Origin of the sequence: Hoyosella rhizosphaerae (genome assembly GCF_014643175.1) — a bacterium.
Lineage (GTDB): Bacteria > Actinomycetota > Actinomycetes > Mycobacteriales > Mycobacteriaceae > Lolliginicoccus > Lolliginicoccus rhizosphaerae.
In genome coordinates, this window is the sequence record NZ_BMJH01000002.1 from 57,672 (window position 1) to 747,642 (window position 689,971).

General features: G+C 58.4%; 649 protein-coding genes, 8 tRNA genes, 1 other RNA gene, 4 pseudogenes and 2 riboswitches (1 of these 664 running past the window's edge). Of the genes and pseudogenes, 383 read left to right on the top strand and 279 right to left on the bottom strand.

The features are described from left to right. The 3 genes from IEW73_RS08435 to IEW73_RS08445 form a co-directional block, all read left to right on the top strand. Positions 1-1,697, top strand: partial view of a DUF7937 domain-containing protein gene (locus IEW73_RS08435; protein WP_188673296.1) — the 3' portion only. The gene continues 154 nt to the left of window position 1, outside the view; only the last 1,697 of its 1,851 coding nucleotides appear in the window; the start codon falls outside the window, past its left edge; it ends in the stop codon at positions 1,695-1,697. A gap of 105 nt (positions 1,698-1,802) precedes the next feature. Continuing rightward, complete coding sequence (locus IEW73_RS08440; RefSeq protein ID WP_188673298.1) at positions 1,803-3,032, top strand: hypothetical protein; 1,230 nt, start codon at positions 1,803-1,805, stop codon at positions 3,030-3,032. A 74-nt stretch (positions 3,033-3,106) separates the two neighbouring features. Beyond that, the gene (locus tag IEW73_RS08445; protein ID WP_188673300.1) at positions 3,107-4,933 is read left to right on the top strand and encodes a serine/threonine-protein kinase; all 1,827 of its coding nucleotides are present in this window, start codon (positions 3,107-3,109) and stop codon (positions 4,931-4,933) included. A gap of 337 nt (positions 4,934-5,270) precedes the next feature. On the opposite strand, the gene IEW73_RS08450 is transcribed toward IEW73_RS08445, so the two are convergent. After that, a complete protein-coding gene (locus IEW73_RS08450) occupies positions 5,271-5,408 on the bottom strand; it encodes a hypothetical protein (protein WP_188673302.1) in 138 nt (45 codons plus the stop codon). 261 nt (positions 5,409-5,669) lie between these two features. Between IEW73_RS08450 and IEW73_RS08455 the strand changes: the two genes are divergently transcribed. Continuing rightward, the gene (locus tag IEW73_RS08455; RefSeq protein WP_188673305.1) at positions 5,670-5,942 is read left to right on the top strand and encodes a hypothetical protein; all 273 of its coding nucleotides are present in this window, start codon (positions 5,670-5,672) and stop codon (positions 5,940-5,942) included. Between the two features lie 134 nt (positions 5,943-6,076). After that, positions 6,077-6,847 carry a thioesterase II family protein gene (locus IEW73_RS08460; protein WP_229675875.1) on the top strand — a complete coding sequence of 257 codons (771 nt, stop codon included), beginning with the start codon at positions 6,077-6,079 and terminating at the stop codon, positions 6,845-6,847. A gap of 3 nt (positions 6,848-6,850) precedes the next feature. On the opposite strand, the gene IEW73_RS08465 is transcribed toward IEW73_RS08460, so the two are convergent. From IEW73_RS08465 to IEW73_RS08485, 5 genes are all read right to left on the bottom strand, one after another. After that, positions 6,851-7,315, bottom strand: a complete 465-nt coding sequence (locus IEW73_RS08465; RefSeq protein WP_188673306.1) for a tRNA (cytidine(34)-2'-O)-methyltransferase — start codon at positions 7,313-7,315, stop codon at positions 6,851-6,853. Between the two features lie 4 nt (positions 7,316-7,319). Next, a complete protein-coding gene (locus IEW73_RS08470) occupies positions 7,320-8,786 on the bottom strand; it encodes a condensation domain-containing protein (RefSeq protein ID WP_188673309.1) in 1,467 nt (488 codons plus the stop codon). A gap of 8 nt (positions 8,787-8,794) precedes the next feature. Further along, entirely contained in the window at positions 8,795-10,174 is a 1,380-nt protein-coding gene (locus IEW73_RS08475; protein WP_188673311.1) for a condensation domain-containing protein, read from the bottom strand. 418 nt (positions 10,175-10,592) lie between these two features. After that, positions 10,593-11,945, bottom strand: coding sequence for a condensation domain-containing protein (locus IEW73_RS08480; protein ID WP_188673312.1), 1,353 nt, complete (start codon positions 11,943-11,945; stop codon positions 10,593-10,595). A 78-nt stretch (positions 11,946-12,023) separates the two neighbouring features. Next, positions 12,024-12,740, bottom strand: a complete 717-nt coding sequence (locus tag IEW73_RS08485; RefSeq protein ID WP_188673314.1) for a TetR/AcrR family transcriptional regulator — start codon at positions 12,738-12,740, stop codon at positions 12,024-12,026. Positions 12,741-12,851: 111 nt separating this feature from the next. Here IEW73_RS08485 and IEW73_RS08490 point away from each other — a divergent pair, with 111 nt between their 5' ends. The 12 genes from IEW73_RS08490 to IEW73_RS08545 all read left to right on the top strand — a co-directional run bounded on the left by IEW73_RS08490 (position 12,852) and on the right by IEW73_RS08545 (position 25,948). Further along, positions 12,852-14,045: a lipid-transfer protein gene (locus IEW73_RS08490; RefSeq protein WP_188673316.1), complete on the top strand. Its 1,194-nt coding sequence runs from the start codon at positions 12,852-12,854 to the stop codon at positions 14,043-14,045. A gap of 31 nt (positions 14,046-14,076) precedes the next feature. Next, on the top strand, positions 14,077-14,508 hold the full coding sequence (locus IEW73_RS08495; protein ID WP_188673318.1) for a type II toxin-antitoxin system Rv0910 family toxin: 432 nt from the start codon (positions 14,077-14,079) through the stop codon (positions 14,506-14,508). A gap of 3 nt (positions 14,509-14,511) precedes the next feature. Then, complete coding sequence (locus tag IEW73_RS08500) at positions 14,512-15,375, top strand: MaoC/PaaZ C-terminal domain-containing protein (RefSeq protein ID WP_188673320.1); 864 nt, start codon at positions 14,512-14,514, stop codon at positions 15,373-15,375. Between the two features lie 9 nt (positions 15,376-15,384). After that, the gene (locus tag IEW73_RS08505) at positions 15,385-16,251 is read left to right on the top strand and encodes an SDR family oxidoreductase (RefSeq protein ID WP_188673322.1); all 867 of its coding nucleotides are present in this window, start codon (positions 15,385-15,387) and stop codon (positions 16,249-16,251) included. An 11-nt stretch (positions 16,252-16,262) separates the two neighbouring features. After that, positions 16,263-18,554, top strand: coding sequence for an acyl-CoA dehydrogenase family protein (locus IEW73_RS08510; protein WP_188673325.1), 2,292 nt, complete (start codon positions 16,263-16,265; stop codon positions 18,552-18,554). After that, complete coding sequence (locus tag IEW73_RS08515) at positions 18,551-19,384, top strand: alpha/beta fold hydrolase (protein ID WP_188673328.1); 834 nt, start codon at positions 18,551-18,553, stop codon at positions 19,382-19,384. Before IEW73_RS08510 ends, IEW73_RS08515 begins: the two co-directional genes overlap by 4 nt. Before the next feature lie 56 nt (positions 19,385-19,440). Next, complete coding sequence (locus tag IEW73_RS08520; protein ID WP_206050405.1) at positions 19,441-21,030, top strand: acyl-CoA synthetase; 1,590 nt, start codon at positions 19,441-19,443, stop codon at positions 21,028-21,030. A gap of 395 nt (positions 21,031-21,425) precedes the next feature. Next, positions 21,426-22,784, top strand: a complete 1,359-nt coding sequence (locus IEW73_RS08525; protein ID WP_188673332.1) for a hypothetical protein — start codon at positions 21,426-21,428, stop codon at positions 22,782-22,784. A gap of 31 nt (positions 22,785-22,815) precedes the next feature. Beyond that, the gene (locus IEW73_RS08530; protein WP_188673335.1) at positions 22,816-23,787 is read left to right on the top strand and encodes an ATP-binding cassette domain-containing protein; all 972 of its coding nucleotides are present in this window, start codon (positions 22,816-22,818) and stop codon (positions 23,785-23,787) included. After that, positions 23,784-24,623 (top strand): ABC transporter permease, encoded by an 840-nt coding sequence (locus IEW73_RS08535; protein ID WP_229675876.1) that lies wholly within the window; start codon positions 23,784-23,786, stop codon positions 24,621-24,623. The genes IEW73_RS08530 and IEW73_RS08535 overlap by 4 nt, the downstream gene beginning before the upstream one ends. A gap of 75 nt (positions 24,624-24,698) precedes the next feature. Further along, a complete protein-coding gene (locus IEW73_RS08540) occupies positions 24,699-25,559 on the top strand; it encodes a bifunctional methylenetetrahydrofolate dehydrogenase/methenyltetrahydrofolate cyclohydrolase (RefSeq protein ID WP_188673339.1) in 861 nt (286 codons plus the stop codon). 128 nt (positions 25,560-25,687) lie between these two features. Then, entirely contained in the window at positions 25,688-25,948 is a 261-nt protein-coding gene (locus tag IEW73_RS08545) for a DUF3017 domain-containing protein (protein WP_188674911.1), read from the top strand. On the opposite strand, the gene IEW73_RS08550 is transcribed toward IEW73_RS08545, so the two are convergent. The 3 genes from IEW73_RS08550 to IEW73_RS08560 form a co-directional block, all read right to left on the bottom strand. After that, positions 25,949-26,599, bottom strand: coding sequence for a hypothetical protein (locus IEW73_RS08550; protein ID WP_188673342.1), 651 nt, complete (start codon positions 26,597-26,599; stop codon positions 25,949-25,951). Between the two features lie 58 nt (positions 26,600-26,657). After that, positions 26,658-27,761 carry a homoserine O-acetyltransferase MetX gene (gene metX, locus IEW73_RS08555; protein ID WP_268236302.1) on the bottom strand — a complete coding sequence of 368 codons (1,104 nt, stop codon included), beginning with the start codon at positions 27,759-27,761 and terminating at the stop codon, positions 26,658-26,660. Between the two features lie 89 nt (positions 27,762-27,850). Further along, a complete protein-coding gene (locus IEW73_RS08560) occupies positions 27,851-29,167 on the bottom strand; it encodes a bifunctional o-acetylhomoserine/o-acetylserine sulfhydrylase (RefSeq protein WP_188673346.1) in 1,317 nt (438 codons plus the stop codon). Between the two features lie 254 nt (positions 29,168-29,421). Further along, a riboswitch (SAM riboswitch) is annotated at positions 29,422-29,541 on the bottom strand. Between the two features lie 325 nt (positions 29,542-29,866). Here IEW73_RS08560 and IEW73_RS08565 point away from each other — a divergent pair. The 5 genes from IEW73_RS08565 (at position 29,867) to yhjD (ending at position 35,345) form a co-directional block, all read left to right on the top strand. Beyond that, positions 29,867-31,084: an NADP-dependent isocitrate dehydrogenase gene (locus IEW73_RS08565; protein WP_188673349.1), complete on the top strand. Its 1,218-nt coding sequence runs from the start codon at positions 29,867-29,869 to the stop codon at positions 31,082-31,084. 159 nt (positions 31,085-31,243) lie between these two features. Continuing rightward, entirely contained in the window at positions 31,244-32,413 is a 1,170-nt protein-coding gene (locus tag IEW73_RS08570; RefSeq protein ID WP_188674918.1) for an MFS transporter, read from the top strand. 1 nt (position 32,414) lies between these two features. Beyond that, a complete protein-coding gene (locus tag IEW73_RS08575; protein ID WP_188675194.1) occupies positions 32,415-33,251 on the top strand; it encodes an exodeoxyribonuclease III in 837 nt (278 codons plus the stop codon). Between the two features lie 28 nt (positions 33,252-33,279). Continuing rightward, the gene (gene trpS / locus IEW73_RS08580) at positions 33,280-34,308 is read left to right on the top strand and encodes a tryptophan--tRNA ligase (RefSeq protein ID WP_188673352.1); all 1,029 of its coding nucleotides are present in this window, start codon (positions 33,280-33,282) and stop codon (positions 34,306-34,308) included. Between the two features lie 5 nt (positions 34,309-34,313). Continuing rightward, positions 34,314-35,345 carry an inner membrane protein YhjD gene (gene yhjD / locus IEW73_RS08585; protein WP_188673355.1) on the top strand — a complete coding sequence of 344 codons (1,032 nt, stop codon included), beginning with the start codon at positions 34,314-34,316 and terminating at the stop codon, positions 35,343-35,345. A gap of 8 nt (positions 35,346-35,353) precedes the next feature. On the opposite strand, the gene IEW73_RS08590 is transcribed toward yhjD, so the two are convergent. The 9 genes from IEW73_RS08590 to IEW73_RS08630 all read right to left on the bottom strand — a co-directional run bounded on the left by IEW73_RS08590 (position 35,354) and on the right by IEW73_RS08630 (position 46,838). Next, a complete protein-coding gene (locus tag IEW73_RS08590) occupies positions 35,354-36,664 on the bottom strand; it encodes a D-alanyl-D-alanine carboxypeptidase family protein (RefSeq protein ID WP_188673358.1) in 1,311 nt (436 codons plus the stop codon). Between the two features lie 428 nt (positions 36,665-37,092). Then, on the bottom strand, positions 37,093-38,394 hold the full coding sequence (locus IEW73_RS08595; RefSeq protein ID WP_188673361.1) for an ABC transporter substrate-binding protein: 1,302 nt from the start codon (positions 38,392-38,394) through the stop codon (positions 37,093-37,095). A gap of 21 nt (positions 38,395-38,415) precedes the next feature. Beyond that, positions 38,416-39,606, bottom strand: a complete 1,191-nt coding sequence (locus tag IEW73_RS08600; protein ID WP_188673364.1) for a branched-chain amino acid ABC transporter permease — start codon at positions 39,604-39,606, stop codon at positions 38,416-38,418. Next, on the bottom strand, positions 39,603-40,556 hold the full coding sequence (locus IEW73_RS08605) for a branched-chain amino acid ABC transporter permease (RefSeq protein ID WP_188673367.1): 954 nt from the start codon (positions 40,554-40,556) through the stop codon (positions 39,603-39,605). Before IEW73_RS08605 ends, IEW73_RS08600 begins: the two co-directional genes overlap by 4 nt. Continuing rightward, complete coding sequence (locus tag IEW73_RS08610; RefSeq protein WP_188673370.1) at positions 40,553-42,454, bottom strand: AMP-dependent synthetase/ligase; 1,902 nt, start codon at positions 42,452-42,454, stop codon at positions 40,553-40,555. Before IEW73_RS08610 ends, IEW73_RS08605 begins: the two co-directional genes overlap by 4 nt. Then, a complete protein-coding gene (locus IEW73_RS08615) occupies positions 42,451-43,251 on the bottom strand; it encodes an ABC transporter ATP-binding protein (RefSeq protein ID WP_229675877.1) in 801 nt (266 codons plus the stop codon). The genes IEW73_RS08610 and IEW73_RS08615 overlap by 4 nt, the downstream gene beginning before the upstream one ends. After that, a complete protein-coding gene (locus tag IEW73_RS08620) occupies positions 43,251-44,039 on the bottom strand; it encodes an ABC transporter ATP-binding protein (protein ID WP_188673373.1) in 789 nt (262 codons plus the stop codon). Before IEW73_RS08620 ends, IEW73_RS08615 begins: the two co-directional genes overlap by 1 nt. A gap of 144 nt (positions 44,040-44,183) precedes the next feature. Further along, a complete protein-coding gene (locus IEW73_RS08625; RefSeq protein ID WP_229675878.1) occupies positions 44,184-45,416 on the bottom strand; it encodes a hypothetical protein in 1,233 nt (410 codons plus the stop codon). Between the two features lie 147 nt (positions 45,417-45,563). Next, complete coding sequence (locus IEW73_RS08630; RefSeq protein WP_188673376.1) at positions 45,564-46,838, bottom strand: sensor histidine kinase; 1,275 nt, start codon at positions 46,836-46,838, stop codon at positions 45,564-45,566. A gap of 206 nt (positions 46,839-47,044) precedes the next feature. On the opposite strand from IEW73_RS08630, the gene IEW73_RS08635 reads away from it, so the two are divergent. Then, positions 47,045-47,692: a response regulator gene (locus IEW73_RS08635; protein WP_188673379.1), complete on the top strand. Its 648-nt coding sequence runs from the start codon at positions 47,045-47,047 to the stop codon at positions 47,690-47,692. Between the two features lie 30 nt (positions 47,693-47,722). Here the strand turns inward: IEW73_RS08635 and IEW73_RS08640 are convergent, their stop codons facing one another. From IEW73_RS08640 to IEW73_RS08655, 4 genes are all read right to left on the bottom strand, one after another. Beyond that, entirely contained in the window at positions 47,723-48,613 is an 891-nt protein-coding gene (locus IEW73_RS08640) for a siderophore-interacting protein (RefSeq protein ID WP_188673381.1), read from the bottom strand. Positions 48,614-48,706: 93 nt separating this feature from the next. Next, on the bottom strand, positions 48,707-49,105 hold the full coding sequence (locus IEW73_RS08645) for a hypothetical protein (protein ID WP_188673384.1): 399 nt from the start codon (positions 49,103-49,105) through the stop codon (positions 48,707-48,709). 80 nt (positions 49,106-49,185) lie between these two features. Beyond that, positions 49,186-49,779 (bottom strand): hypothetical protein, encoded by a 594-nt coding sequence (locus tag IEW73_RS08650; protein WP_188673388.1) that lies wholly within the window; start codon positions 49,777-49,779, stop codon positions 49,186-49,188. Positions 49,780-49,781: 2 nt separating this feature from the next. After that, entirely contained in the window at positions 49,782-50,210 is a 429-nt protein-coding gene (locus tag IEW73_RS08655; RefSeq protein ID WP_188673390.1) for a hypothetical protein, read from the bottom strand. Between the two features lie 175 nt (positions 50,211-50,385). Between IEW73_RS08655 and IEW73_RS08660 the strand changes: the two genes are divergently transcribed. Beyond that, positions 50,386-51,942, top strand: coding sequence for a multicopper oxidase family protein (locus IEW73_RS08660; protein ID WP_188673394.1), 1,557 nt, complete (start codon positions 50,386-50,388; stop codon positions 51,940-51,942). Between the two features lie 10 nt (positions 51,943-51,952). Here IEW73_RS08660 and bluB read toward each other — a convergent pair whose 3' ends face one another. Beyond that, positions 51,953-52,594, bottom strand: a complete 642-nt coding sequence (gene bluB, locus IEW73_RS08665) for a 5,6-dimethylbenzimidazole synthase (protein WP_188674926.1) — start codon at positions 52,592-52,594, stop codon at positions 51,953-51,955. 271 nt (positions 52,595-52,865) lie between these two features. Here bluB and IEW73_RS08670 point away from each other — a divergent pair, with 271 nt between their 5' ends. Further along, entirely contained in the window at positions 52,866-53,486 is a 621-nt protein-coding gene (locus IEW73_RS08670) for a hypothetical protein (RefSeq protein WP_188673397.1), read from the top strand. 130 nt (positions 53,487-53,616) lie between these two features. Here IEW73_RS08670 and IEW73_RS08675 read toward each other — a convergent pair whose 3' ends face one another. Continuing rightward, positions 53,617-54,192 carry a TetR/AcrR family transcriptional regulator gene (locus IEW73_RS08675; RefSeq protein ID WP_188673400.1) on the bottom strand — a complete coding sequence of 192 codons (576 nt, stop codon included), beginning with the start codon at positions 54,190-54,192 and terminating at the stop codon, positions 53,617-53,619. 273 nt (positions 54,193-54,465) lie between these two features. Between IEW73_RS08675 and IEW73_RS08680 the strand changes: the two genes are divergently transcribed. The 4 genes from IEW73_RS08680 to IEW73_RS08695 are packed head-to-tail and all read left to right on the top strand — an operon-like array spanning position 54,466 to position 59,471. Beyond that, complete coding sequence (locus IEW73_RS08680; protein ID WP_188673403.1) at positions 54,466-55,578, top strand: SDR family NAD(P)-dependent oxidoreductase; 1,113 nt, start codon at positions 54,466-54,468, stop codon at positions 55,576-55,578. A gap of 53 nt (positions 55,579-55,631) precedes the next feature. Beyond that, entirely contained in the window at positions 55,632-56,462 is an 831-nt protein-coding gene (locus IEW73_RS08685; protein ID WP_188673406.1) for an SDR family oxidoreductase, read from the top strand. Positions 56,463-56,497: 35 nt separating this feature from the next. Beyond that, positions 56,498-57,667: an alpha/beta fold hydrolase gene (locus IEW73_RS08690; protein ID WP_188673409.1), complete on the top strand. Its 1,170-nt coding sequence runs from the start codon at positions 56,498-56,500 to the stop codon at positions 57,665-57,667. Beyond that, entirely contained in the window at positions 57,660-59,471 is a 1,812-nt protein-coding gene (locus IEW73_RS08695; protein WP_188673412.1) for an AMP-dependent synthetase/ligase, read from the top strand. The genes IEW73_RS08690 and IEW73_RS08695 overlap by 8 nt, the downstream gene beginning before the upstream one ends. 56 nt (positions 59,472-59,527) lie before the next feature. Here the strand turns inward: IEW73_RS08695 and IEW73_RS08700 are convergent, their stop codons facing one another. Together IEW73_RS08700 and IEW73_RS08705 are read right to left on the bottom strand one after the other, a co-directional pair. After that, on the bottom strand, positions 59,528-59,986 hold the full coding sequence (locus tag IEW73_RS08700) for a peroxiredoxin (RefSeq protein WP_188673416.1): 459 nt from the start codon (positions 59,984-59,986) through the stop codon (positions 59,528-59,530). A gap of 56 nt (positions 59,987-60,042) precedes the next feature. Then, complete coding sequence (locus tag IEW73_RS08705) at positions 60,043-60,366, bottom strand: plastocyanin/azurin family copper-binding protein (protein ID WP_188673419.1); 324 nt, start codon at positions 60,364-60,366, stop codon at positions 60,043-60,045. Between the two features lie 178 nt (positions 60,367-60,544). Here IEW73_RS08705 and IEW73_RS08710 point away from each other — a divergent pair, with 178 nt between their 5' ends. Next, positions 60,545-62,041, top strand: coding sequence for a glutamate-cysteine ligase family protein (locus tag IEW73_RS08710; protein WP_188673422.1), 1,497 nt, complete (start codon positions 60,545-60,547; stop codon positions 62,039-62,041). A 142-nt stretch (positions 62,042-62,183) separates the two neighbouring features. Here the strand turns inward: IEW73_RS08710 and IEW73_RS08715 are convergent, their stop codons facing one another. Next, complete coding sequence (locus IEW73_RS08715) at positions 62,184-63,671, bottom strand: flavin-containing monooxygenase (protein WP_188673425.1); 1,488 nt, start codon at positions 63,669-63,671, stop codon at positions 62,184-62,186. 269 nt (positions 63,672-63,940) lie between these two features. On the opposite strand from IEW73_RS08715, the gene IEW73_RS08720 reads away from it, so the two are divergent. Further along, positions 63,941-64,414, top strand: coding sequence for an NUDIX hydrolase (locus IEW73_RS08720; protein ID WP_188673428.1), 474 nt, complete (start codon positions 63,941-63,943; stop codon positions 64,412-64,414). A gap of 52 nt (positions 64,415-64,466) precedes the next feature. On the opposite strand, the gene IEW73_RS08725 is transcribed toward IEW73_RS08720, so the two are convergent. The 6 genes from IEW73_RS08725 to sdhC all read right to left on the bottom strand — a co-directional run bounded on the left by IEW73_RS08725 (position 64,467) and on the right by sdhC (position 68,421). Continuing rightward, positions 64,467-64,715, bottom strand: a complete 249-nt coding sequence (locus IEW73_RS08725; RefSeq protein WP_188675196.1) for a hypothetical protein — start codon at positions 64,713-64,715, stop codon at positions 64,467-64,469. Further along, complete coding sequence (locus IEW73_RS16630; protein WP_268236285.1) at positions 64,712-64,846, bottom strand: hypothetical protein; 135 nt, start codon at positions 64,844-64,846, stop codon at positions 64,712-64,714. Before IEW73_RS16630 ends, IEW73_RS08725 begins: the two co-directional genes overlap by 4 nt. Positions 64,847-65,010: 164 nt before the next feature. Then, a complete protein-coding gene (locus tag IEW73_RS08730; RefSeq protein ID WP_188673431.1) occupies positions 65,011-65,787 on the bottom strand; it encodes a succinate dehydrogenase iron-sulfur subunit in 777 nt (258 codons plus the stop codon). Continuing rightward, positions 65,787-67,553 (bottom strand): succinate dehydrogenase flavoprotein subunit, encoded by a 1,767-nt coding sequence (gene sdhA, locus IEW73_RS08735; RefSeq protein WP_188673433.1) that lies wholly within the window; start codon positions 67,551-67,553, stop codon positions 65,787-65,789. The genes IEW73_RS08730 and sdhA overlap by 1 nt, the downstream gene beginning before the upstream one ends. Positions 67,554-67,564: 11 nt before the next feature. After that, a complete protein-coding gene (locus IEW73_RS08740; protein WP_188673436.1) occupies positions 67,565-68,017 on the bottom strand; it encodes a succinate dehydrogenase hydrophobic membrane anchor subunit in 453 nt (150 codons plus the stop codon). Further along, complete coding sequence (sdhC, locus tag IEW73_RS08745; RefSeq protein WP_188673439.1) at positions 68,017-68,421, bottom strand: succinate dehydrogenase, cytochrome b556 subunit; 405 nt, start codon at positions 68,419-68,421, stop codon at positions 68,017-68,019. Before sdhC ends, IEW73_RS08740 begins: the two co-directional genes overlap by 1 nt. 276 nt (positions 68,422-68,697) lie before the next feature. Between sdhC and IEW73_RS08750 the strand changes: the two genes are divergently transcribed. Genes IEW73_RS08750 through IEW73_RS08760 form a run of 3 tightly spaced genes read left to right on the top strand, consistent with a single transcriptional unit; the run spans position 68,698 to position 71,562 of the window. Then, entirely contained in the window at positions 68,698-69,105 is a 408-nt protein-coding gene (locus tag IEW73_RS08750) for a cytidine deaminase (RefSeq protein WP_188673443.1), read from the top strand. 47 nt (positions 69,106-69,152) lie between these two features. Continuing rightward, positions 69,153-70,430, top strand: coding sequence for a thymidine phosphorylase (locus IEW73_RS08755; RefSeq protein ID WP_188673447.1), 1,278 nt, complete (start codon positions 69,153-69,155; stop codon positions 70,428-70,430). 37 nt (positions 70,431-70,467) lie between these two features. Next, complete coding sequence (locus tag IEW73_RS08760) at positions 70,468-71,562, top strand: adenosine deaminase (protein WP_188673450.1); 1,095 nt, start codon at positions 70,468-70,470, stop codon at positions 71,560-71,562. Between the two features lie 5 nt (positions 71,563-71,567). On the opposite strand, the gene IEW73_RS08765 is transcribed toward IEW73_RS08760, so the two are convergent. Genes IEW73_RS08765 through IEW73_RS08785 form a run of 5 tightly spaced genes read right to left on the bottom strand, consistent with a single transcriptional unit; the run spans position 71,568 to position 74,777 of the window. Next, positions 71,568-72,797, bottom strand: a complete 1,230-nt coding sequence (locus IEW73_RS08765) for a SatS C-terminal domain-containing protein (RefSeq protein ID WP_188673453.1) — start codon at positions 72,795-72,797, stop codon at positions 71,568-71,570. Positions 72,798-72,806: 9 nt separating this feature from the next. Continuing rightward, a complete protein-coding gene (locus IEW73_RS08770) occupies positions 72,807-73,112 on the bottom strand; it encodes a YbaB/EbfC family nucleoid-associated protein (protein WP_188673456.1) in 306 nt (101 codons plus the stop codon). Beyond that, entirely contained in the window at positions 73,109-73,411 is a 303-nt protein-coding gene (locus tag IEW73_RS08775) for a hypothetical protein (protein WP_188673459.1), read from the bottom strand. Before IEW73_RS08775 ends, IEW73_RS08770 begins: the two co-directional genes overlap by 4 nt. Next, complete coding sequence (locus tag IEW73_RS08780) at positions 73,408-74,460, bottom strand: C40 family peptidase (RefSeq protein WP_188673462.1); 1,053 nt, start codon at positions 74,458-74,460, stop codon at positions 73,408-73,410. Before IEW73_RS08780 ends, IEW73_RS08775 begins: the two co-directional genes overlap by 4 nt. Then, entirely contained in the window at positions 74,457-74,777 is a 321-nt protein-coding gene (locus tag IEW73_RS08785; protein ID WP_188673465.1) for a type VII secretion target, read from the bottom strand. Before IEW73_RS08785 ends, IEW73_RS08780 begins: the two co-directional genes overlap by 4 nt. Before the next feature lie 136 nt (positions 74,778-74,913). Between IEW73_RS08785 and upp the strand changes: the two genes are divergently transcribed. Further along, on the top strand, positions 74,914-75,537 hold the full coding sequence (upp, locus tag IEW73_RS08790; protein WP_188673468.1) for a uracil phosphoribosyltransferase: 624 nt from the start codon (positions 74,914-74,916) through the stop codon (positions 75,535-75,537). On the opposite strand, the gene IEW73_RS08795 is transcribed toward upp, so the two are convergent. From IEW73_RS08795 to IEW73_RS08815, 5 genes are all read right to left on the bottom strand, one after another. Then, entirely contained in the window at positions 75,538-77,133 is a 1,596-nt protein-coding gene (locus IEW73_RS08795) for a phospho-sugar mutase (RefSeq protein ID WP_188673471.1), read from the bottom strand. Beyond that, positions 77,130-77,924 carry a purine-nucleoside phosphorylase gene (locus tag IEW73_RS08800; protein WP_188674928.1) on the bottom strand — a complete coding sequence of 265 codons (795 nt, stop codon included), beginning with the start codon at positions 77,922-77,924 and terminating at the stop codon, positions 77,130-77,132. The genes IEW73_RS08795 and IEW73_RS08800 overlap by 4 nt, the downstream gene beginning before the upstream one ends. A gap of 95 nt (positions 77,925-78,019) precedes the next feature. Continuing rightward, on the bottom strand, positions 78,020-78,901 hold the full coding sequence (locus IEW73_RS08805; RefSeq protein ID WP_188673474.1) for a universal stress protein: 882 nt from the start codon (positions 78,899-78,901) through the stop codon (positions 78,020-78,022). A gap of 121 nt (positions 78,902-79,022) precedes the next feature. Then, complete coding sequence (locus IEW73_RS08810) at positions 79,023-80,705, bottom strand: sensor histidine kinase (protein WP_229675879.1); 1,683 nt, start codon at positions 80,703-80,705, stop codon at positions 79,023-79,025. Positions 80,706-80,707: 2 nt separating this feature from the next. Continuing rightward, positions 80,708-81,343, bottom strand: a complete 636-nt coding sequence (locus tag IEW73_RS08815) for a response regulator transcription factor (RefSeq protein ID WP_188673477.1) — start codon at positions 81,341-81,343, stop codon at positions 80,708-80,710. Positions 81,344-81,532: 189 nt separating this feature from the next. Between IEW73_RS08815 and IEW73_RS08820 the strand changes: the two genes are divergently transcribed. Beyond that, the gene (locus tag IEW73_RS08820) at positions 81,533-82,414 is read left to right on the top strand and encodes a universal stress protein (protein ID WP_188673480.1); all 882 of its coding nucleotides are present in this window, start codon (positions 81,533-81,535) and stop codon (positions 82,412-82,414) included. A 10-nt stretch (positions 82,415-82,424) separates the two neighbouring features. Next, the gene (locus IEW73_RS08825; protein WP_188673485.1) at positions 82,425-83,168 is read left to right on the top strand and encodes an SDR family oxidoreductase; all 744 of its coding nucleotides are present in this window, start codon (positions 82,425-82,427) and stop codon (positions 83,166-83,168) included. Positions 83,169-83,178: 10 nt separating this feature from the next. Here IEW73_RS08825 and IEW73_RS08830 read toward each other — a convergent pair whose 3' ends face one another. Then, entirely contained in the window at positions 83,179-84,156 is a 978-nt protein-coding gene (locus tag IEW73_RS08830; protein WP_188673488.1) for an Acg family FMN-binding oxidoreductase, read from the bottom strand. 184 nt (positions 84,157-84,340) lie between these two features. Here IEW73_RS08830 and IEW73_RS08835 point away from each other — a divergent pair, with 184 nt between their 5' ends. From IEW73_RS08835 to IEW73_RS08855, 5 genes are all read left to right on the top strand, one after another. Continuing rightward, complete coding sequence (locus IEW73_RS08835) at positions 84,341-85,039, top strand: enoyl-CoA hydratase-related protein (RefSeq protein WP_188673491.1); 699 nt, start codon at positions 84,341-84,343, stop codon at positions 85,037-85,039. Between the two features lie 120 nt (positions 85,040-85,159). After that, positions 85,160-86,287, top strand: coding sequence for an amidohydrolase (locus IEW73_RS08840; protein WP_241012331.1), 1,128 nt, complete (start codon positions 85,160-85,162; stop codon positions 86,285-86,287). Between the two features lie 61 nt (positions 86,288-86,348). Next, on the top strand, positions 86,349-87,410 hold the full coding sequence (locus IEW73_RS08845) for an iron ABC transporter substrate-binding protein (protein ID WP_188673496.1): 1,062 nt from the start codon (positions 86,349-86,351) through the stop codon (positions 87,408-87,410). 44 nt (positions 87,411-87,454) lie between these two features. Continuing rightward, complete coding sequence (locus IEW73_RS08850) at positions 87,455-89,017, top strand: ABC transporter permease (RefSeq protein ID WP_229675880.1); 1,563 nt, start codon at positions 87,455-87,457, stop codon at positions 89,015-89,017. Next, positions 89,014-90,090, top strand: coding sequence for an ABC transporter ATP-binding protein (locus tag IEW73_RS08855; RefSeq protein ID WP_188673499.1), 1,077 nt, complete (start codon positions 89,014-89,016; stop codon positions 90,088-90,090). The genes IEW73_RS08850 and IEW73_RS08855 overlap by 4 nt, the downstream gene beginning before the upstream one ends. Here IEW73_RS08855 and IEW73_RS08860 read toward each other — a convergent pair. Next, positions 90,087-90,557: a gamma-glutamylcyclotransferase family protein gene (locus IEW73_RS08860; RefSeq protein ID WP_188673502.1), complete on the bottom strand. Its 471-nt coding sequence runs from the start codon at positions 90,555-90,557 to the stop codon at positions 90,087-90,089. The two genes, IEW73_RS08855 and IEW73_RS08860, sit on opposite strands and share 4 nt — an antisense overlap. A gap of 143 nt (positions 90,558-90,700) precedes the next feature. Between IEW73_RS08860 and IEW73_RS08865 the strand changes: the two genes are divergently transcribed. Continuing rightward, complete coding sequence (locus IEW73_RS08865; RefSeq protein ID WP_188673504.1) at positions 90,701-92,104, top strand: NAD(P)H-quinone dehydrogenase; 1,404 nt, start codon at positions 90,701-90,703, stop codon at positions 92,102-92,104. Positions 92,105-92,118: 14 nt separating this feature from the next. On the opposite strand, the gene glpK is transcribed toward IEW73_RS08865, so the two are convergent. After that, positions 92,119-93,633 (bottom strand): glycerol kinase GlpK, encoded by a 1,515-nt coding sequence (gene glpK / locus IEW73_RS08870; RefSeq protein WP_188674934.1) that lies wholly within the window; start codon positions 93,631-93,633, stop codon positions 92,119-92,121. A 114-nt stretch (positions 93,634-93,747) separates the two neighbouring features. Here glpK and glpD point away from each other — a divergent pair, with 114 nt between their 5' ends. Continuing rightward, positions 93,748-95,460 (top strand): glycerol-3-phosphate dehydrogenase, encoded by a 1,713-nt coding sequence (gene glpD / locus IEW73_RS08875; RefSeq protein ID WP_372433588.1) that lies wholly within the window; start codon positions 93,748-93,750, stop codon positions 95,458-95,460. 13 nt (positions 95,461-95,473) lie between these two features. On the opposite strand, the gene IEW73_RS08880 is transcribed toward glpD, so the two are convergent. The 12 genes from IEW73_RS08880 to IEW73_RS08935 form a co-directional block, all read right to left on the bottom strand. Then, the gene (locus tag IEW73_RS08880) at positions 95,474-96,769 is read right to left on the bottom strand and encodes an alpha/beta fold hydrolase (RefSeq protein WP_229675881.1); all 1,296 of its coding nucleotides are present in this window, start codon (positions 96,767-96,769) and stop codon (positions 95,474-95,476) included. A gap of 52 nt (positions 96,770-96,821) precedes the next feature. Beyond that, a complete protein-coding gene (locus IEW73_RS08885; RefSeq protein ID WP_188673508.1) occupies positions 96,822-97,484 on the bottom strand; it encodes a hypothetical protein in 663 nt (220 codons plus the stop codon). A 31-nt stretch (positions 97,485-97,515) separates the two neighbouring features. After that, positions 97,516-97,947, bottom strand: a complete 432-nt coding sequence (locus tag IEW73_RS08890; protein ID WP_188673510.1) for a VanZ family protein — start codon at positions 97,945-97,947, stop codon at positions 97,516-97,518. 3 nt (positions 97,948-97,950) lie between these two features. Then, positions 97,951-98,313: a GNAT family N-acetyltransferase gene (locus IEW73_RS08895; RefSeq protein ID WP_188673512.1), complete on the bottom strand. Its 363-nt coding sequence runs from the start codon at positions 98,311-98,313 to the stop codon at positions 97,951-97,953. A 26-nt stretch (positions 98,314-98,339) separates the two neighbouring features. Further along, positions 98,340-98,747 (bottom strand): DUF1707 SHOCT-like domain-containing protein, encoded by a 408-nt coding sequence (locus IEW73_RS08900; RefSeq protein ID WP_188673513.1) that lies wholly within the window; start codon positions 98,745-98,747, stop codon positions 98,340-98,342. Between the two features lie 56 nt (positions 98,748-98,803). Then, positions 98,804-100,582: an acetyl-CoA carboxylase biotin carboxylase subunit gene (locus IEW73_RS08905; protein ID WP_188673514.1), complete on the bottom strand. Its 1,779-nt coding sequence runs from the start codon at positions 100,580-100,582 to the stop codon at positions 98,804-98,806. 246 nt (positions 100,583-100,828) lie between these two features. Continuing rightward, positions 100,829-101,248, bottom strand: a complete 420-nt coding sequence (locus IEW73_RS08910; protein ID WP_188674939.1) for a SufE family protein — start codon at positions 101,246-101,248, stop codon at positions 100,829-100,831. A 5-nt stretch (positions 101,249-101,253) separates the two neighbouring features. Next, positions 101,254-102,150 carry a sulfurtransferase gene (locus IEW73_RS08915; protein ID WP_188673516.1) on the bottom strand — a complete coding sequence of 299 codons (897 nt, stop codon included), beginning with the start codon at positions 102,148-102,150 and terminating at the stop codon, positions 101,254-101,256. 123 nt (positions 102,151-102,273) lie between these two features. After that, on the bottom strand, positions 102,274-103,179 hold the full coding sequence (locus IEW73_RS08920; protein WP_188673518.1) for a TroA family protein: 906 nt from the start codon (positions 103,177-103,179) through the stop codon (positions 102,274-102,276). Between the two features lie 57 nt (positions 103,180-103,236). Further along, positions 103,237-103,926 carry a Maf family protein gene (locus IEW73_RS08925; protein WP_229675882.1) on the bottom strand — a complete coding sequence of 230 codons (690 nt, stop codon included), beginning with the start codon at positions 103,924-103,926 and terminating at the stop codon, positions 103,237-103,239. Beyond that, a complete protein-coding gene (locus IEW73_RS08930) occupies positions 103,917-104,165 on the bottom strand; it encodes an acyl-CoA carboxylase epsilon subunit (protein ID WP_188673521.1) in 249 nt (82 codons plus the stop codon). Before IEW73_RS08930 ends, IEW73_RS08925 begins: the two co-directional genes overlap by 10 nt. Then, positions 104,162-105,823, bottom strand: coding sequence for an acyl-CoA carboxylase subunit beta (locus IEW73_RS08935; RefSeq protein WP_188673523.1), 1,662 nt, complete (start codon positions 105,821-105,823; stop codon positions 104,162-104,164). The genes IEW73_RS08930 and IEW73_RS08935 overlap by 4 nt, the downstream gene beginning before the upstream one ends. Before the next feature lie 116 nt (positions 105,824-105,939). Here IEW73_RS08935 and IEW73_RS08940 point away from each other — a divergent pair, with 116 nt between their 5' ends. Genes IEW73_RS08940 through IEW73_RS08955 form a run of 4 tightly spaced genes read left to right on the top strand, consistent with a single transcriptional unit; the run spans position 105,940 to position 109,418 of the window. Then, on the top strand, positions 105,940-106,776 hold the full coding sequence (locus IEW73_RS08940) for a biotin--[acetyl-CoA-carboxylase] ligase (protein ID WP_188673525.1): 837 nt from the start codon (positions 105,940-105,942) through the stop codon (positions 106,774-106,776). A gap of 5 nt (positions 106,777-106,781) precedes the next feature. Next, a complete protein-coding gene (locus IEW73_RS08945; protein ID WP_188673528.1) occupies positions 106,782-107,321 on the top strand; it encodes a PH domain-containing protein in 540 nt (179 codons plus the stop codon). A 45-nt stretch (positions 107,322-107,366) separates the two neighbouring features. After that, positions 107,367-108,050, top strand: coding sequence for a response regulator transcription factor (locus IEW73_RS08950; RefSeq protein WP_188673531.1), 684 nt, complete (start codon positions 107,367-107,369; stop codon positions 108,048-108,050). 39 nt (positions 108,051-108,089) lie between these two features. Next, positions 108,090-109,418, top strand: a complete 1,329-nt coding sequence (locus IEW73_RS08955) for a sensor histidine kinase (RefSeq protein WP_188673534.1) — start codon at positions 108,090-108,092, stop codon at positions 109,416-109,418. Here IEW73_RS08955 and IEW73_RS08960 read toward each other — a convergent pair. Next, positions 109,415-109,979, bottom strand: a pseudogene (locus IEW73_RS08960) (GtrA family protein). The gene IEW73_RS08955 and the pseudogene IEW73_RS08960 sit on opposite strands and share 4 nt — an antisense overlap. Before the next feature lie 108 nt (positions 109,980-110,087). Between IEW73_RS08960 and IEW73_RS08965 the strand changes: the two are divergent. The 4 genes from IEW73_RS08965 to IEW73_RS08980 all read left to right on the top strand — a co-directional run bounded on the left by IEW73_RS08965 (position 110,088) and on the right by IEW73_RS08980 (position 114,404). Then, on the top strand, positions 110,088-111,344 hold the full coding sequence (locus tag IEW73_RS08965) for a 5-(carboxyamino)imidazole ribonucleotide synthase (RefSeq protein ID WP_268236286.1): 1,257 nt from the start codon (positions 110,088-110,090) through the stop codon (positions 111,342-111,344). Between the two features lie 88 nt (positions 111,345-111,432). After that, positions 111,433-111,906 (top strand): 5-(carboxyamino)imidazole ribonucleotide mutase, encoded by a 474-nt coding sequence (gene purE, locus IEW73_RS08970; RefSeq protein WP_188674944.1) that lies wholly within the window; start codon positions 111,433-111,435, stop codon positions 111,904-111,906. A gap of 111 nt (positions 111,907-112,017) precedes the next feature. Then, positions 112,018-113,178, top strand: coding sequence for an acyl-CoA dehydrogenase (locus IEW73_RS08975; protein ID WP_188673541.1), 1,161 nt, complete (start codon positions 112,018-112,020; stop codon positions 113,176-113,178). Between the two features lie 8 nt (positions 113,179-113,186). Beyond that, positions 113,187-114,404: a sensor histidine kinase gene (locus tag IEW73_RS08980; protein WP_188673544.1), complete on the top strand. Its 1,218-nt coding sequence runs from the start codon at positions 113,187-113,189 to the stop codon at positions 114,402-114,404. A 19-nt stretch (positions 114,405-114,423) separates the two neighbouring features. On the opposite strand, the gene IEW73_RS08985 is transcribed toward IEW73_RS08980, so the two are convergent. Beyond that, complete coding sequence (locus IEW73_RS08985) at positions 114,424-115,431, bottom strand: YdcF family protein (RefSeq protein WP_188673547.1); 1,008 nt, start codon at positions 115,429-115,431, stop codon at positions 114,424-114,426. A gap of 66 nt (positions 115,432-115,497) precedes the next feature. Here IEW73_RS08985 and IEW73_RS08990 point away from each other — a divergent pair, with 66 nt between their 5' ends. The 4 genes from IEW73_RS08990 to IEW73_RS09005 all read left to right on the top strand — a co-directional run bounded on the left by IEW73_RS08990 (position 115,498) and on the right by IEW73_RS09005 (position 118,427). Beyond that, on the top strand, positions 115,498-116,196 hold the full coding sequence (locus tag IEW73_RS08990) for a response regulator (protein WP_188673549.1): 699 nt from the start codon (positions 115,498-115,500) through the stop codon (positions 116,194-116,196). 79 nt (positions 116,197-116,275) lie between these two features. Continuing rightward, on the top strand, positions 116,276-117,142 hold the full coding sequence (trhO, locus tag IEW73_RS08995; protein ID WP_188673553.1) for an oxygen-dependent tRNA uridine(34) hydroxylase TrhO: 867 nt from the start codon (positions 116,276-116,278) through the stop codon (positions 117,140-117,142). Beyond that, positions 117,132-118,040 (top strand): pseudouridine synthase, encoded by a 909-nt coding sequence (locus tag IEW73_RS09000; protein WP_188673556.1) that lies wholly within the window; start codon positions 117,132-117,134, stop codon positions 118,038-118,040. The genes trhO and IEW73_RS09000 overlap by 11 nt, the downstream gene beginning before the upstream one ends. 9 nt (positions 118,041-118,049) lie before the next feature. After that, positions 118,050-118,427: a hypothetical protein gene (locus IEW73_RS09005; protein WP_229675883.1), complete on the top strand. Its 378-nt coding sequence runs from the start codon at positions 118,050-118,052 to the stop codon at positions 118,425-118,427. A gap of 3 nt (positions 118,428-118,430) precedes the next feature. Here the strand turns inward: IEW73_RS09005 and IEW73_RS09010 are convergent, their stop codons facing one another. Together IEW73_RS09010 and IEW73_RS09015 are read right to left on the bottom strand one after the other, a co-directional pair. Next, positions 118,431-119,129, bottom strand: coding sequence for a TIGR03089 family protein (locus IEW73_RS09010; RefSeq protein ID WP_229675884.1), 699 nt, complete (start codon positions 119,127-119,129; stop codon positions 118,431-118,433). Positions 119,130-119,148: 19 nt separating this feature from the next. Continuing rightward, positions 119,149-120,594: an LCP family protein gene (locus tag IEW73_RS09015; RefSeq protein ID WP_188674950.1), complete on the bottom strand. Its 1,446-nt coding sequence runs from the start codon at positions 120,592-120,594 to the stop codon at positions 119,149-119,151. Positions 120,595-121,002: 408 nt separating this feature from the next. Here IEW73_RS09015 and rfbD point away from each other — a divergent pair, with 408 nt between their 5' ends. From rfbD to manB, 3 genes are read left to right on the top strand one after another with little or no spacing between them, the layout of a single operon-like run. Continuing rightward, positions 121,003-121,899, top strand: a complete 897-nt coding sequence (rfbD, locus tag IEW73_RS09020; protein WP_188673560.1) for a dTDP-4-dehydrorhamnose reductase — start codon at positions 121,003-121,005, stop codon at positions 121,897-121,899. A 32-nt stretch (positions 121,900-121,931) separates the two neighbouring features. Further along, entirely contained in the window at positions 121,932-122,849 is a 918-nt protein-coding gene (locus tag IEW73_RS09025; RefSeq protein ID WP_241012233.1) for a glycosyltransferase family 2 protein, read from the top strand. Between the two features lie 6 nt (positions 122,850-122,855). Beyond that, on the top strand, positions 122,856-124,001 hold the full coding sequence (manB, locus tag IEW73_RS09030) for a mannose-1-phosphate guanylyltransferase (RefSeq protein WP_188673564.1): 1,146 nt from the start codon (positions 122,856-122,858) through the stop codon (positions 123,999-124,001). A gap of 419 nt (positions 124,002-124,420) precedes the next feature. On the opposite strand, the gene IEW73_RS09035 is transcribed toward manB, so the two are convergent. Genes IEW73_RS09035 through cofD form a run of 3 tightly spaced genes read right to left on the bottom strand, consistent with a single transcriptional unit; the run spans position 124,421 to position 127,406 of the window. Beyond that, the gene (locus IEW73_RS09035; protein WP_188673565.1) at positions 124,421-124,963 is read right to left on the bottom strand and encodes an NUDIX hydrolase; all 543 of its coding nucleotides are present in this window, start codon (positions 124,961-124,963) and stop codon (positions 124,421-124,423) included. Continuing rightward, entirely contained in the window at positions 124,960-126,303 is a 1,344-nt protein-coding gene (locus IEW73_RS09040; RefSeq protein WP_229675885.1) for a coenzyme F420-0:L-glutamate ligase, read from the bottom strand. Before IEW73_RS09040 ends, IEW73_RS09035 begins: the two co-directional genes overlap by 4 nt. Next, on the bottom strand, positions 126,300-127,406 hold the full coding sequence (cofD, locus tag IEW73_RS09045) for a 2-phospho-L-lactate transferase (protein WP_188673568.1): 1,107 nt from the start codon (positions 127,404-127,406) through the stop codon (positions 126,300-126,302). Before cofD ends, IEW73_RS09040 begins: the two co-directional genes overlap by 4 nt. A gap of 575 nt (positions 127,407-127,981) precedes the next feature. Between cofD and IEW73_RS09050 the strand changes: the two genes are divergently transcribed. Then, a complete protein-coding gene (locus tag IEW73_RS09050; protein ID WP_188674956.1) occupies positions 127,982-128,317 on the top strand; it encodes a WhiB family transcriptional regulator in 336 nt (111 codons plus the stop codon). Between the two features lie 296 nt (positions 128,318-128,613). On the opposite strand, the gene IEW73_RS09055 is transcribed toward IEW73_RS09050, so the two are convergent. Next, the gene (locus IEW73_RS09055) at positions 128,614-129,102 is read right to left on the bottom strand and encodes a metallopeptidase family protein (protein WP_188674959.1); all 489 of its coding nucleotides are present in this window, start codon (positions 129,100-129,102) and stop codon (positions 128,614-128,616) included. A 162-nt stretch (positions 129,103-129,264) separates the two neighbouring features. Between IEW73_RS09055 and IEW73_RS16765 the strand changes: the two are divergent. The 17 genes and pseudogenes from IEW73_RS16765 to secA all read left to right on the top strand — a co-directional run. Then, positions 129,265-129,447, top strand: a pseudogene (locus IEW73_RS16765) (DUF3499 family protein); the annotation flags it as partial. A 402-nt stretch (positions 129,448-129,849) separates the two neighbouring features. Next, positions 129,850-131,217: a phosphomannomutase/phosphoglucomutase gene (locus tag IEW73_RS09065; protein ID WP_188673573.1), complete on the top strand. Its 1,368-nt coding sequence runs from the start codon at positions 129,850-129,852 to the stop codon at positions 131,215-131,217. A gap of 52 nt (positions 131,218-131,269) precedes the next feature. After that, positions 131,270-132,391, top strand: a complete 1,122-nt coding sequence (locus IEW73_RS09070; protein ID WP_188673576.1) for a tobH protein — start codon at positions 131,270-131,272, stop codon at positions 132,389-132,391. Then, on the top strand, positions 132,391-133,641 hold the full coding sequence (manA, locus tag IEW73_RS09075; protein ID WP_188673579.1) for a mannose-6-phosphate isomerase, class I: 1,251 nt from the start codon (positions 132,391-132,393) through the stop codon (positions 133,639-133,641). Before IEW73_RS09070 ends, manA begins: the two co-directional genes overlap by 1 nt. Positions 133,642-133,912: 271 nt before the next feature. Next, entirely contained in the window at positions 133,913-135,172 is a 1,260-nt protein-coding gene (locus tag IEW73_RS09080; protein WP_188673582.1) for an alkane 1-monooxygenase, read from the top strand. 14 nt (positions 135,173-135,186) lie between these two features. Then, positions 135,187-135,351 carry a rubredoxin gene (locus IEW73_RS09085; protein ID WP_188673585.1) on the top strand — a complete coding sequence of 55 codons (165 nt, stop codon included), beginning with the start codon at positions 135,187-135,189 and terminating at the stop codon, positions 135,349-135,351. Between the two features lie 170 nt (positions 135,352-135,521). Then, a complete protein-coding gene (locus IEW73_RS09090; protein ID WP_188673588.1) occupies positions 135,522-135,707 on the top strand; it encodes a rubredoxin in 186 nt (61 codons plus the stop codon). Beyond that, positions 135,704-136,978 carry an NAD(P)/FAD-dependent oxidoreductase gene (locus tag IEW73_RS09095; protein ID WP_188673591.1) on the top strand — a complete coding sequence of 425 codons (1,275 nt, stop codon included), beginning with the start codon at positions 135,704-135,706 and terminating at the stop codon, positions 136,976-136,978. Before IEW73_RS09090 ends, IEW73_RS09095 begins: the two co-directional genes overlap by 4 nt. A 48-nt stretch (positions 136,979-137,026) precedes the next feature. Next, positions 137,027-137,665 (top strand): TetR/AcrR family transcriptional regulator, encoded by a 639-nt coding sequence (locus IEW73_RS09100; RefSeq protein ID WP_188673594.1) that lies wholly within the window; start codon positions 137,027-137,029, stop codon positions 137,663-137,665. Positions 137,666-137,792: 127 nt separating this feature from the next. Beyond that, positions 137,793-139,262: an adenosylhomocysteinase gene (ahcY, locus tag IEW73_RS09105; protein ID WP_188673597.1), complete on the top strand. Its 1,470-nt coding sequence runs from the start codon at positions 137,793-137,795 to the stop codon at positions 139,260-139,262. Next, positions 139,262-139,927: a dTMP kinase gene (locus tag IEW73_RS09110; RefSeq protein WP_188673600.1), complete on the top strand. Its 666-nt coding sequence runs from the start codon at positions 139,262-139,264 to the stop codon at positions 139,925-139,927. Before ahcY ends, IEW73_RS09110 begins: the two co-directional genes overlap by 1 nt. Positions 139,928-140,015: 88 nt before the next feature. Then, positions 140,016-140,693, top strand: a complete 678-nt coding sequence (gene mtrA, locus IEW73_RS09115; RefSeq protein WP_188673603.1) for an MtrAB system response regulator MtrA — start codon at positions 140,016-140,018, stop codon at positions 140,691-140,693. Continuing rightward, the gene (gene mtrB, locus IEW73_RS09120) at positions 140,690-142,489 is read left to right on the top strand and encodes an MtrAB system histidine kinase MtrB (RefSeq protein ID WP_188673606.1); all 1,800 of its coding nucleotides are present in this window, start codon (positions 140,690-140,692) and stop codon (positions 142,487-142,489) included. Before mtrA ends, mtrB begins: the two co-directional genes overlap by 4 nt. After that, on the top strand, positions 142,486-144,252 hold the full coding sequence (gene lpqB, locus IEW73_RS09125) for an MtrAB system accessory lipoprotein LpqB (protein ID WP_229675887.1): 1,767 nt from the start codon (positions 142,486-142,488) through the stop codon (positions 144,250-144,252). The genes mtrB and lpqB overlap by 4 nt, the downstream gene beginning before the upstream one ends. A gap of 82 nt (positions 144,253-144,334) precedes the next feature. After that, entirely contained in the window at positions 144,335-145,036 is a 702-nt protein-coding gene (locus tag IEW73_RS09130) for a ComF family protein (protein WP_188673610.1), read from the top strand. 254 nt (positions 145,037-145,290) lie between these two features. After that, the gene (gene hpf, locus IEW73_RS09135) at positions 145,291-146,025 is read left to right on the top strand and encodes a ribosome hibernation-promoting factor, HPF/YfiA family (RefSeq protein WP_372433583.1); all 735 of its coding nucleotides are present in this window, start codon (positions 145,291-145,293) and stop codon (positions 146,023-146,025) included. A gap of 148 nt (positions 146,026-146,173) precedes the next feature. Further along, positions 146,174-149,011 (top strand): preprotein translocase subunit SecA, encoded by a 2,838-nt coding sequence (secA, locus tag IEW73_RS09140; protein WP_188673621.1) that lies wholly within the window; start codon positions 146,174-146,176, stop codon positions 149,009-149,011. A 143-nt stretch (positions 149,012-149,154) separates the two neighbouring features. Here the strand turns inward: secA and IEW73_RS09145 are convergent, their stop codons facing one another. Then, positions 149,155-149,667, bottom strand: a complete 513-nt coding sequence (locus tag IEW73_RS09145) for an Rv3235 family protein (protein ID WP_188673624.1) — start codon at positions 149,665-149,667, stop codon at positions 149,155-149,157. Between the two features lie 393 nt (positions 149,668-150,060). Between IEW73_RS09145 and IEW73_RS09150 the strand changes: the two genes are divergently transcribed. The 4 genes from IEW73_RS09150 to IEW73_RS09165 all read left to right on the top strand — a co-directional run bounded on the left by IEW73_RS09150 (position 150,061) and on the right by IEW73_RS09165 (position 154,658). Then, on the top strand, positions 150,061-151,464 hold the full coding sequence (locus IEW73_RS09150) for a WS/DGAT/MGAT family O-acyltransferase (RefSeq protein WP_188673626.1): 1,404 nt from the start codon (positions 150,061-150,063) through the stop codon (positions 151,462-151,464). Between the two features lie 10 nt (positions 151,465-151,474). Continuing rightward, positions 151,475-152,035 carry a DUF6912 family protein gene (locus IEW73_RS09155; protein ID WP_188673629.1) on the top strand — a complete coding sequence of 187 codons (561 nt, stop codon included), beginning with the start codon at positions 151,475-151,477 and terminating at the stop codon, positions 152,033-152,035. A 93-nt stretch (positions 152,036-152,128) separates the two neighbouring features. After that, positions 152,129-153,241: a ferredoxin reductase gene (locus IEW73_RS09160; RefSeq protein ID WP_188673632.1), complete on the top strand. Its 1,113-nt coding sequence runs from the start codon at positions 152,129-152,131 to the stop codon at positions 153,239-153,241. 91 nt (positions 153,242-153,332) lie between these two features. Next, complete coding sequence (locus IEW73_RS09165; RefSeq protein ID WP_188673635.1) at positions 153,333-154,658, top strand: fatty acid desaturase family protein; 1,326 nt, start codon at positions 153,333-153,335, stop codon at positions 154,656-154,658. A 32-nt stretch (positions 154,659-154,690) separates the two neighbouring features. Here the strand turns inward: IEW73_RS09165 and rsgA are convergent, their stop codons facing one another. After that, on the bottom strand, positions 154,691-155,677 hold the full coding sequence (gene rsgA, locus IEW73_RS09170) for a ribosome small subunit-dependent GTPase A (RefSeq protein ID WP_188674966.1): 987 nt from the start codon (positions 155,675-155,677) through the stop codon (positions 154,691-154,693). Then, on the bottom strand, positions 155,674-156,945 hold the full coding sequence (aroA, locus tag IEW73_RS09175) for a 3-phosphoshikimate 1-carboxyvinyltransferase (protein ID WP_188673638.1): 1,272 nt from the start codon (positions 156,943-156,945) through the stop codon (positions 155,674-155,676). Before aroA ends, rsgA begins: the two co-directional genes overlap by 4 nt. Before the next feature lie 86 nt (positions 156,946-157,031). Here aroA and IEW73_RS09180 point away from each other — a divergent pair, with 86 nt between their 5' ends. The 3 genes from IEW73_RS09180 (at position 157,032) to rsrA (ending at position 159,111) form a co-directional block, all read left to right on the top strand. Further along, positions 157,032-157,805, top strand: a complete 774-nt coding sequence (locus IEW73_RS09180) for an SOS response-associated peptidase (protein ID WP_188673639.1) — start codon at positions 157,032-157,034, stop codon at positions 157,803-157,805. A gap of 119 nt (positions 157,806-157,924) precedes the next feature. After that, on the top strand, positions 157,925-158,716 hold the full coding sequence (locus tag IEW73_RS09185; protein ID WP_229675949.1) for a sigma-70 family RNA polymerase sigma factor: 792 nt from the start codon (positions 157,925-157,927) through the stop codon (positions 158,714-158,716). Between the two features lie 125 nt (positions 158,717-158,841). After that, positions 158,842-159,111 (top strand): mycothiol system anti-sigma-R factor, encoded by a 270-nt coding sequence (rsrA, locus tag IEW73_RS16545; RefSeq protein WP_372433587.1) that lies wholly within the window; start codon positions 158,842-158,844, stop codon positions 159,109-159,111. A gap of 136 nt (positions 159,112-159,247) precedes the next feature. Here the strand turns inward: rsrA and IEW73_RS16720 are convergent, their stop codons facing one another. Then, on the bottom strand, positions 159,248-159,322 hold the full coding sequence (locus IEW73_RS16720) for a 50S ribosomal protein bL37 (protein WP_131245889.1): 75 nt from the start codon (positions 159,320-159,322) through the stop codon (positions 159,248-159,250). A gap of 209 nt (positions 159,323-159,531) precedes the next feature. Between IEW73_RS16720 and IEW73_RS09195 the strand changes: the two genes are divergently transcribed. Then, the gene (locus IEW73_RS09195) at positions 159,532-159,747 is read left to right on the top strand and encodes a biotin/lipoyl-binding carrier protein (RefSeq protein WP_188674967.1); all 216 of its coding nucleotides are present in this window, start codon (positions 159,532-159,534) and stop codon (positions 159,745-159,747) included. 10 nt (positions 159,748-159,757) lie between these two features. Beyond that, positions 159,758-161,317, top strand: a complete 1,560-nt coding sequence (locus tag IEW73_RS09200; RefSeq protein ID WP_188673647.1) for a sensor histidine kinase — start codon at positions 159,758-159,760, stop codon at positions 161,315-161,317. 373 nt (positions 161,318-161,690) lie between these two features. On the opposite strand, the gene IEW73_RS09205 is transcribed toward IEW73_RS09200, so the two are convergent. After that, positions 161,691-161,945, bottom strand: a complete 255-nt coding sequence (locus tag IEW73_RS09205) for a WhiB family transcriptional regulator (protein ID WP_188673650.1) — start codon at positions 161,943-161,945, stop codon at positions 161,691-161,693. A 372-nt stretch (positions 161,946-162,317) separates the two neighbouring features. Further along, the gene (locus tag IEW73_RS09210; RefSeq protein ID WP_188673652.1) at positions 162,318-163,271 is read right to left on the bottom strand and encodes a diacylglycerol/lipid kinase family protein; all 954 of its coding nucleotides are present in this window, start codon (positions 163,269-163,271) and stop codon (positions 162,318-162,320) included. Positions 163,272-163,487: 216 nt separating this feature from the next. On the opposite strand from IEW73_RS09210, the gene IEW73_RS09215 reads away from it, so the two are divergent. Together IEW73_RS09215 and IEW73_RS09220 are read left to right on the top strand one after the other, a co-directional pair. Continuing rightward, the gene (locus tag IEW73_RS09215) at positions 163,488-163,859 is read left to right on the top strand and encodes a hypothetical protein (protein WP_188673654.1); all 372 of its coding nucleotides are present in this window, start codon (positions 163,488-163,490) and stop codon (positions 163,857-163,859) included. Positions 163,860-163,937: 78 nt separating this feature from the next. Continuing rightward, positions 163,938-164,735, top strand: coding sequence for a ParA family protein (locus tag IEW73_RS09220; RefSeq protein WP_188673657.1), 798 nt, complete (start codon positions 163,938-163,940; stop codon positions 164,733-164,735). Positions 164,736-164,737: 2 nt separating this feature from the next. Here the strand turns inward: IEW73_RS09220 and IEW73_RS09225 are convergent, their stop codons facing one another. Together IEW73_RS09225 and IEW73_RS09230 are read right to left on the bottom strand one after the other, a co-directional pair. Then, entirely contained in the window at positions 164,738-166,051 is a 1,314-nt protein-coding gene (locus IEW73_RS09225) for an Rv3212 family protein (RefSeq protein WP_188673660.1), read from the bottom strand. A gap of 45 nt (positions 166,052-166,096) precedes the next feature. Further along, positions 166,097-167,686, bottom strand: a complete 1,590-nt coding sequence (locus IEW73_RS09230) for a DEAD/DEAH box helicase (protein WP_241012317.1) — start codon at positions 167,684-167,686, stop codon at positions 166,097-166,099. Between the two features lie 413 nt (positions 167,687-168,099). Between IEW73_RS09230 and IEW73_RS09235 the strand changes: the two genes are divergently transcribed. Then, positions 168,100-168,330 carry a DUF3107 domain-containing protein gene (locus IEW73_RS09235; protein ID WP_188673663.1) on the top strand — a complete coding sequence of 77 codons (231 nt, stop codon included), beginning with the start codon at positions 168,100-168,102 and terminating at the stop codon, positions 168,328-168,330. Positions 168,331-168,494: 164 nt separating this feature from the next. On the opposite strand, the gene fasR is transcribed toward IEW73_RS09235, so the two are convergent. Beyond that, the gene (gene fasR, locus IEW73_RS09240; protein WP_229675952.1) at positions 168,495-169,139 is read right to left on the bottom strand and encodes an HTH-type transcriptional activator FasR; all 645 of its coding nucleotides are present in this window, start codon (positions 169,137-169,139) and stop codon (positions 168,495-168,497) included. Positions 169,140-169,633: 494 nt separating this feature from the next. Between fasR and IEW73_RS09245 the strand changes: the two genes are divergently transcribed. The 3 genes from IEW73_RS09245 (at position 169,634) to IEW73_RS09255 (ending at position 172,670) form a co-directional block, all read left to right on the top strand. Beyond that, positions 169,634-170,518: a DUF3152 domain-containing protein gene (locus IEW73_RS09245; protein ID WP_229675888.1), complete on the top strand. Its 885-nt coding sequence runs from the start codon at positions 169,634-169,636 to the stop codon at positions 170,516-170,518. Between the two features lie 7 nt (positions 170,519-170,525). Then, positions 170,526-171,713, top strand: coding sequence for a molybdopterin-synthase adenylyltransferase MoeB (gene moeB, locus IEW73_RS09250; RefSeq protein WP_229675889.1), 1,188 nt, complete (start codon positions 170,526-170,528; stop codon positions 171,711-171,713). 102 nt (positions 171,714-171,815) lie between these two features. Beyond that, entirely contained in the window at positions 171,816-172,670 is an 855-nt protein-coding gene (locus IEW73_RS09255) for a TIGR02569 family protein (protein ID WP_188673672.1), read from the top strand. On the opposite strand, the gene IEW73_RS09260 is transcribed toward IEW73_RS09255, so the two are convergent. After that, positions 172,667-173,347 carry a FadR/GntR family transcriptional regulator gene (locus tag IEW73_RS09260; protein WP_188673674.1) on the bottom strand — a complete coding sequence of 227 codons (681 nt, stop codon included), beginning with the start codon at positions 173,345-173,347 and terminating at the stop codon, positions 172,667-172,669. The two genes, IEW73_RS09255 and IEW73_RS09260, sit on opposite strands and share 4 nt — an antisense overlap. Before the next feature lie 138 nt (positions 173,348-173,485). On the opposite strand from IEW73_RS09260, the gene IEW73_RS09265 reads away from it, so the two are divergent. The 8 genes from IEW73_RS09265 (at position 173,486) to IEW73_RS09300 (ending at position 185,087) form a co-directional block, all read left to right on the top strand. Then, positions 173,486-174,748: an MFS transporter gene (locus tag IEW73_RS09265; protein WP_188673677.1), complete on the top strand. Its 1,263-nt coding sequence runs from the start codon at positions 173,486-173,488 to the stop codon at positions 174,746-174,748. Between the two features lie 143 nt (positions 174,749-174,891). Continuing rightward, positions 174,892-176,373: an MFS transporter gene (locus IEW73_RS09270; RefSeq protein WP_188673679.1), complete on the top strand. Its 1,482-nt coding sequence runs from the start codon at positions 174,892-174,894 to the stop codon at positions 176,371-176,373. Positions 176,374-176,440: 67 nt separating this feature from the next. Further along, complete coding sequence (locus IEW73_RS09275) at positions 176,441-178,582, top strand: molybdopterin oxidoreductase family protein (RefSeq protein WP_188673682.1); 2,142 nt, start codon at positions 176,441-176,443, stop codon at positions 178,580-178,582. Next, complete coding sequence (locus tag IEW73_RS09280; protein WP_188673685.1) at positions 178,579-180,117, top strand: FAD-dependent oxidoreductase; 1,539 nt, start codon at positions 178,579-178,581, stop codon at positions 180,115-180,117. The genes IEW73_RS09275 and IEW73_RS09280 overlap by 4 nt, the downstream gene beginning before the upstream one ends. Further along, positions 180,114-182,645: a nitrite reductase large subunit NirB gene (gene nirB / locus IEW73_RS09285; protein ID WP_188673688.1), complete on the top strand. Its 2,532-nt coding sequence runs from the start codon at positions 180,114-180,116 to the stop codon at positions 182,643-182,645. The genes IEW73_RS09280 and nirB overlap by 4 nt, the downstream gene beginning before the upstream one ends. Further along, entirely contained in the window at positions 182,645-183,040 is a 396-nt protein-coding gene (nirD, locus tag IEW73_RS09290; RefSeq protein ID WP_188673690.1) for a nitrite reductase small subunit NirD, read from the top strand. The genes nirB and nirD overlap by 1 nt, the downstream gene beginning before the upstream one ends. Positions 183,041-183,045: 5 nt before the next feature. Continuing rightward, entirely contained in the window at positions 183,046-184,251 is a 1,206-nt protein-coding gene (locus tag IEW73_RS09295) for a uroporphyrinogen-III synthase (protein WP_188673694.1), read from the top strand. Continuing rightward, positions 184,248-185,087, top strand: coding sequence for a sirohydrochlorin chelatase (locus IEW73_RS09300; protein WP_188673698.1), 840 nt, complete (start codon positions 184,248-184,250; stop codon positions 185,085-185,087). Before IEW73_RS09295 ends, IEW73_RS09300 begins: the two co-directional genes overlap by 4 nt. Here the strand turns inward: IEW73_RS09300 and IEW73_RS09305 are convergent. Then, on the bottom strand, positions 185,072-185,383 hold the full coding sequence (locus IEW73_RS09305) for an MGMT family protein (protein WP_188673701.1): 312 nt from the start codon (positions 185,381-185,383) through the stop codon (positions 185,072-185,074). The genes IEW73_RS09300 and IEW73_RS09305 overlap by 16 nt on opposite strands. After that, complete coding sequence (locus IEW73_RS09310; protein WP_229675890.1) at positions 185,380-186,201, bottom strand: alpha/beta fold hydrolase; 822 nt, start codon at positions 186,199-186,201, stop codon at positions 185,380-185,382. The genes IEW73_RS09305 and IEW73_RS09310 overlap by 4 nt, the downstream gene beginning before the upstream one ends. A 273-nt stretch (positions 186,202-186,474) precedes the next feature. On the opposite strand from IEW73_RS09310, the gene IEW73_RS09315 reads away from it, so the two are divergent. The 7 genes from IEW73_RS09315 (at position 186,475) to IEW73_RS09345 (ending at position 199,713) form a co-directional block, all read left to right on the top strand. Then, positions 186,475-188,217: a condensation domain-containing protein gene (locus IEW73_RS09315; RefSeq protein WP_188673707.1), complete on the top strand. Its 1,743-nt coding sequence runs from the start codon at positions 186,475-186,477 to the stop codon at positions 188,215-188,217. A gap of 97 nt (positions 188,218-188,314) precedes the next feature. Then, on the top strand, positions 188,315-191,653 hold the full coding sequence (locus IEW73_RS09320) for an ATP-dependent helicase (RefSeq protein WP_188673710.1): 3,339 nt from the start codon (positions 188,315-188,317) through the stop codon (positions 191,651-191,653). Beyond that, positions 191,584-195,162, top strand: coding sequence for an ATP-dependent helicase (locus tag IEW73_RS09325; RefSeq protein WP_372433581.1), 3,579 nt, complete (start codon positions 191,584-191,586; stop codon positions 195,160-195,162). The genes IEW73_RS09320 and IEW73_RS09325 overlap by 70 nt, the downstream gene beginning before the upstream one ends. An 11-nt stretch (positions 195,163-195,173) precedes the next feature. Next, a complete protein-coding gene (locus tag IEW73_RS09330) occupies positions 195,174-196,388 on the top strand; it encodes a saccharopine dehydrogenase NADP-binding domain-containing protein (protein ID WP_188673716.1) in 1,215 nt (404 codons plus the stop codon). 29 nt (positions 196,389-196,417) lie between these two features. Beyond that, on the top strand, positions 196,418-197,530 hold the full coding sequence (locus IEW73_RS09335) for a potassium channel family protein (RefSeq protein ID WP_229675892.1): 1,113 nt from the start codon (positions 196,418-196,420) through the stop codon (positions 197,528-197,530). Positions 197,531-197,543: 13 nt separating this feature from the next. Then, on the top strand, positions 197,544-198,467 hold the full coding sequence (gene nudC, locus IEW73_RS09340) for an NAD(+) diphosphatase (RefSeq protein WP_188673719.1): 924 nt from the start codon (positions 197,544-197,546) through the stop codon (positions 198,465-198,467). A gap of 55 nt (positions 198,468-198,522) precedes the next feature. Then, positions 198,523-199,713, top strand: coding sequence for a ThiF family adenylyltransferase (locus tag IEW73_RS09345; protein ID WP_188673722.1), 1,191 nt, complete (start codon positions 198,523-198,525; stop codon positions 199,711-199,713). Positions 199,714-199,718: 5 nt separating this feature from the next. Here IEW73_RS09345 and IEW73_RS09350 read toward each other — a convergent pair whose 3' ends face one another. Next, positions 199,719-199,979, bottom strand: coding sequence for a mycoredoxin (locus IEW73_RS09350; RefSeq protein ID WP_188673724.1), 261 nt, complete (start codon positions 199,977-199,979; stop codon positions 199,719-199,721). 69 nt (positions 199,980-200,048) lie between these two features. Between IEW73_RS09350 and IEW73_RS09355 the strand changes: the two genes are divergently transcribed. The 3 genes from IEW73_RS09355 to IEW73_RS09365 all read left to right on the top strand — a co-directional run bounded on the left by IEW73_RS09355 (position 200,049) and on the right by IEW73_RS09365 (position 202,965). Further along, a complete protein-coding gene (locus tag IEW73_RS09355) occupies positions 200,049-202,136 on the top strand; it encodes an ATP-dependent helicase (RefSeq protein ID WP_188674978.1) in 2,088 nt (695 codons plus the stop codon). Between the two features lie 156 nt (positions 202,137-202,292). Then, entirely contained in the window at positions 202,293-202,499 is a 207-nt protein-coding gene (locus tag IEW73_RS09360) for a hypothetical protein (RefSeq protein ID WP_188673728.1), read from the top strand. 226 nt (positions 202,500-202,725) lie between these two features. Further along, on the top strand, positions 202,726-202,965 hold the full coding sequence (locus IEW73_RS09365; RefSeq protein WP_229675954.1) for a WhiB family transcriptional regulator: 240 nt from the start codon (positions 202,726-202,728) through the stop codon (positions 202,963-202,965). Positions 202,966-202,975: 10 nt separating this feature from the next. Here IEW73_RS09365 and IEW73_RS09370 read toward each other — a convergent pair whose 3' ends face one another. Both IEW73_RS09370 and IEW73_RS09375 read right to left on the bottom strand, forming a co-directional pair. Next, complete coding sequence (locus IEW73_RS09370; protein ID WP_229675893.1) at positions 202,976-204,328, bottom strand: ABC1 kinase family protein; 1,353 nt, start codon at positions 204,326-204,328, stop codon at positions 202,976-202,978. Positions 204,329-204,337: 9 nt separating this feature from the next. Then, entirely contained in the window at positions 204,338-205,300 is a 963-nt protein-coding gene (locus tag IEW73_RS09375; RefSeq protein WP_188673734.1) for a hypothetical protein, read from the bottom strand. A 152-nt stretch (positions 205,301-205,452) separates the two neighbouring features. Between IEW73_RS09375 and IEW73_RS09380 the strand changes: the two genes are divergently transcribed. Further along, on the top strand, positions 205,453-206,112 hold the full coding sequence (locus tag IEW73_RS09380; RefSeq protein ID WP_229675894.1) for a M48 metallopeptidase family protein: 660 nt from the start codon (positions 205,453-205,455) through the stop codon (positions 206,110-206,112). A gap of 11 nt (positions 206,113-206,123) precedes the next feature. Here the strand turns inward: IEW73_RS09380 and IEW73_RS09385 are convergent, their stop codons facing one another. Then, positions 206,124-207,623, bottom strand: a complete 1,500-nt coding sequence (locus IEW73_RS09385; protein WP_188673737.1) for a zinc-dependent metalloprotease — start codon at positions 207,621-207,623, stop codon at positions 206,124-206,126. 145 nt (positions 207,624-207,768) lie between these two features. Between IEW73_RS09385 and IEW73_RS09390 the strand changes: the two genes are divergently transcribed. The 3 genes from IEW73_RS09390 (at position 207,769) to IEW73_RS09400 (ending at position 212,182) form a co-directional block, all read left to right on the top strand. Further along, positions 207,769-208,788, top strand: coding sequence for a YlbL family protein (locus tag IEW73_RS09390; RefSeq protein ID WP_188673740.1), 1,020 nt, complete (start codon positions 207,769-207,771; stop codon positions 208,786-208,788). A 155-nt stretch (positions 208,789-208,943) separates the two neighbouring features. Further along, on the top strand, positions 208,944-211,937 hold the full coding sequence (locus IEW73_RS09395; RefSeq protein WP_188673743.1) for a UPF0182 family protein: 2,994 nt from the start codon (positions 208,944-208,946) through the stop codon (positions 211,935-211,937). Positions 211,938-212,108: 171 nt separating this feature from the next. After that, positions 212,109-212,182: transfer RNA gene (locus IEW73_RS09400), tRNA-Met, on the top strand. Between the two features lie 197 nt (positions 212,183-212,379). On the opposite strand, the gene IEW73_RS09405 is transcribed toward IEW73_RS09400, so the two are convergent. Further along, positions 212,380-212,973 (bottom strand): TetR/AcrR family transcriptional regulator, encoded by a 594-nt coding sequence (locus tag IEW73_RS09405; RefSeq protein ID WP_188673746.1) that lies wholly within the window; start codon positions 212,971-212,973, stop codon positions 212,380-212,382. A gap of 240 nt (positions 212,974-213,213) precedes the next feature. Here IEW73_RS09405 and IEW73_RS09410 point away from each other — a divergent pair, with 240 nt between their 5' ends. Continuing rightward, complete coding sequence (locus IEW73_RS09410; RefSeq protein WP_188673749.1) at positions 213,214-214,074, top strand: SDR family NAD(P)-dependent oxidoreductase; 861 nt, start codon at positions 213,214-213,216, stop codon at positions 214,072-214,074. Positions 214,075-214,289: 215 nt separating this feature from the next. Further along, entirely contained in the window at positions 214,290-215,093 is an 804-nt protein-coding gene (locus IEW73_RS09415) for a M23 family metallopeptidase (protein WP_229675895.1), read from the top strand. A 304-nt stretch (positions 215,094-215,397) separates the two neighbouring features. On the opposite strand, the gene IEW73_RS09420 is transcribed toward IEW73_RS09415, so the two are convergent. The 3 genes from IEW73_RS09420 to hisN form a co-directional block, all read right to left on the bottom strand. Beyond that, entirely contained in the window at positions 215,398-216,603 is a 1,206-nt protein-coding gene (locus IEW73_RS09420) for an acyl-CoA dehydrogenase family protein (protein ID WP_188673754.1), read from the bottom strand. 30 nt (positions 216,604-216,633) lie between these two features. Further along, positions 216,634-218,025 carry an acyl-CoA dehydrogenase family protein gene (locus IEW73_RS09425; RefSeq protein ID WP_188673757.1) on the bottom strand — a complete coding sequence of 464 codons (1,392 nt, stop codon included), beginning with the start codon at positions 218,023-218,025 and terminating at the stop codon, positions 216,634-216,636. A 107-nt stretch (positions 218,026-218,132) separates the two neighbouring features. Beyond that, a complete protein-coding gene (gene hisN / locus IEW73_RS09430) occupies positions 218,133-218,915 on the bottom strand; it encodes a histidinol-phosphatase (RefSeq protein ID WP_188674990.1) in 783 nt (260 codons plus the stop codon). A 94-nt stretch (positions 218,916-219,009) separates the two neighbouring features. Here hisN and IEW73_RS09435 point away from each other — a divergent pair, with 94 nt between their 5' ends. From IEW73_RS09435 to IEW73_RS09475, 9 genes are all read left to right on the top strand, one after another. Beyond that, on the top strand, positions 219,010-220,176 hold the full coding sequence (locus IEW73_RS09435; protein WP_229675896.1) for a GTP-binding protein: 1,167 nt from the start codon (positions 219,010-219,012) through the stop codon (positions 220,174-220,176). Between the two features lie 60 nt (positions 220,177-220,236). After that, entirely contained in the window at positions 220,237-221,352 is a 1,116-nt protein-coding gene (gene prfB, locus IEW73_RS09440) for a peptide chain release factor 2 (RefSeq protein WP_188674994.1), read from the top strand. Positions 221,353-221,412: 60 nt separating this feature from the next. Continuing rightward, a complete protein-coding gene (ftsE, locus tag IEW73_RS09445; RefSeq protein WP_188673763.1) occupies positions 221,413-222,105 on the top strand; it encodes a cell division ATP-binding protein FtsE in 693 nt (230 codons plus the stop codon). Further along, positions 222,102-223,004 carry a permease-like cell division protein FtsX gene (ftsX, locus tag IEW73_RS09450; protein ID WP_188673766.1) on the top strand — a complete coding sequence of 301 codons (903 nt, stop codon included), beginning with the start codon at positions 222,102-222,104 and terminating at the stop codon, positions 223,002-223,004. Before ftsE ends, ftsX begins: the two co-directional genes overlap by 4 nt. An 84-nt stretch (positions 223,005-223,088) precedes the next feature. Next, entirely contained in the window at positions 223,089-223,565 is a 477-nt protein-coding gene (gene smpB, locus IEW73_RS09455) for an SsrA-binding protein SmpB (protein WP_188673769.1), read from the top strand. A gap of 55 nt (positions 223,566-223,620) precedes the next feature. Next, positions 223,621-223,988: a transfer-messenger RNA gene (gene ssrA, locus IEW73_RS09460) on the top strand. Between the two features lie 168 nt (positions 223,989-224,156). After that, positions 224,157-225,362: a NupC/NupG family nucleoside CNT transporter gene (locus IEW73_RS09465; protein WP_188673771.1), complete on the top strand. Its 1,206-nt coding sequence runs from the start codon at positions 224,157-224,159 to the stop codon at positions 225,360-225,362. A 98-nt stretch (positions 225,363-225,460) separates the two neighbouring features. After that, a complete protein-coding gene (locus IEW73_RS09470) occupies positions 225,461-226,204 on the top strand; it encodes a DsbA family protein (RefSeq protein WP_188673774.1) in 744 nt (247 codons plus the stop codon). Positions 226,205-226,272: 68 nt separating this feature from the next. Beyond that, positions 226,273-226,345, top strand: a tRNA-Ala gene (locus tag IEW73_RS09475). A gap of 202 nt (positions 226,346-226,547) precedes the next feature. Here the strand turns inward: IEW73_RS09475 and IEW73_RS09480 are convergent. After that, complete coding sequence (locus tag IEW73_RS09480; RefSeq protein WP_188673777.1) at positions 226,548-226,940, bottom strand: rhodanese-like domain-containing protein; 393 nt, start codon at positions 226,938-226,940, stop codon at positions 226,548-226,550. Continuing rightward, the gene (locus IEW73_RS09485) at positions 226,937-227,455 is read right to left on the bottom strand and encodes a cysteine dioxygenase (RefSeq protein ID WP_188673782.1); all 519 of its coding nucleotides are present in this window, start codon (positions 227,453-227,455) and stop codon (positions 226,937-226,939) included. Before IEW73_RS09485 ends, IEW73_RS09480 begins: the two co-directional genes overlap by 4 nt. A gap of 309 nt (positions 227,456-227,764) precedes the next feature. Between IEW73_RS09485 and IEW73_RS09490 the strand changes: the two genes are divergently transcribed. The 4 genes from IEW73_RS09490 to IEW73_RS09505 all read left to right on the top strand — a co-directional run bounded on the left by IEW73_RS09490 (position 227,765) and on the right by IEW73_RS09505 (position 230,756). Continuing rightward, positions 227,765-228,619: a MetQ/NlpA family ABC transporter substrate-binding protein gene (locus tag IEW73_RS09490; RefSeq protein ID WP_188674997.1), complete on the top strand. Its 855-nt coding sequence runs from the start codon at positions 227,765-227,767 to the stop codon at positions 228,617-228,619. Further along, positions 228,616-229,653 carry a methionine ABC transporter ATP-binding protein gene (locus IEW73_RS09495; RefSeq protein WP_188673785.1) on the top strand — a complete coding sequence of 346 codons (1,038 nt, stop codon included), beginning with the start codon at positions 228,616-228,618 and terminating at the stop codon, positions 229,651-229,653. Before IEW73_RS09490 ends, IEW73_RS09495 begins: the two co-directional genes overlap by 4 nt. 2 nt (positions 229,654-229,655) lie before the next feature. Then, positions 229,656-230,318, top strand: coding sequence for a methionine ABC transporter permease (locus IEW73_RS09500; RefSeq protein WP_188673788.1), 663 nt, complete (start codon positions 229,656-229,658; stop codon positions 230,316-230,318). 129 nt (positions 230,319-230,447) lie between these two features. Continuing rightward, entirely contained in the window at positions 230,448-230,756 is a 309-nt protein-coding gene (locus IEW73_RS09505) for a hypothetical protein (protein ID WP_188673791.1), read from the top strand. Positions 230,757-231,118: 362 nt separating this feature from the next. Here IEW73_RS09505 and IEW73_RS09510 read toward each other — a convergent pair whose 3' ends face one another. Further along, the gene (locus IEW73_RS09510; RefSeq protein WP_188673794.1) at positions 231,119-231,904 is read right to left on the bottom strand and encodes a BatA domain-containing protein; all 786 of its coding nucleotides are present in this window, start codon (positions 231,902-231,904) and stop codon (positions 231,119-231,121) included. A 366-nt stretch (positions 231,905-232,270) separates the two neighbouring features. On the opposite strand from IEW73_RS09510, the gene IEW73_RS09515 reads away from it, so the two are divergent. Further along, positions 232,271-232,861, top strand: coding sequence for a hypothetical protein (locus IEW73_RS09515; protein ID WP_188673797.1), 591 nt, complete (start codon positions 232,271-232,273; stop codon positions 232,859-232,861). A gap of 11 nt (positions 232,862-232,872) precedes the next feature. On the opposite strand, the gene IEW73_RS09520 is transcribed toward IEW73_RS09515, so the two are convergent. The 3 genes from IEW73_RS09520 to IEW73_RS09530 all read right to left on the bottom strand — a co-directional run bounded on the left by IEW73_RS09520 (position 232,873) and on the right by IEW73_RS09530 (position 235,891). Then, the gene (locus IEW73_RS09520; RefSeq protein ID WP_188673799.1) at positions 232,873-233,955 is read right to left on the bottom strand and encodes a PQQ-dependent sugar dehydrogenase; all 1,083 of its coding nucleotides are present in this window, start codon (positions 233,953-233,955) and stop codon (positions 232,873-232,875) included. Continuing rightward, complete coding sequence (locus tag IEW73_RS09525; protein ID WP_188673801.1) at positions 233,939-234,346, bottom strand: hypothetical protein; 408 nt, start codon at positions 234,344-234,346, stop codon at positions 233,939-233,941. Before IEW73_RS09525 ends, IEW73_RS09520 begins: the two co-directional genes overlap by 17 nt. A 105-nt stretch (positions 234,347-234,451) precedes the next feature. Next, complete coding sequence (locus IEW73_RS09530) at positions 234,452-235,891, bottom strand: threonine/serine exporter family protein (protein WP_188673803.1); 1,440 nt, start codon at positions 235,889-235,891, stop codon at positions 234,452-234,454. 289 nt (positions 235,892-236,180) lie between these two features. Here IEW73_RS09530 and IEW73_RS09535 point away from each other — a divergent pair, with 289 nt between their 5' ends. Further along, on the top strand, positions 236,181-237,167 hold the full coding sequence (locus IEW73_RS09535; protein ID WP_229675898.1) for a DNA cytosine methyltransferase: 987 nt from the start codon (positions 236,181-236,183) through the stop codon (positions 237,165-237,167). Here IEW73_RS09535 and IEW73_RS09540 read toward each other — a convergent pair. Next, positions 237,164-238,192: a NaeI family type II restriction endonuclease gene (locus tag IEW73_RS09540; protein ID WP_229675899.1), complete on the bottom strand. Its 1,029-nt coding sequence runs from the start codon at positions 238,190-238,192 to the stop codon at positions 237,164-237,166. The genes IEW73_RS09535 and IEW73_RS09540 overlap by 4 nt on opposite strands. Positions 238,193-238,272: 80 nt before the next feature. Here IEW73_RS09540 and IEW73_RS09545 point away from each other — a divergent pair, with 80 nt between their 5' ends. Next, positions 238,273-239,013 carry an alpha/beta fold hydrolase gene (locus IEW73_RS09545; RefSeq protein WP_188673805.1) on the top strand — a complete coding sequence of 247 codons (741 nt, stop codon included), beginning with the start codon at positions 238,273-238,275 and terminating at the stop codon, positions 239,011-239,013. On the opposite strand, the gene nadE is transcribed toward IEW73_RS09545, so the two are convergent. The 3 genes from nadE to IEW73_RS09560 form a co-directional block, all read right to left on the bottom strand. Beyond that, positions 239,014-239,853: an NAD(+) synthase gene (gene nadE, locus IEW73_RS09550; RefSeq protein ID WP_188673819.1), complete on the bottom strand. Its 840-nt coding sequence runs from the start codon at positions 239,851-239,853 to the stop codon at positions 239,014-239,016. Between the two features lie 48 nt (positions 239,854-239,901). Then, positions 239,902-240,378, bottom strand: coding sequence for a MarR family winged helix-turn-helix transcriptional regulator (locus IEW73_RS09555; RefSeq protein ID WP_188673822.1), 477 nt, complete (start codon positions 240,376-240,378; stop codon positions 239,902-239,904). A gap of 90 nt (positions 240,379-240,468) precedes the next feature. After that, the gene (locus IEW73_RS09560; protein WP_229675900.1) at positions 240,469-241,095 is read right to left on the bottom strand and encodes a TetR/AcrR family transcriptional regulator; all 627 of its coding nucleotides are present in this window, start codon (positions 241,093-241,095) and stop codon (positions 240,469-240,471) included. 151 nt (positions 241,096-241,246) lie between these two features. On the opposite strand from IEW73_RS09560, the gene IEW73_RS09565 reads away from it, so the two are divergent. The 4 genes from IEW73_RS09565 to IEW73_RS09580 all read left to right on the top strand — a co-directional run bounded on the left by IEW73_RS09565 (position 241,247) and on the right by IEW73_RS09580 (position 243,105). Then, entirely contained in the window at positions 241,247-241,807 is a 561-nt protein-coding gene (locus IEW73_RS09565; RefSeq protein WP_188673830.1) for an NAD(P)H-dependent oxidoreductase, read from the top strand. 61 nt (positions 241,808-241,868) lie between these two features. Beyond that, positions 241,869-241,991 (top strand): type B 50S ribosomal protein L36, encoded by a 123-nt coding sequence (gene ykgO / locus IEW73_RS09570; RefSeq protein WP_188673833.1) that lies wholly within the window; start codon positions 241,869-241,871, stop codon positions 241,989-241,991. 150 nt (positions 241,992-242,141) lie between these two features. Beyond that, entirely contained in the window at positions 242,142-242,834 is a 693-nt protein-coding gene (locus IEW73_RS09575; protein ID WP_188673836.1) for a hypothetical protein, read from the top strand. A 43-nt stretch (positions 242,835-242,877) separates the two neighbouring features. Further along, on the top strand, positions 242,878-243,105 hold the full coding sequence (locus tag IEW73_RS09580; protein ID WP_206050397.1) for a PLDc N-terminal domain-containing protein: 228 nt from the start codon (positions 242,878-242,880) through the stop codon (positions 243,103-243,105). Here IEW73_RS09580 and IEW73_RS09585 read toward each other — a convergent pair. The 4 genes from IEW73_RS09585 to IEW73_RS09600 form a co-directional block, all read right to left on the bottom strand. Next, the gene (locus IEW73_RS09585; protein ID WP_188673839.1) at positions 243,095-243,289 is read right to left on the bottom strand and encodes a type II toxin-antitoxin system antitoxin; all 195 of its coding nucleotides are present in this window, start codon (positions 243,287-243,289) and stop codon (positions 243,095-243,097) included. The genes IEW73_RS09580 and IEW73_RS09585 overlap by 11 nt on opposite strands. A 5-nt stretch (positions 243,290-243,294) precedes the next feature. After that, complete coding sequence (locus IEW73_RS09590) at positions 243,295-244,215, bottom strand: SPFH domain-containing protein (protein WP_188673842.1); 921 nt, start codon at positions 244,213-244,215, stop codon at positions 243,295-243,297. Between the two features lie 76 nt (positions 244,216-244,291). Next, positions 244,292-245,863 carry a hypothetical protein gene (locus IEW73_RS09595; RefSeq protein ID WP_188673845.1) on the bottom strand — a complete coding sequence of 524 codons (1,572 nt, stop codon included), beginning with the start codon at positions 245,861-245,863 and terminating at the stop codon, positions 244,292-244,294. Beyond that, positions 245,851-246,609, bottom strand: coding sequence for an ABC transporter ATP-binding protein (locus tag IEW73_RS09600; protein ID WP_188673847.1), 759 nt, complete (start codon positions 246,607-246,609; stop codon positions 245,851-245,853). The genes IEW73_RS09595 and IEW73_RS09600 overlap by 13 nt, the downstream gene beginning before the upstream one ends. 191 nt (positions 246,610-246,800) lie before the next feature. Here IEW73_RS09600 and IEW73_RS09605 point away from each other — a divergent pair, with 191 nt between their 5' ends. From IEW73_RS09605 to nrdE, 4 genes are all read left to right on the top strand, one after another. Further along, the gene (locus IEW73_RS09605) at positions 246,801-247,169 is read left to right on the top strand and encodes a hypothetical protein (protein WP_188673850.1); all 369 of its coding nucleotides are present in this window, start codon (positions 246,801-246,803) and stop codon (positions 247,167-247,169) included. 607 nt (positions 247,170-247,776) lie between these two features. Next, the gene (nrdH, locus tag IEW73_RS09610; protein ID WP_188673852.1) at positions 247,777-248,010 is read left to right on the top strand and encodes a glutaredoxin-like protein NrdH; all 234 of its coding nucleotides are present in this window, start codon (positions 247,777-247,779) and stop codon (positions 248,008-248,010) included. A 117-nt stretch (positions 248,011-248,127) separates the two neighbouring features. Next, a complete protein-coding gene (gene nrdI / locus IEW73_RS09615; RefSeq protein WP_188673855.1) occupies positions 248,128-248,541 on the top strand; it encodes a class Ib ribonucleoside-diphosphate reductase assembly flavoprotein NrdI in 414 nt (137 codons plus the stop codon). Continuing rightward, on the top strand, positions 248,526-250,691 hold the full coding sequence (gene nrdE / locus IEW73_RS09620) for a class 1b ribonucleoside-diphosphate reductase subunit alpha (protein WP_188673858.1): 2,166 nt from the start codon (positions 248,526-248,528) through the stop codon (positions 250,689-250,691). The genes nrdI and nrdE overlap by 16 nt, the downstream gene beginning before the upstream one ends. A 104-nt stretch (positions 250,692-250,795) precedes the next feature. Here the strand turns inward: nrdE and IEW73_RS09625 are convergent, their stop codons facing one another. Both IEW73_RS09625 and IEW73_RS09630 read right to left on the bottom strand, forming a co-directional pair. Then, positions 250,796-251,812, bottom strand: a complete 1,017-nt coding sequence (locus IEW73_RS09625; protein WP_188673861.1) for an LCP family protein — start codon at positions 251,810-251,812, stop codon at positions 250,796-250,798. 169 nt (positions 251,813-251,981) lie between these two features. Continuing rightward, on the bottom strand, positions 251,982-252,509 hold the full coding sequence (locus IEW73_RS09630) for an arsenate reductase/protein-tyrosine-phosphatase family protein (protein ID WP_188673864.1): 528 nt from the start codon (positions 252,507-252,509) through the stop codon (positions 251,982-251,984). Positions 252,510-252,631: 122 nt separating this feature from the next. On the opposite strand from IEW73_RS09630, the gene IEW73_RS09635 reads away from it, so the two are divergent. Then, on the top strand, positions 252,632-253,861 hold the full coding sequence (locus tag IEW73_RS09635) for a lipopolysaccharide biosynthesis protein (RefSeq protein WP_188673868.1): 1,230 nt from the start codon (positions 252,632-252,634) through the stop codon (positions 253,859-253,861). Further along, on the top strand, positions 253,854-254,399 hold the full coding sequence (locus IEW73_RS09640) for a serine O-acetyltransferase (RefSeq protein ID WP_188673871.1): 546 nt from the start codon (positions 253,854-253,856) through the stop codon (positions 254,397-254,399). Before IEW73_RS09635 ends, IEW73_RS09640 begins: the two co-directional genes overlap by 8 nt. Here IEW73_RS09640 and IEW73_RS09645 read toward each other — a convergent pair. The 6 genes from IEW73_RS09645 to IEW73_RS09670 form a co-directional block, all read right to left on the bottom strand. Further along, positions 254,385-255,434, bottom strand: a complete 1,050-nt coding sequence (locus IEW73_RS09645) for a glycosyltransferase family protein (RefSeq protein WP_188673875.1) — start codon at positions 255,432-255,434, stop codon at positions 254,385-254,387. The two genes, IEW73_RS09640 and IEW73_RS09645, sit on opposite strands and share 15 nt — an antisense overlap. After that, entirely contained in the window at positions 255,431-256,072 is a 642-nt protein-coding gene (locus tag IEW73_RS09650; RefSeq protein WP_206050396.1) for a DapH/DapD/GlmU-related protein, read from the bottom strand. Before IEW73_RS09650 ends, IEW73_RS09645 begins: the two co-directional genes overlap by 4 nt. Beyond that, positions 256,069-257,154: a glycosyltransferase family 4 protein gene (locus IEW73_RS09655; protein ID WP_188673878.1), complete on the bottom strand. Its 1,086-nt coding sequence runs from the start codon at positions 257,152-257,154 to the stop codon at positions 256,069-256,071. The genes IEW73_RS09650 and IEW73_RS09655 overlap by 4 nt, the downstream gene beginning before the upstream one ends. A 26-nt stretch (positions 257,155-257,180) precedes the next feature. After that, the gene (locus tag IEW73_RS09660; RefSeq protein ID WP_188673881.1) at positions 257,181-257,699 is read right to left on the bottom strand and encodes an acyltransferase; all 519 of its coding nucleotides are present in this window, start codon (positions 257,697-257,699) and stop codon (positions 257,181-257,183) included. 57 nt (positions 257,700-257,756) lie between these two features. Then, positions 257,757-259,382, bottom strand: coding sequence for a right-handed parallel beta-helix repeat-containing protein (locus IEW73_RS09665; RefSeq protein ID WP_188673884.1), 1,626 nt, complete (start codon positions 259,380-259,382; stop codon positions 257,757-257,759). A 162-nt stretch (positions 259,383-259,544) separates the two neighbouring features. Next, positions 259,545-261,209 carry a right-handed parallel beta-helix repeat-containing protein gene (locus tag IEW73_RS09670; RefSeq protein ID WP_188673887.1) on the bottom strand — a complete coding sequence of 555 codons (1,665 nt, stop codon included), beginning with the start codon at positions 261,207-261,209 and terminating at the stop codon, positions 259,545-259,547. A 573-nt stretch (positions 261,210-261,782) separates the two neighbouring features. Here IEW73_RS09670 and IEW73_RS09675 point away from each other — a divergent pair. Continuing rightward, a complete protein-coding gene (locus IEW73_RS09675; protein ID WP_188673890.1) occupies positions 261,783-263,345 on the top strand; it encodes a sugar transferase in 1,563 nt (520 codons plus the stop codon). A 93-nt stretch (positions 263,346-263,438) separates the two neighbouring features. On the opposite strand, the gene IEW73_RS09680 is transcribed toward IEW73_RS09675, so the two are convergent. The 5 genes from IEW73_RS09680 to IEW73_RS09700 all read right to left on the bottom strand — a co-directional run bounded on the left by IEW73_RS09680 (position 263,439) and on the right by IEW73_RS09700 (position 269,728). Then, the gene (locus IEW73_RS09680; protein ID WP_188673894.1) at positions 263,439-264,815 is read right to left on the bottom strand and encodes a hypothetical protein; all 1,377 of its coding nucleotides are present in this window, start codon (positions 264,813-264,815) and stop codon (positions 263,439-263,441) included. Between the two features lie 142 nt (positions 264,816-264,957). Then, complete coding sequence (locus IEW73_RS09685; RefSeq protein WP_188673897.1) at positions 264,958-266,376, bottom strand: tyrosine-protein kinase domain-containing protein; 1,419 nt, start codon at positions 266,374-266,376, stop codon at positions 264,958-264,960. 72 nt (positions 266,377-266,448) lie between these two features. After that, positions 266,449-267,420 (bottom strand): GDP-L-fucose synthase family protein, encoded by a 972-nt coding sequence (locus tag IEW73_RS09690; protein ID WP_188673900.1) that lies wholly within the window; start codon positions 267,418-267,420, stop codon positions 266,449-266,451. A gap of 2 nt (positions 267,421-267,422) precedes the next feature. Then, positions 267,423-268,448 (bottom strand): GDP-mannose 4,6-dehydratase, encoded by a 1,026-nt coding sequence (gene gmd / locus IEW73_RS09695; protein WP_188673904.1) that lies wholly within the window; start codon positions 268,446-268,448, stop codon positions 267,423-267,425. Then, positions 268,445-269,728 (bottom strand): glycosyltransferase family 4 protein, encoded by a 1,284-nt coding sequence (locus tag IEW73_RS09700; protein ID WP_229675901.1) that lies wholly within the window; start codon positions 269,726-269,728, stop codon positions 268,445-268,447. Before IEW73_RS09700 ends, gmd begins: the two co-directional genes overlap by 4 nt. A gap of 294 nt (positions 269,729-270,022) precedes the next feature. On the opposite strand from IEW73_RS09700, the gene IEW73_RS09705 reads away from it, so the two are divergent. Next, positions 270,023-271,237 carry an O-antigen ligase family protein gene (locus IEW73_RS09705; RefSeq protein WP_188673907.1) on the top strand — a complete coding sequence of 405 codons (1,215 nt, stop codon included), beginning with the start codon at positions 270,023-270,025 and terminating at the stop codon, positions 271,235-271,237. Between the two features lie 92 nt (positions 271,238-271,329). Here the strand turns inward: IEW73_RS09705 and IEW73_RS09710 are convergent, their stop codons facing one another. Continuing rightward, positions 271,330-272,706: a fatty acid desaturase family protein gene (locus IEW73_RS09710; RefSeq protein WP_188673910.1), complete on the bottom strand. Its 1,377-nt coding sequence runs from the start codon at positions 272,704-272,706 to the stop codon at positions 271,330-271,332. Between the two features lie 23 nt (positions 272,707-272,729). Next, positions 272,730-273,833: a ferredoxin reductase gene (locus IEW73_RS09715; RefSeq protein ID WP_188673914.1), complete on the bottom strand. Its 1,104-nt coding sequence runs from the start codon at positions 273,831-273,833 to the stop codon at positions 272,730-272,732. Positions 273,834-274,166: 333 nt separating this feature from the next. Here IEW73_RS09715 and nrdF point away from each other — a divergent pair, with 333 nt between their 5' ends. After that, positions 274,167-275,174 (top strand): class 1b ribonucleoside-diphosphate reductase subunit beta, encoded by a 1,008-nt coding sequence (gene nrdF, locus IEW73_RS09720; RefSeq protein WP_188673916.1) that lies wholly within the window; start codon positions 274,167-274,169, stop codon positions 275,172-275,174. A 67-nt stretch (positions 275,175-275,241) separates the two neighbouring features. Beyond that, complete coding sequence (locus IEW73_RS09725) at positions 275,242-276,003, top strand: DUF1206 domain-containing protein (RefSeq protein WP_268236305.1); 762 nt, start codon at positions 275,242-275,244, stop codon at positions 276,001-276,003. 1 nt (position 276,004) lies between these two features. On the opposite strand, the gene IEW73_RS09730 is transcribed toward IEW73_RS09725, so the two are convergent. The 4 genes from IEW73_RS09730 to IEW73_RS09745 form a co-directional block, all read right to left on the bottom strand. Continuing rightward, the gene (locus IEW73_RS09730) at positions 276,005-276,820 is read right to left on the bottom strand and encodes a class I SAM-dependent methyltransferase (RefSeq protein ID WP_188673922.1); all 816 of its coding nucleotides are present in this window, start codon (positions 276,818-276,820) and stop codon (positions 276,005-276,007) included. Between the two features lie 175 nt (positions 276,821-276,995). Next, entirely contained in the window at positions 276,996-277,373 is a 378-nt protein-coding gene (locus IEW73_RS09735; protein ID WP_188673925.1) for a hypothetical protein, read from the bottom strand. A gap of 237 nt (positions 277,374-277,610) precedes the next feature. Then, the gene (locus IEW73_RS09740) at positions 277,611-278,084 is read right to left on the bottom strand and encodes an NUDIX hydrolase (protein WP_188673928.1); all 474 of its coding nucleotides are present in this window, start codon (positions 278,082-278,084) and stop codon (positions 277,611-277,613) included. 23 nt (positions 278,085-278,107) lie between these two features. Then, positions 278,108-278,350: a hypothetical protein gene (locus tag IEW73_RS09745; RefSeq protein ID WP_188673931.1), complete on the bottom strand. Its 243-nt coding sequence runs from the start codon at positions 278,348-278,350 to the stop codon at positions 278,108-278,110. 103 nt (positions 278,351-278,453) lie between these two features. Between IEW73_RS09745 and IEW73_RS09750 the strand changes: the two genes are divergently transcribed. Continuing rightward, entirely contained in the window at positions 278,454-279,041 is a 588-nt protein-coding gene (locus tag IEW73_RS09750; RefSeq protein WP_188675016.1) for an IS607 family transposase, read from the top strand. Then, complete coding sequence (gene tnpB / locus IEW73_RS09755) at positions 279,041-280,477, top strand: IS607 family element RNA-guided endonuclease TnpB (RefSeq protein ID WP_188673934.1); 1,437 nt, start codon at positions 279,041-279,043, stop codon at positions 280,475-280,477. The genes IEW73_RS09750 and tnpB overlap by 1 nt, the downstream gene beginning before the upstream one ends. A 20-nt stretch (positions 280,478-280,497) precedes the next feature. On the opposite strand, the gene IEW73_RS09760 is transcribed toward tnpB, so the two are convergent. Further along, positions 280,498-280,641 (bottom strand): hypothetical protein, encoded by a 144-nt coding sequence (locus IEW73_RS09760; RefSeq protein ID WP_188675200.1) that lies wholly within the window; start codon positions 280,639-280,641, stop codon positions 280,498-280,500. Between the two features lie 126 nt (positions 280,642-280,767). Between IEW73_RS09760 and IEW73_RS09765 the strand changes: the two genes are divergently transcribed. After that, the gene (locus tag IEW73_RS09765) at positions 280,768-281,571 is read left to right on the top strand and encodes a thymidylate synthase (protein ID WP_188673937.1); all 804 of its coding nucleotides are present in this window, start codon (positions 280,768-280,770) and stop codon (positions 281,569-281,571) included. Between the two features lie 9 nt (positions 281,572-281,580). Continuing rightward, positions 281,581-282,063 carry a dihydrofolate reductase gene (locus IEW73_RS09770; protein WP_188673941.1) on the top strand — a complete coding sequence of 161 codons (483 nt, stop codon included), beginning with the start codon at positions 281,581-281,583 and terminating at the stop codon, positions 282,061-282,063. A 12-nt stretch (positions 282,064-282,075) separates the two neighbouring features. Here IEW73_RS09770 and IEW73_RS09775 read toward each other — a convergent pair whose 3' ends face one another. Continuing rightward, positions 282,076-283,077, bottom strand: a complete 1,002-nt coding sequence (locus IEW73_RS09775) for an ABC transporter substrate-binding protein (RefSeq protein ID WP_188673944.1) — start codon at positions 283,075-283,077, stop codon at positions 282,076-282,078. A gap of 378 nt (positions 283,078-283,455) precedes the next feature. Here IEW73_RS09775 and ctaD point away from each other — a divergent pair, with 378 nt between their 5' ends. From ctaD to IEW73_RS09795, 4 genes are all read left to right on the top strand, one after another. Further along, positions 283,456-285,222: an aa3-type cytochrome oxidase subunit I gene (ctaD, locus tag IEW73_RS09780; RefSeq protein ID WP_188673947.1), complete on the top strand. Its 1,767-nt coding sequence runs from the start codon at positions 283,456-283,458 to the stop codon at positions 285,220-285,222. A gap of 107 nt (positions 285,223-285,329) precedes the next feature. Then, positions 285,330-286,556: a phosphoserine phosphatase SerB gene (gene serB, locus IEW73_RS09785; protein ID WP_188673949.1), complete on the top strand. Its 1,227-nt coding sequence runs from the start codon at positions 285,330-285,332 to the stop codon at positions 286,554-286,556. Beyond that, entirely contained in the window at positions 286,556-287,296 is a 741-nt protein-coding gene (locus IEW73_RS09790) for a peptidyl-tRNA hydrolase (RefSeq protein ID WP_188673951.1), read from the top strand. The genes serB and IEW73_RS09790 overlap by 1 nt, the downstream gene beginning before the upstream one ends. Before the next feature lie 160 nt (positions 287,297-287,456). After that, positions 287,457-288,020, top strand: coding sequence for a cupin domain-containing protein (locus IEW73_RS09795; RefSeq protein WP_229675902.1), 564 nt, complete (start codon positions 287,457-287,459; stop codon positions 288,018-288,020). A 37-nt stretch (positions 288,021-288,057) separates the two neighbouring features. Here the strand turns inward: IEW73_RS09795 and IEW73_RS09800 are convergent, their stop codons facing one another. The 3 genes from IEW73_RS09800 to IEW73_RS09810 are packed head-to-tail and all read right to left on the bottom strand — an operon-like array spanning position 288,058 to position 292,024. Beyond that, complete coding sequence (locus tag IEW73_RS09800) at positions 288,058-290,118, bottom strand: ATP-dependent DNA helicase (protein WP_229675903.1); 2,061 nt, start codon at positions 290,116-290,118, stop codon at positions 288,058-288,060. Between the two features lie 44 nt (positions 290,119-290,162). Next, on the bottom strand, positions 290,163-290,765 hold the full coding sequence (locus tag IEW73_RS09805; RefSeq protein WP_188673953.1) for a nicotinamidase: 603 nt from the start codon (positions 290,763-290,765) through the stop codon (positions 290,163-290,165). After that, positions 290,762-292,024, bottom strand: a complete 1,263-nt coding sequence (locus tag IEW73_RS09810; protein ID WP_229675957.1) for a nicotinate phosphoribosyltransferase — start codon at positions 292,022-292,024, stop codon at positions 290,762-290,764. Before IEW73_RS09810 ends, IEW73_RS09805 begins: the two co-directional genes overlap by 4 nt. Before the next feature lie 166 nt (positions 292,025-292,190). On the opposite strand from IEW73_RS09810, the gene clpS reads away from it, so the two are divergent. The 7 genes from clpS (at position 292,191) to IEW73_RS09845 (ending at position 297,308) form a co-directional block, all read left to right on the top strand. Further along, on the top strand, positions 292,191-292,487 hold the full coding sequence (clpS, locus tag IEW73_RS09815; RefSeq protein WP_188675024.1) for an ATP-dependent Clp protease adapter ClpS: 297 nt from the start codon (positions 292,191-292,193) through the stop codon (positions 292,485-292,487). Between the two features lie 35 nt (positions 292,488-292,522). Next, positions 292,523-293,125, top strand: a complete 603-nt coding sequence (gene aosR / locus IEW73_RS09820; protein WP_188673959.1) for an oxidative stress transcriptional regulator AosR — start codon at positions 292,523-292,525, stop codon at positions 293,123-293,125. A gap of 112 nt (positions 293,126-293,237) precedes the next feature. After that, a complete protein-coding gene (locus IEW73_RS09825; RefSeq protein WP_307816045.1) occupies positions 293,238-293,921 on the top strand; it encodes a rhomboid family intramembrane serine protease in 684 nt (227 codons plus the stop codon). A gap of 2 nt (positions 293,922-293,923) precedes the next feature. Beyond that, positions 293,924-294,766: a glutamate racemase gene (murI, locus tag IEW73_RS09830; RefSeq protein ID WP_241012297.1), complete on the top strand. Its 843-nt coding sequence runs from the start codon at positions 293,924-293,926 to the stop codon at positions 294,764-294,766. A 224-nt stretch (positions 294,767-294,990) separates the two neighbouring features. Continuing rightward, the gene (locus IEW73_RS09835; RefSeq protein ID WP_188673962.1) at positions 294,991-295,788 is read left to right on the top strand and encodes a cyclic nucleotide-degrading phosphodiesterase; all 798 of its coding nucleotides are present in this window, start codon (positions 294,991-294,993) and stop codon (positions 295,786-295,788) included. Between the two features lie 51 nt (positions 295,789-295,839). Continuing rightward, positions 295,840-296,631: a ribonuclease PH gene (rph, locus tag IEW73_RS09840; protein WP_188673965.1), complete on the top strand. Its 792-nt coding sequence runs from the start codon at positions 295,840-295,842 to the stop codon at positions 296,629-296,631. Then, positions 296,628-297,308, top strand: coding sequence for a non-canonical purine NTP pyrophosphatase (locus IEW73_RS09845; protein WP_188673968.1), 681 nt, complete (start codon positions 296,628-296,630; stop codon positions 297,306-297,308). Before rph ends, IEW73_RS09845 begins: the two co-directional genes overlap by 4 nt. 5 nt (positions 297,309-297,313) lie before the next feature. Here the strand turns inward: IEW73_RS09845 and IEW73_RS09850 are convergent, their stop codons facing one another. Genes IEW73_RS09850 through IEW73_RS09860 form a run of 3 tightly spaced genes read right to left on the bottom strand, consistent with a single transcriptional unit; the run spans position 297,314 to position 298,920 of the window. After that, entirely contained in the window at positions 297,314-298,075 is a 762-nt protein-coding gene (locus IEW73_RS09850) for an LpqN/LpqT family lipoprotein (RefSeq protein ID WP_188673971.1), read from the bottom strand. A 54-nt stretch (positions 298,076-298,129) separates the two neighbouring features. After that, positions 298,130-298,489, bottom strand: coding sequence for a DUF3817 domain-containing protein (locus IEW73_RS09855; RefSeq protein WP_188675034.1), 360 nt, complete (start codon positions 298,487-298,489; stop codon positions 298,130-298,132). Positions 298,490-298,503: 14 nt separating this feature from the next. Continuing rightward, the gene (locus IEW73_RS09860) at positions 298,504-298,920 is read right to left on the bottom strand and encodes a transcriptional regulator (RefSeq protein ID WP_188673974.1); all 417 of its coding nucleotides are present in this window, start codon (positions 298,918-298,920) and stop codon (positions 298,504-298,506) included. Positions 298,921-299,593: 673 nt separating this feature from the next. On the opposite strand from IEW73_RS09860, the gene IEW73_RS09865 reads away from it, so the two are divergent. Then, the gene (locus IEW73_RS09865) at positions 299,594-300,217 is read left to right on the top strand and encodes a CYTH domain-containing protein (RefSeq protein WP_188673977.1); all 624 of its coding nucleotides are present in this window, start codon (positions 299,594-299,596) and stop codon (positions 300,215-300,217) included. Between the two features lie 25 nt (positions 300,218-300,242). Here IEW73_RS09865 and IEW73_RS09870 read toward each other — a convergent pair whose 3' ends face one another. From IEW73_RS09870 to IEW73_RS09880, 3 genes are all read right to left on the bottom strand, one after another. Continuing rightward, complete coding sequence (locus IEW73_RS09870; protein ID WP_188673979.1) at positions 300,243-301,916, bottom strand: hypothetical protein; 1,674 nt, start codon at positions 301,914-301,916, stop codon at positions 300,243-300,245. 24 nt (positions 301,917-301,940) lie between these two features. Continuing rightward, positions 301,941-302,540 carry a DUF3558 family protein gene (locus IEW73_RS09875; RefSeq protein WP_188673982.1) on the bottom strand — a complete coding sequence of 200 codons (600 nt, stop codon included), beginning with the start codon at positions 302,538-302,540 and terminating at the stop codon, positions 301,941-301,943. A 110-nt stretch (positions 302,541-302,650) separates the two neighbouring features. Continuing rightward, a complete protein-coding gene (locus IEW73_RS09880) occupies positions 302,651-303,241 on the bottom strand; it encodes a DUF3558 domain-containing protein (protein ID WP_188673985.1) in 591 nt (196 codons plus the stop codon). 247 nt (positions 303,242-303,488) lie between these two features. On the opposite strand from IEW73_RS09880, the gene IEW73_RS09885 reads away from it, so the two are divergent. Further along, positions 303,489-304,097: a SanA/YdcF family protein gene (locus IEW73_RS09885; RefSeq protein WP_229675904.1), complete on the top strand. Its 609-nt coding sequence runs from the start codon at positions 303,489-303,491 to the stop codon at positions 304,095-304,097. A gap of 123 nt (positions 304,098-304,220) precedes the next feature. On the opposite strand, the gene IEW73_RS09890 is transcribed toward IEW73_RS09885, so the two are convergent. Continuing rightward, a tRNA-Leu gene (locus IEW73_RS09890) sits at positions 304,221-304,305 on the bottom strand. A gap of 406 nt (positions 304,306-304,711) precedes the next feature. Here IEW73_RS09890 and IEW73_RS09895 point away from each other — a divergent pair. Next, positions 304,712-313,870, top strand: coding sequence for a type I polyketide synthase (locus IEW73_RS09895; protein WP_188673988.1), 9,159 nt, complete (start codon positions 304,712-304,714; stop codon positions 313,868-313,870). A gap of 8 nt (positions 313,871-313,878) precedes the next feature. Next, positions 313,879-314,268 (top strand): holo-ACP synthase AcpS, encoded by a 390-nt coding sequence (gene acpS / locus IEW73_RS09900; RefSeq protein ID WP_188673992.1) that lies wholly within the window; start codon positions 313,879-313,881, stop codon positions 314,266-314,268. Between the two features lie 21 nt (positions 314,269-314,289). On the opposite strand, the gene IEW73_RS09905 is transcribed toward acpS, so the two are convergent. From IEW73_RS09905 to bcp, 3 genes are all read right to left on the bottom strand, one after another. Continuing rightward, the gene (locus tag IEW73_RS09905) at positions 314,290-314,997 is read right to left on the bottom strand and encodes a TetR/AcrR family transcriptional regulator (RefSeq protein ID WP_188673996.1); all 708 of its coding nucleotides are present in this window, start codon (positions 314,995-314,997) and stop codon (positions 314,290-314,292) included. A gap of 223 nt (positions 314,998-315,220) precedes the next feature. Beyond that, a complete protein-coding gene (locus IEW73_RS09910) occupies positions 315,221-316,105 on the bottom strand; it encodes a hypothetical protein (protein ID WP_188673999.1) in 885 nt (294 codons plus the stop codon). 122 nt (positions 316,106-316,227) lie between these two features. Continuing rightward, positions 316,228-316,701, bottom strand: a complete 474-nt coding sequence (bcp, locus tag IEW73_RS09915) for a thioredoxin-dependent thiol peroxidase (protein ID WP_188674002.1) — start codon at positions 316,699-316,701, stop codon at positions 316,228-316,230. 91 nt (positions 316,702-316,792) lie between these two features. Here bcp and IEW73_RS09920 point away from each other — a divergent pair, with 91 nt between their 5' ends. Then, a complete protein-coding gene (locus tag IEW73_RS09920; protein WP_188674005.1) occupies positions 316,793-317,014 on the top strand; it encodes a DUF3618 domain-containing protein in 222 nt (73 codons plus the stop codon). Positions 317,015-317,118: 104 nt separating this feature from the next. Here the strand turns inward: IEW73_RS09920 and IEW73_RS09925 are convergent, their stop codons facing one another. Then, positions 317,119-317,739 (bottom strand): TetR family transcriptional regulator, encoded by a 621-nt coding sequence (locus IEW73_RS09925; protein ID WP_229675905.1) that lies wholly within the window; start codon positions 317,737-317,739, stop codon positions 317,119-317,121. A gap of 304 nt (positions 317,740-318,043) precedes the next feature. On the opposite strand from IEW73_RS09925, the gene IEW73_RS09930 reads away from it, so the two are divergent. Both IEW73_RS09930 and IEW73_RS09935 read left to right on the top strand, forming a co-directional pair. Beyond that, a complete protein-coding gene (locus IEW73_RS09930) occupies positions 318,044-319,090 on the top strand; it encodes a ferredoxin reductase (RefSeq protein ID WP_229675959.1) in 1,047 nt (348 codons plus the stop codon). Between the two features lie 110 nt (positions 319,091-319,200). Next, the gene (locus IEW73_RS09935) at positions 319,201-320,463 is read left to right on the top strand and encodes a fatty acid desaturase family protein (RefSeq protein ID WP_188674014.1); all 1,263 of its coding nucleotides are present in this window, start codon (positions 319,201-319,203) and stop codon (positions 320,461-320,463) included. Positions 320,464-320,535: 72 nt separating this feature from the next. On the opposite strand, the gene gdhA is transcribed toward IEW73_RS09935, so the two are convergent. Next, positions 320,536-321,873: an NADP-specific glutamate dehydrogenase gene (gene gdhA / locus IEW73_RS09940; RefSeq protein ID WP_188674016.1), complete on the bottom strand. Its 1,338-nt coding sequence runs from the start codon at positions 321,871-321,873 to the stop codon at positions 320,536-320,538. A 159-nt stretch (positions 321,874-322,032) separates the two neighbouring features. On the opposite strand from gdhA, the gene IEW73_RS09945 reads away from it, so the two are divergent. Continuing rightward, complete coding sequence (locus IEW73_RS09945; RefSeq protein WP_188674020.1) at positions 322,033-323,472, top strand: glycoside hydrolase family 30 protein; 1,440 nt, start codon at positions 322,033-322,035, stop codon at positions 323,470-323,472. Here IEW73_RS09945 and IEW73_RS09950 read toward each other — a convergent pair. The 4 genes from IEW73_RS09950 to IEW73_RS09965 are packed head-to-tail and all read right to left on the bottom strand — an operon-like array spanning position 323,449 to position 329,524. Next, positions 323,449-324,654 (bottom strand): acyltransferase family protein, encoded by a 1,206-nt coding sequence (locus IEW73_RS09950; RefSeq protein WP_188674023.1) that lies wholly within the window; start codon positions 324,652-324,654, stop codon positions 323,449-323,451. The two genes, IEW73_RS09945 and IEW73_RS09950, sit on opposite strands and share 24 nt — an antisense overlap. Beyond that, positions 324,651-326,282 (bottom strand): sensor histidine kinase, encoded by a 1,632-nt coding sequence (locus tag IEW73_RS09955; protein ID WP_188674026.1) that lies wholly within the window; start codon positions 326,280-326,282, stop codon positions 324,651-324,653. The genes IEW73_RS09950 and IEW73_RS09955 overlap by 4 nt, the downstream gene beginning before the upstream one ends. A gap of 15 nt (positions 326,283-326,297) precedes the next feature. Further along, the gene (locus IEW73_RS09960; RefSeq protein ID WP_188674031.1) at positions 326,298-328,556 is read right to left on the bottom strand and encodes a response regulator; all 2,259 of its coding nucleotides are present in this window, start codon (positions 328,554-328,556) and stop codon (positions 326,298-326,300) included. A gap of 47 nt (positions 328,557-328,603) precedes the next feature. Beyond that, positions 328,604-329,524, bottom strand: coding sequence for an ABC transporter substrate-binding protein (locus IEW73_RS09965; RefSeq protein ID WP_229675906.1), 921 nt, complete (start codon positions 329,522-329,524; stop codon positions 328,604-328,606). 278 nt (positions 329,525-329,802) lie between these two features. Here IEW73_RS09965 and IEW73_RS09970 point away from each other — a divergent pair, with 278 nt between their 5' ends. Beyond that, positions 329,803-331,134, top strand: coding sequence for a fatty acid desaturase family protein (locus IEW73_RS09970; protein WP_229675907.1), 1,332 nt, complete (start codon positions 329,803-329,805; stop codon positions 331,132-331,134). A gap of 24 nt (positions 331,135-331,158) precedes the next feature. Next, positions 331,159-331,431 (top strand): hypothetical protein, encoded by a 273-nt coding sequence (locus IEW73_RS09975; RefSeq protein WP_188674034.1) that lies wholly within the window; start codon positions 331,159-331,161, stop codon positions 331,429-331,431. Between the two features lie 62 nt (positions 331,432-331,493). Here IEW73_RS09975 and IEW73_RS09980 read toward each other — a convergent pair whose 3' ends face one another. Further along, complete coding sequence (locus IEW73_RS09980) at positions 331,494-332,957, bottom strand: NAD-dependent succinate-semialdehyde dehydrogenase (RefSeq protein WP_188674037.1); 1,464 nt, start codon at positions 332,955-332,957, stop codon at positions 331,494-331,496. A gap of 43 nt (positions 332,958-333,000) precedes the next feature. On the opposite strand from IEW73_RS09980, the gene IEW73_RS09985 reads away from it, so the two are divergent. Both IEW73_RS09985 and IEW73_RS09990 read left to right on the top strand, forming a co-directional pair. After that, complete coding sequence (locus IEW73_RS09985; RefSeq protein WP_206050395.1) at positions 333,001-334,284, top strand: aspartate aminotransferase family protein; 1,284 nt, start codon at positions 333,001-333,003, stop codon at positions 334,282-334,284. 61 nt (positions 334,285-334,345) lie between these two features. After that, entirely contained in the window at positions 334,346-335,140 is a 795-nt protein-coding gene (locus IEW73_RS09990; protein ID WP_188675046.1) for an adenylate/guanylate cyclase domain-containing protein, read from the top strand. Between the two features lie 4 nt (positions 335,141-335,144). On the opposite strand, the gene IEW73_RS09995 is transcribed toward IEW73_RS09990, so the two are convergent. From IEW73_RS09995 to IEW73_RS10010, 4 genes are all read right to left on the bottom strand, one after another. Then, positions 335,145-335,933, bottom strand: a complete 789-nt coding sequence (locus IEW73_RS09995; RefSeq protein ID WP_188674045.1) for a VOC family protein — start codon at positions 335,931-335,933, stop codon at positions 335,145-335,147. Between the two features lie 113 nt (positions 335,934-336,046). Beyond that, positions 336,047-336,664: a TetR/AcrR family transcriptional regulator gene (locus IEW73_RS10000; RefSeq protein WP_188674048.1), complete on the bottom strand. Its 618-nt coding sequence runs from the start codon at positions 336,662-336,664 to the stop codon at positions 336,047-336,049. Positions 336,665-336,678: 14 nt separating this feature from the next. Further along, entirely contained in the window at positions 336,679-337,416 is a 738-nt protein-coding gene (locus IEW73_RS10005) for an ABC transporter permease (protein ID WP_188674051.1), read from the bottom strand. Then, positions 337,413-338,141 (bottom strand): ABC transporter ATP-binding protein, encoded by a 729-nt coding sequence (locus IEW73_RS10010; protein ID WP_188674054.1) that lies wholly within the window; start codon positions 338,139-338,141, stop codon positions 337,413-337,415. The genes IEW73_RS10005 and IEW73_RS10010 overlap by 4 nt, the downstream gene beginning before the upstream one ends. A 213-nt stretch (positions 338,142-338,354) precedes the next feature. Here IEW73_RS10010 and IEW73_RS10015 point away from each other — a divergent pair, with 213 nt between their 5' ends. Continuing rightward, the gene (locus IEW73_RS10015) at positions 338,355-340,190 is read left to right on the top strand and encodes an acyl-CoA dehydrogenase (protein WP_188674057.1); all 1,836 of its coding nucleotides are present in this window, start codon (positions 338,355-338,357) and stop codon (positions 340,188-340,190) included. 10 nt (positions 340,191-340,200) lie between these two features. On the opposite strand, the gene IEW73_RS10020 is transcribed toward IEW73_RS10015, so the two are convergent. Then, positions 340,201-340,677 (bottom strand): heme-binding beta-barrel domain-containing protein, encoded by a 477-nt coding sequence (locus tag IEW73_RS10020; protein ID WP_188674060.1) that lies wholly within the window; start codon positions 340,675-340,677, stop codon positions 340,201-340,203. Positions 340,678-340,832: 155 nt separating this feature from the next. On the opposite strand from IEW73_RS10020, the gene IEW73_RS10025 reads away from it, so the two are divergent. Genes IEW73_RS10025 through IEW73_RS10040 form a run of 4 tightly spaced genes read left to right on the top strand, consistent with a single transcriptional unit; the run spans position 340,833 to position 344,497 of the window. Next, entirely contained in the window at positions 340,833-341,780 is a 948-nt protein-coding gene (locus IEW73_RS10025; RefSeq protein ID WP_188674063.1) for a siderophore ABC transporter substrate-binding protein, read from the top strand. A 2-nt stretch (positions 341,781-341,782) separates the two neighbouring features. Further along, positions 341,783-342,766 carry an ABC transporter permease gene (locus IEW73_RS10030; protein WP_229675908.1) on the top strand — a complete coding sequence of 328 codons (984 nt, stop codon included), beginning with the start codon at positions 341,783-341,785 and terminating at the stop codon, positions 342,764-342,766. After that, positions 342,756-343,742, top strand: a complete 987-nt coding sequence (locus IEW73_RS10035; protein WP_229675909.1) for an iron chelate uptake ABC transporter family permease subunit — start codon at positions 342,756-342,758, stop codon at positions 343,740-343,742. The genes IEW73_RS10030 and IEW73_RS10035 overlap by 11 nt, the downstream gene beginning before the upstream one ends. Then, positions 343,739-344,497, top strand: a complete 759-nt coding sequence (locus IEW73_RS10040) for an iron ABC transporter ATP-binding protein (RefSeq protein WP_188674064.1) — start codon at positions 343,739-343,741, stop codon at positions 344,495-344,497. Before IEW73_RS10035 ends, IEW73_RS10040 begins: the two co-directional genes overlap by 4 nt. Before the next feature lie 11 nt (positions 344,498-344,508). On the opposite strand, the gene IEW73_RS10045 is transcribed toward IEW73_RS10040, so the two are convergent. Further along, positions 344,509-345,882 (bottom strand): amidase, encoded by a 1,374-nt coding sequence (locus IEW73_RS10045; RefSeq protein ID WP_188674066.1) that lies wholly within the window; start codon positions 345,880-345,882, stop codon positions 344,509-344,511. 10 nt (positions 345,883-345,892) lie between these two features. Then, positions 345,893-346,864: a D-2-hydroxyacid dehydrogenase gene (locus tag IEW73_RS10050; RefSeq protein WP_188674068.1), complete on the bottom strand. Its 972-nt coding sequence runs from the start codon at positions 346,862-346,864 to the stop codon at positions 345,893-345,895. Positions 346,865-346,953: 89 nt separating this feature from the next. Here IEW73_RS10050 and IEW73_RS10055 point away from each other — a divergent pair, with 89 nt between their 5' ends. From IEW73_RS10055 to IEW73_RS10065, 3 genes are read left to right on the top strand one after another with little or no spacing between them, the layout of a single operon-like run. After that, entirely contained in the window at positions 346,954-347,703 is a 750-nt protein-coding gene (locus IEW73_RS10055; RefSeq protein WP_188674071.1) for a maleate cis-trans isomerase family protein, read from the top strand. Continuing rightward, a complete protein-coding gene (locus IEW73_RS10060; RefSeq protein ID WP_188674074.1) occupies positions 347,704-348,465 on the top strand; it encodes a maleate cis-trans isomerase family protein in 762 nt (253 codons plus the stop codon). After that, the gene (locus tag IEW73_RS10065) at positions 348,446-349,138 is read left to right on the top strand and encodes a GntR family transcriptional regulator (protein WP_188674077.1); all 693 of its coding nucleotides are present in this window, start codon (positions 348,446-348,448) and stop codon (positions 349,136-349,138) included. Before IEW73_RS10060 ends, IEW73_RS10065 begins: the two co-directional genes overlap by 20 nt. Here IEW73_RS10065 and IEW73_RS10070 read toward each other — a convergent pair. After that, entirely contained in the window at positions 349,135-350,163 is a 1,029-nt protein-coding gene (locus IEW73_RS10070; protein WP_188674079.1) for a cutinase family protein, read from the bottom strand. The two genes, IEW73_RS10065 and IEW73_RS10070, sit on opposite strands and share 4 nt — an antisense overlap. Before the next feature lie 111 nt (positions 350,164-350,274). Next, positions 350,275-350,348 (bottom strand) — tRNA-Arg (locus IEW73_RS10075). Positions 350,349-350,595: 247 nt separating this feature from the next. Here IEW73_RS10075 and IEW73_RS10080 point away from each other — a divergent pair. Together IEW73_RS10080 and cobF are read left to right on the top strand one after the other, a co-directional pair. After that, positions 350,596-351,273, top strand: a complete 678-nt coding sequence (locus tag IEW73_RS10080; protein WP_188674081.1) for a TetR/AcrR family transcriptional regulator — start codon at positions 350,596-350,598, stop codon at positions 351,271-351,273. A gap of 58 nt (positions 351,274-351,331) precedes the next feature. Continuing rightward, on the top strand, positions 351,332-352,114 hold the full coding sequence (cobF, locus tag IEW73_RS10085; protein WP_188674083.1) for a precorrin-6A synthase (deacetylating): 783 nt from the start codon (positions 351,332-351,334) through the stop codon (positions 352,112-352,114). On the opposite strand, the gene IEW73_RS10090 is transcribed toward cobF, so the two are convergent. The 3 genes from IEW73_RS10090 to IEW73_RS10100 all read right to left on the bottom strand — a co-directional run bounded on the left by IEW73_RS10090 (position 352,111) and on the right by IEW73_RS10100 (position 355,692). Further along, positions 352,111-353,565 carry a hypothetical protein gene (locus tag IEW73_RS10090; RefSeq protein ID WP_188674085.1) on the bottom strand — a complete coding sequence of 485 codons (1,455 nt, stop codon included), beginning with the start codon at positions 353,563-353,565 and terminating at the stop codon, positions 352,111-352,113. The genes cobF and IEW73_RS10090 overlap by 4 nt on opposite strands. Beyond that, a complete protein-coding gene (gene pgi, locus IEW73_RS10095) occupies positions 353,562-355,259 on the bottom strand; it encodes a glucose-6-phosphate isomerase (RefSeq protein WP_188675051.1) in 1,698 nt (565 codons plus the stop codon). Before pgi ends, IEW73_RS10090 begins: the two co-directional genes overlap by 4 nt. 97 nt (positions 355,260-355,356) lie before the next feature. Further along, a complete protein-coding gene (locus IEW73_RS10100) occupies positions 355,357-355,692 on the bottom strand; it encodes a chorismate mutase (protein ID WP_188674087.1) in 336 nt (111 codons plus the stop codon). Between the two features lie 259 nt (positions 355,693-355,951). On the opposite strand from IEW73_RS10100, the gene pcrA reads away from it, so the two are divergent. Further along, positions 355,952-358,366, top strand: a complete 2,415-nt coding sequence (pcrA, locus tag IEW73_RS10105; protein WP_241012288.1) for a DNA helicase PcrA — start codon at positions 355,952-355,954, stop codon at positions 358,364-358,366. 63 nt (positions 358,367-358,429) lie between these two features. On the opposite strand, the pseudogene IEW73_RS16725 reads toward pcrA, so the two are convergent. Continuing rightward, positions 358,430-358,870 (bottom strand): annotated as a pseudogene (locus IEW73_RS16725) (M23 family metallopeptidase); the annotation flags it as partial. Positions 358,871-359,821: 951 nt separating this feature from the next. Here IEW73_RS16725 and sucC point away from each other — a divergent pair. The 6 genes from sucC to purH all read left to right on the top strand — a co-directional run bounded on the left by sucC (position 359,822) and on the right by purH (position 367,938). Continuing rightward, a complete protein-coding gene (gene sucC, locus IEW73_RS10115; RefSeq protein WP_188674092.1) occupies positions 359,822-360,991 on the top strand; it encodes an ADP-forming succinate--CoA ligase subunit beta in 1,170 nt (389 codons plus the stop codon). Positions 360,992-361,005: 14 nt separating this feature from the next. Then, entirely contained in the window at positions 361,006-361,881 is an 876-nt protein-coding gene (gene sucD / locus IEW73_RS10120; protein WP_188674095.1) for a succinate--CoA ligase subunit alpha, read from the top strand. Between the two features lie 160 nt (positions 361,882-362,041). Then, positions 362,042-363,868 (top strand): DUF8508 domain-containing protein, encoded by a 1,827-nt coding sequence (locus tag IEW73_RS10125; protein ID WP_188674098.1) that lies wholly within the window; start codon positions 362,042-362,044, stop codon positions 363,866-363,868. Between the two features lie 93 nt (positions 363,869-363,961). Continuing rightward, complete coding sequence (locus IEW73_RS10130) at positions 363,962-365,566, top strand: cell division protein PerM (protein ID WP_188674102.1); 1,605 nt, start codon at positions 363,962-363,964, stop codon at positions 365,564-365,566. Positions 365,567-365,704: 138 nt separating this feature from the next. After that, complete coding sequence (gene purN, locus IEW73_RS10135) at positions 365,705-366,331, top strand: phosphoribosylglycinamide formyltransferase (RefSeq protein WP_229675911.1); 627 nt, start codon at positions 365,705-365,707, stop codon at positions 366,329-366,331. Continuing rightward, complete coding sequence (gene purH / locus IEW73_RS10140; protein WP_229675912.1) at positions 366,328-367,938, top strand: bifunctional phosphoribosylaminoimidazolecarboxamide formyltransferase/IMP cyclohydrolase; 1,611 nt, start codon at positions 366,328-366,330, stop codon at positions 367,936-367,938. Before purN ends, purH begins: the two co-directional genes overlap by 4 nt. A 31-nt stretch (positions 367,939-367,969) precedes the next feature. On the opposite strand, the gene IEW73_RS10145 is transcribed toward purH, so the two are convergent. The 5 genes from IEW73_RS10145 to rpmB form a co-directional block, all read right to left on the bottom strand. Then, entirely contained in the window at positions 367,970-368,899 is a 930-nt protein-coding gene (locus tag IEW73_RS10145; protein WP_188674104.1) for an AEC family transporter, read from the bottom strand. A gap of 163 nt (positions 368,900-369,062) precedes the next feature. Continuing rightward, the gene (gene rpsR / locus IEW73_RS10150) at positions 369,063-369,320 is read right to left on the bottom strand and encodes a 30S ribosomal protein S18 (RefSeq protein ID WP_188674107.1); all 258 of its coding nucleotides are present in this window, start codon (positions 369,318-369,320) and stop codon (positions 369,063-369,065) included. A 28-nt stretch (positions 369,321-369,348) separates the two neighbouring features. Beyond that, on the bottom strand, positions 369,349-369,654 hold the full coding sequence (gene rpsN / locus IEW73_RS10155; RefSeq protein ID WP_188674110.1) for a 30S ribosomal protein S14: 306 nt from the start codon (positions 369,652-369,654) through the stop codon (positions 369,349-369,351). Beyond that, the gene (gene rpmG / locus IEW73_RS10160) at positions 369,654-369,818 is read right to left on the bottom strand and encodes a 50S ribosomal protein L33 (protein ID WP_188674113.1); all 165 of its coding nucleotides are present in this window, start codon (positions 369,816-369,818) and stop codon (positions 369,654-369,656) included. The genes rpsN and rpmG overlap by 1 nt, the downstream gene beginning before the upstream one ends. 33 nt (positions 369,819-369,851) lie before the next feature. Then, a complete protein-coding gene (rpmB, locus tag IEW73_RS10165) occupies positions 369,852-370,088 on the bottom strand; it encodes a 50S ribosomal protein L28 (protein ID WP_188674116.1) in 237 nt (78 codons plus the stop codon). Between the two features lie 75 nt (positions 370,089-370,163). On the opposite strand from rpmB, the gene mrf reads away from it, so the two are divergent. The 9 genes from mrf (at position 370,164) to IEW73_RS10210 (ending at position 377,030) form a co-directional block, all read left to right on the top strand. Then, on the top strand, positions 370,164-371,471 hold the full coding sequence (mrf, locus tag IEW73_RS10170) for a ribosome hibernation factor-recruiting GTPase MRF (RefSeq protein ID WP_188674119.1): 1,308 nt from the start codon (positions 370,164-370,166) through the stop codon (positions 371,469-371,471). Continuing rightward, entirely contained in the window at positions 371,471-371,767 is a 297-nt protein-coding gene (locus tag IEW73_RS10175) for a type B 50S ribosomal protein L31 (RefSeq protein ID WP_188674122.1), read from the top strand. Before mrf ends, IEW73_RS10175 begins: the two co-directional genes overlap by 1 nt. 5 nt (positions 371,768-371,772) lie before the next feature. Beyond that, entirely contained in the window at positions 371,773-371,946 is a 174-nt protein-coding gene (rpmF, locus tag IEW73_RS10180; protein WP_188674125.1) for a 50S ribosomal protein L32, read from the top strand. 87 nt (positions 371,947-372,033) lie between these two features. After that, positions 372,034-372,654 (top strand): trimeric intracellular cation channel family protein, encoded by a 621-nt coding sequence (locus IEW73_RS10185; protein WP_188674128.1) that lies wholly within the window; start codon positions 372,034-372,036, stop codon positions 372,652-372,654. A 61-nt stretch (positions 372,655-372,715) separates the two neighbouring features. Then, the gene (locus IEW73_RS10190) at positions 372,716-373,405 is read left to right on the top strand and encodes a response regulator transcription factor (protein ID WP_188674131.1); all 690 of its coding nucleotides are present in this window, start codon (positions 372,716-372,718) and stop codon (positions 373,403-373,405) included. 44 nt (positions 373,406-373,449) lie between these two features. Next, positions 373,450-374,823, top strand: coding sequence for a sensor histidine kinase (locus IEW73_RS10195; RefSeq protein WP_188675057.1), 1,374 nt, complete (start codon positions 373,450-373,452; stop codon positions 374,821-374,823). Positions 374,824-374,937: 114 nt separating this feature from the next. Next, a complete protein-coding gene (locus tag IEW73_RS10200) occupies positions 374,938-376,269 on the top strand; it encodes a S1C family serine protease (RefSeq protein WP_229675913.1) in 1,332 nt (443 codons plus the stop codon). A 78-nt stretch (positions 376,270-376,347) separates the two neighbouring features. Beyond that, positions 376,348-376,845, top strand: a complete 498-nt coding sequence (locus IEW73_RS10205; RefSeq protein WP_188674134.1) for a MogA/MoaB family molybdenum cofactor biosynthesis protein — start codon at positions 376,348-376,350, stop codon at positions 376,843-376,845. Between the two features lie 5 nt (positions 376,846-376,850). Further along, complete coding sequence (locus tag IEW73_RS10210; RefSeq protein WP_206050407.1) at positions 376,851-377,030, top strand: hypothetical protein; 180 nt, start codon at positions 376,851-376,853, stop codon at positions 377,028-377,030. 126 nt (positions 377,031-377,156) lie between these two features. On the opposite strand, the gene mscL is transcribed toward IEW73_RS10210, so the two are convergent. From mscL to IEW73_RS10230, 4 genes are all read right to left on the bottom strand, one after another. Continuing rightward, positions 377,157-377,567, bottom strand: a complete 411-nt coding sequence (gene mscL, locus IEW73_RS10215) for a large conductance mechanosensitive channel protein MscL (RefSeq protein ID WP_188674140.1) — start codon at positions 377,565-377,567, stop codon at positions 377,157-377,159. A 125-nt stretch (positions 377,568-377,692) separates the two neighbouring features. After that, positions 377,693-378,322: an SAF domain-containing protein gene (locus IEW73_RS10220; RefSeq protein ID WP_188674144.1), complete on the bottom strand. Its 630-nt coding sequence runs from the start codon at positions 378,320-378,322 to the stop codon at positions 377,693-377,695. Positions 378,323-378,503: 181 nt separating this feature from the next. After that, entirely contained in the window at positions 378,504-378,794 is a 291-nt protein-coding gene (locus tag IEW73_RS10225) for an FmdB family zinc ribbon protein (RefSeq protein WP_188674147.1), read from the bottom strand. Between the two features lie 63 nt (positions 378,795-378,857). Continuing rightward, positions 378,858-379,463, bottom strand: a complete 606-nt coding sequence (locus tag IEW73_RS10230) for a 5-formyltetrahydrofolate cyclo-ligase (RefSeq protein ID WP_188674150.1) — start codon at positions 379,461-379,463, stop codon at positions 378,858-378,860. 219 nt (positions 379,464-379,682) lie between these two features. Here IEW73_RS10230 and IEW73_RS10235 point away from each other — a divergent pair, with 219 nt between their 5' ends. The 6 genes from IEW73_RS10235 (at position 379,683) to IEW73_RS10260 (ending at position 385,825) form a co-directional block, all read left to right on the top strand. Then, on the top strand, positions 379,683-380,654 hold the full coding sequence (locus IEW73_RS10235; RefSeq protein WP_188674153.1) for a UTP--glucose-1-phosphate uridylyltransferase: 972 nt from the start codon (positions 379,683-379,685) through the stop codon (positions 380,652-380,654). 18 nt (positions 380,655-380,672) lie between these two features. Continuing rightward, the gene (gene glp / locus IEW73_RS10240; protein ID WP_188674156.1) at positions 380,673-381,923 is read left to right on the top strand and encodes a molybdotransferase-like divisome protein Glp; all 1,251 of its coding nucleotides are present in this window, start codon (positions 380,673-380,675) and stop codon (positions 381,921-381,923) included. After that, on the top strand, positions 381,920-382,549 hold the full coding sequence (locus IEW73_RS10245; RefSeq protein WP_188674159.1) for a GNAT family N-acetyltransferase: 630 nt from the start codon (positions 381,920-381,922) through the stop codon (positions 382,547-382,549). The genes glp and IEW73_RS10245 overlap by 4 nt, the downstream gene beginning before the upstream one ends. 97 nt (positions 382,550-382,646) lie before the next feature. Further along, a complete protein-coding gene (locus IEW73_RS10250) occupies positions 382,647-383,366 on the top strand; it encodes a SepX/GlpR family protein (RefSeq protein WP_188674162.1) in 720 nt (239 codons plus the stop codon). Between the two features lie 134 nt (positions 383,367-383,500). After that, complete coding sequence (locus IEW73_RS10255; RefSeq protein WP_188674165.1) at positions 383,501-385,651, top strand: wax ester/triacylglycerol synthase family O-acyltransferase; 2,151 nt, start codon at positions 383,501-383,503, stop codon at positions 385,649-385,651. 101 nt (positions 385,652-385,752) lie between these two features. Continuing rightward, positions 385,753-385,825: transfer RNA gene (locus tag IEW73_RS10260), tRNA-Ala, on the top strand. 174 nt (positions 385,826-385,999) lie between these two features. Here the strand turns inward: IEW73_RS10260 and IEW73_RS10265 are convergent. From IEW73_RS10265 to IEW73_RS10275, 3 genes are read right to left on the bottom strand one after another with little or no spacing between them, the layout of a single operon-like run. Next, positions 386,000-386,545, bottom strand: coding sequence for an MSMEG_1061 family FMN-dependent PPOX-type flavoprotein (locus tag IEW73_RS10265; RefSeq protein WP_188674168.1), 546 nt, complete (start codon positions 386,543-386,545; stop codon positions 386,000-386,002). A gap of 59 nt (positions 386,546-386,604) precedes the next feature. Beyond that, positions 386,605-388,236 carry an ABC transporter permease gene (locus tag IEW73_RS10270; RefSeq protein ID WP_188674171.1) on the bottom strand — a complete coding sequence of 544 codons (1,632 nt, stop codon included), beginning with the start codon at positions 388,234-388,236 and terminating at the stop codon, positions 386,605-386,607. A 5-nt stretch (positions 388,237-388,241) separates the two neighbouring features. Continuing rightward, a complete protein-coding gene (locus tag IEW73_RS10275) occupies positions 388,242-389,150 on the bottom strand; it encodes an ABC transporter ATP-binding protein (RefSeq protein ID WP_188674174.1) in 909 nt (302 codons plus the stop codon). An 88-nt stretch (positions 389,151-389,238) separates the two neighbouring features. Between IEW73_RS10275 and IEW73_RS10280 the strand changes: the two genes are divergently transcribed. Next, on the top strand, positions 389,239-389,742 hold the full coding sequence (locus IEW73_RS10280; protein WP_229675914.1) for a GbsR/MarR family transcriptional regulator: 504 nt from the start codon (positions 389,239-389,241) through the stop codon (positions 389,740-389,742). 20 nt (positions 389,743-389,762) lie between these two features. Here the strand turns inward: IEW73_RS10280 and IEW73_RS10285 are convergent, their stop codons facing one another. Continuing rightward, positions 389,763-390,050, bottom strand: a complete 288-nt coding sequence (locus IEW73_RS10285) for a metal-sensitive transcriptional regulator (protein WP_188674177.1) — start codon at positions 390,048-390,050, stop codon at positions 389,763-389,765. Positions 390,051-390,261: 211 nt separating this feature from the next. On the opposite strand from IEW73_RS10285, the gene IEW73_RS10290 reads away from it, so the two are divergent. Continuing rightward, the gene (locus IEW73_RS10290) at positions 390,262-390,672 is read left to right on the top strand and encodes a DUF302 domain-containing protein (protein WP_188674180.1); all 411 of its coding nucleotides are present in this window, start codon (positions 390,262-390,264) and stop codon (positions 390,670-390,672) included. Between the two features lie 13 nt (positions 390,673-390,685). On the opposite strand, the gene IEW73_RS10295 is transcribed toward IEW73_RS10290, so the two are convergent. Next, positions 390,686-392,026: an MBL fold metallo-hydrolase gene (locus IEW73_RS10295; RefSeq protein WP_188674183.1), complete on the bottom strand. Its 1,341-nt coding sequence runs from the start codon at positions 392,024-392,026 to the stop codon at positions 390,686-390,688. A gap of 155 nt (positions 392,027-392,181) precedes the next feature. Between IEW73_RS10295 and IEW73_RS10300 the strand changes: the two genes are divergently transcribed. Together IEW73_RS10300 and IEW73_RS10305 are read left to right on the top strand one after the other, a co-directional pair. Further along, complete coding sequence (locus IEW73_RS10300; protein WP_188674186.1) at positions 392,182-393,627, top strand: sugar porter family MFS transporter; 1,446 nt, start codon at positions 392,182-392,184, stop codon at positions 393,625-393,627. Between the two features lie 156 nt (positions 393,628-393,783). Next, on the top strand, positions 393,784-397,287 hold the full coding sequence (locus tag IEW73_RS10305; protein ID WP_188674189.1) for a hypothetical protein: 3,504 nt from the start codon (positions 393,784-393,786) through the stop codon (positions 397,285-397,287). 791 nt (positions 397,288-398,078) lie between these two features. Here the strand turns inward: IEW73_RS10305 and IEW73_RS10310 are convergent. Next, positions 398,079-398,609, bottom strand: a complete 531-nt coding sequence (locus tag IEW73_RS10310) for a recombinase family protein (RefSeq protein ID WP_307816039.1) — start codon at positions 398,607-398,609, stop codon at positions 398,079-398,081. Positions 398,610-399,163: 554 nt separating this feature from the next. Here IEW73_RS10310 and IEW73_RS10315 point away from each other — a divergent pair. Beyond that, positions 399,164-399,466: an arabinosyltransferase C-terminal domain-containing protein gene (locus IEW73_RS10315; protein WP_188674192.1), complete on the top strand. Its 303-nt coding sequence runs from the start codon at positions 399,164-399,166 to the stop codon at positions 399,464-399,466. Between the two features lie 10 nt (positions 399,467-399,476). Here the strand turns inward: IEW73_RS10315 and IEW73_RS10320 are convergent, their stop codons facing one another. Beyond that, positions 399,477-400,799 carry a glycosyltransferase 87 family protein gene (locus IEW73_RS10320; RefSeq protein ID WP_188674195.1) on the bottom strand — a complete coding sequence of 441 codons (1,323 nt, stop codon included), beginning with the start codon at positions 400,797-400,799 and terminating at the stop codon, positions 399,477-399,479. 640 nt (positions 400,800-401,439) lie between these two features. Continuing rightward, a complete protein-coding gene (locus tag IEW73_RS10325; protein WP_188674199.1) occupies positions 401,440-402,039 on the bottom strand; it encodes a hypothetical protein in 600 nt (199 codons plus the stop codon). A gap of 338 nt (positions 402,040-402,377) precedes the next feature. Here IEW73_RS10325 and IEW73_RS10330 point away from each other — a divergent pair, with 338 nt between their 5' ends. Both IEW73_RS10330 and IEW73_RS10335 read left to right on the top strand, forming a co-directional pair. After that, a complete protein-coding gene (locus IEW73_RS10330; protein WP_188674202.1) occupies positions 402,378-402,650 on the top strand; it encodes a hypothetical protein in 273 nt (90 codons plus the stop codon). A gap of 24 nt (positions 402,651-402,674) precedes the next feature. After that, positions 402,675-402,905, top strand: a complete 231-nt coding sequence (locus IEW73_RS10335; RefSeq protein ID WP_188674206.1) for a hypothetical protein — start codon at positions 402,675-402,677, stop codon at positions 402,903-402,905. Positions 402,906-403,392: 487 nt separating this feature from the next. Here the strand turns inward: IEW73_RS10335 and IEW73_RS10340 are convergent, their stop codons facing one another. After that, the gene (locus IEW73_RS10340; protein WP_188674210.1) at positions 403,393-404,826 is read right to left on the bottom strand and encodes a glyceraldehyde-3-phosphate dehydrogenase; all 1,434 of its coding nucleotides are present in this window, start codon (positions 404,824-404,826) and stop codon (positions 403,393-403,395) included. Between the two features lie 357 nt (positions 404,827-405,183). Here IEW73_RS10340 and IEW73_RS10345 point away from each other — a divergent pair, with 357 nt between their 5' ends. Continuing rightward, positions 405,184-405,678, top strand: coding sequence for a VOC family protein (locus tag IEW73_RS10345; RefSeq protein WP_188674213.1), 495 nt, complete (start codon positions 405,184-405,186; stop codon positions 405,676-405,678). 18 nt (positions 405,679-405,696) lie between these two features. Here the strand turns inward: IEW73_RS10345 and IEW73_RS10350 are convergent, their stop codons facing one another. The 8 genes from IEW73_RS10350 to IEW73_RS10385 all read right to left on the bottom strand — a co-directional run bounded on the left by IEW73_RS10350 (position 405,697) and on the right by IEW73_RS10385 (position 418,794). Further along, entirely contained in the window at positions 405,697-406,434 is a 738-nt protein-coding gene (locus IEW73_RS10350) for a TVP38/TMEM64 family protein (protein WP_188674216.1), read from the bottom strand. A 34-nt stretch (positions 406,435-406,468) separates the two neighbouring features. Beyond that, positions 406,469-407,290, bottom strand: a complete 822-nt coding sequence (locus IEW73_RS10355) for a DNA-formamidopyrimidine glycosylase family protein (protein WP_188674219.1) — start codon at positions 407,288-407,290, stop codon at positions 406,469-406,471. Between the two features lie 3 nt (positions 407,291-407,293). Then, on the bottom strand, positions 407,294-411,889 hold the full coding sequence (locus tag IEW73_RS10360) for an ATP-dependent helicase (protein ID WP_443667588.1): 4,596 nt from the start codon (positions 411,887-411,889) through the stop codon (positions 407,294-407,296). Positions 411,890-411,919: 30 nt separating this feature from the next. Continuing rightward, a complete protein-coding gene (locus IEW73_RS10365; protein WP_188674226.1) occupies positions 411,920-412,897 on the bottom strand; it encodes an NADP-dependent oxidoreductase in 978 nt (325 codons plus the stop codon). A 280-nt stretch (positions 412,898-413,177) separates the two neighbouring features. Next, positions 413,178-414,653, bottom strand: coding sequence for a SulP family inorganic anion transporter (locus tag IEW73_RS10370; RefSeq protein ID WP_229675963.1), 1,476 nt, complete (start codon positions 414,651-414,653; stop codon positions 413,178-413,180). Positions 414,654-414,915: 262 nt separating this feature from the next. After that, a complete protein-coding gene (locus IEW73_RS10375) occupies positions 414,916-416,832 on the bottom strand; it encodes a BCCT family transporter (protein ID WP_188675063.1) in 1,917 nt (638 codons plus the stop codon). Between the two features lie 146 nt (positions 416,833-416,978). Next, the gene (locus IEW73_RS10380) at positions 416,979-417,740 is read right to left on the bottom strand and encodes a tyrosine-protein phosphatase (RefSeq protein WP_188675064.1); all 762 of its coding nucleotides are present in this window, start codon (positions 417,738-417,740) and stop codon (positions 416,979-416,981) included. Continuing rightward, positions 417,718-418,794, bottom strand: coding sequence for an alpha/beta fold hydrolase (locus tag IEW73_RS10385; protein WP_188674232.1), 1,077 nt, complete (start codon positions 418,792-418,794; stop codon positions 417,718-417,720). Before IEW73_RS10385 ends, IEW73_RS10380 begins: the two co-directional genes overlap by 23 nt. 213 nt (positions 418,795-419,007) lie before the next feature. Here IEW73_RS10385 and IEW73_RS10390 point away from each other — a divergent pair, with 213 nt between their 5' ends. Continuing rightward, positions 419,008-419,397 (top strand): GntR family transcriptional regulator, encoded by a 390-nt coding sequence (locus IEW73_RS10390; RefSeq protein WP_188674235.1) that lies wholly within the window; start codon positions 419,008-419,010, stop codon positions 419,395-419,397. Here IEW73_RS10390 and IEW73_RS10395 read toward each other — a convergent pair. Further along, complete coding sequence (locus tag IEW73_RS10395) at positions 419,380-419,757, bottom strand: DoxX family protein (protein ID WP_188674238.1); 378 nt, start codon at positions 419,755-419,757, stop codon at positions 419,380-419,382. The genes IEW73_RS10390 and IEW73_RS10395 overlap by 18 nt on opposite strands. Positions 419,758-419,986: 229 nt before the next feature. Between IEW73_RS10395 and IEW73_RS10400 the strand changes: the two genes are divergently transcribed. Next, on the top strand, positions 419,987-420,406 hold the full coding sequence (locus IEW73_RS10400) for a DoxX family protein (protein ID WP_188674242.1): 420 nt from the start codon (positions 419,987-419,989) through the stop codon (positions 420,404-420,406). A 195-nt stretch (positions 420,407-420,601) separates the two neighbouring features. Here IEW73_RS10400 and IEW73_RS10405 read toward each other — a convergent pair whose 3' ends face one another. Both IEW73_RS10405 and IEW73_RS10410 read right to left on the bottom strand, forming a co-directional pair. Further along, entirely contained in the window at positions 420,602-421,405 is an 804-nt protein-coding gene (locus IEW73_RS10405; RefSeq protein WP_188674244.1) for an HNH endonuclease family protein, read from the bottom strand. Positions 421,406-421,496: 91 nt separating this feature from the next. Next, positions 421,497-423,005: a dolichyl-phosphate-mannose--protein mannosyltransferase gene (locus tag IEW73_RS10410; protein ID WP_188675065.1), complete on the bottom strand. Its 1,509-nt coding sequence runs from the start codon at positions 423,003-423,005 to the stop codon at positions 421,497-421,499. A 96-nt stretch (positions 423,006-423,101) separates the two neighbouring features. Here IEW73_RS10410 and rsmI point away from each other — a divergent pair, with 96 nt between their 5' ends. Continuing rightward, positions 423,102-423,938, top strand: a complete 837-nt coding sequence (gene rsmI, locus IEW73_RS10415) for a 16S rRNA (cytidine(1402)-2'-O)-methyltransferase (protein ID WP_188674247.1) — start codon at positions 423,102-423,104, stop codon at positions 423,936-423,938. 172 nt (positions 423,939-424,110) lie between these two features. On the opposite strand, the gene IEW73_RS10420 is transcribed toward rsmI, so the two are convergent. Further along, positions 424,111-425,349, bottom strand: coding sequence for an aminodeoxychorismate synthase component I (locus tag IEW73_RS10420; protein ID WP_188674250.1), 1,239 nt, complete (start codon positions 425,347-425,349; stop codon positions 424,111-424,113). A 23-nt stretch (positions 425,350-425,372) separates the two neighbouring features. Continuing rightward, positions 425,373-426,830, bottom strand: a complete 1,458-nt coding sequence (locus IEW73_RS10425; protein ID WP_188674253.1) for a DUF2786 domain-containing protein — start codon at positions 426,828-426,830, stop codon at positions 425,373-425,375. Between the two features lie 113 nt (positions 426,831-426,943). Here IEW73_RS10425 and metG point away from each other — a divergent pair, with 113 nt between their 5' ends. The 8 genes from metG to IEW73_RS10465 all read left to right on the top strand — a co-directional run bounded on the left by metG (position 426,944) and on the right by IEW73_RS10465 (position 437,003). Then, complete coding sequence (metG, locus tag IEW73_RS10430) at positions 426,944-428,779, top strand: methionine--tRNA ligase (protein WP_188674256.1); 1,836 nt, start codon at positions 426,944-426,946, stop codon at positions 428,777-428,779. 7 nt (positions 428,780-428,786) lie between these two features. Then, on the top strand, positions 428,787-429,620 hold the full coding sequence (locus tag IEW73_RS10435) for a TatD family hydrolase (protein ID WP_188674259.1): 834 nt from the start codon (positions 428,787-428,789) through the stop codon (positions 429,618-429,620). A gap of 411 nt (positions 429,621-430,031) precedes the next feature. After that, entirely contained in the window at positions 430,032-431,150 is a 1,119-nt protein-coding gene (locus tag IEW73_RS16550) for a resuscitation-promoting factor (protein WP_188674262.1), read from the top strand. Positions 431,151-431,249: 99 nt separating this feature from the next. Further along, positions 431,250-432,170, top strand: coding sequence for a 16S rRNA (adenine(1518)-N(6)/adenine(1519)-N(6))-dimethyltransferase RsmA (rsmA, locus tag IEW73_RS10445; RefSeq protein WP_188675068.1), 921 nt, complete (start codon positions 431,250-431,252; stop codon positions 432,168-432,170). Positions 432,171-432,181: 11 nt separating this feature from the next. After that, on the top strand, positions 432,182-433,177 hold the full coding sequence (locus IEW73_RS10450; RefSeq protein ID WP_188674265.1) for a 4-(cytidine 5'-diphospho)-2-C-methyl-D-erythritol kinase: 996 nt from the start codon (positions 432,182-432,184) through the stop codon (positions 433,175-433,177). Further along, entirely contained in the window at positions 433,178-434,962 is a 1,785-nt protein-coding gene (locus IEW73_RS10455) for an ABC-F family ATP-binding cassette domain-containing protein (protein ID WP_188674268.1), read from the top strand. Positions 434,963-435,002: 40 nt separating this feature from the next. Then, the gene (gene ppk2 / locus IEW73_RS10460; RefSeq protein ID WP_188674271.1) at positions 435,003-435,902 is read left to right on the top strand and encodes a polyphosphate kinase 2; all 900 of its coding nucleotides are present in this window, start codon (positions 435,003-435,005) and stop codon (positions 435,900-435,902) included. A gap of 9 nt (positions 435,903-435,911) precedes the next feature. Next, a complete protein-coding gene (locus tag IEW73_RS10465) occupies positions 435,912-437,003 on the top strand; it encodes a VOC family protein (protein WP_188674274.1) in 1,092 nt (363 codons plus the stop codon). Positions 437,004-437,023: 20 nt separating this feature from the next. Here IEW73_RS10465 and IEW73_RS10470 read toward each other — a convergent pair whose 3' ends face one another. Further along, the gene (locus tag IEW73_RS10470) at positions 437,024-437,479 is read right to left on the bottom strand and encodes a carboxymuconolactone decarboxylase family protein (RefSeq protein ID WP_188674277.1); all 456 of its coding nucleotides are present in this window, start codon (positions 437,477-437,479) and stop codon (positions 437,024-437,026) included. Positions 437,480-437,567: 88 nt separating this feature from the next. Here IEW73_RS10470 and IEW73_RS10475 point away from each other — a divergent pair, with 88 nt between their 5' ends. Further along, the gene (locus IEW73_RS10475; protein WP_188674279.1) at positions 437,568-438,611 is read left to right on the top strand and encodes an enoyl-CoA hydratase/isomerase family protein; all 1,044 of its coding nucleotides are present in this window, start codon (positions 437,568-437,570) and stop codon (positions 438,609-438,611) included. Between the two features lie 10 nt (positions 438,612-438,621). Here IEW73_RS10475 and IEW73_RS10480 read toward each other — a convergent pair whose 3' ends face one another. Continuing rightward, the gene (locus tag IEW73_RS10480; protein ID WP_229675965.1) at positions 438,622-440,223 is read right to left on the bottom strand and encodes a peptide chain release factor 3; all 1,602 of its coding nucleotides are present in this window, start codon (positions 440,221-440,223) and stop codon (positions 438,622-438,624) included. A gap of 329 nt (positions 440,224-440,552) precedes the next feature. On the opposite strand from IEW73_RS10480, the gene IEW73_RS10485 reads away from it, so the two are divergent. Continuing rightward, positions 440,553-442,184, top strand: coding sequence for a fatty acyl-AMP ligase (locus tag IEW73_RS10485; RefSeq protein ID WP_188674284.1), 1,632 nt, complete (start codon positions 440,553-440,555; stop codon positions 442,182-442,184). An 18-nt stretch (positions 442,185-442,202) separates the two neighbouring features. Here IEW73_RS10485 and pth read toward each other — a convergent pair whose 3' ends face one another. From pth to IEW73_RS10515, 6 genes are all read right to left on the bottom strand, one after another. Beyond that, entirely contained in the window at positions 442,203-442,772 is a 570-nt protein-coding gene (pth, locus tag IEW73_RS10490) for an aminoacyl-tRNA hydrolase (protein WP_188674287.1), read from the bottom strand. Positions 442,773-442,859: 87 nt separating this feature from the next. Next, on the bottom strand, positions 442,860-443,486 hold the full coding sequence (locus IEW73_RS10495) for a 50S ribosomal protein L25/general stress protein Ctc (RefSeq protein WP_188674290.1): 627 nt from the start codon (positions 443,484-443,486) through the stop codon (positions 442,860-442,862). 212 nt (positions 443,487-443,698) lie between these two features. Beyond that, the gene (locus IEW73_RS10500) at positions 443,699-444,145 is read right to left on the bottom strand and encodes a hypothetical protein (protein WP_188674293.1); all 447 of its coding nucleotides are present in this window, start codon (positions 444,143-444,145) and stop codon (positions 443,699-443,701) included. Between the two features lie 6 nt (positions 444,146-444,151). Then, on the bottom strand, positions 444,152-445,132 hold the full coding sequence (locus IEW73_RS10505; protein ID WP_188674296.1) for a ribose-phosphate diphosphokinase: 981 nt from the start codon (positions 445,130-445,132) through the stop codon (positions 444,152-444,154). Continuing rightward, positions 445,129-446,667 (bottom strand): bifunctional UDP-N-acetylglucosamine diphosphorylase/glucosamine-1-phosphate N-acetyltransferase GlmU, encoded by a 1,539-nt coding sequence (gene glmU, locus IEW73_RS10510; protein ID WP_188674298.1) that lies wholly within the window; start codon positions 446,665-446,667, stop codon positions 445,129-445,131. The genes IEW73_RS10505 and glmU overlap by 4 nt, the downstream gene beginning before the upstream one ends. Before the next feature lie 279 nt (positions 446,668-446,946). Further along, a tRNA-Gln gene (locus IEW73_RS10515) sits at positions 446,947-447,018 on the bottom strand. A gap of 152 nt (positions 447,019-447,170) precedes the next feature. Between IEW73_RS10515 and IEW73_RS10520 the strand changes: the two genes are divergently transcribed. The 12 genes from IEW73_RS10520 to IEW73_RS10575 all read left to right on the top strand — a co-directional run bounded on the left by IEW73_RS10520 (position 447,171) and on the right by IEW73_RS10575 (position 460,354). Then, positions 447,171-447,800: a TetR/AcrR family transcriptional regulator gene (locus IEW73_RS10520; protein WP_188674301.1), complete on the top strand. Its 630-nt coding sequence runs from the start codon at positions 447,171-447,173 to the stop codon at positions 447,798-447,800. Between the two features lie 65 nt (positions 447,801-447,865). Further along, a complete protein-coding gene (gene mfd / locus IEW73_RS10525; protein ID WP_188674305.1) occupies positions 447,866-451,471 on the top strand; it encodes a transcription-repair coupling factor in 3,606 nt (1,201 codons plus the stop codon). Next, positions 451,468-452,364 carry a nucleoside triphosphate pyrophosphohydrolase gene (locus IEW73_RS10530; protein ID WP_188674308.1) on the top strand — a complete coding sequence of 299 codons (897 nt, stop codon included), beginning with the start codon at positions 451,468-451,470 and terminating at the stop codon, positions 452,362-452,364. Before mfd ends, IEW73_RS10530 begins: the two co-directional genes overlap by 4 nt. A gap of 66 nt (positions 452,365-452,430) precedes the next feature. Then, positions 452,431-453,558, top strand: a complete 1,128-nt coding sequence (locus IEW73_RS10535; RefSeq protein WP_229675915.1) for a lytic transglycosylase domain-containing protein — start codon at positions 452,431-452,433, stop codon at positions 453,556-453,558. A 155-nt stretch (positions 453,559-453,713) separates the two neighbouring features. Beyond that, complete coding sequence (eno, locus tag IEW73_RS10540) at positions 453,714-455,003, top strand: phosphopyruvate hydratase (RefSeq protein WP_188674311.1); 1,290 nt, start codon at positions 453,714-453,716, stop codon at positions 455,001-455,003. 137 nt (positions 455,004-455,140) lie between these two features. Further along, positions 455,141-455,611, top strand: a complete 471-nt coding sequence (locus IEW73_RS10545; RefSeq protein ID WP_188674314.1) for an FtsB family cell division protein — start codon at positions 455,141-455,143, stop codon at positions 455,609-455,611. Beyond that, the gene (locus IEW73_RS10550; RefSeq protein WP_188674317.1) at positions 455,611-456,171 is read left to right on the top strand and encodes a DUF501 domain-containing protein; all 561 of its coding nucleotides are present in this window, start codon (positions 455,611-455,613) and stop codon (positions 456,169-456,171) included. Before IEW73_RS10545 ends, IEW73_RS10550 begins: the two co-directional genes overlap by 1 nt. Beyond that, entirely contained in the window at positions 456,168-457,133 is a 966-nt protein-coding gene (locus IEW73_RS10555; RefSeq protein WP_188674320.1) for a Ppx/GppA phosphatase family protein, read from the top strand. The genes IEW73_RS10550 and IEW73_RS10555 overlap by 4 nt, the downstream gene beginning before the upstream one ends. 39 nt (positions 457,134-457,172) lie before the next feature. Next, a tRNA-Leu gene (locus IEW73_RS10560) sits at positions 457,173-457,246 on the top strand. 195 nt (positions 457,247-457,441) lie between these two features. After that, positions 457,442-458,005, top strand: a complete 564-nt coding sequence (locus IEW73_RS10565; protein ID WP_188674323.1) for a flavin reductase family protein — start codon at positions 457,442-457,444, stop codon at positions 458,003-458,005. Positions 458,006-458,204: 199 nt separating this feature from the next. After that, positions 458,205-459,053, top strand: coding sequence for a Bax inhibitor-1/YccA family protein (locus tag IEW73_RS10570; protein WP_188674325.1), 849 nt, complete (start codon positions 458,205-458,207; stop codon positions 459,051-459,053). A gap of 107 nt (positions 459,054-459,160) precedes the next feature. Continuing rightward, the gene (locus IEW73_RS10575; RefSeq protein WP_229675916.1) at positions 459,161-460,354 is read left to right on the top strand and encodes an N-acetylglucosamine-6-phosphate deacetylase; all 1,194 of its coding nucleotides are present in this window, start codon (positions 459,161-459,163) and stop codon (positions 460,352-460,354) included. Between the two features lie 50 nt (positions 460,355-460,404). Here IEW73_RS10575 and IEW73_RS10580 read toward each other — a convergent pair whose 3' ends face one another. Continuing rightward, on the bottom strand, positions 460,405-461,622 hold the full coding sequence (locus IEW73_RS10580) for an acetyl-CoA C-acetyltransferase (RefSeq protein WP_188674328.1): 1,218 nt from the start codon (positions 461,620-461,622) through the stop codon (positions 460,405-460,407). A gap of 43 nt (positions 461,623-461,665) precedes the next feature. Beyond that, complete coding sequence (locus IEW73_RS10585; protein WP_188674332.1) at positions 461,666-462,781, bottom strand: SGNH/GDSL hydrolase family protein; 1,116 nt, start codon at positions 462,779-462,781, stop codon at positions 461,666-461,668. 131 nt (positions 462,782-462,912) lie between these two features. On the opposite strand from IEW73_RS10585, the gene IEW73_RS10590 reads away from it, so the two are divergent. After that, positions 462,913-464,301 (top strand): cystathionine beta-synthase, encoded by a 1,389-nt coding sequence (locus tag IEW73_RS10590; protein WP_188674335.1) that lies wholly within the window; start codon positions 462,913-462,915, stop codon positions 464,299-464,301. An 8-nt stretch (positions 464,302-464,309) separates the two neighbouring features. Here IEW73_RS10590 and IEW73_RS10595 read toward each other — a convergent pair whose 3' ends face one another. Then, complete coding sequence (locus tag IEW73_RS10595) at positions 464,310-465,473, bottom strand: acyl-CoA dehydrogenase family protein (protein ID WP_188674338.1); 1,164 nt, start codon at positions 465,471-465,473, stop codon at positions 464,310-464,312. Positions 465,474-465,531: 58 nt separating this feature from the next. Between IEW73_RS10595 and IEW73_RS10600 the strand changes: the two genes are divergently transcribed. Further along, positions 465,532-466,131, top strand: coding sequence for a TetR/AcrR family transcriptional regulator (locus IEW73_RS10600; RefSeq protein ID WP_188674341.1), 600 nt, complete (start codon positions 465,532-465,534; stop codon positions 466,129-466,131). Here IEW73_RS10600 and IEW73_RS10605 read toward each other — a convergent pair. The 5 genes from IEW73_RS10605 to IEW73_RS10625 all read right to left on the bottom strand — a co-directional run bounded on the left by IEW73_RS10605 (position 466,124) and on the right by IEW73_RS10625 (position 471,231). Next, the gene (locus IEW73_RS10605; RefSeq protein WP_188675077.1) at positions 466,124-466,930 is read right to left on the bottom strand and encodes an EamA family transporter; all 807 of its coding nucleotides are present in this window, start codon (positions 466,928-466,930) and stop codon (positions 466,124-466,126) included. The two genes, IEW73_RS10600 and IEW73_RS10605, sit on opposite strands and share 8 nt — an antisense overlap. A 72-nt stretch (positions 466,931-467,002) precedes the next feature. Continuing rightward, positions 467,003-467,779: an ABC transporter ATP-binding protein gene (locus IEW73_RS10610; RefSeq protein WP_206050394.1), complete on the bottom strand. Its 777-nt coding sequence runs from the start codon at positions 467,777-467,779 to the stop codon at positions 467,003-467,005. Further along, complete coding sequence (locus IEW73_RS10615) at positions 467,776-468,810, bottom strand: FecCD family ABC transporter permease (protein ID WP_229675918.1); 1,035 nt, start codon at positions 468,808-468,810, stop codon at positions 467,776-467,778. Before IEW73_RS10615 ends, IEW73_RS10610 begins: the two co-directional genes overlap by 4 nt. Next, positions 468,807-469,676 (bottom strand): ABC transporter substrate-binding protein, encoded by an 870-nt coding sequence (locus IEW73_RS10620; RefSeq protein WP_188674347.1) that lies wholly within the window; start codon positions 469,674-469,676, stop codon positions 468,807-468,809. The genes IEW73_RS10615 and IEW73_RS10620 overlap by 4 nt, the downstream gene beginning before the upstream one ends. Positions 469,677-469,762: 86 nt before the next feature. Continuing rightward, positions 469,763-469,900: riboswitch (cobalamin riboswitch) on the bottom strand. A 2-nt stretch (positions 469,901-469,902) separates the two neighbouring features. Next, positions 469,903-471,231, bottom strand: coding sequence for a glycoside hydrolase family 183 protein (locus IEW73_RS10625; protein ID WP_229675919.1), 1,329 nt, complete (start codon positions 471,229-471,231; stop codon positions 469,903-469,905). A gap of 290 nt (positions 471,232-471,521) precedes the next feature. Between IEW73_RS10625 and IEW73_RS10630 the strand changes: the two genes are divergently transcribed. The 3 genes from IEW73_RS10630 to IEW73_RS10640 are packed head-to-tail and all read left to right on the top strand — an operon-like array spanning position 471,522 to position 475,515. Beyond that, a complete protein-coding gene (locus IEW73_RS10630) occupies positions 471,522-472,529 on the top strand; it encodes a pyridoxal-phosphate dependent enzyme (protein ID WP_188674353.1) in 1,008 nt (335 codons plus the stop codon). Beyond that, complete coding sequence (locus tag IEW73_RS10635; protein ID WP_188674356.1) at positions 472,520-474,082, top strand: FAD/NAD(P)-binding protein; 1,563 nt, start codon at positions 472,520-472,522, stop codon at positions 474,080-474,082. The genes IEW73_RS10630 and IEW73_RS10635 overlap by 10 nt, the downstream gene beginning before the upstream one ends. Then, positions 474,079-475,515, top strand: a complete 1,437-nt coding sequence (locus tag IEW73_RS10640; RefSeq protein WP_229675920.1) for a type III PLP-dependent enzyme domain-containing protein — start codon at positions 474,079-474,081, stop codon at positions 475,513-475,515. Before IEW73_RS10635 ends, IEW73_RS10640 begins: the two co-directional genes overlap by 4 nt. 48 nt (positions 475,516-475,563) lie before the next feature. Here IEW73_RS10640 and IEW73_RS10645 read toward each other — a convergent pair whose 3' ends face one another. Beyond that, entirely contained in the window at positions 475,564-476,775 is a 1,212-nt protein-coding gene (locus IEW73_RS10645) for a Cmx/CmrA family chloramphenicol efflux MFS transporter (protein ID WP_188674359.1), read from the bottom strand. A gap of 42 nt (positions 476,776-476,817) precedes the next feature. After that, entirely contained in the window at positions 476,818-477,414 is a 597-nt protein-coding gene (locus IEW73_RS10650) for a TetR/AcrR family transcriptional regulator (RefSeq protein ID WP_188674363.1), read from the bottom strand. Between the two features lie 549 nt (positions 477,415-477,963). On the opposite strand from IEW73_RS10650, the gene IEW73_RS10655 reads away from it, so the two are divergent. The 3 genes from IEW73_RS10655 (at position 477,964) to IEW73_RS10665 (ending at position 479,744) form a co-directional block, all read left to right on the top strand. Then, positions 477,964-478,383: a hypothetical protein gene (locus tag IEW73_RS10655; RefSeq protein WP_188674366.1), complete on the top strand. Its 420-nt coding sequence runs from the start codon at positions 477,964-477,966 to the stop codon at positions 478,381-478,383. 88 nt (positions 478,384-478,471) lie between these two features. Then, the gene (locus IEW73_RS10660; protein ID WP_188674369.1) at positions 478,472-478,867 is read left to right on the top strand and encodes a hypothetical protein; all 396 of its coding nucleotides are present in this window, start codon (positions 478,472-478,474) and stop codon (positions 478,865-478,867) included. A 64-nt stretch (positions 478,868-478,931) separates the two neighbouring features. Next, on the top strand, positions 478,932-479,744 hold the full coding sequence (locus tag IEW73_RS10665; RefSeq protein WP_206050393.1) for a trypsin-like serine protease: 813 nt from the start codon (positions 478,932-478,934) through the stop codon (positions 479,742-479,744). A gap of 91 nt (positions 479,745-479,835) precedes the next feature. Here the strand turns inward: IEW73_RS10665 and IEW73_RS10670 are convergent, their stop codons facing one another. Continuing rightward, complete coding sequence (locus IEW73_RS10670; protein WP_188674374.1) at positions 479,836-481,107, bottom strand: hypothetical protein; 1,272 nt, start codon at positions 481,105-481,107, stop codon at positions 479,836-479,838. Between the two features lie 88 nt (positions 481,108-481,195). Here IEW73_RS10670 and IEW73_RS10675 point away from each other — a divergent pair, with 88 nt between their 5' ends. The 3 genes from IEW73_RS10675 to IEW73_RS10685 all read left to right on the top strand — a co-directional run bounded on the left by IEW73_RS10675 (position 481,196) and on the right by IEW73_RS10685 (position 484,231). After that, the gene (locus IEW73_RS10675; protein ID WP_229675921.1) at positions 481,196-481,882 is read left to right on the top strand and encodes a winged helix-turn-helix transcriptional regulator; all 687 of its coding nucleotides are present in this window, start codon (positions 481,196-481,198) and stop codon (positions 481,880-481,882) included. Beyond that, positions 481,879-483,249 (top strand): FAD-binding oxidoreductase, encoded by a 1,371-nt coding sequence (locus IEW73_RS10680; RefSeq protein WP_188674376.1) that lies wholly within the window; start codon positions 481,879-481,881, stop codon positions 483,247-483,249. Before IEW73_RS10675 ends, IEW73_RS10680 begins: the two co-directional genes overlap by 4 nt. A gap of 70 nt (positions 483,250-483,319) precedes the next feature. Next, positions 483,320-484,231, top strand: a complete 912-nt coding sequence (locus tag IEW73_RS10685) for a cation diffusion facilitator family transporter (RefSeq protein ID WP_188674379.1) — start codon at positions 483,320-483,322, stop codon at positions 484,229-484,231. Here the strand turns inward: IEW73_RS10685 and IEW73_RS10690 are convergent. The 8 genes from IEW73_RS10690 to IEW73_RS10725 form a co-directional block, all read right to left on the bottom strand. Next, entirely contained in the window at positions 484,177-485,241 is a 1,065-nt protein-coding gene (locus IEW73_RS10690; RefSeq protein WP_188674382.1) for a crotonase/enoyl-CoA hydratase family protein, read from the bottom strand. The two genes, IEW73_RS10685 and IEW73_RS10690, sit on opposite strands and share 55 nt — an antisense overlap. Next, positions 485,234-486,007 carry a crotonase/enoyl-CoA hydratase family protein gene (locus IEW73_RS10695; protein WP_188674385.1) on the bottom strand — a complete coding sequence of 258 codons (774 nt, stop codon included), beginning with the start codon at positions 486,005-486,007 and terminating at the stop codon, positions 485,234-485,236. The genes IEW73_RS10690 and IEW73_RS10695 overlap by 8 nt, the downstream gene beginning before the upstream one ends. Next, positions 486,004-487,623 (bottom strand): acyl-CoA dehydrogenase family protein, encoded by a 1,620-nt coding sequence (locus tag IEW73_RS10700; protein WP_188674388.1) that lies wholly within the window; start codon positions 487,621-487,623, stop codon positions 486,004-486,006. The genes IEW73_RS10695 and IEW73_RS10700 overlap by 4 nt, the downstream gene beginning before the upstream one ends. Before the next feature lie 8 nt (positions 487,624-487,631). Beyond that, positions 487,632-488,225 carry a TetR/AcrR family transcriptional regulator gene (locus IEW73_RS10705; RefSeq protein WP_188674391.1) on the bottom strand — a complete coding sequence of 198 codons (594 nt, stop codon included), beginning with the start codon at positions 488,223-488,225 and terminating at the stop codon, positions 487,632-487,634. Positions 488,226-488,350: 125 nt separating this feature from the next. Continuing rightward, entirely contained in the window at positions 488,351-488,617 is a 267-nt protein-coding gene (locus IEW73_RS10710; protein WP_188674393.1) for a hypothetical protein, read from the bottom strand. Positions 488,618-489,438: 821 nt separating this feature from the next. Further along, positions 489,439-489,927, bottom strand: coding sequence for a hypothetical protein (locus IEW73_RS10715; protein WP_188674396.1), 489 nt, complete (start codon positions 489,925-489,927; stop codon positions 489,439-489,441). Between the two features lie 492 nt (positions 489,928-490,419). Then, positions 490,420-491,550, bottom strand: a complete 1,131-nt coding sequence (locus tag IEW73_RS10720; RefSeq protein ID WP_229675922.1) for a hypothetical protein — start codon at positions 491,548-491,550, stop codon at positions 490,420-490,422. Between the two features lie 264 nt (positions 491,551-491,814). After that, positions 491,815-492,162: a hypothetical protein gene (locus tag IEW73_RS10725; RefSeq protein ID WP_188674399.1), complete on the bottom strand. Its 348-nt coding sequence runs from the start codon at positions 492,160-492,162 to the stop codon at positions 491,815-491,817. 9 nt (positions 492,163-492,171) lie between these two features. Here IEW73_RS10725 and IEW73_RS10730 point away from each other — a divergent pair, with 9 nt between their 5' ends. Next, positions 492,172-493,074 (top strand): alpha/beta fold hydrolase, encoded by a 903-nt coding sequence (locus tag IEW73_RS10730; protein WP_188674402.1) that lies wholly within the window; start codon positions 492,172-492,174, stop codon positions 493,072-493,074. An 8-nt stretch (positions 493,075-493,082) separates the two neighbouring features. Here IEW73_RS10730 and IEW73_RS10735 read toward each other — a convergent pair whose 3' ends face one another. Further along, complete coding sequence (locus IEW73_RS10735; protein ID WP_188674405.1) at positions 493,083-493,394, bottom strand: hypothetical protein; 312 nt, start codon at positions 493,392-493,394, stop codon at positions 493,083-493,085. Between the two features lie 108 nt (positions 493,395-493,502). Between IEW73_RS10735 and IEW73_RS10740 the strand changes: the two genes are divergently transcribed. The 3 genes from IEW73_RS10740 (at position 493,503) to IEW73_RS10750 (ending at position 496,457) form a co-directional block, all read left to right on the top strand. After that, the gene (locus IEW73_RS10740) at positions 493,503-494,648 is read left to right on the top strand and encodes a cystathionine gamma-synthase (RefSeq protein WP_188674408.1); all 1,146 of its coding nucleotides are present in this window, start codon (positions 493,503-493,505) and stop codon (positions 494,646-494,648) included. An 89-nt stretch (positions 494,649-494,737) separates the two neighbouring features. Beyond that, positions 494,738-495,301, top strand: coding sequence for an NADPH-dependent FMN reductase (locus IEW73_RS10745; protein WP_188674411.1), 564 nt, complete (start codon positions 494,738-494,740; stop codon positions 495,299-495,301). A 76-nt stretch (positions 495,302-495,377) separates the two neighbouring features. Continuing rightward, on the top strand, positions 495,378-496,457 hold the full coding sequence (locus IEW73_RS10750) for an exonuclease domain-containing protein (protein ID WP_188674414.1): 1,080 nt from the start codon (positions 495,378-495,380) through the stop codon (positions 496,455-496,457). Between the two features lie 200 nt (positions 496,458-496,657). On the opposite strand, the gene greA is transcribed toward IEW73_RS10750, so the two are convergent. Together greA and IEW73_RS10760 are read right to left on the bottom strand one after the other, a co-directional pair. Further along, positions 496,658-497,152: a transcription elongation factor GreA gene (gene greA, locus IEW73_RS10755; RefSeq protein ID WP_188674417.1), complete on the bottom strand. Its 495-nt coding sequence runs from the start codon at positions 497,150-497,152 to the stop codon at positions 496,658-496,660. A gap of 259 nt (positions 497,153-497,411) precedes the next feature. Further along, a complete protein-coding gene (locus tag IEW73_RS10760; RefSeq protein WP_188674420.1) occupies positions 497,412-497,837 on the bottom strand; it encodes a DUF4307 domain-containing protein in 426 nt (141 codons plus the stop codon). Between the two features lie 298 nt (positions 497,838-498,135). Here IEW73_RS10760 and mca point away from each other — a divergent pair, with 298 nt between their 5' ends. From mca to IEW73_RS10775, 3 genes are read left to right on the top strand one after another with little or no spacing between them, the layout of a single operon-like run. Continuing rightward, on the top strand, positions 498,136-499,035 hold the full coding sequence (gene mca / locus IEW73_RS10765) for a mycothiol conjugate amidase Mca (protein ID WP_188674424.1): 900 nt from the start codon (positions 498,136-498,138) through the stop codon (positions 499,033-499,035). After that, the gene (locus IEW73_RS10770) at positions 499,035-499,346 is read left to right on the top strand and encodes a hypothetical protein (RefSeq protein WP_372433580.1); all 312 of its coding nucleotides are present in this window, start codon (positions 499,035-499,037) and stop codon (positions 499,344-499,346) included. The genes mca and IEW73_RS10770 overlap by 1 nt, the downstream gene beginning before the upstream one ends. A 14-nt stretch (positions 499,347-499,360) precedes the next feature. Further along, complete coding sequence (locus IEW73_RS10775) at positions 499,361-501,370, top strand: thioredoxin domain-containing protein (protein WP_188675097.1); 2,010 nt, start codon at positions 499,361-499,363, stop codon at positions 501,368-501,370. Here the strand turns inward: IEW73_RS10775 and IEW73_RS10780 are convergent. The 4 genes from IEW73_RS10780 to IEW73_RS10795 form a co-directional block, all read right to left on the bottom strand. After that, positions 501,347-502,441 (bottom strand): 3-deoxy-7-phosphoheptulonate synthase, encoded by a 1,095-nt coding sequence (locus IEW73_RS10780; RefSeq protein ID WP_188674427.1) that lies wholly within the window; start codon positions 502,439-502,441, stop codon positions 501,347-501,349. The two genes, IEW73_RS10775 and IEW73_RS10780, sit on opposite strands and share 24 nt — an antisense overlap. A gap of 285 nt (positions 502,442-502,726) precedes the next feature. Then, positions 502,727-503,596: an endonuclease domain-containing protein gene (locus IEW73_RS10785; RefSeq protein ID WP_229675923.1), complete on the bottom strand. Its 870-nt coding sequence runs from the start codon at positions 503,594-503,596 to the stop codon at positions 502,727-502,729. A gap of 102 nt (positions 503,597-503,698) precedes the next feature. Beyond that, complete coding sequence (locus IEW73_RS10790; protein WP_188674430.1) at positions 503,699-505,261, bottom strand: ABC transporter permease; 1,563 nt, start codon at positions 505,259-505,261, stop codon at positions 503,699-503,701. Continuing rightward, positions 505,258-506,175 (bottom strand): ABC transporter ATP-binding protein, encoded by a 918-nt coding sequence (locus tag IEW73_RS10795; RefSeq protein ID WP_188674433.1) that lies wholly within the window; start codon positions 506,173-506,175, stop codon positions 505,258-505,260. The genes IEW73_RS10790 and IEW73_RS10795 overlap by 4 nt, the downstream gene beginning before the upstream one ends. A gap of 109 nt (positions 506,176-506,284) precedes the next feature. Here IEW73_RS10795 and IEW73_RS10800 point away from each other — a divergent pair, with 109 nt between their 5' ends. Next, positions 506,285-506,908, top strand: a complete 624-nt coding sequence (locus IEW73_RS10800; RefSeq protein WP_188674436.1) for a TetR/AcrR family transcriptional regulator — start codon at positions 506,285-506,287, stop codon at positions 506,906-506,908. Here the strand turns inward: IEW73_RS10800 and trhA are convergent. Then, on the bottom strand, positions 506,905-507,531 hold the full coding sequence (gene trhA / locus IEW73_RS10805) for a PAQR family membrane homeostasis protein TrhA (protein WP_188675106.1): 627 nt from the start codon (positions 507,529-507,531) through the stop codon (positions 506,905-506,907). The genes IEW73_RS10800 and trhA overlap by 4 nt on opposite strands. Before the next feature lie 222 nt (positions 507,532-507,753). On the opposite strand from trhA, the gene IEW73_RS10810 reads away from it, so the two are divergent. After that, on the top strand, positions 507,754-508,518 hold the full coding sequence (locus IEW73_RS10810) for an isoprenyl transferase (RefSeq protein ID WP_241012268.1): 765 nt from the start codon (positions 507,754-507,756) through the stop codon (positions 508,516-508,518). Positions 508,519-508,539: 21 nt separating this feature from the next. Here IEW73_RS10810 and coaA read toward each other — a convergent pair whose 3' ends face one another. Beyond that, a complete protein-coding gene (gene coaA, locus IEW73_RS10815; RefSeq protein WP_188674442.1) occupies positions 508,540-509,463 on the bottom strand; it encodes a type I pantothenate kinase in 924 nt (307 codons plus the stop codon). A 346-nt stretch (positions 509,464-509,809) separates the two neighbouring features. Between coaA and IEW73_RS10820 the strand changes: the two genes are divergently transcribed. The 6 genes from IEW73_RS10820 to phoH2 all read left to right on the top strand — a co-directional run bounded on the left by IEW73_RS10820 (position 509,810) and on the right by phoH2 (position 517,463). Continuing rightward, the gene (locus IEW73_RS10820; protein ID WP_206050392.1) at positions 509,810-510,256 is read left to right on the top strand and encodes a YbhB/YbcL family Raf kinase inhibitor-like protein; all 447 of its coding nucleotides are present in this window, start codon (positions 509,810-509,812) and stop codon (positions 510,254-510,256) included. Between the two features lie 62 nt (positions 510,257-510,318). After that, positions 510,319-511,275, top strand: a complete 957-nt coding sequence (locus IEW73_RS10825) for a hypothetical protein (RefSeq protein ID WP_188674448.1) — start codon at positions 510,319-510,321, stop codon at positions 511,273-511,275. Continuing rightward, entirely contained in the window at positions 511,272-512,543 is a 1,272-nt protein-coding gene (locus IEW73_RS10830) for a methyltransferase family protein (RefSeq protein ID WP_188674451.1), read from the top strand. Before IEW73_RS10825 ends, IEW73_RS10830 begins: the two co-directional genes overlap by 4 nt. 608 nt (positions 512,544-513,151) lie before the next feature. Then, a complete protein-coding gene (locus tag IEW73_RS10835) occupies positions 513,152-514,393 on the top strand; it encodes a DUF885 domain-containing protein (protein ID WP_188674454.1) in 1,242 nt (413 codons plus the stop codon). Between the two features lie 159 nt (positions 514,394-514,552). Beyond that, on the top strand, positions 514,553-515,854 hold the full coding sequence (glyA, locus tag IEW73_RS10840; RefSeq protein WP_188674457.1) for a serine hydroxymethyltransferase: 1,302 nt from the start codon (positions 514,553-514,555) through the stop codon (positions 515,852-515,854). A 304-nt stretch (positions 515,855-516,158) separates the two neighbouring features. Further along, positions 516,159-517,463: an RNA 5'-3' helicase PhoH2 gene (phoH2, locus tag IEW73_RS10845; protein ID WP_188674460.1), complete on the top strand. Its 1,305-nt coding sequence runs from the start codon at positions 516,159-516,161 to the stop codon at positions 517,461-517,463. 56 nt (positions 517,464-517,519) lie between these two features. On the opposite strand, the gene IEW73_RS10850 is transcribed toward phoH2, so the two are convergent. The 3 genes from IEW73_RS10850 to glpX form a co-directional block, all read right to left on the bottom strand. Continuing rightward, positions 517,520-517,780 carry a hypothetical protein gene (locus tag IEW73_RS10850; RefSeq protein WP_188674463.1) on the bottom strand — a complete coding sequence of 87 codons (261 nt, stop codon included), beginning with the start codon at positions 517,778-517,780 and terminating at the stop codon, positions 517,520-517,522. 167 nt (positions 517,781-517,947) lie between these two features. Next, positions 517,948-519,339, bottom strand: a complete 1,392-nt coding sequence (locus IEW73_RS10855) for a class II fumarate hydratase (RefSeq protein WP_188674466.1) — start codon at positions 519,337-519,339, stop codon at positions 517,948-517,950. A gap of 162 nt (positions 519,340-519,501) precedes the next feature. Continuing rightward, positions 519,502-520,560, bottom strand: coding sequence for a class II fructose-bisphosphatase (gene glpX / locus IEW73_RS10860; protein WP_188674469.1), 1,059 nt, complete (start codon positions 520,558-520,560; stop codon positions 519,502-519,504). A 191-nt stretch (positions 520,561-520,751) separates the two neighbouring features. Here glpX and IEW73_RS10865 point away from each other — a divergent pair, with 191 nt between their 5' ends. Beyond that, positions 520,752-521,309 carry a DUF4245 domain-containing protein gene (locus tag IEW73_RS10865; protein WP_188674472.1) on the top strand — a complete coding sequence of 186 codons (558 nt, stop codon included), beginning with the start codon at positions 520,752-520,754 and terminating at the stop codon, positions 521,307-521,309. 6 nt (positions 521,310-521,315) lie between these two features. Here IEW73_RS10865 and IEW73_RS10870 read toward each other — a convergent pair whose 3' ends face one another. From IEW73_RS10870 to IEW73_RS10880, 3 genes are all read right to left on the bottom strand, one after another. Continuing rightward, the gene (locus IEW73_RS10870; RefSeq protein ID WP_188674475.1) at positions 521,316-521,585 is read right to left on the bottom strand and encodes an exodeoxyribonuclease VII small subunit; all 270 of its coding nucleotides are present in this window, start codon (positions 521,583-521,585) and stop codon (positions 521,316-521,318) included. An 83-nt stretch (positions 521,586-521,668) separates the two neighbouring features. Next, positions 521,669-522,928, bottom strand: coding sequence for an exodeoxyribonuclease VII large subunit (gene xseA, locus IEW73_RS10875; RefSeq protein ID WP_188674478.1), 1,260 nt, complete (start codon positions 522,926-522,928; stop codon positions 521,669-521,671). Between the two features lie 49 nt (positions 522,929-522,977). After that, positions 522,978-523,598, bottom strand: a complete 621-nt coding sequence (locus tag IEW73_RS10880; RefSeq protein WP_188674482.1) for a lipid droplet-associated protein — start codon at positions 523,596-523,598, stop codon at positions 522,978-522,980. A 90-nt stretch (positions 523,599-523,688) separates the two neighbouring features. On the opposite strand from IEW73_RS10880, the gene IEW73_RS10885 reads away from it, so the two are divergent. Then, positions 523,689-524,702: a 4-hydroxy-3-methylbut-2-enyl diphosphate reductase gene (locus IEW73_RS10885; protein WP_188674485.1), complete on the top strand. Its 1,014-nt coding sequence runs from the start codon at positions 523,689-523,691 to the stop codon at positions 524,700-524,702. A gap of 103 nt (positions 524,703-524,805) precedes the next feature. Here the strand turns inward: IEW73_RS10885 and IEW73_RS10890 are convergent, their stop codons facing one another. Further along, positions 524,806-525,339, bottom strand: coding sequence for a DUF6542 domain-containing protein (locus tag IEW73_RS10890; RefSeq protein ID WP_188674488.1), 534 nt, complete (start codon positions 525,337-525,339; stop codon positions 524,806-524,808). Positions 525,340-525,362: 23 nt separating this feature from the next. Continuing rightward, entirely contained in the window at positions 525,363-526,550 is a 1,188-nt protein-coding gene (locus IEW73_RS10895; RefSeq protein WP_188674491.1) for a DNA recombination protein RmuC, read from the bottom strand. Between the two features lie 64 nt (positions 526,551-526,614). On the opposite strand from IEW73_RS10895, the gene IEW73_RS10900 reads away from it, so the two are divergent. Together IEW73_RS10900 and IEW73_RS10905 are read left to right on the top strand one after the other, a co-directional pair. Next, positions 526,615-527,772: an exonuclease SbcCD subunit D gene (locus tag IEW73_RS10900; RefSeq protein ID WP_188674494.1), complete on the top strand. Its 1,158-nt coding sequence runs from the start codon at positions 526,615-526,617 to the stop codon at positions 527,770-527,772. Between the two features lie 51 nt (positions 527,773-527,823). Beyond that, entirely contained in the window at positions 527,824-530,838 is a 3,015-nt protein-coding gene (locus IEW73_RS10905; RefSeq protein WP_188674497.1) for an AAA family ATPase, read from the top strand. Here the strand turns inward: IEW73_RS10905 and IEW73_RS10910 are convergent. Then, positions 530,822-532,084 carry an AI-2E family transporter gene (locus tag IEW73_RS10910; RefSeq protein WP_372433579.1) on the bottom strand — a complete coding sequence of 421 codons (1,263 nt, stop codon included), beginning with the start codon at positions 532,082-532,084 and terminating at the stop codon, positions 530,822-530,824. The two genes, IEW73_RS10905 and IEW73_RS10910, sit on opposite strands and share 17 nt — an antisense overlap. A gap of 239 nt (positions 532,085-532,323) precedes the next feature. On the opposite strand from IEW73_RS10910, the gene IEW73_RS10915 reads away from it, so the two are divergent. From IEW73_RS10915 to IEW73_RS10925, 3 genes are all read left to right on the top strand, one after another. Beyond that, positions 532,324-532,746, top strand: coding sequence for a plastocyanin/azurin family copper-binding protein (locus IEW73_RS10915; protein ID WP_188674501.1), 423 nt, complete (start codon positions 532,324-532,326; stop codon positions 532,744-532,746). Positions 532,747-532,826: 80 nt separating this feature from the next. Further along, on the top strand, positions 532,827-533,906 hold the full coding sequence (gene ychF, locus IEW73_RS10920) for a redox-regulated ATPase YchF (protein WP_188674504.1): 1,080 nt from the start codon (positions 532,827-532,829) through the stop codon (positions 533,904-533,906). A 175-nt stretch (positions 533,907-534,081) separates the two neighbouring features. Further along, complete coding sequence (locus tag IEW73_RS10925; RefSeq protein ID WP_229675924.1) at positions 534,082-534,492, top strand: DUF1801 domain-containing protein; 411 nt, start codon at positions 534,082-534,084, stop codon at positions 534,490-534,492. A 302-nt stretch (positions 534,493-534,794) separates the two neighbouring features. On the opposite strand, the gene IEW73_RS10930 is transcribed toward IEW73_RS10925, so the two are convergent. Beyond that, on the bottom strand, positions 534,795-535,460 hold the full coding sequence (locus IEW73_RS10930) for an HAD-IA family hydrolase (RefSeq protein WP_188674507.1): 666 nt from the start codon (positions 535,458-535,460) through the stop codon (positions 534,795-534,797). Positions 535,461-535,584: 124 nt separating this feature from the next. On the opposite strand from IEW73_RS10930, the gene IEW73_RS10935 reads away from it, so the two are divergent. Then, positions 535,585-535,992: a RidA family protein gene (locus tag IEW73_RS10935; RefSeq protein ID WP_188674511.1), complete on the top strand. Its 408-nt coding sequence runs from the start codon at positions 535,585-535,587 to the stop codon at positions 535,990-535,992. Between the two features lie 90 nt (positions 535,993-536,082). On the opposite strand, the gene IEW73_RS10940 is transcribed toward IEW73_RS10935, so the two are convergent. Next, the gene (locus tag IEW73_RS10940; protein ID WP_188674514.1) at positions 536,083-536,769 is read right to left on the bottom strand and encodes a TetR/AcrR family transcriptional regulator; all 687 of its coding nucleotides are present in this window, start codon (positions 536,767-536,769) and stop codon (positions 536,083-536,085) included. 63 nt (positions 536,770-536,832) lie between these two features. On the opposite strand from IEW73_RS10940, the gene IEW73_RS10945 reads away from it, so the two are divergent. The 5 genes from IEW73_RS10945 (at position 536,833) to IEW73_RS10965 (ending at position 541,146) form a co-directional block, all read left to right on the top strand. Beyond that, positions 536,833-537,588 (top strand): SDR family oxidoreductase, encoded by a 756-nt coding sequence (locus IEW73_RS10945; protein WP_188674517.1) that lies wholly within the window; start codon positions 536,833-536,835, stop codon positions 537,586-537,588. Positions 537,589-537,599: 11 nt separating this feature from the next. Further along, positions 537,600-537,929, top strand: coding sequence for a nuclear transport factor 2 family protein (locus IEW73_RS10950; RefSeq protein ID WP_188674520.1), 330 nt, complete (start codon positions 537,600-537,602; stop codon positions 537,927-537,929). Positions 537,930-538,200: 271 nt separating this feature from the next. Then, on the top strand, positions 538,201-538,431 hold the full coding sequence (locus IEW73_RS10955) for a PspC domain-containing protein (RefSeq protein ID WP_188674523.1): 231 nt from the start codon (positions 538,201-538,203) through the stop codon (positions 538,429-538,431). 246 nt (positions 538,432-538,677) lie between these two features. Further along, a complete protein-coding gene (locus IEW73_RS10960) occupies positions 538,678-539,976 on the top strand; it encodes a mannosyltransferase (protein WP_229675925.1) in 1,299 nt (432 codons plus the stop codon). An 18-nt stretch (positions 539,977-539,994) separates the two neighbouring features. After that, positions 539,995-541,146: an aminotransferase class V-fold PLP-dependent enzyme gene (locus IEW73_RS10965; protein WP_188674526.1), complete on the top strand. Its 1,152-nt coding sequence runs from the start codon at positions 539,995-539,997 to the stop codon at positions 541,144-541,146. On the opposite strand, the gene IEW73_RS10970 is transcribed toward IEW73_RS10965, so the two are convergent. Together IEW73_RS10970 and IEW73_RS10975 are read right to left on the bottom strand one after the other, a co-directional pair. Further along, positions 541,143-541,259: a methionine/alanine import family NSS transporter small subunit gene (locus tag IEW73_RS10970; RefSeq protein ID WP_188674529.1), complete on the bottom strand. Its 117-nt coding sequence runs from the start codon at positions 541,257-541,259 to the stop codon at positions 541,143-541,145. The genes IEW73_RS10965 and IEW73_RS10970 overlap by 4 nt on opposite strands. After that, entirely contained in the window at positions 541,256-542,788 is a 1,533-nt protein-coding gene (locus tag IEW73_RS10975; protein ID WP_188674532.1) for a sodium-dependent transporter, read from the bottom strand. Before IEW73_RS10975 ends, IEW73_RS10970 begins: the two co-directional genes overlap by 4 nt. A gap of 226 nt (positions 542,789-543,014) precedes the next feature. On the opposite strand from IEW73_RS10975, the gene IEW73_RS10980 reads away from it, so the two are divergent. Further along, a complete protein-coding gene (locus tag IEW73_RS10980) occupies positions 543,015-543,170 on the top strand; it encodes a hypothetical protein (protein WP_188674535.1) in 156 nt (51 codons plus the stop codon). A 123-nt stretch (positions 543,171-543,293) separates the two neighbouring features. Continuing rightward, the gene (locus IEW73_RS10985; protein ID WP_188674537.1) at positions 543,294-544,373 is read left to right on the top strand and encodes an SDR family oxidoreductase; all 1,080 of its coding nucleotides are present in this window, start codon (positions 543,294-543,296) and stop codon (positions 544,371-544,373) included. A 104-nt stretch (positions 544,374-544,477) separates the two neighbouring features. Here the strand turns inward: IEW73_RS10985 and IEW73_RS10990 are convergent, their stop codons facing one another. Then, complete coding sequence (locus IEW73_RS10990; protein ID WP_188674540.1) at positions 544,478-545,227, bottom strand: Rv1157c family protein; 750 nt, start codon at positions 545,225-545,227, stop codon at positions 544,478-544,480. 308 nt (positions 545,228-545,535) lie between these two features. After that, a complete protein-coding gene (locus IEW73_RS10995) occupies positions 545,536-545,835 on the bottom strand; it encodes a 4a-hydroxytetrahydrobiopterin dehydratase (RefSeq protein WP_188674543.1) in 300 nt (99 codons plus the stop codon). A gap of 148 nt (positions 545,836-545,983) precedes the next feature. Between IEW73_RS10995 and IEW73_RS11000 the strand changes: the two genes are divergently transcribed. The 4 genes from IEW73_RS11000 to IEW73_RS11015 are packed head-to-tail and all read left to right on the top strand — an operon-like array spanning position 545,984 to position 550,205. Further along, positions 545,984-547,033 carry a thiamine ABC transporter substrate-binding protein gene (locus IEW73_RS11000; protein WP_229675926.1) on the top strand — a complete coding sequence of 350 codons (1,050 nt, stop codon included), beginning with the start codon at positions 545,984-545,986 and terminating at the stop codon, positions 547,031-547,033. Continuing rightward, positions 547,009-548,670: an ABC transporter permease gene (locus IEW73_RS11005; RefSeq protein ID WP_229675927.1), complete on the top strand. Its 1,662-nt coding sequence runs from the start codon at positions 547,009-547,011 to the stop codon at positions 548,668-548,670. The genes IEW73_RS11000 and IEW73_RS11005 overlap by 25 nt, the downstream gene beginning before the upstream one ends. Before the next feature lie 19 nt (positions 548,671-548,689). After that, on the top strand, positions 548,690-549,802 hold the full coding sequence (locus tag IEW73_RS11010) for an ABC transporter ATP-binding protein (protein ID WP_229675928.1): 1,113 nt from the start codon (positions 548,690-548,692) through the stop codon (positions 549,800-549,802). Then, positions 549,795-550,205, top strand: coding sequence for a (deoxy)nucleoside triphosphate pyrophosphohydrolase (locus IEW73_RS11015; protein WP_188674550.1), 411 nt, complete (start codon positions 549,795-549,797; stop codon positions 550,203-550,205). The genes IEW73_RS11010 and IEW73_RS11015 overlap by 8 nt, the downstream gene beginning before the upstream one ends. A gap of 2 nt (positions 550,206-550,207) precedes the next feature. Here the strand turns inward: IEW73_RS11015 and IEW73_RS11020 are convergent, their stop codons facing one another. Together IEW73_RS11020 and IEW73_RS11025 are read right to left on the bottom strand one after the other, a co-directional pair. Beyond that, complete coding sequence (locus IEW73_RS11020) at positions 550,208-550,501, bottom strand: Rv1893 family protein (protein WP_188674552.1); 294 nt, start codon at positions 550,499-550,501, stop codon at positions 550,208-550,210. Positions 550,502-550,651: 150 nt separating this feature from the next. Further along, entirely contained in the window at positions 550,652-550,828 is a 177-nt protein-coding gene (locus IEW73_RS11025; protein ID WP_188674555.1) for a hypothetical protein, read from the bottom strand. 292 nt (positions 550,829-551,120) lie between these two features. Between IEW73_RS11025 and typA the strand changes: the two genes are divergently transcribed. From typA to IEW73_RS11045, 5 genes are all read left to right on the top strand, one after another. Continuing rightward, on the top strand, positions 551,121-553,037 hold the full coding sequence (gene typA, locus IEW73_RS11030) for a translational GTPase TypA (RefSeq protein ID WP_188674558.1): 1,917 nt from the start codon (positions 551,121-551,123) through the stop codon (positions 553,035-553,037). A gap of 201 nt (positions 553,038-553,238) precedes the next feature. Then, complete coding sequence (locus IEW73_RS11035; RefSeq protein WP_229675929.1) at positions 553,239-555,032, top strand: ABC transporter family substrate-binding protein; 1,794 nt, start codon at positions 553,239-553,241, stop codon at positions 555,030-555,032. Beyond that, positions 555,011-555,934 carry an N-acetyl-1-D-myo-inositol-2-amino-2-deoxy-alpha-D-glucopyranoside deacetylase gene (gene mshB / locus IEW73_RS11040; RefSeq protein WP_229675930.1) on the top strand — a complete coding sequence of 308 codons (924 nt, stop codon included), beginning with the start codon at positions 555,011-555,013 and terminating at the stop codon, positions 555,932-555,934. Before IEW73_RS11035 ends, mshB begins: the two co-directional genes overlap by 22 nt. Positions 555,935-556,028: 94 nt before the next feature. Further along, a complete protein-coding gene (locus IEW73_RS16635) occupies positions 556,029-556,163 on the top strand; it encodes a hypothetical protein (protein ID WP_268236298.1) in 135 nt (44 codons plus the stop codon). 115 nt (positions 556,164-556,278) lie between these two features. Continuing rightward, positions 556,279-556,713, top strand: coding sequence for a hypothetical protein (locus IEW73_RS11045; RefSeq protein WP_188674561.1), 435 nt, complete (start codon positions 556,279-556,281; stop codon positions 556,711-556,713). Here IEW73_RS11045 and IEW73_RS11050 read toward each other — a convergent pair. After that, on the bottom strand, positions 556,706-558,451 hold the full coding sequence (locus IEW73_RS11050) for a PH domain-containing protein (protein ID WP_229675931.1): 1,746 nt from the start codon (positions 558,449-558,451) through the stop codon (positions 556,706-556,708). The genes IEW73_RS11045 and IEW73_RS11050 overlap by 8 nt on opposite strands. Next, positions 558,448-558,957: a PH domain-containing protein gene (locus tag IEW73_RS11055; RefSeq protein WP_372433578.1), complete on the bottom strand. Its 510-nt coding sequence runs from the start codon at positions 558,955-558,957 to the stop codon at positions 558,448-558,450. Before IEW73_RS11055 ends, IEW73_RS11050 begins: the two co-directional genes overlap by 4 nt. Positions 558,958-559,119: 162 nt before the next feature. Between IEW73_RS11055 and IEW73_RS11060 the strand changes: the two genes are divergently transcribed. The 6 genes from IEW73_RS11060 to IEW73_RS11085 all read left to right on the top strand — a co-directional run bounded on the left by IEW73_RS11060 (position 559,120) and on the right by IEW73_RS11085 (position 565,856). Further along, a complete protein-coding gene (locus tag IEW73_RS11060; RefSeq protein WP_229675971.1) occupies positions 559,120-561,738 on the top strand; it encodes a bifunctional FO biosynthesis protein CofGH in 2,619 nt (872 codons plus the stop codon). A 94-nt stretch (positions 561,739-561,832) separates the two neighbouring features. Then, positions 561,833-562,156 (top strand): ferredoxin, encoded by a 324-nt coding sequence (gene fdxA, locus IEW73_RS11065; protein ID WP_188674567.1) that lies wholly within the window; start codon positions 561,833-561,835, stop codon positions 562,154-562,156. Between the two features lies 1 nt (position 562,157). Further along, a complete protein-coding gene (dapC, locus tag IEW73_RS11070; protein WP_188674569.1) occupies positions 562,158-563,261 on the top strand; it encodes a succinyldiaminopimelate transaminase in 1,104 nt (367 codons plus the stop codon). A gap of 73 nt (positions 563,262-563,334) precedes the next feature. Beyond that, the gene (locus tag IEW73_RS11075; RefSeq protein WP_188674571.1) at positions 563,335-563,700 is read left to right on the top strand and encodes a hypothetical protein; all 366 of its coding nucleotides are present in this window, start codon (positions 563,335-563,337) and stop codon (positions 563,698-563,700) included. 1 nt (position 563,701) lies between these two features. Continuing rightward, on the top strand, positions 563,702-565,096 hold the full coding sequence (locus IEW73_RS11080; protein ID WP_229675932.1) for an acyl-CoA synthetase: 1,395 nt from the start codon (positions 563,702-563,704) through the stop codon (positions 565,094-565,096). Positions 565,097-565,166: 70 nt separating this feature from the next. After that, positions 565,167-565,856 (top strand): class I SAM-dependent methyltransferase, encoded by a 690-nt coding sequence (locus IEW73_RS11085; RefSeq protein WP_188674573.1) that lies wholly within the window; start codon positions 565,167-565,169, stop codon positions 565,854-565,856. On the opposite strand, the gene IEW73_RS11090 is transcribed toward IEW73_RS11085, so the two are convergent. Together IEW73_RS11090 and dapD are read right to left on the bottom strand one after the other, a co-directional pair. Next, a complete protein-coding gene (locus IEW73_RS11090) occupies positions 565,834-567,270 on the bottom strand; it encodes an amino acid permease (protein ID WP_188674575.1) in 1,437 nt (478 codons plus the stop codon). The genes IEW73_RS11085 and IEW73_RS11090 overlap by 23 nt on opposite strands. 120 nt (positions 567,271-567,390) lie before the next feature. Then, positions 567,391-568,368, bottom strand: coding sequence for a 2,3,4,5-tetrahydropyridine-2,6-dicarboxylate N-succinyltransferase (gene dapD, locus IEW73_RS11095; protein ID WP_188674578.1), 978 nt, complete (start codon positions 568,366-568,368; stop codon positions 567,391-567,393). A 115-nt stretch (positions 568,369-568,483) separates the two neighbouring features. On the opposite strand from dapD, the gene dapE reads away from it, so the two are divergent. Then, positions 568,484-569,548: a succinyl-diaminopimelate desuccinylase gene (gene dapE, locus IEW73_RS11100; protein ID WP_188674580.1), complete on the top strand. Its 1,065-nt coding sequence runs from the start codon at positions 568,484-568,486 to the stop codon at positions 569,546-569,548. Here dapE and IEW73_RS11105 read toward each other — a convergent pair. After that, positions 569,533-571,662 carry an MMPL family transporter gene (locus tag IEW73_RS11105; RefSeq protein WP_188674583.1) on the bottom strand — a complete coding sequence of 710 codons (2,130 nt, stop codon included), beginning with the start codon at positions 571,660-571,662 and terminating at the stop codon, positions 569,533-569,535. The genes dapE and IEW73_RS11105 overlap by 16 nt on opposite strands. Positions 571,663-571,712: 50 nt before the next feature. Here IEW73_RS11105 and IEW73_RS11110 point away from each other — a divergent pair, with 50 nt between their 5' ends. The 10 genes from IEW73_RS11110 (at position 571,713) to glgC (ending at position 579,865) form a co-directional block, all read left to right on the top strand. Continuing rightward, entirely contained in the window at positions 571,713-572,144 is a 432-nt protein-coding gene (locus IEW73_RS11110; protein ID WP_188674586.1) for a MarR family winged helix-turn-helix transcriptional regulator, read from the top strand. Positions 572,145-572,161: 17 nt separating this feature from the next. Further along, positions 572,162-572,968, top strand: a complete 807-nt coding sequence (locus IEW73_RS11115) for an LOG family protein (protein WP_188674589.1) — start codon at positions 572,162-572,164, stop codon at positions 572,966-572,968. A gap of 24 nt (positions 572,969-572,992) precedes the next feature. Beyond that, complete coding sequence (locus IEW73_RS11120) at positions 572,993-573,544, top strand: LOG family protein (RefSeq protein WP_188674592.1); 552 nt, start codon at positions 572,993-572,995, stop codon at positions 573,542-573,544. Between the two features lie 41 nt (positions 573,545-573,585). After that, the gene (gene folP, locus IEW73_RS11125; RefSeq protein WP_188674595.1) at positions 573,586-574,461 is read left to right on the top strand and encodes a dihydropteroate synthase; all 876 of its coding nucleotides are present in this window, start codon (positions 573,586-573,588) and stop codon (positions 574,459-574,461) included. Then, complete coding sequence (locus IEW73_RS11130; protein WP_188674598.1) at positions 574,458-575,411, top strand: glucosyl-3-phosphoglycerate synthase; 954 nt, start codon at positions 574,458-574,460, stop codon at positions 575,409-575,411. Before folP ends, IEW73_RS11130 begins: the two co-directional genes overlap by 4 nt. Beyond that, positions 575,408-575,692, top strand: coding sequence for a DivIVA domain-containing protein (locus IEW73_RS11135; protein WP_188674601.1), 285 nt, complete (start codon positions 575,408-575,410; stop codon positions 575,690-575,692). Before IEW73_RS11130 ends, IEW73_RS11135 begins: the two co-directional genes overlap by 4 nt. A 215-nt stretch (positions 575,693-575,907) precedes the next feature. Beyond that, positions 575,908-576,075 (top strand): DUF3117 domain-containing protein, encoded by a 168-nt coding sequence (locus IEW73_RS11140; RefSeq protein WP_188674604.1) that lies wholly within the window; start codon positions 575,908-575,910, stop codon positions 576,073-576,075. Between the two features lie 128 nt (positions 576,076-576,203). After that, positions 576,204-577,715, top strand: coding sequence for a leucyl aminopeptidase family protein (locus IEW73_RS11145; protein WP_229675934.1), 1,512 nt, complete (start codon positions 576,204-576,206; stop codon positions 577,713-577,715). Between the two features lie 7 nt (positions 577,716-577,722). Next, on the top strand, positions 577,723-578,589 hold the full coding sequence (locus IEW73_RS11150) for a putative RNA methyltransferase (protein ID WP_188674608.1): 867 nt from the start codon (positions 577,723-577,725) through the stop codon (positions 578,587-578,589). A gap of 61 nt (positions 578,590-578,650) precedes the next feature. Beyond that, entirely contained in the window at positions 578,651-579,865 is a 1,215-nt protein-coding gene (gene glgC, locus IEW73_RS11155) for a glucose-1-phosphate adenylyltransferase (RefSeq protein ID WP_188674611.1), read from the top strand. 12 nt (positions 579,866-579,877) lie between these two features. Here glgC and IEW73_RS11160 read toward each other — a convergent pair whose 3' ends face one another. Then, complete coding sequence (locus IEW73_RS11160; RefSeq protein ID WP_188675143.1) at positions 579,878-580,501, bottom strand: O-methyltransferase; 624 nt, start codon at positions 580,499-580,501, stop codon at positions 579,878-579,880. Between the two features lie 234 nt (positions 580,502-580,735). On the opposite strand from IEW73_RS11160, the gene sigE reads away from it, so the two are divergent. The 4 genes from sigE (at position 580,736) to tatB (ending at position 584,034) form a co-directional block, all read left to right on the top strand. After that, positions 580,736-581,464, top strand: coding sequence for an RNA polymerase sigma factor SigE (gene sigE, locus IEW73_RS11165; protein ID WP_229675936.1), 729 nt, complete (start codon positions 580,736-580,738; stop codon positions 581,462-581,464). 153 nt (positions 581,465-581,617) lie between these two features. Continuing rightward, on the top strand, positions 581,618-582,085 hold the full coding sequence (locus IEW73_RS16660; RefSeq protein ID WP_277395815.1) for an anti-sigma factor family protein: 468 nt from the start codon (positions 581,618-581,620) through the stop codon (positions 582,083-582,085). Continuing rightward, positions 582,082-583,581 carry a S1C family serine protease gene (locus IEW73_RS11175; RefSeq protein WP_188674615.1) on the top strand — a complete coding sequence of 500 codons (1,500 nt, stop codon included), beginning with the start codon at positions 582,082-582,084 and terminating at the stop codon, positions 583,579-583,581. The genes IEW73_RS16660 and IEW73_RS11175 overlap by 4 nt, the downstream gene beginning before the upstream one ends. Before the next feature lie 39 nt (positions 583,582-583,620). Beyond that, positions 583,621-584,034, top strand: coding sequence for a Sec-independent protein translocase protein TatB (gene tatB / locus IEW73_RS11180; protein WP_188674617.1), 414 nt, complete (start codon positions 583,621-583,623; stop codon positions 584,032-584,034). A 195-nt stretch (positions 584,035-584,229) separates the two neighbouring features. Here the strand turns inward: tatB and IEW73_RS11185 are convergent, their stop codons facing one another. Further along, positions 584,230-585,369, bottom strand: a complete 1,140-nt coding sequence (locus tag IEW73_RS11185) for an Mrp/NBP35 family ATP-binding protein (protein ID WP_188674621.1) — start codon at positions 585,367-585,369, stop codon at positions 584,230-584,232. Between the two features lie 84 nt (positions 585,370-585,453). Next, positions 585,454-586,683 (bottom strand): lytic transglycosylase domain-containing protein, encoded by a 1,230-nt coding sequence (locus tag IEW73_RS11190; protein WP_206050391.1) that lies wholly within the window; start codon positions 586,681-586,683, stop codon positions 585,454-585,456. A gap of 145 nt (positions 586,684-586,828) precedes the next feature. Between IEW73_RS11190 and IEW73_RS11195 the strand changes: the two genes are divergently transcribed. Together IEW73_RS11195 and IEW73_RS11200 are read left to right on the top strand one after the other, a co-directional pair. Continuing rightward, a complete protein-coding gene (locus IEW73_RS11195) occupies positions 586,829-587,770 on the top strand; it encodes an HpcH/HpaI aldolase/citrate lyase family protein (RefSeq protein WP_188674623.1) in 942 nt (313 codons plus the stop codon). Positions 587,771-587,816: 46 nt separating this feature from the next. Continuing rightward, a complete protein-coding gene (locus IEW73_RS11200) occupies positions 587,817-588,368 on the top strand; it encodes a DUF2567 domain-containing protein (protein WP_188674626.1) in 552 nt (183 codons plus the stop codon). Here the strand turns inward: IEW73_RS11200 and IEW73_RS11205 are convergent. Beyond that, entirely contained in the window at positions 588,328-589,050 is a 723-nt protein-coding gene (locus tag IEW73_RS11205) for an NUDIX hydrolase (RefSeq protein WP_279345090.1), read from the bottom strand. The genes IEW73_RS11200 and IEW73_RS11205 overlap by 41 nt on opposite strands. Positions 589,051-589,190: 140 nt before the next feature. On the opposite strand from IEW73_RS11205, the gene nadA reads away from it, so the two are divergent. The 4 genes from nadA (at position 589,191) to IEW73_RS11225 (ending at position 593,237) form a co-directional block, all read left to right on the top strand. Then, entirely contained in the window at positions 589,191-590,222 is a 1,032-nt protein-coding gene (gene nadA, locus IEW73_RS11210; protein WP_372433586.1) for a quinolinate synthase NadA, read from the top strand. Continuing rightward, entirely contained in the window at positions 590,222-591,805 is a 1,584-nt protein-coding gene (gene nadB, locus IEW73_RS11215) for an L-aspartate oxidase (RefSeq protein WP_188674635.1), read from the top strand. Before nadA ends, nadB begins: the two co-directional genes overlap by 1 nt. Continuing rightward, positions 591,798-592,673, top strand: a complete 876-nt coding sequence (gene nadC / locus IEW73_RS11220; RefSeq protein ID WP_188674638.1) for a carboxylating nicotinate-nucleotide diphosphorylase — start codon at positions 591,798-591,800, stop codon at positions 592,671-592,673. Before nadB ends, nadC begins: the two co-directional genes overlap by 8 nt. Positions 592,674-592,754: 81 nt before the next feature. Then, a complete protein-coding gene (locus tag IEW73_RS11225) occupies positions 592,755-593,237 on the top strand; it encodes a limonene-1,2-epoxide hydrolase family protein (protein ID WP_188674641.1) in 483 nt (160 codons plus the stop codon). Here the strand turns inward: IEW73_RS11225 and IEW73_RS11230 are convergent. After that, positions 593,179-593,880, bottom strand: a complete 702-nt coding sequence (locus IEW73_RS11230; protein ID WP_188674644.1) for a hypothetical protein — start codon at positions 593,878-593,880, stop codon at positions 593,179-593,181. The genes IEW73_RS11225 and IEW73_RS11230 overlap by 59 nt on opposite strands. Before the next feature lie 101 nt (positions 593,881-593,981). On the opposite strand from IEW73_RS11230, the gene hisD reads away from it, so the two are divergent. From hisD to IEW73_RS11350, 24 genes are all read left to right on the top strand, one after another. After that, positions 593,982-595,325 (top strand): histidinol dehydrogenase, encoded by a 1,344-nt coding sequence (gene hisD, locus IEW73_RS11235; RefSeq protein WP_188674647.1) that lies wholly within the window; start codon positions 593,982-593,984, stop codon positions 595,323-595,325. Between the two features lie 18 nt (positions 595,326-595,343). Continuing rightward, the gene (locus IEW73_RS11240) at positions 595,344-596,507 is read left to right on the top strand and encodes a histidinol-phosphate transaminase (protein WP_188675154.1); all 1,164 of its coding nucleotides are present in this window, start codon (positions 595,344-595,346) and stop codon (positions 596,505-596,507) included. Next, entirely contained in the window at positions 596,504-597,118 is a 615-nt protein-coding gene (hisB, locus tag IEW73_RS11245; RefSeq protein WP_188674651.1) for an imidazoleglycerol-phosphate dehydratase HisB, read from the top strand. The genes IEW73_RS11240 and hisB overlap by 4 nt, the downstream gene beginning before the upstream one ends. Beyond that, entirely contained in the window at positions 597,115-597,276 is a 162-nt protein-coding gene (locus tag IEW73_RS11250; protein WP_188674654.1) for a CG2302 family histidine operon protein, read from the top strand. The genes hisB and IEW73_RS11250 overlap by 4 nt, the downstream gene beginning before the upstream one ends. Next, positions 597,273-597,953: an imidazole glycerol phosphate synthase subunit HisH gene (hisH, locus tag IEW73_RS11255; RefSeq protein ID WP_188674657.1), complete on the top strand. Its 681-nt coding sequence runs from the start codon at positions 597,273-597,275 to the stop codon at positions 597,951-597,953. The genes IEW73_RS11250 and hisH overlap by 4 nt, the downstream gene beginning before the upstream one ends. Further along, positions 597,950-598,243 (top strand): hypothetical protein, encoded by a 294-nt coding sequence (locus IEW73_RS11260; protein ID WP_229675937.1) that lies wholly within the window; start codon positions 597,950-597,952, stop codon positions 598,241-598,243. Before hisH ends, IEW73_RS11260 begins: the two co-directional genes overlap by 4 nt. Next, on the top strand, positions 598,240-598,974 hold the full coding sequence (gene priA / locus IEW73_RS11265; RefSeq protein WP_188674660.1) for a bifunctional 1-(5-phosphoribosyl)-5-((5-phosphoribosylamino)methylideneamino)imidazole-4-carboxamide isomerase/phosphoribosylanthranilate isomerase PriA: 735 nt from the start codon (positions 598,240-598,242) through the stop codon (positions 598,972-598,974). The genes IEW73_RS11260 and priA overlap by 4 nt, the downstream gene beginning before the upstream one ends. 40 nt (positions 598,975-599,014) lie before the next feature. Then, positions 599,015-599,797 carry an inositol monophosphatase family protein gene (locus IEW73_RS11270; protein ID WP_188675158.1) on the top strand — a complete coding sequence of 261 codons (783 nt, stop codon included), beginning with the start codon at positions 599,015-599,017 and terminating at the stop codon, positions 599,795-599,797. Positions 599,798-599,831: 34 nt separating this feature from the next. Beyond that, positions 599,832-600,605, top strand: a complete 774-nt coding sequence (gene hisF, locus IEW73_RS11275; protein WP_188674663.1) for an imidazole glycerol phosphate synthase subunit HisF — start codon at positions 599,832-599,834, stop codon at positions 600,603-600,605. Continuing rightward, positions 600,602-600,970: a phosphoribosyl-AMP cyclohydrolase gene (gene hisI / locus IEW73_RS11280; protein WP_188674665.1), complete on the top strand. Its 369-nt coding sequence runs from the start codon at positions 600,602-600,604 to the stop codon at positions 600,968-600,970. The genes hisF and hisI overlap by 4 nt, the downstream gene beginning before the upstream one ends. A gap of 30 nt (positions 600,971-601,000) precedes the next feature. Then, entirely contained in the window at positions 601,001-601,180 is a 180-nt protein-coding gene (locus IEW73_RS11285) for a tautomerase family protein (RefSeq protein WP_188674668.1), read from the top strand. A 132-nt stretch (positions 601,181-601,312) separates the two neighbouring features. Beyond that, positions 601,313-602,080, top strand: a complete 768-nt coding sequence (locus tag IEW73_RS11290) for a dioxygenase family protein (RefSeq protein WP_372433585.1) — start codon at positions 601,313-601,315, stop codon at positions 602,078-602,080. Positions 602,081-602,105: 25 nt separating this feature from the next. Continuing rightward, complete coding sequence (locus IEW73_RS11295) at positions 602,106-602,957, top strand: alpha/beta hydrolase (RefSeq protein ID WP_188674674.1); 852 nt, start codon at positions 602,106-602,108, stop codon at positions 602,955-602,957. Positions 602,958-602,999: 42 nt separating this feature from the next. Next, positions 603,000-604,568 carry an anthranilate synthase component I gene (locus IEW73_RS11300; protein ID WP_188674677.1) on the top strand — a complete coding sequence of 523 codons (1,569 nt, stop codon included), beginning with the start codon at positions 603,000-603,002 and terminating at the stop codon, positions 604,566-604,568. Continuing rightward, entirely contained in the window at positions 604,565-605,239 is a 675-nt protein-coding gene (locus tag IEW73_RS11305) for a TIGR02234 family membrane protein (RefSeq protein WP_188674680.1), read from the top strand. Before IEW73_RS11300 ends, IEW73_RS11305 begins: the two co-directional genes overlap by 4 nt. A 59-nt stretch (positions 605,240-605,298) precedes the next feature. Continuing rightward, the gene (gene trpC / locus IEW73_RS11310; RefSeq protein WP_188674684.1) at positions 605,299-606,114 is read left to right on the top strand and encodes an indole-3-glycerol phosphate synthase TrpC; all 816 of its coding nucleotides are present in this window, start codon (positions 605,299-605,301) and stop codon (positions 606,112-606,114) included. Between the two features lie 66 nt (positions 606,115-606,180). Next, positions 606,181-607,476 (top strand): tryptophan synthase subunit beta, encoded by a 1,296-nt coding sequence (gene trpB / locus IEW73_RS11315; protein ID WP_188674687.1) that lies wholly within the window; start codon positions 606,181-606,183, stop codon positions 607,474-607,476. Continuing rightward, on the top strand, positions 607,473-608,288 hold the full coding sequence (gene trpA / locus IEW73_RS11320) for a tryptophan synthase subunit alpha (protein WP_188674690.1): 816 nt from the start codon (positions 607,473-607,475) through the stop codon (positions 608,286-608,288). Before trpB ends, trpA begins: the two co-directional genes overlap by 4 nt. Positions 608,289-608,358: 70 nt before the next feature. Then, positions 608,359-609,354: a prolipoprotein diacylglyceryl transferase gene (lgt, locus tag IEW73_RS11325; RefSeq protein WP_188674692.1), complete on the top strand. Its 996-nt coding sequence runs from the start codon at positions 608,359-608,361 to the stop codon at positions 609,352-609,354. A gap of 2 nt (positions 609,355-609,356) precedes the next feature. Further along, the gene (locus IEW73_RS16640) at positions 609,357-609,848 is read left to right on the top strand and encodes a DUF2752 domain-containing protein (protein WP_188674696.1); all 492 of its coding nucleotides are present in this window, start codon (positions 609,357-609,359) and stop codon (positions 609,846-609,848) included. A 79-nt stretch (positions 609,849-609,927) separates the two neighbouring features. Next, the gene (pyk, locus tag IEW73_RS11335; protein WP_188674698.1) at positions 609,928-611,346 is read left to right on the top strand and encodes a pyruvate kinase; all 1,419 of its coding nucleotides are present in this window, start codon (positions 609,928-609,930) and stop codon (positions 611,344-611,346) included. 116 nt (positions 611,347-611,462) lie between these two features. Beyond that, positions 611,463-612,212 carry a thermonuclease family protein gene (locus IEW73_RS16565; protein WP_206050390.1) on the top strand — a complete coding sequence of 250 codons (750 nt, stop codon included), beginning with the start codon at positions 611,463-611,465 and terminating at the stop codon, positions 612,210-612,212. Between the two features lie 74 nt (positions 612,213-612,286). Then, complete coding sequence (locus tag IEW73_RS11345) at positions 612,287-612,676, top strand: hypothetical protein (RefSeq protein ID WP_188674700.1); 390 nt, start codon at positions 612,287-612,289, stop codon at positions 612,674-612,676. Positions 612,677-612,739: 63 nt separating this feature from the next. Next, positions 612,740-613,495 carry a potassium channel family protein gene (locus tag IEW73_RS11350; RefSeq protein ID WP_188674703.1) on the top strand — a complete coding sequence of 252 codons (756 nt, stop codon included), beginning with the start codon at positions 612,740-612,742 and terminating at the stop codon, positions 613,493-613,495. 152 nt (positions 613,496-613,647) lie between these two features. On the opposite strand, the gene IEW73_RS11355 is transcribed toward IEW73_RS11350, so the two are convergent. Further along, positions 613,648-613,724: transfer RNA gene (locus IEW73_RS11355), tRNA-Leu, on the bottom strand. A gap of 268 nt (positions 613,725-613,992) precedes the next feature. Here IEW73_RS11355 and IEW73_RS11360 point away from each other — a divergent pair. Then, the gene (locus IEW73_RS11360) at positions 613,993-614,694 is read left to right on the top strand and encodes an ANTAR domain-containing response regulator (RefSeq protein WP_188674706.1); all 702 of its coding nucleotides are present in this window, start codon (positions 613,993-613,995) and stop codon (positions 614,692-614,694) included. Positions 614,695-614,880: 186 nt separating this feature from the next. Continuing rightward, positions 614,881-616,194 carry an ABC transporter substrate-binding protein gene (locus tag IEW73_RS11365; protein ID WP_188674709.1) on the top strand — a complete coding sequence of 438 codons (1,314 nt, stop codon included), beginning with the start codon at positions 614,881-614,883 and terminating at the stop codon, positions 616,192-616,194. Between the two features lie 69 nt (positions 616,195-616,263). Here IEW73_RS11365 and IEW73_RS11370 read toward each other — a convergent pair. Beyond that, positions 616,264-616,458, bottom strand: a pseudogene (locus IEW73_RS11370) (ABC transporter ATP-binding protein); the annotation flags it as partial. Positions 616,459-617,275: 817 nt separating this feature from the next. On the opposite strand from IEW73_RS11370, the gene IEW73_RS11375 reads away from it, so the two are divergent. Then, positions 617,276-617,899 carry a DUF6998 domain-containing protein gene (locus IEW73_RS11375; RefSeq protein ID WP_188674712.1) on the top strand — a complete coding sequence of 208 codons (624 nt, stop codon included), beginning with the start codon at positions 617,276-617,278 and terminating at the stop codon, positions 617,897-617,899. A 93-nt stretch (positions 617,900-617,992) separates the two neighbouring features. Here IEW73_RS11375 and IEW73_RS11380 read toward each other — a convergent pair whose 3' ends face one another. Further along, positions 617,993-619,075: a PDDEXK family nuclease gene (locus IEW73_RS11380; RefSeq protein ID WP_188674715.1), complete on the bottom strand. Its 1,083-nt coding sequence runs from the start codon at positions 619,073-619,075 to the stop codon at positions 617,993-617,995. A 260-nt stretch (positions 619,076-619,335) separates the two neighbouring features. On the opposite strand from IEW73_RS11380, the gene IEW73_RS11385 reads away from it, so the two are divergent. Next, positions 619,336-620,361, top strand: a complete 1,026-nt coding sequence (locus IEW73_RS11385) for a DUF4352 domain-containing protein (protein ID WP_188674718.1) — start codon at positions 619,336-619,338, stop codon at positions 620,359-620,361. A 336-nt stretch (positions 620,362-620,697) separates the two neighbouring features. Here IEW73_RS11385 and IEW73_RS11390 read toward each other — a convergent pair whose 3' ends face one another. The 4 genes from IEW73_RS11390 to IEW73_RS11405 all read right to left on the bottom strand — a co-directional run bounded on the left by IEW73_RS11390 (position 620,698) and on the right by IEW73_RS11405 (position 623,433). Then, entirely contained in the window at positions 620,698-622,410 is a 1,713-nt protein-coding gene (locus IEW73_RS11390) for a DEAD/DEAH box helicase (RefSeq protein ID WP_188674721.1), read from the bottom strand. After that, positions 622,407-622,568 (bottom strand): hypothetical protein, encoded by a 162-nt coding sequence (locus IEW73_RS11395; RefSeq protein WP_188675203.1) that lies wholly within the window; start codon positions 622,566-622,568, stop codon positions 622,407-622,409. The genes IEW73_RS11390 and IEW73_RS11395 overlap by 4 nt, the downstream gene beginning before the upstream one ends. A gap of 296 nt (positions 622,569-622,864) precedes the next feature. Continuing rightward, on the bottom strand, positions 622,865-623,203 hold the full coding sequence (locus tag IEW73_RS11400; protein WP_188674724.1) for a hypothetical protein: 339 nt from the start codon (positions 623,201-623,203) through the stop codon (positions 622,865-622,867). Continuing rightward, on the bottom strand, positions 623,200-623,433 hold the full coding sequence (locus IEW73_RS11405) for a hypothetical protein (protein ID WP_188674729.1): 234 nt from the start codon (positions 623,431-623,433) through the stop codon (positions 623,200-623,202). Before IEW73_RS11405 ends, IEW73_RS11400 begins: the two co-directional genes overlap by 4 nt. A gap of 197 nt (positions 623,434-623,630) precedes the next feature. Here IEW73_RS11405 and IEW73_RS11410 point away from each other — a divergent pair, with 197 nt between their 5' ends. Beyond that, complete coding sequence (locus tag IEW73_RS11410; protein ID WP_188674731.1) at positions 623,631-623,876, top strand: hypothetical protein; 246 nt, start codon at positions 623,631-623,633, stop codon at positions 623,874-623,876. Positions 623,877-623,968: 92 nt separating this feature from the next. Here IEW73_RS11410 and IEW73_RS11415 read toward each other — a convergent pair whose 3' ends face one another. The 3 genes from IEW73_RS11415 to IEW73_RS11425 form a co-directional block, all read right to left on the bottom strand. After that, positions 623,969-624,181, bottom strand: coding sequence for an RsmA family anti-sigma factor (locus IEW73_RS11415; protein WP_188674734.1), 213 nt, complete (start codon positions 624,179-624,181; stop codon positions 623,969-623,971). 152 nt (positions 624,182-624,333) lie between these two features. Beyond that, on the bottom strand, positions 624,334-625,542 hold the full coding sequence (locus tag IEW73_RS11420; RefSeq protein WP_188674737.1) for a DUF7373 family lipoprotein: 1,209 nt from the start codon (positions 625,540-625,542) through the stop codon (positions 624,334-624,336). Between the two features lie 169 nt (positions 625,543-625,711). After that, the gene (locus tag IEW73_RS11425; RefSeq protein ID WP_188674740.1) at positions 625,712-627,553 is read right to left on the bottom strand and encodes a dynamin family protein; all 1,842 of its coding nucleotides are present in this window, start codon (positions 627,551-627,553) and stop codon (positions 625,712-625,714) included. A gap of 234 nt (positions 627,554-627,787) precedes the next feature. Between IEW73_RS11425 and grpE the strand changes: the two genes are divergently transcribed. Together grpE and IEW73_RS11435 are read left to right on the top strand one after the other, a co-directional pair. Further along, on the top strand, positions 627,788-628,216 hold the full coding sequence (grpE, locus tag IEW73_RS11430) for a nucleotide exchange factor GrpE (protein ID WP_188674743.1): 429 nt from the start codon (positions 627,788-627,790) through the stop codon (positions 628,214-628,216). A gap of 6 nt (positions 628,217-628,222) precedes the next feature. After that, positions 628,223-629,650, top strand: coding sequence for a dynamin family protein (locus tag IEW73_RS11435; protein ID WP_188674746.1), 1,428 nt, complete (start codon positions 628,223-628,225; stop codon positions 629,648-629,650). On the opposite strand, the gene IEW73_RS11440 is transcribed toward IEW73_RS11435, so the two are convergent. From IEW73_RS11440 to IEW73_RS11460, 5 genes are all read right to left on the bottom strand, one after another. Further along, positions 629,645-629,782, bottom strand: a complete 138-nt coding sequence (locus IEW73_RS11440; protein ID WP_188674749.1) for a hypothetical protein — start codon at positions 629,780-629,782, stop codon at positions 629,645-629,647. The genes IEW73_RS11435 and IEW73_RS11440 overlap by 6 nt on opposite strands. Next, positions 629,779-629,997, bottom strand: coding sequence for an antitoxin VbhA family protein (locus IEW73_RS11445; RefSeq protein WP_188674751.1), 219 nt, complete (start codon positions 629,995-629,997; stop codon positions 629,779-629,781). Before IEW73_RS11445 ends, IEW73_RS11440 begins: the two co-directional genes overlap by 4 nt. A gap of 65 nt (positions 629,998-630,062) precedes the next feature. After that, on the bottom strand, positions 630,063-630,209 hold the full coding sequence (locus IEW73_RS11450; protein ID WP_188674754.1) for a hypothetical protein: 147 nt from the start codon (positions 630,207-630,209) through the stop codon (positions 630,063-630,065). Continuing rightward, positions 630,206-630,424 (bottom strand): antitoxin VbhA family protein, encoded by a 219-nt coding sequence (locus tag IEW73_RS11455; RefSeq protein ID WP_188674758.1) that lies wholly within the window; start codon positions 630,422-630,424, stop codon positions 630,206-630,208. Before IEW73_RS11455 ends, IEW73_RS11450 begins: the two co-directional genes overlap by 4 nt. A 269-nt stretch (positions 630,425-630,693) precedes the next feature. Next, complete coding sequence (locus tag IEW73_RS11460) at positions 630,694-630,834, bottom strand: hypothetical protein (RefSeq protein ID WP_188674761.1); 141 nt, start codon at positions 630,832-630,834, stop codon at positions 630,694-630,696. A gap of 261 nt (positions 630,835-631,095) precedes the next feature. On the opposite strand from IEW73_RS11460, the gene IEW73_RS11465 reads away from it, so the two are divergent. Next, positions 631,096-633,036, top strand: coding sequence for an Hsp70 family protein (locus tag IEW73_RS11465; protein WP_188674764.1), 1,941 nt, complete (start codon positions 631,096-631,098; stop codon positions 633,034-633,036). A gap of 60 nt (positions 633,037-633,096) precedes the next feature. Next, positions 633,097-633,891 (top strand): DUF8175 domain-containg protein, encoded by a 795-nt coding sequence (locus IEW73_RS11470; protein WP_188674767.1) that lies wholly within the window; start codon positions 633,097-633,099, stop codon positions 633,889-633,891. A 180-nt stretch (positions 633,892-634,071) separates the two neighbouring features. Here IEW73_RS11470 and IEW73_RS11475 read toward each other — a convergent pair whose 3' ends face one another. Next, positions 634,072-634,275, bottom strand: coding sequence for an antitoxin VbhA family protein (locus tag IEW73_RS11475; RefSeq protein WP_188674770.1), 204 nt, complete (start codon positions 634,273-634,275; stop codon positions 634,072-634,074). 273 nt (positions 634,276-634,548) lie between these two features. On the opposite strand from IEW73_RS11475, the gene IEW73_RS11480 reads away from it, so the two are divergent. From IEW73_RS11480 to IEW73_RS11500, 5 genes are all read left to right on the top strand, one after another. Beyond that, positions 634,549-635,178 carry a hypothetical protein gene (locus IEW73_RS11480; RefSeq protein ID WP_188674773.1) on the top strand — a complete coding sequence of 210 codons (630 nt, stop codon included), beginning with the start codon at positions 634,549-634,551 and terminating at the stop codon, positions 635,176-635,178. A gap of 92 nt (positions 635,179-635,270) precedes the next feature. After that, on the top strand, positions 635,271-635,591 hold the full coding sequence (locus tag IEW73_RS11485) for a hypothetical protein (RefSeq protein WP_188674775.1): 321 nt from the start codon (positions 635,271-635,273) through the stop codon (positions 635,589-635,591). Between the two features lie 116 nt (positions 635,592-635,707). Then, on the top strand, positions 635,708-636,235 hold the full coding sequence (locus IEW73_RS11490) for an RNA polymerase sigma factor (RefSeq protein ID WP_229675939.1): 528 nt from the start codon (positions 635,708-635,710) through the stop codon (positions 636,233-636,235). A 24-nt stretch (positions 636,236-636,259) separates the two neighbouring features. After that, on the top strand, positions 636,260-637,117 hold the full coding sequence (locus IEW73_RS11495) for a DUF8175 domain-containg protein (RefSeq protein ID WP_188674780.1): 858 nt from the start codon (positions 636,260-636,262) through the stop codon (positions 637,115-637,117). 93 nt (positions 637,118-637,210) lie between these two features. After that, the gene (locus IEW73_RS11500) at positions 637,211-637,576 is read left to right on the top strand and encodes a hypothetical protein (protein WP_188674783.1); all 366 of its coding nucleotides are present in this window, start codon (positions 637,211-637,213) and stop codon (positions 637,574-637,576) included. Positions 637,577-637,937: 361 nt separating this feature from the next. Here the strand turns inward: IEW73_RS11500 and IEW73_RS11505 are convergent, their stop codons facing one another. The 5 genes from IEW73_RS11505 to IEW73_RS11525 form a co-directional block, all read right to left on the bottom strand. Next, a complete protein-coding gene (locus tag IEW73_RS11505) occupies positions 637,938-638,492 on the bottom strand; it encodes a hypothetical protein (protein WP_188674785.1) in 555 nt (184 codons plus the stop codon). A 508-nt stretch (positions 638,493-639,000) separates the two neighbouring features. After that, on the bottom strand, positions 639,001-639,822 hold the full coding sequence (locus tag IEW73_RS11510) for an ABC transporter ATP-binding protein (protein WP_188674788.1): 822 nt from the start codon (positions 639,820-639,822) through the stop codon (positions 639,001-639,003). After that, complete coding sequence (locus IEW73_RS11515; RefSeq protein ID WP_188674791.1) at positions 639,819-640,817, bottom strand: ABC transporter ATP-binding protein; 999 nt, start codon at positions 640,815-640,817, stop codon at positions 639,819-639,821. Before IEW73_RS11515 ends, IEW73_RS11510 begins: the two co-directional genes overlap by 4 nt. Then, positions 640,810-641,811: a branched-chain amino acid ABC transporter permease gene (locus IEW73_RS11520; protein WP_188674793.1), complete on the bottom strand. Its 1,002-nt coding sequence runs from the start codon at positions 641,809-641,811 to the stop codon at positions 640,810-640,812. Before IEW73_RS11520 ends, IEW73_RS11515 begins: the two co-directional genes overlap by 8 nt. A gap of 5 nt (positions 641,812-641,816) precedes the next feature. Continuing rightward, entirely contained in the window at positions 641,817-643,064 is a 1,248-nt protein-coding gene (locus tag IEW73_RS11525; protein ID WP_188675167.1) for a branched-chain amino acid ABC transporter permease, read from the bottom strand. Positions 643,065-643,349: 285 nt separating this feature from the next. Here IEW73_RS11525 and polA point away from each other — a divergent pair, with 285 nt between their 5' ends. Continuing rightward, positions 643,350-646,160, top strand: coding sequence for a DNA polymerase I (gene polA, locus IEW73_RS11530; RefSeq protein ID WP_188674796.1), 2,811 nt, complete (start codon positions 643,350-643,352; stop codon positions 646,158-646,160). Positions 646,161-646,163: 3 nt separating this feature from the next. Then, positions 646,164-647,285 (top strand): NAD(P)/FAD-dependent oxidoreductase, encoded by a 1,122-nt coding sequence (locus IEW73_RS11535; RefSeq protein ID WP_188674799.1) that lies wholly within the window; start codon positions 646,164-646,166, stop codon positions 647,283-647,285. Here IEW73_RS11535 and IEW73_RS11540 read toward each other — a convergent pair. Then, a complete protein-coding gene (locus IEW73_RS11540; RefSeq protein ID WP_188674802.1) occupies positions 647,245-648,267 on the bottom strand; it encodes a GlxA family transcriptional regulator in 1,023 nt (340 codons plus the stop codon). The genes IEW73_RS11535 and IEW73_RS11540 overlap by 41 nt on opposite strands. A gap of 82 nt (positions 648,268-648,349) precedes the next feature. Here IEW73_RS11540 and IEW73_RS11545 point away from each other — a divergent pair, with 82 nt between their 5' ends. Beyond that, positions 648,350-648,505: a hypothetical protein gene (locus IEW73_RS11545; protein WP_188674805.1), complete on the top strand. Its 156-nt coding sequence runs from the start codon at positions 648,350-648,352 to the stop codon at positions 648,503-648,505. Here the strand turns inward: IEW73_RS11545 and IEW73_RS11550 are convergent. After that, the gene (locus IEW73_RS11550) at positions 648,488-649,045 is read right to left on the bottom strand and encodes a 2'-5' RNA ligase family protein (RefSeq protein ID WP_188674808.1); all 558 of its coding nucleotides are present in this window, start codon (positions 649,043-649,045) and stop codon (positions 648,488-648,490) included. The two genes, IEW73_RS11545 and IEW73_RS11550, sit on opposite strands and share 18 nt — an antisense overlap. Before the next feature lie 79 nt (positions 649,046-649,124). On the opposite strand from IEW73_RS11550, the gene IEW73_RS11555 reads away from it, so the two are divergent. After that, entirely contained in the window at positions 649,125-650,198 is a 1,074-nt protein-coding gene (locus IEW73_RS11555) for an isocitrate/isopropylmalate dehydrogenase family protein (RefSeq protein ID WP_188675170.1), read from the top strand. Between the two features lie 72 nt (positions 650,199-650,270). On the opposite strand, the gene trxA is transcribed toward IEW73_RS11555, so the two are convergent. Continuing rightward, the gene (trxA, locus tag IEW73_RS11560; protein ID WP_188674811.1) at positions 650,271-650,645 is read right to left on the bottom strand and encodes a thioredoxin; all 375 of its coding nucleotides are present in this window, start codon (positions 650,643-650,645) and stop codon (positions 650,271-650,273) included. Between the two features lie 152 nt (positions 650,646-650,797). Between trxA and IEW73_RS11565 the strand changes: the two genes are divergently transcribed. Together IEW73_RS11565 and IEW73_RS11570 are read left to right on the top strand one after the other, a co-directional pair. Then, positions 650,798-651,415: an alpha/beta hydrolase family protein gene (locus tag IEW73_RS11565; protein ID WP_188674814.1), complete on the top strand. Its 618-nt coding sequence runs from the start codon at positions 650,798-650,800 to the stop codon at positions 651,413-651,415. Beyond that, entirely contained in the window at positions 651,412-653,217 is a 1,806-nt protein-coding gene (locus IEW73_RS11570; RefSeq protein WP_188674817.1) for a hypothetical protein, read from the top strand. Before IEW73_RS11565 ends, IEW73_RS11570 begins: the two co-directional genes overlap by 4 nt. 8 nt (positions 653,218-653,225) lie before the next feature. Here the strand turns inward: IEW73_RS11570 and IEW73_RS11575 are convergent, their stop codons facing one another. Beyond that, positions 653,226-654,092: a class I SAM-dependent methyltransferase gene (locus tag IEW73_RS11575; protein WP_188674820.1), complete on the bottom strand. Its 867-nt coding sequence runs from the start codon at positions 654,090-654,092 to the stop codon at positions 653,226-653,228. Positions 654,093-654,369: 277 nt separating this feature from the next. Here IEW73_RS11575 and rpsA point away from each other — a divergent pair, with 277 nt between their 5' ends. Both rpsA and coaE read left to right on the top strand, forming a co-directional pair. Continuing rightward, positions 654,370-655,851, top strand: a complete 1,482-nt coding sequence (gene rpsA / locus IEW73_RS11580; RefSeq protein ID WP_188674822.1) for a 30S ribosomal protein S1 — start codon at positions 654,370-654,372, stop codon at positions 655,849-655,851. A 115-nt stretch (positions 655,852-655,966) separates the two neighbouring features. Beyond that, positions 655,967-656,896 (top strand): dephospho-CoA kinase, encoded by a 930-nt coding sequence (coaE, locus tag IEW73_RS11585; RefSeq protein WP_188674826.1) that lies wholly within the window; start codon positions 655,967-655,969, stop codon positions 656,894-656,896. A gap of 5 nt (positions 656,897-656,901) precedes the next feature. On the opposite strand, the gene IEW73_RS11590 is transcribed toward coaE, so the two are convergent. After that, positions 656,902-657,417: a ribonuclease FAU-1 family protein gene (locus IEW73_RS11590; RefSeq protein ID WP_188674830.1), complete on the bottom strand. Its 516-nt coding sequence runs from the start codon at positions 657,415-657,417 to the stop codon at positions 656,902-656,904. A gap of 121 nt (positions 657,418-657,538) precedes the next feature. Between IEW73_RS11590 and uvrB the strand changes: the two genes are divergently transcribed. Both uvrB and IEW73_RS11600 read left to right on the top strand, forming a co-directional pair. Beyond that, positions 657,539-659,695, top strand: coding sequence for an excinuclease ABC subunit UvrB (uvrB, locus tag IEW73_RS11595; RefSeq protein WP_188674833.1), 2,157 nt, complete (start codon positions 657,539-657,541; stop codon positions 659,693-659,695). A 188-nt stretch (positions 659,696-659,883) separates the two neighbouring features. Continuing rightward, the gene (locus IEW73_RS11600; protein WP_188674835.1) at positions 659,884-660,336 is read left to right on the top strand and encodes a universal stress protein; all 453 of its coding nucleotides are present in this window, start codon (positions 659,884-659,886) and stop codon (positions 660,334-660,336) included. Positions 660,337-660,454: 118 nt separating this feature from the next. On the opposite strand, the gene IEW73_RS11605 is transcribed toward IEW73_RS11600, so the two are convergent. The 4 genes from IEW73_RS11605 to IEW73_RS11620 all read right to left on the bottom strand — a co-directional run bounded on the left by IEW73_RS11605 (position 660,455) and on the right by IEW73_RS11620 (position 665,281). Beyond that, on the bottom strand, positions 660,455-660,850 hold the full coding sequence (locus IEW73_RS11605; protein WP_188674837.1) for a DUF732 domain-containing protein: 396 nt from the start codon (positions 660,848-660,850) through the stop codon (positions 660,455-660,457). 154 nt (positions 660,851-661,004) lie between these two features. After that, positions 661,005-663,293, bottom strand: coding sequence for a HelD family protein (locus IEW73_RS11610; protein WP_504739197.1), 2,289 nt, complete (start codon positions 663,291-663,293; stop codon positions 661,005-661,007). 200 nt (positions 663,294-663,493) lie between these two features. Beyond that, positions 663,494-664,366 (bottom strand): DoxX family protein, encoded by an 873-nt coding sequence (locus IEW73_RS11615; protein WP_188674839.1) that lies wholly within the window; start codon positions 664,364-664,366, stop codon positions 663,494-663,496. Between the two features lie 198 nt (positions 664,367-664,564). After that, positions 664,565-665,281, bottom strand: coding sequence for an MBL fold metallo-hydrolase (locus IEW73_RS11620; protein ID WP_188674840.1), 717 nt, complete (start codon positions 665,279-665,281; stop codon positions 664,565-664,567). Positions 665,282-665,460: 179 nt separating this feature from the next. On the opposite strand from IEW73_RS11620, the gene uvrA reads away from it, so the two are divergent. Beyond that, positions 665,461-668,388 carry an excinuclease ABC subunit UvrA gene (gene uvrA, locus IEW73_RS11625; RefSeq protein ID WP_188674843.1) on the top strand — a complete coding sequence of 976 codons (2,928 nt, stop codon included), beginning with the start codon at positions 665,461-665,463 and terminating at the stop codon, positions 668,386-668,388. Positions 668,389-668,414: 26 nt separating this feature from the next. Here the strand turns inward: uvrA and IEW73_RS11630 are convergent, their stop codons facing one another. Further along, positions 668,415-668,849, bottom strand: coding sequence for a DUF1844 domain-containing protein (locus tag IEW73_RS11630; RefSeq protein ID WP_229675940.1), 435 nt, complete (start codon positions 668,847-668,849; stop codon positions 668,415-668,417). 294 nt (positions 668,850-669,143) lie between these two features. On the opposite strand from IEW73_RS11630, the gene infC reads away from it, so the two are divergent. The 19 genes from infC (at position 669,144) to tyrS (ending at position 689,803) form a co-directional block, all read left to right on the top strand. Then, entirely contained in the window at positions 669,144-669,758 is a 615-nt protein-coding gene (gene infC / locus IEW73_RS11635; protein WP_188675180.1) for a translation initiation factor IF-3, read from the top strand. A 182-nt stretch (positions 669,759-669,940) separates the two neighbouring features. After that, complete coding sequence (rpmI, locus tag IEW73_RS11640) at positions 669,941-670,135, top strand: 50S ribosomal protein L35 (protein WP_188674846.1); 195 nt, start codon at positions 669,941-669,943, stop codon at positions 670,133-670,135. Positions 670,136-670,230: 95 nt separating this feature from the next. Then, on the top strand, positions 670,231-670,620 hold the full coding sequence (gene rplT, locus IEW73_RS11645) for a 50S ribosomal protein L20 (protein WP_188674849.1): 390 nt from the start codon (positions 670,231-670,233) through the stop codon (positions 670,618-670,620). Between the two features lie 38 nt (positions 670,621-670,658). Further along, positions 670,659-671,480, top strand: a complete 822-nt coding sequence (locus IEW73_RS11650) for a TrmH family RNA methyltransferase (protein WP_241012225.1) — start codon at positions 670,659-670,661, stop codon at positions 671,478-671,480. Positions 671,481-671,628: 148 nt separating this feature from the next. Then, the gene (gene pheS, locus IEW73_RS11655; RefSeq protein WP_188675187.1) at positions 671,629-672,654 is read left to right on the top strand and encodes a phenylalanine--tRNA ligase subunit alpha; all 1,026 of its coding nucleotides are present in this window, start codon (positions 671,629-671,631) and stop codon (positions 672,652-672,654) included. 73 nt (positions 672,655-672,727) lie between these two features. After that, entirely contained in the window at positions 672,728-675,208 is a 2,481-nt protein-coding gene (gene pheT / locus IEW73_RS11660) for a phenylalanine--tRNA ligase subunit beta (protein ID WP_188674852.1), read from the top strand. A gap of 90 nt (positions 675,209-675,298) precedes the next feature. Then, a complete protein-coding gene (locus tag IEW73_RS16570) occupies positions 675,299-675,844 on the top strand; it encodes a hypothetical protein (protein WP_229675941.1) in 546 nt (181 codons plus the stop codon). 39 nt (positions 675,845-675,883) lie between these two features. After that, complete coding sequence (argC, locus tag IEW73_RS11670; RefSeq protein ID WP_188674855.1) at positions 675,884-676,921, top strand: N-acetyl-gamma-glutamyl-phosphate reductase; 1,038 nt, start codon at positions 675,884-675,886, stop codon at positions 676,919-676,921. Continuing rightward, a complete protein-coding gene (gene argJ, locus IEW73_RS11675; RefSeq protein ID WP_188674858.1) occupies positions 676,918-678,153 on the top strand; it encodes a bifunctional glutamate N-acetyltransferase/amino-acid acetyltransferase ArgJ in 1,236 nt (411 codons plus the stop codon). Before argC ends, argJ begins: the two co-directional genes overlap by 4 nt. 56 nt (positions 678,154-678,209) lie before the next feature. Continuing rightward, on the top strand, positions 678,210-679,130 hold the full coding sequence (gene argB / locus IEW73_RS11680; protein ID WP_188674861.1) for an acetylglutamate kinase: 921 nt from the start codon (positions 678,210-678,212) through the stop codon (positions 679,128-679,130). After that, on the top strand, positions 679,127-680,323 hold the full coding sequence (locus IEW73_RS11685; RefSeq protein ID WP_188674863.1) for an acetylornithine transaminase: 1,197 nt from the start codon (positions 679,127-679,129) through the stop codon (positions 680,321-680,323). The genes argB and IEW73_RS11685 overlap by 4 nt, the downstream gene beginning before the upstream one ends. Beyond that, positions 680,320-681,243: an ornithine carbamoyltransferase gene (gene argF / locus IEW73_RS11690; protein ID WP_188674865.1), complete on the top strand. Its 924-nt coding sequence runs from the start codon at positions 680,320-680,322 to the stop codon at positions 681,241-681,243. The genes IEW73_RS11685 and argF overlap by 4 nt, the downstream gene beginning before the upstream one ends. After that, positions 681,222-681,734 (top strand): arginine repressor, encoded by a 513-nt coding sequence (locus IEW73_RS11695; RefSeq protein ID WP_188674868.1) that lies wholly within the window; start codon positions 681,222-681,224, stop codon positions 681,732-681,734. Before argF ends, IEW73_RS11695 begins: the two co-directional genes overlap by 22 nt. A gap of 50 nt (positions 681,735-681,784) precedes the next feature. Further along, on the top strand, positions 681,785-682,984 hold the full coding sequence (locus tag IEW73_RS11700) for an argininosuccinate synthase (RefSeq protein ID WP_188674871.1): 1,200 nt from the start codon (positions 681,785-681,787) through the stop codon (positions 682,982-682,984). A 13-nt stretch (positions 682,985-682,997) separates the two neighbouring features. Next, positions 682,998-684,434 carry an argininosuccinate lyase gene (argH, locus tag IEW73_RS11705; protein ID WP_229675943.1) on the top strand — a complete coding sequence of 479 codons (1,437 nt, stop codon included), beginning with the start codon at positions 682,998-683,000 and terminating at the stop codon, positions 684,432-684,434. Positions 684,435-684,572: 138 nt separating this feature from the next. Then, on the top strand, positions 684,573-687,560 hold the full coding sequence (locus tag IEW73_RS11710; RefSeq protein WP_372433584.1) for an AMP-binding protein: 2,988 nt from the start codon (positions 684,573-684,575) through the stop codon (positions 687,558-687,560). A gap of 52 nt (positions 687,561-687,612) precedes the next feature. After that, positions 687,613-687,831: a Trm112 family protein gene (locus tag IEW73_RS11715; RefSeq protein ID WP_188674879.1), complete on the top strand. Its 219-nt coding sequence runs from the start codon at positions 687,613-687,615 to the stop codon at positions 687,829-687,831. A 22-nt stretch (positions 687,832-687,853) separates the two neighbouring features. Next, entirely contained in the window at positions 687,854-688,468 is a 615-nt protein-coding gene (locus IEW73_RS11720) for a DNA-3-methyladenine glycosylase (protein ID WP_188674882.1), read from the top strand. Positions 688,469-688,531: 63 nt separating this feature from the next. Then, positions 688,532-689,803, top strand: a complete 1,272-nt coding sequence (tyrS, locus tag IEW73_RS11725; protein WP_188674885.1) for a tyrosine--tRNA ligase — start codon at positions 688,532-688,534, stop codon at positions 689,801-689,803. Positions 689,804-689,971: the final 168 nt, after the last annotated feature.

The window sequence follows — 689,971 nt, forward strand, 5'->3', positions numbered from 1 at the left end:
GCGATGGCGCGGCCTTTGCCCTACTCCTTATTGCGCTCGCACTACCGTGGGGTTTCGAGGTCTCCAAGAACAGTGCCGATTTCCGTATTGTCACAGGCGAGACTGTCAATGGTGGAGGATCGATCCTAATAATCCTCATCACATTGCTATCGCTTACTTCGCTCGCGTTGCCATATGCAGCTCGGATCGGAATGCTCGGTTCGACGGCAGGCCCCAGCCTCGTCCGCCTGGGGCGCCTGGTTCTAAACGCACCCTATGCGCTCTTGATTGTCGGCTACCTCGTCTATGACATTGTTCTCGGATTTTCCCGCCATCAGGATGGGTCGACCACTATTCTGTCGGGCGAAACGGGACCCGGGCTGGGTGCTGCAGCATGGATCGGTGTCGCTGGAGCGGTCCTAGCTGCGCAGCCCAGGGCTGCGGAACTCCGTGATCAGAGCGCGCCCTTGGTCGTAGTGCGATGGCTCGTCGCGATCAAGGTGCTCGCAGTTTCGGCCTTTGTGTTGGCTACAGTGTCGGTTCTGTCGACCATCTTTTGGGTCATCACCAATTATGGCGCAAGCGACAGCAAGCTTCCCACGCTGTCGGTGCTAGGCCTTCAAGGCGTTCTGACAGCCGCTATCGCCGGACTGATCGCTGTAGGGCTCTTCAGAGACCGCCAGGCGTGGTCCGGCACCCTTGTCGCGTTCGGCGGTGCGGTCCTATTTACTGCAGTATTTCTACCTCTGTTGTCGGTCGACCCAGATCGCTTGAGCCGTGTGAACGGCGACCGTGCGGACGCACTGAACCGTCGTATGCTGGTGTGGGGAGTCCCTGTCGAAAGCTTTTATGCCGTAGGCGCAGGATTCCTGGCACTTGTGGTGCTATCCGCTGCGGCGACCGCAGCCACCATCCCGAACGGACTACCAGCTAGTATCCAGCGGCACACGCAGGGGCGGCCCCTCGGCTATGGATGGCTTACCGCAGCCCGCAACATTTACGGGTTGATCTTCGTCTGGTCGGCCGGTGCGGCAATAGTTCCGATCCTCGTGCTTATCATGAGAAACAGCCTATACTCCGAGTTTTTCACCCGAGACTTCGCCAAGCCGGGTGAACTCATCGCGATAGCGGTTCTTTTCGGCGTGACCGCGGCACTTGCTTTCGCAGGCAGTTTCACGCTCCGATTCGGTGCCCAGCACGGCGCTGATCCACGACCGAACCGTGAAGTTGGGCTTGGTGTCAGCGCGTTGCTGACGATTTTCATGATTGTGTGGTTGATTGTGGCAACCGCTACAGCCAAGGGTGCCATGGGCTACTACATGGGAACCCAAGGGACAGCCCGCATCCAGCTGATAATGCTTGGCCTCGCAATTGCGCCCGCATTAATTCTCATCGTGCCCAAGTCGGTACGTGAATTGTATGCCGACCAAAAACTGTTCGCCAACCTCGGCGCTGGCGGTTCAGGGGCAGTCAGCGGCTGGGATACGCCCGCCAACCCCTGGGACCAGCAGGGGCAAAACAGTCAGCCCGCTCACTCTTTTACTCAGGAGATGGCGGCCGATCCAAACGCCTCGCCTCAACTGCTTGCTGACATCGCGAACAGTGCTCCCGAGTTACGGCCAGTGATCGCGCTTAACCCAGCTGCGATTCCGGAGATGATCGAGTGGCTGGGCAAGCTAGGAGACCCCGCTATCGATGACGCATTAAAACAGCGATAGAAGCAGTGACCGTCTGGGGCTGATCGGCATTCAGCCAGCCGTAAATAGCAATGTCGATCAGCTCCTGACTGAACTTTCACCTATAGAGCTGCGCAGAGGAAGCACATGCCACCGACTGACAATCCTTTTGAGAGTGCGCCTGAAAAGTCGGCGCCTGCGGGCCCCGCCCCAAGTGGTCAATGGCGCGGGCACACGCCAGCTAATCCGGCGCCTGTTGGCCCGGCGCCTGTTGGCCCGGCACCTGTTGGTCCAGCGCCTGCTGGTCCGGCGCCTGTTGGTCCCACCTCTACGTGGTCTACAAACGTCCACGTTCCGCCGTCAGGACCATCCCCGGCTCAGCCTGGCGACGAGCCACGTCCCACACGACGGTGGCCGATAGTCTTGCTGGTGCTCCTGCTTCTGGCTGGAGCTTGCAGCGCAGCCTACTGGTTCGTCGAAATCCGTGAGGAACAAGGCGGTTCCGACTCGATCGCACCGATCGCCGATTCCGGTCAGTTTGGTTCCGCTCCCAGCGCTGAAGGCTTAGTCGCGTGCGATACATCACCCCGTATGGCACCGGTGGGATACCGGGCTGGATCGGGGGTTCTCACCGTAGTTATGGACGTGACAGCAACATGCGCAACGGGCGACATCCTGACGACAAACGCCCTGCGCGTGGCGATTGAAAGTCCCACTGCTGACGTTGCCGCAGCCGAGTTCGACATGTCCAACCATCCCACCGTACTGCCAGCCGACGAGCCTGTGCGTCTTGCTTTCGAGTTCCCGTCTGACTCAGTGTTTCTGTTGCCCGGCCACACTGGCCAAGGCGACATTGTCACCGTTACCGATGAGGGAACGTCAGAAGCGCTAACGCCCGGAGCGCTTGCCGAAGTTAATGGAAACAGCAGCCCAATAAGGGCAGTGCGCGCCACCGAACCTGCATCTGGTGACCGCGAGGCTGCCGCCCGTCGTGCACTGCGAGAGCTCGCCGACGCCGACTTCGAGCGCATCCTGACAGAGATCAACGGCCAATGGGTGCCTCAGGTGTCTTCGAAGCAAGAGGGGCTGCGCGCGAAAGACCTTGATGGCACCGTCGTTGCGTGGAATGCGCAGGAAATCCTCCGCCAGCACATGGATTTCCGACTCGACAACCCCGGGGCGCGGCTCCTGTGGTCAAACGAATGGCCCGTCTTCGACCTGCAGGGTTGGTGGGTCACCGTTATCGGCCCCGGCCTGGGATCTGCTGACACGGCCAACCAGTGGTGTGACGACCAAAATATAGAGCCAGATGAGTGCTTCGCCAAGCTAATCTCCGATACACGTGGATCAGCCGGGACTACACGGCACCGCAGATAGTGCGCCGACGACGCCGCAGATGACCAGCCGGTGACGAGGGCGTCAGCAAGACTTACAAACAGGGAAGGTATTCAATGAGCCGCGAGCTTGGCAGGCAGTATGTTCTCGACGAGGTTCGGGGACGCGGTGCGACTGGCGAAGTGTGGAAAGGCCACCGCAAGAGCGACGGGCAACTATTTGCATTCAAGTTACTACAGGAAGGACTTGTGGGCGATCAGCAGATCGTGAGCAGGTTCGTCCAGGAACGAAACATCCTTACTGGCCTCGAGCATCCAAACCTGGTGGCGGTGCGTGACCTTGTTGTCGAGGGCGCCACGCTAGCGATCGTGATGGACTTCATCGAAGGCGGCGACCTTCGAATGTTCCTGAAGCAGTACGGCCCCCAACGCCCTGCCGTGGTGTGCCAGATCGGCGCAGATATAGCGAATGGTCTCGCGGCAGTTCACGAAGCGGGCATTGTGCACCGAGATATTAAGCCCGAGAATGTACTTCTTGATACCGCGACCTCACCTCCAACAGTGAAGCTCACTGATTTCGGAATCGCGAAAATAGCCCATCAAACTTCCACTGGCAGGTCAACGATGCTGGCAGGCACGATGCAGTACATCGCGCCCGAGTTGGTCGAGGGCAAGGCACCCTCACCAATCTCAGACCTTTATTCGCTGGGCGTAGTTCTCTACGAACTATCTTGCGGTGCGGAACCTTTCCGGTCCGACTCGATTGCGGGCGTCATGCGTATGCACACTGATTTTAATCCTGGCCGTCCAGCGGGGATCCCAGATTTGTTGTGGCAGCTAATCGCGCGCCTGCTTAGCAAAAATCCGAGTGAGCGCCCCGCGAATGCGGCACAAGTGGCAATGGCCCTGCAAGCACTTCAGCACGACCTCGCCGCGGCACCAGCCGCGCCGCGCATTGCCCAGCCCCCTGCTCCGGTCCCTATCCCCGCTGCTACGCGGCGGATTTCCCTGCCTGCAAATGAGACCGCCCGCGGTGACTCCACACCAACATATATTCAGGGAGCAGGAAACCCATCTCTGCCACAAAGCGGCACGTGGACACCCGGTGCTGCTCCGAACACTAAACGTCGCTCTAAGTGGATTGTCCCAGTTGCCAGCATAGTTGCGCTCATCGTGGTGATCGCAGGGATCGCCGGTGCTGCGAATCGTCTGGGTAGCAGCGACGAGACTCTCGACCAGGAGCGACCCCAATTGCATGCCGAGGGTTCCGCGTCGGCGGACGAGATCCCTGAAGATTCGGTGACCGCGGGGATTATGCCAGACCTTGAGGGGATGGCCGCGACGCGAGCTACCGCGCTTCTGCCCCAAGACGTCGAGGTGGAAATCGTGACCGCACCAGCTCCTCCCGGTCGGCCCAACGGGATCGTTCTCACGCAGGAACCCGCAGCTGGCGAAGAGATTGGCGATCAGGCCGTGCTCACGATTTCGGCAAGTGAGTTGGTGATAGACCTGGCATCTCTCGACCCAATCAACTACACGGGCTCTTTCCCCAATGTCGGCACAGCGAGAGTTTCGGGAGAGACATATCCGCGTTCGCTGTCTCAGTCACGCAGTGGCTGGTCGGGAAGCACTGACGGGTCAGCTGAGTACAACCTAGGCCGTAATTTCACGCGACTCGAAGCAACTGCGGGCCTCTCTGACGATTCCAAGAGTGCACAATCCGTGTTCGAGCTCGAAATCATCGGCGACCATCGGTCTCTCGCAAGGGTTGAACTTCGTCTAGGAGAGCCCGTGAATCTCGATGTCGATCTCACCAACGTCCTGCGCCTTCAATTGCGGTGGACCTTCCTGAACCCCGAATCGACATGGGACAGCGCCACGATTGTCCTAGGTTCGCCCACACTCACCGCTGTTCCTGGCTTTGATCCGGAGGAGGATGAATGATCCCCGGTCGCCTCCGTGTGAGGCTGCACAAACATCGTGAGCGATCCGCGGGTATCGAGTTTGGCTGACCGATAACATCGCCAGCGGTAGCGGTCTCACCGCTAGCAGCCAAGCCACGCCTAGGGCATCCACTCGGCTGGTGTTCCGGATTGCCGGCGAGACTACAATCGCACTGTCGTAAGCGGCAACGTCCTGTGCATGGTCAACATAGCTCCAGGCGCAGCCAGACTTGCCCTCGCGAACGAGTCCCTTGTCGCTGATAGTGGCGCAACCATGACCGACGACGTCCCACTCGCGCTCGAACGTCCACGGTTGGGGACCGTCCGGCGCGGGAAAGTCAACCGTACTCCGGCAGGTCAGCGGGCAAACTTGACCAACGGCGGGCAGTATCCTCCGCAACAGTATCGATATACATGCGTGCCCAGGTGAACTGGCCGGTCGTACCGGCTTGGTTCCGCAGCACACCATCGCTCACGAGACCTTGACCACGGTGGCCGCTCGGCGCTACGCCGCGAAACTGAGGCTGCTCAATCGGAGGTCGCTGCGCGGGTCGACACGGTACTGCACCAGCTTGGGATTACGGAACGGGCGGACACCCGAATCGCGAACTTGTTCGGTGGTCAGCAACGACGCCTTTCGAACGGTATGGAACTGCTTACCGAGCGTTTAGTCTGCAGATCAGGACTATCTGACGTTCCTGCCGTTGATGCCGTTGATGGTCGTCTACTCCGCGATTGTGAGCGGTCAGTCAGTGGTCCTGTTCACGGCTATGCATGCACTTCGACCAGGCCCGTCGCATTCCATATTGCTGAGTTCGGGAACCATCGAAGTAACGCTTGCCATCGTGGTGACAGTGATCGAGCAGCTCGTGTTCAGCGTCGTAATGATCAACTGGGCGCATCGTCTAGCAATAGGCTGCGCAGTCGCACCGGTCCTTGAAACCCAGAACCCGCTGGCAGGGAAAGCTGGCCGCTCCGAATCAGGACCACGGTCAAAATTCAAAAGGTGAACCAGCTCGGCCGGGCTGCTCGGTTACTGCGCTGAGCACTTGTGGTGACTTAGTAACCTCAGATGTAGTGAAGTCACCACAAGTTTTGCGGCACGGCCACGCTAGGGTGAAGCGAAGGCGAGAAAGGAATCATCGTGTCGTTTGCGCAGTCTCCGTGGTTACGGACTTTTAAGACTCCACCTGGTGCGGCGAAGATTGACCTTGTGTGCTGCCCCGCAGCGGGTGGTGCTGCGAGTTTGTACCATGCCATCGCCACTGAGCTAGCTCCCACCGTGTCTGTGGCTGCGGTGCAGTACCCAGGTCGCCAGGACAGGTTGGGCGATCCGATGATCGACAACATTGTTGGGTTGTCGGAGGAGATTGCGCGGGCAATCCTGAAGTGCCGGACCTCGCCGCCGTCCCGACGGTTGGCGCTATTTGGTCACAGCATGGGTGCCACGGTGGCGTTTGAAACGGCACGTCGATTGGCCGAGGGTAAGCAGGAGCCTGCTCATGTGATCATTTCTGGGCGTATTCCGCCGCACCGCACACTGGACACGGTGGTGCATCAGGGTAGTGATGAGACATTGATCGGTGAGCTTGAACGTCTCGCCAATGATCCTGCGTCTGTGCAGATTCTTCGTGAGGTTCCGGAGATCGCGGAGATGGTCCTGCCGTCTGTGCGCAACGACTACAAGGCGGTAGAAACGTATCGGTTCGAGGCGAAGTCTGACGGCCCGGCGCTGAGTTGTCCCATTACGGTTTTTGTCGCTGACGATGACCCGACTGTGACAATCGAGCAGGCCCGCGAGTGGGCACAGCACACCAGCGGGGAGTTGAACGTGGTGACGTTTTCGGGGAGGCACTTTTACCTTGATGAGCAGCCAGCAGCGGTGGCCAAGCACATCACTGAGGTCCTGCTCTGAGTGCTAGACGGCGCCGCTGAATCCGTGTTGACGCCATGCCTCGTAAACGACGATGGCGGCGGCATTGGAGAGGTTCAGTGACCGCCGACCCTGGACCATCGGGATGCGCAATTTTTGTGTGATATTGGGGTCGGCGAGAGTTTCGGCTGTCAGGCCTGTTGGTTCTGGGCCGAACATGAGGATGTCGCCGGGTTGGTATTGCACGTCGGTGTGCGGGGTGGTGGCGTGCGCGGTGAAGGCAAACACGCGTTCTGGCTTTAGTGTTTCCCAGGCTGAAGGCAGGTTTGGGTGGACTGTGACAGATGCTAGGTCGTGGTAATCGAGTCCGGCGCGGCGCAGTTTTGGTTCTGACAGGTCAAACCCGAGGGGGCCGACGAGATGCAGTTCGCATCCTGTTGCGGCGGCCAAACGGATGGCGTTGCCTGTGTTGGGAGGGATGCGGGGTTCGAAGAACATCATGCGGAACACCTACCTATTGTGGGTGATGCATGATCTGTGCGGGTGCGCGCCCTGCGCTAACGTAGTCGCCGTTGTGCGCCACAGCAGTGAATATGGTCTTGATGTGCTGAAAGTATGTGGCGAGGACTTCCTGCGCGTAGGGCGTGTTTGGGGTTTGCGAATTGAGGAATAGGCCTTGGTTGGTGCGGACGACCCACATGTTGGCGTTGGCGGTGCGGCCTTCACCGGTGAAGATCAGCGCATTGTCGTGCGGTGAGGTGTTCGAGCCAGGCACTCGTCTGGTGTCTAGGTAGTTGACCATTTGGGGAGTTTGTGTCGGCGGGGCGAGTTTTCCTGCGGCGACGAATGTGCTGATTGCGGCGTGCACGGGTGTTCCGGCCAATGTTTTCGCTGTGTTGAAGGCTTGTTGCGCTGGTTGGAGCAAGTGTGTGAATGCCAGGTTGGGTGTTTGGGGCACTGGGAAGGTGACGGGAACGAAGTTGCAGAACCATCCTTGCGACAGGGCATTTTCGGGTGCGCGGGTGGAGAGCACGGTTAAACCGAAGTAGGTGGTGTTGCCTGCGAGTTCGTGTTCGGCGAGCGCCAATGCGGCGAAGATGGCACCACTCGGGCGGGTGTCGTGCGCGGCGCAAACGTGTTCGAAAGCGTCAGCGTCGGCGCTTGTGAGGAGGTGATTCTCCACGATCCGTACGGGTGCTGTTTCGCCGGGGTCTAGTCCTAAATTGAGGGGGAACCGCGGAATGCGCCAGCCGCCTGCTGCGAATAGGTCGGCCCATTGTTGTTGCGCCGCGGTGTCGCCTGCAAAGTTGGTGGCTGCGTCGTATTCGCGTTGGGTGAACGTGCTGTGTGGTTGCGCTAGTTCAACGGGGTAAGTGAAGGTGCTGTTGGTTGTGTGGGCGAGGTACCGTTGTGCGATTTCGTTGATGGCGAGCCCGTGGGAAATTCCGTCTGTGATTGCGTGGTCGGCGGCGTAGTACAGGGTGAAGTGGTCGCCGTGGTCGATGGCGCCGAATGCGCAGCACGGGGGAGACCAGGGTTCGCATTCGGTGGAAAGTCGGTCTTCGACGTATTTAATGAGCTGCGGTCCGTCGGTGTTGTCGCCGCGTTTTATGTCGATGGCAACGTCTGACGTGCTTGCGACAAGACGGGTGAAGTTGTTATCGGTGTAGTCGAACCAGGTTCGGGTGTTTTCGTGCGTGGCGATGAAATCGCTTATGGCTGATGCAAGGGTAGTGGTGTCGAGTGGGTGGTCGATTCGTGTGAGTCCACCGATATACGCCCGGTACGGTTCTGCCGGTCTGGCTGCATTGGATCGGGCTGCACTAGATCTGGCTGCACTGGTTCGGGCAGAGGTGAGGTGGTCTCGTTGGAGGAAACTCACGGGGTGTTGTTCCGGTGCTGCGTGTGGTGTGACGGTGAACGTCACATCGATGGGAGTTCCGGCGTAGGGATTCCAGCGCGAAAGTGCTCCGAGAATCATTCAACCTCCTAGGCGGCGATGGAAGTTGTGGACGCGGCCGCGAACACTGCTGTCAGTTCTGTGAGGAACTGCTCAATGAGTGTGTGGGCTTCCTCAGTGTCGGGGTAGCGCGTGGAGACGTTAAGTCCGCGAGGCGTCCTATTGATCCAGAAATACACCTCGTCGTTGCTGTAGGTGTTGCTGCGCAATGCACGCCCACTGATGGCGGGCATTTGGTCTGCTTCGGGGAGGTACCGAATATCGACGTAGGAAACTACAAACTTTGGTGTCTGCGTGGTTTTGAGGATCTGCGCTACTTTGGCGAACGGTGCGAGGGCAAGCTTCTTCGAAGCGGCGAGCGCTGCGGTCGCTGAGGTCAAGGCGCCAAGTACGTCGTTGTCGTGTGCTGCCTGGACCGTTACGGGAACGATGTTGACGAACCATCCCATTGATTCAGCGAAGGATTCGTGGACGCGGGTGTGAACCGGCATGACGGAGGAGAGGGTTCCTTCGCCGGTGAGCCGGGATTGGGCGACGGCGAGAGCAGCGAGTATGCCTGCTTGAGTGCTGAACCCTGCGGCGCGGCACGCTGTGTTAAACGCCGTTGCCTCTTCGGGGTTGAGTAGCCACTGTGACTTGGATGCTTGTCGTGTGGGTTCGGCCGTTGACGTGTTGAGCATGCCGCTGATGGGTGTGAATGTGGGGAATGCGTTGTTGTGTTCGGTGAGAAATGTGTCCCAGGCGGAAACGGCGGGGTGCTGTTCGGTGATGGCATCGCAGGCTTGTTTTTCGATGATGCCGAAGTCGACGTAGCTTCCGTAGGTCTTGTCGTCAGGTACGCCGGGGGTGTCGAGGATGGCGTCGTAGAGGGAGCGTAGTTCGCTTATGGCGATGACTTGGCTGTATGCGTCCATTACTGAGTGGTCGGCGGCGAAGAGGCAGACGAAGCTTTCGGTGGCGGTGTCGGGTTCGATGGTGGCGAATATGCAGTGGGGCCACTTGAGCGGTGACAGCGCTGATTCGAATTGGCTTGTTAGGAAGTCTCGAATTTCGTCTGCTGTGTGGGCCCTGGTGACAGGGAATGCGACGGCGTCTGTTGCTGTGACAGTTTTGCGAACGAACGTATCGTTTTCACTGACGATTGTTGTGCGTAGTGCTTCGTGGCGGGCAAACCATGTGGTTATCAATGTGCGCATTGCGCTCGCCGAGTAGGGGCGGTCAATGCGGAACGCTGACCCTATCCAACTGCCGTGTTCAGTGGGGGTTTGCGCTCGAGTGCAGTGTTCGTGGTGCGCTGATGTGAGTGGGCGGGGGTCAGGTGCCCATTGTGTTGGCGTGGAGATGACGGGAGTCCACGAAGTGAGCTGACCTGAGGGTAGTGGGTACTGGTCAAGTTCGGTGTATTCCATGTTGTCCCCGATCTAGTGAAACCGCTCTAGCTTGTGGAGTGTTGATTCGCTGATCGTAAGGACAATGTGCCCCTAGAAGTAGGGGCAGTAAATGTGCTGGAGGTCACGCTTGCTAATTGGGTGGCGAGTGTGGAGAATCGCGGTCTTCGAGTTTTATCGGTGACTGACCGCTGGTGATATTAATTGTGCGTTTCAGAACGTGAGTGAATGTTGTGTCGCAATAGCGGAAATTGTCTGGAGTTTATGGACGGAACCTGAATTCTGGGCATCGAGGGAATTGATTCAGTTTCTATTGTGTTTCGTGGCGAGGCGTCAAAAAAACCAGCTCAATCGCCGGTTTTTCTGTGGCGTGGCATCGATATCTTGCTGTTATGCGACTGTCATCACAGGGTGTTGCAATGGGAGATATAAATCATGGTCAGCCGCGGAGGGCATCGGTTAGCGTCTCGTTGAGGGCTTTCCAGAACTGTTGCATGGTCTCAACGGCGGTGGGCGACAGGGGGAAACGGGAGCGAAGCGACACCCCGGACTCATCGCGCCAGAGCCAAAACTGTGCGTCGTCTGCGGCTGTGGAGTTACTAATGTGCACGGGTTTGTCGCATTGTGGTCCGCTCACGGTGGGCAGCTTTCGGTAATCGACGTAGGACATCATGTAGACGTCTTGGCGGGTGCGTTGAAATTCGTCACCTATTACGCCGAGTACGTGGGCGAGGGGGAGTTGAGCGAGCTCAAGTGCCCTGCGGAAAGCGGCGTGCGTTTGTAAAGCGGATTCGGCAAAGTCATCGTTGTGGGCCGTGATTGTCAGTGGGATTGTGTTTGTGTACCACCCAAAAGTGCGTTGGGTAATTTCGTTATGCCTGGTGTGAACAGGTATGAGGACGTCTTGGCGGCTAGGCCCGCCGCACCTTCGAATAGCGGTGCCGAGCGCTGTAGCTAGTCCGGTGAACATGCTTGCGCCAGCGGCGCGAAATGCGTCTTCGCAGGTTTGCGCCTCTGCGGCGGTGAGGAGTTGGCGGGTGCTGTCGCTTTGAGGTGCAGGATTGTCGGCGGTTCCCAGTGGTAGAGGGAAGGATGGGGCGGTGCCGCCAGCGTGGCGAAGGTGTTCAATCCAGCGTTGGATGCGCTGGTCGTCGCGGGAGGGTGGGGGCAGGGTTGCTTCATGCTCGGTGTCGGCGAGGAAGTCGCCGACCTGGTCGCCATTGAGTGCGTGGCCGTTGCAGGCTGCGCAGTAATCGTGTGACAGCTCGTTGATGGCGAGGGTGATCGAGTAGGCATCGCAGTGTTGGTGATCAAAGGCTGCGATCACGGTTGATTCTGTTGGGCGCTCGATAACGAGGAAGCGCAGTGCCGGAAAGCGAAATGCTTGGCAGTGGTCATCTATGGCCCGGCGGAGTAGGTTCTGCATCTCGGCTGGGGTAGAAGCATTCTGGGGAAGTTTGCGAGGGTCGGCGACTCGTGCTTTGTGGATGAATCGACTCAACTCCCCGGTGTTGCTCCCGGGGCGAAATTCGCTGTGGAGCGTTGAGTGTCGGGCGAGGAATGCTCGAAAGGCTGCCGTCATCGCGCTCTTGTTGAAGGTGCCTGGTACGGAGAAGGCGGCAGCGAGCCACACACTTCGACCATCTGGATCAGCTTCCGCACCCGCAAGGTGGAACCGTTGATTGAATGACGGGCCGATGGGTGACTTGCGTGGTTCCTCGGTCGATATGACAGGCCACTCCCATACGTCGCCAGGTTCGGGCGTGTAGAGGCTAATTGTCGTGAGCTCCATGGCGTTCAGAGCTTATCTGCTGAGCCTGTGGTGGGCGTGAAAGTGTGACCGACGTTGCTTGGTTGAGCGGTTGCTTTGTTAGGTGCCCGTGCGTGCGTGTTGGTGCGCGGATATTGAGTCTCTGAGCGGAATTTCGGGGTCTAGTGACAGTCCCAGGGCCTCCATGTTGGAGGTAATCAGTTGGAGGGTCCATCCGCATAGCAGCGATTCGAGTGATTCTTTGCTTGGACTGTTCGTCCGTCGCCATCGGTTTACTGTGGCGTCGACGAGGCCGACAAGCGCGAATGCGAGTGGCTCGGCACTGTCGGTTTCTTTACCTACCGCAGTCAGGACTGTGTTGAACAGCGCCGTTATTTGCAGGGCAATGGATGTTTTTGCGCCTGTCGCGACGTCGGGGCCAGCGCTACCGTCGCGTGATGACCTCGATCCCACGAATTGGTGCAGGTGTGGGTGTTGGGTGGTCCAGTCAAGATACGTTCTGATGCCTCGCCGGATGAGGACGATCGGTGTTTCCTCGGGGTTGAGGGTGGGGGCGAGATCGGAGAGAACTTTGTCCGCGATATGGGCGCGGATTTTGTAGTCGAGGTCTGCGCGGTCGCGAAAGAAACGGTAGATGACAGCGCGTGTGAGCTGTGCTTCGTCCGCAATTCTGCTGACACCTACTGCGGGGCCTTCTTTTTCAATTGCGGTGACTGCGGCGTCGAGGATGTGGAGGCGTCGGGCTGTTTTATGCCGTTCCCAGCGCAGGGCTCGTTTGTCTGTGGGCGGGTGGCGCTGCGGAGTTGTTTTCGACACGGAGAAAGATTATCCGACGAAACCCTTGTGTGTGACACATTGGATCACATACATTGCTGATACACCATGACTCAGTTACATGGTCGGCAACCAACGAGGGAGCACAACTCGATGTCACACAACAGGGTCTTCGTCATCGGGGTCGGGATGACAAAATTCGAAAAGCCAGGGTCACGAGACTGGGATTACCCCGACATGGCACGCGAAGCCGGAATCAACGCAATCGACGATGCCGGAGTGGCCTTCCACGAGATCGGGCAAGCCTACGCGGGATACGTCTATGGGGAATCCACCTCGGGTCAGCGAGCGATCTACGAGCTCGGCATGACGGGCATCCCCATCGTCAACGTCAACAACAACTGCTCAACAGGATCGGCGGCACTGTTCCTCGCGGCCCAAGCGATCCGCGGCGGGCTCACCGACTGCGCACTAGCGCTCGGCTTCGAAAAGATGCAGCCAGGGTCACTCGGATCAACATTCGACGACCGCGAACAACCCATGATGCGACACCTGCTCGCCTTGGCGGAACTGCAAGAATTCGCCATGCCACCAGCGCCCTACATGTTCGGCGCCGCAGGCCGTGAGCACATGCAACGATTCGGCACCACGGCGGAACAATTCGCGAAAATCGCCGTCAAGAATCACCGGCACTCCCGCAACAACCCCTACGCACAGTTCCAAGACCAGTACACCCTCGACGAGATCATGGGCGCAAAAGAAATCTACGCACCCCTCACAAAGCTTCAGTGCTCACCGACCTCCGACGGAGCCGGGGCAGCAATCCTGGCGAGCGAACGATTCGTCGACGAACACGGTCTCGCCGGACACGCAGTGGAGATCGTCGGACAAGCCATGGTCACCGACATGCGCTCCACCTTTGATTCAAACAGCGCGATCAACCTTGTCGGCGCAGACATGACAAAGAAGGCCGCACAACAGGTCTACAAACAAGCTGGCCTGAGCGCTGACGACATCGACGTCATCGAACTGCATGACTGCTTCTCCACCAACGAACTCATCACCTACGAAGCACTTGGTCTATGTGATGAGGGCGAGGGCGGCAAGCTCATCGACAACGACGACACCACCTACGGCGGACGGTGGGTCGTTAACCCCTCGGGCGGGCTCATCTCCAAAGGACACCCACTCGGTGCCACCGGGCTTGCGCAGTGCGCGGAGCTCACCTGGCAACTCCGTGGCACCGCCCAAGATCGCCAAGTTTCGGGTGCCCGTACGGCACTCCAACACAACATCGGGCTCGGCGGCGCCGTCGTCGTCACCGCCTACAAGCCAGCCGACCGCTAAAACCTCACCACCAAACTCAAGGAGAACCCTCATGGCATCTGTATCAGTTTCCGCCGTCATCCCCACCGCACCGGAAAAAGCATGGGACGCCCTGTGCGACCTTTCCCGCTGGGACCAGTGGCTCGAAATGCACGTGAAGTGGAAGAGCGACATTCCCACCGAAATCGGCGTCGGAACCAAAATCACCCAGGTGGTGTCGGTCATGGGTATGGCCAACAAAATTGACTGGAATGTCGACGAATACGACGCACCTCGGCACGTCAAGATCTCAGGTCTTGGCATGGCGGGCGTCAAAGTTGAGTTTGTGCTTTCGGTCGAGCCACAAGGGGAGACCAGCAACGTCACCATCGACGCGTCATTCGCCGGCACGATGATCGTCGGCCCCATCGGCAAGGCTGTAGCAAAGCATGCCAAAGCCGACCTCGAGAAGTCGATCGTCAAGTTCACAGCAATGGTTGGTTGAGCGATGACCTCGGCAGTCGTTGAATTCTCCGACACCGGGCTAGGGCAATGGACAGACGTCGAAAAGTTCGACGTCACCGCCGAGCGCATCGCTGCCTACGCTGCGGCTACGAATGATCCCATTGAACGGCACCGCAACGGCGAGATCGCCCCTCCCGTCTTCGCTGTCGTGCCGGTCTTCATGTCGATGGCACCCGCGGCTTTGTCCGTAGCGCCGCCGGAGCTATTGATGAAGTTGGTGCACGGCGAGCAGGACTTCGTCTTCCACCGACCCATCTATCCAGGTGATCAGCTAGAAGTCCGAGCGAAACCGGTCGGATTCGTGGGCCGCGAGAACGGCTCAACCGTCGTTATCTATGCCGAAACTCGGCTTAGCGGCGGCGAACTAGTCAATGAGCAGTGGATGACAGCATTCTTCCGGAAAGTCGATGCGCAGCGGCAAATCGGCGAAACGGCACCAGATCATCGATGCCCCCCAGACATTGCGGCGAACACACCGTTCGCAGAGGTTCGTCAGCACATCGACGAGGACCAAACATATCGCTACTCACCGGCCTCAGGTGACCCCATGCCAATCCACCTCGACGACGAGATCGCACGGATGTCAGGGCTTCCCGGCATCATCAATCACGGTCTATGCACGATGGCTTTCGCATCGTGGGGGGCGCTGACTGAACTTGCTGACGGCAAAGTGGAGCGCCTGCACAGGCTTGCTGTGCGATTCGCGAAACCCGTACTTCCGGGGCAAGACATTCACACAAAATTTTGGCGAACTGCCACCAATCGCTTTGCGTTCGAAACAGCAGTAGAGGGCACCTCGGTGCTCACCGATGGGCTGGTCCAACTGCACAATTTCGACGCTAAATAAGGGAGACACATGAACCTACAAGGGCGCGTAGCGATCGTCACCGGTGCGGGACGAGGCATCGGTCGCGAACACGCACTGCTGTTTGCCCGAGAGGGCGCGCACGTTGTTGTCAATGACATCGGTGGTGCAAACGACGGAACAGGTTCTGACGCTGGACCGGCACAGGACGTCGTCGAGGAAATTCGCGCGTTCGGTGGCACCGCGATCGCCAACACTGACAATGTGGCCACCTGGGATGGCGCAGCGGCGGTGGTGCAACAGGCAATCGATGAACTCGGCGGGCTAGACATTCTCATCAACAACGCCGGCATTCTTCGCGACGCATTCATCGCAGGAATGGACGAACAACAGTGGGATGCAGTTATCGCGGTTCACCTCAAAGGACACGCGGGCCCACTTCATCATGCTGCCGCGTACTGGAAAGCTGAATCCAAAGCCGGTCGGACCGTCAATGCCGCAGTCGTCAATACCTCGTCGGCGTCGGGAACTTTCATGCCCAACGCAGGTCAAAGCAACTATGGGGCCGCGAAAGCAGGCATTGCGGCGCTGACTTTAGTTGCCGCCGACGAACTCGAACGCTACGGCGTACGAGTCAATGCGATTGCCCCCATCGCACGCACCCGTCTCACTTTGGCTACCCCAGGAATGGGAGCCATATTCGCGGAAGAAGTTCCCGAAGGGGAATTCGACGCATTCAGCCCAGCCAACATTTCCCCACTCGTCGTGCGGCTCGCCCATCCCGAGTGCAAACTCACCGGCAAGGTTTACGCAGTTCAAGGTGGTGCGATCACCGAACTCCACGGTTGGTCGGGCGGCGCAACAATCGAATCTGAAGGCCCCTGGACTATCAGCGACCTCGCAAACCGACTCGGCTGAGGAGCCCCGCCATGGCAAAAACCACAACACGTAACTCCTACGAATTGGGCCTCGGCCTCACCGCCGAGCACCGGGCACTCGCCGACTCCGTGCGCGCATTCACCGATCGGCACATTAAGGCCGACGACGTTCGAACAGCGGTTGAAGCGCCAGTCGAGCAGAAACTCCCACCATTTTGGGATGCACTCGTGCAGCAAGACCTTCTCGGGTTGCACATTCCAGAAAGGTTCGGTGGCAGCGGTGTTGGCATACTTACCCTCGCCGTCGCTCTCGAAGCGTTAACTCGGCGCATTTCTCCCGGGCCGTTTGTGCCTTCCGTCCTGGCGAGCGCACTCATCGCGGCGTCTGAGTCAAAGGCGCAAATCGAACTGTTGCCGAAACTGGTCGACGGTTCCGCGACGGCAGCGGTAGCGATTCCGGGCCAACACACACAATTCAGCGCTGTGAAAACTGCCGATGGCTACGTGGTTGGTGGCACTGCTGATGCTGTTGTGGGCGGGGAAAACGCCGATGTAGTGGTATTTCCTGCTGACATTGATGGGCAAATTGCCTGGCTGGTGGCACCCGGCGACAAGTTCTCCCGTGCAGCGCAGGACAGCATCGACGTGCTTCGCGCCTCAGCGAAACTGATTGCACGTGACATGACAGTGAGCGTGGAAAACCAACTACAGGGCCTGACCCGCGCTCATGCGCAATCGATTTGCTCAGTGATACTTGGGGCTGAAGCCATTGGTTTGATGTCGTGGTGTGTGTCGACTGCGGCGAACTACGCCCAAACGCGAGTGCAATTCGGTCGGCCAATCGGGCAGTTTCAGGGCGTTAAGCACAAGTGCGCAATGATGGGCGTGGCCCTAGAAAAGGCGCGCGCGGTTATTTGGGATGCCGCGAGTGCGCTGGATAAGGGCGATGCCACCGCGATTTTTGCTGCCGATATCGCAGCCGCGATCGTGCCTGAGTCAGCTGTGCAGGTGGCACAGGACTGCATCCAAATACATGGCGGAATCGGCTTTACCTGGGAACACGACGCCCACCTGTACTACCGCCGCGCTCTTGCGATCCGTGCGGTTCTGGGCAGCCAGGAACAAAGACTCGAACGGGTGGCAGAGCAGGCGCTTGACGGCATTGTCCGCGGTTGCGACATCGAACTTCCCGATGAGGCAGAACAGATTCGGCAGCGAGTGCGTCCAGAATTAGACGCGATTGCAGCGATCACCGACGAAGACGACCAACTAATCGCGCTCGGCGACGGCGGATGGGTGCAGCCGCATTTGCCGAAACCATTCGGCCGCGGAGCGAAACCGTTGGAACAGATCGTCATCGCACAAGAAATCGCCGCAGCTGGCATTGCTATGCCACAACTCCTCATGGGCGGCTGGGCTGTTCAAGCAGTTGTAGCGCATGGCACCGAGAAGCAGAAGCAAGAACTCGCGGTACCCACATTGCGTGGCGACTTGGTGTGGTGTCAGCTGTTCTCCGAACCGGGAGCAGGGTCGGATCTTGCATCGCTGACCACCAAGGCCGTCAAGGTTGACGGTGGTTGGAAGATCAACGGGCAGAAGATCTGGACCACTGTTGCGCAATTCTCTGATTGGGCGATGCTTATCGCACGAACGGATCCTGCCCAGCCTAAACATCAGGGAATCACCTATTTCGTTCTCGACATGTCCACGCCCGGCGTCACTGTTCGCCCGCTACGGGAAATGACAGGATCTGCGCTTTTTAACGAGGTATTCCTCGATGATGTGTTCATTCCAGACGAGCATGTCGTCGGGGAAGTGAACGATGGTTGGAACGTCGCACGGACAACGCTTGCTGGTGAACGGGTAGCTCTGAGTCAGAAGATGGAGGCATACGCCACCGACAAGGATCTTCTTGCGTTCGCACAAGGGCGTGAACTGGGAGCGTACGCACGTCTTCAGGTGGGGCAGTTGATTGCGGAAAGTCAGGCTGTCGATCTGATCGGGAGCAGGGTGGTGCTACAGCAACTCTCCGGCGCCGACGTCAGTACGACGTCGTCTGTGGGCAAACTCCTCGGGATGGCTCTTGGACAGGCGATCTCGGAGTTTGTTGTCGCGGAGCTTGGACCCGCGGGCACTGTCTCCATTCCCGGCCAGCCAAGCGATAAGGCAATGGAACAACTCATCGCTGGACGGGCCACCACAATTTACGGCGGGACCACTGAGGTGCAGTTGAACGTCATTGGGGAACGGATGCTGGGGTTGCCCCGTGACGCTGAACCCGCTGGCGCAGAAAAAGCTGGCGCAGAAAAAGCTGGCGCAGAAAAGGTAAGGGAGTCTGTGTGACCGAGACACTCCACGGAGTACGTCTCATCGAGCAGGGGGAGGGCGACGACCTCGTTCTCCTTCTGCACGGCTTCTCCGATAGTGCGGACTCGTGGCATCGCGTCCAACCAGCGCTTGCGGCCCACGCGCGGGTGATCGCACTTGACCTGCCCGGGTTCGGTGCGGGCAGCGCGGTGTGGCCGTCACCTCTCCTCGAAAACTATCGGGCGGCAATCACAGAGATAATCGAGTCTCGTTCACGCGGTGGGAATACCAGCATCATTGGAAACTCGCTCGGCGCTGTTGTCGCACTGCTCGTCGCCACTGAACGACCCGATCTTGTGCACCGAATCGTTCTTTCTGACATGCCGGGGCTGAGGGGAATCCCTAGATTGTGGTCGCGGTTCACGTCGATTCAATCGGAACGAGTGCTTCTCAGGACTGTGGGGAGGCTCCCGAACTACCCTGCCACGCTGCTATTCCTGGGCCTATTCGGCGGGGCGGCACGTAGGCGGAAAATGCTCGACAGCACCGCGCGCAAAGCTATTTCCCACCACTACGAACGGAAAGAAACGATACTGTCACTAGTGCCAAAGGCACGTGACGTCATGCGCGAACTTTCGGAGCTGCCTGTGGAGGAACTAGTTCGCACGGTGGAAGTGCCTGCCCTGCTGGTATGGGGTGCGGATGACATTCTCACTCCGGCGCGCGTCGCGCAGTCCTTCGAATGGCCAGCCAATATCAGTGTGGTGGTGATTGAGCGGTGCGGCCATTGCCCCCAACTCGATCGGCCACGCACGTTTGTGTCCCACGTTCATCCCTTCATCTTTGGGAGCAATTTGTCGTGTTGAATTCGGTTCTTGGCGCAACAGCTCAGCTCAGCGACCTCGTACGAAGTGTGCGAATCATGCACCGGGCTGGGCTTTTGCCCATCCCTCGTGTGGACATCGGGCTCCGCTCGGTTCTCGCGACACGACGCTATGGTCCGTTCGTGGGCGCAATGCGCAATGCGCTCGAGCAAACACCCGACGCGATAGCGATTATTGACGAAAAAGGGCCCGTCACTTATGCAGAACTGGACCTGCAATCAAATGCGTTGGCGCACGCCTGGTTGTCCTACGGTTTGCGATCAGGGAGTGTCATCGCTGCACTGTGCCGCGACCATCGTGGGTTGGTTCTCACAATGCTCGCTGCAGGGAAGATCGGTGCGCGGCTGGTGCTGATGAACACCGGTTTCGCGCGGCCGCAGCTCGCTGATGTCGCCCGCCGCGAGCGCGTCGAAGCCATTGTGTATGACGAGGAGTTCACCGAGATCCTGGGCGATATTCCTGAGTCGGTGACACGGTATGTGAGCTGGCGAGAATCCCGAGATAAAAGTGCGCGGTTAACGACGTCGATAGATGATTTGGTGCACTTTCGGCGCTCGTCGCGAGTCCCTACACCGTCATCGCCTGGCGGGTTTGTGTTGCTCACCAGCGGAACAACGGGAACCCCGAAGGGTGCACCGAGGGATCGGACGTCGATTTTTGCGACTGCACAGTTTTTGGATCGGATCCCTCTACGCCAGGGCGGCACGACGTTCATGGCCGCACCTATCTTCCACGGCACAGGATTGTCCCAGTTCGTGCTTTCCTTAGCTCTCGGTTGCACAGTTGTTCTCAACAGGAAATTCGACCCAGAGAAGACCTTGGCGGCGATTGAGCACTTTGGTGTTGATGTCCTGATCGTCGTTCCTACGATGCTGCAACGAATCCTGGACCTTGATGATGACGTTCTCCACCGCTACAACACGTCGTCTGTGCGGATCATCTTTGCCGCGGGATCATCGTTGTCACCTGACTTGTGTCGGCGGACGGCAGCACGATTCGGTGATGTCTTATACAACCTGTATGGCTCCACTGAAGTAGCGGTCGCCACGGTTGCGACACCTGCCGAACTTCGTCGGGCTCCTGGAACAGCGGGTAGGCCGCCAATTACGTGCAAGGTTGCGCTTTTCGATGATGATGGCGCACGCATCGACAATCCCGACGTCACTGGTCGCATTTTTGTTGGCAGTGGACTGAGCTTCGAGGGCTACACCGACGGCAGGAATAAAGAGATCTTGGATGGTTTGTTGTCGAGCGGCGACATAGGACATTTCAACAGCGAAGGTCTGCTGTTCGTCGATGGGCGCGACGACGACATGGTGGTCTCTGGTGGCGAGAATGTGTATCCCATTGAGGTGGAGAACCTGCTGATTGATCGCCCCGATGTGCGCGACGCCGCTGTCGTGGGCGTTGCTGACGTCGAGTTTGGTCACCGTTTGCGGGCATTCGTCGTATCTGATCAGCCACTTTCTGGCGATGCTGCGAGGGAGCGGGCAGACGAGATCAGAGACTATGTGCGTCGGAACTTGGCGCGGTATAAGACTCCTCGAGATGTCATATTCATTGATGAATTGCCGAGGAATGCGACCGGCAAATTGTTGCGTCGAGAGCTGGAAAAGTGGGACAAGTGACGTGTGTATGATCACTGTTGTCAAAAGTGTCAAGCTCGACTAAGGTCCGGTTTTCGCTGTTTTTGAAAGCTTCGTTGCGCGGTTTCCTCGGGGATCTTTTTGACAACTTTCAATCACTAAATCGATCCGTGCTGTCGAAAACGCTAAATCCCCAGTTCGGGGTGTGTAAATGTGACGTACGACTCGCAGGATGAAGCTATTGATGGTGGGTCACATATCACTTATAGGTGCGTTGTAACTCATACCCTTAAACCCTTAGCGTGTGTTAATTCTGCCTACTCAACATGGGTGCAAATGCCGTGATTGTTCCATTTTTGGTTAACCGCAGGAAAACGGAAAGTTATGGCAATTTTCGACAAATAGAGAACGTCATTATGTGTGCCTAATATCTGCGTATGACGCAACGACTAGCACCACTCGACTGCGCCGCTTTTCGCGTCGAGGTTGCCACTGGCCGCCGGGTGGCCAGCCAAGCCGTGTGGAAATACAACCGACCAATAGACCGCGAGAAGCTCGAAAGTTTTCATCGCCGACTCGCATCGGGAACCCTCGCCCGTCGAGTAGTACGAACCTGCATCCCCGCAGCGCGGGACCGATGGATCACGGAAGCAAACCCACTGCCGATCGATCATCACCCCGAACAGCTCAGCGCTGACGATGTAGAAGCCTGGATTAGCGACAAGGGGCACTCCTACGTCAGCGGCACTGGGCCAACCTGGCGCATGGCTGTCGCAGAACTCGACACGGGTGGCGCAATCGTGTCAGTCGTCGCTTCGCACAGCGTAGTAGATGGCCATGCGTTTACTTTGGCGCTCACAGCCGCAGCCCTCGGCGTGCCCCCGCGCGCCCCAGCAGACCCCGAAATACCACCGAGGTGGAAAGTCCTCTCCGCGGACATTGTTCAAGCGACCAGGCAAATTCCGTCGATCGCTCACGCACTTGTCGCACTACCTGGTGTTCTTCGGTTTGAAGCTCCGCGAAGTCCTCAGGTGGAGGCCAGCGCAGCACAATTGGAGCACGACGACGACATCGCTGACATCTATGACGCGCTGACGTCACCAATTGGAGAGTTCCGCTTTCCCGGCGTCTCGTTGCCAGTGTCTACTGAGCAATGGTCGGCGCGAGCGCAAGCGCTCGGCGGCACACCAAACACCCTCTTCATGGCAATCGCCGCGAGCATTGCACAGCGACTGGGCCGGACCAGGCCCGATGGGAGCGTCGAACTCGCCATCCCCGTAAGTACTCGAACACCCGACGATGATCGGGCCAACGCAATCTCCGGGGTCAAGCTTCCGCTCGACCCCAGCGCGGTACGCGACGATCTCAGTCCTGTGCGTGCGGACCTGAAACAAACGCTCATCGCGGCCGCAACTAATCCGCACCCTCTCGAACCTCTACTGCCGCTGCTTAACGCCCTGCCGAACATCCTGGTGCGCAAGCTAGCCAACGCCTTTCTGCTCGGCGACTACACAAGCGTGGGGTGCTCCAACGTCGGGTCGACCGATGCCCGGCTCCTCAACATTGACGGAGCACCTGCTGACCACATGATGATGACCTTCGTGCTGCAGGGATATGCGCCACGCGACATCCCAAAAACGGGTGGCCGCTTGAATGTGGGAATTATCGACAACGCTGGCATCATCCGACTCCGGATTTATGGGTTCGACCCACGAACGCCACTCGGACCTGATGACTTGCGCACCCTATCGGAACACGTTCTCACCGAATGGGGCCTCGACGCGCTCACGTGGTAACGCAACCATCACCACACAAGAAAGGCCCACAATGAGCTCACCTACCGTGGCGATCCAGGCCGAAGGAATGGTCAAACGATACGGACCAGTCACTGCAGTGAATGACGTGAACCTGACCGTTCCGGCGGGAACAGTCCACGCAGTCCTTGGCCCCAACGGCGCTGGCAAAACAACAACCGTTCGGATGCTCGCCACACTGCTTCGCCCCACAAGCGGAAGCGCCAAAATCTTCGGCTACGACGTTGTACGCGACGCCACGGCTGTTCGATCACTCATCGGCGTTACTGGGCAATACGCAAGCGTTGACAATGACCTCAGCGCCTACGAAAACCTCACGATTTTTGCTCGCCTTGTCGGACTTTCACGCAAGCAAGCAAAAGTTCGTACCGATGAGCTCCTTGAGGAATTCAGCCTTACTGACGTTGCTCGCCGACCACTCAAAAACTTCTCAGGCGGCATGCGGCGACGACTCGACCTCGCTGCCACCCTCATCTCGAAACCGCCATTGATTTTTCTTGACGAACCCACCACAGGACTCGATCCCCGCACCCGTGTCGATATGTGGAATACGGTCCGTCGGCTCGTCGCACAAGGATCAACGATCCTGCTCACCACCCAATACCTGGAGGAAGCCGATGAGCTAGCGGACCGAATCACAGTCATTGATCGCGGAGCAGTCGTTGCAGAAGGCACAGCAATCGAACTGAAAGAGAGCATCGGACGAAGCGTCTTCACGGTTGTCGTCGATGATCCAGAGCAACACCAGCGTGCGATAGGGATTGTGGAGCGGATCACCTGCGCTCCGGTCAACAACATTGCAGCAGGGCGGATCGCAACCAATCACGCAGACGCGAGTAGCGCCACAACTGTGCTTCTGGCGCTCCAGCAGGCCGGGATCACAGTGCGCGAACTTGGACTTAGCCGCCCAGACCTCAACGAGGTCTTTTTCGCGCTTACAGGAGATCCACAAGGCCAAAGCGACACCACAGGGGAGGCCGCGTGACCGTCTACAGCGACACCAAACATGGCGACACCAAACATGGCGACACCAAATTGGACAACGTCCGCCTACGCATCACCGCCGCAACGGCGCTCATGCAAACAATGGTGATGGCCTACCGGGGACTCGTTAAGTTTCGTCGAAGCCCGCAGCAACTCTACGACGTCATCATTCTTCCGATTGTCGGCACAGTCCTTTTCGCCAGCATATTTGGGGGAGTTGTCGCCGGAAGTGTCAACGATTACCTACCGTTCCTCATCCCAGGTGTACTGGTGCAAATCGTCGTCACCGTGAGTGTGGTGACCGGAGTGCAACTGTGCGACGACATCAACAAGGGCATCTTCGATCGCTTCAATGCCTTGCCTGTAGCCCGCATCGCACCCCTCGCAGGCTCGTTGCTTGCGAGCACCACTAGGTACGCCATCGCAGCGGTCATGACCGTCATCGTTGGGTACATCATGGGATACCGCCCAGAAAGCATCCTGGGGCTCGTTCTCGGGTGCATTCTCGTTGTCTTCGCAGGTTTTGTCGTCAGTTGGATCTTCGCGCTGCTCGGCGTCCTACTTTCAGAACCTTCGGCAGTGCAGGGCCTGTCAATGTTGGTTCTGACGCCGCTGATGTTTGCGTCCAATGCACTCGTCCCCATCGAGACGATGCCCGACTGGATGCAAACCGTGGCACGGTTTAACCCGATCTCAAAACTTGTCTCAGCCATCCGGGAGCTCACAATGACCGGAACGGTGGGGGCTGACACAGGATGGGCGCTCCTAGGCTGCGCGGTCATCCTAGCCATTTTTGTACCCCTGACAGTCCACACCTATATGCGGCGGTCAACGTAGCAAACCAATCGCGCGCGTTCGGTGCGGGAACTGCCTGGTCGAATCTTCGCGCAAAAACCTGCAACAATGGCAGGCGTGACGGCGACAATTCTTGATGGCAAGGCCACCCGCGACGAAATTTTCAACGATCTCAAAGCCCGAGTCGATGCGCTTAAAGAGCAAGGCATCCACCCGGGCTTGGGCACTGTCCTCGTCGGCAACGACCCGGGCTCAGCCGCGTACGTCAAGGGCAAGCACTCCGACTGCGCACGCGTGGGTGTGGCGTCGATCCGAAAAGACCTTCCGGCCGACATCTCGCAAGACGACCTCAACGCGGTCATTGATGAGCTCAACGCGGATCCAGCGTGCACTGGGTATATCGTCCAACTCCCGCTTCCTAAGCACCTTGACGAAAATGCAGCTTTGGAACGCATCGACCCTGACAAAGATGCGGACGGTCTGCACCCCATCAACCTTGGGCGTCTCGTCCTTGGCAAGGAAGCACCCTTGCCGTGCACCCCGCGAGGGATCGTGCACCTTCTCCGTCGATACGGAGTAGAGATCAATGGCGCTCATGCCGTCGTTGTCGGACGCGGTGTGACAGTAGGAAGGCCGATTGGTCTGCTTCTCACCCGTCGGTCAGAAAACGCAACAGTCACGCTGTGCCACACAGGTACCCGGAACCTCGCTGACGAGGTTAGTCGCGCAGACATTGTGATTGCCGCTGCTGGAGTTCCCGGAATCATCAGCGCCGACATGATCAAGCCCGGCGCTGCTGTGCTCGATGTTGGGGTCAGTCGGGTCGACGGAAAGCTTGCTGGCGACGTGGCGTCAGAGGTCTGGGATGTTGCCGGGTTCGTTTCCCCAAACCCAGGGGGAGTGGGCCCGTTGACGCGCGCATTCCTTGTCACGAATGTTGTCGAGCGGGCGGAACGCGCACTGAGTGTCCGCGCCTAGATCCTCTCTCCGAGACTCACCTCGCGGTACGTTCGAAGAACACAAGTTTTTTGCGCGGATCGAAAGGTAGGCGGTGTGCGGTGAATAGTCAGAAATCTGATGCCCGCCGGGAATCGATCCGCGCGACGATGGCGCATGTCCCGCTCGCCATCGTTGGCATATTATTGCTGATTGCGCTCGCGCTTGTCCTCGGTGACCGTTGGCGCCGAGGAGCGTTCGTGTTAGGCGTCGCGGCAATTCTTGCTGGTTGGTGCCGACTAATTCTTCCTGAGGTGCAGGCAGGGTTGCTGGCAGTCCGGAGCCGACCATTCGACGTTGCCGCGTTGGCTGCGATGGGCACGATGATTGTGTGGCTCACCCTGTCCATTGACCCGCTCGGGACAGGCTAGCTACAGATCTTCAGGCTTGGGGACCTCAGCGTCCGCGGGGTTGTCCTTGGCGCTTGTGCGGCGACGCATTCCAGGCAAGCGAGCCGATGTAGGGAAGCGTCCCACGATGTCGGATAACGGGCCAACTGCGGTCGCAAGTTTTGCGGCAGACCTGTCGATACTCGAAATCGGTTCGTGCAACGACGTTATGGTCGGTCCAACTTCACCCAAGGTGACTGAGACCTCCATGAACCGGTCGATCAAGCCGCCTTCGTTGACGACCTGGTCGATAACGCCACCTTCTTCGAGCAGTCGGTCGAGTGCGCCGCCCTCCTCGAGGAGCCGATCGAAATGCCCACCCTTGGCAAGAAGCCGGTCGAGAGGCCCATCTTTGCGGAGCAGGCGATCAACTGGACCGTCAGGTTCGAGCATTCTGTCAGCAAAGCCGTCTTTTTCTAACAGTCGGTCGAGTGCGCCACCACGCGCGAGTAATCGGTCCAGCGGGCCGTCGGTATCAAGAGCTCGGTCAACAGTTCCCCCTGGCGCTAAAGCCTTGCCGAGGGGGCGATCCTCCGACACTGTCGACGCCAATGTGCGCCCAGCAACGAACAGGCCAGATATTCCACCGAACCGCGAACCACGCTTCTTCGGTTTGCCTGGTGACCGCGCCATTCAACGAGCCTAGCAACGCCTTATGTGGTGCGCGGGTCAGATTCGCAAACACACAAAATTATATGGAGCGGCGTGCCAGTTCCATCGTGTCGCGCAGCAAATGCGTCACTCCGTCAAGGTCGGTGAGGAACCCGTCGTGGCCCTTATCGGTATGCAGGACGCGCAATTCCGCACATCCCGCGAGTTTGGCCGCAAGTTCCTCCTGCAGTCGCAGTGGATACAGCCTGTCGGAGGTAATTCCCCCAACAATCGTCGGAACGTCACACTTGGCGAGAACAGCGTCAACCCCGCCCCGTCCGCGCCCAACATCGTGGCTGCTCAGCGAGTCGCTGAGCACAACGTAGCTACCGGCGTCGAACCGTCGGACTAGTTTGCCAGCCTGATGGTTGAGGTAACTTTGGATTGCGTATTGGCCACCATGAACAGGCGAGACCTCGCCTTGTGGCGCATTTCCAAACCGCGAGTCGAGTTCCTCCTCGCCGCGGTAGGTTAGGTGCGCGATGCGTCGTGCGACACCCAAACCGTGTTCGGGTGCTTTCCCCGTGCCGTAATAGTCGCCGCCGCACCAGTTTGGATCTGTCGTAATCGCCAGAATCTGGGCGGACTGGGTACCAATCTGATCCGCTGTGGCCCTGGCTCCCACTGCAAGAACTAAAGCGCTGGCAACCCTGTCTGGGTACGACACCGCCCATTCCAGCGCGCGAGCGCCACCCATCGAGCCACCAAGCACCGACGCGAATCTTCCAATGCCAAGCAGATCAGCAAGCTTCGCCTCGGCATTGACTTGGTCACGAATAGTGACGGAGGGAAAACGAGAGCCCCATGGCGTGCCATCGGGCGACAACGAGCCAGGACCCGTACTGCCTTGGCAGCCACCAACCGCATTGGCGGCCAAGACGCACCATTCGTCAGTGTCCACCACTGCGCCAGGGCCAATGAGCCCGTCCCACCAACCGGGCACAGGGTGAACATCGTCGGCAGGTCCGGTGACGTGCGAGTCGCCGGTTAGCGCATGCAGCGCCAGGATGACGTTGTCTCCCCGTGGCGACACCTCACCCCAGCGCTGCACAGCAAGCGTGACGTCCGGCAGCAGCGCTCCGCTTTCCATCTCCAGATCCCCGATTGCCACCAAACCCACTGATCCGTCTGGGGCAGGCCACAATGACGGATGGGGAGCACGCCACGTATGTGACGTGTGGTGGGGGCTGGTAGACAGCGAATGCGAAGCGCTGTGCAACGAATGGCTCACTGTCAAGATGCCGCCGCTTCGAATCCGAGTTGCAGATCGGCGAGAATATCTTCGATTCCTTCGATTCCCACAGCAAGCCGAACGAGGCCTGGGGTTACGCCAGCTGACAGTTGTTCCTGAGGAGTCAGCTGCGAGTGGGTTGTTGATGCTGGATGGATCACGAGGGAACGCACATCTCCGATGTTAGCGACATGACTGTGTAGCTGGAGAGCGTTGACGAACCGCTTGCCCGCTTCGACGCCACCCTCTAGCTCGAAGGACAATACTGCACCAGGTCCCTTTGGGGCGAGTTTTGAGGCTCGGTCGTACCACGGCGAGGTTGTCAGACCGGAATAGTTCACAGCGATAACATCGTCGCGACTCGAGAGGTGTTCTGCCACAGCTCTAGCGTTCTGCACATGACGTTCAATGCGCAAACTGAGTGTTTCTATTCCCTGCCCGATCAAGAATGCGTTGAATGGTGACACTGCGGCACCGGTGTCGCGCAAGAGGGTTAGGCGCGTTTTGAGGGCGAACGCAGGTGCTCCGAGGTCTGCATAGACAAGTCCATTGTAGCTGGGGTCGGGAGTGGTGAAACCGGGGAATCGGCCTGATGTCCAGTCGAAGTTTCCGCCGTCGACAATCACCCCTGCTACTGATGTTCCGTGGCCGCCGAGGTATTTCGTGGCCGAATGCACCACGATGTCGGCGCCGTGTTGTAGTGGCTGGATGAGGTATGGCGTAGCAACCGTGTTGTCCACGATCAACGGGATGCCATTTTCGTGTGCGACTGCCGCCACACCTTCAATATCAAGGACCTCCCCGTTGGGGTTTGAGATCGTTTCGCCGAAAAATGCTTTTGTGTTGTCCTGAATCGCCGCACGCCACTGGTCGAGGTCATCCGGGTCATCCACGAATGTCACCGAAACCCCGAGTTTCGGGAGGGTGTAGTGGAACAGGTTGAATGTGCCGCCGTACAAGCGGGGGCTTGTCACAATATGATCGCCCGCTTCTGCTGCGGTGAGAATCGCATAGGTTTCCGCAGCCTGCCCGGACGCGACGAGAAGCGCAGCGACGCCACCCTCGAGTGCCGCAATGCGCTGCTCGATCACATCCTGGGTTGGGTTGATGATTCGCGTGTAGATGTTGCCTGGCTCGGCGAGGCTAAACAGAGCAGCTGCGTGGTCAGTATCGCGAAAGGCGTATGACGTCGTTTGGTAGATCGGAAGCGCCCGTGCCCCCGTTGTTGGGTCGGGTACTTGGCCCGCATGGACTTGTTTTGTTTCGAAGCTCCAGTGTGCGGCGCTGTCGGCGGATTGTGGTGCGTTTGTTTCGCTCATCTAAGTGGCTCCTGAAAGTATCGGCGCAGCGAAGTACCGTGCGGTACGCGCGCGAGGATGATTCGGTTGTGCGTCGCATCGCAACCCAGCAGGCGAAAACTCAAGCGGTGCGGGTTGGTGCGGGGCCTCGGGACGACTGGCGTGACCGTGACGACCTATCAGCCGTGCAACTTGACAGCTGTGCAACCTAACAACATCGACACATGATGAACCTCCGATGGGGACATTACCCGTTGTCCGGGCCCGCCCCCGCGGGCCCGCGCTTGCCGCTCAACACGTCGGTGCCGAACAGCCAGGTCATCACCCGGGGCACCCCACCGCGGTTGGAGGGTTGCCGAACAGCAAGCCGGGGCTTTCTGCTGCTACTCATGACCTGCCGTTGATGATAACGGGTGTCGTCGACGAACGGCAATTAATCTAGCGGTGTTGGTCAATCCGGCACGCCGGGAGGCGGAGTAGTGGGACGAACGCGGCAACGATAGGCTGACAAGACGATGTCGGCGGCTATGCAGCACCATGCACGAACCCGCCGGCAAGCAGTACGCTTGTCATATTTGCTGTGGGCGGCACGCAAACTGCCCTGGCGATATAGGTTTAAACCGATGAACCGTGATGCCCGGGTTCGGGTCGAAAAGCACTTACAAAGTGCAGAGCTGCGAGCCGAACTTGGGTCACTGCCGAGGAGGACGCGAAGCACCCATGTCCAAGATCAAGGTTGAGGGCACCGTCGTAGAACTTGATGGCGACGAAATGACCCGTATCATTTGGCAGTTCATCAAGGACAAGTTGATCCATCCATACCTGGACATCAACCTTGAATACTACGACCTCGGCATGGAGCATCGCGATGCCACCGATGACCAGGTCACAGTGGACGCAGCGCACGCCATAAAGAAGCACGGCGTAGGCGTGAAATGTGCCACGATTACGCCTGATGAGGCGCGAGTTGAAGAATTCGGCCTTAAGAAGATGTGGCGTTCACCCAACGGCACGATTCGAAATATTCTTGGGGGCACGATTTTTCGTGCCCCTATTATTATTTCCAACGTCCCACGCTTAGTTCCGGGTTGGACAAAACCTGTGGTAGTGGGCCGCCACGCGTTCGGTGATCAATACCGAGCGACCGACTTCAAGGTCCACCAAGCTGGCACAGTAACTCTGACGTTTACCCCGGAAGACGGTAGTGAACCTATCGTCCACGAAGTGGTGAAGATGCCGGAAGACGGCGGCGTCGTCCTGGGGATGTACAACTTCAAAAAGTCGATTCAGGATTTCGCTCGCGCGTCACTTTCGTACGGCTTGCAGCAGAACTACCCGGTGTATCTATCGACTAAGAACACGATCCTGAAAGCCTACGACGGCATGTTCAAGGATGAGTTTCAGCGTGTATTCGAAGAAGAGTTCAAGGCGGAGTTCGACGCTGCGGGCCTCACCTACGAGCACCGACTCATCGACGACATGGTGGCCTCCGCGCTGAAGTGGGAGGGCGGGTACGTGTGGGCGTGCAAGAACTACGACGGTGACGTCCAGTCCGATACGGTCGCGCAAGGTTATGGCTCGCTTGGTTTGATGACATCCGTGCTGATGACTCCCGATGGCCAAACTGTCGAAGCGGAGGCGGCTCACGGAACAGTGACTCGTCATTATCGGATGCACCAACAGGGCAAGCCGACTTCCACGAACCCGATCGCGTCGATCTTTGCGTGGACTCGAGGGCTTGAGCACCGCGGCAAACTCGACAACACTCCGGCGGTAGTGGAGTTCGCGCACAAATTGGAAGACGTAGTCATCAAGACCGTGGAGAGCGGCCAGATGACAAAGGACCTTGCACATCTTGTTGGTGGGGATCAGGCCTACCTGACCACCGAGGAGTTTCTCGCAGCGCTTGACGAAAACCTGCAAGCAGCATTGCGCTGAGACACCGATGATGTAAAACGCATCACATTCGGTGTGGCAAAGGTATCGGCAATCGTCGCTTAAGTGTTCCGATGGGTGGTGGCTCGCATGAGCGGCCACCCATTCACATTTCCGACGGAGTAACCCGTGACATCCCCACCGCGCCGAACTGTCCTCGCCATGCTTGCCATGATGCTCGGGGCATTCGGGATCGGCACAACCGAGTTCGTGGCAATGGGACTGCTGCCAGAAATCGCGACTGGCATGGGCGTTACTGAGCCAATTGCTGGTCGAGTCATCAGCGCATACGCATTTGGCGTGGTTGTCGGCGCACCGGTGATTGCTATTGCGGCGTCGCGGGTGCGCCGCAGGGTATTGCTCCTAGCGCTGATGGTGGCCTTCACAATCGGCAACGCGGCGACGATCTTCGCGCCAAACTACGAAATGTTGATGATCTCCAGGTTCCTGTCCGGTCTGCCGCACGGCGCATTTTTTGGCGTCGCAGCTCTGGTGGCAGCAGAACTTGCTGGCCCGAAGTCACGAGCAAAGGCTGTCGCGCACGTCATGCTCGGGCTCAGTATCGCCAATGTTGTCGGCGTCCCTATCGCTACTGCTCTGGGGCAGCAACTCGGGTGGCGCGCCGCATTCGCGCTCGTAGCCACAATCGGAGCGATCACCGTCGTTCTCCTAGCTGCGTGGGTTCCAGACGTTCCACAACCAATTGGCGCAAGCATGCGGGGCGAACTGGCGGGATTCCGGAACATTCAGATCTGGCTTACGTTGTTTACTGGCATTGTCGGGTTTGGCGGCATGTTCGCTGTGTACACCTACATCAGTTCAACGATGCAGCAAGAAACGGGCCTCAGTCGGGCGTTGGTTCCTCTGGTGCTGATGTTGTACGGAGTCGGTATGGTCATCGGCAACCTGCTCGGTGGCGCCATCGCTGACAAGGCGCTTACACCGGGCTTAGTCGGGATCCTGGTCGTTTTGTCGATCGTATTGATGATGTTTAGTTTCACAGTCCACATTCCGGTACTGGCCGTCACCAACCTCATGTTGATCGCAATTTTCGCGTCAGCGCTGGTGCCTGGACTTCAAACGCGGCTGATGGACGTCGCAGGCAATGCACAAACATTGGCGGCCACGGCGAATCATTCCGCTCTTAATATCGCCAACGGGCTCGGCGCACTTTTGGGCGGCGTAGTCATCTCTGCGGGATATGGCTATGGGGCTCCGGCGGCTGTGGGGTCAGCGCTCGCGGTGTGCGGTTTACTCATTCTTTTGGTTGCGATCTTGCTTGAACGCCGTGGAAGTTTCCCTCAGGCCCCAATCTCCGCTAGCGTGCGATGACGTGCCTACCGATTCATCACAAGCTCGCGCATCTGACCTCGTCGTCAGTACGGTCAACGTCAACGGTGTACGTGCGGCCGTGAAAAAAGGCCTAATCGAGTGGCTAAGCGACACAAGAGCGGCAGTTGTGTGTTTGCAAGAAACCCGAGCGGACGACAAGCAACTAAAAACTGCTCTCGCCCCCGCGCTTGACGAGGGGTGGGAACTCAACTCTGCCGAGCCTGCCGCAAAAGGCCGCAACGGTGTCGCAATCCTGTCGCGAACTGCACCCGAGAATGTACGTATTGGTTTTGGCGACAACGAATTCGCGGACTCTGGCCGCCATATCGAAGCTGATTTCGCGTACAACGGTGACACACTGACGGTATCTAGCCTGTACCTGCCCTCCGGTGAGGCAAACACCCCGAAGCAAGAAGAGAAGGACCGGTTCCTCGAGATCTTCGGGCAATATCTGGCTGATCAGGCGGCGGCGGATCGTCTCATGGTGGTGTGCGGTGACTGGAACATCGCGCACACGGAAGCAGATATCAAGAATTGGAAGGGAAACCTCAAATCCTCAGGTTTCCTGCCGCATGAACGAGAGTGGCTTACTTCAGTATTCGGTGACGACGCCCCGTGGACTGACGTTGTCCGATCACTACATCCGGGTGTAGATGGTCCGTATTCCTGGTGGTCCTACCGTGGCAAAGCTTTCGACAACGATGCAGGGTGGCGGATCGATTACCAGGTTGCCACGGCGACGCTCGCCGAACGCGCTACTAGTGCCGCAGTGGAACGAGCACAGTCGTATGACACGCGATGGTCTGACCACGCCCCAGTCACTGTCCACTACGCCTAACTAGCCTTGACGTAGAAAGATCACCGTAATGTCGATTTCCGCCAGTTCACAAGGCAAACCACGGGTGCTGTCCGGCATTCAACCCACCGCCGATTCGTTTCACCTCGGAAACTATTTAGGTGCATTGAAAACCTGGGTCGACATGCAGGATGAGTACGACACGTTGTACTTCATCCCTGACATGCATGCCATCACCGTTCAGCACGATCCAGTGGCACTCCGAGCACGGACGACCACCGCGCTTGCTCAACTACTTGCCATTGGTGTTGACCCCGAACGGTCTGCCATCTTCGCTCAAAGCCAAGTGCCTGAGCATGCGCAGTTGGCATGGATTTTGATGTGTCTCACTGGCTTTGGTGAGGCCAGCCGTATGACGCAATTTAAAGATAAGTCGGCAAAACAAGGTACGGACCACGCCAGCGTTGGTTTGTTTACTTACCCGATGCTGATGTCCGCGGACATCCTGCTCTATCAGGCCGAGTACGTTCCTGTGGGGGAGGACCAGCGTCAGCACCTTGAGCTCACGCGCGACTTAGCGCAACGGTTCAACACCCGCTTCGGCGCAGCGCTCACAGTGCCAAAGGCATTCATCACCAAAGAATCCGCCAAGATTTACGATCTTCAAGATCCGACGTCGAAGATGAGTAAATCCGGGCCAAGTCCCGCCGGTCTCATCAACCTTCTCGACGACCCGAAGGTGTCGGCGAAGAAAATCAAGTCCGCTGTGACTGATGCTGAACGCGAAATTCGTTACGATCCAGCAGCAAAACCTGGTGTATCGAACCTTCTTGTTATCAATTCCGTGCTTTCTGGGCGCAGCATCGCGGAACTTGAACAGCATTTCGCCGGAAAAGGATACGGTGACTTGAAAGTTGACACAGCGGACGTGCTCACTGAGTTTGTTGTTCCACTCAAGGCAAAGGTGGACAACTTCCTCGACGATCGTGCTGAGCTAGAACGAATGCTCGACATCGGAGCACAACGTGCGCGTGCGATTGCGTCAGAAACACTAGCCGACGTTTATGACAAGATCGGATTCCTCCAACCGAAAGGGTGACCGGAATGGCCGATAAGCCAGGATTCCTCGACAAACAACGGGCGAAACATCCGTGGCTCGACCATCTCATTAGGGCCGCAACACGGTTCACGGAACAGCACGGCGATTATTACGCCGCCGGCATTACGTATTTCAGCGTTCTTGCGCTGTTCCCGTTGCTCATGGTGGGGTTTGCTGGTGCCGGTTTTGTTCTGGCGGGGAATCTTGAACTCCTTGAGGACGTCAAGGCGCAAGTCACCGAGTCCATTCCGGGCGGTATGGGCGAGCAGGTCAATACGCTGATCGACCAGGCGATTGAACAACGCAACACTGTCGGCCTCATTGGTATTGCGGTCGCGCTGTATTCGGGCCTTGGGTGGATTGCCAATCTGCGGAAGGCACTCAGCGCGCAATGGGATCAGCCGATGCCAAAGGTGAACTTCATCAAAACCAAGATTGTTGACCTCGGTGCAATGATCACACTTTTCTTGGCCTTGGCCGTCTCACTCGCACTCAGCGCTCTTGGTGGCAGCGGGCTAACGACCTCTCTCCTCGGCATTGTCGGCCTAGATGAGGCCCCCGGAGTGGGAATCCTTGTTCGCATAGTGTCGCTTGCCGTTGCTATTGGTGCAACATGGCTACTGTTCACCTGGATTATCGCGAGGATGCCACGACAGCCTGTTGCTTTCGGCAGTGCCGCCCAAGCGGGGCTCATCGCCGCCGTTGTGTTCGAGATCTTTAAGCAACTAGGTGTCGCATACCTTCAGGGGGTCACACAGAGCCCGGCGGGTGCCGTATTTGGTCCGCTCATCGGCATCCTTGTCTTTATCTTCATCACGTCGCGGTTCCTCTTGTTCGCAACAGCCTGGGCTGCGACGACAACGGACAGCATGGAGCGGGCGCTAGTGCTTCCGCCCAAACCAGTGCTCATCAATACTCCGGTCGTGGTTCGCGAAGGCAACTCATTGGCGAGCGGCGTTGTCGGATTCGGCGCAGGTGCGTTGGCTGTGCTCGGCGTATCCGGACTGGCACGCAGGAACAAACCACCCCAAAAGTAGGGTTATACCTATTTCTTCCTGCCTACACGCACCGCGGCGAGGAGAAGAGCAAGCACGACAATGCCGCCAACTGCACCCACAACGAAGCGTTGTGTTGCCGACGTGTCCGATTCTGGACCGGGGCTAGACGAGCGGGGGATACCGGGCTGGGCTAGCACGTCGGCATCGGACTCTGCGGCGCCGTCACGAATGCTGTCGATGGCGTTAAGTGTGCCGACACTGTCATCGGGTGGGACGCTGAAGCCATAGTCAAATAAGTCGGCTATCTGCTTCCATACGGGTTGAGGCTCGTTGTCCGCCATAAGGACGGATACAACCAGTCTTCGCCCATCGCGTTCGGCTGCTCCCACGTATGTTTGTCGCGCAGAATTGGTAAAGCCGTTCTTTCCGCCGATCGAATCTGGGTAGTTCCAGTTAACGATGTTGTCGTTTCCCATCGCAAATCCGGGTCGGTCGAAGTCACCTGGAATTTCGGGGTCGGCAGGGTATCCGGGAAAGTCGACCTGTGTTGTTTGGATGTTCTCGACAAACTCAGGGATATTCATTGCCTCACGGAAAATGACTGCTAAGTCGTACGCCGAAGATGACATTCCGGGTGAGTCGAGCCCCGACGGAGAGCCTGCGCGAGTGTCCAATGCGCCGAGTTCTTTCGCACGTTCGTTCATTTTGCGCAGTGTTTCATCGATGCCACCGAGCTGTGTGGCTATTGCGTTTGCGACGTCGTTGCCGGAGGCAAGAACGAGGGCCTGCATGAGTAGGCGGTTTGTGTATTCGCCTCGCGGGCCGATCCCGGCGCGACTTCCTTCAATGTTTGCGTCCTCCATGGTTCCGAAGACGGTTTTGTCGAGGTCCAATTCGTCGAACGCAACGAGGGCAAGAAGGGTCTTGATCGTACTGGCAGGTCGGTGCCGCCCGTGCGGATCTTTGGTTGCGAGGATTTCACCGCTGTCGAGATCTGCGATAAGCCAGCTGGCTGCAGATATTTCTTCCGGCGGAGCCGGTGCGTTCGGGGCGATTGTGAGGTCACATTGCCCGAGTAGTGGACCGCCGACGGGCGGCGATGGGATTGGGAGCGGAGTGGGTTCGGGCTCACCGGGGCGCGGCTCGTCTGAAGTGTCGGATGCTGGAGGTGGCCACTGCGCAAAGGGGCAATCTGCAGTGTCAGGGGTGGTGAAGGGCGCCTCTGACGTGGTGATGTCGCCTTCGGGTGGGAGGGGGCTTATGAGCTGCGCTGCGACACTGGGCATGCCGAGCGTCGCGCTTGCCGCAAAACAGGCGGTTGTTATTGCAGCGAAGACTGCGTTTGCTCGTGTGTTCATCGAAATCGGACAGTATGCGAAAGTTTGTCGAATGCCAACTTGAATCGCCGTCGGAGCTTCGAGCGAAGGGGAACTAGTTTCATTCCGAAAATATCTAAGGCGCATGCACTGTGTGCATGCGCCTTAGTAGTCCCCCATAATCAACGGCCGTTAACCCCCCAGTTATATGACCGCGATCACCGTGCGTCTATGAGGTTAAAGCAAAAGTAATGGGTTCGGAAGTATTGTTCATTTTTCAATAACTATCCGCGAGGACTGATTTACATGGATCCAATGTTGAAAACAGCAGGTTAACGCGTTAATGGCGGGGAGGTGCGTGTCGCATGGCGTTCCCGGTTATGGTGAGCATCACAATCAGCGTGACGGAAATGTCTGATTAGGGCACTGTGGCCCCCAGGTTTCCCTGGGGGCCACAGTGCGTTTAATTCTTACGGTTGCACGCAAGGGCTCGCGTAGTCGATCTCTGTCGTCGCCGTCACGCCGTCCACCAACGTGCGGGTGCCCAACTCCACGGATGCGTCAGGAACAGAAATGGTAGCGGTGAAGTCGCCAATGGCGGGCGTTGTGCCAAACGTGCGGTTAGGCAGCGCGCCCTCGTAGTCAACTTCAAGGCCGTCAATTGCTGCACGAAGCGCTGATCGCGTCAGCTCACCCTCGTCGGCTGCCTTCTCAAGCAAAGACTTCAGCGGGTACGACCAGATCCACCCGAACAGGTAACCCTGGTTGGCAGGGACCCCGCCGTCCAGAGATTCGCGGATCGCGGTCATGGCATCACTCTCGCCATCCCAGCCCTGCCATGGCCCCACGTGGTTGTAGAGGGCACTCAATGCGCCTAGAGCAGGCGTTTCAAGCAAACGAGGGTTCCACGTGGGGACGGAACCTATAAATCGACCGTCAAAGCCACGGGCAGCGGACTTCGCGACGATCTCAGCTGCTTCCGCAGGCGCGGTGGCCAAGACGACAACGTCTGGGGCCAGGCTCAGAATGCGTTCAACCGCAGCATCCTGGTTCTGCACCATAGCGTTGGGAGCTGTATCTACCTGAGCGAGAACCTCAACGTCGTTAGCTTCGGCCCATGCAGCTGCGCCTACTGCTGCATCAGAACCGTAGTCGCCGGGGAACCCAACTGTCATCAATGATTCTGGGGTGCCGTATTCCTCACTGAACCAGTCCAGGCCGATGACCGATTCGGTGCAGTAGGAGTATCCGGATTCAAGGATGAGGCCACGGTCGGCGTCATCGAAATGTAGACCTGACCACCATGAACCAGGGATCGCGACAAGGTTTGCTCGGTCCATATCTGCCAACACGGATTCGGTCTGTGGCGTACCCAAGCTCATGCCGAGAGCGAGAATGTGTGGCTCGATGTCCTGATACTGAGTGGCATGCTCGTCGACGCTGTACGCAGTGTTCCTGGTGTAAGTACCAAGATCGATGTCGTACCCGCCGATTCCACCGTTCTCATTAACATTGCGCCAGAACGCAAGTTGCCCTTGGTGGATTTGTGCTCCGAGTTCCGCGAACGGCCCGCCTTCAAGATCATTAAGTGCGCCGAGATAAATGCAGCCATTGTCCGCATTTACCGCATTCGGGCATGGATCGTCGGTGACTCCTGTGCCCGTAGCAACATCACCATCGTCAACCGCAGAACATGCGGCCACCGCTGTGAGCGCGAGAATCGCTGGCGCTGCAATGAGTCGTCTGCGCCACGTAATCGTGGGGTTTGTCATGTTTGACCCTTCTTGTCGTAGCTATCTGGAAAATGGCCAGGCCTTGAAGTAGTTGCGGACGCGCAACCAAATCCCGAAGAGTCCTCGTGGTTCGGCGACGATGAAGACCACGATGAGAAGGCCAAAAACAATCGCCTTGAACTCGTCCACAGTGAGGCCGCCGCCAGTGACGCCACTCGCGCTGAGGAACGGGATGAGGTGAGAAAATTCGTCGATCACGCGGGGGAGAAGCACCACGAAAGCTGCGCCAATAATGCTGCCGGAGATCGTTGCCATACCGCCGATAAGCACGACGGCGAGGAAATCGATGGACAGCATGAGGTTCCACCGGTCGGCGCTAATCCGTCCGACAACAACAGAAAGAAGAGCGCCACACACACCGGCGTATCCCGATGACAGCACAAACGCGAGAGTCTTGGTGCGCTGCAACGGAATGCCCATGACTTCGGCGGCGATGTCGCGGTCTCGTACAGCAGCAAACGAACGGCCATACCTTGACCGCACGATGTTGCGCGCAGCCACCGCGAACGCAATCAGCACCAGCAAGCAGAGTAGATACACCGTGACTTGGCGCGTCAGCACATACCCGCCGATGCGGTAACTCTGGGAAAGGTCGACACCAAACAGGGTGAGGTTTGCTGGTGCGCGCCCAACTCCTGAACCGCCGGTGAGCGAGCGCCACTCACGGAACAGATGGTCACCGAGCATGAGCAGCGCCAACGTGAGCGTCGCCAGGTAGAGGCCCCTGACTCGAGCGGCGAATGGCGCTACCAATAAGCCAACAATCGCCGGAATGATCGCCGACAGCGGTAGCCACAGTGCCATGTCCCAACCAAGGCCCCACACCCGAGTGGTGGCGTCGCCGCCAAAGAACGCCGCCGTATAGGCCCCAAGACCGACGAAGAATGCGTGCCCCAAGGAAACTTGTCCTGCATATCCCGTAAGTAGGTTTAGCCCAATACCGCCGATGGCATATACGCACGTCAGCGAGAGCAGAACAGTGAGATCGCGGGTCAAGAAAAACGGTGCCAAGATTGCGAGGATGATCAAACCAATGGTCCACCACGCTTTAGCTGGGGTGTTCCAAATTGCTTGATCTTTGTCGTAGCTTGTGTACAGCTTCGGGCGTCCGCGCCGCACAGCAACGGGCACCTTCGCGGGAGTCGCCGATGCGCGGCGCACCTGGCCGCTGAGGTTAAGTTCGGAGGTCATACGCGATGCACTTCCTTGGTGCCGAACAGGCCTTGAGGGCGGATCATCAGGACAGCAAGCATGATCAAGTACGGGGTGACGATGTCGAAGTTCGCCCCAAGCCACGGCGCTATCCCCGGTTGGTACGTCTTAGTGAGTGCTTCAGCGAGACCAACGATCAACCCGCCTACCACTGCGCCTTTAACTGAGTCGAGACCGCCGACAATGATCGCGGGTATTGCCTTCAGTGCAATCAGTGCACCAAGAGCGCCCACACCCCCGGCCGCTGTTCCCAGCAAGACGCCCGCGAGCGCGGCGAAGGCTCCGGCAATTCCCCAGGACATGGAGAACACTGCTCCGGCGCTAATCCCCTGAGCCATAGCAACCTCAGGGTCGTGAGCTGTGGCGCGCATTGCGAGCCCGTACCTCGACCGGTTGAGCCACACCCCGAGGAGACCGATGGCGATGAATGCAGCCACAATCTTCGCTAGATCCGTGTGGTCGACCGTCACGCCGCCGTCGCACGCGGCAGGTACACCGGGGATGGGCACCGCCGTCTCCCGTCGTTCACCACCGAGGCAGAAGTTCGCCAGCCCCCAGGGGCCGCCCGAGGTGATGACGCCCTGGCCGATCAGCTTCGTCGTCACGACTAGTCCCGCCGCGAACAAACCAACGGTCACGAGTGCTGCAGAAAATGGTGGTCGGCCAACCATCGGGCGCATAGCTACCCGCTCACAGAGCATCGCGACGAGAGCACCGGAGATCACAGCGACCACGAGTGCTAGCGCAAACGGTAAGCCGAGAGTCACGGCGATGTAGTAGCTGACGAAGGTACCGAAAATCATAAAGATCGGCTGGGCGAAATTTAGGACGCCGGTGGCGCGGAAAATGATGACGAATCCGACCGCGATCAGTGCATACAGCGCTCCGAGCCCGGTCCCGCGGACTATTGAGTCGAGGAACTCAATCATGGGTTCCCTCCTGTTGTGGCGTCCGTCTTAGGGGCATCAGCGTGCGTGCGCGATAAGTCGCCCCCAGCGAACTGTGTGCCGTCGCCGTACATGTCGTCGATCAGATTCTCGAAACGCTGCGTCAACGCAGACCGGCGCACCTTCTGTGTCGCTGTAAGTTCGCCGTCGTCATGGTCAAGCTCTTTGGTGAGAACCCGGAACTTGCGGACGTTTTCAACACGAGCGAACTTGGTGTTGGTCTCGATGACTGCGTGGCGAATCAGTTCGAGCACCTCAGGCTTGACGCTGAGGTCGCGGTACGTGCTGTAGGTGATGTTGTGACGTGACGCCCAGTCGGAGACGCTGTCGAAGTCGATGCCAATGAGTGCCGTGAGGTAGGCGCGGCGATCGCCGATAATCACGGCTTCCTTGATGAACGGTGATGTCTTGAGTTGGTTTTCGATTTCTGACGGCGAAATATTCTTGCCGCCCGCAGTGATGATGATGTCCTTGAGGCGGTCGATTATTCGAAGATAGGTGCCGTCAACCCACTCGCCCACATCGCCGGTGTGGAGCCACCCGTCAGCGTCGATTGTTTTTGCAGTGGCTTCGGGTTTGTTCCAATAACCGGCGAACGTGCCTGGGTGTCGTGTGAGGATCTCGCCTGTCTGGTCGTCGAGGATGAGCTCGATACCGGGAATGGGCTCTCCCACTGTGCCGAGCTTCATGCGCCCTTGCCTGTTAGCCGAGGCGACGGCGCAGTTTTCCGTCATGCCGTATGCCTCGAACATGGGGACACCAATTGCGAGGAAGAACCTCAACACTTCAGGTGAGATCGGCGCCGCCCCAGATATTGCGGTACGAACTCGGCGCAGACCTAGCTTGTCGCGTAATGCCCGCAACACCAGTGGGTAGCCGATGGCGTACAGCGTCCGGGTGGTGACGGTGTGGTTGCCTCCGTGTTTGATGCGAATGTCAGCGATGCCGTCGCCAAGGATCGTCCCGCACCGGTAAGCGAATTTTTTCACCGGAGATGCGGCCATCATGCGGATCGCTACTGCGGATTGCAGCTTTTCCCAGATGCGCGGTACAGCGAACAGAACCGTGGGTTGCACCTCTGCGAGGTCGGCGGCCACGGTATCGATTGATTCGGCAAAGTGGACAACAAGTCCGTTTGCGGCGTTGTTCCACACGGTGAACATGCGTTCTGCGACGTGGCATAGGGGCAGGAACGACAAGGAAACGTCGCGTGGCGATGGCGGTGGATTAACCAGTCCTGTATCGCGAAGAAGTGCATCAATTGCGTAGTTGATGTTCGCCACCGTGAGCATTGCGCCTTTGGGTGGCCCCGTTGTTCCAGAGGTGTAGATCAACGTGGCGATGTCGTCTGGTGTTACATGCTTGGCGACGTCATCGAGAAACACTGGATTCTCGTTCGCATGTTGCTCCCCGGCGTCGAGGAGCGCGTCGTACGAAATCAGTCGGGGTTCGCTATATGTTGCGAGGCCACGCTTTTCGAAGTACACGACGCGTTCAAGCGTTGGGCAGTTTTCCCACACCTCGAGGACCTTGTCGACCTGTTCCTGGTCTTCGGCGAAGAGGACACGAATACCCGCGTCATTGAGTTGGTATTGAATCTCAGCCGCAGGGTTGGTGGGGTAGAAGCCAACGGTGATCGCACGCAAGCTCAAGGTCGCGAGGTCGCAGTACAACCATTCCGACCGATTCTCCGACAAAATGCCGACACGGTCGGTAGCTGTGACGTTCAGCGCTGCGAGACCGTGTGCAAGAGCTTGAACGGAGTGGTGATACTCGGTCCACGTGATGTTGCGCCACACACCAAGGTTTTTCTCCCGCAGTGCCACCTGATGTGGGTGTTCTGTCGCCCAGGTGGCAATCCGTTCCGGCAGTGTCGTCATGCGTGCCCCGATTCAGCTGCGCCGAGGTACGCGGCAAGCACAGCAGGGTCAGACTGGACGGCAGCCGGTTCGCCGAGCGCAATTCGGCGACCAAAGTCGAGCACGAGCACACGGTCGGCGAGGTCCATGACAAGTTTCATGTCATGTTCGACCATGATCATGGTGATCCCCATTTCGGACCGGATGTCGAGGATGTAGCGGGCCATATCTTCAGTTTCTTCGACATTCATCCCCGCGACCGGTTCATCAAGTAGCAGCAGGGACGGTTCCATCGCGAGTGCGCGGCCTAATTCGACGCGCTTCTTCACTCCGTAGGGCAGCATGCCGACGGGGTAGTTGCGCACTGACTGCAGACTGAGGAATTCGATGAGGTCTTCCGCGAAACGACGTGCGTCTCGTTCGGCTTGCCGTGCTCGACCAATGCGCAGCGCTGCTTCGATGGTGTTGTACCGAAGATGGATGTGACGGCCGAGTTTGATGTTGTCGAGCACGGTGAGGTTGTCGAACAGTTCGATGTTCTGGAACATGCGAGCGATGCCAAGTCGAGCAACGACGTCGGGCCGTTTGCCTAGGATCGATTCCCCGTTGATCGTGATGGAGCCAGCCTGCGGTCGATACACCCCGGACAGGCAGTTGAACATCGACGTCTTTCCGGCGCCGTTGGGGCCGATGACAGCAAAAAGTTCGCCCTTCCCGACGCTGAAGCTAATGTCCGACAGTGCTTGTGTGCCACCAAAGCTGAGGCTCACAGCGTCGAGTGTGAGGATGTCACCTGAAGGCATGGTGTCTGTAGGCATTAGGACAACCACCGCTTCCTACGCTTGTAATGCTTGATGTCACGGTATGAAGTGCCCGCGCCTTCCTTGCTGAGGCCGAGATAGAACTCCTTGATGTCGGCATCGTTCCGCAGTTGTTCTGCAGCGGCGTCCATGACTATGCGGCCGTTTTCCATCACGTAGCCGTGTGAGGCAATCGACAGTGCCATCGCAGCGTTTTGTTCGACCAACAAGACGCCCGTGCCTGCTTTGTTGATGTCGACGATGAGATCGCGTATCTGCGCAACAATCCGCGGAGCGAGGCCGAGGCTTGGCTCGTCAAGGAGTAGGTACCGTGGTTGAGCCATGAGTGCGCGGCCGATCGCGAGCATCTGTTGCTCCCCGCCTGAGAGATAGCCTGCGCGTGATTTTCTTCGCTCGGCGAGCACCGGGAACATCGTGTAGACGCGGTCGAGGTTGGTGTTGATGGCGCTGCGTGGTTGCGTATGCCCACCCACCCGAAGGTTTTCGTCGACGGTGAAGTCCACGAAAACTCGTCGTCCCTCCATTACTTGCGACACGCCCGCACCGACGACATCTGATGCGCTGCGCCCGGTGAGGTCCAGGCCATCGAGAGTGATTTTTCCGGCAGCAATACGGCCACGGTGAATGTCGAGCAGGCCTGTAATAGCTCGCAAGGTGCTCGTCTTTCCGGCGCCGTTACCGCCAAGAAGTGCAACGATGCTGTCTTGCGGAATCTCAAGGCTGATGCCCTTTGTGACGAGGATGACGTCCTCGTAGACGATCTCGATATTTTCGACCTTGAGCATTCGCCGGTGAGCCCCTCACGGATGTCCGCTATGCCTATCTCGGCTCACCTTATACACATGGTGCGACCTATGTCACAGTTGGAGTCGATTTGTGATCAGCGTGTCACACATATACGCGTGACACGCTGATCAAGATGAGCTGCGTTAGCTGCGTTTGGTGAGCGCCGCAATGTCGCCACCAAGAATGCTCTGATACGTATCCATCGCTGCGTCCACATCACCGAACTGGTTTCCGATTTCGTGGGTGTTTTGTGCGGACAATTCCCGCAGCCCGGACCGCGAAATCAAATCGTCAATCTTGCCGTCTAAGCTGCGGGCACGCCGCACAGTGTTGATGGTCCGCAGCTTGTACTCAGCCTGAGTAAGTAGATCGCCTATTCGGGCGAGAGCGGAGACTCGTTCCACCAACTGGTCCCACACGGGCACCAGGGCTTCGAACCTCTCCCTGATGTGGTCACGTGCGGCGGCGCTGCTCGTTCGATCCAGCGTGTTGAGTTCGGTGACAATGATGCGCAGCGCCGCGGTGTCGACCGCGATTTGTGTGAGTTCCTCAGCGAGATCTAGTTGTCCACGCTGCATCGTGAAATGGTCTGAATGCCAAGCTGACGAATTGCTGATTCGGTCGTACAAAGAACCAGCGAGGTAAAGCAAGGTGTCGTAGCGGTCCGCGAACTGCCCGGGTTCGGGGATGAAGGTTGGTAGTTTGGGTCCAGCGGCCCGTCCGAGAAGAAACCGGCGTGTGCCTTCGGAAATGCCAGCGAGGATTTCAGCGGCATGCCCGAGGGGCTTGTTGAACTGTTCGACCTGCTCGGGTGTGGCCGCCAAGGGTGCCGGGGTGCGGCGCAAGGCGTCAAAAAGTGCTTCGCGTTGGGGATTGTCTAGATGGATTCCGTCGCGTTTGTCGCGTCGCGCTGCACGAGCATTCTTGGCGAAATGCTTCTCCGAATGCACGAACTGGTCTTGCTTAACTTGTATTTGCTTGCCGAGTTCGGTGGCGGTGAAGCCAAGGAAAGTTTTTGAGACGCCAAGTTTGGCGGCGTGGAACCGTGCAACGGCACGAGCGTGCTCGTCCGATAGCGCACGCAATTCAGAGAACCCGCCAATGTCGGGCAAGTCCTTGTTCATGCTTCGGCGCGTGACAAGAACTTCGCGAATATCTTCGTCGACGTATCCCATGGCGATGAGGAGAGCGGCTTCGTCGGTCAGATCGGGGTGCTCGCCATCAATCTGGCTCTTGCTAATGAATGCGTGCTCGCTCCAATCACGGACTTGATCCGAGATGCGTTCGCGGCGTTGCTCGACAGTCTCTGACTGGTGCTCCACCAATGAATACGCCGCCGGATCGACACCGTCGGGGCCGTGCGCGCGGCTAGACATTAATCCTCCTTGGACGCTTCCTACCGCTCATTTTCCCAGCAATCTTCGCGCGAGGGGAGCGAACGTGACTGATTTGACACAGCCGCTGTAACGCCGGGATTTAACCTCGTCTCGACGATGGTGTCACTTTGCATAGTTGCGGGGCAATTAAAGCAACGCGCGTGCATCTGTGCTTACGGGGCACGCCAGTTCCACGATCGTCCCGCAGTTCGGCTCACTGTCTACTAGCGCATACCCGCCGTAGCGCGACATACGGTCGTAGATGCTTTGTGAAATGCCGAAACCGAACTCGGTGAGTGGCGGGGAAAACCCACAACCTCGGTCCACAATACGAACCTTGACCACGCCTTCATCCACAGTTGCGGTCACCCACGCCTCATGCGTTCCGGCATGCTTAACAACATTGTTGAGCGCTTCCATGACGGCGCCGCACAAGGCGTCAACGAGGGCCGGTGAAATATTGTCCGGCAATTGGTCGTGTTGATGGTGCACCCTCAGCCCTAGAGTTTCGGCTTGCGCAATAGTGTCGCTAAGCCTCGTCTCCAGATGGCCTGGTCCTTCATCTTCGGCGCCGCAGATCAGACGACGGACGTAGTCCGCTTCGGCGGCACAACGCGCGCGAACTGCATTCTCGCGATAATCCAAACCGCCGCGGGCAATGGCGGTCAAGGTCGTGAGTACCGTGTCATGTAGCCGTCGATGTTGTGCTATCCGTTCATCAAACCGGGCCTGATTTGCAGCTTTCGTCGCTTCGAGAGCGACTTGGTTCTGCGCAAGAGCATCGAGTGCGCGCCCTTGCGCTATGAGGTGGTAGCGCAGGAAATAGAAGACAATCGCGAACCAAATGTAGGCGTTGAGCACGCCTACGAATTCTTCAAAGGGCGGACTAAATTCACCGACGCGCAGAGTCGTGCCACCGAATCGGGCAGCAACGACGAACACCCAGGCGACAAGGATGTGCCTTAACGGCAAAGCTGCGGCAATGAGAGCAACTGTCCCCATAGCTAACCTGCCGGGCCAGTTCATTCCGCCGAAGACGAAATCATCTCGCATGTTCAGCGACGCAACTATGAGCAACCCCACTATGACCGCAGTATCAACCCACACCAGGTGGATCGGGAACCAGCCCTGTTTCAGTGTTACGTAGGCGAGATATACGTTCCATGCGATCGCGACGCCAAGTAGGACAAGGTTGAAGTGCGAATTAAAGTACGCATCCTCCGGGGCCGCGATGATGGCGATGGGCAACAGTGCGAGGTATGCGGCACGTTGAAAGAGCAGAAGGAGTGCGAGGAGGCGCTTGGCTCGTTCCTCACCTGGCTGTGACACTGTGTCTTTGATTGCAGTCCACGACAAGAGAGCGCTCAACCTAGGTGACGCAGGTGAGTGCCCTATAGCTGGACCGTTGTGATTCGGCGCCACGGTAGTCTCCTTCGAGAACCCTCGACGTCGTGCCGTGCGAGTGAAGAAAGTCTACTTACAGCAAAGGCATAATCGAAAAATCTGTGCATAGGCCAGGAGTGGTGTGGGCGCGGAACCGTGCAGGTTTTCCACCGGGAAACGACAGTAAAGAGCGGTCAAAACTGGGTGCTATCCTGTGTGCTATTCGAATGATGCGGGGGTGGGGCGTGGTTCGGGTCGCCTTTATCGATGACGACAGAATGCTTCTGGATGGAATAGGTTCGTGGCTTGCTCGGGACGGCAACCTCATCCTTGAAGGCACGGCTCATACGGTTAACGAATTTCTGGGAAAGAACCCACACGACGTTGACGTCGTTGTGCTTGACCTATTCTTGTCGGACGAGTCCGACCCCGCCGACAATGTGGCCAAACTTGTGGAAGCCGGGTTCCCAGTCTTGGTTGTCAGTGTTACCCCGCAGGCGGTACATGGGATTGACGTTGTGGCGGCTGGCGCATCGGGTTATCTCACGAAAGACAACGACCTCGGTACGTTGTCTAACGCCATCAGTGTGGTCGCGCGAGGTGAGATGGCGTATTCGCCCGAGTTGGCGTTTGCGTGGACGCGAGACACCAGACCATCCAAGCCAAAGCTCTCCGCGCAAGAACGCGCCGTTCTGCTCGATTACGCCACAGGGCTCACGCTGGAGGCGGCAGCCCGACGTGCGGGTGTCAAGGTGTCAACTGCTAAGTCGTACTTGGATCGCGTGAAAGCGAAATACGCACAAGTGGGTCGTCCCGCGGCGACCAAGCTGGAACTTGCTAGCAGAGTTAGAGAAGATGGGTTGCAGCGAGAGAGCAAAGGATCTTCGGATTAGGTGATTTGCCGTCGAGCGGACCGGTGCGAGTCAGAAGCCCGCGCGTTCAAGTTCATTATCCCAAGCATCGATAAGTTCTTGACCCTGGAATCCTGAGTCGACGAGTGCGCTGTACTTCGCAAGTAGTGCTTCTTTGACTGGCTCGTATCGCCTGACAAAGTCTTCTTTGTTGGCGCGCCAATACCCGAGCACGGTCATCTGGGCGCTTGGCACACCACGGCTTGCTCGGAGGTGTTTGCGAATTGTGCGGGTTGCTGCTGCTTCGGCCGCAACCCACACGTAGCTTGTCTCAGTGAGTGGGGGGAGCGATTCGACAGCATCAGGGAGTGCAGAAGGCGACGTACCCATGCCGCTGTATGGAAGCCATCGGTAGTCGACAGTGGCTTCGGATTGGACTTCGAGCGCATCACGGGGGTCAATAATTTCGACGATGACTGTCGCTGTGCTGTCGGCGGGCAGTTCTTCGAGGATGCGACCCACGGCGGGGAGCCCAGTGGCATCCGCGATGAGTACGTAGTGCTCGGTGTTGGCAGGTGGGGAAAACCACCCGTCAGCTGATGACAGTCCTACAATGTCGCCGGGCTGTGCTGATGCTGCCCATGTCGAGGCTATGCCGCCATCGTGGATGACAAAGTCGAGCACAAGTTCATGCTGGTCGTGCAACACTTTGCGGACGGTGTAGCTTCGAACTTCCGGTTCGTTGTCTGAGTCTTCGAAGGTCCAGATGCCGTCGCTGATTGTGGGTCGTTGTGGTGCGCGTTGGCCTTGGCGGGGGAAGTACACGCCCAGCCGTTCGTCGGGCTTCCCGCTCGTGGTGAAGTGTTGTAGTTCGTCACCGCCGAATCGAATTCGCATCATATGCGGGGTGATTCGAATTGCTTCATGCACTGTCGCGAGAAAAAAATCGTGCTGGCGCGCCATGCCAACCCTCTCATGGTAGGTAACCCTTACCTTGTGGAGTATGGCAGCAAGCGAGCCAGCACGGGGTCTTACGTCAGCGAGCGACCGAGAGGATCAGCTCAACACCATCGGTGTGACGGAGCCGTCCACAGCCCATTCTGAGTAGCGAGGTCCGCACGTCACCGTGATTTCCCCACCGTCATGATCCGCCAATGACAAAGCAACAAAACCAGTTGGTCCCACGATCGCCTGCCCGTACTCGTCAGCCTCACCCAAAGCGAAACCTTCTGGTGTGGCTTTACAGACATATCCCGGCGTGGCGTTTGTAGCCGCAACGATAGTAAACGGGCCGCCTGCGACTGCGTACACATCCAATGCGCCGTGCGCGATTTGAACGTGCTCAACCTCGTCGGCAGTTGCTACGCCAGCGCCAAGGAGGCTAAGCGCACCGACAGAAGCGGCGGCGATTGAAGTGCCAACAACCCGGCCCAAAGAAATTCCACATGCAGACATTGCATCTCCTGTCTCAGGGTGACACCCACATGACGCGTGTCACTCAGGTTGAGCCTAGGCGATTTCTTGCCCCGTGTGGGTTACTCGCTCCGCACATGCAATATGACAAGCAACACGGACGGGATTAACGCAGCAACTGCCACCACTTTGCCGATATAGGCCGACGAAAGATCTCCCGCGACCAGCCAACTCGCCGCAACGATACAAATTGCGGCTATCCACAGCGGAAGAAACACTTTGATCGCCACGGACGAGATTTCCGCGAAACTTACATCCCCCTGCACGCTGATAACAAGCAAGTATGTGGCATATGCCAACGCAAGAAAAGCTGCGCACAACCACAAGAAATGTTCCCCAGCTAGCCTGGCGAACTGTTCGCCGTCGCCCATCAGTGGCGTGAGAGACACAAGTATCGGCACTACAAAGAGGGCCACCCAGGGCCATGCCCAACTTTGTTCTGGATCGTCTGTCCTAGTGCGGGCCCGGCGAATCAAACCCGCTGAGATAACAACCCACGCTGGCGCAAAAACCAACACTGCAACAATGCGTGCGGACGGATTGCCGTCGAGCGCCACCAGCGCTAGGGAGAATATGCCCAGAAACAACAGTATCCCCGCGACGGTTGCCCGTTGGAACCTCAAAGGTGAATCCGGCCAGGTCCGCCCGCGCTGCACCGTCAGCACCTACCGGCGGCAGCGTCCTGCGTGGCTCGTTCGATTGTGTCGCGCTCAGATGTGGTTAATTCATCCCACTGAGCCAACTCGTCCGCATTGAGGTGCATGCGATCGTCGTCAAAGGTGGCGTTCCACTCCTCAACCCAATCGGTGGGGTCGCGCATGTATTGAAGGAATTCATCCGCAACTTCGGTCCGATTGACCGGGCCTAAACCTTCCTGGTCGTGCACAATCTGCATCTCTGCCAGCGACTGATTCAGATCAGCGCACACTTGGTTGTAAAGCGACTGCTGCTCCAATGAAGCTTCAACGGAGCCTTCATCATTGTTATCTGATGAGCAAGCCGCGACGAACGACACCGCAACCATTCCTGCGACGAGGCGCGTTAAGAGTTTTAACGTCATAGCCGGTTGTATCGACGCTGAATCCATGAATACCGTCCCACCTTGCCTATTGCGCGATACCGCAATTGTCGACGAACCGCACAATCTGCGCCAGGGATTGCTGACACGTTGCAGAGTCGTTGTGCAACACAGAGAGAATCATCGAGCTACGTGTGAGATTCTTACGTGTCGAACACGTTGTCTAACACAGTGAGGTGTCTGCGTGAACCGTCGCCAGTTGCTCCGTCTCGGAGGTGGCGCGCTCGTAGTCGGCGCGGCCGCCGGCCTCACCGCCGTCACAACGCGAACTGCCTCGCAGGCGTCAAACCAACTTCCAGGACTTGTTCGTTCCGACAGGCCACTTCCGTCGCGTTTCGTTGTTCCACTGCCGCAGCCCCAGCAACGTGTGGGGCCCGTTGTTCAATTCACACAACGTATTGGTGAGCAGGAAATCATCCCGGGTATGCGTACACGAATCACAGGCTTTGATGGCGTTTTTCCGGGCCCCACGATTCGTGCACACCGCGGCAATCCCGTCAGCGTGCAGGTGCGCAACGACCTCGACATTGGCACTGTCATGCACCTTCACGGTGGACAAACACCACCCGAGCACGATGGATATCCCACCGACCTGCTTCTCCCGGCATCGGGCTCTGTACGTGGACCTACGATGCCCGGCGCGACGACCGTGCACCAACGCAGCTACGAGTATCCGATGCAACAGCGCGCTGCAACCTTGTGGTACCACGACCACGCCATGGACTTCACTGGCCCCAACGTCTACGCAGGTCTCGCTGGTGCGTACATCGTCAGTGACGACGAGGAACGCGCTCTTCCCCTGCCGGAAGGGGACCGCGACCTCGAACTACTTCTCGCTGATCGTGCATTCGACGGCGATGCACAGTTCAAATACCCGGCGCTATCACCGGAACAGCGCTTCCCTGGTGTGGAAGCGCTATACCTTGCGGGTGTGCTGGGAGACGTAATTCTTGTCAACGGGGCGCCCTGGCCCACGCACGAAGTGTCGCAAACGAGATACCGATTGCGGTGGATCAACGCATCCAACGCGCGGTCATACCGAATAGAACTGCACCCCGGTGGCGAGTTCACGCAAATCGGGAGCGATGCCGGATTGCTCGAACATCCGCTTCCTCGCCACGACATCACCGTTGCCCCAGGCGAACGAGTCGACTCAATACTCGACTTTTCGCAGTATCCGGTGGGCACGAAGGTGACCGTGCGCAACACGTATGGGGTCGGCAGCACCGACGCCATCATGCAATTCCACGTTGTTCGTCAGGAGCGGGACGAGACGAACATTCCGCAACGGCTCAGCACGATAGAAAAGTTCCGCCGCGAAGATGCAGTGCGGACCCGGGACTTTTTCTTCGCACTCCAGTTTGGTGCGGGTCATGGCCACGGTGCGCCACGGTCGAGCGGAGGCGGTTTCATTCCTCACCGGTGGACGATCAACGGACTGCCATTCGACACTGAGCGTGACTGGGCACGACCACGGTGGGGAGACATCGAAATTTGGCGTTTCACCGGGGTAGCCGGCCACCCCATTCACGTTCATCTTGCCCATGCCCAGGTACTGTCTCGCAACCGCGGTGCGCCGCGACCGTCCGACGTCGGGTTGAAAGACACAGTGGATCTTGGTCCGTTGGAAACGACAGAACTGATTATGCGGTTCGATACCTACCGAGGCCGCTACGTCATGCACTGTCACAACCTCGAACATGAGGATATGGCGATGATGGCAAACTTCACCATCGTTTAATTTGGGCCCGTCAGGTTGCCGGTTGGCGTAGCGAATCGAAATGGATGGCTTCGTCGAGGGGGCGCCGTGAACGCCAGCCGAATCGTTCGAGATCAGGAGTTTGTTGGAACTCGGCGACGGGGCCGACACACAACCACGCGATGGGGCGCACGGGTGGTGTAGCGCCAATGAAGTCGGCGAGGAAGGGCTCGTCATAAAAGGACACCCATCCCACGCCGATTCCTTCGGCGGTCGCTGCGAGCCACAGGTTCTGAATGGCGAGGACGGCCGAGAACAGACCAGTGTCTTCGACGGTGTGCCGCCCGAGAACGTGCGAGCCGCCGCGGGTGGGGTCGTACGTCACGACGATTCCAGTTCGACTTTCGCGGATCCCCTCAACTTTGATGTTCGCGAATACCTTCTGTTGGTCGGCTGGGAGCGATTGCGCAAAGGCGTCCCGACGTTGCGCGACGTGTGTTGCGAATCGTTCGAGGCGGTGAGGGTCTTGGATGACGACAAAATCCCACGGTTGGGTGTTGCCCACGCTTGGTGCGCTGTGTGCGGCGTTAAGAACTTTTCGAAGTGTTTCATCGGCGATCGTTGAGCCGTTGAATTCTGCGCGAACGTCGCGGCGCATGCGGATGGCGTCGTAGAGGGGGAGTGGGGTCGACATGGGGTCTATTCGATCATGCTTTTTGGCGGCAGTTGATGTCGGCCACGTCGCGGGGAGGTCACGAATTGGCATGACTGTGGGGTGTCGGTGACCACATCGATGCGCAAGGCCTCAACCTAAAGTGCAGGTAGAGACAAACTTCTGTTTTCGCAGCTCAGGGTCGCGCCTGAGATCACACTAGTTAACTTCTATAACAATGCAACACTGGTGTCACACAGCTTGGAATTCCAGGCCGTCACAGCCCACCCAAAGGTGGAACGAAGGGAGAACCATGAAGGCTCAGCGGATTTTCACTCAAGGACTCGTTGCTACTTCAGCAGCAGCCGCGCTCACAGTTGGTGCAACCGGAATCGCCCAGTCCGCCGTTATCACCAACGCGCCAGAGGTCATCTCTGCAGTCGTCCTTGATCCCGAGGGCAACACGCAGGTAGAGCCAGAAGCCTTGATTCTGACCCCCGCTGACAACAACAACGCGGTCAACTTCATTACGTGGCTTGTGTGGAACGACCAGATTGCCGTCGGCACCGGTGTCGAACAGGTCAACACCTGCGAACCGACCTGCGCTGAAGGCGTCATCGTCAACAAGCCAGTCGTGATCGTCCTTGACGGCGTCGAGGGCGTCGAAGACAGCGACGATCAGTACTTCACCGAAGTTCGAATCTCCGGCGTAGACGGCGAACGTAGCCTCGACCTGACTACGGTCACCATCCTGCCAATTCCGGCAGCTGAGGAAGACGAAGACGGTGTCGTAGACGACGAAGCTAACCCAGTTGTCGACGCTCCCGAAGAGGAAGAAGACGCGGAAGAGCTTCCAGAGGTCGATGAAGATGATGCCGACGCAGTCGCCGAAATCGCAGCGGCACTAGCTAAGGCAGTCGCAGAAACCGACTGATAGAACATAGCGCGCGAATGCCCGGTCAGCACCACGGCCGGGCATTTTTGCATGTTTGGGGTGCGGCAACTTGTGGCGAGTTTTGTACATCTGGTGTGCGGAATTCGCCACAAGTTTGCGATGCGCGGAATTACGCGCGAATGAGAACAGCGGTAATCAGGCCGGTGATCGTGGGGTGCAGCTCGGAGAGGCTGGGGAGCGCGTCGGCTTCAGCTGCTTCAAGGATGAGTTCGCTGATCCCGCCTACGATTGCGGTCGCGGTGGGTAGTGCGAGCGGCGTGAGGTGGGGGTTGCGTTCGCTGCCGCGCTGGGAAAGTTGCTGGAGAAGGTCGGAGAGTGAGCGTTGCGTTTGGCGGCGGGCTTGACGGGCTTCGGCGCCTGCTGCCTGCATTTCCATGAAGTGGGTCTTGGTGTGTGCGGGTTGGGCTTGGAGCGTGGCCAGCAGGGTCGTGACTGTGTTGATGATTCGCTCTTCTGACGTTTCGCCCTTGAGTGAGGCTTCCGTCAGCGTGTCAACGAGCGCTGTGCTGAATTCGTGGTGGCAGGCCAGCAGGCATTCTTCCTTGTCGGCAAAGTGCTCGTAAAAAGTGCGCCTAGATACGTGTGCGTGGGCGACGATGTCGGCGATCGTGGTGGCTGAGTAGCCCTTGGTGGCGACAGTGATGGCTAGTCCGTCGAGCAATTTTGTGCGTGCGTTGTTGGCCATGGTGCCTTCCAGTCGCGGCGCGGTGGTACTTGTCGGTACCCAGTCTAGCGGTTTGTTGCTGATGCAACTTCTTGAATCCAAGATCAACCAGCAGAAAAATTGCGCCTACCTGCATAAATGCGACTGTGACAAACACCACTTGTCAAACGGTACTGTGTCGTACCATACTTAGGCCAACGCGGTACGCAGCAGTACCACTGATCTTGGGGCCACGGTCGTCCCCTCAAAACCCTCACGAACATCACCCCTCACGCACATCCCAAGGAGCACCCCATGGCTACCATCGCCCCCTCTGCATTCCTCAGCTTCACCAACCCCGTCGGCTCGCTCACTCAAACCTGGAGCGAACTCCCCATCAGCGGTCTCACCACCGAAACATTTGCCTCCAAGACTCGGGCTGCCAAAACCATGGCGACGAAAACTCTCGCCAACGCAAACTTCCGCAGCGACGGCAAACCACTAGCTGGTCGCCGAATCGTCATCACCGGCGGCTCATCAGGCATCGGCGCAGCCACTGCGCACAAGGTTGCAGAAGCCGGCGGCACCGCAATCCTCGTCGCCCGCAGCCTCGACAAACTCACCGAAGTACGTGACGAGATCGTCGCAGCTGGCGGCGAAGTATTCATCTACACCTGCGACGTCACCGACGAAGACGCAGTCGAAGAACTCATCAACACACTCACCAGCGAACACGACAGCATCGACATGCTCGTCAACAACGCAGGCCGCTCCATTCGCCGCTCAGTCAAACTGTCCTACGACCGGTTCCACGACTTCGAGCGCACAATGTCGCTCAACTACTTCGCAGCGGTGCGGCTCATCCTCGGACTACTTCCGCACATGTCCAACAACGGATTCGGCCACATCGTCAACATCTCGTCGATCGGCGTCCAAACCAATACCCCGCGCTTCTCCGCGTACGTCGCCTCAAAATCAGCGCTCGATGCGTTCAGCAGGGTAGTGGCAGGCGAAACAGTCGGTGAAGGAGTCACATTCACCACAATCCACATGCCGCTTGTGCGCACCCCCATGATCGCACCGACATCCATGTACGACGCCTTCCCAACGCTCTCGCCAGACGAGGCCGCTGACATGGTGGTTCGCGCACTTGTGAAGCGCCCCAAAGAAATCGCCACCCCTTTGGGAACATTCGGCGAGGTGCTGTACACATTCGCACCAAGCGTGGTCGACCGCATCATGCACCAGGCATACAAAGTCTTCCCTGACTCTCTCGCAGCAAAAGGTGGACCCACGACTGAAGCCAACGATCGTGGCCTTACGCGCAGCGGAGAGTTCCTCGCAAAAGCCTCCATCATCGTCCAAGACCAGCCACTATCCCGCGCGGCTAAGACGATGATGCGCCTGCTTCCCGGCATCCACTGGTGACACGCACCCACTCTGCCGCCACACACCTCAACTACCCAAGGACACAATCCGCTATGAAAAATGTCGAATCCAAAAAAGTTCTGATCACCGGCGCAGCGATGGGCATGGGAAAGCTCTATGCCCAACTCGCGGTACAAGAAAAGGCCGCCACAGTAGTGCTGTGGGACATCAACGACACCGCACTCGCTGAAACAGTGGCGGAACTTACCGCAGCCGGCGGAAATGTTGTTCCCTACATCGTCGACGTCTCCAACCAGCAAGCAATCGAAGAAGCAGCAGCCCGAGTTCGGGCCGACGTCGGTGACATCGACGTGCTCTTCAACAACGCCGGAGTCGTTCGGGGCAACGCTTACTTCTGGGAAACTGACAACAACAAAGACACCGCCTTCACCATGAAAATCAATGCCCTCGCGCCGATGTTTATCGCTCGCGAGTTCCTGCCAGGCATGATCGCTGCCGACGGTGAATGCCGCGTCATCAACATTTCGTCAGCCGCAGGTCTCACCGCAAACCCACGGATGGCGTCGTACTGCGGATCCAAATGGGCCGCTGTCGGGTGGTCAGACTCCGTGCGCCTCGAACTTGAACAAGCTGGCCACTCCCACGTCAAAGTCACTACAGTCTGCCCGTACTACATCAGTACCGGCATGTTCGATGGTGCTAAGTCCGCACCGTTGCTTCCCATCCTCGAACCCGAAGCAGTAGTGGGTGAAGTGTGGAAGCAGATGAAGAAGGGTGCCCCGTTCGTGATCATGCCGAAGACGGTGCTCCTCAGCGAAGCATTCAAGGGTCTCCTGCCCACGGGCGTTCGCGACTTCGTTGCAGGACGAGTCCTCGGGGTTTACAAGACGATGGAAGATTTCACCGGTCGCCCCACCCACTAGCCCTCCGTTCATCACCAACTTCACCAGGATTACCCATGGCTGTTTTGACACCACTTTCCCCGGCGCGGATACCCCTTGCCGCTGCAAACCTGAGTCACAAGGCGCTGTACCACGGCGTCGCAGACCTTCGCCCGATGCCCCGGACGCTCATTGACGCTGGCCCACAGCGGCAGGTCTACCGCTACCTGCCTGCGCAGCCAGGCACGGAATCGACCGACGCTCCCGTTCTCCTCGTCCCACCACTTGCCGTTCCTGATTCGTGCTTTGATCTGCGCCGTGGGTGCAGCGTGGCAGAGCACCTAGTCGAGCAGGGGCGACGCACGTATGTGGTGGATTACGGGCAAATCTCCTTTGCGCAGCGCAACCTCGGATTAGAGCACTGGATCCACAATGTCCTGCCCAAGGCGATTCACGCGGCAAGTATTGATGCGGGAGGTGCGCCCGTACACCTGGTCAGTTGGAGCCTCGGCGGCATATTCTGTCTGCTCACCGCAGCCGACCTCCCCACGCTGCCCATCGCGTCGATCACCACAATCGGCACACCCGTAGATTTTGCGGCAGTACCTATCGTGGCGCCCGCACGCCCCGTTGTAGCGCTCACCCGCGGAGCGATTCTGACGAATGCCGCCCGCATGCTCGGTGGAGCGCCACGCCCATTCGTCAAGCGAGCCTTCCAACTCACGAGCCTCACCAAGAACATCACCAAGCCATTCACGATGCTCGCCCGCCTCGATGACACTGAATATTTGGCGCAACTTGAAGCGGTCGACGCATTCACTGAGCACATGACGGCCTACCCCGGCCGTGCATTCTCGCAGCTATACCAACTGGTCTTCCGCGCGAACCAGCTCGCCAAAGGCCATATTGACTTAGGCGACCGGTGTATCGACCTCGCCCGCATCCGGGTTCCTGTCCTAGTCGTTGCAGGAACCGGCGATGCCATAGCTCCGCAGAAGGCAGTGCGCCCGCTTGTGGATCTGCTGACCTCGGCACCGTATGTGCGATACGAAACCGCACCGGGGGGCCACCTCGGGGTGCTCACTGGCCGCGCCGCTCGAACCACGACGTGGGCGACACTTGCGCACTTCTTCGACCAGGTCGACGAAATTCGGTCACTGCGCTTCGACCGTAACCCCACACTCTCTCAACTCAAAGACGCGATCCGCGCCATTACAGAATCCCCAAAGGAGACGTCCCATGCGTGAGTTCACCGCTCCGGCGCTCGCCCGAGTAGACCGCAACGCCAATCTCACTGACTTCATCGTCAACAACGCTGCACACGACCCGCACCACGTTTCGTTTCGGCGTCGCATCGGCAGCCAGTGGCACGACGTCACCGCCGGACAATTCCTCTATGAGGTCACGGAGATCGCGCAGGGTTTCATAGCTGCGGGTATCAACCCAGGCGACAGGGTAGCGATACTGTCACGCACCCGGTACGAGTGGACACTCGTCGACTTCGCCATCTGGAGCGCAGGTGCTGTCACCGTTCCCATCTATGAAACGTCCTCAGCTGAGCAAGTGCAGTGGATCTTGTCAGACTCGCGAGCAGTGGCGTGTATTGCCGAAACGCCTGAGCTGTCGAGCGTCGTCGCTGACCTGAAGCCAGACTTGCCGCAGTTGCATGCTGTGTGGCAGATCGAAGATGCGCCACCACCGGGCGATGTCGGTTCGTTTACGTCGCTTCGCCGCAACGGCGTTGGCATTCCTGAAGCCGTAGTGGAGGCACGTCGCTCGACCGTCAATGCCGAGTCGATTGCCACCCTGATTTACACATCTGGCACCACAGGTCGGCCCAAGGGTTGTGCGCTGACACATCAGAACTTCCTCGCAGAAGTCATGAACGTCACCGCACAACTGGGCGAGATTTTCGAACGCCCCAATTGCTCTACGCTGCTGTTCTTGCCACTAGCGCACGTTTTTGCGCGAGTCATTCAACTTGCGAGCGTGTACCAAGGCGTGACCCTGGGACACTCGTCCGACGTGAAAAACCTGCTCGACGATTTCGCGGCATTCCGCCCAACCTTCCTGCTGGCTGTCCCACGCGTTTTCGAGAAGGTCTACAACTCAGCGACGCAGAAGGCTGAGGCTGCAGGCAAGGGCAAGATCTTCGCCCGCGCCGTCACCATCGCCATCGCTTACAGCGAAGCCATCGAAACCGGGACTCTCACCCCGAAGCTGAGGATGCAAAGGTCCTTCTACAGTGCGCTTGTGTATCGGAAACTGCGCAAGAGCCTCGGCGGGCGTGCGACCCACGCCATCTCGGGCGGCTCCGCACTCGGTAGCAGGTTGGGCCACTTCTATCGAGGAATTGGCCTCACCGTACTTGAAGGCTATGGCCTGACTGAGACGACTGCTGCAATCACCGTCAATCCATCGCGCGGGGCGAAAATCGGCACTGTTGGCCAGCCAGTACCCGGCACCACGATTCGCATTGCTGACGACGGGGAAGTTCTCGCGAAGGGCCCAATTGTGTTTGGTGGTTACTGGCGCAATGAGGCAGCAACTGACGACGCGATTGATCCGCAGGGCTGGTTCCACACCGGCGACATCGGCGCACTGGACGAGGACGGATTCCTGTCCATCACAGGCCGGAAGAAAGAAATCATCGTCACCGCCGGGGGCAAGAATGTGGCTCCCGCAGTCATTGAGGACCGGATTCGGGCGCACGCACTGGTCAGCCAAGTGATGGTGGTGGGTGACAACGAACCTTTCATCGGCGCGTTGATCACCGTGGATGAAGAAGCGCTCGAGCCGTGGAAGGCCACGCAAGGAAAAACGGGTTCAGTCACTGACCTGCTGACAGACCCGGATCTCCTCGCAGCGATCGACGAAGCGGTGCAATACGGCAATAAGGCCGTCTCGAAGGCGGAGTCTGTGCGCAAATATCACATCATCGCGCGCGACTGGACCGTCGAGCAGGGGCAACTCACGCCTTCGATGAAGCTGAAGCGCAACGTGGTGATGAAGGAACACGAAGCGGACATCAACGCGATCTACGGACGGTGAAACACATGCTGTGGGTTGGTGGCCATGTGGTGCTGGCTACCAACCCACAGCACATTTCACGCCCGATTGTTGAGAACCGCGAGGGCTTCGTCCGCGTGGACGTTGGCGCGGAACTCTCCCGCGATGATTCCGAGAATCGTACGATCTTTGTCGATGACAAATGTTTTCCTCTTGACCGGCGCTAGTTTGCCCAGGATTCCGCGTTTAACGCCGAACTTCTGCGCCACACTCCCGTCGATATCCGACAGCAGGGGATAGTCGATTCCCTGTTTTGAAGCGAACCCTGCTTGGGTTTCTACAGCATCGGCACTGATCCCAATGCGTGACGCACCCGCTGCGGCGAACTCCGCAGACAAGTTGCGGAAATGGCACGCTTCAGCGGTGCACACGGGAGTGTTTGCTGCCGGGTAGAAAAACAGAACAATCGGTCCGTCGACCAGTAGCTCATCGAGTGAGCGAACTGTGCCGAACTGGTCGGGGAGTGCAAACGACGGGGCCTTATCTCCTATATTCACAAATGCGAGATTACCGCCGAATTGGCGCTTGCACCTGTTGAGCGATACGCAGTGGTCTACTCAACGATGACGCGACCAGTTTTCTGCGGGTGAATGGTGCACACGTAGTCGTACTCACCAGCCTCGGTGAACGTGTAGGACCACGAATCTAGTGCCACCATTGGGCTCGCGAAGTCTTGTGGTGCTGAGTCGCCCACACCCACGACATTGTGTTCGATGGGTCCATCATTAAAGAACCACTCAACGGTGTCACCAACACCAATCACGATGGTGTGCGGTGAGAACTCCATGTTGGTGGCTTGAACGATTGCAGGTCCGTCGCCGTCGTGCACTACAGCAGATTCTGTTGCATCTGATTCAGAACCACAACCAACGGCCATAACTCCGATGAGCAAAGCACTCGCTGCTAGGCCACAGTTCGAAGCAGGACGGCTGGCAGAAGAGACGAGCACAGCAGATTCACACTCACTTTCTCGACAGGTTTGTGGTTGCGCACACCCTACCGCGGCTATCGTCAACATCACACGTACCGTCGCAGCTCGCCATAGGGGGCGCCACATGGGTGCTGAGGTCACCTCGATCCGCTTCACGCACGAGGACAGGCGTCAGTTTCGCCGGAAGGTGCGCCAGTGTACGGAGGCGCTTGAGCGGATGCTCCGCGATGGTGCTTTCGAAGTAAATCGCGCCGTTCCGTTGCTCGGCATGGAAGTGGAACTCAATCTTGTCGATGAGCACATGGAACCTGCGAAGGCTAATGACCGTGTGCTCGATGCGATAGCGGACACTGATTACCAAACAGAACTCGGCCGATTCAATATTGAGCTGAATGTTGCGCCAGCGGCGCTTGGGGGAGTGTCCATACGCGAGGTGGAGTTCGCGCTTCGTCGGTCCCTTGAACGCGCAGACGACCTCGCTGCGACACATCACGCGCGGGTTGTGCTCACAGGGATGCTGCCGACTCTGCGGGAGGAGCATTTCGATGCGGCGTGGATTACGGATAACCCCAGGTACGCGCTGCTCAATGAGCAAATTTTTGCGGCTCGCGGCGAAGACATTGAGATCGACATCAGCGGTGTAGGCCTAGATGGAAGTAAGGAGCGGTTGCGCATCGATTGCACGTCCGTCTTGCCTGAGGCTGCCTGTACGTCGGTGCAGTTGCACCTAGCCGTTGATCCGGACATGTTCGCGAACTACTGGAACGCGGCGCAATGCGTAGCCGGGGTGCAAGTGGCGTTGGCAGCCAACTCTCCCTTCCTCGCGCAAACTGCACTGTGGCACGAAAGTCGCATTCCGGTGTTTGAACAAGCGATCGATACGCGGTCGTGGGAGTTGAAGAACCAGGGTGTTCGGCCGCGAGTGTGGTTTGGGGAACGGTGGATCACGTCCATCTTTGACCTCTTCGACGAGAATGCCAGGTACTTCCCGGCTCTGCTGCCCGAGGTCAGCGATGATGATCCGATAGCGCAACTCGACAGCGGGGTGACTCCGCGTCTTGCTGAGTTGGCCATGCACAACGGCACTATTTACCGATGGAATCGCCCTGTATACGACGTGGTGGACGGCCATCCGCAGATGCGCATCGAGAACCGAGTCCTCCCAGGTGGGCCGACGGTGATCGACACCATGGCAAATGCCGCGTTTTATTACGGCGCGGTCCATGCGTTGGCCCATGCCGAACGCCCCTTGTGGAGCCAGATGTCGTTTGGTGCGGCGAACGACAATTTGATGGCCGGTGCGCGGTACGGGATGGATGCGCAGTTGTACTGGCCCATGTTTGGTGCGGTTGGGCCTGACGAATTGACTTTGCGCTGGTTGCTTCCGTTGGCCGAGCAAGGCCTCGCTGATTACGGCGTTGACCAAGAAGTGCGCGACCGGTATCTGAGCATCATCGAAGAGCGATGCCTCACTCGCCGCAACGGTGCAGGCTGGCAACGCGCGACGGTGGAACGATATGAATCGTCGGGGCTCAGCCGTGATCGCGCACTCACCGCGATGCTCGCGGAATATGCCGAGCTCATGCGCGAAGGGGCGCCGGTTCACACCTGGCCATGGTGATTCGTTAGCTGCGTTGAAAGCTACGTGCATGCGTTTGCAGGCCCTTTTTGACGAGGTGCACCGACCCGTCCCACAGATCGAGTTGGTGTTGTGCGTTTTCGGCGGCATCGCCCTCAACTACGACGTGCTGGCCGGGGGTGCGTCAGTTGATAAGTTCGAAATCGTTTGCATCCACGCTGCGGGTTCGAGCCCAGTACTGCCACGTGAAACCCGGCCAGATCGTGCGGTTCATTCCCTGCGAGTCCAAGTACCAACTGGTGCAACCACCGGTGCTCCACACACCGGTCGAGAGTTTCCGCTGCACGTCCTCGTTGAAGGCGGATTGGGCGGACTGTTTGACATCAATCGCGGAGCCGCCACGCTTGTCGAGCAGTTTCATCGCCGAGAGGACGTAGCCGATTTGTTGCTCGATCATGAAAACAACCGAGTTGTGTCCCAAACCTGTATTAGGGCCTAGCAGGAAAAATGCGTTGGGGAAGCCCGCGACTGTAATTCCAAGGTGTGTCTCCATTCCCTTGGCATTCCACAGTTCCTTCAGCTTGATGCCGTCACGACCTGTTATGCCGATCTGGTCGAACCCGTCGGTCACGTGGAAGCCTGTCGCATAGATCACAACATCGACTTCGCGTTCAACTCCGTCGTTGCTGATGATGCTTGTCGGCGTGAACTCCCGAATGCCGTCGGTAATCACCTCAGTCTGCGGCTGAGCGAGAGCCGGGTAGTAGGAGTTCGACCCTAGGATGCGTTTACACCCAATCCGGTAGCTCGGTGTGAGCTTGCGGCGCAACTCGGGGTCACTGATCGACCGTTCGATGTTCCACGTCGCCAATTTCTCAAGCGGTTTCATGACATTCGAGTTGCCGTTGAGCCCAAAGGCGAGGCTTTCCGACGCCCAATAGATTGCGTTCCGCACGGCACGCCGCGCAAACGGAACGTGGGCTAATGCGGTGCGTGCAGGTGCAGTGATGGGAAGGTTCTTGCGGGGGAGCACCCAGGCGGGTGTGCGCTGATATAGGTGCAGCTCGGCCACCTCGCCCACGATCTCCGGGACGAATTGAATCGCGCTTGCTCCAGTTCCGATGACGGCCACGCGCTTGCCGCGAAGACTCACATCGTGGTTCCACTGCGCGGAGTGGAATTTAGTGCCGGTGAAGTCACTATCGCCAGGGAACTGCGGAATGCTCGGAATGTGGAGGGCACCAACCCCCGAAATGAGGAATCGGGCCTCGTAGGTATGTCCTTCGGCGGTCTGCACAGTCCAGACGGAGCGGTCATCGTCCCACTTCGCACCCGTGAATGTGCGCCCGAAGTGCGTGTGCTCCCGTAGGTTGTGCTTCTCGGCAACCCGCTTCATGTAGTCGAAGATTTCGGGTTGCTCCGCCCATAGCTTGGTCCACCGGGCGTTGGGTTCGAACGAAAACGAGTACATGTGCGACGGAACATCGCAGGCGCATCCCGGGTAGGTGTTGTCACGCCAGGTTCCGCCGAACTCGTCGGCTTTGTCGATAATCAAGAAGTTCGTGCGCTTGCTTCGCAACATTTGGATCGCCATGCCCATACCGGAAAAACCCGTCCCGATGATGAGCGTTTGCACCTGGTGGGTGCGGTGGGCGGCGCTGGAGAGCGGCATTGGTACCCCTTGACTATTTGCATTGCGCGTCAGTGCGCGTGAATTGCAGCAGTGCATCGTCGCACCACCTGTGTGAGTCAATGTGTACCGGATAATTGGTGATTACGTCAATGGCCGTTGTCACATTTCCTGCGGAGTGCTGAAGACTGTTGCGTTGATCGCACTTTCCTCACCAACTGTAGTCCCGTAGCAGAACGCCGGTAGCCTCGAACGCAGTGCCTAAACCAGGTGCAGTACGTGCGTGCAAACATCACAGCAGGGTTCGGAGATTGGCTAAACCAGTCAAAGTAGCGGGGGTGTGCTTCCTATACCAGCGGGAGCACATTCTCCTCATCCGCAAACGCCACACCACACAATTTGTTCTGCCCGGCGGAAAGCCGCATCCGCACGAATCTATACATGCCGCGGCAATTCGAGAATGCGCCGCCACGCTTAACATCACAGTTGACGTAGCCGCGCTCAGATTCCTCGGGCGGTGGACATCGCCTGCAGCCAACAAGCGCGACCGCACAATCGACGCCACGGTGTATGTTCACGATGGCGCTGGGCAAGTCTGCGGCGCTGGGCAAGTGTGCGGCGTTGGGGGATTACCGGTCCCGGGCGCGCACACACGCCCCGAATTCGACATAGTGTGGGTACCACTTCGAACGGCGCAGGAGCACGTCGAGCTCGCGCCGTTACTCTCGGCTAAAGTGCTTCCGGCATTGCAGAAGCATCCCTACCTTGGGCAAGTGCGCCCATAGCAGCGGATCGCGAGAATGCTTCCGCGACCCACTACTACAAGAGGTGCACTGCTTAAAGTGGCAAGTCCACTGTGTCAGCAAGGTCGACGGTGTCATCAAGAAGTTCAGCTGGAAACTGAGACACGTCGTCTAGACCGAGCATGGCGAGCAACTCGCGACAATCGTCACTGCTGATCGACCGTGACGCCACCACACGCTGAGCCATGCGGCAGGTAGCCTCATTTACTCGGCCACGCGCCGTTAGGTCGCTGTGCAGATCTGGAGTACTTTCAGTTCGGATGGCCCCACGAAGTCCACTCACGCATTCTTCTTTCCACGAATATTGAACTCGCCAGCGTCTGTTGTCGTCTTCGCGCGCTTATCCGCACGCTTTTCCTTCAACGACTTGCCGGATTTTTTTGCCATGCCCTGACGAGGTGATTTATCGGACATTGTCCACATCCCTTACATAAGGGAACCTGGACGGCTCCGATGTATCAACTCTACGGCAACGGCAGTCACTACGGTTAACGACCGAAAGATATGGGCGCATAAGCGGGGTTTAAACGCAGGTGGGGCATCTAACCGAAGTTAGATGCCCCACCCACGTTGTCAAGCTAGCGAGCGAACAACAGGGCCCGCTTTACTTCTTGAATTGCTTTGGTCACCTGAATGCCGCGAGGGCATGCATCGGTGCAGTTAAACGTAGTCCGGCAGCGCCACACGCCGTCCTTGTCGTTGAGGATCTCCAAACGCTCAGCAGCACCCTCGTCGCGGCTGTCGAAAATGAACCGGTGCGCGTTCACAATGGCAGCAGGGCCAAAGTACGTTCCATCGGACCAAAACACAGGGCACGATGTCGTACAGCATGCGCACAAGATGCACTTTGTTGTGTCATCAAAGCGAGCGCGGTCTTCTTGAGACTGGATGCGTTCCCGTGTGGGCTCCTGGCCCTCGGTCATCAAGAACGGCTTGACCGCACGGAATGCGTCGAAGAAGGGCTCCATATCAACGATGAGGTCCTTCTCCACGGGCAAGCCGCGGATTGGTTCCACTGTCACGGTGATTGGTTTGCCGTTCTTCGGCAAGAGGTCCTTCATGAGGATCTTGCATGCCAGACGGTTCACGCCATTGATGCGCATTGCGTCAGAGCCACAGATGCCGTGTGCACATGAACGTCGGAACGTCAACGAGCCGTCGAGGTACCACTTCACGTAATGCAAGAGGTTGAGCAAACGGTCCGAGGGGAGCGCTGGTACTTCAAACTCCTGGAAACCCTGTGCGTCGGGGTCTTCAGGGTTGAACCGGCGAATCTTGAGGGTCACCATCGTTGCGCCCTCGGGCACTGGTGGTAGTGGACGCTCGCCTGTCTCTGGGGAAAGGGTGGCAGTCATCAGTACTTACGCTCCATCGGCTCGTAGCGGGTGAAAGTCACCGGCTTGTAATCCAGCGTGATGTCGGCGATGAGTGGCGCCTGGCTGTCCGCCGGAACCTGCTTGTACGCCATGGTGTGGCGCATGAAGTTGGTGTCATCGCGGTCTGGGTAGTCCTCACGAGCGTGGCCGCCACGTGATTCCTTGCGGTTAAGCGCACCTGCGACCGTGACCTCAGCAAGTTCGAGGAGGAACCCGAGTTCGACAGCTTCGAGAAGATCGCTGTTGTATCGCTTGCCCTTGTCTTGCACCTGAACGCGGCCGTAACGCTCCTTGAGGACGCGCACGTCTTCGAGAGCCTGCTTGAGCGTTTCTTCGGTGCGGAACACCGAAGCGTTCCGGTCCATGGTGGCTTGCAGGTCGATGCGGATGTCGGCTACGCGCTCGTTGCCGTGATCCGACAACATGAGCTTCATCCAGTCCTGCACCATGTGCTCAGGGTTTTCTGGGAGCGGAACGTACTCAGAAGACAGCGCGTAGTCGGCTGCGGAAACGCCCGCGCGACGGCCGAAGACGTTGATGTCGAGCAGCGAGTTTGTGCCCAGGCGGTTTGCGCCGTGAACAGACACACACGCGCACTCGCCAGCTGCGTACAGACCCTTGACGATGGTGTCGTTGTCTTTGAGCACTTCGCCCGTGATTCGGGTGGGAATACCGCCCATCACGTAGTGGCATGTGGGGAAGACCGGCACCAACTCGGTGACAGGGTCAACGCCGAGGTATGTGCGCGAGAACTCGGTGATGTCGGGAAGTTTTTCTTCCAGGACATCCGCACCAAGGTGTGTCACGTCGATGTAGACGTAATCCTTGTTGGGGCCAGCGCCACGGCCTTCGAGCACCTCAAGGACCATAGAGCGAGCAACAATGTCGCGAGGCGCCAGGTCTTTAATGGTGGGGGCGTAGCGTTCCATGAAACGCTCGCCGTCGGCGTTTCGCAGGATTCCGCCCTCGCCGCGCACCGCTTCGGAAATGAGGATTCCGAGGCCTGCGAGGCCTGTTGGGTGGAACTGGTGGAACTCCATGTCTTCGAGTGGCAGTCCCTTGCGGAACACAATCGCCATGCCGTCACCGGTAAGGGTGTGGGCGTTAGAGGTCGTCTTGTACATGCGACCTGAACCGCCTGTGGCGAACACGATCGACTTCGCGTGGAAGATGTGGATCTCGCCGGTGGAAAGTTCGTAGGCGATGACACCAGTAGCGACGGTGCCCTCATCAGTCTCGCTGAGGCATAGGTCGAGTACGTAGAACTCGTTGAAGAACTCGACGCCGTGCTTGACGCAGTTTTGGTAGAGAGTCTGCAGGATCATGTGACCGGTACGGTCGGCTGCGTAACATGCACGCCGAACTGGCGCTTTACCATGATCGCGAGTGTGTCCACCAAAGCGACGCTGGTCGATCTTGCCTTCGGGTGTGCGGTTGAACGGCAAACCCATCTTTTCAAGGTCGAGGACCGCGTCGATAGCTTCTTTAGCCATGATTTCGGCAGCGTCCTGGTCGACCAGGTAGTCGCCACCTTTAACGGTATCGAACGTGTGCCATTCCCAGTTGTCCTCTTCCACGTTCGCCAAGGCGGCGCACATGCCGCCCTGAGCGGCACCTGTGTGGGAGCGAGTGGGGTAAAGCTTCGTCAGCACAGCGGTGCGGACACGCGGGCCAGCCTCAATGGCGGCACGCATGCCGGCGCCACCTGCGCCGACGATGATCACGTCGTAACGGTGTTCTTGCATGTGTGCCTCGCTCAGCCTGTGATGTTGGGATCGAACGTGAAGATGACGTATGTGCCAAGTCCAGTGATGAGTACCACCGAGATCGCGAGCAGCGTCATAAGCCAGAAGCGCGTCGAGTCCTTGCGTGCGTAGTCATTGATCACTGTGCGCAGCCCGTTGCCGCCGTGCAGTTGCGCGAGCCAGAGCATCGACAAATCCCAGATTTGCCAGAATGGGCTCGCCCAGCGGCCTGCAACGAACGCGAAGTTAATGCGGTGGATGCCCTCGTCAAGCAGCAACATGATGGAAATGTGCCCGAGCACGAGGAAGATCAGCAGTAGGCCCGAGATCCGCATGAAAAGCCACGACCACATCTCGAAGTTGTTCGAGTTCTGCCGCCGCGGTGTCCGGGGAAGTGACAATGAAGCAGGGCGGTCGTACGACGTAGCCACCGTCTTGGCGGCGGGGGTCTCCGAAGATGTCATCACAAGCTCCCGAACAGCAGGTAGAAGATGCGGCCAGACGCAGGAATCATGATTGCCACCGAGATGGCCAGCACGATCCAGAACATCAACCGCTGATATTTCGGTCCCTTCGACCAGAAGTCGATGAGGATCACCCTGACGCCGTTGAAGGCGTGGTAAACGACCGCTGCAAGCAAGCCGAGTTCCAGGATGCCTACGACGGGGTTTTTGTAGGTCTCGATAACGGCGTCGTATGCCTCAGGGCTTACGCGCACAAGTGCGGTATCGAGCACGTGAACGAATAGGAAGAAAAATAGCGTGACGCCTGTGATCCGATGGAGGACCCAGGACCACATACCGGGGTCTCCCCGGTAGATCGATCGTGAACGCACCACCTGCCCAGTGGCGTCTGTTGTGCTGGTCATTGAGAGCTCTGCCTCCAGTGTCATCGGTGGGCGCGTCCGGCATCCGGTCGAGTGCGTCCCCTTTAGTGGGCGTCAGTAGGGTGCAGCACGACAGCGGTCCGGCGTGAACCTAAGCTGACATTAAAGACTGTAGTCCCTCAAGTTTTGAGGCTTGCAGCCGGATATTGGGTTTTGACCTGCGGAAAGCAATTAGGTTTGCCTTGCCATACTGAAATTGTGCGTGTCGAGAACGTGCACCCGAAGCAAGATTACCTGGCAAATAGGGCGGAGCGCTTCATGAATATTGATTGGAAATCCCTGCACACGGCGGCGATAGGCGCGATGCGCAACGCTTACGCCCCCTACTCCAAGTTTCCTGTCGGGGCTGCTGCTAGCACGACCGACGGACGGACGGTAGTCGGTTGCAATGTGGAAAACATCTCATTTGGACTCACCCTCTGCGCCGAGTGTTCCGTCGTGTCGGCACTGCACACCGCCGGCGGTGGTCGCCTCGCCGCCCTCGTTTGCGTTGATAGTCGAGGCGAGATCCTGATGCCCTGCGGGCGATGCCGCCAACTCCTCTACGAACATGGAGGCCCTGAGATGCGTATCGCAGTCTCGGACGGTTCGATACCGCTAAGCGAGCTTCTGCCCCGCGCGTTTGGCCCGGGTGACTTCGCCGCTGGTCAACAACAACCCGGGTGATACCCGCTAGTCCAACGTCACACACCACACGAAAGCGACACAACACAATGGCGGAACACCACGATGCAGTTTCGATCATTCGCACTAAGAGAGACGGAGCTGAGCTATCGCGCAGCCAGATCAATTGGGTTATCGACTCGTATACGCGCGGACTGGTGTCCGACGAGCAAATGTCCGCCCTAGCGATGGCGGTGTTGCTGCAGGGAATGAATCGAACCGAAATTTCCCATTGGACCGCCGCAATGATCGCGTCGGGCGAGCGAATGAACTTCACCACGCTTCCCAAACCCACAGTCGACAAGCACTCCACCGGCGGCGTTGGGGACAAGATCACATTGCCGCTTGCCCCCTTGGTCGCCGCATGTGGTGCAGCGGTGCCACAACTTTCGGGCAGGGGGCTTGGGCACACAGGCGGGACACTGGACAAGCTCGAATCGATACCAGGTTGGCGTGCGTCACTGACCAATGCCGAAATGTTCGCTCAGCTCAACGATGTCGGCGCGGTAATTTGTGCGGCTGGAATTGGGCTCGCCCCCGCGGACAAAAAGTTGTACGCGTTGCGTGACGTCACAGGCACCGTCGAATCGATCGCACTCATAGCGAGTTCCATCATGAGCAAGAAGATCGCCGAGGGAACAAGCGCGCTGGTCCTCGACGTCAAATGCGGCGCGGGTGCCTTCATGAAGAACATCGAAGACGCACGCGAGCTTGCCCAGACGATGGTGCACTTGGGCAATGACGCAGGCGTGCGCACATCCGCATTACTTACTGACATGGACTTTCCACTGGGCCTCACCGCGGGAAACGCACTGGAAGTCCGAGAGTCCGTAGAGGTACTTGCTGGCGGTGGACCGTCTGACGTTGTAGAACTCACGGTCGCATTGGCGGAAGAAATGTTGAGCGCTGCCGGGATCGATGCGGATCCAGCTGCAGCGTTGGCGGACGGTCGAGCGATGGACGTGTGGCGCAGGATGATCGCAGCGCAGGGCGGTGACCCTGAAGCGCCGCTGCCGATTGCCCGCGAAACCGAGGTGGTTCGTGCCGACGCGGATGGAGTCCTGACAAGCCTTGACGCGATGTCAGTGGGCATCGCGGCTTGGCGGCTGGGGGCAGGGCGTCAGCGGCAAGGCGAACAGGTCCAAGCTGCGGCAGGTGTCGAATGGCACGCACAAGTCGGAGATCAGGTTAAATCAGGCGAGGCGCTATTTACGCTGCACACTGACACCGAAGATCGCATTCCAGCTGCGTTAGCCGCTTTGGGCGGTGCGTGGTCCATTGGCGAGGCCGCGCAGCGGCGTCCGTTGATTCACGAACGGATTCGGTAGCCGCGCCATCGGCTGCAGTTTCCGCTACCTTCGCTGTATGACGTCAACTCCTCTTGACCTTGATGCGATACGTCTTGCTCCGAAAGTTCTGCTGCATGATCACCTTGACGGCGGGCTTCGGCCTGAGACCGTGATCGAGTTAGCGGATGCCGTTAATTACACGGAGCTCCCCACCACAGATCCAGTGGAGCTCAAGGAGTGGTTTCGTGATGCCGCCGACAGCGGATCGTTGGAGTTGTACCTGCAAACATTTGGTCACACTGTCGCGGTGATGCAGACGGCGGAGTCGCTGAGGCGGGTGGCTCGCGAATGCGTGGAAGATCTCGCATCGGACGGTGTGGTGTACGCGGAGGTGCGATTTGCGCCCGAGCAGCACCTCGATAGGGGCTTGACCCTAGATGAGGTGATGGAGCACACGCTGGCGGGATTTGAAGAAGGCATGAGGGTGGTCCGTGAGCAACATGGGCGCTCAATCGTTGTTCAGTGTTTGGTGACTGCGATGCGGCATGCTGCTCGATCGCGGGAAATCGCCGAGTTGATGGTGAGATTCCGCGACCGCGGGGCATGCGGGTTCGACATCGCGGGCGCAGAAGTTGGGTTTCCACCAAGTAGGCATCTCGATGCGTTCGAATACCTGCAGCGGGAGAACGCGCACTTCACAATCCATGCAGGTGAAGCATTTGGACTGCCTTCGATTCATGAGGCGGTGGCGTATTGCGGATGTGACAGGCTCGGCCACGGTGTTCGAATAATGGATGACATCAAAATGAGTGCCGACGGAACCGCGAAACTGGGTTTGCTCGCCAACTATGTGCGTGACAAACGAATCCCGTTGGAGTTGTGCCCGAGTTCAAATGTGCAAACCGGCGCAGCCGACAGCATCGCTGAACATCCCTTCGACAAGCTAGCGCGGCTTAAGTTCCGTGTGACCGTGAATACAGACAACCGGTTGATGAGCCATACCACGATGAGCGAAGAGATGTTCAAGCTCGTGGAGACATTTGGCTATGGTTGGAGCGATCTGGAACGGTTCACCATTAACGCAATGAAGTCGGCCTTTTACCGGTTTGATCAGCGTTTAGAGATCATCGATAACACGATCAAACCGGGGTATGCAGTTCTGATCGGGTAGCGGGATTACATCACGCGGAAGCGTTCCTCAAGTGCGTGGAGTAGGTCCCTGAACCCCTGTGCTTCTTCATTAAAAGGCGGTCCGGGTGCCATTCGCGAGAGGTCCGGTTTGATGAGGTAAGACACGTACCAGCCGAGAGGATTGGTGAGCGCAAGTGCCTCCTCGACACTGTCGTCGTCGGCAAAGTCAGCTGCGTCGTTGAGCAATTCGACAGCAAGATCAAGTTGTTCCGCGTCAACATTTTCGGGGCCGCTTGCGATGTCTTCTACAAGCCCCGTGAGTACGTAGATGTTGTCGTCGGTGACGGTGATGTCGAGGGAACCATCAACGGCTGCAGTCTGAATTTCCGAGAAAGTGCTGACATGAGCAAGCTCGTGGTTGTGCTTATCAGCTAGGTACCGGCCAAGTGCGCGCGGAGTGCGGAATACGTAGATAATTCCGTCTTTCCCGAGGAAAACTGGGATGTCGTCGAGGTAGCAGCGTAGCGAGTAGTACTCGTCGTTGCCGGTGATGATTTTTATCGGGTCGATACCGACATCCACCCAGAAGCTGTCGGCATCGTCGGTGGTGTCTGCGTCGAGGGGTTCGACGTCGTCTTCGCTGTCGGCTGCGTCGTCAGCTTCAACATCATTTTCGTCCGCGGCAAGGAGTTCCGCTTCGGCGAGTGCAACAGCGGAGTCATCGACATCAGGTGTGGTCACCACGTCGTCGAGCGCGTCAAGTACGGCGTCCCAGCCTTCAGCGATGATCTTGCCTAAGGCGAACCAGCGCTTTTCGCCGTCGGGCCCAGCGAAGGCATGGTGACCTGATGGAAATGACGTGAGTTCGGGGTGTGCTTCGAAGAAAGTGTTGACGGCGTCGAGGTCACATACCTCACCAAGGTTTCTTGCCATAGCGAGCGTGTCTTCAAGTTCGGCGACCGTATAGGCAGTGGGTTCGCTCGCCGCTAGCTCTGGTACCCCAACGAGATCAAATGTGTGTTCATCGTCGGGTTCAAGTTCGGCCGCCGAAAGCGCCTTAACAACATGCCAGGTCGGGTGCTCGGACAGGTCGTGCTCGTCGTCGTGCCGAATAAAAGCAGCCAATTCGGCGACACTGTCGAAAACAAACAGGTCTTCGTCTTGTCCGAGGACGGCTTGCCACTCGTCGTCGCCTTCGCGCCACCGTGGTGCCCACAGTGTCACGGCGTCGCCGTCAGTGAGGCCAAGGGTAATTGGGACGATGTCACCTGCCATGCGGCTAGCCTAGTCACCCGGCGGGCTGAGCGCACGGGTCAGCGCCTCAAACTGTGCGCGTCGCGCTTCGGACGCACCCGCAGCGGCGTTATTGGCTGCCTCAATGATTAACGCGGATACCTGTCGGCCGGGGAGTTGGGTGACAGATTCTTCGAGTGCGAGGTCAACGAGTTGTCCGCACGAATTGACCTCTGCTCGCACTCGACCGCATGCGCTTGTTCCGACGCAATTTCGCGTCGTTAGCTCTCGCAGGGCGTCATCAAGTGCGTCACGTTGGGCTCGAACGCGCTGAATTACGTTGTCGATGGACGTCATCGCGATATGCCCAGTTGGTTAAGCCGATGGGTCGATCGGGTGCTGTGCATCAATTCCTCAAGGTCGTTTCGGTTTGGCACACCCAGTTCGTTGAGCGAGCGTGGGGAGATGCCCAACTTTTCGAGTTCTTGGCGTGCGGTAATTCCTCCAACAGTGGCCGCACGGTGGCATTGGTTGAGTACCTCTCGAGCTATGTGGGCAGCACCGAGCCGTAGTGCCTGCGCGGTGAGTTGAATATCTGTCGGGAACCCGGCATCCGTAGCCGTAACCTCCACGCCACCTAATGACGGGCCACTCATGATGTGGGCCTATACACGCCGTGGAATGCCTGGCCCATGTTGTCTGTGCGCATGGGGCTCACGCTGATGGGATTACCCGCTTCGATCATTTGGCCGTTCCCCAGTGCCATTGCCACGTGCCCGTCCCACACGACGAGGTCGCCCGCCATAGCCTCGCTGATGCCTACTGGTGTCCCGATGCTCTGTTCGTGGGCTAAGCGTGGAATGTCGACCCCGGCCTGGCCATATGCCCACTGAGTAAGTCCGCTGCAATCGAAGCCAGCGCCCGGGCTAGTGCCGCCCCAAACGTACGGAACGCCTTGCTGGCTCAGTGCGTTGCGAACCGCGTCAGCTGCCTGCGGGGTGGGGGCTTGTGCGACGGTGCCGTCGGGGAGCAACACGCTTGCCGTTCCGACCGCAAGCGAGTCACTAGCGGAGTAGGGGCCGTTCTCGGCGTAGGAAGCCGAATGGGTTGAAGGAAAGCCAGATTGCTGAGCTTCCGCTGACCCCATTAGCCCCGATCCGGGCAACCCACCTCCTGGAGGGCCCATCGTGGCGCCGCCGACAGCACTGGCACTGCCTACTGCACTGATATTGCCGGATGCGACGCTGAGTTCAGCGCTGATACGAAGAACCACATCGAGGGCCCGCGATAGGTGATCGAGGGCCTCTTTAAGAAGCACAAGCTGCCCGAGCGGTTGGCTGAGCAACTCGCGAGAATTTTGCAGCACATTCACAAATGACGCACCGATGAGGGCAAGCTCGCCGACTCCCCGAAGCACGGACTCGATAGCAGCCAGCCAGTTCACACTCAGTGCTTGACTATCGTTCGCTAGTGCGTCTGCGCCGCGGGCGAGCTCACGGCCTTCTGCGAGTGCCGTTTCCGCTGTCAGCCCGCTCCACGCCGGTTCGATTTCTTTCACAGCAGCCAAACCGCAGTCACACACTTGCTGAAGTGTGGTTCCCACTTGGTCGAACTCGCGCACTGGATCGACTCCCTGGAACATTCCAGTGCCCAGGGTGGCAGCGAGGTCGTCTAGAGGCTGTTTGAGGAGTTGGACATCTATCATCGGCTCAAGCTCCCAGCATTGGTAAGTGTGCCCGCAGCATTACGGTCAGCGCTGCGGTATAGGTCAGAGGCAGTGTGCGCCGCTTCACCACAATGCTGATAGGCGGCTGCGACAGCATTGAGAGCAGCTTGGTGGCGTTGGTGCGCCGCTGAGTAGGCAGCAAGGAACTCGGACCCAATAGGCCCGAGCGCTGTTAGCGCAGCCTCGGGGCGGACGGCGGCAACGCTTGATGCCAGCGCTCGAAGACGTTCGGCTTGGTCAGCCATGCGGGTTCCGAATCGAGTGACGTCATCGGGATGTGCGGCTAACTCTGCCACGTGGAACCACCTCACTAAGTTGGTGCACTAAGCGGTGCACACCTGTCGCTACAAAGAGGTGGACGCATTCACGGTGCTGTTTGGTTCCATGCGGGCGGGCATTTTTGTGACTTTTTCGACGACTATGCTCATCGGCATGGAGACGCTTGTTGTCGATCACCCAATCGCCGCTGTCCGACTGTCGACTATGCGGGACGCGCGCAGCGACCGGGCAACCTTCAGGAGCGCACTTCGCGAGCTCACACAGATGCTGGTTTATGAAGCGATGCGGTCGGCGCCGGTCGAAAAGTTTGCCGTCGAGACTCCGGTGTCTACGGCCACTGGGTACCGTCTCGCCAGTCCACCGCTACTTGTTCCCGTTCTACGGGCGGGCTTGGGCATGGTGGATCAGGCGAGCATCATGATTCCAGAAGCACAAACAGGGTTTGTTGGGATGGCGCGTGATGAAGACACACACCAGCCGGTTCCTTACTTAGAAGCCTTGCCTGCAAGTCTTGCGGGTCGGCAGGTCTTTGTCTTGGACCCGATGTTGGCGACTGGTGGGTCGCTGCTTCATACATTCGCTTTGCTCGCCGACCGTGGCGCAACGGACATTACGGCGATTTGTGTGGTGTGCGCGCCGGAGGGGCTGAAGGCATTGGAGACCTCGGGTTATCCGGTCCGTGTGGTGACGGCGTCGATCGATGAACGCCTCAACGACGATGCATTTATCGTGCCAGGGCTTGGCGATGCTGGTGATCGGCAGTTCGGCCCCCGCTAGCTAAAGCGTGTGCGCGAAAGCACGACCAACGTCCAGGAGTCGTTCAGCCTGCTGCCGCGCTGCACTGAGGTCGCCCGCCGCGGTGGGCGCGACAGCTTCTAGGTAGCACTTCAGTTTGGGTTCGGTGCCAGAGGGCCGTACGACGACGCGGAGTTGATCGGTCCGAAGGATGATGGCGTCCGTGCGTTTGGGTCCTCGGAGCTCGTTCAAGTCCTCCACAACCACGGGCGCACCGCCGAGTTCCTTCGGGAGGTTGTTGCGCAGCGTTGTCATGGAAGCTGCGATGTGGGCGAGATTGTTGAATCGGCGCGACACCTGCGCTGTGAGGTGCACGCCATGCTGTGCGGCAAGGTCGTCGAGAACGTCAAGGAATGTGCGCCCGGCCGATTTCAGGTTTGCGGCATAGTCACATGCAACCACTGCTGCGGAAATGCCGTCTTTGTCCCGCACAGCGGCAGGATCAACACACAAACCGAGGGCTTCCTCGTAGGCGAACACCAATCCGTCTCCAGCACGTGCGAGCCACTTAAAACCTGTGAGTGTTTCGCTGTAGCGGGAGTTGTGGGATGCGGCAATGGATTTCAGCATGCTCGATGAAACGATGGTGGTTGCGGCGAGGCGGTCACCGCTTGTGTGGCTCAGGATGTAATCGCCGAGCACTGCACCAGTGTCATCGCCACAGAGCATGAACCACCCGTTGGGTCCCTTCACACCCACCGCGCACCTGTCAGCGTCGGGGTCGAGGGCTATGGCGATGTCGGCATCGACTCGGTCGGCGGTGGCGAGGAGAAGGTCTGTGGCACCGGGTTCCTCGGGGTTGGGGAACTCGACTGTGGGGAAGTCTGGGTTGGGGTCAAACTGTTCGTCCACCACGTGAATGTCGGTGAATCCTGCTGCACGGAACGCGGCTAAGGCGGTGGCACCGCCAACTCCATGCATCGGTGTAAATGCGATTCGCAGTCCGCGGTCTGTTCCGCGGGGAAGTGTTGCGACGCGGGCGATGTATTCGTCAACGAGATGAGCGCCGGACGCTTCGACGGCAGCTCGAGGAACTGAATTGGCGGGTCCCACTGCAGCGATTGCGGCTTCGATGTCACGGTCGGCGGGGGAGATGATTTGGGCGCCACCGTCGAGGTAGACCTTGTAGCCGTTGTCGGTTGCTGGGTTGTGTGACGCCGTGATCTGAATTGCTACGGCTGCCTTGAGTTTCCGGCACGCAAATGCGACCACCGGGGTGGGGGTGGGGTCTGGCAGTTGGACCACACGAAATCCGGCGGCAGCGAGAACTTCGGCCGCAGCGGTCGCGAATGTTTCAGACCCGTGCCGAGTGTCTCGCCCGACGATGACGGTAGAGCCACCTAAGCAACGACCGTGCAGCCACTGTGCTATCCCGGCTGTGGTACGGATGACGACGGCAGTGTTCATGCCGTTGGGGCCCGCACGCACTGGACCTCGGAGTCCGGCGGTGCCGAAGACGAGGGGACCTGAGAACCGATCGGCGAGATCGTGCGGGTCTGCCTCCAGCAGTTCACGGCGAGTGTTGGGGTCCGGGTCGGCGTCGATCCAGGTGTCAATCAGATTTTGATCGACGCTCATATTTGGGTGACCAAGTTGTGGAGCAGTGTGCCCATGCGTTGAGCCGATGCGCGACCTGCTTCGAGCACTTCCTCGTGGTCGAGTGGTTCGCCCGTAATACCTGCAGCGAGGTTGGTGACGAGCGAGATACCCAGCACGCTAGCACCCTCTGCACGCGCGGCGATGGTCTCGTGCACGGTGGACATCCCGACGAGGTCGGCGCCAAGAGTGCGGAGCATTCGGATTTCGGCCGGAGTTTCGTAGTGCGGACCCGGCAACCCCGCGTACACGCCTTCGGTGAGTGAGGGTTCGATAGCGCGGGCGCGTTCCCTCAATTTCAGCGAGTACGCATCAACGAGGTCAACAAAATGCGATCCAACCAGGGGCGACCGGCCGGTGAGGTTGAGGTGGTCGCTGATGAGCACTGGTTGGCCTACCGACATGTCGTCGCGGAGGCCCCCAGCGGCGTTGGTGAGGATCACAGTATGGGCGCCCGCGGCGCAGGCTGTGCGCACCGGGTGAACCACGGTTGACAATGGGTGGCCTTCGTAGGCATGTGCGCGCCCGAGGAGCACCAAAACGTGTGTGCCGTTGACGTTGACAGACCGGATTTCCCCGCCGTGCCCAGCCGCAGTAGGTAGCGCGAAGCCGGGCAGTTCTGGCATCGGAATCGTTGCCGTCGGCGCGCCGAGCACCGATGCGGCGGGGGCCCAACCAGAGCCTAGAACGACCGCGACTGGGTGTTCCGCTACTCCAGTTCGCGTGGCGATTGCGTTAGCAGCTGCTCGGGCAACAACGTGGGGGCTGTCGATGTTTCGCACACATTCCACACTAGTGTGATCTGGCGAAACTGGCAGGACCACTCGCCGAATCAGCCCCCGATCAAGGCCCCGGTCGAGATCAACGCCTACCGGTCACCTGGAACTGTCATCAGTGGGCACTGGCAGCTGTGTAGGAGGCTTCGAGAGGTGGAGCCGAGCAGCATTCCAGCAAAGCCACCGCGACCGCGACTACCCACCACAACCAGACTGGCTGCAGAGGAAAGCTCTGCAAGGTAGCGGGCGGGTTTTTCCTTAATGACTACGCGGCGAACATCGACGTCTGGGTATTGCTCTTTCCAGCCGGCGAGTGATTCGGCAAGGCGCGCTTCCTCTTCGGTGATCAAGTCTGCCCACGGCAAGCCCTTGTGTAGTGACAGTGCGCGGGGAAGGGCCGTGTCACTCCATGCATGCACCGCGATTAGTTCGGTTCCTAACCGGTCCGCCTCTTTGAACGCTGCGTCAACTGCAGCACGGTTGTGTTCAGAACCGTCCACCCCCACGACAACGGGTGCGAGGGGTTTCCTGTCCCACCCGAATGGGAGGTCGTGGACTACCACGAGGGGTGAGTGCACGTAGGACGCAACTGAATGGGTCACCGAACCGATGATGTTTGCTTTGACGGCCGACAAACCTCGAGATCCAAGCACCAAAGTGTGTGCGTTTTTGGATTCGGTGATCAGGTCAACGTGCGCGAACCCCGTCAAGACATCGGTGGTGATGCTGTGCGCCCCGCCTTCGACGGCTATTCGCTGTGCCTCGGCGAGCCGTTCTTTCGCGTGAGCGGTGCTTTCGGCGATGTATGTCGACGGCAGCGCGAAGTCACCCCAGTACTGGGGTGGACCGTCCAGTGCTGTCACGATGCGTAGCGGAAGATTGTGAATTCGGGATTGACGGGCAGCCCAACGCACGGCGTTTGTAGCGGCAGTGGAGCCGTCAGTTCCAACGACGATCGGCTGATTAAGTGACATGGCGGCGCTCTTTCAGTGTGAGGTGATGTGCCTACTTATCCAGAATCCCTGAAAGCCTGCCGCTACAACAGGGCCATTCGGCCCCCGAAAACGAGGACCTAAGTGACCCCACTTTGGGTGATCAGTCAGGCAAGGGAACTGACCAGCGAACGGTTGTTCCACCTTGCTCGCCGACGGTGATGCTGCATGTTCCACCGCAGCTCCGTGCGCGCTCGTCCAAGTTCCGTAAGCCGCTGCGGCGCGGGGGATCACCTATCCCGATGCCGTCATCCGAAATGACAATATCGAGGTCGTTTGCTACGGACACGGCGACGTTTAGGCTCGAAGCTCGGGAGTGCCGAACCACATTGGTGACGGCTTCTCTGATTGCCGAAATAGCGTGATTGCTCAAGGTCTCGCTCACCACGGAAGTGGGACCAGAAACTATCAAGGTGTGGGTGATCTCTGAGGCGTGAGTCAACTCGGAGATGACGTCGTGGATGCGACGGCGAAGTGTGGTGGCTGGCGTATCGGAACGGGAGTGAAGATCAAAGATCGCGGTACGAATGTCCTGAATAATGTCGTGAAGGTCATCGACGAGGACGTTGAGTCGTGCCTGCACCTCGGGGGACTTCGTTCGGGGGAGAGTGCCTTGCAAACTCAGTCCTGCCGCAAATAGTCGCTGAATGACATTGTCGTGCAGGTCGCGGGCAATCCTGTCCCTATCGGAGAGAATGGATAGCTCACGTCTTTCTTTCTGCGCCACGGCAAGTTTCAACGCGAGTGCTGCGTGGTCAGCGAAGGACGTCATCATGGTCAGATGACGATCCTCGAACGACGTCTTGGCGCCATCGCGGACCAGCACAAGCACACCCGTGACGGCGTTTTCTGCACGTAAAGGAACCACTATGGTGGGGCCAGTCGCAAGATCTAGGTGTTCTAGAGCTGGATGGGCGAACTCATCGCTGCTGTGCGGTTTGCGCGTGGTGAATGCGCGGGCGGGCAATGAGTTATCGAGCGGTATCGACGCCTGCAAAACACTCGATGCTTGTGGCCCCGATGCGACCGCAATGACGAGGTCGTCAAGGTCGTCGAAAGCGAGCTCCGGGTCGGACGGGATTGCGAGGAAAGCAAAATCCGCACTGGTCAAATCGCGGGCAAGGTCTGCCACCAATTGCAGCGTGTGGGAAGGATCCATGCCGCCGAGCAAGTCATTACTTATCTCGTTAAGGGCCTCGAGCCACCGGAGGCGATCGCGTGATTCCTCATACAGTCGGGCGTTCTCGATAGCAATACCCGCCGCTGTGGCTAAGAGTTGAACAATGATCTGATCGTCGTCGCTAAACTCCACACCACGCGCTTTTTCCGTCAGGTACAAGTTGCCAAAAACTTTGTCACGTATTCGAATTGGCACGCCCAGGAATGACTTCATCGGCGGATGATTTGCCGGGAATCCGACCGATGCGGGGTGCTGGGAAAGATCCGACAGCCTAATCGCCTCGGGCTCGTCAAACAGCAGCCCCAAGATACCTAAGCCTTCGGGAAGGTGCCCGATGCGTTCGGCCTCTGAGTCTGTGATTCCTTCGTAAATGAAGCGGGACAGTTTGGTGCCAGAACCTCGGATCCCCAACGCACCGTACCTGGCGCCGGTAAGGCGAATCCCGACGCGCACAACTCTGCGTAGCGTGTCTTCCAGCTGTAAACCGGTTGACACCTCCAACATCGCCTCAAGCAGTCCCTCAAGGTGGTCGCGTGCGCGGCTGAGGTTGTCGAGTTGTTCTCGGAGTTCAATAATTACTCCAGATGGCGTTTGAGACGATGTCACCGCTATGACCTCTTCTTCAACTTCGATGCCAGGACCGCCGCCTGAGTGCGCCGCTCTACTCCTAGTTTCGCGAGGAGTCGGGACACATAATTCTTAACCGTCTTTTCCGCCAGGAACATCCGCTCGGCTATCTGGCGATTTGTTAGCCCTTCGCCGAGGAGTTCAAGCAGTGTGAGTTCCTGTGAAGTGAGCGTAGGGAAGGGGTCGGCCTCCACAGCTCCGGTGCGGAGTCGAGCCATGAGAGCTGCTGCGGCACGATTGTCGAGCAAGGATTTTCCCTCACCGACGTCGATGATGGCCTGAGTGAGATCCATTCCCCGAATATCTTTAATGACGTAGCCGGCTGCTCCCGCCAAGATCGCATCCACCATTGCTTGTTCGTCAGTGAACGACGTCAGGATGAGGCATTTCTGGTCAGGGTTGGCGGATCGTATCTCTCTGCACAGTTCGATGCCATTGCCGTCGGGGAGTCGGACGTCGAGGATAACTACGTCCGGCGCGGCAGCCGGGATTCGAGCTAACGCCTGTGCGCAGTTACCAGCTTCGCCAACTACCGTTAGCTTCGGATCTGCGCTTATGAGGTCGACCAACCCCCGTCGCACAACCTCATGGTCGTCAACCAGAAATACCGTGAACATTGGAGCGCTCCTCATGCCGGGTGTCTCCATCGTAGGCGGTAACCGGCTCCCCTAAGCCACAGACATTGCGCAGTTGGCCGATCGTGGGACTATTGGCCGTAAATGAGGGACGTTTGGACTCTCGACCGGCAAGCACATTTGCGTTGTGATAGAGGCATGCTGGTATCAAGTCGATCGGAAAGGCCCAGAATGAACCAGCCGAATCCCAACCGCACGTCCCGTGGAAAGCATTGGGGAACGCAACCCATCGCAGTCGTTGTTGATGGGACCGAGGAGAGCCTTAGAGGTGTGGAATGGGCGGCTGGTGAAGCTGCGTTGCATAAGGCCGGGGTTATGCTCGTGCGCCCGAAGGGGTCCGTGCTCAGGCGTGTACCGGGAAGTGTGATTGACGCTGATGTTCAGCGCGCTCGTGAGATCATTAAGGCCCATAATCCGGATGCGTCGATCGAAGTGCGCACCGTCGGTGGTGGTGTGAAAACTGGCCTGGTTCCAGTGACTCTCGATGCTCATATGCTCGTAATTGCGGCGGGATCCGAGCAAGGGAAACGAACTCGCCTCGGGGCGCCCTACGCGGCCTTGCTTGCCGCGAAGGCACACTGTCCGATCGTGGTCGTGCCGCGTAATGACCTCACAGCAACGCACGTGGTTGTCGGTATTGACGGGACTGAAAGCAGCGAAGACGCCATTGCCGTTGCGTTTGAGGAAGCTGCTGCCCGCGGCGCTGTTCTCAAAGCTGTCCACACCTGGAATGACTTCCAGCTCACCACCGCCATTGCGGCCGAAGCGTCCCTTGCTTGGGACGAGGTGGAAACAGGCGAAAAGGTAGTGCTGTCCACCCGCCTCGCAGGATGGCGCGACAAGTTCCCGGAAGTCGATGTTGTTGAGGTTGTCACTAAGGACAGCCCAGCGAGGCAGCTCGCGCACCAATCCCAGTCCGCAGCGCTGCTCGTAGTGGGCAGTCATGGGCGGGGTCCGATTTCGGGTCTCATTTTTCGCTCTACGAGCGAAACGCTGATGTATGCCTCGAGGTGCCCACTCGTTGTTGTTCGAAACGGTCTACGCAAGGAGTAGTGAAAATGTCATGAGTGACTTAGCCCAAGTCGCCATCGTCACAGGTGGTGCCAGAGGAATTGGCGAAGCTGTTGTTCGACGGTTTCACCATCTCGGTATGCATGTTGTCGTCGCAGATGTTCTCGACAACGAAGGACAGCAGCTTGCGGCGGAGCTTGGGACAAAGGCAACTTTTTGTCACCTTGACGTGCGTAAATCTGAGCAATGGGCTGAGGTGGTTGAGGTATCGAGCGCCCTTGGTCAACTATCGGTCCTGGTCAACAATGCTGGTGTTTTACGCTTCGGGAGTATCGAAGAGCAAGATCCTGACGAGTTTCGGTTTGTTCTCGACGTGAATCTGACCGGTGCGTGGCTAGGCATGCGAGCCTGTGGTGCAAGTCTTCGTGCGGTTGGGGGCGTGATCGTGAACGTGTCGTCCACAGCGGGGCTTGCCGGGTACTCGCACATTGGTGCTTATGTTGCGAGCAAGTGGGCGCTTCGGGGGATCACAAAGACTGCGGCCTTAGAGTTTGCCGACTCGGGGGTGCGGGTATGTTCGGTGCACCCTGGGCCGATTCGGACACCGATGACGGCTGACTTTGACGACTCCCTCGTGGTGAATCAACCGATCGCACGATTTGGTGAGCCGGACGAGGTCGCCGATATGGTCGAATTCGTGGTGATGAAGGCGACGTTCACCACCGGTGCCGAGTTTGTCATTGATGGCGGAGCACTCACAGGGCAGGCGCTGGCAGTGCCCACCTCAGCCAACTAGTGCTCTCAGGCTAGCGACGAATAATTTCGTCCACTGGGCGACGACCCGAAGCTGGTGGGGCGCTATCGTCACGTCGTTCTCCTACGCGGATGACAGCCTGCGGGTACCGGTACATTTCGGATGATTCAGCCGCAGCGGAGCGAATTAGTGCGCGACTTTCGTCGAGTTCGGTGACGTGAGTGACTGGGCAGCAACCCAAACGAGAAACCGTAGCGTCCAGCATGATCGCTGACATAGCTTCGCCGGATCGTAACCAGTGCGTCTGGTCGTCGCTGCTTGTGCTGAGAACTAGCAGACTGGCTTCGTCCTCAACCTTGCGGTCCGCGTCGAGTGTTCCGACCGGAAACTCTCGATTGCTGGGCACCGTCTGTTGCGTAGCCGACGACACGAGAGCTGAACGGGGGACGCCCTCGAAAAGCCGGTAGTGACCGCTCCACCAATTTAGCTCTCGCAAGTAATTCTCATCGCCGAGTCGGTTCTCAATAGCTAATTCCGATGCTTGACGGAACAGGTCCGTGCCCCCGCCGGTGATCGCGACAGCCGATACTGAATCATCGTGGAATGCGGTGGTCAGCGTCTCAACAGCCTCATCTGACAATGGCCCTAGAGGTCGCCTGTCACTGCGCCGTTCGGTTACTGCACCAGCTAGGCTGCGGTATTTCTCATCAATGTAGCGAGCTGGCTTCAATTCAATTGTGGCAACGTGGGTGGTGTCATCAGTGTTGGGGAATCGATGTATAGCGGTGTCGAAACCAGCGTTGTGTAAGACAACGTCGAGGTGGTGCACAAATGCGCCACAACTGATGATCATCTGCCGCCCGGATGGGTCAGCCGCGCGCATCTGACGTTCTGGGTCGGCGAAAACCGTGATCGCATTGTCAGCAACGCCGACTGTCCACGGTTGCGTGTTGTGTATTGACGGCGCACGCGTGGCAAAGCCGACTAGTTGGCGCAGCGATTCGTCTTGTTCTGATCGTTTCTCAGACATCACATAACCTCGATACCTTCGTGTGCGACACTCACAGTTTTCACCACTGCCCACCACACCTGATAGTGCCACCTAGCACACGGATCGGGGTCAAAAGTCCCATTTATCAATGTTTCGCTTCAGTAGGCTGCTGCACATTCCGGTCGAGGTAACTCAACTATGTGCTGACGATTAAGCTCAGGGCATGCCATATCTGACACGCGACGGTGACGTATTTGTTCTCTACCTCGGAAACGAAGGGGAACAAGACAACGAAAATAGGTTCCATCCCGACTGGATGGACGCAGTGCATGCCTCCTTAGACGAGGTTGAAGCATCGGAAGGTCCTGCAGCGCTCGTGGTAGCGGCGACCGGCAAGTTCTTCAGCAACGGCCTGGATGTCGAATGGATCTTCGGCAATCTCGATAAGGTGCCCGAGTACCTTGACCGTTCGCACACCATTTTTTCGCGTCTCCTCACGTTCCCTATGCCCACGGTGTCAGCTATTCAGGGACACGCATTCGGGGCGGGCGCGATGTTGGCGATTTCCACCGATTTTCAGGTGATGCGCTCCGATCGGGGTTTTTACTGCCTTCCTGAGGTTGACCTATCCATGCCGTTTACTGTTGGCATGAATGCGTTGCTCAACTCTCGTTTGCCCAAGCAGACAGCTATTGAGGCGATGACCACTGGCCGCCGGTTCGGGGGAGAAGACGCGCTCAAGAGCGGGATCGTCCAGTCTGCAGTCCCAGGCGAGGACGTGCTAGCTACGGCAGTGAGCCGGGTGGCGAACAACGCGAGCAAACGTGGGCCCAACCTTGCTGGGATCAAACGCAGCATTCATGGTGATTTGCTCGCTGCGTTGGCTGTAAAAACCCGCGACACCCCGTTCTCGTTTGGGTAACAGCCAGCACTGTGCTGAGAGATCTATTCAGGTTCTAAACTATGAGGCCCTGGCCGAGGAGGAGCGCACGACGCCGTGTGGGATCTAATTGAGCGCTGGATAGTGCAACACCGCGACGACATGGTTGCGTGGCGACGCGAGTTGCATCAGTTCCCGGAGTTGGCGCGGGCTGAGACTAGGACGACGGCGTTTATTGAACGCAAGCTGGTCGAAGCGGGACTTAGGCCACGTCGGTTCCCCGGCGGTACCGGATTGCTGCTCGATCTTGGCCCTGCAGACGAGAACGGTCGACGGCTCACATTGCGGGCCGACATTGACGCGTTGCCGATGCAGGAACTCAACGATGTTCCCTACGCGTCGACGGTGCCGGGCGTCTCGCATATGTGTGGCCACGATGTGCACGCCACGATATTGCTGTGTGCAGCGTTGGCGTTAGGCTCGTTGCCTGAGCTTCCGCACGGTGTTCGGTGCATCTTCCAGCCAGCGGAAGAAGTGATGCCAGGCGGTGCGTTGGACGTTATTGCTTCTGGTGCGATGGAAGGCGTCTCGCGAATCTTTGCGCTTCATTGTGACCCTCGTTTAGAGGTGGGCAAGGTTGGGATTCGGACGGGTCCGGTTACTTCGGCTGCAGACTTTGTCGAGATTGTCTTCTACTCCGCTGGTGGTCACACGTCGAGACCGCATTTGACGTCCGATTTGGTGTACGCAATGGGTGCTGTGATTACCGCTGTGCCTGGTTTGTTGACGCGCCGCGTGGACCCTCGCACGTCAACTGTGATGGCGTGGGGCGCTGTGCATGCTGGGGATGCGGCGAATGCGATTCCGCGGGAAGGAATGCTGCGAGGCACGGTGCGCACTGGCGACCATGCGACGTGGTCGTTACTCGAACCTTTAGTGCGAGAAATTGTGTCGTCTGTGGTTAAGCCCACGGGTGTGGATTTCGAAATTCGTTACCGAAGGGGAGTGCCACCAGTCGTCAATGATGTGGTGTCGGCGCAAATGTTCCGCCACGCAATCGAGCGTATAGGGCCTGACGCTGTGGCTTCAACAGAGCAATCAGGTGGTGGTGAGGACTTTTCGTGGTACCTAGAGCATGCGCCTGGGGCCATGGCGCGCCTGGGTGTGTGGTCGGGCGTTGGCCCCCAGGTCGACTTGCATCAGGCGACATTCGACATTGACGAGCGTGCGATCGAACATGGCGTGCGGGTGCTGACTGGACTTGCCTTCGAAGCGAAACTTCATAAGTGAGCCTTACATCAGTTAGGGTAGCCTAGTCGTATTCGCCGCTTTTTGAATGTAAGGAGCCGAGGTGATCACTCGGAAGCGCTTTTTGACTGCACTCACCGCAGTCGCGCTCGCTGTCCCACTGGCTGCGTGCAGCTCAGATGAAACAACCGCCCCAGCCGCAGGAGGAGACACCGCAACTGCCTCCGAGACGCCAACACTGGTGATGTACTCCGGCCGTGGTGAAGACCTCGTAGACGCACTAGTTCCGCAACTCGAAGAACTAGCTGGCGTAAACCTTGAAGTTCGCTACGGAAACACCGCCGAACTTGCCGCCCAGATCCTTGAAGAGGGCGATCGCTCACCTGCTGACATCTACTTCTCACAGGATGCAGGAGCGCTCGGCGCAGTGGCCAGGGCTGGCCTCCTTGCGGAACTCGACGAGGACACCCTCAACCTCGTCCCTGAGGCATACCAAGCCAGCGACGGCACCTGGGTGTCAACCTCTGGTCGTGCACGCGTCATCGTGTTTAACAGCGAGGCTGTGGACGAAGCTGACGTGCCAGACACCATCGATGCATTGCTCGACCCAGAGTGGCGCGGCAAAATCGGATTCGCCCCCACCAACGCATCGTGGCAAGCATTCGTCACCGCACTTCGCGTATCTCGCGGTGAAGAAGGCGCACGCGAATGGCTCGAAGCATTCCGTGACAACGAGCCCGTACGGTACGAAAAAAACGGCGCGATCCTCACCGCCGTCGAAGAAGGCCAGGTCGAACTCGGCTTGATCAACCACTACTACTGGTACCGGCTTGCGGTTGACCAAGGCCTCGACAACATGCGGTCACAGTTGAAGTACCTCGCCCCAGGGGATGAAGGCGCTCTCGTCAACATCGCGGGTGCTGGCGTACTCGCAAGCTCTGAGAACCAGGAAGCGGCTCAACGAGTCGTACGTGCGATGCTGTCGCTGGAAGCGCAAGAGTACTTCCTCGACGAAACCTCGGAATACCCCCTGATTGACGGGTTGTCCGTATCTGAGCCTGGCCGTCCGCAACTTGACGAGCTCCAGGGTCCCGACATCGATTTGGCTGACCTCGAATCGCTGGAAGAGACTCAAGAACTCCTCACACAGGTGGGCTTGCTCTGATCGCTCTGCGCACAACCGCCAAGCGCGGCCGCCCACTAATTGGGTTGGCCGCGCTTGGTGTCGCTGCTCTCGCGGCAACGCCACTGCTATACCTTGTGATTCGCGCGTTTGAACGCGGCCCCGACGTTGTGTGGTCGGTGCTTATGCGTCCACGCACGTTCGAACTTTTTTGGCGCAGCTTCGGCCTCGCCATCACAGTGACCATTGCCTGCATCATCCTCGGCTCTGTCCTGGCTTGGATAGTGGTGCGGTCAGACTTGCCCGGCCGCAGGTGGCTTGGCATCGCATTCACCATCCCGTTGGCGATACCGTCCTATGTCCTCGGATTTATTTGGATCGCCGAACTTCCCCAATTCGCGGGCTTTCTCGGTGCGAGCATCGTTCTGACAATCGCTAGCTACCCGTATGTCTTTCTTCCTGTAGCCGCAGCCCTCGCCGCCGCAGACCCCGCGGGCGAAGAAGTTGCACAAACTCTCGGCCGGACCCGCTATCGAGCCCTTTTGTCCGTCACCACTCGCCAGGTGTGGCCCGCAGCGACCGCTGGTGGACTACTCGTTGCCCTCTACACATTGAGCGACTTTGGCGCCGTTGCGCTTATGCGTTTCGAAGCGTTCACCGTGGCGATTTACATGAGCTATCAGGGGTCGTTCGATCGGACTCCCGCAGCGATTTTGGGTATCGTTCTTGCCGCCGCAGCCATCTTGCTGACCATCGCTGAGCGCCGCGCGCGACGGGGATACGCTGCCCGTATCGCCCACGGCGCACCGCGGATTCCGCGACCATTTGTCCTCGGCGCAATGCGAATTCCTGCGTATCTTTTCTCGGCAGTGGTCATCACCGTCGGGGTGGTACTTCCTTTCGTTGCACTTGGTCGGTGGATGTACCGAGCGCAACAACTGTCCATCGACTGGGGGCGGGTTTTTGCTGCCACGTCATCAACATTGCAGGTTGCCGGAATTGCTGCTGTGGTGACGACACTGGCCGCGGTCCCCATTGGCATTTTTGCCGCCAGATCTCGCACTGTGGCCGCGCGCACGGCGGAATCGGTGGCCTACGTGGGTTTCGCCCTACCCGGTATTACCGTCGGCCTAGCAGTGGTGTTTCTCGGGATCCGAGTGTTACCGCAGTTCTATCAGCAGGCCCCCATGCTTGTGCTCGCCTATGTCGTGCTTTTCCTCCCACTTGCTGTTGGCGCAATTCGGTCATCGGTAGCGGCGATTCCTGAGTCGCTGGAAGATGTCTCAGCGACATTGGGGGAGCCCAAGTGGCGCACCAACTTGCGTGTCGTTCTTCCTCTCGCGCTACCTGGCGCTGCCGCAGGTGGGGCGCTAGTATTTCTCGCGGTGGCGAAGGAACTTCCAGCGACACTTATGCTTCGCCCGACCGCTGTCGACACACTTGCTACCAGGCTGTGGACCCATACATCCGAATTAGCGTACGGAGCCGCAGCGCCCTATGCTGTGGCGTTGATCCTCGTAGCGGCACTGCCAGCGGTGCTGCTCGGAAACGTAATGGGGTGGAAGTCCACCAATCCGAGTGTTGAGGTTAGTGGTGACGTGAACGACGAGAAGCAACCTGCGACAGCAGGCACGAAGGTCACACCATGACCGATAAACCACGCGGACTGACAGTCAAGAGCGTTACGGCATCGTACGGCCGACGCCAAGTGCTCAGCGACGTTACCTTTGACGTAAACGAAGGTGAACTCCTCGCTGTGCTGGGGCCTTCAGGGTGCGGAAAAACGACGCTCCTGCGGACAATCGCGGGTCTGCACAAAATCGACTCAGGGTTGGTGGCACTCGGGCACCGTACTGTCGCCAATGGCAATGGCACTCACATATCCCCGGAACGTCGACACGTTGGCCTCGTACCGCAAGAAGGTGCGTTGTTCCCGCATTTGAATGTTGCGCGAAACATTTCCTATGGGTTGCACTCCCGACTCGGTTCACGGTCGAGCAACATCGCTCGGCCGCAGCGCCGCGAAACTGTTGATTCACTGCTTGAACTCGTCGGTCTCCCCGGTATTGGGCATGTGAAACCTGCGCAACTCTCGGGCGGCCAACAGCAACGTGTTGCTCTCGCGCGTGCGCTCGCGCCGTCGCCCCAAGTTGTGCTGTTGGACGAACCTTTTAGTGCGCTCGATGCGGGCCTACGTGCGACATTGCGCGCTGATGTGCGGACACTTCTGTACGAACGCAACATGACATCGGTGCTTGTTACTCACGACCAAGACGAAGCTCTCGGTATGGCCGACCGCATTGTGGTGATGCTCGGTGGAAAGATCGCACAAATCGGCACTCCCGAAGAGGTTTACCACACCCCGGTATCGCTCGAAGTGGGCAACTTTGTCGGCGATTCCATCATTGTCGAGGCAGATGCGACCTCGTCGCCCGAAGGGTGGGCCCACACACCGCTTGGCCCGGTTCCGCTGATCGGTACACACACCACCGTGGGTAAAGTACTCATTAGGCCGGAGCAAGTCGATATTGCCCATGCCGTCGCAGACAGCGAATTCACCGTGACGAATGTGCGTTTCACGGGCCCTGCCACCATCGTTACTGTCAGCGATCCCACTGGAACAATTCGTATACGTTCCCTATGCCCGGGTGATCGGCAGTTCATTCATGGTGACAAGGCCGACGTTCACGTGAAGTCAGCGGTGCCGTTCTATCCGGCCTAGTCGAATGTTGGGCCCGGACCAACATTTTTGCTCGCACGCAACCGAAGAGAATGCACATAATCCGCTGGTGCACCGGCCTTTTCCGCAGCGTCCGACATAACGCCGATATACCGGGCCGACGGCAGTCCGCCTTCGTACGCATCGAGTACGTACAACCAGGCCAACACATAATCTTGGGCTGACGTATCCACTCGCACCCGGAGCTTGCGATGGATCCCCATTTCAGCACCTTCCCAGCGGTCGAGGTTGACCTCATCCTCAGGCGGTACGTCGTACAAAACAACAAACACCCGCGAACCGGGCTCCTCAACGACGGTGGCCAGTGCCCCTTCCCACCCAATGTCGTCCCCGCCGAAGGTCAAGCGCCACCCATTCAGCCATCCAGTTCCCGCCATCGGCGAATGAGGAGCGCGAGCAAGCATCTGTTCTGGGTCCATATTTGACCCATACGCGGCATACAAAGGCACAGCGAAACCCTACGTCTCTCTCGTCGTATGGCACATGACACTACTTATTCTCCCCGATACTGCCATCTGTGCGCACACAATCTGCAGCGAGGCTATAGCGTAGGAGCCGAAACGGCGCTTACCCAAGGCGGACGGAGGAACAAATGAACCGGATTGTGATCATTGGTGGAGGGCCCGCGGGCTACGAGGCCGCGCTAGTCGCAGCGCAACACAGCGCAGACGTCACCGTGGTCGATGCTGACGGAATTGGTGGCGCCTGTGTTCTGTATGACTGTGTGCCGTCCAAGACCTTCATCGCCTCTACAGGAATCCGATCCGACCTCCGCCGCGCTTCGGCGCTCGGCATCGAATTTGACCCAAAAAACGTCGGGGTCTCTGTTCCGCAAGTGCATGACCGTGTTAAGAGTCTCGCTCAGGCGCAGTCGTCAGACATTCGAGCCCGCCTTCAACGCGAGGGCGTTCGGCTTCTCAGCGGCGAAGGCAAACTTGTCGACACCGCCCACGGGCTTGCCACCCACAAGGTGCAAGCAAGCCTATTTAACGGTGAGGAACTCATCCTCGACGCCGAAGTCGTGCTCATAGCAACGGGTTCTGCACCGCGAATATTGCCGACAGCCCAACCTGACGGCGAGCGAATCTTGACGTGGCGGCACCTCTACGACCTAGAAGAACTCCCCGAACACCTCATCGTCGTTGGATCTGGTGTGACCGGGGTCGAATTTGTTAGTGCTTATACCGAACTCGGTGTCAAAGTCACTGTAGTCACCAGCCGGGACCGCGTCCTTCCCAGCGAAGACGCAGACGCAGCCATGGTGCTCGAAGAATCACTCGCTGAGCGCGGCGTGAGCCTGATTAAGCACGCTCGTGCCGACGCAGTTGAACGCACGGACGACGGCGTCACGGTGAAGATTCACGACGGTCGTACCGTGACAGGTAGCCACGCATTGATGACGGTAGGTTCTGTGCCCAACACTGGCACGTTGGGCCTCGAGAACGTCGGCATTGAAGTCAACAGCGGCGGCTACATCCAGGTCGACCGCGTATCTCGGACGACTGTGCCCGGCATCTATGCAGCAGGCGACTGTACAGGGCTCCTTCCCCTCGCTTCGGTTGCCGCGATGCAGGGGCGTATTGCGATGTATCACGCCCTCGGTGAAGGCGTGAACCCCATCAAACTCAAGACCGTTGCATCCGCGATTTTCACCCGCCCCGAGATCGCCACTGTTGGCGTCTCGCAGAACGCAATCGACGAGGGCCAAGTGCCCGCGCGCAGCGTGATGTTGCCGTTGAACACGAACCCCCGGGCGAAGATGATGGGGTTGCGACGCGGTTTCGTCAAGATTTTTTGCCGACCTGCAACTGGCGTGGTCATCGGCGGTGTCATCGTCGCCCCGGACGCCTCGGAATTGATCCTGCCCATCGCGATGGCAGTGCAAAACCATCTCAGCGTTGCCGATCTCGCATCGACGTTCTCTGTGTACCCGTCGCTTTCCGGGTCTATCAACGAAGCGGCGCGACAGCTGATGCGCCACGACGACCTCGACTAAGTTTGTCAACCCAGTTATTCGACCCAGTTGTATGTACGTTCGACCGCCTTGTTCCATTGCCCGTATAGGTGTTCACGGCGGTCGGCGTCCATTGCTGGTGTCCAAGTCTTATCGACGGCCCAGTTGGCCTGAATCTCGTCAAGACCGCTCCAGTACCCCACAGCGAGGCCAGCAGCGTATGCCGCACCGAGAGCGGTGGTTTCGCTCACCACGGGGCGGATCACAGGCACGTCGAGGATGTCGGCCTGAAATTGCATGAGCAGCTCGTTGGCCACCATTCCACCATCGACTTTGAGCGACGATAGCGTCACACCAGAGTCGGCCTGGGCAGCTTCAAGCACTTCCCGTGTTTGAAACGCGGTCGCTTCAAGCGCAGCGCGGGCAATATGGTGCTTGTTGTGGAAGCGGGTTAGGCCCACCAGTGCGCCGCGGGCATCAGGGCGCCACCGTGGGGCGAACAACCCGGAGAACGCTGGCACGAAATAAACACCACCGTTGTCTTTCGATCCGCGGGCGAGGGGCTCAATGTCGCAGGCATTTTGGATAATTCCGAGGTTGTCCCGCAACCATTGCACCAGGGAACCAGTGACGGCGATCGACCCCTCAAGCGCATACACGGCAGCGTCAGCGCCGATTTTGTAGCACACGGTCGTCAGAAGGCCGTGTTTGCTCTCGACTGGCTCTGTGCCCGTGTTTAGCAGTAAGAAGTTCCCAGTTCCGTAGGTGTTTTTTGCATCCCCAGGGCTAAGGCATGCTTGACCAAAAGTGGCTGCTTGTTGGTCACCGAGGATCCCCGCAATAGGAACGTCCTCAAGTCCCCGACGAGGACGCGAGGTTCCATATATTTCCGAAGAACTCCGGATCTCCGGCAACATCGACATCGGGATCCCAAAATCCGCACAGATTTCGGGGTCCCACTTCAATGTTCGGAGGTCCATGAGCATGGTGCGCGACGCGTTGGTCACATCGGTGACGTGAACCCCGCCCTGTGGGCCACCTGTGGCATTCCAGATCACCCACGTATCCATAGTGCCGAAACACAATTCGCCACGCTCAGCGCGATCGCGGGCGCCCTCAACATTGTCGAGAATCCAACGGATTTTCGGGCCGGAGAAGTATGTGGAAATAGGAAGCCCGGTGCGCCGCCGGTAGCGGTCCACACCGGCATCGCCCGCAAGTTCGCGGCACACACGCTCAGTGCGGGTGTCCTGCCACACAATCGCGTTATACAACGGCTGTCCCGTTGCTTTGTCCCACACAACGGTTGTTTCGCGCTGATTCGTGATGCCGATGGCGGAAATGGCACCCTTGGCGAGGTCAGCCTTTGCAACCGCACCGGCCACAACCTCTCTGACATTGGTCCAAATCTCCACTGGGTCGTGTTCAACCCAACCAGCTTCGGGAAAGATCTGACGGTGCTCCTTTTGCGCCGTCGACACGATCTGACCAGCGCGGTTGAAGAGGATGCATCGGCTTGACGTCGTTCCCTGGTCGATAGCCGCAATGAATGTCGATGCGTCGGTGGTCACGGTCACGTGTAGCTCCTGCAGATTCAGTCGTCAGTGTGACGCTCAAGCTACTAGCCTGGTGAACGCTGCGAAGCCTTTTAGGGGGTTGTGTTGAAACATCAGACGAAGACGCACATACTCGGCGCTGAGAATCGCGAGCGGGCGTGGAAAACTTTGACGACCCAAGAGTTTGACGTGCTGGTCATCGGAGGTGGCATTGTCGGCTGCGGAGCGGCATTGGACGCTGCGACGCGAGGCTTGAAAGTCGGGCTCGTGGAAGCGCGGGATCTAGCTTCGGGAACCTCTAGCCGGTCGTCGAAGATGTTCCACGGTGGATTGCGTTACCTGGAGCAGCTCGAGTTCGGGCTCGTGCGCGAAGCGCTCAAAGAACGCGAACTTGCCATGAGCAGGCTTGCGCCGCATCTCGTCAAACCCCTTGAGTTCTTGTTTCCGTTGACCAAGCGTTACTGGCAGCGCCCCTACGTGTCGGCCGGTATTTTCTTGTATGACCGGATGGGTGGTGCGAAGTCGGTACCAGCGCAGAAGCAACTCACCAGAGCTGGTGCGCTTCGCATGTCACCAGGCCTCAAACGGCGATCACTTATCGGTGGCATTCGCTACTTCGATACCGTCGTCGATGATGCCCGGCATACCGTCACAGTCGCTCGAACCGCTGCGCACTACGGTGCCGTTGTGCGCACATCAACCCAGGTTGTGGGGTTTCTGAAGGAAGCTGACCGGGTATCAGGCGTGGTGGTGCGGGATTCCGAAACCGGTGCTGTTGGGGAGGTCAAGGCGCAGGTTGTAGTGAACTGCGCAGGTGTGTGGACTGACGAACTTCAAAGCCTGTCAGGCCAGCGTGGGCGATTCAGGGTCCGAGCGTCCAAAGGTGTGCACATTGTGGTCCCGCGTGATCGCATTGTCAGTGAGTCTGCGATCATCCTGCGCACCGAAAAGTCTGTTCTTTTCGTCATTCCGTGGGGTCGCCACTGGATTATTGGAACAACAGACACAGACTGGAACCTTGATCTCGCGCACCCCGCCGCAACTCGGGCAGATATTGATTACATTCTCGCGCACGTCAACAAAGTGCTCGTTGCCCCATTGACCCCCGATGACATCACCGGCGTTTACGCTGGTTTGCGCCCATTGTTGGCGGGGGAGAGCGACAGCACTTCGAAACTGTCGCGGGAGCACGCGGTAGCGCAGGTCGCACCGGGGCTCATTTCCATCGCGGGTGGCAAATACACCACCTACCGGGTCATGGCAGCCGATGCCATCGAGGCGGCGTCACAGTTTATTGTCGCCCGTGTAGCACCGTCGATCACTGAGCGGGTGCCACTGCTTGGGGCCGATGGGTATCACGCGCTCGTCAACCAAACAGACCATGTGGGCGCCGAGTACGGTGTGCATCCCTACCGGGTGCGGCACTTGTTGGACCGCTATGGCTCGATGGTGCATGAGGTTTTGTCTTTTGCGGACGGCAAGCCGGAACTTCTCTCCCCGGTCGATGCAGCGCCCGACTACCTCAAAGTGGAGGTTGTTTACGCTGCGGCAGCAGAGGCAGCAATGCACCTTGAGGATGTTCTGGTGCGGCGCACCAGAATCTCCATCGAATACGCGCACCGCGGAGTGGACTGCGCCCAGCAAGTTGCGGAACTCATCGCACCCGTTCTGGGGTGGGATGAAGCAACGTTGGACCGTGAGGTGGCGTTGTACCTCGCTCGGGTTTCCGCTGAAGTGGAATCGCAACGTCAACCCGACGACGAGTCGGCTGATGCCTTGCGCGCGGCCGCACCAGAGTCACGAACCCGCTTGCTCGAACCGGTGACGGACTTCGCGCGCTAGCACGTTAAGGGCGCTAGCAGGTTGAGGGGGCTGGTCGGTCGGCGAAACGGTCGTTGATGAATTCGATCGACTCGACGACACCGAGCAGGTACGGCAGGCCATGGTTAACAGCTAGCCCCGGAAGTATTGCTGGAAGTGGGTTTTCTGTCAGTGCCACTGTCGCTCCGCGTGCACACCAATCTGCAGCAAGAGTGCGCACCTGGACCGCCGGAATGATGTCGTCGTCCGTACCTATCTGAACCAGAACAGGTATCTCAGGTTGAACCTTGCCGAGCTGTTGTGTGGCAATGATGGATTGCACTTCAGGGAGCTCGTCGAGAACATCTGACAGAGGGCGGCCACTCGTGGTGAAAGTGCTTGTCTGCTGGAACCCGTAGGTCAGCGCGGTTTCGCCGACGCATTGCGCTGCCACGTCCCGAAGCATCTGCTTTCCGCGATCGTTGAGTTCGGCGTCGAGGAGGGGCTCAATCTCGGGATACACGTGACGGAAACCGTTGATGGCGTAACCGATCGCGCCAGTTAGGATGCTGCCGTCGATTCTGCGCAGAACCTCCTTGAGGTCCGATGGTGGTGCCCCGGCGAAGGCGCCCTTGATATCAAGCTCGGGCGCATACGTAGGGTGCAATTCGGCGGCAGCTGCGGTTGCGGAGCCGCCTTGTGAGTACCCCCACAATGCGATCGGACCATCATTGCCGATCCTGGTTCCCGGAAGTTTTTGTGCCGCGCGTGCAGCATCGAGAACAGCGTTTCCTTGGGCGACGCGGTTGACATACGTGTGGACGCCGGGGGTGCCGAGCCCCTGGTAGTCCGTCATCACAACGGCGATCCCTTGGGACAGCATCGCCACCATAAAAGGAAGCTCGTATTCGCCTCGAATGTCGAGCGGCGGATCGTATTGCACGAGTTGACTTAGAAGCTTCGACGGTGCGCATTGGTTGCCTTGCCCCTGCGTGCCTGGAGCCATGCTGACGAGTGGGCGTTCACCGGGCCCGTTCCACGGGACTGTCGGATCAAGGTAGGTGCCGGTGACCGCGATGGGGTTCCCAAGGGGGTCCGTGCTCTGGTACATCAGCCGAGTCGCCGCGGCTGGGAGCGGCCCATCGTCGGTGGGAATTTGGAGCAACAGGGGCAGCGGTTCCGCCTTGAGGACGGTGCCGGGCACCACCGAGGCGAGTGGTGTCGGCGGCGCGTAAAAGCCACCGGTTTGCGCAGCAGCGGGGGAGATGCCTGTGACGCCCAAAATGGCGGCGGCGGCTGCAGCAAGAATTGTTACGCGATGGCGACGACGTTGAGACCTTTTCCTCAGCACGAATGAAGTGTATGTGACGTGTGACTAATGCCACAGATGCGGGGTGCTAAAGCTAGATCTTGCTAATCGCAAACTTCATGTAGCCGGGGTAGCGAAGCGGGTTAAGGGGATTTCTCTTGCGCTGTAGCTCCATGGCGCGAACGTGTTGCAGGCGCGCAAGCGAATCGCGGTTCCGAGATCGACGAGGAACGATGCTTGAGGACTTCGTTTCCTTGCCAACTTCGTTGAGACAATCCCGGGCCGCATTGAGGCGACGGCGTACTCGCCGATCCCGGACTGTGCGAGCTAGGATCTGCAATTCTTCCTGCACAGCACGAAGTATCTCTGCGTCATTGGTCGTCAGAATTGGTGGCTCAGGTTCTGGCGTAGGTTTCGGGGTGAGTGAATGCGACGCATGCGCGATGGCTTTTCGCGCGGGTGTTAGCGCCCCTTTGGCTGTCTTGCCGATATGCCCCGGCATTGACGCGAGCTGGCCTGGCATCGACGCCAGTTGCCCCGGCATTGACGCTAGGTGTCCGGGCACTGATGCGAGTGATCGAAATGGGTCAGATACCAGGCCGGAGTGGTGTGCATCAAGAGCTAAGGGTGCGGTTGCGGCGGTTGCACCATTGGTGCTGCTACCTCGAACCGACGGAAAAGGTATGCGGCGACGGGCACGGGAACTTCGCGGGGTCGGTTCCGGTGGCCCCTGGTCGGTGTTGCGTGCGTTGCTCACGATGACTAGCCTACCGGTTTTCTCCGACTTTTTATGGCCTGAGGCGGGGGTTGCAGTGTGATGTTGTCCGCGCTGAATGGTTATCGGCATCGCCTAGAGTCGGAGCGCGTTTCGGTCGAAAAGCGAAGTGGTGCAACAAGATTCCGGCCAACGCGCCTACAACGTCCGCAACTACGTCCCATGGATCGGCCGTACGCCCGAACGGCATGAGCCCCTGCGCTATCTCCGATATCACAGCGAACACCCCAAGCCAGACAGTGCTGGCAACAATCCCGATTCGAGCTAGCCGAGACGTGAAACCAAGTGCTGCGAACATGACCGCATGAACGACCTTGTCGATATGCGGTATCGCCACCGAAGACTCGGACGCTGGCGAAAACAGCATGATGCAGACAACGACGAATGTCAGGGCAAGGGGCAGCGCGCGCATGATTTGACCGGCATCAACCTTCGAGATCCGCATGCGTTACGCGCGAGGGCGGTTTGCGGCATGGTGCACGACAAACCCGAGCCCACCAGATATGAAGCGCTCCACGGCCCCGTACGCCTCCACCACGGCTGCGTTGTGGCCTGACAGGCACCAGGCCGACAGTTCAGCTGTGTTGCCATCTGGAACTGCGGTAACTTCCCCCAACATTTCACCCGTGCTCGGTTCGCACACTGCCCACGTGAATCGCTGTTCGGACGCCCACCCAGCGGCACATTCCTGCACGTATAAAGACGGTTCGGCAATTCCGTGCGCAGTCAAAGTTGGTGAGTCGTCAACACGCTCATCTGAGCGCAGTGCGCGGAGATACCACTGGCCTGCATTGATTTCCACTGGTTCCATGCGTCACGACGTTACCGGCATTGGCCTTAATCATCGTCATCGTCATCGTCGCCGGAGTACAGGACGATCGCGGTGACAGGAATGAGGAGGAAGAACATCCAATGACCAACAGTTATGAATAAGAACAGGGCGGCAAAAGGCGTGAGCGCCATGATGGTGTCGCGGGGGATACGTTGCCGGAACGGCACAGGTGCGCTTGGCGAAGCACTGGCGGCGGGCAGTGGAGAGCCTGCTGGGGATTGCGATGCGGGTAGCGGTGGCAAGTCGGAGAACAAGGCGTCGAGTTCGCTTCGGGTCAACGCCACTGTGGCACGCGCGGTTCTGTCGTCAAACTCGAGCAGCGTCAATCTGCCCGCAGTGAAGTGCTCGTTAAGTGCGTGAAGGGCACGCTGACGCTCAGCGTGCCCGACTCTGATATCTGGTTCGTCCCCCATGCCCACTATGGTAAAACGCTTTCGCTACGTTGGCATGGGGGACTGATCACAACTTGTTACTTAAGTTCGAGAAGAACCGTCCCTTGTGTCACTGCGGTACCGGCATTGACCTCTAGCCCAGTAACGATTCCGGACTTGTGCGCGGTAACCGGGTTTTCCATCTTCATTGCTTCAAGGACGACCACAAGTTCGCCCTCTTGAACTTCCTGACCCTCTTCGACTGCAACCTTCACGACGGTGCCCTGCATTGGCGCTACGACCGCGTCGCCTGAGGCGCCTGCTCCACCAGCCGCACCACGCGCGCGGGACTTCGGCTTCTTCTTCGGCCCGCCGCCATTTGAGGCAACGCTGAAGTCTCCAGGAAGGGAGACTTCGAGGCGTTTGCCGTCGACCTCTACGACAAGTTTCTGACGCGGAGTTGCTTCGTCTTCGGGTGCTTCCGGGATGCCGTGAGGTTCGACAGTGTTGTCCCACTCGGTTTCAATCCACCGGGTGTGCACGTCAAAGCTGGTGCCGTCGCCCACAAACGCTGCATCTTCCACAACCTTGCGGTGGAACGGGATAACCGTAGCCATGCCTTCGACTACAAACTCCGCGAGGGCGCGGCGCGACCGCTCCAGCGCTTCCTGACGGGTTGCGCCAGTGACGATAAGTTTCGCCAGCATGGAGTCGAACTGACCGCCGATAATGCTGCCATTTTCCACACCCGAGTCCACGCGAACGCCAGGACCTGATGGTGTGTCATACCGCGTGATGGAGCCCGGTGCGGGTAGGAAGTTCCGTCCAGCATCTTCACCGTTGATGCGGAACTCGAACGAGTGACCCCGTGGTTTGGGGTCTTCCTTAAGGTCGAGTACCTGACCCTCTGCGATGCGGAACTGCTCGCGTACGAGGTCGATCCCCGACGTTTCTTCCGTTACGGGGTGTTCCACCTGCAGTCGAGTGTTGACTTCGAGGAACGAAATCAGGCCATCTTGGCCCACAAGGTATTCGACGGTACCTGCACCGTGGTAGTTCGCTTCGCGACAGATCGCTTTCGCTGATGTGTGGATTTCTTCGCGTTGCGCGTCTGACAAGAACGGAGCTGGTGCTTCTTCAACAAGTTTCTGGAATCGGCGCTGCAGCGAGCAGTCACGAGTACCGACGACAACCACATTGCCGTGCTTATCTGCAAGAACCTGGGCTTCAACGTGGCGAGGCTTGTCGAGGTATCGCTCAACGAAGCATTCGCCGCGACCAAACGCGGACACTGCCTCACGAGTGGCGGACTCAAAAAGTTCAGGTACTTCTTCGAGTGTGCGGGCGACCTTCATCCCGCGGCCACCGCCACCAAAAGCGGCCTTAATAGCAATCGGCAGACCAAATTCTTCGGCGAAGGCAACGACTTCGTCCGCGTTGGCAGCAGGCTCCTTAGTCCCAGGAACAAGCGGAGCGCCTGCTCGCGTGGCGATGTGGCGTGCTGTCACCTTGTCACCGAGGTCGTGAATGGACTGCGGATCGGGACCAATCCAAATGATCCCCGCATCTATGACAGCCTGCGCGAAAGCGCCATTCTCGGACAGAAAGCCGTAACCGGGATGAATCGCATCTGCCCCGGACTTCCGAGCCGCGTCAATGACCTTGTCGAACACAAGGTATGACTCAGCGGACGTGTTGCCGCCTAGCGCGAAGGCTTCGTCGGCAAGCCTGACAAAGGGTGCGTTTGCATCCGGTTCGGCGTACACGGCGACACTCGCGATGCCCGCATCTCGTGCCGCCCGGATCACCCTAACCGCTATCTCGCCACGGTTGGCAACGAGCACTTTGGTGATGCGTGCAGTCGTCTCGCTGGGCACTGAGCCTCCTGGTTTCAACGTGGTTGCTCGACGGGGAGCCTGGGCAGTGCACAAGGCACGTGCGCAAGCCTCGCTGAACAACGAACTGAGGTTGCGTCGGTGAAGAGTCTATGCAAACGACGCCGTCACATGTGAACCGGCTGTCAATCTTGACAGAACTCGTCACCAATCACTCTCGCAGAGAGTGACGTGGTTGTTGGTGATTGACGCGACAGAAAATGAGGACAATTGCTGTCGCATGTCACACTAGGTCGCCTGTTGCAGGCGCCGCTTGACTCTCGTGAGCATGGCCGACATGCCTCGCAGGCGCAAAGGACTCACGATCGATTCAAGGCCAAGGTTGAGGTAAAAATCATCCGGGACCGCCAAGATTTCGTCCGCACTAAGCCCATTCAGCCCCTGGTGGAGTATCGATGCGAAGCCTCGTGTTGTTGGCGCCTCCGGAGGTGCGCTGAAATGCAAGACCACGTGGTCGCGCCGAGAAGCGTCGACAGCCAAGAAGAGTGGAGACTGGCACTCGGGTACCGGTTCCATTGCAGCTTCCTCGAGTTCAGCGGGAAGTTCTGGAAGTTCCCTGCTGAACTCGAGAAGTAGCTGAATCTTTTCCTCACCCTGCATTGCTTGGAAGTCGTCGATGATTTCCTGAAGGGGCGGAGGTGGAGTCATTGCACTCATGCGCGTGTCGGTGCCTGTCCTGGTTCGTCGCCTTTCACGATGGGGACACGGACCGTGTTACCCCATTCGGTCCACGAACCGTCGTAATTGCGGACGTTGGAGAACCCCAGCAGGTACGTCAGCACAAACCAGGTGTGGCTTGAGCGTTCGCCAATTCGGCAGTAGACGATGGTGTCTTCGGTCGGTTCGAAGTCTCCGTAGACTTCTTCCAGTTGCTTCCTAGACTTGAATCGACTGTCAGTGGCGGCTGCTTTGGCCCAAGGAATGCTCACAGCGGTGGGGATGTGACCGCCGCGGAGCGCGCCCTCTTCCGGGTAGTCCGGCATATGTGTGCGTTCACCCGTGTATTCCATCGGGGAACGGACATCGATGAGGGGCCCAGTGCCGAGGTGGTCGAGCACGTGGTCGCGGTAGGCGCGGATCTTTGTGTCGTCGCGCTGAACCACCGGATAGTCGGTGGGCGCAAAGCGGGGTACGTCGAAGCTCGTGTCGCGTTCTTCAGCGATCCACGCGTCACGACCACCATCGAGCAGTCGAACGTCTGGGTGGCCGAACAGGGTGAAAACCCACATCGCGTAGGCCGCCCACCAGTTCGATTTATCGCCGTAGATCACAACTGTGTCGTCGCGGCTTATTCCCTTACGACGCATGAGGTCAGCGAATTGCTCGCCGTTGATGTAATCACGGGTGACCGGGTCGTTGAGGTCGAGGTGCCAGTCGATCTTGAGTGCCCCTGGAACGTGTCCGATATCGTACACAAGCACGTCTTCGTCAGACTCGACGATCCTGAGCCCAGGGCGGCCGATGTTCGACGCTAGCCATTCTGTGGAGACGAGTCGATCGGGGTGGGCGAACTCAGCGAAAGCTGGATTGGCGTCAGGAGGTACAGGCACAGTGTCAACTCCTTAGGGGTGCCCGCGGAAAAGCTGTCACGTCAACGCTAGCTGTTCTTGGCGATTCCGGCGACGACCTAGCGGTAAAGGCGCTGCGCAAGCCGCACCGTTTGGTGCTCAGAATCACAAACGGTAGAGGCGGTCGAAGAGATCGAGGACTTCAATGGCGGTATAGACGGAGCCGTAGGTTATGTCCCCGCTGATGATCACTTTGCCTTCTTGGACGGCGGGAAGTTCTCCGAAGAACGAGTCGGCGGTGAGAGCATCAATGTCTATGTTGGGGTCTTCGGTGATGACGAGCAACCGGGTCGCATCGTTAAGTAGCGGAGCCTGTTCCTCGGTCAGTATGTCGTCTGGGCTATCGGTAAATCGAACAACAGGAGCATTGAGGTCGGCGACGACAGCACCCGGAAGGCTTAAGGGGTGGCTGAGATCGCCTACCGCGCCAGGCGCACGAAGGTCGACGATGGCGATGCGCTCGCCAGAATCGTCGCTTAAGTGCCGGTTGCGCACCCGATCGGCGCGGTCATCGTATCGTGCGATGGCGGTGGCTGCTAGTTCCGAACGGCCTAGCCAATCCGCAATTCCAGTTAAGTTCACGTCCCACTGAACGCCCGGGTCGACTGGGATGACTGGTGCCACAGTGTTGAGGTCGGGGGCCATCCAGTGTGGGTCGTCGATGTTTGTGGCGATGATCAGGTCGGTATCGAGTCGAATCAATTCCACGAGGTCCACCGGGGAGCGCAAGGTCTCTGGGTTGCCCCGCAGCGGAACCCATGGGCGCACCATACGGGAAGTGATACCCGCTACGGGAAGGTCAAGCGCCAACGCGATTTCAAGATCTTGTCGACTGTCGATTGCAACCACACGCTCGGGCGATGTTGGTACCGCGTATGTCCCGAGCGGTGTGACGATGGACCGCGTGTCGGCAGTTTGACCGTCGGTGGGCTCTGATGAGCCACAGGCGGCCGCCGCAAAGGCCACGGATGCGGCGAGAAACACTGCGATGCTGTGTCGGCCGAAATGCACAACTGACTCCAAAAATAGTGGGTGTGTGACGCTCCTCCGGGAAACGTGTGCGGGAGGTCAGAGCTGAGCTGGACTTGGAGAGTCCCGCCATAATTCAGCGACACTCAGCCCCACCTCATGCAGGAGAGTGCGAACGAGGGGAAGCCCGATTCCAATCACCGACGATGGATCACCTTCGATGCGGTCGACAAACCACCCGCCGAGACTGTCAAGGGTGAAAGCTCCAGCGACGTGAAGCGGTTCCTCGGTAGCGAGATACGCTTCGAGATCCTGCTCACTCGGTTCGCTGAAGTGAACCGTGGTCGTGCTGCATCCCACTGCTTCCCCAACGATGGTGCCGTCTTGGATTCGCACAACACAGTGCCCAGTAAGTAGATCGCCACTGCGGCCCATCATGGTTTTCCATCGCTCCCGCGTCACGTCCGGGGTGAGTGGCTTGCCCTGAAGGTCGCCGTCGATATGAAGCATCGAGTCGCACCCCACCACGACGCAATTGAGCACATCGTTCGCACCGGCCCAACACACTCCGTCCAGGCTGGGGGTGATGTCATTGGCCACAGAGTGCGCTTTTGCTTGGGCAAGCCGCACCACCACTTGTTCTGGGGTGGCGGACCCGCCCATGCTGGCAGTAATTGCATCTTCGTCTACTCCTGATACCCGCACGATCGGTTCGATACCGGCAGACCGGAGGACCGCGAGTCGTGCGGGTGAGGCAGAGGCGAGCACTAAACGAGTTGCTACTGCCACATCCGGCCGTTCACGTATGCGCGAGGTGGCAGCGGTGGATTGACGCGCAGGTTTTCGCCCAGTTTGCCCCATAGTTCACGGGGACGTGGGTCATAGGGCGTCTGGTGTGCATTCGCTGCCGCGGCACTGGCGAGGACCGCGACGACAGCCGCGAGCTCTTCCGGGTTGGGGTTGCCGCGTTCAACGACGAGGAATGGGGCAGGCGCAGTGTTGTCTGCATCGCTTTCTGTGGCGCTCACAGTGGAATGTTCCCATGCTTCTTGGGGGGCAGGTTCACAACTTTGCGTTCAAGCAATCGCAATGCTGTGGATACGTGCCAGCGTGTGTGAGATGGCGGAATGACTGCGTCGAGGTACCCACGTTCAGCCGCCATATAGGGGTTAACCAGCGTGTCTTCGTATTCCTGCTGCAACTGCAAGCGAAGCGCGTCGACATCTTCACCGTTCTTTGCCGCTTCGAGAAGTTTGCGTCGGTATACGAAGCCGACGGCGCCGGAGGCTCCCATGACCGCGATCTGCGCTGTTGGCCAAGCGATGTTGACGTCGGCGCCCATGTGCTTGGATCCCATGACGTCATACGCTCCGCCGTAAGCCTTACGAGTGATGACGGTGATCTTGCCAACCGTTGCTTCGCCGTAGGCATAGAGCAATTTGGCGCCGCGACGGATGATGCCGTTGAACTCCTGGTCGGTTCCGGGCAGGAACCCGGGTACATCGACAAGTGTGAGGATCGGGACATTGAACGCGTCGCAAGTGCGTACGAATCGAGCGGCCTTCTCAGACGCTGCGATGTCGAGAGTTCCAGCGAATTGCGTGGGCTGGTTTGCCACGATTCCGACGCTCCGGCCCTCCACACGGGCGAAGCCGCACAGGATGTTCATTGCCCGTTGTGCTTGAACTTCGAGGAATTCGCCGTCGTCCACAATGCGGGAGATGACGTCGTGCATGTCGTAAGGCTGGTTCGGTGAATCGGGAATGATCGTGTCGAGTTCAAGGTCTTCTGCAGTGAGCGAGTCCTCAGCGCTGCCGGAAATTGGCGACTCGGCTGGGAAGCGTGGTGCTTCACCGCGGTTATTGCTGGGGAGGAAGCTCAGCAATTCCTTGACGTACTCAAGGGCGTCAGTCTCATCGTTTGCTACATAGTGCGCCACGCCGGATTTCACCATGTGGGTATGCGCGCCGCCCAGTTCCTCCATGGTGACTTCTTCGCCCGTGACGGTCTTGATGACGTCGGGGCCCGTGACGAACATCTGTGAGGTCTTGTCCACCATGACGACGAAGTCGGTGAGTGCAGGCGAATACACGTGACCGCCCGCGGCGGGCCCCATGATCAGCGAAATCTGGGGGATGACGCCGGAAGCCAGCACGTTTCGGTGGAAAATCTGCCCGTACAGGCCAAGCGAGACCACGCCTTCCTGAATGCGGGCACCTGCGCCTTCGTTGACACCAATAAGGGGGCGTCCTGTTTTGATCGCGAGGTCCATTACCTTGACGATTTTCTCGCCATACACCTCGCCGAGGCTGCCGCCGAAAACAGCGGCGTCCTGGCTAAATATGCACACTTCGCGGCCGTCGATAGTGCCGTAACCGGTGATGACACCATCGCCGAGCGGGCGGTTGTCTGCCAGGCCGAAATTGGTAGATCGGTGCCGGGCAAGCGCATCGAGTTCGACGAATGATCCTTCGTCGAGAAGCAAGTTGATGCGTTCTCGCGCGGTGAACTTGCCTTTGTCGTGCACTTTTTGCACGGCAGCTTCGCCGACGGGCATCTTGGCTTCGTCGAGGCGTCGCTGTAGGTCGGCAAGTTTGCCTGCGGTGGTGTGAATATCGGCTGCCGCGTCCGACGCTCCCGTCGGCGCGTCGGTTGAGGTTCGCTCGGGCTCGGTGACACTGGTCATGGCGGGAGTGTATCGAGAAAGTGGTGCTTCGCGTTGATGCAGGGCCTCCAAAACTAGTGGACGATACCTAAGCGATATAGCTATTGCAGGAAATCGTGCGCCGTAGGGTCGTACCCATGACGACGCAACCTGGAGTCCCGATGGATGTGGAACGGATCCGTTCGGAGCTACTTTCTCAGCCCCACCGTCCCCTGTGGCGAACTGTCGACTTGGTTGATGAAACAGGTTCGACCAACGCTGATCTACTTGCGCGGGCGCGTGGTGGTACATCCGAAGCTGTGCTGTTCGCCGAAAACCAAACATCGGGCCGTGGGCGGCATGATCGCACGTGGCTCACGCCGCCGGGGTATTCGTTGATCACGTCAGTTGTGGTGACAGCGCATTCGGTGACACCGGACAAACTTGGTTGGATTCCGCTCATTACCGGGGTGTCGTTGGCGACTTCGCTGCGCAGAGTGGCGGGCGTCGATGCGGTCTTGAAGTGGCCCAACGATGTGATGGTGGGGGAGCGAAAAATCGCGGGTGTACTCGCGGAAATCGCGTCAGTGCCAGGTTCGCCGCGGGTGGTCATCGGGTTCGGTATCAATGTCGCACATGCCGAGTCGGAGCTACCTGTGCCACACGCGACGTCACTGTTCGTCGAAACCGGGCGAGCCATTGATCGAAATGTACTGGCAGTGGACGTGCTTACGCAGTTGAGTGCTGACTTGACAGGGTGGTTAGCCGCGAGCGGTGCGACGGCAGATGTTGGTCGTCGGTACCGGGCGTTGTGCGGCACACTTGGGCGCAGAGTGTCCGTCGAGCTACCGAACGACACCGTCACCGGTGTGGCGGAATCCGTGGACGACGTGGGGTGTCTGCGCATCCGTCGTACTGGTCAGGAAAACCAACCAGGTGGGGGCGTTCTCACAGTGTCTGCAGGTGACGTCACGCATCTTCGCGGGGCACAATAGCAACTATGTCTTTTCCATCGGGTGCGCCGAGTTCCGGCGAACGGGTCTTGATGTACCGGCACCCGCATTGGAAGATGCTGATCGGCCCAATAATTGTGGTGATTTTTGCCACAGGGATTGCGGGCGTTCTCATCGGCGCACTCGAAGCAAATGCGCCAGGCGGAGCCCGTGAAGTCGGAATGCTGGCAGTTGTGTGCGTGTGGGCACTTGTCGTCTCGCGACGGTTCGTTCGCCCATACGTGAGTTGGTGGCGTACGGCACTGGTCATCACAACCCACAGGATCGCGATCCGAGAGGGGCTGTTTAAGCGCCGGGGGTTCGATATCCCACTTCAGCGCGTCGCTGGCGTGCGGTACAAGAGGGGGATGCTGGACCGGATTGCCCACACAGGAACTCTCTGTATTGCGCCGATTGGTGAACCTCCATTCGAGTTTGCCCATGTCCCTGAAGCCAAGCTCACTCACGCGGTGCTGTATCACCAGATTTTCGGGAACACTCCGGCGCCTCGGCAGCGAAAGTTTTTTGGTCTTGTCAAGGCTCGTTGACCGCCGACCCGCCACGTCGGCCACTTTCTCACTATTGTTGTTCGCGTGAGAACTGTGCTGCTCGCTGAAGATGATGACGCAATCGCCGCCCCGCTTTCGCGGGCCCTCGAACGTGAGGGTTATGACGTCCAGGTGGCGTCAACGGGCGACGACGCCTTGCGGCAAATGCTCGGTGGAACGTGGGATCTGCTACTTCTTGACCTCGGCCTGCCGGGAATGGATGGGCTTGAGGTCTGCCGTCAGATCCGGACACACGGCATTGATATCCCTGTGCTGATGCTGACAGCCCGCACGGATGAGGTCGATTTTGTTGTCGGCCTTGACGCCGGAGCTGACGACTATGTGGGTAAGCCGTTTAGGCTCGCAGAACTTCTGGCAAGGGTGCGTGCCTTGATGCGACGCCGCGGGGGCTCGGCAGACGAACCTTCGATCGAAATCGGAGACATTTACCTGGACAAGCCCGCGCGGCGCGTGACGAGAAACGGCAAAGAACTGACATTGGCGAATAAAGAGTACGAACTCCTGAAGTTGCTGATGGAACGGGCAGGCGAGGTCGTGCCCCGTGACGAGATCCAGCGAGAGGTCTGGGGAGACGTTGACCTGCGCGGATCGAAGACTTTGGATATGCATATGTCGTGGCTGCGCCGAAAGATCGGCGACGAAGGCCGGGAACTCGGACGTCGCATATCAACGGTGCGCGGTGTTGGATTTCGATTTAATGCAGAGTGATCTCGGTGCCACGCGCGGCCTGGAAAGAGTGGTTTCCAGGTGAGGATCCGGCTGCTTTTGTCGACTGTCGCCGTGGTGGTGGTCGTGGCTATGGTGCTGGGTATCCCACTCATGTTTACAGCGTGGCGATTGGTGGAGGACTTCACCCGAGACGACATGCAACGCCGACTCGACCAAGTGGCAACGGAAGTTCGTTTTCAGCAGGGCCAGGAAGGTCTCATCAGGGGACGCCTCAATGTTGACAGACTGGAACCCGTAGTTCCAGAGGGCGGCCGCCTTGAGGTCATCTACCCGACACCCCTCGATAGTGCGTCCCGTGTGTCGATTGGCGAGCCGTTTGTGGAGAACGCGGTTCAAGAGTCGTTGGCCATGGGTGTGTCCGGTTCATTGCGACTCGAAATCCCGCCATATGAGATGCGGGCGACGCAATGGCGAGCAATCGCTGTCGTCGGGGGGCTCTTGGTGATGTCGATCGCGGCGGGTTCAGTGGTAGCGCACGTCACGGCTCGTCGGCTCGCTGACCCGCTGAGCGATGTCGCTGCCCGCGCCGCACGATTAGGCGCCGGAGATTTTCGCCCGGACCCACGCAGACACGGAATTGTTGAACTAGACCGCGTCTCCGACGTGCTCGACTCCGCGAGCGTGGAAATTTCCGAACGCCTCCAGCGTGAACGGAGTCTCGTTGGTGATGTGTCGCACCAGTTACGGAGTCGATTGACCGCCGTGCGCCTGCGACTCGATGAACTCGCTTTCCATCCCGACCCTGAAGTGGTGACTGAAGCAAACGAAGCGATGGCGCAGGTTGATCGCCTCACACAGGCTGTAAACGACCTCGTGAGGGCATCCCGCGACCAGAACCGTACCGACACCGTGGCCATCGATGTGATGGCGGAGCTTCGATCACTTATCGAGGACTGGGAACCGCAATATCGTGATCAAAACCGCTCCCTAATGTTGTACGGACAGGACGGTGTGACCGCGCATGCAACCGGTTCGCGCCTTCGCGAAGCGGTTTCTGTCCTGGTCGACAATGCCCTCGCGCACGGTTCAGGTCGGTGCACTATTCGAGTGCGCAATGTTCGGTTCGGAGCGGATCGCCGTGAAATGGTGTGCGTTGAAGTCACCGACGAAGGCAGCGGAATTCCCGACAGCATCGCATCGCGCATTTTTGAGCGCGGGTTCTCCGGCAGAAATTCATCAGGCGTAGGGCTCGCTCTAGCTCGCGCTCTTGTCGAAGCTGACGGGGGTCGCATGGAGCTGCAAGCGCGCAGCCCGGCGGTCTTCGCGATCTTTGTGCCGACGCAAAACGAACCAATTCTTCCGCTGGTGCGTGATCACGGTGGCGGCGGACCACTAGAACCTCGCTAGCTGTGACCCAACTCTAGTTCGTACAAGTCTTCCGGGGTGGGGAGCACCACTGTCGAACCGGCAGCTGCCCCGCGCACGTCTTCATCAGGGAAAACCCATTTGGCGCATCGCCCAGAAGCGGAAAATCATCTGCAGAATATTGCCGATCAAGTACGCACTGACGAAGTCCGCAATATTCTCCGTCGTCAAAGACACGTTTGGTACGCGGAGTCCGAAAACGTACGACGAGATCCACAGCGGAATAAACGCCAAGACCACGCCACCTGCGCTGACCACGAAGAACAGGAACGCTTCGTGGTGGCGCTCGCGGCCGCCCCGATTCTTAAACGACCACTCCCGGTTGAGGACGTAGGACAAAATCACGGCAAGGACACCAGCAATGATTTTTGCGGTCACCGGGTTGCTCGCCAAGATCGTCAACTTGAGCGAGTAGAAAATTGCGAGGTCGAAGATGAATGTTGTCCCACCCACAATGGCGAACTTGATGAACTCGCGATGCTTGAGCGCTAACCCACGGTAGGGCTGTGGAATGCGCGAGATAACGCCGTCGGCCAGGGACACAAGTCCGCAGTCTACTGAACAAATCGCGTACGGCACGCAGTTACGTGGCGAGCCGTGGGACGCGACACGTTTTCATTCCTAGATAGTTGTCTGCCACCATAGATATTTGTGGGAACAGACCAGGTTAGAGCGCCGCAATATCAGCGCACAGCAAACGCCATGCCAACAGTCGTGATGGTAGGCGGTGGGCAACTAGCCCGAATGACACATCAAGCAGCTATTGCGCTTGGTCAATCGTTGCGTGTACTAGCTGCTTCGCCAGATGAATCTGCCGCGCAGGTCGCGCGCGACGTCGTCCTCGGCCGCCATGATGACCTTGATGCACTGCGGAAAGCCGCGAGCGGAAGCACCGTTCTCACATTCGACCACGAGCATGTTCCGCCGCAGCACCTCGAAACGCTGATCAGCGAAGGGGTGAATGTTCAGCCACCACCGGCAGCGTTGATTCATGCTCAGGACAAACTCATCATGCGTCGTCGGTTGGAGGCCATAGGAGCCCCGGTCCCACCCTTCGCGGAAGTGCAATCGGTCGCTGACGCTGAAAAGTTCGCCGAAACACACGGGTATCCCTTTGTGCTCAAAGCAACACGTGGTGGGTATGACGGCAAGGGCGTCTGGATCGTCGATAACGCAGCAGAGCTGGAGAAATTGGTAACTGAGAGTCTCGCTGCGGGAACGACACTCCTCGCGGAGGAAAAAGTCAACATGCGCCGTGAATTGTCGGCCATGGTGGCGAGGTCACCGCTCGGCCAAGGTGCCACGTGGCCAGTAGTGGAGACAGTGCAGCGCAACGGGGTTTGCGCCGTCGTGATGGCACCTGCACCTGCGCTCGCAGACTCGACAGCGGCCCAAGCCCAACAGTTGGCGTTGCGTATCGCGGAAACCCTCGGCGTCACGGGTTGTCTTGCCGTCGAACTGTTTGAAACCGAGGACGGTCGGATCCTCGTCAATGAGCTCGCGATGCGGCCCCACAACTCCGGTCACTGGACAATGGATGGCGCCGTGACCTCGCAGTTCGAACAGCACATCCGCGCAACCTTGGATTACCCGCTAGGCGACACTTCGCCAACAGCACCGGTCACGGTTATGGCCAATATCCTCGGTGCCGATAACCCGCCGACCATGAGCATGGACGAACGCGTCCATCACTTGTGTGCGCGGATGCCCGAGGCGAAGGTTCACCTCTATGGCAAAGGTGAGCGGCCTGGACGTAAATTGGGACACGTCAATGTGCGTGGAACAGGCACCGGTTCTCACCATGACGCCGAATACGTTCACCAGGTGCGAGAAAAAGCCGAGATGGCCGCACACTGGCTAATACATGCGGTGTGGACCGACGGATGGGACCCCCACAGTGGCCATTAAGAAAGACAGTGGCCAGTAAGAAGCTCAGCGAAACGAGTTCAAGGAGCACACAGCAGTGACCGCACCAAGCCCGCACGTTGGCCTGATCATGGGCAGCGACTCCGATTGGCCCGTCATGGAGGCCGCAGCAGAGGCACTAGCAGAGTTTGGTGTGCCATTTGAGGTAGGAGTCGTGTCCGCCCATCGAACGCCGCAGCGAATGCTGGATTACGCATCAAGCGCAGCTGAACGCGGGATACGCGTCATCATCGCCGGGGCCGGGGGAGCGGCACACCTACCTGGAATGGTTGCATCAGCCACACCGTTGCCCGTCATCGGCGTACCGGTACCACTGAAGTACCTCGATGGGATGGATTCGCTACTCTCGATTGTGCAGATGCCCGCTGGAGTGCCGGTGGCGACTGTGTCCATCGGTGGAGCTCGCAATGCGGGGCTGCTTGCAGTGCGCATTCTCGCCGCATCGGACCCACAGTTGCAGCGCGCAATGGTCACGTTCCAAGAGGGCCTACATCAGATGGTTCTCGACAAGGACGAGGCTTTGCGCCGCACGCTGCTCGGGTAGAGCACCTTCGCCTACGGGTACGATCTGATCGACACCTTTTTTGCTACCGCGTGCCTTACACGGGCATACACTCACGACAACTATCACATAGTCACTAAAGGAGCTGCACCAATGGCTGGCAACCCCGATTTCGACCTCTTCCAGCTTGCTGACGAGCACAACGAACTACGGGCAGCCATCCGCGCCCTCTGTGAAAAAGAAATTGCACCGCACGCCGCTGATGTAGACGAGAATGAGCGTTTTCCCGAAGAGGCGCTAGCAGCCTTGAATGCGTCAGGGTTCAGTGCAGTTCACGTTCCTGACGAGTATGACGGACAGGGCGCTGACTCGGTCGCGACGTGCATTGTGATCGAGGAAGTTGCTCGCGTGTGCGCCTCCTCGTCGCTGATTCCTGCAGTGAACAAACTTGGCACCATGGGCCTCATTTTGAGTGGTTCCGAAGAACTGAAGCGTCAGGTTTTGCCGTCGCTTGCATCGGGCGAAGCCATGGCATCGTATGCGCTTTCCGAGCGTGAAGCCGGATCTGACGCAGCCGCCATGCGAACGCGAGCAAAAGCCGATGGCGACGATTGGATCCTCAACGGAACCAAGTGTTGGATCACTAACGGTGGTAAGTCGACGTGGTACACCGTGATGGCTGTGACAGACCCAGACAAGGGTGCCAACGGCATCTCTGCCTTTATGGTCCACAAGGACGATGAAGGCTTCGTGGTTGGCCCCAAGGAAAAGAAGCTCGGCATCAAGGGTAGCCCGACAGCGGAACTGTACTTCGAGAACTGCCGTATCCCCGGCGACCGGATCATCGGCGAACCCGGAACTGGTTTCAAGACGGCGTTGCAAACCCTCGACCACACACGGCCCACCATCGGCGCGCAAGCCGTCGGCATCGCCCAGGGTGCGCTTGATGCGGCTATCGACTACGCCAAGGATCGCAAGCAATTCGGCTCATCGATCTCGTCGTTCCAAGGCGTGCAGTTCATGATCGCCGATATGGCTATGAAGGTTGAGGCAGCTCGCCTCATGGTTTACCACGCAGCCGCACGCGCGGAGCGTGGCGAAAGCAACCTCGGTTTCATCTCGAGTGCGTCAAAGTGCTTCGCCTCAGACGTTGCCATGGAGGTCACCACCGATGCAGTTCAGATCTTCGGTGGCGCCGGCTACACCCGCGATTTCCCTGTCGAGCGCATGATGCGTGACGCCAAGATCACACAGATCTACGAAGGCACCAACCAGATTCAGCGCGTGGTTATGTCACGCGCCCTTCTGCGCTGATACAAGCCATGAATTGGGCACCGTCTGCATCGACCTGGCGTCGTCGCAGCGGTGCCTCGTTCGTTGAGCGGTGGTTTGCATTCACCCGGCGGCACTGGCTCGGCATTGACATTGGTCTTGCCGCGTTTGTCACCCTGTTCGGGCTGTTTGGCGTTCTGGCAGGGGCCTCGCACCCAATTGACCTCGTGGTGGCCCTTGGGCTGACGATTCCGCTGGCATGGCGGCGGATGCGCCCAGCGTTGTCGGGGTATACGGTTGCGGCGTTTGCCTTCCTCAGCCTCGCTGTATCGGATACGAATCCGCCCGCAGCCGTTGGTGTTCTGTTCGCGTTATATGGTCTTGCCGCCTACTCATCGCCCTTGGCGAGTCGCCTCGCTTACCCACTTGCGATAGTAGGGATGAGTCTCGCCGCATTAGCGCCGAGCATGTCGTACGAGCGCAGTTTCGGTGCCACCGTCATCAACGTCGCTTTTGCCTCAGCGGTTGCAACCGCGGTGTACCTGTCTGGTCTAGTTCGCCGCTACCGTATCAATGAAGTCGCGGGCCTTACAGAGCGCGCACGTCTCCTTGAGATTGAGCGCGAACAAGAGACGAGGCTCGCGGCGATAACTGAACGCACCCGGATCGCGCGCGAGATGCACGATATTGTTGCCCACTCACTGACTGTGGTCATCGCGCAAGCCGACGGCGGACGGTACGCGGCAAAGTCAGACGTTGGGGCTGCCATCGACGCGCTTACGCAGATCTCAGCGACAGGCAGGCAAGCATTGACCGACATGCGTGCTTTGCTGTCGGTTCTCCGCGATGACTCTCCACGCGAAACATCAAGCACTCCGCAAGTCGGTGATATCGCCGCGCTCGTAAAGGAAGTGCGTCGAAGTGGACTTGATATCGCAGTGAATACTGAGGGAGAACCGCGTGAGTTGCCGTCCGGTGTGTCGCTCACTGCGTATCGCATTGTCCAGGAGTCGCTCACCAATGTTCTCAAACACGCTGGTCCTATAGCGACTGTGAGTATCGACATGCACTGGACCAATGACGCACTAAAACTTGAGGTCGTCGACGACGGTAAAGGTATCGCTGGGATCTTGCCTAAGGCTGAGGGCGTCGGGCAGGGCATTCGGGGGATGCAGGAACGAGCACGACTATATGGCGGTGTAGTTGACGCTCAACCAACAGCCAGTGGTGGCTACAAGGTGAGCGCAACACTGCCTTACTCTCAGTGAGCCCTGCGGGGATATGCACTCACTGCACGGCAGCGAAAATTAGCGTCACCATGAGCGAAGCGAAAACGAAACCCGCTAGTGCAATCACGTTGATCTTGGATCGGCACACAAGAATCGCAATGAACTCACGCAGAATTGCGCTTGGCAAGAAATACGTGGCGGTGTGAGCTCCTGCTACCTCAGCGGAAATGCCGACCTCACGTGCGATCAATGCCGCCCGTAGGCCGTGGTAATTGCTGGTCACGATCACGGTTGGTCCAGGCTTGCCACGTTCGACGATGATCCGTTGTGACAGCTTCACATTTTCGTGTGTGTTCCTGGCTTGGTCCTCGACAGCGATCAACTGTTCCGGCACTCCCTTCGACAGCAGGTATTCAGCCATGGCGACGCCTTCCGGCCGAGGCTCGTCTGGACCCTGGCCACCACTCGGGATGAGTAGCGGACGCTCGTCATTCTGCGGTGCCTTCCACACTTGCAGCGCGCGATCTAGTCGGCGTCGCAGTAATGGTGGCACTTCGCCATTGAGTAGTCCTGACCCAAGGATGACGATGTTGGCCGCCGCGAGATTCCGCGACGCTCGGTCGTAGAAATACGCGTAGCCGATGAAGACAACAAAGAACACAGCAAGGTACACACTCGTCAAGAACAGAAACACCGCAATACCGACGAGCACTGGTTGGAGCGTCAGCGTCAGGAGGACGCCCGCAACCGGAAGTGCAAGAAGAATGAGGCCGGTGAGGAAGGACAACAAGTTGCCGAGGCTCCGCCCTTCACGGCGAACCATCACCACCCCGTTGAACAGCAAAAACCCAACGAAGACCACGGCAGTCACTGGCAGCAGAAGGATCGACAGGAACCATACGACCCCCACCGGGGGAAACAGAACGCTGGTGATCTCGATGATTGCGGATATGCCAAACCACACGGCCCCGAACAGTAGAAACCCATTGCGCAACTGCCGTCGGTCGCGCTGCCAAAAATGCCGAAACAGCAGCAAGAGCACTATGGTGGCGACAACATTGAACACACATCATTAGAACACCATCGGCACGAGGCGACCGGTTACGCGTTGTTCAGCCTTACAGTAGAACGCATGACTGCTGAGAATATTCGGGTGGCGCTTGTGGACGACCAGCAGTTGGTGCGGGCGGGTTTCCGTATGGTGATTGATTCACAACCAGATATGACCGTGGTTATCGAGGCCTCCGACGGCGCCCAGGGATTGCGCGAGATCGCTCGTGTCGGGTGCGACATTGTTCTCATGGATGTTCAAATGCCCACGATGAACGGGATTGACGCCACCCGTGAACTCGCACAGTTAGAGAATTCGCCGAAGGTTGTGGTTCTCACCACTTTCGACAACGACGAATACGTCATGAACGCTATTGGCGCCGGGGCCAGTGGCTTCCTCCTCAAAGACGTGGACCCTGAACAATTGCTCAGCGCCATTCGCACCGTCTTTCGCGGTGATGCCGTCATGGCGCCGCAAGCCACCCAAAAGCTCCTGCGTCACGTCGGCCCTCTGCTCGCTGGCCCGGCCCCAAGCCAGGGTGAATCACATTCACTGCCAACAGATTTAACTCCTCGTGAGATCGAAGTCCTGACCGCGATGGCGTACGGCTACACCAACAGTGAGATCGCTAGCAAACTCTTCGTATCCGAAGCCACAGTCAAGACACATGTGGGCCGGGTACTGGCAAAAACACAGTCCAGAGACCGCGTACAAGCTGTGATCCTGGCGTACCAAGTGGGGCTAGTGAATCCCGACGACATTCTCCGCGAAGCGACCTAACCCACAGCGAGATGCATTCAACCAGGCCGACAAGGCACAATATGAGGACTCACCGACGTTGACCTCAGGGATTATTGCCGTGTCGATACCAAAGATCGTGTTGTTTTACTTGTTCACGCCACTACCAGATCCGGAAGCCATCCGGCTTTGGCAGCACAGCGTGTGCGAAGCAAACAATCTGACCGGTCGCATCATCATCTCTCCGCACGGCATCAATGGAACCGTCGGGGGAGACATCGACGACGTGAAACGGTATATCCGCGCAACCCGTAGCTATGAACCGTTCCGGACGATTGACATCAAGTGGTCAGACGGAACAGGCAACGATTTTCCACGCCTCAGCGTGAAGGTGCGCCCCGAGATCGTCACATTCGGAGCACCGGACGAGATCAAAGTCGATAGCACCGGCATCATTGGCGGCGGAACACGACTCAAACCAGAAGAGCTGCACGACCTGGTATCAACCCGAGACGACGTGACGTTCTTCGACGGACGCAACGCCCTCGAGGCAAAAGTTGGGAAGTTCCGGGACGCAATCGTCCCCGATGTCGAAACAACCCGAGACTTCATTAGCGAGATCGAGAGCGGAAAGTACGACCACCTCAAAGACAAACCGGTGGTGACTTACTGCACTGGTGGCATTCGCTGTGAAGTGTTGTCCGTGTTGATGCGCAATCGCGGATTCTCTGAGGTGTACCAGCTACATGGCGGCATAGTGCGCTACGGCGAGACGTTCCGTGACGAAGGCCTCTGGGAAGGCGCGCTTTACGTTTTCGATGGGCGCCTAACCACGACCTTCTCCAATAAGGCCAAGGTCATTAGTACGTGCGAACTCTGTGATGCGCCAACTAGGCGGTTGGAAAACTACCCAGATCCGGAAGGCCGCAATCTCACATTGATCTGCGAAGAATGTAGCCCCACTCGCGCGGTAACGAATGGCGTTTAAGAGCCCATTGCCACCGAGGGCAGGCCTGGGACCGGCTCGGGTACGGATTGAACATGACGCCGACGTACCCACCATGCTCGACTACCTCGTCGAGAGGTTTCCGAACAGCGGCGACTTCTGGCGCGCCGAAATGGCGCAGGGAGACGTTGTTGACCAGCATGGTCGGGCTGTCACGGTGACCGACTCGTACCGGCCGGGCAGAATCCTGTACTACTACCGCACACCGGAACCCGAAAAACCTGTTCCGTTCGACGTGAAGGTCCTGCACCGCGATGAGCGGCTCGTTGTTGTTGATAAACCACATTTCTTAGCGACAATCCCGCGCGGCCAGCACATCACAGAAACAGTTCTTGTGCGGCTGCGACGCGACCTTGGGATTGATCAGCTCACCCCGGCGCATCGCCTCGACCGCATGACAGCTGGAGTCTTGGTGTTTGTTGCGGAACCACAATATCGACGCCACTATCAAGAACTGTTCGCCAACCGCGACATCCTGAAGACGTATGAGGCGATTGCGCGTTACGACAGCGAACTCAGTTTGCCGTGCATAGTCCGCAGCCGCATCGTCAAGGAATCAGGCATCATGGTCGCCCAAGAAGTTCCAGGCGAACCAAACAGCGAAACCCGCGTCGAGTTGCTCGATGTGCACGGGGACTTCGCTCGATACAAGTTGACTCCGCACACTGGAAAAACGCACCAACTGCGCCTCCACATGTCGTCGCTAGGTGTGCCCATTCTTGGCGACACTTACTACCCCGAATATCAGCCGTCCCGAGGCGATGACGACTACGACAATCCATTGCGGCTTCTTGCGCGCCGAATAGAGTTCGACGACCCAGTGTCAGGCCAACCGCGGATGTTTGAGAGTCAACAATCACTGGCATTCCCATCGGCCTAAGCTGGAGGTGTGGAGCAGTCCAACTGGCAGAATCTCCGTGCCGCGTCCCGTGGCAGTATCCAGTCACTCATCGTCACGGTGAAAGCATTGCTGTATGCGCGGTTGTGGGGCGGCAAGTTCACCTTCGTGCCCGGCGACAACATTTACGTTGCCACGGGGATGCGGGGCGGATTTGCGCGCGGCGGCACAACCATTGGTGGGGTTTTTCTCACCCGTCGAGTACCGTCGTCCGCATTGCTGCGGCATGAGGCGATTCATGCGGACCAGTGGGCGCGGTATGGGCTCACATTTCCCGTGCGGTACTTCTGGGAGGAAGTTCGCAACCCGCATGCGAAAAACAAGTTCGAAATCGAAGCAGGTCTTCGTGACGGTGGATACTCCCAGTGAAGATCAAATTCGGTCGGTCACCTTTTCAGTGACTGCGATCCGGTCAAGTCCGCTGTCATCAGCACCAGTCACTTGGACGAGCGAACCGCCCATGCTCAACACCGAAACAAGGCCGGTGATCAATTCGCGAGCATCGTTCCAAGGTTTGGTGGACAGGACGCGAGTCTGCGAATTCCAGTTGCCTTCAGTTGCAGACGCGAGCTCAAGAACTTCGGTCGCAAGCAGACCGTCGAGAACAGGCCCATTCTCATCTGCATCGGGTTGAAACTGGTCACCATGACCGGGAACGGTTGTAGCAAAATCAGTGACACCCGGTGGCAAGTTCAGGATGCCGCGGCCAAAGGGGTGCAGCGACAGCGCAGCAATATCGTTCGCTGGTGATGCCTCAGCTAGGTTTTTCTCGTCGGTGAAGGCCAAATCTGCGCCGTCCGCCTGGCCTAGCACGACCTCGCACCCTGCCCACCACGCACCGAGCACGACGGCCGCAGTCTGCCAATGCGCAGGCAGCAAAATTGCAACTCGATCACCAGGTGCTAGGCCGAACTCATCGCGGATCATGTTCGCGATCTTCGCAGCCCAGTTTGTGAAGGTAATGCCCGAAAGTTCGATCCGCTCACCCGTGGAGTTGTCGTAATAGGTGATGAGGGGGCGCGCCCCGTCGGAAGCAAGAATTGGTCGAAGAAGCGTATCGGTCAGGGTCACAGTGGATTTCTCCCTCAAATCAGTCAACGCAGCGAGGACCGGTGTGTTCAGCGGATACAGGGGGCGGAGCTTCACCATCGACAAACTCGGGCGGGAGCTCGGGGTCAGGCGGCGGTGGCGGAGCTGCTTCACCCGGACCGGAATATGCTGTGGTGAGCACAACCTGGATTTCGTTCTTCTCCAGTTGTAGGTCTTGCTCGATGGGAAGGCCACCAAGGTACTCTGCGATTGCCTCGGCTGGGCGCCCATCGGGATCGGCCGTAATGACCTTACTTGTTCGCGTCGGTTTGCCCAGCCAGTTGCCGGTTTGTCCATCATCGAAACCAACGAGCGTTAGTTCCTCCGACACGCGTGTAGCAAGACCTTCCCGAAAGCTCGCATTAAATACGTGAACAGTCACTGATGATGGATCAAACCCGAAGTCCGGTAAAGGTTCTTCCTCAGGTTCCTCCTCGGCGGCAAGGACCTCCATGATCCGCTCCCGGACAGCAGTAGGGTCAACTTCGACGACCGACTGCATGCCATCGGTGCTCCACCCGTTCAGCTTCTCAACTGGAATCGTTTCAAACTCCACATTTCCGGCCGCAAGATTCTGGAACTGTTGCGCAAAACCGATGATGTCCCAATCCGAGTCGAGCACGACAGACCGCTGGATCGCGGTGGAAATCCGATTGAGCGCGGCAGGGCTTGTCAGAACCTGGGTGCTAAGAGCCCGTTGCGCCAACGATGCCATGAACACCTGCTGACGGTGAATACGTCCGATATCGAGGCCTGGAAGACCCTCGCGCTGGCGAACAAAACTAAGTGCTTGGGCACCATCGAGCGTCTGCTGCCCTGCAGGAAAGTCAGCGCCAGACAACGGTTCGTTTACGGCGTTGTTGAGACAAACTTCCACGCCTCCAATGGCATCGGTCAGGAGAAGGAAACCGAGGAAGCCAATTTCGGCGTAGTGGTCCACGGTGACACCCGTCAGCTCCGCGACGGTCTTGACCAGGGCGTTGCGACCGGCAGCGGTAGCTATTGGCTCTGCTTCCTCCCGGGACATCCCTTCGTCTTCAACAAGACGAACTAACTCTTGAAACGCGGTGGAACCGTACACACTATTGATTTTCACCTTGCGACTGCTAGGCCAGTCATTGCCCGGAACAGAGTCAGGCACACGCACATATGAATCACGTGGAATTGAGAAGGCTACGGCAGACTGGCCATCTTCAGGGACGCGAATGAGGACGATGGTGTCCGTATTCGTGGAATCGGCGTCGCCTGCGTGCAGCCGCTCGAGTTCCTCATCAGTGAGCGGATTGCCGTGGGCATCCGTGCGACTGTCCGTTCCAACCAAGAGAATGTCGATGGCGCCGTCTTCGCCGTTGCCCAGCGACAAACCAGCGACTGTCGCGAGCCGCGACGCAAACGAATCGTATTGCCGCCACGCAAACCCTGTCGTCAGGAGAACCGTAATCGACATGAGGGTGACAGCAACCTTGATGCGCCGATTCCACTGACCGGAGCGTGAAACGGAACCAGGTGCCGCGCTCGCTTGTCGCGATGGGCGTGGCCGCCGCCGGGTGGGGTCGTATCCAGGTACGCCGCCGTCAGACTGATAGCGACGGCGTGGTTGGTTCCCTTGGCGGGGCTGGCTGCGCCGCGATTGAGGCGATGGGCGGCGGCCACTGCCCGGAAAATTGTCCCCTGCGGGCACGGTGACGGTCCTCCCTCAACACGCGATTTCCCAATGGTGCGGGTTAGCTTTCATAACGACTTGGGACTTACAGGCTAACGAGCCGTCATCAACTAGTGTTGGCGGCGCTCCGTAGACTGTGGTGACGTGTAACACTGTTGCCAAAACTGTCGAGACAGAAAACAGGTGCTGAGCGTGCGAATCATCGTCATTGGAGCATCCGGCCAAGTAGGGCAGCAACTAATGCGGGCGGGGTTACACGTCGGTCAAAACATTGTCGGATGGTCATCAAGCGACGTCGATATTACTGATGCTGCGGCAACAGCCGAAGCGATCGAACGCGCTCACCCAGACGTTGTCATCAACTGCGCCGCCTATACAGCTGTCGACCGCGCGGAAACCGACTACCGTGGCGCGTCCGCCGTGAACGTCATCGGGGCAGGGAATGTCGCCGGTGCATGCGCACGATCGCGAAGTCATCTCGTGCACGTGTCGACGGATTACATATTCTCCGGAAGTGCCTCGACTCCATACGAAGTCGATGAGCAGACAGGCCCCCACACTGTGTATGGGAAAACGAAACTCGCCGGTGAGCTAGCTGTCCGAGAGTTGCTCCCCACCGCCCATATCGTTCGAACATCATGGGTCTTCACAGGAGTCGGATCAGATTTCGTGGCAACAATGCTGCGGCTCGAAAAAGAACGAGAGCACATCAGCGTCGTCGACGATCAATGGGGTTCACCGACATACTCCGCAGACCTAGCAGCGGGCCTGCTGGAACTAGCTCTGCAACAGCGCAATTCGTCACAAACCGTACCGACTACATTGCACGCCACAAATGCAGGGGTGACCACCTGGTGTGGTCTCGCCAAGGAAGTGTTCGCATCAATTGGTGCTGACCCTGAACGCATCGTGCCATGTACCACCGAAGACTTCCCACGCCCCGCGCCACGGCCAACCTATTCGGCGCTCAGCGGAACCTCATGGGTAGAAGCCGGGCTGCGGCCACTTCGGCACTGGCGAGAAGCAGTCCGCGACGCAGTCCACAACGCGGTCACTGCCACCGAGCACCACACCGCGGCGACTCAATAGAGGACTCATTAGACCATCGGTGGGCGCGGCGAATGAGGCGTGCGCCGCTTAGTTTGGCTACGCTGACCGGCGTGACCTTCCGACTCACCGTAGTGACGGTGACATATTCTCCAGGCGAGCATCTCGCCGGGTTTCTGTCATCGCTTGCCTCTGCCACAAAGCACCCTGTCAACGTGATCCTCGCTGATAACGGATCCACCGATGGGGTGCCAGAAGCGGCGGCCAACGAATATGACAACGTCCGACTCCTTCGCACCGGGGGCAACATCGGGTACGGCGCGGCGATCAACCGTGCGGTGGCTGAGGTGGACGAAGACGAGGAGTTCGTCCTCGTCGTCAATCCCGACATTTCGTGGGGAGTAGGTTCAATTGACGTTTTGCTCGAGGCGGCGAAACGGTGGCCGCGCGCGGGGGCGCTGGGCCCGCTGATTTACAACCCTGACGGCACTGTCTACCCGTCGGCCCGGCGCGTACCCACCCTATGGGGCGGTGCCGCGCACGCTGTGCTTGGTTCTGTGTGGTCCACTAACCCGTGGACCCGCCAGTACCGGCAGGAAGACGAAGACATCAGTGAGCGCCCTGTTGGTTGGTTGTCGGGTTCATGCTTGCTGTTGCGCCGGGATGCGTTTGACTCGATCGATGGTTTTGACTCCAGATACTTCATGTACATGGAGGATGTTGACCTTGGCGATCGACTAAACAACGCGGGTTGGCTGAATGTGTTCGTACCGGACGCTGAAGTAACGCATGCTAAAGGGCATGCGGCAGGACGTCATCCTGAGTTGATGTTGCCAGCCCATCACCAAAGTGCTTACCGGTTCCAGGCTGATAGGCACCCGCAGTGGTGGCAGGCACCGTTGCGAGTTGCGTTACGTGGGGGCCTTGGGCTTCGCTCGCGGATTGCTGTCGCGGCTGCGCTACGTAGCAAGCGGTCGATGAAAGGATTGTGAACTGACATGGTGAGCAGGGTGTTCCGCTTTGCGCAGGGTCCACGTGCGCTGACTGACGAGTCGGAGCCGGACTTTGGGTTGTCCGAAAATACGGATGCAGTTGTCCTTGTTGGTGGAAAGGGAACACGACTTCGTCCTTTGACGCTGTCTGCGCCGAAACCGATGCTGCCGACAGCTGGGTTGCCGTTTCTGCAGCATTTGTTGTCGCGCATCAAGGCTGCGGGGATCACCCATGTCGTTCTTGGCACGTCGTTCAAAGCCGAAGTTTTCGAGGACTACTTCGGCGATGGTTCCGATATGGGGCTAGAGATTGACTACGTCATGGAGGACGAGCCGCTCGGTACTGGTGGCGGTATTCGCAATGTGTTGCCGAAGCTTCGTGGCGACAATGTCCTAGTTTTCAACGGCGACGTCCTTGGCGGCACGGACCCTCTTGCCGTTCTGCGTACCCACCGTGACAGGGAAGCCGATGTCACGATGCATCTGGTGCGAGTAAGTGACCCTCGGGCTTTTGGTTGCGTGCCGACCGATGCTGATGGGCGAGTAGAAGCGTTCCTCGAAAAGACGCAGGATCCGCCCACAGACCAGATCAATGCTGGCTGTTATGTGTTCAAGCGTGAAATCATTGAGCAGATTCCCGCGGGTCGGAGCGTTTCGGTGGAGCGCGAAGTGTTCCCGAAACTCCTGACTGACGGCGCGCGTGTATACGCTCATGTGGACTCCGCGTACTGGCGTGACATGGGAACTCCTGAGGATTTCGTCCGTGGTTCCGCGGACCTTGTTAGGGGGATCGCGCCGTCACCAGCCCTCAATGGTCAAAGTGGTGAGTCGCTTGTGCACGAAGGTGCAGGAATTGCTCCAGGCGCACTTCTCATTGGCGGCACCGTCGTTGGACGTGGGGCCGAGGTGAGTGCGGGTGCGCGTCTTGACGGCGCAGTGATTTTTGATGGCGCAAAGGTTGATGCGGGCGCTGTTGTAGAACGGTCCATAATTGGGTCCGGTGCGCATATTGGGCCACGTGCGTTGGTCCGGGACTCCGTGATCGGCGATGGCGCCCAAGTTGGTGCCAGGTGCGAGTTGGTTGGCGGTGCGCGGGTGTGGCCTGGGGTGGTCATTCCTGATGGTGGACTGCGCTTTTCGACAGACGTTTAGCGGGTTGGTCAACTTGTGCTGTCTACGTCGATATGGCGTAGGAATGCCTAGGTTGGTCTGACTGGGCCCACCCAGTGTGGGAACAGACCCCATTCGGAAGTCGGTGTGGTCGTGATGAGCGCCGTGTGTAGGTGCCATCGCATGGTGCGTGCGCGATGGCGTTCGCCGCGCACCTGAGGCTGAGGCGGACTGATCGGCTGGTCAGTTATGCACGTGGATCGGATGTGCACGTGCAGAAAAATGCATCGAAAAGTCTACGGTCGGTGATGCAAACTTCAGCACATGAGGGCACCCGTGGTGGCTACGCACAGTATCCAAGGCCTTGGCTTAGATGCCGCATCGCCCAATCCTCACCTGAGCCAAGTCTGGGTAGACATCAGTCGTGCCATATCTACCCAGACTGAACACTGGTGGGTTGACTACCGACGTAGTGCGAGGTCAACCATCTGCTGCACTGTGTCATGTTCTGCGTTCGGCGGTAGTGCATTTATGGGCCACCATCGCAGGTCGTCGGACTCGGAGCTGCGGGAGATTTCAGCTCCTTGTGGGGCCAATATTAGGAACCGCACGTCGAGGTGGCGGGTAGGTACGCCAAGCGAGCACGTAATCGGGTGCGTATGTAAAGCAAGGACTTTCGTGTCTAGCTGAAGGTCGTTGATGCCGGACTCTTCTCGCGCCTCGCGGAGTGCTGCGTCAAAAATGGTGTGGTCAGTTTCTTCGCAATGCCCGCCGAGTTGAATCCATCGGCCCACCTTCGGGTGCAAAGTGAGCAGCACCTCTGTCCGGTCGGGGGAGAGAATCAGACTTGACGCTGTGATGTGGCCTGGAGCATTTCGGCGTAAACAGCCGTCGGGCGACGCTGCGAGAAACGCAAGCATAGTGTGCCTGACCGAATCTTGTTCAGCCGTGGGTGCGACGTAATGCGCGAGAGCATCCATCGTGGACTGGTGGAGGCTAGTCATAGTTCTAGTAGCAAGTCCTCAACATCTCGTGGTGAACGAACTGTCAGCGGTTCGGTTGGGTAGCCAACGGCAATCGCACCCATGGGTTCCCAGTCATCGCTGAGGTTCAGCACGGACCGAACGTCGTGCGGCGCGAAGATTGTTGACCCAATCCAGCAGGAGCCAATGTCACGGGCGGAAAGTGCTGTGAGGAGTGCCTGAACGGCGGCGCCGACTGCGACGGTGAACATGGTGTGTTCGGCCTGGGTGCGTGCTGCGTCGCTGTAGGTGTGGGCACCTTCGGGAACGAGAAACGGGATGATGATTTCTGGTGCCTCGTAAAGTATCTGGCCCCGTGCGACGCGACGCTCAATACGTTCTTCGGGCAGCCCATCGTGCCGGAGATCGCTGCGCCACGTGGTTCGCATTGCATCGAGAAGCGCGTTGCGCAGTGCAGGGTCACGTAGCCACACAAACCGAACTGGTCGAGTGTGGTGCGGTGCCGGTGCCGTCAGTGCTTCCGCTATTGAGGCCCGAATGTCGTCGGTCGCAATTGGGTCGGAGGTGAATTGCCGAACCGAACGCCGCCGCAAGACCGCTTCGCGGTGGCCTTGCATAAGGGCTTCGTTGGTGCCCAGTCGAAAGAGGTCTTCATCGGCCGGCCTAATCAAGTCTCGGGCTGTTGAACCGTCGTCGCGAGTCCTGAACCCTCGAATCACCGCAATTGGTGAAGCGGTGAGCTTGCCTTTCACGAGATCTGCTGCAGCGGCAAGCTCATCGGCTACGGCAATGTTAGTGACTTTGAGGTCATTGCCGTATTGATCGGTGGCCCCTGAATAGTCGTGCAGGACCGCGACGCCAGCGGCGCCAATTGCTGCGTCTATTTGCCCGTTGCGCCAGGCTCGGCCCATGGTGTCCGAGACGATGACGGAGACGTCGATGCCAAGCGCGTTGTTGATCCCTTTGCGGATCATGCCAGCACTGGCGTCTGGATCAACCGGCAGAAGGGCGAGGGTATCGGTATTGAGGTTGGAGTTGTCTACCCCTGATGCGGCCTGGACAATTCCTAGCTTATTTTCGGTTATGAGGGTGCGACCATGCCGTGCCAGGACACGGACAGCTTCACTGTTTACGAGGTTTCTGCGTAGGCCGTCCCGTTGTTCAGCGTCTGAGGGGGCAGGTACTAAGCGGCCCTCGGCTTTAGAAACGATCTTGCTAGTGACGACGATGACATCGCCATCGTTCAGCCAGGGTGCGGCGGTGACGATGGCCTGGGTGAGATCGTCACCCGGACGAATTTCAGGAATGCCGTGCACTGGAAGGATCTGCAGCCCTTGAGGGGAGCCATGGTCCTGTGTCACGGTTGCACTCCGACAAGTTTGCAGGCGCTTGCCACCATCTCTGCGGTGATACTTGGATTAGTCATCATGATTGGTGTTTCGAGCGCCGCAATTCCCGGGACTGACACGGTGTCGCCGGGGTGTGAAAGCCATCCGTCGAGGATTCCTGTCGATTCGCGTGCCCCGTAGTACTCGGCTACTCCCTGGGACGATACTTCGGACCCTGCGACGCGGAGGCATACATCGGCCATCCCTCGCAAGGGGGCGTTGCCGATGATCGGGGAGATGCCGACTACGGGGGCGTTTGTGGTGCGGAGTGCGCCTCGGACGCCGGGGATAGCAAGTATTGGCGCGATGCTGACGATCGGGTTTGATGGCGCAATGAGGACGATGTCGGCATCACGAATCGAGTCGAGCACACCAGGCGCTGGCGCGGCCTCGTCTGCGCCGATATGTACAAAGTCGTGGGTTTCGATCTGGGCGCGGTAGCGGACCCACCATTCTTGGAAATGAATCGCTTGCTTGTCACCGTCGGTGGGGTGGGTGACAACGACGTAGGTTTCAGAGCGATCATCTGTTACAGGTAGCAGGCGTACACCTGGGGACCAGCGTTTGGAGAGTGCCTCGGTGATGTCGGAGAGACGGTACCCAGCGCGGAGCATTTGGCTTCTTATGAGGTGTGTAGCGGTATCTCGGTCGCCGAGTCCGAACCAATCTGGTTTTGCTCCGTAGGCAGCGAGCTCAGCCTTCAGGCTCCAGGTTTCGTCCTGGCGTCCCCATCCTCGGTGTTCGTCAATTCCACCGCCGAGGGTGTACATGCAACTGTCAAGGTCCGGGCAAAGGCGAAGATCGTGCATCCACGTGTCGTCACCTACGTTGACGATCGCGGTCGGCTGCGATGCTCGAGATTCTGGTACTCTGGTACTAGTTTCGTTCGCGTCTGCAACATCGTCACTCGTGGGGATTCTCGCGGGTTTTCTCGCGGGAATTGAAGCGCTTGAGGGTTCGCTCGCGGGGACGGTTTCGATGTCTGATTCAGCGGTCGAGACTGAAGAAACATACTCACGTACACCAAGGAGGAATCGCGCGCCGCCAACGCCGCCAGCTAGAACAGTAACCTTCACAGGGTCACAGCCTACGTGCTCGAGAGCTGTCAGTGTGAACCAGAAGGGGGCTCAATGGCGGACTCCAGGGAGACTCTGGAAGGGGCATGTGTCGCTAGCTACAGCAAACAGCCGTCGCTGCGCGCAGTCGGATTTTCCGGTCCTCGAATCATGCGCGGTCATTTATAACTCATTCGTCGCGTTTATGTGACGAAATTGTCGAACTTTTGCATATGTCCGAATTGTGATTCGTGTCGGTGGTTGGTTTGAGGCAAGGAAGTGCTAGGGATTTTTTAGTTTTGCTTGCAATAGGCAGCAAAAAAGTGTCTAATCACACATGTGTCATTCACTTCTCGACACAATCTGATCCGCATCAGGACTGTGTGGACCAGGTCTGCTAATTGGCGTACGCATCCTCGCGGGGAAGGCGGGCCGATGGGCTTGAGTTCGTCTCGAGAGTTCGTCTCGAGTAGGTCCAGCAAACTTCATTACAAGCAGTGCGTGACAACAGGTTGGGGATACATACTATGCCGCACTTTCCAGGAATCCGAGAAGGCGGGCAGAGCGCCGTTCTGCACGGAGTTTCGGGCGACTATTTGCCAGTAGAGCCGCAGACGTCAGCACCTGCGCTCGATGAGGATCGTAGAAGCAGCGAGCGTCCGCAGCTAAGCCTTGTTGGCGCAGGTTTTGACCAGCTTTTCGAGGCAGTCCAGGAAGAGTGGCAGGATCGCGCCCTGTGTGCGCAGACTGATCCCGAGGCTTTCTTCCCTGAAAAGGGTGGTTCAACTCGGGAAGCCAAGCGTATTTGCCTCGGTTGTGAGGTGCGGGACGAGTGTCTTGAGTATGCACTTGCCAATGACGAGCGTTTCGGCATCTGGGGCGGTCTGTCCGAGCGTGAGCGTCGTCGCCTCAAGCGCGGCATCGTGTCTTGAGCGATTGGTCCGCATGTCGAACCAGGCTGCGATTGTGATCGCAGCGAACCCTGTAATGCGCTATTAAAACTTAGAAGATGCTGAGAAATCTTCGAAAGCCAAAATGGGCGCGCTGGAAGTGTGTATAACATTCCAGCGCGCCCATTCTTGTATTTAACGCGTAATAACTCTGCAAGATCCCCACAGTTTAATATTTGATGTTAAAAGGCAATCAAGGTGTTGCAAATTCATTTGCAAACATTTGCCGCCGCACGCCAAAAGTGAGTTGTTGGGAATGCTGGTTGTTGGGAACGGTGTCAATCAATGTTCCCGTCGCCCACCGGTGATACTTCCTCGGGGTCAACTCCGAGATAGGTTGCAACTTGCTGGACAAGAATGTTGTGCACAAGGGCGAGCAGTTCGGGCCGCGAGTCGGCGCGCAACTCCAGAGCGCGGCGGAACAGAACGATTCGTGCCCGGGTTGGTTTTCCCCTCTTGTCAAGGCCAGCGGGGACTAGCCGGGAGAGGGGTACGGGACCATCGGCGACGATCTCAGGGGGCCATGAGACCGTATCGGGATTGATCGCCCGAACCATGGGGACCTCATCAACTGCGATGTCGAGTTCTCTAAGCCTCTTGGCCCAGCGCGCATCAATAGGGCTAAACGCGGCCAGCACGACTGCGTCGAACTTCTGGGCAGGTGACTTTCGCCCTGGCGAACTTGGAGTGAGGAGCATTCCGCGCAACCCTCTACCGCGTCGTTCGGCGCTCCTCGTGGAAAAACGCCCCTTCGTGCCTGCCCGCATTTGTCCACCGGGCGACACTTGAGTTCCTGTCCGTCGCACGTTCGACTGATCGTCCAGCATGTCAGCACCTTACCGCTCGGTAATAAGTTCTGAAACTCGCACAAGGTCGGCGCGTCGCTCAAGAAAGAATGACGTCGCACGCTACTCTCCAGGACTGTGACTATGTTTCGTCTGTGCTGCAAGCCGGGATGTAAGCGTCCGGCCGTCGCGACGTTGACATATGTCTACGCTGCGTCACAAGCGGTGGTGGGGGAACTCGCTGCCGTTGACAGTCCCCATTCGTGGGACCTGTGTGAGCAACATGCGATGCGAATTACCGCTCCAATGGGCTGGGAATTGATCAAGGATTGGGTTCCGGAATCTCAGCGTGTGCCCGAAAACAGTTCCGCCCCGCCACCGTTTGGTGCTGACGTGACGCCCCAACCTGAATACTCATCGAGTGCCCAAGAAACCGCTAGGCCACACGAAACGTACTTCGCCGTGACTGTTGAGAGCAGTGAGCACTCCGTCGGATCGGTGGATGAGTCCGGCCACCACATGCCTACCTCGGCCATGGGCCACCCGGGCGACGAGTCAAGCGACTTCCTCGAATCAGTCCCATCACGGCGGTCGCACCTCCGCGTCATTTCGCACCGAAATGCGGACACCCCGCCCGCGTAGCTAGGGCGCTTATCCCACGCAACTACCCGCAGTTGACTAGGCTCATGTTTCATAGCCAAAGAAGTCATGAATGACGGGAGTGCACGAATGAGTCGTCCAGCTGAGGTCGTCAACGCGGTCATTAAGGCCTATGACGTTCGCGGTGTCGTCGGCGAGCAAATCGACTCAGCATTTGTTCACGATGTCGGTGGTTCCTTCGCGCGACTCATGCGTGAAGAAGGGGCAACGCAAATCGTTGTCGGCCACGACATGAGAGCATCGTCGCCCGAGTTGGTAGCTGCGTTCTCAGATGGTGCAACAAAACAAGGACTCGATGTCGTTTCCATCGGACTTGCGTCAACAGATCAGCTCTACTTCGCATCGGGCACACTTGATTGCCCAGGGGCAATGTTCACCGCGAGTCACAACCCGGCGAAATACAACGGGATAAAACTCTGCAGAGCTGGCGCGAAACCAGTTGGGCAGGATTCGGGCTTGGCGACCATCGCGCGCGAGGTCATCGAGGGAGTTCCCACGTTCGACGGCAGCGTCGGCTCATGCACCTCGAACGACATGTTGTCGGCATACGCAGACTATCTGCGCACGCTCGTCGACCTGTCCGAAATGCGCACACTCATCGTGGCCGTAGATGCAGGTAACGGCATGGGCGGCCACACCGTTCCTGCTGTGCTTGGTTCGTTGCCGCTCACTATTAAGCCGCTCTACTTTGAACTCGACGGCACATTTCCTAACCACGAAGCCAACCCTCTCGATCCCGCGAACATCGTGGATCTCCAGAAGTACGTTCGGGAGACCGGAGCCGATATCGGATTGGCGTTCGATGGTGACGCAGATCGGTGTTTCGTTGTGGACGAGAAGGGTGACCCTGTGTCGCCATCCGCAGTAACGGCGTTAGTGGCGGAACGCGAGTTGGGGAAAAACCCTGGATCAAGCATCATCTACAACCTCATTACTTCGCGTGCAGTACCTGAGTTGGTTAAGGAGCAGGGGGGCACCGCCATCCGGACGAGGGTCGGGCACTCGTTCATCAAACAGACGATGGCCGAAACGGGTGCAGTTTTCGGCGGTGAGCACTCCGCTCACTATTACTTCCGCGACTTTTGGGGAGCAGACTCCGGCATGCTTGCGGCTCTGCATGTCCTCAGCGCGCTTGGCGAGCAGGACAAACCGCTCTCAGAGCTGATGGCGCACTATGAGCGATACGAAGCGTCAGGTGAGATTAATTCCACCGTTGATGATGCGCACCTACGCATGGACGAGGTTCTTGCAGCCTTCAAGGATAGGGCGAGCGCTGTTGACGATCTTGATGGATTGACGATCGAACTAGACGGCGACGCGTGGTTCAACCTGCGCGCTTCTAATACTGAGCCGCTTTTACGGCTCAATGTTGAGGCCCGAACGCGGGACGAAGTTGCGGCGCTTACCGATGAAGTCCTAGACATTGTCAGACGGTGACACCGCGCAAATATGGCGCGATAATAGAGTGAAATTGAAGGGGGTGGCGACAGTGAATACACTCGCACCGAGCATCGATTTCGACGATGCTGCTGCCCTGATTTCGGCCGACCAGTCCGGATACCTTCGTCACGCCGCAACATCGGGAGCGCAGGTCCGATCTGTTGCCGAAAGTGTTGCGGAAGGCGCACTGCGTCCTCTGTCAGCGCTTCGCCCGCGTTCACTTATTGTTCTTGCGCGCAGGGGAGTCGCAATCGCTGCGATGCGCCTCGTCGTCGACAATGTTGCCCATCGAGTGGGGTTTCCCGTTGTCGTCACCCACCAATTGCCGCCCTGGAGCGGAGCTCTCGACGTCGTGCTCGTTGTCGGTGACGATCCAGGGGACCCTGTGCTCGTTGAGTCGGTGGACAAAGCCGTGCGGTGGGGTTGCGAAGTTGTCATCGCCACACCTTTGGAAGGCCCTATGCGTGCGGTGGCTGCTTCCCGGACTTTGTCGATGCCACCGCGTGTAGCTGTCCCCGAAAGTTTCGCGACTGCAGGTTACGCGGCAGTCCTCATCGCAGTCATGCAGCAGATTGACGAGCACGCGCTGGGTTTTGACCTGCGAGCACTCGCTGAAATGCTTGATCACGAGGCGCTAAGGAGCCATCCTCAACGCGAGCTTTTCGAGAACCCCGCCAAAGCGCTGGCTGGTCGCATGTTCGGGCATCGCGTGATCTTCAGCAACGGTTCTGCGGAGTCGCGTGCAGTGGCGTCGCATGGTTCGGCGACAATGCTGCGGGTGGGGCACATCATTACTGCTGACGCCGACCTTCGTGATGTCGTGGGCGCATACTCGGGGCTTTCAGTTGCGTCCTTAGCCGCAGATGTCGATCCCATTTTTCATGACCCCGAAATTGATGGTGGCACTGTTGACGCACCTCTTCGGGTCGTTGTCCTGACCGACTCGCATCACCGTCCGGATGTTGAACGGCAGAGCGCACTGATGGGATCAGTTGCGGAAGTAACGTCAGTCGAGCCTCTGTCGCCACCAGTGTTTCCATCCTCCGAATCGGGCGCCCCTCAAGAGGGTGGGCCGCCAGCTAGCGAGCTTTCGCATTTGGGTGAGTTCATTGTGCTGTGCGCGAGGTTGGATTTGGCTGCGGTTTATACACAGTTAGTGAGGTCGCATTGATGCATGCCCTTGAGTGTGCGGTGCGCAACTACGCGTGGGGCTCGCGAACAGCGCTCGCACAGCTTCGAGGCGTTCCGTCTCCGACCGATCATCCTGAAGCTGAACTGTGGATGGGGGCCCACCCGGCGGATCCAGCGAGGTTGGTGGGTGGTGACTCGGTGGGTGTCGATAAGGCCTCAACTTTGCTTTCGCTGATTGATTCCGACCCGGTGAGCGAACTCGGCGTCGACGTATGCGAGCGGTTTGATAAGCAACTGCCGTTCCTGATGAAAATCCTCGCCGCGGAGGAGCCTCTTTCGTTGCAGGCTCATCCGAGCCGGGAACAGGCGCAAGACGGTTACGCGCGAGAGAATTCAGCAGGAGTGAAACTTGCGGCGCACAATCGCAACTATAAGGACAAGAACCACAAGCCTGAACTGATTGTTGCGCTGACTCCGTTCGCTGCGATGGCAGGGTTTCGTGATCCGCACGAAACGGTGCGGCTACTTCGGGCGCTTGATTGCCCGAAGCTGGAACACTATTGTGGCATTCTTGCAGGTCAACCGGACTCTGATGGTTTACGGACACTCTTCACGACGTGGATAACGCTCCCTCAGGCGCAATTGAGCGAGTTGCTCGATGATGTGACAACGAACTGCATTAGGTACTTGTCCGAGAAGGGCGGCGCTGAGTTCGCGGGCACGGTGAAAAACCTTTTGCAGCTGGTCGAACGCTACCCAGGCGATGCGGGCGTTCTCGCTGCTATGTTGCTCAATCACGTCACTCTTGAGCCAGGGGAGGGAATCTTCCTTGAAGCGGGGGTCCTCCACGCCTACTTGTATGGCGTGGGCGTGGAACTGATGGCAAACTCCGACAATGTGTTGCGTGGCGGTTTAACGCCGAAGTACGTCGATGTGCCTGAGTTGATGCGTGTGGTGGACTTCCATCCTCTGGACGTAACGCCTGTCGAACTGCGCAATGCTGACCCTGGTGGTACCGCCGAGCGGGTGTATTCCACGCCGACCAGTGAGTTTCGACTGTCGCGCATTGACCTTGACGCGACGGGTCTGCACCACAGTGTGTCGCACAGTATTGCAAGCACTGGTCCACAGATTGTTGTATGCACTCGGGGGAGTGTCACAGCGACGTGCGGCAGCAGTGTCTATGAGATTCCGCAAGGTGGCGCTGTGTGGGTATCTGCGGTAGATCCTGAGGTCGTTCTTCATGCTCGGACGGCTCACGATCAGGTCTTTCGCGCCCTAGTTCCATAAAACCCGAGTTCCATAAAACCCGAGTCCCGTAAAGCTCGAGGTCTTAGAAACTCCTGTGCCAAAACTGTTTGCGAGCGCGGTTTGGGGCCGTTGTGCTAGCTGGCGTTAACTCTTTTTGGCTGAGTGCTAGCTCCAGTTAAAGACTGAATCGATACAGTTAGACAAAACCTGGAGCCCTGTCTAGCTAGCAAACGGTTTGGCGGTTATAGTCAAGTGGACAAGCTGCTAAGACATCGGGGTCTAGTGCATTGACAAAGTTAGGTTTGATGTAATGACTGCATCGACGCAAGATGCGTTTGGTGGGGACACAGTTCCCGCCGACATCGCAGCAGAAGATCTACAAAAGTGGCGTGATCGCAAGCGCTACCTATGGATCTTCTCGCTAGTTCCAGCTGCGGCTGTCTTTATCGCGGTGGCCCTAGTATCACTCACTGGAATCGGCCTCTTCTACTGGGCGGGCATCGTCATCGTCTTTGGCCTCATTCCTTTGCTTGACATTGTCTTCGGCGCAGACGGGCAAAACCCACCCGATGAAGTGATGGACGAACTCGATCAAGACAAGTTCTACAGGTGGGTTACATACGCCTACATTCCACTCCAGTACATCGGATTTGGACTTGCCATCTACCTGTGGGCCACCGGAAACCTCTCCGTATTTGAAAGCATCGGCCTCGCCACCACAGTCGGCATCACATCAGGTATCGGCATCAACGTGGCGCACGAAATGGGCCACAAGAAGGAAGAGCACGAACGCTGGCTCTCCCGCATCGTCCTTGCACAGTCGTTTTACGGTCACTTCTTCATCGAGCACAACCGTGGCCACCACGTACGCGTGGCGACACCAGAAGATCCTGCGAGCTCACGTCTTGGCGAATCGTTCTACCGCTTCTGGCCACGCTCCGTTAAGGGCGCAATCACTTCTGCGTGGGAAATCGAGAAGAACCGGTTCGAGCGCCTTAGTAAGTCCCACTGGACTCTCAAGAACGACGTAATCAACGCATGGTTGATGTCGGTGGTTCTCTTTGGTGGAATCCTTGTCGTGCTCCAGGCGCTCAGTTTCGCGGGAGTTCTCACGAACTACAGCGTCCTCAACGTGCTGCCGTACCTGATCATCCAGGCAGTCTTCGGATTCTCGTTGCTTGAAGTTGTGAATTACCTCGAACACTACGGTCTTCGCCGCAAGAAGCTCCCAACTGGCCGGTACGAGCGCTGCGCACCGCACCACAGCTGGAACAGCGATCACCTTGTCACCAACCTCGCGCTATACCAACTGCAGCGCCACAGCGACCACCACGCCAACCCGACGCGTCGATACCAAATTCTGCGCAGCATGAAGGGTTCGCCGCAGCTACCTGCCGGTTATGCATCCATGATCGTCTTGGCTGTCATCCCACCGGTGTGGCGAGCTGTAATGGATAAGCGAGTTCTGGACCACTACGACGGCGATGTCACGCAGGCTAATATTGAACCTAAGAAACGTGACAAAATTCTCGCCAAGTATGGTGTACCAGCAGCAGCTGACACCGTCTAGGAGGTCGGATAATGATGAGCGCATTCAAGTGCACAGTGTGCGATTACGTGTATGACGAAGAAAAGGGGGACCCCCGTGAAGGTTTCCCACCAGGGACATTGTGGGTGGATGTCCCAGACTTCTGGCCCTGTCCGGACTGCGGTGTTCGTGAAAAGGTTGATTTCGAACCCGCGTCTTAAGTAAGCACCACTCCCAGCCCGCAGCAGGTCACTGCTCCGCAGGCTGGGAGTTTGCTGCAATATGCAACACACGACATCCCGCGCGTGATGACATGAAGCGCGTGATGACAACAGCGTGATGACAACCGCGTGATGACAACGCCGTCAACGGAATGTGAGATAGAAACAACATGAGTGTCGAGTACAAGCTCTATCGCTGCCTGCAGTGCGGATTTGAATACGACGAAGCTGAAGGGTGGCCCGAGGACGGTATCGCTCCCGGCACGCGTTGGGACGACATCCCTGAGGACTGGAGCTGCCCTGACTGTGGCGCAGCCAAGTCTGACTTTGAAATGGTCGAGGTCTCCCGCGCGTGAGCAAACGGATAGCGCCAGATGGAACTGTTGTCATCGTCGGCTCCGGGGTCTGTGGAGCAACCGCCGCTGAAACCTTGCGCAAAGAGGGCTTCAGCGGAAAGGTGGTGATGGTCAGCTCCGACACTGAGTTCCCGTATCGGCGCCCACAATTGTCGAAGGAACTTCTGCAAGGCACTGTTACCACTGAGCGATCGAGGCTACGCCCACCCAGCTTCTGGGAAGAGCAGCAAGTCGAGATCCTTGCTGGAACTTCAGTTGCTGAGATCAAGCCTGGTGACAAGACTATTGTCCTTCAGGATGGGCGTGAGCAGCCTTACGATGCGCTGCTCATCGCTACCGGCGGTCGCCCACGTGCCATTCCGGGGCTTGAGGCCTCTAGTGATTCGCACGTCTACTACCTGCGCAACATGGCAGATGTTCCTGCGCTGAGGAAAGCGATTGAAACTAAAGGTCCGCTGCTGATCATTGGAGCCGGTTTGATCGGGTCGGAGGTCGCGTCAACGGCGCGGGCTCTAGGTTCCGATGTCATTCTCCTCGAAGCTGCAGAGCGTCCGCTCGCTCGAGTGCTGCCAGAGTCGATTTCAAACTTGTACTCCAAGCTGCACACAGACAACGGTGTAAAGCTGCACACAAATGTGGAACTAGACCGTCTAGATGTGACGCCGAAGGGTGTCACTGCGGTTTCGCCAGACGGCACTACATGGAAGGCGTCTGCGGCACTAATTTCGGTTGGCATGACGCCAAATGTTGAGCTTGCAGAAGAGGCCGGTCTAGCGGTTGACACTTCAGGTCGCCGCGGTGTCATCGTCGACAAGTTCTGTCGTACTTCCGACCCCGATATTTACGCGGCAGGCGACGTGGCTATGTTCCCGAACCTCCTGCTCGGTGGCATGCAGCGGGTGGAGCACTGGAGCAACGCGCAGGAGCAGGGTGCGCATGCGGCACGATCCATCCTGGGAATGCCTACACCGTATGCGGATGTGCCATGGTCGTGGACCAAGCAATACGGAAAGAACCTCCAGATCGCTGGATGGCCTTCTCCTGATGACGAACTCATCGTGCATGGCGACCTGGATGCACATGACTTCACGATGTTGTGTTTGCGTGACGATCGCCTTGTCGGGGTCATTTCGATGGGGCGTCCGAAAGAGTTCCGTAACGCGAAAGCGCTGATTCAGGATGCTCCTTTCATTCGCCGCAAGGTTCTTGAAGAGGGCGTTCCGAGTACGGCACCGATTCCTGTTGGTTCCCGCAACAACGACAGCAAGTAGTTGTCTAAGGCTTTGACACTGGGCATAGTTTTGACTACTGTCTAGACTATGCCCATTGGCCGTTCCCGTGGAACCTATCAAGAAGCAGCACGCAGGCTTCTCCGTGACTCAGTCCTCGATGCTGTTCGGGAATTGCTCGACGAAAAAGAGTGGTCGGACATCACCATGGCGGAGGTTGCCCGCAACGCTGGGGTGAGCCGTCAAACGCTGTACAACGAATTCGAGTCGCGACAAGGCGTAGCTCAGCAATATATTCTGCGCCTCGTAGACCACTTTCTCGACGAAGTTAATGAAGCTGTTGTCAACCATCCTGGTGATGCCAGGGGCGCAATTAGTGATGCTTTCCAGCGCTTCCTCAGCGCAGCGACCCAAGACCCCGCGGTTCGGTGGGCGCTGCTTGGTCGAGCGAAAGCCGAAATCCTCAGCCTCATCACAACTGATGGTTGGCCTGTGCTTGAGCGCGCCGTTGAACGGCTAGCGCAAATCATGCAGTGCAACTGGCCCAAACTTAACGAACGGGAAGCTCAGGTCACTGCCACCTACGTAGGCCGCATCGCGCTGAGTTTCATTGCAATTCCGCCGATGACGCCTGACACGATGGTGGAGGACTTCACCGACTTTGTTACCCCCTATCTGGAGAATGCCTACGCTCTGGCGCGGGGCGAGGCCTCTCAGCCGCAGGCGTAAGCCTTGCATGTGAAATCAGCTGAAAATCCCGATAGCCTGTTTAATGGCGCAGCAGTAAATCGTGCACACGCCCTGCAAGCAAACAATCTGGTCGGACTCCGACCCAACGAAGAAGACAGGTACACCAATGTCGGCGCTAGTTGCAGACGTCAAGAATGGGATTGAGTACAAGGTAACGGACCTTGCGCTTGCGGAGTTTGGGCGGAAAGAAATTCGTCTCGCCGAGCACGAAATGCCTGGCCTTATGGCATTGCGGCGTGAGTACGCAGAGGTGCAACCGCTGAAGGGTGCCCGCGTCACCGGTTCGCTTCACATGACTGTCCAGACCGCTGTGCTCATTGAGACCCTCGTTTCCTTGGGCGCCGAGGTTCGGTGGGCCTCCTGCAACATCTTTTCCACCCAGGATCACGCGGCTGCCGCCGTTGTTGTTGGCCCCTATGGAACACCCGATGAGCCCAAAGGCGTCCCCGTGTTTGCGTGGAAGGGTGAAACGCTCGAAGAATACTGGTGGTGCGCAGAGCAGGCGCTGACATGGCCTGCAAGTTCTGGCCCAGCAAATATGATTCTCGACGACGGCGGCGACGCCACAATGCTGGTGTTGCGCGGCGCCCAGTTTGAAAAAGCAGGCGTTGTACCGCCGATTGATGAGGATCAGCACTCCGATGAGTACAAGGTTTTCCTGGAGCTGCTCCGTGCGTCGGTTGCTGCAGACGCCACCAAGTGGACGGTTATTGCAGATTCGGTAAAGGGTGTTACCGAGGAAACCACCACCGGCGTGCTTCGTCTGTACCAGTTCGCAGCTGCTGGCGAGTTGACGTTCCCCGCGATCAACGTCAACGATTCGGTCACCAAGAGCAAATTCGACAACAAGTACGGCACCCGCCATTCCCTTATTGATGGGATTAACCGAGGCACCGATGTGCTTATCGGCGGCAAAAAGGTACTTGTTTGCGGTTACGGCGACGTCGGCAAGGGCTGTGCAGAATCGTTGGCGGGGCAGGGCGCACGCGTTCAGGTCACTGAAGTTGACCCAATCAATGCGCTGCAAGCTCTCATGGACGGCTACGACGTCGTCACAGTCGAAGAAGCGATTCACAACGCTGACATCGTCATTACTTCGACGGGCAACAAGGATGTCATCACTCTCGACCACATGAAGTCCATGAAGCACCAGGCGATTCTGGGCAACATTGGGCACTTCGACAACGAGATCGATATGGCCGCGCTCGAGCGGAGCCCGGAAACGACCCGGATCAACATCAAACCGCAGGTCGATGAGTGGACGTTCGGCGATGGACACACAATCATCGTGCTTTCCGAAGGTCGGCTCCTGAACCTCGGTAACGCCACTGGTCACCCCTCGTTTGTGATGAGCAACAGTTTCTCAAACCAGGTCATCGCGCAGATCGAACTGTGGACTAAGCCCGACGAGTACGACAACGAGGTATTCCGCTTGCCGAAGCACCTCGATGAGAAGGTCGCGCGTATCCACGTTGAAGCACTCGGTGGCAGTCTGACGAAGTTGACGAAGGACCAAGCTGAATACATCGGCGTTGACGTCGAAGGGCCTTACAAGCCGGAGCACTACCGCTACTGATGGGTGTGCTTATTGTCGTTGAAGGTCTTGACGGCTCTGGGAAACGAACGCTGACGCAAGCTCTTTGTGCAGCTCTCGTTTCCCGGGGCCTGACCGTGAGTGACCTCGCGTTTCCGCGATACGGGAAGTCGCAACCTGCAGATATTGCGGCTGAGGCGCTTCGCGGTGAGCACGGTGACTTGTTCGAATCCGTTAATGCCATGGCGGCGCTGTGGGCGCTTGACCGCTACGAGGCTAAGCGTGACCTTGTAGAGCGGATTCGCGAAAGCGATGTCGTCGTCCTGGACCGCTACGTCGCCTCAAATGCGGCCTACAGTGCTGCGCGGTCACATCAGTCAATGGATGGCGGATTAGTCGAATGGGTTCGCCAGCTTGAATTTGAGCGCTTCTCCTTGCCTATTCCAACGCTGCAGGTGTATCTCGATGTGCCAGTGTCAGTTGCTGAGGATCGAGCGCAATACCGTGAATCCACGGAAGTGGGCCGGGATCGGGATGCGTATGAACGGGACAGCACGTTGCAAAGCCGAACCGCTGGTGTTTACGCGGAACTTGCCCGAAGCGAATGGGTGTCTGAATGGTCCGTGATTCCAAATGGGGTTGATCCTGCAGCTGCGGCAGAGCAACTTGCTGACTCCTGCACGCAACGCTTAGCGCGGCTACAGTAGTTAATAGCAGCGGAGGTAGTTGTGTTGATGCGGCGCGCCGGCCGTGTCGGAGCCGCCCGTTGCGGCATTTAAGTGTAACGATATGGGTATGAAGCCGAAGATTCTGGTTGTCGACGATGACGCAGCACTAGCAGAGATGCTGACCATCGTCTTGCGCAGTGAAGGGTTCGACCCCTACGTCGTGGGCGAGGGCACACAGGCACTAAGTGCTGTTCGAGATATCCGTCCCGATCTGGTGCTTCTAGATTTGATGCTGCCAGGCATGAATGGCATTGATGTTTGTCGAGTTTTGCGCGCTGACTCTGGGGTTCCCATCGTCATGTTGACCGCAAAGACTGACACGGTCGACGTTGTGTTGGGGCTTGAGTCTGGTGCTGACGATTATGTGATGAAACCATTTAAGCCGAAAGAGCTGGTTGCTCGTGTGCGCGCTCGCCTGCGTCGCCGCGAGGACGAACCCGCCGAACTTTTGAGCATTGGCGACGTCGAGATTGACGTTCCCGCGCACAAGGTCACGCGTGAAGGGGAAATGATCAACCTCACGCCCCTCGAGTTTGATTTGCTCGTGGCGTTGGCTCGGAAGCCTCGTCAGGTATTTACCCGCGAGGTCCTCCTTGAACAGGTGTGGGGCTATCGACACGCCGCTGATACACGTTTGGTGAATGTGCACGTGCAGCGTTTGCGTGCAAAGGTCGAGAACGATCCCGAGAAGCCTGAAGTCGTCTTGACGGTTCGGGGGGTTGGATACAAGGCCGGACCGCCGTGATCGGTCGCGCCCGTACCCGGCGCAAAATTAATGGGCGTACGACACGATGGGTGCGTAGGTTTCGTGCGGTTGGGGCAGCGCTAGGGCACTGGTGGCGTCGCTCACTGCAGTTGCGGGTCGTCACTTCCACTTTGGTGCTGTCTCTTCTGGTCATCCTGATATTGGGTTTCGCGCTGACTAACCAGCTTGTGACGCGCATGTTGGAGGCAAAGCTTGCTGCCGCGACGCAGCAACTCGATTCTGCGCGACAAACTGTGCAACGCGAACTGTCGGGAGCAGGGGAGACGACGTCCAGGCAAGGCCGGGTTAATAGCGCGAGGTCTGCATTGAACTGGCAGGCGGAGCGTGAAGGCGCCTCGGGTGGTGCGGGCCTGTGGACTCCTGTGCTTATTGCTGAGGCGGATGCGACGCAGTCCCTCATCACAAGTGGGGCAGTCGAGCAGATTCCCGAATCATTGCGCGACTACGTCCGCCAAGGCCAAATCTCCTACATCTACTCAACGGTGCCGGATGCGGAAAACAATGCCGTTCCTGCCTTGATTGTGGGTACCCCAACTGCGTCGGACATTCCTGCACTCGAGTTGTATTTGGTCTTTCCATTAGAAAGTGAAGATCGTAGCCTCGCGCTCATGCGGGGAACTATCGTCACCGGTGGAACCGTGCTGCTAGTGCTCCTAGCGGCGATTTCTTTGCTCGTCGCCCGCCAGGTTGTTTTGCCGGTTCGATCGGCGGCGCGGATCGCGTCACGGTTCGCGGAAGGCCGACTTAAAGAACGGATGCCGGTTCGTGGTGAGGATGACATGGCGCGGCTTGCCATGTCCTTTAACGAGATGGCGGAAAGCCTCTCCAGGCAAATCACCCAACTCGAAGAGTTCGGTAACCTGCAAAAACGTTTCACATCGGATGTGAGCCACGAACTTCGAACGCCACTGACCACTGTGCGCATGGCGGCAGACGTTATTTACGACAGCCGCGAAGATCTCGACCCGATGCTTGAGCGTTCAGCAGAACTGATGATGCGCGAACTCGACCGCTTTGAAAGTCTGCTGGCAGACCTTCTGGAGATCAGTCGCCACGACGCAGGTGTTGCGGAATTGTCGGCAGAACAAATCGACGTTCGCTCTCCAGTCCGAGCGGCTCTCGCCACAGTGGAGCGCCTTGCTTCAGACGCTCACATCAGACTTATCGTTGACTTGCCAGATGAGGCGATCGTCGCCGAGGTCGATCCGAGGCGTGTTGAGCGCGTGGTTCGCAACTTGCTCGCCAACGCAATCGATCACAGTGAAGGAAACCCGGTGTTGTTGCGCATGCGCGCCGACGCCGACACTATGGCCGTCATCGTGCGTGACTGGGGAGTGGGGCTCAAAGCCGGAGAGGAAAAACTCGTCTTCAATCGATTCTGGCGCGCAGATCCATCCCGCGTGCGCCGGTCAGGTGGCACGGGCCTCGGTCTGGCCATCAGTGTGGAGGATGCTCGTCTCCATAATGGTCGCCTCGAAGCATGGGGTGAGCGCGGATATGGCTCAGTGTTCCGGCTTGCTCTGCCTCTGCAACGCGGCCGACGAGTGACGACAACACCGATCCCGCTTAAGCCTGACCCGCAGGATATGGATGTGCCAACTTTTGGCAGCGATAGCCAGGATGGCCCGCACAGCCCAAGCGACACTGACGGACCCGATGGCGCTGACGCTGACACGCGTGAAGGCGTAATCCGTTACCACAGTGGCGATTCCACGTTGGATAATGGCCCCGCAGATTCGGGATCGCCCACATATCGGGGGGAGTTCTACCGGTGAAACGTGGAGCCCTTGTCACTGTCGTGGTGTCGATAATGGTCCTGCTCGTGGGATGCACCGCGCTCCCGACGGAGTCCCAGCCCCGTGCGATAGGGACCATTCCGCGAGAGGCAGCTACAACAGCCGTACCAGAACCGACTCCAGGCATTGACGCATTCCCGCTGGTTCGGGAGTTCATTCGCGCGAGTGCGCAGCCCGCTCAGCGGCATGCTGCGGCACGCAAGTTCCTCACCGAACAAGCTGACAGCCAGTGGAACGATTCGGCTAGCACAGTAATTGCGAGCAGGGTGGACGTGCTGTCTGAGGGATTGCGGACGTCAGACACAGCGACCTTTGCGGTGCGAGCCGAAAAAGTTGGTCAACTTAGCGCCGATGGTGTGTTCACGGCGGAAGAAGGCACGCTAGAAACGCGAATAACAGCGGTCCTGGTCGATGGTGAATGGCGCATCGACGAGTTGTCCAACGGGGTAATTATGGAACGACCCCATTTTTTCAGTAGCTACGAACGCTTGGCCGTTCATTTCCTCGATTCGACAGGGCAGCGACTTGTACCTGACCTGCGCTGGGTATCGGTGACAGAGGAGCAGAAAGTTCCGCAGCTCATGGCGATGCTGATTGACGGACCCTCATCTCGACTCGCTCCAGGTGTGTCATCCCAGTTCTCAGGCGACGTTCGCTTACGCGGGCCAATCACCAAGGTCGACGGGCGCACCACACAGGTGGGAATTGGGCTCGGCGGTGTACGGATGGACTTCCAGGGCCTCGGGTCAGCGACTGCTGAGGAACGGCGCCGACTGGCCGCACAAGTTGTATGGACGCTTGATAGTGCCGACATACCTGGGCCGTACGTCATCGAAGCAGATGGAGCCCCGCTGGATGAGCAAACTGCATCTGGGTGGACGCGCCAAGACGTTGCGTTGATGGATCCGCACGGCGGCACTGATGCACAAGTCGGGTTGCACGCGGTTGTCGACGGGGCACTAGTTGCTGTGACCGACACTTCAGTGAACCCGGTTCCTGGCACTGCAGGCGCATTAGACAACGCTGAGGCTGCGGCGATTTCACACGACGGCAGGTTCGTCGCCGTTGTGGGTCGGAACTCTGAATCCGAAGGCGCCGCATATCAATTGCTTGTCGGGGCGTATGGGGGCTCGCTGGCCGTCGCTGCTGAAGGATCGTCATTGACGCGGCCTACGTGGTCTGCGAACGATAACGCAGTATGGGTGGTTGTTGATGGAACTGACGTTCAACGTGTGGTGCGCAATCCCACGACAGGTGAACTTGTGTCAGTTGACGTTGAATCGGGTTCACTGTCGGCCTTACAGGGGCAAATAACCAGCTTCCGTCTGGCCGCCGATGGTGTCCGAGCGGCGTTCATTGTTGGTGGCCGAGTTTTTGTTGCTGTTGTTGCAGAGCCGTCGCCGGGTGAGTTCACGCTGGTGAATCCACAGCCGGTGGCGTTGAACCTCACGGATACTGCGGTTGCACTGGACTGGGGAACCGCAGACTCCCTGCTTGTGGTGCGAAATACTGTCGAAGCCCCGGTTGCCAGGGTTGCTGCAGACGGTTCCCGGGTTGATGCGCTTCCTCGAGGAAACCTGTCGCCACCAGTGACCGCGGTGGATGCGTCGCCATCCATTGAGTACGTGGCCGACAGTCGGGGAGTTCTGCGCCTGGGGCCTGATGAAGCCGAGGGCGAGCGATTCTGGCGTGAGGTACCTCGCCTCATGGGTGTCGACGCCCAACCTGTACTGCCCGGCTAAGCGCTTTCCACAACGTGGGATTATCCACAGGTAATCTGCCTAGGCAATGTGTGCTGGGTCAGCGTGTGAAAACGTGCCGCACATGAGTTTTATGCCTGTGTTGCGTGCGCTTGGCGATTTGGTTGTGCCCCTGGAGTGCGCGGGTTGCGCGACACCGTCAGTTCGCTGGTGTCCGGTTTGCGACGACGCTGTCGGGTGGGCACCCACGCGCTGCAAGACGCGATTCGACACGGGCATGCCTGTGTGGTCGGTAACGCCCTACCGGGGCGCGATTCGGCGCGCGTTGGTGCAATGGAAGGAACATGGCCGGACTGATCTGCAACCAGTCTTGGTGCACCGCCTTGCCTACGCGCTGGCTTCACTGCTCACGGATGGTGAACTTTCGGGGCTTGTTGGTGACACAACGCCAGTGATGCTGATTCCGGCGCCCAGTCGATGGTTAGCCCACCGTAAGCGCGGCGCGCATCCTGTGCGTGATCTTGCTTGGGGGATTGGGGAGGAGTTTGGCGACCGACGCGTTGACGTCGCGGAGGTTTTGCGATTGCGACTTGGATCTCGCGACGCGGTTGGGTTGACTGCCGCTGAGCGCGTCGTCAATGTGAGGGGCAAAGTGGTTCTTCGACGCAATGCGGGCACAGTCTTGCGCGCCGTAGCGGAGCGATCGCCGCATGTGATTCTGATCGATGACATCGTCACCACGGGAGCGTTGCTTCGCGAGTCGGCATCAGTGCTGCGCCGCCACGGTGTCACTGTGACGGCGGCCGTCGTATTTGCTGCATCGTAGAAGTTTGAGTGTCATTTTCCTTGTCCGGTTTGTGCTGCGTGGGACAATGAAATGGAAACAAATTGAGTCATTTCCGCGGTATTGGTAGCGGAGAAGGAAACGACGGACTACCGTCGCGTTCACAACCCGTTACACGGCGTTTTGGGAGGTGAGTTCATCGATCCAAAGTGTCGGGTGCGGACAGGCAGCATCCCGGCACACTCGCAATGCGAGCTGGACTCCATAGTGAGGGCCAGCGGAATCTGGGAGGTACAGTGTCGACCGTTTCACAAGCTGCTCTCGTACGAGCACGCAATGGCGAAACAGCACTTCAAGATGAAGATGCCGAGGACCAAATCAAGCATGCCGACGTTGTCGTGAAAGGGCGAAACGTCGAAGTTCCGGATCACTTCCGGCTTCATGTGGAAGAGAAGCTCACCAAGCTTGAGCGTTTCCACCACGATGTTTACCTATTTGACGTGGAACTACACCACGAAAAGAATCGTCGCCAGGCCAAGAGGTGCCAGCGACTAGAGATCACCGTGCGAGGCAAAGGGCCCGTAATCCGGTCCGAAGCGTCGGCGGAGAGTTTTTACGCGGCTCTAGAAATGGCCGCCGACAAGCTTGAAAGTAGGTTTCGCAAGTACCGAGACCGCCGCAAAGTGCATCACGGCACCCGAACACCCATATCTGTTGCTGAAGCAACGGCGGACTTGACAAATTCGTTCGCTGAAACGGAGCTTTCGTCTCGGCGTACCGCCGACTCAGCCGAGTCATTAAAAGCCGACGTCTCGACAAATGGGCAGTATGAGGCTGATGAATATCCAGGACCTGGGCACATCGTGCGCACCAAGGTGCACTCATCGAAGCCTATGACTGTTGATGAAGCATTGTACGAAATGGAACTGGTCGGGCACGACTTCTACTTGTTCCACGACGTGGATTCAGATACGCCGTCGGTAGTGTACCGGCGCCACGCCTTCGACTACGGTTTGATCAGGCTGGCCTGAGGAAAGCGACGGATTGCGATCCGCGCTCTAACATGGAGTCCGGCTAGGTGTATCCCTAGCCGGACTTTCCATGACAGGACTGCGATCCCTGTGGGGCAATAACTCTGCTGGGGCATGCTGTCACGACGACGATTGAGGAAACCTGTACATGCTCTCGAAGCTGCTGCGAGTAGGCGAAGGCCGTATGGTCAAGCGGCTCAAAGTTATCGCCGACCATATTGCGACGCTCTCGCCCGACGTGGAGAAGCTGTCGGACGATGAACTGCGCGCCAAGACTGACGAGTTCAAACGTCGATATGAAGCTGGCGAATCACTCGACGACCTTTTGCCTGAGGCTTTCGCCGTTGCGCGGGAAGCTTCGTCACGTGTGCTCTCGCAGCGGCATTTTGATGTGCAGGTCATGGGTGGTGCAGCGCTGCACCTAGGCAACATTGCGGAGATGAAAACGGGTGAGGGTAAGACCCTTACCTGTGTCCTGCCTGCCTACCTCAATGCGTTGTCTGGCCAGGGCGTTCATGTCGTGACGGTAAACGACTATTTGGCTAAACGTGACGCCGAATGGATGGGTCGCGTTCACCGTTTCCTCGGGTTGGAAGTGGGAACCATCCTGTCTGGGATGACTCCGGCGCAGCGCCGCGACGCGTACAAGGCCGACATCACCTACGGTACGAACAACGAATTTGGGTTCGACTACCTGCGTGACAACATGGGCCACTCAATCGAAGATCTGGTTCAGCGTGGCCACAACTTTGCCGTCGTCGACGAAGTGGACTCAATTCTGATCGATGAGGCCCGTACACCGCTGATCATTTCTGGTCCCGCTGATGGATCATCGAAATGGTACGGCGAGTTCGCTCGAATTGTGCCGTTGATGAAGGTGGACGTGCACTACGAGGTCGATATCAAGAAGCGAACCATCGGTGTGCACGAGGCCGGAGTTGAGTTTGTTGAAGACCAACTCGGGATCGATAACTTGTATGAGGCAGCGAACTCACCGCTTGTGAGCTACCTCAATAACGCCATCAAGGCGAAAGAACTTTTTGAGCGCGACAAGAACTACATTGTGCGCGATGGCGACGTCATCATTGTTGACGAGTTCACTGGCCGCATCATGCCTGGGCGCCGCTACAACGAGGGCATGCACCAAGCTATTGAGGCGAAAGAAGGGGTTGAGATCAAGGCTGAGAACCAGACCTTGGCGTCGATCACTTTGCAGAACTACTTCCGCATGTACGACAAACTCTCGGGCATGACCGGTACGGCTCAGACCGAAGCGGCAGAACTGCACCAGATTTATAGCCTTGGTGTGGTGGCGATCCCCACAAACCGCGACATGCAGCGTGTTGACCAGGCGGATCTGATTTACAAGACCGAGCAGGCCAAGTTTGATGCGGTGGCCGACGATATTGCGGAGCGCCACGCCAAGGGGCAACCGGTGTTGGTGGGCACAACGAGTGTCGAGAGGTCTGAGTATCTGTCGACGCTTCTGCAGCAACGGAAGATCAAGCACAGTGTGCTTAACGCGAAGTATCACGAGCAAGAGGCGCAGATCATCGCTGAGGCCGGACGTTTGGGTTCAGTGACGGTGGCGACGAACATGGCTGGCCGTGGTACTGACATCGTGCTCGGCGGTAACCCAGAGATCATTCTCGACGCGCGTCTTCGCCAGCAGGGCCTAGACCCGGTCGAAAACGTCGAAGAATATCAAGCTAGCTGGGACGCGAAGGTCGACGAGGTTCGTGCCGAAGTAACTGCTGAAGCGGAGCAAGTACGCGCCGCGGGTGGCCTGTACGTGCTGGGAACGGAACGCCACGAATCGCGCCGTATCGACAATCAGTTGCGTGGTCGTTCGGGGCGTCAGGGTGACCCCGGCGAATCACGGTTCTACCTTTCGCTCGGCGATGAGCTGATGCGGCGGTTCGGGGCAGTAGAAGTGATCATGTCCCGTCTGAACCTGCCAGAAGACGTCCCCATTGAGTCAAAAATGGTGTCGCGGTCGATCCGCTCAGCGCAGACGCAGGTAGAGACGCAGAACTTCGAGGTTCGTAAAAACGTCCTCAAGTACGACGAAGTGATGAACCAACAGCGCAAGATCATCTACAAGGAACGTAACCGTATTCTTCGCGGTGAAGACCTTGACGGCCAGATCAGCCACATGATTAACGATGTCATCACTGCGTACGTCAACGGTGCGACATCCGAAGGTTTTGCCGAAGATTGGGATCTTGAGCAGCTCTGGACCGCGCTGAAGACGCTATACCCCGTGAGCTTCGGGTGGCAAGAAATTGCTGGTGAAACTGAGGTGGGTGATCATCGGGACTTGACGAGCGAGCAACTGCTCGATGCGTTGCTCAAGGATGCGCATGCGGCATACGCAAAGCGTGAAGCAGACATCGACGCAATCGCTGGTGAGGGCGGTATGCGCCAACTGGAGCGGCGCGTCCTGTTGTCTGTGCTCGATCGCAAGTGGCGCGAGCACCTATACGAAATGGATTACCTGAAAGAAGGCATCGGTCTTCGTGCGATGGCGCAGCGAGATCCACTCGTTGAATACCAGCGCGAGGGTTACGACATGTTCGTAGGCATGCTCGATGGTCTTAAAGAAGAAGTTGTTGGCTTCCTCTTCAACGTGGCGATTGAACAGCAGCCCGCTCGCACTGTTCAACCAGCGGGTGGGCTCGCTGGGGCGGGCGCTAGCCCGCTAGCGCAAGCAGCTGCAGCGTCACGAGCGCAGCAGAGCGCGGCACCTGTTTCGCAGGGCGCAGCTGCTGGGGCGGCTGCCTCACCCGCAGCGCAACTGCGCGCCAGGGGGCTTGAGGATGAACGTCAGCCGTCCCGTCTCACCTACAGCGGACCGTCAGAGACCGGTGACGCACAGGTGCGATCGGACAAGAGCACAGACGAAGAAGGCATGACCGTGAATCGTCGTGCGCGTCGTCAAGCTGACAAGGTGAAGAAAAAGGCGACGAAGAACCTTCGCCGCTAGATTCCACCGACTGAAAACGATCGAGTTCGAAAGTCCCGTTCAACACCTCCGCGTAGCAATGCGTGAGACGGCGGTGTTGGGCGGGACTTCCGTTTAGCCAGGTTGTTGTTTAACCCAGGTCGTTGCTTAGCCCAGGTCAGAGTTCAACCCAAGGCTATTTCTGTGCATAACCAGACATTGCCGGACTTAGGGTCCTTTTCGAACCTGGCAGCAATGGCGCAGATTCGCCCATTTCGCGACACAGTTCCGAAAGATTCGCAGGCAGTCGCGGAGACGTGCCGACAATGAGCCCGAATGAGTCGAGACAGTGGTGTGTCTGCTGCGGGTCGCGGCAATGCATCGGCATGCACTGCCAGGCTGCGCATAACGGGTGCGGTGACAAACCTACTGAGCGAGTTAGCGTTCCGTCGCTTGTCGAGAACGTCGGCGACTAGCCGAAATGTTGCCGTGGTGACCACAAGCGCCTGTTCGTGCGGGCTGGGCGTATTCCTGCGATGACGTGCCAGGCGGTGTCCAAACGAATTTTCAGTGGCGCCCGCTGGCGATTCACTACGCGCTCGGCACGGACGTGGTACGCCGGATTTAGTGAGGCCAGGGCGCGGTTCGTAGTTCGGCGTGCGGAGCAGAGCAGCGAAACGCGGACTCGTGCAGCTCATTCTTGGTGGTGTGGTTGCCGATTTCGAAGGCGAATGCACCAAATTGTTCCTCTCTAAGTAACTGCCCGGTGTGTGCCAGCGCGGGCGTCATCCCAGCTAGCGGAGTGCCAGGTAGGGGTCGTGCAGAGAGGAACACGATGGGCGTAGCTTACCGTGTTTGCCTGCCGTAGTGCGACGTGCCGATTCGTCTAAGAAACAAACATTTCGGGAACCAGGTAATCTGTGGTGCAAAAGCACATTGGGTGCGCAAGTGAGGGAGATTACAGGTTTGGTGACGGTGTATTCACGCCGCCACATCGGGGGTGTCGTGGACCTAAAGCCCGCAGCGCTCGCGTTGGGATCGCGGCGTTGCGGTGGGTTGCGTCAGAACGAGGTAGTCCGGGAGGTCGTGTTGTGGTGAGAAAACTGTCCAACATGGATGCCTCGTTCTATTACATGGAAGAGAGCACGACGCCAATGCATGTGGGGACATTGGCGATTTTTCAGAACTCGGACGACGAACTCGATTACGACAGTTTGCTCAACCTCGTTGAACAGCGAATTGGATTAGTGCCGCAGTATCGTCAGAAAGTTCGCGAGGTTGCCCGCGGTTTGGGCCGCCCCGTGTGGGTTGATGATGCTGACTTTGACATCACCTATCACGTGCGTAGGTCGGCGTTGCCTCGGCCAGGCGACGATGAACAACTCCACGATCTGATTGCGCGTCTGATTTCGCGGCCGTTGGACAGGTCGCGCCCCTTGTGGGAAATGTATCTGGTTGAGGGGCTCTCGAACGGTCGGGCCGCGATTTTCATCAAGTCTCATGAGTCCCTTGTTGACGGCATTGACAACATGGAAATCGGCCAGGTTATTTTCGATCGCAAGCCTAAGCCCGCTGAGTTGGCTGATGACTTGTGGATGCCGGAGCGGGAGCCTGGAGATGTTCGGCTCCTTGCGGGTGCGGTCATGGATCTTGTGTCGCGCCCCCGTGATGGTGTTCAGACATTGCGGATGGCTACGAAGGATGTGTCGGCGACGGTCGGCAGAGTTGCGCAGGGTGCGGGCAAATTGATGTCGATCGCATGGTCTGCCGCGAGCAATGCGCCGACGAGCCCGCTGAATGTGACGATTTCTCGGAATCGCCGATTTGCGGTTGCGTCTTGTTCGCTCGACGACTTCCGCCGCATTCGGGCGCGGTACGGGTGCACGGTCAATGATGTGGTTTTGTCTGTGGTTACGGGTGCTTTGCGAAACTGGTTGGTTTCGCGCGGTGAACCGGTGTCAGCTTCGACGACCGTTCGTGCTTTGGTTCCCATGGCGGTGTATCTCGAGGGTGGTCTCGAAAGTATCGGTCCAGATGCTCGTCGCAATGTGTCGTCGTTTCTGATCGATTTGCCGGTGGGGGAGCCCAATCCGGTTGTCCGGTTGTCGCAGGTGGCGCATGCGACAGAGGTGCATGCGCATTCGGGGCATTCTGTGGATGCTGGCACTTTGGTGCAGCTTTCCGGGTTTGCGCCGGCAACCTTGCACGCGATGGGTGCTCGGGTTGCAACGTCGTTCCCGCAGCGTGTGTTCAATTTGATCGTGACCAACGCCCCGGGTCCGCAATCGCCGTTGTATTCTGCGGGTGTTCGGATGACTGAGATGTTTCCTGTGCCGCCGTTGGTGAAGAATCAGGCGTTGTCTATTGGTGTGACGTCGTACAACGGGCGGATCTATTTTGGGTTGAATGCAGATCGCGGTGCGATGTCTGATGTGGACATCTTCGCGGCAATGTTGAATGAATCTCTCGATGAACTTCGCGAGGCGTGCAGTTGAAGGGTAGCGAATGCGGATCTACATCCCGGTGACGATCCGGATGCTCCAACAGTTTGTGGTCGACCAACAGATTTTTCCACTGGGTGGTACTGCTTTTGCGGTGACACCCGCACTTCGTGAGTCCTATGTGTCGGGTGACGACGAGGAGCTTGCTGAAGTGGCGATGCGTGATGCCGGCAGGGCCTCGTTGCGGTTGCTTTCGGGGGAGGTGGATGCGTGGGTTGAGTCTGGAGCGGGTGAGTCTGGCGCGCATGCATCGGATACCGATGAAGCTCAGCAGGCACCATTTTTCCGGCGGGCTGTACTTGTTGCGGACGTTGAGTCGGTGACCTTGCGTTCCGATCTCGACGATGCCGTGGTTAAGGTGTCTGGTCCGATACGCATGAGTGACGTGGCGAGCGCGCATATTGATCTGGTGGGCGCTGAGGCTGCGGTTGCGACGGCGGTGAAGGTGATTGATCAGGCGGACTTGGGTGACCCGGATGCCGAATTTGCCTTGGGTGATGTTGAGGACCACGATTTTGCGTGGTATGCGACGCAAGAGTTGAATTTCCTGCTTGAGCTCCTCTAATGCTGCAGGTCAGTCTTCGGTAGTATGCGAAGCGGCACATTCCCTACGTCACCGTAACTTACGTTTGCGTAGGTATTCCGTGGAAGGCTGCAAATGAAACTGTGGAAATGGCTGGAGAAGCCCGTCGAAGACATACCGAATGCCGGGTCTCGACAGCTCGATAAGGCGCGTGCAGCATTCACGCGACTAACCACGCCTTTGATTCCGGATGACTATCTTCACCTCATCAATCCACTATGGTCAGCTCGCGAGTTGCGGGGCCGAATCGTGGACGTCAAGCGGGAAACGGCAGATTCAGCAACTGTTGTGATCAAGCCTGGCTGGGGGTTTAATTACCGTTATCGTGCGGGGCAATTCGTCGGCATTGGGTTGCACATCGACGGCCGGTGGCATTGGCGTTCGTACTCGCTCACGAGCCCACCGACGCAGTCTCGCGGCAAGATCTCTATTGCGGTGAAGGCAATGCCGGAGGGGTTCTTGTCGACGCACCTTGTTGGTGGCGTCAAGGAGGGAACGATCATTCGCCTTGCGGCACCGCAGGGAGATTTTGTGCTCCCGGATCCGCCGCCTTCAAAGCTGCTTTTCATCACGGCGGGCAGTGGAATTACTCCGGTAATCGGTATGTTGCGAACACTCGTACATCGTGGGGTAGATCCCGATGTGGTGCACGTCCACTCGGCACGAACTGCTGGTGACGTGATGTTCGCCGCGGAGTTGGCAGGCTACGAGGAGCAGCGCAACTATCGACTCCATCTCCAACTCACTGATGAGCAGGGCATATTTGGCGCCGAGATGCTTGAAGGCGTCGTCGCTGACTGGCGGTCGAGGGAGGCGTGGGTATGCGGACCTCCGGGCATGCTTGAAGCGATGGAAAATCACTTCAGTGCTGCTGGGCTGCGTGAGCATATGCATATCGAGCGGTTCACCATTGATCGCACTGAGTACGCGGGGGAAGGCGGGACGGTGAGTTTCGCCCGGTCGGGTAAGTCTATTCAGGTGGACGGCGCGACAACATTGCTTGAGGCTGGCGAGCAGGTGGGTGTGCGGATGCCGTTCGGCTGCCGAATGGGTATTTGCCACACATGCGTTGCTGGGCTCGGTAGTGGGTTTGTGCGTGATCTGAGGAGCGGCCGTGAGGCAGGTGCTGGTGAGCGTGTGAAGACCTGCATTTCGGTCGCGGCGGGGGATTGTTCGCTCGAATTGTGATTTGTGTCACACTTACGCTGCCGTAACCTACGGTCCAGTAACCTACGTCAACGTAGGTACTGATCTTCTGGACTGCTGAGGATGATGACAGATGGCGATCACTGATATCAAAGAGTACGCACACCTCACTGAAGCTGATGTTGAAGCTCTGGGGCGCGAACTCGATCAGATCCGGTCAGACATCGAATCAACCCTCGGCGACAAAGACGCAAAGTACATTCGCAACGCCATTCGATTGCAGCGCACGCTTGAGTTCTCAAGCCGGGCAGTGCTATTCGCAAGCTGGTTTCCTCCCGCATGGCTGCTTGGCACGGTGGGTCTCGGGATCTCAAAAATTATCGAGAACATGGAAATCGGGCACAACGTCATCCACGGCCAGTGGGACTGGATGAACGACCCAGAAATTCACAGCACCACGTGGGAATGGGACATAAGTGACCCATCGGCCCACTGGAAGCAAACCCACAACTTCCTCCACCACAAGTACACCAACGTCGTTGGACTAGACCCTGACGTTGGTTATGGGTTGCTCCGGGTCACCCGCGACCGCAAATGGACGCCATTCAACCTCGGCAACCCTGTGTACAACCTACTTCTCGCACTGCTATTTGAGTACGGCGTCGCAGTGCAACACCTCGAATTGGCGAAGGTTTTTGCCGGTCACAAAGACCGAGACCAATTTGAACAAGAACGAAAAGAAGTACTGCACAAGATGAAGAAGCAGGTCGCCAAGGACTACCTCTTCTTCCCACTGCTTACTGGACCAGGGTTCTTGACGACCCTCGCTGCGAATGTCACCGCAAATGTTATTCGCAATGTTTGGGCTCACGGAATCATCTTCTGCGGGCATTTCCCTGACGGTGCGGAAAAATTCACCAAAGAGCAGTACAAGAACGAAACGCCCGCCGAATGGTATCTACGGCAAATGCTGGGGTCAGCGAACTTCAAAGCTGGTCCCCTCATGCGGTTCATGAGTGGAAATCTCTGCTATCAGATCGAACATCACTTGTACCCAAACATGCCCAGTAACCGTCTCAAAGAAGTGTCCGAACGCGTCCAGAAGCTCGCGGATAAGTACGACCTCCCGTATACCCAAGAGTCCTTTCCCAAGATGTACCTTCAGACATGGCGCACCATTACAAAACTTGCGCTGCCGGATCGGTTCCTCACGGGAACCTCTGATGATGCGCCAGAAACAAACTCGGAACTTAAATTCCGAATTCGCGGAGGACTGAAAGACACCTTCATCGGCCCCGACCCTTCCACCGGCGTTCGGCGCGGGCTACGCACGGCCATGGAGGCATCCAAGAAGCGCCGCAAGATCGTACCCACGCTGCGCAAGGTGATCAGCGGGCTCACACCGGGTACGTCACCTGACTCCGCAGGTACGCCGGAACGCTTCGCGGTTGCAGCCTAATGTCGGGCTTGCACCGATGACACCGTGTGCGGTCACCAACTGTCGTTTGTGGCGAGTGCGGCGAGAAGCACACGAACTGCTAATGCGCGCCGAAGTGCAGCCCCACTAAGGGTGTCAAACGCACATTCAGGGTCCTCAGGTGGACCTAGGTGTGTACAACCTCTCGGGCACTGTTCGATGACATCTGCGAGGTCATCGAACGCCTTCACGACATCGTCGGCTTCAATGTGCGCTAGCCCAAACGATCGAATGCCTGGGGTGTCAACGACCCAACCGCCGCCTGGGAGGCGAAGTGCTACGGACTGCGACGATGTGTGACGCCCTTTGCCGATCCCGGAGACGACACCGACCGCTCGCGAAGCGTCCGGAACGAGTCGGTTGACCAGCGTCGACTTGCCCACACCGGAGTGGCCAATGAGCGCAGTAACCTGGCCGGTGATCAGCTCAAGGATCGGTTCGGTTGGATTGTGCGTGCCGCCGTGGACGATCGTCAGGTCCAGACCGTCAAAGTGACGGGTAAATTCAGCCGGGTCTGCGAGGTCGCTTTTGGTGACGCACAAGATGGGTTCGATGCCGCCAACGTACGCGGCGACCAGCGCACGCTCAACGAACCCGGTGCGCGGTGTGGGGTCTGCCGCTGCGACAACGATGAGTAGCTTTTGCGCGTTGGCTACGACGATGCGTTCATACGGGTCTGTGTCGTCCGCAGTGCGCCGCAGAACACTGGAGCGATCTTCGAGGCGGATTATCCGCGCAAGTGTGTCGGGACGCCCTGAGGTATCACCGACGATCTCGACGTAATCGCCGACCACGATGGGGGTTCTACCGAGCTCGCGGGCGCGCATAGCAATGACGAAACGATCCTCGTTATCGAGGACACAGCCCCACCGCCCGCGGTCAACCGAGACCACCATGGCGCGATCAGCATTTCGATGCTCTGGTCGATTCTTGGTGCGCGGGCGTGTCGGCTTTCCGGGACGAATCCGAACATCTGACTCGTCATAAACACGGCGTTTCAGAGTGCATCGCCACCTTGCAGCATGCGTGCCCACATTTTTTCGAACCCAGGCAATGTCTTCGCGGTAGTCCCTATGTCTTCGACCTTGATGTTCGGCACCCGAAGACCAAGGATCGCTCCAGCGGTCGCCATGCGGTGGTCGTGGTAGGAGTGCCACGTTCCACCGTGCAGTGTGACCGGTGTGATGAACAAGCCGTCGGCTGTCTCTTCGCAATTGCCGCCGATTCGGTTTATTTCAGTTGCTAACGCCGCTAGGCGATCGGTTTCGTGCCCACGCAGGTGAGCGATGCCACGCAGTCGCGAAGGGGTGCTCGCGAGCGCGGCAAGGGCAGCGATAGTGGGGGTGAGCTCGCCGACGTCGCTGAGGTCCGCGTCGATTCCCTGAAGCTCCCCGCTTGATGTGACAGTAAGCCCGCTGTCGGAGAGGTTCACTGAGCAGCCCATGTCGGCGAGGATTCCGCGGATGTGATCACCAGCTTGTGTGGTGTGGGTCGGCCAATGGGGGACAGTTACGGAACCACCGACGACAGCGGCTGCGGCAAGAAATGGTGTCGCATTGGACAAATCCGGTTCAATTACCCAGTCACTGGCCCGAATTGTCGTTGGTTCCACTTGCCATACCGCTGGCTCAGGGGTGTTTACAGTGACACCCGCATGGGCGAGCATTGCGACTGTCATGTCGATGTGGGGTGTTGACGGAACTCTGCCGCCGGAATGCCGGATAGTGACCCCGTTGCTAAAACGCGCCGCAGCGAGCAGTAGCCCTGAGATGAATTGTGACGACCCGGATGCGTCGAGGGTGATATCCCCGCCTGGAACGGCGCCCTGGCCGTGAACGGTAAAAGGAAGCGCATTTCCGGTGACAGTGACACCAAGTGCCCGCAGCGCATCGAGTGTGACACTTTGTGGTCGGACGCGTGCTTGTTCGTCACCATCGAAGTGCACGTCGCCGTCGGCGAAGGCAGCCACTGCGGGAAGGAACCTCATCACGGTACCGGCGAGCCCGCAATCCACGTCGCCGCCGCGAATATCATTGGGGCGCACAGTGAGGTCGGTGCCGTCGCCAGCTTCCGTGATGTCAACCCCGAGTGTTCGGAGCGCATTGATCATAAGGTCGGTGTCGCGGCTACGCAGTGCGCCAACAATGTGTGACTCGCCGTCCGCGAGAGCAGCAAGGATCAGAGCACGGTTAGTGGCTGACTTTGACCCCGGCACGGCAACGACTGCCTCCAAGGGCTCTTCATGATGGGGTGCACTCCATAAAGTCATGCCCATATCTTTGCGCATCACCGGACATCACCGCGAGTTTCGCGCTTGCAACTGTCGAAATGATCTGTGCGTGCCACCATGGAATTATGTGCGGGAGATACGCGGTAACGGCGGATCCAGCGACACTTGCCGCCGAACTTGATGCGATTGACGAAACCGAACCCGACGAAGTGCGGGTCGGCTACAACATCGCACCGACGTCAACGGTGGCTGCGGTTGTGGATCGGCATGAGCGATCGGATGACGCCCCGGAGGACGCTACGGGCGACGTCCGTCGTCGGATTCGGGCTATGCGGTGGGGTTTCGTTCCGGTATGGGCGAAACAGATTCAGTCAGGGCCGCTGCTGTTTAATGCGCGTTCTGAGTCTGTGGCAACCAAGCCTGCCTTTCGTCAGGCCTACTCGCGACATCGCTGTCTCGTGCCAATGGAGGGTTGGTATGAGTGGGTTCCACAGGAAAGTGCGACGCGCAGCCGACCAGTGAAGATTCCGTACTTTATGTCCAGGGCGGATGGTCAACGTCTCTTCGCCGCCGGTGTGTGGTCTGCGTGGCGAAACCCAGACGACGACCATGTGCTTTTGAGTTGCGCGGTGTTGACCACCGCGGCAGCGGGTGCCTTGGCACGCGTTCATGATCGGATGCCGCTGATGCTTCCGCCGAATCATTGGGACCAGTGGCTCGACCCAGACGCCTCTGCTCCGGATGTGTTGCTCACCAATCCAGGCGAGGAGTTTGCGGAGCAAATCGATGTCCGTCAGGTCAGCACACTAGTCAATAGTGTCCGCAATGACAGCCCAAAACTCATCGAAGCCGTTTCCAGTTCTGCCGCCGCAGGATCTGATTCGGAGACCTTGTTTTAGCTGTTCAATGTAGATGAGGAACAAAACTTGGCTTGATCGGTGTTGCACTGAAATGACAGTCAGCAAAATTTGGTCGGCGAAGGGGAGTGCGCGTGGGGACCTTGTGCCTTAACGCTCCGATGGAGCGCAGCCTCGGTGGCGCGGTAGTCTTGAAGACTGCTATGAGTGAAGGGACGCCTGTGCCACAAGCAAGACAGACCGACCCAGCCGAAGGCCGTGCCAGTTCCGCTGAGCCAGCTAAATCCAGGGAGCCAGCTAAATCCAGCGAGCCAGCGAGGGCCGTTGAGCCCGAGGCAGCGCTAGTTGAACGGTTTGAGCGCGATGCATTGCCGCTCATCGATCAGCTTTACGGTGCTGCGCTGCGGATGACGCGTAATCCAGCTGACGCGGAGGATTTGGTTCAGGAAACGTACCTTAAGGCGTTTTCGGCGTTTCGGTCATTCAAAGAAGGCACCAACCTCAAGGCGTGGCTGTACCGGATCCTCACCAATACTTACATCAACGGTTACCGCAAACGACAAAGGCAGCCAGCCCAGTACCCCACCGATGAGATCACAGACTGGCAGTTGGCGGCGTCCGCGGAACACACGTCGACGGGCTTGAAATCCGCGGAAGTAGAGGCGCTAGAAGCGCTCCCGGATGATGACATCAAGAACGCCCTACAGTCGCTGCCAGAAGAGTTCCGCATGGCGGTGTATTACGCCGACGTAGAAGGTTTTCCATACAAAGAAATCGCAGACATCATGGGGACTCCTATTGGCACGGTGATGTCACGCCTGCACCGTGGCCGCAAACAATTGCGTTCAGTGTTGGCAGACGTGGCGCGGGATCGTGGTTTCAACCGGTCGGAGAATTCATCGTTTGACGAGGACGAGGGGTCCGCTAAGGCCAAGGAGGAATCGGCGCGATGAGTTTCAAGGAAGGGCATTCACGTGACGAATCCGCCCAGGCAGGGCGAAGCAATCCTGAATCTGGCGCAATCATCCACACACGCAGCGAATATCTAAGTGTGTCGATCGATAGTGACGACAACCTCATCGACGAACACGACGTCGATTGTTCTGCCGTAATGGCGGACGTCTACCTGTTGCTTGACAACGAGTGCGACGATGCCGTGCGGAGTCGGTTGCAGTCACACCTCGACGAATGTGGACCGTGTCTTGAGCACTTTGGCATGGAGGAAAAAATAAAGCGCCTTCTGTCGCGAAAATGTGCAGGTGAGCGTGCTCCTGAGCATCTGCGCGAACGACTCTCAATTGAGTTGCGACGCCAAGTTACGATTCGCCGGGTTACCCCACCCCAGTAGTGGCTTGTGGTACGGCAGCAAGTCGCGCAACAGTAGCGGGGACCAGACAGATTATGTCTGGTCCCCGCTACTGTTGATTCACGGCCACGTCAATGGCCCGTCGACAAAGATCAGGCCGATAGTGCGGCCCGACTTATCAGGCGTTTGGCCGCTTGCCGTGGTTGGCTTTGTTCTTGCGGCGATCGCGGCGCTTACGGCCTCGCTTGCTCATGGTTGCTCCTCGTCAGAAAACGGAAATCTCATCCGCACTGGACTCACTAGTTTGCTGAATTAGTGTACTCGCCTTCTGTTCAACTTCTCACCAGTCATGCCCTGAGCATGAAAGGGACGCAACACGAACAGCCACCTGTGTGTGGGATCCAACTGTGTCTCGGCTAGCCTTGGATCATCAATGTGATCAATATCGCTGCGGAGGACCCCATGGCGGAAGATGTACGTGCAGAAATGGTCGCGCAAGTTCTCGACGTGGTTGTGCACGTCGGCGACGCGGTACACGAGGGGGACACCCTCGTCTTACTTGAATCCATGAAGATGGAGATTCCAGTTCTGTCGGAATTCGACGGAACTGTGAGCGCCGTAAACGTGACTAAAGGCGATGTCATCCAGCAGGGCGACCTTATCGCGGTCATTTCGTGATAGGCGCCGCATGGCTACGCTGAGTGCACTCCTTGCGGAGCACACAGATTTACCAGGCGAAGCCGTCAATCACCTGCAGCGATTAGTCGGGGAGTGGCAACTTATCGCCGATCTTGCCTTCTCGGACTTCCTCATGTGGGTGGCAACAGGTGACCTAGACGAGGACGACGGGTCCGAGGATTTGGCTGGTGCGCGGGCGGTATGCGTCGCGCAATGTCGGCCAACAACCTCTCCCACTGTGTACTCGCAGGATCTGGTCAACAGCGCTGTGGATTGGGACGACCACCCCGAGTTGATTGCAGCGATGCTCCGTGGCGAGATTTTGCGAGAAGACACGCCACGGTGGCACGAAGGTACACCACTGGCCCGTGAGGCAATCCCAGTGCGCTCTGGGGGCGAGATTATCGCCGTCATTACGCGGGACACCTCACTCGCTCAATTGCGTGTGCCTAGCGCGCTGGAGATGGCGTACATAGCCTGCGGGGGCGAGTTGTGCCAGATGATTTGCGACGGCACCTTTCCCCTGCGCGAGGACTTAGTGGGGATTCAATCGAGCCCCCGCGCGGGCGATGGACTTATTCGGGTCGCAGTCGACGGAACAGTCGCCTACACCAGCCCTAACGCGCTTTCCGCGTATCACCGGATGGGCCTCAGCACCGAAATTGCGGGGCTGAACTTGGCGGCAATGACCCGGCCACTCATTTCGGACCCGTTTGATGCGCAAGAGTTCACCCAGCGCCTAGCGGCAGTGATGGCTCGTGAATCGAGTATGCGCATGGAGATCGACGCACGCGGGGCCACAGTCTTGTTTCGTGCGCTCCCTCTGTACCCACACGGCGCTCCGTGCGGAGCGTTGGTTCTGGTACGAGACATCACCGAGGTGAAGCGCCGCGACCGTGCCTTACTGTCCAAAGACGCAACCATCCGCGAGATTCACCACAGGGTGAAGAACAACTTGCAGACCGTAGCGGCACTGCTGAGGTTGCAGGTTCGCCGGACAACGAACGAAGAAGCACGGCAAGCGCTGGCTGAATCGGTCCGGCGAGTAAGTTCCATCGCTCTGGTCCACGACACTTTGTCGATGTCGGTCGATGAGCAAGTCAACCTCGACGACGTTATTGACCGCTTAGTTCCGATGATGGTGGACGTCGCGACCATAGGTAAACCCGTCAGCGTCCGCAGAGAAGGCAGCCTGGGAGTGATGGCGGCTGACAAGGCGACGCCCTTGGTGATGGTGTTAACGGAGCTTGTTCAGAACGCGATCGAACACGCCTTCAATTTGGGTGCAACTGGAAACTTTCACGATGCGTTCGACAGTGACGAACGCAGCGAGTCTGGCGAAATTGTGTTGCGAGCCGAGAGATCGGCGCGGTGGCTAGACGTCGTGATCCACGACAATGGCAATGGCCTGCCGGATGGGTTCAGCCTTGAACGATCAGACAGACTCGGTTTACAGATTGTGCGCACACTAGTTGGTGCGGAACTGGGCGGTTCGTTGAGCCTGCAGGAAAGCGACCAGGGCGGTACCGATGCGGTACTTCGTGTGCCGTTGGGGCGTCGCCGCAACTAAATCCCGCGCTGCTTCTACAGACCCAGATCTTGTCGGTTGCGCCCGTAAATCGGTTGCGCCCGTAAATCGGTTGCGCAAGTGCAGAAGGATGCATCGAAAAGCCTGCGTTGGGCGATGCGTTTTTCTGCACAAGCGGGCATCGCTTCTGGCTATGAACAGCAGTCAAGGCCTGGGCTTAGGAGCCGTATCGTCGAATCTTCACATGTGCCAGATCTCGGCAGACATCGGTCGTGCCGCAGGAACCCAGACTGAACACGGGTGAAGCGTCCGAAAACGACGATACCCGGAGGTGACGGCCTCCGGGTATCTATCGGTTTATCACTATTAACGCGATGCGTTGAAAACTGTCTGCGAGACAGTTGGTGTTGCTGAGCTAGACAGTCGTGCGAGCGCGGGTCCGAGCCTTGCGGCGCTTCAGTGCGCGGCGCTCGTCTTCGCTCATTCCTCCCCATACTCCAGCGTCCTGTCCGGACTCTAGAGCCCACGAGAGGCATTCAGGTGTTACTGGGCAACGGTTGCAAACAACCTTTGCCTGTGCGATCTGAGCAAGAGCGGGTCCGCTGTTTCCCACTGGGAAAAATAGTTCCGGATCCTCGTCACGACAGACCGCCCTATGGCGCCAGTCCATTGTCGGTACTCCTTACTGGGGGTGCGGCACACGGGGGCAGGCGTGCGACACGCCGTTGTTGGTCGAAAATTAACTCACGCTTAGCCACATTGTTTCCGCGTTGTTAACAAAATGTTGTCACGATATCTGTGGAAGTCAATAGTTTTCCGAGATGCCGTAACGTAAGTCACTAAGCGGCGGTGGTGTGGCTTGCTGTGGTGTGGCTAACGGTCTTGGCTGCAGGTCAAGGAGAGAGCGATTTTCATCACTCTTCTATTTCTACGCCCGGACTATCTAGTGTGCGGCAAATCGGGCAGATTTGCTACCAAAATCCGGTGGCGGTATGTGACTGTGTGCGGATTCACAACAGGTAATCAAAACCCACTGGGGTGATCACTCAGGTGGCGCCATCACATCGATCATGTCCGAGACGGCGTGAAACGTCACAGTCTGGCGCATGCCGATGTAGTCGCCATCGACTTGTAATCCCGTAGGCCGGGATGCCGACACCGTCACAGTTGGCACATCGTCCACGCGAACCAATTTCTTGTGGCGCGGTCCGTCTTTTGCAAAAACTATCTGGCGCGCTACGCGAAGGGTTGCGATCCAGCGGGCCGATTGCATAGCAAAGATTCCCAAACCGGAGTTGTAGTCAACGCCTGGGTTGGTGACGACGGGCCGCTCATCAATGTAAGTCCACGGACTCGCGTTTGAAATGAATGCAAAGTAGACATCCGAAAATGTTTGACCGCTAGGAACGGTCACAGTCAATGCCGGTTCCAATTTGCGCTCGCGCATAAATGTTCGGATTGTCGATCGAATATATCTGCCAGGGCTTGCTGTTTTACCGCGTGCGCGACCCTTTTCAACGGCCTTGACCACGTGGGCGTCGAGACCAACACCAGCGTTGAAGAGGAACCATCGACCGTCGCAGTGTGCGAGCCCAATCCTTCGGTGTTGGCGGCGGCGAACCAGATCAATGAGTTGGTTTACCGCATCAAGTGGTTCTGCCTCTATTCCAAGTGACCGCGCGAACACATTTGCAGATCCACCGGGAATGACGGCCAATGTGGGTACCGCACCGACGGGGAGTGACCGCAACAGTCCTTCTTGGGGAGCGCCCAGAATGCCATTGACAACTTCGTTAACTGTGCCATCGCCGCCGTGGACGATAATCAAGGGGAAACCCTGAGCTGTTGCTTCGGCCGCGAGTTCCGCGGCGTGGCCGCGATACTGGGTGTGCTCGAGGCGGACGGAAAGCGTGCTCGAAAGCGCATGCCCAATGAGGTCTCGACCGGACGGGGTCGTGGAGGTCGCGTGAGGGTTCACGATCAACATGGCGCGCACGGTGTGTCAGCCTATCGTGTCGTGGCGCTTTACACGTCAGCGCCATAGCTGCGAGGCTCAATTCTTCGGTAGCCCTCATGGCGCGTTGGGGTCCTGCTCGAATATCCTGTGGACGTGCATGCGACATCAGGGCATCCAGTGCCCAATGGAGACCAGGAAAATTGGGAACCACACCGTAGTGAACCACATAGTGCTAGCGGCAGCAGTGCGCTGTCTGTGCCAGTTGGGATCCGAATTGCGGGTGCCATTGTATTCACGCAGGGCGTGGTGTGTTTGGGTCTCGGGGTGTGGTTGCTATTGCGAGCAATTGCAAATACAGGCGATGAAGCGACATTCGGCTACGCGCTCGCTTCGTGGTTCTTCCTTCTCGGTGCCGCTGTTGGGGCTGGTGGTGCCGCACTATTTGTCGGTCGACGCTGGGGGCGCGCGGTAGCGATTGTTATGCAGCTGCTTTTGTTGCCTATTGCGGTGTCGATGTTCAGTGGTTCCCAGCAGTTTTTGTGGGGATTCTTGCTCTTTGGCGTTGTTATTCTGACGTTTGTTCTGATGTTGACCGGTAAATCTAGTGAGTGGATGAACGCCGAATAATTCTGCCTGGTGAAATTGCCAGGCAAAACGCCGCTAACGTCCTCGCTTATCACCAGTTGATCCGGCACGATGAGGCTTGTGACCAGAGTTCTTGCAGTAGCGAACCAAAAGGGTGGGGTCGCCAAGACCACCACAGTGGCGTCGCTCGGCGCGGCGCTCACCGCGATGCAGCAACGAGTGTTGATTGTGGACCTTGACCCGCAGGCGTGTTTGACGTTCTCGCTGGGGCATGACCCCGATCATCTCGAAGCGTCAGTCCACGACGTCCTCATCGGTGCCCAAAAGGTGGGAAATGTCGTTGTAGAGACGTCCGATGGTATGACTCTGCTGCCCGCAAACATTGATCTTGCTGGAGCTGAGGCTCTATTGCTCATGCGACCAGGCCGCGAGTTCACCTTGCGGCGAGCGTTGGACACGGCGACGAGCGAGTACGACATCGTGCTTATCGACTGCCCTCCGTCGCTGGGCGTGCTGACATTGAACGGGTTAACTGCGGCCGACGCAGTGATCGTTCCGTTGCAGTGTGAGACTCTTGCTCACCGTGGGGTAGGGCAACTGCTCCGCACGGTAACTGAAGTTCAGCAGATTACTAATCCTAATCTCGCCCTTCTTGGTGCGTTGCCGACGCTGTACGACGCTAGAACGACACACAGTCGCGATGTTCTTGCTGATGTCTCGGATAGGTACGGATTGCCTGTTCTTGCTCCGCCGATCCCGCGCACGGTGCGGTTCGCGGAGGCATCGGCCTCCGGTGCCACGATTCTTGCGGGGCGGAAAAACAAGGGTGCCGACGCCTACCGGGCGTTGGCTGCGAACTTGCTTGACCATTGGCAAAATGGCGCTGAACTGAATACTTTCGCACCATACGGCGACTAGGTTTAGTCCGCTTCCGAAGTTTCGGCGGCCAGCGCTACCAGCATGTTGTCTCGCTGCTCGATAACGACGCCTCCGACGGTCGCGAGCCGGATTAGGCTAACGTCTTTGTCGCGCTCCACGTCGATGATGTTCCGGACAAGCCCCGTTGTTGTGTCGACAACAGCGATGCCGCCCTCGACTGGCACGAACAGCGATTGCTTCACCAATGTTGGCGTTCCCACGGCATTGGGGATTGCCCAGAGCGGTTGATAGTCCCTTGGCGACAGCACCACTATGTCGGACCCGGTGAACCAATACGCAACATTGGAGATGGGGTCTGTTGTGGTTCCATCCATGCGGTCGGGGACAATTGCGCCCAACTCTGTGGGCGCGGCGTCGTCAAGGCTCGGGGCAATCGCCAGAGACCGTCGCGCAAGCTGTTCAGCGTCAGCATCAAAAACTACAAGTTCCGGCGTAGCGCCTGGAACGTAGATTGCGACGGACTGCGCGGTGGCCGTCACGATGTGTGCCCCGGAAACTCCAGGTACCTCACCAAGTACGGAATCAAACCGTGTGAGGAGGGCATTGCCAAACTCTTCTGGTTCACGGAAAGTTTCTGGTTGGCTAGCTTGCATGATCAGCCGCTCACCGAGGTCGTCCGGGCACTGAACGATGACGGCTAATCGGCTGCGCGACAATTTAGCATCGCGGATCTTGCAGCCGGATCGCGGTTGGTGATCACGGCCGATGGGGGCGCTTACACGGCCGAATTCAAGCGTTCGCACCATGTCGGAACGCCAGACTTCAAGCCGTGAGGTTCCGAATGCGAGAAAGTTGGTCCCGTCCGCAACCACCTGGATCGGATTGTCGGCCTCACTTGTGCGTTGAGGCCCTCGATGCCCGGTAGTGGGGTCCAGGCTCGTGACTTCGTCGCAGCCGCGCCTACCGGCATAGACAGCGACCATTCTGTTCCATACCGTTGCCGCCCCGCACACCGGCGTATCGCGGCTATAAGCCCACGCCGCCGTCCCGTCGGACGGGTCGTGCCCACGAACAGTGCCTTCCACAACGGAGATCACGGCGCCTTGTGCCGTCAGGGGTGGAATCGAGGCAGAGTGCTCGGTACGCCACAACTCATGGAGCGAATCAGAGTCGAACAGCGATTGCTTTGCCGTTGTCTCTTCGTATGTCTCCGTCAGTGGTTCTGACGCAACCTCGGACGTAACTCTGCGACTGTCGCTGGTGAACCAGACAGCCGCAATTGCTACTAGCGTGGTGACAAGAAGTACGGCGACAACAACGAGATCGCCTCTACGCCGCCGTTCGGGGGCAACCATTACGTACCATTCGGCGCAGGGCGCTCGTTTCCGATCATGGGTCGTTTACTGCTCCGCTGTGGGCGAGGCGGCCGTTGACCCGGACTGTGGCGAGGCGTTCTCGCTCGATGCTCCACTCCGCCTGCGTCGACGACGGCGCGGTGCGTCGCTTTTTTCCCCTGATGCACTCGGTGAGGTCTCAGGTGAGTCGGGAGCGCGTTTGGCGCCACGAGTGCGTTGCCGTTTCCGTCCGGCTGGTTTCTTGGCCTTGGCTGGAGCGGCTGGCGCGTCACCGGTCGCCGTTTCCGTCGAGCTCGTGTTGCTGGCTGCGCGTGCCGGGATTGATACGCGTCCCGTTGCGTCCCGAGGAATATTGAGATCCTCAAAGAGGTGCTCGGACGTTGAGTATGTTTCGACAGGCTCAGGAATGCCGATACTTAAGGCAGCGCTGATGGACTTCCATCGCTCAGAGTCTTCCCAGTCCACCAGCGTAATCGCGATGCCGGTGCGCCCTGCACGTCCGGTTCGGCCAACACGGTGCACGTAGGTGTTTTCGTCGTCGGGGCAGTGGTAGTTGATCACGTGCGTGACGTCGTCAATGTCGATTCCGCGCGCTGCGACGTCGGTTGCGACCAAGATGTCTACTTTGCCGCTGCGAAACGCTTTCAGTGCCTTTTCTCGTGCTACCTGGTTGAGGTCGCCGTGGATTGGGCGGACCGAGAACCCGCGTTCGTCGAGGTCTTTGGTGAGCTGATCAGCCTGGCGCTTCGTGCGAGTGAAGATCATCGCAGCGCCACGATCACGTGCCTGGAGTACCCGCGCGACAAGCTCCAGTTTGTCTAGTGAATGCGCTCGGAACACGAATTGCTTCGTACGGTCGTGCACTGCTTTGGAGTCAGTTTCCTCTGCCCGAACGTGGGTGGGCTGACGTAGGAAAGTACGAGAAAGCGTGATGATAGGTCCGGGCATCGTTGCCGAGAACAACATCGTTTGTCGTTGCTCGGGCACTCTGCTGAGCAATTTCTCGATGTCAGGGAGGAAGCCGAGATCGAGCATTTCGTCTGCCTCGTCGAGGACAGCGACACCCACTCCGGTGAGCACGAGGTGGCCTTGGGAGGACAAGTCGAGCAGACGTCCCGGTGTACCTACAATGACGTCCACTCCGGCGGAGAGTGCTGAAGTTTGCTCCTCGTACGGGCGCCCGCCGTAGATCGCCTGTACGCGAATGGTGCGTGGGTTCTCTGCAGTGCCCGCAGGGACGTACTTACTCGCCGACGTCAGGTCTTTCGTGACCTGAATGCACAACTCGCGTGTCGGTACCACAACAAGTGCGCGCGGTGTCCCGTCGAGTGGTGCTGCCCCGGTCGACACGCGATGCAGTAGCGGAACGCCAAAGCCGAATGTTTTACCCATCCCTGTGCGGGCTTGGCCGATGAGATCACTCCCACTCAAAGCGAGCGGCAGAGTTAGTTCTTGGATCGCGAATGTGCGTTCGATTCCTTGCTCGTGCAACGCGCGAACTATCTCCTCCCGAACACCAAGCTCTGCGAAACTGGGTGTCAGGTGCGGCGCAGTTAACGCGGCAGCGTCAGCAATAACAGTCTTTGACGAATCGCCGGTCGTTCCGGCATCACTGTCATGTGTAAAGGTGCTCAGGATGTGCCTTTCGGTTATGGCCGGTTCGTACCCCCGACGGTCCCGGTGTAGGCCCGACACGGCTGTGCGGAGTTGATAAGCAACTCGACACTGCAGCCGGGGCGCACAGGATAGGGCACGGGGGGATCGGCCACTATTTTTTGTCTCTCTCACCACATCGTAGCCGCAGTTCCAGCAATGTACGCCGTTAAATGTTCGTCCTAACCCTGGGCGAGGGTCGCTGAGGGCACAACAAAGGGCCTCTGTGACTGATTTGCATTGGCGCTATGTCGGCGGCGAATCGGGAGGTTTCGCTAGCAGCGCAGCCGCTAAGGGCTGTTGCGGGTGCGACATTCGCTAGCCTTGCATGAATAGGTGAGGCGCCTTGCCGGTTGTGCTCGCACATGCAGGGACAACAGTGATCGGAGGACAGCGTGGAGGTCAAGATCGGGATCGCCGACAGCAGTCGGGAACTCGTCGTCAATAGCACCCAGTCGGTGGACGAAGTGGAGAAGCAGGCGCGTTCTGCATTCGAAGAGGGTGGCAACTCGACGTTCGAGCTAGTCGATGAGAAGGGGCGGAAGTTCCTGATCCAAGCCAACAAAATTACGTACATCGAGATTGGGCCAGCGGACTTTCGCAAGGTAGGTTTCGCTGCGCTGTGAGATTTTGGCGCTGTGAGATTACGGCGCTCTGAAAGAGTTGCGCTGTAACAGCGCACCGTAGACCGCAAGACTGTGTTTGATGTGTGGGCGCTTCCAGCCGAAAGGCGTGGGGCGCCCACACATCGTTTGTAGCAATGCTGCGGCGGACTGTGCCGCGTCGGACGTTAGTTTTCCCGCGACGCCGGAGTCCGCTGGTAGGGAACGTGGGACAACCCACCCCAAGCCAGTGAGACCGTTGTTTCCACCGCATCGGACTTGCTGATGGGGCGCTGCGCCTCAAGCCAATAGCGGGCATTAACTTGCGATATTCCAACAAGGCCGACCGCGAGCATGCGAGCCCGGTAGGGATCAAGACCCGAGTCATGGCTCACGAGGTCAAAGACAGCATCGACGCAGGCTTCCGAGGCTTGCTCAACCCGAACTTGCACAGACGGGTCGCTCAGCGCGTCGGATTCAAAAATCAACCGGTAGCCCTGGGTGTCGTTGTCTACGAAGTCGAAAAAAGCTTGCACCGCTGCGCGCAACCGTTGTTTATTGCTCGTGCTTGACCGCAATGCCTGGCGCACGCCGGAGATCAGTTTTTCAACATGTGACTCGAGAACGGCGAGATACAACTCAAGCTTGCTTGGAAAATGCTGGTAGAGCACAGGTTTGCTGACGCCCGCACGTTCGGCGATGTCGTCCATCCCGGTTGCGTGGTACCCCTGGCTCGCGAAGATGTCGCTTGCGGAATCAAGAAGTTGTGCCCGTCGAGCCACACGAGGAAGTCGTGCGTTGCGCCGAGGCCGCGAGAGGCCGATTCCAGAAATCGAGTCTTGCGTGGCTGCTGGTGACGCCGCTGACGTTACTGAGGCGGCTCGGATCGGTCCGCGTGCTGATCGAACGTCAGTTTTTTGTCCGTGCGACGGCCGGATCGGGTCGGTCACCGTGTCTTCACCGCCTTCCTCACTCAATGCACAGCGCCAGTTGTTGGCGAGCGTTATTTCTTAGAACGAACACTACCCGCACTAAGTTGTCGAATTAGCCTATGACGTTGGACACTGTTGGTGAAACAGTCGGTCGCTGCGGATGTACGGTTGTGGCGTTTCCGGGTGAAGAAGCCGGTCCGGCGTGGTAGCGGGATGTGCGGTTGTAACTGTGGAATTGTGTATAGCTGACGGAACCAGAGCGCGTCACTAGGGGGACAGCGGGCTACATCATGAGTACGCGTGGAACACGACGCCGCGTTAACGGTGTGCAGAGATTTTTCGCAACCTATGGTTGGCGAGCCTACGCTGTACCACTGCTGGTGCTAATGCTGATTGTGTCTGTATCGCAATTGGTGCAACCGACAGGCGACGAGACTAGCGCTGACGGCACGGGTCTAGCGAGTGGCCTGAGTGTTGTGGACCGGGATTCGCAACGTGATCGCGGCTATCCCATGCTCGACGGTGGTGTCCGAAGCCTGCACGATATGCACGATCATCCCGACATTCACGACGACGATGGCAGCATCGGTACGCCACCTTCGTCGAGCGGCGGTTTTGATCCGAATCTTCCGGCGGGCACCTTGCCTGCGGGTGGGTCATTTACTACGGATGGCTCAGGCGACTGGCGCATTGTGCCGGGTGGAACTGAGCACGTCGGTAGTCCGGACGGTCGTACCTTCCGCTACACCGTGGAGATTGAGCATGGCGTAGACACCACCAGCTATGGCGGTGATGAGGCGTTCGCTCGGATGGTGGACGAAACATTGGCAAACCCGAAAAGTTGGACGGCGGATCCGCGTTTTGCGTTTCAGCGGATTTCTGATCCCGCGGACGGTGTTCCAGATTTCCGGGTGTCACTCACATCTGCCATGACAGTGCGCGAGACTTGCGGGTACACGATTCAACTTGAGGTGTCGTGCTACAACCCACTCATTGGCCGGGCAATCATCAACGATGCTCGATGGGTCCGTGGTTCTACGTCTTTTCAGGGCGACATTGGGTCGTACCGTCAGTACGTGATTAACCATGAGGTGGGCCATGGAATTGGCTACCCAGATCACGTTCCTTGCGAGGTTGACGGCGGTCTAGCAAACGTAATGATGCAGCAGACCCTCAGCACTGCGAATAATGACATCGCGGAACTTGACCCCAACGGGGTGGTGCCGCCAGACGGGTTGGAATGTAGGTACAACCCTTGGCCCTACCCCCACGTTGAGTGATGCTGCGGTGAATCCCACCCCTACTCCGCACCGCGGACTTCCACCCCTCGTGGGTGAGGGCTCCGAGCTGACCAAAGAAGAAATTGGCCGGTATAGTCGGCACCTACTCATCCCAGGTGTTGGGGCTTCTGGTCAGCGACGTTTGCGTAACGCCCGGGTTTTGGTGATTGGTGCCGGTGGCTTGGGTTCCCCTGTGTTGATGTATCTCGCGGCAGCAGGTGTGGGGACGATCGGTGTTGTGGAGTTCGACACTGTTGAGGTGTCGAACTTGCAGCGGCAAATCGTGCATTCCGAGTCGGCAGTGGGTACTCCTAAGGGGGACAGCGCTCGGTCAGCAATTCGTGCCCTGAACTCTGGTGTTGAAGTGCGTTGGCATGATGTGCGCTTGAGTTCGCGCAATGCCGTCAACATTTTTCGGCAGTACGACCTCATCATCGATGGAACAGACAACTTCGCGACGAGATACCTTGTCAATGATGCGGCCGCGTTGGCTGGTAAGCCATATGTGTGGGGCGCGATTTACCGTTTTGAAGGCCAAGTGTCGGTGTTCTGGGAAGCCGCTCCCTTCGGTCTGGGCGTGAACTACAGGGATCTTTTCCCTGATCCTCCAGCGCCCGGGTCGGTGCCGTCGTGCGCGGAGGGGGGCGTGTTCGGTGCGTTGTGCGGCACCGTGGGGTCCTTGATGGCGACGGAGGCGATCAAGCTGGTTACCGGCGCGGGGGATGCGTTGCTTGGACGCGTCTTGATTTACGACGCATTAACGGTGTCGTTTCGCACGATCGGCATTAGGAAGAGCACCCGCGCTGAGGCCATCACGGAACTAGTTGACTACGACGTTCTGTGTGGTGTTACTAGCACACCGGTTCCGGTGGAGTCGGAGATCAGTGCGCGTGCGCTCGCGGATTCGCTGAACCGTGGTGAAGACGTGGCGCTGATTGACGTTCGAATGGAAGGGGAGTGGGAGATTTCCCGGCTCCCTGGAGCTTCGCGAGTCCCGTATGAAGACTTCATCTCAGGCGAGGCTTTGGGGCGTTTGCCTGTTGATAGGCCCATTGTGCTGTATTGCAAGACTGGTGTGAGATCAGCGGCGGCGCTGGCACGCCTACATGAGGCAGGAGTGGCGTCGGCGCGACATTTGGCAGGCGGGATCGAGGCGTGGGTCGCCGATGTTGATCAGACGCTTGCCCAGTACTGATTTCCGTACTTTCGCAGTTGATAGCTAACAATCTGTCTGTGTTTGTAGACACGGCGGCTTAGCTCCCTGATTACAGACCCATATCGCGGTACGTTACCGACCGTGAGTTCCGTCCCGCCTCCAGAGCATGTGCGCTCCACGTTTGGTCTGCGCGAAATCGAACCTGTGTCGCTTGGCGACGATTGGGACGGGGGTTGGCGGCTAAATAATGTGGTTCTGTCGCCAGTGGGTGACCACGCCCGTGCCGCCTGGTCCGCGAAGGTGCGCGAATCGCTGTCTGTTGATGGTGCGCGGGTGGCAAAACCTGTGCGCGCGACAGACGGACGGTACGTCGTGTCAGGGTGGCGAGCCGACGCCTATATGGAAGGTTCTCCTGAACCTCGCCATGACGAGGTTGTCTCCTTGTCGGTGCGGTTGCATGCCGCGCTCGCCAGGCTTGAGAAGCCTCGTTTTATTACCCAGCCTCCTGTTGCCCCGTTTTCGGATATCGATGTTTTTGTTGCGGCTGACCGCGCTGCTTGGGAACCGGTACCGCTGAGGGATCCGCGACGGACTGGTCTGCTTGATATGTCGAAACCTGAGATCGAGAAAAGCTTGGATCTGCTCAAGCATCTCGGTGAGCAGCGTAAGCCCGTGAATTTGCCGGGCCAGCTTGTGCACGGTGATTTGTTTGGCACGGTGCTCTTCGCGCAGACCGAGGCGCCAGGTATTACGGACATCAACCCGTATTGGCGCCCGGTCCCGTGGGCGGCAGCGGTTGTGGTGGTTGATTCTTTGTCGTGGGGTGGTGCCGACGAGGGATTGATTGAACGCTGGGATGCCATGCAAGAGTGGCCGCAGATGCTGTTACGTGCGTTGATGTTCCGTGTGGCGGTTCATGCTTTGCATCCGCGTTCGACATCATCGGCGTTGACTGGTCTGGAGCGCACGGCCGAGCAAGTGTTGATGCTCCTTTAGATTTCGAGCTGGTCAAGCAGACTGGTGAGGAAGAGTTGCGCCTCGCGACTCGCGCGTTCTGGGTCGCCGTCGATGATGGCGTGCACTAGTCGGGCGTGTTCGGTGTCGTAGTGTGGGTCTTCTTCATCAGCGTGTTCTTGGACGTGTGCGTAGATCGCGGAGCTGATGACCGGCAGGATTGAGTCGTAAAACTCTAAGTAGAGGGCGTTGTGGCTGGCGGCGACGATGGCTCTGTGGAGTTGCACATCAACGTCGATCGACTCTTGCTGTTTTCCTTGAGCGGCGAGTTCACTGCGTTGGTGAAGCAACCGGGTGAGTATCTCGATGTCTTCGGGTGTGCGGCGTCGGGCTGCTAGGGCGGCGGCGGTGACGTCTAGGGCCTGTCGTAATTCGAGGACGTCGCGTTCGGCGGATGCTGCGAAGTGCTGGGATAGTGCGCCAGACACTGGGGATGCGGAGATGACGTAGGTCCCGGAGCCCTGGCGTCGCTCGAGCATCCCTGCGTGGACTAGTGCTTGGACGGCTTCTCGTACGGTGTTTCGGCCGGTTCCTGTGAGCTCAGTGAGTTCTGGTTCCGTGGGGATTCGTTCACCGACGTTCCATTGACCCGAGGTTATTTGTTGGCGCAGCATGTCGGTGACTTGGGTGATCAGGCTGTGCCGTTGCACGTGTTGCACCGTGTTTTCCTCCGTGGGTATGCCGTATTCGACGGTTATGCGCGGTTGTGCGCGTGTTGTGTCTAACAATACTGTTGCCGCCAAACATCTATTCATCCTATGATTCGATGAATTAGTTGTTGAGTGAGGTGAAACCGCATGCCACCCTTCGTGCCAGTCCAGTCCATCGAGAGCGCCAGCGTTCCCGTACTGGAAACACGACGAGCGCTGTGGTCGGGCCGTCTACTCGTGTTTTTCGGATTGATCCTCGCGGCATTCACCCTCAGGCTTGCGGTCACGTCGTTCACGCCACTGCTCTCCGACATCGGCAACGACATCGGATTCGGCCCAGTGATGGGTGGCGTCTTTGGAATGGCAGCCCCCGCGATGTTCGCCCTCGCGGGCATAACAGCACCGTCGATCATGGTGCGAATCGGACTCGAACGCACAGCGCTTTTGTCGGTAACACTCAGCACAATTGGGCTCGCGACCCGGTCCACCATGTCGGACGTCTCTTCAATGCTGCTGTTCACCGGTGTCGCACTCTTCGGCATGGGGCTCGGCAATATCGTTCTCCCGCCCTTGGCCAAGCGATATTTTTCCGACCGAATCGCACTCATGTCGACCATTTACATTAGTTTCGTTCAACTCGGCACTGTCGTCCCAGCGCTCCTGGCTATTCCGGTTGCGGACGCTGCTGGGTGGCGCCTCTCCCTCGGCATGTGGGCACTCGTTACATTCGCTGCAATCCTCCCGTGGGTTGGTCTCGCCCGTTCGGCGCGACGCAACAATGTCACAGTGCACGACACAAAGGGTGCCTGCGGGCCCCTGTGGCGATCACCAATAGCATGGGGTCTAGCCATGATGTTCGGGATGACGTCGCTGTTTACGTACGCATTCCTCACCTGGTTGCCAACATTGCTCATGGACGCAGGAATCGCCCGGGCTACTGCGGGAACCATGCTGGGGGTCTTTATTCTTTCTGGGCTCGCCTCCGTCATGGTTGTGCCCACCATCACCACCCGGATGAACAACCCATTCGCGCTGGCAGCTGCAAGCATGATCGCAATGGTGGCCGGGATGGTGGGCCTACTGCTCTTCCCGATGACAGGCACAATTGCGTGGGTCATCCTTCTTGGGCTTGGTCCGTCGACGTTTCCCATGGCGTTAACGCTGATTAACCTGCGCACCCGGACGTCCAGCGGTGCTGCAAAACTCTCGGGGTTCACGCAGGGCGTCGGGTACTCGGTGGCATGCATGGGTCCGTTTGGTTTCGGGTTGCTACATGAGATGTCAGATGGTTGGGCTTTGCCCCTGGGGATGCTTGGCGTCGCAGTTGTGGTGCTCATCACGGGCGCGTATCACGCATGCAAGCCCCGGGTGATCGAGGACACTTTAAGCCCGCAAGTCGCGACTGGTTGATACGTCGCCGAAACACGCATTTAACGCTCACCGTGCACTATTTACGCAGGTGAGGAGATTTTGATGGTGCAGTCATCCACGGCAGCACCATCGCAACACCAAATGCATACATTGAGGTCTCCACGCTAGGAAAGGGGACCGCGATGACGCTCATAAGTGACAAACCGGCCAATGACGACTCGTCAGTAGTTGCTGAAGCTGTGCAGGCGCCAAAGGGCGGCCGGTGGATCGACCACTGGGAGCCCGAAGACCCAGAGTTCTGGGAGACCACTGGAAAGAAGGTTGCCCGACGCAACCTCTGGTTCTCCGTCTTCGCTGAAAACATTGGTTTCAGCGTGTGGGTCCTGTTCAGTGTCCTCGTCACCCAAATGGGTAACGCAGGGTTCGCTTTCATGCAGGGGGATCAAGCCGTCAACAACGGCCTCATCCTGGTTTCAATCCCGGTACTTGTGGGTGCAGCAATGCGTATTCCTTACACATTTGCCGTCACCACCTTCGGTGGGCGAGCGTTCACCACATTCAGTGCCGGAATGCTCCTCATCCCGACCCTCGGGCTTGCAGTAGCGTTCACCCAGCCGACCACCCCGATGTGGGTTTTCATGATCCTGGCGGCGTTGGCCGGTTTCGGTGGCGGAAACTTCTCCTCGTCGATGGCTAACATCTCCTTCTTCTTCCCAGAGTCGAAAAAGGGAGCAGCACTCGGAATCAACGCTGCCGGTGGCAACCTCGGTGTCGCCGTTACACAGCTGGCGATTCCACTCGTCATCGCGTTCGGACTATTCCTCTCTGCTAGCGACCCCGCCGGCTACCGCTTCGCCTTGGTTCTATCGTCGCTGTTCTGGGTTCCTTTCATCGTGGCCGCTGCACTTGGTGCCTGGTTGCGGATGGACAGCTTGAGCAACGCCAAACCAGACGGTGAGTCGTACGCGCTTGCCATGCGCAACCGCAACACCTGGATCATGGCGTTCCTCTACATCGGCACCTTCGGATCATTCATTGGGTTCTCCTTCGCCTTCCCAACACTGATCCGCGCCAACTTTCCTGACCTACAGAACATCGGAATCATGGTGGCTCTTGGAAACCTGGCGTTCCTCGGCGCACTCGTTGGTTCATTCTCACGGCCGTTCGGCGGATGGCTTGCCGACAGAATTGGCAGCGGCGCCCGGCTTACCGCGCTGGTCTTTGTGGGGCTCGCCTTCGGCGTAGCAGCGATTATGGCCTCGCTGGCAATCGGTAGCTTCGCGCTATACCTACTGTCGTTCATCGTGCTGTTTGTTATCACCGGCATCGGTAACGGGTCGACCTACCGCATGATTCCCACCATCTTCGCCGCGAGCGCTCGGAGCAACGCGGAAGCTAATGGGCACAGTTTTAAGGAAGCAACTGCTTCAGGAAAACGCCAGGCTGGCGCAGCTATCGGCATGATCGGCGCAGTCGGCGCCTTCGGTGGCTTCATCCTTCAGCAAGCACTCCGACTTTCCAACGTCCACCTCGGCACCATGGCGCCCGCGTTCTGGGCATACGCCGGCATCTTCCTTTTGATGGCGGGCGTGACCTGGTGGTTCTACCTACGCACTTCGTTCGCAATTTCGCGAGCGCCAAGCATGGCCTACGCGCAGGCATAGGTCCCCAATTATCCGCGACCACTCGTGCACGTGCCGCGTGGTCGCGGTTTCGGAGGTATCCGCTGCAATGAAAACATCCACGACCAACTTGATCAGCACAGCAACGCACTGCCCCTACTGCGGACTGCAGTGCGCGATGAAGATCACCCGTGATGACAGGGCAGCGGTGCCAGCGCGTTCCGCCACGGTGGAGGGGCGTCAGTTCCCCACAAACCGCGGCGGATTGTGCCAAAAAGGATGGACAAGTGCGGAACTGCTTCGAAACCCAGACCGCATTCTTACACCACTGCTTCGGCGGGGTTCCAGATTCGAGTCGGTGAGCTGGGAAGCTGCGCTTGACTACATTGCGGCAGGTTTTCAGGATGCGCAGCGCGTCAATGGTGCGGACGCCGTTGGGATGTTCGGCGGCGGGGGACTGACCAACGAAAAAGCCTACATGCTGGGTAAATTCACCAGGGTTGCGCTCGGTACCTCGAACATTGATTACAACGGTCGTTGGTGCATGTCGTCGGCCGCGGCTGCCGGGATCCGTTCGTTCGGTGTAGACCGTGGTCTTCCGTTTCCCGTCACAGACCTCACCGGCGCGAAAGCCATCCTCATATTTGGTGGCAATGTCGCAGAGACAATGCCGCCGTTCGTCGGGCACCTCAGCGCAGCAGCCAATGCAGGCGGGTTGATCGTCGTTGACCCGCGGCGCACTGCAACGGCGATGCGCGCCGAGGAAGGTGGCGGTCTTCACCTACAAGTGCAACCGGGCACTGACATGGCGCTCGCACTCGGGATGGCTCACATCGCCATCACCGAGGGGCATATCGACCGAACATACGTTGACACCCGAACTAAGGGCTATGACGAGTATTGGCCCGAAGTCGCGCAGTGGGACCCGAGTCGCACCGAACGAGTCACGGGTGTTCCTGTAGCGCAGATTCGTCGGGCCGTGGAGATCCTCGCCCATGCTAAGCGTGACGAAGTCGGGTCCTTCATCCTTACTGCACGGGGCGCCGAGCAACACGCCAACGGTACCGATACCGTCTCTGCGATCATCGGGCTTGCGCTCCTACTCGGGCTTCCGGGAAACCGTGGGAGCGGGTACGGGTGCATTACCGGTCAGGGCAACGGGCAAGGCGGGCGTGAACACGGCCAGAAGGCAGACCAACTTCCCGGGTATCGCAAAATAAACGACCCAGCCGCGCGGGCTCATGTTGCCGAAGTGTGGGGCGTGGATCCAGACAGTCTCCCCGGAGTAGGGAAGAGCGCCTACGAACTGCTTGACAGTCTTGGGCAACCTGGCGGCGTGAAGGCGCTGATGGTGCACGGTTCGAATATCGCACTTTCGGCGCCTAACGCGGGACATATCGTGGATCGGCTTCGCAGCCTCGACATGCTTGTGGTGTGTGACTTTGTGATGTCAGAGACCGCCGCGATGGCAGATGTTGTACTGCCAGTCCTCCAATGGGCTGAAGAAGAAGGAACCCTGACCAGCCTTGAAGGCCGCGTTCTCCGGCGCCGACGCGCAGTTGCCGCGCCTGAAGGCCCGCGCAGCGAACTTGAGGTGTGGCAGGAACTTGCAGTACGCCTGAACCAGCCCGCGCATCGCTTTCCCACAGAACCGCAGGTGGTTTTTGATGAGCTGCGCCGCGCGTCGAAGGGCGGGATTGCTGACTACAGTGGCGTGACCTACCAGCGGCTTGACGATGGTGAAGCCGTGCACTGGCCGTGCCCAGACACTGGCGAGGGAAACACTCCGCACCCTGGAACACCTCGGTTGTTCCTCGACGCTTTCGCCACGAGTGACGGCCGCGCGGCCTTCGTTTCCATTGCCTACGGCGGCCAAACCGAGCCGCTTGATAACGAGTTTCCGCTTCTTGCGATTACCGGTCGAGTGCTAGCGCACTACCAATCGGGGGCCCAAACGAGGCGAATCCGGGAACTATCCGACGCCGCGGGGGAAATGTTCGTTCAAGCTCACCCCGACACAGCCGAGCGGTGCGGTCTGCGTAACGGCGATTTAGCGCAATTGGTAAGCCGTCGTGGCACAACTCAGGCTCGTGTTCACTGCGACGAAACAATGCGCCTCGACACTGTGTTTATCCCGTTCCACTATCCCGACGCGGAACGCGCGAACTTGATAACCAACCCGGCGCTCGACCCAACAAGCAGGATGCCTGAGTTTAAGGTCAGCGCCGTCCGATTGGAGAACGCGACATGACCCCAGACCATACGTCTCCACGACACGTTGTCATCGTGGGCAACGGAATGGCAGGCGCCAGGCTCGCCGAGGAACTTCGCCGCCGAGAAATTGACCCTGCACGTCTCGCAGTCACGATCATCGGTGAAGAGCCACGAGCTGCGTACAACCGCATTCTGCTGTCCACTGTTCTAGCCGGTGGGTTAACAGCAAGAGAAACCAAACTCAAACCCGACAACTGGTACGCGCGCAACTCCATCTCCGTCCGCACTGGTGTCAAGGCCGAAAAAGTCGACCGTGACGCACGGCGGGTCTTTCTCAACGATGGTTCCACCGTCGACTATGACGAGCTAGTACTCGCCACAGGTAGCCGGTCGTTTGTGCCTCCGATGGCAGGTGCCTGCACCGAGGCTGGCGGTCTTGCCCCTGGGGTGGTGACATTCAGAACAGTTGACGACTGCGATGCGATCCTTGCCGCAACCCAGCCAGGAGCCAAGGTAGCAGTCTTGGGTGGTGGGCTTCTCGGACTTGAAGCAGCACGTGGAGTGCTGGGTCGGGGAGCGGATGTCACAGTAGTGCACTTGGCCAGCCATCCCATGGAACGCCAACTCGACACCGATGGCGGCGCAGTCCTCGCCAGGGTGCTTGAGGGCATGGGAATGCGTCTTGTACTGGGACAACACGCAACCGAGGTGCTGCGCGACGGCGACCGTGTGACAGGGTTGCGGCTTAAAGACGGTTCTACACTGGATGCCGATCTTGTGGTGATTTCGGCTGGTGTGCGCCCCAACCTCGACCTTGCTACTCAAGCCGGGATAGATATCGGCAGAGGAGTTCTGGTTGATGACACCCTCAAGACGAGTGACGAGCACATCTGGGCCATCGGTGAATGTGCCGAACATGATGGGGTTGTCTACGGACTGGTTCAACCTGCCTGGGAGCACGCCTCAGTAGTGGCAGGCCTGATCACAGGAACTGACCCCACCGCCTGCTACCACGGAACCTCGCAAACCACCCGTCTCAAGGCCCATGGGATCGACCTGGCATCGATGGGTGAAGTCAACGCGCTGATTCACGACCGCGACACAGAAGTAATGGCTCTCGCCGATCCGACCCGTGGCCGGTACGCCAAAGTGGTGGTCCGCGACAACAAACTTGTTGGCGCGGTGTTACTTGGCAATCCTGAGGTAACAGGAACCCTGACCCAATACTTCGACACCGGCATGACTGTGCCCAGTGATCGGATGGCTTTGCTGCTAGGCCGAGGCGCAGCGGGCCTAAACGAAGCGGCAAGTCCAGCAAATATGCCGGGGTCCGCTGTGGTCTGCAAATGCAACACCGTCACCAAGACGCGCATTACTGCTGCGTTCCGGGCTGGGGCGAGAGATACAAAAGCGATCGCAAGTGCGACGCGCGCCACAACTGGATGCGGCGGTTGCACCGGTGCAGTGGACGGATTGTGCGAATGGCTTAAAAAGGGCGACCCGGCCACGAAACACGACCGCAACGAAGCATCCATACCGTTGGAACATCAGCACGAAGAAGGAGCTGCATGATGCCAAAGAACATCGTTGTCGTCGGCCATGGAATGGTCGGTCACCGATTCATCGAAGCGCTCCGGGCACGCGATGAGCGGGACGAGTGGAAAATCACGGTCCTCTGCGAAGAGCCCGTGGCAGCCTACGACCGAGTCGCACTCTCGTCCTACGTCAACACCTGGGATTACAAAGAGCTTGCGCTCACCGGGAATGACTACGCTGGCGACTCCAGCGTTGAAGTTCGCCTCGGTGAACGGGGCGCGGTGATCGATTGCGATCAGCACACTGTGACGACCACCAGCGGTGCGGTAATCGAATACGACAAACTCGTACTTGCGACAGGCTCTTACGCTTTTGTCCCGCCAGTGCCGGGCAAGGATGCCGAGCGGTGCTTTGTCTACCGCACACTTGAAGACCTCGACAAGATCAGGGCTGCTGCCGAAGCTTCACCGGCTGGCGCAGTCGGTGTGGTGGTCGGTGGTGGGCTCCTTGGCCTCGAAGCCGCCAACGCACTCAAACTGTTGGGAATCACGCCACACGTTGTTGAACTTGCACCTCGGCTGATGCCACTGCAGGTCGACGAAGGCGGTGGTGCTCTGCTGAAGAGCCTTGTCACTGAACTAGGCCTTACAGTGCACACCGGTGTATCCACGGCGGGTATCACAGAAAACGAAGACGGCACCCTCGTGGTGGAATTGTCCGATGGATCCACCATCGACGCGTCTCTGCTTGTTTTCTCCGCAGGCGTTCGCCCCCGTGATGAACTTGCGCGCACATCCGGTATCGAAGTAGGGGAGCGCGGTGGAATCATCACCGACCTCGGCTGCCAAACCTCTAACGACGACGTATTTGCTATCGGTGAAGTCGCCGCGATTGAGGGACGTTGTTACGGCCTAGTCGGTCCTGGCTACGCCACAGCAGAAGTTGTCGCGGATCGCCTCCTCGGTGGCACGGCAGAGTTCCCAGGCGCGGACCTGTCTACCAAACTGAAGCTACTCGGCGTTGACGTCGCAAGCTTCGGTGACGCATTTGCTACCACACCGGGCGCGCTCGAAGTCGTTTTCAGTAATCCGGCTGCGGGCACCTACGCCAAGATCGTCGTGTCTGACGATGCAAAAACGCTGCTCGGTGGCATCCTCGTCGGCGACGCCAGCGCATACGCATCACTGCGACCTATGGTGGGACGCGAGCTACCTGGTGATCCTGCCGGGTTGATCGCCCCGGCCGGTGGCGGTGCAGCCGAGGTCGGAACGTCCGCACTTCCCGACGATGCGCAGATCTGTTCCTGTAACGCCGTCACCAAGGGTGATATCTGCGGGGCCATCGAAAACGGTGCTTGCGATGTTGCTTCAGTGAAGTCCTGCACCAAAGCGGGAGCCTCGTGCGGTGGATGTCTGCCGCTAGTGAAGAAACTCCTCGCCGATTCGGGCGTCGAGATGTCGAAAGCACTGTGCGAGCACTTCAACCACTCGCGACAGGAGCTATTCCAGATCGTTCAAATGACTGGGATTCGCACCTTCTCCGAACTCGTCGAAAAGCACGGCTGCGGCAAAGGCTGCGATATCTGCAAGCCAACTGTGGCATCCATCCTCGCGTCGACGAGCAGCGAGCACATTCTGGATGGCGAGCAAGCCGCGCTGCAAGATACGAACGACCACTTCCTTGCAAACATGCAGAAAAACGGAACCTACTCTGTGGTTCCGCGCATGCCAGGTGGCGAAGTCACCGCTGACCAATTGATTGTCATCGGGCAGGTCGCCAAGGAATTCGACCTGTACGTGAAGGTCACCGGTGGCCAGCGCATCGACTTGTTCGGCGCGCGCGTTGAACAACTGCCTCAGATTTGGCAGCGGCTCGTAGACGTCGGAATGGAATCAGGCCACGCCTACGGCAAGTCACTTCGCACTGTGAAAAGCTGCGTAGGGTCCTCCTGGTGCCGCTACGGGCAGCAAGATTCCGTCAAGATGGCCGTCGACCTTGAAAAGCGCTACCGCGGGTTGCGCTCGCCCCACAAAATCAAGCTCGCGGTGTCGGGATGTGCCCGCGAATGCGCCGAGGCGCGAGGCAAAGACGTCGGCGTCATCGCGACCGAACGTGGCTGGAACCTCTACGTCGGAGGAAACGGTGGTCAGACACCGAAGCACGCAGAACTTCTGGCCACTGATCTCGACGACAAGACACTCATCAGCTACATCGACCGCTACCTCATGTTCTACGTCCGCACCGCTGATCGTTTGCAGAGGACAGCGCCGTGGCAGGAATCGCTCGAGGGTGGCCTCGACTACGTTCGCCAGGTGGTGTGTGAAGACAGCCTTGGCCTTGCCGAGGAACTTGAAGCAGCAATGGACCGCCACGTCGCTGGATACAAGGACGAATGGGCCGGAGTTCTCGAAGACCCAACCAAACTGTCCCGGTTTGTGTCATTCGTGAACGCACCCGACCAGGCCGACCCCACGATCCAGTTCGCCGAAAACGACGGTCGCAAGGTTCCCGTCAGCCTCGGGATGCCCGAGTTGCCCGCACCATCAACACCAGGGGTGAAGTGATGACAGCACTAGAATTTCGCGAACACACAACGGACAGCGCCGACGGCTGGACCGCAGCATGTGAATACGATTTCCTTATCCCGAATCGTGGTGTAGCTGTGCTCCTGCCGGGTGGTGAACAAGTTGCGCTGTTCCGGCTTGACGATGGAACGCTCCACGCCGTTGGCAACATGGACCCATTCGCAGGCGCTGCGGTGATGTCACGCGGCATCGTGGGCGACCGCAAGGGCGTCACGGTAGTAGCGTCACCGCTGCTTAAGCAAGCATTCTCCTTGGAGACTGGGCAGTGCCTCGATGACGAGACAAAGTCCCTGCCAGTTTACGAAGTGCGCGTGAGCAATGGGACTGTTTATATCCGCCCAGGCGATTCGCGGCTCCTCAACAAAGTAACGTGAACACTGTGTCCGCAGAGTCAAGCACCGTCAATCCCGCAGCAGGGCCAGTAGCAGGCGGACCTGATGACAAACCCGCCGCGCTAGCTGGGTTCACCATTGGTATCACCGCCGCACGACGAGCCGAAGAATTCGCCACTCTACTCGAGCGGCGCGGAGCTCATATCGTGCAAGCCCCTGCTATTCGTATCATCCCTCTGATAGACGATACGGAGCTTAGGCGAGCAACCGAGACGGTCATTTCCAATCCACCCGATATCACTGTTGCGACGACTGGCATCGGGTTTCGGGGCTGGGTGGAAGCCGCCGACAACTGGGCGCTTGGCGAAACGCTGCTTGACGCGCTGACAGCATCTCGAGTGCTCGCACGAGGGCCGAAAGCCAAAGGTGCAATACGTGCCGCGGGTCTGCGTGAAGAGTGGTCACCTGAATCTGAATCGTCGGCTGAAGTACTTGACCACCTGCTCGAAGAAGGTGTCGAAGGTAAACGCATCGCGGTTCAACTGCACGGTGCCACGACGGAGTGGGAACCGATACCTGACTTCTGCGAAGTGATGCGTAGCGCAGGAGCGGAAGTAATTCCCGTTCCGGTGTACCGCTGGCTCCCGCCAAAGGACCCATCGCAGCTTGACCGGATGATCGAACTAGCCATTAATGGTGAACTCGACGCGATCACCTTCACCAGTGCACCCGCCGTGGCGTCCCTTTTGGGGCGAGCACAAGACACCCATGTACTTGAGCTTCTGCTTAATGCGATGCGTACTCGGGTCATTGCTTTTAGCGTCGGGCCAGTCACCGCAGCGCCGCTGGAGGCGCTCGGAGTCCCCACTACTGAGCCGCACCGGGCACGGTTGGGTGCACTTGCGCGGCATATCGCAGACGAACTGCCTCGCAGAGCACGAAACCTTCAGGCCGGGGGCCATCACATCAGCCTCCGCGGTAGTTGCGTTGTTGTCGACGGCGCAGTGAAGCAAGTTCCACCCGCTTCGTTGTCGATCATGCGTGCGCTCGCGAAACGACCCGGAATGGTGGTATCACGCGAAGATCTTTTGGCGGTGTTGCCTGGAGCTGGGGGAGACACGCACGCTGTTGAAACGGCGGTTGCTCGGTTGAGAGCAGCGATCGGTGCGCCTAAAGTGGTGCAAACTGTCGTCAAACGTGGATATCGACTAGCGCTTGATCCAGTAGACACACACCCAACGGAGGACCGATGAAGGCAGCGCAAGGCACGCACCGCAGCCCCGGTGACCTCACTGGGCGGACCTTGGTACTCGTAGCGCACGGAACTCGAAACCCGCGCGGCGTCGAAATTGTCGCCAAGGTTGCTGAAGCTGTGGCGGAAAAAGTGGGACCGACACGAGTCGCATTTGTCGACGTGTTGGGTCCGTCGCCATCAGAAGCATTACGCCAGGTTCCAGGCCCGGCTGTGGTGGTGCCTGCGTTCCTCGCCTCGGGCTATCACGTCCGCGTTGATGTTCCGACTGAAGTCGAAGCGAGCCGTCACAACGACGTCCTGGTGACAGCGGCTTTGGGCCCAGACCCTATTCTCGCGGAGATTCTCCACGAACGCCTACGCGAAGCAGGATGGCGTCCAGGGGATGCTGTTGTTATGGCAGCGGCAGGGTCGTCCGACGACCGCGCTCTCGGTGATGTGGGTGAAGCTGCCGACATGCTCAGCACTTTGATTGGCGCCCCCGTCGCAGTCGGTTACGTTGCTACAGCACAGCCACGGATCGCGGACGTCGTCGAAAAGGTGCGTCGTGACACAGGGCGTCGAGTGTTTATCGCGACATACCTCCTCGCGGAGGGACTGTTCCATACCAAATTGCTTGCGGCAGGAGCAGACGGCGTTGCGGACCCCATCGGGGTGCACCCGCGACTCGTTGACCTTGTATGCGCTCGCATGGGGATACAGGATGCACAATCCACAACTGCGATGTCGATGCGCAGCAGGTTCTCCCGCACTGCACCGCGCCAGTGGCCGATCAATTTGCGCCCATCAAGCTTGCGCTCATCGCGGATAGCCAAGTTCGTTTACTCGTCGAAGTAATGAATGTGGCGTCTCATATCGACGCGTCTATCGACGACCGTAACCCCCTCGGCGCGTAGCAGCGCTTCTTGCTCGCGGGCGTTGGGGCTAGCAAGCTTCCCATCTGCGCGGATCACTCGATACCACGGAACGTCGTGGCCATCGGTGCGCAGAATCGTCCCGACGAATCGCGGATTGGACAGCCCACAGTGCCGGGCGAGTTCGCCATATGTGGTGACGCTCCCCGGCGGGATTTGTTCCACGGATGCACGCACCAACTCGACGTGCGTTTCGGTGATTCCGCCGGTGCGAGTCATTGCGGTGCGAGTTGTCGCGCGATGTCGCGTATTGCCGTTGCTATCAACTCTGGTTTCTCGTGCGTCACCATATGGTCGCTGTCGACGTCGATCAAGGTGAGGTGGTCGCCGAGCGCGGCACGAAGAGTCGTGATTGCCGCCGGTGTGACAAATGGCGGAGACTGCCGTGTAGCGCGCAGGAGGGTTGTGGGGATTGGTTTGGCAGGAGCGACGGTTGGTCGTGCAAGTTCTCCGAAGCCCGTAATGATTGCCGGAACGCATATTCGCCAGTTCATTCGTCCGGTGGGGAGCTTCACGAGATGTTCCTTCAACTCAGCGTCAAGTAGTTCTGGTGGCACGTTCCGCCACGCTCCATTGACCTTGTCCTGTCGAGCCTCTTCAGCGCTCGCATAGTCGGGGGAGGCCACGGTGGCTTCTGTGAGTGATCGTATCCAGGGCGGCGACACCTCGATAGCAGGATCAACGAGCACCAAACCGTGGATCAGTTCTGGGCAGGTTTTGGCTAGGTGGAGCGCTACGGCACCACCAAATGAGTGTCCCACGACGATGGTGTGGTCATTTTTGTTAAGAAATCTCTGTAAATCTGCGACGTGCCTTTCCAGGTTCCATGGCGGATCCCATGGTGAAAAACCGTGGCCGCGCAGGTCGGGTGCGGTGACCTCGTATTCCGGAATGTGGTTACGGGCAAATGTTTCCCACCGCTGGCCGTGTCCGGTGAGCCCATGCAGGGCAAGCACTTTCGGGACGGCTTCGCTTATTGATGCAGGTTGGGACGGTAAAAATTTATGAAAATGCAGCGAACCTGTAGTGTGTGACACGGAGCGCATCGATTCCTAACGTGTATTGCGGATCACAACAGCTGTGGGGTGGCACGTTTGCGAATCTACTGCACTAGCAGCACAACTTAAGACGAGTCATGCTGCCGAATTAACACGGCAGCAATATGAGCCAATGTAGCCTGATAACAACGTGATCACACTATGCAAACATGTGTGTCTAAAGATTGTTGGGTAGGGAAGTTTACGAGTGAAAACACGTAGTGCGTGCACCGGGCAGTTCGCCGCAGACGTGCAAGTGAAGGAGCGCCTGAAATGAATGACGCGCCACGCGACAAGAAGTCAGCTGACCAGCAATCAAAAACTGCGGCCGACCGCGGTCCCATGCGTGTGCACGGTGACAAGCGCGCGGCACGTGTTCCGCTCTCACTCGCGGAACAACGACTGTGGCTCATCAATCGTTTCGACCCGACCAACCCGGTGCACAACATCCCGGTGTCGGTGGAGCTCATTGGTGCACTCAACATTGGTGCACTCGGTAGAGCGCTCAGCGACGTTCTCACTCGTCATGAAATGCTCCGTACACTGTTTCCCGCATCTGCTGATGGTCCCTACCAGGTTTCAGTTCCTGCCGCAGAGGTGACTGCTGATGCGACGCCAGTCAAGATCGGGATCACAGAAGATCCGCTAGATGCCATTGAGCGCTTCGTCGAAGCAGGTTTTGACCTCACCCGTGAAATCCCATTTCGGGTCCGGGTATTCGAGCTCGGCCCAGACGAGTACATTCTCACGATCGTCGTGCACCACATTGCAGTAGACCGGACATCGATGAAACAACTCATCGGCGACCTCCTGCATGCCTATGAATCCCGATGTGCTGACCGTGCCCCATGCTGGACTGAGCTGACCGTTCAGTACTCGGATTACGCTTTGTGGCAGCGCGAAATCCTCGGCGAAGAAGCTGACCCGACAAGCGTGACCGCACAAGAGATTGCGTTCTGGCGTGCGGAGCTTGCTGGCGCAGCGGACGTTCTTGATCTTCCGCTCGATCACCCGCGCCCTGAGTTTCAAAGCCTGCACGGTAAGCCCGTGGACTTCTATCTCAGCGCTAGTACCCATGCCAGTGTGCGCGCCCTCGCGGAGTCGCAAGGTGTATCGGTATTCTCCGTCATGCAGAGTGTCCTGACGATTTTGCTATCGAAGCTGTGCGGAACAGACGACGTCATTATCGGAACAACCGTCGACACCCGGGTCAATGACTCTCTGGCGCCCATTGTGGGAATGTTCGGCAACACCATCGCCCTACGTAACCGAATGGTTGACACTGAGTCGTTCGCCGACCTGCTGGCGCGTGTTCACGAACGCAGCACTGATGCCTTCACCAACGCGGAAACCCCGTTTGAACGTCTTCTTGATGTGTTGGCCGTGAAGCGGTCCACGTCGCACCACCCGGTGTTCCAGGTCTCTTTGTCAGTGCATCCGGACAACGAGTATTCGGTGACAATCGACGATCTTGATATTGCCATTGGTACGTTGGAGGTTAAGTCCGCTGACTGCGATTTGGAGTTTGTCCTAACTGAGACAGTGGACGCCGACGGTGCGGGTGCGGGCATTGCATGTTCCTTGGTCTACGCGGTGGATCTCTTCGACGAGTCCACAGTGGTTGGCATTGTGCAACGGTTCCAAACTCTGCTCAACGCGCTCGTAGCTGACACGGATACTCCAATTTGTGACATCAACGTGCTCACGGAGCGGGAACGTGGGTTGCTTCTGCCGCAACGAAGCATCCTTCACCGCTCGCTTGATCGCGCATTGCGTGTTGGTTCGCCTCGCCCTCACTCGGCGTTACCGTCTGGACGGCGAAGCGACTCGTCGATTGGCTCCGTTGTAGGTGAGGTATCGACTCGTGTGGCGACGACCAAAGCCGCGGCGGGCGACCTCGCTTTGGCGCTTCTGAGCTACGCCGCAGGCAAAATGGACTCATCCTCCGCACAGAACCTCGCTGACAGTGTGATGCCGGACGCTAAGCGGCATAAAGTTCGCGAAATCACGGCCTGAGCAGTCGCTAGCTTCAGCTGTACATCGCAGACGGCTCCGCCCGACTAGCAATCTTTGCGCGGAGCTAAATGTCAGACCCGCGTGATTGCATAGGTGCATGTCAGTGAAAATCGCGGCGGTTGACGGTGTCAATCTCAACCTTGTCGGCGCCCCGGCTGCCCGCGTGGTTGCCCGCGAGTGGGGCGATGATGTCGCGCGCATTTTTCGGAGTGTGACATCCGAACAGCCTCGGGGTGCACAGCAAAAATGGACCCCATTCCACGTTCTTGGTGGTCCAGGTACCGGAAAATCCTCGTTGATTTCCGAGCTCGTCGTTGCGGCAATGCAAGCGGGTGTTGACCCAGAGTCCATCCTTGTATTGACGCCATCACGCGATGCGGCGACGGCAATGCGTGATCTCATCAGCGACGGCATCGTCACAGCCGCGTTTCCTGAGACACCCCGAGCGACGCGTGAGCCCATGGTTCGCTCCGTGCATTCCTACGCCTTCGCGGTGTTGCGCATGCAAGCGACAGCACACGGCAATCCACCTCCGCGCCTGATAACTAGCGGCGAACAGGATGCTGTGTTCCGTGATCTTCTTGCGGGCGACATCGAGGATGGGGCCACATACTGGCCCGCAGAGTTACGCCCAGCTCTCGGGCTTGATGGCTTCGCTTCAGAACTGCGCGACCTTATTCGGCGAGCAAGCGAAAGAGGCCTAGGCCCCGACGAATTACGGGCACTAGGCAAAGCCCATAAGCGGCCGGTATGGGTCGCGGCAGGAACATTCGCGAAAGTCTATGAGCACGTCATGATGCTGCGTGGGTCTGTGGGCATGGAAGCCCCGCAAGCAACAGCTCCAGCCTTAGATGCGGCAGAACTTGTAAGCGCGGCGGTTACGGCATTGATGTCGGATCCGACTCTGCGTGAAAGTGAGCAGCAACGAGTCCGATATCTCTTTGTTGATGATGCCCAGCACCTTGACCCTCAAGCGGCGCTACTCGTTCGCAGTATTGGTGAGGCAGCCGCGTTTGCTCTTCTTACCAGCGATAGTGATCAGGCGATCTATCGGTTTCGCGGGGCAAGCGCCGGGTTTCTCGAATCAATCGTTGATGCAGCGTCGGACAGGCGGATAGTCCTGACAACCTCGCACCGCATGCCGGAGCGAATAGCTGGCGTAGCTGCTCGTATCGGTGCCCGGTTGCCCGGAGCTCAGCCTCAGCGCGGGCCGCGCGCACGAACGCACGGCGATTCGGATGGCTATGTCGACATTAAGGTGTTGCCGACACAGGCCCGTGAAGCCGCTGCGATTGCCGATACCCTTCGCCGTGCCCACCTCATCGACGGAGTGCCGTGGTCCGAGATGGCGGTGATCGTCCGTTCGGTGCCCTCCCTGTCCGCTCCGCTTCGACGGGCGCTGACAGCCGCAGGTGTTCCAGTGAGCACTCCAGTTCCTGAACAACCACTGGCGATGCAACGTGTCGCAAAGTCACTTCTGCTAGTGCTGCAAGCGGTTGGCTCGTCAGGTGCTGCGTTGTCCTTTGACGACGTACTCACCCTGTTGTCAGGTCCGATTGGGGGAGCGGACCCGCTATTGTTGCGCCGATTGCGCAGAGGTGTGCGACGTGTGGAGGTGGCCAGGGGTGGCGATAGTGACTCCGCGACGTTGCTGCACGGCATTGTTGTGGAGGCGGTGAGGAATGATGCAGTGGCGAATGACGAGTCCGACACTGCTGCCGCAATCCTTGCGGGCCTCACAAAAACAGAGGCGGAACCACTTCATCGACTCCGGCGTGTCCTTTCCAAAGCGCACATAACAGCGAACCGCGGTCGCCGGATTGAAGAAGTCTTGTGGGCGGCATGGGACGCGACAGGACTGCAGAAAAAATGGCTCAGCAGCGCACTAAGGGGAGGTTCACAGGGCGCGCAAGCAGATCGGGACCTAGATGCCGTCGTGGCGTTGTTCGACACCGCCGCGCACTATGTTGACCGCCTTCCCGCTGCGTCGTTAGGCAGCTTCGTCGAATACGTTAACCAACAACACATCGCAGCTCAGCCGTACCAGCAGTCACAAGCTCACAACGACACCGTGACATTGCTGAGTGCCCACGCATCCGCTGGGAAGGAATGGGACGTCGTGGCCGTCGCCGGTGTGCAAGAAGGCTTATGGCCCTCCCTTCGCGGCCGCAGCAGCCTGCTCGGTGTTGAGGATCTAGACGACGTTCTTGAACGCGACTACACGTCCGAGCCTGAATCGCAGGTTTCCCGGCTAGCACCGATCCTCACCGATGAGCGCAAGCTCTTCCTAGTGGCATGTACGCGAGCCCGGCAGCGTCTACTCATAACATCCGTCGAATCGATCACCGGCGATGCGGACCTTGTTCCATCCCGCTTCCTGGCAGACCTTCAACCAGAATTGATCGACCGCACAGGCGACGTCGGCTACACCTCAAGCGGTGACGGTGAGCGCACAGTACTTGCCCTCCCCGCGCTCGTCGCACGCCTGCGCGCCGTTGTTTGTTCGGACGACGAAACAGATGACCGGCGCGGCAACGCCGCAACCCAACTGGCGCGGCTCGCGGCAGCCGGAGTGCCCGGCGCTCACCCGCGTGATTGGTACGGACTTGCCTCCTTGAGCACAACTACGTCGTTATGGGAAGACGACGGTTCGCCGATATCGCTGTCACCATCAGTAGTGGAAGTACTGCTCCAATGCCCACTCCGATGGATGCTGACCCAGCACGGCGGATCGGACAATGACAAGCTCAGTGCCGTCAAGGGGACAGTGGTGCACACCCTTGCGCAAGCCGTTGCGGGTCGACTGCCGGACGAACAAATCAATGAGGCCTTAGAGCGGTCATGGAGCGCACTCGATCTTGGGGCACCCTGGTTCGCGGAACATGAGCAAGCCCGCGCGAAATCGATGCTGGACAATTTTCGTTCGTGGCTGGCCTCATCGCGTGGCGAGTTCACGGAAGCTGGAGTTGAAGTCGCGATTGACGGCGTACTCACCTCGACGGAGGGCGAAGGGCCATCAGTGCGGTTGCGTGGTCGGATCGACAGGCTTGAACATGACAGCGAAGGACGACCCGTCATCGTTGATATCAAGACGGCCAAACAAGCGGTGTCGAATGCGGACGCTGCAGAACACGCTCAGCTAGCTACCTACCAAGTCGCGGCTGAACAAGGCCTCATCAGCGGCGAGGCTGCTGAATCCGGCGGCGCACATTTGCTGTTCATCGCCCAAAGCAACAAGAAGACTGGTGCAACGCAGCGTTCGCAGCCACCCCTCACCGACGAACTGCGCAAGGCATGGGTCGAGCGAATACAGGACGCTGCCCGAGCAACAAAGGGACCAGAGTTCCGGGCTTGCATCAACGACGGATGCACCCATTGCCCTGTGCGAACGTCATGTCCAGTGCACGAAGAAGGACGGCAGGTCACAGCACCTTGAGTAACAAGCCGCAGACTAACAAGCCTGTGAAGCGACATCCGTCATCCGCGTCGTTTTCCAACGCCCGATTCACCCCCACACAACTCGCGCGCGCCCTCGGGCAGTTCCCACCCACGGACGAACAGCATGCAGTGATTACCGCGCCCGCTTCACCTGTTTTGGTTGTCGCGGGGGCAGGCGCGGGCAAAACCGAGACCATGGCTGGGCGCGTTGTGTGGCTGGTCGCGAACGGTTTCGTTAGCCCAGAAGACATCCTGGGACTGACCTTCACCCGCAAGGCCGCTCAGCAACTCAGCCAGCGCATTCGTGTCCGGTTGTCGCGGCTAGCGGGATCGGAACTCCTGCGCGACGCAGACCCGACCGGCGCGCTACGCACCAAGATCACTGTGAGCGAACCCGATGTCAGCACCTACCACGCATACGCCGGTCGATTGCTCGCCGAGCACGGACTTCGATTGCCGATCGAACCATCAGCAACATTGCTGTCGGCAACAGAATTGTGGCAAGTCGCATTCCGCGTAGTGAATACCTGGAGTGAACCACTAGACATAGCCCATACCCCGGCAACCGTCACCAACACAGTGCTGGCCCTATCAAGTGCGCTCGATGAACACCTCGTAGAACTCGACCAACTAGAGGCGGACGAACATAGCCTCGAAAAGCTGATCGAGAATCTCCCACCAGGACCGAAGCAACGCGCAACTCCCAATCAGGACCTACTCAGTATCCTGGAGGTGCAGCGGCAACGCCGCCAACTGGTCCCGCTGGTACGCGCGCTCCGCGACACATTGCGACAAGAAGGCGCCCTCGACTTCGGCAGTCAGATGTCCCTCTCCGCTCGGGTAGCGCAACTACATCCCGAGGTTGGTGTCAGTGAACGCGCTCGCTACAGAGTTGTCCTGCTTGACGAGTACCAAGACACAGGGCATTCGCAACGCATCCTGCTGTCTTCTCTGTTTGGCAAAGGGCAAGACCATGCTCTGGCGGTAACAGCGGTCGGCGACCCGGTCCAATCCATTTATGGCTGGCGAGGCGCGTCGGCGGCGAACTTGCCGCGTTTTATAACCGACTTTCCACGCAAGGGCAACCGACCAGCTACACGGCTCGAACTGCTGACGAGTTGGCGAAACCCAGAGCGGGCACTTGATGTGGCAAACAGTGTATCTGGACCACTCCGCGATCGAGGTGTGCCAGTCAGCATCCTGAAGGCACGCCCAGATGCCCCAGCCGGCGACATCACACTGTCGCTGTGGACCGATGTCGAAGCAGAACGCAACTGGATAGCTGACCAGATAGCCGATCGGCATCGCGACGCGATCACACACGGCCAACCACCCCCAACCACTGCGGTATTGCTGCGCCGAAATAAGGATTCGGCACCCATAGCTGAAGCGCTTCGGCAACGCGGAATACCCGTGGAAGTGGTGGGACTCGGCGGGCTTCTCGACACACCCGAAGTGCAAGACCTCATCGCGATGCTTCGACTTATCGCGGATCCCTTGGCGGGCACTGCCGCGATACGTGTGCTCACCGGGGCGCGGTGGAGGATAGGAGCCGCCGATATTGCGGCCTTGTGGCAACGTGCCAGGAAACTGGCGCTCGGCCAGGGGCGCGCGGTGCCTGGCGAAGTGCGCACGGCAGCTGAACTCAATGACGCGCTCGACGAAGCGTTGCCTGGTGAACTCGCTGAACAAGCAGGGATCGCCGACGCGATCTCTGACCCAGGTGATGCGAAACAATACTCAACTGATGGATACCGCAGAATCACCAGGCTCGGCAACGAGCTGTCGCAGTTGCGCGAACGAATCGGGCAGCCACTGACGGAACTGGTTGCCGACGTTGAACGCACACTGAACCTCGGTATTGAGTCTGAAGCGCGCTGCCACAGCGGAATCGAAGCGGGCGGAGCGGGGCGGGAACACCTCGACGCATTCGCCGACGTCGTGTCCCACTACGCGCGAAACTCAGCCGCCACCCTCCCCGGGATGCTCGCATACTTCGACGCGGCCGCAAAGGTCGAAAAGGGTCTAAAGCCGGGGGAAATAAGCGTGGCACCGGATCGGGTGCAGATCTTAACCACCCATTCTGCGAAAGGTTTGGAATGGGAGGTAGTTGCCATCCCACACCTCACCGATGGCGTGTTTCCCACCAGCCGCCAGTCGTCAACCTGGCTGAGCGCTACGCAAGAACTACCGTCGCATCTGCGCGGGGACCGCGCTGACCGCACCTATGATCGCCGAACTGGTGAACTCACAGAACCTGCCTCATCGGAGGGCGTGCCGATTTTGCACCTCGACGATGTGACCCACCGCAAACAGCTTGAGGAGGCGCTCGAACAGCATAAGGCGGCGTTCGCTGAACGGGGGCTTGATGAGGAACGCCGCCTGTTCTACGTGGCGCTAACCAGAACCGAACGATCCCTTTTGCTATCAGGCCACCACTGGAGTGAAGGCACGCAAAAACCACGCGGGCCGTCCATATTTTTGAACGAAGTAAAAGAACTCGGCGACACCACGCTGAGCGCCGCCATTTCCGTAGCCCATTGGGCGCCCGCACCACCTGAGGGCGAATCCAACCCGCTGTCGGCAGAGCCTGTGATCGAGAACTGGCCGGTCGACCCACTCGGTCAGCGGAGAGACTCGGTTTCCGACGGCGCTCGCCGAGTGCGTGCCGCATTGAAAACCCTGAAGTCGGATCAAACGACCCCGGATCCAACGACAGAGAGTGTGGCATCAGTAGAACTCGAAGTAGCTGATCCGCAGGGCGACGAAGAGTCGCGCCAGTGGGCAGAAGACGTCGATGCACTACTAACGGAACGCGAACAGCACCGCACCCGCGATGTCAGCGTCGTACTGCCTCGCCACCTCTCAGTCAGCAACATCGTCATGCTCGCGAGCGATCCCTACGATCTCGCGGTGCGATTGCGTCGGCCATTGCCGTTCCCACCCAACCCACTTGCTCGACGGGGAACCGCATTCCACGCGTGGCTTGAGCGTCGATTCAGTGCGACGCGCCTAATTGACCTCGATGAATTGCCTGGTGCCGCTGATATCGACGAACAAGTAGACGACGATCTTGAGCGCTTGCAAGAAGCGTTCGAACGGTCAAAATGGGCACTCCGTAGTCCCACAGAAGTGGAGGTCCCGTTCGAAACTGTCCTCGGCGGAACTGTATTGCGCGGTCGAATTGACGCAGTATTCCGCGATAAGGACGGAGGTTGGACAGTCGTCGACTGGAAAACAGGAAAGGAAGCGGGCCCGAGGGATGAGCACGCTGCCGCAATGCAACTCGCCGCGTATCGGATTGCGTGGGCCGACCTGATGAGCGCCCGGGGCACCCCCGTTGACCCAGAATCTGTGCGAGCGGCGTTCCATTACGTAAGGTCGAACAACACAGTTGCCCCTCAATCACTTCCAGGGCGGGCTACCTTATTGAAGATGCTGGAAAATCCAGGCGACACTGACCATGCTGTTCGGTTGCGTCGCGACGAGTTAACAAAAGACGATTAGGCTCATTTGCCATGACAAGAAGAATCCTGGTTTTCGGTGCCACCGGTTACACCGGCGGGTTGGTGGCGCAGGAACTGCTCGCCCGCGGGGAACGACCAGTTCTTGTCGCTCGCAATGCGGAAGCACTCGACACGCGTGCCCGAGAGCTCGACCCCCGCAAACCCCCCAAAACCCTGGTGATGGACGTTCGGGATATTGGCACGTTGCGTCGCACGATTAACGCCGATGACGTCATCGTCACCACAGTTGGACCGTTTGGGGAGCATGGCCGACCAGTAGCGGAAGCTGCAGCGGAGGCTGGCGCCTCGTACCTAGATTCAGCCGGTGAACCACCGTTTATTCGATGGATCTTCAATAAACTCGGCACCCGCGCTGCGGTGCGAGGCGCGCGCATTATGCCCGGCTTTGGGCACGAATACGTCAGTGGCCAACTTGCCGGTGCGTGGGCGCTGGAGCGGGCCGCAGAAATGGGCGTGCCGCACCGGCTTGAGATTGGCTACTTCCGCACGGAAGGGTCACTGTGCGGTTTGAGCCGAGGCACCATCGCCTCGCTTGCCGGCGCTAGCTTGCAAAAGTCATTCACCTTCCGGGGTGGTATTCGCGACGAGCGCCCCGGGGCGCGCAGCACACGATTCCGAATCGACGGACGCACCCATGCTGGTTTCAGTATCGGAACCACAGAACACCTGACTCTGCCGGAAATCTCCCCAAGCCTCAACGAAGTTGATGTGTACCTAGGCTGGTTCGGCAAGGCATCGCCGCTGTTGTCGAAAGCTAGTATTGCCATGCCAGTTATCAGCGCTGTTCCGGGTACACAGCGTGCAATGGCGGCGCTCGGTGGCAAGCTCGGTTCATTGCGGTCAACCCAACTTGATCAGCCAGCGCTTGCGCAGTCGCAATCACTCGTGTCAGCACGCGTGTTCGCGAAGTCGGGGCACCAATTGAGTGCCGTGAACCTCAGCGGACCCAACGGTTATCAGCTGACGGCATCGTTATTGGCGTGGGCTTCTGTGGTTGAGGCACATGCCAGTTCTCGTTCTGTTCACCGTAGAACCGGGGTGCTTGGCGCAATCCAGGCATATGGACTCGGTGTTATTCGGGATACGTGCCAGCACTTTGGTCTTGATGACGCGCAGCTGAGTGCTGCGAATAACGCTGATGAACCGCCGGTTGGTGACGCGACTCGGATTGACGCGTATCGCTCAGAAACTGTGGAGGACAAGTGAGCATCTCGGTGAGGCGGTAGCCTCAGCGAGTGCGGAAGTTTGCCCATAGGCGCCGAGTCGCAGCAGAACAATTGACGGATCGGCCACAGTACGCGCTCATCAGCATCATCCGGATGCCGAAGCTCGACCGCAGTCCTGCGCAGGCGATTGCGACTCGGATTGTCGGAGCCGTCGTGGCACTGTTCGTGACGTCCGCAGTTGTCTACATTGACAGGGACGGGTACAGCAACTCGGTCGACTCGCCACTGTCCTATCTTGACTGCCTGTACTACGCCACAGTGAGCTTGTCTACCACCGGTTATGGCGATATAGCCCCACTGACACCATTCGCTCGCGCCACTAACATCTTCTTGATTACTCCACTGCGCGTGATGTTTTTTATCCTCCTGATTGGGACCACACTGGAAGTGCTAACTGAGACGTCACGTCAGGCGTGGCGGATTCAACGCTGGAGGGAACGAGTGCGTAACCACACCATCGTCGTGGGGTACGGAACAAAAGGTCGTACAGCGGTCGACGCCATGCTCGGTGATGGTGCGCGAGCAAGCGATATCGTTGTGGTCGACACTGAGCAGGCGACTTTAGACGTCGCATCGGCTCGTGGTCTGGTGACGGTCAAAGGTTCGGCAACCCGATCCGATGTGCTCCGGCTCGCAGGGGCGGCACATGCTGCTGCAATTATTGTTGCCACTGACAGGGACGATTCGGCCATTCTGACGACCTTGACGGCACGAGAATTAGCGCCACGCGCCAAAATTATTGCGTCGATTCGCGAATCTGAAAACATGCACTTGTTGAAGCAATCCGGCGCTGATTCAGTGGTGGTGTCGTCCGAGACCGCTGGTCGCCTCCTCGGGATAGCGACAACGGCGCCGAACGTAGTGGAAATGTTTGAGGACCTGCTCACCCCAGAAGTGGGTTTCGCGATCGCCGAGCGGCGAATCAACGATGACGAAATTGGTAGATCGCCGCGCCAACTACCTGATATATCGCTCGGCGTGGTCCGTATGGGCACGCTGTACCGGGCAGATGACAGCACTGTTGCGCGACTGCAGGAGCGGGACCGAATCCTATACCTGCGACGCACGCCTGAATCGGAAGCGCGCAACGGCGCAGACCGAGCACGGCCGGGGCGAACATGATGATGGGACGATCATGAGGTCTGCCGCGTTCAATCTTGCGCATACCCCGGCGTTGTCGCGCGCAGAACTTGAGCGGGCAGCCTGGTTGCGAACCGATGCGGTTGCGTTGAATCGCGGCTGGAAAGACGCCGTAGTGCTCCGGCTTGACCGCAACAACCATGTGCGCGGCGACGGCACCGAATTGGTGCTTGAACCGGCATTGTCCTACGGCTCGCTACCTCCCGAGGACGCGGTGCTTATCGCTGCGGGAGCAGAGCCAGACGGCCGCCACATGTGGGCGGTGGAAGCAGAATTGCCGCTCGGGGAATCGACAAACTTGAGGGCAGTGGGTGCGTCACTAGGCGCTCGGGATGCAGGGTTGTTGACCACAGCTCAAGCGGTTTTGAACTGGCACCGGCACTCAATGTTTTGTGCTCGATGTGGCGGGCGGACTCTATCAACCCAGGCAGGTTGGGCGCGCAAGTGCGTTGAGTGTGGTTTGGAAACGTATCCTCGCACCGATCCTGCAGCGATCTGCCTAGTGCATGACGGCGGCGACCGGGTTCTGTTGGGGCGCCAGCCCGCTTGGCCGCAGGGCAGGTATTCGCTGCTGGCAGGTTTTGTCGAGGCAGGTGAATCGGCTGAGTCCTGTGTGCGCCGCGAAGTGCGTGAAGAGGTGGGTGTCGAAGTCGATTCGGTCACCTACCTCGGAAGCCAACCGTGGCCGTTTCCTCGATCACTGATGCTCGGATTCCACGCAGTGGCAGACCCTGGTTCGCCTATCGTGCCCGAAGACGGCGAAATCGAAGATGCGCGCTGGTTTGACCTGTCAGATGTGCAGGCGGCGTTGTCAGTGGACGATGACTGGCGCACCACGCGCACCAACCTGCCCTTCACCGCACCGGGTTCCGTGTCGATTGCGCGCGGAATCCTCGAATCCTGGGTGCTGCAGAGGTAGCCGGGGCAGGATTGGTCGCTGACGATGGCTATTCTCCCTTGGTGAATCGTGTTGTGTGACGAAGGCGGCCGCAGTGGAACTCGACGATCTGATGAATGCCAGGCATGTTCACCTGAGCGACTCATGGGAGGCGCCGACGGTGTTTGCTGGTGCCGTGCGCGACGACCAGATCGCGCTCACAAAATTGTTGCAGGACCGGCCAGACATTGCTGTGGTAGACCCGGTGCGTCACATCGCGGACGATCTGTTTGAGTTCCGCAATCCAGACAAGATCGACAACACTGCGGCGCGTCGCAAATTTCTTGATGCAGCTATTCACGACGGATCGGAGTGGGGCACGTGGGTGTACTTCCCGTGGAAACGCGCCATCGTCCGATTCCCAAACCCCGATGACCATTGGGGCCTTCGAACTTTCCGAAACCGAAACCTCATCACCGCATCTGAGTCCGAAGTTCTGCGCGCAGCAACAGTCGCTGTCTTTGGATTAAGCGTCGGCAGCAACATCGTGGACCAATGCGTACAGACTGGAATCGGCGAGAAGATCGTCATGGGCGATACAGACACGGTGTCGCCCACCAACCTCAACCGTATTCGGGCAGCCATGTCAGATGTGGGCCTGCCGAAGGTGGTCGTGCAGGCACGCAAGGTTAGCGAATCCAATCCATTTGTCGAACAAGTTCATTTGGAGCGAGGGTACACCCCCAGCAGTGACACGGTGCTTGATGAACATCGCCCAGACGTCATTGTCGACGAGGTTGACGACGTAGTGAGCAAAGCACGTATTCGCCGCTATGCGCAGAGTCGGGGAATCCCTGTGGTGATGGTGGCGGACCTTGCTGACAAAGCTGTGATCGATGTCGAAAGGCACGATCAAGGTAATGTCACGCCCTTCCTTGGGCGGCTCAGCCAGCAAGAGTTCGAGATGCTCTGTGAGGGAGGGGGCACCGAAAAAGAGCGACGGCAAGCTTTGGTGAAAATTGTAGGGGCTAGGCATATATCGCCCAAGATGCTTGCCTCTGTCATGCAGATAGGAACGTCACTCGCAGGCTTCCCACAGCTCGGTTCAGCAGCGACAGCAGGGGGTGCGCTCGCGTCGGTGGTGATCCGAGAGATCATTCTCGACAGGAAAATGCGCTCCGGACACTATGTGTTTTCTCCGAAGCGCATCCTCGATCTTCAACGTGACATGTCAATACCAGCCACCGCAGCCACTATGTGGAATTTTCGCACCTATGTGCGACGCTAACCGATTCAGGCGCTGATGATCGCCTTCACCTGTGCCAACGACGGATTTGTTGCTGTCTTGCCGTTAGGGAACTTCAACGTGGGTACGACGTGATTGCCGCCGTTGACGCTGCCAACAAACTTCGCTGCTGCTGGGTCGTTCTCGATGTCGATCTCGGTGAACGGGATATCCGCTTCGCGGAGTTGCTTCTTCAAGCGAATACAGAATCCACACCAACTGGTGGTGTACATCGTCAACGCCTGCGAACTACCTTCGTGTGCACTCATGTCTGAAATAAACCACACCACGGGGCGATTTCATTCCTCAACAGTTCGAAAGTGTCGGCATTCACTGTCATGATGGTCCCCATGTCACGGACGGCCAGCCCCACGCTCACAGCACACCAGGACCTCCTCGACGGCCTAGACCCGGAACAGCGGATAGCAGTGACGGCGCCGCGTGGGCCACTGTGCGTGCTCGCAGGTGCTGGCACGGGTAAGACTCGGACGGTTACTCGAAGAATCGCCCACCTCATCTCTTCTGGCCATGTCTCTGCGGGGCAAGTTCTCGCCGTAACCTTCACAAATCGTGCGGCAGGTGAAATGCGCACCCGGCTACGTGAACTGAGTGCATCAGGTGTGGCGGACCCGTCAGCGGGGCTTGTCCAGGCCCGAACCTTTCACGCAGCTTCCATGCGACAGCTTCGATACTTCTGGCCAAATGTTGTGGGGGACACCCCTTGGAAACTGCTCGACCGCAAATTTCCCATCGTGCGGCAGGCTGCCCACCAGGCTCGTGCGGCCACGGATCCCGATAGTTTGCGTGACCTTGCCGCAGAGATCGAATGGTCCAAAGCATCGCTCATTGCAGCGGATGACTACGCCGCTGTGGTGGGCGAAATCGGCCGAGACACACCCGCGCCGCCGGACATTTTTGCCGCCGTTTACCGCAACTACGAGCAAATCAAAGTAGCTGAAAACACGATGCTGCTTGATTTTGATGATTTGCTCATCTTCACCGCAGCCGCATTGGAAGACAACGATTCGGTGGCTGAGGAGTTCCGCGATCGGTACCGCTGCTTCCTCGTCGACGAATACCAGGACGTCACCCCACTCCAACAACGGGTTCTCGACGCGTGGCTCGGTGACCGCGACGATCTCACCGTAGTTGGCGATGCCAACCAAACCATCTATTCGTTTACTGGTGCGTCACCAAAGAACTTGCTCAACTTCTCGCGTACTTATCCCGATGCCACAATGGTGCGCCTAGTGCGGGACTACAGGTCCACGCCGCAAGTTGTGGCGCTCGCCAACGAGGTCATCGGCGCCGCCACTGGTCGCATCGCCGGGATGAAGCTGGAATTGATCGGACAGCGCCCAGACGGTCCGGAGCCTGAGTTTGTCGAATTTGACGATGAGCAGGCCGAAGCGAAAAGCATCGCCCACCGCATTACCGCGCTCATCCGATCAGGCGTATCAGCTTCCGAAATAGCGATCTTGTTCCGTATCAACGCGCAGTCTGAAGTGTATGAACAAGCCCTATCAGAGGCTGGAATCCCGTTCCAGGTGCGCGGCGGGGAAGGGTTCTTCCGGCGCACAGAAATCGTCCAGGCACTCGCAGCGCTCCGAGCAGCGGGCGATCGCGACGACCTACCTGCTGACGCAACGGTAGATAGGCTCGTCAAGGCCGTCCTCGCTCCGCTGGGCTTGACGCAGACGGCACCAGCAGGGCAGCAGGCACGGGAACGCTGGGAGTCCCTACGCGCTTTGGAGAGCCTCGCTAACGACCTAGCCGCCTTAGAACCGGAACCGACCCTCGCCAACGTGGTCCGTGAATTGCACACCCGGGCTCAGTCCCGTCAACCACCGGTTATGGACGGTGTCACCCTCGCGTCGCTGCACGCAGCAAAAGGTCTTGAGTGGGACGCAGTCTTTCTGGCGGGACTGACAGAAGGCACATTGCCTATCAGCCATTCTCTTGGCGACCGCGATGGCACAGGGTCGATCGAACCAATTGAGGAAGAACGCAGACTCTTCTACGTTGGAGTGACCCGTGCACGGGAGTACCTGACGCTGAGCTGGGCCCTTTCGCGCAATGCAGGCGGCCGGAAAACACGCAAACCGTCGAGGTTTGTGACCCCGTTGCTGCCGCAGAACACCACCGCGACCACTCCGCGTAAGAAAAAGCGCATCCCAGCGAATCTCACAGCAGGCGGTCAGGAACTTTTCGACAAACTGAAAGAGTGGCGACTCGAGACGTCCCGAGAGCTCGCGGTACCAGCCTTTGTGGTGTTCACAGACGCAACGCTCACGGCGATCGCCGCAAAGGCCCCGAAAACGGATGCAGAACTTGTCGCCGTCCCCGGGATAGGGGCCGCAAAACTCGAACGGTTCGGATCGGACATTTTGAACGTCGTCGCGTCACATCTAGCTGCGAGGCGCTAGCAAACATCACATTTTCGCAGGTCAAAAATAGGTTGTGCGCATGATCAGTGAGGCTTAGTCTAAGAACTACCGCGGCGATGCGCCGTGCAGAAAATGACAAACCTTGGAATACGGGCCGTTAGGCGACCATCCGGGGCGACTGAAGGAGCAAACGACATGAACAGTGCCAGCATGCACGCGATCATTGGCGCATTCGCAGCCAACGGCGCAGCAGCTCGCGCGGTCGTAGCCCCACCAGCGTCCTGCGTAGTACCGCCAGTGCAATCGAAATGGGGAACCCACGTTAGCTCGCCTGAGCTGCGTGCGCGCGACCGCCAGATTGCACTAAGGTCCGTGGACTCTCACCTGACACGCCGAACTTAATCGGCGCTGAACTAGGAAATCATTGCGTACTTCGATGACGCAATGAGTGAGACCACGGACCACCCGGTGGGTCCGTGGAAATACTGTACTGACAGCCATTTTGTCGTGGCTTCCACGTGACCTTGGGCCCACCAGGTATTCGACAACTGCCGAAGAACCTCATCCAAGGAACACAATCATGACTACTCTGACCGAATTAGAACCCTTAAGTTTTGTCCCATCACACATGGGTCCCGTGCGTGCACTCCCATGCCATCAGGAAGACCCCGATTTGTGGTTTTCCGCCAATCCCGCAGACCTCGAATATGCCAAAGCTTTGTGCAATTCGTGCCCACTGAAAGCGCACTGTCTCGCTTCGGCGCTTGAGCGGCAAGAACCCTGGGGAGTGTGGGGTGGAGAAATTTTCGACCAGGGCACGGTGGTGGCGCGCAAACGATCGCGTGGGCGACCTCGAAAGGTCGCCTAGACACATTGCGCTATTGGCCAACATTCAAGGCAGGAACCCACTGACGAAGAATGCTTCCAAGTGGGACCTGCACCTCGAGTTGGCACAGTATCGCTACCGCGCTCAACAAGACACGGTGAATCATTGCGTACTGCGCGGGCATGGTGAAGATGCGTGCCGTTCGAAATTCGTCACCGCGCCAGTCTGCGTAGCGAGCGGATGTCGTCTGCATCCATGAACGAGAGAAGAGAAATGAGTCTTCTCGAATTGCATCGAGCAACGGATCGAGGAAGTTTTCCAGCGATTCCACCGATGGGCGCCGGGTGCCAGCTAGGTACCCGGCGTTTTCCATTTCGTTGATGAGACCCTCGAAGTTGCCGTTCAAGGCTTGGCCTGTCAGCGAAATGAGTTCGCGGGGGAACCCACCTGGCGTGGGTACGACAGCGCCGAAATCCAGCACACCGAGTCGACCATCCGGCAGGACCATGAAATTGCCGGGGTGGGCGTCGACATGAAGCAACGACGCAACGGCTGGGGATGACACGAAAAACTCCGCCAACAGGTTTGCTGCCTGAGTGCGTTCGATGATGCTGCCGGATGCGATGATCCGCGCCAGTGGCGTGCCCTCAATCCATTCGGTGACCATCGCCTTGGGTGCACTCGCGATGACCTTTGGCACACAAATGGTTGTGCTTTCACGGTAATTGTGGGCAAACGTGCGCTGATTGTCCGCCTCCAGGCGGTAATCGAGTTCTTCGATGGATCGCTGCGTCAACTCGGCTACCAGGGCGCGAATATCTGTTCCCGGTGCGAAGGGTTTGAAAAGCGGTGCGAGACGCCCGATCTGACGGAGATCTGACCGCAAAGCCTCATCAGCGCCGGGGTACTGAATTTTGACCGCAACTTCACGACCGTCATGCCAGCGGGCTCGATGCACCTGTCCGATGCTCGCCGCGGCGCTTGGGACTTCACTGAACTCGCTGAAACGCTCACGCCACTTCAATCCCAACTGAGTATCGAGGACGTGGTACACCTGGTCGATCGGAAGGGGAGGGGCGTCGCGCTGGAGCCGTGTCAACGCCTCGCGATAGGGCTCGGCCAAATGTTCAGGCACCGCAGCCTCAAACACGCTCATGGCTTGGCCGATTTTCATGGCCCCGCCCTTGAGTTCGCCTAAGACGTTGAACAATTGTTCAGCAGCTTTGGCGGACATCTCGGCAGACACTTCGCCGCTGCTTTGTCCTGACATTCGCCTGCCCCAACCGACGGCTGTGCGCCCTGCATAACCTAGGGGGAGGCTGGCGAGTTTTGCGGTACGGGCAGCGCGGCCGCGTGGAATAGCTGACACACCAACATCATCCTGGAGAAAATCGAACTTGCCCACTCTTGCAGGTCACGTGTCGTCAACACTGGTCACAGGCGGAACGATGTTCCAACAGTGACACTGCGGATGACGCGGCCAATGCCGGGTGGTTATTGAATAGTCTGGTGCGCTGATTTCGACTGTCGCTCCGAGGGTTTCCGGTGGTGGCGACGAAGGGCCAATACCGCCAGCGGCGCGTCGCGCTGCAAGAACAAGTTCGATCTGACCGAGCGCATATCCCACCGTTGCGTGAACCAGCGTCGGTGTTGCTGTCGGGATACTGCTAGTCAGTTGTGATGCAAGATATGGCCATTCAGGGTCATTGTCGGTGCGGAAATGATCCGCACACCGAAGGCAACTAGTCACTCCAGGAACCACGAGGGGACCTACTAACCCACGATTGTCGCGCGTGCGCACAACTAAGTGGGCAATCCGCCGCTGGATCAGGGCGTCAGTGATGCGTGGTGGAAACAATGCGAGATCAGCGAGGATCGTCAGATCACTACCGGTATCCAGTGCATGGTTTTGCGTTCTCATATGTTCGGGAGTGGTGTAGCGATGCGCCTTCGCGCCGAGGCGCGGCACAGCGGCCGCTATCGCGTCTGTTAGCGGTCCGCGTCCTATGACGCAGATGCTTGGTGCCGCAGCGGACTCGTTGTGTGGCCGAGCATCGGTGACAATCCCACGTTCGTAGAGAACACCCAGAAGGTGACGAATGACGTCGGGGGCGAGACCAATCCGTTGACTCCGTTCGACAACAGTGTCGACATCGACATGCCCATCGAGTTTTCTTAAGACATTTGCCAGCGCTTCGGTGGGGATGCTCGTTTCAAAATCCAAGATGAGCGCGGAGTCCGGGTCCCAGCCGACCTGTATTTGGGAACTCGGACGAACGAGCACAGGCAGCGCCGGGTCAAGGAGCGGATAGGTCTGCTTCCCGACCGGAGTGGATTCGGTATACACCTGGTTGGTTGTCGCACGCGATGTGAGCACGCTTTAAACCCTGGCACAAGGCGTGATGACGGTCGTGAAGTTATCCACAGAGGTGGCTAGTCAGGGTGTTTGTCCACAGATTTTCAAATGTGGAACCAGTCCAAACGGTGCCGTAGCACGACAAGGGTTGCGCGGGCAGATATTCTATGACCATGAGTGACGGCGCGCAGCGTGCCCATGAGGCTGCAGAAATTTCCGCCACATCGGGAACGGCAGTACGGCCACACGCAATCCGGCCTTTGCAACAACATGCTAGTGACCCACCGATGAACGTCGCACAAGTTGAGGTTCGCCGAAGCGAACGCCGCCGCAAGACGGTCTCAGCGCGACGAGAAGGCGACCGGATTATCGTTCTTGTCCCCAGTGGATTGCCGCTCGCTGCTGAAGCTGAGGTAGTTGATCGCATGATCAGCAAACTGGAGAAGGCCGACCAGCGGCGCACCCTCGGCAAGGATGTCTCCGATGAACGACTGTTCGACAGGGCAATGCTGCTGTCTCGCAGATGGCTAGATGGCAGTGCGGTGCCAACCCGTGTGGAATGGGTCCCCGCGATGCGCACGAGGTGGGCATCATGCACGCCTGACGACGGCACTATCCGCGTCAGCAACCTTTTGCAAGCCGTTCCCGAGTACGTTCTCGACTACGTTTTGGTGCACGAACTTGCCCACCTGGTCATTCCAGGCGGGCACCCACCGGAGTTTTGGGAACTCGTCGACCGTTTCCCACGAACAGAACGCGCCATCGGGTTTCTTGAGGCGTATTCGCGAATGAACACCACCCCAACCGCACAGCACAGCACCGCGACAAACTGATCGGTCAGCCGTCAACTGCGAGGATTGTCGTCCCCATCTGACTGGTCGCCATCTTGTGGTTGGTCGGTTTCAGCGCTGTTCTCGCTCTGAGATTCTTCGCTCTGGGATCCTTTTCGTTCGGATTCCTCGCGCTGGGTCCGCTCACGTTCCTCAGTGCGCTGGAGTTCCGCAATGGGATCGTCAAACGCAGAAACATCACCGCTTACGGTGCGATCGACGAACCCTGCTGGATTATCCAGGTCAGCGGAATCAGGCAGCAGGTCAGGATGTGACCAGACGTCGTCGCGTTGCTCCATGCTCCCGAACGCGGCGAGTTGAGACCACAGTTGTGAAGCTTCCCTGATGCGGCGAGGGCGCAACTCAAGTCCAACAAGATTGGCGAAAGTCTGCTCCGCTGGACCGCCCGAGGCGCGTCGACGGCGCAAAGTTTCTGTCATGGCCCCGGCTGACGGAATACGATCCGCGAGGGCGCTCGACACAACGGTCTCAACCCAACCTTCAATCAGGGCAAGCATCGTCTCAAGCCGATCGAGCGCTGCCTTTTGTTCTGGGGTGGTCTGTGGTTCAAACGCCCCTTGTGAAAGAAGCTTCTCCAACTCCGCGGGGTTGGAGAGCGACATCGGGTCCAAGTTACGGGCGGCTTCTTCGATCGAACTGAAATCCATGGTGATACCGCGTGCGTACTCTTCAACGGCGGCCAAGATTCGGCTCCGCAACCAAGGGACGTGGCTGTACAAGCGCTGGTGTGCGGCTTCGCGGGCCGCAAGGAAGACCAACACTTCGCGATGCGGAATGTCCAACCCTTCGGTGAACTTACCGATGGCTTCAGGGAGCAAAGCTGCTGTGCCTTCCGGCCCCAATGGGATACCGATATCAGTCGACGTCAAAACTTCTTTGGCGAGATGGCCGAGCCCTTGACCCAATTGGGAACCGTACGCTGCTCCGCCCATCTGCTTAATGATGCCCATCATCGGACCGACGAGTTGTTTAGCTTCCTCGGGCAAACCGCTAATCCACATCCCCGACATGTGTTCGGCGACCGGATTGCACAACTGCGGCCACGTGGGCAACGTGTTGTCCATCCAGTCCACCGGGGTCCACGCGGCAGTTCGTTTCGCGCCCGAGGGGAGTGTCGTAACGCCATCGAGCCACACATCTGCCAGTTTCACGGCGTCAGCAACCGCTTGTCGCTGCTTGTCAGAAACGGGGCTAAATGAACCAATTTGCTTACGCGCCAAGTTTTGGGCGAGCGAATAATTTACCGGCCCCTGCTTCTCGCCTTGGCTAGCAGCGGTCCCCATTCCGGATAGCATCTGGCCGAACTGGCTGAGCATGTTTCCCAACGCCGCTGGGTCGAAACCTCCGGCACTGAACCCGAAAGGACCGGCGCCGAATTGGTCACCCCCTTGACCGCTGTCGGAGGCACCGCTGCCAGACGAGTCTTTGTCGTCCTTCTTGCGGCGCTCCGGATCGTCGTCGGAATTGCTGAAGCCAAAGGGCGTGTCGGTCATACTCCCACGGTACAAGGCCATACCCCGCTGTCGACACCCTCAACCGAGCGGGATGTGACGCCCTGGGCGAACATGAGGTGGCGTTCTTCACAGGTGAGCGCCACAGATACGGCCAGAATTATCTTGACCATCTACTCTGGCTAAGGTGAACCGCCGGATTGTGACGCTCATTGTGGCGCTCGTACCCATTGTTGCCTTCGGGTTTGTTGGGGCGAACGTCACTGTTCCTTATGCAGCAACGGGGCCTGGTCCCACCATCAACGCCTTGGGAGAACTTGACGGTCGATCTGTCATTGAACTCGAAGGCATTGAAGGCGATGTCACGTCGGGGAACTTCAACCTCACCACTGTGGCTGTGCGAGCCGAACTGTCTCTGTTTGACGCGTTGGGCTTCTGGTTCAGCGGGCGTGATGGCATTGTGCCGATCGACGAGGTGCGGCCTCCGGGCCGATCGAACGACGAAATGCGCGAAATTAATCGGCAGGAGTTCGAACGCTCAGAACTGTCCGCTGAGGTTGCGGCGCTGCGATACCTCGACTATCCATTTGTGGTGACAGTCAATGACCTAACGGATGGCAGCCCGTCAGCAAGTTTCTTGAAGCCTGGGGACATCCTGACGACGATCAACGGCGACCCGGTTGCCTCGGCCGTAGACGTGCCGGATCAGCTCGCGGACTTCGGGCCTGGGGAACCCGTCACCATCGGCTTTACGCGTGACGGCGTTGTCGGCGAAGTCACCGTCCCACTGGGTGCTCACCCAGAACAAGATCGCGGAATCCTTGGCATCACAGTGGCCGACGAGCCGCTCGTCGATTTCAACGTGACATTCAACGTCGAACAGGTTGGTGGACCATCTGCCGGGCTGATGCTGAGCCTTGCACTGATCGACAAATTGTCACCAGGTGAACTAAATGGGGGACGGTTCATCGCTGGAAGCGGCACAATCGACTCCGCCGGAAGCGTAGGACCGATCGGTGGTATCCGATACAAACTGATCGCCGCCAAGGAAGCGGGCGCCACCGAATTTTTGGTGCCTGCCGACAACTGCGGTGAGGCACGAAAGTACGCCGTGGACGACCTCACGCTCATCCGTGTAGAAGACCTCCAGGGAGCAATCAGCTCAATCGAAGGCGTCAAGGATGGGCAAGAAGTTCCCACCTGTTGACGAATCGGTGTTGACATACGCTCCCTCGCGTCCACTTGGAGCGAACTGCCCGGTCCACGTCGTGCAATTCGCCCGTAATTACGTACAGTTGAAAGTGACTAACGATTAACAATCGCGACGCGTAAACGTCGCCAGGAACGTATGGAGTGGCACTCGTGGGCATACGGCCCCCTACTGGAGTACCGTCCTTATCCCGCCGCAGCCGGATACTCATCGTGCTCGCCGCCATCGGTGGCGTGCTTCTTGCGGTGGGTCCCCGTTTGATCGACACCTATGTCGACTGGTTGTGGTTCGGTGAGGTTGGGTACCGAAATGTCTTCACCACCGTGCTGTTGTCGAGGTTGGTTCTCTTCCTCGTCGTCGGTGCAGTCGTCGGCTTAATCATCTTTGGTGCGCTCTTGATGGCGTATCGCACACGCCCTGACTTCGCGCCTACCAACCCTCAAGACCCGGTTGCTCGTTACCGCTCGTCCGTCAATTCGCGTCTGCGACTTTTTGCCATCGGCATTCCTGTCGCATTGGGTGCTATGGCAGGACTGGTCGCGCAAGGCAACTGGACTACCGTGCAACTGTTCCTCAACAGGCAGGAATTCGGTGTTGCGGATCCCGAATTCGGGCTTGATGTTGGGTTCTACGCATTCTCGCTTCCGTTCTATGAACTAGTTCTGAACTGGCTGTTCGTAGCCGTCGTTATGGCGTTTGTGCTCAACCTCGTGACGCACTACATCTACGGTGGCTTGCGGCTCGACAACACTGATCGTGCTTTGTCGAACGCGGCTCGTATTCAGCTCGCAGTGCTCGCCGGAACCTTCGTTCTTCTGAAGGCAGTTGCGTACTGGTTTGACCGGTATGCACTGCTGTCGAGTGGCCGCAAAGAACCAACCTTTACTGGTGCGGGCTTCACGGACATCAATGCTGTACTACCTGCGAAGCTAATTTTGTTGGCTATCGCGGTTATCTGTGCGCTGGCGTTTTTCGCCGCAATTGTGCTCAGGGACATGCGAATTCCAGCGCTTGCCGCAGGTCTGCTCCTACTGTCATCTGTGCTCGTCGGTGCTGTGTGGCCGTTGCTCATGGAGCAGTTCTCGGTGCGGCCTAACGCGGTTGAACGCGAAAGTCCGTATATCGAACGAAATATCGCAGCTACCCGAGACGCGTATGGAATTAATCCAGAGCGGATAGATTACATCGACTACTCGGGTGTCGGCACGCAAGAGCTGACGGAAAGCCCAGCAGACATCACGACGATCCAAAACATCCGTCTGCTTGACCCGAATATCCTGTCGCGTACCTTCACACAGCAGCAACAGTTGAAGAACTTCTTCGGTTTCCCGGATCAACTCAATGTTGACCGCTACGAAATCGACGGTGAGCTTCGTGACTACATCGTCAGCGTTCGTGAGCTCAACCCGCCACAACTTGCCGCAAACCAGCGTGACTGGATCAACCAACACACCGTGTACACACACGGCAACGGTTTTGTTGCAGCACCCGCAAACCGGGTGAACGCGGCAGTGCGTGACGCGGAAAGTTCCGACAGTGGTTACCCGATCTACGCGGTCAGTGACATCACTTCGCAAGAGCGCGACAACCAGATTATCCCTGTGGAACAACCACGGATCTACTACGGCGAACTCATCGCCCAGATGGACCCGGACTACGCCATCGTTGGCCACAGCGAAGGCGCAACGGCACGTGAGTACGACACAGACACGCAGCGTTACACCTACACAGGTGAAGGCGGTGTCGCGATTGGTAACTGGCCAAACCGGCTAGCGTTCTTCGCGAAGTACTCCCAGCGCAACATCCTGTTCTCCGACGTGATCGGGCCAGACTCGAAGATTCTGTTCAAGCGCGATCCTCGTGACCGCGTCGAAGCAGTTGCTCCGTGGCTTGTGCCAGACAGCAGGACATACCCAGCTGTAGTAGACGGTCGCATCGTGTGGGTGGTTGACGCATACACCACGCTCGACAACTACCCGTACGCACAGCGGTCCACGCTTGACGCTTTGGTACAAGACAGCCTCACGGAAGACGCCCTACGGCCACTTCCACCAAAAGAGGTGTCCTACATTCGCAACGCAGTCAAAGCGACTGTTGATGCCTATGACGGCTCGGTCAAGCTGTACGAATGGGACGAGGAAGACCCAGTCCTGAAAGCCTGGATGGGTGTATTCCCAGACACTGTTCTGCCAAACGAAGAGATTTCGGATGAACTTCGAGCACACTTCCGGTACCCGGAAGATCTCTTCAAGGTGCAGCGCGAAATGTTGTCGAAGTACCACGTCGATGAGCCAATCGAATTCTTCACCAACAACGCGTTCTGGTCAGTTCCCAGTGACCCGACTGTAGAAACTGGACGCCCGGATCAACCGCCGTACTACGTTCTCATCGGTGATCCGGAAACTGGTGCGCCGTCGTTCCAGCTGACGAGTCCGATGGTGGGATTCAACCGTGAACTCCTTGCATCGCATATCTCGGTAAGTTCCGACCCAGCAACGTACGGTCAGTTCACGATTCGACAGCTGCCGACAGATACGCAGACACAGGGCCCGCAGCAGGCGCAGAACTCGATGACCTCGGACACTCGCGTCGCGTCGGACCGCACCCTCCTGGAGCGGTCGAACAGGCTGCACTACGGCAACCTGCTCACCCTGCCTGTTGGTAACGGCGGAATCCTGTATGTGGAACCGCTATACACAGAGCGCAACGTGACTGGCAATACTGCGTTCCCGCAGCTTGCTCGTGTCATGGTGAGCTACCGCGGTGAAGACGGTCGCATTCGCATTGGGTACGACTCAACGCTTGCAGGTGCACTTGGGCAGGTATTCGGCGCCGAAACCGCCGGTATCGCTACAGCACCCGGTGGCGACGTAACTCGGAGCGAAACGGCAGCAGAAGCTGGCGATGAGATCGAAGGCGGATTGCCTGTTGATCCCGACGCTATCGGTGAGGACGATGCGGAATCCCCGCTACCGCCACCACCGCCTCCAGTTTCTGATGCGCCGGAGGATGTTGTTGCAGAACTTGATGCAGCGCTCGCAAATCTACGGACTGCGCAGCAAAGCGGAAACTTCAGCGACTTCGGTTCGGCGCTTGAAAGGCTAGACAGGGCTGTAGCCGCCTACCAAGAGGCTCAGGCTAACTAGCACGCTGATCGACTTGAAGGGGCATGGCGGAAATACTCCGCCATGCCCCTTCGACTCTGTAGCGGCCTACAAGATGAACACTGTTGCGTAGTTCGAAAAATGCGGTCTGAACTGTAGGTTTCGCATAGATTTGCTATTCGAAACAACCAGCATGTAAGGTTGCAATCGCAACGCGGGGTGGAGCAGCTCGGTAGCTCGCTGGGCTCATAACCCAGAGGTCGCAGGTTCGAATCCTGTCCCCGCTACTACCAAGATCCCCCCACTGGTTAACTCCGGTGGGGGGATCTTTTGTTGTGCGCCCAGCATGGAAATTCGCTTGGCGGCGGAAGTCCTGCGAAGGTGAAATCCGAGTTGATTGGTGGATCGTATCGGCGGCCGTGGAAAAGTTGTGGTGACTCGACTACATAGGGTGTAGCAAAATCACCATAAGTTGGGCCGCTCCCTAGATGCTGCGCGCGATGTGGGCGCGGACAAAATCGGTGAGAATCGTTGCTCGTACGGTGGGGTCTACGGCGCGCTGCAACCCCAGTCCGATGCCGAGGCTCAGGAAGGCCGTCGCAAGGTCATCCGCAGACAGGTCGAGTGTTAGTCCGTACTTGTCGCGAGCGGTGGCAATGATGCCCTTGATGAGCGATCGGATATGTGAGGCGTCTCGTGCGAGCTGAGTCCGCAGGTGCGGATTTTGTCGAGCTCGGACTGTGAATTCGGCTTCAAGCGCGGACCATTCGAGATCTCCGATTGTTCGTTCGCACCATGCGCTGAACGTGTTGAGCATGTCGTCGAGCGTCGGAGCGGTCGAGACCTCGCTAATAAGCGCCTGGGCGTGATCGGCGCGGATGTTGTGGAGCACCTCTCGGCAGAGTTCGTCCTTATTGGTGAAGTTGGAGTAGACCGCCCCCTTGGAGTACCCCGCTTCATCGGCTATGGCATCGAGTGAGGTGGCTGTGTATCCGTGGGAGAGCAGCATGGTGCGGGCGGTGTTGAGGAGGTGCTGGCGTGTGCTGGCCCGGCTTTGGGTGCGGCTTTGTCGGGGCATGTGTTGTTGGTGTCCGCTCAGTTGGGCTTACTGCGTCAAAAGTGTTGTGGGTGTTGATAAATCAGGGCAAGCCCTAACCACAATACCGTTGGTATTTGAATACTGTTAGTATCTGTACGGTTTGGTGCAAGATTTTTCCAGCAAGTTCGCAGTCCGAGATCTTGTTCACTATTGTTGAGGACTTGATCGCATGAGTGATTGAGCTCCCGTGTCACGCATGCCGTCGAAAGGAGCCCGCGAATGATTCGTCGTTATCCACCTATACCTTTAGGCAGCGCTGTCGTTGTTGTCACCGGAGGTGCGCAGGGGGTCGGCCGAGCAACTGCGGCGCAGCTTCACGAACTGGGCGCAATCGTATGGATCGGTGACAGCGACATTGATGCGGCTGAAGCCGTCGCGCATGATCTTGGCCCGGGAACTTTCGCTTTCCCGCTCGACGTGAAATCTCGCGACTCCTGGCACGCCTTTCGTGATCACGTCGTCGCCCTTCACGATCACATCGACATTCTCGTCAACAATGCGGAGATTATCTCGGCTGGGCCCTTCCTCGACGAGGGTGATGATCTGAGTCGCGCGGTCATCGACACCAATCTTGTCGGGCTCATCCTTGGAATGCGGACCGTTCTGCCCGCAATGGTGGCCGACGGTAGGGGGCATGTCGTCAACGTCGCTTCTCTGGCAGGTAAGGCGCCCATTCCAGGGCTATCGGTATACAACGCTAGCCAGTACGCCGCTGTGGGGCTTACCGCATCAGTTCGTGAAGAGATGCGCCCCGCAGGAGTCAGTGTGAGTGCGGTCCTGCCGTGCGCAGTTACTGCCTCGCCACCTTCGGCTTCATCTTTGTTTCGCGGATTGCCGACTGCAACTCCTGACGAAGTAGCTGAGGCAATCATTCGGAATTGCTTCACGCGTAAACCGGAAGTTGCTGTGCCGCGGTACACCGCGATGTGGGATCTCGTTAATGCAGTTGTGCCTGGGCCAATCTTGCGGACGGCACTTCGTTTGCTCGGTAACGACCGACTTCTCACGTCGGGTGCCGGTGTTAACCGAAGCAGACACTTGATGCCCACTGGTGCTGGGCCGCACGCCGACTTTAAGTGACGTAGCTTGTACTGCGGAGTTACAACATCGCGGAGTTGATCCAAAGCGTAATCAAGCCGTAGTGATGCGCCCAGAATGTCACGCCGGTCACAGCCGTGAAGTAAGGTAATGGACGCGTCTGCCTCGCATGCGACCAGCGCAGTTGGAAAAGACATGACGGTCATCACGTAAATCCGTTATTGTTTCGTGATGATCAGGTTTAGAGGGGGCTGTTCTTGACCGGCACGAGCGATGACCTAGATACACCTAATTTGGTTGAACCTGAAGACGAGTCGTATGGTCGACCGCGATTCTGGCACAAAATTCCAACGGGTGTTTCTGTGGCGATTGTTGCCATCGCATCAACTGGAATAGCTGGAGTGCTCGCGGCTCACGTCGGGTCGGAGAGTCCAGCATCAGCTACGGCAGCCGTGGAGACAGTCGTAGAACCTGTAAACCCAAAAGTTGATTCAGCGCGCGCAGAAGGGCCCTTGCCGCAAGCTGCTGTGGTGATTCCGCCGCAGCAAGGCGACGCAGAAGGCCTTGGCGACGACGCCCCTGGCAATGCAGATGACGACTCAGTGCCAGAGCTACCGCCAGCGAGCGGGGGAGCAGGCAACATTGCGCTTCCCGAGGCAGTGACACGCCCCTTCGCAATCGGACCGACCTACGGCGGAATAGTATCGTCTGACTTCGGCCCTCGGTGGGGACAGTTCCACTACGGGATCGACATTGCCGCGCCCCTCGGGGCCGCAGTCCTCGCTGTCACCGACGGTGTAGTTCTTGAAGCGGGACCCGCCAGTGGGTTCGGTTTGTGGGTCCGCCTGAGCCAAGAAGACGGCACCGTAGGAGTTTACGGTCACGTCGACCGGTACCTCGTCGAAGCGGGTCAACACGTTCGAGCGGGTGACATGATCGCTACTGTGGGAAGCCGCGGACATTCAACCGGGCCGCACCTGCACTATGAAGTGCGCAAGCAGGACGGCACACCCATCAGCCCACGGCATTGGCTCGCCCAGCGCGGAGTCTGGCTTAACTGACGGGTCTGGGCTTATCGCCCCACCACCATATTTCAGTATCAACATCATGCCGCAGCCGTAACCGGACGGAACCTAACGGTTCGGCGATGTCGAAATCGGCAACGCCCCTTCCAGCATCGCTCACGCTGTCGCCGTATAGGCCAGGATAGTTATGGGCGACGTCGTTTATCAGGCGTAGCCCTAGTGTTCGAGGATAGGTGCCCGCACACTTTCTTTGTGAAAAACGCAATCGCCGCAACCTCTCGATGAGAGATTGCGGCGATTTAACCCATGGACGAGCCGGGGCTGTTTTGTCAGTTCAGCGTCACTTCAGTTCAGCGGATGACTTGCCGAGGAGACGGCGAGCCACGATGAGCTGCTGGATCTGCTGTGTGCCCTCGAAGATGTCGAGGATCTTGGTGTCGCGGGCCCACTTCTCGAGCAACGGACGCTCGGAGTAGCCGTACGTGCCAGCAAGTTCCACTGCGCGGAGTGTAACGGCGGTGCCGGTACGTCCAGCCTTGGCTTTCGCCATGGAAGCTTCCAACGAGTTTGGCTTCTTGTTGTCTGCCATCCAGGTGGACTTCAGTGAAAGCTGGTAAGCAGCTTCCCAGTCAGCTTCAAGCTGAAGGAACTCTGCAGCAGCGGCGTGCTGTGTGAATGCTGGTGCGTTGTAGTCGATTTCCACGCCAGCGTCGGCGAGGATGCCGCGGATCTCTTCTAGCGCTGCACGGGCACATCCGATTGCCATCCCGGCCACAAGTGGGCGGGTGTTGTCGAATGTTGCCATAACGCCGCCGAAGCCCTTTTTGACGTCAACTTCAGGGCTGCCAAGGATGTGGTCCTTGGGGATGCGGCAGTCTTCCAGCAGGATGGTGGCGGTGTCAGACGCCTTGATGCCAAGTTTGTGCTCGAGGCGTGCAACCGTGACGCCGGGGGCGTCCTTCGGTACCACGAACGACTTGATTGCGGCGCGACCAGCGGACTTGTCCACCGATGCCCACACGACGATGTGTGTGGAGCGGCCACCTGCGGTAACGAAGATTTTTTCGCCGTTGAGAACCCACTCGTCACCGTCAAGAACTGCGGTGGCGGTAACAGCTGCAGAGTCTGAACCGAAGCTTGGCTCAGTGATGGCCATGGAGGCCCATACTTTGCCGAACTGCTCAAGCTGCTCGTCTGTTGCTACCGAGGCGATGGCTGAGTTGCCTAGGCCCTGGTAGGGGATGGACAGGGTGAGTCCGACGTCGCCCCAGCAGGTTTCGATGACGTTCATCAGGGCGGACATGTTGCCACCGTTGATGTTGCCTTCTTTTGTGGGCTTTCCACCGCGGCCGAGCGTGGCACCAGCAGTGCCGCGACCAGCGTCGGCCATGCCTTCAACGAGGCTGGCCATGGTGTCGAGTTCGACTGGGCGTTCGTGCTCGGCCAAGTCATATTTGCGGGAAATTGGGCGGAAGATTTCTGCCGCCGCCTGGTGCGCCTGGTTCGAGGCCGCCACCAGCTTCTTGGGGAGTTCGAGATTGATCATGAAAGTCTCCAGGATTCAAGGAGGGGACGGCTAGATGACGACAATGCCTTCAGCGACACCGATGGCACGCAGGTCGCGGTACCACCGCTCGACTGGGTGTTCCTTCGTGTAGCCGTGGCCACCAAGAAGCTGAACGCCGTCGAGGCCTATCTGCATGCCCTTTTCTGCCGTGAGGCGACGAGAAAGCGCAGCTTCACGAGCGAACGAAAGTCCCTGCTCAGCGCGGGAAGCGCCACGCCAGGTAACCAGACGCATACCTTCGAGTTCAATGCCGATGTTGGCAACCATGAAGGCAACGGACTGACGGTGGCTGATCGGCTCGCCGAAGGCGACCCGGTCGTTCACGTAAGGAATCACGTAGTCAAGCACTGCCTGGCTGGTACCGCATGCAAGCGACGACCATCCGAGGCGGGACAGCTGAATGATGTCCTCGTAGTCCTTTGTGCGGCTGTCGACGTCGCCGTCACCAAGAAGCGCGGATTCAGGAACAACCACGTTGTCGAGGTTTAGTCGACCGAGGCCTGCGGCGCGGACGCCCATGCTTGGGTCGGCTTCGACCGTGAGGCCGGTGGCGTCAGACTCGACGAGGAAGAAAGCGGGCTTCCCGCCAAGTTCAGCTGCGATGAGGAAAAGTTCCGCAGATGAGGCAATCGGAACGAAGCTCTTCACACCTTGGAGGGTGTAGCCGCCTGCTGCCCGGTTAGCCTTTGTTTCCAGCTTGAACGGGTTGAACAGTGCGCGTGGTTCGTTGACTGCAACTACTGCACCTGGAACGTTCTCGCCTGCGAAAGCTGGCAAGTACGTTTTCTGCTGTTCGTCGCTGCCGAACTGGGTGAGCGCTACCGAGAAGCCACTTGACGCGAGGATGGGAAGTGCAAGTCCCATGTCGCCGTGTGCCAATGCTTCAGCAACCAACGAGTTGGTGATGGCACCGCGCTCGGAGGCTGCGCCTTCGAACTCCTCGGGAACATTGATCAGCGTGATGCCGAGTTCGGCAGAGCGCGCAATCAAGTCTTGAGGAGCCTCTGCTGCGTGATCAGCATCGTGGGCTGCCGGGCGAAGGATTTCCTCAGCGAATTCCTTCACCGTGTCGACGATCATCTGCTGCTCGTCGCTTGGGTTCAGGTCGTAGAGGCCCTTTTTCTTGGCTTCTGAGTCGGGGAGGCGCTTTGGCTTCCCACCGCCGGAAACAGTCTTGAAGGTGCGTGTTGCGGCACCCAAAGTCTTGAATCCGGTCTTGGTTGCTTCGTAGGCCACGCGATCGATTGGCTTACGAAGGTTGTATTTTTCGGCGAGGCCGGACCCGGTGATGCTTGTAAGTACGCGCATTGCGGTACCGATGGCGTCACGCTTTACGGGGTTGAGGCCCACAGCGGAGGTGGAGCTTTTCGAGGCACCACCAGAAGGGTTCTTCTTGCTCATGATCTCCAGCTATTCCTGAGAGAAGGGTCAGTGTGGTCGCTATCTTACCCATGAGTAAGTTACGAGCGCGAGGGGCTCGGCAAACTGGGCATAAAGTGTCAGCTACATCACCCCAATTTAGCCAGTGTGATGTCGTGTAGAAGGCCGTTTGAGCCAACTGCACTTCCGCCGTGTGGACCAGGGGTTCCGTTCAGGGATGTAAAGCGACCGCCGGCTTCACGAATGAGCACGTCAAGTGGGGCAAGGTCCCACAGTGAAACTTCCGGTTCGGCGGCGATGTCGACGGCTCCTTCAGCGACGAGGCAGTAGGAGAAAAAGTCGCCATAACCGCGTACGCGCCAGACGCAATCGGTGAGGTCAATAAGTTGGTCCCGGATGCCAAGGTCTTTCCAACCGGACAGGCTGGAGAGGCTGAGGCTCGCCGCGTCGAGGCTGCGCACTGCTGAAACTGCCATCTTTTCGGGCTCGTTGTCTAAGGCTTGTTTCCACGCGCCGCTTCCGCTGGCGGCCCACCATCGACGCCGCAATGCGGGTGCGCTGACGACTCCTACTACGGGAATACCGTCTTGGAGTAGCGCGATCAGCGTCGCCCACACGGGGACACCGCGGACAAAGTTTTTGGTGCCGTCGATTGGATCAATGACCCACTGCCGGCCTTTGAGGACGGCAGAGCCGCCGAACTCTTCTCCGAGGACGGCATCTGAGGGACGTTCTGTTGCGAGTGTTGCGCGCACTGCTTGTTCGACTGCGAGATCGGCATCTGACACGGGTGTGAGGTCGGGCTTGCTGTCGATATGCAGGTCTACCGCACCAAAGCGGTCCAGCGTGATGGCGTCGGCGTGGTCTGCCAGCGTGAGTGCGAGTGCGAGATCCGCAGTGAAGTCCGTCATAAGACGCAACGGTACTCGGCGGTGTTTACCGCTGATAAGCGTGACGGCAGCGCCCACCTTGGCAATCGGGATGATAATCATTATCATTAAAACGGTGAACGCAGCCCCCGAAACCACAAAAATCCCCGTCACAGTCCTTTCTGGATTCCTAGGTGCCGGCAAAACCACCCTGCTTAACCACGTTCTCGGTAACCGAGAAGGCCGCAGAGTAGCCGTCATCGTGAACGACATGAGCGAAGTCAACATTGACGCGCAACTCATCGACGGGCCACTAGCTGGCACCGCGCACCTTGATCGCACAGAAGAAAAACTCGTTGAACTCACCAACGGGTGCATCTGCTGCACGCTGCGTGAAGACCTCGTCGAGTCGGTAGCGAAGCTCGCAAAGGAAGGGCGATTCGACTATGTGCTCATCGAATCGACGGGTATCTCCGAACCAATGCCTGTGGCGGCAACATTCGAATGGGAATTCGAGGGTGGCTTCTGCCTCGGTGACATTGCGCATCTCGACACCATGGTGACCGTTGTCGATGCTTCAACATTCCTGCCAGAACTTGCTCGCGGAGAAAAGCTCGCGCAGCGCGACCTTGAAGCAGGGGAGGGGGACGAGCGCAGCATCTCGGACCTGCTCGTTGACCAGGTCGAGTTCGCCAACGTCATCCTCATCAACAAAGCTGACCTGGTCACTGAATCGATGCTCGGAGTCGTCGAAGCCACAGTCAAACGCCTCAACCCGCATGCGACGATCCTGCGCACCACCCGCGGTGCTGTTTCGCTCGACGCGGTCCTGAACACCGGACTGTTCGATCGCGCAAAGGCAGCCGAAACAGAAGGGTGGGCCGAAGAAATCGCAGGTGGACACACCCCCGAAACTGAAGAATACGGAATCAGCAGCCTCACCTTCCGGGCCAATCGCCCCTTCCATCCAGGCCGTCTCGCGGACGCCATCATGCAACTCAAAGGTGTTCTCCGGAGCAAAGGATTCTGCTGGCTGGCCTCCCGCGATCCGTTTGCCGCCGTGTGGTCGCAGGCGGGCCCAAACTTGACGATCGAACCAGCGCAGCGGTGGCGCGACGTCGAGGTCGCCCCTGGGCAAGAAATCGTCATCATTGGGCTTCGTCTGGATCGCAGCAAGCCGGCAGAGCTACTGCAAGGAGCGCTGCTCACCGATGACGAACTCATCGCCGGGCCACAGGAGTGGCGTAAGTACCCCGACCCGTTTCCTCGGTGGGAAGTGGCGGAACTGGTACATCAACACTGATGCTGGCGCTCGCTCCATGGGCGTTAAGGTGCCATCGCGGAGCAGGTAGGCTAGGTGACTGTGCATCCTGATGTTTCTGCAGATCTCACCGACCTCGACTTCACACTGAAAACAGTTGAGGCGGTTGTTGATGTTGAAGAATTGACGCGTCGTATTCGTGAACTCGAAGACCAGGCATCGTCACCAGACCTCTGGGACAACCAGGAACACGCTCAACACGTCACGAGTCAACTGTCCTACGCCCAGGGCGAGTTACGGCGAATTTCAGCGCTCCGGCAGCGGCTCGACGATCTGCCCATCATGTACGAACTCGCTGAGGCAGAGGAAGGCGACGCCGCCGCCGAAGCCATCGCTGATGCTGACGCAGAGCGTGCGGCGTTACGCGATGACATCGAACTACTAGAGGTCCGCACCCTGCTTTCGGGTGAATACGACCAGCGTGAGGCGCTAGTTAATATTCGCTCGGGTGCTGGCGGAATCGATGCTGCGGACTGGGCTGAGATGCTCATGCGCATGTACGTCCGCTGGGCGGAGCGCCATGACTACAAAGTAGAGGTGTACGACATCTCGTACGCTGAGGAGGCAGGCATCAAGAGCGCCACCTTCGCAGTCAAGGCGCCCTACATGTATGGAACCCTCTCGGTTGAGCAGGGCACCCACCGGCTGGTGCGGATTAGCCCCTTCGACAACCAGTCTCGGCGTCAGACGTCGTTCGCCGAGGTTGAGGTTCTACCGGTGGTGGAAACGACCGACCATATCGAGATCCCAGACGGCGACCTCCGCGTTGACGTGTTCCGCTCGTCAGGCCCCGGCGGGCAGTCTGTGAACACCACGGACTCCGCCGTCCGGTTGACCCACCTTCCGTCCGGCATTGTCGTCTCGTGTCAGAACGAAAAGTCGCAGCTGCAAAACAAGGCCGCAGCCATGCGAGTTCTGCAGGCCAAGCTTCTTGAACGCAAACGGCTTGAAGAGCGCGCTGAGATGGATGCCCTCAAGAGCGACACCGGTTCCTCGTGGGGCAACCAAATGCGTTCGTACGTCTTGCACCCATACCAAATGGTGAAAGATCTTCGCACTGAACTGGAAGTGAATAACCCGTCTAACGTGCTTGATGGTGGAATCGATCGGTTCCTCGAAGCCGGAATTCGGTGGCGCATGCGCGACACGGATGAGTAGAGACTTACTCACTGTGCATCCGGTGTGCCGAGAAGCTCGCGGGAATATACACTCAGCGGCGTGATCAACCTATCGAGCGTGTCGAAAAGTTATAAAAACGCGACACATCCCGCTCTGGACGAGGTAACCGTTTCCGTGGAACCGGGTGAGTTCGTTTTCCTCGTGGGCCCCTCTGGGTCTGGCAAGTCCACGCTCGTGCGGCTACTGCTGCGAGACGAACTCCCTACCAGCGGAGACATCCACGTCGCGGGTTTTCACGTCAACAAACTTTCAGGTCGGCAGGTGCCGAAATTGCGTCAAACCGTGGGGTGCGTGTTCCAAGACTTTCGGTTGCTTCCGAAAAAGAATGTTGCCGAAAACATTGCATTCGCGCTGACAGTGATAGGGAAGTCGCGGAGCGAAATATCCCACCTAGTACCCGAAGTCCTCGCCCAGGTCGGACTCACCGGCAAAGAACATCGCATGCCTGACGAACTGTCTGGCGGCGAGCAACAACGCGTCGCACTCGCACGGGCGATAGTAAACAAGCCGCAGGTTTTGCTCGCTGACGAACCGACGGGCAACCTCGACCCCGACACCAGTGACGACATCATGCGCCTGCTCGAAAAGGTCAACAACACCGGAACCACCATTGTGATGGCCACCCACGACAACCACATCGTCAACGCCATGCAAAAACGTGTCATCGAACTCAACAACGGCGCCGTCGTTCGCGACGAACACACCGGAAACTACGGAGCGACCCACTCATGAGATTCACCTTCCTCATCCGTGAAGTGTTCTCCGGACTCAGCAGAAACATCACGATGACGCTCGCAATGGTCATCACCACCGCGATCTCACTGGGCATCTTCGGCGGCGGACTCCTCGTCATCGACATGACGAACAAGACCCAAAAGTTGTACCTCGACAATGTTGAAGTAGAGGTGTTCCTCAGCGACGACATCAGTACCAGCGACCCAGGCTGCGTGACAGAAATCTGTTCCACCCTCGACGAGGACCTTCGCGAGTTTCCAGGCGTCACCGACGTCACCTACATCAGCCGCGACGACGCTGTTGCGATCTACCGCGACACCTTCGCAAGCAACCCAGAGATTCTCGACCTCGTTCGTCCAGAAGCATTGCCAGCCTCATTCCTGGTCCGTCTGGACGACCCAGAACAGTTCGGGGCAATTTACGACGAATTTGCCCTGTACCCAGGGGTGGAGTCGGTTCGCAACCAAGAAGAGCTTGTCCAACGGCTATTTTCGGTGCTCAACGGCTTGCGTAATGGTGCATTCATCATCGCCACCGTTCAAGGTGCAGCAGCGCTCATGCTGATTGCGAACATGGTCCAAATCACCGCATTCACTCGCCGTGACGAAGTCAGCATCATGAGGCTCGTCGGGGCCACACGCTGGTACACGCAGCTGCCATTCCTACTTGAAGCCGTCGTTGCCGCTCTGGCCGGCGCAGCGCTGGCTGTGGGAGGACTGTTCCTCGCCAAGAACGCTTTTGTCGACTCGATGCTCGCTGAGGTGTACCAATCCAACATTGTTGCGCCCATAACCAACGCAGCGATTGTCTCAATCAGTCCACTGCTGATCGGGTTGGCGGCTGTGCTCTCCGCCGCGACTGGTTACCTAACATTGCGGCTCTACGTGCGGGAATAGTAGTCACAGTAAAAAATTACTTGCACTGACCCGTATCGTTGGATAGTCAACACTTGATTATCACCATTTAGAAGGGACCTTGAGGTGAAGGAGAAAGGCCGCAAGGTCATCGCTCAAAACAAGAAGGCCCGTCACGACTACAGCATCATCGACGTGTACGAGGCTGGAGTGGCGCTGCTCGGCACTGAAGTAAAAACCTTGCGCGAAGGTAAAGCGTCCCTCCTCGACGCGTTCGCGACGGTCGACGACGGCGAAGTCTGGCTGCGTGGCCTGCACATTCCCGAGTACAACCACGGGACGTGGACCAACCACGAACCACGGCGGAGTCGCAAACTTCTGCTGCACAAACGTGAAATTGAGCACCTCGTCGGCAAGACGCGGGAAGGCAGTCTCACGCTTGTTCCACTGTCGATGTACTTCGTCGATGGACGCGTCAAAGTGGAACTCGCACTCGCACGAGGTAAGCAGCTGCACGACAAACGCCAAGACATGGCTCGCCGCACCGCGGAACGTGAAGCTGTCCGCGAGTTCGGCCGCCGCATCAAGGGCATGAAAGGGTAGAAACCTGTGTGACAGTGGACGCGGTAACCCGCTACACTGTGAGTAACCCACGCGAGGGGCTGATCGGTTTCGACTGGGTACATCGCGATGGGGGAAGCGTGCCGGTGCAGGCAAGAGACCACCGTAAGCGTCGTTGCAAAATGATAAGCGCCGAGAACACTCAGCGCGACTTCGCTCTCGCTGCCTAAGCGACAGCAAGTCCGTCAGACCGGGAGCGCCCTCGGCCCGGACCCTGGCGTCGCAAGAGGGACAAACCTTACAGCCCGGTCACGGGGTTGTAGGGGACATCAAACAGTGACTGGGATCGTCATCGCAGCTTGTCCACGTGACTGTGAGATCCAAGTAGAGACATAGTGGACTGCGCACGGAGAAGCCCCATCAAAGTGACACAGGACCCGGGTTCAATTCCCGGCAGCTCCACCAGAACGGCCCGGAATATCCTATTCCGGGCCGTTTTTCGTCACATTCTCGTCATGAACTCTTGCGACAATGGTGCAGGTTCGACACAGTTGTTTTTTCGCCGCATTGTGCATAGCTGCGGCACAACAACGCACCGTGTGACGCGGTGCCCCATGCGAGAGGTTGTGGTGCATGCACTATGTGATTGGGGTAGCAGGCCTCGGCGTATTTATGGCCCTGGCATGGGCTGCAAGTTACGACCGTAAGCTGGCAAAAACACGACTCAAATACGTAGCGCTCATGCTGCTCATGCAAGCGGTGCTCGGATTTATATTGATTCGCACCGCCGTGGGACAAACCATTATCGATGGTATTTCGTCCGCTTTCGGCACACTTCTCGGTTACGCCTTTGCAGGCACATCCTTCGTTTTCGGAGGGCTCGCAGGCGACGCAGACGCCACCAATGGATTAACGCCCTCATTTTTCATGGCAGTTCTCATGCCCATCGTGTTCATTTCCGCACTGATTGGTGTACTTGAATGGTCAAAGATCCTGCCACTATTCATCCGCTACCTCGGCATCGCAGTCGGCAAGATCAACGGCTTGGGAAAGCTCGAATCATACGGCGCCTCCGCCTCACTGCTGCTAGGGCAGTCGGAAGTATTCATCTCACTGAAACACCAGCTCACGCACCTGAATGAGCGGCGCCTCTACACCCTTGCGGCCGCAGCAATGTCAACCGTATCCGCATCGATCATGGGCTCCTACATGGTGCTCTTGGACCCCCGCTACGTTGTCACCGCCATTGCACTCAACTTCTTGGGCATCTTCATCGTTGTATCCCTCATCAACCCCTACGACCTCGAACCATCTGAGGACGTAGCCGTCTTTCCTGACGCTAAACACCGCACGTTCTTTGAAACACTCACCGAATACATCTGGGACGGATTCCGCGTCGCCGTCACAGTTGCCGCCATGCTCATCGGTTTTGTGGCCCTCATCGCCATGGTCAACGGGATATTCAACGGCATCTTCGGCGTCACCTTCCAGCACGTACTCGGGTACGTTTTCTCACCACTCGCAGTACTCACTGGAGTTCCGCTAAACGAGGCAGTAGACGCAGGCAGTTTGATGGCCACAAAACTCGTCACCAACGAATTCGTCGCGATGACACAAATCGCAGCAGGCGACTACGAACTATCCGAACGCACCTACGCAATTGTGGCCGTCTTCTTAGTGTCATTTGCGAACTTCGCGTCAATCGGAATTATTGCCGGAGCCGTCAAAGGCCTCACCAACGCTCAAGGCGACGCGATCGCCCGATTCGGCCTCAAACTTGTCTACGGTGCAACGCTCGTCAGCTTCATCAGCGCCACGATGGTCGGGCTACTGATCTAAGTCGGGGCGCTAGTTCAGGGGGTGCCGCACCAATTCGGACACCCGGTCCTGGTGTGGCACCCTGGTATCGGCGCACGCCGTGTGACGAGAGGACAGTGGTGAGCTCGAAAAAGAGCAGTAAGAAAAACGCATATACCCCCGAACCACCCTCAAACAGACTTACCTACACCCTCGGTGGAATAGCGCTCGTCCTTGCGCTCATCGCATCTCTATTCATGTACCTATGGCAACAGCGCACCAGCAGTCCCGTCGACGACGGATACGGCAACCTGCAAGCAGCCGAAATCGCCATCGACGACAACGGCTACATCCGCCTCGGCTCAGACGACGCCCCCATAGTCATCGAACTGTACGAAGACTACAAATGCGAAGGCTGCCAACGCTTCTACCACCTCTACGGCCAGAACATCGCCCGCCACATAGACGAAGGCTCCCTCGCAGTCGAGTACCGCACGCTCGCCATCCTTGACCGCATCTCAGAAACTGGAACCTACTCCACCAGGGCAGCAGCAGCCGCAACCTGCGTCGCCAACACCGGCGACGGCGCAGTGTTCCACGCCTTCCACAGCGACCTACTCGAACAACGGCCCCGCGGACGAGAAGAACTCAGCCCCACCGAGCTCGCGGACATCGCACGAAACGCAGGCGCCGACGACAACGCAATCACCTGCATCACCAACAGCGACCTCATCGACGACGCAGAAGCAAAAACCGAAAGCGCACGTGAAGCCATGATTTCGGCAGGCAGCGAAGGAACACCAACCGTAGTCCACAACGGCGAACTCGTCAGCTGGGAAAGCCGACACTGGCTCAACGAACTCATCACCGGCACAAGCCAATAAATTTGGAAGAAGCACCACCCTTGGTGTAACTTCGATCGAGCAACCAGACCACACATCTGGTTGCACTAGGGGCTATGGCGCAGCTGGTAGCGCACCACACTGGCAGTGTGGGGGTCAGGGGTTCGAGTCCCCTTAGCTCCACTTTTTATCTCAAACAGCCGAACCCCATTTTTGGGGTTCGGCTGTTTGCGTTGTGTTTGGTTCTGGAGTTGGAAAGATCCTGCATTTGAACCCATAGGCGTTCGAATTGCAGGATCCTTCGCCAAGGACGGCTGTGCCACACGTCAAGGCAGCTGTGCCACACGTCGGAGCGAACGAATCGCCGGCCCCTAGCCGTAGTCAGTTACGGCAGCGCAGGGGAGCCGCCGTCGATTACGGGCAGACCTGTTGTCTTCCACGCCCGGAATCCCCCGATGAGGTCGGTGGCTCGGTGCAGTCCGAGCCGACGAAGGTCGGCGGCGGCGAGGCTCGATGCGTATCCGGCATTGCAAAACACCACCACCGGGGTGTCTGCGTTCACGCCGGGTAACCGGTGCTCACTGGTCGGATCGAAACGCCATTCCAGCACAATTCGCTCTACCACCACAGAGCCGGGAATCTCGCCTTCTGCGAGCCTGTTGGCGTAAGGGCGGATGTCCACCAGTAGTCCACCGACGCGGGCAAGTTTGGCCGCTTGCTCGGGCGAGAGACGGTCTAAACCACTTCGCGCCTGCTCCAGGATCTTGTCGATGCTCATATGCCGGTGAAGTCGGTCAGGTCCCGATAGTCGCGGACGGGTCGTTGCGGCGGGGAATAGGCGTGCACGGACAGTGCGTGTCGTGGGCCGCTGTTGTGCACCCGATGGGCGCGATCCGGTCCGAAGCCGACTGTCTCGCCGACCTCCCACTGTGCGGTGCGGACTGATCCGCCGGGGAAGCGGAACTCCTCGTCGAGGGTGCCGAGTCCGACAGTGAACGCACCCGAAGCACCACCGTGGTCGTGGGGTTCGGTTCCCTGTCCGGGTGCCCAGGACAGCAGCCATACCTCAACGCCGCCGGTCAGCGCGAGTCGAGTCCACCATCTTTGATCGGTGCCGAAGCGGGCCAGATCCAGCAAACTTGGTGCGAGATTCTGGTGGATCGATGCGGTGAGTCCACGGAGTTCGGTCGGTGTCCACAACGCACGGGTCGGGTGAAGAACGGCGCGCAGGAATGGCGAATCAACCCCAGGGTGTATTTGGATATCCGGTTTAGTGGCGACGGCGGTGGTCATCGGTGCTCCAATCTGTTTGGCGATTCGCCTGTATGTATCGCACCAAGGTATGCCGATCCTCACGGTGGGGGAAGAGTCAAACTCAGGCTGACCCCAAACCCCATTTGCGCAGTTCAGGGTGGTCGCGTCCCTGTGTCAGATTGTCGGCTTTATCTTCGCCGACCGAATCGTCCGGGACACGACGAGACTCGGTGCAGGCATTCGGATCACCATGATTAGAACTGTTGTCGAGCGACTTCCGCGGGGGCTAGTTTGGCGAGGTTCAATCGCGACAAGCAACCGGGGGTTCGAGTGAAGTTCAAGAGCGCAATGGTGATCCCGATTTTGGCGGCATTGACAGCAACCACCCTCGCAGGCTGCAGCTCGGCTGATGATGAGGGGGGACCAGTGGTGCGGATCGGCACCACAGAGTCGTCGGCCGAATGGGATGTATTTAAGGAGAAGGCTGCCGAACAGGGGATTACCCTGCAAATTCAAACCTACTCCGACTACTCGCAGCCCAACATTGCGCTCGCGCAGGGGCAGATTGATGTGAATCTGTTCCAACACCTGCAGTACCTGGGTGGATACAACGTGGCCAACGCCGACGATCTGACCCCGATCGGTGCCACCCAGGTTGTGCCGCTTGGGCTGTACTCCAAGAAGCACGGCTCGGTCGAAGACATCCCGCAGGGCGGCGAGATCGCCATCCCCAACGACCCGAGCAATCAGGCGCGCGCCCTGTTCGTACTGGAGGCAGCGGGCCTGTTGACGTTGGATCCGGAGGCCAAGTCGCCGACTCCGGCCGATATCGATGCCGGTGCGTCGAAGGTCAAGGTCACACCGGTAGACGCAGCCCAGACGGCGCTGTCACTGAACTCGGTGGATGGCTCGGTGGTCAACAACACCTATCTGGAACGATCAGGCATCGACCCGAAGTCTGCCCTTTACCAAGACGACCCCAACAGTCCGGGTGCCGAACCGTATATAAACGTGTTTGTCACCAGGGCCGACGCCACCGGAAACGAAACCTATCTGCGGTTGGTGGAAATCTGGCACGACCCTGCCGTGCAGGCCGCAGTGTCGGAGACGTCGAAGGGGACTGCGGTGGAGGTCATCAAAGACGAGGCGGCACTGACGGAGATTCTGCGGCGGGTGGAGCAGAACATCCGCGACGGGCAATGAACGAGCAAGTGGCCGGATCTCGCGGCGTTGCGCCTGCTGTCGAGTTTCGCGGTGTCACCAAGGTCTTCCGCACAGGTAAGCAAGAACACCACGCACTAGCCGATATCGATCTGCTCATTGAGCCGGGGGAGATCTTCGGCGTGATCGGCTACTCCGGTGCGGGCAAGAGCACCCTGGTTCGGCTCATAAACGGACTGGAGAAACCGACCAGCGGTACTGTCTTGATTTCCGGCACACCCATCACCGGTGTGCCGGAGCGCAAGGTACGGCATCTGCGACGCGATATCGGCATGGTGTTCCAGCAGTTCAACTTGTTCCGTTCGCGCACCGCGGCCGGCAATATTGAGTATCCGTTGAAGGTGGCCGGATGGCCGCGTGCTGAGCGCAAAAAGCGGGTAGCTGAGCTGCTGGAGTTTGTTGGGCTGGCCGACAAGGCCCGCAATTATCCCGATCAACTCTCTGGTGGGCAGAAGCAGCGGGTCGGAATCGCGCGTGCGCTAGCGACCTCGCCATCTTTGCTTCTCGCCGATGAGTCAACGTCGGCCCTGGACCCGGAGACCACTAGTGAAGTCCTGCGGCTGCTGAAGAAGGTCAATGCTGAACTTGGCGTAACGATCGTCGTGATTACTCATGAGATGGAAGTTATCCGTGCTGTCGCGGACCGGGTGGCGGTCCTGGCCGAGGGACGAATTGTGGAAGTAGCCAGCACGTTTGATGTGTTCGCTGACCCCAAATCTGCGCCCGCGCGATCGTTCGTGGACACTGTGCTGTGCAATCGGCCAGAAGCCGAGGAGTTGAGGCGCCTCGGTGACCGTCACACCGGCCGGTTGGTGACCGTCGACGTTGACGACAAGAGCAATGTCGGCGCCGCCCTGACCGCTGCTGCTCGCGTCGGCGTGCAGTTCGAAGTGGTGTACGGAGGAGTCGGCATCCTGCAGGAAAGGACCTTCGGCAGCCTCACCTTTGCCCTGGACGGCCCGGACGATGTTGTCGACGCGGTGATCGCCGGCCTCAGGCAGGGTGGAAAGGGGTAGGCATGCAGACGGACTGGGAGAAGCTAAGTCCTATCCTCATCGAAGCGATCGGTACCTCCATCTATCTGGTGGCGGTCACCTTTGTTGTTGGCGGGCTGATCGGCTTGGCCATCGGCACCGCCCTGTACACCACTCGCAAGGGTGGCCTGCTGGCGAACACCCCGATTTATGTACTGCTAAATGTCGTGGTCAATATCGTGCGGCCGATCCCGTTTATCATTCTGCTGGCAGCTCTTGGCCCGGTCACCTTAGCGGTGGTGGGCACCACGATCGGCACGGGGGCGGCAGTATTCGTGATGATTGTGGCGGCCTCGTTCGGGATCGCCAGGATTGTTGAGCAAAATTTGGTGACAGTGGACCCCGGTGTCATCGAGGCCGCCCGAGCGATGGGGGCTGGGCCGCTGCGGATCATTTTCACGCTGCTGATACCGGAGGCTCTCGGTCCGTTGATTTTGGGTTACACCTTCGTGGTAATTGCGATCGTAGACATGTCCGCCATGGCTGGCATTGTGGGTGGCGGCGGTCTTGGCAATTTCGCACTGGTTTACGGCTACCAGCGTTTCGACTGGAACGTGACCCTCGTGGCGATGCTGATCATCATCGTCGGAGTGCAGGCCATTCAGTTCCTCGGCAATTGGACTGCCCGCAAAGTGTTGCGGCGCTGACAGCGTGGAGGATCACAGCGACTTCGGAACCCCAGTGCATAACGCTCTGACCCGTAGGTTTAGCTGCTGTGGCACCTGTCGATGTGTTCTCGGTGGGTATCAGTACGTCAGACGTGCGAGCCTAGAATGGTGGCAAAGAAACCGAGTAACGCAGTGAACCCATCGCCTGCTCGCGGTGTCGCATACGGGATGGCAAGCCTTGCCCTTGTGTCGGGAATTGCGTGGGTCGTACTGGCCTCGAGTGGATCGCAAACTGAGCTGGCCGGGGTATCCGTAATGTTTGCCGGGGCATGCGGGATTCTCAGTTCTTTCGCGCTGAATCGGATCATTAAGCATCGAGAGAAGGTAACCAGCGAGTCAGCTCGCTACGCATTATTTGCCTTCAGCTCGGTCGCAGTGAGTGTCAGCCTGCTCGTGGCGCTGACCGCACTTAGCTGAGTAGCCATCGGGATTCCCGAAGCAGCATGGACAAACTCGCGATGCCAATCAGCAGACTTCGACTCCGCGGAGCGGTGAAGTCTTGCGTATGTTGACCACAGGGCAGTAGGGCGAACGGCGCGCCAGAAACAGCACCCCTGTCGTCCGCATTGCCAGATCGCCGGAGCATTTGAAGCGGCAATGCGGAGGCGCACATGGGCCTATACAGGCACAGGCGTGGTGGCAACTCCCCCCCAGTTTGCCAAGATGCTCTGTAGTCGCTCTGAGGTTCGCTAGTACTGGCAACGCAGCTCAGTGTTACTGAAACAAGATTGCCAACTTCGCAGTTTTCACAGCGAAGTTGGCAATGCGGAAGCCGGTACTCAACTGAGGTTGATCGTCCATGGCCCGTCCGCATTCACGTCGAGCCAGTACAAACCAGCGCCGAGTGAAGCCGTCGTCGACCCGCTGAATGCCCCAATTTCGTTGACAAGCGATCGCCCGGCACGGTTTCCCTGACTGTCGATGAAGCTGACCTGGAAGTTGCTGCTGCCATCGTGTGATAGTTCGACTCGCGTAAGTCCGCCACTCACTCGGATTGGCCCTACGGCCTCCATCCCTTGACCAGAGAATGATCCACCAACAGGCCCATCTGTGGGCCGAGGTTGCTCGATAAGGAGCTCCCAAGGGCCATCGGCACGCACATCAATGACGAACTCCCCTGCGGGAAGGTGTCGGATAGTGGATCCCCTGAAAGTGCCGATTTCGTTGACGAGTGAAGACCCTGCCCGATCACCGGTTGCAAAGTCGAGAACTATAGCTTGGAAGTTGCTCGCGCCGTCGTGACTCATCGTGAATTTTGTTGCTCCGCCCTCGATCAGGAACGAATCCGTGGCGGTCTGACCAACGCCGGAAATGACAATTGGGTCGGGCTCGAAAATGACTTCCAGTTCGGGTAGTGCTGCAGAGTCTTCCGTTTCCGGGGTTATCTCACTTGGTTCTTCCTCTGCGCCAGCCGAAGGCGTGTCACCGTCTTCGGGGCTGGGTGAGGCTATAGCGAAGATTAGTAGTATTACGACCAATGCTCCGACGATCCAAGGCCACTTCTTTCGCTTTCTCGGGCCACGCTGTTCAGGCGTTGGGGTCTGTGGGTGCTGTGGCTGAGTCATCGGTGTGTAGTTCTTTCCGTTGTCGTGTTTTCCCATATTGTCTGTCTTAGCTCCGGGTGGGACCGCGGAATACTCCCCGTCGTAACCGAAGCGAGATCGTCTCCGCCGGGCATGTTGACGAGTTCGCTGCAGCCCAGATAACTCAAGCGAGCGCCGTATTCGACTCGCAGCATTTCCTCGGCGGGCAGTGCAAGTGCACCAGATCAGCTTTTCGGCGGGATGAGATTCTAAGGTCGTCAAGTAATGAACCGACCTGTACTTAGCTAGACGTCAACATTGAGTTTGTTTCAATGTTTGCGGTACGACTGGCAAGCCCTTTCCGGGGGTGTACGAAAACGGAGAATGCGCTGGGAGTAGTTTGGGGTCATGGCTGCTGAGCGTGGCGCACAGAGTGGTGCGTTGGATCCAGAGTTTGTGTCGTATGCGGATTTCGGGTTGGCGTTTTTTCGTCGGGCGATTTCGGATGAGCGGATTCTTGGGGCGGTGTCGAGTATTACGGGCGCCCCAATTGAGTTCGGTCCGATTGGTGCTGGTCCGGGGCGGATTGCGAAGGTGACGGCGCATGGGGTGGTGAAGGACCCTGTGGTGACGCGGTTGTCGGATGAGGAGCCGTTGCGGTTTCGGTTGAGCATTCCGGTGGATTTGAAGTTTGTTGTGCGGTTGACGGGCACTGTGCATCGTTTTAGGGCGGATGTGCGTGCTGATTTGCGGTTGACTGCGCGGGCTGCTGAGCCGTTGCGGGTGGTGGTGGATGTGGATCCGCCGTCGCGTGGGGATGTGGCGGTGAGTGTGCGTGCTGAGGGTGTGGCGTCGAGTGTGTTGCAGCTGGTGTCCGGTATGGAGTCTGAGGTGCAGCGTTTCGTGGCTCGGTATATTCGTGAGGAGATCACGAAACCTCATATTGTGGCGGCGCGGGATGTGGATTTGGGCCCGTTGATTGATTCTGCGGAGATCTAGTGCGCCAACAATTATTCGCCTGAGCCTGAGCCCGATTCAGGGTTGATCCGGAGGATTCGGTCGTCGAGGGTGGCGGGGTTGCCGCGTCCGTCGCGGTTGCTTGTGCTGACCCAAAGTTCGCCCTGCGGCGTCGTGGTCACTGCACGTAGTCGGCCATAGTGGTTGGTGTGCAGCGCGTATGGTTGCGCATCGCCGTTGAGGGGGACTGCCCAGAGGCGTTGACCGCGGAGCGCGGCCATGTAGAGGGTGTCGTCGAGGATTGCGATTCCTGCTGGTGATGCGTCGGTGGGGCGCCAGACGTGGATGGGGTTGAGGAATTGATCGTCGTCGCTGATCCCTTCGACGCGGGGCCATCCGTAGTTGCCGCCGGGGGTGATGAGGTTGAGTTCATCCCACGCGTTGGCTCCGAGTTCTGACGCCCACAGTTGGTTGTCTGAGTCGAAGGTGAGTCCTTGGATGTTTCGGTGGCCGAGGCTAAAGATGGGCGAGCCGGGTGTGGGGTTGTTTGCGGCTGCTTTCCCGTCGGTTGTGATTCGCAAGATTTTGCCCGCCAGTGAGTTCGGGTCTTGCGCGAGGGCGGGTTCGGCTGCGTCACCGGTGGCGGCGTAGAGGAAGTTGTCTGGGCCGAAGATGAGCGCGCCCCCGTTGTGTATGCGCGCGCGGGGTATGCCTTTGAGGATGGGATTTAGGTTGACGAGTTGGCCGTCGCGGTGTTCTGCACGAACGATCCGATTGTCTTCGGCAGCAGTGAAGTAGAGGTAGACGTATTGGTCGTCGTTGAAGGTAGGGGATACGGCCAGGCCGAGAAGTCCGCCTTCTCCCTCATTGTCGATGTCGGCGATGGTGCCGATGGTGGCTGCTGACCCATTCTGGAGGGATTTGATGTTTCCGGTGTCGCGTTCAGTGACTAGTGGGGTGCCGTCGGGAAGAAAGTCGATGTCCCAGGGAACGGACAGTCGGTCGGCAATCGTTGTTGCCGCGTTTGCTGGTTCGGTACTGCGCTGAGCGCCGCACCCCGCCGTGAGTGCGCTGGTGACTGCGATGACGGCGATGGTGCGGCGCAAAGGTAACGCGGGTTTATGTCTGGCTGTCATACCCAAGGTTGATGTTCGGCATTTCGACACCATCTTCGGAGAGCTCTTCCCAGTGTTTTGCCATGTAGGTCGCTATACCGGCGAGCCCGATGGCGCCGGTGATACCGATGAGTACTTGGGCGGCACGTACTTTGCGTGACCGTCGACGTTTGGGTGTGCCGTTAGCTGCGGCATCGATTTTGTCGTTCTTCTTTGCTTTACGTACTTTGCGGGCTTTTTGAGCAGCAAGAACACCAAGCCCGACGGGTCCGCGTGTGGCAGCGAGTCCGACGACTCCTGCTTGTCGAACCTTCTTTGGTAGGCCTGATTTTTCGCGGCTTTCAGTTTCGAGGGCAACGATTGCGTCGTCAATTGCCTTTTCTGGTGCCGTTTGATTGTTGTTTGAGCTCATGTTTACCTCTCAGCAGACGTCGACCATTCAAGCCTGCCATGTTGTTTCACAGAGCGGTACCAAAATCGGCTGTGTTTTCTCGGGACTAAGTCGCGCCCAGAAGCCCTACGGCTGTCTGTTGGGTTTTTGCCATGGGCGGGACAGGAAGCGAGTGGGCACCGTGGGTGGTCTGAAGGTCACTTGAGGTCGGCGCAGGGTACGTGCCATCCATTCGCCGAGCACAACCCCGGCGGCAAGTGCACCTCCGATGGCGAATGCGTTCGCGAGGTTCGATAGGCCTTCGATTCGGTCGTCGGCGACGAGGCTGTACAGCCCGCGGTACACCGACAGTCCTGGGAGGAGTGGTGTGATTCCTGCGACGGCGACAACTAGCGGTGGGACGAGGGCTCGGCGAGCCATCAATCCGCCTGCAAACCCGACGAGAATGGCTGCTGTTCCGGCTGCGGCGATGGTGCCTGCGGAGGCGTTGAGTACAACCAGGAAAACTGCCATTCCGGCTCCGCCACCGAATGCGGCGGCGGTGAGGGCTCGGCGTTCTGCGTAGCTTGCGAGGGCGAAAAACATCGCTGCCGCAGCTCCGGCAATGATCTGGACTGGTATTCGGGTGAAACCTTGAATGAAGGTTGTGCCTAGCATCGGCATATCGACGCCAAGCTGTTGGCTGAGCTGGAGGGTTATGGCAACGCCGGTGATGATGCCACCGGTCATCACCATGACTTCAAGTAGCCGCGCTGATGCGGTAATGGGCGCCCCGGTGATGGCGTCTTGTACCGAGCCGACTAGGGAGAGTCCGGCGAGCAACACGATGATGCCGGTCGCGACGATTTGGGATGGGAAAACTTCAATGCCGAGTACGTCGCGAAACTGATACACGATGGGCGCCGGAACGGTGGCGATCATGCCGCCAACAACCTGCTGGTAGAACAGCGGAAGGCCCAGCTTATTGAGGTAAAGGTTTGTGCGGTAGATGACGATGGTGGTGAAGAAGGCAACGAGCGCGATTATGGGGGCAGCGCCGAGCAGGAACGCTACTGCAGCTGCCATCCCGGCCCACGCTGCTGTCGCTACCCACCTGGGGTAGGGGTGCGGTGCGGACACGATTGTGTCGAGGATGCGGTGCGCTTGCGCGGGGGACAGGAGCCGGTTGCGCATTTGACGAATGAGATGGTCGACTGCGGAGAGACGGGTGAAGTCGAGCGACCTGTGGTGGACAACGCGCATCGTTGTGGCGGGAGGCAATGTTGGGCCTCGGTGTGCAGTGATGACAATTGCGTTGTAGGTGACGTCAACTTCGCATTGTTCGAGCCCGTACGTTGAGGCAACAAATTGTGTGTGCCACTGCGTGTCGATGGCCCCGGTGCCCGAGTCGAGCAACACAGCTCCTACGCGCACTGCAAGGTCGAGAGCCTCGGTCACGGCGGCGTCGTCGGTGAGGTCGATGGGTTGGAGGGGCAGAATCGCGGGGGTTGCCGCAGTATCGATGGTGGCGTAATTACCGGCTTCACCACCTAGCGTTGCTTTTGCTAGCCGTTGCACCCATTTCATCCCGCGCGCATTCCCTTCCCGCTTGTGCCCAGTCGTGTTCCTGGGCGGTTGGCTTCGTCTGCGGAGCCCCACCAATCATGGCGATTTATGCGGCCAATAGCGAACGGAGACGGTTAGTTGCCTGTGGAGACATGCCTCGTCGCGGCTCGGACAAAAGTTGTCATACCGGTAACGTACGGTGCACCACGATAGAAGTACGTGGGTACGTAGGTTTTCCGACAGTTGCGTGTGGCGTGAGTCGCGGATGGCGTGAGTGGCGGGTGGCGTGCAATGAGAGTGGAGGTACGGCGTGGCTGAGCAGTTGAGCTGCTTAGAAATCTGCGCGGGTGCGGGCGGGCAGTCGCTTGGTTTGGAGCGTGCTGGTTTCCGTCATGAACTTGCGGTTGAGATCGAGGCTGCGCCGTGTGCAACTTTGCGCCAGAATCGGCCGCGTTGGACTGTGCATGAAGGTGATGTGCGCGAGATCCGTGGCCGTGACTATCGAGGCGTTGACCTTCTGGCTGGCGGGGTTCCGTGTCCGCCGTTTTCTATCGCAGGGCAGCAACTTGGCGCTGATGATGAGCGTGATTTGTTTCCTGAGGCGCTGAGATTGGTGTCTCAGGCTCGCCCGGCTGCGGTGATGTTGGAGAATGTTCGAGGTCTGGCAACTGCGCGTTTTGCGCCGTACCGGCAGTCGATTCTTGATCGTCTGGACGCCCTCGGGTACGCCGCTGATTGGCAAGTTCTCAACTCGTCGGAGTTTGGTGTGCCGCAGTTGCGTCCTCGATTCATTTTGGTCGCGGCGAAGCGTCGCTATATGAAGCGGTTTGATTGGCCTGGTGCGAAGGGCACGCCGCCGACGGTGGGTGACACGTTGCGGGCGATGATGGGTAGTGACGGGTGGGCTGGTGCTGATGCGTGGGCGAAACAGGCCAATGGCATTGGTCCCACAATTGTGGGCGGGTCACGCAAGCACGGTGGGCCTGATTTGGGGCCGACGCGGGCGCGTGCAGCATGGCTGAATTTGGGTGTTGACGGGCGCGGAATCGCAGATGCTGTTCCTACCAGCGACATGCCGTCTGATCACGTTCCGAGGCTGACTCTTGAGATGGTGGCGGCTTTGCAGGGTTTTCCGCCGGAGTGGAACTTCTGGGGTCGAAAAACCGCAGCCTACCGCCAGATTGGAAACGCGTTTCCTCCACCAGTTGCCGCGTCGGTTGGTGCATCAATCCAGCGAATGCTGACGGGTGCGGCAGTGCCGCTACCGCGTACCCGCCACTTGAAATCGGTGAGTTAGGTTCGACGCGTATTCGGGAGCGTCGGCGCCGGATGCCACGGTTTTTCCCCTGCTGCTGCCCGCCGCCACAGAGTGCCATCAAGTTCGACCGTTGGTGCGGTGTCGGTGGGCAGTGCGGGAACAACTTTGAAGCTAACGAACTCACCTGGGGCGGGCACGACGGTGCCGAACTGCTCCGCGATGATTCGGTGTGCTTGGTAGTCACCCCCGGCGATCAGGATTCCCTCCAACTGCAAAGTCGAACGTGCACCACCGTTTGCGCGCACACGCTTCATATAGTCATCCTGCTCCGCCACCGTCGCAACGGTGTTGCGCCCGATCCGCTGATCAGTAACAAGGCGAAAAAGTTGATTGACCCGCTGCTGGCCCGTGCGCGCCGCAAACACCTGATCGACAAGGGCGGGGTCGACCTGCAGGAGAACATTCGGCGGTAATTCGGCATCTCGGTGCAGCCACACAATGGACTCCACCCCGGCAGCCGTGAACGCGGTCTTGCCGTCCCTGTTCACACTGGTGCGGCACAGATCCTGCGTCGCACGACCAACCCCCACACTCCACACACCCAGCTGGTCATTGGCGGTACACGCGAGAACAAGTTGCCCAATCGCCTCAGGCGGCAACATCCAACCGCCAAGCCTTTGCGAAAACTTGCAATCAACATCGTGGCCACAAACCCGATAGTCGAGGAGATCGCCGTCGCACAGTACGTCACTGAACTCCCGGCGAAGGTTGATTTCAATCAACGTCCCGAAGTGGGTTTTTTCAGTCTTATACAACTGGTCCCAGCGATAACGCCCCGTGTGCTGACCATCGTAGAGTTGATCAAACGTCGACCGGAATACCGCCCCGAAGCGCTCACCCAAGGGATCAACATCGCGAAGGGTAGCGACCACCTCCACCAAAGCGGGGTCGGCATCACCCATACGCAACGCCAAACTGGCGTCAGTAAGATGAGCAACCTTGGCTGGTGTGAGATCGGTGAGCGCAAACAGCGCATCAGTTTCAGCCCACAACCCGTCGCTCACACCGCAACCCTAGTTCAGGAGCGCCTCCACCGGAAACCGTGTGGCGAAGGTCAGAATGGTATCGGCGAAAGTGAGTGAACATGGAATCCGCAGAATCAGGCTTCGTGCGTACGGAGACGGCACGAATCCATTTCATGACTTTCGGAAACCCCGAGGCCACACCCATCGTGGTGCTGCACGGCAACGGTGAAGACATCGGCACTCTTGATGCGCAGATTACTGCCTTCGCAGCCGACCATTGGGTTATTGCCATAGACAGCCGTGGTCACGGGAAATCGTCTGCCGGTGACCTGCCGTGGGACTTCGCGCTGTTTGCGCGTGACGTGGTTGCGGTTCTTGACGAAACGGGAGTCCGGTCGGCGGATTACTTTGGCTACAGCGACGGCGGCAACACCGTTCTACAACTCATCGTTCAGCACCCTCAGCGCGTCCGCTGTGCCGTCGTCGTGGGCGCGAACCTCGATCCGTCCGGGTTGCACCCGTGGACATTGGCGACGATGGTGGTCCAGCGTGCGGTGCTTGGCGTTGTTGCGAAACGACTGCCCTGTGTGCGGCGAACTGTGGCGCGTTTGTCGCTGATGGTGGATCACCCGCAGATTGACCCCGTGGATTTGCGGCGGCGTCAGATTCCGGTGTTAGTGATGGCAGGGGAGCGGGATGTTATACGCGCAGCACACACCGGCTTGATTGCGACGTCGTTACCCAAAGGTCGGGCGCTCATCATGTCCGGGGCTGGGCATGACGTCCCGATGACCCATGCCAAACAATGCGCCCAGGCCAGTCTCGATTTTTTCACGACAAAGGAGTGCTACGCGCGGTAGCTACTTCCACCACGTATCGGCTGGTGTCACCGGTACGGCGCGTTTGTGCCGGGTGTTGAGGAATATCTGCTCTATCCGGGCAGTTATCGCGTCGTCGACGGGGGCGCCTTCAAGAAAACTGTCAATGTCGTCGTAGGTCATCCCGAGGGCGACCTCGTCAGGTAGGGCAGGGCGGCCGTCCTCTAAGTCGGCGGTAGGGACCTTCTTCCAAATGCTCGCGGGAGCGCCGAGCGCCTCGAGAAGAGTCTTGCCCTGGCGTTTCGTCAGCCCGGTGAGCGGGGTTACGTCCACGCCACCGTCGCCATACTTGGTGAAAAACCCGGTGACTGCCTCCGCCGCGTGATCAGTGCCCACTACAAGTAGTTGCCGTTGCCCTGCGATCGCGTATTGGGCGATCATGCGCTGTCGAGCTTTAATGTTGCCGCGCACGAAGTCGCTGATGCCGTCAGACCCGCCAGGGAGGTGCGCAGTGGCGGTGCCGCATTCGTCACCAATCGCGTCGCTTGATTGTTTGACGTTCACCGTCACCGAATGGTCGGGTTCGATGAACTTCAGTGCGGTTTGCGCGTCGTCTTCGTCCGCCTGCACACCGTAGGGCAGGCGGACGGCGACGAATTCGGCGGCATAGCCCTCTGCCCTGAGTTTGGCGGCTGCTAGTTGGCACAACTTGCCTGCCAATGCGCTGTCTTGCCCGCCGCTAATTCCGAGGACCATTCCTTTTGTGCCCGTGGCGCGTATATATGAGGCGAGAAAATCCACTCGGCTTCGAATTTCTTCCGCAGCATCAATGGTGGATTTGACGCACAGTTCAGCTTGAATGTGTCGGCGCAGGTCACTCATGGGGATCACTTTACTGCTGATAGGTGACCAGGATGTTTCGCGAGGGCGTTAGTGAGCGCCGCGTTCCGCTTCGGGGCGGATATGGTTGCGCACTGCGCGAAGCGTGTCGAAGAACACCTCGCGAGACGCCTCCGGGATCCCGTCGAGAAACGCGGATTGCACGATCTCAAGGTGGCCCGGGAGGACCTTGAGAACCATTTCGAGACCGGGTTCAGTGAGGACTGCGGAGGTGCCGCGGCGGTCGTCGGGGCTCGTTTGCCGGGTGACGAGTCCGCGCGCTTCGAGTCGGTCGACAAGGCGAGTGGCCCCGCTGTTGGTAAGTCCCGATTGCGCGGCGAGGTCGGACATCCGGAGCTGGTGGTTTTCGCTCCGGGCGAGGCGCAGAAGCGCTTCGAACTCACCGGTTGCTAGTTGGTTTTGTGTAATTTGTTGCGCTGTCTTGTCTGCTAACGCTGCGTGCGCCTCTTCGAGCAAGCCCATGAGAGTGATTCGGGGGTCGTTGAGGAGTTCGCGATCGTTGGCCATGCCTTTGATGCTAGGCCAGATCTCGGCGCCTGATTACACGAGTGCGGTGTTCCAATGGTTGCACGATCGGGTTAACGAGGCATTGCGGCTTCAAGATCTAATGAGGCATTCGATATGAAATCGCCATGAATCGTGGAGTTCGGGGAAGGTAACGCCCTGTGCGCGAACTTGATAGAGCACCAGGGGAGCGCTGAGTGATGCGACAAGAGACATCGCGAGTAGGTGTGGATGGTGTGTGACTCCGGCTGCGCGGAGGAGATTAGTCACATGAGTATGGTCAAGCAGCCGCGGTGCTGCTGAAACAGCGGTGGTCGAGTCGCGTTCGGCGGCGAGTTGGATGTCGCCGTGCGATTCAAGGAATTTGAGCCGCGCCGCTCCGAATGCGTCGAGGCGTTCCTGTGGCGGTGCGCCGGGGCCAAGTGGCGGTGGACCACTGATAAAAGCGTGTTGAAGTTGCTTTTCGGCCTCGTCGAGGAGCGCCAACAGTAGGCCCGTACGACTGCCGAATCGCCTAAAAATTGTGCCTTTCCCGACACCGGCGCAGTGTGCGAGTCGGTCCATGGTGAGTGCGTCAACGCCGTCGTTGGTGATGAGGTTGTGAGCGCAGGCGAGGATCTTTTTCCGATTGCGGGCAGCGTCGCCTCGTTCCGGTCCATCGGCACGAGATTTTGCGGTGTCGGTGAGTGCCAGCAAGTTCGGCTGGGGTTGTTCCTGCACATCGTTATCGTACGCACGGATGAGTCTGGTGAGATGCATCACATGACCGCTGCGGGGGATTAAAGCGGACCAAGGTCCGGTTGAAGGGGATGTGAGTGCGACGCACTCCCGCCAACAGCGTAGGAACCCGAACTTCACCATGGAGGACACCATGACCACAACAACCATTGCAGTGCTTGTCGGCAGCCTTCGTCGCGGCTCGCTCAACCACCAGCTAGCGCAACTCGCCGTTGACTCCGCACCCACCGGGGTTGCAGTCACCATTGTTGATGGTCTGGGTGAGATACCGTTCTATACTGAAGATCTAGATTCCCCAGATGCGCTTCCGGTAGCCGCGTCCGCTCTTCGTGAGGCGGTCGGTAATGCCGATGCGGTACTTTTAGTCACTCCCGAGTACAATGGCACCTTGCCCGCAGTACTAAAAAATGCAATCGATTGGACCTCACGCCCCTTCGGCGAAGGCGCCATCAAAGACAAGCCCGTCGCGGTGGCGGGTATATCGGCAGGACAGTACGGCGGGAAGTGGGCTCACGATGATGCACTCAGGTCAGCAGGGGTAGCGGGGGCGCGCGTCGTCAAGGACGTCACATTGTCAATTGGCGGAGCATACCAACGCTTCGCAGACGGTGGACCCGCAGATGACGCCGAACTTGTCACTCAGATCAGTGCTCTCATTGCCGAGCTCACAAGTGCGGTAGCGGTTGCGGCGTAACTCAAGCTCTTCCGCGGTCGTTATAGTGGCAGCCAAGAACGTCTAGCGGAAGAGGTATCCGATGAAGGTACGTAAGTCATTGCGCGCGCTTAAGCAAAAGCCTGGTGCCCAGGTTGTAAAGCGTCGCGGCAAAGTGTTCGTCATTAACAAGAAAGAGCCACGCTTCAAGGCTCGTCAGGGCTGAGTGCACGAGACGATTACTGGCTCAAGAATGGTCAGCCGTTGTCGTAGTGTGATCGAACCTCGCCCCGTAGACGCCCGTGTGCGGTAAACAAAGAGCAGCACTTGCTGAGCTTGCTACCGAACACGGGCGTTTGAGCGAGGAGATAGAACAGTGAAGACAGGCGCAGGTTCTCGTTCGGCCTTCCCAGGATTTGTTGCAACCTCACCACAGGCACAGCATTGCTTGACGGTGCTCATCCGCGGTGGAGAGTTCCGCAGCTCCAACTTCGTCGTACCCATCACCGATGGCGGTCTCAAAATTAGCGGCGGGGTCACCAACGGAAAGTTTGTCCCACCCTCGGACGGCAGCCACGGCATCTACGGCGAGCCGCTTGAACTGCCAGGCGGGCTCACGGGAGTCGGGGCTGTTTCTCGCTTTATGGGCTCCGTGGGAACCGTTGTGTCCCGTGTGCAAGCCGTTAAACCCCTCGTCATCAATGATTTGATGGCGTTTGATTTGACCCTTTTCCTTCGCATCCATGTGCACAACCCGCTAGTCGGTGGCGAGTGCTATATCGGATCGCCGTCCACGCCCCTTGAGGTTCGCATGCAACGCATTGAGGGCGAGAAGAACATCCCCACCCTCGTTCGCAAAGGCATCCCGTCTGGGGTGATTGCGATCGGAAACGTCAATGTTGCGGCCAAGAACTTCCCAGTGCCCACAGCCAGCGGTGCTGGTCCCCGCGGCGCATTCAACACAATCGTGAATCTGCGCGCAAGCCTGCCCAACAACGGTTCATCAAGCTCGTTGTCTGTGCGCAGCGAGGCTTTCCTCGCGCAGAACCCTGACTACGTCGGCGACTGAAACACAGACTGCACGCTTCAGCTCATGCTGTTAGCGTGCAGGCATGGATAACCCCACTATTCCGGCCATGTACGACATCGCGTGGACTGCCGTCGCGGCAGTTGCTGTTGTCCTGCTGGTAGCCGCAGTGGTGAGTGTGTTGCGAACTCCTGTGGAGTCGCGGGTAGCGGGAGCGCTATGGATGTTGGGGGTCATCCTCTTCCCCATAATCGGACCACTGGCATGGTTCGCCGTGGGACGATCCGCAGTGCGCGCGAAAATCACTCGGTAGGGCGCCCCGGACGGCGGATTGGCTCTGCGTTTTTCGGCATCCGGTTCGCGTCATCAAGAGCCCGCCGAAGCACAAATTCAATGTGGGCATTCGTACTGCGCAACTCGTCCGCAGCCCACTTCGCAAGCGCGTCGTGGACGGCAGGATCGAGTCGCAGTAGGAGCTTCTTTCGTTCTCTGGCCATGGTCTTTACTGGTAGAGCGAACCAGTGTTAAGCACCGGTTGTGCGTCGCGGTCACCGCACAGGACGACGAGCAGATTGGACACCATGGCAGCCCGGCGCTCCTCGTCGAGTTCGACGACATTGTCTTCTTCGAGACGGTTGAGTGCCTGTTGGACCATAGTGACGGCACCTTCAACGATGAGCTGACGGGCCGCGATGACGGCTCCAGCTTGTTGGCGGCGCAACATTGCCTGAGCGATCTCGGGTGCATAGGCAAGCCGGGTAATACGAGACTCGATAACGTGAACGCCCGCAGCCGTAACTCGGGCAGCGATTTCTTCTGCCAGTTTGGCGTTGATTGTGTCGGCGTTTTCGCGGAGTGACAGGCGGTCTGAAGCGTCGTAGGGGTATGTGCCGGCGATGTGTCGGACAGCCGCTTCGGTTTGGAACGCCACAAACTCAACGAAGTCGTCAACAGCAAAGACGGCGCGTGCAGTGTCCTCGACCTGCCAGACAACCACGGCCGAAATTTCAATCGGGTTGCCGTCGATGTCGTTGACCTTCAGCTTTGCTGTTTCGTGGTTACGAATCCGGACGGAGACGCGTTGGCGAAGTGTCAGCGGGTTGACCCACTGGAGGCCTGGTGTACGTACGGAACCGCTGTAGTTTCCGCCGAGGACTTGGAGAACTCTCGCTTCGTTTGGCTCTATCAGGGTGAAGCCGATAGAAGTGATGATCGCGGCAAGTAGTACCGCGACGCCAACGCCAAGTCCGACCCACGCGAGGGTGGTTTGTTGGATTCCACCGTAGGCAATCAATGCTGCTGAGCCGAGAATGGCTAGGACAACGCCGCCGAGGATGGGCCATCCGTTGGCGTGGGTTGCCTGACGCTCGGTGATCTTCGGCGTGGGGATCTTGACCTTGGTTGGGTCGATAGACGTTGGCATGGTTCGCCCTCTCTGTTGCTGATATTAAAATGAAATCAGTTTTTAGCGAGACGTGAAATGTTTCTGGGTTGGACCACTAGGGCTCCTTGCGCACGACCTGCAAAATTTCCGGACCATGCTCCGTGAGATGGCTGATGGCAAATGCGCCACCGAACCGCCAGCCAGCAAACCCCAGTGCCACACCGATTGGAACCGCCAGCCAAGCCACAAACCCGCCCGGCGCAGTGATTATCGCGAATAGAGCAAAGACCGAGGCGAGTGCCACAAGAGTGCCGAGCGCTGAGAGCAATGCCGAACCATTAAACGAACCTCGCGTGGAAAAAGGATTGCCCTGCTTGGCGGACGGAACAGGGTAGGCCGCAAACGCAGAGCACAGCACAATCGCGCCCGCACCAGCCCCGAGCACTGCGAACGTGATGCCGACATCGAAAGCGGCCCCATCGACCCCACGGCCGTAAATCGCGTACCGAAGAGCTGTAGCGAAAATGAGCAGCGGTGCCGCAATCATGAGCCAGGCGATTTGCTTTCCGCGGACGTCCGCCTCGTATGCCCCGGGCGTAACGATTACCTGCCACAGCGCTGGACCATCAAAGCCATACAAGTTGACGAAGCTTGCAACGAGGAGGATTGCCAATATGAAAGTGGCCGACGTTAGGTAAACCGCAAAAAATTCAGCAAAGAGCGGCCCCACAAATATGACGATCAGAAAAACCGGAACAATAAGCAGTTGTGCCTTGCGGCGCGGATCCCGCCACAAGAGCACCAGCTCCTTCCGTGCGGAAACCCATGTAGGGGATGTCGTCCATGCAGGCCAGGGCCCTGATTTGCCACGGCCTTTCCGTCCCTGACCGCCAGATGAGGTGTTTGTCGGCCAGCGTAGCTGCCGAGTCACCATCGGTATCCACGCCAGTGCGATCATCGCGACCAAGGCCACCAAGGCTGCGAGAACGCCAACAGCTAGAAACCATTGCTCATTTTCAGCGAAGCCCGTCGCCAAAGCCGCCCAGCCAAACGGCACCGAACGCAGCGCGGGGCTGAGCCAACTAGGGTCACCGTCAATTACGCGCGGCACGATCAGCTGCAAAGCCATGTATGCAAGCCAGAGGAACGCGCCGAGAATCACCGTGAAGAGCATTGCGAGGTCTTGGCCCTTGCGACTTGTCGACACCGCAGTGAGGGCAACGCTCGCTAGGCGAGACAACCCCACAACGAGCAGAGTCTGCGCGAGCACCGCGGGGATCGCGATAGTCAACGCCAGCGGTGCGGTACGGGCAGCATGCAATATTGGAGCGCTCAGCCCAACTGCAGTGAATACCACGGGCACGGTCACCATGGAGGTGACCAGGAGCGCGACGGCAAATTCACGCGGGCGCACTGGTAGGAGCGCAAATTGGGCGGGCCGTAAGGCCGAGCCTGCCGCCCCAACAATGAGGGGAGTGAAGATCCACCCAAGCCCCCATGCCGTGGCCACCAGAATCATGACATCGGTATCCGCGCCCGGTCGATCAAACGTCACAAATCCAATCGAGAGCGCACCTATCCCCACAGCAAAGCCGAGGAAGGCACGAAGAATTGGAATAACTGCTTTGTTACCAGTGAAGTCATTGCGCGCAATCGCGATGCGCAGCCTCATGATTAGCGCAACCATGACAGCTCCCCGCCATCGTTGGTCTGTCCGCCGACTAGGCGTACGAACACATCTTCGAGCGGCTCATCCCCGCGGACATCAGCAATGGGGCCTGCGGCCGCGATAGATCCACGATGCATGATTGCGACGTGCGAACACAGTTGCTCCACAGTCGCCATGACGTGGCTCGACAGCACCACCGATCCTCCACGGGCAACAAACCGCTGAAGAATCTTGCGGATTGTTGCTGACGAAACAGGATCAACCGCTTCGAATGGTTCGTCGAGAAGTAGCAGTCGGGGAGCGTGCAGCATTGCGCACGCTAGCCCGATCTTTTTTGTCATCCCGGCCGAGTAGTCGGCGACAAGTTTGTTCTCAGCGTCGGAGAGCCCCAAGGCCTCAAGTAGTTCAGTGCTGCGCTGATTCACCACTTCGCGATCCATGCCGCGCAAGAGCCCCTGGAATGTGAGAAGTTCACGCCCGCTCAGTCGATCAATGGTGGTTAGCCCGTCGGGCAATACTCCAAAAATCGTCTTCGCCGTCACGGGGTCTTGCCACACGTCGTGGCCGAACACCTTTATACGGCCCATGTCAGGGCGGAGAAGTCCCGTGCACATCGCCAGTGTGGTGGTTTTTCCAGCCCCATTTGGCCCGACGAGTCCAAAAAATGAACCGGCAGGAACGGCAAGCGAGATGGTCTGGACTGCTGGCGTCGTGGCAAATGACTTGGTAAGCCCATCTATCGTCAGTGCTGCGTGCTCGATCATGGCCGATCAATTCCCATCAGTTTGCAACAAGGCGTCGTTTTTCGCATCATGCCAAGTTTGCGTTGTTGCCACCACCGGGGGAGCGATGAATTTTTCATCTGTCACCTACACCGGCCGAGAACAACCTACTGTTGATATAGGTACGCGCCGAAGTGCGTGATGCACACTCAAGTGAGCCAAAAAGGGGAACAATGTTCGACAGCAGCGACGAAACACATGCAAGACTTGAACGAGCACGCGCGGCTGAGGTGGTTCGCGGTCGCCACCATTGTGACTGGATTCCAGAGATTAAAACCATGGATGACGATGAAGCGCTGCCACTCCTATTGGAAATAATTCTTGCCGCAGAAGAGTCAACCAAAATTGCGGGTTGGGCAATGCCAAGAATATATACGCATATGGCTGCTGACATTTATGAGCGCATGGGCGAGAAAGATAAAGCCATCGCGTTGTGTGATCGCTATCTTGATCAGGTGAGGCAATTCCGCAAGCATGAGCCTGAAGGTGGTGATAAGGGTGTCGTCGAGATTGAGGAATTGCGCGACCAGCTCAGCAAATAGCGCTGACTGATCCTGCTTGAGTGAACCTATCTGTGTGACGCGATATGCGCCATGACTTCGGTGCGTATGCGTCGTGCGGGTCAGTGTGCTCTTGTCTCGACTGTCGCGGCACCTGCTGACGCACACTCTTCTAGTAGTCCAGTGCCCGTCTGGTGTCCCTCGTGTGGGGGTGCCGGGCGGGCGCTGCTTGTTGGTTGTGGCACCGCGTACCGGTTGTGGCACCGCGTATCGGTTCGGGTATTGCGTACTGGATGTGGTCCATGATGCGCGCTGGCCGCAGGTGAATAACACGGTTGTCATTCAGTGCGGCACATCATCTGGGGGTGTTGGGCGTGGCGACACGCCACTAGCGCCACATGTCGAGGCTGCGACCTGGGAATTTCAAGAATGTGATTACAAGATATGCGATTCGCTTGCAGTGTCAGACACTAGGTGTAGTGTTTACCTCAGAGCGACACCCCAAGGGGATGCGGTCGGAGGGGAAGCCGATCGGAGCACTCCGGAGCGTTGCTCAGCCGGTCAGAGACCGGCTTTTGCCCGCTGTTGAGGCGGGAACATGACAGTTGAGTAGCACTTCGTGTGCCCTTATGAAAGAGGTCGGCAGCAGATGAGCATCACCGTCTACACCAAGCCAGCATGCGTGCAGTGCAACGCGACCTACCGCGCCCTTGATAAAGCTGGCCTTGAGTACAACGTCATCGACATCTCGGAAGACGCAAACGCACGCGATTTCGTGATGGCGCTTGGCTACCTGCAGGCCCCAGTTGTTGTCGCGGGCGACGAGCACTGGGCGGGTTTCCGTCCGGATCGGATCAACCAGATCGCCACTGTCGCTGCGTGACGCTGCTAGTGATGTAGTTGCCAGCGATGTAGCTGCTCAAGCAGGACGCCCGGCGCGTTGAACGAGAACTGCGGCCAGCGGGAGGGGTAAGCTAATAATTGCAGGGCGGTGAAGTTCATGGGAATTATCGTTTACTATTCCAGCATTTCGGACAATACTCACCGCTTTGTAAAAAAGCTTGAACTTCCCGCTTTTCGTATACCAGTCAACAATGGTGACGCTCTCACTATTGATGAACCGTATGTCCTTATACTTCCCACCTATGCAGGTGGAAAGGACGAATGCGGCAACCATATTGGAGCGGTACCAAAACCGGTTATTCGATTTCTTAACGACTCGCATAACCGTTCGTTTATTCGCGGCGTAATCGCCGCAGGAAATACAAACTTCGGCGATGCATTCTGCGTCGCCGGGGACATCATTTCGAAGAAGTGTCAGGTGCCGTACCTGTACCGCTTCGAACTGATGGGCACCATGGAGGACGTACAACGCGTCCGCGAGGGATTGGAACAGTTTTGGCACCGACAGTGACAGCCTCATACCCCGCAGCGTCTGGGCGTTCAGAGGAGCAAGAGCTCGATTACCACGGGCTCAACGCGATGCTGAACCTCTACAGTCCGGATGGCAAAATCCAGCTGGACAAGGATCGCGAAGCTGCGCGCCAATACTTCCTGCAGCACGTCAATCAGAACACGGTCTTCTTTCACGACCTCGACGAAAAACTCGACTACCTCATCGAGAATGAGTACTACGAGCCAGAAGTGCTCAACAAGTACGACCGAGAGTTCGTCAAGTCGCTCTTTCAGCGCGCCTACAAGATGAAGTTCCGGTTCCCAACTTTCGTAGGCGCCTTCAAGTACTACACGTCGTACACGTTGAAGACATTCGACGGGAAACGCTACCTCGAGCGCTTCGAGGACCGCGTATGCATGGTTGCCCTCACCCTCGCTGACGGCGACAGGCCACTTTCCGAACGCCTCGTTGACGAGATGATCTCCGGCCGGTTCCAGCCAGCCACCCCGACCTTCTTGAACTCAGGCAAAAAGCAGCGCGGCGAGCCCGTGTCCTGCTTCTTGTTGCGCATTGAAGACAACATGGAGTCCATCGGACGTTCCATCAACTCCGCTTTGCAGCTGTCCAAGCGCGGCGGGGGAGTAGCGCTTCTGCTCACCAACATTCGTGAACACGGCGCGCCGATCAAAAAGATCGAAAATCAGTCATCCGGTGTCATCCCAGTGATGAAGCTCCTCGAAGACTCCTTCTCCTACGCCAACCAGCTAGGCGCACGCCAGGGTGCCGGTGCCGTATACCTTCACGCGCATCACCCCGACATTTTCCGGTTCCTCGACACCAAGAGGGAAAATGCGGACGAAAAGATCCGCATCAAGACGCTGTCGCTTGGTGTTGTCATCCCGGACATCACGTTCCACCTGGCGAAGAAGAACGAGGACATGTACCTCTTCTCGCCCTATGACGTGGAGCGGGTCTACGGGGTTCCGTTTGCCGACATCAATGTCACCGAGAAGTACTACGAAATGCTCGACGACAAGCGGATCCGCAAAACCAAGATCAAGGCGCGTGAGTTTTTCCAAACCATCGCGGAGCTACAGTTCGAGTCCGGCTACCCGTACATCATGTTCGAGGACACCGTGAACCGGGCGAACCCCATCAAGGGGAAAATCACCCACTCCAACCTGTGCTCCGAAATTCTGCAGGTCTCCACACCGAGCGTTTTCAACGATGACTTGTCTTACGCCGAAATCGGCAAAGACATCTCCTGCAACCTCGGCAGCCTCAACATCGCCAAGGCCATGGACTCACCAAACCTCGGCGAAACCGTCGAAGTTGCGATCCGGGCGCTTTCCGCAGTGTCAGACCAAACCCACATCAACTCGGTGCCGTCCATCGAAAAGGGCAACAACGAGTCGCACGCAATCGGCCTAGGCCAGATGAACCTGCATGGCTACCTCGCGCGCGAATACATTCAGTATGGCTCCGAAGAGGGCATCGACTTCACCAACATCTACTTCTACACAGTGCTGTTCCACGCAGTGAGGGCATCAAACCGCATCGCCATCGAACGCGGCATCCACTTCAAAGGATTCCCAGAATCGAAGTACGCCAGTGGCGAGTTCTTCGACAAGTACACAGACCAAGAATGGGTTCCGCGCACCCCCCGTGTAGAGAAGCTCTTCGCTGATTCCGGTATCCACATTCCTACCCAGGATGACTGGCGTGAACTCAAAGCGTCAGTGCAGGAATACGGCATCTATAACCAGAACCTGCAAGCAGTGCCACCAACAGGGTCGATCAGCTACATCAACCACTCGACCAGCTCCATCCACCCCATCGCGTCGAAGATCGAAATTCGTAAAGAAGGCAAGATCGGTCGCGTTTACTACCCCGCGCCCTACATGACGAACGACAACCTGGAGTACTTCCAGGATGCCTACGAAATTGGGTACGAAAAGATCGTTGACACCTACGCTGCCGCAACCCAGCACGTAGACCAGGGTCTGTCGCTCACGCTGTTCTTCAAAGACACAGCTACAACGCGTGACCTCAACCGTGCCCAGATCTACGCATGGCGTAAAGGCATCAAAACTCTCTACTACATCCGGCTACGCCAGATGGCCCTCGAAGGTACTGAAGTTGAGGGTTGCGTCAGCTGCATGCTGTAACAAGTGCGTGTGCACGTCGGTCGGTGATCCTATGTCAAGGGTCACCGACCGTGGCGTTTAACGAGTCGCCAGCAAGCAAGTAGTACCGCTTGCTCGTGAAACCGTTAGTTCGCTTTGTAGCGGAACTCGTTGAAATCATCGGAGCCAACCTCGTCGATGCTCCCGCTGCGTAGCCCCGTCCACATTCGGGCGGCAAGCTCGTCATCGAGGTACACCACGCTTTGCTCACCTTCCATGCCAGTACCGGTGTAGGGGACAGTGAGGAAGGTGATGGACTTGGCCTGCAATCCGCGAAGTTGCCAGGCGAACTTCAGTTTCCGAGCGTTGGTGAGGGCACTATCAAGTGTCACCGCACCCTTGATGGCACTGATCAGGTCGCGGGCAGTGCCAAAGTCTAGGACCGAAACATCAGACCGCACGGTGGTGAGCAGCCCCGCGAGGTACGACTGCTGGAGTTGTACACGGTCGAAATCACCGCGGGGAAGATTGGTGCGTTGGCGCACGTACGCGAGAGCTTCATCGCCGTTCATTTTTTGCGGCCCAGCGCGGAAGACGTGCCCGTGATGATTTGTCTCAAATGGCACAGTGACCGTCACACCCCCGACAGCGTCCGTGACGGCGCGGAATCCGAAAAAGTCGACGATAGCGAAGTGATCGACGCGAATGTTGGTTAGTTGCTCGATCGTCTGAACGAGCAGCGTGGGACCGCCGAATGCATACGCTGCATTTATTTTGTTCATCCCATGACCGGGAACGTCGACCCAACTGTCGCGGGGGATGCTCACTACGTGAGTTCGGTCAGTACGGCCGTCAACGCGAATAAGCATGATGGTGTCAGACCTAGCGTTACCTTCGTCTGCGGTTGCGTCCTCACCAGTTGTTTGTCCGCCAGCAACTGAGTCGGTTCCCATGACGAGAAAGAACGTGGGTGTACTACCGTCGGATTCTCGCCCCGGTGGAGATGGCCGTTGTGCCTCGTCTAGACCGGAAAAGACGTCGTCAACTTCGCTGAAGCCGCCGACGACACGATCAACGGCAAACCACGTGACCCCGCTACCTACCAGAGTTGCTAAAGCGAAGACTAGAGCTAGTATCAGAACTTTTTTCTTGCTCGTGCTCACATTTCTCCGCCCTGGCCGGTTGGTGACAGTCCGGTCGGCCGCTTGTTTTAACACACGAAGGGCTTACGCACCTAGGGGTAGTGGTTTGAGCCCGTCATGAAGTATTTCACTTTCACCTTCCACGACGAGTCGGAAATGTCGGAAATACTTATGCGTAAAACAATGATTTCTACAATTTCGCTTGCGAGACAAGCGCGGAAAGCACGGTTGCGATTTTCGTAGCGATCTCTGCCGCGATATCTCGGTGCGTGTCGATGCTCTGGTCGAATGGGTCTGCGACACCAGGGGAGTTTCGGGCATGCGGGACGCGCATTCGTGCAAGCGCCATGTCTTTGACGGTGCGTGCTTCAGTCTCCTCGACGATGATCGCAGCTTCGCTGAGCATGAACGTACGAAGCATGGCGGTAGGTGCGGCGGCGAGGACGCGATCTCGATGGAACTGTTGCATAGTCAAAATCAAGTCAGCTTCCGCAGCAAGTTGGGGCGTCAATTGCTTCGCCTCGAAATCGCTAGGGTCGCCACCGAGTTCGCGAAGAGCTTGAGCTGCGAGTTCGTCAATCGGGTGGCCTACCAGTGCGTGGGTTCCGACGCTGCTGGAATCAATCTTCGCGTTGTGAGTGTCCGCCCAGAAACGCGCGTAGCGTTCTGCGACCGGAGATCGGCAGATATTTCCGGTGCACACGAACAGGATTCGCATAGATGTGGATCTTACGGAATCAACCTTGAAAGTAGTGATTTTCGGATTCCTAAACAGACAAATAGCACGGGTACGTGCGGATAGGATTCCAAGGTTACATTGCCAATTTTGGGGATGGGTCGATGGCCAATCGCATGTTTAAGGCACTGGCGTCACGGGTGGTGTCGCGTTTTATTGGTGCCGTGCTGCAGGCGCTTTCTTTTTTCCTCATCGCGCGGGCGGTTGGTGCGACGGAGTTTGGTTGGTTCGCGCAAGGAATGGCGTGCGGCTATGTTGGTGCGGCAATTGCCAGTCTCGGATTGAGCAATCGTGTTCTTACTGTCAACGGCCAGTCTGATCCGGGTGCCACAGCTGGCAAGTTTTTTGCCGCACGCACCTTTTCAATTCCTGTTGGGGTCGGATTTGCAGTCCTGGTGGCGTTGATTTTCGGGCTCCCATGGACTGCTGTTGTGTTGCTCGGACTTGCCGTTGCGCTTTTCGATCATTACACCGACTTCCTCCAGGCTGCGCTGGCTGGTCTGACACGGGACACAAAGGCTGTTGTTGTGATCATGGCGCAGCGACTGCTGCCGTTTGTGGCACTCATAGGTGCACTTGTGATTAACCCGGACTATCTACTGTGGGCATTCGCTGGCGGCACCATAGCGGGTATTGGTGTGGGTGTTGTGCTTGTCGCTAGCTCTGTGCGCTGGGCACGGAGCGCGGGAGCGCTATTCGATGACAAGGCCGTAGGGTTTTGGTTCTCGGGAATCGCGTCAAGTTTGCCGCAGCTTCAGCCAGCTATCGCAGGTGCAGTATTGGGTCCAGCGGTGGCCGGTGTGTACGCCGTAGCGGTGCGGGTGACGAGTCCGCTGTCGATTGTGCCAATTGGAATTCAAACCATCCTGGTGCCCCGAATCTCGACAGCAAACGCTGAGCGAGTCAGGCTTGTCACCAAGCAAGCGTTGATCGTTTCGGCTGTTTATGCTGCGCTACTTGCGGTTTTGGCGTTCCCACTTGGTTGGGCGGCCGACATCGCACTAGGCGAGGGTTTTGACCACATAGTGTCGTTGGTTGCGGCGTTTACCGTCATGTCTGGAGCTGCCGCGATTGCACAGGTCAGTTATGGAAGGCTGATCGCGCGGCATCGCGCCGGGCTAGGTGCCGCCATTGTCATCATCACAACTCTGGTGAACCTAGGTTTTCTTTGGGTCATCGGTGACTTTGCCGGCGCCGGGTGGCTGTGGACAGTCCCCCTGATCGGCAGTGTTCTCGGAATAACCGCATTTACTATCGCAGACATCCGCACCTCAGGTCCCAAGGCGTCTGGGGAGCATGCGGTTACAGCAAAGGCAGGAGCACCTCTTGGCTGAGTTTGGGTACTATGTTGCGCGCGATTTGCAACGACACGCAGATGGACATCGCATCACGCCGCTGAAGGCACTCACGTTGCTGGCTGCGAATCCCGGTGCGCGCGCCGCACTCCTGTTGCGCCTTCAAGAGAACTCACCATTGAGTCGTTGGGTTGGGTGGCGGAAGATTATCCGGCAAGTGACACTGCTTCTCACTGGTGCTGATTTTGTGCCGGGTTGCCTAATCGGCCCAGGGCTGTTGATGCAGCACCCCAACGGAATCGTCATTAGCGGTCGCGCAGTAATCGGGGATGACGCGACGATTCTTCAGCAGGTTACTGTCGGCGAGACCATCGGTGCCGATGCGCAGGCCCCGCGAGCACCAACTATTGGTGCCAGGGCCCTTCTCAGTGCGGGGGCTCGAATTCTTGGCGACATCGAGTTGGGTGACGACGTGGTCGTCGGCGCCAACGCCGTTGTCCTCATCTCGGTGGAAACGGGCGGTGTAGCAGTCGGTGTGCCCGCCCGTGTCGTGAAGAATCGGCTAACTGCCGAGTAGCTTCGTTGTGAAATCGAGTGCGCCGTCGGGCGACAGCGGTTTCGGGGTGGGGTCAGTCTGCATTAGGCGCATTGCCGAAACAATGTCGTCGACATCGAGCTCACACCATCGTGCGCCGTCTCCGATCCGTCCGACATCGTCCCGGAGCGACCGCGCACCGGCAGCGAGTATTCGGGTGCCAGTTCGCGTTGCTTTGGACAAGATCCCGCTTGACCCTTCGTTGGAGTGGGCGAGGATAACGCAATCGACCGCGGCGACTGCCGCGTCGATCTGAGTGTTCTCAAGGAAATCATCAACCACACGAACAGTGAGGCCCATGCTGGTCGCAGCGTCGATGACCGGAAGAAGATCGTCACGGATGTCGTCGCTTATTTTCCCGGCGATGAGGAGTCCAGATGTTTCGGGATCTAGTTCGCCCAGTGCCCCGAGGACAAGATCGACGTTTTTGCGGCCTGTGATCGCGCCGATGACGCCGAACCAAAAGTGATCGTCGTCAAGGCCAGCTAGTACTGTGAACCCGTCGAGGTCCCTGGAATTGACGTCAACTACAGCCGGGTCACTCACTTCATTGCGAGTCGGTTTTCTGGTCGAGCTGGCCAAGGTGAAAACGTCGACCTTCGGGTGGCGCCGCAATGCTCCGACAATGGCGCGTTTTATGAGCGTGACGACAGTAGATCGTGCACCACCATGACTGTCCGGCCGCATAACCAGTAGGGCAAGACGCGCGGGTAAGCGGCGCCACGCGAGTCGGAAGAAGCTTGTGAGCAGAGTGTCCGCGTCCGGAACCACAATGGTGTCGGACCTGTGCTTTCTCGCCGCCAAGATGATTGATGATGCCGAGATAGCATCTGCGGTGATGAGGTCGAAGTCCCCGGCGAGCGGGCCGAGGTGTGTTGCATATTCGACTGAACCGGGGGCGTCTGGTGTGAGCAGTACCGTCGCTCGTCCACCACGATCACGTGCGCCGCGTATGAGAAGTGCGACATACATCAGTCGGTGACCGCGGTGGATGCGTTCGACGATTAGTGGGTTCATAGATCGCCTGCGGCGAGCAGTCGTTCGATTTCCTGGATCGTCAGTTCAATCGCGTCGATGTGCCGTTTCTCATCGTCAGGGTTCTTAAATCGTTTGCCGACAACCTTGCCTGGCGTACCGGCCACGACAGCGAATGGCGGTACATCTTTGGTAATTACCGATCCGGCTGCGATGACGGCAGCGTCACCAATGGTCACACCACTGAGGATGGTGGAGCCAGCGCCGACGTAGACGTCGCGGCCCATGGTCAAAATGTCGTCGGCATTGAGCTCTCGGTCACCGACCCACGGTGTTGCCGCAACGGGAACGCCCACGGTCGACATGTCATGGTCTCGGCGGCCCACGATGCAGGTATGGTGCGAGATCCCGCAGAAACTTCCAATGGTGCCGTTGACCTCGATGTGCGTGTCTGGGCCGATCTTCACGAAATGGTCAATTGTGAGACCGTGGGTGGCGAAAACCTTGACACCGCGGCTCGGCCAGAAGTTGTACCCAACGGTTACCTGCCCGGAAATAGCTGATTTTCGAATCATCTGCCGGACCCGAGCCTGGATTGCGCGGGGAAGTCGCGACTGTCCTTCGATCACGGCATTGATTTCAGCGACGGTCATGGGGCGGACCGAATCAGAAGTTGTCATTGCGGAGATTCTCCTCGGAGAGCGTTAATGACACCGCCGGCCATCTCTTCAGCGGAGTAGGTGTCGTGGACATAGGCGCGTAGGGCTTCACCATCAACTTGGTCTGGGTTCTGATAGACCTTGACTAGCGCACCAGCCAGACCGTTTTCGGTGCTGGAGTCGTAGTAGAGCACGCCTCCGGTGCTATCAAGTTCAATCTCGGGTGCATGCAACTCGTTTTCGGACACCACAATTGGAACGCCGAACCCGAGACTTTGCGTGATCGATAGTCCGGCATAGCCAGGGGAGACGCTGCATACCGTTTCGGCGTAGAGCTTCCGCAGCGCAGCAGCGTCGTAGACGCCGGGGATGAACTCCGTGGACTGCTCGATCCCCAGATCGCGAGCAAGTTGTTGAAGAGCTTCTTTTTGTGGACCGTTGCCGACGATGGTGAGAACGGCGCCCTGCTCACTGAGCCCTGAGCGCGCGAAACCGTACAGGAGGCGGTCAATGGCCTTCACTTCTACTAGGCGACCGACATACAAGATGCGATTGCGTGTATCAGCTGGGGGAATCGGCTGCAGTTCAGACTTGCGGTAGATCGCGTTCGGCGCGACCCAGACAGGCTGCCCAGGGACCTCTCTCTTTGCGTGTTCAAGGCTGGCGTAGTCGTAGAGGATGGTGCCGTCCGCAAGGCGGCGCATCACTCGGCGCACGCGCGCAGTGGGGGAGTTGTGTCCTGCGCGGGGGAACAGGTGCCCCCAAGCGATGGTGCGCCTCTTCATGATCTTCCGGGCAGCGAGCAGGTACCAGGCGCTCAGATCACGTGGGTTCAGATTGATGATGAGGTTCTCTGCCGCTATGGCGTCGCGGAGGTGCCCACCCTGCCAGAACACCTTCCGTTTGAGCAACGGGTAATTCTTGGTTTCAACAAGGTTCGGGGTTTCCACCGCGGTGGTGATGGTTTCGTCGAGCCAACGGTTGCCTGACCAGTGGGTGATCTCGCTGCCGAGGGTCTCGTCGATGACGTTGTAGCAGGCTTTGCGGTAGCGCGGAATGACTGCAAGGTACGTGCCGTACTTGACTTTGGACGTGCGTGCCACTGGGCGATGCCTCCAATAAGGTGTGGTTATTCGCGTTCGTAATCGGTGATGGAACCGACAATCTTGGCGGGAACGCCCATCACAATGGCGTTGTCGGGCACATCTTTCGTCAATACGGCTCCGGCGCCGATAATGGCGTTGTCACCGACCGTGATTCCAGGCAGTACCGTCACGTTCGACCCGAGGAAGACGTTTTTGCCGATATTCACCGGCGCGCGGCTGTGGGTTTCCCTATAGAGCTTGCCTTTGCTGACGGCGCGGGCATCGTGGGACTGGGAGGTAATGACCGTGGTCGCGCCGATCATGCTGTCGTCACCGATGCTCACTCCGCCGCCACCCCAAATATGGACGAAGTCACCGATGACGGCGTTGTTTCCGAGGGACACCGCTTCTGGGTTGTAAATGATCGTGCTGGGCAAGATTTGTGCGCCATCACCGAAGTGCTTGAGGGTGTGCTTCCACCGAAAGTTCTGGAATCTTCTGCCTAAAGCCTGCGGAAAGCGGACCAGCAGGATGATGAAAGGCAGCATCAGTCGGTTGATCATGCTGGTCTCCGCCTCGGTTCGGTCGTGATCTTGGGACTGCTGCTAAAAGTACTATGGCTAGCCCGTGTTGTTGACGATTTGCACGTTTGGTCCGGGTTTGTACGCGGCAGAATCTGGTGGATCGAACCCGGCGAAGTGGTTGCTGTCAATCAGCATGTTGCTCTTCGGGAATAGCACGCCGAGGTACTGCTCGTCTGAACGCGGGATGGTATTGCCCTTAATGACCACGTCGACGTGCTCGCCAGACGACTGGTCCTGGATCCCGAATTGGTGGTTCTCTTCGATGACACAGTTGTTGATGTGGGCGCGGCTCGAAGAATCATTGATGATGATTCCTGCTCCACCACACTGGCGAATTGTTGACCCGGTGACTGTCGAGTCTTCAGCGATGCCGATGCCACCTTTTGCTGCGCCGGTAAATGATCCGCCGATGACGCTGACCTTGCTGGCCATGCCTGGCCCCATGCGGACGGCGAGAAGTCCCGCGTTAACGCTGCTGCAGTTGGTCAAGGTGGCCCTGTGATTTCGGATCTGGAAGCCGGTTGCGTCTGCGCCGCCGCCGTCTGCCGAGCACTGTGAAAATCTGATGTCGTACCCAGCTGGGTGAGTGTCAAAGACAGCGAAACTGTTCGGGCCCGCAGTGCCTGAGCCGGTGACGGTGACGTGGCGCGGGTCGCCCCATTGCTCGAAACCGTTTGCCCCTGATCGGGTATCGCCAGCGGTGGTGAAGATATGGCGGCAGTCACCCCCGGATACGGATGCCTGCACTGATGCGGATGCACCGGCAACCGTCAATCCGTATCCGTATTCGTTGAAGTAGTTGGGAAGTGTGTTGACCTGGGTATGAACCTTGGTATTTAAAGAGTTATTGACGATGACTCCGCCACCTGCATTGGTCAGGGCGATGTCAAGGGATGCGTTGTGGCTTTCCCGTACCTGGACAGCAAAGACTCGGTGGTTGAGTGGATCGCGCGATGTCACGTTCAAGCCTTCGATGCGGAAATCCCGGACAGGATCCACCACGTAAGCCTGCGCGTTCGCGGTTGTTGGGTAATCCCAGATCAACGCGCTATCAAGGTCTGCCCATGGGCCTTGTGTTGACGTCACCTGACGGAACTCGCACGCCCATACCTCGTGTGGTGTTCCGGCAACTTCGGGGCCGGTTGTGCTGGTGCGGGCCTCAATGCCGATGATTGAGCCGGCTGTGACAACTCCACGGAGCGGGGACGGTAGTTGAACGCGCGTGTCGCCCGCTGTGGCATTACGTTCAAGGGTCGCTTTTCCGGACGGTCTTCCGCTGGCGGTAATCAAGGCTTTTGCGTTGATCGCGCCTGCCACGGTCAGCGTAGTGCTGGTGCCGGTTAGCGAGCGACCTTTCGTTGCGATCGGCGAATAGCAGAGGTAGTCGCCGTGGTCGCCTTCGGGGAGTTCGACGGTGCTGATGCCGTCTGCTTCGGCAGCATCAAGCGCGTTCTGTATGACAACGGACGCGTCGTCTGCATTGAGGAGAGTATTTCGATCGACGATGTAGCGGTCGTTCGAAAATAAGGTGATCGGCGTCGTCACTGATTTTGAACCGGCTGCGTTCACTGCAGTGAAGCCAAGTGCGGTGCCGGCGAGGGTGAGACCACCAACTTGAAGAAGTCCCCGGCGGGTAAGCGCGCGGGTTGGGTTGGGGATCATCGATTTCCTCCATCGGACTATGCGGCGTCAGTGCTGGTTTGAACGCTCAGCCCTGATAGTCATCACAGTCGAAGTAAAAGTTTGCCAAAGCAAATATAAGACACAGGGCTTGATAGTGATAGTGCCCCACAGCTCAGTACACGTTTACTGTGATGCGGATCTCTACGAGAGGCTTCCGGTGGAGGGTTCACTCGCGGAATCGAAACGATTGTTCGCGATGTGTACGGTTGGTTCTGGTTGGTGAATCGCTTCCTCAACTGAACTGAAGTTGGCGAAGTAGTTGTTGGTGATCGCCATGTTGCTCTTGGGGAACAGCACGCCCGTAGTTTGGGTTCCTGATCTGGGAATGCGGTTTCTGTCGATGAGCACGTCGCTGTGGTTGCCGCTGGACTGATCCTGGATACCGAACTGGCCATTGTTTTCGATAACACAGTTGGACACGGTGGCGCTGTCAGCGCCGTTCGGGATGATGACGCCAGCTTCGCCGTTGTTGCTGATGGTGGCGCTATAAATCTTTGTTCCCTCGGCCAACCCAACCCCTACGCGTGCCGCTCCTCTGTATGCGCCGCCGTTGATTATTACCTCGCTGGCTGCTCCAGGGGCCATTCGAAGTGCAACATTCCCGGCATTAGTGCTGACGCAGTTCGACAGTTTCGCGTTTCGATTTCGGATCTGGAAACCTGCTGCGTCTGATCCGCCGCCGTCGGCGGAGCAGTTGTAAAAGGTGATGTCGTAGCCAGCGGGGTGGGTGTCGTACACAGCGAAACTATTCGTTCCACCTGTGCCCGAGCCTGTAACCGTGATGTGCCGGGGGTCGCCCCACTGCTCAAATCCTGTGCCGTCTGACGTGGGGCGCGATTCACCCAATGTTGTAAACACATGGCGACAGTCGTGGCCTGATGCCTCGGCGCTGACGCGAGCACAGGCGCCAGCGATCGTGAGACCGTAACCGAATTCGTCGTAGGAGCGGGGGAGCGTATTGGCCTGTACACGCACGGCCGCGTCGATTGTGTTGAGGATTCCCGCCCCTCCGCCGGCATTTAACAAAGTGATGTCCACAATGGGGTTTTGGGCCTCGCGCACAATCAGCCCAAATGTGGGGTAGTCGGTTGCGCTTGTGGTCGTGATCGTTATTTCTTCAATGCTGAAGTTGGCGACAGGGTCAATGACGAACATGCGTGCGTCGGCTTCTACTGGATAGGGCCACAGCAGTGGCTCATCGATGTGTGCATACAGTCCGCTTATTCCCGTGACGATATGAATTTCCGTGGCGAACACCTCTTGCCCAGTCCCGACTGTTGACGGGCCTGTGGTTTGGACTCGAGATGCAAGTCCGATGACCGTGCCTGGCTTGACGGTTCCGTGCAGCGGAGTCGGGACGTGAACACGTTGGTCCCCAGCCTCGGCGCTGTATTCGAGGGGGACTCGAGGGCTGGAGAGCGCGCCTCTAGCGGTGATAAGTGCGCGGGTGGTGATCGTGCCGTCGATAGTGAGCGCGGTGTCGGCACCAATAAGGGATCGGCCCTTGGTCTCGATTCCGGACCGGCATAGGTACTCCCCAGGGTCGCCGGGAGGAAGCTCGACAGTGCTGATGTCGCTAGCCACGGCAGTGTCGATGGCCTGCTGGATGGGCACTGACGCGTCGTCTGCGTTGAGTAGCGACGTGCGACTTACTGATATTCGATGTGAAGAAAGAAGCGTGACGTTGTGGTGCGCTGCGGTGGGTGCGTGCAGGATGCTAACGCCAACCGCTGAACCCACGGCCGCGGCACCGCTTACGCGGAGAAAGCTGCGCCGATCGCACTGGGCGCGGTGAATTGTCGGCATGGGTGCTCCTAGCATCGTGTCCGCTTATTTGCTGTCCGAATCTGGGGGAACTGTAGAGCGGGCCCCGGTGCCTGGAGCGCGGCTCGGGGGCGCGGTGGGGAACTGTGTCTGGTTCGATGCGCTGGCTTTATCCAGGTGAGACTGGCCGTCTAGCCCGTTTTTGGGTGGCGTGGAGTTCAGTATGTGGATGAGCGAAATATCTAATATGTACGAATTTCAATGTGATGCACTTCATAGTGACAGTGTGTAATTTGTCGGAATTGCTGCTAGGTCAACTGATTTCGTCGGCCTCGGTCGAACGAAAGGTGGCGTGGCGGTCTACGCCCTATTTAATTACGGTGTGTGATCACTTTCATTCAAACTTAAACCTTGTTATCTTTGCGTGGTCCTTTTGGGAGAAGAATTCGGTTTTCATTCTTTGAATTGAATCCATGCCAGCGCAGACACTTGCTGTGTTATGCGCAATGTCGCCATTTGGTGGCGTGTCGAAAGGTCGAATTCCTTTCGAATGAAGGTGTTTCAGTTGTTGAATTGACGCCTACCCGATAATGAGATCGGCCAAAAAAGGAACCCATGACCGTAATTAACGGGTCGCTCCCCGAAAAAATTGAGACGACCGACGATAGTCAGTCGACTCCTCGGGTGCCGATGCGGAAGTTAAGTGCGCCCACGAACCACGTAACGCTACCGCCTAGGCCGCGCGTGCGACATTGGTCTTTCTGGTTTCGAACGCTCCTGCGGTTTACGGACACCCTTGTTGTTATCGCAGCGGTAGCTACCGCCCAAATGATTCGCTTCGGTGTCGAGGGCGCACTGGTCTACCCAATACCGGACATCCTCGGATATACGGCAGTTTCCCTCTTCATCATCGTGGTTTGGCTCGCCGCACTTGTGCTGCTCGGAGCCCGTGACGTCCGAATTATCGGTACCGGTGGCGAGGAATATCAGCGGATCATTCAATCCACACTCACAGTCTTCGGCGTCATCGCCATCGTAGGGTTACTGTTTCAACTCGATCTTGCGCGTGGTTACCTCGCCATCGCTTTCCCACTAGGACTCGTCGGTCTGCTCGTTTCACGATGGTTGGCGCGGCGTCTTCTGAGCAACGCTCGCGCGAGCGGGCACTGCTCAACCAATGTGATCGTCGTCGGTGGCGGAAAGGCTGCCATCGACATGATGTCCGGGTTCCGTCGGCAACCAGCACTGGGGTACAACGTGGCGGGTGTGTGCATCCCCGGCTACGTAGGCGCGGCCAATCAAACGATTTCGATCGGCGATGAATCAATCCCGATCTTGGGTGATGAAACAGCGGTGCTCGATGCAGTCTGCACCACACGGTCGAACACAGTCGCCGTCACCGCCACCGAACAAATTGGCCCCCACGGGCTACGCGACCTCGCATGGAGCCTCCAAGAACTCGGAGTAGACCTCGTTGTACACCCAGGAGTGATGGACGTGGCGGGGCCGCGGTTGAAGATCCGGCCAGTCGCAGGAATGCCGCTGCTGCACGTCGAGGAGCCACAATACGAAGGCGCCACGCGCATCAAGAAGGCCTTGTTCGACCGAATAGGTGCCCTCGTTTCGCTTCTAGTTTTCGCGCCAATCATGATCGCAGTCGCCATCGCAATCAAGGCCCACGATCGTGGCCCAGTCTTCTACCGTCAGGTCAGGGTGGGCAAGCAAGGGCGTGAGCTGCGGATGTGGAAGTTCCGCTCAATGGTGCCTAACGCAGACAAGCTGCTAAACGAAACCCGCGCAGAACTGGGACTTGAAGATGACACGTTCTTCAAAGCCGAGAACGACCCACGAATCACCCCAATTGGGCGGTTTATTCGGCGCACAAGCATCGACGAACTTCCGCAACTGTTCAACGTGCTCATGGGTCAGATGAGCTTGGTTGGACCGCGACCACTTGTCAACGGTGAAGGGTCGGAAATCCCTGACTACGTTGAACGACGCATTCTCGTTCGACCAGGCATGACGGGTCTGTGGCAGGTTTCGGGGCGGTCGTCACTATCAGAAGATGATCGAGTTCGCCTCGATCTGTCCTACGTCGAGAACTGGTCGATGATGCAAGACGTTGTCATCATGTGGCGCACCGTTCGCACTGTGCTGCAGGGCGACGGCGCGTACTAACCGACGCAAAAAGTTGAGGGCCACGCGGTTCGTTACCGCGTGGCCCTCTGCTTTGCTTCGGGGCTCTGTACCGCTTGGGAGTAACGCCAAAACTCAGGCGAGAAGTAGCAGCCACAGAACGACGACAACAAATCCTGCACCAAGTCCTAACAAGCCTGTCATGGCGATCGCAGAAGCGGACACTGCGCGTTTCGAACGACGTCGCTTGCGTCGACGCTTCCGTGGTGAACGAGCAGCAGTTTTGATTTCCACTACCTTTTTCCCCGCAGCCAGGGGATGCGTAGAAGTGTCGGGCCGAGCCGACCTGGCAGGTCGCACCTCCGATGAATGCTCGAGCTGATCATCGGCTACAACGGATGGCTCTGCTAACTGAGTGGCATGAACCCGAGGATTCGACGCCACAGGCGCAACGTACTTGCTTCCAACTTGGCCGCCGCAGCGCGGTGCTTCGGCGGGCAAAACGTCGGGATCCGGCGAAACATCCACGGGCTCAGCTGGGCTTGACGGCTTCGGCTTTGCACTGGCTCGGCGGTCGTCAATGACGAGACTGTCGTCAAGCTCGGGTGCGGGAGCAGCCTCGTCAAGGGGAGGCTGGCTGGGTTGCGGCCGGGTGGGTGGATACCACTGTTGGTAAAAATTAAGGGCACCGAGCGCTGCGGCGTTCTCATGATCCGGGGGCACAACAACGCTGCAAGTGGGGTGTTCACTAGTGCGTCGAACAAGAGCGTCAAAAAACATACCGCCGCCGAAAACGCACAAGACGTCCGGTTCCACTTGGGCTTTTTCGCACAGTGCCTCAATGTGTGACACTGCAAGGCTTGTTTGGTCCGCAACGATGCCATCAACGTCGCTGCGTGTTATCTCAATCGTCGCGCTGCCCTTAGTCAGGGTGGCTGTGTCCTGATCAGCGAGTTGCTTTCGCAGCATGGTGGCTTTTGCCACCCCAATTCGCACACCGGGCGCCTTCTCAGCGACGATATCCCGAATGTGTTCGTCGACTCCCGCCAAGGTCAACTGTGGATCAAATTTTGCCGCAAGTCGGGTACCTGTGTATCCGTCATACAGTGCGGACTGACAACCGTCATCTGTGACCATGACAAGGGCAACAGTTGCGGCACCTCGAACTTGTTCAAGGGTGCGAGCAAAACGCCACATCGCTTCATCGACGGGAACAAAACGCTGGTCCTTGATCCCCTGAGCAGTAAGTACCTGGTTTGCTTGATCCTGTTGTTCGGGGGTCATACAAGCGATGACTACGCGGCCTAGGTCAGCATGCTTCGTAGCGGCGCGAATCCGGGTGATACCGATCATCGACGAGACAATGTCACCCACATCGTGTGCATTGTCACGGTTGAGAGGACGAAATCGGAATTCAGGCTCGTCCTCGGGCCCGTGAAGTGCCGACCTAACGCCATCGGAAGTGACGATGATGCCCAAGTTTTCTTTGTTCGCGTGTCCCTGGGCTGTCATGACTTCGCCTCCGTACCGGTATTCACGGTGGAATCCCCTCGCTGTGACTATTGCCAGCTACGTCTCTTGCTGGTGCTGTCGAAGAGGGCACCCCCTCACCATAATTCTCTTTGCTGGTTACATACTCAACATCTGCTCCGGTTTATCCTTCGGCACCTCGCGACCGTGCATTGGCGACCTTGTACGCACGGCTCTGTTGTGGGAGCGACGTATCTGACTCGTAGTAGTACGAATACTCGTAACCAGAAGCAGCATTGTGCGAAATCATCGTCAATACTGTACCGAGGATGGTGGCACCCACTTTGTCGAGATCCAGAAGCGCCCGACGGAGCTCTTCACGTTTCGTCTTGCCGTGCCGGACCACCATGAGTGCCCCGTCGCTCATCTTGGCTAGGACAGCTGAATCGCTCACCGGCAAAAGTGGGGGAGCGTCGATAACTACGTAGTCAAATTGTTCACGTAGCTCCTCAATTACCTGACGTGCGTGCGCGGAGCTGAGCAACTCGCTTGGATTTGGCGGGATCGAACCAGAGCCAATAACGAAGACGCCGGGCACAGAAGTCGGCTGGAGCACTTCTTCGACCGTCGCCTGTCCCGCAAGAACTGTTGTCAACCCAACTTCTTGCACGAGGCCGAGATATTTGGTGACGCGGGGGCGCCTGAGGTCGCCTTCAAGCAGACACACTGTGTGGCCGGCTTCAGCGAGTACCAGTGCAATGTTGGCGGCAGAAGTGGTCTTTCCTTCACCAGGCAAGCAACTAGTGATGGTGATGACTTTCGGCGCGTTATCAATATTGAGGAACTGCAAGTTAGTGCGCAACGAGCGATACGCTTCAGCACCAGCGGAGCGGGTGTCACTGAAGTTGATCGCCGGGTACTTGACGCGGTCCTTTTCGTAGGGGATTGTCCCGACAAGCGCGATTTCGCCCACCTCTTCGAGCGTGTGGCGGTCCTTGATTGTGTTGTCGAGGCGGTCGCGAATGATTGCCAAACCGACACCAATGAGCAAACCAACAACAAACCCGAGGGCAATATTCGCCAAGCGTTTAGGCGCAATCGGATTCTCGGATATCGCGGCCTGTTCCACAATCGCGACTTGTGCTGGTGGTGGAGTGCCTTCGGTGACAGTTTCCAGCTCCGCGACCATTCCGATGAATTCGGCGGCAAGCGCGTTCGCGATATCACGCGCAAGCACGGGATCAGTATCGCGAACAGTGATGTCGATCAAAACGGTCTCAGGCGCCGATGTCGCAAGCACTCGGTTGTGGAAATACTCCGGCCCAACATTGAGATCAAGAGAGTCGATCGCACGCTCAGCAAGAGCGTCCCCCATAATCAACTGTCGATAAGAACTGACGCGTTCCTGTGAAAAACGCCCGCCCTGGTACAGTTCCCCGGCTGACTGGTTAGACGACGTCGAAACAAACAACTGTGCAGTCGAAGCATAAATCGACGGGCTTAAAACCGAGTACACAATTGCGGCGAGCGTTGTCGCAGCAGTGATTGCCGTGACGATTCGCCACCGGTTCCGAAGAATTCGGACGAACTCCTGCAGGTCCATATGTTTCCTAACCCTGTTAGCGCCGAGATGGGTGTTGTGCGGGCGTCATTGCTGAGCCCGGAGAAAAGCTGGTTACGTTCGGATGTGTTCCTTGTTGGTTCGGTACCACTCAACGGTGCTCGTGATCCCGTCACGCAAATCAACAGAGGAAGTCCAGCCAGATTCGGCAAGTCTTGACACGTCGAGAAGTTTGCGTGGAGTCCCATCAGGTTTTGATGTATCCCACGCAATTTCACCCTGATAGCCCACGGCCGCGGCTACCATTTCGGCGATTTCTTTGATCGTGGTGTCACGACCAGTTCCTACATTCACCTGCGACGGACCATCGTAGTGTTCGAAGAGGTGAAACACCGCAGCTGCCATATCGTCCACATGGAGAAACTCGCGGCGCGGCGATCCGGTGCCCCAGTTCTCGACTGAAGTTGCACCGGACTCGCGCGCTTCGTCGAAGCGGCGGATCAACGCAGGGAGCACATGTGACCCCGTCGGTGAGAAATTATCGCCAGGCCCATAAAGGTTGGTCGGCATAGCGGAAATCCAGGGCAGTCCATGTTGTCGCCGAACGGCTTGCACCTGCACAATCCCGGCAATCTTGGCGATCGCATACGCATCGTTCGTCGGCTCAAGATGCCCGGTGAGCAGATAGTCCTCTTTGATTGGCTGCGGGGCAAACTTCGGATAGATGCACGACGACCCGAGGAACTGCAGCCGCTCGACACGTTGCGCAAGCGCCGCATCCATGACGTTGACCTGGATCTGCATGTTCTCGGACAAAAAATCAGCCGGGTAGGTGTTGTTTGCCATGATGCCGCCCACTTTCGCGGCTGCCAGAGCAACATACCGAGGTTTCGTGTCAGCAAAAAAATCGAACACGGCATGTCGATCACGCAAGTCAAGTTCCGACGACGTTCGTCCAATCAGGTTTGTAAAACCCTCGGATTCAAGCTTGCGCCAGATCGCAGAACCGACCATCCCGCGATGCCCTGCCACATAGAAAGGGGCAGCTCGGTCAAGGGGAGCAGGGGTGAAATCTAGGTCTGTCATCACTACTTCCAGTCGGGCAGGTCTGGCCGGTCAATCCACGTTCCGCCCTCATGCTTGAGCGCCTCGATGTCGGCGTCGACCATGATGCGTGCAAGTTCGGGCGTTTGAACCTTGGGTTTCCATCCGAGGATGCGTTCAGCTTTGCTGGCGTCACCCACAAGAGCATCAACCTCGGTAGGGCGGAGGTAACGCTCGTCAAAGCGAACGTGTTCCTCCCAGTCCAATCCAGCGCGAGTGAACGCTTCGACGAGAAAATCACGGACGGTGAAGTTGCCACCAGTGGCCATGACGAAGTCATCGGGCTCGTCCGCCTGCAGCATCCGCCACATTCCCTCGACATACTCCGGCGCGTAACCCCAGTCACGAATCGCATCTAGGTTACCCATGTACACATACTTTTCTTTGCCTGCCGCGATCCGGGCGACGGCTCGGGTGATTTTGCGGGTCACAAATGTTTCACCGCGACGCGGCGATTCGTGGTTGAACAAGATGCCATTGACCGCGAACATGTCATACGCCTCGCGGTAGTTTTTGGTCACCCAATATGCGTAGAGCTTGGCTGCGCCGTACGGCGAGCGGGGGTAAAACGGGGTGTCCTCATTCTGCGGCGGTGGGGAAGCGCCAAAGAGTTCCGAGGTTGAGGCCTGGTAGTAGCGGCAATCAACGCCAGCGAGCCGTACGGCTTCCAATAGTCGGATTGCGCCGATACCAGTGGTATCACCGGTGTGTTCGGGTTCATCGAAACTCACCCGCACATGCGATTGCGCGGCAAGGTTATAAACCTCGTCAGGGTGAATCTTCGCCATCAAGGTGACAAGCCGAGCGCCGTCGCTGAGGTCACCATAATGCAAGAACATCTTGGCGCCGGATTCGTGCGGATCCGCATAAAGGTGATCAATGCGATGCGTGTTGAACGTAGAGGCGCGACGGATGAGGCCGTGAACCTCATACCCCTTCCTCAGTAGCAACTCGGCGAGGTACGAGCCATCTTGGCCCGTAATTCCTGTAATCAGGGCACGCTTAGTCATGGCGCTCCTAGCTTCTTCAGTGGTGAACGAGAATTGTGATTGTTCTTAGCGCTGACGAGCTCAGCGAGCCATGCTTCATACTGGTCGATAGCAAATTGTTGAGATAGTTCTTGAGAGCAGAATCGTTGCCCTGCAGCGCCCAGGGCGGCGCTACGCTCCGGGTCGGCGGCCAGAGCCATCACTGCATCAGCGAGCGCACTTGGTTCGCTGGGATCAACTTGAACACCGGCGCCCGAGTTTCGGATCTCGTCGGCAGTAACACTGCGACTGTCGGTCGCAGCCACCACTGGTCGACCGGTAGTGAAATACGACGTGAGCTTGCTCGGCACCGACATGTCGGATAGCCCCGAGAGTTCGTTGAGAACCAACACATCGGCAGCGGCCATGGCTAGCCGAAACTCTCGATCAGGCAACGGCGGAATGAAAGAAATATTGGGCAACCCCTCAGCGAGAGCTTCCAGCCGTTGCCGCTGGTTTCCATCGCCAAGGAGCACGAATCGCAGGCGAGGCGAATGTGTCGCCGCGTATCGCGCCGCCTCCACTACGTTGTCGAGTCCTTGCTTTGCACCCATATTTCCGGCGTGAAGCGCGATGACCTCAGTGGGGTCCCACCCAAGTTCTTTTCGGGCCACACTCTGCTCGGGAAGTTGCATCGGAGTGAGATGTGTCCAATTGCGAATAACTCTGATGCGGTCGGAAGGCACGCCGAGATCCCGGACCATATGAGCGCGCATCCTATCGTGGATGGCAGCAACACCATCCGCAGCCCGAAGGGTGCGGGATTCGATTGCCGCTAAGAGTGCTGCAGCCCGACCGCCACCAGTTCCGGTTTCTTTCGCGCCGAGACCGTACAGGTCTTGAACCCACACGCCAACCGCGGGGCGACGCATCGTCAAACGCGTGCGCGCAACACTCATCGCTGTCGACAGCAACGCGGGGCTGACACAGAGGATCACATCGGGCGACCCCCATCGTCCGACATTTGAGCGTACGCCGAAGCTAACTTCCATTCGCGCTCGGTCACGTGGTTTGTTGGGATCGGGAATATGAGGACGAAATCGTTCCACTGACACACCGTCGAGTACCTCGTGCATCCGCCTTCCGGCGTAACCGTCGGCGACGGACCACGCCGGGTAGTGCGGATACCCAGTCCTCACCGTCACGTGGTGGCCGCGCGCGGCCAGTTCCGTGGCAAGCTTCGACGTGTAAGGACCGTTCCCAGCGTGTTCTGGCGCGTAATGCAGCCCAAGTATCAAAATGCGCATACGCGTGTCTGTCACGGCACGACTTTAGCCTGCCCGGCTTGCGTAGTACGCACCTTTACATGAAGTTTTGTTTTCTTACGTATTCGAAATTCACAAAGGTACAAGTATGGCTGCTTTCTGCGCTATAAATTGCAATGGGCAGTACTTGCGCGCTGTACTGTACGTTTCATTCAAGCGCTGGAGACGAAGGGCGGGCGGCACATTTCTGACCAGGAGAAGCCGCTAATAGCAGCGCCACCTGTTGGTGACTCGACTAAGCGTTGGCCACGCCGGGTTATTGGTTTGGCAAGTAATGTTCCGTTATTTGGTATGGGTACGCCATTAGGGATGATCCCCATAACGGTTCTAGCTCTCATGCAAACAAATCTTCCGCGCGGTCGACTGCTTCGATTCTGTTTGCTCACAGCGGTGGCCGGTTTCGTCGCGTTGGGTGCATCCGCGGTGTGGCAGGACGTGCGCATCCCGATTGTCTCGATGCAGCACTTTTTAGTGTTTGCCGTCGCTGTGATCGGCCTCAGTGGAATCGTTCGTACCTCAGATGAAGCCGTCCACCTTCTTGCGTGGTTGTCGCTCGGCACTGTTGCTTACTACGTCATCATCGGGTCGGCGCGTACCGCAGAGGGAATTGAAGCTCTGTGGAAATTCGGTATCGCCTTCCCCGTCACCGCGTTGACGCTGTACTTACTTGTCAGGCGGAATGTGCCCGGCTACGTCGTGACGTTCGCGTTGGTCGGGTTTGGTATCTACGGCATGTATCTGAACAGCCGTGCGTACGCGTTGATCTGTTTTGCTGTTGCCCTCTTCGATTTCCTCCGACGCAGCCGCAAAGGATTGACAAGGCTCCGCCTTTGGCTGGGAATTACAGGTCTTCTTGCGCTGGGCACCGTGACACCTCAACTTATGCTGTCGGGCGTGTTTGGCGAGGAAGTGCGGCTGAAAACACTGTCACAAACCACGGGTGACGGCTTCGCGCTCCTCGATGGGCGAACTGAGCCCCCACTGGCGATTGCCGCAATCATGGAGAAACCCTTCGCGGGCTGGGGGAACGAGCAAGCCATTACCTGGCATGTGATCTATTCGGGGGTAAGGCTCGCTGAATACATGGGCATGTACAACCCCGACGACTATCTGCGCTACTGGGTTCGACCAGGAGGGCGAATCTCGATCCACTCAATCTTCTTCGAATCGTGGATTCAAGGCGGCATCATCGCAGCGCTTTTCCCCATAGCGCTGCTCGTGACTCTTGTTGTGGGTTTCGTTCGTATGCGCGGCAAGTATTCGATCGTGGTTACTCTTGTCTGCGCCCAGGCGTCATGGGACCTCATCTTCTCTCCGTGGGTAGCCAACAAGTCCATCTACCTTGCAGTACTTGTGTTGGCTGTGACGTTGCCGCTCTCACGTGAGCAGCTCGACGAAATGGAGATGACCTCCGCACACCGGTCAGCACGACTTTCGTTGTTGAGTCAGCCGCCAGGGCTTAGGTCGGGCGCTTACGGCAAGGTTCAAGACGGACCCAATACATAGCGCTGGGTTCACAGAGCGCCGGGTACGCAGAGCAGTGGGCCCCAAGCACACAGTGTGCTTGGGGCCGGAGTGCTTGGGGCCCGGACGCTTTCCTAAGGGAAAACTGGTAGTTGTCCGTTGCCAGTCGTGGCGGGGGCAGGTTCGCGGTGGGGGCCTTGCTTCGGTCGAGGTGACCCACCAGGGAACATCAGCCGCAGAATCGTGCGTTGGACAGTAAACAGTTGTTTGTGGAACGGGCCGATGTTGTAGGGGAGATCATATTTTTCACAGATCGCCCGGACCTGCGGGGCGATTTCTTGATAGCGCGAACTTGGCATATCTGGGAAGATATGGTGCTCGACCTGGAACGATAGGTTGCCGCTCATAATGTGGAAGAGTCGACTACCTTCGATGTTTGCCGAGCCAAGCAACTGGCGGACATACCAGCCACCCTGAGTTTCGTTGGCGACTTCCTCTTCCGTGAACGTGTATGTCTGATCAGGGAAATGTCCACAGAAGATGATTGCGTACGCCCACAGGTTGCGAACCAGGTTGGCAGTGATATTCGCGCTTAGCGTGGCGAGGAACGGTTCACGAATGGCACGACGGTCAATCAGCCGCCTGATGATGCCGCCTCGTCGTAAGCCGCCGCCTGCGCGACGGCCAGCGTTGCGAAAGCGATTTACTCCGCCTTCGGCTTTGCGGTCGAACAGTGCGATGACACCAACTTCGACGGCGAGCATGGCTGCGGCGCTGATCGCTGGCCATGCAACATAGTCTTTGACGACCTGGCGGCGAACCTTGACGCCGATTTCCTTCAACTCGTCTTTGAGCTGCTGCTTATCTTTTGTGCCGTGGAAGATAGCTTCAACATCGATGTCGTGTAGTGCCACACCCCACTCGAAGAACAGCGCGAGGAGGAGGTTGTACACGGGCTGGCCGAGGAAACGCGGATGCCACGGTTGCTTCGGATCCATGCGCATGATCTCGTAGCCAACATCGATGTCCTTACCGACGATGTTGGTAAAGGTGTGGTGGAGATAGTTGTGCGAATGCTTCCATGATGCGGCTGGTGATGTGTTGTCCCAGTCCCACGACGATGAGTGGATGTAGGGATCATTCATCCAGTCCCACTGGCCGTGCATGACGTTGTGGCCGATTTCCATGTTTTCTAGAATCTTGGCCACGGACAACCCGGCTGTGCCGAGAATCCAGGCGGGCCAGAATCGGGAGGCGATAAGTACGGCCCTTGAGGCGACGACAAGACGGCGCTGCGCTTGGACCATGGCGCGAATATAGTTCGCGTCATCAGCTCCGAGTTCGCTGTAGACCTTGTCGTGGATCGCCTGGCATTCGCGCCCGATCTCTTCTATCTGCTCTGGCGTAAGGCGATGGAGTGGATGGTTGGGTTGCGATGGATCTGGTTTCCACGTGGCCTTAGGTTTCGCGCCGTTGGTGGAAATGGCGTGGTCCCGAATCGCGTAGGTCATCGTCGGGGGTCCTTTCGTTGTGCTTAGAGGTCGATCTCGACGTGGCCCTCGGGGGCATTGATGCACGTTCGCACCATTTGGCCATGACTTCCGTGGACGACCCCTGTGCGGAGGTCGCGCACCTGGCCGTGTTCTAGGCGGCCGATGCACGTGTGGCACACACCCATGCGGCAACCGAACGGGAGAGTGCCGCCCGCTTCTTCGCCGCCAACAAGAATGGAAGTTGCCCCGTCGCACGTGGCCTGAATGTCGGTGACTCGGAAATGCACTGTTCCACCGTCGCCGAGGCCGCCGGAGCCGCCGTCGCCCGCAAAAGGCTGGAAGTGTTCCATGCTCAAACGGTCATGAACACCTTCGGCGGACCAGTGGGAACTCATCGCATCGAGCATTCCTGGAGGGCCGGAGAGGAAGGTCTCGCGTTCCCGCCAGTCAGGGCAAAGGTCGTCGAGCATCTGGGGCGTGAGTACACCTTTCTCTTCGCTGAGGTGAATGCTCCGGTGATACCCAGGAAAATGCGATTCAACCTCATTGAAGATGCTGTCGAACATGATTTCGTCGGGTGTGTGTTCGCAGTGGAGATGCACCACGTCAGACAGTGCGCCGCGGCGAGCGAGTTCCCGTATCAAACTAAAGATGGGGGTGACGCCGCTTCCTGCGCTGAACATGAGGAATTTTTTCGGCAGGGGGTGTGGAAGGCAGAATGTGCCTTCCACCTCGCCGAGAAACACCGTCGCACCCCGCTGGATATTGCGCGTGAAGAAGGTCGACATGCGCCCACCCTCGACGGTTCGCACGGAGATGCTTAAGTGACCTTCGGGGTGGTTTGGATCAGATGTGAGTGTGTATGCCCGCCAGTGCCGTACCCCATTGATTTCGGCCCCGATGCGTAGGTACTGGCCCGCTTTATGGCCAGGCCAGGGGAAGTTGGGTTTGATGACGATGGTGGCGGAGCGTGGAGTTTCAGGCTTGACGCGAACAATCTGCCCCTGCAATTCGCGCGTCGACCACATTGGGTTAATCAGCGCGAGATAGTCGTCGGGCAGGAGGGGGTTTGTCAGTGCTTTCCCGGCGCGCAGGAGCTTCCGGCGCATTGTGGGTACTACGGGTGTGGCAGCGCGTTCGACCATTATCACAACCTCCGACCAGTTTCCCCGACCATAGCACTGTGATTTGCATTACAACGCCTGTTAGCTGAGATCCTCATAAGCGTTTGTGGTGAGCCTGTGGGGGGTGTACAAGTTACTTGAACGACACCATGTGGCCACGCCCGATCGACACGCCATATCTATTGCCCATGCCTGCTAATCTCACTTGTGTAAGTACTACATGTGCGATGTAGCCACGCCCGGTCCTACTAGGTGTATGGCTGTGCACGATTATGTCCATGCGCTAACTCGCTGACATGAGCGAACTCGGTGAAAATGGATATGTGCCCGTCACCCGACAGGAAAGAAGTTCCCATGACCGTTACCTCTGAAGCTCACACGCCCGCCGAGCGAGGGAAGGTAAAGCTGGTCAGCCAAGTTTCGGCGATCAACTGGAACCGCGTGCCCGACGACAAGGACGCGGAAGTATGGGACCGGCTGACGGGCAACTTCTGGCTTCCGGAGAAGGTGCCCGTTTCGAATGATATTCCGTCATGGGGCACGCTCACGGAACACGAAAAGCAACTGACAATGCGGGTCTTCACCGGGCTGACACTGTTGGACACGATCCAGGGCACAGTTGGTGCTGTCAGCCTCATCCCTGATGCACTCACACCGCATGAGGAAGCAGTTCTCACGAACATTGCATTCATGGAGTCGGTGCACGCGAAGAGTTACTCGCAGATCTTCTCGACCCTATGTTCGACACGGGACATTGACGACGCGTTCCGCTGGTCCGAAGAAAACGCAAACTTGCAGCGTAAAGCTGAAATCGTCATGAAGTACTACCAAGGGGACGACCCGCTCAAGCGCAAAGTTGCGTCGACGCTACTGGAGTCATTCCTCTTCTACTCAGGCTTCTACCTCCCCATGTATTGGTCATCGCGCGCGAAGCTGACCAACACGGCGGACATGATCCGGCTCATCATCCGTGATGAAGCCGTACACGGCTATTACATCGGTTACAAGTACCAGCGCGGTCTTGAGCTCGTCAGCCCTGAACGGCGGCAAGAACTCAAGGACTACACCTTTGAGCTCCTGTTTGAACTGTATGACAACGAAGTTGAATACACACAGGACCTCTACGACGGTGTTGGGCTGACCGAAGACGTCAAGAAGTTTCTGCGGTACAACGCAAACAAAGCACTGATGAACCTCGGCTACGAACCGTTGTTCCCGAAGGACGAAACTGACGTCAACCCAGCGATTCTCTCGGCGCTGTCACCCAACGCTGACGAGAACCACGACTTCTTCTCCGGATCGGGATCTTCGTACGTGATCGGCAAAGCTGTCAACACTGAAGACGACGACTGGGACTTCTAAAATTTGCTCAAGCGCCGAGGGTGCACATGAAGGCAGCCAGGGGATATCTCGGTTATTTCAACACCAGATATTTGAGGGTGCAGCCCGTGTTGGTTTCGTCGTAAGCGGGTTGCTTCACATCGCGATCGGTTATCTGTCGCTAAACCTGGCGTTCGGGGTGCCAACCCCCGATACCGACCACACCGGAGCGTTCGCGGAAATTGCTCGGGAGCGCGGCGGAACCATCGCGCTGTGGCTCATAGCAGCAGTATTGACGACGATGGCTCTATGGCGGGCAATCGAATCAGTTTTTGGGCGCGCCTATGACTCCACTACCTGGCGAGACCTCAGCATTACGGACAGGGTTAAGGCTTTTTCTCTCGCCGTCATTTATGGCGCATTTGCGTACTCGGCGGGCCAGTTCGCGGCAGGGAAGGGCGACAGAAACGATTTTGTGGTTCTGGGCCTCGTCGCAGAATTGATGTTCACCACCGCTGGCACAATAATCCTGGTCCTGGTGGGACTTGGTGTCTTTACGATCGGCGCCTATCACATTCACAAAGGTGTGATGCGTACCTTCCATGCAGATTTGATGGGGCGACCAGGCCTCGCAGTTCACGTGCTTGGAGTTGTGGCGTGGGCAGGAAAAGGCGTTGTCATCTCAGGAGTTGGCATCGCAGTGATCGTCGCCACCGCGCGGGCGGCTCCCCGCGACGCGATGGGGCTTGATGCCGCACTCAGGTCGGTCCGGGCACTACCGTTTGGGGCCTTCGCATTGGTGGTGGCGGGCGTATTCCTCATTACCTATGGCATCTATAGCTTTGTGCTGGCCCGCCACGCAAAAATGTAGGTTAGAAGCGCACCCGGGCGATTGCTGGCCACGCATTTCTCAGCTTTTTTACTCCATAAATAGTTCGCATGGTCAGTGAACCGAACACACCATGTCCGGGCACCATCCGAATCGTGCGGACCGAGGTGATTGCGGGCACCTTTTCGCTCAGTTCGCCGAGATCGTCGGGGTTCAGGGCGAAGTGCATTGCGGGAACCTCGTAGTTCTCGCTCTTCTTCCACCCTGCACGGGTTTTACGCCCAAACCATTCCGGTACAACGTCGAAGATGATCTCGGCACCGGGAAATGTTTCACCGCAATGTTGCAGGAGAGTCGTGACATCGTCCCAGGTAAAGTATTGAAACAGGCCCTGCGCCAGGATTAGCACGCCGTCTTCAGGTGATCTGACCTGTGCTGTCCACGCAGTATCAAACGCGGACTTGGCAACATTTACCAGCCGAGGATTATCAGGAACGAGGACTGCCCGGAGCTTTGCCACCTCCGGGACATCTACTGAGACCCAACGCATGGTTCCGTTATCGGTGCGAAAGAACCCAGTATCGAGACCATCGCCAAGTGAGACGACAGTGCCGTTGGGGTGCTCCGCAAGAAACTCGTCGCACACCTTGTCAAAGGTTAGGGCTCGCATCCAGTTTGGTTGTGCTGTGGCGCCAAACTTGTCCCAGTCGTAGTCCAACGACTGAAAAATGTCTACAGCGATCGGATCGCGAAGTTCGGTTCCGGGTCGCATTGCCTCCACCGCCCTGTCACGGAGGGTGCCCAGCATGGTTTCGGGAACCGGTTCGAGCAATTTCTCGAGTTCGGTGCGTTCAATCATGTGCTGACTCCCGGGGATGGAGGGATCAAATGGGGCGAAGTGAAACAAACCGCTGATGCCCGCTCTGAATTATCGCGTACGGTGCTGACGCTGAAGCGACACGTCATCGCGATAGAGAAGCACGCCCCCAGGCCGTTCAGCCTGGGGACGTGCTGATGCGTTGCGGGCCGAATGCTTAGAGGATGCCGACATCTGGAAGTAGTCCGCCAATTCCGCCAAGTCCCGGTAGCAGATCTCCGATTCCACCGATGAGATCGCCAATAATCCCAAGGTCGAGGAGGTCGAGCAGATCCAGGCTACCGAAGTCGAGGCTGCCCAGGTCGAGGCTGCCGAAGTCCATGCTGCCATCGCCGCTGAGGCTGCCGATGCTTCCGCCGTCTTCCTCGTCGCTTCCAAGGCTGCCTGTGATGCTGCTAGCGTCGCTGCCAGATCCGTTTTCCTGAGCGGCCGCGATGCCTGCTCCGGCTAGCATGCCGCCGGAGAGTAGACCTGCAGTGGCTGAGGCGGCTACGAGTCGTTTGATAGCGACGCTTTTGGTGGAGGTTGAGCGCACAGATTGCTCCTTTAATAGTGTGGAATCAAATTCAAGCCAGCTATGCAACGGATCGTCTGTCGCGGCACAGGGGCGTTGAATGCGGTGAAAAGTGATGTTCAGCACACTGAGTATCGCGCGTAGGTGTTGATTTGGTCAAGGTTTGTGATTAATCGGTCCAGATTTTCAGCTCATTGCCACAAAATACGCAAAGCAGTCAAACTTTGACGTCGCCATGTCCGAAACCGGGAAACGAGTTCAGCGAGCAAACCACGCCTCGGGTCGCTGTGCCAGAGCATGCGCGATGCGGTCACGCGACGTTTCAGTCATGTCGTCAGGCAAAGCGTTGACGGAAAACCAACGGACTTCAATGTTTTCGTCGTCAGCGACGTGGGGCGTGCCGTCAACGATCTTGGCTGAAAAGCAAATATCGAGATACTGACACTGGTCGCCGTTGGAATAGGTCACGACGGGGGTTACATCAACGCTGGTAATGCGGTCCAGTGCAACCCTCACACCTATTTCTTCGAGCACTTCCCGCTGTGCGGCACAGCTTGGTTCCTCGCCAGGTTCAAGAATGCCGGAGACGACGGCCCACAGGCGATTGTCGGAACGCCTGGCCAGAAGGACCTCGCCGTCGTCATTAGCAATGACCACACTTACGCCGGAAAGCCACAGTAAGTCTGTGCCCACATGTTTTCGGAGCTCGGCAATGTAGTTGGGAATACCCATGCAGGCACCTTAGCGGAAGCGGTCTATGGAACTTTGGCCTCGGAGACGGATCCACCAGTGTTGACCTGGTCTATAGAGCATCTGCCATCAGCGCACGGGCGGCGTTGCCACCACAGGTACGTTGCGATTCCGAGAGCAAGCACGGCGACGACAGCGAGGATCGGTTGAATGGGAGCCCACACGCTGAGGGCTCCGGAAGTCCCAATAGCTAACAGGATCAGTTTGTTGCAGACAGGACACCCCACGGCGAACAGTGCGGCGGTCACCCAAAAAAGGGGTTGCTAAATGTTGCGGATCGAGTGGTCGATAGTGCTCTTTAACGCGCTTGAGCGATCAAACTTGTCAGTGGTGTGCGGTACAACCGAACACATGAACTTAGCGACGTGGGCACAGCGCAACGGCGTTGCGCGTGTGACCGCGTATCGCTGGTTTCGCTCTGGCTCGCTCCCGGTCCCGGCCCGCAAGGTCGGCGGCCTGATCCTGGTCGGCGATCCCACCACCAACACGCAATCGCATGGCCGGACAGCGGTGTATGCGCGGGTGTCGTCAGCGGATCAAAAGGCCGACCTCGATCGTCAGGTCGCACGAGTTACAGCGTGGGCCGCGAGTGAGCAGATCGGCGTCGACAAGGTCGTCACTGAGGTCGGATCAGCGCTGAACGGGCACCGTCGAAAGTTCCTCGCCTTGCTGCGAGACCCGACTGTCACACGGATCGTGGTCGAACACCGTGACCGGTTCTGCCGGTTCGGATCGGAGTACGTCCAAGCCGCACTCGCAGCGAACGGCCGCGAGCTGGTCGTGGTCGATTCGTGCGAGGTGGACGACGACCTTGTGCGGGATATGACCGAAATTCTGACGTCGATGTGTGCGCGGTTGTATGGCAAACGCGCTGCCGCTAACCGCGCCAAGCGGGCGGTAGCGGCGACTGCTGACGACACTTCCCGCCGGGTGGCGTAATGGCGGAGAAGTTCGAGGTTCCTGGCGGGTGGGTGTTGCAGGCGTATCAGTACGCGCTCGACCCAACCGATGCGCAGGCCGTTACGTTGGAGTCGCACGCGGGTGGGGCCAGGTTTGCGTGGAACACGATGCTGCGAGCAGTGAAAGCGAACCTGTCCCAACGCGAGGCGGAGAAGTCGTACGGGATCACCGACGCTGATCTGACCCCGAGCATGGTCTGGTCGTTCCAATCTCTACGCAACGACTTCAACAAACGCAAACACCAGGTAGCCGTCCGCGAGGACGGCACACCGTGGTGGGCAGAGAACTCGAAAGAGGCGTACGCCAACGCATGCAAGAACCTCGCGGAGGCGTTGAAGAACTGGAGCGACTCACGCAAAGGCACCCGTAAAGGCCCGAGGGTTGGGTTCCCGTCCTTCAAGTCGAAGCGTTCGACCAGGGCTTTCGCGTTCACCACCGGCACGATCCGCGTCGAACCGGATCGGCATCACGTAACACTGCCGAGGCTCGGGACGCTGCGGGTGCACGAGTCGACCCGTAAACTCGCCCGACGCCTCGAACACCGCGCAGCCCGGATTCTGAAGGCCACGGTTCGGTTCGAACGTGGCAGGTGGCTGGTAAGTTTCACCTGTGTGGTTGAGCGTGCCGCCAGCCGTCCGGCTCACGTCAAACGCCTGGCACCGGTGGTCGGGGTCGATGTTGGTGTGAAAGACCTGATCGTCGCGGCCACCCCCGACGGGCGGGAGGTTCTACGTGTGCAGGCTCCGAAAGAGTTCACACACGCGTCCCGGAAACTGCGGGCGCTGCAACGTAAAGCCGCCCGCCAGCACGGCCCCTGGAACGCGGCAACCCAGACGAAACAGGAGCCGTCGAACGCATGGACACGCACACAAGCTGCCATCGCGAAACAGCATGTGCGGGTGGCGAACCTGCGCCGGGACCGCCTCCACAAACTGACCACGTTGCTGGCGCAGTCGTTCGATGTGATCGGCACCGAGACCCTCGCGGTGAAGAACATGATGGCCGCCGGTGGTGCCCGCAAGAAAGGCTTGAATCGTTCGATCGCTGACGCGGGTCTGGGCGAGTTCTCCCGCCAGCTCGACTATAAAACCACCTGGTACAGCTCGGCACTAGTCAAGGCGGACCGGTGGTATCCCAGCTCGAAGACGTGTTCTGGTTGCGGTTCAGTGAAAGCCAAACTGAGCTTGTCAGACCGCTTGTACGTCTGCGACAACGAAGACTGCGGGTTGAACATCACCGGGATCGACCGGGATCTCAACGCCGCTATCAACCTCGCGCGCTATGCGCGGGCGGAGCAGAGTGCCTGCTTCGATAATGGTGGAGCCGACCGTAAGACGACCGCTTCGGTGGCGCTGGTGGCTATGAAACCTGAATCCAACAATGGAAGCGCCTCACCCAAAAGTGAGGCTGCATAGCGATGATCATTAAAGATCACTCAAATGCAACGGTACTCCCACCAGCGGACTGGAATCTCGCGCCCAAACATCGAGTTCGGAATGATGTCGGTCGGTATGCCAACAACAACGAGGGTAATGAGCCCTGAGACTGTTGCCCGCCGGACATGGAAATCTGTGGCCACTGGTGAGCTCTCCTTGGATGCGGTGCGTGGACCACAGTAGCGATTGGCCCCAGTTCAAGCGTCAATCGCAAACTAGGAAGCACGTAGAATCGCAATCGAACGAGTCCAACCGTTACTGTTGTCGATGTGGCTGTACCAACCCCATACGAAGATTTACTCCGGGATGTCCTCGCCCATGGCGTGGCGAAGCAAGATCGGACAGGAACCGGCACACGCAGTGTGTTTGGCCGCCAGATTCGCTTCGACCTCTCGGCGGGCTTCCCGCTGATTACCACCAAGCGTGTACATATGAAGTCGATTGTGTACGAGCTGCTGTGGTTCCTGCGCGGCGATGCCAATGTGCGGTGGCTGCAAGAGCACGGGGTGTCTATTTGGGACGAGTGGGCCGACGAGCAGGGCAACCTTGGCCCCGTGTACGGCGTGCAGTGGCGTTCCTGGCCCACCGCGGACGGACACCACATTGATCAAATCGCGAAAGTCATGCAGGAGTTGCAAGACAACCCGGATTCGCGCCGACATATCGTGTCGGCGTGGAACGTAGCAGAGATTTCGAACATGGCATTGCCACCGTGCCACGCGTTTTTCCAGTTCTACGTCGCTGAGGGAAAACTGTCATGCCAGCTGTATCAGCGGTCTGCGGATCTGTTCCTTGGCGTGCCGTTCAATATTGCTAGTTACGGATTGCTGACGGAGATGGTCGCTCATCAGCTAGGTCTTGAGCCTGGAGATTTTGTGTGGACGGGCGGTGACTGTCATATCTACGACAACCACGTCGATCAAGTCACCGAGCAGCTCTCACGCAATCCGTTTCCGTACCCGAAATTGCGGTTTGCGCGAAAGCCTGACTCGCTTTTCGACTACACCTTCGATGACATCGCCGTCGAAGACTATCGCCATCACCCGGCGATAAAAGCCCCTGTGGCTGTGTGAGGCAGGGTTGTGAAGCTTATTTGGGCTCAAGCGCGCGACGGCGTCATTGGTCACGAGGGCACGATGCCGTGGCATATCCCGGAAGACCTGAAGCACTTCAAGCGCGTCACCGACGGTAGTGCTGTGCTGATGGGTCGGCGGACATGGGATTCGCTCCCCGAACGATTTCGGCCTCTTCCGGGTCGCGACAACATTGTGATTACTAGGGACGAAAACTGGGCGGCGCCCGGTGCCATCGTGGTGCGTTCCCTGGAAGACGCGATAGCCCAATACCCGGATGCATGGGTGATGGGCGGTGCGCAGATCTATGAGGCATTGATGCCGCACGCAACACAACTTGTCGTCACCGAACTCGACATAGCGGTGCCTGGTGATGCCTACGCGCCAGCGATTGATCGATCGTGGCGCGCAGAATCTATCGACCCCGCAACGGGGTGGCATACGTCGCGTGACGGTATGCCATTCCGTTGGGTCTGGTACGTCCGTAGTTAGTTGCGGTGCCGTTTAATTACGGTGGGGGTCGACGTCGAAAATTTCGGCGAGGTTGTCCAAGATTGCGTGCGCTCCCTGCACACTTACCGGCATCATCCAGACTTCGTCGCGGACATCAACTTTGCGACCTTCCAATGTGTCCCATAGGCGACTTGCCCTGAATGGCTGTGCTGCTTCCCGTACCGACTCGGCGTCTTTGTCGTCGCCGGGGTCGTAGCTCGAGACAATAATGAGGTCAGCTTCCGCGAGATGTAGATTCTCCGGACTGATTGCGTTCATGATGTTCGTAGGGTTCTCGGGATCCGCTAGTTGGGAATCAGGGCGTGCAATCCCAGCATCTTCAAGAACAATTCCGCTGAATGAGGTCGTTCGGTAGAGGCGGGCGGTAGGTTCCCCTGCGAATCGAATGATCGACACGACGGGATTGTTGTGCTTGGCGTTGATCTCGGCGCCAATCTTCTGTGCTCGCTCCTCGTACTCCGCGAGCTTGGCGTCGGCGACGACTTCTTTGCCCAGTGCCTCAGCGAGGAGCCGAATGTTGTCCTTCCACGTTGGCCCTGTTGTCTCAGAAAACACGGTGGGGGCGATGGCGGACAGTTGGTCGTAGAGTTCGCCATGTCGAACCTCCGCGGAAATAATGACGTCGGGGTTGATGGCTGCGAGTCTTTCGAGGCTTGGGTTGCTCAGCTCTCCGACAGAGACTGCTTCGGCAGCGAACGTCTCACGATCGGCGCCAAGGTATTCAGGGAGGCCGTCCTGCCGATAGTCGGTGTGTGCGACAAGCTCAGATTCAAGCAAGAGAACGGCATCCGAGTAGCTTGAGTCCAATGCCGCGACTCGCACCGGCTGCGCAGGGATTTCTGTGGCGCCCCTGAAGTGCTCGACAGTGCGCGGAAAGTCGCCTTGTGTAGCGGTGGGGGATGTGGGCTCGACGTCCGGTGACGCGCACCCAGCGAGGAGTGCTGCGGCGACAACTGCGGAAGCGAGAACGCGCCGCGACTGTGTTGTGATCACGAAGTGATTGTCCTTTTCTTCATAGCGACGGCCCAGGAATGTGCAATCGGCCTCTGGACATAGAACGCGGTGATTCGGCACTATGGAGGCGTACGTGTACAGCGAGGTTGTGGGAGGCGTTTGCCATCACTGCTTAGCTCGCGCCAAATACGGTGGTTCGACAGCGGTGAAACACTGTTTTGAACGTGTCGCACCAAAAACCGCACCGCAAAACCGCAGGAAAACGGGCTGAGCATCAAAAAAATCGGCTCTTGTTACGACAAAGAGTAGGACCGGTGCACAACCGCTCAAACCGACGGTCTAGGATTCTCGTAGCGACAGCAATCAGTCCCTCGCCCGAAAGAGCCCGGGTCGTGGACGCCGCAGTCAGGAGGATCAGTGACCGCCGTTGCGCCCAAGCCAGTCTTAGACCGGCCATATCCGCCCAGGCAGGGGCCAAAGGGCTCCCTGATCTACAACATGCTCACGACCACCGATCACAAGCTGATCGGTGTCATGTACCTCACGACCTCGTTTTTCTTCTTCTTGGTCGGTGGCGTCATGGCGCTACTCATGCGTGCTGAGCTTGCTGTACCGGGGCTTCAATTTTTATCGAACGAACAGTTCAACCAACTGTTCACAATGCATGGCACCGTCATGCTTCTGCTTTACGCGACGCCGATCGTGTTCGGTTTCGCGAACTACATTCTGCCGCTGCAGATCGGTTCCCCAGACGTGGCGTTCCCGCGCCTAAACGCTCTTGGGTACTGGCTGTACACCTTTGGTGCGCTGATTGTTGTCAGCGGGTTCTTCACACCAGGTGGAGCAGCAGACTTCGGGTGGACGGCATACACGCCGCTGTCCAACTCGATCCACTCACCGGGTCCCGGTGGTGACCTGTGGATTGCAGGCCTCGCGGTTGGTGGTCTTGGTACCATCCTCGGTGCGGTCAACATGATCACCACGGTGATCTGCCTGCGCGCCCCAGGTATGACCATGTTCCGGATGCCTATCTTCACCTGGAACATTCTCGTCACCAGCGTGCTCGTTCTTCTCGCCTTCCCGCTGCTCACCGCAGCACTGCTCGGACTGCTTGCAGACCGACAACTGGGGGCGAACATATATGACCCGGCGAACGGCGGTGTGTTGCTTTGGCAGCACCTGTTCTGGTTCTTCGGGCACCCCGAGGTGTACATCATCGCGTTGCCGTTCTTCGGCATCGTGTCTGAGATCTTCCCTGTGTTCTCGCGGAAGCCAATCTTCGGTTACACAGGCCTGGTCTACGCCACGCTCGCGATTGCAGCGCTTTCCATTGCTGTGTGGGCGCACCACATGTACGCAACGGGAGCGGTACTTCTTCCGTTCTTCAGCTTCATGACGTTCCTCATTGCGGTACCTACCGGTGTGAAGTTCTTCAACTGGATCGGAACAATGTGGAAGGGGCATCTGACGTTTGAAACGCCGATGCTATTTAGCCTCGGCTTCCTCGTCACCTTCCTCTTCGGTGGTCTATCCGGTGTCCTCCTCGCGAGCCCACCGTTGGACTTCCACGTCACCGACTCGTACTTCGTGGTTGCACACTTCCACTACGTCCTCTTCGGAACCATCGTGTTCGCCACCTACGCTGGTATCTACTTCTGGTTCCCGAAGATGACCGGACGTATGCTCGACGAACGCCTCGGCAAGTGGCACTTCTGGACCACCTTCATCGGCTTCCACACCACCTTCCTAGTCCAGCACTGGGTCGGTAACGAGGGAATGCCGCGACGGTACGCCGACTATCTTCCCGGCGATGGTTTCACGACACTGAACACCATCTCCACTATCGGCGCGTTCATCCTTGGTGCTTCGACACTTCCGTTCATCTGGAACGTCTTTAAGAGTTCCCGCTACGGCGATGTCGTCACCGTCGATGACCCATGGGGTTACGGCAACTCGCTCGAATGGGCAACAAGCTGCCCGCCGCCACGGCACAACTTCACTGAGCTACCCCGAATCCGGTCCGAACGGCCTGCTTTCGAATTGCACTACCCGCACATGATTGAGCGGATGCGCGACGAAGCACACGTGGGACCAGGTCATGGGCACAAGGCCAATGAGTTGATCGAAGCCGACAGGCATGCTCCACCGCCATACCGTCCAAAGGCTAACCCCGAGGACAAGTAGTACGTACGACAACCACCCGGCCCTGCCCGCACACTGCTGGCAGGGCCGTTTGGGTGAGCAACAGTTACGCTTCACATGAATCTGTAGGGCGGAAAGGGGAGTGGACGGTGACAACGGTGGAAACCACAGTCCTGCTCACTGTGACGGGGCGGGACAAACCAGGTGTCACATCGGTGCTTTTTGGTGCTCTCTCGAGGCACGACACCAACCTGCTCGATGTAGAGCAAGTTGTCATCCGCGGGCGACTCACCCTCGGTGTGCTCCTCACAACCCCCGGCGATGCTGAGGCTCTTCAGAACGAAGTTGAGCAGGCGATGGCGTCAATCAATTTTGATATCGACGTCGAAATTGGTGCTGACCAAGCCGAACGGCGCAAACTTTCCACCCACGCCATCGTGGTACTAGGCAGCCCAGTCACTTCGCGCGCATTCAAAGTCATTGCGCGTGAACTCGCCCGCCAGGGAGTCAACATTGACACCATTCGCGGCGTCGCTGACTACCCAGTGACAGGTCTCGAACTGCACGTCAGTACCCCATACGGCACCCACGAGGACGACCTCACGCTTCGCGAAAACCTTGCGCGACTCTCAGTCGCTGAAGGAGTGGACATCGCCGTTGAACGCGGTGGCCTCGCCCGACGAGCCAAACGTCTCATCGTTTTCGATGTCGACTCAACCCTCATCCAGGGCGAAGTCATCGAAATGCTCGCAGCCCACGCAGGTAGGGAAGACGAAGTTCGCGCTGTCACAGAGGCCGCAATGCGTGGGGACATCGATTTCACCGAATCGTTGCACCGCCGCGTCGCCGCGCTGAAAGGTCTCGACGCAAGCGTCATCGAGGCGGTATCGCAACAACTTGAGCTCACCAAAGGCGCTCGCACCACCATCCGAACCTTGCGCCGTCTAGGTTTCCGATGTGGGGTGGTTTCCGGAGGTTTTCGGCAGGTCATCCAGCCGCTCGCTGATGAACTCGAGCTCGATTTCGTTGAGGCCAACACCTTGGAAATCGTTGACGGGAAGCTCACCGGCCGCGTGATTGGGCACGTCGTCGACCGTGCGGCAAAGGCCGTCGCTCTGCAAACATTTGCTGACCAACGCGGCGTTCCCATCGAACAAACGGTGGCAGTCGGTGACGGCGCCAACGATATCGACATGATTCAAGCAGCGGGGCTTGGAATCGCGTTCAACGCCAAACCGGCGCTGCAAGAAGTAGCGGATGCATCGTTGTCGCACCCCTACCTCGACGCGATCCTATTTATCCTGGGAATTACCCGCGACGAAGTTGAACACGCCGATGCGGCCGAGGGAAAAGTCCGCCGCGTTCCGCTGACGTGATGACCGACGTGAGTGCCCCGCCAGAGGGGTTTGTTCGTCGGCATGCAGACCTGCGCAAGTACTGCCATCCGGCTGTGCGTATCGGCGCCCGTCAGGACCCGACCGACCCCGCTGATGTGTTGGCCATGCAAATGGTGCTGCACATTCCCAAAGCGGACCCGCCGCAGCGAGCGAGTGTTCTTTCAGCTGCCGCAACAGCTGCCCTGTTGGTGTGTCTCGATGAATCATCGGAGCAATGGCGCGGTCCGCTCCTTGACTGGATGGGTTCGCGAATCCGAAAGGTTTCGCGGCGGGCGCGTGGCGCGCAATGGAGTGCGGCAGCTGCCGTCGAGGGCCTCACCGCGTCGCACGGCGGAGCTGAAGTCCATGCATGTGTTCCTTGCAGAGTTGGCGACGTTGATACTCGCATCAAGAAGCTGCAGATCTCTGGAACCGACATACCTGCTGATGTAAATGAAGACGTGGACGCGCAACTACCAGTGCTGTGGGTGAACTCCAGTCTCGGTATGACTGTAGGTAAAGCTGCAGCTCAAGTCGGGCACGCATCGATGCTTTTCGGCGCGGCGCTCAACACTGAACAGGCGTGGCTGTGGGCATGTCACGGTTTTGCGTGCACTGTGCGTGAGGCAGACAAAGCTACATGGGCTGAGTTGATGGCCGAGAAACCCGTAGTGGTCCGCGATGCTGGCTTCACTGAAATCGCTCCTGGATCAGCGACGGTTATTGCTACCTGGCATTAGTCCAGAAAAGCAACATGCTCACCTATTGATCATCTGGAACCACAGTAGGAAAATGAGAGACATGGCTTTCATGGCCTCGCTCTTGTGCTGTCTGCTTCTCACGACGCGGTCGCCTCCTCGCATGTCGTAAACCCCATCCGACACGACTAAAGGAGTAGGCATGATTGCACCAATGCGTGTTGCAGCCCTGTTCAGTGCCGCCGCGCTTGGCCTAGCGCTAACAACTGCGTGTGGAGATAGCGAGGTCGAAGACCTCATGGGGGACCGTGATGTCAACCAGGGCGAAACTAACGAACAAGTAAATGAGGTGGACGTCGGCACTCAGGAGTGGGGGCACCTCCAGTATTTAGCCGATGATTTGGAGTGGGTGGAAGGTCCTGGCTCTCTTGCCGAGGGTGCCGAGATGGTAGTCCTTGAAGGAGACCCAGGCGAAGCGGACTATTTCACGCTTCGGCTTCGTATGCCGGACGGGTTTGTGATTGACCCGCACTTCCACAGTGGCCAGGAACGCGTCACGGTCATTGAGGGAACCTTCGAGGTCGGACATGGCGAGGAGGCCAATTGGGACGAGGTAACGGCGTTGCCGTCAGGCGCATACTTCTCGATACCGCCTGAGTCCCCGCACTACGCAAGGGCAGATGGCCAGACTGTTGTTCAACTGAACTCAATCGGTCCATGGTCGATCACCTACGTCAACCCCGAGGATGACCCTCGAAACGAGTGAAGTCGACGATTAAATAGGCGTGGAGTTGGGGCGCGGTTCACAACCTGCTGGCGGTGATGCGTTGCAACGCCCCGACTACCACGGACCGGTCGGTTGTTGTCCACAGCGGCGGTAGGGAAGCGCGTAAGAACCCGCCATACCGTGCAGTCGCAATGCGCGAGTCAAGAATCGCAACAACCCCCTTGTCGTCGACTGAACGCAGCAACCGGCCTGTTCCCTGCGCAAGGAGTAGTGCGGCGTGCGATGCCGCGATGGACATGAAGCCATTGCCGCCTCGCGCTTCCACCGCTCGTTGGCGGGCCCGCAAGAGCGGGTCGTCGGGCCGGGGAAAAGGTATGCGGTCAATGATCACCAGGGACAGTGACGGTCCAGGAACATCGACACCTTGCCAAAGGGAAAGTGTGCCGAACAGTGACGTCGCTTCGTCGTCGGCGAACTGCTGGACGAGTTGGCGTGTCGAATTGTCACCCTGGCACAAGATGGGTGTGGCGATTCGCTGAGCAAGCATGTCAGCGGCGTCACGGGCGGCTCGCATAGACGAAAACAGTGCGAGTGTGCGCCCACCGGCGGCGTTGATGAGTTCACAAATCTCGTCGAGGTGAGAGGGGACAAGGCCATCCCGGCCCGGGGGAGGAAGGTGTTTGGCGAGGTACAAAATGCCGACACGAGGATGATCGAACGGGGATCCGGCATCCAAGCTCGACCACCGTAGCTGCGTCGGGTTGGCCGGTTGTCCGCTGGCGAGTGCTGGGTCTATGGAGGTTTCGCCCGCGTCGGTGGGTAGACCCCAGTTGCGTGCAAGCGCGTCAAATGCCCCACCGAGTGTGAGGGTTGCGGACGTGAGAATCACGGTGGATTCGGCGAACAGTCGTGAGCGAAGCAACCCCGCTACCGACAGCGGGGCGATACGCAGGACTGCTCCGCGGCGATCATCTGAGGTAATCCAGACGACATCGCGCCGCTTGGCCGGGTCCGGTTCGCCGAAGTTGTCGAGAATGCGCACTACGGCGTCGTGTATTTCCTCCAAAGCGGTTAGTGCCGCTGATCGTGCGGTGGCCGCTTCCGGTTCCGCGGAGAGCATCCCTGACCGGATTGGCCCAATCGCGGTGCGCGCCGATGAGGTTGCGTCCCGAACTGACGCAAGAATGTATTCACTGCCCGGTGGAAGCGTTTCCCATTGACCCGGTGAGATCGTGTCGAGGAGGTCAGATAGTGAGTCGGCTGCGGAATGAAGAGAATCCGCATCACGATCCTCGAGGAGTTTGCGGCATTTTCGGGCCGCCGCGAGCACGGTTTTAGCTGTCAGTTCGGCTGCGGCAGCTCCGGTGACTCGGTCAACGAGTTCGTGAGCTTCGTCGACGATCACAACATCGTGTTCGGGGAGGATCTGGGCGTCAGACAGCGCCCCGATAGCAAGCAACGCGTGATTGGTGACAACAATGTCGACGTGTGCGGCATCGGTTCGCGCGCGTTCAGCGAAGCAGTCCACACCGACGGGGCACCGCGAAACTCCGAGGCATTCCCTGGAGGTGACGCTGACTTGCCGCCACGCTTGATCAATTACTCCCGGGGTCAATTCTTCTCGGTCACCCGTTTCGGTCGTTTCTGCCCAGTCGTGTAGTCGACGGACCTCCCGGCCGAGTCTGGATGCCGCGAAGGGATCAAAAAGTTCTTCTGGTTCACTCTCAGGCTCGTCGGGTGTGTTGTGCAGTTTGTTGAGACAGAGGTAGTTGTTGCGACCCTTCAGGATCGCAAACTGGGGGGTGCGGCCAAGATGCGGTGCGAGAGCCTCCGCCAGGCGAGGTAAATCGCGGTCGATGAGTTGCTTCTGCAACGCGATTGTTGCAGTGGAGACTATTGCCGTCTTGCCGGATTGCACCGCGTGATGAATGGCGGGGACGAGGTACGCAAGTGACTTACCAGTGCCTGTTCCGGCTTGGACAGCGAGGTGCTCGCCGATGTCGATTGCGTGGGCGACGGCATTTGCCATGCGCAACTGGCCGTCTCGCTTGGTCCCGCCGAGTGACGTCACTGCTTTGGTCAGCAGGTCCGTTACAGCGGTGGATGTTGTGGTGACGTCGGCGTCCGGTTGTGACACCCAACGAGGCTACTCCTCGTTGGGTGCTGGGTCCGAATGACGCGCTACTGTTTGATCGCCCCACCCACGGATCCGGTGAGAACGGCACCCGCTTCGCTCAGTTCAGACAGTGCGGCATCGATGGTTTGAGGGGAGACACCGACGGTGTAATCAAGCAGCACCTGGGTGTGAAAACCAGCTTTCACAGCGTCGAGGGCGGTTGCGCGAACACAGTGGTCCGTCGCGATTCCCACGATGTCGACCTCGGTGATGTGGTGGTCTCGTAGCCAGTCGGCCAAGGCCACCCCTTCTGAGTTTGCGCCTTCAAAACCTGAGTATGCAGCGGTGTAGGCACCCTTGGAGAACACGTCGTCGATAGGGTGCAGATCCAAGTTGGCATGAAATTCAGCTCCCGCCGTCCCAACTTTGCAGTGCACTGGCCACGTGTCAACAAAGTCTGGAGTGCTGGAAAAGTGCTCACCCGGGTCAATGTGGTAGTCGCGGGTCGCCACAACGATGTCGTAGGCACGATCTGAGATTTGTGTGTCGGCGATGAGGGCGGATATTTCGCCAGCGATCTCGCCGCCACCTGCCACGGCAAGTGATCCGCCTTCGCAGAAATCGTTTTGGACGTCGACGACTATGAGTGCTCGGCGCGGTGAAGTCATGGATGTGCCTCCTCGTCGATGAACCGGGTCGGGATCGCGGGTTCTCCGCGGGACAAAGCGAGACCTTCCCAGGGCAAAGTTGCTAGCCCGGCCGCAGTGTTTTGACGTGCTTCTTCCAGTGTTACTGGTGACGCTGTTCGTTCGCCACCATGCACCAAATCCTGCGTAATGATGCGTGCGTTCGGCGCATTGGGGGGTGCCGACGAGGCGCTGTAAATCACTTCTGCGGTGACGACGCCGGAATCGCGGGCGGTGCGCACGACAGCTTTGGCGCCACCCTTGGTTTCCTTGTTGCTGCTGCGTTTAGCGACAGGGATGCCGTCAACTTCCACGAGTTTGTACACCATTCCGGCGGTCGGGGCGCCCGATCCTGTCACGACGGACGTGCCGACGCCGTATGCGTCGACGGGTTCAGCGCGGAGAGCGGCTATGGAGTACTCGTCAAGGTCACCGGACACCACAATTTTGGTTTGCGTTGCGCCTAGGCGGTCAAGTTGGTCCCGCACCTGGCGGGCCAGCACACCAAGGTCACCTGAATCTATGCGCACGGCGTTGAGGTCTGGACCGGCAACTGCGATGGCATTTTCGACACCTGTGGTTATGTCGTAAGTGTCGACGAGGAGAGTGGTGCCGACTCCGTGGGCTTCGATCTGGGAGCGGAAGGCAGCGACCTCGTTGGGGCCGTCGGCATCGGTGTGCAGCAGAGTGAATGCGTGGGCGCTTGTTCCCGCGCGGGGAACTCCATGGCGGCGGGCGGCCTCAACATTAGAAGTCGCGGTGAAACCCGCGATGTAGGCTGCACGCGCGGCCGCGACGGCCGCTTCTTCGTGGGTGCGTCTGGAACCCATCTCAATGAGGGTGCGCCCCTGCGCTGCGCTGACCATCCGGGTCGCAGCGGAGGCAATTGCGCTGTCGTGGTTGATGATGGACAGCACCACCGTTTCGAGCAGTACGCATTCACCAAAAGTCCCACTGACCGTGAGCACGGGGGAGCCAGGGAAATATAGCTCGCCCTCTTGATAGCCGCTGATGTTGCCCGTGAATCGGTAATCCGCCAGCCACGACACGGTGTCCGGGTCGAGGAACTTACTCACGGTGGCAAGTTCGTCGTCGCCGAATCGAAAATTGTCAATTGCGTCGAGAACTCGTTCGACGCCTGCGACGACACCGTACCTTCGACCATCGGGGAGCCTGCGCGCAAACACTTCAAAAGTGCTCGTGCGGTGCGCAGTCCCGTCCTGCAACGCAGCCGCAAGCATCGTCAGTTCGTACTGGTCAGTGAAGAGAGCTGTGGAGGAACCGTTCACATTTAGTACCGTACGGCCCTTTGACTGATGGTGCTGAGCTTAAGTTGTTACCCGATTTTGTCCGGCCGCGTGGAAACCCACAGTGAGGTCGTCGTACCCTGGTTCTATGCCTGTTCCGATGGAAACCGAGCCCCAGGCCACCCCCGGTGGACTCGCCGTCGAAAGTACAGACGAGGCCAGCCAGCGCCCCTGGGTCACGATTGTGTGGGATGACCCAGTTAATCTCATGCAGTACGTCACCTACGTTCTGCAAAAAGTGTTTGGTTACAGCCGCCAGAAAGCCACAGAGTTGATGCTGAAGGTGCACAACGAGGGTAAGGCTGTGGTGTCGTCCGGGACCAAAGAGAAAGTGGAGTCGGACGTTCGAAAACTGCACGCTGCTGGACTATGGGCAACGATGCAGCATGAGTCCTGATCTGAAGATTCGTTGACTAAGGATGCCGATACCCTGTGCAAGCTTGGATTAGAAAAAACACCCTTGGGGGTGTTCGGATTCGTTCGCAGCTTGATGCGCACGAGGCGAAGGTATTGCGTTCGGTAGTCAGCTCGGTGGTTGTGATTCTCGACGAGCGTGAGCAAAACACCCCGCACGATGAACTTGAAGAGCTCACCGGCATGAAATCCGGAAACAGCAAGGCTCCCGACAATGCGGTACTGGCGCGTTTGCTGCCAGAGTTTTGTCGGCCCGACCAGGACCCCCACACTCAGGATCCAGGCGCCAAGCAATCCGACGAAGACTTGGATTCGCTTAACAGTGCACTGCGTAGTCTCAACGAGCCGTCGATTATCGATGATAAGCGCAGCGCCGCAAGTGTCCTACTCGACTCGTTGCCGTCCGATGGTGGAAAAATTTCGTTGACGCCCGAACAGGCTGACGGGTGGATCTGCGCTATCAATGACGCGCGTCTCGCTCTGGGGACTGTGCTGGAGGTTGACGATGAGATGTCGGAGGAATTTGATCCCGACGATCCGAAGGCACCGCAACTCGGTGTGTATCACTGGTTGACGTGGATGCAGGATGCACTGGTGGGCGCATTGATGGGCCAACGCTAGGGTCCGAAGTTTTGCCCCGGGAACAACGGCGTCCTGCGTCGTCGTTGACATAGGGAACGGTAGATCCCGCAACTGCGAGGCAAGCATTGCGTGCGACATGAGGGAGCCAGCGATGACGTACAACCCAGGGGGATTCGGTATGCAGCCGACGGGGGGCCGTCCACCGGCGCGGCGTTCCGGCGTTGACCATGCAGATCGGTGGAAGCAATCATTGCTGCTGACCACGGGTTTCGTTGCCATCCTCTATGTGATTGAACTGATCGATGTCATCACGCATCAACCGTTCGCCCAAGCAGGCATAGCGCCGCGTGACTCAGACGGTTTAAGTGGCATTCTTTTTGCCCCGCTGATTCACGCCAACTGGGGACACTTGATGTCCAACGCTGTGCCGCTGCTTGTCCTCGGATTCTTGGTGTTCTTGAGTACTCTGATGCGCGCAGTAGCCGCCACGGCGATCATTTGGATTGTCGGGGGTGCGGGAACCTGGCTGACTGGCGGTGAGGGCACTGTTCACATTGGAGCGTCAATCATCGTATTTGGCTGGTTAGCTTTCCTTGTTATGCAGGGCATATTCAGTCGAAACGCTGTCCAGCTGGCTGTGGGGGTGGGCGTGCTGTTCCTGTACGGCGGCCTATTCTGGGGAGTTCTGCCGGGACAGCCGAATATTTCGTGGCAGGGCCACCTGTTTGGTGCCATCGGTGGCGTGGTCGCCGCCTGGGTGCTGTCGGGCGCTGATCGTGAGCGGCGCAGGGCGGCCAGGCCGGGTCCGAAGCCGTATGGAGGTTTCGCGGCGTAGTGTTGGGATCTGTGAATTCTCGAGCTGCGGGTGCGCCGATTGTGGAGCATGCAGGTGCTGATGCGCCGATTGGGATTTTTGATTCGGGAGTAGGCGGACTAACTGTTGCGCGCGCAATAATTGACTTACTGCCGGACGAAAACATCATCTATATCGGCGATACTGCGAATGGCCCCTATGGCCCTCTCACTATTCCTGAAGTCAGGGCGCATTCCCTTGCCATCGGCGACGACCTTGTGCACCGAGGCGTGAAGGCACTCGTGATCGCATGTAACACGGCATCTGCTGCGTATCTCCGAGATGCTCGCGAGCGATACCAAATACCGGTCATCGAGGTGATCCTCCCCGCGGTCCGACGGGCAGTGAAAGCAACCCACAGCGGGAAAATAGGTGTCATCGGCACTCAGGCCACCATCAGTTCGAGGGCCTATGAGGACGGTTTTGCCGCAGCTCGTGACCTCACCGTCAGTTCCGTCGCCTGCCCCCGCTTTGTTGACTTCGTGGAATGCGGGATCACCAGCGGCCGACAAGTTATGCAATTAGCGCAGGGATACCTCGAGCCCCTGCAACGCGACAATGTGGACACCGTCATTCTCGGGTGTACGCACTACCCATTGCTATCCGGGGTTATCCAACTCGCGATGGGCGACGAGGTGACACTGGTGTCTAGTGCCGAGGAAACTGCAAAGGATGTTTTCCGCGTTCTGACCGAACAGAACTTGTTGCGTGACCACGATGGGGCACCCGCCCGCAGAGATTTTTTGGCCACCGGCGATCCCGACCGTTTTCGTAAGCTAGCGGCACGCTTTCTAGGGCCGTCAGTTCCCATCGTCGGCCATGTGTGACAGATGCTGATTTCCTCAAAATCGTTGCGGGCCAATGCATTTCAGTTATTCGGCACGCAGAATTGAAATTGACTGAGTTGCGCGCGCATCGCAATAACTAAATGTCACAAATAGGTCCGCATTTGATGATGGAGCCGTCTCATCTTGGTCTAGTTCTTGCATTAGACAGCCAAAATGCGGGAGACGTTGAATGCAATTCGTTCAAACATGGCAGCATATGGGTTATGCGCATTACCGTCCTTGGCTGCTCCGGGAGCGTATCCGGACCGAACTCGCCAGCGTCGGGGTATCTGATTCAGGCCGACGATACCCCTCCGCTTGTGCTTGACCTCGGTGGCGGCGTGCTCGGAGCATTACAGCGGTATATCGACCCAGGGGATGCCACCCTTCTGCTGTCGCACCTGCACGCAGACCACTGCCTCGATATCCCCGGACTTCTCGTCTGGCGGCGATATCACCCCAACCCTCCCAAGGGGCGCGCCATCGCCTACGGGCCCACCGACACCGCACTGCGTATTGGTGCGGCATCGTCAGAAATTGGTGGGCACATCGACGACATCTCAGACGTACTCGACGTTCGAGTGTGGGAAGACGGCGAGTCTGTGCAATTTGGTGGGGTTCAAGTGCACCCGCGTCGCGTTTACCACCCGCCGGAATCGTATGGCTTCCGCATGACGGGGCCCGACGGTCAAGTTCTAGCGGTCAGCGGCGACACTGGCGTGTGCGACGCCGTCCTCGACTTGGCCGATGGTGCCGATGTGTTCCTGTGTGAAGCATCGTGGACACACGCACCTGACCGCCCAGTCGGCGTGCACCTATCTGGAACCGAAGCAGGCATGCTTGCCCGCAAAGCCAGTGTTGGCACGTTGCTACTGACGCATATTCCGCCCTGGACGTCCCGCGACGAAGTGCTTGCAGAAGCAAAAGCCGAATTCGATGGCCCAGTTTTTGCAGTCTCGCCGGACGATGCGTTCGAAATCGCGCGGACCCCGACCAGGGAAAACCCGGTAAGCAGCGCCTAAACTCGTGCGTCACACGTGAACTACCGGTGGGGAAGCCGCTAGTCTCGAAGTGTGACGAGAAGAGAAGACGGCAGAGCAGACAACGAACTTCGCCCAGTAAAAATTACCCGCGGGTTCACCAACCATCCCGCGGGTTCAGTACTCGTCGAGTTTGGGCAGACCAGGGTGATGTGTACCGCTAGCGTCGTTGACGGGGTACCGCGCTTTAAAGAGGGCAGCGGAGAAGGATGGCTCACGGCTGAATACGCCATGCTCCCAGCTGCCACGCACTCGCGTAGCAACCGCGAATCAGTGCGCGGAAAAGTCGGCGGCAGGACGCAAGAAATCAGCCGACTCGTTGGTCGTTCACTACGCGCATGCATCGACCTGAGGGCCGTCGGGCCACGCACCATCACCATTGACTGCGACGTGCTGCAAGCAGACGGAGGCACCCGCACCGCCGCGATCACAGGTGCGTATGTAGCGCTCCATGACGCAATGACGTACCTCGGCGCAGCAGATGCACTTGAGGACCCCCAACCGCTGTCCTGCGCAATCGCAGCAGTAAGTGTCGGCGTGGTTGACGGCCGTATCCGCCTGGACTTGCCATACGAAGAAGACTCACGCGCCGAGGTTGACCTCAACGTAGTGGCCACTGACACCGGTACGTTTGTCGAGGTTCAGGGCACCGGGGAAGGGGCAACATTCCCGCGCAGCACACTCGACAAACTCCTCGACCTCGCAATGGAGGGGTGCGAGCAGTTGGTAGAAATCCAGCGTGAAGCTCTCGCCGCACCCTACCCAGGCGTACTGCCTCAGCCCCGCCCGCACGGATCAAAGAAGAAAGCATTCGGCACTAAATGACAAGCAACGCACGGGAGCATTCCCGAACGCTCCTTGTAGCTAGCCGCAACGCCAAAAAGCTCAGCGAACTACAGCGGATGCTTGACGCTGCAGGAATCGTCGGAGTTACCCTCGTTAGTCTCGCCGATGTTGCTGAGTACCCCGAAACACCGGAAACCGGCGAAACCTTCGAACAGAACGCACTAGTCAAGGCGCGCGACGGTGTGGCCGCAACTGGATACGCCTGCGTGGCCGACGATTCCGGTTTGGAAGTCGCCGCGCTGCACGGTATGCCGGGGGTGCTCTCTGCGCGCTGGAGTGGCACACACGGGGCAGACGACGCCAACACGGCGCTCGTGCTCGCGCAACTGCAAGATGTGCCTGAGGGGCGCCGTGAAGCAGCGTTCGTATCCGCTTGCGCACTCGTGCTACCCGACGGGTCAGAACACGTCGTACGTGGCACCTGGCGGGGCGCACTTGCGCGATCCGCACGAGGAAGCGGGGGATTTGGGTATGACCCAATCTTCATCCCCGTGATTGGCGACAACTCGCCCTACGGCGAACTCGCACCCTACACGGCGGCAGAAATGTCACCGGAAGAAAAAGATGCGGTGTCCCACCGCGGCCGAGCCCTACGCCAACTATTGCCCATCATCGCGCAGTGGGTAGGACAAGAGTGGGTCGAACAGGACAACTGACCTAGTTACTCGCCCTCACCCGGTTCACCCTCGCCAGGGTTGTCCTCGGGTGAAGGGCGTGGCTCAATGCGCAAAGTGGAATCGATTTCCTGCACCGCATCAGTCACTGCTTCGGCATCACGAGACAACGTGGTGACCCGCAACTGAACGACGTAAGTTGCGTCGTCAATCTCGGCGACCGCGGTGCGTTCCACCACAGCCATGTAGCCGAACTCTTCGTCAACAAACTCCCCGGACAACGCATACGAGGGAAAACCACTCACTGTGTTTTCGTCATCGTCGAGGGCAATTTCGAACTCGGGGAGATTCTCCAGCGCTCCGGGGGCGTACTCAAGCAATTCCTCGGCATCCACCTGGCGGTCGAGGCGCTGGATAGTGAGCACCGCGGTAGGCAGTGGTCCAGGGTCCGTTTCGAATGCCCATTCAGTTCCTACGGCAGCAAAATATGCCTGAGGGAAGGTCTCCACATCGCCGACCGACCATCCGTCTGGCAGGTCAAACTCCACCACTGGCCCTGTCTCCGCCCCCCAGAACAGCGGAGTTCGCCCGATACCCGATTGGCTCAAGTACTCAATAAGGGTTACCGACGGCTCTGACTCCTCCGGTTCAGACTCCTCTGCCGTGGGCGGAGTCGGCGCCACTGAAACCGCAACCGTCGTCGGTGGCGCGTCACTAGATTCCACGTCCGCGTCGCTTGTGCACCCCGTGACGACTACCGCGCCCACTAACGCACCTGCAACACCCAACACCACACGACGGTTTGTCATGTCTTCTACATATCCCGCCACGAGGAGGTTGTCAAAGAGAACTGTGAATCAGAGTCACAATCGTTGCCCGGCACGGACCTTCGCAGTGACCCTATGCTCGACCACAAATGACAAGAACGGGACAGTCCCGGCCAGCAGAACACCCAAGGTCGGAATGGGCCGCCAGCGAGCTTTAACCGCAAGATCAAGCGTCATGATGAGAAAGATGAAGTACACCCAGCCGTGCACAATCGGGATGATCCGTGCCGCTTCCGGCAGGTCCATGTCGAGGGGGTACTTCGCGATCATCTCCACCGTGAGCAGCAACAACCACAGGCCTGTCGTAATGGCGAGCACTCGATACCGCTTCAACGCAGAAGCAATCCTCGGTGGCAACTCGACATCCGCCGTCGGCTGGCTTTCACTCGTTGACACCGAGTACTCAGACGTCACTGGTTGTTCCTCTCAGGGCTGGTCCTTTTAGGTTGGGCGTCGGATCCATCTGCGAGCTCAGCCAGAAGCTTGTTGTACTCACGCAACGTGGGATCAACATCCGTGCTGCTCGGTGCCGCAGTTGGGCGTGGTGGGAGGAGACCCTCAGGGATCTCGCGCGGCTGCTCGGGATCACCATCCACAGCGTCACCCTCCGCTTCGCGCTCCTTCTCGAGCCGCACAAACCGAAAATACGCATAAACGAAAAAGCCCGCAAACAACGGCCACTGCAGCGCATACCCAAGGTTTTGTGCCGACCCCGCAGCCGAGTCATAACGCTGCCACTGCCACCAACCCAACGCCAGACACGCCGCCGACGCGACAACAACGAACGCGATGAGGGCTACTCGGTGGGAACGGGACTGCTCAGACACGCTTCTACGGTACCGGTAAAAGCGCTGTGAGCGCGCACACGCCTTGGCTGACTTTCGGGATGGAGCCCACATTGCGACCGCCTTTGTGGGTGTTCAGCCTGGGTAGATATCGCATGTCCGGTGTCTACCCATACCTGGCACGTGTGAGGATTCGGCGATACGGCATCCAAGCCAAGGCTTTGATCGCTGTTCATGGCCAGAACGGACGCCCGCACGTGCAGAAGAATGCATCGTCAAACGCTGAATTCTTCATGTATTCGTCTGCACGTGGACAACCATCAAGACGACCAGCCCGACTCAACCTCAGGGGCGGTGCGAACATCATCGCCGCACGCTCATCACCAATGGCACCTACACAGGGTGGTCAACAAGGCCACACCGGTTGCGCCCAGCGGTGCCCCGAACTCAACCGCCAAACACCAACGGGAGAAACGCAGACTCGACGCTGACAGGTGTTAGGCCCGGGATTCCTCGTCGGGTAAGGGAGCGCTGTTCATGTGATCACGACTGCTTCACTATCCGGATTGCTTTGTGCTGCTTTCGGTGTCGAACCAAATGTTTCAGGTTTCGCGGTGCATGTGCCCCACACGTAGGGGTGTTCTTTTCCTCAGGATTTGACCCCGGTGGGGTAATGGCCTGATCACCCGGCGCTTCCAGCAGATAGGGTTGTGTCATGCAGGAGTCCGGTCATGGCGATTTCGAGTTCGAGCGCAAGTTTTTCGTGCACGACATGCCTGAGGTAGCGGCGTCTGATCCGAGCCCGACGATGATCGTGCAGGCGTATCTGTTCGCGGCCGATGGCTATGCGGTTCGGGTGCGAGTACAAGGCCCTGCACCTACGAACTGCGACGCGACCCCAACCGACTTGGTTGACGCTCTCGGGGAGTCCGCGTTGGGGACGATGGCAGCAAAAGGGCCAGCCGTCGGCGGCACCCGCTATGAGGCTGAGCGAGAAATCGATCCGTTGGTAGCGGGACAGATCGTGCGCCGTTGCGAACAAGTGGTCGCGAAGGTTCGGTACGCAGTGTGGCTGGGGGAGGACGGCTGGGTCATCGACCGATTCCTCGGAGGCAACGCGCCGTTGGTGATAGCGGAGGTAGAACGTGGCGCGCCAGTGGTCAACCTCGCTGTGCCGGAGTTCTGCGCCACTGAGGTGTCGGAGGATGACCGCTTCCGCAACGAGTACCTTGCCTTCCACCCCTACGATGCGTGGGCGGAGCGTTACCGGCGTGAGCTAGCACTGCTCGGACCGAAGTTCGTCCACACTCTGGGGCGTAACCGCATCGCTGGTTCCTAAACGGGCGTGCTTGTGGCCTCGTTCGTCAACGGTCGAAGTGTTCCTTGTCGGCCCCGAGAATTAACTTCGCTGTCCTCGGCAGCGTCCCCACAATCGCATGACCGTTGCGTCTATTCGTCAGGTAGCTCGCCGCTTTGTGATCCTGACTCTGACTTCCTGCACCCGCCCCCATGGCACCCATCGGCGCGACGCCACCCATCATCGAACGCCCACCACCGGCAACGCTGGCTTTCGTCGCGGATGTCTGCCCCGGAGTTTGTGGCCCTGGCGTCCCTGGGGTGCGGGGTGAACTTGTGTTTCCTGGTGCTAATGGATTACCAGGCGATATGCGTGAACCACCACCCCATCCGGTGGCGACGGGGCCCGCGGAGCCTGGGCGGGGCCCAGCTATTCCACCGCCTGGGCCAAATACCCCACCTGCTGGAGACCCTGTCCCTGGTGCTCCTGTGCCGGTTACCGTGGGTATGGGCCTTGTCGGTTCAGTCCCGGAAACATGCGGTGATGTCGGGGTTACGCTCGCGGGTGAGGTGGTTGCCTCCGAGGGCAGGGTGCGGGGATCGTGTCCGTTCATCAGTGGCTCGGCATTTGTCACGGTGTGGGCATCGCCTGCCCGACTCGAGATTGGTGATACACCTACTGGTTCTCCTGATCCCGTCGACGAGGCTGACGAACCGCCTTGTGAACCAGCACGGGGATCAGTACCACCGGTATTGGAGCCATTCGTGTTCGCACTACCGCCGGTCTCACTGCCGGTGGTCGGCACATCCGGCGGCGGCAACACCGGAACCCCCGCCACCGCATCCACCACCACCGGCCGATACAGCAACTCCATCGCATCGCGCGCCTGCACCTCCGCCACCACACGCGCCTCCGCAGTCGTCGGCACCACAACTGGTACCGCACCGACCGCATGGCCTAAACCCTGCGACGTCACATCAAGTTTCTGACTGACCTCCACCGCCGCCGACCCCAACGTGGACAAACTCACCAAGTAGTTCCCAACAGCGTGATCAATCTGCTCCGCCAACATGCCCTGCCACGCAGCACGCAGCACCCGCAAACCCGCCGCCGCATCCTCCGCCGCCGTGATCAGCTCCTGACCAACGACCTGCCACGAGCGCATAAAGTGCAGCAGAATATCGAGATCACTTATTACTGATTGCGCACCGACCACAATCTGTTCGAGTGGCATCACAGCGAACGGTTCTGACACCGTCACCGGCAAACCCTGATACCCCACCGTGCGAGGGCTGAGATTCCAGGCACTCGCAGTTTCGACGGAGGATTTGAGGTCGCGCACATGATGGTCAAAGAGCGCCGCCACCCCACCCTCGGGTGAGGGTTCCACAAGCCGAGTGATCGACGTCGCATTATCGGCATCAACACCAAGCAACAACCCGGTGGCGGCCCGGAACGCAAGGATCATTGAGTCTGCTGCCGCAACATGTTGGGACACAATCTGATCGAGTGAATCAGCACCGGTATCCCACAACGCACCGTAGGCCGCGATCAGTTGCTGGCTTGAGACGAATGTACCGAGTCGCAATGATGCCGACGGCAACCGGTGGATACGGTTTGCGCGAATATCGACGAGGCGGTCCTTCAACCTCTGGCACGCAGAAATCGCTTGACCGGCCGCTTCCGGATCAATATCCAGCACACCACCTGCGGCGGTGGTCCCAAAAAACGGTGTTGTCATCACGTCCCCCTGATCCACACGCTGTTATTCCGCCGGGAGATACGGCTCCAACAACGCCGCATACTCCAACACCAAGTCATCAGCCTGCAGGGTTAAATCCCCCAACGACGACAGGTTGAGGTTCACCCACACACTCCCCGCGCCGGTCTGGAAGGCCACCTCCGCACACACACGCGGACCGCAGGACAGTAGGTTGTAATGCAATGCTGCACGACCGTTAATCGATACTTCGCGCATGTTCTCCGCAATTGTCCGACTACGGACTTCCTGAATAGGGCGGTCGTCTGATGCGATCCAGACCCACATGTAGGGGCCTTCCCACGCGCACTCGCGGTGATCGTTCCAGTGCACCCCGGTGATCGATTCGTTGCCGAATATGCTCATGTACTTCGTTGATGGGTCTAGCCCCACCGCTTCGACGGCTTCATCGGGGATGTCCTCACACGGATCAAACACCGCCGGTGGACGCACCGGGGCCGGGGTCGTCACCTCGGTCGTCTCGGTCAACACCGTCAACTGCTCAGCACCGAGATCCTCAGTCGTCGACTGGGCACACCCCGACACCAGCGCACACGCGAACACCAGACCCACACACCGACACCACACACCCAACACCTGGCTCATCAAAGTCCCCCTCTACAGAACACAGACGCAGCGCAGGCACAATCGGTTCCGCCTGCGGCGGTGGTCCCAAAAAACGGTATTGTCATCACGTCCCCCTGGTTCGCACGCTGCTATTCCGCCGGGAGATACGGCTCCAACAACGCCGCATAGTCCACCACTAGTTCATCCGCCTGCAGGGTTAAATCCCCCAACGACGACAGGTTGAGGTTCACCCACACACTCCTGTTTCCGGTCTGGAAGGCCACCTCCGCGCACACCCGCGGACCACAGGACTCAAGGTTGTAATGCAACGCCGCACGACCATTGATCGAAATCTCGCGCACATTCTCTACAAACACAAACTCCGCTACCTCGTCGATCGACGAATCCGCAGACACAATGAAGATCCGCATATGGGTCCCGTTCCACGCACATTCGCTACGCCATCTGACATGCTTGTCGTAGAGGTTTTTGTTGCCCGCGATGCTCATGTATTTCGTCGCCGGGTCCACGCCCACCGCTTCGACGGCTTCATCGGGGATGTCCTCACACGGATCAAACACTGCCGGTGGACGCACTGGCGCAGGCCCTGCCACCTGCGTCACCTCGGTCGTCTCGGTCAGCACCGGCGACTGCTCAAAACCGAGCTCCTCAGTCGTCGACTGGGCACACCCCGACAGCACTACACACGCGAGAACCACACCGACACACCGACGCCACATATTTCCCCCTCTGTGAAGACCAGACGCACCCGAGGCCAAATCGGTTCCACCACCACATCATGATTGGAGTCACTATGGCTCGTCTGGAATCCGTTGGACATCTGGCTAACCGAGCGGAACTGTTGTTCGGCTTCTGGGTTGCTGGTTAGTGCATCTCACGCTCCGACCGACCTTAATTGTTGAATTTGGGATCCAATCAAGGTCGCAAACTCAGGCGAATGGTGGATGCTCGGATAGGCTGACCGCCGTGCGGAAACTCATGCGGAGGACGATCCTTGTCGGAGTGCTTGCCCTAGTTGGCGTTATTGCGCTGTCGAGCGTGTGGGTTCAGTGGAATAGCACGTCGCGGATCGGTACCAACACCGAGCAGGACTGGGTGATCGTGCTAGGGGACCGGGTGCGCGACGGTGAGCCGTCGGATTACTTGCGCGAGCGACTCGACACTGCCGTCAGCATCGTCGAGGACGGTCGCGCGCAGCGGGTGCTTATCTCCGGGCATGCCGCGTCGATTAAGGGCAACGAGGTAGCGGCGATGCATGAGTATCTCGTTGACCGAGGAATCGATGCTGCGGCTATCACAGAAGATGAGCATGGCGTGACGACATATAACACTTGCGCCCGCGCCCACGCGGTGTTTGGTATCGACAACGCGATCATTGTGACGCAGGACTTCCACCTGCGACGGGCCGTAGCGCTGTGTGAGGGGCAAGGTATCGGCACGGTAGGGGAGCAAGCGTCCGCCGATGCCGGTGCCTATCTGACGGTGCGCAACTGGTTCCGCGAAATTGTCCTTTCACGCCCCAAGGCGCTGCTTGATTCGACACTCGACCCTGTCCCGCGAACTCTCGAACTGTGATGCTGGCTGGGGCTTGATAAAGCCTGCATTTCGACCGCCAATGCGTTCAAATGTAGGTTCCTTGCCGTCTAGCACCTGAAAACGAGAAAAACCCAGACCTAAAAGGCCTGGGTTTTTCACACATGGTGCGCGAGGGGGGACTTGAACCCCCACGTCCGAAGACACTGGAACCTAAATCCAGCGCGTATGCCAATTTCGCCACTCGCGCATGCAGGTCATAGCGTACGGCCTGTGGGGTACTTTTCGCCAGTCGGGTTCGACGCTTCCCGGATTGTGGAATCGAAGCTCATGCACGCGATCCGCATGATAGGTAACGATTAGATAACACGCTTGTATGTCAAAGCATCCGGTGAGCCCCCCAAAAACAACACGTGACGTGTGCAAATAGTAAAAGATGAGGATATTCTCATGATCGACCATTTTACTACTGGAAAGTAGCTTACGGCAGGCTCAAAAAAACATGAGGGAAACCTCACGAATGTGTGTCACTCTGTGTCCAGCACACCGTCGGCAACCCAACTCACCCCACGAGTAACCGGCTCAGTGCTATCGACCACCCCGTCACGGGCGCACCACAAAGCAACCCGTGCCCACGTAACACCGGGAGAAAACACGTGACCTTGAGCGAACACCCCATTTCCCTCAATCAAGCTGACCGCAACCGGACGCACGGCCACCCTCACCGTGCGCTCGCCCACAGGTTCCGCGACGGCCTGCCTTTTGCGCTGACATTTGGCGGCCAGGGAGCCCCCTGGTTGCCCGCGCTAGGTGAACTCACCCACGACGGCGGAACCGTGCGAGACATTGCACAACTAGTCGATGCCGCCAACAGCTTGCTCGAACCGATTGAGCAGGAACTGCTCGTCATTCGCCCCCAATTCGCGCCCGGCGAGTGGTTAGACAACCCCGACCACGGCGTTAACATTTCGACCGCGGCGGTGTCACTACCTGGCGTTTTTCTCACCCAGCTAGCTGCCATTCGCTTGTTCGCCCTTGAAGGGTTCGACGTCAACACCGTCGCGCCTGCCGCCACCGCCGGACACTCACAAGGTGTGCTCGGCGTGGAATCGATCAAACACCAGGGTGAGCGGGATACCGAACTGCTCGCAATCGCGCAATTAATCGGTGCTGCAGCATCACTCGTGGGACGGCGACGCGGATTGCGCTCGCAGGGCGAACACTCTGCGATGGTGTCCGTCTCCAAGGTGGACCCCGCAGAATTCGCTGCGATTGTCGACTCGTGCACCACCGGTATGCACCGCCACCAGGCACCGGTTGTGGCCATCCGCAACGGCCGCCGCCGCGTCGTGGTGTCGGGGCGGCCTGACCATATTGAACGCATCATTCGGCGCTGCGCGGACATCACCGCAGGACAGCAGGCCGAACGCGATGCTCATACCCGCGGTGGTCGCGTATTCGCTCCTGAATTTGAACCCGTTTCGGCAGAGGTAGCGTTCCATCACCCAGGGATGTTCGAAGCGGTGGAACTCGTCACCGAATGGGCATCGGCCTGTGGTCTCGACAGTGACCTCGCTACACGTCTGGCCACTGCCGCACTTGTTGACCCTGTCGATTGGGTCGACTCAGTTGAGTCTGTACTCGCCGAGGGCGTGCAGTGGGTAATCGACGTGAGTCCCGGCGACGGTTTTGCTCGGCTCACCGCATCAAACGCACGCGGCCTCGGTGCAGCGGTCATCCCAGGTGGAACGCGAGGAGGCCACCGCAACCTCTTCACCCCAGGTGCTGCTCCAGAATTATCGCCCGGGTGGTCCGACTACGCCCCGAAAACTGTCACCCTGCCCGGCGGCCGGATCGTCTGTGAGACGAGTTTTACCAGGCTGACCGGTCGTTCGCCCATCATTCTCGCTGGCATGACGCCCACCACGGTTGATCCCGAGATTGTGACAGCCGCGGCGAACGCTGGGTTCTCGGCCGAGCTCGCTGGCGGGGGCCAGGTGACGGAGGAACTGTTCACTCAGCGGGTGAAGGAACTGGAAGAACAGCTTGCACCCGGTCGTGCGGTTCAGTTCAACGCATTATTCTTGGACCCGTACTTGTGGAAACTACAGCTTGGCGGCCGCAAACTACTGCAGAAGGCGCGGGCAGGGGGAGCACCGTTTGACGGCGTCACCATCTCGGCGGGAATCCCGGAACTCGACGACGCTTTAGCAATTATCGACGACCTTACTGCTGCTGGTTTGTCGTATATCTCATTCAAACCCGGCACCGTTGCGCAGATCCGATCGGTTATCCGCATCGCCGCAGAGGTTCCTGACCAGCCCATCATCGTGCACATTGAAGGCGGGCGCGCGGGAGGCCACCATTCGTGGGAAGACCTTGACGACTTGCTCATCGACACCTACGCAGAGCTGAGGTCACGCAGCAACATCGTTATCGCCGCAGGTGGCGGAATTGGCACCCCGGATCGCGCCGCCGATTACCTGACAGGCCGCTGGGCAATCCAACACGGGTTCCCCGTCATGCCAGTGGATGCGATCCTGATCGGAACTGCTGCGATGGCCGCGCGGGAAGCAACAACCTCGCCTGAGGTTAAGCGTCTGCTTGTGCAGACCCAGGGCACAGATCAGTGGATCGCCAGTGGTGCAGCAACCGGCGGAATGTCGTCGGGACGCAGCCAATTGGGCGCGGACATTCACGAAATTGATAACGCCGCATCGCGCTGTGGGCGGCTCCTCGACGCCGTGGCCGGTGACGCAGCAGCGGTTGACGCTCAACGCGAAGAAATCATCGCGGCCCTCAATAGCACGGCAAAACCGTACTTCGGTGACGTCGGCACTATGACGTACCGGCAGTGGCTTGAGCGCTACGTTGAGCTGACCGTAGGTAACTCGGCGCCGCGGTGGGACATGGGCGGCGACTTCCACGAAGCGTGCCTCGACTCGTGGGAGTCAGTGTGGATTGACGACACCTGGCGGGACCGGTTCGCCGCGATGGTTCGGCGCACGGAAGCGCGGCTACACCCAGCAGACCGCGGCACTGTTCCGTCACTGTTCTCGACGGATAAACACCTCGAGCAGCCGCACGCGACGATCGGTGAACTCACGGCTCATTACCCAGACGTGAGCAACACGATCCTGCATCCGGGTGACGTTCCTTTCTTTCTTGAGCTGTGCAAGAAGCCCGGCAAACCCGTCAACTTTGTTCCCGTCATCGGCCCTGATGTCCGGCGATGGTGGCGGTCGGATTCCCTGTGGCAAGCACACGATCCTCGCTACACCGCTGACCAAGTCTGTGTGATCCCTGGCCCGGTTGCCGTGGCCGGGATCACCAAAGCTGATGAACCCGTCGCGGAAATCCTGGGCCGTTTTGAAACAGCGACAGTAAACGCCGTGGGGGCGTCGCACGCGCCGACAGTCGTGGCTCGGCGTCGCAGCCACGCCGCGAACGCGCTCGGCGTTCTGCTTGCCGCACCGGATGTCGTGTGGTCACACAGACTCGTGAAGAACCCTCTCTGGAAGCTGGGATCGCCAGCACAGTGGCGCATCATCGCCGATGGCGTTGCCGCGCATCCCGCAACAGGTGCGCAACTGCGCCTCACCGGCGATGCAACAGCTGTTCTGGACTGCCCTCTACGAGGTGCGCAGAAACCTGAAGCCAGCGTGAGCATTCTCTTCACCATGCCAGATTCGTGCGCAGACGGCGGTGCGCCGCTTGTCACCACAGAGGACGCAACCCAAGCGATGCGTGCGCTCCTGACCATCACCGGCGGGGGACGGGAGCTACCACCGGTACGTAGTGGCACCGCCACGTACGGCACGACGTTTAGCCCGGACATGATGGCTGATCATGCTGCGATCACCGGAGACAAGCTTGGTGACCATCTGCTTCCGACGTCGGTGCCTGATGTGCTTGTTGGCGCTGCCTGGCCCGCAATTTTCGCCGTCATCGGCGCAGCCCGCACCGTCGATGGTCAATCGTGCGCCGAAGGCGTTCTCGACCTCGTGCACCTTGATCACCATGTGGAGTTGAAGCGTCCGTTCCCTGCGGACGAAACATCGCTGGGCGTTAGTGCACACCTAGTGTGCGTGAGCGACACCGAGGTTGGACGCGTCATCGAGGTTGCTGTTGAACTCGATACTGTTGCCGCGAAACAAACTGAACGAGTACCGCTCGCGGTGTTGCAGGAAAGGTTCGCGGTGCGAGACCGCAGGGGCCGCGCAGCACTCGGCGAAGCACCAGCGGTGGCTGATGACTTCACCGCGACACCGCGCAAAGTTGTGCGCCGCGCGACAATCACCGCACCTCACGACATGCGCGCATTCGCTCGCGTATCGGGAGACCACAACCCGATCCACACCAGTGACGCCGCTGCTGCGCTCGCGGGTCTGCCTGGAACGATCGTGCACGGAATGTGGCTGTCCGCTGCCGCCGAGCACCTTGTTGCCGCCATTGACCTGAAGTCCACCGTCCGTAGTTCGCCACGAATCGCAGCGTGGACCACGCGTTTCCTCGCCCCAGTAAGACCAGGCGATGTCATCAGTCTCAAGATTGAGCGAATTGGTGTCCGAAACGGTGCCGAGATCCTCGAGGTGGGATGCAAGGTCGGCGACGTCACTGTCATGGTCGGAACTGCACGCATGCACCCACCCCGTACCGTCTACGCCTTCCCCGGCCAAGGAATCCAGCACAAAGGCATGGGCCTCGCCGCGATGGCGTCGTCACAGGCGGCCCGCTCAGTGTGGGAACGCGCCGACGCCCACACGCGTAACGCACTGGGCTTTTCGATCCTCGCGATCGTTCGCGACAACCCCACAACGCTGAAGGCCCGCGGAACCACGTATCGACACCCGGACGGAGTCCTGTTCCTCACCCAGTTCACCCAGGTTGCGATGGCCACTCTCGCGATGGCTCAAGTCGCCGAACTGCGTGAAGCCGACGCCTTCACTGAGGACGCCTACTTGTGCGGCCACTCAGTCGGCGAATACAACGCCCTCGCCGCCGTCGCCAACGTGCTGCCGCTCGAAGCGATTCTCGAACTGGTGTTCCGACGAGGCTCCGCGATGCATGCACTCGTTCCCCGTGACGCGCAGGGGCGCAGCGACTACCGGCTCGCGGCGATCCGCCCGGCCCAAGCTGCGATCCTCGACGATGACGTTGCTGACTTCGTGGCCGCTGTCGCCACTGAATCCGGCGAGTTCCTGCAGGTGGTCAACTACAACCTCCGCGGTTCGCAGTACGCCATCGCCGGCACAGTAAAGGGGCTGCAGGCGCTCGAAGCGGAGCTCGACGAACGACGCAAAGAAACAGGCGGTAAGCGGGCGTTTATCCTCGTTCCTGGCGTCGATGTGCCGTTCCACTCCGACGTTCTGCTCGGTGGCGTGCCAGAGTTCCGGCAACGTCTCCAAGAATTGGTTCCGCACACAGTCGACCCGGCGATCCTCGTCGGTCGGTACATTCCGAACCTCGTTCCGCGCTTGTTCAGCCTCAGTCGTGAGTTCGTCGCCGAAGTGTGCTCGGTTGTCGATTCGGAGCCGTTGCAAGCTGTCCTAGACGATTTCGATGCCGCGGCTCAGGATCCACAAAAGTTGTGCCGCACCATCCTCATCGAACTGCTGGCCTGGCAGTTTGCGAGTCCGGTGCGATGGATCGAAACCCAAGATCTGCTGTTCGCTGACGAATGTGACGGGGGAGTAGCAGCAGAAAGATTCGTCGAAATCGGTGTCGGTAACGCACCCACCTTGGCGAACCTGGCCGCAGGGACACTGAAAGCTGGGCGCTTTGGGGCGGCACCGGCACTTTTCAACAGCGAAAGAGACGCGCAGGCGGTGCGCTTCGTCGACACGGATCCAGACCTCGAGGACGACCTGGATTCAGGCGAGGAGTTGCCTGCAGAGAATTTGCGCGCCGAGGCTCCTGTCGTGGCGGCACCTGTAGCTGTTCAAAACCAGACAAGTGCCACCACAGCAGACCTGCCCTTCACTGCGGCCGACGCAACACGAGTGCTCATCGCTTTGTGGACTAAGCTTCGACCCGACCAGATTGGCGCGACGGACACCATCGAGAACCTGTGCGACGGCGTATCGTCTCGACGCAACCAGGTGCTACTTGATCTCGGCGCGGAACTGAACCTCGGCGCAATTGACGGTGCTGCTGATGCCGACATCTCAGCGTTGTGCACCACCGTGAATCGACTAGCTCGAACCTACTCACCATTCGGGCCAGTCTTATCGGACGCCATCAATGATCAGCTACGCAAAGTATTTGGCCCCACCGGAAAGCGCCCGTCATACGTCACTGACGTCGTCAGCGGAACGTGGAAGCTCGGCACTGGTTGGGTTAGTCACGTCAGCGCCGAACTCGCACATGCCACCAGGGCCGGTGCGAGCAGCCGTGGCGGTGAACTGGGATCACTCGGCACCGTGGACGTCACCAACGCCGACGCGCTGGTGGATGCAGCAATACAGTCCGTGGCTCGCCGCGCCGGTGTGACCGTCGAGAAGCCAGTGCAAAACAACGACACCGCCGTCGACTCGTCTACTGTCGCAGCACTCACCGGTGCCATTACAGGTCCCGATGGTGTGCTCGCCTCCACCGCCCGCCACTTGCTCCACGAACTCGGACTAGCGGAGTCGGCAAACGCCGGGCTGCTGGAAAGCGTCGCCGAAGCGGATATCCACGACCTCATCGCTGCAGAACTGGGAACCGAGTGGCCACGTTATGTCGCACCAGCATTCAACCCCGACAAAGCAGTGCTATTTGACGACAGATGGGCCAGTGCCCGTGAAGACCTCGCACGCATGTGGGTGGGCAAGCCAGTAGGAGATTTCTGCGGCGCAGGAATGATCGTGGCCACCCAGGCACACTGGTGGGCAACACAAGCTCGTGATCAACAGCGCCCGGCTCTTGCAGAAAATTACCTACGCATCGCAGCCGAAGCTGTCGTCGACGACCCCGGCACCTGGGGCGACGAAGTAGCCGTCGTCACGGGAGCCAGCGAAGGTTCAATCGCCGCAGCCGTTGTCGCGGAACTTCTCGCTGGTGGTGCCACCGTCATCGCCACTACGTCCACACTCAACAGTCAACGCCTCGACTTCTACCGGACTCTCTACCGAAACCACGCTCGCGTAGGCAGCGCACTTTGGGTCTTGCCCGCCAACATGGCGTCATTCACCGACATTGACGCACTGATCGAGTGGGTCGGAGCCGAGCAACGCACGACCGTCGGTCCCGTCAGCGACATCAGCAAACCTGCACTCACACCCACCCTGCTCATCCCGTTCGCAGCGCCACCCGTGGCCGGGCAACTATCCGACGCCGGTGCCCGCGCAGAGCAGCAAATGCGCATCCTCCTCTGGTCCGTCGAACGGCTGATTGGAGGACTGTCAGCATTGGGGAAAGACCGCGACATCGATACCAAACTGCACGTTGTCCTACCAGGCTCACCCAACCGCGGAGTCTTCGGTGGCGACGGCGCATACGGCGAATCCAAAGCAGCATTCGACGCCATCATCGCGAAATGGAAGTCCGAAACCCACTGGCCACAACGAGTGTCCCTCGTTCACGCTCTCATCGGGTGGGTTCGCGGAACGGGACTGATGGCCCACAACGCCCCACTCGTCGATGCCGTCGAAGCAGCGGGAGTTCGCACCTGGTCACCGGACGAAATGGCGCAGCAACTCCTCGCAGGATGCCTCGACGATGCACGAACCTGGGCTGAAGTGGAACCCATCGAACTCAACCTCACCGGAGGCCTCGACACCGCTGCACTCGACCTCGCGGAACTAGCCCGATCCCTCGAGAAAGACATCGCAGAAAAACCATCAGAACCTCTCGACGTCATCAGCGCGCTACCCGCACCACCGGCCGTCGACGACGCACAACGCCTCAACTGGGGCACCGTCGCCGCTAAACCTGAAGACATGATCGTCATTGTCGGCACAGGGGAACTTGGGCCCTACGGTTCAGCGCGCACCCGATTCGACATGGAAGTCTCCAACCAACTCTCCGCGGCCGGAGTCCTCGAACTCGCCTGGAGCACCGGTCTCATCACCTGGCACGACGAACCACAAGCCGGATGGTACGACACCGCCACAGGCGACTGGGTAGCAGAAGAAGACATCGCCGACCGCTACCACGACACCGTCGTCGCACGATGCGGCATCCGCACCTTCGACAACGACGGGGAACTCAACGACGGCACCGCCCCACTACTCAGCTCCGTCTACCTAGACAAAGACCTCACCTTCACCGTCGCAAACGAGACCGAAGCACGCGCATTCCTTGCGGCAACACCCGACTCCACCACCATCCGGTCACTCCCATCCGGCGAATGGCAGGTCACACGACAAGCCGGAACGGAAATACGTGTCCCACGACGAGTGGAACTCACCCGCACAGTCGGCGCGCAAATACCCACCGGCTTCGACCCCACCAGTTGGGGCATCCCAGCCGACATGGTCAGCGCCATCGACCGGGTAGCAGTGTGGAACCTCATCACCACCGTCGACGCGTTCCTCAGCTCCGGGTTTACCCCCGCTGAACTTCTTCGGTGGATCCACCCCGCAGATCTCGCCAACACCCAAGGCGTCGGAATCGGCGGAATGCAATCAATGCGATCCCTCTACATTGATGCACTACTCGGCGAAAACCGCGCCAACGATGTCCTGCAGGAAGCCCTGCCCAACGTCATCGCCGCCCACGTCGTGCAGTCATACGTCGGCAACTACGGAAACATGCTGCACCCCGTAGCAGCGTGCGCCACCGCGGCAGTATCGGTGGCAGAGGGCGTCGACAAGATCAAACTCGGCCGCGCCCAGTTCGTCGTCGCCGGTGGATTCGACGACCTCGGAGTAGAAGGCATCGTCGGGTTCGGTGACATGAACGCCACCGCAAACACGCAAGACATGCTCAACAAAGGCATCGACCCTGCACGGTTCTCGCGCGCAAACGACCGCCGACGAGGCGGATTCGTCGAAGCACACGGAGGCGGCACCGTCCTTCTCACACGTGGAGACATCGCCGCCGAACACGGACTGCCCGTCCTCGGCGTGGTGGGCTGGTGCGGCACCTTCGCCGACGGCGCCCACACCTCCATCCCCGCGCCCGGAATTGGAGCACTCAGCGCCGCACGAGGCGGACGCCAATCCGAACTGGTGCGCGACCTCGCGAAACTAGGCGTCACCCCCGACGACATCGCCGTCGTCTCAAAACACGACACCTCAACAAACGCCAACGACCCCAACGAGTCCGAACTGCACGAACGCATCGCCGCAGCCATCGGCCGAAGCGAGGGAGCGCCGCTCTTTGTGATCTCCCAGAAGAACCTCACAGGCCACGCAAAAGGCGGAGCAGCTGCGTTCCAACTCATCGGCCTGACACAAGTGCTGAACCACGGCGTCATACCGCCAAACCGCAGCCTCGACTGTGTAGACGACGTACTCAGTGAACACCCGCACCTAGTTTGGGTACGCGACACCCTACGGTTCGACACCGGACTGCCACTCAAAGCTGGACTTGTGACAAGCCTCGGGTTCGGGCATGTCTCCGCCCTCATTGCCCTCGTCCACCCCGAAGCGTTCCTCCAATCACTAGGTGCGCAACGAGCGGAAACGTATCTGCGCAACGCTGCCGCTCGCACCTTGGCGGGGCGTCGACGGCTCACCTCCGCCATGTTCGGCGGGAACAGCATGTACGAACGCCCCGAGAACCGGCGACTCACCGGGAACACCCGCGAATCAGAGGCGGCAATGTTGCTGGACATCGACGCACGCCTCGGTGTCGACGGCAACTACACAGCAGCAGAGGCAGAGTAGTGATCGCGATGGCTGTGCGTGGAATAGGGTTCGACCTCGTCAGTATCAGCCAGTTCGCTGCGCAGCTCGCTCGACCAGGCACCCTCATGCATCGACACTTCACACCCAGCGAACGGCGAGCATGCGCTCATGCAGTGGATGGCCCCGACAGGCAGTACGCAACCCGCTGGGCAGCCAAGGAAGCACTCATCAAAGCCTGGTCAGTGTCGCGATTTGGGCGTCCGCAATTGATGTCCAGCGTGGACTACCAGGACATCGAGTTGATCACCGACAACTGGGGGCGGCCAAGCCTGCAGGTACACGGAGCCATTCGCGAGTACCTCAGCGACGCCACAATCCATGTGTCACTGACCCACGAAGGCGACATGGCAGGAGCCTTCGTGATTGTCGAAGAATGACCATCACCGGCTGTGCGGCACTTATGTGCTGCGCAGCCGGTGCCGCATTTCCCGTTCCGTCGATTTGAGGTATGCCCCCAGCATCCGCTTGAGTTCAACGACCGCTTCGGGATGAGATTGCCCATCACGGACCGCGAAGTTCAACATCGAATACACCATGTGCACGCACACCTCGGCGATCTTCTGGTTGTACTCCGGCCCTGCCGTTGGGAACAGTGGTTCGATCACACTCGATACTTGCTGTGCCAGCGTGCGCTCGTAGATCACAGCGGTGGTCCGCGTCGCAGGCGTTGATTGCACGGCCAGCCACACGGCGCGCCTCGATGGATCGCGGAGCCACAAGTTCGCCAAGTGGTCGAGAAACCTGTTCAGCAACTCTGGCCACTCCAGGGCGGGAACTTCGGTCGCGAATGCCGCAAGTTCACGCTGTACCGCAACGAGGTCTTGGCGGTCGAGTTCGCACACAATGACGTACTTATTGGCGAAGAACTGATACAACGTACCGATCGGTACACCCGCACGTTGGGCGACTTCCTCGCACGTAAACGACTCGAAACCTTCGTCCACGAGCAGGTTGCGCGAAGCCGAAAGAATCGCTTCGAACTTGCGGCGGCTGCGTTCCTGCGCTGGTCGGCGGCGGGGCAGTAGTTCCTCTGGCGCGCCCGCCGGTTCCGGAATCGACGCCGCAGGTCGCGCAGTGCGTGACGATCTGCTCAGCGATGATTCCACGCCCCGAAGGATATCGGTATGTCGCAGATATTTCTCGGAACCTAGTGTGGTCGTTCACTTTGGTGCGGCTCGATTCGGGTGGCCGACTTTGCCCATGCTCCCACTTTTGACGGACGCTCCCACTTTTTCAGTGCAAAAGTGGGAGCGTTTGCACAAAGTGGGAGCGTCACCGGGAGGGGCCCGGCCCGGCGCTACCGTCATCGGGAGGGGCCCGGCGCCAACGTCACCCGCCGAAGCGCCGCGCGAGTGCAATGGCCCGCTGAAACCGTTCATAGATCACGGCCGGATCCGCCAGGTCGGCCCACGTCCAGCGCACTGTGAGCCATCCTTCGCCGCGGATTCGGTCTTCGCGCTGCTTCTCTCGCCACAACACGTCTTCGAGGTTTGCGTCGCCATTGAGGGCGCGACCGTACTTGACCTTGCCGTCAAACTCCCCAGCGATGCGCAGCGACTCCAGCGCGAAATCCACTCTCGCGAGCAATCGGCGTGAAAGCGAATCGCGGATCTCGTGCTGGATCGAAAGCGCAGGCAGGTCCATCGCGAGCAACACAGCGCGGCTACGGGATTCGCCGACACTTTCGCTACGTGCGTCCAACTGGTCGAGGACGGTTCGGGCCTTGCCTATTCCGCGCCAACCACGCATGTCCTCCACCACTGCCGCAATCGCTGCCAGGGTGGTGCGTTGGTGCCGTAGTGCGTAGTCACCGGTGACGAATACGGATTCGGCATCAGCGGTGCGTGCGATGTCAACAAGGAGCCGCTCAACTGTGTTGACGGCGATGCCTTCGCGTTGTGTGATGTGGTCCGCGGGCAGTGGTGCTCGGTGGAGTGTGCGCCGGTTGCTCGATTTTCCGCTAGCGGTTGAATCGCGGGTGACATGGATAGCGTCGAGAGGCAAACCCCAAGTGGGCAGCCCGTGGAGTAGTGCTGCTGTGACATGACTCCCGACGGTGCCGCGGGTGCTGGCGGCGATGAGTTGCCGAGCGACCGTCAGGTGTGTCTGTGCGGCTGTGTGCGATGTCGGTAGGTAGAAGCCGTGGTGTGTGCGGTGCAAACCCTGGGAGGTGAGCGCCAAACGGATGCTGCGGTCGGTCAGTCCTGCGCGCAATGCGAGCTGACGATTGGTGGGGAGTTGGTGGGGTGCCGCATGAACAATGACACCCCGCCAGACCGGCGGGTGCGCTCCGCGGCAGAAATGCTGTGGATAACAACACCCGTGTGGACAACTTCTTAGACGTCGAGGTCGCGTCGCAGTTTTGCTACGTGCCCGGTGGCGCGGACGTTGTACTGGGCTTGTTCGACGGCGCCGTTTTCGTTGATGAGGAACGTCGAGCGGATTACCCCTTGGACAACTTTGCCGTACATTTTCTTCTCACCGAACGCGCCCCACGCTGTCAGGGTTTCTTTCGACGGGTCGGAAAGTAGTGGGAAGTTGAGTTCCTCTTTGTCGCGGAATTTCGCGAGCTTTTCGGGTTTATCCGGTGAGATGCCGACGATGTCGAGTCCGGCTTCGTTGAGTTCCGCGAGGTTGTCACGGAAATCGCATGCTTGTTTGGTGCAACCGGGAGTGCTTGCGGCTGGGTAGAAGTAGACGATTACTTTGCGTCCGCGGTAGTCACTGAGTGAGACGTGGTTGCCGTCTGCGTCAGGAAGAGTGAAGTTTGGTGCGGTGTCGCCGGGGGAGAGTCGGTTATTGTCAGTCACACTAGGCAAGGTTAGGCGAAAATACACGACTTGGTGTCCTAGTGTGTTCTAACATTAGGCGCCGAAAGACTTCTCAGCTGATGGAGGACATGTGTCCAGAAACCCCGAAAGCATTGAGCGCGACATTGAGCGGGCTCGGGAGCAGCTTGCGAGCACGCTTGACGAGTTGGTGGTGCGTGCGGATCCCCGGCGTGCCGTTGACAACGTGAAGGCGCGTGTTATTGCGAAGTCGGAAGAGCCGGAAGTTCGCATGGCCGTTGCTGGCGTTGGTGTGTTGTTTGTGCTGTTCGTTTTGTGGCGGATTTTCCGCTAACGCTGCTTAAGCGTTTTCTGGGGCGGGTGGTGCGGGTTTTCCTCGCGCTGCCCGCCCTTAGTGCTGCCCGCCCTTAGCGCTGCCCGCCCTTAGCGCTGCCCGCTCTAACGCTTTGACCAGTGCGAAATTCCGACGGCGATCAACTTAAGTTGATTTTCGCCGCGCTGGATGATGTCGCGTTCTTCTGCTGGGTTGCGGTGGTCGGCCCGTAAGAGGTCGTCGATGATGGCGAGGATTGTTTGGACGATGAGGTCTGAGACCCATTCGATGTCGTCGTATTCCCAGTCCCGCATTGCGGGGGATCGGCCGAGGTCGGCGGCGAGTTCTCTGCCGAAGAGGCGTAGTTCGATGGCGATTGCGCGTCTGATTTCGACGGCGCCGCCGTATCTCTCTTGCGAGATGAAGCGGAATTCGCGTTCGTGGTCGCGTACTTGGCGCGCGATGATGGTCAGTGAGTTGTGTACATCGAGTGCGTCTATGTTGCGGCGTGCGTCGCGAAGGATTTGGCGGAGGGCCTTGGCGCTCATTTCGACGAGGTTGACACCGAGGTGTTCCATCGAGTCGAAATGCCTGTAGAACGCAGTGGGTACGATGCCGACTGCGCGTGTTACTTCCCGCAGCGACACGCTCGAGAAGCTGCGGTCATCGAGTAGTTCCAACGTCCCGTCGAGGAGTGCCTGGCGGGTCCGTTCTTTGCGTTCTGATCTGGTTCCGGGCCCTGTCACGGGGATCAGTTTAGTTGGAATTGGTCCGGTGTACGCCATGACACTGTCGCGGGGATCACGTTGGTGGCTGTTGACATGGGGGTCTTTCCTGGCGCAAAGTATTGGGTGTACACACGTTCACTGAAAGTTAGGGCAACGGTTCGTCCCGGAATCGGGCCTCAGGTTCAGCTACGATGAGGAGATTAAAATGACCACATCGATTACGCCGCGGTCCCTTCCCACCCGACCCAACCCGCCGCGTTTCGGCAAAACAGCCAAGAGCATCCTGAAGCGTCGCTTCTCGGTGGTCGACCTCTTCGAGGCCATGGCAACGCCACACGCTGTGGATCGTTACCTTGAACTGGTTAACCCAATGGTGACGGTGCGTGACCTGCGCGCCAAGATCACCAGGGTCGACCGTCAGACTAAGGACACTGTCACCCTCGAGCTTCGCCCCACACGTCAGTGGAAGGGCTTTGAAGCCGGACAGTTCGTTCAGATCGGTGTTGTTGTTGACGGTGTGCGGCACACTCGGTGCTTCTCACCGGCGAACTCAGTGCACAGGCGTGACGGACGAATCGAATTAACTATCAAGGCCCACGCCGATGGTTTCGTTTCCCGCTACCTTCGCGAAAACGCAGAACCGGGACTTGTGGTTGAGCTATCGCAGGCAGCCGGCGTGTTTAAGCTTCCCGAGCAGCGCCCTGACAAGGTCGTCCTCCTCTCCGGTGGTAGTGGCATCACTCCAGTGCTGTCGATGCTTCGCACCTTGGTCGACGAGGGGCACGAGGGTGACATCACTTTCTTGCACTACTGCGACACGGTCAACGATGTACCGCACGCAGACGCGCTTCGCGAGATTGCCCGCGAGAACAAGAACGTCACTCTACTTATCGCATCGACACTGCCTGGCGGCGGCGGCGACCTGCAAGGGTTCTTCGGAACTGAGCATGTCGACATCGCAGCGCCGTGGCTTGCCGAAGCACAAACTTTCCTCTGCGGACCGCCTCCGATGATGAACGCGATCCGCAAGTATTACGACGAACGCGACCTCGGCGACCGCCTCCATACAGAGGAGTTCCAGGTAGCTTCCACTGTCATCGATGACATCGAGGAAGCAACAGGCACGATCAACTTCTCAAGCAGCAGCGTGGAGAAAGAGAACGCAGGCTCGAGTTTGCTGGAAGAAGCCGAAGCGGCTGGTCTCAGTCCAGAATTCGGCTGCCGGATGGGTATTTGCTTCACCTGCACCGCAGTGAAGAAGTCCGGTTGCACCAAGAGCCTGCTTACCGGTGAAATCAATGACACTTCCGACGAGCCCATCCAACTGTGCGTGTCCCGCGCGGTGGGTGACGTTGAGATCGACATCTAGTTACTGCTCCTGAGTCGCACTGCGACTCCCTCTCGCCAAAATCCAAGTTCAACGCCTGTGACGGTATCTCCATGCCAAAAACGGGCAGGAAACACTGAAGGAGAAACACCATGGCTGTTATCAACTTCCCCGTATCGGCTCCGACACTTCCCGGTCGCGAACTTCGCCGTAAGGCAGCTTCGGCGGCTAAGTCCGGACTTTCGAAGGCCCCTATCGCTGGCCGCGTCTTCCGCGAAGACGCTCCGCAAGCCGCTAAGGAGCCTGTGCGCATTACGTCCGAGCAGGTCGAAGAATTCGGCAAGGCGCTCGATGAGCTTCGTGCCCGAGTAGTTGCCGACCTCGGCGATCGGGATCGCGAATACATCTACAACGTCATCAAGGCCCAGCGCGCCCTTGAGGTAGCAGGTCGCGGCCTGATGTATGTATTGCCTGCGTGGCCGATCGCAGTTCTGTCGCTTGGACTGGCGAAGATTCTGGACAACATGGAAATCGGCCACAACGTGATGCATGGCCAGTACGACTGGATGCGCGAAAAGGGTCTCAACTCACGCGTCTTCGATTGGGACAATGTGTGCCCAGCTGATCAGTGGCGCCACTCGCACAACTACATGCACCACACCTTTACCAACATCCTCGACATGGACCGCGACATTGGTTACGGGATCCTGCGTATGGACAAGGACCAGAAGTGGCACCCCTACTTCCTCGGCAACCCGGTCTACGCATTCCTGCTGATGACGTTCTTCGAGTGGGGCGTGATGCTCCACGACATGCACGCCGAGGAGGTTGTGCAGGGCAAGCGTGACATGCGCGAAGTTGCGAAGCTGGCTAAAGGCTGGGTTCGCAAGGCAACGCCACAGGTGCTGAAGGACTACGTGATCTTCCCGGCGCTGACCGGTCCGTTGTTCCCAACGACTCTCGTGGGCAACGCTGCAGCGAACCTCATCCGCAACGTGTGGACCTACAGCATCATTTTCTGTGGACACTTCCCCAACGGTGTTCAGGTGTTCACACAGGAAGAGACTGCCAACGAGACTCGCGCCGAATGGTACCTGCGCCAGATGCTCGGGTCAGCGAACATCGAGGGTGGCAACTTGTTCCACATCTTGTCGGGCAACTTGTCGCACCAAATTGAGCACCACATCTTCCCGGACATCCCAGCGTTCCGTTACCCAGAGATGTCAGTTGAGGTTGAGGCGTTGGCCAAGAAGTACGGCCTTCCTTACAACAAGGGCAGCTTCCTCGGCCAGATCAGCTCAGTGTGGGTGAAGATCTTCAAGCTCGCTCTTCCAGACTCACTTGTTCGCCACGATGAGCCAGCCGGTGTGCTGATTGAGCGCAAGACGGAAGTTGAAGCCACCACAGCTGCCTGAACTACTGCAGCAGCATAAGAATTAGCCCGGATGGGGATTACCCCATCCGGGCTTTCTTGTATGGGACGGCTGCTACACCACGCCAAGTGCGCACATGGAGTCGGCGACTTTGGTGAAACCGGCGATGTTGGCGCCGAGTAGGTAGTTGTGCGGGTGGCCGTACTCTTCGGCGGTGTCGCGGCAGCGTCCGAAGATGTCGGTCATGATGGACTCGAGGCGTCGGTCCGTGTAGTCGAAGTGCCACGAGTCGCGCGACGCGTTTTGTTGCATTTCGAGCGCCGAGGTTGCAACACCTCCTGCATTTGCGGCTTTACCTGGGCCGTACCGAACATTTGCCTCACGGAAAACTGCAACACCCTTGGCGGTCACAGGCATGTTTGCGCCTTCCGCGACGATCCGCACGCCATTCTTGATGAGCGTGTGCGCTGCGGCGTCGTCGAGTTCGTTCTGTGTGGCGCAGGGGAGTGCGATGTTGCAGGGCACATCCCAAATTGAGCCGTTATCGACGAAGGTGGCACTGTCGCGTTCGTCAGCGTAGACGCGGATGCGTTCGCGTCTACGGTTCTTGATGTCCTTCAGTAGTTCGACGTCGATGCCTTTTTCGTCGACCACGTAGCCGCTTGAGTCGGAGCATGCGACGACGCGGGCTCCGCGTTCTTGCACCTTCTCGATCGCGTAGATGGCAACATTGCCAGCCCCGGAGACGACAACCTTCTGACCGTCAAGCGAGTCGTCTTCTGCGGCGAGCATGTTGGACACAAAGTAGGCCAAGCCGTATCCCGTTGCCTCGGTGCGGACGAGTGAGCCACCCCACGAGGTGCCCTTGCCGGTGAGGACACCGGATTCGTGCGCATTGCGCAGGCGCTTGTATTGGCCAAACATGTAGCCGATTTCTCGTCGGCCGACACCAATATCGCCGGCAGGGACGTCTGTGTGTTCGCCGATGTGGCGTTGCAATTCGGTCATGTACGACTGGCAGAAGCTCATGACTTCGAAATCGGTTTTTCCTTTCGGATCGAAGTCTGAGCCACCCTTGCCGCCGCCGATGGGCATACCTGTGAGTGCATTTTTGTAGACCTGTTCAAACCCGAGGAATTTCACGATTCCGAGGTTGACGGAGGGGTGGAATCGCAGGCCGCCCTTGTAGGGGCCAAGCACACTGCTGTATTGGACGCGATAGCCGCGATTGACGTGCACTTTTCCTAAGCCGTCGATCCAGGGAACGCGGAAGATGATTTGCCGTTCGGGTTCGCACATGCGCTCGATGAGGGCGTTTTCGGCGTATTCGGGGTGGCGCGAGAGAACCACCGTTAGTGAACTAAACAGACTTCTGACTGCTTGATGAAACTCTGGCTCGCCTGGACTGCGGTGGATCACCGTGTCAAGAATCTTGTTCAGTCGCTCGTCCATCACTCCACCGTACCTGGCAGATTTTTATGCGTTACGTCGTCAATTTTGGCAAGGCCTGGTAACAACTTCGCGTAACACGCAAATAGTACGGCGGGCTGACTGGGAGCGCTGAGATGGTCAATTCGACCTACAGTGGTTCGTGAGATGTGGAGGAGTGCCATGCTGGTTCGGTCAGCTATCAGGGCGGGTGTGGTTGTGGCGTTGTCATTGACGACGGTTGCGGCCCTAACTGTTTCTGGTCAGTCTGCTCCTGTACGCGCGCAGGGCGCTGAGGCGCAGGTGTGGCTCACGACAGGCGATCGTTCGGTGACGTTGCAGCAGGTCGCATCGGTGCCGCTCACGTCGCGCAAGGCGTCGGGTCCGAATGTGATTACGGTGAATCCCACGAGCCGACATCAGGTGATCACAGGTTTCGGTGCTTCGATAACAGGTGCGTCTGCATTCAATATCGCGTCCCTGTCTGCGGAGGCACGAGCAGAGTTGATGTCAGAACTGTTCAACCCCAACACTGGGATTGGTTTGAACTACCTGCGTCAGCCAATGGGCGCGTCAGATTTCAACGCTCCTGGTGACTTGTACACGTATCAGGACGAGTTGGACCCCGATGCGGATGATCACGGATTTTCAGTTGATATCGATGAGCAACTCGGTATTTTGCCGCTCATTCGTGAAGCATTAAGTGAAAATCCTGGGCTCCGTGTGATGGGAACACCGTGGAGCGCTCCGGCCTGGATGAAGAGCAGCGGCGACCTCCGAGGCGGTGCCCTAAACCCTGAGTCGATGTCCGAATATGCTCAGTACTTTGTTCGGTTTGTGGAGCAATATCGGGAACGCGGTGTAGCCGTTCAGATGGTAACTCCAGGTAACGAACCGCTTTTCGCGAATCCAAAGTACCCGTCGATGCAGATGGGTACCGAACAGCAGGCTGAATTCGTTCGCGAACTGGATTCTGCGTTCAGCGACGCCAATCTCGATACGGAAATTTTGGTGTTTGATCACAACTGGTCAGACGCGTGGTACGCCGCCGATGTGCTCAACAAAACTGCCGACGTCGAAAGGGTAGTGGGCGCCGCCTTCCACTGCTATCACGGCGACCCATCGGCTCAGACCCAGGTCATTGCAGCTGGAAAACGCGTGATGGTGACGGAATGCACCGGAGTGCGGTCGTCGGACACATTTTTGCACACGCTGCTGTGGCAGTTTCAGAATCTGATCGTCGAAAGTTCACGCAACGGCAGTGAGGGCACCACCTTGTGGAACCTCGCTCTGGATGCTGAGGGCGGGCCACACCAAGGGTATTGCGACGACCGTTGCCGCGGGGTTGTTGAGGTTGCGGATGGTACTTACTCACTCAACGCTGAATATTATGTCTTGGGGCATGCGAGCAAGTTTGTGAAGCCAGGGGCGGTCCGTCTCGGGTCTAACAGCGGAACTGGTTCGAACTCGTTGCGCAATGTCGCCTTCGAAAATCCAGATGGCAGTCGCGTGGTTTTGTTGATGAACCCATCAGGTCGGTCGCAGCGCTATTCCGTCACCGACGGTGCGGTGACAATGCAGGCGGACATTGAGGGAAACTCAGTCGCGACGATTGTGTGGTGATGTGGGTGTCAGCCCATACCGCTCAGCCCGGTATGGGTCCTTCAGTCGCCCCTCGCGGGTGAATAGTCCTGCGATGTTGAGGGCTGAGCGCTCGATCACCCAGTAGCTCACCCCGCCGACAAGCATTGTGAGTACCAAGAGGAGCGCTGTTGCTAGCGGCCATGTTGCACTGGACTGGAAGTTGATCCAACGCCAGTCACTCATCGCGAGCATCAGGGGTTCGTGCCAAATGTAGACGCTGTAGGAGATGAGCCCTAGCCACATCAGGGTCGGTGTGGCGAGGGTTCGTTCGAGTCGTGATCCGCGTGGCCCGAGCACTGTCGCGGACATTAACAGCACGAACCCAATCGCGATGACGCTCGATTCGAATACTTGCGCTTCAGGTGTTGTAGCTGCATACAGGTATGTCGCGATGATTGCGGCGACGCCGGAAGATCCCACAACAACAGCGGTTTTGGTGCCGAACATAGGGTGAATTCGGTTGTGAAGGTAAAGGACGGCGAGAAGCATGCCGAGCGCAAACTGGTCGAGTTTCGCAGGGAAACTGAAGTAGACAACATAATTGCTGGTCGGGATGCCCGCTACGAAGTATGCCCAGGTTTTAAACAGCACACTGGCTGCAATGAGGCTCAGAATTACCCCGACGACAATCGTGCTCCGTGCAGAAGGCGTGGCGACGCGGGCGCACCAGGCGCACACCGCGCTTCCGGCGACGAGCACAAATACGTAGAACATCACTTCGATGGCCAGTGACCACGCGGGCCCGATCGTGTAAAAGATGCGCTGATTGTCGAAGACATGGGTGAAGGTGAGGTGTTGCAGCAGGTCACGCCACGCTTCAGTGCTGGGCCAGTATCGCGTCGTCCACACCACGATGATGGCGATGTAGTACAGCGGGATAATCCGGATGGCGCGGCGGATCAGGAACCCACGCGGTGACGGCGTGGTGGTTTGGTCCAGGGCTGCTTTGGCGAACGGTAGGAAGATGAGGAATCCCGACAGCACGAAGAAGAATGCGACGCCGTGGTTGAGCGCCCGCAGGGTTGCATCGAGGAAGAATTGATCTTCGTAAACGTAGGCGTTGGTGATGCGGGATGTTTGGTAAGCGTGAAAGATGACAACACTCAGGGCTGCGATGCCACGGTAGCTTTCGAGTTCGGCAAATCGGGTGGCCGCGCTCATCGGGCCGCAGCCTGTGGAGGTGCGAGCGCCTTGTCGTTGCATCGCGGAAGGCGAATCGTAAATGTGGTGCCTTTTCGTGGGGCGCTTCGTACGCTGATGGTGCCGTGGTGAAGTTCGACGATGGTGCGCACGATGGCGAGTCCTAGGCCGGTGCCATTAATACCGCGGTCGGTGTTTTTTTCAGATCTCCAATAGCGTTCGAACACTAGCTTTTGATCTGAGTCGTCTAATCCGAACCCTTGGTCAGTCACCGCAATGGTGGCGTCGATGTCTGAAGACTCAAGGGTTAATGTGATCGCACTCCGGGGCGGGGAGTACTTAATCGCGTTGTCGAGAAGGTTGTCGAGCGCCTGAGTTAGTTTGTCGGCGTCTGCGGTGATGGTGATGTGGGTGGGTCCGGCAATGTGGAACGTGTAGTTGGTGTGCGCGCGCTGTCGACGAGAAACGATCATTCGGACGAGGTTCGCCAGGTCGATTTCTGCAGCGGCAAGCGGTGCCTTGGTCGCCTCGAGGGTGCTTGCGTTGAGGATTTCGTTGCACATCCGGCTGAGGCGTTGCGCGTCGGTGTGGATATCGTTGGCGAAGTCTTTCACTTCCTCCACGGTCAAGTCGTTGTCTCGAATGAGCTCGCTGAATGCGAGCATGCCCGTGAGTGCAGTGCGAAATTCGTGGCTAATGACGGAGACCAGTCCAGTTTGTTGCGCGTTTGTTCGTAGGAGATCCGCGTGTGCTGATCGGTGGGCGAGCAGTGCAGCTTCGGCGGCCTGTTCAGCTCTCATTCGGTCGGTGATGTCTCGCAGTGTTAGCACCATCTGGTGGGATGATCCGTGGGGGTACCCAGTGGCGGACAATTCGACTGGAATCTTTTTCCCGCTATCTTGGATGACCTTTCCACTTCCGCGATAGGAAAACTCCGAGATTGTGCGTTTTTGGACTATTTGTCGTGCAAGTGAATTTCTGAGGTCTTCCGTTAAGATGTCCGAGATGGGCTTTCCATATAAGTGTGTTCCGATAAGTTTGTCGGCTGCCCCATTAGATTGAATTACTGCGCCACTCGAATTGACCACTAACAGTGCATCGCTGATGGAGTCAAGAATCGTCGTCTCAAGTGTTCGAGTTTCAACTAGAACATGGTGGGTCACTTCTGCATCGATCGCGGATATCGAATTGTCCAAAATGTCGATGAGGTCGCTGAGAAGCAAGGAGTCGCGTGTGGAAGCGACGTGCGGGGCGGTGTCTGCGACCACCAATGCTCCAATAGTGATGCCTCGACGCGAGCGGATCGGCGCACCGATGAGCGCGCGCACATCATGATGAAGCACGTGCTCCATGTCGGCGAACCGGGGGTCATTGCGCGCATCGGTGCTGGTAACAATCGTGTTGGCACGAACTATCAACGATGTGATTGACGAGTCATGATCGACGTAGTCGAGGTCAGCCCCTTGTGCTGATGCGACGCGAACGCCATTCGCGGTGATGATGCCTATTGCTGCGAAGTCATAGTCAAAGATCCGACTTGCTAGACGCGTGACGGGGTCAAAACGCGAGTCCTTCTCGCTCGTGCCAAGACCAAGTCGTGCGACCTCAGCGAGCCGTTGTGCTTCATCAACTGAATTTAGTTGTTCCATCGTTGCCACCCCCTGTTAAGCCGCATCCCGTGGTGTCACTCGCCATTGGACATCGCCGCGTATGTGGCGTAGCTGGGAGACCATCGCGATTGCATTTCGGAAATTAACGTAGGCGATCGAAACGAGTGCGTACCAAAGAAACCACCGCTTGTTTTGGCGAATATCCGGGTGCGAAAGTAGGTACGTAATGATCGTTACCGCTGGACCAGTTGCGACCGTAAAGATCGTTGTCAGAATGAAAATGGGGATTAAGTAATCAAGTTCGCCGGCACCGCCCGCCTTCCACATCATGAACGCCAGAATGGGGAACACCTGGAGTGCTAACCAGGGATAGATTTCGCGCCACACCAACAAATGGAAAATACCGAGCTTCTGGCGTACTGAGGTGTTCCGAGACCGGATCGCTGAGATTGCGTGTTCGAGTGTCACCTCAAACCATCCCTGTGCCCAGCGCAGGCGCTGATTCCACAAGCTTTTGAGGGTTACGGGTGCAAGTTCACGCGAAATGATCAGTGGATCATTGACGATCTTTCGCCCAGCGGTAACTGACCGGATCGACGAATCGATGTCCTCTGTGAGCATGAAGCCGTGCATCCGCGTATTGCGTAGTACCTCTCCGCGCCAGTAGCCATTGGAACCACCGAAGATGCCGAAATCGTGCATCCGAGCCCGCCCAGGGTGGGCCACTGCGTAGATCGTTTCAAACTCGACGGCAACCGTGCGGGCAACCCATGAGGCATCGCCGTTGCGTACTAAACAATGCCCTTGAACAATGTCGTTACCTGCTGCGATCCACTGCCATGCTCGCGTGAAGCTGATCGGATCGGGGTGGTGATCCGCATCGAAGATGCCCACCATGTCGGAGCGGGTACGGCTTACCGCGAAATTAACATTCTGCGCTTTAGATGTGCTGTCGGGCACGTTGAGCAGGGTGAGCCGGGGGTTTTCGCGCGCTAGCTCGCGGAGTGCCGCCTCCACAGGCAACTCCGCCGGGGTGTTGTACGCGAGGACAACTTCAAGATCGCCTGGATAGTCAACTCGCAAAAATGCGTGAACGGTGTCCACAATCGTCGCGGCCTCATTGGGCAAAAACGCAGCAATGATTGCGGCGGCAGGCGGATATGGGCCATCCCACGGCGGCGGATCCTCCTCTCGCATTGCGAGGAGTCCTTCGATCCAGATGAAGATTGCGGTGCCGAGCAGTGCGACAACGACCAGGATGTACATGGCCGGAACAATGTTGATGACGTATCTATCAAAGGCCACGTAGGCGATCAGGGGCAGGACGAACGCGATAAGGAACACCGCAACGAGTTCGAACGGCGTGACAAGTGGGCGTAGCCACGACATGCCCTTTTCTTTGGTGGGGGCCGGGGCGTGCATTCGTGCGTCCCACTCGAGGGGTTCGAGGTCGAGCAGCAGTCGGGACTGTTCGCGAGCTATATGTGCGCGTTCAACAAGTTCGGCTGACGTGTCCGCGAGGGGGGTGTAGCCAATAACGGGGGTGACGTGGATTGTTTCGCCGCCGATTTCGAACGGCGAGCTATTGACGGCGCGGCTGAGGTTTTGTAGACGCTTGCGCCCGGCTTCTGGTGACGTTTCAGGTAGAAGTATGTTCATTCCGCCGAAGCGCGACCTGCCGACCAGGTCGAGGGGCTCAGCGATTTCCGTAAATCGATCACTCAACGCGGTCCATAGTTGTGCAGCGTAAGCAGGGCCTAGCCGCTCGACTATGGCTGCAGACTCATGGATATCGAGTTCAGCGACGATGCCGGTACGTCGAGATGCGCTGACACGGAAAAGTTCGCGATCGAGTTCATCGCGAAACTGGGGGTTGCTGAGAATCCTTCTGTGGGTGCGGCCAGGGAGATCAGCGACCGGCACCGGGGGGCGCTCTAACTTGCCCTTGACGCGAGCAACGAGTTCTTCGATCGCAAATGGCTTGGCAATGTAATCGTCGGCTCCGTGTCGAAGGCCCTCGACGCGATCTGAAATTTCGGCCTTAGCTGTCAGCATGAGGACCGGAATTGGAGCGAGGTCGGGATCGGCGCGGATGCTTTTCAGCAGTTCAAGGCCGTCGAGGCGGGGCATCATCAAGTCGGACACGATGACATCGGGCCTTGTACCTGTGAGACGTTCGAGGGCTTCAATACCGTCACTTGATTCGATGACGTGCATTCCTGCTTTAGTTAAGCCAACCCGGATTGCCTTGCGGATCCGTACTTCGTCATCGACGACAAGAACAGTTGGTAGATCAGTTTGTGCGCCGTTCACGGCACTACGCTAGCCGGTTGGAAATGGCTATGCCTTTTATGTGGCGCTTACCTCAGTACGGGTATAACGTCACTGCCGACCAACCACTCGTCAGCGAGTTCTTCAAGTACTCCGTCATTATGTAGGTGTTCGAGCGCAAGACTGGCGCATTCAGTGAACTCGCTGTCCTTTTCGAGCACAAGGCCGAAAAACTCCGTCACTTCATTCGGGGCCGGAAACTTACCAACAACAATTCCGCCACCAAGTTGTTCCTCAGCCATTCTGACAGCCGTGGGGAGGTCGGCAACAACAGCATCAATTTCGCCGAGAGCGAGGGCGTTGAGCGCCTCGCCATGGGTCGCGAATCCAATAGGGGCACGCGTAGGTTTGATCGAATGCGTCGCGGAGTACAAGCTTGTCGAATCGGCGTATGCGCCTATCTGTAAATCTTCTAGGTCCTCGAGATTCTCCGCTGAGGCGGCGGCCGTTCCTTCTAACGCAACAACTGCTTGTGCCACCGCGTAATACGGCGATGAGAAGTCAACAAAATCGCGCCTAGGGCCGATGATGCTGAACTGATTTATCGCGAAATCAAAGTCCTTTGGCCCGCTGGCGAGTGCGTCAGAGAAGGGGACGCGGACGAAGGTCGTTGACCCAGAGTCGTAGCCCAAGGTCGTAGCGACAGCATGTGCCACTGCGCCCTCAAACCCTTCGCCGGTAGTGGGGTCATTGTCGATGATCCACGGAGCGAAGGCCGGATCGTCAACTGCGATGGTGAGTTGTGCGTCTTCGAGAGTGCGTCCACCGCCGGGGCCGCACCGTGGTGGGATGCCTTCCGGGGTTGCGTTAGGAAGCCGCAAAGACCCTGGTGGGGGCAGGGGATCTGGCTCTGCCGGAGAGTCCGGGGCAGAAGAGTTGCAGCCAGTCGCCACAAGCGCTGCGGCCATGAACGGGCCGACAAGCGCATATCCCAGCATTTTGTGTGGCATCAGTCACGTTTTCCTAGTGGCGGCAACAGTGTTGGTTCCATTATGAACCAACGCCAGCGCGGCGCTAAACAACCAACAGTGCGCGTCAGCGTCTATTTCGTAACGCCTGGGTCAACATGTCGGATCGTTCGTTTAGTCGCAGCTAGTGTTAATTTACCGCACGGGTGCGGGTATGTGGTGACGGCAACTGATCTGAAGAATGGTGACCTTCTTCATAGCGCGGTGCTGAATTCTCGGGTATTCGGATAATGTCAACCGCATTGATCAGAGTTGATCGCGTGGTTAGCCGCGTAGAATTTTGGGGAGGCGAACAGATGGTGGCACTGCCGTTTCAAGGGGTGAAACGACATGCGGCAAGTGCATTTGCGCGATCTGGGGCAGTTGTTAGTTCCGTTAATAATGTTGTCGTAAAAATCCCATTCGCGGATAAAGTTCTTTTTTCTGCGCAGGCCACTAAGATAACTGACTACCCTCCGATTTCGGAAACGTCCGAAAATGAGCCAATTCGCCTAACGCTCGATCAAGTCGAAGAGTTTGGACGTGCGCTCGACGAAATTAGGTTTCGCCACCTAGCCGATTTGGGCGATCGTGACCGCCAGTACATTTACTCGGTATTGCGAACGCAACGTGCTTTGGAGGTCGCCGGACGTGGACTGTTCTACTTGAGTTTCATTCCGCCGGTATGGCTTGCAGCCGTCGGCGCGCTAGCGATGTCGAAAATTATCGACAACCTCGAAATTGGCCACAACGTGATGCATGGCCAGTACGACTTCATGCACGAGCGAGGCTTCAATTCGCGTGTCTTCGAATGGGACATGGCGGTGCAATCGGACCTGTGGCGGTACTCCCACAACTACCGCCACCACACTTTCACGAATGTTGCGGACCAGGACCGGGATATCGGGTTTGGTGTCATGCGCATGGACGAAGACCGTCCGTGGCATCCGTTTTTCCTCCTCAACCCAGTGCTCGGCACGTTGATTGTTGTCTGGTTCGAATGGCTCACTGCGTTGCACGTCCTCGAACTCGACCACAGCGTCGTTGGTGGTGACACTAAGGCCAAGGTGAAGAAGGTCGTTCAGCATTGGTGGGCAAAAATAGCCCCTCAAGCGATCAAGGACTACGTCTTTTTCCCAGCGCTTTCGGGGCCGCTTTTTCCGCTTACCTTTGCGGGCAATGCCACTGCGAACATCATTCGAAACCTCTGGGTGGGCAACCTCGTGTTTTGCGGGCACTTTCCAGCCGGATCACAAACCTTCAGCGATAAAGACATCGAAGGTGAGACTCGCGGCGAGTGGTACTTGCGTCAAATCTTGGGCTCAGCGAACTTCACTGGGTCTCGGCTATTCCACATTTTGTCGGGACATACCGGGCATCAGGTAGAACACCACTTGTTCCCTGACATTCCGGCATGGAGGTTGCCCGAAATCTCCGTGGAAGTGCAGGCGCTCTGCGAGAAGTACGGATTGCCGTACAACACGGGTCGGCTGTCCAGCCAGCTGTTGTCTGCCTGGGTGCGGATTGTGAAGCTCGGTTTGCCGCCGTCGTGGGTCAAGCCAGAGGCGTTCCGCACTGTTATCGTAGACAGGGGAGCGCGTAGACCGTCTTAGTCGCGCCTTTGTGAGGAGGCCCACATGGTCGGCAAAATCGAACGCAACAAGGACGTAGTGCAGCAGCTTGTGGAGTCAGCGGCTACGCACGTTGGACGTATCACGGTCATTATCACGGGGGCCGTCGCCGGTGTTGCGCGTGAGATTGGCGACTGGGTCACCGACGGTTTTGAGATGGTTGAAGCTGCGAAGAAGGCCGATGAAGACGGCCAGCGTGATGATGACCGACGCCAGGTTGGGTGGTCTGACCGATTCTCGGACGACCGCTACGAACTCGAAGCGTCAGACGACGACTAGTCCCGGTGTGCTGGATAGCGACGTAGACGATGCGTGCTACCCAGCACGGGCAAGCGAGATTTCTACATCTTCACACCGATGTACTTTATTTCGAGGAACTCATCAATTCCGGTGAGCCCACCTTCTCGACCGAGTCCTGATTCTTTGACGCCACCAAATGGTGCGGCTGGGTTGGACACGATCCCTTGGTTGAGTCCAACCATGCCGGATTCGATTGCTTCACACACTCGTAGTCCGCGGCGTAGATCTTCGGTGAACACATATGCGACCAGCCCGTATGGGGTGTCGTTGGCGCGGTCGACTACTTCCTCTTCAGTATCGAAAACGCTGATGGCGGCTACCGGGCCGAAGATCTCGGTGTGAGCCATTTCTGCGTCGTCGGGCACGTCGGTAATGACGGTGGCGGGGAAGAAGAAGCCTGGTCGGTCTACCGCGGTGCCGCCTAACGCTATGCGGGCCCCTCGCTTTGTCGCGTCGGCGACGAGACTAGTTACTTTGTCTATCGCTGATTGTTCGATCAGAGGGCCGACGACAAGGCCCTCATCGACTCCGCGGCCCACTGTGTACTCGGACATTTTCTCGGTGAGCTTGGTGGAAAATTCTTCGGCGACCCCACGCTGCACATATATGCGGTTGGCGGCTGTGCACGCTTGGCCGATGTTGCGCATCTTGGCGGCGATTGCCCCGGCGACGGCTTCGTCGATGTTGGCGTCGTCAAACACAATGAACGGTGCGTTGCCGCCAAGTTCCATCGAGGTTCGCATGACCGTCTTCGAGCATTGTTCGAGAAGAATCTTGCCGACCTGGGTTGACCCGGTGAACGAGAGCTTGCGGCTTCGGGTGTCGTAGGTGAGCGGCGGGATTACCTTTGACGGCTGCGACGTAAGGACGACATTGACGACGCCGTCGGGTACTCCGGCTCGTTGAAGAATGTCAGCGAGGGCGAGCATCGATAGGGGGGTGGCCTCAGCAGGTTTGATGATAGAGGTGCAGCCAGCGGCGATGGCTGGTCCTATTTTTCGGGTACCCATTGCCATGGGGAAGTTCCACGGGGTGATCAGAATGGACGGGCCAACGGGTTCGCGGCGCACGATGAAGCGCGATCCGCCGGCTGGGGCTGTCATGTAGCCACCGTCGATGCGGACGGCTTCTTCGGCAAACCAGCGGAAGAACTCTGCGGCGTAGGCGACTTCGCCTTTGGCTTCAGCGAGTGGTTTGCCCATTTCTAGCGTCATGATGAGGGCGAGTCGGTCTTGTTCTGCCATGAGGAGTTCGTACGCTCGCCGGAGCATTTCGCTGCGTTCGCGTGGGGGAATTTTGGCGAAACTTGGTTGCGCTTGTGCGGCGGCATCGAGTGCTGCCATGGCTTCATCAGGGTTGGCGTCCGCGACGTGGCAGAGGGTTTCTCCCGTCGACGGATCAGTCACCGCCATGGTGCGTTCGGTGGTGACAAACTTGCCGCCGATGAAGAGTCCTGTGGGAACTGACGCGATTGCATCGCGCTCTTCTTGGGCTGTGGTGGCCATCGCATCTCCTTGTAGGCATTGCCTGCTGTTCCTCGGTCATGGTATGCCTATTGTCAACAATCCGACAATAGGATGGAGCCTGACTGTGACTCGGCTATCCCCACTACTCAAGCAGGCCACACCCGTCACCGTGGAGTACGGGCAAGGAAGCTACCTCTACGGCACCGACGGCCGCCGGTACCTCGACTTCACCGCAGGGATCGGAGTGACCAGCACCGGACACTGCCATCCACGCGTCGTCGAAGCCGCACAAAAACAAGTCGGCTCACTCATCCACGGCCAGTACACCACGGTCATGCACAAGCCCATGATCGAACTCATCGAAAAACTCGGTGACGTTCTCCCGCCAGGTCTAGATTCAGTGTTTTTCGCCAACTCAGGCAGCGAAGCCGTCGAAGCGGCACTCCGCCTTGCGCGCCAAGCAACAGGCCGCCCCAACATCATCGTCTTCCACGGCGGATTCCACGGCCGCACAGTCGCCGCAGCATCAATGACAACGTCTGGAACCCGCTTTAGTGCAGGGTTCAGCCCCCTCATGGCGGGCGTCCACGTCGCGCCTTTCCCCACCGCCTACCGATGGGGATGGTCAGAGGAAGAAGCAACCGCATTTGCGCTCCGCGAACTCGATTACCTCTTCGCCACGATTAGCGCACCGAACGAAACCGCCGCGTTCATCATCGAACCAGTCCTCGGCGAAGGCGGCTACATACCGGCCAACACCACCTTCATGCAGGGGCTGCGCGAACGAGCTGACAAGCATGGAATCATCCTCATCGCAGACGAAATCCAAACCGGCTTCGGCCGCACAGGCAAGTACTTCGGACACCAACACTTCGGGATCACACCCGACGTCGTCACTCTGGCTAAAGGCATCGCCAGCGGATTCCCCATCTCAGGTATCGCCGCGTCGGAAGAGCTTATGTCCAAGGCTTGGCCCGGGTCCCAAGGCGGAACCTACGGCGGTAACGCAGTCGCCTGTGCAGCGGCCTGCGCCACTCTAGATGTGATTCGGGATGAAGACTTGGTCGAGAATGCTCGCGTGCGCGGCCACCAACTCCTTGATGGTGTGCGAGCACTTGCGACGGACGTAATAGGGGACACCCGCGGCCTCGGCCTGCTCGTGGGAAGCGAGTTCGTCAACGCCGATGGACAACCAGATGGCGCAAAAGCCGCTGCTGCGCAGAAACTCGCCGCGAGCAAAGGTCTGCTTCTGCTCATGTGTGGCGCCTATATGAACACCGTTCGGATGATTCCGCCGCTCGTTGTTACCGAGCAGCAGATTCACGACGGATTGGGAATATGGAAGGAAGTGCTCGCCGAGATCTAGCCCCCGTTCGGTGACATCGGATTTGGTGACACGGGAGAGCGTATTCGGTTTAGATGGTGGCATGGGCGATGACATATGGATAGCGGTCGCACTGGCCGAAGGCCTCATCATCGCAGTGCTGGTTGTGCTGCTAGTGCGCAGTTCGAAGAAGGTCGCTGCGCTACGACGCGAAAACAAGAACCGCGCGGCGAAACTATTCCTTTCTGGGAGCCGTGATGCGGTGAAGACTGTGTGGAATACCGCCAATGTGGTGCGCACGCGCGGTATTGGCGCTGCTGTCCGAACGTCGGTGGAAGACCTTGCGGGGTGGGCGCAGGTTGAGCGGCCTGACCTCGCGCGATTAACGGTCGACGGACGTGTCACGATCTTGTTCTCGGATATAGAGGGGTCAACGACGCTTAACGAGCACCTCGGCGATCAGGCGTGGGTGAAGTTGCTGACAAAGCACGACAACCTCGTCCGTAAAACTGTCGACGCCCACAACGGGCACGTGATTAAGAGCCAGGGCGATGGTTTTATGATCGCATTTGGCAGCTCTGATGACGCTGTCCTATGTGCACTTGAGGTGCAAGAAGCACTTCACTCGTCGAGCTGGGCGGCGCGCAATGAGTTGAGGGTACGGATTGGTATCCACTCGGGCAGTTCGGTGCGTCGCGGTGACGACCTGTTTGGCCGAAACGTAGCAATGGCCGCGCGCGTGGAAAGCCAAGCCAAAGGCGCCGAAACACTGATTTCAGAACCAGTGCGGCGACACCTTAGCCCGGAACTGCCCGTCGACGTTGTCGAGGAACGTCAGGTGGAACTCAAAGGTTTTGATGGCACCCACACGCTCTATCGAGTGCAGGCACGAACCTGAACCACTAGTTTGGCTGCGGCATTTCTCCCACCGTGGTGGCCACGTCGACGAGACCAAGCACTTCGCCCTGCGGTGACTGCACAAAACTCATGCGGCCGTACGGGGTATCCATTGGCGGCATGAAGACCTGGCCGCCGCGCTGGGACACAGTATCGGTTGCCTTGTCGCAGTCCTCAACGGTGAAGTACACATTCCACATCGGAGGTGTTTCCGCGTTCACCATCATCCCAGCTACTTCGTGTCCGCCTACTTTGGCGATGTTGTATTGCATTTCGTCGTTGCTGATGTCGTCGTACGAGTAGTCGAAAACAGTGGTGAAGAATGCTCGTGCCCGCTCGAGGTCGCTGGTGTATAGCTCGTTCCAGCACATCGCGCCGGGCTCATTCACAAGCTCCGCGCCGGGGTGGTCGCGACCCTCCCACAACCCAACAGCGGCACCTGTCGGGTCGGTAATGATTGCCATCCGTCCCGCGGACATGACATCCATCGGTGGCATCAGGATCTGTCCACCAGCGGCATTGGCAGTCTGAACTGTCGAGTCAACATCGTCAGAGGCCAGGTAGGTGGTCCACGATGATGGCATCTGCTCCATTCCTGGTGGCTTCGGGCCGACGCCCGCCACAGGATGGCCGTCCTTTGTGGCGACTAAGTAACCGCCAGCTTCTGGGTCGGTGTCTTGATACTCCCACCCAAGTACAGCTGTGTAGAAGTCGCGCGCTGTTGCCACGTCGTCCACTTGGCAATCTGCCCAACATGGGGTGCCAACAGGCCATACATTGGTCCGAATTGTCATGATGCCTCCTCGAGAAAACACGTGGGAGAGGTGGATGCGGGAAGCTCTCCTGTGACGCACATTACTCGCAGGCACTGACAAAAAGGAGTCCACAGAATGACGGTTTACTCGAACTAGCTTTTATCCATGGGGCCGGTCAAATACCGCTGCAAGTTGGGTGCAACCCGGTCCGCCACCTCGTGAGCCGACGCGCTTGCTAACGGTTCGATCTTCACTATGTATCGCGTGACAGCAAGCCCGAGAATCTGCGACAACACCAAGTTTGCACGGAGACGACGCTCAGGTTCAGGGCCGTCAAGCTTGCCGGTGATGATGGGAATGATCTCAGAGGTGGCAAATTCGCGTATCGCCGTTGTCATCCCCTCCTGGGTGAGCACCGCCTGCAAGGTAAGCGCTAAGCCATTGCCGGCAGGAGAGTCCCACACCGCGAGGAACGCTTCGATAAGTCGGCGGCCAAGTCCATCTAGGTCTCCGTCGGCAATGCCAGCAACAACGTCAACTGGGTTGATTGGTGCGCGCATTGCGGCGACGAACAGTTGCTGCTTTGTTCCACAGTGGTAGGGGATAAGGGCGGGGTCGACTTGGGCGCGTGCCGCGATCTTGCGGATGCTGGCTTTGTCGAAACCGAGCGTGGTGAAAAGTTCGCGTGCGGCTGCGAGGATTGCCTCTCTGGTCTCGTTGGGGTCGCCTGGGCGGCGCCCGCGTTGACTGCTGTCAGCACTGTGTGTCATGTCGTCCAATCCGGTCACGGCGTGCGGCGCCGAAGGGTGGCGGCCGCGACACTGAGCGCGAGTGCGGCGACAGCGGCAACGATTCCGATGTCGGACCATATCACCGCCGTTGATGGAGCGGGGAGCGCGACCTCCTGCAGCGCACTTACCCCGTACGTTAGGGGAAGAAAGTCGCTGATGTGTTGAAGAACAATGTTCATTTCAGTGCGGGGAACGAACAATCCGCACAGCAGGATCTGCGGAAAGGCGATAAGTGGCATGAATTGCACTGCCTGAAATTCTGTTCGAGCGAACGCGCTGGTGAAGAGGCCAATGGAGACGCCGAGTGCCGCGTTGACGATAGCCACCACAACAACGAGTCCGACGCCTGCTGTGGGGCGAACATCGAAGGCGAAGTAGGCGACCGCGATAGTTACTCCTGCCTGCGCTGTCGCGGCGAGTCCGAACGCTAGCGCATACCCCAGCAAAAGGTCGAGTTTGTTGAGGGGCGACGCCATCAGCCGTTCCAGGGTGCCGGATGTGCGTTCGCGCAACATCCCAATGCTGGTGATGAGGAACATCACCGTAAACGGCAAAATCCCCAGCATGATGATCGCGACGCCGCTGAAGAGTGGCGGGTTTGATTCGAACATGTAGTAGAGGATGGTCAACAAAAAGCTAGGTAGAAAGAGGATCATGGCTACGCTGCGGTGATCGCGGCTCAGTTGCCTCAAGACCCGGTTTGTGGTGGCGACCAGTATGCGAATGTTCACGACAATTCCTCGCTCTCGATGCGGTTGGCTAGTGCCAAGAAGGCGTCTTCGAGGTCGTCGTGCCCCGTTGTGTCCTTGATTCTGGTGGGTGTGTCGTCGGCGATGAGGTGACCGTCGCGCAAGAAGAGAATGTGGTTGCACCGGCGGGCTTCGTCCATGACGTGGCTGGAGATGAGAATTGTCGTTCCGTTCTCTGCTAGGTGATGAAACAACCTCCATAGGTCCTCGCGTAGGACAGGGTCTAGGCCGACGGTGGGTTCGTCCAGCACGAGGAGTGTTGGCGTTCCAACGAGGGCACAGGCGAGTGTTACGCGTGTTCGTTGCCCACCTGAAAGGTCGCGCACGAGCCGATTCTTTGGAATGCCATCGAGGTGCACGGATTTGATCGCGTGGCGAACGTCGCGGTCGCCGAGTCCGTACAACGTGGCGAAGTAGGTGACATTCTCGGTGATTGTGAGGTCGTCGTAGATGCTTGCGTTCTGGGTTACGTAGCGGACGGTTCCGCGGAGTTCGCGTGACCCGGCTCGGTGGCCGAGCACGGTAATCGCACCCGATGTGACTATTTGCACTCCAACGACTGCGCGGATCAGTGTGGTTTTGCCGCTGCCGCTCGGCCCGAGCAATCCGGTGATGCTTCCGCAGGGGATGGAGAAGCTGATATTTCGCAGTGCGGGATGACTGCCTCGATGGACTGTCAGGTTTTCGGAGGTGACGGCGGGGGGCATGTTTCGCTCCTTAATTCAACGGTGTTGAATTAAGGATAGCGCGGCCGCCACTTGCATATCAAGAGAAGATTCCTACGCGTCTACGGTTGCGTAACCGGACCCTTGTGGCTGAAGGTCAATCTCAAGCCGGGGCGCAGTGCAACGTGGCGCAACGTCCCCTAAAAACCTCCCCAAAAAAACTTCGCAGCAACGAACAAGTCAAAGGAACCTCCGGTGGGCCATTACCGCAGCAACGTGCGCGACCTTGAGTTCAACCTTTTTGAATCACTCCACCTCGACGCGGTGCTTGCCACAGGTGCCTACGGTGACCTAGACGGTGACACTGTTCGCGAGATCGTCGCCGAAGCATCACGACTCGCGGAAGGGCCGATCGCTGACCCATTTGCTGAAGCTGACCGCAACCCGCCAGTGTTTAACCCCGAGACACACAGCGTGGAACTGCCCGCAGGCCTGAAAAAGGTCATCAAGACGTGGCACGAAGCCGAATATTTCCGAATCGGTCTTGCGCCCGCCATTGGCGGCGAACCAGCGCCGTCCATGCTTGGTTGGGCGATTAAAGAACTCATCCTCGGTGCTCAGCCGACGGCTTACATGTACCTTGCAGGACCGAAGGCCGCGGACATCGTGCATGGCATCGGAAATGACCTCCAAAAGCATTGGGCGAACCTTGCGATTGAACGCAACTGGGGCGCCACCATGGTTCTTACCGAACCCGACGCGGGCTCAGACGTCGGCGCAGGCCGCACCAAAGCCGTGGAGCAACCTGACGGCACCTGGCACATCGAAGGCGTCAAGCGTTTCATTACCTCGGCTGACTCCGACGACCTATTTGAAAACATCCTGCATATGGTGTTGGCGCGCCCTGAAGGCGCCGGGCCAGGAACCAAGGGGCTATCGCTGTTCCTCGTCCCCAAGTTTCATTTCGACCACAGCACTGGTGTGCCGGGCGAGCGAAATGGTGTCTTCGTCACCAATGTTGAGCACAAGATGGGCATCAAGGCATCCGCTACCTGCGAATTGACGTTCGGCCAGCATGGAACCCCCGCTGTGGGTTGGCTCGTGGGAGATGTCCACAACGGAATTGCCCAAATGTTCCGCGTGATTGAAGAAGCGCGAATGATGGTTGGAACAAAAGCCATTTCAACGCTGTCCACCGGTTACCTCAACGCCCTCGACTACGCCAAACAGCGCGAACAGGGTTCCGACATGACCGAGATGACGAAGAAGGACGCACCTCGCGTTCCGATTACCCGGCACCCTGATGTGCGACGCTCTCTCATGCTGCAGAAGGCCTACGCAGAGGGTCTTCGTGCGGTGTACCTGTACACAGCGGCGCACCAGGACGATGCCGTTGCGCAGATCGTGTCGGGGGCAGATGCGGACATGGCGGCGCGGGTCAACGACTTCCTGCTCCCCATCGTGAAGGGTGTGGGATCAGAGCGGGCTTACCAGTTGCTTTCAGAGTCGCTCCAGGTCCTCGGCGGCTCCGGTTTCCTCCAGGATTACCCGATTGAGCAATACATTCGCGATTCAAAAATTGACTCACTCTACGAGGGCACCACAGCCATACAGTCTCAAGACTTCTTCTTCCGCAAGATTGCCCGGGACCAGGGCAAGGCGCTTAGTCATATCGCCGGTCAGATCACCGCGTTCCTCGACGATCCTGAAGCAAGCCCCAGCTTGGTGGTGAGCCGGGACCATCTACGTGTCGCGCTTAACGATGTGCAGGCGGCGCTGGCTTCGATGTTTGGTCACCTCATGGGCGCCAAGGAAGACCCGAAGGCGCTATACAAGATTGGTCTGGGCTCGGTGCGGTTGCTCATGGCAGTTGGTGATCTGATCATCGGTTGGCAGTTGCTGCGGCACGCAGAGATCGCCCTGAAGGCTCTCGATGGAGAACCTGACGCCAAAGATCGCGCGTTCTATCAGGGCAAGGTTGCCAGTGCGAAATTCTTCGCTGCCAACGTGCTTCCCGTTGTGGCCGTGACGAGCAGTGTCCTGGCAAATATCGATGATTCGATCATGGACCTAGATGAGGCGGCCTTCTAATCGGGTCGAACTATGCGGCCTGCGTGCGGGTGTATTCCGCATGCAGGTGATGCGTTAAAGGTGTGTCCGCATGTGCCATCCACATGTCGAATGTCAAAGCGTCGCCTTTGAGGACGAGGGTGCGCCGCACTTCGTGTACGGGCTTGGATTCGACTGATCGACCGAGGCGGACGGGGTGAAATTCGAGGACGCCGTCGTGCATTAGCCCGGAGTGAATTTCGGTGAATCCAGTCGGTTGGCTGAGCAGTAGTTCGATTGTGCCGGTGGGGGTGCGTCGGAGGTATCCGCATTCGGTGTGCATGGGCTGGTTGGTTTCAGCGTTCCATGTGCGGGAGCGGTAGATAAGGAATGGTCGGCCGGTGGGGGTGAAGTCTATTTCTTCGCGATAATTGAAGTCGTCGATGGTGGGGTAGTGGCCGTGGCCTTCGCCGCGCCAAGCTCCGGCGAATTGTTCGAGATCGCCTAGGGGGCTTTGTTCTTCGCTCATCGTGCACCTTTGATTGTTGCGGGCCTGCGTTTGAAAAAGCTGTGTGATTGACGTTACCTTGTGCGGCTGTTCGCCCGATTCGCGCCCGAGGTGAGGAATGCCTACCATAAGTACCTGTCCGAATAGGTAAGGCTTTCCTACTAGAAGGAGTGCTGATGGCGCGCATCCGCACGTTAGCCGCTCTTGCAGCGATGTCCCCACTACTACTGGCAGCGTGCGGAACCGAATCCGCAACGTCCACAGACATTGAGACAGTTTCCATCACCCATAGCCAAGGAAGTACCGAAGCTCCGCTCAACCCAGAACGTGTAGCGGTCTACGATTACTCGCTACTGGACACACTCGACGCACTGGGGCTGTCAGACCGCGTCATCGGATTGCCGACGGCGTCGGTCGTCCCAGAACGGTTCGAAGACATTGCCGCAAACGCTGACAACATCGGATCGCTCTTCGAACCCGACATCGAGGCTCTCATTGCAGCCGAACCCGACGTTATTCTCGTAGGTTTGCGCAGCGCCGAAGCGTACGACGACGTCAGTAAAATTGCACCCACTCTTGACCTCACGTTCGATTTCGACGATCCGGTAGGCAGCAACCGCGCTAACGTCGAAGCAATCGCTGAACTGTTTGGTGTTGAAGATGAAGCAGCTGACCGGCTTGACGACATCGATTCACTGGTAAGTGATATTCAAGGTAAAGCAGCCGAGGGTGGCAATGCACTTATCGTGATGACCGCAGGTGGGGATGTTTCGGCATACGGCCCCGACTCCCGCTTCGGGTTCATTCATAGGGTGCTTGAAATTCCAACAGCCGCTGCCATCACCCAAGATGGTCGACACGGCGAAGCAATCAGCTTCGAGTTTATCCGCGAAGCACAACCAGACCACCTCTTCGTTATCGACCGCGACGCTGCCATCGGGGAGGGCGGCGCCGCAGCTGCCACAGTCCTCGACAACGCACTTGTTGCGGACACACCAGCCGCGCGAAACGGCAACATTCACTACCTAGACTCCACAGCCTGGTACATCATCGGCTCAGGACTGAACACCCTCGAAGCGATGATCAGCGCAATCGATGCAGCGATTTCAGGCGGAACCTCCTGACTGTGACGTCGCGAGCGGTACGCACTTCGCTGCTGCCGCTCGCCTTCGTCGCCCTCATCGTCCTGGCCCTCGTGAGTATCTTCATCGGCGTCACAGCAATATCGCCGATCGATGTCATCACCGGTCGCGCCGACGACGGTGCCGTGCTGACTCTCATTGTGAGCCGACTCCCGCGAACGCTTGCAGTGATCCTGGCCGGAGCAGCGCTGGCCGTTGCCGGACTGTTGATGCAATTGCTCGCCCGAAACAGGTTTGTTGAGCCTTCCACAGTGGGAACTGTGGAATCGGCGGGCCTCGGTCTGCTTGCAGTCACAATCCTGGCTCCTGCAGTATCAGTGTTCGGCAAAATGCTGGTGGCAACAGTATTCGCGTTGGCTGGCACGGCGCTGTTTCTGCTGCTCATCCGGAACGTGCGACAACGAGACTCAGTTCATGTTCCCCTGATCGGGATTATGCTCTCCGGGATCATCGGTGCGGTCGCCACATTCATCGCGTACCGACATGACCTGCTTCAAACATTGGCTTCGTGGACTGTTGGCAACTTTTCGAGTGTCCTGCAGGGCCGCTACGAGCTCCTTTACCTGGTTGCCATTCTGACCGGTATCGCGATGCTGGCCGCCGATCGTTTCACCGTCGCCGGTTTGGGCGCTGAGTTCACGACCAACCTCGGGTTGAACTATCGGCGGGTGCTCGCTTTCGGCATGGGAATCATCGCGGTTATATCCGCCGTAGTAGTGACCGTAGTTGGGGCCATCCCGTTCCTGGGGCTCGTGGTACCCAACATCGTGTCCATGATTGTCGGAGACAGCGCACGCCGGGGGATTCCCTGGGTTGCGGTCGCTGGAGCAGGGTTTGCTCTGAGCTGCGACATTATTGGGCGCACTGTGCGGTACCCGTATGAGATTCCGGTTGGAACAGTAGCTGGGGTCATTGGCGCCGCAATCTTCTTGTACCTCTTGCTGAGGAGGAACAGTCGTGTCCACTAAACCTCTGGAACGAGAACTTCGCCAGCGGTCAATCCGCATGCGAATCGGTGTGCTCACCGTCGTTGCATTGCTCGTCGTCGGGTTGTACCTGTTTAGCCATCTGCCTCGTGCGTGGGAGTTGGTTCTCCCGATGCGCCTCACAACAGTTGGCGCCTTGATTGTTGTTGCCTACGCCATCGGCATATCTACGGTGATGTTTCAAACCGTCACGGCCAACCGCATCTTGACACCGGCCCTCATGGGGTTCGATTCGCTGTACATCCTGATCCAGACCGTCCTGGTGTTCGTGTTTGGTGCAGCGGCGATGGTCAGCTATTCCGTAGTTATCAAGTATCTCAGCGAAACGATCATTCTCGTTGGCTTCACCCTGGTGCTCTACTGGTTGGTGTTCCGTAAGGGCCGAAGCTCAATTCATATTCTGTTGCTCGTCGGAATCGTGTTCGGTGTGTTCTTCCGCAGCGTGTCGAACTTGGTGCAGCGGCTCATCGAACCGGCCGAATTTGCCGTGTTGCAAGACATGTTTTTCGCGAGCTTCACTCGTATTGATCCAGTGCTGCTCGCAGCTACTGCCGCGATGTGCGTCCTGGTGACGGCTGTCGGGGCGAAGTACTGGCACACGTTCGACGTCCTATTGCTCGGGCGTGACACTGCCGTCAGTCTCGGCGTCAACTATCAGCGCATGGTGATCGGGATTTTCATCGCCACTTCAGTGTTGGTGGCAGCGTCGACTGCGCTCGTCGGCCCGATTACTTTCTTTGGCCTCCTTGTCGCAAATCTTGCCTATCTCATCGCAGGAAATCACCTGCATCGCAACACATTGCCGATCGCGGTGCTGCTTGGTGTCATCACGCTCGTGGGCGGCCAGTGGTTGCTTGCGCGCGTGTTTTCGCAGGGAACCACCTTGTCGATCATTATCGAATTTGCTGGGGGCATTGTGTTGATTTACCTACTTCTCCGGGGGAGAGCCGTGCGATGATCCGACTAAAGAACGTCACGAAGTCCTTCGGTTCAACGACTGTCGTCGACGACGTGACCTGCGAGATCGCACCGTCCGGAATTACGTCGCTCATCGGCCCCAATGGCGCGGGAAAATCGACGCTGCTGTCGATGATCAGCCGACTCACTCCGTGTGATGCTGGAGTGATCACAGTAGATGGTCTCGATGTCTTTGACACGCCTACCGACGTGCTTGCCCGAAAGCTTTCTATCCTGCGGCAGGACAACGCTGTCAGTGTTCGTCTCACTGTTCGCGAACTGGTGACATTTGGTAGGTACCCTCACTCGCGAGGGCGACTAACAGTGGTCGACAAAGTGAAAATCGACGAAGCGATCGCCTACTTGGAACTCGAATCGCTCGCCGACCGGCCTTTGGAAGAGTTGTCTGGCGGGCAACGCCAACGCGCTTTTGTTGCGATGGTGCTGTGCCAGGACACGGACTACATTCTTCTCGATGAACCGCTGAACAACCTCGACATGCGACATGCGGTAGCCATGATGCAGCGACTACGCCGTGCAGCAGATGAACTGGGGAAAACAATTGTCCTGGTCATTCACGACGTGAATTTTGCTGCGGCGTATTCCGACAGCATCATCGCTCTCAAAGGTGGCCGCATCGTTCATAGCGGTACCCCGCGGTCAGTCATGACAGCCGAAGTTATGCGGTCAATCTATGACATGGACATGCGCTTCACCGAGGTAGATGGAACTCGGCTAGCGATGTACTACCTCTAGCATGTCCCCATCTACGCTGCGAGAACGTGCTCGGCATACCGGGCGACCGCAAGAACGAGATCATCCGAGTGTCGTGGCCCGACGATCTGTAAACCGACTGGCAACCCTGCCGCGGTGGTGCCGACGGGGATGCTGATGGCTGGCTGCTGGGTGAGGTTGAACGGGTAGGTAAACCCTGTCCACTGGGGCCAACTCGTGTAATCGCTACCGGGAGGCACATTGTGTCCAGCTTCGAACGCGGCGATGGGCATCGTGGGCGTGAGCAGAAGGTTATGCGTGTTGTGGAAGTTGCCCATCGTGATACCCAGTTGGGCAGCGACATCACGTGCCTGGAGGTATTCCACAGCGGAGTATTCGAGACCGCGGTCCCACACCGTACCGAGATCGGGGTCAACTTTGTCGCGCGAGCCTTCGGGGAAACGCCCCAGAAGAGTGGCAGCTCCCGCGGCCCACAGCAGTTCAAAAGCCTCAACTGGATCACTGAAACCGGGATTCGCCTCGGTAACAGGGAGACCTGCTTCGTCGAGTTTGCGCACTGCGGCGTCAACAATCTTGCAGACTTCGTCATCCACCTTGAGGTAGCCGAGGTTCTTGGAGTAAGCCACACCAAGGCCGCGCACGTCGCGGTTCATCTGGCCGCGGTAGGTGGTAAACGTGGGGCCAAGATAGGTGGGGTCACGGTAGTCAGGCAACGACAAGATGTCCATCAGCAGGGCAGTGTCTTCAACCGTGCGCGTCATGGGGCCGCCGTGCGCAAGGGGACCGAACGGGCTGGCAGGGAACATCGGCACACGACCGTGGGTGGGCTTGAAGCCAACGATGCCGCAGAACGACGCAGGGATGCGAATGCTGCCGCCCCCATCTGTGCCTACTGAGCATGGTCCCAGTCCAGCCGCGACGGCCGCTGCACTGCCGCCCGAAGACCCACCAGCAGTCTTGCTGGGATCAACCGGGTTGCGCGTAATGCCGGAAAGTGGGCTGTCCGTCGTGGCTTTCCACGCAATTTCGGGTGTGGTCGTCTTGCCGACAAACACCATGCCGTCTTCACGCAAGCGCGCGGTTATCGGACTGTCGACGTTCCATTCCTGGTTGGGGTCAACACATTGCGAACCCCGCAGCGTAGGCCAACCTTTGGTGAAGAAAATGTCCTTGATGGAGATCGGTACACCGTCGAGCAAGCCCTTGACATGGCCGCGTCGGTAGCGTTCCTCAGACTGCTTTGCTTGTCGAAGTGCTCGCTCCGGATCAACAAGGCAAAAGGCGTTGATTTCGGGGTTGCGAGCCTCAATCGCAGAGAGCACCGACTGTGTTGCTTCGACCGGTGACAGCGAGCCCGCGGTGAATGCGGTGACAAGCTCAGTGGCGGTCATCTCAGTGGGGTTCATCGTGTGCTCCTTAGCCCGGGACGTAACCACGTTGTTTGTCAACTATATTGAGCAGTTCTGTGCCTGCCGTCCATCGTTCGAAATTTTCGACGAACAGGGTGACAAGATCGTCGCGCCAACCAACAACATCGCCGGCGTTATGGGGGGTGATCATCACATTGTCGAGGGTCCACAGTGGATGGTCAGCTGGGAGGGGTTCAGGATCGGTGACGTCGAGCGCTGCGCCAGCGATGGTGCCGTCACGAAGAGCGGCAACGAGGTCGTCGGTGACGGTGAGGTCGCCGCGCCCGACATTGATGAACCTCGCTGTGGGTTTCATCGCTTGAAAGAGTTCGGCGTTAAACATGTGCCGAGTTTGCGGCGTGCTGGGGGCAATAGAAACTACGTAATCCGCGGTGCGAAGCACGTCCGGAAGTTCCTCTTGGGCGACGATGGTGCCGAAGTCCGGGTCATCGGTTTGGGCTCGTCTTCCTGATCCGGTGACGCGCAAACCTGCCGCACTAAGCAGTCTTCCAATGGCCCGCCCGATCGGCCCAGTTCCCACGACAACTGCGTGTTTGCCAGCGATCCGCTCGGACTCCCTGTGTTTCCACTCACGTTGCTGTTGGAGAGTCCACGAGGTGGGGAAATCTTTTGCGAAAGCAAGGATCTGTCCAAGCACGTATTCAGCAATGTGCGGGTCGAAGATTCCACGGGAATTGGTGACAACGACGTCGCTGTCAGAGAGCTCATCGAACATGAACCGTTCCACCCCTGCCGAGGCGATGTGGATCCATTCGAGTGCGTTTGCGCTGCTCCAAGCGTCCGGGACTGCGTGGCTGAAGAAGTCATACGCGAAGAGGATCTGTGCGCCGTCGAGGGCGCGGGGCAGATCATCGGCGGTCGTGAAGCGCACGTTGGCCTGTTTGAGCACAGGGGCGAGGAGGTCCTCGTCCGGCTTCGTCGAGCCATGAAGGACCGCGATTATTGGGTTCTCGGTCACGTTGACACCGTAAGAGGCTCTCGTATGATTGTCAACAATCTGATTAAATGCCATCAGGCAAGTACTTCGAGTGAAGGCGAGGCCCAGCCTTGGAACTCAATATCCCTGACTTTGAGGGCCCCATCGCGCAACGCGGGATCGGGATCATCGCGCCGTTCGACATGGCACTCGAACGCGAGCTATGGCGCTGGGCACCAATGGAAGTAAGCCTGCACTCCGCGCGCACACCATACGAACCCATCGAAGTCAGTTGCGAAATGGCAGAGCTCGTCTCGGACCGTAAGCACATCATGGCCGCCACCCGCGATGTCCTACACGTCGAACCCGAAGTCGTGGCATACATGTGCACCTCGGGCAGCTTCATCAAGGGCCTGGCCTATGAGCGCTCACTGTGTGACGCGATGCGCGAAGCAGGAGCACCCGACGCCATCACCACCAGCGGGGCCCTCGTTGAAGCGGTGCGAGCGCTGAACCTCGACCGAATCTCCGTGATCACCCCATACGACGAACCACTCACGAACAAACTGCACGACTTCCTCGACGAACTCGGTGTTGAAATCCTGCGGTCCGACCACCTCGGCCTCGGCGGTGGTATCTGGAAAGTCAACTACCGCACCATTGCCGAACGGATCATCTCCGCCGACACCCCAGATTCTGAAGCCATTTTCGTAAGCTGCACCAACCTCCCGACGTATGACCTCATCGATCCACTAGAGGAACGCCTGGGCAAGCCGATTCTCACCGCAAATCAGTTGTCGATGTGGTCCTGCCTCGGGCACATGAAGCTCCCGATGATGGGGCCAGGCAAGTGGCTCCGCGACGTGTTCACAGGAGAATGAATGAGCACCACAACAACCACAGCCTTAGGTTTCATCTACCCCGACCACGCCGCAGAAGACGACTACCCTCTAGCCGAACGGCTCCTGCGCGAAGCCGGAATTGATGTCTCCCTCAACGTCGCTCATATTTACGGTACTGATCTACACGCCATTCCCGAATTGCTTGACCTCGGCAGCCCGGACAAACTGGCTGACGGGGCGTCGCTGCTCGCGGACGCAGACCCCGCTGCCGTGATCTGGGCATGTACCTCCGGAAGTTTTGTATACGGCCCAGACGGAGCACCGAAACAAGTAGCGGCACTAGCGCAGGCCTCCAGGGTCGCGGCGTCGAGCACAAGTTTTGCATTCGTCAACGCAGCCAAGCACCTCGGAGTTTCCCGCGTTGCCGTTGCCGCGAGCTACCCCGACGATGTTGCACAACTGTTCGTCCAATTCCTCGCCGCAGCAGGAATCGAGGTGCTTGGCATGTCTAGCGCGGGCATCGATACCGCTGCGGAAGTGGGCACGCTCACCTCCGACCAAGTGTGCGAACTTGCAGCCAGCAATGATCGCCTTGACGCACAAGCGCTTTTGATACCGGACACCGCAATGCATACGATCGGCGTGCTCCAGCAACTAGAAGCGCAACTCGGGAAGCCCGTGCTGACCGCCAATCAAGTCACAATTTGGGAAGCGCTTCGGCTTGCGAACATTACTGCAGTGCAACCAGCACTTGGCGCACTGTTCAACGAAAGGCCCCACTATGGCGACGTTCGATCTTGAACCAGTCGCTCGACAATCCACCGCCGAACTCATCGCAGACCGACTTCGAATTGCCATCATGCGTGGCGCACTGGAGCCTGGTGAGCAGCTCGGTGAAGCTGATCTAGCCGCAAAGTTTGACGTGTCACGCGGACCTGTGCGGGAAGCGATGCAACGACTCGTTTCCGAAGGGCTCCTGCACAGCATCCGCCACCGCGGAATCTTCGTCATAGAACTCACTGTCGACGACATTGAAGACGTATACCGCTCGCGGGCAGCGATTGAACGAGGCGTGCTCGAACGAATACTAGAGGGGCGATGCGAAGCCACATACGCAGCCCTCGGGCCATCAATAGAAATGATGCGCGCCGCAGCCGACAAAGGCGACGCCGCCGCTGTTTCCGATGCTGATCAACAGTTCCACGAGGTACTCGTACAAAGCTCCGAAAGCCCGAGGCTAGTGCGCGCTGCCCGAACATTGCTGATTGAAACACGCATGTGCCTCGGTGCCCTGCAGACCACCTACGACGACTTGCACGAACAGGTGACTGAACACGAAACGCTCCGCGACGCGATCGGCGCGGGCCAACTCGAACTCGCATACACGCTGCTGAGCGAACACATGTCGGACGCCGTCACGCGACTACGTCATCAGCGTGAAGCCACATCAGGGACTCCAGGAACTGCCAGTTAGCCGCGATTGTCGGCTAGGAGCCTGTCCGCGACCATCGCTACACCGCAATCCTTGCCGGACACAAACTGGCCGTCGGTGACGCTCGGTGTTGTGCAGCGAAGCGCAATATCCGAGCCGTGGTACGCCTGGTGACGATCAAACGGCGACACCCCATTTGTGCCCGAAACATTCTCAGCATCATCAGGGCTTTCGGCAGGGTTGCACACATTATCGCCAGGGATGCACACCGAAACTACCGCCGAAGGATTACTCCGCATCCAACCGTCTTGGCCGCCATCGCCAATTGGGAAGAGACGAAAGAAGCCTTCGCCCTGAGTCGCACCCACCTGGGTGACTGCCTGCGTCGCTGATCTGCTCGGATCACCAAACATCACCACAGAAGCCACGTTTCGGAAATCTTGTGTGCCGCTTCGCTGCTCGAAGCTCAAAGCGGTATTGATGACGTCAGCGCCCTGGGATACACCAAACAAAACAATGTTGGTGCCCGACTCAGCGCAAATGTCGTTGATGTGGCGCAAAGATGTCCGCAGATTCTCCGCCCCGGCTTCAATCGAATCGCGGTATACCACCGGATATAGCAGCAGTCCTTCGCCCACCCGAACCGCCGGGTAAGTTACACCAAACCCAGCCGGTGCTGAGGCGCCCCTCGCTGTGAATTCAGCGGACAGCCCCTCGAAAAACTCGTGCCCTAGCGGGCCCATGCCGCGACCTTCAGTGCCGGCCGGGTAAACCGCCGACGCCGATGACGCCGCAGTGTCCACACCTTGCGGCGGTTCGTTGGAGCCGCGCACGCCCAGCATGTACGTCTCAGCGCAGGCCGAACCAATTGCCGAAGTACTCGCAGAGACGTGGCTGTCAGTGATGTGGGCGTCGGGATCGGTGGTTGCGGAAGGTTGGGCTGAAGCAGACGGCACCAACACCATCGACGCCGCACACACGGCTACGCCACCCTTGACGAAGGTAGACCGCACCCTATGTTTCCGGCTACCCGTGGCGGTGCGGCGGGCCTGTCGTTTATGAAGCATCGCCCTAAGTGTCCCAGAAAACTGGTGTCATTAACCTGAGAAAATTCTCTGATTTTGCTTCGATGCAGGTCAGGCAGTGTGGAGTGGTGCCTGAGAAGAAAAAACTGAGAGTGCCCCCGACAGGAATCGAACCTGTGGCCTGGACTTTAGGAGAGTCCCGCTCTATCCGACTGAGCTACGAGGGCGCGCGCGACGCGTCGGCGGGGAGAGTCTACCGCGTGCAGGGGGTGCAACGCACGCCGACAACACGTGATCGAAGATCATTTTGTATTGCGCGTTGTTTCATCAGCGATTGTGACAACGAACATTGAGTTGAATGTGCCGTTGTAATTGCAGTTTGTGCGCTTACACTCAACTAGACGTTCAGATGGAAAACGTCAAAAGTGCAGTAGTGAGGGCTGAAGAGCCCCAGAACAATCGTTGGGGAAAAGCGTGAGTGGTCACTTTCAGTCGATAAATCCGGTGCGCCCAACTGTGGACATGCTTCGGAAGAACGAGATTTGTTCGCGAATCCTAGACGCGGCGGAAGAATGCTTAATGCAAGCCGGTTTCCGTGCACGAGTTCACGCTGCGATAGCGCAACGGGCCGGGTTGTCTAGGCCCACTGTGTACAAGTATTTCGGTGATCAGTCCGCCATTATTGAGGCACTCTTTGAGCGCGAGATTGCGAAGTTCCTCAACCGACTGCATCCCGTGATCGAGGGCAGCACGCACGCTAAAGCTCGTGTAGTGGACAGCGTGGTTTTCATCGTCAGTTACGCGCGTGAACATGAACTCCTCCAAAAATCACTCAAGGAAGACCCCCAGGTTGTCAATCATTTGTTGGCAACCCAAGGTCAAACGCTGATTGAACGCGTCGCTGCTTTCATTTCGCCATATTTCCACCGGGGCGACGACACCTCACCTGTCGACGACCGCACCCTTGTTCCGTTGGCCGAATGGATTTACCGCGTGGTCACTTCGTTGATCACCACACCTGGTGTTGTTGACACGGAAAGCCCTGAGAAGCTGCGGGTTTTCGTCACGGAATTGATGGAAATGCCAGCTTTGACCAGGGACCTCAGCACTTCTCATGACACCGCCCGCGATACGGCGTCCACCACGGCGTAGGCGCCGTTTGTTTGCCACAGTTTTCGTGACTTACTAGGTGTGTGGCACCGTTGTGCCCATGCGAACGGTTTCGGTGGTGGGAATTGGTGCGGGTGATCCTGACCAGCTCACCCTCCAAGCAATCAAGGCAATTCAGCGGGCCTCAGTGTTTTTTGTCATCGACAAGGGTGCCCAGCCTAGTGGGCTTGTTGATGCACGAATAGCGATGCTCGAAACCCACAAGGGTGCCGTCAACTTCACTGTCGTGGAAATTCCCGACCCGCCCCGCGACCGAACACCAAGCAACTACCAGCACGCGGTCACCCAATGGCATGCGCAACGCGCGGACGTGCTGGCCGCAGCCATAACGGCACATCTCAAGGACGGCGAAACAGGAGCCTTCTTGGTGTGGGGCGACCCCGCGCTATACGACAGCACGCTACGTGTTTTCGAGCTGATGCTGGAATCAGGAAACGCTACGTTTGAATACGAGGTGATTCCAGGGATCACCAGCATTCAGGCGTTAACAGCGCGGCACCGTATTCCGCTCAATCGCATAGGCGAACCCATTCATATCACCACCGGACGCCGACTCCGCGAAGGCCTACCTGTGGGCGTCACCAACGCTGTTGTCATGCTTGACGCGCACTGCGCCTTTACCGAGGTAGCGGACCGCGAAGGCGGGGAGTGGGACGTGTGGTGGGGTGGCAATCTCGGCACAGTTGACGAAGAAATTATCGCGGGAAGAGTTGGCGACGTAGACGACGCAATTACGGCAGCTCGGAGTCGTGTGAAAGAACAAGCGGGCTGGATAATGGATACCTATTTGCTCCGACGCCGTGACGAACCGGACACCACTTAGAACAGTGCCGATGGCCCGCCCGGGATACCAAGACCTGGTTGATCGCTTTCCCAACTTTGGGGAACGAGACCCCACTTCTCAAGTTCCTTGATCGCCAAATTGCGGAGGCTTCGCGAGTTGGGGAATCGAACTGGGTCGAGACCATTGATACTCAGCGTGTAATGGTCGCCATTGCGGAGCAGGCACGCATCGATCACCAAGTCCTGCGCCAACGCTTGAGTCGCTGTGAGTCGTGGGTGCACAGCGCGTGCCGCTGTCGAAACAACTGGGTATTTTCCAAGTTTGGTGAGAGTGTCGGGCAACGTGCCGACGTTGGATGCGATGGCGTCAGCCACTGATCCGGCGTGGGTAAGTTTGCTGGCAATTCTGTCGGGAACGATGTGCAAAGTGGCCAACGGAAGCGCGGCAGGCCGGACTTCTTCTGGCACAACATTTGCGGCAACCTTTTGGAACGCCTCACGAGACTTGTCGCGTATCAGGAACAGTTCACCATAGCGACTGCCTCGTGGTTTCCATGTCAATGTGGACATGGTTAACGCATTAGACCTAAGTTCCTGAGTCTTTCCATCAGATACATCAAACGGCATCCCAATGGTGACGTGTTCATTGAGTCCCCGAGCGCCGGAACTAAACAGCAAATTCGATACGATGCACACAAAGAGACTATTGGAAGTGCCGTTCGATTTTGCGGCGACCGCGTCCCATTCGTCAGCGATGATGTCGATTATCGTTGTAGCTTCACTCCAGTTCGGCGCCACCTTCCCAGATTTTGCGACTGTTGTGGCACGTCGTTTCCGGAGCGCATTAACGCGATTGCGGCGCATAAATCGAACGACTTCATCCCGGTTAGAGCCTTGAATGAAAATTCGGTAAAACGCAATAAGCGAACCAACGATGAATGCCCAGTATTGGGCAAGGGCATCAGTGAGCTCACTCCACAAGGGTTTCCGCTTGATGTTGGTCGCGATGTTCCCAGTAGCACCGCTTACGGCTGCATTGACGGCAGAGATAAGGCCCCTGGCGTCAGTGAGAGCGTGGGAGCAGACAAGGGAGACGACCATCCCTCCGTCTGAGATGCGTGCGGTACTGAGTTCCCACCCGATTCCATGTTCGGGATTGAGTCGGGTTTGTGCACGCTCGTTGCACCAATCAACAATCTGTTCTCTCGGTATAGCCTGCGTGGTGTACTGAATTGGCGCGATACTTGCCCCGCGTGCCCAATAGTGTCGAGCCCCTGGAATATACGGGCGGATAACCCTCCGGTCGAGGTGACCATTCGCGATTCCTTGGTGTATCTCGGTGAGAGTGTCGTCGTCGACAACGTCGTCGAACATCCATATGCCCTGCATGACGATCGGCATTCCGAAGCCCCTATGGGTGCGCACGAAGTGCATGTCCACAAGGCTCAAATAGTCCGTCTGACTAGGGCGATCGGGGGGCGTGGGTGTCATGATCGACCTCTCCACTTACGGTACCGCGCCAGTAGATCGCTGGTGGAGCCGTCGACTGTTGAGGCTCCGGGCGCACCCGAGGTGAGCAGTGGGAGAAGCGCTTGTGCCTGCGTTTTGCCCAGTTCAACACCCCATTGATCAAACGGGTTGATCGACCACACTGTGCCTTGAACAAAGACTTGATGCTCGTATAGCGCAATCAGTTGACCAAGGACTTGTGGTGTCAGGGCTGGCGCGAGGATGGTGGTACTTGGACGGTTACCAGGCATTACCTTGTGCGGAACCAGTGACTCTGGGGTGTCTTCAGCACGGATCTCTTCGGCGTTCTTCCCGAAAGCCAACACGTGCGTTTGCGCAAAGAAGTTCGACATCAAGAGGTCATGCATGCTTGCTCCGGCGTCATTGTGGAGGTCAGCAGTCGGTTTGGCGAACCCAATGAAATCACACGGGACGAGGCGAGTTCCTTGATGAAGGAGCTGAAAGAATGCGTGCTGACCATTGGTTCCGGGTTCACCCCAATAGATTTCACCGGTGCCTGTCTGCACAGCGCTACCGTCGAGGGTCACAGATTTGCCGTTGGATTCCATCGTCAATTGCTGGAGGTACGCCGGGAACCTCGCCAGATCGTTTGAATAGGGGAGTACGGCTCGTGTTTCCGCGCCGAAGAAGTGTGTGTAGAGAACGCCAAGCATCCCGAGAACGATGGGGGCGTTTGCTTCGAGTGGCGCAGTGCGGAAATGATGGTCAACCTGGTGCATGCCATGCAGGAACTCGCGGAAATGAACTGGCCCGATCTGCAGCATCACGGACAGGCCAATCGCTGATCCGACAGAGTAGCGCCCACCGACCCAGTCCCAGAAACCAAAGATATTTGCTTCGTCGATGCCGAAATCTGTGACTCGCTCAATGTTGGTCGACACGGCGACGAAGTGGTGAGCTACCACGCTTTTTTGCGTCTCGGGATCGGTCGCGAGCGTGTCGATCACCCACTGTCGGGCAACCTCCGCATTCGACAGTGTTTCCAGCGTGCCGAATGTTTTGGAAGCAATGATAAACAGCGTCCGAGCTGGGTCTAGATTGGCGAGGGTGGAAACGAGATCCGCTGGGTCGATGTTCGACACGAAATGCGAATCGATGCCCGCGTCAGAGTAGTGGCGCAGGGCTTGGCTGACCATAGCGGGGCCGAGATCAGAACCACCGATCCCGATGTTGACTACGGTTGTGATCCTCTCGCCCGTTGCGCCACGAAACTGGCCTGAGCGCACTTTGTCAGCAAAATCCGCCATACGATCGAGGACGGCGTGAACTTCCTCGGTGATGTCGACGCCGTCAACAATTAGGGTTTCCGAACGCGGTAGCCGCAATGCGGTGTGCAGAACCGATCGGTCCTCAGTTGTGTTGATGCGGTCACCCCGAAACATTGCGTCCCGGCGCTCCAGCACACCAGCAGCCTGAGCTACATCGCACAATTTTCGAATCGTGCTTGCAGTGACGATGTTCTTGGAGACGTCTATGTGTAAGTCTCCGACATCTAGCGTGAGCGTGCCAGTGCGGTGTGGGTCGTCGCTGAAGAGCTTTCTCAGAGAGGTGTTTCGCAAGCTTGTCGCGTCGTCGGAGAGCGCACGCCACTCGGGCGTCGACGTGATTCCGGTGGCCGCAGGACCGTGGGAATTACGCGGTGTCTCAGGTTTCAGCGTCCCAGGTTTTAGCGTCCCAGGATCCGGCGTCGTGGGATTCGATTTCACTGCATCTGAATTCACAGGGGCACTCCTGACGACGGTGCGGTGAGTTCTACTGATGTGGGTCCCGACCAAGGCGGCCACGCCCGAGACGCAACAGAAGCATCGCGAGGGTGTGCCCTTCGGGGCCGAGTTCACTAAACCGTTCGATGACCTTCATTTCACGATTGTGGACTAATCGCGGCCCACCCGAGGCCATTCGGAGGCGCCCAACGATGCGCGAAACCTCAGAGCGGCGCTTGATTGCGTTGAGTATTTGAGCGTCTAGTTCGTCAATCTCTTTTCGCAGATCATCAATATTTGGAGTTGCTGGCTCTGCGGGAACCTCGCCGGCGCTGGGGGCAGCTGCCTTCGGTTCGGCAGAGTGGTCAGCGGGTGGCGTTGTCACAATTGTCCCCTGTCGTAGCGGCTGTAGATGATCCGTGCTGCATGAAAATGTGCTGCACACGTCTTGTGATTCTGCCACGGGTCCGTGACAAGTTTGTGGTGGGAATCGTCAGAGTGAGTTTTGACTGTGAGGTTTCGACAGTGAAGTTTTGACAGTGACACTGCCTATGCTGGGTGGAGTCGACAAGTTTGAGTGCACACCGGATGTGGGGCTTACGTGTTGCGTGTGGCCGATCGGTGAAGGTGGGAAGAGGGAAGTTCTGTTTACAACGAGTACGCAGCATAGTTCGGGGCCCGGATCAGAGGCGAGCACAGTGAGTGCGGATTCTCTTATCGAGGGTCTAAACCCACAGCAGCAGGAGGCGGTGCTCCATGCCAATGCGCCATTGCTGATTGTCGCTGGGGCCGGTTCAGGCAAGACTGCGGTGCTGACACGCAGGATCGCGTACCTTCTCGGGCACCGCGGAGTGCGACCGTCCGAGGTGCTGGCGATTACGTTTACCAACAAAGCTGCTGCAGAAATGCGGGAGCGTGTCAGCCAGCGCGTAGGACCTGTCGCAGCTTCAATGTGGGTTGCGACGTTCCACTCGACATGTGTGCGTATTCTGCGTGCTCAATCAGGAGTCATTGAGGGCCTTAATTCAAACTTCTCGATCTACGATGCCGACGATTCGCGCCGACTGCTGTCGATGATCGCCAAAGACCTAGACATCGATATACGACGCTTTACTCCGCGTCTGCTGGCGACCCACATCTCTAACTTGAAGAACGAACTCATCAGCGTCGAGCAAGCAGCTGCGTCGGCGGAGGTGGAAGCCAATGAGTTTTCGCGACTAGTGGCGAAGGTCTACGGCATATATCAGCGGCGACTACGAGACGCGAATGCCGTCGATTTTGACGACCTTATTGGTGAGACGGTTCGAATCCTGCAGTCATACCCAGACATCGCGGCGTATTACCATCGCCGCTTCAAGCACATTCTGGTCGACGAGTATCAGGATACGAACCATGCTCAATACGTCCTGGTGCGGGAGCTGGCGGGTGCAGGAACTCATCACACGGAAGGTGTGCCCCAGGCTGAGCTGTGCGTGGTTGGTGACGCAGACCAATCGATCTACGCCTTCCGCGGCGCTACCATCCGCAACATCGTTGAGTTCGAACGAGATTTCACCGATGCCAAGACTATTTTGCTGGAACAAAACTACCGATCCACGCAAAACATTCTGTCGGCGGCGAACGCCGTCATTGCGCAGAACTCGGGGCGGCGGCCGAAAAAGTTGTGGACCGATGCGGGCGCTGGCGAACCAATCTACGGTTATGTTGCCGATGATGAGCGTGACGAAGCGATGTTCGTTGCTTCCGAAATCGACCGGCTCCATTCCAGTGGGGCTGTGAACTACAGCGACATCGCAGTGTTCTACCGCACCAATAATTCGTCGCGAGCTCTGGAAGAAGTCTTCATCCGGCACGGTTTGCCGTACAAAGTGGTCGGCGGTGTGCGCTTCTACGAACGCAAAGAAGTTCGCGATATCGTCGCCTACCTTCGGGTGCTCGCGAACCCTGACGACGCAGTGAGTCTTCGCCGCATTCTCAACACCCCGCGTCGCGGCATTGGGGATCGTGCTGAAGCGTGCGTCTCAGTGCACGCTGAACAGCAAGATATTGGTTTCGCTGCGGCGCTTCGCGATGCTGCGGCCGGTGAAGTGCGGTTGCTTGGCACTCGAGCGCAGAAGGCCATCGCTGCGTTTGTTCAGTTGCTTGATGAGTTGCGAGAGCCTCTACACAACGGGACGGCATTAAGTGAGACTGGCGGCCTCGATATCGGTCGCGTGGTCGAGCACATTCTGGACCAGACGGGCTACCGCGCGGAATTGGAAGCGAGCAACGACCCGCAAGATGGTGCGCGTCTCGACAACCTCAATGAGCTGGTGAGCGTCGCGGCGGAATTTAGCGTTGATGCGGCGCGGTTAGTAGCGGAGGGGTTCGAAACAGGGGAGGGCGAGCCTGAAGTAGGTTCCTTGGCCTCATTCCTTGAACGGGTGTCCCTAGTTGCTGATACGGATCAGATTCCCGAGTCTGAGTCTGGCGTGGTCACGCTGATGACGCTCCACACGGCAAAAGGCCTCGAATTTCCCGTCGTGTTTGTTACTGGCTGGGAAGACGGGCAATTTCCTCATATGCGAGCACTTGGTGACCCTGATGAATTGTCGGAGGAACGACGCCTAGCTTATGTCGGTATTACGCGCGCGAAGGAGACCCTCTACCTGACGCGAGCGATAACCCGCTCGGCGTGGGGGCAGCCCACAGCAAACCCTGAATCACGGTTTTTGCAGGAGATTCCGTCTGAACTGGTGCAGTGGAAACGGTCCGCCCCACAGCGTCGAACACCGTCGTACGGTGGCAGTTCGTACGGTGGCAGTTCGTTCGGTGGTAATTCCTTCGGTGGCGCTGCACCGAGCGGCACGACCGGTGATATGCGCGGACGACCAGCTCGTTCACGCGGACCGGTACTTGTTCTTGAGGCGGGCGACCGTGTCAATCATGACAAGTATGGGTTGGGGAAGGTACTGAACGTGGAGGGCTCAGGTCCGATGGCGCGTGCGACAGTCGACTTCGGTTCGGCCGGTCGCGTGTCGCTATTGCTGATGGCCGGCGTTCCCATGACGAAGCTGTAGTCACATAAACGAATGGTGGCGCCCATCCGAGGATGGGCGCCACCATTGTGAGACGTTAACGAACTATTGGCTGCCGAATACTTCGACGCCCTTGCTGGCGAGCCAGCCGATGGGGTCAATTTTCTGGTCGCCGTTGATCCACACTTCGAAGTGGACGTGCGGGCCGGTGGAGAACCCACGGTTACCGACAGTTGCGATCTGCTGACCGGCCTGTACTCGTTGCCCGACGGACACCATGTTGGTGTCGTTGTGACCGTAGACAGTGACAGTACCGTCATCGTGGCGGATACGGACCCAGAGCCCAAACCCGGCTGCTGGGCCTGAGTCGATCACTTCACCATCGCCTGCGGCAACGATAGGTGTGCCGATGGGTGCTGCGATGTCGATTCCGCCGTGCAAGGTGCCCCAGCGCTGGCCGAATGTTGACGTCAGTACGCCAATGGTGGGAAGTGCGAAGAGTGGGCGGCGCAAAGCTGCCTCGCGGGCTGCTCGTTCGTCAGTGAAGCGCTGAGCGGTGGCGAGTTGCTGTGTGTATGCGGCTGGGTCGAGAGCACGCGCAACATTAAGTACCTGAACGGTTCCTGCTGGTGTGCTCGAATCCGCAGTTGCGGCGAACTTGACGTCCTCACCGGTTGCGCTAGCTGCTGCGAAGGCAATGTTGTTGTTGGCGCTAGCAGTGGTGTCGGACATGAGGACTGCTTGTCCACCGATAACGGTGGCGCCGAGTGTTACGGCTGCAATCGCCATGCGGCCTTTAGGAGCACGTTTCTGGGCCTGTTTTTGGGCATGGTTGTTCAGTGTGGTGCGTAGCATTGGGGTTCCAGAAGGGGTGCGAATCCCTCAGGTCGGTTCCGCCGCAGCCCCGCGAAAGACTGCGGTGTCATCCAGGTGATGACACCGGCGTGGTGTTGATTGTCGCCGGTACACGAATTTCTGTCTGACGGTGAGCCTGTGGTGCGTGTCGGGTGGCTCGCCGTCGTGATCAGATCGTGACTTTCACTGATGAAAAGGTAACGAAATGGTTGCGGTGCTTGCAAGCGTTTGTGGTGGTAAAAGCGCCTAATGAGAGCGCACTCACAGTCCGACTAGGTAAAACCCCAGTTTGATGGCATGTAGTTGATCTTCACCTGCTTGCACTTTCTCACCATTTGGGAGATTTGGCGGTTTTTGGCGACGCTGAACGTAACAACCAGTTTTCATCCCGTCCCAAAGTCCGCGAAGAAGCGCACCGCTTAAAGTTTCGGTCGGTGAGGCCTGATGGCAGACCGGAACGGCAAGGATTTAAGCCCATACCGTCCCGTTTTATGTCAGTACGCGATAGGTTAGAGGCGGCTAGGACGTGACGTAGCGCACGTCCCGGCCATGTCTGTGCAAAGCACAGGATGGCCTGGACTAAGGTCCGACTTGGCTTACCCCGACCTGGGTGAGCGTCACAGTAGATGAGACGGTGAGCACATGGATCTCTTCGAATACCAAGCGAAAGAGCTTTTCGCAAAACACGGAGTCCCCACCACACCGGGGAGCGTCGCGGATACCGCAGAGCAAGCTGAGCAAGTTGCTGCGGACATCGGCAAGCCAGTTGTGGTGAAGGCACAAGTTAAAACAGGCGGACGTGGCAAAGCGGGAGGCGTCAAACTCGCCACCGACGCTGCTGATGCCAAAGAGAAAGCTTCAGGCATTCTCGGCCTTGACATTAAAGGTCATATCGTTAAAAGACTTCTCGTAGCAGAGGCAAGTGACATCGCCGAGGAGTACTACATCTCGTTCCTTCTCGACCGCACCAATCGCACATTCTTGGCAATGTGTTCTAAAGAGGGCGGCGTCGAGATCGAACAGGTCGCCGTCGACAACCCCGACGCACTGGCTAAAGTGCCCGTCGACGCCACCGAAGGTGTGAGCATCGAGTTTGCGCGGGAGATCGCGGAAAAGGGCAAGCTCCCAGCCGAGGTTCTCGATGCTGCCGCGGAAACAATCGCGAAGCTGTGGGACGTATTCGTCAAGGAAGACGCCGTTCTGGTGGAAGTTAATCCTCTAGTACGCACCCCTGATGACCAGATCCTCGCACTTGATGGCAAGGTCACCCTCGACGAAAATGCAGATTTCCGTCAGCCAGGTCACGAAGACTTCGTCGACGCCGAGGCTGCGGATCCACTCGAGGCCAAGGCGAAAGCTAAGGGCCTCAACTACGTCAAGCTTGAGGGTGAAGTAGGCATCATCGGCAACGGTGCTGGACTCGTTATGTCCACCCTCGACGTTGTTGCATACGCCGGCGAAGACTTTGGTGGCGTGAAACCAGCCAACTTCCTCGACATCGGTGGTGGCGCGTCAGCAGAAGTGATGGCCAACGGTCTCGACGTGATCCTCAACGATCCAAGCGTCAAGAGCGTCTTCGTTAACGTGTTCGGTGGCATCACCGCATGTGACGCAGTGGCCAACGGCATCGTCAAGGCCCTAGAAATTCTCGGCGACGAGGCAAACAAGCCGCTTGTGGTGCGACTTGACGGAAACAATGTCGAAGAGGGACGCCGTATCCTCGACGAAGCTGCTCATCCACTAGTGCAGCAGCTTGACACCATGGACGGTGCGGCCGCCAAGGCCGCTGAACTCGCAGCAGCGGCGAAGTAAAGGGGATCGGGAAAATGGCAATTTTTCTGACCAAAGACAGCAAAGTTATCGTTCAGGGCATCACCGGCGCCGAGGGTGTTAAGCACACTCGACGCATGGTCGCCTCTGGGACCAACATTGTCGGCGGTGTAAACCCCCGCAAGGCCGGTACCGACGTCGACGGGATTCCCGTATTCGCCAGCGTCAAAGAGGCGATGGAGAAAACCGGCGCGGACGTATCAGTTTTGTTTGTCCCACCAGCGTTCACGAAAGCCGCTGTGATCGAAGCAATCGACGCTGAGATCTCACTGGCCGTAGTCATTACTGAGGGTGTACCCGTCCACGATTCCACCGAATTTTGGGCCTACAACCTCAAAAAGGGCGGCAAGACCCGGATCATCGGGCCAAACTGCCCAGGAATCATCAGCCCTGATCAGTCGAACGCGGGCATCATTCCAGGGAACATCACAGGTCCAGGCAAGGTCGGTCTCGTCTCGAAGTCGGGCACATTGACCTACCAGATGATGTTCGAACTGGCTGACTTTGGTTTCACAACCTGCGTCGGCATTGGTGGAGACCCAGTCATCGGTACTACTCACATTGACTGCCTCCAGGCGTTCGAAGACGATCCGGACACCGAATTGGTCGTGATGATCGGTGAAATTGGTGGCGACGCAGAAGAGCGCGCCGCTGACTACATCAAGGCCAACATCACCAAGCCTGTCGTCGGTTACGTCGCAGGTTTCACAGCACCTGAAGGAAAGACCATGGGCCACGCTGGTGCCATCGTTTCTGGGTCTTCAGGCACCGCGCAGGCCAAGAAGGATGCGCTAGAAGCTGCAGGTGTTCGGGTGGGTAAGACTCCGTCCGAAACAGCCAAAATCGCACGTGAGATTCTGCAAAGCATGTAATTCGTGTGGTGTGATGTGCCGTGGCCGCTTTGGTGGTCACGGCACATTTTTTTTGGTTTTATCCGGTTTGACCGCATCTGTTACAAATGTTTGCCAGTCGTCACCTTGTGTTCGTGTGCCATTGATCAGCACCCCACTTAGTTATTGATACAACTAACGGATGCACGCTGTCGCGCACCGAAAAACCTATGTCGCCGCCATCGCACTTGCGATAATCGCCACTGTCATACCGCCAGCTGGCGCGCAATCTACACCTGCAAACACCGCCATCGCTGACATTCAGGGCGCCGGACATGGCTCCCCGCTCGTCGGACAAGACGTCAGCGGCGTCACCGGGATCGTGACGGGGCAGGCCAACAATGGCTTCTGGATGCAAGACCCTGTCGGCGATGGCGCTGATGCGACATCGGAAGGAATCTTCGTATTCCTCGGACGCAACCCGGAACTACCAAACGTCGGCGACGAAGTCGCTGTGTCGGGGACCGTGTCCGAGTACCGGCCAGGCAATATCGCCACCAACCTGACAATCACCCAGCTTTCGCAACCCAACGTCGACGTAGTGTCGAGCAACAACGAGCTACCAGCGCCCGTATTGATCGGCCCAGGCGGGCGAGTTCCGCCAGCCCAAAACATTGCAGGCGAGTCAGCTTTTGATGTGGAAAAGAACGCCCTCGACTTCTACGCGTCACTGGAGAGCATGCGGGTACAGGTGGATTCTCCCGAGGTGGTGGGTCCTACCAACCGGTTCGGTGAGATCGTTGTCATTCCAGCCGGGGGAGACGAATCGCTCGTTCGTACACCTAACGGTGGCGTTGTGTACGCCTATGACAGGCCGAATGCCATGCGGCTCCACCTTGATGACCGACTGCTGACAGACCCTCCGATGCCGTCAGCAAATGTGGGAGACACACTAGATGGCAGCGTTGTGGGCATCGTCGACTATTCGTTCGGGAACTTCAAAGTCCAGGTAAGCGATGTTCCCACGGTCAATCCAGGTGCGGCGGCCAGGACCGCAACGAGGCCACAGGAAGCGGATGAACTTTCCGTGGCGAGCTTCAACGTTGAAAACTTGCACCCCGGTGACCCAGCAGAAAAGTTCGAACGACTCGCAGGGGCAATCGTGGATAACCTCGCGAGCCCAGACATCATCGCTCTCGCTGAAGTGCAGGACAATAGTGGTCCCGCAAACAACGGCGTAGTGGCGGCCGATCACACGTTGGCCCGCCTTCGTGACGAGATCAGAACCGCTGGAGGTCCCGAGTATCAATGGCGGCAAATTGACCCAGAAGACGGCGAAGACGGCGGCCAGCCAGGTGGAAACATTCGGGTGGTCTTCTTCTACCGAACCGATCGCGGTGTTGAATTTGTCGATCGAGGTACCGCCACTGCGACGACCGGAGTCGCCATCAATGACGTTGATGGCCGCCCGGAACTGTCCACTTCCCCGGGCCGGATCGCGCCAACAGATGAAGCGTGGACGTCGTCGCGAAAGCCTCTCGTCGGTGAGTTCGTGTTTCGCGAGCAAACATACTTTGTCGTTGGGAATCACTTCAGCTCAAAAGGCGGTGACCAGCCGCTCTTCGGGCGCTATCAGCCTCCGCAGCGGTTCAGCGAGCAGAAGCGTCACGCACAAGCGCAACTAGTGGCCGACTTCACGAGCGAAGTAATGTCGATCGACCCAGAAGCACGCATCATCGTTGCAGGCGACATCAATGATTTTGAGTTCTCGCGCACCACCGAGTTGCTTGAGGATGGTGGGGCAATGACAGCACTGATGAAAACTCTGCCTGAAGGTGAGCGCTACTCATACGTTTACCAAGGTAATGCGCAGGTTCTGGATCAGATACTTGTCTCACGAGCACTAGTTGAGGCCCCTCCATGCGGAGACAATCCCGCATGGGAGTATGAGCCCCTACGCCTGAACGTCGACTTCGCTGATCAGATCAGCGACCACGATCCACAGATCCTTCGTCTACGGGCGTGCTGACAAGTTGCTGTGCAGATAGTGACGAGTACTTCACTGTGAGACCTCGGCGCGCCTGCTCACTTTGGGAACACGAAAGTGCCACTCTCAACACTGATGACTGATATGCGCGTGCGACCCGCCCCGGGCGGGAACAACACCACACCCTTGAGCGGGGACGCTGGCCGCTCACTCATGAAGGCAGCTTTCGCTCCAACAGGATTCACTGCCTTAGCGATCATCGTGGTGATGACGACGGTTCTGATCACATCAGATAGCGATCTCACCGGGATATTTGCAGCAGTCGGTGCCACCTGGCTGGGAATCCACCAAGTTACCCTCCCCATTAGTGGCACCAACCTCGGAGTTCTACCGCTTACAGTCACTGCCGTTGTTTTCGCTGCGACGTATCACTTTGTTAAGAGAGCATCATCGGCGGTGACCACCACCAAAGATGCAGGGCAGGTCATTGCCGCCGCGGTTGGTATTCCGCTGGTCATGACGATCATCTCCCTCGCAATCGTGAAAGACGCCTCGACGGTTCTGAAAATTGACACCCCGAATGTGCTGCAATCCTTCGGTTGGACAATTCTCATCCATGCCGTAGCTGCGGCGAGCGCATTGCGTAAGCCCCTATGGAAAGACCTCGCCGAACAGCGGCATCTTCCCGAGTGGTTGACGTTTTCGGCGGCCGCATCCCGTGTCAGCGCCATCACCATGCTCGGTCTTGGGTCCGCCGTTACTGTGATGCTGCTCGCCGTGTCGTGGTCGGACGCTGCAGATCAACTCTTTGCATACAACGGGATCGGTGCGGCCATCGGGCTGGGTGTGCTCTCGGTCATGTACCTCGCCAATGTTGTTGTCGGCGTTATCGCCACGTCAGTAGGGGTCACCATCACTGTTGGTGAGGGCTCAGTCAGTGTTTTCGCCAATGAACCAGCAGCAGGGCCCAGCATCCCAGTGCTGACGGCACTACCGTCGACGGAACCTGAGTTGTGGTGGTTACTCCTGCTCATCATCCCGGCCACGGCAGGTGTCGTGACCGGAAAATCGATTGCTGCTCGCGGACTAAAGACGCGAGAGTTGTACTCTGCCATCGCCGCGGCAGCTGTCATGCAAGCAGTTGCTTTCTTCGTCATAGCCCTCGCAGCAGGCGGTGCCTTTGGTGTGTTTGGTGCCATTAGTTTGGCACCGCTACTCGGCGCACTCGCATTACTAGCCTGGGTGCTCTGCATTGGATCAGCAACAGCCGGTCTCTCACTGTGGTTGCGCGAACATCGCGAGCGTAAGGAACGTCGAGGCGACGTTGAACGCGCGATCGCTGAGGCACTAGCCGAGGAGGCTGAACAAAAGGCGAAAACAACAGCCGAAGCCAGTAGCGAGAAGGACGCTCAAGCCGAGAAGGAAGATAAACCCGGGAAGAAATCCAAAGCTGAGGCGGCTGAAGAAGCAAAAGTCGTCGAAAGCAGCGAGAAAGCGCCTGCTGCGAAGGACACCGACGGGCAGGATGCAGAAGAAGTTAGCTCCGGCGGCAAGGCCGAAGCCACCGCAGCTGAACCGAAGCGCGGCCGCATCGTTGCCCTCACTAGGAAACTCCCAACAGTGCCCTTTGACGTACCTTCCATCCCCGGGGCCGTTGCGAAAATTCCTAGTAAGGTCAAAAGTGGCATTACCGGCGCGGGCAAGAAGTCACCGACGGAAAGCGAACCGTCAGACAAATAGCGCGTCACGGTGATGTAGTGGACCCGATTGTGACCTTCGTAAGGCGAACAACTAGGCTGTGTCCCGGTAGCGAGCTCAAGTGAGCTGGCAAAATTGGGTTAACTCAGGAGATCCGCTCTGAACCGCCACGCTCAGTCTATGACTACAACATCGATGCGTGAGACCTCACAAGCGCGCATCGTTGTTCTCGCCTCGGGAAGCGGCACCCTGTGCCAAGCCTTGCTCGACGCAGCTGCGGGGGAGTTTCCGGCTCGCGTCGTCGGCCTAGTTACCGATCGAGCGTGCGAAGCCGAAAACCGTGCCAAGAACGTCGGCGTTCAGGTCACACGGGTCGCACTAGGCGACTTTGAGAATCGGCAACACTGGGATCAAGCACTAGCCGATGCAGTCAAGACGTACGCACCCACCCTCGTTGTCACCGCTGGTTTTATGCGGCTGCTCGGACCATCGTTCCTCGGTGAGTTCCCGAACAAAATTGTTAATAGTCATCCCGCGCTGTTGCCGGCATTTCCGGGCGCGCACGCGGTACGTGACGCACTCCATTACGGTGTGCGAGTCACCGGCACCACAGTTCACCTTGTGGACGAAGGCGTAGATACCGGGCCAATTTTGGCGCAGGAAGTTGTACCTGTCGGCTCCGACGACACTGAGTCCACGCTGCACGAACGTATAAAGAAAGTTGAACGGCGCCTCCTCGTCGAGGTGGTTGCTGACCTGGTGACCAGAGGTGTGGTCATCGATGGACGGAAGGCCATGATCCCGTGAGTGAAAACGCACCAGCAACTGAAAACAACACCAGCGGTGTACGTCCCATCCGACGTGCGCTGATCAGTGTTTACGACAAGACTGGGCTAGAAGACCTTGCGCGTGGACTAGCCGACCTAGGCGTCGAAATAGTCTCGACCGGCTCCACAGCGCGCCGCATTGCAGACGCTGGCGTAGCAGTCACGCCCGTTGAAGATCTTACGGGCTTCCCTGAAACGCTAGACGGACGTGTCAAGACGTTGCACCCGCGCGTACACGCGGGCATCCTTGCTGACACTCGCAAGCACGAACATGTTGAACAACTTGATGCGCTCGGCGTTGAAGCCTTCCAGCTAGTTGTCGTTAACCTGTACCCATTCACCGACACCGTTGCGTCAGGTGCAAGTGAAGATGAATGCGTAGAACAGATTGATATCGGTGGCCCCTCAATGGTGCGCGCCGCCGCGAAGAACCACCCCTCTGTTGCTGTTGTAGTTGATCCGAACAAATACGCCGACGTTCTGTCGGCGGCGCAATCAGGCGGATTCACCTTGGCTCAGCGCACAGCACTCGCAGCGGAAGCCTTCCAACACACCGCGATGTATGACGTGGCGGTGGCCAGCTGGATGACTAATGTGCGCGCCGTAAACGCAGACGCGGATAGCGAATTCGCGCCGTGGGTTGGTGCTACCTGGGAACGCCGATCAGTCCTGCGCTACGGCGAGAACCCGCACCAGGCTGCCGCTCTGTACGTCAGCAGCGACGGCGCAAGCGGGATCGCTGCGGCCGAGCAGTACCACGGCAAGGAAATGTCGTACAACAACTACACAGACACTGATGCGGCATGGAGAGCAGCGTTCGATCACGACGGCCCATGCGTGGCGATCATCAAACATGCAAACCCCTGCGGAATCGCGGAGTCCCGACTCGACGGCGTCGGCGCCATCGCTGATGCGCACCGTCGTGCCAATGCCTGCGATCCAGTCAGTGCATTTGGCGGTGTCATCGCAGCAAACCGTGAAGTAACCGTGGAGATGGCTGAACAGGTCAGCGAAATCTTCACTGAAGTTATCGTCGCCCCATCGTACGAAGAGGGCGCAGTTGAAGTTCTCTCGCGCAAAAAGAACATCAGGGTCCTGCGTGCGGACGCGCCAAACAACTCGGGTGCTGAACTCCGCGCCATCTCAGGTGGTGTGCTTCTCCAGGAACGCGATGCTCTTCACGCCAGTGGTGACGACTCCCAAAACTGGACTCTTGCAACGGGTGAACCGGTGGATGAAGAAACCCTTCAGGACCTCGTGTTTGCATGGCGTGCATGCCGCGCAGTGAAATCTAACGCCATACTCCTAGCAAGCCACGGCGCAACCGTCGGTGTAGGTATGGGGCAGGTTAATAGGGTAGATGCTGCACGTCTTGCCGTCGCACGCGCCGGAGATCGTGCCGCAGGGAGCGTAGCGGCGTCCGATGCGTTCTTCCCATTCCCAGATGGACTGCAGGTGCTGCTCGACGCGGGCATTCGTGCTGTGGTGCAGCCAGGTGGATCTGTGCGGGACTCCGAAGTGATCGCTGCTGCCAAGGACGCCGGTGTTGCCCTGTACCTGACAGGTTCGCGGCACTTCGCTCACTAATGCTTTAGCGGAACGCTTTGTTGGGGCCGGTTCACACGAGGATCGCCGCCACCGCAATCACCGGGACAGAAGCAACGGTGGAAACGATGGCGGCGTCACGTGCAAGCACTACGCCTCGGCGGTACCAGCTTGCGTACACAAAGACATTCTGAGCTGTAGGTAGCGCTGCGAGTACGACGACGGCGGTGAGTATCGTTCCCTCCAAGCCGAGGACTATCGCGCCAATTAGAAGCGCAACTGTCGGTTGAAACACCGTCTTCATTGCTGCGGCAAGCACTACGTCGCGACGTGGGCTAACACCGCGTTGTAGTGCACGCTTGCCATGGAGGGACACGCCGAACGCGATCAGCGCCCCGGGCACAGATAGACCGGCCAGCAGAGCAATCGGTTGCGCGACTGGTTCGGGCATCGTCCAGTTGGTTGCAGAGAACCCGAGACCAAGCACCGCACCAATGAGGATCGGGTTCATCATCGGCGCGGCGACGAGCGCCCAGGGGGAGCGACTCTTGGTGGTGCGCGGCGCAGTTATATCGAGTACCGCTAGCGCTATGGGCCCAAGGATCACTACTTGAAAAAGCAGTAGCGGAGCGATCAGTGTCGCGTCACCGAGCACATAGACGGCGATAGGGAGACCGAGGTTAACTGAGTTGACGTATGAGGCGGATAACGCGCCGACAACACACTCGGGAATTGACCGTCGCAGTATCAGCTTGGCGGCGGAATAAAAGACTGCCGCGCTGATGAGGGCTGACGTCGATGCGACAACGAGCGACGGAGAGAAGACGGCGGTGAGGTCGGCACGGGATAGCGTGTCGAAAAGCAGCGCTGGGGTAGCCACCAGGAATACCAGCCTGCTGAGTACTTGCTCACCGTGAGGACCGAGCGCGCCACTTCTGCCAAGTAGGTATCCGACCGTGATGATTGCGAAAATCACGGTGAAACCAACGAGTACGCCCCCCATGCAGCCCCTCCTGCCTCCCCGTTGATACGGCTGGGCTAGCAGATCCAGATTTGTGACGAAAAACACAACTGAGTGGGCGGCTTTGGGCCCAAAAATGCATCAAATACGAAAGAACTGATGCCTCGCTAGGTAGTCCTAGCGAGGCATCAGTGTGTCTGTCGTTCTAGCGGCTCGAGAAGGGGAGAAGCGCCATTTCGCGCGCATTCTTCACGGCTACAGCGATCTGGCGCTGCTGCTGTGGTGTCAAGCCCGTCACTCGGCGTGAGCGAATCTTGCCCCGGTCGGAAATGAAGGTACGCAGCAAGTTGATGTCTTTGTAATCAACATGCTCGATACCCGCGGCGACGAGCGGGTTCTTCTTCGTTTTCCGACCCTGCTCTCCGCCCTTCTTTTTAGGTGTGGCGGTGCTTTTCTTCCCCATTTACTCTTCGTTCCTCAGCGCTCGTTGGTTACCAGCTTGACTTGCTAACACCGGGAAGCTCGCCACGGTGTGCCATCTCGCGTACTCGGATTCGTGAGAGTCCGAACTTGCGGAAGTAGGCGCGTGGGCGTCCGTCGACGGCGTCGCGATTGCGCAACCTTACCGCACTTGCGTTGCGGGGTTGACGCTGCAGTTCTGCAGTGGCGTCCGCGCGGTCCTCATCAGAGGTCGCGGGGTTGCGAATGATGTTCTTTAGTTCGGCGCGACGGTCAGCAAACTTGGCCACAATGGCTTTGCGCTGTTCGTTGCGTGCGATCTTAGATTTCTTTGCCATCAGCGTTCCTCGCGGAATTCAACGTGCTTGCGAACGACTGGGTCGTATTTGCGAAGCACAATGCGGTCTGGGTCGTTTCTGCGGTTCTTGCGGGTTACATAAGTGAACCCGGTACCAGCTGTCGACTTCAGCTTAATAATCGGGCGCACGTCATTTCGCGCCATGATTTTCCCTTCTTAGTTCGATACAGGCGGTCTTCAGACCTTGTCGCCCCGTGCACGGATCGAGGCGATAACGGCCTCAATGCCATCCCGATCGATGGTCTTGATGCCTTTAGTGGAGACCTGCAGCGTGACGTAGCGGCCTTCACTGGGCAGGTAGTAGCGGCGGCGCTGGATGTTTGGGTTCCAGCGACGCGATGTGCGTTGGTGCGAGTGGGAAACGGATTTCCCAAAGCTTGGTTTGCGCCCAGTTACTTGGCAGTGCGCCGACATGACAACAGACCTCTCGTAAAGTGACGTTCATTTTCGACAAAGCCGACGGAACACGGTACCTTTTCAGCAAAGATTATGACAATCGTTACTGACAAGGGGTTCCCTGTGATCGATCAGCGCACACCCGTCGTGCTGGTCTGCGGATGGCAAGAAGATGCTAGTCTCCTTGCCCGCTCATTTCAACGTGAGGGTGTATCGATCGTTTCACATGACCTCAATGAAGTCACATCCGGTGTCGTTCAGAGGACTCTGATATCGACATCGGGGTTAACCCCTCGTGAGCGAACAACAATCCTTGCTCTCGCCCACGGTTGTGTGTCTTCCACACTCCGTGAGGAACTCCTTCCGTTGCTTCGTCGACTGGCTAGTCGTAGCCGTGTAGATCGGATTGTACTCCTTCTGGACGCCCGAATTGACCCTGAGGTGCTGAGCTCAGCTCTCGCTACGATGGAGGTATCGAACCTCAACGGCGCGGCCCCTGCGCTAGCGTCGGGCGATGTCCGGATTGAAGCCGTCATCAGTTGCGTCAACGCCGAATCGTGGTTTAGGGACGCTACCAGCGAAGACTCGCTTAGTGATCGCGGGTATAGATCACTTGCCGAGGACGAACGAACGGTAGCGGATATTGCAATCAAGGCTGTCGAGTTCGCAGATGCCCTTGTCGTGGTTGGAAACACCAAGGACGGTTGGGCGAATGCGCAGTTGCTAGCATCACTTGCTCGACTCGCACCAACAGCACCGACTTTGTGGGCCGATGACGACGCGCTCATTGATGTTGATCGGCTCCTTTTCAGCATCCCGAGTGGTGCACGACGCGGAGAAATTAGCTCTGCACATTCGCCTCTACTTGCCGGGCAGCCACCATTGGACGCCGATTGTGGTGTCCAGATAGTGGAATATGCAACGCGCTTGCCTTTCCATCCGCAGCGGCTTCATGATTGTCTAGAAATCTTTTTCGACGGCATCATTTGTGCGCGCGGACGGTTCTGGGTTGCATCGCAGCCCGACCAGGTCCTGTGGTTGGATGCAGCAGGCGGTGCGGTGCGGGTATCAGCTGCCGGAAAATGGCTTGCTGCCATGAGCGAACGGGAAGCCGAGGGGGAGTGTGGTGAACGAACTGCATTCGCTGCACTAAGATGGGATGACCGCTTTGCTGACCGCGACTGCTCGCTTATGATTCTCGTTCACGGGGCCGACCCTCAACGTATCCGAGACACACTCGACTCTGCCGTGCTTTCAGGAGCAGAGTTAGCGCTACAGGAAAAGGTCTGGAAAACGTGGAATGACCCGTTCGGAAGTTGGCACGAAGATCCTTGTGACGACCATTCGGACAGCGACGCCCAGGGCGCAATTGACATCACCATATGGAAAGAAGGACACTAGTGAAACCAGGCATTCATCCTGACTACCATCCAGTCGTTTTCCAAGACGCTAACACTGGATCGATGTTCCTCACCCGCTCCACAGCGACGAGTGAGCGGACCGTCAGCTGGGAAGACGGAAACGAGTACCCGCTTCTTGTCGTCGACGTGACTGCTGAGTCGCATCCTTTCTGGACCGGCGCGCAGCGTATCCTCGACACAGCCGGTCGGGTGGAGAAGTTCCGTCGGCGCTATGGCAACCGGGCCCGTCCATCGGGCTCGCGCGCTGGCGCTAGCGGAGAATCGAAAGGAGCTTAAGGGAAATGGCAGTACCAAAGAGGCGCAAGTCTCGCTCGCGCACACGGAGTCGTCGCTCGCAGTGGAAAGCCACCGCAGTAGACCTCACGTCAGTGTCGGTAGGCGGAACTGTGCTACGCGTTCCCAGCCGCGTCGTGAACGCTGTTCGTCGTGGTCTTATTGACCCCGACAAATTGTGATCAACGCACGTCTTCACTGATTAGCGCAAAACTTCACAAGTAAAGCCCACTCGGATAATTGTTCCGGGTGGGCTTTACTCTGTTGCTGTGTTGCTAAGCATCCTCGACCTCGTTGGCATTGCGGTGTTTGCTGCGTCCGGCGCCCTAGTAGGAATCGCCAAACGGCTGGACGTATTCGGTGTATCCCTGGTGGGTGTCACAACGGGGATCGGCGGCGGCATAGTTCGCGACGTTCTTCTTGGTATTCACCCGCCGACATCGCTGCAGAACTGGCAGAACTTTTCGACTGCGCTCGGTGCATGCGTCGTGGTGCTGTTTTTCCATCCCGAGATTCGCCGTATTCGGCCGGGGGTGTTAGTCCTCGATGCCATAGGGGTGGGAGTTTTTGCTACCGGCGGCGCCGCTATTGCCCTAAGCCACGGCGCTGGACCCCTCGCGTCGACGTTAATTGGTGCCACCGCTGCAATTGGTGGCGGCGTCATCCGCGACGTTCTCGTCAATGAAATGCCGTTGCTTCTACATCGTGACCTTTACGCCGTTCCCGCAATTCTCGGTGCCGCCATTGTTACTGTCGGAAATGCGGTAAATGCGCCAAGCGTCATTGCGCTGACCACTGGTGTCATCGTGGCTGCAGGCCTACGCTTATTAGCGCTGTGGCGGGGTTGGAATCTTCCGATTGCCCCCCGAATAACGCCACAGAATGAATAATTCCCACACCGGCTGGAGCCCCTCTTAAACAATACTTAGGTGTTCGGTACACACTAGGGGCATGCGAATACTCGTTGTCGACGACGATCGTGCCGTACGCGAATCCTTGCGGCGGTCACTTTCGTTCAACGGATACACAGTAGAACTTGCCGTCGACGGTGTTGATGCTTTGGAGCGCGTAGCCGCTTCGCCGCCCGACGCGTTAGTTCTAGACGTAATGATGCCGAGGATGGACGGTTTAGAAGTCTGCCGCCGGTTGCGAAGCCAGGGGGACGACCGACCAATTCTTGTCCTCACCGCGCGGGATTCAGTGTCAGAACGAGTGTCCGGACTTGACGCAGGAGCTGATGATTACCTCCCCAAGCCGTTTGCGCTGGAAGAGCTGCTCGCTCGACTGCGTGCACTACTTCGCCGTCGGGGCGCCCACGACGGTGATGGAGCAGCGGAGGCCATGGAGTTCGCGGGATTGACGATGGATCCAGTTACCCGCGAAGTCACGCGCGACGAGCGACCCATCAGCCTCACGCGGACCGAGTTTTCACTTCTCGAAATGCTCATGGCCAACCCACGTAGGGTGCTGACTAGGGCGCGCATCTTGGAAGAGGTGTGGGGATACGACTTTCCCACCAGCGGGAACGCCCTTGAGGTGTACATCGGGTACCTGCGTCGCAAGACCGAATCTGAGGGCGAACCTCGAATAATCCACACAGTTCGGGGAGTGGGGTATGTCCTGCGGGAGACCCCACCGTGAGCGAGAGCGGGGCAGTGCCCGTTCACGCCCGCATCACGCGAACAATGTCGCTCCGCACCCGTGTAGCCCTGCTCGCTGCGCTGGTTGTTGCATTTTCTGTTGCGCTGGTCTCCACCGCGGCCTATAGCGTTGTCGCGCGGGCTCTGTACTCCGACGTCGATGCTCAACTGCAGAAACGCGTAGACGTCATCATCGAGACGCACAGCCTTGAACGGTTTGGTGCGTCCGCTGTCAGTGCGGCATCGTTGTTCTCCGACACGCTGTCGGGCACCCTGGTGTACCCAGATAGAACAGCGACGCCAATGTCACCCCTCATTGAACTTGGCGAGACAGAGTTCGCCGTCATTCGTGGCGACGCGGAGTCTTCTCTGCGGACAATTGGGAACCGCCGAGTAATCGCGCAACGATCAAACGAAGGCTCAACGCTGGTGTTGGCGCAAGATCTTGCGCCAACACAGGCGGTACTCGACAGGCTTTCGATCGTGCTTTTCATTGTCGGCGGATGCGGCGTGATTCTAGCGGCAGCAGCCGGTACTGCCGTTGGGCGAACAGGGTTGCGACCCGTAGGTCGGCTAACCGCTGCCGCGCAACGAGTCGCCCGCACCGATGACCTCACGCCAATACCTGTCACCGGGGATGACGAGCTCGCACGCCTCACTGAGGCATTTAACTCGATGCTGCTAGCGCTAAGAGAATCCAGGGAACGTCAAGCACGGCTCGTGGCCGATGCGGGCCATGAGCTTCGAACACCGTTGACGTCGTTGCGGACTAATACCGAGTTGCTGATCGCCGCGAACAAATACGGGGCTGGCGGGTTGTCTCCTGAGGATATGGAAGGTCTGCAAAGCGACGTATTGGCGCAGATCGAGGAACTGTCCACACTCGTCGGTGACCTGGTGGATCTTGCGCGTGAAGATTCCTCGGAACCTGGCCTTGAACGCATTGATTTAGCGGAAGTGGTCGACCGCACCATTGAACGCGTGCGGCGTCGACGCACTGATGTGACGATCATTGCGTCAACTGTTGGCTGGTTTGTGTGGGGGGACTCGGGCGGGCTCTCTCGCGCGCTCCTCAACGTCCTCGACAACGCCGCGAAATGGAGTCCTTCAGGCGGATCCATCATGGTCACAATGACCCAATCGGGGGAGAACCGAATCAATGTGGTTATCGATGACGACGGACCAGGCATTCCCCTAAAGGAACGCGCACTTGTCTTCGAGCGCTTTTACCGTTCTGACGAATCACGGTCCATGCCAGGCTCCGGCCTAGGGCTCGCGATTGTGTACCACGTGGTGCATCGCCATGGGGGCGACGTCACCATTGGTGACTCCCCAACTGGAGGAGCGCGCGTGACGGTGTCCTTGCCGGGGCAACCCGCAGACATACCACTGGACGTGGGAGACAATGGAGGGACGTGATCGCCCTCTCAGTGTCCTTTTGACGGGCTCGTCTCAGTTGCCTCTCAGCGTGCCCGTGCATTGTGGAGCAGTGAGCGTTCCGAGCTAACGCCGGACTGCAAGGAGAACATGACAATGAGTGACGACCACAGTCGAAGTGACCGTCCAGGCAATGCCTCGCAACCGCCGGAGGATTATTGGCGCCACCCCGGAGCCAGTCAGCCGCCGTCGCAGGATAGTTTTAGCGATTACGACGCACCCCCAACTGCTGGGGCCCCAACGGCTGGGAATGTGACAAACCCGGACCCTCAGGCTGCCCCTGAACCTCAGTCGTCGTTGGCGCCGCAGATGACAAAGGGCCGACGATCAACCCGCGCGACGATCGCAGCCGCAGCAGTAGTTCTTGCGCTTGTCAGCGGACTCGTCGGCGGGCTTGTCGGAGCGTCCTGGGTGAATCGCGATGTCAGCACCACTTCGGAGTTTGGTGGCCAGCTGCCGTCGGTGTCGGACCCCACTGCTGAGGCACCTGAGGGTTCCGTTCAATGGGCGGCGGAGCGAGTTCTTCCCTCAGTGGTCAAGATCGATATCAATACCCCGACGGCGACCGGGAGCGGTTCCGGTGTCATCCTCACGGACGATGGCGTGATTCTTACAAACAACCATGTCATCGCAGGGTCGGATGGTTCCGTAGATGTGTCGTTCAACGACGGAAGCGTCGCGCAGGGCCGCGTGATTGCGGGGGACGCAATGTTCGACATCGCGGTGGTTCAGGTGGAAGGCCGCAGCAATCTCACCCCAATCGAAATTGGGAGTTCAGACAACCTCAAAGTAGGTCAGCCCGTGGTCGCAATCGGGTCACCGCTTGGCCTATCAGCGACGGTTACGACGGGTATCGTCAGTGCGCTGAATCGACCCGTTTTCGCGGCGGGTGACAATGAGGAAGAAACCTCAGTGATTGATGCCATTCAAACCGACGCCGCAATCAACCCCGGGAACTCTGGTGGTGCACTGGTTAACCTCAACGGCGAACTTGTCGGAATCAATACCGCGATTGCAACGCTTGGAACCGGGCCCGGCGCAAGGCCTGGGTCCATTGGGCTCGGCTTCTCGATCCCCATCGATCAGGCTCAACGAGTAGCGCAGGAACTCCTCGAAACTGGAACCGTGCGAAAATCTGCCCTCGGCGTGATGGTGAACCTGGGTGATCCTCAACGAGGGGCCCTCGTGACCGAAGTCCTGCCAGGCAGCGCTGCGGAAGCCGCAGGAATCCCTGAGGGCGCACTTATCGTCGGTTTTGATGGCAGGACCATTACTAGCGCTACGGCCCTGATCGCGGCGGTTCGATCTAAAGTTCCGGGAACAGTTGTCGAAATCGAATGGGTACAACCTGGCGCAGATACTAGCGTCGTAGGACGAGGCCAGCTGCAACGTACACAGGTCGAACTGCTCGAAGACCTTCAGCGCTGAGGCGAAAATTGCATCGCAAGTTGACTTGGTTCGGGGCGCCATGCGCGCACACCACATTGAGGGGATTACGGTAGGTACATGGAGATTGAAACTTCGCCAGCGGGCCGGGCACTTGTCGTTATCGTGGACGACCGGCACGCACTGGGCGAGCGGCCCGAAACAATTGGACCGTTGGTCCGTGAACTCCTCACCGAGTCCGGGTTTCACGTCGATGCGATCGTCGCCGTGAATGCCGAGGAGGTAGAGATCCGTAACGCGCTGAACACCGCCGTGATCGGTGGGGTAGACCTCGTTATCTCCATTGGAGGAACGGGCAGTACGGCACGTGACGTCACCCCCGAGGCTACGGATGACATCCTCGATAGGGAATTGCCCGGTGTTGCCGAGGCCATTCGTGCGTCAGGTAGGGCGGACAGTGTCCTCGATGCGGCGTTGTCGCGTGGTCTCGCCGGAGTGTCCGGGAGCACGGTTGTGATCAACTTTGCGTCTTCGCGAGCAGCAGTTCGCGACGGTATGGCGACGATCGGTCCGTTGGTGAGCCATGTACTTGCAGAGCAGACCGACTTCGAAGGTTAATGTCGGTGTCCGAGGGCGACAGTAGCGATCCCGAGGTGCAGGAGTCTGAGGCTGCGCGGGAAGAGTCGCGACGAAAAGCGCGTTTAGACGCGATTTTCGGTACGGCATTGCCTGATGACAGCAGCGGGCGGGATAAAGGCCACGACGATAAGTGGTTTCTCGAAAACCGGCCGCCGCACCACTAACTCAAATCGCGCCGATGTGGGCTGGAATTAACCTGCAGGACGGCAATCAGCTAGAGAAATGACAATCCCCTCCGCAAGTACCTTGTTGCGGAGGGGATTCTCTGTTTCTCAGTTGTTGACCGAGTATCAGGGGTTCGAGACGCCGCGCTGGTTGGCGAGGAGGTCACGAATGTCAGTGAGAAGCTCGATGTCGGTGACACCGGCTTCTTCGTCAGCGATTTGCTCCTTGATGAGCTTCTTCTTGGCGTGAGTGAACGGAACGATCAGCACGAAGTACACCACCGCCGCGAGGATGATGAAGTTGATGATCGCTGTAATTACCGATCCGATATCGATGAAGGTTGCAGAGACGCCAGGACGGATGAAGAAGCCAAGTCCGTCGATATCAGGGTCTGCGCCGATGGCCGCGATCAGCGGGTTGACGATGTTCTCAGTAAAGGCCGTAACGATTGCGGTGAACGCTGTACCGATGACAACGGCTACGGCGAGGTCGAGCACGTTGCCACGCATGAGGAAATCGCGGAAACCTTTGAGCATTGAGGGCTCCATTCTGGACAGGCATATACGCCGAAGGGTTGTCGGCGTGAGTTGATCTTAAGGTATGTCGCGAAGAGTGGGTGAGGTTGATCGTGCGCCTGTCATTCGCGTACGAGGCGGTTACCTCAGTGAAGCGTGACAGTAAGCCGATTGTGGGTTGCGTGGGTGGCGACGTCAATCGCAGTTTCCGGTGTGAGGGCAAGTACCGCAAGCGAATCCGATCGATGATCCCCGTCCGTCACAAACAGGACAGTCGCGGCGTGGGCCACTATTGTGCCGGGGCCATCGGAGTGCGGCACAGCGACAACATCAACAAGATCGCCCGCTCGGAGGAGTTGCGTGACGCTGGGGTCCGCGAGTCGCACTGGGACTGCACGACCACCCTTGGTTTGGGTGATGTCGTCGATGATGTGCGGTGTCAGGAGCCGACTTTCGGTGAAAACTTCGCCTTGGCGGATTGGTGTGACGACTCGTTTGCCGACGGCCTGGTTTACGTCGTTGAGTGTTCCCACCGGCAGGACACTGAGATTCGTGGGGTCAACTCGGACGTCGGCTTCCGTGATGAGAGTGCCAGCATCAAGATCAGCGACAGCGACGAGCATATTCGCTGTCCGTGAGGTTGTCGGAACGAGGAAGAGTGCTACGGCGACACCTGCACAGACAAGGGCCGCAATGCGACGCGTTGTGTGCGCATGTTCGTGCGCAGCTAATCGAACCGAAGTGAGGCGATCTGCCCAGGCTGAAGAAGTGGCCACCGACTGTCCTTTAGAGCGTGGGTATTGGGGGTGGTCGAAGCCTAGGGCGTATTCGGTGTTGTTTGGTGGCCCAAATCCTTGGCTGTGGATAACACCGTACTGAGCCAACTTTGTGGATAAGTGGCCGTTGCTGGGGGCTCAATTTTCAGGAGCCCCAGTCGGTTTGTCAGGCGAGCGGGCTCTACTTCGTTGACGAAGGTGCCTTCGGGGCCGGTGTCGAACTCGACTTCTCGGACGAGGATGTTGTGCTGGCCGCCGCGCTTGTCGATGTCGCAGGACTGGTCGACGTTGTGGCCGCCCGGCTGTCGTTTCGGTAGAAGCCGCTGCCTTTGAACACGATGCCTACGGAGTTGAATACCTTGCGGAGTTTCCCGTCGCATTGGTCGCATTCGGTCAGAGAGTCGTCCGTGAACGACTGAACAATGTCGAATTGGTGATCACATGCTGTGCACGCATACGAGTAGGTAGGCATGGGGAACCTCCAAAGGGGCAGACAAAGGCTATTAGCACTCTACCGCGATGAGTGCCAAAGGTGTTAGTTCGTCGACTTGATAGGCAAAGAAACATACCCTCTACCGGGGGTTATGACTGCATCCATCATCACATCGTGCTCAGCATAGGGAAGTTCTGGGACGAATTCTTCATCGCGCACTATGGCGACCCGTTGCGCCGCAACCCCAGCCCCGGCGAGCGCCCGGTCGTAATACCCTGCACCGCGCCCCAATCGTTCGCCGCTGAACCCGACGCCGAGTGCGGGAACAAAAATCACGCAGCACGATTCGAGAACCTCGACCCCGAGCCGTGGTCCTGCTGGTTCTAGCAACCCATACGCGCCTCGAACTAAGCGTTGAGGCCCTTGGTATTCAGCCCAGTCCAGAGTGTTCCCCGGTGCCGTCACAGGCAGGACAACGCGCATATCGGCCTCATGAAGCGCGTACAGGGCGTCGAGCGAGCCCGGCTCAGTTTGAGTGGCAACGTAGGCGGCAACAGTCGCGCAACCCGTCCGATTCCGCGCCTCAAGTGCTGCAGTAACCATGTGCGTCGTGAGCGCTGCGGCGTCGGCGCTACGGTCGGCTTCTGTCAAGGTAGCGCGGGCATGAACGAAGAATGTCCGCCACGTTGCCTTGTCGCCGTTTGTCATAATTCGTGTTGAACAGCAAGGAACATAAGTGTCACAAGTATCACCTTTACCACGTTAGAGACGATTATTGGCCCACACTTCTGTTGAATCAGACATGCGTGTGCCCGAAGGCTTGGATAGAAAAACGCCAAGTAAGCACCGTTGCAAGTAAAGCCGATTTCGAAGCAGCTAAGTTAAAGTGTGCCCGGATGGCGCACGACAAGAATTACGAGGTGGATGATGACTGAGGCCGACGCGACTCCCGTGCCGCCGTTTCGCACTGCTGTTGTTCCAGCCGCTGGACTGGGGACGCGTTTCTTGCCCGCCACCAAGACAGTTCCCAAGGAATTGCTACCGCTTGTCGACACTCCTGCAATCGAAGTTGTCGCGAGCGAAGCAGCCGATGCTGGTGCTGAGCGCCTAGTCATCATCACGTCATTGCAAAAGCAGGGCGTCTTGGCGCACTTTGCGAGCCATTTGGCCCTTGAAGGAACTCTTGAGGAACGCGGCAAGACAGTCCTCCTCGACAAAGTGCGTCGCGCACCAGCGCTACTCGACGTCCAGGCAGTGGTTCAAGACCAACCGCTTGGCCTCGGTCACGCAGTGGGATGCGCCGAAAGCGTTCTTGATGACGATGAAGACGACATCGCTGTACTCCTTCCCGATGACCTGGTCCTCCCGACCGGCGTATTAACAAAAATGGCCGAGGTTCGTGCTCGGTACGGCGGCAGCGTTGTGTGTGCGATCGAAGTTGAGCCCAGCGAAGTATCGTCCTACGGCGTTTTTGGCGTAGAACCCACCGCTGACCCCGATGAGGCCGACACTGTGCTTCGCGTCACATCCATGGTGGAGAAGCCTGCCCCAGAGGACGCGCCATCAAACTTGGCCGCAGCAGGTCGGTACATCCTCGATCGGGCCATTTTTGACGCCCTCCGTCGAATAACGCCAGGTGCTGGTGGAGAACTCCAACTCACCGATGCCATAGAGTTACTGGTCAATGAGGGTCACCCCGTGCACGTGTACGTACACTCAGGAAGTCGACACGACCTTGGAAATCCCGGAGGCTTCCTTAAGGCTGCGGTTGACTTTGCACTAGACGACGAAGAATACGGGCCGCCGCTCACCGCATGGTTGACGCAACGGCTCGGCCTGCCCATGCTGCCGGGTCTGCTTCCCAATGTGGAAGAAGACCAGGGGCGTGAGGAGGACTGACAGGAAGGGGAGGGGTCAATGCGCACGGTCGAGGAACACTTTGCTCGGATAAGGGCAGCGGCCGTCGCACCAGAACCGGTTCGTGTGCCAATCATTGAGGCACGCGGATTCGTGTGTGCTGAAGAAGTTGTTGCACGCAGGCCCCTTCCTGGTTTCGATCAAGCTTCAGTCGATGGGTATGCGGTACGCAGCATCGACGTCGCCGAGGCGGGACCAGATTTCAAAGGCCAGTTCGGTCAACCCGCAGATTTCTCAATGCCGGTCGTGGGTGAAAGTCGCACTGGTTCTCGGCAGATTCCACGACTGCAACCCAAGCAGGCAGTGCGCATAGAAAGCGGCGCACCACTACCCGCGTTGGCCGACGCAGTTGTGCCCGTCGAAGACACTGATAGCGACAAGGTGAAGGTGAAAATCTTCCGACCTATCCGCCAAGGAGCAAATATTCGCTCAGCAGGCGACGATGTTCGTGTCGGTGACGTCGCGGTAGCTAAGGGCACCACCATTGGGTCGGCCCATGTGGGATTGCTTGCTGCAGTCGGCAAGACGGACATTCTGGTGTACCCGCGCCCTCGTGTCGCTGTCCTGGCAGTGGGAACAGAATTGGTCGACATCCATACGACTCCCGACGCGGGACAGGTATACGACGTCAATACATACGCGCTAGCGTCGGCGATCGACGAAGCTGGCGGCGAAGCGTCTCGTGTCGGCATTGTGGAACCACGCGCGGATACGATTCGCTCGACGGTGGCGGACCAACTCGGCAAATGTGACATCTTGATCGTCACCGGCGGGGTCGGTGGTCGATCATCGGATGTAGTGCAGGAAGCACTGCTCAACTTCGGAAACATTGAAATCAGCCGCGTTGCTATGCACCCGGGTGGTGTGCAAGGTTTTGGGCGACTAGGCACGCGCAACGTCCCGACATTTCTGCTGCCGGAACTGACGAGCAGCGCACTCGTCGTCTTCGAAGTAATGGTGCGCCCACTTATCCGTGAACTGCGCGGCTTCGAACGGTTTGCGCGGCATAGAGTTTCCGCGATCACAGTCAACGATTTCCTGTCGGATCCTGATACCACCGGGTTTGTTCGAGGCAAACTCATGCGAACCTCACGCGGGGAATACCGAGTGAGGGCGCTGGGTGCAGCCGGGACTGAAAATCGCTTGGTTCACAGCGCTGACGCCAATTGCCTCATCGTCGTTGAACCAAATGTCACCCACATCGGCGCAGGGGAGACGGTGTCGGTTGAGTTCTTGGCTCAACGCGGGTGACTCACCCAGGATGGCCAGCGACCGTGGGGCCACTCACTACGGGCGCCGGGATTGTCGTACTTAGGCCAATAAAACTGCGTGATGCCCCATCGTGGAGTCGTCTACGTCGTGACGACGAGGACTACCTGCGTCCGTGGGAACCGAGTGGTGAAGGCGGATGGCTGTCGCGCCATGGCCCAACAAGCTGGTTCAGTGTGTACGGAAACCTCCGCTCGGCGGCACATAAAGGACTGATGATGCCGTTTGCCATCGAGTTGAACGGTCAGTTTTGCGGTCAGATTACGGTGGGAAACATCGTCCGTGGCCAACTCAGTTCGGGATGGATTGGGTATTGGGTTGCGCGTGAAGTATCCGGGCGAGGCGTAGCGACGGCGGCGCTGGCTTTAGGTGTTGACCACGCCTTTTCCGCAGGTAAGTTGCATCGACTTGAAGCGACTGTGCGCCCAGCAAACTTGGCGAGCCAAAGTGTGTTGCGCAATGTCGGTTTCCGCGAGGAGGGCCTGCTGCGCAGGTACCTGCACGTTGACGGAGACTGGCGTGACCACAAACTTGTTGCGCTACTCGCAGATGAGTTTCCTGACAGTGCGGTGGCGCGTCTTGTGCGCTCCGGACGAGCGACTTGGTGAAACTGATCGCAACTGCGTCGGCGCGTCGCCCGTTATCTTTCGGTGATCAGACCTAGCCTAATTCGTATACAGCTTCGAGGAAGGAGCCCCCGGGACGATGCCGAATTCATTTCTCTGGTTGGGGCTCGTTGCCCTCAGCTTCTTTGTTCTTGTGCCGATGATGGTCAATTTGAGTGAACCAATCTTTCGTGTTGGCGACCGAGTGGTGGGCACTCGTGTGCTTCACCATGGGGGAGCGCGTTTGCGTCCAACGCGCCAGTTGCTGTCCTCCGGTTTACCCATCGACGGTACGGAATTTGCTCGAATCGAATTGAATGTAAGTTACGGGGAGGACCAGGTGGGAATGCGCCGAAACGATAATGAATCAGGGTTCGCTTCTGGTCCGGACCTGGCAGCGAATGCGGACGGTGAGCAAGCTGTTGACGCCGCAGCGCGTCGCAGAGGTCGGGGTGGCTATGACCCCGAAGCGGATGCGTTGGCAAGCGCAGCACGGTACGCATTGCGTCAGCGGATCGTGATTGGTCTCGCTGCAACGATCGTGCTGTCAGCTGTGGTCGCCATCATCTTCATCCCCGCATTCTGGTACGTGAGTGGTTTCGCGACCGTAAGCCTTGCTGGCTACCTGGTGTACTTGCGGACCCAGGTCCGGATCGAACGCGACATCCGAGAGCGCCGCATGTCGCGACTACGGGGTGAACGCGGCTCCCGTTCGGCAGTGGGCGGCAGAGGCGACCACTTCGATTCTGACCACATCCCATTTGATGACGAAGACCCCGAGTTTGAGCACATGGACGAGTACAACGTGAGTGGCCGCTAAACCGCAGCAACACTCTCGACTCAAGTGTGATCGAGGCGATGATTACATCAGTGACGTGACGCGTCACACAGAAATAACCGACAGGTCATCGTCGGGCAGTATGCCGGAAACATGCGCGGAGAACACTTGGTTGCATGGAATGGGACCGAGTCAGTGAGTCAGGCCAGATTTGGCGCGTGCGGGTGCAACTGCAGGACCGACCAGGCACCCTTTCGGAATTAACTACCAGGTTGTCTCACCGCAAGTGCAACCTACTCGCGGTGACAGTACTTCCAGCCTCAGTAGCATCTTCAGTAACAGGTGATGTTGTTGACGACTTTGTGCTTCGCGCACCGCCCGATATGACAGCAGACGAATTGCAGTCAATCGTCAATACGGATGGCGTCACCTGCCGCGGTCTCACACCCGCGTCGATAAACGCACTTGTTGATCCTGAAACAGCGCTACTTCGAGTGGCGAAAGCGACAATCTCGGGGACCGTAACGACCGTCGAGGCGGTGCGGCGCATTCTCGGAGCAGATTCGGCGACACCACAAGCCCCCGGATCGACGATTGGTGACTGGCAGATCGACGACACCGGCCACAAAGTCACCGTCACACTAGCGGCAAATTCCGCAGCAACCTATGAGCGCGGGTGGTCCCCATTCTTGGACGGCGAACTGGCCCGCGTCGGAGCTTTGCTCGACCTCATTGGAGAACAAGCGCCCAGCGACCCTGAACCGGTCGCCACTCCAGAAGCCCCGGTAGCGGACTCAACACCAACTCCACCGGTGGCTGCTCAACCCAGGATCCGGCAGCTCAGCAGTCTCGATGTTCAGTTCCTCAACGCCGAAACACCCACCACTGTCATCCACGTGGGCGGTCTCACCATCCTGGACCCCAGTGAACTCCCAGACGGCATGTTGACGGCGCCAGCATTGCGTGCCGTCATCCGAAGCCGCCTGCACCTCGTGGCGCCTTTGCGGTGGTCACTGAAACAGGTACCCCTTGGCGTGGACCTGCCATATTGGGACGACAGCGCTGAAGTGGACCTCGAATACCACGTGCGATCGTACGATCTGCGGCACGAAGGCGACGGTGATACGTCCGTTGCCGCTCTGCACCGGCTCGTGGGACGGCTCGACTCCACACCTCTTGATCGCGCCCGACCATTGTGGGAGGCGTATCTCATCAGCGGGCTCTCCGACGGTCGGCAGGCGCTCTACACCAAGGTTCACCACGCCGTCATCGATGGCGTGTCCGGCGCCGAAGTGATGGGGGCCGTAATGGACCTGACCGCGGAATCATTCCAGGTTCCACCGCCCACCACACAAGGACCAGAGTTCGTGGCACCCCAGGGAATTCGTATGGCCACCCATGGTGCGCGCCACGCCATTGCCGCACCTTCGACGCTCGCACGGGCCGCACGTACCGTACTTCCACACCTCGCCGATGTGCCAGGCATGACGTCGCTACCGGGTGTCAGTCGCCTTACTTCGCTGCGCAGACGCATCGGCAACAACACAACGAGTGAACAACCTGCACGCCCAGGAACACCACCACCGACACCGTTCAACAAAAAGATCACTGCACGCCGCAGCATCGCAACCGCGCAAGTCAGCCTCGCAGACGTCAAAAAGGCGAAAAACGCATTCGGCTGCACCGTCAACGACATCGTGATGGCACTGTGCACGAGCGCCCTCCGCCAGTGGCTCATCGACCACAACGCACTTCCCGACAAACCGCTTGTTGGTTCGATGCCCGTATCAGTGCGAACACGCGAACAACTAGGCACCGCTGGAAACCAAATCGCCTTCATGCCCACGGTATTGCCGACACACTTTAACGACCCACAACGTCGCCTTACCGAGCTGATGAGCAACATCGCCGCAGCGAAACACCGCTTCGCTGACGCCCCACCAACGCTGCTTCACAACGCAACCGCAGTATTGCCGCAACTGTTCAACGGCGTCGTATCCCGCACAGTGTTCGCCGCAGCTGGTGCGATCGCTCCACCCTGCAACCTGCTCATATCAAATGTTCCCGGACCACAAATTCCCCTGTACGTAGGCGGAGCAAAAGTAGTCGCCAACTACCCAATCTCGGTGATCTCAGACTTCACCGGCGGCCTCAACATCACAGTCATGTCGTACAACGGGCACCTCGACTTCGGGATCGTCACCTGCCCCGACCTCATTCCCGACGTCGAAACATTCGAGACATACCTCGTCGATGCCATGGCCGAGATCCTCAACATGCTCGACGCTGCACAACCAGCAGATTCCACCAGTTTCACGCGAGGTTGAGACGTGCTTGCCGGGGGTGCGCGAGGTTATTGCCCACCCCCGGTGCGTTGATTCGCTGGACAACCCAGAGCGCTGCTAAAGTCCCTCTTGGACAATGATTTGGGGCTATAGCGCAGTTGGTAGCGCGTCTCGTTCGCATCGAGAAGGTCGGGGGTTCGATTCCCCCTAGCTCCACTTGTGGCCACGACAGCCGAACCTTATTTTGGGGTTCGGCTGTTTGCGTTGTGGCGTGGTGTGGTTGCGGCTTCACGGGGTCCCAATGCTGAAAGGATCCTGCATTTGACCCGCATTGGGTGTGAAATGCAGGATCCTTCGCTCGGTACAGCCCAGAACAGCCGCAGCAACCTCCTAGTAAAGGTATTTTTCCAGCCCCGGGTGCATGTCTTCACCATCCGACCAGGTACTGGGGTCCCATAGGTGGGAGCGGAGGAATGCTTTGGCGCAGTGGAAGAAGATGGTGTCGATGCTGACTTTCACTGCTAGCAGGGGTCGGTTTCCGCGGACGATGAGGTCGTCGAAATAGGGGGCGTCACTAATCAGTTCGGCTCGTCCGTTGATGCGGAGTGTGTCTCCACGGCCTGGGATGAGGGACAGGATGCCGACGTGGGGGTTGGAGAGGATGTTGAAGTAGCCGTCACCGCGTCGGTTTCCGGGGCGTTCCGGTAGGACGATGGTCTGGTCGTCGAGTACGTGGATGAGGCCTGGGGCGTCTCCTTTGGGGGAGGCGTCGCAGTTTCCGTGTTTGTCGGAGGTCGCGACGACACAGAATGGGGATTGCGCCAGCCATTCGCGATCCCGTTGGTGCAGTGTTGTGCGTTCCTTCGTTAAAACTTGTGGGGCTACGTCGCCGAGTAGTTTTCGAAGATCTTCGGGATCAGTTAGTTGATGCTCCACTTAGGGCCTCCTTGCGCATGGGCACAATCTTGTCGCTTCATGCGGAAGGAGGCAATCGCTTATTTCGATTGGAGGTCGCGTCGCCGGAATCCGATGAGGCCCGCAGTGGTCAGTACTGCGGTCAGCGCGAGGAGGATGAGGACGGGCAGCCAGTTCATCTCGGCACCGGGGAGGGCAGGTACGTGCCCGAACGGGGAGTAGTTGCTCATCGCTTCGGGGAAGCCGAATATTTGTCCCATGTAGATCACGATGATGCTGTACGCGGGTAGGGCCCATGCGGCACTGGTTAGTGCTGGGGCGAGTCCGTATAGGGCAGCGGCAAAGCCGACGGCCACCCATACGGCTGGGACGTATACGAATCCTGCCGCGATTACTCGGAGTGCGAATTCGCTGTCATTGGTGACGTATGCGCCTCCGATTCCGAGTCCTGCTGCTGCGAGTACGGTCGCGGCAGCGCTCGCGGTGAAGGCAACGACGAGGTGGCTGCCCATCCAGCGTGTGCGTGACACTGCGGTACTGAGTAGTGGTTCTGCGCGTCCTGTCAGTTCTTCAGAGCGAAGTCGACTGACTGCCATCACGGCGTAGAGGGATGCGATCATGGCGAGGAAACTCACGATCATTGACACCCACGAATCGACCAGGGTTGCGCCTGGGATGTCGCGGAGCATTTCGGTGAGGGTGGAGATGCGGTCAAACATTTCTTCTGCGCCGCTGAGGAGCGTGCCGTAGACGAGGCCGAATACAGTGAGTGCGCCGATCCAAGCGATTGCGGCAGCTCGGTGTAGTCGAACAGCCAATCCAAGTGAGCTCAGTAGGGTCGGCGAGGCTGTCTCAGCCCCTAGTTTGGGGCGGCGTAGACCGGCGCCGACGTCACGCCGTGTGGAAAGGAAGAACGCGCTCACCGTGAGCGCTGCCGCGAGTGCTACCGCGAGGATGAGCGGCCACCAGCGTTGGTCGGATGCGAAGGGGCGTGCCGCCTGTCCCCAGTAGAGGGGTGACGCCCAACTTAGAAAGTTGTCACCCATGTCTCCGACTGCCCGTGTTGCGTACGCGCCACCTAGTGCGAGGAATGCCAAACCGGAGGCGCCGCGCGTGTGTTCCGTTACCTGTGCGGCAACCGCTGCGGCGCCGCCGAAAACCGTGCCGACGAGGGCGAGGGCGAGCCCGTAGAGGAATGAGCCGCTGGCGGTAATGCTTTCGAGTCCGGTGGCGAGAACGCCTGCGGCAGTCAATATTCCCGCAAGGAGGTTGGCGAGGACGACGACGATCATTGTCGCCGCGAGTTGAGAATGGCGCCCGAGCACGTTTGCTCGAACCAGTTCTGCGCGGCCTGCTTCTTCTTCCGCTCGGGTATGCCGAATGACGGTGAGGATGCTCATGATTCCGAATGCGACTGCGGTGAAGACGAACATTTGGTGGCCAAGCATCACACCGTAGGTGTATTCACCGGCGCTGTAGTTCCGGCCGACCATGCCAACCATGGCGGGCATGTCCGTCAAGATGACGGCGGCTGCTCTATCTTGCGCGGTGGGGTAGGTGTCTTGGAAGTTGAATACTGTGCCGGTTGTGGCGAGAGCGAGCGCGGTTATCCAAATTGGTAGTCGGATTCGGTCGCGTCGGGCGATGAGGCGCACCATGGTGGCGGTGCCGGCGAATGCGTGCTGGCGCGCGGGAGTGGCTGTAATTGTCATTATCGTCACTGCCTTTGTGGTGCTTCTGCGAGCACGTCTTGGTAGTGGCGCAGCATCAGTTCTTCGAGTGTGGGCGGGTGGCTAACGAGGCTGTTGACGCCGTAGCGGGAGAGTTCGCGGATGGTCGTGTCGAGGTGGTCGCCGTCGACGGTGAAATGTACGCGATCACCTTCAGTGGTGAGGTCGTGAACTCCGGGGTGAGTGGCGAGTTCACCGGCTGGCGTTTTTGTTGTGGCTTCGACTGTGGTGCGCGTGAGGTGGCGCATCTCGGCGAGTGTGCCGCTTTGGACGATTTCGCCGAGCCGGATGATGCTGATGCGGTCGCACAGTTTCTCTACCTGCGCAAGGATGTGGCTGGATAGCAGCACTGTTTTTCCTTGTGCTTTGGCGTCGAGAATTACTTCTTGGAACACCGTTTCCATCAGCGGGTCGAGGCCTGCGGTGGGTTCGTCGAGGAGGAGTAGTTCGACGTCTGAGGCGAGTGCTGCGATGATGGCGACTTTTTGCCTGTTGCCTTTGGAGTAGGTGCGGCCTTTTTTGGCGGGGTTGAGGTCGAACTTGTCGATGAGTTCGTTGCGCCTTTTTGTGTCGACTCCGCCGCGTAGCCGGGCGAGGAGGTCGATGGCTTCTCCGCCGGTGAGGTTGGGCCACAGTTCGACGTCGCCGGGAACGTATGCTAACCGTTTGTGTAGTGCGACTGCGTCGCGCCAGGGGTCGCCACCGAGTAGTGAGATGTCGCCGGAATCAGCGCGCAGTAGGCCAAGTAGGACGCGGATTGCGGTTGATTTCCCTGCCCCGTTTGGGCCGAGGAATCCATGAACTTCGCCTTCTTTGACGTTCATGGTTACGCCGTTGAGTGCGCGGACTTGACCGAATGTCTTGACGACATTGTTCATGTCGATTGCTGTAGCCATGGCGTCGAGTCTACAGAGGTTTCACAAATGTGTGAATAGTTTGAAACTACTTACGTTAGAGTTGAGGGTAGCCGGATGAGGAGAAGGTGTGCACGATTTGGAAGCTCATAATGCAGTGGTGCGGTTCGCTGAAAAGCTAGCTATCCTGCTGGGCGAATCGGGAATGTCGCGCATGTCTGCCCGTGTGTTCGCATTTGTGCTTGCTGACGATGCTGACACCTACACAGCTAAAGAGCTCGCCGACGGGCTCCAGGTGAGCCCCGCAGCGATCTCCGGCGCAGTGCGGCAACTCGTGTCTGCTGGACTGATGACGAAGGGGCGCGAGCCCGGTGCGCGGTCTGATTACTACCGCATGGATGACGATGATGTGTGGGGGACGATCATGGCCCAGCGAAAACCGTTCCTACAGCGTTATGTCGACCTGCTCACAGAAGGCGCACGAGAAATCGGTGCGGATGGCGCCGGTGGTCGACGGCTGCGGGAAACCGTGGAGTTCTACCGATTTATGGATGACGAGCTAGCTCACACCCTTGAACGATGGCAGGTGCGCCGCGCGGCGTGGCTGGAGGAAGAAGCTCGCCGCACGGATTAGAAATGGCTTCGGGTTGGAAGTTACGCGAGTGCTAGGAATAGCTTTTCGAGCTCGTCTTGGGACATGCGCCGTTTGCCATTCTCGTCCGTGTCGCCATCCTCGCCTTCGTTGGCGAGGCACTCGCGAAGGCTGGTGGCGACGATCTTGAACCCGGCGCGGTCGAGGGCGCTCGACACGGCTGCGAGTTGGGTGACAACATCACGGCAATCGCGCCCATTCTCAATCATGGAGATGACGCCAGCGAGTTGGCCGTGTGCTCGGCGTAGGCGGTTGAGGACCAGTGCGGCATTGGGGTCCGTGGCGTCCATGTAAATCTCCTCGATCTACTACTTCACTAATGCTGAATACCCCCTAGGGTACCCCGAATACGAGCGTGGGGCGAATGCGCCACTGTGATTATGTATCGATTTACCCCGACGGTTGAAATACCCCTGGTGGTATGTTGAGTGGTGGGTGTTGAATATCGCCCCACGCGAGAATCACCGGAAATCAACATCCCCAAAGTCATAAGGAGAGTTCATGAAAATTGGAATCGCAACCGAGTTGACCACCACCTTTGACGATGCGGTAGAAAAAACTCGCACAGCCCTAGCTGATCAAGGCTTCGGCATTCTTACTGAGATTGACGTCAAGGCAACATTGAAGACGAAGATCGATAAGGACATAGAGAACTACCTCATCCTCGGTGCCTGTAATCCGCCCCTGGCGCACAGGGCAGTGACGGCCGACCCGCAAATTGGGCTGCTTTTGCCTTGTAACGTCGTCGTTCGTGACCACCGCGACAAGCCTGGAACGATTGTCGTTGAGGCCATGAACCCGGACGTCATGGTCGCAGTCACAGGGAAAGCTGAACTCGAATCTGTTGCGTGCGATGCGGGTATCAAGCTCAGGGCGGCAATTGATGCGCTCGGCGGTTCGCGAACAGACTGAAACGCTGTTGCCCCTAGCTGACCTTGTGTGCGTTGGTGAACGCATCGTCGATCAACACAATGTCGCGGCCGGGCCGGTCGAGCAGTGAGGCAGCGACCGAAGCGCGGTACCCAGATTCGCAGTGCACCCATACTTCTCCGGCTGGCACTTCGTCGCGTCGAGCGAGCAACTCGTGCAGTGGAATGTTGATAGAGCCTGGTACTGCACCTTTTTCATGTTCATCAGTTCTGCGAGTGTCGAGCACGGTGAACGCTCGGCTGGGGTGCTCGCTGGCGAGATCTGCGAAGGTGGCCACGCGATACTGGCGCAATGTTTCGCCGGGTCGCGCTAAGTCGACGACGTGCCCAACGGCCGCGCCCGTGATGTTGTCTACGCCAATGCGTGCAAGGTCGCGGCGCGCATCCATGACTTCGCTTCTTGAGGTTCCAACCAGGGTGATCGGCGAACCCCACGAGTAGAGCCACCCGAGGTATGTGACGAAGCTTGTCGACAGTTCGAAACCCATGCTCCCCGAGAGGTGTCCGGCGGCGAACGCTCGGCGCTGCCGAAGGTCAACGACCCATTCGCCGTCGTTTATTCGCTTGCGGAGCGTGCTGGGGTCGACCTGTTCAGGCATCCTCAAATCAACCGGCTGCGGTCCCTCGGTGTTGATAACGCCCATGTGTGCGTAGTACGCCGGGAATTCGGCGAGTCCAGCGATGAGTTCGTCGACGAACGATTGCTCGTCCTTTGTAAGCGCTGGGTTGACCTCTTGTTGCTCTCCAATGGTTGAGGAATCCCCAGTGGTGGGAGTTGCGGAGCAGAAGCTACCAAATCCGTGGGTGGGGTAGACGGCCACAGTGGGTGGTAGCTCATCGGCAAGTTTGCGAACTGAGTGGAACTGCGCGTGGGTGAGTTCTGATGTGTGTTGAGACCCGAGTAGGTCGGTGCGCCCGGTGGATCCGTACAGCATTGATCCGCCTGTGAATACCGCCTCCGGCGCTCCGGTGTCGTTGTGAAGAACGAAGCTTAGGTGGTGGTGGGTGTGGCCGGGGGTGTGCATGGCTGTGATTCGCATGGTGCCCACTTCGACGGTTTCGCCATCGGCAATCGGGCGGTGTTGGAACTTGACGTCATCGAGTGCGGAAACGATGTAGTCGGCACCTGTGACGCGGGCGAGTTCGAGCCCGCCGGTGACGTAATCGTTGTGGATGTGGGTTTCGAAGACGTGGGTGATGCGGACGCCGCGTTCTCCAGCGAGTGCGAGTGGGCGGTCGACGTCGCGCTGTGGATCGATGACTGCTGCGACTTCGCCATCGTCGATGAGGTACGAGCGGTCGCCGAGGCTTGTGGTCTCAATTGTAGAGATGTTCATAGCTAGTCCCTTCCATCTCACCTCAGCCTATATATACCCCCGGTGGTATGCAATGGTGTGAAGGGCTGAGACTTTTCGTGCGAGATAGACGTCACAAAATCATCCGGCGAATGTAGGCTCATCTCCACCGTATTCTTAACGCTGAGGACCGGACAATGACGCAACCGCAGAATCCGGAAACATACAACCGGATGAATATTCGGATAATTGGGATTTGCGTCGCGGCAGCGCTTGGCGGATTCCTTTTCGGATTTGATACTGCCGTAATTAATGGTGCCGTCGACGCGATGACGGAAACATTTGATTTGACCCCCGCGCTCAAGGGATTCGCAGTTTCCTCAGCACTTCTTGGGTGCGCCACTGGGGCCTGGTTTGCCGGTCCGCTAGCAAATCGACTCGGCCGTGTGCCCGTAATGCTCATCGCCGCTGGCCTATTCTTGGCTTCGTCCATAGGATCTGGCCTTGCCTTCGGCGTCACCGACCTCATAATTTGGCGCGTCATAGGCGGACTTGGCGTTGGTGCTGCATCAGTTATCGCCCCCGCGTACATTGCTGAAGTCTCACCAGCCAGAATTCGCGGACGCCTCGCCTCGTTGCAACAACTCGCCATCGTCACTGGCATCTTTGCGGCACTGCTCTCAGACGCCTTCCTCGCCAATGTCGCCGGCGGTTCAATGGAAGAACTCTGGTTCGGACAACAAGCCTGGCGGTGGATGTTTATCGCCGAGGCGATTCCCGCTATCGTCTACGGAGTCGCAGCAATGCGCCTACCCGAGTCGCCGCGCTTCCTTGTCGCAAAAGGACGAATTGCAGAGGCGACCAAGGTTTTGCAGGTGTATACAGGCGTGATTGACGTGCGCGATCGCATAGCTGCCATTGAGCGATCACTCCAGGCAGACCACCGGATGTCACTGAAGGACCTCCGTGGTTCACGCTACGGACTGAAACCAGTGGTGTGGGTCGGCATTCTGCTTTCTGTGTTCCAGCAGTTTGTTGGTATCAACGTCATCTTCTACTACTCCACAACGTTGTGGCGCTCCGTGGGATTCGATGAGGGTGACGCGCTCACAATCACTGTCATCACCTCCATCACCAACATTGTCGTCACCATAATTGCCATCGCCCTCGTCGATCGAATAGGTCGAAGGCCGTTGCTTCTCGTTGGTTCGGCTGGAATGTTTTTATCGCTGTCGACGATGGCTATCGCATTCTCCAACGCCACTCTCGTCGTCAACGTAGATGGGACGACCAGTGCGGATTTGCAAGGCTTCTGGGCTACCACTGCATTGATCGCCGCAAATGCATTCGTTGTTTTCTTTGGTGTTAGCTGGGGTCCAGTCGTGTGGGTATTGCTCGGCGAAATATTCCCGAACTTCATTCGGGCAGGAGCGCTCGCCGTCGCCGCAGCGGCCCAATGGTTGGCGAACTTTGCAATTTCCACCTCCTTCCCAACCTTCAGCGAAATAGGGCTGACGTTCGCCTACGGCTTTTACGCTTTCTTCGCGCTGCTGAGTTTCCTATTTGTCTATACAAAAGTGCCCGAAACTAAAGGCCGGGAACTCGAAGACATGACGGACGATATGCGCGTCAAACAGGCCTAACACGCTTCTCCCGCGTCTCGACCGCAGGGTCCACTGGTGACGGGTGCGCTTCAAGACGATTACTATCGTGGGTCGACGGCGGGTTCGCTGTCTGAGGTGGTGCAACGACCCACACTCCAGCCATGTTTCTGGTGCGTGTGGGAGAAGGGTGATGAAGTGACGCAGGGGGGCAGCTCATTGTCGGGCCGTACGGCAGCAACCATCGGTAACTGGCTGAGCGACCGCGAATACGAAACTGTGAGACTGCTCGAACGAGCAACCCTCGTCATCGAGGCGCACCCCGGACGTGACGAAGTCGATGAGCTCTGCGCCGCATATGCGCAGTATGCGTCACGAATCTCAGGGCCAAGCCTGTCCGCCGGAACAGCGCTGGTGCGCAAGTATCCGGCACTGACGCTGCTCATTATGGTGATGCACGCATCCGAGGAGAGTCGCGCTAGCGACTTCTGGGAAAGCTTCTGGAAACGACTCGGCATTCAGCGTGAGTCCAAAGCCGAGACAGAACTTCGCCAAGCAGTCCCCAAACTCATCCGTCGCTTTAACCTTGCCGACTATCCGCGAATGCGCACCAGGTATGTCCAGCTAATTGGCATGCACGCAGGCATCCCCAGGCCGAGCTTGCCGGGTCTCGTTTCCGTGATTGTGGACCACCTCACCCGCGGAGGGGAACCCAACGGGGCAGCGTTCACCCACTGGCTCACCGATCCGCGCAAACCCCACCGCTTGTCCCGCGTCGATATTCCGGTGCGCACCTTCGTCTCAGAAGGTGGCGAACCGGCCATAGATCTTATTGATCGCATCATTGATGTCGTAGCGATCGCACTGGGTAATCCAGCCACATGGCAAAGCCACATCGACTCCATCGCGGCGACCAGCTCACTTCCAAAAGAACTTTTCAGCGCTCTCGTCGACGCCATCGAAACCTGTGATGCGATTGCGGTGGGCGAAACTGGGCTCTTCGACGGCGACGGGCACATCGAACCACCCCGCATGCGCCTCGACACCACCGACGGCAGTATCCAACTCCTCGTCCCGGCAGCGCCTGATCAACGGGACTCACGATGGGTCGTATCCGCCGACGGAGACGTCACTGAAGTCTCCACCCCGCAACCTCTCGTCAGTGCAGATGGCAACTCGATGTCGTCGCCTCACGCCATCTACCCAGTGCTGCAACCAGCGCGGCACATCAGCGCGGAACACGTCTCCATCCCGAAACGGTTTGTGTTCCCGCTTGTTGACCCCAAAGATCCCCTTGTCCTCTTCAGCGACGGCGGAAAGCTCCTGCCCCTTCGGTTGCCCATCCCGCTAGGCAACGTGCACGCACTTGTGCCTCGCGGGCACCACCTCGTCGAGGGCGACACCGGAACACCCATCAACGTGGACGTTGACAGAGGACATCCGGTGGGGTGGGGCGACTGGCACTTGTATGTCGTGGACACCACAGAAGTCGCATCACTTCAGCTCGTTAAAGATGGCGTAGCTGTCGGCAGTGCCCGGCCTGTGCGCCGCACATACATACCTGAGGTGCTATTCGCTGACGCCATCCGAGGGGTATGTGCAGCCAACGGATCGCCGCTGTACTCAGAACGCCCCGCAGTGTGGCTACCCGCCGACAGCGTAGGCCGCAAAGTTCAGTGGCAAGTTGGGGTCCGTCGACTCGGTTCGCCCAACTGGGTCGTCAATTACGTCTGGACACTCGAAGGTGACGACGTCAGTTGCGATCCTTTCGACGGTCTCGATGACGCCCAACTTGGCACGTTCGAAGTGGTCGTCCGTGGTCCGCTCGGGTCCGATCTGCGCAAGGTCTTCCACCTAGCTGAAGGCATCACAGCGGAAGCTGACCCCGACTACCGAATTCCCGTCAAGGGTGGACTATCCAACGCCACCATCACCGTGACATGCGACCGCGAAGCCGGTGAAGTCCTCACAATCGACCCACCCGTGATCGACGTCAGTGGCGACGACGCGGAAAGCATCGCAACCATCGGTGATAGCAACGGCCTTCACGTCGTTGTGGTCATAAGTCCACCGCACACCGAAGTTCGACTGGGCATCCCCGGCGAACCGAACCGGTGGTCCACCCTCCCGTTCGTTATCACCCCCTCGGACCTTGATAGCGAACGTGTGCTGTCTTACCGCGTTCCCGCGACAACTGACATCAACACGTGGGTTGAAATGCGGGACCGAACCGGAAAAGTTCGCCTCCAAGAACCGCCCGAATACAACGAGTTCGCTGACGCCTTTGAGGTCAACACCAAGTCGCTTGCGGGCGGGATGGGTCGGCTCAAATCAGCTCGCATCGTTGCCGTCGTGCAAACCGAGGGGGAGGCACCACACGACATCCATCTCGTGACTGTGCGCCCCGCTGAACTCTTCAGCGACATGCGGCTCACCGAGGATGGGGTTGTTCTCGACGATCTTGCGGATGTTGCCGGACTTACAGTGCAGGTTTGGGCAACGTCCGCGCCCTGGATGGCTCCCGCAAGTATCCCTATCCGCGACGACGTAGCCGAACTGCCAGTGGAGTTCCGCAACGCAGGACCGCTGAACGTACGGGTGGTGGTGCAAGACCCACACAACCCCGTGCCAGTTCCCGCGGCACCGCCATCAGATTCGGTGCGTATCGAGCAGGAGGGGTGGGTACGTTCGGACGATCCCGCGTTAGAAGCGCTCGCGCAGTTCATCGCAGGACAGGCCGAACTCCCGTCCGGGCTAACACCCACACCTCAGGTTTGGGCAGCACTGCAGGCTCTTACCGCCCTGGGTGACTCGTTGGCTGACGTTCGGCACGGTTTGGCCGCCATGCTCTCGGAGCAGCCACGGCAGGCTCTCACGGCGCTTGCGCACAGTGCAGTGCCGATGTCAGAGCAACCGGCGCTACTCATTGAAACGGGACTAGTCAAAGCCAAATTTGCCGGTGGCGACGAAGAATCCGCAGGAGCGAACCCCTGGGTTGCATGTCTCATCACCCTGGCGGATCTCGTCGATGCTGAGCGCAACTCCGACCAGTGGGTCCACGCACGAGAAGAACTCAGCGAACACGGCGGTGACGCGCTAATTCGAGTTCTTGACGCAGGACGAGACCAAGAGCTCGCCAAGGCACTGTTCGACCACACCACAGTCATGCTCCACCACATGCCAGCGGAGCAAGTCGACAAAATCTTCGACGTCGCTCGCATCATCCCCGGGGCAGTCCTCGATGTCGACACCCGCGTCAGTGCAATCGCAGAGACTTTCGCGATGCGCAACCGCTGGGTCGACATGCCGTCGCACACCGAACTTGTAGTGCGGTCGAAAAAGTTTGTGCGCGCCATCAAAAAGGCTGGCAAACAGTTCTACGACCAAATTTCGATCCGCAGCGACGCACTCGGAACGGCTGATACCCAATCCCACCCGTGGTTGATGCTGCCGATGGTGTCGCTCATCATGGCTCTCCTTGCCCGGCTTGAGGCACACGGCGCGGTCAAACCAGGCCTATTTGATGACGACATAATCGCTGCATGGGCTGACATGGCGAAGTTGTGTCCGCAACTCGTGCGTATCGACCTTGTGTTCGCTGAGGCACTGATTATGCATTCTGTGACGGTGCTCGGCGTGAAGTGGGGTGCAGAGAAATCGGGCGCTGAGAAGGTTGGCGCAGAAAAGTCGGGCGCTGAGTAGTACGGGGGCTCTGGTCCAAACCACTGTGAGAACAGCTGTTTAAGGCCAACTTCCGGATGCATAACGCCTGGTAGAGGTTGACCGCCTACCAGGCGCGGGCTGATCGACGCCGTTCATCGACGAATACTGTCGAACATGAGCACGCTTAAAAAATCAGCGGCACACACAGGCGGCGCAGGTGCATCGGCCCTGCCACGGTCCCGAACGGGGATGCGGACCGGAAATGTGAACGCTCCGCGTAGTTGCTTTGCCATCCCACAGACCCCTGCATCTGAGCAAATCAATAGCATCAACCGCCTTGCGGCCGACGAAACCCGTTGAATAGCAACAACGATGAGCAATGAATGCCCGAGCAATTGCGAGCTACCGACAGCGAGAATTCTGGACCGCCAAGTCGGCAGATCTAACACGGCTCTCTGCCCCAGATGTAGACGACAGACGGGGGAGATGAACCGGCCCTGTGGACTAGCACCTCGTCAGCGAGGTAACGAAAAATGTCGTCACACTTCTGTCCACAGCTTTGCCAATGCCGGTAGTTCATGTCGGCTGAGTGCCCGTCGGAGTGATTCACACGTCCCCGGGCGGGGAGAGTTTACGCTCCACCTCAGACATTCGGTTGCTTCGTATGGCGTTGGCCAGATCGGTGGTAGTTGGAAGTGCGCGCCGGATATCGTCTGGCAGTGCTTTGTGTGTGGTGTAGAGGCTGACCCCTAGCGGCGAGTCGAGTCCGCGCATGGCGCACCTGCGCCTTTATCTGGTCGAGCAGCTCAGCGTAGGCAGCTGGTTCCAAGTCACGGCGTTGAGAACTCACTTGGCACCTGTAGAGGATTGAGGTCCGGCAACGAATAGATTGGGGTTGGGGCCGAGGCGGCAAATGACAGACGCACGTGAGAGTCCGGTGATGTCGGAGATTTCTTCGAGTCTGATTCCGTGATGACGCATTCGTTGTGCGTGGCGTAGTTTCGGGGGTGTCGTCTGGGGTGGGGGCCACCGACGCTGCCTCGCTCGCGGGCTGCGCGAAGCCCTGCATTGGTTCGCTCTCGGATGAGGTCGCGTTCGAACTGGGCGAGCGCACCGAAAATATGAAAGACCTGCGTGCCACCAGGGGGCGCGGTATCGATCGACTCGGTCATTGAACGAAACTCAACGCCATTCTCACGCAGCGCCTCGACGGTTTCGATGAGGTGTGGCAGCGATCGCCCCAACCCATCTAGCCGCCACACCACAACTACGTCGCCAGTCTGCACTTCCTTGACCAGCGCTGCTAGTTGTGGGCGGTCGATCTTCGCCGCCCGACTCTGTCGCCGTGAATATTCGCTCACAGCCAGGGGCAATTAATGCGGCCACTTGCAACGAGGCTGATTGGTCGCCGGCGAAGACTTGCGCATATCCCAGAAGCGCCATAGGAAGAACAGTGTCATAACACCCTGACAGGTTCAGTTCTGAACTCGCTGAGTTCTGAGCATGGGTTTTGAGCCAAAAGGGCGATGACGTTACCTGCGTAAACGGGGTACGGTCGCAGCCGTCTCCGCCCGGTCTCATATACGACCGTTTTTGAGCGGGGCTCTGGGTGGCCCATAGGATCTTGGGTTTGGGTAGCCCCGGCCGGTTCAGTTGAACGAGGGGCGGGCCTGAGAAGTCAGTGTTTTTGTCCTGGTTTATCCCTCAGGCCGTCGGCACATCCTTCAACTTCCTCAAACAGAAATTTGTCGTCTTCAAAGGCAGAGGCGAGACCGTCTCTGTTGGCTAGATGGTCCGGCCCCTTGTGGGTGGAGAAGTTCACGCATCAGCGCGAACCCAAGCCAAGCTGAACCAGACTTTTTCCCAAACTGGCTGTCAGTCATCCCCTGAAGACACGGAGAAGGTAGCGCAGGTCATGGCGAACATTTGGCAGGTCAACGTGGGCGGCGGACCACTGGGATGGATTGACCTCCTGACCACCAGCCGAACACTGCCGACTTATCTATCACACGACTGGGAAAGTGACTGGGGAGCTCTCGAGCAGTACGCACCAATCGATCCGCGGGCGGACCAAGTTCGGCTGGACGCCGAGACTGTCATGCGCTCGGGATGGTGGCGTCCTCGCCCATCAACACTCTTCGGAGAACTCACCGTTGACAACGACCCGCTGACGGGTCGCCCGTGGTGGATCGGCCCGAACAGCAGGGTTCGCGGTTAAGCCGGAATGATCAGCTCCCCGGTGCCTTTTCGAGGTTTTTCGCTTCTGTTCTACCGCTGGGAATGCCTGTTGTAGGGCTGCTGTTGCGGGTAATCGCCAGCGCCCCCAAGCACAGCGCGACCAGAAGAAGAACGGGAAGACCGCAGGTAAGGAGTCGTGCCCCGGTTGGGATATGGGTGATCGCAGCATCCATCGCAGGCACGTATCCGACTGCGTCCGTTTCGCCTATGCTCTTGATGAGCACATAGATCCAGGTCGTCAGCCACATCGACGTCGCCGCTACGACGCCGACTGTCACCAGGCGCCAACGCCATACAAGCCCAGAGCGACCCGCCACGCTGCGGTACAGCAGGTAGGCGATGACGGGAATGAACCACACCCAGTGATGACTCCACGCAAGAGGAGTAGCGGCACACGCTGCCAAGCCAACGATTGCAATCGCTGGCAGTTCTTCTCCTGATCGGTGAAGTCGCGAAGCCGCCCACAACGCCAAGCCAACGACTAGCGCAGAGAACACCACCCATACGGCTACAGCGATCGTGCCAGGAGCGAGCAGATTTGCGATGACGCCATTAACTGATTGATTTGCGGGATGCGTCACGTCGCCGATACGCCGCACGTCGCCAACCGCGTGCAGCCAATAAGTGGCGGTATCCCTCGGCAGCACAACGGCACCGATCAGCACCGTGACAATCGCGGTTCCTACCGCCGCGGCGGCCGGGCGCCACTGCCGAGTCACCAGCAGGTACGGCACAAACAACAGCGCTGTGAGCTTGATGCCGGCAGCCAATCCAACCGACCAGCCACGCAACAGTGCACCTTGTGGACGGGTCAAGTCCCAAACAATCACGGCCATCAGAACAAGGTTGATCTGGCCCTGCCAGAGAGTGCCGCGGACTGCCTCGATGTTAATCGCGGCCAGCGTCAATCCGAAAGCTGCAAGGCCCAGGTGCCATCCCGCCAGAAATCCGCTGACGCGGAGGCATCGCCATATCGTCAGCCCCAGTACGACAACATTCACCAGGAACCAAACCGTACCGGGATTGCCCCATGTGAATGGCACGAACATCAGCGCCGCGAATGGTGGATAGGTGAACCATCCGGCATGAGGTATCGGAGCGTCATACAGCGAGTGGCCGGACAACATATGCTCGGCGCCGAGGCGGTAAACCCAAAGATCGCCACCGTTGGCAAAGAGCCCAAATCCGGGTGGTGCATAGAACGGAATCAGCGCGTACTGAATCAATACACCAAGCACGCCGACGATAAGGCAACCTGTCACGAACCTCCACGTGATGCTGGTGCCTCCGGGGTCTTTGACTGACAGGGTCATGCACCAGGCCTTTCGTGCCATCGAGCCGGAACAGCTTCTTCAGTAGCTAGCGATAGGATTTCACAGCCCTGATGCCCAGACTGGCATCTCATCCGATTGGTCATTCGTGTGTTCCGTTGGAGCGACCGGTTCAGAGACGACCGTTTCTGAAATCGGTATCGGTGACTGATGACGTGTCTAATGGGGGCGACGTAGTGACCGCTACTGTGTGCGGGGGACTTCGGTCGAGGTAAATCAAAAACGGTTATATGCGGAATGGGCGAGCCTCGCTGGTAGCACCAATCCAATGAGGAGCTTTTGTGATCCGGATGGTGGAGCGAGCACGTGCTGCACCATCGGATTCTCCGATTGGCCTGGGGTTCTCGCGCTTCGAACGCATTTCTGTAAAACCGCAGTTGCAGTGATCTGTGAATGTGGACGACTGACTGGAAAGCTCGCCAGGCCAATCAATGTTGACTCGCAACATCTCGACGACAACGCGCTAGCAGTAGAGCGCGAAAGGCTAGTCGCTTCATGCTGTAAAGCGCTTGCCAGGCGCCACTCTTCAACCACATCAACCCGGCCGAATCTGGTTATCTCAATATCGGCTCTGGAACTGCATGCCTTATTGGCCCGCAGCAAAGGGCGGCGTTTACGTAGTTTAGAACGTGCTAAGCAGGGTGTAGCGATACCACGGACCGCTTAAATGCACCGTGGTCATCCGCCCATCGCGGTCCGGAACTCCACCGGGGGCGTACAACCAACCGCGTTCCGTGGTGAACATCCCCGTGCGGAGGTCGACAAAGTACACAGTACCGTCGGAAAAAGCGTAGGCGCTGCTGATCTCGAAACGTCCAATCTTGAAATTGTACAAGGCAGGCGGCCCAGGAGCAGTCAGAAGTTCCTGGGCGACCTCCTCGAACTCCGGACGGGCGTCCTCGAACTCCGGACGAACGAGGAGGACCAGCGCCAGTCCTGCCACCGTGACGAGCGGCCAGGCGAGCATCCACCAGGCAAAGCGGCGGCGCCGCACTAGGACCACGATCGCCCCGACCAGCCATGCCAACCCGGCGAACATCAGCAGCAGGATGCCAATCCCGGCGGTCAAATACCACTCGGTGCCGGACGGCCACCAGTGCCCCCACGCCAGCACCAGCAACACCAGTCCTGTGCCAGACGCGGCAGCGGCAACACTAAAGGTGGCTGTGCGCAGCAGCGTTCCTGGCGCTCGTTTCTGATCACTCTTGGCGGGCTCTCTCACGGACCCACTCTAGCTGTGACTCATCATAAATGAGGGGACGGTCCGAGGGGGACTCGGAGGCCTGTATTCAGCCCTTCGGCGAAGCTCACCTGGCTTCGATGAACGCTTCTACCTGCGGTCGAGAGGACTAGCTCGTGGAGCGATCGTCAGCCTGCATCATGGTCTCGTTACCTCTACCGCTCTGTATATGCGGGACTACCTACAGCAGCAGTCACGTAAGCCAAGCTGGGAACCAGTGTCAGAATCGGAGCTATTGCAGACAGGCGCACCAGGATGAATAAGCACCAGAGTCAGAAGGAATAGGCGCAGTCTTGCGACGGGCGGGGCGTGGCTGCGGGATGATCAGGCCGGGCTCCACCCAACCGCGCTCGCGAGCGGTGCTGCCGCTACTGCGGTTCTTCGTCCCAGAACGGGTGCTTGCCGCTGGTGTCGCACACCCAGGTGCGAGAATCGCCGTTGATGGCGGGGGTGTCGGTGAGCCAGAGGGGAGTCGCGACACGGGTCTCGCGCCTCGAATGGGCTTTGATTGCCCGACAGGGCGACGCCTCACGTCCGAACTCCGGGAACACCCGCGTCAGCACACAAACTCAGCCTCATGCACCCTCACCTAGCCAAGGAAGTTACGGTTCCGGTCTATGAGTGCAACTGCTTCGGTTCAGAATCTTGTTGAACCCACTGTTCTAGTTGACTTTTCTCGGGTCCTGGTGTGGATTACGGGCGTATTGAAGTCACCCATCGGTATCCAGTTCTCGATGCATGCTGAACGCCAGTCAGGTGAGGTAGACGTGCTCCGCCACAACCTTGAAGTCAAGGCACGGGGGAGCCTAACCTCCCGGGGAAGCTATTTGCGGCGGGGATGTCGGTAGGCCCCTCTAATCGGCGGTTTCACGCACACTTCGAAGGCCTTCCGGTAAGCAAGTCCTGCCAGAGCCCTTAGCTAACGATCACAGGTCCGGACTTCGAAAGCCCAGCCGAAATAACCGCGAAAGTTTCAAACTCCCATCTCAATAACTAGGGCGCTTTATATCGCCCCACCATTCCCGCACTGTACGACGCCGTGGTGACGGTTCTCGGGAAGTGCTTGCCTCCTGATCTATTGATGCGGTAAACGGAGGCCCTGTGGTGCCAGCGGCTAGGGCACGCACGTTAGCTGTGGGTGCATCCACGGTGCGAAGCCTCGGTACTTCAGTAGCCGCTGCGAGCTCTGCCCGCGGGATGCGCGGCGTACGTGCGAATATTGCACCCAGATGTAACCGAAACGCGGCGGTCGCATGTGGATTGAACGAACGAAATGAGCACAGCGAAAAGGCCCGCTGCGCAATCGCGCAGCGGGCCTTTGCTTTGAGCCTGGTGTTACACCTGCGGGAAGTGTGGGTACAGCACACCGGTGATGTGCTGCACAACCCTCACGACCTGGCAGGAGTAGCCGAATTCGTTGTCGTACCAGAGGTAAACGACAGCGTGGTTGCCTTGGACGATGGTCGCTTCAGCATCGACTACGCACGCTGCGCGTGAGCCGACGAAGTCTGTCGACACTGTTTCGGTGGATGCAATGAAGTCGATCTGGCGCTGCATCGGAGACTTCAGTGACACGGTGCGCAGGTGGTCAACGAGGTCGTCCCGGTTGGTTTCACCGTCGAGAGTGAGGTTGAGCATCGCCATCGAGACGTCTGGGGTGGGAACGCGGATGGATGATCCGGTTACACGCCCGGTCAATTCGGGGAGTGCCTTTGCGACAGCAGAAGCGGCGCCGGTTTCGGTGAGAACCATGTTGAGCGGCGCTGACCGGCCGCGACGATCACCCTTGTGGTAGTTGTCGAGGAGGTTCTGGTCGTTGGTGAAGGAGTGAACCGTTTCGACGTGGCAGTATTCGACGCCGTATTTGTCGTTCACTGCTTTGAGAACGGGAACGATGGCATTGGTGGTACAGCTTGCACACGACAGGATGTTGTCATCTGCCGACAGGGTTTCGTGGTTTACGCCGTGAACGATGTTCTTGACGTCGCCTTTGCCTGGGGCTGTGAGAACGACCTTGTCGATACCCGGCCGGAGATGCTGTGAGAGACCTTCGCGGTCCCGCCACTTACCGGTGTTGTCGATCAGTACGGCGTTGTTGATTCCGTACTCGGTGTAGTCGATGGAGGTGGGATCGCCGCTGTAAATAATCTTGATGGGATTGCCGTTGGCGATGATCGTTTCGTTTTCTAGATCGACATGGATCGTGCCGTTGAATAGGCCGTGAACGGAGTCGCGGCGGAGCAACGAAGCACGCTTCATCAGGTCGTTGTCACCACCGCGGCGAACGACTACGGCGCGCAGGCGCAGCCCGTTTCCGGAGCCGGTCTTTTCAATGAGCAGGCGGGCAAGGAGTCGACCGATGCGGCCGAAGCCGTACAGAACTACATCGCGGGGAGGGTTGCGGTCTTCGTCGCCGTTGGCGATTGCGCCCTTAACTGCCTCGCGAGTGAAATCCTCGACTGATAGACCCCGATTGTCATGCTTGTATGCAATCGCGAGGTACCCGATGTCGATTCGGGAAGGGGTGAGGTCAAGTTCGGAGATCGTCTTGAGGATCGGGTAGCTATCCTCGATCTTCAATTCTTCCTTTTCGATTTGGCGAACGAACCGATGTGCTTTGAGGATGCCCACAGCGGACTTGTTCACCAACGAACGGCTGTGCACAAGAATTGTCACATCGTGCTGTCGGTACAGCTGTCCGATAATCGGGATCATCGCCTCGGCGAGCTCTTCTCGGCGCTTCCATGCAGTGAACGCGTCCCCAGTCACCAACCGGCTCCTTCATTGTTCGCCATCTTCGAACTCGTCGGCGCGCGATTCTAGTCCTGGTGACGTACGATCCGTGTCGCCGACGAACCGCCCCCACATTGGGGGTATCTTCTCGCACTTTACGCCACAAGGCGCCGTAGGTGAGAAACGGGTGCGTACGTGCGCTTGTTCTGGGTAAAAACTTAGCGGTTGTTGATGTGTGCACTGCAAATGTCGCGATGGTGGTGGCCTGGCCTGATGGTGTTGCACACAAGGTCCAGTGAAAATTTGTCGTGTATGAGGTATTGCGAGACAACTCACATCGCACTATTGTTCGAACATATGAACGAATAGTGGCGGCGAGAGGGTGTGGTTGGGATGTCAGGTTCAAACGGTTCGGAAAACTCGGGTGCGTCAGCAGACGCGACGGTGCGGAAGTACCCGCGGATTACTCCGTACCTCACAGTGGACGGCGCGGATGCGGCGATTGCCTACTATCGGGACGTATTCGGCGCTGAGGAACACATGCGCTTGGTGGGCCCAGGTGGCCTGGTGCTCCATGTCGAACTACGCATCGCCGACGGTGCCATCATGCTTGCCGATGAGAACCCTGAATGGGGGACTCAGGGACCCAAGGCGCTCGGCGGCACAGCTGTGACGCTTGCGATCTCAGTTGACGATGTCGACGAGACGGTAGCGCGCGCAGTGGAGAAAGGTGCGACTGTAGCGATGCCGGTAAGCGACCAATTCTATGGTGACCGCGTGGGCATCGTTGAAGACCCATTCGGTCACCTATGGCATATCGCTACGCCAGTTGAACAGTTGTCTGACGAGGAAATGAGACGACGCTTTGACGATTTGTTCACGGAGTAGGCGGCGCACTACAGAAAGTCAGTTGGTCAGGTGCCCGCGACGTGTGAAGCGTTGTACTGCGTAGGCGCCACACATGGAGAAGGCGAATACAGCGGTAATTGTCGCTGCGAACTGCCACGAGAAGATGTCGGTGCCAAACGCACCGACAGCGACGAAGCCCAGCATGCCAGGCAAAATCCCAATGCTCGTGGCCAGAACGTAGCCCAGTACCGGTATTCCGGCGACTCCCGACGAGTAATTCACCAACCAGAAGGGAAGCAACGGCACCAATCGGACCGTCAGCACTGCGGTGAACCCGCGGCGGTTGAGGAAAGTTACCGCACGTAAAGCAGGTTGCTTGCCGTAGTGCAGCAGCGCATCAGCACCGAGAGTGCGACCACCGTAGTAGGCAATGAGTGCGGCCACAATTGCGGACGGGACTGCGATTAGTGCTCCACCAACAAACCCGTACAACAAGCCAGCGGTAACTGCTAAGGCGCTCGATGGCACCGGTGTCAAAGTTAAACCAACGAATATCGCGATAAACAACACCAGTCCGAGTGGACCTGCGGACTCGGCAAACGCGCGGATTTCAGACGGCCCCGGCACATCAAGCATGAGTACGGCCAGGACCGCGAGCACCAGTGCGAATCCCAATGCGAGTGGGCGCCACAGCGGACCACCGCGAGAACTATCGGCCGCATCCGCAGTCGGCTGAACCCGCGTTGCTTCGCAGGTCGGCGCGGCACTGGTTGACGCGGCACTGGGATTGATCACGCTTCAAGGGTGCCAGGAAAGCCGCGAGACAGCACTACCTAGCAGCAGTGATGTTACAAACCTGACACTGCGGACACACAAAGACCAGCCGGTCGTCCGCATTCGGCACCGTTGACGATTCGTAGCCTTTCGCGCCGATAATTCGGCGTTCAACAACGGTGCCGCAGCGCCGACATGGCTTCCGGTCCCGCCCATAGACCCACAGTTGTTGCCCAGCGCGCAGATTTCCCGTCGTGCACCGCATTGAGCGATTCTTATTCGCCACTAACATGCGAGCCGCCAGATCCACCACCGACGAAACATTCACGCTCCGCACCGGGGTCACTGGATCGATTCCCCGTAGGAAACACACTTCACTTCGATACACATTGCCCACTCCGGCGAGAATTGACTGGTCGAGTAGGGCGACTCCAATGGGAACATCGGCGGCCTCCGACATGCGCCGTACCGCCTCGGCCGCATCCCAATCCGGTCCGAGAATGTCCGGCCCCAACTTGTCTGTCACCGCGTCGACACCAGCAAAAGGGATGATCCGCACAAAACCCAGCGAGAAACCAATCGCTTGCCACGCGTCATTTTCAAGAACCACTCGGGCTTGCCACGCGGGCTTACGCCAGCGCGCCTGTTTCGGATAGGTGTGCCATGTGCCTTCCATTTTTAGATGTGAATGAATCACATGGTCGCCGACTTGGATAAACAGGTGCTTTCCGTAAGGCCATACACGATCAACGCGCGATCCACTGAAATTGACAGTGGCGTAGCGTGGCACCCGAAACTCGCAGCGTGTGAGCACTTCGCCCTCAAGTGCGGCGCGGAGCGCGGTGGCTGTCCTAAACACTGTGTCGCCCTCAGGCATCCGTCACCTCCAAATCCGGAACCCTCGCGGCACTGATGTAAAGCCATTCTCCTTCAAAGCCCGCACGAAAAACCCCACAGCGCCGTCGCTGCGTTCAGCTTCCACCGCGCCGACGCCGTTTATTGATTCGATCAGTAGCTTGTCCAGCGCACCACGCTGTACGTAGTTCACTACCGCGCGAACCGCATGGTCGAGCGCCACCGGGTCGTCGCCAAAGACCAATACTGTTTTTCCTCCGCGCTCGATGTAGGCCACTAGTTCGCCGTCGACGACTACTACTAGCGCGCCGGCCTTTCTGCCTGCCCGGTGCCCACCCGCCGGACCGTCGGGCCAAGGCAATGCCGCGCCGTAAGGGTTAGCGGGGTCCACTGCCGCAAGGACTACTCCTACGCCGTCGGCGGGGCGTTCGTTGACCTCGCGAAGGCGATCCACCACTGTGGAGGTTGAAAACTGTGCAGCACCAAGTGAAGTCACGAAGTATCCGCGGCGGCACACCCCACGGTCCTCGAGCTCGCGGAAGACCTTATATAGCAATGTAAAGCTCACGTCGTGGGTGCGCTCGGCGGCGAAAACATTCTTTGTGACAATGCCGTACCGTTCGATCAGTTGCTCACACAACGCATGCGCCCGCACGGTGACGTCATCTTGCGGACGCGGCAAGAGCGACCAGCGACCCGCCACCGTTGGGGGACCTGAACGAGTGGGCAGCGAGGCGCGGGGGAGTCGAGCAGCGCGAAAGGTTCGCGCGCGAGGCGGAGGTTGTCGCGTTCGATGTGTTGGTGATCCAGTGCGTCCACCCGTGGTGAGCCGGGCACGCACTGGGGCAAACGTATCGTTTGTCACGCTCCCCGCCCATACAAGTTCCCACAGCGCGTCGATGATGTCGCCGTCGGTGAGCGCAGAACCGATACCCGCAGAACTGATACCTGGAGAGTTGCTCTCGCGGTGGCTGCGCATCACCGCATCGGCGAGATCGCGGAAAAAGAACCCACCACCGTTGCTCAGCACAGTTTCGATGCGATAAGCGGTGTCTGAAAGGTCCTCGGTGATGGGGGCGGCTAACGTGAGCGGGGCAGTGTCTGCGAGGTGTAGGGCTACCCAGCCATCCTTTTTGGACAAGGAACCAGCGCCGGACCACACGACTTCGCCGGACGTTGTCAGTTCATCAAGCATCGCCGGGGAATAGTCGGCAACACGAGGGGCGAAGATCAGCGGCTCGAGTGCGGAAGCGGGGAGTGGTAGCCCGGCGATGTGGTCGATCGCGGTGAGGACTCCGTCTATTCCGCGCGAGGTTGTGCTCCCGATGTTGTGCCATGTGGGCAAAAACCTCACGAGTGCAGTGGTGTTGACTGGTTCGATCGCGTTCCGCACCGCAGCAAGCGATTTGCGCCGTAGGACTGAAAGGACGCCGGTGTCGCACCACTCGGTTCCTGAGTCGGTTGCATGGTCGGGGCGAAACTCGCCTTCGATGACGCGGCGGTCGGTGACGAGTTTCCTCAGCACAGCTGTAATCAGGCCTATGGGTAGTGCGTAGTGCTCGGCTACTTCGGCGGCGGTGAACGGTCCGCGTGAGCGCGCGTAGCGTGCGACGATGTCGGTGAGGGCGTCGGGGACTTCTTCTAAGTGGGCGCTCGGAACACCGACGGGTAGTGGTGCCGCGAATGCGTCCCTCATACGGCCGGCGTCTTCCACGACAATCCACCACAACTTGTTCGCGAACGTCACCGCTATAGCACGGTTTTGTTTCTGTAGCGAAGCTAGCCAGTCTTTGTGATTACCTTCGGTGCGCTCGGCGACGTCGGCGGGTGTGAGTGGGCCGATGGTGCGCAGCATGTCCACTAATTGTTCGTCTGTTACGGCTTTGCGGTTCAGCCACTGAAGGTGCGCCTGGTAGTCAGCGATGACGGTCGAGTCCAGAATGTCGCGCATTTCGAGACGACCGAGAAGTTCGGCGAGCAACGCGGTGTCCAGGGATAGTGCAGCAGCTTTCCGTTCGGCGAGCGGAGAGTCGCTTTCGTAGACAAATGCGCCGGTGTAGCCGAACAGTGCTGACACCGCAAAAGGGGATGGTGAGGAAGTCTCAGTTTCGACAATCCGGATGTTGCGGTGGTTGAGTTTCCGCAGTAGTTGAGCGAGCCCGGGAACGTCGTACACGTCCTGGAGGCATTCTCGGACAGCTTCGAGGACGATAGGAAAAGTGGGGTAGTTGCGAGCGACGTCGAGTAGCTGCGCTGACCGTTGGCGTTGCAGCCACAACGGTGATCGTTTGCCTGGGTCACGGCGGGGGAGCAACAAGGCGCGCGCTGCACATTCTCGAAACCTCGCGGCGAACAGTGACGAGTTTCCTACTTCGGCAGTGACGAGGGCATCTATCTCATCCGGATCGAAAAGGAACAGGTCCGCGCCAGGCGGGTCCGCGTCGGTGTCCGGTAGTCGGACGATGATGGCGTCGTCGGTGGTGACGGCTGCACCGTCTACCCCGTACCGTTCGCGCACGCGGGCGGAGATTGCCAGGGCCCATGGTGCATGGACGGGCAGTCCGTAAGGGGAGTGCAGAATGACGCGCCAGTCGCCGAGTTCGTCACGAAACCTTTCGCACAGCAACGTGGTGTCGGTGGGCACAACTTGAGTAGCTTCGCGTTGTGACGTGATGAAGGCAATCGTGTTGTTGGCGGCATTGGCATCGAGGCCGCTGTCTGTGAGTCGTTGCAGCGCACCGGCTTCGTCTACAGCGATTTCACGAACGAACGCGCCCAGTGCCGCCCCGAGTTCGGATGGGCGGCCGAGGTTGTCACCAATCCAAAATGGGAGTCGTCCGAACTGTCCGGGAGCGGGAGTGACCAGCACCCGGTCGTGGGTGATGTCTTCGATTCGCCAACTTGTTGCTCCGAGCGCGAACACGTCGCCTACGCGAGATTCGTAGACCATTTCTTCGTCGAGTTCGCCAACGCGTGTGCTTTTCTCCCCAACGATGAACACGGGATACATACCGCGGTCAGGGATAGTGCCTCCCGATGTGACGGCGAGGCGTTGAGCTCCGGGGCGGCCTGTGATGGTGTGGTTTTCGCGGTCCCACACAATGCGGGGTCGTAGTTCACCAAACTGGTCGGAGGGGTACTTTCCCGACAACAGGTCGAGGGTTGCGTCGAAGGCCGATCGTGGCAGCGCGTTGTAAGACCCGGACCGTCGAACAGTTGTGAACCAAGCATCTACATCGAGGGGTTCGAGGGCGCATGCCGCAACGGTTTGTTGGGCCAGGACGTCGAGTGGGTTGGCGGGGATGCGCAGAGATTCAATCTGGCCCGTGCGCATCCGTTCGACGGTGACGGCGCAGTGCAGAAGGTCGGCCCGGTGCTTGGGGAATAAGATGCCGCGGGACGTTTCGCCGACTTGGTGTCCTGCGCGTCCAACACGTTGGAGTCCGCTGGCGACTGACGGTGGAGCTTCGACTTGGAGAACTAAGTCGACCGCGCCCATGTCAATGCCTAGTTCGAGACTGCTCGTCGCAACGACACAGCGGAGACGCCCGGTCTTGAGGTCGTCCTCAATGAGCGCGCGTTGCTCCTTGCTGACAGAACCATGATGTGCACGGGCAAGGAGATGTGATGCGGGGGCAGCAGTTCCCCCTTGTGCGATCATCACCGCAGGTGAGCGTATCGGTCCGGTGGGGATTTCTTGCCCGTTGCGTTCGCTGTAGATTTCGTTGAGTCGCGATGTCAGGCGTTCTGCGAGGCGGCGCGAGTTGGCGAACACAATTGAGGAGCGGTGTTGCAGGATTAGGTCAACGAGTTGTTCTTCGACGTGGGGCCATAGGGAGTTCGCCGACAGGTTGTGCGCATCGGTGTCGGATTCACTGTCAGTTGCTGGGACGTTGGTCATGTCCTCAACTGGCACGACAACCCGCAGGTCAAACTTCTTCTCTAACTGCGGCGCGATGACGCTGACGGGTCGCTCACCTGCGAGGTATTGCGCTACGGCGCTGTGTGGTCGCACCGTGGCCGAAAGTCCGATGCGTTGCACGTGCTCGTGGGCCAACTGATCGAGGCGTTCGAGCGACAATGCGAGGTGTGCTCCGCGCTTCGAGTCGGCGATGGAGTGAATCTCATCGACGATTACCGTGTGGACCGCGGTTAGAGTGTCCCGCGCCGATGAGGTGAGCATCAAAAATAATGACTCTGGTGTGGTGATCAGGATGTCCGGTGGGTTCCGAACCATTGCCTGCCGAGTTCGGGAGGGGGTATCGCCGGTGCGAACCCCCACCGTCACCGTCGGTGCCGAAAGATGCTCCGCCTGTGCCGTGCGGGAGATACCGAGTAGTGGTGCGCGAAGGTTTCGCTCCACATCCACGGCGAGTGCTTTGAGCGGAGAGATGTACACAATTCGTGTGCCGGGCGGTGGGTCTGTTTCAGTTGCGAGTCGGTCAAGTGCCCACAGGAATGCGGCCAGCGTTTTGCCTGATCCTGTTGGTGCGACCACCAGGCTATGTTCTCCACGGCTGATGTGCTGCCACGCTTGTTCCTGGGCGGGGGTGGGCGCCCCAAAAGATGCTGCGAACCACGAACGTGTCGCAGGGGAGAACAGGTCGAGGGCGGGCACCACACCATCATGACGTGTGGATCTGACAGTTTTCTATTTAACCTGGAGAACTATCTTTCCCCGAGTCCGAAATGTGCGTGACTGCCGGTGAGCCTCTGCCGCGTCACACAGCGGGTAGAGGCCGTCCACTGACGAGCGCACCATACCCGCATCCATGAGCTCGATGATCTCAGCAAGTTGGTCGCCGCGTGGTTTGACCAGCACGATGGCGCCTCTTGTGGTTGCGACGTTTCGGCGCTCGTTAATTTGCGCGGAAACAGCAGACTGCACCCACTCTCGGGCGTTACTCAGATTCGGGACTGTGGTGATGTAGATTCCGCCCGGATTCATCATGTGCGCGCAGGTCGACAGGCTTTCGCGGCCGATTGTGTCAAAAACGACGTCAACGCCAGTGATTTCCGCGTGAATGTCGTCCGTCGTGTAGTCCACCACGCTGTGTGCTCCAAGGTCGCGGACAAAGTCCGCATTTTTCCCGCTACACACTGCTGTGATGTGGGCGCCTGTGTGACGGGCAAACTGCACGGCGTAGTGGCCCACGCCGCCCGAAGCACCAATGATCGCGACACGCGCACCGCTGGTAATTTTCGCTAAGTCGTAGAGCGCTTGCCACGCAGTGAGGCCGGCAACAGGAATCGCCGCAGCGCCGATATGGCTGACCGACGAGGGTTTCCTGGCGAGACATTCTTCGTTGATCGCGATTCGTTCCGCATAGCCGCCCATATTGCCCAGGATGGACTGCATGCCGAAGACTGCGTCACCTGGCTGAAATTTGGTGACGTCAGAACCGATCGCCAAAACGGTTCCGGATACGTCGCTACCGGGGATTATCGGACGTGATCGGATGAGATGGCGAGCAAAGTAGCGGCCCTCGCGCAGGAGCCAGTCACGCGGGTTGACCGCAGCTGCGTGAACCTCAATGAGGACATCGTGCCGTCCTACTTTGGGTTCAGGGCGTTCGCCGCACTGAAGGACTTCTGGTCCTCCGTACTTCTTGAAATAAACTGCCTTCACTCTGTAAATCCCCTATGTAGTGTGGCAATTCGTATCTGAACGTCACATTGTTACCCTGCTATTCGCAGCGTGACATTGTTGTGTTACAAGGCGTTGCAAAAAGTCGGAAATATGACCGATTTGTTGTGACGTTAGTGAAAACTTCATGTCACTCAAGTATTGAGTACCCAGAAATGGGTTGAAGCAACCCTGTGACTCATCCAAGGCTTAAGGGCGACCAAACACGAAAGTGGTGCATCCCCTAATGGGAATGCACCACCGTTGAGGTTCGTGCGATCAGTTAGTGATCAGCACCGAGTTGCCCACTCAGGCGATCGTGACGTTGTCTCGACGCCTCGTTAAGGCCGACGATCGTCACCTTTTTCCCGCGCAACCTGTACTTGTTTGTAATCGCATCGAGCGCTGCGACAGTGGAAGCGTCCCAGATGTGTGAGTAAGTCATGTCGATGACGACATTCTCTGGGTCACCCGAGTAGTCAAACTGGTACACCAGGTCGTTGCTCGAGGCAAAGAACAACTCTCCGGTGACCTTGTAGATACGGGTATCGATGTGCCCGTCTTTCGTGGTGTCAGTTTCGGTGACTTTCTCAACGGACACGAAGTGGGCGACACGGCGGGCGAACATCACCATCGCTGTCACAACACCAGCGATGACACCGTAGGCGAGGTTGTGGGTGAACACCGTCACGGCCACTGTCACCACCATGACCATCGTTTCGGCCGGCGGCATTCGCCGCAGCGTGGATGGTGCAACGGAATGCCAGTCCATCGTGCTGTACGACACCATGATCATGACGGCAACAAGAGCAGCCATTGGGATGATCGCGACGAGGTCGCCAAGGCCGAGGATGAGAGCTAAGAGGAACACACCTGCAAGGAATGTTGAAATTCGGGTGCGCGCGCCCGACACCTTCACGTTGATGATGGTCTGACCGATCATCGCGCAGCCACCCATGCCGCCGAAGAAGCCGGTGACGAAGTTGGCGCTACCTTGGCCAATGCCCTCACGCGTCTTGTCTGAGTGAGTGTCGGTGATGTCATCGACAATCTTGGCGGTGAGCAGCGATTCGATCAACCCGACGAGCGCCATCGCCAGGGCAAATGGCGCGATAATCTGCAAAGTTTCGAGGTTAAACGGAACGTCCGGAATGAAGAAGAACGGCATCGACGACGGAAGTTCGCCCTCGTCGCCAACTTCGGGGACCACAAGCGCGAACGTGACCGTTATGGCAGTGAGGATCACGATGGCAACGAGTGGGGCCGGAACGATCGTGGTTATCCGAGGCAGCACGAACATGATGACAAGTCCGAGTGCGACAAGTGGGTAGACCAACATCGGTACGTCAACGAGGTGGGTGATCTGCGACATGAAGATAAGGATCGCCAGAGCGTTGACAAAGCCGATCATGACGCTGCGGGGAATGAACCGCATCAACCGCGCGACACCAAAGAGGCTGAGCGCGATTTGCAACAAGCCGCCGAGGATGACGGCGGCGAACAAATAGTCGATTCCGTGGTCTCGAACCAGCGGCGCGAGGACAAGTGCTATAGCGCCGGTGGCAGCGGTGATCATGGCCGGGCGTCCGCCAGTAATCGCGATAACTACGGCCATGGTGAAGGACGCGAACAACCCGACCTGCGGGTCTACTCCCAAAATAATGGAAAACGCAATTGCCTCAGGGATGAGTGCGAGCGCCACCACGAGACCAGCTAGAACTTCGGTCTTGAGGCGCTTAGGTGACCGAAGTGCGCCCATAACAGATGTGTCTGTCTTTGGTGTCGCGAGGAGTGGGGGCTGGTATTGAGTTCCAGTCGACTGTGACGGTTCAGGGCTAGATGAACCGGTTGTGTGATCGTTCACACATTCTCCGTTCATGCTTCGGGCACGCGTAGGCCCGGCTTCTTTTTGGATTCTCAGGAAGTTCCTAACAATACCGTCACGGAGTAGTGCAACAGGAGAAAACAAGGTGCGGGGTGACCCAACTCATGTTGGTCACCCCGCACCCGTGAACGCGCTGCTACCGGCTTTGATCGTCCTCTTCACCGGTGGTCTGATCGGAATTGGAGAACATCAGTCCCTCGTGGGATGCGGCGAATTCAGGTGTATCAAACACCTCGCCGCCGAGCGGATCAGCAATGTCACTTGCGTAGGAACCGTGGACCGCACCGGTGTCTGGATCAATGACGACATCCCCAGGCGCAACTGAGCGGACTTCCACCAAAAGTCCAGGTGCCTTCTCCGCAGTACCGCGCGGTTGCCACACCTCAAGCCCTGCGAACGTCGCGGAGATTCCGCGCGCACCGCGCCATCGGCTCCCGCCCTGCTGCGGCTTCATCGGGCTTGATTGAGCCGGCGCGGAAAGCGGAATCTCGATCCCCGCACCGGAACTGGTTCCACTCACTGGAGACACCCGCACATACGTGGGTGTGGTGCTGACGTCATACCTAAATGCCTTGAGAAGCGACACGCACGCCAGCGCCATGATGATCGAGAACGGCACCGCCGTGGCTATCGATGCTGTTTGCAGCGCTGTCAAAGACCCCGTACCGACGATGAGCAAGATCGCTGCTGCAATACCTTCAAGAATCGCCCAGTACACGCGGGTGATCCGTGACGTTTCGACATCCCCACCGGTGGCGAGAATGTCAATGACCAGCGAACCCGAGTCAGAAGACGTTACAAAGAAAAAGACCACAACAGCAATCGCGAGAACACTCGTCACGATCGCTAGCGGCAATGTATCGAGATATGCGAACAGCGCCGTGTCGACATTGACACTGCCGTCGGGTGCAAGGTCGCCGACGTCACGTTGCCGCAAAATCGCCGAGTCGCCGAAGATCGTGAACCACAGTGAACTGATGATCACCGGCGCAATGAGAACGCCAGCGATGAACTCCCGAATAGTCCGCCCCCGGGAGATGCGCGCGATGAACATTCCGACGAAGGGCGCCCAACTGATCCACCAACCCCAGTAGAAGATTGTCCATCCAGCGGCCCACCCGTCGTCAGCGAAGGGCGCCGTTCGCAACATCAATTCAGGAAGTGCCTGAAGGTAGCCGCCAATGTTCTGCACCCAGGACTGCAAGAGGAACAGCGTCGGACCAGCAATCGCCACAAATAACGCGAGAGTAGCCGCGAGCACCATATTGGTATTGGACAGCCACTTAAGGCCCTTGTGAACACCAGACACTACCGACAGTGTGGCAATCAGTGTGATGACAGTAATGAGGACTGCGATCCACAGGTTTGATGCTTCGATCCACCCCAAAAACTCAAGGCCGGACATGATTTGTTGAACACCAAACCCCAGCGAGGTGGCAACACCGAACAGGGTGCCGATAATCGCCACCGAGTCGATCGTATGACCGATCCACCCTTCGACTCGCTTACGTCCGAGCAATGGTTCAAGCAGCCACCGCACCGACAGTGGGCGCCCTTTGCGGAACGTCATGTACGCCAACCCGAGGCCAACCACAACGTAGATGGCCCATGCGTGGACGCCCCAGTGGAACATTGTCAGCTGCATCGCCTGGTTAGCTGCCGGATCAGTGCCTCCGGCGACGCCACCCGCATCCGGGGGTGATAGGTAGTGCATCATCGGTTCGGCGACGCCGTAAAACAGCAAGCCAATGCCCATGCCAGCACTGAACAGCATGGCGAACCACGACAGGAGTCCAAACTCGGGATCTTCGTCGTCCCGGCCCAACTTGATGTTGCCGATGCGCGACAGCGCGCAGTACAGGGCAAAAACAACAAATCCCGTGGCGGCGAGTATGTACCACCAGCCGACTGCATCGGTGATGAAGGCATTAAGTTCGTCAAATGCCTCTGCGGCGGTCGCTCCGAAAATTGCAGCGAACGCTATGAGGCCGAAAATGCCAATAGAAGCTGGTACGAAAACAGGTTTAAGTAGCGATGACCACGCGGCAGCAATCGGGTTACCCGACTCCTGGGGAGACTTGCCACGTGATTCAGTACCGGTCTGCGACGACACGGTTCCTCCTCGATCGTGCTCTACGATGACTGGGACTTTTACAGTCTCACACCATTAGTGCACGTGCCGTCAAAGCGAGCAGGTTGTTACTTTTGCCCCGCGAGCAGGACTCCGCGGACGGCATTGGCTGTGTCAGCGTCGATATCAAGCCCGTGGCGTAAGTACTCCTGAAAACCGCCAAATTCCTGCACTATTGCGTCAATGGCGGTCTGGAAAAAGGATGGCTGAACGCGTAGTACGGGGTGCAGCCACTCACGCGGCAAACCACGCTCCGCGGCTGCTTGGTAGATCGGCTGAAACAGTTCATCTGTGGCAGGAATCACCGAAAGGTAATGATCGAGCAGGGTCTGTTGCGGAACCCCAGCGATTGCGAGGAGAACAGTTGCAGCCCAACCAGTTCGGTCTTTTCCGGCAGTGCAGTGAAACAAGACGGGGCCATCCGCGTTGGCAACCGTCTCGACAATGGTGCGGAACGCCTTCTGCGAACCTTCCTCCGTGACAAAAAGGCGGTAGGCGGACTGCACTTCTCGCTCCGCACTGCCACTCGTGAAAAACTCCGCAGCGAAAACCGGGTCCTGAAGCGCTTGCGCGAATTGGGCAGCCGTGGACCGTTGCTGGTTAACAAAAACATCAGCAACCACGATGCGCGCACCAGGTGGCACCGCACTCGGGCGTGAGTTACGTTCAACGTCTGTACGCAGGTCGATTACTGTACTGACACCAATCGACTGGAGTTCCTCTGCACTGGCCGATCCGAGTTGCGCCGACCGAAACACAGCACCCGTCGTGGTGGCTTCTCCGCTGCTGTTCGCGATTCCGCCGAGGTCACGAAGATTTGGGATACCGATCTTCGACCTCCTCCACGAATTCTCTTGTCATAGAAGCGACAAGATCAGGCTGATACAGCGGCAACCAGTGGCCACCATCGACGAACCGAATTCGGCAGTCAAGGGCCCACTCCGCAGCCCCTGATTGCGCCACAGGCGGGAACAGTTTGTCGTGTTCGGGGACAATCACCAAAGAAGGCACAGGTTTGCGGGGTTGTCCGGTCACCCGATCTGGCTTTCCACCGAACATTTGGCTATAGATATTTGCCGGATAGATTCGCAACCCATCGCGATTACGTGCCGCTAAGTGTTTGCCGTAGTCCCGTGGCGGAGTGCCTTTCTCGAAACGCCACTTGGCGAAGTTCATCGCAACGTCACCCACACCAAGGCGGAACAGCGTTGGCGTTATGACAGGAATTTGCATCAACGTCATATAGGTGTTGGTTTTCCACAAACTCAGCAAGTCGCGGATATGTTGCCAGTCCAGGCGAAGTTGGTCGCGAACCCAGGCGGAGTAATACTCAGGTGACGCTGTGCCGATCGTGGTGAGCGACAGTAGCTCCAGTCCATCGACAGGATGGAGCGCAAGGTCCCAAGCGCCCGCGCCGCCCCAATTGTGCGCTAGAAGGTGGACCCGTCCGTTGTCAGCAATAGTTCGAGCTACCGAGGCGATGTCATCTGCGAGGTGAGAAATCGTGTAGTCACCGATCTTGGATGGCCGATCTGATTTTCCTGCTCCACGCATATCAAAAGTGACAACGTGGTACTCATCCGCCAGTAGCGCTGCAACCGATTCCCACATGCGGTGGTCGTCGGGAAAACCGTGTACGCACAGCACCGTGGGGTGCGATGGATCGCCATAACTGTAGGTAGCGAGGCGCACTCCATCTGTGCTGACCACCCACCGGTCGATGACACTTCGCCGCATTGAGGGAGTCCGTTTCGTAGCGAGTTGTTCCAAGGCTTGTGGGTCCCCGGTTTGTGGGTCCAAGGCTTGTGGGTCCAAGGCTTGTGGGTTCTGGCGCGCGGCCTCATGCGAGACGGGCGTAGCTGCGGGATTGTCCGCGTGTGCCATGTACACCTCGATACTCCGGGCTGAAAATTGTCGGTGACTGTACTTCGCAGGCTAGCGCAGCAAACACTGCTCGTGCTAGCACCGCGCCCGTCATGGCAGTTCAGAAATATGTCGCCACCTATTAATTAATTCTTGCGTACCGGTCCCATGGGCCTCGCACACGGGCGATACTTGTCCTGGCTAGGGTGGCATGAGGGGTAGCGAGGTGTTTGGGTGCTTGTTTCGATAGACGGCGAGTCGTCGATACCTCCGTATGAACAGATCCTTGCGCAGGTCGTTGAATCTGTACGGTCTGGATCGTTGATCTCGGGAAGCAAACTGCCCACTGTGCGAGCGTTGGCAGCAGCCCTTGGGGTGTCACCGAATACGGTGGCGCGAGCATATCGTGAACTCGAAGCTACGGGTGTGATTGAGACGCACGGACGGCTCGGGACGTTTGTCGCTGAGGGTGTTGACCCAGTGCGAAGTCGTGCCGAATCACTGACCACTGATTTTGTTGCAACGCTCACGGCGCTTGGGTGTACTCATGATGAAGTCCGGTGCCTAGTGAATGCGGCGCTCACTGGGGAGATTTCAGGTACGCGGTCACGACTGCGTGAGTAGTCGGCCAACGGCGACTGTTAACGCGAGGATGAGAAGTGTCCCGGTGTAGGGGAGTGTTTTGTTCAGTTCGCCTCGCCGGTGCAGCACGACCATGGCGAGCACGATGAGAATTGCTAGCCCGGCGGCTGCCAGCGGCGTGATGATGGGGTAGAGGCCTGTTGCTTGGGGTAGTGCGACGCCGATAGCGCCGAGAATTTCGACGATCCCAATTGCGCGGACGGCTTTAGGGGAGAAATCTTCTGCCCATTCGGTATTGCGACGGGTTCGATATATTTCGTACGCGGTGGAGGTTTTTGTCACACCGCTTAAGAGAAACACTGCGGTAAGGATCGCGGCAGGAATCCATAACACTAGGTCCATTTCGCATCCCTTCAATGTGGTGCCTGGTAGACCGGGAATTAGCGCGCACGAAGACGTCCCGGTTCACTATTGCCTGTCCGTTCTTGTGGCGCAACTACACCGAGGGGGGGCTAGTGGTCAGCGTTGCATCAACAATCAAAAGTGGTTGAGTGTTCAACCTGCCTCTGCTAGTTTAATTGCACGCGCAACTAAATGTTTTTGAACCACACACCGCACACAGGAGGACCCCATGGCGTCAGGTTGGCACCGCGACATCGCAGTACTTATCGCCCGCATCGGAATCGGCATCATCTTCGTCGCACACGGCTGGCAAAAACTCAACGACATGACAATCAGTGGTGTCCAAGCCTTCTTCACCTCAGTCAACGCGCCATTCCCCGAAATCACCGCATACGTCGTCACCTACATCGAAATTATCGGCGGCGGACTCCTCATTCTCGGCGCCCTCACCCCGCTCGTAGGACTCCTGCTTTTCTCCGTCATGACCGGCGCCTTCGTCCTCGTGCACGTCGAAAACGGAATCTTCGTTGAAAACGGCGGATACGAACTCGTCCTCGCACTCGGAGTTGGAGCACTCATGATCGCAGCGATCGGCGCAGGCCGAATCAGCATCGACAACTTCATTCCGGGACTTCGAAGCCCCGCGTAATCCATACGTGCAGTGGCCCCGTTTCCAACCTGGAAACGGGGCCACTGTTGTTTTGTCTAGGTGGAGTTGATCGGCCTATCAGTGGTTCAGGTATATCGGTTACGCATGTGCCCAGGTTGCGCATGTGCAGAAGAATTCATCGAGACCCACCGTCCGGGCCATGCATTTCTCTGCACATGCGGGGTCGCTGCTTTATCACTTCAAACACGTAGAAAAAGCATCGAGCATCGCATCACGCTCAGCCTTCGTCACCCACAAGGAATACGTCGACTTCACCTCGATCTGCTGCGACACATAGGTGCACCGATACGACTTATTCGGCGGCAACCACGAAGCCGCATCACTATCGCCCTTCTGCTGATTCGCCCAACCCGCAGTGGCTTGCAAATTCAACGGATCATTCGCGAAATTCATCCGCTCCTCGTAGCTCAACTGCTGCGCACCCTTCTGCCACGCATCAGATAACGCCACAACGTGATCAACCTGCACCGCAGCGGAAGTATCAACACCCCGCGTAAACGCAATAGTTTCCAAAGTAAACGGATCAAGAATCTCACCCTCGGCAACCACGCAACCCTCGTCGCCCACACGGAACGTCAACTCGTGAAAATCACGAATCAAAATGTCATTCCGCGTATCGCACCCATTGCGGCCGAACTCAACATCCACCTGATCAGACCACGCAGGACCAAACTCACTACGGTCATAACCCGTCCGCTCACCGCGCGGACGCACAGGCACAGAATCCAGCAGAGCCCGAGCATCCTGCCAACGGGCAATTTCCGACGCCGTCGCTGGAGTACCAGGCTGATGCCAACTCACATCGTCTCGGTTCCAACCCTGCGGAACCCGATGCTCATCTTGCGACTCGAGATCGAACAAGACAACCACGAACGCGCTGACCACAATAAAGGCCAACACCAGCGCAATGCGCGTCTTCGTCCCGACCACACCTCGCAGCTGCTTATCGACAGTAAACGCGATATGACCGCGAGACATCCACACTCCTCAAAACCCGGAAAACTGGCACAAACGAACCATGTTTACCACGCAAAAGGCGCGCACTGGCCAAGCGACAAACGTGACAAAACTAACGCCAACTAGGTAGCCACAAATGTTGTTGCCACAACTCCGGAGTAATCGGCACCGCCGAAAGGATGGGGTATAGCCACGCAAAATTGGCAATCACCAGCGCGAGATAGCAGCACACAACCAAGCGACCAAGGACGCGGCGTTCATCCGTCGTACCTCGCTCCGGACTCCATATCTGGCCCAGCGCTAAGGCGAGCATCAACACAAAAAACGGGGCCATCGGAGCGGCATAAAAATAGTACATCTGCCGATCCACGTTGACGAACCACGGCAAAAACGCAGCCAGATAGGCGCCCAGCACCACGGCGTAACGCCAATCCCGCCACGCAACGATCCGCCACAATGCCCACGCGATCACCGGAAACGCCAACCACCACACAGCAGGTGTGCCCAATAGCATCACCGCACGCACGCATACGTCCTCGCCACAACCAGTGACGGCGTCGCTCTCCGCGTAGTAATACATCATCGGACGAAGCCCCATAGGCCACGTCCAGGGTTTTGACTCCCACGGATGAACGTGACCCTCAGAATTCGTCAACCCAGCGTGAAACGCCAAAACATTCGCGTGGTTGTGCCACAACGACCGCAGCGGATTGGTAATCCCACTCAATCGGCCGTCAGTTGTCACCGCGTGGCGGTCCACCCCGGTTTCGCTGGCAAACCACGCCCAAAAACTAGCTAAATACACCCCGCACGGAACAACAACGAGCGCCAACAATGCGCGGGGAACATCGCGTATTCCTGTCCCCAGCCACGGGCGCCGAACCCCATATTTGCGTCGAGCCGCAAGATCGAAAGCCACACTCATCAAGCCGAAAAAAGCAACAAAATATAAACCCGACCACTTGGTGGCCACCGCCAATCCCAGCAAAACACCGGCACCAAATCGCCACCATCGAAACCCCATCCGAGGCCCCCATGTCGACGCAGCGATACGTCCCTCGTCATACGCACGGCGGTATCGGTCTAACACCTGGTCGCGGTCCACAAGCAGGCAGCCAAACGCGCCCACGACAAACACGACCAGAAAGATGTCGAGCATGCCAGTCCGAGAAGTCACAAACGTCAGGCCGTCCGCCAAAATCACAACACCGGCGATGGCGCCGATCAACGTCGACCGTGCCAAACGGCGCGCAATTCGGGTAACCAGAAGAACCAACACAACACCAGCAACCGCAGCGGAAAAACGCCATCCCAACGCCGTATACCCAAACAACGCCTCACCCAAGGCGATGAGCTGCTTCCCAACCGGAGGGTGCACCACCAGGCCGTATGCAGGGTTGTCTTCCACCCAGCCGCCGTTCAACATTTGCCAGGCTTGTGTCACATAGTGCTTCTCATCGAATACAGGAGTCCCGCCGTCAGTCGGAATATTAAGACGCGCGAACCTCGTGATTGCCGCGAGAAGAGTGATGAAGCCAGCAACGAGCCACCCGCGAAGGCGATCGTCCGGCATCGGTGAGTGCACTGGCACAACCGGTCCTGGACTCTGAAAATCGCGCATTAGTCGACCCGAAACGGGGCGTTTGCGCACCGAATGGGCTGGCGATTTCCGCGCTGAGTCAAGCACCGTCACCAGACGATCGTAGGCTGTATCACCATGGCCGGTCAGTTAGTACTCGCAGCAACGCCCCTCGGAGACGTCCGCGACGCCTCACCAAGACTCATCGAAACCCTCTCAACAGCCGATGTCATCGCTGCGGAAGACACTCGCCGCACCAAACAACTCGCCACTGCGCTGGGAGTCGAGATCACTGCGCGTGTCGTGAGCTTCTACGACCACAACGAAAGCTCCAGAATTGCAGGTCTTATCCGTGATATCGAAAGCGGATCCACGGTGTTGCTCGTCACCGACGCCGGCATGCCCTCAGTCAGTGACCCTGGTTTCCGACTCGTCGCGGCCTGCGCAGAGGCTGGACTCTCCGTAACCTGCCTACCCGGGCCGTCTGCCGTCACTACTGCGTTGGCGCTGTCGGGCCTGCCGGTCGATAGGTTTTGCTTCGACGGGTTCCCGCCGCGCAAACAAGGTCAGCGTCGAACATGGTTCGAATCACTGAAACATGAGCCCCGCGCATGTGTGTTCTTCGAGGCGCCGCACCGACTCGCGGACTGCCTTGCGGACGCCGTCGCCACTCTCGGTCCAGGGCGGAGGGCAGCTGTGTGCCGTGAGCTCACCAAAACCTACGAGGAGGTTCGGCGAGGCACCCTAGGTGAACTCGCAGACTGGGCCAGCGAAGGTGTGCGCGGCGAAATCACGGTTGTGCTGGAAGGCGCCCCCACCGAAGTTCTGTCGGTGGGCGACTATGTGGCTGACGTCGAGCGGTTAGTCGAAGCCGGAAGTCGGCTGAAAGAGGCGTGCGCTGTGATCGCAGAGCGCGCAGGAGTGTCCAAACGCGACCTGTACCAGGAGTACTTAGGTCGGCGCGACTCCGAGTGACCCTTGGGTTTTTGCTGACGCTCCCGGTTTGTGCGAACGCTCCCACTTTTTCAGGGTAAAAGCGGGAGCGTTCGTCAAAAGTGGGAGCGTCACCGAAGAGCGTCACCGAAGAGCGTCACCGAAGAGCGTCACCGAAGAGCGTCACCGAAGAGCGTCACGGGGGCGCTGGACGTCACCGGGTAGCGGACCGCAAGCCGACGATCGACGAGGCCTTCGCGAGGCATTCGCGCCATTCGGTCTCTGGTTGCGAGTCGATGGTGATCCCTCCGCCAACTCCGAGGCGACATTGGTGTTCTCCCGCGTCGGGTGGTGAGAATTCGACGGTGCGGATCGCCACATTGAGCTCCAGCCCAGTAGCGGGTGAGTGAAATCCGATTGTGCCGCAGTAGATCCCACGTGGCTCGGGTTCCCATTCTTGGAGGTAGGTGCGTGCGCGCTGTTTCGGTGTACCAGTGACGGAGGCCGGGGGGAACATTGCGTCGAGCAGTTCGGAGACAGGAATGTGCGAATCAATCTCGGCTTGCACTGTGGATACGAGGTGCCATACGCCGGGTGCGGGGTAGACCCCGAGAAGATCGGTGACGTTGACGCTGCCTGGCCGTGCGAGTCGGCCGAGATCGTTGCGGACGAGGTCGACGATCATGACGTTCTCGGCTACGTCCTTGATTGATTGCCGAAGTTTTAGCGGATCTTCGGCGATGGGCAATGTGCCTTTGATGGGACTTGAGGTCACGGTGTTGCCGTGGCGAGCGAGGAACAGTTCGGGGGAGAGGGATGCAACTGATCCCCAGTCGCCGCTGAGAAATGCGGCCCTGCCTGGGGACGTTTGGGTGATGGCGTCCGCGTAGAAGTCGAGTGGGTTTCCGCTAAACGATCCGGTGAAGAATCCGCACACGCAGGCTTGGTATACCTCGCCGTCTCGGATGGCGGCAAGGCAGGATTCGACTCCCTTGTGGTGTTGGAACTGGTCGGGGCGGGTCCACGAGCAAGTCCAACGGCGCGAGGGAAAATCAGCGGTCACTGCGTCTCGCACCCAACTGGGGCAGGTGCTGCCGTCGAGCGATTCAAACCACCAGCAGTTGTCAGTGTCGAGCCGGAGCACGCTGGGACTGTACCCCGAGACGGCTGCAGGTAACGGACCGTATCGGCCATCGGCGGTGGGGTCTGGGTACGACAGGTAACCGAACCATCCGCCGCCGACAAACTCACTGTCAGTGCGCACTGGTGTCGACGATCCGAACGGCTGGTCGGTGGGGGCGATGGTGACGGTGGGGGCGATGATGGCGCGGGATCCGAACCAGCTACCGGTGATCGCCGCCGGTGGTGCTGTGCCAGCTAATTGGGTGTGGCGATGAAGCGCGCGCAGCACGGCTGCGGCACTGTTGCCTTCCCCAAGTTGTTCACTATGCACGCTGTATAGAGTCGCACGTTGCGCTAGCGCGCTTCGATGCCTGCCCCTACTGGGCTGAGGACTGCTTGATCCGCTGCGACTTTTCCGGCGATCCAGCCGCGGGCGTCCATGGGGGCTGCTGTCTGTTTCTCGGTTTGCGGAAACAGCCGTTCGAATGCTGCGTTCACTGCTTCGTTTTGGGCCGCGAGGATCGGCAGTAGTTTTTTGCCATCGCGGCGGTTTCGTTGCGCTTCGCGTGCGGTGGTGTGTTCGCCGACCTCTTGTAGGCGTTGGCCTACTCGCACGGCGTAGGCGAAGAGAAACGCTCGCCGGAAGCTTGCTGTCCGGGTGGTGGGGTCGTCGTTGATTTCCCCGACGGCGGTCATTGCGTGGGTGGCCTGCACCAAAGTGGATGTGTAGAGCATTTCTACTTGTCGGAGTTCGACTGGCGTGCCGACAGCGGTGGCGATGGCGTAGTCGGCGTCCCACACGACTCGCACTCGATTGGCGAGGCTGATTTCGTGCAGCAGGTGCACTTTTGCTTTGGAGTAGGGGCTGTCGATGTGAATGCGGGCGCTATGAACGTCTGCGAACGCGTTGCCGGAGTTCAGCAGTGCGGCGTCGATTGCGTACCGCGTCATGAGCTCTTGCGCCTTGGCAGTGAATGCTTCGGCCTCGTTGGTGAAGGTGGTGGCTTCTGCTTTGGCGAGGAGGCCGCGTACGCGGTTGAGGACTCTGGCGTCGACCGGCGCGCTGGACTGGGTCCGCGGTGCTGCGTCTGTGCGCTTTTCGGGCCACTGTGACGGTGTGGGGCAGATCTTCGGCCATACGGGCAGGTCGTGCCATTGACCGAGGAGAGCGAGAACAGCTTTCCAGTCCGTCTGCAGCGGTGCGGGTTTGTCCAATGCCAGGAGAAACGGTTTGTTTGCCGGGTTATGGGTGGCTGCTGCTCGGGTTGCTGTCGCGAGGTCAGGTTTGATTTCTGCGATGTTGTGCAATTGTTCGACCCACGACAGGGGTGCGCGGTTCTCAGCGTCATGCATGGCGGCGTGGTGCAAGACGGTGACGATGGCGAGGTCCGTGACTGCGTTCGCGTGGGCTCGTTTCACGACGTGGATGGTGTCGAGCGGTTGCCAGCCATGTTCGTAGAGTGAATTCATCGCGGTGAGCAGCATGTCGCTTGCGACGCGTGTCGCGATCCACGGTTCACGGCCCGCGTCGATTGTGGCGAGCCGGTCGGCGATGGTTTGCGCGGTGGTTCGTTCCCGTTTGGGCCCGATACTGGCATGGGCGCCGTCGAGGATCATTTCCATGATGAGCGTGTGAATGTCGGTGCCGGGCCGGATAACTCGCCCCGGCCAGTTCCACTGATTATCGGCGGCAGCATCTGTGTTTGGCTGTGAACCCCACCCTTGTGAACCCCACGACCCCCACGAGGGGAAACGCAGGCGTGAGGTGCGGCCACGCGTGTCGTTGCCCGATTTTTCTGTGGTCTTCCCCATGGCTGTGCAGTATGCCTGTTCCTGGCGGTGAGGTGTGGGAGCGACGCCACTTGAGAGTGGCAGTGTTGTGCGCGGTTGGGAATCCTGGCCTATGACCGAATAGGCTGGACCGCATGTCTACCCGAGTGCTCACGGCGGTTGCGTGGCCTTACACCAACGGTCCACGTCATATTGGCCATGTTTCAGGCTTTGGTGTCCCTTCGGACGTCTTTGCTCGCTATCAGCGGATGGTGGGCAATGAAGTGCTGATGATTTCGGGTACTGACGAGCATGGAACGCCGATTTTGGTGCAGGCGGAGCAGGAAGGCTGCACCCCGCAGCAGCTCGCCGACCGGTACAACCGTGTCATCGTTGATGATCTGGCCGGGCTGGGTTTGAGCTACGACCTGTTCACTCGGACGTCGACGCGGAATCACTACGCTGTGGTGCAGGAACTGTTCCGCACGCTGCATAAAAATGGGTATTTGGTGCCGAAGACGACGACGGGGGCGATTAGCCCGTCGACTGGTCGCACTTTGCCTGACCGATACGTCGAGGGCACGTGTCCTATCTGTGGGTATGACGGCGCTCGTGGTGATCAGTGTGACAACTGCGGTAACCAGCTTGACCCGATTGATTTGATTAATCCTCGGTCCAAACTCAATGGTGAGACTCCGAAGTTTGTTGAGACCGAGCACTTCTTCCTTGATTTGCCGTCACTTGCTGGCGCGTTGGAAACGTGGCTGAAGGGTCGCACTGACTGGCGGCCAAACGTGCTGCGATTCAGTTTGAACTTGATTGAGAACCTTCGCCCCCGTGCGATGAGTCGGGATATTGACTGGGGTGTGCCCATCCCGTTGGAGGGCTGGCAGGACCGTCCCGATAAGAAGCTGTACGTGTGGTTTGATGCAGTTATCGGCTACCTGTCAGCGAGCATCGAGTGGGCTGTGCGTAGTGGTGATCCCGAGGCATGGCGTAAGTGGTGGACTGATCCTGAGGCGGTCAGTTACTACTTCATGGGCAAGGACAACATCACTTTCCATTCGCAAATTTGGCCGTCGGAACTGCTGGGGTATGCGGGCAAGGGCAGCCGTGGTGGTTCGCCTGGGGCGTTCGGTGATCTGAATCTGCCCACCGAGGTGGTGTCCAGCGAGTTCCTCACAATGAGTGGGTCGAAGTTTTCGACTAGCCGCGGCACGGTCATTTACGTGCGTGACTTTTTGAAAGAGTTCGGCCCGGATGCATTGCGGTATTTCATCTCTGTGGCGGGGCCGGAATCGCACGATACTGACTTCACGTGGGATGAGTTCGTGCGCCGGACCAACTTTGAGTTGGCAAACGAGTGGGGCAACTTGGTGAATAGGTCTGTGTCGATGGCGCAGAAAAACTTTGGGGAAATCCCTGCACCAAGTGCGTTGATTGATGCGGACGTCGAGTTGCTGCGTACTGCGGAGGCTGCGTTTGCGTCGGCTGGTGCGCACCTGCAACGGAGCCGTTTCAGGGCGGCGGCCAACGAGGGCATGAAGGTTGTCACGGCCGCGAACCGGTACATTTCAGCGCTGGAGCCATGGAAGCTGGCGAAAGACCCTGCTCAGCGTGATCGTCTTGCGACGGTGTTGCACACGTCGTTGCAGGTTGTGTCAGATGCCAATACGTTGCTGACGCCTTTCCTTCCGCATTCGGCGCAGCAGGTGCATGAGTTGCTCGGTGGCGAGGGCGTATGGGCGGCGCAGCCTCAGGTGTTTGAGGTCAATGACGATACGGCGCAGACTGAGCCTGTCGGTGCGAATTTGCCTGAAGCTGGGCGGAGCTATCCCGTGTTGATGGGTGACTACGCCAATGAGAAGGCGCAGTGGGCGCGCACGGAAGTTAAACCGGGAACTCCGTTGAGTAAGCCGAAGCCGTTGTTCGCCAAGCTTGCCCCTGAACTCGGTGAGACAGGTCCAGAGTGGGCTCCGGTCGTTAAGTGAGATTGTGATGAGTTCGAAGAAGCAGCGCGAGGCGCCGCCGTTGCCTGAGAAGTTGGCGCCGATTGTCGATGCCCACACGCATTTGGATGCGTGTGGGGCTCACGATGAAGCGTCGCTGAGGGTCATCGTGGACCGTGCTGAAAGTGTGGGCGTGGGCACGGTGGTGACTATTGCGGATGACCTCGAGTCCGCGAAGTTCGCGGTGCAGGCGGCGCGGTGGGATTCGCGGGTGTTTGCTGCGACGGCGTTGCACCCAACTCGCGCTCAGCATCTTGACGATGCAGCGAAGTTGTTGCTCGAACAGTTGAGCAACGATGATCGCACGGTTGCGGTGGGGGAGACTGGCCTGGATTTTTATTGGCCGGGGAAATTGGAGTCGTGCGCTTCCGTCGAGGAACAAGAGGACGCGTTTCGGTGGCATATTGACTTGGCGAAGCGTGTTGGTAAGCCGCTTATGATTCACAATCGGGAAGCCGATGAGGCGCTGGTGGACGTGTTGCTGTCTGAAGGCGCGCCGGATGACGTGATTTTTCATTGTTTCTCGTCTGGCCAGGAGATGGCCCGGGTGTGCATTGACCACGGTTGGGTGTTGAGTCTGTCGGGAACGGTGAGTTTCCGGAATGCGCGTGAATTGCATGAGGCAGCGCGGTTGATTCCGCACGATCAGTTGATGGTGGAAACGGATGCGCCGTACTTGACTCCGCATCCGTATAGGGGTGCGCCTAATGAGTCGTATTGCTTGCCGTACACGGTGCGTGCGCTGGCGGAAATCCGTGGGGAAACGGCAGAAGAGGTAGCGGCGGCGACAACGGCAACTGCTCGCCGAGTTTATCGCCTTTAGACGTTTCGTTATCTTGGCGTGATTAAGTTCGTGCTTTTGCATTGTGTCCTGGCGCACAGTTGCAAGCGCTCGTAAAAGTTGCGAAAGTGCCCTGTGTGGCTCCTGTGACTTTCCATTTTGACAGCGTCAATGGAAATTCGTATGCATAATAACTCCAGCTCAGGGCACAATTAGCCGCCCCAATTGGGTGCTTAGTTCCCCGGTTAATTTCAGAGCAATGGGTGCCTGTCTTGTTTTTGCCCGAATTGTGGACCACGTCTCATATTCGCGAAAGTGCTTGCTCTAGCTAGCGCGCCCCCGTTACGGTTTTGTTATCGAAACAGCCGGGATGAAGACGCCCGACAGGGAGAGCAACGACGCTCACACACCACCCTCGTCTTCTGCTCGGAACCATCGAACGTCAGGAACACAATGTCGCGCTCCATCAGCCCCACTTCAAAAAAGGTCCAGATCGTTGCAGGCGGAGTTCTACTCACCGTCGTCGCAGGAACTGGTACGGCGATGGCAATGCAGAAGGATGTCACCATCGAGATCGACGGTGAAACCACCTCGGTCAGCACCTTCCGCGGCGACGTTAACGGTGCCCTCAAAGCAGCAGGCATCTCCTTGACGGAACACGACGTTGTACTCCCCGCGGCAGACACTTCAGTGTCCAATGGCGACATCATCACGTTGCAGCGCGCTCGGCTCGTACAGCTCAACATTGACGGCGAAGTCCGCGACGTATGGACAACCGCGCAAACCGTTGAAGAAGCACTCGCTCAACTTGATCTCGACAACCGCGAATTTGGCCTCTCCGCTTCGCGTTCACAGCGACTCCCGATCGACGGCCTTGAGCTTTCCGTAACCAGCCCGAAGACAGTCTCGATCTCGGACGGCACCAACCAGGTTGATCACGTCACCGTTGGGATGACTGTCGAAGATGTGCTGCACGAAATTGGCGCTCCGCTTGAGGGCTTTGATGCCGTGAAACCACATCAGCGCACCGTGGTGACTGAAGGAATGGAGATCGTTGTTGATCGTCTCCGCCTCGTCCGTGAAGCAGTTGAAGAAGACATCGCTCCGCCAGAGCACGTTATCGATGACCCAAACCTCGAACAGGGCCAGACCCGCGTTGAGGTGACTGGCACACCAGGTCGCGCCAACAACACCTACATGGTTGTTTTCAACAGCGACGGCGAAGCTGGACGCAACCTTGTTGCCTCTGACATCAGCGCTGAAGCTAAGCCGACAGTCGTTCGCAAGGGCACCAAGCCGCGCCCCGCCGCGCCTGCTGTGAGCAACGGCAGCACATGGGACGCGCTGGCGCAGTGTGAGTCGAATGGCAACTGGTCAATCAATACCGGCAACGGTTACTTCGGTGGACTCCAGTTCGCGCAGCAAACGTGGGCCGGCCATGGCGGCACCCAGTACGCACCGCGTGCTGACCTCGCAACGCGGGAACAGCAGATCGCCATTGCCGAAAAGGTTCGCGCAACCCAGGGTTGGGGCGCATGGCCAGCATGCTCTAGTAAGCTCGGATTGCGCTGATCACTACGGTCAGTGAGCGGCACCTAAGCCGCCAATGAGCACGATGAGGACGCACTGAACATCACACCTCAAGACCGCACACCTGCGAATAGCCCCGAACTGGACGACAGTTCGGGGTTTTCGCCTGCCGTAACTTTGCTAGGCCCGTCAGAAATCCGGTCGTTGGCAGCCGCGCTCAGCATTCGACCGACCAAACAATGGGGGCAGAATTTTGTTCACGACCCCAACACGGTCCGTCGCATTGTTAAGGATGCCGCCGTCCCAAGCTCGCAGACAGTCCTTGAAGTGGGGCCGGGCCTTGGTTCCCTAACCTTGGCTTTGCTGGCCGCCGGGCACCCCGTGGTCGCTGTCGAAATCGATCCCGTCTTGGCTGAGCAACTTCCGAAAACGGTGCGAACCCACGCGCCAAGCCATGCGGACTCCCTCGCGGTGGTGCATGCCGACGCAATGCGCCTCGGTCGTGAAGACCTGCCCCGAGGTATCGACGAACCCGCAGCTATCGTGGCGAACCTGCCGTACAACGTGGCAGTCCCGGTGATCTTGCACCTGCTTGCGGAATTGCCGTCGGTGCGCAGCGTCTTGGTGATGGTCCAGGCCGAGGTTGCAGACCGGCTCGCCGCACCTCCTGGGAGTCGCACATACGGTGTACCTAGTGCAAAAGCTGCGTTCTTCGGATCAGTTAAGCGAGCTGGCAGTGTCGGGCGCAATGTGTTCTGGCCTGCGCCCAATGTTGATTCAGGTTTGGTGCGTATGACCCGGTACGACGTTGCGCCGTGGTCAATCGATGAGGATCACAAACGCCGAGTGTTTGCGGTTATCGATGCGGCGTTCTCGCAACGACGGAAGACTTTGAGGTCGGCGTTGGCTGGATGGGCAGGGTCCGCGGCGAATGCGGAGACCATTTTGAGGTCGGCAGGTATCGAACCGTCTGAGCGTGGAGAGAAACTCGGTGTCGCCGATTTTGTTCGCATCGCCGAGGCACAAACCGTGGTGGAGAATCCGCCGAGCGAGAGCGGATAGGCTGTCGAACTGTGCTTCATGTTGTTGAAGAGCCAATCATTGTCCGCGCCCCAGCGAAGATTAATCTGCACCTGGCGGTGGGGGACCTCCGTGATGACGGCTACCACGAACTGACGACGGTGTACCAGGCCTTGTCCTTGTACGACGAGGTTGCGATCCGCAAGGCAGACTCGCTTTCGATATCCGTCCAAGGAGAAGGTTCGAGCGACGTTCCACTCGGCTCAACTAACTTGGTGTGGCGGGCCGCGGAATTAATGGCCGCCCATGCAGGGCGTGCCAACAAGGGCGCTCGCGTGCACATTGCCATAAAGAAGGGCATACCCGTCGCGGGCGGGCTGGCCGGCGGTAGCGCAGACGCGGCAGCAACGCTGGTGGCGTTGAATGAACTGTGGCGCGTAGACGCAAGCCGGGCCGACCTTGTCCAGATGGCCGCCGAGCTCGGGAGTGACGTACCGTTCTCCCTCAGCGGTGGGACAGCGATGGGCGTTGGCCGCGGTGAGCAGTTGCTGCCCGTGCTGTCGCGAAACTCGTACCACTGGGTTCTGGCCTTCGCCAAAGGAGGGCTGAGCACGCCAGCTGTGTACAAGGAACTTGATCGTCTTCGTGAGAGTGGAGCACCCAAGCGGCTTGGCAGTGCCGATGACCTCATGCATGCCCTCACGGTGGGGGACCCTGAAGTGCTTGCCCCGCTGCTCGGAAACGACTTACAAATAGCTTCGGTGTCGCTGATGCCAACATTGCGCCGTACATTGCGTGCGGGTTCGGATGCAGGTGCGCTGGCCGCAATCGTGTCTGGGTCTGGCCCCACGTGCGCGTTTCTGTGTGCCAGCGAGGAAGACGCCGTGAATGTCAGCGTAGAAGTTTCCGCTACGGGCGTGTGCCGCACCGTTCGTACGGCGCGCGGACCGGTGCATGGCGCACGGGTGGTTCAGGGCGATCCGCCCCCACCGTCGTCACACCGGATAGATGATGGGCAGGGTTTATCGCCTGCCGAGGGAGGTGCCTGAGTGGCCAACTTGGTCAACTTAGAGAACGTGACCAAAAGCTTCGGTGTTAAGCCATTGCTCGACAGGGTTTCGCTTGGAGTTGAGGAAGGCCAACGCATCGGTGTAGTCGGCCTCAACGGTGGCGGCAAGACGACATTGCTTGAGGTGTTGGCAGGATTTGCTGAACCAGATAGCGGCAGGGTCAGTCGAAAGAGCGATCTGAGAATCGCCGTGGTTACACAGCGCAGTGAGCTTCCCCCAGGTGCCACGATTGGTGAAGCGATCTTCGGACCGCTCGGGTTGGCTGAACACGAGTGGGCGTCCAATTCGCGAATCCGCGCCATCTTGGGCGGCATTGGTTTGCGGGAGGCTCAACGTCACCTAGATACTTCGGTCGATTCGCTTTCCGGTGGCGAGCGGCGTCGCGTGGCGTTGGCGTCGGCCCTAGTGCAAGATCTCGATCTCCTTATTCTCGATGAGCCGACAAACCATCTTGATGTCGAAGGCGTTCAGTGGCTCGCGGAGCATTTGCTGTCACGGCGAAATGCACTCGTCGTGGTAACTCACGACAGGTGGTTCCTGGACACGATCGCAACGCAAACATGGGAAGTGGTTGGCGGTCAGGTAGAGACCTACGAAGGTGGCTACAACGACTGGGTGTTCGCTAGGGCTGAGCGTGCCCGCATCACTGATGCACAGGAGGAACGTCGACGAAACCTTGCGCGCAAGGAACTGGCATGGCTTCGTCGCGGACCACCGGCACGTACATCGAAACCTCGCTACCGGGTAGAAGCCGCAGAGGCGTTGATTGCCAATGTGCCGCCACCTCGTGATTCGGTCAATCTTTCGGCATTTGCCACCAAGCGGCTAGGCAAGGTCGTTATCGAGCTCGAAGATGTGTCGTTGTCGACACCCGACGAGCGCGTACTTCTCGACGAATTTACGTGGCGCCTCGCACCGGGCGAACGAACAGGGATTGTTGGTGTCAACGGCTCCGGCAAGACCACGTTGTTGCGAGCCATTGCAGGTGAAGCGTCGTTAGCTGGTGGCAAGCGTATCGAGGGAACGACTGTGAGCCTCGGTTGGTTGCGGCAGGAACTTGATGATCTCCCGATCGGTATGCGCGTGCTCGAGGCTGTAGAAGACGTCGGGCAGCGCGTAGTACTAGGGGACAAGGAGCTCTCTGCTTCGCAGCTTGCTGAACGGCTTGGGTTTCCACCAGCGCGGCAGTGGACTCCTGTTGCTGACCTCTCGGGCGGTGAGCGTCGACGCTTGCAGTTGACGCGAATCCTCATGGCGGAGCCGAATGTGCTCATGCTGGATGAGCCAACTAACGATCTCGATATTGACACTTTGCAACAACTCGAAGATCTGCTCGATAGTTGGCCGGGAACTCTCGTAGTAATTAGTCACGACCGTTATCTCATTGAACGAATTTGTGACTCTGTGTACGCACTATTCGGTGACGGCAAATTAACAAATCTGCCACGCGGAATTGAGGAGTACCTCGAACGCCGAAAGAAGGATTCTGCGGAGTCCGCGGGAAATCCAACATTGGGTTCTACCACCGTGTCTAAGCAGGCCAAGGACGGTGCTGCTGATCGTGCCGCGCAGAAAGAACTTTCCCGACTCGAACGTGCCATTGTGAAACTTGACCAGCGTAAAAGCTCACTTCACGAAAAGCTTGCGGCAGCCGCCACGGACCCTGAGCAAGCGCTTGGCTTGCACGAGCAACTTAAGGTCCTTGAAGGTGAGCAGGCTGAGCTTGAGGAAAAGTGGCTCGAACTTGCGGAGAAGTGCAGTTAAGTCGCCACGCTGGCGTCGGCCTTCCGTGTAACCTCGGTCCATGCCAGGAAAGAAGGTAGGAAAAAGCCAGGCCCCGACGGAGGGTTCGGTTCCAGCGCAGGCGAAAAAGCTACCTCGGGATGTATACGAGGCGGAACTGTCGCGGCTTCAGGCGGAACTCGTGTCGATGCAGCATTGGGTGCAAGACACCGGTGCGCGCGTCGTGGCGCTATTTGAAGGGCGCGACGCCGCTGGTAAAGGTTCTGCGATTAAGCGCATTACCGAATACCTAAATCCGCGACATTGCCGCGTAGTGGCGCTACCTGCTCCTACTGAGCGCGAACGTACGGAATGGTATTTCCAGCGTTACATCAAGCATCTCCCTGCCGCAGGAGAGATTGTGCTGATGGATCGCTCTTGGTACAACCGTGCTGGTGTCGAGCGCGTAATGGGCTTCTGTACGACTGACGAATACCGAAGGTTTTTGCACCAGGTACCCATCTTTGAGCGTTTGCTCGTTGAAGACGGCATCATTTTGCAGAAGTTTTGGTTCTCTGTATCGGACGTTGAGCAGGAGCGCCGTTTCCACTCGAGGCTGAATGATCCTATGCGGCAGTGGAAGCTTTCGCCTATGGACCTACAGTCAATTGTTCGGTGGGAAGACTACTCGCGCGCCAAAGATGAGATGTTCGTTCACACTGACATTCCTGAAGCCCGTTGGCAGACGGTAGAAGGTGAATTTAAGAGGAATTCGCGCATCAACGTGATTAATCACTTGTTGCAAGCCATTCCATATGAACACATCACGCCTCCTTCGGTGACTATTCCTCCGCGTCCTGCGGCCAAGAGTTACGATCGCCCGCCGCGGGATCAGTTCCGATATGTGTACGACCTTGCCGGTGATCTGGTGAAGAATGCGGACAAGGCTAAGAAAAAGAAGAAAAAGAAGTCTGGGAAGTGACTGCGCGTTATGACGCAACCGGTTGATGATCGTAAGCATGAGTTTCCTCGGCCAGGTGCTGTCCCATATTTGACCGTCAGCGGCGCACAGGAGGCTGTGAATTGGTACGTCGCTGTATTTGACGCCCGATTGCTCGGTACGCCGATAACAATGGACGACGGTCGGATAGGGCACGCCGAACTTCAGTTTGGTGAGGGCGTCATTTATCTTGCCGAAGAGTTCCCCGAGATGGGGTTGACGGCGCCCCGAACGGGGACAGCATCGGTGAGTCTCCTCATCCCTGTAGAGGATCCAGACCTTGTCCTTACGCGGGCGAGGGAAGCAGGTGGGCGTGTTGAGCGGTGGACTTACGAAAGTCACGGTCAACGAAACGCGACACTAGTTGATCCTTTTGGCCACCGTTGGATGCTCTCAGCGCCTCTCGGTGGACAACTTCACCAGGGCGATATCGCAGGCTTCACGTGGTGCGCACAAGACGTTTCAGCAGCCGTAGATTTCTACACCGCAGTTCTCGGGTGGGAAGTGGAGAAAGACGGCGATTCGTACCGCGTTGCGAACTCAACTGTGCCCCTGGGTGTCGAGGGCGGTGCGGCAACAAGTGCGTTGCGTTGTTGCTTCGCAGTCGGGAGCATCGACGAAACAGTTAAAGCTGTTGTATCCGCGGGTGGCTCACAACTCGAAACAGATCCGGTTATGTGTCGCAGTGTTGCCGGAGAAGATTTTGAATTGTCGGAAATCAGCGGCAACGAACGTCGTCCAGCGATCAATGGCAATAGTCCCGGTGACCCCGCCTACATCACCTTCGAAACAACCGACCCCGACGCGTTTCGGACATTCTTCGGCACAGTTCTTGGCTGGGAGTTTGACGGAAGCGAAGATAAGGGCGGCTTCGAAATGGTGGGCGTGCACCCCATGACGGGGATGACACGAGCACCCGCTACGACTGTTGTGCCTATGTGGCGAGTCGACGACGCAGTGGCCGCAGCCCAGCGGGTGACCGAAAATGGAGGAGAAATCCTCGCCGGTCCTGAGGTGCGTGACTACGGAGTGTCAGTGCATTGCCGCGACAATCAAGGTGGTCGGTTCTACTTAGGCTCGTGATCGCTACGACATCGTGATCGCTAGGACACTGGTCGACCACTAATCATGGAGAGTCGATTCCACGAGTTGATCATCACCGCGATCCACGACACCGCGACAAACTGATCATGTGTGAGCACAGTTCGCGCTTCACGAATGATGGCAGGTGGCACATCCTGGCCGGGGAGTGCCGTGATCGCTTCGGTCAACGCAAGCGCAGCTCGTTCCAGCGGACTGAACAATGAAGATCGGCGCCACACAGGGAGCACAGCAAGACGGTCACGGTCTTCGCCCGACTGTGTCGATTCCGCAGTGTGCACTTGCAATGAGTGAATGCAGCCATTCATTTGAGAGGCTCGAATCTTCAGCAACTCGGCAAGCCCTTGGGGTATGCCAGATTGACGCGCAATGGTGGTGACCTCTTGGTTGAGGGAAATGAGCCCCAAATATGTCCCCGAAGAGGGTTCGGCAACATCAACTCGCTGAGAATCATTCATGGCACAGAAGCTTATTAGTTCATGCTGGAGTGCGGGCAGAGTACCGTCGGTGCCACTGAGACAGATACACAAACGAAACGAGGCTGACATGGCGGACACAACCGCATCCGACACCATCGTCACGGACACCTCCAACGGTGTTGGCGTGATCACGCTTAATAAGCCGAGTGCTCTTAATGCGCTTGATATCGACATGATTCGGGCGATCCGGTCGGCTTTGGTGGGGTGGGCTGACGATGATTCTGTCGACGCGGTTGTCGTGCGCAGCAATTCCCCACGTGCGTTCTGCGCGGGTGGTGATATTCGTCAGATACGTACCCAGGTGCTCGCGGGCGACCTTGACGGTGCCCATGCCTTCTTCCGGGAAGAGTACGACCTCAATGAATACATTGCGCAGTTCCCGAAGCCATACATCGCGCTCATCGACGGCGCAGCGATGGGCGGTGGCTTGGGGATTTCCATCCACGGTGACGTGCGGGTCGTCTCCGAGAAGGCACTCCTAGCGATGCCGGAGACAGCTATTGGGTTCTTTCCGGACATCGGCGCGAGCTACTTTCTACCTCGACTCAACATTGATTCGCACGGCTTGATGACTGTCGGCAAATATCTCGGCATGACAGGGGCGCGGTTGACGGGTGCGGACGCGGTCGCCTGCGGGCTCGCTACGCATTTTGTTCCGCACGAGCAGTTCGCGGAGCTCACTGAAGCGTTGCTGGCGAATCAGGAAAGCGCTGTCAGCGTTGTTGAGAAGTATGCAACGCCCACGCCCGAATCGTCTCTAGCCACACGTGTTGACGACATCGAGGAATGCTTCTCCGCTCCGACAGTTACCGAGGTCGCGGACCGTTTGCGTGCAGGAAAGTCTGACTGGCACAGCGAGACTGCAGCCGCGCTTTCTGTGGTGTCACCGCGCAGCGTATGGATCACCGCACGCCTCGTCGAAAGGGGAGCGGTGTCGTCTTTGCGCGAGTGCCTCGACCGAGAGCTTGCGCTGACAACTCACGTAATCCAGCACCCTGATTTCGCCGAGGGAATACGGGCAGTTCTTGTCGATAAAGACCGCAAACCCTCATGGGAGAACAGCACCCTGAGTGAGGTCACACCCGGTGATATTGATCGGGTGCTGCTGTAGGGCTGGGAAACTAGTCTGCTGTTGCCACTAGTGGTTCCAGCGTCAATGTGGGGTGTTCTTTCTGGATGAACTGAAGTCTCCACTTGTCGCTTACTAACGCGAGCATCACACCGTCGGTGCGGGTAAACACTTCGACGCCACGTTGCCGGGATAGTTCCGCAGCAGATTCCATGTCGGTGCGCCGCGCCAAAGTGTAAGGCAAGCGGTCGAACTGAGTTTCGACGGAGAACTCCGTCGTCATTCGCGCGGTGACAACCTCGAACTGCATCGGGCCCACAGCCGCAAGGACTGGCGAGGCATCGCCGCGGATGTCGTTGCGCAAGACCTGTACAACGCCTTCGGAATCGAGTTGGTCGATCGCTTTGCGGAACTGCTTGTACTTGCTCGACGACGCGGCGCGTAGGACCGCGAAGTGTTCGGGGGCAAACGACGGGATGGGTGGATACTCGACAGGTTTGTCCGTGAAGAGCGTATGACCGGGTGCGAGGGCGGTGGCGTTGACGAGACCGACGACGTCACCGGGGTAGGCCGATTCCACTGTGGAACGGTCGCGACCAAACATCGTCTGGGCGTACTTCGTGGTGAAGGGGCGGCCCGTCTGCGCATGGGTGACGACCATGCCACGTTCAAATTCACCTGAGACGATGCGCATGAAAGCGATCCGGTCGCGGTGCGCGGTGTCCATCCCGGCCTGCACCTTAAAGACCACCGCTGAGAACGGGTCGTTGATGGTGCGCGGTTTTCCATCTACTGCGGCTCGGGGCCCAGGGGGTGGCGCGAGTTCAACAAGCGTGTCCAGGATTTGCCGCACACCGAAGTTCAGCATCGCTGAGGCGAACAGCACCGGTGACGTCTCGCCGGCAAGGAAACTGTCCGTGTTGTGGTCTTGGCCCATCGCCGAGAGCAGTTGGCTTTCTTCGACCGCAGTGACCCAGTCATCGTCCTCGAGTTCAGCTGCCTCGCTCGGACTGTGGAGCGACTCGGGGGCGATTGTCGCGCCACCAGCGGTTCGTGTGAACTTGATGTATTCCTCAGGCTCGCCGCCCTCGCCCCGGCGCATGATGCCTTTGAAGTCACCGGAGATCCCGACCGGCACGTACAGCGGTGTGGGCATCATTCCGATTCGCTCAGAAATTTCGTCAAGCAATTCGAGAACACTACGACCTGGGCGGTCCCACTTGTTTATGACGGTGATAATCGGGATTCCGCGGTGTTTACACACCTGGAAAAGTTTCAAGGTTTGCGGTTCGAGCCCTTTGGCCGCGTCAATGAGCATGACTGCGCAGTCGACGGCCGTGAGAACGCGGTAGGTATCCTCGGAAAAGTCCGCGTGACCTGGGGTGTCGACGAGGTTGATCACACAGTCGGTGGCCGCAGCGTTGTCCCCGGACGATCGGTAATTAAACTGTAGGGCCGTGGAACTAACAGAAATTCCTCGGGCCTTTTCCATCTCCATCCAGTCAGACACTGTGGATTTTCGTCCCGACTTGCCGTGAACGGCACCAGCTTCAGAGATGACGTGTGCATGCAGCGCCAAAGCTTCTGTGAGAGTTGACTTACCTGCGTCGGGGTGAGAAATGACGGCGAATGTGCGCCGTTTGCGTGCCTGAATTGCGACGCCGCTGCGATCATCCCCACTAGTGAGTGGGTGGTCGGAAACGGGGTTGCTACTTTCGGTCACAGCTACATCCTCAACTGACGGCTAGCACAAGGTCAACGTAAGGTTACTCGCTCGCAGCGTAGGTGAGGAATCGGACGATATTGTCACGATTGCGACACATCGAACTTGGTATCCGAAGATTCTGTATAGAACATCTAATACGTACTAACATGAGGTTTCCTTCGGGATAGCTGGCCGGTCAAGGCAACGGCGCATGCTCGTGACTCGCAAAACCTGCAATGTATTTACCCGCAACACCGAACCGCTCATAGGAGAAACAGTTGTCACGGTTCACCGACGAAATGTACGCCACTGCAGCGACAAGCAAAGCCGGGATTGTCACCGGTGAACCGACATCGCCGCTCCGCCAGACCTGGGGCGAAGTGCACCAGGTTGCGCGAGGCATGGCAGGGGCGCTCAAAGACGCGGGGATTGGTCCCGGCGACGCCGTGGGTATTCTGGCTGGGCAACCAGTCGACATCGCCCCTGCAGTCCAGGCAATCTGGATGCGCGGTGGTTCAGTCACCATGCTGCACCAACCGACACCGCGAACTGACCTAGCGCATTGGGCTGAAGAAACACAACTAGTAGTCGACATGATTAGCGCTCGAGCCGTCGTCCTCAGTTCCCCGTTTGAACCAGTCGGCCCCCTCCTCGCGAAGCGCGGAATCACGGTTGTGTCGGTCGATCAACTTCGCGAAGGCGCACCAATTGACCCGGTGCAGACAGCTGAAGACGACACCGCGCTTCTCCAGCTCACCTCAGGTTCGACTGGATCGCCCAAGGCCGTCCGGATCACACACGAGAACTTCCACACCAACTCACACGCGATGCTGACAGCCGCGAAGTATGACTTCGACAACGACGTCATGATCAGCTGGCTCCCGCTGTTTCACGACATGGGCATGGTGGGGTTCCTCACCACACCAATGCACTGCGGATGCGAGACAGTAAACGTCACGCCACTAGAGTTCCTCCAATCGCCACTGCTATGGGCTGAACTCATAACCAAGTACCGCGGAACTATCACCTCGGCGCCCAACTTCGCCTGGTCTTTGCTAGCCAGACGCCTGCAGCAGGCCGAAGACGGGGCCTATGACCTTTCGCGGATGAAAGTCGCGATGAGTGGTGCGGAACCAATCGACCCGGACACCATGAACGCGCTGCTCGAGGCCGGAAAGCGGTTCGGGCTTCCCTCAACTGCCTTGGTGCCCGCGTACGGAATGGCAGAAACGACGCTCGCCATTTCGTTCGCCAATGTTGGTGAGGGCATGAAGGTGGACACAGTGGATGCTGACCTCCTCGAGGGCGTACACAGTGCCGTACCGACCACGAAGGGCAACCTGCGCCGACTCGTTCAGTTGGGGCCGCTCGTGCCCAACCTCGAAGGCCGTGTCGTCGACAACGAGGGAAATGTTCTGGGAACTCGTGCAGTGGGCACGATTGAAGTTCGCGGAAAGGCTGTCAGCCCCGGCTACATCACCGTGGAAGGTGAAAAACCAACTCGCGATGCAAACGGCTGGCTCAACACCGGAGACATCGGGTACTTCACTGAAGACAACGAAATTGTCGTCTGTGGCCGCGCCAAGGACGTCATCATTATGGGTGGGCGCAACATCTATCCCACTGACATCGAACGGGCAGCAGGCACCGTGGACGGTGTGCGTCCCGGCGCTGCTGTTGCCGTTCGACTCGATGCGGGGGACCGTCGCGAAAGCTTCGCCGTAGCGGTGGAAACCAAACTGCATGACATTCCCGACGAGGTCACCCGTATTCATCATGAGGTAGTGCACGCTGTGTTCGCGGAAGTGGGTGTTCGTCCCAGGACCGTAGCTGTGCTGGCGCCTGGCAGCATTCCTAAAACACCGTCAGGCAAGCTGCGGCGCTCAAGTTCCGCAGCGCTCGTGAAGTAGCAAGCGCTCGTGAAGTAGTTAGCGTGCGTGGACGCGGTTCTGAGCTGCTTCGAGGCCCAGTTCGAGAAGCAACTCGACCGCGTCCGCCGCTTCCTCGACGATTACCCCAAGTGTGTCGCGCTCAATCTTCGAGAATGGTTTGAGGACGTAACTCGCAACGTCCATTCGTCCCGGCGGACGCCCAATCCCAACTCGCACCCTGAGGTAGTCGCGCGTATTCAGATGCGATGTCAGCGACCGGAGGCCATTATGGCCACCCTCGCCACCGCCGAGTTTGAGACGGATAGCGCCGAAGTCGAGGTCAAGGTCATCGTGGATTGCCACAATCTGCCCCGGCGAGAGCTTCAAGTACTTCGCCAATCCGCCGACAGACTGCCCGGACAAGTTCATATACGTTCGTGGCTTCATCACGACGACGTTCTCACCGTTGAGGCGCAACTCGACAACATCCGACTTAGTAGCTTTATGCGTTGCCCAGCGGGCATTATTTCGGGCAGCAAGGGCATCGGCGACTAAGAAACCAATATTGTGGCGAGTCGCTTCGTACTTTGGCCCGGGATTTCCCAGCCCCGCAACAATCATTGTCATATGGGTGTGACCTCCTGGCACAACCTATCCCAACGGCGAGGGCGGCGCGCCATAGAAATGGCACGCCGCCCTCGTTTCAAGTATGGATTACTCCTCTGAGGAGTCGTCCCCGCCAGCTGACGCTGCGTCGTCGCCTTCGGCGTCTTCATCTTCCTCGCCGAGGTCTGTTTCCTGCTCAACGGTGATGTTGACGATCAAGGTGTCTGCATCGATGTCGAGCTCGACACCTTCTGGCAAGTCAAGGTCTGATGCAAGGATCTGCGTGCCACCTTCGAGGCCTTCAACGGAAACGGTGAACTGCTCAGGAATGTTCAACACGTCCGCGAGAACTGCGATTGTGTTTGCGTCCTGGGTGACCAGGGTGTCCGGTGCTGCGTCACCCTCAACAACGATAGGAATGTCGACGCTTACCTTCTCGCCCTTACGGACTACAAGGAGGTCAACGTGCTGGATGACCGGGCGGAGTGGGTGGACGATAACTTCCTTGGCCAACGCGAGGTTCTTCTTGCCGTTGATGTCCAACGCAAGAATGGCGTTTGTGCCGTGGTTACGAAGTACGGCAGCGAAGTCTAGAGCCGGGAGCAAGAGGTGTACGGGGTCGGTGCCGTGTCCGTACATAACTGCTGGGATCTTGAAATCGCGGCGCGCACGTCGAGACGCACCCTTGCCGAACTCGGTCCGAACTTCTGTTGCCAAGTCAATAAGATCAGCCATCGTGGTTCTCCTCTAGTGCGTCAGGTCATGCACGGTAGTGCAATGTCATGAAGTCCCGCACGAGAACACACCGGTACACACATGTGTGTGGATTCAGCTTCCGCATTCTCACCCAGCCGCGCCGATAACGGGGCATCTACATGCCACCCTCGCCGAGACAACCGGATCATAATAACCGCAGAACCTACCTAGTGCGAAATCATGCTGCGGAGTTAGTGGTGGACCTCGACGTGGTCCACCATCATCTGCATGTTCTGGTCGTCGCCAGTGACAAAAGGATTGAGCAAATGTGCACTCAGCATGTTCGGGTCCTCCAGCGGTTCGTCACCTGCCATACACGTCGTGACGTGCCGATAGACCCCCGGGAACGGTGTTTCTATCGTGAGGGTTCCGGTCTTACCAGGGGGAACCAACGCGAAGGGCGGCCAGCTGACGTGTGAAATGGGGATCCCGAAGAATTGCAGGGCCGCCATGCACGACAGGTTCTCTTGCCCCGGATTAGAGAACGTGAACGTGACGTTTCGACCTTCTGCCGTCACTTCCACAGTAGGGGTAGGAACTGCAGGGACTGCGATGGGTTGCGCAGACGCCTGCGATGCGAGCGCAAGCGACGCACCGCAGGCCACAACTGCTGCTGTTACCGAACGCGAATACTTCATATACGTTTACGCACTTCCGTCGAACAGTGACGTGACTGAACCGTTTTCGAACACTTCGCGAATGGTCTGCGCTAGCAGCGGCGCGATCGACAAGACTGTCAACTGCGGGAATTGCTTTTCCTCAGGGATCGGAAGCGTGTTGGTGACGATAACTTCCTTCGCACCACAGTTCGCGAGACGCTCCGCCGCAGGATCAGAGAGCACACCATGCGTCGTAGCGATGACAACATCGCCGGCACCGCAATCACGCAACAGTCGTACGGCTCCAGCGATTGTGCCGCCCGTATCAATCATGTCGTCGATCAAGATGCAGGTACGGCCTTCAACATCGCCGACCACGCGATTCGACTTCACCTGGTTAGGAACGAGTGGGTCACGAGTCTTGTGGATGAACGCCAAAGGCGTCCCACCGAGCATGTCAGCCCATTTTTCGGCTACACGAACGCGGCCAGAATCTGGGGACACTACAGTGATTTTGTCCAGAGAATAGTTCTGTCGAACATGCCCAGCTAGTTGTGGAGAAGCACGCATGTGGTCGACTGGGCCGTCAAAGAAACCCTGAATCTGATCGGTGTGCAGGTCGACGGTGATAATGCGGTCAGCACCGGCGGTTTTCAGCAGGTCAGCGACGAGGCGGGCGGAGATTGGTTCACGGCCACGGTGCTTCTTATCCTGTCGCGCATAGGGATAGAACGGCAGCACAGCGGTAATTCGTTTCGCTGATCCACGCTTGAGCGCATCAATCATGATGAGCTGTTCCATCAGCCAGTTGTTCAGCGGGAACGGATGGCTCTGGATGACAAAGGCATCACATCCACGAACTGATTCCTCAAACCGTACGAAAATCTCGCCATTCGCGAAATCCTGAGCTGTTTGGGGCGTGACATGAATGTCAAGCTCTTTTGCGACCTGCTCAGCAAGCTCCGGATGTGCCCTCCCGGAGAACAGCATCAGGTTTTTCTGGTTGTCAACGGAAAATACGCTCACTCGGTCCCGCCATCCTCGATCACTTGGGGTGATTTGTTCATTTCTTGACGTACTTTCGCAGCAGCTTTAGCTGATGCTGTGCCGGGTCGATTCTTCTCGACCCAACCCTCAATAATGCGCTGTTGACCGCCCGACACTGCCAGCGCACCCGAAGGAACATCATTCTTCACGACTGTTCCTGCCCCGGTGTACGCCCCGTCACCAACGTGAACGGGTGCGACAAACATCGTGTCAGAACCTGCTCGGACATGCGAACCCACCACTGTGCGGCTCTTGTTCACACCGTCGTAGTTGACAAAAACACTCGACGCACCAATGTTGGTGTGCTCACCAATCGTCGCATCGCCCACATAGGTAAGGTGCGGAACCTTCGAATGCGATCCAATTTCCGCGTGCTTCGTCTCCACATAGGCGCCAATTTTGCAGTGGTCGCCGATCACGGACTTTGGTCGAAGATACGAAAACGGGCCGACAACTGAATTGGAACCAATGATCGCGCGCTCAGCGTGCGAGCGGATCACCCGCGTGTGCGCACCAACTTCCACGTTGGTGAGTGTGGTGTCAGGTCCGACTTCGGCATGATCGCCAACAACAGTGGCGCCATAGAGCTGCACACCCGGATACACCGTCACATCGCGACCGATGGTGACGTCAACATCAATCCAGGTGGTGTCGGGATCGATGATATTGACTCCATCGCGCATCAAGCGGTGAGCGATCCGGCGATTCAATTCTTTACGCAAACCCGCAAGTTGGACGCGATCGTTCGCCCCCGCAACGAGATGCGGATCATCAAGCACCATTCCGCGCACAATTTTGCCGCCGCGACGTGCGATGGCAATGACGTCGGTCAAATACAGTTCGCCCTGTGCATTATCGGAACTCAATTCAGATAATGCCGACCGCAGGAGAGCCGCATCAAACGCATATACCCCTGAGTTCACTTCCGTGATGCGTTTCTGGTCCTCGGTTGCGTCGGCCTCTTCGACAATTGCGGCGACGAGTCCGGATTTATCCCTCACGATGCGGCCATAGCCACGTGGCGCGGGGGCAATGAACGTCAGCACTGTTACTGCGGCTGGTTCGTTATCGGCTTGCTGTCCTGTGTGGGCAGAAATTAGGTCAGACAGCGCGTCAGATGTGAGCAGCGGGACATCGCCAGCGGTGACGAGAACTGTTCCCGCGAAGTCAGGCGGGAGTGCTGACAGTCCGCAACCAACTGCGTGCCCCGTCCCGTTTTGTTCCTCCTGAACCGCGGTGTGGAACTCGCGATCGAGCTTCTCGCCTACATGCTTGACTTCCGCGACCACCGATTCCCGCTGATGACCCACCACCGTAACGACTGCGCTCGGGTTAACCCCAGCCGCAGCATAGAGTGCGTGCCCAAGCATTGACCGGCCACACAATGGATGGAGAACTTTGGGGAGATCGGATTTCATTCGCGTTCCAGCACCTGCTGCAAGCACGATTACAGCAGCACCCACGCCGCCTTCTGTGCCGAACCCTGTGTCGGCCAGCGGTGGAGTCTGGGGCATTATTCTCCCTTGCTCACTCCGAATTCGGACAAACGCACCGACGCTCAGGCAAGGAATTTCGCCTGTGTGCGTCGCTACGCCGAACGTCGATAATACGCAGGATAGGCGTCGGGCCCGAATGTTGTGCTCAAACCGCCATGTTCGGCCATGCTGCTCGGCGCGTCGTATCTCGCCGGGCCCCTCGGTGCGTAGCCAAACGAGCCTGCATTTCGACCCTCATCCGGTACCAAATGTAGGCTCGAAGCGAAGAATGGGGCCGTTGAGATTGCGAGTGCGTTGCTCCGCCGCCAGGACTCGAACCTGAACTGTCTGAACCAAAATCAGAAGTGCTGCCTATTACACCACGGCGGATTGCGCGCCACACCGAAGGCACACGGTTGAACCGTGTCACGCTAGTGTGCGAAATGATAGTGACATATCGGGGTGTGTTTAGTCGACTTAGGGTCGCGGCGATCCCTGTTTTTGGGGCAAGGGGACTTCACAGTGGCAAGGGGATTTAAGAGATGACTCGGGCGCGAATGACAGGCTCCCAGCGGCGCAATCAGCTGATTGAAGTCGCGCGCGGACTTTTTGCTGAGCGCGGGTACGAGGCCTCGTCGATTGAGGAGATCGCGCAGCGTGCGCAGGTTTCCAAACCTGTGGTTTACGAACATTTCGGTGGGAAAGAGGGCTTGTACGCGGTGGTGGTGGACCGCGAGATGGCGGATCTGCTGCAGCGCATCACCTCGTCGCTTTCTTCGCATCGCTCCCGCGAGCGTGTGGAACAGGTCGCGCTTGCGCTGTTGACCTACATCGAAGAGTGCACGGACGGTTTCCGAATCTTGGTCAGAGACTCGCCCGCAGATGTGCGGTCGGGGACGTTTTCGAGCCTGCTCAATGATGCGATTTCGCAAGTTGAGCACATTCTTGCTGAGGATTTTGGTCGACGTGGCATGGCGACTGAGTTCGCCAGTCTGTATGCGCAAGCGCTCGTCGGGATGGTCTCGGTAACGGCCCAGTGGTGGCTAGACGAGCGTGATCCGCCGAAGGAAATCGTTGCTGCCCACCTGGTGAATTTGTGCTGGAACGGGTTGAAGTACCTCGAGAAGTCGCCGAGTTTGCAGAGCGAGCGCGTTAACCAAGATTCCGATTAGACTTAAGTGCCGCTACGGTTCGATATGAAAATCTTGTGTCGCTAATTCTGTGAGGAGCGCTGTCTGTGTCCGCTCAGCAGTCTCGAGTTGGTTCCTGTCAAGCGCTATTTGAAACAGCAAGCCTGGATGAATCGCTTCGGCTGGTTTCCCGGTCTGTAGGTGAATCAGAACGACGCTTCGTGGCGCCCAATGGCGCGAGAGTGTTTGTTGCGGCGACGATAGCGAAAAGCTCGGTGGTTCTCGTGGCGACGACCACTACCCGTGAAGCTGAAGACCTGGTAGCGGAGCTGCAGGGACCGCTGGGGGACGGTGTGGCCTTGTTCCCCTCGTGGGAGACGCTCCCGCATGAGCGGCTTTCGCCAAGCCCAGACACAGTTGGTCGCCGACACAGTGTCATCCAACGCCTGTCTCATCCAGACGACGCGACGCTCGGACCGCCTCTCCGTGCGGTTGTTGCGCCAATTCGGTCGATCGTCCAGCCGCTGGTACCTAACCTGGCTTCGCTTCGTCCCGTCGTGTTGACGGTGGGGGACGAGTACGACTTTGATGACGTCGTCGCGCAACTTGTCGAGTTCGCGTACAAGCGCGTGGACATGGTCGCTCGGCGTGGTGAGTTTGCTGTTCGCGGCGGAATCATCGACATGTTCCCGCCCACAGCTGAACACCCGGTCCGCATCGAGTTTTGGGGCGATGAGGTTTCGGAGATGCGTTGGTTCAGCGTTGCAGACCAGCGCTCAGTGCCAGACGGCGAAGTGAACACAGTTGTTGCGATGCCGTGTCGGGAGTTGCTGCTTACCGACGCTGTGCGCAGTAAAGCGGCCGCGCTCGCTGACATCCACACAAGCAACGAACCTCTTGTGGAAATGCTGAATAAGCTTGCCTCCGGCATAACAGTCGACGGTATGGAAGCGCTCACACCGGTACTTGTCGACGAGCCGTTGCAGATGCTCACCGACATCTTGCCTCGCGGATCTCATGTTCTGCTGTGTGACCCAGAAAAGGCAGAATCGCGTGCGAGTGACTTGCGGCGCGCGAGTACCGAGTTTCTTGAAGCATCGTGGACGGCTGCGTCCTTCGGCGGCACAGCACCACTTGACGCACAGGAACTCGATCTAGGCGCGTCGTCGTTTCGTCCCCTAGGGCTGGCGCGGGAGCATGCTATACAGTCCGGGCGATCTTGGTGGACCCTGTCGCCGATGGCCTCCGGATCAGACGAAGAAACTGAACTTCCAGTGCAAGCACCACCCGCGATTCGCGGTGGCGAGGACGAAATCACGCAGCTGTTCGCGATGTTGCGGGGGCATGTGGCGACTGGTGGACAAGCTGCCTTGGTCGTAGCGGGAGCGGGAACTGCAACGCGATTCCTCGAACGCCTGCGCGATAACGATGTCCCAGCGGTGGCGTTGGCTGATGGCGAAGAATTACGGCGGGGAGTGGTCAGCCTGGTCCGCGCCACACTCAACACCGGGCTGGTATTCCCTGGAACCAACCTCATCCTCCTTGCGGAGTCAGACCTCACCGGCAACCGAGTCGTCAGCAGCCCCGGGCGCAAACTTGCGTCCAAACGTCGTAACCAAGTCGATCCGCTCGCGTTGAACGCAGGCGATCTTGTTGTGCACGATCAGCACGGTATTGGTCGTTTCGTAGAGATGGCCGAACGCACGGTGGGAGGAGCTCGGCGCGAGTACCTCGTCTTGGAGTACGCGCCTAGCAAGCGGGGCCACCCCGGCGATCGACTCTTTGTCCCCATGGATGCGCTGGACCAATTGTCACGGTACGTGGGCGGCGAAGCCCCATCGCTGTCAAAAATGGGTGGATCAGACTGGCAGACCAAGAAGCGGAATGCGCGCAAAGCTGTGCGCGAGATCGCGGGCGAACTTGTTCAGTTATATGCCAAACGGCAATCAGCCCCCGGGCATGCGTTTGCGCCGGACTCACCATGGCAAAACGAACTCGAAGACGCCTTCGCTTTCGCCGAGACTGAGGATCAACTCACGGCGATCTCAGAAGTGAAGCAGGACATGGAACGTCCGGTACCGATGGACCGAGTTGTTTGCGGTGACGTCGGGTTCGGAAAAACCGAAATCGCAGTGCGGGCCGCGTTCAAAGCCGTGCAGGACGGCAAACAGGTGGCCGTGCTTGTGCCGACGACGTTGCTGGCGCAGCAGCACACCGATACTTTCACCGAGCGGATGACAGGGTTCCCGATCAAGATTCGGGAATTGTCCCGATTCACTGACCCCCGTGATTCAAAAGAAGTCATCGCAGGACTCGCTGACGGCAACGTCGATATCGTGATTGGCACCCACAGGCTCCTGCAAACCGGAGTTCAGTGGAAAGACCTTGGGCTCGTCATCGTCGATGAGGAGCAACGCTTCGGTGTGGAGCACAAAGAACACATCAAGGCGTTGCGCACCCACGTGGACATGCTGACAATGTCCGCGACTCCTATTCCGCGAACACTGGAAATGTCACTCGCCGGGATTCGGGAGATGTCAACAATCTTGACCCCCCCAGAGGAGCGTTTGCCCGTCCTCACATACGTCGGCGGTTACGAGCAAAAACAGGTTGCTGCGGCAATCCGACGCGAACTTCTCCGCGATGGGCAGGTCTTTTTTGTCCACAATCGTGTGAGCACGATCGACAAGGCTGCCAAGGACTTACGCGACCTTGTGCCCGAAGCCCGCATCGCCGTTGCACACGGTCAGATGAATGAGGAAGTGCTCGAACAAACCGTCCAGGGGTTCTGGGCTCGCGAATTCGACGTCCTCGTATGTACCACCATCATTGAAACTGGCCTCGATATTTCTAACGCCAACACCCTGATCGTGGAGCGGGCAGACATGCTCGGCCTGTCGCAACTTCATCAGTTGCGCGGACGCGTCGGTCGTGGCCGTGACCGTGGGTACGCCTACTTCCTCTACCCAGGCAATCGGTTGCTGACCGAAACGGCCTACGACCGCCTGGCCACGATCTCGCAGAACTCAGAACTTGGCGCCGGTATGGCAGTTGCCATGAAAGACCTCGAAATCCGTGGCGCAGGAAACGTGCTCGGAGCCGAGCAGTCCGGCCACGTCGCTGGCGTGGGATTTGACCTCTACATCCGCCTCGTTGGGGAAGCTGTCGAAGCTTACAAGGCAGTCGCGGATGGAAAGCCCATCGATGCTGTCGAGGAACGGAAAGAAATCAAGATCGACCTACCTGTCGACGCGCACATTCCACCCGACTATGTATCGAGTGACCGACTACGCCTCGAGGCCTACCGCAAACTTGCGTCCGCATCCAGTGCGCACGATATTGCCGCCGTGATCGACGAGCTACTCGACCGGTATGGCCCGCTACCCGAGGAAGTCAAGCGACTCATTTCGGTGGCACGACTGCGGTTGCTGTGTCGCGAAAAGAACGTCACTGACGTCCTTGCCGTGGGCACCCAGGTGCGGATATCTCCCATTGCGTTGCCGGATTCAAAACAGATGCGACTGAAGCGGCTTTTCCCAAGCGCGCAGTATCGCCCCACATCGTCGCAGGTGCAGTTGCCGTTGCCTCGCGGTGGCCGCGGAACACCCGCCGATCCGCGTGTCCGGGACAATGATGCAATTGCGTTCGTTGCCAATTTCCTGTCCGCGCTAGACGGCGAACCCAAAGCATCAGAAGCAGTTGTCTACACATGACGATCGTTGTTCTCGACCCGAGGCGACCTCACCTCATACCGGTGGAGGCGCTTCCACACCTGCTCCGCGGCGCACATATTTCCGCTGACGTCCCAGATGACGTTGCTCGCCACCTCACAGATGGCGGCGACACTGCGCCAACGCTGGTCACCACCAACGCCCACTCCCAAGAAGTTGCTGTGCGCCAGGAGCGGGGTGAACCGATTATCACGACACCGCCGTTCGTTGGGCGCGACGTCCTGATCGCGATTGATCTCCTCGACACTTTGCGAACTCATGGGCCGTGGGAAGCGGAACAAACCCACATCTCGTTACTGAGGTACCTGCTTGAAGAAACGTACGAATTGCTCGACGCGGCGCATAGCGGAGACTTAGGCGAGCTACGCGGGGAACTCGGTGACCTACTGCTGCAGGTGTTGTTTCACGCCCGGATCGCGGAAGATCACAGCGACCAGCCCTTCAACATCGACGACGTAGCCGATGCGCTCGTGACCAAATTGAACCACCGGAACCCACCAGATTTCGTCGATCCAGCCAAAGCAATCGATGCCGACGAGCAAAACCGTCGGTGGGAACAACGAAAAGCAGCAGAGAAGCGCAGAGACTCGATCCTCGACGGGATCCCACTAAACCAACCTGCGCTTTCCTTGGCGGAGAAAGTGCTCACACGCGCGGAAGCGGCGCAGTTTCCCAACGACCTAGTGCCATCCGCCATGCAGCAGATCACCATCACTCCTGGTGGTGGAGCTGAAATTGAACTCCGCAACCACACCCTCAGGTTCATGAACGCGATTCGAGCTGCTGAAACTCAAAACGCAACGCCGCCAACAAGTCCCGAAGAATGGCGAACTCGATGGCCCACAGCTAGCGCACAAACCACATCACAATCCTGATACGAACGACTTAAGTCTCGATCACTCCGGGTGCGCCGACACCACGCCAGGCACGACGATGATCCGGTGACATCAACTAGACGGTCCACTCGTAAGCACCTACCACGCCGCGTGGTGGTAACCACGGTGGCCGCTGTGTCCACGGTGGCCTTTCCTATGGTCGTGGCAGGTGCCTCGCCAAGCGACAGCATCATCGACATTGCTGACATCGCAGACTTCGCCCCCCATATTCATCCGCCCGCCCCCGGAACTCCATTGCCTCACGTCGATATCAACCAACCCGGGCGCAACGCGGTGCACTTTGAGCACTGGGCGAGGGCGCATTCGAACGAACTCGGCATACCCGTCCAATCCATGCAGGCCTACGGCAATGCCGCACGGGTAATGGAAGTTACCAACCCGGCATGCGGAATCTCGTGGACAACGCTTGCCGGAATCGGGGCCATCGAAAGCTGGCACGGCACCTACGAAGGCGCCACCATCAACGAACACGGGCAGGTCGAACCACCAATACGCGGGATACCACTCGACGGACGGCCCGGAATTGCGGAGATTCCCGACACCGACGGCGGTGAACTCGACGGCGACACCGAGTTTGACCGCGCCATGGGGCCAATGCAGTTCATTCCGTCCACGTGGCGAATCTGGGGCTCGGACGGAAACGGCAACGGGCACGCTGATCCCGACAACCTCGAAGACGCCACCCTGTCGGCCGCCCGCTACCTGTGCGCAAGCGGGGGTGACCTCAGGAACCCAGTAGGTTGGCGGACCGCCATCCTGGCGTACAACTTCTCCGAGGAATACCTCGAAGCTGTCCACGAGCGAGCGGTGCGCTACTCCCGTGACGTTTATGTGCCTGAACCGCCACCGCCACCCGCGCCGCCCGTGGAACATCATGAGCCTGAGCATCACGAGCCTGAACATCACGAGCCTGAACATCACGAGCCTGAGCACCACGAGCCAGAGCATCACGAGCCTGAGCATCACGAACTGGTGCATCATGAGCCTGAGCATCATGACGCTGAAAATCCCGAGCCAGGACACCACAATCCTGAGGTGCACCATGAGGCCGCAGCACGCGTCGACAATGGTCCAACCGTCGATCAAGACTCAGCGGATCGCAGCGCCGAGACCCTGCAGCGGCTCAATGCTCACCTCAAGAATCTGCTCAACTTCCTTAATGAGCAGCAATAATGCGCAAAACGCCCATGTTTGAACAAAACCGCGGCCTAGTTGTGCGCGCCTGAAACGGGGAGGCAAGTAGTCCCGCTACCCTCGAAGCTGGCAAGATTGTGTTTCGCGGAGGCAACTGCCCCGCACGTAGTTGTCAGCTGCCGAAGGAGTGATTCGTGGCCGTCATTGAACAGGTCGGAGCACGTGAGATTCTCGACTCGCGGGGCAACCCCACCGTTGAGGTGGAAGTTGCGCTCGATGATGGGACCGTGACCCGAGCGGCGGTGCCCTCGGGCGCCTCCACTGGAGAACATGAAGCCGTCGAACTGCGCGATGGTGGCGACCGCTACCTCGGTAAGGGCGTGCAGCGTGCAGTGAACGCTGTTCTCGACGAGCTTGCCCCGGCTTTGATCGGGTTTGATGCAATCGAGCAGCGCGCTGTTGATCAGGCAATGCTTGATCTCGATGGCACCCCGGACAAGTCACGTCTCGGCGCCAACGCAATTCTTGGCGTCTCGTTGGCCGTTGCGCGAGCAGCATCTGAGTCGTCGGGTCTTGAACTATTCCGCTACGTTGGCGGCCCAAACTCGCACTTGTTGCCTGTTCCGATGATGAACATCCTCAACGGTGGCGCGCATGCCGACACCGGTGTGGACGTGCAGGAATTTATGATCGCCCCCATCGGCGCTCCAAGCTTCAAAGAATCACTCCGATGGGGCACTGAGGTTTACCACTCACTCAAGTCAGTACTCAAGGCTAAGGGCCTGGGAACAGGTTTGGGCGACGAGGGTGGATTTGCTCCCGACGTTGCTGGCACCAAAGAAGCCCTCGACCTCATCATCGAAGCCGTGGACAAAGCAGGTCTGTCCCTCGGAACTGATGTCGCATTGGCCCTTGATGTCGCAGCGACAGAATTCTACGAGAAGGGCGTCGGCTACCGTTTCGAAGGAACGACTCGCAGCGCCGATGAGATGTCGGAGTTCTACCGCGAACTCCTCAACTCATACCCCCTTGTGTCCGTCGAAGATCCCCTCGATGAAGACGATTGGGATGGTTGGAAGACCCTCACTGATCATGTTGGTGCGTCGTTGCAGCTAGTGGGTGACGACTTGTTTGTCACCAACCCAGAGCGGCTGCAGATCGGCATTGACCGCGGCATTGCGAACGCGCTGCTAGTGAAGGTCAACCAGATCGGCACACTGACGGAAACACTTGACGCTGTCGATTTGGCGCATCGCAACGGGTACAAGACGATGATGAGCCACAGGTCCGGAGAGACCGAGGACACCACCATCGCTGACCTTGCTGTTGCGGTTGGTAGCGGACAGATCAAGACGGGTGCACCAGCACGGAGTGAGCGAGTAGCCAAGTACAACCAACTCCTGCGAATTGAAGAAGCTCTCGGTGACGCGGCGCGTTATGCGGGTGCGTCAGCATTTCCTCGATTCAACTGGAGCAGCAAGTAGCTCATGGGGCGCCGCGGCATTTACCGTAGCTACGCCGGTCGGAGGCCACACTCTAGTGTGAGCCTCCGGTCGGCGGCTTCGGCCACCGCGCACAAAGTAGACGCGACAGCAGCGGCTTGTTCGGCGGGAGTTCAGTGATGGTGAACAAGACTTCCGCGCGCACCAAACAGCCACCCAAAGAAGGCTGGTCGACCAGGCAGACACTGATTCTTGCGCTCGTCGTGGGGGCGATGGTGCTGACTTTGGTGATGCCTTTGCGTACTTATTTCTCCCAACTGAGCGAAACGCGCCGGATCGCTGCGGAATCCGAACAACTGCGGAGTGAGGTCGAGGCCCTCGAAATGCAGAAGGCTTTGCAAGACGACCCCGCATATATTCGGATTGAGGCCCGTGAACGTCTGGGGCTCGTATTTCCGGGGGAAACGCCGTACCGAGTACAATTCGCCGACGACCCCAACCTCGATGACAATGTCGCCGACCAGTACACCGGTAGTTCCAATCCTTGGTACACCCAACTGTGGCGTGAAATGTCAGTCCCACGCGATGAAGGACCACGACGCGAAATGAATATGCCTGTAGCTCCCGAGGCTCCGGAGGCAGGGCAGTAGTGCCTGCGAATCAGCCCAACCCCACCCACGATGTTTCACCCGACGATATTCGCGCCATTGCTGTGCAATTAGGGCGTGAACCTCGCGGTGTCCTTCGTGTCGCGTACCGGTGCCCCAACGGTGAACCCGCTGTTGTTGCGACCGCACCTCGCCTCCCAGATGGCACACCATTTCCTACGCTGTACTACCTCACCCATCCAAAACTCACCGCCGCTGTGAGCCGCCTGGAATCTCTGGGCGTGATGAAGGAAATGTCGGAACGAGTCGCCACTGACACAGAACTCGCGGCCGCGTACCGCGCAGCGCATGAAGATTACTTGCGCGAACGCGACAGCATCGAATCGTTGGGTACAGACTTTTCCGGTGGCGGCATGCCAGACCGGGTCAAATGTTTGCATGTTCTTGCGGCCCACTCGTTGGCACGTGGCCCCGGAGTTAACCCGATCGGTGATGAGGCGATAGTGCTGATCACCGAAGACGATCCGAGTCTCGTCGGCACGTGGGTTCCAGCCGATTGGCCAGGGGTGCCGTCGCCCAGCACTACTGAGGTCGACGAATGACGCGGGTAGCAGCCATTGACTGTGGAACAAACTCCCTGCGACTTCTCATTGCGGACATCGACACATCGGCCGTTGCGGAGGGTGGGCGACCGATCATCTCGGACGTCGACCGCCGAATGGTTGTGGTGCGACTTGGGCAAGGCATCGATGCGACAGGCGAGTTTCACCCCGACGCTTTGGAGCGAACCCGCGTAGCGCTCGCGGAATACGCCCAACTCATCGCCGATGCTGGTGCGACCAAAATTCGTATGGTTGCCACCTCCGCCACGCGTGACGCCGGAAACCGCGAAGACTTTTTCAGCATGACCGAGGAGATCCTCGGTGCGGTAGTACCAGGCACACGCGCCGAGGTCATCAGCGGCGATGAAGAAGCACGACTATCGTTCGTCGGCGCCGTCAGTGAACTCGACCCCGCCGATGGACCGTTCGTTGTCGTCGACCTCGGCGGCGGGTCCACCGAAGTGGTGTACGGCACCAACACGGTAGAAGCAGCAAAGTCCGTCAACATCGGGTGTGTTCGCCTCACCGAACGATGCCTACCGTCGAATCCGCCCACGGCAACAGAAGTGGCGCATGCTCGCGCGGTGGCGCGTGAAGTCCTCCGGGAGGCCTTCCACACGGTGCCCCTTGCGCCCGCTCGAACCTGGGTCGGTGTTGCAGGAACGATGACTACCCTGGCGGCGCTAGCTCACAACTTGAAGACGTACGACCCTAACAAGATTCATCTGAGCACGACGTCGTTCACTCGTCTAAATGAAGTGTGCGAGAAACTTATTGGCGCAACCCGCGACGAACGACTTGCGTTGGGGCCAATGCACCCCGGGCGTGCCGATGTCATCGGTGGGGGCGCTATCATCACCCGAGTGCTTGCTGACGAAATCGGTGCGATATCGGGTATCGATACGCTCACCGTGAGTGAGCACGACATTCTCGACGGGATAGCATTGTCCCTCGTGGAATAACGCGCGTGAAATGCGCCGTGAAGTGTGCGGCGTTATTTTGCCCCCATAGCCCAATCGGCAGAGGCAGACGGCTTAAAACCGTCACAGTGTGGGTTCGAGTCCCACTGGGGGCACCTTTGTTTGGTTTGCGAAAGATCCTGCATTTGACCCTCTCAGCGGTCGAAATGCAGGATCTTTCGGTCTGCAACGCTTCGCGCCAACCCTGTGCAGGCTGCTTCAGCCGACAACGGTTCGCACCACGAGCAGGTAACCGTCTATCGTCTGAAGTGAGTGCACAATTCCGTCAGCGGGGGAGGAACGACCGGGGCATGCCAAGTAGCGACGACACCTACACCCAGAACTCGGAGTCAGATGCCGTGAGCGCAGAGTCTGAGTTGGGTGACCTTTTTCGTGCTGCGTTTCGGCGTCAACCAGCTGGTCTTGCCATTATTTCCGCGGAAGGTCCCCAAGGGCCCGTGGGGATCTTGTCGTCGTCGGTGGCATCGGTCAGCACCAATCCTCCGTCGGTGTCATTCACTATTTCCACACTGACCCCCAACGCGCAGGCAATTCGTGCTGCGTCAACGATGGTTGTGCACCTTCTCGACGCGGGCGACCTTGCGTTAGCGCAAGTGTTTGCTACCCCTGGAAGTGTGCGCTTCGGTGAAAATATGCAGTGGGGGCGCCTAAAAACGGGTGAACCATACCTCCATGACGTGGCGACCCGTCTCCGATGCCACTATGTCGGGCACATTGATGTGGGTGAGTCCATTGTTATCGCTGCCGAGGTTGACGACATTCATCACGCCGAGTCACATGCGCTTCCTTTGGTGTACACCAACCGTGCATTCCATGTTTTTCATGAGTTTCCGCTGACTGTAACGACCACATAGAGTGTGCGTTGCCACACAGACATGAGAGATAAATAGCAGGTAAAGTCGGCTACGTACTTGGTGAGTTCGAGCGATGGTGCGGCCGATGGGGAACTCTCGTGGGGCACCGTACGTTGAACTTGCAAATCCAGGGAGACATCAGCGGGCACTAGCCGCTACGGCATGTAGTAGCTCGGAACAGAACGGAAGGGACGTCACGGTGCGCACCAGTAGCAACCCGGTGTTCAAAAATTTGCCTAAAGGCCCCGGCGGTTACGCCACATTTGGCAGTGGGGCAGCGGGCGCTTCGAACGCCGCATTCCGCCAAGGTCAGCAGCAGTACGGCGCTGATCAATACCAGACCGCCACGCCGTCGAGGGCGATGACGGTTGACGACGTTGTCACGAAAACGGGCACCACTCTGGTGGTGCTGACGATCGCCGCCGCGCTGTCGTACTTCATGACCAGCGCCAACCCCGGTATCGCTCCGTTGTTTGTGTTCGGTGGCATGATCGTGGGCCTCGTGCTCGTGCTTGTCGCTGTCTTCGGTAAGAAGATGGACAACCCCGGCATTGTTCTGAGTTACGCAGTGGCGCAAGGTTTGTTCCTCGGCGGATTGTCGTGGCTTTTCGCCAACGTGATGGTGTCGCCCACCACTTCCGCCGGTGCGCTGATCGGGCAGGCCGTCCTCGGCACCTTTGGTGTGTTCTTCGGAATGCTCTTCGTATACAAGACCGGTGCGATTCGCGTGACACCACGCATGACGCGCATGGTGGTTGCCGGAATCTTCGGTGCGCTTGTCCTCATGATCGGTAACCTCGTTGCCGGATTCTTCATGGACGGCGGACTTGGTCTTCGCGACGGCGGCCCACTAGCGATCATCTTCTCGCTGTTCGTTATCGGCCTGGCAGCATTCAGCTTCCTCATCGACTTCGACGCAGCTGACGAAATGATCCGCCAGGGTGCACCAGAAAAGTCGGCATGGGCAGTGGCATTCGGACTGACCATCACCCTCGTCTGGCTGTACATCGAGATCCTGCGTCTGCTCAGTTACTTCAATCAGGACTAGTAGCACCGCACCTTCAGCACTGCACTTGCAGGGCCCCCGCACACTGTGTGGGGGCCCTGCTCGTGTTCAGGCATGTCCGCCAAAGCAGCCGCTCCTAGGATGGGGACATGGCAGTGACAGCGATACGCGGGCGGATCATTACCGGAGTCGACCTGCTCGCTGACGGGATCATTGCCTTTGACGGTGGCACCGTTATGGAGGTCACACCAGCAGGCCAGTGGAATTACCCCGGGGTTGATGTCGTCGATACACGCCCGAGCGGTGTCACGCTAGTGCCGGGCTTCGTCGACGTGCATTGTCATGGCGGCGGGGGAGCTGGGTTCCACCACGATCCACTCGATGCGAGCCGGGTTGTTCGTTTTCATCGCAGCAGGGGGACGACAACGCAGTTGGCGAGCCTCGTGTCGGCCCCAGGAGAAGTCCTCCGGCGACAAGTGGCAGCTCTGGCGCCACTCGTGCACACCGGGGATCTGGCGGGGCTGCATCTCGAAGGCCCATTTTTGTCGGTGTGGAAATGTGGGGCGCACGATCCGGCCGCGATCATCCCTGGAGATTTATCGTTGCTGTCTGAGCTGCTCGACGTCGGTGGAGGGGCGATCCGTAGCCAGACGTTCGCCCCTGAGACCGCCCACGCCGCCAGTATTGCGCGATTGCTGCACAAGGGCGGCGCGGTGCCGTGCATCGGGCACACGAGCGCTGACAGCGCCACGACGCGGCGGGTGATGGCGGCTTCGTCCGGCCAGTGGGGCGCAACCCATCTGTTTAATGCGATGCCCGCGCTGCATCACCGTGATCCCGGCCCAGTCGCGTCGTGCCTGAGTGCGGCCGCCCGTGTCGAGATGGTTGTGGAGATCATTGGCGACGGTGTGCACTTGTCTGACGACACGGTGCGGATGGTGTTCGACTTGGTAGGTCCAGGCCAGGTCGCTTTGGTGACGGATGCGATGGCGGCAGCGGGAATGCCTGATGGCGACTACGCCCTCGGCGGGTTGGACGTTCGTGTCGATGACGGCGTCGCGCGGCTAAGCACGGGTGACCACTATGTTGGCGATGTTCCGGCTATCGCTGGGGGAACTGCGACTCTTGCCGAAGTGGTGCGCCGGACCGTTATTTCTGCGGGAGTTGACCTGGTAAGTGCGGTCCAATCGGCGACCCACACACCAGCGACATTGTTCGGCCTGAAAGCTGGCCACTTGCGTCCCGGCTACCCCGCAGACATGGTGGCGCTAGATGAGGACCTGCGCGCGGTAGCGGTCTGGCACCGAGGCGAGCGCATCAAGACCTCACCAGAGCAGTGTTGAGCGGACCCTTCAACGAATCCGCTCAACACACGCTCACAGCGTCATACTTTCTAGCTCAGGCGTTCAAAGATGATCGCCATACCTTGGCCGCCACCAACGCACATGGTTTCGAGACCAAACTGCTTGTCGTGAGTGGTGAGGTTGTTCAGCAACGTGGTGGTGATGCGGGCACCTGTCATACCGAATGGGTGCCCAAGCGCGATCGCGCCGCCCGAGACATTGAGTGCGTCTTCGTTGATACCAAGTTCGCGGGCAGAGCCAAGAACTTGAACCGCAAATGCTTCGTTGATCTCGAATAGGTCAATGTCGCTGATCGTCATGCCTGCGGTGGCGAGTGCACGTTTGGTGGACTCGATCGGCCCAAGTCCCATGATTTCGGGGGACAGGCCTGAAACACCAGTGGCGACGACCCGGGCAAGTGGGGTGAGGTCGAGTTCCTTCGCCTTGGTGTCGCTCATGATGACTAGCGCAGCCGCGCCGTCGTTGAGTGGGCAGGCGTTGCCGGCGGTGATGGTGCCGTCGGGGCGGAACACGGGCTTGAGTTGGCTGACAGCTTCGTAGGTTGTGCCGGGCCGTGGTCCGTCGTCCGTGTTGACGACTGTGCCATCGGGGAGGGTGACGGGCGTGATTTCACGTTCGAAGAAGCCAGCGTTAATGGCTTCTTCAGCGCGATTCTGCGAACGCACGCCCCACCGGTCTTGGTCCTCGCGGCTGATGCCGGTGATTTGGGCGACGTTCTCGGCTGTTTGTCCCATGGCGATGTATGCGTCGGGCAGTAGGCCGTCTTCGCGTGGGTCGTGCCAGCTGACACCACCCTGCGCTGCTGTTGCGGTGCGTGCTTCTGCGTCAGCGAAGAGGGGGTTTTTTGTGTCGGGAAGTGAGTCAGATGTTCCGTGGAGGAAGCTTGACACGCTTTCCACGCCCGCTGAGATGAACACATCTCCTTCACCAGCCTTGATGGCGTGTAGCGCCATTCGTGTGGTCTGCACTGATGATGCGCAGTAGCGGGTGATGGTGGTGCCAGGGACATTGTCGAAACCCAAGATTATCGACAGGTTGCGGGCCATGTTGAAGCCTTGTTGTCCGCCGGGGAGACCGCAGCCGAGCATGATGTCATCAATCTCGGTGGGGTCGAGTTCAGGAACTTTCGCCAACGCTGCTGCCACCATCTGTGCGGCGAGGTCGTCGGGGCGAATCGTCTTCAGCGACCCCTTCATCGCACGGCCGATGGGTGAACGGGCGGTGGAAACAATGACGGCCTCTGGCATGAGAACTCCTATGGTGGCTTGATTGTTGGTTGTGGATAGCTTGCTAGTCGGGAAGTGGTGAGCGTTTTCCTCGGCGGTGCTGCCGCGCGATCCGAGAGAGATTTGCGGCGGGTGCGATACCGAGTGGGTTGCGTCGCTTGCCCTGCTTGTCAGGTGTGCGTGTGCCGGGGCTCCGGTGCAAGAACCACATCCGGTTGAGGGCATTCCAGACACGAACTGTGGGGCGGCGCGCTTCGGCGGCGGCCGAGACTTCTGGCAATTCTTCGAGCGGTCCGCCTTTCCACACTCCCAGTGCTGAACACATCACGGGCAGGATGTTCCGCGCCGCGAGTTCATATCCAGCGGGGGACGGATGGAAGCGGTCGGAGGAGAAGAGTCGGTCCGGTGAGGCCAAGAATTCGCGCGTCAGAAGGTCTGCGAGTGGGACTGGGTGGCCACCTGCCGACTTTGTTGCTGCGGTTTGTGCGCGGGCGAGGCTCAAGCTCCATTGGCGTAGTACTGATCGCAACGGTTGCGGAACGTCGGTGACGATACCGAAATCGGGGCATGTTCCGACGACGACGACAGAACCAGCATCGTGCAGTCGCCGCACTGCGTCGCGAAGCCGACGGGCCGCTGCGCGAACGGATTGGCGTGCTGTTACGTCGTTGGCACCGACCAGGATGACGGCAACATCGGGTGGGCTTCCTGAGACGAAGGACGCATCCACTTGCCCGGACAATCCTTTTGAGGTGGCCCCGCTGATTGCTTTGGTGCTGAGCCGTACCCGCAACCCTGACTCGTCGGCGAGTCCTCGGGCGAGTCGCACACCGGGTGTTTCGTCGGCAAAGGTGCAACCGAGTCCAGCTGCTGTGGAATCACCGAAGATCATGAGGTGCAGGTCTGCGCTTTGCCGCGAGTTCCAGCGTTCCGGGCGCCCACCTTGCGGCATGTACACACCATCGGCTTCAGGTGGGTATGGCGGAAGTTTGCCGATGCGAGTTCGTGCGGTTTTGGCTTGTGCGGAAAGGAAATTGTAGGTTGCCCAACTGGCTGCGCCCGCTGAGGATGCGCCAATGACCGCCGCCGCGGTGGCTTTGACGGCAACATGTGTGCGCGAAGAATTGCCACTGCGCGAAGAATTGCCACTGTGCGTGGTTCCATCTTCGCCTCTCGGCATGCCAATACCCCCTTTAGCGCAAGCCTGATGCCACCCTTGATGCTATACAAGCGCGGTCGATTACGTTGCGCTGAGGCACCAGATTTGATGGCGGATTCCACACTGCCGCAGATATCTGGAACGATGGGGGTATGCGCATTGCGAATCACGTAGTCGATCTCATCGGCAATACCCCGCTGGTGAAGCTCAACTCAGTTGCTGACGGCGTCTCTGGTGTTGTTGCAGCGAAGATTGAATACCTCAATCCGGGTGGCAGCTCGAAGGACCGCATCTCGGTCAAAATGATCGATGCAGCCGAGGCTTCGGGCGAGCTGAAGCCTGGCGGCACGATTGTCGAGCCCACGTCAGGGAACACGGGTGTGGGCCTTGCCCTTGTGGCACAACAACGCGGGTACAAGTGCGTTTTTGTGTGCCCGGACAAGGTCAGCGAGGACAAACGCAATGTGTTGCGGGCGTACGGCGCAGAAGTTGTTGTGTGCCCGACTGCGGTGCCGCCTGAGCATCCCGACAGCTATTACAACGTGTCGGACAGGCTCACGCAAGAGATCGAAGGTGCGTGGAAACCGAACCAGTACGCGAACCCCAACGGCCCAGACAGTCACTATGAGACGACGGGGCCGGAGATTTGGCGTGACACCGACGGCAAGGTGACGCACTTTGTTGCGGGTGTCGGCACCGGCGGAACCATCACTGGCACGGGTCGCTACCTCAAAGAGGTTTCGGGCGGCAAGGTGAAAATCATTGGTGTCGACCCTGAGGGCTCGGTGTATTCGGGTGGTTCCGGTCGGCCGTATTTGGTCGAGGGCGTGGGTGAGGATTTCTGGCCCGAGGCGTACGACCCTTCGGTGCCCGACGAGATCATCGCAGTGTCTGACGCAGATTCGTTCGAGATGACGCGTCGACTCGCTCGCGAAGAAGGTCTCCTCGTCGGCGGTTCGTGCGGAATGGCAGTCGTCGGTGCGCTTGAAGTAGCACGCCGAGAAGGCCCTGACGCTGTGGTTGTAGTTCTCCTACCGGACGGTGGTCGCGGGTACCTGTCGAAGATCTTCAACGACGCCTGGATGTCGTCCTACGGATTCCTCCGCAGCCGCCTAGACGGCAAGTCAACGGTGGCGTATGTGGGAGATGTGCTCCGCGGTAAGTCAGGCAAGCTTCCTGACCTGGTGCATACGCATCCTCAAGAAACCTTGCGCGATGCTATCGAGATCCTGCGTGAATACGGCGTGTCCCAAATGCCGGTTGTCGGAGCCGAACCGCCGATCATGGCCGGTGAGGTTCAGGGCAGCCTCAACGAGCGAGATCTTCTCAGCGCAGTGTTTGAGGGGCGGGCGAATCTAGCGGATCCTGTCAGCTCAGTGATGGGCAAGCCGTTGCCGCTCATCGGTACGGGTGAGACTGTGGAAGATGCACAAAAGGCCCTTGCCGACACCGATGCTTTGATGGTGATCGAGGACGGCAAACCAGTGGGCGTGATCACCCGCTATGACTTGTTGCATTTCCACAGCTCAGGCAAAGGCTGATTGCAGTCCTAGCGGAACGCGTTTTCGCCCGTTAGTGCTTGCCCAATCACGAGTTGGTGCACCTCTGAGGTGCCCTCGTACGTGAGGACGGTTTCGAGGTTTGAGGCGTGCCGCATAACTGGGTAGTCCAAGGTGATTCCATTGGCCCCCAGAATTGTGCGGCACTGCCGGGCAATGCCCAGAGCCTCACGCACGTTGTTGAGTTTTCCGACACTGACCTGTTCCGAGGTGAGTGACCCGGAGTCTTTGAGACGCCCGAGATGAAGGGCCAGGAGTACACCTTTGCCGAATTCGACTGCGCCGTCAGCGATTTTGGCTTGCGTCAGCTGATACCCCGCGAGTGGCTTCTCGAATACTTCGCGGGTTTGCGCGTATTCAATGGCCGTTTCGAGGCATGTTCGTGCGGCTCCCATGCTGCCGAACACGATGCCGAAACGTGCCTCACTGAGACAGCCCAGCGGTGCTCGTAGGCCTCGAGCATTGGGCAAGAGTGCGCTGCTTGGCAGGCGTACTTCGTCGAAGGACAATGAGGCTGTGACGGATGCGCGGAGCGATAGTTTTCGTTTCATTTCTGTCGCTGCGAACCCTGGGGTGTCAGTAGGCACGAGGAAGCCGCGTATTCCGTCATCTGTGCGCGCCCACACCACCGCAACGTCGGCCAGTGTGCCATTGGTGATCCACATCTTTGTTCCGTTAAGCACCCAGTCGGAACCGTCCTGGTAGGCGCGGGTCCGCATGCCGCCCGGGTTGGACCCGAAATCGGGTTCCGTTAAGGCAAAACACCCAATTTTGTCACCCGCCGCCATCTGGGGGAGCCACTGTTGTTTCTGTTCCTCGGAGCCGTAGGCATAGATCGCGTACATCGCGAGGGATCCTTGCACTGACATAAGACTGCGCAAACCCGAATCGATGGCTTCGATCTCCATGCACGCCAGCCCGTATTCGGTTGCGGTCGTGCCTGCGCAACCGTAGCCGTGCAGGTGCATGCCGAGCAGGCCAAGTCGGCCAAACTCTTGAGCCACCTCACGTACAGGCAGTGTGCCAGCCTCGTACCAGTCGGAGATGTGCGGACCGAGTTGTTGTGCCGCGAAGGCGCGTGCAGAGGATTGTATTTGTCGCTCGTCGTCAGTGAGAAGCGTGTCGATTGCGAAAAGTTCAGTCAAGGACGGCATTCTTCATGTCTACACCGGCTATCGTAATTTTCGCCCGCAACCTAACCAGGAATCTAATATGCGGCGTCAGTTGGGGGTGGTAGAAGTGGTGCTACGCGATCGCCTTATCGAAGCTGCTCGTGAGGCCACCTGCCAACGAGGCTGGAGTGCCGTAACGATGGCTGGGGTTGGTTCTGCCATAGGCGTGAATAGGCAGGCGGTCTACAAGGAGTTTCCAACAAAAGCAGCGCTGGCCGACGCGATGATCCGGCGCGAGGCGGAGCTATTTTTTGCAGCGATTCTCGAAACAATGCAGAAGTACGGTTCGGACATTGCGACAGGGTTGCCTGAAGCCGTGCGTGTCGTTCTCGATATGGCGGATGAAAACCAATTGATGCAGGCGATCTTAAATGGCCAGCATCGGGCAGAGCTGGACCTTATCGATCTGCTCGCCGTCGATCCCAAACCTGTCCTGGGGCAGGCGATCGTGGTAGTTGTAGCCGAAGCGGCCAACCTCTACCGGGACACTGGGATATCGGAATCGGATCTGTACACATTGATTTCAATCAATACTCGCCTGACAATCAGCCACCTTTTACAGGCTGGAGGGTCCACGGACGACGCTGTTCACCAAGTTGCGTGGGTTACGCGGCGTGCGCTCGCGGCAACTGTCAGCTAGTGGGCTTTCGCAAAGCGACAGCAATAGCCACCGCGGCAATGCCGATCAGTTCCGGCACGGACAGTGATTGTCTGAGTACTATCCACCCGATCAACGCGGATGTCACTGGCAGAAGTGCAAGAAGGACGGCGAAATAGGCCTGCCCGACACTCCGCAGGATGATCTGGTCGATTCCATACGGGATGACGTTCGCGAACAAGCCTAACGCCAGACCTAGGACTAAGACCGTCAGTAGCGGGGTATCTGGTTGCCAGGACGAAGCGAGCGTGAATGCAAAGGGCGACGTCACTACGGCACCGACGGTGAAACCGACTGCCAAACTGTTCCGCGGTGACACCGCAGAGGCAACACGTTTCCCTAGAACTATGTATCCCGCCCAACAGAGTGCAGCAAGTAAGGCGAATGCGATACCGGCGGGGGAGCCCGCAAGATGAACGTCGGCGATGAGAACAACCCCTGCGACGGCAACAAGTAGCGCCACGACGTCGCGCCATGTGCGGGAACCCCACGCGGCCACAACGATTGGTCCCAAGAACTCGATGGCAACGGCGGTGCCGAGTGGTAACCGGGCGATGGACTCATAGAACGCGATATTCATTAGGGCCGTGATGGTGCCGAATGCCCCGGCGAGGAGGAGAGCCTGCCCCACCCAGGCAGAACGCGCTGGTCGCACAATCGCCAGAAAGATGAGCGCCGCGCCTACGATCCGCAACCAGGCAACACCGGCGGGGGCGACGAAGCTGAACAGAAACACACCCGCAGCGGCGCCAACGTACATCGACGTGCCGCCAGCAAGCATGAGCGCTGGCGCGGCTACTTGGCGGGTCTTCATTTCCACAGCATGTCTGAGCCTGGGCACGATCGCGACTGATTATCGACGGCGGCGTCGAATAGGGATCACCGCAGGGGTGCCCGCGTGGGTGTATACCTGCACGTGTGCGCCATAAAACTGGGACAGGTTGCCCGTAGTCAGCACCTCAGTGGGTGTGCCCATCGCCACAAACGTGCCATCGGCGATTAATGCCATCCTTTCGGCGTACTCTGCGGCGATCGAGAGGTCATGCATCGTGGAAAGCACGGTAATTCCTCGTGCAATTCGAAGTTCGTCGACTAGATCGAGCACCTCTTGCTGGTGTCCAATGTCGAGTGCCGTCGTGGGCTCATCGAGTAGCAGTACTGGTGCTTGCTGCGCTAACGCACGAGCGAGAAAAACCCTTTGGCGTTCGCCGCCGGACAGGGTGCTCAATACGCGGTTCCGAAAACGCTGAAGATCAAGGACCGTCATGACGTCGTCCGCTATGGCGACATCGTGTGCTGTTTCGCTTCGCAATGGTGAGATGTACGGCGTTCGGCCGAGAAGAACGTAGTCACCTACCGCCATTCCGGGAGGAACCGTGGGCGATTGCGGCACGGTCGCGATGAGTTGAGCGCGCTCACGGCGGCTCAAGGTTCTGGTGTCGCGGTGGTCGATCTGAATTGTTCCCGAGTAGGGAAGGTGCTGGTTGATTGCGTGCAACAAGGTTGATTTGCCCGCACCGTTGGGGCCAATGACGGTCACCCATTCGCCGTTTGCTACCTCAAGGTTCACATTTCGGATTAGGGGAGCCCCGCGGCCTAGGGTGACGCTGATGTTATCGACGCTAATCACAGGGCAGCCCGCTTTGTTGCGCGAAGGATCAGAACAAAAAACGGCGCCCCCAAGAATGCGGTGACAACGCCGATTGGCACTTCGCGTGGCACATCGACGGTGCGGGCTGCAAGGTCAGCGAGGACCAAAAATGCTGCACCGAACAGTAGTGACAGGGGCAAGATCACGCGGTATGAGGAACCGAAAACAAGTCGGACGATGTGCGGCACGATGATGCCAACAAATCCGATCAGACCCGATACCGACACTGCTGCGGCGGTGCCGAGCGAAGCTGCGGTGAGCAGAACTACGCGAATCACTTGTGGGTGCACACCGAGGGTGGCAGCTTCATCGTCGCCGACCGCCATCACATCGAGTTCACGACCGAGCAGGACGATGGTGACAGCAGCGATCGTTGCGTACGGCAAGAGCATTGTTACGTCTGACCAGGTTGCGCCTCCGAGTCGGCCAAGGAGCCAGCTATAAACCTCGCGTATGACGTCGACGTGCCGCTGGAGTAGGTACGTTTGCATCGCGGTGAGGAACGCTGCAACAGCAACACCTGCGAGGATGAGCGTTTCTGGCGAGCGGTCACGGCCCCCTGCCGCTCCCAGAAAGTACGTTAAGGTGACCGCACCGAGAGCACCCGTAAACGCCGCGATAGGCGTCGTCACCGGCAGGTTTGCTGCGTATGTCGGTTGCAGCGCGATGACAACCGTCACGCCAAGCCCGGCACCTGCGGCGACGCCCAGCAAGAATGGTTCAGCAAGTGGGTTTCGAAACACGCCTTGGTACGCCCCACCGGCAATTGCGAGCATCGCACCGACGATCAGACCCAACACCACGCGTGGCAAGCGAATTTCGGTGACGATGGCTGCCTGGCGCACATCTAATCCTGAATTGAGCTCCACTCCCGGGACCAGGTTCGCCAATTCGACGACCACACCACTGAGCGGTATTGATGCGGCACCAAAGCTCAAACCTGCGAGTGCTGCCCCCAGAACCGCGACGCAGCCGAGTAGTAGCCACCACCACCGAAGCTTGGTGATCACCGAATTTGCGACGTTTTCTCGACCACTATGTCGAGGAGATCCACGAGGCGCGGTCCCCACCGTGAGGCGATGTCGGAGACGAGTTCGAAAACGTGGCCCTGCTCCACGGCTGCGATATTTGACCAGCCTGGACGATCTGCCACAACCTCCGGGGTCACTCCGAAGTTGCTGTTGGTAAGAAAGATGACATCAGGGTTTGCTTGCACAATCGCTTCAGCCGACAGTTGTGTGGCGACGAGGTCTTCGTCGTCAACAATGTTGCGCAGACCCACTCGTTCGAAAAGTGCACTGACGATGCTGGCTGATGTGTACGTCCAGTACGTGTCGTCGAGCTCGATGTAGTACGTCAGAGGCGTTGATCGCTGTGGTGCGTCAGCGGCGATCTTGTCCAGGAAGTCAGTCATCCGCTCAACAAGATCCTCTGCCTCGGTAGACCGCCCTGTGAGGTTGCCGAGATCCACAATCTGGTCGTATACGTCGGTGATCTCTGATGGGTTGTCTGCAGCAACATAGGTGGGAATGTGCAACGTGTTGAGTTGCGGCACAATGGCGTCAGCGAATGAGGACAGCACCACAAGGTCCGGATCGTACGAGGAGATCGCCTCAAGGTTGGGACTGAATCCACTGAGGTCCGTAGTAGGTGCGTTCTCCGGGAAATTCGAATACTCGTCCACGGCGATGACTTGATCACCAGCACCGATCGCGAAGAGCATCTCAGTCGCTGCGGGGGAGAGTGAAATTACCCTCGTCGCGTCAGTTTCCGCTTCGACTTCTGAGGTGGCGTCGCCACAACCTGCTGCAACCAGTGCCAGTGCAGTAGCGACAATGGCGACCCTGCCGGTTTTCGTGACTCTGCCAAAATTCATGTGCCGATCCTCCTGTTGGTCGAGGAGGAGAATCGCCGACTTTGGCCAAACACAGGCCGCCTGCGAGACGCTCGTCCTCGAGAGCTCTCGAACGTCACAAGCAGGCGACCTGGCTTAACTCTGCAGGGCTCGAAAGCCGCTGCGGGGCTCACAGTTGCGGGACAGCGCCGGTTTCACACCGGCTTCGCTGCATCGTGACAGCCACCAGAATACGCTGTGGGTGGGGTTAGGATCCCCCGCCGCCCATCGATCCTGAACCCACACCGGGCGTGGGCGGGGTGTGGTCGAGGGTGGTGCGCATCAACATGACGTTGTAGTGCGACCAACGTGAGACGGTGAAGTACAAGTCAGAGCCCTCGGACCACGGATGAATGTACGGTGCGTAGAGCCCGCCTGGGAAAGCTGTCGCGGTCATGATTGGTTCAGCGTCGCTCCACGGTCCTTGCGGTTGGTCGGCGAGACGCAGGACGACGCTGCCCAGGCTGTTGGTGTACAGGGCGATGTATTTGCCGAGGAACTCGTTCCACTGCACTGACATTTCACTGACGCGCGCAGGGATTACGTTGACGGCTGCGCTGGGGTCACCTTGAGTCCAGCCTGACCCATTCCAATACTCATACTCGGCGAGATCAAGAATGTCGGTTTCGTTGACACGGGCGACCCGCGCCGCGCCTTGCCTGCCTGAAGGTGTGCCGAAGGTGTAAACGTAGCCATCGCGCTTCACATATGCGGCCATCTGAAAGTTGTTGTTGCCCGCGACGTAGTCGTAGTCGTCGAGGTTGCCAGTTTCATCGGCGCGAATGGTGTCGAAATCCACGTCCCAGTTCTCGCCGTTGTCATCGGAGACAGCGATGGCTGAGAAGTTGGTTGTCCATTGCCCCGGTGGACCCCACTCTTTCACCGACATGAAGTTGATGTACTGAGTGGTGCCGACAGCGATCCCGGCTGTGGGGATGACTGTGAACTCCGTCGGTGCTAGCCCCAACTTGTCGATGATTTGCTTCGAGAAATCGGGTCGGTCAATGGTGACGGGGGAGCCGCCGAAGAGGTAGTCGTCGTCTTCCTCTGTGAGCGGGTCAGGTACGGCCATGCCGTCAGAAAGATCAGTGTCGGCCGACCGCATGAGGGCATTGAAACGCCACTCATTGCCCGGAAGCGAACAGTCACCAAAGGTGTCTCCATAGGCGATGAGTACCTGCTGCTCGTCGTCGGTTTTGCCGTTGTCCCAGATGATCCCGAGGTCTGTGCCAGACATCCCGAAGCGGGTTGGAGTCTGGTTGTTGCTATTCGGACCTGTCAGCCACTCGACAAACTTGGCCGGTGAAGCAGCGCGCGGGCTGAACAGTGCGTGAGGTGGCTCAAGGCCGACGGGGCCATGTGCAGTCTCAGGCATGCGACCAAGCGGCGCACCTTCGACGTGGGCGCTGGTTCCGTTGGCATCACTAGTAGATATCGAGGCACACGGTGCTGCCAGCGCGGTCGGTGCTGTAATCGCGAGCATCCCCGCGCCTAACACTGACGCAAGACCTAACGGCACCGCCTTAATTTTCTGCACTCGCACTCCTTCACGCTGACGCCCGATAAAGACTGTTGACGAAAGCATGTGCGCTGCAATGGAAAGGGAAGCGCTATTTAGCACGTGATGTGACAAGCGTGATCGAACCGATGCGGTTTGGAACCGGCAGCGAAATACGTAACGATCAGCAGCCTCACAGGTGCCAGTGCTCAAATGCAGGCATACTTGACGAGACAGTGTGCTGAGCAGTCAACACCTATCCTGATTTGTTTTCACCGAGCTTGGGTACTCACGGTGCAGTAGATGACCAGTCAGCTAAGGGGACTTGCGTGAACACACCCGTCACCACCAATCTTGCCGTCTCGGCGGATATATCCGACCTAGTTGGGCACACTCCGCTGGTGAATCTGACGCGACTTTTCCCAGATGTACCGCACACCATTTTGATGAAACTCGAGATGTTCAACCCGGGTTTCAGTGCCAAAGACAGGACCGCTGCGTCTCTGGTCGATAGCGCTTTCGAGACTGGTCAGCTGCAGTCCGGAGGCACTGTCGTCGAGTCGAGTTCAGGCAATCTTGGCCTGGCGCTGGCGCGGTCGTGCTTGTTGCGAGACGTCCGATTTATTTGTGTCGCGGATTCCCGCACGAATAAAGCCACGATTTCGATGATGCGAGCACTTGGGGCAGACGTCCGGATCGTCGACGCTATTAGTGCAGGCACATCGGAGCTACTCGCCGCACGGTTAAAGGAAGTTGCTCGCATTGTTGGTGAAATTCCTGGCGCGGTGAATCTTAATCAGTATTCAAACCCCGCGAATCCTCAAGCGCACGAACTCGGCACGATGGCGGAAATCGCCGAGCAGACGCACGGCAGGGTAGATCACCTCTTTGTGGCCACAAGCACCACAGGCACGTTGACTGGCTGCCGTAACTTCATCGACAAAACAAGGATGACTACCCGCATAACCGCTGTGGATTCTGAAGGAAGCGCTCTTTTCGGTGGGACATCACGGGAGCGGTTCCTGCCCGGCTTGGGTGCGGGGTTGGAAACACGTTTTTCACAAGATGCCCGCCTTGATGATTTGGTGCGGGTATCTGAGGCTGATTGTGTCCGCGGCTGCAGGTTGCTGGCGCGGCGTGAAGCGATCATCGCTGGTGCATCGACAGGGGGAGTTGTCGCTGCCCTTCGTCGACGGCTGCCGTCCATTGATCCGGCCGACACAGTGGTGTTGATAGCCCACGACGGTGGCTTGCCGTATGCCGAAACTGTCTACAGTGATGCGTGGGTCAACGACGTCCTGGGGCTCACGAAGGAGCAGACCGAACAATGGCTGTAGGCGCATCCGCATTTACTATCGCGATCCTGGGTGCGGGTCCGAAGGGACTTTTTGCGCTGGAGTCGATCCTTGCGCAGTCTCACACGATGTCAGCGAAACTTCGCATCGACCTGTTTGATCCGCAGGAACCCGGGATTGGTGCCGCATATCAGCCTTCGTTGCCTAACTATTTGCGCCTCAATGTTGATGCGAACATCGTTTCGACCTGGCCTCGCGAGCGAAGAAGCGCGCTGCGACCGTCATGGCGTGAATGGGCTCAATCAGTTGAACCGACGATCGCAGCGGAAGGCTTTCCATCTCGCGCTGCCGTCGGCCGGTACTTCAGGTGGTCATTTCAGCGTTTGGTCGAATCTGCACCACATGTACAGGTCCGGCATATTGCGTCCACTGTCACGGATCTTCGTCGTTCGCACTGCGGCAGGTGGCACGTGCTGCCGGACACCGACCGAGGACCGTATGACGAAGTGCTGCTGACAGTGGGACACGGCGCCACCTGGGACGGGGCGCTTCTGGATGCGGGTGAAACCCCAGTCACCTCGGTGTACCCGATCGAAAATCTTGACACGGTTGCACCGCACACTCGCGTGCGATTCCGGGGTGCGGCACTGACCTTCATCGATGGTGCATTGGCGCTCACGGAGGGGCGCGGTGGCCGGTTTGAAGGCCACGGCGCACATTGTCGTTACGTTCGTAGTGGATCCGAACCGCGTTCCATCTATCCCAGTTCGCGTTCCGGCAGCTTCCTGCACGCGAAACCACGCACCGTGTTGCCGCGCAATGCCACCGATGCGGCACTAAAGGAATGGACAAAAGTTGATTCGGGCGACGTGGACTCGATGGAGGAGTCGATTGTCGGAGCAGCTCACGCCATACTCTGGGAGCTCGGTGTACCAGCAGCTCATGAGCGGATCTTGGAAACCTTGCGGACGGGATGGGACCCAGCACAACCACTAACGGGTGCTGTCGGTGTTCGAGCGGTCGATGCATTTCGGGAGTCAGTCGAGATTGGACGCGGCGAAAAACACCCCGGGCCTGCATACGCGCTTGGACGTGCGTGGGCCATCGGCTACCAAACCGTGGTCGACCGGTTTCCGGGGCCATCCCCGGACTGGGAAAAGTTCATGGCACTCGCTGCCACATTGGAACGGTTCGCATTTGGGCCACCTCTGGTGAACGCAGAGAAACTGCTCGCACTGATCGATGCCGGCCTCGTTGTTTCGGACTACATTGCTGGCAGCTTGGCTGACGGCGGGCCCTACGACAAGTGCATCGACGCAGTGCTGCCCCCGCCAGGATGGCGTCGCCTCACCGACCCACTGGTGACATCGCTGCGTGACTCGGGGCACGTGAGCATTCCCGATGGGCGCAGGGGCATCATGATTACCGACGACGCCCAGGTAATTGGCAACCGAGGTGCGACGCACGGGCTATCCGCGCTGGGTCGCCCAACTGAAGACACCGTGATAGGCAATGACACTCTGAATCGGGCATTGCACGACACCCCTGAACGATGGGCCACTCGGGTGATGAGACGTATCGAAGGGACCGGATGAGCAGCGATATCCAGAAAATGTGTGCCGGTGATCCTCCGCTTACTGCGCGGTTGGCGAGCTGGATGAGCGACCTGCTAGCTGATCCACAGGTTACCCAGCGAGTGGTAGAAGAGTACGGATCGCCAGTGAATGTGCTCCACACAGGCGCTCTAGCAGGAAACGCTTCGGACCTTTCGGATGCAGCAGCAGAGCTCGACATTGATCTGCGTGTATTTTTTGCCCGCAAAGCCAATAAAGCCCTGAGTTTTGTTGATGCCGCCCGCGACGCCGGTCTAGGTGTGGACGTCGCATCCGAAAACGAGTTGCGCCAAGTACTTGATCGGGGGGTGCAGCCACACAACGTCATCGTCACGGCCGCAGTGAAACCGCCACCGCTACTCGAACTGTGCCTGTCGCGCAATGTGCCTGTTGCCCTCGACAACCACGATGAGGCAGACGGGTATCTCAGCATGTTGGCCGCGCGGGGTGACGGTGCGCCTCCCGCCCCGGTAGCCCTGCGAATCGCATCGCAGAATGATGCCATCGCGCCGACACGATTCGGGATGTCCGTACCCGACTGGCTGGAGTGGCTCGACACACGGAATGTGAGCGCACTCCTGTTCGAAGGTGTTCACTTCCACCTCCACGGGTACTCGCCCCACAACCGGGCCATCGTTGTAGACGAGGCCCTTCAGTTCATTGATGCCCTGCGGCAGCGCGGCCACCGCCCCTCTTTTATCGACATGGGCGGGGGCATCCCCATGAGTTACCTCAACAACGAAGCCGAATGGGACGCATTCGAGGCTGCCCACAAATCCGCAATTCTCCACCAGCGTCCACCGATTACCTGGCGAAACGATGGTTTCGGCCGACGAGAAGAAGCCGGTGCACTAGCTGGCACCCGCAATACTTACCCCTACTTTCAGCGGCCAATCCGAGGCGACTGGTTGCGTGCCCTCGTCGCGGCACATGCGACGACGCACACACCCAACCGCGCGCTAAGTACCGAGTTGCGGGATCGCGGGCTACACCTGCGGTGCGAACCTGGCCGTTCGCTGCTCGACGGCTGCGGCATGACCCTAGCCAAGGTGCTATTTCGCAAGAAGAGTAGTGACGGCATCCCTTTGGTCGGCCTCGAAATGAACCGCACCCAGTGCAGATCAACATCAGCTGATTTTCTTGTCGACCCCATACTTGTGCGCGGAGACCAGTCTGGCCGACCCAACAGTCCTTTCGCTGGCTTCCTAGTCGGCGCGTACTGCGTCGAAGACGAGTTAATACTGCGGCGGAAACTCAACTTTCCACACGGGGTTGCCGTCGGAGACATCGTGGCCCTGCCCAACACCGCTGGTTATTTGATGCACATCCTCGAAAGCGAATCGCACCAACTTCCGCTCGCACGCAACATCGTGGTCCGCGACGACGGACTCGTTGAAGACGACATTGGGCGCTAACTGCACTTCTTGTGCGCAAGGTTGGGTCCGTGGTGGACAGTGTGGCCGTCATGCCGACACCAGTTCTGTTTCTCTGACTGCTTCAATGCGGGATTCGCGATAGGCGACTGCTGTAACGGCCAACGCAAGGAGCGTAACCACTACGGCGACATAGGCAGGCATACGGTACCCGGCGGCGGTCACCGCGACTGCGCCAAGTGCTGGACCGAGGGCGTTGCCGACATTGAATGCTGAGGTATTCACTGCGGCCGCGAGTGTGGGTGCGGCTCCAGCGATCGCGAAGATCCGGGCGTTGAGCGCTGGGGCAACGATGTAACCAGTGGCACCGACTGCTGTGATGGCAATCGGAAGGGCGATCTGGTTGGACGCTGATGCAGCGACTGCCAACAGGCTGAGGGACATAAGCGTCAGTCCGACAAAGATGGTCCCGAAAATGTTGCTGTCCGCAAGTCTTCCGCCGACGGTGATACCGATGAACGATCCGACACCAAAGGCAGCCAGAATCATGGGTACGGCGCTGGGGGAGAATCCAGCCTCATCGGTGATCAGCGGTGCAAAGTAGGTAAACGCGCAGAACATCGCTCCCTGAAATAGCGCTGTGGTGGCGAGTGTGAGCCACACATGCCGTGAAGTGAAGGCAATGAGTTCGTGTTTGACGAGTTTGGCTTTTTTGACGTCAGTGTTTTCTCGTGCTGAAGGGGGAACAAACAGCGCGATCGTTGCAGCAGTGGCGAGAGTAAGGATCGCGATCGCGGCGAACGCTGAGCGCCACCCGAATTGCTGACCAACCCACGTGCCCAGTGGAACTCCAGCGACATTGGCGAGGGTTAGTCCAGCTGCCATGACGGCGAGGGCCCGGCCAGTCATTGATGGTGGTGACAGGCGGACTGCAAGGACTGCGCCGACAGCCCAGAATGCCCCGCATGCGAACGCGGAGAGCACACGCGAGATTGCAATGATTGTGAAGTCATCGGTGAGATAGACCGTGACGTGTAGAGCGGAGAACACAAGTGACACGGTGATGAGGACTGTTCTTCGGGGCATCCCAAGAGTCGCGATCGCCATGAGGGGTGCGCCGATGATCATGCCGACGGCGAAGGCGGTGATCAACAGAGAGGCCCCGGGAATGGTTGTTCCAAGGTCGGGGGCGATGTTGGGGAGCAGTCCCGCGATCATGAATTCGGATGTGGCGAGGCAGAAAATCCCTACGCCCAGTATGTACACGGATTTCGGTATGGACTCGCGATGGTGGTCAATCATTGAATTCCTTGTCGTTGGGCGTGCCCGCATCGCGGGGAAGTGTCACGCCGCTGTGCCTACGAGCAGATTCAGGCTGGTCTCGATCGTCTCGAGGATGCTGTCGATTTCCGGTTCGGACGCTGCGAGGACGTGGTTTCCGCACAAAACAGCGGTGAGTACTAGTGCCCATTTACTGGGGGGCAGGCTGGAAGGGAGTTCACCGGACGTGTGGCCCTCGGCCACGATGTGTTCGATTGTTTGCCGGATGTTCTCGAAGTTGCGTAGTGCGCAGGCTGCGACGTCGTTGTCTTCGCCTGCTGCTTCGACGGAGGCATCTACTGCTAGGCAGCCTCGCCGGGAGGGGTGAGTGAATTGGTGCTGCGCTGCGGATATCAGCAGTACCCGCAGTTTTTCTTCGGCATGCAATGTGTGGTTGTCGATCAACTCTTGCTGCAGTATCCATTGCCTGCCTGCGTATTCGCGGAGGCACCGTAGGTACAGGCTGCGCTTGTTATGGAATGTTCCGTACAGTGAGCTACGTGACAATCCGGTTGCTGCGCATAGCTCTTCCGTAGACGCAGCATGGTATCCACGCAGCCAAAATAGCTCCATCGCGCTTCGGAGGACAGTTGACTCATCGAACTTGCGTGGTCGACCCATGTGGCTAAGCGTAACGATATTGGACTGATGTGTCCATAACTAACCGTGTAAACACTGCCTAACCCTTCGCTTGGGCTGGTGCAAGACCAGGGAACGCGCCACCTCGCTGCACAGGGTCACCTTCAACCAAGGGCGAAAGCGAAGGCCGGGTGGGGCCACATTGCTTGGCGCAATCTTGGCAAGCGCTACTGCGGTTCAGACCCGCTCATGTGCAGAACGGAAGGTTCGTTCTGTTGGCAGGCCGTGAACTCAATCGATCATCGGCCGCGCGCATTTCGTCAGCTCGCATGGTATGCGTCTATGCGCCGACTGTAGTGAACGGGCGGACTTCCTGTCTTGGATAAACCTCAAACAGTAAAAGGCTTAATTTTATCTATATATTCACATATGCTAATAAAGTGAAAATTGCCCATTTGGGAACGGAAGAAAAACGTGAGTGGTGAATGCGCAAAAATAATACATCCCGTTGAAAAAGTGCGGTATGTTTATATCCTGCTAGTCGGGGGGGATTTGTGAACCAACACTGCCATTTCTCGAAAGGGATTTTCTATGCTTGTTAACCGTGCCCGCAGGACGACCGTTGCCGCAATCGCTGCCGGGGCGCTGACTTGCAGCATTTTCGCAGGGACTGCAACGGCAACCCCAACGGGAGGGTCCGTTGTAGATGGAATGCAATCGACCCACCCCGTTTCACACGGGAACGGCAATAGTGAGGGGAACGGCAACCAGAATCGCCTGGGTGGCGGCCAGGTTGATGAACAGTGGCTTCCCGCCGCATACTGGGCTGCTCAGGGTATCTACTGGGCCGCACGGGCCGCAGGGCCCGTGGTGTTCAGGGCTATGGCTTCTGCAGTGCGAGCTGGGTACAACTCTTTCGCCTCGTGGTGCGGTAGGCATCAGTACATCTGTGGAGTTGGTTCAGGCGTGACCGCAGCTGAGATTCATCATCACCTTCGCAACATGGTGTGAAACCCATACCGCCTTTCGGCGGTAGCGCATTGATCCATGAGTGGGCTACCGCCAAGCACCACTGTAGTTTGAGAGGTTAAACAGGTTAATGAATAAGAGTCCCCAGGACAATCTATTTTTGGTGCACTTCGCATTGACCGGATTGTTCATCGCTACTGGATTGATATTTACTCTCGGGCTAATCCCTACCTTCGGGAACGAATTGGCTTTTGCGGTCGTAGCGATATTCATCATCGTTCCCGCCGCGACCTTCATATCTCTAAGGAAGTTCAACAGAAAGGGCGTTCAGGATGGTGTACTACTGGGCGTTGCAGCCGGGATTACGATCTACTTCCGAGAGGAATACGTTGACATCAGTCCCGGTCGTCTCGCTATCGTTTTGCTATTCGCGGTATTTTCCGCGGTGTGGGGACTCTGTTTCTTGATGCAAAAGATCGTATTTAAGCTCGCCGGAGCTGGTTCACGGTCCGATTCACGTGTCTGACTTCGCTGTGGTGTTTGGTATCCAAAACCGCTCGCCGCATTCAACGAAAGGTGATCCTCGCAAAGTGATTGATGGGGTCAGAAACACGATTGTTGCTGCTGCGACAGCGGCCGTCGCAGCAATAACTTTAGGTCTCACCACTGCAGGTGCTATTACCAATGGTGAACCCGACGGCAAGGGGCATCCCTATGTCGGCTTGATGATGGCTGTGGGACCAAACGGTGCACCCAGTGGTGCGTGCAGCGGAGCCTTGGTGTCGAATCGGATTTTTGTCACGGCAGGTCACTGCACTGCAGACGCTGCTAGTGCCCGGATCTGGTTTGATGCCGATGTCGAATCCGGTTGGCCTGATAACGGATTCCCGTTCTTCGGAGAGGCTAGTGGGACCCCCTATACCCACCCCGAGTTTGATCGGGAGAACTTCCGCTACCGCGATGTCGGGGTGGTCGTGCTTGATGAGCCGGTGAACAAACCTCGGTATGCCTCACTGCCTGAGCTAAATCAACTCGACAGTCTGGCAACGCAGCGCGGGCAACAAGACGTGACCTTTACCGCTGTGGGGTACGGCTCTCAGGGGATGAAACCGGACCGGGCAGACGCAATGCTGCCTACCCGAATGCTGGCTCACCCAAAGCTGAACCAGATCAACAGTGGGAGGACGGGCGATTACTCGATGCTGGTATCTGCAAACGCGAATACCGGAGGGACGTGCCAAGGGGACTCGGGTGGCCCAATTCTTTCCGGGACGTCAGATGTTCTTGTCGCGGTGACGTCCTACTCGGTGAACCCGAAGTGTGCGGGAACCAATGGAGCATTTCGGATGGACCGCAGCTGGAGTCTCAACTGGATCATCGAAGCGTTCAGCGACTACCTCTGACGTGTCCACTGTTCGCGCGAGACAGTGGTCAAGCGGAATGATGCGTCTCAACCCAATTTCGGGAGCCACTGCCGTGGATGGCCAAGCCCTGTCAGTGCCACGCAGTGTTGTGATCTGTGTGCGTTTGAAGGTATGCCCCCGGTTTGTAGTGAGTGTCGTAAAACTCGGTGTCGAGGTGCACTGCTTGCACATAACCTGTCAGCACCATGGTGGTAAATGTGCCGGGGAAGCGCCCAAACTTGTCGTAGATGTATTGGGCGATCTCGCCGAGACACGCAGTGAACTCGTCGCTGTACGGCTCCACCGTCCTCTTGACTCTTTCGGAATCGATCCACGGACCCTCTGTGTCAGGGTCGTAGGCGCCGCCTGGGCCGAACTTGCGACGAACAAACTCAGCGACGGCGCTACGCATATCGGGGTAGTAGGGCGGGCACAAGCCTTCGTACACACCATCGAGGCCAACCGGATTCGGTAGGATCCACCGGTCGTCGGACACAAACCTGAAACCCAAACCGCGTACCCCTTTGTCGGCAAAAGCACCGAGCACACTCCATCGGTTAAGCCCGGCGAGGAACAGTCCGCCAAGCCCCATCGCTTGCATAGTGAGCACAATGTTGTGAGCCATGAAGCTGAGTTCAGCGCAGCTGCTTTCATACGCGATCTGATGCAGCACGGACAGGGGAGTGGGCGGTGCTGAAGCATCCAGAAGTCCGCTACGAATGTAGGGGTCGAGGTTGCCTGCGCGGCAACCCAGATCGTCGTCAATGACGACACTTCCGTTGGCAAGGACCATCGCTAACAGCACCAACACTTGTTCGCTTGCGTCACCTACGGGCATGAATAGGGTGGAGCCTGGTTGGTTGGCCATCCAATAGTTCGGTGGCAGCATATGTGGCGCTTGCGCCGGAAGGTCGAGCCGACGGTCCGACAACTGGCGAGTGCACTTTTGGCAGGTCTGAACAATATCGTGGGTGCCGCCGCCGCTGTATTCGTGTTGGCGCGACGGTACGGCGTCGCGGGTGTTTGTGACGTAGGTGCCGTCGTCGTCGGTGTAGAACAACACCGGAGTTCCCGACCCGGCGGCGGTTGGTGCGGTGCGCCCGGTGAATCGTTGAGAATAGTGCGCGTGTGCGTCGGGCCTGTCGGGGCCGTGCGGCACCCCAAAGGTCCACCCCGTCATCCCTGTGCCGGATGCGATAAGCATTGATTGTTCTAGCGCAGTAAGAGGCCGAGGTTGTTTCTGTGATTCAAACGCGAGCGGCCCCGACGGAATTTTCATGCCAGTTCCGAAGCGGCGTGATCTTCGCCCAAAGATCGCTTCGAGGAGAGGGAACTCAGCTAATTGGCGCACCGGGTCACTCATTGCTCGCTCCTTATGTATCTTCCTCCATGATTGGCTCAAACTCTTGACCCGGGCTAGTGCAAAAGTTGTACTGGTAGAGGGTGATCACATGATGGCTGGCAATGGATATTCGCAGTTCTGTCCGGTGGCAAAAGCGACCGAAATATTAGATCAGCGATGGACCGTGCTGATCATTCGAGAAATCCTTGCTGGCAGCTCAAGGTTCAACGATATCCATCGCGGTGTTCCCCGCATGTCTCGAACATTGTTGTCGCAACGCTTGCGGCAGCTTGAGGCGGAAAGCATCATCGTGCGGCGCGAAACTAATGGTGGTCATGAATACCAGCTCACCGACGCCGGGCGTGAGTTTTGGCCCATCATCGAAGCGCTTGGGCGGTGGGGGGTTCGATGGATTGACTCGCTTACCGACGACGACCTCGACCCGGCCTTCCTGTTGTGGGATATGCATCGCAGCGTCGACACGGAGGCTTTGCCTGGACAACGGGTTGTCCTCGAAATTCACTTTCGAGACGTCGTGAGTGACGTGCAGGATTGGTGGTTGGTGCTGACCCAGAATGGGGCGGATGTATGCCAGCACGATCCCGGCTTCGGCGTCGATGTCACTTTAAGTGCCGAACTCCGGGCACTCGTCCGGGTGCGACGCGGTGATATCAGCTGGTCAGATGCATTCAAGAGGGGCACGCTTGAGACCCATGGTCCACAGGAGTTGAGACATGCAGTGCCACGGTGGTTCCGTCCAAGTCCCTTTGCCGACGTCGAACGGGCACACCGATGACTACCTCTGAAGTGATCAGCGAACTAGCAAAGCAACTTCCAGCTTCGGCAATCCTGACTGATCCTGCGATAACTGACTCCTACCGCCGAGACTGGGCAAAAGACCCGGATGCGGGGCACCCTCTTGCAGTGGTGCGTGCACGAAGCACCAACGATGTTCAAGCAGTGATGCGGTGGGCGTCACGGCATTCCATTCCCGTCGTACCGCGCGGAGCTGGCTCGGGCCTCTCAGGGGGAGCGACCGCCGTCAATGAGGGAATAGTGCTGTCCACCGAATTGATGCGCGACATCACAATTGACCCGACGACCCGCATCGCCGTGGTCCAGCCAGGGCTACTCAACGCCGAGGTGAAGAAGGCCGCCGCTGCGGAGGGCCTGTGGTACCCACCCGATCCGTCGTCGTTCGAAATCTGTTCCATCGGCGGCAATGCAGCCACAAACGCCGGTGGGCTTTGTTGTGTGAAATATGGCGTTACCACCGACTATGTACTCGGACTTCAAGTTGTGCTCGCTGACGGAACAGCAGTACGCCTCGGAGGCCCGCGAGTAAAAGACGTGGCCGGTCTGTCATTGACAAAGCTGTTTGTCGGTAGCGAAGGAACGCTTGGTGTCATCACGGAAATAACCCTGCGGTTGCTGCCTCCGCAACAGCCCGCGAGCACTGTTGTAGCAGGCTTTCATTCACTATCAGACGCCGTCGGCGCAATCTTGGAAATCACTAAAGTAATGCGCCCGGCGATGCTGGAGTTTATGGACGGGACCGCCATCAACGCGGTTGAAGACGCAGTGAAAATGGGACTGGATAGGAGTGCCCAAGCCTTGCTGATCGCTCAGTCTGATTCGCCTGGGGCTGATCGGTCTCGCGAGGCGAACTTCATGGCTGCAGCGTTTACCCAACACAACGCCACCGAGGTGTTCGTAACTGACGACGAGGCCGAGGGTGCAGCGTTTACCGCTGCTCGGAGGTTTGCGATCCCAGCTGTCGAACGACTCGGAACGCTGTTGCTTGAGGACGTAGGTGTGCCAATTCCTGCGCTTCCGCAACTCCTTGAGGGGATCCAGAAGATTGCACAGGATCGAGGCGTCTTGGTGGCAGTGATAGCGCATGCGGGCGACGGCAACACGCATCCACTCATAGTGCACAACCCCGAGGACCACGACGAAGCTCGGCGCGCAAATGTGGCCTTTGGGGAGATCATGGACTTAGCGATTTCCCTTGGCGGAACTATCACCGGCGAGCACGGTGTGGGACGGTTGAAGAAGGCCTGGTTACCCGGCCAAGTGGGCGAAGACGTCATGGTGCTAACGCGAAAAATCAAGGATGCACTCGACCCGGCGGGCATATTGAACCCCGGGGCGATGACATAAAACCGGTGTCGAGTGATCTTTGCCGCTGTCGACGTGCCGGTTTAGTTCAGTGCAGCTAATCTGACAACCGATGAATGATTCACGAGTAGTCGGACGTTTGATCGTGTTCTCCGTATGGGGGGCTCTTGGTTTCGCGATTCTTGCGCTGGTGTGGGGCCTGGCCGTTCAGTCACAGATGATTGTGTTTGACGGCCTGTATTCCCTGATCAGCGTGGCGTTGTCCTTGATGTCACTCGTCGCGTTCCGGATCATCCGCAAAGGTGAGAGCAAGCACTTCCCGTTTGGTCGGGTAGTGCTGGAGCCGCTGACGATCATCGTGAAGGCAACAGCAATCGGTGCCCTGTGCGTATATGCGCTCACCGTCGCGGTGATGGACATAATCGACGGCGGGCGCGAGGTCAACGCAGGGTGGGCATCACTGTATGCGGGGGCTGCGACACTCGGCTGCGCAGGTATGGCGATGCACCTTCATCGTCGGCAGAAGGCAGTTCGCTCCGACTTGTTGCGCGCGGAAACGACGCAATGGCTGCTCGACACTGTGCTCAGCGCGGGTGTGCTTATTGGCTTCCTCGTCGCCATGGTGCTTCAAGCACGCGACTACAACACAGCAGCGGGATACGTTGATCCCGCGATGGTCGCGATCGTGTGTTTACTGTTCTTAGCAATGCCGGTGAAACTGCTGGCGCAGGGCTTTCGTGAAGTAATGATGATGGCTCCTGCCGCGCCCATTGAACAGCGCGTTCGTGACAGCGCGAACGGAGTTCAGCAACGCTACGCATTTGACGACATGGTCTTGCGGTGTACCAAAGTGGGCGGCCAGTTGGTTGTGGAAGTTGATTATGTTGTTGGTGCGCAAACCACCGGCCGCACCGTCGAGGTGCTTGACGAAATTCGGCAAGAAATGACCGATGATCTGCGCGACCTCAACTATGAACTTTGGTTGTCGGTGTCATTCACTTCTGACGTGCGGTGGGCCGAGTAGGCGGTTCCCCAATCGCCGAACTCCTCATCGCGTTCGCGCACCGCTTGTTTGAATCCTTCCGTTGCGGCACGCATCTGAAACTCGTAGCCCTCCCGCGTATGCCGAGAAATCCCATCGAAAACAGTGCTAATGGTGGTCGAGTTGGCAATGCCTTGAGCGATGAGTGCGCTGTTTAACGTAAGTTTGGCCATCATCAGCTGGTTTATTGGCATTGCAGCTATGCGTTGCACCAAAGCTTCAGTGCGAGCCTGTAGCTCCTCCGCAGGGCACGACTCCACGGCAAGTCCCCACTCGGCTGCTTGCTTGCCCGTAAGGCAGTCACCGGTGAGCAGCAGACGCTTGGCACGCTGATCGCCGAGCCTGTGCGCCCACATACCAGCGGCAGGAATGCCCCACACACGCGTAGGCGGATAGCCGATCTTGGTGTCGTCCGCACAAATGATTTGGTCGGCATACAGGGCGATATCGGTGCCGCCGGCGACGCAGAAACCGTGCAACATCGCCACCACAGGTTTGTTGGCGTGGAGGAGGCTTGCGAATCCGCGGTTGAACCGGCTCATCATGGCGTAATCCACCATCGGATCCCACACCGCACCTGGAATGTGATTGCGGGCTTGCACCACGGGATCCAACACTGTGCCCTCACGGTTGTGGTCATCGTGGCCCTTGTCCTCACGACCCTGGCCACTGTCGTCCCAGCCTGATTCAGCGAAAATGTTGAGGTCGTACCCGCCGCAGAAACCTTTCCCTCGGCCTGACACCACCATCACATGCACTCGCGGATCAAGGTCCGCGCGTTCCACAGCGTGTGCGAGATCGACAGGCGTGTCCTTGGTGATGGCGTTGCCATGCTTGGGTCTGTTGAAGATGATCCGTGCGACGCGCCCGTCACGCTCATACGTCAGGCTTGGGTACGTCGCACTATCAGCTGGAGCAGGGCGACCCTCGAACAACGGGCTGGGACTAGTTCTCCACCCTGCAGATGACGTGCCGAACGGTATGTCAGTCATTGTTTCCTCCAAAGCTGCCATGGCGGCCTGCACCCGCGGCAAACCGACCCGCGCCAGAAATGGTGTCCGAGGCGAACGAAATCATGCCTCGTTGCCATTCATTGACGAGTGCTTGCTCGATGCTGAGTGATTCTTGTTCGTAGCTCGACAAACGGTCCTGCCGCATGCACGTTTGGGGGAACGCGGCGATCTGGGTGGCCAACTCGATCGCGGCTTGCACAGGGTCCGCCTCAATGCGGTTTGCCAAACCCATCCGAAGTGCTTCCTCAGCGCCGACAGAACGGCCCGTCAGAATCATGTCGAGGGCGTGCGAATGCCCGATCAACCGGGGGAGTCGAACAGTGCCACCGTCAATAAGTGGTACACCCCAGCGGCGGCAATACACCCCAAAAGTTGCATCGGGATGAACGACCCGCAGATCTGCCCAGAGTGCGAGTTCCAACCCGCCAGCGACTGCGTACCCCTCAATTGCGGCGATGACAGGTTTGTTCAACAACATTCTGGTCGGACCCATACCAGCAGGCCCAGGTTGGTGAGGTTGGGAAATTTTAATGTCGCCTTGCGCTACCGCTTTAAGGTCAGCGCCGGCACAAAAGTGCCCACCCGCCCCAGTGAACACCGCGACCGAGGCATCAGGATCAGCGTTGAAATCCTCGAACGCTTCCGTGAGGGCTGCGGCGTGATGATGGTCGACGGCATTGCGGACCTCGGGTCGGTTGATCGTCACAACGGTGACGGGTCCTTGCTTGTCGATTGTGATGCTCATGAAGCAGCCTTTGCTGTTGCGCGATCGATGATGGTGGAAGTGTCGATGCCAACGGGCAAGGTGCCAAACACATCTCCGTGTTCACGTCCGAGTCTGCTGCGCGAGTAGGCCTCGAAAACAGCCGGATTCCCGTAGCGGGCAAGCAGTGACGCTTGAAGAAGTTGCGCCATCTGTCCCACTACCGTGCGAGCGCGATACTGCATCGTCTCGAAGTCGCCGAATTGATCCTTGAGTTCAGCGAGAGCGGCAGTCACCCGAGGATCGTTCGCCTGTGCGATTTCGTCGAAAAACACCTCAAGCGTTTCGGGTTGCTTCGCTAGCGCTCGGAGCATGTCCAGCGCCGCAACATTTCCCGACCCCTCCCAAATTGATAGCAACGGAGCCTCCCGGTATAGGCGCGGCATCCGTGATTCTTCGACGTAACCGTTTCCGCCGAGGCATTCCAGCGCTTCGGCTGCGTGAACCGGCCCTCGCTTACACACGTGATACTTACTGACGGCAAGTCCGATACGCCGCAACGCTTGGGACCGACCATCAGTCAGATCTGTCAGGTGGGCAAGCCACAGACCGACAAGAGTTGCACCCTCAGCCTCAACAGCCAGGTCGGCGAGGACATTGCGCATCAAAGGTTGGTCGATGAGATAGTCGCCAAAAGCCTTTCGGTGCGTCGCGTGGTGAACAGCCTGCTGAACACCGACACGCATGAGCGTTCCCGTGGCAAGCGTGCAATCAAGGCGCGTCATGTTGACCATCTCAATGATGGTGCGCACCCCACGACCCTCCTCACCAACGAGAAAACCGACAGTGCCTGAGTACTCAACCTCGCTGGACGCGTTGGACCGGTTGCCCAGCTTGTCTTTGAGTCGTTGCAGTGCAAACGGGTTTCGGCTGCCATCGGGAAGCACGCGCGGCACAAGAAAACACGTCACCCCAGCGCTGGTTTGGGCGAGAGTGAGGAAGAGGTCCGACATCGGCGCGGAGGTAAACCACTTATGCCCGGTAATCAGGTACGTTCCATCGCTCTGCCGTACTGCGGTGGTGGTATTCGCACGCACATCGGAGCCGCCCTGTTTCTCCGTCATCGACATCCCAGCGATGAGCCCCTTCTTCGACAAAGGGGCGCGCAACCCGAAGTCATACTCAGTGGAGGTGAGCCCAGGTTCGTAGAGCGCCGCTAGTTCGGGAGTAGTCCGCAACGCCGGTATCACTGCGTACGTCATCGAGATAGGGCAGAGGTGGCCAGGGTCGGCCTGGCCCCAGATTTGCATCTTCGCCCCACGAATGAGGTGGGCGTGCGGGCGAGTCTCCGACCACGGTGTGCCATGCATGCCAAAACCAATGGCGTGACGCATGAGTTGGTGATAACTCGGGTCATACACAACTTCGTCGATCCGATTGCCATAGCGGTCATGCGTTTTGAGAACCGGCGGGTGAGCCTCGGCGAGATCACCAAGTTGCTGAGTCTCCGCGCTACCCGCGATGGCTCCTATTGCTTGGAGTTCAGACACACCATCCGTTGCATCGGCGAGAGCGAGAGCGTCAAGCAAAGCCGGGTAATCGGCTGGGTTGTAATCAACGAGCGGTGGGACTTGATTGAACACTTCGTGGGTGGTCATGAGCTTGCCTAACTGCCGATGGCGCGGCGGATCAACGTAAGAAGTTGGGGAACGACTTCAGGTGCGGGTGTGCGGTGGCCCAGGGGAGAAATGAGTGCGTCACCAACCGCACCAACAATGGCTGCGGAAGTGAGTTGGGGGTCTTGCGGTGGAATCTTCCCGGCTTTAATCGCCTCGATAATTCCCGTGGCGAGCAGGGCGGAAAATGCGGCGCGGAACTGAAGGCGCTGTTCATCGACCAGCGGGTCGACAGGTTCGGCGAGAAGTGCGTACGCCATCTTGGGATCAGAGAGCGCCCGGTAACAAAAGGTTTCCATGGCGGCGACGACAGCGTTGACCGGGTCGGACTCTCGTGTTGCCGAGTTCGTCACCGCGGCAACTTCCCGGCTACAGGCCGTGCGGAAAACCTCCGCGAACAATTCGCCTTTGCTGGGGAAGAAGCGGTAGATCGTTCCCGTGGCGATACCTGCACGCTCCGCAACCGCGCTCATCGCGCACCCTGCGTAGCCATATTCGTGGACAAGGTGAGTCGCTGCGGCGACGATATCCTCCCGCGTTTGAGCGAGACGGGCTTTGACTGCGGGTGTTTGGCGGTATGCCATGTAAAGAAGTGAACACCGGTTCAGTTCTTAAGTCAAGGGTTAGGTTGGGATGGGTTTGTAGCGCTTGGCCCACCCATAGCGTTGTACCTGTCTTCAATAGCCCCGCACACCAGATGTGGTGAGGGCTAGTACACATCGCACCCCGCCCCTGCTCCGGTGCCCTGAATATCAGACGGGGCCCGTGAAGCATCCTCGATTGCGGCGCTCTCGAGTTCGAGTCGTTCGGCACATTCTGCTTCAGCGTTGGTGAAACCGCCGGGGATTTCCTCACGCTCGGATCGTGGCTGCTGACCGGGGGCGCGCTGGCGTTCGGTGGGGATGTTCTCTAACTCCCGAGCGTTCGCTGGGACCTCAGTGTCGAGTCCGGGGGTGATTTGGCGTTCGAGTTGCACACCGGGGGCAGAGGAGACGGGGGTGCGGTCAGCGCGCTCGGGAAAGGCATGCCTTCCGACTCGGCTACTGATGGTGGGATCTGCTCGGAGTTGCCTGGGGCCGCGGTGGTTTCCTGGTCTCGCTGCGCCTGGTTCGTTGTGCGCGGGGACTCAGAAAGCGCAGGTTTTCCTTGGTGTGGTGCGCCGGGGGCCTGGACTATGGGGTTACCGGGGACGGGGACGGGGAAGGTGATGTGGGTTGCGCCCCCGCCAGAGTTGGGGTGGCGGCGATCATCGCGCAGGCCAGTAGCGCGAGGGAGCACCTTTCTGCGCGAGCGCTGTGCTGGTGGTGGTCGAGAATTTGTCATGTCTGCTCCTCATGTCACTGCAATCAGCAACCAGACATGCGCGACATAGCAGGCAGAACGCGTTATCAGAATTTGATGCGGGTCGGAAGGATTCGTGGATACACGTATGCCTGTGGAGCATATTTCCTCCGCTACAGTCGATGCGCACAATTAGAAGCGATCACCCACATCGCTCGGCAGTGACATAGGAAGAAACTGAAGTTCCGGTGTTGGACGACACATCTACGGCCCCACCAACGGCTACGCAACAATCGATGGGTCCCAACGAATCGTGATCGATACCGACCCGGCACCCGTGTACGCACTCATCCACAAGAAGACGGCTCAAATGCCACCGTCTTGTGTAGGAAAAATTAGGCGGATTGCCAGCGTGGGGGTTGAGCCACGGTTACGACGGTCTCAACCCCCATTACCAGGTGCGACGAGGCCCGCGATGATCTGGGCCTTGGGTAAACGCTGATCGCATTCCGGAGTTTAAGGTTCAGTTTTCCAGACTTGGATTAGATAGTCTTCGTCAACCTCGTTGTCCATCCAACCCTGGTTCTCAAGGCGGCCACGGGCATGAATCCTCACGGTGTACTGTCCGGCCCCGTCGGCGGTCAGCGGTTCGCTGATGCCGTCCCAGATATCACCGCCCCCGCTGCCCCAGAAAAGGAGCCCAGTCTCGGACTGCACTTGGACATCGAAGATCTCTTCCCAGCCGGACTCGATGCGCTCGGGAGCGTGATGTAGCGCCTGCGTTTCAACAGAGATGTAGCCGTATTGGGCCCCTGTGCAGAAGAACACCACCTTCTCGTTGACTGCGGGCTCCATGCAGGTTCCGCCAGGAATGTTAGGCGGGCCACCTTTGGGCCAGTCCATGATCATGAAAGCGCCGAAGGATTCGCCTTCGCCGCGCTGAATCCGTTGTTCCAACACTTCTCCCTCGTTCTCCGATTCTTGGGTTTCATGATTTGGCGTCACTGGGGCTACGTTGTGGTCTTCACCAGAACTGCAGCCTGCGAGTAACACGAGTGCGATCGCCGCAATGATGGTCGATCTGCGAGGGCTAAGACACGCGCGATGTCCTGTCGTATCTCCCACTGATTCGCTGCTGGGGCGTGTGCGGTTCATCGCGTCTCATTCCGATCATTAGGAAGATAGCCAAAATCTGCGTCGACGTAGAAAGGGTCGTCCTCGATTACCTTATTGGAGGTGTGCAACCAGGATGGATCTGCGCCTCCGGATCTGTTGTGTGACCTATTGATGTGGCACACGCTGTACCCCGGTCCCACGATATCGATAGCCACATTCGGCATCTGCGGAAAGTCCGCTCACCGTTGGATTCTTCCTGCATGCGCGGTCACGGTTCTCGGCTACTTCGCTTGGCGTCCCCCTTGTCAGAGGCTGTCCGCCGGGAGCGCCTGCAATGAATACCTGGCTTCCCCGCAGCGCGCACGCGAGCAGTGCCTGCGGCTACTGCGGTTCTTCGTCCCAGAACGGATACGTGTCGCTGGTGTCGCACACCCAGGATCGGGAATCGCCGTTGCTGGTGGCCGAGTCGGTGAGCCAGTACGTTTCGTCGGGCGCCCATCCCGCGATGACGCTCGCTGTGTCGTCAGTGGCATCGATCGCGGTCCCAGCTGCCGCCAGGTACCCCGCCACGGTGAGATGCACGCCTTCGTACTCGTCGGCGACTTGTGTCCAGTCAGGGACGACCCATCGTCCAGATCGTCCGGTGGTCAGGTACCAGTCGTTTCGCTTCTGCGCGGTGACCTCGATGGGGAACCGTCGGCACAGTTCGGCCCATGCCTGCGCGCGGTCTATCTCGTACACACGAGCGTTAACCGGGGCGCTGACTTGTCGCGTGACTGCCCGTTTCCATCCCATGCCGTCCTCGACGAACCACAAGCAGGCAGGTGCCCCATCGAAGAGCCGTCGTGTCGAGAACAGAGTCGGAGGTGTCGACCACCACCCGTCGGAACAGCTGTAGATCGGGTCACGTGCGGCCCGTGCTTCGTTCTCGCGGGTGCGCTCACGCCACTTGCGAAGACGTTCAGCCTCGGTCGACTCGGGACCGGCTAAATAGTCCGGACGGCCGTCGTCCCACGACCACACCGACCATTGGTCGGTCGCGACGAGAGCTGTGGTCCACCAATCTGAGTGGGGTGATCGTGCAATATGCTCGGCGACCCGTCCGAGCTCGCGTTGCACGGGCTCGGTAGCGGCGAGGGTGTCCTCGCCCTCGGGTTTCTGCCAGTACTGTGCCGCGTTGACAGCCTCGGCGAGAGCCGAACGAAGCATGGACGGTGTTACTGCGGGAAGCGTCATCTCGGACAGGCGGTAGGCCACCTCCTCCGGCGTGATGACGGTTCGCCACACGGACTCTGCGCCGGACCTGTACACCGCACCCTGGCCGGGCTCGAGATGATGTGACGCCCGAACGACTGCGTAACGCAGTGAGTCGCGGCCCTGCTTGACACCATGGACTCGTTCGGCCTCCAACGCGAATTTGAGCAGCAGTCGACGCCCACGCGGTCCTGTCAACAAGTCCTCTGCGATGCTCAACTTCTCCTCCATCCCGTACTCCTCGACCGGTTCGACCACGGCACTCCGCTCGGCCCGAACACTAAACCTGGTTCTCAACCGAGACCGGGAGCCAGGGTTGACTCATTAGAAATGAAGTTCCAGCTTCCATGGAGCGACATCCATTACGTCGTCTCGGTCCGACCGTCGGATGTAGGCCGTGGTCCGTGGGTTGCCTGTCCATTCACATGCCCAGACATTGCCCAGCCGATAGACGTCAATCGGTCCACCGTCACCCAAGGTGGCAGAAACCTCGACGTCGGGTTCCGCGTTGCCATAGACGACTCACCACGAGCTTCCAGGGATATCGGCAAGGTTTTCTGCGTTGAGCTTGAAGCAGTTTGGCGGCAGGGGCCGCCGCATCAGCCCGTCGGGTTGGGATTCCAGCATCGGGAGTTCAGATTCACGCGCTACCTGGCTGGCACCGTCTTCACGCCACAGCATGAGCAAGCCAGACATGGGGAGAACCATCCGCTGGATCTCCAGCTCAGCGCCTTCGGAACCCTCCTTGCCCGTTACCATCTCCATCCAGCCCCGTTTCTGTGGCAGGTTGCTTGCGTCGGTGACGCGGTAAATACCGTCTTGCCTTAACCGAGTATGTCCGCACGCCTCACTTTCGACTGATCGTGCCATGCTGTAGCGATGGCAACGCCGCGACCCATCACTATTGATCTTCCGACGCATTCAGTGGCTGCGCTTGAGTGGGGTCCGTCCGATGGGCCCTTGGCGATTTTGCTGCATGGTTTCCCGGATACGGCTCATACCTGGCGCCATCTTGGGCCTCATCTGGGCGAACAGGGCTGGCATGTCGTTGCGCCGTTTAGTCGTGGATACGCACCCACTGGGCCTGCACCAGACGGCAACTATGAACTAGCTGCGCTTGTGAGCGATGTCATCGATATCTATGGCGCGCTCAACGGTACTGACGAGGCGATCGTTGTTGGCCATGATTGGGGTTCGGCTGTTGCGTCCGGTGTCGCGAGTACGGCTCTTGGGAAGTTCTCCGCTGCTGTTCTTATGGCTGTGCCTCCGTTGGCTGCACTTACTGCGCAAGCATGGCCGCCGAAAGTGTTCGTTAAGAATGGACCCGTTTGGCTTCGGCAGCTTCCTCGAAGTTGGTACATGTTGGTTGCCCAGACGCCGCTGCTGACGGATAAGTTGATCGAAACTCTGTGGGCTAGGTGGGCGCCTGACTACGACTACACGCAGGACCTCGGGCACATTAGACGAGCGCTTCCCACGGCTGCGCATAAGAAAGCTGCTTTGAGTTACTACCGCGCTCTGTGGAACCCGCTGTACAAGAGCGCAGAGTATTCGGCTGAGCGCCGTCGTGTATTCGGCAAGCCCAAGGTGCGGACATTGTGTCTGCATGGTGCGGATGATGTGTGCATTCGAGCCGAGCTCAACGCCCACAGTCTCGCAGTGTTGCCGCGGGGGAGTGACGTCACCACAATCGAGCGAGCAGGCCATTTCTTTCACTTGGAGCAACCTCAGATGGTCAACTCACTGATTGACTCGTTTGTAGGGTCGCCGCGTTCGAGCTAGGTGTGCAACTACCGAGTGAGCACACCGGCGGACATTGACATGACGACCAGGACCAGCGCTAGTAGGAACCAGACGGCACCGAACCAGCGCCTCCATTCGTCACCGTTGCGCCAGCACTGCAACGTAAACAGCACCGCACCGAGAACTCCAAGAAAAATCAACCCAGTAGGCACAAACAAGATGATGGTGCGTTGTGTGTCTGCACACGGATCGGTGATGACACAGCCGCCGGGAATGGTCACCGCGGTGCCGATGAGCACACCAAATGCTGCTGCGACGACGAGCCCCACGTAGATGGCGACATTGCGAAACTGCATCATCCCACCCCCTGTCTTTGCGGCCTCTTAACTGCACGGTACGCCGACAAATCCGCACAAGCACAGGTGCCCGGTCGAAATTTGTCTGTCATCGGCATTAGTCTGAGGGGCATGAGTGAGCAGCAGGGTTTTTCGACCACGGCCATCCACGCGGGCTTTGATCCCGATCCTCAGACCGGTGTGGTGAATGTTCCTATCTACGCGAGTTCAACATTCGCCCAAGACGGTGTGGGCGGGATGCGCGGCGGGTTTGAGTATGCCCGCACCGGAAATCCCACCAGGAAAGCTCTCGAAGCAAACATGGCTGCGATTGAACAGGGCACGCATGGTCGGGCATTTTCGTCCGGCATGGCAGCGACTGATGCGTTGCTGCGTGCGACGTTGCGTCCCGGCGATCACCTCGTCATCCCCAATGATGCTTACGGCGGCACCTTCCGCCTCATCGACAAGGTCTTCACGCAGTGGGGGATTAGCTATACGCCCGCGCCCATTACTGACCTCGACGCCATTCGGGCGGCTATTCGGCCGGAAACGAAGTTGGTGTGGATCGAAACGCCAACGAACCCGCTGCTGAATGTTGGCGACATCGCGGCAATTGCGGAAATTGCGCACGCTGCGGGCGCCAAGCTTGTTGTCGACAACACGTTCGCTTCGCCTTACCTGCAGCAGCCGTTGAACTTTGGTGCCGACGTGGTCCTTCACTCGACGACGAAGTACCTAGGTGGGCACTCAGACGTCGTTGGTGGCGCGATTGTGACGCGGGACGAACAACTTGACGCGGACGTTGCATTCTTACAGAACGGCGCAGGCGGAGTACCCGGCCCGTTCGACGTGTTCCTCACCATGCGTGGCATCAAGACCCTCGCCGTTCGGATGGATAGGCACTCCGACAACGCCGAAAAGGTCGTGGACTTCCTCACCGGGCATAAGGCGATTTCGCATGTTCTTTACCCCGGATTGCCTGAACACCCAGGGCACGAAGTTGCTGCAAAGCAGATGAAGCGTTTTGGCGGGATGGTTTCTGTTCGCCTAGTTGGCGGCCGACAAGCAGCGCTCGACTTCTGCGCGAAAACAACAGTGTTCACTCTTGCTGAATCTCTTGGCGGCGTGGAATCGCTCATTGAACACCCCGGCGCGATGACGCACGCTTCGACCGCAGGATCGGTGCTGGAAGTTCCTGACGACCTGGTGCGCTTGTCTGTCGGGATCGAAGACAGTGCTGACCTCCTCGCGGATATCGACCAGGCACTCGCATAGCTGGTGTGTTGCGGTTGGTGCGGAACGGCTGAGTTGAGTTCGGGGCTACCACGGTGACGGACTCGCTCACAGTGACTAGGGTTGGCGGGATGACAGGCGAGATTCTATTCATCATTGGCAGTACCCGTCCCGTCCGTGTTGGCGACCAGTTGGCTGACGAAATCATCCGACTGGTCGAGGGGGAGGGCGGCCCAGGCATTGTCGTCGCGGACCTGAAGGAAATTAACCTACCGCTGCTGGACGAACCGAAGATGCCCGCCCTCGGGCAATACACCCACGACCACACCATCAAGTGGTCTGAGATGGTGGTCGGCGCCTCAGCCGTTGTTGTCCTTACCCCCGAGTACAACTGGGGATACCCAGCGTCAGTGAAGAACGCGATTGACTACTTGTACAAGGAATGGGCCGACAAACCATGCCTTGTCATCAGCTACGGCGGCGGTGGTGGTAAGCATTCTTACGATCAACTCCGCCATGTGCTCGGAAGGGTCAAGACCAGGCTCGTTGATGCGCCGGTAAACCTTGTTCTCAAGGGCGAATACGGCGACGACGACCGGCTCCGCGACCCGGCATCAGTCATCGCCGCGCACAAGGCTGACATTGTGACGGCCTGGGAGCAGCTACGTTCCCTAATTGATGCTGCGGACGACTGAGAACTTGTGCGGCAGAAATGTCGGAGTCGTCCGCTATCGTCATTGTCCAGAAGCATGAAACAGAAACGGAGTGACGATGACGGCTCGACGGGATAACACCCCGCAGCAGGGGTCGTTGTTTGACGATGGTGTTGCCGATATCGCACCGTCAGATGCAGCTCCAGCATTCGTGCCGGGGGCTACACGAACCGTCGCACAAACGCGACTGGCCGCACCGAGCTTTGTTGCGTTCGACGTGGAAACAGCCAACCGCGCATGGGGCAGCATTTGTTCGCTGGGGTACGCCGTTGTTCGTGACGGCATCGTGGTTCATACCGACAGCCTGCTGTGCACACCACCGCCAGGACTGGAGCAGTTTGATCCCGCGCACATCGCCATCCACGGCATCAGCCCAAACGATGTCGCTCGGGAACCAGCGTTCGGGGATCGCTTCGAAGAATTTCGTGCCATTGCAGGTGACCTCCCCGTGGTGTGCCACAACGCGAAGTTCGATATGACGGCGTTGAGGGACGCATGCCAGGCCTCCCGAATTCGTGTTCCAGATATCGAATTCGGCTGCACCCTAGTTTGGGCACGTATCGATATCCCGGGTTTGCCGAATTACAAGCTGCCCACGATTTCACAGCACGTTGGCGTCACCCTCGACAACCACCATGACGCTGCCGCAGACGCTTTTGCTGCCGCCGGAATCGCGACGCAACTAGCGCGGGCGCGCAATTCGCGCACGCTCCTGGACTACGCCAAAGCCACCGACACAGTGCTCGGATCACTGTCGCCACACGGTCTCGCGCTTTGCGCATCGACTAAACCAACAATGACGTGGCAAGGGCATCAACCAAGCCGCAAAGCCAGCGACATGCCTCAACCAAACTCCGAGGCAGATGCCGGGCACCCCTTATTCGGGCAAACAGTGGTGGTAACAGGCGAGTTCAGTCACTTCACCCGCGAAGAACTATGGGACGTGGTTGCGCGATTCGGCGGAAAACCCGAACTTAATGTCACTCGCCGGACCACGGTCTTAGTAAAAGGAACATGGGTGGACAACAGTGGCACACCCATCGAAACGAGTAAAGAGCGCAAGGTGCGCGAGCATATCGCCGCCGGACGGCACATCACAATTCTTGACGAGCCCCAGCTACGAGCAATGATCAGCTAACTAGGAATCTTCCATTCACTCGCCGCTGTGGTTCCGCGCAGTGGAGACCATCAATGATTGGTAAAGCACCGAGCGGCGAGTGGGGAAGTAGAACAGCAAGCTAAAAGCGATCACGCCAATGAGTACGGAATTGCTGTGTACAGAATTGCGAAGGCCCCCAACCTTTTTGCTGGGGGCCTCACATCAGTTCAGTGAAATCACTAAGCGTGATAAGGCTCCGCTTTGACGAGGGTCACCGTCATGGTGCCGCCGTTGGGAAGCTTGTACTCCCGCGTTTCCCCAACAGTGGCGTCAATCAGTGCCGCGCCGAGTGGAGAACTTGGAGAATACGTTTCGAGCTTCTCGTTGGCGGTGCTTTCCTCGCGGGTAGCGATAAGAAAGGTCTCGGAATCGGATTCGTCGCCGTCGTAGTAGACCGTGACAACCGAGCCGGGAAGTGCGACACCGGACTCTGTAGGCGCCTCACCAACCTTGGCGTTATTCAATAGCTCCTGAAGCTGCCGGATCCGTGCCTCCTGCTGCCCCTGCTCGTCACGCGCGGCGTGGTACCCGCCGTTTTCGCGCAAGTCGCCTTCTTCACGGCGAGCATTGATTTCCGCAGCGATGACAGGCCGGTTGGCGATGAGCGTCTGGAGTTCACGATCGAGCCTGTCGTACGACTCCTGGGTCAGCCAGGTCACCTTCGTGTCGGTCATGGTCGGTCACTCCTTTGTACTGCGGCTGGTGCGCAATGCACGCAGCCTAAGCCGGGCGGCGTAGCGTCCTTGTCGGCTACCCGCCATGCCTTGTGGGTTCAAGCCCCCACATGCGCGTACACGGCCCGTGCAGGGCCGTGTGCATCAAGGATACACGTCGAACGGGTGTACAGCGGGACAATGAACGGTAAACCGTAGCTAGAGCAGCGATTCCGCCAAGAATGGGCGAGTCTGACAGCCTCCCCAAGTGATCATCGTGTCACGGCAACAAATAGTCGGGAACATTCGCGCTGCAGCCATACACTTCAGCCATCCCCGGGGCCTGCGACGTCGTAATGTGCGTCGTCAGTTCCACAGCGGCCGACTCCGACGGTGGCAGATATATTTCGCGGCGTCCTGTTTCAGACCCATCCCGAGAACGGGCCCGCACAACACACACAACATCATCACTGGGATCGTCGCGAACAACTTTGAAGCGAATGTTGATTGTCTGATCGTCAATGACCTCGTATGCAAGGCTTTCGGCCGTGATCGGCGTTGACGTAACAGGCCGATACCCGACAAATGTGATTGTCGCGACTACGCCAGCAAAGACCCCGGCGACCACAATGATGAGCCAGCGCGGTTTGGGTTTCGTGTTTCGGGTCGGGTAACGCGAGGCTGCTGAATAGTTCCCGGAAGTCATGCGTTATTCCTTTGGTGTCGCCGCAGAAGTGCCAGCCACCAGGCCAGCGGGCATAGTGGATGTCTTGCCACACAATAGTCTGCTGTTGTCGGTGTTCGCGATGTTGGTGTGGGCACGTATCTTGGTCTATAGCTGTTTCTGTGCAGGGCGCCTTGTGAGTAAGGCAATCGTGGCGGGAATAATGGGGACCGCAATAATGAATGCGAAAGTTGCGGTCACCTAATGAGTGGGGGATCGTGGTAAAACGACAGTGCAACGCGCGTGCGATGCTGGTTGCTGGGCAAGCAGAGGAGGAATCATGAGCGGATTTCGGCTCATGGCGGTGCACGCCCATCCTGATGATGAGGCCAGCAAAGGCGCGGGAACGATGGCGCGCTATGCAAAAGAGGGCCACGAAGTCATGGTTGTGACCCTCACAGGTGGTGAGCGGGGCGACATCTTGAACCCGTCGCTAGACACCGCGGGCGTTCACGATCGCATCGCCGAGGTGCGCCGGGAAGAAATGGCCCGTGCTGCTGCGATCCTAGGTGTCCAGCATCGATGGCTCGGGTTTATGGACTCGGGACTGCCCGAAGGGGACCCACTGCCGCCGCTTCCCGACGATGCGTTTGCCCGGGTTCCTCTTGACGTCGCCACTGAAGCCCTGGTGAAGGTCGTTCGAGACTTCCGTCCTCACGTCATGATTACCTACGACGAGAATGGCGGCTATCCGCACCCGGACCACATCATGTGTCACCAAGTGTCGATGGCTGCGTTCAAGACTGCGGGCGATGAGACGAAATACCCTGACGCTGGGGAACCGTGGGAACCGTCAAAAATTTACTACGTACATGGATTCCTCCGGGACCGCATGCAGTCGTTCCACGACGACTTCCTCGCGCGGGGGCTTGAGAGTCCCTACACCACATGGCTGCAGAACTGGAAGCCACGGCAAGGCGATATTATGGGGCGGGTAACGACCCAGATCACGTGCGGCGAATTCTTCCCAGTGCGGGATGAAGCGTTGCGCGCACATGCCACACAGGTTGACCCGAATGGACCGTTCTTCGTTGTGCCGCTCGAGATGCAGCAGAGATTGTGGCCAACGGAAGAGTTTGAACTCGCGCACACACGAGTGAAGACCGCGATCCCTGAGACTGACCTTTTCGCAGGTCTAACACCTGAAACGAAGCCGCACCCGAAGGAGCGCAACCACTAGTGGCCACCTACGCGTCCGACCTGTTGTCATTGAGTTCGCAAACAGTTGCCGGTGGTATCGATGTGCTAGCCCAGGCCGGAGTCACTCCCACCGGTCCGGAGTTCGGCAAAGCGTCCCCGGTTGCGGCGGTCATCATTTTGGCCCTGGCGATTGGGTTGTTTTTCCTCATTCGTTCCATGAACAAGCATCTCAACAACTTGCCTGAGAATTTCGAGCGCGAACATCCAGAACCTGATCAGGCTATCGACGAAGGCACCGACAAGGGTGCGGTTCCGCTTGAAGACGGCGTGGATTCGGAACAAAGCCAGTGACGTCCGACTCGTCGATGCATCGCAATGTGCTTGGTGACGCATCGAGCCCCTATCTCCGTCAGCACGCCGACAATCCGGTGCACTGGCAAGAATGGGGCGCGGAGGCGCTTGATTGGGCTAAGAGCCGCGATGTACCGATCCTGCTGTCGGTGGGGTACGCATCGTGTCACTGGTGCCACGTCATGGCCCACGAATCATTCGAGGATGCTGCCACCGCCGACATCATGAACGAACACTTTGTCTGCATCAAGGTCGACCGTGAAGAACGTCCAGACATTGATGCCGTATATATGAACGCCACGCAGGCCATGACGGGCCAGGGCGGTTGGCCAATGACGTGCTTCCTCACACCCAGTGGTGAACCGTTTTACTGCGGAACGTATTACCCTTCGCAGCCCCGCGGCGGCATGCCTACCTTCACTCAACTTTTGGGCGCCATCAATGACACCTGGGCCAACAGGCGCGACGAAGTACACCACGCAGCAAGCGCAGTCACTGAAGCCTTACAACGAAACACACAGGCACTTCCAGAGACCGAGCGTTCCCTGTCACCAGAACTCCTCAATGCTGCGGCTTCCCGCGTCATCGCGGACGAAGACATCGCCTTTGGTGGGTTTGGTGCGGCACCGAAGTTCCCACCGGCAGCAATCATGGAAGCGTTGTTGCGCCATTACGAGCGCACCGGGAACTATCTCGAAACAGTGGAGCGTACCGCCGAGGCAATGGCGCGGGGAGGAATCTACGACCAATTAGCTGGTGGATTCTCCCGCTACTCTGTTGACGCCGAATGGGTCGTGCCGCATTTCGAAAAGATGCTCTACGACAACGCCTTGCTATTGCGGGCTTACGCGCACCTCGCCAGGGTTACTTCGTCACCGCTCGCTACCCGCATCGCCACCGAGACGGCAGAATTTCTCCTGCACGATCTCCGGACGGAGCACGGTGGATTCGCATCCGCGTTTGATGCCGATACAGAGGGAGTCGAAGGACTCACCTATGTGTGGACCTCGCAAGAACTGATTGACACACTCGGGTTGGAAGACGGAATGTGGGCGGCCAGCCTCTTTGACGTCGGAACCACAGGCACATTCGAAGGTCGTACCAGCGTCTTGCAGTTGCCCGAAGACCCAGACGACTTCGAGCGCTTTGATCGCGTCCGCAACACTCTGCTATCCCACCGCAACACTCGGCCCCAACCGGAACGTGACGACAAGGTTGTCACGGCGTGGAATGGCCTCGCCATCACCGCTCTCGTCGAATCGGGGCTAGCCTTCAACAAGCCCACCTGGATTGCGGCAGCAGAAACCACCGCCAAGTATTTGCTGGACCAACACCTTATCGCGGGGCGTTTGCGGCGCTCATCGCTCGACGGCACTGTCGGTGCTGCAGCCGGTGTGCTCGAAGATTACGCCGCGCTCGCAGTGGGGTTGCTCGCGCTGTTCCAAGCCACCGGCAACGACACGTGGCGGCGCGAAGCCGAGAACCTCATTGACACAGCGCTAGTACATTTTAGTGATCCGAATGCAGAAGGTTCCTGGTTCGACAGCGCCGATGACGCCGACGCCCTCATCACCAGGCCCCGCGACCCACTCGACGGAGCCACACCATCGGGCGCATCCACGCTGACCGAGGCGCTACTCGCCCTGTCGGTCGTCACGGATCCCGCCAAGACTGACCAGTACGCGGCAGCTGCATCGCGCAGCCTCGCTCGCGCAGTGGTTGCTCTTCAACAAGCGCCACGCTCTGCGGGGCACTGGTTTGCTGTCGCGGAAGCCGCACAGCACGGCCCACTTCAAGTTGTCGTCAGTGCAACCGATGATTCGCCTGGTGACGCTCTTGTTAGCGACGCACGACGTAGCGCGCCAGGAGGTGCCATCGTGGTTGCCGCAGAAGTCGACAGCACACCGCTGTTGCATGACCGCCCACCGGTTGATGGTCACGCAACAGCGTATGTGTGCCGCGGGTTCGTCTGCGATACCCCGAGGACCACCCAGGAAGGGTTACGCCAAGCGCTGTCGACGTGACCTGACAGCGCTCGCCAAGGTGTCGAGCACGGTGGCGGTGGTGGCGAAATCCATGCAGGCGTCCGTCACCGACTGGCCGTACACAAGTTCGCCAGGTCCCGGCTCCTGACGTCCGGCGACAAGGAAGCTCTCCAGCATTACCCCTGAAATGCCGGCGTTTCCGTCGGCAACCATCGCCGCGACCTCCGTAGCTACTTCAGCCTGCCGGATGTGGCTTTTCCCCGAGTTAGCATGGCTCGCATCGACCATCAGCGACTGCGGCAAGCCAGCCTTTGCCAACAGCTTGACCGCGTCCGCAATATTGTCGGCCGCGTAGTTGGGGCCCTTACGACCGCCGCGCAAGATCACGTGAGTATCCGGATTGCCAGTGGTTGACACCAACGCTGCGTGCCCGTCGGGGTCTGAGCCAAAGAACACCTGTGCCGACCGTGCAGCGCGGCACCCATCGATCGCTACTTGCACATTGCCGTCGGTCGCGTTCTTGAAACCAATCGGCATCGACAGTCCTGATGCGAGTTGGCGATGAACCTGGCTCTCCGTCGTGCGAGCGCCAATAGCGCCCCACGTCACCGTGTCAGCAATGTACTGCGGGCTAGTGGGTTCGAGGAACTCGCATCCCACGGGCAGACCTGCATCGAGCACACCGAGCAGCACCGAGCGGGCCAGCCGAAGACCACGGGGTATGTCATATGTTTCATCCATACCCGGGTCGTTGATTAAGCCCTTCCACCCGACGGTTGTGCGCGGCTTTTCAAAGTACATGCGCATGACGACGAGGAGATCATCACGATGCTTCTCAGCTTCAACGGCAAGGCGGGAAGCGTAATCGAGGGCCGCTTCAGTGTCGTGAACCGAGCAAGGCCCGACGACGACAACCAGCCGGTCGTCGTCACCGTTGAGCACTGCCCGTACTTCGTCGCGTGAGCGGCTGACCAGTTGAGCGCGGTCATCGCCGAGGGGCATCTCCTTGATGATCGTGCAAGGGTTCGGCAAAGGTGAGATCGAGCGAACATGAATGTCGCTGGTCTGAGTTCGAGTGGGGGGAGTGTCGTCCCCTACGAAAAGTGACACTGTGGGCCTTCCTTACTTAAGTTCGGCGGCCACACATGGACAGTTCATCCCGGTGCCCGCCAGCAGACGGACGGAAGCGAGCAGGCAAAATCGCTAGCTTTGGGCTCCGGATGAACGGTGATGGTCAGCGCACAGGACCACCAGCTCCACCCGGAGCCGGTGTAAAGCGCCAATACGACCTAGAAGTCATGACAACGACGATAACGCAGTGTCGACTTTTCGTCACATCGGCAGCGGTAACTTGTGGTGAACTTCCCACATGTGGTGTGGCAAAACCACCACAAGTTACCCCCGGGACAGTGCCTCGCGAATCTCGCGCACCACCGCATCGGGATTGGCATTCACGTGATGCCACGAGAATCGCAACACCCGCCACCCCTCGTTGATCAGCACATTCTGCCGAGTCATGTCCGAGGTGAATCGCTGAACATCTCGGTGCCAGGCCCATCCGTCCACCTCGATAGCGAGCTTGTGTTTCTCAAATGCGATGTCAAGAAAGTATCCCCGCACCTGCACTTGAGTCCGCCAGCCGTGGATTTTGTGCTTGCGCAAGTGGTGGATGAGTAGTCTTTCCGCCTCGGACTCACCTCCGGTGCGTGCGTTGCGCAGCATCGTGGTGGCCTTTCGCGCCCCGTGGCGGCCCTTGTTGCGCTGGTGGGTGGCGGTGAGGTCCGCCAATGTGGTCCACCGTTGCAGGGCCCGGTCCAAGAATGCGGTGCCGTCAGGGATGGTCACTGCGGTGTCGAGGATCGTTAGTGGTAGGGCGGTGATTGTGAGTCCTCGCGTAGTGGTGGTGTCTGGTGTCGCGATGGTGCGGCGACGGACCTTGCACCCGCGGATGGTGGCTTTTCGTGGTGTAGGCACGGTGATGTAGTGCGTTCGTGGGGGATGTGGGAGGAGCCCTAACCACCAGGCGGCGGAGGGTCCGTGTGCATGTGCACCTCGTCCGGCGGCGAACACGACCGCGCGCAGTCTCGCAGCGGGAGCGTGGCTGCGGTTGGCTTCGAGGTACACGCCTCGGTGGAGAGCGCACCACTGTTTCGTGGCGATGCGGTGGTGTATTTGGCGGGGTGTGAGCGCGGCCGCGAGAGCTTGGGCGCGGGTGATCACTCCGTCTTGGTTGGCGAGCAGGTGGTTGATGGGGGCTGGGTTCACACAGTGGTAGACGCACGCGGGGGCCGTTTGGTCCCGCGGCCGGAAACTTGTGGTGAGTTTGGTACCTCAGATGTAGTCACATCACCACAAGTTTCCGCGCAACTACCCGAGGTCGCGGCGGGCGAACGCGCCAAACCCTGCTGCGATGACGCCCACCGCCGCGATACCAAAGAGCACCCCGGCGGCATTGGCTGGGAACACCGCGGTGTGCAGCAGCGGTGAGGTGTCGAGCAACCATTGTGGCGGGTCAAAAATGGGCCCGAACAAGGCGATGACCACTGCGAGGGTGTAGCCGAACCACACCAGCGGTGACCAGGACGGTCTTGCCGCCGCAACAAGCACAGCCACCGCGAGTATTAGCGCGACTGCGCCCCATTGGGACAGCGCTGCGCGCAGAATATCGCCAGTCAAGGACCAGTCATCTCCAGCCGCGCCGTAGCCAATGGCGAGTGCTGCGCCACCTGTCATGACAACAATGAGCGTGCCGCCGATGGTGGTGGCTACGTATCCGGCGAGGATGTAGCTGCGGCGCCGAGGGGCAACGGCAAGAGCCCCGAGTCGACCCTCTTCCTCATCGATTTTCACCCGTAGTGCGAGTGAGATTCCGCATGCGGCGGCGAAGGCCGCGAGGATAAGCAGCGCAAATACGAAGAACGCGGCGGTGAAGGACTCCTCGCCGAATGCGCGCACAATGTCGGCCGTTGCCTCGGAGCTAGCCACGATCTCGTCGACATTGGTGGTCATCGAGCCGAAAGCAGCCATGAGAGCGACGGTGCCAATGGTCCACGCGAGGATGCGGCCGCGAGCGAGACGAATGTGCAGGCCGAGTGGAGCGAGGAGGAAAGCGTTGGCAGTTGGTCGTCCGGGGCGTTCGGTGATGATGCCTTCGCCGAGGTCTCGATGGGCGTTGAGCCATCCTGCGCCGATTGCGATGACAGTGGCTAAAGCGATAAGCGCGATCAGTGGTAGGGGATTGTTGGTGCCGAATGGGCTGCTGGCTTGGGCGATTCCTAGTGGCGAGAGCAGGTTGAGGCTGGTAGGTCCGGTGTCGCCGATCGCTCGGAGTGTGAAAGCTATTCCGAGGACGGTGAAGGATATGGCGAGTGCGCCTCGGGTGTGGGAGGTGATCTGCGCGGACACCAATGCCACTGCGGCGAAGAATAGTCCGATGCACACGAGTGCGAACCCGAAGGTGAGAGCGCCGGGTACGTCTGTTCCTGCGGCCACGAGTGCGCCCACGCTGAGAGCTCCGATGGTGCTGTGGAGTAGGCCGAGAAGGATGACGGTAGCGGCGAGGGGTGCGTGCTTGTCTATCTGGCCTGACCTGACGAGTTCCCATACGCCGGTTTGCTCGTGTCCGCGAGTGGTGCGGGTGGCGATGAGGATGCTGGCGATGGCGGCACCGAGGGCAAGGAACCAGCCGGATTCGTAGACGGTGATTCCGCCGAGGGTGTGGAGCGCGTTGCGGGGGCCGGTGAATGCGGTCTCCACCGTGATGAGTTCCGCCATTTGGGCGTAGGCCTGGCGGTCTTGGGCAGTGGGGTAGAGGGCCGCGATGGACAGGCCGGAGAGGTACAGCAACGTCGGCAGGATGAGGGCCCAGAGGACCAGGGCGGTCCTGTTGAGTCGGAGGAGGATGCGTAGGAGTGTGGCGGTTCCGGTCATCGTGCGCCTCCGTCGCTGGTGGTGTCTTTGTAGTAGCGGAGGAAGAGGTCTTCGAGGGTGGGTGGTGCGCAGGTGAGGTCGACGAGTGTGGCGGACGACAGGTAGCTGATGGCGGTGGGGAGGGCGTCGGTTTCAGCGTCGAACGTAGTGGTGTAGGTGGTGTCGTTGTGGGTGATGGTGATGTTGGTGAGGCCGTTTAGCGTTTCGAGATTGGTGGGTTGTGCGCTGGTTCGGGCGGTGACGCGGTTGTGCGCGAGTGCGCGGAGTTCGTTGAGCGGGCCGGATTGGACGGTTCGGCCGTCGCGGATGATGGTGGTGGTGTCGCAGAGGTGTTCGACTTCGCTGAGGATGTGAGACGACAGTAGAACTGTGGTGCCCGCACTCGCGGCTTGGGTGACGCGGTGTGCAAATTCTGCGTACATGAGGGGGTCGAGTCCGGTGGTGGGTTCGTCAAGGATGAGCAGTTCGGGCTTGGTGGCGAGGGCAGCGATGAGGGCGACTTTTTGGCGGTTGCCTTTGGAGTAGGAGCTGACTTTCTTGCGCGGGTCGAGTTGGAACGCCTCGATGAGTTCGTTGCGCAGTGGGTTGTTGATGGTGCCGTGGGTGCGGGCGAGTATGTCGAGTGTTTCTCCGCCTGTGAGTGTGGGCCAGAGTGCGACGTCGCCTGGGACGTAGGCGGTGCGTTTGTGGATGGTCATTGATTGCGTCGCTGGGTCGGCACCGAATACCCGCACCGTGCCGCTGGTGGGTCGGATGAGTCCGAGGAGCACGCGGATTGTGGTGGTTTTTCCTGATCCGTTGGGGCCGAGGAAGCCGTGGATTGATCCTGGGTCCACGGTGAGGTTGAGGCCGTCGAGCGCGTGGAAGGTCCCAAATTTTTTGGTGAGTCGTTCGACCTGAATGATCGGCTCCATGCCAACTCCTGAAAGTAGCTATCAAATGACAGTTGCTGTCACTTCGACGATACTCGCGTGTAAAGTGAAACTGCAAGTGACTTTCAGAAATTTGTAAGATGGAGCAGTGATGGACGATCAGCCGCAAGTAAAACCCTCACTGCGGGAGCGAAAAAAGGCCGCAACGATGCGCACAATCCAGGCCGTCGCCCTCGACCTGTTTGATGCGAACGGATACACCGCCGTCACGGTCGATCAGATCGCGGAAGCGGCAGGCGTGTCGCCAAGTTCGGTTTATCGCTACTTCGGCACCAAAGAGCGCCTTGTCCTTCATGACGAATACGACCCGCAACTATTCGGGTTGCTCGCCGACGCTGACGGCGATCTGGCTGACATCCTCTCGGCAATGCGCCAGGGAATTGTCCACATCACGCGTGCATGGTCCGCGAAAGATGAAGCGGATGTGCGCAGGAGAATGGGCTATATCTTGACGGAACCCGATGTCTTCTCGGCAATGCTGCGCGACCAAAGCGAGTTTGAGGGCGCACTTCGCGGGATGCTCGCCCCGCGTATTTCGACGACTTCTACGCAACATGCCGGGCTGGTGCACTATATGGTCGCGTCAACTTTGGTCGGAGGGCTCACATCGACGCTGTACTACTGGGCTGAGTCCGGATACACCCATTGCCTCGCCGATCTTCTCGACGAGGCAATGGGTGGTGTCATTCGCTCTGTTGAAGCCCTGGTGCGTTAGTTGAGGGCAATCAGCCAGACGGCTACGTAGTGACAGATCGCGGCAATCACTGTCGCGGCGTGGAAAAATTCATGATGGCCAAAAGTTGTGGGCCACGGGTTCGGCCATTTTGTGGCGTAGAGAACCGCTCCAACGCTGTAGAGGACACCGCCGACGGCAAGGAGTACGAGCGAGGTCACGCCCGCGTTTGCCACCAGGTCGGGGATGACGAACGCGACAACCCAGCCGAGCATGATGTACAGGGGTACTGCGAACCATGACGGTGACGTCGGCCACAGCATCTTCAGCGCGACGCCAGCAAGCGCTCCGCCCCAGACGATCGAGAGCACAATTCGGCCAGTTTCAGGCGACAGTGCAAGCATGCCGAACGGCGTGTAGCTACCTGCGATAAACAGGAAGATCATGGAGTGGTCGGCGCGCTTCATCCAGATTCGTTTGGATGGCGACTTCCATGTGACGCGGTGATAGAGGGCGCTGACGCCGAAAATCCCCCATATTGTCACGCTGTATATGGCGACCGCCACGGTTGCGCGGGGTTCGGCTACGGCGGCTACCACGGAGATGAGGACGACGCCGGCGATGATTGATACTGCAAATGCGTAGAGGTGAATCCATCCACGCATGCGGGGTTTGACCGGGGATAGGGCCTCTACAATGGCGGACAAGTGGCACCTCGCTTTCAGTTTTGGGGCTTCAACCCTTACCTACGGTACCGTAGGTTACGCGCCAGTAACTTATAGTGTGGCTCGGTTAACACCCTGAAATATGATTGTCCTCCACAGAGTCGCATCCCGGAAACGATCAAGCGGCGTAGGCTGCTAAACCGTGGTGATGCTTCCGTGAAACTGCCGTCCGCAACGGTCTACCGAGTGTACGAGCGACGACTCCTCCGTCGCCTCGACACAATGCAAAGGCCCAAGCACATTGCTGTCCTCTGCGACGGCAACAGGCGGTGGGCACGAGCTGCCGGGTTCACCGACGTTAGCCACGGCTATCGCATGGGCGCACGCAAGATCGCTGAAATGCTGGAATGGTGCGAAGAAGCAGGCGTCGGACTAACGACGATCTACCTTCTCTCGACGGAGAATCTCCACCGTGATCCCGAGGAACTAGCAGCCCTCCTGGAAATCATCACCGACGTCGTCGAAGAAATCTCCGGCCCCGATAAGAACTGGCGCGTTCGCATCGTCGGTGCGATGGAGCTACTACCTGACGCAGCAGCCACCCGTCTCCTCGACGCGGCAGCGCGCACGCGGGAACGCACTGGCACACACGTCAATGTCGCAGTTGGCTACGGTGGGAGACAAGAAATCTCCGACGCCGTTCGTGCACTGCTGGCACGCAAGATCGCTGAAGGAAAAACCGGTGAGGAACTCGTCAACTCCGTCACCGTAGAGGGAATCGCGGACCACCTCTACACCTCGGGACAACCAGACCCAGACCTAGTTATTCGCACGTCGGGGGAGCAACGCCTTTCCGGGTTCTTACTCTGGCAAAGCGCCTACTCAGAAATCTGGTTCACAGAGGCCTACTGGCCCGAGTTTCGACGCGTCGACTTTCTCCGAGCGCTACGAGACTACGGCGCCAGGCATCGCAGGTTCGGTAAGTAGCCCGCTCGAGTTTGCCCCGAATTAGAGCTTGCGCAGCCGCAAACGATTAATGCGGTGGGTGTTGTCCTTGCGCAAAACAAGAGTGGCTCGCGGCCGCGTAGGAAGAATATTGTCAACCAGGTTCGGGTGGTTGATGGTCGACCAGATTTCCTCCGCCTTGGCGCGCGCCTCTGTGTCATTCAACGTCGAGTAGTGGTGGAAGTGCGAGCGAGGATCCGCGAAGGCCGTCTTGCGCAAAGTGAGGAACCGTTGGATGTACCAATTCTCGATATCCTCGATCTTGGCATCGACATAGATGGAGAAGTCGAACAGATCCGACACCATTAGCGTTGGTCCGGTCTGGAGGACGTTCAACCCCTCGATGATCAAGATGTCGGGTTGGCGGACCACATGGCGCGCCCCGGCGATGATGTCGTAAGCGTGGTGCGAGTACACCGGGGCTGCCACTTCTGCCGCTCCGGACTTCACCTCGGTGACGAAGCGAAGAAGGGCCCGCCGGTCATAGCTATCGGGAAAACCTTTGCGGTGCATCATATTGCGCCGCTGCAGCTCCTTGGTGGGGTACAGGAATCCGTCAGTTGTCACGAGGTCGACCCGTGGGTGCGTTTCCCACCGCGCCAGGAGCGCCTGAAGCACGCGGGCTGTGGTGGATTTGCCGACTGCGACGCTACCGGCGACACCGATGACGAAGGGCACCTGCTGGTCGGGGTGGGCTTCGCCCAGGAATGTTGCGGTCGCAGCGAATAAGCGTTGGCGGGCTGTGACTTGGAGATGAATCAACCGCGAGAGAGGCAAGTAGACTTCCTCCACCTCGGCAAGGTCTATTTGCTCGCCAAGTCCGCGTAGGCCCCGCAGCTCTTCCTCGGTGAGCACCATCGGTTGAGATTTTCGCAGCGCACGCCACTGCTCGCGGTTAAACGCCACATAAGGGCTTGGTTCGCTCACTGCCGACGATCCATGTTCGTTGCGATGGTGCAGTAACCCCGTGCACCGATGTTCGACTTGATCGTCGCCCTCCTCAACTGCGTACGTCCATTCGTGCAATCCCGGTGCCGCACAATCGGAATGTGTTGCCGATCGTGAGATCCTACCTTGCAGTAGAACGGTGCGGTCGTTGAGCTGATACTAGCCCTACGGCGCGTGGGGGTTTTCAGGGTTCGGAACATTCTCGGTGCTGCGGTGGAGGAATCTTGTAAATGCAGTTCATCGAGGCTGACGGGCTGGCCTTACACAAACTGATATAGCTGCGGGCGGGGTGGGATGTGATGGAATGGGTGCAGGAGGTGTGACAATGCAGATCAAAGATTTGACGATCACCAGCCCAGATATCGGTGCGGACGGATGGCTCAGCGACCGTCACGCACTCGAAGGTGGCAACATTCCACCCCGAATGCGGATCAGCGGAGTTCCAGAGGATGCCGTCGAGCTTGCGGTGATCTGCCATGATCCGGATGCCCCACTACCGCACGGGTTTACGCACTGGGCGTTGTACGGAGTGCCGACTGACACCACAGAGATTGGACCTCAGTCGACGTTCCGGTCAGGACTCAACGACTTCCGCAAGGAAGGTTATGGGGGTCCTCGGCCACCTGTAGGCCACGGTCGCCATTACTACTACTTCTGGGTGTACGCGCTCAGCCGCCCGGTAAGAGGGACACCAGCCCGGCAAGAGTTCCTCGAAGGGTACGCGGACGCGATCATCGAGCAGAACCGCATCGTCGGCGTGTATGAGCGGTGATTCCACTCCCTGGCAGCGATAAAACCTCACGCGTACATGTCGAGTTGTGATCAACTACGACAGTGACGGATACAGAACCAAGAAGTCCTGAGACGCCCCGGCCCCGTCCGGGGCGTTCGCAGTGGACGCTCGTTTCTCTCATACTCATCTTCACCATCACGGTGACCCTGCTCAAGCTTGTCAGCGATGCAGGGCTGGGGCAGACGGCAGCGTTTTATATCGGAATCCCTGCGATCCTCGCGATTATGCTTGCACTGTCGGCGCCTGCGCGAAGCACTTACGGCGTCGTCCTCAAAGGCACCACGATCTTTCTGCTGCTGTCGATGATCCTGGCAGGCGAAGGGTTAGTGTGCATTCTTTTCGCGGCACCAATCGTTTACGCCACCGTCGTGGCTATCGCGGTGCCCATCGACTACGCGCGCAAAAGAAACGGACGCGCACACGTTGTGGTTGTCCCAGCAGTGCTGATTGGGATCCTCGCCATGGAAGGCACTGCGCCAGTCTTCACGCCGCCATCAAAGTCGACAGTCACCGCGACTTCAGTGGTGACTGCTTCAGCGGCGGACGTCGCCGCCGCGATCGACCGTCCGCTCGACTTCGCTGGAACACACCGACCCGCAGTGCTTCGGGTAGGTTTTCCTGAGCCAATTGCTGAATCGGTTGATGGTGTTCAACTTGGAGACAGGCGGGTTGTCACCTTCGCCGGTGCCAATCCCCGCCCCGCACTAATGAAGCAACACCACTGGGGGCACGGGGATTCGGAAGTCACGTTCGCCATCGAGGACCGCACAGATGAGTCAGTTACGTTTCGGACAGTCAGTGACACGACCCCGATCGCATCATGGCTGGCGTGGGAAAGCTCGGAAGTTCGTTGGCAACCGATCGATAAGGACCACACGGAAATCACATGGGAGATCACCTACAACCGTGAACTCGCACCGAGCTGGTATTTCGGTCCGCTGCAGCGGTACTTCACCAGCAAGAGCGCCGAGTACCTGATCTCTGCTCTGGACTTATGACCCCAGATTTCGACATTTCGCTTTTGCGGTCGGCAACAGTGCTGGCGCCGGTATTGCTTGCGGGGGCGCTGCTGCTGACAGGTCCGACAGCGCGGGTCAAGGCGGCGGCCGCTTTGGCAACACTATGGAATGCTGTCGGCCTGATCCTGGTGAACGCCGTCGCCGTTGCAGTTGGCTGGTGGACATTCGGTACAACGGGTGCAATGTGGTCGGGTGTGCCAGTTGATGTCGTGCTTGGATGGGCTGTCCTCTGGGGTGCGGTGCCTGTCCTGTTGGCCAGATGGGTGCCACTGTTTGCGACCGCGGTGGTGCTTGTCGTTGCAGACCTTCTCGCGATGCCTTATCTCAGCCCTCTCGTCGTGTTGTCAAAGGACTGGCTCTACGGCGAAGTTGCAGCCTGCGCGCTATGTCTTGGTCCCGGTCTGCTGCTCGGGTACCTCACCTACACAAGAAAACTGCTGACTGTTCGGGTCGCCCTCCAGGCCGTTGTGTTCACCACCCTTTTGATCGTCATTCTGCCGTCGGTGGCTTTCGCGCTCACGGACCGAAGCTGGTCCGAAGCGCTGTCTCGTGTGGGCGGCCCGGGCGACATGATCCTTGTTCAGGTGCTAGTCATCGTTGGGATCGCCGGTCTGCGTGCGGTTGCCGAGTTCGCTCGAGCTGGTGGCACTCCGTTTCCGTGGGACCCGCCGCAGCGACTCGTCACACACGGGCCCTACGCTTATGTCGCCAACCCCATGCAACTCAGCACGGTGCTTATCCTCTTGCTGATGGCGGCAATTCTGCGCGAACCGATACTGATCGCCGTGGCAATCGGGGTGATAGCGTTCAGCTGGTCAATAGCCCGGATAGATGAGCATGCTGACCTGCGCAAAAGGTTCGGGACGGTGTGGGACGAGTATCGGAACACCGTTCGTGACTGGCTGCCGCGGTGGCGACCTTCGCCCGCGCTTCCAGTCGGAACGGTTTTCATTGCGCGCCAATGCCACCCCTGTTCGGAGCTCAGTGAATGGGTGAACCAACGATCGCCAGTCAACCTCGCTGTTACTGCGGCCGAAGATCACCGAGAGTTACTCATTCGAATGCGATACGAAACGCAGAACAGGCACTCTTCTGGCGTCCGAGCGTTCGCCGATGTGTGCAACCACCTCAACCTCGGTTGGGCAGTACTCGGTTGGATACTCCGTGTGCGACCAGTCGGTGCTTTAGTGCAGTTAGTCGTCGACGCCGTGGGTGGCGGTCCGCGTGAACTGCGCCGCGCGGAATAGCGCATGCCAGTATTGACAGGAACCATGCCACCCAGAATGTGTGGGCCAGTGCGCGTCATGCACGGAGTTTGTTTATGTCAATACTGCTGACCAGCGGTGGTTCAGCGGCATTTCGGATGTGTGGACTTATCAGCTGAAGCCGAAGCCGAAACCTCCGCCGGCCTGGACGTCGAGGAAGAATTTCCACAGGGTTAACGCCACCTGTAAGAACAGATCTGCATCGAACATGGCGGATCTCCTTGATTTATGTGCGGTCACGAAAAGTGACCTATTTCAATTCCACCACTTGCAGAAGATCATTTCCAGTAGTCAGCGGCTCCGTTAATTACCGACGGGGTGTTAGGGCTGTAGGTGCGTCGCGAGAACCGCGTGTGCCCCGAACGCCTGTTGGTGGTGGCGGGCAAATTCGTAACGTGCGTTCTCGGCTGCTGCGATGGTCAATCGGGTTTTGATAGGCGAACCAGATCTAACGGGTGTAGATAGCGCGTGGATATGATCAACGAACTCCGCGTCCCACCGCGACGGCGGGACGCCTGCCCGCACGGCGAGGCTGCATGACGTCATCACTAAAGGTCACTCCCACGCAACTGCAGCTACAGTTGATCTTTATGACTGTGTCGACTGCTGATGTGCCCCCGGTTGATATGTCCCCGATTGTGCGCGATTACCTCCTTCTAGGGTTGCGTTTCGATCGGCTTGAAGACGGTTTCGTTGATGCGTATACGGGCGATCCAGCGTTGCGTCGAAGTGTCGAAAACGCGCCGACTCCGGTACCTCAGGATTTGGCAGTTGAGGCTCGTCGAATCTTGGCGGCGTTGCCTAGTAGTGGTCTCGCGCCGCGTCGGCAGGAGTTCATCGCGTCTCATGTTCGTGCGCTTGAGTGTTCCGCGCGTAAGTTCGCTGGTGAAGACGTCGGATTTATTGACGAGGTGGATGCGTATTTTGATGTGCGCATCGAGTTGGCGGATGAGGAGACCTATCGACAGGCTCACCGCGACATCAGTGCTTTGATGCCTGGGTCCGGAGATCTGGGCGACCGGATGCGTAGTCACCGAATGGGGGAGGAACTTCCGCCAGAACGCCTCAACGATTGTGTCGACGCGTTTGCCGGTGCTCTGCGCGAACGGGTGCGGAATCAATTCGGGCTGCCCGTGCAGGAACAGGTGAGCTTCGAAGTTGTCACCGACAAGCCATGGTCGGGTTTTAACTACTACCTTGGCGACTTCAAATCCACAGTTGCCATTAACGCTGACCTCCGTCAGCACACGTCATCGTTGCCGCACCTTATTGCGCACGAAGCGTATCCCGGACACCACACTGAGCATTGTCACAAGGATTTGTCTCTCGTTGCACCGGGCGAGGCCGAGCACACGATTTTTCTTGTCAATACGCCTCAGTGCTTGATGGCCGAAGGGCTCGCCGATCTCGCGTTGGGTGCCGTTGTGGGACCTGGCTGGGGTGTGTGGGCTCAGGAAATTTACGCCGACTTAGGTATCAGGTTCGACGGGGAACGCGCTGAACGAGTGGCGGCAGCGACGGCTGGGTTGCTGACGGTTCGGCAAGACGCCGCGATACTGCTCCACGACAGGGGCCGCAGCGCTGACGAAGTAGCTGAGTTCCTACAGCGGTGGCTCCTCCTCACTCCGCAGCGGGCGCGTCAAACTTTAAAGTTCCTTACCTCTCCGCTCTGGCGGGCTTACGTGACAACGTATGTCGAGGGGTATCAGTTGCTGAAGGCATGGCTCGAGCAGGGACCCGATACCCCGGATGCTGCTGCCGAACGATTTACGCGGCTGCTCGACGAACCGCTTATCCCGTCACAATTGCGACGCGACCTCACTCGCGCATAGAACCGGCGTCTTGGTGATTTCCGCCGTGGGTGACATGTTCCGTACACTTGGACGGGCTTGACCTCCGCGGTGTCGTTGCACCGAGTTGGTCACGGGCCGCTTTGTATGGCTGGCCACCGCACGGCCGAAAACTGGGTACCACAATCGGGAGATTCGCTGATGACTGCTGCATCTGTTGCCGCCTCGAGCTTTACCGCACCGCTCGCCGAGGTCGATCCTGACGTCGCGGCTGCAATGGCAGGCGAACTTGCCCGGCAGCGCGAAACGCTGGAAATGATCGCGTCCGAAAACTTTGTGCCCAGGGCGGTGCTTCAAGCTCAGGGATCGGTGCTGACCAACAAGTACGCCGAGGGGTACCCAGGTCGGCGCTACTACGGCGGTTGTGAGCACGTTGACATTGTGGAGAACCTAGCGCGCGATCGCGCTAAGGCCCTCTTCGGCGCTGAGTTTGCGAATGTTCAACCGCACGCTGGTGCGCAAGCAAACGCTGCCGTCCTCCACGCGTTGATGAAACCTGGTGAGCGGCTGCTCGGTCTTGACCTTGCGCACGGTGGCCACCTTACCCACGGTATGCGTTTGAACTTCTCGGGAAAACTGTACGAAGTTGGGTTCTACGGTGTTGACCCGACCACGTTCCGCATCGACATGGATGCAGTGCGCAAGCAGGCACTCGAGTTTCAGCCGAAGGTGATCGTTGCAGGTTGGTCGGCTTACCCTCGCCAGCAGGATTTCGCTGCTTTCCGTTCCATCGCTGACGAGGTTGGCGCGCGGCTGTGGGTAGACATGGCGCACTTTGCCGGGCTTGTTGCTGCGGATCTACACCCGTCACCGGTTCCGCACGCCGACATCGTGTCGACCACGGTTCACAAGACTCTGGGTGGTCCCCGCTCCGGTCTGATCATGGGCACAAAGGAATGGGAAAAGCCGATCAACTCGGCAGTGTTCCCAGGCCAGCAGGGCGGACCTTTGATGCACGCCATTGCAGCGAAAGCTGTCGCTTTCAAGATCGCGGCGTCCGAGGAGTTTGCGCAGCGCCAGCAACGCACCCTGTCGGGCGCAAAGATCATTGCAGAGCGCCTCACCCACGCGGATGTGGCCGACAAGGGCATCACAGTGCTCACCGGTGGCACTGACGTTCACCTTGTGCTCGTTGACCTGCGAAACTCTGATCTTGATGGCAAGCAAGGCGAAGACTTGCTGCACGAGGCTGGTATCACGGTTAACCGAAATGCTGTGCCGTTCGACCCACGCCCACCGATGGTGACGTCAGGGTTGCGCATCGGCACAGCAGCGTTGGCTACACGAGGCTTCGGTGACGACGAATTCACCAAGGTTGCCGACATCATCGCCGCAGCCCTTACCGGTGCGCGTGACGTTGAACAATTGCGCTCTGAAGTCACCAACTTGGCCAAGGATTTCCCACTATATGAGGGTCTCGAAGACTGGCGCCTGATCGGCTAGGCGTCGCGTGTCGCTGTTAGGGCCACTCAATACAGCCTGTGAGCTGGGACTTTTCTAGGGTTCGGTGACGGTTCACCCAACATTAACTATTTGCGTCGACCTGCCGTGCATCTCGAATGTACCGTCGTAAATGTAGGCGTAATCATCGCCTGCCTGGGAGGTCCTATCAGTGCTTGCGAATCGTGTAGCCGCGATCGTAGCGGGAGGGCCGGCACCTGGCCCTCGTGGGCGTATCGCGCCCACATAGGTCAGTCCGGCCACTGCGAAGTCACCCACACCGGTGCCCGTGGGTGGAGGAGCTCAAGTGACTGTGAGCGAATTGGCGACATCAGCACGCACATATGTCCTGGACACTTCCGTGTTGCTGTCCGACCCGAGAGCCATTTTGCGCTTCGACGAGCACCACATCGTTTTGCCGCTCGTCGTCATTGGCGAACTTGAAGCCAAACGCCACCATCCCGAGCTTGGGTGGTTTGCGCGCGAGTCATTGCGAATGCTGGAGGACCTCCGCGCAGAGTTCGGACGACTGGACGAACCAATTCCGATTGGCGACCAAGGCGGCACCATCCGGGTGGAGCTCAACCACGTTGACCCAGCGGTACTGCCTAGTGGGTTCCGGACCGGCACCAATGATTCGCGCATTCTTGCTTGCGCCCTCAATCTCGCTGCCGATGGCGCCGACGTAGTGCTGGTGAGTAAGGACATCCCGCTGCGAGTCAAAGCGGGCGCAGTGGGACTTCAAGCGGAGGAGTACCAGGCCCACAACATCGTCATTTCAGGTTGGACTGGGATGACTGAGCTGGACGTGGACCGCGAAACGATCGACGCGCTGTTTACCCACGGAGAAGTCGAACACAGCGATATTGGGGACTTGCCCTGCCATACGGGGGTACGACTCCTATCGCCGCAGTCGAGTGCCCTCGGGCGCGTCACACCGGACAAAAAGCTGCAACTGGTTCGCGGCGATAGGGAAGCGTTCGGCTTGCGAGGCAGGTCCGCAGAACAAAGGATTGCTCTCGACATCTTGCTGGACGAGAGCGTCGGCATCGTGTCACTTGGCGGTCGTGCAGGCACGGGCAAATCTGCGTTGGCGCTGTGTGCGGGACTTGAGGCAGTTCTGGAACAGGGAAGTCACCGCAAGGTTGTGGTCTTCCGTCCGCTGTATGCGGTCGGCGGGCAAGAACTGGGCTACCTGCCTGGTTCGGAGAATGAAAAGATGGGGCCGTGGGCACAGGCGGTTTTCGACACGCTCGAAGGCCTCGCTAGCCCGAACGTAATTGAGGAAGTGTTGTCGAGGGGGATGCTGGAAGTCTTGCCGCTCACCCATATTCGGGGACGCAGCCTCCACGACTCGTTTGTGATCGTCGATGAGGCGCAGTCGCTCGAACGCAATGTTTTGCTGACAGTGCTGTCTCGTCTCGGAACAGGGTCTCGAGTGGTGCTTACACACGATGTGGCGCAGCGTGACAATTTGCGCGTGGGTCGATTCGACGGTGTGGCCGCGGTGATCGAGAAGCTCAAAGGGCACCCGTTATTCGCGCACGTGACACTCAGCCGAAGTGAGCGCTCCCCAATTGCGGCGCTGGTGACGGAGATGCTCGAACACTAATCAGACGCGAACTGGGGGCACCCGCCCGTGCGGGTACCCCCAGTGTCAGCGCGTGATTACTCGCCGTCTGTCACTTCTGGATCAGTGACCTCTGGAACCTCAGGCACCTCTGGCACCTCTGGGTCTAGATCTACAGGTGGCTCACCGAATGACATCGTGTCAAGCTGCTCAAGGCTGCCGGACTCACTGATCCCGCCCAGCAATGAATCGAGCAACCCTGTGGTGACGTCACCGAAGATGTCACCAAACATTTCGCCGATGAGTTCTCCACCAATGGCGTCGAATATTCCTAGGCCTGCAAATACATCGTCCAGCATTTCCCTGCTCCATCCGTTGAACTTTGACACACCGATCCGCAGGACCGATCAAGACATTCGTAACACGGACGGAGCGGAGATGTCAGCTTTCGAGGCTCGCTGCAACAGAAGTGAAACCCGTTGTTATGAAACGGTTCTCACCCTGTTGCAGCATTGTCGCCTGGAGACTATTTGACCTTCGCCATCGCGAGGACGTCGAGTCGTTTATCGAGTTCTTCCTCAGACAGTTTCTCGGGCACGAGTCCGCGATCAAGCACCGTCTGACGGATCGTCTTCTTTTCCTTCAGTGCTTCCTTCGCGACAGCCGCAGCTTCTTCGTACCCGATGGCGCTGTTCAGCGGTGTCACAATTGACGGTGAGGACTCGGCGAGTTCCTTCAAACGGTCAGCGTTTGCGACGAGGCCGATGATGCACTTGTCGGCGAACAAGCGGGAAACATTGGCGAGCAGTGTGAATGACTCAAGAATGTTGCGCGCCATCATCGGGATGTACACATTCAACTCGAACGCGCCATTGCCGCCGCCCCACGTGATTGCGGCGTCATTGCCAATGACCTGCGCCGCAACCTGGGTCACAGCTTCGGGAAGTACAGGGTTAACCTTGCCCGGCATAATCGACGAACCTGGCTGTAGGTCAGGCAACTGAATCTCACCCAAGCCAGTCAGTGGACCTGATCCCATCCAGCGCACGTCGTTGGCGATCTTTGTCAACGACACTGCGATGGTCTTCAGTGCCCCGGATGCCTCAACCAGGCCGTCGCGGGCAGCTTGCGCCTCGAAGTGATCCAACGACTCACGAAGCTCCGACAGACCGGTTGACTTCTTGAGTTCTTCCACAACCTTTGTGCCGAAGCCGTCGGGAGCGTTTAGTCCACTGCCGACCGCCGTGCCGCCGATAGGCAATTCACCCAAACGAGGCAGTGTTGCCTGCACACGCTCAATGCCAGCTTCGATCTGACGGGCGTACCCGCCGAACTCCTGCCCCAATGTCACGGGGACAGCGTCCATGAGGTGTGTGCGACCAGACTTGACTACGTGCTTCCACTCTTCAGCCTTGTCAGCGAGAGCCTTGTGTAGGTATTCCAGCGCTGGGATTAGCGTTGCGACGGCAGACTCAGTTGCCGCAAGATGCGTGGCGGTGGGGAACGTGTCATTCGATGACTGCGACATGTTCACATGGTCGTTGGGGTGCACAGTGACGCCGTTGAGCGCAGCAATTGACGCAATAACCTCATTGCTGTTCATGTTCGAGCTAGTCCCTGAACCCGTCTGGAAGACGTCGATAGGGAACTGGTCGTCGTGCTTACCTTCGGCGATCTCGTTGGCTGCAGCCACAATGGCGTCCGCCTGCTCGGCGGGCAACAATCCCAGATCCTTATTCACCTGAGCGCAAGCAGCCTTCAAAAGGCCCATGGCACGCACTTGGGTGCGCTCAAGGCCTCGCCCGCTAATGGGGAAGTTTTCAACCGCACGCTGCGTTTGCGCACGCCACAGTGCGTCTATGGGGACTCGTACTTCGCCCATTGTGTCGTGCTCGATGCGGTACTGCTGGTCAGCCACGGTGCCTCCGGGGGATGTTGTCGATTGACGCTGTTATCACAAATTATGGGTGCCACGATGCGCTTGACGTGGCTATATCGATTGAGTTGTGGTGGTACCGGTCACGAACAGTACCAACGCGGTACTCGAGCCACCGGCGCCACCCTTACTCACGGCTCAAATTCACGGTAGGGGAGGAAACGCTGCCCCGTCACCCTCAAAATCGATGCTCGAATATTCCCGCAACTTGGTGAGGCGATGATATGCCTCAATCATGCGGACCGTCCCCGACTTTGAACGCATCACGATCGACTGCGTTGTTGCCCCACCTGCCCGGTAACGAACGCCCCGCAGCAGATCACCATCGGTAATTCCCGTCGCGACGAAAAAGACATTGTCGCCAGAAACCAAATCGTCAGTTGTGAGGATCTGGTCGAGGTCATAGCCGCGGTCAAGAGCACGTTGGCGTTCTTCGTCATCCTTGGGTGCCAAGCGTCCCTGCAAAGTACCGCCGAGACAGCGCATCGCTGCTGCGGCAATGATGCCCTCGGGCGTACCACCGATTCCCATGAGCAAGTCGGTGCCAGAATCGGGTCGCGCCGTCGCGATTGCACCAGCAACGTCACCATCGGAGATCAGTCGAATGCGCGCACCAGTGTCGCGGACCTCAGCAATAAGCTGGGCATGTCGAGGTCTATCAAGAATGCACACCACAACATCGTTGACGCTTGACTTGTGAGCCTTCGCGACGCGCTGAATATTTGCCTTCACTGGGGCTGTGATGTCAATGACATCCGCCGCGTCTGGACCTGCAGCGATCTTGTCCATGTAGAACACCGCAGACGGGTCGAACATAGCGCCCCGCTCCGACACCGCGAGAACAGAAATGGCGTTCGGCATACCCTTCGCCATCAAAGTCGTTCCATCGATCGGGTCAACCGCAACGTCTACCTCAGGGCCGTCACCATTGCCGACAACTTCTCCGTTGTACAGCATGGGGGCCTCATCTTTTTCGCCCTCACCGATCACAACCGTGCCTTGCATTGACACGGTGCTGACAAGTTGCCGCATCGCATCCACAGCGGCACCGTCGCCGCCTTCTTTTTCACCTTTGCCCACCCAACGGCCAGCAGCCATAGCCGCAGCTTCGGTGACACGCACGAGTTCCAATGCGAGGTTCCGGTCAGGTGTGATGGGCAGATTGCCCACGATTCTTCCAGCGTTTCCGGACGTCGTCGTCATGGACGAGTTGCCTCCCTTAAGGATTAAGCCGAGGCCCCGACAACTGTCGAAGCTGAGCCTCAGTGTCACATTGTGCTGCTAAAGCATTCTTCCAGAGAAACTGTCCGCCGTGGTGCGCCGGGCGCATGTTGTGCCTCGCCGAATTGCCGCCGATGTGAGAGTCGGACCAACTTTTTGGAATACTGGGCATCGTGGCGTCAGACAAACCGAGAATTTTGCAGAACAGTCGAGACATGCTCTTGACGATGGTCCCGCTTGTCATCATCATCCTCATTTTTGCTGGAATGACGGGCCTATGGAGCAGAGACGCCCCGCAAGGACCCGTCGTGACCATCAACGCTGACCTAGCGCTTGAATACGACGCCAGTATTCTCGACTTTCCCATTCGGATCCCCGATGTTCGAGATGAATGGCAACCCAATTCGGGCAACCGGACAAGTCTTGAAAACGAAGGTGGCGGCACCGTCACCTGGATCGGATACGTCACCGACGGCAGCCTCTACCTGCGGTTCAGCCAATCCGACATCAGTGAGCAACGGCTCGTTGGCTACCACCTTGGGGAATTCCAAAACCAAGTGGGTTCGTCCAATGCCGGAGGAACAGAGTGGGGCATCTACGAAGCTGTAAATGGTGAACCGATCTGGGTGACAGACCTCGGCGACGTACGCATCGGTATGACAGGCAGCGCTACTGCAGCCCAGTTTGAAGAAATGGCCGAACTTGTCACTGAAGCTGAACCGGTGAGCTAAGCCGAGTTACTCGGAGCTGGTTGTTTCTTCCGTCCCGGATTCTTCGCGTTGAGCAATCGCGGACTCGATTCGTTGGCGCGCCCCGGTGAGATGCTCCTCACATCGGTCGGCTAGCAATTCGCCGCGTTCCCAAAGACTTATGGACGTGTCGAGATCAAGTCCACCCATTTCGAGCGTGCGCACTACATCAGCAAGTTCATCCCTGGCCTGCTCGTAGCCCAAGGTGGACACCGATGGTCGTGCCTGTATCGACGCTGCATCCGCGGGTGAGTTCATTTTCGCTCCTTCGTTGAACTGTCTGTCACAAGAACGTGCCGCAGTTGTGGGCACGTGAGTTTCTCTACGCCTTGTTCGAGGCTTTATTCGGGTCCAGCCGAGGTTGCGCGCAGAACACCATCCGACACACGTACCCGCAATTTAGCCCCAGCAGGAGCGGCATCAACCGCCGTGACGACGTGAGATGCGCCGTCATCATCGACGGCCTGGACAACCGCATACCCACGGGCGAGGGTGGCCGCCGGGCCAAGCGCTGACAGTCGAGAGCGCAAACTTTGGATGTCCGAGACGGCGCGATCAATGCTGCGAACAACATCGCGACGCGCAGAATCACGCAACCGTGCAACATCCTCTGCGCGCTGCGTGATCGCAGCATGCGGATCAGCAAGAACAGGACGGGTCCGCAACTGAATCAGAAGGCGTTGCTCACGGGTCACCCACGTTCTCAGAGCCGCCGCGCTCCGGTCCCGAAGTTCGCGAACAAGTGCCCGTTCAGCAACTACATCGGGGACAACCCGCTTCGCCGCGTCAGTTGGCGTTGCAGCACGCAAATCCGCAACATAGTCACACACAGGGTTATCCGGTTCGTGACCAATCGCCGACACCACTGGGGTAGTTGCCGACACGATCGCGCGGCACAAAGTCTCGTCCGAAAACGGCAACAAATCTTCGACGCTGCCGCCGCCACGAGCGATGATGATGACATCGATAGTTGGATCAGCATCAAGCTCAATCAATGCTTCGACAATCTGCGCGACAGCACCCGCGCCTTGCACAGCCGTATTGCGCACCTCAAATTGCACTTCGGGCCACCGTCTCCGAGAAACGGATAAAACATCCCGTTCCGCAGCGCTAGCCCTACCCGTGATAAGGCCGATGCGTCCAGGAAGGAACGGCAGCGGCCTCTTCAGTCGGGGATCAAACAGTCCCTCCGCTTTGAGAAGGGCTTTCAAACGCTCGATTCGTGCGAGCAATTCGCCAATACCCACGGCACGAATCTCAGTCACGTGCAGCGAAAACGTGCCCCTGCCGGTATAGAAACTCGGCTTTCCCCACACCACAACCCGGCTGCCTTCGGTTAGTTCAACCGGAGCTTCCGAAAACAGGCGAGGAGAACACGTGACATTCAACGACACGTCAGCCGACGGGTCACGCAATGTCAAAAAAGCCGTACGTGTGCCGGGGCGGCGACTCAACTGCGTGATCTGCCCTTCGACCCACACACCACCTAGGCGCTCGATCCACTGCTTAATCTTCGTGGAGACCACACGAACAGGCCATGGGTCATCTGCGGTGCTCGCGCCCCCCGCGGTCACGTCACCAGATGTTTGTGGTGTGCTCATCGTTTGCACAGTACAAGGTTGTACCGACAGATATGGCGTGCCAATCAGATCACTTCATCACCGTGGTGATCCTGTTAGCCAACATCGTTTGGAATGGCGCACGGCGGAACTTCTGCTCCTCGTACTGCAACAAGTCCGCTAGATCTTCGACCGAGAACTGGCGTAGGCGGGCGCGCAGTTGAGCCAAAGTCAAGGTGTCGTAGTTGACGCGCTCGGCAACCTTCGGTGTAGCAACGTCTGCCGGGTCAACCGATGCAGCTTGCGATTCTGCTGCCTCTTGCGGTGCCGAGACCGGTGAATTCGCAGGATTAACAACTGGTGCGGAATACAAAGCAAAACGGCCGTTAGGCGACGACGACGAAGCGCCAGCGGCAACAGCCTTGGGTGCCGACTGAGAACCTGAACGCTCAAGAGTCTGAACAGGCTCACGATCCTCGTCGAAGGTCACCCACGTAGGTTCATCCTGAGGGGGATAGAGCCACTCGAAAGCTTGGTCGCCTTTAATTGCGAGTTCAGTCACCTTCTGCTGAAGACGCATCGACGTTTGCAGAACTTGACTAATCGCGGTCATAGGGAAAGTTGCGGCGGTTGTAGGCAGGCGGCGTGTCTCTTCAACGACGGTTAGCGCAAGTCCAGCCGCAACACGGGCAGCAAATGGGGGACGTCTCATGTTTCAAGCGTGCCCTATGTTTGGCGTTATCTCTAGCAGATACTCACCGACGTGTCGCACTAACATGGTGCCGCCACGTACCCTGTAGGCATGTCGTCGGCAGTAAATATGGGAATTCCAGGGTCCGTCAGCAGAACAACGTCATCCGCTGAGGGCAAACGCGTGCTGCTCGCGGAACCTCGGGGGTACTGCGCCGGTGTTGATCGTGCGGTCGAAACCGTGGAACAAGCGCTCGATAAATTCGGCGCCCCTGTATATGTGCGCAAACAAATCGTGCACAACAAACACGTGGTCGAGACGCTGTCCGACCGCGGAGCCATCTTCGTTGAAGAAGTAGACGAAGTTCCAGAAGGCGCCATCGTTGTCTTTTCTGCACACGGCGTGGCACCCGTCGTGCACGAAGAGTCCGCGAAACGGAATCTGCACGCCATTGACGCAACATGTCCGCTTGTGACCAAGGTTCACCAAGAGGCGAAGCGATTCGCTCGCGACGACTACGACATCCTCCTCATCGGCCACGAAGGGCACGAAGAAGTTGAGGGCACCGCCGGGGAAGCACCGGAGCACGTGCAGCTCGTGGACGGACCGAATTCCGTCGACAAGGTCGTCGTCAGGGACGAGAGCCGCGTGGTGTGGTTGTCGCAAACCACTTTGAGCGTCGATGAAACGATGGAAACTGTGCGACGCCTTCGCGAGAAGTTCCCAAGTCTGCAGGATCCTCCAAGTGATGACATCTGTTACGCCACCCAAAATCGGCAAGTTGCGGTCAAAGCCATGGCCCCCGAATGCGACCTCGTCATCGTTGTGGGCTCGCGCAATTCATCGAACTCGGTGCGGCTTGTCGAGGTGGCACTAGACGCAGGTGCCAAGTCGGCATACCTGGTGGACTATGCAAAAGAAATCGACAGCGCATGGCTCGATGGTGTTAACACGGTAGGTATTACGTCTGGAGCTTCGGTACCGGAGATCCTCGTTGACGGTGTTATCGAGTTTCTCGCCTCACACGGGTTCGGCTCTTTGCAGTCAGTCACCACCGCTAACGAAACCTTGGTGTTTGCGTTGCCTCGTGAGCTTCGGGCTCCGCGTAAGGCGAACAACACATAGCGAAAATCAAGAAAGCCCCCGGGACGCCGATTTGGCGTGGTCGGGGGCTTTCTTAATTAACCTCGGCGTGTTGAGCTGGCTTTGCGCCTGGGGTGGGCTGGCTTTACGCCTGGGGTGGGCGAGGGCGCTGCTCCGCTGGAGGCGTACCCATGGTGCGCTGCTGCGATGTAGGTCGGTTGACTCGTCGTGGTGTTGAGTTGTCGTCCTTGCTTGCAGTGAAGAGTCTGACCCCACCAATCACGACAACTACGGCTGCAGTGAACAGCATGAGTGGAAAACTTGTGACAAGTGGCAGCACTAGGTCAATGATCCGAGTTCGAAGCCCGCCCGGGCTTTCCGGCACGATCAGTTGATATCCCAGAGGTATCGCCGCGAACAGCAGCAACGGCGGCTGTGCCATGGCGGTAAATAGGGCTCGCTGCTGGACGGCGAGCACGGCAGCCACACATCCGAGGAAGTAGAACGCACTAAACACCATCGTAAGTTCGTCGCCACGCATGGCGTCGAACAAGAATCCGATGACACTGACGCCTACTGCGATCAGGATCGCACCCCACCAGGGGGCTCCGACGCGGCGTGGCGACACGGAACGCAGTTCTGGCGGTACTGACACGGGGGCGGGTCGAGATTCTGGCACCCTCGCACCATACCGCCCCACCGTCAATTGACCTCTCTTGAACCGGCCTGCGTTAGGTAAATCTCAGGATCTGATACTCCGCGGGGCAAGGTGTCGACCGTATTCACGGACGGCGGCTCTGAATCGAATGCCGGTAGTTCATGAAGTTTGCGGGCCGTGACGAGCACACGCGATTCCATCGAAGACACCGTCGAGTTGAATGCATCGACCGATTTTCCGAGTTGGCCGCCCAACCTATCCATGTGCGTGGCCAGCACTCCAAGTCGACTGTAGAGATCGCGGCCGAGTTGGTGAATCTTAGCCGCATCACGCGAGAGAGCTTCCTGCTTCCACGTGTGAGCGATTGTCCGCAGCAGCGCAACAAGCGTCGTAGGCGTAGCAAGAATGACGTTCTTCGAAAATGCCAGCTCCAGCAGATCCGGGTCGGCTGACATTGCCCCATCAAGGAACGGGTCACCAGGAATGAACAGCACCACAAACTCTGGCGTCGTAGCAAAAGCATTCCAATACGACTTTGAGGACAACTGCAAGATATGAGTTTTCAACTGCGAAGCGTGTTTGCGCAGGAGCGCGGTCTGGTCTGCGTCGTTGTCCGCTTCAAGCGCCTCAAGATAAGCACTCAATGGTGCTTTAGCGTCCACCACAATGTTTTTTCCACCCGCGAGCCGCACGACAAGGTCCGGACGCACGGACCGCGGCTCATTTTCGCCATCGTGACTGGCATGTGCCTGCGTGGAGAAGTCGCAATGCTCTCGCATGCCTGCGATCTCAACTACACGCTGAAGTTGGATTTCACCCCATCGCCCTCGTACTTGCGGCGCCCGAAGTGCTTGGACAAGCTGACCGGTGTGGGTATTGAGCGTGTGTGAAATCTGCTGCATCCCTGATACCTGTTCGATCAGACCTGCATACGCGGAGATGCGGCTCTTTTCGACTTGGTGCACATGCTCAGCGAGAGTCCCCACAGCGTCGCGCAATGGGGCGACTACGTGAGAGACCTGCTCAGTAAGCAAACCAGACTGGCGTTTCGCGGAGTCTTCATTGGCGGCGTTGAGAGAGTCGCGAAGCAACCTCTCTGAGTCCTTAATTGCCTGCAGTTTCGCCTCTGCATACGCAACTCGGGTGCCATTGCGACTAGTGCTGAGTAGCCAACCAATCAGCCCACCAAGAAACAGTGCGATAAGGACCATAACGAAGGTCAAAGCGTTCATGGGGGCCATCATGTCTTACGCCTCTGACAAGAACTGTCAGGTACGTGGTCTAGTCTCGTGCACCATGAGGATATTGCACACATCCGATTGGCATATCGGTCGCACATTTCATGGTGTTGACCTGCTAGATGACCAGCGCGCGGTACTTGCTCGAATCGCGGAAATCGTGGCGGAGAACTCCGTCGATGTTGTTGTGATGTCTGGTGATCTGTACGACCGAGCGATGCCCAGTGCGGACGCTATTCGAGTGTGTGCAGATGCGTTTGTTCAGATTCGTGACGCGGGTGCGCAGATCATTGCAACCTCGGGCAACCACGATTCTGCGACGAGGGTGGGCTCTGGGGCCGCGTTCACCGCAGCGGGAGGGCTGCATCTGAAAACTCGTGTGTCTGAGATCGACACTCCGGTTGTGCTTAACGATGAGTACGGCCCAGTGGCGTTTTATGCGATCCCGTACCTCGAACCTGATGTGGTTCGAGGGGAGCTTGGCTGCGTTGACGAGAGATCCCATCATGCTGTGGTCGATGCCGCGATGGGGCGAATACGGGCAAACATCGAACAGCGTCGAAACAACTCCCAGGGTAGGGCTATTCGCACCTTTGTCAGTGCCCACGCATTCGTGGTGGGCGCGCATCCGTCTGAGTCGGAACGCACCATCAGCGTAGGAGGTGTGGAAACAGTGCCCCAGTCAGTGTTCGACGGGGTTGACTATGTGGCATTGGGTCATCTTCATACGCCACAGAAGCTTTCCGAGACTGTGCGCTATTCGGGCAGCCCACTTCCGTACTCCTTTGGTGAACGCAGCCACCATAAGGCCGTCTGGCTGATCGACTTTGGGGAAACTGGAGTGACGGACATTCGTGCCGTCAACCTTCCTGTCGTGCGACCCCTAAGTGAGGTGCGGGGAGAGCTGGCTGATCTGCTGGCGGACCCAAACCTTACTGACATAGTGGGCCACTACATTTCTGCTGTGCTCACCGACCCTGTTCGGCCAACCGATGCCATGCGTGCCCTTAGGCAGCGTTTTCCCCACACAGTTCGACTGACGTGGGAACGCCCACACGAGGGCGAAAAAGTTGGGTACAGGGAACGAATGCGCGGAGTGACTGACCGCGAAGCCGCACGCCGGTTCCTCATCGACACCTGGAAGGAACCCGAAGACGCTGACCTATCGCTCATCGAGGAAGCCTTCGCGTCTGTCGCGGCAGCAACGGACGACTGAGTACATGCACTTTTTCCACGCGGTGCCACGGTTGATAGAGATGGGGGAAGCATGAGGCTGCATTCGTTGAGCATGGAATCATTCGGTCCATTTGCAGGCAAGGAAACGATTGATTTCGATGCAGTAGGTGCCGACGGACTCTTTCTCCTACACGGCCAAACGGGTGCCGGTAAGACCACGATCCTTGACGCGATTGCGTTTGCGTTTTTTGGTTCCGCCCCAGGTGCCCGCAGTTCAGGCCACAAGTTTTTGTCGAACCACGCCCCATTCGGGTCAACACCGAAGGTCGTCGTCGACGCAACAGTTCGAGGTAAGCGGTTTCAGATAACGCGAACCCCAGAGTTTGAACGACCCTCGAAACGAGGTGGGGGGACAACGAAGCAGAACGCGAAAGTGACGCTGGTGTGGTTGAACCCAGACGGTTCGCAATCGGCGGCAGAGCATCTTTCGCGGATACCAGAGGTCGCGGGTGCAGTCGGTCAACTACTTGGCATGACCAAGGACCAGTTCTGCCAGGTAGTACTTCTCCCACAGGGCGAATTTGCACAGTTTCTCAGGGCCTCCGTGGAGGATCGTGAAAAACTACTTGAAAATCTCTTCTCGACCCAGCGGTTTGGGACGGTGGAAGATTGGTTTCGCCTACGTCGACGAAATTCGGGTTCAGCCCTCGCCGCGAAGCGCAACGAACTATCAGTCATTCTCGGGAAGCTTGAAACTGTCTCGAACACTGACGACGGGGCCCCGGACAGTGAGACCTCCGAATCGGAAATTCGAGAATGGGCATCGTCGATCCATAGGTCGATGTCAGAACTTGCTGCTACGTGCATTGAACGCGACGGCAAAGCTGCAGAGGCTTTCGCATCAGCAGATAAGGCGAGACACGAGGTTCGGGCTCTGGCTGAGCGGCAGAATGCGTACACCAGCGCAACCGCAGACTTGGCGCAGCTTGCTGCTGAAAAGCCGAAAAATGATCAACTTCAAGCCGAGTGTGATTTAGCGGTAGCTGCAGCACCGCTTGCTACACCACACAAAAGACTTAATGAAGCCCGCGGCGCCTTCAAACAAGAGGTAGAAGATCTCAGTGATGCCAAGCGCGCGCTCGCCGACATCAATGGGGGAGAGAACCTTGCAAATACAATGGGCAGCGGGTGGGACGCAACATCAGAGGCCGCCATCAACGGCGCAATCAATGACTGGACGACGGAACGCGGTGCACTGAAAAAGCTGCTCGAACAAGCAGACACACTGGCGGATTACGAACGAGAAATTGCAGCACTCGCCACGACATTGCATAAAGCGGAAGGGAATCTCGCCAAACGAATTCAAGACACGAACGAAATCCCCGCACTAAGAAAAAACCTCACGGCTGCCATCGCGGAGGCCACAACAGCACAATCTCGCATCGACAGTGCGCAAGAGGATCTGGAGAAACACCGAGTCGCACTCGATGCAGCTCGAGCATTACCTGGTCTGACTAAGCGACTACTCCGTGCAAATGAGATGCACGCCGAAGCACGGTCTCGACACCTTGACTGCCGAGCAAAGCTCGTTGAAATCCGTGAGGCACGTATTGCAGGAATGGCGGGTGAGCTGGCACGCGGCCTCGCGGATGGGCAGCCTTGCGTCGTCTGTGGCGCCATTGAACACCCGATGCCAGCGGCGCCGTCGCCCGATACCGTGACCGATGACGACGAAAAACGAGCTGCCGACGACGAACAACAGGCACTTCACCAGCTCGAAGAGGCCACACAACAACGCGACGAAATCTCTCGTGAACGCGATACGACGGCCGAACGTGCAGGTTCTCACACACCCGAAGCACTTGAAGGACTGTGCGCGCAGAAACAGCAGGACCTCAACGAACTCGCGGCCAAAGCAGACCGACTCGCTACCCTCACCGCCGAACTTGCCGAAGTTGAAGCACAATTGGCAGCGTCGCAACAGCAACTCAATGCCGCGCAAACCGAGGTCGCGACGCTGCAAGAACGGCGCACAAACGTCATCGCTCAGCGTGACCAAATTCAATCAATACTTGACCAAGCGCGTGGCGACGACGACAGCGTGCATAGTAAATCGAGTCGGCTGTCCAAACTCATCGCTGCCGCAACACACTTACGGACCGTAGGTGGGCGGTACGCAGCTGCCGAATCTCGGATTTCTGATCTCGCCGAACACATAGAACAACTCGCTGCTTCCGCTGGGTTCGACACCGCAGAAGCGGCCGCCTCAGCCGTTCGTGAACCAAAATGGATCGCCAAAGCTAACGAGACACTGAGAGAGGTGCACGATCGCGGAGTACGTGCACGAACCACCATCGACGATCCAATTTTCGCTTCAGCCGCAGCGAAGCCCCCAGCAGACCTTTCAGCAGCAGAAGCCGCGTACACACAAGCTCACGCCGAAGCGCAGGCAGCTACTCAGCAACGCCACCGAGCGGAACATGCACTGGGCCAGGCTGAATCAATCATCAAAGACCTGGACCAGTATCTGAAAGCCCTCGGCCCGGCGATTGCGCACCACCAACGACTCAGCACGCTCACCGAAGTGATCGTCGGCGGTGGCCAGAACAGCAGAAGTATGTCGCTTCGATCCTACGTTCTTGCCGCTCGACTGGAAGAAGTCGCCGACGCCGCATCGCACCGCCTCCGCATCATGTCCGGAGGTAGATACGAATTCCAGCATTCCGACAGCGCCGGTTCGCACGGCAAACGTGGGGGACTAGGCCTCAACATTCGCGACGATTACACCGGCGACGTACGACCAGTGAACAGCCTGTCGGGTGGCGAAACCTTCATGGCGTCCCTGTCGCTTGCGCTAGGGCTCGCAGACGTCGTCGCGGCCGAAGCAGGTGGTGCCATGCTCGACACACTATTCATCGACGAAGGCTTCGGCACCCTCGACAGTGATGCGCTAGACGCCGTGATGGGTGTGCTCGACGAACTTCGCGCCGGCGGTCGAGTTGTCGGCATCGTCAGTCACGTGGACGAGATGCGACAACGCATCCCGTCACGCATCCACGCGATCAAAGACCGAACGGGCTCACGGCTAGCTACGACCCTGAGTTAGCGGCTGCCGCACCTGACTCGAGTTCGACATCATCCGGGTCGTCGTCACCGCCAGAATCATCCTCAGCGTCGGCAGCAAACCCTTCACCCGATTTTCGCGTGAGCACCTCGTCAATGTAACGCAGCAACACTGCGAACAATGCGGCGGTCGGCACAGCGAGGAAGGCCCCGATTATGCCGAACAAGGTGCTACCCGCAGTCACCGACAAAAGCACAATGACCGGGTGCAAATTCATACTGCGACTCTGCAGAACTGGCTGCAAAATGTTGCTCTCGAGTTGCTGCACCAAGATGATGATGCCCAACAGGATCAAAGCCGTCGTCAGGCCGTTGGCTACCAACGCCACCAACACCGCAAGGGCGCCAGCAACAAACGCACCCACAATCGGAACAAACCCAGCGACGAACGTAATGATGATCAATGGGCCAGCAAGTGGGACGCCCAAGATAATAAGACCAATACCGATGAAGAGCGCATCGACGAAACTAACAATCGCCTGCGTGCGAATAAACCCGCTGAGGGTCTTCCACTGTCGCCGCAACACTTCTTCAAGGTGTCGAGCACCAGGCGACCCGGTGGCACGGTTCAGCCACGGCAGAAAGGCAGGCCCATCCTTGATAAAGAAGAACGCGAGAACCAACGTCAAGATCAGTGTGATCATGGCTGACGTTGCTGCGGTTACACCGCTGAAAACGCCCGTTGCAATAACGGAAGACGAGTCCTGAATCGTCGCAATCACAGAGTTCACGGCTTCGGTGAACTGTTCCTCACGGATGTTTAGCGGTGGCCCTTGCAGCCACTCTTGAATCTGGCGAATTCCTTGCGTTGTCTGATTGGCCAAGTCTGGAGCTTGCGACACCACCGACGGCACAATTAACGCGATCACACCGACGAACGCGCCAAACGCGGCGATCATCGTGACCAGCGCCGCAATTGCGGGCGGGAAGTAAATGCGCTGCAGCAAACGCGCCAAAGGCCAGAGCACCGTGGACACGATCAAAGCTAACGCGATAGGGAGTAGAACCACCCAAAACTCGCCAACGATCCAACCAAGAACCCAAGCGGCGGCCGCGACTAGGATAATGCGCAAACTCCAAGTTGCTAGCCAATTGCCCCCAGAGCCAATCAGAGCCCCGCGGTCTTGTGAGCTATCTCGCTGATGAGTGCTCGCCGGTGTGTGGGGCGAATCGGTTTCGAGCACCGCGCCCGGAGACCCGGCAATGTTGCCTCGGTATTTGTCAGTCACTGCTCCGCCTTGTGATGGAACGTCGGAAGAATTAGCAGAATTGTGGCACTAAATCGCAACGTCAAGCCACGGTTGTGTTCAATATGTCGCCGGCCTCACGCACAATTGCGACATTAACGCCATTAATAGAGCAAAACCGGCAAAAACTTCACGCGCAGACCGCTGGTCGATACGCTTGACAGTGAACCACGGTAGGCGAAATACGAAGGTAAAAACACGTAAGAAAGTAGGTTCGTAAAGTGGTTATCAAAACGACACGCACCTTAGTTGCTGCAGCCGCTGTGCTGGTGATGGGCGCTGCGACCGCATGCGGAACCGATACCGATGAAACAGAGCAGCCAGCACCGATCGAAACCACGGAAACGGCCACCGAGGCCCCCGACGATGACGTGGACGCGGACAGTGCAGCCGCGACAGTTGAGGTAACTGGGTTCTCGTTCGAACCATCGACTGTCACGGTGTCAGTAGGCGACACCGTCGAGTGGGTCTTCGGACACGGCCAAACACCCCACAACGTAGTCGGGCGCGACGGTGCTCCGGACGATTTCAGAAGCCCAACATTGCGTGAGGAAACCTGGAGTTACACCTTCACAGAAGCTGGAGAGTACAACTACATCTGTTCAATCCACCCCCAAATGCAGGGAACAGTGGTTGTTGAATAGCTAGGTTCCGGCGGTTTCGACGCGCTGTGAGAACCACTCGACTGTAAGTGTCGGCGAGAAGTCCGTACACTCAGCTAGCTGTGAGCCTTACACTCGGAATCGTCGGACTCCCCAACGTGGGAAAGTCCACCTTGTTCAATGCCCTGACGAAAAATAATGTTGTTGCAGCGAACTACCCGTTCGCGACAATCGAACCCAATGTTGGTGTCGTTGAGCTGCCTGACTCGCGGCTGAACAAGCTGGCGGAAATCTTCGGTTCGCAACGCATCCTGCCCGCAACAGTGTCGTTCGTTGACATCGCCGGGATCGTGAAGGGCGCGAGTGAAGGCGCTGGACTTGGAAACAAGTTCCTCGCGAACATCCGCGAAGCCGACGCCATCTGCCAGGTCGTGCGCGTTTTCACCGACGACGACGTAGTACACGTCGACGGCCGAGTGGACCCGCTCGCCGACATTGAAGTCATCGAAACTGAACTCATCCTTGCGGACCTCCAAACGCTCGACAAAGCAGTTCTCCGGTTGGATAAGGAAGCAAAGAACAACAAGGACCGGCGGGCGGTTGCCGATGCAGCGAAGCAGGCCCAAGAGCTTCTCGACAGTGGCAAGACGCTGTACTCGCAGAAAAACAACATCGACCTACCGTTGTTGAAGGAACTGCAACTCCTCACCACCAAGCCGTTCCTCTACGTATTCAACGCCGACGAAGGCGTACTGACTGACGAAGATCGCAAAAACGAACTGCGCAGTAAAGTCGCACCAGCCGAGGCCGTCTTCCTCGACGCCAAGGTTGAATCCGACCTACAAGAACTCGACGAAGAATCCGCGATGGAACTCCTCGAAACCATCGGACAAACCGAACCCGGGCTGCATTCCCTCGCCCGCGCTGGCTTCGAAACCCTAGGCCTGCAGACCTACCTCACCGCTGGTCCCAAAGAATCCCGCGCATGGACGATCAAACGCGGCGACACCGCACCCAAAGCCGCCGGTGTCATTCACACCGACTTCGAACGCGGCTTCATCAAGGCCGAAATCGTGTCATTCGACGACCTCGTTGCAGCCGGATCAATGGCCGCAGCGAAAGCCGCGGGCAAAGTCCGCATGGAAGGCAAGGAATACATCATGACCGACGGCGACGTCGTCGACTTCCGGTTTAACGTGTAATCGAAGTTCCGAAAAGAGGGCTGACCTGCTCTGCTTCGCCTCTCGCGAATGAGACGGCGAGTGTTATTATCAGTGTTGCAGCGGATGCTGCCGTATGCACTTCCAGGCGCGGACCGCCTGAAGCATTGCGGAGAGGCCCGACCCACTCGGGACATGTCCGGATGAGGTGCGGCGCGTGGTTGCGCCGATTTCAACTGCCGATGCTAGGCATCGGATGACGACAGGACATGAAGTGGCATCGAAAGACGAGAAAAACCTGGCCCAGGTGATTGACAAGATCGCGAAAATGGACGAACCGGAGCGGTCACTCGTGCGGAGAGTACATGAGGTCATCATGGCCGCCGAGCCCACGCTGAAGCCGCGAATCTGGTACGGCATGCCAGCCTATGCGCTCTCCGCGAGCACGCCTGCGCTGGTTACACTGCGTAACGACGAACGCGTTAACCTGGCTCTCACTGAGAAGGTCGCGCTCAATCCCGCAGGCGCTTCCGACGGAGCACTGATGCCTGCAGCATGGTACTTCGACACCCTTGACGAAACCACGGAGAAGCGCATCGCCGAGATCGTCCACTCGGCGGTTTCCTGATCGCGGCGAACTGACACGACTGGGCCTGGCCCAGCCGTGTACGTCGCTTCTCGTCGTCCCCGACGCGGAGGTGTCCCACGAACAGGTTTCACTGTGACTGAATGTTGTGGACGTAGGTTTGATGTGTAATCGCTCCTCAGCGGTAGGTGCGGCTGTCCGGCTTATCTGTGACGCTCACGCTCCCACTTTTGACGGATGCTCCCACTTTGTCAGTGCAAAAGCGGGAGCGTTTGCACAAAGTGGGAGCGTCACGGTCGCTGGCTTCTAGGGCACACCGGGGGTCACGTATTACACCTCATCAGCTAGAGCGCCAGGAGTCGGTCGACCACCTCGACGAGATCGTCACCACGGACGTCTGCGGGGAGGAATACATCACCGGGCCCTCCTTCGAGGCGGGAAAACCATCCCGCGAGAGCGCCGACCTTCTTGGCGCCGTGGCAGTCCCAAGCATGGACCGCGACGAGCGCCATCCGGTCGATCTCACAGTTCAGAGCTTTCGCTGTGTGGTAATACGCCGCGGGGGCAGGTTTCCATACGCCAACCGCGTCGGATGTCACTACGTGATCGACATAGGAATCGAGGCCTGCACCGACCAGGAACGAGCGCGTATTGTTCGGGTCTCCGACAGTGAGACAGCCGGTAGTGATCCCAGCTTCCGAGAGTTTGCGCAGGGCAGGGGTGGCATCTGGGAACGCCGGGACTGTGGCAAAGCCTTTGAGGACGTACGCGATATCGTCGTCCGACATTGTCTGTTTAGTCTCGGTGCGTAGCGACTGGCGGGCGGTCCGTTTGAAGTCCGCGACGTCACCGGCAAGTGTTAGTGCCATCGCGTCACGTTGGAAACGCATGAAGAACGGCCCCAGTACCGCCGCAGGCTGTCCCACTTCCTCGAGCCTTGTCCAAATGGGTTCGAGGTCAAGCAAAGTCTCGAGGACATCGAAAACAACGGCATCAACGCGACGGGGCATGCGGATCACCTACTTCTCGATCGGCAGACCAGCTAGCCCCCTCTATCCTACTTTTCCGCGGCGCGCTCGTCGTGGTCTATTGCGTCGCCCTGTGAGCCGCGGCGGTGGGTGAGATACTGGCAGCGTGCCAAGTTCTGTGCAGCTGATACGCGCTGAGAATCTTTCTGACGTTGCCGAGTACGCATATGCTGCGACCGCCCCGAAAGACGCCCGGCTTATCTTCTTGGCGGGAGCGTGCCCTCTGGATAAGGATGGCAATACCGTTGCGGTCGGCGACTACGGTGGGCAAGCTGCGGCGTGTGTAGAGACGTTGAAGCTGGCGCTTGAAGCTGCGGGGGCGACAATCGAGGATGTGGTGAGGACGCGCGTACTGGTGGCCTCGTCTGAGCAAGCTGATCTCGTGGCTGCATGGGAAGTAGTGCGCGATGCGTTCGGATCCCATGATGTTCCAAGCACGCTGATGGGTGTGACGGTGCTGGGGTACGACAACCAGTTGGTGGAGCTTGAAGCGGTCGCAGCTGTCGTCGATTGACCCTGAGGCGTCTGGTGGTGGTACTCGGCCTTCCGCCATTGAGGCGGCATTTTGCTCGTAGGTTTGCACACCGCATCACCCTCAAGCTTGTTAGCTCTGCTGATTCGTGCTGAGAGTTCTGAGCCATTTGACGAGGAGTTGAGTTTCGCTTTTGCCGAGAATGTCGGGGTAGGCGGCGGCGATCTCGATGGCTGCTGCGAGGGGGTTGTTTGTGGGTACCCCTACGCCGGTAATTGCGGCGATTGCGCCTTCTCGGACGGCTGCGGATAGCGCGGGGTCTGGGGCTGCGAGGATGATCTGTCGCAGTGTGACACCAATGTTGGTCACGAGGATGTGTGCTGCCGCCTGCTCAGGTGAGACGACGAGTCTGCCCTGCTCGGCGGCTCGTTCTGTGAGTGACAGGAGTATCGCGCTTGGGCGCGACTGTGCTTCTGGGGAGTACCCGGGCCGAACTTTGCCGTACATGAGGGTGTAGAAGCCGGGGTTGGTTAGCCCGAATGCGACGTGTGCGTCCCACCCTGCTCGGATGTCTTGGATTGGGTCGCCGGACCACTCCATCGACTTTTTTTCTGCCAGATACAGGTCAAAACCGTGCTCGATGACTGCCTCGATGAGTCCTTGCTTGGATCCGAAAAAGTGGTACAGCGTCGGCATTTTCACCCCGACTGCATCGCACACCGCTCTCAGTGAGAAGTCTTCGCCGGGTGCGCTGGCGATCAAATCGGCGGCCGCCGCGATAAGTCGCTCCCGTGTATCACTTGTCGATGTTTCTGTCATAGTGCTACGTTAGTCGCTGTAGCGGTGCTACATAAACAAGTAACATTGATATGGAGGCATGGAATGGCCGAGCACACACTTGCAGGCAAGAACGTCCTCATTGCAGGAGGGGCAAAAAACCTGGGTGGGCTAATCGCCCGCCAGGCAGCCGAGGCTGGCGCGAACGTCGCAATCCACTACAACTCCGACTCAAGTCGCGTCGACGCGGAAAGCACCCTCGCTGAGGTAGAAGCCGCAGGCGTCAAGGGTGCGATATTCCAAGGTGATCTCACAGTTCCGGCAAATGTAACGCGCCTCTTTGCCGATGCAGAGGCAGCACTTGGGAAGATCGATGTAGCGGTGAACACGGTCGGGAAAGTGCTGCGCAAGCCAATTGTGGAGACCACTGAAGACGAGTACGACTCGATGTTCGATATCAACTCCAAAGCCGCCTACTTCTTCATCAAGGAAGCGGGCAAGAACCTCGCCGACGACGGCAAGGTCATCACGATCCTTACCTCGCTGCTCGCGGCATTCACCGACGGCTACTCCACGTACGCTGGCGGAAAGTCCCCGGTTGAGCACTTCACCCGCGCCGCTGCGAAAGAGTTTTCGCCTCGCGGTATCTCTGTCACTGCGGTCGCACCAGGACCAATGGACACCCCCTTCTTCTACGGCCAAGAAACCCCCGAGCGTGTGGAGTTCCACAAGTCTCAGGGCATGGGCAACCAACTAACTAAGATCGAGGACATAGCCCCAATCGTGCGGTTCCTCGCCACCGAAGGTTGGTGGATCACAGGGCAGACGATCTTCCCCAATGGTGGCTACACCACTCGCTGAACGGAGCACTAATGACTGAGCAGACAATTCCTGAGCCGGTGGCGGCATTCATCGATGCTGTCAACATTCACGACGAGGACGCGTTTCTCGGCGCCTTCACCCCGAGTGGGGCAGTGGACGACTGGGGCCGCATCTTCACCGGACGTGAAGAGATCAAGGCGTGGAGCGACAAAGAATTCATCGGCGCCCGCGGAACTCTCGCCGTTGAGGAAGTCGATACCACCGGCGGCACCATCACCGTAATCGGCGACTGGAGATCCAACCACGCCAACGGTCGTTCGAAGTTCATCTTCGAGACCGAGGGCGACAAGCTCGCAAAAATGACCATCCGCGAAGGCTGACAGGCTGCGTTTACACTCACGCTCCCACTTTTGACGGACGCTCCCGCTTTTTCACTGAAAAAGTGGGAGCGTTTGTACAAAGCGGGAGCGTCACCGGGCCAGCGCCGCCGGAAAAGCCACCAGCCACCAAACAACCACCGCGATATCCGGGTATGACTCAGGGATTCACCCGATGCGTTATCAACGCTTCGTCACTAGCGTAGTAGTGGATTGGGAAACGGTTTTCCAAGTGTGAAATCGAGGCCGACGAGGCAGCGTTGGAGGTTGTGTGATGAATGGCCAATTGACCCGAGTCCGTGAAGGCCGGTGGATCGCAGGTATTTGCGGTGGTATTGCGAAGCAATACGGCTGGGATGTAAACCTCATCCGGCTGGTGTTTGTGCTGGTGTCATTGCTTGGCACGCTCGGAATCGGCATCTTGGTGTACATCGTGATGTGGTTCTTTATCCCGTTGGAGTCTGACAATGGAATGTCTCCGGGACCTCAGTACTGGCAGGGCTAGCGCTCAAAGAGCTAAATAATAGTTGGCTGAGTTCCGCTGTGAAGTCCCTGAGAAGTACGTTTTCAGGCAGACGTTCGGTGTTGTCGTCCGTAAATTAGTGAGTGCGCCCCCGCGCAGACTTTTCTCCTTGGTTCATGTATCGCGGGGGCGTCCAACTTTTCCAAGAAGCCCCAAAGAACCCAGGGCAGCCCTACGCGCGCGCCGCAAGGTCGGCGTCCGGCCAATAGTTCCGCTATCGTGGTCGTCTTGAGAAGGTCCGCGCACAGTGTGTTGCTGCGGATTGATGATGTGCGGGGGTTTTTAGTGGTTGCGCGCTGGGTGCGTCTCATTTCAATTCTGCGACGGTGGGCACCATTCATCCTGGTAGCAGCTGTGGCGGCGCGATTGGCGTGGATTGCGTTCGTGCCGAATGCGACGAATTTCTTGGACTTGCACGTTTATGTCGATGGGGCTGCCGAAATCGTTTCGGGCGATTTGTACGCTTTTCGCTATTCGGCGAATACTCCGGAGTTCCCGCTGCCGTTTACGTACCCGCCTTTTGCAGCACTTGTCTTTTTCCCATTAAGTCTGTTGCCTTTTGGTTTTGTTGCTGTGGCGTGGCAACTCGGCACTGTGGCGGCCCTGTTCGGGGTCGTTCGAATTTGCCAGCAGTTGATGTTGGGTTCAGAAGTTGCCAAGAATGCGCGGTATTCGCGGGAGGCGATGCTGTGGACTGCGGTGGGAATGTGGTCAGAACCTGTTCGTACGACCCTGGACTACGGCCAGATCAATGTTTTCTTGGTGTTGTTGATAATGGTGGCGGTCCGTAGTTCTCGCTGGTGGGTGAGTGGACTGTTGGTGGGCGTTGCGGCTGGCATTAAGCTCACTCCCGCTATTGCTGGTTTGTATTTCGTCGCGCAGCGTCGCTACTTGGCCGCTGCATTTTCGGCGGTCGTCTTTTTTGGCACGGTGGGTGTCAGTTGGGTGCTCATTCGTGACGAGACCCGGGAGTACATTCGATCGTATTTTGGGGACGCAGATCGTATTGGTCCTGTCGCGTCGGTGTGGAACCAGTCAGTTTTCGGGGCGGTGCACCGTTTCGGTGTGTCGGACAATTACGTCCATGTTGTGTGGGGGATCGCCGTCGTTGTGTGTGTTGTGGCGGCGTTCGTGGCGTGGCGGTCGCTGGCTAGTGGCGACAAGCTAGGCGTTTTGTTGGTTGTGCAACTTTTGGGACTTTTGATCTCGCCTGTGTCTTGGTCGCATCACTGGGTGTGGGTGTTGCCGTTGGTTTTGTGGCTTGTGTACGGCCCGTTTTCGGGCATGCGGGGTGCCCGCGGGTTGGCGATTGTGTGGGGTGCCGCGGTGATGGTGGGTGTGCCGTGGTTGTTGAGTTTTCAGCAGGACACGATTTGGACCGTCGTGGATCCGCCGATCCTGGTGTGGTTCGCACTTGTCTATGTAGTCGGCGCGTTGACGATTTTTGGGTGGATGGTGTGGTGCGGTCGTAGAGGTTCGCTCACCCTTCCCGCTGGACCGGACTCGGTGAGTCTTTCTTCCCGGTGATTTGCAGAAAGGTCGAATATGGCGGTGGCGCTTCCGCATCCTGATGTTGCCGAGCAGTTTCGTGCAGCGCGTTCGTCGTTGATGGGTGCGTCGATTCATCTTGATAGCGCCGCCGCGGGACGTATGAGTGATGCGGTTCGGCTCGGAATCAGTGCGCATCTTGACTGTGAGGCGCAACTGGGCGGGTATGTGGCCCACGAGGCAGCCAACAAAATCATTGACCGTGGCCGGGCTGACTTGGGCGCATTGTGTGGTTTGCCACCGGCGAGTATCGCGTTCACGGAAAGTGCCGTTGCGTCTCTCACCTCATTGTTGGTGCAGCTGCAACTTCCGAGGAACAGTGTGGTGGCGGTCCTACCTAATGAATACGGACTGAATGTCCGGTTGTTCAACATGTTTGGGTTTGATGTTCAGACACTTCCGGTGGTGGATTCGCTGGGCCGCGCTGACGTGGACGCGGTGAGGGCGGCATTGATTGCCCTCAATCCGAGGCTTGTGCACCTGTGTCAGATTGCATCATCGCGTGGGATCGTTCAGCCGACCGCAGAAATCGTTTCTGTGTGCCGCGAGCTGCGCATTCCTGTGGTCGTGGATGCTGCGCAGGGGTTTGGGCACGTTGAGTGCGATGTGGGCGCGGACGCCATTTATGGAACAAGTCGTAAGTGGCTCTGCGGACCCCGTGGCGTTGGGTTCATCGGAGTTCGGCCCGAATCTGTGGAGGCAGGGGTCTTGAGCGTGCAACCTGAGTTGTTGGAGTCGCAGGAGGCTTACATCGCCGGCCGTGTGGGTTTGTCAATCGCTGTCAGGGAGCATCACAAGCTTGGGCCGGAAAAGGTGCGTGAGCGGCTTCATGCAGTTGGTGCGCTTGTCCGCGATCGGCTCGACGGTGTTGCTGGGTGGCGTGTTGTGGAACCTGCGGAGGAGCGGTCGTCCTTAACGACGTTGCTGCCTCCGCAGGGTTGGATTGACGCACGCGTGCTGGAGGTTCGGAACGCACTGATTCAGCCCGCCACGAGCGAAGAAAGCACTGCGGTGGTGACGACTTTCGCGGGGCCTGAACGAGCCCCGCTGAGCCCCGCACCGGCGACGTTGCGAGTGAGTGCACACGTCGACGTCACCGACGATGATCTTGATGTCCTTGCGGATTTGCTAGCGATCCACAGTCGTTAGGATTTCTCGTTTTCGTCGTCAGGATGAGCATGTAGGTAGATCAGACTTGCGATGAGTCCACCCCACACAATGCTGAGTGCAACGATCATCATGATGATGGCGGAGATAGTCATCGGGATCCTGCTTTCGTAATGAACTCGGCGGAGTGCGGTTGGCCGAGGTCGGTGCCTTTGCGCCATGGCAGCAATGTCAGTCCGATGGCAACGACGATTAAAATGGCTTGGACTGTCCACCCGAGCGCGAGTGTGAAGCTCGCTGGGTAGGTGCCGTAACCGTCCTCGGCGAGGGTCATCATTTCGCTGACGAGCATGTAGCCAAGCACCACTGGTGTTGCGATGCCGATGCATAGTTGCCAGACTCGGCCGATCTTGAATGACGACACGGCGTTGAGGTGTTCGGCGAATTCTCCGCTGCGTCGAAGCACCCACACGACGGTGATGATGACAACAAGGGCGACACCGACGATTCCGAGGTTGTTGACGAACTTGTCGACGACGTCGAGAACTCCAACACCTGTGGTGGTGGGGAACAGCGCCATTGAAACTGCCGTCATTGCGCCGCCTACGATGAGCACTGCGGGTCCGCGGGACAGTCCGACTTTGTCTTGTACGGATGAGACGACGACCTGCACGATCGAGATCAGCGATGTGAAGCCCGCAAAGAGTAGGCAGGTGAAGAACGCCGCGCCGAAGATGGACCCGCCTGGCATTGCGGAAATGATCTGCGGGAACGCGATAAATGCGAGGCCGATGCCACCGCTAACAACCTCGTCCACTCCAGTTTGTGCAATCGCCGCCATGTATCCGAGTGCAGCAAAAACACCGATTCCGGCGAGGATTTCAAAGCTGCTGTTCGAGAAGGCAACAACAAGTCCGGAACCGGTGAGGTTGGTCTTGATCTTCAGGTACGAGGCGTAGGTGATCATGATGCCGAACGCAATCGACAGCGAGAAGAAGATTTGACCGTACGCCGCTATCCACACCGTCGGGTTGGTCAGCAATGACCAGTCTGGTTGGAAGAACGCATTAAGGCCGTCGATGGCGCCGTCAAGGAATAGCGACCGGATAACCAGGGTGAGGAATAGGACAACTAGCAGCGGCACAAAGATCTTTGCTGATGCGCCGATACCGCGCTGAACACCGAACGCAAGCACTGCGATCGTGCCGATCCACACGAGCAGTAAAGGCCATGCGACGCCTGGTACGAGGTCGAATCCAACTCGGGCGCCGTCTTCCTGCTGGAGGAAGGTGCCGAATAAGAATCCCTCGGGGTCGTCGCCCCAGAGTTGACCGATGGAGAAGAACGCGTAGCGGGCAGCCCACGCAACGATCACGGCGTAGTAGACGGCGATGACGAAGCAGATGCCGACTTGCCACCACCCGAAAGTTTCGGTCCATCTGCTTAGTCGACGAAACGCAAGCGGCGGCGATGCTCGGAACTTATGCCCGATCGCGTAGTCGAGAAAGAGCAGTGGGATACCGGCCGTGAGCAGTGCGATCAGGTACGGGAGAATAAACGCACCTGCACCATTTTCGTAGGCGACAAACGGGAATCGCCAGATATTTCCTAGTCCGACGGCGGAGCCAATTGCGGCCAGAATGAAAACTGACCGAGTGCTCCATACCTCGCGTTGCGTGTCCATACCGAGGTTCCTTTTAGCTTGGTGAGGAGGGGCGGCGGTGCTGCCAAACAGACGTGACGGTTTCGCTGTGTTGTAGGTCTACGTTAATCCACATTTAGTTAGGTGTAACCAGGATGTCGAGAACCGTTGCATCAGTGTTGTCGGAGAAGTTGTTGCGGGTGGGTGAAGTCAAATTTGGATTGCTCGAAACCTGGCAACTGGACGAAAAAACAGGCATCATTGTGACATGAGTCACGTACTGAGTATCAACGATATCCGCACAGCCATCCGGGAGCTGCGGGTCCGCGAGGAGGAAGCCCGCAAGGACGGTCGTGATGCTGACGCGAACGAAATCGCTGAACGCATTCGCGGCTACCAAGAGGAACTCGCAGCACGCCCCTGACCTAAAATGTGTGTGCCGCCAGGCCGTTAAGGTATGGCGGCACATACTTCTGTGTGAGAAACATTCTCGCCGGGCGCTGCATACTGCAGGGCAGGGCATGAATTCGTTTGAGAAAAGGACATCATGTCGTCGTACCTCATCCTCGGCGCCGATACTCTGCTTGCCCGCATCGTTGTCGAGGAATTACTTGCACGTCCTGATTGCACACGAATTACCTTTTTGCACCAGCCCCTAGTGCACTCAGGGTTTGCCCGCAGAAACGCTGATGCAAGCGGGCACTCTGCGTGGTCCGTTGTTGCGGCGGATGAGCGATTGCACACCTACCCTCGCACGCGACCAAAAGATTCAATCGCGCTCTTGCGGCGGCTGGCGGTAACTCATGATCATGTTGTGTGTTTGCCCAACTATGGGTGCGCGCGAAGCAGTGAAGAAGACCTTGACCTGACGATCCGGTGCGCACGTGCGGCTCGTCCGCACAGCACTGTGCACGTTGTTGCTCCTGCTCCGGACGCGGAATGGCTTCTCGGGGCCCAGTCCGACCTCGACGTGCGGCGCTATCACGTGGCAGTTCTAGTCGGGGACGCGCGTACGGGCGAGCTTCCTGAAACTCCGGGACCACTAGATGTGCTTCTTCCGCTAACTCGATTGGCGCGAACCTTTGGTGACCTACCAATACCGGATATTTTCGACGGAATCACCAATGTCGTATCGACGGACTACGCAGCCAAGGCGCTGGTTGCGCTCATCCATGCCGAAGCAGAACCCAATAGTCGGTTTGAACTAGCCCAACCTGAGCCTGAACCAATTTCTCGGGTGTATCGCACCCTGTCAGCCGTCGCGGGCGGCCCGTCCGTGGCCATTCCCATGCCTGGAATTGTCACTCGCGGTGTTACTACCTCGTGGTCTCTCGGAGTTGCGTTCGTTGATGCGCTGCCGTTTGTTGGTGATGTGAACCGTCGAGTACGTCGAGCTGTTTTGACGGAGATCGGATTTACCGAGGGGTTGACTCAATATTGGACGCCACAGATTCTGGCGCAGTCTGTGACGACACTGTCGATTCTCGATGGGCTTGGTTTCGAGCCGACGCCGCTAGCTGACTACGCCCCGAAACTGTACGAACGATGGCTTGCGGAGCGAGACACGGATGGGGCAGTGCATCCTGTCAACGCGATGGCGAGGCGATTAACGGGATTCGCGCCGTGAATGTCAAGATCCCCGCAGGGTGAGGTTCACCTACGGGGATCTGAGGGGCGCGGCAACATTGCGTTGCCAGTTCAGTTTTAGGACGTCACAGCAGTTTTAGGACGTCACTCGACGTGGACGAACCCAACGGTCGGAGCGAAACCGCAGGTGATGGGGCCGTTCGGGCCCTGAAGTGTGACGCTGCCGTGGATTGTGGCCAGCACTCGTCCACTGCCGGTTCGTTCGATTGCGGTGTATGTTGCCGGTCCTTGCGGGTTGATTCCGGCGCTATTGTCGAGTTGCGCTGTGCCAGACCGACCGGTGTCGATGTTGAACCATGACACTGCTAGTGCATCGTGTGGCTTGTGGTCTGTGGCGCCGCCGGTGCCGAGTGCGGTGAACACGAACGCTGCTTCTCGCTTACGTGGTCCCGGTACTGGGATCGCTGCTGGGCCGGAAACAGCGAGCGCTGTTGCGATGGAACTTTGTCCGGGACCAATGCAATCAAACCCAATGGTGGGGTAGAGGAACTGCGAGATTGGCGGGCCGTCCGTAGGAAGTGGCGGTCCACCAGGGGCGGTCGGTTCCGCGACGCTGATGAACGAAACAATTCGTTCGGCGCCATCGCGTACCTCGTTCGGAACTCCTGGCTGCATGAGCAGTCCGGTGAGCGTAGTGATGAGTTCATCATGCGCAGCATCGGGGGAGGCAGCACTGGTGACCGCTGAGCCGATGATCGCGGGAATGATCTCCATTGCGGTGGTGTCAATTGGCGGCGCAGTCTGTGTGGATCCAATCCCAGGTGCCGCTACCACAGCGGCAACGGTGATCGTCAGCGCCGCGAGTGCGTTACGCGGTGTGCGGGTGTGGGGCACTGTGGTTCCGTCCTTGTCTCCGTCGCGACCTACACAAAGTAGGCCGTTATTCCAGCGGCGTACGCGCTGCCGGAGGTTGAATTGCCGTTACATCTCGCTGCCGTTCTTACCGACAGAGCGTCTGCGTGATTGTGCGACTTGGCGGTGTTTGGCCAAGCCGCTAGTTGTTCATATTCACAGGACGCTAGGTTCTTGTGGTTGGGTTTTCTTAAGCGTTACCAACTCTTGGCTGTAGTTCAGCCGAATAAATACTGATTCGCAACATGGATACCAATGTGGTTGTTGTTCTGGGTGATCCGACTACGTTGTCACGATGGTTGGTGCTTGCTAATTACGTCTTCAATTGCTTGCGCAAGGTTGACGTCGAGTTGCGTAATGCCACCCTTCGAGTGCGTGGTGCAGCGAAAATGGACAGTGCGCCAACGAATGTCGATGTCGGGGTGATGATTGGCCTCTTCGGCCAGCGTGGCAATGTCGTTGATGGCGGCGAGTCCGGTGAGAAACGTGGGAAATGTGGCGGCCCTGACGAGTGTGTCACCCTCTCGTTCCCACTGTGGTTGCATCTCTAGTGCGGCAGCGATTTCCGAGTTATTCAGCAGTTCTGACATTTCTTAAGTGTGACATTTGCCACGTGCGACGGAAGCATCATTTCCCATTGTGGATCGAGTGCGTATATCTACCGAAATATGGCGATAGTGTTTGGCACAAGAAGGTGCCACAGCCTGTTGCGCCTCGGCTTGAAATTAGGAGTGTGTCTTGGTTAGACCTCAGCGAATTGTCAGAACAGGTGTTGCGCTAGCCGTGTTGGCGCCCATGGTTGCCGGGTGTTCGTTGCTAGGTACCGATGCTGATGGTGAAGCGGACACCGTAGTTCTGTTGACCCATGATTCCTTTTCACTGCCGCAAGAGCTTTTTGACGCGTTTGAAGAATCGACAGGCATTCGCATTGATCATCGGGCACAGGGGGATGCGGGTTCGCTCACCACTAGCGTGGTTCTGACCAAAGACGATCCACTGGGTGACGTGGTGTTTGGCATCGACAATACGTTTGCCTCACGTGCAATTGACGCTAGTGTCTTTACTGATTTCGAGGCGGCGGTCGCGGTTCCTGAAGAGTTCCGTTACCCGGGCAGCGCAGCATTGACGCCTATTGATTACGGCGATGTGTGCATCAACATCGACACTCGCTTCTTCGCTGAGAACGACATCGCGGAACCGGAAACACTCGATGACTTGCTTAGTGAGAATCACCGGGACCTCACGGTGGTGCAGAATCCTGCGACTTCATCGCCGGGACTCGCGTTCCTGCTAGCGACCGTTGAAACATTTGGTGACGGGTGGCAAGACTATTGGACGGCTCTCCGTGACAACGGTGTTCGTGTCGCCGATGGCTGGACCCAGGCTTACTACGGCGACTTCTCGGGAACAGACGGTGACGGAAACCGCCCCATTGTTGTCTCGTATGCTTCCTCCCCGCCCGCAGAAGCAGGTGAGGACGGTACTCCACCGCCAACTCGGGCGCTCGATGCGACGTGTTTCCGGCAAATTGAGTACGCGGGGGTGCTGGCGGGCACCGAGAAACCGGCCGAAGCTGGCCAGGTGATCGACTTCCTTCTTAGCCCGGAGGTCCAGGAGGCATTTCCCGACAATATGTATGTCTTCCCAGTAGTGGAAGGAACCCCACTTCCAGACGCATATGAGAAGTACGCACCCGCACCAGCGAACCCGATCACGATGTCGCCAGAGCGAATTGGTGACAACCGCGATCAGTGGATATCAGAGTGGCGCAGCCTAGTTCTCGGCTAGCTGAGGCTCCCGAGCAGCACCGTCGCATACCCGCGGCGGTGCTTGTCGGTGTGATACCAGCGCTTTTTCTCGTTGTGTTCTTTGCGTGGCCGGTGGTGGCGATCATGCACCGAGGTTTCGTGGACACAACTGGTGCGTTCGACCCGGGCGGCACCCTTGCGATACTCATGCAGCCATCGGTGTGGTCCATTGCAGCCTTTACTGTGGGGCAGGCTGCCGCGTCGACGGTGTTGACGCTTGCTGTGGGGTTGCCTATCGCTTGGATGCTGGCGCGCGTTGATATTCCAGGCCGAACATTGCTGCGGGTGTTGGTGACTGTTCCGTTTGTGCTGCCCACAGTGGTCGTGGGCATTACCTTTCGGGCGTTGTTCGCCCAGGATGGTCCACTTGGCTTTTTGGGTCTTGACGGAACGGTGTGGGCAATTCTGATCGCCCACGTGTTCTTTAATGTTGCGGTGGTGGCGCGCACTGTCGGCTCTGTGTGGGCTCACCTGGATCCGCGTGCTGAACTTGCGGCCCGCACTCTGGGAGCTTCGCCGTTGCGGGCGTGGTGGACGGTGACGGTTCCTGCTTTGCGGCCCGCGATCACTTCTGCCGCTGCGGTTGTCTTTCTGTTTTGTGCCACAAGTTTTGGCGTTGTCCTCGTGCTTGGCGGTTCTCGATACCGGACCCTGGAAACGGAGATTTACCTTCAGACTGTTCAGGTTTTTGATCTCCGGACAGCGGCAGCTTTGTCGCTTTTGCAGATGGCCACGATTGCGGTGGCGATTGCCGTGGCGACGCTGTCAAGGCCTGGGCGGAAGCAATCGATGTCGTTGCGGCCAATGACGGCGACGAGCCGCAAACCGCAGGGCACCCAGTGGTGTGGGGTGGCCGCGGTGCTGGCACTTATTGGTGTCGTCCTTGTCTTGCCGCCGGTGCTACTGATCATTCGTTCGCTGAGACGGCGCGGTGAATGGAGCCTTGAGGGCTACCGATTGCTGTTTTCGGCGCGGGCTGGGACTAATGGGTTCGAAGCGGCTGCGCTGTCGATTCGGACCGCCACCGATGCCGCCATCCTGGCACTAACTATGGGTGTGCTCGCGGCGATCGCTGTGAGTCGTCTGCAAGGCCGATACGCCTGGATTGCAGATGGGGCGATCCTGCTGCCGCTCGGGATCAGTGCTGTCACAGTGGGTTTCGGTATCCTTATTACTTTGGGACACCTTCCAGGAGACCTCCGACGGTCTGCGCTCATTGTTCCCATCGCGCAAGCCTTGATTGCCACACCGCTCGTCGTTCGTGTGGTTCTGCCTGCCTTGCGGTCCGTTGGCGAACACTTACGTGACAGTGCGGCGATTTTGGGGGCATCACCTGCTCGAGTGTGGTGGAGCGTCGACTTTCCTTTGGTTGCCAGGTCAATTGCTGCGGCTGCAGGGTTCGCCTTTGTCATTGCATTGGGTGAGTTTGGGGCAACGTCGTTTCTTGCGCGCGCCAGTGAGCCCACCTTGCCCGTGTTGATAGGGCGACTCATCGCACGACCAGGCGTAGACAATGTATCCATGGCTCTGTCAGGTGCGGTGGTGTTGTTGGCGCTGACTGCGGCAGTGATTGCGATAGTCGAAGTCGCTCGAATCCGCGATATAGGGGAGTTCTGAGATGCTCACAGTCCAATCGATGAGTGTTCGTTACGGCGATTTCACCGCGGTCGACAATGTCAGCGTCACCATTGATCGCGGGGGGCACATTCTTGCGTTACTGGGGCCGTCGGGTTCTGGGAAGTCGACTGTATTGCGCGGAATCGCTGGGCTCGAACCACTCACTTCGGGGACAGTCAGTTTCGATGGGGAAGACATCACGAACGTGCCGGTCCATAAGCGCAACATTGGGCTGGTGTTCCAAGATGGTCAGTTATTTCCCCATCGCACGGTCACCGGGAACATTGAGTATGGGCTCACCGTGGGTAGTGCTGCGCGCCGCGCGGTGGGTGACGGAGACACGCATCCCAAGCTGACAAAGGCGGAGCGCAGCGCACGTGTTGACGAACTTCTCGATCTTGTGGGGTTGGTCGGGTACGGCTCGCGACGTGTTGACCAACTGTCTGGCGGTGAAGCCCAGCGGGTGGCCTTGGCTCGTGCATTGGCGCCAAGGCCTCGTTTGCTGTTGCTCGATGAACCGCTCTCTGCGTTGGATCGGGGTCTGCGTGATCGTCTTGCCATTGACGTTCGCCATATCGTTGCGGAGTCACACACTCCAACATTGGTGGTTACCCATGACCATTCTGAGGCAGCATTCTTGGCAGACGAGATTGCCGTCATTATTGACGGCACAATCCGGCAAGTGTCCCCGCCTCGATTGTTGTGGCGAAACCCCGCTGACACCGTGGTCGCGAAATTTCTGGGCTTCGAATCGTTTTTGGATGCGCACATTCGACATGGTGTTGCACGGTGTGCGTTGGGTGCCGTTGGCGTTGATGGACCTGATGGGGATGCGGTTCTTGCGCTCGGACAGCATTCACTCGTCGTCGCGCCACATGGTCCTGTTGAGGCAACTGTGGTGTCAGTTGTGGTGCTGCCGGATGGTCTCCGGATGCGCGTCATGATTGATGGCGTGGGGGAGTGCGGTGCTGCAGGGACGTTGTACGACGATGTTGTTGTTGGCCAGTCGATACGGTTGGGTCTCGACGGTCGACGCACAGGAGTGATAGTGCCTCCGAACAGCGGTTCGCCAAGCAATCGCTCCCACGTGCAAGGGACGCGGGCACGAGTTGGCGGCGGTGCGGATGACTGAGCGGCGCGAGGTCGCAGCGGCGGCGTTAACTCAAAATGGGCGGCTACTGATCGCGCAGCGCACCTACCCGCCTGAGTTGGCAGGTTTGTGGGAACTTCCAGGTGGAAAGGTTGACGAGGGGGAGACACCGGAAACGGCACTCAGTCGGGAACTCGAAGAGGAACTTGGCATTCTGTGTTCCGTTGGGTCACGACTCGGCTCAGAGGTGCTGCTTGATCACCGATACGTACTCCGCGCATACCGAGTCGTCCTACTTGATGGGTGCCCGGCAGCGCACGAGCACAGTGCGATTCGGTGGATCGAGCTTGATGAACTCGACGCGATTGACTGGGTAGCGCACGATCGAGAATGGTTGCCTGATCTCGCCGAACTGCTGAGAGAAGAACTGACTCGAAGCGAGTAGGTTTACTTCTTTTTCTTTCCTGGGCGCGGAATGCGGTCTGTGATGATTGCGGCGCCTTTGCTGGCCGCGTTTGTGCTGATGTCGGTGATGCCCTTGATGATTTTTCCAGTTCCGTCGGCGACTTTTCCTTGCAGAATGTCACCTGATCCGTCGACGATCTCACCTGACTTATCAAGTGATGTCATGGCTATATCTCGAGCCTGGTCGATGACGCTGGGGCGCTTCTTCTCACCCTCGGGCTGGTTTTCGCCAGTGTCCTGAGCCTGGTCCTTGTTGTCGTCCTCTGGTGTTGTCATGGTGCCGTCCTGTTCATAGGGCTCCGCTGCCGGTGTTTGGTCGCTGCCGGGGGCGCGGTGCCTGCAGTGGAGTGATGCGGTGAGGTTGTGAGAGCTTCCTCACACCATGCTAGGCGGATCGGCTGGTTGTTGAGAAGACCGTGGACGTGATTAGGCGGCGCGAACTCGCTTGAGTTGCTTTTTCAGGTCCCCACCTTTGACTCCCGCAGCTTCTAGCTTTTTCATTTTGGCAATGACATAGGGACAGCGCAGGCAGCGGTTCTTGCTGCGACAACACTTCTTTTTCGGCTTAAGTTGGCTGACCTTCGCCGCTTTGACTTTGCCCATCGTTTCACTATCTCCGCCGCGTCGGGTGGTGCGAACTCGTATATAAGAAAGCCTAACCTACTTAAGCAAGCATGCCCTAACTGATCTTGTTTGGGTTTCCGATTGAGTCGGAACCGCTCCAAGCGGGTATCGTAAAGACTGATTTGTTATTGATGTGAGATCCTGCCACGTTCCGAACGCGGGCTTGGCGGGGTTTCCTCATGCCTTCGAATGTGGAATCCATCGCGAACACTCAACGTGTCCAGCTAGGTATCTCCACAATTTCGGAGTCACCACCATTACAGGAGCTTGTGTGTCGTCCACCGCTGCGGGTTACCGCAACCCGGCCTTTCGAAACATCGCGATCGTCGCCCACGTTGACCACGGGAAAACCACTCTCGTTGACGCGATGTTGCGCCAGTCAGGTGCGTTCGCTGAACGTGCGGAACTCATCGAGCGTGTCATGGATTCAGGTGACCTAGAGCGCGAAAAAGGCATCACGATCCTCGCGAAGAACACGGCTGTTCGTCGCACCAACCCAGATGGCAGTCAAGTCATCATCAACGTGATCGATACGCCAGGTCACGCGGACTTCGGTGGCGAAGTTGAGCGCGGATTGTCCATGGTTGACGCCGTAGTGCTCCTCGTTGACGCTAGTGAAGGCCCTCTGCCGCAGACCCGTTTCGTGCTTCGTAAAGCACTCGAATCCAGCTTGCCGGTCATTCTCGCGGTCAACAAGACTGATCGCCCAGATGCTCGCATCGCTGAAGTTGTCGACGAGGTGCACGACCTCCTGCTCGACCTAGCAAGCGACCTCGAAGATGCTGACGCATCTGCCGCCGCAGAACACGCGCTAGAGATGCCCGTCATCTATGCCTGTGCACGAGCCGGCAAAGCGAGCCTGACAGCCCCCGCTGATGGTGAAGAGCCAGACTCACCAGATATTCAGCCACTTTTCGACCTCCTGCTTGAGCACGTACCAGCGCCACAGGCCGATCCTGAAGCACCACTGCAGGCCCACGTCACCAACCTTGACGCATCCTCGTTCCTTGGACGTATCGCCCTCGTCCGCATTCACAACGGGAAGCTTCGCAAGGGACAAACGGTCGCGTGGATGCGCGGGGACGGCGAAGTAAAGAGCGTTCGCCTCTCCGAACTCATGCGCACAGAAGGTGTTACTCGTGTTCCTGCAGAGGAAGCCGTCGCCGGTGACATCGTCGCTGTCGCAGGTATCGAAGACATCATGATCGGTGACACACTGGCCGACCCAGCCAACCCTGTTGCGCTTCCTCGCATCACAGTTGACGAACCCGCGATCTCCGTCACGATGGGCACAAACAACTCGCCCCTCGCGGGTCGCAACGGCGGCACAAAAGTCACCGCACGTCTTCTCAAGGCTCGCCTCGATCAAGAACTGATCGGCAATGTTTCGCTTCGCGTTTTGCCCACCGAACGTCCAGATACCTGGGAAGTGCAGGGGCGCGGGGAATTGGCCCTAGCAATCTTGGTGGAACAGATGCGTCGCGAGGGCTTCGAATTGACTGTGGGTAAGCCACAGGTGGTTACCCGGGTCATCGACGGCAAATTGCACGAGCCATTCGAATGGATGCAAATCGACGTACCTGAGGAATACCTCGGTGCCGTCACTCAGGTCATGGCTGCCCGCAAGGGACGCATGGAAAAAATGGTGAACCACGGCCAAGGCTGGGTGCGCATGGAGTTCGTCGTGCCAGCACGCGGGCTTATCGGTTTCCGCACAACCTTCTTGAGCGAAACTCGCGGAACCGGCATCGCCAACAGCCACTCGCACGGCTACGAGCCATGGGCGGGAGAAATCCGCAGCCGCCACACAGGTTCACTGGTCGCAGACCGGGCAGGTGCGATCACCAACTTCGCGCTTCTCACGTTGCAAGACCGCGGTAACTTCTTTGTTGAGCCGGGCGATGCTTGCTACGAGGGCATGGTCGTTGGGGAGAACCCGCGCGCCGAGGACCTTGACGTCAACATCACCAAGGAAAAGAAGCTCACCAACATGCGGTCGTCGACAGGCGATGAGCTTGAGCGGTTGCAGCGCGCTACTCGCCTCGACCTCGAAGGTGCTCTTGAGTTCTGTGGCAGCGACGAGTGCGTTGAGGTCGGGCCGGACATCGTGCGCGTCCGCAAGATCATCCTTGATGCCACCACTCGTCAGCGCGAGCGGTCACGCGCGAAGATCCGCGACAACGCATAACCGCAGGGTCGGATAGGCGCAGGGTCGCTCTGGCCCTGCGTCGCGTCGGCACTGGGTGACAGCGACAGCTTGCGACACGGTGGTGCAATTGATGCCAAAGTTAGTTCCGAATCCCGATTTGTGGACGAGGGCATGGCACGATGGCAGTAGGCGCGGGGTTCAGCGAACCCAGCAGTGACTTTTCAGGTGTGGGAGGAAGCGGTGCAGACATCGTTAACTGCGCGCAGGTCTGTGCGACAGCGGGGGATCGTTGCCGCTGTTGCAGCAACCGTGCTCGCGGTGACAGGGTGCACCGCGAGCCCTCCACCGCCAATTGAGAGCACCGGAACGGTTACTCCCGTGGCGCCTCCAGCGGTGGTGGCGAACGAGATCGTTGTCGCTATCGACGACATCGGCTCGGGTTTCAACCCGCACCTGAAATCACATCTGTCGCCCGTCAGCAGAGCAATCGCTGATCTAGTGCTGCCAAGCCCGTTTCGGCCTGTCGTTGATCCGGCCAACCCGCAAGGCGTGGCATGGGTTCCCGACCCATCTCTGATTGTTTCGGCAGAAGTTACCTCAGACGGCCTTGGCGACGAGCCATTCACCGTCACCTACGTATTGCGTAATGATGCGCAGTGGTCCGATAGCGCCCCGATCGCGGCTGAAGATTTTCTCTATTTATGGCGCCAAATGACGACCCAGCCGGGAGTGGTCGATCCCGCAGGTTATGACCTCATCGAATCAGTCCGATCTGCCGCCGGTGGAAAAACAGTGGTCGTGGAGTTCGTTGACCCATACCCGGCGTGGCGGGAACTGTTTACCCATCTCCTGCCTGCGCATTTAATTAAGGATTCTCCTGGGGGCTTCGACTCCGGGCTGACAGACACAATTCCGGTTTCCGGCTCTCGATTCCACATCCATCGAGTTGATCGGGGCCGCGACGACATTCGGCTAGAACGAAACGATCGTTTCTGGGATGTTCCTGCAGCTGCCGATCGTATCCACCTGCGTCGTGGAGGAACCGCTGCGCAAATCGCCGACTCTCTTCGTAGTGACGATGCACAAGTAGCCGAAGTTCATGGTGGAGCTGCGTTGCAGGCTCAGTTATCGGCTATCCGTGGGGTTAGCACATCTCGCGTGTATCAAACCCGCTCGATGCAACTGACGTTGAACACCAGGGTTGCGCCACTCGACAACAGTCAGGTGCGGCGCGCGCTCCTAAGCTTCCTCGATACCGACGTGCTAGCAACAGTGGGTGGCGGCGGCACTGCAACCGTGGCGGTTGATGAGGCGCAAGTTCTTCCGCCTTCGTCGCCGAACTACACGCCTACCGCGCCGAGTCGACTGCGGTTCGAAGACGCAATGGCAATCCTCAGCGACGCCGGATATGCGCTGGTGGATGACGTACTTCGTGAAGGCGGTGATCCTGCCGCGCCGGCGCTTAATATTGTTTTCGGTGTGCCGGGTGGCGACGAATCCGCACGAGCAGTGGCGAGCACGGCGGCCGATCAGCTTCGGCAAGTCGGCGTGCAGGCCCGTGTGACGCAGGTTGCCCCTGCACGCTTGTATGGCGAAGCGGCAACGAGCGGGGCAATTGACGCCATCGTTGGTTGGACTCAAACCGGATTTGACCCCGCGACAGAGTTGGCTTCGCGGTGGCTATGCCCAACTATTGATGGCGATGTCGTCGCCATTCCTCACCAACCGGGAACTGATGGCGAGTCTGATAGTGCCCCGATGCGTGACTCAATCCGCGCCCCAAGCAACGTATCTGGGACGTGTGCACCAGAGTTAGCCGAACCCATTTACGCGGCACTCACTGGCCAAGCGGACGTCTTGGACGTAATCGCAACTGCTGAGCCCGTACTGTGGGACCTCGCAGCTGTCTTGCCGATCATGCAAGACGTCACAATGTTCGCCGTCCGAGACACGGTGTCGGGTGTCAATCTGGAACTTCCGGTTCCTGTAGGCGTTTTCGCGGAGGCGTCACTGTGGGCACGACTACCGCAATGACCAATAGGGCCGCTGCATATCCTTCAGGCCGGATCCTGTTTGTGCACGCTCACCCAGATGACGAAACCCTCATCACGGGCGGCACTATCGCGAAGTATGTGCGCGAAGGTGCTGACGTGATGGTAGTGACGTGCACACTGGGGGAGGAAGGCGAAGTTATTGGCGACGAGTTCGCGCTGCTGACTTCGGATCAAGCTGATCAGCTTGGTGGATACCGCGTTCTTGAGCTCAGTCGAGCGTGCTCAGCATTGGCCGGAACTGACGGCGTCGGGACGTTGACGCATCAGTTTCTGGGCGGCGCTGGGCGGTGGCGTGATTCCGGGATGGCGGGCACCCCCGCTGCCCAGAATCCACGTGCGTTTGTCAACGCTGACATGATGGTGGCAGCGTCAGAGCTAGCGGCGATAATCTGTGACTTTCAGCCGGACGTGGTGACGACGTACGACCCCAACGGTACCTATGGGCACCCTGATCACATTCGCGCCCATGCCGTCACTCACGCCGCAGTGGAGCTTGCGGCGAGCGGGCACATGGATCATGTGTGGGACGTGCCGCTGTTGTACTGGAGCGTCATCGGTGAGGAGACGCACCGTCAGGCGCTGGACAGTGTGGGCGAGGTCCCACGCGACTGGTTGCGTGATACGTCCGGCGGGCTCGGCTTGTTTCCCGATCATCGGATTACCACACGCATTGATATACGCCCATATTTCCGGCAGAAGGTTGAAGCGTTCCGGGCCCACGCAACACAAGTGACGGTCAGTGACGATGGTGCTTCTTTTGCCTTGTCAAACAAGATCGCGCAACCCATTCTCGGTGAAGAACACTTCGTCCTTGCGCGAACTTCCCCACACGCGACCGCGGACGGTGCTCCTACATCGGAACTACTTGTCCGGAAAGCGTGAGATGACGGCAGCGCAGGAGCCGTATTCGCTATAAGCTCTCTTCAGCAGTTCACGAAGACCAGTACCCTGTGCAACAACAAGAAAGGCCGATCATATGGACATCATTGCTTGGATCCTAGATCCCGCTCAGTTTCAGGTTGAGATCGCCAACGCCTACTGGGGTTCCATCTACGGCGCGGTGGACGACATTAGTTTCCAGTTGACCCAGATGGGCTACCCACCGCGTTGATCTGACTGTCAGCATTGTCAACGCACCCTGTGGAACGAAAGGCATGAGGCCAGCCGTGGTAGCTCCCAAACCGAAAAAGGTAGCCGCGCCACGTCCTCAATGGAAGCGGACGTCGATGTCGTGGCAGACGCAGAAGCCTCGGCCCGTGTACGAGCCACACGTCATCGACAATTACGTTACTGGCGTTCTCGCTGTTAACGGACTACTGCTTGGCGTGCTCTGCGTTCTTCTTCTCCCCAGTTACTGGGGTGAGGTGCCATTTCCGTACTCGGTGCTTTTTGCTGCGATCGGGAATATTGTCTTATTAGAACTAGCGCTGCGTATCGGCTATTCGCTGAAACGAGCTGTGGTTCCTGTCGCGGTGTGGACCGGGGTAGTGCTCCTAGCATTCCTGGGCGGACCAGGCGGGTCCACACTGATACCCACACAAGACCCGCGAGGGCTTTTTCTCCTCATAGGCGGATTAGTTCCCGTTGGGTTTTGGATGTTCCGCGAGGCGATGCAACAGGTTGGTCCGGATCCTTCTGCCGCGCGCAAATCAGCTAGGTGATGTGGCGCAGGGAGTCTGTCATGCCCGGCGTCACTTGCTCAATCAGCGCCCAAGTCTGGGTCATTGGGATATCGATAACCATGTAGGCGCTCGCCCCGGCTGGGGTGGCAGCAACGAGTGTTGCTAGCCCAGCGCGGCGTTGGAAGAACGTCTGTTGGATTGTCCATCCAATGATTCCTTGAGCCGCAACGACATCGCGGGCGCGCATCAACGACCCACTGCGGCAGACAAGCCAACCTGCTGGTGCGGCATGCCCCAGCGACCGGTACCGATCTATGCCAAGTGGCACGGAAGCGACGAAGAACAGTCCGCCTAGTGTCCAACCCCACCACTGGATTTCAACGAACTGCTGGTGAGCTATCCAGAGTCCAGCTAGGACGATGATAGGTGCGAGCATTGCGCGGAACATCCGGCGGCGAAACGCTGCAGGTCCGTGTGGCTTCAGGGGAACTGTAGCCAATGTTTCGTCGTAGAGAACTTCGCTGGCCACGCTATGCGTGCGGCTCCTCGGTGCATCAGGAAGGATGAGGGAGGATTCGCCGGAACCGCTAGAAATCCCGGTCATGATGGCACGAACTCGACCAGCGCCGACCAGGCGTAACAACAGCGGTTCTTCAATGGTGACGCCCCGCAGCCTACGACGGTCGAGTGTGCTTTCGCGTGTGCTCAACAGGCCATGTTTGACCCGCAACGTGCGCCCGTCGTCGTGCAGCGTGAAGCCGGAGAATGTGATGAAATAGCGGGCCATCGCGATGATGCTTGCCGCGATAAGGATGGCGATCACTCCGATTGCCGCAGCAACGATCGGTCCGATTTGTTCGGCGAACTCAGCCGAGTTGATCACAATGTCTGATCGAACGATGCGGTCGATGGCGGCACCGGATTGGAACAGCAGGCCGAAACCTGCCGCTAGTGCGACGACGCCGGTGAAGCTGAGAGGCGCATAGCGTGTCCATTTTGGAGTCCACTTGGCGAGCTCGGGGCCGTCAGAAACGTCGAGTGGCGTTTCCGCCGCTGCGTCACTTTCGGGCGAGTCGGTGTCTTCCGCGCGCCCGCCGGCAAGGAGGATAGATCGTAGCTCAGGAACGCTTTCCGACGGGATTGCGTCGAGTTCAAAACTCGATCCACCGCCAAGTGCGCCGGAACTTTGACCAGTGCCGATGCGTAGCACGGACAGCTTGAGGAGCCGATGCAGAACGGTGGCCCGCACATCGACTGATCGCACACGTGACCGCGGAATGGACAGCACATTGCGGCGGAGCAGGCCAGTCTTCAGCTGGACGTGTTCGGGTCCGACACGGTAGCGCGTGGTGATCCAGTCGATCGCGGCGATGTAGACGAACGCGAATACGGCGATGAGTATCCACATCGGGTTGCCGGTTTGCGCACCCAAAATGAGTGGAACGATGATCGCGGGAAGCGCGCGTACACCTGCCGTGATCGGTTTGACGAAGAGCATGCGTGGATCGAGTTGCTGCCACGGAACGTCGTCATCGCATGAGGGCTGCCCAGGTTGGGTGGGGAGCCACGATGGCCGCGCGGTGAGGAAGCATTGCGGGAGCGGTGCGGGGTCGAAGATGACGCGTGGGTACGGGGGCCGAAACAGCGGCCACACGGACGGAGGTGCGGACTCTTGCCATCCATTCTCGTTCCATCCGGCTTCGTCCGCGCCCACTGGTTTCCAACCGGGTGGTGGCGGCGGGTTATCCGGGCCGTAGGAGTGATAGGGGCCGGTCACGTCGCATCACCGCGGGTGCGTGAGGCTACATCCGTCAGTTCGCGCACAGTCCGGTCAGCAACCTCAACGTCCAGAGCTGGAATCGTGACGGCCCCCGCGGACGATGCGGTTGTCACGGTGACGGTTGCCAGGCCTAGGAACCGGTCTACTGGGCCACGTGTTGTATCCACCGTTTGGATACGTGAAATTGGTGCGATTCTGCGTTCTTGTGTGAACCAGCCTTGGCGCGTGTACACGGCATCACTGGTCACCTCCCACCTATGTACGCGATATCTCCACAGTGGAACACCAATGATGTGCAGCGGTGCGAGGATTAATGTTGCACCTGCTGCGACGAGGTGCCAGGTAGATGTGGCGTCCGCCGAAAGGTTCGCCCATACCCCTTGGGCCATGATGAGGAAAGCCCAGAAGATTGCAATGCCTGATGCCCACATCAACGGCGCTTTTGTGCTGGGTCGCCACGCAGGGTCCGCTACGTGAACTGGAGTGGTTGTCACAGCACTCACTTCCTTGGAGGTTCTGTTTAGTCTGATTTCACTACACGCGGAAACTAGGTCTTATGCGCCTCCAGACGTGCGTGGATCACACCGTCTTACTATTCGACTTTACGTTCCATCAGTGCTGTCCGCTGGTAGCGGTGCTGTGTTTAGAGCATGATCGGAAGGGTGATGTCTCACACCCCAGATTTTCCTGATCAGCAAGGTCCCTCACACTCGGCGATCCGTCGAGTTCTACGCCGGGCACGCGATGGTGTTGTACTGAATGCGGCAGAGGCAGCGGTGGCGTTGCAAATGCGAGGGGACGACCTGGCGGATCTGTGTGCGTCTGCTACTCGTGTCCGTGACGCGGGACTGCGCGCGGCGTATCCGCACCGGGATCAGCAACTCCCCATTACGTACTCGCGCAAAGTGTTTATCCCGTTGACGAGATTGTGCCGCGATAAATGTCACTACTGCACATTTGTGACAGTGCCGGGCAAGTTGCGGTCGGCGGGGGAGTCGCTGTTTCTTGATCCGGACGATGTTGTCGAGATTGCTCGGCGCGGCGCAGCTATGGGCTGTAAGGAAGCGCTTTTCACACTTGGTGATCGCCCAGAAGATCGGTGGCCTGAGGCACGTGAGTGGCTTGAATCGCGCGGATATAATTCGACGCTAGAGTACGTCCGAGCGATGGCGATTCGGGTCTTGGAAGAAACTGGTCTACTTCCACATCTCAATCCAGGTGTTATGTCGTGGGAAGAGATCTCCCAGTTGAAGCCCGTTGCGCCGTCAATGGGCATGATGTTGGAGACGACGTCGCGCCGCTTATTCACAACTCCAGGCGAGTGCCACTATGGCAGTCCTGATAAGGACCCGGACGTGCGACTGCAGGTTCTCCACGATGCTGGCAGGCTCGCTGTCCCCTTCACTACGGGCATCCTGGTCGGTATCGGTGAAACTGCGGAGGAACGAGCAGAGTCCATTTTCGCCCTGCGGTCAGTGCACAAGGAATATGGGCACATCCAGGAAGTCATAGTGCAGAACTTTCGGGCCAAACCAGACACAGCCATGCGTGCTGTTCCTGATGCGGACATTGATGAGTTCGTCGCGGCGGTAGCGGTCACTCGACTGGTGATGGGGCCAGGAATGCGGGTGCAAGCCCCACCGAACCTTGTATCGCCTGATGAGTGTCGCGCGCTGATCAGCGCGGGGATTGACGACTGGGGTGGGGTCTCGCCGTTGACGCCAGACCACGTCAACCCTGAACGGCCGTGGCCGGAGTTGGATGCGCTTGCTGAACTCACAGCGGACTGCGGTTACCAGTTGACTGAACGGGTTACCGCGCATGCGGAGTTTGTGCGTCGCGGCGGAGGCTGGATCGACCCTCGGTTGCATCCGCACGTGCAGGCGCTCACCGATGCGGCCACTGGATTAGCCCGCGATGTTAATCCCACGGGATTACCGTGGCAGGAGCCTGACCCTCAGTGGATTCCGCTGGGGCGAACTGACTTGAACGACGATATCGACATCGCAGGGCGGAGAAGTGAACACCGCAGCGACCTTGACACCGCATTCGGTGACTGGGCTACTGTGCGTCAGCGCGCTGAGGCGATCTCGGAGAGCCAGGTTGATAACGGCCACGATGAAGGTCCGCGCGTATCCGAGCGTCTCGATCAGTCTGTGCTTGCTGCACTGCGGCGTGCCGAGCAAAATCCAGCAGGTCTAAGTGACGATGACTACGTGGCCCTTGCAAGTGCGAGCGGGTCGGCTCTTGATGCGGTGGCGAAATTCGCTGATCAACTACGCTTCGAGACCAATGGCAACGACGTGACGTACGTCGTCAACCGGAACATCAACTTCACGAACATTTGCTACACAGGTTGTCGGTTCTGCGCTTTCGCCCAGCGTAAAGGGGACGCTGATGCGTTCACCTTGTCCACGGAGCAGGTCGCAGACCGGGCGTTCGAAGCCCACCAGGCCGGTGCGACTGAGGTATGCATGCAGGGCGGCATCGATCCTGAATTGCCGGTGACTGCATATGCGGATCTTGTTCGGGCAATCAAAGACCGCGTGCCGACGATGCATGTCCACGCCTTTAGCCCGATGGAAATTGTCAATGGAGCGTCACGCAATGGCACAACCGTGCGGGAATGGCTCACAGAACTACGATCGGCTGGGCTAGACACCATTCCAGGCACGGCTGCGGAAATCCTCGACGATGAGGTGCGCTGGATCCTCACCAAGGGCAAATTGCCTGCCCGGACATGGATTGATGTCGTCACCACAGCGCACGAGGTGGGACTTAAGTCCAGCTCAACGATGATGTACGGGCATGTCGATGCGCCGCATCATTGGGTTGGCCATCTTCGTGTTCTTCAGCGAATTCAGGACAACACGGGTGGGTTTACTGAGTTTGTGCCGCTTCCATTTGTGCACCATAGTGCTCCGTTGTATCTAGCTGGGGCCTCACGGCCTGGGCCCACGATCAGGGAGAACCGAGCTGTTCATGCGCTTGCCCGAATAATGCTGCACGGCCGCATTCCTAATATCCAGACCAGTTGGGTCAAGCTTGGAATTACGGGAACACAGGCGATGTTGCAAGGCGGCGCAAACGACCTCGGTGGAACCTTGATGGAAGAGACGATCTCCAGGATGGCTGGTTCGGAACACGGCTCCGCCAAGACCGTCTCGGAACTCCGTGCGATCGCGGAAGAAATAGGGCGTATGCCAGTTGAGCGCACCACAACTTATGGCATACCGCCGAAAACAAAGGCCCACGATTTTCAGCCTGAGACGTCGCGCAGGTAGGCTAGACCTCGGTGCTCTGCACAGCCCGTAGAGCACACCAGACCAAGATTGGCCAAGAGTACGATGGCCAGGCGAGTAGGACAGGAGAACTGCTGTGACGTATGTCATCGCAGAACCATGCGTCGACGTCCTCGACAAGGCATGCATCGAGGAATGCCCTGTCGATTGCATTTACGAGGGCGATCGGATGTTGTACATCCACCCCGATGAATGCGTGGATTGCGGGGCATGTGAACCTGTCTGTCCAGTTGAGGCGATCTTCTACGAAGATGACGTGCCCGACGAGTGGGACGAGTACGTGCAAGCCAACGTCGACTTCTTCGATGATCTCGGTTCCCCGGGTGGCGCAGCGAAGGTGGGAAAGAAGTCCTTCGACCCCGCGTTTATCAAGCAACTTCCCGCAATGAACGAGGAGTAAGGTGCACCGCACACCGGTCGCGCAAACCTTGCCGGACTTTCCGTGGGATTCACTTGCGGATGCAAAAAGTCTCGCCCAGTCGCATCCCGACGGAATTGTGGATCTGTCCGTCGGGACGCCGGTAGACCCAGTGGCACCGGTTATTCAGTCGGCACTATCGTCCGTAGCTTCGGTTCCCGGCTACCCAACGACGCATGGGACGATCGAATTCCGCGAAGCCGCCGCGAAGTCTATGGAGCGTCGCTACGGCATTGCGGGAATCGACCCGGCTGCCGTTTTGCCCGCGATTGGCACCAAAGAAATGATCGCGTGGTTGCCGAGGCTGCTCGCCGTTCAGGCAGGCGATACCGTGGTGATACCCGAACTGGCGTATCCCACGTACGAGGTCGGTGCGCTACTTGCCGGTGCAAGTGTTCTTCGTGCCGACAGTACTGTCGCGATCGGCCCTCAACGGGTTTCGATGATTTTTCTTAATTCGCCATCAAACCCCACAGGGCGCGTACTCGGTGTTGATCACCTTCGCAAGGTGGTGGATTGGGCCCGCGAACGCGGCATCATTGTCGTTTCCGACGAGTGCTATCTCGGACTGGGATGGGACACCCAACCAGTTTCCGTGCTTGATCCTGCAGTGTGCGGAGGCAACCTCGACGGGTTGCTCGCAGTCCACTCACTGTCTAAAACCTCCAACTTGGCCAGCTACCGGGCTGGTTTTGTTGTCGGAGACCCCGAACTTGTCGGCGACTTACTTGCGGTTCGCAAGCATGCGGGGATGATGGTTCCACTTCCAATCCAGGCGGCAGCCACAGCGGCGATGGCCAACGATGAGCATGAAGCCGAGCAGAAGGAACGCTACCGCCGCCGTCGAACCATCCTGCTTGAGGCTGTCCGGTCGGCGGGATTCACCGTTGATTACTCCGAGGCCGGTCTCTATCTGTGGGCTACACGCGACGAGCCCTGTCGTGACACCGTCCAGTGGCTCGCAGAGCGCGGAATCCTTGCTGCGCCTGGGGAGTTTTACGGCCCCACTGGCAATAAACACGTCCGAATCGCGCTCACCGCGAGCGATGAACGCATCAACACCGCCGCGCACAGGATTTCTGCTTAGGGTTCAAAACCCTGGCATTAGTGCGCTCCACTGCATTGCGCGGTACGGTGCTCATGGTAAGAGGAGGACTGACATGGTGTTGCCACTGATCCCTATTGCAGTGGGAGTTGGGGTCGCCGCATTTGGTGCGGGAAGAAAATTCTTGAAAAACCTGGAAGTCACTAGGGCCGCAGACGAGGCAAAAGCGCAGGCGAGAGGTTCTTATCTCCAGCTCGCGTTCGCTGTGGACACAATTCGACACGATAATGACGAAGTCGCCGCTGAGCACCTCGCGAGCGCAAAGGAATGCCTCGACAACGCCCGCGTTATGCTCAATGTTGCTACCACAGTAGAGGCTGCGGTTTCAGCCCAGGGCGTCATTACTGAGGGGTTTGAGCACATCGAACTGGCGTGCTCGGCACTGGGAATTGAGCCGCCACAGCGTTTTACTGAAATCTGACGTGCTCCTACCATCACTGCTTGACCAGGGCGTCGATACTGACTCCGCCGTCACAATCGACGGCACTTCCTTCACTGCGCCCGCATTGTTGGGCGCGGCGAATGCCGTTGTGCCGCGACTGCACGGCGCACATACCGTCGCTGTCCTGGCAGCCCCCACCGCCCATACAGTGGTCGCTATCGTTGGTGCGCTTCGGGCAGGTGTCACAGTGGTGCCGGTGCCGCCGGACTCCGGCCCCGTCGAGATCAATCACATACTGAACGATTCGCAGGCGCAAGCCTGGCTCGGACCGTCACCTACGCTTGATGGCGTCAAGCCATTGCCTGTCGTTCCTGTGCGCGTTCACGCACGTGACTGGCATCAGCACCTTGAACCTCACCCTGACACACCAGCTTTCATCATGTACACCTCAGGCACCACCGGCTTACCCAAAGGTGCTGTCCTTACTCGGCGCGCAATCGCAGCGGGCCTTGATGCCCTTGCGGATGCGTGGGACTGGACTGCCCGCGACATTGTGGTGCACGGTCTACCGCTGTTTCATGTGCATGGACTAATCCTTGGCCTGCTGGGTCCGCTGCGCTTCGGAAGCTCGCTGATCCACACAGGGAAACCGACGCCGCAGGCTTACGCCGAGGCGCCCGGCTCGCTGTACTTTGGTGTCCCCACGGTGTGGGCCAGGTTGGCAAAGGAACCTGACTATGCGCGTGCGATTGCCGATGCGCGCCTGTTGGTGTCGGGCAGTGCCTCGCTGCCCGAGACGGTGTTCGAAAAAATTGCGGAGCTCACTGGGCACGAGATCGTTGAGCGATACGGGATGACTGAAACACTTATCACGGTGAGTGCGCGTGCCGACGGTCCGCGAAAGCCCGGCTGGGTCGGTGTGGCACTACGTGGTGTTGAGACTCGAATTGTTGATGACAACGGGTGTGTAGTCCCACACGATGGCAACAGCATCGGAGTGCTTCATGTGCGCGGGCCGATGGTGAGCAGCGGCTACTTTCGGCGCCCTGACGCAAACGCAGAAGCATTCACCGCCGACGGCTGGTTTATCACCGGTGACATCGCGATGATCGACCCACAGGGATGCCACCGTATTGTTGGTCGGGCGTCGACTGACCTTATTATGACTGGCGGATACAAGGTCGGTGCGGGTGAAGTGGAGAATGCGCTTCTCAGCCACCCCGCAGTGGTTGAGGCCGCTGTAGTAGGCAAAGCTGACCATGATCTTGGCGAACGAATAGTTGCCTACGTCGTGGGCAGCGTTGCTGATCCTGACGAACTGATCACGTGGGTTTCAGATCGCGTGTCGCACCACAAACGACCACGAGAAATCCACTTTGTGGAATCGCTGCCTCGCAACGCGATGGGAAAAATCCAGAAAACGATGCTGCAATAGATTTGGTGCGTATGCCACGAAAGCGCTACTGGCACAGGCTAGTCTCCTCTTGAGAGCAGAGGAGCAATACATGGCGAACCCTGGACTGACCGGTGCACATCGGTTTCCGGCGCCGTGTTCTCATGTTCATTCTGTTAATCAATGGATTTTTGCGCAGTGGTTTCCCGCCGTCATGGGCCTTTCCGAATTGGGCGGACTACGTGTGGAGCGCGCACGACTGGTTAGCCAAGCACAAGGTTGCACTTTAGAGATTGGTGCAGGCAACGGCTACAACGTCCCGCACTACACTCCGATGGTCACTGAGCTAGTACTTACCGACGCGAACACTCACATGCTCAAGAGACTAAGGCGAACGGCGGCAGTGAAATCGCCACCTGTCCCGACTGTGCGAATTACGCAAGCAGATGCGCAAGCACTCCCATTCCCGGACGGCTCCTTCGACACTGTGGTGGGAACATTTGTGCATTGTTCTGTGCCCAACCCCCAGGCCGCGTTAGCTGAGGTCGCACGCGTCCTGCGTCCAGGTGGGCGGTATCTGTTCTTTGAGCATGTGCGTGCGCCTGACGGGTCATTGCTGGCCCGCATTCAGGACGCGGTGGAACCACTGCATGTGCTCGCCACAGCGGGGTGCCACCCGAACCGCCGCACGGTGGAACTATTGCGGGACTCTGAGTTGACGGTGCGCAGCTTAGTGCGGGGGCGCGTGCCGTGCGCGATAGCAACGGTGCGGCCAACGATCAGTGGCGTAGCGATTCTGTGAACCCGTGATCGCTGAGCAGGTGATCGTGTGGAGGTTGCCGCGCATTGTGCCGATGAGTCAACACGGCCGCGACGGTCAGTAGGAGGCAGAAAACGCCAGTGGTAATGAGCTGTTCCCGCGCGGCAGTGTCCGTCATCATCAGGACGATCAAACCGCCAAGCATTGCGAGTGTGGCCCACGTTAGGTAGGGGAAGAGCCACATCTTGACTGCTAGTGGGCCCTGGCGTTCGAGTTGACGGCGTAGTCGCAGTTGCGCCACAGCGATAAAGATCCAAATGACAAGCAGTGATGCGCCCACAGCGTTGAGCAGTATTCCGAGGAGGCTGTCGGGCAGCAGCCAGATCAAGATGACGCTGACGAAACTGAAAAATACTGAGAGCAGCACGCCGAAGATCGGCACTTCGTTGCGCGACAAACGGGTGAGGATGCGGGGCCCATCGCCCCGACTTGCGAGCGAGTACGCCATGCGTGAGGTCGCATACATTTGGGCGTTGTATGCAGAGAGCAGAGCGGCGACGACAACGAACTCCATGAAGCCAGCAACGTATGGGATTCCAGCTAAATTGAGCACCGAAACGAATGGGCTCTGAGCGAGGTTTTCTGAGTTCCAGGGCAGCAGGAAGACCATGATGGCCACGGAGCCGATGTAGAAGAGACTGATACGCCAGATGACGCTCCGTACGGCAAAGCCGATGCTGCGCTCTGGGTCTTTCGACTCAGCGGCTGCGATAGTCACGATCTCGATGCCACCAAAAGCGAACGCAACGATCAGGAGTCCGGCTGCGATGCCTTCAATTCCGTTGGGTAGGAACCCACCGTGATCGACCAGGTTCGTAAAACCAACAGGTGAGGTGTTGGGGAAGATGCCAAAGATGAGCAGCACACCAACGATGAGGAAGCCGACGATAACGGCCACCTTGATCAGTGCGAACCAAAACTCAAACTCACCGAAGTTGGCAACCCTTGACAAGTTCACAGCGGCGAAGAAAGTCACAATGATCGCGGCGATAACCCACTGCGGAATGTCCGGCCACCACGTGTGCATGATTGCGGAGGCGCCGGTGATTTCGGCGCCGATCACCATGATGAGGAGCGACCAGTACAACCATCCCATGACGAATCCGGCCCAGGGCCCGATGCCGATACGGGCATAGTGCGAGAACGAACCGCTAGCGGGAATGGCCGCACCCATTTCGCCAAGCATGCGCATGACGAAAACAACGATGATGCCTGCGATGCAGTACGAGATGAGGATAGCTGGCCCGGCGGTGGAGATTCCGGCCCCGGTGCCGAGGAACAGCCCGGCACCAATCGCGGAGCCAAGTCCCATCATGGTGAGGTGGCGAACCTTGAGGCTGTGGCCGAGGTTCTCTGAATCGGGCGCGGGTCTGCCCGATGTGGTGGTTGTTGTCACTAAAGGTGTCCTTGCCTTTTAGCAGGTCAGCCTTCGGCCGCTGTGGGTTGGTGCGGCTGAAAGCTGTCTATCGTGCCGAACGATTGTGTCGATCGGCACGACTTCATGCTTGGTGGATGATTAGTCGTTGGCGTGGAGGGCTGCGTTGAGCTCGACGCCAGTTCCTTCGCGGGGAACAACTTCAACTGCGCCCGAAACTGAGTTTCTACGGAACAGTAGCCCGTCCTTGCCGCTGAGGTCACGAGCTTTCACTACAGTGCTCTGCCCGTCGGCGATGACAGTGACTTTCGTGCCTGCCGTGACGTAGAGGCCAGCTTCGATCACGCAATCGTTGCCTAGTGAAATACCTAGTCCGGCGTTCGCGCCAAGAAGGCATCGCTGCCCGACTGAAATTACTTCCTTGCCGCCGCCGGACAACGTGCCCATGATCGACGCGCCACCGCCAACGTCCGTTCCATCATCAATTACAACACCCGCGGAGATGCGTCCCTCCACCATTGACGCCCCCAGGGTGCCAGCGTTGAAGTTCACGAAACCTTCGTGCATGACTGTGGTGCCGCTCGCGAGGTGAGCGCCGAGCCGGACACGGTCAGCGTCAGCGATGCGCACACCGCTCGGAATGACGTAATCAACAAGCCGCGGGAACTTGTCGATGCTGTATACGGTCACAGGGCCGTGGCGGCGGAGTAGGGCGCGCACAGTTTCGAAACCGTCGACAGCGCACGGTCCGTAGTTTGTCCACACGACGTTGGCGAGCTTGCCGAATACGCCATCAAGGTTGACTCCGTGCGGTTTGACCAGTCGGTGCGAAATGAGGTGCAGTCGCAGGTATGCATCGTGCGCATCCAATGGTGCATCGGCGAGGTCAGCAATCGTCGTGCGGACTGCAACCTTGCGGACGCCGCGGTCGTCATCGGTGCCCACGAGGCTGATCAGATGCGACGGAGTTTCCGGTGTGTTGAGCACTTCTGTGCTCGCGGGGCCGAAATCGCCGAGCTGCGGTTCCGGGTACCACGTGTCAAGAACCACACCGTCGTTCGTGATGTTCGCAATGCCGATCGCCTGGGCGCCTGTCGAAGAATTCACAGAAGTACTCACGAAACAAAAGGGTACAGGTCGGCGCTGACAGTTCGGTACTGACAGGGGAGACTCTTGTGGCCCTAGTGTGAACCGCCGTACCCACCGCGGGAATGATTACCGTTAACCTGAAACGGTGACCCTGGACTTGCGCGCGAACCCGATCGAATTGACCGCTGCACTCGTTGACGTCCCGAGCGTCTCTCGCAACGAGGAGGCTCTGACCGACATGGTCGAAGCGGCCTTGCGGGAGCAGACGTCTGGATATGAGATTGTCCGCTCGGGCAATGTGGTGCTAGCACGCACGAATCGAGGGTGTGCTCAGCGCGTCATTCTTGCTGGTCACCTGGATACAGTACCGATCGCAGATAATGTTCCGTCTCGGCGCGAGGGGGACATCCTGCACGGTTGCGGCACGGTGGACATGAAATCGGGCGACGCAGTGTTTTTGCACCTCGCAGCCACCTTAGAAAACCCGCGATTCGATATCACCTTGATCTTTTACGACTGCGAAGAGATAGCAGCGGAGTTTAACGGTTTGGCGCGCATCGAACGCGAGATGCCCGAGTGGTTGTTGGCGGACGTGGCCATTCTTGGCGAACCCACGGCCGGAGTGATTGAAGCGGGCTGCCAGGGAACACTGCGGGTTAACCTCGCCACGTCAGGGGTGCGGTCGCATTCTGCGCGCTCGTGGATGGGTGAGAACGCCATCCACAAACTCGCACCTGTATTGGAACGTCTGGCGAGGTATGAACCTCGCTCGGTCGACATTGATGGCTGTGTCTACCGGGAGGGCTTGTCTGCGGTGCGGATTGACGGCGGGGTAGCGGGCAATGTCATCCCCGATGTCGCCTCGGTTGACGTTAACTTTCGTTTTGCCCCAGACCGCTCGGAAGCACAGGCGTTGGAGCACGTGCGGGAGGTGTTTGAGGGAATCGACCTCGAGTGGAAGGTCACTGATAGTTCCGCTGGGGCGCTGCCCGGATTGTCGAACCCGGCGGCAGCTGAGTTGGTGGCGGCAGCGGGTTCCGTTCGCGCCAAATATGGTTGGACCGACGTTTCGAGGTTTGCCGCGCGTGGTGTTCCGGCGGTGAACCTCGGGCCTGGGGACCCGAATCTTGCACATCGTAGGGATGAACATGTTCCGGTCGCCCAGATCACCGAGGTAACCACTTTGCTCCGTAATTACTTGACGAGCTGACTCACTAGGACGCGGTCGCCATCGTCGTCTCGGTGTCGTCCGCGTTTGGTGTCGGGTGTTCCTGGCCACCAAATTTTTGGACCCACTTCGCGTACAACAGCGGGTACGAGCAATGAACGCATGATCAATGCGTCGAGCAAGACTCCGAACGCGACGATAAATGCGATTTGCGCCAGGAAGAGCAACGGAATCACCGCGAGCGCCGCAAAGGTCGCGGCGAGGACGATGCCAGCTGACGTAATAACACCGCCGGTGACAACGAGGGCTTTGAGCACTCCGTCGCGGGTACCGACTTTCAGGGTTTCTTCTCGCGCTCGGGTCATGAGGAAGATGTTGTAGTCGATCCCCAATGCGACGAGGAAAACGAACGCGAACAGCGGGATTACGGGGTCTGCGCCGGGGAATCCGAGGATGTGGTTGAACACAATGGCGCTAACGCCGAGCGTGGCGGCGAATGACAGCACCACTGTTCCCATGAGGAAGAGAGGCGCAAGCAATGACCTGAGCAGCAGGGCAAGAATCGCAAACACCACAAGCACAACCAGTGGAATGATGACGTTGCGGTCGCGTTGAGATGTTTCGTTTGTGTCCAACTGGATCGCTGTTGGGCCACCTACCTGGGCATTTGCTCCGTTGATAGCCGACACTGCGGCGCGGAGTTCGCGCACGGTGCTTTCTGCGGCGGATGAGTCCGCCGCGTCGGTCAGCGTGGCTTGAATCTGGATGAGCCCATTGCGTACGAGTGGCGCGTTTGTGGCGGGGTCGACTAGCGGCTGGACCTCTGCCACGCCCGTGATGGAGCTGGCAGCGATGACGTCGTCAGCCCTGTCGGCGTTGGCGATGATGACTGCCGGTGAGCCAGTTCCGGCATCAAAGTGCCGTTCTAGGGCTTGCTGGCCCTGCTGCGACTCAACTTCGAGAAGGAAGAAGTCGGATTGCGCAACGCCGTCCGCCTTGAGCGTCGGCAGGAATGCGGCAAACGCAAGGAGCACGAGAAGAGGCATCACCCAGTACCGCCGTGGATGAGCATCAATGCGGCGAGCCAGTCCGGACCAGAAGCGGGAGTGGCTTTCAGTGCGCGCTGCTGGTGCGTCGGTGAGCTTGGGGCGGGCGGGCCAAAATGCGCTGCGACCAAGCAACGCGAGGACCGCCGCGAGGAATGTCATCGTGGCTACGAACGAGGCAACGATGCCGATCGCGGCGACAGGTCCGAGCCCACGATTGGAGTTGAGGTCGGATAGAAGTAAACAGAGCACACCGGCAATCACGGTGCCAGCCGATGCGGCGATCGGTGGCAATGCTGCTTTCCATGCTCGCACCATGGCGGTGAATCTGTCAGGTTGCGTGCGCAATTCTTCTCGGAACCGCGAGACGAGAAGGAGGGCGTAGTCGGTGGCCGCACCGAACACGAGGATGAAGAGAATGCCTTGACTTTGCCCGTTGAGTGTCACGACGTCCGCGTCGGCGAGAAGGTACACTAAGGAGCTGGCAAGGCTGAGGGCGAGGATCGCGCTGATGACAACAATGAAGGGGAGCAGGGGACTTCGGTAGACAACGACAAGAATGACGATGACGACGGAGGCCGCGACGATGAGGAGTAGGCCGTCGATTCCGGCAAACGCTGACTCGAAATCTGCCGATTGCCCCGCTGGACCCGTGACGAAAACGCTTAATCCTTCTGGTGCGGAAGAAAACTCGGTGCGCAGGTCCTTGATCGCATCGGTTACAGCATCGTTGGCCTCAAGAGGCGCAACTACTTGGAGTGCGTTGCCGTCTTGCGAAGGTATTGGTGGTGATGGTTGCTCGCTGAACAAGTCTGCTTGCGCAAATGCGGCGACAGTGTTGGCGAGGTATTCAGCATCATCGGGGGTTACGCCGTCGGATCTTTCAGCGATGATGATGGCAGGGATGGACGTAGTGTCGGCGAACTGTCTCTGCAGCTCTTGTACTTCGGTCGATTCAGCCGACGCAGGGAGGAACGAGGCGGCGTCGTTTACTTGGACTTCGCCTAGTTTTCCGGCAAAAGGCCCGGCAATGCCGCCGAGCGCCAGCCAACCAACCAGGAGCAGGGCTGGAATGAGCCACCGCAGCGGGCGTTTCGATAGAGTAGTCATCCAAACCTATTATTCAGCACGCTGAACAATTCGCAAGGGCAACGGTGTACATGGACGATGACCTCACACAATGGCCGACGGGAAGGCTGCTTTCGGTTGCTGCGAGGAGGCTCGAACATACGTGGGAGGCAATTCTTGCCGAACATGGGCTGACCCATGCAGGGTTAGTGGCGCTGCACTGCATCACCGACACACCGCAATATCAACGCGAAATTGCACAGCAATGCCGCGTGACCGACCAAACGATGAGCCGCACGCTCGACGGCCTCGCTCGTCAGGGGTATGTAGCGCGGGAGACCGATCCTGAAGACGGGCGACGCATGCGAGTGCGTGCCACGGAAGAAGGGAAAAGGCTCTACATCGAAATTGTTGAACGGGAACAGCAAGATTCGCGCCTTCTCGCTGGTTTACCCGAACATGAAGAGCTTCGTAGGTTGCTACTTGCCCTCATCAACCACCTCGAAACTCCCGCGACGAGCTAGTGCGATAGTCTCGCCGCATGGCGCCAGAAAAGACCCCGCAGTCTCAGCCAGATAAGCAACCGACCCGAACATGGGATCAACAGCGAGGCGCCGTGCGTCTCAGGCGCGCACGCAACTGTGACGACACCACCACCGACCAACGACTCCTCGACAGCCGTGGCCCCAGCGACTGGGCGCACACCGACCCGTGGCGGGTGCTCCGCATCCAGTCGGAGTTCGTCGAAGGTTTTGGTGCATTGTCTGAAGTGCCCCGCGCAGTATCAGTGTTTGGATCTGCCCGCACAACTCCCGGATCGCAGCATTATGAATCTGCACGCCAAATAGGTGAAGCCCTCGTTAACGCTGGTTATGCCGTCATCACCGGTGGTGGACCGGGAGTTATGGAAGCTGCCAATAGAGGGGCAAGCGAGGCCGATGGGTTTTCCATCGGTTTAGGCATCGAATTGCCATTCGAAAGCGGTTTAAACGACTGGGTTGATCTTGGCGTCAACTTTCGGTATTTCTTTGTCCGCAAAACGATGTTCCTCAAATACTCCCAGGCCTTCATATGCTTGCCGGGCGGCTTCGGAACTCTGGACGAAATGTTCGAGTCCCTCACGTTAGTCCAGACGGGCAAAGTGACCAGGTTTCCGATTATTCTCTTCGGCAGCAGCTTCTGGGCCGGGCTCATCCAATGGATAAGAGATCAACTAGTCGAAAATGGCACAATCTCGCCAGCTGACCTTTCGCTGATTCATGTCACTGACAGCGTTGACGAGGTCATCCGAATTATCAACGAAGCCCAAGACTCAATCTACGAGGCGTTAAGCACGCCGCGACAATAAGACGACTGCGAGGATTCACGTTCAATGGCAAGCCCGAACGGACAGCCGATGGTGGCGGTCTACTGCGCATCCGGACCAGTTCCAGACAACTATCTCGAATTAGCGGCGGAGGTAGGTGAAGCCCTCGGCGACCGTGGCTGGGGGCTCGTTTCCGGGGGCGGCAATGTGTCCATGATGGGCGCGGTCGCACGAGCGGCACGCGAAGCTGGAGCTTGGACAGTGGGCGTCATCCCAAAAGCCCTAGTCCATCGCGAAGTGGCGGACACTGATGCCGACGAGCTGATTGTGACCGACACTATGCGACAACGAAAAAAGCACATGGAAGCACGGGCTGATGCCTTCCTCATCCTCCCCGGTGGCATCGGAACGCTTGAAGAGTTCACCGAGGCCTGGACAGCGCGATACTTGGGCATGCACGAAAAGCCGATTGTCATTCTCGACCCCGTCGGCCACTACGACGGCTTTTTCGAATGGCTGGAATCGATGGTGCCCAACGGATTTGTCAGCCGCCATGCGCTTGATCAAGTGCTGCGCACACCCTCTGTACGTCAGGCGCTCGAACACTGCGCGGGGTGAGCGATACCGCCAACGCGTCTAGACCGTGCCACGATAGATATATGACAACCGTTGAGGTGGCCACACTGTGTGGACGACCCGTCGCAACCGATCGCGCCCTCGTCATGGCCATCGTGAACCGAACACCCGATTCGTTTTACGACGGCGGAGCGCACTTTCGTGATGATGACGCCATGCGTGCTGTCCACATCGCGGTTCAAGAAGGCGCCGACATCATCGACATCGGAGGAGTCAAGGCTGGCCCCGGTGTTGTCGTTGATGCAGACGAGGAAACTCGCCGTGTCGTACCTTTTGTGGAGGAAGTTCGACGCGCCTACCCAGATATTGTCATCAGTGTCGATACGTGGCGCTCTGAAGTAGCGCGAGCAGCATGCGGCGTGGGAGCCGACCTCATCAATGACACCTGGGCAGGCGCTGACCCCGAATTAGTGGCAGTTGCTGCTGAACATGGTGCGGGAATTGTCTGTTCCCACACTGGAGGGGCGCAACCGCGCACCCGTCCTCACCGTGTCCGCTACACCGATGTCGTCATGGCTGTCCTCGACGAGGTGGCAGCCGCCGCGGAACGAGCCGAACAGGCGGGTGTGCGTCCCGACGGAATCATTATCGATCCCACCCACGATTTTGGGAAAAATACATTCCACGGCCTTGAATTGTTGCGTCGGCTAGACGTTCTTGTGAAAACTCGATGGCCAGTCTTGATGGCGCTCAGTAATAAGGATTTTATCGGTGAGACGCTTAATGCTGGACTTACCGAACGATTGGAGGGCACCTTGGCAGCTACAGCCGTGGCAGCGTGGTCAGGTGCACGCATTTTCCGCGTACATGAAGTTGCTCAAACTCGACGAGTTGTCGAGATGGTCGCGGCTATCGCTGGAGACCGAATGCCGGAACGTACCGTTAGGGGGCTGGCGTGACAATAACCCCGCTACGTAACGAGTGGATTTGCACCAATAGTTGGAACCGGCCAATGTGGTCGATTTCAGACCTGGTTGCCGCGAAAAATGGCCGCACGGTATCGGTGGTGCTTCCGGCGCTCAATGAAGAAAGCACTGTATCCGGCGTGGTGCAGACGATAACGCCACTACTTGGTTCTTTGGTGGACGAGTTAATAGTTCTTGACTCGGGATCGACTGACAAAACGGGTGTTCGTGCACGAGCTGCCGGCGCCACTGTCATCACTAGGGAGGACGCGCTCCCTGGTCTTGCGCCTGTCGCGGGTAAAGGCGAGGCGCTGTGGCGTGGTGTAGCGGCAAGCAGCGGAGATCTCATAGCTTTTATTGATTCTGACCTGATTAACCCGGATGAAAACTTCGTTCCCCGACTGCTTGGTCCTCTACTGACAACCAGCGGCATTCATCTGGTGAAGGGGTACTACCGGCGGCCACTTGTCGATGGTCAAGCTGAACATCACCACGGTGGTGGCAGGGTGACAGAACTGGTTGCGCGGCCGCTTCTTACATCGCTGCGACCAGAACTCGCCTCGGTATTTCAACCCCTCGGCGGTGAGTACGCTGCCACCCGTGAATTGCTGACGCACGTCCCCTTCGCGCCGGGTTACGGCGTAGAGATTGGACTTCTTCTCGACACCTATCACCGGTGGGGCATTGACGCCATCGGTCAGGTGAATTTAGGTGTGCGCAAGCACCGCAACCGCCCTCTGAGCGACCTCGGTTTTATGAGCCGTCAGATTATTGCCACGATGATGCAGCGTATTGGTATTGCTGATTCTGGCGTTGGGCTAACTCAGTATGTGCCGGACGGAGTGTCGTACCAACCTGTGACTGCGCCGGTGGAACTTGAAGATAGGCCCCCGTTGGTGAGCCTTGCCCGGCATCTGCGAGACGATGGGCGGAAACGCGCGTGACAACCGTTTTTCTCTATGTCGTGGTGATCGCCGCAATTGCAGCGGTGCTTTTTCTTTTGTCCGCTTTGGCTTTTGGCCGTGGGGAAGCGCTGCCGCCCCTGCCGCCAGGAACTACCGCTACGTTCCTTCCGGCTGACACCATATGTGGCGAGGATGTCCGAAACGTAAGGTTTCAGCAAACATTGCGGGGGTATAAAGCCGCCGAAGTCGATTGGGTACTAGAGAAGTTAGCCCAAGAAATTGACGAGCTTCGGGCGGAATTGGACCAGGAACGGATGTAGCCCGAACTGCGGAGCGCTTACTTTCGTCTCCAAAAGTGGTGTCGTGCCGCACGTAATTGCCCGCGGCAGGGGAGAATAGGGTTCGACTTGCTTCGAATGTTGGCTGCTGACTCTAGGGCTGTGAGAAGCAGGCCGAGGCGCGGACTAGACTAAGTGTCTAGCATCGGCAGCCCTGGAATCGCTGGGGCACGCAGGATTTTTTGGAGGGAGCAGAGATGGCGGCGATGAAGCCCCGGACTGGTGACGGTCCTCTCGAGGCAACCAAGGAGGGGCGCGGAATCGTGATGCGTGTTCCGCTTGAAGGTGGAGGCCGATTAGTGGTGGAACTCACCCCGCAAGAAGCCGCAGATCTTGGTGTCGCGTTAACTGAGGTGACAACGTAACGCTGGTGACGCAGGCGAAAATCTCTATCATCATTACTAGCCCTGTGCGCGTCGATGCCCATGTACTCCGTGGTGTCGCCATGCACAGGGCTTGATTGCTACGAAGAGCACTCTTTTGGAGAAGCGCAATGCCTGAGAACTTGGCTCACCGTCCGGCGGCGATGCCGACCCCCGTAATCCCGACTCCCGTCAGTTCAGTAGTTGTCGGCACGTCCGGGGTTGGCGCTTCCGGGGTCGCACGCGATGCCGAATCGTCCGGAACGGCGGGGTCCGTCGCGGTTGTCGTCCGCGCAACTGACGACTCCGTCCCTGTGGCGGTGTTATCGGGGCCAGCGGGTTCCGCATGGACGCTTTATGTGGATGACGCGACCGCAGGCGATGCGGAAAATGGCCACCGCCGTTGGCGGAAAGCGGGCGCTGACCTAGCTCGACGGGCCCGTGATCTGCGCAAACCACTCGCCATCGAGGAAGTGGTGGTGCATTTGCCTATCGGCTTCTCCGCTGACGAGGCCACCGCGTTCGCTATTGGTGTGGTGGCTGGTTCGAACCAGTTTCGCCTAACCAACCGCGACGAAAGCGAACCCGTCCCCAGAGTTGTTCTCGTCGCGGCAGATGGTCCATCGGCGGAGTTTCAGGAGGCCGTTGCCCGCGGTAACGCACTCGGCAACGCGACAGTACTTGCGCGCGACCTCGCTAACCTGCCGTCCAACCTCAAACCACCGAGGTTGCTCGCCGAATACATTCGTGGCGCTCTCTCGATGAAGCCTGGCCTGACGGTAACTGTGCGTGACGAACAGTGGTTGCGCGACCACGGATTTGGTGGCGTCCTCGCAGTTGGTGGTGGTTCGGCTGAACCGCCGCGCCTAATCGAAATGTCGTGGCAACCAAACGCGAGCTCAGCGGCCGCTGACGAGCACATAGTTCTAGTCGGCAAAGGCATAACTTTTGATACTGGCGGGATTTCGGTAAAGCCAGCGCTAAACATGCACCTCATGAAAACAGATATGGCGGGTTCGGCTGCTGTCGTGGGCGCGATGGCCGCGATCGCCGACCTGGGATTGCCTGTTCGCGTCACCGCATTGATTCCGTCAGCAGAAAACATGCTGTCGGATTCCGCCTATCGCCCAGGAGATGTCGTTACCCACTACGGCGGTATTACCTCAGAGGTGACGAACACTGACGCTGAGGGCCGCATGGTGCTCGCAGATGCTCTGGCGTATGCCACCGAAACTCTCGACCCGACGCTCATCGTTGATGTCGCAACCCTTACCGGCGCCATGAAGATCGCGCTCGGTATGCGAACAGGTGCGATATTCACCGACGACAGCGTCCTCGCTCACACCATTCAGAGCTCTGGGGCATCTGTCGGCGAACAATGGTGGCAACTTCCATTGAGCTCCGAATACGCTGACGCCGTCAAGTCAGATATCGCCGACATTCGGCAGGCCCCATCTGGGCCAGGTGCCATCACTGCAGCGCTGTTCCTCCAGCAATTTGTTCGCAACGCGAGGTGGGCACACCTTGATATTGCCGGGCCAGCACGGAGTGAAGAAACCTACGACGAAGTGAACCCCGTCGCGTCCGGGTTCAGCGCCCGCACACTCGCCGTGCTTGTGGAAACCCTGGCGTCCACGGCGTAGCTGACCGATGATCGATCACATAGTTCAATACCTGCAATGTCCGCACTGTTCTGAACCGCTTAGTCGGCGCGACAGTTCGTTAGAGTGCGGGTCCCGACATGCGTTCGATATCGCGAAACAGGGATACGTGTCGCTAATCCGGCATAGTTCCCGCAAATTTAGCGGCGACACAGCGGAGATGATTGCCGCGCGCGGTGAACTGTTTGCCAGTGGTCACTACGCACCGATCCAGGAGGCGGTTTCGAACGCCGCCACACATCATGTATCTAGCTCAGTGGCGGCACCCGTTGTCGCGGACATCGGCGCTGGCTCGGGCGACTATCTTCGCCCAATACTCGACAGCCTGCCCGGAGCTACCGGAATCGGGCTAGATGTCTCAAAACCCGCGGCCCGGCGCTTAAGCCGTGCTCACCCGAGAGTAGGTGCAGTTGTCGCAGACGTCTGGGATAGCCTGCCCATTCGTGACAACACGGTCGATATCGCACTGTCTGTCTTTGCACCTCGGAATGTCGCAGAGACTGCCCGCATTCTCGTGCCACAAGGTAAATGGATCATCGTGACACCCCGCCACGATCACCTGCGTGAGCTCACCATGATCGAAGGTGTCGTCACAGTCGACGGCCGCAAACAACAACGCTTGGCAGACACCCTCAAGGCACAGTTTGAGCAAGTGGAGACGACGGCAGTCGAAGAGCGGCTCACACTCACACTGCACGACGCTGAACTACTCCTAGCGATGGGGCCGACCGCGCACCACCTCGACGCTAGCGAACGTCGCACTGCGATAAGCGATGCCATGGCTGCAGCGGGCTCAGAGGCCAATCTCGACATTACGCTCGCAGTCGACATCAGCGTGTTTGTGACAGCATCATGATCTTGGTGTCAGATCAGCATTCGAATGGCACTCGTGCGCTGTCAAGGATAGGTTTAGAGATGTGAGGAGTCAGCCGCACGTATTAGGGATTGTGCTCGCCGGGGGCGAAGGAAAACGTCTCTACCCAATGACCGCAGATAGGGCTAAGCCTGCGGTGCCATTTGGGGGTGCATACCGGCTCATCGATTTCGTGCTCAGCAACCTCGTGAACGCTGGATACTTGAAGATCTGTGTTCTTACACAATACAAATCGCACTCACTCGACCGGCATATCTCCCAAAACTGGCGCCTGTCTGGTCTTGCGGGGGAGTACATCACCCCAGTTCCGGCTCAGCAGCGCCTCGGCCCGCGCTGGTACACCGGGAGTGCGGACGCAATCTTCCAGTCCCTAAACCTCGTGTTTGACGAAGACCCCGAGTACATCGTGGTGTTTGGTGCTGACCACGTGTACCGGATGGATCCGGAACAGATGGTGGCGCACCACATCGAAGTCGGAGCGAGCGCCACCGTGGCGGGTATTCGTGTTCCGCGCAGTGAAGCAACGGCATTTGGCTGCATTGATGCCGACGACGACGGAAAAATCACCCGATTCCTCGAGAAGCCACTGAATCCGCCGGGCACACCAGACGACCCTGACATGACGTTTGCATCCATGGGCAACTATGTGTTCACCACGAAAGCGCTCATCGAAGCATTGCGTGAAGATGCCGCTGACGCCGATTCGGATCATGACATGGGTGGCGACATCATCCCCATGTTCGTAAAGCGCGGCGAGGCCGCCGTTTACGACTTCAACGACAACCATGTACCAGGGGCGACTGAACGCGACCGTGGCTACTGGCGGGATGTCGGCACCATTGACGCTTTCTACGATGCGCACATGGATCTTGTGTCACCGCAGCCTGTTTTCAACTTGTACAACCGGCGGTGGCCGATTCGTGGCGCTGCGGAAAACTTGGCACCCGCAAAATTTGTGGAAGGCGGAATCGCGCAAGAGTCCGTCGTCGGCGCAGGAAGTGTCATCTCCGGCTCTGTTGTTCGCCAGTCAGTGCTCAGCTCTAATGTCATCGTCAGTGCCGGTGCAACTGTCGAAGGCAGCGTATTAATGCCGGGCGTGCGTATCGGACGCGGAGCCATCGTTCGGCGCGCAATCCTCGACAAGAACGTCGTAGTCGGGGAAGGCGCGATGATTGGCGTTGATCATGAGCGCGACCAAGAACGCTTCGCCATCAGCGCCGAAGGCATTGTGTCGGTAGGTAAAGGCGTGTGGGTTTAGCTACTCACTAATTTAGCTGTTCACTGCATTACGCAAAGCGCAGATAATTCCTTCACCGAGCGGGATGAGAATCTCAGTCAGTGACTCATCGTCGCGAATGAGCTGAGCTGCTTCCCGTGCGCTAATAGCAACGGTGTCTTGCTGGCTGGGGTCACCAACACGACCGCCCAGCATTGCGGCATTGAGGATCAAGACACCGCCGGGGCGGAGAAGCCGCACGCTGGCGCTGACATATTGCGGCTGGTCGATGACGTTTCCATCAACAAAAACGATGTCGTATGAAGAATCGGCGAGTCGTGGCAAGACGTCGAGTGCCCGCCCGTTGATCAACCGGGTCCGCGTCGATGCGATAGTGGCGTCACGGAAAGCGCGTCGCGCAGCGCGCAAGTGCTCGGTGTCGGTATCCATTGTTGTCAAAACACCGTCGCTGGCCATGCCCCGCAACAGGTAGAGCCCGCTCACACCGGCACCAGTCCCGATTTCGACGACTGCCCGAGCGTTAAGAGTCTTCGCTAGAAACGTCAACACGGAACCAACCGCGGGCGTTATGGCGCGGGCACCTAAGTCGTCAGACTGTTCACGGACAGCCTGAACGGCATCATCCTCCACCACAGAATATTCGGCATGTGAGAGCATCAGGTCGGCGTTGGCAAGCACAACATCGAGGTTATCCTCCTGTTGCTGCTCTTCAACGTACGGCACGCGGAAATCGCTCAATGGATTTGCATCATTCTCAGCAGATGCTCAGCGCGGTCATAGTCGTTGCACATTCGCATCAGTAACAGTAGGAGTGCACAGAAGTACACCGGCTAGCATTGGAATAAATTGTCGGCCACAGAGGTTACCGGTGGTAGTAGCAGTCCAACGCGAGTGAGCGGCAGTTTTTACGGGGAGGCGGCACACGACTTGATGCGCTTTTTGGGTTCTGGGGCTAGCAACTCTCGTCATATCGAAGAGAGTGCCGCAGAAGTATTCGCAAAGAATGCGGCAGACTTAGGCATCACCACGGAAGATGGTGTGCCGACGACAGGCACGGGTGCGTTCGATGCAACCGACGGTGCCGCGCCTATGCCCAGCTGGGATGAACTTGTTCGCGAGCATGCCGATAGGGTGTACCGGCTCGCATATCGTCTGTCAGGCAACGCACACGACGCGGAAGACCTAACGCAAGAAACATTCATCCGTGTATTCCGCTCGCTGTCGTCCTACCAGCCCGGAACCTTCGAAGGCTGGCTGCATCGCATCACAACAAACCTGTTCCTCGACATGGTGCGTCGACGGAGTCGGATCCGGATGGAATCGCTGCCGGAAGACTATGACCGCGTACCGTCCGACACCCCCGATCCCGAGCAGATTTTCCACGACGCGCGCCTCGATCCACATTTGCAGCGTGCACTCGACACCCTTGCGCCGGAATACCGCGCCGCGGTCGTACTCTGCGACGTGGAGGGCTTGTCGTATGAGGAGATCGCTTCAACCCTTGGAGTCAAGCTGGGCACTGTTCGCAGCCGTATCCACCGCGGTCGGCAAGCGCTCCGTGGAAGCTTGAAAGACATGGGTGTGCTGGACGCGGCTGGTTTGGAACCCACGTTTATCTAGGCTGTGCTGACGTAGCATTCGGTAGCTTGTTGGGGCGCAAACATGCTGGTAAGTGACCACGGAGGGTCCACCCGGTAGACTGACTTCGCGCAAAGTTGCTGTGTTTGGCGTAGCGTGGGATTGGGAAACGACAGCTGTTGGGGAGGTGTAGTGATGGCATCGGGCAGCATGCCGCGGCGCATGCTTGGTTGGCGAATACCATCAATCGCGATGTGGAGTGGTCTCCCTTTGGGTTCGTTGCATCGCCGGTCCGGCGTGAATCCACACATGAGTTCCACTGTGATAACTGGTCAGTTTCTGCCCCCAGGTCCGGCTAGACGAACATTCCCGTCAACCGAACACCTGTCGCTCGAAGCTGTGGCTGCCTACGTCGACGGTGAAATGCCACTGACCCCCTACCTCCGGGCAAGCACCCATCTGTCACATTGCCCAGAATGCCGTGACCAAATCCAGGCACAGATGCAGGCTCGTGCAGCGCTACGAAACTCGTCGTCGGTGGGAGCACCAGAGTCGTTGCTGACGATGTTGTCCCAGATCCCCAGCAGTGACGCTCGCTGTGATGGCCCCGGGTTTCCACTTGCCTCACCTTCCCCGCACCGAAAGCAGCGGAAGCGTCAGTGAGCCCACACGCATCTGACTCGACTGAACCTCACTACACGCCACCACGGCTGTCACCCAAACCGATTTCTAAACCACAGGTGAGCCCTGATGCTGCGCGAGCTTTTGGTCGTCCGGCAGGGTTGGACGGACCATTCTCGCCCGCCACCCACCGGGCCGCTAGCGACCGGGGCGAAGACGATCGCCACATCACGGTGCAGCGACCTGACCCGATTCTTGCTGAAGCCTTTGGTCGACCTGACGGCAGCGACGGGGGGCTTCAACGGTCACCCGAGAAACCAACGCCCCATCGTGGGGGACCAGGCGCACCGGCTGATCCTTGGCGTGATCCCTCGTCAACAGTGGCGCTCGGTGGGCCCGCCGAAGAGAAGCCAGATCCGGATTCCCCTCCTGAACAGCCGCTACGCAAGCTCACGACCCGTGAGATTTTGTTCGGTAAACGAGTGGAACGGCGAGCGCTCGCCACACTAACGGTCATCGCCCTGGTCGTGGGTTTGGCAGGTGGCCTCATTGGGCGAATTACGGCAGAAGTGTACGAGTCTCGGACGAGCAGTCGGGTCACCGTCGGACAAGTGTCCTCAGACAATACGGATCCGCGTGGGCCTGTGGCCGCGGTTGCAAACGCAGTCACACCGTCGGTCGTGTCCGTGCGTGTCCGCGTCGGTAACCAGGCGTCAACAGGATCCGGCGTGGTGATCGATGAAGAAGGTTTCATCGTGACCAACAATCACGTCGTCTCCCTCGGTGCCCGAACTGGTGACGCTGAAATTGAAATCCTCTTTTTCGATGGCACACGCGCCTCAGCGAACATCGTCGGCCGTGACACGCGAACTGACCTCGCGGTGCTTCGAACATCTGCAGACAACCTCACAGTCGCTGAGTTTGGCGAATCCAGCGAGGTGCAAGTTGGCGAGGAAGTCATCGCTATCGGTGCACCACTCGGATTGGACCGAACGGTGACCAGAGGAATCGTAAGTGCGCTCAACAGGCCAGTGCCGCTGTCTGGTCCCGGCACCGACACTGATGGCGTGATTGACGCCATCCAAACTGACGCTTCAATCAATCCAGGTAATTCGGGTGGCCCACTTGTTGATCTGCAGGGGCGGATCATCGGAATTAACACTGCGATCCAGTCAGGCACAGGCGGATCAATCGGCCTTGGGTTCGCAATCCCTTCCGACACAGTTGTTTCGATTATTCAGCAACTTATTCGCCAGGGCAGTGCCGAACATGCAGGTATCGGAGTCACAGCGCGCACCGTGGTCAACGAAGCTGTGGCCGGGGCGCAAATCGCGAACGTCAACGCAGGTAGCCCAGCAGAAGCTGCGGGTATCAGAGAAGGCGATGTTGTAGTGCAGGTCGGTGACCGTGAGGTCTTCAGCGCCGATGAGCTCACCGTCGCTGTGGGTGCGTTGAGGGCCGATGAACCGGTTACCTTACGCGTCATCAGAGAAGGCCGGTCTGTCGAAATTGAAGTCACACCCCGCATACTGCCGTGACAATCGTGCAGATTCACAAAAGAAACGTAGGCTATAGGCGTGTTCAGTAACATCGGTTGGGGAGAAATCTTCATCCTCATGGTCGCCGCGTTAGTTATTTTGGGTCCCGAACGACTACCCGGGGCCGCCACATGGATGGCTAAATCAGTGCGGCAGGCTCGCGACTACGTCAGCGGCGCCAGCAACCAGTTGCGCGAGGAATTTGGCACGGACCTCGACGACTTCCGTAAGCCCCTGTCGGAGCTGCGGCAACTGCGCAATTTGTCGCCGCGCGCAGCAATAACAAAGCATCTGCTTGACGGTGACGATTCATTCCTTACCGGAAACTTCGACGATGAGCGGAAGCCTGGCAGTTCGACCTCCAGTGGGGGGTCGTCCCGGGCGGAGATGAATCCGGAGCGGATGCCGCTTGGCATGGACGAGAAACCGCCCATCGACCCAGATGCGACCTGATCCAGACGTGACCTGATTCAGACGCGACCTGACACTTAACGACCGAAGGGGCACCGCATGAATGGCGACGGCAACAACCGGATACACATTATTTGGGCAGTCCTCGTATCGCTCGTCGTGGTGCTGTCCGTGCTGTCATTCTTCGTCAATAACTAGCGGTCAGCACCACGCGAGCACAGATCTGCTCGATGAGTGCTACTTGAGGTGCCGGGTGGTATCAATTCCGAGAGACATCCCGGCGAGCCCACGCTGACGAACAGCGAGTTTGTCCGCGACCTCTCGCAGTGCAGTTCCTGCCGCCGAATCGGGGTGGGACAGCACAATTGGAACTCCCGAGTCTCCGCCTTCGCGGATGATCGGGTCGAGAGGAATCTGACCCAGCAGGGGCACAGACGCTCCGATGGACTTGGTGAGTCGGTCCGCAACAATCTGACCACCACCAGAACCGAATACATCCATGCGTGTGCCGTCAGCAAGCTCAAGCCACGACATGTTCTCAATGACTCCGGCAACCTTCTGCCGAGTCTGCAACGCAATCGCACCCGCACGCTCAGCGACCTCAGCGGCTGCCTGTTGTGGCGTTGTCACCACAAGGATCTCAGCGGTGGGGATGAGTTGAGCGACGGAAATTGCGATGTCACCGGTGCCTGGTGGCAAGTCGAGAAGAAGGATGTCGAGATCGCCCCAGAAGACGTCCGCGAGGAATTGCTGTAGAGCGCGATGCAGCATCGGCCCACGCCACACGACGGGAACATTGCCGGTCGTGAATTGCGCGATGGAGATCAGTTTGACCTCATGCGAAATCGGCGGGAGGATCATCCGCTCAACCTGTGTCGGTTTCGAATCGGTGCCGAGCATACGAGGTATGGAATGCCCGTAAATATCTGCGTCAAGGACGCCCACAGACAGGCCTCGTGCCGCGAGAGCTGCCGCAAGGTTAACGGTGACGCTCGACTTGCCTACGCCACCCTTGCCGGATGCAACAGCGTAAACACGGGTCATCGACCCTGGCTGAGCAAAGGGGATGACAGGTTCGCCGGAGTCGCCGCGAAGCTTTTTGCGAAGCTCTGTGCGCTGCTCGTCGCTCATCACGTCCAACTCGACGGTGACATTGCGGACACCATCGACATCAGCGGCGGCGGTTGAGACGCTCGTCTGGATCTCACTGCGCATCGGACACGACGACACCGTGAGGTACACCGTGATAGCGACGTCGCCGTCAGCGGACACGTCGATGCTTTTCACCATGCCGAGCTCGGTGATGGGTTTTCTTATTTCAGGATCCTGCACACGAGACAGTGCGGTGCGGATAGCTGATTCAGTTGGTGCAGACATCACACATGATCATATGCCCTAGTCGAGTGGGGGACTAATCCCACCCAACTAGGGCATACGTAACAAGATCAAACTGTGCTGATATCAGAACGGCAGACGGAACTCCGGAAGCCCAGGAATCAGCGGTGGTGGAGGCTCTGCACCTTCAGGGGGCGGAGGTGGCGGGCAGAAGATCACACACGGCAGGTTCGGCGGTGGAGGGAGGAGGTCGGCGAGGTCGTCGAGCGGGGTGCGCTGTTGCTCTTGCTCGTCAATCGCATCCTCGTCGAGGTCGTCCTCGTCATCACCACGTTGTGCGAGAAGTTCGGCTGCCAAGGTGCTAGCTGCGTCATCAGTCGCGCTGCCGGAAGAAGGCGGTGCTGGGATCTCCCATGGGAGTGCGCCTGCGGCAGGAAGTTCGCTTGGTGTAGGTAGAACACCAGTGGCGTAGGCCGTCGCCCAGTTCCGCACGTTGTGTAGGTACGACCGTGACTGGTTGTACCGCAGAACAGCCCGCTCAAGATTGGCTGGATCGCTCAGGTCACCACCGGCGTCACAGAGATACCGGGCGGCGGCAAGCGAGGCGTCGTAGACATTGTGCGGGTCAGATACGCCATCACCGTTACCGTCGGATGCATACATCGCCCAGGTGCTGGGGATGAACTGCATAGGGCCGACTGCCCTGTCGAAGTCGGGGTCACCGTCGATTTGTCCGCCATCGGTGTCGCGGATGACCGCTGTTCCGGGAGTAGTGCCGTCGAGCCTCGGACCAAGAATGGGGCGGAGGGTTCGACCGTTGACGTCAACTGCGCCGTTACTGGCGTGACCTGATTCGACGCGGCCAATACCTGCGAGCAAGGTCCACGACAGGTTGCAACCTGCGCGCTGCTCGGCCATTGTCGCGGCTGCGCGCTTGTAGGCATCAACCATGACGGCGGGAACCGCAAACGCCCCGAGGTTCACCGTGACGTTCTCTAGCGCAGATCCGATGGCATGTTCGAGATTGGTGCGCACCTCGTCTGGGTCTAGACCCGCAGCGCGTGCAAGGTCGTCCGCCTCCATTGTGCGGGTGCTCCGCATCGCGGTAGGCGAACGCAACTCAGGAGTGACCATGCCGATCGTGGACACTTCATTCGTTGATGTTGCTGCGTGCCGGATACTCACGTCTTGCGTCTGTGCGTGCACTGCTTCGGCAGCACTATCGGAGTGCTCCAGATCAGTGGCGGCAGCAACCCCAAAGAGACCTGCGGGGAGGAGAGCAGCCAAAGCGAGAATACTTGTGGGACGCTGTCCGGGCTTTGCTGGGCGTGACCCGGGGCGGCGTGTCTTCGGCACTGGCGTTTACCTCACCTTCGTCGTTAAAACGTGACTAACTTTACATACTTGTTGCCATTCTTTGCGCGCCGAATACACATAAGAATTCCGTGGGGCGTCAAACTCTCAGGAACGGACGGGTACCGACGCGATAGAAGGGGCGAGAATGAATCAGGGTTCTGGGGCGTCGAGGAGGACTGTTCTTGCAGTTCCGGGCAGTAATCCGCGGATGATTGCGAAGGCTCAATCCTTGCCGTGCGATGCTGTTTTTCTCGATTTGGAGGATGCGGTGGCACTAGGCGCGAAGGAGCAAGCGCGACACCACGTCATTGCTGGATTGTTATCTGAGGGGTGGGATGACTGCATTCGTACGGTTCGGGTTAACAGTTGGGCGACCCCGTGGACGCATGTCGACGTCATCGAGATTGTTGCAGGAGCAGGTGCTCGGCTCGATGCCATCGTGCTACCGAAGGTGGAGCACCCCAGCCATGTTCACGCCCTCGATTTGCTGTTAACACAACTTGAAGCGCTGCATCAGCTTGAGCCAGGCGGAATCGGTATCGAGGCGCAGATTGAATCCGCTTCGGCCCTACGCCACATCAATGACATTGCCGCGGCCAGCCCGCGGTTGCAATCGTTGGTGCTTGGCCCTGCGGACTTGATGGCGAACCTTGGGATTCGGAGTCTCCGCGTCGGCGAGCAGCCGGACGGCTATGCGCCCGGAGATGCCTACCACCACGCATTGATGACGATCCTTGTAGCTGCCCGCGCTCATGGTTTACAGGCCATCGACGGGCCCTATGTGGACGTCGCCGATCTTGAAGGTTTTCGGCGTTCGGCTGGTCGGACGGCTGCTCTTGGGTACGACGGGAAATGGGTGATCCACCCCAGCCAGATTGAGGCCGGAAACGGAATCTTTCAGCCGACCCAGGAGCAGTTTGACGCTGCGGAACGCTTACTTGAGGCGTATCACGTAAGCACATCCACCGACGGTGGGCTGCGTGGAGCAGTTCGGTATGGGGGAGAGATGATTGACGAGGCGAGCCGCGCATTGGCTGAGTCGATTGCCGCGAAAGGGCGCAGGGCAGGAATGCGGCGGCAGGGTTAGCTCGGCAAAGGGGTTCGGTGCGCGCGCCTCGCGTAACGTATCTGGTGTGCTGCTAATTCTCTTGCTGGGTGCTGTTGTTGGGTTGTTCGCGGGCGCTGGTTGGTCGCTCTGGGCGCCTAGTGTGCCGACGCTCGTGACCGAGCAAGGGCAAGCGACGATGCCGGGGGATAGCACTCTGTATTTCGATTCTGTCGCGTACTTCTTCGTGGTTTCCGTTATTGCGGGAGTAGTTCTGGGTATCGCGGTGTGGCGAATGTCCGCTCAACGTGGCCCTCGCGCGGTTGTGATGTTGACGGCAAGCGCGGGGCTTGGAGCGTGGATTGCTGCGCAGTTCGGCACGTTTTTGGTTGGGTTCCGCGCTGAGAATGCCATCGTGGATGACGATATTGCCATCATCTCCTTGGCGCCTGAGATGTCGCTATGGAACGTGTTGATCGTTCTTCCTATGGTGGCGGTGTTTGTGTACTTTGTTGCGGCAGGTGTTAGCGCCGACCCCGACTTGGGCGTGCGGCGAAATGCAGGCGCATCTGATGAGCGAGGAAGCTCCGATGCCGCACCTAATCCGCTGGCGGACGAAGTGCCGCGAATTCGTCTGTGACGCGGTACCGGGTATCGGTGAAGCGATACATTGCGGCGGGCCGCCCGCCGGTTTTCCCAGGCGGCGCCGTAGTGCCTGTCGGGGTGATTACTCGGCGTCGGCCGAGGACTCGCTGCAAGTTCGTGGCGTCGACGTGGTACCCCAAAGCGGCGCTGTAAATAGATTTGAGTGTCGATACGGTGAATTCGTGTGGGGCAAGCGCGAACCCAATGTTTGTGTAGGACAGCTTCGCCGCCAGGCGCGTGCGTGCGTGATCAACCACGATTCGGTGATCGAACGCCATTTCGGGTAGTCGCGCAACGGGATGCCATGCGGTGTCGGTAGGCAATTCGGGTTCTGCGGGGCAGGGAATTAAACCTAGGAAGGTTGACGCTATGACACGGTTGCCTGGAACGCGCTGGGGATCGCTGAAGACGGACAGTTGTTCGAGGTGCGTGAGTTCCTGAACGTCTACTTTTTGCGCGAGTTGGCGGCGCGCCGAGTCGGGTAAATCTTCGTCTGGTTCGAGGCGTCCGCCGGGGAGCGCCCATGTGCCTGACATGGGGTCGAGCGCGCGTTCCCACAGCAACACACACAACTCTGGGGTGTCCGAAGTGGCGCCACCATTGCGGTGAATAGGTTGAGGGCGCACTTGGAACACAGCTACCAGTACTTCGTGTGTGGTGCTAATATGGGACTTCACGTTTTCGATTGTAAGTCGAAAACCTGAGATTGGGTGCACGCCCCGCATTCCGATTCCAGAGACGACACCGAGTGAAAGCGCGGTGAAGCACCACTGTGAGGAGAACGGTCATGACGACCGCAGTAAAATCGCCGCTGTATTTGACGGACACCACATTGCGGCTACTCGGGGACCTGACCGACGGACCAGCTGGTTTCGACGGAATTGCTGCTACTCCAGAGTGGGCGCAAGAGGTTCGCCGTCTGGCGAGGGAGCGCAACGCAACAATTCTGGCGCACAACTATCAGTTGCCTGAGATCCAAGATGTCGCAGACCATGTCGGCGACTCGCTAGCGCTGTCACGAATCGCCGCAGAAGCAAGTGAGAGCACCATCGTGTTCTGCGGTGTCCACTTCATGGCAGAAACAGCAAAGATCCTGTCGCCCGAAAAAACTGTTCTCATTCCGGATCAGCGTGCGGGTTGCTCGCTCGCCGACTCAATCACAGCCGACGACCTTCGCGAGTGGAAAGCGGACAATCCAGGTGCTGTTGTTGTCTCGTACGTCAACACCACAGCCGAAGTGAAGGCACTCACCGACATCTGCTGCACGTCTTCCAACGCCGTGGACGTGGTGAACTCGATTGATCCCGACAAGGACATCTTGTTCCTCCCGGACCAGTTCCTCGGGGCGCACGTCAAGCGCGTGACGGGACGCACAAACCTGCAAATTTGGGCCGGAGAATGTCACGTCCACGCCGGCATCAACGGGGACGAACTGGCCGAACAAGCCCGAACGCACCCTGATGCTGACCTATTCGTTCACCCTGAATGCGGCTGCGCTACCTCTGCGCTGTACCTCGCAGGTGAAGGAGCGGTCCCTGAAGACCGAGTAAAGATCCTCTCGACAGGTGGCATGCTCGACGCCGCACGCGCAACAGGGGCGAAGCAAGTGCTCGTTGCCACCGAGGTGGGCATGTTGCACCAACTTCGCCGGGCAGCGCCAAATGTTGACTTCCAGGCAGTGAATGACCGGGCGTCGTGCAAATACATGAAGATGATCACCGCTGGTGCACTGCTGCGAAGCCTTGTCGAAGGGGCCGACGAAGTGCACGTCGATCCTGAAACCGCAGCGGCTGGACGACTCTCTGTCCAACGAATGATCGCAATTGGTAGCTCTGGCGGAGGCGAGTAGTGAACCCCCGCAATGGGGGATCGGCACGAGACTGGGAGCGGCACGCTGACGTGGTAGTGGTGGGTGGCGGAATATCTGGTTATACCGCCGCCCTCACTGCTCAGGCACGAGGACTCCGCGTGCTTGTCGTCATCAAATCTGTAGTGGGCGACACAGCGACATCCCTCGCTCAAGGCGGGGTTGCAGTCGTGGATGGCAGTGTTCCCGCCGACAATGTGGCTGCGCACGTGGCGGACACCGTCACTGCCGGGGACGAGCTAGTTGATGGCGACACTGCGAGGGTGATCATTGGCGATGGCGCCGCAGCCATCGCGACTCTGCAAGCACGCGGTGCCGTGTTTGATCGTGGGCTAAGCAGTTTGAAACGCACCCGTGAAGGCGGGCACACGCACAGCCGAATCATCCACGCCGGTGGCGACGCGACAGGTGCAGAAATCCAACGGGCACTCAACACAGCGGCCCGCGAACTCCCAGTGCTCGAACACCACACAGTCCTAGCGCTGTGCACAACGGACGGCACCGTCAATGGCGTAGCGGTAGTCGACGCCGACGGCAATCGTGGGCTGATTCACGCCCCGGCAGTCGTTCTTGCAACGGGTGGGGCGGGGCAGCTGTATTCCGTCACTACCAACCCGGCGGGATCGACAGGTGACGGCGTTGCCCTCGCCCTTCGGGCAGGTGCCTCCATCGCCGATATGGAGTTCATGCAGTTCCACCCAACAATGCTGTTCACACCCCGTTCCTCCGGCACACGGCCACTCATTAGCGAAGCAGTTCGGGGCGAAGGTGCAGTGCTGGTTGACGCATACGGCAAACGCATCGCGTCACCGGACCCGCGCGGTGACCTAGCGTCACGAGACATCGTTGCTCGCGCCATTGCGACGCATATGCACCGCACCGGCACTGATCACGTCTATCTTGACGCCACCACGATTGACGGTTTCGCTGCACGTTTCCCAACAATCACCGCCTATTGTCGGGCCGAGGGGATTAACCCTCGAACGACGCCCATTCCGGTCGCGCCGGGAGCTCACTACCATTGCGGAGGCGTTGTTACTGATGCTTTCGGGCGAACAAATGTGCCTGGATTGTTCGCGATTGGTGAAGTCGCCCGAACCGGGCTGCACGGCGCAAACCGGCTCGCATCGAACAGTCTCCTCGAAGGTGCAGTGATGGGCGAGCGGGTTGTACAGCCCGTCTTTGAAGACATACTCATCCGGCCACGTTCCGAAGCTGGGTGGCAGTGCCCTCGCGAAACGCCTGCGTCACATCAGGTCTTGCAACGCATCATGAGCACTCACGTTGGTGTGGTGCGTGACAGCGAAGGGCTTGATCGCGCAGCGAACCTTGTCGCACAAGCCGAGATGCAGACTTTAGGCCGACAATCTTCATTTGCTGATCAAAACTTAACCCTCGTCGCAAAAGCCGTGATTGCGGCTGCGCAACTGCGTCGAGAAACGCGTGGTTGCCACACACGCCTAGACCACCCGTACCGTGATTCCGGTTTCGCGCGCAGCATTACCTTGACTATGCGCGACGGTAGTTTCACCACAGACGACATGGAGGCCCCAGTCCGTGCCTAAGACACCCTTCGCGCTCACCGAAGACGAACGAACCGTTGCGCTTCGCGTGGTGCGCACGGCGCTCGACGAAGACTTGCGGCTTGGCCCGGATATCACCACGCTAGCGACAGTCGCGGGCGACGCCTCCACCGAGGCGCAGGTCAGAACCCGAGTTCCGGGCGTCATCGCGGGCATTGAGATTGCCCGGATGGTCCTTGATGAAGTAATCGGTGCAAGCGAGTACACGATCACGCAGTCCGTTTCTGACGGCGACCGTGTCAGTGAAGGTGACGTCATCATCGCGCTTACCGCACCGACACGCGGGTTGCTCACCGCGGAACGAACGCTGCTGAATATTTTGTGTCACTTGTCAGGGATTGCCTCGGAGACGGCACGATGGGTGGACGCCATTGAGGGCACCTCAGCCAATATTCGTGACACTAGGAAAACCCTGCCTGGGCTCCGTGCGTTGCAAAAGTACGCTGTCCGGGTTGGTGGGGGAGTAAATCACCGCATGGCTCTGGGTGATGCCGCTTTGATCAAAGACAATCACGTTGCAGCTGCCGGGTCTATTACGGCGGCGCTTGACGCAGTCCGTACCCAGTATCCCGATGCGCCGTGCGAGGTTGAAGTTGATTCGCTTGAGCAACTTGACGACGTTTTGAAGGCTGGGGCCGAACTGGTTCTTCTAGACAACTTCCCGGTGTGGCAAACCCAAGTCGCTGTGCAGCGACGCAACGCCATAGCGCCGGAGACGAAGCTTGAGTCGTCGGGAGGACTGTCCATCGCAGTGGCTCGCGAATACGCTGCGACGGGCGTCGACTACCTTGCTATTGGGGCGCTGACGCATTCGGTTTCCGTGATGGATCTTGGCCTCGACATGGACTAGCAAGCGAGTCGTTTATCACAGCGGTTCGCGTGCGGGGGTGCTCACATTGCCCGGTTCACTGTCGGTGGGTAGCTTTTACCTATGGCGGATCACCAGAATGACCTCACACCAGTTCCTATGGTGAAGCCAGGCGCGCTCGCCATCCAGAACGACGCAGCCGCTGCGGTCCGGGATTTTCTGACTGCCATTGAGCGGCGGGACGTCGAAGCAGCATCTACGTTTCTTCACGACGATGTGGCGTTTAAGCTAGTGCCGTTTCCAGAGTTACGCGGCAAAGCAGACGTGGTCAGGCAACTGCGGGGCTTGCTCGCGGCGATCGCCAGCATGCACATCGAGATGCACAACATTGCAGCCAACGGTGACACGGTCCTCACTGAGCGCACCCACACTCTCGAATTAGGTCCAGTGCCTGTGCAACTGTGGATGTGCGGCACCTTCGAGACCCGCAACGGAAAAATCACGATGTGGCGGGACAGGTTCGATGTCGCTGAATTTACTTTCTCAGCTATTCGTGGAATCGCTCATGCGGCGTCGCAGATGCAGATTGAGCAACGCCGCCGCTAAGACGAGTGCCGCTAAAACGGGTGACGCTAAAACAGGTGACGCTGAGCCCGACGTACCAGGCCGGACCGAGGAGCAAGACGACATATCCGGCCGTGCTCAGAACAGGTATGAACAGCGCGGCTACTGACACCGCTCCGGAGACGCCTGCCGCAAAGCCTAGGACGCTGAGCCAGCGAGGGAACTGTGACCGCGAAAGACTGAACAATAGTGGTGCTGCGGCGAGCAGCAGAACACTGGCGGTCCAATCGCCCCGCGACGCAACCCAGCCGAGAGTCTGAGCTGTGGTGGTATCTCCTGCGGGTGCGGTGACGTTAATGATGGCCAGCATCACAATGTATGTCGGGATAGCGACTGCTGCGCCCACCGTTGCGGCCGCGGCGCCAGCGTAACCCCAGATTGAACTGTTCATCACGGCGGCGCCGATGGCTGCAGCAGCGAGCAGTAGTGCTGCGAAGATCCAGAGCACAAGATTAACTGCGAGTGTGGTGTTGTTGGCTGCCGCAGCGAGGTAGCTGGCCATATCGCCAGAGTGGACGGCGGTTTCGAGGTCTGCGTCCGCGAGGACATACAAGACCATCCCGGTGGCGAGTAGGCCGACGGCAAGTGCGCCCGCGAGTGCGGTAAAACGCTGCGTGGTGTGCATACCTATATGGTGCTTGCCTGAAAGGTGTTCGTCACGTTTCGGTTTCTGGTGGTGCCGACGCGTATCCTTGAGGAGTATGTTCCCGCTGAGGAAGGATCTGCATGTCTGCCCGTGTTGACCTGCGCCGCGTTGATTTGCGTGGCACGACACCGTCTACTGCCCAATTGCGCGCAGTATTGCCGCGCGGCGGAGTTGATGTGGATTCTGTTCTCCATCAGGTACGCCCAGTTGTGGACGCGGTGCGTGAACGTGGTGTCGACGCAGCCATGGAGTTGAGCGAGAAGTTCGACCGAGTGCGGCCGACCACTATTCGGGTTCCAGCTGAAGCGCTCCGCGACGCACTGAATCAACTTGATCCTGACGTCCGCATTGCGCTTGAGGAAGCGATCGCCCGAGCACGGTTGGTGCACCGGGCGCAGCGACGAACCGATTCTGTGACGCAGGTGGTTCCCGGTGGCACAGTGACTGAGCGCTGGGTGCCCGTCGAACGTGTTGGGTTGTACGTTCCTGGCGGCAATGCTGTGTACCCGTCGAGCGTGGTAATGAATGTTGTGCCAGCTCAGGAAGCCGGTGTTGAATCGCTTGTGGTCGCGTCGCCGCCGCAGGCTGAGTTCGGTGGGGCACCCCACCCTACGGTCCTCGCAGCTGCAGCATTGCTTGGCGTCGACGAAGTGTGGGCAGTGGGTGGCGCCCAAGCTGTTGCGCTTATGACGTATGGCGGCACGGATGTCACCGGCGAGGAACTTGTGCCCGTTGACATGATCACTGGCCCGGGAAACATTTTTGTGACTGCCGCGAAGCGGATCTGTCGCAGTCTCGTAGGTATCGACGCCGAGGCTGGCCCAACAGAGATCGCCATCCTCGCTGATGCGTCGGCGAGCGCACACAATGTGGCCGCCGACCTCATTAGCCAGGCTGAGCACGACGTTCTCGCGGCGAGTGTGCTGGTGACGACGAGTGTGGAACTAGCCGACGCCGTAGATCGGGCAGTGAACGACCAAATTAGTTCCACCAAGCACCAGGAGCGCATTGCTAGCGCCCTCAACGGTGAGCAGTCCGGGATTGTCTTGGTATCCTCGCTGGCCGACGGCATCGCAGTGGTTAATGCTTATGCCGCTGAGCACCTCGAGATTCACACTGCAGACGCAGCTGATGTTGCGAGCCGCATCCGGTCGGCCGGTGCGATTTTTGTGGGCCCGTATTCACCTGTGAGTTTGGGTGACTACTGCGCGGGGTCGAACCACGTTCTTCCGACTGCAGGGAGTGCGCGGCATTCATCGGGACTATCTGTGCAGACATTCCTCAAAGGGGTGCACGTGGTCGAGTATTCGGCTGACGCGTTGCGCGACGTTGCCCCGCACGTGGTTGCTCTTGCAAATGCAGAGGACCTGCCCGCACACGGTCAGGCAGTCCAGCGTAGGTTTGCGGAATCCAACGACTCCTAGTTAGCGAGAATCGTGACAATCTCAAACACCACCGCACCACAAGCCCCAGGTGCGGGCATAAGCCTTGGCGATGTTCCCTTGCGGCACAACCTGCGAGGGAAATCGCCATACGGAGCCCCGCAACTCTCGGTGCCAGTGCAACTGAATACCAACGAAAACCCGCACCCCCCTTCAGCCGCGCTCGTCGCTGACGTGGCGGAATCCGTGCGTGAAGCAGCGGCGGAATTACACCGATACCCCGACCGTGATGCCGTAGCACTGCGGACCGAACTGGCTGCCTATGTGACTCGTCAAACGCATACCTTCGTGTCGGTTGACAATGTGTGGGCCGCGAATGGGTCCAATGAGATTCTGCAGCAACTCCTCCAGGCTTTTGGGGGACCGGGCCGCCACGCTCTTGGTTTCACCCCGTCGTATTCCATGCACCCCATCATTTCGACTGGAACCCAAACTGTGTGGGTGGATGCTCCACGGCGGGCGGATTTCAGCCTCGATGCCGACGAGGCGATTCGGGCCATCGCAGACCATAACCCCGACGTTGTTTTCGTCACCAGTCCGAATAACCCCACTGGGCACAGCGTGGCACTGTCCGAGTTGCGCTCGATTCTTGATGCTGCGCCCGGCATTGTCGTTGTCGATGAGGCTTACGGTGAGTTTTCCGACGAGCCCAGCGCGGTTACGTTGATCGATGAATATCCGGCAAAATTGGTCGTGAGTCGAACGATGAGTAAGGCATTTGCCTTCGCTGGTGGGCGACTGGGATATCTCGTGGCTGCACCAGCGATGGTCGATGCGATGCTCTTGGTTCGCTTGCCGTATCACTTGTCTGTTGTCACACAAGCCGCTGCGCGTGCGGCACTACGGCACGCCGACGAGACGCTGGCGAGTGTTGCGCACCTGTCTGCGGAACGTGAGCGCGTCACGCACGCACTCAAGGGGTGGGGCTTCGATGTTGTGCCGAGCGACGCGAACTTTGTTCTATTCGGGCATTTCCGCGATAGTGGTTCCACATGGCAGAAGTACCTTGACCAAGGCGTGTTGATCCGCGATGTCGGCATTCCGGGGTTTCTCCGTGCCACCATCGGTCTAGACAATGAGAATGATGAATTCTTGCGCGTCAGTAAGAACCTCTCAGCCACCGAGTTAGTTGGTTCAGGTGGCGGAACGAAAGGAATGTCATGACGGCCCGCACCGCGAGAGTGGAACGCACCACACGCGAATCGAGCATCATCGTCGAGTGGAACCTCGACGGCACAGGGAAGACGGATATCTCTACGGGGGTGCCGTTTTTCGACCACATGCTTACGGCACTCGGGGCGCACGGCAGTTTTGATCTCACAGTTAAGGCTGAAGGCGACATTGACATCGAAGCGCACCACACAGTCGAAGACACTTCCATTGTGTTGGGGCAAGCTCTTGGCCAGGCGCTAGGCGACAAGCGGGGCATTCGGCGCTTTGGGGATTGCTACATCCCGATGGACGAAACTCTCGCGCACGCTGTTGTGGATGTCTCTGGGCGCCCCTATTGCGTTCACACCGGCGAGCCGGAACACATGCTGCACACGGTTATCGGGGGCTACCCCAGCGCCCCTTACTCGACCGTGATCAATCGCCACGTCTTCGAATCACTCGCGCTGAACGCACGAATTGCGTTGCACGTGCGGGTCCTTTATGGACGAGACCCTCACCACATTACCGAGGCCGAGTACAAAGCAGTGGCTAGGGCATTGCGTGCTGCGGTGGAGCCAGACCCGCGGGTCGGTGGGATCCCTTCCACCAAGGGAACTCTATGAGTTCGGCGGTAATGTACCTCCTGTTCATGGCGGCAGGGTTCCTCCTTGGAGGTGCCATTGCCCTGTGGAAAACGCACCGATTTTTCTCAGGTGTGTTGGCCGCAGTCGCTGTAATCGCTGGCGCTGGTGCCGTCCTCAACCTTATGGAGGTCATATGACCAACACTCAAAGCGCAGGCGTATCAGCCCAGCGTGTGAAGTCGAAGGCCCCCACTGTGGCGATTCTGGACTATGGCTCAGGGAACTTGCGTTCGGCGCAGCGGGCTCTGGATCGTGTTGGTGCTGACACTACTGTCACGACGGACCGGGACGTCGCTCTCGAAGCCGATGGGCTAGTGGTGCCTGGTGTAGGTGCCTTTGCTGCATGTATGGAGGGGCTACGCGAAGTTCGAGGCGACCAGATCATCGGTCGTCGACTCGCTGGTGGGCGGCCCGTTCTCGGTATCTGTGTCGGGATGCAAATCCTTTTCGAGCGCGGGATTGAGTTCGGCATCGAAGCTGACGGATGCGGTGAGTGGCCGGGAACCGTCGAACGACTCCAAGCTGACGTCCTCCCGCACATGGGGTGGAACACCGTTGCTGCGCCTACGGACAGCGTGCTTTTCGATGGGATCGACGAAGAGACGCGCTTCTATTTTGTGCACACATACGCGGTGCAGAAGTGGCAGATGGAACCGTCCGACATTATTGCTCCTCCGAAACTTACGTGGGCAAATTATGGTGGCGACTTCCTCGCAGCGGTCGAAAACGGTCCGCTCTCGGCGACTCAATTTCACCCGGAGAAGTCTGGCGATGCAGGTGCTCATTTGCTGGAGAATTGGGTACGTACGCTATGAGACGCCGCCGTAGCGCTGCCGAATTTTCGCTTGGGCGGCTCGCTTTCTACTCACTCGGTGCGGGTACTCTTGCACTGCTGTTGGCGACGATACTGATCATGGTGTGGCAGCCCAGCCCGGAAATCGGGCTTGCCATTGCACTGCTAGGTCTGGTTGGCGCTATTGCTGCGATGGGGTTTGTGTCCACTCGAATGACACGGCGCGCCATTGCGGAAATAGAAGCTGAGGAAGAACAGGCGAAGACACGTTCGCCGAAAATCGAAACGAAAGACGAAGGTACCCGCGCGTGAGTCTTGTATTGTTGCCCGCTGTTGACGTAGCGGATGGTCAAGCTGTTCGTCTGGTGCAAGGGGAGGCGGGAAGCGAAACGAGTTACGGTTCGCCCCGCGACGCCGCGTTGCAGTGGCAAAATGACGGCGCTGAATGGGTCCACTTGGTAGATCTCGATGCAGCATTCGGGCGGGGTTCAAACCGGGAACTCTTGGCCGAAGTTGTGGGCGAATTGGACGTCAAGGTCGAGTTGTCCGGAGGTATCCGCGATGACGACTCCCTGGAAGCGGCTCTTGCTACTGGGTGTGCGCGAGTAAACCTGGGCACAGCAGCATTGGAAAACCCCGACTGGTGTCGCAAAGTGGTGTCCGAGTACGGCGACCGCATCGCTGTAGGCCTTGATGTGCGAATCATCGATGGGCAGCACCGCCTGCGCGGACGCGGTTGGGTAAGCGATGGCGGCGACTTGTGGGAAGTCCTGGAGCGACTCAACAAGGATGGCTGCACTCGCTACGTTGTCACCGACGTCACCAAAGACGGAACCTTGACTGGGCCAAATCTTGAACTGCTCAGGCAGGTGTGTGAGCTTACTGACGCGCCAGTGATCGCCTCCGGCGGAGTGTCTACTATCGACGATCTGCGTGCGATCGCCACCCTCACCGACATTGGTGTTGAAGGTTCGATTGTTGGCAAGGCGCTCTACGCGGGCAGGTTCACACTCCCCGAAGCGCTGCGCGCTGTCTCGGCCTAATTAGGGGGCGTGTGTGGCCGCACTGGATGACAAGCAACTAATGGAACTCGTCGTCGTCGCTTCGGCGATCCTCGACGATGCGTCCAGCGTGTTTACTAGTGGGCGACGCGCGCCTCAAGCCGTGCGCAAAGGTGACCGTGACTTTGCCACCGAGATCGACTTGTCCTTGGAACGCGAGATAACTGCCGCCCTGATTGCACAAACTGGAATTGGTGTGCACGGTGAAGAATTTGGCGGTCAGTCGATCAGTGAAGGCCTCGTGTGGGTGCTTGACCCTGTTGACGGGACCCTGAATTACTCCGCTGGATTGCCCTACGCGGCGATACTTCTTGCGTTGCTTGACGACGGAATACCAGTGGCGGGGCTGACATGGCTACCGATCTTTGGTGAGCGGATGACCGCTACCGCGGGAGGTCCAGTGCTACGCAACGGACTCGCGCTACCCGCGCTTAGTAAGCGGTCGCTAGCGAACAGCATCATCGGGGTTGGTTCGTTCAACCTTGCTAGTACCCGTGGTTTCACGGGTCAGTACCGCCTCGATGTGATTGGCGAGATCAGTAGGCAAAGTTCCCGCATCCGCATGCTCGGTGCCACTGGAGCTGATTTTGCATACGTCGCAACCGGAGCGCTCGGTGGCGCGTTGTCATTCGGCCACCACGTGTGGGACCACGCCGCAGGGGCAGCATTGGTCGCGGCGGCGGGAGGCGAAGTGACTGACCTCTCGGGCCGACCTTGGACGGTTCACTCGCGGTCCATGCTTGCTGCCGCACCTGGGGTGCATGCGGAATTGCTTGATGTCATTCACTCTGTGACCGCAGCGTAGACTTCACCACTCATTAAAGAACCAAGGAGAATCCATGACTCTCGCCGTGCGTGTCATTCCGTGCCTTGACGTTGACAACGGGCGTGTTGTGAAAGGTGTCAACTTTCAGAACCTTCGAGACGCGGGTGATCCTGTAGAACTCGCTGCTACCTACGATGCGCAGGGTGCCGACGAACTGACGTTCCTCGATGTCACAGCTTCCACTGGCGATCGTGCCACCATGATTGATGTCGTCCGGCGGACTGCGGAACAGGTTTTCATTCCGCTCACAGTCGGTGGGGGCGTGCGGTCCGTTGAGGATGTTGATCGCCTCTTGCGTGCGGGTGCGGACAAGGTAAGTGTGAACACTGCCGCAATTACTCGGCCGGAATTGTTGCGAGAGTTGTCTACTCGTTTTGGGTCTCAGTGCATTGTTTTGTCCGTCGATGCTCGTACTGTTCCTGACGGCTACCCAGACACCCGGTCGGGTTGGGAAGTGACGACACATGGTGGGAAAAAGGGCACCGGCATTGATGCAGTTGAATGGGCAGTTCGGGGAGCCGAACTTGGGGTCGGCGAGATTCTGCTCAACTCAATGGACGCGGATGGGACAAAGGCTGGGTTTGATTTGCCGATGATCAGGGCGATCCGCGCGGCGGTCGGTATCCCAGTGATCGCCAGTGGTGGTGCGGGAAAGGTTGCACACTTCCCACCTGCGGTTAAGGCTGGTGCTGATGCCGTCCTTGCGGCGAGCGTATTTCACTTTGGTGATTTGACGATCGGCGATGTTAAGGGTGCGATGCGCGACGAGGGAATTGTGGTGCGATGAACGGAATTGATCCTGGGGATGCGCAGCTAGATCCCACTATTGCTGCGCGCTTGAAACGCAATGCTGACGGACTGGTTGCCGCTGTCGTGCAGGAATACGGTTCGGGCGACGTTTTGATGCTGGCGTGGATGGATGATCATGCCCTCGCCCACACACTGGCTACGCGCAAAGCTACGTATTTTTCGCGGAGTCGGCAGGAGTACTGGGTGAAGGGCGAGACGTCCGGCCACACGCAGTACGTGCACGAGGTGCGCATTGATTGTGATGGTGACACCGTGCTGCTTGTCGTTGATCAGGTCGGGCCGGCCTGCCACACCGGAGTCCACACGTGTTTTACAGGTGACGAACGCACCCTCCTTGCGTGATCGCGGGGGAGTTCCGGCAGACTGTCATATATGCCGTTGATTCAGATTTCGCAGACTCCAGGCCTGTCAGTTGAGCAGAAGCGCGCCACGATTGAAGCGGTGACGAGGGCGTATTGTGATGCTACTGGGAAGAGTGAAAGTGCCGTGTGGGTGGTGATTAACGAGGTTCCCCGCGAGCAGTGGGGAGTCGGTGGGACGCCGCTAGCCTGACATGCTGTGGGCCTGACGTGCTGTTGCCTGACGCGCTGTGGGCATGTCAGGTCGGGGAATGTGGGGTGGCAAAGTTTTGTTGCACCAAGATATAGTTGCGTAAGCAAATAACTTGGAGGCGTGATGTCACAAATGCCGGTACTGTTCCTCAGCCACGGCGCCCCGCCATTGGTTGATGACCAGCAATGGGTTCGACAACTGGCGCAGTGGGCGAAAAAACTGCCTCGACCAAAAAGCATCCTCATCGTGTCAGCGCATTGGGAATCCGCTCCGCTTACCATCGGGGCGACCACGGATGCTGCGCCGCTTGTCTACGATTTCTGGGGTTTCCCTCAACGGTTCTACGACGTCACCTACCCAGCCCCAGGCGCGCCGGGACTCGCTGACCAAATCGAGTCACTTACTCCCCATTCCCACGGCGTCGTCCGACTGCCGAGCCGCGGTCTTGACCACGGTGCATACGTCCCCTTGACGGTCATGTACCCGGAAGCTGACATCCCCGTCCTGCAGATCTCCCTCCCCAGTTTGGAACCAGAAGCTTTACTCACACTCGGCGAGCGTTTGCGCCCACTGCGCGAGCAAGGCGTGTTGATTGTTGGCTCCGGGTTTACCACGCACGGCCTTCCATTCCTCACCGACCCGAGGGCCGATGCAGTGCCCCCATCCTGGTCAGTCGAGTTTGACCAGTGGGCGCACGAGACCCTAGCCGCAGGCGATGTCGGCGAACTTCTCAACTTCCAGAACTCGGCGCCGGGAATGCCCTACGCGCACCCAACGACGGAACATTTCGCCCCACTATTTGTCGCACTCGGGGCGTCGAACGATCCAGAACAAGTGCCGCAACAAGTTATCGACGGATACTGGATGGGTCTAGCCAAGCGATCGGTGCAACTCATCTAAGCGGCACAGCAGGGGAGTGAAAGGCATGTCACGCGCACGATTGGTCCGGCGGACACTCATCGTGGCACTTGTGGTCGGAATTGCATACGTGACAATCGTGGCCGCGGCATGGGTTTTTCAGCGACAACTGATCTACTTGCCTTCATCACCACCAACATTGACTGCAGCAGAAGCCATCCCGGGTGCGCGGGAAGTCGAACTGACCACTTCGGACGGGCTTGAACTCTCCGCGTGGTTCGTCGAACCCGACACACAAGGGGTTGTTCTCATCGCGCCAGGCAATGCCGGAAACCGTCAGCACCGGGCAGCATTAGCGCAGGAGTTGGCCGCAAACGGGCTTGGCGTGCTTCTCATGGACTATCGCGGATATGGCGGAAACCCTGGCTCCCCAACGGAGTTCGGGCTCGCCCAAGATGCGCGCGCAGCGGTGGAATACCTGTATGCGGAGGCAGGTGTTCCACACGATCAGGTGGTGTACTTCGGCGAGAGTCTTGGTACCGGGGTGGTATCAGAACTGGCCACCGAGTACCCGCCCGCAGCGATGGTTCTGCGGTCCCCGTTCACTAGCCTTGCGGACGTTGGCCAACACCACTACAGATTCCTGCCCGTTCGATGGCTGCTTAAAGACCGCTATCCAGTGGCAGAACACGTCACGCATCCGGCCCTTGAATCGGTTCCGATCACGGTGATCTTGGGCACCCGGGACTCGGTCGTTCCTACACATTTCAGCCGACACGTCGCAGAAGTCGCCGGGGCAAACGTAGTGGAAATTGCTGGTGCCAATCACAACGACCGGTCCTTGAACAGCGGTGAAGACGTTGTTCGTGCGATTGTTCAAGCGAGTGCAGATGTGGGCATTAACGCCACGCAGGAATGACCCGTCGTGACGGCGGCAGAGTCGGCTGCAAGGATAGGGGGCATGCACGATTCAACGACCACACTGGAACAGTTCCGGCAACTCGCCACAGAGCACCGAGTAGTTCCGGTGACACGGAAGGTATTAGCTGATGCGGAAACGCCAGTCTCCGCATACCGCAAGCTCTCCGGAAACCGAGCAGGCACCTTCTTGCTGGAGTCCGCCGAGAACGGTCGTTCGTGGTCGCGCTGGTCCTTTATCGGCGTAGAGAGCCGTTGTGCGCTGACGGTGCGGGACGGCGAAGCGGTGTGGCTCGGTTGCGCGCCAGCTGGCGCCCCGTCTGGCGGCGATCCGATAGACGCTCTACGATCCACGCTTTCGCTGCTCGGGAGCGAGCACATCGATGGGATGCCTCCGCTGACAGGAGGACTCGTCGGGTACATGGGGTACGACATTGTTCGTCGGCTCGAAAAACTGCCAGAGCACACGAAAAACGATCTGCACATTCCCGAGATGTTGATGTTGCTCGCCACCGATTTTGCAGCGTTTGACCATCACGAAGGCAGCATTACGCTGATCGCCAACGCCGTGAACTGGGATGGGAGCGACGACGGGGTCGACGAAGCGTATAGCTCAGCAGTGGCTCGACTTGACGCAATGACCGTAGCTCTGGGTGCGCCTGCAGCATCGACTGTGTCTATGTTCAGCAGACCTGAACCTGACTATGTGCGGCAGCGGACAAGCGGCGAGTTCGGTAAGGCTGTTGAACAGGCCGTCCGAGAAATTGAAGCGGGCGAAGCATTCCAGGTAGTCCTGTCACAGCGTTTTGAAATGGATTCCGAAGCGGACGGACTAGACGTCTACCGGATGCTCAGGGCATCCAACCCCAGTCCCTACATGTACCTGATGCGAGTTCCTGCCGACAGTGACAACACGAACAATGGCCAATGCCTATCCAGCGAAACGGCATTCACCATCGTTGGGTCGAGTCCCGAAGCGTTGGTGACGGTCCACGATGGCGTCGCGACGACGCACCCGATTGCGGGAACGCGGTGGCGTGGAGAGTCCGAAGAAGACGACGTCCTCCTCGAAAAGGACCTCCTCGCGGATGAAAAAGAAAACGCCGAACACCTCATGTTGGTTGACCTGGGGCGCAACGACCTGGGCCGGGTATGCACACCCGGGACTGTGAAGGTGTCGGACTATCGCCATATTGAACGGTACAGCCACGTCATGCACATGGTGTCGACCGTATCGGGGCATCTTGCTGAAGGGAAAACAGCGCTTGATGCGGTGACAGCATGTTTTCCTGCGGGCACGTTATCCGGCGCGCCGAAGGTGCGGGCGATGGAAATCATCGACGAACTCGAACTTACTCGGCGCGGGCTTTACGGTGGGATTGTTGGGTACCTCGATTTCACCGGAAATGCCGATACCGCAATCGCAATTCGAACAGCGCTCCTCAAAGACGGCAAGGCATACGTCCAGGCTGGAGGTGGCATAGTGGCAGATTCGCAGCCGGAATACGAGGACAACGAATCGAGAAACAAGGCGATGGCCGTCCTCAAAGCCGTAGCTGCCGCGGCGACGATTGAACCCATGACACCAACGGAAACGGAACCACGGGAGTGACCCGCCAGAAAACTATTGGCTCGCCTCGACTCGGATTCGCTCTTGCCTTGATCGGGGCGGGTCTGCTGTGGGTTTCATCGCGAGCGCCGTGGCTTCGCGCCACCATCGAAGACGGTCTACAGCCCGTGTACAGCGAAACTATCATCGGTGCTACTTGGGCCGCCGAGCTTGGGCCATTAGCACTTGCGATCGGCGCCGCACTCGTAGTGACGCTCGTAGCGCGTGGGTTAGCCCAGCGCATCGTCTCAGCAGCAGTGCTTGTCCTGTTCGTTCTAGCTCTAGCCGCACCCGTGCGGATGCTGTTCGAAGGCGCGCAGGATTCGCGCGTCAGGCAACTCGCAGAACTGCCAGCCCGAGCTGAAGTTGCCGAAATCACCGTCGTGTATTGGCCGCTTGGCATCGCCTGCATCGCTGTTGTCATGGGTGCTATTGGCGCCGTCCTGTTGTTTCGCTCTCCACTGCGCCAGCGAGGATCGCGTACGCAATATCAGACTCCGGCGGTACGAAGAGAAGAAGTGCGTACTGACATCGCAGGTGGGGCGATTTCGGCAGCGGCAGCGGCAGGCATACCATTAAGCGATCGGATGCTCTGGGATGCGCTCGACGCGGGTGAAGATCCCACTGAGTCCGATAGCACGGGCAGTGACGTCGAACAGGCGGATGAGAAGTGACGGTGAACCTCATCGCACACGCGTTGGGTTTACCAAAGGAAAGGACACGTGGGGGCAGGATGACGGTTCTCGACTCCATACTCGAAGGCGTTCGCGCGGATGTCGCCGCCAGAGAGTCCGCCCTTGATTTGGCGGCGGTGAAGAAACTTGCCCGCACCATGCCTGAACCGCGTGACGCTGCCGCGGCACTCCGGGAGCCTGGTATTGCCGTCATTGCGGAGGTGAAGCGGGCAAGCCCATCAAAGGGTGCGCTTGCGAATATCGCCGACCCGGCCGAACTTGCCCGCGAGTACGAACTCGGCGGCGCGCGAGTCATTAGCGTTCTCACAGAGGAACGCCGATTCCGCGGTTCACTGGCAGACCTTGATTCGGTGCGCGCGGCTGTCAATATTCCTGTCTTGCGCAAAGACTTTGTTGTTGGCCCCTATCAGATTCATGAAGCTCGGGCACATGGCGCCGATGTCATATTGCTGATCGTTGCCGCACTTGAACAAGACGTCTTGGTGTCACTGCTTGACCGGACCGAATCGTTGGGGATGACGGCGCTAGTTGAGGTGCATACCGAGCAGGAAGCCGATCGCGCTCTCGAAGCAGGCGCTCGTGTCATTGGTGTCAACGCCCGGAACCTCAAGACCCTTGAGGTGGATCGCGACTGCTTTAGCCGCATTGCGCCCGGGCTGCCCAGCGACATCATCAAGGTCGCTGAATCTGGAATCCGCGGTCCTGCTGACTTACTTGCCTACGCTGGCGCCGGGGCGGATGCAGTCCTCGTAGGTGAGGGACTGGTCACCAGTGGAAACCCACGGGCAGCTGTTGCTGATCTTGTGACGGCGGGGGCGCATCCATCGTGCCCTAAGCCCACGCGCAACGGATGACACCCGGTTTGGGTAAGACACGGTACGGACAACGCAGACGAACTCTCGTTAGGGCACACTGACAGTATGACTTCGGCAGATCCTGTGGACTTCAAGGCAGCGGCGCAACCAGGCGGGGCAGATATCCCGCACGCCAGTGCAGGGCTCACATTACGCAGCTCGTCCGATCCCGACGCAACGGGACATTTTGGTGACTACGGCGGACGGTTTGTCCCCGAGGCCCTCATGGCGGTCATCGAAGAAGTGACCGCCGAATTCGAGAAGGCTCGTACTGACGAAAGTTTCCTCAACGAACTTGATCGACTTCATCGCGACTACTCGGGCCGACCCTCTCCGCTTTACGAGGCAACACGCCTTACTGAACACGCTGGCGGCGCTCGAATCTTTCTTAAGCGTGAGGATCTGAACCACACAGGTTCGCACAAAATCAACAATGTCCTTGGTCAAGCTTTGCTTGCTAAGCAAATGGGCAAGACACGCGTCATCGCGGAGACCGGTGCGGGACAGCACGGCGTCGCAACGGCAACCGCGTGTGCTCTTCTTGGGCTCGAGTGCGTTGTCTACATGGGCAAAGTAGATACCGATAGGCAAGCGCTGAACGTCGCCCGTATGCGGTTGCTCGGTGCCACGGTCGTTGCAGTCGAAACTGGCTCCAAAACCCTTAAAGACGCTATTAACGAGGCGCTGCGCGACTGGGTCGCCCACGCCGACGACACCTACTACTGCTTCGGCACCGTCGCGGGACCGCACCCGTTCCCATTGATGGTCAGAGACTTCCAACGCATCATCGGACTCGAAACCAAAACCCAGATCCGCGCACTCACTGGGCGACTTCCCGACGCCCTCGTCGCCTGCGTAGGCGGCGGTTCCAACGCAATTGGCCTGTTCCATGCGTTCATTGACGACCCAAATGTGCGACTTATTGGAATTGAAGCGGGCGGTGACGGTGTGGAAACCGGCCGCCACGCAGCCACAATCGGCGGTGGAACACCGGGTGCGTTGCATGGAGCGTTTTCGTACCTGCTTCAAGACGGTGATGGTCAAACAATTGAGTCCCATTCCATCTCGGCGGGACTTGACTACCCAGGCGTTGGACCTGAGCATTCGTACCTCAATGACATTGGGCGTGCAGAGTACCGGTCCGTAACCGATACCGAGGCGATGGAAGCTTTTGCGCTGTTGTGCCGAACTGAGGGCATCATCCCGGCGATCGAATCAGCACACGCAATCGCAGGCGCAGTCAAACTCGCTCCTGAACTCGGTCGGGACGCGGTCATCGTCGTGAACCTGTCAGGCCGCGGAGACAAAGACGTTGCCACAGCAGCAGAATGGTTCGGCCTCGTAGATAAGGACGCATCATGACAGACCTTGATCAGAACAGCACTGCTGTGAAGGCGTCGCGGCTCGGCCCAGTATTTGATCGTTGCCGTGCCGAACAGCGCGCAGCGCTCGTGGGCTACCTACCAGCGGGCTACCCGAACAAAGAAGCATCCAAGGCGCTCTTTGCCGCCCTCGTTGAATCAGGGTGCGACATCATTGAAGTAGGAATTCCCTACTCAGACCCAGTGATGGACGGACCCACCATCCAACGAGCTGCCGAAACAGCGTTGCGGGCCGGGTTCAAAGTGCGCGACGTTTTCGAGACTGTGGAGTACATTTCGTCGATCGGTGGCAACGCCGTCGTCATGACGTATTGGAACCCAGTGCTCAAATATGGCGTCGATGCCTTCGCGCGCGACCTCGCCGCTGCAGGAGGCCTCGGCCTCATCACGCCGGACCTCATCCCGGACGAGGCCGCCAAGTGGATTGCCGCCTCAGAGGAACACAACCTCGACCGAATCTTCCTTGTTGCGCCCTCATCAACCGAGGAACGCGTTGCAATGACCACAAACCGCAGTCGAGGCTTCGTCTACGCCGCATCGACAATGGGTGTCACAGGTGCCCGAGATGCAGTGTCGACATCAGCTCCCGAGCTCGTTGCACGCATCCGTGAGCACAGTGACATCCCCATTGGCATCGGCCTCGGCGTCCGCAACCGGACCCAAGCCGCAGAGATCGGCAAGTACGCCGACGCAGTTATCGTGGGTTCAGCGCTGGTTTCTGCCGCGGAACAAGGGCTTGCCGCCGTAGCAGACCTTACGCGTGAACTCTCTGCCGGCGTACGAGATAGATGAGTTTCCGCTACCGTGTGAAAGGGCTGCAACCGCGCAGACCACTCGTGACTAGCAAAACAAGGGGACCGCAGTGAACCGGAGCTATTTGGCCGCGCAATCGGCTGATCTGCTCGCCTACATCCCGAGCCCACCGCAGGGCGTGTGGCAAGTAGGGCCTTTCGCCCTTCGTGCGTACGCACTGTTCATCATCCTTGGCATCATCATTGCCATTGCGTGGGGCGACCGTAGGTGGCAGGCGCGCGGGGGAGAACCCGGCACGGTCCTCGACATCGCATTGTGGGCAATCCCATTCGGGTTCGTGGGTGGTCGGGCCTACCATGTCGCGACCGATTGGCAGAAGTACTTCGGCGAGGGCGCGAACCCTGTCGATGCATTAAAGGTATGGCAGGGCGGGCTAGGAATCTGGGGTGCTGTCGCGCTAGGCGCGGTAGGCGCATGGATTGGGTGCCGCGCCAAAGGCGTTCCCCTTCCAGCGTTCGGCGACGCGGTCGCACCGGGAATCCTGCTTGCGCAGGCCATCGGACGCCTGGGCAACTACTTCAACCAAGAACTTTACGGCCAAAGCACCGACGTTGCCTGGGGCCTGGCGATCTACACAAGGCTTGATGGTGAGGGACGAATCGACAATCTGAACGGCGTCTCCACCGGGCAGATTGTCGACATTGTGCACCCGACGTTCCTCTACGAATTGTTGTGGAATGTCTTCTTCGTTGTCGTGCTGGTGGTGCTTGATCGGAAGTTCCGGCTAGGACACGGACGCCTATTCGCGCTCTACGTCGCGGGCTATAGCTTCGGACGATTCTTTGTGGAGCTGCTGCGAGCCGACCCCGCCAACGAGATCTTTGGCATTCGTATCAACTCCTTCACCTCCGCGATCGTATTCACCGGGGCAGTGATATTTGTTCTCCTTGCTAAGAAGGGGCGGGAAGAGCCTGAAGAGCTGGTCCCAGCCGCTCACCGGAGCCCCACGGCTGCTGTCGTGACAAGCCCCGCAAACGGTGACTCAGGGGCATCTGAGAATGCGAGCGCTCCAGGCGACGACACCGGTGAAACCGAACCGCGGTAGCTATGTCACCGCCGGGGCAGTGTGACTCGAGTAATCCGCACCCACCGCATCACAGCCATGCCAGCGGTGAGTGCGGGCACACACTCTCTCATCGGCGGACACCGTTGCGGACTCTCCTATTCGCAGGAGGGGCGGCAACAGTAGTCGGAGCCGGATGTGTGTACCTGTGGGCGTTTAGCCCGCACGACTCCAGTTCCATCTATCCAATCTGCCCCACGAAACTTCTCACAGGTTTCGACTGTCCAGGTTGCGGTGCACTCCGGATGGGGCACGATCTGCTGCGCGGCGATATCGTCGCTGCGGCCAACGACAACCTGTTTCTCCTTGTGCTCACGCCCATCCTGGTTCTGTGGGGATTGTGGTTCCTGTGGCGAAAACGTCGGGGTGCCGCACCCCGGCCGCCGTGGCGTGCGGCGGCGGTGGTGACGGGGCTAGCAATTGTCTGGGGCGTGGTTCGAAACCTGCCCAATTTCCCGTTTGTTCCGGGCGGATAAGGCGACTTGTGGAGAAATTCTTTGCTCGTTAACCCGACACCGTAGAGCCAACACAGTTTGGCGGACTATGTTGGTGTGTGTGAAACGTCGCGCGAAGATTGTATGCACCCTTGGCCCCGCAACTGGTTCCGCGGAACGGGTGAGGCAGCTCATTGATAGTGGAATGGATGTGGCACGGCTCAACATGAGCCACGGTGACCACGCCACCCATCAGGAGAATTACCAGTTTGTACGAGACGCAGCCGAAGCGTCTGGCCGCAATGTGGGGATTCTCGCTGACCTTCAGGGGCCAAAGATTCGCCTCGGGCGTTTCAAGGACGGCCAAACGACGTGGGCAAGTGGCGAAGAGGTTCGCATCAGCGTCGATGATTGCGAAGGCACTCATGACCGCGTGTCGACAACCTACAAAGACCTCAGCACCGACGCACGCGCGGGCGACCGTTTGCTTGTTGATGACGGCAAGGTCGGCCTTGTAGTGACTGCCGTGGAGGGGTCAGATGTTGTATGCCGGGTAGTAGAGGGCGGACCGGTTAGCAACAACAAAGGCTTGTCGCTGCCCGGCATGAATGTTTCTGTGCCTGCGCTGTCTGAGAAGGACATCGAGGACCTCGAGTTTGCCCTGAAATTGGGCGTCGACATGATCGCGTTGTCTTTCGTGCGGTCTCCGTCCGATATTGAACTTGTGCACGACATCATGGACCGGGTGGGCCGTCGTGTCCCAGTGATTGCCAAACTCGAAAAGCCAGAAGCGATCGACAATCTTGAGGCAATCGTCCTTGCGTTTGACGGCATCATGGTGGCTCGTGGAGATCTTGGCGTAGAGATGCCGCTCGAAACTGTGCCACTGGTTCAAAAGCGTGCAATTCAGGTCGCTCGTGAGAACGCGAAGCCTGTCATTGTGGCAACACAGATGCTTGAATCCATGATTACCAACGCCCGCCCTACTCGCGCTGAAGCATCAGACGTCGCCAACGCTGTGCTCGACGGCGCGGATGCAGTGATGTTGTCCGGTGAGACCTCGGTGGGGCAGTACGTGATGGAAGCTGTCCGCACAATGGCGCGCATTGTCACAGCGGTCGAGACGGAATCAACGGTGGTTCCGCCACTCACTCACGTGCCGCGCACCAAGCGCGGAGTGATTTCGTACGCCGCCCGCGATATTGGCGAGCGGCTCGAAGCGAAGGCGTTGGTGGCGTTCACGCAGTCGGGTGACACTGTTCGGCGGCTAGCGCGGTTGCACACCCACCTGCCGCTCGTTGCGCTGACTCCCATCGCCGCAGTGCGTAGCCAGCTATCGCTGACGTGGGGTACGGAAACTTTCACTGTGGACTACGTCGAGAGCACAGACGCCATGATTCGCCAGGTTGATGATGCTTTGTTGAAGATTGGCGGCTATTCGAAAGGTGATCGGGTTGTCATCGTCGCTGGTGCGCCCCCCGGCACCGTTGGTTCGACGAACCTGATTCAGGTGCATCGCATTGGCGAAGACGACCACTGACACTTCTTGTCAGACTGCTGTGGCATGGTGTTGAAGTCGCGGTCGTGAACTCAAATGTTGAGTGCGGCCGCGCTTCGGCGATGTGTCCAGCGATGTGAGATTGCGAGTCAGTAGAGATGATGGGTCGAGCTAGGTCATTCAATCGACGGGCCTGTGCTGCTGTCGCGGCTGCGATCACAGCTTCCCTCATCTTCACTGGCTGTTCGTTTGGTACATCAGGCGGTGGACCTTACGGCGAGGGGTCCGTTCAGGAGTTTGAGCGAGCCACAGATGTAGGCACAACCGAACCAGCGTCGACTGCGACGGATGAGCCGGTACGTGATCAATCGCCCGAGTCTCGTGAGAATGCGGCAGAGGGATTCCTCAACGACCGTGGCGCTTTGCCACGGAGCGACGCTGCGGAGATTCGTTTCGGCGGGTCGATGCCTCAGGGTGTTGAGGGGCCTTTCCGCGTTGATCGCGTGGTTGACGGCGACACTGTGCGAGTCCTCATCAATGGCGAATCAGTGTCCGTGCGACTGATCGGTCTGGATACCCCCGAAATCGTTCACCCGCAGCGCCCGGTGGAATGCTTCGGGCGAGAGGCATCGGATCGGGCGAAGCAACTGCTAGACGGCGAAACCGTGTACCTGGAGTTCGATCCCACTCAGGGACGCGAAGATCGGTTTGGCCGTGCTCTCGCATTTGTGTGGTTCGACGACGGTCGGTTATTCAATTACGAAATGATCGCCGCAGGTTACGGCCACGAATACACCTTCAGGGCGCCGTACCGCTACCAAGAGGAATTCAAGGCAGCCCAGCGAGCAGCCTCCGATAATGATCGTGGACTGTGGCATCCCGATACGTGCGCTGGGGTTGTTGAGTAGCCGCAATTGCAATTTTGCACCAATTTGTGCGCAAATCGGCAACACTGAAAATACAACGGTTCCGATTTCTGCCAATGAACTTGGACGGTGCTACAACGATGTGGGACACAATTGACGACCGCTTGTTCGATGCCGTAGCTGCGGAATACATCGACGGGATGCACTACACGGACCTCATTTGCGAGGTTGAGGCTCTCGTCCGGTGCGAGCGACAACCTGATGCCATCGAAATCCTTCGCACCGTCGTCGAAAATTTGGCCCACCGCTCGGACCTAAACGCACAAACGATACCGCTCTGGTGGATCACTACCGGAGCCGCTATCGCACGGTCAGTGGGCGACTCGTCCACTGAACTATGGTTCTACGACATGTGGATTTTCCACGAACCTGATGGGGATCGGCATCGCACACTTGAAAGCGCGCGTCGCCGGGTCGAACAACACCGCGCACTGGGATCACGTTAGTGCGCCCGCGATAGCCTGCGTCGTTAGCATTCCATCGGCCGGAATCGTGACACGATCTCACCTATGGTTCGTCGACATTCGAGCAAGACGCATTCGATTCCAGCCTCGGAATGGCCCCTCATCGGCGCTGCATTCGTCTACCTGGTTGCGTACTCCGTAATCGTGCTCGCGCCTGATGCTTCACTTGGTGGGGTTCCCCAGCTATTGATGGTCGTGGTGTGGGTGGTCTTTGCGATTGACTACTTCGCGCGACTCATCGTTGCCGAACAACGGGTGCGTTGGTTCTTCACTCATCTGCTGGATCTCGCTGTCGTCGTACTACCTATGCTGCGACCACTTCGTTTGCTGCGTCTTGTAGTGGTGGTGCATCGACTGCAAATTTCGGTGGGCCGAACGCTTCAGGGTCGTGTAGCTACTTACGCAGCTGGATCATCGGTTCTCTTGATCTATATTGCGTCGCTTGCAATTCTCGAAGCTGAACGAGGTGCCCCAGGTACGGAGATCACCAGTTTTGGGGATGCGTTGTGGTGGGCGATTGTCACCGTCACCACAGTCGGATACGGCGACATCACCCTAATGACCACAGGTGGTCGATTTATTGCAGTCCTGCTGATGTTTGGTGGTATCAGCTTGATCGGTGTCATCACGGGATTGATGGCATCAGCGATTGTGAACAGGGTCGCGGAAAACGACGACTCACAGCAGGCGGCAACTCGCGCGCAGGTCCGTTCGGTTGACCATCGGATAGCGGATCTGGAAGGCCGCATTGCTGATCTCACGCGAGCGATTGAGGCATCCCGTTCGAATGGTCGTGAATAAGTACTTCACGGTTGTGACCCGACCACCAGAATTTCACTTCATGTGAGATATGTCACCCTGGATCTGGCGAACTTCGATACATTGTGAATCCTTCAAACAGCGCATTGCAGAAACTGAAGGAGTATCAAGAGGGGGTAAGCATCTGCAGATTATGGTGCCCTCGGTGAGACTCGAACTCACACTGGACGGGTTTTGAATCCGTTGCCTCTGCCAATTGGGCTACGAGGGCATATAGCAGTAATGCTCGTTGCTGCATGACGATAGTACACGCGAATGACGGCTGCAAAATGCGCACTCGCCCGTCGCGTCGGTCGTACTCAGTCGATGCGAAATTTAGGATACACGCAAACATTCAAAGCCGAGGATTGCGCCATGCGAATAGTTTGCCTAGCTCATCGCGTGCAAGGGCCTTTGCCCGGTAGTCTTCAAGAGCGGAGCGAATGTTATGAAGTGCCGCCGGAAATATTGACGGCGGTCGGTGAAGGGGAACGGTGTCGATGATGGACTCCGAGTCTGTGCAGGCAGAGTCAGCGGTCAAGGACGGGATTGCATCCGAAGCCCAAGGCGGGGCAACGGGACAATTGAACGACGGGCAAAAAGGTTCATGGCCGGTTCGGCGCGTTCTTGTTGCGGAAGACGAGACCCTCATCCGGCTGGACCTAACCGAAATGCTCCGCGACGAAGGCTACGAAGTTGTTGGCGAAGCTGGGGATGGTCAGCGAGCCGTCGAGTTGGCCGAGGAGCTGACACCGGACCTTGTCATCATGGACGTCAAGATGCCCATTCGCGACGGCATCGATGCTGCGGCTGAAATCGCCGCCAAGCGCATCTCCCCAGTCGTGATACTCACTGCTTTTAGTCAGCGCGAACTAGTCGAACGTGCCCGTGACGCGGGCGCGATGGCCTATTTGGTGAAGCCGTTTTCTCAGGGCGACCTTGTCCCAGCGATCGAGTTGGCAACCAGCCGATTCGCCGAACTGAAGGCGCTAGAGAAAGAAGTCGGTGAACTCACTGACAGGTTAGAGACTCGAAAGCTCATTGATCGTGCCAAGGGTGCGTTGATGAATGCTCATGGAATGTCGGAGCCGGAAGCTTTCCGGTGGATTCAACGAGCAGCAATGGATCGTCGAACCACCATGAAAGTCGTTGCTCAAGTTGTCGCCGATACCCTCTCTGTGAAACCAAAAACGGCCAAATAGCGCGTCATATTGACCGCCATGTAAAGAACGGTATGTCCGAAATTACGGGTTGGTGACATGTGGCGCGTCTTGTGGGCGAATAGTCGCGAATGTGGATAAATTCCAAGAACCAGGAAGGCTGAGCCGTTCACCGCAACTTTGTGGCGAACACCCGATCGGCCCTTGAGTTTCGAGGAGAGCACATTCATGGCACAGAAGAAGTGGCTGCGCTACGCGGCTATGGTCGGCGCCACCTCGCTTGCACTAACTGCGTGCAGTTCGAGTGACGGGGTCGACGAAGTTCAGCTTGCTGATACCGATTGCGATCCGCCCCAAGCGCAAGCGAGTGGCAACCCGTCTACGGACCCTCTGAAGTTCGGTGGATTGCTTCCTCAAACAGGTGACCTTGCCTTCCTCGGACCACCAGAAATCGCTGCGACCGAACTTGCTGTCAAGGAAATCAACGAAGCTGGTGGCGTTCTCGGCAACCCCGTGAGCATCAACCAAGGTGACTCCGGCGACACCACAACAAATATTGCGAACCAGACGGTCGACCGCCTTCTCGCTGACGGTGTACAGGTCATTATCGGTGCCGCATCGTCTGGTGTTTCGCTCAACGTGATCGACAAGATCGTCGACGCCGGTGTCGTCATGTTCTCTCCTGCGAACACTTCTGACCAGTTTGTGTGCTACCCCGACAAGGGGTTGTACTTCCGGACAGCTCCTACCGATGTCCTTCAGTCGCAAGCCCTAGTGCAGATGATGGCCAGCGATGGCGTTCAGCGCGTCGCTGTACTTGCCCGCAACGATCCGTACGGTGCGGGTCTTGCGCGCAACACGGAACGATTCCTACAAGAAGCAGGCGTCGGATCTGACCAAATCGAACTCATCATCTACGACCCCAATGCGCAGTCGTTCAACGCGGAACTCGATCGTATTGCTCAGTTTGACCCTGATGCGATCGCAGTGATTGGTTTCGACGAGAGCAAGCGGATCATCACCCGAATGGCCGAGATCGGCATTGGTCCGCAAGACAAGCTTGTATACGGAACTGACGGCAACATGGGTAACGCCTTGGGCGAAGGCCTAGCACCGGGGTTGCTTGAAGGAATGAAGGGAACGGCGCCACAGACGGCGCTCAGCTCAGACTTTGAAGAGCGTGTCCGGGCCACAGGTGCCGAGATCGGACTTAACCTGTCCGATTTGCAATATTCCGCAGAAGCATACGACGCGGCAATTATTACCGCACTGGCCGCTGAAGCTGCAGGCTCCACACGCGGCGTTGATATCGCTTCAGAGATCAACGGCGTCACACGCGATGGTGAAGACTGCACCACATTTGCTGAATGCCGCGACCTGATCGCCGCTGGGCAAGACATCAACTTCAACGGCATCACCGGTGAACTTGAGTTTGCGCCAGCAGGTGAGCCCGGAATCGGCTCGTACGGTGTGCTTGAGTTCGGGCCGGACAATGCCCTACTGCCGGTCGAAGACTACATCGTAGTGAGCATCGACGACTGATCCAGTCAACACAAAAGCGGGGCGGAGCCACAGTGGCTCCGCCCCGCTTCTTTGTTTCTTGCCTTCGAGCTAGTGAGTGCCGCGCTCGTTCTTGCCCGCAAGTGTCCCAAGGTACAACTCGATTACTTTCGGGTCATTCAGCAAGTTGTGACCGGTATCGGTGTAGGCATTTTTACCTTGATCAAGCACGTATCCTCGGTCGCAAATTTGTAGGCAGCGACGCGCATTTTGCTCAACCATGATGATGGAAACGCCCGTCGCATGCCTTGTTGCCCGCTGATCAACGCCACCCGAGACGATGTCACCCAGATCTATCACGAGGTCAGGACGCTTCTGGTCCAGTACGCCAAGCACAGCTTAGAGGACGGGCACATTTCCGTGGATGTCGGCGATATGCGCGATGTTAGTCACCCCGGTACAGGTAGCAACCTCTATCGAATGGGCAGTCTCAGCGGTGTATTGGACTACAAAATGTGGAGCGCATAATTGCTTAGTCAGGTGGTCGGTAGTGCGTAGCGTGGCTGCAGCGGCCATCGATCGGTGTTCCGTAGATTCTCAAATCGGCAGGATCTAAGCGTTCGCCCATGCTGCAGAGCTTTTCCAGCTGTATAGGTAGGTTTCCATTGGGATCCCCGAAATATAGTAATTAGTCGTTTATGGTCGGTCCAGCGGCAGGCATGGCTTCCAGTCCGCCTTCGGAGCACCAGGCGAGGAAGTGACAATTGGTTGACTCATAGGCGATGTGAATTTTTTGGCGCGCAATTGCTTGTGTAGTTTCGCGCCGTATTGCGCTCGGAATCTTGTCGTGTCGCTGAGGACGCAGACGGGGCAGCTGAGCTAATCCGGCTGATCGCGGTCACGAATCCTCCTTGGCGGCAAACTATTATGCGAACTAATGTTCGTCCTCCTCGGAGATATCTGACATCCTCACAGTTCAACGTCACGTGAAGGTATGGGCAGCGAGTGGGTTGGTGACCCCAAAGATGTTGTCCCGCAAATGGTATAGACGTTACTTCCAAATTATCGGCAATACCCGCGAAAGGTATGTGCACCACCCGACCCTGCCCCACAAACCGTCGCGGTGGCCCCGAACATTGATCACCGTCGCCGACGATGCTCCCCGGAATCTGCCGAAGTGCACACCCTGAACCGCTACCGTGGAACCGGTCCCACTGGACGCGACGCCCCGGAGACGAGAGACAGAGATACCGTGACCAACCCTGGGTACGACCCGAGCACGCGCAGCACCCCGCAACTCCTACAAGAGTGGGCCGCGATCATGCGGGAGCTCCGGCATCGTGATGTCGTCCGCACCAACAACAATCCAGTGGGAGACATCGCCGAAGCAATCGTGCACGAGTACTACGGCGGCGAACGCGGAGGATTCAGCCAAGCCGGATGGGATATCCGTTCACCAGAGGGTCACCGCATTCAGGTCAAAGGAATGCGACTAACGCCCACGACCAAGTCTCGGAACCTGAGCCCCATCCGCGACAGTGACTACGACTTTGTTGTGGTGGTGATCTTCAATGAAGACTTCCACGTCATCGAAGCACTACGGATGTCGAGGAACACCGTCGAGGAACAATTCAGCCACCGCGCATACGTCAACGGCCGCATCATTAGCGTCACCGCCGCGTTGCGTCAGCACCCCGGCGTGGAGATCGTCGACCTTGTACCTGCCTACCATCGCCTTCACTCCTAAGGGGTTGGTCGACAGGTGGGCACCGTTCGGAGCCCGCCCGAAAGAACTACTGCTACCTGAACTTTGAGGACCACACAAGGCTGCAACTGGTGGTTAGTCCGCGGGAGCCCCTGCAGCATAAGCCCGCCGTGCGAGCTCGAGTAAGTTGTGTTCACCCAGATACCAGACGTCGCCCCCAGGAACAGCATCACGCGCAATGCCAGTGGCCTGTTCGATGATGTGCTTGGCGAGAGCCGTCGGTGTCCACACCCGGTCGTATTCCTGATCTGCTCGCCACCGTAGCGGGCTTTGCCGGTTGCGAACCCATACAGCCTCACCACGGGCAGGGTCTGTGACAATCCACTGTTCTATCTGTTCAGCCAGGTCAAGGCTGATGGAACCACGTACACGCAACTGCAGTGTGGAACCTTCCGCGATCGCGGAGTGGTCGAAGAGGATGTGGGCGGAACGTGCCGCGCGGGATTGCACCTTCTTTTCAGCAATTATTTCCGCCACCGCGTTCGCCTTTGCCGCGCTGTCGGGTGTGAGAATACGTAGAGACGGATCTACCACAGGGTAGAGGCGCCGAAAGACTGCGCATCGCTGCGATGGACTGTCAGCGGTGACGAACACATTGACGGTATGCATTTCGATGACCAAGGAGTCCGTCAGATTCGTGAGCCACTCGACGGTGGTGTAGGTCTGCGCGGTGAAATCTTCGGCCAGCAAAATGATCTTCGGAATGGTGAGCACAACTTCGTCCCACTCATCCACGACATGATCTGTAAGCATCCTCATCGCCTGGTCTGCCGAAATCGGTTCACCAGTGGGGTTCAACTTATTGAGGTAGTCGGCGTGGGCCTCGGCGAGGGTTTCCTTCGTAAACCCCGCCACTAGGGAGGCATAGGTGATCGCCTGCAAATGAATGCGAGAGTCAGAACCCCGCTTGAGTTCGACCACCACCGTTTGTCCGGAGCTGTCCAGCCCGAGAACATCGAGCCGTTCTTTAGTCAGGTCACCGAAGTCCGAGGACCACGAGTTGTACTGTGTCGCGATGATTTTGATGTCGTCACCGAGCACGCCGGGGTGGGTGACAATCCATTGCTCAAGATGCTTTTCTTCGAGCACACCAAGTTGGCTCAGCGACGCCTGCTGCATGGGCTGAGCTTCAGGTCCGTCAATGGTGAACACGAACATCAGTGCCTCCACAGTGTTTCGTTCTAGGTTTTACGTGTCCGTATCGGCGCCGCATGAAGCCATCATGCAGGAGGTGACCTGCCAGCGGGCGCGGTTGACTGTGGCGGTCGTTACATTCGGAAGTTTTGGTTCTGGTGACACTTTTTAGTGTTTGTGCGCATCTAACTTTCAGACAACGATGCACACACGCTGCATCTGATGGGATAGGGAAACAACCCAAAGTGCTTGTCGCGATGGGTTGTCGGGGGAGGGACACCACGATGACAACACCAGAGAATCAGACGAACAATGGCACCAGCTCGCCGCAGCCAGGCAACTATTACACGCCGCCGCAGTGGCAGCAGCCCACGGGTCCGGACTACAGCCAATCCCAACCCGCCGCGCCTGCGTGGGGGGCGTCGCACCCGCACCACACAAACCCCTACACCTCCGCCGGTGTGGGAAACTATCCGACCGGCCATCCGTACCGGGCGCACACTGCGGGGCACAGTAATGGTGTTGGTATCGCCGCGCTAGCGACAGGGTTGGCGGCCGTACCACTGGTGTTGGCGTTCTCAGTGTTGGGCGTCGCGGTGGGCTTTGTCGCTGTCGTCCTCGGTGTGATCGGCTTGTACCTGATTCGGTCGGGCACAGCCTCAAACAAGGCGCTGCCGATCGGGGGCATCATCAGCGGCGGCGGGGCCATGCTCTTCGGTATCGCGTTGACCCTGTATCTGGTCGTGAACTTCGTCGGCTTTTTCAAAGAAGCCCGCGAAGGATTCCCGAATCAACCTGATCCTCTACCCACCCAGTTTGTCAGCACCGATGATGCAACAACACCGGATATGACAGGTAGCGGTTCCTCGGACGACTCCACGGTCGCCGCAGTCGGTGAAACCCACAGGATTGGCGACTGGGACGTAACGGTCCATCGCACAGTGATGGATGCAACCGCCGACATCCTCGCAGAAAACCCGTACAACGACCGACCCGACTCCGGGCAGCAGTTCGTCATGGCCTATGTGACCCTGACTAACACCACGAATGGGTATCTCAGCCCAATCATGACCTATTTCGATCTGATCGATTCCAGCGGCACAGTGAACGGTCTGGTCAGCAACTTCGCGTACTGCGGTGTGGTTCCGGATTCGTTGGAGACCTACACCGACGTGGCACCAGGTAACAGCGTCAGCGGCAACGTGTGTGTCGCTGCACCGAGCTCGAAGCTCAACGGAGCAACGTGGCAGGTCACCATCCATCGCGGGGATTTCAGCCAAACAGACGTTGGCCGATTCAACATCGGCTAACCCACATCGCCACCAGGGTCTTAGGTTTTACGCCTTGTCTTTGCCGAAGCGGTCATCGTCCGGTGATGCGCTCGCCAGTCACAAGGTAATTATGGGTAGATATGAGTATGGCCCGCACTAGGGCGGGCCTACTCGCTTCGGAGTGTCAACCCCCACCGGGCCTAAGACCCTGGTGAGCGTACGCAGAACGCATCCTCACAAGTGGGACGTCAGTACCTGCGCTTTGTGTAACCCCTCGAAAGTGATTACGTATTTTATTATACATACATGCCAGGTAGACAGGCATGGTGTGTGTTCTGTGTTATGTGTCTGTTGCCCAAAACATAACGGATGCACCTACGGTTCGAGTGTGCTGTCCGGGAGCCAATCAGCGCCGAACAACGCCGCAATCTTATGCAACGCCCCAGTGTCACCATCCACACTATTTGATGTCACCACCAGTCGGTCCACCATGATTTTTGCGGCGGTTTCCTCCACCGTGCCCGCGGCATACAGCAAACTCCACGGACACACCTGGTAGTCACGATGAGCACGCCCAATGGTTTGCCTGGCCTGAATCCCGGAGTACCGAGGCTGATGAAAAATCCCGATCCGCTGCGCACTGGTGGCGCGGCTACCATCAGCCATCAGCTCGTTCGCCTGCAAGTTGATTGCTGAAGCGGTATTGAAGACCACCACGTGCGCATCCCCGCGCTGAAAACGAAGACGTTCCGCTTCCAAGTCAGCACCTCCACCGTAAATGCGGGCAACCGGAATTTCGAGTCGCTCAAGGTGTTCCGCCACCGGATCCGCCGCCGTGGTCACGAGCTCCACCGCCACCAGAACTTGATAGCCGCGACCGACATGGGCCGCAACCAACCCCGCTGTTTGCGCTGCCCGCAACATCCCGGCTTTCTGCCGAAAACGCATCAATGCCGCACGACCACGGGCAGTGTCATTACCGCTTCGTGCGAGCCGCATCTCGCGCTGAAAATCGCCCCACTCCTGGTGGTAGGACGCCCACTGTTCTGGGGTGAAGTCGACCGGCAACCCGTCGATCGGTGCAGGCCCCCACGGTGCGTCGCGGTGCAACATCACCGGTGGCCGCGCAGCGGTCATCCACTGCCGCACACGCGTGACCGCCTCATTTTGCAGAACTGGGGAAGCTTTCGCGTCCTCGTTCCATGCCCATTTCCCGGAATCCCACCCCGGGGTGAGTGGCAACCCCAAAGCCACCAGTTTCGCACCGAGATTCGACCACTCAGCTGGTGGATCTTGATGGATTTGAGCCAGCAACGACGACAGGTAGGTGTACTCGCCGGGGTGATGCCCGGGGGTGGCGGTCAATGTGATGACGAACGGCGCTTTTCCCGCCGGGGCGCTGAGCTTAGCCACCCGTCGTTGGTACTGAGTACGTTGTGCGCTCAAATGCCGGAATTGCTGCGCCTCATCGTTGATGATCACATCGAAGTGATGCTTTGGTTGCCCGTTGCGGGCTAACAGTTTTTTCAGCTGGTCAGGGGATATAATTAACCAGCGGTGCCCGCCGTCGCCGAACGCGGCAATGGAATCACGCCACGCAGCAATCGTGATGGCAGCAGGCCGATCAACCGTGATCAAAATGGTGTTACCACCAAGGATTTTCAATGCCGCTTTAGCACCAAGGATCGCCGATCCGGTTTTTCCGAGTCCTGGGTCGTCGGCAAGGAAAAAACCCCGCCACCCTGCGTGGGCGGCGCGGGCAATCGCTTTTGCAGCATCGATTTGCTCTACCCGCGGGGTTTTCGGGGACGCGGTAGCGCCACTGCTGTGTGTGCCATTGAGGTTGTCCTCGACCCAGCGCTGGTAGGAGTACGGTTTTGATGCGAAGACGGTGAGTGTTGCGGGAAGTGTCGCCCCCACATAGGCATACGATTTGATGCCCGCGTAGTAGCGGGCCCCGGCAGCGGGTGCTTTGAAGGGCACATCGAGAACCCATATGCGCTGGCCGGTTCCTGCGGTGGGGATGTCCGCTGGTTTGACGGTTCGGCTTCGCCGGGTGGGTCGCTTTGTTCGTGTGGCGCGTGTCATGACCAGGGGTCGTCGACATTAACCGCTTCTGCAGCGAACTCGGCATCGAGTTTCTCCGCAACGGCTGGGGCAGGTTCCGGCTTCGGTGCAGGTGCAGGTGCAGGTGCGGGCGGGGGTGCCGACACCGTCGTCAGCAAAACCCGACGTTTCAACTTCATAGCCTCATCCAACCGCAACGACAGCTGATACAAGCTTTTCGTTACCGCAGACGGCGTGGCTGTATCACCAGCCGTGGTAGTGAGCGTTCTATGCCCACTTCGCGTAAAAGCAGTTGCGCCCCGGCCTATGGGGGGTGGCCGACGCGCAACTTGGGGGGATGGGGAAACCGTCGTACGTCGGCTTCCCCGGAGCGTGCAGCCATCGGGGGAGAATGTGCTGCACGCGCTTTAATTAGGCTACTTGCTGCTCAGTGCTCGCAGCTTCTACTTGTGCGACACCGGTGAACTGGACTTGTTCAGGACCGGTAGCCCTGAGCTGAAAGTGCCGCCTGCGCTTTTTCGAGGTGTTCTCCGGCGGTAGCCAGAAGTTCCGCCGCCGTCACCAGGTGTGCGTTGCACCGGGAAACGCTGTCCTGCGGATCGCGCGCATCGTCGAAAACGTCGAGTTCATCAAGTGAACGAACCAGTGCTTGCCGAAACTTTGTCAGCGCATCCGGAAGACGATGCGGAACGTATTTGAGGTCAGCTAGTACGTCATAGAGTTCCGGCGCAGAAGGAACATCAGGAGTGTCGTGTGCAATCGCACGGATTGCCTCCGATGCTGTCTGGGCATGCTCAATAAGTCGCGTGGTCACTGCGATCGTCCGGCATTCCTGATGATCATGTTCCTGATGGTCCACATGAAGGTGATGGCAATGACTGGCCACACAATCAGTGCGATAGGGCTTTCGCTCCATCCTGCTAGCACGCCGATGATCGTCAACACACCTGAGAAAGTCAGAAAAATCGCGCCGAAGGTAAGCCACATTGTCTGCCGTGATCGCTTCTCATCACGTAGTTCCAGTCGGTTCTGGTGATCTGTCAAGGTACTGAACTCCTGTCTACAAGCTCTACGGCTCTGCTGTACCGAGGAAGTATTACAGGGACATCTGACATTCTCTGCGGTGCGTCTACTACCAACGAAACACCGCCAACCGAAGTGTTGCCACGCGACTTCGCGATCAACCGCGGCACTCTGAGTTGATCCTCAGATTGACAGACCCGCAGGGTAGAAAAATCGCCATGAGTGCACATAACCCCGGCAATACGCCCGCGACGACGGATCGGCTTCCCACTGGCTCGGTGTACGAGACGGAGGTCGAGAATCAAGCGCAGTACATGTTCACCTGGTGGCGCGACAGCAATCCTGATCAAGAACTCGACTCCGACACCATCGCAACCCTGCGCATTCAAGCACGCATGATCGTCGATGAGTTTCGCGCCCGCGATGCCGCAGAAGAAGTAGCGTGGATTATGGGGCGCACTTAGATCCACAAGAATCAGGCGACCTCTATCACCTGACTGGGTAGGCGCGAACGCCGCCTTTGCCGTTCAGCGCTACTTTGAGATGCAGGGCAGGCCTAGCTCGGTCTTAGGCGCCGGAGTTGGTCCGTGATGTTCTCCAGGTGCTGAAGGAAGGCGACGGCGTCGGGGTCCGCGTAGATGCTAGCCAGCAAGGTTTGATCGTCGGGATAAACTCCTCCGTGAAAATGTGCCAGGAATTCTTCTGAGTACGGTGGACCGTCTGGAATAGGCGGTGTGTCATCGTCATCTGGTGCCCCGTTCGTGAGCATCGACGTCCTTCCCAGAGAAGATATGCGTTGCGCCCCGGCCTATGGGGGGGTGGCCGGGGCGCAACTTGGGGGATGGGGAAACCGTCGTACGCCGGTTTCCCCAGAGCGTGCAGCCATCGGGGGAGATTGTGCTACACGCTGGTCTTATCAGGCTACTTCGCGTTGGTGAAGATGAGGTACTGCGCGGTGGCAAGTTGATGCGCTGTGGTCTCATCTGCATCTTGCGCTGCAGCAAGGAACTGTCCGTCTTGGATCAAACAGTAGGTCAGCGCGAAGCCTCGTGGCTTCCACCAACACATGACCTCGCCGTCGAGACCTGGAGGCGCTGAAGCTGGCTCGAGGCCATGATCAGCGAAGGTGGCGGAAAAACGCTGGAAGAGCTTTTTCGAACCTTCCGGGGTGTCCGACAAATACACCGTTGTCGCGTCAACGGCGATACGTGTGGTGCCGGTTTCTTGGTACCGCTGCAGTGACCCATCCGGGTTCGCGGCGAAGTGTGACCACCCTCGCGGCCCATAGATTGCTTGCTCACTTGTCTGCAATCCCTCAGTTCTGGGGACGGCGTACCGCAGGACCTCGTCAACGTCCATCTGAATATTGGCGAATTCTCCTGCTGGTGTAGCAGGGAACTGAGCAACAAGGGTTTTCTGCGCCTCTGTCAGGTCAAGAAGAAAATCCGCCGCCCACTGTTTGTGGACCGGGTTTACTTTGATCCAGGTGTAGAGCACGTAGTCCTGGAAGGCAGTGAAAGCGTTTGCGGAGAACGCCACATCATCTTCCGTACTGCTAATGAGGGTGCCTGGGAGGCCGGAAATCGAGTTAGATTTGGGTAGCCCAAGTCCGAAGGGATCCTCGGTGAGCAAGTTGTGGTTCATCTGTTGTGCTGCCGACTGCGCCACAGTGGCGTCAGGGAAGCGAAGTACCGCGTGAACCGTCGACTTGCTGTCATCTTCAGTGCTGCGGGAGGTGGAGAACCCGGTCAGCATGTTGTGCTGCTGAGCGATTTCGGGGACGCTACCGGTCAGCAGGGTTCCCAATGAGTTTCCGTCTTTGATGACGTACGTCGACATGGCCGCACCAACTGTGAGTTCATCATCAATTTCGGTTGGGAGAACGACGTATTCGGCTAGTCGCTGCCCTTCAACGGAGCGACCGAGGAACTCGTCGCCGACCGTGCCGAATGTGCCCCGTGCCGATGTGACGTAGTCACCGGCGTCGAGCAGCGATTCATCGACCGAGGCGGGGGACACAGCGGTGGACTCAGCCTTAGCTTCGTCACCGGTGATTGTGTTCTGTCCACACCCTGCAAGGACCGCCGCGATTGTCAGCATCACCGCTGGTGCTAGCTTCTGTGCTCGCATGTACTCCTGCCCTCCCAAGTGAGCTATACGTATGTCCTCGTCAGCGGTGCGCTGTGAGGCGTTAACAAGTTGGATGCAGCGGGGGAGGTGGAAGTGTCACCGCATTCGTGAAAGTGATGCACGTCACGAGTATCGGGGTTGTGAGCGCTGCCGTGATCAGCGGCAACTGCTACGACGACAGGGTGGTGATGTGCTGCTCAAGTGCGTCAGCTTGGCTGGTGACGATGCGGTGGTTGCGGGCGAGTCTAGTGAGGGACTCTTCCCGTTTTTGCTGGTCTTGCTTGGCAGCAGCTTCGACTTCCCGGATCTGGCGCTGGACTGCGTCGCTGCGGTCTTTGAGGTAGTCGCGGTAGCGCAACACAATTTCGGGACGGGCCACTGATAGCGCCGAGTCGAGGGTTCGGGTGGCGTGCGTGCGAGTGGTCATGATGGTTTCCCGGAGCCAGGTCAGCAGATTTTGTTTACCGGTGCGCATGGCCTTGTAGCCGAGGTTGACGCTGATCCAAGCTGCCCCGGCGACAAGCCCGAACCCGGTGATGGCACCGAGCATGGTGGTCCCGATTACACCGATGGTGAGCAGGCTTGGGTCGAGCAGATCTTGGGTTTTCTTCCCGACTGTGTGCCCACTGGTGGACTGTGTTGACAGTGTCTGAGAGATCGATGCTTCGATGTGTTCGCACAGTACTGCGTTGCCGAACAGGGGCAGCAAAATTCGCCGCAGTTCCTGGGAGAACACAGTGAGTGTGCTCCCCACAGCTGTGTGCAGGTCGCGTTCAATTTCGGTGGCGAACTTTTGAGGGTTTCTCCGCAGCACCTCAAGGCTGCGCTTCTGGATTCGGGCGGTCCATGCTGTGCGCACCTGATCGAGTTGTTGATCGAGGTGTGTCGATGCGACGGTGCGGGCAAGATTGAGATCTCTGCCGAGGAACGCTTCCCACTGTTGGGATTGCTTTTTCAGGAGTTCGAGTTCTTCCCGATCTTTGTGAAGACCAGGTAAGGCTGTCGTGGTGTTCTTCAGCGCCTGTGCGTCTTGGCGGATAAGGGTGTCGACAAGTCGTAGCCCTTCCCGCGCTGTCCGCAAAGCATCGATCATTGATGCATGTGTGCCCGACGTGAGCCGGTCGATGATCGCGGCGCGCAGTTCTGTAACACCTGACGCTGCCTCTTCAGCGTTGCGTTGAGCAGGATTATACGACGCTGCTGTGCTCGCCCGTAGGCTTGATACTCCGATGACTGGAATGTCGCGTTTTAAGTGGGTGCGCAACAACGTGCGATTCTCGTCGGCAATGAGCTGCCAGCGGCGAAGGTTTTTGTCGGTCTTCGTTAGCGCCACAATGACGTTCTCGACAGTCATGGTGGCGTCCCGAATGAACGCCATTTCCGGTTGTGTGAGAGGGGCGCTGGCGTCGGCGGTGATGACAAGAACGCACGCCAGTTGCGCCGACGCTGATGCCAACGAGGCGTGTGCGGGGTCCAAGCCGCCGGTGCCTGGTGTGTCAATGACCGTCACATCGCCGAGCGGATTATCTGCCACCGGCACGAGGACACGAGTTGGCAGAATCTCCGTCTTCGGGTCAGCTACCTTAGATCCGTGGACGCTGACCCAATCACGCAGTTCGCTGCGCGGCACCTGCCACGATTGATCCCCAGCAATAAGGTTGACCTTTGCGCCAGCATGTTTGCGTGATTCGGGAATGAGATGGATCGCCGCGGTGGTGGTGAGTTCAGGGCCCACAGGTGACAAGCCCGGTTGGCGGGTGAGCGCATTAACTAGCAGACTTTTACCGCGTCCGACTTCACCGACCACCACAACGGCGCGGGTTTGGTGTTGGTCGCTTGCTTTCTGCTCTGCGAAGTCGGCGATCGAGCTGTAGCCATAACGTCGCAGTGTGGTGCATGCGTGTTCCAATGATTGGGCTGGTGTCGTCTCGGGGGTTGACCCGCTTGAGGTTGACGCGGGGGTGTCAGCAGTGGTCGCTGGTGCCGAACCGCGGCCCGGTATCCGAACCATCGTCGCTCACACCTTCCTGTTGGGCAGATAGTTTCCTGACGATAGCCGAACATCCCATGCGAGTGCTGTCTTTCCGACACCCACCTGTGCGCTGGTCATTGGCGGACCTTGACCACCTGTAATCACCCGAGGTGGTCGAACCCTCGACCATGATCTCGTTTGTTCGTGACACTTTTTGGTCTTTGTGTGCGTCTAACTATGAGCTAGTGCCAGTTCGAAAGAAGGGGATCCGCCATGACGCCGCTGATTATCGGTGTGCTGGTTGTCAGTGTCATCGCGATCACGGTGTTTGCTCTTGCAGCAGCACTGCTGGTGTACACCCGCACTCTTGCAGGTACTGCTGTGAGTCCTACACTTTCGCTACCGGGTGCAGGTGCCGCGCGGTCATCAGTTCAGGACTTGATCGCAGCGTACGACGTCGCCATCGACGAAGCCGACCGCACCCAGATCACCGCAGACCTCGCGGCCGCCGGAGTTGTCTCGCTCACCGCGATCGAGGGGGAAGCTTTTGATCCTTCCACCCAGCGCGCTGTTGCGACCATGCCCACTACCGATGCCTTTGAGGATGGGGAGGTTGCACTGCTGCACCGACCGGGCTGGAAAGATCAGGCAGGAATCATCCGGTACACCGAAGTGTCGGTGTACCGCTACATCGGAGAGTGACGCGGAGTGACGCACACACCACAGCACACGAGTGACCCTGTCCTGAATGGTCTCGACCGGTGTTTGCACGCCCTCGCATCCGGTGGGGGTGACCTTCCCCAGCATGCAAACCGCATCGGGCAAATCCTATGGTCACCGCCGAGGGTGGTGATCACAGGACGCGTCAAAGCAGGTAAATCGACACTGGTGAACGCGTTGGTGGGCGCCCCAGTCGCCCAGACCGGTGCTTTGGAAACCACCCGCGTTGTCTCGGTGTATCAAGATGGGGCGCCCGCCCGCACTATTGTCGCAAAACGTGATGGTTCGTGGGACGAACGTCAGGTCCGGCCCGATGAAACCCGGCCCGACAGTTTTGGTTGCCCCCCTGAGGACATCCGGTATGTTCACCGTATTCTGCCGTCCGCTGCGCTACGAGCACTGACCCTGATTGACACCCCCGGTCTGTCTGCCATCTCCGGACATGGCGAAACGACCCGCGCAGCTTTCATCGAGGGGATGGACCAGACACGCACTGCGAGCGTGGAAGCAGACGCTGCAATATTTTGTTTCGACTCGACCCCCCGCGCCGACGAAATAGCATTTCTCCGCGAGCTTGGCTTCACCCCGTTGAACACACTTGGGGTGTTAAGCCGCGCGGACACCTTTGGTGAAGGCGCATTCGGAGACACCGACCCCCTCGACGAAGCTGCCCGGCACGCGCAGGTACTCGCCCAGCAACTGTCGTCGACGGTGATGACTGTGGTCCCAGTGTCAGGCCTGCTGGGGCAAACCGCGCACTGCGGCCAAGTCACCGAACATGATGCCCGCACACTGCAGCAACTAGCGCACATCAACGGCTTCCCGCTCGCAGATCTGCTCGACAGTGATGCACCAGAGCCGTTGTCCGAAGGCGACAGGAACCGATTGCTGGGAAACTACGCCGAATACGGCATTGTCTACGGCCGCGATCACGCTGCAGGCGGTGCGGACACGCTCGCGTCGTGGATGATGCACCGCTCCGGTGTGCCCCAACTTAGCCGCGTGCTGCACGAAGCATTCAGGTTCTACGCGACCCTTGGGCGTGCCGATCGACTCCTTGCTGAGTTTGACACTCTGGCCTATACCCACCCGGCGCGTGACCATATTCGCACGGTGGTGCACCAGGCTCGTTCGGATTCTGCGCTGCTGCACGTGTGGGTGTTTCGTGCGCTTAAAGGACTCCTCAAAGAAGACCCGAATTCCGCCCTCGTTGCGGAACTGACGGCACTGCTGAAACAGCCCACGGTTGCGCAGCAACTCGGGTTGCCTGCTGAGGCACCGCACCAGCAGGTTCGTGCCATCGCCCAGCAGCGTCTCGCCCGCGTTCAACATCACGCCATCCAGGGCGGATCGGCAGCCGAAGACACCGCACTGGCGGTCCTGAATCAGGTGTACACCGCGATTAGTCGATCATGAGAAGCGGGTAGTTGTGCCATGCGGGTAGTCGGCTTCCTCAGCTTTGAGCTCGTCCCACGTAACAGCGTGAACCTTGTTTCGAAGGATGCCTGTCCCAGGATCAAAATAGGGGTCATGATCAGCTGAGATCATGCGACCGTGCTGCGTCGTTTCTGAATACGAAGCTTCGTGCGCTGCCGAACTCGCTCGAGTCCTTCTTCCACAGTGATGCGACCTTCGACGTATTCCTGCATGTCTTTCTGCGCCTCAGTCGGAATCTCGCCGCCCTCGAGGCGGGCTGAGTGGATCGCATCATCAACGCTGCGGGCACGGCGCGCCTTCTCTGCGGGCGAAATACGGTCCGCCACGATGATCCCCTTCCTCCGTGTTGTGGCCTTCTTTGTACGGCGACGCCGCTGTGTTGGTGTGCCGTTCATTTTACGGGGTCGAGCTGGTGCAGCCACCGGTTCCCTTCGTCGGCTTCCTCAGCTTTGAGCTCGTCCCACGTAACAGCGTGAACCTTGTTTCGAAGGATGCCTGTCCCAGGATCAAGATAGGGGTCGACATCAGGGGCGGTCATGCTACCGTGCCGCGACGTTCCTGCACCCTCTCAGCGGTTCGGCGTCGAATCCTGTCAAGGATGTCGCCGGAAGTGATGCGCCCTTCGGCGTACTCCTGCATGTCTTTCTGGGTTTCAGGGGAAACGTCGGCACCCTCGAGGCGGGCTGAGTGGATCGCATCATCAACGCTGCGGGCACGGCGCGCCTTCTCTGCGGGCGAAATACGGTCCGCCACGATGATCCCCTTCCTCCGTGTTGTGGCCTTCATTGTACGGCGACGCCGCTGTGTTGGTGTGCCGTTCATTTTACGGGGTCGAGCTGGTGCAGCCACCGGTTCCCTTCAAGGGTAAATATCGTCAAATTCTTGGAAGAGTGCGTGATAGGTGGCGGTTATGCCGGCAGCTGCTTGTTGTGGTCGGGCCGAACATCACTAAAAAGCTGGACAAGCCCGCTGCCCTCGCGGCGGGCAGCGGGCTTTCCAGTTTCAAAGCTCAGGTCGTGGCGCTAGCCGGGTGTGCTGGTCTCTGCGTCCTTTGCGGCGAGGTGCGCGTCGACGTCGAGGCGCATCTGCTGAGCTAGCGGCTCGTCCACGCTCACCGGAATCGGAAGACTGTCTTCCCTCCGGGCCATCCACAGCTCGCCCATTGTGAACCGGAACTCCTCGCTCTTGTCCGGCCACCACCGATAAATCTCGCCCAGATCGGCGTCGCTCGGGTCCGAGCACCACGGCTTCCAGCGATCCGGATCAAGTCGCGACCACCTTCACACCTAGGTCATACGTCACTGAGAAGTCGGGGATGGATCACCCACATCAAATATGACTTGGGTAACACTGTGACACTTTCAGGGTGCGGGGCTGCATCTAACTCTGTGAGTCTTTCGTCTGGGTAAGGGGGAGTAGTCGTGATGGCCGCACCATGGGTTTTGGGTATCGACTTCGGCACATCAAACACCGCGGCCGCGCACAACAGAGTGACGGGCGGCGGTGTCGAAGCCCTACCGTTGAGCCATCACGGAAACCTGCTGCCGTCGGCTGTTTTTATGAAGTCACCTACCCAGATTGAAGTAGGTGAAGTCGCGATCAACCAGGCTGAACTGAACCCGGCAGCGTTCTTGGCTGCACCGAAACGTGTACTGGGTCAGCGCACGATTTCCCTAGACGGTTATGACCTACCACCCTCGGATGTGGTGGCAGCGGTGATCGCGAAAGTGGTAGCAAAGGCCACCACAGTACACGGTGGCGCACCACCGAGCACTGTGGTGCTGACGCACCCTGAAGCGTGGTCTGTCGCCGAGATTCAAGCCCTGACCACCGCGGCGATGCGCGCTGGTGTGCCTGCTCAGGCCATCAGAACTATCTCTGAACCTCGTGCCGCGGTGCACTATTACACCCGCACCAATACCCTCCGCGAGGGTGAAAGCATCGCGGTGTTCGACTTTGGTGGGGGCACCCTCGACGTGGCGGTCCTGTCGGCCTGCGCAGACGGTGGGTTTGATGTTGTCGCCGCTCGCGGCGACAACGCCCTAGGTGGGAAAACCTTCGATGCGCTAGTACGCCGCTGGGTTGATGAACAACTCAACGAACGCAACCCTGAACTGTTCCGTCACCTGCGCGAGACTGCTCCCTTGGGTGTGCTGCGCACGGTCGACGATTCTATTCGCCGGGCGAAAGAACTATTGTCGGAAACACCGTCCGCCCGGATCACTGTCAGCGCTGCCGGCAAACAAGAAAACTTGCTGATTACCCGTGACGAGTTCGAAGAACTTATCGGTACCAACGTCGAACGCGCCGTCGACCTTACGCGGGCGACCCTGAGGTCCGCCGGTGTCGACGCAAACCGACTGTCCGCCCTATACCTGACAGGCGGATCATCGCGCACTCCGTTGGTCCATCACCAACTTGGGCAGATCGGTCCCATCGCGACACTTGATGACCCGAAAACTGTGGTGGCGCAGGGCGCAATCATCGCCTTCGAGAGTGGGAACACCACAACCGCACCCCCAGAAGTGTTGACAACAACACCGGCTTCCTTCGCCTCTGCGGCAACTGACTTGTCACGACCACATTCCGGCGCGGACACCGTGTTCACTGGACCCCCGATCCCAACGGCACCTGGTGTGAACTGGACCGAGACCTACCCGGTCACAGCGACGACACCTACCGGCGTTGCAGCCGGAACAGGTCGGTACACAACCGGCAACACTGAACCTGATGCGCCGAACCAAACCGCAGGAGAAACCACTACCCACCGCACAGGACGTGTCACTGCCATCGCGGGTGGGGTGCTTGCTGTGCTTGTCGGTGCAGCGCTGATTGTGCCTGGACTGTTTCCCAGCACCGATGACCCTGACCGTATGAACACTGGTGACACGACCACGGCGCAGGCTGCAGCGGAAAACACCATGGCAAGCAACGACGATGCGGCAACCGGCGCAGACATCGACACCGACACTGTCGACGGAATCATGTCGGTGATGCCCGCATCCTTGGCCCAGGACCTGACGTGTGAGCGTTCCAGCTTCTCCGGAACCAACAACAAACTGACGGTGCGGTGCACGATCAATGAAGGTTCGGAGTTACTACACGGCATCAACCGTGACCAGTTTCTCGCGTTGCACGCCTATATCGACCGTGACGAGGCTGACACCCTCATTCGGCGATGGCAAGAATACGATGACGAGTTCCTCGTTGAAAACAGCGACTACACGGTCGGTGTCTTACTCAAAGATGAGCCCTCAACGAGCATGTCTGACTACGCGAATCGTGATTCCGGGCTCATCCTAAGAATCTTCAACATGGATTTAGTTGACGTTGAACAGTTTGTGCGCAACGCCGGACTGCTCTAACCGACCGCAAACGTGGCTGACACTGGCCCCGAAAACTGCCTGCCTGATGGGGGAACCTTTATGGAAAGACGGTCAATTAGGAAGGCTTGGCCGCTGTGGCTAGTCACAGCGATGATTGTCGTTGCAGGACTCATCGTCGGTGTCAGTTGCGCTGTGGGTCTAGGGGACACCAACACACCAACGGCTGCGCCCACCACCGGCGATACCTCCGCGCCAAACACCGAAACCGCAGAAACCCGCCACACGGTTGCGTTCGGGATTCCCTACGTAGATCGCCTCAACCGGATTGTCGAGCGACCAGCCAACGCCGAAGGGGAACCGCTGCAGCAGCAACGATCGGACTGGTCGCCAGGTGATCCGGTTGTTTTTGACGATGTGATGCTCCAAGAAACGAAGTACGGAGTACTGCCGTTCTCGGCCAAACATGGGCCGTGGGAGATCAGTGAATGCCGCGCCGAGGGCTACAGCCGCACCCCAATGGGCGCGGTCATCGCGGCCCTGCACCTCGATTTCAGATGGAGTGGGTGCCGCAGCGAGACCGCCCACCGGGAACTAGCTGAAACACAGATTATCGCTTCGGAATCTGAACTTGACGAGAGGCTAGCTGTACCACGTGACCAGCTCGAACAATACTTGGCGAGGGTTATTGAGGGGTCAGCACCGGAAGCGGTCCGCGTTATCTCATTCCGGCCGGACTTCGTAACCTTCGAAGCTGCCATCCCTGGCCCGTCGTCACTTTGGGGCGTGGCCAGAGTGACGGTGGTCTGGAAAGACGGCGGCTGGAAATATCTGCCTTCACGGGCTACCACCCAGGATCACATCAGCGACATCTCGGGATGGGTGCGCCTGCAATGATCAATCCCGACGGTCTATGACCCCGTGAACGTGATTCAACCGTGCGGGCGCACTGAAGTGCACACGCGGTTGTCGTTAGCAGATTAGAACACGGACCTTGATCACCAAAATGCCCGCGTAAGCGCGTGGGTCATGAGACAGTCGATACCTTTCGGGACGGCCGTCACCGAGGTTTGATTGCTAACGGAATTCTCGGTGTTCGCGCTGCGCTTCGGCGATGGCGAGTTCAACAGCTTCCTCGACGGTAAGTTCACCGCGTAACTGGCGGCGGCCGATCTCGATGCCGTAGTCGCTGGGTTCCATCCCCGCCATACGGTGACCAACCGTCGCTCCGGCGATCATGCGGTCGATCTGATCTTCGGTCAGCTTCTTGGCGCGAGTCATAGCACCTTTCCCCGTTTTCGGTGGTGTGCCGTTTATTTTACGTGTTCGAGCTGGTGCAGGCATTGCCTTAGCTGTCCAGTTGTGGGCACAGCGTGGGCTGTTCGGAGAACGCGAGGGGAAGATCGCCGCTTCACGGCAAAAGCGCTTCAAAAGTTTTTTGTCGGCAGGTGACACTTTCGGGCCGGTTACTGCATCTAACTTTCAGAACCGAAACGAGGGGCCAACAGAAGGGAGGCCCCCAGACACGGATAGGACTTAACGACCATGAGCGGAATGGACAAGCTGACCAACAACGGCGACCAAACCACCTTCAACGGACAAGCACCGATCGTCCTCTCGGAGCGCGACACCAACGGTGACGGCTGGAAAGACACCACCCACATCGACCTCACCGGTGACGGACGGGTGGACGAGATTCAGCGCGACACCACTCATAACGGACTTGTCGACTACATCGAAACTGACTCCACTGGCGACGGCCGGTTCGACACAATCCACCGCGATACCGACTCCAACGGCATTTTCAATATGGCCGAGCGGGACACCAACGGCAATGGTGTCAGCGATGTGTTCGCTCAAGACACCACCCGGGATGGCCGGTTTGACACTATCGGCCGCGACACCAACCACGACGGCAATGTGGATGTCACCGAATACGACACCAACGGTGACGGACACTCCGACCTCGCAGAACTCGACACCAACCACAATGGTTCAGTCGACATGCTCCGCAACGACACAAACTACAACGGCCGGATTGACGAAGTAGTGGTCGACATCAACCATGACGGTTCCTTCGACTATGTCGCTATCGACAGCACCCACGATGGTGCCGTCGATGCGCAGTACGCCCAGATCAACAACGAGTGGGTTGAACTGCCGGACCCTTCCGCCTTGATCTGACAGACGTAAGATGCCACAACTGAACAACCATGTTTTTGCGCCGCGGGCTGCCACAAGTAGCCCGCGGCACGCCACACCAGGAGGATGAACAGATGGACGTACGAGAAGACCCTCTCGCTGATCTCCTCGGCATCGAAGCCGAACTTCCCGCCCTGACTGACGCGGTGTGGGACAACGCACTACGCGTTGCCACTGACCCGAACACACCTGCGCTGGGGGATCACCTCGTCCCAGAAATGGACGATGATGGGGACTTCAGCAGTGGTGCTGACCTGATCGATAACAGTGACGAAATCTCCTTTTCCGCCACAAGCGACATAGGGGAGCAGTGGGATGCATCACACGAACGCGACTTTTTCGACACCCTCAGCGATGAGGGAACAGGCTGGTCAACGGGCGATTCTCAGCTGTAGCCAATGATCGTGTGCGTAAACCTAGTGTGAGAAATTCCACTGAGTTTCAATGTGACAAATGCACGTCACAAAACGATAGTTATTTGTCAGGGGAGACAAGATTCCGGGGGGAATTCGTGAGCAATACAGAAAATTCAGAGTTACTGTCGCGCGCCCGAAACGGGGATTCGCATGCGTTCGGCCAACTTGTCAGCCAGCACCGCAACCAAATTTGGGCGGTATGTTTCCGAATCACAGGAAACAAATGCGACGCCGAAGACGCCATGCAAAACGCACTGATCGCAGCGTGGCAAAACCTTGAAAAGTTTCGCGGCGACGCCCGTTTTGGCACATGGTTACAGCGCATCGCCTCCAATGCTGCGCTGACGATCGTCCGGTCACGCAAAGACACCGAGTTCGACCACACCGAAATCGACCTTGCTGACACCACCCGACGCCACGACGACCAGATCGCCGACCGTGACCTGATCAATCAGGCACTGCAGCAACTCACCGAAGACAACCGCACCATCCTTGTACTGCGCGAATACTCCGGTCTCAGCTACACCGAAATCGCCGACCACCTCGGCGTCACCACCGACACCGTCAAAGCCAGACTCAAACGCACCCGCGCGCAACTGGCCACAATGCTGCTCACTGCATAAACCGGTGACGAAAGGAGTGTTGTGATGACCGAGCAGGCGCAAGGTACCCAGCCAGATGAAAACCATATCGGCACAAGTTCTCTAGCATCCACCCGGGTGGGTGCTGTTGTTGCCTTGGTGACCATGATTGTGGTGATGGGTGCTGCCGTGAGTATCTGGATTCTCATCAAAGGCGACGACCAGCCACTCGCGTCCTCTGACTTGGCACCTAGCGCTGCACAGCAGCAGCGACCAGCCAGCAAGTTCGAACCTGACCCATGGGTCGACGTGCTCGGCCGCGCGGTGTATGTGCCACTCGATGAACGAGGTGTCATCCTCGACCAGTACCCACCCGCGACCAACCGCACCGAATTGGATGCCCCCGGTGGAGTGGTGCTCCAGCAAATCCACGGCAACATGGCCATGCCTTTCTCTGCCACTGACGGACCCACCGGGTTCACAGACAACGGCATCGCCAAAGGCTTCGCCCGCACCGCACAGGGAGCTGGACTCGCCGGGGCGCACTACATGGGATATCTCGCTGGCGGAAATGACCGGATCGCTCTGATGCAAGAAGCTGGACTTGTCATCGAAGAGAGCGAACTGCTGCAAGAAGACATCCGCCACAACGCATCCGGGGGTGAACTAGCCGCCCGCAATAGTCGGCCTCAGGGCACCGCGGAACTGATCAAAGTCGACTATCACAACGGTGACCTGGCCCAGGTACGTGGGGCGCATTATCTGGAAGCACCGAATGGCGAAACCTGGTGGGTAAAAGCGTGGGTGCAAGTAGTGTGGCGCGATGGCCTCGGGTGGGTCGTGAAGATCAGCGGCGTTGACACGTTCGGGTCAGGCTGGTTCGACCAGCTCGAGGGAACCGGGTGGGGCGCCTGGTGGTCATGATGATTCGCCGAGCAGCGGTGGTGTTGGTGCTCGTTGTGGGTGTGCTTTTAGGGTCAACCGCGAGCAGCACCGCCGGAAAAGCGCTGGTCTGACATGCAGCTGCCACCACCCGCACCCTCCGCTGAAGCGATTTCCCGAACCATGAACTCGCTGGCCGCGCACCAACCTCTGGGTGTGCTGACGTCGGTGTTCTGCTCTGATGCCCGCGCCTGGATCCTTGCGCACATCAATGGCCAAGACCCCCAGCGAGTAGCGGACTGGGATACCCACATGGGTACCGTGTACGCCTCAGACACCACACACGCACGCTCCCTACTGCAAGGCATACCGAACAGCGACGCTAGCCTAGGCCACCGCATACCAAAGCAGTTCCTGCAGGAGCTGCACCGCGACGCCGAGAAAGAAACCCGCTATCGCACCCGTAATGCGGTCGATATCAGCTGCCTCGACCGCATCTGAGTAGCAATCGGCTGCGTCTATTGGTGGAGGGTTCCAATTCACTGTTCAGCTCAATCGTTCGCAAACTCTGCAACCCGATGGTCATCACTGTCTCGTCTGGGCGGATTAGCGTTGCGTATCCCAGACGAGGTCCAGCATCCGCATCGCGGACCAAGCATCGATAGTTGGCGCGAACGTCGACTGTCACGGTGTCGACAGATTTAGTGCCGCAGCGATCCTGTGCAGGGAATTGCCGTCAAGGACCTGGAATTGTGCCCGATTTTGGCTGCTGCCATCGAGATGCTGCTACGCCGACCTGTCCTTCAACTGAACACAATCTCAGGTCCTTCTGCGCCCGTCGCCATGACTCGTTTGGGGGAGTTTAGGGCTGCAACCAAGGCACTGCTTGCTCCGCGCTGCCACTGCCCAAAAGCGACAGTAGGTCGGGCACGGCAGGCGCCGGAGGTGTCGGAGCACTAGGAACCGTGACAATCTGTGATGCATCTTGAACGGTGAATGCCGTTGCGGGGAACGCCTGCAACACTTCTTCGACACCTGGGTAGTCCGACACCCACATCGCAGGCTCACCGTCGGTGGTCGCGCAGGAGGCCAACACCACATACGTGCCGTCGGGCACCTCGGTTACTGTCTGCGTTGCACCACCCGGGTGAACTTCACCGGAAGCGAAGAGCGTTTGCCCGCCCCTCATGACTTCTTCCACCGGCGGCAGGACACCGTCGGGAGCAGGTGCAAGGGACGTTGTGCACACCAGAACTGAACCTGAGTCGTTGGTGATGGTGTTACTGACGGTTGACCCGCTCACCTCGAAGGCGTAGCTGACATCGGTGGGTTCGGCAGCGGAAACCAACCCAGGTGCTACCAAGGTCAGCGGGACTGCTACTGCGGCAACGAATGTAGTGCGGGCGATCAGTCGCATCAAGTTCCCTTTTCGGTACGTGGTGTCAGGTGACGCTCGTCAGCTTCTCACAAGATCGTCGGATGGTGCTGTGTTCCGCGATACGGCTCAAGCTGGGGAAGCTTCAGCTTAAGCAGACTTGGGCGAACAGGCTATCGCCTACTTTCTGAAGACAAGTAGCGACACCGCCGAAGGGGCTGATCTAGCACAACAATTCGGGAGGTCGTATTTGCCGAACATCCGACGGCGGAGATACTGATGCACCACAGGTCGACAACCGCCGGATATGTAGCTGTGAAAAAGGGAGAATCGCACCCAGAGCAACAGACAACCGGAAGCAGAAAAATGAATACTGGTCGTTTGTGAGTGTTTCCCCACCCGAGAGGAACTGACAATGCCACGCGTGCGGCTCAGCGGACAACATGTCTGCAGGGGCTAAGAAAAGGGGCTATCTTCATGTCAGCAATCGACACAGCAACCGTCGAGGGACCGCTGCCTTATAAGGCGTCACTAAAGTCTTGCCTTCGAGCTAGTGAGTGCCGCGCTCGTTCTTGCCCGCAAGTGTCCCAAGGTACAACTCGATTACCTTCGGGTCATTCAGCAAGTTGTGACCGGTATCGGTGTAGGCATTTTTACCTTGATCAAGCACGTATCCTCGGTCGCAAATTTGTAGGCAGCGACGCGCATTTTGCTCAACCATGATGATGGAAACGCCCGTTGCATTGATTTTCTTGCACCGCACGAATACTTCGTCTTGGAACATCGGTGACAATCCTGCGGACGGTTCGTCGAGCAGTAGCACGCTGGGATCCATCATGAGTGCCCGGCCCATCGCCACCATTTGGCGTTCGCCACCGGACAACGAGCCAGCTTTGAGCCGACGACGCTGCTTGAGCAAGGGGAACAGGCCAGCGACAAACTCGAAGCGCTCAGCAAACTGTTTAGAGCGCAGGTACATCCCCATCTGGAGGTTTTCTTCGATTGTCAGCGAGGGAAAAACATTATTCGTTTGCGGTACATATCCCACCCCTTTGGTGACCAAGGTGTGTGCCTGGGCGGCTGTGATGTTTTCAGACCGGAGCGTTACTGTGCCGGAACGAACAGGAATTAACCCAAACAGTGATTTGAGAAGTGTTGATTTGCCTGCACCATTGGGGCCGATGATGCCGACGATTTCCTTCTCGTGCAGGTAGAGGTTGCACCCCTCGAGGATGTTGACCCCTGGTATGTAACCAGCAGTGAGGTCATCAGCCCGCATCAGTGCACCTTCTGCTAGCCGTCGGTGTTCGGCAGGAGTGGCGGCGTATTCAGCAGGGGATAGTCGCTCTGCAGCGCCGTGGTTACCGGTCACCTGTCGTCCCTTCTATGCGTGGAGGTCGATTCGGGCCCAGCGGAGAGATCTCCACCAGCTTCGAGCGTTTCAACGAGTTCGGACTCCATCTCGGCGACCATTTCTGCGGTTTCTCCTACCGGGTTGCCGTCGTCGTCAAACTCCAGCGGCTTGTCGTGATGGCTCCCTAGGTAGGCATCGACGACTGCGGAATTATTGGACAGTTCTGATGGCGGGCCTTCAGCGATGATGGACCCTTGTGCCATCACGACGACCCAGTCGCTCACATCGCGGATGACGTCCATATCGTGCTCAACGAATACAACGGTCATGCCTTCGTCGCGGAGCGACTTGATGTGGCCCAATAGGCTTTGGGTGAGTGCTGGATTGACGCCTGCCATAGGTTCGTCGAGCATCACTATTTCGGGGTTCGTCATGAGCGCTCGGGCCATTTCTAATAGCTTGCGCTGACCTCCCGACAATGAGCCCGCGAGGTCGTCAGCTTTGGTGTCGAGTTTGAACCGTTCCAACATGGCGTAGGCGCGCTCTGTGATCTCGGCTTCCTGCCGACGCCATGTCCACGGCATGAGGGCGCCGAGCATGCGTTCGCCGGTCTGTCCGGTGGCGCCGAGTCGAACATTGTCGAGGACCGTCAGCTTTGAAAGCGCCTTCGTGAGTTGGAAGGTACGAACCATTCCTTGCCGTGCCACTTTGTATGCGGGCAACTGAGATGTTGCGGCGCCATTGACGGTCCATGAACCGGTGTCAGCTTTGTCGAATCCGGTGAGCAGATTGAACAATGTTGTTTTACCGGCACCATTGGGCCCGATGAGACCAGTGATGCAGCCACGCTGAATTTCGAGGTGTGCCACATTGACGGCCTGCACTCCGCCGAAGGTGCGCGTGACGTTATCGGCTATCAAAATCGGGTCTGGCTTAGAGCTACCGGGGTTTCTGTCAACGTCGTCGAAGGGTTGCGGATGGTGTGGTGCCGCACTTGAGTTTGGGTCAGACATTGAGTTGAACCTCCCGTTTGCGGCCCATGATGCCCTGGGGTCGATACACGATCAGCACTGCTAGGAGAATGCCGACAAGCATGATTTGTACTGCCCCGACTTGCTGGGCCGAGATGGGCAGGACCGAATCAGGACCGGTGGAAAGTTGCCGAAGCACGTTGTCGATGAACGAGAACAGGAACCAGAACACCATCGCTCCCACGACGGGACCAAAGACAGTCGCCGCCCCGCCCAGGATCATGGCTGTCCACGCAAAAAATGTTTGCTGCGTGGAGAAGAAATCAGGATTTAACGCTTGGGTCATCGCGATGAAGATGCCCGCCAGTCCACCGATGAAGCCACCGAGGACAAGGGCTTGCATGCGGTAGAGGAAGACGTTCTTACCGAGCGCTCGGGCAGCGTCTTCGTCTTCACGCACTGCCTTCAGTGTGCGCCCCCAGGGGCTTCGCACGAGCATCCACACAAGCAGGAGAAGGATAGCGATGAGAGCCCAGCCAACCGTCATCGCCCACAAGGTGGACCCCAGGAATTTGACGCCAAGGATCGTGTATTCACGACCCGGTGTATACGGATTCATCTGCTGGAATGCAAAGTTTTGGCCTTGGATTCCGCGGGTTCCACGAGTGTAGGGATCGGATGCGGTTGACCGTGTTGCCAGGCGCAAGATTTCCGATGCCGCGATTGTCACAATCGCGAGGTAGTCGGCTCGCAGACGAAGCGTTGGAATGCCGAGCAATAGGGCAAGAACTACAGATGCTGCCATGCCGACGATGAGGCCAAGCCACAGAGGTTGGTTATAGATCACGACGGTGATACCAACTCCGTAGGCGCTGACGAGCGCGAAACCAATCTGACCGAAGTTGAGCAATCCTGTGTAGCCAAAGTGGATGTTCAGACCAATGGCGAGTAGGGCGAAGAAGATCGCTTGGGGCCCTACGAACTGGGCGAAGGCGTTGCTCAGCACAACGCCGAAGTCGATTCCTAGAAGGTCCATGGGGCTCACCCAATCCTTGCTCGGGAACCAAGAATTCCCTGGGGTCGGAGCACGAGTACGAGGATGAGCACGAGTAGTCCTCCGGTGTACTTGAGGTCAGGGTTGATGACGAGGGTGGACCACTGGACCAGCAAACCGATGATGACGCAACCGAGGAGCGCACCGTATGCCGTTCCTAAACCACCAAGGATGATGCCTGCGAACATCAGGAGTAGCAGTTTGAATCCCATTTCGAACTGCACTGTGCCGTTGAGTTCGGAAAGTGCAAACAAAACGCCGCCGAGTGCGGCGAGTCCACCGCCGAGCGCCCACACGAACATGATGACGCGTTCGACGTTGATTCCGGAGGACGCTGCCAGGTCGCGGTTGTCGGAGACGGCCCGCATGGCTTTTCCGATTTTCGAGAACTTGAACATGAGGCCTACGCCGACGAGGACGGCAAGGCTGATAATCATCGTGGTGAGGTTGACCGGTGTGATGGAGAGCGGTCCAAAGTCACGTTGCCGTTGGCTCTGGTAGTCCGCAAACGCTTGTGACCGGTCGCTGAAGAAGAGAAGTATGACGGCGCGGAACGACAACGCCAACCCGATGGAGACAACTAGTTGTGCCACCAAGCTGGCCCCGCGTCTTCGGAGAGGTTTCCAGATCACAGAGTTATTGAGGATGCCGACGATAATCCCGACGAGGATGGCGATCACCGTCGCTGGTATCAGGTGCACACCGAGTTTTACGTTCACTACCCATGCCGCCACGGCACCGATGGTGACGAGTTCACCATGCGCGAAGTTGGTCAGGCCCGTTGTGCCAAAAATAAGGCTCAATCCAACGGCAGTGATAGCGATGACCAGCCCGAATCGGAGGCCTTCAACTGTGAGCTTGAGAAACCTCTCCGCGAACGAGACATCAAGTCCGCCTCGAATATCGCCGAAGGTGTAGATCACGGATGACACGCGATCTGCGCGGACAGACGCTGTCCTCTCATTGTTCTGTACGGCTACATCAGAGGGTAGTGACTCTTCGTCGAGCACAATCGTGTACGAACCGGGCGGGATTCGCATTGACCAGCGGCCACGTTCGTCCGACTGCGCTGCAGCAATTTCGTCGCCCGAGTCATCGAAAGCTCCGATGAGTACCCCAGCTAGTGGTGTCCCCTCGGTGATGAGAGTTCCTTGAACTGTGCCGAGTGGTCCGCTATCTGAGTCGTTCTGGGCGAGCGCGGGTCCGCTGGCAAAAAGCACCGGCAACAGCGCCATCAGCAGCGTTATCAGCGCTGCCGCTCCCAGGGAACCGCTCCGCCGGGGCAGGGTTTGCGTCACATGTCCTCCTCCCGGTAGTACCCACAGGCACGTCCGGGGCCGGTCGATTTCGCACTTTTCTGCGAATTGTCCGCTTTATGTTCTCAACTCTTGGACTGTATGGGGTAGACGTTTCGAATAATCGCTCCGGCGTGTTGCGCAGAGGTTTCTCTTGGGACGTTTCTCGAGTGGCATCGTCCTGGTGCCTATGCCGGTGTACATGAGCCCGTGTAGTGGGCGCGAATGTCGGTGTCGGTCCCTAGACTGTGTTGTGTGAGTGCCACCCCCGCGAAAACCACCCCTGCGAAAACCGCCCCTGCTAAGTCCGCCACAGCAGAATCTGCGTCGCCGACTCCTCGCTTGCTGTTGCTCGACGGTCACTCGTTGGCGTATCGGGCATTTTTCGCTCTGCCTGCAGAAAAGTTTCAAACGTCCAGTGGCCAAACAACTAACGCGGTCTACGGCTTCACTTCGATGTTGATCAGCTTGCTTCGCGATGAGAAGCCCACCCACGTCGCGGCTGCGTTCGATGTGTCGCGCCAAACTTTCCGCGCTGAGAAGTTTCCGGAGTACAAGGCGAATCGAAGTAAAACGCCTGACGAGTTCAAAGGCCAGGTGGAGTTGGCCAAAGACATTCTGGCGGCACTGAACATTCCGACGATGGAGGAGCCCGGGTTCGAGGCGGATGACATCATCGCGACATTGGCGACCCAGGCGGCGCAGCAGGGTTTCGATGTTCTCGTGTGCACGGGTGACCGTGACGCACTGCAGTTGGTGACAGATCGGGTGACGGTGCTCTACCCCAAGAGGGGAGTTTCTGACCTCACTCGGTTTACCCCGGACGCCGTTGAAGAGAAGTACGGCCTCTCACCGGAACAATACCCAGATTTTGCAGCACTGCGGGGTGACCCAAGCGATAACCTGCCTGGCATTCCCGGTGTGGGAGAAAAAACGGCAGCGAAATGGATCCGCGAATATGGCTCTCTCGACGGGCTTGTCGAGAAGGTTGACGCGGTGCGAGGCAAGGTTGGGGACTCATTACGGGAGAACCTTCAGTCCGTACTGCTTAACCGCGAGTTGACCCAGATGATTCGGGATATGACGTTGCCGTACTCGCCAGACGAGTTGGAGTTGCGACCGTGGGACCGAGAACGTATTCACACAGTATTTGACGAACTTGAGTTCCGGGTATTGCGGGATCGGTTGTTCGATTCCTTATCGACGACAGAGCCCGAGGCCGATGGGGGATTCGATGTTCACGGCGTCATCCTTGAGCCAGGAAAAGTTCGAGCCTGGCTCGACAAGCATGCTGTTGAGGGCGTTCGGCATGGACTTGAAATCACTGGGCCGTCACAAGTGCACAATTCGGATGCTAGCGCCGTAGCGATTGCTGCGGCCGATGGGCAGGGCGCCTACATCGTCACCGAAACCATCACCGAAGACGATGATGCAGCATTGGGTGCATGGCTAGAAAGCGACAAGCACCAAAAAGCGGTTCATGACGTGAAGTGGGCTATTCACGCCCTCCGTGGTCGGGGCTGGACGCTCCGCGGGGTGACAAGCGACACCGCCCTGGCGGCATACCTGGTGCGGCCAGGGCAGCGCACATTTAAACTTGACGATCTTTCGATTCGCTACCTTGGTCTCGAACTTCGAACAGATGATGGCGGCACTGAGCAACTCTCACTACTTGATGAGGCCGACGAAGTTGGCCGGGCGCAAGCGGAAGCCGACATGCTTCGCGCGCGAGCAGTCACTGATCTTGCAGGTGCGCTCGATTCGGAACTCGACACAATTGAGTCGAGGCAACTGCTCACAGAAATTGAACTTCCACTCGCGTTCGTCTTGGCCGACCTGGAAGCTGCGGGCATCGCAGTGGACAGTGAGATGCTTGAGAACCTGAAGCGAGACTTCATTTCCCAGGTCAATTCGGCCGCTGAATCGGCGTACGACGCCATCGGTAAGCAGATCAACCTCGGCTCCCCGAAACAGCTGCAGGTTGTGCTGTTTGACGAGCTGAATATGCCCAAAACTAAGCGAACAAAAACTGGCTACACAACGGACGCAGAAGCCCTGTCGACGTTGTTCACGAAAACTCAGCACCCGTTTCTTGAACACCTTCTTGCCCACCGTGACGCGACGAAGCTTAAGACAACGGTTGAAGGTTTGCTGAAAACAGTGGCCGACGACGGACGCATACACACGACCTTCAATCAGACCATCGCCGCGACAGGACGCTTGTCGTCAACAGATCCGAACCTTCAAAACATCCCCATCAGGACGGAAGCCGGACGCCGCATTCGTGAAGCATTCGTCGTGGGAAGTGGCTCCCATCAGGGCGGACGAGTGCAGAAGTACGACACGCTGTTGACTGCCGACTACAGCCAGATCGAAATGCGAATCATGGCACACCTTTCTGGTGATAAAGGCTTGATCGACGCTTTCAACTCCGGTGAAGACCTCCACAGCTACGTTGGTTCACAAGCCTTCGGGGTGCCAATCAATGAGGTCACGAGCGAGCTTCGTCGCCGAGTAAAAGCAATGTCGTACGGGCTGGTGTACGGACTGTCCGCGTACGGGCTTGCCCAGCAGTTGAAAATATCCAATGAAGAAGCAAAGTCTCAGATGGAGGCGTACTTTTCACGGTTCGGGGCGGTCCGTGACTATCTGCATGAGGTGGTCGAAGAGGCCCGCAAGGTTGGCTACACGTCCACTGTTTTTGGTCGTCGCCGATACCTGCCGGATCTCAGCAGCGATAATCGTCAGCGCCGCGAAGTTGCAGAACGAGCCGCCTTAAACGCGCCAATCCAAGGCTCTGCTGCCGACATCATCAAGGTCGCGATGTTGAACGTGCACGCGGCCCTCGCTGAGGAGAACCTTCGATCTCGAATGCTGCTCCAGGTCCATGACGAGCTTGTCCTCGAAGTATGTAGCGACGAACGCGAACACGTGGAACAGTTGGTGAGGACCAAGATGGAAAGTGCATACACGCTATCGGTGCCACTAGACGTGTCTATGGGTGCGGGTACATCGTGGGAAAGCGCAGGACACTAAAACATGACTGACACCGTTGACGTTGTCGTAATTGGTGGAGGAATGGCCGGGGCTTCCATCGCCTACGAACTCGCCGAACAAGCCACCGTGCTACTGCTTGAGTCCGAAAAGATGCTGGCCACCCACTCCACAGGTCGTTCAGCGGCAACGTATTTGCCATCGTATGGCGGGCCGACCGTGCGCGCACTGACTGCGGCGAGTAGGGAACTTTTCGATGACCTCGCAGGAAAATGGGGCGACGTCAGCGCGCTGACAAAGCGCTCACTATTGTGGACGGCTTTCGATGATGCCAGTGAGCACAAACTCAAAGACATGGTCGCTTCCCGCAGCGCAGGCCTTGGCGGCCTGGAAACAATAGGGGCGCAGGACACCCTTAAGTTGTGTCCAGCGATGAACCCCGACACGCTTCGCGGTTCAGCCCTCGACGCAGCAGCACACGACATCGACGTGCTCGCCGTACACCAGGCGTATATTCGAGGATTCAAATCCCGCGGAGGCACGATCCGCACGGGCGCCCCAGTGACAGAACTTTCGCGTAACGGCGAACGGTGGAGTGTCGTCATCGGCTCCGAGCGCATTGAAACCGGATTGGTGGTAGACGCTGCGGGCGCGTGGGCCGACCACGTTGCCGCACTGGCCGGGGTACCGGCTCTTGGGCTGATACCGAAGCGACGCACACTGTTTCTGTGCCCAACTGGTTCTCCCATCGACCCTCACGGGCCCACCATTGGGGACCCCGCCGAACGGTGGTATTTCAAGCCTGAAGGCGATGGCATTCTCGCGTCTCCAGCAGATGCCGATCCAGTCGAACCCGGCGACGCAAAACCGTCCGAGTTAGGTATCGCCCGTGCGATGGAAGAAATCAACGAAGCCACCACATTGAAGTTGCGGACCGTTCGTAGCTCATGGGGTGGCCTGCGAACATTCGCGCCCGACGGGGAGCCCGTCGCGGGTCTCGTGCCAGAGGCGCCCGGCTTCGGTTTTCTCGCGGGGCAAGGCGGCTACGGGATCCAAATGGCACCGGCGCTCGCTGTCGTTGCCGCTGCAATCCTCACTGGGAACGAGGTCCCTGACAACATCCCGATCAGTGCTGAGGCGCTGTCGCCGCAACGCTTGTGGAACTAGGGTTATCCACTAACTCTTTCAATCCGAACACGCGACGGTACTCCAGTGGCGTGACGTGCCGGAGTCGTAAAAAATGAGTTCGCATCGATGCGGCTGAGCTAAACCCAACCTCGTGGGCAATAAACTCAAGCGACACGCGGGTCGACTCCAGCAAGTGCTGAGCAGCAAGTACCCGCTGATCATTCAACCAGCGAAGCGGAGTAGTGCCGGTTTCGTCAACAAATAATCGGGCGAAGGTTCGCGTCGACATCCCCGCCATCTTGGCAAGATCCGCGATCGTGACGTTATCGCGGAGATTCTGTCGCATCCACTCCCGCACGTCCCCCAACGAATATCCCGTAGCGCTCGGCAACGGTCGATTCACAAACTGGGCTTGGCCACCTTCGCGGTGTGGTGCAACGACCATGCGTCGCGCGATGGCATTCGCGCTTCCCGCGCTGTCCCATTCGCGCACCAAATGGAGGCACAAGTCGATACTCGCGGCAGTACCGGCGCTGGTGTAGATCGGAAAATCAGCCACGTACAACACCGACGGGTCGACGCGAGCGAGCGGAAATTGTTCCGCCAGCGCCGCCGCGTGCCTCCAGTGCGTAGTGCAGCGACGACCGTCGAGTAAACCGGCAGCGCCAAGCATGAAAGCTCCAGTGCACAACGAAGCCACAGGCACCCCACGTGCAACCGCAGCGCGAAGTGCGTCAAGGACGCGCGCCACCGCACGCGCTTCGGTAGCGCTTTCTGCGGGTTCCATATTTCCTGCACTGACAATGATGAGATCCGCATCATCAAGCTTTGAGAGGTCATGTGCAGCGGCGATATCGTACCCATGGCGCGTGTGCACTGGACCAGGTACCGCAGACACGAGGGTCAATTCATAGACCGGCACTCCATCGTCGCGCCGGTCGACGCCAAACACTTCGCATGCCACGCCGAGTTCAAATGTTTCGGTAAGCGGCGGCAGGACGACGACGACTCGGGAGAGCACGAATCAAGTTTGGCAGAAATTCGATGCTTATTGTCGTTTCTGCCACTGTTGCTAAATGGCGGCTTCGCGGAAAATTAGTGGTATGACAGTATTTCTGGCCTTCGTCGCCGCGCTCATCTTGCTGAACGTGCTGGCCATGTTGGGGCGTGTTCCTGACACACACTTAGATGCGTCACCGCATGGTTCACTGAATTGGTGGGCAGATGCGAAGCCGACAACGTCAAGAATCGGCCGCTGAATTTCCTTGCGTGAGATGGCCAGCGAGGTCCGCAGCAGATGCGAAAATCGTTTCTATTTTTCGCTGCCCATCCCACCTTCGGGCCGCGACGACTGCACCGGTGAAGTCTTCTCTGGTTGCGAGGATTTCCACGGCCCGACCCACCTCGGCAGCGGGTATGCGCTTTGCGAGTGTGACGTGCGGGGTCCATTTCCCCGGCTCCATATGGAGTGGTTGTCCAGGACACTCGCGCATCACTGTAAACAGCCTCTGGTGGCAGTTGAGTAGCTCACGCGACATCGTTACTGCCCGAGCGATGACAATGCGTTTCTCGCCAAAAAGTACCAGCCCACCGAGTCTGAGAGGGAACGGCAACGTCCAAAAAAGGGGAGTGATAGCCCTGTCTATCTGCGGCGGTATTTCCTGCGCAACACCAACGGTGACGTGAGGTCGATGGTGGGGGCGTAGTGCGTGGAACCCGGCCTCAGCGAGCGATTCCCACTGCGAACGAATGTGCGCATCCATTTCGGCGTTGAGAAGAAGTTCCACCGACTGCATCATCACCCTATTGTGCGATATGGCCACAACACTTGTGTGCCCGACGGTGCGCAGTGATTCGCAGTGGGCCATTATGGAGGGCATGGCGCACATCCAACTCGGAGTTCTGCACGGCGATGGTATCGGCAAAGAGGTTGTGCCAGCCGCGGTCCGGGTGGTTGACGCGGCAGTGTCAGCAGCCGATGCGGGAACAATCGAGTGGGTGGAGTTGCCGTTCGGGCGGTCGGCCATCGAATCGCACGGAAATCCTTTTCCAGACGAAACCGAAAATGCCCTCGCTGACTTGCCAGGGTGGGTACTAGGTCCACACGACAACGCTGCCTATCCGCCTGAGTTTCGTGCTGAAACAGCACCCGGGGGCAAGATACGAAAACGCTACGGTCTGTTCGCCAATATTCGACCAGCTGCGGCGCTTCCAGGTGTGCGTGCCATGCGCGACGATATAGACGTCGTCATTGTTCGGGAGAACACGGAAGGGTTCTACTCGGATCGCAACATGTTTATCGGTTCGGGTGAATTTATGCCGACCCGCGATGTTGCCATGGCCGTAGGGGTGGTCACGCGCCAAGCTTGTGAGCGTATTGCTCATGTGGCCTGTCAGATAGCCGTAACACGGCGCAAGCGCATCACCATCGTGCACAAGTCGAACGTGCTTCCATTGACGATGGGCCTATTTCTAGAAACGTGTCGTGAAGTGGCGAAACAGTACCCGTCGCTATCAGTGGATGACGAGCACGTTGATGCGATGGCCGCTCACCTGGTGCGAGGTGGGGACTTTGACGTTGTCGTTACCGAGAACATGTTCGGCGACATTCTTTCAGATCTTGCAGGAGAACTGTCAGGCTCACTGGGCATGGCCGCATCGCTGAACGCGTCAGAAACGCAGGCGATGGCGCAGGCCGCGCATGGGGCGGCCCCCAGCATTGCAGGCAAGAACAGGGCTAACCCCACGGCCATGTTCTTATCCGCCGCCATGTTGCTTGAGTGGCTTGCGCAGAGGCAGCACAATCGTCACCTGCAGGGGGCGGCAGTCAGAATTCGCAGGGCTGTAGCTGGAACATTGGCCGGTGGGGTCGCCACGGCTGATATCGGTGGTTTAGCGTCCACCAGTGAATTCACCGAAACGGTTCTGGCCCGGGTGATTCGGCGCGGCTGATGCAGATAACACTGCGCGGTTGACACAGTCAGGCGTCAACCGCGCATCTGGATTCTTGACGGCCCAGTGGCTTTACTGCTGGGGGTCTTCTTGCTGCGCGGTGATTTGTGCCCGCACCTCGTCCATGTCGAGATCCTTGACCTGGGTGATGAGGCTATCGAGCGCGTCGGCGGGCAATGCGCCTGGCTGCGCGAACACGAGAATTCCTTCGCGGAAAGCCATCACGGTAGGGATCGATTGGATCCCGGCGGCCGATGCGAGCTGCTGCTCAGCTTCAGTGTCGACCTTGGCGTGCACTACGTCTGGGTGCTTGTCTGATGACGCTTCGAATGTCGGTGCGAATTGCTTACATGGTCCACACCATTCGGCCCAGAAGTCCACGAGCACAACATCGTTGTCGGTGATTGTTGATTCGAAATCGGCATGAGTCAGAACCTTGGTTGCCACGTAATTTTCCTAACATTGACGGATTCCCGGGGTGGTGACCGGGCGTACTCTCTCTACGTAACCAGATATCGCCCCGAAATGTTCCCACGCGTTTCAGCGAGTCGCTGTGGACGTGGGTCGGCTACCGTGTCGAACATGGTTGGGTGTCGAGAATGGTAGACGGAGTGTTTCACGATGCCCCCGATGCGGTTGCCGCACTAGCGTTGACCCACGGCGCTGGAGGAAATCGGGACAGCGCCCTGCTGGTCGCGTTAGCTGAGGGCTTGGCGCGGCGCAGAGTTTCTGTGCTGCGGTACAACCTGCCTTTTCGGGTGTTGAGGAATCAAGGACCTCCAAACCGTGCGCACGCTCAGCATGATCGCGAAGGCATCGCCGACGCTGTGACGCATCTGGCTGATCTAGCGGGTTCCGTCCCGATCTTTATGGGAGGGCATTCCTACGGTGGTCGGCAGTCGAGCATCCTCGCTGCGGAGCAACCACATTGTGCGTCGGGGTTGGTGTTGTTGAGTTACCCGCTGCATCCTCCCGCGAAGCCTGACCGGTTGCGAACGGAGCATTTCCCGATGGTGCGTATGCCCAGTCTTTTTGTCCATGGTGATCGCGACCCATTCGGATCGCTTGAGGAGTTGAACTCCGCGGTTCCCCAACTTGGCGGCGCTGCGGTGGTGGTTCCTGTTGAGGGCGCGCGGCATGACCTTGGAGGAGCAAAATCATCGGCAACGGTGCAATTTATCGTCGATGCAATTGAAACGCATGTGGTGGCGCGATGACGGTAGTCGCCAGCAGAAAGGTTCCGACTCGGTCCTCTCGACGCATTGTCTTGGCCGCTAGTGCGCTTGTCGTTGCGGCGATGATCGTCCGCATTTGGGTGCTGAACCAGGGGTTTTTCTATTGGGACGACTTCATCCTCATGGGGCGAGCGGCTACGCACCCACTATGGTCTACCGAGTTCCTGCTTTATGACCACGACGATCACTTCATGCCGATGACATTTGTCGTCGCATGGGTCGTCACGATGCTTGCCCCGTTTAACTGGTTTGTCGCCGCTGCGTCGTTGGTGTTGCTTCAACTAGCAGCTGTGGCCGCTGTGCTCAGGTTGCTCTACGTGCTGTTGGGGTTGCGCTGGGCGTTGCTTGTCCCGCTGACGTTCTATTTGTTCTCACCGCTGAGTTTGCCTGCATTTTCCTGGTGGGCGGCGGGGCTCAATGCCCTGCCATTGCAGTTCGCACTTGCATGGGTGAGCGCCGATGCGATCCGCTTTATTCAGACCGGTCGTTACCGCTATGTCGGCAGTTCGGCACTGGTGTTCGTCGTCGCATTGCTGTTTTTTGAGAAGTCTGCCGTCGTCCCTGTCGTGGCATTCGTCACGGCAACTCTGTGGTGGGTATGCACCCACAACACGTCCGCTGTGCTGGAGGTGGCGCGGCGCGGCTGGGCGATGTGGGTTGCGCTAGTCGTGGTTACGTTGGCGTGGTTGCCGGCCTATTCGCTCGTGGTTTCCGGCAGTATCAGTGGGTCCGGCATGGCGAACTTTGGTGATTTTCTCTCACGAACCTTGTTCCGGGGGTTCATTCCTGCACTCGCTGGGGGTCCGTGGCAGTGGGAGCGGTGGCATCCATCTACACCGTGGGCTGACGCGCCGATGCTGGGAATTGTTGGTGGGAGCGCGGTTATTGCTCTTGCCGTGCTGGTGGCGGTTGTCTACAAGCGGTATGCGGCGATCGTTGTCGGTTTCGTGGCGCTGTACGTCTTGTTGACACTCTTGCCTGTAGTGCTGATGCGGTCAGGGCCGGGGACTGCGCCAGAGATTGTGCAGTCTTTGCGCTACCTCGCCGACACAAGTGTGGTGGTGTGCATTGCGGTGGCGTTGATCATTGCCGCCCCATGGCGCCGAGAGGCGCGGCATTTCGCTGCAATCGGGTCGGCCATGGTGGTCGCCTTTGTTGCTAGCAGCATGTGGTCGACGGTGGCGTTCTCGCACAGTTGGGCACAGGGCCCCGCTAAGGAGTACGTGTCGAACATTCAGGCAGCCACACGCAGCGGGCCAGTGCAGATTCTGGAGCAAGAGGTGCCCTGGAATTTGCTGGGGCCTGTCACCAATCCTCACAATCTTGCCAGCGTCTTCCTGGCGCCGCTCAGTGAATCAGTGAGTGTGCAGGGCTCTGTCGAAGAGTTAAGAGTGCTCACCGATGAAGGCGAAATTGTTGACGGGGAGGTGTGGTGGAACCGTTCCATCGTTGATGGCCCAGCGCCGAACTGCGGACACCGAATCGACGCGCATAGTGACGGGATAATCCCACTCAATGGCGCCATGATTGAACATGGATGGACGGCACAACTCAATTATCTCGCGAACATGGACGGCGCCGTCGACGTGTCATTTGCGGGGGTGCCGGAATCGAATAGACCTCCAGGGGCGATCGTGTCTGTGCCGGTCAAGGAAGGACTCAACACAGTCTTTGTCCGGATCGTCGGCGGTGGGGAAGCGTTGCAGGTGATCCCGCGGACGTCCGGTCTAGACATGTGCATCGGCTCGGGGCCGGTCGGGGTGGCTGTGCACACTGGCGGATAGTTCAGGACCTAGTTGTCCTTCGGCTTGTGGCAGCAGAAGATGGCGGTGCCAGGGAAATGCCAACCCCTCAGCGGGCTCCACTGACCCCATTCCTGATCAAGCCACTCGGGCCACTCGGGTTCTACAACGTCGTCGAGAACAAGTCCCGCACCGACGATCTCCCTGACGCGATCACCCATCGTCCGATGGTGTTCTACGTATGACGGCACCCCGCGCTCGTCCAACTCAACATAGGGTGTTCTGTCAAAGTACGAGGACACGACCGTGAGCCCGCGTTGTCCTGGATCGTCAGGAAACATCCACCGCATTGGGTGATTGACGGCGAACACCCACCGTCCTCCGGGGCGCAATACTCGAGCGACTTCTCTCATCACGCGCGCTGAGTCTGCGACAAAGGGCACTGCGCCAAATGCGGAGGACACCGCGTCAAACGAGCGGTCTGCAAACGGTAGTGACTCCGCCGAGGCCTGCACCAGTGGCACCTGTGGGCCGCCGTTGGCCATGACTTCCGCAGCATGCCGGAGCATACCGGCGGAAATGTCGAGTCCGACGACGTCAGCGCCATTGCTCCGCAGCCAGCGTGAGCATGGAGCTGAACCGCAGCCGACCTCGAGGATGCGCGCACCAGATACGTCGCCTAGTAAGTGGACATCACCTTCGTGCAGCGCTTCGGGACACCAGACAAATTCTCCTTCAGGGGCGCGGACACCAAGAAAGTCGGCATGCTCCTCGTGGTACGCGTCGGCATCAAAATCCCACCATCGGCGATTCGCGGAGTCGCTGGACGAAGAATCGACCGTCCGGTGCGATACGGTGCCTGCACTTGAGGACTTAATAACTGCGTCGCCGGGGGAGAGTGGTTGGTTGCTATTCATCGGCGTGTGGTCTCTCCTCAGTGGGGTACCCGGTGGTGGTAGCCGACAATGTCGACTACTGTCAGTATCTGGGTCAGGTTTGCCGTGCTCCGGCGTGATCACGTATTCTATTCTGGCTGTGGCTTGCGCACAGCCAGGTTATGTTCGTTCCGATTGCCGCACAGGAGTCGCCGAGATGTTGCCATTTCGGTTGCGCCTTAGTTTGTGCAGGTCGGCGCGGCATTTCTGATCCATGTCCATGTAACTTTGAGTCCAACTGTCCGGAGCAGCTCACCTAATGCCCACCACAACCTCGACCTCGCCGCAGGTAGCCGTCAATGACATCGGCTCCGCCGAGGATTTCCTTGCCGCGATCGACGCCACAATAAAATACTTCAACGATGGTGATCTTGTTGAAGGAACAATCGTTAAGGTCGACCGCGACGAGGTTCTGCTCGACATCGGGTACAAAACTGAGGGTGTTATCCCCTCGCGCGAACTTTCGATTAAGCACGATGTCGACCCCAATGAGGTCGTATCCGTCGGTGATGAGGTCGAAGCGCTTGTCCTCACCAAGGAAGACAAAGACGGTCGTCTGATCCTTTCGAAGAAGCGTGCCCAGTACGAACGCGCCTGGGGCACCATCGAAGCGCTTAAGGAGAAGGACGAGGCCGTCAAGGGCACCGTCATTGAGGTCGTCAAGGGTGGTCTCATCCTTGACATCGGCCTACGTGGCTTCCTCCCGGCATCGCTCGTGGAAATGCGCCGCGTCCGCGACCTCTTGCCATACGTTGGTAAAGAGATCGAAGCGAAGATCATTGAACTCGACAAGAACCGCAACAATGTCGTTCTGTCACGCCGCGCGTGGCTTGAGCAGACACAGTCTGAGGTTCGCAGCGAATTCCTGCACCAGTTGCAGAAGGGACAGGTCCGCAAGGGCCACGTATCCTCCATCGTCAACTTCGGTGCCTTCGTTGACCTCGGTGGCGTTGACGGACTCGTTCACGTGTCCGAGCTTTCCTGGAAGCACATCGACCACCCTTCAGAGGTTGTGCAGGTTGGCGACGAAGTTACCGTCGAGGTTCTCGACGTCGACATGGACCGCGAGCGCGTATCACTCTCGCTCAAGGCCACCCAAGAAGATCCTTGGCGCCAGTTCGCACGGACACACGCCATCGGCCAGATTGTGCCCGGTAAGGTCACCAAGCTTGTGCCGTTCGGTGCATTCGTGCGCGTCGAAGAGGGGATCGAGGGTCTCGTTCACATCTCCGAGCTCGCAGAGCGTCACATCGAGGTTCCTGACCAGGTCGTCGGCGTCAACGACGATGCAATGGTCAAGGTCATCGATATCGACCTCGAGCGTCGCCGTATCTCTCTCAGCCTGAAGCAGGCCAACGAGGAATACACCGAAGAGTTTGACCCAGCCAAGTACGGCATGGCCGACTCTTACGACGAAGCTGGAAACTACATCTTCCCTGAGGGCTTCGACTCCGAGACCAACGAATGGCTCGAAGGATTCGAGAAGCAGCGCGAAGAGTGGGAAGGCCGCTACGCAGAAGCTGAGCGTCGCCACAAGATGCACACAGTGCAAATGGAGAAGTTCGCAAAGGCAGAAGCTGAGCAGGCTGAAGCAGCGCCGAGCAACTACTCATCCGAAGGTGAAAGCGAAGCTGAAGGTGCAGCACCAGCAGCCACCACACCTGAGGGCAACGCCGGCACGCTTGCAAGCGACGAGCAACTAGCCGCATTGCGCGAGAAGCTTTCCGGTAGCAGCAGCTAATCGGTAGGTAGCTATACAGGCACAGTGCCCCGCACACCCTAGGTGTGCGGGGCACTTGTCTTGGATCAACCGAGTTCCATAGCGAAACCAACAACAAAGTGCGACACTCATTCACGTGTTACGCATAGGCCTCACCGGTGGAATTGGCGCCGGAAAATCGACAGTGTCCACTGAACTCGCTCGACTTGGGGCAGTCATAATCGATGCCGACAAAATCGCTCGTGAGGTCGTCGAGCCGGGCACGCCTGGGCTGACGGAACTCGTCGAAGCCTTCGGGAACGAGATCTTACTTCCAGACGGCACTCTTGATAGGCCAGCACTCGCTGCAGTCGCATTTCGCGACGACGCCTCACGTACACAGCTCAACCAGATCGTGCACCCCAAAGTGGGCCAGAGGACTAGCGAACTCATCATCGCTGCCCCGCCGCATGCTGTGGTGGTCCACGACATCCCACTCCTTATCGAGAACGGCCTTGCACCCACGTGCAACCTCGTGATGGTCGTACACGCCGAGGAGCAGCAGCGCATCGACAGATTGACCAGCCACCGTGGGATGTCTCCGGATGACGCGCGGGCAAGAATCGCGGCGCAAGCCACCGATGAGCAACGTCGCGCCGCCGCTGATGTCTGGCTCGACAACACAGGGAGCCAGGACGCACTTCGTGAGCAAGTTCGGCACGTGTGGCACACGCGGATCGTTCCATTTGAACACAATGTCCGAACGGGCAACGATGTGCTGCCAGACGAGGCCGTCGTCGAGTTCAACCCTGAGTGGGAGGCGCAGGCGCGCCGAGTCATTGCCCGGCTGTGGGTGCTGTGCGGGGGACTAGCGAAGTCCATCGAGTTTGTGGGACCGAAGCGGGATTCCGGTGAGCCGGTAGTGGATCTGCTCAACATTGAGATCGTCGTTGAGACTGAAGCGGACATGCTTCAGATCGGCAAACTACTTTCCGCGGAGGAATTCCCTGCAAGTCCCAAAGTCGGTCTGCATCGTGGTGCCGATCCGGCGCGGCCGCTTGAAATCCAGATTCGCCACAGCAAGTAGCTGACTTATCGCCAGGTGATGGCCATGCCTTCGTCCTGCAGCCAGCTACTCAGTGAGTATTTGTATAACGCTAGCTTCGTCATGACCTCAACGGACGTGCGTACTGCTGCTTCCGCGCGGTCCGTGGAAATGTAGCCTGCGGTGTGCGCATCAAAGAGTTCGTCGATGTCTTCAATATGGGCTCCACGCCCGGTGCGTAAGACGACATCGATGTAGTGATCTTCAGAACGCCACGCCGTTTCGCCAGCTGTGAACTGGCCGATATCTACATAGAAGTTCTGATCACGTTCGTGAGCTGGATAGAAGTGAAAAACGGACACTCTGATACTCAGCGACGGAAGGATCCACGATTCGAGGTAGTGAAACTGCTCGTGATCGGATTCCCTGCCCATGTAGAGGCCCCACGGCTCGATGTGATAGTGGTCGACTGGTCTCACGAACCCTTTCGGGTCCGTGTTTGTGTAGTCGGCGAGATTGAACGTCTCGCGCTTCGGAGCATGAGCAAGTGTCGGCGCTTCCATGTTCCTATTTTACTGGACAGCACGGCTTCCGCTAGGTGTGAACGGGGGCGTAAGCCATGCTTGAGCCTGTTTTCGGTCCGCAGAGGTGTTTCTGTCAGTCTTCGCCTCTACTCTGGTTGTCATGGCGTTCGCGACAGAACAACCAGATACCGATGTGCTCGCGCATTCTGAATACCGACCAATCAGCGAAGTGGAACGCACCTCCGGGGAATTCACCGTAGTCAGCGACCACGTCCCTGCTGGTGATCAACCAAAAGCGATTGCTGAGCTTGAACGGCGTTTGCACGCGGGGGAGAAGGACATCGTCCTTCTGGGTGCAACAGGTACAGGTAAGTCTGCGACAACGGCGTGGCTGATTGAGCGCGTTCAGCGTCCTACCTTGGTAATGGCTCCGAATAAGACCCTCGCCGCGCAGTTGGCTAACGAGTTGCGTGAGATGTTTCCCCACAACGCGGTTGAGTATTTTGTTTCGTACTACGACTACTACCAACCGGAAGCGTACATCGCTCAAACGGACACCTATATCGAGAAGGATTCGTCTATAAACGACGATGTCGAACGCCTTCGCCATCGAGCGACTTCAAGTTTGCTTTCGCGACGTGACGTCATCGTCGTATCGTCGGTGTCGTGCATTTACGGTCTTGGCACTCCCCAGTCGTATCTTGATCGGTCAATCGAGGTGCAGGTGGGGGAAGAGGTTTCGCGGGATCGACTTCTGCGCCTGCTAGTCGATATTCAATACACGAGAAATGATGTGGCATTCACGCGCGGCGCGTTCCGCGTGCGCGGCGATACCCTAGACATCATTCCCGCCTACGAGGAATTAGCCGTTCGGGTTGAATTCTTCGGCGATGAAATTGATTCGCTGTACTATATTCACCCACTTACTGGCGACATTGTCGAGCAAGTCGAATCGATTCGCATTTTCCCCGCAACACACTATGTCGCAGGTCCTGATCGTATGGACAAGGCAATTAAGGGGATCGAAGATGAACTTGAGAAGCGGCTAGCTGATCTGGAAAATCGCGGCAAACTCTTGGAGGCCCAACGGCTTCGCATGCGAACCTCATACGACATTGAAATGATTCGCCAGGTCGGTTTCTGTTCTGGTATCGAAAACTATTCTCGGCATATCGATGACCGGGCATCCGGCACGCCACCGGCGACGCTGCTGGACTACTTCCCGGATGATTTCCTTTTGGTGATCGACGAGTCGCACGTCACGGTGCCGCAGATTGGCGGTATGTATGAAGGGGACATGTCGCGAAAGAGGAACCTCGTTGACTTTGGATTTCGGCTGCCTTCAGCCCTCGATAATCGGCCTTTAACCTGGGAAGAGTTCGCATCACGCATTGGTCAAACGGTATACCTATCCGCGACGCCTGGGCGTTACGAATTGGGCAAGACTGGAGGCGAGTTTGTTGAGCAGGTCATTAGGCCCACTGGGCTAGTTGACCCACACGTTGTCGTTAAACCAACTAAAGGGCAAATTGACGACCTGGTACATGAGATCCGGTCACGCGTGGATCGCGATGAGCGAATTCTGGTAACAACGCTGACGAAGAAGATGGCGGAGGATCTCACAGATTACCTTTTGGAACTCGACATCAAAGTTCGGTATTTACACTCCGACATCGACACACTGCGTCGTGTTGAGCTTCTTAGACAATTGCGACTTGGCGACTACGACGTTCTCGTCGGTATCAACCTCCTGCGAGAGGGGTTGGACTTGCCCGAGGTGTCGTTGGTGGCGATTTTGGACGCCGACAAGGAAGGATTCCTCCGTAGCTCAACGAGTCTGATTCAAACCATTGGCCGTGCGGCACGAAATGTTTCCGGCGAAGTGCACATGTATGCAGATCGGGTGACGGATTCGATGCGGCACGCTATTGATGAAACTGAACGGCGCCGAGCAAAACAGATTGAATACAATGTTCAAAACGGAATTGAACCGGCACCGCTCCGCAGAAAAATTGCGGACATCCTTGATCAGGTCTACAAGGAAGCTGACGACACCGAGGCCGGAATTCGCTCAGGGCAGCGCAAAGGAAAGCGTGGAAGTGCCGACGCAAGTAATGCGCACTCATCAGGTGTGCGTGACGGGCACGATGTGGCGTCAATGCCGCGCGCGGAACTGGCCGACCTTATCTCCCAACTAACCGACCAAATGGTGTCTGCGGCGCGTGATCTCCACTTCGAATTGGCTGCAAGGCTTCGCGATGAGATTGCGGACCTGAAGAAGGAACTTCGCGGAATGGACGCGGCTGGGTTGTCATAGAAACCACATTTTTTGGGAGTATGTGATCAACAACGTGACAAACTTAGTGGCAGTTTCGACGATTCCGGCCGAAACTTACGTATGAACGTCCGTATTACCGCTAATGTCTCCGCTAGTAGTGTGTGAAACACGCTCTGCAACAGGATGCGTGTGAACTCCGAGCACAGGCAAGATCATGGGAGGAACGAATGACCGCCTACCGCACCATTGTCGTGGGTACTGATGGTTCTGAGTCATCACTGAAGGCTGTCGAGAAGGCGGGCTCACTCGCTGGCGACGAAAATGCCCGACTGGTGCTGGCTTGTGCCTACTACCCAACAGACCCCAAGGAACTCGGCGATGCAGCTGATGTTCTGAAAGAAGATGCCTATCAGATCACTGGTGCGGCGCCGACATATGAGATTCTGCGGTCCGCACGCGAGCGTGCATCTGCTGCAGGAGCAAAAAATGTCGTTGAGCGCGCTGTCGTTGGCGCACCAGTCGACTCGCTTCTTGCACTCGTAGAAGAAGTTGACGCAGACCTGTTGGTCGTGGGTAACCGCGGACTCAACACCCTCACGGGACGACTACTCGGATCGGTGCCGTCTGATGTTGCACGTAAGTCAGCGAGCGACGTACTGATTGTGCACACGACACGCTAAGACCTTCGAGCCACGGCATCGTTTGCTCCATCGCGACGGTTGCTGGCTTCTCGATCAAAACGCCTGAACCCCCGCTGTGAAACTAAATCACAGCGGGGGTTCAGTCATGCGGTGTGCGTCAGCAGAGTTCGGCAGTCGCGGCATCAACAAACCGCTGGGCAACCTCTGCGCTGTCGAGTTGAGCACCTGGCTGGCGTGACAGAAAAGCAGTCACAGTTTCAAGGTTGCGGAGGATATCCGACTCGTCGGTGCCCGCTTCGATTCGCGAACAGATTCCACGCCCAAGCTGGACTGCGGTTTCGCGCGACTGCATCGCAACCCCGTATTGGGACAATCCTGCTATGTACGCGTCTTCTTGTTCGGTCACCGATTCCGCAAGGGCATCGCCTTCAGCCTGGGGCGAGGCATCGCTAGTTGTGGGGGCCGAAGCGGCGTCGGCTGCTGATTCGGGACCGTCAGTGCCGTCACCAGTCGACCCGCCGCACGCTACTACGGCGGCAACACATACCGTCATAGCGCACAGTGACACCACACGTCGGGCGGTGGGCACCGACCTGCATCGACCCAATCTCATCATGATGCGTGCATCCGTTCCTTTTGAATTGCTCACACAAAGTGTGCAGCCCGAATGGTGCCGGGCAACGCATTATGTAAGGACAGGCGCGCTATCAGTGCTTGTTTGTTATGGATTCGAACCCTACCGGTAGGTCTGCGCAGTGCAGAACCGCAAGTCGCTGAGTTGCTCGAGTGATTGCAACATAGACATCACTCATTCCGCGCGGCGACTCGGCGACGATCTCAGCCGGTTCAACCAAGATCACATCGTCAAACTCAAGCCCTTTTGCGTCCACAATTTCGAGTACGGAAACTTGTGCATTATCGGCAAAGTGGATCGACAGGCTTGCGCACAACGAAGCAGGGACCAACACTGCGATCGTGCCGCCGCTTTCCCGCTCGGCCAACCATGCGGCAACAAGTTCGTTGACGCCGTCAACGAGCCGCGCTTGATCAAATCTCTGCGCGAACGGCACATACCCAGACTCGCGGATCGACCGTGGCGCTGAAGCATCCTCGTCGATACTGTGCAACACGTCTTTCGCTATCGCCATGATCTCGGCGGGGGTGCGGTAGTTGACGGTGAGTTCGTGCAGCTTCCACCGCTGCGCCACATAGGGTTCAAGCGCTCGCTTCCACGAACCTGATCCGGCAGCGCTGCCCGTTTGTGCTGGGTCACCAACGATGGTCATCCACCGATTCGGTACCCGGCGCATCAACATCCGCCATGCCATATCGGAGAGTTCTTGAGCTTCGTCGATGATGGCGTGGCCGTAGGTCCATTGCCGGTCAGCAGCGGCACGTTCTGCCGTGGTGCGATATTGGCGATGTTCCTGTCGAGCTGCGAGGGTCTCGGCATCAATTAGGTCGTACGCCATCAAGATTTCGGGATCGAGATCATCTTCAAGATCCTGTGGAGCCGATCCCGTGAGAATGTCCAAAGCCTCCTGGGCCTCGGCGATTTTTGCTTCCCACTGCCGCTGTGCTTCCTCGTCGTCGCCGTCGTTCTCGATTCCGATGAGTTCGGCAAGTTCGTCGAGCAAAGGGGCATCACTGTCGCTGAAGGGCGCACTGCGTGGGCGTTCCAGCGCTGCTCGTTGTTCCGGGGTTAATTGCCCCGCCGCAGGAAGGAGCCGTCCGGAATCGGCGAACAACTCAGTGAGTACATACTGTGGTGTCAGGATGGGCCACAGCGTTTCGAGGACACCCAGTACCTCAGGGTCGGCCGCAAGTTCGTCACGGATATCCGAAACATCGTCTGGGTTGAGTAGGGAATCCCCGCCTCTGATTCCCGAACTAACAGCTTCTCGGTATTGCTCGACCAGCAAATCTACGCAGGTGCTGATGAAAATCGGACGGGCTTTGTTGTGTGGCCGACGTGATGATCGAGCACGACCGCGAGCTCGCAAAGCCAACTTCTTGTCAACCTGGAGCGTGTAGGTGTCGAATGACACTTTCAGGGGTTCTTCAGGGAGCGTTTGCCATTCGCGAACAGCTTCTTTGAGTACTGCAACCATGTCGAGCGAACCCTTCACGACGGCAGTGGAATGCGAGTCGTGAGTGTGGGAGTTCACCCCAGGGTACAAATCGCCAATCGTCGAAAGCACAACCCCGGTTTCACCAAGCGACGGTAGAACGTGACTGATGTAGTCCAGGAAGGTTTCGTTCGGTCCAATGATGAGGACGCCGGACCGCTCAAGCTGCTCACGGAAGGTGTACAGAAGGAAAGCTGCGCGGTGGAGGGCTACGGCAGTTTTTCCTGTACCCGGACCGCCCTGAACAACAAGTACACCTTTGTGCTCAGAACGAATGATTCCGTCCTGTTCGCTCTGAATTGTCGAAACAATGTCCGTCATGTGCCCTGTCCGTGCGGCACTGATCGCTTCAAGCAACGCTTCTTCGCCAGCAACACCGCCGATACTGGCCTCTATGTCGGACTCGGCGAGATTGAAGTGTTTGACAGCATCGGGGTCGAGGTATTCGTCGTTGAGTGCACGCACGGTTCTGCCCCGCGTGCGAATGTGGCGTCGGCGCGCGACCCCGTCGGGAGATGCCGGTGTCGCGAGATAAAACGGTCGAGCGAGACGTGCCCGCCAGTCCAGCAGTAGGGGATCTAGGTCGCTGTCGTCATCCCAGATTCCTAAACGACCGATGTAGAGTGCGTCGCCTTCGAGTGTGTCGATCCGACCGAAGCAAAGCCCGTTCTCCGCAGCTATGTATTTCGCAAGTCTTTCTGTGTACAGCGCGTTATAGGACTCGCGTTCAAAAAGCTCTTGGGGGTTCTCTTCCTTGTCGCGTAGAACATCACGCAAGCGTTGACGCGTGGTGGTGCTGAGGGTGTCCAATCGACCGTACAACATCGAGACGTACTGCTGTTCGCGATCGATTTCGTGCTGATCCACCCAGTCTCCTTTAGCTTCGCATAGTCCACTTTTCCGAGTGCGGATTGGAAGTCGCGGCAATGCCGTGGCTCCTGGTTCTCACCTCTGGAAGTGGAATGGGCCCAGCAGATGCTGAGCCCACCACCTTATCTCACAAGTGATACGTTGCTACTTTTTACTGTTTTGGCGCACCTTGGCGGTGAGATTTCGCCGAGGAAAGGTCAGCGATTCTTGACGCGTGCCCTAAGTTCTGCGGCGTTTTCTTTAGCGAGGTCCGCTGTGCGTGCGGCGACTTCGGACGACCTGTTCGCAGCGGTATGGGCAACTTTGCTGCCTTGCTTTGCCGCCGTGTGGTAGAGATCCGCCGTACGGTCTGCAGCAGTTTCGTAGATTTCGGGGAATCGTTCCGAGGCTGTCTCGTACAAGTCGTGGGTCCGGTTTGCTGCGGTTTCGTACCATTTGGAGGTGCGCTTCGCTGCCGCATCAAACCAGTCGGAACTGACATCTGCGGCTTCGTCGGCCGCTTCTTTTGTGCGTTCAGCCACAGTGCTCCAGCTGTCGGCCAACTTGTCCTTGGTGGTTGCGCCGGATGCGGCTGCTGCTGCACCGGCGAACGGAAGCGCAGCTGAGACAGTGTCGCTGGCTCGGCTTGCGGCGCGTCGTGCCCGCCACCCCAGCGATGGTTTGCCTTCAGTGTCGGCAGCAGCGATGAGTAGTCCGCCCAGGAGCCCAACATTCTTGAGGAAATGCGCCCGCTGCTGAGCGCGGGCTGCCGCGTCGGTTTCTGCCCAAAATGGGTGCTGAACGATGGTGCTCGGTATCAAGCTCCCCGCCAATACTCCGGAAGCGAGTCGAGGTGCGCGACCTGAGGCGAGAAGGGCGCCAGCGCCGATCTGGACTGCCGCGTTGATGCGAGTGATGGTCACCGGGTCTTGCGGAAGGTTTCGGGTGGCCTCAGCGGGAAGTGAGCCGTGCGCGTACTCGATGAAGGGCGCCGCCCGGTCTGCAACCTCGTTGGGATTGCGGAGCGTGCTAATGCCGGTAGCGACGAACACTCCGGCAAGCATGGGGCGCGCAATTCTCCGAAGAATCATTGTTGACCTTTCCCTGTGTGATGAACGTGTCACCTGTTCGCCCCGACCTCGTGGGCAAGGTGATCATGATTGCTGATACCCACATTAGACGCACGTAAAACAAAATATTCAGGCCATTTGATAGAAATCTGACTATTCATGACATATCAGGCAAAGAGATTAAGCATTTTCTCAGAATTGCAATTTTGTTTGTTGCGCCTACCACCCACGTTCACGCCAGTCTCCGAGTTGTGGGCGTTGTGCGCCTATGGTTGTGTCCGCGCCGTGGCCGGGATAGACATGGGCGCTGTCGGGATACTGGGCAAACAGTTTGGTGGTGACATCGTCGTACAGGGTCGAGAAGTCGTGTGAGTTTGCGGTCTTTCCTAATCCTCCGGGGAACAAGTTGTCAGCGGTGAAAAGGTGCATTTGGTCGCCAGTGTCGAGCGTCAATGCGATTGACCCAGGCGTGTGACCGCGCAAGTGATGGACAGTGAAAACCAATTCGCCAATGGAGATGACATCGCCATCTGACAGTGCTCGATCTGGTGCGACGGGTAAGGCCGGGGCGTCTATTTCGTGTGCTGCGGTGCGGACGCCGGTGGCAGCGGCGACTGATTCGAGTGCTTGCCAGTGGTCGCGGTGCCTATGGGTGGTAACGATGAGGGACAGATTGGGGGCGTGATTGCTGACCAGGTTAAGAATTCGATCAGCCTCGTTCGCAGCATCAATGAGTAGTGCTTGACCTGTCACGCGGCATACAACAAGGTATACGTTGTTGTTCATCGGACCAACGGCAAGTTTGTAGATGTCCGCGGCGCGAGTGGTGCGTTTCTGGGCCGGTCCGCCGACGGTGGGTTCGCCTGTGTAGTCGTCGGTTACAACGACATGATTGGGGCCCCTGGTGTGGTCGCTTTTCGAGCTTTCGGCTGACATGACAACAACGGTACCGGCTCAACTCACCGATGCAATATGCGGTGTGAACTGAGGAAACGGAAACTTGTCAGGTATCGCACGTAGCATGTAGTTCGTCTATACCGGCGTGCTGAAAAGTTGTGTTAATGCGCGTGTGTTGTGGGGGCGTGTGATCACAAAATGTTGGCGGAAGGAAAGCTGTGGCGGATCGGTTGATTGTGCGCGGGGCGCGAGAGCACAACCTTCGGGGAGTGGACGTCGACCTACCGCGTGACAGCCTCATAGTGTTTACCGGCCTGTCTGGGTCCGGCAAATCAAGCTTGGCCTTCGACACGATCTTTGCGGAGGGGCAGCGGCGTTACGTTGAATCGCTGTCCGCGTATGCCCGGCAGTTCTTGGGGCAGATGGACAAGCCTGACGTGGACTTCATCGAAGGTTTGTCCCCTGCGGTGTCAATTGACCAGAAGTCCACGAACCGCAACCCGCGGTCAACCGTCGGCACCATAACTGAGGTGTACGACTATTTGCGTTTGCTGTACGCCCGCGCCGGGACCCCCCATTGCCCTGTGTGCGACGAAAAGATCTCCAAACAAACGCCGCAGCAAATTGTGGATCAGGTGCTTGAAATGGAGGCTGGAACCCGGTTTCAAGTATTGGCTCCGGTGGTGAGAACCAGGAAGGGTGAATTTGTTGACCTTTTTGCCCAACTAAGTTCGCAAGGATTCTCACGCGTTCGCGTCGATGGTGCTGTCCATAATATTGCGTCGCCGCCAACTCTAAAGAAGCAAGAAAAACATGACATTGATGTCATCGTTGACCGCCTAGTGGTCAAACCAAATGCGAAGCAGCGTCTCACCGATTCCGTCGAAACAGCGCTGCGATTGGCGGACGGTATTGTCGTTCTTGATTTCGTTGATGTACCTGAGGACTCCCCAGAACGTGAACGCCGATTCTCCGAGAATCTCGCGTGCCCCAACGGTCATGCGCTGGCTATTGATGATCTTGAACCGCGATCGTTCTCATTTAACTCGCCCTACGGCGCGTGCCCTGAATGCCACGGGCTTGGAATCCGCAAGGAAGTAGACCCGGAACTAGTAGTGCCCGACCCTGAGAAGTCCTTGGCCGAGGGCGCAATCGCACCGTGGTCGAGCGGGCAGACTGCGGAGTACTTCCAGCGCCTTCTGCAGGGTTTGGCAGACGGGGCGGGATTTTCGCTCGATACTCCGTGGGAGAAGCTTCCGCAAAAGGCGCGTAAGGCTGTCCTGGAAGGTTCTTCGCAGCAGGTACATGTGACATACACAAATAGGTACGGGCGAAAGCGGTCCTATTACGCAGAATTTGAAGGGGTCATGCCGTTCCTGAAGCGACGGCTTGATCAAACTGAATCCGATCAAATGAAGGATCGATACGAAGGGTTCATGCGCGATACCCCGTGCCCGGCGTGTAACGGCACACGGTTGAAGCCTGAGATCCTGTCGGTACGGATCATCGGTGGTGACAATGCCGCTCGGTCCATCGCCGAGGTGTGCGAGTTGTCCATCGCGGAGTGCGCAAAATTCTTGACGGATTTGCAGTTGGGTGCGCGCGAAGCAGCAATTGCTGGGCGGGTCCTTAAAGAGATCCAGGCACGTCTTGGATTCCTGCTCGACGTGGGCCTTGATTACTTGTCGCTCGATCGCGCGGCAGGAACTCTCTCCGGCGGTGAAGCTCAACGCATTCGTCTCGCTACCCAGATCGGGGCCGGGCTAGTTGGCGTCCTGTACGTGCTCGATGAGCCGTCTATCGGACTTCATCAGCGTGACAATCACCGTCTCATCGGTACGCTCACGCGCTTGCGAGATCTTGGAAACACCCTGATTGTTGTCGAGCACGATGAGGACACGATCAGGGCTTCTGATTGGGTTGTCGACATTGGCCCGCGTGCGGGGGAGCACGGTGGTCATGTCGTGCACAGTGGTCCTTTCGGTGACCTTCTGACTAATGAGGCCTCGATAACGGGAGCGTACCTAGCTGGTAGGTCCTTCATCGAAACACCGATGGTGCGCCGACCGATTGACGTCAAGCGGCAAATCGCTGTCGTCGGGGCGAAGGAGCACAACCTCAAGGGCATCAGCGTGAGTTTCCCGCTGGGCGCTTTGATCGCGGTGACAGGAGTGTCCGGGTCCGGCAAGTCCACTCTAGTAAACGAAATTCTCGCCAAAGCATTAGCGAATAAGCTCAATGGTGCCCGGTCTGTTCCTGGTCGGCACCTGCGAATCAACGGAATTGATCATCTCGACAAGTTAGTGCAGGTGGATCAGTCGCCTATTGGCCGCACACCGAGATCAAACCCGGCCACGTATACGGGTGTTTTCGACAAGATTCGTACCTTGTTCGCAGCGACAACTGAAGCGAAGGTTCGTGGTTACCAACCCGGACGATTTTCGTTCAACGTCAAGGGCGGACGGTGTGAAGCGTGCACAGGCGACGGCACTATCAAGATTGAAATGAACTTCTTGCCCGATGTTTATGTTCCGTGCGAGGTGTGCCACGGGGCGCGGTACAACCGAGAAACACTCGAAGTCCATTACAAAGGTAAAAACATTGCCGAAGTGCTCGATATGCCAATCGAAGAAGCAGCCGAGTTTTTTGAGCCGATAACGTCAATTCATCGGTATCTCAAGACTTTGGTGGAAGTCGGTTTGGGGTATGTCCGGCTCGGGCAGTCAGCGCCCACGCTATCGGGTGGTGAAGCGCAACGTGTAAAGCTCGCTGCTGAGTTACAGAAGCGGTCCACAGGTCGAACGATCTATGTCCTCGATGAGCCGACCACAGGTCTGCATTTCGAAGACATCCGTAAACTACTTAAGGTCATCAACGGACTGGTCGACAAGGGCAATACGGTCATCGTGATCGAACACAATCTCGACGTCATCAAGACGGCGGACTGGATCATCGATATGGGTCCCGAGGGCGGATCGGGCGGCGGCACCGTTGTAGCCGAAGGCACACCTGAAGAAGTGGCAGCTGTGGAGCACAGCCACACCGCCGTCTTTCTGCGACAGGCACTCGATCATGCCGCAGAAAGACGCCAGGGTGGTGATCTTCAGCTCAACGTCAGCGAAGAACTAGCTGGAACTGCGAGCTGAAACTGCCGTCTACTTAGCAGTGCTCCCTAGTAGACGGGGCCTGTGTATTTCTCGCCAGGTCCTTGGCCTGGCTCGTCAGGATAGGCGGAGTTCTCGCGAAATGCCCTCTGCAAAGCTTGTAGGCCGTCCTTAAGCGGGCCAGCGTGGGGTCCGAGGAACTCTCCAGATGCTGTAATGAGGCCGGCGAGTGCAGTGATGATGCGGCGGGCTTCATCAAGATCAAGGTGGGCGCTGCTCATCGGATCTGCTTCGGATAGTCCGAGCTTCTCGGCCGCTGAACTCATCAACATGACTGCTGCCCGCGAGATAACCTCGATCGCTGGTATCTCAGCAAGTTCACGAATGGGGAGTGCGGATTCGTCGTCGATTGATTGATTGGTGGTATTGACGCGGTGCACTTTGCCGTCGTCGAGTGGGGCATCGCTACTTGGGCTAGCCGTCTGGTATGAATCATCTGCCATGCCTGGTACGATGTCATACGCGACTGCCCCCGAACCGATTGGGGGCACCAAGTGGAGCCCAGCTCCCACCACTGCGCTATCTGAGGCTAACGCCTCAACGGTTGTAGTGGTCCGGTTAGTTCCGCAGCGCAAGTCTGTGGAAGTTCAGCTGCAAGGCTGAGTGGTGCGCTACCGCGTAGTGCGCTTAACCGGTCGACAATGGGCCCCACGCAGAATTTCTGCGGCGGGGTTTTTCTTGTTGAGGTGTGTCGGGATGCACTGGTCACGCAGTAGAACTTTGACCTAGGAGGCCCCATCAGCACCGAGACCCGCATCAATGACCGCATCCGCGTTCCCGAGGTTCGCCTCGTAGGCCCCAACGGGGAACAGGTAGGAATCGTGCGGATTGAGGATGCTCTGCGCCTTGCGATCGACGCTGACATGGACCTCGTCGAAGTTGCCCCTGAGGCACGCCCTCCAGTGTGCAAGATCATGGATTACGGCAAGTTCAAATACGAGGCAGCGCAGAAGGCTCGTGAATCTCGCCGCAACCAGCAGCAGACGGTCATCAAAGAACAGAAGCTTCGGCCCAAGATTGACGACCATGACTACGAGACCAAGAAGCGAAATGTCGAACGCTTCCTAGACTCAGGAAACAAGGTCAAGGTCACCATCATGTTCCGTGGACGTGAGCAATCACGCCCTGAACTCGGCTTCCGCCTGCTTCAACGACTGGCCTCTGATGTTGCTGAACTCGGGTTCATCGAGACCAACGCCCGCCAGGACGGTCGAAACATGACCATGGTGCTCGCTCCGCACCGTGGACAGAAAACACGTGTCAAGGCACAACAGACGCCAACTCGCGCAGAACGCGATAGTGCAGCTGCGAGCGAACCGGCTAGTGAAACTGAAGCGCCGCAAGCGGGCTGAACAAACCAATCGGTGACACCCCTGGCCCTCGTGCTAGGCGTCGGCGTTTGAACTTGGACAAGCCAGCGTGGTTCAGGTCTGCTTCCTCAATGGAAGTGGATTGACCGCACACGAGAGGCAGCGAGAGAAGTTGCAAGAAAACTGCACGCTTTCGTTGAACAACAACTAGAACTGAGGACCCCATGCCTAAGAACAAGACCCACAGTGGTGCCAAGAAGCGCTTCAAGGTAACGGGTAGCGGCAAACTCCTTCGTGAGCAAGCAAACCGTCGCCACCTACTCGTGCACAAGTCGAGCGACCGCACCCGTCGTCTTGAGGGTACAACCGAGGTCGCTAAGGCTGATGTCCCGCGCATGAAGCGGATGCTCGGCCTCTGACATGGCCCGGGATGTGAATCCCGATTTGGCACGCACGAAAATTTTTGACCAGCAGGGTCTGTATCTGACCCCCAACTTGTGACAGGACTACCACAGTGGCACGCGTGAAAAGAGCGGTTAACGCTCACAAAAAGCGCCGGACGATTCTTGAAGGTGCAAAGGGCTACCGCGGACAGCGGTCACGCCTGTACCGCAAGGCCAAGGAGCAGATGCTCCACTCGATGACGTACTCCTACCGGGACCGTCGCGCCCGCAAGGGTGACTTCCGCAAGCTGTGGATCACGCGTATCAACGCTGCAGCTCGGATGAACGACATCACCTACAACCGCTTCGTGCAGGGCCTTAAGCTCGCCGGAGTGGAAGTTGACCGCAAGATCCTCGCTGAGATTGCAGTGTCAGATCCCGAGGCATTTGCCGCGCTAGTGGCAACCGCAAAGGCAGCGCTTCCCACAGATGTCAACGCGCCTGCTGAGGATGCAGCCTGAGCGTGATTGGTGATTCGCCCACACGACCCGTGGTTCCGATGTCAGATCGGAATCCGCGGGTCGTGTCTGCGTTGAAGCTGACTAAGGCATCGGAACGGCGAAGCGTCGGCCGGTTTCTTGCTGAAGGAATCAACGCAATTGTCGCCGCCACTCCGACTGGGCTAGTCGAGGAAGTGTTCGTGACGCAGGAAGCGTTGGCGCGAAATCCTGAAGTGATAGATGCACTTCCGGATTCCGTTCCGGTGTATTGCGTCTCGGCACGTGCGGTCAAGGGAATGTCCGAGACCGTGACACCGCAGGGCATAGTTGCGGTATGCAGCAACAGCGAACTTGAATTGCGCACGGTCTTAGCTGAACTCCCTGACCGTGCGATTGTTGCTGTCCTAGTGGACGTCAATGAGCCGGGGAACGCGGGCGCCATCATGCGTGTCGCTGACGCAGCTGGCGCTGGTGCCGTTGTGTTGGCTGGAGATTCGGTCGATCCCACGAACGGCAAAGCTATTCGTGCGTCGGCGGGCAGCTTCTTTCACCTGCCTGTCGTGCGCCACAGAAGCACGACAGACCTGTTAGCAGAATTAGCTGATGCAGGCTTTTGGACGTGTGCTACGTCGGCACGAGGTGAGCATTCGTTGGTCAACCTGCACGAGGCCATCAATGACAAACCTCGAGTGGCTTGGCTGTTCGGCAACGAAGCGCACGGGCTTCACGATGATGTCATCGAATCCGCGAACACCTCGGTGAACATCCCGATTTTTGGTCGAGCGGAAAGCTTAAACCTCGCCACCGCTGCGGCGCTGTGTCTGTACGAGAGTGCCAGGGTTGTGCGCGGACTTAACTCCCACGGTAGCGGCACCGTGTGAGCTGTATGTGTGAAATAGGGCGGCGTCGCATAACATCAGCAAGGCATAAATGCATCGCAGGTACATCGAGCGAGGAGTGAAGCTGATCGTGGCGGAGAACAAGGCTCAGCACAACGCACCTGGGGTCGGCGATGGCGACCCGCAGCACATGCTCAGTGAGGAAACCCTCGCCGAAGCTGTAGCCGGTGCGGTGTCCGCGTTTGCCGCAGCAGTTGATCTGGACGACCTCGCCGTCGCCAAGACCCATCATCTGGGTGATCGTTCACCGATCGCGCTCGCGCGACGCGCGCTGGGTGCATTGCCGAAGACCGAACGAGCCGACGCTGGAAAGCGCGTGAACGTCTACCGCGGGCAGGCGCAGCAGGCATTCGACGAACGCAGCGCGGTGCTCCACGCCGAGCGCGATGCCGCTGTTCTGGTGGCGGAGACGATTGACGTCACACTTCCTGCGGATCGGTCTCCACGCGGTGCCCGCCATCCCATCACCGTCATCGCGGAACAGATCGCGGACGTTTTTGTGGCGATGGGCTGGGAGGTCGCTGAGGGACCTGAAGTCGAGACTGAGCACGCAAACTTCGATGCCCTGAACTTCTTGCCAGATCACCCAGCACGGACGATGCAAGACACCTTCCATATCGCTCCTGAAGGATCGCGTCAGGTGTTGCGCACTCATACGTCGCCGGTGCAGGTGCGAAGCATGTTGACGCGCGACGTTCCCATTTACGTTGTCTGCCCGGGGCGCACTTTTCGTACGGACGAACTGGACGCGACGCATACCCCGGTGTTCTCTCAGGTCGAAGGCCTCGCTGTGGACCGTGGACTAACAATGGCAAACCTCAAAGGCACGCTCGATGCGCTTGCGCGGGCATTGTTCGGGCCTGAGGCAAAGACTCGCATGCGCGCCAACTACTTTCCCTTCACTGAACCGTCCGCCGAGGTGGACGTGTGGTTTGACCGCAAAAAGGGTGGTGCAGGCTGGGTCGAGTGGGGCGGATGCGGCATGGTTCATCCGAACGTACTGCGTGCGAGCGGAATAGATCCTGAGGTTTACTCGGGCTTCGCCTTCGGGATGGGGCTCGAACGTACCTTGCAGTTCCGCAATGGGATCCCAGATATGCGCGACATCGTCGAAGGCGACATTCGGTTTACGATGCCGTTTGGCGTGCAGGGCTAGTTTTCGGCATTGAAAGTGACCTTAGTTTTTCCTGACATCTTGAATCTTCTTTGACCCGAGGAAGCGAGCACCCGTGCGAGTTGCACAATCCTGGCTGACAGAAATCATTCAACGCGCCAACCCCGGTTGGGAGGTGACCCCTGCAGAGTTGGACGCGGGTTTCGTGAATGTTGGTCTCGAAGTTGAAGAAGTGGTTCAGCCGGGTCCAGTGACGGGGCCGCTCGTTGTCGCGCGCGTCAGCACGATTGAGGAACTCACTGAGTTCAAGAAACCTATCCGGTTTTGCACCGTGGACACGGGTGAAGATGCGCCACGCGACATCGTGTGTGGTGCGCAGAACTTCTCTGTGGGTGACCTCGTCGTCGTAGCGCTGCCCGGAGCTGTGCTGCCTGGGGACTTTGCGATTGCGACAAGGAAAACGTATGGGCGCACCTCAGACGGAATGATCTGTTCCGCGAAAGAACTCGGTCTCGGTCGTGACCACGCGGGAATTCTGGTGCTGCCTGTTGGTACGGCAGCCCCCGGTGATGATGCGCATAAGGTTCTTGGGCTGTCAGACAGCGTGATCGAACTTGCTGTTACGCCTGACCGCGGGTACTGCCTGTCAGTTCGAGGCCTCACACGTGAGTTGTGCTGCGGGTTCGGTTTACTGTTCGCTGATCCGGCGCACGTTCCAGTACATGGTGTGGAGCGTCCGACGTGGGGTGTGAGCGTGGAACCGGATGCGGGAGCGCAGCGGTTCGCATTGCGCCGCGTCACAGGGGTTGATACGCAGGCAGTTACACCTTGGTGGATGCAGCGCCGTCTCCTCCTGTCAGGCATCCGTCCAATCTCGCCGGCTGTCGATGTGACCAATTACGTCCTGCTCGAATTAGGGCAGCCGATGCACGCTTTTGATGCCAGCAAGGTGTCCGGTGACCTGGTGGTGCGACGTGCGAAGCGCGGCGAGAAGCTGGTCACCCTCGATGATGTGACGAGGGAGCTAGACCCTGAGGACGTTGTCATCGCTGACGACAGTGGCCCGTTGTCGCTTGCCGGTGTGATGGGTGGGGCTAGCACCGAGGTCGGTGACGCGACCACGGAGGTGCTCCTCGAGGCGGCGTGTTGGAACCCGCTGCTGGTTTTCCGCACGTCTCGGCGTCACAAGTTGTCGAGTGAGTCGAGCCGCCGTTTTGAACGAGCAGTCGACCCGGCGTTGACCGTTGCGGCTTTGGATCGCGCCGCAGAATTGCTTGCTGAGATTACTGGTGGTGTAGTCGAGTCTGAGTTGACCGATGTCGGTATGGTCCCGGAACGAGCCGCAATCAAGATGCCGGTAGATCTCCCGGACCGCATTGCAGGGGTGACGTATGAGGCTGGGGCAGCGCGCTTTCGTCTGGAACAAATTGGCGCTTCAGTACTCGAGGAAGACGAGGACGGCGAACAGTTCCTTGTCGTGACTCCGCCGAGTTGGCGCCCTGACCTTGGCGTGCCGGCGGACCTGGTCGAGGAAGTTTTGCGCCTGGAAGGACTCGACGTAATCCCGTCGGTCCTTCCGGCGGCTCCGGCCGGTCGCGGTTTAACGGCGCTGCAACTCCGTCGACGATCGGTGAGCAAAGCGTTGGCACATCACGGGTGTGTTGAGGTACAACCGTCGCCCTTTATTTCACCTGGTGTGTTTGATCAGTGGGGACTCGACGACACGGATGCCCGGCGCAAAACGGTTCGGGTTTTGAATCCACTCGATAGCGAGCGTGCAAGCTTGGCGACGACACTGTTGCCTGGATTGTTGGACGTGGTAGCGCGGAATGTGTCACGTGGTCAACGCGATCTGGCCCTGTATGCAATAGGGCAGGTAGTGCTTCCGCAGGACAACACTCGACCGGTGCCGATGTTGCCTGTCGACCGGCGCCCATCTGATGAGCAGCTTGAGGAACTTTTTGGTTCACTGCCGGACCAACCTGTCCGGGTGGGCGTGATCTTGACGGGTCTGCGGGAACCGACCGGGCCCTGGGGGCGGGGGCGAGTAGCCGAGGCAAGTGATGCGTTTGCTGCTGCAGAAGCAATTGCCGATGCTGCGGGTGTGGTGTTGCAGAGGCATGCCGGGAATTTGTTGCCGTGGCATCCGGGCAGGTGCGCTGAGCTAGTCGTCGATGGTGTGGTTGTTGGGCATGCAGGGGAGTTGCATCCTGCTGTTGTTGAGGCGATGCATTTGCCGCCGCGTGCGTGTGCCGTCGAAATGGAACTTGATGGCTTGCCTATCGTAGAGAATCTGCCTGCGCCGGAGTTGTCTGTTTTCCCGGCGGTGCACCAGGACGTGGCGGTGGTTGTGGACGATTCAGTCCCGGCGGCTGACGTTGAGAACTCTTTGCGGGCAGGTGCCGGGTCGCTCCTTGAAGAGATCCGTCTATTCGATGTTTTCTCGGGCACCCAATTGGGCGAAGGGAAAAAGTCTTTGGCGTACTCCTTGCGGTTCCGGGCGTCGGATCGCACGTTGACTGAGGACGAAGCCACGGCTGCACGGGATGCGGCTGTTGACCGTGCCCATCAGGACCTTGGGGCGCACCTGCGGTAGGAAGTCTGCAGCTAGCGCAGCGAATCGCGAGGCACCGTGATCGTCGTGGACGTATCCTGAGAGTTGGACGTTCAACGGGAGGTTTCGGGCATGTCAAGTGACACATCGACAGGTGCGCAAGGCCAGGGGAGCGGCGACGGCAGTGCCGTTGGGCTGAGTCGGGAAGAACTTAGTGCGGCGGTGGCGTCGATGAGTGATGCCGATTTGTGCGAGTTTGTTATCGCAGCGTCGGCTAACCGTCCGAAGCTGCATCCTTTGCATCAGGTTGCGCAACTGTCGGCAATCGCGGGTCCTTTGTCGAGTGACGATCCGGAACTCGCCAATGTCAGTGTTTCTGCTGCGGGCGGTACGGTGGCGTCTCGCGACTTTAGCGATGTTCCAGTGGGGGAAGTGCCTGCGTTAGGTGCGCCTAGTGGTCGCGATGTGGCTGATGAGGATGCAGGCTGGACGAAGGAAGGCATCCCGACGTTCGCCGCGGTTCGTGACCGGATTGCTGCTCGTTTTGCTGTGGCGATTGGCGCTTCGGAGACTGTGGTGCATCAGGCGGAGGATCGGTCACTGGAGCAGCAGTGGGAGACGCGGGCGAGGTTGGCGCGAGAGCGGCTTGAGCAGATCAAAGGGATCATGCGGAAATAAAGTTTGTATGAGTTTCCACATGAGTGCATAATCAAACGTATGACGTTGAGGATTGCTGTAGCAGGTGCAAGTGGCTACGCGGGCGGAGAAGTTCTACGACTTCTCCTAAGCCACCCAGGCGTGGTTGATGGTTCCCTAGAAATTGGTGCCCTTACCGCTGGAGGTAGTGCAGGCACACGACTTGGGCAGCATCACCCGAACCTACTTCCGCTCGCTGACCGCGTGATCGAAGAGTCTTCACCAGAAATCCTCGCGCAGCATGACGTCGTATTTCTTGGACTTCCACACGGGTATTCCGCGGCAATAGCCGAGGCGTTGCCAGACTCGACGCTCATCATTGACTGTGGAGCGGACTTCCGGCTCACAAACGCTGCAGACTGGGAAAAGTTCTACGGATCACCGCACGCCGGGACATGGCCTTACGGAATGCCGGAACTTCCCGGCGCACGTCAAACACTCACCGGGGCAAGGCGCATCGCCGTTCCCGGCTGCTATCCAACAGCCACCTCTCTCGCGATGGCGCCAGCAGTGGCCGCGGGCATCGTTGAACCGCAGATCACCATCGTTGCAGTAACAGGAGCCTCGGGTGCGGGGAAGACCCTACGCACAGACTTGTTGGCATCCGAAGTCATGGGATCTGCGCGTGCCTACGGTGTAGGCGGTGCGCACCGACACAACCCAGAGATCACCCAAAATCTTCAGGCGCTGACCGACGAGGCTGTCACGGTATCGTTCACGCCGGTGCTTGCACCTATGGCCCGGGGCATCCTTGCAACGTGTGTTGCACCTACCTCCGTGACTGAGGCGCAGGCGCGCGAAGTGTACGAAGCTGCATACGGCGACGAGCCGTTCGTGCACCTCCTTCCGGTTGGCCAGATTCCACAAACCAGTGCTGTCGTTGGCTCAAATGCGGTCCACCTCAGCGTGCACGTCGACGAAACTGCAAAGAAGCTCGTTGTTGTGTCTGCGATCGATAACCTCACTAAAGGAACAGCCGGCGGTGCTGTTCAGTCCATGAACATTGCGCTTGGACTCCCCGAGACTGCAGGTCTCACAACCATTGGAGTTGCCCCATGAGCACCGATACTCCCCAGTCGCCCATAGCTACGGCCACATTGGACATCCAGCGGGACAAAGGCATCACAGCAGCTCGAGGGTTCGCGGCAACAGGTATTGCTGCAGGAATCAAGGCCTCAGGGAACAAAGACCTTGCGCTCGTCGTCAACAACGGAACCGAGCGCCCAGCAGCCGCGGTTTTCACCACAAACAAGGTCAAAGCAGCACCGGTGTTGTGGTCCCAGCAAGTGATGGCATCACGCGAGCTACGCGCCGTCGTTCTGAACTCGGGTGGCGCGAACGCCTGCACGGGCCCGCAAGGGTTTGCTGATACTCATCACACGGCAGAAGAGGTAGCTGCGGCACTCACAGACCTGGGGACACCCACAGGCGCGGTGGAAATTGCTGTGTGTTCGACCGGGTTGATCGGCGATTTCCTCCCAATGCCGAAGGTGCTCGCCGGAGTGCGCACCGCTGCAAGCGAACTCAGTGACAACATTGAGGCGGGATCATCTGCGGCACAAGCGATCATGACAACCGATTCCGTACCGAAGCAGGCAGCCTGCACCCACGGTGACGGATGGAGCGTCGGCGGAATGGCAAAGGGCGCTGGCATGCTCGCACCGTCACTTGCCACAATGCTGTGCGTCGTGACGACCGATGCGGTTGCCACTGCGGAACAACTCGACACAGCTTTGCGCCAGGCCACCAAATACAGTTTCGATCGCCTCGATGTGGATGGCGCGACGTCTACTAATGACACGGTGCTACTTCTGTCCTCGGGGGCCTCGGGTGTTTCACCGTCGCAACGTGAACTCAATGCTGCCGTAGCCGCCATTTGCGACGACCTCGCAGACCAGCTCATGGCTGACGCGGAAGGCGTAACAAAGCGTGTCACCGTCACCGTCAGCGGTGCGACGAGTGAAAGCGAAGCACTGATTGGAGCGCGCGTGGTTGCGCGCGACAGTCTTGTTAAGACGGCACTATTCGGTTCCGACCCGAACTGGGGTCGGGTGTTGGCCGCAATTGGCATCGCGCCGATAGCACTTGATCCCGACAAAACCAGTGTCTATTTCAACGGCAACCCAGTATGCCTCAATGGTGTGGGTGCACCGGGGGCGCGCGAAGTCGATCTCAGCGACACCGATATCGCTCTCCGCATCGAGCTAGGGCTAGGTTCCGGTGAAGCGACGATCCGTACCACCGATTTGTCGCTGGGATACGTCACCGAGAACTCGGCGTACTCGTCGTAATCAGCCAAACAGCACCCCAAACAGCACCCCAAAAAGCATCACAGAACGGTAGGACAATGGTGGTATCGGATACCCTCACCGCGCTGGATAAGGCACACGTGCTCGCCGAGGCGTTGCCGTGGCTGCAAAAGTTTCACGGGAAAACGATCGTTGTTAAGTACGGCGGCAACGCCATGGTTGACGACGAACTCAAACACGCTTTTGCCGCGGACATGGTCTTTCTGCGCACCTGCGGCATTCACCCCATCGTCGTGCATGGTGGCGGGCCGCAAATAACGGCGATGCTAAACAAACTTGGCATGGAGGGGGAGTTCCGCGGTGGTTTTCGCGTAACGACACCGGATGTCATGGAGATCGTCCGAATGGTTCTATTTGGCCAGGTAGGGCGCGAACTTGTTGGACTGATCAACGAGTACGGTCCGTATGCGGTCGGCATCTCAGGCGAGGACGCGCACCTGTTTACTGCGGAGAAGAGGTCGGCCGTAGTTAACGGCGAACTTGTTGACATTGGTCTTGTAGGCGATGTCTCCGCCGTGAATCCGGCTGCAGTGCTCGACCTCGTCGCCGCCGGGCGGATACCTGTCGTATCGACGATCGCGCCCGACAAAAACGGAGTCGTGCACAATATCAACGCCGATACTGCGGCGGCCGCGCTCGCAGAGGAAATTGGTGCGGAAAAGCTGATCGTCCTCACAGACGTCGAAGGCCTGTACACAAACTGGCCGGACAAGGGCTCCCTCGTCACACAGATCGAGAGCGACGCACTGGGCCAATTGTTGCCGACACTAGCGAGCGGAATGATTCCCAAAATGGAGTCCTGCCTGCGAGCTGTCCGCGGTGGTGTGCCGTCGGCGCACGTGATCGACGGGCGTGTTCCTCACTCACTGCTGCTCGAAATATTCACAGAACAAGGAATCGGCACAATGGTCACATTGGGTGACATCGATAAGGCTGCGGAAGGCGCGGTAAAGGCATGAGCCACTCAGCTACAGGCGACTTTCAACGTCGTTGGTCAGAGTCTGTGATGGACACTTACGGGGTACCGAAAATGGCCCTCGTTTCGGGTTCCGGTGCGGTGGTGACCGACGCGGACGGTCGCAGTTACATCGACTTTCTTGGTGGCATCGCCGTGAACTCACTCGGGCATAGTCACCCGGCGATCGTTGAGGCGGTGACGCGGCAACTTTCCACACTCGGGCACGTTTCCAACCTGTACATGAGTCCGCCAGTGGTCGAACTTGCTGAAACGCTCGTGGGGAAACTTGGTGTAGATGGTCGAGTTTTCTTTGGTAACTCCGGGGCAGAAGCCAACGAGGCCGCCTTCAAGATTGCACGGCGCACAGGTCGACCGAAAGTGATCGCAGCGGAGAACGGGTTTCATGGACGGACGATGGGCGCTCTTGCGCTTACTGGGCAAGCGGCCAAGCGTGCCCCCTTCGAACCTCTCGTTCCCGGCGTAACACATGTTCCTTTTGGCGATGTTGAGGCTCTCGAAGCCGCGGTCGACGACGACACTGCCGCAGTGATCTTGGAGCCAATCATGGGTGAGGCCGGGGTTGTTGTACCGCCCGAAGGTTATCTTGCCGCCGCCCGGGCGATTACTTCTCGACATGGCGCACTGCTCATTCTCGACGAGGTCCAGACCGGCATCGGCCGGACTGGATGGTTCTATGCGCACCAGCAGGCGGGCATCGTTCCTGATGTGATCACACTTGCAAAAGGACTTGGTGGTGGCTTGCCGATTGGCGCGTGCATCGCGACGGGCGCGGCTGCCTCACTGTTAACGCCTGGAATGCACGGGTCCACATTCGGTGGCAATCCAGTGTGTGCGTCGGCAGCGCTCGCTGTCATTCGCACCATTGAGGAACAAGACCTACTCAACCACGTTGACCGTGTCGGAAAGTTCCTCACCTCGGCAATCGAGGACCTAGAACACCCTCTCATCAGCCACGTGCGGGGAGCCGGGTTGCTGCTCGGAATTGTGCTGACTGCACCGCGTGCCGCGGCGGTTGAATCAGCTGCGCGGCAGGCAGGGTTTCTCCTCAACGCCGCGCAGCCAAACGCAATCCGTTTAGCCCCACCACTGGTGGTCACCGATGAACAAGCGAGTAACTTAGTGGAGGCTCTGCCGCAGATTCTGAACACAGCCCTCGACGAAGGACAGCTATGACGCGCCATTTCCTCCGCGACGATGACCTCACCCCAGCCGAACAGGCTGAAGTTCTGGCGATCGCTGCTGAGTTAAAACGCAGTCCGTTTTCGCGCAGGCCGCTCGAAGGTCCTCGCGGCGTCGCTGTCATCTTTGACAAGAACTCGACACGCACCCGTTTTTCGTTTGAGCTTGGCGTCGCCCAACTTGGCGGCCATGCCGTCGTGGTCGAAGCACGCTCAACACAACTCGGACGTGACGAGACTCTGCAGGACACAGGGCGTGTGCTGTCGAGGTACGTCGATGCCATTGTGTGGCGCACATTTGGTCACGACCGTCTCGAAGCGATGGCTGAAACCGCGTCAGTTCCTGTCATCAACGCCCTGTCGGATTCGTTCCACCCCTGTCAGGTCCTTGCGGATCTCCAGACAATTGCCGAGCGAAAAGGCAAACTTGCGGGGCTGAAGATGGTTTACCTAGGCGATGGTGCCAACAACATGGCACATTCGCTGCTGCTCGGCGGCGTCACGGCTGGTACGTCGGTCACAGTCGCAGCGCCAGTGGGTTTCCAACCCGCGGACGATGTAGTCAGTGCGGCGAAAGCGCGAGGTGAGCAGACTGGGGCCGCCGTCGCCGTTACCGATAACCCCAAAGATGCCGTCATCGGTGCGGACGTCGTCGTGACCGATACATGGGTCTCGATGGGGCAGGAGGACGATGGACTCGACCGCGTAGCACCGTTCCGGCCATTCCAGATTAATGCGGAATTGCTCAGCCATGCCTCACCGGATGCGATGGTCCTGCATTGCTTGCCCGCCCACCGCGGTGAGGAAATTACCGACGACGTCATAGACGGTGCGCAGAGTGCTGTGTGGGACGAAGCAGAGAATCGACTTCACGCGCAAAAGGCACTGTTGGCATGGTTGCTGGAGCAGCAATGAGTGAGGCCCCGCGAATCGGCACTCCCAGTCGGGTACAACGACAGTCACGCATCGTTGATATCTTGGCGCAGAATCAAGTACGAAGCCAAACCGAACTTGCACAACTATTGGCCAACGGAGGGATCGATGTCACCCAGGCGACTCTCTCACGTGACCTTGAAGAACTCGGTGCGATGAAGCTCCGCGCTGCCGATGGCGGAAGCGGCGTGTATGTGGTTCCAGAGGATGGCACCCCAGTCCGTGGCGTAACAGGCGGAACTGAACGGCTATCGCGCTTGGTGGGTGAACTTCTCGTTTCAGCAGAACCGAGCGGTAACCTCGCCGTTTTACGCACCCCTCCGGGTGCGGCGCAGTTCCTCGCCAGTGCTATCGATAGGGCAGCGTTGGCCCAAATTGCAGGAACGATCGCTGGTGATGACACGATTGTTGTCGTGGCTCGGGACCCGCACAGTGGCGCTGACGTTGCGACACTGTTCGAATCACTGGCGTAGAAGTTGAAAATAGACCCTAGATCGACCTAGCACTAAGGAGTAAGGACACCATGTCAGAACGCGTGATCCTCGCCTATTCAGGCGGGCTCGACACCTCAGTCGCCATCAGTTGGATCGCGAAAGAAACTGGTGCAGAGGTGGTAGCGCTCGCTATTGACCTCGGCCAGGGCGGTGAAGATATGGAGGTTGTTCGTCAGCGTGCTCTCGACTGCGGCGCGGTCGAATCGATCTGTATCGACGCTCGCGACGAGTTTGCGGACGACTACTGCCTACCCACAGTGCAAGCCAATGCGCTCTACATGGATCGCTACCCGCTTGTGTCGGCGATTTCTCGGCCGCTCATCGTCAAACACCTCGTGAACACCGCCAAAGAACACGGTGGTACCACGGTGGCGCACGGCTGCACCGGCAAGGGCAACGACCAGGTGCGCTTCGAGGTCGGCATTGGCGCACTCGCTCCCGACCTCAAGGTCATCGCCCCAGTGCGTGATTACGCCTGGACCCGCGAGAAGGCCATTGCGTTTGCTGAAGAAAACGCAATCCCCATCACCGTGTCAAAGAAGTCCCCGTTCTCAATCGACCAGAACGTCTGGGGCAGGGCTGTAGAGACGGGCTTCCTCGAAGACCTGTGGAACGCTCCCACCAAGGACGTCTACAGCTACACCGAAGATCCAACCGCTAACTGGCAAGCCCCCGATGAGCTCATCATCAGCTTTGAAAAAGGCAAGCCCGTTGCGATCGACGGCCGCCCCGTGACCATGCTCGAAGCGATCGTTGAACTCAACGCCCGCGCCGGTCGTCATGGTGTCGGACGCCTCGACATGGTGGAAGATCGCCTCGTTGGCATCAAGAGCCGCGAAGTATACGAGGCACCAGGCGCGATGGTGCTCATCGCTGCTCACCAGGAACTTGAAGCTGTAACCAATGAGCGCGAGCTTGCTCGGTTCAAGCGGCAAGTTGAGCAGCGCTGGGGCGAGTTGGTATACGACGGCCTGTGGTTCTCGCCGCTGAAGTACGCCCTCGACTCGTTCCTCGACTACACGCAGCAGCACGTCAACGGTGACATCCGCCTTACGCTTCATGCTGGCAGCATCGTCGTCAACGGGCGTCGCAGCAATTCCTCACTGTACGACTTCAACCTGGCAACGTACGACGAAGGCGACTCCTTCGACCAGTCCGCAGCCAAGGGCTTCGTGCACCTGCATGGTTTGTCCTCAAAGATCGCCGCTCGTCGCGATCTCAACCAGTAGGGATGGTACTTGCGTGACGCAGCAACACGGCACCAACCAGGGTGCGTTGTGGGGTGGCCGGTTCGCTTCAGGGCCGGCCGCCGCCATGGCAGCATTGAGCAAGTCCACCCACTTTGATTGGGTTCTTGCTCCTTATGACGTTCGCGCCTCACAAGCACACGCTCGCGTACTGAAGAAGGCGGGACTGCTCAGCGACACCGATTTCTCCACCATGATCAGTGGGCTTGAGCAGCTTGCCGCTGATGTGGTGAATGGCGATTTCGTGCCAGCCGACGACGACGAAGATGTGCACGGCGCACTTGAGCGTGGGCTTATCGAACGCGTAGGCGCCGATGTAGGTGGGCGTTTGCGCGCAGGTCGGTCGCGCAACGATCAGGTTGCCACCTTGTTCCGGATGTGGCTGCGTGACGCGGTTCGGCGAATAAGCGTGCAACTTCTCGACCTCGTCGATGCACTCAGCGAGCAGGCCGCCGCGCATCCCACTGCGGTTATGCCCGGAAAAACTCATCTTCAGGCGGCTCAGCCGGTATTGCTTGCACACCATTTACTGGCCCATGTACATCCACTGTTGCGCGATGTGGAAAGACTGCGTGATTTCGACAAGCGCGCAGCCGTATCGCCTTACGGGGCCGGTGCGTTGGCAGGTTCGTCGTTGGGGCTTGATCCTGAGGCCATCGCGGCGGATCTCGGATTTGACTCGTCGTCAGATAACTCCATTGATGCGACGTCATCACGTGATTTTGCCGCCGAGGCTGCGTTTGTCTTCGCCATGATTGGCGTTGACTTGTCTCGCATGGCGGAAGAAGTAATTATCTGGTCGACGCCGGAGTTTGCGTATGTCACGCTCGCTGACGAGTGGTCGACTGGAAGTTCGATCATGCCGCAAAAGAAGAACCCTGACGTTTCCGAACTAACCAGGGGCAAGTCGGGCCGGCTTATCGGAAACCTCACTGGCCTTCTTGCCACGCTGAAAGCTCAGCCGCTTGCGTACAACCGCGATTTGCAAGAGGACAAGGAGCCGGTATTTGATTCCGTGGCTCAGCTCGAACTTGTTCTTCCGGCGATCGTGGGGCTCGTGTCTACATTGACGTTCCACGAGGACCGCATGGCCGAACTTGCGCCTGCCGGGTTCACTTTGGCTACCGACGTCGCAGAATGGTTGGTACGGCAAGGCGTTCCGTTCCGCGTGGCACACGAAGCGGCCGGTGAATGCGTACGAGTCGCCGAGCGTCGCAATGTTGGTCTCGACGAGCTCACCGACGAGGAACTGGCACAGATTGATGTGAACCTCACCCCTGACGTCCGCGATGTTCTCACGGTCGAGGGATCGATTGCCTCACGTGATTCTCGGGGAGGCACTTCGGGCGCACGTGTTTCGGAACAACGGGTTCGTATTAACGAATTGTCGGCCGAGTTGAGAAGTTGGGCTAGCAAACCCATTGGTGTGTGAATTGAATAACACCGACAGCTTCAGAAGATAGGTGGAATCCCTCGTCACACTAAGTTGGCACCGGGAATGTGCGAAGATTCAGACAGAGCGCACATCCTCGGTGCCACAGGGCACAGAGTGACGACGACGGAGGTCTACGTGAAGTTCAAGGCAAGAACCCTCACGTCCCCCATTCACCGTGTACTTGCCACGGCGCAGAACGGCCTTGAGGTAATTCGCTTCGGTGGCCTAGATACGGGCGAAATTGAGTCACCGTTCACTGTTGTTGAACAGCGCCCAATGTTTCGGCTTCGGCGCTATTTCCCTGACGCCGAGGACATGGACACCCGCGCACCCGTAATCCTTGTCCCGCCGTTGATGGTCGCAACACATATCTACGATGTGACGCGGGAGCAAGGCGCGGTTGGCATCCTGCACGATAGGGGGCTCGACCCCTGGGTGATTGACTTCGGGTCGCCTGACCGCGAAATCGGCGGGATGACTCGTAATCTCGCAGACCACGTCGTTGCTGTCAGTGAAGTCATCAACATCGTGCGGCAGCACACGGGCAAAGACGTCCACCTAGGTGGGTACTCCCAGGGCGGAATGTTTTGCTACCAAACAGCTGCATATCGTCGCTCAGTAGGCATTAAGAGCATCGTCACTTTTGGATCGCCGACGGATGCGGTGGCACTGCCGATGGGCATCACGGTGGGTGCAGCCACCAAGGGCGCAGATTTCATGGCCGACCATGTTTTCAACCGCCTCGCTATCCCCGGATGGATGGTTCGAACCGGCTTTCAGATGCTAGACCCAGTCAAGACCGTCAAATCGCGTCTTGACTTCTTGATGCAACTGCACGACCGGGAAGCCCTGCTTCCGAGAGAACGCCAGCGGCGTTTCCTGGAAGTGGACGGGTGGGTCGCATGGTCCGGGCCAGCAATCGCGGAACTGCTCAAGCAGTTCGTCGTCCACAACCGGATGATGACGGGTGGTTTTGTCATCGACGACCGCTTGATCAGCCTCGCCGAGATTACCTGCCCCGTCCTGGCGTTTGTCGGTTCAACGGACGACATTGGTACACCGCGGGCAGTGCGAGGAATCCGCCGCGCAGCGCCGCGAGCTGATGTGTACGAAGCAACGCTACGAGCTGGCCATTTCGGTCTGGTCGTCGGGTCGAGCGCGGGGACATTAACGTGGCCCACTGTCGCTGACTGGGTGTTGTGGCACGAAGGCAAGCACGGCCAGCCAGGCATCGCCAAACCCATGACCGATGAAGACCAACCGGCCGCCGACGGCGACTACACAGTAATGTCGCGGCTCGTCAATAGTGCGAGCCAAGCCGCTGAGATTGGTTTTGGCGTCGCGCAAGACGTCGTCGATGTGACGGTTGGCGCCGCGAAGACCACGAAGGAAATTGCGGGCGAGGCCGTCAGAACTTTGCCGCGACTGGCCAGGCTTGGCGTCATGCAGGCACACACACGGATGTCACTTGGCCTGCTGCTCGAAGAACAGGGCCGACGGGCGCCGTTGGGGGAGTTGTTCCTTTTCGATGACCGCGTGCACACCAATGCGGCCGTTAACGAGCGCATAAACAACGTGGTCCGGGGCCTCATTTCGTTGGGCATAAGGCAAGGCAGCCACGTCGGTGTGCTGATGGAAACTAGGCCAAGTGCGCTCGCGACAATCGCTGCACTGTCGCGCCTCGGCGCCGTCAGTGTGCTGCTTCAGCCAGGAACAGACCTCACCGAAGCGATTCGGTTGGGTGAAGTAGCGGGAATTGTTGCCGACCCACCCAACCTGCCCGACGCGATGAAGGCTGGGGTCCGCGTATTTGTGTTGGGTGGTGGCGAGAACCGCGACCTACCAGTGGGGGATGCTGACCATGTTGTTGACATGGAACGCATCGACCCCGATGCAGTTCGCATTCCAGATTGGTACCAGCCAAATCCCGGCATCGCTAGCGACCTCGCATTTATCGTATTCACGCGATCCCGCGGGCACACCGAACCGCAGTTCATCACCAACCACCGGTGGGCACTGTCGGCATTTGGTACCGCTTCGGCTGCGTCGCTGACAGCAAGCGACACCGTCTACTGTCTGACGCCGCTGCACCACCCATCTGGTTTGCTCATGACGTTGGGCGGCGCAGTAGCGGGTGGGGCGCGCATCGCTTTGACGCGAAGCTTCGATCCAAGCCGGTTTGCGGAAGAAGTTCATCGCTACGGCGTCACCGTCGTCTCATATACGTGGACGTTGCTTGGTGAATTAGTCGACGCCGACGATCTCCAAATTCAGCGTCACCACCCGATTCGACTGTTCATGGGATCTGGCATGCCCCGTGCCTTGTGGAAACGGGTGCGAGACCGGTTCGCTCCTGCGCAAGTGGTCGAGTTTTATGCCTCGACCGAGGGCGAAGCGGTGCTGGCGAATGTTTCGGGCGCCAAACCAGGCGCCAAAGGTCGACCCATACCAGGATCGGCGAACATCCGGCTCGCCGCATTCGACGTCGAAAACGATCGGTTCATCGAAGATGAACGCGGTTTCGTGAAGGAAGCTGCCGAAAATGACATCGGACTTCTCCTCGCGTTCCCTCGAACAGGGGGTGAGCAGAGTCCCAACGTCATCCGCGGAGTTTTCCGATCGGGGGATATGTGGATCCCAACAGATCACCTGTTCCGTCGCGACTCCGACGGCGACTACTGGATGGTTGACAACCGCAACTCCCTGATCCGCACTGCCCGCGGTGTTGTTTATTCGCTTCCAATAGAGGATGCGCTCGCAGACATCGAATTGCTAAATATTGCGGTGGCGTTTGGAGTAGAGCACGGAGCGCATTCGCTTGCAGTTGCAGCGATCTCTCGCCGGACCGACGTCACGTCACCTGAGCGCAAAGCTAAGGAGTTCACCCCGGAGCAGTTCGATCGTGCGCTCTCGGTGCTACCCGAGTCGCAACGCCCGGACATCATCTATTCGGTGGACACAATGCCAATGACAACGTGGTACCGGCCGCAAACTCGCGCACTCGCTGCCGATGGCATTCCGCAGGCGTCCGTTAACGCCTGGTACTACGACACCGCGGACCACAAATACCATCGGCTCACTGAGGCTGCCCGCAAGCGCATAATGAAGCAGGCCAACTCATAAGCATTTTCAGCGAGATGTGACCATCCGATCACGAAGCGATAGGGTAAAAACTGTGCCTTTAGATCCCGTGCTGCTAGACGTTCTCGCGTGTCCCCAGGACCACGGCGAACTGCTCCTCATCGACGACAAAGTCCTCTACAACCCGCGGTTGCGGGCCGCGTATCCGATTGAGAACGGGATACCCGTTTTATTGGTAGACGAGGCTGTCGCAGTCAGCGATGAGCAGCACGACGACTATCTCACGAGGTCTGTACGCAAAACCGGTTCGTAGCCACAGCGGCTGCGGTAGCAGGATGGATTTGCGGACACACCTTGAACATGCGAGCCCAGTTGAAGCGGCTGCGCTCGTTCTCGGGCAGAAGATTACCTGTGGAACTGTGACCGCACGGATAGTCGAAGTCGAAGCATACGGGGGCCAACCAGGCAGTAACTGGCCTGATCCTGCGTCGCATGCTTACAGAGGTCGAACTCAACGTAACTTTGTGATGTTCGGGCCACCCGGGCACCTGTACGTCTATCGAATTTACGGCGTACACCTCTGCATGAACGTCACCTTCGGAAGCGAAGGACACGGGGGCGGAGTTCTACTCCGCGCGGGTGAGATCGTTGCTGGAACTGCTATGGCACAGAGTCGTCGTCCGGCTGCGCGCAACGCACGCGATGTAGCTAGTGGCCCCGGAAACTTTGCTTGCGCACTAGGAATCACCCCTGATCTTCAAGGCAGCGACGTTTGCGACCCGGCTTCGCCAGTGAGACTCGATGTGGCTGAACCAGTCAGAAAGATCGCCTACGGGCCACGCGTTGGAGTCCGGCACGCGGCGAGCACACCATGGCGCTTGTGGGTCGATGGTCATGCATCCGTTTCCCGGTACCGTCGTCATCCCAAAGCTGACACACTACAAAATTGACTGTGGGAATGTGGCGGCCCCCAAACTAGCCGTTCGAGAGCATGTAAGGAAGGAACTATCGCCATGACTCACGACATCATGGAAGAACTCACCTGGCGGGGGCTCATAGCTCAGTCAACTGATCTCGACGCTTTGCGTGAGCACCTCAACAAGGGAATGACAACTCTCTATGCCGGATTTGATCCCACGGCGCCAAGCTTGCACGCCGGACACCTCATCCCGCTATTGGTTTTGCGCCGGTTTCAGAAGGCCGGGCATCGGCCGATTGTCCTAGCTGGCGGTGCGACGGGTCTTATCGGAGATCCCCGTGACGTGGGCGAGCGTTCGATGAATGACGAATCCGTTGTCGCTGAGTGGTCCGACAAAATCAAAGGTCAACTTGAACGGTTCGTAGACTTCGACGGCACAGCAAACGCCGCCGTCGTCGAAAACAACATGAACTGGACAGCGAACCTGTCTGCTATCGCGTTCCTACGTGATATCGGTAAACACTTTTCCGTGAATGTCATGCTCGCTCGCGAAACGGTGAAGCGACGCCTCGAATCCGATGGAATTTCGTACGCAGAATTCTCGTACATGCTGCTGCAAGCTCAAGATTTTGTGCACCTCCGGCGTGACTACGACTGCACGCTGCAAATAGGCGGTTCTGACCAGTGGGGCAATATCGTCGCTGGCGTTGATCTCGTCCGAAAACTCGATGGCAAACATGTCCACGGGTTTACTGTCCCGCTGGTGACCTCGTCCGACGGGAAAAAGTTCGGAAAGTCGACGGGTGGCGGAAGCCTTTGGCTTGACCCAGAGATGACAAGCCCCTACGCCTGGTACCAGTACTTCATCAACACCAATGATGCTGATGTCGTGCGGTACCTCCGGTGGTTCACGTTCCTGTCACGTGAAGAACTCGACGAGCTCGAGAAGGTCACTGAAGAGAGCCCGCACTTGCGGACGGCGCAGAAGAAGCTAGCGCGGGAGATGACCAACCTGGTGCATGGCGAAGCGAACACCCACGCTGTGGAGTTGGCCAGCCAAGCGCTCTTTGGACGAGCTGATATCCGCGACCTGGACAATCGAACGCTAACCGCGGCGCTGTCAGAGGCACCGATTGGCGAACTTCGGGAAGGGGACCCATGCACTCTCGTGGACCTGCTCGTACTGAGCGGACTTTGCGAGAGCAAGGGAGCGGCTCGGCGTACCATCCGCGAAGGCGGTGCCGCAGTAAACAACGACAAGCAATCGGACGAAGCTTGGGAACCCGCCGACAGTGACTGGTTGCACGGGGAGTGGATTGTGCTTCGGCGTGGGAAGCGGAACTTTGCTGGGGTACGGAAGCTGTAGTACTCGAGTGTGAATTTGTGGGGCGTCCAGTGAATAAGCTGGGCGCCCTGCTGCTTTTGGAGTAGTTGAGATTGGGTGCCGCCGTGTGAGCTGGTGGTTTGTGTTTGGTGTGGGTTGTGTGTAACTTATGTTCTCGCCGCTGTGACGCGGAGCCGGTGCACCGGGGGT

What these genes read in the sequence shown, in the direction of transcription:
- IEW73_RS08440 (WP_188673298.1), top strand. Translation starts at nt 1,803, where the DNA reads ATGCCACCGACTGACAATCCTTTTGAGAGTGCGCCTGAAAAGTCGGCG.
- IEW73_RS08445 (WP_188673300.1), top strand. Translation starts at nt 3,107, where the DNA reads ATGAGCCGCGAGCTTGGCAGGCAGTATGTTCTCGACGAGGTTCGGGGA.
- IEW73_RS08470 (WP_188673309.1), bottom strand. Translation starts at nt 8,786, where the DNA reads ATGATTCTCGGAGCACTTTCGCGCTGGAATCCCTACGCCGGAACTCCC.
- IEW73_RS08475 (WP_188673311.1), bottom strand. Translation starts at nt 10,174, where the DNA reads ATGGAATACACCGAACTTGACCAGTACCCACTACCCTCAGGTCAGCTC.
- IEW73_RS08480 (WP_188673312.1), bottom strand. Translation starts at nt 11,945, where the DNA reads ATGGAGCTCACGACAATTAGCCTCTACACGCCCGAACCTGGCGACGTA.
- IEW73_RS08490 (WP_188673316.1), top strand. Translation starts at nt 12,852, where the DNA reads ATGTCACACAACAGGGTCTTCGTCATCGGGGTCGGGATGACAAAATTC.
- IEW73_RS08495 (WP_188673318.1), top strand. Translation starts at nt 14,077, where the DNA reads ATGGCATCTGTATCAGTTTCCGCCGTCATCCCCACCGCACCGGAAAAA.
- IEW73_RS08500 (WP_188673320.1), top strand. Translation starts at nt 14,512, where the DNA reads ATGACCTCGGCAGTCGTTGAATTCTCCGACACCGGGCTAGGGCAATGG.
- IEW73_RS08505 (WP_188673322.1), top strand. Translation starts at nt 15,385, where the DNA reads ATGAACCTACAAGGGCGCGTAGCGATCGTCACCGGTGCGGGACGAGGC.
- IEW73_RS08510 (WP_188673325.1), top strand. Translation starts at nt 16,263, where the DNA reads ATGGCAAAAACCACAACACGTAACTCCTACGAATTGGGCCTCGGCCTC.
- IEW73_RS08520 (WP_206050405.1), top strand. Translation starts at nt 19,441, where the DNA reads ATGCACCGGGCTGGGCTTTTGCCCATCCCTCGTGTGGACATCGGGCTC.
- IEW73_RS08525 (WP_188673332.1), top strand. Translation starts at nt 21,426, where the DNA reads ATGACGCAACGACTAGCACCACTCGACTGCGCCGCTTTTCGCGTCGAG.
- IEW73_RS08530 (WP_188673335.1), top strand. Translation starts at nt 22,816, where the DNA reads ATGAGCTCACCTACCGTGGCGATCCAGGCCGAAGGAATGGTCAAACGA.
- IEW73_RS08545 (WP_188674911.1), top strand. Translation starts at nt 25,688, where the DNA reads ATGGCGCATGTCCCGCTCGCCATCGTTGGCATATTATTGCTGATTGCG.
- IEW73_RS08550 (WP_188673342.1), bottom strand. Translation starts at nt 26,599, where the DNA reads ATGGCGCGGTCACCAGGCAAACCGAAGAAGCGTGGTTCGCGGTTCGGT.
- IEW73_RS08560 (WP_188673346.1), bottom strand. Translation starts at nt 29,167, where the DNA reads ATGAGCGAAACAAACGCACCACAATCCGCCGACAGCGCCGCACACTGG.
- IEW73_RS08565 (WP_188673349.1), top strand. Translation starts at nt 29,867, where the DNA reads ATGTCCAAGATCAAGGTTGAGGGCACCGTCGTAGAACTTGATGGCGAC.
- IEW73_RS08570 (WP_188674918.1), top strand. Translation starts at nt 31,244, where the DNA reads ATGCTTGCCATGATGCTCGGGGCATTCGGGATCGGCACAACCGAGTTC.
- trpS (WP_188673352.1), top strand. Translation starts at nt 33,280, where the DNA reads ATGTCGATTTCCGCCAGTTCACAAGGCAAACCACGGGTGCTGTCCGGC.
- yhjD (WP_188673355.1), top strand. Translation starts at nt 34,314, where the DNA reads ATGGCCGATAAGCCAGGATTCCTCGACAAACAACGGGCGAAACATCCG.
- IEW73_RS08590 (WP_188673358.1), bottom strand. Translation starts at nt 36,664, where the DNA reads ATGAACACACGAGCAAACGCAGTCTTCGCTGCAATAACAACCGCCTGT.
- IEW73_RS08595 (WP_188673361.1), bottom strand. Translation starts at nt 38,394, where the DNA reads ATGACAAACCCCACGATTACGTGGCGCAGACGACTCATTGCAGCGCCA.
- IEW73_RS08600 (WP_188673364.1), bottom strand. Translation starts at nt 39,606, where the DNA reads ATGACCTCCGAACTTAACCTCAGCGGCCAGGTGCGCCGCGCATCGGCG.
- IEW73_RS08605 (WP_188673367.1), bottom strand. Translation starts at nt 40,556, where the DNA reads ATGATTGAGTTCCTCGACTCAATAGTCCGCGGGACCGGGCTCGGAGCG.
- IEW73_RS08610 (WP_188673370.1), bottom strand. Translation starts at nt 42,454, where the DNA reads ATGACGACACTGCCGGAACGGATTGCCACCTGGGCGACAGAACACCCA.
- IEW73_RS08615 (WP_229675877.1), bottom strand. Translation starts at nt 43,251, where the DNA reads ATGCCTACAGACACCATGCCTTCAGGTGACATCCTCACACTCGACGCT.
- IEW73_RS08620 (WP_188673373.1), bottom strand. Translation starts at nt 44,039, where the DNA reads ATGCTCAAGGTCGAAAATATCGAGATCGTCTACGAGGACGTCATCCTC.
- IEW73_RS08625 (WP_229675878.1), bottom strand. Translation starts at nt 45,416, where the DNA reads ATGTCTAGCCGCGCGCACGGCCCCGACGGTGTCGATCCGGCGGCGTAT.
- IEW73_RS08640 (WP_188673381.1), bottom strand. Translation starts at nt 48,613, where the DNA reads ATGGCGCGCCAGCACGATTTTTTTCTCGCGACAGTGCATGAAGCAATT.
- IEW73_RS08645 (WP_188673384.1), bottom strand. Translation starts at nt 49,105, where the DNA reads ATGTCTGCATGTGGAATTTCTTTGGGCCGGGTTGTTGGCACTTCAATC.
- IEW73_RS08655 (WP_188673390.1), bottom strand. Translation starts at nt 50,210, where the DNA reads ATGGATTCAGCGTCGATACAACCGGCTATGACGTTAAAACTCTTAACG.
- bluB (WP_188674926.1), bottom strand. Translation starts at nt 52,594, where the DNA reads ATGTCGACCCCACTCCCCCTCTACGACGCCATCCGCATGCGCCGCGAC.
- IEW73_RS08670 (WP_188673397.1), top strand. Translation starts at nt 52,866, where the DNA reads ATGAAGGCTCAGCGGATTTTCACTCAAGGACTCGTTGCTACTTCAGCA.
- IEW73_RS08675 (WP_188673400.1), bottom strand. Translation starts at nt 54,192, where the DNA reads ATGGCCAACAACGCACGCACAAAATTGCTCGACGGACTAGCCATCACT.
- IEW73_RS08680 (WP_188673403.1), top strand. Translation starts at nt 54,466, where the DNA reads ATGGCTACCATCGCCCCCTCTGCATTCCTCAGCTTCACCAACCCCGTC.
- IEW73_RS08685 (WP_188673406.1), top strand. Translation starts at nt 55,632, where the DNA reads ATGAAAAATGTCGAATCCAAAAAAGTTCTGATCACCGGCGCAGCGATG.
- IEW73_RS08690 (WP_188673409.1), top strand. Translation starts at nt 56,498, where the DNA reads ATGGCTGTTTTGACACCACTTTCCCCGGCGCGGATACCCCTTGCCGCT.
- IEW73_RS08695 (WP_188673412.1), top strand. Translation starts at nt 57,660, where the DNA reads ATGCGTGAGTTCACCGCTCCGGCGCTCGCCCGAGTAGACCGCAACGCC.
- IEW73_RS08705 (WP_188673419.1), bottom strand. Translation starts at nt 60,366, where the DNA reads ATGGCCGTTGGTTGTGGTTCTGAATCAGATGCAACAGAATCTGCTGTA.
- IEW73_RS08710 (WP_188673422.1), top strand. Translation starts at nt 60,545, where the DNA reads ATGGGTGCTGAGGTCACCTCGATCCGCTTCACGCACGAGGACAGGCGT.
- IEW73_RS08715 (WP_188673425.1), bottom strand. Translation starts at nt 63,671, where the DNA reads ATGCCGCTCTCCAGCGCCGCCCACCGCACCCACCAGGTGCAAACGCTC.
- IEW73_RS16630 (WP_268236285.1), bottom strand. Translation starts at nt 64,846, where the DNA reads ATGTCCGATAAATCACCTCGTCAGGGCATGGCAAAAAAATCCGGCAAG.
- IEW73_RS08730 (WP_188673431.1), bottom strand. Translation starts at nt 65,787, where the DNA reads ATGACTGCCACCCTTTCCCCAGAGACAGGCGAGCGTCCACTACCACCA.
- sdhA (WP_188673433.1), bottom strand. Translation starts at nt 67,553, where the DNA reads ATGCAAGAACACCGTTACGACGTGATCATCGTCGGCGCAGGTGGCGCC.
- IEW73_RS08740 (WP_188673436.1), bottom strand. Translation starts at nt 68,017, where the DNA reads ATGACATCTTCGGAGACCCCCGCCGCCAAGACGGTGGCTACGTCGTAC.
- sdhC (WP_188673439.1), bottom strand. Translation starts at nt 68,421, where the DNA reads ATGACCAGCACAACAGACGCCACTGGGCAGGTGGTGCGTTCACGATCG.
- IEW73_RS08750 (WP_188673443.1), top strand. Translation starts at nt 68,698, where the DNA reads ATGAATATTGATTGGAAATCCCTGCACACGGCGGCGATAGGCGCGATG.
- IEW73_RS08755 (WP_188673447.1), top strand. Translation starts at nt 69,153, where the DNA reads ATGGCGGAACACCACGATGCAGTTTCGATCATTCGCACTAAGAGAGAC.
- IEW73_RS08760 (WP_188673450.1), top strand. Translation starts at nt 70,468, where the DNA reads ATGACGTCAACTCCTCTTGACCTTGATGCGATACGTCTTGCTCCGAAA.
- IEW73_RS08765 (WP_188673453.1), bottom strand. Translation starts at nt 72,797, where the DNA reads ATGGCAGGTGACATCGTCCCAATTACCCTTGGCCTCACTGACGGCGAC.
- IEW73_RS08770 (WP_188673456.1), bottom strand. Translation starts at nt 73,112, where the DNA reads ATGACGTCCATCGACAACGTAATTCAGCGCGTTCGAGCCCAACGTGAC.
- IEW73_RS08775 (WP_188673459.1), bottom strand. Translation starts at nt 73,411, where the DNA reads ATGAGTGGCCCGTCATTAGGTGGCGTGGAGGTTACGGCTACGGATGCC.
- IEW73_RS08780 (WP_188673462.1), bottom strand. Translation starts at nt 74,460, where the DNA reads ATGATAGATGTCCAACTCCTCAAACAGCCTCTAGACGACCTCGCTGCC.
- upp (WP_188673468.1), top strand. Translation starts at nt 74,914, where the DNA reads ATGGAGACGCTTGTTGTCGATCACCCAATCGCCGCTGTCCGACTGTCG.
- IEW73_RS08795 (WP_188673471.1), bottom strand. Translation starts at nt 77,133, where the DNA reads ATGAGCGTCGATCAAAATCTGATTGACACCTGGATCGACGCCGACCCG.
- IEW73_RS08805 (WP_188673474.1), bottom strand. Translation starts at nt 78,901, where the DNA reads ATGTCACTTAATCAGCCGATCGTCGTTGGAACTGACGGCTCCACTGCC.
- IEW73_RS08815 (WP_188673477.1), bottom strand. Translation starts at nt 81,343, where the DNA reads ATGTTCACGGTATTTCTGGTTGACGACCATGAGGTTGTGCGACGGGGG.
- IEW73_RS08820 (WP_188673480.1), top strand. Translation starts at nt 81,533, where the DNA reads ATGAACCAGCCGAATCCCAACCGCACGTCCCGTGGAAAGCATTGGGGA.
- IEW73_RS08825 (WP_188673485.1), top strand. Translation starts at nt 82,425, where the DNA reads ATGAGTGACTTAGCCCAAGTCGCCATCGTCACAGGTGGTGCCAGAGGA.
- IEW73_RS08830 (WP_188673488.1), bottom strand. Translation starts at nt 84,156, where the DNA reads ATGTCTGAGAAACGATCAGAACAAGACGAATCGCTGCGCCAACTAGTC.
- IEW73_RS08835 (WP_188673491.1), top strand. Translation starts at nt 84,341, where the DNA reads ATGCCATATCTGACACGCGACGGTGACGTATTTGTTCTCTACCTCGGA.
- IEW73_RS08840 (WP_241012331.1), top strand. Translation starts at nt 85,160, where the DNA reads ATGGTTGCGTGGCGACGCGAGTTGCATCAGTTCCCGGAGTTGGCGCGG.
- IEW73_RS08855 (WP_188673499.1), top strand. Translation starts at nt 89,014, where the DNA reads ATGACCGATAAACCACGCGGACTGACAGTCAAGAGCGTTACGGCATCG.
- IEW73_RS08865 (WP_188673504.1), top strand. Translation starts at nt 90,701, where the DNA reads ATGAACCGGATTGTGATCATTGGTGGAGGGCCCGCGGGCTACGAGGCC.
- IEW73_RS08890 (WP_188673510.1), bottom strand. Translation starts at nt 97,947, where the DNA reads ATGCGGATCTCGAAGGTTGATGCCGGTCAAATCATGCGCGCGCTGCCC.
- IEW73_RS08895 (WP_188673512.1), bottom strand. Translation starts at nt 98,313, where the DNA reads ATGGAACCAGTGGAAATCAATGCAGGCCAGTGGTATCTCCGCGCACTG.
- IEW73_RS08900 (WP_188673513.1), bottom strand. Translation starts at nt 98,747, where the DNA reads ATGGGGGACGAACCAGATATCAGAGTCGGGCACGCTGAGCGTCAGCGT.
- IEW73_RS08910 (WP_188674939.1), bottom strand. Translation starts at nt 101,248, where the DNA reads ATGACTCCACCTCCGCCCCTTCAGGAAATCATCGACGACTTCCAAGCA.
- IEW73_RS08935 (WP_188673523.1), bottom strand. Translation starts at nt 105,823, where the DNA reads ATGACCAGTGTCACCGAGCCCGAGCGAACCTCAACCGACGCGCCGACG.
- IEW73_RS08940 (WP_188673525.1), top strand. Translation starts at nt 105,940, where the DNA reads ATGACGACGCAACCTGGAGTCCCGATGGATGTGGAACGGATCCGTTCG.
- IEW73_RS08945 (WP_188673528.1), top strand. Translation starts at nt 106,782, where the DNA reads ATGTCTTTTCCATCGGGTGCGCCGAGTTCCGGCGAACGGGTCTTGATG.
- purE (WP_188674944.1), top strand. Translation starts at nt 111,433, where the DNA reads ATGGGCAGCGACTCCGATTGGCCCGTCATGGAGGCCGCAGCAGAGGCA.
- IEW73_RS08975 (WP_188673541.1), top strand. Translation starts at nt 112,018, where the DNA reads ATGGCTGGCAACCCCGATTTCGACCTCTTCCAGCTTGCTGACGAGCAC.
- IEW73_RS08980 (WP_188673544.1), top strand. Translation starts at nt 113,187, where the DNA reads ATGAATTGGGCACCGTCTGCATCGACCTGGCGTCGTCGCAGCGGTGCC.
- IEW73_RS08990 (WP_188673549.1), top strand. Translation starts at nt 115,498, where the DNA reads ATGACTGCTGAGAATATTCGGGTGGCGCTTGTGGACGACCAGCAGTTG.
- IEW73_RS09000 (WP_188673556.1), top strand. Translation starts at nt 117,132, where the DNA reads ATGGCGTTTAAGAGCCCATTGCCACCGAGGGCAGGCCTGGGACCGGCT.
- IEW73_RS09015 (WP_188674950.1), bottom strand. Translation starts at nt 120,594, where the DNA reads ATGTCGATTACGGTTCTCCTGACGACAGGGTTTGCGTGGCGGCAATAC.
- IEW73_RS09025 (WP_241012233.1), top strand. Translation starts at nt 121,932, where the DNA reads ATGAGGCGTGCGCCGCTTAGTTTGGCTACGCTGACCGGCGTGACCTTC.
- manB (WP_188673564.1), top strand. Translation starts at nt 122,856, where the DNA reads ATGGTGAGCAGGGTGTTCCGCTTTGCGCAGGGTCCACGTGCGCTGACT.
- IEW73_RS09035 (WP_188673565.1), bottom strand. Translation starts at nt 124,963, where the DNA reads ATGACTAGCCTCCACCAGTCCACGATGGATGCTCTCGCGCATTACGTC.
- IEW73_RS09055 (WP_188674959.1), bottom strand. Translation starts at nt 129,102, where the DNA reads ATGCGGGCAGGCACGAAGGGGCGTTTTTCCACGAGGAGCGCCGAACGA.
- IEW73_RS09065 (WP_188673573.1), top strand. Translation starts at nt 129,850, where the DNA reads ATGAGTCGTCCAGCTGAGGTCGTCAACGCGGTCATTAAGGCCTATGAC.
- manA (WP_188673579.1), top strand. Translation starts at nt 132,391, where the DNA reads ATGCATGCCCTTGAGTGTGCGGTGCGCAACTACGCGTGGGGCTCGCGA.
- IEW73_RS09080 (WP_188673582.1), top strand. Translation starts at nt 133,913, where the DNA reads ATGACTGCATCGACGCAAGATGCGTTTGGTGGGGACACAGTTCCCGCC.
- IEW73_RS09085 (WP_188673585.1), top strand. Translation starts at nt 135,187, where the DNA reads ATGAGCGCATTCAAGTGCACAGTGTGCGATTACGTGTATGACGAAGAA.
- IEW73_RS09090 (WP_188673588.1), top strand. Translation starts at nt 135,522, where the DNA reads ATGAGTGTCGAGTACAAGCTCTATCGCTGCCTGCAGTGCGGATTTGAA.
- IEW73_RS09100 (WP_188673594.1), top strand. Translation starts at nt 137,027, where the DNA reads ATGCCCATTGGCCGTTCCCGTGGAACCTATCAAGAAGCAGCACGCAGG.
- ahcY (WP_188673597.1), top strand. Translation starts at nt 137,793, where the DNA reads ATGTCGGCGCTAGTTGCAGACGTCAAGAATGGGATTGAGTACAAGGTA.
- IEW73_RS09110 (WP_188673600.1), top strand. Translation starts at nt 139,262, where the DNA reads ATGGGTGTGCTTATTGTCGTTGAAGGTCTTGACGGCTCTGGGAAACGA.
- mtrA (WP_188673603.1), top strand. Translation starts at nt 140,016, where the DNA reads ATGAAGCCGAAGATTCTGGTTGTCGACGATGACGCAGCACTAGCAGAG.
- IEW73_RS09130 (WP_188673610.1), top strand. Translation starts at nt 144,335, where the DNA reads ATGAGTTTTATGCCTGTGTTGCGTGCGCTTGGCGATTTGGTTGTGCCC.
- secA (WP_188673621.1), top strand. Translation starts at nt 146,174, where the DNA reads ATGCTCTCGAAGCTGCTGCGAGTAGGCGAAGGCCGTATGGTCAAGCGG.
- IEW73_RS09145 (WP_188673624.1), bottom strand. Translation starts at nt 149,667, where the DNA reads ATGAGCTGCACGAGTCCGCGTTTCGCTGCTCTGCTCCGCACGCCGAAC.
- IEW73_RS09155 (WP_188673629.1), top strand. Translation starts at nt 151,475, where the DNA reads ATGCGGATCTACATCCCGGTGACGATCCGGATGCTCCAACAGTTTGTG.
- IEW73_RS09160 (WP_188673632.1), top strand. Translation starts at nt 152,129, where the DNA reads ATGAAACTGTGGAAATGGCTGGAGAAGCCCGTCGAAGACATACCGAAT.
- IEW73_RS09165 (WP_188673635.1), top strand. Translation starts at nt 153,333, where the DNA reads ATGGCGATCACTGATATCAAAGAGTACGCACACCTCACTGAAGCTGAT.
- aroA (WP_188673638.1), bottom strand. Translation starts at nt 156,945, where the DNA reads ATGACTTTATGGAGTGCACCCCATCATGAAGAGCCCTTGGAGGCAGTC.
- IEW73_RS09180 (WP_188673639.1), top strand. Translation starts at nt 157,032, where the DNA reads ATGTGCGGGAGATACGCGGTAACGGCGGATCCAGCGACACTTGCCGCC.
- IEW73_RS09185 (WP_229675949.1), top strand. Translation starts at nt 157,925, where the DNA reads ATGGAGCGCAGCCTCGGTGGCGCGGTAGTCTTGAAGACTGCTATGAGT.
- IEW73_RS09195 (WP_188674967.1), top strand. Translation starts at nt 159,532, where the DNA reads ATGGCGGAAGATGTACGTGCAGAAATGGTCGCGCAAGTTCTCGACGTG.
- IEW73_RS09200 (WP_188673647.1), top strand. Translation starts at nt 159,758, where the DNA reads ATGGCTACGCTGAGTGCACTCCTTGCGGAGCACACAGATTTACCAGGC.
- IEW73_RS09205 (WP_188673650.1), bottom strand. Translation starts at nt 161,945, where the DNA reads ATGGACTGGCGCCATAGGGCGGTCTGTCGTGACGAGGATCCGGAACTA.
- IEW73_RS09225 (WP_188673660.1), bottom strand. Translation starts at nt 166,051, where the DNA reads ATGGTTGCCCCCGAACGGCGGCGTAGAGGCGATCTCGTTGTTGTCGCC.
- IEW73_RS09265 (WP_188673677.1), top strand. Translation starts at nt 173,486, where the DNA reads ATGCCACCCTTCGTGCCAGTCCAGTCCATCGAGAGCGCCAGCGTTCCC.
- IEW73_RS09270 (WP_188673679.1), top strand. Translation starts at nt 174,892, where the DNA reads ATGACGCTCATAAGTGACAAACCGGCCAATGACGACTCGTCAGTAGTT.
- IEW73_RS09275 (WP_188673682.1), top strand. Translation starts at nt 176,441, where the DNA reads ATGAAAACATCCACGACCAACTTGATCAGCACAGCAACGCACTGCCCC.
- IEW73_RS09280 (WP_188673685.1), top strand. Translation starts at nt 178,579, where the DNA reads ATGACCCCAGACCATACGTCTCCACGACACGTTGTCATCGTGGGCAAC.
- nirB (WP_188673688.1), top strand. Translation starts at nt 180,114, where the DNA reads ATGATGCCAAAGAACATCGTTGTCGTCGGCCATGGAATGGTCGGTCAC.
- nirD (WP_188673690.1), top strand. Translation starts at nt 182,645, where the DNA reads ATGACAGCACTAGAATTTCGCGAACACACAACGGACAGCGCCGACGGC.
- IEW73_RS09300 (WP_188673698.1), top strand. Translation starts at nt 184,248, where the DNA reads ATGAAGGCAGCGCAAGGCACGCACCGCAGCCCCGGTGACCTCACTGGG.
- IEW73_RS09305 (WP_188673701.1), bottom strand. Translation starts at nt 185,383, where the DNA reads ATGACTCGCACCGGCGGAATCACCGAAACGCACGTCGAGTTGGTGCGT.
- IEW73_RS09315 (WP_188673707.1), top strand. Translation starts at nt 186,475, where the DNA reads ATGAATGACGCGCCACGCGACAAGAAGTCAGCTGACCAGCAATCAAAA.
- IEW73_RS09320 (WP_188673710.1), top strand. Translation starts at nt 188,315, where the DNA reads ATGTCAGTGAAAATCGCGGCGGTTGACGGTGTCAATCTCAACCTTGTC.
- IEW73_RS09325 (WP_372433581.1), top strand. Translation starts at nt 191,584, where the DNA reads ATGCACCCATTGCCCTGTGCGAACGTCATGTCCAGTGCACGAAGAAGG.
- IEW73_RS09330 (WP_188673716.1), top strand. Translation starts at nt 195,174, where the DNA reads ATGACAAGAAGAATCCTGGTTTTCGGTGCCACCGGTTACACCGGCGGG.
- nudC (WP_188673719.1), top strand. Translation starts at nt 197,544, where the DNA reads ATGAGGTCTGCCGCGTTCAATCTTGCGCATACCCCGGCGTTGTCGCGC.
- IEW73_RS09350 (WP_188673724.1), bottom strand. Translation starts at nt 199,979, where the DNA reads ATGAGTGCACACGAAGGTAGTTCGCAGGCGTTGACGATGTACACCACC.
- IEW73_RS09355 (WP_188674978.1), top strand. Translation starts at nt 200,049, where the DNA reads ATGATGGTCCCCATGTCACGGACGGCCAGCCCCACGCTCACAGCACAC.
- IEW73_RS09360 (WP_188673728.1), top strand. Translation starts at nt 202,293, where the DNA reads ATGAACAGTGCCAGCATGCACGCGATCATTGGCGCATTCGCAGCCAAC.
- IEW73_RS09365 (WP_229675954.1), top strand. Translation starts at nt 202,726, where the DNA reads ATGGGTCCCGTGCGTGCACTCCCATGCCATCAGGAAGACCCCGATTTG.
- IEW73_RS09380 (WP_229675894.1), top strand. Translation starts at nt 205,453, where the DNA reads ATGAGTGACGGCGCGCAGCGTGCCCATGAGGCTGCAGAAATTTCCGCC.
- IEW73_RS09385 (WP_188673737.1), bottom strand. Translation starts at nt 207,623, where the DNA reads ATGACCGACACGCCCTTTGGCTTCAGCAATTCCGACGACGATCCGGAG.
- IEW73_RS09405 (WP_188673746.1), bottom strand. Translation starts at nt 212,973, where the DNA reads ATGCCCCGACAAAGCCGCACCCAAAGCCGGGCCAGCACACGCCAGCAC.
- IEW73_RS09410 (WP_188673749.1), top strand. Translation starts at nt 213,214, where the DNA reads ATGATTCGTCGTTATCCACCTATACCTTTAGGCAGCGCTGTCGTTGTT.
- IEW73_RS09420 (WP_188673754.1), bottom strand. Translation starts at nt 216,603, where the DNA reads ATGATCAATCTCGAACTCCCCAAGAAGCTGGTGGCGGCCTCGAACCAG.
- IEW73_RS09425 (WP_188673757.1), bottom strand. Translation starts at nt 218,025, where the DNA reads ATGAGCAAGAAGAACCCTTCTGGTGGTGCCTCGAAAAGCTCCACCTCC.
- hisN (WP_188674990.1), bottom strand. Translation starts at nt 218,915, where the DNA reads ATGACGGACTTCACTGCGGATCTCGCACTCGCACTCACGCTGGCAGAC.
- ftsX (WP_188673766.1), top strand. Translation starts at nt 222,102, where the DNA reads ATGAGATTCACCTTCCTCATCCGTGAAGTGTTCTCCGGACTCAGCAGA.
- IEW73_RS09465 (WP_188673771.1), top strand. Translation starts at nt 224,157, where the DNA reads ATGCACTATGTGATTGGGGTAGCAGGCCTCGGCGTATTTATGGCCCTG.
- IEW73_RS09480 (WP_188673777.1), bottom strand. Translation starts at nt 226,940, where the DNA reads ATGAGCATCGACAAGATCCTGGAGCAGGCGCGAAGTGGTTTAGACCGT.
- IEW73_RS09485 (WP_188673782.1), bottom strand. Translation starts at nt 227,455, where the DNA reads ATGACCACCGCCGTCGCCACTAAACCGGATATCCAAATACACCCTGGG.
- IEW73_RS09490 (WP_188674997.1), top strand. Translation starts at nt 227,765, where the DNA reads ATGGTGATCCCGATTTTGGCGGCATTGACAGCAACCACCCTCGCAGGC.
- IEW73_RS09495 (WP_188673785.1), top strand. Translation starts at nt 228,616, where the DNA reads ATGAACGAGCAAGTGGCCGGATCTCGCGGCGTTGCGCCTGCTGTCGAG.
- IEW73_RS09500 (WP_188673788.1), top strand. Translation starts at nt 229,656, where the DNA reads ATGCAGACGGACTGGGAGAAGCTAAGTCCTATCCTCATCGAAGCGATC.
- IEW73_RS09510 (WP_188673794.1), bottom strand. Translation starts at nt 231,904, where the DNA reads ATGACTCAGCCACAGCACCCACAGACCCCAACGCCTGAACAGCGTGGC.
- IEW73_RS09515 (WP_188673797.1), top strand. Translation starts at nt 232,271, where the DNA reads ATGGCTGCTGAGCGTGGCGCACAGAGTGGTGCGTTGGATCCAGAGTTT.
- IEW73_RS09520 (WP_188673799.1), bottom strand. Translation starts at nt 233,955, where the DNA reads ATGACAGCCAGACATAAACCCGCGTTACCTTTGCGCCGCACCATCGCC.
- IEW73_RS09525 (WP_188673801.1), bottom strand. Translation starts at nt 234,346, where the DNA reads ATGAGCTCAAACAACAATCAAACGGCACCAGAAAAGGCAATTGACGAC.
- IEW73_RS09530 (WP_188673803.1), bottom strand. Translation starts at nt 235,891, where the DNA reads ATGAAATGGGTGCAACGGCTAGCAAAAGCAACGCTAGGTGGTGAAGCC.
- IEW73_RS09545 (WP_188673805.1), top strand. Translation starts at nt 238,273, where the DNA reads ATGGAATCCGCAGAATCAGGCTTCGTGCGTACGGAGACGGCACGAATC.
- nadE (WP_188673819.1), bottom strand. Translation starts at nt 239,853, where the DNA reads ATGAGTGACCTGCGCCGACACATTCAAGCTGAACTGTGCGTCAAATCC.
- IEW73_RS09555 (WP_188673822.1), bottom strand. Translation starts at nt 240,378, where the DNA reads ATGGCCAACGATCGCGAACTCCTCAACGACCCCCGAATCACTCTCATG.
- IEW73_RS09565 (WP_188673830.1), top strand. Translation starts at nt 241,247, where the DNA reads ATGACCACAACAACCATTGCAGTGCTTGTCGGCAGCCTTCGTCGCGGC.
- ykgO (WP_188673833.1), top strand. Translation starts at nt 241,869, where the DNA reads ATGAAGGTACGTAAGTCATTGCGCGCGCTTAAGCAAAAGCCTGGTGCC.
- IEW73_RS09580 (WP_206050397.1), top strand. Translation starts at nt 242,878, where the DNA reads ATGGATAACCCCACTATTCCGGCCATGTACGACATCGCGTGGACTGCC.
- IEW73_RS09585 (WP_188673839.1), bottom strand. Translation starts at nt 243,289, where the DNA reads ATGGCCAGAGAACGAAAGAAGCTCCTACTGCGACTCGATCCTGCCGTC.
- IEW73_RS09590 (WP_188673842.1), bottom strand. Translation starts at nt 244,215, where the DNA reads ATGCCAACGTCTATCGACCCAACCAAGGTCAAGATCCCCACGCCGAAG.
- IEW73_RS09595 (WP_188673845.1), bottom strand. Translation starts at nt 245,863, where the DNA reads ATGGTTGCGCTAATCATGAGGCTGCGCATCGCGATTGCGCGCAATGAC.
- IEW73_RS09600 (WP_188673847.1), bottom strand. Translation starts at nt 246,609, where the DNA reads ATGATCGAGCACGCAGCACTGACGATAGATGGGCTTACCAAGTCATTT.
- IEW73_RS09605 (WP_188673850.1), top strand. Translation starts at nt 246,801, where the DNA reads ATGTTCGACAGCAGCGACGAAACACATGCAAGACTTGAACGAGCACGC.
- nrdH (WP_188673852.1), top strand. Translation starts at nt 247,777, where the DNA reads ATGAGCATCACCGTCTACACCAAGCCAGCATGCGTGCAGTGCAACGCG.
- nrdI (WP_188673855.1), top strand. Translation starts at nt 248,128, where the DNA reads ATGGGAATTATCGTTTACTATTCCAGCATTTCGGACAATACTCACCGC.
- IEW73_RS09630 (WP_188673864.1), bottom strand. Translation starts at nt 252,509, where the DNA reads ATGCGAATCCTGTTCGTGTGCACCGGAAATATCTGCCGATCTCCGGTC.
- IEW73_RS09635 (WP_188673868.1), top strand. Translation starts at nt 252,632, where the DNA reads ATGGCCAATCGCATGTTTAAGGCACTGGCGTCACGGGTGGTGTCGCGT.
- IEW73_RS09645 (WP_188673875.1), bottom strand. Translation starts at nt 255,434, where the DNA reads ATGAACCCACTAATCGTCGAACGCATCCACCGCGGTCACCGACTGATG.
- IEW73_RS09650 (WP_206050396.1), bottom strand. Translation starts at nt 256,072, where the DNA reads ATGACAACTTCTGATTCGGTCCGCCCCATGACCGTCGCTGAAATCAAT.
- IEW73_RS09660 (WP_188673881.1), bottom strand. Translation starts at nt 257,699, where the DNA reads ATGATCAACCGACTGATGCTGCCTTTCATCATCCTGCTGGTCCGCTTT.
- IEW73_RS09665 (WP_188673884.1), bottom strand. Translation starts at nt 259,382, where the DNA reads ATGATCCCCAACCCAACCCGCGCGCTTACCCGCCGGGGACTTCTTCAA.
- IEW73_RS09670 (WP_188673887.1), bottom strand. Translation starts at nt 261,209, where the DNA reads ATGCCGACAATTCACCGCGCCCAGTGCGATCGGCGCAGCTTTCTCCGC.
- IEW73_RS09675 (WP_188673890.1), top strand. Translation starts at nt 261,783, where the DNA reads ATGACCGTAATTAACGGGTCGCTCCCCGAAAAAATTGAGACGACCGAC.
- IEW73_RS09680 (WP_188673894.1), bottom strand. Translation starts at nt 264,815, where the DNA reads ATGACAGCCCAGGGACACGCGAACAAAGAAAACTTGGGCATCATCGTC.
- IEW73_RS09685 (WP_188673897.1), bottom strand. Translation starts at nt 266,376, where the DNA reads ATGGACCTGCAGGAGTTCGTCCGAATTCTTCGGAACCGGTGGCGAATC.
- IEW73_RS09690 (WP_188673900.1), bottom strand. Translation starts at nt 267,420, where the DNA reads ATGACAGACCTAGATTTCACCCCTGCTCCCCTTGACCGAGCTGCCCCT.
- gmd (WP_188673904.1), bottom strand. Translation starts at nt 268,448, where the DNA reads ATGACTAAGCGTGCCCTGATTACAGGAATTACGGGCCAAGATGGCTCG.
- IEW73_RS09705 (WP_188673907.1), top strand. Translation starts at nt 270,023, where the DNA reads ATGGGTACGCCATTAGGGATGATCCCCATAACGGTTCTAGCTCTCATG.
- IEW73_RS09710 (WP_188673910.1), bottom strand. Translation starts at nt 272,706, where the DNA reads ATGACCTACGCGATTCGGGACCACGCCATTTCCACCAACGGCGCGAAA.
- IEW73_RS09715 (WP_188673914.1), bottom strand. Translation starts at nt 273,833, where the DNA reads ATGGTCGAACGCGCTGCCACACCCGTAGTACCCACAATGCGCCGGAAG.
- nrdF (WP_188673916.1), top strand. Translation starts at nt 274,167, where the DNA reads ATGACCGTTACCTCTGAAGCTCACACGCCCGCCGAGCGAGGGAAGGTA.
- IEW73_RS09730 (WP_188673922.1), bottom strand. Translation starts at nt 276,820, where the DNA reads ATGATTGAACGCACCGAACTCGAGAAATTGCTCGAACCGGTTCCCGAA.
- IEW73_RS09740 (WP_188673928.1), bottom strand. Translation starts at nt 278,084, where the DNA reads ATGGGTATTCCCAACTACATTGCCGAGCTCCGAAAACATGTGGGCACA.
- IEW73_RS09750 (WP_188675016.1), top strand. Translation starts at nt 278,454, where the DNA reads ATGAACTTAGCGACGTGGGCACAGCGCAACGGCGTTGCGCGTGTGACC.
- tnpB (WP_188673934.1), top strand. Translation starts at nt 279,041, where the DNA reads ATGGCGGAGAAGTTCGAGGTTCCTGGCGGGTGGGTGTTGCAGGCGTAT.
- IEW73_RS09790 (WP_188673951.1), top strand. Translation starts at nt 286,556, where the DNA reads ATGACCGACGTGAGTGCCCCGCCAGAGGGGTTTGTTCGTCGGCATGCA.
- IEW73_RS09795 (WP_229675902.1), top strand. Translation starts at nt 287,457, where the DNA reads ATGATTGCACCAATGCGTGTTGCAGCCCTGTTCAGTGCCGCCGCGCTT.
- IEW73_RS09805 (WP_188673953.1), bottom strand. Translation starts at nt 290,765, where the DNA reads ATGACTTCACCGCGCCGAGCACTCATAGTCGTCGACGTCCAAAACGAT.
- IEW73_RS09810 (WP_229675957.1), bottom strand. Translation starts at nt 292,024, where the DNA reads ATGCTTGCGGCTGCGTTGCAGGACGGGACTGCGCACCGCACGAGCACT.
- clpS (WP_188675024.1), top strand. Translation starts at nt 292,191, where the DNA reads ATGGAAACCGAGCCCCAGGCCACCCCCGGTGGACTCGCCGTCGAAAGT.
- IEW73_RS09825 (WP_307816045.1), top strand. Translation starts at nt 293,238, where the DNA reads ATGACGTACAACCCAGGGGGATTCGGTATGCAGCCGACGGGGGGCCGT.
- IEW73_RS09835 (WP_188673962.1), top strand. Translation starts at nt 294,991, where the DNA reads ATGCGCATTACCGTCCTTGGCTGCTCCGGGAGCGTATCCGGACCGAAC.
- IEW73_RS09845 (WP_188673968.1), top strand. Translation starts at nt 296,628, where the DNA reads ATGACAAGCAACGCACGGGAGCATTCCCGAACGCTCCTTGTAGCTAGC.
- IEW73_RS09850 (WP_188673971.1), bottom strand. Translation starts at nt 298,075, where the DNA reads ATGACAAACCGTCGTGTGGTGTTGGGTGTTGCAGGTGCGTTAGTGGGC.
- IEW73_RS09865 (WP_188673977.1), top strand. Translation starts at nt 299,594, where the DNA reads ATGCAGGAGTCCGGTCATGGCGATTTCGAGTTCGAGCGCAAGTTTTTC.
- IEW73_RS09870 (WP_188673979.1), bottom strand. Translation starts at nt 301,916, where the DNA reads ATGACAACACCGTTTTTTGGGACCACCGCCGCAGGTGGTGTGCTGGAT.
- IEW73_RS09875 (WP_188673982.1), bottom strand. Translation starts at nt 302,540, where the DNA reads ATGAGCCAGGTGTTGGGTGTGTGGTGTCGGTGTGTGGGTCTGGTGTTC.
- IEW73_RS09880 (WP_188673985.1), bottom strand. Translation starts at nt 303,241, where the DNA reads ATGTGGCGTCGGTGTGTCGGTGTGGTTCTCGCGTGTGTAGTGCTGTCG.
- acpS (WP_188673992.1), top strand. Translation starts at nt 313,879, where the DNA reads ATGGCTGTGCGTGGAATAGGGTTCGACCTCGTCAGTATCAGCCAGTTC.
- IEW73_RS09930 (WP_229675959.1), top strand. Translation starts at nt 318,044, where the DNA reads ATGGCAACGCCACACGCTGTGGATCGTTACCTTGAACTGGTTAACCCA.
- IEW73_RS09935 (WP_188674014.1), top strand. Translation starts at nt 319,201, where the DNA reads ATGGCTGTTATCAACTTCCCCGTATCGGCTCCGACACTTCCCGGTCGC.
- gdhA (WP_188674016.1), bottom strand. Translation starts at nt 321,873, where the DNA reads ATGGACGAGCGACTGAACAAGATTCTTGACACGGTGATCCACCGCAGT.
- IEW73_RS09945 (WP_188674020.1), top strand. Translation starts at nt 322,033, where the DNA reads ATGCTGGTTCGGTCAGCTATCAGGGCGGGTGTGGTTGTGGCGTTGTCA.
- IEW73_RS09950 (WP_188674023.1), bottom strand. Translation starts at nt 324,654, where the DNA reads ATGAGCGCGGCCACCCGATTTGCCGAACTCGAAAGCTACCGTGGCATC.
- IEW73_RS09955 (WP_188674026.1), bottom strand. Translation starts at nt 326,282, where the DNA reads ATGGAACAACTAAATTCAGTTGATGAAGCACAACGGCTCGCTGAGGTC.
- IEW73_RS09965 (WP_229675906.1), bottom strand. Translation starts at nt 329,524, where the DNA reads ATGCCACACAAAATGCTGGGATATGCGCTTGTCGGCCCGTTCATGGCC.
- IEW73_RS09975 (WP_188674034.1), top strand. Translation starts at nt 331,159, where the DNA reads ATGGTCGGCAAAATCGAACGCAACAAGGACGTAGTGCAGCAGCTTGTG.
- IEW73_RS09980 (WP_188674037.1), bottom strand. Translation starts at nt 332,957, where the DNA reads ATGGCCACCACAGCCCAAGAAGAGCGCGATGCAATCGCGTCAGTTCCC.
- IEW73_RS09985 (WP_206050395.1), top strand. Translation starts at nt 333,001, where the DNA reads ATGCCTATTGTCAACAATCCGACAATAGGATGGAGCCTGACTGTGACT.
- IEW73_RS09990 (WP_188675046.1), top strand. Translation starts at nt 334,346, where the DNA reads ATGGGCGATGACATATGGATAGCGGTCGCACTGGCCGAAGGCCTCATC.
- IEW73_RS09995 (WP_188674045.1), bottom strand. Translation starts at nt 335,933, where the DNA reads ATGACAATTCGGACCAATGTATGGCCTGTTGGCACCCCATGTTGGGCA.
- IEW73_RS10000 (WP_188674048.1), bottom strand. Translation starts at nt 336,664, where the DNA reads ATGACACACAGTGCTGACAGCAGTCAACGCGGGCGCCGCCCAGGCGAC.
- IEW73_RS10010 (WP_188674054.1), bottom strand. Translation starts at nt 338,141, where the DNA reads ATGCCCCCCGCCGTCACCTCCGAAAACCTGACAGTCCATCGAGGCAGT.
- IEW73_RS10020 (WP_188674060.1), bottom strand. Translation starts at nt 340,677, where the DNA reads ATGAGCGAAGAACAAAGCCCCCTAGGCGATCTCGAACAATTCGCCGGA.
- IEW73_RS10025 (WP_188674063.1), top strand. Translation starts at nt 340,833, where the DNA reads ATGGCGCGCATCCGCACGTTAGCCGCTCTTGCAGCGATGTCCCCACTA.
- IEW73_RS10040 (WP_188674064.1), top strand. Translation starts at nt 343,739, where the DNA reads ATGATCCGACTAAAGAACGTCACGAAGTCCTTCGGTTCAACGACTGTC.
- IEW73_RS10045 (WP_188674066.1), bottom strand. Translation starts at nt 345,882, where the DNA reads ATGAACCCCACTGAGATGACCGCCACTGAGCTTGTCACCGCATTCACC.
- IEW73_RS10060 (WP_188674074.1), top strand. Translation starts at nt 347,704, where the DNA reads ATGAGCACCACAACAACCACAGCCTTAGGTTTCATCTACCCCGACCAC.
- IEW73_RS10065 (WP_188674077.1), top strand. Translation starts at nt 348,446, where the DNA reads ATGGCGACGTTCGATCTTGAACCAGTCGCTCGACAATCCACCGCCGAA.
- IEW73_RS10070 (WP_188674079.1), bottom strand. Translation starts at nt 350,163, where the DNA reads ATGCTTCATAAACGACAGGCCCGCCGCACCGCCACGGGTAGCCGGAAA.
- cobF (WP_188674083.1), top strand. Translation starts at nt 351,332, where the DNA reads ATGCGAACGGTTTCGGTGGTGGGAATTGGTGCGGGTGATCCTGACCAG.
- IEW73_RS10090 (WP_188674085.1), bottom strand. Translation starts at nt 353,565, where the DNA reads ATGACACCCACGCCCCCCGATCGCCCTAGTCAGACGGACTATTTGAGC.
- sucC (WP_188674092.1), top strand. Translation starts at nt 359,822, where the DNA reads ATGGATCTCTTCGAATACCAAGCGAAAGAGCTTTTCGCAAAACACGGA.
- sucD (WP_188674095.1), top strand. Translation starts at nt 361,006, where the DNA reads ATGGCAATTTTTCTGACCAAAGACAGCAAAGTTATCGTTCAGGGCATC.
- IEW73_RS10125 (WP_188674098.1), top strand. Translation starts at nt 362,042, where the DNA reads ATGCACGCTGTCGCGCACCGAAAAACCTATGTCGCCGCCATCGCACTT.
- IEW73_RS10130 (WP_188674102.1), top strand. Translation starts at nt 363,962, where the DNA reads ATGACTGATATGCGCGTGCGACCCGCCCCGGGCGGGAACAACACCACA.
- purN (WP_229675911.1), top strand. Translation starts at nt 365,705, where the DNA reads ATGACTACAACATCGATGCGTGAGACCTCACAAGCGCGCATCGTTGTT.
- IEW73_RS10145 (WP_188674104.1), bottom strand. Translation starts at nt 368,899, where the DNA reads ATGGGGGGCGTACTCGTTGGTTTCACCGTGATTTTCGCAATCATCACG.
- rpsR (WP_188674107.1), bottom strand. Translation starts at nt 369,320, where the DNA reads ATGGGGAAGAAAAGCACCGCCACACCTAAAAAGAAGGGCGGAGAGCAG.
- rpsN (WP_188674110.1), bottom strand. Translation starts at nt 369,654, where the DNA reads ATGGCAAAGAAATCTAAGATCGCACGCAACGAACAGCGCAAAGCCATT.
- rpmG (WP_188674113.1), bottom strand. Translation starts at nt 369,818, where the DNA reads ATGGCGCGAAATGACGTGCGCCCGATTATTAAGCTGAAGTCGACAGCT.
- rpmB (WP_188674116.1), bottom strand. Translation starts at nt 370,088, where the DNA reads ATGTCGGCGCACTGCCAAGTAACTGGGCGCAAACCAAGCTTTGGGAAA.
- mrf (WP_188674119.1), top strand. Translation starts at nt 370,164, where the DNA reads ATGACAATCGTTACTGACAAGGGGTTCCCTGTGATCGATCAGCGCACA.
- rpmF (WP_188674125.1), top strand. Translation starts at nt 371,773, where the DNA reads ATGGCAGTACCAAAGAGGCGCAAGTCTCGCTCGCGCACACGGAGTCGT.
- IEW73_RS10190 (WP_188674131.1), top strand. Translation starts at nt 372,716, where the DNA reads ATGCGAATACTCGTTGTCGACGACGATCGTGCCGTACGCGAATCCTTG.
- IEW73_RS10195 (WP_188675057.1), top strand. Translation starts at nt 373,450, where the DNA reads ATGTCGCTCCGCACCCGTGTAGCCCTGCTCGCTGCGCTGGTTGTTGCA.
- IEW73_RS10200 (WP_229675913.1), top strand. Translation starts at nt 374,938, where the DNA reads ATGAGTGACGACCACAGTCGAAGTGACCGTCCAGGCAATGCCTCGCAA.
- IEW73_RS10205 (WP_188674134.1), top strand. Translation starts at nt 376,348, where the DNA reads ATGGAGATTGAAACTTCGCCAGCGGGCCGGGCACTTGTCGTTATCGTG.
- mscL (WP_188674140.1), bottom strand. Translation starts at nt 377,567, where the DNA reads ATGCTCAAAGGTTTCCGCGATTTCCTCATGCGTGGCAACGTGCTCGAC.
- IEW73_RS10225 (WP_188674147.1), bottom strand. Translation starts at nt 378,794, where the DNA reads ATGCCTACCTACTCGTATGCGTGCACAGCATGTGATCACCAATTCGAC.
- IEW73_RS10230 (WP_188674150.1), bottom strand. Translation starts at nt 379,463, where the DNA reads ATGACAAACGGCGACAAGGCAACGTGGCGGACATTCTTCGTTCATGCC.
- IEW73_RS10235 (WP_188674153.1), top strand. Translation starts at nt 379,683, where the DNA reads ATGACTGAGGCCGACGCGACTCCCGTGCCGCCGTTTCGCACTGCTGTT.
- glp (WP_188674156.1), top strand. Translation starts at nt 380,673, where the DNA reads ATGCGCACGGTCGAGGAACACTTTGCTCGGATAAGGGCAGCGGCCGTC.
- IEW73_RS10250 (WP_188674162.1), top strand. Translation starts at nt 382,647, where the DNA reads ATGCCGAATTCATTTCTCTGGTTGGGGCTCGTTGCCCTCAGCTTCTTT.
- IEW73_RS10255 (WP_188674165.1), top strand. Translation starts at nt 383,501, where the DNA reads ATGGAATGGGACCGAGTCAGTGAGTCAGGCCAGATTTGGCGCGTGCGG.
- IEW73_RS10270 (WP_188674171.1), bottom strand. Translation starts at nt 388,236, where the DNA reads ATGACAATTACAGCCACTCCCGCGCGCCAGCACGCATTCGCCGGCACC.
- IEW73_RS10275 (WP_188674174.1), bottom strand. Translation starts at nt 389,150, where the DNA reads ATGGCTACAGCAATCGACATGAACAATGTCGTCAAGACATTCGGTCAA.
- IEW73_RS10285 (WP_188674177.1), bottom strand. Translation starts at nt 390,050, where the DNA reads ATGGACGCCACGGACCCCAATGCCGCACTGGTCCTCAACCGCCTACGC.
- IEW73_RS10290 (WP_188674180.1), top strand. Translation starts at nt 390,262, where the DNA reads ATGAAAATTGGAATCGCAACCGAGTTGACCACCACCTTTGACGATGCG.
- IEW73_RS10295 (WP_188674183.1), bottom strand. Translation starts at nt 392,026, where the DNA reads ATGAACATCTCTACAATTGAGACCACAAGCCTCGGCGACCGCTCGTAC.
- IEW73_RS10300 (WP_188674186.1), top strand. Translation starts at nt 392,182, where the DNA reads ATGACGCAACCGCAGAATCCGGAAACATACAACCGGATGAATATTCGG.
- IEW73_RS10315 (WP_188674192.1), top strand. Translation starts at nt 399,164, where the DNA reads ATGGCGAACATTTGGCAGGTCAACGTGGGCGGCGGACCACTGGGATGG.
- IEW73_RS10320 (WP_188674195.1), bottom strand. Translation starts at nt 400,799, where the DNA reads ATGACCCTGTCAGTCAAAGACCCCGGAGGCACCAGCATCACGTGGAGG.
- IEW73_RS10330 (WP_188674202.1), top strand. Translation starts at nt 402,378, where the DNA reads ATGATCAGGCCGGGCTCCACCCAACCGCGCTCGCGAGCGGTGCTGCCG.
- IEW73_RS10335 (WP_188674206.1), top strand. Translation starts at nt 402,675, where the DNA reads ATGAGTGCAACTGCTTCGGTTCAGAATCTTGTTGAACCCACTGTTCTA.
- IEW73_RS10345 (WP_188674213.1), top strand. Translation starts at nt 405,184, where the DNA reads ATGTCAGGTTCAAACGGTTCGGAAAACTCGGGTGCGTCAGCAGACGCG.
- IEW73_RS10355 (WP_188674219.1), bottom strand. Translation starts at nt 407,290, where the DNA reads ATGCCTGAGGGCGACACAGTGTTTAGGACAGCCACCGCGCTCCGCGCC.
- IEW73_RS10370 (WP_229675963.1), bottom strand. Translation starts at nt 414,653, where the DNA reads ATGGGCGCACTTCGGTCACCTAAGCGCCTCAAGACCGAAGTTCTAGCT.
- IEW73_RS10385 (WP_188674232.1), bottom strand. Translation starts at nt 418,794, where the DNA reads ATGGCACACGCGGACAATCCCGCAGCTACGCCCGTCTCGCATGAGGCC.
- IEW73_RS10395 (WP_188674238.1), bottom strand. Translation starts at nt 419,757, where the DNA reads ATGGACCTAGTGTTATGGATTCCTGCCGCGATCCTTACCGCAGTGTTT.
- IEW73_RS10400 (WP_188674242.1), top strand. Translation starts at nt 419,987, where the DNA reads ATGGCGTCAGGTTGGCACCGCGACATCGCAGTACTTATCGCCCGCATC.
- IEW73_RS10405 (WP_188674244.1), bottom strand. Translation starts at nt 421,405, where the DNA reads ATGTCTCGCGGTCATATCGCGTTTACTGTCGATAAGCAGCTGCGAGGT.
- IEW73_RS10410 (WP_188675065.1), bottom strand. Translation starts at nt 423,005, where the DNA reads ATGCGCGATTTTCAGAGTCCAGGACCGGTTGTGCCAGTGCACTCACCG.
- rsmI (WP_188674247.1), top strand. Translation starts at nt 423,102, where the DNA reads ATGGCCGGTCAGTTAGTACTCGCAGCAACGCCCCTCGGAGACGTCCGC.
- IEW73_RS10425 (WP_188674253.1), bottom strand. Translation starts at nt 426,830, where the DNA reads ATGGGGAAGACCACAGAAAAATCGGGCAACGACACGCGTGGCCGCACC.
- metG (WP_188674256.1), top strand. Translation starts at nt 426,944, where the DNA reads ATGTCTACCCGAGTGCTCACGGCGGTTGCGTGGCCTTACACCAACGGT.
- IEW73_RS10435 (WP_188674259.1), top strand. Translation starts at nt 428,787, where the DNA reads ATGAGTTCGAAGAAGCAGCGCGAGGCGCCGCCGTTGCCTGAGAAGTTG.
- IEW73_RS16550 (WP_188674262.1), top strand. Translation starts at nt 430,032, where the DNA reads ATGTCGCGCTCCATCAGCCCCACTTCAAAAAAGGTCCAGATCGTTGCA.
- ppk2 (WP_188674271.1), top strand. Translation starts at nt 435,003, where the DNA reads ATGCCAGGAAAGAAGGTAGGAAAAAGCCAGGCCCCGACGGAGGGTTCG.
- IEW73_RS10465 (WP_188674274.1), top strand. Translation starts at nt 435,912, where the DNA reads ATGACGCAACCGGTTGATGATCGTAAGCATGAGTTTCCTCGGCCAGGT.
- IEW73_RS10470 (WP_188674277.1), bottom strand. Translation starts at nt 437,479, where the DNA reads ATGAATGATTCTCAGCGAGTTGATGTTGCCGAACCCTCTTCGGGGACA.
- IEW73_RS10475 (WP_188674279.1), top strand. Translation starts at nt 437,568, where the DNA reads ATGGCGGACACAACCGCATCCGACACCATCGTCACGGACACCTCCAAC.
- pth (WP_188674287.1), bottom strand. Translation starts at nt 442,772, where the DNA reads ATGACAATGATTGTTGCGGGGCTGGGAAATCCCGGGCCAAAGTACGAA.
- IEW73_RS10495 (WP_188674290.1), bottom strand. Translation starts at nt 443,486, where the DNA reads ATGGCTGATCTTATTGACTTGGCAACAGAAGTTCGGACCGAGTTCGGC.
- IEW73_RS10500 (WP_188674293.1), bottom strand. Translation starts at nt 444,145, where the DNA reads ATGAAGTATTCGCGTTCGGTAACAGCAGCAGTTGTGGCCTGCGGTGCG.
- glmU (WP_188674298.1), bottom strand. Translation starts at nt 446,667, where the DNA reads ATGCCCCAGACTCCACCGCTGGCCGACACAGGGTTCGGCACAGAAGGC.
- IEW73_RS10520 (WP_188674301.1), top strand. Translation starts at nt 447,171, where the DNA reads ATGACTCGGGCGCGAATGACAGGCTCCCAGCGGCGCAATCAGCTGATT.
- IEW73_RS10530 (WP_188674308.1), top strand. Translation starts at nt 451,468, where the DNA reads ATGACGATCGTTGTTCTCGACCCGAGGCGACCTCACCTCATACCGGTG.
- IEW73_RS10545 (WP_188674314.1), top strand. Translation starts at nt 455,141, where the DNA reads ATGGTGAACAAGACTTCCGCGCGCACCAAACAGCCACCCAAAGAAGGC.
- IEW73_RS10555 (WP_188674320.1), top strand. Translation starts at nt 456,168, where the DNA reads ATGACGCGGGTAGCAGCCATTGACTGTGGAACAAACTCCCTGCGACTT.
- IEW73_RS10565 (WP_188674323.1), top strand. Translation starts at nt 457,442, where the DNA reads ATGCCAAGTAGCGACGACACCTACACCCAGAACTCGGAGTCAGATGCC.
- IEW73_RS10575 (WP_229675916.1), top strand. Translation starts at nt 459,161, where the DNA reads ATGGCAGTGACAGCGATACGCGGGCGGATCATTACCGGAGTCGACCTG.
- IEW73_RS10580 (WP_188674328.1), bottom strand. Translation starts at nt 461,622, where the DNA reads ATGCCAGAGGCCGTCATTGTTTCCACCGCCCGTTCACCCATCGGCCGT.
- IEW73_RS10585 (WP_188674332.1), bottom strand. Translation starts at nt 462,781, where the DNA reads ATGCCGAGAGGCGAAGATGGAACCACGCACAGTGGCAATTCTTCGCGC.
- IEW73_RS10590 (WP_188674335.1), top strand. Translation starts at nt 462,913, where the DNA reads ATGCGCATTGCGAATCACGTAGTCGATCTCATCGGCAATACCCCGCTG.
- IEW73_RS10595 (WP_188674338.1), bottom strand. Translation starts at nt 465,473, where the DNA reads ATGCCGTCCTTGACTGAACTTTTCGCAATCGACACGCTTCTCACTGAC.
- IEW73_RS10600 (WP_188674341.1), top strand. Translation starts at nt 465,532, where the DNA reads ATGCGGCGTCAGTTGGGGGTGGTAGAAGTGGTGCTACGCGATCGCCTT.
- IEW73_RS10605 (WP_188675077.1), bottom strand. Translation starts at nt 466,930, where the DNA reads ATGCTTGCTGGCGGCACGTCGATGTACGTTGGCGCCGCTGCGGGTGTG.
- IEW73_RS10620 (WP_188674347.1), bottom strand. Translation starts at nt 469,676, where the DNA reads ATGAATTTTGGCAGAGTCACGAAAACCGGCAGGGTCGCCATTGTCGCT.
- IEW73_RS10635 (WP_188674356.1), top strand. Translation starts at nt 472,520, where the DNA reads ATGGCTGTAGGCGCATCCGCATTTACTATCGCGATCCTGGGTGCGGGT.
- IEW73_RS10640 (WP_229675920.1), top strand. Translation starts at nt 474,079, where the DNA reads ATGAGCAGCGATATCCAGAAAATGTGTGCCGGTGATCCTCCGCTTACT.
- IEW73_RS10645 (WP_188674359.1), bottom strand. Translation starts at nt 476,775, where the DNA reads ATGATTGACCACCATCGCGAGTCCATACCGAAATCCGTGTACATACTG.
- IEW73_RS10650 (WP_188674363.1), bottom strand. Translation starts at nt 477,414, where the DNA reads ATGGGTCGACCACGCAAGTTCGATGAGTCAACTGTCCTCCGAAGCGCG.
- IEW73_RS10655 (WP_188674366.1), top strand. Translation starts at nt 477,964, where the DNA reads ATGCTTGTTAACCGTGCCCGCAGGACGACCGTTGCCGCAATCGCTGCC.
- IEW73_RS10660 (WP_188674369.1), top strand. Translation starts at nt 478,472, where the DNA reads ATGAATAAGAGTCCCCAGGACAATCTATTTTTGGTGCACTTCGCATTG.
- IEW73_RS10670 (WP_188674374.1), bottom strand. Translation starts at nt 481,107, where the DNA reads ATGAGTGACCCGGTGCGCCAATTAGCTGAGTTCCCTCTCCTCGAAGCG.
- IEW73_RS10675 (WP_229675921.1), top strand. Translation starts at nt 481,196, where the DNA reads ATGATGGCTGGCAATGGATATTCGCAGTTCTGTCCGGTGGCAAAAGCG.
- IEW73_RS10680 (WP_188674376.1), top strand. Translation starts at nt 481,879, where the DNA reads ATGACTACCTCTGAAGTGATCAGCGAACTAGCAAAGCAACTTCCAGCT.
- IEW73_RS10685 (WP_188674379.1), top strand. Translation starts at nt 483,320, where the DNA reads ATGAATGATTCACGAGTAGTCGGACGTTTGATCGTGTTCTCCGTATGG.
- IEW73_RS10690 (WP_188674382.1), bottom strand. Translation starts at nt 485,241, where the DNA reads ATGACTGACATACCGTTCGGCACGTCATCTGCAGGGTGGAGAACTAGT.
- IEW73_RS10695 (WP_188674385.1), bottom strand. Translation starts at nt 486,007, where the DNA reads ATGAGCATCACAATCGACAAGCAAGGACCCGTCACCGTTGTGACGATC.
- IEW73_RS10700 (WP_188674388.1), bottom strand. Translation starts at nt 487,623, where the DNA reads ATGACCACCCACGAAGTGTTCAATCAAGTCCCACCGCTCGTTGATTAC.
- IEW73_RS10705 (WP_188674391.1), bottom strand. Translation starts at nt 488,225, where the DNA reads ATGGCATACCGCCAAACACCCGCAGTCAAAGCCCGTCTCGCTCAAACG.
- IEW73_RS10725 (WP_188674399.1), bottom strand. Translation starts at nt 492,162, where the DNA reads ATGGCACGATCAGTCGAAAGTGAGGCGTGCGGACATACTCGGTTAAGG.
- IEW73_RS10730 (WP_188674402.1), top strand. Translation starts at nt 492,172, where the DNA reads ATGGCAACGCCGCGACCCATCACTATTGATCTTCCGACGCATTCAGTG.
- IEW73_RS10735 (WP_188674405.1), bottom strand. Translation starts at nt 493,394, where the DNA reads ATGATGCAGTTTCGCAATGTCGCCATCTACGTGGGGCTCGTCGTCGCA.
- IEW73_RS10740 (WP_188674408.1), top strand. Translation starts at nt 493,503, where the DNA reads ATGAGTGAGCAGCAGGGTTTTTCGACCACGGCCATCCACGCGGGCTTT.
- IEW73_RS10745 (WP_188674411.1), top strand. Translation starts at nt 494,738, where the DNA reads ATGACAGGCGAGATTCTATTCATCATTGGCAGTACCCGTCCCGTCCGT.
- IEW73_RS10750 (WP_188674414.1), top strand. Translation starts at nt 495,378, where the DNA reads ATGACGGCTCGACGGGATAACACCCCGCAGCAGGGGTCGTTGTTTGAC.
- greA (WP_188674417.1), bottom strand. Translation starts at nt 497,152, where the DNA reads ATGACCGACACGAAGGTGACCTGGCTGACCCAGGAGTCGTACGACAGG.
- IEW73_RS10760 (WP_188674420.1), bottom strand. Translation starts at nt 497,837, where the DNA reads ATGACTTCCGGGAACTATTCAGCAGCCTCGCGTTACCCGACCCGAAAC.
- mca (WP_188674424.1), top strand. Translation starts at nt 498,136, where the DNA reads ATGAGCGGATTTCGGCTCATGGCGGTGCACGCCCATCCTGATGATGAG.
- IEW73_RS10775 (WP_188675097.1), top strand. Translation starts at nt 499,361, where the DNA reads ATGCATCGCAATGTGCTTGGTGACGCATCGAGCCCCTATCTCCGTCAG.
- IEW73_RS10790 (WP_188674430.1), bottom strand. Translation starts at nt 505,261, where the DNA reads ATGACCGGAACCGCCACACTCCTACGCATCCTCCTCCGACTCAACAGG.
- IEW73_RS10795 (WP_188674433.1), bottom strand. Translation starts at nt 506,175, where the DNA reads ATGGAGCCGATCATTCAGGTCGAACGACTCACCAAAAAATTTGGGACC.
- IEW73_RS10800 (WP_188674436.1), top strand. Translation starts at nt 506,285, where the DNA reads ATGGACGATCAGCCGCAAGTAAAACCCTCACTGCGGGAGCGAAAAAAG.
- trhA (WP_188675106.1), bottom strand. Translation starts at nt 507,531, where the DNA reads ATGCGTGGATGGATTCACCTCTACGCATTTGCAGTATCAATCATCGCC.
- IEW73_RS10820 (WP_206050392.1), top strand. Translation starts at nt 509,810, where the DNA reads ATGCAGATCAAAGATTTGACGATCACCAGCCCAGATATCGGTGCGGAC.
- IEW73_RS10830 (WP_188674451.1), top strand. Translation starts at nt 511,272, where the DNA reads ATGACCCCAGATTTCGACATTTCGCTTTTGCGGTCGGCAACAGTGCTG.
- IEW73_RS10835 (WP_188674454.1), top strand. Translation starts at nt 513,152, where the DNA reads ATGACTGTGTCGACTGCTGATGTGCCCCCGGTTGATATGTCCCCGATT.
- glyA (WP_188674457.1), top strand. Translation starts at nt 514,553, where the DNA reads ATGACTGCTGCATCTGTTGCCGCCTCGAGCTTTACCGCACCGCTCGCC.
- IEW73_RS10850 (WP_188674463.1), bottom strand. Translation starts at nt 517,780, where the DNA reads ATGCTGGACGATGTATTTGCAGGCCTAGGAATATTCGACGCCATTGGT.
- glpX (WP_188674469.1), bottom strand. Translation starts at nt 520,560, where the DNA reads ATGACGACGACGTCCGGAAACGCTGGAAGAATCGTGGGCAATCTGCCC.
- IEW73_RS10870 (WP_188674475.1), bottom strand. Translation starts at nt 521,585, where the DNA reads ATGAACTCACCCGCGGATGCAGCGTCGATACAGGCACGACCATCGGTG.
- xseA (WP_188674478.1), bottom strand. Translation starts at nt 522,928, where the DNA reads ATGAGCACACCACAAACATCTGGTGACGTGACCGCGGGGGGCGCGAGC.
- IEW73_RS10880 (WP_188674482.1), bottom strand. Translation starts at nt 523,598, where the DNA reads ATGAGACGTCCCCCATTTGCTGCCCGTGTTGCGGCTGGACTTGCGCTA.
- IEW73_RS10885 (WP_188674485.1), top strand. Translation starts at nt 523,689, where the DNA reads ATGTCGTCGGCAGTAAATATGGGAATTCCAGGGTCCGTCAGCAGAACA.
- IEW73_RS10895 (WP_188674491.1), bottom strand. Translation starts at nt 526,550, where the DNA reads ATGAACGCTTTGACCTTCGTTATGGTCCTTATCGCACTGTTTCTTGGT.
- IEW73_RS10900 (WP_188674494.1), top strand. Translation starts at nt 526,615, where the DNA reads ATGAGGATATTGCACACATCCGATTGGCATATCGGTCGCACATTTCAT.
- IEW73_RS10905 (WP_188674497.1), top strand. Translation starts at nt 527,824, where the DNA reads ATGAGGCTGCATTCGTTGAGCATGGAATCATTCGGTCCATTTGCAGGC.
- IEW73_RS10930 (WP_188674507.1), bottom strand. Translation starts at nt 535,460, where the DNA reads ATGCCCCGTCGCGTTGATGCCGTTGTTTTCGATGTCCTCGAGACTTTG.
- IEW73_RS10940 (WP_188674514.1), bottom strand. Translation starts at nt 536,769, where the DNA reads ATGACAGAAACATCGACAAGTGATACACGGGAGCGACTTATCGCGGCG.
- IEW73_RS10945 (WP_188674517.1), top strand. Translation starts at nt 536,833, where the DNA reads ATGGCCGAGCACACACTTGCAGGCAAGAACGTCCTCATTGCAGGAGGG.
- IEW73_RS10950 (WP_188674520.1), top strand. Translation starts at nt 537,600, where the DNA reads ATGACTGAGCAGACAATTCCTGAGCCGGTGGCGGCATTCATCGATGCT.
- IEW73_RS10955 (WP_188674523.1), top strand. Translation starts at nt 538,201, where the DNA reads ATGAATGGCCAATTGACCCGAGTCCGTGAAGGCCGGTGGATCGCAGGT.
- IEW73_RS10965 (WP_188674526.1), top strand. Translation starts at nt 539,995, where the DNA reads ATGGCGGTGGCGCTTCCGCATCCTGATGTTGCCGAGCAGTTTCGTGCA.
- IEW73_RS10970 (WP_188674529.1), bottom strand. Translation starts at nt 541,259, where the DNA reads ATGACTATCTCCGCCATCATCATGATGATCGTTGCACTCAGCATTGTG.
- IEW73_RS10975 (WP_188674532.1), bottom strand. Translation starts at nt 542,788, where the DNA reads ATGGACACGCAACGCGAGGTATGGAGCACTCGGTCAGTTTTCATTCTG.
- IEW73_RS10980 (WP_188674535.1), top strand. Translation starts at nt 543,015, where the DNA reads ATGAGTCACGTACTGAGTATCAACGATATCCGCACAGCCATCCGGGAG.
- IEW73_RS10985 (WP_188674537.1), top strand. Translation starts at nt 543,294, where the DNA reads ATGTCGTCGTACCTCATCCTCGGCGCCGATACTCTGCTTGCCCGCATC.
- IEW73_RS10995 (WP_188674543.1), bottom strand. Translation starts at nt 545,835, where the DNA reads ATGTCAGAACTGCTGAATAACTCGGAAATCGCTGCCGCACTAGAGATG.
- IEW73_RS11010 (WP_229675928.1), top strand. Translation starts at nt 548,690, where the DNA reads ATGAGTGTTCGTTACGGCGATTTCACCGCGGTCGACAATGTCAGCGTC.
- IEW73_RS11015 (WP_188674550.1), top strand. Translation starts at nt 549,795, where the DNA reads ATGACTGAGCGGCGCGAGGTCGCAGCGGCGGCGTTAACTCAAAATGGG.
- IEW73_RS11020 (WP_188674552.1), bottom strand. Translation starts at nt 550,501, where the DNA reads ATGACAACACCAGAGGACGACAACAAGGACCAGGCTCAGGACACTGGC.
- IEW73_RS11025 (WP_188674555.1), bottom strand. Translation starts at nt 550,828, where the DNA reads ATGGGCAAAGTCAAAGCGGCGAAGGTCAGCCAACTTAAGCCGAAAAAG.
- IEW73_RS16635 (WP_268236298.1), top strand. Translation starts at nt 556,029, where the DNA reads ATGGACATCATTGCTTGGATCCTAGATCCCGCTCAGTTTCAGGTTGAG.
- IEW73_RS11045 (WP_188674561.1), top strand. Translation starts at nt 556,279, where the DNA reads ATGTCGTGGCAGACGCAGAAGCCTCGGCCCGTGTACGAGCCACACGTC.
- IEW73_RS11060 (WP_229675971.1), top strand. Translation starts at nt 559,120, where the DNA reads ATGTCTCACACCCCAGATTTTCCTGATCAGCAAGGTCCCTCACACTCG.
- IEW73_RS11075 (WP_188674571.1), top strand. Translation starts at nt 563,335, where the DNA reads ATGGTGTTGCCACTGATCCCTATTGCAGTGGGAGTTGGGGTCGCCGCA.
- IEW73_RS11085 (WP_188674573.1), top strand. Translation starts at nt 565,167, where the DNA reads ATGGCGAACCCTGGACTGACCGGTGCACATCGGTTTCCGGCGCCGTGT.
- IEW73_RS11105 (WP_188674583.1), bottom strand. Translation starts at nt 571,662, where the DNA reads ATGACTACTCTATCGAAACGCCCGCTGCGGTGGCTCATTCCAGCCCTG.
- IEW73_RS11110 (WP_188674586.1), top strand. Translation starts at nt 571,713, where the DNA reads ATGGACGATGACCTCACACAATGGCCGACGGGAAGGCTGCTTTCGGTT.
- IEW73_RS11115 (WP_188674589.1), top strand. Translation starts at nt 572,162, where the DNA reads ATGGCGCCAGAAAAGACCCCGCAGTCTCAGCCAGATAAGCAACCGACC.
- IEW73_RS11120 (WP_188674592.1), top strand. Translation starts at nt 572,993, where the DNA reads ATGGCAAGCCCGAACGGACAGCCGATGGTGGCGGTCTACTGCGCATCC.
- folP (WP_188674595.1), top strand. Translation starts at nt 573,586, where the DNA reads ATGACAACCGTTGAGGTGGCCACACTGTGTGGACGACCCGTCGCAACC.
- IEW73_RS11140 (WP_188674604.1), top strand. Translation starts at nt 575,908, where the DNA reads ATGGCGGCGATGAAGCCCCGGACTGGTGACGGTCCTCTCGAGGCAACC.
- IEW73_RS11145 (WP_229675934.1), top strand. Translation starts at nt 576,204, where the DNA reads ATGCCTGAGAACTTGGCTCACCGTCCGGCGGCGATGCCGACCCCCGTA.
- IEW73_RS11150 (WP_188674608.1), top strand. Translation starts at nt 577,723, where the DNA reads ATGATCGATCACATAGTTCAATACCTGCAATGTCCGCACTGTTCTGAA.
- IEW73_RS11160 (WP_188675143.1), bottom strand. Translation starts at nt 580,501, where the DNA reads ATGCTCTCACATGCCGAATATTCTGTGGTGGAGGATGATGCCGTTCAG.
- IEW73_RS16660 (WP_277395815.1), top strand. Translation starts at nt 581,618, where the DNA reads ATGGCATCGGGCAGCATGCCGCGGCGCATGCTTGGTTGGCGAATACCA.
- IEW73_RS11185 (WP_188674621.1), bottom strand. Translation starts at nt 585,369, where the DNA reads ATGTCTGCACCAACTGAATCAGCTATCCGCACCGCACTGTCTCGTGTG.
- IEW73_RS11195 (WP_188674623.1), top strand. Translation starts at nt 586,829, where the DNA reads ATGAATCAGGGTTCTGGGGCGTCGAGGAGGACTGTTCTTGCAGTTCCG.
- IEW73_RS11225 (WP_188674641.1), top strand. Translation starts at nt 592,755, where the DNA reads ATGGCGGATCACCAGAATGACCTCACACCAGTTCCTATGGTGAAGCCA.
- IEW73_RS11230 (WP_188674644.1), bottom strand. Translation starts at nt 593,880, where the DNA reads ATGCACACCACGCAGCGTTTTACCGCACTCGCGGGCGCACTTGCCGTC.
- hisD (WP_188674647.1), top strand. Translation starts at nt 593,982, where the DNA reads ATGTCTGCCCGTGTTGACCTGCGCCGCGTTGATTTGCGTGGCACGACA.
- hisB (WP_188674651.1), top strand. Translation starts at nt 596,504, where the DNA reads ATGACGGCCCGCACCGCGAGAGTGGAACGCACCACACGCGAATCGAGC.
- IEW73_RS11250 (WP_188674654.1), top strand. Translation starts at nt 597,115, where the DNA reads ATGAGTTCGGCGGTAATGTACCTCCTGTTCATGGCGGCAGGGTTCCTC.
- hisH (WP_188674657.1), top strand. Translation starts at nt 597,273, where the DNA reads ATGACCAACACTCAAAGCGCAGGCGTATCAGCCCAGCGTGTGAAGTCG.
- IEW73_RS11260 (WP_229675937.1), top strand. Translation starts at nt 597,950, where the DNA reads ATGAGACGCCGCCGTAGCGCTGCCGAATTTTCGCTTGGGCGGCTCGCT.
- IEW73_RS11270 (WP_188675158.1), top strand. Translation starts at nt 599,015, where the DNA reads ATGGAACTCGTCGTCGTCGCTTCGGCGATCCTCGACGATGCGTCCAGC.
- hisF (WP_188674663.1), top strand. Translation starts at nt 599,832, where the DNA reads ATGACTCTCGCCGTGCGTGTCATTCCGTGCCTTGACGTTGACAACGGG.
- hisI (WP_188674665.1), top strand. Translation starts at nt 600,602, where the DNA reads ATGAACGGAATTGATCCTGGGGATGCGCAGCTAGATCCCACTATTGCT.
- IEW73_RS11285 (WP_188674668.1), top strand. Translation starts at nt 601,001, where the DNA reads ATGCCGTTGATTCAGATTTCGCAGACTCCAGGCCTGTCAGTTGAGCAG.
- IEW73_RS11290 (WP_372433585.1), top strand. Translation starts at nt 601,313, where the DNA reads ATGCCGGTACTGTTCCTCAGCCACGGCGCCCCGCCATTGGTTGATGAC.
- IEW73_RS11295 (WP_188674674.1), top strand. Translation starts at nt 602,106, where the DNA reads ATGTCACGCGCACGATTGGTCCGGCGGACACTCATCGTGGCACTTGTG.
- IEW73_RS11300 (WP_188674677.1), top strand. Translation starts at nt 603,000, where the DNA reads ATGCACGATTCAACGACCACACTGGAACAGTTCCGGCAACTCGCCACA.
- trpC (WP_188674684.1), top strand. Translation starts at nt 605,299, where the DNA reads ATGACGGTTCTCGACTCCATACTCGAAGGCGTTCGCGCGGATGTCGCC.
- trpB (WP_188674687.1), top strand. Translation starts at nt 606,181, where the DNA reads ATGACTTCGGCAGATCCTGTGGACTTCAAGGCAGCGGCGCAACCAGGC.
- trpA (WP_188674690.1), top strand. Translation starts at nt 607,473, where the DNA reads ATGACAGACCTTGATCAGAACAGCACTGCTGTGAAGGCGTCGCGGCTC.
- IEW73_RS16640 (WP_188674696.1), top strand. Translation starts at nt 609,357, where the DNA reads ATGTCACCGCCGGGGCAGTGTGACTCGAGTAATCCGCACCCACCGCAT.
- IEW73_RS16565 (WP_206050390.1), top strand. Translation starts at nt 611,463, where the DNA reads ATGATGGGTCGAGCTAGGTCATTCAATCGACGGGCCTGTGCTGCTGTC.
- IEW73_RS11345 (WP_188674700.1), top strand. Translation starts at nt 612,287, where the DNA reads ATGAACTTGGACGGTGCTACAACGATGTGGGACACAATTGACGACCGC.
- IEW73_RS11350 (WP_188674703.1), top strand. Translation starts at nt 612,740, where the DNA reads ATGGTTCGTCGACATTCGAGCAAGACGCATTCGATTCCAGCCTCGGAA.
- IEW73_RS11360 (WP_188674706.1), top strand. Translation starts at nt 613,993, where the DNA reads ATGATGGACTCCGAGTCTGTGCAGGCAGAGTCAGCGGTCAAGGACGGG.
- IEW73_RS11365 (WP_188674709.1), top strand. Translation starts at nt 614,881, where the DNA reads ATGGCACAGAAGAAGTGGCTGCGCTACGCGGCTATGGTCGGCGCCACC.
- IEW73_RS11380 (WP_188674715.1), bottom strand. Translation starts at nt 619,075, where the DNA reads ATGTTCGTGTTCACCATTGACGGACCTGAAGCTCAGCCCATGCAGCAG.
- IEW73_RS11385 (WP_188674718.1), top strand. Translation starts at nt 619,336, where the DNA reads ATGACAACACCAGAGAATCAGACGAACAATGGCACCAGCTCGCCGCAG.
- IEW73_RS11390 (WP_188674721.1), bottom strand. Translation starts at nt 622,410, where the DNA reads ATGACACGCGCCACACGAACAAAGCGACCCACCCGGCGAAGCCGAACC.
- IEW73_RS11395 (WP_188675203.1), bottom strand. Translation starts at nt 622,568, where the DNA reads ATGAAGTTGAAACGTCGGGTTTTGCTGACGACGGTGTCGGCACCCCCG.
- IEW73_RS11410 (WP_188674731.1), top strand. Translation starts at nt 623,631, where the DNA reads ATGAGTGCACATAACCCCGGCAATACGCCCGCGACGACGGATCGGCTT.
- IEW73_RS11415 (WP_188674734.1), bottom strand. Translation starts at nt 624,181, where the DNA reads ATGCTCACGAACGGGGCACCAGATGACGATGACACACCGCCTATTCCA.
- IEW73_RS11420 (WP_188674737.1), bottom strand. Translation starts at nt 625,542, where the DNA reads ATGCGAGCACAGAAGCTAGCACCAGCGGTGATGCTGACAATCGCGGCG.
- IEW73_RS11425 (WP_188674740.1), bottom strand. Translation starts at nt 627,553, where the DNA reads ATGGTTCGGATACCGGGCCGCGGTTCGGCACCAGCGACCACTGCTGAC.
- grpE (WP_188674743.1), top strand. Translation starts at nt 627,788, where the DNA reads ATGACGCCGCTGATTATCGGTGTGCTGGTTGTCAGTGTCATCGCGATC.
- IEW73_RS11440 (WP_188674749.1), bottom strand. Translation starts at nt 629,782, where the DNA reads ATGATCTCAGCTGATCATGACCCCTATTTTGATCCTGGGACAGGCATC.
- IEW73_RS11450 (WP_188674754.1), bottom strand. Translation starts at nt 630,209, where the DNA reads ATGACCGCCCCTGATGTCGACCCCTATCTTGATCCTGGGACAGGCATC.
- IEW73_RS11460 (WP_188674761.1), bottom strand. Translation starts at nt 630,834, where the DNA reads ATGGGCGAGCTGTGGATGGCCCGGAGGGAAGACAGTCTTCCGATTCCG.
- IEW73_RS11465 (WP_188674764.1), top strand. Translation starts at nt 631,096, where the DNA reads ATGGCCGCACCATGGGTTTTGGGTATCGACTTCGGCACATCAAACACC.
- IEW73_RS11470 (WP_188674767.1), top strand. Translation starts at nt 633,097, where the DNA reads ATGGAAAGACGGTCAATTAGGAAGGCTTGGCCGCTGTGGCTAGTCACA.
- IEW73_RS11475 (WP_188674770.1), bottom strand. Translation starts at nt 634,275, where the DNA reads ATGACTCGCGCCAAGAAGCTGACCGAAGATCAGATCGACCGCATGATC.
- IEW73_RS11480 (WP_188674773.1), top strand. Translation starts at nt 634,549, where the DNA reads ATGGACAAGCTGACCAACAACGGCGACCAAACCACCTTCAACGGACAA.
- IEW73_RS11485 (WP_188674775.1), top strand. Translation starts at nt 635,271, where the DNA reads ATGGACGTACGAGAAGACCCTCTCGCTGATCTCCTCGGCATCGAAGCC.
- IEW73_RS11495 (WP_188674780.1), top strand. Translation starts at nt 636,260, where the DNA reads ATGACCGAGCAGGCGCAAGGTACCCAGCCAGATGAAAACCATATCGGC.
- IEW73_RS11500 (WP_188674783.1), top strand. Translation starts at nt 637,211, where the DNA reads ATGCAGCTGCCACCACCCGCACCCTCCGCTGAAGCGATTTCCCGAACC.
- IEW73_RS11505 (WP_188674785.1), bottom strand. Translation starts at nt 638,492, where the DNA reads ATGCGACTGATCGCCCGCACTACATTCGTTGCCGCAGTAGCAGTCCCG.
- IEW73_RS11515 (WP_188674791.1), bottom strand. Translation starts at nt 640,817, where the DNA reads ATGTCTGACCCAAACTCAAGTGCGGCACCACACCATCCGCAACCCTTC.
- IEW73_RS11520 (WP_188674793.1), bottom strand. Translation starts at nt 641,811, where the DNA reads ATGGACCTTCTAGGAATCGACTTCGGCGTTGTGCTGAGCAACGCCTTC.
- IEW73_RS11525 (WP_188675167.1), bottom strand. Translation starts at nt 643,064, where the DNA reads ATGGCGCTGTTGCCGGTGCTTTTTGCCAGCGGACCCGCGCTCGCCCAG.
- polA (WP_188674796.1), top strand. Translation starts at nt 643,350, where the DNA reads ATGTCGGTGTCGGTCCCTAGACTGTGTTGTGTGAGTGCCACCCCCGCG.
- IEW73_RS11535 (WP_188674799.1), top strand. Translation starts at nt 646,164, where the DNA reads ATGACTGACACCGTTGACGTTGTCGTAATTGGTGGAGGAATGGCCGGG.
- IEW73_RS11545 (WP_188674805.1), top strand. Translation starts at nt 648,350, where the DNA reads ATGACAGTATTTCTGGCCTTCGTCGCCGCGCTCATCTTGCTGAACGTG.
- IEW73_RS11550 (WP_188674808.1), bottom strand. Translation starts at nt 649,045, where the DNA reads ATGATGCAGTCGGTGGAACTTCTTCTCAACGCCGAAATGGATGCGCAC.
- IEW73_RS11555 (WP_188675170.1), top strand. Translation starts at nt 649,125, where the DNA reads ATGGCGCACATCCAACTCGGAGTTCTGCACGGCGATGGTATCGGCAAA.
- IEW73_RS11565 (WP_188674814.1), top strand. Translation starts at nt 650,798, where the DNA reads ATGGTAGACGGAGTGTTTCACGATGCCCCCGATGCGGTTGCCGCACTA.
- IEW73_RS11570 (WP_188674817.1), top strand. Translation starts at nt 651,412, where the DNA reads ATGACGGTAGTCGCCAGCAGAAAGGTTCCGACTCGGTCCTCTCGACGC.
- IEW73_RS11575 (WP_188674820.1), bottom strand. Translation starts at nt 654,092, where the DNA reads ATGAATAGCAACCAACCACTCTCCCCCGGCGACGCAGTTATTAAGTCC.
- rpsA (WP_188674822.1), top strand. Translation starts at nt 654,370, where the DNA reads ATGCCCACCACAACCTCGACCTCGCCGCAGGTAGCCGTCAATGACATC.
- IEW73_RS11590 (WP_188674830.1), bottom strand. Translation starts at nt 657,417, where the DNA reads ATGGAAGCGCCGACACTTGCTCATGCTCCGAAGCGCGAGACGTTCAAT.
- uvrB (WP_188674833.1), top strand. Translation starts at nt 657,539, where the DNA reads ATGGCGTTCGCGACAGAACAACCAGATACCGATGTGCTCGCGCATTCT.
- IEW73_RS11600 (WP_188674835.1), top strand. Translation starts at nt 659,884, where the DNA reads ATGACCGCCTACCGCACCATTGTCGTGGGTACTGATGGTTCTGAGTCA.
- IEW73_RS11605 (WP_188674837.1), bottom strand. Translation starts at nt 660,850, where the DNA reads ATGACGGTATGTGTTGCCGCCGTAGTAGCGTGCGGCGGGTCGACTGGT.
- IEW73_RS11615 (WP_188674839.1), bottom strand. Translation starts at nt 664,366, where the DNA reads ATGATTCTTCGGAGAATTGCGCGCCCCATGCTTGCCGGAGTGTTCGTC.
- IEW73_RS11620 (WP_188674840.1), bottom strand. Translation starts at nt 665,281, where the DNA reads ATGTCAGCCGAAAGCTCGAAAAGCGACCACACCAGGGGCCCCAATCAT.
- IEW73_RS11630 (WP_229675940.1), bottom strand. Translation starts at nt 668,849, where the DNA reads ATGGCAGATGATTCATACCAGACGGCTAGCCCAAGTAGCGATGCCCCA.
- rpmI (WP_188674846.1), top strand. Translation starts at nt 669,941, where the DNA reads ATGCCTAAGAACAAGACCCACAGTGGTGCCAAGAAGCGCTTCAAGGTA.
- IEW73_RS11650 (WP_241012225.1), top strand. Translation starts at nt 670,659, where the DNA reads ATGTCAGATCGGAATCCGCGGGTCGTGTCTGCGTTGAAGCTGACTAAG.
- pheS (WP_188675187.1), top strand. Translation starts at nt 671,629, where the DNA reads ATGCTCAGTGAGGAAACCCTCGCCGAAGCTGTAGCCGGTGCGGTGTCC.
- IEW73_RS16570 (WP_229675941.1), top strand. Translation starts at nt 675,299, where the DNA reads ATGTCAAGTGACACATCGACAGGTGCGCAAGGCCAGGGGAGCGGCGAC.
- argC (WP_188674855.1), top strand. Translation starts at nt 675,884, where the DNA reads ATGACGTTGAGGATTGCTGTAGCAGGTGCAAGTGGCTACGCGGGCGGA.
- argJ (WP_188674858.1), top strand. Translation starts at nt 676,918, where the DNA reads ATGAGCACCGATACTCCCCAGTCGCCCATAGCTACGGCCACATTGGAC.
- argB (WP_188674861.1), top strand. Translation starts at nt 678,210, where the DNA reads ATGGTGGTATCGGATACCCTCACCGCGCTGGATAAGGCACACGTGCTC.
- IEW73_RS11685 (WP_188674863.1), top strand. Translation starts at nt 679,127, where the DNA reads ATGAGCCACTCAGCTACAGGCGACTTTCAACGTCGTTGGTCAGAGTCT.
- argF (WP_188674865.1), top strand. Translation starts at nt 680,320, where the DNA reads ATGACGCGCCATTTCCTCCGCGACGATGACCTCACCCCAGCCGAACAG.
- IEW73_RS11695 (WP_188674868.1), top strand. Translation starts at nt 681,222, where the DNA reads ATGGTTGCTGGAGCAGCAATGAGTGAGGCCCCGCGAATCGGCACTCCC.
- IEW73_RS11700 (WP_188674871.1), top strand. Translation starts at nt 681,785, where the DNA reads ATGTCAGAACGCGTGATCCTCGCCTATTCAGGCGGGCTCGACACCTCA.
- IEW73_RS11720 (WP_188674882.1), top strand. Translation starts at nt 687,854, where the DNA reads ATGGATTTGCGGACACACCTTGAACATGCGAGCCCAGTTGAAGCGGCT.
- tyrS (WP_188674885.1), top strand. Translation starts at nt 688,532, where the DNA reads ATGACTCACGACATCATGGAAGAACTCACCTGGCGGGGGCTCATAGCT.